This window comes from Bradyrhizobium sp. ma5 (assembly GCF_042258955.1).
In the GTDB taxonomy this organism is placed as follows: domain Bacteria; phylum Pseudomonadota; class Alphaproteobacteria; order Rhizobiales; family Xanthobacteraceae; genus Bradyrhizobium.
This window is the reverse complement of record NZ_CP170156.1, coordinates 7806102-8702457: the sequence shown is the minus strand read 5'-3', so window position 1 is coordinate 8702457 and position 896356 is coordinate 7806102. Positions and strand designations below refer to the sequence as shown.

General features: G+C 64.9%; 855 protein-coding genes, 4 tRNA genes, 1 other RNA gene, 1 pseudogene and 3 riboswitches (2 of these 864 only partly in view). Of the genes and pseudogenes, 497 read left to right on the top strand and 364 right to left on the bottom strand.

All coding sequences use genetic code 11. The annotated features are described in order from the left end of the window. On the top strand, window positions 1-2042 hold the 3' portion of the coding sequence (locus ACE103_RS41110; protein WP_375777596.1) for an acetamidase/formamidase family protein. 316 nt of this gene lie to the left of the window's left edge; the window shows 2042 of its 2358 coding nt (coding positions 317-2358); its start codon lies off the left edge, out of view; it ends in the stop codon at window positions 2040-2042. A 90-nt stretch (window positions 2043-2132) separates the two neighbouring features. Here ACE103_RS41110 and phaR read toward each other — a convergent pair whose 3' ends face one another. Next, the gene (phaR, locus tag ACE103_RS41105; RefSeq protein ID WP_375777595.1) at window positions 2133-2723 is read right to left on the bottom strand and encodes a polyhydroxyalkanoate synthesis repressor PhaR; all 591 of its coding nucleotides are present in this window, start codon (window positions 2721-2723) and stop codon (window positions 2133-2135) included. Window positions 2724-3036: 313 nt separating this feature from the next. Between phaR and ACE103_RS41100 the strand changes: the two genes are divergently transcribed. From ACE103_RS41100 to ACE103_RS41090, 3 genes are all read left to right on the top strand, one after another. Continuing rightward, entirely contained in the window at window positions 3037-4215 is a 1179-nt protein-coding gene (locus ACE103_RS41100) for an acetyl-CoA C-acetyltransferase (protein WP_223972027.1), read from the top strand. Between the two features lie 168 nt (window positions 4216-4383). Continuing rightward, on the top strand, window positions 4384-5109 hold the full coding sequence (gene phbB / locus ACE103_RS41095; RefSeq protein WP_375777594.1) for an acetoacetyl-CoA reductase: 726 nt from the start codon (window positions 4384-4386) through the stop codon (window positions 5107-5109). Between the two features lie 139 nt (window positions 5110-5248). Beyond that, window positions 5249-6115: a DMT family transporter gene (locus tag ACE103_RS41090; RefSeq protein ID WP_375777593.1), complete on the top strand. Its 867-nt coding sequence runs from the start codon at window positions 5249-5251 to the stop codon at window positions 6113-6115. Between the two features lie 133 nt (window positions 6116-6248). On the opposite strand, the gene ACE103_RS41085 is transcribed toward ACE103_RS41090, so the two are convergent. Both ACE103_RS41085 and gloB read right to left on the bottom strand, forming a co-directional pair. Further along, the gene (locus ACE103_RS41085) at window positions 6249-6680 is read right to left on the bottom strand and encodes a cupin domain-containing protein (RefSeq protein ID WP_375777592.1); all 432 of its coding nucleotides are present in this window, start codon (window positions 6678-6680) and stop codon (window positions 6249-6251) included. Beyond that, the gene (gene gloB / locus ACE103_RS41080; RefSeq protein ID WP_375777591.1) at window positions 6680-7447 is read right to left on the bottom strand and encodes a hydroxyacylglutathione hydrolase; all 768 of its coding nucleotides are present in this window, start codon (window positions 7445-7447) and stop codon (window positions 6680-6682) included. Before gloB ends, ACE103_RS41085 begins: the two co-directional genes overlap by 1 nt. 183 nt (window positions 7448-7630) lie before the next feature. Here gloB and ACE103_RS41075 point away from each other — a divergent pair, with 183 nt between their 5' ends. Continuing rightward, a complete protein-coding gene (locus ACE103_RS41075) occupies window positions 7631-8383 on the top strand; it encodes a class I SAM-dependent methyltransferase (RefSeq protein ID WP_375777590.1) in 753 nt (250 codons plus the stop codon). A 232-nt stretch (window positions 8384-8615) separates the two neighbouring features. Here ACE103_RS41075 and ACE103_RS41070 read toward each other — a convergent pair whose 3' ends face one another. Together ACE103_RS41070 and prmC are read right to left on the bottom strand one after the other, a co-directional pair. Continuing rightward, window positions 8616-9401 (bottom strand): DUF4167 domain-containing protein, encoded by a 786-nt coding sequence (locus ACE103_RS41070; RefSeq protein ID WP_375777589.1) that lies wholly within the window; start codon window positions 9399-9401, stop codon window positions 8616-8618. 476 nt (window positions 9402-9877) lie between these two features. Then, on the bottom strand, window positions 9878-10768 hold the full coding sequence (gene prmC / locus ACE103_RS41065; RefSeq protein ID WP_375777588.1) for a peptide chain release factor N(5)-glutamine methyltransferase: 891 nt from the start codon (window positions 10766-10768) through the stop codon (window positions 9878-9880). A gap of 105 nt (window positions 10769-10873) precedes the next feature. Between prmC and ACE103_RS41060 the strand changes: the two genes are divergently transcribed. Next, window positions 10874-11299, top strand: a complete 426-nt coding sequence (locus ACE103_RS41060; RefSeq protein ID WP_375777587.1) for an HIT family protein — start codon at window positions 10874-10876, stop codon at window positions 11297-11299. A gap of 18 nt (window positions 11300-11317) precedes the next feature. Here ACE103_RS41060 and ACE103_RS41055 read toward each other — a convergent pair whose 3' ends face one another. From ACE103_RS41055 to ACE103_RS41040, 4 genes are all read right to left on the bottom strand, one after another. Next, window positions 11318-12016 (bottom strand): ABC transporter ATP-binding protein, encoded by a 699-nt coding sequence (locus ACE103_RS41055; protein WP_097671118.1) that lies wholly within the window; start codon window positions 12014-12016, stop codon window positions 11318-11320. Next, entirely contained in the window at window positions 12013-13869 is a 1857-nt protein-coding gene (locus ACE103_RS41050; RefSeq protein WP_375777586.1) for an ATP-binding cassette domain-containing protein, read from the bottom strand. The genes ACE103_RS41055 and ACE103_RS41050 overlap by 4 nt, the downstream gene beginning before the upstream one ends. 13 nt (window positions 13870-13882) lie before the next feature. Next, a complete protein-coding gene (locus ACE103_RS41045; protein ID WP_375777585.1) occupies window positions 13883-14758 on the bottom strand; it encodes a branched-chain amino acid ABC transporter permease in 876 nt (291 codons plus the stop codon). A gap of 103 nt (window positions 14759-14861) precedes the next feature. Then, window positions 14862-16217, bottom strand: coding sequence for a substrate-binding protein (locus ACE103_RS41040; protein ID WP_375777584.1), 1356 nt, complete (start codon window positions 16215-16217; stop codon window positions 14862-14864). 244 nt (window positions 16218-16461) lie between these two features. Here ACE103_RS41040 and ACE103_RS41035 point away from each other — a divergent pair, with 244 nt between their 5' ends. Both ACE103_RS41035 and ACE103_RS41030 read left to right on the top strand, forming a co-directional pair. Then, complete coding sequence (locus tag ACE103_RS41035) at window positions 16462-16950, top strand: hypothetical protein (protein WP_375777583.1); 489 nt, start codon at window positions 16462-16464, stop codon at window positions 16948-16950. 142 nt (window positions 16951-17092) lie between these two features. Further along, window positions 17093-17560, top strand: coding sequence for a MarR family winged helix-turn-helix transcriptional regulator (locus ACE103_RS41030; RefSeq protein WP_375777582.1), 468 nt, complete (start codon window positions 17093-17095; stop codon window positions 17558-17560). A 66-nt stretch (window positions 17561-17626) separates the two neighbouring features. Here ACE103_RS41030 and prfA read toward each other — a convergent pair whose 3' ends face one another. The 3 genes from prfA to ACE103_RS41015 form a co-directional block, all read right to left on the bottom strand. Further along, the gene (gene prfA / locus ACE103_RS41025; protein ID WP_223972058.1) at window positions 17627-18706 is read right to left on the bottom strand and encodes a peptide chain release factor 1; all 1080 of its coding nucleotides are present in this window, start codon (window positions 18704-18706) and stop codon (window positions 17627-17629) included. A gap of 56 nt (window positions 18707-18762) precedes the next feature. Further along, complete coding sequence (ptsP, locus tag ACE103_RS41020; RefSeq protein ID WP_375777581.1) at window positions 18763-21030, bottom strand: phosphoenolpyruvate--protein phosphotransferase; 2268 nt, start codon at window positions 21028-21030, stop codon at window positions 18763-18765. A 451-nt stretch (window positions 21031-21481) separates the two neighbouring features. After that, window positions 21482-22738 (bottom strand): aspartate kinase, encoded by a 1257-nt coding sequence (locus tag ACE103_RS41015; protein WP_375777580.1) that lies wholly within the window; start codon window positions 22736-22738, stop codon window positions 21482-21484. 208 nt (window positions 22739-22946) lie between these two features. Here ACE103_RS41015 and ACE103_RS41010 point away from each other — a divergent pair, with 208 nt between their 5' ends. The 3 genes from ACE103_RS41010 (at window position 22947) to ACE103_RS41000 (ending at window position 25417) form a co-directional block, all read left to right on the top strand. After that, on the top strand, window positions 22947-23414 hold the full coding sequence (locus tag ACE103_RS41010; RefSeq protein WP_375777579.1) for a PH domain-containing protein: 468 nt from the start codon (window positions 22947-22949) through the stop codon (window positions 23412-23414). Window positions 23415-23428: 14 nt separating this feature from the next. After that, on the top strand, window positions 23429-24199 hold the full coding sequence (ubiG, locus tag ACE103_RS41005) for a bifunctional 2-polyprenyl-6-hydroxyphenol methylase/3-demethylubiquinol 3-O-methyltransferase UbiG (RefSeq protein ID WP_375777578.1): 771 nt from the start codon (window positions 23429-23431) through the stop codon (window positions 24197-24199). A 318-nt stretch (window positions 24200-24517) separates the two neighbouring features. Next, window positions 24518-25417, top strand: coding sequence for an EamA family transporter (locus tag ACE103_RS41000; RefSeq protein ID WP_375777577.1), 900 nt, complete (start codon window positions 24518-24520; stop codon window positions 25415-25417). A 14-nt stretch (window positions 25418-25431) separates the two neighbouring features. Here ACE103_RS41000 and ACE103_RS40995 read toward each other — a convergent pair whose 3' ends face one another. From ACE103_RS40995 to ACE103_RS40975, 5 genes are read right to left on the bottom strand one after another with little or no spacing between them, the layout of a single operon-like run. Continuing rightward, window positions 25432-25860, bottom strand: a complete 429-nt coding sequence (locus ACE103_RS40995; RefSeq protein ID WP_375777576.1) for an EamA family transporter — start codon at window positions 25858-25860, stop codon at window positions 25432-25434. Continuing rightward, window positions 25857-26327 (bottom strand): DUF1178 family protein, encoded by a 471-nt coding sequence (locus ACE103_RS40990; protein ID WP_375777575.1) that lies wholly within the window; start codon window positions 26325-26327, stop codon window positions 25857-25859. The genes ACE103_RS40995 and ACE103_RS40990 overlap by 4 nt, the downstream gene beginning before the upstream one ends. Further along, entirely contained in the window at window positions 26324-27202 is an 879-nt protein-coding gene (locus tag ACE103_RS40985; RefSeq protein ID WP_375777574.1) for a carbon-nitrogen hydrolase family protein, read from the bottom strand. Before ACE103_RS40985 ends, ACE103_RS40990 begins: the two co-directional genes overlap by 4 nt. Further along, on the bottom strand, window positions 27202-27474 hold the full coding sequence (gene grxC, locus ACE103_RS40980; RefSeq protein WP_375777573.1) for a glutaredoxin 3: 273 nt from the start codon (window positions 27472-27474) through the stop codon (window positions 27202-27204). The genes ACE103_RS40985 and grxC overlap by 1 nt, the downstream gene beginning before the upstream one ends. Before the next feature lie 30 nt (window positions 27475-27504). Further along, a complete protein-coding gene (locus ACE103_RS40975) occupies window positions 27505-28314 on the bottom strand; it encodes a ComF family protein (RefSeq protein WP_375777572.1) in 810 nt (269 codons plus the stop codon). Between the two features lie 78 nt (window positions 28315-28392). Between ACE103_RS40975 and ACE103_RS40970 the strand changes: the two genes are divergently transcribed. Then, window positions 28393-29268 carry a methyltransferase domain-containing protein gene (locus ACE103_RS40970; protein ID WP_375777571.1) on the top strand — a complete coding sequence of 292 codons (876 nt, stop codon included), beginning with the start codon at window positions 28393-28395 and terminating at the stop codon, window positions 29266-29268. Window positions 29269-29572: 304 nt separating this feature from the next. On the opposite strand, the gene ACE103_RS40965 is transcribed toward ACE103_RS40970, so the two are convergent. Beyond that, window positions 29573-29983 (bottom strand): (deoxy)nucleoside triphosphate pyrophosphohydrolase, encoded by a 411-nt coding sequence (locus ACE103_RS40965; protein ID WP_207834513.1) that lies wholly within the window; start codon window positions 29981-29983, stop codon window positions 29573-29575. A gap of 175 nt (window positions 29984-30158) precedes the next feature. On the opposite strand from ACE103_RS40965, the gene ACE103_RS40960 reads away from it, so the two are divergent. Continuing rightward, window positions 30159-31508: a TadE/TadG family type IV pilus assembly protein gene (locus ACE103_RS40960; RefSeq protein ID WP_375777570.1), complete on the top strand. Its 1350-nt coding sequence runs from the start codon at window positions 30159-30161 to the stop codon at window positions 31506-31508. A 288-nt stretch (window positions 31509-31796) separates the two neighbouring features. Here the strand turns inward: ACE103_RS40960 and argJ are convergent, their stop codons facing one another. Both argJ and ACE103_RS40950 read right to left on the bottom strand, forming a co-directional pair. Continuing rightward, a complete protein-coding gene (argJ, locus tag ACE103_RS40955) occupies window positions 31797-33038 on the bottom strand; it encodes a bifunctional glutamate N-acetyltransferase/amino-acid acetyltransferase ArgJ (protein WP_375777569.1) in 1242 nt (413 codons plus the stop codon). Window positions 33039-33300: 262 nt separating this feature from the next. Further along, on the bottom strand, window positions 33301-34239 hold the full coding sequence (locus ACE103_RS40950) for a peptidylprolyl isomerase (protein WP_212311945.1): 939 nt from the start codon (window positions 34237-34239) through the stop codon (window positions 33301-33303). 379 nt (window positions 34240-34618) lie between these two features. Here ACE103_RS40950 and secA point away from each other — a divergent pair, with 379 nt between their 5' ends. Further along, complete coding sequence (gene secA, locus ACE103_RS40945) at window positions 34619-37483, top strand: preprotein translocase subunit SecA (RefSeq protein WP_375777568.1); 2865 nt, start codon at window positions 34619-34621, stop codon at window positions 37481-37483. A gap of 58 nt (window positions 37484-37541) precedes the next feature. Here secA and ACE103_RS40940 read toward each other — a convergent pair whose 3' ends face one another. After that, the gene (locus tag ACE103_RS40940; protein WP_375777567.1) at window positions 37542-37976 is read right to left on the bottom strand and encodes a VOC family protein; all 435 of its coding nucleotides are present in this window, start codon (window positions 37974-37976) and stop codon (window positions 37542-37544) included. 350 nt (window positions 37977-38326) lie between these two features. Here ACE103_RS40940 and ACE103_RS40935 point away from each other — a divergent pair, with 350 nt between their 5' ends. Continuing rightward, on the top strand, window positions 38327-40762 hold the full coding sequence (locus tag ACE103_RS40935; protein ID WP_375777566.1) for a hypothetical protein: 2436 nt from the start codon (window positions 38327-38329) through the stop codon (window positions 40760-40762). Window positions 40763-40783: 21 nt separating this feature from the next. On the opposite strand, the gene ACE103_RS40930 is transcribed toward ACE103_RS40935, so the two are convergent. Beyond that, window positions 40784-41227: a MarR family winged helix-turn-helix transcriptional regulator gene (locus tag ACE103_RS40930; RefSeq protein WP_038387042.1), complete on the bottom strand. Its 444-nt coding sequence runs from the start codon at window positions 41225-41227 to the stop codon at window positions 40784-40786. 178 nt (window positions 41228-41405) lie between these two features. Here ACE103_RS40930 and ACE103_RS40925 point away from each other — a divergent pair, with 178 nt between their 5' ends. The 9 genes from ACE103_RS40925 (at window position 41406) to ACE103_RS40885 (ending at window position 50513) form a co-directional block, all read left to right on the top strand. Further along, complete coding sequence (locus tag ACE103_RS40925; protein ID WP_375777565.1) at window positions 41406-42587, top strand: substrate-binding domain-containing protein; 1182 nt, start codon at window positions 41406-41408, stop codon at window positions 42585-42587. Between the two features lie 91 nt (window positions 42588-42678). Beyond that, entirely contained in the window at window positions 42679-43842 is a 1164-nt protein-coding gene (locus ACE103_RS40920) for a substrate-binding domain-containing protein (RefSeq protein WP_375777564.1), read from the top strand. 194 nt (window positions 43843-44036) lie between these two features. Further along, entirely contained in the window at window positions 44037-45551 is a 1515-nt protein-coding gene (locus tag ACE103_RS40915; protein ID WP_375777563.1) for an amidase, read from the top strand. 42 nt (window positions 45552-45593) lie between these two features. Then, complete coding sequence (locus ACE103_RS40910; protein WP_375777562.1) at window positions 45594-46451, top strand: branched-chain amino acid ABC transporter permease; 858 nt, start codon at window positions 45594-45596, stop codon at window positions 46449-46451. A 5-nt stretch (window positions 46452-46456) separates the two neighbouring features. Next, a complete protein-coding gene (locus ACE103_RS40905; RefSeq protein WP_212311940.1) occupies window positions 46457-47677 on the top strand; it encodes a substrate-binding protein in 1221 nt (406 codons plus the stop codon). Between the two features lie 7 nt (window positions 47678-47684). After that, entirely contained in the window at window positions 47685-48785 is a 1101-nt protein-coding gene (locus ACE103_RS40900) for a branched-chain amino acid ABC transporter permease (RefSeq protein ID WP_375777561.1), read from the top strand. After that, window positions 48772-49506: an ABC transporter ATP-binding protein gene (locus tag ACE103_RS40895; RefSeq protein WP_375777560.1), complete on the top strand. Its 735-nt coding sequence runs from the start codon at window positions 48772-48774 to the stop codon at window positions 49504-49506. Before ACE103_RS40900 ends, ACE103_RS40895 begins: the two co-directional genes overlap by 14 nt. Next, window positions 49499-50200: an ABC transporter ATP-binding protein gene (locus tag ACE103_RS40890; RefSeq protein WP_375777559.1), complete on the top strand. Its 702-nt coding sequence runs from the start codon at window positions 49499-49501 to the stop codon at window positions 50198-50200. The genes ACE103_RS40895 and ACE103_RS40890 overlap by 8 nt, the downstream gene beginning before the upstream one ends. Window positions 50201-50279: 79 nt before the next feature. Then, window positions 50280-50513 carry a hypothetical protein gene (locus tag ACE103_RS40885; RefSeq protein ID WP_375777558.1) on the top strand — a complete coding sequence of 78 codons (234 nt, stop codon included), beginning with the start codon at window positions 50280-50282 and terminating at the stop codon, window positions 50511-50513. A 32-nt stretch (window positions 50514-50545) separates the two neighbouring features. Here ACE103_RS40885 and ACE103_RS40880 read toward each other — a convergent pair whose 3' ends face one another. The 5 genes from ACE103_RS40880 to ACE103_RS40860 all read right to left on the bottom strand — a co-directional run bounded on the left by ACE103_RS40880 (window position 50546) and on the right by ACE103_RS40860 (window position 55175). After that, a complete protein-coding gene (locus ACE103_RS40880) occupies window positions 50546-50941 on the bottom strand; it encodes a nuclear transport factor 2 family protein (protein ID WP_375777557.1) in 396 nt (131 codons plus the stop codon). Between the two features lie 231 nt (window positions 50942-51172). Further along, window positions 51173-52645 (bottom strand): L,D-transpeptidase family protein, encoded by a 1473-nt coding sequence (locus ACE103_RS40875; RefSeq protein ID WP_375777556.1) that lies wholly within the window; start codon window positions 52643-52645, stop codon window positions 51173-51175. Window positions 52646-52874: 229 nt separating this feature from the next. Further along, the gene (locus tag ACE103_RS40870) at window positions 52875-53837 is read right to left on the bottom strand and encodes an acetyl-CoA carboxylase carboxyltransferase subunit alpha (RefSeq protein WP_223972118.1); all 963 of its coding nucleotides are present in this window, start codon (window positions 53835-53837) and stop codon (window positions 52875-52877) included. Window positions 53838-54039: 202 nt separating this feature from the next. Beyond that, entirely contained in the window at window positions 54040-55011 is a 972-nt protein-coding gene (gene xerD / locus ACE103_RS40865) for a site-specific tyrosine recombinase XerD (RefSeq protein WP_375777555.1), read from the bottom strand. Window positions 55012-55028: 17 nt separating this feature from the next. Beyond that, a complete protein-coding gene (locus ACE103_RS40860; RefSeq protein WP_016843561.1) occupies window positions 55029-55175 on the bottom strand; it encodes a hypothetical protein in 147 nt (48 codons plus the stop codon). 145 nt (window positions 55176-55320) lie between these two features. Here ACE103_RS40860 and ACE103_RS40855 point away from each other — a divergent pair, with 145 nt between their 5' ends. The 3 genes from ACE103_RS40855 to ACE103_RS40845 all read left to right on the top strand — a co-directional run bounded on the left by ACE103_RS40855 (window position 55321) and on the right by ACE103_RS40845 (window position 58520). After that, window positions 55321-55953, top strand: coding sequence for a shikimate kinase (locus ACE103_RS40855; RefSeq protein ID WP_375777554.1), 633 nt, complete (start codon window positions 55321-55323; stop codon window positions 55951-55953). Beyond that, window positions 55950-57092, top strand: a complete 1143-nt coding sequence (gene aroB / locus ACE103_RS40850) for a 3-dehydroquinate synthase (protein ID WP_375777553.1) — start codon at window positions 55950-55952, stop codon at window positions 57090-57092. Before ACE103_RS40855 ends, aroB begins: the two co-directional genes overlap by 4 nt. A gap of 117 nt (window positions 57093-57209) precedes the next feature. Further along, window positions 57210-58520 carry an HlyC/CorC family transporter gene (locus ACE103_RS40845; RefSeq protein WP_223972130.1) on the top strand — a complete coding sequence of 437 codons (1311 nt, stop codon included), beginning with the start codon at window positions 57210-57212 and terminating at the stop codon, window positions 58518-58520. A gap of 214 nt (window positions 58521-58734) precedes the next feature. Here ACE103_RS40845 and ACE103_RS40840 read toward each other — a convergent pair whose 3' ends face one another. Both ACE103_RS40840 and ACE103_RS40835 read right to left on the bottom strand, forming a co-directional pair. Continuing rightward, complete coding sequence (locus ACE103_RS40840; RefSeq protein WP_375777552.1) at window positions 58735-59151, bottom strand: hypothetical protein; 417 nt, start codon at window positions 59149-59151, stop codon at window positions 58735-58737. A gap of 88 nt (window positions 59152-59239) precedes the next feature. Next, window positions 59240-59515, bottom strand: a complete 276-nt coding sequence (locus ACE103_RS40835) for a BolA family protein (protein ID WP_353705417.1) — start codon at window positions 59513-59515, stop codon at window positions 59240-59242. A gap of 109 nt (window positions 59516-59624) precedes the next feature. Between ACE103_RS40835 and ACE103_RS40830 the strand changes: the two genes are divergently transcribed. Beyond that, on the top strand, window positions 59625-60260 hold the full coding sequence (locus ACE103_RS40830) for a J domain-containing protein (RefSeq protein WP_223972137.1): 636 nt from the start codon (window positions 59625-59627) through the stop codon (window positions 60258-60260). Window positions 60261-60450: 190 nt separating this feature from the next. On the opposite strand, the gene ACE103_RS40825 is transcribed toward ACE103_RS40830, so the two are convergent. Beyond that, a complete protein-coding gene (locus ACE103_RS40825; RefSeq protein WP_375777551.1) occupies window positions 60451-61545 on the bottom strand; it encodes a citrate synthase/methylcitrate synthase in 1095 nt (364 codons plus the stop codon). Between the two features lie 77 nt (window positions 61546-61622). On the opposite strand from ACE103_RS40825, the gene ACE103_RS40820 reads away from it, so the two are divergent. Further along, the gene (locus ACE103_RS40820; RefSeq protein WP_375777550.1) at window positions 61623-62846 is read left to right on the top strand and encodes a citrate/2-methylcitrate synthase; all 1224 of its coding nucleotides are present in this window, start codon (window positions 61623-61625) and stop codon (window positions 62844-62846) included. On the opposite strand, the gene ACE103_RS40815 is transcribed toward ACE103_RS40820, so the two are convergent. Next, window positions 62847-63509 (bottom strand): DedA family protein, encoded by a 663-nt coding sequence (locus ACE103_RS40815; protein ID WP_375777549.1) that lies wholly within the window; start codon window positions 63507-63509, stop codon window positions 62847-62849. 291 nt (window positions 63510-63800) lie between these two features. Between ACE103_RS40815 and cobS (ACE103_RS40810) the strand changes: the two genes are divergently transcribed. The 5 genes from cobS (ACE103_RS40810) to ACE103_RS40790 all read left to right on the top strand — a co-directional run bounded on the left by cobS (ACE103_RS40810) (window position 63801) and on the right by ACE103_RS40790 (window position 69465). Beyond that, entirely contained in the window at window positions 63801-64799 is a 999-nt protein-coding gene (cobS, locus tag ACE103_RS40810; protein WP_050405952.1) for a cobaltochelatase subunit CobS, read from the top strand. Between the two features lie 3 nt (window positions 64800-64802). Then, a complete protein-coding gene (locus ACE103_RS40805) occupies window positions 64803-65213 on the top strand; it encodes a GNAT family N-acetyltransferase (RefSeq protein WP_095731654.1) in 411 nt (136 codons plus the stop codon). After that, entirely contained in the window at window positions 65210-67108 is a 1899-nt protein-coding gene (cobT, locus tag ACE103_RS40800) for a cobaltochelatase subunit CobT (RefSeq protein WP_223972147.1), read from the top strand. Before ACE103_RS40805 ends, cobT (ACE103_RS40800) begins: the two co-directional genes overlap by 4 nt. Window positions 67109-67111: 3 nt before the next feature. After that, window positions 67112-68218, top strand: coding sequence for an esterase-like activity of phytase family protein (locus ACE103_RS40795; protein WP_375777548.1), 1107 nt, complete (start codon window positions 67112-67114; stop codon window positions 68216-68218). Between the two features lie 134 nt (window positions 68219-68352). Further along, a complete protein-coding gene (locus ACE103_RS40790) occupies window positions 68353-69465 on the top strand; it encodes an NADH:flavin oxidoreductase/NADH oxidase (RefSeq protein ID WP_223972150.1) in 1113 nt (370 codons plus the stop codon). A gap of 31 nt (window positions 69466-69496) precedes the next feature. Here the strand turns inward: ACE103_RS40790 and ACE103_RS40785 are convergent, their stop codons facing one another. Continuing rightward, a complete protein-coding gene (locus tag ACE103_RS40785; RefSeq protein WP_375777547.1) occupies window positions 69497-71008 on the bottom strand; it encodes an FAD-dependent oxidoreductase in 1512 nt (503 codons plus the stop codon). Window positions 71009-71063: 55 nt separating this feature from the next. Between ACE103_RS40785 and ACE103_RS40780 the strand changes: the two genes are divergently transcribed. Together ACE103_RS40780 and ACE103_RS40775 are read left to right on the top strand one after the other, a co-directional pair. After that, window positions 71064-71702, top strand: a complete 639-nt coding sequence (locus ACE103_RS40780; RefSeq protein ID WP_375777546.1) for a TetR/AcrR family transcriptional regulator — start codon at window positions 71064-71066, stop codon at window positions 71700-71702. A gap of 106 nt (window positions 71703-71808) precedes the next feature. Continuing rightward, window positions 71809-72909, top strand: a complete 1101-nt coding sequence (locus ACE103_RS40775) for an LLM class flavin-dependent oxidoreductase (protein ID WP_097671068.1) — start codon at window positions 71809-71811, stop codon at window positions 72907-72909. A 62-nt stretch (window positions 72910-72971) separates the two neighbouring features. On the opposite strand, the gene ACE103_RS40770 is transcribed toward ACE103_RS40775, so the two are convergent. Together ACE103_RS40770 and ACE103_RS40765 are read right to left on the bottom strand one after the other, a co-directional pair. Further along, a complete protein-coding gene (locus ACE103_RS40770) occupies window positions 72972-74654 on the bottom strand; it encodes a phospholipase D-like domain-containing protein (protein ID WP_375777545.1) in 1683 nt (560 codons plus the stop codon). Between the two features lie 213 nt (window positions 74655-74867). Next, the gene (locus ACE103_RS40765) at window positions 74868-77135 is read right to left on the bottom strand and encodes a DUF2235 domain-containing protein (protein ID WP_375777544.1); all 2268 of its coding nucleotides are present in this window, start codon (window positions 77133-77135) and stop codon (window positions 74868-74870) included. A gap of 222 nt (window positions 77136-77357) precedes the next feature. Between ACE103_RS40765 and ACE103_RS40760 the strand changes: the two genes are divergently transcribed. Beyond that, window positions 77358-77777: a hypothetical protein gene (locus tag ACE103_RS40760; RefSeq protein WP_223972161.1), complete on the top strand. Its 420-nt coding sequence runs from the start codon at window positions 77358-77360 to the stop codon at window positions 77775-77777. Between the two features lie 37 nt (window positions 77778-77814). Here the strand turns inward: ACE103_RS40760 and ACE103_RS40755 are convergent, their stop codons facing one another. Then, entirely contained in the window at window positions 77815-78993 is a 1179-nt protein-coding gene (locus ACE103_RS40755; RefSeq protein ID WP_375777543.1) for an ABC transporter substrate-binding protein, read from the bottom strand. Window positions 78994-79186: 193 nt separating this feature from the next. On the opposite strand from ACE103_RS40755, the gene ACE103_RS40750 reads away from it, so the two are divergent. Continuing rightward, window positions 79187-80143, top strand: a complete 957-nt coding sequence (locus tag ACE103_RS40750; protein ID WP_223972167.1) for a winged helix-turn-helix domain-containing protein — start codon at window positions 79187-79189, stop codon at window positions 80141-80143. On the opposite strand, the gene ACE103_RS40745 is transcribed toward ACE103_RS40750, so the two are convergent. Further along, window positions 80134-80760, bottom strand: a complete 627-nt coding sequence (locus ACE103_RS40745) for a TetR/AcrR family transcriptional regulator (protein WP_375781287.1) — start codon at window positions 80758-80760, stop codon at window positions 80134-80136. The two genes, ACE103_RS40750 and ACE103_RS40745, sit on opposite strands and share 10 nt — an antisense overlap. A 52-nt stretch (window positions 80761-80812) precedes the next feature. Between ACE103_RS40745 and ACE103_RS40740 the strand changes: the two genes are divergently transcribed. The 4 genes from ACE103_RS40740 (at window position 80813) to ACE103_RS40725 (ending at window position 87631) form a co-directional block, all read left to right on the top strand. Beyond that, entirely contained in the window at window positions 80813-81070 is a 258-nt protein-coding gene (locus tag ACE103_RS40740; protein WP_375777542.1) for a hypothetical protein, read from the top strand. A 286-nt stretch (window positions 81071-81356) separates the two neighbouring features. Continuing rightward, window positions 81357-84809: an acyl-[ACP]--phospholipid O-acyltransferase gene (locus ACE103_RS40735; protein ID WP_375777541.1), complete on the top strand. Its 3453-nt coding sequence runs from the start codon at window positions 81357-81359 to the stop codon at window positions 84807-84809. A gap of 63 nt (window positions 84810-84872) precedes the next feature. Then, on the top strand, window positions 84873-86648 hold the full coding sequence (locus ACE103_RS40730) for a flavin-containing monooxygenase (protein WP_375777540.1): 1776 nt from the start codon (window positions 84873-84875) through the stop codon (window positions 86646-86648). Between the two features lie 20 nt (window positions 86649-86668). Next, window positions 86669-87631, top strand: coding sequence for an alpha/beta hydrolase (locus ACE103_RS40725; RefSeq protein ID WP_375777539.1), 963 nt, complete (start codon window positions 86669-86671; stop codon window positions 87629-87631). Window positions 87632-87848: 217 nt separating this feature from the next. Here the strand turns inward: ACE103_RS40725 and ACE103_RS40720 are convergent, their stop codons facing one another. After that, window positions 87849-89054 carry an ABC transporter substrate-binding protein gene (locus tag ACE103_RS40720; protein ID WP_375777538.1) on the bottom strand — a complete coding sequence of 402 codons (1206 nt, stop codon included), beginning with the start codon at window positions 89052-89054 and terminating at the stop codon, window positions 87849-87851. A gap of 271 nt (window positions 89055-89325) precedes the next feature. Next, window positions 89326-89553, bottom strand: a complete 228-nt coding sequence (locus tag ACE103_RS40715; protein ID WP_223972181.1) for a hypothetical protein — start codon at window positions 89551-89553, stop codon at window positions 89326-89328. A 1113-nt stretch (window positions 89554-90666) separates the two neighbouring features. Here ACE103_RS40715 and ACE103_RS40710 point away from each other — a divergent pair. Both ACE103_RS40710 and ACE103_RS40705 read left to right on the top strand, forming a co-directional pair. After that, a complete protein-coding gene (locus ACE103_RS40710; protein WP_375777537.1) occupies window positions 90667-90864 on the top strand; it encodes a hypothetical protein in 198 nt (65 codons plus the stop codon). A gap of 423 nt (window positions 90865-91287) precedes the next feature. Next, on the top strand, window positions 91288-91494 hold the full coding sequence (locus ACE103_RS40705) for a DUF3223 domain-containing protein (RefSeq protein WP_375777536.1): 207 nt from the start codon (window positions 91288-91290) through the stop codon (window positions 91492-91494). 2 nt (window positions 91495-91496) lie between these two features. On the opposite strand, the gene rpmB is transcribed toward ACE103_RS40705, so the two are convergent. Next, window positions 91497-91805 carry a 50S ribosomal protein L28 gene (gene rpmB / locus ACE103_RS40700; protein WP_092120029.1) on the bottom strand — a complete coding sequence of 103 codons (309 nt, stop codon included), beginning with the start codon at window positions 91803-91805 and terminating at the stop codon, window positions 91497-91499. 353 nt (window positions 91806-92158) lie between these two features. Between rpmB and ACE103_RS40695 the strand changes: the two genes are divergently transcribed. From ACE103_RS40695 to ACE103_RS40665, 7 genes are all read left to right on the top strand, one after another. Continuing rightward, a complete protein-coding gene (locus ACE103_RS40695) occupies window positions 92159-92989 on the top strand; it encodes a DUF3108 domain-containing protein (RefSeq protein WP_375781286.1) in 831 nt (276 codons plus the stop codon). Between the two features lie 559 nt (window positions 92990-93548). After that, entirely contained in the window at window positions 93549-97058 is a 3510-nt protein-coding gene (locus ACE103_RS40690) for a helicase-related protein (protein WP_375777535.1), read from the top strand. A gap of 21 nt (window positions 97059-97079) precedes the next feature. Continuing rightward, a complete protein-coding gene (locus tag ACE103_RS40685) occupies window positions 97080-97364 on the top strand; it encodes an RNA-binding S4 domain-containing protein (protein WP_223972185.1) in 285 nt (94 codons plus the stop codon). Window positions 97365-97559: 195 nt separating this feature from the next. Further along, window positions 97560-97898: a ferredoxin FdxA gene (gene fdxA / locus ACE103_RS40680; RefSeq protein ID WP_092120017.1), complete on the top strand. Its 339-nt coding sequence runs from the start codon at window positions 97560-97562 to the stop codon at window positions 97896-97898. 430 nt (window positions 97899-98328) lie between these two features. After that, complete coding sequence (locus ACE103_RS40675) at window positions 98329-99123, top strand: CarD family transcriptional regulator (protein ID WP_163160932.1); 795 nt, start codon at window positions 98329-98331, stop codon at window positions 99121-99123. A 112-nt stretch (window positions 99124-99235) separates the two neighbouring features. Then, entirely contained in the window at window positions 99236-99895 is a 660-nt protein-coding gene (locus ACE103_RS40670; protein ID WP_375777534.1) for a LysE family transporter, read from the top strand. A 114-nt stretch (window positions 99896-100009) separates the two neighbouring features. Continuing rightward, window positions 100010-101230: an MFS transporter gene (locus ACE103_RS40665; protein WP_375777533.1), complete on the top strand. Its 1221-nt coding sequence runs from the start codon at window positions 100010-100012 to the stop codon at window positions 101228-101230. Here ACE103_RS40665 and ACE103_RS40660 read toward each other — a convergent pair. Further along, on the bottom strand, window positions 101211-101678 hold the full coding sequence (locus ACE103_RS40660) for a hypothetical protein (RefSeq protein ID WP_375777532.1): 468 nt from the start codon (window positions 101676-101678) through the stop codon (window positions 101211-101213). The two genes, ACE103_RS40665 and ACE103_RS40660, sit on opposite strands and share 20 nt — an antisense overlap. Window positions 101679-101897: 219 nt before the next feature. Between ACE103_RS40660 and ACE103_RS40655 the strand changes: the two genes are divergently transcribed. Then, entirely contained in the window at window positions 101898-102296 is a 399-nt protein-coding gene (locus tag ACE103_RS40655; protein ID WP_375777531.1) for a nuclear transport factor 2 family protein, read from the top strand. 71 nt (window positions 102297-102367) lie between these two features. Here the strand turns inward: ACE103_RS40655 and ACE103_RS40650 are convergent, their stop codons facing one another. Genes ACE103_RS40650 through cyoA form a run of 7 tightly spaced genes read right to left on the bottom strand, consistent with a single transcriptional unit; the run spans window position 102368 to window position 109276 of the window. Further along, entirely contained in the window at window positions 102368-102904 is a 537-nt protein-coding gene (locus tag ACE103_RS40650) for a response regulator transcription factor (protein ID WP_212311899.1), read from the bottom strand. Next, window positions 102894-104276, bottom strand: a complete 1383-nt coding sequence (locus ACE103_RS40645; RefSeq protein WP_375777530.1) for an ATP-binding protein — start codon at window positions 104274-104276, stop codon at window positions 102894-102896. The genes ACE103_RS40650 and ACE103_RS40645 overlap by 11 nt, the downstream gene beginning before the upstream one ends. Beyond that, window positions 104248-105078, bottom strand: coding sequence for an SURF1 family protein (locus ACE103_RS40640; RefSeq protein WP_375781285.1), 831 nt, complete (start codon window positions 105076-105078; stop codon window positions 104248-104250). Before ACE103_RS40640 ends, ACE103_RS40645 begins: the two co-directional genes overlap by 29 nt. A gap of 2 nt (window positions 105079-105080) precedes the next feature. Continuing rightward, window positions 105081-105473: a cytochrome o ubiquinol oxidase subunit IV gene (gene cyoD, locus ACE103_RS40635; RefSeq protein WP_375777529.1), complete on the bottom strand. Its 393-nt coding sequence runs from the start codon at window positions 105471-105473 to the stop codon at window positions 105081-105083. Continuing rightward, window positions 105470-106099, bottom strand: a complete 630-nt coding sequence (cyoC, locus tag ACE103_RS40630) for a cytochrome o ubiquinol oxidase subunit III (protein WP_375777528.1) — start codon at window positions 106097-106099, stop codon at window positions 105470-105472. The genes cyoD and cyoC overlap by 4 nt, the downstream gene beginning before the upstream one ends. Next, a complete protein-coding gene (cyoB, locus tag ACE103_RS40625; protein ID WP_375777527.1) occupies window positions 106096-108099 on the bottom strand; it encodes a cytochrome o ubiquinol oxidase subunit I in 2004 nt (667 codons plus the stop codon). The genes cyoC and cyoB overlap by 4 nt, the downstream gene beginning before the upstream one ends. 10 nt (window positions 108100-108109) lie before the next feature. Next, window positions 108110-109276 carry a ubiquinol oxidase subunit II gene (cyoA, locus tag ACE103_RS40620; RefSeq protein WP_375777526.1) on the bottom strand — a complete coding sequence of 389 codons (1167 nt, stop codon included), beginning with the start codon at window positions 109274-109276 and terminating at the stop codon, window positions 108110-108112. 244 nt (window positions 109277-109520) lie between these two features. Between cyoA and ACE103_RS40615 the strand changes: the two genes are divergently transcribed. Continuing rightward, a complete protein-coding gene (locus ACE103_RS40615; RefSeq protein WP_223972201.1) occupies window positions 109521-110813 on the top strand; it encodes an MFS transporter in 1293 nt (430 codons plus the stop codon). Between the two features lie 122 nt (window positions 110814-110935). On the opposite strand, the gene ACE103_RS40610 is transcribed toward ACE103_RS40615, so the two are convergent. Next, on the bottom strand, window positions 110936-111745 hold the full coding sequence (locus tag ACE103_RS40610) for a transporter (protein WP_375777525.1): 810 nt from the start codon (window positions 111743-111745) through the stop codon (window positions 110936-110938). Window positions 111746-111963: 218 nt separating this feature from the next. Here ACE103_RS40610 and ACE103_RS40605 point away from each other — a divergent pair, with 218 nt between their 5' ends. Then, on the top strand, window positions 111964-112365 hold the full coding sequence (locus tag ACE103_RS40605; RefSeq protein WP_097671042.1) for a cytochrome c family protein: 402 nt from the start codon (window positions 111964-111966) through the stop codon (window positions 112363-112365). Between the two features lie 92 nt (window positions 112366-112457). Here the strand turns inward: ACE103_RS40605 and ACE103_RS40600 are convergent, their stop codons facing one another. Next, window positions 112458-113951 carry a M48 family metalloprotease gene (locus ACE103_RS40600; RefSeq protein WP_375777524.1) on the bottom strand — a complete coding sequence of 498 codons (1494 nt, stop codon included), beginning with the start codon at window positions 113949-113951 and terminating at the stop codon, window positions 112458-112460. A 53-nt stretch (window positions 113952-114004) separates the two neighbouring features. Then, window positions 114005-114748: a thermonuclease family protein gene (locus tag ACE103_RS40595; RefSeq protein ID WP_375777523.1), complete on the bottom strand. Its 744-nt coding sequence runs from the start codon at window positions 114746-114748 to the stop codon at window positions 114005-114007. Window positions 114749-115237: 489 nt separating this feature from the next. Here ACE103_RS40595 and ACE103_RS40590 point away from each other — a divergent pair, with 489 nt between their 5' ends. The 5 genes from ACE103_RS40590 to ACE103_RS40570 all read left to right on the top strand — a co-directional run bounded on the left by ACE103_RS40590 (window position 115238) and on the right by ACE103_RS40570 (window position 128161). Continuing rightward, complete coding sequence (locus tag ACE103_RS40590; protein WP_375777522.1) at window positions 115238-122731, top strand: Ig-like domain-containing protein; 7494 nt, start codon at window positions 115238-115240, stop codon at window positions 122729-122731. Window positions 122732-122890: 159 nt separating this feature from the next. Then, on the top strand, window positions 122891-124096 hold the full coding sequence (locus ACE103_RS40585) for an ABC transporter substrate-binding protein (RefSeq protein WP_212311890.1): 1206 nt from the start codon (window positions 122891-122893) through the stop codon (window positions 124094-124096). Window positions 124097-124220: 124 nt separating this feature from the next. Beyond that, complete coding sequence (locus ACE103_RS40580) at window positions 124221-125015, top strand: enoyl-CoA hydratase (protein WP_375777521.1); 795 nt, start codon at window positions 124221-124223, stop codon at window positions 125013-125015. 3 nt (window positions 125016-125018) lie between these two features. Further along, a complete protein-coding gene (locus tag ACE103_RS40575; RefSeq protein ID WP_375777520.1) occupies window positions 125019-125774 on the top strand; it encodes a hypothetical protein in 756 nt (251 codons plus the stop codon). Between the two features lie 275 nt (window positions 125775-126049). After that, entirely contained in the window at window positions 126050-128161 is a 2112-nt protein-coding gene (locus tag ACE103_RS40570) for an acetate--CoA ligase family protein (RefSeq protein WP_375777519.1), read from the top strand. Between the two features lie 337 nt (window positions 128162-128498). Here ACE103_RS40570 and ACE103_RS40565 read toward each other — a convergent pair whose 3' ends face one another. The 4 genes from ACE103_RS40565 to ACE103_RS40550 all read right to left on the bottom strand — a co-directional run bounded on the left by ACE103_RS40565 (window position 128499) and on the right by ACE103_RS40550 (window position 133482). Continuing rightward, window positions 128499-129914, bottom strand: a complete 1416-nt coding sequence (locus ACE103_RS40565) for a heme peroxidase family protein (RefSeq protein ID WP_375777518.1) — start codon at window positions 129912-129914, stop codon at window positions 128499-128501. 491 nt (window positions 129915-130405) lie between these two features. Further along, on the bottom strand, window positions 130406-131206 hold the full coding sequence (locus tag ACE103_RS40560; protein ID WP_212311886.1) for an enoyl-CoA hydratase/isomerase family protein: 801 nt from the start codon (window positions 131204-131206) through the stop codon (window positions 130406-130408). 17 nt (window positions 131207-131223) lie between these two features. Next, window positions 131224-132384, bottom strand: coding sequence for an acyl-CoA dehydrogenase family protein (locus tag ACE103_RS40555; RefSeq protein ID WP_097671039.1), 1161 nt, complete (start codon window positions 132382-132384; stop codon window positions 131224-131226). Between the two features lie 30 nt (window positions 132385-132414). Continuing rightward, complete coding sequence (locus ACE103_RS40550; protein ID WP_375777517.1) at window positions 132415-133482, bottom strand: acyl-CoA dehydrogenase family protein; 1068 nt, start codon at window positions 133480-133482, stop codon at window positions 132415-132417. A gap of 381 nt (window positions 133483-133863) precedes the next feature. Here ACE103_RS40550 and ACE103_RS40545 point away from each other — a divergent pair, with 381 nt between their 5' ends. Further along, the gene (locus ACE103_RS40545; protein ID WP_375777516.1) at window positions 133864-134625 is read left to right on the top strand and encodes an N-acyl homoserine lactonase family protein; all 762 of its coding nucleotides are present in this window, start codon (window positions 133864-133866) and stop codon (window positions 134623-134625) included. Window positions 134626-134729: 104 nt separating this feature from the next. After that, entirely contained in the window at window positions 134730-135512 is a 783-nt protein-coding gene (locus tag ACE103_RS40540) for an SDR family NAD(P)-dependent oxidoreductase (protein WP_223972226.1), read from the top strand. Window positions 135513-135722: 210 nt separating this feature from the next. Here ACE103_RS40540 and ACE103_RS40535 read toward each other — a convergent pair whose 3' ends face one another. Together ACE103_RS40535 and ACE103_RS40530 are read right to left on the bottom strand one after the other, a co-directional pair. Further along, complete coding sequence (locus ACE103_RS40535; protein WP_092119939.1) at window positions 135723-136001, bottom strand: GlsB/YeaQ/YmgE family stress response membrane protein; 279 nt, start codon at window positions 135999-136001, stop codon at window positions 135723-135725. Window positions 136002-136037: 36 nt separating this feature from the next. Continuing rightward, the gene (locus ACE103_RS40530; RefSeq protein ID WP_223972230.1) at window positions 136038-136652 is read right to left on the bottom strand and encodes a YidB family protein; all 615 of its coding nucleotides are present in this window, start codon (window positions 136650-136652) and stop codon (window positions 136038-136040) included. Window positions 136653-136801: 149 nt separating this feature from the next. Between ACE103_RS40530 and ACE103_RS40525 the strand changes: the two genes are divergently transcribed. Genes ACE103_RS40525 through ACE103_RS40515 form a run of 3 tightly spaced genes read left to right on the top strand, consistent with a single transcriptional unit; the run spans window position 136802 to window position 138505 of the window. Then, window positions 136802-137809, top strand: a complete 1008-nt coding sequence (locus ACE103_RS40525; RefSeq protein WP_375777515.1) for a 2-dehydropantoate 2-reductase — start codon at window positions 136802-136804, stop codon at window positions 137807-137809. A 56-nt stretch (window positions 137810-137865) separates the two neighbouring features. After that, entirely contained in the window at window positions 137866-138060 is a 195-nt protein-coding gene (locus ACE103_RS40520) for a hypothetical protein (protein ID WP_375777514.1), read from the top strand. Between the two features lie 22 nt (window positions 138061-138082). Next, on the top strand, window positions 138083-138505 hold the full coding sequence (locus ACE103_RS40515) for a CAP domain-containing protein (RefSeq protein ID WP_375777513.1): 423 nt from the start codon (window positions 138083-138085) through the stop codon (window positions 138503-138505). A gap of 110 nt (window positions 138506-138615) precedes the next feature. On the opposite strand, the gene ACE103_RS40510 is transcribed toward ACE103_RS40515, so the two are convergent. The 3 genes from ACE103_RS40510 to ACE103_RS40500 form a co-directional block, all read right to left on the bottom strand. Continuing rightward, window positions 138616-139272, bottom strand: coding sequence for a hypothetical protein (locus tag ACE103_RS40510; protein ID WP_223972238.1), 657 nt, complete (start codon window positions 139270-139272; stop codon window positions 138616-138618). Window positions 139273-139488: 216 nt separating this feature from the next. Further along, on the bottom strand, window positions 139489-140559 hold the full coding sequence (locus ACE103_RS40505) for a helix-turn-helix transcriptional regulator (protein WP_375777512.1): 1071 nt from the start codon (window positions 140557-140559) through the stop codon (window positions 139489-139491). Between the two features lie 222 nt (window positions 140560-140781). Beyond that, window positions 140782-141432 carry a TetR/AcrR family transcriptional regulator gene (locus ACE103_RS40500; protein ID WP_375777511.1) on the bottom strand — a complete coding sequence of 217 codons (651 nt, stop codon included), beginning with the start codon at window positions 141430-141432 and terminating at the stop codon, window positions 140782-140784. Window positions 141433-141516: 84 nt separating this feature from the next. On the opposite strand from ACE103_RS40500, the gene ACE103_RS40495 reads away from it, so the two are divergent. From ACE103_RS40495 to ACE103_RS40475, 5 genes are all read left to right on the top strand, one after another. Further along, on the top strand, window positions 141517-143022 hold the full coding sequence (locus tag ACE103_RS40495) for a flavin-containing monooxygenase (RefSeq protein WP_375777510.1): 1506 nt from the start codon (window positions 141517-141519) through the stop codon (window positions 143020-143022). Between the two features lie 119 nt (window positions 143023-143141). After that, window positions 143142-143218: transfer RNA gene (locus tag ACE103_RS40490), tRNA-Arg, on the top strand. 167 nt (window positions 143219-143385) lie between these two features. After that, a complete protein-coding gene (locus ACE103_RS40485) occupies window positions 143386-144792 on the top strand; it encodes a UbiA family prenyltransferase (RefSeq protein ID WP_375777509.1) in 1407 nt (468 codons plus the stop codon). A 2-nt stretch (window positions 144793-144794) separates the two neighbouring features. After that, entirely contained in the window at window positions 144795-146180 is a 1386-nt protein-coding gene (locus tag ACE103_RS40480; protein ID WP_375777508.1) for an FAD-binding protein, read from the top strand. After that, on the top strand, window positions 146180-146926 hold the full coding sequence (locus ACE103_RS40475) for an SDR family oxidoreductase (protein ID WP_375777507.1): 747 nt from the start codon (window positions 146180-146182) through the stop codon (window positions 146924-146926). Before ACE103_RS40480 ends, ACE103_RS40475 begins: the two co-directional genes overlap by 1 nt. Here ACE103_RS40475 and ACE103_RS40470 read toward each other — a convergent pair. Next, a complete protein-coding gene (locus tag ACE103_RS40470; RefSeq protein WP_375777506.1) occupies window positions 146907-148151 on the bottom strand; it encodes a glycosyltransferase family 87 protein in 1245 nt (414 codons plus the stop codon). The genes ACE103_RS40475 and ACE103_RS40470 overlap by 20 nt on opposite strands. A 286-nt stretch (window positions 148152-148437) precedes the next feature. Here ACE103_RS40470 and ACE103_RS40465 point away from each other — a divergent pair, with 286 nt between their 5' ends. Next, window positions 148438-149211 carry a tetratricopeptide repeat protein gene (locus ACE103_RS40465; RefSeq protein WP_375777505.1) on the top strand — a complete coding sequence of 258 codons (774 nt, stop codon included), beginning with the start codon at window positions 148438-148440 and terminating at the stop codon, window positions 149209-149211. Window positions 149212-149506: 295 nt separating this feature from the next. Here ACE103_RS40465 and ACE103_RS40460 read toward each other — a convergent pair whose 3' ends face one another. Then, window positions 149507-150199 carry a hypothetical protein gene (locus tag ACE103_RS40460; RefSeq protein WP_375781284.1) on the bottom strand — a complete coding sequence of 231 codons (693 nt, stop codon included), beginning with the start codon at window positions 150197-150199 and terminating at the stop codon, window positions 149507-149509. A 342-nt stretch (window positions 150200-150541) separates the two neighbouring features. Between ACE103_RS40460 and ACE103_RS40455 the strand changes: the two genes are divergently transcribed. From ACE103_RS40455 to ACE103_RS40445, 3 genes are all read left to right on the top strand, one after another. Further along, entirely contained in the window at window positions 150542-152086 is a 1545-nt protein-coding gene (locus tag ACE103_RS40455) for an aspartate ammonia-lyase (RefSeq protein ID WP_223972253.1), read from the top strand. A gap of 195 nt (window positions 152087-152281) precedes the next feature. Then, window positions 152282-153370, top strand: coding sequence for an FAD-dependent oxidoreductase (locus tag ACE103_RS40450; RefSeq protein ID WP_375777504.1), 1089 nt, complete (start codon window positions 152282-152284; stop codon window positions 153368-153370). 9 nt (window positions 153371-153379) lie between these two features. Further along, window positions 153380-154849 carry an FAD-binding oxidoreductase gene (locus ACE103_RS40445; protein ID WP_375777503.1) on the top strand — a complete coding sequence of 490 codons (1470 nt, stop codon included), beginning with the start codon at window positions 153380-153382 and terminating at the stop codon, window positions 154847-154849. A gap of 15 nt (window positions 154850-154864) precedes the next feature. Here ACE103_RS40445 and ACE103_RS40440 read toward each other — a convergent pair whose 3' ends face one another. After that, window positions 154865-156700: a di-heme-cytochrome C peroxidase gene (locus ACE103_RS40440; RefSeq protein ID WP_375777502.1), complete on the bottom strand. Its 1836-nt coding sequence runs from the start codon at window positions 156698-156700 to the stop codon at window positions 154865-154867. A 276-nt stretch (window positions 156701-156976) separates the two neighbouring features. On the opposite strand from ACE103_RS40440, the gene ACE103_RS40435 reads away from it, so the two are divergent. Next, window positions 156977-157657 carry an alpha/beta family hydrolase gene (locus ACE103_RS40435; protein ID WP_375777501.1) on the top strand — a complete coding sequence of 227 codons (681 nt, stop codon included), beginning with the start codon at window positions 156977-156979 and terminating at the stop codon, window positions 157655-157657. A 73-nt stretch (window positions 157658-157730) separates the two neighbouring features. Next, window positions 157731-158465 carry an aspartate/glutamate racemase family protein gene (locus tag ACE103_RS40430; protein WP_375777500.1) on the top strand — a complete coding sequence of 245 codons (735 nt, stop codon included), beginning with the start codon at window positions 157731-157733 and terminating at the stop codon, window positions 158463-158465. A 100-nt stretch (window positions 158466-158565) separates the two neighbouring features. Here ACE103_RS40430 and ACE103_RS40425 read toward each other — a convergent pair whose 3' ends face one another. Both ACE103_RS40425 and ACE103_RS40420 read right to left on the bottom strand, forming a co-directional pair. Further along, the gene (locus ACE103_RS40425) at window positions 158566-159345 is read right to left on the bottom strand and encodes an SDR family oxidoreductase (protein WP_375777499.1); all 780 of its coding nucleotides are present in this window, start codon (window positions 159343-159345) and stop codon (window positions 158566-158568) included. Window positions 159346-159384: 39 nt separating this feature from the next. Further along, window positions 159385-160359, bottom strand: coding sequence for a ketopantoate reductase family protein (locus tag ACE103_RS40420; RefSeq protein WP_375777498.1), 975 nt, complete (start codon window positions 160357-160359; stop codon window positions 159385-159387). Between the two features lie 167 nt (window positions 160360-160526). Between ACE103_RS40420 and ACE103_RS40415 the strand changes: the two genes are divergently transcribed. Further along, complete coding sequence (locus tag ACE103_RS40415; protein ID WP_223972261.1) at window positions 160527-161327, top strand: enoyl-CoA hydratase-related protein; 801 nt, start codon at window positions 160527-160529, stop codon at window positions 161325-161327. Window positions 161328-161342: 15 nt separating this feature from the next. Here ACE103_RS40415 and ACE103_RS40410 read toward each other — a convergent pair whose 3' ends face one another. Next, window positions 161343-161606: a hypothetical protein gene (locus ACE103_RS40410; RefSeq protein ID WP_223972262.1), complete on the bottom strand. Its 264-nt coding sequence runs from the start codon at window positions 161604-161606 to the stop codon at window positions 161343-161345. Window positions 161607-161669: 63 nt separating this feature from the next. Further along, window positions 161670-162554 (bottom strand): LysR family transcriptional regulator, encoded by an 885-nt coding sequence (locus ACE103_RS40405; protein ID WP_375781283.1) that lies wholly within the window; start codon window positions 162552-162554, stop codon window positions 161670-161672. Between the two features lie 118 nt (window positions 162555-162672). On the opposite strand from ACE103_RS40405, the gene ACE103_RS40400 reads away from it, so the two are divergent. The 4 genes from ACE103_RS40400 to ACE103_RS40385 all read left to right on the top strand — a co-directional run bounded on the left by ACE103_RS40400 (window position 162673) and on the right by ACE103_RS40385 (window position 166837). Continuing rightward, entirely contained in the window at window positions 162673-164034 is a 1362-nt protein-coding gene (locus ACE103_RS40400; RefSeq protein ID WP_375777497.1) for an FAD-dependent oxidoreductase, read from the top strand. A gap of 12 nt (window positions 164035-164046) precedes the next feature. Beyond that, window positions 164047-165051 (top strand): ABC transporter substrate-binding protein, encoded by a 1005-nt coding sequence (locus tag ACE103_RS40395; protein WP_375777496.1) that lies wholly within the window; start codon window positions 164047-164049, stop codon window positions 165049-165051. Between the two features lie 192 nt (window positions 165052-165243). Next, on the top strand, window positions 165244-166017 hold the full coding sequence (locus ACE103_RS40390) for an ABC transporter ATP-binding protein (protein ID WP_375777495.1): 774 nt from the start codon (window positions 165244-165246) through the stop codon (window positions 166015-166017). Then, window positions 166010-166837, top strand: a complete 828-nt coding sequence (locus tag ACE103_RS40385) for an ABC transporter permease (RefSeq protein ID WP_375777494.1) — start codon at window positions 166010-166012, stop codon at window positions 166835-166837. Before ACE103_RS40390 ends, ACE103_RS40385 begins: the two co-directional genes overlap by 8 nt. 61 nt (window positions 166838-166898) lie before the next feature. On the opposite strand, the gene gtdA is transcribed toward ACE103_RS40385, so the two are convergent. Continuing rightward, window positions 166899-167939: a gentisate 1,2-dioxygenase gene (gtdA, locus tag ACE103_RS40380; protein ID WP_375777493.1), complete on the bottom strand. Its 1041-nt coding sequence runs from the start codon at window positions 167937-167939 to the stop codon at window positions 166899-166901. A 108-nt stretch (window positions 167940-168047) separates the two neighbouring features. Here gtdA and maiA (ACE103_RS40375) point away from each other — a divergent pair, with 108 nt between their 5' ends. Genes maiA (ACE103_RS40375) through ACE103_RS40365 form a run of 3 tightly spaced genes read left to right on the top strand, consistent with a single transcriptional unit; the run spans window position 168048 to window position 170366 of the window. Next, a complete protein-coding gene (maiA, locus tag ACE103_RS40375) occupies window positions 168048-168680 on the top strand; it encodes a maleylacetoacetate isomerase (protein WP_375777492.1) in 633 nt (210 codons plus the stop codon). Continuing rightward, complete coding sequence (locus ACE103_RS40370; protein ID WP_375777491.1) at window positions 168670-169182, top strand: MarR family winged helix-turn-helix transcriptional regulator; 513 nt, start codon at window positions 168670-168672, stop codon at window positions 169180-169182. Before maiA (ACE103_RS40375) ends, ACE103_RS40370 begins: the two co-directional genes overlap by 11 nt. Continuing rightward, window positions 169182-170366 (top strand): 3-hydroxybenzoate 6-monooxygenase, encoded by a 1185-nt coding sequence (locus ACE103_RS40365; protein WP_375777490.1) that lies wholly within the window; start codon window positions 169182-169184, stop codon window positions 170364-170366. Before ACE103_RS40370 ends, ACE103_RS40365 begins: the two co-directional genes overlap by 1 nt. Before the next feature lie 214 nt (window positions 170367-170580). Here the strand turns inward: ACE103_RS40365 and ACE103_RS40360 are convergent, their stop codons facing one another. The 5 genes from ACE103_RS40360 to ACE103_RS40340 all read right to left on the bottom strand — a co-directional run bounded on the left by ACE103_RS40360 (window position 170581) and on the right by ACE103_RS40340 (window position 174790). After that, window positions 170581-172191: a benzoate-CoA ligase family protein gene (locus ACE103_RS40360; protein WP_375777489.1), complete on the bottom strand. Its 1611-nt coding sequence runs from the start codon at window positions 172189-172191 to the stop codon at window positions 170581-170583. Continuing rightward, a complete protein-coding gene (locus ACE103_RS40355; RefSeq protein WP_375777488.1) occupies window positions 172188-173318 on the bottom strand; it encodes an FAD-dependent monooxygenase in 1131 nt (376 codons plus the stop codon). Before ACE103_RS40355 ends, ACE103_RS40360 begins: the two co-directional genes overlap by 4 nt. Window positions 173319-173433: 115 nt before the next feature. Further along, window positions 173434-173646 (bottom strand): hypothetical protein, encoded by a 213-nt coding sequence (locus tag ACE103_RS40350; protein ID WP_097671005.1) that lies wholly within the window; start codon window positions 173644-173646, stop codon window positions 173434-173436. A gap of 109 nt (window positions 173647-173755) precedes the next feature. After that, window positions 173756-173977: a cysteine rich repeat-containing protein gene (locus ACE103_RS40345; protein ID WP_375777487.1), complete on the bottom strand. Its 222-nt coding sequence runs from the start codon at window positions 173975-173977 to the stop codon at window positions 173756-173758. Between the two features lie 39 nt (window positions 173978-174016). Continuing rightward, complete coding sequence (locus ACE103_RS40340; protein WP_375777486.1) at window positions 174017-174790, bottom strand: cysteine rich repeat-containing protein; 774 nt, start codon at window positions 174788-174790, stop codon at window positions 174017-174019. Between the two features lie 249 nt (window positions 174791-175039). Between ACE103_RS40340 and ACE103_RS40335 the strand changes: the two genes are divergently transcribed. Further along, window positions 175040-176197: an efflux RND transporter periplasmic adaptor subunit gene (locus ACE103_RS40335; protein ID WP_375777485.1), complete on the top strand. Its 1158-nt coding sequence runs from the start codon at window positions 175040-175042 to the stop codon at window positions 176195-176197. A gap of 10 nt (window positions 176198-176207) precedes the next feature. Then, window positions 176208-179375 carry an efflux RND transporter permease subunit gene (locus ACE103_RS40330; RefSeq protein ID WP_223972295.1) on the top strand — a complete coding sequence of 1056 codons (3168 nt, stop codon included), beginning with the start codon at window positions 176208-176210 and terminating at the stop codon, window positions 179373-179375. Window positions 179376-179548: 173 nt separating this feature from the next. Here the strand turns inward: ACE103_RS40330 and ACE103_RS40325 are convergent, their stop codons facing one another. After that, complete coding sequence (locus tag ACE103_RS40325) at window positions 179549-180550, bottom strand: NADP-dependent oxidoreductase (protein ID WP_375777484.1); 1002 nt, start codon at window positions 180548-180550, stop codon at window positions 179549-179551. A 230-nt stretch (window positions 180551-180780) separates the two neighbouring features. Between ACE103_RS40325 and ACE103_RS40320 the strand changes: the two genes are divergently transcribed. Both ACE103_RS40320 and ACE103_RS40315 read left to right on the top strand, forming a co-directional pair. Beyond that, complete coding sequence (locus ACE103_RS40320; protein ID WP_223972300.1) at window positions 180781-182070, top strand: dicarboxylate/amino acid:cation symporter; 1290 nt, start codon at window positions 180781-180783, stop codon at window positions 182068-182070. Between the two features lie 12 nt (window positions 182071-182082). After that, entirely contained in the window at window positions 182083-183039 is a 957-nt protein-coding gene (locus ACE103_RS40315) for an amino acid ABC transporter substrate-binding protein (RefSeq protein WP_375777483.1), read from the top strand. 131 nt (window positions 183040-183170) lie between these two features. On the opposite strand, the gene ACE103_RS40310 is transcribed toward ACE103_RS40315, so the two are convergent. The 3 genes from ACE103_RS40310 to ACE103_RS40300 form a co-directional block, all read right to left on the bottom strand. Next, window positions 183171-183398 carry a hypothetical protein gene (locus ACE103_RS40310; protein ID WP_375777482.1) on the bottom strand — a complete coding sequence of 76 codons (228 nt, stop codon included), beginning with the start codon at window positions 183396-183398 and terminating at the stop codon, window positions 183171-183173. 71 nt (window positions 183399-183469) lie between these two features. Beyond that, window positions 183470-183616 carry a hypothetical protein gene (locus ACE103_RS40305; protein WP_223972307.1) on the bottom strand — a complete coding sequence of 49 codons (147 nt, stop codon included), beginning with the start codon at window positions 183614-183616 and terminating at the stop codon, window positions 183470-183472. Window positions 183617-183834: 218 nt separating this feature from the next. Further along, window positions 183835-184101 (bottom strand): hypothetical protein, encoded by a 267-nt coding sequence (locus ACE103_RS40300; protein WP_375777481.1) that lies wholly within the window; start codon window positions 184099-184101, stop codon window positions 183835-183837. A gap of 201 nt (window positions 184102-184302) precedes the next feature. Between ACE103_RS40300 and ACE103_RS40295 the strand changes: the two genes are divergently transcribed. Both ACE103_RS40295 and ACE103_RS40290 read left to right on the top strand, forming a co-directional pair. Beyond that, on the top strand, window positions 184303-184659 hold the full coding sequence (locus tag ACE103_RS40295; RefSeq protein ID WP_375777480.1) for a response regulator: 357 nt from the start codon (window positions 184303-184305) through the stop codon (window positions 184657-184659). Window positions 184660-184684: 25 nt separating this feature from the next. Continuing rightward, window positions 184685-184885: a hypothetical protein gene (locus tag ACE103_RS40290; RefSeq protein ID WP_223972313.1), complete on the top strand. Its 201-nt coding sequence runs from the start codon at window positions 184685-184687 to the stop codon at window positions 184883-184885. Window positions 184886-184910: 25 nt separating this feature from the next. Here ACE103_RS40290 and ACE103_RS40285 read toward each other — a convergent pair whose 3' ends face one another. Further along, window positions 184911-185846, bottom strand: coding sequence for a RimK family alpha-L-glutamate ligase (locus ACE103_RS40285; protein ID WP_375777479.1), 936 nt, complete (start codon window positions 185844-185846; stop codon window positions 184911-184913). Window positions 185847-186143: 297 nt separating this feature from the next. Between ACE103_RS40285 and ACE103_RS40280 the strand changes: the two genes are divergently transcribed. The 4 genes from ACE103_RS40280 (at window position 186144) to ACE103_RS40265 (ending at window position 190144) form a co-directional block, all read left to right on the top strand. Next, window positions 186144-186917 (top strand): ferredoxin--NADP reductase, encoded by a 774-nt coding sequence (locus ACE103_RS40280; protein WP_097670994.1) that lies wholly within the window; start codon window positions 186144-186146, stop codon window positions 186915-186917. Window positions 186918-187177: 260 nt separating this feature from the next. After that, entirely contained in the window at window positions 187178-187459 is a 282-nt protein-coding gene (locus ACE103_RS40275; RefSeq protein ID WP_375777478.1) for a patatin-like phospholipase family protein, read from the top strand. Further along, entirely contained in the window at window positions 187401-188027 is a 627-nt protein-coding gene (locus ACE103_RS40270) for a patatin-like phospholipase family protein (protein WP_375777477.1), read from the top strand. The genes ACE103_RS40275 and ACE103_RS40270 overlap by 59 nt, the downstream gene beginning before the upstream one ends. A gap of 491 nt (window positions 188028-188518) precedes the next feature. Continuing rightward, window positions 188519-190144: an FMN-binding glutamate synthase family protein gene (locus tag ACE103_RS40265; RefSeq protein WP_223972326.1), complete on the top strand. Its 1626-nt coding sequence runs from the start codon at window positions 188519-188521 to the stop codon at window positions 190142-190144. A gap of 10 nt (window positions 190145-190154) precedes the next feature. Here ACE103_RS40265 and ACE103_RS40260 read toward each other — a convergent pair whose 3' ends face one another. The 6 genes from ACE103_RS40260 to ACE103_RS40235 all read right to left on the bottom strand — a co-directional run bounded on the left by ACE103_RS40260 (window position 190155) and on the right by ACE103_RS40235 (window position 196918). Further along, window positions 190155-191624 (bottom strand): FAD-dependent monooxygenase, encoded by a 1470-nt coding sequence (locus ACE103_RS40260; RefSeq protein ID WP_375777476.1) that lies wholly within the window; start codon window positions 191622-191624, stop codon window positions 190155-190157. A 284-nt stretch (window positions 191625-191908) separates the two neighbouring features. Continuing rightward, on the bottom strand, window positions 191909-193903 hold the full coding sequence (locus tag ACE103_RS40255) for a carbohydrate porin (RefSeq protein ID WP_375777475.1): 1995 nt from the start codon (window positions 193901-193903) through the stop codon (window positions 191909-191911). A 307-nt stretch (window positions 193904-194210) separates the two neighbouring features. Next, window positions 194211-194450 (bottom strand): hypothetical protein, encoded by a 240-nt coding sequence (locus tag ACE103_RS40250; protein ID WP_375777474.1) that lies wholly within the window; start codon window positions 194448-194450, stop codon window positions 194211-194213. Continuing rightward, the gene (locus ACE103_RS40245) at window positions 194447-196132 is read right to left on the bottom strand and encodes an NRAMP family divalent metal transporter (RefSeq protein ID WP_375777473.1); all 1686 of its coding nucleotides are present in this window, start codon (window positions 196130-196132) and stop codon (window positions 194447-194449) included. The genes ACE103_RS40250 and ACE103_RS40245 overlap by 4 nt, the downstream gene beginning before the upstream one ends. Window positions 196133-196135: 3 nt before the next feature. Continuing rightward, the gene (locus ACE103_RS40240; protein ID WP_375777472.1) at window positions 196136-196438 is read right to left on the bottom strand and encodes a hypothetical protein; all 303 of its coding nucleotides are present in this window, start codon (window positions 196436-196438) and stop codon (window positions 196136-196138) included. A 186-nt stretch (window positions 196439-196624) separates the two neighbouring features. Further along, window positions 196625-196918, bottom strand: a complete 294-nt coding sequence (locus tag ACE103_RS40235) for a hypothetical protein (RefSeq protein WP_375777471.1) — start codon at window positions 196916-196918, stop codon at window positions 196625-196627. Window positions 196919-197255: 337 nt separating this feature from the next. On the opposite strand from ACE103_RS40235, the gene ACE103_RS40230 reads away from it, so the two are divergent. Then, window positions 197256-197525 (top strand): metal-sensing transcriptional repressor, encoded by a 270-nt coding sequence (locus tag ACE103_RS40230; protein WP_050403822.1) that lies wholly within the window; start codon window positions 197256-197258, stop codon window positions 197523-197525. Between the two features lie 133 nt (window positions 197526-197658). Here ACE103_RS40230 and ACE103_RS40225 read toward each other — a convergent pair whose 3' ends face one another. Together ACE103_RS40225 and ACE103_RS40220 are read right to left on the bottom strand one after the other, a co-directional pair. Next, window positions 197659-197922 carry a hypothetical protein gene (locus ACE103_RS40225; RefSeq protein ID WP_375777470.1) on the bottom strand — a complete coding sequence of 88 codons (264 nt, stop codon included), beginning with the start codon at window positions 197920-197922 and terminating at the stop codon, window positions 197659-197661. Between the two features lie 146 nt (window positions 197923-198068). Beyond that, window positions 198069-198875 carry a creatininase family protein gene (locus tag ACE103_RS40220; RefSeq protein ID WP_375777469.1) on the bottom strand — a complete coding sequence of 269 codons (807 nt, stop codon included), beginning with the start codon at window positions 198873-198875 and terminating at the stop codon, window positions 198069-198071. Between the two features lie 145 nt (window positions 198876-199020). Between ACE103_RS40220 and ACE103_RS40215 the strand changes: the two genes are divergently transcribed. The 11 genes from ACE103_RS40215 to ACE103_RS40165 all read left to right on the top strand — a co-directional run bounded on the left by ACE103_RS40215 (window position 199021) and on the right by ACE103_RS40165 (window position 208294). Beyond that, window positions 199021-200058 (top strand): ABC transporter substrate-binding protein, encoded by a 1038-nt coding sequence (locus ACE103_RS40215; protein WP_375777468.1) that lies wholly within the window; start codon window positions 199021-199023, stop codon window positions 200056-200058. Between the two features lie 15 nt (window positions 200059-200073). Further along, entirely contained in the window at window positions 200074-200877 is an 804-nt protein-coding gene (locus tag ACE103_RS40210) for an ABC transporter ATP-binding protein (RefSeq protein WP_375777467.1), read from the top strand. After that, the gene (locus tag ACE103_RS40205; protein WP_375777466.1) at window positions 200874-201662 is read left to right on the top strand and encodes an ABC transporter permease; all 789 of its coding nucleotides are present in this window, start codon (window positions 200874-200876) and stop codon (window positions 201660-201662) included. Before ACE103_RS40210 ends, ACE103_RS40205 begins: the two co-directional genes overlap by 4 nt. Then, the gene (locus ACE103_RS40200) at window positions 201662-202645 is read left to right on the top strand and encodes a 2-hydroxyacid dehydrogenase (RefSeq protein WP_223972352.1); all 984 of its coding nucleotides are present in this window, start codon (window positions 201662-201664) and stop codon (window positions 202643-202645) included. The genes ACE103_RS40205 and ACE103_RS40200 overlap by 1 nt, the downstream gene beginning before the upstream one ends. Further along, entirely contained in the window at window positions 202645-203340 is a 696-nt protein-coding gene (locus ACE103_RS40195; protein WP_375777465.1) for an AprI/Inh family metalloprotease inhibitor, read from the top strand. The genes ACE103_RS40200 and ACE103_RS40195 overlap by 1 nt, the downstream gene beginning before the upstream one ends. Window positions 203341-203609: 269 nt before the next feature. Then, window positions 203610-203981 carry a YciI family protein gene (locus tag ACE103_RS40190; protein ID WP_223972363.1) on the top strand — a complete coding sequence of 124 codons (372 nt, stop codon included), beginning with the start codon at window positions 203610-203612 and terminating at the stop codon, window positions 203979-203981. A 19-nt stretch (window positions 203982-204000) separates the two neighbouring features. Further along, window positions 204001-204351 carry a YciI family protein gene (locus tag ACE103_RS40185; protein ID WP_028341793.1) on the top strand — a complete coding sequence of 117 codons (351 nt, stop codon included), beginning with the start codon at window positions 204001-204003 and terminating at the stop codon, window positions 204349-204351. A gap of 31 nt (window positions 204352-204382) precedes the next feature. Further along, on the top strand, window positions 204383-205666 hold the full coding sequence (locus ACE103_RS40180) for an RNA polymerase sigma factor (protein ID WP_375777464.1): 1284 nt from the start codon (window positions 204383-204385) through the stop codon (window positions 205664-205666). Window positions 205667-205734: 68 nt separating this feature from the next. Then, a complete protein-coding gene (locus ACE103_RS40175) occupies window positions 205735-206112 on the top strand; it encodes a hypothetical protein (protein ID WP_375777463.1) in 378 nt (125 codons plus the stop codon). A gap of 122 nt (window positions 206113-206234) precedes the next feature. Then, the gene (locus tag ACE103_RS40170; protein ID WP_375777462.1) at window positions 206235-207263 is read left to right on the top strand and encodes a putative zinc-binding metallopeptidase; all 1029 of its coding nucleotides are present in this window, start codon (window positions 206235-206237) and stop codon (window positions 207261-207263) included. Next, window positions 207260-208294 (top strand): ATP-grasp domain-containing protein, encoded by a 1035-nt coding sequence (locus ACE103_RS40165; RefSeq protein WP_375777461.1) that lies wholly within the window; start codon window positions 207260-207262, stop codon window positions 208292-208294. Before ACE103_RS40170 ends, ACE103_RS40165 begins: the two co-directional genes overlap by 4 nt. 9 nt (window positions 208295-208303) lie before the next feature. On the opposite strand, the gene ACE103_RS40160 is transcribed toward ACE103_RS40165, so the two are convergent. Both ACE103_RS40160 and ACE103_RS40155 read right to left on the bottom strand, forming a co-directional pair. After that, window positions 208304-208576, bottom strand: a complete 273-nt coding sequence (locus tag ACE103_RS40160; protein WP_375777460.1) for a hypothetical protein — start codon at window positions 208574-208576, stop codon at window positions 208304-208306. Between the two features lie 363 nt (window positions 208577-208939). After that, the gene (locus ACE103_RS40155; protein WP_375777459.1) at window positions 208940-209566 is read right to left on the bottom strand and encodes a Crp/Fnr family transcriptional regulator; all 627 of its coding nucleotides are present in this window, start codon (window positions 209564-209566) and stop codon (window positions 208940-208942) included. 102 nt (window positions 209567-209668) lie between these two features. Between ACE103_RS40155 and ACE103_RS40150 the strand changes: the two genes are divergently transcribed. Further along, complete coding sequence (locus ACE103_RS40150) at window positions 209669-211222, top strand: serine hydrolase domain-containing protein (protein WP_375777458.1); 1554 nt, start codon at window positions 209669-209671, stop codon at window positions 211220-211222. Window positions 211223-211584: 362 nt separating this feature from the next. Here ACE103_RS40150 and ACE103_RS40145 read toward each other — a convergent pair whose 3' ends face one another. Continuing rightward, window positions 211585-211761 carry a hypothetical protein gene (locus tag ACE103_RS40145; protein ID WP_375777457.1) on the bottom strand — a complete coding sequence of 59 codons (177 nt, stop codon included), beginning with the start codon at window positions 211759-211761 and terminating at the stop codon, window positions 211585-211587. Window positions 211762-212144: 383 nt separating this feature from the next. Here ACE103_RS40145 and ACE103_RS40140 point away from each other — a divergent pair, with 383 nt between their 5' ends. Next, entirely contained in the window at window positions 212145-212276 is a 132-nt protein-coding gene (locus ACE103_RS40140) for a hypothetical protein (protein ID WP_375777456.1), read from the top strand. Window positions 212277-212333: 57 nt separating this feature from the next. On the opposite strand, the gene ACE103_RS40135 is transcribed toward ACE103_RS40140, so the two are convergent. The 4 genes from ACE103_RS40135 to ACE103_RS40120 are packed head-to-tail and all read right to left on the bottom strand — an operon-like array spanning window position 212334 to window position 215939. Beyond that, on the bottom strand, window positions 212334-213089 hold the full coding sequence (locus ACE103_RS40135) for a GntR family transcriptional regulator (protein WP_375777455.1): 756 nt from the start codon (window positions 213087-213089) through the stop codon (window positions 212334-212336). A gap of 6 nt (window positions 213090-213095) precedes the next feature. After that, entirely contained in the window at window positions 213096-214076 is a 981-nt protein-coding gene (locus ACE103_RS40130; protein ID WP_375777454.1) for a Gfo/Idh/MocA family protein, read from the bottom strand. Beyond that, window positions 214073-214960 (bottom strand): NAD(P)-dependent oxidoreductase, encoded by an 888-nt coding sequence (locus tag ACE103_RS40125; protein ID WP_375777453.1) that lies wholly within the window; start codon window positions 214958-214960, stop codon window positions 214073-214075. The genes ACE103_RS40130 and ACE103_RS40125 overlap by 4 nt, the downstream gene beginning before the upstream one ends. Window positions 214961-214979: 19 nt before the next feature. Further along, complete coding sequence (locus tag ACE103_RS40120; protein WP_375777452.1) at window positions 214980-215939, bottom strand: Bug family tripartite tricarboxylate transporter substrate binding protein; 960 nt, start codon at window positions 215937-215939, stop codon at window positions 214980-214982. Between the two features lie 138 nt (window positions 215940-216077). Here ACE103_RS40120 and ACE103_RS40115 point away from each other — a divergent pair, with 138 nt between their 5' ends. The 3 genes from ACE103_RS40115 (at window position 216078) to ACE103_RS40105 (ending at window position 219265) form a co-directional block, all read left to right on the top strand. Then, a complete protein-coding gene (locus ACE103_RS40115; protein ID WP_223972413.1) occupies window positions 216078-216467 on the top strand; it encodes a carboxymuconolactone decarboxylase family protein in 390 nt (129 codons plus the stop codon). Window positions 216468-216527: 60 nt separating this feature from the next. After that, window positions 216528-217889, top strand: coding sequence for an adenylosuccinate lyase family protein (locus tag ACE103_RS40110; protein WP_375777451.1), 1362 nt, complete (start codon window positions 216528-216530; stop codon window positions 217887-217889). A gap of 119 nt (window positions 217890-218008) precedes the next feature. Then, window positions 218009-219265: an aminopeptidase gene (locus tag ACE103_RS40105; protein ID WP_375777450.1), complete on the top strand. Its 1257-nt coding sequence runs from the start codon at window positions 218009-218011 to the stop codon at window positions 219263-219265. 207 nt (window positions 219266-219472) lie between these two features. Here ACE103_RS40105 and ACE103_RS40100 read toward each other — a convergent pair whose 3' ends face one another. Genes ACE103_RS40100 through ACE103_RS40090 form a run of 3 tightly spaced genes read right to left on the bottom strand, consistent with a single transcriptional unit; the run spans window position 219473 to window position 222326 of the window. Beyond that, a complete protein-coding gene (locus ACE103_RS40100) occupies window positions 219473-220405 on the bottom strand; it encodes a GNAT family N-acetyltransferase (RefSeq protein WP_375777449.1) in 933 nt (310 codons plus the stop codon). A gap of 11 nt (window positions 220406-220416) precedes the next feature. Then, window positions 220417-221466, bottom strand: a complete 1050-nt coding sequence (locus ACE103_RS40095) for an amidohydrolase family protein (protein ID WP_375777448.1) — start codon at window positions 221464-221466, stop codon at window positions 220417-220419. Between the two features lie 44 nt (window positions 221467-221510). Next, window positions 221511-222326, bottom strand: a complete 816-nt coding sequence (locus ACE103_RS40090; RefSeq protein ID WP_375777447.1) for an MBL fold metallo-hydrolase — start codon at window positions 222324-222326, stop codon at window positions 221511-221513. A gap of 228 nt (window positions 222327-222554) precedes the next feature. Here ACE103_RS40090 and ACE103_RS40085 point away from each other — a divergent pair, with 228 nt between their 5' ends. Continuing rightward, window positions 222555-223439 carry an alpha/beta fold hydrolase gene (locus ACE103_RS40085; RefSeq protein ID WP_375781282.1) on the top strand — a complete coding sequence of 295 codons (885 nt, stop codon included), beginning with the start codon at window positions 222555-222557 and terminating at the stop codon, window positions 223437-223439. Here the strand turns inward: ACE103_RS40085 and ACE103_RS40080 are convergent. Together ACE103_RS40080 and ACE103_RS40075 are read right to left on the bottom strand one after the other, a co-directional pair. Next, complete coding sequence (locus ACE103_RS40080; RefSeq protein WP_375777446.1) at window positions 223436-224953, bottom strand: permease; 1518 nt, start codon at window positions 224951-224953, stop codon at window positions 223436-223438. The genes ACE103_RS40085 and ACE103_RS40080 overlap by 4 nt on opposite strands. Beyond that, entirely contained in the window at window positions 224950-225702 is a 753-nt protein-coding gene (locus ACE103_RS40075; protein WP_097670958.1) for an ABC transporter ATP-binding protein, read from the bottom strand. Before ACE103_RS40075 ends, ACE103_RS40080 begins: the two co-directional genes overlap by 4 nt. Window positions 225703-225995: 293 nt before the next feature. Between ACE103_RS40075 and ACE103_RS40070 the strand changes: the two genes are divergently transcribed. The 6 genes from ACE103_RS40070 (at window position 225996) to ACE103_RS40045 (ending at window position 232853) form a co-directional block, all read left to right on the top strand. Then, window positions 225996-226871 carry a branched-chain amino acid ABC transporter permease gene (locus ACE103_RS40070; protein WP_050423026.1) on the top strand — a complete coding sequence of 292 codons (876 nt, stop codon included), beginning with the start codon at window positions 225996-225998 and terminating at the stop codon, window positions 226869-226871. Between the two features lie 10 nt (window positions 226872-226881). Further along, complete coding sequence (locus ACE103_RS40065; protein ID WP_375777445.1) at window positions 226882-228033, top strand: branched-chain amino acid ABC transporter permease; 1152 nt, start codon at window positions 226882-226884, stop codon at window positions 228031-228033. Continuing rightward, on the top strand, window positions 228030-228788 hold the full coding sequence (locus ACE103_RS40060) for an ABC transporter ATP-binding protein (protein WP_050403853.1): 759 nt from the start codon (window positions 228030-228032) through the stop codon (window positions 228786-228788). The genes ACE103_RS40065 and ACE103_RS40060 overlap by 4 nt, the downstream gene beginning before the upstream one ends. A gap of 10 nt (window positions 228789-228798) precedes the next feature. Next, window positions 228799-229578 carry an ABC transporter ATP-binding protein gene (locus tag ACE103_RS40055; RefSeq protein WP_375777444.1) on the top strand — a complete coding sequence of 260 codons (780 nt, stop codon included), beginning with the start codon at window positions 228799-228801 and terminating at the stop codon, window positions 229576-229578. A 158-nt stretch (window positions 229579-229736) separates the two neighbouring features. After that, window positions 229737-231575, top strand: coding sequence for an AMP-dependent synthetase/ligase (locus ACE103_RS40050; protein ID WP_375777443.1), 1839 nt, complete (start codon window positions 229737-229739; stop codon window positions 231573-231575). Between the two features lie 78 nt (window positions 231576-231653). After that, window positions 231654-232853, top strand: coding sequence for an ABC transporter substrate-binding protein (locus ACE103_RS40045; protein WP_375777442.1), 1200 nt, complete (start codon window positions 231654-231656; stop codon window positions 232851-232853). A gap of 114 nt (window positions 232854-232967) precedes the next feature. Here the strand turns inward: ACE103_RS40045 and ACE103_RS40040 are convergent, their stop codons facing one another. Continuing rightward, entirely contained in the window at window positions 232968-233720 is a 753-nt protein-coding gene (locus ACE103_RS40040; RefSeq protein ID WP_375777441.1) for a transglutaminase-like cysteine peptidase, read from the bottom strand. 594 nt (window positions 233721-234314) lie between these two features. Here ACE103_RS40040 and ACE103_RS40035 point away from each other — a divergent pair. Both ACE103_RS40035 and ACE103_RS40030 read left to right on the top strand, forming a co-directional pair. Continuing rightward, window positions 234315-238478: a VCBS domain-containing protein gene (locus ACE103_RS40035; RefSeq protein WP_375777440.1), complete on the top strand. Its 4164-nt coding sequence runs from the start codon at window positions 234315-234317 to the stop codon at window positions 238476-238478. 95 nt (window positions 238479-238573) lie between these two features. Next, on the top strand, window positions 238574-240808 hold the full coding sequence (locus ACE103_RS40030) for a CHASE2 domain-containing protein (RefSeq protein WP_375777439.1): 2235 nt from the start codon (window positions 238574-238576) through the stop codon (window positions 240806-240808). A gap of 140 nt (window positions 240809-240948) precedes the next feature. On the opposite strand, the gene ACE103_RS40025 is transcribed toward ACE103_RS40030, so the two are convergent. Next, the gene (locus tag ACE103_RS40025) at window positions 240949-242556 is read right to left on the bottom strand and encodes an ABC transporter substrate-binding protein (RefSeq protein ID WP_375777438.1); all 1608 of its coding nucleotides are present in this window, start codon (window positions 242554-242556) and stop codon (window positions 240949-240951) included. A 243-nt stretch (window positions 242557-242799) separates the two neighbouring features. On the opposite strand from ACE103_RS40025, the gene ACE103_RS40020 reads away from it, so the two are divergent. The 7 genes from ACE103_RS40020 to ACE103_RS39990 all read left to right on the top strand — a co-directional run bounded on the left by ACE103_RS40020 (window position 242800) and on the right by ACE103_RS39990 (window position 250109). Then, entirely contained in the window at window positions 242800-244419 is a 1620-nt protein-coding gene (locus ACE103_RS40020; protein ID WP_375781281.1) for an ABC transporter substrate-binding protein, read from the top strand. A gap of 198 nt (window positions 244420-244617) precedes the next feature. Continuing rightward, window positions 244618-245571, top strand: a complete 954-nt coding sequence (locus tag ACE103_RS40015) for an ABC transporter permease (protein ID WP_223972469.1) — start codon at window positions 244618-244620, stop codon at window positions 245569-245571. Between the two features lie 11 nt (window positions 245572-245582). Further along, complete coding sequence (locus tag ACE103_RS40010) at window positions 245583-246461, top strand: ABC transporter permease (protein ID WP_375781280.1); 879 nt, start codon at window positions 245583-245585, stop codon at window positions 246459-246461. Window positions 246462-246464: 3 nt separating this feature from the next. After that, a complete protein-coding gene (locus ACE103_RS40005) occupies window positions 246465-247538 on the top strand; it encodes an ABC transporter ATP-binding protein (protein ID WP_375777437.1) in 1074 nt (357 codons plus the stop codon). Continuing rightward, a complete protein-coding gene (locus ACE103_RS40000; RefSeq protein WP_375777436.1) occupies window positions 247535-247726 on the top strand; it encodes a hypothetical protein in 192 nt (63 codons plus the stop codon). Before ACE103_RS40005 ends, ACE103_RS40000 begins: the two co-directional genes overlap by 4 nt. Then, window positions 247723-249135, top strand: coding sequence for an amidase (locus tag ACE103_RS39995; protein WP_375777435.1), 1413 nt, complete (start codon window positions 247723-247725; stop codon window positions 249133-249135). The genes ACE103_RS40000 and ACE103_RS39995 overlap by 4 nt, the downstream gene beginning before the upstream one ends. Beyond that, complete coding sequence (locus ACE103_RS39990) at window positions 249132-250109, top strand: ABC transporter ATP-binding protein (RefSeq protein WP_375777434.1); 978 nt, start codon at window positions 249132-249134, stop codon at window positions 250107-250109. The genes ACE103_RS39995 and ACE103_RS39990 overlap by 4 nt, the downstream gene beginning before the upstream one ends. On the opposite strand, the gene ACE103_RS39985 is transcribed toward ACE103_RS39990, so the two are convergent. Beyond that, complete coding sequence (locus ACE103_RS39985; protein WP_375777433.1) at window positions 250106-251014, bottom strand: LysR substrate-binding domain-containing protein; 909 nt, start codon at window positions 251012-251014, stop codon at window positions 250106-250108. The two genes, ACE103_RS39990 and ACE103_RS39985, sit on opposite strands and share 4 nt — an antisense overlap. A 112-nt stretch (window positions 251015-251126) precedes the next feature. Here ACE103_RS39985 and ACE103_RS39980 point away from each other — a divergent pair, with 112 nt between their 5' ends. From ACE103_RS39980 to ACE103_RS39970, 3 genes are all read left to right on the top strand, one after another. Then, window positions 251127-251921 carry an acyl-CoA thioesterase domain-containing protein gene (locus tag ACE103_RS39980; protein ID WP_375777432.1) on the top strand — a complete coding sequence of 265 codons (795 nt, stop codon included), beginning with the start codon at window positions 251127-251129 and terminating at the stop codon, window positions 251919-251921. 151 nt (window positions 251922-252072) lie between these two features. After that, complete coding sequence (locus ACE103_RS39975) at window positions 252073-253824, top strand: type I secretion system permease/ATPase (protein ID WP_223972483.1); 1752 nt, start codon at window positions 252073-252075, stop codon at window positions 253822-253824. Next, window positions 253821-255143, top strand: coding sequence for an HlyD family type I secretion periplasmic adaptor subunit (locus tag ACE103_RS39970; RefSeq protein WP_223972485.1), 1323 nt, complete (start codon window positions 253821-253823; stop codon window positions 255141-255143). The genes ACE103_RS39975 and ACE103_RS39970 overlap by 4 nt, the downstream gene beginning before the upstream one ends. Before the next feature lie 178 nt (window positions 255144-255321). Here the strand turns inward: ACE103_RS39970 and ACE103_RS39965 are convergent, their stop codons facing one another. Further along, a complete protein-coding gene (locus ACE103_RS39965) occupies window positions 255322-255804 on the bottom strand; it encodes a CinA family protein (protein WP_375777431.1) in 483 nt (160 codons plus the stop codon). A gap of 186 nt (window positions 255805-255990) precedes the next feature. Between ACE103_RS39965 and ACE103_RS39960 the strand changes: the two genes are divergently transcribed. Genes ACE103_RS39960 through ACE103_RS39950 form a run of 3 tightly spaced genes read left to right on the top strand, consistent with a single transcriptional unit; the run spans window position 255991 to window position 258641 of the window. Next, window positions 255991-257067, top strand: coding sequence for an amidohydrolase family protein (locus ACE103_RS39960; RefSeq protein ID WP_375777430.1), 1077 nt, complete (start codon window positions 255991-255993; stop codon window positions 257065-257067). Then, a complete protein-coding gene (locus ACE103_RS39955) occupies window positions 257064-258173 on the top strand; it encodes an amidohydrolase family protein (RefSeq protein ID WP_375777429.1) in 1110 nt (369 codons plus the stop codon). Before ACE103_RS39960 ends, ACE103_RS39955 begins: the two co-directional genes overlap by 4 nt. A gap of 54 nt (window positions 258174-258227) precedes the next feature. Continuing rightward, window positions 258228-258641, top strand: a complete 414-nt coding sequence (locus tag ACE103_RS39950) for a Rieske (2Fe-2S) protein (RefSeq protein ID WP_016846808.1) — start codon at window positions 258228-258230, stop codon at window positions 258639-258641. A gap of 129 nt (window positions 258642-258770) precedes the next feature. On the opposite strand, the gene tcuB is transcribed toward ACE103_RS39950, so the two are convergent. The 4 genes from tcuB to ACE103_RS39930 all read right to left on the bottom strand — a co-directional run bounded on the left by tcuB (window position 258771) and on the right by ACE103_RS39930 (window position 263805). After that, complete coding sequence (tcuB, locus tag ACE103_RS39945) at window positions 258771-259883, bottom strand: tricarballylate utilization 4Fe-4S protein TcuB (protein WP_375781279.1); 1113 nt, start codon at window positions 259881-259883, stop codon at window positions 258771-258773. Window positions 259884-259899: 16 nt separating this feature from the next. Then, complete coding sequence (gene tcuA / locus ACE103_RS39940) at window positions 259900-261300, bottom strand: FAD-dependent tricarballylate dehydrogenase TcuA (protein ID WP_375777428.1); 1401 nt, start codon at window positions 261298-261300, stop codon at window positions 259900-259902. Between the two features lie 79 nt (window positions 261301-261379). Next, window positions 261380-262708, bottom strand: coding sequence for an MFS transporter (locus ACE103_RS39935; protein WP_375777427.1), 1329 nt, complete (start codon window positions 262706-262708; stop codon window positions 261380-261382). 197 nt (window positions 262709-262905) lie between these two features. Continuing rightward, window positions 262906-263805, bottom strand: coding sequence for a transcriptional regulator GcvA (locus tag ACE103_RS39930; RefSeq protein WP_223966268.1), 900 nt, complete (start codon window positions 263803-263805; stop codon window positions 262906-262908). A 117-nt stretch (window positions 263806-263922) separates the two neighbouring features. Here ACE103_RS39930 and ACE103_RS39925 point away from each other — a divergent pair, with 117 nt between their 5' ends. Next, window positions 263923-264126, top strand: a complete 204-nt coding sequence (locus ACE103_RS39925; RefSeq protein WP_207834731.1) for a DUF1127 domain-containing protein — start codon at window positions 263923-263925, stop codon at window positions 264124-264126. A gap of 69 nt (window positions 264127-264195) precedes the next feature. After that, window positions 264196-264819: a GNAT family N-acetyltransferase gene (locus ACE103_RS39920; protein WP_375777426.1), complete on the top strand. Its 624-nt coding sequence runs from the start codon at window positions 264196-264198 to the stop codon at window positions 264817-264819. A gap of 275 nt (window positions 264820-265094) precedes the next feature. Here ACE103_RS39920 and ACE103_RS39915 read toward each other — a convergent pair whose 3' ends face one another. After that, window positions 265095-265925 carry an enoyl-CoA hydratase gene (locus tag ACE103_RS39915; RefSeq protein ID WP_223966271.1) on the bottom strand — a complete coding sequence of 277 codons (831 nt, stop codon included), beginning with the start codon at window positions 265923-265925 and terminating at the stop codon, window positions 265095-265097. A gap of 157 nt (window positions 265926-266082) precedes the next feature. Then, window positions 266083-266784 carry an SDR family NAD(P)-dependent oxidoreductase gene (locus ACE103_RS39910; protein WP_223966273.1) on the bottom strand — a complete coding sequence of 234 codons (702 nt, stop codon included), beginning with the start codon at window positions 266782-266784 and terminating at the stop codon, window positions 266083-266085. 71 nt (window positions 266785-266855) lie between these two features. Here ACE103_RS39910 and ACE103_RS39905 point away from each other — a divergent pair, with 71 nt between their 5' ends. Together ACE103_RS39905 and ACE103_RS39900 are read left to right on the top strand one after the other, a co-directional pair. After that, complete coding sequence (locus ACE103_RS39905; RefSeq protein ID WP_375781278.1) at window positions 266856-268637, top strand: acyl-CoA dehydrogenase family protein; 1782 nt, start codon at window positions 266856-266858, stop codon at window positions 268635-268637. Between the two features lie 54 nt (window positions 268638-268691). Beyond that, window positions 268692-269780 carry a Zn-dependent alcohol dehydrogenase gene (locus ACE103_RS39900; RefSeq protein WP_223966275.1) on the top strand — a complete coding sequence of 363 codons (1089 nt, stop codon included), beginning with the start codon at window positions 268692-268694 and terminating at the stop codon, window positions 269778-269780. A 142-nt stretch (window positions 269781-269922) separates the two neighbouring features. Here the strand turns inward: ACE103_RS39900 and ACE103_RS39895 are convergent, their stop codons facing one another. The 3 genes from ACE103_RS39895 to mbfA all read right to left on the bottom strand — a co-directional run bounded on the left by ACE103_RS39895 (window position 269923) and on the right by mbfA (window position 273083). After that, on the bottom strand, window positions 269923-270276 hold the full coding sequence (locus tag ACE103_RS39895; protein WP_375777425.1) for a nuclear transport factor 2 family protein: 354 nt from the start codon (window positions 270274-270276) through the stop codon (window positions 269923-269925). 223 nt (window positions 270277-270499) lie between these two features. Next, window positions 270500-271972 carry an amidase gene (locus tag ACE103_RS39890; protein ID WP_375777424.1) on the bottom strand — a complete coding sequence of 491 codons (1473 nt, stop codon included), beginning with the start codon at window positions 271970-271972 and terminating at the stop codon, window positions 270500-270502. 139 nt (window positions 271973-272111) lie between these two features. Next, complete coding sequence (gene mbfA, locus ACE103_RS39885; protein WP_375777423.1) at window positions 272112-273083, bottom strand: iron exporter MbfA; 972 nt, start codon at window positions 273081-273083, stop codon at window positions 272112-272114. A gap of 170 nt (window positions 273084-273253) precedes the next feature. On the opposite strand from mbfA, the gene ACE103_RS39880 reads away from it, so the two are divergent. Then, window positions 273254-273976 (top strand): hypothetical protein, encoded by a 723-nt coding sequence (locus tag ACE103_RS39880; RefSeq protein ID WP_375777422.1) that lies wholly within the window; start codon window positions 273254-273256, stop codon window positions 273974-273976. Between the two features lie 76 nt (window positions 273977-274052). On the opposite strand, the gene ACE103_RS39875 is transcribed toward ACE103_RS39880, so the two are convergent. Together ACE103_RS39875 and ACE103_RS39870 are read right to left on the bottom strand one after the other, a co-directional pair. After that, window positions 274053-274415 carry a hypothetical protein gene (locus ACE103_RS39875; protein WP_375777421.1) on the bottom strand — a complete coding sequence of 121 codons (363 nt, stop codon included), beginning with the start codon at window positions 274413-274415 and terminating at the stop codon, window positions 274053-274055. Window positions 274416-274508: 93 nt separating this feature from the next. After that, window positions 274509-275657 carry an alpha/beta fold hydrolase gene (locus tag ACE103_RS39870; protein ID WP_375777420.1) on the bottom strand — a complete coding sequence of 383 codons (1149 nt, stop codon included), beginning with the start codon at window positions 275655-275657 and terminating at the stop codon, window positions 274509-274511. A gap of 104 nt (window positions 275658-275761) precedes the next feature. Here ACE103_RS39870 and ACE103_RS39865 point away from each other — a divergent pair, with 104 nt between their 5' ends. Continuing rightward, entirely contained in the window at window positions 275762-276268 is a 507-nt protein-coding gene (locus ACE103_RS39865; RefSeq protein WP_375777419.1) for a hypothetical protein, read from the top strand. A gap of 202 nt (window positions 276269-276470) precedes the next feature. On the opposite strand, the gene ACE103_RS39860 is transcribed toward ACE103_RS39865, so the two are convergent. Further along, window positions 276471-278015, bottom strand: a complete 1545-nt coding sequence (locus ACE103_RS39860) for an acyl-CoA synthetase (protein ID WP_375777418.1) — start codon at window positions 278013-278015, stop codon at window positions 276471-276473. 177 nt (window positions 278016-278192) lie between these two features. After that, window positions 278193-279365, bottom strand: a complete 1173-nt coding sequence (locus tag ACE103_RS39855) for an acetyl-CoA C-acetyltransferase (RefSeq protein ID WP_375777417.1) — start codon at window positions 279363-279365, stop codon at window positions 278193-278195. A 186-nt stretch (window positions 279366-279551) separates the two neighbouring features. Here ACE103_RS39855 and ACE103_RS39850 point away from each other — a divergent pair, with 186 nt between their 5' ends. The 9 genes from ACE103_RS39850 (at window position 279552) to ACE103_RS39810 (ending at window position 289108) form a co-directional block, all read left to right on the top strand. Then, window positions 279552-280217: a TetR family transcriptional regulator gene (locus tag ACE103_RS39850; RefSeq protein WP_173640304.1), complete on the top strand. Its 666-nt coding sequence runs from the start codon at window positions 279552-279554 to the stop codon at window positions 280215-280217. Window positions 280218-280263: 46 nt separating this feature from the next. After that, window positions 280264-281022, top strand: a complete 759-nt coding sequence (locus ACE103_RS39845; protein WP_029077953.1) for an SDR family NAD(P)-dependent oxidoreductase — start codon at window positions 280264-280266, stop codon at window positions 281020-281022. A gap of 253 nt (window positions 281023-281275) precedes the next feature. Further along, entirely contained in the window at window positions 281276-282082 is an 807-nt protein-coding gene (locus ACE103_RS39840; protein ID WP_375777416.1) for an enoyl-CoA hydratase/isomerase family protein, read from the top strand. Between the two features lie 41 nt (window positions 282083-282123). After that, complete coding sequence (locus ACE103_RS39835; RefSeq protein ID WP_375777415.1) at window positions 282124-283989, top strand: AMP-binding protein; 1866 nt, start codon at window positions 282124-282126, stop codon at window positions 283987-283989. A gap of 154 nt (window positions 283990-284143) precedes the next feature. Continuing rightward, the gene (locus ACE103_RS39830) at window positions 284144-285271 is read left to right on the top strand and encodes an acyl-CoA dehydrogenase family protein (RefSeq protein ID WP_223966294.1); all 1128 of its coding nucleotides are present in this window, start codon (window positions 284144-284146) and stop codon (window positions 285269-285271) included. A gap of 114 nt (window positions 285272-285385) precedes the next feature. Continuing rightward, a complete protein-coding gene (locus ACE103_RS39825; protein ID WP_375777414.1) occupies window positions 285386-286633 on the top strand; it encodes an acyl-CoA dehydrogenase in 1248 nt (415 codons plus the stop codon). A gap of 28 nt (window positions 286634-286661) precedes the next feature. Continuing rightward, window positions 286662-287906: an acyl-CoA dehydrogenase gene (locus tag ACE103_RS39820; protein WP_375777413.1), complete on the top strand. Its 1245-nt coding sequence runs from the start codon at window positions 286662-286664 to the stop codon at window positions 287904-287906. A 2-nt stretch (window positions 287907-287908) separates the two neighbouring features. Then, entirely contained in the window at window positions 287909-288619 is a 711-nt protein-coding gene (locus ACE103_RS39815; RefSeq protein ID WP_375777412.1) for a nitroreductase, read from the top strand. 78 nt (window positions 288620-288697) lie between these two features. Further along, window positions 288698-289108 (top strand): hypothetical protein, encoded by a 411-nt coding sequence (locus tag ACE103_RS39810; protein ID WP_375777411.1) that lies wholly within the window; start codon window positions 288698-288700, stop codon window positions 289106-289108. On the opposite strand, the gene ACE103_RS39805 is transcribed toward ACE103_RS39810, so the two are convergent. Then, a complete protein-coding gene (locus ACE103_RS39805; protein WP_375777410.1) occupies window positions 289105-290100 on the bottom strand; it encodes a helix-turn-helix transcriptional regulator in 996 nt (331 codons plus the stop codon). The genes ACE103_RS39810 and ACE103_RS39805 overlap by 4 nt on opposite strands. A gap of 84 nt (window positions 290101-290184) precedes the next feature. Between ACE103_RS39805 and ACE103_RS39800 the strand changes: the two genes are divergently transcribed. Together ACE103_RS39800 and ACE103_RS39795 are read left to right on the top strand one after the other, a co-directional pair. Next, window positions 290185-290838 carry a glutathione S-transferase family protein gene (locus ACE103_RS39800; protein WP_375777409.1) on the top strand — a complete coding sequence of 218 codons (654 nt, stop codon included), beginning with the start codon at window positions 290185-290187 and terminating at the stop codon, window positions 290836-290838. A 14-nt stretch (window positions 290839-290852) separates the two neighbouring features. Continuing rightward, window positions 290853-291287: a DUF6157 family protein gene (locus tag ACE103_RS39795; RefSeq protein WP_375781277.1), complete on the top strand. Its 435-nt coding sequence runs from the start codon at window positions 290853-290855 to the stop codon at window positions 291285-291287. Between the two features lie 158 nt (window positions 291288-291445). Here ACE103_RS39795 and ACE103_RS39790 read toward each other — a convergent pair whose 3' ends face one another. Further along, window positions 291446-292231 carry an enoyl-CoA hydratase/isomerase family protein gene (locus tag ACE103_RS39790; protein ID WP_375777408.1) on the bottom strand — a complete coding sequence of 262 codons (786 nt, stop codon included), beginning with the start codon at window positions 292229-292231 and terminating at the stop codon, window positions 291446-291448. 11 nt (window positions 292232-292242) lie between these two features. Continuing rightward, on the bottom strand, window positions 292243-293355 hold the full coding sequence (locus ACE103_RS39785; protein ID WP_375777407.1) for a cyclic nucleotide-gated ion channel: 1113 nt from the start codon (window positions 293353-293355) through the stop codon (window positions 292243-292245). Window positions 293356-293670: 315 nt separating this feature from the next. Here ACE103_RS39785 and ACE103_RS39780 point away from each other — a divergent pair, with 315 nt between their 5' ends. Beyond that, the gene (locus ACE103_RS39780; RefSeq protein WP_223966309.1) at window positions 293671-294339 is read left to right on the top strand and encodes a Crp/Fnr family transcriptional regulator; all 669 of its coding nucleotides are present in this window, start codon (window positions 293671-293673) and stop codon (window positions 294337-294339) included. Between the two features lie 29 nt (window positions 294340-294368). Beyond that, window positions 294369-295235 (top strand): DUF6537 domain-containing protein, encoded by an 867-nt coding sequence (locus ACE103_RS39775; protein WP_375777406.1) that lies wholly within the window; start codon window positions 294369-294371, stop codon window positions 295233-295235. Between the two features lie 257 nt (window positions 295236-295492). Here the strand turns inward: ACE103_RS39775 and ACE103_RS39770 are convergent, their stop codons facing one another. From ACE103_RS39770 to ACE103_RS39760, 3 genes are read right to left on the bottom strand one after another with little or no spacing between them, the layout of a single operon-like run. Next, a complete protein-coding gene (locus tag ACE103_RS39770; protein WP_375777405.1) occupies window positions 295493-295714 on the bottom strand; it encodes a hypothetical protein in 222 nt (73 codons plus the stop codon). 47 nt (window positions 295715-295761) lie between these two features. Beyond that, window positions 295762-295977: a hypothetical protein gene (locus ACE103_RS39765; protein WP_223965933.1), complete on the bottom strand. Its 216-nt coding sequence runs from the start codon at window positions 295975-295977 to the stop codon at window positions 295762-295764. Window positions 295978-296011: 34 nt separating this feature from the next. Beyond that, the gene (locus ACE103_RS39760) at window positions 296012-296203 is read right to left on the bottom strand and encodes a hypothetical protein (protein WP_375777404.1); all 192 of its coding nucleotides are present in this window, start codon (window positions 296201-296203) and stop codon (window positions 296012-296014) included. Window positions 296204-296447: 244 nt separating this feature from the next. On the opposite strand from ACE103_RS39760, the gene ACE103_RS39755 reads away from it, so the two are divergent. The 3 genes from ACE103_RS39755 to ACE103_RS39745 all read left to right on the top strand — a co-directional run bounded on the left by ACE103_RS39755 (window position 296448) and on the right by ACE103_RS39745 (window position 298071). After that, window positions 296448-296654: a hypothetical protein gene (locus tag ACE103_RS39755; protein ID WP_375777403.1), complete on the top strand. Its 207-nt coding sequence runs from the start codon at window positions 296448-296450 to the stop codon at window positions 296652-296654. A gap of 92 nt (window positions 296655-296746) precedes the next feature. Then, window positions 296747-297109, top strand: a complete 363-nt coding sequence (locus ACE103_RS39750) for a PRC-barrel domain-containing protein (protein ID WP_223965938.1) — start codon at window positions 296747-296749, stop codon at window positions 297107-297109. A 200-nt stretch (window positions 297110-297309) separates the two neighbouring features. After that, entirely contained in the window at window positions 297310-298071 is a 762-nt protein-coding gene (locus ACE103_RS39745; protein WP_375777402.1) for a Crp/Fnr family transcriptional regulator, read from the top strand. A gap of 149 nt (window positions 298072-298220) precedes the next feature. Here the strand turns inward: ACE103_RS39745 and ACE103_RS39740 are convergent, their stop codons facing one another. After that, window positions 298221-299618: a TAXI family TRAP transporter solute-binding subunit gene (locus tag ACE103_RS39740; RefSeq protein ID WP_375777401.1), complete on the bottom strand. Its 1398-nt coding sequence runs from the start codon at window positions 299616-299618 to the stop codon at window positions 298221-298223. A gap of 419 nt (window positions 299619-300037) precedes the next feature. Between ACE103_RS39740 and ACE103_RS39735 the strand changes: the two genes are divergently transcribed. Together ACE103_RS39735 and ACE103_RS39730 are read left to right on the top strand one after the other, a co-directional pair. Further along, window positions 300038-300391, top strand: coding sequence for a DUF3307 domain-containing protein (locus tag ACE103_RS39735; protein WP_223965945.1), 354 nt, complete (start codon window positions 300038-300040; stop codon window positions 300389-300391). Between the two features lie 174 nt (window positions 300392-300565). Continuing rightward, the gene (locus ACE103_RS39730; protein ID WP_176528727.1) at window positions 300566-300973 is read left to right on the top strand and encodes a hypothetical protein; all 408 of its coding nucleotides are present in this window, start codon (window positions 300566-300568) and stop codon (window positions 300971-300973) included. A gap of 64 nt (window positions 300974-301037) precedes the next feature. On the opposite strand, the gene ACE103_RS39725 is transcribed toward ACE103_RS39730, so the two are convergent. Together ACE103_RS39725 and ACE103_RS39720 are read right to left on the bottom strand one after the other, a co-directional pair. Further along, on the bottom strand, window positions 301038-301373 hold the full coding sequence (locus ACE103_RS39725) for a YkgJ family cysteine cluster protein (RefSeq protein ID WP_375777400.1): 336 nt from the start codon (window positions 301371-301373) through the stop codon (window positions 301038-301040). Continuing rightward, window positions 301373-302071, bottom strand: coding sequence for a YafY family protein (locus ACE103_RS39720; protein WP_029077927.1), 699 nt, complete (start codon window positions 302069-302071; stop codon window positions 301373-301375). The genes ACE103_RS39725 and ACE103_RS39720 overlap by 1 nt, the downstream gene beginning before the upstream one ends. A 182-nt stretch (window positions 302072-302253) precedes the next feature. On the opposite strand from ACE103_RS39720, the gene ACE103_RS39715 reads away from it, so the two are divergent. Then, window positions 302254-302487: a hypothetical protein gene (locus ACE103_RS39715; protein WP_097677111.1), complete on the top strand. Its 234-nt coding sequence runs from the start codon at window positions 302254-302256 to the stop codon at window positions 302485-302487. Between the two features lie 64 nt (window positions 302488-302551). Beyond that, window positions 302552-303286, top strand: a complete 735-nt coding sequence (locus tag ACE103_RS39710) for a glutathione S-transferase family protein (protein WP_375777399.1) — start codon at window positions 302552-302554, stop codon at window positions 303284-303286. Here ACE103_RS39710 and ACE103_RS39705 read toward each other — a convergent pair. Then, the gene (locus ACE103_RS39705; protein ID WP_375777398.1) at window positions 303283-303918 is read right to left on the bottom strand and encodes a pyridoxamine 5'-phosphate oxidase family protein; all 636 of its coding nucleotides are present in this window, start codon (window positions 303916-303918) and stop codon (window positions 303283-303285) included. The two genes, ACE103_RS39710 and ACE103_RS39705, sit on opposite strands and share 4 nt — an antisense overlap. A gap of 118 nt (window positions 303919-304036) precedes the next feature. Between ACE103_RS39705 and ACE103_RS39700 the strand changes: the two genes are divergently transcribed. Continuing rightward, entirely contained in the window at window positions 304037-304930 is an 894-nt protein-coding gene (locus ACE103_RS39700) for a LysR family transcriptional regulator (RefSeq protein ID WP_375777397.1), read from the top strand. A gap of 10 nt (window positions 304931-304940) precedes the next feature. Here ACE103_RS39700 and ACE103_RS39695 read toward each other — a convergent pair whose 3' ends face one another. From ACE103_RS39695 to pobA, 3 genes are all read right to left on the bottom strand, one after another. Further along, on the bottom strand, window positions 304941-305396 hold the full coding sequence (locus ACE103_RS39695) for a PaaI family thioesterase (RefSeq protein ID WP_223965954.1): 456 nt from the start codon (window positions 305394-305396) through the stop codon (window positions 304941-304943). 122 nt (window positions 305397-305518) lie between these two features. Then, complete coding sequence (locus ACE103_RS39690) at window positions 305519-306097, bottom strand: glutathione S-transferase family protein (protein ID WP_375777396.1); 579 nt, start codon at window positions 306095-306097, stop codon at window positions 305519-305521. Between the two features lie 208 nt (window positions 306098-306305). Then, window positions 306306-307475, bottom strand: a complete 1170-nt coding sequence (gene pobA / locus ACE103_RS39685; protein WP_375781276.1) for a 4-hydroxybenzoate 3-monooxygenase — start codon at window positions 307473-307475, stop codon at window positions 306306-306308. Between the two features lie 268 nt (window positions 307476-307743). Here pobA and ACE103_RS39680 point away from each other — a divergent pair, with 268 nt between their 5' ends. The 9 genes from ACE103_RS39680 to ACE103_RS39640 all read left to right on the top strand — a co-directional run bounded on the left by ACE103_RS39680 (window position 307744) and on the right by ACE103_RS39640 (window position 316750). After that, entirely contained in the window at window positions 307744-308769 is a 1026-nt protein-coding gene (locus ACE103_RS39680) for a TRAP transporter substrate-binding protein (RefSeq protein ID WP_092126278.1), read from the top strand. A gap of 229 nt (window positions 308770-308998) precedes the next feature. Then, window positions 308999-309508: a TRAP transporter small permease gene (locus ACE103_RS39675; protein ID WP_375781275.1), complete on the top strand. Its 510-nt coding sequence runs from the start codon at window positions 308999-309001 to the stop codon at window positions 309506-309508. A gap of 18 nt (window positions 309509-309526) precedes the next feature. Then, window positions 309527-310831, top strand: a complete 1305-nt coding sequence (locus ACE103_RS39670; protein WP_375781274.1) for a TRAP transporter large permease — start codon at window positions 309527-309529, stop codon at window positions 310829-310831. Window positions 310832-310835: 4 nt separating this feature from the next. Beyond that, complete coding sequence (locus ACE103_RS39665) at window positions 310836-311297, top strand: DUF3237 domain-containing protein (RefSeq protein ID WP_375777395.1); 462 nt, start codon at window positions 310836-310838, stop codon at window positions 311295-311297. A 258-nt stretch (window positions 311298-311555) separates the two neighbouring features. Further along, window positions 311556-312350: a crotonase/enoyl-CoA hydratase family protein gene (locus tag ACE103_RS39660; protein WP_375777394.1), complete on the top strand. Its 795-nt coding sequence runs from the start codon at window positions 311556-311558 to the stop codon at window positions 312348-312350. Then, the gene (locus tag ACE103_RS39655) at window positions 312347-314230 is read left to right on the top strand and encodes a feruloyl-CoA synthase (RefSeq protein ID WP_375777393.1); all 1884 of its coding nucleotides are present in this window, start codon (window positions 312347-312349) and stop codon (window positions 314228-314230) included. The genes ACE103_RS39660 and ACE103_RS39655 overlap by 4 nt, the downstream gene beginning before the upstream one ends. Before the next feature lie 20 nt (window positions 314231-314250). Further along, window positions 314251-315012, top strand: coding sequence for an SDR family NAD(P)-dependent oxidoreductase (locus tag ACE103_RS39650; protein ID WP_375777392.1), 762 nt, complete (start codon window positions 314251-314253; stop codon window positions 315010-315012). Between the two features lie 63 nt (window positions 315013-315075). Continuing rightward, complete coding sequence (locus tag ACE103_RS39645; RefSeq protein ID WP_095731507.1) at window positions 315076-315495, top strand: thioesterase family protein; 420 nt, start codon at window positions 315076-315078, stop codon at window positions 315493-315495. Window positions 315496-315598: 103 nt separating this feature from the next. Continuing rightward, entirely contained in the window at window positions 315599-316750 is a 1152-nt protein-coding gene (locus tag ACE103_RS39640; protein ID WP_375777391.1) for an ABC transporter substrate-binding protein, read from the top strand. Between the two features lie 78 nt (window positions 316751-316828). Here ACE103_RS39640 and ACE103_RS39635 read toward each other — a convergent pair whose 3' ends face one another. From ACE103_RS39635 to ACE103_RS39625, 3 genes are read right to left on the bottom strand one after another with little or no spacing between them, the layout of a single operon-like run. After that, window positions 316829-317560 carry an ABC transporter ATP-binding protein gene (locus ACE103_RS39635; RefSeq protein ID WP_375777390.1) on the bottom strand — a complete coding sequence of 244 codons (732 nt, stop codon included), beginning with the start codon at window positions 317558-317560 and terminating at the stop codon, window positions 316829-316831. Further along, the gene (locus tag ACE103_RS39630) at window positions 317557-319326 is read right to left on the bottom strand and encodes an ATP-binding cassette domain-containing protein (protein ID WP_375777389.1); all 1770 of its coding nucleotides are present in this window, start codon (window positions 319324-319326) and stop codon (window positions 317557-317559) included. Before ACE103_RS39630 ends, ACE103_RS39635 begins: the two co-directional genes overlap by 4 nt. Window positions 319327-319331: 5 nt before the next feature. Further along, window positions 319332-320372 carry a branched-chain amino acid ABC transporter permease gene (locus tag ACE103_RS39625; protein WP_375777388.1) on the bottom strand — a complete coding sequence of 347 codons (1041 nt, stop codon included), beginning with the start codon at window positions 320370-320372 and terminating at the stop codon, window positions 319332-319334. Between the two features lie 178 nt (window positions 320373-320550). Between ACE103_RS39625 and ACE103_RS39620 the strand changes: the two genes are divergently transcribed. After that, window positions 320551-321069 carry a MarR family winged helix-turn-helix transcriptional regulator gene (locus tag ACE103_RS39620; RefSeq protein WP_223965975.1) on the top strand — a complete coding sequence of 173 codons (519 nt, stop codon included), beginning with the start codon at window positions 320551-320553 and terminating at the stop codon, window positions 321067-321069. Between the two features lie 109 nt (window positions 321070-321178). Here the strand turns inward: ACE103_RS39620 and ACE103_RS39615 are convergent, their stop codons facing one another. From ACE103_RS39615 to ACE103_RS39565, 11 genes are all read right to left on the bottom strand, one after another. After that, the gene (locus ACE103_RS39615) at window positions 321179-322462 is read right to left on the bottom strand and encodes a glycerate kinase (protein WP_375777387.1); all 1284 of its coding nucleotides are present in this window, start codon (window positions 322460-322462) and stop codon (window positions 321179-321181) included. 21 nt (window positions 322463-322483) lie between these two features. Continuing rightward, on the bottom strand, window positions 322484-323716 hold the full coding sequence (locus tag ACE103_RS39610; protein ID WP_375777386.1) for an ABC transporter substrate-binding protein: 1233 nt from the start codon (window positions 323714-323716) through the stop codon (window positions 322484-322486). 191 nt (window positions 323717-323907) lie between these two features. Beyond that, window positions 323908-325134 (bottom strand): ABC transporter substrate-binding protein, encoded by a 1227-nt coding sequence (locus ACE103_RS39605; RefSeq protein ID WP_223965979.1) that lies wholly within the window; start codon window positions 325132-325134, stop codon window positions 323908-323910. Window positions 325135-325295: 161 nt separating this feature from the next. Beyond that, window positions 325296-326525 (bottom strand): ABC transporter substrate-binding protein, encoded by a 1230-nt coding sequence (locus ACE103_RS39600; protein ID WP_375777385.1) that lies wholly within the window; start codon window positions 326523-326525, stop codon window positions 325296-325298. 229 nt (window positions 326526-326754) lie between these two features. Beyond that, window positions 326755-327981: an ABC transporter substrate-binding protein gene (locus tag ACE103_RS39595; RefSeq protein WP_375777384.1), complete on the bottom strand. Its 1227-nt coding sequence runs from the start codon at window positions 327979-327981 to the stop codon at window positions 326755-326757. A 118-nt stretch (window positions 327982-328099) separates the two neighbouring features. Then, on the bottom strand, window positions 328100-329329 hold the full coding sequence (locus tag ACE103_RS39590) for an ABC transporter substrate-binding protein (protein WP_375777383.1): 1230 nt from the start codon (window positions 329327-329329) through the stop codon (window positions 328100-328102). Between the two features lie 29 nt (window positions 329330-329358). Then, the gene (locus ACE103_RS39585; protein ID WP_375777382.1) at window positions 329359-330375 is read right to left on the bottom strand and encodes a branched-chain amino acid ABC transporter permease; all 1017 of its coding nucleotides are present in this window, start codon (window positions 330373-330375) and stop codon (window positions 329359-329361) included. Window positions 330376-330377: 2 nt separating this feature from the next. After that, a complete protein-coding gene (locus tag ACE103_RS39580; protein ID WP_163160471.1) occupies window positions 330378-331256 on the bottom strand; it encodes a branched-chain amino acid ABC transporter permease in 879 nt (292 codons plus the stop codon). Window positions 331257-331268: 12 nt separating this feature from the next. Next, on the bottom strand, window positions 331269-331982 hold the full coding sequence (locus ACE103_RS39575; protein WP_092119454.1) for an ABC transporter ATP-binding protein: 714 nt from the start codon (window positions 331980-331982) through the stop codon (window positions 331269-331271). After that, complete coding sequence (locus tag ACE103_RS39570; RefSeq protein ID WP_375777381.1) at window positions 331979-332776, bottom strand: ABC transporter ATP-binding protein; 798 nt, start codon at window positions 332774-332776, stop codon at window positions 331979-331981. Before ACE103_RS39570 ends, ACE103_RS39575 begins: the two co-directional genes overlap by 4 nt. 69 nt (window positions 332777-332845) lie before the next feature. Next, window positions 332846-333712 (bottom strand): IclR family transcriptional regulator, encoded by an 867-nt coding sequence (locus ACE103_RS39565; protein WP_223965991.1) that lies wholly within the window; start codon window positions 333710-333712, stop codon window positions 332846-332848. Window positions 333713-333881: 169 nt separating this feature from the next. Here ACE103_RS39565 and ACE103_RS39560 point away from each other — a divergent pair, with 169 nt between their 5' ends. The 5 genes from ACE103_RS39560 to ACE103_RS39540 all read left to right on the top strand — a co-directional run bounded on the left by ACE103_RS39560 (window position 333882) and on the right by ACE103_RS39540 (window position 341321). Next, on the top strand, window positions 333882-335978 hold the full coding sequence (locus tag ACE103_RS39560; protein WP_375777380.1) for a 3-hydroxyacyl-CoA dehydrogenase NAD-binding domain-containing protein: 2097 nt from the start codon (window positions 333882-333884) through the stop codon (window positions 335976-335978). Window positions 335979-336154: 176 nt separating this feature from the next. Continuing rightward, window positions 336155-337840 (top strand): dicarboxylate--CoA ligase PimA, encoded by a 1686-nt coding sequence (gene pimA / locus ACE103_RS39555; protein ID WP_375777379.1) that lies wholly within the window; start codon window positions 336155-336157, stop codon window positions 337838-337840. Between the two features lie 93 nt (window positions 337841-337933). After that, window positions 337934-339124: a pimeloyl-CoA dehydrogenase large subunit gene (gene pimC, locus ACE103_RS39550; RefSeq protein WP_195786408.1), complete on the top strand. Its 1191-nt coding sequence runs from the start codon at window positions 337934-337936 to the stop codon at window positions 339122-339124. 152 nt (window positions 339125-339276) lie between these two features. Further along, on the top strand, window positions 339277-340422 hold the full coding sequence (gene pimD / locus ACE103_RS39545) for a pimeloyl-CoA dehydrogenase small subunit (RefSeq protein WP_375777378.1): 1146 nt from the start codon (window positions 339277-339279) through the stop codon (window positions 340420-340422). Between the two features lie 125 nt (window positions 340423-340547). Then, window positions 340548-341321 (top strand): SDR family NAD(P)-dependent oxidoreductase, encoded by a 774-nt coding sequence (locus tag ACE103_RS39540; RefSeq protein WP_223966001.1) that lies wholly within the window; start codon window positions 340548-340550, stop codon window positions 341319-341321. A 185-nt stretch (window positions 341322-341506) separates the two neighbouring features. Here the strand turns inward: ACE103_RS39540 and ACE103_RS39535 are convergent, their stop codons facing one another. After that, window positions 341507-342715, bottom strand: coding sequence for an O-succinylhomoserine sulfhydrylase (locus ACE103_RS39535; RefSeq protein ID WP_375777377.1), 1209 nt, complete (start codon window positions 342713-342715; stop codon window positions 341507-341509). A gap of 76 nt (window positions 342716-342791) precedes the next feature. After that, window positions 342792-342871, bottom strand: a riboswitch (SAM riboswitch). Window positions 342872-343052: 181 nt separating this feature from the next. Here ACE103_RS39535 and ACE103_RS39530 point away from each other — a divergent pair. From ACE103_RS39530 to ACE103_RS39520, 3 genes are all read left to right on the top strand, one after another. Further along, the gene (locus ACE103_RS39530; protein ID WP_375781273.1) at window positions 343053-344111 is read left to right on the top strand and encodes a 2'-deoxycytidine 5'-triphosphate deaminase; all 1059 of its coding nucleotides are present in this window, start codon (window positions 343053-343055) and stop codon (window positions 344109-344111) included. A 207-nt stretch (window positions 344112-344318) separates the two neighbouring features. Beyond that, on the top strand, window positions 344319-345374 hold the full coding sequence (locus tag ACE103_RS39525) for a hypothetical protein (protein WP_375777376.1): 1056 nt from the start codon (window positions 344319-344321) through the stop codon (window positions 345372-345374). A 325-nt stretch (window positions 345375-345699) separates the two neighbouring features. Next, on the top strand, window positions 345700-347142 hold the full coding sequence (locus tag ACE103_RS39520) for an MATE family efflux transporter (protein ID WP_375777375.1): 1443 nt from the start codon (window positions 345700-345702) through the stop codon (window positions 347140-347142). A gap of 151 nt (window positions 347143-347293) precedes the next feature. Here the strand turns inward: ACE103_RS39520 and ACE103_RS39515 are convergent, their stop codons facing one another. Genes ACE103_RS39515 through ACE103_RS39500 form a run of 4 tightly spaced genes read right to left on the bottom strand, consistent with a single transcriptional unit; the run spans window position 347294 to window position 349590 of the window. Continuing rightward, a complete protein-coding gene (locus ACE103_RS39515; RefSeq protein WP_375777374.1) occupies window positions 347294-347710 on the bottom strand; it encodes an SRPBCC family protein in 417 nt (138 codons plus the stop codon). Between the two features lie 36 nt (window positions 347711-347746). Then, the gene (locus tag ACE103_RS39510; protein ID WP_375777373.1) at window positions 347747-348106 is read right to left on the bottom strand and encodes a VOC family protein; all 360 of its coding nucleotides are present in this window, start codon (window positions 348104-348106) and stop codon (window positions 347747-347749) included. Window positions 348107-348162: 56 nt separating this feature from the next. Continuing rightward, a complete protein-coding gene (locus ACE103_RS39505; protein WP_375777372.1) occupies window positions 348163-349002 on the bottom strand; it encodes a helix-turn-helix domain-containing protein in 840 nt (279 codons plus the stop codon). A gap of 9 nt (window positions 349003-349011) precedes the next feature. After that, window positions 349012-349590, bottom strand: a complete 579-nt coding sequence (locus ACE103_RS39500) for a methylated-DNA--[protein]-cysteine S-methyltransferase (protein WP_375777371.1) — start codon at window positions 349588-349590, stop codon at window positions 349012-349014. A 194-nt stretch (window positions 349591-349784) separates the two neighbouring features. Between ACE103_RS39500 and ACE103_RS39495 the strand changes: the two genes are divergently transcribed. The 3 genes from ACE103_RS39495 to ACE103_RS39485 all read left to right on the top strand — a co-directional run bounded on the left by ACE103_RS39495 (window position 349785) and on the right by ACE103_RS39485 (window position 351827). Next, window positions 349785-351305: a 4-amino-4-deoxy-L-arabinose transferase gene (locus ACE103_RS39495; RefSeq protein WP_375777370.1), complete on the top strand. Its 1521-nt coding sequence runs from the start codon at window positions 349785-349787 to the stop codon at window positions 351303-351305. Window positions 351306-351414: 109 nt separating this feature from the next. Beyond that, a tRNA-Gly gene (locus tag ACE103_RS39490) sits at window positions 351415-351488 on the top strand. 87 nt (window positions 351489-351575) lie between these two features. Then, a complete protein-coding gene (locus ACE103_RS39485; protein WP_375777369.1) occupies window positions 351576-351827 on the top strand; it encodes a DUF3551 domain-containing protein in 252 nt (83 codons plus the stop codon). 292 nt (window positions 351828-352119) lie between these two features. On the opposite strand, the gene ACE103_RS39480 is transcribed toward ACE103_RS39485, so the two are convergent. Then, on the bottom strand, window positions 352120-353139 hold the full coding sequence (locus ACE103_RS39480; RefSeq protein WP_212319776.1) for an LLM class flavin-dependent oxidoreductase: 1020 nt from the start codon (window positions 353137-353139) through the stop codon (window positions 352120-352122). Between the two features lie 245 nt (window positions 353140-353384). Here ACE103_RS39480 and ACE103_RS39475 point away from each other — a divergent pair, with 245 nt between their 5' ends. The 4 genes from ACE103_RS39475 to ACE103_RS39460 all read left to right on the top strand — a co-directional run bounded on the left by ACE103_RS39475 (window position 353385) and on the right by ACE103_RS39460 (window position 356953). Next, on the top strand, window positions 353385-354551 hold the full coding sequence (locus ACE103_RS39475; RefSeq protein ID WP_375781272.1) for an NADH:flavin oxidoreductase/NADH oxidase: 1167 nt from the start codon (window positions 353385-353387) through the stop codon (window positions 354549-354551). Between the two features lie 39 nt (window positions 354552-354590). Continuing rightward, on the top strand, window positions 354591-355520 hold the full coding sequence (locus tag ACE103_RS39470; RefSeq protein ID WP_375777368.1) for a dihydrodipicolinate synthase family protein: 930 nt from the start codon (window positions 354591-354593) through the stop codon (window positions 355518-355520). A 129-nt stretch (window positions 355521-355649) separates the two neighbouring features. Then, window positions 355650-356753 (top strand): hypothetical protein, encoded by a 1104-nt coding sequence (locus ACE103_RS39465; RefSeq protein ID WP_375777367.1) that lies wholly within the window; start codon window positions 355650-355652, stop codon window positions 356751-356753. 5 nt (window positions 356754-356758) lie between these two features. Next, window positions 356759-356953, top strand: coding sequence for a hypothetical protein (locus ACE103_RS39460; protein ID WP_375777366.1), 195 nt, complete (start codon window positions 356759-356761; stop codon window positions 356951-356953). 15 nt (window positions 356954-356968) lie between these two features. On the opposite strand, the gene ACE103_RS39455 is transcribed toward ACE103_RS39460, so the two are convergent. The 12 genes from ACE103_RS39455 to ACE103_RS39400 form a co-directional block, all read right to left on the bottom strand. Then, entirely contained in the window at window positions 356969-358201 is a 1233-nt protein-coding gene (locus tag ACE103_RS39455; RefSeq protein ID WP_375777365.1) for a DUF445 domain-containing protein, read from the bottom strand. 30 nt (window positions 358202-358231) lie between these two features. Then, a complete protein-coding gene (locus tag ACE103_RS39450) occupies window positions 358232-359071 on the bottom strand; it encodes an EcsC family protein (RefSeq protein WP_375777364.1) in 840 nt (279 codons plus the stop codon). Continuing rightward, complete coding sequence (locus ACE103_RS39445; protein WP_375777363.1) at window positions 359068-361185, bottom strand: heavy metal translocating P-type ATPase; 2118 nt, start codon at window positions 361183-361185, stop codon at window positions 359068-359070. The genes ACE103_RS39450 and ACE103_RS39445 overlap by 4 nt, the downstream gene beginning before the upstream one ends. A 26-nt stretch (window positions 361186-361211) precedes the next feature. Then, window positions 361212-361769, bottom strand: a complete 558-nt coding sequence (locus tag ACE103_RS39440; RefSeq protein WP_375777362.1) for an HMA2 domain-containing protein — start codon at window positions 361767-361769, stop codon at window positions 361212-361214. A gap of 140 nt (window positions 361770-361909) precedes the next feature. Beyond that, entirely contained in the window at window positions 361910-362305 is a 396-nt protein-coding gene (locus ACE103_RS39435) for a DUF5132 domain-containing protein (RefSeq protein ID WP_223966034.1), read from the bottom strand. A gap of 228 nt (window positions 362306-362533) precedes the next feature. After that, on the bottom strand, window positions 362534-363703 hold the full coding sequence (locus ACE103_RS39430; protein WP_375777361.1) for a cytochrome P450: 1170 nt from the start codon (window positions 363701-363703) through the stop codon (window positions 362534-362536). Between the two features lie 107 nt (window positions 363704-363810). After that, the gene (locus tag ACE103_RS39425) at window positions 363811-364608 is read right to left on the bottom strand and encodes a helix-turn-helix transcriptional regulator (protein WP_375777360.1); all 798 of its coding nucleotides are present in this window, start codon (window positions 364606-364608) and stop codon (window positions 363811-363813) included. A gap of 253 nt (window positions 364609-364861) precedes the next feature. Further along, a complete protein-coding gene (locus ACE103_RS39420) occupies window positions 364862-365224 on the bottom strand; it encodes a nuclear transport factor 2 family protein (RefSeq protein ID WP_375777359.1) in 363 nt (120 codons plus the stop codon). 94 nt (window positions 365225-365318) lie between these two features. Then, window positions 365319-365639, bottom strand: coding sequence for a cupredoxin family copper-binding protein (locus tag ACE103_RS39415; protein WP_375777358.1), 321 nt, complete (start codon window positions 365637-365639; stop codon window positions 365319-365321). Between the two features lie 11 nt (window positions 365640-365650). Further along, on the bottom strand, window positions 365651-366172 hold the full coding sequence (locus ACE103_RS39410) for a DUF4142 domain-containing protein (protein WP_375777357.1): 522 nt from the start codon (window positions 366170-366172) through the stop codon (window positions 365651-365653). Window positions 366173-366266: 94 nt separating this feature from the next. Further along, window positions 366267-366956 (bottom strand): RNA polymerase sigma factor, encoded by a 690-nt coding sequence (locus ACE103_RS39405; protein WP_375777356.1) that lies wholly within the window; start codon window positions 366954-366956, stop codon window positions 366267-366269. Between the two features lie 103 nt (window positions 366957-367059). After that, on the bottom strand, window positions 367060-368007 hold the full coding sequence (locus ACE103_RS39400; protein WP_375777355.1) for a LysR family transcriptional regulator: 948 nt from the start codon (window positions 368005-368007) through the stop codon (window positions 367060-367062). Between the two features lie 67 nt (window positions 368008-368074). Between ACE103_RS39400 and ACE103_RS39395 the strand changes: the two genes are divergently transcribed. Next, a complete protein-coding gene (locus tag ACE103_RS39395; RefSeq protein WP_375777354.1) occupies window positions 368075-369139 on the top strand; it encodes a Rieske 2Fe-2S domain-containing protein in 1065 nt (354 codons plus the stop codon). 350 nt (window positions 369140-369489) lie between these two features. Beyond that, window positions 369490-370485 carry an alpha/beta fold hydrolase gene (locus tag ACE103_RS39390; protein ID WP_375781271.1) on the top strand — a complete coding sequence of 332 codons (996 nt, stop codon included), beginning with the start codon at window positions 369490-369492 and terminating at the stop codon, window positions 370483-370485. 76 nt (window positions 370486-370561) lie between these two features. Here the strand turns inward: ACE103_RS39390 and ACE103_RS39385 are convergent, their stop codons facing one another. The 3 genes from ACE103_RS39385 to ACE103_RS39375 form a co-directional block, all read right to left on the bottom strand. After that, window positions 370562-370912 carry a RidA family protein gene (locus ACE103_RS39385; protein WP_028339041.1) on the bottom strand — a complete coding sequence of 117 codons (351 nt, stop codon included), beginning with the start codon at window positions 370910-370912 and terminating at the stop codon, window positions 370562-370564. A 79-nt stretch (window positions 370913-370991) separates the two neighbouring features. Continuing rightward, window positions 370992-371915 carry an alpha/beta hydrolase family esterase gene (locus tag ACE103_RS39380; protein WP_375777353.1) on the bottom strand — a complete coding sequence of 308 codons (924 nt, stop codon included), beginning with the start codon at window positions 371913-371915 and terminating at the stop codon, window positions 370992-370994. Between the two features lie 79 nt (window positions 371916-371994). After that, the gene (locus tag ACE103_RS39375; RefSeq protein WP_375777352.1) at window positions 371995-373452 is read right to left on the bottom strand and encodes a CDGSH iron-sulfur domain-containing protein; all 1458 of its coding nucleotides are present in this window, start codon (window positions 373450-373452) and stop codon (window positions 371995-371997) included. Window positions 373453-373556: 104 nt separating this feature from the next. Between ACE103_RS39375 and ACE103_RS39370 the strand changes: the two genes are divergently transcribed. Then, window positions 373557-373904 (top strand): helix-turn-helix domain-containing protein, encoded by a 348-nt coding sequence (locus ACE103_RS39370; RefSeq protein WP_342724912.1) that lies wholly within the window; start codon window positions 373557-373559, stop codon window positions 373902-373904. Between the two features lie 973 nt (window positions 373905-374877). Here ACE103_RS39370 and ACE103_RS39365 read toward each other — a convergent pair. Both ACE103_RS39365 and ACE103_RS39360 read right to left on the bottom strand, forming a co-directional pair. Next, on the bottom strand, window positions 374878-378042 hold the full coding sequence (locus tag ACE103_RS39365) for an efflux RND transporter permease subunit (RefSeq protein WP_375777351.1): 3165 nt from the start codon (window positions 378040-378042) through the stop codon (window positions 374878-374880). A gap of 27 nt (window positions 378043-378069) precedes the next feature. Then, window positions 378070-379251 carry an efflux RND transporter periplasmic adaptor subunit gene (locus tag ACE103_RS39360; protein WP_375777350.1) on the bottom strand — a complete coding sequence of 394 codons (1182 nt, stop codon included), beginning with the start codon at window positions 379249-379251 and terminating at the stop codon, window positions 378070-378072. Between the two features lie 172 nt (window positions 379252-379423). Here ACE103_RS39360 and ACE103_RS39355 point away from each other — a divergent pair, with 172 nt between their 5' ends. Together ACE103_RS39355 and ACE103_RS39350 are read left to right on the top strand one after the other, a co-directional pair. Then, window positions 379424-381214 (top strand): adenylate/guanylate cyclase domain-containing protein, encoded by a 1791-nt coding sequence (locus ACE103_RS39355; RefSeq protein WP_375777349.1) that lies wholly within the window; start codon window positions 379424-379426, stop codon window positions 381212-381214. Window positions 381215-381670: 456 nt separating this feature from the next. Continuing rightward, a complete protein-coding gene (locus ACE103_RS39350) occupies window positions 381671-382024 on the top strand; it encodes a hypothetical protein (protein WP_375777348.1) in 354 nt (117 codons plus the stop codon). A 111-nt stretch (window positions 382025-382135) separates the two neighbouring features. On the opposite strand, the gene ACE103_RS39345 is transcribed toward ACE103_RS39350, so the two are convergent. Beyond that, entirely contained in the window at window positions 382136-383794 is a 1659-nt protein-coding gene (locus ACE103_RS39345; RefSeq protein WP_375777347.1) for an FAD-binding dehydrogenase, read from the bottom strand. A gap of 276 nt (window positions 383795-384070) precedes the next feature. Here ACE103_RS39345 and ACE103_RS39340 point away from each other — a divergent pair, with 276 nt between their 5' ends. From ACE103_RS39340 to ACE103_RS39310, 7 genes are all read left to right on the top strand, one after another. Next, on the top strand, window positions 384071-384547 hold the full coding sequence (locus ACE103_RS39340) for a hypothetical protein (RefSeq protein ID WP_375777346.1): 477 nt from the start codon (window positions 384071-384073) through the stop codon (window positions 384545-384547). Window positions 384548-384740: 193 nt separating this feature from the next. After that, the gene (locus ACE103_RS39335; protein WP_263009965.1) at window positions 384741-384875 is read left to right on the top strand and encodes a hypothetical protein; all 135 of its coding nucleotides are present in this window, start codon (window positions 384741-384743) and stop codon (window positions 384873-384875) included. Between the two features lie 18 nt (window positions 384876-384893). Further along, complete coding sequence (locus ACE103_RS39330; protein WP_375777345.1) at window positions 384894-385484, top strand: SCO family protein; 591 nt, start codon at window positions 384894-384896, stop codon at window positions 385482-385484. A 91-nt stretch (window positions 385485-385575) separates the two neighbouring features. Then, window positions 385576-386625 carry a transporter substrate-binding domain-containing protein gene (locus tag ACE103_RS39325; RefSeq protein ID WP_375777344.1) on the top strand — a complete coding sequence of 350 codons (1050 nt, stop codon included), beginning with the start codon at window positions 385576-385578 and terminating at the stop codon, window positions 386623-386625. Between the two features lie 108 nt (window positions 386626-386733). Then, a complete protein-coding gene (locus ACE103_RS39320) occupies window positions 386734-388374 on the top strand; it encodes a lysine--tRNA ligase (RefSeq protein WP_223966069.1) in 1641 nt (546 codons plus the stop codon). Between the two features lie 228 nt (window positions 388375-388602). Continuing rightward, window positions 388603-389388, top strand: a complete 786-nt coding sequence (locus ACE103_RS39315; protein ID WP_375777343.1) for a class II aldolase/adducin family protein — start codon at window positions 388603-388605, stop codon at window positions 389386-389388. A 98-nt stretch (window positions 389389-389486) separates the two neighbouring features. Beyond that, window positions 389487-389924 carry a c-type cytochrome gene (locus tag ACE103_RS39310; RefSeq protein WP_375777342.1) on the top strand — a complete coding sequence of 146 codons (438 nt, stop codon included), beginning with the start codon at window positions 389487-389489 and terminating at the stop codon, window positions 389922-389924. 1 nt (window position 389925) lies between these two features. Here the strand turns inward: ACE103_RS39310 and ACE103_RS39305 are convergent, their stop codons facing one another. Then, window positions 389926-390579 (bottom strand): helix-turn-helix transcriptional regulator, encoded by a 654-nt coding sequence (locus ACE103_RS39305; RefSeq protein WP_223966072.1) that lies wholly within the window; start codon window positions 390577-390579, stop codon window positions 389926-389928. A 200-nt stretch (window positions 390580-390779) separates the two neighbouring features. On the opposite strand from ACE103_RS39305, the gene ACE103_RS39300 reads away from it, so the two are divergent. Then, a complete protein-coding gene (locus tag ACE103_RS39300) occupies window positions 390780-391124 on the top strand; it encodes a DUF952 domain-containing protein (RefSeq protein ID WP_163153508.1) in 345 nt (114 codons plus the stop codon). Next, the gene (locus ACE103_RS39295) at window positions 391121-392218 is read left to right on the top strand and encodes a quinone-dependent dihydroorotate dehydrogenase (protein ID WP_223966075.1); all 1098 of its coding nucleotides are present in this window, start codon (window positions 391121-391123) and stop codon (window positions 392216-392218) included. The genes ACE103_RS39300 and ACE103_RS39295 overlap by 4 nt, the downstream gene beginning before the upstream one ends. A 226-nt stretch (window positions 392219-392444) precedes the next feature. Here the strand turns inward: ACE103_RS39295 and ACE103_RS39290 are convergent, their stop codons facing one another. The 5 genes from ACE103_RS39290 to ACE103_RS39270 all read right to left on the bottom strand — a co-directional run bounded on the left by ACE103_RS39290 (window position 392445) and on the right by ACE103_RS39270 (window position 397780). After that, window positions 392445-393767 carry an MATE family efflux transporter gene (locus ACE103_RS39290; protein ID WP_375777341.1) on the bottom strand — a complete coding sequence of 441 codons (1323 nt, stop codon included), beginning with the start codon at window positions 393765-393767 and terminating at the stop codon, window positions 392445-392447. 120 nt (window positions 393768-393887) lie between these two features. After that, entirely contained in the window at window positions 393888-394622 is a 735-nt protein-coding gene (locus ACE103_RS39285) for an MBL fold metallo-hydrolase (RefSeq protein ID WP_375777340.1), read from the bottom strand. A gap of 22 nt (window positions 394623-394644) precedes the next feature. Next, window positions 394645-394956 carry a DUF6460 domain-containing protein gene (locus ACE103_RS39280; protein ID WP_375777339.1) on the bottom strand — a complete coding sequence of 104 codons (312 nt, stop codon included), beginning with the start codon at window positions 394954-394956 and terminating at the stop codon, window positions 394645-394647. A gap of 95 nt (window positions 394957-395051) precedes the next feature. Further along, on the bottom strand, window positions 395052-396704 hold the full coding sequence (locus ACE103_RS39275; RefSeq protein ID WP_375777338.1) for a cisplatin damage response ATP-dependent DNA ligase: 1653 nt from the start codon (window positions 396702-396704) through the stop codon (window positions 395052-395054). After that, window positions 396701-397780, bottom strand: a complete 1080-nt coding sequence (locus ACE103_RS39270; protein ID WP_375777337.1) for a ligase-associated DNA damage response exonuclease — start codon at window positions 397778-397780, stop codon at window positions 396701-396703. Before ACE103_RS39270 ends, ACE103_RS39275 begins: the two co-directional genes overlap by 4 nt. 133 nt (window positions 397781-397913) lie before the next feature. Between ACE103_RS39270 and ACE103_RS39265 the strand changes: the two genes are divergently transcribed. From ACE103_RS39265 to pdeM, 4 genes are all read left to right on the top strand, one after another. Further along, complete coding sequence (locus ACE103_RS39265) at window positions 397914-398840, top strand: methyltransferase domain-containing protein (protein WP_375777336.1); 927 nt, start codon at window positions 397914-397916, stop codon at window positions 398838-398840. A gap of 316 nt (window positions 398841-399156) precedes the next feature. Further along, window positions 399157-400383: an ABC transporter substrate-binding protein gene (locus ACE103_RS39260; protein ID WP_375777335.1), complete on the top strand. Its 1227-nt coding sequence runs from the start codon at window positions 399157-399159 to the stop codon at window positions 400381-400383. 219 nt (window positions 400384-400602) lie between these two features. Then, window positions 400603-403218, top strand: coding sequence for a ligase-associated DNA damage response DEXH box helicase (locus ACE103_RS39255; protein WP_375781270.1), 2616 nt, complete (start codon window positions 400603-400605; stop codon window positions 403216-403218). 54 nt (window positions 403219-403272) lie between these two features. Next, window positions 403273-403944: a ligase-associated DNA damage response endonuclease PdeM gene (gene pdeM / locus ACE103_RS39250; protein WP_223966086.1), complete on the top strand. Its 672-nt coding sequence runs from the start codon at window positions 403273-403275 to the stop codon at window positions 403942-403944. 122 nt (window positions 403945-404066) lie between these two features. Here the strand turns inward: pdeM and ACE103_RS39245 are convergent, their stop codons facing one another. After that, window positions 404067-404930, bottom strand: a complete 864-nt coding sequence (locus ACE103_RS39245) for a LysR family transcriptional regulator (RefSeq protein WP_223966088.1) — start codon at window positions 404928-404930, stop codon at window positions 404067-404069. Window positions 404931-405026: 96 nt separating this feature from the next. Between ACE103_RS39245 and ACE103_RS39240 the strand changes: the two genes are divergently transcribed. From ACE103_RS39240 to ACE103_RS39230, 3 genes are read left to right on the top strand one after another with little or no spacing between them, the layout of a single operon-like run. Continuing rightward, complete coding sequence (locus tag ACE103_RS39240; protein WP_375777334.1) at window positions 405027-405953, top strand: DMT family transporter; 927 nt, start codon at window positions 405027-405029, stop codon at window positions 405951-405953. Beyond that, complete coding sequence (locus ACE103_RS39235) at window positions 405950-406714, top strand: MBL fold metallo-hydrolase (protein WP_375777333.1); 765 nt, start codon at window positions 405950-405952, stop codon at window positions 406712-406714. Before ACE103_RS39240 ends, ACE103_RS39235 begins: the two co-directional genes overlap by 4 nt. Before the next feature lie 58 nt (window positions 406715-406772). Continuing rightward, window positions 406773-408104: an NRAMP family divalent metal transporter gene (locus ACE103_RS39230; RefSeq protein WP_223966092.1), complete on the top strand. Its 1332-nt coding sequence runs from the start codon at window positions 406773-406775 to the stop codon at window positions 408102-408104. A gap of 9 nt (window positions 408105-408113) precedes the next feature. Here the strand turns inward: ACE103_RS39230 and ACE103_RS39225 are convergent, their stop codons facing one another. Then, window positions 408114-408596 (bottom strand): Lrp/AsnC family transcriptional regulator, encoded by a 483-nt coding sequence (locus tag ACE103_RS39225; protein ID WP_223966093.1) that lies wholly within the window; start codon window positions 408594-408596, stop codon window positions 408114-408116. Between the two features lie 147 nt (window positions 408597-408743). Here ACE103_RS39225 and ACE103_RS39220 point away from each other — a divergent pair, with 147 nt between their 5' ends. Then, entirely contained in the window at window positions 408744-410042 is a 1299-nt protein-coding gene (locus tag ACE103_RS39220) for an aspartate aminotransferase family protein (protein WP_375777332.1), read from the top strand. 1 nt (window position 410043) lies between these two features. Here ACE103_RS39220 and ACE103_RS39215 read toward each other — a convergent pair whose 3' ends face one another. The 5 genes from ACE103_RS39215 to ACE103_RS39195 all read right to left on the bottom strand — a co-directional run bounded on the left by ACE103_RS39215 (window position 410044) and on the right by ACE103_RS39195 (window position 417400). Continuing rightward, complete coding sequence (locus tag ACE103_RS39215) at window positions 410044-410826, bottom strand: TIGR02186 family protein (protein ID WP_375777331.1); 783 nt, start codon at window positions 410824-410826, stop codon at window positions 410044-410046. Continuing rightward, complete coding sequence (locus ACE103_RS39210) at window positions 410823-411752, bottom strand: sulfite exporter TauE/SafE family protein (RefSeq protein WP_176528822.1); 930 nt, start codon at window positions 411750-411752, stop codon at window positions 410823-410825. The genes ACE103_RS39215 and ACE103_RS39210 overlap by 4 nt, the downstream gene beginning before the upstream one ends. 267 nt (window positions 411753-412019) lie before the next feature. Then, the gene (locus tag ACE103_RS39205; protein WP_375777330.1) at window positions 412020-412865 is read right to left on the bottom strand and encodes a hypothetical protein; all 846 of its coding nucleotides are present in this window, start codon (window positions 412863-412865) and stop codon (window positions 412020-412022) included. Window positions 412866-412988: 123 nt separating this feature from the next. Then, window positions 412989-416534, bottom strand: a complete 3546-nt coding sequence (locus ACE103_RS39200) for a hypothetical protein (protein WP_375777329.1) — start codon at window positions 416532-416534, stop codon at window positions 412989-412991. 278 nt (window positions 416535-416812) lie between these two features. Beyond that, complete coding sequence (locus tag ACE103_RS39195; RefSeq protein ID WP_176528826.1) at window positions 416813-417400, bottom strand: PadR family transcriptional regulator; 588 nt, start codon at window positions 417398-417400, stop codon at window positions 416813-416815. Between the two features lie 163 nt (window positions 417401-417563). Between ACE103_RS39195 and ACE103_RS39190 the strand changes: the two genes are divergently transcribed. The 4 genes from ACE103_RS39190 to ACE103_RS39175 all read left to right on the top strand — a co-directional run bounded on the left by ACE103_RS39190 (window position 417564) and on the right by ACE103_RS39175 (window position 423573). Then, the gene (locus ACE103_RS39190) at window positions 417564-417980 is read left to right on the top strand and encodes a nuclear transport factor 2 family protein (RefSeq protein ID WP_229191371.1); all 417 of its coding nucleotides are present in this window, start codon (window positions 417564-417566) and stop codon (window positions 417978-417980) included. Window positions 417981-418088: 108 nt separating this feature from the next. Continuing rightward, the gene (locus tag ACE103_RS39185) at window positions 418089-419876 is read left to right on the top strand and encodes an acyl-CoA dehydrogenase C-terminal domain-containing protein (RefSeq protein WP_375777328.1); all 1788 of its coding nucleotides are present in this window, start codon (window positions 418089-418091) and stop codon (window positions 419874-419876) included. A gap of 137 nt (window positions 419877-420013) precedes the next feature. Next, window positions 420014-421222, top strand: coding sequence for an acetyl-CoA C-acetyltransferase (locus ACE103_RS39180; RefSeq protein WP_375777327.1), 1209 nt, complete (start codon window positions 420014-420016; stop codon window positions 421220-421222). Between the two features lie 137 nt (window positions 421223-421359). Beyond that, a complete protein-coding gene (locus ACE103_RS39175) occupies window positions 421360-423573 on the top strand; it encodes a 3-hydroxyacyl-CoA dehydrogenase NAD-binding domain-containing protein (protein WP_375777326.1) in 2214 nt (737 codons plus the stop codon). 401 nt (window positions 423574-423974) lie between these two features. Here the strand turns inward: ACE103_RS39175 and ACE103_RS39170 are convergent, their stop codons facing one another. From ACE103_RS39170 to gstA, 3 genes are all read right to left on the bottom strand, one after another. Further along, the gene (locus tag ACE103_RS39170) at window positions 423975-424226 is read right to left on the bottom strand and encodes a hypothetical protein (RefSeq protein WP_223966108.1); all 252 of its coding nucleotides are present in this window, start codon (window positions 424224-424226) and stop codon (window positions 423975-423977) included. A 226-nt stretch (window positions 424227-424452) separates the two neighbouring features. Further along, on the bottom strand, window positions 424453-424761 hold the full coding sequence (locus ACE103_RS39165) for a hypothetical protein (protein ID WP_375777325.1): 309 nt from the start codon (window positions 424759-424761) through the stop codon (window positions 424453-424455). A gap of 22 nt (window positions 424762-424783) precedes the next feature. Next, window positions 424784-425401, bottom strand: coding sequence for a glutathione transferase GstA (gene gstA, locus ACE103_RS39160; RefSeq protein WP_176528831.1), 618 nt, complete (start codon window positions 425399-425401; stop codon window positions 424784-424786). Between the two features lie 130 nt (window positions 425402-425531). Here gstA and ACE103_RS39155 point away from each other — a divergent pair, with 130 nt between their 5' ends. The 3 genes from ACE103_RS39155 (at window position 425532) to ACE103_RS39145 (ending at window position 428218) form a co-directional block, all read left to right on the top strand. Beyond that, entirely contained in the window at window positions 425532-426056 is a 525-nt protein-coding gene (locus ACE103_RS39155) for a MarR family winged helix-turn-helix transcriptional regulator (RefSeq protein ID WP_223966111.1), read from the top strand. 93 nt (window positions 426057-426149) lie between these two features. Further along, the gene (locus ACE103_RS39150; RefSeq protein ID WP_375777324.1) at window positions 426150-427520 is read left to right on the top strand and encodes a glutamate--cysteine ligase; all 1371 of its coding nucleotides are present in this window, start codon (window positions 426150-426152) and stop codon (window positions 427518-427520) included. Window positions 427521-427693: 173 nt separating this feature from the next. Continuing rightward, a complete protein-coding gene (locus ACE103_RS39145) occupies window positions 427694-428218 on the top strand; it encodes a PAN domain-containing protein (RefSeq protein WP_375777323.1) in 525 nt (174 codons plus the stop codon). Between the two features lie 60 nt (window positions 428219-428278). Here the strand turns inward: ACE103_RS39145 and ACE103_RS39140 are convergent, their stop codons facing one another. Then, on the bottom strand, window positions 428279-429646 hold the full coding sequence (locus tag ACE103_RS39140; protein WP_375777322.1) for a sensor histidine kinase: 1368 nt from the start codon (window positions 429644-429646) through the stop codon (window positions 428279-428281). Beyond that, the gene (locus tag ACE103_RS39135) at window positions 429643-430323 is read right to left on the bottom strand and encodes a response regulator transcription factor (protein WP_375777321.1); all 681 of its coding nucleotides are present in this window, start codon (window positions 430321-430323) and stop codon (window positions 429643-429645) included. Before ACE103_RS39135 ends, ACE103_RS39140 begins: the two co-directional genes overlap by 4 nt. Window positions 430324-430754: 431 nt before the next feature. On the opposite strand from ACE103_RS39135, the gene ACE103_RS39130 reads away from it, so the two are divergent. Beyond that, window positions 430755-431456 carry a MipA/OmpV family protein gene (locus tag ACE103_RS39130; RefSeq protein ID WP_375777320.1) on the top strand — a complete coding sequence of 234 codons (702 nt, stop codon included), beginning with the start codon at window positions 430755-430757 and terminating at the stop codon, window positions 431454-431456. Window positions 431457-431492: 36 nt separating this feature from the next. Beyond that, window positions 431493-432164, top strand: coding sequence for a hypothetical protein (locus ACE103_RS39125; RefSeq protein WP_375777319.1), 672 nt, complete (start codon window positions 431493-431495; stop codon window positions 432162-432164). 243 nt (window positions 432165-432407) lie between these two features. Here ACE103_RS39125 and ACE103_RS39120 read toward each other — a convergent pair whose 3' ends face one another. The 5 genes from ACE103_RS39120 to ACE103_RS39100 form a co-directional block, all read right to left on the bottom strand. After that, complete coding sequence (locus tag ACE103_RS39120; protein WP_375777318.1) at window positions 432408-432974, bottom strand: nucleotidyltransferase family protein; 567 nt, start codon at window positions 432972-432974, stop codon at window positions 432408-432410. Between the two features lie 137 nt (window positions 432975-433111). Next, complete coding sequence (locus tag ACE103_RS39115; protein WP_375777317.1) at window positions 433112-433456, bottom strand: MmcQ/YjbR family DNA-binding protein; 345 nt, start codon at window positions 433454-433456, stop codon at window positions 433112-433114. A 10-nt stretch (window positions 433457-433466) separates the two neighbouring features. Then, the gene (gene lepB, locus ACE103_RS39110) at window positions 433467-434237 is read right to left on the bottom strand and encodes a signal peptidase I (RefSeq protein WP_375777316.1); all 771 of its coding nucleotides are present in this window, start codon (window positions 434235-434237) and stop codon (window positions 433467-433469) included. After that, a complete protein-coding gene (tldD, locus tag ACE103_RS39105) occupies window positions 434237-435661 on the bottom strand; it encodes a metalloprotease TldD (protein WP_223966120.1) in 1425 nt (474 codons plus the stop codon). Before tldD ends, lepB begins: the two co-directional genes overlap by 1 nt. A 277-nt stretch (window positions 435662-435938) precedes the next feature. Continuing rightward, on the bottom strand, window positions 435939-436391 hold the full coding sequence (locus ACE103_RS39100; protein ID WP_375777315.1) for a winged helix-turn-helix transcriptional regulator: 453 nt from the start codon (window positions 436389-436391) through the stop codon (window positions 435939-435941). A gap of 134 nt (window positions 436392-436525) precedes the next feature. Here ACE103_RS39100 and ACE103_RS39095 point away from each other — a divergent pair, with 134 nt between their 5' ends. From ACE103_RS39095 to ACE103_RS39085, 3 genes are read left to right on the top strand one after another with little or no spacing between them, the layout of a single operon-like run. Further along, window positions 436526-436918: a DoxX family protein gene (locus ACE103_RS39095; RefSeq protein WP_375777314.1), complete on the top strand. Its 393-nt coding sequence runs from the start codon at window positions 436526-436528 to the stop codon at window positions 436916-436918. A gap of 10 nt (window positions 436919-436928) precedes the next feature. Further along, window positions 436929-437432: a hypothetical protein gene (locus ACE103_RS39090; RefSeq protein WP_375777313.1), complete on the top strand. Its 504-nt coding sequence runs from the start codon at window positions 436929-436931 to the stop codon at window positions 437430-437432. Window positions 437433-437467: 35 nt separating this feature from the next. Next, window positions 437468-438073: a redoxin domain-containing protein gene (locus ACE103_RS39085; RefSeq protein ID WP_375777312.1), complete on the top strand. Its 606-nt coding sequence runs from the start codon at window positions 437468-437470 to the stop codon at window positions 438071-438073. Between the two features lie 18 nt (window positions 438074-438091). Here the strand turns inward: ACE103_RS39085 and ACE103_RS39080 are convergent, their stop codons facing one another. Then, window positions 438092-438619 carry an invasion associated locus B family protein gene (locus tag ACE103_RS39080; protein WP_375777311.1) on the bottom strand — a complete coding sequence of 176 codons (528 nt, stop codon included), beginning with the start codon at window positions 438617-438619 and terminating at the stop codon, window positions 438092-438094. A gap of 487 nt (window positions 438620-439106) precedes the next feature. Here ACE103_RS39080 and coxB point away from each other — a divergent pair, with 487 nt between their 5' ends. The 8 genes from coxB to ACE103_RS39040 all read left to right on the top strand — a co-directional run bounded on the left by coxB (window position 439107) and on the right by ACE103_RS39040 (window position 445711). Then, complete coding sequence (gene coxB, locus ACE103_RS39075) at window positions 439107-439946, top strand: cytochrome c oxidase subunit II (protein WP_375777310.1); 840 nt, start codon at window positions 439107-439109, stop codon at window positions 439944-439946. An 81-nt stretch (window positions 439947-440027) separates the two neighbouring features. Beyond that, window positions 440028-441644, top strand: a complete 1617-nt coding sequence (gene ctaD / locus ACE103_RS39070; protein WP_375777309.1) for a cytochrome c oxidase subunit I — start codon at window positions 440028-440030, stop codon at window positions 441642-441644. Window positions 441645-441706: 62 nt separating this feature from the next. After that, complete coding sequence (locus ACE103_RS39065; protein ID WP_375777308.1) at window positions 441707-442645, top strand: heme o synthase; 939 nt, start codon at window positions 441707-441709, stop codon at window positions 442643-442645. A gap of 38 nt (window positions 442646-442683) precedes the next feature. Then, a complete protein-coding gene (locus tag ACE103_RS39060) occupies window positions 442684-442848 on the top strand; it encodes a CoxF protein (RefSeq protein ID WP_176528844.1) in 165 nt (54 codons plus the stop codon). Between the two features lie 5 nt (window positions 442849-442853). Then, complete coding sequence (locus ACE103_RS39055) at window positions 442854-443492, top strand: cytochrome c oxidase assembly protein (protein WP_375777307.1); 639 nt, start codon at window positions 442854-442856, stop codon at window positions 443490-443492. Between the two features lie 54 nt (window positions 443493-443546). Next, the gene (locus tag ACE103_RS39050; protein ID WP_212319921.1) at window positions 443547-444443 is read left to right on the top strand and encodes a cytochrome c oxidase subunit 3; all 897 of its coding nucleotides are present in this window, start codon (window positions 443547-443549) and stop codon (window positions 444441-444443) included. Between the two features lie 63 nt (window positions 444444-444506). Continuing rightward, window positions 444507-444893: a DUF983 domain-containing protein gene (locus ACE103_RS39045; protein WP_092119130.1), complete on the top strand. Its 387-nt coding sequence runs from the start codon at window positions 444507-444509 to the stop codon at window positions 444891-444893. Continuing rightward, a complete protein-coding gene (locus tag ACE103_RS39040; RefSeq protein WP_375777306.1) occupies window positions 444890-445711 on the top strand; it encodes an SURF1 family protein in 822 nt (273 codons plus the stop codon). Before ACE103_RS39045 ends, ACE103_RS39040 begins: the two co-directional genes overlap by 4 nt. Before the next feature lie 25 nt (window positions 445712-445736). Here ACE103_RS39040 and ACE103_RS39035 read toward each other — a convergent pair whose 3' ends face one another. The 3 genes from ACE103_RS39035 to ACE103_RS39025 are packed head-to-tail and all read right to left on the bottom strand — an operon-like array spanning window position 445737 to window position 450642. Beyond that, complete coding sequence (locus ACE103_RS39035; RefSeq protein ID WP_375777305.1) at window positions 445737-448856, bottom strand: efflux RND transporter permease subunit; 3120 nt, start codon at window positions 448854-448856, stop codon at window positions 445737-445739. Then, window positions 448853-450049, bottom strand: a complete 1197-nt coding sequence (locus ACE103_RS39030) for an efflux RND transporter periplasmic adaptor subunit (RefSeq protein ID WP_375777304.1) — start codon at window positions 450047-450049, stop codon at window positions 448853-448855. The genes ACE103_RS39035 and ACE103_RS39030 overlap by 4 nt, the downstream gene beginning before the upstream one ends. Next, window positions 450046-450642 carry a hypothetical protein gene (locus tag ACE103_RS39025; RefSeq protein ID WP_375777303.1) on the bottom strand — a complete coding sequence of 199 codons (597 nt, stop codon included), beginning with the start codon at window positions 450640-450642 and terminating at the stop codon, window positions 450046-450048. Before ACE103_RS39025 ends, ACE103_RS39030 begins: the two co-directional genes overlap by 4 nt. Before the next feature lie 35 nt (window positions 450643-450677). Between ACE103_RS39025 and ACE103_RS39020 the strand changes: the two genes are divergently transcribed. Continuing rightward, a complete protein-coding gene (locus tag ACE103_RS39020; RefSeq protein ID WP_375777302.1) occupies window positions 450678-451622 on the top strand; it encodes a LysR family transcriptional regulator in 945 nt (314 codons plus the stop codon). Window positions 451623-451701: 79 nt separating this feature from the next. Here the strand turns inward: ACE103_RS39020 and ACE103_RS39015 are convergent, their stop codons facing one another. Both ACE103_RS39015 and ACE103_RS39010 read right to left on the bottom strand, forming a co-directional pair. After that, window positions 451702-453306 (bottom strand): DHA2 family efflux MFS transporter permease subunit, encoded by a 1605-nt coding sequence (locus tag ACE103_RS39015; protein ID WP_375777301.1) that lies wholly within the window; start codon window positions 453304-453306, stop codon window positions 451702-451704. Window positions 453307-453321: 15 nt separating this feature from the next. Then, a complete protein-coding gene (locus ACE103_RS39010) occupies window positions 453322-454584 on the bottom strand; it encodes an HlyD family secretion protein (RefSeq protein WP_375777300.1) in 1263 nt (420 codons plus the stop codon). Between the two features lie 204 nt (window positions 454585-454788). Here ACE103_RS39010 and ACE103_RS39005 point away from each other — a divergent pair, with 204 nt between their 5' ends. Next, window positions 454789-455514, top strand: a complete 726-nt coding sequence (locus ACE103_RS39005; protein WP_375777299.1) for a TetR/AcrR family transcriptional regulator — start codon at window positions 454789-454791, stop codon at window positions 455512-455514. A gap of 400 nt (window positions 455515-455914) precedes the next feature. Then, complete coding sequence (locus tag ACE103_RS39000) at window positions 455915-456493, top strand: outer membrane protein (protein ID WP_375777298.1); 579 nt, start codon at window positions 455915-455917, stop codon at window positions 456491-456493. Window positions 456494-456563: 70 nt separating this feature from the next. Here ACE103_RS39000 and ACE103_RS38995 read toward each other — a convergent pair whose 3' ends face one another. From ACE103_RS38995 to ACE103_RS38970, 6 genes are all read right to left on the bottom strand, one after another. Further along, the gene (locus ACE103_RS38995) at window positions 456564-457280 is read right to left on the bottom strand and encodes a dihydrofolate reductase family protein (protein WP_375777297.1); all 717 of its coding nucleotides are present in this window, start codon (window positions 457278-457280) and stop codon (window positions 456564-456566) included. Window positions 457281-457461: 181 nt separating this feature from the next. Continuing rightward, window positions 457462-458640 (bottom strand): chromate efflux transporter, encoded by a 1179-nt coding sequence (gene chrA / locus ACE103_RS38990; RefSeq protein WP_375777296.1) that lies wholly within the window; start codon window positions 458638-458640, stop codon window positions 457462-457464. 40 nt (window positions 458641-458680) lie between these two features. Further along, a complete protein-coding gene (locus ACE103_RS38985; RefSeq protein WP_375781269.1) occupies window positions 458681-459277 on the bottom strand; it encodes a superoxide dismutase in 597 nt (198 codons plus the stop codon). Between the two features lie 167 nt (window positions 459278-459444). Continuing rightward, complete coding sequence (locus ACE103_RS38980; RefSeq protein ID WP_375777295.1) at window positions 459445-459789, bottom strand: hypothetical protein; 345 nt, start codon at window positions 459787-459789, stop codon at window positions 459445-459447. 103 nt (window positions 459790-459892) lie between these two features. Beyond that, complete coding sequence (locus ACE103_RS38975) at window positions 459893-460711, bottom strand: chromate resistance protein ChrB domain-containing protein (RefSeq protein ID WP_375777294.1); 819 nt, start codon at window positions 460709-460711, stop codon at window positions 459893-459895. A gap of 236 nt (window positions 460712-460947) precedes the next feature. Beyond that, window positions 460948-461304 carry a hypothetical protein gene (locus ACE103_RS38970; protein ID WP_375777293.1) on the bottom strand — a complete coding sequence of 119 codons (357 nt, stop codon included), beginning with the start codon at window positions 461302-461304 and terminating at the stop codon, window positions 460948-460950. 180 nt (window positions 461305-461484) lie between these two features. Between ACE103_RS38970 and ACE103_RS38965 the strand changes: the two genes are divergently transcribed. From ACE103_RS38965 to ACE103_RS38955, 3 genes are all read left to right on the top strand, one after another. Then, window positions 461485-461763: a metal/formaldehyde-sensitive transcriptional repressor gene (locus ACE103_RS38965; protein ID WP_194461113.1), complete on the top strand. Its 279-nt coding sequence runs from the start codon at window positions 461485-461487 to the stop codon at window positions 461761-461763. A gap of 5 nt (window positions 461764-461768) precedes the next feature. Continuing rightward, window positions 461769-462866 (top strand): nickel/cobalt efflux transporter, encoded by a 1098-nt coding sequence (locus tag ACE103_RS38960; protein ID WP_375777292.1) that lies wholly within the window; start codon window positions 461769-461771, stop codon window positions 462864-462866. A 138-nt stretch (window positions 462867-463004) separates the two neighbouring features. Continuing rightward, window positions 463005-464135 carry a Cj0069 family protein gene (locus ACE103_RS38955; RefSeq protein WP_375777291.1) on the top strand — a complete coding sequence of 377 codons (1131 nt, stop codon included), beginning with the start codon at window positions 463005-463007 and terminating at the stop codon, window positions 464133-464135. A 349-nt stretch (window positions 464136-464484) separates the two neighbouring features. On the opposite strand, the gene maiA (ACE103_RS38950) is transcribed toward ACE103_RS38955, so the two are convergent. The 3 genes from maiA (ACE103_RS38950) to metF all read right to left on the bottom strand — a co-directional run bounded on the left by maiA (ACE103_RS38950) (window position 464485) and on the right by metF (window position 470239). Further along, window positions 464485-465150: a maleylacetoacetate isomerase gene (gene maiA / locus ACE103_RS38950; RefSeq protein ID WP_375777290.1), complete on the bottom strand. Its 666-nt coding sequence runs from the start codon at window positions 465148-465150 to the stop codon at window positions 464485-464487. 304 nt (window positions 465151-465454) lie between these two features. After that, window positions 465455-469309 (bottom strand): methionine synthase, encoded by a 3855-nt coding sequence (gene metH, locus ACE103_RS38945; protein WP_375777289.1) that lies wholly within the window; start codon window positions 469307-469309, stop codon window positions 465455-465457. A 15-nt stretch (window positions 469310-469324) separates the two neighbouring features. After that, window positions 469325-470239 (bottom strand): methylenetetrahydrofolate reductase [NAD(P)H], encoded by a 915-nt coding sequence (gene metF / locus ACE103_RS38940; protein WP_375777288.1) that lies wholly within the window; start codon window positions 470237-470239, stop codon window positions 469325-469327. Between the two features lie 391 nt (window positions 470240-470630). On the opposite strand from metF, the pseudogene ACE103_RS38935 reads away from it, so the two are divergent. Further along, window positions 470631-471649: pseudogene (locus tag ACE103_RS38935) on the top strand (LLM class flavin-dependent oxidoreductase). A 93-nt stretch (window positions 471650-471742) separates the two neighbouring features. Here the strand turns inward: ACE103_RS38935 and ACE103_RS38930 are convergent. Together ACE103_RS38930 and ACE103_RS38925 are read right to left on the bottom strand one after the other, a co-directional pair. Continuing rightward, window positions 471743-472603, bottom strand: coding sequence for a prephenate dehydratase (locus tag ACE103_RS38930; protein WP_375777287.1), 861 nt, complete (start codon window positions 472601-472603; stop codon window positions 471743-471745). A gap of 33 nt (window positions 472604-472636) precedes the next feature. Further along, window positions 472637-473377, bottom strand: coding sequence for a 3-deoxy-manno-octulosonate cytidylyltransferase (locus ACE103_RS38925; protein WP_375777286.1), 741 nt, complete (start codon window positions 473375-473377; stop codon window positions 472637-472639). 199 nt (window positions 473378-473576) lie between these two features. Between ACE103_RS38925 and ACE103_RS38920 the strand changes: the two genes are divergently transcribed. The 6 genes from ACE103_RS38920 (at window position 473577) to ACE103_RS38895 (ending at window position 482059) form a co-directional block, all read left to right on the top strand. Continuing rightward, entirely contained in the window at window positions 473577-474125 is a 549-nt protein-coding gene (locus tag ACE103_RS38920) for a cytochrome c family protein (protein WP_223966518.1), read from the top strand. Window positions 474126-474340: 215 nt separating this feature from the next. After that, window positions 474341-476245, top strand: coding sequence for an extracellular solute-binding protein (locus tag ACE103_RS38915; RefSeq protein ID WP_375777285.1), 1905 nt, complete (start codon window positions 474341-474343; stop codon window positions 476243-476245). Between the two features lie 16 nt (window positions 476246-476261). Then, window positions 476262-478133, top strand: coding sequence for an extracellular solute-binding protein (locus tag ACE103_RS38910; protein WP_375777284.1), 1872 nt, complete (start codon window positions 476262-476264; stop codon window positions 478131-478133). A 3-nt stretch (window positions 478134-478136) separates the two neighbouring features. Beyond that, on the top strand, window positions 478137-479246 hold the full coding sequence (locus tag ACE103_RS38905; RefSeq protein WP_375777283.1) for a microcin C ABC transporter permease YejB: 1110 nt from the start codon (window positions 478137-478139) through the stop codon (window positions 479244-479246). After that, on the top strand, window positions 479246-480430 hold the full coding sequence (locus ACE103_RS38900) for an ABC transporter permease (RefSeq protein ID WP_375777282.1): 1185 nt from the start codon (window positions 479246-479248) through the stop codon (window positions 480428-480430). Before ACE103_RS38905 ends, ACE103_RS38900 begins: the two co-directional genes overlap by 1 nt. Window positions 480431-480433: 3 nt before the next feature. Further along, complete coding sequence (locus tag ACE103_RS38895; protein WP_375777281.1) at window positions 480434-482059, top strand: ABC transporter ATP-binding protein; 1626 nt, start codon at window positions 480434-480436, stop codon at window positions 482057-482059. A gap of 135 nt (window positions 482060-482194) precedes the next feature. On the opposite strand, the gene ACE103_RS38890 is transcribed toward ACE103_RS38895, so the two are convergent. After that, on the bottom strand, window positions 482195-483037 hold the full coding sequence (locus ACE103_RS38890) for a C40 family peptidase (protein ID WP_375777280.1): 843 nt from the start codon (window positions 483035-483037) through the stop codon (window positions 482195-482197). Then, a complete protein-coding gene (locus ACE103_RS38885; RefSeq protein ID WP_375777279.1) occupies window positions 483030-484409 on the bottom strand; it encodes a M17 family metallopeptidase in 1380 nt (459 codons plus the stop codon). Before ACE103_RS38885 ends, ACE103_RS38890 begins: the two co-directional genes overlap by 8 nt. A 207-nt stretch (window positions 484410-484616) precedes the next feature. On the opposite strand from ACE103_RS38885, the gene ACE103_RS38880 reads away from it, so the two are divergent. Then, window positions 484617-485414, top strand: coding sequence for a tetratricopeptide repeat protein (locus tag ACE103_RS38880; RefSeq protein WP_375777278.1), 798 nt, complete (start codon window positions 484617-484619; stop codon window positions 485412-485414). A 121-nt stretch (window positions 485415-485535) separates the two neighbouring features. Here the strand turns inward: ACE103_RS38880 and ACE103_RS38875 are convergent, their stop codons facing one another. The 9 genes from ACE103_RS38875 to ACE103_RS38835 form a co-directional block, all read right to left on the bottom strand. Continuing rightward, window positions 485536-486510 (bottom strand): type II secretion system F family protein, encoded by a 975-nt coding sequence (locus tag ACE103_RS38875; protein WP_223966528.1) that lies wholly within the window; start codon window positions 486508-486510, stop codon window positions 485536-485538. Between the two features lie 9 nt (window positions 486511-486519). Further along, window positions 486520-487497 carry a type II secretion system F family protein gene (locus ACE103_RS38870; RefSeq protein ID WP_375777277.1) on the bottom strand — a complete coding sequence of 326 codons (978 nt, stop codon included), beginning with the start codon at window positions 487495-487497 and terminating at the stop codon, window positions 486520-486522. Window positions 487498-487508: 11 nt separating this feature from the next. Next, window positions 487509-488972 (bottom strand): CpaF family protein, encoded by a 1464-nt coding sequence (locus ACE103_RS38865; RefSeq protein ID WP_223966530.1) that lies wholly within the window; start codon window positions 488970-488972, stop codon window positions 487509-487511. Window positions 488973-488996: 24 nt separating this feature from the next. Beyond that, window positions 488997-490265: a CpaE family protein gene (locus ACE103_RS38860; RefSeq protein WP_375777276.1), complete on the bottom strand. Its 1269-nt coding sequence runs from the start codon at window positions 490263-490265 to the stop codon at window positions 488997-488999. After that, on the bottom strand, window positions 490262-491014 hold the full coding sequence (locus tag ACE103_RS38855; protein ID WP_375777275.1) for a CpaD family pilus assembly protein: 753 nt from the start codon (window positions 491012-491014) through the stop codon (window positions 490262-490264). The genes ACE103_RS38860 and ACE103_RS38855 overlap by 4 nt, the downstream gene beginning before the upstream one ends. Before the next feature lie 8 nt (window positions 491015-491022). Then, window positions 491023-492507 carry a type II and III secretion system protein family protein gene (locus ACE103_RS38850; RefSeq protein ID WP_375777274.1) on the bottom strand — a complete coding sequence of 495 codons (1485 nt, stop codon included), beginning with the start codon at window positions 492505-492507 and terminating at the stop codon, window positions 491023-491025. Window positions 492508-492509: 2 nt separating this feature from the next. Continuing rightward, a complete protein-coding gene (gene cpaB / locus ACE103_RS38845) occupies window positions 492510-493304 on the bottom strand; it encodes a Flp pilus assembly protein CpaB (protein WP_223966533.1) in 795 nt (264 codons plus the stop codon). Window positions 493305-493431: 127 nt separating this feature from the next. Next, window positions 493432-493956 (bottom strand): prepilin peptidase, encoded by a 525-nt coding sequence (locus ACE103_RS38840; protein ID WP_375777273.1) that lies wholly within the window; start codon window positions 493954-493956, stop codon window positions 493432-493434. 170 nt (window positions 493957-494126) lie between these two features. Continuing rightward, window positions 494127-494291 (bottom strand): Flp family type IVb pilin, encoded by a 165-nt coding sequence (locus ACE103_RS38835; protein ID WP_173643703.1) that lies wholly within the window; start codon window positions 494289-494291, stop codon window positions 494127-494129. A gap of 279 nt (window positions 494292-494570) precedes the next feature. Here ACE103_RS38835 and ACE103_RS38830 point away from each other — a divergent pair, with 279 nt between their 5' ends. From ACE103_RS38830 to ACE103_RS38810, 5 genes are all read left to right on the top strand, one after another. After that, complete coding sequence (locus tag ACE103_RS38830; protein WP_375777272.1) at window positions 494571-495401, top strand: sterol desaturase family protein; 831 nt, start codon at window positions 494571-494573, stop codon at window positions 495399-495401. Between the two features lie 24 nt (window positions 495402-495425). Further along, entirely contained in the window at window positions 495426-496871 is a 1446-nt protein-coding gene (locus tag ACE103_RS38825; protein WP_375777271.1) for a hypothetical protein, read from the top strand. A 213-nt stretch (window positions 496872-497084) separates the two neighbouring features. Beyond that, window positions 497085-497537, top strand: a complete 453-nt coding sequence (locus tag ACE103_RS38820; RefSeq protein ID WP_223966538.1) for a pilus assembly protein N-terminal domain-containing protein — start codon at window positions 497085-497087, stop codon at window positions 497535-497537. Window positions 497538-497708: 171 nt separating this feature from the next. Beyond that, window positions 497709-498260: a TadE/TadG family type IV pilus assembly protein gene (locus ACE103_RS38815; protein ID WP_223966540.1), complete on the top strand. Its 552-nt coding sequence runs from the start codon at window positions 497709-497711 to the stop codon at window positions 498258-498260. Continuing rightward, window positions 498251-498898: a TadE/TadG family type IV pilus assembly protein gene (locus ACE103_RS38810; RefSeq protein WP_223966542.1), complete on the top strand. Its 648-nt coding sequence runs from the start codon at window positions 498251-498253 to the stop codon at window positions 498896-498898. Before ACE103_RS38815 ends, ACE103_RS38810 begins: the two co-directional genes overlap by 10 nt. A gap of 140 nt (window positions 498899-499038) precedes the next feature. Here ACE103_RS38810 and ACE103_RS38805 read toward each other — a convergent pair whose 3' ends face one another. The 3 genes from ACE103_RS38805 to ACE103_RS38795 form a co-directional block, all read right to left on the bottom strand. Beyond that, window positions 499039-499251, bottom strand: a complete 213-nt coding sequence (locus tag ACE103_RS38805; protein ID WP_016842648.1) for a cold-shock protein — start codon at window positions 499249-499251, stop codon at window positions 499039-499041. 267 nt (window positions 499252-499518) lie between these two features. Then, complete coding sequence (gene infA / locus ACE103_RS38800) at window positions 499519-499812, bottom strand: translation initiation factor IF-1 (RefSeq protein WP_016842649.1); 294 nt, start codon at window positions 499810-499812, stop codon at window positions 499519-499521. 24 nt (window positions 499813-499836) lie between these two features. Continuing rightward, the gene (locus ACE103_RS38795; RefSeq protein ID WP_375777270.1) at window positions 499837-501267 is read right to left on the bottom strand and encodes a DEAD/DEAH box helicase; all 1431 of its coding nucleotides are present in this window, start codon (window positions 501265-501267) and stop codon (window positions 499837-499839) included. A 532-nt stretch (window positions 501268-501799) separates the two neighbouring features. Between ACE103_RS38795 and urtA the strand changes: the two genes are divergently transcribed. The 18 genes from urtA to ACE103_RS38705 all read left to right on the top strand — a co-directional run bounded on the left by urtA (window position 501800) and on the right by ACE103_RS38705 (window position 519145). Further along, on the top strand, window positions 501800-503128 hold the full coding sequence (gene urtA, locus ACE103_RS38790; protein ID WP_223966545.1) for an urea ABC transporter substrate-binding protein: 1329 nt from the start codon (window positions 501800-501802) through the stop codon (window positions 503126-503128). 117 nt (window positions 503129-503245) lie between these two features. Next, complete coding sequence (urtB, locus tag ACE103_RS38785) at window positions 503246-504841, top strand: urea ABC transporter permease subunit UrtB (RefSeq protein ID WP_374707958.1); 1596 nt, start codon at window positions 503246-503248, stop codon at window positions 504839-504841. Beyond that, window positions 504838-506007: an urea ABC transporter permease subunit UrtC gene (urtC, locus tag ACE103_RS38780; RefSeq protein WP_375777269.1), complete on the top strand. Its 1170-nt coding sequence runs from the start codon at window positions 504838-504840 to the stop codon at window positions 506005-506007. Before urtB ends, urtC begins: the two co-directional genes overlap by 4 nt. Window positions 506008-506011: 4 nt before the next feature. Next, window positions 506012-506773 (top strand): urea ABC transporter ATP-binding protein UrtD, encoded by a 762-nt coding sequence (gene urtD / locus ACE103_RS38775; protein WP_375777268.1) that lies wholly within the window; start codon window positions 506012-506014, stop codon window positions 506771-506773. A gap of 3 nt (window positions 506774-506776) precedes the next feature. Then, complete coding sequence (gene urtE / locus ACE103_RS38770) at window positions 506777-507472, top strand: urea ABC transporter ATP-binding subunit UrtE (protein WP_092119000.1); 696 nt, start codon at window positions 506777-506779, stop codon at window positions 507470-507472. A 51-nt stretch (window positions 507473-507523) separates the two neighbouring features. Beyond that, window positions 507524-508360, top strand: coding sequence for an urease accessory protein UreD (locus tag ACE103_RS38765; RefSeq protein ID WP_375777267.1), 837 nt, complete (start codon window positions 507524-507526; stop codon window positions 508358-508360). A 27-nt stretch (window positions 508361-508387) separates the two neighbouring features. Continuing rightward, window positions 508388-508690, top strand: a complete 303-nt coding sequence (locus ACE103_RS38760; RefSeq protein WP_050387204.1) for an urease subunit gamma — start codon at window positions 508388-508390, stop codon at window positions 508688-508690. Between the two features lie 108 nt (window positions 508691-508798). Beyond that, window positions 508799-509104: an urease subunit beta gene (locus tag ACE103_RS38755; RefSeq protein WP_038387566.1), complete on the top strand. Its 306-nt coding sequence runs from the start codon at window positions 508799-508801 to the stop codon at window positions 509102-509104. A 5-nt stretch (window positions 509105-509109) separates the two neighbouring features. Beyond that, a complete protein-coding gene (locus tag ACE103_RS38750) occupies window positions 509110-509664 on the top strand; it encodes an HD domain-containing protein (protein ID WP_375777266.1) in 555 nt (184 codons plus the stop codon). 1 nt (window position 509665) lies between these two features. Then, entirely contained in the window at window positions 509666-511381 is a 1716-nt protein-coding gene (ureC, locus tag ACE103_RS38745) for an urease subunit alpha (RefSeq protein ID WP_375777265.1), read from the top strand. A gap of 111 nt (window positions 511382-511492) precedes the next feature. Beyond that, window positions 511493-511792: a putative quinol monooxygenase gene (locus tag ACE103_RS38740; protein ID WP_024581875.1), complete on the top strand. Its 300-nt coding sequence runs from the start codon at window positions 511493-511495 to the stop codon at window positions 511790-511792. A 113-nt stretch (window positions 511793-511905) separates the two neighbouring features. Next, on the top strand, window positions 511906-512205 hold the full coding sequence (locus ACE103_RS38735) for a putative quinol monooxygenase (RefSeq protein ID WP_097673792.1): 300 nt from the start codon (window positions 511906-511908) through the stop codon (window positions 512203-512205). 8 nt (window positions 512206-512213) lie between these two features. Further along, entirely contained in the window at window positions 512214-512840 is a 627-nt protein-coding gene (locus ACE103_RS38730; protein ID WP_375777264.1) for an urease accessory protein UreE, read from the top strand. Continuing rightward, entirely contained in the window at window positions 512821-513558 is a 738-nt protein-coding gene (locus ACE103_RS38725) for an urease accessory protein UreF (RefSeq protein WP_375781268.1), read from the top strand. The genes ACE103_RS38730 and ACE103_RS38725 overlap by 20 nt, the downstream gene beginning before the upstream one ends. A 150-nt stretch (window positions 513559-513708) precedes the next feature. Continuing rightward, window positions 513709-514356 carry an urease accessory protein UreG gene (ureG, locus tag ACE103_RS38720; RefSeq protein WP_375777263.1) on the top strand — a complete coding sequence of 216 codons (648 nt, stop codon included), beginning with the start codon at window positions 513709-513711 and terminating at the stop codon, window positions 514354-514356. Window positions 514357-514769: 413 nt separating this feature from the next. Continuing rightward, window positions 514770-516431 (top strand): HWE histidine kinase domain-containing protein, encoded by a 1662-nt coding sequence (locus tag ACE103_RS38715; RefSeq protein ID WP_223966563.1) that lies wholly within the window; start codon window positions 514770-514772, stop codon window positions 516429-516431. Between the two features lie 190 nt (window positions 516432-516621). Further along, complete coding sequence (locus ACE103_RS38710) at window positions 516622-517650, top strand: cytochrome-c peroxidase (protein ID WP_375777262.1); 1029 nt, start codon at window positions 516622-516624, stop codon at window positions 517648-517650. A gap of 511 nt (window positions 517651-518161) precedes the next feature. Continuing rightward, window positions 518162-519145 (top strand): hypothetical protein, encoded by a 984-nt coding sequence (locus ACE103_RS38705; RefSeq protein WP_375777261.1) that lies wholly within the window; start codon window positions 518162-518164, stop codon window positions 519143-519145. An 18-nt stretch (window positions 519146-519163) separates the two neighbouring features. On the opposite strand, the gene ACE103_RS38700 is transcribed toward ACE103_RS38705, so the two are convergent. Continuing rightward, the gene (locus tag ACE103_RS38700) at window positions 519164-519529 is read right to left on the bottom strand and encodes a methylamine utilization protein (RefSeq protein ID WP_223966569.1); all 366 of its coding nucleotides are present in this window, start codon (window positions 519527-519529) and stop codon (window positions 519164-519166) included. A gap of 214 nt (window positions 519530-519743) precedes the next feature. Here ACE103_RS38700 and ACE103_RS38695 point away from each other — a divergent pair, with 214 nt between their 5' ends. After that, window positions 519744-522653, top strand: coding sequence for an EAL domain-containing protein (locus ACE103_RS38695; RefSeq protein WP_375777260.1), 2910 nt, complete (start codon window positions 519744-519746; stop codon window positions 522651-522653). A gap of 80 nt (window positions 522654-522733) precedes the next feature. On the opposite strand, the gene ACE103_RS38690 is transcribed toward ACE103_RS38695, so the two are convergent. From ACE103_RS38690 to ACE103_RS38680, 3 genes are all read right to left on the bottom strand, one after another. Beyond that, window positions 522734-523144, bottom strand: a complete 411-nt coding sequence (locus ACE103_RS38690; RefSeq protein ID WP_375777259.1) for a DUF1905 domain-containing protein — start codon at window positions 523142-523144, stop codon at window positions 522734-522736. 80 nt (window positions 523145-523224) lie between these two features. Continuing rightward, window positions 523225-523773, bottom strand: a complete 549-nt coding sequence (locus tag ACE103_RS38685; protein ID WP_016847265.1) for a sigma-70 family RNA polymerase sigma factor — start codon at window positions 523771-523773, stop codon at window positions 523225-523227. After that, the gene (locus ACE103_RS38680; protein ID WP_021076337.1) at window positions 523773-523976 is read right to left on the bottom strand and encodes a NepR family anti-sigma factor; all 204 of its coding nucleotides are present in this window, start codon (window positions 523974-523976) and stop codon (window positions 523773-523775) included. Before ACE103_RS38680 ends, ACE103_RS38685 begins: the two co-directional genes overlap by 1 nt. Window positions 523977-524242: 266 nt before the next feature. Here ACE103_RS38680 and ACE103_RS38675 point away from each other — a divergent pair, with 266 nt between their 5' ends. After that, on the top strand, window positions 524243-525055 hold the full coding sequence (locus ACE103_RS38675; RefSeq protein ID WP_223966576.1) for a response regulator: 813 nt from the start codon (window positions 524243-524245) through the stop codon (window positions 525053-525055). A gap of 101 nt (window positions 525056-525156) precedes the next feature. Here ACE103_RS38675 and ACE103_RS38670 read toward each other — a convergent pair whose 3' ends face one another. Continuing rightward, the gene (locus ACE103_RS38670; protein ID WP_375777258.1) at window positions 525157-526368 is read right to left on the bottom strand and encodes a cytochrome P450; all 1212 of its coding nucleotides are present in this window, start codon (window positions 526366-526368) and stop codon (window positions 525157-525159) included. 113 nt (window positions 526369-526481) lie between these two features. Between ACE103_RS38670 and ACE103_RS38665 the strand changes: the two genes are divergently transcribed. The 3 genes from ACE103_RS38665 (at window position 526482) to ACE103_RS38655 (ending at window position 528374) form a co-directional block, all read left to right on the top strand. After that, window positions 526482-527207: a TetR/AcrR family transcriptional regulator gene (locus ACE103_RS38665; protein ID WP_375777257.1), complete on the top strand. Its 726-nt coding sequence runs from the start codon at window positions 526482-526484 to the stop codon at window positions 527205-527207. Between the two features lie 84 nt (window positions 527208-527291). After that, complete coding sequence (locus ACE103_RS38660; protein WP_223966582.1) at window positions 527292-528173, top strand: DMT family transporter; 882 nt, start codon at window positions 527292-527294, stop codon at window positions 528171-528173. Between the two features lie 60 nt (window positions 528174-528233). Then, window positions 528234-528374 carry a hypothetical protein gene (locus ACE103_RS38655; RefSeq protein ID WP_223966584.1) on the top strand — a complete coding sequence of 47 codons (141 nt, stop codon included), beginning with the start codon at window positions 528234-528236 and terminating at the stop codon, window positions 528372-528374. A 26-nt stretch (window positions 528375-528400) separates the two neighbouring features. Here ACE103_RS38655 and ACE103_RS38650 read toward each other — a convergent pair whose 3' ends face one another. Next, entirely contained in the window at window positions 528401-528643 is a 243-nt protein-coding gene (locus ACE103_RS38650; protein WP_223966586.1) for a hypothetical protein, read from the bottom strand. 320 nt (window positions 528644-528963) lie between these two features. On the opposite strand from ACE103_RS38650, the gene ACE103_RS38645 reads away from it, so the two are divergent. Beyond that, on the top strand, window positions 528964-529158 hold the full coding sequence (locus ACE103_RS38645; RefSeq protein WP_223966588.1) for a hypothetical protein: 195 nt from the start codon (window positions 528964-528966) through the stop codon (window positions 529156-529158). Between the two features lie 57 nt (window positions 529159-529215). Here ACE103_RS38645 and ACE103_RS38640 read toward each other — a convergent pair whose 3' ends face one another. After that, a complete protein-coding gene (locus ACE103_RS38640) occupies window positions 529216-529998 on the bottom strand; it encodes an energy transducer TonB (RefSeq protein WP_223966590.1) in 783 nt (260 codons plus the stop codon). 151 nt (window positions 529999-530149) lie between these two features. Continuing rightward, window positions 530150-530210, top strand: a riboswitch (Fluoride riboswitch). Window positions 530211-530448: 238 nt separating this feature from the next. Between ACE103_RS38640 and crcB the strand changes: the two genes are divergently transcribed. The 7 genes from crcB to ACE103_RS38605 all read left to right on the top strand — a co-directional run bounded on the left by crcB (window position 530449) and on the right by ACE103_RS38605 (window position 534334). Beyond that, window positions 530449-530835, top strand: coding sequence for a fluoride efflux transporter CrcB (crcB, locus tag ACE103_RS38635; RefSeq protein WP_223966592.1), 387 nt, complete (start codon window positions 530449-530451; stop codon window positions 530833-530835). A gap of 170 nt (window positions 530836-531005) precedes the next feature. Further along, a complete protein-coding gene (locus tag ACE103_RS38630) occupies window positions 531006-531230 on the top strand; it encodes a hypothetical protein (protein WP_375777256.1) in 225 nt (74 codons plus the stop codon). 134 nt (window positions 531231-531364) lie between these two features. Continuing rightward, entirely contained in the window at window positions 531365-532045 is a 681-nt protein-coding gene (locus ACE103_RS38625) for a transglutaminase family protein (RefSeq protein ID WP_375777255.1), read from the top strand. 78 nt (window positions 532046-532123) lie between these two features. After that, window positions 532124-533050, top strand: coding sequence for a DMT family transporter (locus ACE103_RS38620; protein WP_223966598.1), 927 nt, complete (start codon window positions 532124-532126; stop codon window positions 533048-533050). An 81-nt stretch (window positions 533051-533131) separates the two neighbouring features. Then, entirely contained in the window at window positions 533132-533311 is a 180-nt protein-coding gene (locus ACE103_RS38615) for a hypothetical protein (RefSeq protein WP_375777254.1), read from the top strand. Window positions 533312-533428: 117 nt separating this feature from the next. After that, window positions 533429-533602 carry a hypothetical protein gene (locus ACE103_RS38610; RefSeq protein WP_375777253.1) on the top strand — a complete coding sequence of 58 codons (174 nt, stop codon included), beginning with the start codon at window positions 533429-533431 and terminating at the stop codon, window positions 533600-533602. A 339-nt stretch (window positions 533603-533941) separates the two neighbouring features. Then, window positions 533942-534334, top strand: coding sequence for a hypothetical protein (locus ACE103_RS38605; RefSeq protein WP_375777252.1), 393 nt, complete (start codon window positions 533942-533944; stop codon window positions 534332-534334). A 196-nt stretch (window positions 534335-534530) separates the two neighbouring features. Here the strand turns inward: ACE103_RS38605 and ACE103_RS38600 are convergent, their stop codons facing one another. From ACE103_RS38600 to ACE103_RS38590, 3 genes are all read right to left on the bottom strand, one after another. Further along, window positions 534531-534980 carry a hypothetical protein gene (locus tag ACE103_RS38600; RefSeq protein WP_375777251.1) on the bottom strand — a complete coding sequence of 150 codons (450 nt, stop codon included), beginning with the start codon at window positions 534978-534980 and terminating at the stop codon, window positions 534531-534533. 118 nt (window positions 534981-535098) lie between these two features. After that, entirely contained in the window at window positions 535099-535470 is a 372-nt protein-coding gene (locus ACE103_RS38595) for a YqjD family protein (protein WP_375777250.1), read from the bottom strand. 136 nt (window positions 535471-535606) lie between these two features. Then, window positions 535607-536719, bottom strand: a complete 1113-nt coding sequence (locus tag ACE103_RS38590; protein WP_375777249.1) for an AI-2E family transporter — start codon at window positions 536717-536719, stop codon at window positions 535607-535609. 210 nt (window positions 536720-536929) lie between these two features. On the opposite strand from ACE103_RS38590, the gene ACE103_RS38585 reads away from it, so the two are divergent. The 3 genes from ACE103_RS38585 (at window position 536930) to ACE103_RS38575 (ending at window position 538671) form a co-directional block, all read left to right on the top strand. Continuing rightward, window positions 536930-537748, top strand: a complete 819-nt coding sequence (locus tag ACE103_RS38585) for a L,D-transpeptidase (RefSeq protein ID WP_375777248.1) — start codon at window positions 536930-536932, stop codon at window positions 537746-537748. A 24-nt stretch (window positions 537749-537772) separates the two neighbouring features. Continuing rightward, on the top strand, window positions 537773-538402 hold the full coding sequence (locus ACE103_RS38580; RefSeq protein WP_375777247.1) for a DUF2865 domain-containing protein: 630 nt from the start codon (window positions 537773-537775) through the stop codon (window positions 538400-538402). A gap of 113 nt (window positions 538403-538515) precedes the next feature. Then, window positions 538516-538671 carry a Thivi_2564 family membrane protein gene (locus ACE103_RS38575; RefSeq protein WP_016842974.1) on the top strand — a complete coding sequence of 52 codons (156 nt, stop codon included), beginning with the start codon at window positions 538516-538518 and terminating at the stop codon, window positions 538669-538671. A gap of 638 nt (window positions 538672-539309) precedes the next feature. Here the strand turns inward: ACE103_RS38575 and ACE103_RS38570 are convergent. Then, complete coding sequence (locus ACE103_RS38570) at window positions 539310-541472, bottom strand: malate synthase G (RefSeq protein ID WP_375777246.1); 2163 nt, start codon at window positions 541470-541472, stop codon at window positions 539310-539312. A 146-nt stretch (window positions 541473-541618) separates the two neighbouring features. Further along, window positions 541619-542866, bottom strand: coding sequence for an MFS transporter (locus ACE103_RS38565; protein ID WP_375777245.1), 1248 nt, complete (start codon window positions 542864-542866; stop codon window positions 541619-541621). 80 nt (window positions 542867-542946) lie between these two features. Between ACE103_RS38565 and ACE103_RS38560 the strand changes: the two genes are divergently transcribed. After that, entirely contained in the window at window positions 542947-543948 is a 1002-nt protein-coding gene (locus ACE103_RS38560) for an AraC family transcriptional regulator (protein WP_375777244.1), read from the top strand. Between the two features lie 145 nt (window positions 543949-544093). Here the strand turns inward: ACE103_RS38560 and cysC are convergent, their stop codons facing one another. Both cysC and cysD read right to left on the bottom strand, forming a co-directional pair. Beyond that, a complete protein-coding gene (cysC, locus tag ACE103_RS38555; RefSeq protein WP_375777243.1) occupies window positions 544094-546013 on the bottom strand; it encodes an adenylyl-sulfate kinase in 1920 nt (639 codons plus the stop codon). 24 nt (window positions 546014-546037) lie between these two features. Continuing rightward, window positions 546038-546832, bottom strand: a complete 795-nt coding sequence (gene cysD, locus ACE103_RS38550) for a sulfate adenylyltransferase subunit CysD (protein ID WP_223966613.1) — start codon at window positions 546830-546832, stop codon at window positions 546038-546040. Window positions 546833-547079: 247 nt separating this feature from the next. Here cysD and cysG point away from each other — a divergent pair, with 247 nt between their 5' ends. From cysG to ACE103_RS38490, 12 genes are all read left to right on the top strand, one after another. After that, on the top strand, window positions 547080-548531 hold the full coding sequence (gene cysG / locus ACE103_RS38545; protein WP_375777242.1) for a siroheme synthase CysG: 1452 nt from the start codon (window positions 547080-547082) through the stop codon (window positions 548529-548531). Beyond that, window positions 548528-548845, top strand: coding sequence for a DUF2849 domain-containing protein (locus ACE103_RS38540; RefSeq protein ID WP_375777241.1), 318 nt, complete (start codon window positions 548528-548530; stop codon window positions 548843-548845). Before cysG ends, ACE103_RS38540 begins: the two co-directional genes overlap by 4 nt. A gap of 27 nt (window positions 548846-548872) precedes the next feature. Further along, window positions 548873-550528, top strand: coding sequence for a nitrite/sulfite reductase (locus ACE103_RS38535; RefSeq protein ID WP_375777240.1), 1656 nt, complete (start codon window positions 548873-548875; stop codon window positions 550526-550528). Then, entirely contained in the window at window positions 550515-551030 is a 516-nt protein-coding gene (locus tag ACE103_RS38530; protein ID WP_375777239.1) for a DUF934 domain-containing protein, read from the top strand. Before ACE103_RS38535 ends, ACE103_RS38530 begins: the two co-directional genes overlap by 14 nt. Next, window positions 551027-551755, top strand: coding sequence for a phosphoadenylyl-sulfate reductase (locus tag ACE103_RS38525; protein WP_375777238.1), 729 nt, complete (start codon window positions 551027-551029; stop codon window positions 551753-551755). Before ACE103_RS38530 ends, ACE103_RS38525 begins: the two co-directional genes overlap by 4 nt. 194 nt (window positions 551756-551949) lie before the next feature. Then, window positions 551950-552939, top strand: a complete 990-nt coding sequence (locus tag ACE103_RS38520; RefSeq protein WP_375777237.1) for a sulfate ABC transporter substrate-binding protein — start codon at window positions 551950-551952, stop codon at window positions 552937-552939. Between the two features lie 83 nt (window positions 552940-553022). After that, a complete protein-coding gene (gene cysT / locus ACE103_RS38515; RefSeq protein ID WP_375781267.1) occupies window positions 553023-553808 on the top strand; it encodes a sulfate ABC transporter permease subunit CysT in 786 nt (261 codons plus the stop codon). A gap of 8 nt (window positions 553809-553816) precedes the next feature. Beyond that, the gene (gene cysW, locus ACE103_RS38510) at window positions 553817-554779 is read left to right on the top strand and encodes a sulfate ABC transporter permease subunit CysW (RefSeq protein WP_375777236.1); all 963 of its coding nucleotides are present in this window, start codon (window positions 553817-553819) and stop codon (window positions 554777-554779) included. Continuing rightward, window positions 554769-555818, top strand: coding sequence for a sulfate/molybdate ABC transporter ATP-binding protein (locus ACE103_RS38505; RefSeq protein ID WP_375777235.1), 1050 nt, complete (start codon window positions 554769-554771; stop codon window positions 555816-555818). Before cysW ends, ACE103_RS38505 begins: the two co-directional genes overlap by 11 nt. Window positions 555819-556083: 265 nt before the next feature. After that, entirely contained in the window at window positions 556084-556581 is a 498-nt protein-coding gene (locus ACE103_RS38500; RefSeq protein ID WP_076860877.1) for a CAP domain-containing protein, read from the top strand. A 106-nt stretch (window positions 556582-556687) separates the two neighbouring features. Next, window positions 556688-557857: a DUF3734 domain-containing protein gene (locus tag ACE103_RS38495; protein WP_375777234.1), complete on the top strand. Its 1170-nt coding sequence runs from the start codon at window positions 556688-556690 to the stop codon at window positions 557855-557857. 12 nt (window positions 557858-557869) lie between these two features. Then, window positions 557870-558658 carry a 3-hydroxybutyrate dehydrogenase gene (locus tag ACE103_RS38490; RefSeq protein WP_092118875.1) on the top strand — a complete coding sequence of 263 codons (789 nt, stop codon included), beginning with the start codon at window positions 557870-557872 and terminating at the stop codon, window positions 558656-558658. Between the two features lie 114 nt (window positions 558659-558772). Here the strand turns inward: ACE103_RS38490 and ACE103_RS38485 are convergent, their stop codons facing one another. Next, window positions 558773-560164 carry an oligosaccharide flippase family protein gene (locus ACE103_RS38485; protein WP_375777233.1) on the bottom strand — a complete coding sequence of 464 codons (1392 nt, stop codon included), beginning with the start codon at window positions 560162-560164 and terminating at the stop codon, window positions 558773-558775. 182 nt (window positions 560165-560346) lie between these two features. After that, window positions 560347-561183, bottom strand: a complete 837-nt coding sequence (locus ACE103_RS38480; RefSeq protein WP_375777232.1) for a protein-disulfide reductase DsbD domain-containing protein — start codon at window positions 561181-561183, stop codon at window positions 560347-560349. A 136-nt stretch (window positions 561184-561319) separates the two neighbouring features. Between ACE103_RS38480 and ACE103_RS38475 the strand changes: the two genes are divergently transcribed. Beyond that, window positions 561320-561979 carry a YqgE/AlgH family protein gene (locus ACE103_RS38475; protein WP_375781266.1) on the top strand — a complete coding sequence of 220 codons (660 nt, stop codon included), beginning with the start codon at window positions 561320-561322 and terminating at the stop codon, window positions 561977-561979. A gap of 207 nt (window positions 561980-562186) precedes the next feature. Here the strand turns inward: ACE103_RS38475 and ACE103_RS38470 are convergent, their stop codons facing one another. Both ACE103_RS38470 and ACE103_RS38465 read right to left on the bottom strand, forming a co-directional pair. Then, complete coding sequence (locus ACE103_RS38470; RefSeq protein WP_375777231.1) at window positions 562187-563074, bottom strand: TauD/TfdA dioxygenase family protein; 888 nt, start codon at window positions 563072-563074, stop codon at window positions 562187-562189. Window positions 563075-563175: 101 nt separating this feature from the next. Beyond that, complete coding sequence (locus tag ACE103_RS38465) at window positions 563176-563955, bottom strand: SDR family NAD(P)-dependent oxidoreductase (protein ID WP_223966639.1); 780 nt, start codon at window positions 563953-563955, stop codon at window positions 563176-563178. A 188-nt stretch (window positions 563956-564143) separates the two neighbouring features. On the opposite strand from ACE103_RS38465, the gene ACE103_RS38460 reads away from it, so the two are divergent. Both ACE103_RS38460 and ACE103_RS38455 read left to right on the top strand, forming a co-directional pair. After that, window positions 564144-564878 carry an SDR family NAD(P)-dependent oxidoreductase gene (locus ACE103_RS38460; protein WP_375777230.1) on the top strand — a complete coding sequence of 245 codons (735 nt, stop codon included), beginning with the start codon at window positions 564144-564146 and terminating at the stop codon, window positions 564876-564878. Window positions 564879-564939: 61 nt separating this feature from the next. Continuing rightward, window positions 564940-565314, top strand: a complete 375-nt coding sequence (locus ACE103_RS38455) for a CsbD family protein (protein WP_375777229.1) — start codon at window positions 564940-564942, stop codon at window positions 565312-565314. Window positions 565315-565434: 120 nt separating this feature from the next. On the opposite strand, the gene ACE103_RS38450 is transcribed toward ACE103_RS38455, so the two are convergent. The 3 genes from ACE103_RS38450 to ACE103_RS38440 all read right to left on the bottom strand — a co-directional run bounded on the left by ACE103_RS38450 (window position 565435) and on the right by ACE103_RS38440 (window position 569273). Beyond that, complete coding sequence (locus tag ACE103_RS38450) at window positions 565435-567177, bottom strand: SGNH family hydrolase (protein ID WP_375781265.1); 1743 nt, start codon at window positions 567175-567177, stop codon at window positions 565435-565437. Between the two features lie 166 nt (window positions 567178-567343). Further along, a complete protein-coding gene (locus ACE103_RS38445) occupies window positions 567344-568723 on the bottom strand; it encodes a lytic murein transglycosylase (RefSeq protein WP_375777228.1) in 1380 nt (459 codons plus the stop codon). 133 nt (window positions 568724-568856) lie between these two features. Then, window positions 568857-569273, bottom strand: a complete 417-nt coding sequence (locus ACE103_RS38440) for a MerR family transcriptional regulator (protein ID WP_375777227.1) — start codon at window positions 569271-569273, stop codon at window positions 568857-568859. Between the two features lie 88 nt (window positions 569274-569361). Between ACE103_RS38440 and ACE103_RS38435 the strand changes: the two genes are divergently transcribed. Then, on the top strand, window positions 569362-570663 hold the full coding sequence (locus ACE103_RS38435; protein WP_375777226.1) for an NADH:flavin oxidoreductase/NADH oxidase family protein: 1302 nt from the start codon (window positions 569362-569364) through the stop codon (window positions 570661-570663). Between the two features lie 145 nt (window positions 570664-570808). After that, complete coding sequence (gene galU, locus ACE103_RS38430; protein ID WP_375777225.1) at window positions 570809-571684, top strand: UTP--glucose-1-phosphate uridylyltransferase GalU; 876 nt, start codon at window positions 570809-570811, stop codon at window positions 571682-571684. Window positions 571685-572014: 330 nt separating this feature from the next. Here the strand turns inward: galU and ACE103_RS38425 are convergent, their stop codons facing one another. Then, window positions 572015-572971, bottom strand: coding sequence for a LysR substrate-binding domain-containing protein (locus ACE103_RS38425; RefSeq protein ID WP_223966654.1), 957 nt, complete (start codon window positions 572969-572971; stop codon window positions 572015-572017). A 118-nt stretch (window positions 572972-573089) separates the two neighbouring features. Between ACE103_RS38425 and katG the strand changes: the two genes are divergently transcribed. Next, on the top strand, window positions 573090-575255 hold the full coding sequence (gene katG / locus ACE103_RS38420) for a catalase/peroxidase HPI (RefSeq protein ID WP_375777224.1): 2166 nt from the start codon (window positions 573090-573092) through the stop codon (window positions 575253-575255). Between the two features lie 104 nt (window positions 575256-575359). On the opposite strand, the gene ACE103_RS38415 is transcribed toward katG, so the two are convergent. From ACE103_RS38415 to ACE103_RS38405, 3 genes are all read right to left on the bottom strand, one after another. Then, window positions 575360-575560 (bottom strand): hypothetical protein, encoded by a 201-nt coding sequence (locus ACE103_RS38415; protein ID WP_223966658.1) that lies wholly within the window; start codon window positions 575558-575560, stop codon window positions 575360-575362. Between the two features lie 121 nt (window positions 575561-575681). After that, on the bottom strand, window positions 575682-576692 hold the full coding sequence (locus ACE103_RS38410; RefSeq protein ID WP_375777223.1) for an aldo/keto reductase: 1011 nt from the start codon (window positions 576690-576692) through the stop codon (window positions 575682-575684). A 27-nt stretch (window positions 576693-576719) separates the two neighbouring features. Continuing rightward, entirely contained in the window at window positions 576720-577145 is a 426-nt protein-coding gene (locus ACE103_RS38405; protein ID WP_050405556.1) for a PaaI family thioesterase, read from the bottom strand. 92 nt (window positions 577146-577237) lie between these two features. Between ACE103_RS38405 and ACE103_RS38400 the strand changes: the two genes are divergently transcribed. Then, window positions 577238-577867, top strand: a complete 630-nt coding sequence (locus ACE103_RS38400; protein ID WP_375777222.1) for an NUDIX hydrolase — start codon at window positions 577238-577240, stop codon at window positions 577865-577867. Window positions 577868-578251: 384 nt separating this feature from the next. Then, entirely contained in the window at window positions 578252-579448 is a 1197-nt protein-coding gene (locus tag ACE103_RS38395; protein WP_375777221.1) for a hypothetical protein, read from the top strand. Between the two features lie 71 nt (window positions 579449-579519). Here the strand turns inward: ACE103_RS38395 and ACE103_RS38390 are convergent, their stop codons facing one another. After that, window positions 579520-579819, bottom strand: a complete 300-nt coding sequence (locus ACE103_RS38390) for a hypothetical protein (RefSeq protein WP_223966662.1) — start codon at window positions 579817-579819, stop codon at window positions 579520-579522. A 205-nt stretch (window positions 579820-580024) separates the two neighbouring features. Here ACE103_RS38390 and ACE103_RS38385 point away from each other — a divergent pair, with 205 nt between their 5' ends. Both ACE103_RS38385 and ACE103_RS38380 read left to right on the top strand, forming a co-directional pair. Next, window positions 580025-580504 carry a hypothetical protein gene (locus ACE103_RS38385; RefSeq protein ID WP_223966664.1) on the top strand — a complete coding sequence of 160 codons (480 nt, stop codon included), beginning with the start codon at window positions 580025-580027 and terminating at the stop codon, window positions 580502-580504. A 19-nt stretch (window positions 580505-580523) separates the two neighbouring features. Further along, a complete protein-coding gene (locus ACE103_RS38380) occupies window positions 580524-581426 on the top strand; it encodes an HpcH/HpaI aldolase/citrate lyase family protein (protein ID WP_375777220.1) in 903 nt (300 codons plus the stop codon). Between the two features lie 14 nt (window positions 581427-581440). On the opposite strand, the gene ACE103_RS38375 is transcribed toward ACE103_RS38380, so the two are convergent. Further along, window positions 581441-582655, bottom strand: a complete 1215-nt coding sequence (locus ACE103_RS38375; protein WP_375777219.1) for an EAL domain-containing protein — start codon at window positions 582653-582655, stop codon at window positions 581441-581443. A gap of 350 nt (window positions 582656-583005) precedes the next feature. Further along, window positions 583006-584265: an MFS transporter gene (locus tag ACE103_RS38370; protein ID WP_223966669.1), complete on the bottom strand. Its 1260-nt coding sequence runs from the start codon at window positions 584263-584265 to the stop codon at window positions 583006-583008. Window positions 584266-584439: 174 nt separating this feature from the next. On the opposite strand from ACE103_RS38370, the gene ACE103_RS38365 reads away from it, so the two are divergent. The 4 genes from ACE103_RS38365 (at window position 584440) to ACE103_RS38350 (ending at window position 588941) form a co-directional block, all read left to right on the top strand. Then, a complete protein-coding gene (locus ACE103_RS38365; protein WP_375777218.1) occupies window positions 584440-585387 on the top strand; it encodes a TAXI family TRAP transporter solute-binding subunit in 948 nt (315 codons plus the stop codon). Window positions 585388-585540: 153 nt separating this feature from the next. Next, window positions 585541-587649 carry a TRAP transporter permease gene (locus ACE103_RS38360; RefSeq protein WP_375777217.1) on the top strand — a complete coding sequence of 703 codons (2109 nt, stop codon included), beginning with the start codon at window positions 585541-585543 and terminating at the stop codon, window positions 587647-587649. Then, the gene (locus ACE103_RS38355) at window positions 587610-588023 is read left to right on the top strand and encodes a DUF1850 domain-containing protein (RefSeq protein WP_375777216.1); all 414 of its coding nucleotides are present in this window, start codon (window positions 587610-587612) and stop codon (window positions 588021-588023) included. Before ACE103_RS38360 ends, ACE103_RS38355 begins: the two co-directional genes overlap by 40 nt. A 111-nt stretch (window positions 588024-588134) precedes the next feature. After that, entirely contained in the window at window positions 588135-588941 is an 807-nt protein-coding gene (locus tag ACE103_RS38350) for an SDR family NAD(P)-dependent oxidoreductase (RefSeq protein ID WP_375777215.1), read from the top strand. A gap of 2 nt (window positions 588942-588943) precedes the next feature. Here ACE103_RS38350 and ACE103_RS38345 read toward each other — a convergent pair whose 3' ends face one another. Together ACE103_RS38345 and ACE103_RS38340 are read right to left on the bottom strand one after the other, a co-directional pair. Then, window positions 588944-589714 (bottom strand): hypothetical protein, encoded by a 771-nt coding sequence (locus ACE103_RS38345; protein ID WP_375777214.1) that lies wholly within the window; start codon window positions 589712-589714, stop codon window positions 588944-588946. 172 nt (window positions 589715-589886) lie between these two features. Then, complete coding sequence (locus tag ACE103_RS38340; protein ID WP_375777213.1) at window positions 589887-591431, bottom strand: cation:proton antiporter; 1545 nt, start codon at window positions 591429-591431, stop codon at window positions 589887-589889. A gap of 157 nt (window positions 591432-591588) precedes the next feature. Here ACE103_RS38340 and ACE103_RS38335 point away from each other — a divergent pair, with 157 nt between their 5' ends. From ACE103_RS38335 to ACE103_RS38320, 4 genes are all read left to right on the top strand, one after another. Beyond that, window positions 591589-592365, top strand: coding sequence for a hypothetical protein (locus tag ACE103_RS38335; RefSeq protein ID WP_375777212.1), 777 nt, complete (start codon window positions 591589-591591; stop codon window positions 592363-592365). Between the two features lie 124 nt (window positions 592366-592489). After that, window positions 592490-594397 carry a propionyl-CoA synthetase gene (locus ACE103_RS38330; RefSeq protein ID WP_375777211.1) on the top strand — a complete coding sequence of 636 codons (1908 nt, stop codon included), beginning with the start codon at window positions 592490-592492 and terminating at the stop codon, window positions 594395-594397. 323 nt (window positions 594398-594720) lie between these two features. Continuing rightward, complete coding sequence (locus tag ACE103_RS38325; protein WP_194458312.1) at window positions 594721-594993, top strand: hypothetical protein; 273 nt, start codon at window positions 594721-594723, stop codon at window positions 594991-594993. A 93-nt stretch (window positions 594994-595086) separates the two neighbouring features. Next, complete coding sequence (locus ACE103_RS38320; protein ID WP_375777210.1) at window positions 595087-596202, top strand: acyltransferase family protein; 1116 nt, start codon at window positions 595087-595089, stop codon at window positions 596200-596202. 118 nt (window positions 596203-596320) lie between these two features. Here the strand turns inward: ACE103_RS38320 and ACE103_RS38315 are convergent, their stop codons facing one another. After that, window positions 596321-597016: a DUF1013 domain-containing protein gene (locus ACE103_RS38315; RefSeq protein WP_050405544.1), complete on the bottom strand. Its 696-nt coding sequence runs from the start codon at window positions 597014-597016 to the stop codon at window positions 596321-596323. Between the two features lie 229 nt (window positions 597017-597245). Here ACE103_RS38315 and ispH point away from each other — a divergent pair, with 229 nt between their 5' ends. From ispH to rnhA, 3 genes are read left to right on the top strand one after another with little or no spacing between them, the layout of a single operon-like run. After that, entirely contained in the window at window positions 597246-598220 is a 975-nt protein-coding gene (ispH, locus tag ACE103_RS38310; protein WP_298366052.1) for a 4-hydroxy-3-methylbut-2-enyl diphosphate reductase, read from the top strand. Between the two features lie 5 nt (window positions 598221-598225). After that, on the top strand, window positions 598226-599206 hold the full coding sequence (locus ACE103_RS38305) for a homoserine kinase (protein ID WP_375777209.1): 981 nt from the start codon (window positions 598226-598228) through the stop codon (window positions 599204-599206). Then, complete coding sequence (gene rnhA / locus ACE103_RS38300) at window positions 599194-599655, top strand: ribonuclease HI (RefSeq protein WP_375777208.1); 462 nt, start codon at window positions 599194-599196, stop codon at window positions 599653-599655. The genes ACE103_RS38305 and rnhA overlap by 13 nt, the downstream gene beginning before the upstream one ends. A 196-nt stretch (window positions 599656-599851) precedes the next feature. Here the strand turns inward: rnhA and ACE103_RS38295 are convergent, their stop codons facing one another. The 6 genes from ACE103_RS38295 to ACE103_RS38270 all read right to left on the bottom strand — a co-directional run bounded on the left by ACE103_RS38295 (window position 599852) and on the right by ACE103_RS38270 (window position 607477). Continuing rightward, complete coding sequence (locus ACE103_RS38295) at window positions 599852-600337, bottom strand: peroxiredoxin (protein WP_223966688.1); 486 nt, start codon at window positions 600335-600337, stop codon at window positions 599852-599854. Window positions 600338-600445: 108 nt separating this feature from the next. Continuing rightward, on the bottom strand, window positions 600446-601003 hold the full coding sequence (locus ACE103_RS38290; protein ID WP_375777207.1) for a DUF924 family protein: 558 nt from the start codon (window positions 601001-601003) through the stop codon (window positions 600446-600448). Window positions 601004-601030: 27 nt separating this feature from the next. Next, window positions 601031-602713 carry a long-chain fatty acid--CoA ligase gene (locus ACE103_RS38285; protein WP_223967201.1) on the bottom strand — a complete coding sequence of 561 codons (1683 nt, stop codon included), beginning with the start codon at window positions 602711-602713 and terminating at the stop codon, window positions 601031-601033. Window positions 602714-602878: 165 nt separating this feature from the next. Further along, on the bottom strand, window positions 602879-604252 hold the full coding sequence (locus tag ACE103_RS38280; protein ID WP_374707959.1) for a D-alanyl-D-alanine carboxypeptidase family protein: 1374 nt from the start codon (window positions 604250-604252) through the stop codon (window positions 602879-602881). A gap of 251 nt (window positions 604253-604503) precedes the next feature. Further along, the gene (locus tag ACE103_RS38275) at window positions 604504-606282 is read right to left on the bottom strand and encodes a glucan ABC transporter ATP-binding protein/ permease (protein ID WP_223966693.1); all 1779 of its coding nucleotides are present in this window, start codon (window positions 606280-606282) and stop codon (window positions 604504-604506) included. Between the two features lie 139 nt (window positions 606283-606421). Beyond that, window positions 606422-607477: an ABC transporter substrate-binding protein gene (locus tag ACE103_RS38270; protein ID WP_223966694.1), complete on the bottom strand. Its 1056-nt coding sequence runs from the start codon at window positions 607475-607477 to the stop codon at window positions 606422-606424. Between the two features lie 262 nt (window positions 607478-607739). Here ACE103_RS38270 and ACE103_RS38265 point away from each other — a divergent pair, with 262 nt between their 5' ends. From ACE103_RS38265 to ACE103_RS38230, 8 genes are all read left to right on the top strand, one after another. After that, the gene (locus ACE103_RS38265; protein WP_375777206.1) at window positions 607740-608174 is read left to right on the top strand and encodes a hypothetical protein; all 435 of its coding nucleotides are present in this window, start codon (window positions 607740-607742) and stop codon (window positions 608172-608174) included. A 123-nt stretch (window positions 608175-608297) separates the two neighbouring features. Further along, window positions 608298-608711 (top strand): phosphoribosyl-ATP diphosphatase, encoded by a 414-nt coding sequence (gene hisE / locus ACE103_RS38260; protein ID WP_223966696.1) that lies wholly within the window; start codon window positions 608298-608300, stop codon window positions 608709-608711. Between the two features lie 63 nt (window positions 608712-608774). Next, on the top strand, window positions 608775-609356 hold the full coding sequence (locus tag ACE103_RS38255) for a YqaA family protein (RefSeq protein ID WP_223966697.1): 582 nt from the start codon (window positions 608775-608777) through the stop codon (window positions 609354-609356). Between the two features lie 82 nt (window positions 609357-609438). After that, window positions 609439-609969, top strand: coding sequence for a hypothetical protein (locus tag ACE103_RS38250; protein WP_375777205.1), 531 nt, complete (start codon window positions 609439-609441; stop codon window positions 609967-609969). Window positions 609970-610139: 170 nt separating this feature from the next. After that, window positions 610140-611111, top strand: a complete 972-nt coding sequence (locus ACE103_RS38245) for a nitronate monooxygenase family protein (protein WP_223966698.1) — start codon at window positions 610140-610142, stop codon at window positions 611109-611111. Continuing rightward, window positions 611111-611884, top strand: a complete 774-nt coding sequence (locus ACE103_RS38240) for a thioesterase family protein (protein ID WP_375777204.1) — start codon at window positions 611111-611113, stop codon at window positions 611882-611884. Before ACE103_RS38245 ends, ACE103_RS38240 begins: the two co-directional genes overlap by 1 nt. 236 nt (window positions 611885-612120) lie before the next feature. Beyond that, window positions 612121-614262, top strand: coding sequence for an ATP-binding protein (locus ACE103_RS38235; protein ID WP_375777203.1), 2142 nt, complete (start codon window positions 612121-612123; stop codon window positions 614260-614262). 167 nt (window positions 614263-614429) lie between these two features. Then, a complete protein-coding gene (locus tag ACE103_RS38230) occupies window positions 614430-615386 on the top strand; it encodes an alpha/beta fold hydrolase (RefSeq protein WP_375777202.1) in 957 nt (318 codons plus the stop codon). A gap of 41 nt (window positions 615387-615427) precedes the next feature. Here the strand turns inward: ACE103_RS38230 and ACE103_RS38225 are convergent, their stop codons facing one another. Further along, window positions 615428-616990, bottom strand: a complete 1563-nt coding sequence (locus ACE103_RS38225) for an AMP-binding protein (protein ID WP_375777201.1) — start codon at window positions 616988-616990, stop codon at window positions 615428-615430. A 65-nt stretch (window positions 616991-617055) separates the two neighbouring features. Here ACE103_RS38225 and ACE103_RS38220 point away from each other — a divergent pair, with 65 nt between their 5' ends. The 3 genes from ACE103_RS38220 (at window position 617056) to ACE103_RS38210 (ending at window position 619248) form a co-directional block, all read left to right on the top strand. After that, window positions 617056-618054, top strand: a complete 999-nt coding sequence (locus ACE103_RS38220; protein ID WP_375777200.1) for an NAD(P)H-dependent flavin oxidoreductase — start codon at window positions 617056-617058, stop codon at window positions 618052-618054. 114 nt (window positions 618055-618168) lie between these two features. Further along, a complete protein-coding gene (locus ACE103_RS38215) occupies window positions 618169-618411 on the top strand; it encodes a hypothetical protein (protein ID WP_223966703.1) in 243 nt (80 codons plus the stop codon). 108 nt (window positions 618412-618519) lie between these two features. Next, window positions 618520-619248, top strand: coding sequence for a hypothetical protein (locus ACE103_RS38210; protein WP_375777199.1), 729 nt, complete (start codon window positions 618520-618522; stop codon window positions 619246-619248). A 40-nt stretch (window positions 619249-619288) separates the two neighbouring features. On the opposite strand, the gene ACE103_RS38205 is transcribed toward ACE103_RS38210, so the two are convergent. After that, the gene (locus ACE103_RS38205; RefSeq protein WP_375777198.1) at window positions 619289-620713 is read right to left on the bottom strand and encodes a toll/interleukin-1 receptor domain-containing protein; all 1425 of its coding nucleotides are present in this window, start codon (window positions 620711-620713) and stop codon (window positions 619289-619291) included. A 398-nt stretch (window positions 620714-621111) separates the two neighbouring features. Between ACE103_RS38205 and ACE103_RS38200 the strand changes: the two genes are divergently transcribed. The 3 genes from ACE103_RS38200 (at window position 621112) to ACE103_RS38190 (ending at window position 624301) form a co-directional block, all read left to right on the top strand. Further along, window positions 621112-622251, top strand: a complete 1140-nt coding sequence (locus ACE103_RS38200; RefSeq protein WP_375777197.1) for a patatin-like phospholipase family protein — start codon at window positions 621112-621114, stop codon at window positions 622249-622251. Window positions 622252-622363: 112 nt separating this feature from the next. Further along, entirely contained in the window at window positions 622364-622948 is a 585-nt protein-coding gene (locus ACE103_RS38195) for a hypothetical protein (RefSeq protein WP_375777196.1), read from the top strand. Between the two features lie 12 nt (window positions 622949-622960). Beyond that, a complete protein-coding gene (locus tag ACE103_RS38190; RefSeq protein WP_375777195.1) occupies window positions 622961-624301 on the top strand; it encodes a tetratricopeptide repeat-containing protein in 1341 nt (446 codons plus the stop codon). A 21-nt stretch (window positions 624302-624322) separates the two neighbouring features. Here ACE103_RS38190 and ACE103_RS38185 read toward each other — a convergent pair whose 3' ends face one another. After that, on the bottom strand, window positions 624323-624988 hold the full coding sequence (locus ACE103_RS38185) for an O-methyltransferase (RefSeq protein ID WP_375777194.1): 666 nt from the start codon (window positions 624986-624988) through the stop codon (window positions 624323-624325). 94 nt (window positions 624989-625082) lie between these two features. Between ACE103_RS38185 and ACE103_RS38180 the strand changes: the two genes are divergently transcribed. Beyond that, complete coding sequence (locus ACE103_RS38180; RefSeq protein ID WP_375777193.1) at window positions 625083-625715, top strand: TetR family transcriptional regulator; 633 nt, start codon at window positions 625083-625085, stop codon at window positions 625713-625715. 312 nt (window positions 625716-626027) lie between these two features. Here the strand turns inward: ACE103_RS38180 and ACE103_RS38175 are convergent, their stop codons facing one another. Next, a complete protein-coding gene (locus ACE103_RS38175) occupies window positions 626028-626279 on the bottom strand; it encodes a hypothetical protein (protein ID WP_097673702.1) in 252 nt (83 codons plus the stop codon). A 520-nt stretch (window positions 626280-626799) separates the two neighbouring features. Between ACE103_RS38175 and ACE103_RS38170 the strand changes: the two genes are divergently transcribed. The 15 genes from ACE103_RS38170 (at window position 626800) to dhaK (ending at window position 640729) form a co-directional block, all read left to right on the top strand. Next, complete coding sequence (locus ACE103_RS38170) at window positions 626800-627264, top strand: RidA family protein (RefSeq protein WP_375777192.1); 465 nt, start codon at window positions 626800-626802, stop codon at window positions 627262-627264. A gap of 267 nt (window positions 627265-627531) precedes the next feature. After that, entirely contained in the window at window positions 627532-629499 is a 1968-nt protein-coding gene (locus tag ACE103_RS38165; protein WP_375777191.1) for a thiamine pyrophosphate-binding protein, read from the top strand. Window positions 629500-629512: 13 nt separating this feature from the next. Continuing rightward, a complete protein-coding gene (locus ACE103_RS38160) occupies window positions 629513-629899 on the top strand; it encodes a c-type cytochrome (protein WP_375777190.1) in 387 nt (128 codons plus the stop codon). 624 nt (window positions 629900-630523) lie between these two features. Continuing rightward, window positions 630524-631882 carry an ABC transporter substrate-binding protein gene (locus ACE103_RS38155; RefSeq protein WP_375777189.1) on the top strand — a complete coding sequence of 453 codons (1359 nt, stop codon included), beginning with the start codon at window positions 630524-630526 and terminating at the stop codon, window positions 631880-631882. A gap of 75 nt (window positions 631883-631957) precedes the next feature. Further along, complete coding sequence (locus ACE103_RS38150; RefSeq protein WP_223966718.1) at window positions 631958-632932, top strand: carbohydrate ABC transporter permease; 975 nt, start codon at window positions 631958-631960, stop codon at window positions 632930-632932. Next, complete coding sequence (locus tag ACE103_RS38145) at window positions 632929-633891, top strand: carbohydrate ABC transporter permease (protein WP_342709202.1); 963 nt, start codon at window positions 632929-632931, stop codon at window positions 633889-633891. Before ACE103_RS38150 ends, ACE103_RS38145 begins: the two co-directional genes overlap by 4 nt. Continuing rightward, window positions 633888-634088, top strand: coding sequence for a hypothetical protein (locus ACE103_RS38140; protein ID WP_375777188.1), 201 nt, complete (start codon window positions 633888-633890; stop codon window positions 634086-634088). Before ACE103_RS38145 ends, ACE103_RS38140 begins: the two co-directional genes overlap by 4 nt. A 4-nt stretch (window positions 634089-634092) precedes the next feature. Continuing rightward, window positions 634093-635190: an ABC transporter ATP-binding protein gene (locus tag ACE103_RS38135; protein WP_223966722.1), complete on the top strand. Its 1098-nt coding sequence runs from the start codon at window positions 634093-634095 to the stop codon at window positions 635188-635190. Further along, window positions 635183-636208 carry an ABC transporter ATP-binding protein gene (locus tag ACE103_RS38130; RefSeq protein ID WP_375777187.1) on the top strand — a complete coding sequence of 342 codons (1026 nt, stop codon included), beginning with the start codon at window positions 635183-635185 and terminating at the stop codon, window positions 636206-636208. Before ACE103_RS38135 ends, ACE103_RS38130 begins: the two co-directional genes overlap by 8 nt. Before the next feature lie 21 nt (window positions 636209-636229). Further along, window positions 636230-636853 (top strand): dihydroxyacetone kinase subunit DhaL, encoded by a 624-nt coding sequence (gene dhaL / locus ACE103_RS38125; protein WP_375777186.1) that lies wholly within the window; start codon window positions 636230-636232, stop codon window positions 636851-636853. Beyond that, a complete protein-coding gene (gene dhaM / locus ACE103_RS38120) occupies window positions 636850-637242 on the top strand; it encodes a dihydroxyacetone kinase phosphoryl donor subunit DhaM (protein ID WP_375777185.1) in 393 nt (130 codons plus the stop codon). The genes dhaL and dhaM overlap by 4 nt, the downstream gene beginning before the upstream one ends. A gap of 31 nt (window positions 637243-637273) precedes the next feature. Next, window positions 637274-637576 (top strand): HPr family phosphocarrier protein, encoded by a 303-nt coding sequence (locus tag ACE103_RS38115; protein ID WP_375777184.1) that lies wholly within the window; start codon window positions 637274-637276, stop codon window positions 637574-637576. A gap of 1 nt (window position 637577) precedes the next feature. After that, a complete protein-coding gene (ptsP, locus tag ACE103_RS38110) occupies window positions 637578-639197 on the top strand; it encodes a phosphoenolpyruvate--protein phosphotransferase (protein WP_375777183.1) in 1620 nt (539 codons plus the stop codon). Beyond that, entirely contained in the window at window positions 639190-639612 is a 423-nt protein-coding gene (locus tag ACE103_RS38105) for a hypothetical protein (protein ID WP_050405512.1), read from the top strand. Before ptsP (ACE103_RS38110) ends, ACE103_RS38105 begins: the two co-directional genes overlap by 8 nt. A gap of 133 nt (window positions 639613-639745) precedes the next feature. Next, window positions 639746-640729 carry a dihydroxyacetone kinase subunit DhaK gene (dhaK, locus tag ACE103_RS38100; RefSeq protein ID WP_223966726.1) on the top strand — a complete coding sequence of 328 codons (984 nt, stop codon included), beginning with the start codon at window positions 639746-639748 and terminating at the stop codon, window positions 640727-640729. Window positions 640730-640913: 184 nt separating this feature from the next. Here the strand turns inward: dhaK and ACE103_RS38095 are convergent. Then, window positions 640914-640998 (bottom strand) — tRNA-Leu (locus ACE103_RS38095). 158 nt (window positions 640999-641156) lie between these two features. Between ACE103_RS38095 and ACE103_RS38090 the strand changes: the two genes are divergently transcribed. Next, window positions 641157-641729, top strand: a complete 573-nt coding sequence (locus ACE103_RS38090; protein ID WP_375777182.1) for a disulfide bond formation protein B — start codon at window positions 641157-641159, stop codon at window positions 641727-641729. Window positions 641730-641781: 52 nt separating this feature from the next. Here the strand turns inward: ACE103_RS38090 and ACE103_RS38085 are convergent, their stop codons facing one another. After that, the gene (locus ACE103_RS38085) at window positions 641782-642189 is read right to left on the bottom strand and encodes a hypothetical protein (protein WP_375777181.1); all 408 of its coding nucleotides are present in this window, start codon (window positions 642187-642189) and stop codon (window positions 641782-641784) included. A 50-nt stretch (window positions 642190-642239) separates the two neighbouring features. On the opposite strand from ACE103_RS38085, the gene ACE103_RS38080 reads away from it, so the two are divergent. The 4 genes from ACE103_RS38080 to ACE103_RS38065 all read left to right on the top strand — a co-directional run bounded on the left by ACE103_RS38080 (window position 642240) and on the right by ACE103_RS38065 (window position 643595). Next, window positions 642240-642509 (top strand): hypothetical protein, encoded by a 270-nt coding sequence (locus ACE103_RS38080; RefSeq protein WP_223966729.1) that lies wholly within the window; start codon window positions 642240-642242, stop codon window positions 642507-642509. Then, window positions 642502-642798 carry a hypothetical protein gene (locus ACE103_RS38075; RefSeq protein WP_223966731.1) on the top strand — a complete coding sequence of 99 codons (297 nt, stop codon included), beginning with the start codon at window positions 642502-642504 and terminating at the stop codon, window positions 642796-642798. Before ACE103_RS38080 ends, ACE103_RS38075 begins: the two co-directional genes overlap by 8 nt. Window positions 642799-642835: 37 nt before the next feature. Beyond that, window positions 642836-643120, top strand: a complete 285-nt coding sequence (locus tag ACE103_RS38070) for a DUF1488 family protein (RefSeq protein WP_092123564.1) — start codon at window positions 642836-642838, stop codon at window positions 643118-643120. 94 nt (window positions 643121-643214) lie between these two features. After that, window positions 643215-643595: a hypothetical protein gene (locus ACE103_RS38065; RefSeq protein ID WP_375777180.1), complete on the top strand. Its 381-nt coding sequence runs from the start codon at window positions 643215-643217 to the stop codon at window positions 643593-643595. 262 nt (window positions 643596-643857) lie between these two features. On the opposite strand, the gene ACE103_RS38060 is transcribed toward ACE103_RS38065, so the two are convergent. Both ACE103_RS38060 and ACE103_RS38055 read right to left on the bottom strand, forming a co-directional pair. Beyond that, window positions 643858-644943, bottom strand: a complete 1086-nt coding sequence (locus ACE103_RS38060) for an AbrB family transcriptional regulator (RefSeq protein WP_375777179.1) — start codon at window positions 644941-644943, stop codon at window positions 643858-643860. Window positions 644944-645078: 135 nt separating this feature from the next. Continuing rightward, window positions 645079-645351, bottom strand: coding sequence for a PsiF family protein (locus ACE103_RS38055; RefSeq protein ID WP_223966735.1), 273 nt, complete (start codon window positions 645349-645351; stop codon window positions 645079-645081). Between the two features lie 217 nt (window positions 645352-645568). Between ACE103_RS38055 and ACE103_RS38050 the strand changes: the two genes are divergently transcribed. Then, on the top strand, window positions 645569-646060 hold the full coding sequence (locus tag ACE103_RS38050; protein ID WP_223966737.1) for a hypothetical protein: 492 nt from the start codon (window positions 645569-645571) through the stop codon (window positions 646058-646060). Between the two features lie 195 nt (window positions 646061-646255). Here the strand turns inward: ACE103_RS38050 and ACE103_RS38045 are convergent, their stop codons facing one another. Then, a complete protein-coding gene (locus ACE103_RS38045; RefSeq protein WP_375777178.1) occupies window positions 646256-646813 on the bottom strand; it encodes a TetR/AcrR family transcriptional regulator in 558 nt (185 codons plus the stop codon). Between the two features lie 93 nt (window positions 646814-646906). Here ACE103_RS38045 and ACE103_RS38040 point away from each other — a divergent pair, with 93 nt between their 5' ends. The 6 genes from ACE103_RS38040 (at window position 646907) to ACE103_RS38015 (ending at window position 650788) form a co-directional block, all read left to right on the top strand. Beyond that, on the top strand, window positions 646907-647341 hold the full coding sequence (locus ACE103_RS38040; RefSeq protein WP_375777177.1) for an acyl-CoA thioesterase: 435 nt from the start codon (window positions 646907-646909) through the stop codon (window positions 647339-647341). A 5-nt stretch (window positions 647342-647346) separates the two neighbouring features. Beyond that, window positions 647347-647826, top strand: a complete 480-nt coding sequence (locus ACE103_RS38035; protein ID WP_375777176.1) for a PaaI family thioesterase — start codon at window positions 647347-647349, stop codon at window positions 647824-647826. A gap of 269 nt (window positions 647827-648095) precedes the next feature. Then, on the top strand, window positions 648096-648482 hold the full coding sequence (locus tag ACE103_RS38030) for a CidA/LrgA family protein (RefSeq protein ID WP_375777175.1): 387 nt from the start codon (window positions 648096-648098) through the stop codon (window positions 648480-648482). Next, window positions 648479-649201 carry an LrgB family protein gene (locus tag ACE103_RS38025; protein ID WP_375777174.1) on the top strand — a complete coding sequence of 241 codons (723 nt, stop codon included), beginning with the start codon at window positions 648479-648481 and terminating at the stop codon, window positions 649199-649201. Before ACE103_RS38030 ends, ACE103_RS38025 begins: the two co-directional genes overlap by 4 nt. A 135-nt stretch (window positions 649202-649336) precedes the next feature. Further along, entirely contained in the window at window positions 649337-650074 is a 738-nt protein-coding gene (locus ACE103_RS38020) for a sulfite exporter TauE/SafE family protein (protein ID WP_223967205.1), read from the top strand. Between the two features lie 36 nt (window positions 650075-650110). Then, window positions 650111-650788: a DsbA family protein gene (locus tag ACE103_RS38015; protein WP_223966745.1), complete on the top strand. Its 678-nt coding sequence runs from the start codon at window positions 650111-650113 to the stop codon at window positions 650786-650788. 40 nt (window positions 650789-650828) lie between these two features. On the opposite strand, the gene ACE103_RS38010 is transcribed toward ACE103_RS38015, so the two are convergent. Further along, window positions 650829-651431: a CGNR zinc finger domain-containing protein gene (locus ACE103_RS38010; protein WP_375777173.1), complete on the bottom strand. Its 603-nt coding sequence runs from the start codon at window positions 651429-651431 to the stop codon at window positions 650829-650831. A 74-nt stretch (window positions 651432-651505) separates the two neighbouring features. On the opposite strand from ACE103_RS38010, the gene ACE103_RS38005 reads away from it, so the two are divergent. Together ACE103_RS38005 and ACE103_RS38000 are read left to right on the top strand one after the other, a co-directional pair. Next, window positions 651506-652183, top strand: coding sequence for an AzlC family ABC transporter permease (locus tag ACE103_RS38005; RefSeq protein ID WP_375777172.1), 678 nt, complete (start codon window positions 651506-651508; stop codon window positions 652181-652183). Continuing rightward, on the top strand, window positions 652176-652478 hold the full coding sequence (locus tag ACE103_RS38000) for an AzlD domain-containing protein (RefSeq protein WP_375777171.1): 303 nt from the start codon (window positions 652176-652178) through the stop codon (window positions 652476-652478). The genes ACE103_RS38005 and ACE103_RS38000 overlap by 8 nt, the downstream gene beginning before the upstream one ends. 9 nt (window positions 652479-652487) lie before the next feature. Here ACE103_RS38000 and ACE103_RS37995 read toward each other — a convergent pair whose 3' ends face one another. Together ACE103_RS37995 and ACE103_RS37990 are read right to left on the bottom strand one after the other, a co-directional pair. Further along, window positions 652488-652694, bottom strand: coding sequence for a hypothetical protein (locus tag ACE103_RS37995; protein WP_223966750.1), 207 nt, complete (start codon window positions 652692-652694; stop codon window positions 652488-652490). Between the two features lie 63 nt (window positions 652695-652757). Then, window positions 652758-653645: a LysR family transcriptional regulator gene (locus tag ACE103_RS37990; RefSeq protein WP_375777170.1), complete on the bottom strand. Its 888-nt coding sequence runs from the start codon at window positions 653643-653645 to the stop codon at window positions 652758-652760. Between the two features lie 119 nt (window positions 653646-653764). On the opposite strand from ACE103_RS37990, the gene ACE103_RS37985 reads away from it, so the two are divergent. Beyond that, a complete protein-coding gene (locus ACE103_RS37985; protein ID WP_375777169.1) occupies window positions 653765-654505 on the top strand; it encodes an SDR family oxidoreductase in 741 nt (246 codons plus the stop codon). Window positions 654506-654562: 57 nt separating this feature from the next. Continuing rightward, window positions 654563-655462, top strand: a complete 900-nt coding sequence (locus ACE103_RS37980; RefSeq protein WP_375777168.1) for an SDR family oxidoreductase — start codon at window positions 654563-654565, stop codon at window positions 655460-655462. 187 nt (window positions 655463-655649) lie between these two features. On the opposite strand, the gene ACE103_RS37975 is transcribed toward ACE103_RS37980, so the two are convergent. The 3 genes from ACE103_RS37975 to ACE103_RS37965 all read right to left on the bottom strand — a co-directional run bounded on the left by ACE103_RS37975 (window position 655650) and on the right by ACE103_RS37965 (window position 659485). After that, complete coding sequence (locus ACE103_RS37975) at window positions 655650-656732, bottom strand: phospholipase (protein WP_375777167.1); 1083 nt, start codon at window positions 656730-656732, stop codon at window positions 655650-655652. A gap of 23 nt (window positions 656733-656755) precedes the next feature. Then, window positions 656756-657727, bottom strand: coding sequence for a S1C family serine protease (locus ACE103_RS37970; RefSeq protein ID WP_223966758.1), 972 nt, complete (start codon window positions 657725-657727; stop codon window positions 656756-656758). Window positions 657728-657976: 249 nt separating this feature from the next. Beyond that, a complete protein-coding gene (locus ACE103_RS37965) occupies window positions 657977-659485 on the bottom strand; it encodes an AMP-binding protein (RefSeq protein WP_375777166.1) in 1509 nt (502 codons plus the stop codon). 322 nt (window positions 659486-659807) lie between these two features. Between ACE103_RS37965 and ACE103_RS37960 the strand changes: the two genes are divergently transcribed. Continuing rightward, complete coding sequence (locus ACE103_RS37960) at window positions 659808-660128, top strand: PilZ domain-containing protein (protein ID WP_375777165.1); 321 nt, start codon at window positions 659808-659810, stop codon at window positions 660126-660128. Between the two features lie 9 nt (window positions 660129-660137). Here the strand turns inward: ACE103_RS37960 and ACE103_RS37955 are convergent, their stop codons facing one another. Together ACE103_RS37955 and ACE103_RS37950 are read right to left on the bottom strand one after the other, a co-directional pair. Next, on the bottom strand, window positions 660138-660407 hold the full coding sequence (locus ACE103_RS37955; RefSeq protein WP_375777164.1) for a hypothetical protein: 270 nt from the start codon (window positions 660405-660407) through the stop codon (window positions 660138-660140). A 178-nt stretch (window positions 660408-660585) separates the two neighbouring features. Next, a complete protein-coding gene (locus ACE103_RS37950; RefSeq protein ID WP_375777163.1) occupies window positions 660586-661479 on the bottom strand; it encodes a LysR family transcriptional regulator in 894 nt (297 codons plus the stop codon). A gap of 110 nt (window positions 661480-661589) precedes the next feature. Between ACE103_RS37950 and ACE103_RS37945 the strand changes: the two genes are divergently transcribed. Further along, window positions 661590-662582, top strand: a complete 993-nt coding sequence (locus ACE103_RS37945) for an aldo/keto reductase (RefSeq protein ID WP_375777162.1) — start codon at window positions 661590-661592, stop codon at window positions 662580-662582. A gap of 176 nt (window positions 662583-662758) precedes the next feature. On the opposite strand, the gene ACE103_RS37940 is transcribed toward ACE103_RS37945, so the two are convergent. The 3 genes from ACE103_RS37940 to ACE103_RS37930 form a co-directional block, all read right to left on the bottom strand. Next, window positions 662759-663787 carry a peptidoglycan -binding protein gene (locus ACE103_RS37940; RefSeq protein WP_375777161.1) on the bottom strand — a complete coding sequence of 343 codons (1029 nt, stop codon included), beginning with the start codon at window positions 663785-663787 and terminating at the stop codon, window positions 662759-662761. A gap of 126 nt (window positions 663788-663913) precedes the next feature. Next, window positions 663914-664285, bottom strand: coding sequence for a VOC family protein (locus tag ACE103_RS37935; protein ID WP_375777160.1), 372 nt, complete (start codon window positions 664283-664285; stop codon window positions 663914-663916). 15 nt (window positions 664286-664300) lie between these two features. Beyond that, window positions 664301-665305, bottom strand: a complete 1005-nt coding sequence (locus tag ACE103_RS37930; RefSeq protein WP_375777159.1) for a flagellar motor protein MotA — start codon at window positions 665303-665305, stop codon at window positions 664301-664303. Window positions 665306-665841: 536 nt separating this feature from the next. Between ACE103_RS37930 and ACE103_RS37925 the strand changes: the two genes are divergently transcribed. The 3 genes from ACE103_RS37925 (at window position 665842) to ACE103_RS37915 (ending at window position 671447) form a co-directional block, all read left to right on the top strand. Then, window positions 665842-667044, top strand: coding sequence for an efflux RND transporter periplasmic adaptor subunit (locus ACE103_RS37925; RefSeq protein WP_375777158.1), 1203 nt, complete (start codon window positions 665842-665844; stop codon window positions 667042-667044). 6 nt (window positions 667045-667050) lie between these two features. After that, window positions 667051-670209: a multidrug efflux RND transporter permease subunit gene (locus tag ACE103_RS37920; RefSeq protein ID WP_375777157.1), complete on the top strand. Its 3159-nt coding sequence runs from the start codon at window positions 667051-667053 to the stop codon at window positions 670207-670209. Window positions 670210-670313: 104 nt separating this feature from the next. Beyond that, window positions 670314-671447 carry an AAA family ATPase gene (locus tag ACE103_RS37915; protein ID WP_375777156.1) on the top strand — a complete coding sequence of 378 codons (1134 nt, stop codon included), beginning with the start codon at window positions 670314-670316 and terminating at the stop codon, window positions 671445-671447. Window positions 671448-671461: 14 nt separating this feature from the next. Here the strand turns inward: ACE103_RS37915 and ACE103_RS37910 are convergent, their stop codons facing one another. The 8 genes from ACE103_RS37910 to tkt all read right to left on the bottom strand — a co-directional run bounded on the left by ACE103_RS37910 (window position 671462) and on the right by tkt (window position 681051). Beyond that, a complete protein-coding gene (locus ACE103_RS37910; protein WP_223966777.1) occupies window positions 671462-672256 on the bottom strand; it encodes an inositol monophosphatase family protein in 795 nt (264 codons plus the stop codon). 219 nt (window positions 672257-672475) lie between these two features. Further along, window positions 672476-673549: a tetratricopeptide repeat protein gene (locus tag ACE103_RS37905; RefSeq protein ID WP_375777155.1), complete on the bottom strand. Its 1074-nt coding sequence runs from the start codon at window positions 673547-673549 to the stop codon at window positions 672476-672478. 7 nt (window positions 673550-673556) lie between these two features. Then, a complete protein-coding gene (locus ACE103_RS37900) occupies window positions 673557-674234 on the bottom strand; it encodes a thiamine phosphate synthase (RefSeq protein WP_375777154.1) in 678 nt (225 codons plus the stop codon). Next, complete coding sequence (locus tag ACE103_RS37895) at window positions 674235-675260, bottom strand: class I fructose-bisphosphate aldolase (RefSeq protein ID WP_375777153.1); 1026 nt, start codon at window positions 675258-675260, stop codon at window positions 674235-674237. Window positions 675261-675449: 189 nt separating this feature from the next. After that, a complete protein-coding gene (gene fba, locus ACE103_RS37890; RefSeq protein ID WP_375777152.1) occupies window positions 675450-676517 on the bottom strand; it encodes a class II fructose-bisphosphate aldolase in 1068 nt (355 codons plus the stop codon). Window positions 676518-676559: 42 nt separating this feature from the next. Next, the gene (locus ACE103_RS37885; RefSeq protein ID WP_375777151.1) at window positions 676560-677756 is read right to left on the bottom strand and encodes a phosphoglycerate kinase; all 1197 of its coding nucleotides are present in this window, start codon (window positions 677754-677756) and stop codon (window positions 676560-676562) included. A 141-nt stretch (window positions 677757-677897) separates the two neighbouring features. Next, entirely contained in the window at window positions 677898-678905 is a 1008-nt protein-coding gene (gene gap, locus ACE103_RS37880) for a type I glyceraldehyde-3-phosphate dehydrogenase (protein WP_223966782.1), read from the bottom strand. A gap of 163 nt (window positions 678906-679068) precedes the next feature. Further along, window positions 679069-681051, bottom strand: coding sequence for a transketolase (gene tkt, locus ACE103_RS37875; protein ID WP_375777150.1), 1983 nt, complete (start codon window positions 681049-681051; stop codon window positions 679069-679071). 337 nt (window positions 681052-681388) lie between these two features. Here tkt and ACE103_RS37870 point away from each other — a divergent pair, with 337 nt between their 5' ends. Both ACE103_RS37870 and ACE103_RS37865 read left to right on the top strand, forming a co-directional pair. After that, window positions 681389-681709, top strand: coding sequence for a DUF4164 domain-containing protein (locus ACE103_RS37870; RefSeq protein WP_223966784.1), 321 nt, complete (start codon window positions 681389-681391; stop codon window positions 681707-681709). Further along, window positions 681706-682089: a cell division protein ZapA gene (locus tag ACE103_RS37865; protein WP_092123645.1), complete on the top strand. Its 384-nt coding sequence runs from the start codon at window positions 681706-681708 to the stop codon at window positions 682087-682089. Before ACE103_RS37870 ends, ACE103_RS37865 begins: the two co-directional genes overlap by 4 nt. A 121-nt stretch (window positions 682090-682210) precedes the next feature. On the opposite strand, the gene ACE103_RS37860 is transcribed toward ACE103_RS37865, so the two are convergent. Then, the gene (locus ACE103_RS37860; protein WP_375777149.1) at window positions 682211-682687 is read right to left on the bottom strand and encodes a PaaI family thioesterase; all 477 of its coding nucleotides are present in this window, start codon (window positions 682685-682687) and stop codon (window positions 682211-682213) included. 135 nt (window positions 682688-682822) lie between these two features. Here ACE103_RS37860 and ACE103_RS37855 point away from each other — a divergent pair, with 135 nt between their 5' ends. The 4 genes from ACE103_RS37855 (at window position 682823) to ACE103_RS37840 (ending at window position 685404) form a co-directional block, all read left to right on the top strand. Further along, the gene (locus ACE103_RS37855) at window positions 682823-683452 is read left to right on the top strand and encodes a TetR/AcrR family transcriptional regulator (protein ID WP_375777148.1); all 630 of its coding nucleotides are present in this window, start codon (window positions 682823-682825) and stop codon (window positions 683450-683452) included. A gap of 186 nt (window positions 683453-683638) precedes the next feature. Beyond that, a non-coding RNA gene (gene ssrS / locus ACE103_RS37850) (6S RNA) lies at window positions 683639-683799 on the top strand. Window positions 683800-683998: 199 nt separating this feature from the next. Then, entirely contained in the window at window positions 683999-684577 is a 579-nt protein-coding gene (locus ACE103_RS37845) for a 5-formyltetrahydrofolate cyclo-ligase (RefSeq protein WP_375777147.1), read from the top strand. A gap of 2 nt (window positions 684578-684579) precedes the next feature. Further along, a complete protein-coding gene (locus ACE103_RS37840; RefSeq protein ID WP_092123653.1) occupies window positions 684580-685404 on the top strand; it encodes a TIGR00282 family metallophosphoesterase in 825 nt (274 codons plus the stop codon). 175 nt (window positions 685405-685579) lie between these two features. Here ACE103_RS37840 and ACE103_RS37835 read toward each other — a convergent pair whose 3' ends face one another. Together ACE103_RS37835 and ACE103_RS37830 are read right to left on the bottom strand one after the other, a co-directional pair. Continuing rightward, complete coding sequence (locus ACE103_RS37835; RefSeq protein WP_375777146.1) at window positions 685580-687004, bottom strand: methyl-accepting chemotaxis protein; 1425 nt, start codon at window positions 687002-687004, stop codon at window positions 685580-685582. Between the two features lie 196 nt (window positions 687005-687200). After that, window positions 687201-688955: a methyl-accepting chemotaxis protein gene (locus tag ACE103_RS37830; protein ID WP_375777145.1), complete on the bottom strand. Its 1755-nt coding sequence runs from the start codon at window positions 688953-688955 to the stop codon at window positions 687201-687203. Between the two features lie 203 nt (window positions 688956-689158). Between ACE103_RS37830 and ACE103_RS37825 the strand changes: the two genes are divergently transcribed. The 10 genes from ACE103_RS37825 to ACE103_RS37780 all read left to right on the top strand — a co-directional run bounded on the left by ACE103_RS37825 (window position 689159) and on the right by ACE103_RS37780 (window position 699407). After that, entirely contained in the window at window positions 689159-689905 is a 747-nt protein-coding gene (locus ACE103_RS37825; RefSeq protein WP_223966791.1) for a YebC/PmpR family DNA-binding transcriptional regulator, read from the top strand. A 229-nt stretch (window positions 689906-690134) separates the two neighbouring features. Continuing rightward, window positions 690135-690662, top strand: a complete 528-nt coding sequence (gene ruvC, locus ACE103_RS37820; protein WP_375777144.1) for a crossover junction endodeoxyribonuclease RuvC — start codon at window positions 690135-690137, stop codon at window positions 690660-690662. Next, window positions 690659-691276, top strand: a complete 618-nt coding sequence (ruvA, locus tag ACE103_RS37815) for a Holliday junction branch migration protein RuvA (protein WP_375777143.1) — start codon at window positions 690659-690661, stop codon at window positions 691274-691276. Before ruvC ends, ruvA begins: the two co-directional genes overlap by 4 nt. A gap of 193 nt (window positions 691277-691469) precedes the next feature. After that, window positions 691470-692519, top strand: a complete 1050-nt coding sequence (gene ruvB, locus ACE103_RS37810) for a Holliday junction branch migration DNA helicase RuvB (RefSeq protein WP_212313983.1) — start codon at window positions 691470-691472, stop codon at window positions 692517-692519. 172 nt (window positions 692520-692691) lie between these two features. After that, window positions 692692-693609: a metallophosphoesterase gene (locus ACE103_RS37805; RefSeq protein WP_375777142.1), complete on the top strand. Its 918-nt coding sequence runs from the start codon at window positions 692692-692694 to the stop codon at window positions 693607-693609. A gap of 224 nt (window positions 693610-693833) precedes the next feature. Next, window positions 693834-695726 carry an adenylate/guanylate cyclase domain-containing protein gene (locus tag ACE103_RS37800; protein ID WP_375777141.1) on the top strand — a complete coding sequence of 631 codons (1893 nt, stop codon included), beginning with the start codon at window positions 693834-693836 and terminating at the stop codon, window positions 695724-695726. 215 nt (window positions 695727-695941) lie between these two features. Next, entirely contained in the window at window positions 695942-697549 is a 1608-nt protein-coding gene (locus tag ACE103_RS37795) for an ABC transporter substrate-binding protein (protein ID WP_375777140.1), read from the top strand. Between the two features lie 177 nt (window positions 697550-697726). Then, window positions 697727-698176, top strand: coding sequence for a tol-pal system-associated acyl-CoA thioesterase (ybgC, locus tag ACE103_RS37790; protein ID WP_021076499.1), 450 nt, complete (start codon window positions 697727-697729; stop codon window positions 698174-698176). A gap of 86 nt (window positions 698177-698262) precedes the next feature. Continuing rightward, window positions 698263-698730: a nuclear transport factor 2 family protein gene (locus ACE103_RS37785; RefSeq protein ID WP_223966795.1), complete on the top strand. Its 468-nt coding sequence runs from the start codon at window positions 698263-698265 to the stop codon at window positions 698728-698730. A gap of 200 nt (window positions 698731-698930) precedes the next feature. Continuing rightward, complete coding sequence (locus ACE103_RS37780; protein ID WP_375777139.1) at window positions 698931-699407, top strand: hypothetical protein; 477 nt, start codon at window positions 698931-698933, stop codon at window positions 699405-699407. 82 nt (window positions 699408-699489) lie between these two features. Here ACE103_RS37780 and ACE103_RS37775 read toward each other — a convergent pair whose 3' ends face one another. Beyond that, window positions 699490-700134 carry a glutathione binding-like protein gene (locus ACE103_RS37775; protein ID WP_375777138.1) on the bottom strand — a complete coding sequence of 215 codons (645 nt, stop codon included), beginning with the start codon at window positions 700132-700134 and terminating at the stop codon, window positions 699490-699492. A 98-nt stretch (window positions 700135-700232) separates the two neighbouring features. Between ACE103_RS37775 and ACE103_RS37770 the strand changes: the two genes are divergently transcribed. From ACE103_RS37770 to ACE103_RS37755, 4 genes are all read left to right on the top strand, one after another. Next, window positions 700233-700892 carry a TetR/AcrR family transcriptional regulator gene (locus tag ACE103_RS37770; RefSeq protein WP_375777137.1) on the top strand — a complete coding sequence of 220 codons (660 nt, stop codon included), beginning with the start codon at window positions 700233-700235 and terminating at the stop codon, window positions 700890-700892. A 91-nt stretch (window positions 700893-700983) separates the two neighbouring features. Next, the gene (locus tag ACE103_RS37765) at window positions 700984-701634 is read left to right on the top strand and encodes a dihydrofolate reductase family protein (protein ID WP_375777136.1); all 651 of its coding nucleotides are present in this window, start codon (window positions 700984-700986) and stop codon (window positions 701632-701634) included. A gap of 99 nt (window positions 701635-701733) precedes the next feature. Then, entirely contained in the window at window positions 701734-702138 is a 405-nt protein-coding gene (locus tag ACE103_RS37760) for an ArsR/SmtB family transcription factor (RefSeq protein WP_375777135.1), read from the top strand. Continuing rightward, on the top strand, window positions 702119-702610 hold the full coding sequence (locus ACE103_RS37755; protein ID WP_375777134.1) for an SRPBCC domain-containing protein: 492 nt from the start codon (window positions 702119-702121) through the stop codon (window positions 702608-702610). The genes ACE103_RS37760 and ACE103_RS37755 overlap by 20 nt, the downstream gene beginning before the upstream one ends. Window positions 702611-702790: 180 nt before the next feature. On the opposite strand, the gene ACE103_RS37750 is transcribed toward ACE103_RS37755, so the two are convergent. Next, the gene (locus tag ACE103_RS37750) at window positions 702791-703756 is read right to left on the bottom strand and encodes a 2-hydroxyacid dehydrogenase (RefSeq protein ID WP_375777133.1); all 966 of its coding nucleotides are present in this window, start codon (window positions 703754-703756) and stop codon (window positions 702791-702793) included. An 89-nt stretch (window positions 703757-703845) separates the two neighbouring features. Between ACE103_RS37750 and ACE103_RS37745 the strand changes: the two genes are divergently transcribed. From ACE103_RS37745 to ACE103_RS37720, 6 genes are all read left to right on the top strand, one after another. Beyond that, window positions 703846-704133: a hypothetical protein gene (locus tag ACE103_RS37745; protein ID WP_375777132.1), complete on the top strand. Its 288-nt coding sequence runs from the start codon at window positions 703846-703848 to the stop codon at window positions 704131-704133. A gap of 189 nt (window positions 704134-704322) precedes the next feature. Then, window positions 704323-704691, top strand: a complete 369-nt coding sequence (locus ACE103_RS37740) for a YciI family protein (RefSeq protein WP_157347862.1) — start codon at window positions 704323-704325, stop codon at window positions 704689-704691. After that, window positions 704688-705965: an RNA polymerase sigma factor gene (locus ACE103_RS37735; RefSeq protein ID WP_375777131.1), complete on the top strand. Its 1278-nt coding sequence runs from the start codon at window positions 704688-704690 to the stop codon at window positions 705963-705965. Before ACE103_RS37740 ends, ACE103_RS37735 begins: the two co-directional genes overlap by 4 nt. A gap of 354 nt (window positions 705966-706319) precedes the next feature. Beyond that, window positions 706320-706730 (top strand): DoxX family protein, encoded by a 411-nt coding sequence (locus ACE103_RS37730; RefSeq protein ID WP_223966806.1) that lies wholly within the window; start codon window positions 706320-706322, stop codon window positions 706728-706730. A gap of 34 nt (window positions 706731-706764) precedes the next feature. Further along, window positions 706765-707301 (top strand): SRPBCC family protein, encoded by a 537-nt coding sequence (locus tag ACE103_RS37725; protein WP_223966808.1) that lies wholly within the window; start codon window positions 706765-706767, stop codon window positions 707299-707301. Between the two features lie 79 nt (window positions 707302-707380). Next, window positions 707381-707791, top strand: coding sequence for a VOC family protein (locus ACE103_RS37720; RefSeq protein WP_375777130.1), 411 nt, complete (start codon window positions 707381-707383; stop codon window positions 707789-707791). A 194-nt stretch (window positions 707792-707985) separates the two neighbouring features. Here ACE103_RS37720 and ACE103_RS37715 read toward each other — a convergent pair whose 3' ends face one another. The 3 genes from ACE103_RS37715 to cobT (ACE103_RS37705) form a co-directional block, all read right to left on the bottom strand. Beyond that, window positions 707986-708408, bottom strand: coding sequence for a hypothetical protein (locus ACE103_RS37715; RefSeq protein WP_223966812.1), 423 nt, complete (start codon window positions 708406-708408; stop codon window positions 707986-707988). 115 nt (window positions 708409-708523) lie between these two features. Then, window positions 708524-708814 (bottom strand): hypothetical protein, encoded by a 291-nt coding sequence (locus ACE103_RS37710; RefSeq protein ID WP_021080156.1) that lies wholly within the window; start codon window positions 708812-708814, stop codon window positions 708524-708526. Between the two features lie 174 nt (window positions 708815-708988). Further along, complete coding sequence (cobT, locus tag ACE103_RS37705; RefSeq protein ID WP_375777129.1) at window positions 708989-710002, bottom strand: nicotinate-nucleotide--dimethylbenzimidazole phosphoribosyltransferase; 1014 nt, start codon at window positions 710000-710002, stop codon at window positions 708989-708991. A gap of 177 nt (window positions 710003-710179) precedes the next feature. Here cobT (ACE103_RS37705) and cobS (ACE103_RS37700) point away from each other — a divergent pair, with 177 nt between their 5' ends. Continuing rightward, entirely contained in the window at window positions 710180-710932 is a 753-nt protein-coding gene (gene cobS / locus ACE103_RS37700) for an adenosylcobinamide-GDP ribazoletransferase (RefSeq protein WP_375777128.1), read from the top strand. 6 nt (window positions 710933-710938) lie between these two features. Beyond that, window positions 710939-711529 (top strand): histidine phosphatase family protein, encoded by a 591-nt coding sequence (locus tag ACE103_RS37695; RefSeq protein ID WP_375777127.1) that lies wholly within the window; start codon window positions 710939-710941, stop codon window positions 711527-711529. A gap of 221 nt (window positions 711530-711750) precedes the next feature. Here the strand turns inward: ACE103_RS37695 and ACE103_RS37690 are convergent, their stop codons facing one another. Together ACE103_RS37690 and ACE103_RS37685 are read right to left on the bottom strand one after the other, a co-directional pair. Further along, window positions 711751-712539 carry an SDR family NAD(P)-dependent oxidoreductase gene (locus tag ACE103_RS37690; RefSeq protein WP_375777126.1) on the bottom strand — a complete coding sequence of 263 codons (789 nt, stop codon included), beginning with the start codon at window positions 712537-712539 and terminating at the stop codon, window positions 711751-711753. Window positions 712540-712695: 156 nt separating this feature from the next. Next, window positions 712696-714366 (bottom strand): PAS domain-containing protein, encoded by a 1671-nt coding sequence (locus ACE103_RS37685; protein ID WP_375777125.1) that lies wholly within the window; start codon window positions 714364-714366, stop codon window positions 712696-712698. Window positions 714367-714850: 484 nt separating this feature from the next. On the opposite strand from ACE103_RS37685, the gene ACE103_RS37680 reads away from it, so the two are divergent. The 10 genes from ACE103_RS37680 (at window position 714851) to ACE103_RS37635 (ending at window position 721908) form a co-directional block, all read left to right on the top strand. Then, window positions 714851-715504: a glutathione S-transferase family protein gene (locus ACE103_RS37680; protein ID WP_375777124.1), complete on the top strand. Its 654-nt coding sequence runs from the start codon at window positions 714851-714853 to the stop codon at window positions 715502-715504. Window positions 715505-715658: 154 nt separating this feature from the next. After that, complete coding sequence (locus tag ACE103_RS37675) at window positions 715659-716030, top strand: nuclear transport factor 2 family protein (RefSeq protein ID WP_375777123.1); 372 nt, start codon at window positions 715659-715661, stop codon at window positions 716028-716030. Between the two features lie 70 nt (window positions 716031-716100). Continuing rightward, the gene (locus tag ACE103_RS37670) at window positions 716101-717306 is read left to right on the top strand and encodes a serine hydrolase domain-containing protein (RefSeq protein ID WP_375777122.1); all 1206 of its coding nucleotides are present in this window, start codon (window positions 716101-716103) and stop codon (window positions 717304-717306) included. Between the two features lie 123 nt (window positions 717307-717429). Further along, window positions 717430-717846 (top strand): YciI family protein, encoded by a 417-nt coding sequence (locus ACE103_RS37665; RefSeq protein ID WP_375777121.1) that lies wholly within the window; start codon window positions 717430-717432, stop codon window positions 717844-717846. Window positions 717847-717931: 85 nt separating this feature from the next. Continuing rightward, window positions 717932-718357, top strand: coding sequence for a YciI family protein (locus ACE103_RS37660; RefSeq protein ID WP_097676686.1), 426 nt, complete (start codon window positions 717932-717934; stop codon window positions 718355-718357). An 81-nt stretch (window positions 718358-718438) separates the two neighbouring features. After that, the gene (locus ACE103_RS37655) at window positions 718439-718804 is read left to right on the top strand and encodes a YciI family protein (RefSeq protein ID WP_223966830.1); all 366 of its coding nucleotides are present in this window, start codon (window positions 718439-718441) and stop codon (window positions 718802-718804) included. Window positions 718805-718987: 183 nt separating this feature from the next. Beyond that, the gene (locus ACE103_RS37650; RefSeq protein WP_375777120.1) at window positions 718988-719518 is read left to right on the top strand and encodes a dihydrofolate reductase family protein; all 531 of its coding nucleotides are present in this window, start codon (window positions 718988-718990) and stop codon (window positions 719516-719518) included. A 132-nt stretch (window positions 719519-719650) separates the two neighbouring features. Next, window positions 719651-720352, top strand: coding sequence for a TetR/AcrR family transcriptional regulator (locus ACE103_RS37645; protein WP_375777119.1), 702 nt, complete (start codon window positions 719651-719653; stop codon window positions 720350-720352). A gap of 131 nt (window positions 720353-720483) precedes the next feature. Further along, window positions 720484-720975, top strand: a complete 492-nt coding sequence (locus tag ACE103_RS37640) for a DUF2852 domain-containing protein (protein WP_212314351.1) — start codon at window positions 720484-720486, stop codon at window positions 720973-720975. Window positions 720976-721143: 168 nt separating this feature from the next. Further along, complete coding sequence (locus tag ACE103_RS37635; protein WP_375777118.1) at window positions 721144-721908, top strand: serine acetyltransferase; 765 nt, start codon at window positions 721144-721146, stop codon at window positions 721906-721908. Window positions 721909-721929: 21 nt separating this feature from the next. Here ACE103_RS37635 and ACE103_RS37630 read toward each other — a convergent pair whose 3' ends face one another. The 3 genes from ACE103_RS37630 to ACE103_RS37620 all read right to left on the bottom strand — a co-directional run bounded on the left by ACE103_RS37630 (window position 721930) and on the right by ACE103_RS37620 (window position 725433). After that, complete coding sequence (locus ACE103_RS37630) at window positions 721930-722688, bottom strand: haloacid dehalogenase type II (RefSeq protein WP_375777117.1); 759 nt, start codon at window positions 722686-722688, stop codon at window positions 721930-721932. 337 nt (window positions 722689-723025) lie between these two features. Then, complete coding sequence (locus ACE103_RS37625; protein WP_375777116.1) at window positions 723026-724099, bottom strand: tartrate dehydrogenase; 1074 nt, start codon at window positions 724097-724099, stop codon at window positions 723026-723028. A 20-nt stretch (window positions 724100-724119) separates the two neighbouring features. Next, the gene (locus ACE103_RS37620; RefSeq protein ID WP_375777115.1) at window positions 724120-725433 is read right to left on the bottom strand and encodes an MFS transporter; all 1314 of its coding nucleotides are present in this window, start codon (window positions 725431-725433) and stop codon (window positions 724120-724122) included. A 250-nt stretch (window positions 725434-725683) separates the two neighbouring features. Here ACE103_RS37620 and ACE103_RS37615 point away from each other — a divergent pair, with 250 nt between their 5' ends. Next, entirely contained in the window at window positions 725684-726601 is a 918-nt protein-coding gene (locus tag ACE103_RS37615; protein WP_223966839.1) for a LysR family transcriptional regulator, read from the top strand. A 130-nt stretch (window positions 726602-726731) separates the two neighbouring features. Here ACE103_RS37615 and ACE103_RS37610 read toward each other — a convergent pair whose 3' ends face one another. After that, the gene (locus ACE103_RS37610; RefSeq protein ID WP_375777114.1) at window positions 726732-728135 is read right to left on the bottom strand and encodes an MFS transporter; all 1404 of its coding nucleotides are present in this window, start codon (window positions 728133-728135) and stop codon (window positions 726732-726734) included. A gap of 238 nt (window positions 728136-728373) precedes the next feature. Between ACE103_RS37610 and ACE103_RS37605 the strand changes: the two genes are divergently transcribed. The 10 genes from ACE103_RS37605 to ACE103_RS37560 all read left to right on the top strand — a co-directional run bounded on the left by ACE103_RS37605 (window position 728374) and on the right by ACE103_RS37560 (window position 736091). Then, entirely contained in the window at window positions 728374-728682 is a 309-nt protein-coding gene (locus tag ACE103_RS37605) for a hypothetical protein (RefSeq protein WP_375777113.1), read from the top strand. A gap of 564 nt (window positions 728683-729246) precedes the next feature. Beyond that, window positions 729247-729444 carry a hypothetical protein gene (locus ACE103_RS37600; protein ID WP_212313921.1) on the top strand — a complete coding sequence of 66 codons (198 nt, stop codon included), beginning with the start codon at window positions 729247-729249 and terminating at the stop codon, window positions 729442-729444. A 3-nt stretch (window positions 729445-729447) separates the two neighbouring features. Beyond that, window positions 729448-730218, top strand: coding sequence for a metal ABC transporter ATP-binding protein (locus ACE103_RS37595; RefSeq protein WP_375777112.1), 771 nt, complete (start codon window positions 729448-729450; stop codon window positions 730216-730218). Further along, a complete protein-coding gene (locus tag ACE103_RS37590; protein WP_092123731.1) occupies window positions 730212-731081 on the top strand; it encodes a metal ABC transporter permease in 870 nt (289 codons plus the stop codon). The genes ACE103_RS37595 and ACE103_RS37590 overlap by 7 nt, the downstream gene beginning before the upstream one ends. Window positions 731082-731086: 5 nt before the next feature. After that, window positions 731087-731959: a metal ABC transporter substrate-binding protein gene (locus tag ACE103_RS37585; RefSeq protein WP_375777111.1), complete on the top strand. Its 873-nt coding sequence runs from the start codon at window positions 731087-731089 to the stop codon at window positions 731957-731959. A gap of 54 nt (window positions 731960-732013) precedes the next feature. Then, window positions 732014-733063, top strand: a complete 1050-nt coding sequence (locus ACE103_RS37580) for a CobW family GTP-binding protein (RefSeq protein ID WP_375777110.1) — start codon at window positions 732014-732016, stop codon at window positions 733061-733063. Further along, window positions 733063-734082, top strand: a complete 1020-nt coding sequence (locus ACE103_RS37575; protein ID WP_375777109.1) for a WD40 repeat domain-containing protein — start codon at window positions 733063-733065, stop codon at window positions 734080-734082. Before ACE103_RS37580 ends, ACE103_RS37575 begins: the two co-directional genes overlap by 1 nt. A 44-nt stretch (window positions 734083-734126) precedes the next feature. Further along, window positions 734127-734843 (top strand): MgtC/SapB family protein, encoded by a 717-nt coding sequence (locus tag ACE103_RS37570; protein ID WP_223966853.1) that lies wholly within the window; start codon window positions 734127-734129, stop codon window positions 734841-734843. An 81-nt stretch (window positions 734844-734924) separates the two neighbouring features. Further along, the gene (locus tag ACE103_RS37565; RefSeq protein WP_375777108.1) at window positions 734925-735230 is read left to right on the top strand and encodes a hypothetical protein; all 306 of its coding nucleotides are present in this window, start codon (window positions 734925-734927) and stop codon (window positions 735228-735230) included. A 120-nt stretch (window positions 735231-735350) separates the two neighbouring features. Next, entirely contained in the window at window positions 735351-736091 is a 741-nt protein-coding gene (locus ACE103_RS37560; protein WP_171948001.1) for an acetoacetate decarboxylase, read from the top strand. Between the two features lie 135 nt (window positions 736092-736226). Here the strand turns inward: ACE103_RS37560 and ACE103_RS37555 are convergent, their stop codons facing one another. The 5 genes from ACE103_RS37555 to ACE103_RS37535 all read right to left on the bottom strand — a co-directional run bounded on the left by ACE103_RS37555 (window position 736227) and on the right by ACE103_RS37535 (window position 740259). Next, window positions 736227-737669 carry a homospermidine synthase gene (locus tag ACE103_RS37555; RefSeq protein ID WP_375777107.1) on the bottom strand — a complete coding sequence of 481 codons (1443 nt, stop codon included), beginning with the start codon at window positions 737667-737669 and terminating at the stop codon, window positions 736227-736229. 40 nt (window positions 737670-737709) lie between these two features. After that, window positions 737710-738099, bottom strand: a complete 390-nt coding sequence (locus ACE103_RS37550) for a RidA family protein (protein ID WP_375777106.1) — start codon at window positions 738097-738099, stop codon at window positions 737710-737712. Between the two features lie 92 nt (window positions 738100-738191). Beyond that, the gene (locus ACE103_RS37545) at window positions 738192-738359 is read right to left on the bottom strand and encodes a hypothetical protein (protein ID WP_173638729.1); all 168 of its coding nucleotides are present in this window, start codon (window positions 738357-738359) and stop codon (window positions 738192-738194) included. Between the two features lie 10 nt (window positions 738360-738369). Beyond that, window positions 738370-738987 (bottom strand): GNAT family N-acetyltransferase, encoded by a 618-nt coding sequence (locus ACE103_RS37540; protein ID WP_375777105.1) that lies wholly within the window; start codon window positions 738985-738987, stop codon window positions 738370-738372. Between the two features lie 129 nt (window positions 738988-739116). Beyond that, window positions 739117-740259 (bottom strand): type III PLP-dependent enzyme, encoded by a 1143-nt coding sequence (locus ACE103_RS37535; RefSeq protein ID WP_223966860.1) that lies wholly within the window; start codon window positions 740257-740259, stop codon window positions 739117-739119. On the opposite strand from ACE103_RS37535, the gene ACE103_RS37530 reads away from it, so the two are divergent. Next, window positions 740258-740524: a hypothetical protein gene (locus ACE103_RS37530; protein WP_212424036.1), complete on the top strand. Its 267-nt coding sequence runs from the start codon at window positions 740258-740260 to the stop codon at window positions 740522-740524. The genes ACE103_RS37535 and ACE103_RS37530 overlap by 2 nt on opposite strands. Window positions 740525-740920: 396 nt before the next feature. Here ACE103_RS37530 and ACE103_RS37525 read toward each other — a convergent pair whose 3' ends face one another. Beyond that, complete coding sequence (locus tag ACE103_RS37525; protein WP_223966862.1) at window positions 740921-741181, bottom strand: hypothetical protein; 261 nt, start codon at window positions 741179-741181, stop codon at window positions 740921-740923. 129 nt (window positions 741182-741310) lie between these two features. Between ACE103_RS37525 and ACE103_RS37520 the strand changes: the two genes are divergently transcribed. Genes ACE103_RS37520 through ACE103_RS37510 form a run of 3 tightly spaced genes read left to right on the top strand, consistent with a single transcriptional unit; the run spans window position 741311 to window position 745166 of the window. After that, complete coding sequence (locus tag ACE103_RS37520; RefSeq protein ID WP_375777104.1) at window positions 741311-743398, top strand: M3 family metallopeptidase; 2088 nt, start codon at window positions 741311-741313, stop codon at window positions 743396-743398. Between the two features lie 2 nt (window positions 743399-743400). After that, complete coding sequence (locus tag ACE103_RS37515) at window positions 743401-744048, top strand: DUF1007 family protein (RefSeq protein ID WP_375777103.1); 648 nt, start codon at window positions 743401-743403, stop codon at window positions 744046-744048. Further along, complete coding sequence (locus ACE103_RS37510; RefSeq protein ID WP_375777102.1) at window positions 744045-745166, top strand: nickel/cobalt transporter; 1122 nt, start codon at window positions 744045-744047, stop codon at window positions 745164-745166. Before ACE103_RS37515 ends, ACE103_RS37510 begins: the two co-directional genes overlap by 4 nt. A gap of 151 nt (window positions 745167-745317) precedes the next feature. On the opposite strand, the gene ACE103_RS37505 is transcribed toward ACE103_RS37510, so the two are convergent. Continuing rightward, on the bottom strand, window positions 745318-745716 hold the full coding sequence (locus tag ACE103_RS37505) for an MAPEG family protein (protein ID WP_375777101.1): 399 nt from the start codon (window positions 745714-745716) through the stop codon (window positions 745318-745320). A gap of 116 nt (window positions 745717-745832) precedes the next feature. On the opposite strand from ACE103_RS37505, the gene hemH reads away from it, so the two are divergent. The 3 genes from hemH to ACE103_RS37490 all read left to right on the top strand — a co-directional run bounded on the left by hemH (window position 745833) and on the right by ACE103_RS37490 (window position 748599). Next, a complete protein-coding gene (gene hemH, locus ACE103_RS37500) occupies window positions 745833-746870 on the top strand; it encodes a ferrochelatase (RefSeq protein ID WP_375777100.1) in 1038 nt (345 codons plus the stop codon). A gap of 239 nt (window positions 746871-747109) precedes the next feature. Continuing rightward, window positions 747110-748111 carry an SPFH domain-containing protein gene (locus ACE103_RS37495; protein ID WP_092123761.1) on the top strand — a complete coding sequence of 334 codons (1002 nt, stop codon included), beginning with the start codon at window positions 747110-747112 and terminating at the stop codon, window positions 748109-748111. A 41-nt stretch (window positions 748112-748152) separates the two neighbouring features. Continuing rightward, the gene (locus ACE103_RS37490) at window positions 748153-748599 is read left to right on the top strand and encodes an NfeD family protein (RefSeq protein ID WP_375777099.1); all 447 of its coding nucleotides are present in this window, start codon (window positions 748153-748155) and stop codon (window positions 748597-748599) included. Here ACE103_RS37490 and ACE103_RS37485 read toward each other — a convergent pair. After that, complete coding sequence (locus ACE103_RS37485; protein WP_375777098.1) at window positions 748596-748931, bottom strand: winged helix-turn-helix transcriptional regulator; 336 nt, start codon at window positions 748929-748931, stop codon at window positions 748596-748598. The genes ACE103_RS37490 and ACE103_RS37485 overlap by 4 nt on opposite strands. A 104-nt stretch (window positions 748932-749035) precedes the next feature. Here ACE103_RS37485 and ACE103_RS37480 point away from each other — a divergent pair, with 104 nt between their 5' ends. Then, window positions 749036-749575 carry a carboxymuconolactone decarboxylase family protein gene (locus tag ACE103_RS37480; protein ID WP_375777097.1) on the top strand — a complete coding sequence of 180 codons (540 nt, stop codon included), beginning with the start codon at window positions 749036-749038 and terminating at the stop codon, window positions 749573-749575. Window positions 749576-749678: 103 nt separating this feature from the next. On the opposite strand, the gene ACE103_RS37475 is transcribed toward ACE103_RS37480, so the two are convergent. Then, window positions 749679-750689 (bottom strand): SIS domain-containing protein, encoded by a 1011-nt coding sequence (locus ACE103_RS37475; protein ID WP_375777096.1) that lies wholly within the window; start codon window positions 750687-750689, stop codon window positions 749679-749681. 147 nt (window positions 750690-750836) lie between these two features. Here ACE103_RS37475 and ACE103_RS37470 point away from each other — a divergent pair, with 147 nt between their 5' ends. Both ACE103_RS37470 and ACE103_RS37465 read left to right on the top strand, forming a co-directional pair. Further along, entirely contained in the window at window positions 750837-752627 is a 1791-nt protein-coding gene (locus ACE103_RS37470) for an outer membrane beta-barrel protein (RefSeq protein ID WP_375777095.1), read from the top strand. Between the two features lie 78 nt (window positions 752628-752705). Further along, window positions 752706-753032: a DUF2147 domain-containing protein gene (locus ACE103_RS37465; protein WP_375777094.1), complete on the top strand. Its 327-nt coding sequence runs from the start codon at window positions 752706-752708 to the stop codon at window positions 753030-753032. A gap of 155 nt (window positions 753033-753187) precedes the next feature. Here the strand turns inward: ACE103_RS37465 and ACE103_RS37460 are convergent, their stop codons facing one another. After that, the gene (locus tag ACE103_RS37460; protein WP_375777093.1) at window positions 753188-754645 is read right to left on the bottom strand and encodes a glutamate synthase subunit beta; all 1458 of its coding nucleotides are present in this window, start codon (window positions 754643-754645) and stop codon (window positions 753188-753190) included. 138 nt (window positions 754646-754783) lie between these two features. Next, window positions 754784-759547, bottom strand: a complete 4764-nt coding sequence (gene gltB, locus ACE103_RS37455; protein ID WP_375777092.1) for a glutamate synthase large subunit — start codon at window positions 759545-759547, stop codon at window positions 754784-754786. A gap of 471 nt (window positions 759548-760018) precedes the next feature. On the opposite strand from gltB, the gene ACE103_RS37450 reads away from it, so the two are divergent. Next, the gene (locus ACE103_RS37450; RefSeq protein WP_375777091.1) at window positions 760019-760810 is read left to right on the top strand and encodes a hypothetical protein; all 792 of its coding nucleotides are present in this window, start codon (window positions 760019-760021) and stop codon (window positions 760808-760810) included. A gap of 99 nt (window positions 760811-760909) precedes the next feature. Here the strand turns inward: ACE103_RS37450 and ACE103_RS37445 are convergent, their stop codons facing one another. Continuing rightward, complete coding sequence (locus ACE103_RS37445; RefSeq protein ID WP_223966884.1) at window positions 760910-761386, bottom strand: Hsp20 family protein; 477 nt, start codon at window positions 761384-761386, stop codon at window positions 760910-760912. 220 nt (window positions 761387-761606) lie between these two features. Between ACE103_RS37445 and ACE103_RS37440 the strand changes: the two genes are divergently transcribed. Continuing rightward, on the top strand, window positions 761607-762554 hold the full coding sequence (locus ACE103_RS37440; RefSeq protein ID WP_223966886.1) for an alpha/beta fold hydrolase: 948 nt from the start codon (window positions 761607-761609) through the stop codon (window positions 762552-762554). Between the two features lie 26 nt (window positions 762555-762580). Here ACE103_RS37440 and ACE103_RS37435 read toward each other — a convergent pair whose 3' ends face one another. Both ACE103_RS37435 and ACE103_RS37430 read right to left on the bottom strand, forming a co-directional pair. Continuing rightward, entirely contained in the window at window positions 762581-763240 is a 660-nt protein-coding gene (locus tag ACE103_RS37435; RefSeq protein WP_375777090.1) for a hypothetical protein, read from the bottom strand. Between the two features lie 60 nt (window positions 763241-763300). Further along, entirely contained in the window at window positions 763301-765100 is a 1800-nt protein-coding gene (locus ACE103_RS37430; protein WP_375777089.1) for an adenylate/guanylate cyclase domain-containing protein, read from the bottom strand. A 240-nt stretch (window positions 765101-765340) separates the two neighbouring features. Here ACE103_RS37430 and ACE103_RS37425 point away from each other — a divergent pair, with 240 nt between their 5' ends. Further along, window positions 765341-765976, top strand: coding sequence for a LysE family translocator (locus ACE103_RS37425; RefSeq protein WP_375777088.1), 636 nt, complete (start codon window positions 765341-765343; stop codon window positions 765974-765976). 69 nt (window positions 765977-766045) lie between these two features. On the opposite strand, the gene ACE103_RS37420 is transcribed toward ACE103_RS37425, so the two are convergent. After that, complete coding sequence (locus ACE103_RS37420) at window positions 766046-766798, bottom strand: sulfite exporter TauE/SafE family protein (protein WP_223966894.1); 753 nt, start codon at window positions 766796-766798, stop codon at window positions 766046-766048. A 91-nt stretch (window positions 766799-766889) separates the two neighbouring features. Here ACE103_RS37420 and ACE103_RS37415 point away from each other — a divergent pair, with 91 nt between their 5' ends. Together ACE103_RS37415 and ACE103_RS37410 are read left to right on the top strand one after the other, a co-directional pair. Continuing rightward, a complete protein-coding gene (locus ACE103_RS37415) occupies window positions 766890-767783 on the top strand; it encodes a LysR family transcriptional regulator (RefSeq protein ID WP_176529113.1) in 894 nt (297 codons plus the stop codon). 19 nt (window positions 767784-767802) lie between these two features. Next, window positions 767803-768450, top strand: coding sequence for a glutathione S-transferase family protein (locus tag ACE103_RS37410; RefSeq protein WP_375777087.1), 648 nt, complete (start codon window positions 767803-767805; stop codon window positions 768448-768450). A 125-nt stretch (window positions 768451-768575) separates the two neighbouring features. On the opposite strand, the gene ACE103_RS37405 is transcribed toward ACE103_RS37410, so the two are convergent. The 3 genes from ACE103_RS37405 to ACE103_RS37395 all read right to left on the bottom strand — a co-directional run bounded on the left by ACE103_RS37405 (window position 768576) and on the right by ACE103_RS37395 (window position 771863). Beyond that, window positions 768576-769544: a Bug family tripartite tricarboxylate transporter substrate binding protein gene (locus tag ACE103_RS37405; protein ID WP_375777086.1), complete on the bottom strand. Its 969-nt coding sequence runs from the start codon at window positions 769542-769544 to the stop codon at window positions 768576-768578. An 87-nt stretch (window positions 769545-769631) separates the two neighbouring features. Then, window positions 769632-770411: a histidinol-phosphatase gene (gene hisN, locus ACE103_RS37400; protein ID WP_375777085.1), complete on the bottom strand. Its 780-nt coding sequence runs from the start codon at window positions 770409-770411 to the stop codon at window positions 769632-769634. Between the two features lie 564 nt (window positions 770412-770975). Next, window positions 770976-771863, bottom strand: a complete 888-nt coding sequence (locus tag ACE103_RS37395) for an N-formylglutamate amidohydrolase (protein WP_223966898.1) — start codon at window positions 771861-771863, stop codon at window positions 770976-770978. 305 nt (window positions 771864-772168) lie between these two features. On the opposite strand from ACE103_RS37395, the gene cpdR reads away from it, so the two are divergent. Further along, a complete protein-coding gene (gene cpdR, locus ACE103_RS37390; RefSeq protein ID WP_092123795.1) occupies window positions 772169-772528 on the top strand; it encodes a cell cycle two-component system response regulator CpdR in 360 nt (119 codons plus the stop codon). Between the two features lie 78 nt (window positions 772529-772606). After that, window positions 772607-772681 (top strand) — tRNA-Val (locus ACE103_RS37385). A 179-nt stretch (window positions 772682-772860) separates the two neighbouring features. On the opposite strand, the gene ACE103_RS37380 is transcribed toward ACE103_RS37385, so the two are convergent. Together ACE103_RS37380 and ACE103_RS37375 are read right to left on the bottom strand one after the other, a co-directional pair. Then, a complete protein-coding gene (locus tag ACE103_RS37380) occupies window positions 772861-773697 on the bottom strand; it encodes a hypothetical protein (protein ID WP_375777084.1) in 837 nt (278 codons plus the stop codon). Continuing rightward, window positions 773694-775268 (bottom strand): putative bifunctional diguanylate cyclase/phosphodiesterase, encoded by a 1575-nt coding sequence (locus ACE103_RS37375; RefSeq protein WP_375777083.1) that lies wholly within the window; start codon window positions 775266-775268, stop codon window positions 773694-773696. The genes ACE103_RS37380 and ACE103_RS37375 overlap by 4 nt, the downstream gene beginning before the upstream one ends. Before the next feature lie 362 nt (window positions 775269-775630). On the opposite strand from ACE103_RS37375, the gene ACE103_RS37370 reads away from it, so the two are divergent. The 15 genes from ACE103_RS37370 to uca all read left to right on the top strand — a co-directional run bounded on the left by ACE103_RS37370 (window position 775631) and on the right by uca (window position 797119). Continuing rightward, window positions 775631-776065: a hypothetical protein gene (locus ACE103_RS37370; RefSeq protein WP_223966901.1), complete on the top strand. Its 435-nt coding sequence runs from the start codon at window positions 775631-775633 to the stop codon at window positions 776063-776065. Window positions 776066-776611: 546 nt separating this feature from the next. Continuing rightward, entirely contained in the window at window positions 776612-777859 is a 1248-nt protein-coding gene (locus tag ACE103_RS37365; protein ID WP_375777082.1) for a helix-turn-helix domain-containing protein, read from the top strand. A gap of 335 nt (window positions 777860-778194) precedes the next feature. Next, window positions 778195-783612: a beta strand repeat-containing protein gene (locus tag ACE103_RS37360; protein WP_375777081.1), complete on the top strand. Its 5418-nt coding sequence runs from the start codon at window positions 778195-778197 to the stop codon at window positions 783610-783612. Beyond that, complete coding sequence (locus ACE103_RS37355) at window positions 783609-784187, top strand: invasion associated locus B family protein (RefSeq protein WP_375777080.1); 579 nt, start codon at window positions 783609-783611, stop codon at window positions 784185-784187. Before ACE103_RS37360 ends, ACE103_RS37355 begins: the two co-directional genes overlap by 4 nt. A 13-nt stretch (window positions 784188-784200) precedes the next feature. Beyond that, window positions 784201-784944 (top strand): hypothetical protein, encoded by a 744-nt coding sequence (locus ACE103_RS37350; protein ID WP_375777079.1) that lies wholly within the window; start codon window positions 784201-784203, stop codon window positions 784942-784944. Window positions 784945-785206: 262 nt separating this feature from the next. Further along, the gene (locus tag ACE103_RS37345; RefSeq protein WP_375777078.1) at window positions 785207-786079 is read left to right on the top strand and encodes a helix-turn-helix domain-containing protein; all 873 of its coding nucleotides are present in this window, start codon (window positions 785207-785209) and stop codon (window positions 786077-786079) included. 120 nt (window positions 786080-786199) lie between these two features. Further along, complete coding sequence (locus tag ACE103_RS37340; RefSeq protein WP_375777077.1) at window positions 786200-787396, top strand: CaiB/BaiF CoA transferase family protein; 1197 nt, start codon at window positions 786200-786202, stop codon at window positions 787394-787396. Window positions 787397-787460: 64 nt separating this feature from the next. Beyond that, window positions 787461-788204: an SDR family NAD(P)-dependent oxidoreductase gene (locus tag ACE103_RS37335; protein ID WP_375777076.1), complete on the top strand. Its 744-nt coding sequence runs from the start codon at window positions 787461-787463 to the stop codon at window positions 788202-788204. A 4-nt stretch (window positions 788205-788208) separates the two neighbouring features. Then, window positions 788209-788853: a glutathione S-transferase family protein gene (locus ACE103_RS37330; RefSeq protein ID WP_375777075.1), complete on the top strand. Its 645-nt coding sequence runs from the start codon at window positions 788209-788211 to the stop codon at window positions 788851-788853. Window positions 788854-789152: 299 nt separating this feature from the next. Further along, window positions 789153-789263: riboswitch (guanidine-I (ykkC/yxkD leader) on the top strand. Between the two features lie 78 nt (window positions 789264-789341). Continuing rightward, window positions 789342-790415 (top strand): putative urea ABC transporter substrate-binding protein, encoded by a 1074-nt coding sequence (locus ACE103_RS37325; protein ID WP_223966917.1) that lies wholly within the window; start codon window positions 789342-789344, stop codon window positions 790413-790415. A gap of 32 nt (window positions 790416-790447) precedes the next feature. Further along, window positions 790448-791266, top strand: a complete 819-nt coding sequence (locus tag ACE103_RS37320) for an ABC transporter permease (RefSeq protein ID WP_375777074.1) — start codon at window positions 790448-790450, stop codon at window positions 791264-791266. Next, on the top strand, window positions 791263-792096 hold the full coding sequence (locus tag ACE103_RS37315) for an ABC transporter ATP-binding protein (RefSeq protein ID WP_375777073.1): 834 nt from the start codon (window positions 791263-791265) through the stop codon (window positions 792094-792096). Before ACE103_RS37320 ends, ACE103_RS37315 begins: the two co-directional genes overlap by 4 nt. Further along, on the top strand, window positions 792093-792938 hold the full coding sequence (locus tag ACE103_RS37310) for an urea amidolyase associated protein UAAP1 (RefSeq protein ID WP_375777072.1): 846 nt from the start codon (window positions 792093-792095) through the stop codon (window positions 792936-792938). The genes ACE103_RS37315 and ACE103_RS37310 overlap by 4 nt, the downstream gene beginning before the upstream one ends. Next, the gene (locus ACE103_RS37305) at window positions 792935-793573 is read left to right on the top strand and encodes an urea amidolyase associated protein UAAP2 (RefSeq protein WP_375777071.1); all 639 of its coding nucleotides are present in this window, start codon (window positions 792935-792937) and stop codon (window positions 793571-793573) included. Before ACE103_RS37310 ends, ACE103_RS37305 begins: the two co-directional genes overlap by 4 nt. 3 nt (window positions 793574-793576) lie before the next feature. Continuing rightward, the gene (uca, locus tag ACE103_RS37300) at window positions 793577-797119 is read left to right on the top strand and encodes an urea carboxylase (RefSeq protein WP_375777070.1); all 3543 of its coding nucleotides are present in this window, start codon (window positions 793577-793579) and stop codon (window positions 797117-797119) included. A gap of 44 nt (window positions 797120-797163) precedes the next feature. Here uca and ACE103_RS37295 read toward each other — a convergent pair whose 3' ends face one another. Continuing rightward, window positions 797164-797754 (bottom strand): GNAT family N-acetyltransferase, encoded by a 591-nt coding sequence (locus tag ACE103_RS37295; protein ID WP_375777069.1) that lies wholly within the window; start codon window positions 797752-797754, stop codon window positions 797164-797166. A gap of 107 nt (window positions 797755-797861) precedes the next feature. On the opposite strand from ACE103_RS37295, the gene ACE103_RS37290 reads away from it, so the two are divergent. Together ACE103_RS37290 and ACE103_RS37285 are read left to right on the top strand one after the other, a co-directional pair. Then, entirely contained in the window at window positions 797862-798776 is a 915-nt protein-coding gene (locus ACE103_RS37290) for a LysR family transcriptional regulator (protein WP_223966925.1), read from the top strand. A gap of 48 nt (window positions 798777-798824) precedes the next feature. Continuing rightward, window positions 798825-798950 (top strand): hypothetical protein, encoded by a 126-nt coding sequence (locus ACE103_RS37285; protein ID WP_375777068.1) that lies wholly within the window; start codon window positions 798825-798827, stop codon window positions 798948-798950. Between the two features lie 18 nt (window positions 798951-798968). On the opposite strand, the gene ACE103_RS37280 is transcribed toward ACE103_RS37285, so the two are convergent. Next, the gene (locus ACE103_RS37280; protein ID WP_375777067.1) at window positions 798969-799523 is read right to left on the bottom strand and encodes a hypothetical protein; all 555 of its coding nucleotides are present in this window, start codon (window positions 799521-799523) and stop codon (window positions 798969-798971) included. Window positions 799524-799921: 398 nt separating this feature from the next. Between ACE103_RS37280 and ACE103_RS37275 the strand changes: the two genes are divergently transcribed. Continuing rightward, window positions 799922-800884, top strand: coding sequence for an AraC family transcriptional regulator ligand-binding domain-containing protein (locus ACE103_RS37275; RefSeq protein ID WP_375777066.1), 963 nt, complete (start codon window positions 799922-799924; stop codon window positions 800882-800884). 301 nt (window positions 800885-801185) lie between these two features. On the opposite strand, the gene ACE103_RS37270 is transcribed toward ACE103_RS37275, so the two are convergent. The 7 genes from ACE103_RS37270 to ACE103_RS37240 form a co-directional block, all read right to left on the bottom strand. After that, window positions 801186-801881 carry an ABC transporter ATP-binding protein gene (locus ACE103_RS37270; RefSeq protein ID WP_223966928.1) on the bottom strand — a complete coding sequence of 232 codons (696 nt, stop codon included), beginning with the start codon at window positions 801879-801881 and terminating at the stop codon, window positions 801186-801188. Continuing rightward, complete coding sequence (locus ACE103_RS37265; protein ID WP_223966929.1) at window positions 801881-802630, bottom strand: ABC transporter ATP-binding protein; 750 nt, start codon at window positions 802628-802630, stop codon at window positions 801881-801883. The genes ACE103_RS37270 and ACE103_RS37265 overlap by 1 nt, the downstream gene beginning before the upstream one ends. Next, window positions 802627-803919: a branched-chain amino acid ABC transporter permease gene (locus ACE103_RS37260; RefSeq protein ID WP_375777065.1), complete on the bottom strand. Its 1293-nt coding sequence runs from the start codon at window positions 803917-803919 to the stop codon at window positions 802627-802629. Before ACE103_RS37260 ends, ACE103_RS37265 begins: the two co-directional genes overlap by 4 nt. Next, window positions 803916-804863, bottom strand: a complete 948-nt coding sequence (locus ACE103_RS37255; protein WP_375777064.1) for a branched-chain amino acid ABC transporter permease — start codon at window positions 804861-804863, stop codon at window positions 803916-803918. Before ACE103_RS37255 ends, ACE103_RS37260 begins: the two co-directional genes overlap by 4 nt. Before the next feature lie 135 nt (window positions 804864-804998). Next, on the bottom strand, window positions 804999-806237 hold the full coding sequence (locus ACE103_RS37250; protein ID WP_223966933.1) for a branched-chain amino acid ABC transporter substrate-binding protein: 1239 nt from the start codon (window positions 806235-806237) through the stop codon (window positions 804999-805001). A 235-nt stretch (window positions 806238-806472) separates the two neighbouring features. Further along, window positions 806473-807696, bottom strand: coding sequence for a TetR family transcriptional regulator (locus ACE103_RS37245; protein ID WP_375777063.1), 1224 nt, complete (start codon window positions 807694-807696; stop codon window positions 806473-806475). A gap of 199 nt (window positions 807697-807895) precedes the next feature. Further along, window positions 807896-808960: an alpha/beta hydrolase family protein gene (locus ACE103_RS37240; protein WP_375777062.1), complete on the bottom strand. Its 1065-nt coding sequence runs from the start codon at window positions 808958-808960 to the stop codon at window positions 807896-807898. Window positions 808961-809054: 94 nt separating this feature from the next. Between ACE103_RS37240 and ACE103_RS37235 the strand changes: the two genes are divergently transcribed. From ACE103_RS37235 to ACE103_RS37225, 3 genes are all read left to right on the top strand, one after another. Continuing rightward, on the top strand, window positions 809055-809864 hold the full coding sequence (locus ACE103_RS37235) for a LytTR family DNA-binding domain-containing protein (RefSeq protein WP_375777061.1): 810 nt from the start codon (window positions 809055-809057) through the stop codon (window positions 809862-809864). 123 nt (window positions 809865-809987) lie between these two features. After that, entirely contained in the window at window positions 809988-811052 is a 1065-nt protein-coding gene (locus tag ACE103_RS37230) for a ketopantoate reductase family protein (RefSeq protein ID WP_375777060.1), read from the top strand. A gap of 148 nt (window positions 811053-811200) precedes the next feature. Further along, window positions 811201-811395 carry a hypothetical protein gene (locus tag ACE103_RS37225; RefSeq protein WP_163162778.1) on the top strand — a complete coding sequence of 65 codons (195 nt, stop codon included), beginning with the start codon at window positions 811201-811203 and terminating at the stop codon, window positions 811393-811395. Between the two features lie 261 nt (window positions 811396-811656). Here ACE103_RS37225 and rnk read toward each other — a convergent pair whose 3' ends face one another. From rnk to ACE103_RS37210, 3 genes are all read right to left on the bottom strand, one after another. Continuing rightward, window positions 811657-812076 carry a nucleoside diphosphate kinase regulator gene (rnk, locus tag ACE103_RS37220; RefSeq protein ID WP_375777059.1) on the bottom strand — a complete coding sequence of 140 codons (420 nt, stop codon included), beginning with the start codon at window positions 812074-812076 and terminating at the stop codon, window positions 811657-811659. 320 nt (window positions 812077-812396) lie between these two features. Next, entirely contained in the window at window positions 812397-812927 is a 531-nt protein-coding gene (locus ACE103_RS37215; RefSeq protein WP_375777058.1) for a chromate transporter, read from the bottom strand. After that, window positions 812924-813490 carry a chromate transporter gene (locus tag ACE103_RS37210; RefSeq protein ID WP_375777057.1) on the bottom strand — a complete coding sequence of 189 codons (567 nt, stop codon included), beginning with the start codon at window positions 813488-813490 and terminating at the stop codon, window positions 812924-812926. Before ACE103_RS37210 ends, ACE103_RS37215 begins: the two co-directional genes overlap by 4 nt. 116 nt (window positions 813491-813606) lie before the next feature. Between ACE103_RS37210 and ACE103_RS37205 the strand changes: the two genes are divergently transcribed. Both ACE103_RS37205 and ACE103_RS37200 read left to right on the top strand, forming a co-directional pair. Next, window positions 813607-814521 (top strand): LysR family transcriptional regulator, encoded by a 915-nt coding sequence (locus ACE103_RS37205; RefSeq protein WP_375781264.1) that lies wholly within the window; start codon window positions 813607-813609, stop codon window positions 814519-814521. Between the two features lie 194 nt (window positions 814522-814715). Continuing rightward, entirely contained in the window at window positions 814716-815264 is a 549-nt protein-coding gene (locus tag ACE103_RS37200; RefSeq protein WP_375777056.1) for a carboxymuconolactone decarboxylase family protein, read from the top strand. A 190-nt stretch (window positions 815265-815454) separates the two neighbouring features. Here the strand turns inward: ACE103_RS37200 and ACE103_RS37195 are convergent, their stop codons facing one another. Then, on the bottom strand, window positions 815455-816450 hold the full coding sequence (locus ACE103_RS37195; protein ID WP_375777055.1) for a GlxA family transcriptional regulator: 996 nt from the start codon (window positions 816448-816450) through the stop codon (window positions 815455-815457). Between the two features lie 64 nt (window positions 816451-816514). Here ACE103_RS37195 and ACE103_RS37190 point away from each other — a divergent pair, with 64 nt between their 5' ends. Continuing rightward, entirely contained in the window at window positions 816515-817225 is a 711-nt protein-coding gene (locus tag ACE103_RS37190) for a DJ-1/PfpI family protein (protein WP_375777054.1), read from the top strand. A 7-nt stretch (window positions 817226-817232) separates the two neighbouring features. On the opposite strand, the gene ACE103_RS37185 is transcribed toward ACE103_RS37190, so the two are convergent. After that, window positions 817233-817712, bottom strand: coding sequence for a hypothetical protein (locus ACE103_RS37185; protein ID WP_375777053.1), 480 nt, complete (start codon window positions 817710-817712; stop codon window positions 817233-817235). A gap of 247 nt (window positions 817713-817959) precedes the next feature. Between ACE103_RS37185 and ACE103_RS37180 the strand changes: the two genes are divergently transcribed. The 5 genes from ACE103_RS37180 (at window position 817960) to ACE103_RS37160 (ending at window position 823534) form a co-directional block, all read left to right on the top strand. Beyond that, window positions 817960-819024 (top strand): amidohydrolase family protein, encoded by a 1065-nt coding sequence (locus tag ACE103_RS37180; RefSeq protein ID WP_375777052.1) that lies wholly within the window; start codon window positions 817960-817962, stop codon window positions 819022-819024. A gap of 74 nt (window positions 819025-819098) precedes the next feature. After that, window positions 819099-820211: an amidohydrolase family protein gene (locus tag ACE103_RS37175; RefSeq protein WP_375777051.1), complete on the top strand. Its 1113-nt coding sequence runs from the start codon at window positions 819099-819101 to the stop codon at window positions 820209-820211. Window positions 820212-820218: 7 nt separating this feature from the next. Beyond that, window positions 820219-820632 carry a Rieske (2Fe-2S) protein gene (locus ACE103_RS37170; protein ID WP_223966957.1) on the top strand — a complete coding sequence of 138 codons (414 nt, stop codon included), beginning with the start codon at window positions 820219-820221 and terminating at the stop codon, window positions 820630-820632. A gap of 148 nt (window positions 820633-820780) precedes the next feature. After that, a complete protein-coding gene (locus tag ACE103_RS37165; protein WP_375777050.1) occupies window positions 820781-821398 on the top strand; it encodes a glutathione S-transferase family protein in 618 nt (205 codons plus the stop codon). Between the two features lie 60 nt (window positions 821399-821458). Beyond that, window positions 821459-823534 (top strand): pyridoxamine 5'-phosphate oxidase family protein, encoded by a 2076-nt coding sequence (locus ACE103_RS37160; protein WP_375777049.1) that lies wholly within the window; start codon window positions 821459-821461, stop codon window positions 823532-823534. A 40-nt stretch (window positions 823535-823574) separates the two neighbouring features. On the opposite strand, the gene ACE103_RS37155 is transcribed toward ACE103_RS37160, so the two are convergent. Next, complete coding sequence (locus ACE103_RS37155; RefSeq protein ID WP_375777048.1) at window positions 823575-823931, bottom strand: hypothetical protein; 357 nt, start codon at window positions 823929-823931, stop codon at window positions 823575-823577. Between the two features lie 123 nt (window positions 823932-824054). Next, window positions 824055-824630: a TetR/AcrR family transcriptional regulator gene (locus tag ACE103_RS37150; protein WP_375777047.1), complete on the bottom strand. Its 576-nt coding sequence runs from the start codon at window positions 824628-824630 to the stop codon at window positions 824055-824057. 125 nt (window positions 824631-824755) lie between these two features. Here ACE103_RS37150 and ACE103_RS37145 point away from each other — a divergent pair, with 125 nt between their 5' ends. Continuing rightward, complete coding sequence (locus ACE103_RS37145) at window positions 824756-825733, top strand: MDR family NADPH-dependent oxidoreductase (RefSeq protein ID WP_375777046.1); 978 nt, start codon at window positions 824756-824758, stop codon at window positions 825731-825733. Window positions 825734-825761: 28 nt separating this feature from the next. On the opposite strand, the gene ACE103_RS37140 is transcribed toward ACE103_RS37145, so the two are convergent. Then, complete coding sequence (locus ACE103_RS37140) at window positions 825762-827762, bottom strand: hypothetical protein (RefSeq protein WP_375777045.1); 2001 nt, start codon at window positions 827760-827762, stop codon at window positions 825762-825764. A gap of 38 nt (window positions 827763-827800) precedes the next feature. On the opposite strand from ACE103_RS37140, the gene ACE103_RS37135 reads away from it, so the two are divergent. Continuing rightward, window positions 827801-828001, top strand: a complete 201-nt coding sequence (locus ACE103_RS37135) for a hypothetical protein (RefSeq protein ID WP_223966971.1) — start codon at window positions 827801-827803, stop codon at window positions 827999-828001. A 117-nt stretch (window positions 828002-828118) separates the two neighbouring features. Here ACE103_RS37135 and ACE103_RS37130 read toward each other — a convergent pair whose 3' ends face one another. The 3 genes from ACE103_RS37130 to ACE103_RS37120 all read right to left on the bottom strand — a co-directional run bounded on the left by ACE103_RS37130 (window position 828119) and on the right by ACE103_RS37120 (window position 830178). Then, on the bottom strand, window positions 828119-828889 hold the full coding sequence (locus tag ACE103_RS37130) for a hypothetical protein (RefSeq protein WP_375777044.1): 771 nt from the start codon (window positions 828887-828889) through the stop codon (window positions 828119-828121). A gap of 78 nt (window positions 828890-828967) precedes the next feature. Next, window positions 828968-829366 (bottom strand): hypothetical protein, encoded by a 399-nt coding sequence (locus ACE103_RS37125; protein ID WP_375777043.1) that lies wholly within the window; start codon window positions 829364-829366, stop codon window positions 828968-828970. Between the two features lie 56 nt (window positions 829367-829422). Beyond that, the gene (locus ACE103_RS37120; protein WP_375781263.1) at window positions 829423-830178 is read right to left on the bottom strand and encodes a hypothetical protein; all 756 of its coding nucleotides are present in this window, start codon (window positions 830176-830178) and stop codon (window positions 829423-829425) included. Window positions 830179-830445: 267 nt separating this feature from the next. Here ACE103_RS37120 and ACE103_RS37115 point away from each other — a divergent pair, with 267 nt between their 5' ends. From ACE103_RS37115 to ACE103_RS37100, 4 genes are all read left to right on the top strand, one after another. Next, a complete protein-coding gene (locus ACE103_RS37115; protein ID WP_223967209.1) occupies window positions 830446-831108 on the top strand; it encodes a response regulator transcription factor in 663 nt (220 codons plus the stop codon). Beyond that, a complete protein-coding gene (locus tag ACE103_RS37110; protein WP_375777042.1) occupies window positions 831105-832409 on the top strand; it encodes an ATP-binding protein in 1305 nt (434 codons plus the stop codon). Before ACE103_RS37115 ends, ACE103_RS37110 begins: the two co-directional genes overlap by 4 nt. Before the next feature lie 187 nt (window positions 832410-832596). Continuing rightward, window positions 832597-833409, top strand: coding sequence for a uridine kinase (locus ACE103_RS37105; protein WP_375777041.1), 813 nt, complete (start codon window positions 832597-832599; stop codon window positions 833407-833409). A 14-nt stretch (window positions 833410-833423) separates the two neighbouring features. Further along, complete coding sequence (locus tag ACE103_RS37100) at window positions 833424-834248, top strand: molybdenum storage protein subunit alpha (RefSeq protein WP_375777040.1); 825 nt, start codon at window positions 833424-833426, stop codon at window positions 834246-834248. Between the two features lie 184 nt (window positions 834249-834432). Here ACE103_RS37100 and ACE103_RS37095 read toward each other — a convergent pair whose 3' ends face one another. Continuing rightward, on the bottom strand, window positions 834433-834831 hold the full coding sequence (locus tag ACE103_RS37095; RefSeq protein WP_375777039.1) for a hypothetical protein: 399 nt from the start codon (window positions 834829-834831) through the stop codon (window positions 834433-834435). Between the two features lie 187 nt (window positions 834832-835018). Here ACE103_RS37095 and ACE103_RS37090 point away from each other — a divergent pair, with 187 nt between their 5' ends. Next, a complete protein-coding gene (locus tag ACE103_RS37090; protein ID WP_375777038.1) occupies window positions 835019-835390 on the top strand; it encodes a cupin domain-containing protein in 372 nt (123 codons plus the stop codon). A 24-nt stretch (window positions 835391-835414) separates the two neighbouring features. Here the strand turns inward: ACE103_RS37090 and ACE103_RS37085 are convergent, their stop codons facing one another. From ACE103_RS37085 to ACE103_RS37065, 5 genes are all read right to left on the bottom strand, one after another. Further along, the gene (locus tag ACE103_RS37085) at window positions 835415-835651 is read right to left on the bottom strand and encodes a hypothetical protein (protein WP_375777037.1); all 237 of its coding nucleotides are present in this window, start codon (window positions 835649-835651) and stop codon (window positions 835415-835417) included. Window positions 835652-835739: 88 nt separating this feature from the next. Then, the gene (locus tag ACE103_RS37080) at window positions 835740-835907 is read right to left on the bottom strand and encodes a hypothetical protein (protein ID WP_223966988.1); all 168 of its coding nucleotides are present in this window, start codon (window positions 835905-835907) and stop codon (window positions 835740-835742) included. Window positions 835908-835950: 43 nt separating this feature from the next. Further along, window positions 835951-837069, bottom strand: coding sequence for an acyl-CoA desaturase (locus ACE103_RS37075; RefSeq protein WP_375781262.1), 1119 nt, complete (start codon window positions 837067-837069; stop codon window positions 835951-835953). Window positions 837070-837302: 233 nt separating this feature from the next. Further along, entirely contained in the window at window positions 837303-837512 is a 210-nt protein-coding gene (locus ACE103_RS37070) for a cold-shock protein (RefSeq protein ID WP_097671727.1), read from the bottom strand. Between the two features lie 239 nt (window positions 837513-837751). Further along, window positions 837752-838360: a TetR/AcrR family transcriptional regulator gene (locus ACE103_RS37065; protein ID WP_223966990.1), complete on the bottom strand. Its 609-nt coding sequence runs from the start codon at window positions 838358-838360 to the stop codon at window positions 837752-837754. A 112-nt stretch (window positions 838361-838472) separates the two neighbouring features. Between ACE103_RS37065 and ACE103_RS37060 the strand changes: the two genes are divergently transcribed. The 8 genes from ACE103_RS37060 to ACE103_RS37025 all read left to right on the top strand — a co-directional run bounded on the left by ACE103_RS37060 (window position 838473) and on the right by ACE103_RS37025 (window position 845409). Continuing rightward, complete coding sequence (locus ACE103_RS37060) at window positions 838473-839168, top strand: PspA/IM30 family protein (RefSeq protein WP_375777036.1); 696 nt, start codon at window positions 838473-838475, stop codon at window positions 839166-839168. A 56-nt stretch (window positions 839169-839224) separates the two neighbouring features. Then, a complete protein-coding gene (locus tag ACE103_RS37055) occupies window positions 839225-839500 on the top strand; it encodes a YiaA/YiaB family inner membrane protein (protein WP_375777035.1) in 276 nt (91 codons plus the stop codon). 300 nt (window positions 839501-839800) lie between these two features. Then, window positions 839801-840868 (top strand): hypothetical protein, encoded by a 1068-nt coding sequence (locus tag ACE103_RS37050; protein ID WP_375777034.1) that lies wholly within the window; start codon window positions 839801-839803, stop codon window positions 840866-840868. Further along, window positions 840865-841740: a ThiF family adenylyltransferase gene (locus tag ACE103_RS37045; protein WP_375777033.1), complete on the top strand. Its 876-nt coding sequence runs from the start codon at window positions 840865-840867 to the stop codon at window positions 841738-841740. The genes ACE103_RS37050 and ACE103_RS37045 overlap by 4 nt, the downstream gene beginning before the upstream one ends. Continuing rightward, window positions 841737-842936, top strand: a complete 1200-nt coding sequence (locus ACE103_RS37040) for a hypothetical protein (protein WP_375777032.1) — start codon at window positions 841737-841739, stop codon at window positions 842934-842936. The genes ACE103_RS37045 and ACE103_RS37040 overlap by 4 nt, the downstream gene beginning before the upstream one ends. Further along, entirely contained in the window at window positions 842933-844054 is a 1122-nt protein-coding gene (locus ACE103_RS37035) for a GNAT family N-acetyltransferase (RefSeq protein ID WP_375777031.1), read from the top strand. Before ACE103_RS37040 ends, ACE103_RS37035 begins: the two co-directional genes overlap by 4 nt. Then, window positions 844051-845046: a hypothetical protein gene (locus ACE103_RS37030; protein WP_375777030.1), complete on the top strand. Its 996-nt coding sequence runs from the start codon at window positions 844051-844053 to the stop codon at window positions 845044-845046. Before ACE103_RS37035 ends, ACE103_RS37030 begins: the two co-directional genes overlap by 4 nt. Window positions 845047-845202: 156 nt before the next feature. Beyond that, window positions 845203-845409 (top strand): hypothetical protein, encoded by a 207-nt coding sequence (locus ACE103_RS37025; RefSeq protein ID WP_024581255.1) that lies wholly within the window; start codon window positions 845203-845205, stop codon window positions 845407-845409. Between the two features lie 111 nt (window positions 845410-845520). On the opposite strand, the gene ACE103_RS37020 is transcribed toward ACE103_RS37025, so the two are convergent. Further along, complete coding sequence (locus ACE103_RS37020) at window positions 845521-846081, bottom strand: DUF2478 domain-containing protein (RefSeq protein ID WP_375777029.1); 561 nt, start codon at window positions 846079-846081, stop codon at window positions 845521-845523. A 77-nt stretch (window positions 846082-846158) separates the two neighbouring features. Then, the gene (locus ACE103_RS37015) at window positions 846159-847568 is read right to left on the bottom strand and encodes an aldehyde dehydrogenase family protein (RefSeq protein WP_375777028.1); all 1410 of its coding nucleotides are present in this window, start codon (window positions 847566-847568) and stop codon (window positions 846159-846161) included. A gap of 177 nt (window positions 847569-847745) precedes the next feature. Here ACE103_RS37015 and ACE103_RS37010 point away from each other — a divergent pair, with 177 nt between their 5' ends. Beyond that, window positions 847746-848126: a hypothetical protein gene (locus ACE103_RS37010; RefSeq protein WP_223967008.1), complete on the top strand. Its 381-nt coding sequence runs from the start codon at window positions 847746-847748 to the stop codon at window positions 848124-848126. A gap of 251 nt (window positions 848127-848377) precedes the next feature. Here the strand turns inward: ACE103_RS37010 and ACE103_RS37005 are convergent, their stop codons facing one another. Continuing rightward, window positions 848378-849229, bottom strand: coding sequence for an SDR family NAD(P)-dependent oxidoreductase (locus ACE103_RS37005; protein ID WP_375777027.1), 852 nt, complete (start codon window positions 849227-849229; stop codon window positions 848378-848380). Window positions 849230-849430: 201 nt separating this feature from the next. Between ACE103_RS37005 and ACE103_RS37000 the strand changes: the two genes are divergently transcribed. Beyond that, window positions 849431-850927 (top strand): aldehyde dehydrogenase family protein, encoded by a 1497-nt coding sequence (locus tag ACE103_RS37000; RefSeq protein ID WP_375777026.1) that lies wholly within the window; start codon window positions 849431-849433, stop codon window positions 850925-850927. Between the two features lie 278 nt (window positions 850928-851205). Here ACE103_RS37000 and ACE103_RS36995 read toward each other — a convergent pair whose 3' ends face one another. Then, the gene (locus ACE103_RS36995; protein WP_223967012.1) at window positions 851206-851589 is read right to left on the bottom strand and encodes a winged helix-turn-helix domain-containing protein; all 384 of its coding nucleotides are present in this window, start codon (window positions 851587-851589) and stop codon (window positions 851206-851208) included. Between the two features lie 102 nt (window positions 851590-851691). Between ACE103_RS36995 and ACE103_RS36990 the strand changes: the two genes are divergently transcribed. Then, complete coding sequence (locus tag ACE103_RS36990) at window positions 851692-852819, top strand: alkene reductase (RefSeq protein WP_375777025.1); 1128 nt, start codon at window positions 851692-851694, stop codon at window positions 852817-852819. Window positions 852820-852966: 147 nt separating this feature from the next. Further along, window positions 852967-853482 carry a GFA family protein gene (locus tag ACE103_RS36985; protein WP_375777024.1) on the top strand — a complete coding sequence of 172 codons (516 nt, stop codon included), beginning with the start codon at window positions 852967-852969 and terminating at the stop codon, window positions 853480-853482. A 38-nt stretch (window positions 853483-853520) separates the two neighbouring features. Here ACE103_RS36985 and ACE103_RS36980 read toward each other — a convergent pair whose 3' ends face one another. After that, entirely contained in the window at window positions 853521-855005 is a 1485-nt protein-coding gene (locus ACE103_RS36980; RefSeq protein ID WP_375777023.1) for a hypothetical protein, read from the bottom strand. Between the two features lie 322 nt (window positions 855006-855327). Between ACE103_RS36980 and ACE103_RS36975 the strand changes: the two genes are divergently transcribed. Further along, the gene (locus ACE103_RS36975) at window positions 855328-856992 is read left to right on the top strand and encodes a thiamine pyrophosphate-binding protein (protein WP_375777022.1); all 1665 of its coding nucleotides are present in this window, start codon (window positions 855328-855330) and stop codon (window positions 856990-856992) included. A gap of 238 nt (window positions 856993-857230) precedes the next feature. Here the strand turns inward: ACE103_RS36975 and ACE103_RS36970 are convergent, their stop codons facing one another. Then, entirely contained in the window at window positions 857231-858619 is a 1389-nt protein-coding gene (locus tag ACE103_RS36970; protein WP_375777021.1) for an LLM class flavin-dependent oxidoreductase, read from the bottom strand. A 228-nt stretch (window positions 858620-858847) separates the two neighbouring features. On the opposite strand from ACE103_RS36970, the gene ACE103_RS36965 reads away from it, so the two are divergent. The 3 genes from ACE103_RS36965 (at window position 858848) to ACE103_RS36955 (ending at window position 862805) form a co-directional block, all read left to right on the top strand. Continuing rightward, complete coding sequence (locus tag ACE103_RS36965) at window positions 858848-860233, top strand: M20 family metallopeptidase (protein ID WP_375777020.1); 1386 nt, start codon at window positions 858848-858850, stop codon at window positions 860231-860233. Between the two features lie 189 nt (window positions 860234-860422). Beyond that, the gene (locus ACE103_RS36960; RefSeq protein WP_375777019.1) at window positions 860423-861712 is read left to right on the top strand and encodes an MFS transporter; all 1290 of its coding nucleotides are present in this window, start codon (window positions 860423-860425) and stop codon (window positions 861710-861712) included. 247 nt (window positions 861713-861959) lie between these two features. Further along, on the top strand, window positions 861960-862805 hold the full coding sequence (locus ACE103_RS36955) for an IclR family transcriptional regulator (protein WP_375777018.1): 846 nt from the start codon (window positions 861960-861962) through the stop codon (window positions 862803-862805). Window positions 862806-863067: 262 nt separating this feature from the next. Here ACE103_RS36955 and ACE103_RS36950 read toward each other — a convergent pair whose 3' ends face one another. Beyond that, complete coding sequence (locus ACE103_RS36950) at window positions 863068-864120, bottom strand: glutathione S-transferase family protein (protein WP_375777017.1); 1053 nt, start codon at window positions 864118-864120, stop codon at window positions 863068-863070. A gap of 184 nt (window positions 864121-864304) precedes the next feature. Here ACE103_RS36950 and ACE103_RS36945 point away from each other — a divergent pair, with 184 nt between their 5' ends. The 7 genes from ACE103_RS36945 (at window position 864305) to ACE103_RS36915 (ending at window position 869947) form a co-directional block, all read left to right on the top strand. After that, complete coding sequence (locus ACE103_RS36945; RefSeq protein WP_375777016.1) at window positions 864305-864721, top strand: hypothetical protein; 417 nt, start codon at window positions 864305-864307, stop codon at window positions 864719-864721. Beyond that, window positions 864718-865581 (top strand): alpha/beta fold hydrolase, encoded by an 864-nt coding sequence (locus tag ACE103_RS36940; RefSeq protein WP_375777015.1) that lies wholly within the window; start codon window positions 864718-864720, stop codon window positions 865579-865581. Before ACE103_RS36945 ends, ACE103_RS36940 begins: the two co-directional genes overlap by 4 nt. Before the next feature lie 28 nt (window positions 865582-865609). Next, complete coding sequence (locus tag ACE103_RS36935) at window positions 865610-866527, top strand: amino acid ABC transporter substrate-binding protein (RefSeq protein WP_375777014.1); 918 nt, start codon at window positions 865610-865612, stop codon at window positions 866525-866527. 151 nt (window positions 866528-866678) lie between these two features. After that, window positions 866679-867410, top strand: coding sequence for an amino acid ABC transporter permease (locus ACE103_RS36930; RefSeq protein WP_223967032.1), 732 nt, complete (start codon window positions 866679-866681; stop codon window positions 867408-867410). Window positions 867411-867412: 2 nt separating this feature from the next. Continuing rightward, window positions 867413-868105, top strand: coding sequence for an amino acid ABC transporter permease (locus ACE103_RS36925; protein WP_375777013.1), 693 nt, complete (start codon window positions 867413-867415; stop codon window positions 868103-868105). Between the two features lie 18 nt (window positions 868106-868123). After that, the gene (locus ACE103_RS36920) at window positions 868124-868855 is read left to right on the top strand and encodes an amino acid ABC transporter ATP-binding protein (RefSeq protein WP_223967036.1); all 732 of its coding nucleotides are present in this window, start codon (window positions 868124-868126) and stop codon (window positions 868853-868855) included. A gap of 231 nt (window positions 868856-869086) precedes the next feature. Then, window positions 869087-869947: a D-amino-acid transaminase gene (locus ACE103_RS36915; protein WP_223967037.1), complete on the top strand. Its 861-nt coding sequence runs from the start codon at window positions 869087-869089 to the stop codon at window positions 869945-869947. A 150-nt stretch (window positions 869948-870097) separates the two neighbouring features. On the opposite strand, the gene ACE103_RS36910 is transcribed toward ACE103_RS36915, so the two are convergent. The 3 genes from ACE103_RS36910 to ACE103_RS36900 form a co-directional block, all read right to left on the bottom strand. Continuing rightward, the gene (locus tag ACE103_RS36910; RefSeq protein ID WP_194458547.1) at window positions 870098-870556 is read right to left on the bottom strand and encodes a carboxymuconolactone decarboxylase family protein; all 459 of its coding nucleotides are present in this window, start codon (window positions 870554-870556) and stop codon (window positions 870098-870100) included. Between the two features lie 36 nt (window positions 870557-870592). Further along, a complete protein-coding gene (locus ACE103_RS36905) occupies window positions 870593-872212 on the bottom strand; it encodes an MDR family MFS transporter (RefSeq protein ID WP_375777012.1) in 1620 nt (539 codons plus the stop codon). A 484-nt stretch (window positions 872213-872696) separates the two neighbouring features. Continuing rightward, the gene (locus ACE103_RS36900; protein WP_375777011.1) at window positions 872697-873845 is read right to left on the bottom strand and encodes an HlyD family secretion protein; all 1149 of its coding nucleotides are present in this window, start codon (window positions 873843-873845) and stop codon (window positions 872697-872699) included. Between the two features lie 143 nt (window positions 873846-873988). Between ACE103_RS36900 and ACE103_RS36895 the strand changes: the two genes are divergently transcribed. From ACE103_RS36895 to mctP, 4 genes are all read left to right on the top strand, one after another. Beyond that, window positions 873989-874900 (top strand): LysR family transcriptional regulator, encoded by a 912-nt coding sequence (locus ACE103_RS36895; protein WP_223967041.1) that lies wholly within the window; start codon window positions 873989-873991, stop codon window positions 874898-874900. A 273-nt stretch (window positions 874901-875173) separates the two neighbouring features. Then, entirely contained in the window at window positions 875174-876145 is a 972-nt protein-coding gene (locus ACE103_RS36890; protein ID WP_375777010.1) for a tripartite tricarboxylate transporter substrate binding protein, read from the top strand. A 149-nt stretch (window positions 876146-876294) separates the two neighbouring features. Then, complete coding sequence (locus ACE103_RS36885; RefSeq protein ID WP_223967043.1) at window positions 876295-876480, top strand: DUF3311 domain-containing protein; 186 nt, start codon at window positions 876295-876297, stop codon at window positions 876478-876480. A gap of 10 nt (window positions 876481-876490) precedes the next feature. After that, on the top strand, window positions 876491-877981 hold the full coding sequence (gene mctP / locus ACE103_RS36880; protein ID WP_375777009.1) for a monocarboxylate uptake permease MctP: 1491 nt from the start codon (window positions 876491-876493) through the stop codon (window positions 877979-877981). Here the strand turns inward: mctP and ACE103_RS36875 are convergent. Further along, the gene (locus ACE103_RS36875; protein ID WP_375777008.1) at window positions 877952-881428 is read right to left on the bottom strand and encodes an indolepyruvate ferredoxin oxidoreductase family protein; all 3477 of its coding nucleotides are present in this window, start codon (window positions 881426-881428) and stop codon (window positions 877952-877954) included. The two genes, mctP and ACE103_RS36875, sit on opposite strands and share 30 nt — an antisense overlap. Before the next feature lie 155 nt (window positions 881429-881583). Between ACE103_RS36875 and ACE103_RS36870 the strand changes: the two genes are divergently transcribed. Continuing rightward, a complete protein-coding gene (locus ACE103_RS36870) occupies window positions 881584-882039 on the top strand; it encodes an Lrp/AsnC family transcriptional regulator (RefSeq protein ID WP_375777007.1) in 456 nt (151 codons plus the stop codon). An 86-nt stretch (window positions 882040-882125) separates the two neighbouring features. On the opposite strand, the gene ACE103_RS36865 is transcribed toward ACE103_RS36870, so the two are convergent. Together ACE103_RS36865 and ACE103_RS36860 are read right to left on the bottom strand one after the other, a co-directional pair. Beyond that, on the bottom strand, window positions 882126-882680 hold the full coding sequence (locus tag ACE103_RS36865) for a hypothetical protein (RefSeq protein WP_375777006.1): 555 nt from the start codon (window positions 882678-882680) through the stop codon (window positions 882126-882128). Between the two features lie 80 nt (window positions 882681-882760). Next, the gene (locus ACE103_RS36860) at window positions 882761-883114 is read right to left on the bottom strand and encodes a hypothetical protein (protein ID WP_375777005.1); all 354 of its coding nucleotides are present in this window, start codon (window positions 883112-883114) and stop codon (window positions 882761-882763) included. Between the two features lie 186 nt (window positions 883115-883300). On the opposite strand from ACE103_RS36860, the gene ACE103_RS36855 reads away from it, so the two are divergent. Continuing rightward, window positions 883301-884221, top strand: coding sequence for a LysR family transcriptional regulator (locus ACE103_RS36855; protein WP_375777004.1), 921 nt, complete (start codon window positions 883301-883303; stop codon window positions 884219-884221). Window positions 884222-884246: 25 nt separating this feature from the next. Here the strand turns inward: ACE103_RS36855 and ACE103_RS36850 are convergent, their stop codons facing one another. From ACE103_RS36850 to ACE103_RS36835, 4 genes are all read right to left on the bottom strand, one after another. Next, window positions 884247-885431, bottom strand: coding sequence for a serine hydrolase domain-containing protein (locus tag ACE103_RS36850; RefSeq protein ID WP_375777003.1), 1185 nt, complete (start codon window positions 885429-885431; stop codon window positions 884247-884249). Window positions 885432-885751: 320 nt separating this feature from the next. Beyond that, window positions 885752-886549, bottom strand: coding sequence for a fumarylacetoacetate hydrolase family protein (locus ACE103_RS36845; protein WP_375777002.1), 798 nt, complete (start codon window positions 886547-886549; stop codon window positions 885752-885754). Between the two features lie 12 nt (window positions 886550-886561). Next, window positions 886562-887926, bottom strand: a complete 1365-nt coding sequence (locus ACE103_RS36840) for an LLM class flavin-dependent oxidoreductase (protein WP_375777001.1) — start codon at window positions 887924-887926, stop codon at window positions 886562-886564. Window positions 887927-887950: 24 nt separating this feature from the next. Beyond that, window positions 887951-889003, bottom strand: a complete 1053-nt coding sequence (locus ACE103_RS36835) for an Ldh family oxidoreductase (RefSeq protein WP_375777000.1) — start codon at window positions 889001-889003, stop codon at window positions 887951-887953. 402 nt (window positions 889004-889405) lie between these two features. On the opposite strand from ACE103_RS36835, the gene ACE103_RS36830 reads away from it, so the two are divergent. After that, entirely contained in the window at window positions 889406-893518 is a 4113-nt protein-coding gene (locus ACE103_RS36830) for a GAF domain-containing protein (protein WP_375776999.1), read from the top strand. Here the strand turns inward: ACE103_RS36830 and ACE103_RS36825 are convergent. Together ACE103_RS36825 and ACE103_RS36820 are read right to left on the bottom strand one after the other, a co-directional pair. Then, on the bottom strand, window positions 893492-893833 hold the full coding sequence (locus ACE103_RS36825; protein WP_375776998.1) for a hypothetical protein: 342 nt from the start codon (window positions 893831-893833) through the stop codon (window positions 893492-893494). The two genes, ACE103_RS36830 and ACE103_RS36825, sit on opposite strands and share 27 nt — an antisense overlap. A 56-nt stretch (window positions 893834-893889) precedes the next feature. Next, on the bottom strand, window positions 893890-894360 hold the full coding sequence (locus ACE103_RS36820) for a cupin domain-containing protein (RefSeq protein ID WP_375776997.1): 471 nt from the start codon (window positions 894358-894360) through the stop codon (window positions 893890-893892). Window positions 894361-894579: 219 nt separating this feature from the next. Here ACE103_RS36820 and ACE103_RS36815 point away from each other — a divergent pair, with 219 nt between their 5' ends. Further along, on the top strand, window positions 894580-895179 hold the full coding sequence (locus ACE103_RS36815) for a DUF1080 domain-containing protein (protein ID WP_375776996.1): 600 nt from the start codon (window positions 894580-894582) through the stop codon (window positions 895177-895179). 59 nt (window positions 895180-895238) lie between these two features. Here the strand turns inward: ACE103_RS36815 and ACE103_RS36810 are convergent, their stop codons facing one another. Further along, window positions 895239-896356, bottom strand: partial view of a hypothetical protein gene (locus tag ACE103_RS36810; RefSeq protein ID WP_375776995.1) — the 3' portion only. It continues 385 nt past the right edge of the window; only the last 1118 of its 1503 coding nucleotides appear in the window; its start codon lies beyond the right edge, outside the window — the gene reads right to left on this strand; the stop codon is at window positions 895239-895241.

Sequence of the window (896356 nt, the reverse complement as noted above, 5' to 3'; positions counted from 1 at the left end):
ACGACATTGCGGTGTGCGACCTGCAATCGCCGTGGCGCATGACCTTGCGCGAGGATTTCGAGATCGTGCTGCTCGAACTGCCGCGCGGGCGGTTGCTCGGCCGGCTCGGCCATAATCGCCTGCGTTTGCCGGCCGTGCTCGGCGCGACGATTGCCGCCGCGTCCGCCCGTCCGGTGATGCGGACCTTGGGCGGCAATTTCGCGATCCTGGACAAGGCCGATCTCGCCACCGCCGAGGTCGCGATCACCGAGCTCGTCGCCGGTGCGCTGCTCGGCGAGACCCGGCTCGACGCCGAGACGATGACGCAAGTCCAGGCCGGCCACTTAAGGCGGGTCGATGCCGCGATCGAAGCCCAACTCGGCAATGCAAGTCTCACCATCGCCGACATCGCGCGCCAGGAAGGGCTTTCGCAACGCTATCTGCAACGGCTGTTCGAACGGCAGAGCACGACATTCTCGGCTTATGTGCGCGAGCGGCGGCTGGAGCGCTGCTGCAACGATCTGATCGATCCGAACTATGCCGATCAGCGCATCGCCGAGATCAGCTACCGCTGGGGCTTCACCGATCAGGCGCATTTCAGCCGCATGTTCAGCGCGACCTACGGCACCTCGCCGCGCGACTTCCGCAAGGCCGTGCCGCGCGATGTGGAAAGCGAGCGGACCCGCGGCCGGCCGCGGCTGGCGCGCGGCACCGCAACGCTGCTCCGGCTCGCGCCGAGCCCAGCGGCGCGCGAGGTCATCTCGCAGCAAGAGCCAGCCTTGCCGGTTGACCCGCCCATGACGACGCCGGAAGGGCGGGGCGCGTCGCATCACCATCTCAAGGTGTCCCGCGAGACCGCCCATTGGGGCTATCTCAGCCGCGCCATTCCGCCGGTCATGAGCGTGCAGTCGGGCGCGCTGGTGACGATCGAGACGCTGACCCAGCACGCCTTCGACGACTACGAGCGCATGATCAAGGGCGATCCCGGCGCGGAGAGCGTGTTTCACTGGACCGCCGAGGGCAAGTCGGTCGAACGGCGGGGCGCGGGCCCGATGGACGGTTCGATCTTCGGCCGTGGCGCCGGCGAAGGGTTCGGCGTGCATATCTGCACCGGCCCGATCCATGTCTGCGGCGCGGAGCCGGGCGATGTGCTCGAGGTGCAGATCCTCGATATCTGGCCGCGGCCCTCGGCCAATCCGGCGTTCGCCGGCAAGTCGTTCGGCAGCAATGCCGCGGCCTGGTGGGGCTTTCAGTACAACGATCTGATCGAGTCGCCGGCCAAGCGCGAGACCATCACGATCTTCGAGACGGATGCGCGCGCGGAATGGGCGCAGGCTGTCTATTCCTATCGCTGGACGCCGCAGACCGATCCGTTCGGCGTGCGCCACGAGACGATGGACTATCCGGGCGTGCCGGTCGATCACGCCACCATCGAGAAGCAGCCCGGCGTGCTGGCCGGCGTGCGGATTCCGGCGCGGCTGCATTTCGGCTTCATGGCGGTGGCGCCGCGCGAATCCGACATCATCGATTCGATTCCGCCGGGTTATTTCGGCGGCAATGTCGACAATTGGCGCGCCACCAAGGGCACCACGCTCTACCTGCCGGTCGCCGTGCCCGGCGCATTGTTCTCGATCGGCGATCCGCATTTCGCGCAAGGCGACGGCGAGGTCAACGGCACTGCCCTCGAACTATCGCTCACCGGCCAGTTTCGCTTCGTCGTGCACAAGAGCGGCAAGGAAACCAAGCCGCATGTCGAGGGGCTTGCGCATCCGCTGCTGGAAACGCCGGAGGCGTGGATCCTGCACGGCTTCAGCTACGGCAATTATCTGCGCGAGCTCGGCCGCAACGCGCAATCGGAGATCTACCAGCGCTCGTCGGTCGATCTCGCGCTGCGCAATGCGTTCCGGGCGACGCGCAAATTCCTGATGGAGTGCTATCGCCTCAGCGAGGACGAGGCATTGGCGCTGATCTCGCTCGGCGTCGATTTCGGCGTCACGCAGGTTGCCGACGGCAATTGGGGCGTGCACGCGATCGTCCGCAAGAGCATGTTCGGCGGCACCTGACGCCGGCCAAAGGTGTCGCCGTCAGCATTCTCGAAGTGATGGCGGTCCGGCCGATCGACCAGAAGACCTGCAAGAAGACCTCGACGAGACCTACTCGTCCTTCTTCGCCGGCTGCGACATGCGCTCAAGGCGTTCCTGCATGTCCTTCATCTGGCGGCGAAGGTCGTCGATGTTGCCGTCGTCGGCCGCGGGCTCGGGCACCTTCTCGGGTTCAGTGCCGCCGCGCTGCGGTACGAACGGCTTGAACATCGAGAAGGTCTGCTGGAACAGCTCCATGTTGCGGCGGACCTGTTCTTCCAGGGGCGCAAACGGCGTCCCGCTCAGGGCGCCCGCGATCTGCTTGCGGAATTTCTCCTGTTCCCGGGTCAACGTATCGATCGACTGCTCGAGATATTTCGGCACCACCATCTGCATGCTGTCGCCATAGAAGCGGATCAGCTGGCGCAGGAAGGTGGTCGGCAGCAGGTTCTGCCCGGCCTTGTTTTCCTGCTCGAAGATGATTTGCGCGAGCACGGAGCGGGTGATGTCGTCGCCGGTCTTGGCGTCATAGACGAGGAAATCCTCGCCTTCCTTCACCATCGCCGCGAGATCCTCGAGCGTCACATAGGTGCTCGTACCGGTATTATAGAGCCGCCGGTTCGCGTATTTCTTGATCGTGGTCGGTTGTTCAGATTTTGCCATGGGCTCACACTTCAACACCGAAGGACCTGGAACCCGGCAGCATCGCCGCTGGGCTAAATGCAACGCATCGCAGCAAAGGTAAGCATTTTCAAAGCGCTTCGGCTACCGTTTTGTGCTTTGCGGTTAATTCCAAAGCATAGGATTTGCTCAGGAATGTGCCAAGAGCGCCATTTTGAGTGCGTCGCGGCGTGTTTTGCGTGACAGTTCGATTGACATGTCTCGACGAGGTTTACAGGATGGCCGTCAAGAGACAGGCCCGCCAAACCGGCCGCCCGCCGTCGAGAAACCCAGCTACAACCCATAGGAGATGTCCATGTCAGACGATGTCGTCATCGTCAGCGCCGCCCGCACCCCCGTCGGCAGCTTCAACGGCGCGTTCGCCACCACACCGGCCCACGACCTCGGCGCGATCGCCATCAAGGCGGCGCTGGAGCGTGCCGGCGTCGAAGGTGGTCAGGTCTCCGAAGTCATCATGGGCCAGATCCTCACGGCGGCGCAGGGCCAGAACCCGGCTCGCCAGGCCTCGATCGCGGCCGGCATTCCGGTGGAAAGCCCGGCCTGGGGCGTCAACCAGCTCTGCGGCTCGGGCCTGCGCACGGTGGCGCTCGGCTACCAGGCGCTGCTCAACGGCGATTCCTCGATCGTGGTCGCGGGCGGCCAGGAATCGATGAGCATGGCCCCGCATGCGCAATATCTGCGCGGCGGCGTCAAGATGGGCGGCCTCGAGCTGATCGACACCATGATCAAGGACGGCCTGTGGGATGCCTTCAACGGCTACCACATGGGCAACACCGCCGAGAACGTCGCCAAGCAGTACCAGATCACCCGCTCGCAGCAGGACGAGTTCGCGGTCGGTTCGCAGAACAAGGCCGAGGCGGCGCAGAAGGCCGGCAGGTTCAAGGACGAGATCGTCCCGGTCACCATCAAGTCCCGCAAGGGCGACATCGTGGTCGACGCCGACGAATATCCGCGTCATGGCGCCACGATCGATGCGATGGCCAAGCTCCGCGCCGCCTTCGAGAAGGACGGCACCGTCACTGCCGGCAACGCCTCGGGCATCAATGACGGCGCCGCCGCCGTCGTGCTGATGACCGCCAAGGAAGCCGCCAAGCAGGGCAAGAAGGTGCTCGCCCGCATCGTCTCGTGGGGCCAGGCCGGCGTCGACCCCAAGATCATGGGCACCGGGCCGATCCCCGCCTCCCGCGCGGCGCTGAAGAGGGCCGGCTGGAACATCGCCGATCTCGACCTGATCGAGGCCAACGAGGCGTTCGCCGCGCAGGCCTGCGCCGTCAACAAGGACCTCGGCTGGGATCCGGCCAAGGTCAACGTCAACGGCGGCGCGATCGCGATCGGCCATCCGGTCGGCGCGTCGGGCGCCCGCGTCCTTGTGACGCTGCTGCACGAGATGCAGAAGCGCGATGCCAAGAAGGGCCTCGCGACGCTCTGCATCGGCGGCGGCATGGGCATCGCTATGTGCGTTGCACGCGACTGAACAAGAGGCAGCGAGGCCGGTTAGGTGATGAAAAGATCATCTGTCAACCACGGCGCGAACTGATAGAAAAGATGCCCGGCTTTGTGCCGGGCATTTTTGTTTTGAGGTGTTGTGAGTGCGAGGACCGGAGTGATCCGGTTATAAAAGACGGCCAAGGAGGAGACGGATATGGCACGTGTTGCATTGGTGACGGGCGGAACGCGGGGCATTGGAGCTGCGATCAGCAAGGCGCTGAAAGCGGCGGGCTACAAAGTGGCGGCGAGCTACGCCGGCAACGACGCCGCGGCGGAGAAGTTCAAGGCGGAGAGCGGCATCCCAGTCTACAAGTGGGACGTCGCATCGTTCGACGCCTGCGCGGCCGGCGTCAAGCAGGTCGAGGCTGATCTCGGCCCGGTCGACGTGCTCGTCAACAATGCCGGTATCACCAAGGATACCGCATTCCACAAGATGACGCTGGAGCAGTGGACTGCCGTGATCAACACCAATCTCGGCTCGCTGTTCAACATGACGCGCCCGGTGATCGAGGGCATGCGCGCCCGCAAGTTCGGCCGCGTCATCTCGATCTCCTCGGTCAACGGCCAGAAGGGCCAGTTCGGCCAGGTCAACTACTCGGCGGCAAAGGCCGGCGACATCGGCTTCACCAAGGCGCTCGCGCTGGAGAACGCCAAGGGCGGCATCACCGTCAACGTGATCTGCCCGGGCTACATCAACACCGAGATGGTGCAGGCGGTGCCGAAGGACGTGCTCGAGAAGAACGTGATTCCGCAGATTCCGGTCAACCGGCTCGGCGAACCCGAGGAGATCGCGCGGGCCGTGGTCTTCCTCGCGGCCGACGACGCCGGCTTCATCACCGGCTCGACGCTGACCATCAACGGCGGCCAGTATCACGCCTGACGCGAGAAGCGTCGTCGCGTCGCAGGCGCTCGATCAACGAAGTCGTGATGCCCGGCCTTGTGCCGGGCATTTTCGTCGTTACAACCGCGAGGCGCGAAGCCAAGACGTGGCTGGCCCGGCCGCGACGGATTGAATTCAGATGACGACCCGAACTGCCACCCTTGTCGGACTGACCGCCATCCTGATGTGGTCGCTGCTGTCGGTCATGACGGTCGCGACCGGGGCGATCCCGGCGTTCCAGCTCGCCGCGATGACGTTTGCGATCGGCGCCGCGGTTGCGTTCGCAAGCTTCCTGTTCCGCCCCGCGGCGTTCGGTGCATTGAAGCAGTCGCCGACTGCCTGGCTCGTCGGCGTCGGTGGCCTGTTCGGCTATCACGCGCTGTATTTCCTGGCCCTGCGCTTCGCGCCGCCGGCCGAAGCCGGCCTGCTCAACTATCTCTGGCCGCTGTTGATCGTGCTGTTCTCGTCGCTGTTGCCGGGCGAGCGGCTGGCGATCCATCACATCATCGGCGCGCTGCTTGGCCTTGCCGGCACCGTGTTATTGTTCGCCGGCAACACCGGCGCCTTCACAAGAGCGCAGATTCCAGGCTTCGCGGCGGCCTTCGTCGCGGCGTTCGTCTGGGCCGCCTATTCGGTGATGTCGCGCCGGCTCAAGGCGGTGCCGACAGATGCGGTGGCGGGCTTCTGCCTCGCGACAGCCATACTTGCCGCGCTGGTGCACATGCTGGTGGAGACCACGGTGTGGCCCGCGACACCGCTGCAATGGCTCGCAGTGATCGCGCTCGGCATCGGCCCGGTGGGCGCCGCGTTCTTCGCCTGGGACATCGGCATGAAGCGCGGCGACATCCGCGTGCTCGGTGCTGCGTCCTATGCCACGCCGCTGCTCTCGACCGCGTTCCTGATTGCCGCGGGTTTCGCCAAGCCCAGCGCCAACATCGCGATCGCCGCGATCCTGATCGCCGGCGGTGGGCTGATCGCGGCGAAGGATATGGTGTTGAAGCGATGACATCCCATCCGTCGTCATTCCGGGACATTGCGAAGCGATGGGCCCGGAATCCATAACCACGATCGTGAGTATGGATTCTCAGATGCGCAAATGCGCATCATAGCTCGCGCTACGCGCGCCCCGGAATGACGAATTAGGCAGGCTCCCAGCCCTGCGGCGCGAGCTCGAATTTCGCGAACTCGAAGCCCGGCGCGACGGTGCAGCCGACCAGCGTCCAGTCGCCGCGGCTTTCCGCGGCCTGCCAGGCGCCCGCCGGCACGATCGCCTGAGGCTGTTCGCCGCTGATGACGTCAGGTCCGAGCGTGATGGTATGCGGCGGGGCGCCGTCCTGCGCGATCTTCAGCGTCAACGGGGCGCCGGCGTAATAGTGCCACATCTCCACCGCGTCGATGCGGTGCCAGTGGGAGCGCTCGCCGCGCGCGAGCAGGAAATAGATTGCGGTCGAATGCGCGCGTCCACTGGCGTCGCAGCGTTGGTCGCGAAATGTTTCGCGATAGTGCCCGCCTTCGGGATGCGGCTTTAGCTCAAGCCGCGCGATGATGTCGGCAGCCGAGAGGCCGGCCATCACGACTTGTTCTTGCGCTCGCGGAGCTCGCCGAACACCAGCGCAGGATCGGCGCCCTTCATGTGCAGCTTGGCTGCGACAACAGCCTCGTCGGCGCGCAGGAACACGTTGGCCTTCTTCTCGTCGCCGAGCAGCACGGGGATCGTCGGCTTGTTCTCGGCGCGCAGCTTTGTGACTTCCTCGGCGCGCGCCTGCAGCGCCGGATTGTCAGGCTCGATGGTGAGCGCGAACTTAACATTCGATACGGTGTATTCATGGCCGCAATAGAGACGGAAATCGTCCGGCAGCGAACGCAGCTTCAGCAGCGAATCCCACATCATGGGATAGGTGCCTTCGAACACCCGGCCGCATCCGATCGAGAACAGCGTGTCGGCCGCGAACACCGCCTTCTCGCCGTCGAACACATAGGAGATGTGGTCGAGCGTATGGCCGGGAGTTTCAACCACACGGGCCAAGAGGCTGCCGACCTTGATGACGTCGGCATTGGCGGCGCGCAGATCGACATTGGCGATCTTGGCCGACTGGTCGTGCGGCGCGACGACGCGGCAGCCGTATTTCTGCTTAAGCTCGGCGACGCCGCCGACATGGTCGCCATGGTGATGGGTGATCAGGATGTCGGTCAGTGTCCAGCCTTCGCGCTCCAGCGCCTTGATGATCGGGCCGGCTTCCGGCGCGTCGATCGATGCCGTCGCCTTGGTGGCCGGATCGTGGATCAGGTACCCGAAATTGTCGGTGAGGCAGCTGAAGGTGCGAATTTCGGCGGTCATGATATCTCCACGAACAAACGGGACGGACACGTCAGAGCATGATCTTTTCGAACAACCGATGTCGCCGCTTCCGGATCATGCTCTTACCGCGCCCAATATAGGGGTGAAATATGGCGTTAACGCTCCGGCGGCAACGCAAATTTCGGCGCTCCCCGGCTGCAAGGGGCATGTTAGGCTGGGACCATGGACGTCATCGACCTCCGCGACTTCTATTCGCAGCGCCTCGGCATCGTGGCGCGGCAGCTGATCAACCGCGGCATCCGTGCGCGATGGCCGAACGCGGAAGGCCAGCGCGTGCTCGGGCTCGGCTATCCGACACCCTATCTCGGTCTGTTCCGTGATACCTCCGAGCGTTGCATCGCCTTCATGCCGGCGGCCCAGGGCGTGCTGAAATGGCCGACCGGCCGGCCGGCGCTGGCGACCCTGATCGACGAATTCTCGATGCCGCTGCCGGATGCTGCGGTCGACCGCGTGCTCTTGGTGCATGCGCTGGAGATGTCCGACGATCCGGAGCGGCTGCTGCGCGAGGTATGGCGGGTGCTGTCGCCGTCGGGGCGGCTGATCGCGATCATCCCGAACAGGCGCGGCGTCTGGACGCGCACCGATGCCACGCCGTTCGGCCACGGCCGGCCCTATTCGCGGGCGCAGATCACCCAGCTGTTGCGGCAGACCTGGTTCACGCCGGCGTCATGGGGTGAGGCGCTGTTCATGCCGCCGGTGCAGGGCAGCTGGTTCCTGCGCTCGGCGATGGCGTGGGAGCGTCTCGGCGCGGCGCTGTCGATGCCGTTCGCCGGCGTGCATATCGTGGAAGCGAGCAAGCAGGTCTATCGCGCGATCCCGGCGCGCCGCGAACGCACGCAGCTGATCCCGTCATTGCGCCCGGTGCTGGTGCCGTCCTCGACGGCGACGCGCAAATCCAGTCACGCGGAATCGTAGACGACGCTGAGCCGTGGCACGGATTAGCCACCCTCCCCCGGAGGGGTCGAGACGAGCGAAGCTCGCTCTGGGGTCGCTGAGCATGTAGCGAAGCGAATGCACAGCGGGGTGGGGTGATCTCTCCATTCGGGCGCTGCCCGTGTTGAGAGATCACCCCACCCCGTCTCACATCTCGCTTCGCTCGTTGTGAGCCGACCCTCCCCCTCCAGGGGAGGGTGGCCGCACAGTTGCGTTACTCGTTGCCCGGATTGAAGTCGTCGCTCGGCGCCGGCTGCGCCGCGATGTCCGAGCGCGGGCCGTGCGGACGGCGGCGGCGGCGCGGAAAGCGCTCGCTACGTTCGCCGCGTTCTGCGCCGCCATTGTTGGCTTCATAGGTGCCGCCGTTGACCTGCGGCTGCGCGCCGCCGGTGATGAACGAGGGCAGGCGATCGACCCCGCCGGCATCGGCCAGCACCGGCTGCGGCTGGATCTGCGGTTGCGGCTGATACTGCGGCTGCGGACGATGCTCGCGTTCGCGATGCTCACGCGGCTGCTGCTCACGCGGCTGCTGGTCACGCTCGCGGTGCTCGCGCGGTTGCTGCTGATAGGGCTGCTGGCCGTTGTCGCGCACGAAGGGCTGTTGCTGCTGTGGCACGAAGCCGGGCTCCTGGCCGAAGCTCGAATAGCCGTCGCTGTCGTCGTCGCCGTCTTCGGTCTGCGTCACCTCGGTGTCGGGGCGCGGCTGCTGCTGATTCTGCCGGAACTGCTCCTGCGCGGTCGCGATGATCCGGTAGTAGTGCTCGGCGTGCTGGTAGTAGTTTTCGGCTGCCACCGGATCGCCGGAGGAGCGTGCATCCCGCGCAAGCTGGACGTATTTCTCGGCCACGTGGGAGGCCGTGCCACGGATCTTGATGTCGGGTCCGTTCGATTCGTACACCCGTGTCAGGGGATTCTGGCCGCGCCGGTTATTATTATTATTGTTGTTGTTATTGTTGTTATTCCGGTTGCGCATCCGCTTGTTGTTCTGACCGTTTCTCATCTGTCGCCTTTTATTCCAGCCCTGAAGTTATTGCAGTCCGGTGTTGAAGCTATTGCAGTCCAGCGTTCGATTCGGCGCGCGCCAAGGCACACGGAATCGCACTGCCGTTCGAAGTGGTTTCGATGTTGCCGACCATCACGTTCAGCAAAGTCGCGTTCAGCAAAGACGCGTTCCCCAACCGCCGCCGGCCAAACGCGCCAGCGACCAAATCATTCCGCCCGTTGAGACAGGCCCAGCTCTCGTGCGTAAGTCTTCAAGCGCAATATCAGGCTTTCGTTCGCTTGGCGGTCGAGAGCGGCACAGCTTCGGCTATTGCGCTCAATGAGACCTGCGTTCCTGGAACCTTTCGATCGGCGGGCTCTGCTGAGCCCTGGTCATCACCCGTAACAGTTACGGGGCCAGCACCGATGTTGTGGCCGGAACGTAGTCGTTCCCGGGGGATATTCCAAGAGGTTTTTTTTCGTTCCAATAGGACTTTATCGGGGCACCCGGCGGGCGGAAACCGCCCTCGGGATGCCCCCGAGATCGGCTTTCGGTGGTCCCGTTGGGGATAACCCCGAAGCCGTCATCAGCGCTTCAACGTCGCCGCTCTGGCCTTGCCCAACTTCCACAACCAGAAATCCACCCGAGATCAAAAGACCCGCAGATTGCGAAATCAGCGCGCGGTAGGCGTCGAGCCCGTCGGCCCCGCCGTCGAGCGCCGCGCGCGGATCATGCGCGCGCACCTCGATGTCGAGGCCGGCGATGTCGGCCGAGGGGATGTAAGGTGGATTGGACACGATAAGGTCGAACGCGCCGGTCAGGGCGCTGCCATAGTCGCACGCGATCCATGTCGCGCGCTGGCCAAGCCCGAGCTCGGCCGCGTTTCGGCTCGCCGTCTGCAGCGCCTCCGCCGAGATGTCGGTGGCGAAGCCATGCGCCTGGGGCAGTTCCGAGAGCAGCGCCAGCAGGATCGCGCCGGAGCCGGTGCCGAGATCGGCGATCCGCAACGCGCGGGCGGCCGCACCGTCGGCCCGCAGCAGTTCGAGTGCGCGCTCTACCACGGTCTCGGTGTCGGGGCGCGGCACCAGCGTCGCGGCCGTCAGATGCAGCGGCAGTCCCCAAAACTCCTTGATGCCGAGAATGCGCGCGACCGGTTCGCCGGCGAGGCGGCGCCGCGCCAGGCCGTCGAGGCGATCCGCTTCGTGCTTCGTCACGATGCGCATGGCACCGGTCACCATGCCGGTCAGATCGAGCCCCAGCGCGGCACCGGTCAATAGCCGCGCGTCGAGCTCGGCGGCGTCGTGGCCTGCCGCCTTGAGGCGCGCGGCGAGTGTGCGCCGGATACCCTCGACGGTCTGGCTGCCATTGTCAGCTGATGCGCTCATCGCGCGTTGTTAGCCGATGGTCGATGCGACGTCGATATCGCTTGCGCCCTCGGCGGTCGGCGCGCACGGTCGAAGCCGCAAATTGTCGATCCGGAACGCGCGACCATGACGGGCTATGACGACCAGAATATCTTCGCCAGGATCCTGCGCGGCGAGGTCCCGAGCTTCAAGGTCCATGAAACCGATCGGACTTTTGCGTTCCTCGACATCATGCCACGATCGCCGGGGCACACGCTGGTGATTCCGAAAGCGCCGGCACGCGGCATCCTCGACATCGCCGAAGACGATCTCGCCGCGGTCGCGCGCTCGGCCAAGCGCATCGCGATCGCTGCGATGAAGGCGTTCTCCGCCGACGGCATCATCATCCAGCAGTTCAGCGAGCCCGCCAGCGGTCAGGTGGTGTTTCACCTGCACATGCATGTGATGCCGGTGAAGGCCGGCGTCGCGCTGCTGCCGGCGCAGACCCGCAAGGAGGAGATGGACCTGCTCGCCGATCATGCCAAACGCATGATCGCGGCGCTCGCAGACTAAGCCGCGCGCGTCTTCCGGTTACACCCCGAGATAGCGCTGCAGGACGTCGGGCTGGGCCTTGATCTCCTGCGCCGGCCCTTCATGGACGATGTGCCCGTTGTTGATGATGTAGATGCGCTGCGCCAGCGCGAGCGTCGCCGCGAGGTTCTGCTCCACCAGTACGATGGTCTGTCCGGCCTCGGCCAGGTCGCGGCACGCCTTCATCAGGTCGCGCACGATCACCGGCGCCAGTCCCTCGAACGGCTCGTCGAGCAGGATGATCTTGGGGTCGCGTACCAGAGCGCGCGCGATCGCCAGCATCTGCTGCTCGCCGCCGGACAGGTCAGTGCCGCGGTTGCCGCGCCGTTCCCGCAGCCGCGGAAACATCTCGTAGATGCGGTCGAGCGGCCAGCGCTGCGAGGCGGTCAGGCCGGCGATCACCAGGTTCTCCTCGACGCTCAGGCTGCCGAAGATGCGGCGCTCCTCATGGACCAGCTGCATGCCGGCCTGCGCGATCTTGTGACTCTTCTTGCCTGCAATCTCGGCGCCGTCGAACATCACCGAGCCGCGGCGCGGGGTGACGACGCCCATCAGGCTCTTCAGCGTCGTGCTCTTGCCGGCGCCGTTGCGGCCGAGCAGCGCCACCACCTCGTTGCGCTCGACCCGGATCGAGACGTCGAACAGGATGTGCGAGTCGCCATAATAGCTGTTCAGTCCGTTGACCTCGAGCAGGCTCATGCGGCGAGCACTCCATGCACGCCGCCAAGATAGGCTTCCTGGACGGTCGAATTGTTCTTGATCTCTTCCGGTGTCCCCTCGACCAGCACCCGGCCCTCCTGCAGCACGGTGACGCGCTCGGCGAGCTCGAACAGCGCATCCATGTCGTGATCGATGATGATCATGGTGCGGCCCTGGCTGATCGACTTCAACAGCTTCACGGTCTCGACGCGTTCGCGCGGGCTCATGCCGGCCAGCGGCTCGTCGAGCAGCAGCAGGCTCGGCGACGTCGCCAGCGCCAGCCCGATCTCCAGTCGCCGCTTCTCGCCATAGGCGAGCTCGGAGACCGGCGTGTCGGGCCGCGAGGTCAGATTGACCAGCTCGAGCGTGTGCTGCACGCGCTCGGACAATCCGGGGATGCTGTCGATGCTGCGGAAGAGGTCGAGCTTGAACTTGCCGCGCAGCCCCGACAGCGCTGCGATCACCAGGTTCTCGCGCACCGTGAGCCCGGCGAACAGCTGGTTGACCTGATAGCTCTTGGTCAGGCCGAGCTGGCAGACGTCGGTGACGTTCATGCCGGTGATGTCGCGGCCCTCGAACACGATGGTGCCCGAGGTCGGGGGCACCTCGCAGGTCAGCATCTTGAAGAAGGTCGACTTGCCGGCGCCGTTCGGGCCGATGATGCCACGCAGCTCGCCGTGATTGACCGTGAAGTCGATGTCGCTGTTCGCGAGCAGGCCGCCATAGCGCTTGGTCAGGCCTTTGGCCTGGAGGATCGGACCGGACGGGCTGCCGGCGGGGCGGGGCCGCGGAGGCGTCGGCGCAGCGGCGACCGCGGCGTGTGGCTCGCTTGAGACGGCTGCGACCTCGGGCTCGCTCTCGTCCGGCTCGCGGGCGCCGCGCTGTCCGGTCAGCAGGCCATAGAGATCGGCGAGGCCGCCGATGATGCCGCGGCGCAGGAAGCAGACCAGCAGCACGAACACGAGGCCGAGCACGAGCTTCCAGGCAGCACCAAGCCCGAGCGCGGCCTGCAGGAAGTCCTGCAACGACAGCCACACCGCGGCGCCGACCAACGGCCCGAACAACGTGCCGCGGCCGCCGATCGCGGTCTGCATCACGAGCTGGCCCGACGTGTCGAAGGTGAATGCGTCGGGCGGCATGAAGGCCTGCAACACGCCGAGCAGCCCGCCGGCAAAGCCGGCATAGGCGGCTGCGATCACGAAGGCGGTCAGCTTGTAGCCGTGGATGTTGTGGCCGACCGCGGTCGCGCGCAGCGGATTGTCCCGGATCGCGCTGAACACGGCGCCGACCGGTGAGCGCACGATGCGCAACGCGATCACGACGCCGATGAAGTAGCACAGCGCCAGGAACTGGTAGAGCGACCAGCCGGTGGTGAAGTGCAGCGTGGTGAAGCCGAGATTGAAGCTCGGGGTCGGAACACCCGGCAGTCCGTTCTCGCCGCCGGTGAAGTCCGACAGCGGATTGAACTCGACGAAGAAGAACACCTCGGCGATCGCCACCGTGATCATCGCGAAGTAGATGCCGGTGCGGCGCAGCGCGATCAGGCCGATCAGGTAGCCGGTGGCGGCGGCCGCGATCATGCCGATCACGAGCGCCAGCACGACGTAGGGGAAGCCGGCGCGGGTCAGCAGCCAGGCGGCGACGAAGCCGCCGGTGCCGTAAAAGGCCGACTGGCCGAACGACAGCAAGCCGGTGAAGCCGAACAGGATGTCGAAGCCGAGGCCGAACAGGCCCCAGACCAGGATCCGGTTCACCGTGTTGGGTGCGAAGCCGAGCCACGGCAGCACGAACGGCGCGACGATCAGGCCCGCGGCCGTCAGGAACTCGATCAAATATGGGCGCTGTTTCAGCATTGAATATCCGTCGTCATTCGCGGCCCTGCGTGCCGAGCAGGCCGTGCGGTCGGAGCACGAGCACGAGCGTCATCGCCGCGAACAGCATGACGTAGGCGTAACCGGGGTTGAACATCGAGGTGACGCTGATGATCTCGCCGGCGATCAGTCCGCCGAGGATCGCGCCGGGAAACGAGCCGACGCCGCCGATCACGACCACCACGAAAGTCTCCACCAGAATGTCGTCGCCGACACCCGGGGTCAGCGACACCACCGGCGCATTGATGATGCCGGCAAAGCCCGCGGCCATCGCGCCGATGCCGAACACGATCATGAAGACGCGGTAGACGTTGATGCCGAGCGAATCGACCATCACCGAATCCTCGATGCCGGCGCGCACGATCATCCCGAGCCGCGTGCGGTAGAGGATCAGGAACAGTCCGCCGAGCGCGACCGCGACGATGCCGACCACGGCGAGCCGGTAGGTCGGGTAGAACAGAAAGCCGAGCGAGGTGATGCCCTGCAGCAGCGCCGGCGGCGGCACCACCTGCGACTGGCTGGTGAAGATCAGCCGCACGATCTCGACGAAGCAGATGCCGAGCCCGAACGTGACCAGGAGCTGGTCCTCATGCGGGCGATGGTAGAAGTGGCGGATGATGATCCGCTCCATCGCAACCCCGAGCAGCATCACGAACAGCGATCCGGCGATGACCGCGAGAATGAACGATCCGGTGTAGGAATAGGCCACATATCCGGCATAGCCGCCGATCATGAACATGGCGCCGTGGGCGAGGTTAAGCACCCCGAGCGTGCCGTAGATGATGGTCAGCCCGGAGCTGATCAGCGCGAGCAGCGCGCCGAGCGCCAGTCCGTTGAAAAGTTGTGAGACGAAATTTGGCCAGTTGATCATGGCGTGCGTTCGGTTGGCCCGGTCAATGAAGGATGCGTTCCGACACAAAGCGGCGCCGCGGGTCAGGTCGCCCCGCCCACGGCGCCGAGTCTTCCCACGTTAATCAGGTGTAGTCGCCGAGATGGCAGCCGAACGCATCCGGCTTCTGCATCAGACCGTCGCCGGGGACGATCTCGACCACCTCGTAATAGTCCTCCTTGTTCTTCATCTCCTTTTCCATCTTGCCGCGGACGATGATGACAGGGCGGACGCATTGGTGATCCTCGGGGCGATAATGCACGTCGCCGACCAGCGAGGGGATGGTCTCGCCCTTCTCGTAGGCCTTGATGACGTCGGGCGGATAGAAGCTGCCGGCTTCCTCGACCATGCGGGCCCAGTGCGCGAAGCTGACATAGGCGTTCTCGGCGCCCCATTCGGGCTTGTAGCCGAACTTCTTCTCGAAGGTCTCGTTGAACATCTTGGCCAGCGGATACTTGTCCTCGATGGTCCACCAGTAGTCGGTCGCGGCGTAGACGCCCTGCATCAGGCCGCCGGTCTCGCGCGCGATGAACGGCACCTGGTAGGGCACCACGAGCTTCATCTTGTCGAGCACGCCGAACTGCTTGGCCTGCTGCGTCGACAGCACGGCGTCGTGACCCCAGTTGACGTTGATCAGCACGTCGGCGCCGGAGTTCGCGACATTGAGCAGGTACGACGAGTAATCCGGCGCGCCGAGCGGCGACACCTGGTTGGTGACCGTGGTCCAGCCCGCCTGGGCGAGGAAGTCCTGCATCGATTTGGTGACGGTGTGGCCGTAAGTGTAGTCGGGCGTCAGATACGCGGCCTTCTTGTCCTTGCCGAACTGCTTGATCAGCACCGGCGCGATTGCGGCTGCGGCGGTCTGGCCGAAGAAGTTCTGGCGGAAGCCGTAACGCACGCAATCCTTGCCGGTGGTGTCGTTGGATCCGGAAATGCCGCAGACGAAGATCACCTTCTCGCGTTGCGCCAGCTTGTTCAGCGCGACCGCGACCGCACTCGAGGTGCCGCCGGTGATCATCACCGCCTTGTTCTCCGAGATGAAGCGCTGCTGCGCCTGCACCGCCTCGTTCGGCTTCGCCGCGGAATCCGCCACGCCGAATTTCAGCTCCTTGCCGAGCACGCCCTTCGAGGTCTTCGGCGAGATCTTCTTGATCAGGTCGTGGCCGCTGTTGATGTGCTCGATCGCGAGCTGATAGCCCTTCAGCTCATCCTCGCCTTGCACCGCATAGGTGCCGGTGCGCGGCACCGAGATGCCGATGAAAGCCGAGGAGCCAGACGTGCCGGCGGGAAAGGTGCCGATCGCCGGATGGTCCTCGGCGAATGCCCGGGACGCGATCGAGGCCGGCAGCACGGTGCCGCCGATCAGGCCTGCGCCGGCCTGCAGCAGGGTGCGACGGGAGACGTTCAACGTGCTGCCCGGGCGAAAATCCTTGGTGCTCATCGCTCGATATCCTCCGATTATATTGATTGTTGGCGCGCATGTTCACTCGTCGCCGGATCGGATCGATCGGCGGCTGGATGCGCCGGCTGCGATGCAGCAGCCTGTCGCAGCTACAATTCCCCACCGGGATATTTAGTCAATGTCACCTTTCGTCGAATCATATCGGTCCGCGATAGAATTAATGTCGGTCTACGATATATCGAGGGTTTACCGCCCGGGTGCGGGTCCTGTAAGTGAGGGGGCGATGATCCAGGAGCCTTCAAATCGCGCCGGAAATACCGCAGAGCACGCCGGGACCGAGGACGGCGGCGCCGAGCCATCGAGCGGCCTGAGCATCCGCGCGATGAACGTGCTGAAGGAGCTGTCGGTCGAGCTGACCGACGAACTGCCGCCGAAGCTCGGCTGGACGCCATCCGACGACCTGCTGCGCCTGCTCACTGCGCGCCATCTGGCGACCGCGCGAAACTGCGGGCGGCAGACCATGCGCGAGATCATCGATTGGGCGGCGTCGCGCGGGATCTTGATCCCGGCGCCGCACCATACCGGCAAATCGCTGTCCGAGGTCTGGGGCAGTCTGGTCGAGCGTGCCTCGGCCGGCGATCTCACCAAGAGCGAGATCACCGAGGCGCTGGAGAAGTCGATCCGCCGCCGCAGCCCGCGGATTCCGGTCGCCTTCCAGATCGTCCTCTTGAAGATATTGAGCTCGAGCTACGATCACTGGCCGCAACCGTAATCTCGCGCCGCGCCGCGCGATCGTCAAACCGTTGAAAACATGCGTGCAAAGCCCGCCGGTAGGATGGTCCGTCCGGCGTGGGCTTGGTAGCGTCGCCCGGCTCCTGCCATCAGGCGGAGCGAGCCAGCAACGGGACGACGGAATGCCTCAAGCCAAGCAGCGATCAACGGCAGCCGGGGCCACCAAGCGCAAGGCGGCGGGCGCGACGGTCGATTACGCGGCGCTGGCGCGGTTCCGCTACCAGCTGCGCAGCTTTCTCGCGTTCAGCGAGGAGGCGGCGCAGCAGGCCGGGTTGACCCCGCAGCAGCACCAGGCGCTGCTCGCCATCAAGGGATTTTCCGGAACCGAGCCGACCACCGTCGGCGATCTCGCACGCTATCTGCTGATCCGCCACCACACCGCGGTCGAGCTGGTCAACCGGATGACGAAACTCGGGCTACTGACCCGAGCGGTCGATGCCGCCGACGGCCGGCGCGTGCTGGTGACCTTGACCGCGCAGGGCGAGCGCAAGCTGCAGGCGCTGTCGAAGATTCACCTGGAGGAACTGACCACGGCCGGCCCGGCGCTCGGCAAGATCCTGCGCCATTTCAGACAGTCGCAGAAGAAGTAGCGCATGATCCGGAAAAGTGCGCAGCGGTTCTCCGAAGAGATCATGCGCCAGCGATAGATCGCGTTGTTATGCCGCCGCGCCCTGTGCCGCGAGCTGCGCGGCCTGGTGCTCGGTGGTCAGCGCATCGATCAATTCGCCGAGCGCCTCGCCTGCGATCACCTGCGGCAGCTTGTAGAGGGTCAGGTTGATGCGGTGGTCGGTGACGCGTCCTTGCGGAAAATTATAGGTGCGGATCCGTTCCGAGCGGTCGCCGGAGCCGACCTTCTCCTTGCGGTCGGCGGAGCGTGCGGCGTCGACGCGCTGGCGCTCGGCGTCATAGATGCGCGAGCGCAGGATGTTCATCGCCGACGCCCGGTTTTTGTGCTGCGAGCGGCTGTCCTGCATCATCACCACGATGCCGGTCGGCAGATGAGTGATGCGGATTGCGGATTCGGTCTTGTTGACGTGCTGGCCGCCGGCGCCGCCGGCGCGCATGGTCTCGATCCGCAAATCCGTATCCTTGATGTCGACGTCGACGTCCTCGACCTCGGGCAGCACGGCGACGGTGGCGGCCGAGGTGTGGATGCGGCCCTGCGTCTCGGTGTCGGGCACGCGCTGCACGCGGTGCACGCCGGACTCGAATTTCAGCTTGGCGAACGCGCCGCGGCCCTGCACCTCGGCGATGATTTCCTTGAAGCCGCCGACGGTGCCTTCGCTCGCCGAGATCACCTCGACCTTCCAGCCCTGCAAGGCCGCGAAGCGCTCATACATCCGGAACAGGTCGCCGGCGAACAGCGAGGCTTCGTCGCCGCCGGTGCCGGCGCGGATTTCCAGCACCACGTTGCGGTCGTCCATCGCGTCCTTCGGCAACAGCGCGACGCGGATCTTCTGCTCGAGATCGCCGATGCGCGCCTGCAGCGTTTCCATCTCGGCTTCCGCCATGCTGCGCATCTCGGGATCGGTCCCGGCATCGGCCAGCAACGCCTCGGTGTCGGTGAGCTCCGACCGTGCAGAGCGATAGAGCTTCACGGCATCGATCAGCGGATTGAGCTCGGCGAGCTCGCGCGTGATCGCGACGTAGCGCTCGGAGTTGACCTGGCCGAGCAGCTCGGCCTCGAGCGAGGCGTGATGGGCGAGCAGGACGTCGAGTTTGGCTTCGGGTAGCATGGCGGAGTCTCGAATTGCTGAAAGCGCGAAGGGTGGCTAAGGCGACGGCAGCGTCGCTACAAGGCCAGCCCCTCGGTTTCCGCAAACTTCGTCAGCGCCCCGCGGATCGAGACGCTGCCGACCGGCGCGTCGAGCAGCGGATTGATCATCGCCTCGGCCTTCTTGGCGTCGAGGTCGAGGATCAGCGCCTTGACCGGGCCGTGCGCCGTCGCCGACAACGAAAGCGAACGGTAGCCGAGCGCGATCAGCGCCAGCGCGCCGATCGGCTTCGACGCCATCTCGCCGCACAGCGAGGCGGCTTTCTTCGCGGTCTTGGCCTTGCGCACGATGTCGCGCAGCGCGCGCAGGATCGGCGCCGACAGGGTGTCGAAACGTTCCGAGACCTTGGCATTGCCGCGGTCGACCGCGAACAGGAACTGGAACAGGTCGTTGGAGCCGACCGAGACGAAGTCGACCTTCTTCAACAGCTCGTCGAGCTGGTAGAGCAGGGCCGGTACCTCGACCATGGTGCCGATATCGATCCGCTCGGGCAGCGAATGGCCGTGCTGGCGCAGATAGGTCAGCTCGCGCTCGACGATCGCCTTGGCCTGGTCGAACTCGGTGATGTCGGAGATCATCGGGAACATGATCTTCAGGGCACGGCCGCCGCCGGCGCGCAGCAGCGCGCGGATCTGGCCGCGCAGCAGGCCGGGGCGGTCGAGGCCGAGCCGGATCGCGCGCCAGCCGAGCGCGGGATTTTCCTCGACCACGGTCTCCATGTAGGGCAGCGCCTTGTCGCCGCCGATATCGAGCGTGCGGAAGGTGACGGGCTTGGCGCCCGCGGCATCGAGGACGGTGCGGTACAGCGCGAGCTGGTCGCTCGAACGCGGCAGGCTCGGGCTCACCATGAACTGCAATTCGGTGCGGAACAGGCCGATGCCGGCGCTGCCGGTGTCCTCGATATGCGGCAGGTCGATGGTCAGGCCGGCATTGATCAGGAGCTCGATCGGCTGGCCGTCCTTGGTCACGCAAGGCTTGTCGCGCAGCGCCGAATATTGCGCCTGCCGCCGCGCCCGGAACCGGACGCGCTCGGCGTAGGCGGATTCGATCTCGGCGGAGGGGCGGACATAGATCTCGCCGGAAATGCCGTCAACGATGATGGCATCGCCCGGATCGGCGATGCCGGGCGCGTTCGGCACCTCGCCGACCGCGGGAATGCCGAGCGCGCGCGCCACGATCGAGACGTGGGAATTCGCGGTGCCTTCCTCCAGCACCAGACCGCGCAGCCGCTTGCGGTCATAGTCGAGCAGCGCCGCGGGGCCCATCGCGCGGGCGATCAGGATGGCGTTGTCGGGCAACTGCTCGCGCGTCGGCGCATGGTCCTGGCCGACCAGTTGCCGCATCAGGCGATGGCCGAGATCCTCGAGATCGTGCAGCCGGTCGCGCAGATAAGGATCGGTCGAACGCAGCATGCGCGCGCGGGTGTCGGACTGCACGCGTTCGACCGCGGCTTCCGCGGTCAGGCCGGTGGCGACCGCCTCATGCAGCTTGTGCGACCAGCCCTGGTCGTTGGCGAACATGCGGTAGGCTTCCAGCACCTCGCGATGCTCGCCGCCTTCGGCGACGTCGCCGCGCTCCAGCATGCGGTCGAGATCGGCGCGCAGATTGGCCAGCGCAGTGTCGAGCCGCTTGATCTCCTTCGGCAGGTCCTCGGCGATGTAGTTGGTGATGACGACGCGCGGCTCGTGCAGCACGACATGGCCGAGCGCGATGCCGTCGGAGAGCACCGCGCCGGTCTTGTGCAGCGAGTGCCGCGCGGCGGGCTCGGCGCCGGGCTGCGCCAGTGCGGCCAACTCGCCGGAGGCGATCATCTCCGCCAGCACCATGGCGGTGGTCTGCAGCGCCTCGACCTCTTCCTCGACATAGGTGCGCTTGGCGCGGTTCTGCACCACGAGCACGCCGAGCGTGTTGCCGGCGCGCAGGATCGGCACGCCGAGGAACGAGTGGTAGATCTCTTCGCCGGTTTCCGGGCGGTAGGCGAAGGCCGGATGGCTTTGCGCGTCGGAGAGATTGAGCGGCGTCGCCTCGCTGGCGACAAGGCCGACCAGGCCCTCATGCGCGCTCAGCACGGTGCGGTGCACGGCGTCGCGGTTCAGACCTTCGGTGGCGTAGAGCTCGAGGGTGTTGTCGATGCGCAGCACGTAGCAGGAGCAGACCTCGGCCACCATGTTGGCCGCGATCAGCACCACGATCTTGTCGAGGCGTTCCTGGGCGGAGACTTGCTCCGCCATGGTTTCGCGGAGCCGTCTCAACAGGACGCGGGGGCCTCCCGACGCGCTCCGCATGTGCTTCAGTCCCTCCCCACGAGGCCGGCGCAACGGGCCGGCCGGCCATTGGCGCAAAACTCGTCAAAAACAACAATTTTAGTCATTCGGCGTCGCCGCTCGCGCCAGTTCCCGCCGATTCGGGATCGCACAAACTGTGCCACAGTTTGCGACAGCCCACCTGACTGGCCGTATAGCCAATCGAGGCTCGCTTTGCCAAGCAAAACGCCTGCCAGTAGCAAATAACGTCTGCGTCAGCCCTATGCTGCGCCAGCTAAGAGAAATTCTAACTCCGGGATGTGGGTACCGGAGGACGGCTTGTTCCCTGAGAGGGGCGGGAAGCCTATCCCCTCGTCATTCCGGGGCTCGCGAAGCGAGAGCCCGGAATCCATCGGGCCCCAACCCCCACGGTGAAATGGATTCCGGGCTCGCGCCAAGTGGCGCGCCCCGGAATGACGGAGGAGAGAAAACCCTACGCCTGATCCAGCCCGTACAGCGTGTGCAGCGTGCGGACCGCGAGTTCGGTGTAGGCGGCGTCGATCAGCACCGAGAACTTGATCTCGGAGGTGGTGATGGCGCGGATGTTGATGTTGCGCTCGGACAGCGCCTTGAACGCCTTCGCGGCGACACCGGCATGGCTGCGCATGCCGCTGCCGATCACCGAGACCTTGGCGACGTCGGTCGCGGTGTCGAGCCTGACATAGCCGATCTTGGCCTTGGCGGCGGTAATGGTGTCCTTGGCGCGGTTGTAGTCGGTGGCCGGCACCGTGAAGGTGAGGTCGGTGGTCTTGCCGTCCTCCGACACGTTCTGCACGATCATGTCGACATTGATGTTGGCATCCGCGAGCGGCCCGAAGATCGCCGCGGCGACGCCGGGCTTGTCCTCGATCTGGCGCACGGAAATCTGGGCTTCGTCCTTGGAGAAGGCGATGCCGGTGACGACGTGCATTTCCATGATTTCCTCCTCGCTGCAGATCAGCGTGCCCGGCGGCTGGTTGGCGTGCGGGTCGATATCCTCTGGCTTGTCGAAGCTGGAGCGCACGAAGATCGGCATGTTGTGCACCATGCCGAGTTCCACCGAGCGAACCTGCAGCACCTTGGCGCCCTGCGAGGCCAACTCCAGCATGTCCTCGAATGCGATCTTGTCGAGCCGGCGCGCCTTCGGCACCACGCGCGGGTCGGTGGTGTAGACGCCGTCGACGTCGGTGTAGATGTCGCAGCGGTCGGCCTTCAGCGCAGCCGCGATCGCCACCGCCGAGGTGTCCGAACCGCCGCGGCCGAGCGTGGTGATGCGGCCGGACTGCGGGTTGATGCCCTGGAAGCCGGCGATGACAGCGACCTCCTTGCGTTCCTTGAAGCGGTCGATGATCTCGCTGCCGTCGATATCGAGGATGCGCGCCGAAGCGTGCGCGTCCGAGGTCTTGATCGGGATCTGCCAGCCCTGCCAGGAGCGCGCCTGGATGCCGATGCCCTGCAGCACGATCGCAAGCAGCCCCGAGGTGACTTGTTCGCCAGAGGCGACCACCGCGTCATATTCGCGCGCGTCGTGCATCGGCGAGGCCTCGGTGCACCAGCCCACCAGTTCGTTGGTCTTGCCGGACATCGCGGAGACGACGACGGCGACCTGGTGGCCGGCGTCGACCTCGCGCTTCACGTGCTGGGCGACGTTGCGGATACGATCGATATTGGCGACGGACGTACCGCCGAATTTCATCACGAGGCGGCCCATGACGACGCGTCTATTCCTTTGAGGATAAGTAGGTTAACCCACGCCGAAAACCGCAAGCGCGGGCACCGAAAGGCGCGTATACATAGCGCCGCGCCCGGGGGCAAGCCGGTTGGTAGGGGTCCCCGGAAGGTCTTTTGGGGGTGTTTTGCCGGTTGCCGGCGGGCTGTGGCGCAAGGGTGACTCGCGGGTAATTCGAAGGCGGGATTGGATGGGACGCTATATCGACGAAATCCTGCAGCCCGGCGAGAAGCTGCTGTATTCCACTAATGCGCACTGGATGTTCTATCTGCCGGCGATCGCAGCCTGGATCGTGGTGCTGGCGCTGCTGATCCTGTCCCGGATGACGACGGTCGACGCCCTGGTGCTGGCCTGCCTGGCGGCCGCCGCCGTGGTCGCGGTCGCGGCGCTGTACTGGACCGGCGCGGCCTGGTTCCATCGGTGGACCACGGAAACCGACGTCACCAATTTCCGCGTGGTGCACAAGAGCGGCTTCATCAAGCGGCGCACCTTCGAGATGAGCCTCGACAAGGTCGAGAGCGTCGACGTCAACCAGAGCATCATGGGGCGCCTGCTCAATTATGGCGACGTCACCATCCGCGGCGTCGGCGAGGGCATCGAGACCATCAAGACCATCGCCTCGCCGCTGGCGTTCCGCAATTCGATCACCGCGCGATAGGGGCGCGCGCAATCATGGCTACGCAAACAACTCTTTCAAATTCCTCCGCCAATGCCTCCGCGCACTCGGTCGATCCGGCTGAGGTGGCGAAATTCTCAAAACTGTCGGATGAATGGTGGGATCCGCGCGGCAAGATGGCGCCGCTGCACAAGATCAATCCGCTGCGCCTGACCTATATCCGCGACGCCGCCTGCCGCAAGTTCGAGCGCAACGCCAAGAGCCTGAGCTGCCTGTCCGGCCTGCGCCTGCTCGACATCGGCTGCGGCGCCGGCCTCTTGTGCGAGCCGTTCACGCGGCTCGGCGCCCAGGTGATCGGGATCGATCCGTCCGCCACCAACATCGCAGCCGCGAAGTTGCACGCCGACAAGGGGCACCTGTCGATCGACTACCGCTGCACCACGATCGAGGACATGGACGTCCGCGAGCGCTTCGACATCGTGCTGGCGATGGAGGTGGTCGAGCACGTCGTCGACGTCGGCGCCTTCATCAAGCGCTGCGCCGTCGTGCTCAAGCCCGGCGGGCTGATGGTGGTCTCGACCTTGAACCGCAACTGGAAGAGCTTTGCGCTGGCGATCGTCGGTGCCGAATACGTGCTGCGCTGGCTGCCGCGCGGTACCCATGAGTGGAGCAAGTTCGTCACCCCCGCCGAGCTCGAACGCTATCTCGGCGACGTCAATCTCACCGTCACCGAACAGGCCGGCGTGGTCTACAACCCGCTCGCCGACAAATGGAGCGTCTCGTCCGACATGGACGTGAACTACATGGTGGTGGCGGAGGAGACGTGAGCTGAAGCCACGGTCTCGGCCACACAATAGGTGTCGTCCCTGCGAAAGCAGGGACCCATAACCACCGGCTCCGGTTGTTGAGCGCGATCTCAGTTCAGGGGCTGCTTCCGAATCCGATCGACACCATCCGTCTCGTCGCCCGTTCAACCATCGTGCCTCAAACCACTCCCTGTGGTTATGGGTCCCTGCTTTCGCAGGGACGACAGTGAGTTTGCGGCCCGAGCGCAATCCAGTCATGCGCCGTTTCGATTGACCGCATTCGTCGCGCCGGGCACGTTGTGCGCGTACCCCAGCCCCGGCGCACTTTCCTCATCCCGCATGTTCGCCATCGCCTCGCTCTGGATCCCCTTCACCATCGTCGCTGCATTCGGGCAGGTGGCGCGCAATGCGATGCAGCGGCATCTGACCGGGCCACTCGGGACCTGGGGCGCGACCAATATCCGCTTCCTGTTCGGGCTGCCGTTCGCGGTGGTGTTCTTCGCGCTGGCGGTGCTGCTGACCGGCGATCGCGTGCCGTGGCCGGCGTCGTCGTTCTGGCCGTGGCTGTTGTCGGGCGCGCTCAGCCAGATCGTCGGCACCGGCTTCATGCTGCTGGCGATGAACGACCGCTCCTTCGTGGTTACCACGGCCTACATGAAGACCGAGGCGATCCAGACCGCGATCTTCGGCTTCATCTTCCTCGGCGACCATCTGACGACGCCCAAGGTGATCGCGATCGTGATCGCCACCATCGGCGTCGTCGTCACCGCGCTGCGGCCCGGCGGGCAGAAGAGTTTTGCCGATCTGCGCCCGACCGTGCTCGGCCTCGGCGCCGCCGCGGTGTTCGCGATCTCGGCGGTGAGCTTTCGCGGCGCGATCATTGCCGTGCCCGGCGTCTCGTTTGTGACGGCGGCCTCCTACACGCTGATGTGGAGCCTGTTCGTCCAGACGCTGATCCTGTCGGTCTATCTGCTGCTGCGCGCGCCCGACGTGCTGCGAAAGATCCTCGGCCTGTGGCGGCCGTCGATGTTCGCGGGCTTCATGGGCGCGTTCTCCTCGCAGTTCTGGTTCCTGGCGTTCGCACTCACCGCCGCCGCCAATGTACGCACACTGGCGCTGATCGAAGTGCTGTTCGCGCAGGGCGTGGCGTATTTCTCGCTCAAGCAGCCGTTCTCGCTGCGTGAGGTGATCGGCATCGTCCTGATCGTGATCGGCGTCGCGCTGCTGATCGCCGCGTAGTTCGCGAAAATGCTCTAACCCTTCACCGCGATCAGCACGGCCCCTGCCGAGATCAGCGCGATCCCGATCCAGCCGTAGGGTGAGGGGCGCTCGCCAAGGAACACGGCGCCGAACAGCGCCACCAGCACCACGCTGAGCTTGTCGATCGGGGCGACAAGTGTGGCGGGTCCAAGCTTGAGTGCGCGGAAATAGCAGATCCACGACGCGCCGGTGCCGAGCCCGGACAATAGCAGGAACAGCCAGCTCTTGCCCGAGATCGGGCCGGCCTGGGTGAATTGTCCGGTCGCGAACAGGATCGCCGACAGCGTGATCAGCACGATCACGGTGCGGATCAGGGTGGCGAGATCGGAGTTGATGCCCTCGACGCCGACCTTGGCGAAGATCGCGGTCAGCGCCGCGAAAATGGCCGAAAGAAACGCCCAGACCTGCCAGGTCGCGGTCAATTCCGGTCTTCCGGCAGCGTCGGCAGCGGCGAGACCTCGACGCCTTCGTCGATCAGCGCGCGCGCCTCCTCGGGCGAGGCCTCGCCGTAGATCGGCCGATGCTCGATATCGCCGTAATGCATCTTGCGCGCCTCGTTCGGAAAGCGCTCGCCGACATTGTCGGCATTCTTCACGATGTGGTCGCGCAGTTCCTTCAGCTTGCTGCGCAGCTCGCGCTCCTGCGCCATCATCAGCGACGTCGATTCGGCAGGCGGTGCCTCGACGGGCGCGGCCGGCGCCGGCAGAGCCCGTTCGCGGCCCTTCTTGCTGACGATTTGCGGCGCCATGATCGCGCGCTCGATCTTGTCGGAGCCGCAGGACGGGCAATCGATCAGGTGACGCCGCTCCTGCGATTCATAGGCCGAGGAGCTCTGGAACCAGCTCTCGAACTGATGGCCGCGCTCGCAGCGCAGCGTGTAGCGGATCATGCCGAACCCCGGACGAGGTGCAGATGCTCCGGGCCGGCCTTGGGGTCGGCGATGCCGAAACGCCTGCCGTGCTGAAGTGAAGGGATAGTCTTGCGCGCGGTCTCGACCTTCGTCGGGTCGATCTCGGCCAGGAATACGCCCGGCTCGACGCCGCCTTCGGCGAGGATCCCGCCCCAGGGGTCGATGATCAGCGAATGCCCGAAGGTCTCGCGCTTGTTCTCATGCAGGCCGGCTTGCGCCGCCGCAAACACGAAGCAGCCGGTCTCGATAGCGCGGGCGCGCAGCAGCGTGTGCCAGTGCGCTTCGCCGGTCTTGCGGGTGAAGGCGGAGGGCACCGTGAGGAACGACGCGCCGGCTTCGGCGAGTGCGCGATAGAGCGCCGGGAAACGCACGTCGTAGCAGATCGTCAATCCGATCCGGCCCCAGGGCAGGTCGGAGATTACGGCGGTCTCGCCGGGCTGGTAATTGGCCGATTCGCGATAGCTCTCGCCGCCCGGCAGATCGATGTCGAACATGTGGATCTTGTCGTAGCTCGCGAGCACATTGCCCTCGGGCCCGATCAGGAACGAGCGGTTGACCGCCTTCTCCGGCGAGTAGCGCAGCGCCAGCGAGCCGATATGCAGATGGATCTTCAGTTCGGCGGCCAGCGCGCGATAGGCTTGCAGCGACTTGTCGTCCTCTTCGCTGGCCAGATGCTCGAACAGCGCCTTGCGGTTCAGCTGCATCATGTTGCTGACCTCGGGCGTCAGCACGTATTTGGCGCCCTGCGCCGCCGCTTCGCGGATCAGCCGCGTGCCCTGCTCGAGGCTGGGCTCCGGCAGCAATCCGGTGCGCATCTGCACCATGGCGGCAGTGAAAATGTTGTCCGTGCTCATCAGGCGCCGCCTCCGTTGCTGAGCAGGCCGTCGAGCTTGCCCTCGCGGTCGAGCGCGTAGAGCTCGTCGCAGCCGCCGACATGGGTCTGGTCGATGAAGATCTGCGGGAACGTCGAGCCCGCGCCGGCGCGATCGTACATCTCGTCGCGGTACGCCGGGTTGCTGGCGACGCTCAATTCGGTGAACGCGGCGTTCTTGCGTGTCAAAAGCGATTTGGCCGCGGTGCAATAACCGCAGCCGGGGCGGGTATAGATTTCGATGGCAGCGGTCATGGTGTGCTCGGTTGAACCAGAAGTTACAGATTATATGGGAGCGCGGTGGGTATCGACAACCCGGGCAAACACCAGCACGTCGACCTGCGCGGCCTTGGCGCGCAACAGCGCCCGTGCGCAGGCATCCACTGTGGCGCCAGAGGTCAGGACGTCGTCGACCAGGACCACGCGGCGGCCCTGGATGTCAGCCTTGCGTTCATCGGCGACCCCGAATGCGCCCTGCACATTGCTGGCGCGGTCCTTGCGCGACAGCCCGATCTGCTGCTCGGTGGCGCGGGTGCGCCGCAGCGCCTCGGACACCATTTTAACGCCGCTCTGGCGCGCGATCACCTTGGCGAGCGCGCCGGACTGGTTGTAGCGCCGGCTCCAGCCGCGCCGCCAATGCAGGGGAACCGGCACCAGCATATCGGCATCTGCTAGCAATTCCTTCCCCGCGCGCGCCATCCAGCGGCCCATTGTCGGCGCCAGATCGGTGCGATCCTGGTATTTCAATGCGTGCACCAGGGTGCGTGCGACGTCGTCATAGCGCACCGCGGCGCGGGCTCTGCTGTAGGACGGTGGATTGGCGATCGCCTCCATCGACAGCAGTTCGGGACCTGGATCGTAGACAAAGGGAATCCCGAGCCGCGGGCAGAATGGCGGCGCGATGAACGACAATTTGGCCCAGCAGGCCGCGCAGACACCCTCGCCATGAACCGGCTCGCGGCAGGACACGCACAGCGTCGGCAGCGCGATGTCGAGCGCCAGCCGTGCGGTATGCAGCCACGCGCCCCCGACCGCGCCGAGCGCCCGCTGGATGTGACCGGAAATGGAGCGTGTCGGTGATGCCTCGGCGTCCATGGCCGATGAGGCTAGCGTTTGAGCCGAGCGGGCTCAAGGCGCATTGCCTGCGGCGGCCGTCCGGCGTAACCAGCCGGCATGGCAACGACCCCAGCCACGGCTCCCGTCCTGTTCGATCGCGCATCGCTCCGCGCGCGGCTGGCGCGCGCACAGGCCGCGGGGGCGGCGACGTTCCTGCTCGAGCGGGCCACCGAGGACATGGCGGACCGGTTGTTGGCGGTGTCGCGCGGCTTTTCTTCCGCGGCCGATATCTGGACGCCGGGAGACGGGCTTGCGGACGCCCTGCGCGGGCGTGTCGGCTCGGTCGACCCGATCGGCTTCAGCGAGGCGGAAGCGCTCGGCCTGCCGCCGGAGTCGCTCGACCTCGCGGTCTCTGCGCTCGCCTTCCAGTTCGTCAACGATCTGCCGGGCGTGCTGACGCAGATCCGCCGCGCGTTGAAGCCGGACGGGCTGTTGCTCGCGGCGATGCTCGGCGGCGATACGCTGACCGAGCTCAGGCAAAGCTTTGCCGCGGCGGAGGCAGAGTGCGAGGGCGGGGTGTCGCCGCGCGTCGCGCCGTTCGCCGATCTGCGCGATATCGGCGCGCTGTTGCAGCGGGCCGGTTTTGCGCTGCCGGTCACCGATGTCGACCGCGTCGTGGTGCGCTACGCCAGCGCGTTCGCCGTGATGGCCGATCTCAGGCGCATGGGCGCCACCAATGTGCTGCGCGAGCGCCGCCACACCCCGACCCGCCGCGCCACGATGCTGCGGATGGCGCAGATCTACGGCGAGCGCTTCGCCGATCCCGACGGACGTATCCGCGCCACCTTCGACATCGTCTGGCTGTCCGGCTGGGCGCCGCATGAGAGCCAACCCAAGCCGCTCAAGCCGGGTTCGGCGAGGGCGAGTCTGGAAGCTGCGGTGAAGGGCACTTCACCCTCCCCTGGAGGGGGAGGGTCGACGCGAATGAAATGAGCGGCGGGGTGGGGTGACGGTCTCTCAACTCGAGCAGTGCCCGTGTTGAGAGACCGTCACCCTACCTCGATCCGCATTCCGATGCGCTTCATGCGGATCGATCCTCCCCCTCCAGGGGAGGGTGAAGAGATCACAGCAGCAAATCCATCAGATACGGCAGCAGCGGGATGTTCGCGGGCCGGTGAGTTGCCCGACGCGTCAAGTCGCCAGGTCGAATGCCGGCCGCCGCCGGCTACTGTGCATGGGGTTGTTTTCGATATTTTGGATAGCCGCCCCTCCCGCGCAAGCGGGGAGGCGAAGCAGATCACAGCAGCAGGTCGATGAGATGCGGCAGCAGCGGAATGTCCGCCGGCGGCATCGGATAGTCGCGCAGCTTGCCGGCGCGGACCCAGGCGAGGTTCTGGCCCTCGCGTGCCACCGCCATGCCTTCCCAGCGGCGGCAGATGTAGAGCGGCATCAGCAAATGGAAGGTCTCGTAGGCATGGCTGGCGAAGGTCAGCGGCGCGAGGCATGGCTCGCTCACGGTGATGCCGATCTCCTCGTGCAACTCGCGGATCAGGGTCTGCTCCGGCCGCTCGCCGGGCTCGATCTTGCCGCCGGGGAATTCCCACAGGCCCGCCAGTGCCTTGCCTTCGGGACGCTGCGCCAGCAGCACGCGCTTGTCGGCGTCGACCAGCGCGCAGGCGACGACGAGGGTCAGCTTGATGTCAGCCATGTAGCTGGAATGTCCTTCTCATCTGCAAGCTTTCATTAACCAGCAACGCGCCGTCAGCCAAACGATTTGTGCCGGTGCGCTTTTTCTGCATTCGCGATAAGTCGGCCTTAATGCGCTACCGGCAGGGTGAAGGTCCTGATTTATCAGCCCATCAATTTCTCTGCCGATATAACCCATGCACACCTTGCTCCGGACCGTCAGCCGTTTTCGCCGCGATCGCTCCGGCAACATCGCGATGATCTTCGGCCTGGCCCTGCTGCCGCTGCTCGTCGCGGTCGGATGCGCGGTCGACTATTCCCGCGCCAATCAGATCCGTAGCAAGCTGATCTCCGCCGCCGACGCGGCGAGCGTCGGATCGGTCGCCAAGGCATCGCCCGGCTTCATCGCGGCCGGCGCCATGACCTCGGACGGCGAGATCTCGGCGGGAGAAGCCGACGCGAAGAAGATCTTCAACGGCAACATCTTCAACCAGAACGGCTTCACGCTGACCAACGTGACGCCGACCATGACCAAGAGCGGCAGCATCATCACCTCGACGGTCCAATTCACCGCCGACGTCCCGACCATGTTCCTCGGCGTGCTGGGGCGGAGCAAGGTGTCGGTGTCGGGCACCTCGACCTCGACCGCGAACATGCCGCTCTATATCGATTTCTACCTGCTGCTCGATAACTCGCCGTCGATGGGCGTCGGCGCGACGCCGACGGACGTCGCCAAGCTCGTCACGGCCACCACCGGCAACAGTTTCAAGCCGAACGACCAATGCGCCTTCGCCTGCCACGACTACAACGACCCCAACAACTACTACAATCTGGCGAAATCGCTTGGCGTCACGACACGGATCGACGTGCTGCGCAGCGCGACCCAGCAATTAATGGATACCGCGGCGGCGACCCAGACCTATTCGAGCCAGTTCCGCATGGCGATCTATGACTTCGGCGCGTCCTCGGCGACCTACGGTTTGCGAAGCCTGTTTTCGCTGTCGTCGAGCCTGTCGAGCGCAAAATCGGCGGCCGGCAACATCGATCTGATGGGCGTCTACGGCAACAACGATTCCTACACCGCGGACAAGGACAGCCAGTTCACCGCGATCTTTCCCCAGATCAACAATGCGATCGCAAACCCGGGCGCGGGCACGTCGTCGGCGCCGCTGAAATATCTGTTCTTCGTATCCGACGGGGTCGCCGACGAGCCGAATACAAGCTGCCTGAAACCGATCACCGGCAGCAATCGCTGCCAGTCGCCGATCAATCCGGCGCTTTGCGATGCGATCAAGAAGCGCAACATCAAGATCGCGGTGCTCTACACCACCTATCTGCAGCTGCCGACCAACAACTGGTACATGACCTGGATCGATCCGTTCAATCAGGGTCCGTTCGGCCCCTCGCCGAACAGCCAGATCGCGCAGAACATGCAGACCTGTGCGTCGCCGGGTTTCTATTTCGAGGTCAGCCCGACCCAAGGTATCGCGGACGCGATGAACGCACTGTTCAAAAAGGCGGTCGCCGACGCGCGGATCAGTAGTTAAGGCCGCGAGTCTTATCTCTCCCCGTCACCCTGAGGAGGCCGCGTAGCGGCCGTCTCGAAGGGTCGACGGCCCAACTCCCTCACAGCGCTGATGCATTCAGGCCGTGCATCCTTCGAGGCTCGCTCCGCTCGCACCTCCAGCGACAAAGGCGAAGCCTTTGCGCGGGAATGACGGGACTTACACCGTCATTGCGAGCGAAGCGAAGCAATCCATCTCACCGCACATACGGACGGGCGGATTGCTTCGTCGCTTCGCTCCTCGCAACGACGGAGGTGATTGGGAAAGCGGCTACGACCTGTAATCGCCGTTGATCGCGACGTATTCCTTTGTGAGGTCGCAGGTCAGCACGCGGTCCTTCGCCTTGCCGAGGCCGAGCGCGACCTTGATCTGGATCTTCGGCGCCTTCATCGCCTCCGATACCTCTTTCTCATTGTAGGACGGATCGCGCGCGCCGCTCTTGGCGACGCGGATGCCGTTGAAGGAGATCGAGAGCTTGTCGCGGTTGGCGGGCTCGCCGGCCTTGCCGACCGCCATCACGACGCGGCCCCAATTGGCGTCCTCGCCGGCGATCGCGGTCTTCACCAGCGGCGAATTGGCGATCGACATCGCGATTCTGCGCGCCGACGGCTTTGTTGTGGCACCCTCGACCACCACCTCGACCAGCTTGCGGGCGCCCTCGCCGTCGCGCGCCACCTGCTCGGACAGATTGGCGAGGATCTGCTGGAATGCCTTGGTGAAGGCCTTCAGGCGCGGGTCGCTGGCGCGCGAGATCTTCGGCGCGCCGTTGGCCGCCGCAGCACCGGTCGCAAATGCGAGCAGCGTGTCCGAGGTCGAGGTGTCGCCGTCGATGGTCAGCGCATTGAAAGTGTCCTCGACGCCGGCCTTGAGCAGGGATTGCAGCACGGCCGCCGACAGCGGCGCGTCGGTGAAGACGAAGGACAGCATGGTCGCCATGTCGGGCATGATCATGCCGGCACCCTTGGCCATGCCGTTGATCGTCACCTTGGCCTTGCCGAGCTTCACGGTCGCGGTGGCGACCTTCGGGAAGGTGTCGGTGGTCATGATCGCCTTGGCCGCGTCCATCCACAGATCGGGGGTCGCGGTCTCCGCGAGCTGCGCCAGCACGCCGTCGAACTTGGTGGCGTCGAGCGGCTCGCCGATCACGCCGGTGGAGGCAAGGAACACATCCGACGTCGAACAGCCGACCGCCTTCGCCGCGATCTGCGCGGTCAATGCCGTCGACGATTTGCCGGTCTTGCCGGTGAAGGCGTTGGCGTTGCCGGAATTGACCACCAGCGCGCGCGCCGCCCCGCCCTTCAGCTTGGCGCGGCACCATTCGACCGGCGCCGACGGGCATTTCGACTTGGTGAAGACGCCGGCCACCGTGGTGCCCTTGTCCATCAGCGCGAGCAGCACGTCGGTGCGGCCCTTGTAGCGGATGCCGGCGGCAGCGGTCGCAAGCCGCACACCCGCGATCACGGGCATCTCGGGAACGTCAGGCGGGGCGAGGGGGGAGACGGCGGTGGACATGGGAGGCTTCCGGCTACGGGGAGGGAAGCGCTGCATAACATCTCGCCGGCTGAAGCGGGAGAGGGCTCGGGCGCGAACGCGCTGTCATCAATTGTTCAAAGAGACGTCTGTAGCCCGGACGGAGCGCAGCGTAATCCGGGGCCGCTGTCACCGTGGATGGTCTGCCCCGGATTTCGCTTCGCTTCATCCGGGCTACAAACGCACCTCAAAAAGCAAATGGCCGGGACATGCCCGGCCATCGCAACTGCTTTCGCTCTGGAGCTTACTTCTTCGCCGGCGCCATCTTGTTGTCGGCGGGCTTCGGCGCGTCCTTGGCGGCATCGGCCGGCGCGGTCGCGTCCTTGGCCGTCTCGGCCGGCTTGTCCAGGCGCTCGACCTTGGCGGCCTCGCGCAGCTTGGCGACATAGTCGGCCTGGGCCTTGCGGGTCACATAGGTCTCGATCTGGGCCTTCACCTGCTCGAAGTCGGGCGCCTTGCGGTTGCGCTTTTCCTCGACCTTGATGATGTGCCAGCCGAACTGCGACTTGACCGGATCGGAGATCTTGCCCGGCTCGAGCGTGAAGGCGACCGCGGAGAATTCCGGCACCATCTGCTCCTTGGTGAAGAAGCCGAGGTCGCCGCCATCGGAGGCGCCGGGATCCTTGGACTTCTTCTTCGCGAGTTCGGCGAAGTCCGCGCCCTTGTCGAGCTCGGCCTTGATCGCCTTGGCCTCGTCCTCGGTCTCGACCAGGATGTGGCGGGCGCGCACCTCCTGCTCGCCGGTGATCTGCTTGGAGGCCTCTTCATAGACCTTCTTCATGGCGTCGTCGGTGGTCGCGGCCTTGCCCTCGCTGGCAAGCAGGCTGTCCATCAACAGGCGGTTGCGGGTGAAGGCGAGCCGCTTCTTGAAGTCGTCATTGTTCTCGATCTTCTTGTCCTCGGCGGCCTTGGACACGATCTTCATGTCGATCAGGAAGGACAGCACGTTGTCCTTGCGGGTCGAGGGGTCCATCTGCTGCAGGCTCGGGCCGAGTTCCTCCTCGGCGAGCGCCACGTCGCTGGCATGGATCTCGGAACCGTTCACCTTCGCCAGCACCGGGTCGGATTCCGCGGCGCGGACCGGGAGGCCGGCAGCCAGCACTGCGACAAGACAGCCCGTGGCGGCCAGGGTGGCGAGGCCGAGGCGCAGGCCGGTTTTGGTTTCCGGAGGCGAGGTGGTCATGCAAAATCCTTGGTCTAAAGGGGGGAAGCTCGAGCGGGGCGGACACTCGCCCAATCGTGTTACATTGGCAACGCGAAAGTCTTGTCAAAATGATGAATTCCTTGACATCTTGGCGGCGTTGACAACCCCCCGACCGGGCCATATCTCTGGCCGACCGTGTCAGTGGTGAGAGCGCTTATTTTGCTGCGTTTTTCGCCGTTGAACCCAGGATGGCCTGTTTCCCACTCAATTGGCGGAGGAGCTCCGGGCCGGGGCTCGAACCGTAGCGCGTCACGGTGAGTTGATAGGCAATCCGGCGGACCATCTCAGGCTGTATTCCAAGACCGAAATTCAACACTGAACCAAGACCGAACTCGAGACCGAAGAACAGGAATTTCGCATGATCGGCGCGCTCGCCCGCAAGTTTTTCGGCTCCTCTAACGACCGCCGGGTCAAGGGGTATCAGTCCCGCGTCAGCGCCATCAACGCCCTCGAGCCCGAAATCGTCAAACTGACGGACGATGAGCTCAAGGCCCGCACCGCCGAGTTCAAGCAGCAGCTCGCCAATGGCAAGACGCTCGACGACCTGCTGGTTCCGGCCTTCGCCACGGTGCGCGAGGCGGCCAAGCGGACGCTCGGCCAGCGCCATTTCGACGTCCAGCTGATCGGCGGCATGGTGCTGCACGAGGGCGACATCGCCGAGATGAAGACCGGCGAAGGCAAGACGCTGGTTGCAACCCTCGCGGTCTACCTCAACGCGCTCGCCGGCAAGGGCGTCCATGTCGTCACCGTCAACGACTACCTCGCCCGCCGCGACTCCGGCTGGATGGGCCAGATCTATTCGTTCCTGGGGCTGACCACCGGCGTGATCGTGCACGGCCTCGACGATGCCGAGCGCAAGGCCGCCTATGCCTGCGACATCACCTACGGCACCAACAACGAATACGGCTTCGACTATCTGCGCGACAACATGAAGTACCGCCTGGAGGACATGGTCCAGCGCGAGCATTTCTACGCGATCGTCGACGAAGTCGACTCGATCCTGATCGACGAGGCGCGCACGCCGCTTATCATCTCCGGCCCGCTCGACGACCGTTCGGATTTCTACAACACCATCGACACCTTCATGCCGAAGCTCGTCAAGAAGGACGACTTCGAGGTCGACGAGAAGCAGCGCACGGTGACGCTGACCGAAGGCGGCATGGAGAAGCTCGAGAACCTGCTGCGCGACGCCGGCCAGCTCAAGGGCGACTCGCTGTACGACGTCGAGAACGTCTCCGTCGTGCATCACGTCAACCAGGCGCTGCGCGCGCACACGCTGTTCACGCGCGACAAGGATTACATCGTCCGAGACGACGAGGTCGTCATCATCGACGAGTTCACCGGCCGCATGATGCAGGGCCGGCGCTATTCGGAAGGCCTGCACCAGGCGCTGGAAGCCAAGGAGCACGTCACGGTCCAGCCCGAGAACCAGACGCTGGCCTCGATCACCTTCCAGAACTATTTCCGGATGTACCAGAAGCTGTCCGGCATGACCGGCACGGCGCTGACCGAAGCCGACGAACTGTTCGACATCTACAAGCTCGAGGTCGTCGAGATCCCGACCAACCTGCCGGTGGCGCGCCTCGACGAGGACGACGAGGTCTACCGCACCCAGAACGAGAAGTACGCCGCGATCCTTGCCGAGATCGAGCGCGCCAACAAGCGGCTGCAGCCGGTGCTGGTCGGCACGGCGTCGATCGAGAAATCGGAAGTGCTGGCCGAGTACCTCAAGAAGCACGGCTACAAGCAGATCGATTTCGGCTCCGAGTCCGGCATGGACAAGCTTTATTCTGCGGCCCGCGCGGGCAAGCCGGCAAAGCTGTTCGCGGTGCTGAACGCGCGTTTCCACGAGCAGGAAGCCTATATCGTCGCGGAAGCCGGCGTGCCGGGCGCGATCACGATCGCGACCAACATGGCCGGCCGCGGTACCGACATCAAGCTCGGCGGCTCGCTCGAGATGCGGATCCAGCAGGAGACCGCCGCGATCACCGACGAAGCCGAGAAGGCCAAGAAGATCGAGCTGATCAAGGCCGACATCGAGCGCTTCCGCGAGATCGTGCTGAAGGCGGAAGAGGATTTCGAGGTCGAGCCCGCCAAGGGCAACAAGCCAGCCAAGACCGTGAAGAAGCCGGGCGGCCTCTACATCATCGGCTCCGAGCGCCACGAATCCCGCCGTATCGACAATCAGCTGCGCGGCCGTTCCGGCCGTCAGGGCGACCCCGGCCGCTCGAAATTCTTCCTGTCGCTGGAAGACGACCTGATGCGCATCTTCGGCTCCGATCGGCTGGACAGCATGCTGCAACGGCTCGGCCTGCAGGAAGGCGAAGCCATCATCCATCCCTGGATCAACAAGGCGCTCGAGAAGGCCCAGCAGAAGGTCGAGGCGCGCAACTTCGACATCCGCAAGAACCTCCTGAAGTTCGACAACGTCCAGAACGACCAGCGCAAGGTGATCTTCGACCAGCGCATCGACCTGATGAAGGACGACAGCGTCGTCGAGACCGTGACCGACATGCGCCATGCCTTCGTCGAGGACGTGGTCGCCAAGCACATCCCCGAGCACGCCTATGCCGAGCAGTGGGACACCGCGGGCCTCAAGGAAGAGCTGAAGCGCGTGCTCGATGTCGACCTGCCGGTCGACGAATGGGCCAAGGAAGAGGGCATCGCCGACGAGGAGCTGCTGACGCGCATCGAGAATCACGTCGACGAGCGCATGGCGGCCAAGGTCGCGCAATGGGGCCCCGACGTGATGCGTTACGTCGAGAAGACCATCCTGTTGCAGACGCTCGACCATCTCTGGCGCGAGCATCTGATCATGCTCGACCATCTGCGTCAGGTGATCGGCCTGCGCGGCTACGGCCAGCGCGATCCGTTGCAGGAGTATAAGACCGAAGCCTTCAATCTCTTCCAGGAGATGAGCGCGCATCTGCGCGAGGCGGTCACCGCGCAGCTGATGCGGGTCGAGATCGTGCCTCCGGAGGAGCCGCCGATGCCGCTGCCGCCGATGGAAGCGCACAAGCTCGATCCCAACACCGGCGAGGACGAGTTCGCCCAGGCCCGCCTGACCGAAGCCACCTACGCGCAGGCCTCGCTGGCGCCAGGGATGCCCGCCGCCGACCGCAATCCGAACGACCCGGCAAGCTGGGGCAAGGTCGGCCGCAACGAGGACTGCCCCTGCGGGTCAGGCAAGAAGTACAAGCACTGCCACGGGCGGTACGCGTAAGAGCCGTCGCAAGTCCTGACGCGCCGGGCGCCTGGCCCGCCGTCGAGGCGCATCGCCGTCAGCCGGCGAACGCCTTGTCGAGATCGGCGATGATGATCTTCTGCATCTTCAGCATCGCCTGCATCGCGCGATCGGCCGCCTTGCGGTCGGGGTTGCCGAGATAACGGCTCAGCGCCGTCGGGATCACCTGCCAGGACAGGCCGAAGCGGTCCTTGAGCCAGCCGCAGCGCGATTCCTGGCCGCCGTCGGTGAGCTTCTCCCAGAAATAATCCACTTGCTCCTGGGTCTCGACGCTGAGGAAGAACGACACCGCCTCGTTGAACTTGTGCTGCGGCCCGCCATTGAGCGCGTAGAACCGCTGCCCCTCGAGCTCAAAACTCGCCATGAAGTCGCTGACGGTCTCGATCTCGGCGTTCGGGAACACCGATTTGTAGAAGGCGACGGCGTCGCGGACGTTGTTGTCGAGCCAGAGGAACGGCGTGATCGAAGTCATGACGGGGAAATCCTTGTGATCGATGAGGAGGATGAGCCGGAACCGCGCGCACAGCGTTCGCGCATCCGGAGGACGAGCCCGCGACCGGCACTCCGACATGTTGACCGGCTTTTTGTTGAGCCTCCCGGCACGGCTGTCTGCCGGTAAGGCGGTATTTTTCGCGATTTTGGAGCCCCGGTAACCCTGCGCTAAGCCCGCGGCCGGTCCGGCCACTACCCAACGTCGGTATTGGTTCGTCCAATCAATCACTTGTTAGTGCTCTGTGCTTCAATATTGCCGGGCGCGTCGGGTGAGCCGCCAACGCGCATCAAAGCGTCTCTTTGGTCAAGGCTCGATCCGGAGGCCGCGCCTTGCAGACCGCGACGACTATGCCCGGCCGCTACTATCCGGCGATCTTCGTGCTGGCGTCGGCCACGCTGGCCTATCAGATCCTGATCACCCGCTTCTTCAGCGTGATGGTGCATTACCACTTCGCTTTCGGGGCCATCGCGCTTGCGATGTTCGGGCTGACGCGCGGTGCAATGAAGGTTTATGAGGATTCGGCCCGCTATGCGCCGGCGCGTGTGGCGCCGGAGTTTGCCCGCCATGCCGCGCGGTTCGCGATCAGCGGCGTCGTCGTGATGTGCGCCTTTCTGTATGCGCCGCTGGTCGTGCCCGGCGCATATGCCATGTCTGCGCTCGCCGTGGTCGCGCTGGGTTTCACCATCCCGTTCGCCGAGGGCGGCATCTGCATCACGCTTCTCCTGACCCGGCTGCCCAACGTCGGCGGCTGGCTTTACGCTGCCGATCTGGTCGGCGCCGCGGTCGGATGCCTCGGCATCATCTTCGTGCTGCTGGTGATCGATCCGGTCAGCGCGACGCTGTGGATCGGCGCCTGCGCCGCGGCCGTCGGCTGGTTCGTGGTCCGTCACGGCGAAGGCCGAAGCGATGTGCGCCTGAGCCGCAACGCCGCGCTTGGTCTTGCCGCGCTCGCCGCGGTCCACACCGCGCTTGCCGCAACCGGCAGCAGCCATCTTGGCGTGATCTGGGCCAAGGGCACCGAGCAGACCGGAACGTTGTTCGAGCGCTGGAACACCTATTCGCGCATCCGCGTGACCGATCTCGGGCTTTCGACTCCGTTCGGCTGGTCGTTCTCGCGCACCCCGGATACCAGGATCGAGCAGCTCTATCTCGACATCGATGCCGACGCGGCGACACCGATCACCCGCTTCTCCGGCGATCTGACCAAGGTTTCCTATCTCAAGGACGACGTCATCAACGCGCCCTATCTGGTGCAGCAGCGGCCGGGCGACGTGGCCGTGGTTGGCGTCGGCGGCGGCCGCGACATCCTCTCCGGCCTGTATTTCGGCGCGCAGCGAATTCACGGCATCGAAATCAATCCCGCGATCTTCGAAGTGCTGACCGACAAGTTCGCCGATTATTCGGGCCATCTCCATCGCCAGCCTGGCGTGTCGCTGGTCAATGCCGAAGCGCGCAGCTACATCAACCACTCGCCCGATCGCTACGACCTGATCCAGATCTCGCTGATCGACACCTGGGCCGCCACCGCAGCCGGCGGGCTGACGCTGACCGAGAACCGGCTCTACACCGTGGAGGCGTGGGACGACTTCTTCCGCGCGCTGAAGCCGGGCGGCATGCTCTCGGTATCGCGCTGGTACGAACCAACGGCCTATCGCGGCGAGTTCTATCGCCTGATTGCGATCGCGGCGGAGGCGTTGCAGCATCAGGGCGTGCCGATGACCGAACTGTCGCAGCATGTGATTGCGGCGAATGTCGGCAGCGTCGTCACGGTCATGACCCGGCCCGAGGCGTTCACGGCGGCGCAATGGCAGGGCGCGCGCGAGCGGCTGGAAACACGGGGATTCAAGCTGCTGCTCGGGCCTGACATCGCGTATGACAGTGTCACCTCGGCTCTGCTATCGGGCAAGGCCGACCAGCGCTTCCTTGATTCATTGCCGGTAAACATCGCGGCCTCGACCGACGACAAGCCGTTCTTCTTCTATACCGCGCGACTTGCCGATCTGTTCCTCAAGAACGGCTTCGAGGCGCAGAACAACGCAGCGCTCGGCATCATCAAATGGGTGCTCGTCTTCCAGTTCGGCATCTGCATCCTCTACATCGGCATTCCCTTCGCGCGCCTGATGCGGCGGATGCCGGCGGCCACACTGGTGCCGCCGGTGGCCTATTTCGCGGCGATCGGCATGGGCTTCATGCTGATCGAGATTTCGCAGATGCAACGGCTGATGGTGTTCCTCGGCCACCCCGTCTACGGGCTCAGCGTCGTGCTGTTCACGATCCTGCTGTTCGGCGGCATCGGCAGCGCCACGGTGGGTGCCGCGCCTGCGCGGCCGGCCATATTGATCGCTCGCCTCGTGGCGCTGGTCGCAACGCTGGTGGCCGCAGGCCTGCTGACGCCGGCCGTCACCGCCTGGGCGCGCTCCGCGCCGACCGACATCCGCATCCTGGTGTCGGTCGCGCTGCTGGCGCCGCCGGCTTTCTGCATGGGCATGATGTTCCCGCTGGGCCTCGGCATCTGGCGGCGGCATGACGGGCTGCTGCCCTTCTTCTGGAGCACCAACGGCATCACCTCGATGCTTGCGTCCGTGCTCGGCATGGCGCTGTCGATCCAGTTCGGCATCACCACGACATTCGCACTCGGCGTCTGCTGCTATGTGGTGTGCGCGATCATGATCGTCGGCAACCGGCTGGCCCATCCGGTCGCTGATGACGCCCTCACGCCGGTCGGGCCGGCAGGCCTGGTGGCGCAGGACGAGGTGGCGTCGTAGCGGAGGCTGTTGCTTATTGCCTCAGTTGGCGCTGCCGATCAGGCTTTCCAGCAGCCGCTTGAGCTCGGTGGTCGACTTGTCGCCATAGCTCTCGACGATGTGCTCTTCCTGGCTCACCGCCAGCGAGTTCAGCCGGCGGCACAGCGCCTTGCCGCGATCGGAGACGAACATCAGCACCTTGCGGCGATCCTTGGGATCCTGCACGCGATAGACCAGCGCGTCCGACACCATGCGGTCGATCATCTTGGTCAGCGTCGGATGGTTGAGCAGCACCGCGTCGGCAAGCTCGCCCATCGAGTGTCCGTTGCCGTCGGACAGCACTTTGAGGATGCGCCACTGCTCGACCGGCACGCCTTCCTTGGCCAGCCGCGTCTCCAACTGCCGGTTGATCTCCCGGTTGGCTTGCGCGAGCAGGTAGGTGAGGTGTTCGGTGATCGGGGAATTTTCTTTCGGCGGTTTAGCCACGGCGTGAGACCTGGTTCCTGACCCGGTGAATGAATGTCCGGCAACTCATGCCATTTCTATATGCACTTCAATTGTTGAATATTCAATATTTTCCCCTAGGATATTCCCCCAACCAAGGGGCGGATGCCGCGACCGCCCGCTGGCTGCGTTGCGTACTGCTTCCCAGACAGGAGTTGGCGTGCTCTCGACGGTCTCCTTCCAGGCGTATGGCGGCATGCTCGTCGCGCCGCCGCACCTGTTTCGAAATCCGTCGTCCTGCGCGGCCGATTTCGCTTTGACCGTCAAGCCGGGCTCCTCGCGCCGTGGCGGCACCGACAGCAAGCTTAGAATCGGCAATTTCATCACCTTCTCCGGCGCGCCCGGAATCTGGGGGCCGATCTCGGCCAACAGCGTCATGCTCGCGGTCGCCGAGATCAACCGGCGCGGCGGCATCCGCGGCCGCGAGGTCGAATTGTCGATGTACGACGCCGGCGGGCCGATCGAGGAGGTGGTACGCCGCGCCGAGCGGGCGATCGCGTTCGACGAGATCGACGTGATCATGGGCTCGCATATCTCCGCGGTCCGCCTCGCGCTGCGCAAGGTCACGGCCGGCCGCATCCCCTATGTCTACACGCCGGTCTATGAGGGCGGCGAGCGGACGCCCGGGGTGATGGCGATCGGCGAGACGCCGCGCGCCGAAAGCCGTCCGGCGATCCACTGGCTCACCGAGGCCAAGAAGGCGCAGCGCTGGTACCTGATCGGCAGCGACTATGTCTGGCCCTGGCAGTCGCATCGCGCGGTGAAGCGCTACATCAAGGAGGCCGGCGGCCAGGTGGTCGGCGAGGAGTTCGTCCCGCTCGGCGAGGACGATCACGAGCCGCATCTGGCGCGGATTCGGGCCGCCCGGCCCGATGTCGTGCTGATCACCCTGATCGGCACCGACAGCATCACTTTCAACCGCGCCTTCTCGGAAGCCGGGCTCGCCGCCACCACGCTGCGCTATGCGGGCGCGATGGACGAGACCGTGCTGCTCGGCATCGGGCCGGACGCGACCGAGAACCTGTTCTGCGCCTCCGGCTATTTCGGCTGCGTCGATTCGCGCGCCAATGACGAGTTCCAGACCAGCTACCGAGCGATGTTCGGCGCGCACGCGCCGCCGATCGGCTCGGTCGGACAGTCCAACTATGAGGGGATGCGCTTTCTCGAAGCGGCGGCCAACCGCGCCCGCTCGCTGTCGACGGGCCCGTTGTTTGCTGCGGCGCGCAACCTCGTCTACAGCGGCGCCCGCGGCACTGTGACCATTCGCGACGGCCGTGCCGAAATGCCGATCTATCTTGCAGAGGCCGACGGTCTCGACTTCAATGTGATCAGGACGATCTAGCGTGGCACCGTCGCCCGCAAGGGCGAGGGCGAGGCCGTCAGCGGCGTGCCGGTGCCGGACAGGAGCAGGTGTGCATTCGACGTCGAACGTCATGGCAAGAGACCTCCCGTTCCCGCCATCCCTGCTGTTCAGGAACCTGGCGTCGGCGGCGTCGGATCGCCTGCTTGCGCCGATGGATCGCGGCGGGTTCGGTCCGCGCGGCGCGCGCAACCGGCTGCGGATCGGCGGCTTTCTCTGTTGCTCCGGTTCGCCCGGGATGTGGGCACCCGCCGCGACCTCGACCGCGCAGCTCGCCGTTGCGGAACTCAACCGGCGCGGCGGCATCCTCGGCCGCGAGATCGAGTTCCAAGTCTACGACGCCGGCGGTCCGCTCGACGAGGTGGTCGACCGCGCCGAGCAGGCGATCGCCTCCGACGAGGTCGATCTCATCATGGGCATGCACACCAGCGCGGTGCGTGTCGCGCTGCGTCGCCTCATCACCCGCAGCAAGATCCCCTACATCTACACGCCGGTCTATGAGGGCGGTGAGCGCACGCCGGGCGTGATTGCGATCGGCGAGACGCCGCGCTGGCAGAACCGGCCGTCGATCCACTGGCTGGCCGAGGCGAAGCGCGCGAGGCGCTGGTACCTGATCGGCAGCGACTATGTCTGGCCTTGGCAGTCGCACCGCGCCGTGAAGCGCTACATCAAGGAGACCGGCGGTCTTGTGGTCGGCGAGGAGTTCGTGCCGGTCGGCGAGGACGATCACGCGGCGCATCTGGAGCGGATCCGCGCGGCGAAGCCCGACGTCGTGCTGATCTCGCTGATCGGCACCGACGGCGTGACCTTCAACCGCGCCTTCGCCGACGCCGGGCTCGCCGCCACCACGTTGCGCTTTGCCGGCTGTTTCGACGAAACCGCGCTGCTTGGCATCGGCGCCGACAAGACCGAGAACCTGTTCTGCGCCTCCGGCTATTTCCCATCCGTCGGCTCGCAGGCCGGCGACGATTTCAGGGACCGCTATCGCGCGATGTTCGGGGCGTTCGCGCCGCCGGTCGGATCGTGCGGCGAGTCTGCCTATGAAGGCTTCTGCCTGTTGGAGGCTGCCGCCAACCGCGCCGGCACGCTCGACCTGCGGGCGCTGCTCGCGGCGGCGGACAACCTCGTCTATCGCGGCCCGCGCGGTCCGGTCACAGTCCGTAGCGGCCACGCCAGGATGCCGATGTATCTCGCCGAAGCCGACGGCCTCGACTTCAAGGTGATCAAGGCGATCTGACGCCGGATGCGACAGCATGCCTAACCGATCCATGAAATAATACTTGAAAAGGAAAATATTTCCGTTTTCAATACGGCAACGGGGTGGGCGGTTCGCGCGGGTCAAACGCGCCGCCGCTGCTTCGTGCCCAAGGATGTCCAAGGGATCCGATCCAGGAATCAAAATCCAAGGATCAAAAGCTTCAGGAGAGCGCCGTGACCGTCGTCCTTCCCACGCCAACGCAACTTCGTGCCGTCGCCGAGCAGTGCGGCCTGTCCCTGACCGATGAGGACGTGGCCTCGTTCCGCGGCCTGATGCAGGGCTCGGTCGATGCCTACAACCTCGTCGCCGCGATGCCGGACGAGCTGCCCGAAGTGAAATATCCGCGCACGCCCGGCTATCGTCCGGCGCCGGAAGACAACAAGCACAACGCCTGGTACCGCAAGTCGACGGTGAAGGGCGCGGCCTCCGGCAAGCTCAAGGGCAAGACGGTCGCGCTGAAGGACAACATCATGCTGGCCGGTGTGCCCATGACCAACGGCTCGTCGACGCTCGAGGGCTACGTGCCCGATTTCGACGCCACCATCGTCACCCGTATGCTGGATGCCGGCGCCGAGATCGCCGGCAAGGTGCATTGCGAGCACTTCTGCCTGTCCGGCGGCAGCCACACCAATTCCTACGGAGCCGTGCACAATCCGCACAAGATGGGCTATTCGGCCGGCGGCTCGTCGTCGGGCTCCGGCGTGGTGGTCGCGCTCGGCGAGGTCGACATGGCGATCGGCGGCGACCAGGGCGGCTCGATCCGCATGCCGTCCTCGTTCTGCGGCACCTATGGCATGAAGCCGACCTGGGGCCTCGTGCCCTACACCGGCATCATGCCGATCGAGATCTACGTCGACCACACAGGCCCGATGACCGCGACCGTGGAAGACAACGCGCTGCTGCTGGAGGTGTTGGCCGGCGACGACGGCTATGATCCGCGCATCAAGGCGCCGAAGGTCGAGGATTACACCAAGGCGCTCGGCAAGGGCATCAAGGGCATGAAGATCGGCATCGTCAAGGAAGGTTTTGAGCAGCCGACCGCGGAGGCCGCGGTGAATGAAAGCGTGCGTGAAGCGGCCAAGCGCTTCAAGGATCTCGGCGCCAGCATCGAGACGGTATCGATCCCGATGCACATGCTCGGCGGCGCGATCTGGACTCCGATCGGCACTGAAGGCCTGACCCAGACCATGATGTTCGGCGACGGCTACGGCCTCAGCCGCGGCGACCTCTATTCGACCTCGCTGATGGATTTCCATCGTGGCTGGCGCCGCCAGGCGGATTCGCTGTCCGAGACCACGAAGCTGTTCATGATGCTCGGCACCTACATCAACAACAATTTCGGTCCGCGCTTCTACGGCAAGGCGCTCAACATCTCCCGCCGGCTGACCGCGGCCTACGACAAGGCCTTCAAGGACTACGATCTGCTGCTGATGCCGACCACGCCGATGAAGGCGACGAAGTTGCCCGAGGCCAATGCCAGCCGTGAGGAATATGTCGCCCGCGCGCTGGAGATGATCTCCAACACCGCGCCGTTCGACATCACCCATCACCCGGCGATGTCGCTGCCTTGCGGCATGGTCGACGGGCTGCCGGTCGGCCTGATGCTGGTCGGCCGGATGTTCGAGGAAACCACCATCTACCGCGCCGCGCACGCCTTCGAGCAGGCCGGCGACTGGAAGAAGATGTGAGGCGCCGCTTGTCGCAGACGCAAGGTCGATGGATCGGCCACCATGGCTAGCACCTTCGCCGCGCTGTTCGAAATCGTAAGCTTCGGCGCGATCATCGTGCTGGTCGTGCTCGGGCTCGGCATCATCGCCAGCATGATGGGCATCTTCAACTTCGCGCAGGGCGAATTCGTCCTGCTCGGAGCCTACGTGACCTATCTGGCGTATGCCCATGGCGCGCCGGTCTGGGCCGGCATGGTCGCCGCGCCCTTCGTGGTCGGCGCGATCGGCTTCGTGCTGGAGGCGCTGATCATCCGACGCTTCTACGCCGCGCCGATCGTGGCGATGCTCGGCACCTATGCGCTCGGGCTGATCATCCGCGAAAGCGTCCGCGGCCTGATCGGCGGCTTCTATCTCACGGTGCCGGAGCCGATCGGCGGTTCGATCGACCTCGGCTCGGTCCACATCTCGGCCTGGCGCTTCACCATCATCGTGATCACGCTTGTGGTGATGGGCGGCTGCTATCTGCTGCTGGCGCGCACGAACTTCGGGCTTCGGGTCCGCGCCACGCTGGAGAACCCGGCGCTCGCGCGCGCGTCGGGCATCTCGACGCCGTTGATCTACGGCGCGACCTTTGCGTTCGGCGCGGCGCTGGCCGGGCTAGCCGGCGCGCTGATCGTGCCGGTGTTCTCTCTGTTTGCCGATCTCGGCATCCGCTTCCTGATCCAGGGCTTCGTCGCCGTGATGGTCGGCGGGGTCGGCTCCTTCATCGGTCCGGTTGCCGGCGCCGGCGTCATCGGCACGCTCAGCGCAGCGCTGCCATGGGTCATGTCGCCCGTCGTCGCCGACGTCCTCGTCTTCGTGCTCGCCATCGCCTTCATCAAATTCCGGCCGCAAGGCCTCATTGCTGGGAAAGGGGTCTAATCACCATGTCGATTGAACGCATGAATCTCACGCGCCGCCGCTTCATGAGCAATTTCGCCTTCGCGACCGGTGCGCTCGCGACCGGCGTTGGAAGCTGGGTGGTGAGGCCCGATTGGGCCAACGCCGCCGAGGGACCGATCAAGGTCGGCATCGCGACCGACCTCACCGGCCCGATCGCCTATGCCGGCAATGCCGACGCCAACGTCGCCAAGATGGTGATCAAGGAGATCAACGCCGGTGGCGGCCTGCTCGGCCGGCCGCTCGAGCTCTATATCGAGGACACTGCCTCGAACGAATCGGTCGCGGTCGGCAATGTCCGCAAGCTGATCCAGCGCGATAAGGTCGACATGGTGCTGGGCGGCATCACCTCGTCGATGCGGAACGCGATCAAGGACCCGATCGTGGCGCGCGGCAAGACGCTCTACATCTATCCGCAGCTCTACGAGGGCAAGGAGTGCACGCCCTATCTGTTCTGCACCGGGCCGACGCCGGCGCAGCAATGCGACGAGTTCATTCCCTGGCTTATCAAGAACGGCGGCAAGAAGTTCGCGCTGCCGAGCGCCAACTATGTCTGGCCGCACACGCTCAACGTCTACGCCCGCAAGGTGATCGAGGACAATGGCGGCGAGGTCGTGTTCGAGGAGTATTACCCGCTCGACCAGGTCGACTTCTCGTCCACCGTCAACCGCATCATCTCCAACAAGGTCGACGTCGTCTTCAACACCGTGATCCCGCCTGGTGTCGGGCCGTTCTTCAAGCAGCTCTATGAAGCCGGCTTCCTCAAGAACGGCGGGCGGCTCGCCTGCGTCTACTATGACGAGAACACGCTCAACATCAATCAGGCCAGCGAGATCGAGGGTTTGGCGAGCTGCCTCGACTACTTCAAGGTGCTGACCAAGGAGGATCCGTTCAACGCCAAGATCCAGGCGGCCTATGAGAAGGATTTTCCGGGCAACTTCCTGTTCGCGGCCGGCAGCGCCGCCACCGGAACCTATCGCGGCCTCAAGCTGTGGGAAGCCGCGGTCAAGGAAGCTGGCAAGGTCGATCGTGACTCGGTTGCGGCTGCGCTCGATCACGCCAAGATCGCCGAAGGGCCCGGCGGACCGGCCGAAATGGTGCCCGGCAAGCGGCACTGCAAGATGAAGATGTACACCGCTGTTGCCAAAGGCGGGAACTATGAGATCGTGGCGCGCAGCGCCGGTCTCGTCGATCCCAAGGAATGCTGAGCAATCCATGGGTGGAGCAGAGCAGGCCGTCGCACGCATCGGTGAGGAACCGGATGTCGTGACAGGTGAAGGTGCACCGGCCGCGCGCGCGCCGGCGGGACAGGCATCGGCAGGATGGAAGGTCCTGCCGATCGTGGAAGGGCTGGTGCTCTTGATCGCACTGGTCCTGCCATGGGTGCTGCAGGACTATCTCACGGTGTTCGCCACCCGCGTGGTGATCCTCGCGCTGTTCGCGCTGTCGTTCGACTTGGTGTGGGGCTATGCCGGTATCATGAGCTTCGGCCAGGCGTTGTTCTTCGGCGCCGCCGGCTACGGCGTGGCGTTGCTGGCGCGCGACCTCAACGTCACCTCGATCCTCTTGATCCTGCCGGCGGGCATCTTGATCGGCCTCACCGCATCGCTGCTGCTCGGCGGCTTCCTGCTGCTCGGGCGCTATCCCTCGAGCGTGATCTTCGTCTCGCTCGGTACCCTGACCGGCTCCTACGCGGCGGACCGGCTGGCGCGCGGCTGGTACTATCTCGGCGGCCAGAACGGCATCCCGTCGATCCCGTCGCTCACGCTCGGCAGCTACGAGTTCGAGGAGGGGCCGGTCTACTACTACATGGTGCTCGGCATCCTCGTCGTGGTCTATCTGCTCTGCCGCTTCCTGGTCCGCTCGCAATTCGGCCTCGCGCTCGCGGGCCTGCGCGAGAACGAGCAGCGCATCGCCTTCTTCGGCTACAAGGCGCAGCATCTGAAGGCGATCATCTTTGCGGTCGGCGGCACCATCGCCGGCCTCGCCGGCAGCCTCTATGCCTTCCACGAAGGATTCGTCTGGCCCAACATGCTGGGGGTCGTGTTCTCGACCCAGGTCGTTCTGTATGTGTTATTCGGCGGCTCCGGCACGCTGATCGGCGCGGTGATCGGCACCGTGATCATCGAGGGCGTCAGCTTCTGGCTGTCGGACAATTACCGCGACGTCTGGCCGATCATCCTCGGCGTGCTGCTGCTGCTCGTGATCATGTTCCGCCCGCTCGGGCTGGTCTCCCTCGTGCTCGGCGAGCGCGAGCGGGTCGGCAGCTTCGGCAAAGCGCCAAAGCCAAAGGAGACCGGCAATGCCGCTCCTTGAAGCATCAGGCATCAGCAAGATGTACGGCAAGCTCACCGCGCTCGACGGCGCAGGCTTGACCGTCGGCGAGAACGAGTTTCACGGCCTGATCGGCCCCAACGGCTCGGGCAAGAGCACGCTGATGAAATGCGTCGCCGGCGCCGAAATGCCGACCACGGGCAAGGTCTCGTTCGTCAACGCCGACATCACCGCGTTCACGCCGACCGAGCGCGCCCGCGCCGGCATGAGCCTGAAATTCCAGATCACCTCGGTGCTGCCGACGCTGACGCTGTACGACAACATCCTGCTGGCGCTGCAGGCGCATTCGTCGCTGTTCGATCTCGTGCTGTCGCGCACCCGCAACAGGCTGCACGATCAGGTCATGACGATGCTGACCCAGTTCCGGCTCGCCGACCGCGCGCATGATGCCGCGGCGGCGTTGTCGCATGGCCAGCAGCAATGGCTCGAGATCGCGATGGCGCTCGCCGGCAAGCCGCGGCTGTTGCTGCTGGATGAGCCGACCGGCGGCATGAGCCTCGAAGAGCGCCGCGTCACCGGCGAGCTGTTGCAGCCGATCAAGCAGCATTGCTCGCTCGTCATCGTCGAACACGACCTCGATTTCATCCGCGACATCTGCGACCGCCTCACCGTGCTCGACCAGGGCAAGGTGCTGGCCTCGGGAACGGTCGCGGAAATCCAGGCCAACAAGAGCGTCCAGGAGATTTATCTTCGCCGTGCCTGACCAATCCTTCCTCGATATCCGGCATATCGATGCCGGTTACGGCCGCAGCCAGGTCCTGTTCGATGTCAACATCGGCATTCCCTGGCGCGGCGGCGTCGCCGTGCTCGGCCGCAACGGCGCCGGCAAGACCACGCTGATGAAGACCATCGTCGGTGAGCTCGCGAGCACAACGGGAGAGTTGTTCTTCGACGGCCGCGACATCACCCGCCGCCGCACCGAGGAGCGCGTGCGCTCCGGCATCGGCTATGTGCCGCAGGAGCATTCGGTGTTCGCCCGCCTGTCGGTGCGCGACAACCTCGCGGTAGGCTCGCTGACAAATTCCGATACGAGCGCGGTCGATCGCGTGCTCGAGATCTTCCCGAAGCTCGGCCAGCGCCTCGACCAGCCGGCCGGCACGCTGTCCGGCGGCGAGCGTAAGATGCTGGCGATCGGCCGCGCCATGCTAGGCAATCCGAAACTGCTGCTGCTGGACGAGCCAACCGAAGGCGTCTGGATCGGTGTCATCGAGGAGATCACCGAGCGGCTGATCGAGCTCGCCAAGAGCATCTCGGTCGTGATCGTCGAGCAGCATCTCGACCTCGCGCTGCGCGTCGCCGACTACGCCTATGTGCTGGATCGCGGCCGCGTCGCGCTGCAGGGCGGCGCCAGCGAAGTGCGCAACGATCCGGAATTGCTGCGGTATCTGGCGCCGTAGCCGCGGGGGCGTGGTGAATCCCGGGTTCCCGAGGAACGAAGCGCCCCGGCTGCCGTTGGGCCGCGGGAGGAATTCACCAATGCGTTATCTTTCGATCATAACCCTTTGTGCTGCTGCTGCCGTGATGAGCAGCGGTGCAGCGCTGGCGCAGCATGCCGGCACCAAGTCCGAACAATCCGCGTGCTCACGCGATGCACAGCGCTTCTGCCGAAAAGACCTCGGCAATGACGGCGCCGTGCAGAGCTGCCTTCAGATGAAGCGCGCCAGCCTGAGCTCAAGCTGCAAGAAGGTATTTGAAAGCCACGGCATGTAACCGTCATCAGCCGGTGCAGATATTCGCGTTGATCAACGCGACGGCGTCCCGCCGACGTGCTCGACAAGATGCGCGCGCGATGGCGAGGGCTCAAACCGGTCGGCGAAGTACTGCGTCTCGAGGACGACCTGTCCGTCGCGGAATTCCATGATGCTCACCGTGTAGGACGGGATGCCGTCATAGGTCAGCACGAACTCGGTGACCCAGAGATCGCCGGTGCCGATCATGCGCTGGATCGTGAAGCGCTTTGTGTTCGGCTGCACCGTCCGGCTCTGCTGAATGTTGCGCCGGCCGCGAATTCGTTCGCCCGATTGCGGATAATCGAGCACCGCATCCTCGTGGTAGATCTCATGCTCGCGCTCGAAATCGCTGGCGTCCGACGCTTCCCAATGGCGCTGCAGTGCCGTGCGTACGGCTCGATCGTCCATCGCAATCTCCCGGCTGTGCCCCGTGCATCATCTGACGGTCGTCAGTGCGCGATTGGCAAGCAGAATGTGGCAGAGCGACGCTGGGGCAATTCATGTCGCGTGGATGCGGAAGTTTGGCTCACAGATCGCGCAACATACTCGATGTCGTCCCGGCCTTCGCCGGGACGACACTGTACTGGCGGGAAAGTTTGATCGTTACCCAAAAGGCAGCGCCGCGGCGCAAGCCCCCGCTTACTTCACCGCGGAGAAGCGGGTGTCGAACGAGTTGGTCTGCACGACGGGCGCGGAGCCCGCGAGTTGGGTCGACGGTGTCGTGGCCGGGGCGGCTGCGGCGGTGCTGGTCACCTGCGGCTTCGGCGCCGGCTTGGCGGCCTGCTTCGGCTCCGCCTTCGGGGCGACACGAACCATCGATTGCGGCTTGGCCTCGGCGACCTTCGGCTTGGCCGGCGCGGCGGCGGCCGGCGTGGACGGCGATGCGGCCGGCTTGCCGGCGTCGGCGGTGGCGTCACCGATGCCGACCTTGCGGGCAAAGCTCGAGAAGAAGCCTTCGGATTTGTCGGACGCGTTGGCCGAGGCGACGCGGGTGCTGGCCGGCGGCGTGGTCGACGACGTGGTCGCCACCACCGGCTCTTCCCGCTGGACTGCGAGATTGGGCCGCGGCGGATTGACCGTGCCGGGGATCGTGCCGGGGGCGCGCGCCAGCGACATCGACTGAAGCGCCTGGCTGTCGCCGCCTTCGGACAGACCGGTGTTTCCTTCGGGAATCTTCGAGGCGAAGATCGCGTTCATGCCGCCGTCGATGCCGGTGTTGAGGCGGGCCACGGGCGTACCCTTCGCGGCTAATTTGGCCATCTCCGCGTCGTCGCGCTGCTCCTTCTCGCGCACTGCGCTCGCGATCTCCTCGGGGATGACATAGGCCGGGCACTTCGCCGATGCATTGAACACCGGATCGCGCACAGCGTCCGGCGCCTTCACCGCGTCGAAGACGTATTTCCTCTCGCAGAAGTCGACCTTCGGCTCCTGCTTTGTCACCTCGAAATGATCGTTGCCTTCCTTGATCATCTTCCAGAAAGGCATGTTCGGGTTGTTGCGGTGCTTGGCCATGTTCACCGGCGTCATCCGGAACGGATAGGCTTGAAACTGGAAGGCCTTCTGGCCACCGAAGAACGACTCGCGGCCGAGCGAATAGATCTCCGCGATCTGCTCGTCGGTCATCGCGTAGCAACCGCGCGACGAGCAGTCGCCATGCACCATCAGCTCCGAGCCGGTGCGGCCGAGCGACTTGTCGAACGCGTTGGGATAGCCGGTGTTGAAGGAGAGGTAATAGGCCGACTGCGGGTTCATCTGGCTCGGGTTGATCGAATAGAATCCCTCGGGCGCCTGGCGGTCACCCTCGCGGACCTTCGGACCGAGATCGCCCGACCAGCGGCAGATCGGATAGGTCTTGAGCAGCGCGAACTGGCCGGAGCGGGTCTGCTTCCAGATCTCGAGCTCGGCTTCCTGCTTGAACAGCCGCACCAGGATCGGCGACTGCATGTCCATGTCCTTCTCGGTCATGGCAGCGACGAGCTTTGGCGGGACCGGCTGGTTGGCCTTGGCGTTCTGCGCGAGCGAGATCTGATCGCTGTCACAGCCGGCGAGCATGGCACCCGCGGCGAGGACCGCCGAAGTCAGAAGCGCGCGTACGAGCGTGCGATGAGTCAAGTCCGAGCTCCACACCCACCGGGCGATTTTCGCGACCCCAACACGGCGAATATGCCCTGAAGCCATTGTGTAAAATATTAGCCTTCGACCACCCCTGCTCGCAACCTGAACCGAGGCTGACAGCCTTCACGGTAGCAGGCATGGTTCAAGGAACGTTAAAGACCCGTCTCGGGGCCCAATTACGGCAAAATCGGCCGATTTGGTCGAAAAATTGGGCGGTTTGGGTGGGTCAACCCAGCTTGCGGCCGATATCCAGGAACTTCTGGCGCCGCTGTTTGCGAATCGCGTCCGGATCAAGATTTCGTAGGTCGTTGAACGCCTGGGCGATGGCGTCGCCCGTGAGCGCGATCATCGCGGCGGGGTCGCGATGAGCGCCGCCGGAGGGTTCTTTCAGGATCTGGTCGATCACGCCGAAGCGCAGCATGTCCTGGGCGGTGATCTTCATGCTGTTGGCGGCTTCCTGCGCCTTGGTGCCGTCGCGCCACAGGATCGAGGACGCCGCCTCCGGCGAGATCACGCTGTAGATCGCGTGCTCCATCATCAGGACGCGGTTCGCCGTCGTGATCGCGATGGCGCCGCCCGACATGCCTTCGCCGGTGACGATCGCGACATTGGGCACGCCGAGCGACAGGCACGAGTCGATCGAGCGCGCGATCGCCTCGGCCTGGCCGCGCTCCTCGGCGCCGATGCCGGGATAGGCGCCGGCGGAATCGACGATCGACAGTACGGGGATGCCGAAGCGGTCGGCCATCTCCATCAGGCGCACCGCCTTGCGGTAGCCTTCGGGGCGCGCCATGCCGAAATTGTGCTTGATGCGGGTATCGGTCGTGGCGCCCTTCTCCTGGCCGACCACGCAGATGCTCTCGCCGCGGAAGCGGCCGAAGCCGCCGATCAGGGCCTCGTCGTCGGCGAATTTGCGGTCGCCGGCCATCGGGGTGAATTCGGTGATCAGGCCGCCGATGAAATCGGTGAAGTGCGGCCGCTGCGGATGCCGCGCCACCAGCGTCTTCTGCCACGCCGTCAGGTTGGCATAGAGGTCGGTCAGCGCCTGCGCCGCCTTGTCTTCGATCCGCGCGACCTCGTCGCCGATGTCGCTGCCGCTTGCGGCAAGCGCACGCAACTCGTCGATCTTGGATTCAAGCTCGGCGACGGGTTTTTCGAAGTCGAGATAGCTGCGCATCGGGTCGGGCATCAACTCAATATAGGGAGGAACAACGCGAGGGGCGAAGCGGTTTCGGCGGTGGCAAGAGAAGTTTTGTAACTTCAATCGGTTAACGCGCATTCGGGCGGAATGCACGCTTCGGGATCGCAGGCAGGTGACGCTCTTTCTGCGGAGACGACGCGGAAGTCAAGGCGGATCAGGCGAAGGTATCGATGTCTGGCGGGTGCCGGACTTACTTCTCCGCCAGCGGATGCAGGTCGCGGACCAGGCTCTTCAGCCGCTCCTCGACCACATGGGTGTAGATCTGGGTGGTCGAGATGTCGGTATGGCCGAGCAGGGTCTGCACGATGCGCAGGTCCGCGCCATTGTGCAGCAGGTGGCTGGCGAAGGCGTGGCGCAGCACGTGCGGAGACACCAGCCGCGGTGCGAGGCCGGAGGCGGCCGCGAGCTCCTTCAGGTCGCGGGCGAAATGCTGCCGGGTCAAATGACCGCTCTCTCCGGAAGACGGAAACAGCCATTTCGACGGTGCGGTCTTCTTCGCCTTCGGCTGCATCACCTCCAGCGCGGCGAGATAGTCCGCCATCGCCTGGCGTGAGGCGTCGTTCAGCGGCACCAGCCGCTCCTTGTTGCCCTTGCCGCGCACCACGATCATCCGTGCGTCGCGCCGCGCCGCGGAGACCGGTAACGACACCAGCTCGGAAACGCGCAGGCCGGTGGCGTAGAGCACCTCGAGCAGGCAGTACAGCCGCAGCGCGCGCAGCCGCTGCGCCGGCGAGACGTCGGTCTGGGTCAGCTCTTTAGCGCGGGTCAGCATGCGGTCGACGTCGGCAATCGACAGTACCTTGGGCAGGCCGCGGCCGCGCTTCGGGCCGGACAGGATCGCGGCCGGATCGTCGCTGCGGATACGTTCGTTGAGCAGGAAGCGGTAGAGATGCCGCATTGCCGACAGCCGCCGCGCCACGCTGGTTGACTTGAAGCCGCGCGTGTCGAGGTCGGCGAGGTAACCGCGCAGCGCGTCGGTGTCGGCGCCGGTGAAATCGGTGCCGGCATGGGCGAGGTAGTCGGAGAAATCAATGAGGTCGCGCCGGTAGGCGTCGAGCGTGTTGACGCCTGCGCCCTGTTCCGCGGCGAGCATGTCGAGGAACAACGCGGTCAGCTTGGCGTCGGAGGACTTGGCAGGGGTCTTCTTGGCAGCAGCGGTCATGCCAAGACTCATAGCGCCTATTTCTTGAGGAACTTATCCGGCGGGATGGTCACCGTCATTTCCCGCGGTTTCGGGTGCACGAAATTCGCGAGCGCGAAGACGATGCCGTAGCCGATCCCGAAAATCACGGCGACGACCGTCAGGAAGCGGAACAGGCTGGGCATGGAGGCGACTCAGGCGGCGAATTAACCAATGAAATCATCCAACATGTTCCCCGCGCCGTTGCAAGAGTCGCTGGTAACGGTATCGCCGGGGGTAGTATAGGTTGCTCGAATTCTGAACAAATCGTCCCAATATCCGAGCTTTTTGATGTCCGACGCAGCCGTCCCGGCGCCCGCCCACCCGACCCTCGAGGCCGATATCACGGCCGCGCTGGGGACGCGGTCGATCGTGCTGGTCGGCATGATGGGGGCCGGTAAGTCGACCATCGGCCGCCGGATGGCGCTGCGGCTCAGTTTGCCGTTTACCGATGCCGACACCGAGATCGAGGCGGCGGCGCGCATGACGATCCCGGAGATCTTCGAGACCCATGGCGAGCCGTATTTCCGCGACGGCGAGGCGCGGGTGATCGCCCGCATCCTCGATAGCGGCTCGGTCGTGCTGGCGACCGGCGGCGGCGCCTTCATGCGCGAGGAGACCCGCAGCAAGATCCGCGACCGCGCCGTTTCAATCTGGCTCAAGGCCGACAGTGATATCATCATGCGCCGCGTCCGCCGCCGTGCCGATCGTCCGCTGCTGCAGACCGCCGATCCCGAGGCGACGGTGAACCGGCTGCTCGGCGAGCGCGAGCCGGTCTACCAGACCGCCGATCTGACGATTGCCTCGCGCGACGTGCCGCACGACCGCATCGTCGACGAATGCCTCGCGGCCCTGCATGCGCATCTGTGCGGCGTGCATCCGGCCGGCGAGCCACCACCTGATGGATTGAACGCGACCTCATGACCGCACCCTTGAAACACTCCGCCCCCGTTACCGTCGACGTCGCACTCGGCGACCGCGCCTATGATATCGTCATCGGCCGCGACGTGCTGGCCTCGCTGGGCGAGCGGGTCGCGGCGCTGCGGCCCGGCGTGCGGACCGCCATCGTCACCGATCGCACCGTCGCCAGGCATTGGCTGGAGCCGGCCGAGGCGTCGCTCGCCGCAGCCGGCGTGCCGACGTCGCGGATCGTCGTCGAGGAGGGCGAGGGCTCGAAGAGCTACACCACGCTGACGCAGGTCAGCGAGGCGCTGATCGCGGCGAAAATCGAGCGCAACGATCTGGTGATCGCGCTCGGCGGCGGCGTGGTCGGCGATCTCGCCGGGTTCGCGGCTGCGATCCTGCGCCGCGGCGTCGATTTCGTGCAGGTGCCGACCTCGCTGCTGGCGCAGGTCGATTCCTCCGTCGGCGGCAAGACCGGCATCAACTCGCCGCAGGGCAAGAACCTGATCGGCGCCTTCCACCAGCCGGTGCTGGTCATCGCCGACACCTCGGTGCTCGACACCCTGTCGCCGCGCCAATTCCGCGCCGGCTACGCCGAGGTCGCGAAATACGGCATCCTCGGTGACGAGGCCTTCTTCGCCTGGCTGGAGAAGAACCACGCCGATATCTTCTCGGGCGGTGCGGGGCGCGAGCATGCGATCGCAACCTCCTGCCGCGCCAAGGCCGGCGTCGTTTCCCGCGACGAGCGCGAGACCGGCGAGCGCGCGCTGCTCAATCTAGGCCACACTTTCGGCCATGCGCTGGAAGCCGCGACCGGCTTCTCCGACCGCCTGTTCCATGGTGAGGGCGTTTCGGTCGGCATGGTGCTCGCGGCTGAATTCTCCGCGCAGCTCGGCATGATTTCATCCGACGATGCGGCCCGCATCGCGCGTCATCTTTCCGCGGTAGGATTGCCGACGCGCCTGCAGGATATCGCAGGCTTCACGCAGGAAGGGCTTCCCGATGCCGACGCTCTGTTGGCGCTGATGGCGCAGGACAAGAAGGTCAAGCGCGGCAAGCTCACCTTCATCCTGCTGGAGGCGGTCGGCCGCGCCGTGATTGCCAACAATGTCGAGCCGCAGCCGGTGCGCGACTTCCTGCAAGCCAAGCTGAAGGCCTAGAGCGGGATGACTCTTTTTCGAATCGTCATCCCACTCTATCTCTTTGATTTGAGCATGATCTTTTCGGAAAACCGCTACACACTTTTCCGGATCATGCTCTAGCCACGGATTAAGTCAGTGGGATGGTTGACCTTCTCGATCGTGCTGCTCTGTCTGCTCGTCTCCGCCTTCTTCTCGGCGAGTGAGACGGCGCTGACCGGGGCCTCGCGCGCCAGCATGTTGCGGCTGTCCAAGCAGGGCAACAGCGACGCCACGGTGGTCTCTAGCCTGATGGCGATGCGCGAGCGGATGATCGGCGCGCTGCTGCTCGGCAACAATATCGCCAATATCGGCGCCTCCGCGCTCGCCACCGGCATCTTCACCGCCTGGTTCGGCGATGTCGGCGTGCTCTATGCCACCGGCGTGATGACGGTGCTGGTGGTGATCTTCGCGGAAGTGCTGCCCAAGACCGTCGCCATCAACGCGCCGGACCGGGTGTCGCTGCTGGTGGCCCGGCCGATGCGGTTGACGGTGTTCGTGCTCGGGCCGCTGCTGACCATCATCGAAGGGATTGTCCGCGCCCTGATGCGGCTGCTCGGCATCAAGATCGGCGCGCATCAGGCCATCCTGTCGCCGACCGAACGCCTGCGCGGCGCGGTCGATCTGCTGCATCACGAAGGCAAGGTCGAGAAGCAGGACCGCGACATGCTCGGCGGGTTGCTGGACCTCAGCGAGCTGCAGGTCTCCGACGTGATGGTCCATCGCACCGAGATGACCATGGTCAACGCCGACCTGCCGCCCGAGGAGCTGGTGCGCGAGGTGCTGGCGAGCGAATACACCCGCATCCCGCTGTGGCGCGAGAAGCCGGAGAACATCGTCGGCGTGCTCCACGCCAAGGACCTGCTGCGGGCGATGCGCGCCAATGAGGGCGACATGTCGGCGATCGATGCCTCCGCGATCGCGCTGCCGCCCTGGTTCGTGCCGGAGATGCGCCCGGTCTCTGAACAGCTGAAGGCGTTCCGCCGCCGCAAGACCCACTTCGCCCTCGTGGTCGACGAGTATGGCGAGGTCGAAGGCATGGTGACGCTGGAGGACATCCTGGAGGAGATCGTCGGCGACATCTCCGACGAGCACGACGTGGTCGTCGCCGGCGTACGCGCCCAGCCGGACGGCTCGGTCGTGGTCGACGGCTCGGTGCCGATCCGCGACCTCAACCGCGCGATGGACTGGCGCCTGCCGGACGAGGAGGCGACCACGGTCGCCGGCCTCGTGATCCACGAGGCGCGCTCGATTCCCGATCGCGGCCAGAGCTTCACCTTCCACGGCTTCCGCTTCCGCGTGCTCCGCCGCGAGCGCAACCGCATCACCGCGCTGCGCATCGTCGCTGTCCCGCGCGAGGCCGCCGAACTCGACGAGAAGAAGCCGAAGCGGGCCGGGACGGCGTTCTAGGGCTCGTGGCTAGTCTGCCAGCTCCGTCACCCTGAGGAGCCGCGAAGCGGCGTCTCGAAGGGTCGACGGCCCGACTAGTGGCCGTGCATCCTTCGAGACGCGCTGCGCGCTCCTCAGGATGACGGTTCACGAAGCGGGCTGGACTACTCGATATCGATCGTGATGCCCGACAGCTTCCACGCGCCGTCGGAGGGGATGAAGCCGAGCTGATACTTCACCTGCTTGGGCGTGGTGTCGAAATGGCCTTCAGCCGCAACACGCCCTTGTCGTCGATCTTGGCGTCCTCGTCGAGCACGATCGGCTTGGCCACCACCGCGTCGAACACCGCGTGCTTGTCGACCAGATCCTTGAAGATCGTCTTCAGCTTGTCCGGCGAAAACTGGTCGCGGAACGGCTTTGAGATCTTGGCGTGGAACACGGTGAAATTATTCGCGGCCACCGCGTCGTTGAGCGAGACCAGGATGCTCTTGATCAACACCTCCTGGACGAACGGGCTCGGCATATCCAGCGCTGCGGCCGGGCGCATCGCGCAGATCAGGAGCAGGCCGGCGGCGGCGACAATCGACCGGAAATGTGGCCAGCAAGGGATCATCAATGGCCCCATATCAAGCGTGGCGATACGATCCATCATTCACCTGCTCGCAGATGGCGCAGGTCCGTCGCCCGAGGTCCCATTCTCATAACGGAAAACCGCTGCTTCGTCTTGAGCCAAGCCCGCGCTAGCGCGGCTTTTCCCCGGGGCCGTGGGCGTGGATCGCCAGCGCGTGCACCGAGCCGGCGAGTTCCTGCGCCAGCGTCGTATTTATCATGCGATGGCGTTCGATCCGGCTCTTCCCTTCGAAGGCCGGAGACACAATATATACCCTGAAATGTGTCTCGCCGCCTGGCCTGTGGCCGGCGTGGCCCTCATGCAGATGTGACTCATCGACCACGTCGAGGCTTTCGGGCAAGAAAGCTTCACGCAACTTGTTTATGATAGCGTCTTTGGTGCTCATGGCGGCGGAGTTAGGTCCGCGACGGCTTTTCGTCAATGGTGCAAGCGGGAAACGAGGTCTGCGCAATGTCAAGACTTGAAGATTTGTGCATTGCGTAGTCAAAGAGAACATGCCGATCGATTCATCTAAATTCTTCGACTCCATTCGCATCAAGCCGACCAAGGTGAGTGCGAAGCGCCAGGCGCAAGCCGGCGAGCAGGCTGTTGCCTGCGAGTGGGCGGGTTGCCAGAACAAGGGAGCGCACCGCGCCCCGAAGGGCCGCGAGAATTCGCGAGAGTATTGGCATTTTTGTCTCGATCACGTCCGTGAGTACAACCAGTCCTACAATTTCTTCCAGGGCATGAATCCTGACGACGTTGCGCGCTACCAGAAGGACGCGCTGACCGGCCACCGTCCGACCTGGAAGATGGGCGCCAACAACGGCAAGAAGGAGAGCGGTCTCGACGCCGCCGCCGATCCGTTCCACGTGTTCTCCGAGCTCAACGGCCGCGGCCGCTGGCGTCCCGGACCGGGTGGCGCGGAGCCGAAGCCCGAGACCCGCAAGGTCATGAACGCCGAGCGCAAGGCGCTGCTGGTGATGGGGCTCGGCGCCGGCGCGACGCTCGAAGACGTCAAGTCGAAGTACAAGGCGCTGGTGAAGCAGCACCACCCCGACGCCAATGGCGGCGACCGCTCCACCGAGGATCGCCTGATCGAGATCATCAAGGCGTACAATTATCTGAAGACCGTGGTGCGCGAGGCGTAAGCTCTCGCCTCCGTCGCCTCTGCCTAGTGCGCAGTTGCGCACGCGAGCAGGGGCCCATAACCACCGGCGGTTATTGTTCTCGTCAAGTGTCGACCTCATCGTGCCGTTGATGGGCCGCGGCGTATGGGTCCCTGCTTTCGCGAGGACGACGGCGGAGTTTGTGGCTCCGCCGTAGATGAATTCTGCAGCCTCAACCCTTCGGCACTGCCCCGACATAGGACGAACTCGGCCGGATCAGCCGGCCGGTGCGGCGCTGCTCGAGTGCGTGCGCGGTCCAGCCGGCGGCGCGGGCCACCGCGAAGATCGGCGTGAAGGCCTGCCGCGGGATCTCCAGCCCATCGAGCAGGATCGCGGTGAAGAACTCGACATTTGTCTCCAGCGGCCGCTCCGGATTCTTCTTGCGCAGCGCTGCGCGGATATAGGCCTCGACCTCGCCGGCGAACGGCAGGTCGGCACCACTGGCCTCCAGCTGCTCGATCGCGACCTTCAGCACGTCGGCGCGCGGGTCGCGCACCCGATAGACGCGGTGACCGAACCCCATCAGCCGTTCGCCATGCGCCAGCGCGCCGTCGACCCAGGGCTTGATGCGCTCGCGGGTGCCGATCGCATCCAGCATCTCGAGCACCGGCTCAGGCGCACCGCCATGCAGCGGGCCGGTCAGCGCGCAATAGCCGCCGGTGATGGCCGCGAACAGATCGGCCTGGGTCGAGGCGATCACCCGCGTGGTGAAGGTCGACGCATTCATGCCGTGATCGCAGACCGTGACGAAATAGGCGTCCAGCGCCGCAACCTCGCGCGGCTCGGCCTTGCCGCCCCGCAGCATCCGCAGCGTGTCGGCGGCGTGGCTCGCATTCGGGTCCGGCGCGATCGGGGCATGTCCCTTGGCGTGCTGGACCAGGGCGCCCGCAATCACCGGGAAGGCGCCGACGATGGTCGCCTCGTGCTCCAGCCCGTTCTCGCCGCGCAGGCCGGCGACCGCGGCGCGGAAGCCGTCGACGATCGACATGCCACGCGTCGCAGGCAGCAGGTCCGGCAGCCGCGCGAAGGCGCGTTCGCGGGCGGCGCCGAGGCTGGCGCGGACATTGGCCTCGCTCAGCGATTTGCCGGTGGCGCCGTTCCACAGCCGCGCCGTGACGCCCTCGAAGCTCGACTTGCCCGCGAGGTTGGCGACGTGCTCGCCGGCGATGATCAGTTCGCCGCGCTCGCCGTCGACATGGCTCAACACGGTCTCGCCGGCGGGAACGCCGTCCAGACCGATCTGGCTCTTGGTGAGAATCATGTTCATGGCCCGATCTCCTTGCTTCACCCCTTCAAGGGTCGGGTCTCTCGACGAGTTGATCAATCTTGATTATATAAATCAATATGAAAAAATCCGCCGAGCTTTACCTCTCCGCCCGCGAAGCCGCCGCCGAGCTCGCGATCTCGCCGGCAACCCTCTACGCCTATGTCAGCCGCGGCCTGATCCGCTCCGAGCCGTCGCCGGATTCGCGCAGCCACCGCTACCGCGCCGAGGACATCAGGGGGCTGAAGGAGCGCCGCGTGCCGTCGCCGGAGCCGCGCGGGTTTCGCAATTTCGATGCCGACCTGCCGGTGATGGATTCGGCGATCGCAACCATCACCGAGCAGGGCCCGATCTATCGCGGCGTGAACTGCGTCGATCTCGCCCAGCGCGACACGCTGGAGCACACCGCGACGCTGCTGTGGGACGTCACCGGCGTCGATCCGTTCGCGCCGGACAATTGCCCGCATGTCTCGGATGAAATGCGTGCGATCGCCGAGGCCGCGCGCCGCGCCCAGCCGATCGACCGCACCGTCGCCGTGTTGGCGCTGGCGGCCAGTGCCGATCCCGGCGCGTTCACCCGCGCGCCTGATGGCCGCGCGATGGTCGGCGGGCGAATCCTGCGGCTGCTGGTCGCGACCATGCTGAATGCGGTGCCATCGGCCGAGCCGCTGCATGAGCAGGTGGCGCGGGTCTGGACGCCTGACAACAAGCACGCGCCCGACCTGATTCGCCGCGCGCTGGTGCTGCTCGCCGATCACGAATTGAACGCCTCCACCTTCACTGCGCGCTGCGCGGCATCGACCGGCCTCAATCTGTACGACGCCGTGATCGCTGGTCTCGTCGCGCTGAAGGGGCCGATGCATGGCGGCGCCGGCGTGCTCGCCTCGCGCCTGGTCAAGACCATGATCGACAACGACGTTGCCCCTGTGGTCCGCGAGCGGGTCGCGCTCGGCGAGCGCTTCGCCGGCTTCGGGCACGGCGTCTACAAGAAGGGCGATCCACGCGCGATTTCGCTGCTCGAGGCGCTCACGCGGGCCGGCGCGCCGCGCAAATTCACCAGAGAAGTGCCGGAGCGGATCGCGGAAGCAACCGGCGAGTTCGTCAACATCGATTACGCGCTGGCGGTGCTGGTGCATGCGTTGCGGATGCCCGCAGGCAGCGAGCTCGCGCTGTTTGCGATGGCCCGCAGCGTCGGCTGGATCGCGCATGCCTGCGAGCAGCTTCAACTCGGCAAGCTGATCAGGCCTCGCGCGCGCTATGTCGGTCCCGCACCCGGGCGCGCCGGTGCCACCAATAGTATTTAGCTATTTCGCCGGTCTGGCCGGTTCGATCAGGCCGCCGCCATGCCGGCGGCGGATGGTCCAGATCGCCAGCGCCAGAATGACGGCGGCGCCCGCGACCGCGAACATCCACAGATGCTTGCCGACATGTTCATGATGCGGCAGGCCGGCATAGTCGTGCAGCGCGGTGACGGCGAGCACGCCGGGCAGCACGTGGGCCGGCGCCCAGAGCAGGATCGCGGGAATGTTGACGGCGTAGAAGCGCGCCGGCGGCATGTCGAGCGCGCCGGCGGTGATCGGCACGAAGGCGCGAATCGGCGGCACGAAGCGGGCGAAGAACACCGCGAGCACGCCCCAGCGGTTGAAGAAGGCCTCGCTCTGCGCGACCACGCGGGGGTAGTTGGAGAGCGGCCACGCCGACAGGATCTCGCGCTGGCTGCGGTGGCCGATCAGATAGGCCGTGCCGTCGCCGAGCATCGCACCGGCGGCCGCGGCGGCGAGCACCGGCACGAGCTTCAATTCGCCGCCCGGCACCAGCGCGCTCAGCGCCAGGATGATGGTCGAGCCCGGCACCAGCGAACCGACCACCGGGACGGCTTCCAGCAGGGCGGCCAGAAACAGCGTCAGATAGGCGAGCCAGGCATGGGCCGAAACGAACGCGATCAAAGGGTCAAGAAATGACGTCACTGAATTCCTGGGTGGCGATGAAACAGGTCCGAGAGCTAACAACTCCCCGCCGGGCTGAAAAGTGCCTGCGGACAAGCCGCCGTGGCGCTGCGGCGAAAGTACGGCGAGATTTGCAGAGCAGCCTTCCAAAAACCGAGTTTTGCGCCTATCTTTATGATACAACAAGGGAACTTTGATTTGCCCGTGGGCTTCTGCCGGCCGATGCTCTCTGCTAGGCTTGTGCGTAGCACCCCATCCGCAGCCAAATGACCTAAATCTGGTTTCGGGAGCGCCCGGGACCTCGGAGGATGAATGACGACGGCCGTCCAGACCAAAGCGCAAGAACCCGTCGGTTTGCCCGACATGAAGGTTTCGGTTCGGCAGGTCTTCGGGATCGATAGCGATCTGGAAGTTCCCGCCTATTCCGAAGTCGATCCGCATGTGCCGGAAGTCGACAGCGACTATCGCTTCGACCGCGCCACCACGCTCGCGATCCTCGCCGGCTTTGCCAAGAACCGCCGCGTGATGGTCACCGGCTATCACGGCACCGGCAAGTCGACTCACATCGAGCAGGTTGCGGCCCGCCTCAACTGGCCCTGTGTGCGCGTCAACCTCGACAGCCATATCAGCCGTATCGATCTCGTCGGCAAGGACGCCATCGTGGTCAAGGAAGGCAAGCAGGTCACGGAATTCCGCGACGGCATCCTGCCCTGGGCGCTGCAGCACAACATCGCGCTGGTGTTCGACGAATACGATGCCGGCCGTCCGGACGTGATGTTCGTGATTCAGCGCGTGCTGGAAGTCTCCGGCCGCCTGACGCTGCTCGACCAGAACAAGGTGATCAAGCCGCATCCGGCGTTCCGCCTGTTCTCGACCGCCAACACGGTCGGCCTCGGCGACACATCGGGCCTCTATCACGGCACCCAGCAGATCAACCAGGGCCAGATGGACCGCTGGTCGATCGTCACCACGCTGAACTACCTCGCCCATGACGAGGAAGTCGAGATCGTGCTGGCGAAGGCGAAGCACTATCGCACCCAGGAGGGCCGCGACATCGTCAACAAGATGGTGCGGCTGGCGGATCTCACCCGCAACGCGTTCGCCAACGGCGACCTGTCGACGGTGATGAGCCCGCGCACGGTGATCACCTGGGCCGAGAACGCCGACATCTTCAACGACATCGGCTTCGCGTTCCGTGTCACCTTCCTCAACAAGTGTGACGAGCTGGAGCGGCCGCTGGTCGCCGAGTTCTACCAGCGCTGCTTCAACGTCGAGTTGCCGGAATCCTCGGTCAACGTGGCGCTCAGCTAGTCCATGCCGAAAATCTCCGTCGAGCGCACAGTCACACAGACGAAGAAAGCGGTGCTCGGCGGATTGCTCCGCTACAACAACGAGAAGATGGGGAAGCAGAAGTACAAGCGCTTCGCCATCTCGCTGCGGCAAGGCGACGAGATCGTCGGCGGCATCGTCGGCGAGGTCTGGACCGCGGTGTTGTTCATCCAGCTGTTCTGGATGGAGCAGAAGTTTCGCAACAAGGGCTTTGGCGCGAAGCTGATCAAGGCGATCGAAGACGAGGCGCGGCGCTTCGGAGCCACGCAATCCTATCTGGATACGATGAGCTTCCAGGCGCCGGGCTTCTACCGCGCCAATGGATATAAAGAGTTCGGTTCGATTGAGGGGTATCCCGGCGGCGTCACGCGCCACTGGTTTACGAAATCGCTATGACAGCCTCCAATATCAAATTCCGTCCCGGATCGAAGGAAGCGCCGACCGAGCCGTTCAAGCGCTCGGTGTCGGCGTGCCTGAAGGCGATCGCCAAGAAGCCGGAGCTCGAGGTCTCTTTCGCCGCCGAGCGTCCGGGGCTTGCGCCCGGCAAGGCGCGGCTGCCGGAGCCGGCGCGCAAGATGACCAAGCGCGATGCGGCGATCGTGCGCGGCCACGCCGACTCGATCGCGCTCAAGATCGCCTGTCACGATCCCAAGGTGCATCGCAAGCTGATGCCGGGCAATCCGCAGGCGCGCGGCGTGTTCGAGGCGGTCGAGCAGGCGCGCGTCGAGGCGATCGGCTCGCGGCGGATGGCCGGCGTTGCGAAGAATCTCACCGCGATGCTCGACGATCATTTCCACCGCGGCAAGTATGACGAGATCACCGATCGCGCCGATGCGCCGCTGTCGGATGCGCTGGCGATGCTGGTGCGCGAACGCCTGACCGGCATGGCGCCGCCCGCGGCTGCCAAGAAGATGGTCGATCTCTGGCGCCCGACGCTGGAGGACAAGATCGGTTCGCGGCTCGACCAGCTCAGCCGCTTCGCCGAGGACCAGGCGAGGTTCGGCGACCTCGTCCACGATCTGCTGTCGGCGCTCGATCTCGGCGACGACCGCAACATGGATTCCGACGACGACGATGACCAGGACGAGAACCAGGACGGCGAGAACGATCAGTCCGGCGCCGAGGGCTCGCCTGATTCCGACGCTGCGCAGGAGATGAGCGCCGATCAGGCCCAGACCACTGCGGAAGAGATGAGCGAAAGCGCGATGGAGAGCGCGCAGGCCTCCACGTCGGACACGTTCGACGACGGCGAACTCGGCGACGATGAGACGCCGGGCGAGGCGACACGGCCGAATTCCCGCGGCCAGAACGAGCCGCGCGGCCCGGAATATCATGCGTTTGCGCCGAAGTTCGACGAGGTGATCGCCGCGGAAGATCTCTGCGATCACGACGAGCTCGAGCGGTTGCGTTCCTATCTCGACAAGCAGCTCGCGCATCTGCAGGGCATCGTGGCGCGGCTCGCCAACCGCCTGCAGCGCCGCCTGATGGCGCAGCAGAACCGCGCCTGGGATTTCGATCTCGAGGAAGGCATCCTCGATCCGGCGCGGCTGTCGCGCGTCGTTACTGATCCCTATCATCCGCTGTCCTTCATGCATGAGAAGGAGGCGACCTTCCGCGACACCGTGGTGACGCTGCTGCTGGATAACTCCGGCTCGATGCGCGGCCGCCCGATCACGGTTGCCGCCACCTGCGCCGACATCCTGGCGCGTACGCTGGAGCGTTGCGGCGTCAAGGTCGAGATCCTGGGCTTCACCACCCGCGCCTGGAAGGGCGGGCAGTCGCGCGAGGCGTGGCTTGCGGCCGGCAAGCCGGCCAATCCCGGCCGCCTCAACGACCTGCGCCACATCATCTACAAGTCGGCGGATGCGCCGTGGCGCCGTGCGCGAAAAAATCTCGGCCTGATGATGCGCGAGGGCCTGCTCAAGGAGAACATCGACGGGGAGGCGCTCGACTGGGCGCACAAGCGCCTGCTGGCGCGTCCCGAGCAGCGCCGCATCCTGATGATGATCTCCGACGGCGCGCCGGTCGACGACTCCACGCTGTCGGTCAATCCCGGCAACTATCTCGAGCGGCACCTGCGCCACATCATCGAGGAGATCGAGACCCGCTCGCCGGTCGAGCTGATCGCGATCGGCATCGGTCACGACGTGACGCGCTATTATCGCCGCGCCGTCACCATCGTGGATGCCGAAGAACTCGGCGGCGCGATCACCGAAAAGCTCGCCGAGCTGTTCAGCGAGACTCACGGCTCGGCGCCCGCACCGGGCACGCGGCGCCGCCTCCACTCGTGAGACATGCGCTCACCAGTTAGCCGTCGCCATGTCCTGCAAGGGATGGCGGCAGGGCTGTCGGCCGCGGCATTGCCGAGCCTTGCCCAAGCACAGGGCGCGAGCCAGCCGGCGCTGATACCGGGACCGCCCGGCAGGCCGGGCCGCCACCGCGTCGACGAACCCGCAGCGGTCGAGGTCAACGCGCGGCCGCTGCCGTCGTTCGATATCCGCGATCGTTCGCGGGTGCGGTTCGGCGCGCTGGAGTATCGCAGCGGCCTGATCCTGAGCTCGTCATTCTCCGGCTTTGGCGGCCTGTCCGCGCTGCGGCTCGATGCCAAGGGCGAACGCTTCATCGCGGTCAGCGACCAGGGCACCTGGTTCACCGGCCGCATCGTCTATCGCGGCCGCGACATGGCCGGGCTCGACGATGTCGAGGCGGCGCCGCTGCTCGACGCCCAGGGCAAGCCGATCACCGCGACCCGCGGCTGGTACGATTCGGAATCGCTCGCGCTCGACGGATCGATTGCCTATGTCGGGCTCGAGCGGGTTAACCAGGTGCTGCGCTACGATTTCGCCAAGGGCTTCACCCGCGCGCGTGGCGAGGTGGTGCCGCTGCCCGTGGCGGCGCGCAGGCTGCCCATTAACAAGGGGCTCGAGGCGCTCGTCTTTGTGCCCAAGGTCATGCCCAAAGCCACAGCGGCGAGCCAGCCGCTGGCCGGTACGCTGATCGCGTTCTCGGAACGCGGGCTCGATGCCGGCGGCAACCTGATCGCCTTCCTGGTCGGCGGCAACACGCCGGGCCAGTTCAGCGTCCGCCGAACCGAGAATTACGACATCAGCGACGCGGTCCTGCTGCCGTCGGGCGATCTGCTGATCCTGGAGCGGAAATTCTCCTGGCTCGGCGGCGCCGGGATTCGCATCCGCCGCCTCGCTTTGTCTGATATCGCGCCCGGCGCCGTCGTCGATGGTCCGGCGATCTTCAATGCCGATCTCGGCAACGAGATCGACAACATGGAAGGCATCGACGCCCATGTCACCGCGGAGGGCGAGACCGTACTGACCATGGTTTCCGACGACAATTTCTCCCTGATCCAGCGCAATTTGCTGCTGCAATTCACGTTGGTTGAGTAAACGGCGACGCCCAAGGGACGGCGCTATCGCATTGCTGGTCTGCCCCGGCCCGTTCGGCGACGGCGATGGTTGGTGATCGCGGCGGCCGCCTCTATCTTGTGGCGGCCCTTTCCTCGATCCCGGATGTCCCTCGCATGAGCACCCTGTTTTCCCCGATCGAACTGCGCAGCCTCAAACTCTCCAACCGGATCATGGTCTCGCCGATGTGCCAGTATTCGGCCGACGACGGCTCCGCCAATGATTGGCACTTCACCCACATCAACATGCTGGCGCTGTCGGGCGCCGCGATGTTCTGCATCGAGGCCACCCATGTCGAGGATATCGGGCGGATCACGCCGGGCTGCCTCGGCCTCTACAGTGATGCCAACGAGGCCGCGCTGAAGCCGATCCTGGCCTCGGTGCGCAAGCATTCGAAGGCTGCGGTTGCGATGCAGCTCGCCCATGCCGGCCGCAAGGCTTCCAGCCAGCGTCCGTGGGAGGGCGGGCAGCTGATCCCGATCGCCGAGGGCGGCTGGCAGACGGTTGGGCCGTCGGCTGTCCCGCATAAGGAAAGCGAGGCCGCGCCGCTGGCGCTCGACGACGCCGGCCTGAAGCGCATCCGCGAGGCCTTTGTCGCGGCCGCCAAGCGCGCCGACCGGCTCGGCATCGACGCGCTCGAGCTGCACGGCGCGCACGGTTATCTGCTGCACCAGTTCCTGTCGCCGATCGCCAACAAGCGGACCGACCGCTATGGCGGCTCGCTGGAAAACCGCATGCGCTTCCCGCTGGAAGTGTTCGACGCGGTGCGCGCGGTGTTCCCGGATCACAAGCCGATCGGCATGCGGGTGTCGGCGACCGACTGGGTCGAAGGTGCCTGGGACCTCGCGCAGACCATCGAATTTGCCAAGGAGCTGAAGATGCGCGGCGTCGACTGGATGGACGTCTCCTCCGGCGGCGTGTCGCCGCTGCAGAAGATTCCGCTCGGTCCGGGCTACCAGGTGCCGGCGGCACAGGCGGTGAAGGAGGCGACCGGCATCACCACGATGGCGGTTGGCCTCATCACGGAAGCGAAGCAGGCCGAGGAGATCGTTACCTCAGGGAAGGCCGACATGATCGCGCTCGCCCGCGGCATGCTCTACGACCCGCGCTGGGGCTGGCACGCCGCCGCCGAGCTTGGCGGCGAGGTCAGCGCGCCGCAGCAATATTGGCGCTCGCAGCCCTCGACGCAGAAGGCGCTGTTCGGCAAGACCACGTTCGGGACGCGCTGAGACGCCGTCTCGCCCCGGCCTCGCCGCGAGATCAATGTATGGCCGGTCCGAACCAGCGCGCGAGCGCGGCGTCGAGGCCCGCCAGGTCCTTGCCGTCGGCCGCCCAGGCGATGCAGGCATCGGGGCGGATCAGCAGCGACGGGCCGGCGCGCCTTGGTACGCATCGTACGAACATGTCCCAGCGAGTTGCGATCGCTGACGCAGCTCCATCAGTTGCATCGACCAGCACGGCCCTACCGTCTTCCATCCGATCGAACAGCGTTGTTTCCGCACCGTCGTTGCCGAGCGCGAAATTGCCGGAGAGCCGGCCGACCGATGCGTGTTCGCTGCCGAGGTCGTAGCGGATCTTGATGCCGCTGATCATTTCGCCGAAGTAACGGGTGCCCTCGTCGCCGCTCATCAGGTCGGCGACGATGTCGCGCAGGGCGTCCGTCATGACGTCGGGCCGCATCAATGCGACCTGGGCGCGGGTGTTGGCGAGCACCTTGGCCGCGATCGGGTGCCGTTCTGCCGTGTAACTGTCGAGCAGGGCTTCGGGCATGCGATCGCAGACGACTGCCGCGAGCTTCCAGCCGAGATTGACCGCATCGAGCAGGCCGAGATTGAGGCCTTGCCCGCCGAACGGCGAATGCACATGCGCCGCGTCGCCGGCCAGCAGCACGCGGCCTCTGCGATAGCTGTCGGCCTGCCGCGCATTGTCGGTGAAGCGGGTGGCGGTCTTGACGGCGGTGACACGCACGTCGGCGCCGCTGATCCGGCGCAGGGTGGTCTCGACCTCCTCGCGCGTCACGGGCGCGCTGCGATCGGCCGGCGGTCCGTCGAACTCGGCCATGAACACCCGGCCGGGAATCGGTCCATAGGCCATCATGCCGATAGGCGTCCGCCGCCAGCCGACCGGGAGCAGACGATCCGGATGATCGAGGTCGACGATGGCCTGGTGTCCGGTCAGCGTCGGTTCGGTGCCGGGAAAATCGAAGCCCGCGCGCTTGCGCACCATGCTGCGTCCGCCGTCGCAGCCGACAAGATATGCTGAGTGCAGCTCGATATCGCCGGACGCGCCCCTTGCTCTCGTCAGCATGCCGTCTCCGGCATCCTCGAAATCGATCAGCTCGCAGCCGCGCCGGACCGCGATGCCGAGCGCGTGGGCGCGCTCGCCGAGCATTTTCTCCAGGGCTTGCTGGTTCACGCCGCGCAACCGCCGGTCGGGCTCGCGCTGACGCGTCTGGTCGATCCCGAAGATGCCGGAGAAGTGACCGCCGAATTTCTTGAACGGCAGTTCGGTCTCGCCGTCCGCGCTCTTCATGAGCCTCGACATGCCCTCCGCCATGGCGCGTTCGACAGCATCCATCGCCTCACTGAGGCCGCGGCGCTCCAGCGCCTCGCCTGCGAGCGCGCCCATTGCGCCCGCCTTGATGGTCTGGTCGGGCTCCGCCAGCCGCTCGATCACGACCACGTCGGCGCCGCCGAGGGTCAATTCGATCGCCAGCAGCAATCCGGTCGGTCCGGCGCCGACCACCACCACATCCGTCTGTTCACGCGTCAAGTCGTCACCATAAATTTATACTCAGTACAATATTTTGTATGGTACAAATTCTTCCATGTCAAATCAGAGCGGATTGCGGGAGCGGAAGAAGGAGGCGACGCGCCAAGCGATCTCGGACGTCGCGACCGAGCTGTTCGTGGCGCGCGGCTTCGACAATGTCTCGGTGGCCGAGATTGCCGAGGCCGCCGAGGTCTCCCGGATGACGGTGTTCAATTACTTCCCGCGCAAGGAAGATCTGTTCTTCGACCGTGAGGAGGAAAGCCGCGAGCTTCTGAAGGCCGCCTTTGCCGAGCGACCGGCGGGCGAAGCGCCGCTGATGACACTGCGCAAGCTGGTGCAGAGCCTGGCGGATCGGGCGCATCCGTTCGCGAAATTCACCGATGCAACGGCAAAATTCTGGCGCACCGTCGCCGAGAGCCCGGCGCTCTCGGCGCGAGCGCGCGAGATGCGTGACGAGCTGATCGATGATCTCGCAGCCGTGCTGGCCGGAGCCATCAAGCGGCCGCTCGCCGATGCCGATGCCCGGCTCGCCGCGTCGATGGTAGTCACGGCCGTGACCGTCGCCTATACGGAAGGGCTTCGCGAGCACAAGGCGCGCCGATCGGCGGCCTCGACACGCGAGGCCTTCCTGCAGATCATGGAGCGCAGCTTCTCGGGCATCGCGATCATGCTGAAGGGGACGCCTTACGCGTAATTCCCGGCCGGGCGGCATGCGACAAAGCCATTGTTCTGCCGTAGCCGGGGCAGGTACTCTCCGGAGCGCGTGCGGAAGACACGCATCGAACAAAGAGAGGAAACCCATGGAACTCGGATACTTCGCGATGCCGTCGCATCCGCCGGAGTGCGGACTGAAGGAGGGCCACGACTGGGATCTTCAGGTGCTGCGGTGGCTGGACGAGCTCGGCTACCAGGAAGCCTGGATCGGCGAGCACCACACCGCGCCCTGGGAGCCGCATCCGTCGCCGGATCTGTTGATCGCGCAGGCGCTGCTGCAGACCAAGAACATCCGCATCGGGCCCGGCGGCTTCCTGCTCCCGTATCATCATCCGGCGGAGCTCGCGAACCGCGTTGCGATGCTCGATCATCTCTCGAATGGCCGCTTGAACTTCGGCGTTGCGGCCTCAGGCCTGCCGAGCGACTGGGCGATGTTCAACGTCGACGGCATGTCCGGCCAGAACCGCGACATGACCCGCGAGGCGCTCGAGATCATCTTGAAGATGTGGACCGAGCCGGCTCCGTGGACCCACAAGGGAAAGTTCTGGACGGTGACCAAGCCGGACACGATGTTCGATTTCCTCAAGCCGCACATCAAGCCGCAGCAAGCACCGCATCCGCCGATCGGCGTCGCTGGCCTGTCGAAGAATTCCGACACGCTCAAGCTCGCAGGCGAGCGCGGCTTCATCCCGATGAGCCTGAATCTCAACCCGGCCTATGTCGGCAGTCACTGGGATTCGGTGGAAGCCGGCGCCGCCAAGACCGGCCGCAAGCCGAGCCGCAAGGACTGGCGGATGGTGCGCGAAGTCTTCGTCGCCGACACCGACGCGGAGGCGTGGAAGCTCTCGACCGGCGACATGATGGGCCGGATGATGGGCGAATATTTCCTGCCGCTGCTCGGCCACTTTGGCTTCAAGGATTATTTGAAGGCCTCGCCCGACGTGCCTGACAGCGACGTCACGGTCGAGTATTGCGCCCGCAACAACTGGATCGTCGGCTCGCCCGCGACCGTCACCGAGAAGATCGAGAAGATCTATCAGGAGGTCGGCGGCTTCGGCGTGCTGCTGGTGTTCGGCTTCGACTACAAGCACAAGCCCGAAGCCTGGCACAATTCGCTGCGGCTGCTGAAGCAGGAGGTCTTGCCGAAGCTGAAGCATCTCGACGCTTCGGTCGGCCGCGCGGCGTAGGCCAAAGGAAGAGTGCGGGGCAGCGGTAACGCTGCCCCGTAAGTCATGATGGATCGCCGGCCTCAGGCGGTGCCGAGCCAGAACCGGGTTTCGATCTGCGCCCAGCCCTTGCCGATGCGGCTGCTCAGCCAGGTATCGCTGCGCTTCAGACCCTTGTCCTTCTGGCCTTCCGGCGTGTTGCGCCAGGCCTGCCAGCGATACTGGCCGTAGATGCTGACGATGCGCGCGGCGTAGGTCAGCGCCAGCTGTGAATCGCCTCTGATGATGACGAGGTTGTCGTCGTTCTTGGTGCTGGCACGGTCGGAGAAATTGTGCGAGCCGGTCATGACGACCGGGTTCTTGCCGGCCGGATCCAGCACGATCACCTTGCTGTGCACGGCGATCATGAATTTTCCAGTGTTCTTGATCTGGTGCTGCCACCAGTCGGCGGTCTTGTCGATGCCGGCGGGCCGGATCACGTCGGCAATCTGCTTGCCCTTGAAGACCTGCTGCTGGCCGCTGCCGGCCAGCAGTTGCAGCTGATCCTTCGGACTGTCTTTGCCCTGCGCCGGGAAATTGTTGAGCACCCCGCGCACATAGAGCTTCTTGTCCTGCGCCTTCTCCAGGATCGGGCCGAGCAGGCCCTTGTTGCCGGGATTGAGCATCAGGCACACCGCGCCATGCTCGGCGTCCTCGATCAACTTGGTCGCTTCCTTGAGATCGCCGCTCTTGGTGGTCGGCGTGAACCAGACGCTGATGTTCGAGTTGCTGACCGTGAACGGCCATTCGTGATCGCCGGCCACAGCCAGCGCCTTCGGCGACTTGCTGCCGTCGGCGTAGATCGCCTTCCAATGCCCGTGATAGGCGGCCGCGATCTTGTCGTCGGTGATCTCCAGCCCATTGTTGTTCTGGGTGCAGAGCCCGGTCCGGGTCCAATTGGTGCTGCCGGTCCAAACCACTTTCGGCTGCTTCGCGCCGTCACAGAACACCGCGAACTTGTTGTGCGCGTAGCGGCTCGGCGCGATCTTGCGGCGAACGATGTCGACGCCTGCCTTCTTCAGCACGCCGGCGTTCTTCTCGGTCTCCTTTGCGGTGGCGTCGGATTTGCCGGTGCTGTTGCCGAGCACGACGTGCGCCTTGCCCTTTAGCGCGGTCAGCGCGGCGATCAATTCGGGATCGTTGAGCTCGTAGAGCGCGACATAGACGTCGACTTTGTCCTTCTTGGCCGCGGCCAGCAGGGCGAGCAAGCGCGCGCCAAGCTCGCCCTTGAGGAAGTCGCGGATCTTGTTGCCCTTGGTGGAGATCGCCTTCTCCAGCGTCTGGGAGGCTTTCGGCGTGGTGCCGATCGCGCGCGACAGCCATTGTGCCGAGATCGTGCCCCGGTTGAACCATGGCTTGAGCGGGCCCGACGGCGCAACCGAGACGTATTCGGTCCATGTCGCCGGCGCACTGTAGGCGGGCTTCACCTTGGTAGCGCCGTCCTTGAGAACCGGAACGACGCCATAGCGGACCGGTGCATCGGCCGGGGCGAGGAAATCGGTCCAGTTGGTCTTCTGCACCGGCCATTCGGTGCTCGGCCGATGATCTCCCGCCTTGTGGCCTTGCACCTGATCCTCGAACCCGACCCAAGTGTCGACGACGGTCGCGCTCTTGCCCTGCTGCTGACGATAGAGCGCAAAGCCGAGGCAGTCGGGGATCATTGCTGCGACCTCCCAAACCACGAAGATGCCGTCGGTGGTCGGAAATGCCTGAATTGTGGAAATCATGGTGATGCCTCCAAATCACTGATGAGAAGTATCCGGTCGATATGAATCTGGCGCGTCAGGGCTCAGGGAATCCGGGATGTCGCGTCGGATCGCTCCGGACGCCCGGCGGCCCATCTAGCAGGAGGAGTATGGAACAAGGTATGCAACCGAAACTATCGGCTGGATCACAGATGGATCACGCCGTGCGGACCGGTCCGCCGCGATTGCGGCTGCCTAGAGCAGCTTCACCGTGACCTTCGCCTTGCCCTTGTGATCGCCGTAGAACCATTTGTAGATCCAGGGCAGGCCGATCACGGCCTGGTTGACGTAGAGGAAGATCTCGCCGCTACGATCGGCGGTGAACCTTGCCTTGTAGACCTGCGGATCGGTGTTCGGCGCCGCAAAGGGATCGAGGAAATACTCGTCGACCCCGGTTTCGCCGACCCGCGCGATCAGCCTGAACCACGGCCGGAACAGGACGCGCCGCAGGAAGATCGTGGCGTATCCGCGCCACCGTTTCGCGCCCTCGATGGTCGAGGTCCGGTATCCGATCGGCGTTACCGCGCGCCCGGCGTCCTCCCACGGCTCCGACATCGTGATCGCGATCTCGTAACTGAACCCGGTGCGGACCTTGAGGCCGGTCGGCGCACAGATTGCGCTGGTGTCGAAATCGGCCGCATCCTGCGCAATGCCCTTGTCGACGGCGACGAGCTTGTCGGCCGTACTCCCCTTGCAGAAGGCGCCCATCGAGTCCGCGGCATTGAACAGGAAATGGCTGAGCAGCGTTGCGCTGAACCAGACCAGTAAGGCTGTCAGTGCGAACGGAACAACATGGCGCTTCCCGACATTGAGGATCCACTGATAGATCGTGCTGGTACGGAATCGGTAGATCGCCTCGTGCACGATCCCGGAGAGCGGTGTCGGGTTGACGCGGTCACGCCAGATGATCCGCATCCTGTCGCTGATCGTTGCGCTGAGCGAACTGCCGACACCCATCAGCACGAAAACGGCGATGATGCCGCCGGCGAACCATTCCGGGTTGCCGGCGTACCAATCGGTCCACCAATGAAGTGACGTGGGCAGGAACGATTCGATGAAGCGCACCAGCTCCGAAATCATCCTGAACCAGGAGCTGAACTCGTGTTCCTTGTGCTGGTTGTGGAATAGCCAGAACGCCGCCAGATGCAGCGACGCCGCCAGCGTGGCGAAGTAGGCGATCCGCCGCATCCAGACGAAATTCCACAGCTTCTCCTGCGCGGCATGACGCGCCGGCGCGCCGACGGGCGTTTCAAACGTCGTGGAGCCCAGCGGTGTGACCTGGCCGTTGCGGGAGACCACCACATAGTTCGGCGGAAGCCCGATCGGGGCATAGGCATTGGCGCCGCTGTCGATCCGCTCGAACACGCTTTCGTGGATCTTCGGCATCGGCACGCTGACGCCGGCATAGGGATCGTTGCAGAGGTCGGCGACCTTGCGAGGACCGTACCGGTAATAGGCGCCGAGGCCGGCCCGCGAATCGTAGAGGCGGCCATCCTTGTCCTCGGAGGATTTGATCGCCTTGATCGCATCGGGATCGGCAATCGGCGCGCTCTTGAACACGAGCCCGCGCTTGACGGCTTCGTCGACCAGCCAGGCCAGCGGCACGAAGGCAACGGCGTCGTCCGGATAGCCGCCGCCGACATTGGCATGCATGCCGACGAACCACACCTGGACGAGACGCTGGCCATCGATCGTTGCCGGCACGGCCGGTGCGGGCTGTCCCGGCTCTTGCTCCGTCCAGAGCACCGGATGGAACGTCGTGCGCTCGTCGTCGAGCGCCAGCGCGTGCCGTGCCCACTTGACCTTCGGGCTGAGAATCCGATTCGGCAGCTCGAGCGGCCACACCCAGTTCGAGATGCCGCGTGTCATCTCGTCGATCGGCAGGCCGTAGGCCGCGACGGTGTCCCAGATGCCGATGAACTCGATCGCTGGCACCTGCTTCCGCGCGATCTCCGCATAAGGCTTGTTGCGCTGAAGGCGGTCCAGCACCGGCACGAGGATGTGGTCGCGTAGCGCGCGGAACAGCACCTCGATGCGCCAGATCGAGTGGTAGCCCGCGGCGCGGTACGCACGATAGGCCTTCACCGCGCCGTCGTGCAGTTCGGCTTCGGTGTCGGCGACGATCAGGCCCTGATCGAGGATCAGTGCGGCGAGCGTGCGCACGGTGAATGCGCCGCGGCTGAATCCGAACAGGTAGATTTGCGAGCCGTTCTGGTGGTCGTAGTTGCGGCAGATGAACTTGTAGGCATCCAGGATATTGCGCTTGAGGCCGTAGCCGAAGGCGCCGCCGAGCAGCGCAAGCGGAACGAATTTCGAGGTGCCGACGCCGTCATCATACTTGGCGGCCTGCGCGTTGCCCTGCAAATCCAGCGACTGGAATATCCGCCAGACATTGGTGCGCCAGACGCTGGAAGCGGCATTGCCGGTGCCGTCGGACAGGATGATGATCTTTGGGCTCGGCATCGAAAAGACGCTCGCTGAAATGACTGAAGCGGACGGTGCAGTGTAGTGGTAGCGGATTCGATTGCTACCTTGGATCGATATTTAGTCATTCTGTGCCACGACAGATGTGAACTGACGCACAAAAGCGTCACGAGGTCGCGGCCATGTGAGACGAGACGCCTTTCGCGCTGCTGCGAAAAGGCCTAGCGTGATAGCGGCACAATTCATTGATGAGGCACAGCAATGCGCAGCCGCGTCAGAAAATTTGCCCATGTCCTGGAGCGCTTCGGTCTCGCCCTCGCGGGCGCTGCCAGCGGTCTGTTCGTCGCCATCCATGTCGGCTCGAGTGTGTCGGCGCTGACCTCGCAGGCGTTCCTGCTGATCATGATGCTGGGCGGTGCGATCGGCTTCTATGTGGGCATCGATACGCCGCCAAAACTGTTCCATCCGAAGGACGGCAACTCGACGCGCAAGATCGACGCGGCAGAGCTGCTGAGCGCGATCGGCACTTTCCTCGCGACCATGGTCGCGTTCTTCTCGGTCGGCGTCGTGGTGCTGCGCAGCGAGCCGGACATCGCCTGGACCGCGGCGATCATGGCGGGCTGGGTGCTCGGCGTCGCCATGCAGATCGTCGCCGGCACGATCGCCCGCACGCGGGTCTGAAGCGTCGTCAGGCCCGGCCGGCTACGCGCCGCCTGGCCTATTTGTTCGCGATCTTGGCGGGATCCTTGACGGCCTTGAAGGTCTCGTGCTCGACGCTGTAGAGCACGCCGCCGACCCTCTCGACCTTGCGAATATAGATGTCGTGGACGACGTCGCGCGTCTTCGGGTCGATGGACATCGGGCCGCGCGGGCTTTCCCAGGCCGTGCCCTTCATCGCCTCGATCAACGCGTCGCCGTCGGTCTTGCCGCCGGTCGCTTTCAGCGCCTGGTAGATCAGATGCATGCCGTCATAGGCGCTGACGCTGATGAAGTTCGGGCGGACGTTGGCGTTGGCCTTGCGGAACGCTGCGACATAGTCGCGGTTCAGGTCGGATGGATGGGCGGCGGAATAGAACCCCGCCGTGATCGTGCCGATCATGGCATCGCTCATCCCCGGCAGGTCTTCGTCGTCGGCGATGTCGCCGGGGCCGATCAGCCTGATCCCGCTCTTGTCCAGACCACGCTCGACAAACTGCTTGGCCAGGATGCCGGCCTGGCTGGCCGGGACGAAGATGAACAGCGTATCGGGATTGCCGTCCCGTGCACGCTGCAGGAACGGCGCGAAGTCGGGATTGGCCAGCGGCACTTTCAGCGCCTCGACGATCGCGCCGCCCGCCGCGGTGAAGCTCGCCGAAAATACGCCGGCGGCTTCGCGCCCGGGTGCCCAGTCGGATGCGATGATGGTGGCCCGCTTCGATCCGTTTCTGGCCGCCCAATCCGCCAGCACGCTGGCCTGCTGTGCGTGCGTCCAGCTGGTGCGCACGAAGTAGGGCGACCGTTCGGTCACGATCGAGGTGCCCGATACCATGACGACGGTTGCCGTCTTGCTCTCGGTGACCAGCGGTGCGAGCGCCAGCACGCTCGGCGTCAGCCCGCCGCCGAGGATCGCGGCCTTGTCGTTGACGATCAGCTCCTGCGCGATGCGCTTGGCATTGTCGGGCACGCTGGCGTCGTCCCGGACGATCAATTCGATCTTGCGACCGGCGACCATATCGCCGCGCTGCGCCATGTAGAGCCGCGCCCCCGCGACCGCCTGCTTGCCGACCGGTCCCAGAACGCCGGTCAACGGCATCACCAGCCCGACCTTCACGGTGTCCTGCGCTTGGGCTGGTCCCGGTTGCACCGCCGAAAGCGCCAGAACGGCGCCGACCAACACGGCAAATGGCGTTCGCGACATGGCCAGCCTCCTGCGGGTCCGGAAATGATGCCGGGCAGGCTCGCGACTATCGGCTTCGCCGCAGGGAAGTCCTGATCAAGAAGTGACAGAACGACGAATTTCCTGCTAAATTTCTCCGATTGATGCCGTCTGTGGGCATGGAGTAACCTCTATGGACCCGGCGACTGATTCCGTTTTGATATTTGATTGCTTTGTGCTCGATCTCGCCCGCGGCGTCGCGCGCGTGGATGGCGTCGAGCTCGATCTCAGGCCGAAATCATTCGCGGTTCTCCGCCATCTCGCCGGCAATGCCGGACGGTTGGTATCCAAGCAGGATTTGCACGAGGCGGTCTGGGGCAACGTCGCCGTTTCGGATGACTCGCTGGTCCAATGCATTCGCGAGTTGCGCCTGAAACTGCGGGATGACGACCACCGCATCATCAAGACGGTGTCTCGCCGGGGCTACCGGCTCGACGCCGAGCCCGCTCCGCTATCGCGCGACCATGGACCGCAGCATGTCCTGCGCGAGCCGTCGACTGCCCGGGGCGTTGCAGCACGTTTGGCCATGCTTCCCCGATGGTTGCTGGTCGCCGGCCTGTCGGTGATCGCCTTCGCGACGCTCGCATCGGCGCCGCCGATTGCCAACGGGATGTGGCATCCGCTGGCACAATTGGCGAACTGGCTTGCGCCGCAGGATCACGGCATCGTGCCGGATCAGGATGTTGAGCGGATCACCGCGCTGGCGGCCGAGAAGCAATTGCCGCTTCCCGCTTATCGCGTTCACGCGCCGGCCAGTGACGTGCCGGACAATATTCGCCGCTTTCTCGGCGTGTGGGTAAGCGGTGAGGGATGGATCAACTCGCACCGCCAATTCATGATGATCGTCACCAATGTCAATCGGGACGGTGTTGCGACCGGCTACCTCGTGAACGGGCCGGCGATGCCGCACAGCCGAGTGCCCGGGCCCGGCTTTTCCGGAGGCTTCACCGGATATGTCCTCGACGACGTCTTGCGATATGACGGCAATACGGGACTGCATTCTGCATCCATCACCGCGGACGGACGGATCGAGTTCAAGCTCGTCTTCCGCGAGGGAGGCACCAGTGTTGTGTTCCTCGAACCGCTCTGGACGCTCGCCAACCCAGGTCGTGTCGCACGCAATCAAACCTGATTGCCGCGTGTGACGCCCAATCCCGCAAGATGCGTGTCGACGAATTGTGCGAGCCGCTCGCGCAACATCTCCGGCGGCACCGCGACCATGCGCTCCTCGAGGCCGAGCGAGATGATGCCGTGGACTGCGGAGAACATCATCCGCGACAGCAGCGCAACGTCGTCGGGATCGCGATCGGGCAACAGCCGCACCAGCGGCGCATGCATCAGCGCGAAGGCATCCATCACCATCGCCAGGATATCTTCCGGAAACGGCCGGTCATCCTCCATCCGGTGCTCGAACAGCGAGCGCAGCAGATTGGCGTGCTCGGTGGCGAAACCGAGATAGGCGTCCGCAAGCCCGTGCAGCTGGCGCAGGGGATCGTCGGCCGGGACGGCCTTGAGCCGGGCGGTCAGGGCCTGAACGGTCTCCCGGTTCACGGTCAGGATCAGGCCGTCGAAGTCGCCGAACTCGTTATAGACGCTGCCGATGGAACAGCCGGCGGCCTCGGCGACATCACGAACCTTCAATGATCTCAATCCTTTAGTCGCGATATACCGGCGCGCGATCTCGATCAGGAGAACCCGCCGCTGAAGTTTTTTCCGGTCTCGTCGCGATTCTTCTTGAACAATGTTCATTTTAAAGCTACTAATTTGAGCGTTGCTCAAGTTGGCGCAGGAGGCCACTCACATGCAGACCCTAGCACTTCAATTGACCACCACCCTTGTCGATGACGCGATCGAACTCGTGACGGGCTTTGGCCGCGCCATCTTCGCACTGGCGACCGCCCCGATCGAGCGGATCGCCCGCGCCTGCGACGTCGCAGGTGTCCTGGAGCAGCGGCGCGCCGATCGGCGCGCGCCGCGCCCGGTGGCCCAGCGCGGCAGCCGCTGCAAGTCGCGTAGCTGCCGCTGGTCGCCATTCCGCGGGTTGAGTGAACTGACCTGAAGCGGCCGCGCCGCAATTGTCACCGAAACCTCAACGAAGCACTCACCATGTCCCCCGCGAGCCCGTTTCGATGTCGATCGACCACAACCCTGGATAAGGTCTCGTACATTTCTGCCGGGCATTGTCGCGGCGCCCGGCGCGGCCGATCCGCGCTGGTTCGAACCGATACGTTGCGGAAAAGACTAAAGGCTGCGGCATCTCCGTCATTTTCACCACGCTCCCCATTCTCTGCCACGCGAATTCGCAGACCTGCCAGCGCCATGCGCGCTAACCCAAGGAACCGGTCATGATCAAGGAATTGATGACGTCCCGCCGCTTCGCGCCGCTGTTCTGGTCGCAGTTCTGCTCGGCGCTGAACGACAACGTGCTGAAGAACGCGCTGGTCATCATGCTGTTGTACGGCGTCGCCAACGAGCAGGGGCCTGCGCTGGTCCAGCTCGCGGGTGCGATCTTCATCGCGCCGTTCTTCGTGCTGTCGGCACTCGGCGGCGAGCTCGCCGACCGCTACATCAAGTCCGTCGTCGCGCGCCGGCTGAAGTTCTTCGAGATTTTCGCCGCAGCGTTTGCGGCGGCCGGCTTCTTCACCCATTCGATCCCGCTGCTGTTCATCGCGCTGGCGCTGTTCGGCATCGTCGCCGCGCTGTTCGGCCCGGTGAAATATGCTGTGCTGCCCGACCAGCTGTCGGTGTCCGAACTCGCGACCGGCAACGCGCTGGTAGAGGGCGCAACCTTCATGGCGATCCTGATCGGCACCATCGCGGGCGGCATGTTCGTCGCCGGCGCCAGCCACATGGGCTGGATCTGTGCCGCCGTGGTCGGCCTGTCGGTGCTGTCCTGGGGATTTGCGTCGCGCATCCCGGTGACGCAGCCCTCCGCGCCCGATCTGCCGATCACCAAGAATCCCTGGACCTCGACGGTGCGCCTCTTGAAGTCGCTCTACGCCGAGCAGCGGCTGTGGGACGGCATGGTGATCGTGTCCTGGTTCTGGATGGTCGGCGCGATCGTATTGTCGCTGCTGCCCGCGCTGATCAAGGAAGGCGTCGGCGGCACCGAGGGCGTGGTCACGCTGTGCCTCGCCGTGTTCGCGATCGGCATTGCCGCCGGTTCGCTCTTCGCCGCCCAGTTGAGCCACGTCCGCCCGAATCTCGCGCTGGTGCCGATCGGCGCCATCGTGATGGGCGTGATCGGCCTCGACCTCGCCTGGGCGATCGCCACCACCTCGCTCGGCAAGGACGTCACCGCGGCAGCGTTCGCGGCTTCGTTCGGTGGCTTCCGCATGCTGGCCGATTTCTTCCTGTTCGCATTCGGCGGCGGCCTGTTCGTGGTGCCGTCGTTTGCCGCCGTGCAGGCCTGGACCGCACCGTCCGAGCGCGCGCGCATCATCGCCGCCGGCAATATCCTGCAGGCAGGCTTCATGGTCGCCGGCGCGGTGTTTGTCGGTGCGCTGCAAGCTGCCGGTCTGCCGATCGCCTGGATCTTCTTCGGCCTTGCGATCGCGAGCTTCGGCACCGTCTGGTTCGTGCTGACCAAATGGGGCAAGGAAGGCGTGCGCGATTTCGGCGCGCTGCTGTTCCGGGCGCTGTTCCGGCTCGAGGTGCGCGGCATGGAGAATTTGCCGCCCGCAGGCACGCGGATGCTGATCGCGCCCAACCATGTCAGCCTGGTCGACGGCCCGCTGCTGCACGCCATGCTGCCGATCGATGCGAGCTTCGCGGTCGATACCGGCATCGCCAAGGCGTGGTGGGCCAAGCCGTTCCTGAAGATGATCAAGCACTACACGATGGACCCGTCCAAGCCGCTGGCTGCCCGCGACCTGATCAAGCTGGTTGCCGCCGGCGAGCCGGTCGTGATCTTCCCGGAAGGCCGTATCACGGTCTCCGGTTCGCTGATGAAGGTCTATGACGGCACCGCGATGATCGCCGACAAGGCCGACGCGGTCGTCGTCCCGGTCCGCATCGAGGGCGCGCAGCGCTCGCATCTCAGTTATCTCAAGAATGGCGAGATCAAGCGGTCCTGGTTCCCCAAGGTGACGATCTCGATCCTGCCGCCGGTGAAGCTGCCGATCGACCAGTTGCTCAGGGGCAAGGCGCGTCGCAATGCCGCCGGCGCCGCGCTCCAGGACGTCATGATCGACGCCATGGTGCAGAACGCGATGCTCGACCAGACGCTGTTCGAGGGCCTCGGCCATGCCTATCGCGACCGCGACACCGGCAAGCCGATCATCGAGGACGCGCTCGGCACCACGCTGACCTATCGCAAGCTGATCCTCGGCGCGCAGGTGCTGAGCCGCAAGCTCGAGCAGGGCACCGCCGTCGGCGAGAATGTCGGCGTGCTGCTGCCGAACTCGGCGGGCGTCGCTGTCGTGTTCATGGCACTGCAGACCATCGGCCGCGTGCCGGCGATGCTCAACTTCTCGGCAGGTCCAGTCAACGTGCTGGCCGCGATGAAGGCGGCGCAGGTCAAGACCGTGCTGACCTCGCAGGCCTTCATCGAGAAGGGCAAGCTCGACAAGCTGATCACGGCGATGGCGGGCCAGACGCGCGTCATCTATCTCGAGGACGTCAGGGCCGGCATCGGCCTCGGCGACAAGATCGCAGGCTTCCGCGCCGGCATCGCGCCGCGCGTCGCCCGCGAGGCCAACGATCCCGCGGTCATCCTGTTCACCTCGGGGTCGGAAGGCACCCCGAAGGGTGTCGTGCTGTCCCACCGCAACATCCTCGCCAACGCGGCGCAGGCGCTGGCGCGGGTCGATGCCAATGCCAACGACAAGGTGTTCAACGTCCTGCCGGTGTTCCATTCGTTCGGTTTGACCGGCGGCATGATGATGCCGCTGCTCGGCGGCATCCCGATCTTCATGTATCCGTCGCCGCTGCACTACCGAATCGTGCCCGAGCTGATCTACCAGACCGGTGCCACCATCCTGTTCGGCACCGACACCTTCCTCACCGGTTACGCCCGCTCGGCGCATGCCTATGATTTCCGCACGCTGCGGCTCGTCATCGCCGGCGCGGAGGCGGTGAAGGAGCGCACCCGACAGATCTACATGGAACGCTACGGCATCCGCATCCTCGAGGGCTACGGCGTCACCGAGACCGCGCCGGTTCTGGCGATGAACACGCCGATGGCGAACCGCCAGGGGACCGTCGGCCGCATCTCGCCGCTGATGCAATACCGCCTCGATCCGGTCCCCGGCATCGAGGAAGGCGGCCGCCTGTCGGTGAAGGGCCCGAACGTGATGCTCGGCTACCTCCGCGCCGAAAATCCCGGCGTGCTTGAGCCGCTGCCCGAAGGCTGGCACGACACCGGCGATATCGTCACGGTCGACGCGCAGGGCTTCATCGCGATCAAGGGCCGCGCCAAGCGCTTCGCCAAGATCGCGGGCGAGATGGTCTCGCTGTCGGCGGTGGAGACGATGGCATCGGCGCTGTGGCCGCAGGCGATGTCGGTTGCGGTCTCGATCCCCGATGCGCGCAAGGGCGAACGCATCGTGCTGCTCACCACCGAGAGGAACGCCGACCGCGCCGCGATGCAGCGCCAGGCCAAGAGCGTCGGCGCGTCCGAGCTCGCGGTGCCTGCCGACATCCGCGTCGTCGACAAGGTGCCGCTGCTCGGCACCGGCAAGACCGACTATGTCGGCGCCACGGCGCTTGCGAAGGAACTCGCCGCAGCGCCTGCGGTGCAGGCCGAGCCCGCTGCCGAGGAGGGCGGGCCGGAGCAGCTCGAGCAACACGTCGCATGATGGTTGTGCTTTTCGGGAGCATGTTGTCAGATAGTCGGCAACTGCTCCCGAGAAAGCACGATCATGCTGGACAAATTGAACCCGGCTACCGAGGACGCGCCTGAACTCATGGCCGAGCGCTGGATCGCCGCGCTGGATGCGGCGCTCGCCAGCCGCTCTGTGGATGCTCTTTCCGCGCTGTTCGCGCCCGAGAGCCACTGGCGCAACATCTTCGGCATCTCCTGGCATTTTGCGACCTTCAGCGGGCGGCAGCGCGTCGTTGCCGAGCTGCTCGCGCGTGCTGCCGCGGCGAACGCGCGTGAATTTCGTCTCGATGACCGTGCCTTGATACCGCGGCGCGCCGTAATGGCCGGATGCGAGGTGATCGAGGCGGTCTTCACCTTCGACACATCGAACGGCCCCGGCATCGGCGCTGTCCGCCTGCTGAGCGGTGCGGATGGAAATTCCGCGGCGTGGACGTTCTCCACGATGCCTGACTTCGATCGCATCTGCGACATCAGCGCCAAACACGCCATGGAGGAATCCCACGCGCGCGATTTCGCCGCACCCGACTGGCTGGAGCAGAGGCAGGCCTCGCGCGCCTATGCCGACCGCGAGCCTGATGTGCTTGTTGTCGGCGGCGGCCACGCCGGCATCGCGGCCGCCGTCGAGTGCAAGCGGATCGGGCTCGATGCCCTGATCGTCGATCGCGAACGGCGCATCGGTGACAATTGGCGGCTGCGCTATCGCGGCCTCAAGTTGCACAACAAGACGCCGGTCAATCTGTTTCGTTACCTGCCGTTTCCACTGAGCTTTCCGGACTACATTCCGAAGGACAAGATCGCGAACTGGCTGGAAAGCTATGTCGACATCATGGAGCTCGACTTCTGGACCGAGACCTCGTTCGAAGGCGCGCGCTATGACGATGAGACGCAACGCTGGACGGTGACGCTGCGACGAGCCGATGGTCCGCGCACCTTGCGTCCGAAGCACATCGTGCTCGCGACCAGCGTCAGCGGTACGCCGAACATTCCCGTCATCCCGGGCATCGAGCGGTTCGCCGGCCGTGTGCTACATTCCAGCGCGTTCGCGGCAGGACGCGAATGGGCCGGGCGGTCGGTGGTCGTGTTCGGCACCGGCACCAGCGCGCATGACATCTGCCAGGAGCTGCACGCCGCGGGCGCCAATGTCACGATGGTCCAGCGCAGCCCGACCATGGTGGTCAATGTCGAGCCTGCGCAGCTTTACGACAAGACCTATCTCGGCGAGGGACCGCCGATCGAGGGACGCGACATCCTCAATTCCGGCGTGCCGCTGCCGGTCATGAAGATCGCGCACAAGATCATCACCGACGAGGTGAAGCGGCTCGATGCGCCGTTGCTGTCGCGGCTTGAGCGCGCCGGCTTCCGGCTCGAATTCGGTGAAGACGGCACCGGCTGGCCGCTGAAATTCCGCTCCCGCGGCGGCGGCTACTACTTCAACGTCGGCTGTTCCGAATTGATCGCCGACGGCAAGATCCGCCTGATTCAGGCAGCCGACATCGCAGGCTTCACCGCCGATGGCCTCGCGCTGAACGACGGCACGTTGCTCGCCGCCGAGCTGTTCGTGCTCGCCACCGGCTACAAGGGCCCCGGCCATCTAGTCGGAAAGCTGTTCGGCGAGGACGTCGCAGCGCGCGTCGGCCGCGTCTGGGGCTTTGACGACGCGACGCAGGAGCTGCGCAACATGTGGACGCGCACGCCCCAGCCCGGCCTCTGGTTCACCGGCGGCGCCTTCTCGCAGGCCCGCATCTACAGCCGCTTCATCGCGCTGCAAATATCAGCGATCGAGGCCGGTGGCCTTTCCAAGCATCTGACCTGAACTTGAACTAAAGGATTCCCATGCCACTTCCGCTCGATCCCGACATTGAGAAGATCATCCCGCTGCTGCCGCTGCGCGATCCCACAACCATGACGCCGCAGAGCTGCCGCGATTCGTTGCGGGCGCTGGCCGAGGCGCGCAAGGCGGTGCCGCCGCCACCGGTCGACGTGGCGCGTGATATCGAGGTCGCGGGCGCGGCGGGAAAGCTCGGCGCGCGGCTCTATCGCAACGGCAGCGGCACGGCGCCGACCGTGATCTTCTTCCACGGCGGCGGCTGGGTCGCCGGCGATCTCGAGACCCATGATCGCCAGGCGCGCAACCTCGTGATCGAGACCGGCGCGGTCGTGATCTCGGTCGACTACCGCCGCCCGCCGGAGACGCGCTTCCCCGGCGCGTTCGAGGATGCCTTCGCCGCGATCCGCGACGTGATCGCGCGGCTCAGTGAATTCGGCGGCGATCTCTCCCGCGTCGGTGTCGCCGGCGATTCCGCGGGCGGCAATCTCGCCGCCACCACCGCGCTCGCTTGCCGCGACGCCGGCATCAGGCTCGCCGGGCAATTGCTGGTCTATCCCGTCACCGACGTCGTCGGAAGTTTTGCCGATCCTGCCGAGAATGCGAAATTTCCGTCGCGCGCCGAGAATGCCGAGGGCTATTTCCTGACGCGGGCGACGATGCAGTGGTTCGCCGGGCACTATCTCGCCGACAAGGCTCAGGGTGCCGACTGGCGCGTCTCGCCGCTGCGCGCAAAATCTCTCGCCGGGGTCGCGCCGGCGGTCGTCACGACAGCCTGGTTCGACCCGCTGCGCGACGAGGGCCATGCCTATGCCAAGGCGTTGCAGGCGGCCGGCGTGCAGGTCGCGTATCACACCGGCGAGGGCCTGATTCACGGCTACTTCGGCCTCGGCGATGCGTCCGAGGCCGCGCGCGCCGAGGCGCAGCGGGCGCGGGCGGACTTCAAGGTGCTGTTGGAGCGGGGTGTTTAATCTCCGGTCGCACCAGCCATTGTTGGCGAAGGGAGTGTAACCACATCGTCGTCCCGGCGAAGGCCGGGACCCATTACCCCGAATGTCGGTGTTGTACGATGCTGGGGCCACAGCCTGCTCCAACAACAGGCTGCCGTGGCTATGGGTCCCGGCCCCCGTGCGCAATTGCGCACTCGGCCGGGACGACGCTGGGGTTAGTTCGCCTTCAACAACCCCCTCAATCATTCCCGATCGTGTCGCCGAACAGCTGCCAGGTCTCGCCGTTGAACTTTTGCAGCCGCATCGCCTCGACCGGGAAATAGTCGGTCGGCGAGGTCTTCACCTTGATCCCGGGCAGGAACATCGGCAACTCGATGTCGAGGTTGGCGGCTTGCTTCATTATGTTCTCATGGGTGAGGTCGTCGCCGCATTGCTTGAGCACCTGCACCGTCGCCTCCGCCACCACGTAGCCGTAGACGATCAGCTGGTCCTGCAGATTGCCGTCGGGGAAGTACTTCTTCATGAAGTCCTGCCAGGCGATCACGTCCGGATCCGTCTTCCACTGCGGATCGTTCGGATCCTTCAGCGAGTAGGACGAGATGATGTCCTTCGAGTATTCGAAGCCGGCGGGCTTCAGCACCGAGGATACCGAGGTTGAGGTCGCCGCGAGGAAGAACATGTCGGGCTTCCAGCCGATCTCGCCGATCTTCTTGATCGCCTGCGCCGCCTGCTTGGGGATCGCGTGCATGAACAGCACGTTGGCGCCGGAGGCTTTCAGCTTCACGATCTGGCTGTCGACCGTCGGGTCGGTCGATTCATAGGTCGTCTCCGCCACCACCATCTTGGCGGTGTTCTCCGGCCCAAGCCCCTTCTTGAAGCCGTTGCCGTAATCCTTGCCGGCGTCGTCGTTCTGGTAGAACAGCGCGATCTTCGCGTCCGGCTTGTTGGTCAGCACGTATTTGGCGTAGACCGCGGTCTCGGCCTGGTACGACGGCTGGAAGCCGATCGACCAAGGATAATGCTGATAGTCGCCCCACAGCGTGGCGCCGGCGCCGACGAACAGCTGCGGCACCTTCTTGTCGTTGAGATATTTGCGCACGGCAAGGCCGGTCGGCGTGCCCAGCGGATTGAGGATCGCGGCGACTTCCTCCTGCTCGACCAGCTTACGGGTCTGCTCCACCGTCTTCGGCGGCGAGTAGCCGTCGTCGAGCGTGATCAGATTGATCTTGCGCCCGTTCACGCCGCCCTGGTCGTTGATCATCTTGAAGTATGCGGCCTGCACCTTCGCGATCACGCTGTAGGCCGACGCCGCGCCCGAGAATGGCGAGGTCTGTCCGAGTTTGATCTCGGTGTCGCTGGTACCAGCGCCATATTTCTTCTCGGCGGCGTGCGCCTGTGTCGCGAGCGCAAGCGCGAGTGCTGCCGTGATGGCCTTCCAGATCATCGTGAGCCTCCCTGTGGCTTTTTTGTTTTGTTCGCGAGGGAGAGCTTACGCAGGTCGAGGGAGGCAGGCTTGCGATGAGACGCCGGGGCAGGGATGCGAAATTGCGGCGGGGGTGACTATTATTGCCGTCGTCCCGGCGAAGGCCGGGACCCATTACCCCAACTGCTTATGTGGTGCGACGCTGGGGCGACATTCGGCGGGTAACGGCAAAGACCAGTGGTAATGGGTCCCGGCTTTCGCCGGGACGACGATGATGAGAGAGCGACGCCCCTCAGCGGTAGCGCACGCTGCCGGTGGTGACCGGGTCGGTCGGCAGCACGGTGGCGCCGGCTCTACTGGCGGCGGCGGAGGTGATCATGCCGGGCTCGGCCGCGGCCTGCACATCGCGGGGCGGGGTGAATTCGAGGATGACGAGAACTGCCGTGGCCAGCACCGCCACGGCGGCGGTTGCGAGCGCAGGCACCAGTCTTCCGCGCGTTTCGGCTGCGCGAACTTGCATTGACCAATTCCTTTATTGGGGTCGTTCTTTGGACGTGATGTAAGAACGGCCAGGCTTCTTCCCAAGAGTGCGGCGCACATGCCTCACAATCAGTTGTGCCGGCCGTGATGTCCCTCACGGTGTTCGAGACGATGCGGGCTTGGCCTGCGTCGAATCGCATTCGTGTCGGACGGCTTGTTTGCACACCATGAGTTGGAAGTGATCGTGGCGTTTTGCATGCGCCTCATGCGCTCGTGATCGATCGCGTGAGGTTGTGATTAACGGCGAGGCGACACGCTGTTTTTGCCGTGATTTAGAGGCTTTCTGCGTTGTGCGAGGCGTGTGCGTTAAGGCTCTCTTCACGCGCTCTCGCCGCATCAAGCAGAGATTCGTGTGATGTGCGCGTGGTGGAAGCAATGACACCGCTGTCATTGGCAACAGCTGTCAGCGGACCTGTCGCAAGCATCGCCACGCCGTCCTTGCGAGGCGCGAAGCGACGAAGCAATCCATCTCTCCTAACTCACCGTGATGGATAATTTTACTTCGCGCGTAATCGCACAAAGAAGAATCCATTCGCTACTCGCCCGCGGGAGCGCGCGCGTCGGTCGGATCGATTCACCTATCAGACAGCGAGAGAGAGCGTGCGCGCGTCATCTCGCGGCGCGATCGGCCCGTGCCTTGCGGCAGCTTGACCCACGCTGATGGAGCAGAGGGCGCAGGGAACGCCAGGTGCCAGCACGCACCCGTGGGTCCCGAGCAATAATTGGCGTGTCGGGAAGAGGAATATTTTCCCCTGAGAGGACTAGGCAGGCTGTGTCGCGTGTAAATTGTTGGTGAGATTCGCTTTCTGGCGCTTCGCGCGGCACCCTGGAACAAGCGCTGCGGCTCCGACTTGATGCAGCGGGCTGGTTACCGGCCTGCACGGCCCTGCAATTTCCTGCCCCCAAAGCCAGGGCCGTGCACTCCGGGGCGGGCAAATCCCTTCAGTCGATTTCCTTCGCTGTGTTCACTAGTGCACCGTCCAGCCACGCTCCGCAGGCGTAGGCTCGGTCCATCACCGCGCCAATATCCGGCACTGCCGGTGACCGAGAACGCCAGTCGCGCTCCCGCCTTCGGATGGAATGGAGCAGCGTGATGCAGATCAGCCTTCCCAACCCGCGCCGATCCCCGGAGCAACGCCAAGCGGATGAATCGATCCGCCTCCGCGGCGAAGCCCGCGTCATGCCTCCCGGCGTCGCACGCGACCGCCTGATCCGCATGGCCCGTCAGGCCGAGACCGCCTCACACATCAACGCGTGGGTGATGTCGCCGGGGTTGCGCTCGCCGAAGTGAGACGGGCGTTGGCGCGATCCGTGCTGTCCTCGCGACGTGTCATGATCGGGAGAGCGTGATCCGGCAGGCGACCGGTCGTTCGATGCAGATTTAGCATGTTGCGAACTGACCGCTTGCATTTGCGCGGCGCGATAGGTGAATTCGACGGGGCTGGTCGTGATCGCGCAAGCACTCCGTCGCTCGATGCAGATTTAGGATTGCGGGACGACCGCGTGCATTTGCGCGGCGCCGCCGGCCGAGGTCGTGCGACAGCTTGATCCTCGCTCGTGATGCAGAGCGCGCAGGGAGCGCCGGCGAGGCCGGACATGCTTGGCGCCGCCCGCGCAACAACTTTCATGTTTTGCAAAGTGGACGCCAGCCGCAAGGGCGTTTCAATGCTCAAGCGCTATCGCCAAGGGGATCGGGTAAGATCACTTTGAGGTCTTGTCGGCCGATTATCACACCCAGTGCTTTTGGGTGGTTCGGACTGACGAGACTATCGATCGATTTTCATTACAGAGCGTGCATCGGTCCTTACAGCAAGGACTAGAGCTTTTCTCGCCGCTGTACCCGGTGCATGCCAAAACAAAAACGGCCAGGTCATCGACCCGGCCGTTCAAAACTCTCTCCGCGAATTCCGCGTTCGGTTGAGCTCAGCTCGCCTTCTTCACGAACACCGGCTTGCCGACCTTCTTCTCGATCGCGCGCTTGAGATCGAGTGCGCGGGGCGACAGCACCTCGGCCTTGGCCTTGATCAGGTAGGCGTCGAGGCCGCCATTGTGGTCGACGCTCTTCAGCGCGTTGGTCGAGACGCGCAGGCGCACGTTGCGGCCGAGCGCATCCGAGATGAAGGTCACGTTGGCCAGGTTCGGCAGGAAGCGCCGCTTGGTCTTGATGTTGGAGTGGCTCACCTTGTGGCCCGTCTGGGGGCCCTTGGCCGTCAGTTCGCAGCGCCGGGACATCTTACAAAATCCTTATTGCATCCCCGCTTCCGGCGGCACGTGCGATCACGCGGCCCGCGCGGGGGTTTTGAATTCGCGTCCATTTTCCAGGAACCGCGGGTGTATAGGGGGAGAATACCCAAGCGTCAAGATTATATCGCCGCATAACTGTACCGGGAAATGGCGGTTCATAAGCGCTACCAGCCACTTAACGCCGGATATGGCAACCATATAAAGGGCGTATTCGGCTGCAAGTCTTGGTTCCATAACAGATGCGCGTGTTGTCCGGCCGAATTGAAGGACCAAATGGACAACGAACAGAGCGCCGATAGCAGGACCGTCAGGTAGGTTAAGTGACGACCGCCATTGCCCTTTTGCCCCCGCTCGGCCGGCTCATCGGCCTGTGCGCCGGTGCCCTCTTGCTGTTTTGCGCCGGGCGCGCCAACGCGCAGGGGCGGCTCGACGCCCAGTATGAGGCGACGCTGGCCGGTATCCCGGTCGGCAAGGGCAGCTGGACCATCGAAATCGGCGACGACAGCTTCTCGGCCTCGGCCCAGGGCGGCACCGCGGGCCTCTTGAAGGCGTTCTCCGGCGGCAGCGGTGGGGGCGCCTCGCAGGGCCGCGTCGTCAACGGCGCGCTGGTCGCCTCCTCCTACACCGCGACCACCACCACCTCGAAGAAATCCGAGACCATCCGGATGGTGCTGGCCAATGGCGGCATCAAGGAATCCACCATCGAGCCGGAGCCGCCGGTCGATGCCGATCGCCTGCCGGTCTCGGACGCGCAGAAGAAGAACGTGTTTGATCCGATGACCGGCTCGTTCCTGCGCGCACCCGGCAATGCGGAATTGATGAGCCCGGATGTCTGCCGCACCGGCGCCGGCGTGTTCGACGGCCGCATGCGCTACGACCTCAAGCTCGATTTCAAGCGGGTCGAGATCGTGAAAGCCGAGCGCGGCTATCACGGCCCCGCGCTGGTCTGCGCGCTCTATTTCGTGCCGATCTCGGGCTACATCCCGGATCGCCCTGTCATCAAATACCTTGCCGCCCAGCGCAACATCGAGATCGCCTTCGTGCCGATCGCGGGCACCCGCCTGCTGGTGCCGTTCCGCATGACGATCCCGACCCCGCTCGGCCAGGCCATGCTGGAAGCCACCTCGTTCGTCACCACAGCCGCGCCGCCGCGCGTGGCGAAGACGCAGTAGGGCGGCAACGCACCTCGTCATTGCCGGGCTTGACCCGGCAATCCATCCGTTTCGAGAGAGGTCGTTCTTGGTTGATGGATGCCCGGGTCAAGCCCGGGCATGACGGGTTGGGACCCTGCGGAATGCAACAAGCGTCACTGGAATCCAGTTGACTCTTGCCGGCTTCTGATTCGACTCGTCCGCCTCTGGAATTTAAGGAATTCAGTCCGCATATCCTGTGCTTGTGGAGCCCTCTCAAACTTGATCTAGTGCCGCCGCCGTCAGCCTGCCCGAGATGTTGCGGTGAACGTTTCAGGTCTGGAATGGAGTCACCGATTCGGCCGCGATTCGTTCTAGACTCGTTCCGAAGCTTAAGGGCGGCGCAGAAAGCGTCGCATTGTGAGACAGATTCGCCTCAGATGATGCCCATGATCGATCAGTTTCCGGATTTCCGCGTCATTGCGAGGAGCGCAGCGACGAAGCAATCCATCGCGCCGATGCGCACGCGAAATGGATTGCTTCGCTTCGCTCGCAATGACGGCTGACAGCCGCCGGACAATAAAAGAAACACCTGCAAAATATGGCTTTCTCAACTTCGTTCGGAAATGACCGCGTGCCCGGCGCAGGCGTCACTGCGGTGCTGGGGCCGACCAACACCGGCAAGACGCATCTCGCGATCGAGCGCATGCTGGCGCATTCGTCAGGCCTGATCGGGCTGCCGCTGCGGCTGCTCGCGCGCGAGGTCTACAACAAGGTTGCGGCCCGCGCCGGCGTCGACAATGTCGCGCTGATCACCGGCGAGGAGAAGATCAAGCCGAAGGCGCCGCGCTTCTGGGTCTCGACTGTCGAGGCAATGCCGCGCGATCTCGATGTGTCCTTTCTCGCCGTCGACGAGATCCAGATCGCTGCCGATCTCGAACGCGGCCACGTCTTCACCGATCGCATGCTCAACCGCCGCGGCCGCGACGAGACGCTGCTGCTCGGCGCAGCCACAATGCGCCCGATCATCGAGCGGCTCTTGCCCGGCGCCTCGATCGTCACGCGGCCACGGCTGTCGCAGCTCGAATTCGCCGGCGACCGCAAGATCACGCGGCAGCCGCGACGCACAGCGATCGTCGCGTTCTCCGCGGATGAGGTCTACGCGATCGCCGAACTGATCCGCCGCCAGCACGGCGGCGCGGCCGTGGTGCTGGGCTCGCTCTCGCCCCGCACGCGCAATGCGCAGGTCGAGATGTTCCAGAACGGCGACGTCGATTATCTCGTCGCCACCGACGCGGTCGGCATGGGGCTCAATCTCGACGTCGATCACGTCGCCTTCGCCTCCGACCGCAAATATGACGGCTATCAGTTCCGCCGGCTGACGCCGGCCGAATTCGCGCAGATCGCCGGCCGCGCCGGGCGTGCCACGCGCAACGGCACCTTCGGCACGACGGGCCGCTGCGCGCCGTTCGAGCCGGAGCTGGTCAATGCGCTGCAGAACCACACCTTCGACAGCGTCAAGATGCTGCAATGGCGCAACGCCAAGTTGGACTTCTCCTCGCTCGGCGCCTTGCAGGTGTCGCTGGCGCTGTCGCCCAATCATGAGGCACTGACGCGGGCCCCGGTGGCCGAGGACCTGCGGGTGCTCGAACATGTCGCACGCGACGCCGAGGTGCGCGAATGGGCGCATGGGGCTAAAGCGGTGGAGCGGCTGTGGGAGGCCTGCCAGGTTCCGGACTACCGAAAGCTGGCGCCGGCCGCCCATGCCGAACTCGTGACCACGCTGTATGGCTTCCTGATGCAAAAGGGTCGTATCCCTGACGCATGGTTTGCCGCCCAGGTCGACCAGGCCAACCGGACCGACGGCGATATCGACACGCTATCGGGCCGGATCGCGCAAATCCGGACCTGGACCTTCGTTGCCAACCGGCCCGACTGGCTCTACGACCCGGACCACTGGCAGGGGATCACGCGCGATCTCGAAAATAAATTATCCGATGCGCTGCATGAACGGCTCACGGAGCGTTTCGTTGACAGGCGGACCAGTGTATTGATGCGCCGCCTGCGGGAGAACTCAGTTTTGAATACGGAAATTGGCAAGACCGGTGAAGTGATCGTGGAAGGCCACGTGATCGGCCGGCTCGATGGTTTCACCTTCGCACCTGATGCGGCCGAGGCCGGCAGCGACGCCAAGGCGCTGCAAGCCGCAGCCCAGCAGGTGCTGGCGCGCGAGATCGATACGCGTGCCGAGAAACTGGGCGCCGCCCCCGACGAGCAGTTCGTGCTGACCTCCGACGGCACCATCCGCTGGACCGGCGATGCGGTCGCCAAGCTGGTGGCCGCCGACGACGCGCTGCATCCGCGGCTGCGCATCATTTCCGACGAGCGGCTGACCGGCGCCTCGCGCGAAGCCGTGCAGACCAGGCTCGATCTCTGGCTCAAGACGCATATCGAGAAGCTGCTCGGGCCGCTGTTCGAACTGTCCAAGGCCGAGGACATCCAGGGCATCGCCCGCGGCATCGCCTTCCAACTTGTCGAGGCGCTCGGCGTGCTCGAGCGCAGCAAGATCGCGGCCGAGATGAAGGATCTCGACCAGCCCTCGCGCGCCGCGCTGCGCAAATACGGCGTGCGCTTCGGCGCCTACCACATCTATTTCCCACAGCTCCTGAAGCCCGCGGCACGCTCGCTGGCGTCGCTCCTATGGGCCGAGAAGCAGAGCAATGTCGACATGGGCGCGCTGTCGAATGTGCAGCATCTCGCCTCCAGCGGCCGCACCTCGTTCCCGGTCGACAAGGCCCTGCCGCGCGACGGCTATCGCGTGCTCGGCTATCGCCAGTGCGGCGAGCGCGCGGTGCGCGTCGATATTCTCGAGCGGCTCGCCGATCTGATCCGTCCGGCGCTGGCCTGGCGCGAGACCTCGCCGGGCGAGAAGCCCGCCGGTGCGTTCGATGGCCGCGGCTTTGTCGTCACCCAGGCGATGACCTCGCTGACCGGCTCCGCTGGCGAGGACTTTGCCTCGATCCTGCGCGCGCTGGGCTACCGCATGGACCGCCGTCCGCCGCTGCCGCCGAAGGCTGTCGAGGTTGCGCCGGCTGAGAGTGCCGAGACCATCGCCGCCGAGACGCCGCCGGTCGAGACGACGTCCGACGCCGCCGCAGACGCGCCGGTCGATGCCGCAGCCGAAATTACGGCCGATGCGCCGGAGGCCGCCGCTGCGCCCGAGGCCGAAGCCGCCGTCGAGCAGCCGGTATCTGGCGATCCCGCGCCGTCGGCTGCGCTGCTGCCCGACGTCGGCTTTGCCGAGGTGGTCGCCAGCGAGGCGACGCCGGTTGTCATCGAGGCGCAGCCCGAGCCCGTGGCAGAGGTTGCCGCGGAGCCTGCCGCTGCTGCCGAAGAACCCGCGCCTGAAGCGCCCGCTGCCGAAGTTGCAGCCGAGCCCGCGCCTGCCGTCGAGGCCGCTGCGGAGACGCCGCCTGAGGCTGCTGAGACACCGTCAGAGCCCGCCGCGGAAGCGCCTGCGCCCGCGGAGGCCGCGCCTGCTGCCGCGGAGACGCAGGCCGAGCCGCAAATGGTCGAAGTCTGGCGTCCCGGCGGCCGCTCCGACGAGCGCCGTCCGCATCATCGCGGCCACGATCGCAATCGCGGCCGTCATCAGAACAAGCCCGCCGAGGGCGCACAGGCCACGGAAGGCGGCGGCGACGGCGAGAAGCGCGAGCATCATCGCCGGCCGCGCCGCCACCAGGATTTCCGCGTGCCGCGTCCAGCCGCGCCCGCTGACGGCGCTGCGCCGGTCGCTGCCGCGCCGGCCGATGGCGCGCCGCGCGAGGACAAGAGCCAGCGCCGCGAGCGTTTTGAGGGCAAGGGTCGCGATCGCGACAATGAGCGTCGCCGCGACAACAAGTTCGGTGGTGGTGGTGATCGCAAGGGCGGTGATCGTGACCGCGGCGGCCGTGATTTCGGCAAGGGCGGCCGCGACAAGCGCGAGGGCGGCCCGTCGCATCGGCCCTACGCGTCGAGCGCGCCGCGCGAGCGCGACCGTCCGATCGATCCGAACTCGCCATTCGCCAAGCTCGCTGCCCTGAAAGAGCAGCTCGCCGGCCGGAAGGAATAATCCAACCCCTTGGTCTGACGCTTGGACAGACAGCGGCTCGACAAATGGCTGTGGCACGCGCGGGTGGTGAAGGCCCGCACCAGCGCGGCTGAACTCGTTGCATCAGGTCATGTCCGCATCAACGGCACGCGCGAGAAATCGCCGGGCCATGCGGTGAAGGCGGGCGACGTCGTCACCATAGCGCTCGACAACAGCGTCCGCGTGCTGAAGGTGACGGGCTTTGCCGAGCGGCGCGGCGATGCCAGTGCGGCACGCGTGCTGTATGAGGATTTGCAGGCCGGCAATTTGCAGGCCGGCAAGGAGTAGTTATCTAGCGCTTGCTATCTCAATTGAGCATGATCCGGAAAAGTGGGGTCCGGTTTTCCGATCAGGATCATGCTCCCGATAAAATTGGTGGCAGGGGCGTGAGAATACTGGCGTTTTTCGGAGGCGGCTTCCCTTGCGGCCCCGGTATTCCTGCGCTACGCAACCCCAGAAAAATCGATCGTTCCGGAGTTTTGGATGACCTACGTCGTCACTGAAGCCTGCATCAAGTGCAAATATACCGACTGCGTCGAGGTCTGCCCCGTCGATTGCTTCTACGAGGGCGAGAACATGCTGGTCATCCATCCTGACGAATGCATCGATTGCGGCGTGTGCGAGCCGGAATGCCCGGCTGACGCCATCAAGCCGGACACCGAGCCGGGGCTGGAGAAGTGGCTCGAGGTGAACACCGAGTATGCCAAGAGCTGGCCGAACATCACCCAGAAGAAGGACTCGCCTGAGGACGCCAAGGAGTGGGAAGGCAAGGAAGGCAAGTTCGAGAAATATTTTTCTCCGAATCCGGGCAGCGGCGACTGATTCGCTGACGTTTCCCTACAGCCGTCGGGACTACCCCGATAAGGGCGGGCCTGGACTGCGGCGGCCCACCGTTCGGCCGCCGATTTAACCCTAATGACGGACATATGACCTGAGGATGCCCTGTTATGCCCGGAATCGGGCGTAAACCATTGATTTTTGCGGAAAATGTGCTATATCTGCACCATTACAGGCCAAGAACCCCTTGCCATGCGTACCTTGTGGCTTCGAGGTTCCCGCAAACATCGAACAGGGGCGTGGCAGTTTCCGCGCGCAGGCTGTGTCACAGAAAACGCGTAAAAAGAGTGCTTCAAAGACGACGAAGAAAGCCGCTGTCGTTGCTCGCAGCGCAACCAAGGGCCGTGCCAAGGCGCCCGTGAAGGGGGCCAAGAAGGCGGCGGCTGCAAAGTCCTCAAAGAACAAAAGAAGCGTGATGCCAGAAAAGACTGCCAAGACTGCCGCGAAAGCGGCAGCTGCGAAGCCCGCTGCTGCGAAGGTCGCCCCCAAGACTGCTGCTGCTGCGCCGAAGCCGGCCGCTCCGAAGGCTGCCGTCCCCGCCGCTGCTCCGAAGGTTGCTGCCAAGCCGGCCGCCGCGCCGCGCGTCGAGGAGCCGAAGAAGGTCGTGACCCAGCGCCAGGGCTTCAAGGCCAACGAATTCGTCGTCTATCCCGCTCACGGCGTCGGCCAGATCCTGGCGATCGAGGAGCAGGAGATCGCGGGCGCCAAGCTCGAGCTGTTCGTGATCAATTTCATGAAGGACAAGATGACGCTGCGCGTCCCGACGGCGAAGGTCGCCAATGTCGGCATGCGCAAGCTGTCGGAGCCGGCGCTGGTCAAGAAGGCGCTGGAGACGCTGAAGGGCCGCGCCCGCGTCAAGCGCACCATGTGGTCGCGCCGCGCCCAGGAATACGAAGCGAAGATCAATTCGGGCGACATCGTAGCGATCGCCGAGGTGGTCCGCGACCTCTATCGTTCGGAATCGCAGCCCGAGCAGTCCTACTCCGAACGCCAGCTCTATGAAGCGGCGCTCGACCGTCTGTCGCGCGAAATCGCCGTCGTCCAGCACTCGACCGAGACCGAGGCGATCAAGGAGATCGAAGGCCAGCTCGCCAAGAGCCCGCGCCGCGGCGCCAAGGCGGAAGCCGAGGGTGAAGGCGAGGGCGATGCCGACGGTGAGGATGCCGATACCGATGGCGACGATACCGCCGTCGAAGACGAAGCCGCCTAAGCAGCGTTGCAGGATTTCGAAAAGCCCGGTCGAGAGACCGGGCTTTTTTGTCGCCGCATTTTTGTCGGCGTCTGTGCTGGCCGCGCCGATTGGCGCCTTGCGAGGAATTTCGATGAGCGCCTATGTGATCGAACTCGTGACGTTGATGACGATCTTTTCCCTTGTGATCGTCTCGCCTGGCGCCGATCTCGCCATGGTCCTGCGTCAGTCGATGGTTCACGGCCGCAGAGCGGCCATCGTCACATCATTCGGCCTGGGCGTTTCTCTGCTGTTTCACATCAGCTATACGATCCTTGGTCTTGGGGCGATCATCTCGAAATCGGTCGCGCTGTTCAACATCGTCAAATGGTGCGGTGCTGCCTATCTCGTCTACATCGGGATCAAGGCGTTGCGTGCCGGCGCGCTCACGGTGGAGAAGACCCCGCCGCAGGACCGCACGCTTGCCCTCTCGCAAAAGCCCGTCGCCGAACAGGGGTTGATCAAGGCCTTTGTCCTTGGCTTCGCCACCAACGCCCTCAATCCCAAGCCGGTGTTCTTTTTCCTTTCAATCTTCGCGACCGTCGTCAGCGTCCACACGCCGGCCATGGTCCGGTTTGGCTACGGCCTCGTGATGGCGAGTTGCCTGATCCTCTGGTTTGTCGGCGTCAGCTACTTCATGACGACGCCCCGGATGCGGGCGGCGTTTTCCCGCGTCAGCAAATGGATCGACCGCGTCAGCGGCGTCGTCTTCATTGGCTTGGGGCTGAAGCTCGTCACCGAAAAAGCGGGCTAGCGCGCGGCCAGTTCGGGCCCGGCATGCACAAATCGCCCCTTGGCTGATCACCGCGACTCATGACCTGCTGCGCCGCGCTGGCGGCGAGATCGCGGAGCCGGCGAGGGGCGCGGCATGCTTGCAGGACGGTCGCTGGGGCGCGGTTACGACTGGCTGTGGACCGCGTTTGCGGTCTCGACCTTCGGGACCTGGGTCGCCTTCGACGCGTTCCCGCTGCTCGCCATCCTCGTGCTGCATGCAAGGCCGGAGGCGGTCTCGGCGCTCGCAGCGGTCGGCCTGCTGGCAGGGGCGGCGGTCGCGGTGCCGCTCGGGCCCTGGATCGAGTTCCGTCGCAAGCGACCGGTGATGATCGCGATGGACCTGCTTCGTTTCGCCGCCACGATCAGCGTTCCCTTCGCGTTCGTGCTGGGGCGGCTGACCTTCGTCCAGCTCGTTGTCGTCGCCGTCATCATGGCGGCCTCGGACATCGCGTTCCGTGCCGCGAGCGGCGCCTGCCTGAAGGCGCTGGTCAGGTCGGACGATTTGGTGATCGCGAACGGGCGGCTCGAAGCCACGACCTGGACCGCGACCGCGATCGGCCCGCCGCTCGGCGGCGCTGCGATCGGCGTGCTCGGCCCGGTGGTGACCGTGATCGCCAACGCGATCAGCTTCCTGCTCTCGGCGCTGGCGATCCGGCGGATCGGCGGGATCGAGCCCGCGCCCGCCCAACGCCAGGCGCAGGGATTTCGCGCGGCCGAACTGATCGAGGGATGGCGGGCCATCCTCGCGCATCCGGTGCTCCGCCTGCTGTTCTTCAACACCGTGCTGGTCAATGGCCTGATCATGGCGACGGCGCCGCTGCTTGCGGTCTTGATGCTCCGCGATCTCGGATTTGCGCCCTGGCAGTACGGGCTCGCCTTCGGGGCGCCCTGTATCGGTGGCCTGATCGGCGCGCGGCTCGCACCTTCGCTGGCCGCGCGCTTCGGCCAGCACAATGTTTTGCTCGCGGCCGGCACGCTGCGTGCCTGCTGGTCGCTCGGCCTCGCCTTCATGCCGAACGGTACTGTGGGCATCGCCGTCGTCTTTGCGCTTCAGTTCGGTCTCGTCACCTGCGCCGGCATCTTCAACCCGGTGTTTGCTGCGTATCGTCTGGCCCAGATCGAGATGGAGCGGACCGCACGCGTGCTCTCGGCCTGGACGATCACCAGCAGCGCAACCATCGCGGTGCTGACCGCGCTCTGGGGCGTGCTGGCGGGCCTCGCCGGTGTCCGGACAGCGATCGCGCTGAGCGGGCTGGTTCTGCTGGCGACGCCGCTGCTGCTGCCGCGGCGCGCCCTCAGTACGAGCGCTGCTTGATGCCCCAGCGGCCGTTCTCCGACGTCACGATCCACAGATTGCGGTGACGGCTGGCAATCGATCCGTCGGCGCGGTCGCGACTGTATTCGACCACCAGATGCACCTTGCGCGGACTGACCAGCACCGGCTCCTTGCGCTGATAGGTGCTCTTCGCCCACCCCGTGGTGCGCGCCAGATCGTCGAAGAACGACGCCGGCAATTGGCCCGGCCGTTCCCAGATCACGAGCTGCTCGCCGGACAGGATCACGTGCGGGAAGTGCAGAAGTGCGTCCATGCCGGCGAGGTCGCGGGCGTTGAACCTATCGGTGAAATCGTCGATGCAGCGGATCGCCGCCGCGATCATGGTGGCGTCGTCGAGGCCATCTGCGTGCGGCCGGAACAGATTGTCGGCGTTGCTCATGCTGTCGCTATACACCGGCACCGGAGTAAGCGGCAACGGCGTGTGCACGCGGCTCTCCAATCGTAGCCCGCACGAAGCGAAACCTCCTGATCGAGGTGAGGCGTGGCTCCGAGTACCGAACGGCCTGAAGGCCACGTAAGCAATCCTGACCAGAATCGTCTTCACGGATGACGACGGCAATCGGAGCGCGGCATGTTATGCTGGCCGCCCAGCCGCCATTTGATCGACATTGAAGTGACCCATCAATTTGCAGCGAGGAGAAATCCGATGACATCCAATGTTGAGGCAACCAGGAAGGGTTATGAGGCCTTTCAACGTGGTGACATTCCAGCGCTCATGAGAGATCTGATCGATGACGACTGTACGTGGATAACGCCAGGTCCCCAGGACAAATTGCCTTGGGCTGGGACCTTTAAGGGAAAGCAGCAGATTGCAAACTTCTTCGTCCAGGTCGGCGAGAATCTCGAATTCAGCGAGTTTGCACCGCGTGAGATGATTGAGCAGGGCGACACCGTCGTGGTCTTGGGTACGCTCACGGCGCGGACAAAGAAGACAGGCAAGACCGTCAAGAACGAATGGGCCCACGTTTTCAAGTACCGCGAAGGAAAGGCGGTCCGCTTTCAGGAATACATCGACACTGCGGCGGATGTCGCCGCGATGACGTGACGGAGCGGGAGGCGGCCGGCTGAATCAGCCGCGCATTCGCGTGTCTCGCCGGCGTCATCCGCCTCTTCGAGCTACTTGACCCGTTGCTTCTCGAGCTTGCGCGCCAGCGTCCGGCGGTGCATGCCGAGGCGGCGGGCGGCTTCGGAGATGTTGAAATCGGTCTCCATCAGGGTCTGGTGGATGCGCTCCCATTCCAGCGTCTTGATCGAGGTCGGCCGCGCGCCGACCTCGATCGCGGCGTTGCCGGCGGCCTTTTGGAACGCGGCCTCGATGTCGTCGGTGTTCGATGGCTTGGCCAGATAGTGGCAGGCGCCGAGCTTGATCGCCTCGACCGCGGTCGCGATGCTGGCAAACCCGGTCAGCACCACGATCAGCATGTCAGGATCATGCGCGTGCAGCGCTTCGACGCAGGCAAGGCCCGACGCGCCGCCGGCGAGCTTCAGGTCGACGACGGCATAGCCGGGTGATTGCTGCTCGAGCAGCTCGCGGACCTCGTCGAGCGAGGCTGACACCGCGACGCCGTAGCCGCGGCGTTCGAACGAGCGCTTCAGCGTGCGGGCAAATCCCGCATCGTCCTCGACGATCAGGAGCTGGCGTTCATCCGTCAAGAGGGTCTCCGATCGCAAGCGTCGAGAGCGGCAGCTCGAGCTTGACCGCGGCGCCGATATCCGGCCGGTTGCGCGCCGTCACCACGCCGCCGAGCTTGCGCACCACGTTGACGACCAGGAACAGGCCGAGGCCGCTGCCGGGACTACCCTTGGTCGATTGATACGGCTTGCCGACATGCACGAGCATCTCGCGCGAGAAGCCCGGGCCGCGATCGGTCACCGACAGCACGAGCTTGTCGGCATTGCGTTCGGCCATCAGCTCGATCCAGTCGCGCGAGACCTCGGCCGCATTGTCGAGCACGTTGAAGATCGCCTGCTTGAGCGCGACGTCGGACACGATCGCCAGATCCGTGCCGAAGGCGTTGCGGAAATACAGTGTGGCCGACGGCCGCGTGGTCCGCCATTCCTCCACCAGCGCGGTCAGGAACGCCGCGACCGTGGTCGGCGAGGAGCCTTCGCCGCGGGCTTCGCCGGCCGACAGCAGAATGCCCGTCACGATCGACTTGCAGCGCTGCACCGAGATTTCCATCTCGCCGAGGTCTTGCGACAGCTCGGGATCGGTGGCGAGCGCGGGCATCCGGCGCCAGTCGCCCAGGATGACCGAGAGCGATGCGAGCGGCGTGCCGAGCTCGTGCGCGGCGCCGGAGGCCAGCAAGCCGATCCGGACGATGTGGTCCTGCTCGGTGGCGTGCTGGCGCAGTGCCGCGAGGCGGAGGTCGCGGTCGCGCAGATTGCGGTTGATCCGCGTCATGAACACCACGAGCAGCACGGCGTCGAGCACGAGGCCGATGAATGTGCCGGCGATATAGAGATTGAAGGCCTCGGCAAAGCCCTGCGGCAGCTCCAGCGGCCGGTAGTAGCTGGTCAGCCAGGCGAAGTTCATGCAGACCAGCGCCACCAGCGACCAGGTCGAGGGCGCATCGAGCAGCACCGCGCCAAGCGTCACCTGAAGCAGATAGAGCGACGTGAAGGGATTGGTGGCGCCGCCGGCGAGATAGAGCAGGACGGTCAGCGCCGCGACGTCGAGCGCCAGCGCGACCAGCAGTTCGCGATTGTTGATGTCGGCGCGGTAGCGCAGCCACAGCAGGCTGACGAGGTTGAGCGCGACCAGCCCGAAGATCACGGCGGCCATCGGCAGCAGCGGCAGCGCGACGCCCATCCAGAACTGCACGAAGCCGATGGTGGCGATCTGGCCGATCACGGCGATCCAGCGCAGCTGGACCAGCAGGGCCATGTTCTTGCGATTGGTCGCGAGGTCGGTGGGCGCTGAGAGGTCGAATGGCATGCCGGCAGCCGCGCTCACGGCGGATGGCATCACGGCGGTGCCGGTCGCGGTGTTTTCGTCATGCAGATCCAATGTGCGCTCGAGCATCTGGGCCTGTGTCGTGAGACAGATTGCGGGCTGCGCCGATCAGGCGGCGCACGGCGGCGCGCCTTGAACTCCACCTTGGATCGGAGGCGCCGGCGCGGCCCCTGCCGCTGATGACGCGCAGGAGTGCGCCGGCCAGCATAAAGGCCAGCGCGAACCATGTCAGCGCGTAAATCAGGTGGTTGTTCGGAAACCGCACAATCGTGAGCCCGCCCACCGGAAAGCCGCCCGGATTTGGCGTCGCATCGGCGTCGACGAAGAAGGGGGCTACCTGCGACAATCCGTGCGTGGCGGCGATCGCGGCGACGTCGCGCGAATACCAGCGGCCTGCCGCGGGATCGTTGCTGCGCAGGAAGCCGCCCTTGGGCTCCGAGATCCGCAACAGCCCGGTGACGCTGACAACGCCCTGCGGCTCGCCGTCACGCCGGTTCGCGGGATCGCGCCGATCAGGCGGGACGAAGCCGCGGTTGACCAGCACCGTGGTTCCGTCAGCCAATTGCAGCGGGGTCAGCACCCAGAAACCGGGACCGTCTGCCGTGACGGCCTGCACCAGCGTCTCATCGGCGTTGAGGAAGGTGCCGCGCAGGGTGACGCCGCGATATTCGTCGCTCGCGGCCGTGACCGCCGGCCATGACGAGGGGGACGGCGGCGCCGTTGGCGCCGCATGCATGCGCTGCTCGACCCGCTCGATCAGCGCCAGCTTCCAGGTCCTGCGTTCGACCTGCCAGATACCGAGCGCGCTCAGCAGCACCACGCCCAGCATGCCGAGCGTGAGCAGCACGAGCGATGGTCTGGCAGACCGCATCGTCACGGCATCTGGCTCATGTCGTGGATCGGCATCATGTTGACGTTGAGATGATGCATGACCCACAGCGATCCGGTCAGCGCGATCACCACCATGATCACGGTGAAGATCATCGCCATCATTGTCCAGCCGTTCTCGGACCGCGTGTTCATGTGCAGGAAGTAAATCATGTGCACGACGATCTGCACCGCGGCGAGCACCAGCACGATCAGCGCGGTGACCTGCTTGTCGGCGATCGCGCCGGTCATCACCAGCCAAAACGGCACCGCGGTGAGGATCACGGAGAGGCCGAAGCCGATCAGATAGGTCTTCAGCGAGCCGTGGGCCGCGCCGCCATGGTCATCATGGCCGTGGCCGCCGGCATTGGCTTCGAGAGTGCGGGCTTCTGTTGTCATCGCAGCATTCCCAGGAGGTAGACGAACGTGAAGACGCCGATCCAGACCACGTCGAGGAAGTGCCAGAACATCGAGAGGCACATTAGGCGGCGCCGGTTGGCTTCGGTGAGGCCGAAGCGCGCGGTCTGCACCATCAGCGTCACCAGCCAGACCAGACCGAAGGTGACGTGCAGGCCGTGAGTGCCGACCAGCGTGAAGAACGACGACAGGAAAGCGCTGCGCTGCGGCGTCGCGCCCTCATGGATCATGTGGGTGAACTCGGTGAGCTCGATGCAGAGGAAGGCGAGGCCAAACAGCCCGGTGATGGCGAGCCAGAGCTGCGTCTGGCCGATCTTCGACTTCTCCATCGTCAGCATGGCGAAACCATACGTGATCGAGGAGAGCAGCAGCATCGTGGTGTTGAGCGCGACCAGCTTGAGGTCGAACAGGTCCTTCGGCGCCGGGCCGGCGGCGTAGTTGCCGCCGAGCACGCCGTAGGTCGCAAACAGCATCGCGAAGATGAGGCAGTCGCTCATCAGGTAGATCCAGAAGCCCAGCATGGTGCTGGCGCCTTCCGGATGCGCGTGCTCGTCGATGACGTGGAAGACCGGTTCGGAGCCTTGTGTGGAGACGGTAGCAACGGTCATGTCTGGGCTCCCGCGGCGAGAACGCGCGTCCGCGTGTCTTCGGTCCGCACCACCTCATCCGCCGGGATGTGGAAGTCGCGGTGATAGTTGAAGGTGTGGCCGATCGCGATCGCGAGCAGCGCAACGAAGCTGACGGCGGCAAGCCACCAGATGTACCAGATCAGGGCGAATCCCATCACCGTCGCGAAGCCGGCGAGGATGATGCCGGTGCCGGTGTTCGACGGCATGTGGATCGGCTTGAAGCCGGTGAGCGGTCGCCTGTAGCCGCGGCGCTTCATATCCCACCAGGCGTCGTTGTCGTAGACCACGGGCGTGAAGGCGAAGTTGTAATCCGGCGGCGGCGACGAGGTGGCCCATTCCAGCGTGCGGGCGTCCCAGGGATCGCCGGTGGTGTCCTTCAGCTCTTCGCGGCGCAGGATGCTGACCGCGAACTGCACCAGCATCGCGCCGATGCCGAGCAGGATCAGGAAGGCGCCGAAGGCCGCGATGACGAACCAGATCTGCAGGCTGGGATCGTCGAACACGCGGAGCCGGCGGGTCACGCCCATCAGGCCGAGCACGTAGAGCGGCATGAAGGCGAAGTAGAAACCCGAGACCCAGAACCAGAACGACAGCTTGCCCCAGAACGGATCGAGCCTGAAGCCGAACGCCTTCGGGAACCAATAGTTGATGCCGGCGAACAGGCCGAACAGCACGCCGCCGATGATCACGTTGTGGAAATGCGCGATCAGGAACAGGCTGTTATGCAGCACGAAATCGGCGGGCGGCACTGCGAGCAGCACACCGGTCATGCCGCCGATCACGAAGGTCAGCATGAACGCCACCGTCCACATCATCGGCAGCTCGAAGCGGATGCGACCGCGATACATCGTGAATAGCCAGTTGAACATCTTCGCGCCCGTCGGGATCGAGATGATCATGGTGGTGATGCCGAAGAACGAGTTGACGCTGGCGCCGGAGCCCATCGTGAAGAAGTGATGCAGCCAGACCAGGTAGGATAGGATGGTGATGACGACGGTGGCGTAGACCATCGAGGTGTAACCGAACAGCCGCTTGCCGGAGAACGTCGCGGTCACCTCCGAGAAGATGCCGAACGCCGGCAGCACCAGGATGTAGACCTCGGGGTGGCCCCAGATCCAGATCAGGTTCACGTACATCATCGGGTTGCCGCCGAAGTCGTTCGTGAAGAAGTTGGTGCCGACGTAGCGGTCGAGCGACAGCAGCGCCAGCACCGCGGTCAGCACCGGGAAGGAGGCAACGATCAGGACGTTGGTGCAGAGCGAGGTCCAGGTGAACACCGGCATCTTCATCATCGTCATGCCGGGCGCGCGTAGCTTGACGATGGTGCAGACCAGATTGATGCCCGATAGCGTGGTGCCGACGCCGGCGACCTGTAGTCCCCATATATAATAGTCGACGCCGACGTCTGGACTGTAGCCGATGTTGGACAGCGGCGGATAGGCGAGCCAGCCCGTGCGGGCGAATTCGCCGACGAACAGCGACATCATCACCAGCACGGCGCCGCCGACCGTCATCCAGAAGCTGAAATTGTTGAGGAAGGGGAAGGAGACGTCGCGGGCGCCGATCTGCAGCGGCACCACGTAGTTCATCAGGCCGGTCACCAGCGGCATCGCCACGAAGAAGATCATGATCACGCCGTGGGCGGTGAAGACCTGGTCGTAGTGATGGGCCGGGAGGTAGCCGTCGGAGCCGTTGAAGGCGATCGCCTGCTGCAGGCGCATCATCAGCGCGTCGGCAAAGCCGCGCAGCAGCATCACGATGCCGAGGATCATGTACATGATGCCGATGCGCTTGTGGTCGACGGTGGTGAACCACTCGCGCCACAGATAGGTCCAGAGCCGGAAGTAGGTGACGATCGCGAACAGCGCGAGCCCACCGGTCGCGACCACCGCGAAAGTGCCGACCAGGATCGGCTCGTGCAGCGGCAGCGCGTCCAGGTTGAGGCGGCCGAAGATCATCTTGATGAGATCGGGATTCATGCGGCGCTCCTCAGGAGTCTGATTTCGGGCGCTGGCCGAGCAGCAAGGATGTCGATGACGGATGGGCGGGAGAGAACGGCGGGCGCTTCAGCCCGACGCCACGCAGCGGCGTCAGGTCGAGCGGCGCGAGAACGTCGCGCGACGGCGCGTCCTTGATCTCGTCCATCGAGCAGATGCCGGCGACGAAGGTCGGCTCGGTGCCGAGCGGCGCGCCGCGGCGGGCGTATTTGTCGTAAGTCAGCGGCAGCGTGTTGTTGAGGCCTTCGCGGCCGAGGCCGCCCTTGGCGTCGATCGCCATCATCTCGCTCATGCACATCTTGCCGGGCTCGACGCACATGTTGAGGATCGCCTTGTAGAGATCGCGGTCGACCGAGCGATAGAGCCGCACCGGATCGTTCTGGCTCGGACGCTCGAGCTGCAGATAGTCGGTGCGGCCGAGCATGTTGCCGCTGGCCCTGGCGGTGCCGATCCACTTGTCGAAATCGGCGTTCGAGAGGCCCTTGAACTCGAAGTGCATGCCGGAGAAGCCGGCGCCGCTGTAATTGGCGGAGAAGCCGCGATAGGTGCCTTCCTTGTTGGCGACCGCGTGCAGCTTGGTCTCCATGCCGGGCATCGCGTAGATCTGGCCGGCAAGCGCAGGGATGTAGAACGAGTTCATCACCGAAGACGCCGTGATGCGGAAGCGGATCGGGCGATCGACCGGAGCTGCGAGCTCGTTGACGGCGGCGACGCCGTAGTCCGGGTAGATGAACAGCCACTTCCAGTCGAGCGCGACCACCTCGACATTGAGCGGGGCGTCCTTGCTCTCGATCGGCTTGTCGGCGGCGATGCGGCCGAGCGAGCGGTAGGGATCGAGCAGATGGGTGCCCATCCAGGTCAGCGCGCCGAGGCAGATGATGATCAGAAGCGGCGCCGACCAGATCACGAGCTCGAGCTGGGTGGAGTGATCCCACTCCGGCTCGTAGGGGGCCGCGGTGTTGGACTGGCGATAGCGCCAGGCGAAGAAGATGGTCAGCGCCATCACCGGAAGCACGATGATGAGCATCAGCACGGTGGAGATCACGACGAGGTCGCGCTGCTGGATGGCGACGTCGCCGGCAGGGGCCAGGACGACGAAATCGCACCCGCCAAGGAGCGCCGCGAACGGCAATAAGGCCAATAATTTCAAGGCGCGCACGGCTCACCCCACTTGAATTTTATGAGTTCCGCCAAGGGGTAGCTGCGATGCAGCAAAGTTGACATTGGACAATTTGTCCAATGTTGCACTGCGGGATAGGAGATCAGAAGGTGAGGCGGACCGCGTGGCAGAGGCTGCCCGTGGCCTCATCTAGCTTGAGCATGATCGGTTCGGAAAACCGGTTTCCACTTTTCCGGATCACGCTCCAAAGGACGGTTCTCCGGCGATGGCACAGGCCCCAGCAATGGCTCACGGCACCCCGACGGCATCAGGTCACGGGCAGGCGAAACCCGGCGAAATCGCCATCGGCGTCATCATCGGGCGCACGTCGGAGTTCTTCGACTTCTTCGTCTACGCGATCGCCTCGGTGATCGTTTTTCCGAAGCTGGTGTTCCCGTTCGTCAACGAGCTGACCGGCACACTCTATTCATTCGGGATCTTCGCGCTCGCCTTCGCCGCCCGCCCGCTCGGCACGGTCATCTTCATGGCGGTCGACCGCCGCCACGGCAAGGGCGCCAAGCTCGTCATCGCGCTGTTCCTGCTCGGCACCGCCACGGTCGCGCTCGCCTTCCTGCCTGGCTACGACACGATCGGCGTCGCGGCGATCTGGCTGCTCGCCGCCGCGCGCGTCGTGCAGGGCCTCGCCTGGGGCGGCGCCTGGGACGGCCTCGCCTCGCTGCTTGCGATGAACGCGCCGGTCAATCGCCGCGGCTGGTACGCGATGGTGCCGCAGCTCGGCGCACCGCTCGGGCTGATCGTGGCGAGCGCGCTGTTTGCGTTCTTCGCCGGCAACCTCTCGGCGGATGATTTCTTCGATTGGGGCTGGCGCTATCCGTTCTTCGTCGCCTTCGCCATCAACGTGGTGGCGCTGTTTGCGCGGCTGCGCATGGTGGCGACCGATGAATATTCCGAGCTGTTCGAAAGCCGCGACCTGGAGCCGGCGCGCGTCGGCGAGACGGTGGCGCAGGAGGGCCGCAACATCCTGCTCGGCGCCTTCGCGCCGCTGGCAAGCTTTGCGCTGTTCCACATGGTCACGGTGTTTCCGCTGTCCTGGGTGTTCCTGTTCACCCGGGAGAGCCCAGTGCGCTTCCTGATCATCGAGATGATCGGCGCCATGGTCGGCGTCGTCGCGATCATCGCCTCCGGCATGATCGCCGACCGCGTCGGGCGCAAGCCGCTGCTGCTGGGGTCCGCGGTCGCGATCGCGGTCTATAGCGGCTTTGCCCCGCAGCTCCTCGATGCCGGGGCGTTCGGTGAAACCGTCTACATGGTGCTCGGCTTCGTGCTGCTCGGCCTGTCGTTCGGCCAGTCGTCGGGTGCGATCGCCTCGAACTTCGCGCGGACCTATCGCTACACCGCCTCGGCGCTGACCTCGGATTTCGCCTGGCTGTTCGGCGCCGGCTTCGCGCCGCTCGCCGCGCTGCTGCTGGCGACGCATTTCGGCCTGATCTCGGCCGGCGCGTATCTGTTGTCGGGCGCGGTGTGGACGCTGCTCGCGCTGTGGCTGAGCGGCCTGCGCGAAGCGGAAGTCAACTAGTCACGCGGCCGTCTCCTTCTGCTTGTAGCCCGGATGCAGCGAAGCGAAATCCGGGGCCGCTCTCACTGCGGATGGATCTGCCCCGGATTGCGCTGCGCTGCATCCGGGCTACGGAGCTTCGTTTAACGGAACAGCCCGTCGACGCGGAACGAATAGCCGAGGCCGACGATGTAGTTCGGCGAGTTGTGGTTGAGTCCGAACGCGACGTGGAGATCGAGCTGCTGGGTCGGCGTGAGCCGGTACAGGCCGCCGGAATTGATCAGCTGGATCGGCCGTGCGCCGTCCGGATAGTCGCCGACATATTCGGTGAACACGCTGATCCGCTCGGTCAATTTCTTCTCGATCACGAAGGTCGTTTCCGACATGTGCTGGCCGGTCAGCTCGGCGGGTCGGAAGAATTCCGTGAACATGCCGCTGACGCCCCAGCCGTCATGCAGCTCCCATGACCATGGCAGCTGGATGTAGGGCTGCGCGCCGCGCCCCGCGATGGCGGCTGCGCCGGTCGGCAGCGCGACACCCGCGGTGATCGAGAGGTCGATCTTTCCCGGCACCGGGCTGATCTGCCATTTGATCCCCGGCGCGACGTCGGAAAAGCCCGTGGCGCCCGGTGACCTCATCGTGCCGGTGTAGCTCGGCAGGTCGATCAGGATTTCGAGGCAGGGCGCGATGCCGAGCCGCCAGCGGCTGTTGCTGACGTCGATGCTGCGGCCACTGTTGCGGCCGGTCAGGTTGACGCCGTTTTCGCTCTGCAGGCTCCCGACCGGCACGACGATACTCGAATTGGTGACGTCGGGCCGGTCGGTCGCAATTTCGTCGCTCGGCTTGGGACAACCGTCCGCGCGCGCGGCGGTGGCTGCTGCGAGGGTGATCGCAGCAAGCACGCACCCGAGTTCGGCAAGTCGAGCGACGGCGCCGAACCGATTGTGAAACACTGGGGATGCTCCAAAAACCCGGCGCCGCTGCGGAGGTGGCAGCTAGGATAGTGATCGGCTGATGACGCGGATATTCCTCGTCGGCGGCAAAAAACTTCAACAACAAGTGCCATTTTTGGCGATCGATTCGGCTGGTGTCCAGCGGGGGGGCGAAATTTCAGAGAATAGAATGGCGACCTGGCTGCTCCTGTTGTGGTGGCAAAACAGGAGACCCCGGAATGACCATTCGTTCGATCGCAGGCGCGCTGGCGCCGCGGCACGCCAAGATCGCCGCGATGGCGGCCATCGCGATCCTGCTCGCGCTGAACAGCGCCCGTGCGGCGGGCGATGCGTCACGCGGGGCCACGCTGTACCAGGGCTGCGGCGATTGCCATTCGATCGAGAAGAACGACGTCGGTCCGATGCACAAGGGGGTGGTGGGCCGCCTTGCCGGCTCGGTCGCGGGCTACAATTACTCGCCGGCGCTGAAGAACTCGAAGATCGTATGGACGGAGGCCAATCTCGACAAATGGCTGACCGGTCCCGACGCGATGGTGCCGGGCACCAAGATGTTCTACGAGGTTCAGGATCCGAAGGATCGCGCCGACATCATCGCCTTCCTCAAGGAGAAGGCGAAGTAGGGGCTAACGCAATCGCACCAAACTCTCACCCGTCGTCCCGGCCTTCACCGGGACGACAGCGGTAGCGAGACGCGAGCGCGACGCTCGCAGCCTCAATCCACCACGATCTTGACGCGGTCGCGCGGCTTCACCTGGGCGTGGGCGTCGAGGCCATTGAGCACGCGGAAGCGCTCGGCCGGGTGATCGATGCCGGCCATGCGGTGCGACAGCGATTCCACGGTGTCGCCGGGCTGCACGTTGATGACCTTGATGCGCAGCGGGCGCGCGGCCTGGATCTCGTCAAGGGTCAGGCGACGGAATGAATTGACGGTCTCGCGCGCGTTGCGCTCGCTCTCGGTGGATTTCTGCTTGGCGGCGAAGATGAAACGATAGACGTCGCTGCCGAAGCGCAGCGCGTAGACCTTGAACTGCCACTGGTCGCCATGCGCGGTGGCCGATGCCGCCGGAAAGCCGTTGATGTTGAGATCCTCGGTCGAGGACTTCTCGACGCCTTCCATCCAGCCGGAATTCAGATAGTCGCCGAGGGACTGCTCGGCCGGCACCCGCACCACGTCGAAGCGCATCGCCTGGCTGCCGCCTTCGCGCACGCCGATCACCGCCTGCGCGGTGTTGTCGAGCGTGAAATTCTCCGGGGCGGTGAAGGTGAAGCCGAGCTTGGGATGCAGGAAGCGGCGGCCGCGCACAAAACCTTCGCTGGGATCCTCGCCATAGACGATGTTGTCGATCGCGACGAGATAGGTCTCGCGGTCGCGCTCGTTGCTCTCGGGCGATGAGTATTGCCGCGCGGTGGTCTGCGCATTGGAGATGCGCTCCGGCGTTGCCGGATGCGATGAGGTGAAATCCTGCGCACGCGGATCGAGCGCGGTCTTGCCGATCTTGAGCGCGGCATTGCGCTCCATCGCGGTCAGGAAGCGCGACGCGCCGTAGGGATCGAAATGCGCGCGCGCGGCGATCCCGACGCCGATGCCGTCGGCCTCGAACTCCTGCTGCCGCGAGAAGCTCGCCATCGTCAGCTTGGTCTTGGCGAGCGCCAGCGCCGTGAGATCGGGATCGGTGCTCATGTCGGTGACGACGCGCGTCACCACCGCCGCCTGGCGCGCCTGGTCCTCGCGCATCGCGGCATGCTTGGCCAGCACATGCGCCATCTCGTGGCTCAGCACCGAGGAGAGTTCGGAGGTGTCGCTGGCGAGCGCGATGAGACCGCGCGTGACGTAGAGCTGGCCCGTCGGCAGCGCGAAGGCGTTCACCGCGCCGGAGTTGAGGATCGTGACCTTGTAGGCCTGGTCGGGCCGTTCGGACGCGGCGACCAGCCGGTCGACGGTCTTGCTGATCAGGGCCTCGAGCTTCGGGTCGTCATAGGCGCCGCCATAGGACGACAGGATGCGCTCGTGCTCGCGCTCGCTGTTGGGCGTCTGCTGCACCACGCGGTTCGGCTTCACCGGCGCCGCCGTCGCGGTCGGCGCGACCTGTTCGAACCGGCCGACATTGCCGCAGGCCGACAGCGTCAGGGCCGCGCAGACGAGCACCGGCGCGGCCGAAAGCCGGCGGCCAGTTCCATCTTCACGCCGTCCAGCGCGCACAATCACGTCAAAACCCACAACTTGTCCCGTGACTCGGCCGAGCCGTGGCCTGTGGGCCCCTAGTTCCCGCCGAGCACTTCAATCTGCCCCACCCGGAGCAATTCGATTCGCGGCCCACGTCGTGCTTCCACCCAACCTCGGACACGAATCCTACGATTTTCCAGAGACTTGGGCGCAAGGCCGGCCGCCTCAAACGCAGGGACTATGCGCCTTGAAATAGTCAGAGCAAAGTCCCGTGTCCAGTTTCGGCCGAAATTCAGGTAGGTCGTCGCCCCCGCCTGGCGCACGGACAAAACCCGGCCCTCGACCACGGTAAAGCGCCCAATCCCGGCCAAAATATCGTCCGGACTTTCGGCGTTTTTTATGACGGCGGACTCGGCCCAGGTTCCCGATCGGGCTGCCCGTGCCTCGGCCTCCGCCGCCATTAGCGCCGTGGCGCAGTCCTTGTCGGCGATCTCGGACGATACCAGCGCAAGGCCCTGGCGCAGCAGCTCACTCTGCACGGGGAGTTCGCGGCCTTCGAGGAATGCGTAGGCCGGCTGGTGGCCGTAGCGGTCCGGCGTGTCGTCCTGCCCGCGCAGCGTCACCTCGCGGCCGACCAGCAGCGCCGACAGCGCCGCGATGGCTTTGGCCCGGTCCGCCACCTCGATGCCGGCGAGCTTGACCTCGCGGCCGTCGTCGAGGCGAAAGCTGCGCGCATCGACCACAGCGGCGACGCGACCTTCGCCCTGAATCTCGAAATTGCATCCGGCCGCTTCGGCGCGTCCGATGCAGGCGACGATCGCAAGCGCGTACGCTGTCATCGCCACTGCACGCGGACGGTGTTGCCATGCTCTATCGCGTGGAGGCGTCATGCTGCTCTCGTCACTCCGGCACGCTCCATTCGGATCGTGGTTGCCAGCGAGGACAGTTTGACGGAAACATCGTCACCGAGCCACAGGCGAAGCGAGACGACATCGGGCGGGGCCGACCGTGATTCGGCGACGCATTGCCGATCAATTTCTTGCAGCGCTTCTCATCGCGCGCAGGCATGGGGCCCCAGTTTCACATCAACGCATGGCCGCTGCGGGACGAATGCGTCTCGTATGTCCCCTGTCGTGACGAAGATCGGCGTTTGGGCCTGCGCAACGCGGTCCTCGCGCGCGTCAACCTTACCCATTGACCATCTCAACTCCGTGCGCGGAATGAGAATTCGTTATTGTTGCCAATGGCTTGCGGCGCAAGATAACTATTCAGAAATTTTTGGAAACAGCGACCGATCGCGGTCGTTCGCGCATATTGCCGAGGTCCTTGTGTCGAACCCAGTTGTTCTCACGCTGACGACCAGCGATCCCGTCCACGACTACACTCAGCTCTACGCCGCAATCTCCGCGATCAGCGTCGGCGGCGGTCTCGCCGCGACCAACACTGATTACGTCATCAACTTCTCGCTCTCGTCCGGCGCGCGCACGCTGCAATTGCTGGACGATCTGCCGGCCATCAATCTGATGAACGGCTCGACGCTCACCTTCGACGGCAACTCCGACTACAACAACCAGCTCGGCGGTCAGGACTACAGCGACGTCATCGACGCGCGCGGCTACCAAGGCTTCGTCGTCACATCAGGCACGGTGACGTTCAAGAACCTCTCCATCATCAACGCCGTGGCGAGCGGCGGCAATGGCGGGGTCGGCGGCGGCGGCGGTGGTGCGGGCCTCGGCGGTGGCCTGTTCGTCGGGCAGAACGCCAATGTCACGCTGAACAACGTCAATTTCGGCAGCAATACCGCCAAGGGCGGTAACGGCGGCGCGGTCGATCCGGCTGGCGGCGGCGGTGGCGGCGGCGGCATTGGTGCCGACGGCGGCAGCGGCAATGGCGGCGGCGGTGGGGGCGGCGGCTTCGGCGGCCAAGACTACTACGGCTATCACGGCAATGGCGGCAATGGTTATAGCGAGGCTGGCTCCGACACCCAGCACCCCTCGACCGGCGCGAGCGGCGCGGGCGGCACGCCCGCGACGATCGAAGGCGCGGCGGGCGGTGGACAGGGCGCCGACAACTACGGCGGCATCGGCTATGGCGCGCATGCTGGTGGCGGTGCGAGTGGTGGCGGTGGTGGCGGCGGCGTCGGTGGTGGCGGCGGCGGCATCGGCGGTGGCAACTCGGTCGGCGGCGGCCCCTCGGGCAACATCATCGGCTATGGCGGCGCCGGCGGCGTAGGTGGCGGTGGCGGCGGCGGCATCTATGCCGGCGGCAATGGTGGTTTCGCTGGCGGTGGCGGCGGCTCGGGCAACGGCAGCGGATATGCGCATACCGGCGGCAATGGCGGCTTCGGCGGTGGCGGCGGCGGTTCGAACGGCACGCCGGGCACCGGCGGATTCGGCGCGGGCGACGGTTCGCTCGCCGGCGTCGGTGGCGGCGGATTGGGTGCTGGCGGCAACATCTTCGTTCAGCAGGGCGGCAAGCTGACCGTCATCGGCGGCACGTTGTCGGGCGCGACCGAGACCGGTGGCACCGGCGCCAACGGCGCGGGCAACGGCTCCGCCCATGGCGATATCTTCATCCAGGGTACGATGGTCGTCACCCCGACGCACACCGTCCCCACCTTCTCGCAGGGCCTGCAAACCGTCACGACGCTCACGATCGCCGACTCGATCGCTGACGAGCGTGGCATCAGCGGCAGCGGCACGACCGGAAAGGTGCTCGTCTCCGGCGGCGGCACGCTGACGCTGACGGGTGCGAGCAGCTATGTCGGCGGCACCCAGATCGACGGTGGCAACACCCTCTCTATCACCGCCGACAACAACATCGGCGGCTCGACCGGCGCGTTGATCCTCAACGGCGGCACGCTGACGACGACCGGCGGCTACACTTTCACGCACGACATTCAGGTCACCGCCAATGGCGGCACCTTCGATATTTCGTCCGGTACGATCGCCGATATCGGCTCGATCAGCGGCTCCGGCACGTTCACGCTGTCGGGCGCCGGCACGTTGCAGCTCGGGATGGGTCAGCTCGCAGGATTGACTGGGACGTTCGGCCTGAGCGGCGCGCATCTCTCGCTGACATCGAGCGGCACTTTCGACGACACGCTCTCGATCAGCGGCAATTCGATACTGGCGATTGCGAATGGGTCAACCGTCACCGACACTGCCCTCGTCACCGGCAGCGGCAATCTCGGCATCGACGGCGGCGGCACGTTGGTGCTTGGCCATGCCGCCAACAGCTACGGCAACACGACGATCTATTCCGGCACGGTGTGGCTCACCGCGGCCGGTGCCGCCGGGACCGGCAACATCGCGTTTACCTCAGGCATCGTCGGTACGCTGAAGATCGACAACGCCGCGCTGACCGGCAATGCGTTCGCCAACACGATTGCGAACTTCAATCCCGGCCAGTTCATCGACCTGACCGGGTTGCAGTACAACACCCAGAATCCGTCGCTCAACACGGTTAGTCTGTCCGGCAATACGCTCTCGATCTCGAACGGCACCACGACCGATACGCTGACCCTTGCCGGGGTCGGCTCCGGCACCAGTTTCCAGCTCTCGCAGGATGCGAACGGCGGAACGATCGTGCAGGTCGTGTCGACCCGCGTCTTCAATGCCTCCAATGTCGCCGAACTCAACGCCGCCATCCTGCAGATGGATTCCGGCGGGGTTAACGCCGCGGCGAATGCCAACTACACGATCAACATCACCGCCAACTTCAGTCTGACGTCGGAACTGTACGCGCTGAATCTGCTGAGCGGATCGAGCGTCACGATCAACGGCAGCGATGGCCACGGCGGCACACACGCGATCGACGGCCTCAATGCACAGCGCGGCTTCTTCGTCTATGCCGGCAATGTCAATCTCGAGAACCTGACCATCCAGAACACGGTGGCTGCCGGCGGCGGCGTCATCCAGGGCGGCGGCGGCGGTGGTGCCGGGCTCGGCGGCGCGCTGTTCGTCTCGTCGAACGGCAGCGTCACGATCGACAATGTCGTGTTTCACAACAGTGCCGCGATCGGCGGTAACGGCGGAACCGGTAGCACCGCGAGCAACGTCAATATCGACGGCTTCGGCGGCGGTGGCGGCATGGGGGGCCAAGGCGGAAACAGCAGCGGTGGCGGCATCGGTCTTCATGCGCAGGGTGCGAACTCCGCTGCGTTTCAGAACGGGGCTGCTGGCATCGTCCCCGGCGCCGCGGGGGGCGGCAAAGGTGTCGACGGCTACCTGATTCCGTACGGGAACGGGACCCTTCTTTACTGGTATGGCGGAACGGGCGGCGCCAATGGCGGCGGCGGCGGCGCGGGTGGCTTCTTCGGCAACAATAATCGCGCACACGGCACCGGCGGCGGCGTCGGCGGCGGCAACGCAATCGACGGCGGCAATGGTGGCTACGGTGGTGGCGGCGGGGCGTTCGGCAATGGTGGTTTCGGTGGTGGCGGCGGCTATGGCGGCAATGGCGGCTTCGGCGGCGGTGGTGGCGTCAGCGGGCTCGGCGGCTTCGGCGGTGGTGATGGCACGGCGGGCGGCGGCGGGCTTGGCGCGGGTGGCACCGTCTTCGTTCAGCAGGGCGGCTCGCTGACCATCAAGGGCGGCTCGCTCTCCAACGATTCCGGCTTCAACGCCGTCAAGGGCGGCACCAATGGCATCGGCCAGGCGAGCGGTTCGGGCATCGGCTCCGGCATCTTCATCCAGGGCACCAGCAATCTCAGCTTCGCGCCGGCCAGCGGCCAGACGCTGACCGTCGCCAACGACATCGCGGACCAGAGCGGCAATGGCGGCACCGGTGCCAATGCCGGCGTCGGCGGCCTCGTCATCAGCGGTGGCGGCATCGTCATTCTCGGCGGCAACAACAGCTATACGGGTAACACCGCTCTCAGCGGCGCTGGCACAAGGGTATCGATCTCCGCCAACGTCAATCTCGGCGCGGTCACCAACATGCTGACGCTAGGTGACGGCACCGGCATCAGCTTCACGGACGGCTTCACGCACACCCGCAACATCACGGTCGCGGGCGATCCGGTCTTCAATGTCGCAGCCGGCGAGACCGTCACCCAGAGCGGCGTGATCTCCGATGGCGCGACGCCGGGCGATGTCGAGGTGACCGGCGGCGGCAGGCTGGTGCTGTCTGCGCACAACACCTATTCGGGCGGCACGGTTATCAAGGGCTCGATCCTCGAACTCGCGGCGAGCGGCGCGGCGGGAACGGGCGCGATCGCCTTCACCGACGGCAGCACCGAGAAGCTCGTGCTCGATGCCGCGGCATTCTCCGGGGCGTCGTTCGGCACATCGATCACAGGCTTTTCCGGCGGCGATACGATCGACTTCGGCAACATCGCCTATGATGCGACGGCCACGCTGTCCTATGCGAACGGCGTACTCGTGGTGAAGAGCAGCGGCGGGGTGACGCTCGCCTCGCTGCATCTGAGCTTTGGCGCAGGCGCCACCGCCAACTCGCTGAGCCTCGGCTATGACGGCTCGGCCTCGCCGCATCTCGAGCTCAGGTCGCAGGCGAGCATTGCCTCGGTCACGGCAGACACCACCGGCCATCTCACGACGCTGAACATCGGCAAGGTCGTCACCATCACGGTCAATTTCAGCAACACGGTGAGCGTGACGGGTGCGCCGGAGCTGCTGCTCAATGACGGTAAGGCCGCGAGCTATGTCAGCGGCAGCGGCTCGCAGGCGCTGGTGTTCAGCTACACCGTACAGGCCGGCGACAGCACGTCGGACCTTCAAGTGCAGAGCCTCTCGCTCAGTGGCGGCACGATCAAGGATCCCGGCGGTCAGGACGCTGACGTCACCCATGCAGCGGCCGATCTGCATCTTGTGATCGACGGGGTCGCGCCGACCGTGTCGGTTGCCGCGACCTCGAGCTCGCTGCTGGCCGGACAGACCTCGACCGTCACCTTCACCTTCTCCGAGGCCGTCGCGGGCTTCGTGCTGACGGATACCACCGTGAGCGGCGGCGCGCTGAGCAACCTCGTCCATGTCGGCCTCAACGCCTCGCACCAGGACGTCTACACGGCGACATTCACGCCCGATGTGACCAACTCCGAGGCAGGCTCGGTGCAGGTCAACGCATCGAGCTATGCCGACATCGCCGGCAATCCCGGTGCGGCAAGCAGCGCGATCACCTTCACCGGCGACACCAAGGCGCCGACGGTGCAGGTCGTCGCCGACCACAGCATGCTCACCGCCGGCGATCACGCGCTCGTCACCCTCACCTTCTCCGAGGCCGTCGCCGGCTTCTGGCTGGGCGATGTCAGCGTCAGCGGCGGCGCGTTGGGTAACCTTGTCCATGTCGGCGTCGATGGGGCCGGCCATGACGTCTATACCGCGACCTTCACACCCGATGTCAGCAACACTGAAGCGGGTTCGGTCCAGGTCAACGCGTCGAGCTATACCGACGTCGCCGGCAATTCCGGCGCGTCCAGCAACACGATCAACTTCACCGGCGACACCAAGGCGCCCACGGTGGCCGTTTCGGCTGATCACGGCACGCTGCTCGCAGGTCAGACCTCCACCGTCACCTTCACCTTCTCCGAGGCTGTCGCAAGCTTCGCGCTGGGTGATGTCAGCGTCAGCGGCGGCACGCTGGGCAGCCTTGTCCATGTCGGCGTCAACGGCGCCGGCCAGGATATCTACACCGCGACCTTCACGCCTGATGTCACCAATGCCGAAGCAGGTTCGGTGCAGGTCAACGCGTCAGGTTATGGCGATACGGCCGGCAATGCGGGCGCGGCCGGCAACACGGTCACCTTCACCGGCGACACGCTGGCGCCGACCGTCTCCGTCACGCTCAATCCGGACGCGGTGCTGGCCGGCGACCTCTCGGTTGCGACCTTCACCTTCTCGGAGGCCGTCGCGGACTTCACCCTTGCCGGCACCACCGTCCATGGCGGCGCGCTGAGCCATCTCGTGCATGTCGGGCTCAACAGCTCCGGTCACGATGTCTACACCGCGACCTTCACGCCTGACGTCAGCGACACCGAAGCCGGCTCGGTGAAAGTCAATGCGTCCAGCTACAGCGATCTGGCCGGCAATGTCGGCGCGGCGAGCAACACTGCGACGATCGGCGGCGATACGCTGGCGCCGACGGTGTCGATCGCGGCGGACCGCAACGCGTTGCTGGCGGGGCAGACCGCGGTGGTGACGTTCACCTTCTCCGAACAGATCGCAAGCTTCGCGCTCGCTGACGTGGCCGTGCATGGCGGGGCGCTGGGCCATCTGGTCCATGTCGGCGTCAACGCATCAAGCCAGGACGTCTACACCGCAACCTTCACGCCGGATGAGAGCAACGCCGAGGCTGGCTCGGTGCAGGTCGCGGCATGGAGCTACGCCGACGTCGCAGGCAACGCCGGTGCGGCCAGCAACACCGTTAGTTTCACCGGCGATACCAAGGCGCCGACGGTGTCGGTCGCGGCGAGCCCGAGCACGCTGCTTTCAGGCCAGAATTCGGTTGTCACCTTCACCTTCTCCGAGCATGTCGCCAGCTTCACGCTCGCAGATACCGTCGTCGCCGGCGGAGTGCTGACCAATCTGGTCCATGTCGGGCTCAACGTGTCAGGCCAGAACGTCTACACCGCGACCTTCGCGCCCGATATCAACGATGTCCTGGCGGGTTCGATCCGGGTCACGGGCTCGAGCTATACCGACGACGCCGGCAATGCTGGTGCGGCGAGCAATACTGCCACGATCGATGGCGACACGCATTCGCCGACGGTGTCGGTCGCAGCCGACCATACCGTGCTGCACGCGGGCGACGCGGCGTTGATGACGTTCACCTTCTCCGAGGCGGTCGCGGGCTTCGGGCTCGGCGATATCGCCGTCCATGGCGGACTGCTCGGCAGCCTCGTCCATGTCGGCGTCAACGGTGCGGGCAATGACATCTACACCGCGGTCTTCACGGCCGATGTCACCGACCATCTGTCGGCCAATCTGTCCGTCACCGCGTCGAGTTACACCGACATCGCCGGCAATGCCGGCGCGGCAAGCGGTACCATCTTTTTCACCGGTGACACCAAGCCGCCGGCGGCACCGCTGCTTTCGCTGCACCAGGACACCGGCTTCTCGGGTACCGACCACATCACCAGCAATCCGCTGATCGACTACACCAAATCCGATCTGGCCGACACGCTGCGCTTCAAGGCCGACGGAGCGTCGAGTTTTTCGGCGATGGCGCCGGTCTTCACAACTGATGGCGTGCACACCGTGACGGTGCAGGAGGTCGATGCCGCCGGCAATGTCAGCGCGTCGTCGAGCCTGACCTTTACCCTCGATACCACCGTGCCCCATCTCACCGGTATCACGGCAACCCCGTCCGGCGGCGTTGCGGCGACGGGCTCGCTGGTGCAGCTGACCGTCGGCTTCAACGAGGCGGTTCACGTCGTCAACGGCACGCCGCTCCTGACGCTGAACGACGGCGGCAGCGCGATCTACGATGCTGCGGCAACCGCGCTGCTCGGCGATCCCTCGAAGCTGGTGTTCGATCACATCGTGTCGTCGACGAATCGTGCCGCATCGCTCTCCGTGACCGGCTTCGCCGCCAATGGCTCAAGCGTTGTCGACTTGGCCGGCAATGCGGCCTCGCTGTCGGCGGTGTCCGCCGCCTTCGACGCGCTGCACATCAACGAAACCATCGCGCCGGCCTACACGCTCGGGCCGATCACCCGCCCGGAACTGCATCTGGATCTGGGCGGTCACGTCATCATGGACACTGTGGCGTCGGCGTTCGCCGGACAATATGGCATGCAGTACCTGTTTCTCGGGCTGCCGGCAGGGACGCCCTATCAGACCGTTTCCGACTTCCATCTCTGATCGCGTCACGCTGAGAAATGGTCGGCGCGGCGCATCATTCCGCTTAGCGGAAAACAGATTGCTGTCGCTGCGGCTTGCTGCAGTGCGGGCCATGCGGCATGATCCGGCCCTCGACACGGACCTGATGGAATGAGGTCCGTTCTTCAAGGGAGGATCTGAATGAGACGGGTTTTGGCCGGCGTGTTGGCCTGTGTGTTTGCGATCTCGGCGAATGCGTCGCTGGCGCAGGACAAGCCTCCGCTGAAGCTCGGCGGCATCCTCGATATGTCGAGCCTCTACGCCGATATCACCGGTTCGGGCAGCGAAACCGCCGCCAAGATGGCGGTGGAGGATTTCGGCGGCACGGTGCTCGGCCGCAAGGTCGAGATCGTGGTCGGCGACCATCTCAACAAGGCCGACCTTGCCGCCAACATCGCCCGCGACATGATCGACAACCAGGGCGTCGAGATGATCTTCGACGTTGCGGCGTCAGCGACTGCGCTCGCTGCCGGCGAGATCGCCAAGGCCCGCGGCAAGATCATCATGTTCAATGGCCCGGGTTCGATCCGCCTCTCCAACGAGGCCTGCGGCCCCTATACCGTGCACTACGTGTTCGACACCTTCGCGCAGGCTAATGTGACCGGCCTTGCCGCGGTGAAATCCGGCCTCGACACCTGGTTCTTCCTGACCGCGGACTACGCGTTCGGCCAGGACCTCGAAAAAGATACCAGCAATGTCGTGGTGAAGTCGGGCGGCAAGGTGCTCGGCAGCGTGCGGCACCCGATCAATACCTCGGACTTCTCCTCCTTCCTACTGCAGGCGCAGGCCTCGAAGGCCAAGGTGATCGGGCTCGCCAATGCCGGCGGCGACACCATCAACGCGATCAAGCAGGGCGCCGAGTTCGGCATCACCAAGGGCGGCCAGAAGATCTCGCCGCTCCTGGCTTTCGTGACCGATATCGACAGCGTTGGGCTCGAGACCGCGCAGGGGCTGCTGCTTGCGGAAGCGTTCTATTGGGATCTCAATGACGACACCCGCGCCTTCACTAAGCGCTTCATGGAGCGCACCAAGCGGGTGCCGACCTCGGCCCAAGCCGGCGTCTACTCCTCCGTGACGCATTACCTGCAGGCGGTGAAGGCTGCCGGCACGACGGACGCGGCCGCCGTCATGAAGGTGATGAAGGAGACCCCGATCAACGACATGTTCGCCAAGAACGGCAAGATACGTGAGGACGGCCGCATGGTGCACGACATGTATCTGTTCGAGGTCAAGAAGCCCTCGGAGTCGAAGGGCCGCTGGGATGATTACAAGCTGCTCGCGACCGTGCCGGGCGACCAGGCGTTCCAGCCGCTGTCGGAATCGCGCTGCCCGCTGGTGAAGAAGTGACGCGAAGCGTCATTCCGGGATGGTCCGAAGGACCAGACCCGGAATCTCGAGATTCCGGGTTCAATGCTGCGCATCGCCCCGGAATGACGCTGAGACAACCAACAACAACGAAAGGCAAAACGCCATGAGCGATAATCAGATGGTCCTCCAATCCCTCGACAAGGGCCTGCTCACCATCACCATGAACCGGCCGGATCGGCGCAATGCGCTTAATCCGGACATGACGCGCGGCCTGGTCGAGGCGGCGCGGCGGGCGCAGGACGATACCGAGGTGCGTGCGGTGCTGATCCGCGGCGCGGGTGGCACCTTCTGCGTCGGCGGCGACGTCAAGTCGATGGCGGAAGGCCGCGCGCCGCTGCCGTTCGAGGCCAAGATGGCCAATCTGCGCCGGGGCATGGAGGTCTCGCGTATCCTGCACACGATGCCGAAGCCCGTGGTGGCGCAGCTCGACGGCGCGGCGGCCGGCGCCGGCCTCTCGATCGCGCTGTCCTGCGATCTGCGCGTCGCCGGCGCCTCCTGCAAGATCACCACTGCCTTTGCCAAGGTCGGCTTCTCCGGCGACTACGGCGGAACGTATTTGCTGACCAAGATGCTCGGCAGCGCCAAGGCGCGCGAACTCTACATGATGTCGCCGGTGCTGTCGGCGCAGGAAGCCTATAACCTCGGCATGGTCTCCAAGGTGGTGCCCGATGCCGATGTCGAGGCCGAGACGCTGGAGCTGGCGCGGTCGCTGGCGCAGGGGCCGTCGGTGGCGCTCGGCTACATCAAGCGCAACATCAACAACGCCGAGACCATGACGCTCGAGGCCTGCTTCGACGGCGAGGCGATCCACCACACCCGTGCCGGCGAGACCACCGACCACAAGGAAGCGGCCAAGGCCTTCGTCGAGAAGCGCAAGCCCACCTTCCAGGGGCAGTAAACCATGGCCGAATATATGCGGCTGCGGCAGATCTGCCTGGTGGCACCACAGCTTGCGCCCGTGATCGCTGATATCTCCGCGATCATGGGCCTCGATGTCTGCTACCGCGACGGCAACGTCGCGAAATACGGCCTCGAGAACGCATTGCTGCCGGTCGATACCATCCTGCTGGAAGTGGTATCGCCGTTCCAGCCGGGGCCAGGCACCGCGGCCGGACGCTTCATCGAGAAGACCGGCGGCCGCGGCGGCTACATGGCGATCTTCTGCTGTGAAGATCCCGACGCGCGCGGCGCAAAGGCCAATGCGATCGGGGTGCGGACCGCGAACGTGATCACGCACGCGCCCTATCACGGCGTGCAACTGCACCCGCGCGACTGCCGCGCCGCCTTCATCGAGTTCAACCACACCGAAGGCAGCGACGATGTGCTGGGGCCGTACCCACCGGCCGGCCCCGACTGGCAGAAGTCGATCCGCAAGGACACGACTTTGGCGCTGACCGAGGTCGAGATGCAGAGCCCCGAGCCCGAGGGGTTGGCGGCGCATTGGGGCAGCATCGTCGGCATTCCCGCTGATGGCGCTGTGGTGAAGCTGCCGAACGCGACCTTCCGCTTCATCAAGGGCGAGAGCGAGATCATGAGCGGCTTGACGTTCAAGGTTGCCGACAAGGCCAAGGTGCTGGATGCCGCGAAAGCCAGAGGCTGTGCCGTGAAGGGCGATGAGTTCCAGCTTTGCGGCGTGACGCTCAAGTTGACGGCCTGACTTCGTAGCCCGGATGCAGCGAAGCGAAATCCGGGGCCACTCCGTCCGTGGATGGACCGCCCCGGATTGCGCTGCGCTCCATCCGGGCTACGCGAATATCTTTCCCCGTCACCCTGAGGAGCGCGCAGCGCGTCTCGAAGGGTGCATGGCCCGGCTGGTGGCTGTTCATCCTTCGAGACGCGCGTTCCGCGCTCCTCAGGATGACGGGAAGGGCGGTTGAGCTGGCTGTAGCGATTCAATATCGTGGCTTACAACAAGAACAACGGAACGCCCCCATGCCGCATCCGCTCGATTCCTTCTTCACCCCAAAGAGCATCGCGCTGATCGGCGCCTCGCGCGATCACGAGAAGATTCCCGGGCGGCTGCTCGCCATGCTGCGCAAGAACGGCTATCCGGGTGGGCTCTATCCGATCAATCCGAACTATGACGAGATCGACGGGCTGAGATGCTTCAAGTCGATCGCCGAGATCGGCGCGCCGATCGATCTCGCGGTCATCGTGATTCCCGCGCGTGCGGTGCTGCTGGCGCTGGAGCAATGCGCAGCCGTCGGCGTCAGGAACGCCGTCATCATCTCGTCCGGCTTTGCCGAGGAGGGCGGCGATAGCGCAGCGATGCAGGACGCGATTGTGGCGCTGGCGAAGCGAACGGGCATGCGGATCTCCGGCCCGAACGCCGAAGGATTCTACAGCCAGGTGCAGAAGGTCGCCGCGACCTTCAGCCCGACCGTCGACGTCAAGCCGGACGCGCCGGCGCTGGTCGCGACCAAGCGGCGGATCGGCATCGTCGCGCAGAGCGGCGGCATCGGCTTTGCGATCTATCATCGCGCCAAGGCGCTCGGAGTTGCCCTGAGCTACGTCGTCAGCGCCGGCAATGAGAGCGATCTCGGCGCCGGCGAGTTCCTCGACTACATGGTGCAGGATCCCGCGACCGACGTGATCCTGCTCTTCATCGAGGGTATCCGGGACGTCGACAAGTTTTTGGCCGCGGCGAAGCGGGCGGCAGAGCTCAAGAAACCCGTGATCGTCACCAAGGTCGGCCGCTCCGGCGCCGGCGAACGCGCGGCAGCCTCGCACACCGCAAGCATGGCGGGCTGGTCGGCGGCCTATGATGCGGTGTTCGCCAAATATGGCTTCATCGTCTCCAACGACCTCGACGAGGCGGTGACGATTGCGGCCGTGTTGACCACCAATCCGCTGCCGAAAGGCAACCGTGTCGCGGTGCTGACGGTGTCCGGCGGTGCCGGCATCTGGGGCGCCGATACGGTGTCGATGCAAGGCCTGCGCGTGCCGGAGCTGTCGACTGCGATCCAGAGCCAGATCAAGCAATGGATGCCGTCCTATGGCGCCGCCGGAAATCCGGTCGACGTCACCGCGCAGGGCGTCTCCTCCGGCGGCCTGCAGAAGAGCATCGAGCTGTTCGACGCGTCAGATGAAGTGGATGCGACCCTGGTCGTGCTGTCGCTGTCGAGCGAGACGCGGATGCCGTTCAAGGAGGCCGAACTGAAGCCTCTGATCGCGGCGCAGAACAAGCCGGTGGTGTTCTATTCCTATACGCTGCCGTCGCCATTCGCGCGGCAGGAACTCGCGAAGTCGGGCGTGGTGGTGCTCTCGGGATTGACCCATGTCGGCGTCGCGATGCGGCGGTTGGCGGATTATGCCGCCTTCAAGCCCGCCCCCGAGATGGCAGCGTCAGCCTCGCGGACGCACGATCTCTCCGCGCATCTCACGGCGAAGACGTTGTCCGAACATGACAGCAAGTCGCTGCTGCGTGCCGCCGGGATCGCGCTGCCGGATGAGGTGTTGGTGACCGACCGCGACGGGCTCGACGCGGCGATCGAGCGGGCCGGCTTCCCGCTGGTCATGAAGATCCAATCGCCCGCGATCGCGCACAAGAGTGAGGTCGGCGGCGTCCGCGTCAATATCGCCGCCAAGGGTGCGGCGTTCACCGCCTATCGCGACATGCTGGAGAGCGTGCAGCAGCAGCGACCTGAAGCAAAAATCCAAGGCGTGCTGGTCGGGCCGATGGCCAAGAAGGGCGTCGAGATCATCGTCGGCACCATGACGGACGCGACCTTCGGGCCGATGGTGATGGTGGGGCTCGGCGGCATCACCACCGAGCTGTTCAAGGACGTGGTCTATCGTCCGGCGCCGGTGAGCCCGCTAGAGGCGACCGCGATGCTGGAGAGCCTGAAAGCCGCGCCGCTGCTGCACGGCTTCCGCGGCGCGCCGAAAGCGGATGTCACAGCGCTGGCGCGGTTGATCTCGCAGATTTCAGTGCTGGCTGCACAGCATGCCAACGCGATCGCCGAGATCGAGGTCAATCCGGTGCTGGTGCACCCGGAGGGGCAGGGCGTGACGATCGTCGATGCGCTGGTGGTGCCGAAATAATTCGGTGTCGTCCCGGCGAAGGCCGGGACCCATACGCCGCGGCCGACGAAAGTGGCACAAGCGGCATCGGCTTCTCCTATCAACTCAGTTCGGTGGTTATGGGTCCCGGCCTTCGCCGGGACGACTTGTTGAGAGAGCGGTGCACACGAGGGGTCTGGTCTCCGCGGATGCAGACCCCTCATCCTGCGCTGCGCGCCACCTTCTAACACAAGGGGAGAAGGGAGGAGTTCGCCGCTCCGTGAAGTCGCGGTTTGGTCGACGACGTAAATATCAAGGCCGCCGCGCAGGGGGACGCGGCGGCTATAGGATGACGAACGGGCTTACCCGGCCCCCGAAGCTATTTTCCGAGAGCGATCCGGACGAGGTCCTTCAGCGCGAAATTGGGGCCGGATCCGGGAAACCAGTTCTTGTTCATGTTGAGGATCGAGCTGTTGTCACCGAACATCAGCCCGACGAAGACTTCCGCGACGATCCGCCCGCCGACCGGCCCGAGCCGCGGCGTCGTCACCTCGACGTCCGATTTGACCGGAATTTTCACCTTCACCGCGTGATGCATCGCCTCGGCGAGAATGTAGGTCCACAACGGACAATTCTTGCGGAAGACCGGATCCACCGAGAGGATGTTCGGCAGTGGGGTGTCGGGCTTGTCCACGCCCTGACCGATCAGAATCTCCTCGTCGTTGAGCGGCTGAACGCCCATCGCGTAGGCGATGTCCTGGCCGGACGGCAGGCCCAGCCGCCAGCCACGCAGCAGGTTGCGCTCCGCAAGCACCGACGGGTTGGAAGCGACCGCGGGTGGTAGGTTCGCCAGCGGATTGACCAGCGCAGTATCGATGCGATAGGCGAACTGCAGCCGCTTGGCCTTGGCCGCGTCGTCGCCGTCATAGTCGCGCGTGTCGATGTCGATGAAGCGGCCCCAGTCGATGGCCCAGGCCGGGTTCATCTCGCGGAAGCCGGTCAAGCCTTCCTTGTTCTGGCCGCTCGGAAAGATCGGAAGCAGGACGCCGTCGTTCAAACGGTATCCCGGCCGGATCATCGAATGACCGAGCCGATAGCCCGCAACCGAGAACTCCACGGGCATGAAGGGCTCGTTCTTCCAGTGGAAGTATCTCAGCTTCGACTGGTCATATCGTCCGCCGGTCTTGAGCTGGTCGAGCACGCCGTGATCGACGATCCGCGGCAGGAAGTCGTACAGCACGATATACTGGTAGTAATGTCGCACGATCCGTTGCAGGTCGGAGAATTCGGCGTCGGGGTGCCGCTTCAGCATCGCATTGTGAAATCGATGAAACAGGCCCTGCAACTGCGAGACGATCGCGTTTTCGTCGTTGCGCGGATCGCCGATCAGGGCGCGTTTCACCGGCGCTCCGTTCCTCGGGAGGTCGTGGGCATCCGGGTCGATGGCGCCATGTATGGGGTTGCCGAGCAGGAAGCCGTTGCTGCCGTCATACAGATAGGGCTGGTCGTCCGGGCCGCGGCCGTAGATGCAGTCGAGATCGAATGCAGGTGTCCGGTAGTCGGTCAACGCATCCGGATCGTTGCGCTTCTGCAGTGAGCTGTTCGGGTCGAATGTCAGGTCGTGGTCGATGAACTGGCCGAAATACGTATAGAGCGCGGGGATCCCGCTCTCCTCGTCGTCGCGTCCGTCCTTCGGATCGTCGGGGGACGAAGTCATCGCCTTCGCAAGCTTGGCAAGCGCGTTCTGCGCGTCGGTGTCGGTCTTTCCAAATGTCGCCGGCTCCATGCGGAACATGCGACCGAACCGACCCTGAAAAAGCGGCGAACTGGCCGTTGTGGACAGCCCGCGAACGGGAACGGAATGCTTGGCAGTCATTGCGTTGCTCCATGCTGTGATGAATACGGAGCGCCCAATGTCGGACTGTACGGCCGGTAGCGGACTTCAAATGTGAATTATCTCTCAGGAGTCGCATGAATATATAATACCACTCATGATCGTGTGAACGGATTGGCCGACGATCACGCGTGTGCACGCATCGCCGAGATTGAGGTTAATCCCGTGCTGATGCCATCCGGAGGGGCAGGGCGTGACGATCGTCGATGCGCTGGTGGTGCCGAGGGTTTAGCGAGCCATCTCCACCGTCGTCCCGGCGAAGGCCGGGACCCATAACCACCGAACATGGTTGGAGGAGCATAGCAACGCCGCTTGTGCCACTTCCGCGGGCCGCGGCGTATGGGTCCCGGCTTTCGCCGGGACGACGCATTGATAGAGCAGCGCTTGCGGCCTCACCGGCCCTTGAAGTTCGCGACGCGGCGCTCGGCGGTGGCCTTGACGCCTTCCTTGAAGTCTTCGGTCGCGCGCAGCTTGGTCTGCTCTTCCAGCTCATGGTTGGTCGCGGCGAGCACGCGGTCGGCGAGGCCGGCGCGCATGGTGGCGCGGGTCGAGACCAGGCCGAGCGGCGAGCATTCGGCGATCTCCTGCGCGAGCTTCATCGCCTCGGCGCGCACCTGGTCCTGCGGCACCAGCACGTTGGCGAGACCCCAGCGATAGGCCTCTTCGCCGGTGACGCGGCGGCTCGTGTAGAACATCAGCTCCGCGTTGTTCTTGCCGATCAGTTCCGGCAGCGTCGTGGTGAGACCAAAGCCCGGATGGAAGCCGAGCTTGGTGAAATTCGCCGCGAAGCGCGCCTCGGGGCAGGCGACGCGGAAGTCGGCCGAGACCGCAAGGCCGAGGCCGCCGCCGATCGCGGCGCCATGGATCGCCGCGACGATCGGCTTCTTGTTGCGGAAGATGCGTACCGCCTGAACGTAGAGATGGTTGATCGGCAGGTTCGAAGCCGGATCGCTCTTGGCGCGCTCCTCCTGCTCCTGGCGGACCGGGTCGCCGAAATTGGCACCGGCGCAGAACGCCTTGCCCTGGGCTGCGAGCACCGAGGCGCGGATCTCGATGTTGTTGTCGAACTCCTCCAGCGCGTCGGCGATCTGGTTGATCAGCGCGACGTCGAAGAAATTCAGCGGCGGCTTGCGAATTTCGATCAGGCCGACATGGCCGTGAGTCTCGACGCCGATATCAGTATACTTGGTCATGATCTGTCCTCGTTGAATTAACGCAAGCCCAAACCGCGGGCGATGATGCCGCGCAGCACTTCCGTCGTGCCGCCCTGGATCGTCAGCTTGGGTGCGGTCTTGATGGCGAAATCGAGCTGCTTTTCCAGCGTCTCGCGGTTGGTCGCGGTCTCCTCGACGAACGCCGCGAGATCGCGGACGCGATGCGGCAGCTGCTGCTCCCACACCGTCCCGATGTCCTTGACGATCGAGGCCTCCACCACCGGCTCCTTGCCGGCCTGCAGCATGCCCGCCACCGACACCGACATGCGGCGCATGGTGTGAACTTGCGCGACCAGCCGTCCGATGCCCTCGGCGCTGCGGGTGTCCGGGTTCTTGCCGACCGCACGCACCAGTTCGGTGAGCACGTAATAGGTCTCGAGGAAGCGCTCGGGGCCGGAGCGTTCATAGGCGAGCTCGGACGTCGCCTGCTTCCAGGCGCCGTCGACCTCGCCCAGCACGTGATCGTCAGGCACGAAGTAATCGGTGAACACCACCTCGTTGAATTCGAACTGGCCGGTGATCTGGCCGATCGGATTCACCTGGATGCCCGGCTGCTTCATCTTGACCAGGAACTGGGTCAGGCCGTGGCGGCGATTTTCCTTGGTCGGCGGCGAGGTCCGGAAGATCGCGATCATGTAGTCGGCGATATGCGCCGACGAGGTCCAGATCTTGGTGCCGTTGATCAGATAGCCGCCGTCGGTCTTGGTGGCGCGGGTCTTCGCCGCGAACAGGTCGGAGCCTGAGTTCGGCTCGCTCATGCCGATCGCGAAGCAGACTTCGCCGCGGCAGATGCGCGGCAGGATGTCCATCTTGATGTGCTCGGGCGCGTATTTCAAAAGCACCGGCCCGCTCTGGCGGTCGGCGACGAAGAAGCGCCGGGTCGGCGCGTTCGCCACCCGCATCTCCTCGGTTACGACGTAACGTTCGAGGAACGAGCGTTCCTGGCCGCCGTATTTCTTCGGCCAGGTCATGCCGAGCCAGCCCTTGGCGCCGACGCGGCGGGAGAATTCCGGCGCGTCATTGTCCTCGCGGTTCGGCGCGTAGGGATCGAAGGTGCCGGCGGCGATTTCCTCGGCGAGGAAGGCGCGCACTTCCTTACGGAGTTGCTCGCACTTTTCCGGCAGGCGGATCGGATCGAAACGAAGGGCTGCAGTCATGATGTCCAGTCCTGATCTTTCTGCCTGATCTCAGCGCGAAGCCACCAGAGGCCACAATTCATCGGCGCCACGGTCGGCGACGAGCTTGCCGAGCTCGACCGCCCAGTAGCTCTCCGAGCCGAAATCGTCGCGCCACGCCAGCGCGCGCAGCGAGAAGCGGTGCAGGATGTGCTCGTTGGTGAAGCCGATCGCGCCGTGCACCTGGTGCGCAATGCCGCTGCCTTTCTCGGCCGCTTCCGAACAGCGAATCTTGGCCGCCGCGGCTTCGAGGAACACCGCGTCATTGTCGAACGACTTGGCGTTCGCGATGGTGTCGGCCGCCGAGGTCGCGGCGGCCAGCGCCGCGGCGGACTCGCCGGCGAGGCGGGCGAGGTTGTGCTGCACCGCCTGGAACTTGGAGATCTTCTTCTCGAACGCGACGCGCTCGTTGGAATAGCGCACGGAGATGTCGAGCATCGATTCCAGGGAGCCAGCGATCTGGAGCGAGCGCACCACGCCGCCCATCAGCATCAGCGTGGTCTGGTCAAAACCATCAGGCGCCGATTTGGTCGTGACCGGCTGCACCTTGTCGAGCGTGACGGTGTCGTTGTGATCGCCGCCGAGTCCAATGCCGGATTCGATCCGGCACTTCGCGGCATCGACCAGCGCGATCGAGATGCCGCCATTGCCGGTTGCCAGCACCGCGAAATGTTTCGCGTCTTTCGCGAACGGCACGCCGCGGGCGCGGCCGGAGAGCGAGCCGTCGGCGCCAACAGTGATGCGGTCCTTCGGGCTTGCCGACAGAACGGTCATCTCGCCTTCCGGGGAGGTGATCTTGCCTTGCGTCAGCAGCCAGCCGGCCAGCATTGTTTCGGCCAGCGGAACAGCGATCGCATGCCGCCCGGCGACGTTGAGGACGCTGAAACCTTCCGCGAGACTGGCGCCGGAACCACCGAGATCGTCGGGCACCCAGGACAGCGGCAAGCCGGCTTCGGTCAGCGCCTGCCACAGCGGCGCCTTCCATGCGCCCTGCTTGTCGTGATTGATGGTTTGGGCATCCGCGAGATCGGCGAAAATCTTTTCCGCGGTCTCGGCGACGATGTTCTCACTCTCCGCCACAGCGTTCCTCGTGTTGATTGGCTTGGGCTCGCCATTCGGCTGGCCCTGCTTGCGATGTTGTCTTGCGCTCAATGATGCGGAAAAGCCATAGCCGTGACAAGCGTTGCCCGCAGGGCCACTTGCGCGGATGGCATGAAGCCGGATCAGGCGCATGAATTCCGCATTGTGAACTTTCGACCGCCTCCGTTTGTATGCCACGCGCAAGAGCAAATTGGCCGGTGACATCAATTCAGTCCGCCAGATGAAACTCGATCGCCTTCCGCGATCGGCGGCAGGTTCGGGCCGACGACGCCCGCGCCGGGCGTGACCGGGCCGAGCGACAAGCATATGAGTTCTGATGAACTCATGCTTAGCTTGAGGCCGGGATCGGAGGTGGCTTGGATGAAGATGCATATGCTGTCGGGCGGGCGTCTGCGGATGTCGAGGCGAACCTACCTGCCTGATGCTGAGCGCGGCGAGATGATCGATCTGCCGGTCGCCTGCGTGCTGTTGCGGCACGCGCAGGGCAATGTGCTGTTCGACACCGGATGCCATCCCGATGTCGCGACCGATCCCGAAGGACGGCTCGGCGCGCTTGCCAAATACATGCAGCCGATCATGCCGGCGGACGATCATGTGCTGACGAGCCTGAAGGCGGTCGGCCTCGGCCCCGACGATATCGACGTGGTGATCTGCTCCCACCTGCACACCGATCATTGCGGCTGCAATGCCTTCTTCAAGAAGGCGACGATCTTCGTCCATGCGCTCGAGATCGAGGCCGCGAATGCCGACAACGCGTTCGATCGCGGATACATCAAGGCGGACTGGGATCATCCGCTGAAGATGGAGATCTTCGACCGGCAGATGGATGTGTTCGGTGACGGCAGACTGACACTGGTGCCGCTGCCGGGACATTCCAAGGGAACGACCGGCGCGCTGGTCAAGCTCGACAACAGCGGCGAATACCTGCTGGCGTCCGACTCGCTCAGCGTGCGCGCCAATCTCGATCAGCGGACCTCGCCGCGCAACAGCCTCGATGTCGACCAGTTCCTGAACTCGCTCGACGAGATCGCCAAGCTGGAGGCCGCCGGCGTCAAGATCATCTGCGGCCATGACGAAGCGCAGTGGGCCGGCCTGCAAAAGGGCGTGAACGCATATACGTGAGGACCTGCGCCTGAGGCTTTGGCGCGGTTTGCAGATGACATCCCGCGCGATATGGTATGCCGCCGCCGGAGTTCATCTGGCTCACAACAACAAGGAAAATGCAGATGTCCAAGGATGGTTTGTGCGCGATCGTGACGGGATCGGCATCGGGCCTCGGCGCCGCCACCGCGCAAATCCTCGCCACGCAGGGCGCGCGCCTCATCATCAACTATTCCAACAGCAAGGCGGAAGCCGAAGCGACCGCGGAAGCCTGCCGCAAGCAGGGCGCCGAGGTGCTGGTGGTGCAGGGCGACGTCTCGCGCGATGAGGACTGCAAGAAGATCGCGGCTGCCGCGCAGGGCTGGGGTCGCCTCGACGTGCTGGTCAACAATGCCGGCACCACCAAGCATGTGCCGCATCACGATCTCGACGGCCTGACCGCGGAGGATTTCCAGCGCATCTATGCCGTCAACACCATCGGCCCGTTTCAGATGGTCCGCGCCGCGCGGGCACTGCTCGAGGCCGGGGCGAAGGCATCGGGCCGTCCGTCGGCGGTGGTGAACGTCTCCTCGATCGCCGGCATTTCCGGCGGCGGTTCGTCGGTCGCCTATGCCGCGAGCAAGGGCGCGCTCAACACCATGACGCAGTCGCTGGCGCGCGCGCTGGCGCCGTTGATCCGTGTCAACACGGTGTGCCCGGGCTATATCGATACGCCCTGGTTCACCAAGGGCCGCGGCGAGGACGGCGCCAAGCAGGTGCGCGATGCCGTGGTCGCGCGCGTGCCGCTGAAGGTCGCGTCAACGGCCGAAGATATCGCCAATCTCGTCTGCTTCCTAGCAAGCCCGGCGTCGAGCAACATGACCGGCGAATTCGTCCGCATGGACGCCGGCATGCATCTGATTCAGTGACGTAGTCATCCACGTCTTGAGAGTGATTGCAGAAACGAAAGATGCCCGGGCGTGCCCGGGCATCTTCATGTTGAAGCGGTCTTCGGCTTGTTGTCCCGTCATTCCGGGATGGTGCGTTAGCACCAGACCTCAGGTGCGCAATTGCGCACCGGGGAATCTCGAGATCCCGGGTTCGATGCTACGCATCGCCCCGGGATGACGGCTTTGCCGTCACTTGTTTCCCAAATCCGGGATCACGCGCGCCGCGACCAGCCGGTTCCAGATGAACAGCACCACCAGCGCGCCGATCGTGGCGGTGATGAAGCCGGCGCCCTGTTCAGGGCCGTAGTGGCCGATGGCCTGGCCGATGAAGGTCGCGAGAAACGCGCCGACTATGCCGAGCACGGTGGTGAGAATGAAGCCGCTTGGATTATTCGGTCCCGGCGAGAGGAGCCGCGCGATGATCCCCGCGACAAAGCCGACGATGATGACCCAGATGATGCCGCCCATGACTGTCGTCCTCCTCAGATGGAATCAACGCTGCCGCTAAAGCCTGCCGTGCAACTCGTCGCCGCTCGGCAGCCGGCCGTCCGGCGTCAGATGGTTGACCGCGTCGGGCAGATACTGGCTCAGGCCCTGCAGCAATTGGTCGCGCGACATGCCGCTCTGCGACGCCAGCGAGTCGATCTGGTCGGCGCCGAGCGCGTTGGCGAGATCGCCGGGCGCGATCTGCTTGTTGGGGCCGTTGCTGACCCAGGAATTGGCCGCGTCGCCGTGGCCCTTCTGCTGCAACTGGTTGAGCAGATCGCCGAGGCCGCCGCTGAGCACGGTGCCGGCCGCGCCGCCCGCGAGCAGGCCACCGAGGCCGCCCTTGAGCAGATCACCGAGCCCGCCGCCACCAGCGCCGCCGGGCAGGCTCGCGGTGACGTTGCCGGGAAGTGACGGCGCCTGCGCTGGCGTCGGCGTCGGTTGAGGCGCGGTCGCGCCCGGCTGGCCGCCGGAAAAATGCTTGACCGCCTTCCAGGCCAGCAACGCCAGGATGGCCATCGTCATCGGCGACATTCCGCTGCCGCCACCGCTTGAGCTGTCGGATGGGGTGCTTGGCGCGCTTGGACCGCGGGGGCCGTTCTGCATGCCGTTGAGTACGTCGAGTAAACCCATGATCGTCTCCTGCCGCAACCGTGCCCCGAGCCGGAAACATAGCTTCGGGCCATGACGGTTACAAGGCGGGCACTGGGGCTGCGGCGCGTGGAAATAGGCAGGCAACTCAAGGTCTGCTATCGAGCCATAATGAACGGACGTTTAGCCAGATGAACGCGGACCGGCCGATCGGCATCGCGGGCGCCGGAAGCATCGGTTGCTTCGTCGGTGGCATGCTGGCTGCGTCCGGCCGCCGCGTCGCGCTGCTAGCGCGGCCGCGGCTGATCCAGGAGATCGCAGCCAGCGGCTTGCGGGTCAGCAGTTTCGACGGCTCGGAGCGGATGGTATCCGCGGACCGGCTCGTTCTGTCTGACGATCCGTCGATCCTGCGCGACGTCCAGGCGGTGCTGGTGACCGTGAAGAGCGCCGATACCGCCGAGATCGCCGAATTGATCGCGCGCCACGCCGCTACTGACGCCGCAGTGATCAGCCTGCAGAACGGCGTCGGCAATGTGCCGCTGCTGCGCGACCGCCTGCCGGGCCGCAAGCTGCTCGGCGGCATGGTGCCGTTCAATGTGGTTGCGCTCGGCGACGGCCGTTTCCATCGCTCGACCTCGGGCGACATCGTGATCGCGCAGGACGATGCCGGCACCGCGGCACGGCTCTCGATGCCGGGCCTTGCGATGAAGGCGACATCCAACATCGACGGCGTGCAGTGGGGCAAGCTGATCGTCAATCTCAACAACGCGCTCAACGCGCTGTCGAACATCCCGCTGTGGCAGCAGCTCGCGCAGCGCGGCTGGCGACAATTATTCGCCGACCAGATGGCCGAGGGTTTGGTCGCGATTCGCGCCGAAGGGATCGTGCCGGTGTCGCCGACGCCGCTGCCTTCGAGCTGGATGCCGGCATTGTTGCGGTTGCCGGACGCGCTGTTCGACATGCTGCTCGGCCGCACCATGAAGATCGATCCCGAAGCGCGCTCCTCGATGTGGGAGGATCTGCAGCGTGGCCGCCGCACCGAGATCGACTATCTGCAGGGCGTGATCACCGCGATCGCGGATCGCCGCGGGCTGGAGGCTCCGCTGTCGCGCCGCATCATCGCGCTGATCCGGAAGGCGGAGGCAGACGGCAAAGGGTCGCCGGGGCTGACGCCGGAGCAGATACGCGATGGCCGCTGACCGTGAGCGCCGACGATCGTCTGTCATGGCGTTCGGAAAACCGAGGAGGTGACATCATGAAACGATCCTGCATCATGCTGCTCACGCTTGCTGCGCTTAGCACCGTCCCGGTCCGCGCTGCGCCGCCGACCGTGACACCGTCGCCGGGCTTGCAGGAGCAGCGCGCGGCGGCCGCGGCATCGAGCCGATCGGCCACGGCAGCACGCGAGCCGGTCACGCACCGACACCACAAGCGCGGTCGCGCGCACTGATCCAATGCAGAGAAGACTTCAGATGAAGCTGCTGTTCCTCGCGCTCACCTTCGTGCTCGGCATCACGACGGCGGCACACGCCGCTGACTATGCCGATTCGATCAGTGCGTACCGGCGCGCCAACGGCATGCCCGCGGTGAAGCTCGACGCGAAGCTGAACGCGATGGCGTTGAAGCAGGCGCAGGCGATGTCGGCCACCGGATCGGTCAGCCACTCCGCGGGCGGCAGCTTCTTCACCCGCATTGCGCCGCTGAAGAAGCAGCGCGCCGCCGAAAATATCGGCGCCGGTTTCATCGCCTTCGCCGAGATGCTGAAGCAGTGGGAGAACTCGGCGGGGCATCGCGAGAATCTCTTGATGCTGGGCGCGAAGCGCGTCGGTGTGGCCTTCGTCGACAATCCGAAGTCGCCGTACCGCAGGTTCTGGGCGATGGTGATTACCGATTGACCATAGCGTTTTCGAGCGAAGTGGACGCCGGTTCGCGTGAAGAAAACGCGTCAAAACAAGAATCCAGAGCACTTCGGTTCTGATTCAATCAGAACCGAAGTGCTCTAGCGTTAGTTTCGCTTCGCAACCTTGGTCGGCGGCGGAGATGCCGGCGTGAACAGTTTCTTCAGGCCGTCCAATCCTTCGGAAAGCCGCGGCCATTCGCAGGAGAACGTACCCTTCACGCAACTCGCTGCCTGCGGCCGTACCCTGGGAAGAGGGGCCGCAGCAACCCGCGGCTTGACCGGGCGTGCGATCGGGGCCGGGACTTTCGCCGGCTCGCTGTGCACCGGCTCGCTGTTCAGAGACGCCTGCTGAAGCTGCGGCGGCCGCACCTGCTGCTTTTCCTGCCGCTCGAGCTGCTTGGCATTGAACGCCGCGACGATGCTCGAGCGGCGCTCCTTCTCGAGATAGCCGGTATATTCCTGGTCGATCTTCTTCTGCTCGTCCGGCGTCGGATTGGGGCCGGCGATGTCGAAGCTGCGGTCCTGCATGAAGTCGTAATAGGTGTAGCCACCGCCGGACTTGCGGCGTCCGGCAAACTTGGCATTGCAGTCGGCGAGTTGCGCGGTCTTGTCTTCCCTGGACTTCGCCTTCTCGGCGAGGTCGGCGCAATCCTCAAAGTCCTTCGGTGCGCTGCGCCACCATTGCGCGCGCGCAGTCATCGGCGCCAGCGCGAACGCGGCGACAAAAACGGCAACAGCCAACGTCGATGATCGTGACAGCATCACGGACATTGCAAGCAAACCCGAACGACACAGAGTGAGCAGATTGTCGCCATTTTAGTGACCCTTGTCACCCCGGAACCCGACGATTTCCCTGACCATTTAAGTCGCAGGCCGGTCGGTTGGCATAATCCAATAATCGCTGTACGCAATTGCAATATTTGAAGAATTCCTGCCGCATTGCCGCACCGGAAATTGGAACAATTCGTCTCGAAACGTTCACTTGACCCGATGCAGCAATGCGACGAGTTCCGCCTGCCGATGCGTGCCGGTCTTCTGGAAGATCGTTTTCAGCTGATTGCGCGCGGTGGCAAGGGCAATGCCGGCTTCCTGTGCGGCGGCCTCGACCGAATCGCCGCGCGCAAGTCGCGTGGCGAGGCGCGCCTGCGCCGGCGTCAGCTCGAACGCCGCTGCCAACAGCGCCTGATCGAATGCGGCGTTGCCCTCGAGATCGCGGATCAACAGGATCGCGCGCGCGCCCAGGAACGGTGAGCGTGCGGCGGGAGGCACCGGCTGCATCTGGATCACGATCGGCCGCTTGTCGATCCTGCGCACCACGATCGGCGATGTCGGGAGCGGGTGCAGGTCCGAGCTGTGGGCCAGCAGATCGATCAGCCTGGTCAGATCGGTATTGGCCTGCCGGTCGAGCAGGGTGAGGCGGTTGTTGCGGATCGCAAGGTCATGGCCGAGGCAGGCTTCCGCCTGGCCGTTCATGCCGATGACGGCGCCGAAGCGGCCGACGGCTATCGCTGCGATCTGGATCAGGTCCAGCGCGCTGGTAATGCCCGAAATCGCGGAACGGCCGACGACGGTGGACAGCGTCGCGGCTTCGGTCAGCCGCGCTGACACGCGCGAGAGTGCCTTGACCTCGTCGGCCTCGAACATGCCTTCCTTCGGCGTGCGCTGGATGCTCAGTGCCCACAACGCCGGTCCGGCGCGGAAGCCGATTCCCGCAAACCATTTCAGCCCGAACTCGCCGAGCGTGGCATAGAGCGGGTCGCGCAGCATCTCGGTTTCGCCGCCGAACAGGTCGGCGTCGGTGATGACGTTGGTGCCGGAGAGCATCAGCGGCACGCCGCGCGCGGCGCGAATGTCGGTGAGATGAAAATTCTGCGGGAAGTAGGTCTTGGTGAAATAGTCGGTGATCGATTGCGTGCGCGGAATGTCTTCGGTGCGGATATCGCTCTGAAGCATCGCAGCCCCGGTCGCGCCGACGGCCGCGCAGACCTCGTCCATAAAGGACGGCCAGGTCGCGGGATCGAGAACCACGTCGCCAAGGCGCGCGGTCACGTCGTCCAGCCTGTGCACGTCGACCAAAGGCTCAGCTCCGCCTGATGCAGATTTCTTGTTGTTTCACAGGACGAAACAGGCCGGACCTGTTTGCACCCGCTACCGTGCATAAGAAAGCTCGGACCGCCGGATATGCAAGTTAAATCAGCGTCACGGCCGAAGGCCGGGCCCGCAAACCCTGGCGAAACATGATCGAAAATCGGCGAGGGGGCGAGCCCACCGCTACAGCAAATACAGATCCCGGCGGCGCTCGGCCTCGGTCAATGCCACGCGGCAGAAGCTGGCGGCGATCGCGACGACGTCCTCGACGGCTTGCGGATAGTGCTTCGATACCCAGCGCCGGGCGATCGAGATCACGGCGCCGACCATGCCGATCGAAAGCAACGTGGCCGGAGTACCCTTGTCGCTGCGTTTCGGATCGCGTGGCGGCGGCACCAGGATGTCGCTGAATGTGCGCGATGCGTCGAGCGTGACGGCATCGACCGCCGGGCTGATCCCGGCGATCTCCAGCAGGAAGACCCGTGCCGGCTTCGGATGCTCCTTCAACCGCGTGAAATACAGTGTCAGCGCAGCGCGCAGCCGCATTTCGGCATCGTCGCCGCCGGACGCGGCGGCAGCCGCCATCTCCTCGTGGAGGTGGCCGACGACATGGTTGTAGGCCGCAATCAGCAGCGCCTCGCTGTTGGTGAAGGATTCGTAGAAATAGCGTTCGGTGAGCTCGGCCGCCTCGCAGATCGCCTTCACGGTGGCGACCCGATAGCCGACCTCACCATAGACCTCGATCGCAGCATCAATCAGCTTCAGCCGCCGCTCAGCGCGGCGTTCCTCGGCGTCCATACCGCCATAAAGGCGGGCTTTCCGGCTGCTTGCCATGAAAAGTGTATTGACACGAGCCATTGTCAGATGTCAAGTTATCTGACAATACGAATTGTCAATTCTGCCACGGGAGGTCAGGGCATGTCTGCTCATTTCGACGTGTTGATCGTGGGTGCCGGGCTGTCGGGCATCGGTGCCGGCTATCATCTGCAGACCAATTGCCCGGACCGCAGCTACGCCATTCTCGAAGGCCGCGATTGCATCGGCGGGACCTGGGACCTGTTCCGCTATCCCGGCATCCGCTCCGACTCCGACATGTACACGCTCGGCTACTCGTTCCGGCCCTGGACCGAGCCGAAGGCGATCGCCGACGGCCCTTCGATCCTGAATTATGTGCGCGAGACCGCGCGCATGTACGGCATCGACAAGAAGATCCGCTTCAACCACCGCGTCGTGCGCGCCGACTGGTCGTCGGCAGACTCGCAATGGACGGTCGAAGTCGAGCGCGGGCCGGAGAAAGCGATCGAGCGTCTCACCTGCAGCTTCCTGTTCATGTGCAGCGGCTACTACAAGTATGAGCACGGCTACACGCCGGACTTCCCCGGCCTCGCCGACTTCGCCGGTCGAGTCGTCCATCCGCAGAAGTGGACCGACGACATCGACTATGCCGGCAAGAAGGTGGTGGTGATCGGCAGCGGCGCTACCGCGGTGACGCTGGTGCCGGAAATGGCCAAGACCGCCGCCCATGTCACGATGCTGCAGCGTTCGCCGACCTATGTCGTCGCGCGGCCGGATGAGGACAAGGTCGCCAACTGGCTGCGGGCGCGGCTACCCGCAAAACTCGCTTACGGCCTCACACGCTGGAAGAACGTGCTGTTCGGCATGTATTTCTACCGGCTCTGCAAGCGCGATCCGGAGCGCGTGAAGAAGCTGATCCTCGGCGGCGTCCGCCATGCGCTCGGTCCCGACTACGATGTCGCGACGCATTTCACGCCGAGCTACAATCCGTGGGACCAGCGGCTTTGCCTGGTGCCGAACGGCGATCTCTTTCAATCGCTGCGCAGTGGCGGCTCGTCTGTCGTCACCGACCAGATCGAGACCTTCACGCGTGGGGGCATCAAGCTCAAGAGCGGAAACGTGCTCGACGCGGATGTCGTGGTGACCGCGACCGGCCTCGATCTGCAGGTGCTTGGCGGGCTCGAGATCAAGGTCGACGGCGCGCCGGTCGATCTGTCGAAGACCATGAACTACAAGGGGCTGATGTACTCGGGCGTGCCGAATCTTGCTGCGGCGTTCGGCTACACCAACGCATCCTGGACGCTGAAATGCGACCTGACCTGCGAATATGTCTGCCGCATGCTCAACCACATGAAGGCGAACGGCTACGCGCAAGTCACGCCGCGGCGGAATGATCCGACCGTGACCGAGCTGCCCTGGGTGGATTTCTCCTCGGGCTATATCCAGCGCGCCGCCACCAGGTTCCCCAAACAGGGCTCGCGCCGGCCGTGGCGGCTCTACCAGAACTATGCGCTCGATATCGTGACGCTGCGTTTCGGATCGCTGAAGGATGAGGCGATCGAGTTTCTGCCGGCGCGCCGGACCGGCGCGGCGGATGCTGCCGCGAATCCGGCCCGGCAGGTGGCGTAGCGCGCGCAGCGCCGAACATGGCGCAACTTCGCCCGCGCCCGCTATGGCGCGGGCTGGCGATCATTCGGCTCCTCTGCTATGGGGATGGCGACGCCCGCATGCTTCGCTGCGGGCGGTGCGGTCCCGTAGCTCAGCCGGATAGAGCGACGGTTTCCTAAACCGTAGGTCGGAAGTTCGAGTCTTCCCGGGATCGCCATTTTTCGCCTGGCTGCGCGCCATGGCGCCCCAGTCCTCATCGAAGCCTCAACGGCCTTTGCGCAACGGCCCCGGGGGCGCGGTCTGCCGGACGTCCGCCCCCTTGGTTCACCCCAAATTAGGGAAAGCCCGGGACAATGGGGAGGGGGCCACCGGAAGACCGCGCGCATGCGAGCCAGCGTTCCAGAATGGGTTGAGCAGGGCGGCAGCGACGCCCTTCGCGATCCGCTGCGTTCGAAGGGCCGGTCGCTCGTCGTCGATGTCGACGAGGTGATGGTTCCGGGAAGCGCCTTCCCGGCGAATATCGCTTCCGCGCTGACCGGCCACTTTCGCGCCGTCACCACGGCGATTGCCGCTGCGCTTGGGCCGGCAGCGCGTGTTGCTGATGCATCCGGCTTCGATCCATCCCGCGCACGGTTTGACCACGACGCCGTGACCTTCCTTTTGCAGGTGCTGGGCGAAGGTCGTCCGGTGTATCTCTGTTCGGAAACCCATCCCGAGCCGTTCGTCAGCGCGGTTGCCCAACATCTCGGCGTCTTCACGGCCTGGGCTGCCGCTCCGGACGGCCGGTCGCCGGCACAGGGCGAAGACCTGCCGCCCGCGCTCTTGCAGGGCTTCGACTACATCGGCAGCGAAGCGGTTGCGCTGCCCGGCTTCGCGTCACGCGTGGCGCGCACCGGTCGATCCGCCGCGGCTGCACCCGCGCCGGCCGGTTTGCGCAGCTGGGTGAAGCTGCTTCGGGTGCATCAATATGCGAAGAACGCCCTCGTGTTGGTGCCGCTGCTGACCGCGCACAAGTTCGCATTCGGGTCGGCGGCGACGTCGCTGTTTGCGCTGATCGCATTCTCGCTCTGTGCGTCGGCCGCCTATATCCTGAACGACATTCTCGACATCAAGGCCGACCGCGCCCATCCGGCCAAGCGCAACCGCCCGATCGCAAGCGGCGCCGTCCCCGCGACGCAAGCCGCCGGCGCGATGGCGCTGGTGCTGGTCGCCGCGTTCGCGATCGCATTGTGCATATCGGTCGGGTTTGCCGGCGTCCTGCTCGGTTATTTCGCGCTGACCACCTCCTATTCGCTGTGGCTCAAGCGCATCGCGATCGTCGACGTCGTCGTGCTGGCGACGCTTTACACCGTTCGCGTGATCGGCGGCGCGGTCGCGATCAGCGTGCCGATGTCGGAGTGGCTGCTTGCGTTCTCGCTGTTCATCTTCATGTCGCTGGCACTGGTGAAGCGCCATATCGAGCTCGCCAGCCAGCCGGACGGCGCGGTGCTGGCGGCGCGCGGCTACCGGATCGAGGACAAATCGATGGTCGCGATCCTCGCGGCTGCGTCGGGCTTCAACGCCGTCGTGATCTTCACGCTCTACATCTCCTCCGATACGGTTCGCGCGCTCTACAGCCACCCGCAGCTGCTCTGGATCTGCTGTCCGATCCTGATGTACTGGATCGGCCGCGTGATGCTGTTCACGCAGCGCGGATTGATCGATGATGATCCCGTGATGTTCGCGCTGCGGGATCGCGCCAGCTGGGTCGCGCTTGGCGCGATCGGCGTCATCATGCTCGCCGCCATCTAGCGATGTCGGCGGCGGCATTGCCAGGACGCGAAAGCGCGAGCTCCAATCCGGGCGGGATTTGCCTCTCCGGCTGGGGCAACTATCCCAAGGGGTCGACCGAACTACTGGCTCCACATACGCCCGCAGCCGCGCGCAATGATCTGCTCGGGCGGTCCGGTGTCATCGCGCGCGGCGCGGGCCGCGCCTATGGCGATGCCGCGATCGGCACGCAAGCCACGATCTCGTCGCGCGGCCTGAACCGGATGCGAAGCTTCGATGCCGCAACGGCTCAATTGACGGTCGAAGCCGGCGTGACCATCGCCGACATCCTTGCCGCGTTCGAGCCGCGCGGCTTCTTCCTGAAAGTTGTGCCCGGCACGAAATTCGTGACGGTCGGCGGCGCGATCGCAGCCGACGTTCATGGCAAGAATCACCATCGCGACGGCGGCTTCGGCACTATCGTCGACTCGTTTCGGCTTGCGCTGCCGGGCGGTGAGATCGTTTCCTGCTCGAGGTCGGAGAACGCCGCGCTGTTCGCGGCGACGCTGGGCGGCATGGGCCTGACCGGCATGATCCTCGACGCGACGTTGCAACTGCTCCCGATCGAGACGGCCTGGCTGCGGCAAGACACCCGCGTCGCCGGTAATCTCGATGCGGCGATCGATCAGCTGGAAAACAGCGCCTCCTCCACCTATTCGGTGGCCTGGATCGATTGTCTTGCGCGCGGCGCGGCGCTCGGGCGGTCGCTGGTCTATCTGGCCGAGCACGCCACGCGCCGCGACATGGACGTGCTGGGGCCCGGCCTCGCGCCGTTCCCCAGCCCTCGCACGCAGCGGCTCTCGGTACCCGAGCTGTTTCCCGGATGGCTGCTCAATCGCACATCGATGCGGGTATTCAACGAGCTGTATTTCCGCCGCGGTGCTGCGCAGCAGGGTAGACAGCGCCTCGTCCACTGGGATCCCTATTTCTTTCCGCTCGATGCGATCTCCGATTGGAACAGGATCTACGGCCGGCGCGGCTTCGTGCAGTATCAGTGCGTGATCCCGCTCGAGCGCGCGCGCCGCGTGCTCGCCGATATTCTGGACCGGGTATCCCGGCGCGGCGATGCGTCGTTTCTTGCGGTGCTCAAGCAGCTCGGCGATGGCGGCGGGCCGATGTCGTTTCCGCTGCGCGGATACACCCTGACGATGGACTTTCCCGTCAGCGACACGCTGTTCGCGTTTCTCGACCAGCTGGACGCGCTGGTGGTCGACGCCGGCGGCCGGCTCTATCTCGCCAAGGACGCGCGGCAATCCCGCACGACATTCGAATCCGGGTATCCCGGCCTTGCGGCCCTGCGCGACATCCGCCGGCAGACCGGGGCGACCACGCGCCTTGTCTCCCATCTTTCAGAACGGCTTGGAATTTGATGACCGGCACGAAATCAATTCTGGTGATTGGCGGCAGCTCGGATATCGGGCACGCGACGGCGCTGCGTTATGCGAAGGAGGGGTGGCGCGTGACGCTCGCCGCCCGCGATCTTACGGCCGCGCAGCGCAACGCCGACGATATCAGGACGCGAAGCGGCGTCGACACAACGGTTCAATCGCTTGACGTGCTGCAGACCGGGCACCTTGCCGGCTTCGTCGCCGGCCTTTCCGTGCTTCCGGACACCGTCGTGTGCGTTGTCGGCGAGCTCGGCGACCAGCAGAGGGCCGAGACCGATCCCGAGCTTGCGACGACAATCATGCGGACCAATTTCGAGGCCCCCAGCCTGCTGCTCGAACAGTTCGCGCAAGCCTTCGCGGCGCGCGGCTCGGGAACGATCGTCGGGGTCAGCTCGGTCGCCGGCGATCGCGGGCGGGCTTCGAACTATTACTACGGCGCGGCGAAGGCCGGCTTCACGCAATTCCTGTCCGGCCTGCGCAACCGCCTGGCGCTCGCCGGCAAAGTCCGCGTCGTCACCGTCAAGCCCGGATTCGTGCGCACCAAGATGACGGCGCATATGAAGCTGCCGGCGCCCCTGACCGTGCAGCCGGATCGGGTCGCGGAGGATATTTTTCGGGCCGACGTGACGCGGCCGCGGGACGTGATCTATGTGGCCAGACGATTTTGGCTGGTGATGGCGATCATCTGCGCGCTGCCGGAGACGATCTTCAAGCGGATGCGCATCTGACGGTCGATCCGCTCACTGCTTCCGTCCCCGAACTGCGCAGCAGCACAATTCCGACAATGAGCGCAATCAGCGGAATGATCGCGAAGCCGCCGATCGAGAGCGTGCCGAGTGACGGCTCGCCCGAGTGGGCGGTCGTCGCTTGCAGGTAGCCAAACGCTCCGATCGGAATCGGCAAGGCGTAGATGATGCCTCGCTCCCACTCACGCGCGCTCGCCAGCAGCGCCGGCAACAGCAGTGCGAGGCCGACACTGAAGATCAGAAAGTCGTAATCGTAGGCGTAGGGGCTGATGCAGACCGACACGATCGCGACAAGGCCGAGGCGCTCGCGTGCCGGCATCGTCCGGTAGGCGGCGATGAGAACGACCGCAAGCGCCAGGACCGCGACGGCGCCCTGGGCGACAAACGCCGCCGACGCGGACATCCCTGCTGTTCGTAACGCGGCATAGATCGAGATCATGCGATTCATCGGGTAATTTCCCTGCTCGAGGAACACCGACGAGTCGCGCACGCTTTGCAGGAACGCGCTCCAGATATCCACGCCGAAAACCGCCGTACAGATCGCCGAGCTGACCAGCACGACGCCCGCCGCCGTTGCCACGACGATCCAGGAACGCCGCAGCACGGCGTAGACCGCGAACGCGATGGCGAGATGCGGCTTGATGATCATCAGACCGAGGGCGACCCCGGCGAGGACCGGCCGCTCTTCAAGGAACAGGCAGACCATTCCGATCAGCGCGGCCGTCAGCAGGCCGTTCTGTCCGCATGCCAGCGTAATCCCCATCGTCGGAAAGAACACGATCAGCACCAGCACAAAATTATTGCCTGCGAGACGGCGCAGCACGGCAAGGTAAAGCGCTAGCGTCGAGGCTGCGAACAGCAGATAGGCAATCCCGACCGGGATCAGCGCGAACGGCGCCAGCAGCAGGCTGAACTGCGGCGGATAGGTCCACGACATGAAGCCATCGTGCCCGCCCGATGCCTCCTTCTGGATGACGATGAGCTTCGCGAACTGATAGGCCTGATCCACGGTGCCCAGCCACACCAGCTTTGCCGTGATGTAGAAGGCGGCAAAATCGACGAGCTCGCGGCCGTGCCCGAGCCCCACTTGGGCGAGCCACACCGCCTTGAAGACGATGGCGATGACCAGAAGCACGAGGATTCCGCGGACATAGGCGGTCCGCTTCGACGTGGTCGACCGAATTGCTTCGAGGGTAGTTGCGAACATCAAGCCGGGCCCTGTTTCGGCAGTTCAGGCTAGGTCGAATAGGTTAAGCAGTCGAAAAATCCGGGAGGAGAGCGTGGTCTGGCCTGGCAGCAGGGATGCACGGCATCGGCCCGTGCGCGGGTTGCCGGAACCGGGCGGTATCTTGGTGCAGGGGGGCGACTTTCGCTGGAGCTCCGTCGACGGCAGTGATAACGGCTGGGACAACCATCTCATGACGGGCCGCATGCCGAAACCTCCGCCTCCTTCCCATCGCGGGCCCAGCCCACCCTCGGCTCTGCAACGCGCCATGGTCGCGTTGCAGATGGGGCAGGTCGTCGAAGCCGAGCGGCTGGCGGCGGAGGTGTTGAAGGCAAACCGGACCGATGTCGGCGCGGCCTCGATCCTGGCACGGGCGCTGATGGCCCAGAACCGCAACGAGGAGGCGATCGCGCCGCTCGAGCGCGCCGCGCGCCGCGTCGAGGATCCCGGCATTGAGACCCTGCTCGGGGCGGCGCTCGGCGGTGCCGGTCGGCGTAACGAGGCGATCGATCTGTTGCGGCGAACGAGCGCGCGGCGGCCACCGTTCCTGCCCGCATTTCAGGGGCTGGCAGGGCAATTGGGCGCGGCCGGCCGCATCGACGAGGCGGTTGCCGTCGTCGAGAGCGCGCTGGTTTTTGCGCCCGGCAGCGTCGAGTTGCTGCTCTTGCTCGCGCAGCTCTTGCCCCATCGCAATGAGCGCGGCCGCGCGCGAGAGATTCTGGAGAAGCTCCGTACTGTGGCGCCGGGCCATCCCGATATCCTGGCCGCGCTCGCGCGCGTGCTGCTGCTCGATGGCGAATATGCCGGTGCGGCGGATCTCTACCGTCAGGTGCTGGCGCAGCGCCCCGACGATCCCCTGACGCGGACCAGCTTCTCCGCCTGTCTCCTCGAAATGGGCGACCGCGCTGCCGGCGAAGCCAATCTGCGCCTGGCGTTGCGCGGCCGGCCGCAAATGATCGGCCGCACCACGTCCGCGCTGGCCATGGCATCGCACGGCCGCTTCTTCTTCCGTCCCAGCGCGGCTGCGAAATTTCTGAGCTAGGGAAAGCTCGGGCAAATCATGTTGCGAGACTGCGAAGCCGCGTCCCCACGGCAACTGTCATCGCCCGGCTCGACCGGGCGATCCAGTACGCCGCGGCTCCTCGGCTCAAGCACTGGCGTCTCTGGAATACTGGATCACCCGCTTTCGCGGGTGATGACACCGAACTTGCTCAGAATCGCGCCATATATTTGGCGTCGTCCTGGCTTTCGCCAGGACGACGGCGGTGGATGCTGAGCCTCCAACCGGATGGCTCGCAATGACGCAGGAGGCCACAGCGCGTCTCGTGCGCTCCGATCTACGTTCGAAACTGGCGGCGATAGAGTCCGGGCTCGCGGGCCATCCGGTTGGACAGGTCCTGCGCGCGCGACGTCTCATCCGGCGTCATCGGAGCGGTTTGCGCGACCCAGTTCTCGCGCTTCACCGGGAAGCATTGCGCAACCGGTGTGCCCTTGGGCAGCACGCCGCTGAAATTGGTGTCGTGCCAGCGCGCCGGGAAATGAATCCAGCTGTCGTGAAACTGATCGCAATCGACCATGCCGGTCAGCGTGGTGAACGGCAGATCGAACCGATTGACCGGATGCGTGAAGAACAGCGAGTAGCCCGCCGGCGCCTCGATGGTCCACAGATTGACGAACTTGATCACGAAGCGGTCCTGTTCGAACAGCGGCGAGCCGATCACCTGGCTCTCGTCGTGGAATCCGACAGGCGAACGCGGGAATTCGAGCACACCTCCGGACGGAAGGTCGTTGTCCCATGTCATCTCGCCATTCTCGATCTTGAGGTCGCAGATCAGCGGCATCAGGAAGCCGGATGTCATCGCGTCGATGAATGGCGGGCAGCGCTTGACGGTATCCTCCTCGCGATTGCTCATCGCATTGAAGGCCTGCGTCGGCATCGCCTTGAGCCATCCGGGAAGACCCAATGACGCAGCCACCGGCGGCGGGATCTTGCCCTCGAGCTCCGCCGGGCAGCGGAATTTGATGGTCATCGCTTCGTTGTTGTTGGACACGGTTTGGCCCTTGGTTCGTTCGGTGTCGGCAGCGCCCTTGCGCCAGTCGATGCTGATCTAGCACGCGATGACGGGGCGGAGAAAGCAGCCGCATCGCGCGCGGGGCGAGCCGCGGCCTCGAGCTATAAGTTGTTGTTATCATGACGGATAAGGTAACTCGTCAATTTCGCGTGTCGCGCGCATGCCGATCCCGTTTTGATGCGTCTTTCCATTCGCCGATGTGCAAGACTTTGCCGATAGGCATTGGCTTTCGATGCCTGTCGGGCGCATCATGGCTGGTGTCGCTGACGACGAGATTTGCAGCAGATAACGGAGGGACCGATGGCCGAATCGAAGGTTGAGACCGCCAACACTGCAGGTGCCTCGCCACCCTCCGGCGACGGCGGCGGCGTCAGCGAGCTCGCAATCGCGACCGTCCGTACCGTGCCGATCGAGCAGGCGCAGTCCCGCACCGAGCACGATCTGCTCGGCGAGGACGAGGTGCCGGCCAATGCGCTGTGGGGCATCCACACCAAGCGCGCGGTGGTGAACTTTCCGATCACCGGCGTGCCGGTCGGCCATTTCCCGGAATTCGTGCGCGCGCTGGCGCTGGTGAAGCAGGCGGCCGCCCGCGCCAACAAGCGCCTGGGCTATCTCGCGCCGGAAAAGGCTGATGCGATCGACAAGGCCTGCATCCAGATCGCGACCGACAAGGTCTATGCCGAGTCCTTCGTCGTCGATGCGATCCAGGGCGGCGCCGGGACCTCGACCAACATGAACGCCAACGAGGTGATCGCCAACGTCGCGCTCAAGCTGATGGGCAAGAAGCCCGGCGATTATCACACGCTGCATCCGAACGACGACGTCAACATGGCGCAGTCGACCAACGACGCCTATCCTACCGCGCTGCGGCTCGCGGTGATCTTTGCCACTCAGCCGCTGGTGCGCGCGCTCGATGATCTTGCCTATGCCTTCAAGGGCAAGGCGGTGGAGTTCGCCGATGTCCTGAAGATGGGCCGCACCCAGCTGCAGGACGCGGTGCCGATGACGCTCGGCCAGGAGTTCGACGCCTTCCACGCCACCGTGAAGGAGGATGTCGCGCGGCTGAACGAGATTTCGAGCCTGTTCCGCGAGGTCAATCTCGGCGCCACCGCGATCGGGACCGGCATCAATGCCGATCCGCGCTATGCGGCGCTCGCGGTCGAGGAGCTGTCGCGGCTGTCGGGCCAGCCGATGGTGCTGGCTTCGAACTTGATCGAGGCAACCTCCGACCTCGGCGCCTTCGTGCTGTTCTCCGGCGTCTTGAAACGCGTTGCGGTGAAGGTATCGAAGATCTGCAACGACCTCCGCCTGCTGTCGTCGGGGCCGCGTACCGGCTTTGGCGAAATCCGCCTGCCTGCGGTGCAGGCCGGCTCGTCGATCATGCCCGGCAAGGTCAACCCGGTGATTCCGGAGGTGGTCAATCAGGTCGCTTTCCTCGTGATCGGGCACGATCTCACGGTGACGATGTGCGCCGAAGGCGGCCAGCTCCAGCTCAATGCCTTCGAGCCGACCATCGGCTATTGCGTGCTGAGTTCGCTGCGCATGCTGACGGCGGCGATCGACACGCTGACCAAGCGCTGCGTCGACGGCATCGAGGCCGACCGCGAGCGTTGCCGCAGCCTGGTGCAGGGCTCGATCGGCCTGATCACGGCGCTGGCGCCGGCGCTCGGCTATGAGGCCTCATCGCGCGTGGCGCGCCGAGCGCTGAAGGAGAACCGCTCGGTCGCCGACATCGTGCTGGAGGAGAAGCTGCTGACCGAGGAACAGCTCAACCAACTGCTCGAGCTCGAAGCCATGACCCGCCCGGCGCGCCGTCAGCCCGTGCCGAAGTTGAAGGAAAGTTGAGCGCAGGCGTTACCGATCCCGCCCGACGAACATCCATTTTGACTCTTGCAGGACGGACCCGCCGGCGCATGCCGGCGGGTCCGTGATGACGCTTTGTGAAGCCGGTCACACGTCGATTGGAGATGTATGATACGATGAAGCAACTTTAGATAATCGATTTACCGCGCTCGCGGCATAGGGATTGCGAGGTTTGCCATGGCCACGCCCAACCTGCCGACGCCAGATTTCGCCTTCGATCCCGATCAGCCCGGCGCCTGCATTGCCGGCGTGCGGCCCTATCGCAACGGATCGTATCGGCTCGATGCCGAAACCATTTCGCAGAGCTTCATCGTGCATAATTACGGCCATGGCGGCGCCGGCATCACGCTGAGTTTCGGCTGCGCCGCGAAGGTCCGCGACATCGTCAGGGATCATCTGGCCGCAAGCCGTGGGGCCACCGAAGCCGCCGTGCTTGGCGCCGGCGTGATGGGTCTGACTGCCGCGACATTGCTGCTCGATCTCGGGCTCAAGGTCACGGTCTATTCCGATCGCGCGCCGCTCGAGACCACCTCCGCCAAAGCCGGCGGCCAGTGGGCCGTCTCGGTGGTCGAATTCGCCGGCAAGGAGCGCGAGCTCACCGACATCATCAAGAGCGCCTATCGTGCGTTCAAGGATCGGATCGGGCAGGGGTTCGGCGTGTTCGAGCGGCCGAACTACACCGCGACGCGCGCGCACAATCTCGACATCGTGCTGCAACTCGCGCCCGGCCTGATCCCGCCGCGGCAGTCGCTGCAGCGCTTGCCGTTCGCGCACCACACCAAGCCCGGCTTCGTCTACCAGACCTTGCTGATTGAGCCGCCGGTCCTGCTCGCCAGGCTGAAGGCTGACCTCGACCAGCGCGGCGTCAGCTTCGTGTCGAAGCGGTTCGTCAACCGTTCGGATATCCTGGCCAGCGTGCCGCAGCCGATCATCATCAACTGCACCGGGCTCGGATCGATGACGCTGTGGAGCGACACCAAAATGATGCCGATCAAGGGACAGCTTGCGCTGCTGCGGCCGCAGCCGACGTTGCAATACCTTTACGGCCAGAACGGCTACCTGTTCCCGCGCAGCGACCACGTCGTGATCGGCGGCACCTTCGAGCCCGGCGTCAACAACGAGACCCCGGACAAGGCGGTGTGCCAGAGCCTCGTCGATCACATCGCCTCGCTGTTCGGCAAGGCACCGGCGAGGCCGCTGCCGGATATCCATATCCACAACCCCGTCCACGCGCCGATCGTCAACCCGGCAATTCCCGAAGTCTGAGGGATCGCCATGGAACATCCGCTTCGCGTCGGCGAGTTCTTGCCCTCCGATGCGCCAGTTGCCGCCGCCGACGCCGAGATCGCCGCGCCGCCGGTGGAGGCCGTGGCGCCGCTGCCGCCATTGCCGAACCTGCCGGCGACCGACGTTCAGTTCCTGCGGCCGCAGGACGCGCATTATGCGGATTACCTGCCTGCCGCGAGCAAGCGCAGGCAATCGGCGCCGGCGCTGCGTGCAGTCTGCAAGACCGAGCACGCGGTTGCCGTGATGGTCGACTGGGTGCGCAGCAATGGATTGAGCTTCGCCGTTCGCTGCGGCGGGCATTCCTATGAAGGCCTGTCGCAATCGTCCGGGGTTGCGATCGACGTGCGCGGATTGCAGCAGATTGTGGTCGACAAGGCCTCGAACCTCGTCACGGCAGGCTCCGGCGTATCGCTGTATGCGCTCTATTCCGCGTTGGCCGCCCAGGGCCTCGCGCTGCAGGCAGGGAGTTGCCCAACCGTCGGCATCTCTGGCCATCTCACCGGCGGCGGCCACGGCCTGCTCGCGCGCTCGCATGGACTGACTTGCGACGGTCTGCTGCAAGCGAATGTCGTCGACGCCCAGGCGCGTGTGCTGCAGGCCAATGCGACATCGGAGCCGGACCTCTGGTGGGCCTGCCGCGGCGGCGGCGGTGGCAGCTTCGGCATCGCGACCGAGTTCAAGATCGAGGTGTTTCCCTTGAAGACCGCGCGGGTGTTCGGTGTCTCCTGGAAATTGTCGCAGGCCCACGCCGCGCAATTGTTCGCCGCCTGGCAGGACTGGGCGCCGAATGCGCCGTCGAACATCACCTCGATCATGAAGGTCGGCCCGGCCGGCCAAGGCCTTATCACGATGCGCTGCATTGGCCAGTCGGTCGGCAGCGAGAGCGAACTGCGCAGCGAACTCCGGCGATTGACGGCGGTGCGACCGCCGTCATCGGCCCTGTCGGTGCAATCGCTCGCCTTCCTCGATGCGGTCAAGCACTTTGCCGGACCGCTCGCCTACGAGTCGGTGCTGATGAAGGCGAAGTCGGACTATGTTCTCACGCCGCTTGCCTCCGACGGCATCGAAGCCATGATGGCGGCGGTCGCGCCGATCGCGCCGGGCGGCATCGTGCTGCTGTGCGATTCCTATGGCGGTCGGATCACCGATGTTGCCGCCGACGCCACCGCATTCCCGCGCCGCGCCGGCACGCAGTACTGTATCCAGTATTTCTCGAGCTGGAGCCGATCCGCCGACACCGCGGCGCATCTCGCTGACGTCGCAGGGGTCTACGCGGCGATGCGCCCTTTCATGCCGGGCGCGTCATACGTCAATTATTGCGATCTCGACCTCGACGACTATGCGTCAGCCTACTGGGGCGACAACCTCGCCCGCCTGGTCGCGGTGAAGCAGCAATATGATCCCGATGATTTGTTCCGCCACGCCCAGAGCGTGCCGCTCAGCGTGCCGACGGCATGAGGAGCTGGCCGAAGCTCAAAGCGTCTTGATGAACTCGATCAGGGCGCGGCGCTCGTCTTCCTTCAGCTCCGGCCCGATCACGCCTGTGCGCTTCTCGTTCGAAAATTCGTGTCCGGAATTGCTGTTGCCGCGCTTGCTGGTGTCGAGCACGAAGGCGTTCTTGATGTTGTCCTTCCAGACATGACCGAGATCCTTGGGGTCATACTCCCGGTTGCCGAGATAGAAGGTCGCAGGACGATCCTTCACCGGCGACAGCAGCGCGTAGATCGACGGCACCGAGCCGTTGTGCAGGTAGGGCGGGGTCGCCCAGATGCCGTTGAGCGGCCGGACCTTGTAGGCGAGCGGCGCCTGGATCTCGTTCGGCCGGTAGCCGTTGATGCGCTTGCGATCCTCCGGCGGGGTCTTGTTCTGGTCGTACCAATAGTCGACGGTCTTCTCGACCAATTCGCCGAGCGCTGGTCCGAAACCACCGTCCTTAATCTTCAGATTGGCGGGCGTCTCGACGGTGCGGCTCGCAAGGCCTTCGGCCTGCGCGCTGTCGGTGCCGATATGGCTGATCGGAATCATCTCGACGTCGAGCAGCGGCTGGCCGGCGTCGTTCTTGATCCAGCGCTTCTTGTCCTTGAACAGCGCAAAGGCTTCGCTCGCGGGCAGCGCCTTGCTGTCGATCGCCGGGCCGTGGCAGCCCTGGCAGTGCGTCTTGTAGAGCTCGCCGCCCTTCTTCGCGAGATCCATGTTGATCTGTCCCAGGATATTCTCCGGCCATTTCGGCGACGCCAGGCCGCCGAAGCCCTTGTCCTCGCTGGGCGGCTCGCCGGCGATCATCCGCTCCATCTCGTGCAGCACGTCGACCCGCGCGCTCGATTTGAACAGGCCCCTGGACTCGTCGAGCAGATTGAGCTCGGCGCTGACGCCGAGCGCCTCGCCGGCATTGCGCACCATCGGCTGCATGATCGAGCCGTCATACTGCACCCAGCTGAACCACGGCGCGTTCCAGATCCGCGGGAAATGCACCGGCGCCGAATGTGCGGCGTAGTTGTTCGGATTGTTCAGGTCGATCGAGAACACCTGGTTGCCGATCCGGTTCAGCGCGTCGAGCCGCGCATAGCCTTCCTCGACGCTGTTGGCGGCGACCTTGGTCTCCAGTGCATTGATGTTGGCATATTGCTTCAGCACGAGATCGAGCTGGCCGCGCAGCGCCATGCGCTCGTCAACGGTGGCGTCCTTGCCGAGGATCTCGTCGGCAAAGCGCGCGAAGCGGCCGGGCCAGAACCGGGTCAGCAGCAGCGAGACGCCGACGCCCTTCTGGAATTCGAACAGATTGGTGTTGGCGGGCCCGCCGTCGATCACGATCTCGGTGCCGCGATAGCTGAAGCTTCCGGTGTGGCAGGCGGAGCAGGTCAGCCCGACCCCGTTCATGTCGGCCTTGCTATGCGGATTGCGCCACGGCGCGCCGTTGGCGTCGGTCATCGGGCCGCTCGGCGCAAAGCCGATCGGCAGCGCATCGGGGCTGCCCGGAATCACGGTGTCGGGAATAAAGCCGAAACGGCCGAGATAATTGGTCTCGCTGAGCCGCGGTGCCGCAGTGAGCAGTGGCCAGACCGTTGGCTGCTCCAGCGCCATGAACCATTCGAGGGGAATGCCGAAAGTCCGCGTGCCCTGGTCGGCGTGGTAGAACCAGCGCAGCCGTTCGGCGCTGACATTCTGATCCAGCCACACCGTCTTTGCCGGCGGCTGGTAGTCGACGACCTTGACGCGGAAGCCGCTCACCACCGTTTCGATATCGTCCTTGAAGTAGAGGACGCCGGCGACAATCAGCAGCCCGATGAAGAAGATCGTCTTGCGAGGCATGCCCCATTCCCCAATTCGCGGTACCCGCGCGTCATATTGATGAGATATTAAAAATCGCCGAAAAACGAGTTCGCGCTAAGCGTGTGGTGCGGTATCCGCCATCCTACAGTGGCGGCTCTTGGTCTAACAACGAAAATGTTGCAGAGGAAATGTCGCAAAAGAAATGTTGGTTGGCTGTGAGCCAGTTCACTTGCGGCGTGCTCGCCTCGGCGGCATTTGCGCGCATCGACGCCGGCGGCTAGAAGTGACGGAGCAACAATTCTTCGAGATGTCATCTTGAACGCGTCAGGCGCACAACCGCTCACGATCACGGTCTCGGGCGACAACTCGGTGTCCGCACTGCTGCTGTGTCCGGCGCAGGCCCATAGCGCCTATGTGTTCGCGCATGGTGCCGGCGCCGGCATGACCCATGCCTCGATGGAGACGATTGCGGTCGGCCTCGCCGAGCGCGGCATCGCGACCTTGCGCTATCAGTTTCCGTACATGGAGCAGGGCAGCAAGCGGCCCGATCCGCCCGCCGTCGCGCAGGCGACAGTGCGCGCGGCGGTGACGGAGGCCGCGCGCCGTTGCGGCGAACTGCCGCTGTTTGCCGGCGGCAAGTCGTTCGGCGGACGCATGACCTCGCAGGCGCAGGCCAAAGCGCCGCTCGAAGGCGTGCGCGGGCTGGTGTTCCTCGGCTTTCCCCTGCATCCCGCCGGCAAGCCGTCGAGCGAGCGGGCCAAACATCTCGCCGAGGTCAAGATCCCGATGCTGTTCCTGCAGGGCACGCGCGACGCGCTGGCCGAGCTCGATCTGCTCGAACCTGTGGTGAAGGGGCTCGGCGCGCGGGCGACGCTGCATCTGGTGCAGGAGGCCGATCACTCCTTTCATGTCCTGAAGCGCTCCGGCCGCAACGACCGCGAGGTGATGGCCGAGGTGCTGGATGCCTTCGCGGCCTGGGTCGCGAAGCATTCGTGAGCAGGCACGGCCTTCCGCCTGTGACACCGTCCCGGATTGCGCTTCGCTGCATCCGGGCTACTAATCTCGATCCATGACCAAAATCCTGATCGTCAATCCCAACACCACCGCGTCGATGACTGCGACCATCGCCACTGCCGCGCGGGCGGTTGCCGCCGATGGCACCGAGATCGTGGCCGTCACATCGTCGATGGGACCCGCCTCGATCGAGGGCTTTTACGACGAGGCGTTCGCCGTTCCCGGGCTGATCGACGCACTGCTGAAGACGCCCGACGCCGATGCCAGCATCATCGCCTGCTTCGACGACACCGGGCTCGATGCCGCGCGGTCGGCGGCGCGCTATCCGGTGGTCGGCATCTGCGAAGCGGCGCTGGTCACGGCCGGACAGATCGCAAAGCGGATCGGCATTGTCACCACGCTGCCGCGCTCGATCGTGCCGCTCGAGGAGCTGGTCCGCCGCTACGGCTTTGCCGACCGCGCCATGGTCACCGCCTGCGACGTCGCGGTGCTCGATCTGGAGAAGCCGGGCTCGGGCGCCAGGCCAAAGCTGGAGGCGGAGATCGCGCGGGCGCTGGAGAAGGGCGCCGACGCCATCGTGCTCGGCTGCGCCGGCATGGCGGATCTCGCGCGTGAGCTGTCAGTGCAATTCGGTGTGCCGGTGGTGGACGGCGTCGCCGCCGCCGTGAAGCAGGCGGAAGCGCTGGCCGGCCTGAAGCTCACGACGTCGCGCCGTGGCGCTTACGCTTCGCCTGGAACGAAAAAGTACACGGGGTTACTCGAGGGATTCGCACCAGCCTCAAAGGAATAAGTCCCGTCATTGCGAGCGAAGCGAAGCAATCCATAGTGCCGCACACGGAGAAATGGATTGCTTCGTCGCTGGCGCTCCTGGCAATGAAGGGGCGACGGATCTATGACGCCGCACCGCCATAGATCCGGTCGCGCAGGCGGCGCATGCCGGACAGCCAGCGCTCGCGATTGGTGGCCTTGCGCTGCATGTATTCCTGCACCTGGGGATGCGAGAGAATCAGGAAGCGTTCCTCGGCCATCGCCTCGATCACCATCCGTGCCACTTCGCCGGGCTGCAGCACGCCGTCGACGCGCGCCGCGCTCGGGCCCGGCGTGCTCATTCCCGTCTGCACCGATTGCGGGCAGAGCACGGAGACGCGGATGCCGCGATCGCCATACTGGATGGCGAGGTGTTCGGCGAGCGCGACCGCGGCGCTCTTGGTCACGCCGTAAGGCATCGAGTTCAGCGAGGCCAAGAGCCCCGCGGCCGATGCGGTGTTGATGAGATAGCCGGAGCCGCGCGCGAGCATGCCGGGCACCAGCGCGCGCGCCGCGAACACGTGGCTCATCACATGCACCCGCCAGCTCACGTCCCAGTCGGCATCGGACGCGGATTCCTGTCCCTTGCGCGACAGCCCGGCATTGGAGAAGAACACGTCGACCGGGCCATATTTGTCCTCGGCCGCTGCGATCAGCGCCTTGACGTCTTCCTCGAGCCCGACATCGGCGGTGACCGCGAGCCCGTCGATGTCGCCGGCGACGCTGGCGAGCCGGTCGCGCGAGGTCTTGAGGTCGGCGACCACGACGCCACGCGCGCCGGCCTCCGCATAGGCCCGCGCCACCGCTTCGCCGATCCCGCTCGCGCCGCCGGTGACGACGCAGACCTTGTCCTTGACTTGCATGGTTCGATGTTCCCGCTTGAGATCGTCGTGTTCGGATTGTCAGCCCTGATAGAGCCCCTTGTCACGCGCCTTCTGGATCGCGAGCGCGGCCATCAGGTCGAGCATCGGTGTCGGAATCCCAGCCGCGCGGGCAAACGCCGCCGGGGCGCGCACCAGCACATCGATCTCCATGGCGCGGCCGAGCTCGTAGTCTTGCAGGATCGATGGCTTGTGGTCCGGCGCCGGCCCTGAGCGGGTGACGCGCTTGACCGCGGCAATGTAGTGCGTCGCCACCGCATTGGCCTCGTCGAGCAGGCGCGGGATCACGTCCTGCATGGCGGGATCGTCGCGGACGGCGCGCGCGGTCAGTCCGGTCAGCAGGCAGAGCACGGACATCGACATGTTGGTCAATAGCTTCGACCAGATCGTCTCGCGGATCTCGTTGACCTCGGGTGATTCGATCGCAGCGTCATTGAGTGCTGCACGCAGCGCGGCGATGCGCTCGCTCCGGCGATCGTCGCACTCGCCGATCACGAGGCGGTTGCGATCCGGCGTCAGGTTCGCCACCACGCCAGGCGCGATCACCTCATTGGAGGAGAAGACGACGCCGCCGATGATCCGCTCTTTCGGGATGGCGCCGCGCAAGCGCCCGCCGGGATCGAGGAAGCTGAGATCGGGGATCGCGGGATGCTGCGCCGGCAGGCCGAGATCGTACCACCAGGGAATGCCGTTTTGCGCGAACACGATTGCGGTATCGCGCTGAAGCAGCGGCGGCAGCCCGGTTGCGAGCGCGGCGATGCCGGTGGCCTTCAGCGTGCTGATGACGAAATCCTGCGGCCCGAGCTCGGCAGGATCGGCCGACGCCTTCACCTGCGCGGTGACGCTGCTGTCGCCGACCTTCAGCGTCAACCCGTTGGACCGGACCGCGTCGAGATGCGGGCCGCGCATCACGCAGGACACATCGTGGCCGGCGCGTGCCAGCCGGACGGCGAAGTGGCTGCCGACGGCGCCCGCGCCGAAAATGCAAATACGCATGGGTGGAACTAGTCCTTGCAAGGTGTCGCGTCAGTTTCCACAAGCGCAGGGCATTGCGCAACCCGCCATGCATGCGGCGCGGCCGCGCGCGCTCGAAAGTGATGGATCAAGCCATCGCCTCTCGCCATAGTGGCGCCAAGAGTAATACCGAACGAGGGAGAAACGTCATGTCGGCCAGCCCAGTCCTGTGGAGCCTCGATGCGCGCGGGGTCGCGACCGTCACGCTGAACAGGCCCGAGGTCAACAATGCCTATGACGGCGCGCTGATTGCGGGCGTGCTGGCCGCGATCGACGATCTCTCGACCAAGCCGGTGCGCGTCGTCGTGCTGAACGGCAACGGCAAGCATTTCCAGGCCGGCGCCGACCTGAAATGGATCAACGGCGTGCGGCCGAAATCATCGGAGGAGAACGAGGCGGCGTCGCGCGCCACCTTCGAGGCGGTGCAGCGCCTCAACACGCTGCCGGTGCCGACCGTGGCGCTGGTGCAGGGCGGTTGCTTCGGCGGCGGCACCGGCGTGATCGCGGCCTGCGATATCGTGATCGCGGCCGACAATGCGCTGTTCTCGATCACCGAGGTGCGCTGGGGCCTCACCGCTGCGATCATCATCCCGCAGCTTTGCGACGCCATCGGCGTGCGCCAGGTGCGCCGCTACGCGCTGACCGGCGAACGTTTCGGTGCCGAGGATGCCCGTCGCATCGGCCTCGTGCATGAGGTGGTGCTGCTTGCCGATCTCGAGAGCGCAGGAGCCAAGGTCGTGGAGCAACTGCTCGGCAACGCGCCGGATGCGATGGCCGAGACCAAGAAGCTCGCGATGGAGAGCTCATTCGGCGGCATGGGCGTCGACGATGAGGCCTACAAGCGCCTCGTCCACCTGCATTCGGCCAAGCGGCAGACCGCCGAGGCCGCTGAAGGGCTCGCCTCCTTTGCCGAGAAGCGCGCGGGCCGCTGGCGTGGCGGCGGGGCGTAAGCCCGGTCGCTCAGCTCAGCAGCCGCGGCAGATGCCACGCATGCTGCGATAGACCTCTTCGTCGTCGCGGCGCATCTGCTGCAACTGATCGAACGTCTTCGATTCGCTCGACTGGGTGATCGGCGGCTCGGGCTTGCGCTTGGCCGCCAGTTCCTGCTCCTGCCGATGGTAGCAGGCTTCGCGCTCCGCCTTGGCCTCGATGAAGCGGCATGTCTCGATCGCCGAAGCGGGCCCGGCGGCGATGATGAGACCAAGCGACACTGTGATCAGGAGTTTCAAAGCGGGCGATCCTTATCCGTCCTTGTCTCAGGTCGGCGTGCGGCGAGCAAGACCGCGGCAGTGTCAAAGCGATTGCGCCAGCGACTTTTTCAATGTCTTCAGCAGCGCCTGCACCGCGGCGGCATTGATGCGGCGCTCGGGAACGGCGGCCTTCACCCATAGTTCCGGGATCGGAAACTCGGCGAGGATCGGCTGCAAGGCGCCGTCGCGCAGCGCATCCGCGACCAGATAATGCGAGAGCAGCGCGATGCCGTTGCCGGCGATCGCGCTTTGCGTCAGCACCCGGCCCTCGTTCGAGGAGAGAATCGGGCGGACCTGGACATTGATGCGGCCGCGCGGCCCCTCGAACGGCCATTCCGGTCCGGTCGGCAGGAAGCTGAGGCAGCGATGATCGACCAGGTCGCGTGGATGTTTCGGCGTGCCGTGCTTCTTCAGATACGCGGACGAAGCGCACAACAGCCGCGGCAGCCGGCACAGCGGCTCGTCGACGACACCGCCGAAGGAATGCGGGAAAGCGCCGATCGCGATGTCGAAACCTTCGGTCACCGGATCGACCGGGCGGTCGATCATCACGATCTCGAGCTTCACGCTTCGGTTCTGCTTCTGAAAGGTCGTGAAGGCATCGGCGAGCCGCGCCACCGTCAGCGAGGTCGGCGCCTTCACGCGCAGATGATCGGTGAGATCGCGCTGCTTCTCGCCCATCCGCGACAGGAGATCGCCGACATCGGCAACCACGCCGCGGGCGCGATGGACATATTGCTGCCCGGCCTCAGTCAGCCGCAACTGGCGGGTCGAGCGGTGGAACAGCGCGGTGCCGATCCGCTCCTCGAGCTGGGTCACGCGCTTGGCGACGACCGACGTCGCGACGTTGAGCTTGCGCGCCGCGGCGGAGAAGCCGCCGGCGTCGGCGGTGGCGAGGAAGGCTTCGAGATTGACCAGCGTATCCATCCGCGCTTCCCAATAGCCTTTCTCGATTCGCGAAAGCTGATTACATAATTTGGTGGATTGTACTGCAATCCGCATCAATTCATAGTTGGCCCAATCAACTTTGTTCAGGGCGGAAATGATGCTGATGAGCACGATCGAAGAACCTGCGCGGCAGGTCCCCCTCTATGGCGAATATGATGTGGTGGTGCTTGGCGGCGGTCCGGCCGGCATCGCGGCAGCGGTCGGCGCGGCGCGGGCCGGGCGACGGACGCTCTTGATCGAGCGCTACGGCTTTCTCGGTGGCATGGGCACCGCGGCGGGCGTGACGAACTTCTGCGGGCTGCACGCCAACATCTTCGGCGAGATGCACCGCGTGGTGCAGGGCATCGCCTCCGATCTGCTGGCGCGGATCGACCGGCTCGGCGGATTGAACGCGCCGCATCTGATCCTCGGCAAGATCCTTGCCCAAGCCTATGACACCGCGGCCTACAAGATCGCGGCCGACGATCTGCTGGCGCATCACAAGGTCGATATCCTGTTCCACGCGCTCGGCGCCGGCGTCGTCATGGACGGCGCGCACATCCGCGCGCTGATGGTGGAGACCAAGGCCGGCCGGCGGGCGTTGCGAGCCGGCATCTTCATCGACTGCTCCGGCGACGGCGACCTCGCGGTATGGGCCGGTGCGCCCTATGAGGTCGGCGACAACAAGGGCGGCATGCTCTACCCGTCGATGATGTTCCGTCTCAACGGCATCGATCCGGCGAAAGCCGGCGACGCGTGGCGGACGATCCCGGCGCTGATGGCGGAGGCCGAGGCCGCCGGCACGCATAAATTCCCGCGCAAGTCCGCGATCGTGCGGCCGCAGAAATCGCAGATCGAATGGCGGGTGAATTTCACCCAGGTGACGCGAAGCGATGGCGGCGCCATTTCCGGTATTGATCCTGACGACATGACGCGCGGCGAGATCGAGGGCCGCCGCCAGGCGGTCGAAGCATTCCAGTTCCTGCGCACGGTGCCCGGCTTCGAGAATTCCTACATCGTCGATCTGCCGCCGCAACTCGGCATCCGCGAGACGCGGCGCGTGATCGGCGGCTACATGCTGTCAGGCGAGGACGTGCTGGGCTGCGCCTCGTTCGAGGATTCGATCGGCGTCAATGGCTGGCCGAAGGAATCCCACGTGCCGGGCGACGTGATCTTCGAGTTTCCGCCGATTCCGGAGAGCCGCGGCTACAACGAGTTGCCGTACCGCATGCTGGTGCCTGATGGCGTCCACAATCTGCTGGTCGCCGGCCGCTGCGCCTCGATGACCCATGAGGGGCAATCGGCGGCGCGCGTCTCCGGTGCCTGTTTCGTGATGGGCGAGGCGGCCGGAACCGCCGCCGCGCTGGCGCTGTCGGGCAATACGATTCCGCGCGACATTTCCGTCGAAAAGTTGCAACAACAGCTTGGCAAGCAGGGCGCATTCATCGGCCGCGATCAGGCCGTGCCTGAAGGATTATGAGTGGAGACGGCAATGAAGGGTTGGGCGCGGCTCGCACTCGCGGGTCTCCTGGTGTGGGCCGCGAGCGGCATCGCGCGGGCCGATGATCTGCTGAAGGCCAAGATCGGCGTCTTGCGGCTGTCATCCTCGGCGCCGGTGTTCATCGCGCAGGACAAGGGCTATTTCCGCGACGCCGGCCTCGATGTCGAGCTGAAGTTCTTCGACGCGGCGCAGCCGATCGCAGTCGCGACCGCATCAGGCGACGTCGATTTCGGCGTCACGGCCGTCACCGCAGGCCTCTACAATCTCGCCGGCAAGGGCACGCTGAAGGTAATCGGCGGCATGAGCCGCGAGAAGGCCGGCTATCCCCTGATCGGCTATTTCGCCAGCAACAACGCCTATGCCGCGGGCCTCAAGACCCCGAAGGATCTCGCCGGCAAGCGCGTCGCGGTGACCCAGGTCGGCTCCAGCTTCCATTATTCGCTCGGCCTGCTGGCCGACAAATACGGCTTCAAGCTGTCCGACGTGAAGATCGTGCCGCTGCAGTCGCTGTCGAACGCGGCGGCGGCGCTGAAGGGCGAAACCGTCGACGCCGCGCTGTTGCCGGTCTCGACCGCGCGGACGCTGATCGATGCCAACGGCGCGAAACTTTTGGGCTGGGTCGGTGACGAGACGCCGTGGCAGCTCGGGGCGATCTTTGCTTCGCCGAAGACGCTGACCAACGCCGCATTGGTGACCAGGCTGCTCACCGCGCTTACCCGCGCCGACCACGAATATCACGACGTGATCCTGACCGCGATCAAGGACGGCGTGGCGCCGATCAACGACAAGACAAAACCGCTGCTCGAGATCATCGCCAAATACACCAATTTGCCGGTCGAGCAGGTGGTCGGCAATTGCGCCTATATCGATCCCGACGGCAAGCTCGACGTGAAGAACCTCGACAACCAGATCAAATGGCTGCAAGGGCAGGGTTTCGTCGACAAGGGGTTTGATGCGAGCGGGATCATCGCCAAGGACTATGTGAAGGCGGATTGATGTCGGGCCGCACGCACAACTCTATCACCGTCACCCTGAGGAGCGCGCACTTGCGCGCGTCTCGAAGGGTCGACGGCCGAACTGCTTTATCCGGGCCGTCGACCCTTCGAGACGCCGCTGCGCGGCTCCTCCAGCGACAAAGGCAAAGCCTTTGCGCGGGGGTGACGGGATTGGTAGCGAGTTTGTAACGCCATGGACCTGATCGCCGACCATATCAGCCATCGCTTCGGCGCGCTCGACGTGCTCGACGATGTCTCCTTCCAGGTCTCGGCCGGCGAGATCGTCGCCATCGTCGGGCCGTCCGGCTGCGGCAAGAGCACGCTGCTGTCGATCCTCGGTGGCCTGCTGCGGCCATCTGCGGGCGCCGCCGAGCTGCGCGGCGCGCCGCCGGCCGGCAGCCTCAATCCGTTGACCTTCGTGTTCCAGGATTTTGCCCTGCTGCCGTGGAATACGGTCGAGGAGAATGTCGCGTTTCCGCTGCTGCACGCGGCCTTGAGCGCCGGCGAGCGCCGCGCCGTGATCGACGATGCGCTGCGCCGCACCGGCTTGACGGATTTCCGCGCGGCCTATCCGAAGCAGCTGTCCGGCGGCATGCGCCAGCGCGTCGGCATCGCGCGGGCGCTCGCGGTTCGTCCGGCGATTCTGCTGATGGACGAGCCGCTGTCGGCGCTGGATTCGCAGACCCGCGAGCTCCTGATGGAGGATTTCGTCGGCCTGCTTGCCGACGGCGCGATGGGCGCGGTCTATGTCACGCATAACCTCGAGGAAGCGGTCCGGCTGGCCGACCGCGTCGTGGTGCTGTCGCGCCGCCCCGGCCGCATCCGGGAGATCGTGACCATCCCGATGACGCGCGCCGAGCGCGGAGCGGCGGATGCGCGCGCGCAGATGGCCGTCTTGCAGGGCGAATTGTGGTCGCTGATCCGGAAGGAAGCGATCGATGCCGAGCGCGAGGTCCAGCATGCTTGAGCGCTCCCCGCAGGAGACGAACGACCAATCGGCGGAAGCGACGCGGCCGGTCGCGTTTCGCGGCGCCGGTTTTACGTCTGGCGGCAGCCGTCATGCCGGCTGGATCGCACTCGCGCTTGTCATCGCGGCCTGGCAGCTTGCCGGCAGCACAGGATGGGTCAACCCGCTGTTCCTGCCGGCGCCGTCGGCGATCGCGATCGCAATCTATAAGCTCGCGATGTCGGGGGCGCTGTGGCTGCATTTGTCGTGGTCGATCATGCGGATCGGCACCGGCTGGATCATCGGCACGGCAGCGGGCGTCATTGTCGGCTTCGCGATCGGGCTGTCGACCATGGCACGCGGCGTCGGCATCACCTTCATCTCGGCGCTGTTCCCGATTCCGAAGATCGCGCTGCTGCCGTTGCTCATCCTGTGGCTCGGGATCGGCGAGGAGCCGAAGATCGCAACCATTGCGCTCGGGGTGTTCTTCTCGACCGCGATCTCGGTCTATAGCGGCGTCGATGCGGTGCCGCGCAATTTGATCCGGATGGCGCAGAGCTTCAACGTGCCGTTCCACGCCATCGTGCGCCGCGTGATCTGGCCGGGCGCGCTGCCCTCGATCCTCGCCGGCTTCCGCATCACTTCGTCGGTCGCGCTGTTGCTCGTCGTCAGCGCCGAGATGATCGGCGCGCAATACGGCATCGGCGCCTTCGTGCTGCAAGCCGGCAATCTGATGCAGACCGATCAGCTGCTCGCCGGCGTCGTGATCCTGTCGCTGTTCGGGCTTGTGGTCGGGAAGCTGATCAACCTGCTCGAGGTGAGGCTGCTGCACTGGCGGTGATGGCCACGCTGCCGGCCACACCGACGTGGGGTGGGTGCTGTGTGCCTTGCGCCGATGATCGTTATGCGTTGCCGCGATCCTCGCGGAACAGGTCGAGCTTCTGCTGCACCGGGCGGTCGGAGAACGAGAACAGCACGGAGTCGGCATCGGCCTCGTGGGTGACCCAATGCCAGCTCGGCACCACGAACAAGTCGCGCGGCCCCCACTCGAAAGTCTGGTCGCCGACCCGGGTGCGGCCCTTGCCCTCGATCGCGGCGAACACGGTGGCATCGGTTGAGCGATAGCGCGCGGTCTTGAAACCCTTCGGCAGCAGCTGGATGAAGGTGCCGATGGTCGGCATCGCAAAATCGCCGGTCTCGGGGTTGGAGAATTTCAGCTTCAGCCCGTGGCAGGCGTCCCACTCGTCGCCGGCCCTGGCCTTCTCCAGCGCCTCGCGGGTGTATTCATAGGGATAGTTGAAAATCGGCGAGGTCTTCGAGGTCCGCTTCTGGTCGATCGGCAGCAGATTGTGGCCGTAACGCGCGAAGCTGGCGCCGGCCGGCTTGGAGATCGACTGCTGATCCTCCTTGGCGCCCTCGGCGAACGAGCAGTCGAAGAACTGCACCATCGGGATGTCGAGCCCGTCGAGCCAGAACATCGGCTCACTGGTTTCGTTGGAATGGTCGTGCCAGGTCATCGACGGCGTGATGACGAAGTCGCCCGGCGCCATCGCAGTGCGCTCGCCGTCGACGGCAGTGAAGGCGCCCTTGCCCTCGAGCACGAAGCGCAGCGCCGACTGGGCATGGCGATGGGCGGGGGCGATGTCGCCCGGCACCACCATCTGCACGCCGGCGAACAGCGAAGTCGTGATCTTGGACTGGCCGCGCAGGCCGGGATTTTCCAGCACCAGCACGCGGCGCTCGGCTTCCTTGGCCGTGATCAATTTGCCGGCCTCGTTCATGTAATCGCGGATCTGGTCGAACTTCCACAGATGCGGACGGCAGGCGCTCTTCGGCTCCGGCGTGATCAGATCGTTCATCACGTTCCACAGCGCCGAGAGGTTCTGGCCGTCGATCTTTTTGTAGAACGCCTCGCGCTCGGGGGTCTTCTGCACGGCTTCCATGGCAAGCCTCCCATCATCATTCTTGTCGGTTCAATTAATTGACAGTATACTCACAATATGGCTAGCGTCAATCAAGCAAGCCAATCACAAAATGCAAGGGAGGTTCCGATGAAGCTGCATGGCTATTTCCGGAGCAGCGCGTCCTACCGGGTCCGGATCGCCCTCAATCTGAAGGGGCTGACGCCGGAGCACCTGCCGCATCATTTGCGCAAGGGCGAGCAATGCGCGCCGGCCTATCTCGCGATCAACCCGCAGGGGCTGGTGCCGACGTTGGAGAGCGACGCCGGCGCGATCCTCACCCAGTCGCTCGCGATCATCGAATGGCTCGACGAGACCAATCCCGATCCGCCGCTGCTGCCGAAGGATCTGCTGCGGCGCGCCAAGGTACGCGCGTTCGCGCAGGCGATCGCCTGCGACACCCACCCGGTGCAGAATTTGAAAGTGCTGGCGCGGCTGCGCAAGCTCGGCCTGCCAGAGGAGCAGGTGACTGAATGGGCGGCCTGGGCCAATCGCGAGGGCCTTTCCGCCTGCGAGACCCTGATCGCTGAGGAGGCCGGGCCGTTCTGCTTCGGCGATGCGCCGACGCTGGCCGATCTCTGCCTGGTTCCGCAGCTCGCCAATGCGCGGCGCTTCGGCGTCGACGTGTCGGCCTATCCGCGACTGCTCAAGGCCGAGGCCGCGACAAAGCAAGTCAAGGCGTTCGCCGACGCCGCCCCGGACAAGCAGCCCGATGCCGAGTAGCAAGCCAACGCCCGTCACCATGGACGCGGTCTACACCGCGCCCGGCTATCTGTTCCGGCGGATGCAGCAGATCGCGGTTGCGCTGTTCATCGAGGAATGCAAGGCGTTCGACCTGACGCCGGTGCAATACGCCGCGCTGGTCACGATCTCGACCCATCCAGGCATCGACGCCACAAGGCTCTCCGCGGTGATCGCGTTCGACCGTTCGACGCTCGGCAATGTGATCGAGCGGCTGCAAGCCAAGGAATTCATCGTGCGCAAGCCGGCGCCCGAGGACAAGCGCGTCAAGCTGCTCTACCTCACCAAGGCCGGCGCGGCGGTGCTCAGCGACATCATGCCCTCGGTCGACAAGGCGCAGGCGCGGATGCTGCAGCCGCTGAAGCCGGCCGACCGCAAGACGCTTCTCTCGCTCTTGACCCAACTTGTCGACCTCAACAACGAAGCCTCGCGCGTGCCGCTGCGCGCCGAGGACGCGCTCGAACATCTCGGGAGGTCGGGCTGATGGCGGAGGGCAAGCCGGTCCTGATCGCGGGCGGCGGCATCGGCGGTCTCGCCGTGGCGCTCGGCCTCGCGCAGAAGGGCATCCGCTCCATCCTGCTGGAGAAGGCATCAGCACTCGGCGAGATCGGCGCCGGCATTCAGCTGGGACCGAACGCATTCCACGCTTTCGACTATCTCGGCGTCGGCGAGGCCGCGCGCAACATGGCGGTCTATATCGACCAGCTGCGGCTGATGGATGCGCTGACCGCCGATGAGATTACCCATATCGATCTCGGCGACGCCTTCCGCACGCGGTTCGGCAATCCCTATGCCGTCGTACATCGCGGCGACCTGCATGGCGTGTTCCTGCGTGCCTGCCAGAACCATGAATTGATCGAGCTGCGCGTGTCCAGCGAGGTGACGGGTTACGAGCAGGATGGTTCGTCGGTGACCGCAACGCTTGCCAATGGCGAGCGCATCACCGGCCGTCTGCTGATCGGCGCCGACGGGTTGTGGTCCAATATCCGCAAGCAGGTGACGGCGGATGGCCCGCCGCGTGTGTCAGGCCACACCACCTATCGCTCCGTCATCCCGACCGAACAGATGCCGGAGGATCTGCGCTGGAACGCGGCCACGCTGTGGGCCGGCCCGAAATGCCACATCGTGCATTATCCGCTGTCGGGCTGGAAGGTGTTCAACCTCGTCGTCACCTATCACAACGACGCGCCGGAGCCGGTCGCGGGCAAGCCGGTTTCCGAGGACGAGGTGATGCGGGGTTTCACCCACGTCCATGAGCGGGCGCAGAACATCATCCGCCACGGCACCAACTGGAAGCTCTGGGTGCTGTGCGACCGCGATCCCACCGAACGTTGGATCGACGGCCGCGTCGTGCTGCTCGGCGACGCCGCGCATCCGATGCTGCAGTATTTCGCGCAGGGCGCCTGCCAGGCGATGGAGGACGCGGTGTGCCTGTCGCACATGCTGGCCAGTCACGACGATCGGGCGGCCGCGCTCGATGCCTATCGCGCCCAGCGCTTCCCGCGCACCGCACGCGTGCAGCTGATGTCCCGTGCGATCGGCGAGCACGTCTACCATCCCGCCGGCGACCACGCCCGAATCCGCAACGCAATCATGAGCGCGAAGTCGCAAGCCGAATGGTGCGACGATATCGCGTGGCTGTATGGCGGGACGGGGCTGGACAGCTAGCTGCTCGCTGCTGACGAACGCGGCGTAGTCGCCGCATTCTCCGTCGTCGTCCCGGACAAGCGAAGCGCGATCCGGGACCCATAACCACCGCTGTTCATGAGGTCAGAAGCTGGGGCCACCGCCGAGTGCAACAACAGGCATTTGTGGTTATGGGTCCCGGCCTTCGCCGGGACGACACTGAGTGTGTGGCGGCAGTGATGCGCAGTCGGGCATCCTACATCCGCATCACCGCTTGCCGGTCGATCTTCCCCGTGCCCGTCTTCGGCAGCTCGTCGATGAACCGCACCTCGCGCGGATACTTGTACGGAAGCAACTTGGCCTTGACGTAGTCCTGCAACCGCCGCGTCGTCTCGTCGGTGTCGAAGCCGGCCTTGTTCATCACCACCACGGCCCGCAGCGTCATGCGTCGGTCCGGCAATTCGGCGGCGTAGACGGCGCATTCGCGGACATCGGGGTGATCGGCAAGACACAGCTCGACCTCCAGCGGATAGACCCACTGGCCGGAGATCTTGATCAGATCGTCGGCGCGGCCGCGGAAGAAGTGGAAGCCGTCGCTGTCGCGGATGAAGCGGTCGCCGGTGTAGATCCAGCCGTCCTCGCGCACGGTCTCGGCGGTTTTGTCCGGCCGGTTCCAGTACAGTGGCGTCGCGGAATCGCCGCGCACCCACAAAATGCCTTCCTCATTGTCGCCGACCTCGCGGCCGTCGCTGTCGCGCAGCATGATCTCGTAGCCGGGCACGCGCAGGCCGGCGGCGCCGAGCTTCTTCTGCTCCGCGCGGTTGCTGAGATAGACGTGCAGCACCTCGGTCGAGCCGAGCCCTTCGATGATCTCGAGCCCGGTGAGCCGCTTCCAGCCGTTGAACACGTCGGCCGACAGCACCTCGGCGGCCGAGACCGCCATCCGCAGCGAGGAGAAATCGGCTTGCTCGGCGCCTTCGGCCTTGGTCAGGGTGATGTAGAGCGTGGGCAGGCCGAAGAACACGCTCGGGCGATACTGGGCGATCGCCGCGAAGATCGCGGCCGGCTTCGGCTGGCCGGGCAGCAGCAGCGTCGCGGCGCCGACTGAGAAGGGGAATGTGATCGAATTGCCGAAGCCATAGGCGAAGAAGATCTTCGGGACCGAGAAGCAGATGTCGCCGGGCTGAAGTTTCAGCACACTGCGAGCAAAGGCGAGCTCGCTATAGGCCATGTCGTGCTGCAGATGCACGATGCCCTTGGGACGGCCGGTCGAGCCCGACGAATACATCCAGAACGCCATCTCGTTGCGGTGGGTGTCGGCCGCGTCGAGCTCGGTGGGAAAGGTATCCAGCCAGTCGCCGGCGTTGCGTGTCTCTGCGACGGCATGCCCGGTGCCAGCGCCGTTGACCACGACCAGCGTGCGCAGCGGTGTGTCCTTGCAGGCCTCCGTGTTGAAGCGCGAACAGAACTCCGCATCGGTGACGGCGACCTGCGCGCCGGCGTCGGACAGATAGAATTGCAGCAGCTCCGGCGTCGTCAGCGTGTTGATGAGCAGCGGCACGAAGCCGGCGCGCACCGCGCCGAAGAACGCCGCCGGATAGGCCGGCGTGTCGTCGAGGAACAGCAGGACACGGTCGCCGCGTTTGAGCCCAAGCGACACGAACGCGTGGCCCCAGCGGGCGGCATCAGTGCAGAGATCGCGATAGGTCCGCGCGCCGGCCGGGCCGGTCAGCGCAAGGCGTTCGGCATTCCCATTGCCGAGATTGTCGAACAGGATGCGGCTCGCATTGTAGCGTTCGGGGATCGTAAATCCGATCTCACGCGAACCGGGATTGTCCAGCGGAACCTGGTCGGCGATCCCGGTCATGAGCGTCCCTTTGCGGCTTCGTATCGGGCCATGAAGGCGGGCGACATCGCGCGCAGCCGCGCATCGTCGATCCGGCCGGAGCGGGTGATGTAGCTGTAGGCGAAATCCATCAGGTCGCGCTTCATGTGCGCGGGGAAATGCTCGTACCAGTCGGCGCTGGTCCGCGCCGCTGTGACGAGCTTCTTCACGATCGGCTTGCGCTCGCTCTCGTAGCGGGCCAGCGCGGCGGCGATGCCGCCCTCAGACTCCAGCGCCTTGGTCAGCGCGATCGCATCCTCGATCGCAAGCCGGGTGCCGGAGCCGATCGAGAAATGCGCCGAATGCAGCGCGTCGCCGATCAGAACCATGTTGCCGTGCGACCAGCGCTCGTTCCAGATCCACGGGAAATTGCGCCACACGGATTTGTTCGAGATCAGTCTGTGGCCGTCCAGCGTCGCAGCGAATACGTCTTCGCAGATCGCCTGCGATTCCTCGATCGTCTTGTCGGCGAAGCCGTAGGCTTCCCAGGTTGCCGCGTCGCATTCGACCAGGAAGGTGCTCATGTCCTGGGCATAGCGATAGTGATGGGCGTTGAAGCAGCCCAATTCGGTCGCGACGAAGGTCTGCGACAGCGTCGCGAAGGTCTTGGTGGTGCCGTACCAGGCGAATTTGTTGGTCGAATGCGAGACCGACGCGCCGAATGCGGTCTCGAAATCGCGGCGGACCATCGAGTTCAGCCCGTCGGCGGCGACGATCAGGTCGTAGTCCCTGAGCTGGTCGACCGATTGCACCACGGTGTCGAAGCGCGGCGTGACGCCGGTGCTGCGCACGCGCTCTTGCAGGATCGTCAGCAGCGCTAGCCGGCCGATCGAGGAGAACCCGACGCCGTCGATCTCGACGCTCTCGCCGCGCAGATTGAGCGTGATGTTCTTCCAGCTCTCCATCCGCGGCGCGATGGCGTCGACCGTCTCGGGGTCGTCGGCGCGCAGGAACTCCAGTGCCTGCTCGGAGAACACCACGCCGAAGCCCCAGGTGGCGCCGGCGGCGTTCTGCTCGAACAGATCGATCTCGGCGTCAGGATGACGCTTCTTCCAGAGATAGGCGAAATAGAGCCCGCCGGGCCCTCCGCCAATCACGGCGATCCGCAACGTCTGCCTCCCAGATTGACAGTGTACTTACTATTTCGGTCCACACTAGTCGCCCTCTGGCGGGAACGCCAGAGGGAAAATGCGGACAGTGGCTACCAGCGTGGCGGCGAAAGGCTCAGTAGCAGCGGCGGACCTTGACCCCGCCGACCCAAACCCAGCGGCAGCCGGCGACGACGGGCTTGCGGACGACGACCGCGCCGCGCGTGCTCGCGCATCCGGCACGATAGGGGCCGCGTCCGCACACAACTGCGTTGGCATCGGAGGATTCGAACGTCATGGTCGCGGCAAAAGACAGCAGAGCCGCAGCGATCAGCAATAATGAGCGCATCATAATTCCCTCTCCCGGGGTGAGGTTGGTTGGCCTGTTTGTGACAACAAGGTGCTGCGGCTCCGTGCCCGGCTAATCGCCGGGCACCTATCTCTCACCGCCCGCGCGGCTATTTCTTTTCCGCTGCCGCCAGCACTTTCTTGCAGGCGGGCGTCAGCTTGTCGCTCTCCTTGGCGAGACAGGCGATGATGCGCCCGCCGCCGGGCGTCACGCTCTTGCAGAACTTCTGGTAGTCGCCCATGCAGGCGTCGCGTTGCGCTGCTGTCAGCTCCTGGGCGTAGACGGCGGTTGAGCCGCAAATCAGAACGGCGGTCAGGATAATACGCAGCATCGATCGCTCCCTTTTCCGGTCAGTCGTGTGACAACAGGACTACCGCGCCGCGAACGGCGCCAGCACGTCGCGGCACGCCGGCGAGAGCGAGCCGGCATTGGTTGCCAGGCATTGCACGATCCGCCCGCCGCCCGGCTGAACGCCGCCGCAGATCGAGCGGACGTCGCCGCCGCAGGCCGAACGCAGCACGAAAATCTCTTCGCGCGGCCGCAGCGGCCGCAACACGATCACCGCCGGCGCCGCCGCCGGTGCTGCCGCTGTCGCTGCTGCACCCGCGGCCGGCGCGGCGCCACCGCCGCCGGCGGCCGCCACGGCCTTCTCGCAGGCCGGCGAAAGCTTGTCCTTGTTCTTCTCGAGGCACTGCAGTGCCGGCGCCCCGCCGGTCGGCACGCCCGCGCAGACCTTGGGATAATCGGAGCGGCACGCGCTGCGGATCGCGGAGATCTGCGCGCTGCTCGGCTTTCCTGCCGCGGCCTTCGGTGCCGCCGTTTCCGCGGGCTTGGCCGCCGTCGCGGCGGGCGCCGCGTCGGTCTTGGCTGCTGCGGGAGCGGCGGCCGGCGCTTCCACGGCCTTCACGGCGCTGGCGCAACCGGGGCCGAGGCTTGCCATGTTCTTCTGCAGGCATTGCAGTGACGCTTCGCCGCCGGGCGGCACGCTGGAGCAGTGTGCGATGTAATCGTTGCGGCATTGCGACTTGATGGCGTCGCGCTGCGCCTGGGTCGGCGCCTGCGACAAGGCCGGTGCGGCGCTCATCAGTGCCGCAAGTACAAGCCATGCGGAGAGCTTCGTTGCACGTGTCAACGCGTTGATCATCTGAATAAATCCTCTCGTCGCGCCGGAAGCCTCCGGCTCAACTGAACTGAGTCTGAAATAGTTTTGCTCTAACAACCTTCGCGAGCGACATCATTTTCGCTTTCGAGTTCCGCTGCAAGCAGATTGTTGCTATGGAATACGTCGGCTGAATTTTTTGCTCGCTTCTATATCTTTGAATTAAGACATTTGAATTGAGGCTCGGAAATGAGGCATGCGCGCGCGTCGGCACATTTCGGTCAGAGTGATTTTGTGCGGCTGCGAAATGCGCCGCTTGTGCGCATCGCCTTCGTCGTAGCGGCCCTGGTCAGTTTAAGTGCCTGCGAGCAAAACAGTTTTGTTGCGCCGCCGCCGCCCAAGGTCGAAGTCGCGCCGCCGGTGCAACGCGCCATCACGCGCTACCTGGACGCCACCGGAAATACCGCGCCGATCAAGACCGTCGATCTGGTCGCGCGCGTGCAGGGCTTCCTGCAGGCGATCAACTATCAGGACGGCACTTTCGTGAAGGAGGGGACCACCCTGTTCACGATCGAGCCGGAGACCTACAAGCTGAAGCTGGAGCAGGCACAGGCTGCGGAGGTCGGCGCACAGGCAACGGTGAAGCAGGCCGAGTCCGATTACAAGCGGCAGCAGGATCTGGTGCAGCGCCAGGCGGTCTCGCAGGCGACGCTGGAAAACTCAACCTCGACGCGGGACAACGCCCAGGCCAACCTGCAGCAGGCCCAGGTCAACACCAAGATCGCCGCGGTCAATTACGGCTACACCAACGTGGCCGCGCCGTTCGACGGCATCGTCAGCAACCATCTGGTCTCGGTCGGCGAACTGGTCGGCGTGGCCTCACCCACCCAGCTCGCCACCATCGTGCAGCTCGACCCGATCTACGTGAATTTCAACGTCAGTGAGCAGGACGTGCAACGGGTCCGCGACGAGGCGCGTCGCCTTGGGATGACGGTCAACGACATCAGGCAATTGCCGGTAGAGGTCGGCCTGCAGACCGAGACCGGCTATCCGCACAAGGGCAAGCTCGATTACGTCGCGCCGACCGTCAACCAGTCGACCGGAACGCTTCCCGTCCGTGGCTTGATCCCCAATCCGGATCGCGTGCTGCTGCCGGGGTTCTATGTCCGCGTTCGCGTGCCCTTCACCAAGCAGGAGAACGCGCTGCTGGTGCCCGACGTTGCGATCGGCAGCGACCAGGCCGGCCGTTACGTGCTGGTCGTCAACGCCGACAATGTGGTCGAGCAGCGCAAGGTGACGACCGGTCCGCTCGACCAGGGGCTGCGGGTCGTCGAGAGCGGGCTGAAGGCCGATGACCGTGTCGTGACCGCCGGATTATTGCGCGCGATCCCGGGGCAGAAGGTCGATCCGCAGATGCAGAAGGGCGACGCGACGCCGGCACCGGCCAAGTGAGGGGCGCGCCATGATCTCGAAATTCTTCATCGAGCGCCCGGTCCTTTCGAACGTCATCGCGATCCTGATGATCCTGATCGGCGGCGTCGCGCTGTTCAATCTTGCGGTCGCGCAATATCCCGACGTGGTGCCGCCGACGGTCCAGGTGACGACGCGCTATCCCGGTGCGTCGGCAAAAACCGTGATCGACACGGTCGCGCTGCCGATCGAGCAGCAGGTCAACGGCGTCGAGGACATGCTCTACATGCAGTCCTACAGCGGCGCCGACGGCACCTATACGCTGACGGTGACCTTCAAGATCGGCACCGATCTCAACTTCGCGCAGGTGCTGGTGCAGAACCGCGTCTCCTCGGCACTGTCGCAACTGCCGACCTCGGTGCAGAACCAGGGCGTCACGGTGCAGAAGAAGTCGACCTCGATTCTGCTGTTCGTGACGCTGACCTCGCCGAACAAGACCTATGACAGCCTGTTCCTGTCGAACTATGCCACCATCAACATCCGCGACGAGCTGTCGCGTCTGCCCGGCGTCGGCAATGTCACCGTGTTCGGCGCGGGACAATATTCGATGCGGGTGTGGCTCGATCCGAACAAGCTGCAGGCGCGCGGGCTAATGCCGCAGGACGTCATCCAGGCGATCCAGCAGCAGAGCCAGCAGGTCACCGCGGGCCAGGTCGGCGCGCCGCCCGCGCCGCAGGGGCAGGCGTTCCAGTACACGCTGAACGTCAACGGCCGGCTCGACGATGCGAGCCAGTTCGAGGACATCATCGTCAAGACGGGCAATGTCGGCGACGTCACCCGCGTCCGCGATCTCGGCTCGGTCGAGCTCGGCGCGCAGACCTACAGCCAGGTGTTCTCGCTCAACCAGAAGCCGGCCACCGGCATCGGCGTGTTCCTGTCGCCGGGCGCCAACGCGCTGCAGGTTGAGAAGGAAGTGCAGAAGAAGGTGGCGCAGCTCGCCAAACAGTTCCCGCAGGACATCAAATACGACACCCCGTTCGACACCACCAAATTCGTCCAGGCCTCGATCGACGAGGTGTACCGGACGCTGATCGAGGCCGGCCTGCTGGTGCTGGTCGTGATCCTGGTGTTCCTGCAGGATTGGCGGGCGATGCTGGTGCCCGCCACCACGGTGCCGGTCACCATCATCGGCGCGTTCGCGGCGATGGCCGCGCTCGGCTTCACCATCAATCTGTCGACGCTGTTTGCGATCGTGCTGGCGATCGGCATCGTGGTCGACGACGCCATCGTGGTAGTCGAAGGCGCCGCGCACAATATCGAGCGCGGCATGTCCGGGCACGATGCCGCGATCAAGGCGATGGACGAATTGTTCGCGCCGATCGTCGGCATCACGCTGGTGCTGATCTCGGTGTTCCTGCCGGCGGCCTTCCTGCCGGGGCTGACCGGCCGGATGTACGCGCAATTCGCCCTGGTGATCGCGGCGACTGCGCTGCTCAGCGCGGTCAATGCGGCGACCCTGAAGCCGACGCAATGCGCGCTATGGCTGCGCCCGCCGGCGCCGCCGGAGCAGCGCAATTTCTTCTACCGCGGCTTCAACGCGGTCTATGACCGGGTGGAGCGCGGCTACACCCGGATGATCGGCGGCATCGCCGGCCACGCCAAGACGTCGGTTCTGGTCGCGCTGATCCTGATCGGAATTGCCGGCTACGGGCTGTCGCGGGTGCCGACCGGGTTCATTCCGATCGAGGACCAGGGCTACCTGCTGGCCGCGGTACAGCTGCCCGACGGCGCCGCGATCGACCGCACCCAGCGGGTGCTCGATCAGGTCACCGAGATCGCCCGCAAGACACCTGGTGTCGAGCAGGTGGTCGCCATCGCCGGCATCTCCGCGCTCGACAACTCGTCGAGCCTGGCCAATGCCGGCGTCGCCTATGTGATCCTGAAGGATTGGGGCTCGCGCGGCCCCGGCGAGGATCTGCGCTCGCTGGTTTACGGGCTCAACGACAAGCTTGCGGTGATCCCGGAGGCGCGGATCCTGGTGATCCCGCCGCCGCCGATCCAGGGCATCGGCAATGCCGCCGGCTTTGCCATGCAGGTGCAGCTCCGTGACGGCAACGCCGATTACGGCAAGCTGCAGGCGGTCACCGGCGCCGTCGTCGGCAATGCGCAGACCCAAAGCGCGCTGCAGCGGGTGCAGTCGTCGTTCCGCTCGATGGTGCCGCAGTTCGACGTCCAGGTCGACCGCGTCAAGACCGAGACGCTGCACGTCACCACCGACCAGATCTTCTCGACGCTGTCGACCTATCTCGGCGCGAGCTACGTCAACCAGTTCACCAAGTTCGGCCGCACCTTCCAGGTCTACACCCAGGCCGATGCGCAATACCGCCTGACGCTGCGCGACATCGAGAACATGATGGTGCGCAACAGCAATGGCGACATGATCCCGCTCGGCACTGTGGCGAAGATCACCCCGTCGGTCGGGCCGTCGCTGATCAGTCTCTATAACCTCTATCCGTCCGCGACCATCATCGGCCTGCCATCGCAGGGCTACAGCTCCGGCCAGTCGATGACGCTGATGGAGGAGATCGCCGCCAAGACGCTGCCGCCGGGGACCGGCTATGAATGGACGGCGATGTCATACCAGGAGAAGGAGGTCGGCAGCCAGATCTACTATGTATTCGCGCTGGCGCTGCTGCTGGTCTATCTCGTGCTCGCCGGACAATATGAGAGCTGGTACGCGCCGATCTCGGTGATCCTGGCGGTGCCGCTGTCGCTGCTCGGGCCCATGCTGGTGCTGACGTCGCTCCGGATCGAGAACAATCTTTACACCCAGATCGGCACCATCCTCTTGATCGCGCTGTCGGCCAAGAACGCGATCCTGATCGTCGAGGTCGCGCTCGAGCATCACATCCGCGACGGCAAGCCGGTGCTGGAATCGGCGATCGATGCGGCGCGCGCCCGGTTCCGGCCGATCCTGATGACGTCGTTCGCCTTCATCCTCGGCGTGCTGCCGCTGGTGCTGGCGACCGGCGCCGGCGCCAACGCCCGCAAGTCGATCGGCATCACCGTGTTCTCCGGCATGATCGCCTCGACCTGCCTCGCGGTGCTGTTCGTGCCGGCGTTCTTCGTCGTGGTGCAGAATTTCGAGAACTGGCGCAAGGCGAAGGGCAAGACGCCCGCGCCGCAAGCCGCTCCGCAGGCGTCGGGCACGGTGCATTAGGGCCCGTGCACCCAATCCATCCCCGTCACCCTGAGGAGGCCGCGGAGCGGCCGTCTCGAAGGGTCGACGGCCACCCAGCCGGGGCCGTGCATCCTTCGAGACGCGCTACGCGCTCCTCAGCCGATCCGGCTCGTCCTGACTTACAAGGATGACGGGTTTGAGAGCGCTTCCGGCTACACCTTCACCATGCGCTTGCCGCGGTTTTCGCCGGCCAGGAGCCCGATCAGCGCCTGCGGCGTGTTCTCGATGCCGTCGATGACGTCCTCCTGGACCTTGAGCTTGCCCGAGGAGACCCAGGATTGCAGGTCGGCGAGCGCGGCATCGCGCTGGTCCATGTAGTCCATCACGATGAAGCCCTGCATGATCAGCCGCTTCACCACGATCAGGCCGGGCACGCCGCGCGGCCCGTGCGCGGAGGGGACGCCGTCATATTGCGAGATCGCGCCGCAGCAGGCGATGCGGCCGCGGTTGTTCATCTGCGCCAAACAAGCTTCGAGGATGTCGCCGCCGACATTGTCGAAATAGACGTCGATGCCCTTCGGCGCCGCCGCGCGCAGCGCCTTGTAGGTGGCGCCGTCCTTGTAATCGACCGCGGCGTCGAAGCCGAGCTCCGAGGTCAGCCAGTGGCACTTGTCCTTGCCGCCGGCGATGCCGACCACGCGGCAGCCCTTGATCTTGGCGATCTGGCCGACGATCGAGCCGACCGAGCCGGCGGCTGCCGACACCACCACGGTCTCGCCCTCCTTGGGCTTGCCGACATGGAGCAGGCCGAAATAGGCGGTCAGGCCGGCAATGCCGTAGACGCTGAGAAGGTGCGTCATCGGCTCGAGCTTCGGCATTTTGGCCAGGTGCTTGGCGGGCACGGCGGCATAGTCCTGCCAGCCGGTGTCGCCGAACACGATATCGCCCGGCTTCAGGCCGGGGTCATTCGATGACACCACTTCGGCGATGCCGCCGCCGGCCATCACGGTGTTGGCTTCCACCGCAGCGCGGTAGGTGGCGCCGTGCATCCAGGCGCGGTTGGCGGCGTCGAGCGAGATGTAGCGCGTCCGCACCAGCGCCTCGCCGTCCTTCGGCGCGGGGACGGTGCCCTTGGTCAGGCGAAAATGCTCGGGGCCAAGCTTGCCGGTCGGCTTTTCAACAAGCAGGATCTGGCGATTGACGGTGTCGTTCATTGGCGGTGTCTCCCCTCTTGGCTTTCCTTGGCGTTGGTCGTTTCGCATGCAGTTTGACTGCGGCGCGCGCAGCTCATTGCACAGATTGTGCGCTGCATGAACGCTAGTCTCCGCGCTGGCATTCCACAACGGGAACAGATCGGCAAAGTCCCGCACGGCGCGAAGCGTGTTGCGTAGCTGCGTAAATCTGCCACACTTGCCCTTCGCCGGGAACTTACGGGGGTAAGAGAATGTCGAACAGGTTTACGCAGTACATCCTGATTGCGATGGTCCTTGGCATCGCAATGGGGACGATCGTCTTCAACTATTTTCCTGACAGCCGTGCCGAGATTGCAGCCGACGTCAACCTGATCGCGATGCTGTTCCTGCGCCTGATCAAGATGATCATCGCGCCCCTCGTATTCGCAACCCTCGTCGGCGGCATCGCCCATATGGGAAGCGGCGCCAAGCTCGGGCGCATCTTCGCCAAGACCATGGGCTGGTTCGTCTCCGCCTCCTTTATCTCGCTGCTGCTCGGCCTCGTGATGGTCAATTTGTTGCAGCCGGGCGCCAATTTCCCCGGCACGCTGCCCGACAAGGCGCAGTCGACCGGCCTGCCGGTCTCGGCCTTCTCGATCGAGAAATTCCTGACCCATCTGATCCCGACCTCGATCGCGGATGCGATGGCGCAGAACGAGATCCTGCAAATCGTGGTGTTCGCGGTGTTCTTCGCGGTCGCGCTCGGCGCCATGCCTGAGCGCGCCAAGCCGATCATGAGCCTGATCGACGACCTCGCCCACATCATGCTCAAGGTCACCGGCTACGTGATGCTGTTCGCGCCGATCGCGGTGTGGGCCGCCATCATGGCGACCGTCTCGAAGAACGGCCTCGGCGTGCTCTGGAAGCTGATCGTCTTCATGGGCGGTTTCTATCTGTCGCTGCTGCTCCTGTGGGGCATCCTGGTCGCGGTCGGCTTCGTGGTGATCGGGCCTCGATATAGCCATCTGCTACGGCTGATCCGCGAGCCGCTGATGATCGCATTCTCGACCGCCTCCTCGGAGGCGGCCTACCCGAAGACGCTGGAGGGGCTGAACAAGTTCGGCGCCTCCTCGCGAATCTCGGCCTTCGTGCTGCCGCTCGGTTATTCCTTCAATCTCGACGGCACGATGATGTACTGCACCTTCGCGAGCATCTTCATCGCGCAGACCTACCACATCGAGATGTCGCTCGGCACGCAGCTCGCGATGCTGGCCACCTTGATGATCACCTCGAAGGGCGTCGCCGGCGTGCCGCGCGCGTCGCTGGTGGTGATCGCCTCGACGCTGTCGCAGTTCGGCATCCCGGAGGCCGGCCTGCTGATGATCATGGGTATCGACACCTTCCTCGACATGGGCCGCAGCGCCACCAACGTGATCGGCAACTCGCTGGCCACCGCCGTGGTCGCGAAGTGGGAGGGCGAGCTGAAGCCCGAGCACGAGCTCGGGCCGGACGACGCGGTGCCGCAGGATGCGGTGCCCGGCGCCGTGATGGCCGGTCATTGACGGGAGGCATGCATGCATCGCGCCCGCTGGAGGCCGATACGGGCTGAGGCGCCCTTACTGTCGACATGCCTGTTGTCAGCATGTCTGCTGGCGGCAGGCCTGCTGATCGGACCGGTGTCCGCACAGCCGGCGGGCGAGGGGCTCAGCCCCACGCTCGCCAACATCAAGGCCACGCACGCGGTGCGGGTCGGCTATCGCGAAAGTTCGCCGCCGTTCTCGTTCCTCGATCACTCCAACCGGCCGATCGGCTACAGCCTCGAGCTGTGCGATGCGATCGTCGACGAGATCGCGGCCGAGGTCGACGACGCCAACCTCAAGATCGACTACGTCAAGGTGACCTCCGACGACCGCATTCCCGCGGTCGTCGACAAGAAGATCGATCTGGAATGCGGCTCGACCACGGCGAATGCCGAGCGCGGCAAGCAGGTCGCATTTTCGCCGCTGATGTTCGTGGCCGGCACCAAGCTGATGGTGCCGAAGGCCTCCGGCGTCAACCAGGTCGCCGACTTGAAGGGCAAGACGGTGGTGGTGACCAAAGGCACCACCAACGAGCAGGCGATGCACAATGTCGACGCCAAGCAACAGCTCGGCCTCAACATCGTGACTGCGCCCGACCATGAGCAGTCCTACCAGATGCTGGTAGACGGCAAGGCGGACGCGTTCGCGACCGACGACATCCTGCTCTACGGCCTGATCGCGCGGCACAAGTCGCAGGACAAATTCCGCGTCACCGGCGACTATCTGTCCTACGATCCCTACGGGATCATGTACCGCAAGGGCGAGCCGCAGATGAAGGACGTGGTCGAGCGCGCTTTCCGCAAGCTCGCCTCGAACCGCGACATCGTCCCGCTCTACAACAAGTGGTTCGTCGCCCGCCTGCCGACCGGCGAGAAGCTCAACGTCGCGCTGTCACCGCAGCTCGAGGATGCCTTCAAGGCGCTCGACGATTCGGCGGGCGGAGCCAACTAGCCTCGAAGTCCGGCCTCTCTCGTTGCGGGCGAGGCCGGATTGCATTGCAGACGCAATCCGGGTGGGGGTCTTGCGCAACGCGCACGGCTTCCGAAGCGTTCCCGAACTGTCCCGACGAAGCGCGACTTCGCTCATCGCCAATGGCGATACGACAGATCCAGGCACTGCCGGACCCAGAACCCGTTCACATGGATCAGCTGGCATGGGCTCGGCGGCGGCTCCTTGATGATCGGATAGCCATGGATGTCGATATTCGTCGGTGCGGTGACGCCGCGCCAGAATACGGCGTTGGCGGGCGGTGGATTGAAGGCAGCGGCGAACGCCGCGACCGCGAGGAAGCTCAAAAGGAGTTTGCGCATAATCTGTATCCGGATCGATTAATGCGCATCAGGGTACTCCCTTGAGCAGGATGAGCAAGCCGCTGAATCGGTCAAAGTGACGGAGTGAATCTTGCCGCAAGCTGCACCGCCGCGCGCGAATAGCCGCCGTGGACTGCGATGCAGGCGAGGGCAACGATGCCGACTGCAGCCAGAACAACCATGACCTGGAAGATCGCGCGTCCAAGGATCGCTCCCATCAAAACTCCATTGATCCGGCGGGGATCTTGCTTCGAGTTTCCGCGCCGCGATCTCTGGAGCATCATCGGCAGGCGAGATTCCACTGTTGAAGTTTGCGAACTCGTCACGTCACCAGCTAGAGCGTTTTCGAGCGAAGTGGATACCGGTTCGCGTGAAGAAAACGCGTCAGAACAAGTGTCTAGAGCCCCGTTCCGATTCAATCGGAACGGGATAGGCTCTAGTGTCGCTCCGCGACAAGCCGATCGACCTGCTGCTTGAGCTCTGCTTCCATCTCGGAAACGATGTCGTGCGGCAGGCGAGCGCCAAAGGGATCGACAAGCGAACCGGTCGTCTCTCGCTCTATCGCCTGATGCCGCATGTCATTGGCACCCGGTGCCGGGTCTTCGCCCCGTCGTCGAGAGAACAGATAGCTCGGCGCGCCAGCCGCCGCGTCGGCTTTGTAGGGTTCAGAAAAATCCTGATCGGAGCGTACAGCGTTCTTCATCAGCTTTGCCTCCTGGCACGACTTCCTTTCCCCAGGCCCGAACCATCCGGCTCGTCTCTCATCAATGACGCGCCAGCCTCGAATGTTGTTCCGCTCGGAACTTGCAAACGTCCGCCGGAACCTGCCGGTTATCGAGTCTGGAACCAGAACTTTAAGCGTCCCCGATCATTGAACACCGGGGTTGACCGTTTGGAGGTTGCCATGGGCTACGCGAGGTCAATTCACCAAACCGCAATTGTGGTTGAAGACGACACGATCCAGCGCGACATGATTGCGCTGTTGTTGAAGGAAGGGCATTTCGACGTCATCCAATGCGAAGACGGCGAAACGGCCGCGCTTGCCATCAAGATGCGTCACCCGTCGCTGCTGGTCACCGACGTCAAGCTCACGGGCAGAATGAACGGCATCGAACTCGCACAATGGGCCCTGGATTGCGACCCGGGCGTGCGCGTGCTCGTCATCTCGGGCCTGGCGCCGCCCAGCGATCTGCCAGACGGCGTCAAATTCTTTGCAAAGCCGGTTTTTCCATCCACTCTGCTGCGCGAGCTGGCGTCGTAGTCCCCAGCCGATTGAGACTTGGCCTATGCAAGACGATCCCGAAATCGATTGGCACCGCGAGCAGATCACCAAGAATCGTGAACTGCTCGCCGAGTTGCAATCCGGAAATACGGCAGGCGCTGACGTGTTTCCGGAGACGCAAGCCGAGATCGACCGCCTCACCGCACAGGTCGAACAATCGGAACTGATCGTCGCCGCCTTTGAGAAAGAACACCCGCGAGAATGATCGGGGCTAAAGGCAAGTACGTCGTTTACGAGAACACGGCGTCCAGCGCTGCCGAATACGCCGCCTCGACCAACGCCGGATGCCGCCGGCCCAGCGCTTCCATCTTCACGCCGGAATTCACCTCAAGCACCTGCCACGTGCCATCGACGTGCACGACGTCGATGGAGGCGAAGCGGATGCCGACCGCTTGCGCGGCCTTGGTCGCGAGCGCGACGCACGCCTCGCGTGTCGCGGCATCGGTGAGCAGCGCGGGCTCGGCGCCGGCATCGAGATTGTGCCGCCAGTTGAGCAGAAGCCGTTCGCCGGCGGGCGGAACGGCATCGAGTGCGGCGGCATCGAAATCCTCGGAGAGGGCCTTCAGTTGTTCGGCCGTCGCGGTCGCCTCTGCCAGCGCGCGCAGCGAGCGAACGCCATCGCCAATCACCGACGGCCGTGTCTTGCCGTAGACGATCAGCGCGCGATCATCGAGCAGCACGACGCGCACCTCGTCCTTGATCTCGACGAAAGGCGAGATCGCAAGGCTCGGGTGCGCGGCGATGATGCGTGCGACCGCGGTCTCCAGTTGCGCTCGCGTCTTGACGCGGAAGACCAGCTCGCCGGATGTCCCCTCGTTGGGTTTGACGACGAGGCCGTGCGGATGCTGCGCGAGCAGAAGCAACATCGCATCCAGCGAGTCCGATCCGGGGATGTGCTTGCTGAGCTTGCTGCCGAGAAACAGCCTGTGCGGAACGGCTGATATGTCCGCCGATGCCAGCACTTCGGCGCAGGCCGATTTGTCGTTGGCGACCTGATGTGCGACCGCGCTGTTCAGCCCGATGTCGTAGCCGATCGCAAGTCGCCGCGTGCCGCCTTTGGTCATGATGACCAGCCAGCCGCCGGATCGCACCTCGACGGCAATCGAGCGCGCCAAACAATATTTTTTGATGGTTTCCAGGAAGATTCGCTGGCTGATCAGGACCACGAGATCATTTTCCCTTCACCGCGGCTTTCGTAGCAATTAATTGCCAGATCGGCGGCGATCTCAGCAAGTAAATTACCTGGAGCGCCACGTGTTAACGATGTCGTGGCTGAACCTCTGCGCGAAATCGAACGACTGCCATTCTGAGATCGCAATTGCACGCCAGTTGATCTTGACTATCTCATGCATTGGCGCAATGGAAACGCGAGATCTTCAATGATTTCGGCCACTTCAGCGCCGTCGCGAGCAGTCTAGAAATCAAACCATTCTAAATCTGATCAGTCGAGAAAACGAAAACCCATGAGCGCGTTCTATCGAGAGAAAGTTCTTTCTGTTCAGCACTGGACCGATACGCTTTTCAGCTTCCGGGCGACCCGCGATTCCGGTTTCCGCTTCCAGAATGGCCAGTTTGCCATGATCGGCCTCGAGGTCGAGGGCCGGCCGCTGCTGCGCGCCTATTCGATGGCGAGCGCCAACCACGAGGAAGAGCTCGAGTTCTTCTCGATCAAGGTGCAGGATGGCCCGCTCACCTCCAAGCTGCAGAAGATCCGCGAGGGTGACACCATCCTGGTCGGCCGCAAGGCCACCGGCACGCTGATCACCGACAATCTGATTCCCGGCAAGCGGCTGATGCTGCTGTCGACCGGCACCGGCCTTGCGCCGTTCGCGAGCCTGATCAAGGACCCCGAGGTCTACGATCGCTACGACCAGATCCTGCTGGTGCATGGCTGCCGCCAAGTCTCCGAGCTCGCCTATGGCGAGGAGCTGGTGGCCAAGCTGCGCGACGACGAGCTGTTCGGGCCGCTGCTGTCCGAGAAGCTCTCCTACTATCCGACCGTGACGCGCGAGCCGTTCCGCAACCGCGGCCGCATCACCGACCTGATCACCTCGAACCAGCTGTTCACCGACCTGCATCAGGGTCCGCTCGATATCGAGACCGACCGCATCATGATGTGCGGCAGCCCGGCGATGCTGGACGAGCTGAAGCAGCTGTTCGAGACCCGCGGCTTCAAGGAAGGCAGCGGCAACACCCCCGGTCACTTCGTGATCGAGAAGGCGTTCGTCGAGCGCTGAGCGACGGTTTTTACCGTCATTCCGGGGCGATGCGCAGCATCGAGCCCGGAATCCATAACCACCACAGTTCATTTGACGAAGGCTGGGGCCCCATCGGGCTCCAGCCTTTTCCATTTGTGGTTATGGATTCCGGGCCCATCGCTTTCGCGATGTCCCGGAATGACGACTGGGATGATGGCCTCACCGATCTCCCCGCTGCTATAACGCCCCCAACGCCGCGCAGCCGTTTCCCGAACGCGGCGCCCCCAGGGAGCCGCACCTTGTCCATCACCGATCCGGATGCCCCGAAGACCGCCTTTGTGTTCGCCGGCGGCGGCAGCTTTGGCGCGGTCCAGGTCGGCATGCTGCAGGCGCTGGCCGCGCATGGCGTCGCCGCCGACATGGTGGTCGGCTCCAGCGTCGGCGCCTTGAACGGCGCGTTCTATGCCGGCGACCCAACGGTCTCGGGCGTGGCGCGGCCTGAACCGGCAGGACGTGTTTCCGGTGAGCTGGCGGACGCTGGTGGGCTTCCTGTGGCGGCGCGACTTCCTGATCCCGCATGACGGTGTCCGCAGGCTGATCGAGGATTACATCCCGTTCCGCAATCTCGAGGACGCGCGGCTTCCGATCCACATCGTCACGACCGACATCATCAGCGGCGACAGCGTGGTGCTGTCGGAAGGCTCCGCGGCCGAGGCGATCGTTGCGTCGACCGCGATCCCCGGTGCGTTTACGCCGGTGCACTACCGCAATCGCTACCTCGCCGACGGCGCGATCTCCAGCAACACGCCGGTCCGCGTCGCCGTGAAGCATGGGGCAAAGCGCCTGATCGTGCTGCCGACCGGGCATGCCTGCGCCAACCAGGCGCCGCCGGTCGGCGCGCTCGCCAATGCGCTGCATGCGCTGACGCTGCTGATCGCGCGGCAGCTCGTCAACGAGCTCGAGAATATCGGCCCCGACGTCGAGTATTTCGTGGTGCCGCCGCTGTGCCCGCTGGTCGGCTCGCCCTATGATTTCTCCCGGACGTCAGATCACATCGCCCGCGCCCTCGACACCACCAATGCATGGCTCGCCAGCGACGGCCTGAAGGCGGGGCACATCCCCCACGAATTGCAGCCGCACGACCATTGATGCCGGACGGGGCTCTTCCCTGTGAGGCTACATCCTCGTCCACAACTGTCATCGCCCGGCCTGTGCGCAATTGCGCACAGGGACCGGGCGATCCAGTACGCCGCGGCTCCTCGAATCAAGCACGGACGTCTCTGGAATACTGGATCACCCGCATGCACGGGTGATGACACCACGAGGGGCGTCCGCACGATTTCGGAATAATGGAAGAATGCCGGTGAGTTGCCCGACGTGTCCAGTTGCCCAGTCGAACGCCGGCAGCCGCCGGCTACTGTGCATGGGGTTGTTTTCGATATTTTGACAGGGCGCGCCTCGCTCCGCTGCGTTGCACTGCAAAAGGCGATTTCGTTTCAATTTGCCTGGCAGCCGTACCCGCCCATCCGGGCGGTTGTCACATCTGTGACTGCTCGGCCGTATAACCGTAGTGCACTTGTTCCGCGAGTTGGATTAGGCTCACCGCCGACAGGGTATTCAAGGCAGACCGGAGAGATTTGATGGATACGATGCTGCTTCCGTTCTCGCCGCGCTTCATCGTGCTGACGATCTGCGCCGTCGTCACCGCACTGCTGCTGCTGGTCGGGATTTTCGACCACAAGGTCTTCAAGATCGTTGTGATCCCGCTGGCGATCTTCGGCGCGCTGACATTGCTCGGCATCCGCGACCTGACGCAGAAGAACCATGCGGTGCTGCGCAACTACCCGATTTCGGCGCATATGCGCTTCCTGCTCGAGGAAATCCGCCCGGAAATGCGGCAGTATTTCTTCGAGAGCGAGAAGGACGGCATGCCGTTCTCCCGCGACACCCGCGCGTTGGTCTATCAGCGCGCCAAGATGGTGCTCGACAAGCGGCCGTTCGGCACCCAGGAGGACGTCTACCGCGAGGGCTACGAGTGGATGCATCATTCGGTGGCGCCGAAGCCGCGCGCCGAGGAGAAATTCCGCATCACGATCGGCGGTCCCGACTGCACCAGGCCGTATTCGGCCTCGGTCTTCAACATCTCGGCGATGAGCTTCGGCGCGCTCAGCCCGAACGCGGTGCGGGCGCTCAATGCGGGCGCCAAGAAGGGCGGCTTCGCCCACGACACCGGCGAGGGCGGCGTCAGCCCCTATCACCGCGAGATGGGCGGCGACATCATCTGGGAGATCGGCTCCGGCTATTTCGGCTGCCGCAACCGCGACGGCACCTTCAATCCGGAGCTGTTCGCAAGCGTCGCGGGCGACGACCAGATCAAGATGGTCGAGCTCAAGATCAGCCAGGGCGCCAAGCCCGGCCATGGCGGCGTGCTGCCGGCCGCGAAGGTCTCCGAGGAGATTTCCAAGATCCGGGGCGTGCCGATGGGCGAGGACTGCATCTCGCCGGCCTATCACAGGGCGTTCTCGACGCCGCTGCAGATGATGGAATTCGTGGCGCAGATGCGCAAGCTGTCCGGCGGCAAGCCAGCCGGCTTCAAGATGTGCATCGGCCATCCCTGGGAATTCCTGGCGATCTGCAAGGCGATGAAGGAGAGCGGGCTCTATCCCGACTTCATCGTGGTCGACGGCAATGAAGGCGGCACCGGCGCTGCGCCGCTCGAGTTCATGGATCATCTCGGCATGCCGATGCGCGAGGGCGTCAATTTCGTCCACAACGCGCTGATCGGCATCGGCGCCCGCGATCGCATCAAGATCGGCGCCGCCGGCAAGATCGCGACCGCCTTCGACATGGCGCGCGCGATGGCGATCGGCGCCGACTGGTGCAATTCGGCGCGCGGCTTCATGTTCGCGCTCGGCTGCATCCAGTCCCTGAGCTGCCACACCGATCGCTGCCCGACCGGCGTCACCTCGCAGGACCCGATCCGCAACCGCGCGCTGTACGTGCCCGGCAAGATCGACCGCGTCTACAACTACCACCACGCGACCCTGCACGCGCTGACCGAGCTGCTCGCGGCCGCCGGCCTCGAGCACACCCAGGACCTGCGCCCGATCCACTTCTCGCAGCGGTCTTCGACCACCGACGTCCGCACCTTCGCGCAGCTCTATCCGACGCTGCGCCCGGGCGAACTGCTCGAAGGCACCCAGGATCCCCGCTTCCGCGAAGCCTGGGCAATGGCGCGCGCGGATTCGTTCCAGCCGGCGGGGTAGGGGCGCCGAGCTACGCCGGCGGGCCGAACCATTTGGTCAGCGCCTCGGCGAGGCCCGACTGATCCCGGTCTCCTCCGACCCACGCCACGTAGCCGTCGGGCCGGACCAGCACTGCGCCGGGCGCCGCAACCGTTCCGAGCGCGGGAAGCTCCCACGTGCCGGCATAATCGGCATCGACCAGCCGAACCCTATCTCTCCATCCCGCGATGTCGATGCTGCCGGGCTCGTCAAAATTGAGCAGCACCGGCCGCGCACCGTGCAGCAACGCGAAGACCCGCAGCGGGCCGTTGGTCGTCACCAGATCGAGATCGGGCATGCGGCGTCCGAGCAGCGGATGGCCACAGCCGAGATCGTAATGCAGGTCGAGGCCCGACATCATCGCGGCGAATTTTCGGCGCGGCTCGTCCATGCGCAGCAATTCGGAGACGATTTCGTGCAGCGCCTTGCTGCGTGCATCGGTTCGGCTGAGCGCAACATGCGCCATGGTGTTGCGCAGCACGCGGGCCGCCACGGGATGGCGTTCGGCCTGATAGCAGTCGAGCAGGCTGTCCGGCGATGTCTGCTTGACCACCTGGGCGAGCTTCCAACCCAGGTTCACCGCGTCCTGCACGCCGATATTGAGGCCCTGTCCGCCCATCGGCGGGTGCACATGGGCGGCATCGCCGGCCAGCAGCACGCGCTGCTTGCGGTAGGTCACGGCCTGACGGGTCATGTCGGTGAAGCGTGATATCCAGACCGGACTGTGGATGCCGAAATCGGTGCCGTAGACCGCGACGAGCCGCTCGCTGACGTCGCCCAGGGTCGGCTCCCTGTCAGTGCCGAGTTGCGGCTCGGTCAGCACGAGCCGCACCCGTTCACCGTCTTCCACCTTGCCGATGGCATAGATGCCGGCGTCGTCGTGGCGAAAGCCCCATTCCGGTTCGCCTGACATCTCGGCCTCGGCGATCAGCCAGCTCCTGGTCGGATCCCATCCGGCGAATTCGATGCCCGCCGCCTTGCGGACGATGCTGCGGCCGCCGTCGCAGCCGACGAGATACTGCGCCCGGAGCCATTGGCCATCCGACAGCGCGACATCGACGCCATCGTCGTCCTGCGTGAAGCCGGTCACCTCGCGCCCGCGCTCGATCGGCACCGCCAGTTCGTCGGCCCATTCGCCGAGCACGCGCTCGATATGGTTCTGCCGCAGCCCCAGCGTGAAGTTGCGCCGGGTCGGGAAGTCGCTGATCCCAAGCGGAACCAGATGCGAATGGAACAGCACCGCCGGATGGCGCGTGCCCAGTGCAACAAAGCGGTCGCCGATGCCGCGCTGGTCGAACACCTCGATGGTGCGTGCGTGCAGGCCGCCCGCTCGCGCGCCGATCAGGTCCGGACTCTCGCGCCGCTCGACAATCGCAACATCGACGCCGGCCAGCGCCTGCTCGCACGCCAGCATCAGCCCGGTCGGCCCTCCGCCGGCAATCACCACAGCATGTTCCCGCATCCCGCACTCCTCCGTTCGATTGGGCGCGCGTTCTACGGGATGACCCCGGGCTTGCGGCAAGCCCGGGGGGTCTACATATATCTAAGTGGGAGAGGGCGTTTTGCTGCTCGAACCAATCCAGCTCACATAGCGAAGAACTGCGCGACAAATTCAATGTCGTCCCGGCGAAGGCCGGGACCCATAACCACAGGATGTTGTGTTTTGCCTCGCTGTGGCCCCAGCCTGCCATAACCACAGACAGCGGTGGCTATGGGTCCCGGCCTTCGCCGGGACGACGTTGGGACTCAAAACTCGCCGTGGATGCGGCCGGAGAAGATGTGCACCGGGCCGCGATCGGCGTTGTAGGCGGGGTTGGTGATGAACTGATAGTCCGCGGTCAGCGTCAGGCTCTTGTTCACCTGGTAGGCGTAGTAGGTCTCGAATATCCGCTCCGGACTGTAGTTCAGCGCGCCGTCGCCGATCAGAAGGCCGAGGCCGCCGGCGGCGAGGTAGTCGCGATGCGCCGATGACAGTCCGTTGATCGCGCCGCCGATTCCGATCGTGTCGTTCGCCCGGCCCCAAGTGCTGCCCTTGATCGACACGCCGCCGGAAACGCTGCGGTCGACATCGGTGAACGACAGGATCTCGTTCCGGCCGTCGTTCCAGCTGAGGCGGCCGAACAGGCCGACATCGGTCGCGATCTGCTGCTCGCCGTTCAAATAGAAGCCGTACTTGGTGTTGTCCTTGCGGATACCGGCCATCACGTCGTTGATGTCGAGCCCGGGGTTGGCGTCCTCAATCGCGAGCGCCTGGCGATAATTACCGGTGTTGCCGCGGTTGCCGAATACGCCGACGCGCAGCTTGCCGGGTTGATCGAAGATCGAATAGCGGCCTTCGAATTCCACCACCGCGCCGCCATTGTTGGCGTTGAAGATCAGCACGTCGCTGTTCGGTGCATTGGGCACCTGGAACACACCGGCGCGCACCGCCCAGTCCTTGCGGTTGAGCTCGACCACGGCGCCGCGGGTGTAACCGGGCAGATCGGCCGGGAAGTCGTAGGCGGCGGAGGCCCACATCGCCCAGTTCATGAAGTCGGCGCGCGGATCCTTGGCGTAGGAATTGCCGTCGAAGAAATCGCCCACCGCAAAGCGCCCGACCACGATCGTGAGGCGGTCGATGTCGCGCTTGCCCGCGATCTGGTTGGGGCCGTCGGGGACGTCCTCCTGCTCGCCGCCGAAGCCGAAGGTCTGCTTGAAGTAATAGCGCTGCGGCCGGATTTTCGGGAACTCGGCGCCGGCCTTCTGCGCTTCGCCGTTCGAGAAGCCGGCCAGACCGAGCGTGCCGTTGAGGCCAAAGCCCTGCGCCGTTTCCGGATTGAAATAGAGCTCGCCGCCTTCCCAGAGTCGCACGCCGAGAAACGCCGTCGTGGTCCAGGTCTGTTGCACCTGTCCCGGGCCCGGAAGGCTGTTGGTGCCGGTATAGGGCGCGCGGAACGACGGATAGCCCTGACCGAGCAGCGTCGTCTGTCCGTGCACGCTCCAGTCGCTCGATTCCGGCAGCGCGGTGCGCGTCGGCGTCGCCGACCAGGGTGAGTCGCCGAGCTGGTAGTTCAAGCCGAACTTCAGCAGGTGGATGCGCGGGTCGATGCTGACGCCGGGCATGCCGAAATCGTTGAGACCGAGCGTGCGCCGCGACAGGTCGATGTAGTCGTATTCGACCTTGGCCGTCCAATTGCCGCTCACCGCGAATTCGGCGCCGGCGCCGACGGTCCAGCCGGTCTGGTATTGGCCGGGCTGCGAGATCACGGTGCCGCCGGCATCATTGACCCTAACCTCGGTGTGTCCCCAGGCGAAGCCGCCGGTCACATAGGGCATCCAGGTGCCGAGGCTGTAGCCGGCGCGGCCGCGCAGCGTGCCGACATAGTCGATCGACGAGTTGAAGGGCCCGAGCACGCGCCGCGGCAGGTCGGTCGGGCCGGTGAAGGTCGCATCGGCCTCGACGCCGAGCACGAAGCGGTTGGCGAATTCCTTGTTGTATCCGGCCTGGAAGCCGCCGATCCCGCCGGTGATCGTGGGCGGAAAGAACACGCCCTGTTCCAGGATTGGGTTGGTGCCCGGTCCCAGCGTGCCGTCGCCATAGCCGACATGGGCACCGACGTAGAAGCCGGTCCAGCTGTAGACCGCCTTGGCGGCAGGAGACTTGAGGGGCAGATCGGCCGCGGACGCCGACGTGCCGAATGCCGCTGCGCCGAGCGCTGCGCCGGCGGCGATCCGAACCCGGAAGAGGCGGACGCAGGTCATGACGCGGCTTTCCGCGAATGGTTGGCGGTTTCGCCCGGCATTACAGATTTGGCGGCCACTTGCCACCCGAGATTTGAAGTCATCGCCCGCCGTCCCCGGTCCGATCCGCATCGTCCCATCCAAAGCCAGATCAGCACCTAGCATCCGCTGTCGCCTGTTGCAAGTAATTCGCAATAGCAGCTGAGGTGCGCCGGGTACCTCTTCGATTTGCACGCCACTATGACAGTCGCGTAACGCCACGAGGCCGCGAGCCTGATCGGCTGCGATCGACCGCACATCTGTGGCAAATCGGTCGAGAGCCGACCGTTCAATCGAGGCCATCATTGTCTTCGTCCCTTGTCTTGATGAATGCCGGTTGCGATGGCCGGCCGAGCACGACCCTCGCGCCGGCCCGTTCGACGCATCGCGCTATCGACAGCGCTGTCCGCAGATCGGCGCCTGAAATCACACGTCGCTGATAGAGCGCGGTCGCGCCGCGCAGGACGGCGCCCGCCATCCTGAACAACACGATCGCGCCCCATCGTCGGCCGCGGCCGAGTGCCGTCACGCTCCCACCGTGGCGAGCTGGACGATCCGCAGCAGCACCAGGCCGGCAGCGACGACGAGGTAGCCGCGCAGCACCAGCATCCAGATCCGGCTCAGCGGGCTGAGCCGCGCCGGTGGCAGCCGGTCGAGCGGCGGCATCCGCCAGGTGTCACGGTCGAACAGCGGCGGCTTGTGCTTGAAGCGGGAGGACGCGCGACCGTGCGACAGCATCTCGTACAGCTTGACCGCCGCGGTGACTGCGAGCGCAAGCAGGCTGCCGCCGACCAGGATGCCGATGATCCACGCCTCGCCGAGATCGGGGAACAGCACCGCGGCAGTCAGGATCACCGACAGCATTACGAGGCCTGCGACCACGGTGCCGGTGAACAGGTTCAGCCTGACGGAATTGACCCACGGCCCGAGGATGTGCCGGTCGTTGCAGAGCAAGAGCAGGAACACGGTCGCGCTCGGTAGCAGCACGCCGGCCAGCGTCTGCACCGCGTTGGTGAGCAGTCCGAGCGGCGTGCCCGGCGTCAGCACCAGCACGGCGGCGAGCACGATCAGCCCGCAATAGACGCCGTAGAAGCCTTTCGCGTCCCACGGCTTGCGGTGCAGCGAGTGCTTGACCGCGAACACGTCGCCGATCGCATAGGCCGTCGAGAGGGAGACCGCGGCCGCGCCGATGATGCAGGCATCCAGCAGTGCGAGGGCAAACAGCACCGCCGGCAGCCGGCCGGCATATTTCTCGAGCCCGACCGCGGTGCCCAGCGCGTCGGTGTAATTACCGAATTCGGGCTTGCCGGCGAACACCTCGGCGCAGAACGAGATCATCGCCACGGCGCCGACCACGACCAGCACGATGCCGATGCACAAATCCATACGCTCATAGCGGATGAAGCGCGGCGTGATCCGCTTGTCGACGATGTAGCTCTGCTGGAAGAACAACTGCCACGGCGCCACCGTGGTGCCGACGATGGCGACGATCAAAAGCATCACCTCGCTGAGCTTGGCGCCCTCGGGCATCTTCGGCACGAAGAAATCGGCCGCGATCTGCCCGACCGGCGGATGCACCATCAGGATCACGGGCACCAACAGAAGGCTGCCTGCGACCAGCACGATGCCGAAGCGTTCGAAGCGGCGGAAGTCGCCGGTCGAGACCGCCAGCATCACGATAACAGCCGAGGCCAGCACGCCCCAGAACTGCGAGACGCCGAGAAAATGCAGCGCGAAGGTGATGCCGATGAATTCGGTGACGATGGTCAGCGCGTTCAGCACCAGCAAGTCGATGACGCTGAAGGCGCCCCAGAACTTGCCGAAGCGCTCGAAGATCAGCCGCGCATGGCCGACGCCGGTCACGGCGCCGAGCCGCACCACCATCTCCTGGTTGACGTAGAGCACGGGAATTAAAAGCAGCAGCGTCCACAGTAGCGTGGTGCCGTAGTTCTGCCCCGCCTGGGTATAGGTGCCGAACGCGCCGGCATCGTTGTCGCCGACCATCACGATCAGGCCGGGGCCGACGATCGCCAGCAGCGTCTTCAGCCGGGCGAGCCATGTCGCGCGCGGCGCGGTGTCACCTTCGGCGATGCTTCCAAGCGCGCCATGGATGTCACCGAGATGCGCGCGGTCGAGCACCGCGGTGCGGACGGAGCTGGCGGTGGCCTCACGATCGGAGGCGTGCACGTTCAAGTCATTGACGACGGTCATGACTCATTCCTTCTCATTTGCGTGTTTGGTAGTTTTGGGAGTTGGAAAGCGGATGATGTTGCCGGCTTCAGGCACTGGGATGGAGTCTGAAGCCGGCCCGCGCCGCGGTGGCGCGCGGCCGGTGTCCAGCATCAGCGCGATGCCGAACGCGGCGACGTGGCGCACGAGGCCGGCGCTCTCGTTGATGAGACCGACGATGCTCCGCATCACCGGAACGAGCTGGTCGTTGGCCGGTGCGGGATGCCTGACGGCACCGGCAACGGTCGGCCGACGGGCTTGCCCGAAAATGTCATTTGTCTTGCTCATCGTCGTCTCCCCGCTGCCTGTTGGGCACGGCGGGAGGGACGCGGAGCAGCTCTATGCGCGCGCGCAGCCTCCGCTGCCGTGAGCAGCGGCTATTCCAAAATTGATGTCGTTCCCCGGAGGCAGTCCCGTTGCCGCGCCGCGATGGCGCGCAACGGGACGACTAGGTCCTTCGTCCATGTCGGTCCTTCAGGCGCTTGCGGTGATCTTTGCTGCGGAATGCGCAGGTGTTGCGCGCGGGCCGGAGTACCGGTCCGCGCGCCGCTTTCGATCGAGATCATTCGCTGATGATTCGAGAGTGGTTTCGACGATCCACCGGCACTCCAGGCGGCCGTCGATCAGGATCCAATGACAGGTCGGGGTTGGACGCCGGCGATCCGCCGGGCGGCGAAAACCCGGCTGGTTGTCATTGGAATAGGTGGCCGCCCGCGGCGGAATCTGCCGCGGCTCGAACGGTCGGAATTTTGCGAGCTTTTCGAACATCGCTCACCTCCACTTCCGCTGTCGCGCGGCAGGCCGGTGAGGAGCAGGCGGTTACGTGAGGCGTGACCACCCATCCACGCAGGCGAAATCTGCGCGATCAGTCTTGCTATGTTGCGGCGTCAACAGTCCCGTTGCCGGTCTACTGTCGCCTGAGTTGCTACTGCCCATGTGCCTTCTGTGTTGGCTCGTGGTCGGGTTGATGTCCGGGATCAGATCCCGGTGCGGAACGCATGTTCCGGCAATCGGGCACTACGCCTGCCACAATGGCCTGTCAAGCCGATTCTGCTATCCTCCGGGGAGGATCATGATTATCCTCCAGGGAGGATAGGAGAACCGAATGTCAGACGACCATCCGCACGCAGCGATTGCCCGGCGCCTGAAGCGCGCCAACGGCCATCTCGAGACCATCGTCGAGATGATCGAGCAGGGCCGGCCCTGTGCGCAGATCGCCCAGCAATTGCAGGCGGTGGAGAGCGCGATCGAGAGCGCCAAGAAGGCGCTGATTCACGATCACATCGGCCACAGCCTGGAGGAGACGCTGAAGGCATCGGGTCCGAAGGGCCGCAACGTGCTGCGCGACTTCCGGCTGATCGCGAAATATCTGTGATCCGAGCCGGCATGTCGCGAGCTCGCAACGGTTGACCCGCCCGGGGGGATGACCGGACGGGTCGTGCGCGACACGGGGTGGATGAGGACCCGTGCCGAACGCAGGATCCGCAGCCTGAGAAAAAACCTGTCGATCAGTAGCAGGAGCGCACGCGGCCGATGTAGTTGCCGTAGGCGTCGAACTGGCGCACCCAGGCGCAGCGGCGATAGCCGCTGTCGTAATAGCCGTCACTGGCCGCGATCGCGCTGCCGACGATGGCGGCGCCGACGAGGCCCGCGCCGACGCCCCAGCCCCAGCCATACGGCTTGGCATTGGCCTGCGACGTGGTGGACGCGATGGTGCCGGTCACGGCGAGTGCGGTGAGGGCGAGGGCGGCAAACTTGGTCTTGATCGACATGGGATACTCCATCCTGTTGGGCGCGGTCCGGTTTGTTCCGCATGCCCGTTGGACGGAGGCTTTTCGGTTCCGGTTCGAAGGCCGTGCCGGAAATATGGTTTCGTGAATTGTTTCGTCGGCCTCTGCCAAGACGAAGGAATTCCCGGTCAGTTGCCCCCGAAGACGCCCGGATCGAACCGGTCGACGTCGGCGAGCAGCTCGCAGAACGCGCGTGCACCGTGCTCGATCAGCTGCTCGCCCTTCTCGGCCGAGGCCTTGGTCGCATCGCCGATCGCGCCGCTCGGATTGAGGTCCTGCGCCTGCCAGGCGAACGGCGCCGGCCGCTGGGTCGACAGGAAGCGGTGGTCCTTCTCGAACTGCACGCTCGCGGGCTTGAAGTCCGCGATCGCATCCTTGCGCACGGCTTGCGGATATTTGGCCAGCATGATCGAGGTCTCGACCGCACCGCCGTGGATGCCGTGGCGCAATTCGTCAGAATCGAACAGCCCGTCCGGCGTGCCGAAGCGTGACCAGCTCGTGGTCACCACCAGCATCTTGTGTTGCGCGCGCAGGTCCTGCGCCACGAGCTGCATCGCGGCGGAATTGCCGCCATGGCTCGTCACCATCACGAGCTTCCTGACGCCGGCGCGCGCCACGCTCTCGCCGAGCGCCATCCAGCTGTTCAGCGCCACCTTGGTCGGTAGGGTCAGCGTGCCCGGAAAATCGATGTGCTCGGTGGAGATGCCGACCGGCTGCAGGGGCAGGAACGTCGCCGGGATCGCCGCCGGCAGCAGTTCCTGAACCCGTGCCAGATACGCCTCGCCGATCATGACGTCGGTTCCGAGCGGCAGATGCGGCCCGTGCTGCTCGGTCGCGGCCAGCGGCAGCACCGCGATCCAGCGCGCGGCCGCGTCCTTGGCGAGGTCGGGCCAGTGGATGGCGGTCCAGTCACGGGGCGGAAGCTGAGAAGTCATCAAGCCGGTCGTTTCAATACAAGCGTTTCATGGGATGGATTTGCAGGCTAGTTTGTTTAACATCGATGAGGCGTTCGCGTCTCCGGGCGCGGTGCGCGTCTTCCCGCCTTCCATCATGGGCCATAATGATCGACGGAGTCCAACCATGATCCCGGCCTTTTTGCCGCGAGCGTTAACTACAGCCGTTCTGGCCGCGACCCTCGGCGTTTCCGCGGGCCTCCTCCCGGCGCGGGCGCAGGACAAGACTTTGGACAAGGTCTCGTTCGGCACCAATTGGGTCGCCGAGGGCGAGCATGGCGGGTTCTTCCAGGCGCTTGCCGACGGCACCTACAAGAAATACGGCCTCGACGTCACAATCGTGCCCGGCGGTCCCAACGAGAACAACCGCATGCTCCTGATCGCGGGCAAGCTCGACTTCTTCATGAGCGCGAACTCGCTGCAGACCTTCGACGCCGTGACCAACAATGTGCCGCTGGTCGCCGTCGCCGCGATGTTCCAGAAGGACCCGCAGGTCTTCCTGACCCATCCCGAGATCAAGGTCAGCAAGATCGAGGATCTGAAACCGCTGACACTTTTGATCTCGAAGGAAGGCATCACCAGCTACTTCCAGTGGCTGAAGTCCGAATACGGCTTCGACGAGAACAAGGTGAAGCCCTACACCTTCAATCCGCAGCCCTTCATCGTGAACAAGCAGACCGCGATGCAGGGCTATGTCACCTCGGAGCCCTTTGCGGTGGAGAAAGCCGCCGGCTTCAAGCCGAACGTGCTGCTGATTGCCGATTACGGCTTCAACTCCTACTCGACCCTGATCGAGACCCGCCGCGACCTCGTCGACAAGAAGCCGGATCTCGTGCAGCGCTTCGTCGATGCTTCTGTAGTCGGCTGGTACACTTACGTCTACGGCGACAACTCGGCCGGCAATGCGATGATCAAGAAGCTCAACCCTGATATGAACGACGAGCTGCTGGCCTATTGCGTCGCCAAGATGCGCGAGCACGGCATCGTCGATTCCGGCGATTCCATCAAGAACGGCATCGGCGCCATGACCGACGAGCGGATGGCGAGCTTCTTCGACAAGATGGTGCGCGCCGGCGTGGTCAAGGGCACGATCGACTATCGCCAGGGCTACACGCTGCGCTTCGTCAACAAGGCGGTCGGCGTCGAGCTCCGGCCGAAGAACTGAGGGTGCGGACGCGCGATGGCGGAGCCTGCGTTGTCTGGACCTGATGCCGCTTGGGCGGTGCGCCTGCGCGGCGTCACCAAGATCTATGACAGCGGGGTGACGGCGCTCGGGCCGCTCGACCTCGATGTCGTCAGCGGCGAGTTCGTCTCGCTACTCGGACCCTCCGGCTGCGGCAAGTCTACCGCGCTGCGCCTCATTGCCGGTCTCGCCGCCCCGAGCGCCGGCACGGTCGAGCTCGCCCATCACGGCGCCGAGCGGCGCGGCAGCCACAGAGTAGGCTTCGTATTTCAGGAGCCGACGCTGATGCCGTGGGCCAATGTGCGCGACAACGTCCGCCTGCCGCTCAAGCTCGCGCGCGCGGCGGCGACTGACGCCGATGCACGCATCGAGGCGGCGCTCGATCAGGTCGGGCTGGCGGACTTCGCGGCCGCCTATCCGCGCGAACTCTCCGGCGGCATGAAGATGCGGGTATCGCTGGCGCGCGCGCTGGTCACCGATCCCGATATCCTGCTGATGGACGAGCCGTTCGCGGCACTCGACGAGATCACGCGCTTTCGCCTCAACAACGACCTGCTGTCGCTGTGGCGCAACCTGCACAAGACCGTCATCTTCGTGACGCACTCGGTGTTCGAGTCGGTCTATCTCTCGCAGCGCGTGATCGTGATGACGGCGCGCCCGGGCCGGATCGGCGCCGAGTTTCGCATCACCTCGTCGGAGCCGCGTGGTGAAGAGTTCCGCACCTCGGCCGAATATGCCGCGTTCTGCCGCGAGGTCTCGGGTGCGCTGGCGCCGTCCTATGCAGGGCAGGCAGGCGCATGAAGTCTCCGCAGGACCTCGTCCGCTTTCTGCTGCCGCTCGCGGTGTTTGCCGCGGGCCTCGTGCTCTGGGAAGCGATCGTCCGCGCCTACGGCATCCAGCCCTATGTGCTGCCGAGCCCGCTTTTGGTGCTGAAAACGCTGGTCTCAGACTGGCCGGTGCTGTCGCAATCGCTCGGCGTCACGCTGCTGACCACGCTCGAAGGCTTCATCGCCGCCGCGGTCGGCGGCGTCGTGCTGGCGCTGCTGTTCAACCAGTCGAAATGGCTGGAATATTCGCTGTTCCCCTATGCGGTGGTGCTGCAGGTCACGCCGGTGATCGCGATCGCGCCGCTGCTCCTGATCTATCTGCAACAGCAGACCGCGGTGATCGTCTGCGCCTGGATCGTGGCGTTCTTTCCGGTGCTGTCGAACACGACGCTCGGCCTCAGTTCGGTCGATCGCAACCTCGCCGGATTGTTTCAACTTTATGGCGCCTCGCGGCTGCAGACGCTGCTGTTCCTGAAGTTGCCCGCGGCGCTGCCCTATATTCTCGGCGGCCTGCGCATCGCCGGCGGGCTGTCGCTGATCGGCGCCGTGGTCGCGGAGATCGCGGCGGGCAGCGCCGGCGCCGGCTCGGGCCTTGCCTTCCGGATCGCTGAATCAGGCTACCGGCTGAATATTCCCCGCATGTTTGCAGCACTTCTGCTGCTATCGCTGGCCGGGATTGTCATCTATGGGGTGCTGGCGCTAGTTTCGCACCTTCTGTTGCGGCGTTGGCATGAAAGCGCGTTAGGAAAGGACAATTGATGGCCCCGATTTCTTCCGAAAAGATCGATCTGTTGGTTTATGGACCGATCCGGCCAATCCTCGAAAACGGCTTTTCCGATCAATACGTGCTGCACCGGGCCGAGAGCCGCGGCGATCTCGAGCGGCTGACGCCCGATACCATGGCCAAGATCCGCGGCATCGCCGTCACCTATCACACGATGGCGACCGACAAGACCGCGATGGCGATGTTTCCCAAGCTCGAGATCGTCGGCAGCTTCGGCGTCGGCTACGACCACGTCGATTCCCATTATGCCCGCGATCACAATATTGTGGTCACCAACACGCCCGACGTGCTGACCGAAGAGGTTGCCGACGTCGCGATGGGGCTGCTGATCGCGACGCTGCGCGAATTCGTCAAGGCCGATCGCTATGTGCGCTCCGGCCTGTGGCAGACCCAGAATTATCCGCTCAGCGTCGGCTCGTTGCGCGATCGCAAGATCGGCATCGTCGGCATGGGCCGGATCGGCCAGGCGATCGGGCGGCGGCTCGAGGCCTCGCGCGTGCCGGTGTCGTATCACTCGCGCAATCCGTCCAAGGACGTCGCCTACAAGCACTATCCCGATCTGATCGAGATGGCGAAGGCGGTCGACACCCTGATCGTCATCGTGCCGGGCGGCGCTTCGACCGCGAAGATGATCAATGCCGATGTGCTGAAGGCGCTCGGCCCGCGCGGCGTGCTGATCAATGTCGCGCGCGGCTCCGTGGTCGACGAGCCGGCACTGGTCGCGGCGCTGAAATCCGGCACCATCCTCGCCGCCGGCCTCGACGTATTTGCGGCCGAGCCCAATGTGCCGGACGAGTTGAAGGCGATGCAGAACGTCGTGCTGCTGCCGCATATCGGTTCGGCCTCAGTGGTGACGCGCAATGCGATGGACCAGCTCGTGGTCGACAACATCACGAACTGGTTCGCCGGCAAGCCGCCGCTGACGCCGGTTGCGGAAACGCCGGTGAAGGGCCGCTGATGCCGCTGTCCCGCTTCAACCTCGTGCTGCTTGTACTGCTGGCCGCGTACGGTCCGGCTGCCGCGCAGGACGTCTCGACGTTGAAGAAGGACATGATCGGGCAGTGGGAGCTCGCCACCACCGAGCGCAGCAAGACCTGCGTCGTGACGCTGAAGAGCGATGCGACGCCACAAGGCTTTAAGCTCGAGCTCGAGCCGGCCTGCGCCGCCGCGCTGCCCTTCACCAAGGACATCACCGGCTGGAGCATCAAGGGCCTCGGCGACATCGTACGGCTGCACAATGCGGCCGGCGAGGCGGTGATTGATTTCACCGAGGTCGAGACCGGCATCTTCGAGGGCATGCGCACCAACGAGGGCGTCTACATCCTGCAAAACCTCGCAGCGGCGCGCGCGCTCGCCAAGTCGATGGACCAGATGATCGGCGACTGGTCGATGGTCCGCGGTAATGGTCAGGCGATCTGCGCGCTGGTGCTGACCAACACCGACGCCGGCAACGACAATTTCCAGGTGTTCCTGAAGGGCAAATGCGATCCCGCGGTCGCGGCCTTCAACCCGACGCTGTGGCGGCTCGACCATGGCCAGATGGTCCTGATGTCGCCCAAGGGCGAGACCTGGCAGTTCGAGGCCGACGACAACGCCCAATGGCGCCGCGTCCCCGATAGCGCCGACCCGCTGATCATGTTGCGGGAGCAATAGGGCGCTAACCCTCGCTTGCCTCTCCCGCTTGCGGCGGGTGGAGGCTTTCTCCGCGCAAATGCACGGCGTCATTTGCGGCAACACCCCCACCCCGACCCTCCCCCGCAAGCGGGAGAGGGGGTGCACTACCGCTGCGGCCGTAGTTGATGCATTTTCTCCAAAAATAATTGCTTTCCCTTGTCGATCCGACGGCTGCCGGATCGTCGTTCCCCATAGCGAGCCGATTTCACCGCGATAATCCCGTGGCTTGCCGCAAACAGGAGCATTTCATGCGCTTTATGTCGATCGTCACCTCGCCCCAGTCGCCGGCGCAGCCGACCCCGGCGCTGCTGGAGGCCATGCACAAGCTCGCCGACCGCGAGATCAAGGCCGGCCGCATGGTCGATACCGGCGGGCTGATGCCGCTCGCGACCGGCGCGCAGGTCCGCATTGTCGACGGCCATCTCAGCGTCGTCGACGGTCCGTTCGTCGAGGCCAAGGAAGTGATCGGCGGCTACGCGATCTTCGAGCTGGGCAGCAAGGAAGAGGCGGTGGCGCTCGCGGTCGAATTCATGCAGCTCCACAAGGATCACATGCCCGGCTGGCAAGGCACCTGCGAGGTTCGCGCCTTCGCGGGCTTTGCCGGACAGTGTCCCGAGTGAGCCCAGAGGAGGACAGCCGATGCGCTTCATGTATGTCCTGGTGGCGGAGAAGCCGATGCTGCCGAATCCACCTTTGAGGGAGGCGATCGGCAAGCTCGCCGAACGCGAGATCGCGGCCGGCCGCATGCTCGATACCGGCGCGCTGTTGCCGCGCACGGCGGGCGCGGAAGTGAAGATCAAGGATCGCAAGCTCACCGTCACCGACGGTCCCTTCATGGAGGCCAAGGAGGTGGTCGGCGGCTACGCCGTGTTCGAGCTGAAGGACAAGGAGGAGGCCGTGGCGCGCGCCGTCGAGTTCATGCAGCTTCATCTCGACCATATGCCGGATTGGGAACTGTCATGCGAGGTTCGCCCCTTCATGGAGTGCTGACCGTCGCCTCCGTCGCATGCCGGTGGTCGGCGTGACGGAGGACGAGGTCAAGCGCACCATCCTCGGTGTGTGGCGCATCGAGCAGCCGCGGCTGATCACCAGCCTGTCGCGGATGCTGCGCGACGTGCCGCTCGCCGAGGATCTGACCCAGGAAGCGCTGATCGCCGCGCTCGAGCACTGGCCGCTCAGTGGCGTGCCGGAGAAGCCGGGTGCCTGGCTGATGACGACCGCCAAGCGGCGCGCGCTCGATCATATCAGGCGCAACCGCATGCGGACCGAAAAGCACGGCATGCTGGCGCATGATCTGGTGCGGGAGCAGGAGACCATGCCGGATTTCGATGCCGCGCTCGACGACGATATCGGCGACGAATTGCTGCGGCTGATCTTCACCGCCTGCCATCCGCTGCTGTCGCGCGAGGCGCGCGTCGCGCTGGCGCTTCGGATGATCTGCGGCCTCACCACCGAGGAGATCGCGCGCGCCTTCCTGCAGGCGGAGGCGACCATCGCCCAGCGCATCGTGCGCGCCAAGCGCACGCTGTCGGAGTCAGGTCTTGCCTACGAGACGCCGCGCGGCGAGGCGCTGTCGGAGCGGCTAGCCTCCGTGCTCGAGGTCGCCTACCTGATCTTCAACGAGGGCTATACCGCGGCAAGCGGCGACGAATGGCTGCGGCCGCAGCTCTGCAACGAGGCGCTGCGCATCGGCCGCGTGCTGAGCTCGATCGCGCCGCAGGAGCCGGAGGCGCACGGATTGCTGGCGCTGATGGAATTCAACGCTTCGCGGATGGCGGCGCGCACCGACGCGGCCGGCGAACCGATCCTGCTGATGGACCAGAATCGCGCGCTGTGGGATCGCCTACAGATCCGCCGCGGGCGACTGGCGCTGGCGCGCGCCCGCGAGCTCGGCGGCGCCGGCGGCTTCTACGCATTGCAGGCCGCGATCGCCGCCTGCCACGCCGAGGCCGACATGCCTGACGCGACCGACTGGTGCCGCATCGCCGCGCTGTACGGTGATCTCGCCGCGCTGCTGGATTCGCCGGTCATCGAGCTCAACCGCGCGGTCGCGATCGGCATGGCGGAAGGGCCGCTGGCGGCGCTTGCGATCGTCGACGGTCTCGCGGACGAGCCGGCGCTAAAGGCCTATCATCTGCTGCCGAGCGTGCGCGGCGATCTGCTGCACCGGCTGAGCCGCTTCGCGGAGGCGTACACCGCGTTCGAGACCGCCGCCGCATTGGCCGGCAACGCGCGCGAGCGTGAGTTGCTCAAGCGGCGCGCCGCGGTCGCGGCACGCGCCGCGCAGGAGCAGGCCCGCGGCTGAACGGCCTCGCGATCGACGCAAAGCGCCGGCATGTTCGCCGAATCGCAATGCGTCAGGGAACCGCGACCATGACGAAACCGTCCGTGCTGGCGATCGGGCTCGACCCCACCTTCGTCGATCTGTCCGTCATGCCGCAATTCACGCCCGAGCTCGTGCGCAGCTACATCGACGCGCAGATCGAGGGGCTGCGGACGCTTGGCTACGATGTCGAGAGCTGTCTCGTCGACCTCGGCGATACGGCCGAAGCGGTGACGGCGGCGACCCTCAACGCGCGCCGTTACGATTGCGTCGTGATCGGTGCCGGGCTGCGCGAGCCGCCGGAGCGGCTGCTGCTGTTCGAGGCGATCCTCAATCTGGTGCACCGGCTCGCGCCCGGCGCCGCCATCTGCTTCAACACCAACCCGGCCGACACCACTGCTGCCGTGCAGCGCTGGGTCAAGCCTTAGCGCGCGGCGCGGTAGATTGGCACGCGGGCCGAGCCCACCACGAAGGCCCGGCGGTTGTTGCCAGCCCCAACCTATCTATGACAACATTCGAAATTCTGAATTGTCATGGCTTTTGGGACCCTATGCCGCGCCGCAAATTTGCCTGGGAGAAGCTCACGGATGCGCAGTTGCTCGACCAACGCCTCAGCAGTCTGAGGGTTGCGGTCGAAGGCACCTGGCTCGCGGATTGTGTCAGCACGCTCTACGAAGAGCTCGAAGAGCGCGGCATCCGGCTGCGGCCGCATGCATGGATCTCGAGCGAATGGTTCAGCCCGGCCGATGTGCCCGGCATCGCCATTCCGTTCTATCTCGCCCATCCCCGCCTGATGAAGCTCGAGAAGAAGATGATGCTCGACGTCGAGGGCGCATCGTGGTCCGAGTGCATGGCCATTCTCCGCCACGAGGCGGGGCACGCCATCCAGCACGGCTACCAGCTGCAACGCCGCCGGCGCTGGCAGCAGCTGTTCGGTCCGTCGTCGCAACACTATCCGCGCTACTACCGGCCCAATCCGGCCAGCCGAAATTATGTCCAGCATCTCCGGCTGTGGTACGCGCAGAGCCATCCGGACGAGGATTTCGCCGAGACCTTCGCGGTGTGGCTGCGGCCGCGCTCCAACTGGCGGACCCGATATGCCGGCTGGCCGGCGCTGAAGAAGCTCGAATATGTCGACGAGCTGATGGGCGAGATTGCCGGCGAGCGGCCGCTGCTGACGACACGCGAGCGGGTCGATCCGCTGCATACGCTCAAGCAGACGCTGGGCGAACACTACAAGAAGAAGCAGGCGTTCTACGCCTTCACGCCGCCGAAGACCTACGACCGCGATCTGTCGAAGCTGTTCTCCGCCGATCCGCGGCATCACCGGCATCCGCCGGCTGCGTCCTTCATCAGGCGGCACCGCGCTCAGGTCAGGCAGCTGGTCGCGCGGTGGACCGGCGAGAACCAGTTGACGCTCGATGCCGTGCTCGACGACATGATCTCGCGCTGCCGCGAGCTCAATCTGCGTGCCGTCGGTCCCGAGCAGAAGCTGGTGACCAACTTCACCATCCTGCTGACAGCCAAGACCATGCACGCGCTGTTCGGCCCGTCGCGCCGGAAATGGATCGCGCTATGAAACACTTTCGCATTCTGGTGCTGATGCACCCGGACTGTGTGCCGCCGGACTCCAGCGACGGATACTCAGCACGGGAAATCAATGAGTGGAAAACCGAATACGACGTGGTGAGTACCCTGCGTGCGGCCGGCCATGAGGTGCGTCCGCTCGGCGTGCAAGAGGAAATCAAGCCGGTGCGCGATGAGATCGAGGGCTTCAAGCCGCACGTGGTGTTCACGCTGCTGGAGGAGTTTCACTACAACGTCGTGTATGACCAGCATATCGCGAGCTATCTCGAGCTGATGAAGATCCCCTATACCGGGTGCAATCCGCGCGGCCTGATCCTGGCGCGCGGCAAGGATCTGTCCAAGACGCTGGTGCATCACCGCCGCATCCCGGTGCCGGCCTTCGCCGTGTTTCCGATGCGCCGCAAGGTCAAGCGGCCGCCGCGGCTTGCGCTGCCGCTGATCGTCAAGAGCCTGAGCAGCGATGGATCGCTCGGCATTTCGCAGGCGTCGATCGTCGATACCGACGAGAAGCTCGCGGAGCGTGTCGCCTTCATCCATGAACGGATCGGAACGGCCGCGATCGCCGAGCAGTTCATCGAGGGACGCGAGCTCTATGTCGGCGTGATCGGCAACAACAGGCTGCGGGTCCTGCCGGTTTGGGAATTGAAGTTTGGCAGCATGGGCGGCCCGGCTGCGCGCCAGATCGCCACCGAAAAGGTCAAGCACGACACCAGCTATCAGGAGCGCATCGGAATTGCGGACGGGCCGGCCGAGGATCTGACGCCCGAACTATCCGCCCATATTCAACGGCTGGCGAAACGCATCTACCGGACCCTGGGGCTCGACGGCTACGCGCGCATCGACTTCCGCCTGTCCACCAATGGCGTTCCGTATTTCATTGAAGCCAATCCCAATCCCGAAATCGCCAAGAGCCAGGAGTTCGCGACAGCCGCGGGGCATGATGGACTGGACTACCCGGTACTGTTGAATCGCATCGTGGCGCTCGGGATCAGCCGCGCCAAGGCCGGCGTATCCCTGGGCTGAACCGAAGCGTTAAAGGCTGCGTTGCATCACGTGGCGTCGTGCGTCCCTGGGGATGAACATCGCAAACGTTTCCCTAACGCGCGCCGCCGGCGTCGCGGTTGCGGCGAGGGTGGCGACGGGGGGAGCCGTGCCACGAAATTCATCTGGTTCCGGCCATCGTCGCGCAAAGATATCGTTTACCGATGCCGGCATGGTGAGCCAGTCGCTGCGGCAGGTATCGTAGACGTACAAACCGGCAAGAAAAATCGATACGACAACAAGGATCGTTCTGAAAATCGGCATTGTGATTGCGCCTTCTTGATTGAGGCGAACAATGCCTGGACACAGTGAACCGCGCGTTTAGCGCTCTGGCCGATCGGCAGATACGGTTCCCAACTCATGAACGGGCTTGCGTAAACGGCTCGCTTACCAATGCCTTCAAGGTTGCGGCAACCAGCTTTCCTCACCGGCGGGAAAGAAGTCTCTGGCATCAAGAGAGCAACAAAAAGACTGAGGAGGCACCATGTTCGTCGCCATTCGAGTCATGATCCTGATCGCCAGTGCGTATGCCGGCTCGGCCGTTGCAGAGATGCAGTTCGCGCCGCTGCCGAGCCTTGCGTCGTCGTCCGCGCCGTAGGCCTGCAAGCGACGCAGTGCCCCCGCGATTTACGCCGGATTGGGCGCTGCCGCGGCAACCCCGATGGCGCGGGCTGCGTTTTCCGTCATCCGGGTCGCCGTCAGCCGCAGGAAATACAGCGACAGTCCTGGATTGCGTTCGCACAGCTTCATCAGTGCGCCGTCGCTGATCGACAGCAAATCCACATCGGTAGCTGCGAGGGCAGTCTGCGTGCGTCGTCGCTCGAGAGAGAACAGTCCGATCTCTCCGAACAACTCGCCCGCCGAGACCCCGCGATCGATCTCGGGAAACCTGACCTCGCCCGATACGACCATGTAGAGCAGGTCGGCGTCATCGCCTTTCCTGAAGATCGTTTCTCCTGCCTTGATATGCTTCGGCCGCATGAACGGTTGCAGCCAGCTCGGAGAAAGGTCCGTCGTTGCGGCGCGCCTGGCCTTGCGAAGCAGCCGAACCATCTGGAACAGCAACACCACGTTGAGCGGCAGCAGAATGATGTGCAGGATGAGCACCGGGTAGATCCGGTCGCCCAATCCATAGCTGATGAATGCCAGATTGCTGAATATCGCGACAGCGCGCAGGCTCAACATCGTGCTCATGCAGAACGTCAGCAACACAAGAGCCGACGCGAGGTAACCCAAGCCATCGATCAGCGTCATGACAGCGCCCCGTCAGAAATGAATTGCAAGAAATGCGCTCTGAAAACGACTGGAAACGTGTACCAGTCCGCTTATTCTCTTGGGCGGAAATGAGGCCATGCCATGCATCTCAGACGACTGGCCGTATCGATCCTGACCGGGTTGCTGCTCGCAGCCTCGGCCTTGTCAGGTGCAGCCCGCGCAGAAGGGGACGCCGATCCGGTGTGGTCGACCCGGCAGTGGCAGAGCTCGACGCCGGAAGAGCAGGGGATGGACTCCGGCGCGCTGGCGCGGCTCGTCAACTTTGGCGCCGCCCACAGTCTCGATAGCCTCCTGATTGCGCGTCATGGCCGGATCGTGCTCGACGCTTACTACGCGCCGTACACGCCGGAGATTCCGCATCTCTTCAATTCCGTCACCAAGGCGGTGACCGGCACGCTGGTCGCGATGCTGCTCAAGGACAAGGTGCTCGACAGCCTGGACCGTCACATGGTGGACTTCTTTGGCGACCGCAGCATCGCCAATCTCGATGACCGCAAGCGGGCGATCACGATCCAGACCATGCTCGACATGACCTCGGGGATGGCCTGGACGGAGGGCGTCGAGGGCGGCAGGCCGGAGTCGCTGATCGAATGGGGGCGCAGCCCCGATGCGATCCAGTTCATCCTGGATCGTCCGATGGCAAAGCCGCCGGGCGAGACGTTCTACTACAACACCGGCAATCCGCAGCTGCTGGCCGCGATCGTCAACAAGCTCACCGGCGTGAGTGCGCGGGACTATGCGGTGACGAAACTGTTTCGCCCGCTGGGGATTGCCGCGCCGTACTGGCACAGCATCGGGCCGGGGCTGACGCAGGGCGGCGGCGGGCTTCTGCTCGCGCCGCGCGACGCCGCCAAGATCGGGCTGCTCTATCTGCATGACGGCGAATGGGAGGGGCAGCGGCTGCTGTCGTCTGGCTGGGTCGATCGCATCAGGCACGCGACGACAGAGATGCACACCTCGTTCGATCCGTCCCTGCACTACGCCAATTTCTTCTGGGTGATGCCGAAGCAGCAGGCCTTCATGGCGGTCGGCGACCGCTGCCAGCTGATCATGATCTTTCCCGCGCTCGACATCGTCACCGTCGTGACCGCGCGCAACTACTGCTCGTTCGGGAGGATGGCCGACGACGTTTCCGGCGCGGTCAAGTCCGACACGGCGCTGCCGGTGAACTCCGCCGGTGGCAATCAGCTTGCCGCGGCGCTGCGAGATAGCGCGACGGAAAAGCCGTCGGCGGTCGGTGCTGCGCCCGAGACCGCGGCGGCCATCTCGGGCAAGACTTGGCGCTTCCCAGCCAACGGCCTCAATCTGCGGGTGCTGACGCTGTATCTGACCGATCCGTCCCCGCGCTATGAGCTGGAAACGACGCCGGATTCGGCGCGGCCGGTGGTGAGATTGGCGGGACCGATCGGGCTCGACGGCACCTATCGTCTCGGCCAGCCGACGCCGCTCGGCGTGATGGCGCTGAAGGGGACGTGGCAGACTGCTGAGACGTTTGCGATCGACCTGCGCCTGGTCGGCGGCGATACCGACCGCAGATGGCTGCTCACGTTCGACGGCGGCAAGGCCAGGCTCAGCGGCAAGGATCGCTTCGGCCAAGATGTGCAGGTCGATGCGGAAGCGCAGGGCGGGCAATAGCGATTCGTCATTTTGAGGTGACGCGCACGGTGCAACGACGGTGAGGTGAGCACGCTCTCAGGCTCCCTCTCCCGCAAGGAGGGAGCCCTTCCGCCGCTGGCTCCCTCACGCGCGCGCGCCACTGAGTGCCCGGCGGCCGAGAGGGCGGAACGAAGAGCAAAGCTCGGACGATTGATGACGCGAGGATGCGAAGCTGCGTCCTCGTTCACAACTGTCATCGCCCGGCTCGACCGGGCGATCCAGTACGCCGCGGCTTCTCGGCTCAAGCACAGGCGTCTCTGGAATACTGGATCACCCGCATGCGCGGGTGATGACGCCGAGTAGCTGTTCGACAGTTGAATCGGAAGCGGGCGGCGGTGCGCCTAGTGGTCGGTCTTCGGCATCTTGGCTGCGAAGTCGAGGCCGAGCCGGAGGGCGCGCTCCTGGCGCTCTTCCGTCAGGAACTGCAGCTCCCGTTCCAGCGACCGCGCGACCTCGTCCTGCGTTTCCTGGGAGTGGCGGCGGGAGCCGCCGTGCGGTTTGGCCGATTGGGCAGTCACGGGAGAACCCTTGTCATCGCGGTGTCACAGGCGCAGGCATGCCACGGCCGGAGTCCGGCGAACAATCAAAAAGAATTCAGCGGGGGGTCTTTGGAATGTTTGTTGTGCAACTGACTCAAATTTGAGCAGGAAATTCTCCGGTCTTGTCGCAAGCGGCCGAGGCCGTTGAGACCTCGGTCTCATCAATTCGGATGAGAGCGGCCGGTTCCGACGAAATCATTTCTGGATTCGCACGAAGACGTCCCGAAACCGACAAGGTCTAACCTTAGTAGCGTTGTGAAGGACGGGTGCCTGATGAGACGCTGACGATTGAGGTCGTGAGATTCACGACCGAGGTTGTAAGGTTCGTCGGTGCACCTGAGACGGTGGGGATGATCTCGGAAATGAAGAAGCCGAATGCTGTGCCATATGTCTGGGCGGCCGCGCTGATCGCGGTCGTGGTCTGGGGCGTGAGCGGAACCCCGCAGATGGCACATACCTCTGCCAGCAGCACGCATCTGGTCCGGGCGCGCTAGCGTTTTTCAGCGAAGCGGCTTCCGGCTCGCATCAAAACAACGCGTCTCGACGAAAGCTTAGAGCTTCGGCCGCAGCGAGCGCTGCATATCCATCGTGTAGGTGTAGCGCCCTTCCGGGTGCGTGGTGATGGTGACCTCGAACAGTTCCTCGCGCAGGCCGTAGTAGCGGCGTACCACGGTGAGCGCCGGGGATCCGGTCTTGACGCCGAGCGCCTTGGCGATCGGCGCCGGCATGGCCCGCACGAAGATTTCCATCTGCGCGCGCTCGGTGACCTGGCCGTACATCTTGGCGATCTGCTCGTGCACCGGGGTGCGGCCGTGGTCGCTGCGGGTCACGACATCGGCGAACCGGCGCAGCACGTAGATCTCGGTCCAGCCGAGCGGTGCTGCGAACTGGTCGGAGCGGCGCACGGCCTCGATCAGGAACCAGCTCTTGCCGGGCTCGCATTTCAGGAGCGCGGCCAGCTTGCGGTCGGCGACGATGTCGCTGCTGCCGACCACGTCGCGGTAGGTTTCGTTGGAATAGCGCAGCCACTCGCCGAGCGACTTGACGCTGTGGGTGAACAGCACCGGCGGCTCGGAGGCGATCACCACCGAACCGAGGCCGGCGCGGCGCACGATCAGGCCCTGGTCGATCAGGATGCGCAGCGCCTCGCGCACGGTCTGGCGGCTCGCCTGATAGCTCGCCATCAACTCGGTTTCGGTCGGCAGCAGATTGCCGACCGCGTAGGTGCCGAGACGGATGTCCTTCTGCAGCCCGGTGGCGATGTCGCGGTAGCGGGACGATCTCGCCCTCTCCGGTTGTTCAGACATGGCGCATCACTGGTATGCCGTATGGCAGGCAACCGGATGTCCAGACTGCATCGACTGCAACGCGGCCTCGAATGCGGCGAGCGTCGCCAGCACATCCGCTTCGGGCACCGGGAAAGGCTGTCTGCGTTCGACCGCGTCGGCAAAGGCCGAAAGTTCCGCGGTGAGCGTGTTGACCGCCGGATAGCGCGTCGTTTTCGGTGCCTCGCCGGATTTCCGTAGCACCATCGTCCCCTCGTCGAGCACCTCTGCGGATCCCTTCGTCCCGAACACATGCACGCGCCAATAGAACGGTGTTGCGCGGATTGTCGCAAGGGTTGCACTCACGCCATTCACAAATTCAATCGCTAAAGTTGCAGTGTCGAGCGGCGGCGGCCCGGCCTCGCGTTCACTCAACCGGGCATAAACCTGTCGGGCAGGACCAAGGAGGCTGACGAAACCGTCGAGCACATGCAGCCCCGCCCCGGTCAGCCCGCCGCCGGGCGACTCCTCCGGCGACAGCCGCCAGCCCTGCGTGATGCCTTGCGAGTTCTCGTTGCTGTTGTGGCCTTCGACATGCAGGATGGTGCCGAGCTCGCCACCGGCGACCATCGCGCGCAGTGCCTGCATCGACGGCCAGAACCGGCGGTTATGCCCGACCGCGAGCAGCACGCCGGCGTTGCGGCAGGCCGCGAACATCTCGGCGGCATCGCTGCGCTTGAGCGCCAGCGGCTTCTCGCAAAACACCTGCTTACCGGCTCTGGCTGCCGCGATCACCTGGTTCCGGTGCAGCGAATGCGGTGTTGCCAGCAGCACGGCATCGATATCGGGCCCGGCCAGCACGGCCTCGAGGCTGGCCGCGGGGGACAGACTGTGCGCCGCGCAGAAGTCCGCGGCGCCGCTCGTGTTGGGTTCCACCGCGCGAACGATCCGCAGCCGCGGCTCGCTCTGCGCAGCCTCGACCAGCGCGCGGCCCCAGCGGCCAAGGCCCGCGATCGCACAATTGATCATGAGTGTTCCTTGCTCTGGTCGCGTCCGGCCCGGATCGCCTCGATCACTGCGGCGCTGTCGCTGTCCGGGCCCTGCAGCGCGATTGCCGCGCGCAGCAACTCGGCCTGCGCCGAGGTCAGCGGCAACGGCAGGCCGTGCCGGCCGGCCTCCTGCAGGATCAGCTCGGCGTCCTTCAAGGTCTGCACGATATGCGATTGCGGCGCGAAATCCCGCGCCAGCATTTTCGGTCCCTTGCTGTCCATCACGCTGGAATATGCCGCCGATTGCCGCGCGGTCGCAAGGAAGCTCGCGCCGTCGAGGCCGAGGCTTTCGGCAAAGGCGATGCCTTCGGCCAAGGCGGCGCGGTTGTTCTGCAGGATCAGGTTGATGGCAAGCTTGGTGCGGCTTGCATGACCGATCGCGCCGACACGGATCCGCTGCGGGCAGAGGATGTCGAGCGTCGCCGCGGCGGCGGCGATGACGTCGGCATCGCCGGCGACCAGCGCGGTGGCCGTGCCCGCGCGGACCTCGGCGCTGGTGCCCGAGATCGGCGCTTCGATGAAGGCAAGGCGCACGCGCGCGGCGAATTCGGCGATCGCCGTGATCTCGCCCGGCGCGCAGGTGGTGGTGCAGATCACGAGCGGCGGCACAGTCGCGTTGGCGAGGTCCGGCAGCAGGCCCATCACCTGGGCCGCGTCGTACACGGCAATCACAATGGTCCGGCACCGTGCCGCCACGTCGGCGGCGAAGGCCGTGAACTCGGCGCCGCTGGCCCGCAAGCCGTCGCTCTTCGCGGCATCGACGTCGAAGCCGATTACGCCTAAGCCGGCATCGATCAGCCGCGCGGAAAGCGCCGATCCCATCAGGCCCAGGCCGATCATGCCGACAGGTGTCTCGCGAGCCATGATGCGACGCCGCTTCGCGCTATTGCGGCTGGATGCCGGCCGCCTTCACCTCCGCCGACCAGCGCACGACCTCGCTCTTGACGAAGGCGCCGAACTCGGCCGGCGCCAGTGGCGCCACGATCACGCCGACATCGGCGAGCTTCTTCCTGGTCTCAGGCATCGCGAGGTACTTTGCGCACTCGGCGTAGATCTTGTTGACCACCGGTTCCGGCGTCCCGGCCGGTGCGAACAGCCCGTACCAGATGGTGGCCTCGAAGCCGGGCATTGCTTCGGAGAGCGCGGGCAGGCCGGGCGTCAGCTCGTTGCGGGTCGCCGATGTCACGGCGATCCCGCGCAAGGTGCCGCCCTGCATCTGCGGGATCGCGACCGAGAAGTCGCCGAAGGTCAGGTCGATGACGCCTGCCATCACATCGGTCATCGCCTGCGGCACGCCGCGGTAGGAGGCTGCGATCAGCGACAGGCCGCCGCGCGATTGCAGCTGCGCGATCGAGATCTGCGAGGCGCCGGAGCCGTAGCCCGCGGTCAGATTGGGGGTGGTTTTGGCGTAGCTGAGGAACTGCGGCAGGTCCTTCGCCGCAAGCTTCGGGTTGACCAGCAGCACCATCGCCGTGGTGGTGGTGCGGATCACCGGCGCAAAATCCTTCACCGGATCATAGGGCAGGCTTTTCAGCGTCGCGACATTGCTGGCATGGGTGGTGTTGGTGCCCATCAACAGCGTGTAGCCGTCGGGCGCGCTGCGGGCGACTTCCTGGGCGCCGATGCTGCCGAGGGCGCCAGCGCGGTTCTCAATCAGCACGGTCTGGCCGAACGCGTCCTGGAGGTGCTGGCCGACCAGCCGCGCGACATTGTCGGGCCCGGCGCCGGCTGGAAACGGCACGATGATCTTGATTGGCCGTTGCGGGAAATCGTCCGCTGCAAGCGCCGGCAGGGCCGGAAGCACAGCGAGCAGGACGACGAGCAGCCCCAGCCGTAACTTCATCCCGGTCCCCTCCGTCCCTGCTTTTGGGCAAATTTATACGGACAAATACATCGGAATGGCAAGCATCAGGCCTATCGAAATATTGAGGTACGACATATTTATCCGTATAAATAGCCCATACAGGGGAGCCAGACGACGATGGTGGACACCAGCGATCTCCATGCCCGCGGGCTGCGCCGGCGCCAGAAGATGTTCGGCGAGGTCGAAGTCGCCAAGCGGATGGCGGCCGCGGGCGATTTTGGCACGCCGCTGCAAAACATCATCAATGCCTACGTCTATGGGGACGTCTGGGAGCGCTCTGGGCTCTCCGACCAGATCCGCAGCCTGGTGATGCTCGGCATCACAGCGGCGAGCAGCAAGCCGACCGAGTTCCGCGTCCATGCCAAGGGCGCGCTGGCCAATGGCTGCACCGCCGCGCAGGTGCAGGACGTGCTGCTGCTGGTCGCGATGTATTGCGGCATTCCAGCCGCGATCGAGACCAGCAAGATCGCAGCCGAGGTGTTCGGCGAGGCGCCTGCGGAGGGGTAGGGCACGGGCCTGCGCCGTGATAGGGACGTTGCCGACTGCGAACGGCAACAGGATGCGTCCATGTCCGGCTTCCCCACTTCGACCACCGTGCTCGATTCCGTGCTGTTTCGCGATGCCTTCGGCACGCCCGCGATGCGCGAGGTGTTCTCCGACCTGCGGCTGCTCCAGCGCTATGCCGAAGTCGAAGTGGCGCTCGCGAAGGCCGAAGCCCGTTGCGGCGTGATCCCTGCGGAAGCGGCCGCGGAGATCGCAAAGCGCACCGATGTCGCCGCGTTCGATTTCGACCTGCTGCGGCAAGAGACCGACATCGTCGGCTACCCGATCCTGCCGCTGGTGCATCAGATGGCAAAGCAGTGCGGCGAGGCCGGCGGCTATGTCCATTGGGGCGCCACCACGCAGGACATCATGGACACCGCCGTGGTGCTGCAATTGCGCGATGGCCTTGCGATCATCGAGGATGACATCGCCGCGCTGCGCGGCATCCTCGCCGATCTCTCGAAGAAATACCGCGACACGCCGATGGCCGGCCGCACCCATCTGCAGCAGGCGCTGCCGGTGACCTTCGGCTACAAGACCGCGATCTGGCTTGCCGCCTTCGATCGCCACGCCGCGCGGCTGGCCGAGCTGAAGCCGCGCGTGCTGGTCGGCCAGTTCGCCGGCGCCGCCGGCACGCTGGCCTCGCTGGGTGACAAGGGCTTCGAGGTCCAGCAGGCGCTGTGCGAGGAACTCAGCCTCGGCGTTCCCGTCTCCACCTGGCATGTCGCGCGCGACGGGTTGGCGGAAGCGGTGAATTTCCTCGCGCTGGTCACGGGAACGCTCGGCAAGATCGCGCTCGACATCATGATCATGGCCTCGACCGAATTCGGCGAGGTCTACGAACCCTTCGTGAAGGGGCGCGGCGCCTCCTCGACCATGCCGCAGAAGCGCAACCCGATCTCGTCGGAGCTGATGCTCGCCGCTTCCAAGGCGGTGCGCCAGCATGCCGGCCTGATGCTGGATGCCATGGTGCAGGATTTCGAACGCGCCACCGGCCCGTGGCACGCCGAATGGATGGCGATCCCGGAAAGCTTCGTGCTGACCGCGGGCGGGCTGCACCAGGCGAGGTTCGCGCTTGGCGGCCTGATTGTTGATGAAAAGCGGATGGCCGCCAATCTCGACATCAGCCGCGGGCTCATTGTGGCTGAAGCCGTGATGATGGGCCTTGCGCCCGCGATCGGCCGGCAGGACGCGCATGATGTGGTCTACGACGCCTGCCGGGTCGCCAACGACAAGGGCCTGACGCTGGCCGAGGCGCTGGCCGCGGATGATCGCGTCGCAAGCCGAATCGATCGGGCGACGATCGACCGCCTCACCGCGCCGAAAAACTATCTCGGCCTCGCACCCGAGATGGTCGACCGGGTGCTGGCCTCAGTGAAGCGGTAAAATTCGAGGCAATTGCTCGCCGTCGCGTGATCGGGCGCGGCGGGCGGGAACCTTGCGAACGCCGATCGAATTGGACTACGAATCCTTGAAAGCCCTCAAACGACACGGCCGGACACTTCATGACCGCACATCAACGCAACCTTTCCGCCTCGATCGATCCTGTCAAACTCGATCGGCTCGCCGAAGTCGCGATCAAGGTCGGCCTGCAACTGCAGCCGGGACAGGATCTGCTGCTGACAGCGCCTTCCGCGGCCATGCCGCTGGTGCGGCGGGTGGCGGAGCATGCCTACAAGGCCGGCGCGGGTCTCGTGACCCCGTTCTTCTCGGACGAGGAGCTCACGCTGGCGCGCTACCGTTACGCCAACGATGCGAGCTTCGATCGCGCCGCGAGCTGGCTCTATGAGGGCATGGCGAAGGCGTTCGGTGCCAACACCGCGCGGCTTGCGATCGTCGGCGACAATCCGATGCTGCTGTCGGGCGAAGACCCGACCAAGGTGGCACGCGCCAGCAAGGCCAATTCGATCGCCTACCAGCCGGCGCTGCAGAAGATCGTCAATTTCGACACCAACTGGAACATCATCGCCTATCCGAGCACGTCGTGGGCCAAGCAGGTATTCCCCGATGATGCCGAGGACGTCGCCGTGGCCAAGCTCGCGGACGCGATCTTCTCCGCGTCCCGGGTCGATCAGGACGGCGCCGTCGCCAACTGGGAACAGCACAATGCGAAATTGCGCGAGCGCACCGACTGGCTGAACGGCCAGCGCTTCCATGCGCTGAAATATTCCGGTCCCGGAATGGATCTCACGATCGGGCTTGCCGACGGTCATGAATGGGAAGGCGGCGCGTCGACCGCCAAGAACGGCATTGTCTGCAATGCCAACATTCCGACCGAGGAAGTGTTTACGACGCCGCACTGCCGCCGCGTCTCAGGCCACGTCGTCAGCTCCAAGCCGCTGTCCTATCAGGGCACGCTGATCGACAATATTTCGGTGAAGTTCGAGGACGGTCGCATCGTCGAGGCCAAGGCGTCGCGCGGCGAGGAAGTGCTGAACAAGGTACTCGACACCGACGAAGGCGCGCGCCGCCTCGGCGAGGTCGCGCTGGTGCCGCACTCATCGCCGATCTCGAAGAGCGGGCTGTTGTTCTTCAACACGCTGTTCGACGAGAATGCCGCCTCGCACATCGCGCTCGGCCAGTGCTACTCGAAATGCTTCGTCAACGGCGACAAGCTGACGCCGCAGCAGATCGCCGAGCAGGGCGGCAACAAGAGCTTGATCCATATCGACTGGATGATCGGCTCCGCCCACACCGACATCGACGGCATCCATGCCGACGGCCGCAGCGTGCCGGTGTTCCGCAAGGGCGAGTGGGCGTAAGGGGCGGCTAGCCCATCTTGCGCAGCTCAATTCCGTCATCCTGAGGAGCGGCCACTTGGCCGCGTCTCGAAGGATGCACGGCCCGGATGCGTCCGCGCGTTGCTTCTCTACCACCGAGAGTGTGGCCGTCGACCCTTCGAGACGCGCTACGCGCTCCTCAGGGTGACGGGGATTAATCTGCTGTTGCCGGGCTTACGCTGCAGGGCGCTAGCGAAACCGCCGCCCACGCGCGGCGAGCAGCTCGCCGCGCGGCGCACTGAAGCGGCAGGTCTCGTGCTGCGGCTTGAATCCGAGCCGGCGATAGATTTTCAGCGCGGCAGCATTGCGGCTCGAGACGTTGAGCCAGCAGGGATGCTCGACCGACACGTCGTGTGCGGCCAGCACGCGGTAGACCAGCAACTGGCCGAGCCCGCGTCCCTGCCGCGCCGGGTCGACGGCGACGGACTCGATCCACATCGAGTTCCGCTCCGGCTCGGTCAGGCAGAAGCCCGACATCTGGCCATCTTCCGACGCGATCCAGACTTCGCTCTCGGACAGGACCTGCGCCATCTCCTCCGGCGAATACCGTCGGAAGGCGGAGTCCGAGGCATAGGCGGCGTTATGGATGCGCGCCACCTCGCCGGCGCAGGCGGTGACGTCGCCGGCCTGCTCGATGGTGGCGCGGGCCGCCGCGAGCGTGCGTGCCGGCTGCAACGGCTCGACGCATTTCATCCCGATCTCTGACTCAAGATGAACAAAGCCGAAGGCGGCGACGAAGGCCATTCCCGCCGGCCAATCGCTGCTCACCAGCGTCTGGACGGTGAGATCGGGATCGGTGTCGATCGCAAGCACGTCGTCGAACAGCGCAAGGCCAATCCGGCGGCGCCGAATCTCGGGCGCGACGACGATCTTGAGGAACCTGGAATGATGCGCGCCCTGATCGCGCAACGAAGATTCGGCCAAGCCGAGCAGCCGGCCGTTCCGTTCGGCAACGCGGAAGTCGCGGCCGCCACGGTTCTGCGGCAGTTTCAGGAACTGGTCCCACTGCGGCAGCGTGACAGGGCCCAGCCGCGGTTCCACCGCAGCCGCCTTTGCGTAGAGTTCGACCACCGCTTCTGCATCAGCCTCACGAAGCGGCCGGATGGTGATGCTGTCATCCATGAGTCGCAAGTTTACCCGATATCGAGCCGATAGACATCCTTTGCCGTCTGCAAGAACAACGCCGTCTTCTCGGCTTCGCTATATTGTGATGCAAGCCGTTTAAAGGTGTTGAAGATCACCTGATAGCTGCACTGTCCCTTATCAGGTGGGAAGTTGCTTTCGAACATGCAACGGCTCGGGCCGAACGCCTCGATGCAGGTCTCCACATAGGGCCGCCAGGCGGCGGCGAGTTCCTCCGACGAGGGCGGCCTGGGGCGGAGGTGGAAGTCGTAGCCGAGCAGGCACATCGCCAGCCCGCCGAGCTTGACCACGACATTCGGGCATTTGGCGATCTCCTGGATCGACGCCTTCCAGACCGGAAAGGTCTCCTCGCGCTTGCCGGCGAAGCGGCCGGTGCCGACCGGCCCGCCGCAATGGTCGAGCACGATCCTTGTGTCGGGGAAGGCGTGGGCGAGGTCGGTCAGTTCGCCGATCTGCGGGTGGAACAGCCAGGCATCGAAGCTGAGGTCGAGCGGCGCCAGGCAGGCGAACCCCCTGCGAAAGGTGGAATCCAGCAAGATGCCCTTCGGGCGGTTGGCATACATGTGGGCGACATTGGGGTCCTCGTCCCAGGCCGAGGAGTGGCGGATGCCGCGGAACCGGCCGTTGCCGGCTGATATCTCCGCCTCCAGCACCGCCTTGGCCTGATCGCCGATCAGAAGGTTAACGTGGCTGACGATGCCGGCGCAGATCGCTGCCTTGCCGTAGCCGCCGCTCGCCGCCATCGCCGCGACGCCGTTGGCGAACTCGACCTCGCCGACCGGGCGGAACGCCTCCGGCCCGTCGGCGCGGTACATCGATCGGCAGTCGACATAGACGGTCGCCACGATGTTGTGGCCCGAGGCGATGTCGTCGCGCATGTCCTCGATCAGGTAGCGCAAGCCCCCGCGGTCCCAGAGATGATGGTGCGGATCGACGATCGGCCTGTTGGGATCGATGATCTCCTCGGTATATTGGGCGAGCCAGTCTTCGCGCGGATTGGCATAGAGCCCGCTCGCAGAGGCCGGCAAGGTACTGGTCATCGATTTCACTCCCGTCTGGTTTTGCTTCTTCTTGAAAAGAGATGTCACACCCCGTCGAGGATGATCACCGTCGGGGTCGCCGGCAGCGTGTCGCGCGAAATCCGCAAGGTGCGCTCACCGCCGCGGCGGTCGATCTCGAATTGCTGGCCGATCAGGCGCATGAACTCGTCGAGCGGGGTGGCGAAGCGGTGCATCGGCAGCACGACGGCTGAGCGCAGCCGCTGGGTGATCTCGGAGATGCCGTCGAGCGACATCGTGTAGGTGCCGTCGATCGGCACCATCACGATGTCGAGCCGGCCGATCGCCGCGAAATGGCTATCGTCGAGCTTGACGTGGAGGTGGCCGAGATGGCCGATGCAGAGGCCAGCGACCTCGAAGATGAAGATCGAATTGCCGTCCTTGATCATCTCGCCGCCCGAGTCTTCGCCCCAATAGCGGCGGATATCGGTGGTGACGTTGCGGATATAGACGTCGCCGATGCGCTCGGCGTAATGCGCGGCCTGGCCGTTCTCGCCCCAGCCATGCAGCACGTGGGAAATTTTCGGGTCGGGAAACAGCGTGTAATGCGTCGCGTGGGCGCGGTTCATGGTCGCGACGTCGGGCAGCCGTCCGGTCCGATAGACGCCGTTGTAGTCGGTCGCGATCCTGACGCCGCCCGGCGTGTCGATGTAATAAGTGGAATGGCCGGCATAGGTGATCGCGACCTCGTCCGCTTTGGCCGCGACGCGCCGGTAGTTCACCGGGATGGCGCGTGGTGGTGCATTGGCCATCGCCAGGCATTCGCTGCGCTGGGTGTCCTGCGCCAGGGCGTGACTGGTCAATGATCCCAGCAAAGCGAGCGCGGCAAGCAATCTCAGCATGAGCTGTTCCGTCTCCGGCGATATCCGCCGGCGTCACAGTATCGCGCAATCGGCGTGTCGTCATGATGAGGCGGGCGCATCGCTCCATGGCGTTGGCTGCAATACGATCCGGGCGATTCTTGCGGCGGGACGCGCTACCATGTCGCGCAGATCACAGCGATCAGGGAGTTCTGCGTGACTGACAATAGCTCCGCGCCGCGCGCATCATCCACCAGGCGGCTCGAGCCGCTGCGCCATGTCGCCGCAGGCGTGCTCGACATCGCTTATTACGAGGCGGGTCCGGCGGACGGGCCGGCAGTGATGCTGATGCACGGCTTTCCCTACGACATCCATTCCTATGTGGATGTCGCCCCACTGCTGGCGGCGCAGGGTTGCCGGGTCATCGTGCCCTATCTGCGTGGTTATGGCCCGACGGTGTTCCGCGACAAGGCGACGCCGCGTTCGGGCGAGCAGGCGGCGGTCGGCGCCGACCTGGTGGCGCTAATGGATGCGCTCGGCATCAGGCGCGCGGTATTCGCCGGTTACGACTGGGGTGGGCGCGCCGCCTCGATCGGTGCGGCGCTGTGGCCGGAACGATGCATCGGCCTGGTCTGCACCAACGGTTACATGATCCAGGACATCGCACATGCGATGGTGCCGGCGCGGCCGGAGCGCGAGGTGCCGCTGTGGTATCAATATTACTTCCAGCTCGAGCGCGGGCGCGCCGGGCTCGCTGCCGACCGGCGCGGCATCGCGAAGCTATTGTGGTCGCAATGGTCGCCGAGCTGGGCGTTCGACGACGCCTGCTTCGAGCGGACTGCAGTTGCATTCGACAATCCTGATTATGTCGACGTCGTGATCCACAGCTACCGGCATCGCTACGGCGTTGTCGCTGGAGATCCGCAGTACGCCGACATTCAGCGGCGGCTGGACGCGCTGCCGGTGATCACGGTCCCCACCATCACGCTCGACGGTGCTGATGACGGGGTTACGGCTGCCGCCGACGGCAGCGCCAGCGCGGCCAGGTACACCGCCCGCCGCGCCTATCGGGTGATCCCGGGCGCCGGCCACAATCTGCCGCAGGAAGCGCCAGAGGCATTTGCTGCGGCGGTGATGGAAGTGATGAAGGGTTAGCGCCGCGGGCTGATCTTCCAGGCTGTCGCAAGCGTCAGCAGCGTCAGAATGCCGCTGACGAGCGCGGCCATCGGGATCGTCAGGGCTAGTGCGGCAGTTGCGGCCCAGCCGATCGAGGAGAAGGCTTCCGCGAAGGTGGCGATGCGGGAGGAGGTCTGGCGCCGGCGGAACTGGCTGCGCTTAGCCTGCGCGCGGAACCAGAGCTGGACCGCGGCGGCGGATGCGGTCGCGATGACGATCGCGATCGCCGTCACCACGGCCTGCCCCGGCGAGGCGAACGCCAGCGCGGCCACCAGCGGCGCGAAAACCGCGGCGATCGCAAGCAGGACGACCTCGACCTTGGCGCGGGTCACGCGCGACGGCGGCAGTGGCGCGGTTGCCACCAGATCGGGCGCGTCCTCGCCCGAGATGGTCAGCCACGCCAGTCCGCCGGCGAGCTGGCCTGCGGCCATCACGATGACGGGCGTGATCAGCACGATCGCGGTCGACGTCCCGGAGAAGCTTCGCCACAGCATCAGCGCCGGCGGCAGCAGATAGAGCATCTGCATCAGGCTCTGCGACAGCAGCCACGGATCGCGGCGCAGCAGCAACAATTCCTTGCGCCGCAGCGCCTGCTGCCGCGAGCCGCTCCGGAACGCGCGGGCCCGTCCCTGCGTGACCGCAGCTGGATTGGCGGCGACGCGTGCGACGGTGTCGGCAAACCGCGGCGCGAACACCGCCATCACGACGCCGAGCAGCACGAGCGCTGTGGCGAGCAGCAGCATCATGATGTCGACATCGCCGAGTGATGCGCGGGCCGGCCACCAGACGAGGCTGTCGGGGGCCGGGGCAATGCGTGCTGCGGTCTCCGAGGTCAGAAAGGCAAAGCGCGACAGCGTGCCGTAGGACAGCACGGCGACGACCTGCAAAGCGATGACGAAGCCGGCGCCGATGACGGCGGAGACGATCTGTGCCACCAGCCGCGTCCGGCCCGGTCCGATCAGGCGAAACAGCAACGCGGTGACGGCGATCGCCGCAGCCGCCGCCGATACCCCGATCGCAAGCACGACGCCGAATCCGGCAAGCCAGCGTGCGCCGCCGAGATACACCAGCACGTCGATGAACGGCGTCGACAGCAACAGCGCCATGCTGCTCACTGTCAGCGCGATCGCGGCGATCCGGATCGAGAAGATGTTGGTGAGCTTTGCCGGCGATGACATGATCAAATCGAGATCGGCGCGGGCGTAGAACACCCGCGTCACCGACTCGATCGCCTGCGAGAGCATTAGCGCCCAGGACAGGAAGATCGTTGCGGTCAGCACGATCAGCGAGGACGGATCGAGCGGAAACCGCAGGTCGACATAGCGGGCGACTACGGCATAGGCCGGCAGATGCAGGATCGCCGCGAAGATCAAGAGGCCGATCACCGCGCGATTGCGCCGGCGCCGGCCGCCGGTCATCATCGCCAGCCATTCGCGCCAGGCGAGGCGGAATTCGTGGCGGACGAACCAGGTGAGATGGGCGGTCGAGCTCACGCGGCGGCCGCCTCGGTATCGACCAGCGCGATGAACATGTCCTCGAGGGTGGTGTCGTTGCGGCCGTTCTGCTCGCGCAGTTCGGCCAGCGTGCCCTCGGCGATCAGCCTACCGGCCGCGATGACGCCGATGCGGTCGGCCATGCGCTCGGCGACTTCGAGAATGTGGGTGGTCATGATCACGGTGCAGCCGGCGCGGACGCGCTCCTGCAACAGTCCCTTGACGTGACGCGCCGACAGCGCGTCGAGGCCGGTCAGCGGTTCATCGAGAATGATGAGACGGGGATCGTGCACCAGCGCGCCGGCGAGCGCCACCTTCTGGCGCATACCCTTGGAGAAGCCTTCGCAGCGCTCGTTGAGATGCGGCTCGAGCCCGAGCGATACCAGGAGATTGCGCGCCGACTTCTCCGACGTGCGGGGATCGATGCCCCACAGGCCGGCGACGAATTCGAGATATTCCAGCGGCGTCAGCTTGTCGTAGATCATCGGCTCGTCGGACACCCAGGCCATGATCTGCTTGGCTGAGACCGGGTCGGCCAGCGCATCGATGCCGAGGATCGACACCGAGCCGGCATCGGGCCGCAATAACCCTGCCACCATGCGCAGCGTCGTGGTCTTGCCGGCGCCGTTCGGCCCGAGCAGCGCATAGAATTCACCGACACGGACGGTGAGATCGAGCGCGTCGACCGCCGGGCGGTCAAAACGCTTGGTTAACCCTCGCACGGCGAGTGCGGACAGTTCCGAAGTCATGGTGTGTGGCGATCCGGGAGTTCGCTCGTCGGTTGCGCAAGATGGACAAAAACTGTTTCGGTGCAGTGAATCGCACGGAGCAAATCGACTGCGATATCCGTATTAGTCCGTGCTGCGGCATATCTCCGCAAATGTGATGATACAGCCGGATCAGCGGTTTGTTGACAGGGAACGGGCCTTTTGGCTCAATCGCGGTCGGACATAGGCGGCTTTCAGCGCTTCCGACACAAGGGCGTGAAGGCGGGATGCAACGAGCGATCGGATAAGAATCGCCGGGCATCGGGGAGGGAACGATGCTGGACTTTGTTCAGCAGCTCGTCAGCGGCATCGCGCTCGGCTGCGTTTACGGCCTGATCGCGCTCGGCTTCGTGCTGGTCTACAAGGCAACCGAAGTCGTCAATTTCGCGCAAGGCGATTTGATGATGCTGGGCGGCTTTTTCGCCTTCACCTTCATCGGCATGCTCGGACTGAATTACTGGGTCGGCTTCGCCGGCGCGGTGATCTGCATGGCGCTGTTCGGCATGCTGGCCGAGCGGGTCGTGGTGCGGCCGATCCTCGGCTATCCCCAGTTCTCCATCATCATGGCGACGATCGGGCTCGGCTATTTCCTGCGCTCGGTCGCCGGCATGATCTGGGGCACCGACGACTTCAAGATCGAGACGCCGTTCAGCCAGGGCGTCCTGAGGATCGGCAGCCTGGTGCTCGCCTATGACAAATTGTCGGTGATCGCGGCGACCATCATCCTGTGCGCGCTGCTCTATCTGTTCTTCAACCGCACCACGCTCGGCACCGCGATGCGCGCCAGCTCCGAGAACATGCTGGCTGCCTATTACATGGGCATTCCGGTCAAGCGCGTGGTCTCGATCGTCTGGGCGATCTCGGCGGCGGTGGCGACCTGCGCCGGCGTGCTGCTGGCGCCGATCACCTTCATCCATTCCAATGTCGGCCTGGTGCTGGGGCTGAAGGCGTTTCCGGCCGCGGTGCTCGGCGGCTTCGGCTCGATCCCGGGTGCCGTGGTCGGCGGCGTCCTGATCGGCGTGATCGAGAGCATGGCCGGCTTCTATCTGCCGCAGGGATGGAAGGACGTCGCGCCTTACATCGTGCTGCTCGCAGTGCTGCTGCTCAAGCCCGAGGGCCTGTTCGGCCTTCATGTCCGCAAGAAGGTTTGAGGGGTAACACATGCGGTTTCTCTTCAAGACCGACTATGAAGACGACATCAGGTTGTTTCCGCATTCCGGCTATCTCTATTCCTACGGCCTGCTGCTGGCGGTGCTGCTGATCGCGCCCCACGTGCTCTCAAGCTATCTGATGAGCCAGCTGGTCTTCGTCTGCATCTATGCGACCGTCGGCGTCGGGCTGTTGATCCTGACCGGCTTCACCGGACAGGCCTCGCTCGGCCATGCCGCGTTTCTGGCGATCGGTGCCTACACGGCGGCCTATCTGCAGCAATTCAACGTGCCGTTTCCGGTCTATTTCCTCGCGGCGGGGCTGTTGACCGGCGTAGTCGGTGCGCTGGTCGGATTTCCGGCGCTGCGGCTGCAGGGCATCTATCTTGTGATCGCGACGATCTCGTTTGCCTTCATCGTCGAGGAAATCCTGGCGCGCTGGGAAAGCGTGACCCACGGCAATGAAGGCATGCGGGTCAAGACCATTCAGCTGCTCGGCACCACGGTGTCGCGCGACGGCCCGACCTTCTATTATCTGTGTCTCGCGGTCCTGGTGCTGACCATCGTCGGCACGCTCAACCTGCTGCGCTCGCCGACCGGGCGCGCCTTTGTCGCGATCCGCGACAGCGAGACCGCGGCGCGCAGCATGGGCATCAACGTCGCGCTCTACAAGGTGAAGTCGTTCGCGATCTCGGCGGCGATCACGGGTTTTGCCGGCGTGCTGTTCGCCCACAAGCTCTCGTTCATCTCGCCCGAGATGTTCACCTTGCAGCTCTCGATCGAGTTCATCATCGTGATCCTGATCGGCGGTACGTTCAGCCTGCACGGTGCAGTGCTGGGCGCGATCTTCCTGGTCATGATCGATCCGTTCCTGACCTACCTGAAGGACGACATGCCCGGCGTGATCGCCGGCGTCGCCGCCACGCTCGGCGCCGGCACGGAACGCGCAGGCCACATCCAGGATGCGGTCGCGGCCTTCGCCTCCGCCAACGGGCTGAAGGGCGCGATCTACGGCGTCATCATCGTGGTGTTCGTGCTGTTCGAGCCCTTGGGGCTCTATGGCCGCTGGCTCAAGATCAAGCTCTTCTTCCAGCTGTTCCCGCTCTACAAGCGCGCGACCTTCAAGCGGCAGAAGATCTACGTGAAATCGGAGCGGAACCGATGAGCTATTTCCGCGCCGAGAACCTGTCCCTGCATTTCGGCGGCCTCAAGGCGGTCGATGCAGTCAGCTTCGCGGTCGAGAAGGGCGAGATACTCTCGATCATCGGGCCCAACGGCGCCGGCAAGAGCTCGATCTTCAACCTGATCTCGCGGATCTATCCGCCGACCTCGGGCAAGATCTTCTTCGAGGATCAGGACATCACCCAGCAGCCGGCCTACGACATCGCCAAGCTCGGCATCGCGCGGACCTTCCAGAACATCGAGCTGTTCGAGAATGCGACCGTGCTGAGCAACCTCCTGGTCGGCCGGCATCGCCATTCCACCACCCAGCTGTGGCAGGAGCTCCTGTTCCTGCCGAGCGTCCGCGCCGGCGAGAAGGCGCATCGTCGCCGGGTCGAGCAGGTGATCGAATTCCTCGATCTCGAGCCCTACCGCGACAAGCTGATCTCGGGACTGCCTTACGGCGTGCGCAAGGTGATCGAGTTGGCGCGCGCGCTGTGCTCGGAGCCGAAGCTGATCCTGCTCGACGAGCCGTCGTCCGGCCTCAACGTCGAGGAGACCGATGACATGTCGTTCTGGATCCGCGACATGAAGAGCGAGCTCGGCATCACCGTCTTGATGGTCGAGCACGACATGACGCTGGTCAACCGGGTCTCCGACCGTGTCATTGCGCTGAACTACGGCCGCGTGCTGGCGATGGGCTCGCCGTCCGAGGTGCAGCATCATCCCGACGTCGTCGCAGCATATCTCGGCGCATGAGGATGATGCCATGAGCACGCCCGGCATCATCCTGAAACTCTCCAACATCGAGAGCTATTACGGGCCGATCATGGCGATCCGCGGCATCAGCCTCGAGGTGCCGCGCGGCCGGATCGTGACGCTGCTCGGCGCCAACGGCGCCGGCAAGACCACGGTCTTGAAGACGATCTCCGGCATCCTCGATCCGCAGAAAGGGTCGATCGAATTCCTCGGCAAGCCGATCCAGCGCATGGAGGCCGACCGGATCGTGCGGCTCGGCCTCAGCCACGTGCCGGAGGGACGCGAGGTGTTTCCGTTCCTGTCGGTGCGCGAGAACCTGATGATGGGCGCCTTTCTGCGCAAGGACCGCGACGGTGTGGCGCAGGACCTCGAGCGCGTCTACGGCTATTTTCCACGGCTGAAGGAGCGGCTCGGCCAGCCGGCCGGACAGCTTTCGGGCGGCGAGCAGCAGATGCTTGCGATCGGGCGGGCGCTGATGAACCGGCCGACCTTGCTGCTGCTGGACGAGCCGTCGCTTGGACTGTCGCCGATCCTGGTGAAGGAGATCTTCACGATCATCCGACGCGTCAATGAGGAGCAGGGCATGTCGATCCTGCTGGTCGAGCAGAATGCCAAGATCGCGCTGGAGACGGCGCATTACGGCTATGTGCTGGAGATCGGCCGCGTCGTCATGAACGACACCTGCGAACGGCTGTTGAATTCGCCCGATATCCAGGAGTTCTACCTCGGCGCCAAGGAAGCGGGTGCGCGGGGCGAGCGGCGCTGGAAAAAGAAGAAGACGTGGCGCTGAGAGGTAAGGCTGCCGCAGACGAAGGTTGGCGTCGACTAAAGTTGGCCGAGGAAGGTTTGGCGCTGAGAGCCAGTTGGAGCTAGATTTCGGGCCTGCTTCGCGAACAAGACCGGCCTTCGAGCCGGCGGGTGAGGCAAGCGGCAGAGGAGGGAGCGCGCATGGCAGGACCAGCGGTGCTGACGGTTGCCGACACGATCGCGAGGAGCTTTCTGCTCGCGGTGCAGACGCGTGGCGAGCGGCCCGCGATCCGCGAAAAGAAGTTCGGCATCTGGCAGCCGACCAGCTGGCGTGAATGGCTGCAGATCTCCAAGGACATCGCCTTCGGCCTGCATGCGACCGGCTTCCGCCCCGGCGACGTCGCCTCGATCATCGCCAACGCGGTGCCGGAGTGGGTTTATGCCGACATGGGCATCCTGTGCGCCGGCGGCGTGTCCTCTGGCATCTATCCGACCGATTCGGCGGCGCAGGTGGAATACCTGGTCAATGATTCCCGGACGCGGGTGATGTTCGTCGAGGACGAGGAGCAGCTCGACAAGGTGCTGACCTGCCGGTCGCGCTGTCCGACGCTGGAAAAAATCGTCGTGTTCGACATGGAGGGCCTCTCCGGATTCTCCGATCCGATGGTGCTGTCGCTCGCCGAATTCACGGCGCTCGGCCGCAATCATGCGCAAGGCAATGATGCCTTGTGGGATGAGATGACCGGCAGCCGCACCGCCTCCGATCTCGCGATCCTGGTCTACACCTCGGGCACCACAGGCCCGCCCAAGGGCGCGATGCATTCCAACCGCAGCGTCACGCACCAGATGCGCCACGCTAATGATCTCTACCCCTCGACCGACAGCGAGGAGCGGCTGGTGTTCCTGCCGCTCTGCCATGTCGCCGAGCGGGTCGGTGGCTACTACATCTCGCTCGCGCTGGGTTCGGTGATGAATTTTGCCGAGAGCCCGGAGACGGTGCCGGACAATCTGCGCGAGGTGCAGCCGACTGCATTCCTTGCGGTGCCCAGGATCTGGGAGAAGTTCTATTCCGGCATCACCATCGCGCTGAAGGACGCGACCCCGTTCCAGAACTGGATGTACGCCCGCGCGCTTGCGATCGGCAACCGGATGACCGAGTGCCGGCTGGAGGGCGAGACGCCGCCGCTGTCGCTGCGGCTCGCCAACCGTGCGGCCTACTGGCTGGTGTTCCGCAACATCCGCCGCATGCTCGGGCTCGACCGCTGCCGGATCGCGCTGACCGGCGCGGCGCCGATCTCGCCGGATCTGATCCGCTGGTATCTCGCGCTCGGCATCGACATGCGCGAGGTCTACGGCCAGACCGAGAATTGCGGCGTCGCGACCATGATGCCGGCGGAGCGCATCAAGCTCGGCTCGGTCGGCAAGGCCGCCCCCTGGGGCGAGGTCATGATCTGCCCGAAGGGCGAGATCCTGATCAAGGGCGACTTCCTGTTCATGGGCTATCTCAACCAGCCGGAGAAGACCGCCGAGACGATCGACGCGAAAGGCTGGCTTCACACCGGCGACGTCGGTGCGATCGACAATGAAGGCTATGTGAAGATCACCGATCGGATGAAGGACATCATCATCACCTCCGGCGGCAAGAACATTACGCCGTCGGAGATCGAGAACCAGCTGAAGTTCTCGCCTTACGTCTCCGATGCGGTCGTGATCGGTGACAAGCGGCCGTATCTCACCTGCCTGATCATGATCGATCAGGAGAATGTCGAGAAATACGCCCAGGATCAGGACATCCCCTTCACCAACTACGCGAGCCTGTGCCGGGCTCGCGAGATCCAGGACCTGATTCAGCGCGAGATCGAGGCGGTCAATGCAAAGTTCGCGCGCGTCGAGACCGTCAAGAAATTCTACCTGATCGAGCGCCAGCTCACGCCCGAAGACGAGGAGCTGACACCGACCATGAAGCTGAAGCGCAGTTTTGTGAACAAGCGCTACGCGGCCGAGATCGACGCCATGTATGGCGCGCGGGCGGTGGCGTAAGCGGAGGTATGGAATTGGCGAGGGAGCGAGCAGGCCCGACCCTTCGCCCAACATGGGCCATGTGAGGAGGAGACTGCAATGTCGAAATCGCTGAAGGCGCTGGGCCTTGCGGTGAGCGCTCTGGTGCTGACCTGTCTGCCGGCCGCAGCCCAGACCAAGGTCACCAATGAAGGCATCTCGCCGACCGAGATCGTGATCGGAACGCATCAGGATTTGTCCGGCCCGATCAAGGTCTGGGGCGTTCCGGTGTCCAACGGCATGAAGATGGCGGTTGAGGAAATCAACGCTAGCGGCGGAATCAACGGTCGCAAGATCAAGATGATCCTGGAGGACAATGGTTACGACCCGAAGAAGGCCGTGCTGGCCTCGCAGAAGATGGTCGAGCGCGACAAGGTCTTCGCGATGATCGGCCCGATGGGCTCGCCGACCGTGCTCGCGGCGCAGGACATCCTGTTCGATGCCGGCGTGCTGCAGCTGTTCCCGCTGACCGCCGCCGAATTTACCTTCAAGTTCGATCCCGCCAAGCCGCAGGAGCGGCTGAAGTTCAACAACCTGCTGCCCTATGTCGAGAGCACGCGCGCCGCGATCAAATACATGATGGAGTGGAAGAACTTCAAGAAGCCCTGCATCATGCACCAGGACGACGAGTACGGTAAGAACGTGCTCGACGGCTTCACCCAGCAGCTCGGCGCGATGAAGGTGCAGCCCGCCTCAGTCACGAGCTACAAGCGCGGCGCCTCCGACTTCTCGGCACAGGTCGCCAAGATGAAGTCCGACGGCTGCGATCTTGTCGTGCTCGGCACCGTGATCCGCGAGACCATCGGCGCGATGAACGAGGCGAAGAAGCTCGGCTGGGAAGTGACCTTCCTCGGCGCCACCCCGACCAACGTGCTCGAAGTGCCGGCGCTCGGCAAGGAAGCGGTCGAGGGCCTCTACGCCGCGTCGGGTTTCGAGATTCCCTACGAGGATACCGCCAAGGGCAAGGTGAAGGACTGGCTGGTCAACTACAAGAAGATGTTCAACAGCGAGGCCAACACGCAGGCGATCATCGGCTACAACGCGGTGATGACCTTCGCCTTCTACGCACAAAAGGCGGGCAAGGATCTCACCGGCCAGAAGATGCTGGACGCGCTGGAGTCAGGCGACAAGTTCCTCGACATCTTCAGCTCGCCGCCGACCAAGTTCTCCAAGACCGATCATCTCGCCAACACCATCACCCAGGTGCAGCAGGTCAAGGGCGGCCGCTGGGTGCTGGTCAAGGACAATTTGATGTTCTGAGCGGTCCAGCACGCCGTCATTGCGAGGAGCGAAGCGACGAAGCAATCCACCTTTTCCGCGGAAGGATGGATTGCTTCGCTTCGCTCGCAATGACGGAAACTATGTCTGGCGGTCTTAATTCATCGCCGCCGCCGGCCACCACGCGGCCTCGGTGACGAGCGGAGCGTCGACATAACGGCTGACGCCGTTCTGGTCGATCACGAAGGTCGGCCGAAAACGCCTGATGTCGGCATCCTCGATCATCGCCATGCGGCGGTTGTCGAGCGTCAGCCAGTGGCCGTCAAGCCGCGCCGCGACCACGGCATGGTCCTCGCCGCCGAGCAGGTCATGCATCACGACGATGCGCAAATCTTCCGGCGCGACGCCGGCCTTGCCTAGCGCCACGAATTTCGCGATCGCATAATCCTCGCAATCGCCGCTGCCGCGGGCAAAGGTGGCAAGCGGCGTGGCCCAGACGTCGGGCTCGCCATAAGTCGCGAGATCGCTGCCCGGGCGGATCGCCAGATTGATCGCGCGGTTGATCTCGCCGAGACGGGCGCGACCGGTGTGCGCGCGTCCGGCATCGACGATCGCCAGGAACCGCAGCGCCTCCGGCGACGCACACCCCGCGCGGTCGCTCTCGCAGGCTGCGAGCTGCACCAGTTCGTAGGCAAGCTGGCGCTGCACGCCGAGCCATTTGTCGCGCAGGCCGCCGCCGGCAAGCAGACTGGTCGCCAGGCCGAACGGCTCGGTCGACTTTCTGAGGAGGGTCGCCGGGCCGGGCGAAAGCACTGAGGCGGCATTGAGCTCGGCAATCGGCGCGGCCATGGCCAGGCCGAAGCCCAGCATGACGGCGCGCAGCGCAAACGAGCGAAGCGAGTTACCCATGTGACACCCCCTGTCCGCTCATCGACGGGTGGATACTGCACCGCGCACGCGACCGGATCGTTTCATGCCGGCAGCATGGCCAACGATCCCTTCGAATCGACTTAAGATGTGGGGAAACCGGGCAGGAGGCTAAAGGGCGCGTGCGCCGGGTCCCGAAAACTTTACCGGTTTGTGAAACGGACCGGCGAACCTTTTTCCACCGCGAAACGCCTCACACTTGCTTTCTGGTTAACCCGGCCGGTCCGCGCGCGGGATAGCTGCGATTTGTAAGCCAAGTCACAGCTTTGGCCGGAAAATTGGGGTCAGACGCCCTCTCGGGGCCGCGGGGAAATAAAGGCAAGTAGAGAAATGCCAGTGAATACCACGAATACGTGGCTCAGTACCCATCTTGGTTTCAATCCCATCTCATGGTACCGTCAGGCGAGTTGGAAATACACGACTCATGTGAGAGTGAGCCAAGTCACACCCACTCAAACCGCGCAATCAGAGCACCTTGCGAAAGCACAGGATGGTTTCGCGAAGCTTTATCCGATGATATGCACGCGTAATCATTCGGATAATCTACCAATATTAACCTTCGTGCGGTGATCCGCAGTGAACTTTGTCGAGAAATTCGACGGCCATTTGCCGAACGTGGACGCTTATGCCCGCGGATCGGTGCATGTCGACAGCGTGTCCACGCACGCGCCGCCCGGCGCGATCACCGTCGACGACGGGCAATTGCTGTTCACCGGCGACTTCAAGCGGACCGGGCTCGATCTCGTCATCTCGAAGGACGACCGGGAACTCGTCCTGCGCGACTACTTCAAGGGCGAGAAACACGCTGCACTGGCGTCACCTGAAGGTGCGCATCTCACTGGCAAGATCGTCAGCGCGCTCACCGGCCACACCCAATATGCCCAGGCCGGCGGCGTGGTGGAACCGGCAAAGGTCATCGGCCATGTCACCAAGCTGACGGGCAGCGCTACCGCGATCCGCAATGGTGTCGCTGTTGTCCTGAACCAGGGCGACAACGTCAACAAGGGTGACGTGGTGCAGTCCGGCAGTGACTCGACGCTCGGCATCACCTTCATCGACGGCACCGTGTTCGGTCTCGGACCGAATGCCAAGATGGTGCTGAACGAGATGATCTACGACCCGAACGGGTCGAGCAACTCGTCGCTGATGAGCCTCGTCTCGGGCACGATCTCGTTCGTTGCCGGCGCCACCGCCAAGCATGGCGACATGAAGGTCGATACGCCGGTCGCGACCATGGGCATCCGCGGTACCGCCGTGCTGGTCGAGATCGATTTCGACGTACAAGGCTCGGGTGGCGTGCCGCCGGCCAAATTCCAGGTGCTGGTCGAGCCCGACGGCACCACCGGCTCCTACATCCTGTTCGACAAGACGACGCTCAATCCGATCGCGACCGTCGATCAGGCTGGTACCCAGACCATCGTCAACGGCCAGGGCAGCGTCAGCTTCGTCTCGTCGGCGCAACTGTCGACCGATGCGCAGAAGCTGATCTCCGATGTCTTTGCGCTGAAGTTCACCGACAATTCGAATCCCAACACCAAGCTCACGACGAACTTCACCGACAGTGTCGTCCCGGTCACGTTCGGCCTGAAACTCGCGACCGGCGAGGCGATCGTGCCGATCAGCTTTCTGCTGGGGTTGACCAACAATCCCGCATCGCAGGCCGCGCCCATCAAGTCCGACCACATCGCCGGGGCGCCGCATGTCGTGACTCAGAATGCGGCGTTCACCGAGCAGGCCGGACAGACCCATAGCGCGCTGCCCGACACGGTGACCGGCCAGATCACCTGGGTGGACGTCAACCTCGGCGACAAGCCGACTGCAACGATCAACTTCAGCACGTTCAGCTACCACGACGCCGGCGGCCACGATGTCACTTCGTCGCTGACGGCGGCGGAACAGGCGGCCATCGCGGCCGTCGAGGTCCCGGTGCTGCTCGACCCCAATCCGCTGAACAACAACATCGGTTCGGCGACCTGGACTTACAGCCTCGCCGACGGCGCCTTCGACTTCCTCGCCGCCGGCGAAACGCTGACACTCACCTATATGGTGCGCGTCGATAACAACTACGCGCTGAGCAACGAGACCGCATTCAAGACCATCACCATCACGATCACCGGCACCAACGACACGCCGGTTGTTACGTCGGCGGCGCAGGTCGGTTCGATCACCGAATTGCCATGGACGACGAATTCCGCCGCGCCCGATACGGCGCATGGCACGGTGACGTTTACCGATGCGGATTTGACCGACACGCACACGGTCGCCATCACCGGCGTCACCGCGACCGGCTTCACTGGCGGAATTCCCAACCAGGCCACCTTGCTGAGCTGGCTGTCGCTGGGCGCGCTGACCGATTCGACCGACGGCATGACGGGATCGCGCTCCTGGACGTTCTCGGCCGCCGACAAGAGTTTCGATTATCTCGCCACCGGCGAGACGCTGACGCTGATCTACACGATCCAGATCGATGACCATCATGGCGGCGTCGTCACCGTCCCCGTCACGATCACGATCGTCGGCACCGACGACAGGCCGGTGATCACCTCGCCGACCCAGGCGGCGGCCATCACCGAGGCCGAAGGTGTAACCGGTTCGGCGAATCCGGATACCGCGTCCGGCACCGTGACCTTCACTGATGCCGATCTCAGCGACACCCACAGCGTCACCGTGGCCGGCGTCACCGAAACGGGCGTTACCACCGGGCTCCCCGATCAGGCGACGATCCTGAGCTGGCTGTCGCTGGGCACGCTGAAGGATACGACCGGCGGCGTCACCGGATCCGATGCCTGGACGTTCTCGGCCGCCGACAAGAATTTCGACTATCTGGCGGCTGGCGAGAAGCTGACGCTGACCTACCTGATCCAGGTCGACGACCACCATGGCGGCGTCGTCACCCAGCCCGTCACGATCACCATCACGGGCACCAACGACACCCCGACGTTCACATCGGAACCGTCGACCACCTCGGTCCCCGAGGCGATCGGCGAGACCGGCTCGACCAAGCCGGACGTCGCCCAAGGCGTGGTGGCGTTTGCCGACGTCGATCTCAGCGACGCTCATACGGTGTCCGTCACCGGCGTGGCGGAGTCCGGAACGACCACCGGCCTGCCTGAGGACGAGTCCACGGTCCTGAACTGGCTCTCGCTGGGCACGCTGACGGATTCGACCGGCCATGTGAATGGATCGCAAGCCTGGACCTTCTCGGTCGCGGACCAGAATTTCGACTATCTCGCCGTCGGCGAGTCGCTGACGCTGACCTACACAGTCAAGATCGACGACCATCATGGCGGCGTGATCAGCCAACCGGTGACGATCACCATCACCGGCGCCAACGACGCGCCGACCGTGACGTCGGCGCCGCAGTCCGCCACCATTCCCGAGCAGCCCGACACGACGGGTTCATCCAAGCCGGACGTCGCATCGGGCGTGGTGGGATTTGCCGATGTCGATCTCAGCGATACTCACGCCGTATCCATCACCGGCGTGGCCGAATCCGGGGCGACCGCGGGCCTGCCCGAGGACCAGTCCACGATCCTGACCTGGCTGTCGCTGGGCGCGCTGACGGATTCGACCGGCCATGTGAACGGATCGCAGGCCTGGGCCTTCTCGGCCGCGGACCAGAATTTCGACTATCTCGCTGTCGGCGAGTCGCTGACGCTGACCTACACGATCCAGATCGACGACCATCACGGCGGCGTCATCACCACGCCCGTGACGATCACGATCAACGGCGCCAACGACGCGCCGACGCTGGCCGATGTCAATGCCGGCACGCTCACCGATACCGCTGCTGACGACACGTTCAGCCCGGTCACCGGCGCGCTGCACGGCCATGACGTCGACGATGGCGAGACCGCGACGCTGACCTATGCGGCCCTCAATTCGGACCACGTCGCGGTCAACTCGTCGATCGCGGGCCTCTACGGCTCGCTCACGGTCAACCCGGACGGCACCTACAGCTACGTTCCCGACGCCGCCGCGATCAACGCGCTGGCCAAGGGCACCTATGCCGACACGTTCACCGTCGAGACCATCGATGCCCATGGCGCGACCGGGACTGCGACGCTGACGGTCGATGTCGTCGGCGCCAACGACGCGCCGGTGATCCATGCCGACAACATCAGCATCACCAACAATCCCGACGGGACCGAAACGATCTCCGGCCTGACCGTCACGGATGTCGATGCCGGCGCCAACGAGAACTTCACCCTGGCGGCCGCGACGAACCCCGGTTCGGGCAGCAGCGTCGCGCCGCCTGCGCTGCTCGGCCATCTCCCGGATATCAACACCGCGCTCGGGTCGCCGGGCCTCGTCTACAACCCGGGCGAGACCCCGCCGGCGACCGACAAGATCGCGCTCTCCGTGACCGACGGCAACGGCGCGAGCGATACGGTCAACCTGATCTTCAACGTCCAGCAAAATCCGTCTCAGCCGGTGACGCTGACGGGGACCGGCGACAAAGACGTGTTTTTCGGATCGGGCTCTCAGGACAAGTTCGTGTTTGCGCCGAACTTCAATCACGACACGATCCTGAACTTTACGCCGGGCCAGGACCAGATCGACCTATCCACGGTCGTCTCGACAAGCACCTTCAGCAGCTGGTTCGATCAGCATGTGGCAACGTCGCCGACGAATTCGTCGGATACGCTGATCACGGTCGACAGTGCAGACACGATCACGCTGCACAATGTCTCGAAGGCGAGTTTGCATCAGAGCGACTTCATCATTCATTATACGTGATGGGCGCGCCGGCCTCCAGAAAAGGCCGGCTGGATCCTGCATTGCGCAACGTCTGCTCGATTGGAACAAATCTCCGCGCGTGATATCCAGACGGTATGAGACGGCTGAAGGCGATACGAAGGTGGTTCGGACGGCGCTTCGGCTATGCGCGGCTGGCCTGCGTGGCGCTGTTGATCGGCTTTGCCGCGCTGCGGGTCGCGGACCCGGCTCCGGTGCAGGAGCTTCGCGTCAGGACGTTTGACACGTTCCAGGTGCTCGAACCTCGCCAGAAGACCGCGCGGCCCGTCACCATCGTCGATATCGACGAGAAGAGCCTCGCCGACCCCCGGCTCGGGCAATGGCCGTGGCCGCGGACGCGGCTTGCCGACATCGTCATCAACCTCACCCGGCTCGGCGCCGTGGTGATCGCGTTCGACGCGGTGTTCTCTGAGCCCGACCGCCTGAACCCCGATATCGCGGCCGATACGTTCAGCAGCCTCGATGAGGAGATGCGCGCCAGGCTGCGGCAACTGCCGAGCAACGACAGCATCCTGGCCGACGCCATCAAGAACTCGCGTGTGGTGCTCGGCGAATCCGGCGGCCCCAACGTGCGCGCCGATCTCAACGAAAAGCTGCCGGTCACCGGGCTTGCGATGCTGGGCGAGGAGCCGCAGCGCTTCATGTTCCAGTTTCCGGGATTGTTGCGCAACGTGCCGGTGCTCGAGGAGGCCGCGGCCGGGCGAGGCCTGTTCACGATCAGGCCGGAACGCGACGGCATCGTCAGGCGGGTGCCGATGATGATGGTCGCGCAGGGCATCACCATGCCGTCGCTGACCTTCGAAATGCTGCGGGTGGCTGGCGGCTCGGGCACCATCCTGATCAAGGCCGACAAGGCCGGCATCCAGAGCCTCGGTATCAAGGGCTTTGCGATCCCGACCGATCTCTATGGCCAGCTCTGGATCCACTACGCGCGCCGTGATCCCTCGATCTACGTCTCGGCCGTCGATGTGCTGGATGGGCGGGTGCCGCCGGACAGGATCGCCGGCAAGCTGATCCTTATCGGCACCTCTTCGGTCGGACTCAACGACATCAAGACCACGCCGGTGACGCCGGCGATGCCCGGTGTCGAGGTTCACGCCCAGGTGCTGGAGAGCGCGCTGACCGGGGACGTGGTTTCGCAGCCGAACTACGGCATCGGCATCGAGTTCTTCGCGGCGCTGATCATGGGGCTCCTGGTCATCGCCTTCGCGCCGAAGTTCGGTCCGATCACGCTGGTCGTCGTCGGCGGGCTGTTTGCCTCGGTGCTGATCGGCACCTCCTGGTACTTCTACTCCCAGCACCGGCTCCTGATCGATTTCACCTATCCGTTGATGTCGACCACGGCAATCTATCTCACCCTGATCTTCTCCGCCTTCGTGCGCGAACAGCAGCAGCGCCGGCAGATCAGGTCGCAATTCGTGCAGTACATGTCGCCCGCGCTGGTGGAGCAGCTGGCGCAGGCGCCGGAACGGCTCGTGCTCGGCGGCGAAGAGCGCGAGATGACCATCATGTTCTCGGACATGCGCGGCTTCACCACGATCTCGGAAACCTACAAGCGCGATCCGCAGGGCCTCACGGCGCTGATGAACCGTTTCCTCACCCCGCTTTCCAACGCGATCCTTGCCCGCAAGGGCACGATCGACAAATACATGGGCGACGCCATCATGGCGTTCTGGAACGCGCCGCTCGACGACAAGCAACACCAGCTCAACGCCTGCGACGCCGCGCTCGACATGCTGGAACGGGTCGACGACCTCAACCGTGCGCGCGAGGCGGAGGCCCAGGAAGGTGGCCACGTCTATGTGCCGCTCAACATCGGGGTCGGTCTCAACACCGGCACCTGCGTGGTCGGCAATATGGGTTCCGATGTCCGCTTCGACTATTCGGTGTTCGGCGACAGCGTCAATCTGGCCTCGCGGCTGGAGGGCCAGTCTAAGGAGTACGGCTTCCCGATCATCGTGGGATCGAAGACCGCGCTGGCGGTGAAGGAGAAGTTCGCGATCCTCGAGCTCGACTTCATCATGGTGAAGGGCAAGAAGGAGCCCGAGGTGATCTATGCGATCGCCGGTCGTGAGGATGTGGCCGGTTCCGGCCGCTTCCAGCGGCTGCGCAACCTGACCATCGAGATGCTAGCCTGTTACCGCGGCCGCGATTGGGACGGCGCGCTCGCCGCGATCGAGCGCGGCCGCAAGACCGACGAGGCGCAGACGCTGCAATATCTCTACCGCCTCTACGAGGCGCGCATCCGCGCCTTCCAGAAGGAGCCGCCGCCGGACGATTGGGACGGCGCCTTTGCGTTGACGACGAAGTAGGCGACGCAAACGCCGCGTCGTCCCGGCGAAGGCCGGGACCCATACGCCGTGGCCGGCGTAGTGGGCAAGCGGCCAGACGGCTTTCTAACAACACCCACTCGTGGTTATGGGTCCCGGCGTTCGCCGGGACGACGAGAGACTTACTCCAGCCCGATCTGCGTCAGATCCTGGAACCAGTGCTGCGCCTGCACGAAGGTCTTCACCTTCGGCGACAGCGCGTGCGGATTGGTGTCGTGCACCACCCACACCAGCGCGGCATCGTCGACGATCAGCGCGTGCGCCTGCGCCAGCAGCGCATCCTGTTTCGCGCTGTCGAAGGTCTGCTTGGCCTCGTCGATCAGCGCGTCGACCTTCGGATTCTTGTAGCCGCCCCAGTTGACGCCGGTCGGCGCCACCTGGCCGGAATGGAAGAACCGCACGATGGCGTAGAGCGGATCCGAGGTGACGTAGGCGATGTTGTTGGCGGTGATACCGGCGTTCATCTCGTCGGCGGCGCCCTTGCGCCAGTGCGAATAGAGCGTCTCGAGCTCGACCACCTTGAAGTCGATATCGATGCCAATCTCCTTGAAGCTCTGCTGCAGGAATTCATTCATCGGCAGCGACAGCATCTGCCCGGTGCCGCCCTGGGCGATGATGAAGGTCGTCTTCAGTGGCTTGTCCTTGGAATAGCCGGCTTCCTCCACCAGCTTTTTCGCGGCCGCGAGGTCGTATTTCAGTTCGAAGCTCGGCTTGCCGAACCACGGGCTCGACGGGTCGACTTGGCCCTTGGCCGGCTTGGCGAGGCCGTTCATCAGGCCAACCACCGCGTCGCGGTCGATCGCGAGGTTGAGCGCCTTGCGCAGCCGGATATCGGTCCAGGGCGAACCCGGCAGCACGCTCAAATGATAATTCCAGACATGCGGCGTCACGTTGTCGACGATCCTCATGCCGGCGGCCTTGAGCTGCGGCACGGCATCGGGCGCCGGCGTCTCGATCAGGTCGACCTGGCCGGCCAGCAGTGCGTTGGTGCGGGTCAGCGCCTCCGGCATCGGGATCAGGATCAACTTGTCGACCTTCGCCAGCCGCTTCTTGTCCCAATAGTCCGGGTTCTTGGTCAGCTCGGCGAGCTCGCGCGGCACCAGCTTGGTCAGCTTGAACGGGCCGGTGCCGGAGGGCTGGCTGGCGAACTTGTCCCAGTCCTTGCCGAGCTTTTCGTACTGCGCGGGGCTCGAGACCAGAAACCAGAGCATCTGGTAGGGAAAGAAGGAGTCGACCGTCTTGGTGGTGATCTCGATGGTAGAGTCGTCGATCTTGGCGTAGCTCGCAACCGAGGGCAGCCGGGTCTTGACCTGCGCACTCTGCCGCTTGTCGAATTGCGGTGCCTTGTCATTCAGCACCTTGTCGAGATTCCAGATCACCGCGTCGGCGTTGAATTCGCTGCCATCGTGGAATTTAACGCCCTTGCGCAAGGTGAAGCGCCACTTGGTCTTGTCGTTGTCGTCGACCTTCCATTCGGTCGCAAGCCCGGGCACCAGCTTGCCGGGCCGGTCGGCAACGTCCATCTCCCAGGCCACCAGCGGATCGTAGATCGTGTAGGCGGTGAACTGATAGGCGCCGGCGCCGCGATCGGGCTGCCCGGTCGTCAGCGGAATGTCGGCCATCGAAATGCCGTAGCGCACAATGGACTCGGCTCGCGCCGACATGGCCGGCCAGCCCGCGGTCAAGGCGAGCGCCATCGCCGCCATCAGGATCGAATTGCGCGCGCGCATATGAAGGCTCCGTTGCTGGGAAGTCGGGGCCAAATCCTGCAAGCATGATGCCAGAATAGGCATCTTCGCACGGTTCAGACGCGAGGTGGGAAGAAATGACGCGCCCAGCGGTTATTTGCTGAAGAACTATTCCCCTTGGCACAGGCATTGCATACGCTTGCACAAGAAATAATCACCAAAACGTCACCAGACTTTGAAGGGGTTGCTCAGATGCGTAACAGGAAGACCAGTGCGACGGCGATCATGCTGGCGCTTGCGATCGCCAATTGTGTGCCGGCGATCGCCAGCGCCGAGACCGTGCTGCGCATTGGCATGACGGCTGCCGATATTCCGCGCACGCTCGGGCAGCCCGACCAGGGTTTTGAGGGCAACCGTTTCACCGGGCTCACGATGTATGACGCGCTGACGATGTGGGACCTGTCGTCGTCGGACAAGGCGAGCGCGATGATTCCGGGCCTCGCCACTGAGTGGAAGGTCGACGATGCCGACAAGACCAAGTGGATCTTCAAGCTGCGTCCCGGCGTCAGCTTCCACGACGGCTCGCCGTTCAATGCCGACGCTGTGGTCTGGAACGTCGACAAGGTGCTGAAGCAGGACGCTCCGCAATACGACGCGAGCCAGGTCGGCGTCACCGCCTCGCGCATGCCGACCTTGGTGTCGGCGCGCAAGATCGACGACATGACGGTGGAGTTGACCACCAAGGAGCCGGACAGCTTCCTGCCGATCAACCTCACCAATCTGTTCATGGCGAGCCCGGCCAAGTGGCAGCAATTCTACGACAAGGCCGAAGGTGCCGATGCCAAGGCGAAGGCGCAGGCCGCATGGGCGGCGTTCGCCAAGGACGCGTCGGGCACCGGCCCCTGGAAGATGTCGAGCTTCACGCCGCGCGAGCGGCTCGAGCTGGTGAAGAACGAGAACTACTGGGACAAGGCCCGCGTGCCGAAGACCGACAAGATGGTGCTGTTGCCGATGCCTGAGGCCAACGCGCGCACTGCGGCGCTGCTGTCGGGGCAGGTCAACTGGATCGAGGCGCCGGCGCCTGACGCACTGCCCGAGATCAAGCAGCGCGGCTTCAATCTGTATTCCAACGAGGAGCCGCATGTCTGGCCGTGGCAGTTCTCCCGCGTCGAGGGATCGCCGTGGAATGACGTCCGCGTCCGCAAGGCCGCCAATCTCTGCATCGATCGCGAAGGGCTGCGTGACGGCCTGCTCGCGGGGCTGATGGTGCCGGCCACCGGCACGTTCGAGCCCGGCCATCCCTGGCGCGGCAACCCGACCTTCCAGATCAAGTACGACAAGCCGGCCGCGCAGAAGCTGATGCAGGAGGCCGGCTTCGGTCCCAACAAGAAGCTGACGGTCAAGATCCAGACCTCGGCGTCGGGTTCGGGGCAGATGCTGCCGCTGCCGATGAACGAGTATCTGCAACAGGCTTTGGCCGAGTGCTACTTCGATGTGCAGCTCGACGTCATCGAGTGGAATACGCTGTTCACCAACTGGCGGCGCGGCGCCAAGGATCCGTCGGCCAACGGATCGAACGCGACCAACGTCACCTATGCAGCGATGGATCCGTTCTTCGCGCTGGTGCGCTTCCTGCAATCCGGCATGGCGCCGCCGGTCTCGAACAATTGGGGCTTCATCAACAACCCGAAGTTCGACGAGCTGGTGAAGAAGGCCCGCCAGACCTTCGAGCCGGCGGCGCGCGACGCCGCGCTCGCCGAGCTGCACGCCGCCTCGGTCGACGACGCGGCGTTCCTCTACGTCGCGCACGACGTTGCGCCGCGCGCGATGAGCCCGAAGGTCAAGGGCTTTGTGCAGCCGAAGAGCTGGTTCGTCGACTTCTCGCCGGTCTCGGTCGTGCCGTGATGTTAACGTTGTAAATCGGTGCACCCTCTCCCCTTGTGGGAGAGGGTGGCTTCGCTGAAAACGAAGCCGGGCGAGGGGTTGTCTCCGCGGACGCTCCTCGCTCAAGTGAAATGACTTTATCCGCGGACAGGACCCCTCATCCGGCGCGCTCTGCGCGCCACCTTCTCCCGCAAGGGGAGTAGGAAGAAAGAACCCAACGTGCTCGCCTATACGTCCAGACGGATCGTCTACGTCATTCCGATCGTGCTCAGCGTTGCGCTGGTGTGCTTCCTCCTGGTGCACATCACGCCCGGCGACCCCCTGGTCGCGGTGCTGCCGGCCGATGCCTCGCAGGAGCTCGCCGCGCAATTGCGCAGCGCTTACGGCTTCGATCGCCCGTTGCCTGTGCAATTCGGCCTGTGGCTGTGGCGCGCGATCCATGGCGATCTCGGCAATTCGATCGCCACGGGGCGGCCGGTCCTGTCTGAAGTGATGCGCGCGGTTAGCAACACCGTGATGCTGGCGATTGCGGCTGCGATGATCGGCTTCACGCTTGGCTTGCTGTTCGGCCTGATCGCCGGCTATTTCCGCGACACCTGGGTTGACAAGGTCGCAACATCGATCGCCATCGCCGGCGTCTCGCTGCCGCACTACTGGCTCGGCATGGTGCTGGTCATCATCTTCTCGGTGCAGCTCAACTGGCTGCCCGCGGTCGGTGCCGGCCCCGGCGGCTCCGGCGCCTGGGCATGGGACTGGGAGCATCTGCGCTATCTGGTGCTGCCGGCGATCACCACCTCGGTGATCCCGATGGGCATCGTCACCCGCACGGTGCGCGCGCTGACCGGCGACATCCTGAGCCAGGATTTTGTCGAGGCGCTGCGCGCAAAGGGCCTGCGCGAGACCGGGGTATTTCGTCACGTCATCAAGAACGCGGCGCCGACCGCGCTTGCGGTGATGGGACTTCAGCTTGGTTACATGCTCGGCGGCTCGATCCTGATCGAGACCGTGTTCTCCTGGCCAGGCTCGGGGCTGTTGCTGAACTCGGCGATCTTCCAGCGCGATCTGCCGCTGCTGCAGGGCACGATCCTGGTGCTGGCGCTGTTCTTTGTGTTGCTCAATCTCCTGGTCGACATCGCGCAGGCCGCGATCGATCCGCGCATCAAGCGGAGCTAGCCATGAGTGCGATGTCGGATACTGCATTGCAGGCCGCCCCCGCGACCAAGGCGCGCGGCTACTGGGCGACGGTCGGGCGCCGCATCAGGCGCGACAAGGTCAGCATGGCCTGCGCCATCATCCTGGTGCTGATCTTCGCCTCCGCGCTGCTGGCGCCATGGCTGCATCTCGCCGATCCCTATCAGGGCTCGATGATCCGCCGTCTCCGCCACATCGGCACGCCGGGCTATCCGCTCGGCACCGACGAGCTCGGCCGCGACATGCTGGCGCGGCTGATCTACGGCGGACGGCTGTCGCTGGTCATCGGCATCCTGCCGGTGGTCCTCGCCTTCACGATCGGCACCGCGCTCGGCCTCGTCGCCGGTTACGTCGGCGGCAAGCTCAACACCGCGATCATGCGCACCGTCGACGTATTCTACGCCTTCCCGTCGGTGTTGCTGGCGATCGCGATCTCGGGTGCGCTCGGCGCCGGCATCACCAACTCGATCGTGTCGCTGACCATCGTGTTCGTGCCGCAGATCACCCGTGTCGCCGAGAGCGTCACCACCGGCGTCCGCAACATGGATTTCGTCGAGGCGGCGCGCGCGTCCGGCGCCGGTCCCTTCACCATCATGCGCGTGCACATGCTCGGCAATGTGCTCGGCCCGATCTTCGTCTACGCCACCGGCCTGATCTCGGTGTCGATGATCCTCGCGGCCGGTCTGTCGTTCCTCGGGCTGGGCACCAAGCCGCCGGAGCCGGAATGGGGCTTGATGCTGAACACGCTGCGCACCGCGATCTATGTCAATCCATGGGTCGCAGCGCTGCCGGGCGCGATGATCTTCGCGGTCTCGATCTGCTTCAATCTGCTCAGCGATGGCATGCGCAGCGCCATGGACATCAGGAACTAGAGCATGAGCGAGGCCAATCTCTCCGTCGATATGCTGGAGCCGGTCGCCGATATCGGCGGCGCCGCGCAACCGCTGCTGCAGGTCAGCGGGTTGACCAAGCACTTCCCGGTGCGCGGCGGGCTATTCAGCCCGCGCAAGACCGTGCGTGCCGTCGACGACGTCAATTTCGCGGTCATGAAGGGGGAGACCGTCGGCATTGTCGGTGAATCCGGCTGCGGCAAATCGACCACCGCGCGGCTGCTGATGCACCTGATGGCGCGCGATGCCGGCGACATCATCTTTGACGGCCGGCAGGTCGGCCCGGCGCTTTCGCTGCGCGACTTGCGGCGCGGTGTGCAGATGGTGTTCCAGGACAGCTACGCCTCGCTCAATCCGCGCCTCACCATCGAGGAATCGATCGCCTTCGGACCCAAGGTCCACGGCATGGCCGATGACACGGCGCGGACCTTGGCGCGCGAGCTGCTCGGCAAGGTGGGTTTGCGGCCGGAGATTTTCGCTAACCGCTATCCGCATGAAGTGTCAGGCGGCCAGCGCCAGCGCGTCAACATCGCCCGCGCGCTCGCGCTGTCGCCGCGGCTCGTGATCCTCGACGAGGCGGTCTCCGCGCTCGACAAATCGGTCGAGGCGCAGGTGCTCAATCTGCTCGCCGATTTGAAGCGCGAATTCGGCCTGACCTATCTTTTCATCAGCCACGATCTCAACGTGGTCCGCTACATCTCCGATCGCGTGCTTGTGATGTATCTCGGCGAAGTGGTCGAGCTCGGCCCGGTCGACGCGGTCTGGGATGCGCCGGCGCATCCCTATACCCGCGCGCTGCTGGCGGCGATGCCGTCATCAGATCCCGACAGGCGCACCGAAGTGCCGCCGATCTCGGGCGATCCGCCCAATCCGATCGATCCGCCGGCCGGTTGTCGATTCCACACCCGTTGCCCGTTTGCGGAGCCGCTCTGCGCAAACGACACGCCAAAACTCAGCGATCTCGATACAATGGGCCATCAAGCGGCGTGCTACATGGCCATTCCTGGCTCGGGGCACAGCCGCGCGCCGGCAAAAGCAAAAGGAGAAAATGCGGCATGACCAGACCAACTCCCAAAGATGTCAAGGTGATCGCGCACGTCGCCGACGTGCCTGCCGATGACGATGTCGCCAGCCGGATCGCCAACTCGATCGGCCCGGCATTCGACGGCTTCGCGCCGATCTCCGGCACGCTGCCGTTCGATCTCGAACCCGCGAGCTTCCGGCTGGCGCAGAAGGTGTCGAAATGAGCTCTGATCCGGCCCTGATGACGCTGACCTCGGTCGCCAAGGCGATCGCCGACAAGAAGGTCTCCTCGCATGAGGTGACGCGCGCCGTGCTGCATCGCATTGCGGAATGGCAGCCGCGCCTCAATGCCTATATGGCGATCGAATCCGAACAGGCGCTTGCCGCCGCCACCGAGGCCGATGCCGCGCTCGCCAAGGGCAACAGCCGAGGTCCGCTGCACGGCGTGCCGCTGGCGCACAAGGACATGTATTACGAGGCCGGCAAGGTCGTGACCTGTGGCTCGCTGATTCGCCGTGACTTCGTGCCGAAGACGACCGCGACGGCGTTGCAGCGGCTGAAGGATGCCGGGCAGGTCCGGCTCGGCTCATTGCAGATGGTCGAGTTCGCCTATGGTCCGACCGGCCACAACGTGCATTACGGCCCTGTGCGCAATCCCTGGAACACCGAGCACATCACCGGCGGCTCGTCGTCCGGCTCGGGCTCGGCGGTCGCCGCGCGGCTCACCTTTGCTGCGCTGGGTTCCGACACCGGCGGCTCGGTGCGCATGCCGGCGCATTTCTGCGGCGTCACCGGCCTGAAGACGACGGTCGGCCGCGTCAGCCGCGCCGGCGCGATGCCGCTGTCGCAGTCGCTCGACACCGTCGGTCCGCTGGCGCAGACCGCGGAGGACTGCGCGCTGCTGCTCGGTCTGATGGCCGGCGCCGACCCCGAGGATCTGACGGCGTCGACGCAGCCGGTGCCCGATTATTTGGCTGCGACCAGACAATCGCTGAAGGGCCTCAGGATCGGTGTCCCGACGGCATTCTATGTCGACGACCTCGATCCCGAAGTGGCGCGTGTCCTCGACGAGACGGTGGCGACCCTGAAGAAGGAGGGCGCCGAGATCGTCAAGGTCGAGCTGCCGGATCAGCGCCAGTTCGGCGCCGCGTCGCAACTGGTGCTCGCGGCCGAAGCCGCAGCCTATCACAAGCGCTGGATGATCGAGCGGCCGCAGGATTACGGCGCGCAGGTCCTGATGCGGTTGCAGAATGGCCTTACCATTCCCGCGGTCACCTATCTCGAAGCCATGCGCTGGCGCGGGCCCGCGCTCGCCGCGCACAATGCGGCGGTCAACGGCATCGATGCGGTGATCGCGCCGTCCTCGCCGGTGCCCGCGCCGACGATCGCCGAGAGCGACGTCGGCAATGGTCCGGGCGCGGAAGCGGTGATCCAGCGGCTGACCCGGTTCACCCGTCCGGTCAACTATCTCGGCCTGCCGTCGCTCGCGATCCCCTCGGGCTTCACCAAGGCGGGTCTGCCGGTCGGCATGCAGCTGATCGGCCGATCCTTCGAGGAGGCGGTGTTGCTCCGGATCGGCGCTGCCTTCCAGCGCGCGACCGACTTTCACGCCAGGGTCCCCAAGCTCGCATGACCAGCCTCGTCGAGATCAACAACCTCAACATCCGCTTCACCGGAGATCGCACGGTGCATGCCGTCAACGATCTCAGCCTGTCGCTCGGCGAGGGCGAGGTGTTGGGGCTGCTCGGCGAGTCCGGCTCGGGCAAGAGCGTGACGCTGCGCGCGCTGATGCGGCTGCTGCCGAAGAAGCGCACGCAGATCTCCGGCCGCGTCAATGTGCTTGGCCGGGACGTGCTGGCGATGGATGACGAGGCGCTGTCCGCATTCCGCGGCCAGACCGTCTCGATGATCTTCCAGGAGCCGGCGCTGGCGCTCGATCCGGTCTACACCATCGGCCGCCAGATCGCGGAGACGGTGATGCGTCACGAGGGCAAGAGCGAGCGCGATGCCACCGCGCGCGCGCTCGAGATGCTCGAAGTGGTGCGGATCCCCTCCGCGAAACGAAGGCTCGACTCCTATCCGCACGAGATGTCGGGCGGCATGCGCCAGCGTGCGATGATCGCGCTGGCGCTGGCCTGCAAGCCGAAGATCCTGCTCGCGGACGAGCCGACCACCGCGCTCGACGCCACCGTGCAGATCCAGATACTGCTGCTGCTGCGTGAGCTGCAGCGCGAATTCGGGATGTCCGTCATCTTTGTCACCCACGATATCGGCGTTGCCATCGAAATCTGCGACCGGGTCGCGGTGATGTATGCCGGCCAGATCGTGGAGCAGGGCGCCTTGCGCGATATCGTGCGCACGCCGGTTCATCCCTACGCGAAGGGCCTGCTGGCATCGACCATTCACGGCGCGATGCGCGGCCAGCGGCTCGAGACCATTCCGGGCACGCCGCCTTCGCTCGACCACGCGCCGGCCAGTTGCTCGTTTGCGCCACGCTGCAAGTTCGCCGAACCGCGCTGCAGTGAACAATTGCCGCCCAGCGTGCAGACCGCGCCCGGGCATCTGGCGCGTTGCGTCCTCGCAGAACCGGCAGTCGCCGCGGTTTAGGATGCCCGCGCGACCGCGTCGGCGATCCAGCGCCGCACCGCCGCGATCCGCCGGTCCCGCGCCTGCTCGGTGCGGGAGACCAGGTAGATCGTCTCATGATGCGCGGCCTCGAACGCAAACGGCGCCACCAGCCGCTTGCCGAAGCCCGGCCGCGCCTTGATCAGCGGCGCCATTGCGAGCGCCACGCCGAGCCCATGTTCGGCGGCCTCCAGCATCGCCGGCACGCTGTCGAGCCACAGATGCCCACGAGGGGCGAGATGCGGCAGCCCGGCCTCCTTCAGCCAGGCCGGCCACCCCCGCGGTTGCGTCGTGACATGGATCAGCACTTCCCGCGACAAATCCGCGGGGGTCCGAAGCCCTGCCTTGACCAGCGCCGGCGTGCACACCGGCAATCCCCTGACCTGGACCAGCGGCTCGACCTTCAGCCCGGCGGCATGTTCTCGCCCGTAGCGGATCGCGACATCGACGCGCGAACCGTTGAAGTCGGCATATTGGTGCGTGGCCTCGATCCGCAGCGTCAGTTGCGGATGGCGCCGCTTGAACTCCGGCAGCGCAGGCAGCAGCACGGCGCTGGTGAAGAACGGCAGTGAGCTGATCCACAGCTCGCCGCTGGCCTCGCCGCGTTGCCGCAGCATGTCGCGGCTTGCTTCCTGCAGCGTCGCCAGCGCGGCCGACACTTTTGCAAGGTAACGTTCGCCGTCCGCGGTCAGCCGCACCGAGCGCGCGCCGCGGATGAACAGCTTGGTGCCGAACTGCTGCTCCAGTCCGCGGATCTGGTGGCTGATCGCCGACGGACTCAGCGACAGATCCCGCGCGGCGCGGCGGAAGCTGAGCTGGGTTGCCGCGCGCTCGAAGGCGAGCAGCGCCGTCAGCGGTGGGATGGTCCGCGGATCCGAGGCGTCCAATGGGTGAATCCTGTTCACCTGAAGTGATGAATGGCCTTTTGTCATGGCCGCTATTCTTGGATCAGATTGCTCCTGCGCTCAATCCTGCTCACCTCATGAGATTTTATCCGCCTTGGCCATCTTCGAACCGCTCACCACGCCGCATCACTGGAAGCCCGCCGCGCTGGCGGCGGGGCCGTTCGCAGGCCTGCAGGGCGGAGCGGTCGCAAGCCTCTTGACCGCCGAGGTCGAGGCGATGGCAGGTCCGCGCAACTGGGGCACCGCGATATCGGCTTCAGCCTGGTTCCTGCGGCCGACGCCGATGGCCGAATTGCGCACGCACGTCGCCGTCGTGACCGAGGGCGGCCGGGTCAGCGTCGTCGACAACACGCTCTGGCCGGCCGGCGAGGAGCAGCCCTGTGCGACGGTGCGCGTGACGCTGTCGCGCGAACGTGCGGTCGAGGTCCCCGGCTTTCACGGCAGCGCAGCCGACCCGGTGGATCCCACGGTCTTTCCGTTGCGCAGCCCGCACGCGGTCCATGGCCGCAGCTGGTTCATGGATACGATGGAAGCCCGTGCCGGCGGCGGCGTCGCCTGGTTTCGTATGCACCATAGCATGATCGCGGATGCCGGCCCGCTGGCGCGCGTGCTCGGTCCGGCCGACTGGACCCACGGCATCGCGCGCCCGGTGCAGAACGTGGTGGCCGACCCCAATCCGAATCTCGCGGTGCAGCTGTTCAGGCCGCCACGGGGCGCGTGGATCGGCATTCGCGCCGAGGCCCGCTGGCGCCCGGAGGCCGGGCTCGGCGTCGGCAGCGGGGTATTGCTCGATGTGGACGGCGAGATAGGCCGGGTCTCGATGTCGGTCATTCTCGTGCCGTTTCCGAGAAGCGCACCCGCTGCGGGTCCGGGTTCCGCGGCCGGCTAACGCTAATTATTCCTTCAACTGTCTGTGGCATCACAAAAATAGGCCGCCAACCATGCTTTGGTCGGCGCGACTTGAAATGGACGGTGGTCGCAAACGTATATACAACGTGGTGATCACGTAGCCCTTTTTTGATTTGCAGAGATCGGTTTTTATGGCAGTTGCGCCCGCTGTCCGGCGTTCCGAACTGGCTGAGGCGCTGCGCGCATGCCGCAGTGCCTTCATCGGCGTCGGCCTCATCAGCTGCATGATCAACCTGCTGTATCTGACAGGTTCGATGTTCATGCTGCAAGTCTACGACCGGGTGCTGCCGAGCCGCAGCGTTCCGACCCTGGTCGGCCTCGTCGTCATCGCCGCGGTCCTCTACATGGCCCAGGGCGTGCTCGATCTGCTGCGCGGACGGATCCTCGGCCGCGTCGGCACCTCGCTCGACGAAGCGCTCAATGCGCGGGTGTTCGACACCATCGTGCGGCTGCCGCTGATGGCCGGCAATCGCAGCGAGGGCCTGCAGCCGCTGCGCGACCTCGACAATGTGCGTTCCTTCCTCGGCAGCATGGGTCCCGGCGCGTTCTTCGATTTACCCTGGCTGCCGTTCTACATGCTGATCTGCTTCGCGTTCCATTGGCTGCTCGGCGTCACGGCGCTGGTCGGCGCCGTCATTCTGGTGACGTTGACGCTGATCACCGAATACATGTCGCGCACGCCGGCCAGGGAAGCGATGTCGCTCGCGGCGCGGCGCAACGATCTCGCCGCCTCCAGCCGCCGCAACGCCGAAGTGCTCGTGGCGATGGGCATGGCCGGGCGGATGAACAAGCGCTGGAACGAAGCCAACGAGGAGTATCTGTCCGGCAATCAGCGCGCGAGCGATGTGAGCGGCGGGCTCGGTGCGGTCGCCAAGGTGCTGCGCATGATGCTGCAGTCCGCCGTGCTCGCGGTCGGTGCCTATCTCGTGATCCACCAGGAGGCCACCGGCGGCATCATCATCGCCGGTTCGATCCTGAGCGCGCGAGCGCTGGCGCCGGTCGATCTCGCGATCGCGCATTGGAAGAGCTTCGTCGCCGCGCGGCAGAGCTGGCAGCGTCTCAACCGCCTGCTGCAGCAGATTCCGGCGCGGCCGGAGCAGACGCTGCTGCAGGCGCCGCAGAAGAAGCTTTCGGTCGAGGCGGTGACCATGGTTGCGCCGGGCGACCAGCGCCCGATCGTGCAGGACATCACCTTCGCCGTCGAAGCCGGCAGTGGCGTCGGCGTGATCGGCCCGAGCGGTTCCGGCAAGTCGTCGCTGATCCGGGCGCTGGTCGGCGTCTGGGTGCCGGCACGCGGCAAGGTACGGCTCGACGGCGCCGCGCTCGATCAATGGTCGTCGGACCAGCTCGGCCGCCATGTCGGCTATTTGCCGCAGGACGTCGAACTGTTCGCCGGCACGGTCGCGCAGAACATCTGCCGGTTCGATCCCGACGCCAAGTCCGACGGTATCATTGCGGCGGCCAAGGAGGCCGGCGTGCATGAGATGATCATCAAGATGCGCGAGGGCTACGACACCCAGGTCGGCGAGCAGGGCACCGCGCTTTCCGCCGGCCAGGCGCAGCGCGTCGCGCTGGCGCGCGCGCTCTACGGCAATCCGTTCCTGATCGTGCTGGACGAGCCGAACTCCAATCTCGACAGCGAAGGCGACGAGGCACTGACCCGCGCTGTGCGTGGCGCCCGCGAGCGCGGCGCCGTCGTCATCGTGGTCGCGCACCGGCCGATCGGCATTGAGGGCGTCGACCAGCTGCTGGTGCTCAAGGACGGCCGCATGCAGACCTTCGGGCCGAAGGAGACCGTGCTGGCGCAGGTGCTGCAGCGCGTCGCGCCGCCGGCGCCCACGCCGATCAAGATCGTCGCCGATGCGGGGGCGACCAAGTCATGAGCGACCGCATGACCGATCAGCCGCGCAACGCACATGCTTCGATCAGGAAGCACCTCGTGGTCGGCCTCGTCGTGGTCCTGGTGCTGGGCGGCGGCGTCGGCGGCTGGGCCGCGACGGTGCCGATCTCGGGCGCGCTGATCGCGCCGGGCTCGGTGGTGGTCGATACCAACGTCAAGAAGGTGCAGCATCCGACCGGCGGCGTCGTCGGCGAAATCCTGGCGCGCGACGGCGACACGGTCAAGGCGGGCGACGTCGTCGTGCGTCTCGACGAGACCGTCGTGAAGGCGAGCCTTGCGATCGTGGTCAAGACGCTGAACGGCCTCTATGCGCGTGCGGCCCGGCTCCAGGCCGAGCAGCAGGGCCTCGACAAGATCGTGTTTCCGCCGCAGCTCACCGAGCAGGCGAAGGATCCCGACGTCCGCGATATTATGGCGAGCGAAACCAAGCTGTTCGAGGTGCGGGTCAACGGCCGCGCCGGCCAGAAGGCGCAGCTGCGCGAGCGCGTCACCCAGCTCAACGAGGAAATCGCCGGCCTGCAGGCCCAGGAAACCTCCAAGGACAAGGAGATCGCGCTGGTGCAGCAGGAGCTGGTCGGCGTCCGCCAGCTGTATGAGCAGCATCTGGTGCAGCTCACCCGTCTGACCACGCTGGAGCGCGACGCGGCGCGGCTCTCCGGCGAGCGCGCGCAGTACATTGCGTCGCGCGCCCAGGCCAAGGGCAAGATCACCGAGACCGAGCTGCAGATCATCCAGGTCGACAAGGACATGCTCTCGGAGGTCTCCAAGGACCTGCGCGAGGCCAACGACAAGATCGGCGAGTTCGTCGAGCGCAAGGTGACCGCCGAAGACCAGCTCCGCCGCATCGACATCCGCGCGCCGCAGGACGGCGTCGTGTTGCAATCGACCGTCCATACGGTCGGCGGCGTCGTCACCGCAGGCGATGCCATCATGATGATCGTACCGAGGGCCGATGATTTGTCGGTCGAGGCCAAGGTCAATCCGCAGGACATCGACAAGCTCCAGGTCGGACAGAAGACCGTGCTGCGGCTCTCCGCCTTCAACCAGCGCACCACGCCGGAGCTGAACGGCGTCGTCACCCGCGTCTCCGCCGACGTCAACACCGACCAGCGCACCGGGCAGAGCTACTACACGATCCGCGTCTCGATGCCGCCGCAAGAGGTCGCGCGCCTCGGCAGCGAGGTGAAGATCATCCCCGGCATGCCGGTGGAAGCCTTCGTCCAGACCGGCGACCGCACCATGCTGTCGTATCTGATGAAGCCGATGAGCGACCAGTTCATGCGCTCGTTCCGCGAGAAGTGATGGCTTCGGCCTCTCCTCGACGTCGTCCCTGCCTAGTGCGCCATTGCGCACGGGAGCAGGGACCCGTAACCACAATCGGTTGTTCGGATCGACGCTGTGGCCACAGCGCCTTCAACAATCAGCATTTGTGGTTATGGGTCCCGGGTCGCGCTTCGCTTGCCCGGGACGACAGCGGAAATTACTGCGAGAGATTCCTCAGCAGTAACTCCAGCGCCGCTTTCGCGAACGCCTGCATGTTGGCCTGCCGGTCGCCGCTGGCGGTTTCCAGCGTGATCACCTGTTGCTGCGGACCTGCGACCGCCATGCAGCTGTGGCCGGCGGCATCGCCGTAGCGGTTGCCGGTGGGGCCGGCGGCGCCGGTCTCCGACAATCCCCAATCGGTCGAGAGGCGCTTGCGGATCTGCCGCGCCAGCAATTGCGCATAAGGCTCCGACGACGAGCGGAGGCCGCGCATGGCGTCGTCGGGAATGTCCATCAGCGCGCGCCGCGCATCGCGGGTGTAGATCACGCCGCCGCCGAGGAAATAGGCCGACGCGCCGGGCACGGCGAGCAGCGATGCCGAGATCAGCCCGCCGGTGGAGGATTCCGCGACCGCAATCGTCTGCTTGTTCGCGATCAGCTTCGCGGCGACCTGTTCCGCGATGGATGTGAGTGCGTTCATCGGCGCTCTTTCTCGTTGCTTGCCATGAAAACTGCCATGAAAATCCCGTGGGGCGTTCTGCCTTCCTAGCACACCACACCGGCCTCTGCCGAGTTGCGGATCGTGGCGCGGCCTGCTTGTATGTCGGACAACAACCAAACGACGCCCCCGACAGTTGCTGTGAGAGCGTCTCGCAGAGGAAACACCATGACGTCGCCGATCGCGGGTGGCGTGGATTGCGATCTGCATCCCGCCGTGCCTCATCTCACCAGCCTGCTGCCGTACATGAACGACTACTGGCGCGACCAGGTGACGACCCGCGGCATGACCGACCTGATCTCGCAATCCTATCCGACCAACTCGCCGATCTCATCGCGGCCGGACTGGCGTCCCGCGCAGGGCAAGCCGGGATCGAGCCTTGCCGACATGCAGCGCCAGGCGCTCGACCGCTTCGGCACGGCCACCGGCATCTGCAATCCGCTCTATGGCGTGCAGATGGTGTTCTCCGAGGACATGGCCGATGCCTTCTGCCGCGCGCTGAACGATTGGCTGGTCAAGGACTGGCTCGACAAGGACGATCGCCTGCGCGGTTCGATCGTGATCCCCGTTCAGAGCATCGAGAAGGCGGTCGCCGAAATCGAGCGCTGCGCGCAGGACAGGCGCTTCGTGCAGGTGCTGATGCTCGTGATGGGCGACATGCCGCTCGGCAAGCGTCACTACTGGCCGATCTACGCCGCGGCCGAACGGCTCGGCCTGCCGATCGGCATCCATGCCGGCAGCGCCTATCACAACCCGCCGACCTCGGTCGGCTGGGGCTCCTATCACATCGAGGATTATGTCGCGCAGGCGCAGGCGTTCCAGACCCAGCTCACCAGCCTGATCGTCGAGGGCGTGTTCGCGCGCCATCCGAATCTGAAGATGGTGATGCTGGAGTCCGGCTTCACCTGGCTGCCGCCGTTCCTGTGGCGGCTGCACAAGTTCTGGCGCGGCGTGCGTATGGAAACACCGTGGGTCGACCGCGCGCCGCTGGAGATTGTGCGTAGCAACATCCGTTTCTCGCTGCAGCCGGTCGACGCGCCGCCAGACGGCGACACCTTGAACCGGCTGTTCGACCATATGCAGTCGGACGAATTGATCCTATTCTCGACCGACTACCCGCATTGGCAGTTCGATGGCGACGAGGTGCTGCCGAAGGGGTTGTCGCAGGATCTGGTCCGCAAGATCATGATCGACAATCCGCATGCGACCTATCCGCGCTTGCAGGTGAAGGAGACGGTGCGATGAACATCCAGATTCGGGAACGTCCCGACGGGGCCGCGTCGACCAGCGTCAAGACCGCGATCGCCGATTGCGACATCCATCCGGCACGCGCGACCAAGGACGAGCTGCATCCTTATCTGGCCAAGCGCTGGCACAGCCATCTCGAGACCTTCGGCGTCCATCCCTATCAGGGCATGATGGAGGGGCCGCCCTATCCGAAGGCGCAGCCCAATGCCTCGCGCCGCGATGCCTATCCGCCGGAAGGCGGACCGCAGGGCTCGTCGCTGTCCTTCATGCAGAAGCAGCATCTCGATCCCAACAATGTCGCACTCGGCGTGCTCAACCCGCTCAACACCGGGCAGGGCATCCGCAACCAAGATCTCGCCGGCGCGATCTGCGCGGCGGTCAACGACTGGCAGATCGAGAAATGGACCAGCAAGGATTCGCGCCTCAAGGGCTCCGTCGTCGTCGCCAATGAAGACGGCGTGTCGGCCGCGGCCGAAATCCGCAGGCGTGCAGGCGACAAGAATTTCGTCCAGGTGCTGCTGCTGAGCCGCAATGTCGAGCCGCTCGGCCAGCGCCGTTACTGGCCGATCTATGAGGCGGCGCAGGAGGTGGGTCTGCCGATCGGCGTGCACGCCTTCGGCTTCGGCGGCAACCCGATCACTGCCTCGGGCTGGCCGAGCTATTACATCGAGGAGATGGTCGGGCATTCGCAATGTCAGCAGACCGCGCTGGCAAGCCTCGTGCTCGAGGGCGTATTCGAACGCTTCCCGAAACTGAAGATGGTGATGGTCGAGGCCGGGTTCGGCTGGGCGCCGTCGCTGGCGTGGCGGCTCGACAAGGTGTTTGCGCGGCTGCACGCCGAGGTGCCGCATCTGAAGCGCAAGCCGTCCGAATATATCCGCGATCACATCTGGTGGACGACGCAGCCGATGGAAGATCCGGAGAGCCGCGACCATCTATTCCAGACCATCGAGTGGATCGGCTGGGACAAGCTGCTGTTCGCGACCGACTACCCGCATTGGGATTACGACGAGCCGTCACGGGTCCTGCCGGCCGGCGTCAGCGACGCCAACCGCCAGGCGTTCTATCTCGACAATGCGAAGCAGCTGTACGGTATCGCATGATCCGGAAAAGTGGGAACCGGTTTTCCGAATCAGATCATGCGTGAGAACAACTAGATGGCGCGTCATGTGATTGCCCCGGTGGACGAACTGCCGCCGGGGTCGCGAAAATTCCTCGAGATCGACGGACGGCCGATCGCCGTCTTCAACGTCAAGGGCGAGTTCTTCGGCCTGTTGAACCGCTGCCCGCATCAAGGGGCGGCGCTGTGCGAGGGGCCGCTGATTGGGCTCGCGTCATCGTCGGATCCCGGCGAGATCGAATACACCAAGCTCGGTGAGATCCTGCGCTGTCCCTGGCACGGCTGGGAGTTCGATATCCGCACCGGCCAGTCCTATTGCGACCCGCGCCGCTTCCGCGTGCGCGCCTATCCGGTCAGCGTCGAGCCGGGCACCAATGTGGTGAAGGGGCCGTACGTCGCCGAGACCATCAAGGTCGCAGTCGAAAGCGACTACGTCGTGGTGGATCTCTGACCACCCGTTATTCCAGTTGTCATTCCGGGGCGTCGCGAAGCGGCGAGCCCGGAATCCATTCCACCGCTTGTTCTCCCGCCCGATGGATTCCGGGTTCGCTTCGCGCCCCGGAATGACGGCGGTTGGAACTTACTCCGCCTTGCCTTGCATCACCTGGCGTTCCCGCGCGTAGCGCACCAGCGCGACGAAGCGGTAGATGCCGTGCACGAACTTTCCGTAGGGCATGGTGATGAACAGCGCGAACACCACGCCGAGATGCAGCGCAAGCAGCGGGCCCATTGCGGCGCTTTCGCGCCAGAGCAGCAAGGCAAGGCCGGTGATGCTGGTCAGGAACAGCATCAGGATGAATGCGGTGTCCATGCCCATCTGCTCCGCGTCGACCAGCACGCGGTCGCGTTTCCATTTCTCGCTGAGCAGCCCGATCGGGCCGACCACGAGGCCGATGCCGCCGAGCGTGCCGAGCACCACCGGCAGGTCCCACCACGCATAGGGCGCCTCGCGCGCCAGCAGGTAGTGGTACAGCGTGCCGACGCAGGTGGCGGCGAAGCACAGGGCGAAGCCGTAGAAGGTGAAGTGGTGATACAGCCTGCGACGGTCGGTCGGTTGGTCGTCCTCGTTGAAGCAGCCGACGCCGCCGCCGTCGAGATAGCGCAGCTCGCCGGCGTCACGGACCGCCTGCAGCAGCGATCTTGCGTCGGTCTTCATGCCGACGGGCTCGCCGATATCGCGCCAGAACGCCCGCACGCCCATCACCAGCGCGAGGATCGCGTAGAGCAATGCGGCGCCGAACAGCAGCGCCATCGCATTGTGCGGCATCAGTTTGTAGAATGCGCCGGGCCCGGTGTGGATGCCGGTGAGCACGCCGCGGTCGTTGATCGCGGCGAAGCCGAAGATGAAGGCGGCGACGCTGAGCGCCGCGATCAGGCTGACGACGAGGCCGTTGCGCGCGAACGCGCCGGAGAAGGCCCGCGGCCAGGCATAGGCGGCGTAGGATTCCGCGCGCGCCACCGCCAGCGTCTTCGGGACGTTGACGTTGAACTCGTGCGGCGGCGAGAACTGGCAGTCGGTGTAGCAGGCGCCGCAGGCGTGGCAGAGGTTGGCGAGATAGTTGAGATCTCCGTCGGAGAAGGCGCGCCGCATCTCCATCGCGGGAAACACCGCGCACAGGCCCTCGCAATAACGGCAGGAATTGCACACCGTCATCAGACGGTCGGCTTCCTGCAAGATCCTCGTCCCGTGCATCGCGCCAGCCTTGTCCTCAGTTCCGCGCATTCTTCGCCGCTTCCCGTCCGGCGACGCGGCCGAACACGCTGCCGATGGTCATGCCGATGCCGGCGGCGTAGCCCTTGCCGAGCACGTTGCCGGCCATGATCTCGCCAGCGGCGAACATGTTGGCCGACGGCTTGCCATCCTTCATCAGCATCCGCGACTGCTTGTTCACGCGGGTGCCGAGATAGGTGAAGGTGATGCCAGGCCGCACCGGATAGGCGAGATAGGGCGGCGTCTCGATCCTGCGCGCCCAATGCGTCTTCGCCGGCGTGATGCCTTCGGTACGGCAGTTGTCGAGGATGGTGTGATCGAACGTCCCGGGCTGCACCGCGGCGTTGAAGTCGGTGATGGTCTTTTCCAGCGCTGTAGCGTCGAGCTCGAGCTTGCCCGCGAGCTCGGCAATCGTCGCGCCCGAGATCGGCGGAAACAGCGTCGGCATGAAGCTCGTCACGACGGTGGAATCGAATATGATGTAGGCGATCTGGTCCGGCTGGGCGGCGACCAGGCGGCCCCAGATCGCGTAGCGCTTAGGCCAGATGTCTTCGCCCTCGTCGTAGAAGCGCTCGGCATGCTTGTTGACGACGATGCCGAACACGACCGAGTCGTGGCGGGTGATGATGCCGCCGTCGAATTTCGGCGCACGCGCATCGATCGCCACCGCATGGCATTGCGTGGGATCGCCGATCTCCTGCACGCCCTTGGCGAGCAGCATCTTGAGGATCGCGCCGCGATTATAGGGTGTGCCGCGGATCAGGAAATTGTCGGCGGCCTCGCCCCAATATTGCTTCAGCCATTCGATATTGGCCTCGAAGCCGCCGGCCGCCGCGACCAGCGTCGAGGCGCGCACCTCGGTCTTGCCGCCGACCGGCTGCTTCAGCTGCGCCGACAGGAACATGCCGTCCTCGATCACGAGATCGATCACCTCGGCATCGTAGAGGACGTCGACGCCGAGCTCCTCGGCGGTGCGATAGAGTGCGTTCAGCATCGCGCGGCCGCCGCCGAGGAAGAACGAGTTGGTGCGGCCAAGGCTGAGCGTGCCGCCGAGCGAGGGCTGCCAGCGCACGCCCTGTTCGACGATCCAGTTCAATATGTCCTTGGACTCGTGGATCATGAAGCGGGCCAGTTCCTCGTCGGTCTGGCCGCCGGTCACCAGCAGCAAATCCTTCCAGAACTCCTCCTCGGTGTAGGGGCCGGTGAGGATCTCGGTCGCCGCGTCATGGGCGCAGCGCATGTTGCGGGTGTGGCGGGTGTTGCCGCCGCGGTAGAATTTCGGGGCGCCCTCCAGCACCAGCACGGAGGCGCCGGCGCGCCGTGCGCTGATCGCAGCGCAAAGGGCGGCGTTGCCGCCGCCGATCACCAGCACGTCGAACCTGCGCGTCAGATCAACCATGCGCTCTTGTTATCGTTGTTGGCATGGAAAGCAACATGTCGGGGCAGGCGATCGGCCTGCCCCAATTGCATGCACAGAATCAGGCCGCAACCGTCTCGCGCTGCTCGATGGTCTGGCCGCCACGGTAAACGATCAGCGCCGCGATGATGCCGAGAACAGCGCCGAACATCAGCCAGTAGGCCGGCGAGGCCTTGTCCTGCCCGGTCATGGCGATCAGCTTGGTCGCGACGAAGGGAGTCGACGTGCCGAATATGCCCGCCGCCAACGCGAACGCGATCGAGAAGCAGGTGGTGCGGACATGCGCCGGCACGATCTCGACCAGGCATCCCAGCATCGTGCCGCTGTAGACGCCAAAGTAGAACGAGAACATCATCTGCACGGCCAGCAGTTTTCCGAGCGTGGGCTCATGTGCGAGCCACGACAGTGCCGGGTAGGCGGTCACGAACGACAGGCTCGCGATCGCGATCAGCACCGGCTTGCGGCCGATTCGATCCGACAGCGCGCCGCCGACCGGATTCCAGATGAAATTCGTCACCGCAACGAGCAGGGTCACCAGCAGCGTCCCGGAGGCCGAAAGGTGCAGCTCCTTGCCGAAGCCGGGCGCATACACGGTGATGAAATAGAACGTCGTGGTGGTCAGGACCGCGATCATCATGCCCAGGATGACGATGCGCCAGTTCTCCAGCGCCGAGGCGAACACTTCGCTTGGCGTCGGATGCTTCTTCATGGCCAGGAAGGCCGGCGTTTCCTCGAGCGAACGCCGCAGCATGAAGATCACGGGGATGATGAGGCATCCAATGAAGAACGGGATGCGCCATTTGGCGACGCCGCCGCCGATCGCATCCAGGAAAGTGTCGCCCGGGATCACCTCTCTCAGGACGAAGCCGATCACGGCTGCGACGAAGATGGCGACCTGCTGGCTGGAGGATTGGAACGAGGTGTAGAAGCCGCGGTTGCCGGGCGTTGCGATCTCGGAGAGATAAACGGAGACGCCGCCCAGTTCGACGCCGGCGGAGAAGCCCTGGATCAGCCGGCCAATCAGCACGATGATCGTTGCGGCAATGCCGATCGATGCGTAGGACGGGCAGAAGGCGATCACCACCGTGCCAAGCGCCATCAGCGCGAGCGTCACGATCAGGCCCTGGCGGCGGCCGATGCGATCGATGTAGGAGCCGAGCACGACCGCGCCCACAGGACGCATCAGCGCGCCAAGCCAGAAAACGCCATATGCATTGAGCAGCGCCGCGGTCTCGTTCTGGGCGGGGAAGAATGCTTTCGCGATGTCCTGCGCATAGAAGCCGAACAGAAAGAAGTCGAATTGCTCGAGGAAGTTGCCGCTGGTCGCACGCAGGATGGCGCCGAGACGCGACTTGATTTGCGGTGCTTGCGATGAACTCGACTGCGACATAACGCCCATTCCTCCCCGTGACACAAAGGCCGGCGCAAATTGTCTCGCCGGCCAAGGCAGTTAACTGCCATATGCGGCAATTTGGCACGGCTGTCCGGCGCGACCAACCCGAAATCACGCCGCCGCTATGGGAAAAAAGCCGTAGGTGGAAATCTCGGAGCGCTTGCGCACGCAGCTTCAGCGCCGCGTGCGCCGCATCAGGGCGTCGTATGCGCCGCGGCGCCGAGCCAGGAGCGGAATGCAGAGAGCTTCGGTGAATCGGCGCGTCCCTGCGGCGTGACCAGGTAGAAGCCGGCATCGGCCGGCAGCGCGATCTTGAAGGGAACCACGAGGCGGCCCTTGGCGATGTCGTCCTGCACATAGGAGGTACGGCCCATCGCGATACCGATGCCGTCGATCGCGGCCTGGATCGTCACGAACAGCAGGTCGAAGGTTACCCCCGGCTGCTTCGAGATGTCGGTCGCAAGGCCAGCTGCGGTCAGCCACAGCCGCCAGTCGTCGCTGTTGGCGTTGCTGGTGTGCAGCAGCACATGGTCCCTGAGGTCTTCGGGGCATTTCAGCGGTCTGGTTCCATCCAGCAGCGACGGACTGCACACCGGAAATAGCTCGTCCGCCATCAGCCAGTCCGAGCGCAGACCGGCCCATTGTCCGCGGCCGTAGCGGATCGCCGCATCGACCTTGTCGCGCTGGAAGTCGACCAGGCTGGTGGAGGTGGTGATGCGGACGTCGATGCCGGAATGCGCCTCCTGGAATGCCGACAGCCGCGGCAGCAGCCATTTGGCGGCGAGCGATGCCAGCGTCGAGACGGTGAGCACGTGATCGTCGTCCCGGCGCAGCAGGCGATCGGTCGCGAGCCTGAGGTCATTGAAGGCGGCGCGGACGCCGGGAAGGTATTCGGCGGCCTCCGGCGTCAGGCTCAACGAGCGGTTCTGGCGGACGAACAGACGAACGCCGAGTTCTTCCTCGAGGCGCCGGATCTGATGGCTGATCGCGGTCTGCGTCACGTTCAATTCGGACGCCGCGACCGTGAAGCTCATGTGCCGCGCAGCGGCCTCGAATGCCCTGAGCCCGTTCAACGAAGGCAGGCGGCTGGTCATGTCGGGATGGTCTCCAATGCATGACTTTAATTCATGCGAAGCGGTACAAAGTGTCGTTTGTGAACAGGCCGAATAGCTCCGATATTAGCGCCAACAGGTTACCGATAGGAGCCGCAAATGTCCATTTTCACCCATGAATCGATGACAAATCATCATACGCCAGGCCTGTTGAACCAGGTCGGCGAGACACTGCACGTCTGGTGGGATCGCTATGAGCGCCGCCGCGAGCTGTCGCAGTGGACCGAGCGCGACCTGCACGACATCGGCATGTCCCGCAGCGACATCGTTTTCGAGACCGACAAGCCGTTCTGGCGGGCCTGAGAAGGACGCCATCGCCGGCGCCGCCTCGATCGAGGGGCGCCGGCCAATTCTTCACCCGAGGAGCGTGTCATGACTGCGCTGCATCTCGACGATCTCAAGCAATACTCTGATGTGCTGCGCGCCAAGAACGGCAGCGAGATCAAGGTGCGCTTCGTCGAGCCGCGCGATCGTGAAGAGCTGCAGAATTACATCCGCTCGCTCTCCGCCGGGTCCCGTTACAACCGCTTCCTGGGTGCACTCAGCGAGTTGCCGAAGATGGAGCTCGAGCGTTTCATTCATGTCGGTGAGGCTGACCGGTTCACGGTGGTCGCGACGATGCTGGTCGATGGTTTTGAAACCATCGTCGGCGAAGCCCGCTATGCCTTCCATGCCGATACGTCGAGCGTCGAGTTTGGCCTGTCGATCGATGACCGGTGGCAGGGCCACGGCATTGGCAAGGCGCTGTTGAAGAATCTCGAATGCCGCGCGGCGTCTTTCGGAGCCGAGCGCATTTTCGGCGACACGCTGCGGTCGAACGCCACGATGATCGGCCTCGCCCGCAAGTCCGACTATGCCTTCACTGCAAGCCCCGGCGACTGGAAGCTGGTGCGCTTTGCGAAAGAGATCCACGTCGAACCGCAAGACATTCCCTGTGCCAGCTGGCGGCTCGCCGCCACTTCCCGCTCGGCCGTGATGTCCTCGCTTGCGGTTTGACTGACTAGGCCCGGTTCTGGCCCCTCCAGAACCGGGCCCTTTTCTTTTTGATTGCGCCGACCCGTAGCTCGATGAAGCGGAGCGCAATCCGGGATCGCTCTCACAGCGGACAAGCCTGTCCCGGATTTCGCTGCGCTCCATCCGGGCTACGTGCTCTTGCCACGATTCTTGCTCGTCATGTGCGGGCATGACCCGCGCATCCATCCACAGAAAGCGTTTGTCGTGCGATGGATTGCCGGATCAAGCCCGGCAATGACGGCCGCGCAAGCGGAGGCTTAGTTGCCCCGGAACACCGGCTTGCGCTTCTCGATGAAGGCCTGCACCGCCTCCTTGTGATCGGCCGTCGTGGTCAGGCGGATCAGCCGCTCGGCCTCGTGGTCGCGCGCGGTGGCGAAGTCGAATTGCAGCGCCTCGTCGAGGTTGTCCTTCATGTAGCGCAGCGCCAGCGTCGGGCCTTCGGCCATCGACTTCGCCAGCGCGAACGCCTCGTCCTGCAGCGTCTCGTCCGGCACCACGCGGTTGACGAGGCCGATCTGCTCGCACCTCGCGGCATCGACCTTCTCGGAGGTGAACATCAGCTCGCGGGCGCGCGAGGTGCCGACCAGGCGCGTCAGCAGCCAGGCCATGCCGTAGTCGCCGCTCAGCCCCACCCGCAGATAGCCGGTCGAGATGAAGGCGGATTGCGCCGCGATCCTGATGTCGCAGGCCATCGCGATCGCAAGGCCGGCGCCGACCGCCGGGCCGGGAAGTGCTGCAATGGTCGGCTTGCGCACCGAGGCGAGCGCACCGGTGAGCAGGCGCTGGCGCTCCTGCAGGTCGGCGACCTTGTCCTCATAGGACATTTCGAGCTTCTTCGGGTCGCGATTGGCGCCCATGCCCTTGACGTTGCCGCCGGCGCAGAACGCCTTGCCGGCGCCGGTGACGAGCAGCACGCCGACCTCGGGGTTCTCGCCGCAGGTCCGGATCATCGTGCGCAGCGCCGGCGTCAGCGTGTCCGACAGCGAGTTGCGGGCGTCCGGGCGGTTCAGCGTGATAACGGCGACGCGGTCGCGGATCACGCAGAGCAGTTCGTCGGTGCCGGTCTCGATCTTGATTTCAGCGGTCATGGTTTCTTCCCTGTATCCTTCGTCATTGCGAGGAGCGAAGCGACGAAGCAATCCATCTTTCCCCAAGACGAGGCACGGATTGCTTCGCTCCGCTCGCAATGACGGGCGTGGCGGCGGTTGGCATAGAGCCTACGCCGCTTGCATGATCTCCGTCATCTCAAAACTTCTCAACCCAGGGCCGCAATTCCAGCTCCCAGGTCCAGGCGCTGCGTGGCTGTTGCAGCACGTTCCAGTAGCTCAATGCGATCGCGTCGGGATCGAGCATCGAATCCGGGCGGTCGGCGGGCTCGGTGCGCGCGGCGCTGCGGATGCCGCCGTCGATCACGAAATGCGCGACATGGATGCCCTGCGGCGACAATTCGCGCGCCATGCTCTGCGCTAGCCCGCGCAATGCGAACTTGCCCATCGCGAACGGCGCCGATTGCGCGTAACCCTTGACGCTGGCGGAGGCGCCGGTGAACAGGATCGCGCCCTTCTTGTTAGGCAGCATGCGCTTCGCCGCCTCCTGCGCCACCAGGAAGCCGCCGAACGCCGAGATCGCGATCGCCTGCTCGACCTCGGAAGGGACGAGTTCAACGAAGGGTCCGCGCGAGCGGCCCGAGGCGTTATAGACCACGAGATCAGGTGTTCCGATCTCGCGTTCGACCAGGCCGAACAGACGTTCGACATCCTCGGCCTTGGTGGCATCGCAGGCATAGGCGCGCGCGCCGGTCTCGTTGCACAACGCACCAAGTTTCTCGATGCTGCGCGCGCCCAGCGCCACGCGAATTCCCTCCCGCGAAAATAGCCGCGTCAGCGAGGCGCTGAGGCCCTCGCCGGCGCCGACGATCAGGGCGATCTTGTACTTCGGAATATCCATTGGGCTTTCCTTTGCGAGGCCGGAGGAGGATAGTCGTGCCCAAACAAATGAGCACCGCAGCCGGGAATTCAATGCAGCCGCACAAGCAGGATCCGAAAACGTCGTCCGCCAGCCAGCCGGGCCTGTTGGCGCCCGATACGACGGGAATGAATTTCTACCGGGCCGATCCCGCGCTGACCGATCTTCTCAAACTGCATCTGCCGGAGGCGTTGTTCCGCCACATCGAGCCGCATCTTGACCGGCTCGGTGGATTGGCCGGCGGCTACCTTGACGAATGCGCGCGGCTCGCCGACCGGCATACGCCGGTGCTGCACCAGCGCGACAAGTTCGGCCGCGACGTGCAAACAATCGAATATCATCCGGCCTATCGCGAGATCGAGGAGGCGGCCTTCGGCGAGTTCGGCATTCACGCGCTGTCGATCCGCAAGGGCATCATGGGCTGGCCCGACAAATATCCTGTGGTGGCCAAACACGCCTTCACCTTCCTGTTCAACCAGACCGAATTCGGCATGGGTTGCCCGATCAACGTCACCGATGGTTGCGCCAAGCTATTGGCGAATTTCGGCAGTGAGGCGCTGAAGGCGAAATATCTCGACGGCCTGACCCAAACCGACATGAGCAAGCTGACGCAGGGCGGCCAGTTCATGACCGAGAAGGAGGGCGGCTCCGACGTCGGCACGCTGACCACGCGCGCCGTGCAGGAGGGCGACCACTGGCGGCTCTATGGCGAGAAGTGGTTCTGCTCGAACGCCGACGCCAAGGTGGTGATGCTGCTGGCGCGCCCCGAGGGCGCAGGGCCGGGCACCAAAGGCGTCGGCCTGTTCCTGATGCCGCGCTTCCTCGACGACGGCTTGCAGAACCATTACCGGATCGTGCGCCTGAAGGACAAGCTCGGCACCCGCTCGATGGCCTCGGGCGAGATCAAGCTCGACGGCGCGATCGCGTATGCCGTCGGCAAGCTCGACCGCGGCTTCGTGCAGATGGCCGAGATGGTGAATTCGTCGCGGCTCTCCAACGGCGTGAAGTCGACTGCGCTGATGCGCCGTGCCTGGCACGACGCGATCACGGTCGCGAAGGGCCGCGCGGTGTTCGGCCAACGGATCATCGATCTGCCGCTGGCACGGCGCCAACTGATGAAGATCATGCTGCCGACCGAGCAGGCGCTGTCGATGAGCTTCCTCACCGCCGATGCGCTCGACCGCGCCGAGGCCGGCAGCCAGGATGCCGCGGCATTGCTTCGCATCCTGACGCCGACCCTGAAATTCCGCGCCACCCGCGACGCCCGCAAGGTCTGCGGTGATGCGATGGAGATGCGCGGCGGCATCGGCTACATCGAGGAATTCGTCACGCCGCGGCTGCTGCGCGATGCGCATCTCGGCTCGATCTGGGAGGGCACCGGAAACATCGTCGCGATCGATGCGCTGAAGCGCGCGGTCGGACGCCATGGCGCCGACAATGCGCTCGCCGCCGATCTGCATGCGCGGCTCGATGACAGCCCGAACGTGCCGCAGGCCTGGCGCAACCGGCTGCGCGATCTCAGCGACCGTGCGATCGCCTTTGCGCGCGAAGTCGCGAGCCGTATCGACAATGAGGGCGATGCGCGGCGCGCCACCAGCCTGCTTTATCATGTCGCGAGCGCGGTGGCGCTGGCATGGGAGGGCGGACGCATCCACGAGATGCGCGGCGATGCGCGCCGGCTGCTGCTGTCGCGGATGGTGATCGATCACCGCGTGATGCCGGGCGATCCGTTCCGGCTTGCGGAAAATACCGTTCAGCGCAGGATGACCGAGCACCTGCTCGGCGATCGCGCCGTCGGCATGGCCGAGGTTGGCGAATTGCTACCAGCAGCGTAGTCTGCCGCGCGAGCGCAACGCTTAATCAAAACAGAAACGCCAAGGGAGACCCCGATGAAGGCCGCCGTCCTGCATGAAGTCAATCAGCCGCTGGTGATCGAGGATGTCAGCGTACCCAATCCGGGGCCGCGCGAGGTCTTGATCCGCACCGCGGTCGCGGGCCTCTGCCACTCCGACCTGCATTTCATGGAAGGCCTCTATCCGCATCCGCTGCCGGCGGTGCTCGGCCACGAATCGGCCGGCGTCGTCGAGAAGGTCGGATCCGACGTCAATTACGTGAAGCCGGGCGATCACGTCGTCACCTGTCTGTCGGTGTTCTGCGGCACCTGCGACAATTGCACCACCGGCCGCACCGTGCTGTGCACCGACACCACGGTGAAGATGCTGCCCGGCGCCTCCAACCGCCTGTCGTGGGGCCGGAAGGAGAAGCTCAACCAGTTCCTCAATCTGTCGTCCTTCGCCGAGCAGATGCTGGTGCACGAGAACGCGATCGTGAAGATCAAGAAGGAGATGCCGCTCGATCTCGCCGCGCTGATCGGCTGCGGCGTCATCACCGGCTATGGCGCCGTGGTCAACACCGCGAAGGTGACCGCCGGCGAGACCGTGGCCGTGATCGGCTGCGGCGGCGTTGGCATGGCCGCGATCAACGGCGCGCAGATCGCCGGCGCCGGCCGCATCATCGCGATCGACACCAATCCGGCGAAGCTGCAGCTTGCGACAAAGCTCGGGGCCACCGACATCGTCGACCCCGCGCGCGGCGACGTGGTGCAGCAGGTGCGCGAGCTCACCGGCGGCGGCGTGCATCACTCCTTCGAGGTGCTTGGCCGCAAGGAGACCGCGGAGCAGGCCTTCGCCATGCTGGCGGCGGGCGGCACCGCGACCATCGTCGGCATGATCCCGTTCGGCCAGAAGATCGAGCTGCACGGTTTTGACTTTTTGCGCGAGCGTCGCATTCAAGGTTCATCCATGGGGTCGAACCACTTCCGCGTCGACATGCCGCGCCTCGTCGACTTCTACATGCGCGGCAAGCTGCATCTCGAGGACTGGATCTCGGCCAAGCTGAAGCTCTCCGAGATCAACGAAGGCTTTGCCAACATGAAGGCCGGCAAGACGCTGCGCAGCGTGATCATGTTCGACAACTAGCCTCAGTCGTCGTCGCCCGGCTCGTCCGGGCGACCCAGTACGCCGCCGCAGAAGTCGTGTGAATCAACTGCTGCCGCGGAGTACTGGATGCCCCGCGTGAAGCGGGGCATGACAGCGGAGGGTGACGCTGCGAACGTTGCCCTCACCGCGCGACGTGCGCGGACACCGCGAGCCATTTGCCGTTCTGCCGCGCCCAGCAATCGGTGTAGCGGCCGTGCGTAGGCTGGCCGTCCGCGCCGGTGTAGCTGGTCTGGGCGTGGATGATGGCGAAATCGCCGAGGATGCGGATTTTGACGTCCTCGGCCTTCAACCCCTTGATCTTCACCGGGATTGCCGTCTGCTTCAGGAAGGCGGCGCGGTCGACCAGGCTCTTGTCCGGATTGGTGCAGTAGAAATCCTGCGCCAGGATTTCATCGAAGCGCTTGACGTCGCAATTCTGAACCGAGTCGACGTAGTCGTTGTTGAGCTTCGTCAGCTCGTCGAGGTCCTTGCTCATTTTGCTCCTCCCTGTGGCTATTGTTCGTCATTGCCGCGCTCTCGATACCGTCATCCCCGCGCAAAGGCTTTGCCTTTGTCGCTGGAGGTGCGAGCTCTTGCGAGCCTCGAAGGATGCACGGCCACAGTCGGGCCGTCGACCCTTCGAGACGCGCGCAAGGGCGCGCTCCTCAGGGTGACGGTGATAGGTTAGGTGTGCCCGTCGTCGCTCTGCAATGACCGCATCAATCATCGAACATTTTCGGCGGCACGAAGCCGCCGAACTCGCGCTCGATCAGCTCGGCGAGCTTGAGCGGCGTGCGGTCTTCCAGCATGGGACCGACGATCTGCACGCCGACCGGCAATCCGTCGGGCGCAAAGCCGGTCGGGATCGCGGTCGAGGGCAGGCCGGGCAGCGTCGCGATGCCGGGCCAGGCGAGCTGGTCGGTGTAGACGTGCGGCTCACCGTCGATCAGTATTCGCCGCCGCTCCTGGTCGGGCGAATGATCGTGCGGATAGGCCGGCGTCGGCATGATCGGGCAGATCACGGCGTCGAACGATTTGAAAAGCTCGCGCCATTGTGCGCGCAGCCGTGCGCGGCCGCCGTCGGCGATCACCCAGTCGCGGTGGCTGAGCGCGATGCCGCGCAGCCGCTCGGCTTGCAGGCTGGTGTCGCTGGCCGGCAGCGCAGCTGCTGCCGCGCAGGCACCGGCATAGACCTCCGGCGGGAAGGTCGCCGCCAGGAACGACAGCAGGATCCGCATGTAAAGCCGGGACGACGCGGCGAAGTCCGGCAGCAGCGGGCTCGAGCGAGACACTTTCGCGCCGGCTTTGTCGAGGTTACTGGCGAGCTTGTCGATGGTTCCGCGGATCACCTTGTCGGTCGGCATCACCGGGTCGCTGTCGATCACGAGGATGCGGAAATCCTTCAAGGCGGTGTGCCGCGCCACCGGCAGGTCCAGCCGGTAGGCCTTGCCGGCTTCGAGCGGATCGGGGCCGGCCATCACGTCGAGCACGAGTGCGAGGTCGGCCGCGCCGCGCGCCATCGGTCCGATCACGGAAAGGTCGCGATCGAACGGCAGCGGCGGCAGCGGCGGCGGGGTGTGGCCGCGCGACGGCAGCAGCGCGAAGGTCGGCTTGTGCGCATAGATGCCGCAGTGGAATCCCGGCACGCGCAGTGAACCGCCGATGTCGGAGCCGAGCGATAGTGCGCCGTAGCCCGCGGCGAGCGCGGCCGACGATCCGCCGGACGAGCCGCCCGGCGTGCGGCCGAGGTCGTAAGGGTTGTTGGTGGTGCCGTAGATCTCGTTGTAGCTCTGCCAGTCGGCGAGGGCGACCGGCACGTTGGTCTTGCCGAGGATGACGCCGCCGGCATCCTTCACCCGTTGGATCGAGAGCGCGTCCTCAGCCGGCACGAAATCCTTTTGCGGCGGGAAGCCCCAGGTGGTCGGCAATCCGGCGACGTTGAAGGATTCCTTCACCGTCATGGGAATGCCGAGCAGCGGCTTGTGCTCGCCGCGCGCAATGGCCGCGTCGGCGGCGCGGGCCGCAGCGAGGCCGCGCTCGAAGTCGCGCACGCATACCGCGTTGACCTTGCCGTCGTGACGCTCGATGCGGCCGATCGCGTCTTCTGCGAGCTCGACGGCGGAGACCTGCTTGTCGCGCAGGGCTTTCGACAGTTCGACGGCGGTCTTGAAACTGTATTGCGATTTGGCCACGGCGTGCTCCCGGTTCTGGTGTTGGCGCGATGATGGGCAGTTTGGCTGCCGCCCGCAAGCGCCGCGCGATCAATGCAGCGTGTGGGCCGTCACGACATCGCTGTAGCCGCGGCACCGCTGCCGTGTTTGATCGGAATTGCTACGCCGCGCCGATCAGGATGCCGACCGCGAGCACGATCGCGCCGCCCAGCACGATCTGGAACACCGCCTGGAGGAACGGCGTGTCCATGTAGCGCGAGCGGATGAAGGCGATCGCCCACAACTCGAAGAACACCACGATCCCGGCGATCGCAGTCGCGATCCAGAATGCGTTCGGCCAGGCGTCGGGCACCAGATAGGGAATGGTGTGGCCGAGGCCGCCGAGCGTCGTCATCAATCCGCAGGTGACGCCGCGCAGCCAGGGCGAACCGCGCCCGGTCAGCGAGCCGTCGTCGGACAGCGCCTCGGCAAAGCCCATGCTGATGCCGGCGCCGATCGAGGCGGCGAGGCCGACCAGAAACGTCTGCCAATTGTGATGCGTGGCAAAGGCGGCGGCGAACAGCGGCGCCAAGGTCGAGACCGAGCCGTCCATCAGTCCGGCGAGGCCCGGCTGGACATATTGCAGCACGAACATCCGCCGCCGCGTGCGGTCTTCCTCAGCGCGCACATCGGGCTTGAGGATCTCGCCGGTCAGGCGGACCGCGAGCTTCTCGTGGCCCTTCTCCTCTTCGGCGAGATCGCCGAGCAGCCGCCGCACGCCGACATCCTCGGCCTTCTCGGCGGCCCGGGCATAGAAGCGCTCGGCCTCCAGTTCCATGGTCTCGACTTCCTTGCGGATGGTGTCGAGCGGCAGGTTCTTGGTCAGCCAGATCGGACGGCGGCGCAGAAAGCCTTTGACGTCCTCGCGCCGGATCGGCGGCAGATGCGGGCCGAAGCGTTGCTCATAGGTTTCGAGCAGCCGGTGGCGATGGCCGCGCTCTTCCTCCGCCATCTCCTCGAAGATCTTTGCGGTATCCGGATAGCGTTCGGTGAGGTCCTCGGCGAAGGACATGTAGATGCGGCTGTCCTCCTCCTCGGAGGCAATCGCGACCGCCAGCACCTCGCGCTCGGTCAAATCGGCGAAATTCTTCACGGCAACGCCCTGTTTACTTAGTTTAGAATTAGAATAATTCTAATATTAGTGGGCAGCGCCGCGGTCAATCGTCAAAGCCGCGCCATGGTCCTGTTCGTGATCACGATGAAGGGAACCGGGCCGCGCCCGCACGAGTTCCTGTGGCTCACGAGGGGGCAGGAGGGGGATTCATGGACAGGGTCAAATATCGACTAAACGACGCGCGCCTGGCGCCGCGGCGGACCAAACTCGAGATCCCGGGCTGGGCGGGTCAGCGCGAGCCGCGCGCCGATCGCTCACGCGAGCAGGTCTGGCATTGCGTGCCGTTCTCGGAGGGCGCGCAATACGGCATCGAGTTGTTCTACCCCTATGACTTCGAGCTGCACGTCACCACGCGGGATGGCCAGCTGCACCTCGATGCGGATTGGGGCGAACCGCCGGACAGCGGCTTGCAGTGGCCGCCATTCCGCAATTTCGGTACCACGTTTTACACCTACCAGATCCTGCTCGACCTCAAGGTCGAACAGGGCATGGCGGTCCGCACCGAGCCGCATCCGCGATTCTATACCGACCGCACCGACAGCGTGCCGATCGCCGTCCCGGCGCTGATCCGCAACTGGTGGCCGATGATGTTCTTCTGCGTGTTCAAGGCGCCGGCCGAGGGGCGCACGCACATCTTCCGGCCGAACGAGCCGTTCGCGCAGATCATCGTGATCCCGGAGGAGGCGAACTTTCAGCTCGAGCCGATGGGCGAGGAGGAAGCTGCCGAGCGCGAACTGCAGGCGCGCCGCATCTACAACAGCCGGCCGAAACTCGCCGCCGGCACCAAGTGGACCTCGTCGACCGACACGGTGTTCGACGGCACCTACCGCCATCTCCACCGCGCCGCGAAGGAGAAGGCGCGCCAGGACTGAGGCGGCGTCGCATCATGGTCGGCAAAGAAGAACGGGGCCCGAGGGCCCCGCTGTCGCATCACCAGACTGCCGCCGCTCAGTAGTCGCGCCGGTAGAAGCTGTGATGGTGATGGTGATGATGATGATGACGATAGTAGCGCCGATCACGCGGCACCACGACCACGGGGCCTTCATAGCGGCGATAGTAGCCGTGATGATGGTGATGGTGGTGATGATGATGGTGATGATAGAACTGCGCCAGCTGCACGTCGTCGCGGGCCTGCGGCGGCGCAGACTCGTCGAGTGCCTGCAGCTTCGTCGAGGCGTCCGCGATCGGCTGCAGCAGCTCGGCGTAGGAATTCGCCTGCAGCACGTCTGCCGGCGCCGGCGCGGCTTGGGCGGCGCCGAACGCGCCAAGCGATGCGACGGCTCCCAACAGTCCGGCGATCTTCTTTTCCATGGTCTCTCCTCATGATCAGTCGCCGGACGCACAGCCGACTGACCGCAACGCCAGGTTCCACGGAATGTTCCCGGATATTTCCAGGACAATGTCCTATCGCGATGCACGCGCGAGGAACTGAAGCAGCAGCCGGCTGACTTCCTCCGGCCGCTCCTGCTGCACCCAGTGGCCGGCGCCGTCGACCAGATGACAGCCGATCATTTTGGTACAGGCCTTGGTCTGCATCGTCTCGAACACGCCGGGCCGCTGATAGGTGCCCCAATCCTGCTTGCCCGAGATGAACGCGGACGGCTGGTCGATGCTGCGGCCGCTCCAGGTCTGCAATTCCGCCGTGAACGCGCCTGATGTGCCGCAGCGGTACCATTGCAGCCCGCCCTGGAATCCCGTGCGCTGATACTCCGCGCTGTAAAAGGTCAGCTCGCGGTCGGGCAGCCAATTGTTGGCGGCGATCGCCTCGCGCGACGGCATCTCCTCGGCGACCGTCGCGGCCATGTCCTTGGCGAGATCCATCACATAGTAGGTCGGCAGTTTGGCCAGCTCGCCCGCCGACCAGGATTGCAGCGGATACGGCTTGTTGTCTTTCCAGTCCGCGCTCTTGTGATGATAATAGGCGCGCAGGAAGTCATGCACGCCCTGTGGCGCGCGATGCATGTCGGCATTGGCCTGATACGTCGAATAGTACCATTGATAATGCTTGCGCGGCCGCGGCAGCGCCGCCAGCTCGCGATGCACGGGGTCTTCGCTCGCGGGCTTCCCCGGTTCATTGGCAATGTTGAACGGCAACGACGGCGGCCCCGAGAACGGCGCGCTCATCATCACGACCGCGCGGAACACGTCGGGGCGGATCAGCGCACACCATGCCGCAACCGACGAGCCGAAATCATGCCCGATCACGGCATCGACGTGCTTGTGGCCGAACGCCGCGACCAGCCCGAGCGCATCGCGCACCAGATTGGGCAGGCGAAACGCCGTCAGGTCGCCGTCATAATCCGCGCTCCAGCCGGTCGTGCGGCCATAGCCGCGCTGGTCCGGCGCGATCACGTGATAGCCGGCCGCGGCGAGCTTCGGCATCACCTTGCGCCAGGAAAACGCCAGCTCCGGGAAGCCGTGCAGCAGCAACAGGCAGGGCCGGCCGGATGTTTCGAAGCCTGCTTCGAGCACATGCATGCGCAGGCCATTGATCCCGTCGACATAACGCGAGCGGATGGTGGAGGGGAGCGGGACGTCGGGGAGCGTTTCCATCGTGCAGATCACCTGTTGGGTATCGCCGCACAACCAGCGCATTTGGCTGTATGCTGGCGGCCATTGATTCACGATAGCAACTTTGTCCACGGGATGCATACCGCATGCGCCACGCAAGGATTGCAGAGCTGCCCGGCTGGATGTCGCGTCTCGGCGTGATGATCGTGGCCGCCGGCCTGTTGCTGGTGCCTGCGGTGCGCGCGGCCGACATCAAGGAGCTCACCGAGAAATTGCCGCGCGCCTATATCGGCGAATTCCTGTGGGACGGCGACAACACGGTGCAGAACGTCGTCATCACCTTCGACAAGGTGCAGGCCTTGAACGAGCAGAATGCGGAAGCGCGCGGCTGCGGTTCATATGAGGTCGGCCGTCATGTGACCAGGATCGGCGTGCAGATGTTCATCCGGCTGTCCGATCTCGAGGTCGAGATACTCGAACGCTCGCCCGATGACAACGGAGCGTTCGAGACCGACGGCAGCCATCGCGGCGAGCTGTCGGAAGATTTTCAGCAGATCGATGCGCAGTGGACCACCACGGCATCAGGCAAGCACGGCCAACTGCATTTGCGTGCCGCGGCGTCGGTGGCATGCGGACCGGCGGAGGATTTGTAGCGCTGGATAACGCTAGAAGCGACGTCCATCCTTCACCCTCCCCTGGAGGGGGAGGGTCGTCTCACAGCGAGCGAAGCGAGATGTGAGGCGGGGTGGGGTGATCTCTCAACACGGGAAGTCACCGATATGAGGGACTTTCACCCCACCTCGGTTCGCATTCCATGCGAACCGATCCTCCCCCTCCAGGGGAGGATAAGAGGAATCACGCCTTGGCGGGAGCCTTCGGCCAGTACCTGTCGCGCAGATGGCGCTTCACCAGCTTCCCGGTCGGCGTGCGCGGCAGCTCTTGCTCGAAATCGATGCTCTTCGGGCATTTGATCGGCGACAGATGCTGGCGGCAGAACGCGATCAGCTCGGCCTCAAGCTCCTTGCCGGCCCTGGCGATGTCGTGCGGCTGCACCACGGCTTTGACCTCTTCGCCCATCTCCTCGTTCGGCACGCCGAACACCGCGACGTCCGAGACCGCGGGATGCGTGATCAGCACGTCCTCGGTTTCCTGCGGATAGATGTTCACGCCGCCGGAGATGATCATGTAGCTCTTGCGGTCGGTGAGATAGAGGAAGCCCTCTTCGTCGAGGTAACCGACGTCGCCGAGCGTGGACCAGCCCTTGGCATTGTAGGCCTTCTTCGTCTTCTCGGGATCGTTGTGATAGGTGAAGACAGGCGCGTCGGCGAAATAGACCTGGCCGATCTGGCCGGTCGGCGCCTCCTCGTCGTTCTCGTCCAGAATCTTGACCTTGCCGACCACGGCGCGGCCGACCGTGCCGCGATGGCTCAGCCATTGCTGCGAGGTCGAGACGGTGACGCCGTTGCCTTCGGAGCCCGCGTAATACTCGATCAGGATCGGTCCCCACCAGTCGATCATCTTGGCCTTGACGTCGACCGGGCAGGGCGCCGCGGCGTGGATCGCGCCCTTCAGCGAAGAGACGTTGTAGCGGGCGCGCACCTCGTCGGGCAGCTTCAGCATGCGCACGAACATGGTCGGCACCAGCTGCGACTGCGTCACCTTGTGCGTCTCGACCTGTTTCAGGAATTCCTCGGCGTCGAAATGCTCCATGATGACGGAGGTGCCCCCGAGCACGGTGGCCATCATATTGAAGCGCAAGGGAGCCGCATGATAGAGCGGCGCCGGCGACAGATAGATCGAGTCAGCGTTCATGCCGCACATGTCGGCGGTGAGAATCCGCAGGAACGGGTTCGGCACGTCGATCCGGTTGCCTTCGAATTCCTTCTTGATGCCCTTCGGCCGGCCGGTGGTGCCGGAGGAATACAGCATGTCGTAGCCCGCGACCTCGTCGGCAACCGGCGTGGTCGGCTGCGCGCCGGCCTCCTTGTCGTAGGAGCGGAAGCCCGGAGCCGGCTCGTCCATCATGTAGAACAGCGGCTCGCCCACCTCGCCCTTGATCAGGCCCTTCACCTTGTCGGCGCATTGCGGTGTGGTGATGAACACCTTTGCTCCGCAGTCTTTGATGATGTAGGCGATCTCCTCTTCCGTCAGGTAGCGGCTGACCGCGGTGTAATAGAGCCCCGAGCGCTGCGCGGCCCAGCAGATCTCCATGAAGGCGAGGCGGTTCTCCATCAAGAGCGCGATGTGGTCGCCGGCCTTCAGGCCGAGCGAGCGGAACAGATGCGCGCACTGGTTCGAGAGCTCGTCGAGCTCGCGATAGGTGATCGCTTTTCCGGACGCCGCCATCTGGTAGGCGATCTTGTTCGGATGGTTGCGCGCGTGGATGGACGGATGGGTCATCGTGTTTCCTCAGGGCATCAATAGTGGTCGTCCCGGCGAAGGCCGGGACCCATAACCACTGATTTTTGTTGTTGGACTGGGTTGTGGCCCCAGCCGAGCCTAGCCACAAACGGGTGTGGTTATGGGTCCCGGCCTGAGCCGGGACGACGCCATTGTTGTAGCCGCTACTGCGGACTCTTACAGCCGCTCGACAATCGTCACATTCGCCATGCCGCCGCCTTCGCACATGGTCTGCAGGCCGTAGCGCTTGTTGCGCTGCTTTAAGGCATGCAGCAGCGTCGTCATCAGCTTGGTGCCGGAGCCGCCGAGCGGATGGCCGAGCGCGATCGCGCCGCCATTGACATTGAGCCGGGCCGGATCGGCGCCGGTGGTCTTTAGCCACGCGGTCGGCACCGAGGCGAAGGCCTCGTTGACTTCGAACAGGTCGATGTCGTCGATTGTCATGCCGGCCTTCTGCAGCGCGCGCTGGGTCGCCGGCAGCGGCGCTTCCAGCATGATCACGGGATCGCCGCCCATCATGGTGAGGTGATGGATGCGCGCCATCGGCTTGACGCCGAGCGCCTTCAGGCCCTTCTCGTTGACGACCATGACGCCGGAGGCGCCGTCGCAGATCTGGCTGGCGCTCGCCGCGGTCAGCTTGCCGTTCTCGGCAATCAGCTTGACGCCCTTGATGCCGTCGAGGCTGGCGTCGAAGCGGATGCCTTCATCGATATGGTGGGTGTCGGTCGAGCCGTCGGCGCGGGTGATCTTCACCGGCACGATCTCGTTCTTGAAGTGGCCGGCTTGCGTGGCCGCGATCGCGCGCTGGTGGCTGTTGTAGGAATATTCGTCGAGTTCGTCCTTCGACAGGCCGTACTTCTCGGCCATCATCTCCGCGCCGGTGAACTGGCTGAACACGATGTTGGGATACTTCGCCTCAATGCCCGGGCTCTTGTAGTGGCCGAAGCCGTTTTTGGCGGGCAGCGAGGAGGCGAGGCCCATCGGCACGCGGGTCATCGATTCCACGCCGGCGGCGATCACGCAGTCCATGGTGCCGCTCATCACGGCCTGCGCCGCGAAGTGCAGCGCCTGTTGCGAGGAGCCGCACTGGCGGTCGATCGAGGTCGCGGGCACGCTCTCCGGCAGCTTCGAGGCCATCACCGCGTTGCGCGCGACGTTGTTGGACTGCTCGCCGGCCTGCATCACGCAGCCCATGATCACGTCCTCGACCTGCGCCGGGTCGGCGCCGGATCGTTCGACCAGCGCGTCGAGCACGGTCGCGGCCAGATCGGCCGGATGCCAACCTGAAAGACGCCCTCCCTTGCGGCCGCCGGCGGTGCGGGCGGCGGCGACGATATATGCCTCGGCCATGTCTGATCTCCCTGATGTTTCTGGATTGGGCGGTTTCAAAGTTGGGCCGGATTTAAGGGGCGGTTCAGCATTTAGTCAATCAATCAATTAACTCTTGAGTGCAGCCCCGCCATGGGCTTATGTGCGGCCTCGATTTACCGGCGAGCCGAGAAACAGCCGGGGACACAAAGCGGGACCAGAGCGCAGTTGAACACCAGCGTACCGACGAAACTTCCGGCCGGCAAAAATGCCACTGCCGACAAGCTATTGGTCGCAGCCAGCGAGCTGATGATCGAGCGTGCCTCGATCGAGGTCTCGCTGTCCGACATCGCGCAGAAGTCGGGCGTCAACGCTGCGCTGGTGAAATATCATTTCGGCAACAAGGACGGGCTGTTGCTGGCGCTGCTCGCGCGCGACGCCGCCACCGAGATTTCGCAGCTCGAATATCTCATCAGCCAGCCGATCACGCCGTCCGCGAAACTGCGCCTGCATATCGGCGGCATCATTCGCGCCTATCACCAGTTCCCCTATATGAACCGGCTGATTCATTATCTCCTGCACGAGAGCTCGACTGCCGCCGCGAACGAGGTGTCGAAATTCTTCGTTGCACCTCTCCTGGATTTTCACCGCCGCCTCCTTGCCGAAGGCATCAAGGCCGGCGAATTCCGCAAGATCGATCCGGTGCTGTTCTACACCAGCCTGATCGGCGCCTGCGATCACCTGTTCTTCGGCCGCCATGCGATGTCGCGCGCGGTCGGCGTCGGTCCGGTCACCGACGAGGTCTGCCGCGAATACATCAAGCATATGGAAGCCTTGATCTTCGGCGGCGTGCTCAATCCCGATAAGGAAACGGCAGCGGTCGCCGCCGGATAACAAAGTTCGAGTCTAGAGAAGAAACGCCCAAGGAAAGGTTGTTCCCATGCAGTTGAAAGACGTTGCCGTTCTCATCACCGGCGGTGGCTCCGGGCTCGGTGCCGCAACCGCGCGCGCCATGGCCGCCAAGGGCGCCAGGATCGGCGTGATCGACCAGAACAAGGAAAATGCCGAGAAGGTCGCCGCCGAAGTGAAGGGCGTTGCCCTGCACGCCGACGTTACCGACGAGGAAGCGATCAAGGCGGCGATCGCCAAGGCGGAAGCCGCGCACGGCATCGCGCGCGTGCTGATGAACTGCGCCGGCATCGGCGGCTCGCAGCGCATCGTCGGCAAGGACGGCGTCTATCCGCTGGCGAAGTTCGTCCGCATCATCAACGTCAATCTGATCGGCACCTTCAACGTGCTGCGCCTGTTCGCCGAGCGCCTCGCCACCGAAGCCCCGATCGGCGAGGAGCGCGGCGTTGCGATCAACACCGCATCGGTCGCGGCCTATGAAGGCCAGATCGGCCAGATCGCCTATTCGGCCTCGAAGGGCGGTGTCGTCGGCCTCACGCTGCCGGCCGCGCGCGACCTCGCCAGCCTGAAGATCCGCGTCAACACTATCGCGCCGGGCCTGTTCCTGACGCCGCTGCTGATGGGTCTCAACGAGGAAGCCCGCAAGAGCCTCGGCGCCCAGGTGCCGCATCCGGCCCGCCTCGGCGATGCCTCGGAGTACGGTAACCTCGCCGTCCACATCGTCGAGAACCCGATGCTCAACGGCGAAACCATCCGCCTCGACGGCGCCATCCGCATGGCGCCGCGCTAACGGCGAATTCCGTCGTACTTCCCTTCTCCCCTTGTGGGAGAAGGTGGCCATAGGCGGCCTACGGCCGCCGTCCCTTAGAAAAGGACGCCGATGCTTTGCATCGGCTACGGCGACGGATGAGGGGTTCTCTCCGCGGAGACCGACCCCTCACCCAACCGAATGCAAAGGCAATAGCGAACATGCCCTCTCCCACAAGGGGAGAGGGCACAGCAACGAGCGTCGCGTTCGCTGAACGGTCGGGAGGACCATGCGCGTGTCTCAGCCGCTGCTGATCGAACATCACGATGGGGTCGATTGGGTCACGCTCAATCGACCGGAAAGCCTCAACGCGCTCGATCCTGCGATGATCGATGCGCTCAATACCTACTTCCAGGGCTTGCAGCGCAATCGCGACACCCGCGTCGTGGTGCTGAAGGGCGCCGGCGCGAATTTCTGCGCCGGGCTCGACCTCAAGCATGCGATGGCGCGCCGTGGCGGACAGACCGAGCCGCCCGGCGTCACGGAATCGCTCGACTCGCAGCGCCGCATTGCCGACATCGTGATGCTGATGCGGCGCTGTCCGCAGCCGATCATCGCGCTGGTACAGGGTGCTGCCGCCGGCGGCGGTTTCGCGCTGGCGCTCGCCGCCGACATCCGCATCGCCGCGACAAACGCGCGGATGAACTGCGCCTTCATCAAGCTCGGCCTTGGCGGCTGCGACATCGGCACCAGCTATTTCCTGCCGCGCCTCGTCGGCGTGTCGGTTGCCTCCGAACTGATCCTCACCGGGCGCTTCATCCATGCCGACCGCGCGCTTGCGGTGGGCCTGGTGTCCGAGGTGGTCGAGGCCGCTGATCTCGACGCTGCTGCCAATCCTTATATCGATGCAATGATGACGGCCTCGCCGGTTGGCCTGCGCCTCTCGAAGGAATGTATCAACATGAGCGTCGATGCCGGCTCGATCGAGGCGGTGATCGCGATGGAAGATCGCAATCAGGTGCTGTGCAGCCGCTCGGAAGATTTTCAGGAAGGCATCAAGGCCTTCCTTGAGAAACGAAAGCCTGTCTATATCAGGCGCTGAGAACAGATCCTTAAAAGGACAAGAATTCCGGGAGACGCAAAATGGATGGAGACGCGGCGATGCTGACGAAACCTGCCTTCCGGAAGGTGGATTGGCTCGTGCGTGACATCGCAGTCGAGCGGCGCACTGACGGCACCGTCGTCCTGAAGTCGCGGATCCCGTTGCAGGCCTACGAGACGCATATCCCGGCCTATCTCGCCAAATGGGCGGCGCAGGCCCCGGAGCGGATCTGGCTCGCGCAACGCGGCGGCGCCGACCGGCAGTGGCGCAAGGTCTCCTATGGTGAAGCCAAGCGCACCGTCGATGCGCTGACGCAAGGCCTGCTCGATCTCGGCATTGGCGACGGCCGACCGGTCGCGATCCTGTCAGGCAATTCGATCGAGCACGCGCTGATGACGCAGGCTGCGATGCAGGCACGGCTGCCGGCCGCGCCGGTGTCGCCGGCGTATTCGCTGATGAGCCAGGACCACCTCAAGCTCAAATATCTGTTCAACCTGATCAAGCCGGCCGTCGTCATGGTGCAGGACGGTCCGATCTTCGAGAAGGCGCTGAAGGCGATCGACCTCACCGGCATCACGGTCGTTCACGTCCTGCGTCCCTGCGACGGCATCAAGAGCGTGGCCTTTGGCGAGCTCGCGGCGACGCCGGTGACGGTCGATGTCGCCGCGTCGATCGCGAAGATCACACCCGACACCGTCGGCAAGCTGCTGTTCACCTCCGGCTCGACCGGCATGCCCAAGGCCGTCATCAACACCCAGCAGATGATGTGCGCCAATGCGGCGATGATGATGCAGGTGCGCCCGCGCGAAACGGCCGGCCCGATCCCGACCGTGCTCGACTGGATGCCGTGGAATCACACCATGGGCGGCAACGCCGCGTTCAATCCGGTGCTGGTCGATGGCGGCACGCTCTATATCGACGACGGCCGGCCGATGCCGGGCCAGCTCGAGGAGACCATCAGGAACCTGCGCGAGGTATCGCCGACCTATTACGCGAATGTGCCGGCGGGCTATGCGGCGCTGGCGGCCGCGATGGAGAAGGACGCGGCGCTGTGCGCGAGTTTCTTCAAGAACCTCTCGATCATGGCTTATGGTGGCGCCCGGCTGCCCGACGATCTCTATGACCGGATGCAGGCGCTGGCGGTGAAGACCACGGGCGAGCGCATCGTGTTCTATACCGGCTGGGGTTCGACCGAGACCGCGCCGACCTCGACCGGCACCTATTGGGACACCGAGCGCGTCGGCCTGATCGGCCTGCCGTTCCCCGGTGTCGAGCTGAAGATGGTGCCGTGCGGCTCGAAATACGAACTGCGGCTGCGCGGCGTCAACGTCACGCCTGGCTATTTCGGCCAGGCGGACCTCACCGCCAAGATGTTCGATGAAGAAGGCTTCTACTGCATCGGCGATGCCGGTGTGTTCGTCGATCCCGAGGATCCGCTACAGGGCATCATCTTCGCCGGCCGCGTGGTCGAGGACTTCAAGCTGACGACAGGAACCTTCGTCCATGTCGGCTCGCTGCGCACCGATGCGATCGCCGCGGCGACGCCGGTCGTACATGACGCGCTGGTGGCGGGGCAGGACCGCGAGTTCATCGGCCTGTTGTGCTGGCCCAACCTGCATGCCTGCCGCCAGATCGTCGGCAATGCGGATGCGAGCTATGAGGACGTGATCCGGCATCCCGAGGTGGTCGATTGCCTCAGGAAAGGTTTGCAGGCGCACAATGCATCCACCACCGGCAGCAGCATGCGCGTCGCGCGTGCGATGCTGATGGTCGAGCCGCCGTCGATCGACGGCAACGAGCTCACCGACAAGGGCTACATCAACCAGCGCGCCGGCCTCGAACGCCGTGCCGCATTGGTGGAGAAGCTCTACGCCGGCAAGCCCGGTGATGAGGTCATCGTGCTGTGATGAACAAGACTCTCTCCATTCGTCATTCCGGGATGCGCCCTCTTGGGCGCAGGCCCGGAATCCATAACCACGATCGGGAGTATGGATTCCGGGCTCGCCGCTCCGCGGCGCCCCGGAATGACGGCGAACAACTGAAAGAAAAAAGGTAGCCGCCATGAATTTCGATTTCTCCGACGAACAGAAGCAGATGCGCGACGAGGCGCGGAAATTCCTCAGCGAACAGTGTCCGCCGAAGGCCGTGCGCGAGGTGCTCGACGGCAAGGCGCCCTACGACAAGGCGCTGTGGAAGGGCCTCGCCGAGATGGGCTTCCTCGGCGTGGCGATCCCGGAACAGTTCGGCGGCGCAGGCGCCGGGCATCTCGAGCTCTGCGTGATCGCGGAGGAAATGGGCCGCGCGCTGGCGCCGGTGCCGTTCTCCTCCACCGTGTATCTCGCCGCCGAAGCGATCCTGATCGCAGGCAGTGACGCGCAGAAGCAGAAGTGGCTGCCGAAGATCGCCTCGGGCGATGCCATCGGCACGCTGGCGCTGTTCGAGGGCAAGGGCAATCCGTCGCCGAAGGCCATCAACGTCACGGCCAATGGCGGCGTGCTCAACGGCGTCAAGAAGCCGGTCGCCGACGGTGCGATCGCCGATTTCGCCGTAGTCGCCGCGCGCACCGGTTCGAGCGGACGTGAGTCCGATATCTCGCTGTTCATCGTCGACCTCAAGGCGGGCGGCGTTGAGGTCAAATCACTGACCAACATCGATCTGACCCGCGGCCAGGCCGAGATCACCTTCAAGGACGCCAAGGCGGAGCCGCTCGGCGCGGCCGGCGAGGGCTGGAGCGTGATCACCCAGGTGCTGGATCGCGCAGCCGTGCTGACGGCATTCGAGCAGGTCGGCGGTGCCGATCGCGCGCTCGAGATGGGCCGCGACTACGCGCTCGACCGCATCGCGTTCGGCCGTCCGATCGGCTCGTTCCAGGCGGTCAAGCACATGCTGGCCGACATGTATGTCTCGGCGACGCTGGCGCGCTCGAACTGCTACTACGGCGCCTGGGCGCTCTCGACCAATGCCGGCGAATTGCCGGAAGCAGCAGCCGCCGCGCGCATCAGCGCGACGCAGGCGTTCCAGCACTGCGCCAAGAACAACATCCAGGTCCATGGTGGCATGGGCTTCACCTGGGAGTTCGACTGCCACATGTACTACCGCCGCGCCAATGCGGTGGCGCTCGGCCTCGGCAGCCTGTCCTATTGGGAAGACGCGCTGATCGATCGCATGCGCAAGAAGAACGCGGCGTAGTTCCACGATTCGTCATTCCGGGATGCGCGAAGCGCAGGCCCGGAATCCAGAGGTTGGGAATCGAGATTCCGGGTTCACGCTTCGCGTGCCCCGGAATGACGGAAAGAGATCAGGATGAATTTCGACGACACCCCGCAAGAGGCCGCATTCCGCGCCGAGGCGAAAGCCTGGATCACGGCCAATGCGCCGAAGCAATACGAAGAAGAGCTCCGCAAGGCCTCGCTCGGCCGCGTTGCGCTCAAGGGAGCCAACATTCTCGAGGTCGCCAAGGTCTGGCAGAAGAAGAAGGCCGATGCCGGCTGGGCCTGCCTGCACTGGCCGAAGGACTATGGCGGTCGCGGCGCCTCGCCGATCGAGCGCGTGATCTGGCAGCAGGAGGAAGGCCCGTTCGGCCGCCTCAGCTCGATGTTCATCATCGGCCACGGCATGTGCGGCCCGACCATGATGGCGTTCGCCGGCGAGGAGCAGAAACGCAAATACCTGCCGCCGCTCGCCTCCGGCGAGAAAGTCTGGTGCCAGCTGTTCTCCGAGCCGGCCGGCGGCTCCGACGTCGCAGGTCTGCGCACCCGCGCCGAGAAGAGCGGCGACGAATGGATCATCAACGGCCAGAAGATCTGGACCTCGGGCGCGCATTATTCCGATTACGGCATTCTCTTGACCCGCACCGATCCTGATGTCGCGAAGCACAAGGGGCTCACCATGTTCTTCCTGGACATGAAGAGCCCGGGCGTCGAGGTCAGGCCGATCAAGCAGGCGAACGGCGCCTCCGACTTCAACGAGGTCTATTTCACCGACGTGCGCATTCCGGACTCGCAGCGGCTCGGCAATGTCAATGACGGCTGGAACGTGTCGCTGACCACGCTGATGAACGAGCGGATGTCGATCGGTGCCGGCGTCTCCACCGGCTTCCCCGAGCTGTTCGACTTCTGCAACAGTTTGATGCTGGAGGATGGCCCGGCGATCGAGAATCGCGCGGTGCGCGCGAAACTTGCGAACTGGGCGGTGAAGGCGAGCGGGCTGAAATACACCAGCATGCGCGCGATCTCCGCGCTCTCCCGTGGCGAACGCCCGGGACCGGAGAACTCGATCGGCAAGCTGGTCGCCGGTTCGATGATCCAGGATGTTGCGACCTACGCGCTCGACCTGCAGGGCGCCGCCGGCGCCTTGAACGGACCCGAGGACGCCGAGGTCGCTGGTAAATTCCAGGCGATGCTGCTGCGCGCGCCGGGCACCCGCGTCGAGGGCGGCACCGACGAGATCATGCGCAACATCATCGCCGAACGCGTGCTGGGCCTGCCCGGCGACATCAGGGTCGACAAGGACGTTCCCTTCAACAAGATCCCGACCAAGGGCCGCGCCTGAGCGCGCGAAAAATCAAAAGAGGTTCGCCATGAATTTCGATGACACGCAGCAGGAAGCCGAATTCCGCGCCATCGCCCGCAAGTGGGTCGCGGCCAACGCGCCGACGGAGTTCGTGGAAGAACTCTCGAAGTCCTCGCTCGGCCGCATCAGGCTCGCCAAGCACGACATGGTCGAGGTCGGCAAGGCCTGGCAGAAGAAGAAGGCGGAGGGCGGCTGGGCCTGCCTGCACTGGCCGAAGGAGTATGGCGGCCGCGGCGCCACGCCGATCGAGCGCGTGATCTGGCAGCAGGAAGAGGGCGTCTACGGCAAGCTGACCCAGCCGTTCCAGATCGGCGAGGGCATGTGCGGCCCGACCGTGATGGCCTGGGGCTCTGAAGATGCCAAGCGCCGTTATCTGCCGAAGCTCGCTGCCGGCGAGGAGATCTGGTGCCAGCTGTTCTCCGAGCCGTCGGCCGGCTCCGACGTCGCGGGGCTGCGCACCCGCGCCGAGAAGAAGGGCGACAATTGGGTCGTCAACGGCCAGAAGATCTGGACCTCCGGCGCGCATTACTCCGACTACGGCCTGTTGATCGCACGCACCGATCCGAATGTGCAGAAGCACAAGGGCCTCACCATGTTCTTCCTCGACATGAAGAGCCCCGGCGTCGAGGTGCGGCCGATCAAGCAGGCCAACGGCATGCAGGAGTTCAACGAGGTTTATTTCACCGACGTGGTGATCCCCGACAGCCAGCGCCTTGGCGCAGTCGGTGAGGGCTGGAGCGTGTCGCTGACCACGCTGATGAACGAGCGCATGTCGATCGGATCGCGGCTCACCACTGGCGTGCCTGAAATGTTCGAGTTCTGCTCGAATTTGATGCTGGAAGATGGCCTCGCGATCGACGATCCGGCGGTGCGCTCCAAGCTTGCGAGCTGGGCAGTGAAGGCGAGCGGGCTGAAATACACCAGCTACCGCGCCATCTCGGCGCTGTCGAAGGGTGAGCGGCCCGGTCCGGAAAACTCCATCGGCAAGCTCGTCTCCGGCCTGATGCTGCAGGACATCGCGACCTATGCGATGGACCTCGAGGGCGCCGCAGGCAGCCTCACCGGCACCGACGAGGAGCAGGCCAACGGCCAGTTCCAGCAGATGCTGCTGTCGTCGCCGTCGATGCGTATCGCCGGCGGTACCGACGAGATCCTGCGCAACATCATCGCCGAGCGCGTGCTCGGCCTGCCGGGCGACATCCGTGTCGACAAGGACGTGCCCTACAACAAGATCCCGACCAAGGGCCGCTGAGCATGGATGCCACCACCAAGCCGGGTTTCGTCGCCGAAGACCGCATCGGTGCGCTCGGGGAGTTGCTCAACGAGCGCTACTCGGTGCGTGCGTTCCAGCCGCGCGAGGTGCCGCGCGACGTCATCGAGCACGTTCTGACGACTGCGCAGCGTACCGCGTCGTGGTGCAACAGCCAGCCCTGGGAAGTCCTGATCGTGTCCGGCGAGGCCAAGGAGCGGTTCCGCAAGGCGATCTATGCCGAGGCTTCGCGCGGCCTCGGCGAGGATTACGATTTCACCCCGCCGCGCGAATATGTCGGGGTCTATCTGGAGCGCCGCCGCGAAAGCGGCTTCCAGCTCTACAACACGCTCGGCATCGCGCGCGGCGACAGGGCGGCGTATGCCAAGCAGGCGTTGGAGAACTACAATTTCTTCGGCGCGCCGCACATTGCCGTGATCCACACCAACGAGCCGCTCGGCATCTATGGCGCGATCGATTGCGGCGGCTATGTCTCGAACTTCATGCTGGCCGCGCAGGCGCTCGGGCTCGGCACTATTCCGCAGGCGGCGATCGCACGCCATTCCGGCCTGATCCGCCGCCATTTCAACCTGGCTGACGATCGCCGGGTTGTCTGCGGTATCTCGTTCGGCTATGCCGATCATGCGCACAAGGTGAACAGCTACCGCACCTCGCGCGCAACTGTGGCGGATACTGTCACATTCGTGGATGTATAGTTTCCTCAAGGCGGGGAGGCCGGTTCACCCTCCCGCCGAGGACAAGAAGAAACGACAAGAAGAACGACTAGAACAACAATGGCGAATAACGCCTCCCTGACGCCGGCGGAGATTAGCTGGCAACTGCACCGTCTGCCTGCGCTTGAGCGCGACGCGTTCATCGCCGCGCATTATCTGGGACAGCCTGTTGCCTGGAAGACCCGCTTCTTCGACGCGATCGACTGGGGCGCGGGCTCCGTGCTGCAATTCAGCTTTCTGCAACGTGGCTGGCACCGCCATTCGCGGCTCGACAACCCGATCTATGCCTATATCGACATCGAGCAACATCCGGAAACACGCGGCCTGCGCCGCGGCCGGCGGATCGATCTCGAGGGCACGATCAAGGGCGTCGACTTCGTGACCGGGATTACGCTCACGCTCGGCCGGTTCGAGATCCTGCCGGTCAATTTTCTCGACCGCTTCGTCATCAGCTCCGACAGCCGTTACTAACGGCGGGCAGCGCGGCGCGGCGGCGCGTCCTCATAGCGCGCGGCCATCGCGCCCGCCAGCTCGGCCATCTTGTCGCGCAGCTCCTCGGGGGCGATCACCTCGGCCTCGGCGCCGAGCCGCAGCAGCTCCGAGGCGGCGTGCCACACCGTCTTGCCGACCGGCATGGTGGCGACGCGCCAGCCGTCGGGCTCAGTGCCATCGGCAAGCCGCATCCGTGCCTTCACGTAAGGATGCGCCAGCGCGTCGAACAGCTGCAGCCCGAGCGGCGACAACCGCACCGTGGCCTCGTTCGGATGCAGCTCGGCCTCGAGCCGCGCGATAGAGGCGCGCCAATAGGTGGCGAGATCGAACTCCGTCGGCCGCGCGAACGGCGTCTCCAGCGCGGTGCAATCCAGCACCCGGGCGACGCGGTAGGTGCGGACATTGCCGTCAACCAGGCCGGCGAGATACCAGCTGCCGCCCTTCAGCACGAGGCCGAGCGGCGCCACGCGCCGCCGCTTCTCGGCCTTCCAGCTCTGGTAGCGGATCTCGATCAGGGTCTCGCGCAACACGGAGGTTGCGATGGCGCGCAGATGCTTCGGCTCCTCGGTCTCGCCGAACCAGCCCGGCGCGTCGAGATGGAAGCGCTGCTGCATGCCCCGCGCGTTGGAGCGCAGCTTCTCCGGCAGCGCTGCCATCAGCTTGGTCTGCGCGGCCGCCATCGCGGCATCGAGGCCGAGCGCGGCGGCGGGGCCGGGCAGCCCGGCCATGAACAGCGCCTCGGCCTCGCCCTGCGACAGCCCGTTCAGCCGCACCCGATAGCCGTCGAGCAGGCGATAGCCGCCCTCGGCGCCCCGGTCGGCATAGACGGGCACGCCGGCAGCCGAGAGCGCATCGATGTCGCGATAGATCGTGCGCACCGAGACCTCGCAGGCCTCGGCCAGCTCGGGCGCGGTGACCTGTCCCCGCGCCTGCAGGGTGGTGAGGATGGAAAACAGCCGGCTCGCGCGCATGGCTAGATCATACCTGACACAAGATGTCAGGTATAGGCGGACATAAGGAGGCCATGCGCCCTGATGGCGCAAGGAGATCCGCTGATGACCACCGCTGCCACCACCGACCGCATCACGCTGTATTACTCGCCGCAGAGCCGCGCCACCGGCACCCGCGTGCTGCTGGAAGAGCTCGGCGCGCCCTATGATCTGCACGTCCTCAACATGAAAGCGGCCGAGCAGCGCAAGGACGCCTATCTCGCGATCAATCCGCTCGGCAAGGTGCCGGCGATCAGCCATCGCGGCGGGCTGGTGACCGAGCAGGTCGCAATCTTCATCTATCTCGCCGATCTGTTTCCGCAGGCGGGTCTCACGCCCACGCTGGACGACCCGCGCCGCGGCCCGTATCTGCGCTGGATCGCCTATTACGGATCCTCGTTCGAGCCGGCCGTGATCGACCATTTCATGAAGCGCGAGCCGGCGCCGATCACGCAATCGCCCTATGCCGATTACGACACCATGCTGGGCGCGCTCGAGGCGCAGCTGGCAAAGGGGCCCTATCTGCTCGGCGAAGAGATCACGGCGGCCGACATCCTCTGGGGCATCGCGCTCAGCTGGACCATGATGTTCGGCATCGTCCCGAAGCGGGACGTGTTCGTCCGCTATACTGAGCGTATCGCCGCGCGCCCGGCGTTCGTCCGGATCTCGAAGGCCGATGACGAAATGGCAGCGCAGCATGCGGCGGCCGCCGGAGTGTGATACGGGTCGTGCCGATGACGAAACCGCTCTACAGCACCAACTGCTTCAACCCCCTGATCCGCGTCGCGGAGGATTGCCCGGCGCAGCGCGGCGAGGAGCCGCAGCTGCGTGGCAGCCAGCCGACGGTTGCCGTGCTGCAATTCCAGATGATCGCAGGCGCGCCCTACAAATACACCTCCGACGACGTCGTGTTCGCGACGTCGTCGGCCGGCCGCGCGCTTGATCCGAAGGCGGCGAAGAAGGCGCGCAGCCTCGCCCGCGAGACGTTCTTCTCGCGCGGCCAGGCCTGCATGCGCGCCTCGCCGCTCGGCAAACGTTTCGGCTGGGGCGTCCACGCCGACGCCGAAGGCCGGATCGCGCTCTTCGCCGTCGACAGCAAGCGCTACCAGGCGCTGGCCGGGGACCCTGAGGTCGCGCAGACGCGCGCGATGCGGAGCAAGCGGGCGTAGCGCTCTTTATCCTCCCCTGGAGGGGGAGGATCGGTTCGCATGCAATGCGAACCGAGGTGGGGTGATCTCTCCACTCGGGCCAGACGGGCCGTCGACCCTTCGAGACGGCCGCTTCGCGGCCTCCTCAGGGTGACGGTCTTGAGAGTGGGTGCGACGAACTAAAACCTCGGTGCCCGCTTCTCGGCGAAGGCCTTGATGCCTTCCTTGATCTCGTCGCCGCGCATGCTGTCGCGGTGGCGCTGGTCGGCGGCGGGCTCATCCAGCGCGCCGCGGGCGAATTCGTTGATTGCGCGCTTCATACCGGCCATCGCCTTGGGTGCATTGCCGGCGAGGATCGTGGCAAGCTTGTCGACCTCCTCGTCGAGCAGGTCGAGCGACACCATCGCGGTGAGGTAGCCGATCCGCAGCATCTCCGGCGCCGTGATCTTCTGCGCGGTCAGGAATAGCATCTTGGCGTTGTCGACGCCGAGCCGCGTGACGTAGCGCTGGATGCCGCTCTTGTAGTAGTGCAGCCCGAGCCGCGCCGCCGGCATGAACATCTCGGCGGTATCGACGCCGATGCGGAAGTCGCAGGCCAGCGCCAGGTCGGTCGAGCCGCCATAGACGCCGCCGTTGAGCCGGCAGATCGTTGGCACGCAGAGATCCTCGAGACGATTGACCACGACCTCGAATGCCGAGCCCGCGCTCTGTTGTTCATTGGCGCTCACCGCGCGCTCGGCCACCGAGTTGAGGTCGTAGCCGGCGGAGAACGCGCGGCCGGTTCCGGTCAGCACCAGCACGCGGATCGCAGGATCGGCCTCGATTCGGTCAAACAGCCTGACGAGCTCGCCAAGATCCTCGGCCTGCAGGCGGTTGAGGTGCTTCGGCCGGTTGAGGCGGATCGTGGCGCGTGCGCCGGCGATTTCGAGCACGGGTCCGCTGGCGGTGTCGGCCAACTCGGCCATATCGGTCTCCATCATTGATTCTCGAGTTCGCGCCGCTTCGCCTCGGCGTCGATGGTCTCGGCGAGATCGGGATGTCTTGCCATCAACAGGCGGAAATCGACGAGGTCAAGCACCAACAGCCGGGTCACCTTGCTGGTCGAGACGCTGGCGCCCCGCTTGGCGTTGCCGAGCAGCGCCATCTCGCCGAAGAACGCGCCTTCGCCGAGCTTCACCTTGCGTCCCGGCAGGTCGACCTCCACCTCGCCGGCGGCGACGAAGTACATGCAGTCGCCGTTAGTGTCCTTGCGGATGATCATGGTGCGCGGCGGCAGGTCCATGGTCCGCAGCACCTGGGTGACGTCGGCGATCGCGGCCGGGCCGAGATGCGCGAAGAACGGCACCTTGCTGACGGTCTCCCAGGTCCTCAGAAAATTGTCGCGGCGGGTTTCCGCGGCAAAGCCGGTCGCCAGAATACCGGTCCACAGCCCGAACACGCCGAGCCCCGAGATCATCACCATGGCGGCGACGATGCGGCCGAGCGGGGTGATCGGCACCACGTCGCCATAGCCCGTCGTGGTCAGCGTCACCACCGCCCACCAAAGTGCCGCCGGCACGCTGCCGAAGGTCTGCGGCTGGACGTCCCGCTCCAGGAAGTATTCGGCGACCGAGGCCAGGAACACCACCATCAGGAAGATCACCAGCACGCTGAGCAGCGGGCCGGATTCCACCACGAGCACGCGCCGGAGCTGGCGCAGGCCGGGAATACCCGGCACCACCTTGAGCACCCAGAGCACGCCGAGCAGCCATGCGGTTTTCGGCTCGATGCCGGCAAGCAGCGCCAGCGGCACCGCCAGCGCGCCGACCGCATCGACGACACCTGCGCTGGACAGCGCATAGAACCAGAATTTGTCCTGCCGCCGCATGTGCCGCAGCCGCACCAGCCATTCGAACACGAAATAGGCAAGGCAGGCCCACAGCAGCGCATCGACCCAGTGCGGGACCGCGTCATAGGCCGGCGCGACCGTCAGCAGCGTCATCATGGCGACACCGACCATGACCGCGACATAGGCCGCCGTGGTCATGTTGCGGCCGGCGGTGGCGGAAATGAAGCGCGTCAAGGCCGGAAAGACGAGCGGCTTGGACATCGGAACGGAGCTTGCCTGTCGCTGAACTGCTGGAATCGAGGCCCTGCGAATGGCCGAGCCTGTTCACAACGTGCCTCTCCCGGTTGAGGCCGTCAACGCGCAGGCGATGGCGGGACGGTCGCGGCGAGAGGCCAAACATTGGACGAATGGCCTAACCATGTTGGCCCGTTTTTGCGCGCGCGAATGTGAGAAATCAGACAAATCGTCGCTTTTTCACCGTATATCAGGGATGCTGGTCGCCTATGCGACCTCGGCCGGAATGAAGCGACTAATAAGGCGATCTTGTTCACTTCTTGAGAAATTGGTTGGTTTCCGATGGATACCTCACATCTCGCGGAGCACGCCGGCGCCGCCGGCAGTTTCTTCGCATCGATCTTCGTGGTCGCCACGCTGTCGATGCGGACCATGATCCCGTTGCGCGTCTTCGCCATCCTGACCAACATCATCCTGATCGCGACCGCCGTCCCGACCCATAATTACGCGACGCTGATCCTGCATGCCGTGCTGCTGCCGGTGAACACCTATCGGCTGCACCAGATGCTGCAGCTGGTCCGCAGCGTGAAGAAATCGGTCAACAGCGATCTGTCGATGGACTGGCTCCGGCCGTTCACGACGGAGCGCAAATGCACCGCGGGCGAAGTCCTGTTCTACAAGGACGAGAAGGCCGACAGCATGTTCTACATTGTCAGCGGCCGCTTTCGCCTGGTCGAATCCGGCATCGAGCTCCCGGTCGGCGCCCTCGTCGGCGAGTTCGGCATGCTGTCGCCGTCGAACACGCGCACCCAGACGCTGGAGTGCGTCGAAACCGGCATGGTGCTGTCGGTGACCTATGACCAGGTCGAGCAGCTCTACGTTCAGAACCCGGCGTTCGGCTTCTACCTCCTGCGTCTGTTCAGCGCCCGCCTGTTCGAGAATATCTCGACGCTCGAGCAGCGGCTCGCGCAGCACGCCACCCCACAGGTCGCGGAGCCGAAACCTGCATGAGCCCCGCGACGAGTCCTGGAGGCGCCGCAGTGCCGAATGACGACAGTCTGCTGGCTTCGCTTCGTTACCTGTTTGCCGATATCATCGGCGACGAGGACGAGGGGCCGCCGGTGCTGCCCGACGCCTGCCCGGACCACCTCGGGCCCGCAGTCACCGAGGCCATCGATCTGTTGATCGCCTATCAGAGCACGAGCTACGCCCAGCTCTATATCGACCGGCTCAAGCGCTTCGTCGGCCGCCGCGGCGTTGACGACGCCCTGCTTGCCGAGATCGCGCGGCTGATGGCCGAGCGAATGGCCTATGAGGACGCGATCCGGATCGCCCAGCTCAAGCTCGGCGAAGTCAACGCGGCGGGCGGCCTTGCGGCGCGCTCGGCCGACGACGTCAAGAAACTCCGCCTCGACGAGTTGATCGACGCCCTGCCGGAGATGGTCGCCGATCCGGTGCTTGCCGTGCTCGACCGGCTCGGCTGGCGCCGCCGCCGGGTCTCGATCCGTTTCAGCGCCAACACCCGCTTCAGCGTTCGCCGGCTCAGGATCGAGGCCGGCCTGAAGCGCTGGCGGCTGTTCTCGGGGCGTTACGCCAAGGAGCGGATCTGGGTCGAGCGCTGGCTGCACATGATCGACCGCAGCCTCACCAAGCAGCCGGCCGCGGCCCAGGCGGTCGCAGAGACCGCGACCATGATCCAGGGCTACGGCGATCCCTATCGCCAGGGTATTGCGGACTGGCACGTGATCATCGACGGGCTGGTCAAGCCGACCTTCGACGGCGTGCTCGCGCTCCCCGATCTTGCCGCCGCGATCACCGAGGCCCGCGCCGCCATCATGCCTGATCCGCGGCAGGCCGCGCTGAAGCGCAAGGTCGCCGAGATTCGCGCCCGGGTGCCGGCGGCGTAGAGTATGGACGTCCGGCCTATCCACGTCATTGCGAGCGCAGCGAAGCAATCCATGTCTCAGCATATGCGGAACGGTGGATTGCTTCGTCGCTTCGCTCCTCGCAATGACGCGGAATTAGTCCCGTCATCCTGAGGAGCGCGAAGCGCGTCTCGAAGGGTCGACGGCCCGACTGTGGCCGTGCATCCTTCGAGGCTCGCTCTGCTCGCTCCTCAGGATGACGGGTCTGAAAGTGTTACCCGCGGCTCTGCTGAAGCCAACTACCGCTTGATATGCGGCGGTTCGTCGTAGCGGCGGCGGCTGGAATAGAACAGCAGGCCCATCAGGCCGACGCCGACTGCGACCAGCAGGGTGATCCCGATCGTGAACATGACGATGCCATAGGTCGGCACCGGTGCATCGGGCACCATCAGGCCTTCAAACGCGTAGGCGCCGACGGCGGCCAGGATGACCAGCAGGCCGATGCTGATTGCAATGCGCATACGTAGCCGCCTCTGCCAAAGGCCGAGAGCAGGGCAGGTTGCAGCGGCTATTCCGCCGCGGCGGCGACTTTGGCCAGCGCCTGCTGCCCGGCTTCGGTCAGCTCGGGCAGCGTCGTCCTGCCGCTCCTGGCGCACTTGATGATGTATCGGGCAACGCGCTTGCGGGTGTCATGTTCCTCGCCGTGCAGCGCATCGGCGCATACGGTATCGAGCGCAAAGTTCATGGCGGCGAGCGTACGTGAGTCGAATTTCTCTTCGATCATCGCGGCCCTCCCTGTGGACCGGTGTCCGGCGCGGTTATTTGCGGAGCGTCAGGCACTCGCTGACTTCCACCACCGCCTCGGTCTGTCTGGCTTTCTTCATCAGTGTTTCGCGTTCCCGTCCCGGTGGCAGCTTGCGAGCCGCCAGGCGTGCATCTTCGGCAAATTTCTGTAGGCGGTCCTCGAACGATCCGGCGGGACGAGCCCTGTTACGTTTCCTCTTGATCATGCCGCCTCCGAACTGGAACCGGCAATTTTTGGCATGTTGCCCCGGGGCCGTCGTTAACCCATGACATCGGGCTCAACGAAATCGTCGCCGGGACCGCAGGAACGATCGCGGACGCACCGCGTAACACCGATGCGTTCGCTGCTTTGCTCCCCGAAAAGCTGTGGACCACTCAGATGACGGGCTCCGGCGAATTTCATCGCCGGGGCTCGCATGCCTTCAAGGAAATCAGCCAGGGAGTTTTGTCATGGCACATTCCAATCACGGCATCGTCAAGGACGACAAGGGTCAGGAGCAGCCGGCCGACAAGGAGCGCGCGCGGAGCGCTCACAAGACCGACCCGCGAAAGCCGCCGACGCGCGAAGCGACGCGCGATCCGAAACTGAACGATCCCGACAAGACGCCGGGCTCCGGGATGACGTCGGACGATCGCGGCGATCCACCAACGGGCTGAACAAGCGATTCGCTGCGCAGCAACTGCGACAATGCGGCAGGAACGACGGTCCGGCTCCGCCGTTGGCTTTGGGACATCAATGGAGAATTGACATGGCAATGGACGAGAAAGAGGTCGGAAACCTAATCGGCAGCGACAAGGTCGAGGGTACCGCGGTCTATGGATCGGACGAGCGCAAGATCGGCTCGATCGAACGCGTGATGATCGACAAGACGAGCGGACGGGTGTCGTACGCCGTGCTCGGCTTCGGCGGCTTCCTCGGGCTTGGCAACGATCATTATCCGCTGCCTTGGCAGGCGCTCAAATACGACACAAGGCTCGGCGGTTACGTCACCGGCGTGACCGAGAGCCAGCTGCAGGGCGCGCCCAAATACGGGAGCGATCGAGACTGGAATTGGACCGATAAGGGCCGCACGCGCGCGGTGGATGATTACTACGGCGTGCCGCTCGTCTGAGCGGCGACAAACCCTGGAGGTCCGCGCTTAAGGGGCGCGGGCCTTCGTGGCTAAGTCGTACGGCGCCTGAGGACGTAGCCGTTTACGGCTTCCGGCGTCTGTACACTAGTGAACATACGTCAATAGCTGTGCAATGTAACATAGGTAATTGAAATCGGCCCGGCGGTTACTCGATGAGATATCCGGGGAGACCAATGTCGTTGGCGTCGTTAGTTCGGAAATTGGAGCAGTTCGTACGGCTTTCGCCCGTAGACCACGCTATTCTCAATCGCGCGTCGACCGAACGCGTTCGTCACTTCGGGCCGCGCGTCGACATCGTCCGCGAAGGCGAGAAGCCGAAGGACGTCCACCTGATCCTGTCCGGCTGGGCCTACCGCTACAAGCAGCTCGAGGACGGCCGGCGCCAGGTGGTGTCGTTCTTCCTGCCCGGCGATATCTGTGACGTGAACGTCTTCATCCTGCGCGAGATGGATCACTCGATCGGCACCGTCACCGCGGTGTCGATCGCCGACCTCTCCCGCGATTTCTTCGACAGGGTCGCTGCCGAACATCCGCGCATCGTCACCGCGTTCTGGTGGGAAACCCTGGTCAATGCCGCGATCCAGCGCGAATGGACCATGAGTCTTGGCCAGCGCACGGCGCTGGAGCGGATTGCCCATCTGCTCTGCGAGATCTGGCTCCGCCTGCGCCTCGCCGGCCTGACCCAAGGCAACAGCTGCGACTTCCCGCTGACCCAGGGCGACCTCGCCGACGCCACCGGCCTCTCCAAGGTTCACGTCAACCGGACGCTGCAGGAGCTGCGCGCCGACGGGCTGATCGTGCTTAAGGGAAAGACCCTGGCGGTCCCCAGTCTCGACCGGCTGATGCGTGCTGGCCTGTTCAACCCGAATTATTTGCATATGGATCACGAGGGACGGCAGCTCGATGCCGTCGCGACGGCACCGGACGCCGCGGCCGGGTGATCCGGCGCGCCGCGCGACATGTCGCGGGATGTGGATTTTTGACTCACAGACCGGGCAACACATTCGGTGTCGTCCTGGCGAAAGCCAGGACGACAGCGGTGAATGTGGTGCGGCCGCCGGGACGACAGTGGGGGATGTGGCGCTGCCTCTCACCCGTTCGCGGTCTTCACCACCACGAGGTTGTCATCGACTGCCGGCGGGTGGCGCTTGAGATGGTCGCGGCGCAGTGCGATCTCGTCGCGGACCAGCTCGTAGCCGAGCTTGAAGGTGTCGAGGCCGTCGCTGGAAACGGTGCCGTCGCGTAAGCCGATCACCGCGCCGCGCAGGATCGCCTCGAGCTCGTCCTGCAATTCGTCGAGATGCTCGGCGCAGGTGGTGTGCTCGACGCGCTCGCCGATGTCGAGGATCCGGCTCGCCAGTTCGCTGGCCTTCTCCGGCGCGACGCGGGTGATCTTGGTGTAGATCCCAGCGAAGATCGAGCCGATGATGCTGAGCGCGGCGGCGCCGAGATACATCAGGTCGCTGTAGCGGTCCATGAACGATTTGGTGTCGTCGTTGATGTATTCGGCAGCGCCTTGATGGGCGACGATGAAGGCGTCCTTGTCGGTCGCCGCCGGCTCGATCTTGGAGGCGAAGCCGTCGTCGAGCGCAAGCTCGGACTTGTTCTCATAGATGATGCGCGCGAGCTCGGCCGCCGTCGTCGTGGGCATCCAGGATTGCGCGACCAGCAGCCATTCCAGCCCGATGGTGTCGACGTCGTCGTCGGGGATCGACGGCGAGGACGACAGCATGCCGGTCGAGACCGTCTCCTCCGAGATCGCCGGATATTTGCGCGCCAGCGCCTTGGCCTCGTCGATTGCGTTCAACGTGAAGCCGGAGCGCTTGGCATATTGCTCATAGGTCTTGTCCTTGATGATCTTCGAGGCATGCTCGATCGCGACCACGGCGGCGAAGCCGGAGGCGAACAGTTTGTCGAGCGGCGTGTTCGGCGGCGCCTGCTGCACCCGTTGCGCCGCATCCGGGCTGTCCGAAATTTCCAGCGCGCTGCGGACGAAATTGACGCTGTTCTCGCCGTCGCCGACGACTGCGATCTTCTTCCTCTTCAGCTCGGTCAGCGACTTGATCTTCTTGCCGCCGGGGCTCAGCACCAGCACCAAATCATGCTCGAGGATCGCGATGGCGCGGGCGCGCGGCGGCACCCTCGCATCGGTACGCAGGATGGCAAGCGTCGCGGCGCGGCGATCGAACTGGGCCAGCGCCTTGGCGTTGTCGGAATTCGGCGCGATCTTCAGCTGCAGCCGCGACGAGTTATTCTTCAGCACGGTGGCGAGGCGGGCGGCGAACTTGGCTTCAGGGCCATTGGCATCGCCGACCGCAAACACCAGCGTTTCCGAATTGCGCAGCCAGAGGCGGGCGCCGACCACGGTGATCGCGCTCAAGAACAGCGTCAGCAGGGTGAAGATGATGATCTGCGCGCGGTTGCTTTTAGCGACCGGTGGGCGTGGGCGCGGCGGCGTCGGCGAAGGCGCGGGGGCTTCGGCACTCATGGCTGATCACCTGGCTCATCACCCGTCCGGGACGGCCCGTTGCCGCGATGGCGCGGCGCTGCCCGGTGAATCCGTAAATGACTATAAAAGAAAGAAAATTTCCTGTGCTGCCGACGATATACCTCCCCGGCGGGAATGCAAACCGGCCACCCGCCGTAACCTTAATCCCGGTTCGCCTGCGCCGCGATGCCACATGACCATCGCCACTATCGACGGCTGAACCCAGATGTGATTTTCGGGGGAGCGCAGGTGCATTCCGCCGCCGGAGATGTCATAAATGACACAAGCTTCGCTTTGCGGAATTGTGCTGACGGCCTGACCCGGATTTCTTGCAATCACATTCATCGAAGTAAAAGGGCGTCAGCTTGTTGTTTCCCTCCATGTCATCGTCGGTGTCGGTTGGTGCCCTGGTGGGATGGATGTTGCTTCTCACCGCAAAGCACATCATCGCTGACTTCATGCTGCAGAACGCCTGGATGGCGATCGGCAAGGACCAGAGGACCGGCTGGGCCATGCCGTTGCTCGCGCATTGCCTGGTCCACCTCGCGGTCGCGCTGGCGCTGATCCTGGTGGTGGCGCCGCGCTTCTGGTACGTCGCCTTCGTCGACTTCGTGATCCACATCATCGTCGATCGCTGCAAGGGCATCTGCGCCTCGCATTTCGGCGTGACGCTGGAGTCCGGCCATCCCTGGTTCTGGACCCTGATCGGGGTTGACCAGGCGCTGCACCACCTCACCGGGTTCGCGCTGTCGATCTACATGGCCGCGAACTGAGCGGCTCGCGGACGCCTCTTTCCACATCCTGTCCCTGACCACGACCCAGCGGCTTGCTGCGGGCGGATGTGATTCGGGTGCAACGGGCAAGGGCCCCCGGAGGCGACCGGAGGCCGTGGTTAACCTTTCGTTAGAGGATTGCGCGGCATCTTCCCGATCGAGGGGGATTTGCAAATGTTTTCAAGCCGCGACGCGTTCGAGAACGATGCCTGCCCAGTTGCGGACGACCTGCTCGGCCAGATGTACCGCGCCAATCCGAACGGGCTTTCGCTGCTGGTTGCCAATGTCGCGCCCGACGTCAGGGCGATGCTCGCGCTGTTCTGCTATCGCCGCAGCCATCTGCATGCGCTTGCACTCGCGATTGCGTCGAGCTGCAGCGAATGGGAGCTGGTCAATTCCGGCGGCCGTGTCGGGTCGACGCTGTACGCGCTGTCGCGCGAGCCGGCCCGTGCTGCGACCGTGTCGCATGGCGGCCGCAAGCCGATCACGCTGTCGACCAAGCCGCTGTCGAGCTTCGCGCCCGTTGTCGATGACGAGCTCGACGACGAGGACGTCAGCGAGACGGTGACTGTGACGGCTTAAGCATGATCCGGAAAAGTGGAAACCGGTTTTCCGCAAAGATCATGCGCAAATAAAAGAGCCGCGCTCAATCCGGCTGCGCGCTCGGGATGAGCGGCAGCCCGTGGCGGCGCCGCGCCATTGCGCATTCTGCGTCGCCCGGCAGACAGGTGCGGCACACCTCCGGCCGCACCGCATAGACTTCGCAGCGCGTTGCCTTTCCGACCTGGCCTGACAGCGCCGAGCAGCGGTCACCCTCACAGCGCATCCCTGACTGCCGCGCGTTGACGAACTGCGGCGGGATCAGATCGAGCTGCGCGTCGTCTTCCACGGTGAAGCGTGGCCAGTTCTCCGAATAGCTGCAGCAGGCGCCGCAGGACTGGCAGGTGCTCGCGTCCGCCGCGTCGATCGCGTTGCCGGTCATCAGGTGTCCCTCGGTGCTTCCCACACCAGGCTGCGCCGCCAGCGCGCCCTGAGCAGGTCGCGCCGCTCCGGGTACTTCTCGTCGTGATAGACAGCGGTGACCACGCGGTCGGTTCGGAAGCTGCGGAAATCCTTGCGCAGCTCGCACCAGGCGGCGAGCAGCCGCACCGCCTCGTGATAGCCGACCGCGATCGGCCAGACCGTGCGCTCGCTATCGCGGCCATGCTCGTCGCGATAGTTGAGCGTGATCTTCTTGCCTTCGTGGATCTGGCTGCGGGTCCTGACCATGTCGATGCGGTCCGGCTCCCGGTTCCAGGCGGAGCGGGCGCGGCTTGCCGGCTCCAGCACGAACGGCCGCAAGCGATCGGGCACGGTCTCGGCGATCTTGGCCATCAGGTCCTCGGCCGCGCGCGCCAGCGCCGGATCGGCGTGGCCGACCACCCATTGCGCGCCGAGCACGCAGGCCTCGATCTCGTCGGGTGTCAGCATCAAGGGCGGCAGGTCAAAACCCTTCTCCAGGATGTAGCCCATGCCGGCCTCGCCGCGGATCGGCACCCGCTGCTCGATCAGGCTGGCGATGTCGCGATAGATGGTCCGCTTCGATGTCTCGAGTTCGGCTGCGATCGCATCCGCGGTCAAAGGCTTACGGGTGCGGCGGAGCACCTGGATGATCTGAAACAGCCGGTCGGCGCGTCTCATGGCAATTCTCTTGGTCGCTCTGTTGGCAGTCGTTTTGGCAGCGGTCTTGACGAGTGTCTTGACGGGTCTCGCAGGCACTCGGCGCGTCGGCTTTTCGCGCCCCCTGTCACTGCTGCTGACAGCATGTTGGCAGCAGGTGGGGGCTATAGCAGGACAACACCTCAAGTGAAGGGAATTTGTCCATGACGAATCTTGACGAACTCGGTTTCAGGCAGGCGCAGAGCTTCGCGCTGGAACAGCTGGTCACGGTCTACTCCACCTCCGGCGACCTGCGCTGGGCCCTGGTCGCGCTGGTCGCACAGTCGATCAGTGCGGCCTGGTCCTACGGGCGGGCACGGCTGGTCAAGCGCGTTCGCGAGGCGGTTCGCCGCCTCGCGCCCGTCGGCCCGCTCGACAGTGAATGCCACTACTGCTGACACCATGCTGGCAGCAGGGGGCAGCTAGCTTCAATTCACGACCACAGGCGATCGGGAGCTTCATATGATTACGCTTTTTGGCTTTGGCACGGGCTTCGGCTTGCCGGAAATCAGCCCCTTCGTGACCAAGACCGAGGTCCAGCTCAAGATGGCCGGGCTTGAGTATCGCAAGGAGAAGGCGACGCCGCCGGCCTCTCCCAAGGGCCAGTTGCCCTTCATCGCCGATGACGGCGAGACGATCGCCGATTCGACCTTCATCCGCGCCCATATCGAGGGCAAATACGGCTTCGATTTCGACGCGCCGCTGAGCCTGCAGGCACGCGCGCAGGCCTGGGCCTTCGAGCGCATGATCGAGCATCACGTCTACTGGGCGCTGGTCGGCGCGCGCTGGGTCGACGACACCAATTTCGCCAAGGGGCCTGCACATTTCTTCGACGGCGCGCCCGACCACATGCGCGACAAGATGCGCGAGGACGCCCAGTTCCGCGTCGCCGAGAACTATCTGTTGAGCGGGCTTGGCCGCCACGGGCCCGACGAGGACGTCGATCTCGCGCTCCGCTCGCTGTTTGCGCTGTCGGTGCAGCTCGGCGACAAGCCCTATCTGATGGGCAATGCCCCGTGCGGCACCGACGCCACCGCGTTCGGCGCGCTGGCGGGAATCCTGACGCCGTTCTTCGATTCGCCGCTGCGCGAGCGCACCGAGAAATTCGACAATCTCACCGCTTATGTCGGCCGGATGATGCAGCAATATTATCCGGAGTTCGCCTGGGCGCCGTTGCAGCAGCAAGCGGCGGCTTAGCCCGCCACGACGGGAGCGGGCTCGCCCTTCAATGCGGCGAGCTCCGCCTCGAGCTCGGCGATGCGCTGGTCGCGCGAGGCAAGCGCGCTGGACACATCGGCCGCGTCGAATTTCTGCGGAATGTGCTGCGGGCAGTTGGTGTCCCACGCCGCGACCTTGAACAGGATCACCTGCTCGGGCCGCGCGCGATAGCCCTGCGGCATCAGCGAACGCGTCAGCGCCGGATCGTCTTCCACCACCCGCGCCTCGCCCCAGATCTTCACCCGCTGCCGGTACGCGTAGTTCATCACGAAGATATAGGCCTTCGGGTTCTCCGAGAGATTGCCCTGGGTGATGAACTGCCGGTTGCCGCTGTAATCGGCGAACGCGATGGTGTGCTTGTCGAGCACCTTGATGAAACCCTTCGGCCCGCCGCGATGCTGGATGTAGGGCTGGCCGGCGGCGGAGGCGGTGGCGAAATAGAAGCTGTTGGCATTGGCGAGGAAGGCGGCGAGGTTCTCGTCGACCTCGGTTTGCCAGCCGCCATGGGCCTCGACCTCGGCATAGGTCGCGCGCGAACCCTTGCGGGTCTGGATTTCCTTCACCGCCGGGGTGAACCCGACATCGCTCGAACAACTGCCAGCGTCTGACATCTGAGCCTCCCGCCACGGGCGACAAAGCGGCCGTCCTCGAACCGTAACATGGGTATTTCCGGTTCGTAAGCAATCTTGGGAATTGACACTTCACTGTTGCCGATTATGCAATAGTGCCATGGACCGGATCGACGCCATGCAGGCCTTCGTCGCGGTGGCGGACCTCGAGGGGTTTGCCCCCGCGGCCCGCAAGCTCGGCCTGTCGCCATCCGCCATCACGCGGCTGATCGCGGCGCTGGAGGAGCGGCTCGGCGCGCGCCTCCTACAGCGGACCACGCGGCAGGTGACGCTGACCGACGCCGGCTCGCGCTATCTGGAGCGGGCGCGGCGGATCCTGGCCGATGTCGAGGAGGCCGAGGACGCGGTCGAGAGCGAGCGCACCCGCCCCGAAGGGCGGCTGGTGATCTCGGCGCCGTTCGGCTTCGGGCGGCTGCATGTCAGTCCGGTCGTCACCGCCTACCTCAAACGCTATCCCGATGTCGGCGTCGACCTGCGGCTGTCGGATCGCCGGATCAACCTGGTCGAGGACGGCGTCGACCTCGCGGTTAGGCTCGGGCACCTGCCGGATTCGACGCTGGTGGCGCGGCATGTCGGCCAGATGCGCCGGATCGTGGTGGTCTCGGCCGGCTATCTCAAGCTTCGCGGCGAGCCGAAGCGGCCGGCCGACCTCACCGCCCATGACACCATCCAGTTCGGCGCGATGACCGCGACGCCGGACTGGCGCTTCATGGAGGACGGGCAGGAGATCCGCATCACGCCGACGCCGCGCTTCACCAGCAACAGCTCGGACGCTGCCATCCAGTACGCCGAGCAGGACGGCGGGCTGACCCGCGTGATGGCCTACCAGGCCGCCGAATCGCTCAAAGCGCGGCGACTCCGCATCGTGCTCGCCGAGTTCGAGCAGCCGCCGGTGCCGATCCATGTCGTCTACCCGACATCCCGGCTGTTGTCAGCCAAGGTGCGGACCTTCATCGATCTCGTCACCGAGATCACCGACTGGCACTTCGGCTAGCGCTAGGCGCTTAGCTGACCGGCGCCTTCTTAGGCACCACGCGGAACGTGCCGCTGGCGCGGGCGATCGTGACGCCGTCGGCCTTGATCAGGCTCTGTGCGAAGCAGATCGTGCTGCCGGTCTTGATCACGTCGCTCTCGATCGCGAGCCACTGCCCGACGTTGGCGGAGCCGACGAAATCGACCGTGAGCGAGATCGTCACATACGAGGTGGTCCAGCCGGTCGCCTGGCCGCAGCTATAGCCCATCGCATTGTCGGAAAGTGCTGCGATCAGCCCGCCATGGATCAGGCCGCGGCCGTTGGTGTGCGGCCTCGCCAGCCGTAGGCCGATGATGACGGATCGCTCGGTCTTCTTTGCATAGAGCGGCTCCCAGGGCTCGGTGAGCGGGCTCTTGCGGAACAGCGGCTCGAAGCCTTCGGGGACGTCTTGGGGAATGTCGGGGGCGACTTGCGTATCGGTGGTCATCTGAGTCTCGTGCATGGCGTTGCGTTGACGCCATTGAACGCGATGTCGACCGTGGTTTCACCGCCTACAAAGTTTTAAACGGGATTTGCGCAGGTGTTTGAAGAACCACCGCGGAGGACCGATCACGCCGGCAATTCGTAGCCGACCTCGCTTTCGACTTCGATCGTCTTCTGCACCGCCGGTCGCGCCATCATCTTATCGTAATGCGCCGTGAGGTTGGGAAACGTCTCCGGCGGCAGCTTCAGCGAATTGGCGAGGCGCCAGTACAGGCGGAACAGATGGATGTCGGCGATCGAGTAGCTGCCGATCGCCCAGCCGTGACCGAGCCGGCGGTCGGCGATGCCCCAGACCGCCTTCGCGTAGTCGAGCCCGCGCGCCCTTGCCGGATGCAGCGTCGAGGCGATGAAGGACATCCACGACAGCGCTTGCGCCTCGGCCGCGATGTCGTCGCGCGGCAGCAGCTCAGCTTCGGGGAATCGCCTCGCGAGATAGAACAGGATCGCCGCGACCTCGGTCAGCGGACGGCCGTCGATCAGGAGCGTCGGGACCGTGCCTTCCGGATTGAGCGCGAGATAACCGGGCGCTTGCATGTCGTTGCGCTTAAACGACATCGGATGGGCCTCGAAGCCCGTGCCGATCTCGTGCAGGGCGATATGCACTGCCATCGAGCTGGCGCCCGGTGCGAAATAGAGGCTGAGCATGGCGGCTGCTCCTGGCCGGTGACATTCGCGATGCTAGGGCTTTCAGAACGAACTGCCTAGCGGCGAGCGAAATCCTATCCCCGTCACCCTGAGGAGGCCGCGGAGCGGCCGTCTCGAAGGGTCGACGGCCCGGACGGTGGCCGATTCATCCTTCGAGGCTCGCTGCGCTCGCACCTCAGGATGACGGGTCAACCATTGTGTCGGCTATCTAGAACGGCAACCCCACATAATTCTCCGACAGCGAGGTCGACGCCGCCTTCGAGCTGACGAGGTAGTCGAGCTCGGCGATCTGGATGCGCGCGGCGAATTCGCCTTCGTCGGGGAATTTGTGCAGCATCGAGGTCATCCACCAGGAGAAGCGCACCGCCTTCCAGACCCGCGCCAGCGCCTTTGCCGAGTAGCCGTCGAGCCCTGCCGAGGATCTCTCGTCGTAATATTCGCGCAGCGCCTGTGACAGATAATGCACGTCGCTGGCGGCAAGGTTCAGGCCCTTGGCGCCGGTCGGCGGCACGATGTGCGAGGCGTCGCCGGCGAGAAACATGCGGCCGAACCGCATCGGTTCGGCGACGAAGCTGCGCAGCGGCGCGATGCTCTTTTCGATCGACGGGCCGGTTATGATCTCGTCGGCGGCTTTCTGGTCGAGGCGCCGCTTCAATTCATCCCAGAACCGCTCGTCGGACCATTGATCGACATGGTCGTCGAGCGGGCACTGCACGTAATAGCGGCTGCGATGGGTCGAGCGCATCGTGCACAGCGCAAAGCCGCGCGCATGGTTGTTGTAGATCAGCTCCGGCGAAACCGGCGGCGTCTCCGAGAGGATGCCGAGCCAGCCGAACGGATACACCCGTTCATAGCTGTTGATCGCCGACGCTGGTACGCTGGCGCGGCTGACGCCGTGGAAGCCGTCGCAGCCGGCGATGAAATCGCAGGCGATTTCGTGGGTGACGCCGTCCTTGACGTAACTGACGCGCGGATGATCGGTGTCGAAATCGTGAGGCGTGACGTCGGCGGCGGAGTAGACCGTGGTCAGGCCGGCCGCCTTGCGCGCGTTCATCAGATCGAGCGTGACCTCGGTCTGGCCGTAGATGGTCACGGTCTTGCCGGTCGCCGCATGCATGTCGATGCGGTGCCGCGCGCCGCCGAACGCCAGCTCGACGCCGTGATGAACCAGGCCTTCCTGGTGCAGCCGGGCACCCGCACCGACGCTGTCGAGCAGCAACACGGTGCCTTCCTCGAGCAGGCCGGCGCGGATTCGCCCCAGCACGTAATCCGGCGTCTGCCGCTCGAGAATGACGTTGTCTACGCCGAAAGTATGAAGTAGTTGCCCAAGCAACAGTCCGGCCGGACCTGCGCCTATGATTGCTACTTTTGTCCGCAACACCTGGTCCTCCCGATCGGATAGGCTTTCCGCGGGCGCCCGCACCGGGGCGAGCGCCATCAACTTGCCAAGGCAACTATATCATATAACAGTTTTGGCAAGGCGGTTTTGCGCGGCAAGCGCGTTCGCCGCAGCGCAAGATGCCGGAGGCGCCGGGTGCGACGAGGCGTCGTCCTCGCGGATTTTGTCTTGAATATCCGCGCGAATTAGATAACATGTTAAGTAATGAGACCGGGCACGAAGCCCGTCCTGGAGAGGAGGAGAGGTGATGAGGAAGAGTTTGTTGGCGCTGCTGATGGCAGCCGCCGCCATCGTGCCGGCCGCAGGTCCTTCGCAGGCGCAGGACAAGACCGTCAATCTCAAAGTGTCGCTCTGGGTGCCGCCGGCGCATCCGCTGGTGCCGGCGACGCAAGCCTGGGCCGCCGACATCGAGAAGGCATCGGGCGGCACCATCAAGGTCACCGTGTTTCCGTCCGAGCAGCTCGGCAAGGCATTCGACCATTACGACATGGCGCGCGACGGCATCGCCGACGTCACCTATGTCAACCCCGGCTATCAGCCCGGCCGGTTCCCGATCGCGGCCGCAGGCCAGCTCCCGTTCGTGTTCTCGGACGGCAAGAAGGGCACGCTGGCGCTGAACGAGTGGTACCACAAATACGCGCCGACCGAGATGAAGGACACCAAGCTCTGCTTCGCCTTCATCCACGATCCGGGCGCCCTGCACGGCAAGAAGAAGATCGTGCTGCCGAGCGACCTTAGCGGCGTGAAGGTGCGCCCCGCGCAGAGCACCATCGGCGAGATGGTGAAGATGTTCGGCGGCACCAATGTGCAGGCCTCCGCGCCGGAATCGCGCGATGCGATCGAGCGCGGCGTCGCCGACGAGATCACCTTCCCCTGGGGCTCGATCTTCCTGTTCGGCATCGACAAGGTGGTGAAGTACCACATGGACGTGCCGCTCTACACGACGGTGTTCACCTACAACATCAACCTCGCCAAATATAATGCGATGTCGGACGCCCAGAAGAAGGTGATCGACGATCATTGCACGCCGGAATGGGCCTCCAAGGTCACCGATCCCTGGACCGATTTCGAAGCCAACGGCCGCACCAAGATGAAGGCGCTGCAAGGCCACGAGGTCTATCCGCTGACGGCGGATCAGCTCGCCGAGTGGAAGAAGGCGGTCAAGCCGCTGCGCGACAGCTGGGCCGAGGCCGTGAAGAAGGCCGGCGGCGATGCCGAGAAGATCGAGGCCGATCTGCAGGCCACGCTGAAGAAGTACGAGGCGGGGATCTGATCCCGTTGCCCCTTCACCTCTCCCCGCTTGCGGGGAGAGGTCGGATCGCATCGTCAGATGCGATCCGGGTGAGGGGGTACAGGTCTCACCGCGTCCACAACTCGTGGAAGCAGCCCCTCACCCCAACCCTCTCCCCGCAAGAGCGGGGCGAGGGGGCTCATCGAAGCAACGCATGACGCAATCTGCCGAAGTTTCCCAGGACGGCGCGATCACCGGTCCACCCGAGCCGGTGCGCAAGAATTTCATGGACCGTTTCATCGATTCGATCGAATGGGTGGCGGCCTTCTTCGTCGGCGTCGTCGCGCTCAACACCTTCACCGCGGTGTTCATGCGCAAGTTCTTTTCGGTGACGATCCCCGACTACTACAATTTCGGCCAGTTCCTGCTCGGCATCCTGATCTTCTGGGGCATCGCGGCGACGAGCTATCGTGGCACCCACATCACCGTGGATCTGGTCTGGGCGAATGCCTCGCCGCGCTATCAGCGCTGGATCGACATCTTCGCGACGCTGGTGCTGCTGTTCGTGGTGAGCGTGCAGACCTACACGCTGGTCGACAAGGTGATCGACACCAGGAACAGCCACATCGTCACCATGGATCTCGGCGTGCCGGTCTGGCCGTTCTTCCTGGTGTCCTGGCTCGGCGATGTCTCCGCGGTGCTGCTGATTGCGATCCGGACCTACCGCCTGATCTTCCATCCGGAAGATATCCACGATGCCAAGATCAAGACTGCGGAGTAGACGGCCATGAGTCTCGATTTGAGTCCCGAGGCCGTCGCCGTCATCGGCTTCGTCAGCCTGTTCGCGCTGATGCTGTTGCGTGTCCCCGTCGGCATGGCGATGGGCCTCGTCGGCATCACCGGCTTTGGCTACCTCACCGGCTTTGCCCCGGCGCTGAAGCTGGTCGGCCAGACCACGATGCGCACGGTGACGGATTATTCCTTCGGCGTGATCCCGATGTTCCTCCTGATGGGCGCCTTCGTGTCCGTCTCGGGCATCAGTCGCGAGCTGTTCCGCGCCGCCAACACCTTCGTCGGCCACTGGAAGGGCGGGCTCGGCATTGCGACCATCGCGGCCTGCGGCGGCTTTGCCGCGATCTCGGGCTCGTCGGTTGCGACCGCCGCGACCTTCTCGGCGGTTGCCTATCCCGAGATGCGCCGCTTCGGCTATCCGCAATCGTTCTCCACCGGCGTGATCGCAGTCGGCGGCACGCTCGGGGCGATGCTGCCGCCGTCCACGGTGCTCGCGGTGTACGGCATCATCACCCAGCAGGACATCGGCAAGCTGTTCATCGCGGGCGTGGTGCCGGGCCTGCTCGCGATCCTGATGCACATGATCACGATCGGCATCATCGGCGTGACCCGGCCGGGCTTCCTGCCGGCAGGCAAGAAGGCGTCGTGGCATGAGCGCGCGCTTGCGATGCGCGACGTCTGGTCGCCGCTGCTGCTGTTTTTGTTCGTGATCGGCGGCCTCTATGGCGGCTTCTTCGTCCCGACCGAAGCGGGCGCGGTCGGCGCGGTCGGTGCCTTCATCATCGGCATCCTCAGGGGCAAGCTGACCAAAGACGGCATCCTGCAATCGCTGCTGCAGGCGACGCGCACTGCGGCCGCCGTGTTCACCGTGCTGATCGGCGCGCTCTGCTTCGGCTATTTCCTCACCATCACCCAGACGCCGCAGAACGTCACTGGATTCCTCACCGGACTCGGCATCGGTCCCTATGGCGTGCTGGCGCTGATCCTGATGATGTATCTGGTGCTGGGCTGCCTGATGGATGCGATGGCGATGGTGATCCTTACCGTGCCGATCGTGTTTCCGGTGGTGACCGCGCTCGGCTTCGACCCGATCTGGTTCGGCATCATCATCGTCATGACGGTGGAGCTCGGGCTGATCCACCCGCCGGTCGGCATGAACGTGTTCGTGATCAAGAGCGTGATCAAGGACGTCAATATGTCGACGATCTTCGTCGGCGTGCTGCCGTTCGTGATCACCGATCTGATCCGGCTGGGGATCCTGATCCTGTTCCCGCTGCTGGCGACCTGGCTGCCGCAGCGCATGATAGGCTAGATCAATGACACCCGAGCTTCACACCAAATATGTCTTCACGATCACCGCCCGGATCGCCGAGGTGACCTCCGCCGGCGACATCGGCACCGGCATCCGCCGCATCATTCCGATCGTTGGCGGCGAGGTGAAAGGCGAGGGGATCAACGGCAAGGTGCTGCCCTTCGGCGCCGACTTCCAGATCATCCGGCCGAGCGAGCTGATCGAGCTGGAGGCAAAATATGCCTTTGAGACTGACGACGGCGCCGTCGTCTATGTCGAGAACAAGGGCATCCGCTTCGGGCCAGTCGATCTGCTCGAGAAGCTCAAGCGCGGCGAGCCGGTCGACCCGAAGCTGATCTATTTCCGTACCATGCCGAGATTCGAAACCGGCGCCGAAAAGTACCGCTGGCTGATGGAGCACATCTTCATCGGCTCCGCCGCCCGCCACGCCGACCGTGTCGTGATCGACGTGCATCAGGTGCTTTGACGCTCCGCTCCCATCCTCCCCTGGGGGGGGGAGGATGGGACGCGCATGAAAATGCGCGGCGAGGTGGGGTGATCGCTCCACACGGGCACTGTCCGGGTGGAGAGACCGTCACTCCACCCCGTCTCACATTCCGCTTCGCTCATGTGAGCCGACCCACCCCCTCCAAGGGAGGGTGAAGTCCTGCGCCGCCACGCGCGCCTTGACTCCTGCGATGATAGTTATACAACATAACTATTCTGAATAGGAAACAATAACGCCATGGGAAACGCTGCCGACGCGGGTGATGCCTCGCTGCTCAGGATCGAGACGCGAGGGGCGGTGCTGACCGTCGGGCTCAACCGGTCGGCCAAGCGCAATGCGCTGAACGATGGCATCATCCTGGCGCTGCGCGACTGCTTTTCCGCGATTCCCGACGAGGTCGGCGCCGTCGTCATCCATGGCGTCGGCGATCATTTCTCGTCCGGGCTCGATCTCTCCGAACTGACCGAGCGCGACGCCACCGAGGGCCTGGTGCATTCCCAGATGTGGCACCGCGTGTTCGACCGCATCCAGTATTGCCGCGTGCCCGTCATCGCCGCGCTGAAGGGCGCGGTGATCGGCGGCGGGCTGGAGCTTGCCTGCGCGGCGCATATCCGGGTCGCCGAGCCGTCGGCCTATTTCGCGCTGCCCGAGGGCCAGCGCGGCATCTTCGTCGGCGGTGGCGGATCGGTGCGGCTGCCGCGCCTGATCGGCGTGCCCAGGATGGCCGACATGATGCTGACCGGCCGGGTCTATTCGGCGACCGAGGGCGCGGCCTACGGCTTCTCGCAATACCTCACCGAGGCCGACGGCGCGTTGCCGAAGGCGCTGGAGCTTGCCGAGCGCGTCGCGGCTAATGCGCCGCTGACCAACTTCGCCGTGTTGCAGGCGCTGCCGATGATCGCCGAGGCCAATCCGCAGACCGGCCTCCTGATGGAATCGCTGATGGCGACGGTGGCGCAGAGCGACAAGGAAGCCAAGAAGCGCATCCGTGCGTTCCTGGATCGCAAGACCGCCAAGGTGAAGCCGACATGAGCGCCAAGGCTGATATATCTGCGTCTGCGTCCACCGCGAATACCCATCCGCTGCGCCCGATCTCGTTCGGCAACCCTGATGTCACCGTCGAGCGCCGCGACGACGGCACGATCTACCTTCGCCCCAAGCTCACTCTCGCCGATTACCCCGTTCGCCTCACCGACCGCCTGCATCACTGGGCGAATGCCGAGCCGAGCCGCGTGTTCATGGCCGAACGTGCAGCCGGCGGCGGCTGGCGCCAGATCACCTATGCGCAATTGCTGGAGACGACCCGGCGCATCGCCTCCGCGCTGATCGCGCGCGGGCTGTCGGCCGAGCGGCCGATCATGATCCTGTCGGGTAATTCGATCGATCACGCGCTGATCGCGCTCGGCGCGCTCTATGCCGGCATTCCGTTCTGCCCGGTGTCGCCGGCCTACTCGCTGGTGTCGCGCGACTACGGCAAGCTCAGCTTCGTCATCAAGCTGCTCACGCCGGGCCTCGTCTTCGTCGACGATGCCGACAAATTCGCCGACGCCCTGCGCGCCAATGTCGGGCCCGGTGTCGAGATCGCGGCAAGCCGCGGGACCGTGCCTGGCCGCGAGGTGACCCGGCTCGCCGAGCTGATCGCAACGCCGGAGGATCCGCGCCTCGACGCGGTCCATGCTGGGATCGGTCCGGATACGATCGCAAAGTTCCTGCTGACGTCGGGCTCGACCGGCAATCCCAAGGCCGTCATCAACACCCAGCGCATGATCTGCGCCAACCAGGTGATGCTGCGCGAGACGCTGGCGTTCCTGAAGGACGAGCCGCCCGTCATCGTCGACTGGCTGCCGTGGAATCACACCTTTGGCGGCAATCACAATGTCGGGCTGACGCTCTTCAATGGTGGCTCGATCTATCTCGACGAGGGCAAGCCGATGCCCGGCGGCATCGAGGAGACGGTGCGAAACCTGCGCGAGATCTCGCCGACGGTCTATTTCAATGTGCCCAAGGGCTACGAATCGCTGCTGCCCTATCTGCGCGACGATGCAGGCCTGCGGGCAAAGTTCTTCCACCGCTTGCATGCGATGTTCTTTTCGGGTGCGGCGCTGTCGCCGTTCATCTGGAACAGCCTCGATGCGCTCGCCGTGCAGGAGAAGGGCTATCGCGTGCCGATGTTGACCGGGCTCGGCGCCACCGAGACCTCGCCGTTCTTCATGTCGGTGCGGCCCGATACCAGCCGCTCCGGCCATGTCGGGCTTCCGGTCTCGGGCAATGATGCCAAGCTGGTGCCGAACAACGGCAAGCTCGAGGTGCGCGCCAAAGGTCCCAACGTGACGCCGGGCTACTGGCGGCAGCCCGAACTGACCGCCAAGGCGTTCGACGAGGAAGGCTTCTATAAATTTGGCGATGCGCTGAAGCCCACCAACGCCGGCGATCTCGATGCCGGTTTCGATTTCGATGGTCGCATCGCCGAGGATTTCAAGCTGGCAAGCGGCACCTGGGTCAGCGTCGGACCGTTGCGGGCGCGCTTCGTCGGCACCTGCGCGCCGCTGGTGCGCGACGTCGTGATCGCGGGGCTGAATCGCGACGAACTCGCGGCGATCGTGATCCTCGATCTCGACGGCTGCCGCCTGATCAATCCGGCGCTTGCCGCAGGCGACATCGCGGCCGCGGCCAATGATCCGCTGGTGCGCGCCGCCTTTCGCGAACGCTTCGCGCGGGTCCTTGCGAGCGCCACCGGTTCATCGAACCGGATCGCGCGGGCGATCCTGCTCGACACACCGCTGTCGATCGATCGCGGCGAGGTCACCGACAAGGGCTCGATCAACCAGCGCGCGGTGCTAGAGCATCGCACTGACATCATCGAAGCGCTCTATGCGCCGGTGCCGCCGGCATCGGTGATCAAACTCGTCTGACCATTCAAGGAGAGAATGCCATGCAGTTGAAGGACCAGGCCGCCATCGTCACCGGCGGCGCATCGGGATTGGGTGCCGCGACCGCGCGCCGGCTGGCTGCGCACGGCGCCAAGGTCGCGGTCTGCGACCTCAACGCCAAGCTCGCCGAGAGCGTCGCCGCCGAGATCGGCGGCATTCCTGTGGTCTGCGACGTCGCCGATGCGGCAGCGGCCGAAGCCGCGGTCGCTGCCGCCGCCAAGGCACATGGCCCGGCACGCGTGCTGGTCAACTGTGCCGGCATCGGGGTGGCAAAGCGCGTGATCGGCCGCGAGGGGCCGATGGCGCTCGCCGACTTCGACAAGGTGATCAAGGTCAATCTGATCGGCTCCTTCAACATGTTGCGGCTTGCGACCGCTGAGATGTCGAAGCTCGAGCCGCTGGCGACCGGCGAGCGCGGCGTCGTGATCTCGACTGCGTCAGTCGCCGCCTATGACGGCCAGATCGGGCAGGCGGCCTATTCGGCCTCGAAGGGCGGCATCGTCGCGATGACTTTGCCGATCGCGCGCGAGCTTGCGCAGTTCGGCATCCGTGTGCTGACCATCGCGCCCGGCCTGTTCATGACGCCCTTGCTGGCCGGCCTGCCGCAGGAGGCGCAGGATTCACTCGCCGCCGCGATCCCGTTCCCGCGCCGGCTGGGCCAGGCCGACGAGTTCGCCTCGCTGGCGCTGCACATGATCGACAATCCCTATCTGAATGGCGAAGTGGTGCGGCTCGATGCCGCGCTCCGGATGGCGCCGCGCTGAAGCATGATCCGGAAGAGCGCAAAGCGCCCTTCCGGATCGCTCACGCTCAATCGAGGATAGACCATGTTCGTCAACCGGCGCGACGTGCAGATCCAGTGGGGCGATTGCGACCCCGCCAACATCGTCTACTACCCGCGCTACTTCGCGATGTTCGACGACTCGACCTCGATCATGTTCGAAGCTGCCGGTTGCTCGAAGCAGGACCTCGTCCACAAATACGGCTTGGTCGGCATTCCCATGGTCGACACGCGGGCGAAATTCCACATCCCGTCAACCCATGGCGACTGGATTACCATCGAAAGCCGGATCGAGAGCATCAAGCGCTCGAGCTTCGAGGTGGTGCACCGCGTGTTCAAGGGCGAGGCGTTGGCCATCGAGGCGTTCGAGACCAGGGTGCTGGTCGGCCGCCATCCGGACGATCCCGCCAGGCTGAAATCAGCGCCATTTCCGCAGGAGGTTATCGACCGCTTCATGAAGGGCTGACTTGTTCAGGGCTGACTTGCAGCCCCTCATGACCTAAAGAAGGGGCTGAATTGGCCCGCAAAACTGGTTTAAACCCAAAAAACATATCCGCAGGGAGGAATGAATGAAGAAGGCCACTCTCGCCGCCGCAGTGCTCGCAGCCGCTATCGCGCTGCCGGGCGCATCCGCGCTGGCGCAGACCAATGAAATCACCATCGGCATCTCGATCTCGACCACCGGCCCCGCCGCGGCGCTCGGCATCCCCGAACGCAACGCGCTCGATTTCGTGCCGAAGGAGATCGGCGGCGTGCCGCTGAAGCTGATCGTGCTCGACGATGCCGGCGATCCGACGGCCGCGACCACCAATACGCGGCGCTTCGTCACCGAGTCCAGGGCCGATATCATCATGGGCTCCTGCATCACGCCGACGACGATCGCGGTGTCGACGGTCGCCAATGAGGCCGGCATCCCGCATCTCGGTCTCGCGCCGTTTCCGATCAATGAGGCCCGCGCGAAATGGTCGGTCGACCTGCCGCAGTCGATTCCGATCATGGGCAAGGTGCTCTACGAGCACATGAAGGCGCACAACATCAAGACCGTCGGCTATATCGGCTATTCGGATTCCTACGGCGATCTCTGGGTCAACGACTTCAAGGCGCAAGCCGTGCCGATGGGCCTGACCATGACCGATGAGGAGCGCTTCGCGCGTCCGGATACGTCGGTCGCGGGTCAGGTGCTGAAGCTTGTCGCCGCCAATCCCGACGCCATCCTGGTCGGCGCCTCCGGCACCGCCGCGGCGCTGCCGCAGTCCGCGCTGCGTGAGCGCGGCTACAAGGGCCTGATCTATCAGACCCACGGTGCCGCCACGATGGACTTCATCCGCATCGCAGGCGCGTCCGCGGAAGGCGTCATCATGTCGGCCGGCCCGATCATGTCGCCGGAAACCCAACCCGACAGCGCGCTGACCAAGAAGCCGGGCCTGACGCTGAACGCGGCCTATGAAGCCAAATACGGCGCCAACAGCCGCAGCCAGTTCGCCGGCCATTCCTTCGACGCCTTCGAGGTGCTGAAGCGCATCATCCCGACAGCGCTGAAGACCGCCAAGCCCGGCACGCCGGAATTCCGCGAGGCGATCCGCCAGGCGTTCATCTCCGAGAAGGAGATCGTGGCGAGCCAGGGCGTCTACAACTGGACCGAAAAGGACCGCTACGGCCTCGACGACCGCTCGCGCATCCTGCTCACGGTCAAGGACGGCAAGTACATCCCGGCGATGTGAGCCGATCTTGGTCCGCGAAACTAAAGAAGCCGGTGCCGCTAAAGGGGCCGGCTTTTTCACGAGCGGGCGATGGCGCGCCTAGATCGCGCTCTCGCCTTCGTGCTGGAAGCCGAGATAGCTCGCGGCGACGCCCTTGTTGGCGGCGATCTCGCTGGCTGGGCCCGACAGCACGAATTCGCCGAGCTCCATCACATAGGCACGGTCTGCGATCTGCAGCGCGGCCTGGGCGTTCTGCTCGACCAGCAGCACCGAGACGCCGGCTGCGCGGAGTTCGCCGACGATGCGGAAGATGTCCGCGACGATGATCGGGGCGAGACCGAGGCTCGGCTCGTCCAGCATCAGCAATTTCGGCGCGCCCATCAGCGCGCGGCCCATCGCCAGCATCTGCTGCTCACCGCCGGAGAGCGTGCCGGCGAGCTGCTTGCGCCGTTCCTTGAGCCGCGGAAACAGCGTGTAGACCCGCTCCAGCGAGCGTGCCGCGGTTGCCTTCGTGATCCGGAAGGCGCCGAGCTCGAGATTGTCCTCGACATTCATGGTGCCGAACAACTCGCGATGCTCGGGCACCAGGCTCAGGCCGGTGGCGACGCGGTCCTCGATATCGAGCGGCGCCATGTCGACACCGGCAAAGGTGGTGCGGCCCCGCAGCGGCAGCACGCCCATGATGGCGTTAAGCAGCGTGGTCTTGCCGGCGCCGTTGGCGCCGATGATGGTGACGATCTCGTTCTCGCCAACGTCGAGCGAGACGCCGCGCACGGCCTCGACCTTGCCGTAGGCGATATGGACGTCGGCAACCGTCAGCAGCGCACTCATGCAGCGGCTCCGAGATAGGCCTTGATCACGTCGGGGTTGCGCTTGATCGCAGCCGGCGTGCCCTCGGCGATCTTGGTGCCGAAATCGAGCACCACGATGCGGTCGGCGAGATCCATCACGAACCCCATGTCGTGTTCGACCAGCAGCACCGACATGCCGCCGTCGCGCAATTGCCGGAGCAGCGCGGCCAGCCGCTGCTTCTCCATGTGGCGCAGGCCTGCGGCCGGTTCGTCGAGCAGCAGCAGCATCGGGTCGACGCACAGCGCACGCGCGATCTCGACGATGCGCTGTTGCCCGAGCGACAGCGAGCCCGCGAGTTGGTCGATCTGCTCGGACAGGCCGACGCGCTCGATTTGCCGCGCAGCTTCCGCCAGCAGCTTCGCCTCGTCAGTGCGGTCCAGCCGCAGCATGCTGGAGATCGCCCCGGAATTGCCGCGCAGATGCGCGCCGATCGCGACGTTCTCGAGCACGGTCATGTCGGGCACCAGCTTGACGTGCTGGAACGTCCTGCTGACGCCGAGCTTGACCACCTCCTGCGGCGGGGCGTTCGCAACCTCGTTGCCGAGCACGGCGATCTTGCCGCTGGTCGCGGCCAGCACGCCGGTGATCAGGTTGAAGGTCGTGCTCTTGCCGGCGCCATTCGGGCCGATCAGCGCGACGATCTCGCGGGCGTTGACGTCGAACGAGACGTCGTTCACCGCAAGCACGCCGCCGAACTGCTTACGCGCCTTGTCGATGTGCAGGAGGACCGGAGACGTTCCTGCCGCCCGCTCACGGTGTTCCAGCTTCACCGATGTGTCCGGCGTCTTGCGGGCCGGCTTGAACGGCAGCCGCGACATCAGCCAGGGCCAGACGCCCTGCGGCGCGAGCTGCAACAGCAGCACCAGCATGATGCCGAACACGATGGTCTCGAGCTGGCTCTGGCCGCCGAAGATGTAGGGCAGGTAGCTCTGCAGCACCTCTTTGAGGATCACGACGATGGCGGCGCCGAGCACGCCGCCCCAGACGTAACCGGCACCGCCGACGACGGCGATGAACAGATACTCGATGCCGGCCTGCGCGCCGAACGGCGTCGGGTTGGCGGCACGCTGGAAATGCGCATAGAGCCAGCCGGACAGGCCGGCCAGCACTGCCGCATAGATGAACACCAGGAGCTTGGCGCGCGGCGTCTGCACACCGAATGCCTCGGCCGCGATATGGCCGCGCCGCAGAGCGCGGATGGCGCGGCCGGTGCGGGAATCCAGCAGGTTCATGGTGAGGAGCGCGGAGAGCAGCACCGCGACCCAGATCGCGTAATAGATCGTGTCCGGGCTCAGCATCCTGAAAGAGCCGATCGAGAGCGGCGGGATGCCCGAAATGCCGTCGTTGCGGCCGAGGAATTCGAGCTTGCTGAACAAATAGAACAGCCCGATGCCCCAGGCGATGGTGCCGAGCGGCAGATAGTGGCCCGACAGCCGCACCGTGACGATGCCGAGCAGCACGGCAGCAATGCCGCTGACCAAAAGCGAAGCCGGCAGCGTCAGCCACGGCGACACGCCGTAGGCGGTGGTCAGCACCGCCGTGGTGTAGGCGCCGAAGCCGCAGAACGCAGCCTGTCCGAACGAGGTGAGGCCGCCGACGCCGGTGAGCAGCACCAGCCCCATCGCGACCAGCGCGGCGAGGCCGATATTGTCGAGCAGCACGATCCAGAACGGCGGGATGCCCGGCAGAAGCGGGATCACCGCCATCACGAGCGCGAAGATGATGAGAGGAAGTCGCTGCGTCATCGTGCTCAATCCTTCTCTTCTTCGACCTGGGGCGCTGCGAGCGAGCGCAGCACCAGGACGGGAAGGATCAGCGTGAACACGATGACTTCTTTGAAATTACTCGCGTAGAACGACGAGAATGCCTCGACGATGCCGACCACGATGGCGGCGACCGCGGTCAGGGGATAGCTGACTAGGCCGCCGATGATGGCGGCGATGAAGCCCTTCAGGCCGATCAGGAAGCCGGTGTCGTAATAGAGCGTCGTGATCGGCACGATCAGGATGCCGGATATCGCGCCGATCACGGAGGCGAGCAGGAACGCGATCTGGCCCGACAGCGTGGTGCGGATGCCGACCAGGCGGGCGCCGAGGCGATTGACCGCGGTGGCGCGCAGCGCCTTGCCGGTCTTGGTGTAGCCGAAGAACAGCCACAGCCCCACGATGAAGCCGACCGTCAGGGCATACACAGCGAGGCTCTGGCCGGTGAAGCGCAGCGGTCCCGCGGTCACCGCGGCGCTCGACAGCGCCGGGGCGCGCAGGCCCTCCGCGCCGAAGAACACCAGGCCGAGGCCTTGCAGCGCCAGATGGCAGCCGACCGAGGCGATCAGCAGCACCAGCACGGAGGTGTGCGCGATCGGCTGGAAGGCGATGCGATAGAGAAACAGCCCGATCGCCGCTACGATCAGCAGCGCGAGCGCGATGTTGACGGCAATCGGCGTGTTGGGGCCAACCAGCGCATAGACGAGGCCGAGCAGCGCGACAGGGAAGACGATGTTGAGCGCGACCGAGCGCATCACCAGCCGGGCATGCAGCGCATTGCGGGCGAAGAACAGGTCGAGCGCGAACGCGACGAGGCCCATCGCGACGGCAAGGCGCACGGTGCCTGGCACCTGCCCGGTCGCCAGCATGGCGTAGCTCAGCGCGCCGTAGGTGACGAATTCGCCCTGCGGGATCAGGATCACCCGCGTCACCGCGAACACCAGCACCAGGGCCAGCCCGAGCAGTGCGTAGATCGCGCCATTGGTGATGCCGTCCTGCAGCAGGAACAGCATGATCGTTGTGTTCAAGGCCGAGCGCTCCCCCTTAAGCGTCGGACCGCCGCAGCCGGCTGTGCCGGTCGGGTCGGCCGATGCCGGCTGTTGATAGCCGCCGATATTTGATATGGTGCATAACGATTATTAGATATAATCTCAAGGTCCCCGAGCGTCCCGCGGGGTTTTTTACCGGGATTGCGAGCCTGGAGCGATGACTGTTTCCAAAACCGCCGCCGATGCCGTCAGATCGTCGCGTGCCCTGCGCAGGGAACCGGTCGATCCTGCCGGGGATGACAGCATGCTGCAACTGGGCGAACTGTCCGGACTGCTCGGCTATTCGCTGAAGCGTGCGCAGCTCAAGGTCTTCGAGGACTTCCTGCGCTGCGTCGCGCCATTGCAGCTGACGCCGGCGCAGTTCTCTGTGCTGCTGCTGCTGGACAAGAATCCGGGCCGCAACCAGACCGAGATCGCCAACACGCTCGGCATCCTCAGGCCGAATTTCGTCGCCATGCTGGACGCGCTGGAGAGCCGCGACCTTTGCGCGCGGATGCGCTCCACCAACGACCGCCGCTCCCACATCCTGGTCCTGACCGACAAGGGCCGCGCCGTGCTGGCGCGCGCCAAGAAACTGGTCGCCAACAAGCATGAGGCGCGGCTGATCGAGGTGCTCGGCCCGGCCAACCACGCCGCGCTGTTGGAGATGCTGGCCAAGCTCGCGCAGGAGTTTTGAGCTTTCGTCATTCTGGGATGCGCCGTGAGGCGCAGGCCCGGAATCCATAACCGCGATCGGGAGTATGGATTCCGGGCTCTCGCTCCGCGAGCCCCGGAATGACGGTGCCTCAATCCACCAAAATCACCCGCACATCGTTGACGTTGGTCAGCGTCGGCCCGGTCAGCAATAAATCGCCAGTCTGCGCGAAGAAGCCGGTGGCATCGTTGTTCTCGAGATAGGCCCTGGAGTCGAGGCCGATCGATTTCATCTTTGCGAAGGTCGCCTGATCGATCACGGCTCCGGCGGGGTCGGTGGCGCTGCCGGCGCCGCCATCGGCGCCGTCGGTATCGGCGGCGAGCGCTGCGATGTCGGGCGTGTCCTTGAGCAGGTCGGCCAGCGCCAGCGCGTATTCCTGGTTGGGGCCGCCGCGGCCGTTGCCGCGTACCGTCACCGTGAGCTCGCCGCCGGAAACGATGGCGACGCGCTTGCCCTCGCTGCGCGCCTTCAGTGCGAGCCGCGCGTGATCGGCCGCGACGTCGCGGGCCTCGCCCTCGAGATCGGCGCCGAGCGCGATGGTCTCGTAGCCGGCGTCTTGCGCGACCTTCACCGCGGCGTCGATTGAGGCTTTCGGCTTTGCCAGCAGATCGAATGTCGCGCGCGCAAAGGCGGGATCGCCCGGCTTGCAGCTCTCGTTCCTGGGATCGTCGAGCGCGCGGCGGACCGCGTCATCGACCGAGAGATTGTATTTGGCGACCAGCGCGCGGGCATCCGCGAGCGTGGTCGGATCTGGCACCGTCGGCCCCGAGGCGATCGCGGAGGGATCGTCATGCGGCACGTCGGAAATCGCCAGCGTGACGATCTCGGCGGCGTGCTGCCCGGCGCGGGCCAGCCGTCCGCCCTTGATCCGCGACAGATGCTTGCGCACGATGTTCATCTCGCCGATCGGCGCACCGGAGCGCAGCAGCGCGCGGTTGACCTGCCGCTTCTGGGCAAAGCTCACGCCCTCGACGGGCGCGATCCAGTTCGCCGAGCCGCCGCCGGTCAGCAGCACCAGCAGCAGATCGTCGGGGGTGGCTTCCGCCGCGAGCCGCAGCGTATCGTCGGCCGCGCGCAGGCCGGCTTCATCGGGCACCGGGTGGCCGGCCTCGACCACCTTGATACGGCGGGTCGGGACGCCATGGCCGTGCCGGGTGGTGGCGATACCGACCAGCCGCGACGGTTCGAGGCCGAGCGTGTCGAGATAATGCCGTTCCGCCGCCGCCGCCATGGCGCCGGCGCCCTTGCCGGCGGCGAGGCAGATCACGCGTCCCTTCGGCGCCGGCCGCAGCCGCGATGCCAGCACGACATCGGGATGCGCAGCCGCCACCGCGGCATCGAAGATCGAACGCAGGAAGGGACGACGGTCGGTCATGGCTGTGCTTTCGTTACGCGGTCAGTTTCCGCCGACTTCGCCGCTGATGACGTCGCCGAACAACTGCCAGCGCTCACCCTTGAACTGCATCAGCTGCAATTGCTCGATCGGCTGGAAGTCGGCAGGCCCGGTCGACAGCGTCACGCCGGGCAGCAGGCCGCCCTGCGCAAACTGCTTCAGGCTCGCCGCCTGCTTCATCACATTGGCGCGGGTGAGGTCGTCGCCGCAGCGGCGCAGCACCTCGACCATCGTGGTCGCCATGTTGTAGCCGGTCATCGCCGAGGCATCGACGCGGTTGGTGTCGGGCATGTATTTGGCGAGCAGCTCGTCGAACGCCTTCATGCCGGCGTCGTCCTTCCACTGCGGGTCGCTGGCGTCCTTGGCGTAGGCGGCCGAGATCACGCCCTGCGCATTGTCGAGGCCCGCGGGGCGCATCACCGTCGCGGTGGAGGCCGAGACGTTGGAGACGATCGTCATCGGCTTCCAGTTCATCTCGCCGAGCTTCTTGATCGCCTGGGCGCCGAATTTCGGCGTGGTGAAGAAGATGATGACGTCGGGGTTGGCGGATTTCAGCCGCACCACATGGGAATCGATGGTGGGCTCGGCGACCTCGTAGCTCTCCTTGGCGGCAATCCGCGCAGGATCGCTGGCGAAGCCGTCTTCCAGGCCCTTCAGGTAGTCCTTGCCCATGTCGTCGTTCTGGTAGAGCACCGCGACCTTGGCCGTGGGCTTCTCCTTGAGCAGATATTTCGCGTAGATCCGCGACTCGCTCTGGTAGCTCGGCAGCCAGCCCATGGTCCACGGGAACGCTTTCGGATCGTTCCACTTGGTCGCGCCGGTGGCGACGAACAGCTGCGGCACCTTCTTGGCGTTGAGATATTTTTGGATCGCGGTGTTGGAGGCGGTGCCGAGCGTGCCGAACAGGAACAGCACCTCGTCGCTCTCGACCAGCTTGCGGGCCTGCTCGACCGCCTTCGGCGGCGAATAGGCGTCGTCATAGGAGATGAAATTGATCTTGCGGCCGTTGATGCCGCCATCGTCGTTGACCTTCTTGAACACCGCGGCCATCGCCTTGCCGACCACGCCATAGGCCGACGCCGGGCCGCTATAGGGCACGATGTTGCCGATCTTGATCTCGGTATCGGTTGCACCGGTGTCGTATTTCTTCTGCGCCCATGCGGCATTGCTTGTCATGGCAGCGACGGCGAGGCCGAGCAGGGCGGTTGCGACACGGTGACGGATCGGCTTCGGCATTTCCCGAAAACTCCTTGTTGTTGCCGGCGCGCTGGGCCGCCGGGTTCTCTGCGGTTGTTGCCGGTTTTCCTAGCGCATCGCCGGGCAAAGTGTAAGCAGGCATTGACCCGGGCCGGTCGCCCCATGGTGAATGAAAAGCCCCCTGCGACGGTATCGCAGGGGGCCATTGTCGGTCGATTGTCGGCAGGAAATCAGCCGCCGACGTCGGCGCTGATGACGTCGCCGAACAGTTCCCACTTATCGCCCTTGAACTTCATCAGCTGCAACTGGCTGATCGGGGCGAAATCGTTCGCGGCGGTATTGATCTTGATGCCGGGCAGCAGCACTTCGGTGCGGAAGTCCTGCAGGCTCGCCGCCTGCTTCATGATGTTCTCGCGGGTGAGGTTGTCGCCGCACTGCTTGAGCACCTGAACCAGGGTCTGGGCCACGCCGAAGCCGACCACGGTGCCGCCGTCGAGCTTGTCGCCCTCGGGGAAGTCCTTGGCCATGAAAGCGTAGAATTCCTTCATGCCGGGATCATTGTCCCATTGCTTGTCGGAAGCGTCCTTCAGATAGGCGGCGGAGATGATGTCCTGCGCATTCTCGAAGCCGGCCGGTTTGATCACGCTGCCGACCGAGGCCGACACGTTGTTGAGGAAGTGCGTCGGCTTCCAGCCGATCTCGGCGACCTTCTTGATCGCCTGCGCCGCGAATTTCGGCGTCGCGATGTCGATGAAGACGTCGGCGTTGCTTGCCTTCAGCTTGACGATGTTGCTGTCGATCGTCGGCTGCGAGGTCTCGAAGCTCTCTTCGGCGACGATCATGCTGGCGGCCTTCTGGCCGAGACCGTCCTTCAGACCCTTCAGATAGTCCTTGCCGTAATCGTCGTTCTGGTAGAGCACGGCGATCTTGGCGTTCGGCATGTTCTTCAGGATGTACTTTGCGTAGATCTGGGTCTCGCTCTGGTAGTTGGGCTGCCAGCCCATGGTCCAGGGGAAGTCCTTCGGATCGTTCCACTTGGTGGCGCCGGTCGCGACGAACAGCTGCGGCACCTTCTTGGAGTTCATGTATTTCTGGATCGCCGAGTTCGACGGCGTGCCGAGCGAGTTGAAGATCAGCAGCACCTCGTCGCTTTCGACCAGCTTGCGGGCCTGCTCCACGGCTTTCGGCGGCGAGTAGGCGTCATCGTAGGAGATGAAGTTGATCTTGCGGCCGTTGATGCCGCCGGCGTCGTTGATCTTCTTGAAGTAGGCGGCCTCGGTGCGGCCGATGATGCCGTAGGCGGAGGCGGGTCCGCTGTAGGGCATGATGTTGCCGATCTTGATCTCGGTGTCGCCGGCGCCGGTGTCGTATTTCTTCTGGGCAAGCGCAGCGCTGCTGGACGTCGCGACGAGCGCGAGGGCGGCCCCAAGGACCGCAAGTCTTGTGGTGGCGGACATCTATGTCTCTCTCCCTGTTGTCAGACGAATGTGTCGCGGCCCCCTTGTTTCGAGGGCTCTGTTATTTGACTGCAATGATTAGCATTTCGGGCGGCCCGTCTCAATGAAAAGCCCCTGCGACAATGCCGCAGGGGCTCTCGTCTTTAGTCGATAATTCCGGGTTAACCGCCGACGTCGCCGCTCAAAATCTCGCCAAAGCGCTCCCAGGTCTGGCCCTTGAAGCGGATCAATTGCAGTTGCGAGAGCGGCGCGAAATCGGTCGCCGAGGTGTTGACCTTGACCCCCGGCAACAGGCCGCCTGGTTCGTAATCGCGAATGCTGGCCGCCTGCTTCATGATGTTCTCGCGGGTCAGGTCGTCGCCGCACGCCTTGAGCACGTGCACCAGGCCCTGCGAGACGATGTAGGCATACATCACGGAGGCATCGGCGCGGTTCGCTTCCGGATAGTATTTATCGAGGAACTCGTTCCAGGCGATCATTGCCTTGTCGGTCTTCCACTGCGGGTCGGTCGGGTCCTTGAAATATTGCGACGAGATGATGTCCTGGGCGTTCTCGAAGCCCGCGGGCTTGATCACGCTGCCGATCGATCCGGAGACGTTGTTGAGGAAATGCAGCGGATGCCAGTTGAGCTCGGCGTTCTTCTTGATCGCCTGCGCCGCGAATTTCGGCGTCGTGATGTTGAAGAACACGTCGGCGCCGGAGGCCTTGAGCCTCACGATGTGGGAGTCGATGGTCGGCTCCGTCACCTCGTAGCTATCCTCGGCGACGATCATCGATGCTGCCTTGCTGCCGAGCCCGTCCTTGAAGCCCTTCAGATAGTCCTTGCCGTAATCGTCGTTCTGGTAGAGCACCGCGATCTTGGCGTCCGGCTTGTTCTTCAGGATGTACTTTGCGTAGATGATGGACTCGCTCTGGTAGTTGGGCTGCCAGCCCATCGTCCAGGGAAATTCCCTCGGGTCGTTCCACTTGGTGGCGCCGGTGGCGACGAACAGCTGCGGCACCTTCTTCTGGTTCATGTATTTCTGGATCGCCGAGTTCGGCGGCGTGCCGAGCGAATTGAAGATCAGCAGCACCTCGTCGCTCTCGACGAGCTTGCGCGCCTGCTCGACGGTCTTCGGTGGTGTGTAGGCGTCGTCATAGCTGATGTAGGTGATCTTGCGGCCGTTGATGCCGCCCTCGGCATTGATCTTGCGGAAATAGGCCTCCTCGGTCTTGCCGATCACGCCATAGGCGGAGGCCGCCCCGCTGTAGGGCATGATGTTGCCGATCTTGATCTCGCTGTCGGAGGCGCCGATGTCGTATTTCTTCTGCGCGACGGAGGGACTCGTGGTCGCTGCGAGCAATGCGAGGGCAGCCGAAATGGCCCCCAACCGCAAACGGATAGCAGGCATTTTGATCTCCCTTGGATCACGGTGAATGTGTCACGATTTTTGGAGTGGGAGCACTTTTGCGGCTCCTTCCAGCATTGAATACCTTTCGTCTGGTGCCAGCAACAGAAAGCCCGCCCGCGGCGCTGCCGCGGAGGGCGTCATTTAGTCGAACGCGTTGCAAGGAAAGCCGGCGCCGCACAAATGCTTCGCGACACACGCGAAGCGTTTGTAATGGCGATCGTGCCTCGTCCTAGTTGCTGAGCCCGCTCGAGATGATGTCGCCGAACAGCTCCCACTTCTCGCCCTTGAAGCGCATCAGCTGCAACTGCTTGATCGGCGCGAAGTCGGTCGCCGAGGTGTTGATGCTGATGCCCGGCAGCAGCGTGCCGGGGACGTAATCCTTCAGGCTCGCGGCCTGCTTCATGATGTTGGCGCGGGTGAGGTCGTCGCCGCACATCTCCAGCACCTGCGCCATGGTCTGTGCGGCGGCGTAGCCGTAGGAGGTGGCGCCGTCGAGCTTGTTGGCGTCGGGATAGTTCTTCTTGAGGAAGACAAGGAATTTCTCCATGCCGGGATCCTGGTCCCATTGCGGATCGGCGCCGTCCTTGAGATAGGACGCCGACAGGATGCCCTGCGCGTTCTCGAAGCCGGCCGGCTGCATGACGCCGCCGACCGAGGCCGAGACATTGGCGACGAATTGCAAGGGCGTCCACGCGATTTCGGCGGCCTTCTTGATCGCCTGCGCCGCGAATTTCGGTGACGTGACGCTGATGAAGGTGTCGGCGCCGGCGGCCTTCAGCTTGACAATGTGATTGTCGATCGCAGGCTCCGACGTCTCGTAAGCCTCTTCGGCGACGATCATCGAGGCCTTGTCGCCGAAGGCATCCTTCAGGCCCTTGAGGTAGTCCTTGCCGAAATCGTCGTTCTGGTAGAGCAGCGCAACCTTGGCATCGGGCTTGTGCTTCATGATGTATTTTGCGTAGACCCGCGCTTCGTCCTGGTAGGACGGCTGCCAGCCCATGGTCCAGGGATAGTTCTTGGGGTCGTTCCACTTGGAGCCGCCGGAACCGACGAACAGTTGCGGCACCTGCTTCTCGTTCATGTACTTCCGGATCGAAGCGTTGGTTGCTGTACCAACCGAGCCGAACAGCAGCAGGACCTCGTCGTCCTCGACCAGCTTGCGGGTTTGCTCCACCGTCTTGGCCGGCGAGTAGCCGTCGTCGTAGGAGATGAACGTGATCTTGCGGCCGTGGATGCCGCCGGACTCGTTGATCATCTTGAAGTAGGCCGCCTCGGTCCTGCCGATCACGCCATAGGCCGAGGCCGGGCCGCTGTAGGGCGCGGTGTTGCCGATCTTGATCTCGGTGTCGCTGGCCCCGGTGTCGTACTTCTTCTGCGCCAGCGCGACATTGCAGCTCGTCAGGATCAGAGCCAATGCGGCCAAGAGCGCCGTCAGGGACGGACGTGCGGCAGTCATGGTTTCCCCACCTCGGGTTCTTAGTTTGCAGTATTCAATACCATCGGCGCGGGGCGTCAACAAAAAGCCCCCGCGACGGAGATCGCGGAGGCTGTTGTTTTATTCCCGCAGTGCAACGTCACTCGGTGGGGACGTCGCCGGAAATGATGTCACCGAACAGTTCCCACTTCTGACCCTTGAAGCGCTGCATCTGCAGCTGGGCGATCGGGGCGAAGTCGGTGGCGGAGGTGTTGATCTTGACGCCGGGCAGCAGGGTGTCGGGCGTAAAATCCTTCAGGCTCGCCGCCTGCTTCATGACGTTGGCGCGGGTGAGGTCGTCGCCGCACATTTCCAGCACCTTGGCGAGCGTCTGTGCGGCGCCGTAGCCGTAGACATAGCCGCCGTCGGTCTTGTCGGCGCCCGGCATGTACTTGTCGAGAAACTCCGACCACTTCTTCATGCCGGGGTCGTTGTTCCACTGCGAGTCGGCGCCGTCCTTGGCGTAGGCCGCGGACAGCACGCCCTGGGAGTTGTCGAAGCCGGCCGGCTGCATCACGCTGCCGACCGAGGCCGACACGTTGGTGATGATCTGGAGCGGCTTCCAGCCGAGCTCGGCGGTCTTCTTGATGGTCTGCGCGCCGAACTTCGGCGTGGTGTAGATCAGCAGCACGTCGGGATTGGCGGCCTTGATCTTGACGATGTGGCCGTCGATCGACGGCTCGGACACCTCATAGCTTTCCTCCATGATGATGCTGGAGACCGCCTTGGCGCCAAAACCGTCCTTGGTGCCCTTGAGGTAGTCTTTGCCGAAATCGTCGTTCTGATAGAGGATCGCGACCTTGGCGTCGGGCTTCTCCTTCATCAGCCACTTGGCGTAGATCTGCGCTTCGCTCTGGTAGCTCGGCTGCCAGCCCATGGTCCACGGGAAGTTCTTCGGGTCGTTCCACTTGGTGGCGCCGGTGGCGACGAACAGCTGCGGGATCTTCTTGGAATTCAGGTACTTCTGGATCGCGGTGTTGGACGGCGTGCCGAGCGGGTTGAAGACCAGCAGCACTTCATCGCTCTCGACCAGCTTGCGCACCTGCTCGACCGCTTTCGGCGGCGAATAGGCGTCGTCATAGCTGACGAAATTGACCTTGCGGCCGTTGATGCCGCCGCGGTCGTTGATCATCTTGAAGTAGGCTTCTTCGGTCTTGCCGATCACGCCGTAGGCGGAGGCTGGTCCCGAATAGGGGATGATGTTGCCGACCTTGATCTCGGTATCGCTTGCGCCGGTGTCGTATTTCTTCTGGGCGAATGCGGCAGTGGACGTCGCGGCAACAGCGACGATCGCCGCAGAAATCGCGGCGATCCGAACGGTAGAAAGCATAATGTCTCCTGGTTTGGTTCTAAAGATTCTTAGTTTTTCTTGAGCTTTGCGGCCAGTTGCTGGGCAACGATCGCAACCTGCCTGGCGCCGTGCGGCACGAGGAAGATGACGAGGAACAGCAACACGCCGAACACCGCGCCGGAAAGCCCCTTCGAGATGCCTTCGGCGATGTTGGGCACGAAGATGATGAAGGCGGATCCAACGATCGAGCCGGGCAGCCAGCCGACGCCGCCGACCACCATGCCGAGGAACAGCGAGATCGCGAGCTGGATGGTGTAGCCGTCGGGCGCCACGAACTGCACCGCGATGGCGCCGAGACCGCCGGCAACGCCGGTGATGCCGGCCGAGACGCCGAACGCCAGCGTCTTGTACAGCGCGACGTCGACGCCCATCGCGGAAGCCGCGATCTCGTTGTCGCGGATCGCCATGAAGGCGCGGCCGGAACGCGAGCGCAGCAGGTTCACCGAGGCGATGTAGATCGCGATCCCGACCGCCAGTGTGAAGTAGTAGAGCCACATGTCCTGCCCCATCGGCAGCCCGAACGGGGCGTCCGGCTTGGTGACCACGAGGCCCTGCACGCCGCCGGTCCAGTGCTCGAAATAGCCGAGCTTGAGCAGCTGCGGCATTGCGGTGGCGAGCGCAAAGGTCGCAAGCGCCAGATAGACGCCGGATAGCCGCAGCGCCGGCTGGCCGAACAGGAAGCCGAAGCCGAAGCAGACGATGCCGGCGACCGGCAGCGTCAGGGCATAGTTCATGCCCGCATGCTCCATCAGGATCGCCGACGTATAGGCGCCGACGGCGTAGAACGCGCTCTGGCCGAGCGAGAACTGGCCGCTTCCGCCGGTCAGGATGTTGAGCGCCATCACCGCAAGGGCGTAGATCAGAAGCATCGTCATCTGGAAGATGATGAAGTTCTTCACGAACAGCGGGATCAGGATCAGCGCGGCAAGCACGACGAGCGAGGTGCCGTAGCCCAGCGTCATGGCACGCTTCGGAACAGCTTCGACGGCCGGGGCTTCTGTGACGACTTCTTCAACGGCGCTCATGATCAAACTCGCTTGACGATGGCGCGGCCGAACAGGCCTGCCGGTTTAACGACCAGGACGACGATGATCAGCGCAAGCGCGATCGGAAGTTTCAGCTCATTGCCGACACCGGGGATGTAGGTGCCGACGAGGTTCTCGAAGATGCCGACCAGGAAGCCGCCCATCACGGCGCCGAACGGCGAGGTCAGGCCGCCGAGCACGGCTGCGGCAAATCCGTAGATCAGCACGCCGAGCATCATGTTCGGCTCGAGGAACACCACCGGCGCAATCATCATGCCGGCGATCGAGCCGATCGCGGACGCCATGCCCCAGCCCAGCGCGATCATCCAGGAGGTATTGATGCCGACCAGCCGGGCCGATTCAGGCAGCGAGGCGGCTGCCCGCATCGCAAGGCCGACCCGGGTGAAGCGGAAGAAGAAGAACAGCAGCGCCAGCATCAGCAACGTGATGCCGATCATGCCGGCCTGGTGGGTCGAGATCAGCTGGCTGCCGAGGAACGGCGAGGAGCCGAACGGCGTCGGGTATTGCTTGATGGTGAAGTCCCAGATCAGGCCGGCGACCGAGTTGATGATCGCATACAGCGCGATGAAGCCGGCGACGTTGGTCAGGATCGGGGCCTTGGCCAGCGGCTTGAACAGCAACCGCTCGATGACGATGCCGGCGGCAAACGAAAAGGCGACGGTGAGCACGAAGGCGCCCCAATATGGCACGCCCCATTGCATCAGTTGCCAGGACACGAAGGTCGAGAACATCGCCATTTCGCCCTGGGCGAAATTCAAATGGTCGATGGCCTGGTAGATCATCACGACCGCGAGCGCCATGCAGGCATAGATCGCGCCCGTGGCGATGCCGGCCAGGACCTGGTTGGCAAAAAGCTCCATTGTGCCAGCTCCTCAGTAGCCGAGATAGGATTTGCGGACGTCTTCATTGTTCGCGATGTCCTTGGCATTGCCCGACATCACGATCCGTCCGGTTTCGATCACATAGGCCTGGTCGGCGAGCTCGAGCGCGAGCTGCGCGTTCTGCTCGACCACCAGGATGGTCACCTTTTCCTCGCGATTGATCTTGCCGAGGATGCGGAATAGGTCGCGCACGATCAGCGGCGCGAGGCCGAATGACGGTTCGTCGAGCAGCATCAGGCGCGGCCGCAGCATCAGCGCGCGCGCCACCGCGAGCATCTGCTGCTCGCCGCCGGACAGCGTGCCGGCCTGCTGGGTGTAACGCTGCTTCAGCACCGGGAAATGTTCGTACATCCGCTCGATGTCGGCGCCGATGGCGTTCTTGTCGGAGCGGCTGATGGCGCCAAGCTGAAGATTTTCCTCCACCGTCATGTTGGTGAAGGTGCCGCGGCCCTGCGGCACATGGGCGATGCCGAGGCGAACCACATTCTCGGTGGAGCGGGTGCCGATCGGCTTGCCCTCGAACTCGATCGCGCCGGTCGAACGCACCATGTTGCAGATCGCCCGCAGCGTGGTGGTCTTGCCGGCGCCGTTGGCGCCGAGCAGGGTGGTCAGCGAACCCTCGTTGAGCGAGAAGGAGAGGCCGTGCAGGGCCTGGACCTGACCGTAATAGGCGCGCAGGTCCTTGACGTTGAGCATCGCGGTCATTGGTCCTTGCTCCCCAGATAAGCCTTGATGACGTCGGGGTCGGCCTGGACCTGGGCCGGCGTGCCTTCGGCCAGCTTGCGGCCGAAATTGAGCGCGACGACGTGGTCGGCGATCGACATCACGAGACCCATGTGATGCTCGACCAACAACACCGTAATTTTACGGTCAGCGCGGATTTTGCGGATCAGGTCGCCAAGCACGTAGACTTCCTCGTGATTGAGGCCGCCGGCCGGCTCGTCGAGCAGCAGGATCTTCGGATCTGATGCCAAGGCGCGCGCCAGTTCGACGCGCTTCTGGGTGCCGAAGGGAAGTCCCGAGACCACGGTGTGGGCGACGTCCTCGAGATCGAGATAGCCGAGGATGTCGTGCACCTTCTTGTTCATATCGTTCTCGCCGCGGCGAACCCAGGCGAGACGCAGCGAGTCGCTGACGATGTCGCTCGAGGTGCGGGCATGCGCGCCGACGCGCACATTGTCGATCACGGACAGATTGGGAAACAGCGCGACGTTCTGGAAGGTGCGGCCGATGCCGATCTCGGCAATCCGGTGCGGCGGCCGCGACAGGATGCTCTTGCCTTCCATCAGGATATCGCCGGACGACGGCTGGTAGAGCCGCGACAGGCAATTGAACAGCGTCGTCTTGCCGGCGCCGTTCGGTCCGATCAGGCCGAGGATCTGCCCATGGCGCATGTCGAACGACACGCCATTCAATGCGATGATGCCGCCGAACACGACGCTGACGTCGCGAACCGCGAGCAGGGGATCATTCCCCTGCGCGAGCTGTGCCTGCGTCATCTCGTCTCGCCCGCCATCTCTGAGCGGTGCGAGCGGCCCTGCGATGGATTTCGCCGGACGCGATGGAGGCTATCTGATCCCCTCGGCCAAACGTGCAACTTTCCCTCCTACTCTAGACTTTTTGCTTTGTTCTTTTTTGGATTGCGGCGCTATTCCACCGAGCGCCTGCTCGATGTTCCTTACCATCGCGACAAGGCGAGGTCCAATGTCGTTGAGTAATCTATCTTCCGTGAAGCGGAATGCCGGCGCGCCGCAATTGAAGGCGTAAGGACCGGTTCCGTCGTTCAATTTCAATGCAACGCCGGCCGCGGCGACGTCGTCCTGCCAGTCACCAGTGGACAGTGTGAAGCCGTGCTTCGCCACCGTCTCGCCGGAGCGCTCGATGCCGTCGCGGATCTTGGCCCAGCGGCTGCCATAGTGATCCCGCAGCTCGCGTAGTAGAGCCGCACGCTCTTCGGGTGGCAATGCCCAAATATAGGCACGCCCCATCGCGGTGGTCGCGATCGGCACCCGCGAGCCGACGTCGAGCTGCACGCCGAGCGCCAGGCCGTTCCGGCTCTGGCCGAAATAGATCATGCTGTGACGGTCGCGGCCGCCGACGGCGACCGCGCCGCCGGTCGCGCGCATCACTTCCTCTCGATACGGCTCGGACAAATGCCGAACGCCGAGATTGGCGAGTGCGGCATAGCCGAGCGCCATCGCCGACGGTGCAAGCTGATACTTTTCGAATTTCGGTACAGGTGTAAGGTATCCCAGCTTGGTCAGCGTGTAGGTCAGCCGGGAAATGGTTGGCTTCGGTAATTTGGTGCGGGCTGCAATCTCCTGATTGCCGAGCAGCCCGTCATTGGGTTGAAATGCACGCAGGACATCCAGTCCGCGGGAAAGCGCGACGACGAAATTGCGATCGGTCGCTGCTTTCTTGCTGGCGCGCTTCATTCCCTGCCCTTGTCATGCTCGTTGACAAGGCTCGTGCTTCAAAATAACCCTCCGTGTCAAGATGTGGAATTAAATTTCGCAATGCGAAATTGGTCTAATCTAGCGGCTCGACGCAAGTCGTGCAGCTACTCAACGCAAATTCAAGAACAAGCATCCAGGGAGAGTCCCGGTGAGTGAAGTCGTCAAGCTCGAACGTCATGACAATATTGCCGTCGTCACGGTTAATAGTCCGCCAGTGAACGCGCTGAGCGCCGCCGTGCGCGGCGGCATCTTCGATTGCATCAAGAGCGCGATCGATGATGCGCAGGTCCAGGGCATCGTGCTGACCTGCGCCGGCCGCACCTTCATCGCCGGCGCCGACATCACCGAATTCGGCAAGCCGCCGAAGCCGCCCGGTCTCGCCGAAGTGCTGAGCCTGATGGAGAGTTCGCCGAAGCCGATCGTTGCCGCGATCCACGGCACCGCGCTCGGCGGCGGCCTCGAGGTCGCGCTGGCCTGCCACTATCGCGTCGCCACCAAGGACGCCAAGCTCGGCCTGCCCGAGGTGAAGCTCGGCCTGCTGCCGGGCGCCGGCGGCACCCAGCGCCTGCCGCGCGCGGTCGGTCCCGAGCTCGCGGTCAAGATGATCGTCGGCGGTGATCCGATCAGCGCCGATGCCGCGCTGAAGGCCGGCCTGATCGAGGAGATCGTCGAGGGTCCGGCGTCGGGCGGTGAGGCATTTGCGCGCAAGGTGGTCGCCGAGAAGCGCCCGCTGCGCAAGCTGCGCGATGACGACTCTAAGCTCGTGGCGGCCAAGGCCGACCGTTCGATCTTCACCAATGCCGTCGCTGCGCTGACCAAGAAGTCGCGCGGCCTCGAGGCGCCGTTCGCTGCCGCCGATGCCGTCGGCGCCGCGATCGACCTGCCGTTCGACGAGGGCCTGAAGAAGGAGCGCGAGGGCTTCCTCAAGCTGATGAACGGCGAACAGTCCAAGGCGCAGCGTTATGCGTTCTTCGCCGAGCGTGAAGCCGCCAAGATCTCCGGCGTTCCCGAGGGAACCAAGGGCCGCAACGTGGCGCGCGTCGCCATCCTCGGCGCCGGCACGATGGGCGGCGGCATCGCGATGTCGTTCGCCAATGCCGGCATCCCGGTCACGCTGATCGAGACCGGCGAGGAGCAGCTCAAGCGCGGCCTCGGCATCATGCAGAAGAACTACGAGGCGACCGCCGCGCGCGGCGGCATCCCGGCGGACGCGCCGGCCAAGCGCATGGCGCTGATCAACGGCGTCGTCGGCATCGAGAACATCGGCGACGCCGATCTCGTGATCGAGGCGGTGTTCGAGACCATGGCGGTCAAGAAGGAAGTGTTCGGCAAGCTCGACCAATACGCCAAGCCGGGCGCGGTGCTGGCCTCCAACACCTCCTACCTCAACATCGACGAGATCGCGCAATCGACCAAGCGCCCGCAGGACGTGCTCGGCATGCACTTCTTCTCGCCGGCCAACGTCATGAAGCTGTGCGAAATCGTGCGCGCCGACAAGACCGCGCCGGATGCGCTGGTCACCGCCGTCTCGATCGCGCGCAAGATCGCCAAGGTGCCGGCCGTGGTCGGCGTCTGCGACGGCTTCGTCGGCAACCGCATGCTGGCGCAACGCGGCAAGCAGTCCGAGAAGCTGTTGTTCGAAGGCGCGTTGCCGCAGCAGGTCGACGCAGTCGTCACCAAGTTCGGCATGCCGATGGGCCCGTTCGCGATGGGCGATCTCGCCGGTCTCGATATCGGCTGGCGCTCGCGCAAGGACCGCGGCATCAAGTCGGAGATCGCGGACGCGCTGTGCGAAGCCGGCCGCTTCGGCCAGAAGACCGGCAAGGGCTACTACAAGTACGAGCAGGGCTCGCGCGCGGCGCTGCCCGATCCGGAGGTCGAAAAGCTGATCGACGAGACGCTGGCGCGCCTCGGCCGCAAGAAGCGCGTCGTCAGCGACGACGAGATCCTCGAGCGGATGATGTACCCGATGATCAACGAAGGCGCGAAGATCCTCGCCGAGGGCATCGCGGCGCGTCCGTCTGACATCGACGTGGTCTGGCTCTATGGCTATGGCTGGCCGATCTATCGCGGCGGCCCGATGTTCTGGGCCGACACCGTCGGCCTCAAGCACATCGCCGATCGCCTGGCCTTCTACGCCAAGGAGACCAACGATCCATCGCTCGAACCGGCGCCGCTGCTCAAGAAGCTCGCCGACGAAGGCAAGACCTTCGCCTCGCTCGCCGCCACGTCGAAGGCGGCGTGATCTTTCTTGGCGCCAGTTACTCGGTGTTCGGGTTCCCTCTCCCCTTGTGGGAGAGGGTTAGGGAGAGGGGTGGCCGCATCGGCACTGCCCGTGTGAACCCCCTTCCCCAACCCCTCCCCACAAGGGGGAGGGGAGCCCACGCGCCGCTGCTCACCTAACAGGTGTTGAACGTTTCCATGACCTATCCCGGCGAACAATATTATCCCAAGGGCGTGCAGTGGAGCGACGAGATCACGCGCGGCACGCTGCCGGACCTGCTCTCGAATGCCGCCGCCGAGTTCGGCACGCGTCCGGTGCTCGAATTCCGCGACCGGCAGATCAGCTACAGCGAGCTGGAAGCGTTGGTCGAGACCGCGGCCGCCGCCTTCATGCGGGCCGATTACGGCAAGGGCACCTCGGTCGCGCTGTTCCTCGGCAATTCGCCCGATCACCCGATCAACTTCTTCGGCGCGCTGAAGGCCGGCGCCCGCGTCGTGCATCTGTCGCCGCTCGACGGCGAGATCGCGCTGTCGCACAAGCTCTCCGATTCAGGCGCGCGCGTGCTGGTCACCAGCAACCTCTCGGCGCTGCTGCCGACCGCGTTGAAATTCCTCGCCAAGGGGCTGCTTGACCGCCTGATCGTTTGCGAGGATGACAATTGGGGCAAGGTCAGCACACCGCAGACCGCGTTGCCTGACAATCCCGCGATCATCACCCACCGGCAATTCATCGACGGCGCAGTCAAGCCGTCGCAATGGCCCGCCGTCGACGTCGAGGACGTCGCGCTGCTGCAATATACCGGCGGCACCACGGGCCTGCCCAAGGGCGCCATGCTCAGCCACGGCAATCTCACCGCGGCGGTGTCGATCTATGACGTCTGGGGCAAGCCCGGGCGGCTCGAACGCAACGCGATCGAGCGCGTCATCTGCGTGCTGCCGCTGTTTCACATCTATGCGCTGACCGTCGTGCTGCTGTCGGTGATCCGGCGCGGCCATCTGATCTCGCTGCATCAGCGCTTCGACGTCGGGGCCGTGATGCGCGACATCGAGGTCAAGCGCGCGACGGTGTTTCCCGGCGTGCCGACGATGTGGATCGCGATCGCCTCGCTGCCCGACCTCGACAAGCGCGATCTGTCCTCGCTCGTGGTCGCCGGCTCCGGCGGCGCGCCGCTGCCGGTCGAGGTCGCCAAGATCTTCGAGCGCCGCGTCGGTATGAAGCTGAAGAGCGGCTGGGGCATGACCGAGACCTGCTCGCCCGGCACCGGCCATCCCAAGGAAGGGCCGGAGAAGCCGGGCTCGATCGGGCTGATGCTGCCCGGCATCGAGATGGACGTGGTGTCGCTGGAGGATTCCACCAAGGTGATGCCGGTCGGCGAAGTCGGCGAAATCCGCATCCGCGGCCCGAACGTCACCAAAGGCTATTGGAACAGGCCGGCGGAGACCGCGGAGGCCTTCGTCGGCGACCGCTTCCTGACCGGCGACATCGGCTACATGGACGCCGACGGCTATTTCTATCTGGTCGACCGCAAGAAGGACATGATCATCTCCGGCGGCTTCAACGTCTATCCGCAGATGATCGAGCAGGCGATCTACACGCATCCTGCCGTGCAGGAAGTGATCGTGATCGGCATTCCCGACGATTACCGCGGCGAGGCGGCAAAGGCCTTCATCAAGCTGCGCGACGGCGAGAAAGTGTTCTCGATCGACGAGCTGCGCACATTCCTCACCGGCAAGGTCGGCAAGCATGAATTGCCGGCGGCGGTCGAGTTCGTCGACGAACTGCCGCGTACGCCGGTCGGAAAGCTGTCGCGCCATGAATTGCGGCAGCAGCAGCCGAAGACATCTCAAACCACGCAACAAACCGCATCAGGATCGCGCTCTTGATGGACGATATGGTGCAATGAATCCGTCGTCGCGGCGTTTGCCGGGACGACACCGAGAATGACGAGGAAGTTGAACTTCAAAAAGGAGGATCCGATGGATCTCGCTTTCACCAAGGAAGAGATAGCGTTTCGCGAGGAGGTACGGGAGTTCTTCAAGAACAACGTGCCGCCGGAGACCCGGCGCAAGCTGCAGGAAGGCCGCCATCTGTCGAAGGATGAGATGGTCACCTGGTGGCGCATCCTCAACAAGAAGGGCTGGGGCGTCACCCACTGGCCGAAGGAATATGGCGGCACCGGCTGGACCACCGTGCAGCACTACATCTTCAACGAGGAGCTGCAGTCCTATCCGGCGCCGCAGCCGCTCGCCTTCGGCGTCAGCATGGTCGGCCCTGTCATCTACACCTTCGGCAACGAGAAGCAGAAGAAGGAATATCTGCCGCGCATCGCCAGTGTCGACGACTGGTGGTGCCAGGGCTTCTCGGAGCCGGGCTCGGGTTCGGACCTCGCCTCACTGAAGACCAAGGCCGAGCGCCGTGGCGACAAGTGGATCATCAACGGCCAGAAGACCTGGACCACGCTCGCCCAGCACGCCGACATGATCTTCTGCCTCTGCCGCACCGACAACAACGCGAAGAAGCAGATGGGCATCTCCTTCATCGTTTTCAGCATGAAGTCGAAGGGCGTCACCGTGCGCCCGATCCAGACCATCGACGGCGGCCACGAGGTCAACGAGGTGTTCTTCGACGACGTCGAGGTGCCCTACGAGAACCTGATCGGCGAGGAGAACAAGGGCTGGGATTACGCCAAATTCCTGCTCGGCAATGAGCGTACCGGCATCGCCCGGGTCGGCGTCTCGAAGGAGCGGCTGCGCCGCATCCGCGCGCTGGCCTCCAAGGTCGAGTCCGGCGGCCGTCCGGTGATCGAGGATCCGGCGTTCCGTGAGAAGCTCACAGCCTGTGAGATCGAGCTGAAGGCGCTCGAGCTGACCCAGCTCCGCGTCGTCGCCGACGAAGGCAAGCACGGCAAGGGCAAGCCGAATCCGGCTTCTTCGGTGCTCAAGATCAAGGGCTCGGAAATCCAGCAGACCACCACCGAGCTGCTGATGGAGATCATCGGTCCGTTCGCCGCGCCCTATGACGAGCACGGCGATGCCGGCTCGAACGAGAGCATGGATTGGACCGCGCAGATCGCGCCGAGCTACTTCAACAACCGCAAGGTCTCGATCTACGGCGGCTCCAACGAGATCCAGCGCAACATCATCAGCAAGGCGGTGCTGGGGCTGTAGGCCTCACCATTATCGTCATTCCGGGGCTTCGCGTAGCAAAGAGCCCGGAAGCCATAACCACCATCGTGAGTATGGATTCCGGGCCTGGCCCTTCGGGCCATCCCGGAATGACGCCGCGGATAGCATCAGCACTTTGACAATAGGGAACGAACATGGATTTTGATCTGTCCGAGGAGCAGCGGCTTCTCAAGGAAAGCGTCGACGGTTTGCTGGCGGATGCCTACGACTTCGATGCGCGCAAGAAGTACATGAAGGAGAAGGGCGGCTGGAGCAAAGCGCTCTGGGGCAAGCTCGCCGAGCAGGGTCTGCTTGGTCTGCCCTTCGCCGAGACCGACGGCGGCTTCGGCGCCGGCGCGGTCGAGACCATGATCGTGATGGAAGCGCTCGGCAAGTCACTGGTGGTCGAGCCCTATCTCGCCACCGTCGTGGTCGCCGGCGGCTTCCTGCGCCATGGCGGCTCGGCCGAGCAGAAGGCCAAGTACATCCCCGGCATCATCGACGGCAGCAAGACCTTCGGTTTTGCGCAGCTCGAGAAGAACTCGCGCTACGACCTGTTCGACGTCGTGACCACGGCCAAGAAGAAGGGCGACGGTTGGGTGATCGACGGCGAGAAGTTCGTCGTGCTGAACGGCGAGAACGCCGAGACGCTGATCGTGACCGCGCGCACCAAGGGCGGTCAGCGCGACAAGTCCGGCGTCGGCGTGTTCCTGGTTCCGGCGGACGCCAAGGGCGTCACCAGGAAGGGCTATCCCACCCAGGACGGCCTGCACGCGGCCGACATCACCTTCACCAATGTCGAGGTCGGTGCGGATGCTGCGATCGGCGATCCCGAGAACGGCCTGCCCCTGATCGAGCGCGTGGCGGACGAAGCGCGCATTGCGCTGTGCGCGGAAGCCGTCGGCGCGATGGACGAGTCGCTGAAGGAGACCGTCGAGTACATCAAGACCCGCAAGCAGTTCGGTGTGGCGATCGGCTCGTTCCAGAGCCTGCAGCACCGCGCCGCCGACATGTTCGTGGCGCTGGAGCAGGCCCGCAGCATGTCGATGTTCGCGACCATGGCGTCGGACTTCAGCGATGCCAAGGAACGCTCGTCCGCGGTCGCGGCCGCCAAGGTGCAGGTCGGCAAGTCCCTGAAGTTCGTCGGCCAGCAGTCGATCCAGCTTCATGGCGGCATCGGCATGACCATGGAAGCCAAGATCGGCCACTACTTCAAGCGGCTGACCATGATCGAGAACACGCTCGGTGATACCGACTACCACCTCCGGCGCGTCAGCGAGGGCGGCGGGCTGTTGGCGTAGTTGCCGCCGTCATTCCGGGGCTCGCGAAGCGAGAACCCGGAATCTCGCGCCACAACTTCTGGATTCCGGGTTCGCGACTGTGTCGGGCCCCGGAATGACGTGTGAACCTCAGGGAGGCAACAACAATGAAAAACACCCCGTTCGATCTCACCGGCCAGGTCGCAGTCGTGACCGGTTCGAGCCGCGGCATCGGCCGCTCCTCGGCGGAGCTGCTGGCAAAACTCGGCGCCAAGGTCGTGATCTCCTCGCGCAAGGCGGATGCCTGCCAGGAGGTCGCCGACGGCATCAAGAAAGAGGGCGGTGACGCGCTCGTCATCCCCTGCAACATCGCGCGCCGCGCGGAGGTCGAGGGGCTGATCTCCGGCACGATCAAGCACTACGGCAAGATCGACATCCTGGTCTGCAACGCTGCGGTGAATCCCTATTACGGTCCGCTGCTCGACATCACGGACGAGGCCTTCGACAAGATCATGGGCTCGAACGTCAAGAGCAACATCTGGCTTTCCGCGTTGGCGATCCCGCAGATGGCGGAACGCGGCAAGGGCTCGGTCGTGATCATCTCTTCGATCGGCGGACTTCGTGGTTCTACGGTGATCGGCGCTTACGGCATCTCCAAGGCGGCCGACTTCGCGCTGTGCCGCAGCCTCGCCGGCGAATGGGGCCCGAAGGGCGTGCGCGTCAACTGCGTGGCGCCGGGTCTGGTGAAGACCGATTTCGCCCGCGCGCTGTGGGAGGATCCGGACAATCTGAAGCGCCGCACCGCATCGACACCGCTCCGGCGCATCGGCGAGCCCGACGAGATCGCGGGCGCGGTGGCCTATCTCGCTTCCGATGCCTCGACCTTCATGACCGGCCAGACCATCGTGGTCGACGGCGGCGTGACGACGGCTGCGACGTAAGGCTCTCTTGCTTCGCCTCTCCCGCATGCGGGGTAGGCCGACGCGCTCGGCAGCGCTCTTGCGCGCCGGAGCGCGGCGGGTGGGGGCTCTCTCCACGATGTGACTCGCGGAAAGAGCCCCCACCCCGACCCTCCCCCGCAAGCGGGAGAGGGAGCTCAGTTCGCTTTGGGGTTTCTACGCCGGCCTCAAACCTGCTCCAGCGCGCGCTCAAAATCCTCGATCAAATCGTCGGGATGTTCGAGCCCGGCCGAGAAGCGAATGAAGCCTTCGCTGATGCCGAGCTCGGCGCGGGCCTCCGGCGCCAGGCGCTGATGCGTCGTGGTCGCGGGATGCGTCACCAGGCTCTTGGCATCGCCGAGATTGTTGGAGATGCGCGAGATCTTCAGCGCGTTGAGGCAACGGAAGGCGCCGGCCTTGCCGTCCTTCACCTCGAAGCCGACCAGCGTCGATCCGGCGCCCATCTGCTTCTTCACCGTGTCGGCCTGCGGATGATCGGGGCGGCCGGGATAGGCCAGCCGTGTGATCTTCGGATGGTTGGCCAGCGCCTCGGCGATCTTCGCCGCGTTCTCGGTCTGCGCGCGGACGCGGATGCCGAGCGTCTCGAGTCCCTTCAACAGCACCCAGGCGTTGAACGGCGACAGCGACGGGCCGGTCTGGCGCATGAAATTGTGGATGTGCTCGGCGATGAAAGCTTCCGACGACAGGATGACGCCGCCGAGGCAGCGGCCCTGGCCGTCGATATGCTTGGTCGCCGAATAGACCACGACGTCGGCGCCGAGCGACAGCGGGCTCTGCCAGATCGGCGTCGCGAACACATTGTCGACGATCAGCCGTGCGCCGCCGCTATGCGCGATCTCTGCGATCGCACCGATGTCGAGCACGTCGAGCGTCGGATTGGTCGGGCTCTCGAGGAAGAAGGTCTTGGTGTTCGGCCGCAATGCGCGCTGCCACTGGTCGAGATCGAGCCCGTCGACCAGCGTCGTCTCGATGCCGTAGCGCGGCAACAGGTCCTGCACGACGTAGAGGCAGGAGCCGAACAGCGCCTTCGATGCCACCACGTGATCGCCGGCCTTCAGCGGTGCGAGGATCGCGGTGGTCACCGCGGCCATGCCGGTCGCGGTCGAGCGCGCGGCTTCCGCGCCCTCGAGCTCGATCATGCGGCGCTCGAACATCGCAATGGTCGGGTTGGAATAGCGCGAATAGATGAAGCCGGGATCCTGGCCCTTGAAGCGCGCCTCGCATTGCTCGGCGGTGTCGTAGACATAGCCCTGGGTGAGGAACAGCCCTTCCGACGTCTCCCCGAATTGCGAGCGGAGCGTGCCGCCATGGACGAGGCGGGTTTCAGGACGGAAGTGGGCAGTAGACTTGGATTCAGAAGACTTGGATTCAGACATGTGACCTCCGAAGTGGCCATTTCCCTCGGAAACTGGCCACAAAAAAACCGGCCTGGAGAAACCTCCACAAGCCGGGATCACACTGTCCCCGGCCTGTTTAGCGACTTATTTAACGTGGCTGCAAGCCGGCCGGCTCAAATCACCACGGGATAAGTGCAGCTGATATTCCCTCGCGCCCTTTCCGTCAAGACGGTCATCGGATAACCCGTAAAAGCCCATAATTTGGGGCTTGGTGGCCGCTCGGAGTATGATTTTGGGCCATCTCGAGGGATCGCCGAGGGACCGCGACGTGTCGTTCACGCTGGAAGATGAATCCAACGGAATCCTGCCCGACCGCATGATCGCGGAGATGGCGGAGGCCGGCCTCATTCTGCCCGTCTACGACTTTGTCGAGAGCCAGATCCAGCCGGCGAGCCTCGACCTGCGCCTCGGCGACATCGCCTACCGCGTCCGCGCCAGCTTCCTGCCGGGGCCCGGCGCCACCGTCGCCGAGCGGATCGACCAGCTCAAGCTGCACGAGATCGATCTCTCCGACGGTGCGGTGCTGGAGACCAACTGCGTCTACATCGTGCCGCTGCTGGAGAGCCTCGCGCTGCCGCCGGAGATCGTGGCCGCGGCCAACCCGAAGAGCTCGACCGGACGGCTCGACGTCTTCACCCGCGTGATCGCCGACGGCACCCGCCGCTTCGACATGATCGGTGCCGGCTATCACGGTCCGCTCTACGCCGAGATCAGCCCAAAGACGTTTCCCGTGCTGCTGCGCGAGGGCTCGCGGCTCAGCCAGGTCCGTTTCCGGATCGGCGAGGCGACCTTGACTGCCGACGAGCTCGACGCGCTGCATGCCGCCGAGCGGCTGGTCGATGCCGACAATGCCGACCTTACCCACGGCGTCGCGCTCTCGGTCGATCTGTCCGGCGAGAACTCCGGCGGCTTCGTCGGCTATCGCGCCAAGCGCCACACCGGCGTGGTCGATGTCGATCGCCGCGGCGGCTATTCGGTCGAGGAATTCTGGGAGCCGATCAAGGCGCGGCCCGACGGCAGCCTGATCCTCGATCCCGGCGAGTTCTACATCCTGGCTTCGAAAGAGGCGGTGCAGGTGCCGCCAGACTACGCCGCGGAGATGGTGCCGTTCGATCCGCTGGTCGGCGAATTCCGCGTCCACTATGCCGGCTTCTTCGATCCCGGCTTCGGTTATGCCGGCGCCGGCGGCAAGGGCGCGCGCGCCGTGCTTGAAGTGCGCTCGCGCGAGGTGCCGTTCATTCTCGAGCATGGCCAGATCGTCGGCCGCCTCGTCTATGAACGCATGCTCGAGCGCCCGGACGCGCTCTATGGCCAGCGCATCGGCTCGAACTATCAGGCGCAGGGCTTGAAGCTCTCCAAGCATTTTCGCGTGTAATTCCGTAGTCCGGATTTCGCGTCGTCCTCCGCTGTCATTCCCCGCGAAAGCGGGGAATCCAGTACGCCGCGGCCTCTCGATCGACAACGACTGTCTCTGGAATACTGGATCGCCCAATCAAGTCGGGCGATGACACTGCGCTTGGGTTTGGTTGCGTCGCCGCGCCGGTGATGACACAGTCCAGAAAACAACAAGCCGGGAGCGAACATGAGCGCCGCAACAGATTCAGCGCAGCAGGAAGCGCAGTGGCGGAAGTGGCGCAGCGTCGCCGATCTCTATCACGCCTTCTTCACCGGGCTGATCCTCACAGTGGTCACGCGGCGCGGCACCGCCGATGCCGCCGAGTTCGTCTTCCGCGTGTTTCGCCGCCAGCAGCAGGAGCGCTTCCTGCCCGGCTTGAAGAAGCTCGGCCTCGACGGCCTGCCGCCTGCGGTCGCGGCCGCGCAGTATCACTATCTCTCCAACTGGATCGGCGGCGTGCATGTCGAATACATGTACGAGTCCGACCGCAAGGCTTGGATCCGCTATCCGCCGCCGCGCTGGATCTGGAAGGGCACGGCGATCTGCGGAGTGCCCGGCGAGGTCTCGCGCGCGATGCTGCGCGGCTGGCACGCCAACAACGGTGCAGCCCTCGGCGATCTCAGGCTCGGCTTCGTCTGCACCAAGCAGAGCGTCGACGGCCAGGACGGGCTCGAGGGCTATTACTGCGAATACGATCATCCGCTCGAGCTCGACCAGCGCCTGGTGTTCGCGCGCCACCTCGAGGCGCCGCTGTTCGACCCGAAGACCGCGCCGGCGCTGCCGGTCGACAGCTGGCCGAAGCCGCGGCTGGAAAAGGCCTATCGCAACTACGCGATGGAATATGTGAAGACGGCCGCGCCCGTCATCGTCCAGGTGTTCGGGCCTGAGGATGCGAGCTATCTGCTGCATCTCACCGGCAGGCTGATTGGCATGCAGTATTTCGACGAGGTCGCGCAGGCGCTCGGCGGCGGTCGTGGCCGTGCCACGGAATTTGCCGCATTCCTGCGCACTCTCTTCGAGTCGCAGGACGATGCTGCTGAGATCAGCGAGTCCGAGGGCCAGTTCGAGATCCGCCAGCAGGGCTGGAAACTGATGGCGGATGTGGCCGATTATCATCCGGCCTGCGCCAGCGTCCTGACAGGCTTGTTCGAAGGGCTGGCGGCCGGCTGCGGACGGCATATTCCGGTGCATCTGGAGCCGAATGGCGCCGCCGGCGCGCCGTTCGTCTGGTCAATCGGCTAGACACAGATCACCCTCCCCTGGAGGGGGAGGGTCGGCTCACAGCGAGCGAAGCGAGATGTGAGGCGGGGTGGGGTGATCTCTCCACTCAGGCAGCGCCCGATATGAGAAACCTTCACCCCACCTCGGTTCGCATTTCATGCGAACCGATCCTCCCCCTCCAGGGGAGGATGACCTGTATCTAGCCGTTCGTCTGGTCGATCGGCTAGCGCTTGGGTTCACCTGCAATCACGCAGGCCCCCCTTGCGTCCCGCGCACGTGGAATCCGCGTTCGCCATGGTAGGGAAACACCATGGCGCGGCTCCCCAGATCGCGCGTGGGAGTGAAAATGTCCGACCTCGGCCTCGCCGAAATACCTGTCGACGAACAAGAACGGCCGCTGCCGCCGCCGGTGACGAGACCCGCGCGCAACGCGCTGCTCGACGGGCCGATTTTGCGCACGCTGTTGTGGCTGGCGTGGCCGAACGTGATCGCGCTCTCTGCCGGCACCTGCGTGGTGATCGCGGAGACCTCCTACATCGGCCGGCTCGGCGTCGAATCGCTCGCGGCGATGGCGCTGGTGTTTCCCTGCGTGATCCTGACCATGACGATGTCCGGCGGCGCGATGGGCGGCGGCGTCGCATCCGCGATCGCGCGCGCGCTCGGCGCCGGCGAGATCGAGCGCGCCTCGACGCTTGCCATGCATGCGCTGCTGATCGGATTGACGTTCGGTGCCACCTTCATGCTGGGCATGCTGATCTTCGGTCCGCGCCTGCTCGAATTGCTCGGCGGCCGCGGCAACGTGCTGGCGAATGCGATCGCCTATTCGCAGATCTTCTTCGGCGGCGCGATCCTGCCCTGGCTGATGAACACGATGGCCGGCATCCTGCGCGGCACCGGCAACATGAAGCTGCCGTCGACCATGATCCTGTCCTCGGCAGTGTGCCAGATCATTCTCGGCGGCACGCTCGGGCTCGGCCTCGGGCCTGTGCCGCAATTCGGCATGCGCGGCGTCGCCGCGGGTTCGCTGATCGCCTATTCGATCAGCATCAGCGTGATGGGGTGGTATCTGTTCTCGGGCCGCGCCCGTGTGAAGCCGAAACTCAAGGGGTTGCGCGTGCAATGGGCGATGTTCATCGACATCCTCAGGGTCGGCGCGGTGTCCTGCTTCTCGCCGCTGCAGTCGGTTCTGACGATCTCGATCTTCACCCACATGCTGGCGCAGTTCGGCACTGCGGTGCTTGCCGGCTATGGCATCGGCGCGCGGCTCGAATTCATGCTGACCTCGGTCGCCTTCGCGGTCGGCATCGCCTCGGTGCCGATGATCGGCATGGCCGTCGGCGCCGAGCGCGTCGCGCGTGCCCGGCGCATCGCCTGGACCGCGGGCACGATGTCGTTCCTCGCGGTCGGCGTGGTCGGCAGCTTCATCGCCGCCTTCCCCGACCTCTGGGTCAACCTGTTCACCAATGATCCACATGTGCGGGCGACCAGCCATCAGTACCTGTCGACCGCCGCGCCGATGTACGCCTTCATCGGCCTCGCAATGTCGATGTATTTCTCCTCGCAGGGCGCTGCGAAGGTGCTGGGTCCGGTGCTGGCGCAGACCGCACGGCTGATCTTCATCGGCACTGGCGGCTGGTGGCTGTCCACGCATGAAGCGAGTGCGCAAGATTTCTTCACACTCGCCGCCGCGTCGATGGGCGTGCTCGGCGTGCTCTCCTGCCTCAGCGTGATCCTGACGCGCTGGGGCAAGTCGGCCCCAGTTGTCGGGGCGCAGCCGGCGCTGTCTTAGGCAAATAAACCCGTCATCCTGAGGTGCGAGCGCAGCGAGCCTCGAAGGATGCACGGCCCCGAAGCTTCAGCGTGCGCCCGTGGGAAAAGTCGGGCCGTCGCCCTTCGAGGCTCGCTTCGCGAGCACCTCAGGGTGACGGTGACAGGGTTGATTACGCCGCGTTCTTGTCCCTGGCCGACCGGGCCTGTGCGGCCTGCATCGCTGCCGCGCCGAGGTCCATCTGCGCGTCCATGTAGGGCGCGATCTCGTGCGGCAGCACGTCGGCGATCCACACCACCCGGCAGCGCGCGTCGCCGTCGGCAAACACCTGCACCGAGGCGGAGTGCTGTTTCACCCGCTCGCTGGTGATCGCATAGACCAGCCGTCGTCGCTTGTCGTCGCAATCGACCAGCGTCTCACGCGCCACGGTGCCGTTGGCGAAGGTGACGGTGCGGACGTCGCCGTCAAGCTTGGTGTCGGTCACGAAGCCCGGCACCAGCCGCGTGTGCAGCGCGCCGAAATCGCGCAGTGCGTTCCAGACATGATCGGCCGGCGCGTCGATCGGAATGTCCTTGTGAATTGAAGCCATGGAATGTGGTCCTTTGATCAGGATGAAGATTGAGGTTTAGGTCGACACCGCCTCGACATTGTTGCCGTCGGGATCGAGCAGGAACGCCGCGTAGTAGGTCGGGCTGTAGTCCTTGCGATGGCCCGCCGCGCCGTTGTCCTTGCCGCCGGCCTTCACGCCTTCGGTGTGGAATGTCTTGATCGCGTCATGGCTCGGGGCGCGGAACGCGATGTGCGCGCCGCCTTGCGCCTTGCCCTTGTGCAGATGCAGCCAGAGCGCGGGCTCGCCCTTTGGCCCGAAGCCCGCGCCGCTGTCGTCGCGTGAACACAGCACGAAGCCGAGCGGCGCCAGCACCGCGGTGTAGAAGCGGACGCTGGCGTCGAGGTCGGCGACGCGCAATCCGATGTGGTCGTACATGATAGAGTCTCCGGTCGTTGCGCGCGTCGACGGACGCGCGGACCGGGAGAACCTAGCTATTGCAGCGCAAGGCGTTCTTGGAGAATCTTGCGGTCGCCGCGGGAGGCCTGGCGGAATTTCAGCGGCGAGGCACCGGCGGCGCGGTGGAAGCTGCGCACGAAATTGGAGAGATCGCCGAAGCCGACGTCATAGGCGATATCGGTGACCGGGCTGTCGTTATCCACCAGCCGTCGCGCTGCATGGCGCAGCCGCGAGCGCACCAGATATTGATGCGGGGTCACGCCGAGCACCGCTGAGAACAGCCGCAGGAAATGGAAGGTGCTCAAGCCGGCCTGCTCCGCGGCATCGTCGAGATCGATCTGATGGTGTGAATTGGCGTCGATCCACAGCGCCGCTTCGACGGCGCGGCGGCGGTCGCGCAAGCCGGCGGTGAGGGGCTTTGCCTTGCGGTCCGACACCAGCTCGACAAGGCGGCTGGCGAGGAGATGGCCGACTTCATCGAGGCCGACGTCGCTGTTGCCAGCTGCCGCCGTTTGGGCGAGCTCCCCGATCACCATCAATTCGGGCAGCGGCGGCACCGAGCCGACCTGCCAGACCGAGGTACGGTCGCCGATGGTCTCGACCAGCTCCGGGTCGAGGAAGAACGACAGGCATTCGTCGCCGACCACATGGTCGTGCGTGCAGGTGTATTCGTCGCCGGGATGGCCGACCAGAATCGAGCCTGCGACCAGCTCATGGAAGCGGCCGCGGCAATGGCAACCGAAGCTGCCGCTGCGCACATAGGACACCGAATGGCAGGCGAACTGCTCGACGAACGGCTTGTCGCCGGGCTCCGCCGTGCAGCGAAACTCGTTCACCGTGATGCGATCGCGCTGCAACAGTGTGGTCCGGGTCATACCCCAGATTTAGGCTTGCGGTCGGGGCCGCGCAACGGGCAGCAGCACGTCAAACAGGGTCTTGCTGGTGGTCGGCTGGGCGCCTTCGATCGAGAGCAGCCGTCGCTTGGAGACGCTGCCGCCGTTCAGCGAGATCCGGTCGGCATAGTGGCCCGCCTCGAGCACGCGGTGGCAGGGCACGATAATCATGAAGGGATTGCGGCCGAGCGCCTGCGCCACCGAATAGGCCGCGCCGGACGCGTGTAGGGCGCTCGCCACCTCGTCATAGGTCCGGGTCTCGCCGCGGGGAATATTGCGCACCGCCTGGTAGACGCGCTGGTTGAAGGCCGGGATGGCGCTCATGTCGAGCGCAACGCCCGCGAGATCGGCATCGTCGCCGCACAGGATCGCTGCAATGCCCTCGATCGCTACCTCGATCTCCTCGGAGGGCCGCGTCTCGCGTGCGTCGGCGTAGTGCTGGAACAGCCGTTTGCGGGTTTCGATTTCGCGGAGCTCGGGAAGCTGGACCCCGGCAATACCGGCTTCGCCCCATGCGATGCCGCATCGGCCGATTGCCGTGTCGAAAATGGTGTACCCACGCCCCGCCATGACGCCCCCACATGCGAGCATAGCATCGTCGCGGTGCGGCGCATCCGGAATCTTGACGATTGGTTAAGCATGTCGCGACCGATGCTGTGTGACCTTGCCAACGTCCGGTCACGCATCCTCCGGTCACGCATCTTAAAGGCTTTGCCCGCTATCTGGTCGCCGGCATGCTGCTCCAAAAGACGATCGACGGAACGATGACCAGCACGAGCGCTGAAGCCGCGCCCGGCAGCGCAGGCATGGTCGAGCGTGCGAGCGGGCGTGTTCACCCGCTCTTCGCGTTGCTGCTGCTGGCGCTGGTCTTGCGCCTTGCGGCCGCCGTCTGGCCCAACGTGATCTATCCCGACGAGACCTATCAGTATCTTGAGCCGGCGTGGCGGATGCTCGGCCATGACGGCATTTTGACGTGGGAATGGCGCGACGGCATTCGTGGCTGGTTGCTGCCGACATTGATGGCCGGGCCGGTTGCCCTTGGTGATGCGATTGCGCCTGCCGGCGCAGGTGCGTTCCTGGTGCCGCGTCTGATCGCCGCATCCGCGTCGCTGTCGATCGTGGTCAGCGCCTGGTTCCTCGGCGCGCGGATCTCGCGCACCCATGCCGTCGTCACGGCCTTCGCGGCCGCAGTCTGGTTCGAATTGATCATGCTCGCGCCACACACATTGGGCGAGCCGCTGGCGACAGCGCTGATCGTGCCGGCGGCGCTGCTCATCACCGATCGTCCCTCACCGCGGCGTCTCGCGATCGGCGGCGCCTTGCTCGCCTTCGCCTTTGTCTGCCGCTTCCAGTTTGCGCCGGCCATTGCCGTGCTCGCGCTCGGGGCGTGCTGGACGCGCTGGCGAAACCTGGGTCCGCTGGTCGCCGGCGGGCTGGTTGCGCTGTTGATCGCGGCCGCGATCGACCTTGCGCATGGCAGCGTGCCGTTCGCCTGGCTGATCGCCAATATCAGGGAAAACCTTGTCCACGACCGCGCCATCGAATTCGGCGTGTCGCCGCCGTCGGCCTATCTGATCGACTTCATGACCGTGTGGTCGGTGGCGATCCTGCTCCCTCTTGCTGCGATCTGGCGCGGCTGGCGGCACGCACCGCTGCTCGCGACCGCGGCGCTGGTCAACCTCGTCTTCCACAGCCTGATCGCGCACAAGGAATACCGCTTCATCTTCCTGTCCGTGGTGCTGTTCACCATCGTCGCGGCGCTGGGATCGGCCGATTGGGTTCAATGGCTGCGCACGAAGGTTGCGTGGCGCCGCTGGGCATTGCCGATCGTCCTCAGTGGCTGGGCGCTGCTGTCAGTGACGCTGGCCGGCACCAGCGACGAGATGCGCGAGTACTGGACGCGCGGCGTCGGCGCTGCGCGGCTTGCGGCTGAGTTGCGCAGCGATCCGCAGATGTGCGGCCTTGCGCTTTACGACGTTCGCTTCCAGCAGTTGCCGGGGCGCGAACGATTGGTCGGCCCGGTGCCGCTCTATGCGCTGCAGCCCGCCGATCCGCTCGCCGAGATGGTCCTGCCGCCGCTGCTGCTGCGGGCGACCAAGCCGGCCTTCAACCGCATCCTTGCGCGGCCCGAGGCCGCAGGCGATCTGCCGGCGGAATTCTCACGGCAAAGCTGTGCCCGCGTCGGCTTCAGCGATGCCTGCATCTATGCACGCGGCGGAAGCTGCGACGCATCCGCCGCTGCGCCCTTTGTGATCAATGACGTGCTCGTGAGGATGGGCTGGTAGCGGGTGGCGCTGCTATGATCGGTGTCAATGCACGCTTGATCCTCTGCCTCGGCCCGGGCTATGGTCCGGCGGTCGCACCCGTGAGGGGCGACCTCAAGCAATTGAGATCGCGGGCGTAGTTCAATGGTAGAACGGCAGCTTCCCAAGCTGCATACGAGGGTTCGATTCCCTTCGCCCGCTCCAGCCCCAAGGCCAAACCCAAGGCTAAATTGCGCGGGACGGTGTTGTCGGCGAGATAATGTATTTTGCTGCCATAGCGGGAGACTTGACGTGAGGTTGCTTGGAGCGCTGCTGCTCGCGCTGGGCGTGCTTTGCATGACGAAGCCGGCATCGGCACAAATGTATGATCCCCGCTATCCGGTCTGCTTGCATGTTTACGGTGAACTGGTCGGCGACCGGATGGATTGCATCTTCACGTCGATGAAGGAGTGCCAGGCGAGCGCCGTGGGGGCTCCGGCAACCTGCCTGGTCAATCCCTTTTATGCGCCAGGACCGGCGCGCCCTGGCAGGCCTGAGCGATGACCGTTTCCGCTCGCATCTGCCCGCGTTCATTTGAGACGACGCGCGCTTTGCGATTGTTTTGATCGAGTGCGCATTTATCGTTCGCGCGTCGCGGCACGAGCCTCGCGCGATGATCCCGGGATATTACGGCGGTCTGTTCACGCAACGTGCGCGCCTAACGAACTGTACTCGACCTGTTCTTCTCACAACACGCATTTATGTTTCCGTAGTTCTCCGCGTTTGAGAACGGAGTTCCGCCGGAACGCGACAGCGGCCGGCAAGTGGCCGAGACCGCATCATCCTTCGGGCGTGATCAGCGCCATCCCATGGCGGGCGCGACGTGAGTCAGGATGCTCTCGATCACATGCGCGTTGTAGGCGACGCCGAGTTGATTGGGCACTGTCAGCAGCAGGGTGTCGGCCTCCGCGATCGCCTCGTCTGTCTTGAGCTGCTCGATCAGTTTCTCCGGCTCGGCGGCGTAGCCGCGGCCGAAGATCGCGCGGGTCCGCTCGTCGATGAAGCCGATCTGGTCTTCCTCCTGCCCATTGCCGAAATAGGCGCGGTCGCGGTCGTCGACCAGCGCGAAGATGCTGCGGCTGACCGAGACCCGCGGCTCGCGGGTATGACCGGCCTCCTTCCATGCGGCGCGGTAGGCCCGGATCTGCGCGGCCTGCTGGATATGGAAGGCCTCTCCGGTCTCGTCGCTCTTCAGTGTCGAGCTCTGCAGGTTCATCCCGAGCTTTGCGGCCCAGACCGCGGTGGCGTTCGAACCGGCACCCCACCAGATGCGCTCGCGCAGGCCTTCCGAGAGCGGCTCGAGCCGCAGCATCCCGGGAGGGTTGGGAAACATCGGCCGCGGATTCGGCTGCGCAAAACCTTGCCCGCGCAGCATGTCGAGGAAGATCTCGGCATGACGGCGGCCCATGTCGGCGTCGGTCTCGCCTTCGCCGGGCTGATAGCCGAAATAGCGCCAGCCATCGATCACCTGTTCGGGCGAGCCGCGGCTGATGCCAAGTTGCAAACGTCCCCTCGCGATCAGGTCGGCCGCGCCGGCGTCCTCGATCATGTAGAGCGGATTTTCGTAGCGCATGTCGATCACGGCGGTGCCGATTTCGATCCGGCTGGTCTTCGCGCCGACCGCCGCCAGCAGCGGGAAGGGCGAGGCCAACTGGCGGGCGAAGTGGTGGACGCGAAAATACGCGCCGTCCGCGCCGAGTTCTTCGGCGGCGACCGCGAGGTCGATCGATTGCAGCAGCACATCCGCAGCCGAGCGGGCCTGGGATTGCGGGGAGGGCGTCCAGTGCCCGAACGAGAGGAATCCGATTTTTTTCATGTCGGCAATGTAGGCATACCGGGCACGAATTGCGATTCGTGGCGTGACCCGGCGATGACGGAAAATGTTTACCAACCGGGAAAAATTTCTGCGGCACGTGTTGCGGGTTTGCGGATCGCGCCGCCGTGGACATGCTGCATGCGCGCTGGTCCTGCCGCCTGCGCTACAGCGCGGCTTGCGATCAGCTCGCGCGCCGCCTAGTTTTCCGCCGCCATTTTCCCGCCACCACGTTCCCGCAGGACCCGATGTCGCAGCCGTTTCTGTTTCAGCCGATCACGCTTCGCGGCGTGACCTCCCGAAACCGCATCCTGATTTCGCCGATGTGCCAGTATTCAGCGACCGACGGCCTCGCCAATGACTGGCATCTTGTTCATCTTGGTAAATTCGCCCAGGGCGGCGCCGGGCTCGTGATGGTCGAGGCCGCGGCGGTCACCGCCGAGGGACGCATCACCCATGGCGATGTCGGCATCTGGAACGACGAGCAGATCGCGCCGCTGGAACGCATCGCCGCCTTCCTAAAGGACAACGGCGCGGTGCCCTCGATCCAGCTCGCGCATGCCGGCCGCAAGGCCAGCATGCAGCGCCCCTGGTACGGCAATGCCGCACTCGACGAAGCCGACCGCGCCCGTGGCGATCTGCCGTGGCGCATCGTGGCGCCGAGCGCGGTCCCGATGGAGCAAGGCTGGCTGATGCCGCACGCGCTCGATGTGGCCGAGCTCGCCGCGTTGCGCGAGCAATGGCGCCGCGCCACCTTGCGCGCGGTGGAGGCCGGTTTCGAATTCGTCGAGGTGCATTGTGCGCATGGCTATCTGCTGCACGAATTCCTCTCGCCATTGTCGAACCGCCGCAGCGACGCCTATGGCGGCGACCGCGCCGGGCGGATGCGCTATCCGCTCGAGATCATCGAGGCCGTGCGCGCCGCCTGGCCTGCGGAGAGGCCGCTGGCGGTGCGCATCTCCTCGGTCGACGGTGTCGATGGCGGCCTGACGCTTGAAGATCAGGTCGCATTCGCGCGCGCAGCCAAGGCGCGCGGCGCCGATCTGATCGATTGTTCGTCGGGCGGCCTGCTCGGCTCGGCAACCGCGGCGCGGATTCCGCGCGGCTATGGCTTCCAGGTGCCGTATGCGGAGGAAATCCGTCGCGCCGCCGAGGTCGCCACCATCGCGGTCGGCCTGATCCTGCATCCGCAGCAGGCGGAAGATATCCTCGCCAATGGCCAAGCCGATCTGATCGCGATCGGCCGCGAGGCGCTGTTCGATCCGAACTGGCCGCTGCATGCCGAGCTTGCGCTTGGCGGCGGAGGCGGCGAGGTGTTCGCGTCGTGGCCGAAGCAGTATGGTTGGTGGCTGGAGCGGCGCGAGCCGGGCCTGCGCAGGCTCGAAGGTCCGCCGCTGCCGTTCCGCAAGGTGTGACAAGATCAAGCTGCGACAGATCATGAGGGAGGATTTGACATGACAAATTCGGCACAGCGTCCCTATCGCGGCGTCTTCCCGGTGGCGCCGACCATCTTCGACGCCGGCGGCAACCTCGACCTCGACGGACAGCGGCGCTGCATCGATTTCATGATCGATGCCGGCTCGCACGGCATCTGCATCCTCGCCAACTTCTCCGAGCAGTTCGTGCTGACCGATGCCGAGCGCGAGACCGTGATGCATGCGGTACTCGAGCACGTCGCGGGCCGCATTCCCGTGATCGTCACCACCACGCATTTCTCCTCGGCGGTGTGTGCCGCGCGCAGCCGCGAGGCGGAGGCCGCGGGTGCTGCGATGGTGATGATCATGCCGCCCTATCACGGCGCGACCTTCCGCGTCGGCGAGCCGGGCATCTACGAATTCTATCGGGTGGTGTCGGACGCCATCAACATCCCGATCATGATCCAGGACGCGCCGGTCGCAGGCACACCGCTCTCGGTGGACTTCCTGGCGCGGATGGCGAAAGAGCTCGCCAATGTCAGGTACTTCAAGATCGAGGTGCCGATGGCCGCGAATAAGCTGCGCGGCCTGATCGAGAAGGGCGGCAGCGTGATCGAGGGACCGTGGGACGGCGAGGAGGCGATCACGCTGATGGCCGATCTCGATGCCGGTGCCACCGGTGCGATGACCGGCGGCGGTTATCCCGACGGCATCCGCCAGATCGTGGATCCGTTCTTCGCCCGCCGACGCGACGAAGCCGTGCAGGCCTATGCGCGCTGGCTGCCGCTGATCAATTACGAGAACCGCCAATGCGGGTTGCAGGCCTGCAAGGTGCTGATGCGCGAGGGCGGCGTCATCAAGTCGGACACAGTGCGGCACCCGCTGCAACCGCTGCATCCGGCGACGCGCGCCGGCCTGATCGAGATCGCGCGCTCGCTCGATCCGGTCGTGCTGCGCTGGGGGCGCTGAGCGCGCCACCCGGCCGTTATGTTCACATAACCGTCAACAAGGCCATCTACCGTTCCGTCGGTTAAGGGAAGCGGGGACGTGCGCCCTGCGTGCACTCTGGATTGGTCGGAGCGGTCGGGCGGCAGCGGGATGATCGAAACCTTCCGGGTTGGTCGTTTTGCGATGCGCTACGGCCATTTCGTTCCGCGGCTCTACAATTATTGCCGGTCGCTCGGCTTTGAGCGGCGGCATATGCTGCCGTCGCGCGCCTTCTGCTCCGATGAGAGCCAGGGCTATCCGGTCATGCTGCTGGCCCAGCATTTCGGAACCTTTCCGTTCGACCACGGACGCGTCGGCGGCAAGGTCGCGATCAACCGCCACGGGCCGTTTGCCCATCACGGCGAGGACCTGGTGCTGATCCAGGCCAGCCATGTCGGCTACAATCCCGATGATGGCCGGTTCGGGGTCTATCAGCGCCGCCGCACCGACGGCTGCAGGTTCGGGGATTGCTGCGGCAAGCTCTGCGGCGTGCTGCGCTGGTATGAGGACGAGTACGCGCTTGCCTGCAAGCAAGTGCAATGCGGCCGGCTCAATGGCGAGGCGGTGTTCCGGATCGACAATCACTATCTCGACGACAGCCGCAGCGAAGGTGTCTTTCTGTGGCTCGACCGCATGGTCGAGACGCCGGGTCAGCCGCTGAGCGTGCTGAGCACGTCAAAGGTCTTTCTTGCGGGTCAGGCGATCCGCGAACGGCTCGGCGAAGCCTGCTTTGGCGCGACACCCGCGCCGATCGGCACGGCGCTGTTACCTGATCTGTTTCACTTCCGCCGTGCGTCGGCCGAAGGTCCCGAGGGCCATGACATTCTCGAGGCCGCGCTCGCGCCTGTGATGCCGGCGCTGGTGACGTCGCCACATCCCGCATTGGATGCCGCCCGCTTCGTCACCCAGGCCGAGTTCGATCGCACCTACCGGAGCATTCTGCGTGAGCCGGCGTTCCAGACCAAGAACGTGCTGTTCGTCTCCGGCCTCAACATCGACGTGTCGCCGCGCGAGGGATTTCCGTTTCCGTTCACCAAATTCGTTCCCTGGGCGGCCTATGCCCGCCTGCGCGACGGCCGCTCGTTCCTGCTCGAGCAGGAGCAGTTCGCCGAGGCGCTGCGCCGGATGCCGGGTGAGAACCCGGATTGCCTGTCGTTCGACAACACGATCGAGCAGATGACCACGGCGCCGGAAATCCGCATTCCGATCGGTTGATGCCTATGACGACGCTCCCCGCCCTATGTGTGCACGCTGCTCCCGAACCGCGTCTCCAGCGCCTGGAGTTCGCGGATCGCGCGCGCGGCTTGACCCGCCGCCACTTCATGCTCGGCTGCCTCAGCCTGGCCGCAGGCCAGATGGTGCGCCTGCTCGACAGGCTGCAGCAGTTGCCGCTGCTGCGCATTCGCTTTCCCTGAGCGCGAGCGAACGCGCTACAGCCAGCGCGAGACGGAGAAGATCAGCAGGCCGACCAGCCCTCCGACGACAGTTCCGTTGATCCGGATGAATTGCAGGTCGCGCCCGACCTGCAATTCGATCCGCATGATCAGCGTTTCGGTGTCCCAGTTCTCGACCACCTTGCGGATGAAGGCCGCGATCTCCTGGCGTCGCGATGCAACCGCCCGCAAGGCGGCGACGCGAAGCCAGCGGTTGATGCGGTCGCGCATCTCGGCATCGTCACGGACCCGTGCGGCAACCGAGATCAGGGCGGTTTCGATGGCGTCCGCGATCGCGGCCGAGGTGGCCGCGGAATTCAGCCGCGCCTCGATGGCCTGCCACATCGCGTCGATTTGCCGGATCACCGCGGGATTGTCGAGCATCTGCTGCTTCAGCTCCTCGCCTTTGGCGAGGTAGTCGGGATCGGTGGCGAGCCGGTCGATCAGGCGCTCGATCTCGGCCTTGAGCTCGATCCGCCATGGATGATCCGGCTCGCGCATCTCGTCGAGCGTCTGGCTGATGCCGGAGATGACGCGGTCGGCCACCATGCCGTCGACCCATTTCGGAACGAACCGGTAGGAGCGCTGCGAGACCTTCTTGCGGATGGTTTCCTTGTTGTTGGCGAGCGCCACGCTCGCCGATGTGATCATGCGCTCGACGAGCGCCTGCGCGTCACCATGCGCCCACAACAGCGCCAGCACGCGCGAGGCGAGCGGAGCCACCGGAACCGCTGCGATCCCCTGCCGGGTGCGGCGGGTCAGAAAGGCATTGAGGTCGGCGCTTGGCGTCGCCTGCAGGGCCTGATGGGCCGCCGAGACCGTGCGTTGCGCGGCGCTGCGGGCGTGCGACGGCCGCTCGATCCAGTGCGCCGCCCAACCGGCGATATCGACGTCGCGGATGCGGTCGCCGATCACGCGCGGCGACAGGAAGTTGTTGGCGATGAAGCGGCCCAGCGCCACCGCGATGCGCTGCTTGCTCTGCGGAACGATCGCGGTGTGCGGAATCGGGATGCCGAGCGGATGACGAAACAGCGCGACGACCGCGAACCAGTCGGCGCAGGCGCCGATCATGCCGGCCTCGGCGAAGGCGCGCGGATAGGCCAGCCACGGCCAGTGCGGTTGCGCCATCGAGGTCGCCAGAAAAACCAGCAGCATGAGCACCAGCAGGCCCGTGGCGAGGGCCCGCATGCGACGAAGGTCGCGCAGCCTGGTGTCCTCAGGGGGAAGCACGGCGCCGATGTCCAATTGCTGCCAAACGCCTCATGCCGTCGCAACGCCGCGCCGCGGCGCGAGCCTCGCCGCGATCGCCGCATAATGCTGGCGGACGTCGGCGCTGCCATGCACCCGTTCCAGCCGGCGCACGGTGAAGTGCCCTTTTGCGATCTTCTGGAAATGGTCCATGAAGATGACATTAACGGTCGCGCCGAACGCCGCGCCGATGATCGGCACCGCGCCCGCCGCGGCCTTGTCCGAGACCACCAGCCCGAACCGGGAGACGATTTCGCTGACCAGATTGGAGATCACGGGGGCGGAGGCATCCACCGCGCCGCGCTCCAGGATATAGGCGGCCGCGTCGCTGGTGTATTTGCTGATCAGCGCGCGGGCGGCGTAGTAGCCGATGTCGACATTCTCGTCGGTTCGCTTGGTGCCGTAGGCGAAGACCTCGAGACAGGCGAGCCTTGCCTCGATCTTTGAGAGATCCTCGCCCTGGTGACGTGCGATCTCGGCAATCGCGCGCAGCATCAATGTCGTCGTCAAGGGAAGCTCGACCGCGAGCGCACCGAAGCCGAACAAGCCGCTGACGCCGCCGGTCACCCCGGCGAGAAACGACGAGAAGGTCACCGCCGGTGAAGGCGGCGGCTTCTCGTCGAGCGTGTCGACGGCAACTTCCAGCCCCTTCATGACCGCCGTGCGCACCAGCCCGCTGAGCTGGCGGTTGGCGGCCTTCGGCAGCAGGTTGAGGACGCGGTTGACCGGGACGCCGGCATAGTCGGCGATCCTTGCCGCGAGGTTGGAGCTCTCCAGCGTCTTGACGGCGGCTTGTAGCGCGGCGTGATCGCCGGGAGGAAGTGCAAGGAGCTGGGTGAGGTCCTGGCTCATTGATAGCGCAGGATTGGCCGTATGCCGTTGAAGCTCGCGAGGATCGCCGAGCCGTTGCTGATCAGCGCGGTCACCTCGGGCGTGATCAGGCCGCCCGGCAAGGCAAGGCCAAGCGCCAGCGTGTTGAGCGCGGCGACGATGGCATAGTTCTGCTTGATGAGGCTGACGGCGCCTTGCGAGATCTCGACCGCCTTGACGAGCTTCCAGAGCGAATCTTCCATCAGGATGACGTCGGCGGATTCGTGCGTGACCTCGGCGCCATGCTTCATCGCGATGCCGACGTCAGCGAAGCTGAGCGCCGGGGAATCGTTGATGCCGTCGCCGACCATCGCGACCCTGCGTCCCTGGCGTTGCAGCTGCTGGATGACGTTGGCCTTGTCGGCCGGCAGCATGTCCGCGAAGTGCTCGGTGAGTCCGAGATTCTCGCAGACGGCGCGCGCCACCACCGCATTGTCGCCGGTCAGCATGATGCTGTTCTTGACGCCCAGCGCATGCAGCCGCTGGATCACCGAACGGCTCTCCTCGCGGATCTCGTCGGAGTAAGGCACGAGGCCCGCGAGCTTGCCGTCCACGGCGATATAGAGGCTCGAATAGCCGCGCTCGTCGAGCGCTGTGCGATCGAGCGCCGAGGCGTCGACGGCAATCTGGCTCTGGCGCATGAAGCGCTGGTTGCCGACATGGACATAGTAACCGTTGACCTGGCCCTCGACGCCGAGGCCGAGGCGGTAGGTGGTCTCGTTGCAGGGCGGGATGTTCACCGCAAGCTGCCGGGCCCGCGTCCGCAACGCTTCGGCGACCGGATGTTGCAGCTTGGTTTCGGCGGCTGCGGCGAGCCCGAGCAGGTGGTTCGGCGTGATCGAGTTCTGGTAGGAGATCACGTCGATGACGGCGGGCGTGCCGTGGGTCAGCGTGCCGGTCTTGTCGAACACCATGGTGTCGATCCCGGCGAGCTTCTCCATGTGGCCGCCGCTCTTGATGATCATGCCGGTGCGGGCGGCCAGCGTCATCGAGGACAGCACCGACGTGGGCGCGGCAACGCGGATGCCGGTGCCGTAATCGACGATGACAAGCGAGAGGAAGCGATTGAAATCGCCCGAGACCATGGCGGTGCCGGTGGCGAGCGCCAAGGTCGGGGCTACGAGCCGGTCGGCGAAGCGTTCGGCGTGGTTCTGCATCCGGGTGTCGCCGATCGGCGCGGATTCGATCAGCCGCACGATCTGGCCGGCGGTGGTCGCGGTTCCGACGCGCAATGCGCGCAACGTGATCTGACCCTCGCGGATCACCGTGGCGGCGAAGGCGGCTTCGCCCTTGCCGCGATGCACCGGCAGGCCCTCGCCGGTGATCGTCTTCTGGTCGATGGTGGCGGAGCCGTCGATGATCTCGCCGTCGACCGGGATCATCTCGCCGGGATATACCACGACGATGTCGCCGTTCTGCAACTCGGCGGCAGGGATCGACACCACCTCGCCATCGCGCAGCAGCCAAGCCGTCTTCGACTGAAATTCGAGCAGCTCGTTGATCGCGCGCCGCGAGCCCGCAGCGGTCAGGTCGCGGATCCAGTCGCCGAGCTTGATCAACCAGGTGACGATGCAGCCGGCCAGCGGATTGCCCTGCAGCACCGAGGCTGTGATCGCGAGCGTATCGAGCACGTCGATGTTGAGCCGGCTCTCGTTCGCCCAGACCTTCCAGGCGCGCTTGGCGATCGGGATCGCGTTCCAGAGCATCAGCGGCATGTTGACCGCCGCGATCACGGGATTGGCGCTGAACGCCATGAACAGCGACAGCGTCGGCAGTGTCAGCGGCGAGCGCTTGGAGACTTCCGGTGCGCCGGCACGCGGCGCGCCCGCGTCGTGCGCCGCGCTGGCGCACAGCGCCTTGACGTCGGCCAGGCTCATTCTCTTGAAGCCGTTCAGCAGGGCGAGCAGTCTTGGCTCGTGGGCCGGATCATATTCCAGCACGAGGCTGGCGCAATCGTAGTTGATCCGCGCGGTCCTGATGCCGTCCTGCGCCCGCAGCCATCCAAGGCAGATTTCGCCCAGCTTGCGGTTTTGCCCGAGCGCGGGAATGCTCAGACGAATGCGCCCCGGCATGGAGTGGCAGAAACTGAAGTCCATGAATTTGCGCTCTCGCCCCTGGCGGGTCAGGCCGTCGCGCCTGCCGGCTCCGCCTGCTCTGCGGCAGCCATGTTGGCCTGGATCATGTGGTTGAGGGCAAAGATCGCCAGCGTGACCCAAACCGGCGTCGCCGCATTGGCGCCGACTTCGAAGATGGTGAAGCCGGCAATGCCTGTGGCGAGCAGAATCTTCAGATCGACCACATTTCCGGTGGCGACCTTGATGCCGTTGTCGAGATCCTTGAAGAAATCGACGACGACCCTGGCCGTATGCGAGTGCTCGGCGAGGTACTCGGCTTCCTGCTCGATTTTGGTCGCCAGTGCGTCGATTTCATTGGCCGGCGGCTTGTAGTGTCCGCCGGTGTGATGCTCCAGCTTGCCGTGAAATTCGTCGTGCCGGTCGGTGTCGTAATGCAGCACGATGCTGCCGGTCGCCGGGTTGACGATGACGTCCTCGATGCCGGGAATGACACTGAAGGTCTGCTTGATCTGTTCGAGAAGCTCGGGGTTTTCCTTGGCCGACGGCACCTTCATGCGAATCCGGCCCGGAACCTGATGCGCAATTTGCAGCTTCATCTTGGTCATCGCATACCTCTCACAGCGTTCCAGCGCTGGCGCGGGGACGCGAATGATACTGTCGTCGCACACGATTGCGCGCCGTGGCGGCGTCGCAAGGTCGGTCGTCGCCGCGCTTCGCCGCCTTGCAGCTACCGGTCGGACCCGGTTCAGGCCGCCGACGAAGCCCGGCCCTCAGCCGCCGCCTTGCCTTCCTGCGCCTGGTTTTCGGCCTTCACTTCCGCAACGATGTCGTTCACCTGCTCGTGGGCTTCGGCAAACATCTCGCGCGACTTCTGTGCGAACTTGTAGGTGCCGCGAACGGTGGACTTGAACAGCGGATTGAGGGCGCCGGCGAGCTTCGGCAGGTACTTCGGCGCCGCGACGGCGGCAACGCCAAGCGCAAGTCCCGGGAGCAAGGCAGCTTCGAACACGGCAGCACCGACAGCCACCACCGCGACGACCGCGACCGTCTTGTTGATGCCGCCGCCTTCCTCGGAATCCTGTTCGGGGGCATCATGGTGGAAGGCGGTATCGTGACTGCTACCGTTGGTGTTCGGGTTCATCTGAAATCCCTTGTGACCGCTCAACTGACTGCAGTTTCATCAATAACGGCGGATTGAAATGGATTCGTGACAGTTTGATTACAGCCATCCGACCGGTTGCGGCGGCACGGTGTCGCAACGCAACAGGCGCGCATTTGGCGATCGGGCAGCGCCCGAATGGGGCGGCACGCCTCGGCGGGCCCTTTTCATGTCTCGATGTGTCTAGGCAAGGGCAGACGGCGACGCGTTCTACCGGTCCCAGGTCACCGGCAGATCCAGCAGGCCGCGGAACGCCCAGCCGCCGATCCGGGGCGGTTTGTCCGCGATGAGGCGCAGATTCGTCAGCCTCTCGAAGATCGCCGGCAGTGCGACGTCGGCGACCATGGCGCGCGAAGCCCAGGCGCCGGCGCAGAAATGCGGACCAGCGCCGAACGCGATGCTCTTGCTGGCGTCGCGGCGCACGTCGAATGCATCAGGCTTGGCGAAATGCTTCTCGTCGCGGTTGGCCGAGCCGAACATCAGGAACACGCGCTCGTTGGTCTCGAATGCAACGTCCCTGATCGTCCAGGGCTTTGCGATCCGCCGCGGCGACATCCCGATCGGCGAGATCCAGCGCGCATACTCCTCGAACACCTGCAGCCACGGGATCGCGCCGCTCATTGCCAGCGAAAGCTGGTCCGGGTGGGTCAGCAGCGCCCACACCGTGCCGGCGATCGCGTCGCGCGGCTCGTTCTGGCCCCCCGAGATCGCGAGCTTGATGTTGGCGCGCACGCTCTCCATCGGCATGTCGGTCTGCAGCAGCACGCCGAGCAGGCTGAGGTCGGGCGTCTTGCGCAACACCGGCACCATGTCGTCGATCGCGGCATCGATGCCCGAGGTCGCCGCATGGCAGCGCGCCTCGATCGCGGGATCGCCGGTGTAATTGGCGATGCCGTCGATCATGCCCTGCGACCAGGCGTTCATGTCCTGGAAGCGCATGTTGGTGAGACCGGTGATCGATTTCAGGCATTCGGCCGAGAAAGGCAGCGCGAAGGCCTGCACGAAATCGACCACGCCGTCCGGCCTCAACTCGTCGAGGATGCGCGTCGCGTGCCCGGCGAACAGTGCGGTCCAGTGCGATCTGACGGTCTTCGGCGAGACCGCCGGGAAGATCGCCTTGCGCTCGTTCATGTGCGCATCGCCGTCCTTGCGCATCATGTTGTGGCCCATCAGCTTGTTCATCAGCCCCTCGGGCTGGTGCGATGAGAACACGCCGATCTGCTTCTCGGAGACGAAGATGTCGTCGCGGGTGCACAGCAGCGTGCTGCCGAGCTGCGGCACGAACGCGATCGGCGCTTCCTTGCGCATGCGCGCCAGCGTCGGATAGGGATCCTGCCAGAAGGCCGGGACGTCGATGTCGAAATGGGGAGCGGTGCTCACGACGTGATCTCAGGTTGGCTTCAGGTTTCGAACCGAGCATAGGCCGGCAGGCGCGACCGGTCTGTCCCCACCGTTGGGGACAGCGGGAGATGGCCGCTTAAGGTTCCTCAGTTCAGCCGGCGTGCCGATGCCATCAGGCGCAGAGCGATCGCGAACAGCTCGTTCTGCGAGGAGATGCCGAGCTTGTCATAGGCACGCTTGCGATAGGTGAGGGCTGAGTGCAGCCCGATGCCGAGCTCGGCGGCGATCGCTTCCGAGCTGAGGCCCGAGAGGATGCCGAGGCAGACTTCCTTCTCACGGCCGGTCAGTCTGGCGAGCGGTTCGGCAGTCGCAAACAGGCTCTTCAGCCGTGCGATCGGATCGGCGTCGGCTATCGGGTCGCGCTGGAAGTGCCGCGCCACCGCCGCGGTCAACGCGGGCGCGACCGCGGCGAGGCGCGCGATCTGCTCGCGGCTGAAGCGGCCTTGCGCGGTGATCTGGTAGAAATTGACGTAGAAGCAGGTATCGCCGGTCCAGATCGCAGAGGCGAACTTGTCGACTATGTCGGAATCGTCGAAGAAGATTTTGCGGTAGCCGTCGCTGTACATCCGGCGGGCGAAGGTCGGCAGCACGATCGGCACGGCCTGCGCTTGCCCCTCGAACACCGCATCGCGGTTCGGGTCGGCCTGATGGAAATGTTCCGAATAGGCGATGCCGAGATCGCGCCCGGTCGGGATGTTGCCGACGTCGAGCAGGCACGCGGCGGACCGCGGGCCTGTGAACGAGAACACCATGCAGTGACCGACACCGGCGACGCGGCGCAGCGCGCCGATCAGCGCCTGCGGAAAGCCGTCGCGGCCGATCGCCAGCAGCGCCGGCGTGATGTCGCTGATAACAGAAGTCTTGAAGGCGAAATCTGCCTTCATGGCGTCCTCCCTGTGTTTCGGGAAGACTAGCAGCGAGGTGGCCGGCGTGGAAGCGTCGCGGTCCTGGCTATTGGGGTATCCAGCAGCGCGGCTCAATCCCCTCGTCGTTCCGGGGCGACGCGCAGCGTCGAGCCCGGAATCCATCTCACCATAGAGTTCGTAGCCCGATGGATTCCGGGCTCTCGCTTCGCGAGCCCCGGAATGACGTGGTTAGAGGTACGTTCCGCGCCGCGAGGGGCGCGCGACGGCCGCCTCAGGCGCCCGGCACCTGGTCGAGGAAGCCGGTGATGCTCCTGATCCGTCCTTCCTTCAACGTGGCGAAATCAGTGCCCTTGATCGGGCTGTCGACGCCGTCGGGCCCGAGGCCCCAGGAGAAGCGGACATGGTCGCCGAAGCCGTTCGGCTCGCCGATCAGCTTGAAGGTGAAATCCGGAAACTTCTGTTGCACGCCCGCGATCAGCGCGTCGACGCCGTCATGGCCGTCGCCGCTCATCATCGGATCGACATAGCGCGCGTCGGCGGTCCAGTTCTCGCTCAGCATCTCGCGCCGTCGGCTCGGCATCCGCTCGTTCCAGAGCGCGATATAGCGGCGGGCGATGTTGGTATGGTCGGTCATGGTGCTCTCCTTCTGATCTGCCGGACTGTGCGGCTGTCCGGACTATCGAAGGTTCGCGTGCGCCGATCGATTACCTCGCAGGTCATCGCGCAAGCTATGGCGCGATGGTCAGCACCGCCTTCATGTTGGGGTGGAAGCGGCAGTAATAGTCGACGGTCCCGGCCTTGGTCAGAACCGACCTGGCCGTCTTCTTCGGCGCAATCGTCACGTCGAAGTCGCCGTTCTTCGCCGTGGCGGTGTGCGCCAATACGTCCTTGTTGACCCATTCGATGGTGTCGCCGACCTTGGCCGATACCTCGGCCGGCGAGATCACCATATTCTCCATCACGATCTGGATGGTGGCTGCATGCGCCGGGACAGCCATCGCGCCGAGCGCGAACAAAGCGAGCGTTGCGAGATAGCGTCCGGGCGACATCGCGCGTATCCCTACTTCATGCCCGCCGCAACATGTTCGGCATGCTGCTCGTGGCCCTGGAAGATCTTCAAGCCGGTCTGCAGCAGGCTCTTCAGCTCGGGATTGCTGGCCGAGGGGATCAACTGCGTCTCCAGCGCGGTGTTGACGGTCTTGTGGTAGGCGACCTCGTTGTCGATATAGGCCTTGTCGTAGGCTGCGCCCTTCAGCTTGCCGAGTTCGGCGAGCTTGTCGGCCGCCTGCTTCGACAGCGCCTTGCTGGTGTCGTTGTCCTCCGGCGTCACCTTGAGCTTCTTGACGAGGTCGAGCGCCTGCTTGTTCACCGCCTCATGGTCGCGTGCCATGTCTTTGGCGAACGCCTTGACGTCCTTGCTGGATGCTTTGCTCTCCGCCTGCTTGGCGGCGTTGATGTCGATCACACCTGCCGTGTAGGCGATGTGCGCGATCTGCGGATCGGTCAGCTTTGCACCCTGGGCCAGCGCAGCGCCGGTGAGAACGCCGAGCGCGGCGACCGCGATGCTCAATCGAACGAACATGGTTTGACACTCCTGTTGAGCCGGGCGTAGCGCACGGCACGTCGTTGCTTGCACAGGAGTTGGATGGTGCTGATAGCCAGAGGTTCCCAAAAATCTATGCTGTGACGCCGAGCCGTTTCAGGACCGCCTCGGTCAGTCGCTCGCAACGCCGGCCCGCGAAGGGAAAGGCCTCCATCACGATGGGGCCGATCTTCCGCTCGACATTGTCGCGCAGCATGGTCCGGGCGCGGTGCAGGCGGGTCTTCACGGTCTCCGGCTTGAGGCCGAGGATATCAGCGGTCTCCTCGACATTCATGCCCTCGATCACACGGGTGATGAACACGAGGCGGAACGCCTCGGGCAGCTCGTCGATTGCGTGCTCGACGACATGCTGGATTTCGCGCTGGGCCATGGATTTTTCCGGATCGTCCGCTGACGACAGCGGGAACGGGATGATTTGGGCTTCAACGGCGCCTTTCGGCAGCTCGGACCATTCCACGCTTGCGCGCTTGCTGCGCAGGCGGCCGAGCGCCTCGTTCATCGCGATCCGCGACAGCCAGGTCGAGAGGCTGGAGTCGCCCCGGAACTGGTTCAGATGAGTGAAGGCGCGCACATAGGCGTCCTGAACCACATCCTCGGCCTCGTTGTCGTTGCGGAGGATGCCGCGCGCCAGCCGGAACAGCCGGCGATTGTTCGCCTGCATGATGGCACGGATCGCAGCCTCGTCGCGGGCGAGCGCGCGTTGCACGAGCTCGGCATCGCCTGAGCGGATCGGCGGTGGAGACGTTACATGGGCCTGGCGCATGGCGGGCTCGCCCTCACTGTTGGCGGTATATTACCATTGGATGCCAACCGGCCGGACAGGTTCCCAAGAAAATGGCGATCGGCCAAAAAGACCCAGTCAACGGCTACGGCCTGATATAGGCCTCGGGATCACCGCGCGCGTGCGCTTCCATCGCATCGAGGAAGCAGCGAACTTTTGCCGGGACAAATTGCCGCGCCGGCAGCAGCGCATGCACGTTGAGTGGCTCGCAGGCATGGTCCGGCAGCAGCCGTCGCAACTCGCCGGCCGCGACCGCGGCGCGGGTGTAGCTCGCGGTGACCCGCAGCACGCCATGGCCGGCGAGCGCCGCCTGAAGCCGGACATGGGCGTTCGAGCTGGTGAGCCGCGCGCGATCCACGGCGAGATGCTCGACGGCACCGCCCGGCGCGGTGATCGCCCATGGCGGATCGCTGGGGCCGGTCAACAGCGGCAGTTGTCTTAGCTCCTCCAGAGTACGCGGCTCGCCGAACTTTTCCAGCAGCGACGGTGCCGCGAACAGGCCACGCTCGAGGGTGAAGACGCGGCGGATCACGATGCCGGCCGACGGCAGCGGCGCCTCCAGCATCGCGAACACGATGTCGTAGTTCTCGGCGACCGGGTTGACGATGTCGTGCTCGACGTCGATCCGGATCGCGAGCTCCGGATAGCGGCCCATCACAGCGCAGGCGACCGGCCCGGCGTGGTGCGCGCCGAATTCGTAGGGTGCCTTGATGCGCAGGGTGCCCGCAACCGCGCTGGACATCGCGAGCGCCTCGCTGTGGGTGTCGTGCAGCGCGGCGAACAGCGGGCGCACCTTGCGATAGATGGTCTCGCCGGAATCGGTCAGCCGCAGGTGCCGCGTGGTCCGCTCGATCAGCCGCAGCCCGAGATTGGCCTCGAGACGCTGCACCGCAGCACTGAGGCTCGATTTGGGATGTCCGAGCACGCGCGCGGCCGCGGTGAAGCCGCCATGCTCGACAACCTCGCAAAACAGCTCCCAGTCGCGCCACTCCATGTCCGATTGTCCATCCAGCGGTACAGTGTGTCCAGCCAAATCGGATTATCCCGATGACCGGGATCACCTAACCTGATGGCAAGCAACATTGCATTGGGAGGGTGACATGGCCGATGACGGAATTTTCCTGCGCAACGCCTGGTATGTGGCGGCGATGAATCACGAGCTGATCGACGGCAAGAAGCTGGCGCGCACCATCCTGGAGCGGCCGATCGTGATCTATCGCGGCGCCAGCGGCAAGGTGGTCGCGCTCGACGACCGTTGTTGCCATCGCGCCGCGCCACTCTCGATGGGGCGCGTCGAGGGTGACGACATCAGGTGCATGTATCACGGCATGAAGTTCGCGGCCGACGGCAAGTGCATCCAGATCCCCGGCCAGGAGGCGATCCCCGCCAAGCTCGGCGTGCGCAGCTATCCGGTGGTCGAGCGCTACAACATGATCTTCATTTGGACCGGCGATGCCGAGAAGGCCGATCCGAAGCTGATCCTCGACTATCCGCCGCTCGAGGATCCCAAATGGCGCGGCCTGCCGGGCTACATGCACTACAAGGCCAATTGGCTCTTGATCGTCGATAACCTCAGCGACTTCGCGCATCTCGCCTTCGTGCACACCAACACGCTCGGCGGATCCGAAGAGTACGCCTACAAGACCAAGCCGGTGGCTATCGAGAAGCTGGACGACGGTTTCCGCGTCGAGCGCTGGCACATGGGCGCCGATGCGCCGCCCTACCACAAGAAGGTGATTTCCAACCGCGACGACCAGGTCGATCGTCGCAACATCGGCCGCATGATCGTGCCTGGTATCTTCACCCTCGACACCACGTTTGCGCCGGCGGGGCAGGGCGCGGAGAAGGGCGTTCAGGTTCCGGGCACGCGGTCGTATCGCAATGCGCAGTTCATGACGCCGGAGACGCGCTCGTCCACGCATTTCTTCTGGAATTATCTGCACGATTTCGACACCGACAATCCGAACATTGCGCTGTCGCTGCGGCATTCCCTCGAGGAGGCCTTCAACGAGGACAAGGATTTCATCGAAGCGCAGCAGAAGGTGCTCGACGTCGATCCGGACTACCAGCTGCTTGCGATCGGCGCGGATGCGCCGCTGACCTATTTCCGCTGGCTGTTCGCGCGCAAGCTCGATGCGGAGAAAGGCGCGGCGCGCGCCGCATAGCCGCTGAAGCGATGGTGTCCCCGCTTGGCTGCAATGCGTGCCGGGATCGCGAAATCGTGACGTCCCGGCGTGGCTGCCGTCCCAGCGGGTTTGGCGTAGAGTGACCAACGTGAATTCGTCGGTTCTTGATCAGGATCAAGGCTTCGATCCGTGCCGGTCGGACTATTCCGGTGGCGATCAATCGGTGAATGAGCTTGCACGAAAAGGCGGACCCATCGGAACGAAGTGCCAGCGCCGACTGGGTGCAGCACGCTTGGCTATGGCCGTTTGAAGCTACGCGATTGGCGCTCGATATCTACTCGCAGTGGTACCCCAGTCGCGCGCCCGAACCGACAGATGCGGCGGACGAAGTGGCGGCGCTGCCCTGGACGACGGCCAATTCGGTGGCGCTGCAACTGCCGTCGATGCGTCTGCTGGACTTCTCGAGAGCTGGCGAAGGCCAGCCGCTGCTGGTGTGCGCGCCCTACGCGTTGCATCGCGCGAAGATAGCGGACCTTGCACCGCGCCACAGCTTGATGGAGGCGTTGCAGGCGGCGGGTATTGCACGTCTCTATCTCACGGACTGGCTCTCGGCGGCACCGGAGATGCGATATTTCTCGATTGACACCTATCTGTCCGACCTCAACGTGGCCGTCGACACGATCGGGCCGCCCGTCGACCTTGCAGGTCTCTGTCAGGGCGGCTGGCTGTCGCTGCTCTATGCCGCGCGCTTTCCTGGCAAGGTGCGGCGGCTCGTGCTGGCGGGCAGCCCGGTCGACGTCTCTGTGCCGTCAGAGCTTTCGAGGATGGTCGCATCGCTTCCGCAGCAAGGTTTTGAGGCGCTGGTGCGCCAGGGGAACGGAATCGTCAGCGGCAAGCAGATGCTGCAGGTATGGAGCGCCCCGCTCAGCACGCTTGACGTGGAATCGGCGCTGCAGCGGCGGATCGACGGCAAGTCGGACGATGGACAGGGCCTGCTCGATCGCTTCATGCGCTGGAACAGCGAGACGCTTGATTTGCCGGGCTCCTACTATCTCGAAGTGACCGACTGGATCTTTCGCCAAAACCGGATCGCGGCCGGAGACTTTGTCGCGCTTGGCAGCAAGGTTGATCTTGCCACGGTGAAGCTGCCCGTCTTCCTGCTCGCTGCGGAGAACGACATCGTTGTTCCGGCCGATCAGGCATTTGCGACATTGCGGCTCCTAGGTACGCCGCCCGCGTGGCTGCAATGCGACACCGAGCCGTGCAGTCACCTCGGGCTGTTCATGGGTTGCAAGGCTCTCGCCGGTCCGTGGCGCCGGATTGCCCGCTGGCTTCAGTCCGATCTCGATGAGGCCGCGGGCGAGCGAGCGCGGATCCGCGCGTGAGTGCAAAATGAAAATGCCCCGAATTGCGCTTTGCAATCCGGGGCATCCCGTATCCCTGCGATGACGTGCGTCGCGTCTATTTCGCCGCGACGACCATGATCTCGACATTGTACTGCGGCGCCGCGAGCTTGGCTTCGACGGTGGCGCGGGCCGGGGTGTTACCCTCCGAGACCCAGCCGTCCCACACCGCGTTCATCTCCGGGAACGTCTTCATGTCGGTGATGTAGATGGTCGCGCTGAGCAACTTCGATTTGTCGGTGCCGGCCTTGGCGAGGTGGCCGTCGATGATCGACAGGATGTCCTTGGTCTGGTCGGTGACGCTGCCGCCCGCGGCCTTGCCGGCGACGACGCCGGCGAGATAGACGGTGTTGCCGTGCACGACGGCCTGGCTCATGCGCGGGCCGGTTTCGAAACGCTGAATGCTCATTTGGGTCTCCACTTGAATGGCGGGCATGTCTACCCCGATGCGGGGCTTGCCGCCACTACGCATTTTGCAACCGCGCATCTCACGGAAATCGCGCGAAGAACGCCCAAATCGTGTCGGCGCCGTCGATGTCGCCGTTTTGGGGGCCGAGGAGCGACGCCGCCAGTTTCGTAAAATGCGCGTCGGGGAAGTGGCCGGGCATGCGATGACCGCCGCCATTCACGCGGTATAGCACCACGTCACGTCCCTGCGGGCAGGCCGAGTCGATCCGCGTGACGGTCGATTGATCGGACGGGTTGCGGTCGGGCAGATCGGTGGCTGCGGCGTCTTTGGCCTCGCAGCCGTCGATGCGTCGCCAGAATTCCAGGGTGCGCTCGGTCGACCAGAACCCGTCGGCTGCAAAATAGCTGCTGCCGCGGCCGCCTTGATAGGGGATCAGCGGGTCGACGGTGCCGTTCATCAGGAGCATCGGCACCGGACGCGCGGGCCGGCAGGCCCCGGCTGACTCATCGGTCAGGTTCATGACGACGCTGGCCGCCGCGGCGAACAGGTCGGCGCGCTCGCAGGCGAGCGTCATGGCCATCGCGCCGCCGTTGGAGATGCCAGTGACATAGATGCGCTTCGGATCGGCGGTGCCGTCGTCGACGAGCTTTGCGATCAACTGGGTGATGAAGGCGACGTCGTCGGTGCCTTCCGGCGGCGAATTGCCGGCGCGGCGCGTGTCCGGCCGCGAGTCGGCCCAGGCGCGGTTCAATCCGTCGGGATAGACTGCTGCAAAGCCGTCGCGCCTTGCGATCAACGGCCACGACGTCCGCGTGATCATGTCGGCACTGCTCTGGGTCTTGCCGTGCAGCACGATCACGAGCGACGCTGGCTTGGCGGCCGGAGGCTGCAGCGTGAAGGTTCGCGTCGTGCCGTTGACGACGAGCGAATCCGCAGCCGCCGGCCCACTGCTCAACGCGAGTGCGCCGGCCAGTACCAGCAAGCCGATTGGATATTGTCGCATCGCCAAAGAAACCCGCCTTATTGCGGCGATTGCAGCACGCCGGCGAGGCGGGTTCAACCGGTCTGTCCGGAGCGTGGCTTCACGATCCGGTCGGTGCGTCCCGCGCATCGGCCCAGCGGGCGAACAGCGCCACCCGTTCGGCCGGCCAGGCGCCGTCGCACGGCATGGTGCCGGCCTCCAGCCGAGCCAGGATCTGCCGGCAGTGCTGGGCGACGTCCGCCTCCTTCCAGAGATCGAAGGCGAACAGCATCGAGTTGCGGTCCATCGGCCGGAACAGCGGCCGGATGTGCTGCTCGAATTGCACGGCCTCGTCGGGGCCGGGCAGCGCGACGCCGAGCTCGTTCTCAGCCTGTGCGTCACCTGCGCTAGCCGACGGCCGCGCGGCGGGCGTTGCGTTGCAGACCCACCACCAGCGCGGCACCGGCATGTTCGGCGGCGGTTTGGCGCCGGCGCCGGAATTCTCCACCGCGATTCGCGAGCCCCATTCGATATAGGCGACGAAGGCGGCGCGGAATTCCGGATCGGACGGCAGTCCGGCATCGTCGGCGCTCTGCACCATGTAGGTGGCCCATAGCGCGCGCTGCTCCGGCCTGATCTCCTTGCCGATGTGCTGCGACACCATCCGCCGATAGCCGCCATAGCGTTCGGTGTAAAACCGAGGTCCGCCGAACACCTCGCTGAGCCACGCCGCCACCCGTTCCGGATGGTCCGGCGACATCTCGGCGAACAGCGGGGAGAGCAACGGATCTTCCGGCACGTAGCGGCTGTAGAAGATGCGCGTCATGTCGAGCAGCGCGGGGTAGCCGCCGGCCCATTCGAACAGCGTCGGCTCGCGCATCGGATCCGGCACGGGATCGTGAAATGCGACGTTCCAGTGCATGCCGCTGCAGAACGGCTTGTTCAGCGACGAGCCGCAGCGGCACAGGCTGACATGCTCCTGTGATGCACCCGCGTTGCGCTCGACAGGCGCGCCATCCTCGTCGACCAGTTCGACCTGGCCGGTGACGCGATAGGGACCGTCCTTCGACACTTCGATCTGCGGCGGCCGGTCGAGGTCGGACAGGTTGGCGTCCCGCGCGGGGCCGATGCCGATGCCGAGCGCGCCCGATGGGCATCGGCGCACCGCATTGATGAGGTCGTCGAGGCGCGCGCCGCTCGGCGCGACGAACGGCTCCTCGCCGAGACGGAACACCGCGTTGAGCCGGTCGGTGCAGAAGCCGGAATGCGCGCAGGTGCCGCGATTGTCGAACACGTAGGCCTGCTGCCCCGCATAGGCGTCGAGCTTGTCCGGCACGCGCCGTGGATCCCTGGCGTCGGTGAAGCCGCGCGCAACGTGGCTGTCGTCGCAGAACGGCTTGGTCTGCGATTGTCCGCAGCGGCAGAGCCGCACCGGGGCCTCGGCGGCGACCGGCACGCCAAGATGATCGACGATCGGGATGCCGGGCTCGGGCTCATAAGGCCCGTTGCGTCTGACGATGATGCGCTTGCGCGGATGTTGCTGGTCGCTCGGACCTTGGGCGGAACTGTTCTCTGTCATGCCTTGCATCGATCCCTGAACTCGCCCAACCCGTGCAAAGCGTGCTTAAATGCATCGACGGCGGCTCTCAACGAACCAGATGGAAAGTGCCGCGGGAGATTGCGATGATCCGCAAGACCAAGCGCAAATATGGTTGCCCGGTCGAGTTCTCGATCGATCAGCTCAGCGGCAAATGGAAGACCGTGATCCTGAGCCGGCTGAAGCTCCGGCCGATGCGCTACGGCGAATTGCGCCACGACATCCCGCAGCTCAGCGACAAGGTGTTGACCGAGCGCCTGCGCGATCTCTGCAATTCAGGCTTCGTCAAGCAGGAGCGTGGCGGCGGCTCCTCACGCTATTGCCTGACCAAGCGCGGCGAGATGCTGAAGCCGATGCTTCAGGCGCTCTACGACTGGGGCGAAGCCAACGCCGACACGTTCGGCGTCCGCTTTCTCAGTGCGGAGGCGGACTAGTCCCGCTTGCGGAAGCATGGATTGCTTCGTCGCGAGCTCCTCGCAACGACGGACCGGCATATCGTCAAGGCCTCTCAGGATGAGCGACCAGATCTATGACGCAGTAAGATTAGGGTGCGTACCCATAAATCCGGTACGAGCATGCGGAAATGGTGGGGTCCGGATTGCCCTCAGCAGCAGACGCCACCGACGCCTAAGTGAATGTCCGGCACGGGCCACAAGCCGGCTCGTGCACCGCAACAGAAAATCGGGCGCTATCGACTGATGACACTGACAACAACGGACGCCCTATCGGCATCCACGCCGAACGTGCGCTTCGGTCGACGTTCCGGTCCCAACCTGAGGCGCCGGAGGGCTATCGAACCCGCTCGATCTTTGCCGCAAGGTCGGGATAGCGGCTGACCCTGTAAGTCGCGTTTTCGCATGTCAGGATCCAGACGTCATGATCTGGCTTTGATCGCTTTGCGTCCCGGACTGCGTGCCGGGGTTTGTCGCACGCGATTCCCTGGCTGCGTATCTGAGCTGCCAGCATGCCCTTGACTGTCTCGGCATTCGCCCTTGCGATAAGCTCTGAACGCCCAGATAGAATGATAGAGAGCAACAAAAGAAGGAAAATCGCAACATGGCGAGGCGCGCTCATGATTCACTCCGGTGCAACAACGCTGCGCTGTCGAGGGTTTCACGCATGCTAAGGAACCATTGGATGCCGCACTATGCACATTTAGCAAAAGGGAAGCGCTTTGTCGGTTAAGCCTTCAATGACGCAATCCAAGCCGGGCAAAGAGATTAGGGCCGTGGCTGTGCTGCGCATGACATACTAGGCCGGCAATGAGGCGCAATCAATCGACCCGGGTCCTGGTTCTTGGCGGCTGCAACTGGGGCCTGCGCTGTAGCGCGGCAAGCGAACAACGAGAAAGATTGGAAACCTTCTTCGAACGTCAGGCCGCCCTTGTGTCGTCTTGCTTGCAACAAGCTATTCTGCAGGCGAAGCCGTGATAGCGGAAACCGTCGATTGTTTACCTCGTCGGCGTTCCTCAAGACGCTGCATGACAACGAAGAATGAGGGAACGAACAGCACGGCGAGGCAGGTGGACGCGACCATGCCACTGAAGGTGGATATACCGAGCGATCGACGAGCATTGGCACCGGCGCCTGTAGCCGTCACCAATGGTAAGACACCAAGCAGGAATGCAAACGACGTCATGAGGATTGGGCGAAAGCGCGTCCGTGCCGCTTCAACGGCGGCTTCAAGCAGTTCCTGTCCAGCGGCTCGCCGTTCGCGCGCGACCTCGACGATCAGGATCGCGTTCTTGGCCGATAGCGCGATCAGCAGCATGAGGCCGATCTGGACATAAAGATTGTTTGCAACACCAAGCGCCGTGAGCGCGCCGACTGGTCCAAGCAGAGAGAGTGGCACCGCCAGTAATACGGCCAATGGCAACAACCAGCTTTCGTACTGTCCGGCAAGGCAGAGATAGACCAGCAGCAGTGAGAGCGCGAAGGCCATGTAAAGCTGATTGCCGACCGCATGCTCCTGATAGGACATGCCGTTCCACGCGAAATCGGTGCGGGGCGGCAGTGTGCGCCTTGCGACCTCCTCCATCACGTCCATTGCCTCGCCTGAGCTGAAGCCCGGTGCCTCAGCCCCCGAAATGGTCGCAGTCAGATAAAGATTGAACAGGCTGATCAGCGAGGGGCCGACAGCCGGACGGATCTGCGCCAATGATCCGATCGGTATGGTGCTGCCATCGGCGGTCTTGACATTGAGCTTGAGAAGATCGTCCGGATGCAGGCGATAAGGCGAGTCTGCCTGGACGTAGACTTGAAGCGTGAGACCAAACTTGTTGAATTGGTTGACGTAGGTCGAGCCGAGGTATGATGACAACGCGGCAAAGACGCTGCCGACGGAGACCCCAAGCGTCTCCGCCTTGGTGCGATCGATGACGACTTCAAGCTGTGGCGAGTCCGTTCGGAACGACGTCACTGCTCGCTCGATCGTCGATTGCGATTCGGCGGCGTCTATCACGGCGTTCGCCGAAGAGAGCATCTTCTTGTAGTCAAATGTGCCATCGCGCTGCAGCAACTGCATCGAAAAGCCGCCGGCATTGCCGACGCCCTGAATCGGTGGTGGCACCAGCACAAAACCTCTACCATCCGTGAGCTCAGAAAGTCGGCCCTGGATGCCGCGCATGATGGATCTGAGATCCTGGTCTTTGGCCTGGCCTCGCTCGCTCCAAGGCTTGAAGGTCACATAGGCGATGCCGGCGTTCGCCAAGGTCGCATTATTGTCGAGAACGGAAAGGCCGGAAATGGCGAGCGAGTCCGCGACGCCGGGCTGCTGCCTGGCGATCTCCGCGGCCTGCGTCAGGGCTGCCTGCGTGCGTTCCGATGAGGCGCCATCAGGAAGCTGAACCACGACCAGCCCGTATCCCTGGTCTTCGTTCGGAATAAACGCAGTCGGCAATTGCGTGAGGCCGAAAACACCCCCGGCGATCAGTCCAAGCGCGATCACCACCATAAGGCCACTCAAATGCACCATTCTACCGACCAGCCACGTGTAGCCCCCTTCCAACCGGTCATAGACAGAGTTGAAGCCACGGAAGAAAAAATTTCGCTGATCCGGGGGCACCGGTTCTCGGAGCAGCAAAGCACATTGTGTCGGGCTCAGCGTTGTCGCCAGGATCGCGCTCAGCAGGGCGGTGGCCGCAATCACCAGTGCGAATTGGGCGAACATGCGTCCTGTGAGCCCTGGCAGCAACGACGCCGGAATAAACACGGCCATCAGCACGAGGGTGATGCCGACAATAGGACCAAACAACTCGCTCATTGCCTTGACGGCGGCCTCGCGTCCGGGCAAGCCCGCCTCGATTTCGCGCGATACGCTCTCGACGACGACAATCGCATCATCGACCACGATGCCGATCGCAAGCACGATGCCGAACAATGTCGAGAGGTTGATCGAGAAGCCCAATGCGGCCATCGCCGCAAAGGCTCCGATGATAGTGACCGGGATCGTTGTGGCAGGCACAAGCGAAGCGCGCCAGTTCTGCAGGAACATCAGGATGACGATCAACACCAGGATGCCGGCTTCGAACAGCGTCTTGTAGACCTCATTGATTGACGTCTCGACAAACGTCGTTGTGTCGAAGGGGATCGTATAGGACAAGCCGGTCGGGAAGTCGTGCGACAAGGCCTCCATCTTGTTCTTGACGAGTTTTGCGACCTCCAGGGCATTCGCCGAGGGCGTCAGATAGATGGCAATGCCGGCGCCGGGCTTTCCGTCCAGACGGAAGCTCTGGGAATAAGTCTGTGCCCCAAGCTCGACGCGAGCCACGTCCTTGAGGCGCACGAGGCGGCCGCCGTCCGCCGTAGCGGCGCGCACGACCACGTTGTCAAACTGCGCGGGATCGGAAAGTCGCCCCTGGATGTTGACGGTGTACTGAAAGTCCTGAGTAGGAGGCGTTGGCGGTATCCCGATTTGTCCCGCCGTTGCCTGCTGGCTTTGTTGGCTGACGACGCTGATGATGTCCTGAGGAATGAGGCCGAACGCGTACATCTTCTGCGGGTCCATCCAGATCCGCATCGCGTATTCGCCCGTGCCGAAAACGTTGACGTTGCCAACGCCCGGCAGCCGCGCCAATTCGTTCACCAGATTGATCGTGGCGTAGTTGCTCATGAAGAGGCTGTCGAAACGACTGTCCGGCGAGCTCAACGTGACGATTTGGAGAATCGCGGTGGACTTCTTCTGCACCGTCACGCCTTGCGCCTGCACCTGAGTAGGAAGCGAGGCCAGCGCGGCTGAGACGCGATTTTGCACCAGCACCTGCGCGAAGTTCAGATCGGTACCGATCGCGAACGTGACAATCAAGGTATAGGTGCCGTCGCTGGCGCTGGTGGACTGCATATATAGCGCGCCTTCAACGCCGTTGACCTGGTTTTCGATCGGCAGCGCTACGCTATCGATGACAGTCTGGGCGCTCGCGCCCGGATAGCGGGTGGTGACCTGTACCGTCGGCGGCACGATGTCGGGATACTGCGCGACTGGAAGTTTGAAAACCGAGACCGCGCCGATCAAAACCAGCACGATTGCCACGACATTTGCGAGGACCGGGTGCTCAATGAAATACTTTGAAAACATGGCCGTCCCCTTTCGGGTGCCGTGTGTCTACTTGGACTTATCGGTGCCGCCTGCTGCGCTCGCGATCGAAATCGGCCGGGTATTGACCTTCCGGCCCGGGATTGCGCGGTCCAATCCGGTGATCACGACCTTGTCGTCCGGCTTCAGTCCCGCGGTGATGACACGCAATTGGCCATCGAGTTCGCCAAGCTGCACAGCCCTCTGCTCAACCTCGTCGTTGGCACCTACGACGAGCAGGTAGCGGCCTTCCTGATTCTGTTGCAGGATTCTGTCGGGGACCAGCAACGCGTCCGGCTTGGGTGGGCCCATTGGAACGCGAAGCCGAACGAACATGCCGGGGAGCAGTGCGTGGTTCTTATTCTCAAATACGCCACGCACGAGAATTGTTGCCGTCTGCGGGTCTATGTTCGGGGATACGTAGTTGATCGTGCCTCGATGGGGGAAACCTTCCTCGTCCATCAGGCCAACGTCGATCGGAATCTGCTGAAGCTCAGCCAGTGTGAGACGACCGTTCTCGCGAACCTTCATCAGAGTTTGATCGCTGACATTGAAGGTCACGTAGATCGGATCAAGCTGCACGATACTGGCTAGGTTGGTGTGCCCCGCGACGCCTACGAGTTCGCCAAGCGACACCAAATGACGTGTGACGGTTCCATCGAATGGTGCCTCGACGCGAGTGTACGAAAGATTGATTTGAGCAGTTTGCAGATTGGCATCTGCCGATTCGACATTTGCCTTGTCGGTATCCCTGTTCGCGCGAGCCTTGTCCAGATTTGCCTGCGTATTGACACCCTCTTTGGACAGAGTGTCCTGGCGTTCAAATTCTGCCTGTGTCTGCACCAGCCCAGCCTTGGCGCCGTCGAGGGCCGCTTTGGTTGCACTCAGCTGCGCTTGATAGGGTGCCGGTTCTATTTCGAACAGGATCTCGCCAGCTTTCGCGGTTGCGCCGTCGACATAGTTGATGGACTTCAAATAGCCATTCACGCGAGCGACCAGATCGACAGAAGCAAAGGCCGTCATGGTTCCTGTGTGCTCAAGATAGGGCGTTACGGCCCTTTGCATGGGCGCAGCGACGCCGACATTGGCCGGTGCCGGAAGAACCAGCTTGTTCTTCGCCTCGTTGCATCCGCTGAGCAGGCCGAGCGCAAGCGTCAGCACGGCTGCGGGTTGCCAAGTCGGGTGGTCCAAGTGGGCCGGCTTCTGGATCATCGCCGCATTCCCAGCGCTGCTGGACTGAAAGCGCAAAACCATCGTTCGAGGAGAATTACCTGCTGCAGCACGCGCTTGGACGCGAGGTTGGTGTTGATCTAAATCAAGCCGGGCCCAGCCGGGCATCCCATTTGATCTGTCGCATACTGGCATCCTGGGTTAGCATGGTGTCATGGTGCAGGAGCGGCCGGTCCGGTTCGAGCGCAGGTTGGCGGCTATATTGGCCGCCGACGTGGCTGGCTATTCGCGGCTCATGCATCGTGACGAAGAGGATACACACACTCGACTGACTTCGCTTCTAACGAAGGCTGTCCAACCGGCAATCGCCGAACACGGCGGCCGCATCGTCAAGAACACCGGGGATGGGTTCTTGGCAGAGTTCCCGAGCGCGGTTGAAGCAGTTCGAGCTGCGATACTGTTCCAGACCAGCGTCAAGGAACTTACGCTCGGTGATGTGGAAGATAGGCGCATTGCTTTCCGCGCGGGCATCAATGTCGGCGACGTAATTGTCGAGCCCCATGACATTTTTGGCGATGGAGTGAATATCGCGGCGCGGCTTGAGAGCATCGCAGAGCCCGGCGGTATATGCATCTCGTCTTCTGCCTACGACCATGTGCGGGGCAAGGTTCGCGTCGAATTCGCCGATATGGGCGAGAAGAGCCTCAAAAATATATCTCACCCAGTGCGGGCCTATGCCATCGTCTGGGCAGAGCCTAGCTTGGGCTCAAACGCCATAGGCGCTTGGCAGACCGCCCTTTCGGCGCCTCATCTTTCAATAGTGGTACTACCTTTCACCAATCTTGCCGATGATCCGCGCCAAGAGTACTTCGTCGACGGCGTGACCGAGAGCCTGACGACTGATTTGTCAAGAATCAGCGGCTCATTCGTTATAGGCCGGCATACCGCATTCACTTACAAGGGAAAGCCGATCGATCTCAAGCAAATAGGCCGCGAATTGAATGTCCGTTACGTCATTCAAGGCTCAGTGCAGCAAAGTGGCGCGCGGCTTCGTGTGAACGTGCAGTTGATCAGTACTCAGGACGGCAACCATCTTTGGGCCGAGCGTTTCGAAAAGCCAGTAGCCGATCTCTTCGATATGCAGGACGAGATCGTAACACGACTCGCCTACACATTAGGTGCCCAACTCGTTGTCGCTGAGGCACGACGAGCGGAGCGATCACTCCATCCGGATGCAATGGACCTGACCTTTCAGGGGCAGGCTTGCTCCTACGAGGGAAGCAACCCTGAACATCTGGCTCGGGCGCGCAATTTTTTCGAACGCGCCTTAGCTATCGACAGTCGAGGTGTCGGAGCGCTGGTTGGCGTAGCAACCGTCGATCTAATGATAGGGGCCACCCTTCTTACTGACGACCGAACCGTGCACTTTTCAGCAGCCGAAGCAAACGTGATGAAAGCGCTCTCATTGGCTCCTGACCATGCAGCTGCTCACTTCGTCTTTGGTAGCATTTGCATCTTTACAAACCGTGCCGCCGAAGGGATCGCTGAATGCGAGCACGCATTACTGCTCGATCGCAATTTAGCCGCCGCTCATAGCGCTATCGGTTTGGCCAAATTTTTTCTGGGTCAGTCTGCTGAGACCGAAGGCCATATACTCGAGGCTCTCCGACTCTCTCCTCGTGATTTGAGAGCCTATCAGTGGATGCATTTTGTCGCCGCATCCAAGCTGCAACTCGGCGCCGATGCCGAAGCCGTTGCCTGGTTAAGACGGAGCATTGAAGCGAACCGCAATTTTCCCCCCTCTTATTTTACGTTGGCTGCTGCCTTGGGCTTACTCGGCGCGACAGATGAGGCGCGAGCCGCCGTAAAGACCGCGCTCGCCCTCAACCCCGGCTATACCATCCGCCGAGTGCGCGCCTACAAATTCAGCGACAATCCGTCCTACATCGCTGGGCGGGAGCGATTTTGCGATGGTTTGCGTTTGGCTGGTGTGCCCGAGGGCTAATGTCGGCTTCGGGTCCGCAACGCGACCAACGCGGCCCGCCTAACCCGGGTCTGCTCACTCACGAAAGCGGACGCTCTTGTGCGGAAGGTGGGGCGGGCGCGTCCTTCAGAACTCGAACATAGCCGACGAGGTCGGTTGTGCGTTCGGCGCAGCATGTAGGCACCATCCGCGCGGGCTCAGGCCTTACGCGACAGTGTTGAGGAGAGGAGCTTTGCGCAATTTCGGAATGTTAGAAGTGTGCCCCTGAGTTGCCCGACGTGTCAAGTTGCTGGTCGAACGCAGCCACCGCCGGCTACTTTGCATGGGGTTGTTTTCGATATTTTGGCAGCGCCCCTATCGACGGTTCCGTAACTTCCGCTGGGAACTGGTTTGGAGAGCGGATTCCGGCCGGAACCATCAGCGAGGAAAGCTCGTTGTCGCGGGATGTGTTGGGGGCAATCAGCACAAGGAATGCTCATGCGCATCTCTACGGCATCCGTCATCGCTGCCGCGCTCTTGCTTGGAACTCCTGTCTGGGCGCAAACGCAGGGAACGCAACCGAACGCACCGCCGCAGGCTCAGTCTGACCAACCCGGCACGATCAAGACTATACAGGTCGTGGACGTCAAGGAACTGAAGCCCGAAGTCCGCTCGAGGGTCGAGGCTGTCATCGCAAAGGCAAGCGAGGACGACCTGAAGAACCTGCGCGGTTCCATCGACGCGTCCCAGGAAGCGACATCCGTGCTCAAGGCGAAGGGACTGAGCTCGGCACAGGTCGTCGCGGTCAATCTCAGCAACGGCATTCTCACGCTCTTCACCAAGGTGGCGTGAGCGCCAACATCGCTCAAGAAATTCGGACTCACTGATGAGAACCCGCCGGTTCAAACCCGGCGGGCTCTTTCATTTTCCTTTCGCCGTCTCCTCCGTGACGAGGGGCGTGCCCTAACCCACCGCCTTCGCCGCAGCTCGTCCCGCGTTGCGCCCCGAGAACAGGCAGCCGCCGAGGAACGTGCCTTCCAGCGAGCGATAGCCGTGCACGCCGCCGCCGCCGAAGCCGGCGGCTTCGCCGGCCGCATAGAGCCCGCGGATGATCTGGTGGTCGTTGCCGAACACGCGCGAATCCAGGTCGGTCTCGAAACCGCCGAGAGTCTTGCGGGTCAGGATGTTGAGCTTCACCGCGATCAGCGGGCCGTGTTCGGGGTCGAGGATGCGGTGCGGCTTGGCGGTGCGGATCAGCCGGTCGCCGATATAGCGCCGCGCATTGTGCAGGTTCATCACCTGCGCATCCTTGACATAGGGATTGGTGATCTCGCGGTCGCGCGCCTCGATCTGGGTCTTGATCGCGTCGAGGCTCAAGAGATCATTGCCGACGAGCTTGTTCATGGCGCCGACGAGCTCAGTGAGATTGTCGCGCACGATGAAGTCGGCGCCGTGCTGCTTGAAGGCCTCGACCGGCGCCGGCGCGCCCTTGTTGGTGGCGCGCTTGATCGTCATGCGCCAGCTCTTTCCGGTGAGGTCGGGGTTCTGCTCGGAGCCCGACAGCGCGAACTCCTTCTTGATGATGCTCTGGGTCAGGATGAACCACGAATAGTCGTAGCCGGTGCCCATGATGTAGTGCAGTTGCCCGAGCGTGTCGGAGCCCGGGAACAGCGGCGCCGGCAGCCGCTTGCCCGTGGCGTCGAACCACAGCGACGACGGTCCCGGCAGGATCCGGATGCCATGGCGCGGCCAGATCGGGTTCCAGTTCTGGATGCCCTCGACATAGTGCCACATCCGGTCGCGGTTGATCAGCCGTCCGCCTGCTTGCTCGGTGATGCCGATCATGCGGCCGTCGACATGTTCGGGCACGCCGGAGATCATGAACTTCGGCGGCTCGCCGAGCCGTTTCGGCCAGTTCTGCCGCACCAGATCATGATTGCCGCCGATGCCGCCGGAGGCGACGATCACCGCCTGCGCGCGCAGCGAAAAATCACCGACGACGTTGCGCGAGGAGCTCTTGCCGCGTTCGACGTCTGACGGTTCTAGGATCGCGCCGCTCACGCCATCGACTGTGCCGTTGCTGATGCTGAGTGCATCGACGCGATGGCGGAACTTGAACACCAATTGTCCGTTCCTGGCGGCCTCGCGCGCGCGACGCTCGAACGGCTCGACGATGCCGGGGCCGGTGCCCCAGGTGACATGGAAGCGTGGCACCGAATTGCCGTGGCCCATGGCGTCGTAACCGCCGCGCTCGGCCCAGCCGACCACCGGGAAGATGCGATGGCCCATCGCGCGCAGCCAGTCACGCTTCTCGCCCGCCGCGAACGCGACATAGGCTTCGGCCCATTTGCGCGGCCAGTGATCCTCCTCGCGATCGAAACCCGCAGTGCCCATCCAGTCCTGCAGCGCGAGTTCGGCGGAATCCTTGATGCCGAGCCGGCGTTGTTCCGGCGAATCGACCAGGAACAATCCGCCGAACGACCAGAAGGCCTGGCCGCCGATGCTTTGTTCCCTTTCCTGGTCGAGTACGATGACGCGCTTGCCGGCGTCGGCGATCTCGGTTGCGGCGACCAGACCGGCAAGTCCGGCGCCGATCACGATCACATCTGCATCGTCAGCCATTTTGGTTTCCCCCGTCCCGCCGGGATTCAAGACCGCGTCGCTGTGCGTGGTCAACGTCAAATGGACCTTGCCTGTGGCGCCGAGGCATCAAACAGTTGCGGCAAGTTGTTCCAGTTTGGGACCTTTTCCACACGTCACTGCAGCGCCCGCGCAACACCCAATTTGAATTTGTTTTGACTGGCTTCGCTCGTCTGGACAAAAATCGGCGGCGGCAACACGCTCACGATTGTCTTGCATCACAGACCAACAGATTCGGTTTCGACTGGGGCTGGCCAAATGAAGTTGATGACGGGGTTGCTCGCTGCGGTTCTCCTGCTGGCGGGAATGGGGGCGTCTCAGGCAGTGGTCAGGATCGCCGACGATCGCGGCGGCAAGATCGGCATCTATGTCGACAAGTATCAGGACCTGCGCACATCGGGTGAGACCGTGATCATCGACGGGCTGTGCGCCTCGGCCTGCACCATCGTGCTCGGCAAGGTCCCGCATGACCGGATCTGTGTGACCTCACACGCCAGCCTCGGCTTCCATGCCGCCTGGGATTACGGCGACAACGGCCGCCCGGTCCCGAATCCCGAAGCCACCCATATGCTGTACCTGATGTACCCGCCGGCGGTCCGCAAATGGATCATGGACCGCGGTGGCCTGACCCGGCACATGATCTTCCTGCGCGGCAAGCAACTGCAGGCGCTGTACAAACCGTGCTACCTCAACGCCCAAGCCTCGGCGCCGAAACCCGCCGAGCCCGCGCACTGAGCTGCTGATCTCGGCGAGCGCCCTCTACCGGCAAGCCAGGCATCACGAGGTGTTCGCTCGTAATCGCCTCGCTATCATTTGACGGCCCGCGACGGCCATTGCGCTTGCTGCCTGCCGGAACCCGGCTTATCTCAACCGCATGGTTCAGCCGATCTCCACCCGATCCGAGCTCGTGACGGCTCCGCAGGGCCGGGTGGCATCTGCAATCCTGTGGGGCGCTGCCGGAATCGGCGGATTGGCCTTGCTCGCCGCTGCCGCGCTCTGGTTCCACTACGGGACCGCGGTGTTTTTCGAAATGATCACGGCCGGCATCGCCGCCTGCTTCTGACAAGGACGCCCTCGCATCATGCCCCGGACCACGCGCCCATTGGTGATCTTTGCTGCCTTCGCGGGCAGTCTGGCGGTCGGCCTGTTCCTCATGTTGTGGGCGGTCGGCGGCCTGCGCACCGTCGCCGCGCCGGCCGCGATCGGCGGGCCGTTCCAGCTCACCGACCAGGCCGGGCAGACCGTCACCGACAAGAACCTCCAGGGCAAGCCGACGCTGATCTTCTTCGGCTTCACCCACTGCCCGGACATCTGCCCGACCTCGCTGTTCGAGATTTCGGAGGTCCTGAAGGCGATGGGCAAGGACGCCGACCGCGTGAACGCCTATTTCGTCTCGGTCGACCCGGAACGCGACACCGCCACGGCGATGAAGGATTACCTGTCGAGCTTCGATCCGCACCTCAAAGGCCTGACCGGCGATCCCGCCGCGATCGCCAAGGTGCTGTCGAGCTACCGGGTCTACGCCAAGAAGGTGCCGCTGAAGGATGGCGACTACACGATGGATCACACCGCGCTGATCTATTTGATGGACCGCGACGGCCATTTCGTCGCGCCGTTCAATCTGAAACGCACGCCAGAAGAGGCGGCCGTCGATCTCAAACGGTATCTCTAACCGCCATTTCCGGTTCAGAATTAACCCATTCGGCGCTCGATTCGGGCGCCGAATGGTCTATAAGCCGTTCAATTCCCTGATATTGCCGGTTATGCCAAATCCGTCTGCCCAGCCTTTTGCCGTCCGCTCGCGCCAGCTTCGCCTGGCGGCGGGATTGATGGCGGCCGTCGTGCTGGCCATGGCGGGATCAGCGGTCGCACAGACGCCTCCGGTACCGCCGGCACAGACCCCGGCGGCGAAGACAGCACCTGCGCCAGCTGCGCCCGCCAAGCCTGTCCCCGCACAAGCGGCACCAGCGACGCCCCCGGTAGCAACGCCGCCGGCAGCTGCCGCCCCGTCGCCTCCGAACCAGCCGCCCAAGGCGGCCGAGGCCGCGCCGCAAGCGGTGCCGGGCTTCTGGGACCCGCGACGACGGCCCGATCGGCCCGACTTGTCACGCCTCACCGTGATCCGCTTCCTGACCGAGACCGATTATCCGCCGTTCAACTTCACCGGTCCTGACGGCAATCCGGCCGGCTTCAATGTCGACCTGGCGCGCGCGCTCTGCGACGAGATCAAGGTCACCTGCACCATCCAGATGCGCCGCTTCGAGACCCTGATCGATGCACTGGGGACCAACCGGGGCGATGCCATCATCGCGTCGATGGCGGTGACGCCGCAACTGCGCGCCAAGGTCGATTTCACCGATCCCTATTACCGTGCGCCGGCGCGCTTCGCGTCGCGCCGCGACAACGTGATGCCGGAAATCCGCCCGGAATATCTCGAGGGCAAGAAGGTCGGCGTCATCGCCGGCACCTCGCACGAGGCCTACCTCAAGGCGATGTTCACCGACGCCGAGATCCATTCCTATCCGGATAGCGACGCGCTGCGCGCGGCGCTGCGCCGCGGCGAGGTCGACTTCATCTTTGGCGATGCGATCTCGCTCGCGTTCTGGATCAACGGCACCGATTCCTCCGAATGCTGCGCGTTTTCGGGCGGGCCCTTTGTCGAAAGCCGCTATTTCGGCGAGGGTGTCGGCATCGCCGTGCGCAAGGGCAACGATCTGCTCCGGCAGTCGCTGAACTGGGCGCTGTTCCGGATCTGGGAAAAAGGCCGCTTCACCGATCTGTGGCTGCGCTATTTCTCGATCAGTCCGTTCTGACGCTGTGGTCCTTATCTCTCCCCGCAAGAGCGGGGCGAGGGAGCGCAGTTTTGCATTTTGCCGCGAAAGCGTTAGTTTTCGCGGCCGTTTTGGAGAAAGCCTGAAGAAATGTCCGTGATTGATCTTGCTGCCAGCCCGAGCGACCTGCGGGCGCTCGCCGAACAATCCAACGCCTGGCCGTTCGAGCAGGCGAAAGCGATTGTGGCGCGGCTGAAGAAAAATCCGAAGGACGAGGTGCTGTTCGAGACCGGCTATGGCCCCTCGGGCCTGCCGCATATCGGCACCTTCGGCGAAGTCGCGCGAACCACGATGGTGCGCCACGCCTTTCGCGTGCTCACCGAGGACAAGATCAAGACGCGCCTGCTCGCCTTCTCCGACGACATGGATGGCTTGCGCAAGGTGCCGGACAATGTGCCGAACAAGGAAATGCTGGCGCAGTATCTCGGCAAGCCGCTGACCAAGGTGCCCGATCCGTTCGGCACCCATCCGAGCTTCGGCCAGCACAATAATGCGCGGCTGCGCGCCTTCCTCGATCAGTTCGGCTTCGACTACGAATTCGCGAGCTCGACCGAGTATTACACCTCCGGCCGGTTCGATGCCGCGCTGCTGCGCATGCTGGAGCGGATCGAGAAGGTGATGGCGATCATGCTGCCGTCACTGCGCGAGGAGCGGGCGGCGAGCTACTCGCCGTTCCTGCCGATCTGTCCGCGCACCGGCCTCGTGCTCTACGTGCCGGTGACGGCGCACGACGCCAAGGCCGGCACGATCTCCTATGAGGATCCCGAGACCAAGGAGAGCGTCACCGTTCCCGTCACCGGCGGCCGCTGCAAGCTGCAATGGAAGCCGGATTGGGCGATGCGCTGGTACGCGCTCGGCGTCGACTATGAAATGGCCGGCAAGGACCTGATCGATTCGGTGAAGCTGTCCGCCAAGATCTGCGCGGCGCTCGGCGGCACGCCGCCGGAGGGCTTCAACTACGAGCTGTTCCTCGACGAGAAGGGCCAGAAGATCTCGAAGTCGAAGGGCAACGGGCTCACGATCGACGAATGGCTGCGCTACGCCTCGCCGGAATCGCTGTCGCTGTTCATGTACCGCGAGCCCAAGGCGGCGAAGCGGCTCTATTTCGACGTCATCCCGCGCAATGTCGACGACTACCAGCAGTTCCTCGACGGCTTCACGCGGCAGGAGCCGCGGCAGCAGCTGCAAAATCCGGTCTGGCACATCCATTCCGGCAAGCCGCCGCAGGCCGACATGCCCGTCACCTTCCAGCTCTTGCTGACGCTGGTGTCGTCGTCGAATGCGGAGAACGCCGCGACGCTGTGGGGCTTCATCGGCCGCTACCGGCCGGGCGTGACGCCCGAGAGCCATCCGAAGCTCGATGCGATGGTCGGTTATGCCATCAACTACTATCGCGACTTTGTGGCGCCGACCAAGCAGTTCCGCGAGCCCACTGAAGCTGAGCGCGCCGCGCTGCAAGACCTGCGCGATGCCCTCGCCAACATGCCGGCGGATGCGACCGCGGAAGACATCCAGAACGTGGTCTACGAGATCGGCCGCCGCGAGCCGTTCCTCGACATGGTCAAGAAGGGCAAGGACGGCCGGCCCGGCGTCTCGCTCGACTGGTTCAACATGCTCTACCAGGTGCTGCTCGGCCAGGAGAAGGGCCCGCGCTTCGGCTCCTTCGTCGCGGTCTACGGCGTGCAGAACGCGGTCAACATGATCGACGGCGCGCTGGCGCGGTCGTCGTAGGGAACCGAGTAGGGTGGGTTAGCGAAGCGTAACCCACCACCTGTGTCGCGGACGAGCGGTGGGTTACGCCTTCGGCTAACCCACCATACGGCTGCGGCGTAGCGCCGCAAAATGCGGATGGCTGATCCCCGGCAATTTCAGCCGGGGTTGCGCCGGATTGCGTTACACTCCGCCCCATAAAATCAGCACGGCCTCCGTCGAGAGGCCGGCACAGATGGGAGCATGCGCATGCAGTTCAGGGTTTCGCCGACATCGCTGCAGGATAGTACGAGCGCCGAGGAATGGCAGGCGCGGGTCGATCTCGCGGCCGCGCATCGGCTCGCCTACATCCACGGCTTTTCGGAAGGCATCTTCAATCATCTCACCTTCGTGGTGCCCGGCCGCACCGATCGCTACTACCAGATCCCGTTCGGCATGCACTGGTCGGAGGTCACCGCGTCGTCCTTCATGGAGGTCGGCATCGACGATGCCGAGGTGAAGCGCGGCGAGGGCGAGGTCGAGCGATCCTGCTTTTGCATCCATGCGCCGATCCACAAGGCGCTGCCGCAGGCCAAGGCGGTGTTCCACACCCATATGCCGTATGCGAGCGCGCTGACGCGGCTCGAGGATCCGCGCATCAAGGAGATCGGCCAGACCGAGGTCGGGCTGTCGGAGGCGATCGCCTATGACGATCTCTACACCGGCCCTGCGCTCAATCCCGAGGAAGGCGCGCGGCTGGCCAGGGTGATCGGTAACAAGACCATCCTGTTCATGGCCAACCATGGCATCTCGACCGTCGGCGAGACCGTCGCCGATGCCTATGACCGGCTCTATTACATCGAGCGCGCCGCGCAGGTGCAAATCTATGCGATGTGGACTCAGCAGCCGCTCAAGCAATTGCCGCAGCATGTGGTGGAGAAGACCAAGCGCGATTTCCGCGACGACCACCTCTACAACGGCCCAAGTCCCTCGCAGCGGCATTTCGATGCGCTGAAGCGGATGCTCGACCGCAAGGAGCCGGACTACGCGACGTAGGCGGAGGGTCCGGGAGGGCGCGCGACTACGCCCTTGATCCTGATTGTCGTCCGCTCGCTGTGCGGCAGAATACGCCAGCGCAGAAGCGGAGGCGTACCATGGCGACATTGTCGGCTGGCCTGGAATCGATCCGGATCGGAGCGGTTGCAGTAGCATTCGCTGCGATCATGTTCCCGACAACCGGCCGCGCGGACGGGCCGCGGCCGGACGTTGCATCGCTCCCGGTGTCGGTCGATGCGACGCTCGAGCAGGTGGTGCTCGGCGACCGCATCTTTCACGGCGAGGCGGCGAACGGAACCTGCTTTCAATGCCACGGCCACGATGCGAAGGGGACCAGCAACGGCAATGACCTGACGGTCGGAAGCCTGATCTGGGGCGACAGTCTCGCGATGATCAAGAAGACCATTCGCAACAATATCGCGCTCGCGCCGGGGCGCGACGGCGACCTCACCGACGGCGATGTCGACGCAGTCGCCGCCTATGTCTGGTCGCTCGTGCACCAGGACCGGATGCAGAGTCAGAGCGCGGCGAAATAGCTTACTGGCTCGCCCACACCACGCGCGCGATCCACGTGACTTCCTCGGCATCGAGCATGCGGTCGGGGTGCTCCGGATTGAGCGATGCGAGTTCCAGTACCTTGCCGGTGCGTCGCTTCAGTTCCTTCACCATCACCTCGCCGCCGGTCGTGCGCACCACGACGCGGTCGCCGCGGCGGATCGCGGTCGCGGGTGACACCACGATGATGTCACCTTCGCGATAGGCCGGCTTCATCGAGTCGCCCTCGATCTCCAGTGCATAGGCGTGCTCGTCTGATGTCGCCGGCAGAGCCACTTCATCCCAGCCCTTGCCGGCGGGAAAGCCAGAGTCGTCGAAATAGCCGCCGGCGCCGGCCTGCGCGAAACCGATCAACGGCACCGATTGGCCGCCGCGCGGACCATCACCGAGCAACTGCACGAAGGTCTCCATGCTGGCATTGCTCGCGGCCAGCGCCTTGGAGAGCGATTCGGTCGACGGCCAGCGCTCGCGCCCGTCGCCAGTCACGCGCTTGGACTTGTTGAAGGTGGTCGGGTCGAGACCGGATTGCTTGGCAAGGCCTGATGGCGACAGGCCGGCGCGTTCGGCGAGCCGGTCGAGCGCGGCCCAGACCTGCGCGTGGGTCAGCGGTCGGGCGGCTTTGGGCTGTTTGGCCATCGAGGATACCCCGGATGGTAGGAATTATTACCTGAAACTGGGCGTTTCCGCAAATCTGCCGTCGGATGTGCCCTGGCACCGCTTGAGTTGCGACGCCGCCGCCGATACGGTCCCTCGCTCGCCGAATGGCGTGCGGGGCATTTCCCCTCAAATCCGGATAAAACCCCAAGAGACTCAAGGACAAAAGGGAAGGCCGGGCCGTGCCCATGATCTACAAAATCACTCCCGCTTCGGCCTGGCGCGAGGCCGAGCGGCAGGGCGTCTACCGGGGCAGTGCGGACGACAATCGCGACGGCTTCATCCATTTTTCGACCGCCGCCCAGGTGGCCGAGACCGCGCGCAAGCACTACCACGGGCAAACCGGCCTGTTCCTGGTCGCGGTCGATGCGGATGCGCTCGGCGACGCCTTGCGCTGGGAACGCTCGCGCAATGACGAATTGTTCCCGCATCTCTATGGCGAACTCGACCTCGGCGCGGTCACCGAAATCCTCAGCCTGCGCGCGCGCTCCGACGGCGGCCACGACGTTCCGGAGCTCAAGCCGTGATCCGTGCCTTCGATGCCTTCTCGCTGCCGCTGCTGCGCTGGTTCGATCCGGAAGATGCTCATCGCATGGCGATCCAGGGCCTGAAGCTGCTGCCGCCGATCCGGCAGCGGCCAGATGATCCCAAGCTCGCGGTGCGCGCCTTCGGGCTGAACTTTCCGAATCCGATCGGCATGGCGGCGGGCTTCGACAAGAGCGCCGAGGTGCCCGACGCGCTGCTGCGGCTGGGATTCGGCTTTGTCGAGATCGGCTCGGTGACGCCGAAGCCGCAGGCCGGCAACCCGCGGCCGCGGCTGTTTCGCCTCGAGCGCGACGAGGCCGTCATCAACCGCATGGGCTTCAACAATGACGGCGAGGAAGCCGTGCTGCGCCGGCTCGCGGCGCGCGCCAACGGCAGCGGCATCATCGGGGTCAATGTCGGGGCCAACAAGGATTCGACCGACCGCGTCGCCGATTATGTGAAGCTGATCGAGACGTTCGCCCCGGTCGCGAGCTATTTCACCGTCAACGTCTCCTCGCCGAATACGCCGGGCCTGCGCAATCTGCAGCAATCGGCCGCGCTCGACGATTTGCTGGCGCGGGTGATCGATACCCGCGAGCGCGTGCGCAAGAACGCCGGCGATTCGCCGGTGCTGCTGAAGGTCGCGCCGGACCTCAGCCTCGCCGAGCTCGACGATGTCGTGCATATTGCCCGCTCGCGGCGCGTCGACGGCATGATCGTCGCCAACACCACGCTGGCGCGGCCCACGACCTTGCGCGAGGAGAACCGCGCCAGGGAGCAGGGCGGCCTGTCGGGACGTCCGCTGTTCCGTCTCTCGACGCGAATGGTCGCCGAGACCTATGTCCGTGTCGAAGGCGCATTTCCGCTGATCGGCGTCGGCGGCATCGATAGCGGCGGCGCCGCGCTGACCAAGATCCGCGCCGGGGCCAGCCTGATCCAGCTCTATTCCTCGCTGGTCTACAAGGGCATCGGCCTGGTCGACGACATCAAGCGCGATCTGTCCTCGACCCTGCTGCGGACCGGCCGCGACTCGCTGTCGGAAATTGTCGGTGCCGATGCTGCGACCATTACGGCCGAGGATTGGCCGGTGCGATAGTGTTCTTACCTCGCCCCGCTTGCGGGGAGAGGCGTAGGCCGCCTTCGGCGGCCGTTTAGAACGCCGAAGCAGAGCTTCGGCTGCGTCGCATCGCAGATGCGATCCGGGTGAGGGGGAGCTTCCGCGTATCGGCTCTTGCCATTGCGCGGAGACAGCCCCTCACCCCAGCCCTTTCCCCGCAAGAGCGGGGCGAGGAAGCAGAGCATCGCTCCATCCGGGCTACGAGCTACGATTTGAACGTCTTCCTCAGCAGCGCCGGATAGCGCAGGCCCTGCAGGCCGCCGCGCGCGACGTAGAAGCCGAGCAGCGCAATCCAGAGACCGGTGTTGCCGAATCCGCTGAGCGCCCACCAGGTGGCGAGGAAGATCGCGAGCGAGGCCAGCATCAAGTTGCGCATCTCGCGCGCCCAGGTCGCGCCGACATAGATGCCGTCAAAGCCGAACGCGAACACGCCGGGCAGAGGTGCCAGGATCACGAACACCAGGAACTCGCGCGCTGAGCTGCGCACGCCCTCGCTGGTCGTCATCAGATTGATCAGCGCCGGCCCGAACAGCGCGAACAGCACCGAGACGACCAGCGCGAAGCCTATGCCCCACAGCAGCACCAGCCGGGTTGAATCGGCAAAGCCGCGCGCGTCGCGGGCGCCGAAGGCGCGGCCGCAGAGCTGTTGCGCGGCGTTGGCGAGGCCGTCGAGGAAGAAGGCGCTCACCAGCAGGAAATTGTTCAGCACCGAATTCGCCGCCAGCGTGACGTCGCCTTCGCGCGCGCCCTTGGCGGTGAAGAACAGGAACACGACGATCAGCGCCGCGGTGCGGACCATGATGTCGCGGTTGACGGCCAGCATGCGCATCAGCTTGGCGCGGTCGAACAGCGTGGCCGCAGGCACGGCAAAGCCGCCCTGCGAGATCCGCCATGCCACCACGATGCCGGCAGCGAAGCCGCTGGTCTCGGCGAGCACCGCTGCGATCGCGGCCCCGGCGATGCCGGCGCCGTAGACCTGCACCAGCAGCACGGTTGCGGCCATGTTGATCAGGTTGATCACGATCTGCAGCACCAGAGCCAGATTGGCGCGTGCCTGCCCGACCAGCCAGCCCAGGATGACGTAATTGGCGAGCGCCAGCGGCGCCGACCAGATCCGGATCATGAAATAGCTCTTGGCGGCGCGCGTGACGCCTTCGCTGCCGCCCATCAGCTGGAATGTGATTGCGGCGAGCGGCACCTGCAAGGCGATCAGCGCCGCGCCGATCAGGCCGGCGACGATGAAGCCGCGCACCAGGATGGCGGCATATTCCTGCGGCTCGCCCGCGCCCTGCGCCTGCGCGGTGAAGGCCAGCGTGCTCATGCGCAGGAAGGCGAACAGCCAGAACAGGCAGTCGAAGAACACCGAGGCCATCGCCACCCCGCCGAGCAGCGCGGCATCGTCGAGACGGCCGATCGCGGTGGTCGAGACGATGCCGATCAGCGGCGTGGTCAGGTTGGCGACCATCGCGGGACCGGCGATGGCGAACACCTGGCGGGTCGTGATCTTCGGGTGAACGGGTGCGTGCATAGCTACAGTTGCAAGGAATATGCGCTTGTATCGCGACATCCGTCGCGCGACCATGCCCGAATTGTCCTCAGAGCAATGCGGTGGCGGAGGGGCGGGGTGGCCTGCAAGGCAATCGCACGGTCAAAACGCCACGACCATGCCGTCACTCGCCGCCGTGTAGGGCAGGTCGTCGACGCGGCCGAGCATGTCGTCGCTCATATGGGTCAGCACCACGCGCTTGGCATTGATGGCCGGCAAATGCGCCTCCAGTGTTTTCAGGCTGAGATGGTTCCTGACCATCTTGTCGTAGGTATAGGCCTCAGTGATGACGAGGTCGGCGTTCTGCGCGGCCGGGATCAGCGCGTCGGTCCACTCGGTGTCGGCGCTGTAGCTGACGACGCGGCCTTCGGCCTCGACGCGGTAGGCGAGAAACGGTCCACCGGATTCGCCGTGCACCACGGGGTAGGGCGTCACGGCCACCTCGCCGAAGCTGCGCCGCTCCTGCGGTGCGAGCGTGACGACGGACAGATCGAAGCGTTGCTTGGTCTTGGAGGAATGCTCGAACATCACCTCCATCACCTCAGGCAACTTCGTTTCGATGCCTTGCGGCCCGGCGATCACGAGCGGCCGGGTGCGGCGGGAGAATTGCGCGTCGAGCAGGAAGAACGGCAGGCCGGCGAAATGATCGCCATGGAAATGCGTGATCAGAATCAGGTCGATCGCGTCGCGGTCGATCTCGAGCCGCTTCAGCGCCGGCAGCGAGGAGGCGCCGCAGTCGATCAGGAAATTGACGCGCGCGCCGCTGACATGGAAGCAGGTGTTGAAGCGGCCTCCGGAGCCGAACGCATCGCCGCAGCCGACAAATTGCAATTGCATCGGCTGCGGGCTTTCCCTGGGATCAGCGGCCGCGCGGCGCGCCGAACAGCCGCGACAACAGCCAGATCGGGACCACGATCACGGCGCCGAGCAGGAAGTAGCGCCACGCCCAGTTGATCGCGTCGAAGCCGAAATCCCAGAGGCTCTGGAATAGCCGGCGGACGCTGTACAGAATGTTCCATGGGTCGAGGCCGATCGCGGCGAGCACAACGCCGACCAGGATCGAGAGCAGGATCAGCCGGAACGCCACCGAGAGCGGCGATCCGCCGAGAAAGCGGTACAGGCCGTCACTCTGGCTGTGGCCGGCCGGCAAGTCCCGGATGTTGTCTGGCATTGCTATCTCCCGCGGAATCGCCCGCATTATAGGTCACGGCGCAGCACATGGGAAACCGTGGGCCGCGATCAATGGCTGCCCTGCGGCTTGCGGGTTTAACTTCCTGTCATGGAGATTAACATCCGTTCAAGTGTCTCCAGCCGGTCGGCCTCGCGCGGCGGCTTGTCCCAGCGCAGGCGACTGATCCGGGGAAAGCGCATCGCGACGCCGGATTTGTGACGCGGCGAGCGCTGTAAGCCCTCGAAGGCGACTTCCAGCACCAGCCCCTGATCCGGCTCGTGCACGACATGCCGCACCGGGCCGAACTTCTCGGTGGTGTTGCGGCGGACGAAGCGGTCGATCTGCAGCAGTTCCTCGTCGGTGAAGCCGAAATACGCTTTGCCGACCGGCACCAGCTCGTCGCCGGCCTCTCCACGGGTCCAGACCCCGAACGTGTAGTCGGAATAATAGGACGAGCGCTTGCCGTGGCCGCGCTGGGCATACATCAGCACCGCGTCGATGATGTGCGGATCGCGCTTCCACTTCCACCATGGGCCCTTCGGCCGTCCGGGCAGATAGGGCGCGTCGCGCCGCTTCACCATCACGCCTTCGACCGCGTCGGCGTCGTCGCTGGCGCCCGCGCTCTTCGGATCGGCGCGCGCCGCAGCCAGTTCTTGCCAGCTCGCGAACGGAACCGTCGGCGACAGATCGATGCGCGGATCGTTCAACCTGGTGACGAAGGCTTCGAGATGCGCGCGGCGTTCGGTGAAGGGCAGCTCGCGCAAATCGTTTTCGCCGTCGCCGAGCAGGTCGTAGGCACGCAGATGGATCGGAAACTCCTTGATCAGCTTCGGCGAGACCACCTTGCGGTTCAGCCGCTGCTGCAACACGTTGAAGGTCTGCACGCGGCCGTCGCGCAGCACCAGCAATTCGCCGTCGATCGCGCCGGGAAGATGCAGCGACGGCACGAGGTCGGGGAAGCTGCCGGTGATGTCCTCGCCGGTGCGCGAATAGAGCCGCGCCTGAATATGGCCGCGCGCGTCGTGGCCGGCGACAGCCTGCACGCGGATGCCGTCCCACTTCCATTCCGCGCTGAAATCGGCGGCGTCGAGATTGGCAAAATCGCTATCCTCGATCGCATGCGCCAGCATCACCGGGCGGAACGGCGTCGGATCGCTATTGACCGGCTTGTCGCCGCGGCCTTCGAGCCAGGCGAACAATTCGAGATAGGGCGGCGACAGGCCCGGCCACATCAGCTCGATTTCGTGCGGGTCCTTCTCGCCGAGCGCCGCCGCCGCGGTCTTCGCCAGCCGCGCCGAGATCCCGATCCGCATCGCGCCGGTGACGAGTTTCAGCAGCGCCCAGCGCCCGGTCTCGTCGAGCTCGTCCAGCCAGCGCGCCAGCTGCGCCGGCAGTTCGGCCTTGCCGAGCGTGCGCAGCGTGGTGACGACGTCGGTGAGGGTGGGAGGCGGCGGGTTGTTGTGGCCCGGCAGCTCCGCCTTCGGCCACATCAGCGCGACGGTCTCGGAGAGATCGCCGACATAATCATACGAGTAGCCGAACAGCGCCGGGTCGGTGCGTTCGGTGATCAGGTCGCGGATCAAGCCCGGCTTGGCGTGCTTGAACGACAGCGCGCCGGTCAGCGCCGCCAGCGCGTAGCCGCGGTCGGGATCCTCGGTCTCGCGAAAGTAGCCAACCAGCAGCTTGATCTTGTTGTTGCGGCCCGGCTCGTAGGCGAGGCGGTCGAGCAACTCGGCAAAGCGGTTCATGGCTTCTTGGTCTCGCCGACGGGCTGGTCCTCGCCGGCAGGCTGGGCCTCGCCGTTGACCGCTGCCGGCTCGCTTTCGTCCTCGTCGCCATAGCCGACCAGATCGAGCGGCCGCGCCGCAAGGCCCTTGCTCTTGCACCAATGCACCAGCGCATCTTCCTGGCCGTGGGTAACCCAGATCTCGCCTGCACCAGTGGCTGCGACCGTCGCCGTCAGCCCGTTCCAGTCGGCGTGATCCGAGATCACCAGCGGCAGCTCGATGCCGCCTTGCCGCGCGCGGGCGCGCACGCGCATCCAGCCCGACGCAAAAGCCGTGACCGGATCGGGAAAGCGCCGGGTCCAGACGTCTGATGTCGCGCTCGGCGGTGCCAGCGTGATGGTGCCGGCGAGTTCGGCCTTCTTCATGCCGCGCGCGGGCCGGAGCTCGCCGAGCGGAATGCCGCGCTCCTGGTAATAATAGGTGATCTTCTCCATCGCGCCGTGCAGATAGATCGGCGCGTCGTAGCCGGCCTCGCGCAGCAGCGCGATCACGCGCTGTGCCTTGCCGAGCGAATAGGCGCCGACCAGGTGTGCGCGTTCCGGAAACAGTTTTGCGGAGGCCAGCAGTTTCTTCACCTCTTCGGCGGCATCGCCATGGCGAAACACCGGAAGACCAAAAGTCGCCTCCGTGATGAAGACATCGCAGGGCACCAGCTCGAACGGCGCGCAGGTCGGGTCGCGCGCGTCCTTGTAGTCGCCGGAGGCGACGATGCGGGTGTCCTTGCAGGTGACCGATATCTGCGCGGAGCCCAACACATGCCCGGCGGGATGAAAGGTCACCGTGACGTCGCCGAGCCTGATCTCCTCGCCGTAAGCGACCGCCTGCACTGAGCCGGCGAAATTCTCGCCGTAGCGCAGCCGCATCATGTCGAGCGTTTCCTGGGTCGCAAGCACCGCGCCGTGGCCCGGCCGCGCATGGTCGGAATGGCCATGCGTGATCAGTGCCCGTTCGACCGGCCTGACAGGATCGATGTGGAAGCCGCCGGGCTTGCAGCAAAGCCCGGCCGGGACGGGCATCAGGATATCTTGCGGGCGCATTCTCTCTATATAGGCGCTCTCTCCGCGATGTTTAGCCGTCATGCGCGGGCTTGACCCGCGCATCCATCTCCGGAAAGAGTCCGTGCTTTGATGGATGGCCGGACCCCGGCCCAGATGGTTCCTTAGAAAGCGAATGGCCCCCCGCCTGTTTCTGTCCTCCGGCGACCTCGTTGCCGACCGCCGCTACGGGTTCGCGCGCGACCTGCAATTGAAGGGTGATCTGCCGGCCGCCGCCGAGCTGCTCGAACAGGCGATCGAGCTGGTACCGAAATTCCCGTCGGCCTGGTACACGCTGGGCAAGGTCCGCCTCGAGCTCGGCCAGCGTGAAGCCGCGATCGCAGCCTTCCGCGCCGCGCGCGATGCCGATCCCGAAGACCGCCACGGCGCCGGCCTGCATTTGATGCAGCTCGGCGTCGAGGCCGTCAGCGCGATGCCGCCGGGCTATGTGCAGACGTTGTTCGATCAATATGCACCGCGCTTCGAGGCCGCGCTGGTCGGCGATCTCGGCTATCGCGGCCCGGCACTGCTGTTCAAGGCGGTGCTGTCGGTGCGCGCCTCTGCGAGGAAGCCGGCGTTCTTCAAGCGCGCGATCGATCTCGGCTGCGGCACCGGCCTCGCGGCTGCTGCATTCGCTGATCACGTCGATCGATTCATCGGCATCGACCTGTCGCCGCGCATGATCGACAAGTCGCGTGCCACCGGGTTCTATGCCGAGCTCGAGGTCGACGACATGCTGAAGGGCATTTCAGGCAAGCCGGACGCCAGCGCCGAATTGATCCTCGCGGCCGATGCGATGGTCTATGTCGCCGATCTCGCGCCGGTGCTCGCCGAGGCCGCGCGCGTGCTGGTCGGGGGCGGCGTGCTCGCCTTCACCACCGAGACCCATGATGGCGAGGGTGTCATCCTCGGCGAAGGATTGCGTTACGCCCACAGTGCGCCGTACGTGCGCGCCTCCGCCGCCGCCGCCGGGTTGACGCTGGCTCTGCTCGACGATCTCTCGGCGCGCAATGAGGACAACATCCCGGCGCCCGGGCTCGTCGCCGTGGCCGTCAAGCCGTGATGCTCTTACCCTCCCCTGGAGGGGGAGGGTCGGTTCACATTGAGCGAAGCGAAATGAGAGCCGGGGTGGGGTGAATCCCTCAACACGAGCAGCGCTGAGGTGGAGAGACTTTCACCCCACCTCGCCGCTCATTGCATTCGCGTCGATCCTCCCCCTCAAGGGGAGGATAAGAGCGCGATCCTTCGCATGCCGATCCCAACTTGAGTCTACACGCTACGCATTTGCCGTGACGCGGCATTGCGCCGCAAAGCGGTGACTTCGCGCTTGCCCGGCGCAGGGCGGAATGCGAGAGCTTTTCGCCTCAGGGAGAGAAACAATGAAAAAACATACGCGGCGCGAGTTCGGCGCCACCGCATTGTCCGCGATCGCAGTGTCCGTGCTGCCTGCGCCGTTCGTCCGGGCCGCCGACAAGAAGTACGATCCGGGTTCGAGCGACACCGAGATCAAGCTCGGCCAGACCGTGCCGCATTCCGGCCCCGGCTCGCTCTACGGCGTGCTCGGCCGCGTCGGCGAAGCCTATTTCCAGATGCTGAACGACAAGGGCGGCATCAACGGCCGCAAGGTGAAATTCCTCACCATGGACGACGCCTACAGCGCGCCGAAATGCGTCGAGGCGACGCGCCGCCTGGTCGAGCAGGAGGAGGTGCTGGCGCTCTATGGCTCGCTCGGCACCGCGCCGCAGACAGCCGTGCACAAATACCTCAATTCCAAAGGAGTGCCGCAGCTGTTGCTCAACACCGGCGCCTCGAAATGGAACGATCCGAAGAACAACAAGTGGACCATGGCGGGCCTGCCGCTCTATCCGACCGAAGCCCGCATCCTTGCCAAGCACGTCGTCAGCGTGAAGCCGAACGCGAAGATCGGCATCCTCTATCAGAACGACGATTTCGGCCGCGACTTCCTCGGTCCGTTCAAGAAGGTGCTGGCCGATGCAGGCGGCAAGGCACAGGTGATCATGGAGCAGACCTACGATCTCACCGATCCGACGGTCGATTCCCAGCTCATCAATCTCTCGAAGTCGGGCGCCGACGTGTTCTACAACATCAGCACCGGCAAGGCGACGTCGCAGTCGATCCGCAAGGTGGCCGAGCTCGGCTGGAAGCCGCTGCAGCTGTTGTCGGCGGGCTCGACCGGTCGCTCGATCCTGAGCGCTGCGGGGCTCGAGAACGCCAAGGACATCGTCGCGATCCGCTACAACAAGGAAGTCGGCGTGCCCCGCTACGAGAAGGATGCGGATGTAGTCGCGTTCGAGGAGCTGCGCAAGAAGTACCTGCCGAACATCGATCCTGATAACACCATCGCCTTCGCCGGCTACGGCCAGGCGGCGACGATGGGCGAAATCCTGCGCCGCTGCGGCGACGATCTGACCCGAGCCAACGTGCTGAAGCACGCCACCACGCTGGCCGGTTTCCACTCGCCCTATTTCCTCGACGGCATCAATTACAGCTATACGCCCGACGACTACACGCCGATGAAGACGCTCTATGTCTCGATCTTCAACGGCAAGGACTGGGACCTCTCCGGCGAGCCGATGACGGAGTAGGGCGGGCAACTCTGTTTCGTCGTCCCGGCGAAGGCCGGGACCCATAACCACCGTTATCTGTGACATGGAAGGCTGCGGCCCCAGCGTCACCCCACAACTCGCATTGGGGTAATGGGTCCCGGCCTTCGCCGGGACGACGTGAAGGGCGGCACCCCCTGCCACCTGCCGCCATTTTCGTCCGCCCTCGACGAAACCCGCTGAACCACCTACCTCTTGGGCGTGTCGACGCTCGATCTCTTTTCCGTCCCGCCGTCGGAAACGGCCGATCTCTTGCCGCGCCGGTTTCGCGACTGGTTCACCTCACGCGGCTGGTCGCCGCGCGAGCATCAGCTCGCGCTGCTGGCGAAGGCGCGCGAGGAACGTTCCGCGCTGCTGATCGCGCCGACCGGCGCCGGCAAGACGCTGGCAGGGTTCCTGCCGACGCTGGTGGAATTGGCGGGCGAACCGGGTGGCAGCAAACCGCTCCGGCAAGCGAGTGAGGCGGCTGTCGCAGCCGATCCGAGGCCAAAAGTCGTCTCTACCGGCCGCGGCGTTCGCCGTTCCAGCGGGCTGCATACGCTCTACATCTCGCCGCTGAAGGCGCTCGCGGTCGACATCGCGCGCAATCTGGAGACGCCGGTGGCCGAGATGGGGCTGCCGATCCGGATCGAGACCCGCACCGGCGACACGCCGGTGTCGCGGCGGCAGCGGCAGCGGCGCTATCCGCCGGACATTCTGCTCACCACGCCGGAACAGCTGGCGCTGCTGCTGGCCTCCGACGACGCGCCGTTTCTGTTCGCCTCGCTGAAGCGCATCGTGCTCGACGAGTTGCATGCGCTGGTCACCTCCAAGCGTGGTGACCTGCTGTCGCTCGGGCTTGCGCGGCTCTGGACCATTGCACCGCAGGCGCGCGCCATCGGTCTTTCGGCTACGGTGGCCGAGCCGGAACAACTTGCGCGTTTCCTGGTGCCGCAGCCGGGCGGCGAGAGCGTGTCCGCCGACGTCGTGATCGCCGGCGGCGCTGCGCCGCCGGTGGTCGAGATGCTCGACACGCGGGAGCGGCTGCCGTGGTCCGGCCACAGCGCGCGCCACGCACTGCCCGAGGTCTATGAGCTGATCAAGCGCAACAAGACCACGCTGGTGTTCGTCAACACCCGCAGCCAGGCCGAGATGCTGTTCCAGGATCTGTGGCGCATGAACGACGACGGGCTCGCAATCGCGCTGCATCACGGCTCGCTCGATGTCGCGCAGCGCCGCAAGGTCGAGGACGCGATGGCCGCCGGCCGGCTGCGCGGTGTGGTCTGCACCTCCTCGCTCGACCTCGGCGTCGACTGGGGCGATGTCGACCTTGTCATCAATATCGGCGCCCCAAAAGGCTCATCGCGGCTGATGCAGCGGATCGGCCGCGCCAACCACCGTTTCGACGAGGCCTCGCGCGCCGTGCTGGTGCCGGCCAATCGCTTCGAGGTGCTGGAATGCGCCGTCGCGATCGACGCAATCGCGGAGAATGCGCAGGACACGCCGCCCTTGCGCTTGGGCGCGCTCGACGTTCTGGCCCAGCACGTACTCGGCTGCGCCTGCGGCAAGCCGTTCCTGTCCGATGAACTCTACGATGAGGTCAGGACCGCGGCGCCCTACGCGTCGCTGGCGCGAACCGATTTCGATGACGTCGTCGACTTCGTCGCGACCGGCGGCTACGCGCTGAAGACCTATGAGCGCTTCGCGCGCATCAAGCAGGACAAGCAGGGCCGCTGGCGCGTCACCAATCCCAAGGTGCGGCAGAGCTACCGCCTCAACGTCGGCACCATCGTCGAGGAGACCATGCTGAAGGTGCGGTTGGTGCGCTCGCGCGCCGGCGGGAGCGGTTCGACCGGCGCGATCGCCCGCGGCGGCCGGATGCTCGGCGAGATCGAGGAGGTCTTCATCGAAGGCCTCGTGCCCGCCGACACTTTCGTCTTTGGCGGTGAGGTGGTGCGCTACGAGGCCTTGGTTGAAGACCAGGTCTATGTCTCCCGCGCCAATGACAAAGATGCAAAAGTGCCGTCCTACATGGGCGGCAAGTTCCCGCTGTCGACCTATCTCGCCGAACGCGTGCGGAAACTGCTGGACAACAGCAGGGCCTGGAACGGATTGCCGGACCAGGTGCACGACTGGCTGTCGCTGCAGCGAAAGTTCTCGCGGGTGCCCGCGGCGCGCGAACTGCTGGTGGAAACCTTTCCGCGGGGTGGCAGCCATTACCTGGTCTGCTACCCCTTCGAGGGCCGGCTCGCGCACCAGACGCTCGGCATGCTGCTGACGCGCCGGCTGGAGCGCGGCCGCGCCCGCCCGCTCGGCTTCGTCGCCAATGAATATGCGCTCGCGGTCTGGGGCGTCGGCGATCTCTCCTTCATGATCCGGCATGGCAAGCTCGATCTCAACGCGCTGTTCGATCCCGACATGCTCGGCGACGACCTCGAAGCGTGGCTTGCGGAATCCGCGCTGATGAAGCGCACCTTCCGCAACTGCGCCATCATCTCGGGGCTGATCGCGCGCCGCTTCACCGACGAGGAGAAGTCGCGCCGCCAGGTGCTGTTCTCGACCGATTTGATCTACGACGTGCTGCGCAAGCACCAGGCCGACCACGTGCTGCTGCGCGCCGCGCGCGGCGATGCCGCCACGGGATTGCTCGATCTCCGCCGCCTCAGCGACATGCTTTCGCGCATCCACGGCCGAATCACCCACAAGGACCTCGACCACGTTTCTCCGCTTGCCGTGCCCGCGCTGCTGGAAATCGGCCGCGAGTCAGTTTATGGCGAAGCATCCGACGAGCTTCTGGCCGAGGCGGCCGAGGAACTCGTGCGGGAGGCGACGACATAACTCTGGGGGCAGGACGTGACGGCAAGCGCGCTAGCTTTGCGAGACGGTGACGAGATGCGCGTTTCGACGGTCACGGTGGCGGATGTCGGCTTCGTGGCTGATTGCTCCGGTGCGCTGTTCTGGGAAGAGCGGAGCCTGCTCGTGGTGTCCGACCTGCATCTGGAAAAAGGCTCGAGCTTTGCTGCCCGCGGCGTGCTGCTGCCGCCTTACGATACGGTGGCGACGTTGAGCCGGCTTGCCGCCGTGATCGCGCGGCACGATCCGCGGCAGGTGATCGCGCTCGGCGACAGCTTCCACGACCGCGATGCGCATGCGCGCCTGTCGGAGCCGGATCGCGAGGCGCTCACGGCACTGCAAGTGCGGCGCAACTGGATCTGGATCTCGGGCAATCACGATCCGGCGCTACCGCCCAGTCTCGGCGGCGTGGTCGCGACCGAGGTTGCGATCGGCCCGATCGTGTTCCGCCATGAGCCGACCGGCGCTGCCGGCGAGATCGCCGGCCACCTTCACCCGAAGGCGCGGGTGCCGACCCGCGGCCGCTCGATCGAGCGCCGTTGTTTCGCCTCCGACGGCGAGCGCGCGGTGATGCCGGCTTTCGGTGCCTACACCGGCGGCCTGAGCATCCGCGATGCCGCGTTCGCGCGGATCTTCGGATCGCCGGGTTTCATGGCCCATGTGCTCGGCGACAACCGCGTCCATGCGTTTGCGGCGACGCGGTGTTATTGAGCCTTTTCCGTCATTCCGGGGCTCGCGAAGCGAGAGCCCGGAATCCATTAGGCCGCATCATCCGTGGATGAATGGATTCCGGGCTCGTGCTTCGCACGCCCCGGAATGACGGATGGATAATCTCACGCCGCCTTCGCCTGCACGCTCTCGCAATACTCCGCCAGCCGATCCGCCAGCCGCAGCGTTGCGGGGCTGGCTTCGGGGGCGGCGATGAGGGCGACTTCGGTGCGCTCGATCGGGGCAAAGCCGTCTTTTGCCGTCAGTACGCGATGCTCGGCCTGGATCGACATCTCGGACAGGATGCTTAAGCCCAGACCCGCGGCGACCGCGGCCTGGATGCCGGCGAGGCTGGAGGAGGTGTAGGCCATGTGCCAGTTGCGGCCGGCGCGTTCCAGCGCATGGATGGCATGGGCGCGATAGAGGCAGCCTGAGCCGAAGCCGATCAGCGGCACCGAACCGGTCGTCGTGTCGCGTGGATGGCTCTTGCTGGTGACCCAGTGCACCCGTTCCGGCCACACCGCGATGCCGCCCTTCTCGCTGGCGGCGCGCTTGATCAGCGCGAGGTCGAGATCGCCGCGCTCCAGGTCGCGGTACAGGAACAGGCTCTGGCCCGAGCGCACGTCGAGCCGCAGAGTCGGATGGCTGCGCGCGAAGGTCGCGAGCAATCGCGTCAGCCGGTAGGCGGCAAAATCCTCGGTGATGCCGATCCGGATCGCGCCTTCGCTGCCGGGGCGCGAGAGCACGTCGCGGGCTTCTTCCGCGAGTGACAACAGCCGCCGCGCATAGGTCAGCAGCCGCTCGCCGGCCTCCGTCGGGGTGACGTCCTTGCCGCTGCGGATCAGGAGCGGCTGGCCGACATCCTCCTCCAGGCGCTTGATCTGCTGGCTCACCGTCGATTGCGTGCGGTGGACGCGCTCTCCGGCGCGGGTGAAGCCGCCGGCATCGACCACCGAGACGAAACTGCGCAAGAGCTCCAGGTCGAGCATCGCAGCCTCCATTCATAAATCCACTGGAGATCAGTCTATCATTTAATTTCCAAATATCAAGGTGCGGGCCTAGATCAGGGGCAGAGGAGAACCCCCATGTCTGTTGCCCCCGCTGTCGCGATGCCCCGCACCCGCTTCAACACGTTGCCATTCTTGATCGCCTTGTTCTGCCTGCTGTGGAGCTACGCCTTCGTCGCCGGCAAGATCGGCGTCACCGATTGCCCGCCGCTGATCCTGCTCGCCGCGCGTTTCTCGCTCGCCGGCGTCCTGATCCTCGGCATCTCCATGCTGCGCCGGGATCAATGGGACCTCACCTGGCGCGACGCGGCGGTGTTCGCCGTGATCGGCGTCGCCAACAACGCCCTCTACCTCGGCCTCGGCTATACCGGCCTGAAGACGGTCTCGGCCGGCCTCGGCGCGCTGATCGTCTCGGCCAACCCGGTCTTCACCGCCATGCTGGCGGCGATGTTCCTCGGCGAGAGCATGACCCTGCGCAAGGTGATTGGTCTCCTGCTCGGCATCGCCGGCGTCGCCTTCATCGTCTGGCATCGCCTCAAGATCGGCACCGACAGCCCGCACGGCATCCTCTTCACATTGGCCTCGCTCGCCTCGATCGTCGCCGGCACCATGTTGTTCAAGCTGCTGGCGCCGAAGGGCAGCCTGTGGATCGGCAACGGCATCCAGAACATCGCCGGTGGCCTTGCGGTGATGCCGTTCGCCTTTGCGCTCTCCAGCGTCGGTGACATCGTGCCGAGCATGCGGCTCGCCGGTGCCTTCGCCTTCCTCGTGCTCGGCGGTTCGATCCTGGCCTATCTGCTCTGGTTTCATCTCCTGAAAGTGTGTGGCGCGACCGCCGCAAGCGCCTATCACTTCCTGATGCCGCCGCTCGGCATGCTGTTCGCCTATCTCGTGCTCGGCGAGCATGTCGAATTTCGCGATCTGCTCGGGATCGTTCCGGTCGCGCTCGGCATTTACCTGGTGACCCGCCCCGCCGCGGCTTCGCCCAAGAGGAGTGTGACGTGAGCATCACCATTACCCTGATCGGAGGCCCGACCGCCCTGATCGAGATCGACGGGTTCCGCCTGCTCACCGATCCGACCTTCGATGCACCCGGCGACTATCAACTACCGCACGTGAAACTGGAGAAGCTGACGTCACCCGCGCTTAGCGCGGGTGACGTCGGCGAGATCGATGCGGTGCTGCTGAGCCATGACCAGCATTCGGACAATCTCGACCATTCCGGCCGGGATTTCCTTAAAAGTTCGAAGCGCGTGCTGACGACGGAGGCAGGCGCCAAGCGGCTCGCCGGCAATGCCGAGGGTTTTGCGCCCTGGGCCACGACCACACTGACGAAGGGCGGCCGGACGCTTACCATCACTGCGACGCCGGCGCGGCACGGGCCCGCGGGCATCGAGCCGTTGTCCGGCGACGTCATCGGCTTTGTCCTGGAGCCGGCGAAGCCCGGCCGTCCGGTCTACGTCAGCGGCGACACCACCTGGTTCGACGGCGTCGCCGAGGTCGCGCGGCGCTTTGCCTGCGGCGTGGTGCTGCCGTTCGCGGGCGCGGCGCAGACCCGCGGGCCGTTCCATCTCACCATGGACACCAACGACACGATCGAGACCGCGCGCGCCTTCGCCGACGCGGTCATCGTGCCCGTCCATACCGATGGCTGGGCGCATTTCCGGCAGAACGCGGCTGACCTGCGTGCGAGTTTCGATACGCTCGGTTTCGGCCGCCGTCTGCGCATCCTCGAACCCGGCGTTGCCACGGTTATCGAGGGTTAGGTTTCATCCCAGGAACCTTGGCGGTATCCGGTCCGTTGTCAGGCGGCTGGAACCGGACATGACGCCGCAAGAGACGATCTCGCGACACGACAAGGACGGAGATGGGTCGGCGGGGAAGCCGCGGCGCGAGCCATTCAGCTTCAACCGCGTCGTGAAGTCGCTTGGCCCCGGCCTGATCACCGGCGCCTCCGATGACGATCCCTCGGGCATCGGCACCTACAGCCAGGCTGGCGCGCAACTCGGCTACGGCATCGGCTGGACCATGCTGCTGACCTTCCCGCTGATGACCGCGATCCAGGAGATCTCCGCGCGGGTCGGGCGTGTCACCGGGCACGGCATCGCGGGCAACGTCTGCAAGCATTATCCGGGCTGGCTGCTGATCATCGTGGTGACGCTGCTGTTCATCGCCAACACCGTCAACATCGCCGCTGACCTCTCGGCCATGGCGGACGCGACCAAGCTCCTGATCGGCGGTCCGGCCATCCTCTATGTCGTGCTGTTCGGCGTGACCTCGGTCGCCGCCCAGATCTTCATGAACTACCGGCGCTACGTCGCCGTCCTGAAATGGCTGACGCTCAGCCTGTTCGCCTATGTCGCGGCGCTCGCCTTTGCCAAGGTGTCGTGGATGCAGGCGCTGGCTGGTGTGCTCGTTCCGCGCCTGACCTGGAGCTCCGATTATTTCACCACCATCGTGGCGATCTTCGGCACAACCATCTCGCCCTATCTGTTCTTCTGGCAGGCCTCGCAGGAGGCGGAGGAGCAGCGGGTCGACGTCACCAAGCATCCGTTGATTGAGAAAGCTTATGGCGTACGGAAGGAATTTTCCCGCATTCGTGCCGACACCATCACCGGCATGGCGTTCTCCAACCTGATCGCGCTGTCGATCATCGTCACCGCCGCCGCGTCGCTGCACGCCGCGGGCAAGACCGATATCCAGACCTCGGCGCAGGCCGCCGAGGCGTTGCGCCCGATCGCCGGTCCCTTTGCCGAGGTGATCTTCGCGCTCGGCATCGTCGGCACCGGCCTCTTGGCGATCCCGGTGCTCGCGGGCGCGACCGCCTACGCGGTCGGCGAGGGCCGGCGATGGCCGGTCGGACTGGCACGCAAGCCGAAGGAGGCGATGGCGTTCTATTCGGTGCTGGCGCTGTCGGGCGGCATCGGCATCGCGCTCAACTTCACCCCGATCGATCCGATCTCGGCGCTGTACTGGAGCGCGGTCGTCAACGGCGTGCTTGCCGTGCCCGTGATGGTGCTGCTGATGGTCATGGCCCGCCACAAGGAGGTGATGGGACGCTTCGTGATCGGCGGGTGGCTCTACTGGCTCGGCTGGCTCTCGACCGCGGCGATGGCGCTCAGCGTGATCGCGATGGGGGTCGGGGTGCTTGTTTGATCATTGCGGTCAGAACAGCGAGCTGTCGATCTTCGTCGTCGACTTGACCTTTCGCAGGATGATGGTCGTGCGGTAGCTCGCGATATCGGTGTCCGGATGCATCAGGCGGTCGAGGATGAACGATTGATAGCTCGCGAGATCTGAGGACACGACCCGCAGCGCGTAGTCCCAATCGCCGGCGATCATGCAGCATTCGACGACCTCCGGAAGGTTGATGACCTTCTTCTCGAAACGCGCGAAGGATTCCCTGTTCTGCTGCTTGAGGCGGACTTCGACGATCACGTCGAACCCGAGTCCAACTCGCGCAGCGTCCACCAGCGCCACATACGAATTGATGACGCCGGTCTCTTCCAGGGTCCGGACGCGTCGCATGCAAGGGGCAGACGAGAGGCCGATCCGTTCGGCCAGCTCGAGATTGGTGATGCGCCCCTCGGCTTGCAGCACATCGAGGATTTTGCGGTCCATCTCGTCGATCACGATCGTGGTTCCCATTTCTTTCGCATCTTCTGCCATTTGCGCAATTGATTGCAGAGTAAGGGGCGAAATGCATCTCAAATCGCAATGTATTTGCGGTGTCTCGCGCATAAGATGCCCTGTGAGGGCCTTTCATCGCGGCGACACAGCAGCAAGGGAACGGGCATGGCCGGAAATGACGACAAATCCTTCTGGGATCGCGCGCGGCGTCACCTCATCCGCTATGGCGGGACGTTCGCGCCTGTGATCATCGAGCGCGCTTCCGGATCCTTCGTCTACGACGCCGACGGCCGCGCCATCCTGGATTTCACGTCCGGGCAGATGAGCGCGGTGCTTGGCCACGGCCACCCGGAGATCGTCAAGACCATCGGCGAGCACGCCGAACGGCTCGACCATCTGTTCAGCGGCATGCTGACGCGCCCGGTCGTCGCGCTCGCCGAACAGCTCGCGGAGCTTTTGCCGCCGGGGCTCGATCGCGTCATGCTGCTGAGCACGGGGGCTGAGTCGAACGAGGCCGCCATCAAGATGGCCAAGCTCGCCACCGGCGGCTTCGAGACCGTTGCGTTCGCGCAGTCCTGGCACGGCATGACATCGGGTGCCGCCGGGGCGACCTATTCGGCCGGCCGCAAGGGCTATGGTCCGGCGCCGGTCGGCTCGCTCGCGATCCCGACGCCGAACCCCTATCGGCCCCGCTTCGGCAATGCGGCCGATTGGCGGGCGGAACTGGCCTACGCCTTCGATCTCGTCGATCGCCAATCGACCGGCGCGCTCGCCTGCATGATCGCCGAGCCGATCCTGAGCTCCGGCGGGCTGATCGATCTGCCGGAAGGCTACCTCGCCGCGCTGAAGGAATTGTGCCGCGCGCGCGGCATGCTGCTGATCGTCGATGAGGCGCAGACCGGCCTCGGGCGAACCGGCGCCATGTTCGCCTTCGAGCGCGATCAAGTCGCGCCTGACATCCTGACCCTGTCGAAGACGCTCGGCGCGGGGCTGCCATTGGCTGCGGTCATCACATCAGCCGAAATCGAGGAGCGCTGTCACGAACGCGGTTTCCTGTTCTACACGACGCATGTGTCGGACCCGATGCCGGCCGCGGTCGGCCTGAAGGTCATCGAGATCATCCTCCGCGACCGGCTGGTCGAGCGCGCCGGGATCGCCGGCGCACGGCTGAGGGATGGGCTGCTCGCGCTTCAGAACCGGTTCGAATGCATCGGTGACGTGCGCGGACGGGGGCTGATGCAGGGCATCGAGATCGTGCGCGACCGCTTTAGCAAGGAACCTGACGAAGCGCTTGGTACGCGTGTGTCGCAGCGCTGCCTGGAGCTTGGACTGAGCACCAACATCGTGCAATTGCCCGGCATGGGCAGCGTGTTCCGCATTGCGCCGCCACTGACGATCAGCGATGACGAGATCGATCTTGGTCTCTCGATCCTGAACGATGCATTCGCGAGCGCGGCGGGCTAGATCAATCCTTGCGGAACACGATCGAGGCCATCCAGCCGGTCATCAGCGCCATGAACGCGGTGACGAGGCCGTAGACGAGGCCGTTCTGCCGCGCGGTGGTGGCGACGAACTGCTCGAAGCCCACCTTGACGATCTCGAAGGCGGTCTCGGTCTTGGTCACCAGCGCGCCGTCGGAAAACAGCTTGATCTCGACATTGTAGGTGCCGATCGGCACCTCCGCCGGCAGCGGAATGCCGGTGCGGAACAGGGTCGGGGTCAGGAACGTCACTGCCGAGGTCGCCTCGCGATAGAGGCCGTGTTCGGAGCGCAGCCGGACGAAGGCGCTGCGGAACGGATCGTTCGGCACCACGTCGGCAAAGTCGGGCCCGACCCGCTGCATCAGCAGCACGTTGTTGAGCCCGAGCTGCTGCCGCCGCTGCACCTCCGGCGAGGCGATCTGCTCGAACGGGCGATTGGAGAACAGTGCGAGATAGCCCGGCACCTGCAGGAATTGCCGCGAGTCGGTGTTGATCCAGATCCCGAATTTGCGCTCCTTGCGCCGCGTCACCATGTCGGCGCGCGGGCCCGACACTGTGACGACGAGATCGTAATTGCCGCGGGTTGCCGGCGTCTTGTCGTCCTTCTCGACCGAGCCGAACAGCACGAGCTCGCCGCCGGAATAGTTCGGCGTCACGGTGACGCGGTGGTTGGAGACCGACACGATCAGCCGCTCGGCCCGCGCCGGTACCGCCGCCAGGCTGGCGGCGACGAGGCCGATGATCGCAAGCGCCGCGCGCAGCCTCATGGCGGGGCCCCGCCGGTTTCGCGGATGCTGAACAGGTCCTGCGGCCGGATCACCAGCTCGACCGCAAAGCGGATGCCGACCGCAAGCACGAGCAGGCCGAGCAGGAGGCGCAGATGCTCGCCGCGGATCTTCTGGCCGGCGCGGGCGCCGAACTGCGCGCCGGTGACGCCGCCGATCATCAGGATCAGCGCCAGCACGGCGTCGACCAGATGGTTCGTCACCGCGTGCAGCATGGTCGCGAATACCATGGTGACGAGGGTGAGCACCATCGAGGTGCCGATCACGGTCGAGGTCGGCACCCGCAGCACATAGATCATCAGCGGCACCAGGATGAAGCCGCCGCCGATGCCCATCACCGCACCGATGAAGCCGATCACGAGCCCGACCACGACGACCGGGATGACCGAGAGGTAGATCTTGGAGCGCTTGAAGCGCAGCTTCAGCGGCAGGCCGTGGATCCAGCCATGGCTGCCGGGCTTGCGCAGCGTGACCGGGCCGCCGCGCCGGGAACGCAGCATCGCGCGCAGGCCTTCCCAGAACATCAGCCCGCCGACCGTGGTCAGCAGGATGACGTAGGACAGCGCGATCATCAGGTCGAGCTGGCCGAGCGAGCGCAGGAAGGTGAAGGTCCACACGCCGAGCGCAGTGCCGATCGTGCCGCCGACCAGCAGCACCGCCGCCAGCAGCGGGTCGATCGCGCGCCGGCGCCAATAGGAGATCGCGCCGGAGAACGAGGAGGCCGCGATGTGGCTCGCCACCGAGGCAACCGCGACCGCGGGCGCGATGCCGACGAAGATCAAGAGCGGCGTCATCAGGAAGCCGCCGCCGATCCCGAACATGCCGGAGACGAAGCCAACCGCCGCGCCCATCGCCAGGATGAGGAAGACATTGACCGGAATGTCGGCGATCGGGAGGTAGAGCTGCACGCGCGTCGCTTCTTGTCGGTTCGCCACATGCTGGGGCGCAAGGCCGCATCACGGCGTGATGTCGTTCTGGTCGGGCATTCTCCGGCTGAACGAATCCGGTCGGCGCGCAAGAAGCAGGCGAACGCGGGTCGATTGCCGCATTCTTGCATAACCGAAATCGGCGAGGGGAGGGACTAAAGATTCCGCCTCGGGTGGCATTTTTCGCCGCACGTGGCAGCTTGGCTGCGGACGTGGTTGATAATTCAGATTAATGACGCCCGTGCTGGCTCAGGGCCGATCGACCGGCTTGGTGATCAGGTTCAGCGCGAGCGCTTCCTTCGGGCTCAGCCAGCGGATATCCGAGGTCTGCGACATCGCTTCCACGATCCCGGAGGCGACGCCCATCTTGGTCATGTAGCCCAGCACCATACCCTGGATGCGCTGTGCCTCCGCGAGGGGATCGCTGACCGGTGTGCTGGTCGTGAAGCGATGCACGCCGAGCCGCGAGCCCGCGATGCCATAGCGGGTCTGGCCGCCGGCATAGACCAGCACACAGGCGCTGGCGCAGGCAGCGGGGCGGAGCTTGCCCGATGCGTCTGCGGTAGCGACGGCGGTGACGAGCCCATGCGTGCGGATGACCTCGCCCATGATCGCCGCCTGGTTCAGCGCACCGCCCTGCGACGACAGCAGCACGGCATCGCCAGGTGCGAGACGCGCCTCGCTCAGCCGGTCGCGGAACCAGCTCGCGCTGGCCGAGCCGATCTTGCCGCTGATCGTAAGCGCACGCCGGCCGCGGCCCGACCCGTCGATGTCGACATCAGGAATCACAGCCGAATTCATGCTCGCCGCGATATAGGTCTCGCGCCAGAAGTCCCAGGCGCCCGGCTTCGACAGGTCGCGATAGGCCTGAATGGCGACGCTCGACACCAGCAGCACGAAGATGATCACGGACCAGAGCGAGAACCGGAAGGTGCGGGGCGGCGATGCCGCGTTCCCTTGCGGGGGCGGAGGGGAAGGCGGCGCCTTGGGAGGCGCGGCAAACGGCGACGGCCTCGCGCGCGGCGGCGCGACGCGGGGGCCGGTCGGCGACGAACGATGGCCCGGTCCATCATCCTGACGATCGTCGACAGACAAGCCTGCCCTCCGGAACGCGTGCGCCATTGGCGCTGAGATATGCGCCTGTCTACACGGCGGAAGGGCGGAGGGCTAGGACAGCGGCGCCGTCAAGGCGCCGCAGCTGCTTTCAAATAGGTGAGATCAGTGTGCGGCCAGCGCCGCGGTCCGCTTCGACGGGGGCTTAGCGGACTTCGCCGCCGCGGGCTGCACGGGCGCGCCGTCCCAGCCGCCGGCAGGGGCCGGCACGTTGACCGCATCGCTCGGCTGCGGCTCGGGGGTAAAGGTCTGGATCGCAAGCTTCGCGGCCGCCAGCGACTGCGGATCGAGCCGCTTGGCAATGTCGTCGCGCTTGTGGCCGGCGTCAGCGTCGCCCTGCGCGGCCGCGAGGCTGAACCACTTGAACGACTCGGCGAGGTTCTGTTCGACCCCGATGCCGCGGGCATAGAGGATGCCGAGGTTGACCTGGCTGTCGGCGACGCCGCGATCGCCGGCCTTGCGGAACCACTGCGCGGCGCTCTTGTAATCGGCGCCCTTGCCGCCGCCATCGGCGTCGAGCACGGCGAGGTTATGCATCGCCTTGGCGTTGCCACGCTCCGCAGCCTGCACGTAATAGCGTCGCGCCATATCGAAGTCGCGTTTCACGCTGAGGCCCTTCTCGTAGAAGGTGCCGAGCCGGAACATCGCGGGCACCACGCCGGCCTGTGCCGCGCGGCCATACCATTTGGCGGCTTCGTCGACATTGGCGGGCACGCCCTTGCCTTCGGCAAAGCGGACGCCGACCTCATAGGCCGCGGCCGCATCGCCCTTGATCGCAGCCGTGCGCAGCGCGGGACCGCCGATCGCGTCGGGCAGCTTCTCGCCCGCCGGAATCTGGATCATGGCAAGCTTGCCGCCGAGCGGCGGCGCGGTCGGAATCGTGCCGGTGATATCGCTGGCGGCGGCGAGCGGTGCCGTAGCCGGCTCAGGCGCCGCGGCGGGCGCGGGAGCCTGCGGGATCGTTACCTGCGCGCTGTCGAGCGTGTTCGGCGTCCCCGTGTTGTTGGACTGGCGGCCGAGCGGGGTCGGCGAAGTCATCGACGGCCCGGGCACTGACGGCCCGGGTGCACTGGACGGCGCAGGGGAAACGGAGTTCTCGGCGGGCGGCTGCACGGGCAGCTCTGCCGGTTGGCTGTGCTCGATCGCCGGCGCCTGCGGCGCGGAGCTGGTGTCGAGCAGGTTCATCGCCATCTTGGCGGTCGAGAGCAGGATCACGACCACGCTCGCGCCGACCAGCAGCGAGCGGATCTTGGAGGTGATGGTCGAAGGCTGGGCTTCGGCAGCGCCAGTCGCCGCCGCACCAGTCGCGGACGCACCGACCTTGCCGGCGGCGGCCTTCGCGGCCTTGTCGGCCTTCTCCTTGGCCTTGGCGGCAGCCTTGCTCGCTGCCCGCGCGGCCTTGTCGTTGACGGGTTGCGCGGCGGCGGCCTGCGCGGCACGGCGCGCGGCGGCGATGAAGCTCGAGGTCGAGACCGGCTCCTTCTTGCCGGCGGGAAGATCAGAGATCGCACGCTCGGAATCGGCGATCCGCTCCGACGGCGACGACGCGCGGCCCGACGGGCGGGTACCCGGCTCGAGCGGATGATCCGGCGGCAGTTCCGGTGCGATCGCAGCGCGCGCGGAGGCGGCATGCGGCTCCAGGATCTCGCTGATCGCGCGCGGCGGCAGCGGCGGCGGTGCGGTCTCGACCGGCTGCGCGGCATGGAATTCGCGCGGCGCCGACATGAAGTGCTCCTGCGCGAGCGCAGGATTGGGCAATTCGGGCCGGTACGAATCAGGCCTGTATGCTTCAGACTTGTATGATTCAGGCTGCGCGGTCGGCTGCGGCATCTCCATCCGCGGCGCTTCCATCCGCGGTTCGGCATAAGCAGGGGCGGGCGGAGCCGGCGGCGCGGTGCGGACCGTGCGCAGATCGTTCTCGATCATCGCCAACCGATCGACGACATGGCCGAGCGTGTTGTGAACGGTCTCGAGCGAGTCCTGGGTGCGGCGATCGGTCTCCGACTGGCTGAAGCGGATGTCGGACAGCTCGCGCTTCACCAGGTCGACGATGCCGCTGTCCATCATCGGCTGCGGCGCGGCGGTGTTGCGGGTGGCGTCGGCGAGCGAGGCGAGATGGGCGTGCTGCGCCTCGAGGTGCCGCATGATGTCATGCAGCCCTTCCTCGACCCGGCCGAGATTGCCGGAGCGCTGGTCGGCGGACTCCAGGCGCTCGAGCAGATACGAGACGCGCTGCTCGAGATGGGTGAACGCCGACGAGCTGTCGTTGCCGACCTGCATGCGGTCGATCCGCTCCGACAGCGAGCGCAGCGCGCCTTCGATAGCGTCGGTATTGTCGTAGCCGGCGACCGGCCGCTCGCGGGTCTCCAGCGTCGAGGCCAATGCGGCGATGCGCTGCTCGATTCCGGCGAAGGCATCGACGTGGGACTCGGCGCGCGACATCTGCGACAGCTGGTCGACCTTCGCGGCGAGCGCATGCACGTCACCGGAGAGCTGCAATAGCGCGTCGTTGGAGGCGACATTGGAGACGATGGCGCGCAGCGCGGCGATCGCGCTCTCGAGCTGATGCACCGTCGACGGATCGTCGTTGGCGCGCAGGATCATGTCGAGCTTGCCGCCGAGATTGCGGATCGCTTCGTCATAGCCGGTGAGCTGCTCGGCGGGCGTCAGCGTGCGCAGCGCCTCGCGGATTTCCGACAGCGCGCGCTCGATGCCGGTGATCACCTGGCCTTGACCGTTGCTGCTGTCCTGGCGGATCTCGTCGATCCGGTGATGCAGCGAGCGGATCTCGTTCTCGATCGATTCGATCGCGCGGCGTGGCATCGCCTCGGTGATCGCCTGGCGGATTTCGGCAAGCTCGCCGCGGAAGGCCGCGATCGATTGCTCTATATGGTCGGGCCGCTGCAGCGCCTCGATCTGGCTCGTGATCTTGAGCAAATGCCGCTCGAGCGAGGAGAAGTCGGGCCCGGCGGGCGCAGCCGGCGGCGGCGCATAGGCGGCCATCGGCGGCGCCGATTGCTGCATCGGCGGCGCACTGCGCGGCGGCATCTGCCGTGTTGCTGATGCGTCGAGCTCGTTCTGGCGTGCGGCGATCTCCGCGATCGCGGAATCGAACGAGGCCGGGCTGAGCGGCGGCGAGGGGCGATAGACCTGGGCTGCGGCGCGCTCGACCGCTTCCGCCTGGCGCAGCCTCTCTTCCAGTTGCCGGTCCTGCATCTGCGGCTCCCGCTGCATCTGCGCTTCACGCATCGGCTGGGGTTGCGGCTCGCGCGCCGGCTGCGGTCGCGAAATCTGCGACAGCCGCGCATCGAGGCGCGAAATCGCGTCGTTCAGCTGCCGTGCGACGGCGGGCTGGCCGCGCGGTACTTCGGCGCGCACGGCTTCGGCGCGCGTCATTGGCTTTGCGATCTGTTCGATCTGGCGGGTGATCGCGTCGAGCCGCTGATGGATGTCGGCGACCTCGCGGCTTTCCCGGCTCGGCATCGGCTGCCGTTGCTCGGGCGCCGTGCGCCAATCCGGCGGGCTCGGCTCGCCGACGGTGGAATTCAGCCAGTCGTTCAGCGACATGCCGGCGCGGCGCGCAGCCGCCTCGGCCCTGTCGCGGACGGAGGGATCGATGCCGTCAACACTCCACGATACGCGCGAATTCATGATTCCGTCCGGTCCCGACTCCGGCGCTACACCCTGCGCCCGCAGCCTCCCCGCGCATTCCCGTTAAGAGACAATCGAATTCTGCGCTGGTCGTCTGCTTCAGCTGCTGACTTTTTCCCGTCACGGTAAATAACGGGTTAAGGAATGCGGCCGGCGGGCCTTAAAGTTAGGGATTCCGGGAACCTGTTGCGCCGGATCAGGACACGCCTATCGCTTTCCGGCAGAGCGGATTCCGCGTCACATGTCGGTACGCGCACAGCATGACCTGAGATTTGTTTCTAGCCGTTGCCTTCGCGCTTGCCGTCGTCGAGCGGCAGCACATTGCTGCGGCCGGACATCGCCGACAGCGCGTCGAGCGCCTCCTCGCACCACTCCACCACCATGCGCTCATGACGCATGCCGAGGCGCAGGCTGAGCATCTTGCCGACATCGGCCGGCGGCGCGGTGCCGTCGGGGAAGCGCTTGTTGAGCAGGCGCTCGTAACGCTCATAGCGGTCGCGGTGATGCTCCAGCCGCGCCATCAGGTCGGTGCGCAGCGGCTCGATGTCGACACAGTCGAGCGCATAGAGCCGGACGAGAAGATCGTCCTTGATCGAAGGCGGAACGCTCGGCCGCGCCGCCCAATGCTTCAGCGCCGCGCGGCCCTCGGCCGTCAGGGTGTAGACCAGCTTGTTGGGCTTGCCGGATTGCACCACCTCGCGGCCCTGGACATGGCCTTTGTCGCGCAGCCGGGAGAGCTCGCGATAGATCTGCTGATGGTCGGCCTTCCAGAAGAAGCCGATCGAGGCGTCGAACGTCTTGGCGAGCTCATAGCCCGTCATCGGACGTTCCGTGAGGCATGCGAGGATTGCGTCACCGAGTGCCAACGCCCACCTCCATCTCAGTTCCCAGGAAGGCCATTCTGAAGTTCGCTTGACTTTATGCGTTACTGTGCATATGCGTCAATATGCATATGGTGATCGGCGTGCCGCCTTGTCGCGCGCGGCCGATGTTCAGGCCTCTCAACCCCCTGCCGCAGGAGACGTCCGAATGAGCAAGCCGGGCCTCGACAAGTGGTACGCCTACATGAAGTCCCACGACACCGCCGCTCTGTGGGATCTGCTGCACCCCGACGCGGTGTTCGAAAGCCCGGTCGTGCACACGCCGCAGCGGGGCCGCGACATTACCTTCAAATATCTGACCAGCGCCGCCAAGGTGCTCGGCGGCCCGACCTTCAAATATCTCGGCGAGTGGCGCAACGACACCGGCGCGGTGCTCGAGTTCGAGAACGAGATCGACGGCATCAAGCTCAACGGCGTCGACATCATCACGTTCGACGGTGACGGCCGGATCACGCATTTCAAGGTGATGGTGCGCCCGCTCAAGGCGATCAACCTGCTGCATCGGATGATGGGCGAGGAGTTGATGAAGCAGAGCGGCGCAACGTCGCAATCACAGTCTCGCTAGGACCTGCCGCGGACCTCCGGAACCGGATAAGGTCCGCTCCAACAAACCCAAGGACGAACTGCGCAGCATCGGTCGCGCGTGCGACCGCGAGCCAGCCGGGAGATCAGCATGCCGACCTACAAAGCCCCCGTCGAAGACGTCAGCTTCCTGTTGAACGACGTTTTCCAGATCGATCGTTATGGCAATCTTCCCGGCTTCACCGATGCGTCGGCCGATGTGCGCGAGGCGATCCTCGGCGAAGCCGCCAAGCTCAGCGAGGAAGTGTTGCAGCCGCTCAATCGCACGGGCGATCTCGAAGGCTGCAAGCGCAATGACGACGGCAGCGTCACCACCCCGAAGGGCTTCAAGGACGCCTTCAAGCAGGTCGCCGAAGGCGGCTGGCTCGGCTTGTCGGCGCCGGCCGAATTCGGCGGCCAGGGTCTGCCGGTGACCCTCTCGCAGGCGGTCAACGAATTCCAGATCTCCGCCAACATGGCGTTCTCGATGTATGGCGGCCTGACCATGGGCGCGACCGCGGCGCTCCTGGTGCACGGCACCCCCGAGCAGAAGAAGACCTATGTGCCGAAGATGATTGCCGGCGAGTGGACCGGCACCATGAACCTGACCGAGCCTCAGTGTGGCACCGATCTCGGCCTGCTGCGTACCAAGGCGGTGCGCCAGGCCGACGGCAGCTTCAAGATCACGGGCACCAAGATCTTCATCTCCGCCGGCGAGCATGACCTCACTGAGAACATCATCCATCTGGTGCTGGCGCGCATCGAAGGCGCACCGGCCGGCATCAAAGGCGTCTCGCTGTTCGTCGTTCCCAAGGTGCTGGTCAATGCCGACGGCTCGCTCGGCCAGCGCAACGGCGTCACCTGCGGCTCGATCGAGCACAAGATGGGCATCCACGGCAATTCCACCTGTGTGATGAACTACGACAACGCCACCGGCTGGCTGATCGGCGAAGAGAACAAGGGCATGCAGGGCATGTTCGTGATGATGAACGAAGCCCGCCTCGGCGTCGCGGTGCAGGGCCTCGCGCAGTCCGAGGTCGCCTATCAGAACGCGGTCGCCTATGCGCGCGAGCGCCTGCAGGGCCGTTCGCTGACCGGCGTCAAGGCCGCCGACAAGCCGGCCGATCCGATCATCGTGCATCCCGACGTCCGTCGCACGCTGCTCACCATCCGCGCCTTCAACGAGGCGGCACGCGCCATGGTGGTGTGGACCGCGCTGAAGAGCGACGTCGCGCACCGCTCCCAAGACCCGAAGGATCGCCAGGCCGCTGATGATCACATGGGCCTGATGACGCCGGTGCTGAAGGGCGTTCTGACCGACACGGGATTTGCCAACACGGTCTCCGCGCAGCAGATGTTCGGCGGCCACGGCTACATCGCCGAGCACGGCATGGAGCAGTTCGTGCGCGATGCCCGCATCGCGATGATCTATGAGGGCGCCAACGGCATCCAGGCGCTCGACCTGGTCGGCCGCAAGCTGCCGCGCGACGGCGGCCGTGCCGCGATGGCGTTCTTCGGCGAGGTCACCGCCTTCGCCAAGGAGCATGGCGGCGATGAGGCGATGAAGCCGTTCATCACCCCGCTCTCCACCGCGCTCGGCCATCTGCAGCAGGCCACCGGCTGGCTGATGCAGAACGCGCTGACCAAGCCCGACAATGCCGGCGCTGCCGCGACCGACTTCATGAAATTGTTCGGCCTCGTCGCGCTCGGCTACATGTGGGCGAAGATGGCCAAGGTGGCGCAGGACAAGGCCGCCGCCGGCGCGACGCCCTATCTCAACACCAAGCTCGTGACCGGCCGCTTCTTCATGGAAAGGCTGCTGCCGGAGACCGCCGTGCATCTGGCCCGGATCCAGAGCGGCAGCGCCACCACGATGGAATTGGCCGCGGAAGCGTTCTGACGCGTTTTCCAGCGAAGTGGATACCGGTTCGCATGAAGAAAACGCGTCAAACGAGAAAGCCTTGAAAATTGCCGCCGCACCCGTGCGGCGGCGCATCCTTCCGTATATATTATGATCCTCATATCAAGGAGGGCGTCATGCCTGAGGCATACATCTACGATCACGTTCGTACCCCGCGCGGCCGCGGCAAGGCCGATGGCGCACTCCACGAGGTCACCGCGCTGGCGCTCGCCACGGTGCCGCTGAAGTCGCTCAAGGAGCGCAACAATCTGCCCGAAAACTCCGTCGACGACGTCGTGCTCGGCGTGGTCGACCCGGTCGGCGAGGCCGGCTCCGACATCGCCCGTTTCGCCGCGCTGAAGGCCGGCCTCGGCGAGAAGGTGCCGGGCGTGCAGATCAGCCGCTTCTGCGCCTCCGGCCTCGATGCCGTGAACTTCGCCGCGGCCCAGATCATGAGCGGCCAGCATGAGCTCGTGATCGGCGGCGGCGCGGAATCGATGAGCCGCGTCGGCATAGGCGCCTCCGGCGGCGCCTGGCCGATGGATCCCTCGATGGCGGTGCCGGCCTATTTCATGCCGCAGGGCATCTCGGCCGACCTGATCGCGACCAAATACGGTTTTTCGCGCGATGACGTCGATGCCTATGCCGTGCAGAGCCAGCAGCGCGCGGCCAAGTCCTGGGATGAGGGCCGCTTCAACAAGTCGGTGGTGCCGGTCAAGGACATCAACGGCCTGACCATCCTTGCCAAGGACGAGCACATGCGCCCGACCACGACGATGCAGTCGCTGGCGCAGCTGCAGCCGTCGTTCGCGGCGATGGCGGCGATGGCCGGCTTCGACGCGGTGGCGATCCAGTCGCACCCCGAGGTCGAGAAGGTCAACTACGTGCACCACGCCGGCAATTCCTCCGGCATCGTCGACGGCGCCGGCGCGGTGCTGCTCGGCAGCAAGGAGGCGGGGGCGAAACACGGCCTGAAGCCGCGGGCAAAAATCCGGGCGTTCGCCAATATCGGCTCGGAGCCCGCGATGATGCTGACCGGCCCGGTCGACGTCACCGAGAAACTGTTCGAGCGCTCCGGCATGAAAAAGTCGGACATCGACCTGTTCGAGCTCAACGAGGCCTTCGCCTCGGTGGTGCTGCGCTACATCCAGGCCTTCGACATCGACAACGCCAAGATCAACGTCAATGGCGGCGCGATCGCGCTCGGTCATCCGCTCGGGGCGACAGGCGCGATGATCCTCGGCACCGTGCTCGACGAGCTCGAGCGCACCAACAAGCAAACGGCACTGGTGACGCTGTGCATCGGCGGCGGCATGGGCACCGCCACCATCATCGAGCGCGTGTAACCGAGCAGACAGCGTCATCCTGAGGTGCGAGGGCGAAGCCCGAGCCTCGAAGGATGGATAAATTCACCGGGTCATCCTTCGAGGGCCTCGCAAGAGCGAGGCCACCTCAGGATGACGGAGAGATTGGGAACCGCAACATGGCTTACAAGAATTTCAAGTTCGACGTTGACGCCGACGGCATTGCGCTGGTCACCTGGGATATCCCCGATCGTTCGATGAACGTGTTCGACGAGGTCTCGACGCAGGAGATCGGCGAGATCATCAAGCAGACGACCAGCGATGCCGCGATCAAGGGCGTCGTGATCACCTCGGCCAAGGAGGCGTTCTGCGCCGGCGCCGACCTCTCGATGCTTGAGGGCATGAACCGCTCTTACGCGCAGCTCTTCAAGGAGAAGGGCGAGGAAGCCGCGAACCAGATGCTGTTCGAGCAGAGCCGCCAGATGTCGCAGTCGTTCCGCGCGATCGAGACCTCGGGCAAGCCGTGGGTCGCCGCGATCAACGGCCTCGCGCTCGGCGGCGGTTTCGAGATCACGCTGGCCTGCCACTACCGCGTCGCCGCCGAGAACCCCAAGACCCGGCTCGGTTTGCCCGAGATCAAGGTCGGCCTGTTCCCCGGCGCCGGCGGCACCCAGCGCGTGCCGCGTCTGGTGTCGCCGCAGGACGCGATGCAATTGCTGCTCAAGGGCGAGGCGGTCAATCTGACCCGCGCCAAGGCGCTCAATCTGATCCACGCCGTGGTGCCCGCGGCTGACCTGATCAAGGCCGCGAAGGACTGGATCAAGGGCGGCGGCAAGGCCGTCGCCCCGTGGGACGAGAAGGGCTTCAAGCTGCCCGGCGGCCCCGTCTTCTCCAAGATGGGCATGCAGATGTTCCCGGCCGGCAACGCGATCTATCGCCGCGAGACCTACGACAACTACCCGGCCGCGCGCGCCATCATGAGCTGCGTCTATGAAGGCCTGCAGTTGCCGATCGACGCCGCGCTGCGGGTCGAGTCGCGCTACTTCACGCAGATCCTGCGCTCGAAGGAAGCGGCGGCGATGATCCGCTCGCTGTTCCTGTCGATGCAGGAATTGAACAAGGGCGCGCGCCGCCCGGCAGGCGTGCCGCCGACCAAGGTCAAGAAGCTCGCCGTGATCGGCGCGGGCTTCATGGGCGCCAGCGTCGGCTATGTCTCGGCGCAGGCCGGCATCGACGTCGTGCTGGTCGATCGCGACCAGGACAGCGCCGACAAGGGCAAGGGCCACGCCAAGACCGTGGTCGACGGCCTGGTCGCGAAGGGCCGGATGAAGCAGGAGGCGGGCGACGCCATCCTGGCGCGTATCTCAGCCACGGCGGATTACAATGTGATCAGGGATTGCGACCTCGTCATCGAGGCGGTGTTCGAGGACCGCAAGGTCAAGGCCGACACCTATGCCAAGGCGCAGCCGCTGCTGAAGTCGGGCGCGATCTTCGCCTCCAACACCTCGACCCTGCCGATCAACTCGCTGGCCGAGGAATTCAAGGATCAGGGCAAGTTCATCGGCATCCACTTCTTCTCGCCGGTCGAGAAGATGATGCTGGTCGAAATCATCCTGGGCAAGAACACCGGCGACGTCGCGCTGGCGACCGCGCTCGACTATGTGCGCGCGATCGGCAAGACGCCCATCGTTGTGAACGACTCGAGGGGTTTCTTCGCCAACCGCTGCGTGATGCGCTACATCTCCGAGGGCAACGAGATGCTGCTCGAAGGCGTGCCGCCGGCGATGATCGAGAACACCGCCAAGATGGCCGGCATGCCGGTCGGGCCGCTGTCGCTGCAGGACGAGGTCGCGCTCGATCTCGGCCTGAAGATCACCAAGGCGACCGAGGCCGATCTCGGCCCCAACGCGATCGACCAGGCGCAGAAGAAGCTGATGGTCGAGATGGTCGAGAAGCAAGGCCGCTTCGGCCGCAAGAACGGCAAGGGCTTCTACGATTATCCCGAGAAGGGCAAGGGTCAGAAGAGCCTGTGGCCGGGACTGGCCAATCTGCAGCCCAAGCAGCTCGATCCCGATACGCTTAGCGTCGAGGAATTGAAGCAGCGCTTGCTGGTGGTGCAGGCGGTGGAAGCCGCGCGTACCGTCGAGGATCACGTCATCACCGACGTGCGCGAGGCGGATGTCGGCTCGATCCTCGGCTTCGGCTTCGCGCCGTTCACCGGCGGTGCGCTGTCCTACATTGACTTCATGGGCACCAAGAAGTTCGTCGCGCTCTGCCACGCCTTCGAGAAGAAGTACGGCTCGCGCTTCACGCCGCCGAAGCTGCTCGAGGAGATGGCTGCCAAGGGCGAGACCTTCTACGGCCGCTTCCCGCCGAAGAAGCAGGCGGCTTAGCCCGCGGAGTAGGCTCCGGCCGCGTCATTGCGAGAAGCGAAGCGACGAAGCAATCCATACCTCAGCAGGCGGAGGACTGGATTGCTTCGCTCCGCTCGCAATGACGAAACCAAAATGGGCCGGTCATCGATCCGACTTGATCCTGTTGCGTGACGGTCACGGCGGTCAAAGTCCCGCCACGCTTGCTCCCCACTGACACCACGCTGCTGGCATCACCCTTGCTCGTCGATCGCCAGGATGATCGAAGACGACGATCAGGGTTGGGGTGTCCTGCAATGCGTTCTGTGCTCAAGGAAGGTGCCGCCGAGGTCACGGGCAAGCATTGCTTCTCGCTCTCACCGCTGCGACGAGGGAATCCGCTGCGCTTGCGGGGCAAGGGCCCTTCCTGGGCCGGCCTGCTGCTACTCGTTCTGGCCGTGGACCTTGTGCTCGCGGCGGCCGCGTGGAATGCCGTCGATCTCTTCCGCCATTGAGGCGTGATTATCCGGCGAGAGCACGGCGCCGGCGAGATAGGCGATCTGGTTGAACGCGAGGCAGGCGACGACGATCGGGGCGCCGGTGGCAAATGCATAGCCGTCGGACTGGAGCACGATTGCCGCCGGCACCGCGATCAGCGGCGACACCAGCATCAAGGTCCAAACCCGAAAATACAAACTGATTGCCAGCCCGACGAACGTGCTGGTCAACAAAAGCGTAAAGGCGACCGTCACATTTTTAGACCAGTTGGAGCGGAGGGCGCGCCGCAGGTCATAGTCGGTCAGTTGGATCGCTCGAACAAGGACGGCAACGCCCTCAGTCAGAAGTACACCGACTTAATCTTAACCTGTAGAATGCGGATTAAATTGATTTGTTCCAGCGCGTGCCGAAAGTTTGTGCCGCTCATTTCTCCCTGAAGGCGCGATGCACCTGGTCGGCCAGCGCAAGACCGCCGAGGAACTCGGTCTGACCTGATCGATATCTTGCGGCGCAATATGAGTCTCCACGATCAGATTGTCCTTCGAGGGAAGTTGCGGCACCCCGGCCGTCGCGTTCGCGACATGGCGAAGGCGCCGCTACGCGGAAGACGACAAACTGCTGAAAATTGTAGGTGAGGGACCGGCCGGAGATCGACTTGCCGCACGGCGATGCCGTGACCTCGTCGATCGCGCGCAGAAAAAAGGGCCGGATCTTGATCCGGCCCTTCCACATCTCATGAAACTGGCTCGAAAGCTCAGGCTGCCTTCAGCAGGCCTTCCTTCTTCAGCGCTTCCTGCACCTTCGGGCGCGCCGCGACGCGGGCCTTGTAGGCCGTCACATTCGGCAGGCCGGAGAAGTCGAAGCCAAGGCGGTCTTGCGCCCACATCATCATGGTGAAGAGGTAGCCGTCGGCGACCGTGAACTGGTTGCCCATCAGATAGTCGCGCCCGGCGAGCTGGCTCTCGACATATTTGAACTTGCCCATGGCGCGATCCTTGAAGAACGCCTTGGCGTCGTCGGCGAGCACCGGCGAGAACATCGGGCCGAGATTCTTGTGCAGCTCGGTCGTGATGTAGTTCAGCCATTCGAGCAGCTTGTAGCGCTCATTGGAGTCCCGCGCCGGTGCCAGCTTCCGGTCGGCGACCCTGTCGGCGATCATCTGTATGATGATCGGCCCTTCGGTGACCATTTCGCCGGTATCCAGCGCCAGCGCGGGCACCTGGCCCTTCGGGTTCACTTGCAGGAAATCGTCGCCATTTTCGAGCTTCTTGGCGCGCAGATCGACCTTGACCAGGTCGTAGGGCAGGCCAGCCTCGAGCAGAGCGATGTGGGGGGAGAGGGAGCAGGCACCGGGGGAGTAATAAAGCTTCATGGGGGTATTCCTTCCCTTGTTCTTGGCGTCCGGAGAGGGATTGCCTACATGCACCTGCATGAAATAGTCAAGATTGATGCAGATGCATTCAGTGCGGTACAGTGGGTTCCGGGACCTTATGGGCTAGACGATGAAACGCAAGCTATCGAGCGAGGCGACGGCCGCCTGGATCCGCCTGATGCGGGTGCCGAGCCGGGTGCTGGACTGCGTCGAGCAGGATTTGAAGAAGGCCGGCTTCCCGCCGCTCGCCTGGTATGACGCCTTGCTCGAGCTGTCGCGCGCGCCGTCCGGCGAGCTGCGCCCGGTCGAGCTCGAGCGGCAGATGCTGATCCCGCAATATTCGACCTCGCGGCTGATCGACAAGCTGGTCGACGAAGGGCTTGCCGCCCGCCGCGAATGCAAGATCGACAAGCGCGGCCAGTTCGTCGAGATCACCGAAGCCGGTCGCGAGCTCCAGAAGAAGATGTGGAGCGCCTATTCCTCGGCGATCGACAAGCATGTCGGCTCGAAATTGTCTGATGCCGACGCGGCCAGGCTGTGCGGTCTGCTCGACCGTCTCGGCTGCTCCTGCGGCGACGCCAAGAGCGACGCCAAGGTCGATGCGAAGAGCGATACCAAGGCCGCGCCGCCGCGAGACGGCGTGCCTGCCCGATGATAGTCCTGATCCCATCATCCGCGGCCGTTGTGGCCCGCGGATGTCCCTGCCACCGCGCGCCTTCGATCGAAGCGCCCTTGAGTTGGATTTTCTATGGCGCGTGACCAGATCGACATGACGCCGCTGCAATCGCGCGACGAACTCGTGGCGTGGATTGAAGCCGGTGTGAAGCCCGAGTCCGAGTTCCGGATCGGCACCGAGCACGAGAAGACCCCGTTCACGCTCGAGGGCCGTCAGCCCGTGCCTTATGAAGGCGCGAAGGGCATCGGTGCGCTGCTCGAAGGCATGAAGCTCCTGCTCGGCTGGGAGCCGATCATGGAGCGCGGCAACATCATCGGGCTCTACGACGTCACCGGCGGCGGTGCGATTTCGCTCGAGCCGGGCGGCCAGTTCGAATTGTCGGGTGCGCCGGTCGAGACCGTGCATCAGACCCAGTCGGAGCTGATGGCGCATCTGGCGCAGGTGCGAGAGATCGCAACTCCGCTCGGCATCGGCTTCCTCGGCCTCGGCATGACGCCGTCCTGGTCGCGCGAGCAGATCCCCGTGATGCCCAAGGGGCGCTACAAGATCATGAGAAACTACATGCCGAAGGTCGGCAAATACGGCCTCGACATGATGTTCCGGACCTGCACGGTGCAGACCAATCTCGACTTCTCCTCCGAAGCCGACATGGTGAAGAAGCTGCGGGTGTCGCTGGCATTGCAGCCGATCGCGACCGCCTTGTTCGCCAACTCGCCATTCACCGAAGGCAAGCCCAACGGCTTCCTGTCGTTCCGCTCCGAGATCTGGCGCGACACCGACAATGCGCGAAGCGGCATGATCCCGTTCGCGTTCGAGGACGGCATGGGCTACGAGCGCTATGTCGATTACGCGCTCGACGTGCCGATGTATTTCGTCAAGCGCGGCGATGAATATATCGACGTCTCCGGCTCATCGTTCCGCGATTTCTTCGCCGGCAAGAACAAGATCCTCCCCGGCGAACGCCCGACCTTGTCGGACTGGGCCAATCATCTGTCGACGATCTTCCCCGAGGTGCGGCTGAAGCGTTACCTCGAAATGCGCGGCGCCGATGGTGTGCCGTGGGGCCGGCTGCCGGCGCTGCCGGCATTCTGGGTCGGGCTGCTCTACGACAATGACAGCCTCGATGCCGCCTGGGACATCGTCCGGCACTGGACGGCACCGGAGCGGCAGGCGCTGCGCGATGACGTGCCGCGCTTCGGCTTCAAGTCGCGGATCAAGGACCGCTATCTGTTCGAGATCGCCAAGGAGTGCCTGATCCTGTCGCACGCCGGATTGCGGCGGCGTGGCCGGATCGACCATCTCGGACGCGACGAGAGCCGCTTCCTCGAACCGCTCGAGCGCATCATCGAGGCCGGCCGCTCGCCGGCGGAGGAGATGCTGGAGAAGTTCAACGGCCCGTGGAAGGGCTCTGTGGAACCGGCCTATCAAGAGTACGCCTTCTAATCCTCGCTCGGTCCGAATTCGGGCCCGGAACGCGCGCGGACGGCGGCGGTGTCGCACCCGCCGTTCATCAGCCGTACAGGTTCATGGCGTTCAAATGACGCCCCGCGGAGTGCGCGGGGCTGTGCGAATTTGAAAGCAATGTCATGGGGATAGGTCGCCTCTTTAGGGCGTGGATGGTGATGTTTGTGGTTTTGGCGGCCGCTTTCGTCGCACGCCCGGCATTGGCGCAGGCCAATTTCGACCGTCCCGGCGGCGACTACCTGAACGCGCCGGTCTCGTCAGGCGATCCCGCCGATTGCGCGCTCACCTGCGAGCGCGACCGCCGCTGCCGCGCCTGGAGCTTCAACTATCCGACCGATGCCAATAACGGCGCGGTGTGCTGGCTCAAGAACAGCGTGCCGGCGCGGGTGCAAGACGTCTGCTGCGTCTCCGGGGTGCGTGGCGCGGGCGTGGTCGAACCGCGCAACGGCGCCATCGAAACCTCGATCGATCGCCTCGGCGGCGACTACAAGAATTTCGAGCTGAAGAGCAGCGACGGCGACGAGGCCTGTCAGGCCGCCTGCACCGCCGACAACAAGTGCCGCGCCTGGACCTACGCCCGGCCCGGCTATGCCGGCCGCGACGCGCATTGCTTCCTGAAGAAAGAGATCAAGCCGCCGCGCCGCAAGGCGGGGTTCACGTCGGGCGTGGTGCGCTAGCGCCAAGGGCGGTTGACCGGCCTGATGATCGCCCATCCGATCCTCATCGACCGGCCGCCCTCAGCTTACCCCGGCCGCGCGCTGAATTGGCTTAGCCGACGCGGCCTCCGGAAAGCGAAGGCAAGCGGTCGTTCCCTGTCCACGGTTCGACGCAATGACAAGCTCACCGCCATGCGAGGCCATGATCTCCTGCACGATCGACAGGCCGAGGCCGGCGCTGTTCCTGGTCGTGTCGCCGGTCTGGAATGGCTCGATCAGCTTGCACTCCGAGCCCGGTGAGAGCCCGGCACCGTCGTCGCTGATCGATACGCGGCCGCGGCTTAGGCTGGCCCTGATGCATCGGGCGCCCCGGGCGTGAATCAGCGCGTTGCCGACCAGGTTGGCCAGCGCGCTCCTGACAGCAGCTTCGACGCCCTGCACCATGGTGGCCGGTTCGTCGCTGTGCTCCAGCGAGAGTTCGATCCCGGCGTCCAAAGCCGAGGGGCTGAAATCGGCCAGCACGTCGCGCGTCACGGTCGCAAGGTCGATCGGCCGCTTTTCGAGCGTCCCGTTCTGCAGCCGCGCCAGGTCCAGCATGGCCGAAACAAGCGATGTCAGCCGGCGGACATCGTGAATCAACTCCACCCGCAAGGCGGGATCGGCCACGTCCTCGACCCTGGCGCGCAGCAACGTCAGGGGGGTGCGGAGCTGATGGGCGGCATTGCCCAGGAACCGGCGCTGCGTCCGGATGTAGGCGTGGATTTCATCGAACGCGCGGTTCAGCGCCGTAGCCAGCGGTTTCAATTCTGCGGGGACCCGATCGAGCGAAATCGATCCCTGCGGCGCGGCCGGATCGATCGCGAGCGCAAGCTTCGTCACCCGTTCGATGCTGCGCGCAACGAAGCGCACGGCGAGGAACGCGCCGATCACCACGATCAATACGTACCCCGCCGCGTAGAGGGAAATCTCGAACAGATTTTTCAGGATGAACCACATCGCGATCTGGTCCAGACGGACGTGGGCGTTTCCGATCATCATCACGAGTTCGGGGACGCGGCCGCTGTGCATGACGACCATGCAGAACGAGCTCTTCTGGTCGAGCGACTTGAGCATGGACAGACCGCTCGGTCCGACAAAGGGCAGTGAAACCGGCAGCGGCGGCCTGCGTTCGCGCCCGAATTCGCTTGTCACATCGCCGTAAGCCACGACGTACCATAGGTCCGGGCTTTGGGATTTCAGCTCTTCCAATCGGGCGGTGGGGCGGACTGTGAGCCTGTCGCCGGGGTTGATGTCGGTGGCGCGTCCAAGAACGTAGGCGGCCGCAAAACAGGCGCTGCGTTCGGGCTCCTGCGCGATGAACAGCCAGAAGACGAGGCCGAGCGCGGCGAAGAAGATCACGGCGGCGGCCGTCCCGAGCGAGAGCGTCAATGTCCGTGCGATCGACGTCATCGGATATTTGCCATCCTCAGAATGTAGCCGATGCCCCGCATGCTGCGGATCTCGACATTGCTGCCAAGTTCGGACAGCCTCTTGCGAAGCCGGGACACTTGCGACTCGAGGGTGTTGGATTCGATCTCGTCGTCGAATCCGTAGATGGCCTCGATCAGTGCCTCGCGGGCGATGACGCGGTCGCGTCGCATCAAGAGCGCCTCGAGGATCAAGGCCTCGCGGCGCCGGAGCAGGACCGTGTGGCAGGCGACGGTCGCCTCGTTGGTGCCGATCTTCAGTTCGACGTTGCCGAACGAAAGCAGTGACGGCACGAAGACGCGGGGCCGCCGCAGCACGGCCCGCGCTCTCGCGACGAACTCCTGCGGCTCGAAGGGCTTGCCCAGATAGTCGTCGGCGCCGCCGTTCAGCCCGTCGATCACGTCTTCCTTGGCGTCCTTGGCGGTCAGCATGATGATGGCCGGCCTCTCCGGCAGCCGGCTCAGCGTCGTGACGATACTGAGCGCATCGCCATCGGGCAGCATTCGGTCGACGATCGCCAGATCGTAATTGAAAGTGCCGAGCGCGTGCCTCGCATCCGTAATGGACTCGACGATGTCGATAACGCCGCCGAGCTGCCCGAGCAGCCGGTCGAGATAGGCGGCGATTTGCGGTTCGTCTTCGATCACGAGAAAGCGCACGGACCTTGCCTCGCATGTTCGGTCGATGATCTTGCAGGCGATTGTGTCGGCATCGCGCCGGCGATGGTTCAGCGCTCGCAGCACTTATCGGCAGGCGGCTTTGACAAGGCAAGCCACGAATCTTTTCGCGCTTCGCGGGAGTCCGCCGCGCGGCAATCTTCGGGCAATGTTCACAGGCCACCTACCCGCGACCATACGACAACGCTTCCCACAAGGCCCAGGTCAGAGGTTTTGAACATTCCGCCATGCGAGAGTTCTTCCGTTCTTGCGCGGCGAAGACCGCGCGTCGTGCAATCGTTGCTGCTGTTCCTGCCGCATTCGGCGTTGTCGCGGCCTTTCCCGGTCAGGCTGCCGCGCAAACCGCGTTCACGTTGCCGGCTCCGCCTTTTTCAGTCCCTTTCCTGCCCTCGGTCTCGGGCAACTGGACTGTGATGATTGGCGTGAGCGGGGCGTCCAGACCGGATTTCGAGGGTACAAACCACACCAAGTTCACCCCGGTCCCGATTTTCGCGATCCGTCGCCCCGGCACCGTCGACCAGTTTCGCAGCCCGCGCGACAACGCGAGCATCGCGATCGTCGACTTCGGTGATTTTCGGGCCGGCCCCGTCGGCAAGTTCGTGGCGTCGCGAAAGGCGAGCAGGTACCCCGAGCTCAGCGGTCTTGCTGACGTCAACGCGGCCTTCGAGCTCGGCGGATTCGTCGAATACTTTCCGGTCGACTGGTTTCGTGTGCGCAACGAGACGCGCCAGGGCCTTGGCGGCCACCACGGCATCGTTTCCGATTTCTCGGCGGACTTCATCGTGCCGGTGTTTGGCGACCTCACCGTTTCCGCCGGACCGCGCTTCACCTTGGAGACGGCCAAGGCGGTCTCGCCCTATTTCAGCATCGATACCGTGCATGCGATGGCGACCGGGCTGCCGGTGTTTGACGCCAAAGGCGGGGCGCATTCGGCCGGTGTCGGCGCGCAGCTGTCGTATCGGATCAATCCGAAGTGGGAAGTTCATTCCTATGTCGAATATGATCGACTGCTCCGCGACGCCGCGAAGAGCCCGATCGTGACGGTCCGCGGCTCGGCAAATCAGACCACGTTCGGCGTCGGCGCCTCCTATTCATTCGACGTCAAGGTTCAATGAGAGCCCATGCGCCGCAGCGGTCGATGTGCGAGCTTCGTGGCGGTCGTTCTTGTCGCCGCAAATGTGGCCGGGTGCGCGACGTTTGCGACCAGCGAAAGCAAGCTGCAGGCGGTCAAGACCGTCGGCATCATTTCGGCGGTCGGCGATCGAGTGACCGTCGCCAGGGGAGGGCTCACTGGCCTGGACAATGGCAGCAAAAGCTTCCCTATCGAGCCGTGGGGGCTTGATGATCTGATCGTCCAGCAGGCGACGGCGGCGCTGGGCGGCCGCTTTCAGGTGCAGCCGGTCACCTACAGCCGTTCCGCCTTTGCCACGATCAAGGATTCCGTGTTCACGCCCGCCAACCTTGTTCGCGGCGATCCGTTCAAGCAGCTGGTCCGGACCGAGGTGTCTCCGCAAGGGCTCGATGCGTATATCGTCATCACCAAGGCGCAGGCGGCCTATGGTGGCGGCCATCGAAAGGTCGAAGGCGTCGGCTTCATCACCTACCAGACGGTGACGGAGTCCTACAGCCAGATCTATGCGCTCTACGAAATCAGGGTGATCGACGGCAAGACGTTTGACGTCATCGACAAGAAGGCGGCCCAGCCGCTGGGCAATGCGGGGAATGTCCCGCTCGCCGGTCCGAGCCGGCCGGTCGACGGGAATTTTCCGATCAGCTCGGCGACGGCAATGATGAGGGCCTGCACCGGGCGATCGTCGACCTGATTACGCGCAGCCTGCCGACGACGTTGGGCGACATGCATCTCGCGGCTGTCCGCTAACCAATCAACAAACTGGGAGAACTGCTTTGGAGACGTCGATGTTTGACCGGTACTGGTTCCTGCTGGCCGTCTTGCTTGGCGTTGTCGTGATTTTCCTGGCGAGCCTGAGCTTGATCATCGGCCCCTAGATCAGGCACGCAGCATCGCAAGGCCGGGTTCACGTCAGGCGTGGTGCAGGGACAACGGGTTACTCCGCCGCCAGCACCGTAATCTCCGGCCACAGCGCCTTCCACCGCGCCGCCTTCCTCGCATAGTTCACGACGGAAAAATTCGCGGTCCGGTTCGGCCGCACGATCATGCCGGCGACATCGTCGAAGCCGTTCGGCGCATAGACGTCGTAACCATTCGCACTGCGGCGGATGCCGATCTGCGTGGTCGCGGTGAGGAAGCGATCGATGCCGTCGCTCGAGCGCGACAGCGCGGGATAGGGCAGGCCGTGCTTGCCGGGGTACCAGAGATGGACGCGGGCCTGGTTGCGCGCCTCGATCGCAACCCCGAGATGGCCGAGCCGCGCCTTGAGGTCGCGGATCACAGCGTCTTCCGCCGCCCACGATGTATCCCGATCGAAATAGAAGATGTCGTAGTCGCTGATGCCGTGATCGATCGGCCGGCCAGTCAGCACATTCCACACGGTCTGCACCAGGCAGCCGGACACCAGCCACGCATCGGGCAGGGCAAGGCGATGCAGCTCGTCCGTGATCGCTTGATTGGCCGGGTTGCGCAGCGCGGCTGCGAGGAATTGGTCCCGGGTCATGCTTTTCTCCGTCATTGCGAGGAGCCAACGGGTCGCGCGAACGCGCGCCCGATGACAGGCTCCGCGACGAAGCAATCCATCGATCCGTTAGGCCGTGACATTGATTGCTTCGCTGCGCTCGCAATGACGGATGAGAATTATCCCATCGTCCCGTCGTAATCCCTGACCGCCTTCTTCGACGCCAGCGTGCGCCAGTGCCGGCGCAGCAGCGGCTCGACGGCCGCGCGCCTGGCCTTCGACAGGCGGATCAGCACGGTCGGATAATCGCGGTAGTGATCGGTGAAGTAGAACACCTTCGGCCGGCTCTCGACCAGCATGTCGCGCTCATCCGGCGGCACGCCGGGCATCACCAGGCTGTCGCCGTCTTCCTTGAGCCGCACCAGCATCTTCTTGCGCACCTTCAGCGCCGGTGTGCCGTAGGAAGACCCGTCCTCGACCTCTGGCCACGCCAGCACCAGGGTCCTGACGTCGTCGAAGGTCACGTTGGCGAACTCACTGCACCGAGGTGAAGAAGCGCGCGAGGCGGAAGCCGGAGAGCCACGTCCAGACCGGTTGGCTGCGGATGCCCATGTCCCAGGAGCCGACCACCGCATCGGCGCGGCCGATCAGATTGTCGATCGGCAACAAGCCGACGCCGCCGTCGCGCACCGGCACGCGGCTGTCGGCGGAATTGTCCCGGTTGTCGCCGAGCACGAACAGATTGCCTGGCGGCACCGTCACCTCGGCCGTGTTGTCGAGCCTGCCATTGTCGCGGATCTTGAAGATCGCGTGGCTGACGCCGTTCGGCAGCGTCTCGATATAGCGGTAGGCATCCTCGCCGCCGCCGCGATCGTCTTCGGCAAAGCCGGTGCCGTCGGGCTTCAGTGCCGCCGCATGATCGTTGATGAAGAGCTGGCCCTGCCGCATCTGGATGCGATCGCCGGGCAGCCCGACCACGCGCTTGACCCAGGCCTGCGAGCGGTCGCCCGGCCAGCGGAACACGACGACGTCGCCGCGCTTCGGCGTCTCGCCGAACACCCGGCCGGTCTCCGGCAGCGTGATCTGGATCGGCAGCGACGCCGCGCCGTAGCCATAGGGGAATTTCGAGGCGACCAGCGCGTCGCCGATCAGCAGCGTCGGTTCCATCGAGCCCGACGGCACGTAGAACGGCTCGGCGATCGCGCCCTTGGCTAGGAACACGACGGCCACGATCGCCGCCAGTTGCACGGCCTGCCCGCGCCAGCTGGTCGGCTTGGCCGCCACGACTTCGTTTCCGCTGCTCACTAGCCCGTTCCTCCGACCGTAATCCGTTCCATTCGCAGCGTCGGCTGGCCGACGCCGACCGGCACACCCTGGCCGTTCTTGCCGCAGGTGCCGATTCCCGTATCGAGCGCAAGATCGTTGCCGATCATGGTGATCCTGTGGAGATCGGTCGGTCCATTGCCGATCAGCATGGCGCCCTTCAGCGGCGCGCCGAGCTTGCCGTTTTCGATCTTGTAGGCCTCGGTGCACTGGAACACGTATTTGCCCGAGGTGATGTCGACCTGGCCGCCGCCGAAATTGGCGGCATACATGCCGTTCTTCACCGAGGCGAGAATCTCCGCCGGGTCACGATCGCCCGACAGCATGTAGGTGTTGGTCATGCGCGGCATCGGCACATGGGCATAGCTCTGCCGGCGGCCGTTGCCGGTCGGCTTCATGCCCATCAGCCGGGCATTCTGGCGGTCCTGCATGTAGCCGACCAAAACGCCGTCCTCGATCAGCACGGTGCGGTTGGTCGGGGTGCCCTCGTCGTCGATCGACAGCGAGCCGCGGCGCGACGCCATGGTGCCGTCATCCACCACGGTGACGCCCTTGGCTGCGACCTGCTGGCCCATCAGGCCGGCGAAAGCAGAGGTCTGCTTGCGATTGAAATCGCCCTCGAGCCCGTGGCCGACGGCTTCATGCAGCATCACGCCGGGCCAGCCGGCGCCGAGCACGACATCCATCTCACCGGCGGGCGCCGGCACCGATTCGAGATTGACCAGCGCCTCGCGCAACGCGCCGTCGGCGGCATCGCGCCAGGCCTTGGTCTCGATGAAGCGGGCATAGCCCTCGCGGCCGCCATAGCCCTTGCTGCCGCTCTCCTGCCGGTCGCCCTGGCCGGCGACCACGGAAATGTTGACGCGCACCAGTGGGCGGATGTCGCGATAGCTCTCGCCGTCGGGCCGCAGGATCTCCACCACCTGCCAGGTCGCGGTGAGGCTGGCCGAGACCTGCCGCACCCGCGGGTCCTTGTCCCTGACATAGGCGTCGATCTCGCCGAGCAGTTTTACTTTTGCCTCGAATGCCGGACCGTCCAGCGGGTTCTCGTCGCCATAGAGCCTGACATTGGTGTGGGCCGGCGCCGCGGCGAACGTGCCGGCATAGCCGCCGCGCACCGCCGCCACGGCGTCCGCCGCGCGGATCAGCGCCGGGATCGAGACGTCGGAGGAATGCGCATAGCCGACCGCGTCGTCCTTGACGGCGCGCAGGCCGAAGCCCTGCGAGGTGTCATAGGTCGCCTGCTTCAGCCGGCCATTGTCGAACACCAGCGCCTCGGTCTGGCCGAACTCCAGGAACAGCTCGCCGTCGTCGGCGCCTTCAAGTCCGCGCGACACCTCGCGGCGGACGGCATCGCGGTCCAGATTGGCGCGGTCGAGCAGGGAGGTGGTGGCGGGATTGGTCATGGTCACTCCGACGCAATGCGATTCCTTGGCGATTCCTTGCCATCCTTGCCTGAAGCGCAACTGATTGCCAGTGCGGAACCCGCATCAGGAATTTCGGGCGATTGAAGCAGAGACGAGCGCAAAACTCACCTTACAACCCGGAAACCTGTGCCGGTCCCGGTTCAGGCCTGGACGGCGATCGCTGAAGATAGTGTTTGGGGTGGCAAACCGGGAGTGCCTGCGGCCATGCGGCCGATCAGGGCCGCCTCCCGGGATTCTCACCTTGTCGTCATCGCTCTCAGCGCTGATCGGCCTTCCGCGGCGGGGTTTCCGGCACGCCGCCATCGCCCGACGGCTCAGACTTCGGTTGTGCGGCGCCCTGCGCCGAGGTCGGAAAACCATGCTCCTGCGCCCACCGGTACAGCTCGTCGAACACCGGTTTGAGCGCCTTGGCCGACGGCGTCATCTCGTACTCAACCCGCGGCGGCACCTCGGGATACACCGTGCGCTTGACCAGCCCGTTGGCCTCGAGATCGCGCAGCTGAGTGGTCAGCATGTGCTGGGTCACGCCGGGGATCGCCTGCCGCAATTCGCCGAACCGCCGCTTGCGCTCGACCAGTTGCCAGAGGATGTCGCCTTTCCATTTCCCGGCCAGCACCGAAAGCGCGCGATGAAATTGCGCCGACAGGTCGCCGTTGCACGGCTCGGATGCCGCCGGAGGCGCGGCCGGCTCAATAGTCAGTTTTTTCATACTACCTCACAAAAAGCATCCTACTTGTTCTTTTCATCTTACTCCCGAATTTAGTGCATCGAAAGCCGCGGTCCGGCCGCCGGATGGGCGGGTGGCCGCGGGTCCGATCGATTTGGACAATTGGGGAGTCATCGATGTCAGTTGCCGTTGCCGCCGCGCCGTCGCGCTGGAAATCCGTCACGCTGTGGGTCGTCAGGGGACTGCTCGCTTTGGCCTTCGCCGCCGCGGGCGCGGCCAAGCTCTACGGCGTGCCGATGCTGGTCGCGGAATTCGAGCATATCGGGCTCGGCCAGTGGTTCCGCTATTTCACCGGATCGCTGGAGCTGCTCAGCGCGGTCCTGATCCTGGTGCCGCCGGTCGCGGCCTTCGGCGGACTGCTGCTGAGCTGCATCATGATCGGCGCCACCATCACGCATCTGTTCCTGATCGGCGGCTCGCCGGTGCCCGCCCTCGTGCTGCTGACCTTGAGCGCGATCGTCGCCTACGCCAAGCGCAGCCAGTTCGGCTTGCTCGCGAGCTTGCCGTGAGCTGGCCGCGATGCGCGTCTCTCGCCGCATCCTGACGCTGGCCGCGGGGCTCGTGCTGGCCTCCGCGGTGCCGTTCGCCGTGACATTGCTGCTCACCGGTTCGGTCGCGGCGGTCTCCAAACCGGAGGCGAAGAAGGCGGAGCCGCGCGTGCACCATGTGGTGCTGCCGATCAACAGCGACGATCCGACCACAATGCGGGCGCTGATCTCGACCGCGCTCAACCTCCCGAAATATTATCGGGAGCGCAACGAGCCGTTCGAGATCGAGGTCGTCGCCTACAATGCCGGCGTCCACATGCTGCGCGCCGATACCTCGCCGGTGAAGGATTTGTTGCGGGTGGTTCGGGGGCTCACGCCGGACATCCGCTTCGTGGTCTGCGAAGCCACCAAGCTTGGCATGGAGCGCGCCGAGGGACATCCGCTGGTCCTGCTCGACAATGTCGATCTGGTGCCGAACGGCCCCGGACGCATCATCGAATTGCAGGAAGCCGGCTGGCCCTACATCCGGTCCTGAGCGGTCTGGCCATCAACGCAAGTGGAGTAACCGACATGACTTCTGTTCGCGTGCCCACCCGCCGCGCCGTCGTCGCCGGCATGATCGGCGCCGGCGTCTCGCTCGCGATGCCGGCAGCACGGGCGCGCGCAGCGTCGGGACCGCCGCCATTCGGCACCATCCGGCATCAGTTCACGCTGGTTCAAGGCGCCCGCCCGGTGCCGCAGGTGGCGATCCCGGCGCTTGCCGGCGGCACGCTCGATCTCACCGTGTTCAAGGGCAGACTGGTGCTGGTGAACTTCTGGGCCACCTGGTGCGCGGCGTGCCGGACCGAGCTGCCGATGCTGGATCGCCTCGCGGCCAGCGGCCGCAGCGATCTCGTCGTCGTCGCAATCAGCACCGATCGCAACCGCGCGCAGGTCGCGCCCTACGTCAAGCAGTTCAAGTTGCGCCGTCTTGCGATCGGCTTCGATCCCGGCGGTCTCGTCTCGCGCATCGACGCCGCCGAGGTCGACACGCCATTCGCGCTCTACGGCATGCCGATCTCGTTCCTGATCGGCATCACCGGACAGGTCGAGGGCTACATGACGGGTGAGGCGGACTGGCTGTCCGCCGAGGCGAGTAGGTTGTTCGATTACTATGCGGGTGGTGCTACGCAGTAGTGGCGCGTTGCAGCCGGCCTAGGGCAATTTGTCATAGCCCTCCGCGAGCCCATTCAGACTCAGCGGGAACCCGATGCCCTCTTCCGGGGTCTCGAAAATAATGAACGTCGCGGTCTTGGCGTTCTTGAGCTGGCCGAGCAGCTTGTCGTCCATCACGACCTCGGCGACGCAGCCGTTGGGCAGGCAGCGGACAAAACCGGCACGGCCGACGTCCTGGTTGTCGAGCTTCAGGCCGAGGCCGGAGGGCAGCAGCACGCCGAGCGGGGCGACCACGCGCATCAGGCGGCTCTTCTGGTCGGCGGTCTTCAGCACGATCACGGTCAGGCCGGCATTGGAGCGGTCTTCGGCTACCACGCTCTGGATCAGCGCGCATTGCTCGGCCTGGGCGCCGGGCGGTGTGTCGCAGCGGATCTGCCAGTCGCCATGGACCGAACGGACCGCGCCCTGCGCGTTCGCCGGCTGGGCCAAGCCGAGAGAAAAGGCCAGAATCAGCAGGCCGCCGAGCCAGCCGGCCTTTCGTCCTGCCTGAATTTTCGAAGCGCCCATCCGGGGTCGATCCTTTGATTGTTCGGTCGGTCCGGCCGTCGAGGCCGCCGGGTAGCACGCATCAGTCGACTGATACCGCAATTGGGCGCCTTGAAGGCGATCTTGAAGCCATTCCCGCGCCGGATTGGGGCAGCCCGCAGCGAATCAGGTTCCTGCGGACCATCCCGTCTGTGCCTACATCCGGTAATCCCCCTGTCAACAGTGCGCGGCGTTGTTTCGGCGACTTTCGCTTGATTTTGCGGGAAAAATCGCAAGCGGCAGCTTCATCGCACGCGCATGGCTTTCGGCCGTACTACTGCATTGCGAGCGCCTGCGAATTATGGTTTGAGAGGCTGGATTTCGACGCGTTCTAGCGATCTGGCTCCCGTACCCACCTTGACTCAGAGACGGGTATGTCCGGAAGGCCATTTGTCAGGGCGGATCGTGCTGTATCTCCGGTCACGTGCCGGGGGTGCGTTGGGGAATAATGCAAGGGAGCGCGAACGGCATGAAGATGTCGATTGGCCGGTTGGGCAGGCAATTGCTGGGGTTGGCGGTGGCGGGTGTGGCGTCAGTCGCCGCGGGATCGGCCTTCGCCGAAATGGGGCAGCCGGCGCCGTGGGAACACACGCTGCAGGAAGCCGCGACCCCGGTGATGGAAAACATCATCTGGTTTCACAATTTCCTGCTTGTGCTGATCACCGTCATCACCCTGTTCGTGCTGGCGCTGCTCGTCATCGTGGTGGTGAAGTTCAACGCCAAGGCCAACCCGGTCCCGTCCAAGACCACCCACAACACCCTGATCGAAGTGGCCTGGACGCTGATCCCGGTCCTGATCCTGGTCGGCATTGCGGTGCCGTCGTTCCGCCTCCTGTTCCTGGAGCTCGACGTGCCGAAGCCGGACCTCACCGTGAAGGTCACCGGCAAGCAGTGGTATTGGTCCTACGCCTACCCGGATAACGGCAAGTTCGAGTTCGACTCGCTGCTCGACAAGGACAAGCAGCCCCGGCTGCTCGGTGTCGACAACGAGATGGTGGTCCCGGTCAACAAGGTGGTGCGGATCCAGACCACCGGCGCCGATGTGATCCACTCCTTCGCGGTGCCGGCCTTCGGCGTGAAGATCGACTCGGTCCCCGGCCGCCTCAACGAGAGCTGGTTCAAGGCCACCAAGACCGGCGTGTTCTACGGCCAGTGCTCGGAACTGTGCGGCAAGGACCATGCCTTCATGCCGATCGCGGTGCGGGTCGTCAGCGACCAGGAATTCACGACCTGGGTTGAAGGGGCCAAAAAGAAGTTTGCGACCAACCCGGCGAATTCCTACGCCTCGGCTGGTCAGGCGGCGCAGTAAGCCTGACGGCTCACGGCGCGGACGGAATAAGGGCGACGGGACCGCAAGGTCCGAGAGGGACTGCAAGGCAGGATTTTGAACATGGCGACAGGCGCAGCGACACACGACGATCACGCCCATGATGATCACGCCCACCATCCGACCGGATGGCGGCGCTATCTCTACTCCACGAACCACAAGGATATCGGTACGATGTACCTTATCTTTGCGGTGATCGCGGGCGTCATCGGCGCTGCGATGTCGATCGCGATCCGTGCCGAGTTGATGTACCCTGGCGTCCAGATATTCCACGAAACCCACACTTATAACGTGTTCGTGACCTCGCACGGTCTGATCATGATCTTCTTCATGGTCATGCCGGCGATGATCGGCGGGTTCGGCAACTGGATGGTGCCGCTGATGATCGGCGCGCCGGACATGGCGTTCCCGCGCATGAACAACATCTCGTTCTGGCTGCTGCCGGCCTCGTTCGCGCTGCTGCTGCTCTCCACCTTCGTCGAGGGTGAGCCGGGCGCCAACGGCGTCGGCGCGGGCTGGACCATGTACGCGCCGCTGTCGACCTCGGGCCATCCCGGTCCGGCAGTCGATTTCGCGATCCTGTCGCTGCATCTCGCCGGTGCGTCGTCGATCCTCGGCGCCATCAACTTCATCACCACGATCTTCAACATGCGCGCGCCGGGCATGACCCTGCACAAGATGCCGCTGTTCGTGTGGTCGATCCTGGTGACCGTGTTCCTGCTGCTGTTGTCGCTGCCGGTGCTCGCCGGTGCGATCACCATGCTGCTGACCGACCGCAATTTCGGCACCGCCTTCTTTGCGGCCGACGGCGGCGGTGACCCCGTGCTGTTCCAGCATCTGTTCTGGTTCTTCGGCCACCCCGAAGTGTACATCCTGATCCTGCCGGCCTTCGGCATGGTCAGCCAGATCGTCTCCACCTTCTCGCGCAAGCCCGTGTTCGGCTATCTCGGCATGGCCTACGCCATGGTCGCGATCGGCGGCATCGGCTTCGTGGTGTGGGCGCACCACATGTACACCGTCGGCATGTCGTCGGCGACGCAGGCCTATTTCGTCGCCGCCACGATGGTGATCGCGGTGCCGACCGGCGTGAAGATCTTCTCCTGGATCGCCACGATGTGGGGCGGCTCGATCGAGTTCAAAGCGCCGATGATCTGGGCGGTCGGCTTCATCTTCCTGTTCACCGTCGGCGGCGTCACCGGCGTGGTGCTGGCCAATGCCGGCGTCGACCGCGTGCTGCAGGACACCTATTACGTGGTGGCGCACTTCCACTACGTGCTGTCGCTCGGCGCCGTGTTCGGCATCTTCGCCGGCTGGTACTACTGGTTCCCGAAGATGTTCGGCTACATGTACTCGGAGCGGATCGCCAAGGCGCACTTCTGGTTCACCTTCGTCGGCGTCAACCTGGTGTTCTTCCCGCAGCACTTCCTCGGCCTTTCGGGCATGCCGCGCCGCTACGTCGACTATCCGGATGCGTTCGCCGGCTGGAACCTGATCTCCTCGTGGGGCTCCTACATCTCCGGCTTCGGCGTTCTGATCTTCATCTACGGCGTGATCGATGCCTTCGTCCGCAAGGAGCAGGCCGCGAACAATCCGTGGGGTGCGGGTGCGACCACGCTGGAGTGGACGCTGACCTCGCCGCCGCCATTCCACCAGTTCGAAGTGCTGCCCCGCGTGCAGTAAGTCCAAGACAACGCGGCGCACCCTGGGTGCGCCGCGCCTTTTGAGAGAAGTGAGACCTGATCTTGTCGGTTGTCGATCACAACGCCATCGAGCTGCCCCGGATTTCCGAGGCCGAAGTGGGCGACTACATCGCGCTGTTGAAGCCGCGCGTGATGTCACTGGTGATCTTCACCGCGCTGGTCGGGCTGATGATCGCGCCGGTGCATGTCCATCCGGTGCTGGCATTCACCTCGATCCTCTGCATCGCGGTCGGCGCCGGCGCCTCCGGCGCACTCAACATGGCCTATGAGAGCGACGTCGACGCGTTGATGTCGCGCACCGCCAACCGGCCGATCCCGCGCGGCAAGATCACCCCGGCCGAGGCGGCCGCCTTCGGTCTGACGCTCGCCTTCTTCTCGGTGATGACGCTCGGCATCCTGGTCAACTGGGTGGCGGGCGGGCTGCTTGCCTTCACCATCTTCTTCTATGCCGTGATCTACACGATGCTGCTGAAGCGCTGGACCGCGCAGAACATCGTGATCGGCGGCGCTGCCGGCGCGCTGCCGCCGGTGGTGGCATGGGCGGCCGCGACCGGCTCGCTTTCGGTCGAGCCGATCCTGCTGTTCCTGATCATCTTCTTCTGGACCCCGCCGCACTTCTGGGCGCTGGCGCTGTTCCGCAGCGACGACTATGCGCGCGCCGGCATCCCGATGCTGCCGGTGGTCGCTGGTCCCGACGCGACCCGGCTGCAGATCCTGCTCTATACCGTCGTGCTGGTCGCGATCGCGCTGGCGCCGTGGCCGCTCGGCTATTTCGACGCGATCTACGGCGTCACCTCGCTGGTTCTCGGCGCCGGCATGCTGTGGCTCGCCATCGAGGTCTATCGCCGCCGTGAAGGTGTTGCGGCCAACCGCGCCACGCGCCGGCTGTTCGCCTTCTCGATCCTCTATCTGTTCGCGCTGTTTGCCGTCCTCCTTGCCGAGGTCGTGGTCCGCGCGATCCTGCCTGTCTTCATCGGATAGGGACGCCGGGGGGCAAGATGGGGGCGCATGGGATAGCAATGGACGAGAAACGCGAACCAGAAGGAATCGTCCTCACCGAGGCGCAGCTCAAGAGCCGCCGCCAGCGCTCGATCGCCATTGCGCTCGCGCTCGGCGTCATGGTCGTGCTGTTCTTCGCCGTCACTCTCGTCAAGGGACCGGCCGTGCTGGTGCGGCCGCTGTGAGTGAGATGGCAAACCAGGGTGCACCGCAGGCTCCGCAAGCCAAGGCCGCGAAAGCCACGCGCCGCGTGCTGACGCGCGACGCCATTGTCGCCTCGATCTGCGGCTTCGTCGTGGTGCTGATGGTCGGCGCATCCTACGCGGCCGTGCCGTTCTACAACTGGTTCTGCCGCACCACCGGCTTCAACGGCACCACCCAGGTCGCGACTTCGGTGCCTTCGGATGCGCCGCTCGCGCGCACCATTTCGGTCAGTTTCGATTCCAACGTCGCGCCGGGCCTGCCCTGGAAGTTCGAGGCCGAGCAGAACACGATCGACGTCAAGATCGGCCAGGTGGTCACGGTCTATTACACGGTGACCAACCAGTCGGCGCGCACCACCACGGGACAAGCCGCCTACAACGTCGCGCCGCTGACGGTCGGCGCCTATTTCCAGAAGATCAACTGCTTCTGCTTCACCGAACAGACCATGGCGCCGGGCGAGAAGCGCGAGATGGCCGTGGTGTTCTATGTCGATCCGGCGCTGGCCAAGGACAGCGAGAACGATACGCTGAAGACCATCACTTTGTCCTACACCTTCTTCCCCGTGCGCGATGCCGCGCCGAAGCCCGTGGCTGCGGGCGAGGCGGAGCAGCGCAAGGGCGGCTAGTTCTGGAATTCAAGATTAAGACGTGCCTTGCGGCACGCGAATGGAGAGACGGCAATGGCTGAGGCGCAAGTCAAGCATCACGACTATCATCTCGTCGACCCGAGCCCCTGGCCGGTGGTCGGCTCGGTCTCGGCCTTCATCATGGCGCTCGGTGCGATCGGCTGGATGCACCACATGTTCTCCGCCGCGCCGATCGTGTTCGGCGTCGGCACCATCGGCGTGCTCTACACCATGGCGAGCTGGTGGGGCGACGTGATCAAGGAAGCCCAGTACAAGGGCGACCACACCCGCGTGGTGCAGATCAGCCACCGCTACGGCATGATCCTGTTCATCGCCTCCGAGGTGATGTTCTTCGTCGCCTGGTTCTGGGCGTTCTTCAATTCGGCGCTGTTCCCGGCCGATGCGGTGCATGCCACCCGCGATGCGGTGTTCGGCTGCGGCGCCGGCACGGCGATGGGGGCCTGCTCGGTCCCCGGCACCTGGCCGCCGCATGGCATCGAGACCTTCGATCCCTGGCATCTGCCGCTGCTCAACACGCTGCTGCTGCTGACCTCGGGCACCACCGTCACCTGGGCGCACCATGCGCTGCTGGAGAACGACCGCCAGGGTCTCAAGCAGGGCCTGATCCTCACCGTGATCCTCGGCGCCCTTTTCACCTGTGTGCAGGCCTATGAGTACGCCCATGCGACGTTCTCGTTCGGCGGCAACGTCTACGGCTCGACCTTCTTCATGGCGACCGGGTTCCACGGCTTCCACGTGCTGGTCGGGACCATCTTCCTGCTGGTCTGCCTGATCCGCGCCTATGCCGGCCACTTCACGCCGAAGCAGCACCTCGGCTTCGAGTTCGCCGCCTGGTACTGGCACTTCGTCGACGTGGTCTGGTTGTTCCTGTTCATCTGCATCTACGTCTGGGGCCACGGCGCCGAGTCGATGGCGCACGGCGCACACTAACTTCACTGACGTGCTAAGAGGGGGCGGCCTGATGGCCGCCCCCTTTGCTTTTGAAGAGAACCGATGACGGATACCCCGCCCACTGTGACCGAAAGCGCGCTGCGCGGCATCGCCTGCCGCTGCCCGCGCTGCGGCAAGGGCAAGCTCTATTCCGGCTTCCTGACACTGGCGCCGCGCTGCCAGGCCTGCGGCCTCGACTTCGCCTTCATCGATGCCGGCGACGGACCGGCGATCTTCGTCATCATGCTGGCCGGCGCCATCGTGGTCGCGGCGGCGCTGATCGTCGAAGTGAAGTACCAACCGCCGTTCTGGGTTCACGCGGCGCTGTGGCTGCCGTTGATCGTGGTCACCACGATCCTGCCGCTGCGTTCAATGAAGGCGCTTCTGATCGCGCTGCAATTCCACCACAAGGCCGCCGAAGGCCAATTGATCGAGCGCGACCCGCAATGAACGATACGACGAACAAAACGTTTTCCAGCGAAGTGGGCACCGGTTCGCGCGAAGGAAGCGCGTCAAGAGGCTCTCAGCGGCCGAGCGCGGCCGGCTTCGGCATTTTCACGCTGATCCTGATCGCGGTGTTCATCGCCCTCGGCGTCTGGCAATTGCAGCGCAGGGTCGAGAAACACGCGCTGATCGCCGCACTCGACGAGCGGCTGGCCGCCCCGACCGAAGCGCTGCCGCCGCCATCGGCGTGGCCCACGGTGACCTCGGCCAAAGATGAATTCCGCCGCGTCACCCTGACCGCGACCTACGTGAAACAGCCGGACGCGATGGTCTTCAGCTCCGGCTCGGCAGTGCGCGACGATGTCGCGGGACCCGGCACCTGGGCGTTCCTGCCGGCCAAGCTCGCCAACGGCGAGACCGTCGTGATCAACACCGGCTTTGTCCAGAACACGATGCAGGACCGTGCCTTCGAGGATCGCGTCACCAGCCGCCTCGTCACCGGTGCGCCGGTCGAGCTGACCGGTTACATCCGCTTTCCCGAGCCGCCGGGCCGGCTGACACCGAAGGAAGATCCGACGAAGCGGCTGTGGTTCGTGCGCGATCATCGCGCGATGGCGCAGGTGCTCGGCTGGGGCGAGGTCGCGCCGTTCTACATCGACCTCGAGGCCCCGGTGCCCGACAGCGGCACGCCGAAGCCCGGACCGCTCAAGGTGCGGCTCAAGGACGACCACATGCAGTACGCCATCACCTGGTTCTCGCTGGCCGCCGCGGTCACGATCGCTTTCGGCCTGTGGTGGCGCGGCCAGCGGCGCCGGGCAGGCTGAGGCGAGCGCACGGAGCAGAGCCAGGTCATAACGCCACCTCGGGTTTGTGTGGTGCGGTCCTCCGCGCATTAGGGCGCAGCTTGGCGAACCAGCGGGTCAAGCCGTCGAGATAGATGTACACGACCGGCGTCGTGAACAGCGTCATCAGCTGCGAGACGATCAGCCCGCCGACGATCGCAAAGCCGAGCGGCTGGCGCAGCTCCGATCCGGTTCCGGTGCCGATCATCAAGGGAACGCCGCCGAGCATCGCGCACATCGTCGTCATCAGGATCGGTCGGAAGCGCGCCTTGCAGGCCATGTAGACCGATTGCTCGGCGGGGAGATGCTGGTGGCGTTCGGCCTCGAGCGCGAAATCGATCAGCATGATGCCGTTCTTCTGCACGATGCCGATCAGCAGGATGATGCCGACCAGCCCGATCACGTCGAGCCCGAAGCCGAACGCCCACAGCGCGAGCAGTGCGCCAAGCCCGGCGGACGGCAGCGTCGAGAGAATTGTGATCGGATGGATCGTGCTCTCATAGAGCATGCCAAGGATCAGATAGACCGCGACAACAGCGGCGAGGATCAGGATCGGCGTCGACGCGAGCGCTGCCTGGAACGCCTGCGCGTTGCCCTGGAAGCTGGTGACCACGGTCGATGGCACGTGCAGGTCGGCGGTCGCCTTCTGGACTGCCGCGACCGCGGTCCCCACTGCCGTGCCCGGCGCCAAATTGAAGCTCAGCGTGACCGACGGAAACTGGCTCTGGTGGTTCACTGAGAGCGGCGCGGTGCCGTAATCGATGCTCGCGATCTGGCTCAGGGGCACCATCGTGCCTGCGGACGAGCGGACGTAGATGCGGTTGAGCGCATAGGGGCCGAGCTGGAACGACGGATCGACCTCGAGGATCACGTAATAAGTGTTGAGCGTCGTGAACAGCTGGGCGACGTGACGCTGGCCGAATGAATCATAGAGCGTGTTGTCCACCGCGGCCGGATCGATACCGAGGCGGGAGGCCGCATCGCGGTCGATCTGCAGCTTGAGTTGACGCGCAGCGTTGGCCTGGTCGGTGGCGACGTCGGCCAGTTCCGGCAGCGTCTTCAGCTTCTGATACAGCTTGCCGGCCCACAGATTGAGCTCGTCCTGGTTCACGTCGGTGAGGGTGAACTGATACTGTGTCTTGGACAGGCGGCTGGCGAGATTGATGTCCTGCGTCGCCTGCATGAACACCGACATCCCCTTGATCTTCTGCAACTCGGTGTCGAGCTGCCGGATCACCTGATCGGCGGATGCATTGCGCTCGTTGCGCGGCTTCAACAGCACGAACAGGCGGCCGTTGTTCTCGGTCACGGTCGGGCCGCCCGGTCCGATATAGCCGGTCGCATTGGCAACCGAGGGATTCTTCGCGATGATATCGATGACACTGCGTTGCAGCGTCGCCATCTGCGCCGGCGAGATGTCCGCCGAGGCCTCGGTGATGCCGGTGATCATGCCGGTGTCCTGCTGGGGAAAGAAGCCCTTGGGGATGGCCACGAACAGCAGACCGGTCACCACGACACTTGCCAGCATGATCGACATGGTCGTGGCCTTGAAGTGCAGTGCTTTGGCGAGCACGGCCTCGTAGGCGGCCTGGATCGCAACGAAGCCGCGTTCCAGCGCGCGCGACACCACTCCGGCATTGGCGCCCTGGTGCGGCGACAGCAGATAGGCGCACATCATCGGCGTCAGGGTCACCGAGACGATCACCGACACCACGATGGCGACGCACACCGTGACGGCGAATTCCTGGAACATGCGGCCGATCACCCCGCCCATCAGCAGCAGCGGAATGAACACCGCGATCAGCGAGACCGAGATCGAGATGATGGTGAAGCCGATCTCGCCGGCCCCCTTCAGGGCGGCCTGCATTGGGGAGAGACCTTCCTCGATATGCCGCGAGATGTTCTCGATCATCACGATGGCATCGTCGACGACGAAGCCGACCGCGATCGAGAGGCCCATCAGCGACAGATTGTCGAGGCTGTAGTTGAGCAGATACATCACGCCGAAGGTGCCGATCAGCGAGATCGGGACCGAGACCGCGGGGATGATGGTCGCCCACAGATTGCGCAGGAACAGGAAGATCACGCCGACCACCAGCGCAATGGTTAGCACCAGAGTGAGCTGAACGTCGGCGACGCTGGCGCGGATGGTCTGGGTGCGGTCGGAGGCGATCTGGACCTTGATGTCCGACGGCAGGCTCGACACCAGCTGCGGCAGCAGTTTCTTGATGCCGTCCACCGTGCTGATCACGTTGGCGCCGGGCTGGCGCTGGATCGCGAGGACGATGGCGGGCTTGTCGTTGTACCAGCCATGCAGCGTGATGTCCTCGGCCGCCACCACGGCATGCCCGATGTCACGCAGGCGGACCGGCGCGCCGTTGCGATAGGCGATGATCAGATCGTCATACTTGCTCGCGACCAGCACCTGGTCGTTGGTGGCGAGCGTATAGGCCTGCTGGCTGCCGTAAAGCACGCCCTTGGGCTGGTTCACGGTGATGTTGCCGAGCGTGGTGCGCAATTGCTCGAGATCGAGCCCCGCGGCAGCGAGCTTGGCTGGATTGACCTGCACCCGGATCGAGGGCTTTTGCATGCCGCCGATGGTGACGAGCGAAACGCCCGGCACCTGCGACAATTTCTGCGCCAAGATGCTGTCGGCATAATCGTCGACCTTGGTCAGCGGCTCGGTGTCCGACATCAGCGCGATCAGCAGCACCGGCACGTCGGCCGGATTGACCTTGTGGAAGGTCGGCGGCGACGGCATCGTCTTGGGCAATTGTCCCGATGCCGCATCGATCGCGGTCTGCACGTCCTGCGCGGCCGCATCGACGCTGCGGTTCAGCGCGAATTGCAGCGTGATCTGGGTGTTGCCGAGCCCGCTGCTCGAGCTCATGCCGGTGAGGCCTGCGATCTGCCCAAATTGCCGCTCCAGCGGCGTCGCGACCGATGACGCCATGGTCTGCGGATCGGCGCCGGGCAGTTGCGCGGTGACCTGGATGGTCGGGGTATCCACCGTCGGCAGCGCCGAGACCGGCAGCCGCACGAAGGCGATCATGCCGACCAGCACGATGGCGATGGCCAGAAAGGCTGTGGCGACGGGCTTACGGATAAAACCTGCGGAGATGTTCATGGCAGCATGCCTGCGCTTGCGGTCGTTGCGTCCTGGACCTGGTCTTTCTTGTCATCGGGCACGATCTCGACCGTCGTTCCCGGATTGAGCCGGTACTGACCCGCGGTGACGACGGTCTCGTTTGCGGCGAGGCCCTGCTCGATCAGGACCTGCCCGTCGCGCGATTGCCCTGTCGTGACATTGCGGACGCTGACGACGTTGTTCGCTCCGACCACATAGGCGAAGCCGCCGTCCGGTCCCTGGCGCACCGCCGTCAGCGGCACGGTGAGCGCGTCGTGACGAACCGCGATCGTCAGATGGACGTTGACGAACGTGCCGGGCCACAGCGTGTTGCCGGCATTGGGAAACGACGCCTTGAGCTGCACCGTGCCGCTCGTGCTGTCGACCTGGTTGTTGATCAGCATTAGGCTGCCGTGGTCGAGCTTGCGCTTGTTCTGTGCATCATACACGTCGACCGAGGCGTCTCCGGACGCCAGCGCCTGCCGCACGCCCGGGATCTCGCCGGACGGCAGCGTGAAGATCACCGCGATCGGCTGCAACTGGGTGAGGACCACAAGCCCGTTGGTGTCGGTCGGATGCACGATGTTGCCGGGATCGATACGACGGATGCCGGTGACGCCGTCGAACGGCGCCGTGATCGTGGCGAAGCTGAGCTGGGTTTGCGCGGCTTCCAGCGCCGCCTTGTCGAGTGCGACGGTGCCTTCGCCCTGCGTGACCTGCGAATCCTGGGTGTCGAGCAGTTGCTGGGTCGCAAAGCCGCGATTGGCGAGCGGCTGTGTTCGCGCCAAATTGGTCCTGGCGTTCTTCAGGCTCGCCTCGTCGCGCGCCAGCGCGGCCTCGGCCTGGTCGACCTGGGCCTCGTAGACCCGCGGGTCGATCTTGGCGAGCACATCGCCGCGCTTCACCTGCTTACCCTCGACGAAATCGACGCTGTCGAGCGTGCCCTGCACCTGGGTGCGGATGGTCGCGGTGTTGATCGGCGTCACTGTGCCAAGTCCTTCGAGCACGATCGGCACATCATGCTGAAGCACCTTCGCCGCCGTCACCGGAACGACGGATGTGGTGGTCGTCGATTGGGCCACCGGTGGATGGTCCGTTGCACCGTCCGGCCGATGCACGACGTAGGCGCCGGCGCCGATTGCGGCGGCGGCCACCAGGCTCGCGCAAGCGATCTTGAAGGTCTTCGATCTCATCGGTCACCAACTCCATCGGTTGTCCGGCGGCCGATCGTTGCGACCAGCTCCAGGACAAAGGTTTCAGTTGCGCTCGCGGCAGCCGTTTGCGCCCCGCGGCCGCCGGTCAAATCGAGGTGGATGATGCGCGCGTCGAGATCGGCGGCGCGCAACGCGCCGATCAGGCTTTCTTGCGGCGCATCGTCGTTGCGGTGAACGACGAGCCGGATCGCGGTCACCGTCGGGGCGATGGAAAACGGCAGGGCGTCGGAGGCGACGTCGATCGCAACAATGCCGCCGCAGGGCAGCTCGCCCCGCAGCGCCAGTTCGAGCATGCGCCGCGCGACCGATCCCTCGCCGAGCAGGATCAGCTGCCGCGGGATCATCCCGACGCGGTCGAGCGCGGCAGCGACGCCGCTCAGGATGCCGGCGTAGCTGGTTTCGCGAAGCTCGATCGGCAGCCACGTCGCCAGCGGCGTGAGCCTGCGCCAGCGCGCGAAGGTTTCCGGCATGGCGATGCACGCGGCATCGGGTGCGACCAGGACGCCGACCAGCACGCCCGTGGTGGCGCGACGGGGTCGGGCTGCGATTGCGCTGTGCGGGCTTTCGGACATGCCCGGAAGCTGGGCCTCGAACCGATATTATTCAAATGAATTGTCTTTATCCGTCAATTCACATCGTGCATGATGACGGCATGCGGATGCGCAATCTCGATCTCAATCTGCTGTTGGTGTTCGACGCCGTCATGCGCGAGCGCAGCGTGGTGCGCGCGGCCGGCGCGCTTGCCATCAGCCAGCCCGCCGTGAGCCACGCGCTGAACCGGCTGCGTCATGCGCTGAAAGACCAGCTGTTCGTCCGCACGCCGTCGGGCATGCTGCCGACACCGCGGGCGGAAGCGTTGGCTCTGCCGGTCCGCAAGGCGCTCAATGAGCTGCAACTCGCGGTCGAGGGGGATCGCTTCGATCCGGCGCAGGCGGAGCGGCGCTTCACCATTGCCGTCAACAATTATGCCGCGGTGGTCGCGGCCGGCTCGATCATCGCAGCGGTGCGCGCGCAGGCGCCGAAAGTGCGGCTGACGCTGGTGCCGAGCGGGACGCTCAATCTCGCCGACCGGCTCGATCGCGCCGAGCTCGATCTCGCGATCTCCGCCCGCGCGCTGGAGGGCGAGCGCTTTGCCTCCTGCCGGTTGATCGAGGACCGCTTCGTCGCGGTGCTGCGGGCCGGTCATCCGGCCTTGCGCAAGAAGCTGACCGGCGAGACGCTGGTCGAGCTGCCGCACCTTGCGATCACCTCCAGCGGCGAGGATCTGGATTTCATCGATGCCTGGCTGCGGACCCGCAAGGCGAACCGCACCATTGCGTCAGATGTGCCGTATCTGTCCGCCGGCGCGGTCTTGGTGCAATCGAACATGGTGGCGATCCTTGGACGCAAGCTCGCGCTCGAATTCCGCCGCGCCTATCCGATCGAGATGCGGGAGCTGCCGTTCGATGCATCGAAACTGCAGAGCGTCATGAGCTGGCACCGTCGCTTCGACGATCTGCCGGCGCACCGCTGGCTGCGGGATACGATCATTGCCGCCACGCGCGGCATTTGATCTGCGTCGAGACCATCCGGAATCAATACGCCCGCGCCGATCTTTGGCGCGGGCGCATCGCAGTTGGCCTCTGCACTCGTCAGTGGCCGACGGGGGCGGGACCGCCGAGCTTGACCTTGCGCAAGGTCAGCGCCAGCGGGATCGCCGACAGCGAGATCAGCATCAGGACCCAGAACGCGTCCATGTAGGACAGGAACGAGGCTTGGGTCTGCACCTGCTGCCCGATCCACTGGATCGCCTGCTGGTGCGCCTGCGCCAGCGAGTTGCCTTGGGCCACGAAGAAGTCGGTGACCTGGTGCAGCGTGTCCCGATATTGCGGGCTCGACGGCGTCACCTGCTCGACCAGCCGGCTCTGATGGAATTGCTGGCGATGGGTCAACACGTTGGAGACGATCGAGACACCGATCGAGCCGCCGGTGTTGCGCGCCGCGTTGATCAGCGCGGAGGCCTGGTCGGTCTTGTCAGGCGGAATGCCGTCATAGGACGCCGCCATGATCGGCACGAAGATCAAAGGCAGGCCGACGCCGATCAGCATGCGCGAGCGCGCCATGAACCAGAAGCCGAGATCGGCATACACGTTGGTCATGCTGTACATCGAGGCGGCGATCACCAGTGCGCCGGCGACGATCAAATATTTCGGCTGCACCTTGGCGGCGAGCCGGCCGACCGCGAACATCATCACCATGGTGACCACACCGCCGGGCGAGAGCACGAGGCCGGCCCAGGTCGCGGTGTAGCCGAAATCCTGCTGCACCAGTTGCGGCAGGAACTGAGTGGTCGCGAGCAGGATGGCACCGGTCGCCAGCATCACCAGGAAGCAGGCGCCGAACTGCCGGGTCGCGACCATGCGCAGGTCGATCATCGGATTGCGGCGGGTCATCTCCCACGGGATCATCAGCACGAACGCCGTGGCGCTGATCGCCGCAAAGGCGATGATGAAGGGCGAACCGAACCAGTCGTCCTCGAGACCGCGGTCGAGCGTTACCTCGAGCGCGCCGAGGAAGGTCGCAACCAGCGCGAAGCCGATGAAATCGAAAGTGTTGTCCTGCAGCTGCGCGGCCTTCTGTGCGCCTTTGGCCTTCGCGGGCTCCTGCAGCACGGCTGCAATCAGCGCGATCGCGAACACGCCGACCGGGGCGTTGATCAGGAAGCACCAATGCCAGGACAGATTGTCGGACAGCCAGCCGCCGAGCGTCGGCCCGACCACCGGCGCCACCACCACGGCGATGCCGAACACCGCAAACGCCTGGCCGCGCTTGGCCGGCGGGAACGCGTCGGCGAGGATCGACTGCGCCACCGGCACCATGCCGCCGCCGCCGAGTCCTTGCAGGATGCGGAACAGCAGCAGCGCGTTCAGATTGGGCGCGAAGCCGCACAGCACCGAGCTCACCGTGAAGATGCCGAGGCAGATCAGGAAGAAGGTCTTGCGCCCGAGCATTCGCGCGAGAAAGCCCGAGACGGTCAGGATGATGGCGTTGGACACCAGATAGGTCGTGACCACCCAGGACGCTTCGTCCTCGCTCACGCCCATGCCGCCCGCGATGTAGGGCAGCGCGACGTTGGCTATGGTGGTGTCGAGCACCTCCATGAAGCTCGCGAGCGCAACCACGATGGCGATCAGCCAGGGATTGACGGCAACGCTCGGAGCAGGGAGGCTTTTGGCATCAATTGCTGCTGCACTCATGACTGCCTCCCCGGATCAGAGCTTTCCAAGACGCTCGAGCAGTGACGGCGCGGGGTTGATCCGCACCGTCGGGACGACGGACATGCCCGGGCCGAGCGCGACGTCGGTCGGCGGGTTGTCCATCACGATCTTGACCGGCACGCGCTGCACGATCTTGACGTAGTTGCCGGTGGCGTTCTGCGCCGGCAGCAGCGAGAACGCGGTGCCCGATCCGGGCTGCACGCTCTCGACATGGCCCTTGATGATGCGGCCGGGATAGGCGTCGATCTTCAGCGTCACCTTCTCGCCCGGACGCATCTGGTCGAGCTGGATCTCCTTGAAGTTCGCGGTGACCCAGGTCTGGTCGGGCACGAACATCGTCAGATTGGTACCGGCCTGTGCGAACTGGCCGACGGCGGCCGAAAGGTTGACGACGCGGCCGGGCTGCGCGGCAGTGACCGTCGTATAGGAGAGATTGAGCTCTGCCTGGTCGCGCTGCGCCTCGGCCTGGGCGAGGTTGGCGACCGCGCTCTTGCGCTGCGCCTTCAGCGATTCCACCTGGCGCTGCCCGAGATTGAGGGTCGCCTGCGCGCTCAGGAGAGACGCCTGCTGCTGATGCAGTTGCGAGGTGTACTGCTCGGAATTCTGTACCGTGCCGTAGCCGGTCTGCTCCAGATGCTGGTAGCGCGTCGCCTGCTGCTGGGCGAAGGTCAGCGCCGCCTGCGCCTGGTCGACCTGGGCCTGGTTGGCTGCGATCTGCGCCTGTTGCACGTCGAGCTGCGCATCGACATTCTGGATGCTGGCCTGGGCGGCCGCGATCTGCGCCTCGGCCTGCGCCAGCGCGACGCGATAGTCACGGTCGTCGATGCGCGCGATCACGTCGCCGGCGGCGACGTGCTGGTTGTCGGTGACCGGGACCGCAGTGATGTAGCCGGAGACCTTCGGCGCGAGCGCGAACTGCCGCGCCGCGATGAAGGCGTCGTCGGTGGATTCGAAATGCTCGCTGTAGTTCATGTAAAGGGTGCCGCCGCCGAGCGTGGCGGCGAGCAGCACGGCGCCGATCGCGGAGACCACCGGACGGCGGTGCAGGAAGCCGCGCCGCTGTGGCGTGACCTCCGGCGGAACGGTTTCCGGCGCGGCCGGCTCTCTGCTTGCGGGGCGCTCCTGCGCCGGAGCCCGCGCGGTGACCTCCGGCCGCTCGGCTGTGACGTTGGGCTCGTGGGGCGCCGGCGCCGAGGGCGAACCCTCGATGCGCTCGTGCCCTTCCTGGTCGCGCTCTAAAACAGTGTCTTCGAACATGATGGCTGCTCCTGCTGTCAGGCGAGGTCTGCAAGGCCTTCGCAAAAGGGAACGATACCGTTCCGTTCTGTGCGACAAATAGTCTCGCGGCGGCGCAGCGTCAATAGAAACGGAACTGTACCGTTCTATTTACAACGAGATGTGATAGGGCTATATTGCCTGACGTTGCCGGCCGGACCGGCCCCTGGAACCCGGGGAAAACCGATGACCACCAGTACCCTCAAGACGCCGCGGGCGCCCAAGACCAGGACGGCGACGAGGCCGGCCGAGGTGCGTGCCGGCCGGCCGCCGAAGGAATTGGCCGGCGAGGTCGATGCCCGCATCCTCGATGCCGCGCGCAAGGTGTTCCTCGAGCGCGGCTTTGAAGGCGCCAGCATCGACGAGATTTCCGAGGCCGCGCGCTCCGGCAAGCGCACGATTTATGCGCGCTTCCGCGACAAGCGCGCGCTGTTCACCGAGGTGGTGACGCGGGACATCCTGTCACGCATCGCGGAGTTCAAGGCGGACGCGCCGCTCGGCGCGACGGTGGAGGAGCGTCTCACCAGCGTCGCCTCGACCCTGTTGCACTGGGGCCTCGACGCCGACCGGATCGGCTTGATGCGGCTTGCGATCGCGGAGGCGCATCGTTTCCCGGATCTCGCCGCCACCGTCAACCGCAGGGCGCGCGCGCTCGCCACCGAGCTCGGCGTTCACCTGCTGCGCGAGCTGACGCAATCCGACGAGCTCGGCAAGCTGCCCGCCTTCGCGCCGGAGCACCTGTCTACCACCGCACGCCTGTTCCTCGACATCATCGCGGTACCGATGCTGCTGCGGGCTCTCTACGAAGTCGACCTGAAGGCGCTCGATCCCGAGCTCGATGAGCATGTTGCGCGCGGCGTCGCGTTCTTCGTCGCGGGGTGCAGAAGCGGTTACCGGTTCGGCACCGACTGATTCCGGGCGGTTCACTCAACAGGTTGTGAGTGCGGGCCGTTGCAACTTGGTCGCAGATTGCAGAAAAGAATAAGAATCGAATGAGACATGCTGTCGCATTCCTTCCTTCTCATGGCAGAGACGTGTATCGCTGGCTTGCAGCAACCACAAGGGGAATGGAAGTGCGTCGTTTTGCAATCGTTGGGACTTGCCTGCTTTTGATTACGCAATTTACGAACGCGGCGTCAGCCGCTGACCTGCCGGAGCGTAGTTGGACCAAGGCTCCGCCATTGGTGGCTCCCGCGTTCAACTGGTCCGGATTCTACGCCGGCGTGAATGTGGGCGGCGGTTGGTATGATGGTGGGGATATCGCGACAAGCAGCAATGTCAGCTCGATCATCCCCCCGGCAACATCGTCCGTGTGCCCGTTTCGAACAATAACCAGGCCGGTGTCACCGCTGGTGGACTGCTCGGATACAATTATCAGCTCGACAGGGTCGTCCTCGGCATGGAAGCCGATTTCAACTATGTCGACCTGAAGTCCTCCAGAGGTGGAAGCACCACCGCCGCATTCCCTGGCGGCGTGACGGGAAACTTCAACATTGCGAACACCAGCAAGATCGATTGGTTCGGCACCGTGCGCGGGCGCATCGGCTTCGTGCCGGCCGAGCGTCTGCTGATCTACGCGACAGGCGGTCTGGCCTATGGTGAAGTGAAGACCCACATCGCCAATTCGTCGGCCTTCTCCACGGGCCTCTCGCGGCTCTGGCTTGGCGATAACTCCGACGTCCGCGCCGGCTGGACCGCCGGCGGTGGCCTCGAATATGCCTTCACCAACAACTGGACGCTGCGCGGCGAATATCTCTATGTCGATCTCGGTAGCAGCGGCACGACGGCAACGTTCCAGGGCACGGATCCGCTACAGAGCCAGATCCGCTACAATGCCAGCCGCGAGAACAGGTTCAGCGTTGCTCGCGCCGCATTGAGCTACAAGTTCTGACACCGGCTTGAGCAAACGCCGCGTTCCCTCTCCCGCACGCGGGAGAGGGAACGCGGCTATGCGGCCTCTCTCAGCCCGGCGCGTGCTCGACGGCGTGACGCAGCCAGACCATGCCGCCTTCCAGCGTCTCGCAGTGGGTGAGCCGGAGCGACTGCCCGGCGCCGGGGCGGTCGCCGTCCGGGCCATGATAGTCGACGATGCTCTGCGATCCCGCGACGCCGTCGACCGCCGGATGGATCAACGTGCTGAACTCGTCGATCAGTCCCTGTTTGAGGAACGCGCCATTGATCCCGCCGCCGCCTTCGAGCAGCAGCGTTTTGGCGCCGAACAGTGATGCGAGCTGCGCCATCGCGCCCGCCAGATCGTCGCCCTTGGGGCCTGCAAAGATGTAGGAAGCGCCGTCCTCGCGCAGCTCGGCGAGATGGCTGTCCGAGACCTGTTCGCCGAGCACCGCGACGGCGTGATCGCCGCCGACATTGTCCTTGCCGAAATGCACGCGGCCCGACGGGTCGATGCCGACAGCGAGCTTGCGGCCGTCGCGGTTGCCGAGATGCGGCTCGCGCGGCACTTTCGGCGCATTGGCAAATTGCCGCTCCGTCCCCTTGGCCATCTCGTTCATGGTGACGCGGCCGATGATCCATCCATCGGCATTGAAGCCGTCATGGATCCTCTCATAGTGGGAGCGCAGCGCGTCAGCCGGGATACCGGCGGCGGGCTTGGTGAAGCGGCTGGGATGGAGCCGGCCGTCGATCGACGTGCCCATGTGGCAGATGATGTGGGGGCGCATTGGCTTAGCTCTTCGGTGGGTGTGACAGCGCCGCAGGGGCGGGTGGGGCAGCTCCTGATCTAGCGAGCCGCGGGCAGGTTCTCAACGCCGATAACGCAGCGGTGTTTCAACTTCGCTTATCGGCCTCGTCAAAATCGGCCGCGCCGCTTGAACCAGAGCACTGCCAGGATGCCGCCGGCGGCTAATGAACCATCACCCAGGTCGGTTGCAGCCACGGATACGCGATCAGGCCGACGACCGCGGTCGCCGCGATCAGCAGCGGATTGCTCACCTTCCAGCGGAACAGGATGGCCAGCGAGATCATACCGATCACTGCTGTCAGCCAGTCGCCGATGGCGATCTTGCCGAGCAGGATGCAGGCGCCGAGGATGGTGCCGATCGCCGCCGCATAGGCGCCCTTCACAAAGCCCTGTACGTTGGGGTTTCCGCGATGCCGTGCCAACAGTGGCGCAACGATCAGCACCAGCAGGAACGACGGCAGGAAAATGCCGATGGTGGAGACGACCGAGCCCCAGAATCCCGCCACAAGGTAGCCGACGAAGGTCGCGGTGATCACCACCGGTCCCGGACTGATCATGCCGATCGCGACCGCGATGAGGAATTGCCGCTCGTCGAGCCAGCCATATTGCTGCACGAGCCCCTGCTCGAGGAACGGCACGATGACGAGGCCGCTGCCGAATGTCAGCGAGCCGGCCTTGAGGAAGAACAGCAACAGCTTTGAAAGCGTAGACCCGCTTGCAACCGGCGCCAACGGACTGGCGGCCGCCGGCACGATGGCAATTCCCGGCAGGATCGCAGGCGAGCGTTTGAACGGCTTGCCGTAGTAGAGAATGCCCACGATGCCCGCGCCGATGAATAGCAGGGCAACCTCGGCCTGGAGGATGACCGTGACCGCCAGGCAAACCGCCGCGATCGCCCATTGCAGCCAGTCTTCCATGCCGAGCTTGGCCAGCCGGTAACAGGAGTGAAGAATGAGCGCGATCACGGCTGGACTGACGCCGTAGAAGATCGCGGTGACCGGTTGGAGATCGCCAAGGTAGACGTACAGCGCTCCGAGCGAAGCCACGATGACGAAGTTGGGAAGGATGAAGCACCATCCACCGACCCAGGCGCCCCAGAAGCCGCCGCGAAGCCAGGACACATAGATGCCGACCTGGATCGCCAGCGGTCCCGGAAGCGATTGGCAGATCGCAATCGATTCCTTCATCTCAGCCTTGGTCAGCCATTTCTTGCCGTCGACCAGTTCGCGCTCCATCTGCCCGACGAGCGCGACCGGGCCGCCGAAGCCGAGAAAGCCGAGGCGTAGGAAATAGCGTGCCAGTTCTGCCAATCGGCTGCGCTGCGGGGGCGTCGGTGTCATTCCTGAAATCTCCCTGGAAAGAAATTTCGCGCGTCTCTCCTCAAACTTCTTTCGAATATTGCTCGTACAATCTGACCGCGTTGTCCCAGCGGATGGCTTCCATGTAGATGTCGACATAGCGGGCCGCCGCGGCCCCGAAATCCATGTGATAGGCATGCTCGTACATATCGAGCACCAGCACCGGGCGGCCGCCGGCCAGCGTCGTCGTGTGGTCGGCAGCCCATTGGTTGACGAGCCGCTTGTCGCGGGGCGAGTACGCGAGAATTACCCAACCCGAACCGCCGCCTTCCGCCTTGCCCATGGCCGCGAATTCGGTCCGCCAGCGCTCCATGCTGCCGAAGTCGCGCGCGATCGCTTCGGCGAGCGCGCCGCTCGGCTTGCCCGCGCCGCCGAGCCCGTCGAAATAGACTTCATGCAGGATCATCGAGTTCGCTGCGATCAGCTCCTCGCGCTTTAGGCCGTTGATCACAAAGTTCGGCGCCTTGGCGAAGTCGAGCTCGGCAAGCTGCGTCCCGATGGCGTTGAGCCGCTTCACGGCGCCGACGTAATTGTTCTCGTAGTGGCTGACGAGTATCTTCTCCGAGATGCCGCTGATCGATTTTGGATCGAACGGCATCGGCTTTGCCTGATAGGACATGGCTTTGGCTCCTGTCTGCGGGTTGGCTTCGGCTGCGGCCTGGTTGACGCCAAGCACGGTTGCGGATGCTGCGGCGACGCCAGCCGCTGCGATAAAGTCTCGGCGTCCGGTGTTGATGGTCATTGGCTTCTCCCAATGTTGAACGGTTCTTGCTTCAGATCGCGGCGCTATTGCTTCGTGAGCCCGACGATGGTCGGGAATCCCGAGATGGTCTGCACCGAGATTTCGACGGGATCGCCGAAGCGGACGGCATTGAAGATCAGGCCGTCCTGCACCCTGAACGGCTTCGTTCTGCCCGCCGACAGGCGAATAAGCAGTGTGTCGTTGCGCTCATCGACACGATCGACGACACCGCGCAGGGTCTGCGCCGCCGGCGTTTGGACCGCAGCCGCATCCGCGTAGCCGGCTGCCGGAAGTTTCGCGATGAACTCGTCCCGCGTCAGGGCGTGCGCGGGCATGGCAATGCCCGCGATCGTGAGTGCTACAATCAGGGAGAGATTTCGCTTCTGCATGGTGGTTCTCCTGGCCGTGCTGTGCTGCCCCAGGTTTCTTCAAATGCGCTGCTGTCAGCTCAGATCACGGCCGCCGGGCGCACGAGGACGAAGATCGCGACGGTCATGGCTTCACCTTGCTGGTCGGCCAGTTATGCGTCTCCCGGGTCGCGTCGCGGCACCAGCGATAGAAGGCGTCGTAGAGCAGCATGCCGGCGCTCAATTGTTCGAGGTCGTCGTCGAACATGCGCGACAGGCCGAGCGAGGCGGCGAGCAGCCCTGGAGCTTCCGGCGAGAGATCGAGCCGCGCGGTATCCGCGGCCCGCACCATTGTCGCGAGCCGCTCCAGTGCGGGCGTCGACAGGCCGAACTCCTTGACCATCACGTCGAAGGTGCAGAGCTCGCCGCGATGGCTCCAGAACACATTCTCGATATCGAACGGCGTGGCGTCGAAGCGTTCGGCGACGGCCTCGACTTCTGCTGATGCGACGAACAGGAATACGGCCGCGGGATCGACAAAGCGGCGGATCAGCCACGGGCAGGCGATGCGATCGATCTTCGGTCGCGAGCGCGTCACCCAGACGGTGCGGCCGCGCCCGTCGCGCTTCGGAATCCTATCGACAGGAACGGTCGGAAGCTCCGCAGCTTTCCACGCGAGGTGGCCGCCCTCGAGAACTTCGGCAACAATGTTGCCGCATCGGAGCAAGGCGGCGGTGCCTTCGCTGAGCTTCTGTCCCTTCTGGCAGACCACGACCACGGACTGGCCTGTCAAGCGGGAAGCCCAGTCCTGGACGTCGAGATGGGAGTGCCTGATGGCGCCCGGGATCAGGCGCGGATCGGCGGCGAAATCCTCGTCGATACGGACGTCGACGAGCGTCGGCGCCTTGGCGGTGCCGACGAGACGAGACAGTTTTTCGGATGAGATCGATGTGTATGACGACATGGTGCGTCCTTGGTGAACAGGACGCGATTCTTGGGCATGTCGCCTCGCGGGGAGATCGCACATCCCCGTGCGCTGGAATTAAGACCTTGTGCTGATCGATGTCAACCGGAGTGCGCCGTGGTCACGCGCGAAACGTCCAGGTCACTGTCACGAACAGTTCACCTGCGCGGCTCGGAACAATGTCTCGACCGCGGCGCAAGACTTGATGCAAGACTCACTGTCGGGATCGCTGCGATCTAGAAGCCGCAGTCCCTAAATTGTTTTGCGCCGACGTGAAATCGCGAGCCTTGCTCGACGAAGTCCACGTCCAGGCACTGGTTGCCGCGGCGAAACGCGCCGATGCCGTTGCAGCGGAGATATTCGAGGTTGATCCGCCAGCGCTTTTCACGGGGCGAATAGGTCGCGAAGTCGTGTTGAGCGGTGGCGGGTCCTCGGCAAATCCCTGCGATGTAGTGCCGGACTTCGGACGGCAGATCGTCGATGTGATCGGCATTCCAGGGGCTGTCATTGTGTCCGATGCTGCTCTTGGACACGGCCGGCAGCGCGCTCGACAGCAGGATCGGGAGAGCCAACATCAGGATGTGGACCTTCACGCGATGCCTCCTGCCAGTTGTCTCGTTGGCCTTGTTGCTGGATTGACCGAATTCAATGCCGTGCGCGCCGCAATTTAAAGCGCGAGTATCCCCACCAGTGTGAGCGCGGCCGCGCCCGCGCACCCCAGCCGAGGCCCGAAACGGGTTGACCAATATAGGGTACCCCCTTATATTATCAGAATGTCGCACACGATCAAGCACAAGTCCAAGCTCGTCGGCCGGGTCCGCCGCATCAAGGGTCAGCTGGAGGCCGTCGAGCGGGCGCTGGAGTCCGAGATCGGCTGTGCCGACGTGTTGATGCTGGTGGCCTCGGTTCGCGGCGCCATCAACGGCCTCACCGCGGAACTGCTCGAGGATCACATCCGCCATCACGTGGTGGACCCTGCCCGGGAAAAGGATCCCGAGAGAGCGCAGGGCGCCGCCGACCTGATCGACGTCGTTCGTACCTATTTGAAGTGAAGCACATGACCGATCTGTCCCAGCTGCTCCAGCAGAGCAGCGCGCATGCATGGCTGTTCATCCCCAGTGCGATCCTGCTCGGCGCGCTGCATGGTCTCGAGCCCGGCCACTCCAAGACGATGATGGCGGCCTTCATCGTCGTGATCCGCGGCACCGTGGTGCAGGCGGTGCTGCTCGGTCTGTCGGCGACGATCTCGCACACGGCCATCGTCTGGATCGTCGCGCTGGCGGGGCTGCATTTCGGCCAGCAATGGTCCGGCGAACGCGGCGAAGCCTGGCTGCAACTGGCCTCGGCGGCGATCATCATTTCGATCGCAGCCTGGATGGCCTGGCGCACCTGGCGCGAGCAGACTTCCGAACACGACCATCACCATCACCATGACCACGATCATGACCATGATCACCATCATCACGACGAAACACGGCAATTGAGCCTCGCCGGGCAATCGCTGTCGCTCGAAGTCTTCGAGGACGGTGTGCCGCCGCGCTGGCGGTTGCGCAGTGAGGCCGGGGCGCTTCCGGCGGCTGGCGAGGTCGATGTCGTGACGATCCGCCCCGACGGCAGCGAGCAGCAGTTCCGCTTCGCCGCGCGGGACGGCTATCTGGAAAGCGTCGATGAAATTCCGGAGCCGCATGCTTTCAAGGCCCGCGTGTCGGTGCGGGCGGACATTGCCGAAGTCCTGTTCGAGGAGCATGACCATGCGCATATGGACCTCGGCGACGCCGACGATGCACATGCGCGCGCGCACGCTGCCGACATCCGCAAGCGCTTTGCCGGGCGGACCGTCACGACGTGGCAGATCATTCTGTTCGGCCTGACCGGCGGTCTCATTCCGTGTCCGGCGGCGATCACCGTGCTGCTGCTCTGTCTCCAGCTCAAGCAGTTCAGCCTCGGCTTCGTGCTGGTGCTCTGCTTCGGCATCGGGCTTGCGATCACCATGGTCTCCGCTGGTGTTGTGGCCGCGCTCAGTCTCCGTCATGTCGAGCGTCATTGGGGTGGCTTCAGCCGCTTCGCCCAACGCGCTCCCTACGTGTCGGCTGCGCTGATCGTGCTGGTCGGCCTCTACACGGGCTGGCTGGGGTTGCACGGGATCACGGCCTGATCCCGGATCATGATATGATCCCACTTCCATCTTGAAACCTGCGCGAAGTGGTCTAGAGTTCCTGCCAAGGGGACAAGCCAGACTCCCCGTGAGACCTCGGTCCAAGCTCTGCGCGACACTCACGTCGTGGAGCTTGTTATGGACACCGATCAGCACACATCCCATCGTTCTAAAATCGCCATCCTGTGGCGTGGCGACGCCGCGGCGCGGCAGGAGGCAACGGCGCAGAACAGCCGTTTCGTTCGCGTCTTCGAAGCGCTCGTTGCTTCCGGCATCGAGGCTATCCCCGTGGTCTATGACGAGACCTTCGCCGATCTTGTCCGCGACCAGCTGCTGACAATGGACGGCGTTCTGGTCTGGGTCGATCCGATCCATCAGGGCAAGACCCGCGCGGCGCTCGATCCGCTGCTGCGCGAGGTCGCGGCGAAAGGACCGTGGGTCAGCGCACATCCCGACATCATCCTCAAGATGGGCGTCAAGGACGTGCTCTTCCGGACGCGTCATCTGGGCTGGGGCGCCGACACGCATCGATACGCCACCGCGGACGCCTTCCGCGCCGAATTCCCGTCGCGCCTTCGTACGGCCGGGCCGCGCGTGCTCAAGCAGAACCGTGGCAATGGCGGGCAGGGAGTCTGGAAGGTCGAAGCCTTGAAGGTCGAAGGTTTGCCGAATGCGGACGCGACCGTCCGCGTGCTTCACGCACTACGCGGCAGCCAGCCCGAGCAGATGCCGCTGGACGCTTTCATGGCACGCTGCGAGCCGTATTTCGGTTGGGGCGGCTGTATCATCGATCAGGCATTCCAGCCGCGGCTGCCCGAGGGCATGATCCGTTGCTATGTCAGCGGATCGAAGGTCGCGGGCTTCGGACACCAGCTGATCAAGGCCTTGATCCCGCCGCCGCCGGAAGGTCCGGATTCACCGCAAGCTCAACCCGGACCGCGCATCATGCACGGTCCTGATGCTCCGCAATTCCAGACGCTGCGGCGGCGGATGGAGGACGAATGGATTCCAGGATTGATAGCGACGCTGGCGATCGATGAAGCGTCGCTGCCGGTGATCTGGGATGCGGACTTCCTCTACGGTCCGCGCGATGCCGATGGCGCCGACAGCTATGTGCTCTGCGAGATCAACGCGAGCTCGTGCTTCGCGATTCCCGACGAGGCGCCGGCGGCGATCGCACGGACGATTATGTCGCGAGAATGCGGCTGTATGCCTCACAAGCCGCGCCACGACACTCACCGTCGTCCCGGCGAAGGCCGGGACCCATAACCACGAATGACTATCGTTGCGCGACGCTGGAACAACGAGTCCCGCTCACAACAGCTGCTGCGGAGTATGGGTCCCGGCCTTCGCCGGGACGACGCCTGGAGGGCGCTGTGGCATCGCGACTCAAGCACTGGCGCCTCTGGAATACTGGATCACCCGCATGCGCGGGTGATGACACCACGTGTTTGACGTCTTGAATTGCGATCCATCCGCATCGTCGTCCTGGCGAAAGCCAGGACCCATTACCCCAAATGCGTATTGTTGTGCGGCGCTCGAACGACGAGTCCCGCTCACAGCATCCGCTGCGGCGTATGGGTCCTAGCTTTCGCCAGGACGACGATGCGGAGATTCCCTACGTTGCCTTCGCCCGCATCGCCTCGGGCGTATCCGGCTGCGCGGAGGGATGTGCCTTGGCGAACGCGGGCAGCGCCATCGCGGTGTCGTGGATGCGCTTCACGGTCGGCCAGGGCGACAGGCTGATCTGCTGGTTGAGCGCCGCGGTGACATGGCCGACCAGGCAGATGTCGGCAAGCGTCGGCGCATCGCCGTGGCAGAACTGGCCGGTGGCCTTGTGGCCGGCGAGGTGGCCCTCGAGCGCCGCCAGCGTCTCGACCGTCCAGTGCCGCCGCCACGCGTTCTGCTGGCTGTCGCGCAGGTCGAGCTCGCGGTCGAGATAGCGGCGCACCCGTGGCGTCAGCAGCGGATGGCCCTCGCAGGCGACGATCAGCGCGAGCCCGCGCACCCGGGCGCGGCCGAGCGCATCTGGTGGCAGCAGCGGCGGGCTCGGATAGGCCTCGTCGAGATAGTCGATGATCGCTAACGACTGGAACAGCACGGTGCCATCGTCGGTCACCAGCGCCGGCAGCGCCATCTGCGGGTTGATCTTGCGATAGGCATCGGCGCGATGCGCGTCCGCGTCGATGTCGACGAACACGACCTCGGCCGGCACGTCCTTCAGATTGAGCGCGATCCGCACCCGAAAGCTCGCCAGCGATCGCCAGAAGGAGAAGAATTGCATGGGGAAATTCTCACTGCGCCAGACGATTGCGGCCGCAGCCCGGATCAAGCGCAAGCGAAGTCCGGGACCGGTCATCGTTCCGTCGCAGTCTATCCCGGATTGCGCTTCGCTGCATCCGGGCTACTGCGCTTCCCCTTCCCTGGAAGGGGAGGTCGTCTGGCATCGCGCGGAGCGATGCGGGACGGGGTGGGGTGACGGTCTCTCCGTTGAAGCGGTGCCCGGTGGAGGGATCACCCCACCCCGGCGCGCATTCCGCTTCGCTCCATGTGCACCGACCCTCCCCCTCCAGGGGAGGGTGAAAGGTCTACCCCGCACCCACTTTCTTCTTCCGCCAGGCCAAGTGCACCGCGCAGGTGCAGCCCTGCGGATGCGAGGCCAGTTCCTCGTCATTGGCGGGCGTCGCGGCGGGCGCGATTGCCTGGCCCTTCGCGCCGTCCTGCGAGGGGATGTAGTTCAAGACCGGCGCGAGCCAGCGCTCGACCTCGGCGACCGTCATGGCCTTGCGCGCGGCATAGTCCTCGACCTGGTCGCGTTCGATCTTGCCGACGCCGAAATAGAAGCTTTCGGGATGCGAGAAATACAGGCCCGAGACCGACGAGCCCGGCCACATCGCGTAGCTCTCGGTCAGCTTCACGCCGGAGGTGTTCTCGGCATCGAGCAGCGCGAACAGCGTCCGCTTCTCGGTGTGATCGGGCTGCGCCGGATAGCCAGGCGCGGGACGGATGCCGTCATATTTCTCGAGGATCAGTTCGTCCGCAGCGAACGTCTCGTCGGGCGCATAACCCCAGAACTCCTTGCGCACACGCTGGTGCATGCGCTCGGCAAAGGCCTCGGCCAGACGATCTGCCAGCGCCTTGCACAGGATCGAGGAGTAATCGTCATTGGCGTTCTTGAAGCGGTCGGCGACCGCGTCCTCGCCGATGCCGGCAGTCACGACGAAGCCGCCGATATAGTCCGGCACGCCGGTTTCGACCGGCGCGACGAAATCGGACAGCGCCGCGTTGAAGCGGCCCTCGCGCTTCTCGAGCTGCTGGCGTAGCGTGTGGAAGGTCGCGATCTTTTGCTTCCGCGTCTCGTCGGCATAGACCTCGATGTCGTCACCGACGGCATTTGCCGGCCAGAAGCCGATGGTGGCCCGCGCCGTGAACCACTTCTCCTGGATGATCGTGTCGAGCATCTTGCGCGCGTCGGCATAGAGCGAGCGCGCGACCTCGCCGACCTTGGGGTCGTCGAGGATCGCCGGGAAGCGGCCGGTCAGCTCCCAGGTCTGGAAGAACGGCGTCCAGTCGATGTAGTCGGCCAGCTCGGCGAGATCGTAGGCGTCAAAACTCTTCAGCCCGAAGAAGGCCGGCTTCTTCGGCGGCGCTGCCGCAAAGTCGATCGCGACCTTGTTGGCGCGGGCGACGTTCAGCTTCAGCCGCTTCTTGTCGGCCTGGGCGCGGAAATGCGCCGTCGAGATTTTTGCGTATTCGGCGCGCACCTCGGCGGCATAGGCCTGCTTCTTCTCGGCCGACAGCAGCGAGGAGGCGACGCCGACGGCGCGGCTCGCGTCATTGACATGCACGACCGGGCCGCCCGGATAGTTCGGGTCGATCTTCACGGCGGTATGCACCCGGCTCGTGGTGGCGCCGCCGATTAAAAGCGGTACGTTCATGCCCAGCCGTTCCAATTCGCCGGCGAGGAAGCTCATCTCGTCGAGCGAGGGCGTGATCAGGCCGGACAGGCCGATGATGTCGGCGCCCTCGGCCTTGGCGGTCTCGATGATCTTGTTGGCGGGCACCATGACGCCGAGGTCGATGACCTCGAAATTGTTGCACTGGAGCACGATGCCGACGATGTTCTTGCCGATGTCGTGGACGTCGCCCTTCACCGTCGCGAGCACTATCTTGCCCGCGGCGTTGCGGCCGCCGGTGATGCCGTTGGCGAGGTTGCGCGCCTTCTCCTCCTCCATGTACGGCATCAGATAGGCGACCGCCTGCTTCATCACGCGGGCCGACTTCACGACCTGCGGCAGGAACATCTTGCCGTCGCCGAACAGGTCGCCGACCACGTTCATGCCGGCCATCAGCGGCCCCTCGATGACGTCGAGCGGACGGGTGGCGTTTTGGCGGGCGGCCTCGGTGTCGGCCTCGATGAACTCGGTGATGCCGTGCACCAGCGCGTGCGACAGCCGCTTCTCTACCGGCCATTCGCGCCAGGCGAGATCCTGCTCCTTGGTCTGCTTCTCCTTGCCGCGGAATTTCTCGGCTAGCGCCAAGAGCCGCTCGGACGCGCCGGGGTCGCGGTTGAGGATCACGTCCTCGCAGGTCTGGCGCAGTTCGGGGTCGATATCGTCATAGACGATCATCTGTCCGGCATTGACGATGCCCATGTCCATGCCGGCATGGATGGCGTGATACAGGAACACCGAGTGCATCGCCTCGCGCACCGGCTCGTTGCCGCGGAACGAGAACGAGAGGTTGGAGACGCCGCCAGAGATGTGCGCGCCGGGCAGGTTCTGCCGGATCCAGCGCGTCGCCTCGATGAAGTCGACGCCGTAATTGTTGTGCTCCTCGAGGCCGGTCGCGATCGCAAAAATATTCGGATCGAAGATGATGTCCTCGGGCGGGAAGTCGAGCCGGTTGACCAGCAAGTCGTAGGCGCGCTTGCAGATCTCGGTCTTGCGCGCGAACGTATCGGCCTGGCCGGTCTCGTCGAAAGCCATCACCACCACGGCGGCGCCGTGACGCTTGGCGACCGTCGCCTCGTGCAGGAATTTCTCCTCGCCTTCCTTCATCGAAATCGAGTTCACGATCGGCTTGCCCTGGATGCATTTCAGGCCGGCCTCGATGACGTGGAATTTCGAGGAGTCGACCATCACCGGCACCCGCGCGATGTCTGGCTCGGCGGCGACGAGGTTGAGGAACGTCACCATCGCAGCTTCAGAGTCGAGCAGGCCTTCGTCCATGTTGACGTCGATGACCTGGGCGCCGTTCTCGACCTGGTCGCGCGCCACCTGAAGTGCTGCGGTGTAGTCGCCCGCGGTGATCAGCTTGCGGAAGCGCGCCGAGCCGGTGACGTTGGTGCGCTCGCCGACGTTCACGAACGGGATCGCGTCGGTCAGCGTGAAGGGCTCGAGGCCGGAGAGCTTGAGCCGCGGTTCGATCTCGGGCACCACGCGGGGCTTGTGCGGGGCGACGGCCTTCGCGATCGCCGCGATATGGTCCGGCGTGGTGCCGCAGCAGCCGCCGACGATGTTGACGAGGCCGGCAGCGGCGAACTCGCCGATCAGCCGCGCCATGTAGTCCGGCGTCTCGTCATACTGGCCGAACTCGTTGGGCAGGCCCGCGTTGGGGTAAGCACAGACCAGCGTGTCGGCGACGCGGCCGATATCGGCGATGTGCGCGCGCAGGTCCTCGGCACCGAGTGCGCAGTTGAAGCCGATCGTGATCGGCTTGGCGTGCCGCACCGAATGCCAGAACGCTTCCGGGAGCTGGCCGGAGAGCAGGCGGCCGGACTTGTCGGTGATGGTGCCGGAAATCATCACGGGCACGTCGATGCCGCGCTCCTCGATGAGCTCGGCGATCGCATACAGCGCAGCCTTTGCGTTCAGCGTGTCGAAGATGGTCTCGACCAGCAGTAGGTCGGCGCCACCGTCGAGCAGGCCCTTGGCCTGTTCGCCATAGGCCTTGCGCAAATCGTCGAAGGTGACCGCGCGATAGCCGGGATTGGAGACGTCGGGCGAGATCGAGGCGGTGCGGTTGGTCGGGCCGAGCGCGCCGGCGACGAAGCGCTGCTTGCCGTCCTCGGCGCTCACCCGCTCCGCGGCCGCACGCGCCAGCCGCGCGCCCTGCAGGTTCAGCTCGTAGGCGAGATCCGACATGTCATAGTCGGCCTGCGCGATCGAGGTCGAGGAGAAGGTGTTGGTCGCGACGATGTCGGCACCGGCACGCAGGTAGGCGGCGTGGATGTCCGTGATCGCCTCTGCCTGGGTCAGGATCAGGAGATCGTTGTTGCCCTTGATGTCGCGGTGGAAGTCCGCAAAGCGCGCGCCACGGAAGGCGGCTTCGTCGAACTGCAAGCCCTGGATCATCGTGCCCATGGCGCCGTCGAGCACCAGGATGCGCTCGCGGGCGGCCGCGAGCAAAGCGTTACGCTTGGGAGAAACCGGTACGGACATCGATCGCTTTCTGGGTCAGGCAGCTTTTTGGGCGCCGGTCGGCCGGATGCCGAGCAGGTGGCTGATCGCGAACACGAGGTCCGCGCGGTTCATGGTGTAGAAGTGGAAGGTGTCGACGCCGTGCTTGAACAGCTTCTGCACCTGGCCGGCGGCGACGGTAGCGGCCACCAGCTTGCGGGTCTCGGCGTCGTTGTCGAGGCCCTCGAACTTCTCGGCGAGCCAGTCCGGCACGCTGGTGCCGGCGCGGGTGACGAAATTGCGGGCCTGCTTGAAATTGTGCATCGGCATGATGCCGGGCACGATCGGAATCTCGATGCCGCGCGCCCGCACCCTGTCGACGTAGCGATGGTAGAGGTCGTTGTCGAAGAACACCTGGGTGATCGCGCGCGTCGCGCCGGCGTCGACCTTGGCCTTCAGCGTGTCGATGTCGGTATCGAAGTTCGCGGCTTCCGGATGCTTCTCCGGATAGGCAGACACCGAGATCTCGATGTCGGCGTGGCGCTTCTTGATGGCGGCGACGAGCTCGGCCGAGCTTTGGTAGCCGTCGGGATGGGTGAAGTAGGGCGTGCCGATGCCGCCGGGCGGATCGCCGCGCAGCGCCACGATGTGGCGAACGCCGACCTCATGATAGCGATCGACGATCTCGTCGATCTCGCTGCGCGAGGCGCTGACGCAGGTCAGATGCGCGGCCGGCAGCAGATCGGTCTCGCGCAGGATGCGGCTGATGGTGGAGTGGGTGCGCTCGCGGGTCGAGCCGCCGGCGCCATAGGTGACCGAGACGAAGTTCGGCGTCAGCGGCGCCAGACGATTAATGGTCTCCCAGAGACTGCGCTCCATCTCCTCGGTCTTCGGCGGGAAGAATTCGAAGGAGATTTTCGGCGCGTTCGGCGAGCGCTGCGCGTTCGGCAGGGAGGAAATGGTCTCGGTCATGGTACGCAAGGGCTCCGCAACTGGAGGGCAGACGTCCGGCCTGGATATGGAGCCCCCAAGATAGGCGAAACCGGTGGGCCAAAACAGCCCATCGGATATGGGAAATTGCCCATTGACGTGAAAGATGCGGCAAAAATGAGCGATCGAGAACGAGAAGTGGGCCGAGACTTCAATCGGCGAAGAGCGGAATTATTGCATTGAATTATATAGATAAAAATCGAAATCCGCAATCGGTCGAATGCTCAAATCGACCGTGGGCAGAGCGGCATGTCAACGAATCTTCGTATTTCGTCCCAAGAGCGGCGATGGCCGACGCCGACTTTCCGGTGCGGGACTGGTCTGCGCGGGCGGGGTCTTTGTCGGCTCGTGACGCCACATTAGGTTGCCGGCCATGATCCCGCTCTCCGTCCTCGACCTGTCCGTCGTCACCACCGGCACCCGGCCCGCCGCTGCGCTCCGCAACAGCATCGACCTGGCGCGCCATGTCGATGGTCTCGGCTACGTCAGATATTGGCTCGCCGAGCACCATAACCTCGCCTCGGTCGCGAGCCCGGCGCCCGATTTGATGATCGGGCAGATTGCGGCGGTGACGGAGCATATCCGGGTCGGCTCCGGCGGAGTGATGTTGCCGAATCATGCGCCGCTTGTGATCGCCGAGCGCTTCAAGATGCTGGAGGCGCTGTTTCCCGGCCGCATCGATCTCGGCCTCGGCCGCGCGCCCGGCACCGATGGCGCCACCGCTTACGCGCTGCGCAGCCGGCTCGATCGCCGCGAGGGCGACGATTTCCTCGAGCGGCTGCATGAGTTGACGCTTTGGGAGACGCGTGATTTCCCGGCCGGCCATCCCTACAACAATGTGGTGGCGATGCCGGACGATTCGCCGCTGCCGCCGATCTGGCTGCTCGGCTCGAGCGATTATTCCGCCGAACTCGCCGCGGAGGTCGGGATGGGCTTTGCGTTCGCGCATCATTTTGCCACCCACGACGCAATCGCGGCGATGATGAATTATCGCGCGCATTTCAAGCCGTCGGGCTGGCGCGCGACGCCGCAGTCGATCCTGGCGGTCGCGGTCGTCACGGCTGAGACCGACGCGGAAGCCGAGCGGCTTGCGATGTCGATGGACCTCAACCGGCTGCGCCGCGATCGCGGCCAGTATCTGCCGCTGCCGAGCGTCGAGGAGGCCGAGGCTATCCTTACACCGACGCCGATCGCGCCTCGATCGCGCGCAACCGCGCGCGACTGTTCGTCGGCAGCCCTGCGACCGTGAAGGCGAAGCTAGAGCCGCTGATCGCGGCGAGCCAGGCGGACGAGCTGATGGTGATCACCGCGGTCTATGATCATGCGGCGCGGAAGAAGTCGTACAGCCTGCTTGCCGAGACGTTCGGCTTGCAGAAGGGGATTGCCACTTGATGCTGTCGTTCCGGGGCACGCGAAGCGTGAACCCGGAACCTCGAGATTCCGGGTTCGATGCTCCGCATCGCCCCGGAATGACGTTTTTCAACCTCAGGCCTGCGTTTCGCTAAACGTCGCGCGGAACGGATGGCCGGGATAAACGCCGACGATGCGGAATTCGCGCGAGAAGAATTTCAATTCCTCCAGCGCGAAGGCGAGTCCACGGTCGTCAGGATGACCGTCGACATCGGCATAGAATTGTGTGGCGAAGAAATTGCCGTCGACCATGTAGCTTTCGAGCTTGGTCATGTTGACGCCGTTGGTGGCAAAGCCGCCCATCGCCTTGTAGAGCGCGGCAGGCAAATTGCGCACCCGGAAAACAAAACTGGTGACCAGCGGTCCGGAGCCCTGCGCGGCCCATTTGGCCTCGCGCGCCAGCACCACGAAGCGGGTGGTGTTGTGGGCCTCGTCCTCGATGTCCTCGGCGAGAATGTCGAGGCCATAGATGTCTGCGGCGAGGCGCGAGGCGATCGCGGCCACGCTCTTGTCGCCGCGCTCGGAGATGTCGCGGGCGCTGCCGGCGGTGTCGCCGGCGACGATCGACCGGATGCCGAGCTTGCGGATGATGCGCCGGCACTGGCCGAGCGCGTGGACGTGGCTCTCCACGCTCTTGATGTCGGCGAGCTTGGTGCCCTTCAGCGCCATCAACTGGTGGCGGATCGGCAAGAACCATTCGCCGACGATGAACAGGCCCGAGGCCGGCAAGAGATGATGGATGTCGGCGACGCGGCCGGCGACCGAATTCTCGATCGGGATCATGCCGAGATCAGCCTCGCCGGAGGAAATCGCGGCCAGCGCGTCCTCGAAGGTCGGGCAGGGCATCGGCTCGGCGTCGGGATAGGCCTCGACGATCGCGATGTGGGAATTGGCGCCAGGCTCGCCCTGGAACGCGATTTTCAGCTTCTTGGTCATGGGTTCTTTCCTGGCGGGCCTTTTAGCACCCACTCAGTCTTTGGAAAGTATTCTGCGGGCGGTTTCGAGGTCGGCCGGGGTGTCGACGCCGCGGGGCACGGTGTCGACGATGGTGATGTCGATCCGCATCCCGGCCTCCAGCGCGCGCAGCTGCTCGAGCTTTTCCTGCTGCTCCAGCGGCGAGGGCGGCAGCCGGACGAACCGCTCCAAGGCGGCACGCCGGTAGGCATAGAGGCCGATATGATGGTACCGCGGCCCATCGCCATGGGGCGCGGTGGCGCGGGTGAAATAGAGCGCGCGCAGCCGGTTCGGGCCGATCGGCGAGCCGACCGCCTTGACGACGCTGGGGGCCTGATCCTCCTCCTCACTATGGATGCGCGAGGCCAAGGTGGAGATGTCGACGGTGGGGTCGGCGAGCGGCGGCATCACGCTCTGGATCGTCTCGGGCGTGATGGTAGGGAAATCGCCCTGCAGATTGACCACGATCTCGGCAGCGCCGTCCGGGTCGAGGATCGTCATCGCTTCATGGATCCGGTCGGAGCCGGACGGATGGTCCGGGCGGGTCATCACCACCTCGCCGCCGGCAGCCTTCACCGCAGCTGCGATCTCGGGCGTGTCGGTTGCGACCGCGACCCGGCCGATCCCGGCCGCCTCAGCCCGCCGCAGCACATGGACGATCATAGGCCGGCCCGCGATATCGAGCAGCGGTTTGCCGGGCAGGCGCGTGGCAGCCATGCGGGCTGGAATCAGCACCAAGGTACGGAGTTGGGTCATTCGTGTCTGGGCCCGTCCGGCCTGCGGAAATTGGCGGGGAGGAGGTTGAATTCGGCGCGTTTATACGGGTTGCCAGAGCGCGGGCAAACCGATATCTCAACCCTGCTTGGGGCGGTGCGATAAGGCCGATTCCCAGGTCTTTCCCCGCGGCCGTATTCTCGGCCTGAAGTCGACATTCAAGGCCCGGAGCCTGACCGAAATGGACTCCTTCGAACTCAACAAAATCCTCGGTGCGGTTCTCGGCACCTGCATCGTCGTTCTGGTGATGAGCTTTGCCGCCGGATCGGTCTTTTCGGCCAAGATGCCGGAGAAGCCGGGTTTTGAGATCGCGGTGAAGGAAGAGTCCCATGGCGGTGGCGGCGAGGCCGCAGCCGCTGCCTCTGAGCCGATCGAGAAACTGCTGCAGACCGCCTCCGCCGAGAAGGGCGCAGCCGCCGCCAAGAAGTGCCAAGCTTGCCATACCTTCGAGAAGGGCGGCCCCAACCGCGTCGGTCCGAACCTCTACGGGATCGTCGGCGAGAAGAAGGGCGAGGGCCGTGGCTTCAATTTCTCGGCTGCGATGAAGGGCAAGGGCGGCGACTGGTCGTTCGATGACCTGAACAAGTTCCTGACCAACCCGAAGGGCTTCGTCCCCGGCACCGCGATGGGCTTCGCCGGCGTGCCGAAGGACAGCGAGCGCGCCGACATCATCGCCTATCTGAATTCGAACTCGGAGCACCCGGCTCCGCTCCCGACCGCTTCGAAGTAACGAATTGCTTCGCGCGAGCATGTGGATGAAACGGCCAGGCACTGCCTGGCCGTTTTCGTATGAGGAATCCGTTGTCGCGGGGTTGTTATCGGGACGTTTCGCCGCACCGATATTGTTCCCGGGCCAATATCATGAGGAAAAAGCAACGTAATTTGTCGAACCGTTGCCTTATATTGGGTCCCATGTAACCGGGGCCGCAAGCAGGAACACCGAATTTGGCGATCACCCGACGACACCTCCTTCAAGGCAGCGCGCTGGCGGCACTCGCTCCGGCGCTCGGACTGAACTCCAGCCTGTCGGCGATCACGCCGGCATTCGCCGACGACGCACCCAACGGGCTAAAATGGCGCCACGGCCTCTCCACGTACGGCGAAATCAAGTACCCGGCCGACTTCAAGCGCTACGATTACGTCAAGCCGGACGCGCCGAAGGGTGGCGTGGTGCGGCTGTTCCAGCCCGGCACCTATGACAGCTTCAACCTGGTCGTTGCGGGATTGAAGGGCACGGTCGCCGCCGCGGTCGCCCGCATCTACGACTCGCTGATGGAAGCCTCGCTCGACGAGCCCGATACCTATTACGGCGAGCTCGCCGAGGGCGCAGCCTTTCCCGACGATTTCTCCTACGTGATCTACCGCCTCCGGCCGGGGTCACGCTGGCACGACGGCAAGCCGGTCACGCCGGAGGACGTGATTTTCTCCTTCGAGGCGTTGAAGGCGAACAGCCCGATGTTCAGCGCCTACTACCGGCATATCGCGAAAGCCGAGAAGATCGGCGATCGCGACGTCAAGTTCACTTTCGACAGCCCGGGCAACCGAGAGCTGCCGATGATCACCGGCCAACTCATCATCCTGCCCAAGCATTGGTGGGAGGGCACCGATGCGCAGGGCAAGAAGCGTGACATCACCGCGAGCACGCTGGAGCCGCCACTTGGGTCCGGCCCCTACAAGATCAAGGAGTTCGTTGCCGGACGATCGGTCGTGCTCGAGCGCGTCAAGGATTACTGGGGCAAGGACATTCCGATCGCAATCGGACAGAACAATTTCGACGAGCTGCGCTACGAGTATTTCCGCGACGACACCGTCGCGCGCGAGGCGCTGAAGGCCGACGGGTTCGATTGGTACAACGAGCGCAGCGCCAAGGAATGGGCGTCGGCCTACGACGTTCCCCCGGTGCGCGAGAACCGGTTGCTCAAGGAACTCTTCACCGTTCGCAATCAAGGCCGGATGCAGGGCTGGGTGTTCAACCTGCGGCGTCCGAAATTCGCGGACCCCAGGCTGCGCCGCGCCTTCAACTACGCGTTCGATTTCGAAGAGATGAACCGCGTGCTCTCGACCGGCGAGTACCATCGCGATTCCAGCTATTTCGACGGCATCCCCGATCTGATGGCGACCGGCCTGCCGGAAGGCAAGGAGCTCGAGCTCCTGGAGACGGTGCGCGACAAGGTGCCGCCGGAAGTCTTCACCACGCCCTACACGAACCCGGTCGGCGGCACGCCGGAAAATGTCCGCGCCAATCTGCGCGAGGCGACGCGGCTGCTGAAGGAAGCCGGCTTCGAGATCCGCGATCGCAAGCTGGTCGATTCCTCGGGCCAGCCGTTTACGGTCGAGATCCTCGGCAACAGCGGCGATTCCGGCATGGAGCGGATCACGCTGTTCTACAAACCGAGCCTGGAGCGCCTCGGCATCACCGTCAATCTGCGCGCCGTCGACACGGTGCAGTATCAGAACCGGGTCCGCGATTTCGATTTCGAGATGGTCACCCAGGTGTGGGGCCAGTCGATCTCGCCCGGCAACGAGCAGCGCGACAATTTCGGCTCGCAGGCTGCGGACCGGCCGGGCTCGAACAATCTTCCCGGCATCAAGAATCCGGCCGTCGATGCCATCGTCGAGCGCATCATCTTCGCCAACAGCCGCGCCGATCAGATCGCCGCCGCCAAGGCGCTGGACCGGGTCTTGCTCTGGAACTTCTATTGCGTTCCACATTTCAATTACGACAAGCAGCGCTATGTCTATTGGGATCGCTTCAGCCATCCCGATCCGCTGCCGAAATACGCGGTTTCAGGATTCCCAAATCTTTGGTGGTACGACGCCGACAAGGCAGCCAAGCTCAAGCGTTCATAAGCTCAAGGATCCGCGCATGGCGCTATTCTCCCGTCGGCACGCACTCGGCCTCGGCATCGGTGCGTTGAGTGCTGCAAGCTTGCGTGCTGCACCGGCGGCGGCCGACAACGGAACCGAAATGCACGGCATGTCGGTGTTCGGCGACCTGAAATATCCCGCGGATTTCCAGATCTTCGACTACGTCAATCCGAAAGCGCCGAAGGGCGGCGCCTTCTCGGTGATTCCGTGGGTGCGGGCCTACAACCAGTCCTACTACACCTTCAACTCGCTGAACGCCTATGTCCTGAAGGGCGAGGGCGCGCAGGGCATGGACATGACGTTCGCGGCGCTGATGTCGCGCGCCAATGACGAGCCCGACGCGATGTACGGCTTTGCCGCGAAGTCGGTGCAGATCTCGCCCGACAAGCTGACCTACCGCTTCGCCATGCGCCCCGAAGCGCGCTTCCACGACGGCTCGAAGCTGACCGCGCAGGATGTCGCCTTCTCGCTCAATACGCTGAAGGAAAAGGGGCACCCGCTGATTCAAGTGCAGCTCCGCGATTTCGTCAAGGCTGAGGCGCCCGATGACGCGACCGTGGTGGTGACCTTCGCAGCGGGGCGCGCGCGCGACGTGCCGCTCTATGTCGCGAGCCTGCCGATCTTCTCCAAGGCCTACTACGCGACGCGCTCGTTCGAGGAATCGACGCTCGATGCGCCGCTCGGCTCGGGGCCGTACAAGGTTGGCCGGTTCGAGGTCAATCGCTACGTCGAATACGACCGCGTCAAGGACTGGTGGGGCGCCGATCTTCCGGTCAATCGCGGCAGCTACAATTTCGACATTGTGCGCTACGAATTCTATCGCGACCGCGACGTGGCATTCGAGGGCTTCACCTCGAAGAGCTATCTGTTCCGCGAGGAGTTCACCGCGCGGGTCTGGGCGACGCGCTACGATTTCCCCGCGGTGAAGGACGGCCGCGTCAAGCGCGAGACGCTGCCCGACGACACGCCGTCCGGTGCGCAGGGCTGGTTCATCAACATGCGCCGCGACAAGTTCAGGGATCCTCGCGTGCGCGAGGCGCTGATCTGCGCCTTCGACTTCGAGTGGACCAACAAGACCATCATGTACGATGCCTATGCGCGCACCGTCTCGCCGTTCCAGAACTCGGACATGGTGGCGGAGGGGCCGCCTCCTCCGGAGGAGCTTGCGTTGCTCGAGCCGTTCCGCGGCCAGGTGCCCGACGAGGTGTTCGGCTTGCCGTTCGTGCCGCCGATGTCGGACGGCTCCGGTCAGGATCGCGCGCTGCTGCGCAAGGCGGTGCAGCTGCTCAACGAGGCCGGCTGTGTCATCAAGGACGGCAAGCGCATGCTGCCGAACGGCACGCCCATTACCATCGAATTCCTCAACGACGAGCCGTCGCTGCAACCGCACCATGGGCCATACATCAAGAATCTCGGCACGCTCGGCATCGACGCGACATTCCGCCTGGTCGATGCAGTGCAGTATCGCGCCCGGGTCGAGGACTTCGATTTCGACATGACCATGGAGCGCTTCAGCGCCTCGGCAACGCCGGGCGACAGCATGCGTCCGTTCTTTTCTTCGCAGGCGGCGAAGACCAAGGGCTCCTACAATCTCGCAGGCATTTCCAATCCTGCGATCGATGCGTTGATCGAGAAGATCATCGGCGCGAACAACCGCCATGAGCTGACGGTCGCTTGCCGCGCCTTCGACCGCGTGTTTCGGGCCGGCCGCTACTGGGTGCCTCAATGGTACCGCAACACGCATCCGATCGCCTATTGGGATCAGTTCGGACATACCGAGAAGCTGGCAAAATATACCCAGGGCGTCGGTGCGCCGGAGAATTGGTGGTACGATGCCGCCAAGGCCGCGAAGCTCGAGCAGGCGAAGTAGCCGATGAGCGCCTATATCGCCCGACGTATCTTCCTGATGCTGCCGACGCTGCTCGGCATCCTGTTCGTGTCCTTCGTAGTCGTGCAGTTTGCTCCCGGCGGTCCGGTCGAGCGCGTCATCGCGCAGATCAATGGCGCCGACACCGGCGGCACCTCGCGCGTGTCGGGGGGCGGCGGCGATTTCGGTGCGCAGCGCGGCCAGGGCGCGGGGGCGGCCGGCGCCGTCAATTCGAAATATCGCGGCGCGCAGGGGCTCGATCCCGATTTCATCAAGAAGCTCGAGGTGCAGTTCGGCTTCGACAAGCCGGCGCCGGAGCGGTTCGCGCTGATGGTCTGGAATTTCGCGCGCTTCGATTTCGGCCAGAGCTATTTCCGCAGTGTCAGCGTGCTCCAGTTGATCAAGGAGAAGCTGCCGGTCTCGATGTCGCTCGGCATCTGGATGACGCTGCTGACCTATCTGATCTCGATCCCGCTCGGCATCCGCAAGGCGGTGAAGGACGGCTCGCGGTTCGACACCTGGACCTCGGCCGTGATCATCATCGGCTTTGCGATCCCGGGCTTCCTGTTCGCGATCCTGTTGATCGTGCTGTTTGCCGGCGGCTCGTTCCTCAATATCTTCCCGCTGCGCGGCCTCACTTCGGACGGCTGGTCTCAATTTCCCTGGTACTGGAAGATCATCGACTATTTCTGGCACCTGACGCTGCCGCTGGTGTCGATGGCGCTCGGCGCCTTCGCGACGATGACCTTGCTCACCAAGAATTCGTTCCTCGACGAGATCCGCAAGCAATATGTGATGACCGCCCGCGCCAAGGGTTGCAGCGAGAACCAGGTGCTGTACGGCCACATCTTCCGCAACGCCATGCTGATCGTGATTGCGGGCTTCCCGGGCGCGTTCATCCACGCCTTCTTCTCGGGCTCGCTGCTGATCGAGACCATCTTCTCGCTCGACGGGCTCGGCCTGCTCGGCTTCGAGAGCGTCCTGAACCGCGACTATCCGGTGGTGTTCGGAACGCTGTTCATCTTCTCGCTGGTCGGACTGGTGGTCAATCTGATCTCCGATCTCGCCTATATGTGGATCGATCCGCGGATCGACTTCGAGGCGCGGGAGGTCTGATGACGCTGCTCGCGCCCCAGCCGGTCGAGACCTCGACGCAATCGCCGCTCGGCGAGGCCGTGCCCGTCACACGCCATGGCTTTTCGCCGTCGCCGCTGAACAAGCGGCGCTGGCAGAACTTCAAGGCGAATCGTCGCGGCTACTGGTCGTTCTGGATCTTCCTCGTGCTGTTCGTGGCGTCGCTGTTCGCCAATTTCATCGCCAACGACAAGCCGCTGGTCGTCAAATATGACGGCCGCCTCTACTGGCCGGTGGTGTTCACCTACGCCGAGACCACCTTCGGCGGCGACTTCGAGACCGCGGCCGACTATCGCGATCCCTATCTGCAGAAGCAGATCGCCGCCAAGGGCGGCAGCATGATCTGGCCGCCGATCCGCTATTCCTACGACAGCCGCAACCTCGACCCGCCGACTGCGGTGCCATCGAAGCCGACCTGGCTCCTGACCGAAAAACAGTGCGCGGATGTGGTGAAGCGGAAGGGGCTGACCGGCTGCCGCGACCTCGAATACAATTGGCTCGGCACCGACGATCAGGGCCGTGACGTCGTCGCGCGGCTGATCTACGGCTTCCGCATCTCGGTCTTGTTCGGCCTGACGCTGACCATCCTGTCCTCGATCATCGGCATCGCCGCGGGCGGCGTGCAGGGTTATTTCGGCGGCTGGATCGATCTCGGCTTCCAGCGGTTCATCGAGATCTGGACCGCGATCCCTTCGCTCTATCTGCTGCTGATCATCTCGGCGGTGCTGCCGCCGGGCTTCTTCATCCTGCTCGGCATTCTTCTGCTGTTCTCGTGGGTCTCGCTGGTCGGCCTGGTCCGCGCCGAATTCCTGCGCGGGCGCAACTTCGAATACATCCAGGCGGCGCGCGCGCTCGGCGTCTCCAACCGCGTGATCATGTTCCGCCATTTGCTGCCGAATGCGATGGTCGCGACCATGACGTTCCTGCCCTTCATCGTCTCGTCCTCGGTGATGACACTGACGGCGCTGGATTTCCTCGGCTTCGGCCTGCCGCCCGGCTCACCTTCGCTCGGTGAATTGCTGTCGCAGGGCAAGGCCAATGTGCAGGCGCCGTGGCTCGGCCTCACCGGCTTCTTCTCGGTCGCGATCATGCTGTCGCTCCTGATCTTCATCGGCGAAGCCGCGCGCGACGCCTTCGATCCGCGCAAGACGTTCTCGAAGGGCTGACGCATGGACGCGACCAACCAGCCTCTGCTCGACGTCAGCGACCTCTCCGTCGCCTTCGGCCGCTCGCTTGCGGTCGATCGCGTCTCCTTCTCGATCAAGCGCGGCGAATGCACGGCGCTGGTCGGCGAGTCCGGCTCGGGAAAATCGGTCAGCGCGCTGTCGGTGTTGAGGCTGCTGCCCTATCCGGCGGCGTCGCATCCCTCCGGCGCGATCCGTTTCAAGGGCCGCGATCTTTTGGGATCGTCGGAAAGCGAGATGCGCGGGATTCGTGGCAACGACATCTCGATCATCTTCCAGGAGCCGATGACGTCGCTCAATCCGCTCCACACCATCGAATCCCAGATCGGCGAGATCCTGTCGCTGCATAGCGGCATTAGCGGCGCGGCGGCGCGGGCGCGGACGCTGGAGTTGCTCGGCCAGGTCGGCATCCCCGAGCCGGAGACGCGGCTCAAGAGCTATCCGCATCAATTGTCTGGCGGCCAGCGCCAGCGCGTGATGATCGCAATGGCACTTGCCAACGAACCCGATCTGTTGATCGCGGACGAACCGACCACCGCGCTCGATGTCACCGTGCAGGCGCAGATCCTGGCCTTGCTGGCCGAGATCCGCGCCCGGCTCGGCATGAGCCTGTTGTTCATCACCCACGATCTCGGCATCGTCCGCCGCATCGCCGACACCGTTTGTGTGATGAACAACGGCAAGATCGTCGAGCAGGGTCCGGTCGAGCAGGTCTTCACTGCGCCGAAGCACGCCTATACAAAGGCGCTGCTGGCGGCCGAGCCGAAGCCCGATCCGGCACCACCGCAGCCTGGCGCGCCGGTCGTGATGTCGGCGGACAATCTCAAGGTCTGGTTTCCGATCAAGCGCGGGCTGATGCGCTCGACCGTCGGCCACATCAAGGCGGTCGATGGCGTCAGCCTCGCCGTGCGCAAGGGCGAGACGCTCGGCGTCGTCGGCGAATCCGGCTCCGGCAAGACCACGCTCGGGCTCGCGCTGCTCCGGCTGATTTCGTCCGATGGCCCGATCGTGTTCCTCGGCAAGGACATCCAGGGGCTGCGTTTCAAGCAGATGCTGCCGTTCCGCCGCGACATGCAGATCGTATTCCAGGATCCGTTCGGCTCGCTCAGCCCGCGCATGTCGGTCGCCGACATCATCGCCGAGGGGCTCGAGGTGCACCAGAAGCAGCTGTCGCGCGAGGAGCGCGAGGCGCGGGTGATCAAGGCGCTGAAGGACGTCGGCCTCGATCCCGACTGGCGCTTCCGCTATCCGCACGAATTCTCCGGCGGCCAGCGCCAACGCATCTCGATCGCGCGGGCGGTCGTGCTGGAGCCGAACTTCGTTGTGCTGGACGAGCCGACCAGCGCGCTCGACATGCTGCTGCAGGCCCAGATGGTCGATCTGTTGCGCGACCTGCAGCGCAAGCGCGATCTCACCTACATGTTCATCTCGCACGATCTGCGCGTGGTGGCCTCGCTTGCCAGCCATCTGATCGTGATGAAATCCGGCAAGGTCGAGGAAGAGGGGCCGGCCTCCGAGCTGTTCAAGAATCCGAAGAGCGACTACACCCGCGCGCTGTTCGCCGCGGCGTTCCGCATCGAAGCGGCCGGCGACGGGACGGTGGGGACGTAAGCATCCCTCTCGCTCCACGTCGTCCTGAGGTGCGAGCGGATCGAGCCTCGAAGGATGCGTGGCCCGAGTGGGGCCGTCGATCCTTCGAGACGCGCTTCGCGCTCCTCAGGATGACGGAACACGCCGTCGTGCCAATCAAAGCCGCTTGATCCCGGCGACCTCGCCGCCGGCGGCCTTGATCCGCGCGATGGCGGCCTGTGTGTTCTCCACCACCGTTGCCATGTGATGCGCATTGGCGTGCACGATCGTCGTCGCGTCGCGCACGATGGCGACATGGCCCTTCCAGAAGATCAGGTCGCCGCGCTGCAGATGCCTCGATTCCGCTGCCGTCAGTTCGCGGCCGAGCCCGTCCTGCTGCATGTCGCTGTCGCGCGGGCAGCCGGTGCCGGCGGCCGTCAGCGCGATCTGCACCAGGCCGGAGCAATCGATGCCGAGGCTCGATTTGCCGCCCCAGAGATAGGGCGTGCCGACGAACTGCTCGGCGATTGCGACGAAATCCTGCGCCATCGTGTCGAGAGCGGCGAGATGCTGGCGCGGCAGATGCCAGCCCTCGCGGGTCACCGCGAAGGGACCGTCCTCGCGGGCGACTGCGAGCTTGGTCCCCATCGCCAGCGCCTCGACCGGCGGCAGCTTGATCGACGGTCCCGGAAACGCCAGCGTGCGCAGCGCCGTCACCTTGTGCGTAGGTGCCGCGCCGGGCGCCGTCAGCGCCGCCTCGGCAATCCAGCCGACATAGCCGTCATCGGCGAGCTGGCCCCAGGCCCAGCCTTCGCCGTTGCGGTCGTACACCGTGACGCGTTCGCCCCTGAGTGCCTGCGTCATCTGTTCGGCATCGGCCGCCGGCGCCCGCCGCAGCGGCACGATGGCGTCGCCGACCTCAAAGGTCTCGCCGTCGACGAAGCGCTCGGCCTTCACCTTGCCTTCGAGATATTTCGCGGCGAGATCGGCGCGGGCCGGCGTCAGTCTGGCATCATGCATAGCGCTGGCTCAGCAGTTTGTAGATCGCGCGCGCCGCCTGGCACTCGCCGCCTTCGGGGCGGCCGGGCTTCGCCGACGGCGTCCAGCCATAGATGTCGACATGTAGCCAGCTCCTGGCGTGCTCAACGAAGCGCTGCAGGAACAGCGCGCAGGTGATCGAACCGGCGAAACCGCCCGACGGCGCGTTGGTGATGTCGGCGGTCTTGGAGTCGAGCCAGGCGTCGTAGGCCGGCCACAGCGGCATCCGCCACAACGGGTCGTTCTCGCTCCGCGCGTGAGCCGCAACGTCGCCGGCGAGCGCCTCGTCGTTGGTGTAGAACGGCGGCAGATCCGGGCCGAGCGCCACGCGTGCCGCGCCGGTCAGCGTGCCGAGATCGACCAGCAGGTCCGGCGTCTCCTCGTCGGCCAGCGCCAGCGCATCGGCGAGCACCAGCCGCCCCTCGGCATCGGTGTTGCCGATCTCGACCGTGATGCCCTTGCGCGATCTGAAGATGTCGAGCGGGCGGAACGCGTTGCCGGCAACCGCGTTCTCGACCGCCGGGATCAGCACGCGCAGCCGCACCTTCAGCTTCGCGTCCATCACCATCTGCGCCAGCGCCAGCACGTTGGCGGCCCCACCCATGTCCTTCTTCATGATCAGCATGCCGCTCGACGGCTTGAGATCGAGCCCGCCGGTGTCGAAGCAGACGCCTTTGCCGACCAGTGTCACCTTCGGATGGGCCGGATCGCCCCAGCTCAGATCGATCAGCCGCGGCGCGCGTGTCGAGGCCATGCCGACGGCGTGGATCAGCGGGAAGTTCTGCGCGAGCTCGTCGCCGTCGATACAATTGAAGGCGGCGCCGAACCGCGTTGCGAGGTCGTGCGCCACTTCGGCGAGCTCGGCCGGTCCCATGTCGTTGGACGGCGTGTTGATGAGGTCGCGCGCCAGGGCCGCGGCATCCGCCATCCGGGCGATCTCGGTAGCGTCGACGCCATCAGGCGGCAGCAGGCGGACCTCCGGGGTCTTGTTCTTGCGATAGCGGCCGAAGCGGTAGCAGCCGAGCGCGAAGGCGAGCGCGGCAAGCCGCGTGTCATGCGGCGCATTGGCAAAGCGGTAGACGCCCGGCGGCAGCAGGCCGGGCAGCGCGCCGGCACGGAACGGATCGCGCGCCTTGTGGTCGGCGTCCTCGAGGCCGAACAGCACCTGCGCGATGCCGCCGTCAGCTGCCGGCAAAGCGAGGGCCTTGCCGGGCCTGGCCGCAAAGTCATTGGCGTCCGCGAACTGGCGCGCCGGCGCCGGCAGCTCGCTGCGGATCGCATCCCATGTCGCCTTGGTGACGAAGGTGATCGGCGTGACGGCGGTCGTGGGGGTGGTCTCGAACACGGATGGCATGCGGCTCTCGGCTGTTCTGGCGTCGTTGCTGGTGACTAACACGGCTTTCGCGGTGGGCGGTAGCGCGCCCGCGGTTGGCGTGACCTGCGGCGATTGGAACCGGCGCGCCGGTCGCCAGTACCGCAGTTAACCAGACGTTAGGGTTAACAGTCTATTGCTGGCACGCTCGGCTCGATCCATTTGCCCGATTTCGTGAGTCACAGTGCCATGCGTCGACAGTCCATTTTGACCCGGCATCTTACGTCCGCAGCCCTCGTGGCGGTCCTCGCCGCCGGGCTTGGCGGTTGCCAGACCATGTCCGACGTCACCGGATCGATCGCGTCCCGGTCCGATCCTGTGCCCGACGATCCGCGCCGCAATCTCGAGGTCTATGGCGAGCGCTACCGCAAGAATCCCAAGGATGTCGACGCCGCCATCGCTTACGGCCAGGCGTTGCGCATGACCGGACAGCGTTCGCAGGCCTGCGCCGTGCTGGAGCAGGCCACGCTCGCCACTCCCGGCAGCAAGCAGCTGCTCGCCGCCTATGGCCGCGCGCTCGCCGACAACGGCAATTCACAGGCCGCATTCGACGTGCTGAGCCGCGCGCACAGTCCGGACAATCCAGACTGGCGCATCCTGTCGGTGCAGGGCACCACGCTCGACAAGTTGAACCGGCACGAAGAAGCGCGGCGCTACTACGCCAGCGCCCTTCGACTGGCTCCGGACGAGCCGTCGGTGCTATCCAATCTCGGCCTGTCCTACATGCTGACCAAGGAATTGCCGAAGGCGGAAGAGACGCTGCGCCAGGCCTATGCCAGCGCCCGCGCCGACACCCGGATCCGGCAGAACCTCGCGCTCGTCGTCGGCCTGCAGGGCCGCTTCGCGGAGGCCGAGACCATCGTCAAGGCCGACCTGCCGGCCGATGAGGCGGCGGCCAATGTCACCTATCTCCGCGACATGCTGAACCGCAAGGACGGCCCGCGGATTTCCTCGCGCGCGGCGCCGGTTGTCGCCAAGGACGACTGACGCTCCTTTATGGCGTCTGACAGCGAAGCTCTCGGCTTCGCAATCCATATCTGTCTCAACGCGCGCAAAAAGAAACGCCCGGCGTTTGCCGGGCGTTCTTTGTGATGCGCCGCGACGTCGCTCAATGCATCGTGGCGATCTTGATATAGGACGGCCCGAGGATCACGATGAACAGGCAGGGCAGGAAGAACAGGATCATCGGCACAGTCAGCTTGGGCGGCAGCGCTGCCGCCTTCTTCTCGGCCTCGTTCATGCGCATGTCGCGATTTTCCTGCGCCATCACGCGCAGGCTCTGGCCGAGCGGCGTGCCGTAGCGTTCGGATTGCTGCAAGGCCATGCACACCGATTTCACGCCTTCGAGACCGGTGCGGCGCGCCAGGTTCTCGTAGGCGGACTTGCGGTCCTGCAAATAGGACAGTTCAGCGGTGGTCAGCGCGAACTCCTCCGACAGTGCGATCGACTGTCCGGCGATCTCGTTGGCCACCTTCCGGAACGCGACCTCGACCGACATGCCCGACTCGATGCAGATCAGCAGCAGGTCGAGCGAATCAGGGAAGGCGCGCTTGATCTGGAGCTGGCGCTTGGAGATCGCGTTCTTCAGGAACAGCATCGGCGCCTGGAGGCCGGCATAGGCCGCGACGACGCAGATGCCGATCTTGATCGTTAGCGACCAGTTCGCGCCCGCGATGAAGAACGTATAGACGATGGCGCCGAGCAGCAGCACGATCGGCGTCACCGCGCGGGCGAACAGGAATGTGACGTAGGGAGCGTGGCCGCGATAGCCCGCCATCACGAGCTTCTCGAGCGCCGCTTCCTGGGCAAGCCATTTCGTGAGGTTGAGATCGTCCACCACCCGGGAGACCACCTGCTTCGGGGTCTGCCGCAGTGCCACCTTCTCCGTCTTGGCGAGACGCTCACGCTCACGCTGCCGGAGACGCTCGCGCTCGCTGGCGACGGCCTTCATGCGCTTGTTGAGGTCGCCGCTGGCGAGCAGCGGCATCACCAGCGTGTAGACCGTGGCGCTTGCCGCGATAAAGGCAAGCAGCATGGTCATGAACCTGACGTCGTGGAGCTTGGAGACCAGAATATCAATCATGCTGCACCGTCAGAAATCGAAGTTGATCATCTTCTTCATCACCAGCACGCCCATCGACATCCAGACGGCGCAGGCAACCAGCATGAGCTGGCCCATCGAGTTCGTCCACAGCAGGGCGATGTAGTCCGGTGTCGTGAGGAACACGAGGATCATCACGATCGGCGGCAGCGAGCCGATGATGGCGGCGGAAGCTTTCGCTTCCATCGACATCGCCTGGATCTTCTCGGCCATCTTCTTGCGGTCGCGCAGCACCCGCGAGAGGTTGCCGAGCGCTTCCGACAGATTGCCGCCGGACTTTTGCTGGATCGCGATCACGATGCCGAAGAAGTTCGCTTCCGGCAGCGGCATGCGTTCGTAGAGCCGGGCGCAGGCCTCGCCGAGCGGCATGCCGATCGCCTGGGTCTCGATGATCGCAAGGAACTCGCTGCGCAGCGGCTCGGATGCGTCGTTGACGACCGCCTTGAGCGATTCGAACAGCGGCAGGCCGGCCTTGATGCCGCGCACGATGACGTCGACGGCGTCGGGCAGCGCCTTCAGAAAGGCCTTCTCCCGCCGCTTCTTCAGGAAACCGAGCAGCCACCGCGGCAGGCCGAGACCCATGGCAAAGCCGATGCCGGCCGCGCCCAGCAGGCCTCCGCCGACGAAAAATGCCGCGCCGAACCCGAACAGGCCGAGGGCGCCGGAGATCATCCAGAATTTTTGCTCGGACCACTCCAGTCCGGCCTGCGAGATGCGTACGCCGAGCGGGACTTTCTTGTCCTTCTGCCGACGCGCTTCGAGCTCCTTCAGCGATCCTTCGACCTGCTCGCGGCGGGAGCGCTGCGTGCGGTCGGTGCTTCGCGTCGCTGAAGGCTCGCTGCGCGCCACCGATGCGCGGCGCGACTCGGCCTTCTTTTCCCCCGAAAGGTAGGGATAGAGGAAGACCCAGGCGATGCCGCCCACGGTGGTGGCGGCGAGGAAGGCAAGGGCAAGCGTTTGCGTCTGCATCCTGCGTTCCCCTAGACCGGCGCCGGCGAGTCGGAGGCATCCAGCGCCGCCGCAAGCCGCTTCTCTTCATTGTAATAGCGCGCACGCTCCCAGAAGCGCGGCCGGCCGATGCCGGTCGAGCGGTGCTTGCCGATGATCTTGCCGTTGGCATCTTCCCCGACCACGTCGTAGAGGAAGATATCCTGCGTGATGATGGTGTCGCCTTCCATGCCCATCACCTCGGTGATGTGGGTGATGCGGCGCGAGCCGTCGCGCAGGCGCGCGGCCTGCACGATGATGTCGACCGAGGCGCAGATCATCTCGCGAATGGTGCGCGAGGGAAGCGAGAAACCACCCATGGTGATCATGGATTCGCAGCGCGACAGCGCTTCGCGGGGATTGTTGGCGTGCAGCGTGCCCATCGAGCCGTCGTGGCCGGTGTTCATCGCCTGCAACAGGTCGAACGCCTCGGGTCCGCGGACTTCGCCGACGATGATGCGCTCGGGGCGCATACGCAGGCAGTTGCGGACCAGTTCGCGCATCGTGACCTGGCCCTCGCCCTCGATGTTCGGCGGCCGGGTTTCCAGGCGCACCACATGCGGCTGCTGCAGCTGAAGTTCGGCGGCGTCTTCGCAGGTGATGATGCGTTCGTCGTGCTCGATATAGTTGGTCAGGCAGTTCAGCAGCGTGGTCTTGCCCGAGCCGGTACCGCCCGAGATGATCACGTTGCAGCGGACACGACCGATGATCTGCAGGATGGTCGCGCCGTCCGGCGTGATCGCGCCGAACTTGACGAGCTGCTCCAGCGTCAGCTTGTCCTTCTTGAATTTGCGGATGGTGAGTGCGGGCCCGTCGATCGCCAGCGGCGGCACGATGGCGTTGACGCGCGAGCCGTCGGCGAGGCGGGCGTCGCAGATCGGCGAGGATTCGTCGACGCGCCGGCCGACCTGGCTGACGATGCGCTGGCAGATGTTGAGCAGCTGCTGGTTGTCGCGAAAGCGGATACCGGTGCGCTGGATCTTGCCGGCGACTTCGATGAACACGGTACCGGCGCCGTTGACCATGATGTCGGCGATGTCGTCGCGCGACAAGAGCGGCTCCAGCGGTCCGTAGCCGAGCACGTCATTGCAGATGTCGTCGAGCAATTCTTCCTGCTCGGCGATCGACATCACGATATTCTTGATCGCGATGATCTCGTTGACGATGTCGCGGATTTCCTCGCGCGCCGACTCGCTGTCCAGCTTGGCGAGCTGGGCAAGGTCGATCGCCTCGATCAGGGCGCCGAAGATCGTCGCCTTGACCTGGTAGTAATTGTCCGAGCGGCGGGCTTCGACGGCGGGAGCAGGCGGTGGCTTGGCCGGGGCCAGCGGTGGTGACGATATCGTCGGGGCGGCGGACTCGCGCGCGATCGGCGACGAGCCGGCAGGCTCCGGCGTCTGAAAAGCGGGCTTGGGTGCCCGTATATCCCCATCGTTTCCGCTACGCTTACCAAACACGACGTCTTGACTCCACGCGGACCACTATTTGGACCGCAGCTTTTCGAGCAGGGGCGACAGGAAGGACCCCCTCGGCTTCTTGGTCTCGCCGCGGCCTGTCAGCCGCTGCGCCATCTGCAGAAACATCTCGACTGCGCGGTGATTGGCGGAGATCTCCGCGATCATCTGGCCGTTGTTGGCTGCCGAACCGAAGATCTGCGGATCGAACGGGATGGCGGCGATCGGCGGGCTTTCGATCGCCTTGGCGAACTCGCCTGCCGCGATCTCCGGACGCTTCGGCACGCCGACCTGGTTCAGGCAGTACAACGGTGCGCGGTCGTTCGGCCGCGACGCCTTCAGCAGGTCGAACATGTTCTTGGCGTTGCGCAGATTGGCGAGGTCGGGCGCCGCCACGATCAGGATGTCGTCGGCCGCGATCAGCGCGCGCTTGGTCCAGCCGGACCATTGGTGCGGCACGTCGAGCACGATGCAGGGCATCGTGGTGCGCAGCGTATCGAAGATCGCGTCGAAGGCTTCGGCGCCGAAATCGTACACCTTGTCGAGCGTCGCCGGCGCCGCCAGCAGGCTCAGATGGTCGGTGCATTTCGACAGCAGGCGGTCAACGAAGGCGGTATCGACGCGGTCCGGCGAGAACACGGCATCCGCGATGCCTTGCGCCGGGTCCTGGTTGTAGTTGAGGCCGGCGGTGCCGAATGCAAGGTCGAGATCGGCGACCACGGAGTCGAGCGCCAGATCGCGGGCGATCGCCCAGGCGACATTGTGGGCGATCGTCGAGGCGCCGACGCCGCCCTTCGCGCCGACGATGGCGACGACGCGGCCGACCGCCTTGGCTTCCGGCGCCGAGAACAGGTTGCAGACCGCGCGCACCACGTCGATCGCATGGGCCGGGGCAATCACGTAGTCGCTGACGCCGCGGCGCACCAGCTCGCGATACAGCGTGACGTCGTTGACCCGGCCGATCACGACCACCCGGGTGCCGGCGTCGCACACCGAGGCGAGCTGGTCGAGCCCGGCCAGAATGTCGCTGCGGCCCTCGGTCTCGAGGATGATGACATTGGGCGTCGGCGCCGAGCGATAGGCCTCGACGGCAGCCGCCATGCCGCCCATCTGGATCTTGAGGTGGGCCTTGGCCAGCCGGCGATCCTCGCCCGCCGACTGTACGGCGGCAGCGGTCTCGACCGTCTCGCAGAACGCCTGGACCGAAACCCGTGGCGCCGGAGCAATATGGTCGTCCACGGCCTGCGGCGGGGCGTCCGTCTGCTCTTCGGAGTTTTGCTGCGCGTAGGTGATCATTTTCCTGTGTCGCTTAGCTTGGCCCTGTCGGACTCGGGATACGCCGTGGCGGTGGTGGTGCCCTTGCGATACTTGTCGAAGGCGATATTGCGGCGCGACGTGTAGGCGGGGGTCTCCGCGCGCGGCTGCACGAGGTCAGTCGGGTCTTCGACCATGGCTGCGAGGTTGCGCTGATTGGCGCAGCCGAAATTGTAGTATTGCTTGTTCTGGATGTAGGATCCGTTGTGCATCGACGGGCCGAGATCCTCCGGCCACAGGCCGCACGGCCCTGCCTCCGCTTTCATCTTCGGATAGTTCACGCGGATCGCCGGCATCAGGCGCGGATTCTCGGGATGGTATTTGCGCACGAGGATCCCGCGCGGCGGCACGCCGGCCGCGGCGAAGGTCGCCTGGATCTCGCGCAGCGATTCCTGGGCGGGCCGGGCGTTCGGCGTGTCGGCGGGAACGTCGATGGTGACGGCGCCGGTGCCTTCACGCATCCAGTCCTGCGCCATCCCCATCACCTCGGCGCGCTGCTCCGCGGTCAGGCCGCCGCGGCTGCGGCCGACGAAGACCACGATCGAGCGATCGGCCTCGGTCACGGCGATCGGGTGACGCTGGCGATAGTCGGCCGGCGAGTCCACCATCGCGAAGCTGGTGTCGGCGGCGTGCTGGCAGGCGCCGAGCGTCATGGCAAGAATGACGAGCGCTCCGGCGACACCGGCGGTGCGCTTGTAATCGGCGGATGCTCTGGGTGTGGTCTGTGTCATCGTCCGCCTCAGTCGGTAATGAAGCCGTAGGTGCCGCGGTAATTCCGCGCCGGTTCGGTGCGGCCAGGCACGCCGTAGACGCGGTTGATGCTGCCGAGCAGGTCGGCCTGCGGGTCGGACGCGTTGGCGAAGCCGTCATCCGGACGCGACAGGTCCTTCTGCGCCACGGCGCGAACGACATAGGGCGTCACCAGAACCATCAGTTCGGTCTGGTTGTTGACGAAGTCGCGGCTGCGGAACAGCGTGCCGAGTATGGGCAGCGACGCCAGCCCGGGAAGGCCGTTGATCGCCTGCTTGGTCTGGTCCTGGATCAGGCCGGCCATGGCCATCGAGCCGCCCGAGGGAATTTCCAGTGTGGTCTCGGCGCGGCGGGTCTTGATCGAAGGGATTGTCGTTCCACCGGCGCCGCCGGTCAGCGCGTTCTCGGTCGAGACTTCCGACACTTCCGTCATCACGCGCAGGCTGATGCGCCCTTCGGTCAGCACCACCGGCGTGAAGTTGAGCGAAATGCCGAATTTCTTGAAGCTGACGGTCTGAACGCAATTCCCGATCGCGCCGGTCGACGAGGTCTGACAGGTCACGCCGGTCGGAATTGGAAACTCGCCGCCCGAGATGAAGGTCGCCGATTCGCCGGATATCGCGGTCAGGTTCGGTTCGGCGAGCGTCCGCACGACACCGGCGCTTTCCATGGCGCGGATCGTTGCCGATACCGACGATCCGAACGATGTGGTGAGATTGTTGCCGGACACCAGCGGTGAGCTGTTCGCGGTGAACGGGTTGCTGTTGGCGAATTTGACCACGGTCGTGCCGTAGTTGAGGTTTGCCGTGAGGTCGATGCCGAGCTGCTTGATCAGGCTGCGCGAGACTTCGGCAACCGTGACCTTCAACATCACCTGGTCGCGGCCGCGGACCGCGATGGAGTTCACGACCTTGTCGGGGCCGCCGACCAGCCGCGCGGCGATCTCGCCTGCCTGCTGTGCGTCGACCGGGCTCGCTGCGCTTCCCGTCAGCACCACGCCGTCGGCAACGCCCTCGATCTGGATATCGGAATTCGGCAGCGCTGCACGCAGCGCGGCGCGCACGCCATTGAGATCGCGCTTGACGGCGATGTCATAGGCCGCAATCTGCTGCCCGGCGGCGTCGAAGAACACGATGTTGGTCTGGCCGACCGTCGCGCCGATGATGTAGGCGCGTTGCGCCGAGCGGACCACGGCGTTGGCGATCTTGGGATCGGCGACCAGCACGTCCTTGATGTCCCTGGGCAGATCGATCACGATCGATTTGCCGACGCCGAGCGAGAGGAAACGGGCATTCATCTGGCCGCCATCGGCCGATGCGGCAGGGGCAGGCGCGGCGCGATAGTCGCTCGCCACCACCGGTGTCAGCGCCGGGTTGAGCGTGAGCGCCGCGACGGCCGAGAACGACAATGCGCGGACCATGAAGGTCCGCATCGTCCGTTGAGTTGCCCCGCCCTTCATCACGTGTGTCCTCATGGTCACTTCTGCATCGTCGCCTGGTTGGCAACGCCAAAGCGGATGACGTTGATCGTGTCACCGCGCCTCTGCCGGTTGTCGTCGATCTTGGTTTCGGGCGCGTTGTTGTCGGCGATGCTGCGCAGCGCCAGCGACAGGACGCCGCTCTGGCGCGCGCGCGCCAGCGTCTCGGTCTGTTCGGGCTTCAGCTCCAGCGTCACCGTCTTGCCGATCAGTGCGTTGGTGCCGTCCTTTTCCTTCGGTGCCTGGTCGATCGCGAGCACGCGGACGTTGGTCAGGATCACTTCGGAGTTGACGATGTCGGCGCCGTTGCGGTCCGGATTCTTGTCCCGCTTCGACAGCAGGACGTCGACCCGGTCATTCGGCAGGATGAAGCCGCCGGCGCCGGTCTCGGGTGAGATTTCGGTCGATACCGCCCGCATGCCGACCGGCAGGATCGCGGCCATGAAGCCGCTGCCGTCGGCCTTGACGAGCTTCTGCTCGCGAATCGGCTCGCCCTGGATGAACGGGGCGCGCGCGATCGAGCCGGTCACGTCCTTGATTGCTTCGGCGTTGCTGTCCCTGCGCATGAAGCTGGCGCTGGCGGTTGCCGCCGGCCAGGTCTGCCATTGCAGATCTTCGGGCTTCACAGCTTGGCCGAGGCCGATGTCGGTTTTCGCGACCAGGATGTCGACGGTGGGCAGCTGGGCGACCGGCGGAGGCGGTGCTGGCTTGTCGTCGCTTCCGCTCGCCAAATAGAGCGCCGCAAGGCCGGCGCAGCCTGCGATTGCGAGGACCAGAATGCGGGCCTTATCCATTACGCTTCACTTTCCACATGACGCCGCGACGCTGCCGCCGCCGTGATGGGAGTTGACCAGCTATTCGTCAAAGCATGGTTAATGAGGCGTATCTAAATCGCCTTAACGAGCGGTTACTGCCGCTTTCTCAGCGCATGGCGAAGTGCGCGAGATCGATCGTCTTGATCCAGTCCGTCTCGGGATAGATCAGCAGGGCGCCGAGGGCGAGTGCGATGCCGTAGGGAATTCCGGTCTGCTTGTCGTGCAAGCGGCTGAGCCAGGCCTGGTTCGCGAGCGGATAGGGCAGCGGCCACTGCCGGAGCTGCAGCAGCAGCACCGTCAGCGCGCCGCCGAACAGCGATGCGAAGACCAGATAGGGGAGCAGATGCTCGAACCCGAACCACAAGCCGGCCGCGGCGGCAACCTTGGCGTCTCCGCCACCGACCCAGCCCATCGCGAACATGCCGAATGCCACCACCAGAACCAGCGCGCCCGCGCCGGCATGGCTGAGGATCTCGTGGACGCCCATCCCGGTCAGCGGCGCCAGGACGAAGAAGCCGGCCGCCAGCGCCAGCGAGATCCGGTTCGGGATCGTCATGGTCAAGAGATCGCTCGCCGCAGCAAAGGCCATCAGGGCCGGAAATAGCATCAAGCGTGCGATGTCGAGGATCATGGATTCATGCCGTCAAGCTGGAGCTGCGGTCGAGACCCGACGCTAGCGGCCAATGGTGAACAATCGGAAAAGGCCGTCGTGGCCGTCATCAAGGCGCCGCCGGCCGGTCCGCCAAATAGCAAAGGTCCCGGGGGTGCCGGGACCTTTGATGCGAGTTCCTGGGAACCGGCTTACTTCAGCGAGCTGGCGACGGTGTTGAAGGTGCCCGACAGCTTGGTGCCGACGCCGTTGACCGCAGCGATGATCGCGATCGCGATACCGGTGGCGATCAGGCCGTATTCGATGGCGGTCGCGCCCGATTCATCCTTCACGAAGCGCGAGACGAGGTTCTTCATAAATAAACTCCTGTGTACACGTGGCTGGTCAAACTAGGTTTGGTCTCGCCGGCGTTCTCAGCACCGTGACCATTCCGGCACCCTACGGTTCGACAATTTCGGCGCAGTTAATTTGATCGTATAAACACAGCGGGAACCCGCAGTTGTTGCGCACAGTAAATTTGGAATTAAGCGGTCCGCTAAGATTGCAGATTGTTGCCGGGGCGCGCTAACGGCACCTGTTCACGGCTCCTTAAGCGCACATCTATACCCATGGGGCTTCCGTCAAATGAGGCCGTCATGCCCAGCCTTCCCTTTGAAGTCATCGAGATGATCGGCCAGACGATGATGAAGGTGGTGCCGATCACCATCGCGCTGGCGCTGTTCTTCACGGTGCTCACTCATTTCTGGGCCTGCAATCCCGGCAAGCCGTGGTGGCAGAAGCGTGAGCTGGTCACCGACATCTGCTACTGGTTCTTCGTGCCGGTGTTCGCGCGCGTGCTGCGGATCGGGCTCCTGGTGGTGGGCGCAGCGCTGGTGTTCAACGTCCACGACGCCGACGATCTGATCGCGTTCTACGAGAACGGACATGGCCCTCTGGCGCAGCTTCCGCTCTGGCTGCAGGCCATCATCTTCCTCGTTGCCTCCGATTTCATGCTGTACTGGCTGCACCGGATGTTCCATGGCGGCGCCTTCTGGAAGTACCACGCCATTCATCACTCCTCCGAGGATCTTGAATGGATCTCGGCGGCACGCTTCCATCCGGTCAATCTTCTGATCGGGACGATCACTGTCGATGTGATTCTGCTGATGGCGGGCATCTCGCCGAACATCATGCTGTGGGTCGGGCCGCTCACCACATTCCACTCGGCATTCGTGCACGCCAACCTGAACTGGACGCTCGGCCCGTTCAAATACGTGATCGCGACGCCGGTGTTTCACCGCTGGCATCACACCGGGCTCGAAGTCGGCGGCGACACCAATTTCGCGGGCACGTTTCCGCTCTGGGACATTCTGTTCGGAACGTTTCGGATGCCCGAAGGCAAGCTTCCGGAAGATTACGGGGTCGATGCCGAGCAGGGCGTGCCGTCCGAGATCGGCGGACAGTTGGCCTATCCTTTCCGGCAATGACGCCGGCAGCCGGCCGGTGCCATCATGAGCGCTGAGACCGCGACCTTCCCGCGCGCGAAAGCCTCCGCGTTCGCCGAGCTTCCGGCCTGGTTCTGGATGGCGTGCGGCGTCTATGCGCTGCTGTTGTTCGTCGGCGACAGGCTGCTCGCCGATTCCGATACCTACTGGCAGATTGCCGTCGGCCGCTGGATCCTCGACCATCGCACGCTGCCGTCGGTCGACATTTATTCGTTCACCAAGGCCGGTGAGCCGTGGGTGTCGTCGTCCTGGCTGGCGCAGGTTCTGTTCGCGAAGGCCTATGAGCTCGCCGGATGGACCGGCCCGGTGGCGCTGGCCGCCGCCTGCGCCGCTGCCAGCTTCGCGCTGCTCACCGCCATCCTCAGCCGCGCGCTGCCGACGATCTACGCGAGCCTGATTGCCCTCGCGGCGCTGGTTCTGACCTGCGGGCACCTGCTGGCCCGTCCGCATGTGCTGGTGATGCCCATCATGATCGTCTGGGCGAACGGCCTGATGACCGCCAGCGAACGCCGTGAGGCGCCTTCGTTCTGGCTGCTGCCGCTGATCGCGCTGTGGGCCAATCTGCACGGCGGCTTTCTATTCGGCTTGGTCCTGGTCGGCGCATTTGCGTTCGATGCGATGTGGAATGCCCTGCCGGCCCGGAGGTTGGCGCTGGCGCTGCGCTGGGGGGCGTTCGGCATCGGCGCGCTGGCTGCGTGCTGCGTCACCCCCTATGGCTGGGGCTCGATCCTCGCCTCGCTCAGGATTCTCGGCCTCGGTGAATTGCTGCATCTCATCACGGAATGGAGGCCGGCGACGTTCAGCGAGATCGACGCGTTTGGGCTATCGATCCTCGGCCTGCTCGGCGCTGCGCTCTATTACCGGGTGAGGTTGCCGCTGCCGCGAATCATCCTGGTGCTGGGCTTGCTGCACATGGCGCTGTCCCACGTCAGAAATCTCGAGCTGTTCGCCCTGCTGCTGCCGTTGGCCGTGCTGACGCCGGTCGCCACCCAGTTCGGGCTGCGTGCCGCCGGCGCCGTCCGCCCGAGAGTGGCTCCAGCCGCAATCCTGATCGTCGGGCTTTGCGCGTGGACCTCGGTCGTTGCCGCGCGCCAGGCCATATCGCCACCGCCGATCTATTCGCCGGCTGCCGCCGTCGACGCGATGAAGGCGCACAACGTCAAGCGCGTGCTCAACGATCTGCAGTTCGGCGGCTACCTGATCTGGCGTCAGATGCCGGTGTTCATCGACGGGCGTGCCGAACTCTACGGTGAGACGTTCGGCATGAGCTTCGCCCGCGCGGTTCAGCTCAAGGACGTCAACGGCTTCCTCGATTTGCTCAAGACCCATGACATCGATGCGGTGATGCTCGATCCGACCACGCCGGCTTCCAAATTGCTGGATCACATCGGAGGATGGCAACGCCTCTACGCCGATGACCGCGTGGTCGTTCACGTCCGCGCCGCCAGTTGAGGCCGCCGCAGGCCGATCCGCTCGGGAAGTCGTGACATCCGCGCAATTCGGCGGTCGATCTTTGCTCTTCCTAAATGAATTGCCGTCAGATTTGCCAGCGTCGGGCGCCGGTCCGCAGCGTATCGCCTTTGCCGGCCTGTTAACGCCCCGGGGTAGAGTATGTCGTTTCAGTCCCAGCGTATTCGCGCCGTCACGCGCATTGGATTCATCTCGATGGCCGCAGCCTTGCTGCTGGGGCCCGCACTCGCAACGGCAGCGCCGGATCCCGACCGGATCGCGGTCAATGTCGATCAGGCCAAGCTCGTCAAGCTGCCCGGCGGCATTGCCACGATCGTGGTCGGCAATCCCCTGATCGCCGACGTCACCCTGCAGAATGGCGGGGTTGTCGTGGTGACCGGCAAGGGTTATGGCGCGACCAATTTCATCGCACTCGACCGCTCCGGCCAGGTGCTGGTGGATCGCCAGATCCAGGTCGAAGGTCCGTCCGACCAGCTCGTCACGGTCTATCGTGGCATCGATCGCGAGACCTATAGCTGCATGCCGGTTTGTCAGCGCCGCATCACCCTCGGCGACGGCGACGCCTATTTCAAGACGACCATGGAACAGGCCGGTACGCTCAACAATCAGGCCTCCGGCTCGGGCGGCGGCGCGAAGCCGCAGAACTGACGTGCGTCCGCTCCGGCGCTTCACACGCCGGGGCTTTGGCCGATCGCAGGCGGTTCGCCCGACATGCCTAATAAAGGCTTACCGGATCGGGTCGTTCTGTCTCGATCCGGCGAAATACTTCGACAATGACTCTTGGGTAATTGTTTCCACCATGTTGATCCGGGGTCGTTGATGCCGCTGCCCGCACATTCTTTTGCACGCCTCCTTCGCCGCTTTCGCCGAAACCGAAGTGGTGTGACCGCGGTCGAATTCGCGCTGGTCGCGCCGCTGTTTTTCGCGCTGCTGTTTGCGATCATCGAAGTGGCGATGATCTTCTTTGCCAGCCAGGTGCTCGAGACGGCGACGCAGGATTCGTCCCGTTTCGTCATGACCGGCCAGGCTCAGGGCGCGAATTATACCCAGGCGCAGTTCAAGACCTTCGTCTGTGGCGAGGTCAGCAGCGCGTTGTTCGATTGCACCAACGGCATCTACGTCGACGTGCGCAGCTATCCCGCGACGAGTTTCTCGACCGTCAACCTCACGCCCATCACCGATCCCACCCAGGTGAAATGGTGTCCCGGCAAGGACGGCGACGTCGTGGTGGTCCGCCTGTTCTATCAGTGGCCGCTGTTTGTCACCAAGGCTTTCACCTCCACTTTCCTCAGCAACGGCAAGCGGCTCCTGGTCGCGACCGCGACGTTCAAGAACGAGCCCTCCGGGACCGCCGGGACCACATGCTCATGAGCAAAGTCATGAAGACCCTGCCCGCGGCCTTGCTGCGCTATGTCGTTGCTCTCGGGCGTGACCGCCGAGGCCTCGCCGCCGTCGAGTTTGCGTTCATCATGCCGCTGATGCTGGTGATGTTCTTCGGCACCGTCGAGTTTTCATCCGGTGTCGCGGTCGACCGCAAGGTTACGCTGATGGCGCGCGCCGCGTCGGATCTGACCTCGCAGGCGACCCAGGTGGTGGACGCCGACCTGCAGAACTTCTTCAGTGCCAGCGTCGGCATCATGACGCCCTACGATCCGACACCGACCAAGGTCACGTTGTCGGAAATCTACGTCGATAACTCCAACATCGCACACATACAGTGGAGCAAGGCGGGGGTGATGAGCGCGGGTGCCACGCAGGCGACGCTGACGGCCTCGACGCGCAGCCAAGGTGACATCGTGACAAGCGTCGTTCCGTCGGCGCTGCTGGTTGCAGGCACCTATCTGATCTTCAGCGAAGTGAGCTACAAATACGTTCCGACGATCGGCTATGTGATGGCCAAGACCGGCATCACTCTCGCCGACGTTGCCTTTACGCGGCCGCGGCAGTCGGTTTGCGTGTTCTACGCCCCGACCTCCGCCACCATGCCGACGACCTGCTCGACTTACTAGAGCGTTTTCGCGCGAGATGGACACCCAGGCCGCGCTGGCTGGCAGCGACGCGATCCAAACAAAAAGGGCCGCACCCGGAGGTGCGGCCCTTGATGCTTTGACGACAATTTCCTGGAGCTTCGCGCTCCCGGGAAATCGGCTTATCCGGCGGCGCGCAGATTGTCGGCCGAGGATTTGCCAGAACGGCGGTCAGCAACGATCTCGTAGGAGATCTTCTGGCCTTCACGCAGAGTGCCAAGGCCGGCGCGCTCGACTGCACTGATGTGCACGAACACGTCGTTCCCGCCTTCATCCGGCTGGATGAAGCCGTAGCCCTTGGTCGCGTTAAACCACTTCACGGTTCCCATGCTCACGTGGGTAGTCCCTTCTCAGATATACAAGTTCAAGACCCGCTGGTCGGCGGGGTGGTGAGATCGAATTTTTGGAAGGGTCGTCAGCGTCTGAACCGGCTGTACCGGTATTGGCTAATGTCGTCCGGCCGAAAATCGATGGGTAGGATATTATTCGATAGAAAGGCTCAAAACAATCCTGACGTGCGCGATTTTTTGGCCGGCGCAACCGCCGGCCATTGGTGCGCAGGACATCAGGACGTCATGCGCGCAACGGCTGCAATGTCGAGCCTAGCGGCGGCGGAACTGGCCGCCGCGCTGTGCTCCGCCCCGCGGTGGACCGCCGGGTGCGCCACTCGGACGCTCGTCCTTGTGCCGGAAAATCAGGCGGCCCTTTTCGAGATCGTAGGGCGACATTTCGATCGTAACGCGGTCGCCGGCCAGCGTCTTGATGCGGTTTTTCTTCATCTTGCCGGCGGTGTAGGCGACGATCTCGTGTCCGGCATCGAGTTGCACCCGGTAACGAGCGTCGGGGAGGATTTCGGTCACCAGTCCTTCGAACTGGATCAGCTCTTCCTTAGCCATATGTTTCTCCAGATCGAGCGACGGCTAGTGCTTCGGTCGGTTGTTGCGGTTGGGTTGCGGATTCGGCCGGCTCTCGCGATGCAAGAAGGCGACGCCCTGAATGCCTTCGCTGTTGCCGGCCTGCGACGGACGCGGCGACTCGCCCCGGCTCGTCTGCGGCGCGCCATTATTACCACCCCGACGGCGGCGGCGGCGAGGGCCTTTTGCACTTGGAGCGGCCTCATTCCCACGGACATTATGCGCGCGCGGCGCAGAACGGCCGCCCCGGTGGGGGTGGGTCGCCGATGCGGGCGCGGCGGCCTCGCGGCTGCCAGGGGAGCCGCCTTGTGTGCGGCGGTCTTCCCGCGGCACGGTAATTCGGATCAGCCGTTCGATATCGCGCAGATAGCCCATCTCCTCGGCGCCGGCGACCAGCGAGATCGCGATGCCGTCGGCGCCGGCACGCGCGGTGCGGCCGATGCGGTGGACGTAGGTTTCCGGGATGTTGGGCAGATCGAAGTTCACGACGTGGCTGACGCCGTCGACGTCGATGCCGCGGGCGGCGATATCGGTCGCCACCAGCGTGCGGATCTCGCCGGAACGGAACGCCGCCAGCGTGCGCTCGCGATGGTTCTGCGATTTGTTGCCGTGGATCGCGTTGGCCTCGATGCCGGCCTTGGCAAGGCTCTTCACCACCTTGTCGGCGCCGTGCTTGGTGCGGGTAAACACCAGGGCACGATTGACCGCTTCCTGCTTTAGAAGCTGGGCGAGAACCGCCGGCTTGGCCGCGAAATCAACCTGGATCGCACGCTGGGCGATGCGATCCACCGTCGAGGCCACCGGCGTCACCGCCACGCGGGCCGGGTCGCGCAGCATCGCCTCGGCGAGCTCGGCGATGTCCTTGGGCATGGTGGCCGAGAAGAACAGCGTCTGCCGCCGGATCGGCAGCTTGGCGACGATTTTGCGGATGTCGTTGATGAAGCCCATGTCGAGCATGCGGTCGGCTTCATCGAGCACCAGGAACTCGACCTGGTTGAGCTTCAGCCCGTTGCTCTGCACGAGATCGAGCAGGCGGCCGGGCGTGGCGACCAGCACCTCGACGCCCTGCATCAGGGAACGGACCTGGCGGCCCATCGGCACACCGCCGATGGCGAGCGTCGAGGACAGCCGGATGTGGCGGCCATAGGTGTTGAAGCTGTCGAGGATCTGCCCCGACAGTTCGCGGGTCGGCGAGAGCACCAGCACGCGGCAGCTCTTGGGCTGCGGGCGGATGCGGTTCTCCAGCAGCCGATGCAGGATCGGCAGCGCGAACGACGCGGTCTTGCCGGTTCCGGTCTGGGCGATGCCGACGACATCGCGGCCGGCAAGTGCGAGCGGGATGGTCTGGGCTTGGATGGGGGTCGGCGTGAGATAATTTTCTTCTCGAAGCGCGCGGGCGATGGGATCGGCGAGGCCGAAATCCTGAAAGGAGGTCAAAAGGTGGTTCTTTCCATAAAAGCCGTCATCGTCCCGGCCAGTATCGGCCGGAATCGCATGGAGGCATTCGGGGACACCCGCGTGTCTGGGGCGTCAAGCTGGGTTAGCTGAAAGGCGAGCCAGAAGCCGCTTGGGGCAGCTTGAACACGCAGCTCGCGAAGGCACCGCGATGTCGCGGGCATGGCCAGCATATGGACCAGGAACTGGGCGGTTTCAAGATGATATCGTCGGGATTGGTCTGCCGAATGCGCCGAACCATCGCGCAAACTGTCACAAATCGGTGCCGGAAATTTAGCCAAGACGGCAATTTTGCCTACAAAATAACCTGATTGCTCCTTCGGCAGTCAAGTTGACGGCTCAGTGTTTGGGCAGTCGCTCTCCGTATTTGCCCGGAACTCGCGAAATTATCCAGTTGGTTCATCGGCTTACGGTGCCCCCGCACCGTGGCACAGTTCTTGCGATTCCCTTAACCGCAGGCGGCCAAGCGGCCGTTCGCAAGCGTTCCACGCCTGCGTCAGGGAGACGACATTTCATGCTTACTCAGCTTACTCACAAAATAACGACGATGACCCGCCGCCGCGCGCTCGCGGCGACCGCCGGCCTGGTTTTGGGTCTGGCTGCGTCCTCGCCGTTCGCGCCCGCCCAAGCGGCCGACGACACCATCAAGATTGGCATTCTTCACTCGCTGTCGGGCACCATGGCCATCAGCGAAACCACGCTGAAGGACACAATCCTTTTCCTGATCGACGAGCAGAACAAGAAGGGCGGCGTCCTCGGCAAGAAGCTCGAGGCCGTCGTGGTCGACCCCGCATCGAACTGGCCGCTGTTCGCCGAAAAGGCCCGCGAGCTGATCACCAAGGACAAGGTTGCGGTCGTGTTCGGCTGCTGGACCTCGGTGTCGCGCAAGTCCGTACTGCCGGTGTTCAAGGAGCTCAACAACATCCTGTTCTACCCCGTGCAGTATGAAGGCGAGGAGTCCGAGCGCAACGTGTTCTACACGGGCGCGGCGCCGAACCAGCAGGCAATCCCCGCCGTCGACTATCTGATGAAGGACGAGAAGGTGAAGCGTTGGGTGCTGGCCGGCACCGACTACGTCTATCCGCGCACCACCAACAAGATCCTGGAAGCCTATCTGAAGTCGAAGGGCGTCGCCCAGGACGACATCATGATCAACTACACGCCGTTCGGTCACTCCGACTGGCAGACGATCGTGGCCGACATCAAGAAGTTCGGCTCGGCCGGCAAGAAGACCGCGGTGGTCTCGACCATCAACGGCGACGCCAACGTTCCGTTCTACAAGGAGCTCGGCAACCAGGGCATCAAGGCGACCGACATCCCGGTGGTCGCGTTCTCGGTCGGCGAAGAAGAGCTCGCCGGCATCGACACCAAGCCGCTGCTCGGCCATCTCGCCGCCTGGAACTACTTCGAGTCGATCAAGACCCCGGCGAACGAGAAGTTCATCAAGGAGTGGCAGGCCTACACCAAGAATCCGAAGCGCGTGACCAACGATCCGATGGAAGCGCACTACATCGGCTTCAACATGTGGGTGAAGGCGGTCGAGAAAGTGAAGTCGACGGATCCGGACAAGGTGATCGACGCGCTCCCCGGCACCGAGGCGCCGAACCTGACCGGCGGCACCTCGAAGATGCTGCCGAACCACCACATCACCAAGCCGGTGTTCATCGGCGAGATCAAGGGCAACGGCCAGTTCGACGTGGTCTGGAAGACCCCGGGCCTGGTGGCCGGCGACGCCTGGTCGAAGGAGCTCGAGGGCTCCAAGGACCTGATCGGCGATTGGGTCGGCAAGAAGTGCGGCAACTACAACACCAAGACCAACAAGTGCGGCGGCCAGGGCTCTTAATAGGGCGCATCTGACCTCACCAACGACACAACACAACCTTCCAACACCGGAGAAGGCGGCATTGCTCGCCGCCTTCTCCTCCACTCCTGCCGGGGTACTGACGTGTTTGCTATTTGTATTGATCGCTTTCGTGCGCTTTGTCTCTCGATCCTGCTGCTGAGCTGCCTTGCTGTGCCGGCGCTGGCCGGACCGTTCGAGGATTCGGTCGCCAAATTCGCCAATGACGAGTTCTCCGACACGGAGGCTGCGATCGGCGAGGTTGCGGCATCGGGCAATGCGCTGGCTTCGCCCATCATCGCAGCGTTGCAGGACGGCCGGCTGTCGGCCGATCCGGACAGCAAGAAGGTCTTCATCACGCAGGCCGACGGCAAGATCGTCGACGCCGCGACCGGCGCGGCCGTCGACAAGCTGCCCGACAGCGCCGCGGCCGTTCGCCTCAACAACCGCCTGCGCCGCACCGTGGATGCCGCGCTCGGCGGCCTGACGCTGCTGTCGCCGGATCCGGCCAAGCGGCTCGCGGCTGCGCAATCGGTGTTCAAGAGCCACGAGGAGAACCTGCTGCCGACGGTCGAGGGCGCGCTCGCCAAGGAGAGCGTCAAGTCGATCAAGCAGGCTTTCGCCGAGGCGCGCGCTGCCGTCATCCTGTTCAAGCCGGATGCGTCCGACAGCGACAAGCTCGACGCCGTCGCCGTGGTCAAGGCCCGCGGCGACCAGGAGGCGCTGGCGCTGCTCACCGGGCTTGGCGACCAGCCGCCGCTGGTCGCCAAGGCGGCGGCTACCGCGGTCGCCTCGATCCAGAGCAGTCTCGCGATGTGGTCGATGGTGCAGAATGCCTGGTACGGCCTGTCGCTCGGCTCGGTGCTGCTGCTCGCCGCGATCGGGCTTGCCATCACCTTCGGTGTGATGGGCGTCATCAACATGGCGCATGGCGAGATGGTGATGCTTGGTGCCTACACCACCTTCGTGGTGCAGGAGGTGATCCGCACCCGCTATCCCGCACTGTTCGACTATTCGCTGCTGATCGCGGTGCCGCTCGCCTTCCTGGTCGCGGGCCTGATCGGCGTCGTGATCGAGCGCACGATCATCCGCTTCCTCTACGGCCGTCCGCTGGAGACGCTGCTCGCGACCTGGGGCCTGTCGCTGGTGCTGCAGCAGGCGGTGCGCACCGCGTTCGGACCGACCAACCGTGAGGTCGGCAACCCGTCCTGGATGAGCGGCGCCTTCGAGCTTGGCCAGATCACCATCACCTATAACCGGCTCTGGATCCTCTGCTTCACGCTCGCGGTGTTCGCCATCCTGCTCGCGATGCTGCGTTACACCGCGCTCGGGCTTGAGATGCGCGCGGTGACGCAGAACCGCCGCATGGCGGCCTCGATGGGGATCGCCACCTCGCGCGTCGACGCGCTGACCTTCGGCCTCGGTTCGGGGATCGCCGGCATCGCCGGCGTGGCGCTGTCGCAGATCGACAATGTCAGTCCGAATCTCGGCCAGAGCTATATCATCGACTCATTCATGGTCGTGGTGTTCGGCGGCGTCGGCAATCTCTGGGGCACGCTGGTCGGCGCCTTCACGCTCGGCATCGCCAACAAGTTCCTGGAGCCGGTGGCGGGCGCGGTGCTCGGCAAGATCGCGATCCTGGTGCTGATCATCCTGTTCATCCAAAAACGGCCGCGCGGCCTGTTCGCGCTCAAGGGCCGGGCGGTGGAAGCATGACGCCGCACATCCTGACCCGTTCGCTCGACCGTGCTGCGACCGCGTTCGTCCTGCTCGTCGCCGCGGTCGGCGTGTTGATCCCGCTGTCCAATCTGCTGCTGCCGCAGGGCTCGATGTTCCAGGTGCCGACCTATCTGGTGGCGCTGTGGGGCAAATATGTCTGCTACGCCATCCTCGCGCTCTCGATCGATCTGATCTGGGGCTATTGCGGCATCCTCTCGCTCGGCCACGGCGCGTTCTTCGCGCTCGGCGGCTACGCGATGGGCATGTACCTGATGCGGCAGATCGGCAGCCGCGGCGTCTACGGCAATTCGATTCTGCCGGACTTCATGGTGTTCCTGAACTGGGACAAGCTGCCCTGGTACTGGTACGGCTTCGACAAGTTCTGGGTCGCCGCGTTGATGGTGCTGCTGGTGCCGGGCCTGCTCGCCTTCTGCTTCGGCTGGCTCGCCTTCCGCTCGCGCGTCACCGGCGTCTATCTGTCGATCATCACCCAGGCGATGACCTATGCACTACTGCTGGCGTTCTTCCGCAACGATTTCGGCTTCGGCGGCAACAACGGCCTGACCGATTTCAAGGACATCCTCGGCTTCAACGTGCAGGCCGAAGGCACCCGTGCCGCGCTGTTCCTGCTGAGCTGCCTGGCATTGATCATCGCTTTCGTGATCTGCCGCGCGATCGTGACCTCGAAGCTCGGCAAGGTCCTGATCGCGGTGCGCGATGCCGAAAGCCGTACCCGCTTCCTCGGCTATCGCGTCGAATCGTACAAGCTGTTCGTGTTCACGCTGTCGGCCTGCATGGCCGGCGTCGCCGGCGCGCTCTATGTGCCGCAGGTCGGTATCATCAATCCGAGCGAGTTCGCGCCCGGCAATTCGATCGAGGCGGTGATCTGGGTCGCGGTCGGCGGCCGCGGCACGCTGATCGGCGCCGCGCTCGGCGCCGTCGTCGTCAACTACGCCAAGACGTTCTTCACCTCCGGGCCGCTGGCGCCGTACTGGCTGTTCATGCTGGGCGCGCTGTTCATCCTGGTCACGCTGCTGTTGCCCAAGGGCATCGTCGGCACCTTCAACAGCTGGTGGGAGCCGATCAGGGCAAGACGCAGCTCGCCCGATGCGGAGAGTGCCGCGCGCGAAGACGGCGTCGGCGCACCGAACCTGGCGGAGTAGGCAGATGAACGTCATGGATACCCGCGCCACTTCGGCCATGCTCTATCTCGACGGCGTGCACGTCTCGTTCGACGGCTTTCACGCCATCAACAATCTGTCGCTGACGCTGGCGCCCGGCGAGATGCGCGCCATCATCGGCCCGAACGGCGCCGGCAAGACCACGATGATGGATATCATCACCGGCAAGACCAAGCCGGACGAGGGCACCGTGCTGTTCGACGGCACCGTCGACCTGACCCGGCTCAACGAGACCCGCATCGCCGAGCTCGGCATCGGCCGCAAGTTCCAGAAGCCGACGGTGTTCGAGAGCCAGACCGTGCAGGACAATCTGCTGCTCGCGCTCAATGTCGATCATTCCGTGCGCGGCACGCTGTTCTGGCGCGGCAGCAAGGCGGAGTCCGAGCGCATCGACAAGGTGCTGGAAACCATCCGCCTGACCGATGCGCGCAACCGCCTCGCCGGCAGCCTGTCGCACGGCCAGAAGCAGTGGCTCGAGATCGGCATGCTGCTGGCGCAGGACCCCAAGGTGCTGCTGGTCGATGAGCCGGTCGCGGGCATGACCGACGTCGAGACCCATCTGACCGCGGAGCTGCTGAAAGAGATCAACAAGAACCACACCATCATGGTGGTCGAGCACGACATGACCTTCGTGCGCGAGCTCGGCGTCAAGGTGACCTGCCTTCACGAGGGCACGGTGCTCGCCGAAGGTTCGATCGACCAGGTGTCGTCGAACGAGCGGGTGGTCGAAGTGTATCTGGGGCGCTAGGCGATGCTGAAGATCGACAACATCAATCTCTATTACGGCGCGGCGCAGGCGCTGCGCGGGGTGTCGCTGACCGCCGAGCCCGGCAAGGTCACCTGCGTGCTCGGCCGCAACGGCGTCGGCAAGACCTCGCTGCTGCGCGCGATGGTCGGCCAGTATCCGATTGCCTCCGGTGCGATCAATTTCGACGGCAAGGACATCACCGCGTTAAAGCCCTATGAGCGCGCGCGGCGCGGCATCGGGTTCGTGCCGCAGGGCCGCGAGATCTTCCCGCTGCTCACGGTCGAGGAAAACCTCAAGACCGGCTTCGGTCCCTTGAAGCGCGAGGACCGCAACATCCCCGACGACGTGTTCTCGCTCTTCCCGGTGCTGCAGACCATGCTGGGCCGCCGCGGCGGCGACCTTTCCGGCGGCCAGCAGCAGCAGCTCGCGATCGGCCGCGCACTGGTGATGCGCCCCAAGCTGTTGTTGCTCGACGAGCCGACCGAGGGCATCCAGCCCTCGATCATCAAGGACATCGGCCGCGCCATTTCCTATCTACGCAACCTCGGCAACATCGCAATCGTGCTGGTCGAACAATATCTCGACTTTGCCTGCGAACTCGGCGACAGTTTTGCCGTGATGGACCGGGGCGCGGTGAAATATGCCTGCGATCGCGCAAGCCTCGATCCCGCCGAGATCAGCCGCCAGATGGCGCTGTGAAGATGGTGTGACGCTGCCTTTCGCGGCGTGGGTCAAGGGAGCGTCGGGGGAATGCGGACCGGGATCGCAGGCGCGGCAGCGGCGACGTTTGCGGCAAACCGCGCCCAGGGCGCGGTCAGGTTCGGCGTGCATCGCAAGGATGGCGCCACCCGCCGCGGCGACCTGCATGAGTCAGGCTCGCTGCGCGTCCGTTTCCCGTCGCCGGAAGACGACGGCCTGTCGGCCATGTTCGTCAACACCGCCGGCGGCATTGCCGGCGGCGACCGCTTCGAGGTTGCGATCGCAGCCGGCGAGGGCGCTCGGTTGACCCTGACCACTGCGGCCGCCGAAAAAGTCTATCGCGCTCCAGCGGCAGCCGCGCGGCTCGACATCGCGCTGAAGGTCGCGGATGGCGCGCATCTCTCCTGGCTGCCGCAGGAGACGATCCTGTTCGACCGCGCCCGCATTCATCGCCGCTTCGACATTGAGCTTGCCGAGGGCGCGTCGCTTTTGCTCTGCGAGATCGTGGTGTTCGGCCGCGCCGCCATGGGCGAGACCATGCGCCATGGCGAGTTCGTCGACCGCTGGCGGATGCGGCGCGGCGGCCGGCTGGTGTTTGCCGAGACCATCCGCCTCGACGGCGAGATCGGTGAGAAGCTGGCAATGCCCGCGATTGCGGCGGGCGGCTGCGCGATCGGCACCGCGCTGATCGTGCCGGGTGACGAGGCGCTGATCGAGCGCATCCGCGCGGCGTCGGACGGCTTCGGCGGCGAGGTCGGCATCTCGGCCTGGAATGGCTTTGCAATGGCGCGCTTCTGTGCCCAAGATGCGGCCCGGTTGCGCGCCGACATGATGGCGGTGCTCGGCCGCGCCTCCGCCGTGCCGCTACCGCGGCTGTGGCTCAACTAATCCTTTCAAGATCATCAGAGTGCTCGCATGAATTTGTCTCCCCGCGAAAAGGACAAGCTCCTGGTTTCGATGGCGGCCATGGTGGCGCGCCGCCGGCTCGAGCGTGGCGTCAAGCTGAACCATCCCGAGGCGATCGCGCTGATCACCGACTTCATCGTCGAGGGCGCGCGCGACGGCCGCACCGTCGCCGAGCTGATGCAGGCCGGCGCCAAGGTATTGACCCGCGCGCAGGTCATGGACGGCATCCCGGAGATGATCCACGACATCCAGGTCGAAGCGACATTCCCCGACGGCACCAAACTCGTCACCGTGCACGAGCCGATCCGATAGCCACGAACGTCATTCCGGGGCGGCCGAAGGCCGAACCCGGAATCCAGAGGTTGTTTTGGGAGATTCCGGGTTCACGCTTCGCGTGCCCCGGAATGACAGGAGAGACGAATGATCCCCGGCGAACTCTTCATCAAGGACGGCGAGATCGAGCTCAATGCCGGCCGCAAGACCGTGACGCTGTCGGTCGCCAACACCGGCGACCGCCCAATCCAGGTCGGCTCGCACTACCACTTCTTCGAAACCAACCCGGCGCTGAAATTCGACCGCAAGAAAGCCCGCGGCATGCGCCTCGACATCGCCGCCGGCACCGCCGTCCGCTTCGAGCCCGGCCAGACCCGCGACGTCCACCTCGTCGCGCTCGCCGGTAAGCGCGTGATCTACGGATTCCGCGCCGAGGTGAAGGGGAAGTTGTAGGCCCGATGCTTCCCGCGCTCCGCATGGTCTCCGAAGCCGCTGAGCTTGCTGCGCGCCGTCACAACGGCATGGCGCGCAAGGGGCGGGGGAATGAGCCGTACCTCAATCATCTGGCCGAGGTTGCGAACCTGCTGGCGCAGGTGACTGATGGCGCCGATGCCGAGCTGGTGGCGGCCGGCTGGCTGCACGACACAATCGAGGACACCGAGACCACGCGCGAGGAGCTCGCGGAGAAATTCAGCGAACGCGTTGCCGCGCTGGTGGTCGAATGCACCGACGACATGAGCCTGCCGAAGGCCGTGCGCCGGCAAAAGCAGATCGAGGACGCTGCGCACAAGTCGCCTGGCGCAAAGCTGATCAAGACCGCCGACAAGGTCAGCAATATCGGCGCGCGGATCGCGCCGCATCCAAACAACGACGAACGCGACGATCTCGCCGACTATGCGGCCTGGGCCGACAAGGTCGTTGCCGGTTGCCGGGGGATCAATCCGCGGCTCGACCGCATTTTCGACGACACCATTGCGCGCGCCAAGGCCGCGCTGGCTGAAACTGGGGGCTGACATGTCCGTGAAGATCAAGCGTTCCGTCTATGCCGACATGTTCGGGCCGACCACCGGCGACAAGGTGCGGCTGGCCGACACCGATTTGATCATCGAGGTCGAGAAGGACCTCACGACCTATGGCGAGGAGGTGAAGTTCGGCGGCGGCAAGGTGATCCGCGACGGCATGGGGCAGTCGCAGGTGACGAACGCGCAGGGCGCGGCCGATACCGTCATCACCAACGCGCTGATCGTCGATCACTGGGGCATCGTGAAGGCCGATGTCGCGATCAAGGAGGGCATGATCGCCGCGATCGGCAAGGCTGGCAATCCGGACATCCAGCCCAACGTCACCATCATCATCGGCCCGGGCACCGACGTGATCGCGGGCGAGGGCAAGATCCTCACCGCGGGCGGTTTCGACAGCCACATCCACTTCATCTGCCCGCAGCAGATCGAGCACGCGTTGATGTCTGGCGTCACCTCGATGCTCGGGGGCGGCACCGGTCCGTCGCACGGCACCTTCGCCACCACCTGCACGCCCGGCCCGTGGCACATGGGGCGGATGATCCAGTCGTTCGACGCCTTTCCGGTGAACCTCGGTATTTCCGGCAAGGGCAACGCCTCGCGCCCGGCGGCGCTGGTCGAAATGATCAAGGGCGGCGCCTGCGCGCTGAAGCTGCACGAGGACTGGGGCACCACGCCGTCAGCGATCGACACCTGCCTCTCAGTGGCCGACGATTACGACGTCCAGGTGATGCTGCATTCGGACACGCTGAACGAATCCGGCTTCGTCGAAGACACGATCAAGGCGTTCAAGGGCCGCACCATCCATGCCTTCCATACTGAGGGCGCCGGCGGCGGCCATGCGCCGGATATCATCAAGATCGCCGGCCTGAAGAACGTGCTGCCGTCCTCGACCAATCCGACCCGGCCATTCACGCGCAACACCATCGACGAGCATTTGGACATGCTGATGGTGTGCCATCACCTCGATCCGTCGATCGCCGAAGACCTGGCGTTTGCCGAAAGCCGCATCCGCAAGGAGACCATCGCGGCCGAGGACATCCTGCACGATCTCGGCGCGCTCTCGATGATGTCGTCGGATTCGCAGGCGATGGGCCGGCTTGGCGAGGTGATCATCCGCACCTGGCAGACCGCCGACAAGATGAAGAAGCAGCGCGGCGCGCTGCCGCAGGACAAGGGCAACGACAACGACAATTTCCGCGTCAGGCGCTACATCGCCAAATACACCATCAACCCCGCGATCGCGCATGGCGTGTCGAAGCTGATCGGCTCGGTCGAGAAGGGCAAGATGGCCGACCTCGTGCTGTGGTCGCCGGCGTTCTTCGGCGTCAAGCCGGACTGCATCATCAAGGGCGGCTCGATCGTGGCGGCGCCGATGGGCGATCCCAACGCCTCGATCCCGACGCCGCAGCCGGTGCATTACCGGCCGATGTTTGCCGCTTTCGGCAAGGCGCTCACTGCGTCCTCGGTGGTGTTCACCTCGAAGGCCGCGGTGACCGGCGGCCTCGCCCGCAAGCTCGGGATCAGCAAGAAGCTCTACGCGGTGCAGAACACCCGCGGAAAGATCTCCAAGAAGAGCATGATCCACAACGATGCGACGCCCAAGATCGAGGTCGATCCGGAGACCTATGAGGTACGCGCAGACGGCGAGCTGCTGACCTGCGCGCCGGCCGAGGTGCTGCCCATGGCACAGCGCTATTTTATGTTCTAAAACCGCTCCCGGTAACTAGAGCGTTTTCGAGCGAAGTGGATTTCCGGTTCGCGGAAAGAAAACGCGTCAAAACAAGACTCAAGCCAAAAGAGAAAACCGGGAGGAATTTCCGTGATTTACGTCGTTGCTACGCTGACCATCAAGCCCGAGACCCGCGCCGAGTTCATCGCCGCGGCGACGGCCTGCATCAAGGAAACCCGCAAGGAGCCCGGCAACATCGCCTACGATTTGCACGAGAGCGTCACCGACCACAGCAAGATGGTGTTCGTCGAGCAGTGGGAAAACGCCGAGGCGCTGGTGCCGCATCGCACCGCCGAGCACATGAAGACGTTCGGCCGGGTCGCCGTGAAGTGCATGGCCGCGCCGCCGAAGATCGAGGTGATCACGCCCGAGAAGGTCGACGTTCGCTGAAGCATGATCCGGAAAAGTGTGAAGCGGTTTTCCGGAAAGATCATGCTCAAACAAAAAGGAGGCTTCGAGCGCGACCCTCGCGCTTGAAGCAACAACAAGAACGGGAGAAGCACATGATCTATGTCATCGCCACCACGCCGATGAAGCCGGAGAACAAGGACGACTTCATCAGGGGACACAAGGCGTGCATCGCCGAGACCCACAAGGAGAAGGGCTGCCTCTCCTACGAGGGCCATGTCAGCGTCAACGATCCCAATCTGTATGTGGTGGTCGAGCGCTGGGAAACCCGCGACGACCTGACCGCGCACAGCAAGGCGCCGCACATGAAGGTGTGGCGCGAATATTCCGCCGAGATGAAGACGGGCCCGACGGTGATCGAGATCATCAGCGACGCCAAGGTTCAGAAGATCTGAGGCAATCGATGATCCGCGCAACCAAAGTCCTGGGACAGCATCGCTGGACGGAAGCGGGGGCCGACACCGTCGTGCTCGATTTCGACGACCGGCACCGGCGGCGGATGGCGATGACAGGGACGCGCGGGCTCGAATTCCTGCTCGATCTCGAAAACGCCGTCGCGCTGCGCGGCAGCGACGCACTGGTGCTGGAGGACGGTCGCCTCGTCGAGGTGGTCGCTGCTCCCGAGCCGCTCGCGGAAATCCGCGGCAGCGATCCGCATCTTATGATCCGGGTCGCCTGGCATCTCGGCAATCGCCATCTGCCGACGCAGATCATGCCGAAGGGCCTGCGCATTCGGCGCGATCACGTGATCGAGGCAATGGTGAAGGGGTTAGGGGCCCGTGTCATCGAGATCGAAGCGCCGTTCGATCCCGAAGGCGGCGCCTATGCCGAGCATGCGCATGCCGACGCACCCGCGCATGGTCACACCGGGCACGATCATGCCCATGGCGGCGCGCACGATCATGGTCACTACCACGGTGATGGTCACCATCACGATCACGCGCATGACCACGACCACCATCATCATGATGAGCATTGCGACCACGCTCATCATCACCACGACCACTCCCATGCTCATGACCACAAATGAGCCTGATCCCGCCGCGGTGCGCGGCGGGATGGCGGAGGACGAGGCGGCTGCGCTGTACCGGCTGATGACGTGGCTGTCGCCGTCTTTCCCGGTGGGCGCGTTCGCTTATTCCAGCGGCATCGAATGGGCAGTCGAGGCCGGCGACATCACCGATGCCGCATCGTTCCGCGGCTGGCTCGCGGCGATGCTCACCGACGGCAGCGGCTTTTGCGACGCCGTGTTCCTTGCGCAGAGCCATCGCGCGGCGTCGGAGCCCGGCCACGCCGGGCTGAAGGAGATCGCCGAGCTCGCGGCTGCGTTCGTGCCGTCGCGCGAGAGGCAGCTCGAGACCACCACGCAGGGGCGCGCCTTCATCGAGATCGCCCGCGCAGCCTGGAATTCGTCCGGCCTCAACGCGATGATTGCGGCCTGCGACGGCCCGATCGTGTACCCGGTCGCGGTCGGCGTCGTCAGCGCCGCGCACGGCATCCGGCTTTCGCCGTCGCTGCATGCTTTCCTGCATGCCGTGCTCTCGAACTGGATTTCCGCAGGCAGCCGGCTGATCCCGCTCGGCCAGACCGACAGCCAGCGCGTGCTGGCCGATCTCGAACCGGTCGTTGCCGCAACCGCGGCGCGGGCCAACGCAGCCTCGCTCGACGATCTCGGCAGTGCGACTTTTCGGGCCGACCTCGCTAGTCTGCGTCATGAAGCGCAATACACGAGGCTGTTCCGGTCATGATGCGTCCTCCGCTGTCGTCCCGGCGCAGGCCGGGACCCATAACCACCGGCCTTCGTGGTTATGCAAGTCTGCGGCCCCAGCTTCGCGCAGCAATTGAATTCGGTGGTAATCGGTCCCGGCCTTCGCCGGGACGACGATGGATGGATTGATATGCCCACTTCTCATGGTCCGTTACGCGTCGGCGTCGGCGGTCCGGTCGGCTCCGGCAAGACCGCGCTGATGGATCTGCTCTGCAAGTCGATGCGCGAGCGCTACGACATCGCGGCGATCACCAACGACATCTACACCAAATGGGATGCCGAGTTTCTGGTGCGCTCCGGCTCGCTGACGGCGGACCGCATCGCCGGCGTCGAGACCGGCGGCTGTCCGCATACCGCGATCCGCGAGGACGCCTCGATGAACCTCGCCGCGGTCGCCGATATGCGGGCGAAATTCCCCGATCTCGATCTGGTCCTGATCGAGTCCGGCGGCGACAATCTGGCGGCGACCTTCTCGCCGGAATTGGCTGATCTCACGATCTACGTCATCGATGTCGCCGCCGGCGACAAGATCCCGTCCAAGGGTGGCCCCGGCATCACGCGATCCGACCTTCTGGTGATCAACAAGATCGACCTCGCGCCCCATGTCGGTGCGTCGCTTGAGAAGATGGACACCGACGCCAGGCGGATGCGCGGCGAGCGGCCCTTCGTGATGACCAACCTGAAGAAGAGCGACGGCCTCGACCGCATCATCAGCTTCATCGAGACCAAGGGTGGCCTTCGGTCGCAGGGTGCAGGCAAGACGGCCAAGACGGGTTAGGCGTTAATGATTGTGGCAGATCACTAGCACTGCCGCTCGCCCCGTCATCCTGAGGAGCGCGTAGCGCGTCTCGAAGGATGGACGGCCACCAGCCGGGCCGTGCATCCTTCGAGGCTCGCTCCGCTCGCACCTCAGGATGACGGTGATGAAGTAGTCTGGCCGAGCCGCCGCAAAAAAGCTGCGCAACCGCCGGAACAATTGCCAACTTTGACGATTAGCAACCTTTAGCGCCGCCAAAGACCGCCGGGTGGCGTCGTCGTTAATGTTGCCGACCGGCTCCTGTTGCGTACCGATGATCGCTATTCCATATTCCTTTGCGGCCGGCGTTCATCGCACCCTGATTTGTCGCCGCCCCCGCAGAAGCCAGATGCCTACCGTCCCCTTTCGCCACCCCCTGATTGCCGAGTAAGCGTGTGGTTCGACTGGGCTTCATCGTTGCATTGATTGCGCTGATCGGAGTTCTGCTCTCCGGTCTTGCCGCCTATCGGGTGCACGATCAGGAGCTTGCAATCGACGGTATCGCGCTGGCGCGGGCGATCGACGTCCATGCCAGCCTGGTGCAGGACCGCCTGACCGAGCGCGAGCTGCTGGCGCGGGTGGCCTCGGGGCTGTTCCGGACGCCGTCGATGGTGAAGGCCAATATGCTGCAGCCGCTGCGCTCGGCGATCTACGCCTTCAAGACCGATTTCGTCGTCGCCGCATGGATCGCGCGGCTCAAGCCGAACGAGCTGACCGCAGCCGAGGCGGAGCTGAAGGCCGCCGGCTTCACCAATCCCTCGATCCGCGATTTCGACGACCAGGCGCTCGACATCAAGGCGCTCGACAAGCCGATCAACGTGCTGATGGACGTCGAGCCGCGCAATCCGGAGACCCTGAGCATCCCGGGCCGCGCCTTCGACCGTCACTCGGTGGTCGGCCCGATGCTGGCCAAGGCGATGGAGAGTGCCAAGCCGGTGGCCTCGGACCCGGTGCCGCTGTTGCGGCAGAACGGCCCGGTCGGGGTCGTGCTCGCCGCGCCGGTGTTCCAGGAGGGTGGATCCGAGCCGGCCGGCTTCATCACCTTTTCCTACGAGCTGTCGTCGCTGATGCTGACCAACGACGATTCCTCGCTGTTCGCGGTGGCGTTGAAGGATCCGCGCGATTCCAATGACGAGTTCACCGCCAACGAGCAGGGCATCGTCACCTCGCGCGCGGTGCGCCAGGACGGTCCGCTGCCGTCGATGGTCCGCACGGTGACGTTCGGCGGCCGGGACTGGTCGCTCGACTATTACGCCAAGAGCAACGCCACGGTGCGTGCGCAGCAGACCGCGACCATCGTCGCGGCGATCGGCCTCGCGCTGACCGGCATCGTCTGCGGCCTGTTCGGCTATGTCGCCTACAACAATTTGCGCCTCAGCCGCGAGATCGAGGTCCGGATCGGCTTCGAGCGCCGGCTCACTGCGGTGATCGACGAGCTTAATCATCGGGTCAAGAACATCCTCGCAGTGATCCAGTCGATCGTGACCCGCACGCTGCGCCACGGCGCCGACATGGACGTCGCGCGCGAACTGTTGATCGGGCGCATCCACGCGATGTCGAATGTCGTCACGCTGCTCAGCGAGAGCCAGTGGCAGGGCGTCAAGCTGAAGGGCCTGTTCGAATCACGGGCGATCCCGCATGCCGACCGGATCGCGGTGAACGGTCCCGACATCACCGTCAGCGCCCGCGCCGCGCAGTCGCTGTCACTGCTGTTCTTCGAGCTCGCCTCGCACTCCGATGAAGGGCTGTCGCTGGTCGGCAAGCATCCGCACATCGTCGCGAACTGGGAGGTCGCCGGCGAGGATGCGGACGCGGTGTTCCATTTCCGCTGGGAGGAGTTCAACACCAGCCAGGCGACGCGGCGGGCCGACAGTGATTTCGGCCTGATCTTGCTCGACCGCGTCGCGCCGGAGGCGCTCGGCGGCACTGCGAAGCGCTACTTCACCGACGTCTCCTATGTCTACGAGCTCACCGCTCCGATGGACACCGTGGTCGACATGAGCGAGCGCGACCGCACCGAGCAGCTCTCCGCGCCGGTCCGACCGGCGAAGAAGTAGAGCGCGCGCCGCAGCCGCCTCAGGTTGAGCGGTTATGTTATTGCCCGGATTGATCGAAATCAGGCGCGCGGGGCGGCGCTCACGTGATCTGTGTCGAAATCCGGTATCCGTAATAGCCCGCAACCGAGCGTTAAAACTTCGTTGAACATGCTTGGGCATATACCGAGCAGGATACCGACTGAGGACCCCGATGAGGCTTTGGGTCAGCCTGACCTTGCTTGCGGCAGTTTTGCCTGTCGGGCTGTCGCTTGCCTTGACCCCGGCGACGCCGCCGCGCGACCCTGCGACAATCCGTGCCAGCTATCGCCGGCCGGACGTGGTTCCGTTCCCGAGCGACAATCCCTATTCGGAGGCGAAATCCGCGCTGGGGCAGATGTTGTTCTTCGATCCGCTGCTGTCGCGGTCCAAGACGCATTCCTGCGCCAGCTGCCACAAGCCAAGCCTGTCATGGGCCGACGGCCTTCCGCGCGCCATCGGTGAGGATCCGAAAGGCTTGCCGATCCGCTCGCCGACGCTGATCGACGTGGCGTTCTTCGAGCCGCTGGGATGGGACGGCAAGTTCAGGGATCTCGAATCCGTTGCGTTCGGGCCCATTCTGAGCCCGATGAACCTGAACATGACCGAGCCGGAATTGATCGCGCGTCTCGCGGCGATCCCCGGCTATGTTGATGCATTCGCCCACGCGTTCGGCGACGGCGCGATCACGCGACCGAGGATCGAGCAGTCGCTGGCGACGTTCGAGCGCTCCATCGTTGCAGGCGAGGCCCCGTTCGACCGCTGGATCAAGGGCGACGAGAGCGCGATCGGCGCATCAGCCCAGCGTGGCTTTGCGCTTTTCAACGGCAAGGGACGCTGCTCGTCCTGCCACAGCGGCCCATCCTTCTCCGACGGGTCCTTCCAGGATATCGGCACCGCCAAGGGCCACGACATCGGGCGCGGACGTTACTTTCCGACCTCGGCGAAGCTGAAATATGCGTTCAAGACCCCGACATTGCGTGATGTCGCGCGCCGTGCGCCCTACATGCACGACGGATCGGTCGCAACGCTGGAAGATGTCATCGAACTCTACAACAAGGGTGGGATCGAGCGGCCGAGCCGGTCGCCCGACATCAAGCCATTGTCTCTGACGGCAGGCGAGAAGAAGGACCTCATCGCCTTCCTGCAGACCCTGACCGCCACGGCCCCGCCGGTGGCGGGGATCCCCAAATTGCCGCGCTGAGCGCAGCAGAGGGTTCAGAGCGGGGGTTCGTCAGGCGAGGTGCGGCAGTGCGGCCCCAAGCAGGCCGAGCCCGATGATCAGGAACCCGCCGGCGCAAGTCTCGAGGGCCGCCGTGCGCGACGGGAACGATTTTGTCACATTGGCGAGGGCTGACCCCACCCCGATACTCACGACACTCAACGCTCCGAACATTTTAACCGGCCTCCCGATCCGATTTGTCCGGATTTCACTACGACAGTTGAATTGAGCCCCCGTGCCGGAAATAGCTAAAATTCGATGGAACCGGCCGCAAAACATGTTCTGAGGGACGGGTTGGGGCCTGCCTGCCGCAATTAACCACAATGCAACCAGCGGATGTCAGGGGCAGGCGCAAAGCTTAAAATTTGATATAAGTTAAACAAGTCCTTAAGCGTAAGTGTGTGTGTGGGCGGTTGGTTCAATGTTTAATGGGCGGGAGCGAGATGCCGCGTCGGCTGTGCGCTCCTTTTTCGCCACGTGCCTTGCAGCGGTTTTGTTTTGCGTCACAGCCGCGCGCAGTGCCGAGGCACATGTCAAATGGTTTTGTGCTTACGATGTCGCCGGTCAGCCGCGCGGACTCGAGAATGTCCTTTGCCTCGATTTTGAACTGCTGCTCGGCGTCGCCGTCTTCTGGCTGTTTGCGGGCTGCCTGATCGAGCCGACGTCGCTCGGCGATGCGACCATTCGCGTGCTGGACCGCATTACCGAGGGACTGCGGCTGCACACCGAACTGATGATGCGCGCGGTCTGCGCGTTCTTCTTCATCTCGATCTGGGCCGTCGGCGGCATCCTGCTGACGCCGGAGTTGAAGACGTCGTCACCGCTGGTGGGCGCGTTGCAGCTCGCCATCGCCGCCGGCATGCTGTCGCGGCGCACGCTGCCGCTGTCGGCCGTGGGGATGGCGATCCTGTTCGGCATCGGTGTCCGCGACTACGGCGTCTTCCATCTCGCCGACTACCCGATTTTTCTAGGCGTTGCCGCCTATTTTGCGCTGATCGGGCTGAACAAGGACCTGTTCGGAATCCGGCCGATCGACGTGATGCGGTACGCCGCGGCGGTGACGCTGATGTGGGCCTCGATCGAAAAATGGGCCTATCCGGAATGGAGCTTTCCGCTCCTGATCGAGCATGCCGGAATGACCCTCGGCTTCGACAATGAATTCTACATGCGCGCCGCGGGCATGGTGGAGTTCACGCTCGCCTTCGCCTTGATCTGGACGCCGTTGATCCGGCGCTGTGCCGCCGCCGTGCTGACAGGGATGTTCATCAGCGCGTGCTTCGAATTCGGCAAGATCGACACCATCGGACACTCGGCGATCATCGCCGTGCTGTTTGCGATTGTCGCCGACAACAAGGTGTTGGCGCGCGATCGTCGCGCGCCCTGGCTCGCCCCGGTCGCGCTCTGTGCTGCGCTGTCGCTGACGCTGTTCGTCTACTATTTCGGTCACGCCGCGATCTTCAAGACCTCGGTCCTGTAGATCCGTTGCTTCAAGGGGCTATTTGGCGACGTGGACGGCGAGCTTCATCTTCGGATGAATGCCGCACAGCACGGTGTAGTCGCCGGGCACGGAAAAGGTGACGTCGAACTTGCTGCCCGGCTGCTGGTCCCCCGAGTCGAAACTGAACGTCTCGGTGCTCAAATAAGCGTGATGAAGCAGTTCGCCGTCATCGTTAATGAACCGTAAAACCTCGCCGCGCTTGATCGAGATCTCCGCCGGCTTGAACTCGCGATCCTTCTGCGAAATGACGTAGGGCGCCGCACCCAGAGCGGCGCCGGCCAGCGCTCCCGTGACAATCGCGGCCACCAAAGGCACGCGGCCGGACCGGCCGAGGCGCAGGATGCGCAACAAGCCTGATTGCATGAGACCCCCGCTTGGAATTCCAAAACCGGCTACTTGAGCGTGCAAATGATGCGTCCCGGATTACCTGTAAGGGTGATTATCGCCAGCTGATCTTAACGATTTCAGCATGAGTTGCAGTCACTACTAAAGCAATTTTGAGCAGACAGACATTTTTCCGCTAGCGCTGCGCGTTTCTGCGTAGCTTGAGCATCGAGCACTACGGCGAAACGCGGGTATGGATAGCCTATTAGGCAATCTCAAGGTAAAGACCGGTGCAGCCTTTCGGTTCGCGACCGGCGGCCTGTCGCGTGTTGCCCTGACCACGGGTTCGATCCGCACCCAGATTCTGATTTTCTGTCTCGCGATGAGCGCCGTTGCCGTCGCGCTCGGCGGATACTCCATCCTTGGTATCCGCCATGCCGGCGATCTGGTGGCCAAGACGTTCGACGAATCCCTGATGTCGATCAATTACGCCCGCGCGGCCGGTGCGGACTTCGCCTCGATGCGGGTCGCGTCGTCGCAGCGCCTGCTGACCACGGATCCGGAAATTCGTGCCAGCCTCGACAGCCAGATTGAAAAGCTAGGCAAGACGCTGGCGGAAGACCTGACGATCGCTGCCGACCGGTCGCAGTCCTCGCGGGCCGCGCAAGCCGCGGCAAAGGTTCAGGAAGCCGCCGACGCCTGGATGGCGCTGCATCGCCGTGCGATCGGATCGTCGGTCGAGGGAAATTCGGCGGCTGATCCACATGCATCGGGGACGACGGTCGGCGATGTCGATCGCTACTCCAAGATCGTCAGCCAGCAGGTCGAGCTGCTGGTCAACTACACGGCCGGCGACGGCTTTCTGTTCCGGCAAAAGGCGCTCTCGACGATCAAGCGGGATCTGCAGCTCAACGTCGCCGGGCTGACCGTCGCGCTGTTCCTGTCGGCGCTGTTCTCGTGGTTGTTGGCGCGCCGGATCATCGGGCCCGTCGCCATTGCATCGCGGGCCGCGCGGAGCATCGCCGGCGGCGACCTCGACGCGACCGTTCCCAAGGGCGGTACCGACGAACTCGGCACGCTGCTGACCGCCATGGAAACCATGCGCGACAACATCAGGCGGATGGTCGATCAAGAGGTGTCGCAACGCCGTTCCGCGCAGGCGCGGCTTTCCGATGCGCTCGAAACGTCGCACGAAGGTGTCGTGCTGCTCGATGCGGATGGCCAGATCGCGCTGGCCAACTCGCGCGCCAGCGAATTCATCCGTCTTTCGCCGCAGCTTCTGCAGTCGGATCGGCTTGATGCCCCCAGCCTGGCGCCGGCCGACGGTGACTGCGATGGCTTCGCGAGCGAGGCGCAGCTTTCCGACGGGCGCTGGCTGCGTGTCAGCCGCAGCGAGACGCAGGAGGGCGGCGTCGTTCTCGTCTACAGCGACATCTCCGCGCTGAAGCAGCAGAAGGCCGAGCTGCATGAAACCAATCTGCGGCTCGACGCGGCGCTCACGCACATGTCGCAGGGGCTGTGCCTCTACAACAGCGAGGCGCGGCTGCAGGTCGCCAACCGCAGGTTCTGCGAGATCTTCGACATTTCGCCGGAGCTCGTCGTTCCCGGAATGACCATGGAGGACGTGCTCGGCCTCAGCGTTGCCGCCGGCAATCACGGTGACCAGACCGTCGAAGACCTGCTGGCGGAACGCGAGCGATCGATGGCCCAGCACGAGGGCAACTATCTACAGCATCTCAGCGATGGACGGATCATTGCCATCGCGCAACGGCCGACATCCGACGGCGGCTGGCTCGTCACCTGCGAGGATGTGACCGAACAGCAGCGGGCCGAGTCGCAGATCGCGTTCATGGCCCGGCACGATGCTTTGACCAGGCTGCCGAACCGGACGCTGCTGGCGGAACGGATCGAGCTGGCGGTCGCTCAGGTCGGCCGCGGATCCGGCTTCGCCGTGTTCTGCCTCGATCTCGATAATTTCAAGCAGGTCAACGATACGCTCGGGCATCCGGTCGGCGACGAACTGCTGTGTGCGGTCGCCGACCGCCTCAACGCCTGCGTCCGCGAGGTCGACACCGTCGCGCGCCTGGGCGGCGACGAGTTCGCGGTCATTCAGTGTGGCGTCCAGGGCGGCGAGGAGGCCGAGCGCCTCGCTCGCCGCATCGTGGAATGCGTCGGCGCTCCGTACGAGCTGAACGGGCATCGCGTCGTGGTCGGATGCAGCGTCGGCATCTCGATGTCGCCGGTCGACGGCACCACCGGAGAGAAGCTCCTGAAGAACGCCGACGTCGCTCTGTACCGCGCCAAGATGGAAGGCCGGGGCACCTGGCGCTTCTTCGAGCCCGCGATGGACGCCAGCCTGCAGCGGCGCCGGGCAATCGAGCTCGATCTCCGCGAAGCGATGGCCAAGGACGAGTTCTCGCTGTACTACCAGCCGCTTTACGATCTCCATCTCGACCGCATCTGCGGCTTCGAGGCGTTGCTCCGCTGGCATCACCCGAAGCGGGGAATGGTGCCGCCGGACCAGTTCATCCCGATCGCGGAAGAGATCGGCCTGATCGGCCCGTTGGGAGAATGGGTACTCAATCGCGCCTGCGAGCAGGCCGTCACCTGGCCTACAGAGATGAAGCTCGCGGTCAACGTCTCGGCGGTCCAGTTTCGCGATCCCGACTTCATCGACGTCGCCGTCAACGCGCTTACGGCGTCAAAATTGTCGCCGCGCCGGCTGGAGCTCGAAATCACCGAATCCGTCTTCCTCGCGAACAGTAACGAGACGCTTGCAACGCTGCACAAGCTGAAGGCGCTGGGACTGCGCATCGCGCTGGACGATTTCGGCACCGGCTATTCGTCGCTGAGCTATCTGCGCAGTTTTCCGTTCGACAAGCTCAAGATCGACAAATCCTTCGTGCGCGACTTGACCGCGACGCATGGATCGAAATCGATCGTGCGCGCCGTCATCAGCCTTGGCAGAAGCCTTGGCATGACCACGATCGCGGAAGGCATCGAGACCGTGGAGCAGTTGGACCACATGCGGGCCGAAGGCTGCAACGAGGCCCAGGGCTTCCTGTTCAGTCATCCGGTCCCGGTCACCGAGATCGCGGGCAAGATCCTCGAATTGAGAAACGGCTTCAAGCCGGCTGCCGTCCAGCAGGCGATGGCCGGCTGATGGTGCGGCCGTCGCGCAACGCGACGGCGATCGCGGACAACGCTCTAGTCTGACGATGGTCGATCGAGACGGGCGACGGTCTACTCGATCCGGCGTGCGCGCGTCTCCGGCTTCCTGGCTTCGTTGATCGCCTCGACGTATTCTCGCTGGTGCGTGAAGCTGAGCTGATCCCAGCGGGCTCGCGCAGCCGGGGTGAGCGCCTTGTCGAGGTCGGGCGGGATGTCGACAGTTCGCTTTTCGGCATCGAGCTCGAGCGTGACCTGTAATGTCTCGCCGCCCTTGAGACCCGCCGCCTCGCGGTTGCTCTTTCGCAAGGGAATGCAGGCCTGCCCGCCCATCGAGGCGATGGTGCTTCGATAGGTGTAGCCGTTCAGCGTAACGAGGACCGGAACGCGAACCTTGCCGAAAACAACCTTCGGATCGAACGTCACCGGTATGAAGCAGGCGCCGCCCTCCAGGACGATGGTGGCTTCAAACGTCTTCCGGGTCATGCTGCGCGATACCGTGATGGACGATCGCCGAATGAAAAAGGCGGCCCAGCGGGCCGCCCTTCCCCTCTAGCTTCGCTTGGCTATCCGCCATTGCCGCCGATCACGGCGCGCACGGTGTTGTCGGGGCCGAAATCCTCGGCGCTGTCGACATAGAGCAGCGCGGAGAGCTTCGAGCGCGCGCGGTTGACGCGGCTCTTGATGGTGCCGACCGCGCAGCCGCAGATCGCTGCGGCATCCTCGTAGGAGAAGCCGGAGGCACCAACCAGGATCAACGCTTCGCGCTGGTCCTGCGGCAGCTTTTCGAGCGCCGCGCGGAATTCCTCGAACTCCAGATGCGCGGCCTGCGACGGCTGGCTCTTCAGCGTCTTGGCATAATTGCCCTCGGCATCCTCCACCTCGCGCCGCCGCTTCCGGTAGTCGGAGCGAAACAGGTTGCGCAGGATGGTGAACAACCACGCGGGCAGGTTCGAGCCGGGCTGGAACGAGTCGATATTGGCGATCGCGCGCAGCAGGGTCTCCTGCACCAGATCGTCGGCGCGGTCGCCATTGCCGGACAGCGAGATCGCGAACGCGCGCAGGCTCGGGACCGACGCCAGGATGTCGTCGCGAAGTTCATTGGTGAGAGGCATTAGTCCCCTCCATTGTTCTTGTCAGGATCGCCCCCGGCCACGGCCGCCGCGGCGGCCTCGGGTCCGTCGAGTTTGCGGATCAGCTCCGCAAAGCGGTCGGGCACCCCCTGCCGCACCACGTCGTCGTACATGGCGCGAAGCTGGTGGCCGATTCTCGATTGAATCTCGGCGTTGAGACCGCCCTGCTTCTTTACTTCCTTCATGATCTGATCCACGCTTCCCCGGGAGTTAAGTCTCTGATTTTCAAGTCGATTCCTCGAAAAAAGAGGCTGGCCGCGTTGCCTCGTCGGTCAGGAGCTAATGCAAAGTTGCGCAGAAAGTTCCGGAAGGCTGGAACTATTTCGTGGAACTTTTTCGGCGCTCACGCGTAGTCGGGCATGCAGGGGAACCGGGGTCGCCCCATATTGGTACGCCGCCCCAGAGTACGGGTTTCAGGCCGGTTGGCCTCACGAACAAGGATGGAGTGGGAATGTCCCGATCACAGATCGTTGCCGAACACCTTCCGCTGTTGCGCCGTTATGCGCGCGCGCTGACCGGAAACCAGGCGTCGGGGGACGCCTATGTCGGGGCCATGCTCGAGGCCCTGTTGCAGGACGGATCATTGCTGGACCAGAGCCACGGTCCGCGCGCCGGGCTGTTTCGGCTGTTCACCCAGATCTGGAATTCGGTGTCGGTGAACAACAACGACAATGAAGACGTGGCGACGCTCTCGCTGCCGCCGGAGCGCCGACTCTCCAACATCACGCCGCTGCCTCGGCAGGCCTTCCTGCTGTTGTCGCTGGAAGGCTTCTCGGAGGAGGAGGTCGGCTACATTCTCGGCACCGACGTTGCCGAGACGCGCAAGCTGACGGATGCCGCCGGCCGCGAGATGGCCGCCGAGATCGCCACCGATGTCCTGATCATCGAGGACGAGACTTTCATCGCCATGGACCTCGAGAGCCTGGTGAAGAATCTCGGCCACAACGTCATCGGCGTTGCGCGCACGCATTCCGATGCGGTGGCGCTCGCCAAGAACAAGAAGCCCGGCCTGATCCTCGCCGACATCCAGCTCGCCGACGGTTCGTCCGGTCTCGATGCGGTCAACGAGCTGCTGCGCACCTTCGAGGTGCCGGTGGTGTTCATCACGGCCTATCCCGAGCGCTTCCTGACCGGCGAGCGGCCGGAGCCGGCGTTCCTGATCTCGAAGCCGTTCCAGCCGGCGATGGTGTCGGCGGTAGCGAGCCAGGCGCTGTTCTTCCAGCGCAACTCGCGCAACCGCACGCCGCGCGCGGCGTCGGCATGAGCTGAGTTTACGCAAGAGGGCAAAATGCAAGCCGGCGTACCGAAAGGTACGCCGGTTTTTTCTTGGGGAAGGTTTCCCGAGCGTGGTGCGCGATGTCGAAGCTATTTGCTGACCACGCGGACCGGCATCGTGCTGAGCGCCCGCAGGCCGGAGCTGTCGCGGAAGGCAACCGGCCCCGCAATGTCGAACTGCTTCACGCGGCTGGCGAGCGCTGCGATCACGGCCTCCGCCTCCAGCCGCGCCACCATCTGCCCGACACAGCCGTGGATGCCGACACCGAAGCCCATGTGTCCGGACAGCCGCCGTCTGACGTCGAACTGGTCGGGATGCTCCCAGCGCGTCGCGTCGCGGTTGGCGGAGGCGAGCAGCAGCAGCACCTTTTCGTGCTTGCCGATCGCAACGCCTGCAATTTCGGTGTCGTGCGGCGTGGTGCGGAACACGAACGGCGCCGGTGAATCGAAGCGCAGCGTCTCGTCGAACGCCCCGCGCGACAGCGACGGGTCGGCTGCGAGCAATGCCCATTGCTCCGGATGGCGCGCGAGCGTGTACAGCGCCATGCCGATCGCGCTGATCGTGGTGTCGAGCCCGGCCGAGAGCAGCGAACGCACCAGCAGCGGCGCTTCCTCGGCGCTGATCTCGCCGGTGTCGGCCGCCTCGTAGACCTGCTCGCCAAAGCTGCCCGGCCGCAGCGCCTCGCGCTGACAGCGCGCCGCCACCCAGGGCAGCACCCGCGGCGCCTCTTTCATCAGGTTGCGGAAATAGTCGTTCTCGGGCCCGAAGCCGGCGAACACCATCGCGCCATAGGTCAGAAAGTTCTCGCGACCCTCCTGGTCGATGCCGAGCGCGTCGGGAAACACGCTGACCGGAAACACCTCGGCGATGTCCTTGATCGCATCGAACGATCCGCGTTCGACCAGCCCGTCGATCAGCCGCGTCGCCGTCGCCTTGAAATCATCCGCGAGCCGCCGCATCGCGCCCGGCGAGAGGATCCGCGCCAGCACCGCACGGGTTCGGGTGTGCAGCGGCGGATCGGCTTCCAGCACGATGCTCGGCGGCCGCCACGGCTTGTCCTTGAAGTGGTTCGCAAGTCCGGCGCCGCCGGCGTTGCTGAAATTGACATGGTCTCCGAAGATCGCCTTGACCTCGGCAAAGCGCGGCACGGTCCAGATGTCATATTTGGTCAGGCGGACGACCGGCGCCGCGGCGCGCAGTTCCGCATAGGCGCCGTAAGGATCGGCCCGCGTCGCCGGGCTGAACGGATCGAAATCGCTGCGGACAATTTCGCCGGCGAGGGGGCTCGCAAGGGCGCTCATTGCATCCTCCCGTCTTGTGATCAGTTAATTGACCATAGTCAATTAATTGGAGTAAGGCAAGAGGGAGCCTCGTTTCGATTCCATCGGAGCGGAAAAGGCCGTAGGAGACGGCAATGTCGATCGAGGAGCGATCCAGCAAGGGGCCGCGGCGCTTTCAGCGCAGGGCGCGTCAGGAGGCCGACAAGGAGGCGCTGAAGGCGTTGATCCTCGAGACCGCGCGCAAGGAGTTCGCCGCCGGTACGCTCGAGACCGTCTCGATCCAGAAGATCGCCGATGCGATCGGCTATTCGAAGGGCACCGTCCTCAAATATTATCCGACCAAGCTGCTGCTGCTGCTCGCGGTGAAGCAGCAGAATCTCGAAGCGGTTGCCGCGCGGCTCGAACGGGTCCGCGCGCAGACCGCCGACAGCGATTTGCGGCTGCGGCGGGTGATGGAAACCTATCTCGACTATTGGGCTGACAATCCCGATCACTTCCGTTCGCTGTTCTCGATGTCCGGCACGGTCGAGGACCGCCGCTTTCCCGACGGCGTCTATTTCGGCGAGACCGAGATCGCGCGCCGCAGCTACGAACTGTTCGTGGTGTCGGTGCGGGAATTCCTCGCGGCGCAAGGCGCCGAGCCGGCATCCGGCCTGCCGCCGCGGCTCGCGACCGCGCTGCTTGCGGCCGTGCACGGCGTGGTCGCGCTGACGCTCGGCACGCCGACCATGAAACTGCCCGACATGCGCGGCACCGGCCGTCTTCTGATCGCAAGCCTGATCGATGCCTGGACCAGCAAGCTTGCCGCCGCGCGGAAAAGCGAGGGCTGGCCGCGGGTCTCGATCGGCACCTTTGCCTGACGGAATGGTATCCGAAGGTCCACGCTGATGCGGCATGCGCGCTGCGATGTGGAATCGGCTAGCTCTGCCTGCTAAGCGCGGCCGATGGATAAGACGCAACGCGACCGAACGATCGGCTCTCTCTGCCTGGTGGTGACGGCTTTCGGCTGGGCCCTGAACTGGCCGCTGATGAAGCTGCTGCTGCAGCAATGGCCGCCGCTGTTCGCCCGCGGGCTGGCCGGCACCTGCGCGGCGGTGATTCTGGGCACGCTGGCGCTCGCCCGCGGCCAGTCGCTCGCGGTGCCGCGCGAGGCGGTCCCGCGGCTGTTGTTCGCCTCCTTCACCAATGTCTTCGCTTGGATGGGTTTTGGCACCATCGCAATGAAATTCGTCACGGTCGGCGAGGGCGCGCTGCTCGCCTACACGATGCCGATCTGGGCGATGCTGTTCGCCTGGCCGGTGCTGCACAGCCGCCCGACGCTGCGCGACCTGGCGGCGCTGGTGCTCGGCGTCGCGGGCGTCGCGCTCCTGCTCGGCGGCAACGGTTTTGCGTTCAGCGCCGACAAGCTTACCGGCATTGCGCTGGCGCTCGCCTGCGCCATCCTGTTCGCGCTCGGCAACGTGCTGAATCGCAAGCCGCTGCCGATGCCGCCGCTCGCGGTGGTCGCCTGGCAGGTCGGCATCGGCTGTCTCGTGATGCTGCTGCTCGGCGTTCTGTTCGAGCACCCGAACTATGCCGCCATCACGCCGTTCGGCCTCGGCTGCTTCGCCTACATGACGCTGATGCCGATGGGCATCTGCTATCTCACCTGGTTCGAGACGCTGCGCCGCCTGCCGCCGACGTCGGCGTCGACCGGCATGCTGCTGGTGCCTGTCATCGGCGTGATTTCGGCCGCGATCATCCTCGGCGAGCCGTTGGGCCTGCGTGAGATCGGCGCGATGGCGCTGACGCTCGGCGGCGTGACGCTGGCGCTGCAGCGGGCATGAGTTGCCGGTCGAGGGAACCGACGTTCACGCGACGCGTTCTCCTGAAAAGGGAGCTTGGCCATGCGCAAGGCGATCGCGCGGCTTGATGCGGAGCAGAAGGCGCAGCTGCTTTATCTCGCAGATCTCGGCACGGCGATGTTCACCTCGGCACTCGTGGTCTGCACGCTGAAAGCGATTGTCGACCTCTTCGTCGCCGGCTGAACCGCCGCAGCAGCGCCAACGCGCCGTCACTCCTCCTGCGGCGCGTCCCCTTGGGTGTGCCCATCCGGCCCCCGGTTAAACACCCCATACTCGCTCGACTTCACCCCGGCGCCTCCATCGACGCCGGTGCTGGCGAGACCGAGCTTGAGCAGCTCGCGGACCGCAGCGGCGCGAGTCGGCATCCGGTGCTTGAAGCGGAAATCGTCGAGGGCCGATAATTCTTCGGGAGAGAGCATGACTTGAAGACGTTCAGCGCGAAGCTCATTCATCGCAAATCGCCCAGAATTAGTTAGTTGAGCAATTTGCTAAACGAGCCAAGTCGCGGTGGGTTCCACAGCTTGAGACAAAAATGTCGATTGAGTAAGTTAATCAAACAAAATCAATGGCTTACGAGAAAAAATAAGGAACGATTCGGCTGCCTTCCCGTTGTCTAGCGGGAGTGATGCCATGACCAACCACGTCAAGCTGCCCCGCAAGTTGTCCGAGGAACCGGAAGCCCCGAGACCGCGGCGTCCGAGCCACGCACAGGTCATCGATCAACTGGACCGCTGGGCCAATAGTCCCGGTCTGCAACCGCCAAGGGTGAGTGATGCAGAAGACGATTCAGAAGCGGAAGAGGTCTGAACCCCATACGTTCGAGCAGCGCCTAGACGAGCACCGATTGCGGCTCGAGCGCCAGCTCGTGGAGTTGCCGCGCGGCGTCAAGCGCGAACAGATTGCCGCGCGCATTGAGCAGCTGCGCACCGCCGTCGAGCTGAACGCGATGCTGGCGATGAATGAGTGAGAACGGCCCCGGCGCGGCGGGATGGACCATCGGCTCCCGCCGCGTCGGACAGGCCGCTCAGCAACCGCGACAGACGGAATTCAGCTTTGCCTTTAGGCCAGGGTCGTCCCACGGCATGACAGCATTGAAAGTGATCGGCAGAACCAATTGGAAGTCCTGGCCCTTCGTGTCGACAGGGGGCGGTGGGTAGGGCTCAGCCCGTCTAACGATCGCCAATGCTTCGGCATCGAGCGCCGGGACGCGGCCATTCTCCACAAGCCAGCTCGTCACCAGCTTGCCGCCGCGATCAAGCGAGATGCCGACTTTGACGGTGTAGGCATCGTCCGGTATCCGAATTGATTGGCGCTTGGTGTCCGACATCCGTGCCAATCGGCGTTTGGCGTCCTCAACAGCGCCAGTCAAGCGAGCGTAGACCTGCCTTTTCCAGCTTTCGGGGAAGTCGCCCTCTACGAAGGAAGGGCCCATAGCTCCAAAATGGAATGGGACGGTCAGGACGGCCGAATCGTCCGGCACCTCCGCAGGCAGCGCGGCAAAGGGCTGAGCGCGTTCAACGATAGCCAATGCCTCTGCATCGATGGCCGGGATACCGCTGGCCTCGATGAGCCAGCTCGCCATGAGGTGACCTGCGCGATCGATCCTGAAGGCAACTTTGGCGGTGCCCTCCTGGCCGGGCGTCAATGCTGCCGGGTAGCGCCGAGCCTGGGTAAGACGAACACTGACGTCCCGCTTCCATGCCTCGACCGAACCAAGTTGCCGCGTCTCAGCGCCGTATTCCTCTGCGATTGTGGGAAGTGTGGCAATGACGAGCAAGGCAATGCAAACAGCGACGTGTCGTAACATCCAGGTGCTGATCCAACTTCACAATCTACCAAGGCACTCTATTCGCGCTTCGGTTGATTGCAAGGCGCGTAGCTCGCTATGCGGTGGAGATCCGTCAATGCCTGCCTGCGAAATCGGCTTGCCCGTATTCGCCACGCACCGTAGCATCCCTCTCGTTGATGGGGATGGAGTCCCCCGATAACCGCCGCAAGGCTGATGACTCCTACCGGGCGCGACAGCGTCGGTAGGAGCATGCGCCACCGCCGACCCACTGCGCCCCCGCGAACGAGAAGGGGCAGAGCAGACGGGTCTTCCTGGTTCACTCTCAATCGCATTGTCGCTGGTCGGGTCGATCTGGCTCGTCGGTGTCGTCGCCCTGTTGGTCGGCGCCCCGGGTGAGCTGGTCGCCGCGACCTTCATTGTTGGGCTTGTGACAGGCGTCGCCGAGTGGCGAACGGGAAGGGTGAGACATTGAACGTTCAATTGTTGGCGGCGGTCGCGATCGGCGGTTCGCTGGGATCGGTCGCGCGCTATCTGGTGGCGATCGGCGCGGGGCGCCTGGTCGGCACCGAATTTCCCTGGGGCACGCTGGTGATCAATATCGTGGGCTCGTTCCTGATCGGCGTCTTCGCGGAGTCCTTCGCACTGAGCTGGAACGTCAGCCAGGCGGTGCGGGTGTTTCTTACCGTCGGCATCTGCGGCGGCTTCACCACCTTCTCGACCTTTTCGCTCGATGCGATCGTGCTGATGCAGCGGGGCGAGCTATGGCCGGCCGCTGCCTACATCGCGGCCTCCGTTGCGCTCTCGATCCTCGCGCTGTTCGGCGGCCTGCTGCTGGTGCGGGCGTTCGCGGCTTAGCCGAAGGCGGTGGGCGGCCGTGGGGGTTCGTCGTCCGGACTGCACGGGCGCCGTTCCAAAAAAGTGAAGGGCTGGAGGTATCGCCTGCCGCCGGAATCCTTGGCGCGCCCGGGGTCAGCCGGTAGAATGGAACCCGGATCGAGGTCAGGGACCAAGGGAGAGATTGGGGAATGAAGCATGTCGACGTCGCGGTGATTGCTGCCACGCTGTGGCTGCTGGCGTCGATGGTGCTGGACATCCTGACGCCGAAGTCGATCACCGCGCTGATGATCGCCGCCGCGCTCGCGCCGCCGTTCCTGATCGGGTTCGGCATCCATTTCGCACGCGAATATTTCAAGTCGAAGCGGCGCAGCTACCAGCCGCCGCCGCGGTTGGACGAACACTTCGAGAACTAGAGCGTTTTCAAGCGAAGTGGGCACCGGTTCGCGTCAAGAAAACGCGTCAAAGCTGGAAATCTAGCGGAGCAGGGCTGCGAGAAGTGCCGCGCCTGCTGCATTGAACTGCGCACATGGCTTGCTAAGGTTGCGCCATGACCGAGCATCTCCCCGATACGATCAGCCGCCTCTACACCGACCCCGGCGAATATGTCGACAGCGACCATCCTGCCGTCGAGGCGTTCGCCCGCGCCGCCGTCCCACCCGGCGCCGGCGCGCGCGACATCGCGAGCCGGCTCTACACCGCGGTGCGCGACGGCATCCGCTACAACCCCTATGTCAGCATGCGTTCGCCGGAGAGCTATCGGGCCTCCAGCGTGCTCGCCGCCGGCAATGGCTATTGCGTCGGCAAGGCGGCGCTCTATGCCGCGGCCTGCCGGGTCCAGGGCATCCCGGCCCGGGTCGGCTTTGCCGATGTCCGCAACCACCTCACCACCGAGAAGCTGCGCCAGAGCATGGGTTCGGACCTGTTCACCTGGCACGGCTTCACCGAAGTGTTCGTCGACGGCGCCTGGCGCAAGGCGACCCCGACCTTCAACGACACGCTGTGTGCCAAGCTCGGCGTCAAGCCGCTCGATTTCGACGGTCATTCGGATGCGCTGCTGCATCCGTTCGACGGCGCGGGGCGCGCCTACATGCAGTATGTCAACGACCACGGCACCTATCACGACGTCCCCGCCAAATTCCTGATGCGCGAGATGGCGCGCGAATACGCCAACATGCAGGGCGAGGACATGTCCGGCCGCGACATAGAGCGCGAGGCGGCGGAGCAATAGCGGGCGGCGTGCTGCGGCAAGCGGCGCGCTGACGGAAGCCGTTTCGGGTGAGCGTGCGCCGGCTGAGGGGGCGGTGTCATGGATGCGGAGCTGCCGAAAGGTCAGGTCGGCCGCCCGGCCACAGGCTGGGAGGACGCGGTCGCGCTGACCGGCTTCATCCTGGTCGCGGTCGGGCAGGCCTCCAACCAGGTGTTGGCACGCGGCCTTGCCGGCTCGGTGCCGCCATTCTCGCTGGCCTTCTTCCGCTGGAGCATCATCGCAATTGGGCTTGCGCCGTTCGCGATCGCGGCGATCAGGGACGGCAAGATCCCGCTGGTGCAGAATTTCTGGCCGATCCTCGCCGCGGGCTTCCTCGGCATGTTCCTGTGCGGCGGGCCGGTCTACATCGCGGGCATCACGACGACCGCGATCCATATCGCACTGATCTTCGCGCTGTCGCCGATCATGGTGCTGCTGATCTCGGCCGCGCTCGGCATCGAGCATATCGGTCCGCTGCAATGGCTCGGCACGGCGCTGGCCCTCGCCGGCGCGCTGTTGATCGTCTCGGGCGGCCATCTGGAAAACCTGACGCAATCGAGCGCGGCATGGGGCGATCTGCTGGTGGTGTGCGCGATGCTCGGCTGGTCCGGCTACACGCTGGTGCAATCGCGCGTCGCGCCAGGCGCTTCGCTGCTGGCGCGGGTCAGCCTGTTCTCGGTGGCCGGCGCGCTGTGCTCGCTGCCGCCGGCGCTCCAGGAAATGTGGTCGACACCGGCTGCGGTGTTCAACGCCCGGGCTTTCGAGGCCTATGTGTTCGCCGGCCTTGTGCCGGGCCTGATCGCCTATGCCGGCTTCGCCTGGCTCGGCGCAAGGTTCGGTTCGGTGCGGACGTCGCTCGTGCTCTATGTCGCGCCGATCGCGAGCGCGCTGCTGTCCTGGATCATCCTTGGGGAGCCGCCGAAATTGATCCACCTGGTTGGCGGCTTGCTGATCCTCGGCGGCGTCTGGGCGAGCCTGCGCAAATAGATCCAGCTCCTTCTTGGGGGAACCTTTTCCGGCCTCGTGCGTTGAATCCAGCGTTGATTCAAGAACTTAGTTGGAGGTCGTATGAATCTTACTCCCCAGCAGCGCAAGGTTCGTAACGAGCAGCGCCAGCAAGACGCGTCGCAGGCGATGAAGGAGCACCTCGCCCACGAGAAGGCGTTCTACGACAACTTCCGCCGCCTCAAGGCCGAGCGGCAGGCGCGTGAAGCCGCGGAATCGCGGAAGCGATCCGCCGCAAAATAGCGCCCGGGAGCCACTCCCCCATCGTCCGGATTGCCCGGATCCAACAGACCGAGAAGGAGCCCAAGCGAGTTCGCCCGAATGACGCAATGAAATCTCCAGGCTTATGGAGGACCTCAGATGTATTTTGCCGATAAGAAAACGGTCACTTGCAAATGCGGCGAGCCCTTGAGTGAATTGATGCTCGTCGACGACCAGACAACCGGAATCAAGTTTCATGTCGGTCGTTGCCTGTCATGCCGTGAAGTGACGGTCGTTCGATCCCACGACATGCCACCAAACGACAGTGCCTGAAACATACGGTCCTTTCGCTTGGCGGAAGGACCAGTCCTCTGTGCGTGGCTTCCAATGCGTGAGGTGAGTGACAGGCTGGCTGACGCATCCCTTGCGCACGGCCAAAAAAGAGCAGGGCGCGACCGGCATCACCACGGTCGCGCCCTACGTCGCCGGTCAATGGGGCAGGGGGAATAACCGGCTCTTCCAATGACTCGCAGACCCCCGGACTCGTTCCGCGCGAATCAAAATTTTTTCGTACACGGTTAAGTGATGGCTGGACGCGAGAACCCCACAGGTTTCGCTCGCGTTGTGTCCGTGATCGCCAACGGGAATTTCCATGGGGCGAGGGACATCACCATGTCAAAGATTCAACAGGGAATTTTCGCTGCGTTGGCGGCTGGACTGACGCTGGGCGCGGTGCAGCTCGCATCCGGTCACGATCTCATTGGCGGGCAGCAGGTCACCACCCAATTGGCGCCGGAGAGCGCGGTCAATCGCGCCGCCAAGACCGATCGTGCGGCGGTTCCGATGACCGGCCTGCCGAGCCGGACGGTGGCGCTGAAGGTCGATCGGCTTCCCGATACGTCGGTCCTGGTCCGCGTTCCCGTGGCGCGGGAAGAGGCCCGCAATCACCCCGCAGCGCCCGCCCGGGCGCGGCCTGGCGATACCCGCAAGGTGGCTTGCGAGCCCGTGGTCAGCGTCCTGACCGAAGTGGCCAAGCTGCTGCAGCCCGGCCGCTGCGTGACCTGAGAAGGGCGCGCTGCGATCTCAACAAGTAACGCTGTCATCGCCCGGCCTGTGCGCAATTGCGCACATGGACCGGCCGATCCAGTACGCCGCGGCCCAACGGCTCAATCACAATCGTCTCTGGAATACTGGATCGCCCGGTCGAGCCGGGCGATGACGACGGTTGGGCGGTGCTGGCTTCGCGTCCCGAGGGAGAACGCTATTCCTCTTCTTCCGCCTCGTCGCTGCCGGCAGCACTGCGGCTTGCCATCAGGCCGAGCGCGAGGCCGCCGACCGCCAGGATCGGGATCAGCCGCTTCACGCCGATGGCGCGCACGATCTGCAGGCCGGTGGCGATCAACGCGGGGTCGGCGAACATTGTCGCCGCGGCGGATTTCGCGGCCTTTGCCGCCTTCTCGGCGCGCCTCTGCATCTCGCGCTTGCGCGCCATGTAAACGGCAATGGCGATCAGCGTGACGACCAGGAACACCGCGGCGCCGGACAGGCACGCCTCCACCGGACCATAGTGCTGCAGCACATAGACAAAGGCGGCCGCGCACAGGAAGGCGATGGTGATGAATAGCGCCACAGCGGCGGCGGCCGCAAGCGATGTCAGCCGCAGCGCGCTGCCGGTGGATTGCTTGACGTCATCGATCAGCCGCTGAAGCATTGACCAGCCTTGTCCTGAAAAGCCCTGCCTTGAGCCTTGCCTTGAAGAGCGCATCGACAAACGAGGCGGCGGCGCGCCAGCGCTGCCATCGCGTCCAGAGCGGTGGTTTGCGCATCACCTAGCGCCGCCAAGTGAGGCCGATCAAAAAGCCGAGGCCGAGCGCAAGGCCGACGGTCGCCAGCGGCCGCTGCGTGATCACCTCTTCCAGCGATTCCTCGATCGAGGATGCCGCATCCTGCGCCGCGCCCATCATCGCGCTGCCGCGCTCCGACATGTCGTCGAGCGTCGATTCGGCGTTGGCGCGCGCATCCTTGTAGTGGCGGCGGGCCTGCTTGCCTGCGTTGTTGGCAAACGAGTTGAGCGCGTCGGTGATCTGTTCGGTGAGGGCTGCGATATCGTTCTTCACGGCAGTGACATCCTTTTCGAGGCGTTCGTAGGTCGCTTTGTCGGTCATGTTCTTGGTCCCAAATGCGCTGTCCGTGCTCGACATCGAAAGCTCCCGGAGAACTGTGCGTCTGGAGAAAAACGCTCCGCATCGCGCAAGGTTCCAGATGCGAAACCGGGCTTTGTTGTTCGACGCGTTTTCTTCACGCGAACCGGTGCCCACTTCGCTTGAAAACGCTTTGCTAGCCCTCGGGCAGTTGCGGCGAATTGTCCGGCATCAAATGCTCTTTCACGATCAACGCCACGATCAGCAGCGGCGACGACAGGAAGGCGCCCATCGGGCCCCACAGCCAGGTCCAGAACGCGAGTGCGAGAAAGACCGCGAGCGCATTCAGCGACAGCCGGCGGCCGACGATCGTCGGCGTCACGAAATGCCCTTCCATGAAGGTCACGACGGCAAAACACGCCGGTGCGATCAGTCCCGCGCCGATGGTCGGCGACGAGACGATGCCGACCGCAACCAGTACCACGAACATCGCGACCGGGCCGATGATCGGAATGAAATTCAGTGTCGCGGCGAGTGCGCCGAGCCCCGCCGCGTTCGGCGTGCCGGTCGCCGCGCAGATTGCACCGGTGACGATGCCGACGCCGGCATTGATCATGGTGACCGTCAGCAGATAATTGCCGAGATGGGTCTCGAGCTCGTTGAGGATCCGCAGCGCGCGCAGCCGCCCCGCGCGGTCGCTGAAGGTCATCACCAGCCCGCGGCGCAGATCCTTCCAGCTCGCGATGAACAGGATCAGGGTGGCGATGAACAGCAGGAATTCGGCGAAGGTCGGCGACACGAATTCCAGCGTCGGCTGCACCCATTCGAATTTCGGCAGCTGGAGGTTGGCGAGCGTATCGGGGGCGCCCACCATGCTCTGCAATTCCTGCCACAGCGCCAGCGGCCGGTCGAACACATGCAGCTTCTGCCTCAGGATCGCGCCGAGCTCGGGCAGCCGCGAGCTCCAATCCATGACCGGCGAGGCGATCAGTCCGACCATGAAGCTGACCGCGGCGCCGACCGCGATCACGATCAGCACCGCGCCGAGCGCGCGCGGAATCCGGTAGCGCTCGAGCAGGTTCGCCGCCGGCGACAGCATGGTGCCGACGATGAAGGCCATGGTGATCGGAAGGAAGACGGCGCGCGCCAGATAGAGCACCGCCACCACGATGATCACCAGCAGCGCGACCAGCGCGAAGGCGACGACCTCGGCGCGGCTGATCACCGGCGGCGTTTCGGCTTTGCTGTCGGGGAGGGGCGTGCCTTCGGGCGCGTTGCCAAGCATACGTTCACCCGGAAAGGCGCGCACCAGACTCCTCCCGAATGGGGACAAATGAATTTCGCGTCAAATTGCGCACGACAACGACGTTGCCCCGGCAAAGGTTCCATCGCGCGCTCGTGAGAGATGGCGGGTTGACAATCGCGACTTCGCGACGATTCGCAGCGGAACTGTCTGATGGTCACGCGCGTTAGTTGGGCATCGCATCACCATGATGCGCATCCCGTCCAGGGGCAGCACATGACACAGCAGTCTTTCTCCAGCCGCCGGCTTGCGTCGCGCGCCGCGCGCACCCTTGCCTTCACCAGCATCCTGTTCGCAACGTCATTCATTGTCGCCACTTCGGCCAGCGCTCAAGTGCGCTCGTCTGCGCTGGGCTATGCGTCGACCCAGCCGGGTGCTTTCCCCTCCGACGAGGTGATGAACGATGCTTCGTCCGCGGCCGCCGAGGACGGCGCGCTGCCGGAGCGGCTGCGTCGCACCACCGTCGCGCTCAACACGTCAGAAGCGCCCGGCACCGTCATCATCGATACCGGCAACACCGCGCTCTATTACGTGCTCGGCGGCGGCCGGGCGATCCGCTACGGCGTCGGCGTCGGCCGCGAAGGATTCACCTGGGCGGGTACCCAGACCATCAGCCGCAAGGCCGAGTGGCCGGACTGGCATCCGCCGGCCGAGATGATCAAGCGCCAGCCCTATCTGCCGCGCTTCATGGCGGGCGGCCCGGGCAATCCGCTCGGAGCGCGGGCGATGTATCTCGGCTCCAGCGAGTACCGCATTCACGGCACCAACGATCCGTCGACGATCGGCAAATTCGTGTCGTCGGGCTGCATCCGCCTGACCAATGAAGACGTTGCCGACCTGTTCAGCCGGGTCGATGTCGGGACCAAGGTGGTGGTGTTGCCGAAGAACGCGCCTCATCTTGCCGCACGCGAGCTCGGCCCGAGCACGACGCAGATCTCGGTCCGGCCGGCGCCGATGCAGCCGCGCCCCGCGGTAATGACGCTGCCGTCCGGCCGTCAGGCGATGAACATCCCGGCGACTTCCTCGTTGTACTGAGGCGTGCTGTAGCGAGGGTCGGCGATGGTGAAGCGATATTCCAGGTGGTTGGCGTTCGGGACGGCGGCATTGCTCGGCCTGTCCCTCGCGCCGGCTGCACAGGCCCAGGATTTCTTCTCGCAACTGTTCGGCGGCTTCATGCAGGGCCGTCCGCCGGTGATCCGGATGCCGTTCGATGACGGCCCGGCGTCTGTGCCGCGGGCCGAACGCCGCGCCCGCTATGACGGCGGCCAGGTTTATTGCGTGCGCACCTGCGACGGCCGCTACTTCCCGCTGGCGGCGACCGGCAACCAGAGCAAGGCGGAGAGCTGCAACAGCTTCTGCCCGGCGAGCGCGACCGAAGTGGTCTATGGCGGCAACATCGACAACGCCGCGACCGACGACGGCAAGCCGTACTCCGAGCTGCCGAACGCCTTCCGCTATCGCGACGAGATCGTTTCGGGCTGCACCTGCAACGGCAAGGACCCTGTCGGGCTCGCTGCGGTGAAGATCGAGGACGATCCGACCTTGCGCAAGGGCGACATCGTCGCCGGCAAGGATGGGTTGATGTCGGTCGGCCGGGCGGACCGGCGCGGCGCATCGCTCAACTTCACGCCGGCGCCGGATCGCATCCGCGCCAAGTATCAGCGCGCGCCGGTGCTGGCGCGCGAATAGCGCCGCTCACGCAAGGCAGGCCACTTTCGGTTCCGTCCTCTGGAACCGGCTTTGCTTTCGCACGTTAGCACCGGGCGAACAGCACATTCACCGATGCCATCAGGGGGCCCCGCATGCTCGTCGGCGTACTCGTTACCTTCCTTGTCGTTATTCTGGTTCTTTATCTCATCAACATGCTGCCACTCGACGGCCGCGCCAAGCAGATCGCGCGCGCAGTCGTCATCATCATCGGCATCGTCTCGCTGCTGAAATATTTGGCGGTGTTCTAGCTTCGTCATTGCGGGCGAAGCAATGGATTGCTTCGTCGCTTCGCTCCTCGCAATGACATGGATGCAGCAATGCATCGTCAATAAAGAGCCCCGGCTCATGGCCGGGGCCTTTGCTTGTAGTCCACCCTGTCATCGCCCGGCCTGTGCGCAATTGCGCACATGGACCGGGCGATCCAGTACGCCGCGGCTCCTCGGTTCAAGCACTGCGGTCTCTGAAATACTGGATCACCCGCCTGCGCGGGTGATGACACTGAGCGAGCTGAGCGATCACCCCGCCACTTTGAGAGCGGTGTGAGGCTATATCCTCGCTCACGGCTGTCATCGCCCGGCTTGACCGGGCGATCCAGTACGCCGCGGCCCCTCGATTCAAGCACTGCGGTCTCTGGAATACTGGATCACCCGCTTTCGCGGGTGATGACACCGAGCAAGCCGAGGGGTATCGGTGGGATTTCGGAATAATAGAAAAATACAGCTGATTTGCCCGACGAGTCAAGTTGCCGTACCGGCCGGCGGCCGGCCACTGTGCATGGGGTTGTTTTCGATATTTTGGCAGTGTGCCCTGCGACGGCCGGCTATCGGCGCCAACAAAAAAGCCCCGGCTCATCGCCGGGGCTTTTGCTTTTCGTCTGGAACGCGGATCAACCCGCGGCCTTGGCCTCGCGGCGGCGCGCGGTGAGGATGTATTCGGTGTAGCCGTTCGGCTGGGTGCGTCCTTCGAACACGAGGTCGCAGGCCGCCTTGAAGGCGACGCCGTCGAACGCCGGCGCCATCGGCTTGTAGAGGGCATCGCCGGCGTTCTGCTTGTCGACGACGACGGCCATGCGCTTCAGCGATTCCATCACCTGATCCCTGGTGATGACGCCCTGATGCAGCCAGTTCGCCAGATGCTGGCTCGAGATGCGGAGCGTGGCGCGGTCTTCCATCAGGCCGACATCGTGAATGTCGGGCACCTTGGAGCAGCCGACGCCCTGGTCGATCCAGCGCACGACGTAGCCCAGGATGCCCTGGCAGTTGTTGTCGATCTCCTGCTTCACATCGTCCGGCGCCCAGTTCGACTGCGACACCGGAATGGTGAGGATGTCGGAGAGCTTTGCGCGCGGCCCGCCCTTGGTGAGCTCCTGCTGGCGGGCGCTCACGTTGACCTGATGGTAGTGCAGGGCGTGCAGCGTGGCCGCGGTCGGCGACGGCACCCAGGCGGTGGTGGCGCCGGCCTGCGGATGGCCGATCTTCTGCGTCAGCATGTCGGCCATCTTGTCGGGCGCCGCCCACATGCCCTTGCCGATCTGGGCATGGCCGGGCAGGCCGTCGATCAGGCCGTTGTCGACGTTCCAGTCCTCATAGGCCTTGATCCACGGCTGCGCCTTCATGTCGTTCTTGCGGATCATCGGGCCCGCTTCCATCGAGGTGTGGATCTCGTCGCCGGTGCGGTCGAGGAAGCCGGTGTTGATGAACATGATGCGCTTGGAGGCGCGCTGGATGCAGGCCTTGAGATTGACCGTGGTGCGGCGCTCCTCATCCATGATGCCGACCTTCAGCGTGTTCTCCGGCAGGCCCAGCATCTTCTCGACCTCGGCGAACAGGTCGCAGGTCAGCGTCACCTCGTCGGGGCCGTGCATCTTCGGCTTGACGATGTAGGCCGAGCCGGTGCGGCTGTTCTTGACCTTGGAATTGCCCTTGATGTCGTGGATCGCGAGCAGGCCGGCGACCGCGGCGTCCAGCAGGCCTTCCGGGATTTCCTCGCCCTTGGCGTCGAGCACTGCGTCGGTGAACATGTGGTGGCCGACATTGCGCATCAGCAGCAGGCTGCGGCCGTGCAGCTTCAGCTCGCTGCCGTCAGGCTTCTTGTAGACGCGGTCGGCATTGAGCGAACGCGTCAGCGTCTTGCCGCCCTTGTCGAAATCGGCCGACAGCGTGCCGTTCATCAGGCCGAGCGTGTTGCGATAGACCAGCACCTTGTCCTCGGCATCGACGGCGGCAACCGAGTCTTCCATGTCGAGAATGGTCGAGACCGCCGATTCCAGGATCATGTCGGCGACGCCGGCCGGATCGTCCTTGCCGATGACGTTGCTGCGGTCGATCTTGACCTCGACATGCATGCCGTTGTTGACGAGCAGGATCGCGGTGGGCTGGGCGGGCTCGCCCAGATATCCGGCGAACTGGGCGGCATTCTTCAGCGCGGTCGAATTGCCGCTCTTCAGCTTGACCGAGAGCTGGCCTGCGATCACGGCGTAGGAGGTCACGTCGGTATGGCTTCCGGTCGCGAGCGGCACGGCGGCGTCGAGGAACGCCTTCGCCTTCGCGATCACCTTGTCGCCGCGGGCCTTGTTGTAGCCCTTGCCGCTCTCGCTCGGATCATGCGGGATCGCGTCGGTGCCGTAGAAGGCGTCGTACAGCGAACCCCAGCGCGCGTTGGCGGCGTTCAGCGCGTAGCGGGCGTTGGTCAGCGGCACCACGAGCTGCGGGCCGCAGATCTTGCCGATTTCCTCGTCGACATTCGCGGTCTCGACCTTGTGGGTCGCGGGCTCGGGCAGCAGGTAGCCGATGTCCTTGAGGAACGCGGTGTAGGCGTTGATGTCGAACGCCTTGCCCTTGTGGGCGCGATGCCAGTCGTCGATCTTGGCCTGCAGCGCGTCGCGGACCGCGAGCAGCTCGCGGTTCTTCGGGCCGAGCTTCTGGATGATGGCGGCGAGTCCTGCCCAGAACGCGTCAGGCGCGATCCCGGTTTTCGGCGTCGCCTCTTTGGCGATGAAATCGAACAGGACAGGGGCGATCTTCAATCCATGGGCATCGACACGAGTCATGATGGGCTTTCTCAAAGAAATGGGGCGTTTAGGGGCTGTTTTCGAAAGAAATCAGCAAAAAACGCGCCAAAGGGCGGCGTTCACGGCTCTTTTAGCCCTAAAGCCACGGTTCTGAGAAGGCCCCCTTTGCCCGGCGCTGCACGCGGTCACGGCGCCCTGGTCCGTACCTTGGTGGCGATCAGCAATGCGGCGAGCAACAAGGGTATTGCGCCCGCCACGAACACGGCGGCAGCGCCCATCAAATCGAGCACCAGCCCGCCGCCGGCCGCGCCCATGGTGATGCCGAGGAAGATCGAGGCCACCGTGAGGCCAGTGCCGCTTTCGGTCTCATCGGGCACCATGCGGGTGATCCACGTCGTCGTCGCCACCGGTACGCCGCTGAAGGCGAACCCCCAGAGTGCGACCAGCGCCAGCGCGGGAATGACGTCCTTGCCGTAGACCGAGAGCAGCAGACCGAGCACGCTGATCGCCAGCGGCATCGCGATCAGCGTGAGCTTGAGATTGCGCTCGGCCATCAACCCGCTGGCGAAGGAGCCGACATAATTGGCAACTCCGAAGGCAAGCAACGTTGCCGCGACGCCGGCCGCGCCGAGCCCGGTCACGCTTTCAAGGAAGGGACGGATATAGCCGAAATAACCGAAGTGTCCGGTGAACACCAAGGTTGCCGCGAAGATGCCGGCGCCGATCCCCGGCCGGGTCAGGATGTCGATCAGGGTGTCGAGCCCGGCTTCTCCCTTCGGGGCCAGACGCGGCAGAGCCAGCGCCTGGACGACGAACACCGCCGCGCCCAATGCCGTGGCGAGCAGGAACACGATGCGCCAGCTCGCCACCTCGCCGAGATAGCTGCCGAGCGGAACGGCGATGATCATCGCAGCGGGAATGCCGCTCATCACGATCGACAACGCCCGTGCAACCAGCGACGGCGGCACCAGCCTGATCGTGGTCGCTGCCGCCATCGCCCAAAAGCCGCCGATGGCGAGGCCGAGCACGATCCGCGCGGCGAGGAGGAACGTGATGCTAGGTGCCAGCGCCACCAGCAGATTGGAGATGACCAGCAGAATCGAGAAACTGAGCAGCACCGGCTTTCGGTTGAAGCCGCGCGTCAGTCGCGGCGTGAACAACGCTCCGACCAGTCCGGCCAATGAGGTCGCCGTCACCGCCTGACCGGCGAGGCCCGGACTTACTCCGAGGTCCCTCGCCATCGGCGTCAACAGCCCGGACGGCAGGAACTCCGCCGTCAGAAGTGCGGTTACGCCCAGCATCATGGCGACGACGGCGCCCCAGGCGGGTTTTTCCGATGCGGCCGGCTTGTCACCAGCCTTGAGAGCGACTTCGCCCGGCATCAGCGCAACGACATCGGCGTGCGCCAGAGCGGGGTCCACTTCTTGATCCATTGCCCGAAACTTCCATCTTATGTTGCAGCGCCGCAGACATAAGTTGGACGGTCTGGACAATCTATGCCATAAACGCCCGAATGTTTGATCGTTCGTCCAGATCGTCCGCCGCCGATACGACAGATGCCGCCGTCGATCTGGTGAGCGAATTGTTGCTCGGGATGCGGCTCGAGGGCGTTCACTACCGTCGGGTTGAGACGCGGGCGCCGTTCGGGTTTCGCTTCGAGACGCCGTACGGACGGGCGCAATTCCACTTCGTTGCGCATGGCACGGCGCTGCTGCGCTACGCCGACGCGACGCTGCTTCCCCTCGGATGCGGCGACGCGATTTTCCTGCCGCGCGGCGGCGCGCATGATCTCGTCTCGGCCCCGGACGAGCCGAGCTGCGACGTCGAGCGTTTCGAGACCGAGACGCTCTGCGGCAATGTCGATGTGACATCGGCCTGCCCTGAAGGATGCCCGCAGGACGATCAGGTCCTCGTCTTCAGCGCCTGCATGAATTTCGATCTCGGCGGCATGCGCCCGCTCATCGCCCTGATGCCGGAGGTGATGCGGGCGGACACGTTGCTTGCGCGCCAGCCGGAAATCGAGCCGATGCTGAAGGCGATGGAGCGGGAGACCTGCACGCCGCGGGCCGGCTCCGTCGGCGTGATGGCGCGGCTCGCCGATGTTCTCGCCGCGTCGATCGTGCGTGGCTGGGTCGAATGCGGTGGCGAGAACGCCATGGGCTGGTTCGAAGCCTTGCGCGATCCGCGTCTCGGCCGCGCGATCGGCGCGCTGCATCGCGCTCCCGGCCGCAACTGGACGGTTGCTGAACTGGCGGCGGAGGCGGGGTGCTCGCGCTCGCTGTTCGCCGAGCGCTTCCAGTCGATGACCGGGCAATCGCCGCTGCGCTATCTAGCCGAGCTGCGCATGCGGCTCGCGACACAGTGGATCGAGCATGAGCGCCAGCCGATCGATGTGATCGCGCAACGGCTGGGCTACGCGTCGCAAGCGGCGTTCAGTCGCGCGTTCAAGCGTATCACCGGGCAATCGCCGGGGATGGTGCGGCACGGAGCTGGAAGCCAACGCGCGGCGGAATAGGTATCAACCGCACCGGCTTTTGACACCGCCGTCATGCCCCGCTTCAAGCGGGGCATCCAGTACGCCGCAGCCTCTTGGCTCAAGCATTGACGTCTCTGGAATACTGGGTCGTCCGGTCGAGCCGGACGACGACAGGTGAGCGAGGTCAGATATTCGCCGCGAGGTCGGTCAGCTCGTCGAACAGGATGCCGGTGGTGGCCAGCATCCGCTCGATCTCGTCGGTAGCATCGCTGACCGAGCGGTTCGAGGTGTCGATGGTCAATTCGTTGCCGGTCGGCGGCTGGTAGTCGTTGGTGATGCCGGTAAAGGACGGCAATCCGCCGGAGCGGGCCTTGGCGTAATGGCCCTTGGGATCGCGGGTCTCGCAGACCTCGGCAGGCGTCGCGACATAGATTTCGCGGAACGCGCTGTCGGCGATGCGGCGAGCTGCTGCACGGTCGGCGGTCGACGGCGAGACCGCGGCGACGATGGCGATATGGCCGTTGCGCGCCAGATGGGTCGCGACCTCGGCGAGGCGGCGGATGTTTTCAGCGCGATCCTGCGGCGAGAAGCCGAGGTCGCTGTTCAGCCCGGCGCGGAAGGTATCGCCATCGAGCAGGATCGGCGAGCCGCCATTGCCGAACAGGCGCCGTTCCAGCGCACGCGCCAAGGTCGACTTGCCCGAACCGGGCAGGCCCGTCAGCCAGATCACCGCGCCATTGTGATGGTAGCGCGCCGAGCGCTCGTCCGGCCGCAGCGCGGATTCCACCGGCACGATGTCGATCGGCACCGCGGGCCGGCCGGCGTCGACCGACAGCACGAGGCCGCCGCCGGCGATGCGTCCGTTGACCTCGATCACGAGGCGGCCGGTGCGCGGATTGTCGGTATAGGGATCGGTCGCAACCGGCTGCGCCAGCGAGATGTCGATCTCGCCGACATGGTTGCGCGCGATCGCGGTGTTCTCTTCGTTGGACAGCGCGCCGGGATCGATCGCCTTTTCGATCGCCACCACAGTGGCGCGGCTTTCCCTCGTGCCGAGCCGGATCAGGATCTGCTCGCCCTTGGTCAGCGGCTTGTCGTGCAGCCAGAAGATCCGGGCACGGATGCGGCGGGTGTCGCGCGGGCTCTGCCCGCTATGTCCGATGACGTCGCCGCGCTCGAGGAACAGCTCGCGGTCGAGCGTGATGCCGACCGAGCGCCCGGCGCCCTGCGGGCCGTGCACCGGGGTCACCGGCCAGCTCTCGACCGTCTTGATCTTCGCGATCTTGCCCGTGGGCATGATGACGATCTCGTCGCCGGCCTTCAGGCTGCCGGACTCGATGCGGCCCGCAACGATGCGGCGGTCGTCGAATTTGTAGATCGCCTGCACCGGCAGCCGCAGCGGCAGCTCCGCCAGCGGCGGTGCCGGCTCGAGCGCATCGAGCGCCTCGACCACGGTCGGACCCTTGTACCATCCGATCCGCGGCGTGTGTTCGGCGACGCCGTCGCCGTCGCGCGCGGAGATCGGGACCACGGCGGTCGGCGTCACGCCGAGACCGATCAGATGGGCCGAAATCTCGTCGCTGATCTCCTTGAAACGCTCGGCACTGAAATCGACCCGGTCCATCTTGTTGACGACGACCGCGACCTGCTTCACGCCGAGCAGATGCAGGAGATAGCCGTGCCGCCGCGTCTGCGAGCGGACGCCTTCTAGCGCGTCGATGATCAACACCGCGCCGTCGGCCTGCGAGGCGCCGGTGATCATGTTGCGCAGAAACTCTGCGTGGCCGGGCGCGTCGATCAGCACGACGTCGCGCGAGCGGGTGCGGAAGCGGATCTGGGTGGTATCGATGGTGATGCCCTGGTCGCGCTCGGTCTGCAGCGCGTCGAGCAGGAACGACCATTCGAACGGCATGCCGCGCCGTGCGCTGACCGCCTTCAGCATCTCCAGCTTGCCGTCCGGCAGGCTGCCGGTCTCATGCAGCAGGCGGCCCACCAAAGTGGACTTGCCGTGGTCGACATGGCCGACGATGACGATACGCACCTGGGGACGTGTGGTGCCGTTGGGGGTCGCCGAGATCGAGGCGGTGGGAAGAATCATGTTCATCAGAGCACTCACGCCAAACTGGGATCAGAGATAGCCGGCGACACGCAGTCGCTCGAACGCATCCTCGGTTTCGTGATCGAGTGCGCGGCCGGCGCGCTCCGGAACCTTGGTGTTCTCGAGCTCATCCAGGATTTCATCGATGCTGGATGCGGTCGAAGCCACCGGATTGGTGATGTCCTGATCCCCCAGCGAGCGATAGCGCTTGCCGTCCTTGGCGAGATAGAGCGGGATGATCGGAATGCCTTCGCGCTTGGTGTAAGCCCAGATGTCGGCTTCGGTCCAATGCAGGATCGGATGGATGCGCAGATGCGCGCCTTGCGGCGGCGAGGCATTGAAGTGATCCCAGAATTCCGGCGGCTGATCGCGGACGTCCCATTCGCCTTCGAGGCCGCGCGGCGAGAACACGCGCTCCTTGGCGCGCGTTGCCTCTTCGTCGCGGCGGATGCCGGCGATCAGTCCGTCAAAGCCGTACTTGTTGAGCGCCCATTTGAGCCCCTCCGTCTTGCGGGCGGCCGAACGCGCAGCCGGCGGTAGAGTGGGGTCGACGGCGTCGATCGGCGGGCAGGGCTCGACGCGCAGGTCGAGATCCCATTCCTTGCCGAAGCGATCGCGGAACGCATACATCTCCGGAAACTTCTTGCCGGTGTCGACATGCAGCGCCGGGAACGGGACGCGACCGAAGAACGCCTTGCGCGCCAGCCAGATCATCACGTTGGAGTCTTTGCCGAGCGACCACAGCAGCGCCAGCTTCTTCAGCCGGGCGAACGCCTCGCGCAGAATGTAGATGCTCTGGGCCTCCAGCTCATCGAGATGATCCATGGTCGGGGGGGCCTGATTGGCGGGAATCCCCGGCACGGAAGATGCATTGCTGAGTGCTGCGGACCGTGTTCCGGCAGCGGCGGATTCGTTGTCGAGAAGATGCATCTCTTGGCCTTGGCCTGTGGAGTTGAAAATTCTAAAGTTGCGCTGCAATAGAGAAGAAATAATTTTCTCTTTGCTGGCCTTGATCGAGAGATAAATAGAAAATAATTTCAGTCAACCCCCAAGTTGGGGAAGCGAGTGTCTGATGCGATATCTGCCGGTGTTTCTGGATCTGCAAAGCGGCAAGGTGCTGCTCGTTGGAGCGGGCGAGCTCGTGCGCGCCAAGTTGCGGCTGCTCGCAGCTGCCGGCGCCGCGGTTCGCTGGTACGCGACCGACGGCAATCATGAGCTCGCCGGTATCGCGGCGGAGGACGCCGCGCGCATCGAGCGCGCCGATGGCGATCCGCTCGCCGCCGATCTCTCCGATGTCATCGCCGTGCTCTGCGCCGGCGCAGGTGACGTTGGTGTTGCGATGTCGGTGCGCGCCAAGGCGATTGGCCTGCCGGTCAACGTGATGGACGACCTCGTGCACTCCACCTTCATCATGCCTGCGATCGTCGATCGCGGCGATGTCGTGGTCGCGGTCGGAACCGGCGGCACGTCGCCGGTCGTGGCGCGTCGCATCCGCGAGAAGATCGAGGCGGTGCTGCCGGCGCGGATCGGCGATCTCGCCGGCTTCATCGGCCGCTTCCGCAAACCGATGCATGCGCGGATTGAAGAGTTTCCGCTGCGCCGCCGCTTCTGGGAGCGCATCGTCGACGGTCCGATCGGCGCACTGGTGCTGGCCGGCCGCAAGGACGAAGCCGAGCAGGCGCTGAATGCGATCGGCGATCCTGCCGCATTCGCCGGCGCCGATACCGAAGGCAAGGCCGTTGGTCATGTGATGCTGGTCGGCGCCGGTCCCGGCGATCCGGATCTGCTCACCGTGAAGGCGCTGCGCGCGCTGCAGGACGCCGACGTCGTGTTCTATGACGAATTGGTGTCACCAGAAATTCTCGATCGCATCCGGCGCGATGCCACGCGGATTCCGGTCGGCCGCCGCATCGGCAAGCCCGGCATCGGGCAGGACGCGATCAACCGCCTGATGATCGAGGCCGCGCAATCGGGCCAACGCGCGGTGCGGCTGAAGGGCGGCGATCCCTTCGTGTTCGGTCGCGGCGGCGAGGAAATCGAGGCGCTGCGCGACGCCGGCGTCGCCTACTCCATTATTCCCGGCATCTCCGCCGGTCTTGGCGCTGCCGCGCAGTTCGAGGTGCCGCTGACCTTCAGGCACGAGGCGCTGCGCATCACCTTCCTCACCGCGCACAAGGCGCGCGATGCCGAAGTCGTCGACTGGTCGGTGCTGACCGATACCAAGATGACCGTCGTCGTCTACATGGGCATGACCGCGGCGCCCTCGATCCGCGAAGGCCTGCTCGCCGCGGGCCGCTCGCCGGAGACGCCGGTCGGCGTGTTCGCGCGCGTGACGCGGCCGGACGCGAAGGCGGCGGTCGGCACCCTGGCGCGGCTGCCCGAGCTGGTCAAACAGGTCGATGGCGGTCCCGCTGTCCTCATCATCGGCGACGTGGTCGCGCATTCCGCGCCGTGGAGCCGATCCAACGTCACCCAACTGTTCTCCAACCAGATGTTCTCCGAACTGCTGAAAGCTGCCGAATGACCTCTCCGCTCGAACAGAAGAAAATCAGGATCACAGGCCCCTCGATGGTGACCGCCAACCGGACCTGGGACGGTGCCGTGGTGTACCGAACCGCCAAGCAAGGCTGGTCCACCGAACTCTCCGACTCTGCGATCGTGACCACGTCTGACGAGGCCCGCGCGCTGCTGGCTGAAGCCGCCGCCGACGACGTCGGCGCGGTCGGCCCCTATATCGCGCCGGTCGAACTCAAGGACGGCGGCAAGGTCAAGCCGGGCAATCTCCGCGAACATATCCGCGCCAAGGGCGTCACCATCGATCTCCAGGTCCCCGCGTAAGGCACGCCGGCGTAAGGCTCATCGAACATGTATGCTTATGACGAACTCGACCGCACGCTGATCAACGAGCGTGTTTCGGAATTCCGCGATCAGGTGAAGCGCCGCCTCTCTGGCGAGCTCACCGAGGACGAATTCAAGATCCTGCGCCTGCAGAACGGCGTGTATTTGCAGCTGCACGCCTACATGTTCCGCGTCGCCATCCCGTACGGCACGCTGTCGTCGAAGCAGCTGCGCCGGTTCGCCCATGTCGCGCGCCGCTACGACCGCGGCTATGGCCACTTCACCACGCGGCAGAACATCCAGTTCAACTGGATCAAGCTCGCCGAGCTGCCGGACGCGCTGGCCGATCTCGCCGAGGTCGGCATCCATGCGATGCAGACCTCCGGCAACAACATGCGCAACGTCACCTCGGACCAATGGGCCGGCGTCGCGCCCGGCGAGATCGAGGATCCCAGGATCTGGTCGGAGCTGATCCGCCAGCACACCACGCTGCATCCGGAATTCTCGTTCCTGCCGCGCAAGTTCAAGATCGCGATCACCGCCGCCGAGCACGATCGCGCCGCGATCAAGATCCACGACATCGGCCTGCGGCTGCACAAGAATGCCGACGGCGAGACCGGCTTCGAGGTGCTGGTCGGCGGCGGCCTCGGCCGGACGCCGTTCATCGCCAAGACCATCAAGCCGTTCGTCTCCGGCCGCGATATCCTGAGCTACATCGAGGCGATCCTGCGCGTCTACAACCAGTACGGCCGCCGCGACAACATCTACAAGGCGCGCATCAAGATCCTGGTGCACGAGCTCGGTATCGAGAAGTTCGCCAAGGAAGTCGACGAGGAGTGGAAGGCGATGGGCGATGTCGGGCTGACGCTCGATCACACTGCCATCGAGGAGGTCCGCTCGCGCTTCTCCTACCCGGCCTACGAAAAGCTGCCGCATATGCCGGACGAGCTGAAGCAGGCCGCGCACGACAAGCTGTTCGAGCGCTGGCGCAAGAACTCTGTGTCGGCGCACAAGGTGCAGGGTTATTCGATCGTGACGCTGTCGCTGAAGCCGGTCGGTGGCCCGCCCGGTGATGCCAGCGCCGAGCAGATGGACGCGGTCGCCGACCTCGCCGACAAATACTCGTTCGGCGAGATCCGCGTCGGCCATGAGCAGAACCTGGCGCTGCCGCATGTCGCCAAGCGCGATCTTCCGGCGCTGTTCAAGGCGCTCGACCGGCTCGGCCTTGCGACGCCCAACGTCAATTTGGTGACCGACATCATCGCCTGCCCGGGGCTGGATTACTGCTCGCTGGCCAATGCGCGCTCGATCCCGATCGCGCAGGAGCTAACGCGGCGTTTCGCCAACCACGACACCGCCGACCTGATCGGCCGGCTACACATCAACATCTCCGGCTGCATCAATGCCTGCGGCCATCACCATGTCGGCCACATCGGCATTCTCGGCGTCGAGAAGAACGGTGAGGAGTTCTACCAGATCACGATCGGCGGCCGCGCCGACGAGAACGCGCAGTTGGGCACCCTGATCGGCCCGGCCGTTCCCTATGCGGAAGTCGCCGACGTGATCGAAGACATTGTCGAAGCCTATCTCGCGCTGCGCGACCGTCCCGAGGAATTGTTCGTCGATACGGTGAAGCGTCTGGGCGTCGAGCCTATCAGGGAGCGCGTCTATGCCACTCGTTAAGCAGGGAAGACTGACCACCGATCTGTTCGTGCATGTTGCCGATGGCGCCGAGCTGCCGGGCGACGGCGCGGTGCTGGTGAGCGCCGAGCGCTTTCTCGCCGATCCGCAGGCGCTGCTGCGCCGCCCCGGCAAGCTCGGGGTGATCTGGCCGAACAACCGCAACCTCGACGAACTGGTGCCGCATCTCGATCGTCTCGCCTCGGTCGCGCTGGTGTTCCCGACCTTCCGCGACGGCCGCGCCTACAGCCAGGCCCGCCTGCTGCGTGAGCGCTACGGCTATGACGGCGAGCTGCGCGCCACCGGGCAGATCCTGCGTGATCAGTTCGTGTTCATGACGCGCGCCGGCTTCGACGCTTTCGAGGTGAAGAAGGACGCCGACGCCGACGCGTTTGCCCAGACCATGAAGCGCTATTCGGTGTTCTATCAGCCGACCGGCGACGGTCGCGTCACCGCGCTGAACCGCCGCATGCAGCTGCGTCACTCGGAGAGCGCCGGCCAGTGAGCACGCTTGCACCAGAGCTTGCAGAGGCGTCAGTCGCATTGCCTGAAGCGGACGCGCTCGATCGCGCGCTGCGCAAAGCATCGCCCGCCGAGGTGATCGCGGCCGCGTTGCAGACGGTCGGCCGCGAGAGGCTGGCGCTGGTGTCGTCGTTCGGCACTGAGTCCGCCGCACTGCTCAAGGTGATGGCGGATGTCGATCCGGCGATCCCGGTGGTCTTCCTCGACACCGGCTGGTTGTTCGAGGAGACGCTGGCTTATCGCGACACGCTGATCGCCACGCTTGGCCTCACCGATGTGCGCTCGATCAAGCCTGACGAGCAGGCGCTGTCGCGGCAGGATCCGGACCGCGAATTGTGGTTCAGCGATCCCGACGCCTGTTGCCGCATCCGCAAGGTGGAACCGCTGGCGCGTGCGCTGAAGCCGTTCGCCGGCTGGATCAACGGCCGCAAGCGCTTTCAGGGCGGCGCCCGCACCGATATCCCTGTCGTCGAGGACGACGGCGTCAGGTTGAAATTCAACCCATTCGCCAATGTCTCCCGCGAGGAGATCGAGGCGATCTACGCGCTCGGCAGACTGCCGCCGCATCCACTTGTCGCATCGGGATATCAGTCGGTCGGGTGTATGCCTTGCTCGAGCCGGGCTGCAGCCGGCGAGGATGCACGCGACGGCCGCTGGCGTGGCCGGGCGAAGACGGAATGCGGCATCCACACAATGAAGTTGTCGTAGAGCGCCGCGCTGAAGCGCTCGATAGTTCATGCGATCCGGCGACGTGACAAAGCCTTCGCAGCGCGGCGGCTTCGTAGCACAAGCGCGCTGCGCCGCTGAAAACAAAGAAAACCGGTTTCGTTGACTTCAAGCCACTTCACCGTGAGTTATGTCTTGCGTGTTCCCTGACATTCTCAGGTTGAATGGAGACAGAAATGATCCGTCGTATGCTGCCGCTGGTCGCGGGATTGTTGTGGGCGAGCTCGGCCTTCGCAGCCGACTATTCGCTGCTCAACGTGTCCTACGATCCAACGCGCGAGCTCTATGTTGATTTCAACAAGGCGTTCGCCGCGGCCTATCAGAAGGAAACCGGCAAGAGCGTCGAGATCAAGCAGTCGCATGGCGGCTCGGGCTCGCAGGCACGCTCGGTGATCGACGGATTGCAGGCCGACATCGTCACGCTGGCGCTGGCCTATGATATCGATGCGATCGCGGGCAAGGGTCTCCTCCCCGCCGACTGGCAGAAGCGGCTGCCGCTCAACGCCTCGCCCTATACCTCGACCATCGTGTTCCTGGTGCGCAAGGGCAATCCCAAGGGCATCAAGGACTGGGACGATCTGATCAAGCCCGGCGTCGCCGTGATCACGCCGAACCCGAAGACCTCGGGTGGTGCGCGCTGGAACTATCTCGCCGCCTGGGGCTACGCGCAGAAGAAGTTCGGATCAGTCGACAAGGCGAAGAAGTTCGTCGCCGACCTCTATCAGAACGTGCCGGTGCTCGACACCGGCGCGCGCGGCTCGACCGTGACCTTCGTCGAGCGCGGTGTCGGCGACGTGCTGCTCGCGTGGGAGAACGAAGCCTTCCTGGCGCTGCGCGAATTCGGTCCGGACAAGTTCGAGATCGTGGCCCCGGCGCAGTCGATCCTGGCTGAGCCGCCGGTCGCCGTCGTCGATGCCGTCGCCGACAAGAAGGGCACCCGCGCCGTCGCCGAAGCCTATCTGAAGTACTGGTACACCAAGGAAGGCCAGGAGATCGCCGCGCGCAACTCCTACCGGCCGCGCGATCCCGAGATCGCCAAGGAGTACGAAAAATCCTTCGCCAAGGTTGAACTTTTCACCATCGACGACGTTTTCGGTGGTTGGACCAAGGCGCAGAAGGAGCACTTCGCCGAGGGCGGCATCTTCGATCAGATCTACAAGAACTGATCGACGTGTAGTCCGGTCGAACAGGGGGATATGTGAGCACAGCGGTTGCAAGGCGCAGTACCCTGCCGGGGTTCGGTCTCACCATGGGACTGACCCTGACATGGCTCTCCGTTATCATCCTGATTCCGCTGGCTGCGCTGTTCCTCAAGACGTTCGAGCTCAGCCTCGACCAGTTCTGGGCCATCGTCACCAGCCGCCGCACCTTGAACGCCCTGAAGATTTCGTTCGGGCTTTCGTTTGCGGCCGCCTGCGTCAATCTGGTGATGGGCACCATCATCGTCTGGGCGCTGGTGCGCTACCGCTTTCCGGGCCGGCGGCTGTTCGACGCCATCGTCGATATTCCGTTTGCCTTGCCGACCGCGGTCGCCGGCGTCGCGCTGACGCAGCTGTTCGCGCAGAAGGGCTGGCTCGGTGCGCCGCTCGCCGAGCTCGGCATCAAGGTCGCGTTCACGCCGATCGGCATCTTCATCGCGATGGTCTTCATCGGCATTCCCTTCGTGGTGCGCACGGTGCAGCCGGTGCTGATCGATCTCGATCCCGAGATCGAGGAGGCGGCGGCGAGCTTGGGTGCCAATCGCTGGCACACGGTGTTTCGCGTCATCCTGCCGAGCTTGATTCCGGCGCTGCTCACCGGTTTTGCGCTGGCCTTTGCCCGCGCCATCGGTGAATACGGCTCGGTGATCTTCATCGCTGGCAATCTGCCCAACGTCTCCGAGATCGCGCCGCTCCTGATCGTGATCCGGCTGTCCGAATTCCGCTACGCCGATGCCACCGCGATCGCGGTGGTGATGCTGGTGGCTTCGTTCCTGATCATCTTCCTGATCAACCGGCTGCAGCGCTGGGCGCAAGCCCGCATTCCCGTGCATTGAGGTTCGAGATGTCGATGCAGACGGGATTGGCGACCTCGACCACGCAACTGCGGACTTACGCGCCCGCGACCGATGTCAGCGTTGCAGCCCCGGCGCCGCGGCTCGAGATCGCGCGCGCCGGGCTGGTCGCGGCGCGGCGCGACCCGCGCACCGAGCCGGGCCCGATCCGCTTGATCATCATTGCGCTGGCGATCGCCTTCCTCAGCATTTTCGTCGTGCTGCCGCTGGTCGTCGTGTTTGCGTCGGCCTTCTCGAAAGGCATCGTCGCCTATGTCGCGGCCCTGGCGGAGCCCGAGGCGCTCGCGGCGATCAAGCTGACGCTGCTGATCGCCGCGATCTCGGTCACGCTCAATCTCGTGTTCGGCGTGATCGCGGCCTGGGCGATCTCGAAGTTCGAGTTCACCGGCAAGACCTTCCTGATCACGCTGATCGACCTGCCGTTCTCGGTCTCGCCCGTGATCTCGGGCCTGGTCTTCGTGCTGCTGTTCGGCGCGCAGGGCTATTTCGGAACATGGCTGCAGGCGCACAACGTCCACATCCTGTTTGCGGTGCCCGGCATCGCGCTGGCGACGATCTTCGTCACCTTCCCCTTCGTGGCGCGCGCGCTGATCCCGCTGATGCAGGAGCAGGGCACCCAGGAAGAGGAGGCGGCGATCTCGCTCGGCGCCTCCGGCCTGCAGACCTTCTTCCGCGTCACGCTGCCCAACATCAAATGGGGCCTGCTCTACGGCGTCCTGCTCTGCAACGCGCGCGCGATGGGCGAGTTCGGCGCGGTGTCCGTCGTCTCCGGCCACATCCGCGGCGAGACCAACACGATGCCGCTGCTGGTCGAGATTCTCTACAACGAATATCAATTCGTCGCCTCGTTCGCGATCGCGTCGCTGCTCGCGATGCTGGCGCTGATCACGCTGGTGGCGAAAACCGTTCTCGAGCGGCGGCTCGACGAGGCAGAGGTGCCCGATGGCGATTGAAGTCAAGAATATCGTAAAGAAGTTCGGCAGTTTTGCCGCGCTCGACAATGTCGATCTCAAGGTCGCCGACGGCGAGCTCTTGGCGCTGCTCGGCCCGTCCGGCTCCGGTAAGACGACTCTGCTGCGGATCATCGCGGGGCTCGACTGGCCCGACTCGGGCGAGGTCGCGATCGACGGCGAGAACGCGCTCTCGCGCGGCGCCAGCGAGCGTCAGGTCGGCTTCGTGTTCCAGCACTACGCGCTGTTCCGCCACATGACGGTGTTCGAGAACGTCGCCTTCGGCCTGCGCGTGCAGCCGCGCGCGATCCGCAAGGACGAGGCGACGATCCGCGCCCGCGTCAAGAACCTGCTCGATCTGGTGCAGCTCGATTGGCTCGCCAACCGCTATCCGAGCCAATTGTCCGGCGGCCAGCGTCAGCGCATCGCGCTGGCGCGTGCGCTTGCGATCGAGCCGCGGATCCTGCTGCTCGACGAGCCGTTCGGTGCGCTCGACGCCAAGGTGCGCAAGGAGCTTCGGCAGTGGCTGCGCTCGCTGCACAACGAGATCCACGTCACCTCGATCTTCGTCACTCACGACCAGGAGGAGGCGCTTGAAGTCGCCAACCGCGTGGTTGTGATGGACAAGGGCAAGATCGAGCAGATCGGCTCGCCCGGCGAGGTCTATGACAATCCGGCGACCGCCTTCGTGCACGGCTTCATCGGCGAATCCATCGTGCTGCCGGTCGACGTGGCCGGCGATGCGGTCCGGCTCGACGGCCGTCCCCTGAACATTCCAGCGCTGGGCGCCGCGTCCGGCGCGGCCAAGCTGTTCGTCCGCCGTCACGACATGGCGGTCGGCCCGGCGGGAACCGGGGCGCTGGAAGGCGCCATCCGGCACGTCCGCTCGTTCGGTCCGATCCAGCGCGCCGAGGTGGCCCTCGCGGGGAGCGAGGGCAGGACCGTGATCGAGATCGACGCCCCCCGCGACCGCGAGCTGCAGGCCGGCGAAATCGTCTCGCTACAGCCCCGCCGCTACCGGATCTTTGCCGCGCAGGAGTAGGGCCGACCGCTCCATCCAAACCTCGCCTTGAAAAGAGGGAGGTCGCTTTGCTCGTCAGAGCAAAGCGGATGGGGATCTGCTCTCTCCACATCCAGCGTCGCCCGTGGCTGACCCCCATCCCGACCTTCCCCCTTTCAGGGGAAGGGGACGGACGGCCCCCCCCCGGAGATCGGTGGCTATTGATGGCCCAAAAGTTAGCCCCCGTTCACCATTCAGCCACGGTTGGTATGCAACAACGGCGGGCCAACCTTGGGGGTTTTCAGTAGTGAAACGGACGACGGTCGCCCTGTTCGGGCTTCTGGTGCTTGCCGGCTGCGGCACGGACACCAAAATCCCGGAAGAACCGGCCATGTATCTCAACATGGCGCAGCCCGGTGCCGTGCTGGACAGCCAGGCGGCCGCCATCATGTTTTCGCAGTACCGCCAGAACAATGGTCTCGGCACCGTGGTGGTCGATCCCGACCTGACCAGGCTCGCCGAGCAGCAGTCGCAGGCGATGGCCGCCCGCAACAAGATGGACCATGACGTGAAGGCCCCGCTCGGCAAGCGGCTGGAGGCCGGCGGCTACCCGGCAACCGTCGCGGTCGAGAACATCTCGGCCGGCTATCACACGCTGGCGGAGGCATTTTCGGGCTGGCGCGATTCACCGCCGCACAAGGCCAATATGCTCAAGAGCGGTGTCACAAAAATGGGCATCGCAGCCGTCTATGCTCCGAATACCAAATACAAGGTGTTCTGGACGCTCATTTTGGCGGCAACCTGATCGCGATAAATTCCGCGTGATCTCCCCTCCATATCTCGTTGATTGACGCGGCTGCGAACAGCCGCCACGGTGCGCCTTCAAGTCATTTCGAACCGAACGGTTACGAATGGATACTTCGGATTCCGCGCCCGGCTCGACGCCGGCGCAAGCGCAGCGTGTGCTGGTTCTTCAGGGCGGCGGTGCGCTCGGCTCCTATCAGGCCGGCGCCTTCCAGGCGCTCTGCCATGCAGGCTTCGAGCCGGAATGGATCGCCGGCATCTCGATCGGCGCCATCAATGCCGCGATCATCGCCGGCAACGAGCCGGACAAGCGCGTGCCGCGGCTGAAGGAATTCTGGGAGATGGTGTCGGCGCCGGTGCCGTGGAATCCGGTCTCCAAGCATGAGCGCGCCCGCTCGCTGTTCAACGAGACCAGCGCCGCCATCATCGCGACCTTCGGCGTGCCCGGCTTCTTCACGCCGCGGATTCCGCCGGCGCCGCTGTGGCCGCCCGGCAGCTCGCAATCGCTGAGCTATTACGACACCGCACCCTTGAAGAAGACGCTGGAGCGGCTGGTCGACTTCGATCGCATCAACGATCTGAAGACGCGGCTGTCGGTCGGCGCGGTCGGCGTCACCTCGGGCAATTTCCGCTATTTCGACAATTACGAGTTCAAGAAGCTCGGCAAGAAGATCGGCCCCGAGCACATCATGGCTTCGGGCGCGCTGCCGCCGGGCTTTCCCGCCGTCGTGATCGAGGGCGAGCATTACTGGGACGGCGGCATCGCCTCCAACACCCCGCTCGACTTCGTGCTCGATGAGGAGACCAGCCGCGATCTCCTGATCTTCCAGGTCGACCTGTTCAGCGCGCGCGGGCCGTTGCCGGAGACGCTGCTGGAGGCCGCCGAGCGCGAAAAGGACATCCGCTTTTCCAGCCGGACGCGGATGAACACCGACAAGAACAAGCAGATTCACAATGCGCGCATGGCGGTGCGCGACCTGATCGGCAAGCTGCCCGATTATCTGAAGAACGATCCGTCGGTCGAACTGTTGCGCAAGGCGTCCAAGGAGAACACCGTCACGGTGGTTCACCTGATCTACAAGAGCAAGAATTACGAGAGCTCGTCGAAGGACTACGACTTCTCCCATGTTGCGATGGTCGAGCACTGGGGCGCGGGCGTCCGCGACGTGCATTTGTCGATGCGTCACAAAGAATGGCTAGAACGGCCGCAGTCCGGGGAAACCATGGTGACTTACGACCTCACGGGGGATGAACCCACACCCCCTGCAAGCAAATAGGAGCGAAGAACAATGGGTACGTTGACAGGCAAGACCGCCGTTGTGACCGGCTCGACCAGCGGCATCGGATTGGCTTATGCGCGCGCCTTCGCCGGCGCCGGCGCCAATATCGTGCTCAACGGCATGGGTGTGCCGGCCGACATCGAGAAGGAGCGTTCCGGCATCGAGACCGACTTCAAGGTCAAGGCGGCTTATTCGCCGGCCGACATGACCAAGCCGGCTGAGATCGCCGACATGATCGCGCTCGGTGAGAAGACCTTCGGCTCGGTCGACATCCTCGTCAACAATGCCGGCATCCAGTTCGTGTCGCCGATCGAGGAGTTCCCGCCGGAGAAGTGGGAAGCGATCATCGCGATCAACCTGTCGTCGGCGTTTTACGGCATCCGTGCCGCGGTGCCCGGCATGAAGAAGCGCGGATGGGGCCGCATCATCAACACGGCTTCCGCGCACTCGCTGGTCGCATCGCCGTTCAAGTCGGCCTACGTCTCGGCCAAGCACGGCATCGCCGGCCTCACCAAGACCGCGGCGCTCGAGCTCGCGCAGTTCAAGATCACCTGCAACTGCATCAGCCCGGGCTATGTCTGGACGCCGCTGGTCGAGCACCAGATTCCGGAGACCATGAAGGCGCGCAACATGACCAAGGAGCAGGTCATCAAGGACGTGCTGCTCGCCGCCCAGCCGACCAAGGAGTTCGTCACCTCCGAGCAGGTCGCAGCCCTCGCGCTGTTCCTGTGCGGCGACGACGCCGCGCAGATCACCGGCGCCAACCTCTCGATCGACGGCGGCTGGACCGCGGAGTAATTTTTCGGCGGGATCTTCGCCCAAGAATGAGCCGGCCCTGAATGGATCAGGGCCGGCTTTTGTTTTCGATCTGATGATCGCCGCCGGCGGTCAGGCATCCGGCTCGCCTCAATGCTAAGGCGCCACCCGTCGCTTGCCGAACGCCAGCACGTGCAGCCCAAGCCGCGAGCGCACCACGACGAACAGCAGGATGGTCTCGAAGATCAGCGAGAGCGAGGTCGAGGCGGCCGCGCCCATGCCGCCATAGCGCGGCACCAGCGTCATGCAGAGCCCGACATTCATGAAGAACGATACCGCATAGGCGGTCGCGCAGATGCTCTGGTGGCCGAGCATGTTCAACAGCCGCTCCACCGGCCCGATCGCCGAGCGCACCACGAGCCCGATTGCGGCGACGAACATGATGCTGTAGCCGTCGACGAATTTCGGGCCGAACAGCCACAGCAGCGGCTTGCCGAACGCGAGCAGGGCGATGGTCGCGAGCAGTGACGGCCAGAACGTCCAGCTGATGGCGTGTGCGACATAGGCCGACAGCCGCTCCTTGTCGCCGAGCGCATTGTACTCGGCGAAACGGTGCGCCGTCGTTGCCGACATCGCGTAGTGGACGAACGACACCAGCGCCAGCGTCTTCACCACCGCGAAATAGATGCCGACCTCCTCGGACGAACGGAATTGCTGCAGCATCAGCACGTCGGTGTAGCCGAGCAAGAGGTAGAAGCTCTCGACCAGCATGATCGGCAGCGAGATCGCGAACCAGCCCTTGACGTCGTAGGTCTTCTCGCCCGGCCCGAGATGGGCTTTCAGGCGGCGGTTCAGCACGATCATCTGGCCGATCGCCGCGATATACACCGCTGCGGCGCTCGCGATCATCGCGGCCGTCGCGCCGAGATTGAGACCGAGCGCCAGCGCGCCGGCGGTCAGGGCGATGATCAGTCCCTGCCGCACGATGAATTGCGGCATCAGGCCGAGCTGCATCCAGTCATGCGCGCGCGAGATGCCGTCCTGAGTGTTAGCGACCACGAAGGGCGGCAATGTCAGGCAGCCGATATAGAGCGGCACGATCGCGTTGGGATCGATCCAGGGCGAGGCGAGGTGGATCACGCCGGCGAGCAGCAGCGCGACTGTGCTGGAGGCGGCAAGCACCACCCAGCGGCCGCCGGAGAGGAAGCCGCGCAGCGCGGCGAGGTCGCCGCGCGCGCGATATTCCGGGATGATCTTCTGCGAGGACGGCGCGATGCCGAAATCCATGGTGCTGCCGAGCAGCAGCACCCAGGTCCAGACATAGACATAGATGCCGTAGTCCGAGCCGCTCATCCAGCGCGCCAGCAAGATCTGCGCGAGATAGGCGATGGCGGCGCTGATGACGCGGATGACGAAGATCATGCCGGCGAGGCGCTTGGTGACCGACGCCTCCTTGGTGCCGCCGAGCAGGCGCGCGGTGAGGCCGCGCAGGCGTGCGGCCGGACCCGATAGCGCAGGGGTTGCGGGTTGTGCTTCCATCACAGCCAAGGCGGAAAATTCCTAAAGCGCCGCAAGGCGGCAATGGCCCCCGATCTATCAACGAAACGTTAAGATTGGGTTGGACGGACTGTTCCCGCTAGGCGTCGTCCCGGGGCAGTGCGAAGCACTGAACCCGGGACCTCGAGATTCCGGGTTCGATGCGCCGCATTGCCCCGAAATGACCCTACGGGTCAGTTCAAATTGATATTGAATTCGTAGCTTTTGTCGCCGCCGACCAGCGTCAGCTTCAGCGCGGCGCCGTCCGCTTTGGCGCCCGGCGGCAAGCCGTCGAGCTCGAAGCTAAAGCGCTTCACGCCCGGCGGCGCGTGCTCGACGAGCTTGGGCACGGGCAGCGCCCAGTCGGGCGTCGGCCCCTCGACGAACAGGCTGAGGTCCCGGCTTTCGGGTGCGGTGACATCGATCAGCACGTTGTTGCCGTCGCGCTTGACGTCGCGGATCGTGAACGGGGTGGGGTCGCCGATATTGGCGGGCTTCGGCACCGCGTTGAGCGCTTCGGACAGCGCGGCGTCCTCGGTCGAGGCGACGCTGGCGAACGCAAGCTCGGCCTTCGCCTCCACCGGCACGCAAAGCTTTTCGCACACCGCGTAGTTGATGTCGGCGCGAAGCACCAGCGGCTTGTCGGGATTCTTCGCGACGATGCGCAGCGGCAGCACCACCTGGTGCTTGTAGCCGAGCGAGGTACCTCCGGCGCCGTCGTCGAACTGGCGCGGCGCCGGCCACATCACCGTGACCGCATCGACATTGTCCGATTTGGAGAAATCGAACCGCGGCGGCACGCCGGAATCGCCGGGCGTGCGCCAGTAGGTTTTCCAACCGTCCTGCAACTGGAAGGCGATGCCGCCGAGCAGCACCGCGCCGCTGCGCGATCCCGCCAGCAGCCTGACCGCCGAATGCGTGTCCTGCTGCCACGGCGAGGCGTCGTCGGCGCGAACCTCCGTTGCCACGGATGCGACGGAAAATATGGCGGCGACGGCAAATGCGGCACGCATGGGAACTGTGACGGTCATGAGACGTCTTTACCTGCAACTTTCGTTGCAAACCATTGAATTGCTTGTGATGCATCGCCGCACTGCGGCCGAAGGTTGATTGACAGAACGGCGACCCAATATCAGGATGCCAAATCAGCAGGAAAGGCCTTTGCGGATGCGCCCTGAAGGCAAAACAGGCAAGACTCGCAAGACCGCCGCCGGCAGAAGCCCGGCCGTCGGTCCCCATGCCACCGAAGATGGCTATCTCGATGGCCAGATGCTGATCGCGATGCCTGTGATGAACGACCCGCGCTTCGAACGCTCCGTGATCTACATGTGTGCGCATTCCTCGGAGGGGGCGATGGGCATCATCGTCAACCGCCCGGCCGGCAGCATCGATTTCCCGGGCCTGCTGGTGCAGCTCGACATCATCGAGAAGTCGGACCAGATCCAGCTGCCGGAAAATGCCGAGATGATGAAGGTGATGAAGGGCGGCCCAGTCGACACCGGCCGCGGCTTCGTGCTGCACTCCAGCGACTTCTACATTCAGGATGCGACGCTGAACATCGACGACGGCATCTCGCTTACCGCGACCGTGGACATCCTCAAGGCGATCGCCAAGGGCTCAGGCCCCAAGCACGCGATCCTCGCGCTGGGTTACGCCGGCTGGGCGCCGGGCCAGCTCGAGAACGAGATCCAGCACAATGGCTGGCTGCATTGCGACGCCGATCCGGAGCTGATCTTCGGCACCGATGTCGACGAGAAATACGCCCGCGCCCTGCGCAAGATCGGCATCGAAGCGGGCATGCTGTCGAACGACGCCGGGCACGCGTAGGTCCGCTTAAGCAGCGACGGTCTCAATACATTCACGGTGTCGTCCCGGCGAAGGCCGGGACCCATAACCACAGGACGCAGTGTGGCGCCGCGCTGGGGCCGCAGCGTCGCGCGACAACTGTGCCCTGTGGTTATGGGTCCCGGGTCGCGCTTCGCTTGCCCGGGACGACGGCTGTGGGGTTGGCCACGACAGCTGTTATTGTGCCCGCTACTCCGCCGCCTCCTGCGCGACCGTCGGCTGGGTGCCGGCGACCGTGGCGCGGCGCATGTCGCGGGGCTGCGACTGGTCGTAGCGGCGCACGCGGTGCACGGTCTGGCGGTTGTCCCACATCACGAGGTCATGCACCGTCCATTTGTGCACATAGACGAATTCCGGCTGCGTCGCGTGCTCGGTGAGATCGCGCAGCAGCAGCCGCGCCTCCGGCATGCTCATGCCCCTGATGGCGCCGGCATGCGAGGACAGATACAGCGACTTGCGGCCGTGCACCGGATGGGTGCGCACCAGCCGCTGCAGCACCGGTTTGAACATCTCCTTCTCCTCGTCGGTGTAGTCGAGGAAGCCGAGCGAGCCGCGCGAATACATCAGCGAGTGCTCGCAGATCATGTCGTCGATCTCGGCCTTGGTCTCGTCGTCGAGCGCGTCATAGGCAGCGCGCATGTCGGCGAACTCGGTGTTGCCGCCCTTCGGGTTGACGACGCGCGCCGACAGCAGCGAGAATTTCGCCGGGATCGGCCGGAACGAGCTGTCGGAGTGCCACAGGCAGTTGCCGAGATTGAACAGGTGGGTGCGGTGATCCTTCGGCAACGGCTTGCCGTCCTTGCCGAGATTGGAGACATCGTTGAGCCCGGAGGAGAGGCGGTAGTCTTCCTTCTTGGTCACCGTGCCGCCGCGCGCGTTCTCGCGCTCGCCGAAGTTCAGCGCGAACGCCATCTGCTGGTCGTCTGAGATGTCCTGGCCGTGGAAGACGAGCACGGCGTATTTGTCCATGCCGGCCTCGATGTCGATCGCTTCCTGCTTCGTCAGCGGCTTGCGCAGATCGACGCCGGAGACCTCGCCGACGAAATGCTTGTGAAGCTGCCGGATCAGGACCGTCATTGGCGTATCTCCTCGTACCTCGCGGGCGGTTATCCCGCTTCGTTTGACGGGAAGGCTACTCCGGGCGCACGCGCTGTCAACGCTTCGCAGCTAGATGCGGGTCAGGCATTCCGCGCCATCAACCCGCCGTCGACAGGAATCACCGCGCCGGTCAGGAACGATGCGGCGGGCAGGCACAGGCTGAGCGTCATGTGCGCGACCTCTTCCGGATCGCCGTAACGCGCAAGCGCGGTGCGGCGCTTGGCGTAGATCGTCTTGTGCTCCTCGGAGATGCGGTCGGTGATGGCGGTGCGGATCGGGCCCGGGCAGATGCAGTTCACGGTGATGCCTTCGCGCCCCAGTTCCACCGCGAGCGAGCGGGTCAGGCTGGTGACGCCGCCCTTTGCCGCGGAGTAGGGGCTGTGCATCCCGGTGGCGCCGAGCGCCTCGGTCGAAGCGATGTTGACGATCCGCGGCGATCGCGACTTGCGCAGGTAGGGCAGTGCGGCGCGGATGATGCGCGGATGCGCCGTCAGCATCACCGCGATGCCCTTGGCCCAGGCGTCCTCGTAACCGGGATCGTCGATCGCCACGCGCACCGAGATGCCGGCATTGTTGACGATGATGTCGAGCCCGCCGAAATGCGCGGCGACATCGTTGACGACCCTGGTGATGGCATCGCGATCGCTGACGTCGAGCGTCCAGGCCTTTGCCGAGCCGCCGCTTGCTGCGATCTCCTTCGCTACCGCTTGCGTGCCTTCTTCGGTCAGGTCAGTGACCGCGACATTGGCGCCTTCATCGGCGAACACGCGCGCGGTGGCGCGGCCCATGCCGCTGGCGGCGCCGGTGACGAGAACGGTGAGGCCCTTCACCGAGCGGCTGAGTTGTTTGAATTCGGACACGACGGACCTCCCGTTGATTTTTTGTGGTGCGAGGCGGCAACGCTGGCACCGATCCGCAAAGACGTCAAACCACCGATCCGATATCGGCACGCGCGCAGCGCGTTAACGCAAGTTCTGCGTGGGCTTTTGCGTTGGCTTTTCGAAAGGGATCATGCTCAATCAAGAAAACAACACGGGAGAGGAACGCGATGAACGAGCTCGATTTCGGCGGCAAGCAGGTACTGGTGGTCGGAGGCTCCAGCGGCATCGGCAACGGCATCGCGCAGGCCTTCCGTGCCAAGGGCGCGCACGTTGCCGTGTACGGCACCCGCGCGCAGGCGAGCGACTATTCCGTGGAGGAAGGCTCGCATCTCGATGGCCTTGCCTATGCGCAGCTCGATGTCTCTGATCCGCAGGCGATCGAAAGCCTCACGCCGTCGTTCGATCGGCTCGACGTGCTGGTGCTGGCGCAGGGCGCAGTGATTTACCGCCGCGGGGAATTCCAGATGGAAGGTTTCCGCAAGGTGATGGAAGTCAATCTGATGAGCCTGATGGCCTGCGCCACCAAATTCCACGCGATGCTGAGCGCGAGCAGAGGATCGCTGATCATCGTGAGCTCGACCGCGGCCTATCATTCCACCATGGGCAATCCGGCCTACAACGCCTCGAAGACCGGCGCGGTCGGTCTGACCCGCACGCTCGGCGAGGCCTGGGCGGAGAACGGCATCCGCGTCAACGGCATCGCACCCGGCCTCGTCGACACCAAGATGACCAAGGCGACGACGGCGAATCCGAAGCGGCTCGAAGGCGCGCTCGAGCGCATTCCGCTGAAGCGTCTCGGTACACCCGCCGACATGGCCGGCGCCGCACTGTTCCTGGCCTCGCCGCTCGCCTCCTATGTCGTCGGCCAGACCATCATCGTCGATGGCGGGTTGATCCTTTAGCCGCAGGAACTTGTGCGAGGCTCGGCGGTTGGCTCCCTGACAGTTTCAGGGAGCAATCGTGATGGACAAGGATCGGATTTTCGGAACGGCGAAGGAATTTGCAGGCAAGGCCGAAGGCGCCGTCGGCGATGCGACCGGCGATGCACAGACCCAGGCGTCGGGCCGCGCGCGCGAGGCCGCAGGCGCGGTGCAGGATCTCTACGGCCAGGCCAAGGATGCCGCGCGCGACGCCGCCGACACCGCGGTCAACTATGCCAAGGACGCGTATGAGAATCGCGGCGAGACCGTTCGCAGCGGACAGAAGGCGATGGCGCAAACGGTGCAGGACAATCCACTCGGATCGCTCTTGATCGCCGGCGGCATCGGCTTTGCGCTGGCGCTCTTGATGACGCGCCAGCCGCGCCGTCCGCCGCCGCGCTGGCGGTATTACAACTGAGCTGCGTACGGCGGGTTAGCGATAGCGTAGCCCGCCGTCTCTCCGCGCATACGACGTCGGCGGGTTACGCTTCGCCTAACCCGCCCTACGATTTTGCCATGATCTGAACGCGCGCACCGCCTACTGCCAGGGATTCCCCGGCCCTGCGGCCCGCTGTCCGATGCTGCGCGGCGGCCGCGGCGGCGGTGCGACCAGCGGGCGCTGCTGTTGCGGCGCGCCGAAACCGAACAGGTCACGCAGCCAGGGCTGCGTCTGTGGCTGCTGTTGCGGCTGGGCCTGGGCCGGACGGAACACACGCTTTGGCGGCTTCGGCGCGGTGATGATCGAGCCGTCGGGTGCGATCGCCGTGGTCGAGGGCGGCGGATTGGCAGGGCCGCTTGCCGGTGCGGCCGGCGTGGTCGCGGCAACCGGCACGTCGCCCTTGGCCTGCTCGCGGCCCATCTCGCGGCGCGGCCAGGCGAAATCATCGGCGCGGCCGGCCGGCGGCGCCAAGGCCTCACCCTTCACCAGCGTGCGCGCGGCGAGCGCGTCGACCGCGGCAGGCCGCGAGCCGGGGCCGCCGAGCAACTGATCGGTCCCGACCGTGGAGGCGACCAGCGGCAGCACGGGGCCTGCCAGCGGGCGCGGCGGGGGCTTGCCAGGCTCGGTGCTGGTCTCGGGCGTTGCCGGTTCGCTCGGTAGCGCGATCGGGCCGGTGCGCACCGCGAGCAGGCGGGTTACCTCGCGCTCGACGTAGTGTGCGAGCTTGCGCGCGCCGGCCTTGGTGAAGAACACGCCGTCATCGGAGCGCAACTTGCGCGGCTGGCCTTCGAAGTCCGGGCCCTTCGGCATGAAGCGGCCCGCCTCGTCGACGAAGCCGTCCCAGACGTCGACATAGGTGATGCCGGCCTTGCCGGCGCCGTCGCGATAGAGCGCGTCGAGGAACAGCATGTCCGACGTGCCCTTCTGGCCGCGGATCGCGGGCAGGCCGACCCACAGCACCGGCACGCCCTTGCTCTTCAGCACGTTGATCAGCTCCTCGATCTTCTTGCCGTAGAGCTCGACCCAGCGGTCGTCGCGGAAATCATACAGGCCGTTGGGCGAGCGCGCGGTCTTTTCCGGCGCGGCCTGCGAGTCGGTGTCGGCGTCGTCGGCCGGCAGCTCGGCATCGGCCGGCTTGCTGTCGGTCTTGGCATCAGCCTTGCCGTCAATCTTACCATCGGTCTTGGCGGCGGTATCGGGCTTGTCGCCCGGCTTTGCGTCCGGCTTGCCGCGCGCGTCCTTCTTCTCGTCCTTCTTGTCGACCTTCTTCTCCGCGACAGGTTCGCGGATCGAGGTACGATCATTGAGGCCGAGCATCACGACGATGGCGTCGGGGTTCTCGGTGGCGAGAATGCTCTTGGCGGCCGCAGCCCAATCCGCCGGGTCGCCCTTGGGCTGATAGCGGATCAGGCCGGAGACCGTCTTGTGCTTGCGGATCACGCCCATGTCGGGCTGGTCGGAATAGGCATCTTCCAAACCGTAGGCGAGCCAGTCGGCCATGGCATCGCCGATCACCAGCACGTTGCGCTCGGCCGCGGCTTCGCGCTTGGCCGGCGGTGGCGCGCGGGAGAAATCCTCGCGTGGCCGCTGCGGCTGTGATGATTGCGGTTGCTGCTGGAATGGCGCGAAGAAATCGCCCCCGAACCAGCCGCCACCGCCGCCGCCATGCTGCGGCGGAGCGCGGCGCTGCGGTTGCGGCGGTCCGCCACCGAAGCCGGGGAAGCCGAAGAACTGCGCCGAGGCGGGCTCGGCAATGCCGATCAACAGCGCAAGCGCCACCGTCAGAGCGACCAGCGGACCGGCTTCGGTGAATAGGCGCAGGAAAGATTTCGGCTTCGCCATCGAGTTCGTCGCAATGATCAGGAAGTACGTGAGCATATTAGCGGAATCGGGCCGCAAGCGGGCAGCTTTTCCACCATAAATCGGGTGCCCCCGGCCGCCGTCAAGGCAGGCGGCAAATATCGGATTTCACGGTTACTTCGGGCGGGATCCGCCGAAACTCGCCCCGCTACCGCCCGCGCAGCCGCTCCAGCACCTCTGATGTGGCAAAGCCGTCGGCCGGTGCGCCGATCGAGACCTGGAAGCCGCGCAGCGCCTCGCGGGTCTGGCCGCCGAACTGGCCATCGGGCGTGCCCTTGTAGAAGCCGCGCTGGGCGAGCAACTGCTGCAGTTCCAGCCGTTCGGCGCGGGACAGCACCCGTTCCTGGCGCGGCCAGGGCTGCACGAAGGGCTGGCCGCCGCGCAGGCGATCGGCGAAATGGCCGATCGCGAGCGCATAGGCCTCGGCCGGGTTGTATTTCATGATCACCCGGAAATTCTGCAGCATCAGGAAGCCTGGACCTTCGGCACCGGCGGGCGCCAGCAGATAGGCCTTGTCGGACGGCCGCGGGAATTGCTGGCCGCCCGGCCTCTTGACGCCGAGTTGCTCCCATTGCGACAGCGGCATCGCCTTGGCGCGGTCGGCCAGCATGTAGTTCAGGCCTTGCGGCAGCACCACCTCGTAGCCCCAGCTTGCGCCGGTCTGCCAGCCGTCCTTCTTCAGATTGTTGGCGGTGGAGGCGATCAGGTCGCTCGGATCGTCGACGACGTCGCGGCGGCCGTCGCCATCGCCGTCGACCGCATAGCGCTTGAACGCGGTCGGCATGAACTGGGTCGGGCCGAACGCGCCGGCCCAGGAGCCGCGCATCTGTTCGGGCTTGAGATCGCCACGGTTGAGAATTTCCAGCGCCGACAGGAACTCGTCCTTGAAATAGGCCTGGCGCCGGCCGATGCAGGCGAGCGTCGCGGTCGACTGCACCACGCTGCGGTCGCCCATCTGGGTCGAGTAGTTCGACTCGATGCCCCAGATCGCTGCGATGATGTAGCGATCGACGCCATAGGCCTTCTCGGTCGCGTCGAACTGCGACTTGTATTTCGCAAGGGTCTCGCGGCCCTTGGCGAGCCTGGCGTCGCTCACAAGGATATCGAGATAGTCCCAGATCGCCTTGGTGAATTCCGGCTGCGAATCCAGGAGATCCATGATGCGCAGGTCGGGCGTGAGGCCCGCGGTGAAGCGCTCGAAGTTCTGCTGGGTGATGTTGCGCCGTGCCGCATCCGGCCACATCGCCGCGACGCAGTTCGGGAAGTCGGACGCGGCCTGGCGGATCGCGGCGGCCGTCATCAAGGGATGGCCGGAGGCGCCGTCTTCCCCGCTCCAGGGCGGCGCCGCACCATCCTGTCCGGTTGCCGCCTGCGGCGGTGTCGCGGCGTTCGGGGAGAAGATACTGTCGATCAGGTTGGTCAGGCCGTTGCCGGCCGATTGCGCTTGCGTCGCACCCGGCAGCAGCAGGGCCAGCGCGATCAGGCTCGCGCTGCAAAGCCTGGTCCTTGGTGTTCCGGTCGCGCGCATCTGTCGTGTGCCTGTCAAAATCGTGCCGCCTCAGAAGGCCCCGTCACGGTTTCCAATAGCTTAACAAAGGGCAGCATTTGGGGCGTGACGAAATCGCGCGACAGTTTGGGCCGGGACAAATTGTCCGGTGTCGTCAATCGGCTTTCGAGTCCCTGAGACCAGCCAAGACGGCTTCGGCGTTCTCAAAGCAGTCACCGCCCGGCGGCGTGGCTTCGATCCTGGCGATCACGGCCTCCAGCCCGGCCTGGGTTTCAGCCAGTCGATGCCGCAAGGCGGCAACTTCGACCACCTTGGTCTTGAGCGCGGCCACCAGCGTGTCGCGGCTCCAGTCTCCCTTGCCGTGCGGCGGCAGCAGATTCCGGATCTCGTCGAGCGAAAATCCGGCCTGCTGGGCCATCACGATGATTTCGAGGACCTGCCTGGTTCCGCGCGAATACCGCCGATAGCCATTCAAGCCGCGATCGATCGACCCGATCAGGCCCTCGCGCTCATAGAAGCGGATGCGCGACGGCGCGAGGCCGGACTCCCGAGCCAGTTCCCCGATCTTCACTGCGGTGCTCCTTGCGCCTTGACCTTAAAGTTTACTTTAAGGTTAGGGTGTGCGCAGATCAACAAGGAACTCGATAAGGAACCTGTTCATGTCGCCGTTCGATTCACTCACTTTGCCCAACGGGACCAGCGTTCCCAACCGTATCGCCAAGGCGGCGATGGAGGAGAACATGGCTGACGCCGGGCATCTCCCGTCGGCCGAGCTGCTGCGCCTCTATCAGGCCTGGGCCGACGGCGGCGCCGGCCTCATCATAACAGGCAATGTCATGATCGATCGCCGCGCCATGACCGGCCCGGGTGGCGTCGTGCTGGAGGACGGCACGCCGCTTGAAGCGTTCCGAGACTGGGCGCGGATCGGCCGGGCCAGGGGCGCGCAAATCTGGCTGCAGCTCAGCCATCCTGGCCGGCAGATGCTGAAGAACATGGGCCAGCCAACCCTGGCGCCATCGGCGGTGGCGCTTGATCTCGGCAAGCATTCGAACCTGTTTGCGACGCCCAAAGCGATGACCGAGCATGACATTGACGAGGTGATCGCGCGCTTCGTCGCGGCCGCGAAGCTCGCAGAGCTGGCCGGCTTCTCCGGCGTGCAGATCCATGCCGCGCATGGCTATCTGATCAGCCAGTTCCTGTCGCCCTTGAGCAACCGGCGCACCGACCGCTGGGGCGGACCGCTGCAAAACCGGGCGCGACTGTTGATCGAAACCGTCAAGGCCGTCCGCGCCGCGGTGTCGCCGGGCTTCTCGATCGCGGTCAAACTGAACTCGGCCGATTTCCAGCGCGGCGGCTTCGATGCAGCCGATGCGAAGACGGTCGTCGAGATGCTGAACGAATTGCCGGTGGATCTGGTGGAACTGTCGGGCGGCAGCTACGAGGCGCCGGCGATGCAAGGCGATGCGCGCGATGGCCGCACGCTGGCGCGCGAGGCCTATTTCCTCGACTTCGCGCGCGAGATCGCAGGGGTCGCCGGGATGCCGGTGATGGTCACCGGTGGTATTCGCCGCATCGGCATCGTGCAACAGGTGCTCGACAGCGGCGTCGCCATTGCGGGTATCGCCACCGCGCTTGCGATCAGGCCGGATTTGCCGAATGCGTGGCGCCGTGGCGAGGATCTGCGGCCAGAAGTCGCGCCGATCCGCTGGAAGAGCAAGCCGATCGCCTCGCTTGCCGCCATGGCCGTCGTGAAATTCCAGCTGCTGCGGTTGAGCCGGGGCCGCACGGCCAATCCGAACGTTTCGCCGTTGAAGGCGTTGGTTCTCGCCCAATTGCGCACGGCGTCGCTCACCCGCAAATATCGCCGCTGGATCGTGTCATCTGCCAATGCGACGGCTGCGTCTCGCGGCGCGTCGGTTTTGTCACGCACGAACGCGCGGGCTATCGGGATGCCTCGGTAGGCCGGCAGCTCAAAATGCTTGGGCGGACAAGGCGGATTGGTGCGCATCACACATCCGCCTTTGTTCTCGGCTGCAAAACGGGTACCAAGGAGCGATTAGATTCCGCGCCGCCGTCCCACCCGATTTCAAGGCCTCCGATAATCCCATGAAGATCCGCAAAGCCGTATTTCCCGTCGCCGGTCTCGGCACCCGCGTGCTGCCCGCCACCAAGGCAATGCCGAAGGAGATGCTGACGATCGTCGACAAGCCGTTGATCCAGTATGTGGTCGACGAAGCGCGAGAAGCCGGCATCGAGCACTTCGTGTTCGTCACCGGCCGCAACAAGGGCGTCATCGAGGATCATTTCGACCGCATGTTCGAGCTCGACACCACGCTCGCGCAGCGCGGCAAGAAGACCGAACAGGACATCCTGGCGCAGAACCAGCCCGAAGCCGGCGCGATGAGCTTCACCCGGCAGCAATCGCCGCTCGGGCTCGGCCATGCGGTGTGGTGCGCGCGCGACATCGTCGGCAACGAGCCGTTCGCGGTGGTGCTGCCGGACGAGCTGGTGCTGAACACGCCGGGCTGCCTGAAGCAGATGATCGATGCCGCCAACAAGCTCGGCGAGAAGTCGAACGTGATCGCGGTCGAGGCCGTGCCCGACGAGCTCACCCATCAATACGGCATCTGCGGCGTAGGAAAGCGCACCGGCAACATCTTCGAGGTCGACGGCATGGTCGAGAAGCCGCCGCAGGGCACCGCGCCGTCGAACCTGTCGATCACCGGGCGCTACATCCTGCAGCCGGAGATCTTCAACATCCTGACCACGCAGGAGCGCGGCGCCGGCGGCGAGATCCAGCTCACCGACGCGATGATCGGCCTTGCCAGGACGCAGAAGTTCTACGGCGTCGAGTTCGAGGGCGAGCGCCACGATTGCGGCTCCAAGCCCGGCTTCCTCCGCGCCAACATCGCCTTCGGCCTCAAGCGCCCCGAACTGCGCGACGGCCTGATCGCCGAGATGAAGAAGTATCTGGAGAAGTAGGGGCGCGGCTCTCCGCACCTTGTCATTCCGGGGCGCGCGAAGCGAGAGCCCGGAATCCATTCCACCACCTGTTCTGTAGCTTGATGGATTCCGGGCTCGCGCCAAGAGGCGCGCCCCGGAATGACGGAGAGGGACGCGACAAATACGATGTCGTCCCGGCGAAGGCCGGGACCCATAAATGCTGATTGTTGCGCGATGTCGGAACGACGAGTCCCGATCACGACCTCTGCCGCGGCGTATGGGTCCCGGCCTGCGCCGGGACGACGGTTGTGGTTGCGGCGGGACGTGGCGTCAAACGCGGAATGCAGTCCTTCTTCGCCACCGAACCAATCACGCCACCTTCCTTCGCCCTGCACGCTTCGTGTCCTTCGCCCCATCCGCCTTCGGCGCACGTAGCTCCCGGGCGGCGAGGCTCACCACCTCGGCGATTTGCTGCAGCTGCGCGGCGAGTGGGCTGGTCTTGCGCCAGACCATGCCGATGGTGCGCGAGGGCTGCGGGTTCTTGAAGCGCGAGACCGTGACGGGCGCCGAGCGCGTCTCCACCGTCACCGCCATCTCGGGGATCAGGGTGACGCCGATGCCGGCGCCGACCATCTGCACCAATGTCGACAGCGAGCTCGCATCCAGCACCTCGCGCGGCGGCGAGGACGATTGCATGTTGCAGAACGACAGCGCCTGGTCGCGGAAGCAATGGCCTTCCTCGAGCAGCAACAGCCGCATCTCGCGCAGCATCTCGGCGCTCGGCACCGGAGTCTTGGCATCCTCGCCCGGCCGCACCAGCAGGAAATTCTCGGAGAACAGCGCAACCTCGGTCAGCGACGGTTCATGCACCGGCAGTGCCACGATCGCGGTGTCGAGCCGGCCCTCGGCGACTGCCTTGATCAGCTTCGGCGTCAGCGTCTCGCGGACATGGATGTCGAGTTCGGGATGCAGCCGCGCCAGCGTCTCGATCACCCGCGGCAGCAGATATGGCGCAATGGTCGGGATCATGCCGACGCGCAGGCGGCCGGCAAGCTTGTCGCGCGAGGCGCGTGCGAAGTCGCCGAGCTCGTCGACGGAGCGCAGGATGTCGCGCACGCGATGCAGCAGATCTTCGCCGAAGGTCGTCAGGGTGACCTGTCGGGCATTGCGTTCGATCAGCACGCCGCCGACCGCCCGTTCCAGCTCGCGGATCTGCATCGACAGCGCCGGCTGCGACACCGCGCAGGCATCCGCGGCGCGCCCGAAATGCCCGTGCTGGGCCAGCGCATCGAAATACCTCAGTTGCCGGAGTGTGACATTTATCATCAGATTATCTTATCGAGGCGATCACTAAAGTCAATTTCACCTGATGGATTGGGGCGCGTAGAATCGTTCTTGGAAGAGCTCCAGCGCATTCCAGAATCCATCACCTCGGAGAAGAAACATGGACGCAAAAACCGACGACGGCGCGGGCAAATGCCCATTCACGGGCGGGCCCCGCGGGCACGCGAATCGCGACTGGTGGCCGGAGACGCTCGACGTTCAGGTGCTGCATCACAATTCCAACCTGTCCGATCCGATGGGCAAGGGCTTCGACTACGCGAAGGAATTCAAGTCGCTCGATCTCAACGCCGTGATCAAGGACCTCACGGCCCTGATGACGACGTCGCAGGAATGGTGGCCGGCCGACTTCGGCCACTACGGCGGTCTGATGATCCGCATGGCCTGGCACTCGGCGGGTACCTATCGCATCACCGACGGCCGCGGCGGCGCCGGTGCCGGTCAGCAGCGTTTCGCCCCGCTCAACAGCTGGCCCGACAACGCCAACCTCGACAAGGCGCGCCGGCTGCTGTGGCCGATCAAGCAGAAATACGGCCGCAAGATCTCCTGGGCCGACCTGATGGTCCTCGCCGGCAACGTCGCGCTGGAATCGATGGGCTTCAAGACCTTCGGTTTTGCGGGTGGCCGCGCCGACGTGTGGGAGCCGGAAGAGCTGTACTGGGGTCCGGAGGGCACCTGGCTTGGCGACGAGCGCTACAGCGGCGAGCGTCAGCTCTCCGAGCCGCTCGGCGCGGTGCAGATGGGCCTGATCTACGTCAACCCGGAAGGCCCGAACGGCAATCCGGACCCGGTCGCTGCCGCGAAGGACATCCGCGAGACGTTCTTCCGCATGGCGATGAACGACGAGGAGACGGTTGCGTTGATCGCCGGTGGTCACACCTTCGGCAAGACCCACGGTGCGGGCGACCCGTCGCTGATCGGGCCGGAGCCGGAAGGCGGCGCGATCGAGGAACAGGGCCTCGGCTGGAAGAGCAAGCACGGCACCGGCGTCGGCGCTGACGCGATCACCGGCGGTCCCGAGGTCACCTGGACCCAGACTCCGACCAAGTGGAGCAACCACTTCTTCGAGAACCTGTTCAAGTACGAATGGGAGCTGACGAAGAGCCCGGCGGGTGCGAAGCAGTGGAAGGCGAAAGGCGCGGCGGCAGATATTCCGGACGCGTTCGATCCGTCGAAGAAGCATGTCCCGACCATGCTGACCACCGACCTGTCGCTGCGCTTCGATCCGGCCTACGAGAAGATCTCGCGCCGGTTCTACGAGCATCCGGATCAGTTCGCGGACGCCTTCGCCCGCGCCTGGTTCAAGCTCACGCACCGCGACATGGGTCCGATCCAGCGTTACCTCGGCCCGCTGGTGCCGAAGGAGACGCTGATCTGGCAGGACCCGGTGCCGGCGCTCGATCACGCCGTGATCGACGACAAGGATATCGAGGCGCTCAAGGCGAAGATAACAGCCTCGGGTCTTTCGGTGTCCGAACTGGTGTCGACCGCGTGGGCCTCGGCCTCCACGTTCCGCGGCTCCGACAAGCGCGGCGGCGCCAACGGTGCGCGCATCCGCCTTGCTCCGCAGAAGGACTGGGATGTCAACGAGCCGGCCCAGCTCAAGGGCGTGCTGGCTAAGCTCGAAGCCATCCAGAAGGAGTTCGGCAAGAAGGTCTCGCTGGCCGATCTCATCGTGCTCGGCGGCGCGGCTGCGATCGAGAAGGCGGCGAAGGACGGCGGCACCAATGTGAAGGTCCCCTTCACGCCGGGCCGCACCGATGCGACGCAGGATCAGACCGACGTCGAATCGTTCGCTCCGCTCGAGCCGCGGGCTGACGGCTTCCGCAACTACATCAGCGGCAAGCATCAGTTCCTGCAGCCCGAGGAGGCATTGGTCGACCGTGCGCAGCTCCTGCGGCTGACCGGACCGGAATTGACGGTCCTGGTCGGCGGCCTGCGCGTGCTCGGCGCCAACGCCAAGAAGTCGAAGCACGGCGTCTTCACCGGCAAGCCGGGGACGCTGACCAACGACTTCTTCCTCAACCTGCTCGACATGGGCACGGTGTGGAGCGATGCCGGCCAGGGCGTCTATGAGGGTCGCGACCGCAAGACCAAGGCGGTGAAGTGGACCGGCACCCGCGCCGACCTGATCTTCGGCTCGCACTCGCAGCTGCGCGCGTTTGCCGAGGTGTACGGCTCGTCGGATGCCAAGGAGCAGTTCGTGAACGACTTCGTCGCGGCCTGGGCCAAGGTGATGAACGCCGATCGCTTCGATCTCGCGAAGTAAGCGGCCGGTACCTAACGGCAATCAGTACAGGGCGGCGCTTCGGCGCCGCCCTGTTTCATTTCGGGGATGCAATTTGGAAGACGGAAGGCTTGTCGCAGCCTTGCTCAGTCGTGCAGCTTCATGTCGCGGATCATCTCCTCGAACTCCGCCTGCGTCGGAATCGCCGGCGGCGATTGCGGTGCGTTGCTCATCACGACGGGAGCATCGCACTGCGAAGCGCCGCGCGAAGGCTCGAAGATCGCGGTCAGGCTCGCCCAGCACACCAGGAGAGCCACGATCCAGTCCAGTACGTTGGATGCCGTCATTGCAGCACCAGCATCAGCATTTCCATGCGCCGATGGTGCAGCCGGCGCGACGCTTGCGCAATTCGGAAGCTACGAAACGTGACTTCGCCGTGGCCGAGGGGAGTGTGCCGAAGGCTGGACGCTATCCGGTCCGTGCCCGGCGCCCCTCGATCGGATAGGCGGGATCGTTGAAGCCCGGCGTCGAGGGATGGCCGGCGACGACGAGGCGGTCGATCAGGGCTTCGTCCTCGGAGGTGAAGCGATAATCGAGCGCGCGGATGTAGTCGTCCCATTGCGCTTCGGTGCGTGGGCCCGCGATGACCGCGCTGACGAACGACGAGTTCAGCACCCAGGACACCGCGAACTGCCCGGCGGTGACGCCGCGGCTCTCGGCGTGGCGCTTGATCTCCTGCGCGAGCTGTAGCGATTCCGGCCGCCACTCGGTCTGCATCATGCGCTTGTCGTTGCGGCCGGCGCGGGTGTCGGCGGGCGGCGCGGCATCGGGTGCGTATTTGCCGGTCAGCACGCCGCGTGCCAGCGGGCTATAGGGCACGATGCCGAGGCCGTAATAGGCGCAGGCCGGGAAATGCTCGACCTCCGGCATCCGGTTCATCGCATTGTAATAGGGCTGGCTCGCGACGGGACGGTCGATGCCGAGCCGGTCGCAGATGTTGCAGATCTCGGCGACGCGCCAGGCGCGGTAGTTGGAGACGCCGAAATAGCGCACCTTGCCGGCGCGGATCAGGTCGCCCATCGCGCGCACCGTCTCGTCGAGCGGCGTGGTGTGGTCTTCCTTGTGCAGATAGTAGACGTCGATGTAGTCGGTGCCGAGCCGCCTCAAACTCTCGTCGGCGGCCTGCAACACCCAGCGCCGCGACAGCCCGCCATGGTTCGGATCGTCGCCGATCGGGTTGGCGAGTTTGGTCGCAAGCACCCAGTTCGACCTGTTGTTGGAGATCGCGCGGCCCACGACCTCCTCGGACTTGCCGCCATTATAGGCGTCGGCGCTGTCGATGAAGTTGATGCCGGCCTCGCGCGCCTTGGCCACGATCCGCGACGAGGTCGCCTCATCGGTCGGTCCGCCGAACATCATGGTGCCGAGGCAGATCGGCGAGACCTTCAGGCCGCTGCGGCCAAGCTGGCGATATTGCATCGGGCACTTCCTCCGGTGTGACGGGGATCAACTCTCGTTCTTCAGGATCTTGAACACGCCGTTGGCCATCGCGACACAGCGCTTGTCGACGGTCACCTCGGCGGTGATGAAGATCAGGCTGCGGGTCGAGCGTACCACACGGGGGCGCGTGGTCAGGATCTCGCCGATCTTGCCGGCCTCGACGAAATGGGTGTCGAGCTGCACCGTCGCAAGCGTCGGCTTGCCCGAGACGAAGCGTGCGGCCATGCCGCAGGCGCGGTCCGCAAAGGTCATGATCACGCCGCCTTGCACGAGGCCGCGGCGGTTGTGGTGCTTGTCCTCGGTGATCAGCGCGAGCTCGAGTGCGCCGTCCTTCAACCGCTCCCACAATGGGCCGATCAGCGTCAGGAAACCCGTGGTGTCGGCGATCTTCCAGCCGTCGGATTTGAGTTTGTCCGCGGCCTTGGCCGTCATGAGGAGGGATCCCTTGCTTGCAGATGATTGATCGCAGGAGGCATGTCGTTCCGCTCATTTCATCAAACGCTGTTGTGTTGTAGTCAAGCTCAATGGCCCGCACATTTGACGATGCCACCCGGCGGAATATCGCAGAGCTCTGTGCCGCATTCGCGCGCCTGGCGCCGGCGGACGCCGCGCCGACGCTGAAGCGCGCGGCGGTCGCGATCGCACTGACCGAAGGCGACGACGGCAGCGGCACCGCCTTCCTGCTGACGCGCCGCAGCGCGCGCTTGCGCGCCCACAGCGCGCAATGGGCGCTGCCGGGCGGGCGCTGCGATGCCGGCGAGACACAATCCCAGGCCGCGCTGCGCGAACTGCACGAGGAGCTTGGGCTGGCGCTGTCCGAGCGCGACGTGCTCGGCATGCTCGACGACTATCCGACGCGCTCCGGCTATCTGATCACGCCGGTCGTGGTCTGGGCGGGCGCGCAAGCGGCGATCACGCCGAACCCGGACGAGGTCGCCTCCGTCCACCGCATCGGTCTCGACGCGGTCGAGCGAGAAGATGCATTCAGCTTCGTCACGATCCCCGAGAGCGCGCGTCGCGTGATCCGCTTCCGGCTCGGCGGCCAGCAAATTCATGCGCCGACCGCCGCGCTGATCTATCAGTTCCGTGAGGTGCTCGCCGGCCGCAACACCCGCGTCGCTGATCTCGAGCAGCCGGTGTTCGCATGGAAGTAGGCCGCAACGATGCGGCTATTTGTGACGCCGCTTGCGGGCGTTCATCTTCATTACCTTGCCTTGTGTAACAGGCGAATGCGCGGCCCTCTCGGGTTCCGGCGGCGCTCGCGACACATTCTCGTAACACGAGAGCCGTGAACGGGTATCCGGAAACGACCCGCAATCCGGACGCTCGGCGTGCGCAGGTGCGGCGAGCGTCAAAGTGCCAGCGGCGGCGAGCCAGAGTGCCATCCTCATCGCAATCTCCAAGGCGTTCCCGGGAAGCACATTCTTCGGAGAACACCGCATTGTGGCGAAAATTCTGGACCTGATCGCGGCATCCGGCCGCTTTCGCTCCGGACATTTCCGGGCTGACTTCGCGGTGGCGCTTGCTACAACGAGGCCATGCGCCCGCAATTGATTCGCCTCGTTCCTGGATTTGTCGCGCTCGCGCTCGCCGCCAGCGCGCCGTCTGTATTGGCCGGCGAGGCCGATGCGTTGCCACCGTCCGTCGCCAATGCGATGGCGCAGGCCTCGCCGCAGGCGATCATGGAATATCGCCGCAAGCTGCAGGAATATCAGGCGGCGCGCGACGCCTTCGAGCAGGATGCCAGCGCCTATTGGAGCGCGATCGCCGACAAGCGGCGTGGCCGCAACGCCAAGCGCCGCGACCGCGTGCAGATCACGCTGGACGATTACGTGCTGCAACAGCCGCCGGTCTATGAGGGCCCGAAGCGTCCGGTCAATCCGGCGCCGGAAGAAGAGGGCGGCAAGCCGCCGCGTCCGCCCAAAACGATCCCCGTGGTCTCGGATCTCGTCAGGGCGGCGGCCGAACAATTCCAGTTCACGCCGCAGCGGCCGTCGAGCGAGGTCGAGTTCAAGCGCGCCTATGCCCGCTACGCGCGCGCGGCGGGGCTGACGCCGGAGCAGGCGGTGCGGGTCTATTCGTTCGAAACGGGCGGCACCGGCAATTACGACGTGCAGGCGGGCATCGAGCATGGCGGCAAGCGCGCCATCTCCACGGCGATGGGCTACAACCAGCTGCTCACCACCAACACCGTCGAACTCCTGGCCGAGCAGGGCCATGAATTCGTGCGGGATCTGACCGCGCGGGTTGCGGCGACGCAGGGGCCGGCGCGCAAGGCCATGGAGCACAAGCTCGCGGTGCTGAAGAAGATGGTCGCGTTCACGCTGACCGTGCCCGACGACTGGTCGGCGCATCAACGCCTCGCCGATACACCGCAGGGCTGGGCCTGCCACGCCATGGTGCTCGATATCGATATCGGCCCGATGCTGCAGACCCACAAGCTGCTGACCTCGGTGATCTTCGCCCGTAACAAGGGCTACACAAGGCCGCTGACGGCGGCCGAGCTCGAGATGATGAACCTGACCGGTGACGGCACCGGCCTCGACATGGTGACCATGCCGCAGGCGATGCGCGAGCAGGTGCCGACCACGAATTTCTTCCAGCGCTCAGGCTACGAACGCAATCCGGTCGCGATCCGTCACAACACCGTGGCCAAGTTGCTCGCCATCACCAACGAACGGATGGATTTCAACAGCAACAAGCCCGGCGCCCGGGAATTGGCCGCGGCGTTCTGAGGTCTGCCGAAGACGCAGAGCTTGACGCGTTTTCTTCACGCGAACCGGCGTCCACTTCGCTCGAAAACGCTCTAATTCGAGCCGAACATGAACTTGCCGTCGCCTTCGAGATAAGGCCCGGAGCGCATGTAGAGCTGGCCGTTGTGGCCGATGAAGAACAGCGTCCCCTTCGGCACCTTCTTGGCGCCCTTCAGCAGCGTGTTGGCATTGCTGGTCCCCATCTTGTAGGCCCAGGTCTTGCCGTCCTTGTCATAGGCGTAGCCCATGTCGGTCTTCAGCTCCCAGGGCGCAGCCTCCTGCGCGAATGCGCATGTCGTCAGTGCGGCAACCGCCGCAGTCGCAATAAAGGTCTTGGTCAAAAAATGCGTCATGATCCACCTCCGGCCGAAAAAACGGCGTCGTCCCCACGTTTTTGAACAAATCACGAACGGCATTCGCGCGTCAATACGACAATCGGCGCGACCGCTATCGTAGATCACTGACTTTGTGATTTCCCGCATCAAGCTTGGCGACTATCTTCGCGTTACCGTTTACAAACGCTTCGATTGCCGGAAACACTACCTGGGGATGATCGGGATGAACCACGTCATGAAGATCGGTATCGGTGTCGCGCTGTCGTTCATGGCGCTGGCGTCAGTCGCGCAGGCGGACGAGTTCAAGCTCTCCAACAACCAGCGGATCTCCTGCAGCCGCGGCCTGTCGGCCGGCAAGCTCAACACCGCGACCTGCAAGTCCTACGCCTATCTGTTCAACGCCAAGACCTCCGAATACTTCCGCTGCCAGGTTTCGCTGGCGCTGACGCGGGACAACAAGGAGGTCATCAACGTCCAGGCCGACGGCGGCTGCACCAAGAAGCCCCGCATCTTCGAGACCGACGGCAATTACACGTTCGACGCCACCGAGACCGAGCCGCCGAACACCAATTCGTTCTTCGGTCCGGGCGGCTATGCGATCTGGGCCAGCGATGCCAACACCCAAAAGATCCGCGGCTGCATCACCATCTCGTCCGGTCTCGGCTCCGACATCTCGAAATGCCTCGACATGACGTTTCAGTGACGGCTGTGCGGGCGGCGTGATGCGCAAGTTGCGCCCGGCCCCGCTGTGCCGCTCCTGGCTGTTTCTCGAAGGCGCCAACGAGGCGGCCCTGCAAGGCGCGGCCGCCGGCGGCGCCGACGTGCTGATCCACGAGCTTGAGGACTTCACCCCGCCGCTGCTGCGCCCGAAGGCGCGGGCGCTGGCGGCCGAGCTGTACGCGACCTGGCGCGACCAGGGCGCGGTGGTCGCGGTCCGCGTCAATCCGCTGGACCAGGACGGCATGGACGATCTTGCCGCCGTGATGCGCGGCCATCCCGATATCGTCGCGCTGCCGAAGGTCGCCGAGCCACATCATGTTGTCAGGCTCGACGAGGCGGTAACACGGTTCGAGCGCGACTATGGCATCGCCGAGGGATCGACGTCGCTGTTGCCGAACATCGAGTTCGCGCGCGGCCTGGTGCAGACCGGCGCGATCGCGGCCGCGAGCCGGCGGACCATCGGCTGCCTGATGGCCTCCGAGGACCTCGCCGCCGACCTTGGCGCCGAGCGCGGCAGCGATGGCCCGGAACTCGCTTACCCGCGGCAGCGCTTCATCGTCGAATGTCGCGCCGCCAATGTCGTCGCGGTCGACTGCCCCTACACCTGGAGTGACGCTGCGGGCGTCGAACGCGACACGATCTGGGCACGACGGCTGGGTTACACCGCAAAGAGCCTGGTCGATCCTGCGCATGCCGCCATCGTCAACCGCGTCCTCACGCCGAGCGAGGATGAGTTGCGTCAGGCCGGCAGGATCGCAGCTGCGTTCGAAGCGGCGCGGGCACAGGGCCTTGGGCGCGTCGAGCTGGACGGCTCGCTGCTGGAAGTCCCGACCTATTCCAACGCAAAGCGCCTGATCGCGCGCGGCGAAGCGCTGCGCGCGATCGATCGCGACACTCGAGCCTGACCGGAGGCCATGCCTCAGGACGCCGGCTGTTTCTCCGAGAAGTGCATGCGCGAGCGGGCGAACTTCTTGACGCCCATCGGCTTGCCGAACAGGTAGCCCTGGACCTGATCGAAATCCATCTCGTGCGCGGCGAGAAAGTCCGCGCGCGTCTCGACCCCCTGCGCAATAACCTGCGCGCCGGCGTCGTGTGCGAGCTCGACGATACGCCGGCACACCGTCTGCTTCAGGCGCTGATCTGCGCAACCGGTGACGTATTGATGGTCGACCTTCAGCTGGACGAACGGAAAGTTCGGCAATCCCAGCAGGGATGGCCAGTTCGCGCCGACATTGTCGATCGAGATGCCGATATTGTGCAGGCGAACGCGCCGGGCGACATCGATCGCCAAATCGAGATTGTCGACCACCTCGGCGCTGTCGATCTCGATCAGCAGGCCGGCGAAGGCGGCATGATCCGGAATCCGGTAACAAAGCTCGCGCACCGCGTGATCGTCGGCGAGGAACGAGATCGGCAGGTTGATCGAGAGATCGACCGGTCCGATCTGTTCGAGCAGATAGCGCCAGTCCTCGATCGCGCGCTCGATCACGAACTCGGACAGCGCATGAAAATGCGGATCGCTTTCGTCGGGGATGAAGTAGGCAGGCGGCACGACGCCCCATGCGGGATGGCGCATCCGGATCAGCGCCTCAGCGCCGCTGGGAACCAAGGTCCGGAGATGAATTTTCTGCTGATACCACAGCTCGAGCCAGCCGGCCTTCAGCGCCTCGGGCACATCTACTGCAGGGCTCGGTGCGGGCTCGAGCGGCATCAATGACACAAGACTGTCACGGAGGGTTCCGGCGCTGAACGGGGTCGAGAGGGCCGGCAGCATGGCGACACCGTACTCGTCGCCGATCTGGCGGACCGCTTTGACGATGATGGAGTCCGGCTGGCCGATGACGAGGACCTTGCCGCCGTAGTCCTTTCTCACCAAAGTCTCGAGAATTTTACTGACTTCGATGCCGTCCACGGACACGCCGAGCACCAGAAGATCGGGCCGTTCCGCGTCCAGTACGGTGTCGAGTTCCAAAGCCTGGCCGCATTCGCTGGTGATGAAGCCGAGGTCCTCCAGCGCCTCTGCGAGGAAGGTCCGAAGGTGTTTTTTGCTGTCCGCAATGCATGCGCGTGGGGTCAGCTTGCGATGTCCGAACCAGCCGGCTCGCGTTTGTCCGATGTGACTGATGTGGTTCATGCCCCGCCTTATCCGTAATTACCCCGGCCTGACTCGTACATCCAAGAGCCGTGGCAATCATGGAAATTTCTGGTTCATACATTGATTGGTTCGCTAACCTTAAAGGATTCAATTCGACTCAAATGATCCCGGAATCGCCGCGTCTTGCCGCGGTTACGGGCGCAACAAATGCGTCATCTGGCGTTCATGAGAGCAATCGTGTCCGACTTTGCACCGCACCGGAAACGTTGCGCGCGTGTGTCATCGCGAGACGACGTTAATGACTGTGGTGTCGGGTCGATGCAGAAGCGGAATTGCACCATTGTCGGACATCAGATCGAGTTGCCGCCGAGCACGAACGGCGAATCAGATCATCCGTTCTGCGATGCCAATGCAGTCGTGCGTGACGTCGCCGTTGCCGTTCGCAACGTCTCCGGCATCAACGCGCAGTAGCCGATCAGCCCGGCACAAGCGACGGCTGCAAGAAACAGAAAGGCGGCGCTGTAGCCGGCGTGGACAATGATGAACCCGGCGACCGCCGTGCTCAGCGCGCCGCCGAGGCCGGTTGCGGTGGCGATCGCGCCCTGGCTGATGTTGAAATGCCCAGTACCGTGCGTGAGATCGGCGACGACCAGCGGGAACAGCGCGCCGAAGATTCCCGCGCCGACGCCGTCGAGCAATTGCACCGACACCAGCCAGTATGGATTGTCCGACAACGGATAGAGCGCGCCACGGATCGCCAGCACCGCGAGAGCCACGGCAAAGATCGGCTTTCGGCCCCAGACGTCGGCCTTGCGTCCGACCAGCATCGCAACCGGCACCATCACCAGCTGCGCCGCGATGATGCAGACCGACATCAGCGAGGTCCCAAGATTGCGGTTGACCAATGCGAGCTTCTGTCCGACCAGCGGCAGCATCGCTGCATTGGCAAAATGAAAGATCACGGTCGCGGCCGCGAAGATCAGCAGCGGCTTGCAGGTCAGGAGCACGCGAAAGCCGGACGGCTGGTCATGCAGCGTGCCATGCTCCTCGGCGTCACCGTCGAGCCCGCGCGCGACCTGGTGGTCGATCGCGGCGGCTGGAATCGAGAGCGTTGCGGCGACGCTGGCGAGCGCCATCGCCGCGAGCAGCCAGAACACGACGACGGGACCGAACCAGTAGGCGGTGCCGCCGGCGATCGCCGCGGCGACCGCGTTGCCGGCATGATTGAACGCCTCGTTGCGACCGGTCCGCGCCGCGAACGCCTTGGGTCCGACAATGCCGAGCGTCACCGCGGCGACCGCCGGCGCGAACACCGAGCCCGCGGCCGCGGCGAGCGCCTGGGTCGCCGCGACCAGCGCGAAGTGGTCGAGCAGCGGCAGCAGCAGGCACGCTGCGGTCACGGCGACCGCGGCTGCGATCATCAAGGCGCGCTTGGCGCGGCTGCGGTCGATCAGGGCGCCGGCCGGTGTCTGGGCGACGATCCCGGCGATCGCCGCGATCGACATCACCGACCCGATCGAGGCCTCGTCCCACCTCCGTTCGGTCAGGAGGTAGATCGCGAGATAAGGGCCGAGCCCGTCCCGCACGTCGGCGAGGAAGAAGTTCAACGCATCAAGCGCGCGCTCAACGGGCGTCCCGGACGGCTGCAAGTGATACCTCGCGGCGAGATTGCGCACCTCAACCCGCTCGCGGGCACAGGGTTCCTGCGCAGGTAAAGTGGTGCTGCCATCAGGGGTTTCGGCCTTGCATGCGTCATTTGGATGGGTTGACCCGGCAGGGGCGTGCGGCCAATTTCCGGCCCGGCTTAGGGGAGAATAATACTCATGAATTCAAGGTTGATGGCTGCCGCGATCGTGGCCGCCAGTGTTTTGTCCGCGCCTGTCGCACAGGCCCAGCAGTTCATCAACGTGCTCACCGGCGGCACCTCGGGCGTCTACTATCCGCTCGGCGTCGCGATCGGGAGGATCTACGGCGACAAGATCCCCGACGTGAAGACCCAGGTGCAGGCGACCAAGGCCTCGGTGGAGAACCTGGTGCTGCTGCAGCAGGGCCGCGGCGAGATCGCCTTCACGCTCGGCGATTCGCTGAAGGCGGCCTGGGAAGGCGACGCCGAGGCCGGCTTCAAGAGCAAGCTCGACAAGCTGCGCACCATCGGGGCGATCTATCCGAACTACATCCAGATCGTCGCCACCGCCGAAAGCGGCATCAAGACGCTCGCCGATCTCAAGGGCAAGAGCCTGTCGGTCGGCGCGCCGAAGTCCGGCACCGAGCTCAACTCGCGCGCGATCCTCGCAGCCGCCGGCATGAGCTACAAGGATCTCGGCAAGGTCGAGTATCTGCCGTTCGCCGAATCGGTCGACCTGATGAAGAACCGCCAGCTCAACGCCACGCTGCAGTCCGCCGGTCTCGGCGTCGCCTCGCTGAAGGACCTCTCGACATCCAGCGAGATCACCGTGGTCGCGGTGCTGAAGGAGACCGTCGACAAGATCGGCCCGCCGTTCGTCTCCGTGATCATCCCGGCCAACACCTATACCGGCCAGGACAAGGACGTGCCGACCGCTGCGGTCGTGAACTACCTCGTCACCTCGAGCGCGGTGTCGGACGATCTCGCCTATCAGATGACCAAGCTGGTCTTCGAATCGCTGCCGGAACTCGCCAATGCCCACGCCGCGGGCAAGGAGATCAAGCTCGCGAGCGCCGCGACCGGCAGCCCGGTGCCGCTGCATCCCGGCGCGATCCGCTATTACAAGGAAAAGGGCCTGATCAAGTAGGGTCGGCTACGTTTCGAGGTGTCATGGCCGGGCTCGACCCGGCCATCCATCTTCCAAGGACATTGTTTTGCGATGGATGCGCGGTTCAGGCCCGCGCATGACGATTTGGCCAAGGTGCTATAAGCGTCGCGGGCACGGCGGGGGACCAATCATATGCAGCAGCAGGTTGCGGGCGAGCAGCCCATCAAGGTTGAATTCGACAATTTCGAGCATGGTTTTCCGGAAGGTTTCGGCCCGGGCGCCTGGGGGCATCTGGCCTATGCCATCGGTCTCGCCTTCGCGGTGTTCCAGCTCTATGTCGCGGCCTTCAATTATCTGCCGAGCCAGGTGGTGCGCGGCGTTCATGTCGGCTTCCTGATCCTGCTGACCTTCGGCCTGATCGGCAATTTCACCGCGAAAACCGATTTCGGCCGCGCGGTGAGCTGGATCGTCGGCGCCGCCGGTTTCCTGTGTGGGCTCTATCAGTGGATCTTCTATGCCGACCTGATCGCCCGCGACGGCGATCCGACCAACATGGACCTTGCGGTCGGCACGGTGCTCGCGATCCTGATCTTCGAGGGCACGCGGCGGCTGATGGGGGCAGCGCTGCCGCTGATGTGCGGCGCCTGTCTGCTCTACTGGTTCTTCGGGCAATATCTGCCGTCGCCGTTCAACCATCGCGGCTATGACTTCGACCAGATCGTCACCCATCTCTCGTTCGGCACGGAGGGCTTCTACGGCGTGCCGATCTACGTCTCGGCGACCTACATCTTCCTGTTCATCCTGTTCGGCTCGTTCCTGGAGCGCGCCGGGATGATCCAGCTGTTCACCGACGTCTCGCTCGGCCTGTTCGGCCGCACCCGCGGCGGCCCGGCCAAGGTCGCGGTGTTCGCCTCGGGCATGATGGGCACGATCTCCGGCTCCGGCGTCGCCAACGTCGTCACCGTCGGCCAGTTCACGATTCCCTTGATGATCAAGTTCGGCTACCGCCGCGCGTTCGCCGCCGGTGTCGAGGCCACCGCCTCGATGGGTGGCCAGATCATGCCGCCGGTGATGGGCGCGGTCGCCTTCATCATGGCCGAGACGCTCGGCGTTCCCTATTCGGAGATCGTCAAGGCTGCGGTGATTCCGGCGATCCTGTATTTCGCCTCGGCGTTCTGGATGGTGCATCTGGAAGCCGGCAAGCATGGGCTTGTCGGCATGAAGCGTTCGGAGATCCCGAGCGCCTGGAAGGCGCTGGTTGCGCGCTGGTACCTGGTGTTGCCGCTCGCAGCTTTGGTCTACATGCTGTTCGAAGGCTTCACGCCGCTCTATGCCGGCAGCATGGGCCTTGCGCTGACGGTCGCGCTGATCCTCGGCGCCAGCATCACGCTCGGCTTCTCCAACACCGTCGTGCGCTACATCTTCTGGATCGGGCTTGCGCTGGTGGTTGCCGCGGTGTCGCGCCATGGGCTCGAGATCGTTCCGGTGGCCAGCGTCGTCGCCGGCCTGATCGTGATCGCAGCGATCACGCGCGGCGGCCGCGCCACGCTCCGCGCCTGCCGTGACTCGCTTGCCGACAGCGCCAAGTCGGCGCTGACCGTCGGCATGGCCTGCGCCATCGTCGGCACCATCATCGGCATGATGACGCAGACCGGCGTCGGCACCATCTTCGGCAGCTGGATCATTGGGCTCGGCGCCAAGAGCCTGTTCCTGGCGTTGATCATGACCATGCTGCTGTCGATCCTGCTCGGCACCGGCATCCCGACGATCCCGACCTACATCATCACCGCGGCGCTGGCTGCGCCGGCGCTCGCCAAGCTCGGCGTGCCGCTGATCGCAAGCCACATGTTTGCGTTCTACTACGGCATCATGGCCGACCTCTCGCCGCCGGTCGCACTTGCGGCATTGGCGGCGGCGCCGATCGCCAAGGAGAATCCGGACAAGATCGGCTGGGAAGCGATGCGGATCGCGCTTGCCGGCTACGTCATTCCCTTCATCTTCGTCTATTCGCCGGCGTTGATGCTGCAAGCCAATGATCCGATGGCCGCGCAACTCGGATTCTACGGCGCGGTCGCGCTGGCGACCTTCAAGGCGCTGGTGGCGATCGGGTTATTCGGCATCGTCGCGATCGGATTTCTGTTCACGCGGCTGACCTTGATCGAGATCGTGGTCGCCTTCGGCGCCGCGCTCTGCCTGCTCGGGGACTTCCAGTTCTCCGATACGGCGGGCTTCACGCTCGCCGCTGCGGTCGTGCTGTGGCAATGGCGGCAGCGTCCGCGCGATGCGGTGGCAGCGGCTTGAGCCTTTGCCTCGCATCCGCCGGTGTCGTGAAGGCGCTGTCGATTGCGGCCTTCACGCTTAGCTGGACGCATTCGATCGAGAAGACCGCCTGGCAGGAGGACTGGCAGGTTACGCCCGCCGGGCTGACGCTGCTGCAGGCGCGTATCAAGGGCACCGGCGCCGGCATGGAGCCGCCGCCGGAGGCGCGGCTCATTGGCGGCTGGTTTCAATGGTCGCCGCCGCCGGTGCCCAGGGCGGAAGTGGTGCTCGGCAATTCCGGCGCGGCGGGCGAATGGCACCTGTGCCACGCGGGACGCTGCCAGACGCTATCGGAGATTTTCGGACATCCGATCGGTGCTAATGTCACGACGATGAGTGTGTGCAAAAGTCCGTAGCCCGGATGGAGCGCCAGCGTAATCTGGGGCCGATGTTCCCGGATTACGCTTCGCTTCATCCGGGCTACGGATTACGTCAGGCTGCAAGAACAACAAGCGGGAGAACAGGCGATGGATCGGCTCAAGGGCAAGGTTGCGATGGTGGTCGGGGCGGGCTCGATCGGGCCCGGCTGGGGCAATGGCAAGGCGACCGCCGTGACCTTCGCGCGCGAGGGCGCCAGCGTGTTCTGCGTCGATCGCAATGGCGCGGCGGCCGAGGAGACGGTCAAGATCATCACCGGCGAGGGCGGCAAGGCGGCGGCATTCACCGCCGATGTCTCGCGCGCCGGTGAGGTCGAGGGGATGGTCGCAGCCTGCCTGAAGGCCTATGGTCGCATCGACGTGCTCGACAACAATGTCGGCATCGCCGAGGTCGGCAGCGTGGTGGAAGTCGCTGAAGCCGAGTGGGACCGCGTCTTCGCGGTCAACCTCAAGAGCGCCTATTTCTCGATGAAGCACGTCATTCCCGTCATGATCAAGCAGGGTGGCGGCTCGATCATCAACATCTCCTCGATCGCCTCGATCCGCCATGTCGGCATTTCCTACGTCAGCTACAACGCGAGCAAGGCGGCGATGAACCAGATGACGCGCTCGACCGCGGTCGAATTCGCCTCCAAGCATGTGCGCGTCAACGCGATCCTGCCCGGATTGATGAAGACGCCGATGGTCGAACACTCGGCGGGGCTGGCGCAGAGCTACGCCAAGGGCGATGTCGAAGCGATGTGGCGTGCCCGCGACGCGCAGGTGCCGATGGGGCACATGGGTGACGCCTGGGACGTCGCCAACGCCGCGCTGTTCCTGGCCTCGGACGAATCGAAATACGTCACCGGCATCGAGCTCGTGGTCGACGGCGGCATCACCTCGAAATCGGGCGCCTGAACTTACTGCGCCAGCGCCAGGATGCCGCTGGCGAAGGAATGCCAGGCCGCCGAGGTGCTGATCGGCCAGTTCAGCAGCTTCACCGCGACCAGCGCCAGCCCGCCATAGATATAGACCGGGTGCGGCCGGCCCCGGGTGCGCCAGTCGAACACGATCGCGACGACCAGCAGCAGATAGGCGACGAATGCCGGTGCGATCGTCACCGGAACCGGCGGTGGACCCGGCGGGCCGGGTGGCGCGAGGAAGGTCAGGAACCAGCGTGCGACCGCCGCATCGAGGATCGAGATGGCCGCAAGCAGCATCAGCCGCTTGTGAGTCTCGCGGTCGCGGACATAGATGATCGCGAGCGCGACAACGACGGCAAAGAACAGGATGCCGCTGAACGGGACGATCGAGAAGGCGATGCCTTCGTTGATCTGCCCGATGGCGGCCGAGCGCTTCATGACGCTGATCGAGGCCATGAGGCCCAGCATCGTCATGGCGGTTGCAAGCGATACGCCAATCATGCCGACCCGGCGATGCCGCGCGATCCGCCCCGAAGCCGCAAGCCAGCTCTGCAGCACGAAATAGAGCGTCCAGGCGAAGAACAGCAGACCGTGCAAATGCACGACAGGAGGCGCTGCGAGCGAACCCCGCGCCATCGGCACCCAGTAGGTTGGGGCAAAACCGAGCAGCGCGACCGCCATGCACGACAACCCCATATAGAAATAGAAGTACTGCGCTTCGACTTTCACCGAGGCGCCGGGCGAGTTGCGGTCAATCAGGATTGTCATGATTGTTAGGTCCGGCAAACTCCGTCATGGTTCAATGGGAAATCTGCCGGGACTTGTGACCGCTGCCGGGCACTAAAGCGCGATAAGATCAGGTTGAAGCGTCATCGCACCTAGATTCTTGTTTGAACCTGATCTTTTCGGAAAACCGCTTCGCACTTTTCCGAATCATGCTTTAGGCCTCGACGCTGAGCTCGGCGCGGTCGAGCTCTTCCTCGACCAGATGGAAGGCATCGTCGCCGATGGTCTCGCTGCGCCGCAGCTTGAGCAGCGCCTGACGCGCGGCCGCGATGGCGCGGCGGCGGATCGGATCCGACGGCAGCTCGCGTGAGGTCAGGCCGCCGTCGGGGTCGTTCTCCGCACGCATGAGCACGGCGCGATATTCGAGCCGGAGGATCTCGGCTTCTTCCGACGGGTCGGCGTCGATCTCCTCGAGCGCGGCGCGAAACACCACGCTGCGGGCATGGGCCGCCTCGCGTCCGACCGGATCGTCGTCATCGAAATTGAGCGCCAGGATCAGCGGCCGCAAGGTCAGTCCCTGGATCACGAGCGAGCCCAACACCACGGCAAACGCCGTCAGCAGGATCAGGTCGCGATACGGAAACCATTCAGGCAGTGCAAACGCGGCGGCGAGCGTGACGATGCCGCGCATGCCGCACCACGATACGATGAAGCCGCGCTTCAGGGTCGGCACGGCCTCCACCACATGGGCGGGAAGCCAATGGCGCGCCTTCAGCAGGCGCAGCAGGGCGCCGTAGGGCATCACCCAGAGGATGCGGGCGAGGATCACGACGGCGAGGATCGCGGCCGCAAAGCTGCAATATTTCCACCGCACCTCGTCGTCGAGCTCGGACCAGATCGGGCGCAACTGCAGGCCGATCAGCATGAAGGCGAGCACATTGAGCACGAACACGACGGTCTCCCACACCGCATAGGACGACACGCGCAGCCGTGCCGAGGTGCGGGCCGGCGCGGTACGGGCGATGGTGATGGCATAGGCGATGATGGTGAGGATGCCGGACAGGCCGAGATGCTCGGCGACGATCCACACCATGAAGGTGCCGCCGAATTGCGTGATGATCGCGCTCGGCGCCTCGGTGATGCGGCGGGTGATCATAATCCAGACCCGTGCGAACAAATAGCCGGCGGCGAGGCTGCCGACCAGTGCGACCGTGATCGACGGCACGAATTCGCGGATCTTCATGTGCTCGGCGGCGACCAGGCCGACCGCGACGCGATAGATCAACAGCGACGTGGCATCGTTGAGCAGGCTTTCGCCTTCGAGGATTTTCTGGATCCGGTACGGCAGGTTGACCTGGCGCAGGATAGCGGTGGCCGCGGCCGCGTCGGGCGGCGCCACGATGGCACCGAGCGCGATCGCGACGGGCCAGGGCATGTCCGGGCGCAACCAGCGCGCCACCACGGCGACGGCTGCCGTGGTGACGCCGACCGCGACCACCACCAGCGTCGAGACCGGCAGCCAGTTGTTGCGGAGATCGCGCAGCGAGGTGTCGTAGGCGGCATCGAGCAGCACTGGGGCGACGAACAGCGCCAGCGCCAGTTTCGGTTCCAGCGCCCAGGTCGGGGCCCATGGCAGGAGGGTCAGCAGCACGCCGCCGAGCGCAAGAAAGGTCGGGTAGGGCACCTTGATCCGCCGCGCCAGCGCCGACAGTGCCACCGCTGCGAGCAACAGGCCGATGATCCATTCGAATGTCAGCACGCGAACCCCCAATTACGGCTTCAAGCCCGGCTCCAAGTGCAGCCGATCGTCGCAATTGACGTATAATCCAGCGTGTGGTTTTGCGGCAAATGGCGCTGCCGGACATCAGAGGCCGGCAGTTCAGATGCGGGAGAGGGATGTCTTGTCGGCGATCGGGATGCGGCGCAACTCTGCGAATCTGGCCTTCAATCTGACTCTGGCGCTGCTGTGCGTTGGCCTGTCGGGCGCGCTGACATCGGGCGTGGCGCGCGCGGCCGGCAGCGAGCCAGGCAAGGATGTGCAGGCCGATGCCGGACCCTGCATCGCCGCGGCGGCGGACGACGACAAGACCATCGATGCCTGCGGCGCGCTGATCGACAATGACAAGGCGACCAAGCCGGATCGCGTCAAGGCGCTGCTGGCGCGCGCGAGCGCCTATGACCGCAAGCAGATGATCGACCGCGCGATCGCAGATTACGACACCGTGCTCCGGCTCGATCCATCGCTTGCGGCCGCCCACAATGCGCGCGGCGAGCTGTGGCGCCGCAAGGGCGACCGGCCGAAGGCGATCATGGATTTCGGCGCCGCCGTCAAGCTCAACCCCGATCACGCCGCCGCCAAGGCCAACTACAAGTCGTTGTCGCTGGAGCTGGAGCGGATCGGCGCCCTCATGGCGGTGGCCGGCAAGCCGAGCTTCGATTGCCGCAAGGCGCGCCGGCCGGTGGAGAAGACGATCTGCGCCGATCCCGCGCTTGCCGATCTTGATCGCGAGATCGTCGCATCGACCTTCCGCACGGTGCGCGAGGCGCAGGACCCGCGCCAGGCGCGCGAGCTGCAGCGCGCGCAGGATCAGTTCATCGCCCGCCGCAACGCGGAATTCGGCAAGCCGGACTATGACCTGCAAAAGGCGATGCGCGAGCGGTTGCAGCGGATCAATGGGGTCGACGGGTACTAGACTCCGTCCCGAAAACGTTCTCGTTCCACCCGGCCGAAGGTCGCGGTCATTTCGGCTTGAAACGGCGCCGCTTCCCGTGACAATGGTCGGCAAATGACGCGCGACCGCGCGAGGGAGAAACGCGATGAACATCCAGCAGAGCCGGTATCATGAGGTGTATGCCCGCTCGCTTCGAGACCCCGAGGGTTTTTGGGCGGAAGCGGCGCGCGAGATCGACTGGATCGAGCCGGCCAAGAAGATTTACGATCCCTCTATGGGCGCCTACGGACGCTGGTTCGCCGGCGCCGTGGTCAACACCTGCTACAACGCGCTGGATCGCCATGTCGCCGGCGGCCGAGCCGACCAGGTCGCGCTGATCCACGATTCGCCGCTCACCAACACGATCACCAAATTCACCTATTCCGAGCTTCTGAAAGAAGTGCAGGCGCTCGCCGCGGTCATGCAGGATTTCGGCGTGGCCAAGGGCGACCGCGTCATCCTCTATATGCCGATGGTGCCGGAGGCTGTCGTCGCGATGCTCGCCTGCGCGCGGATCGGCGCGGTGCACAGCGTGGTGTTCGGCGGCTTCGCGGCTAAGGAGCTCGCGACCCGCATCGACGACGCCAAGCCGAAGCTGATCTTCTCGGCGAGCTGTGGCATCGAGCCCGGGCGTATCGTGCAGTACAAGCCGCTGCTCGATGAAGCGATCCGCCTCGCCGGCGCCAAGCCCGACACTTGCATCATCCTGCAGCGGCCGCAGCAGGCGTGCGAGCTCACCGCGGGCCGCGACCATGACTGGGCGGCGCTGCGCCGCGCCGCGCTCGACGCCGGCAAGGCCGCGCCCTGCGTGCCGGTCGCCGCGACCGATCCGCTCTACATTCTCTACACCTCGGGCACGACCGGAATCCCGAAGGGCGTGGTGCGCGACAATGGCGGGCATCTCGTGGCGCTGAAATGGTCGATGCACAATCTCTACGGCGTGAAGCCGGGCGAGATCTGGTGGTGCGGCTCCGACATCGGCTGGGTGGTCGGCCACTCCTACATCGTCTATGGCCCGCTGATCCACGGCGCGACCACGATCATGTATGAGGGCAAGCCGGTCGGCACGCCGGATGCCGGCGCGTTCTGGCGCGTGATCTCAGAGCACAAGGCGGTCGCCTTCTTCACCGCGCCGACCGCATTCCGTGCGATCAAGAAGGAAGACCCCGAGGGCAAGCTGCTGAGGAGCTACGACCTGTCGAGCTTCCGCACGCTGTTCCTCGCCGGCGAGCGCGCCGATCCGCCGACCGTGGAATGGGCGGAGCAGCAGCTCAAGGTGCCGGTGATCGATCACTGGTGGCAGACCGAGACCGGCTGGTGCATCGCCGGCAATCCGGTTGGGCTCGGCATGCTGCCGGTCAAGCACGGCTCGCCGACGGTGCCGATGCCGGGCTATCAGGTCGACATCGTCGACGAGGCGGCGAAGCCGGTCCCTGCGGGTACCATGGGCTCGATCGTGATCAAGCTGCCGATGCCGCCGGCCTGCCTGCCGACGCTGTGGCAGCAGGACGATCGCTTCAGGGACGCCTATCTCACGGAATTCCCCGGCTACTACAAGACCTCGGACGCCGGCTACAAGGATGCGGACGGCTATGTCTGGGTGATGGGCCGCACCGACGACATCATCAATGTCGCCGGCCACCGGCTCTCCACCGGCGGCATGGAGGAGATCCTCGCCTCGCATCCCGACGTCGCCGAATGCGCCGTGCTCGGCGTCAAGGATGCGATCAAGGGCGAGGTGCCGTGCGGCTTCCTGGTGCTGAAGGCGGGCGTCACCAAGGCGCCGGACCAGGTCGAGAAGGAGGTCGTGGCGCTGGTGCGCGAGAAGCTCGGCCCGGTCGCCGCGTTCAAGCTCGCGATCACGGTGGCGCGGCTGCCGAAGACCCGTTCCGGCAAGATCCTGCGCGGCACCATCAAGAAGATCGCCGACGGCGAGCCCTGGACCATGCCGGCGACGATCGAGGACCCCAAGGTGCTCGACGAAATCGGCGAGGCGCTGAAGGGCAAGGCGTAGGTTGCCTGTTGTGCTATCGGCGCGCTGCCGAGAGAGTGCGTTGCTCGGCACCCCTCTCCCCACCCTCTCCCACAAGGGGAGAGGGAGCCTTACGAGCGTGCTCACCTGACGTGAGGCAGCCACCGGCGGAAGGGTTCCCTCTGCCCTTGTGGGAGAGGGTGAGGGAGAGGGGCGGCCGCGGGCGCGATGGCCGATGAGTGCGTAATCGTCCAGCTCGCTCGCGCTCCATCGAAACCCATTGGAAGCAAAATGGCCTTGATTTTGATGGATTGCCGGGTCATCCCGGCCTTCCCTGTCATATGCCATGAGATACGGACCACCGGATGCGATCCATTTCCGCACGCGCGCCTCTTGCATTGCTGCTCGCATTGCCACTGCTGGCAGGCTGTCTCGAGCGCGGCCGATCGCCGATCGCGGAGAGCATGGGCGACGACGATCAGTACTGCCAGGCTGGCGGCAAGGTGGCGGTCGGCTCGCCGGAATATGTCGCCTGCCGCAAGGATCGCGACGTGCAGCGCCAGAACGCCGAAGCCCGCACCGATCGGCGGCAGCGCGATCTCGGCGAATACATGATGAACAATCCGGACCGCCATTAGGCGCCATGGTGACAGCCCGCCCGGTGAGGTATGCGTGGACCGCCGCCAGGCCGAATTCCGGCAGGCTATCGGCTCGCCGCGTGCGATGATGAGATGAGACCAGGTCCTGTGCTTGTGGAAGGCGAGCTCGCGTTGCAACGTGACAGGATCGGAGAGCTCGACGGGCTGCGCGCGATCGCGTTGCTGACCGTCGTCATCTGGCACTATTTCGGCGCGCCGGACGGTCCGCAGGGCTCGCCGTGGAAGCTGCTGCATGTCGGCCGCTTCGGCGTCGACCTGTTCTTCATTCTGTCCGGCTACCTCATCACCGATATTCTGCTGCGCCACCGCGCGGCCGAACGATATTACTCGGCCTTCTACGGCAGGCGCGCGTTTCGCATCTGGCCGCTCTACTACCTGATGTGCGCCGGCGCTCTGATCGGCTGGTATTTTTCGTTAAGCCCTGATCTGTTCGACACAAGGGGCGTGCCCGGCTGGCTGTATCTGTTCGGCTTGCAGAATTTCGGCATGGCCAAGGCGCAGACCGATGGCGCTTACTTTCTGGCCGTGACCTGGTCGCTTGCGATCGAGGAGCAGTTTTATCTGCTGTTTCCGTTGCTGGTCCGGAACATTCCACCCGAGCGGCTGTTCGCGATCCTGCTCGTGCCGATCCTGATCTGCCCGATCGGGCGCCTGATCGATAGCGCGCTGCCGGACGCCTATGGCTGGTACGTGCTGCCGCAATTCAGGATCGATTCGCTTGCGATCGGCGCGCTGATCGCCTGGTGGCGCCTCTATCGCAAGCCGGATGCAGAGGTCTCCAGGCGCGTCGCCGCCATCCTCAAATGGTCGATCATCTCGCTTCCCCTGCTGTGGCTGTTCGGATGGAAGCGCTGGTCGGTGGCGTTCTCGCACACGCAGGTTGAGATCTTCTTCGGTTCTCTGCTGTTCGTCGTTCTGGAAAATCGCGGCTCGCCAAAACTCGCACTGCTGCGCAGTTCGGTCGCGACCTTCTTCGCCAGGACGTCTTACGCGGCGTATCTCACCCACCACGTCATCCTGTACCTGCTGTTCGCCGTTCTGCATCAACCGAGGACGGTCGGGAGCCTCGCCGGCCTCTCGCTGACCTTCGGCGCGCTCGCGCTGACGTTCGCCCTGTGTGCCCTGAGCTATCGATACTTCGAACGTCCGCTGCTCGACTTCGCCCACCGGCGCTTCTCGTTCGGGTAGGCCAAAGCGGCCCGCGGCGCGCCGCTCGCGGGATCAAGGCTGCGTGTGCCGCAAACAAAAACGCGGCGGGTTGCCCGCCGCGTTTCGTATCGTGATCTTCGAGAAACGCAGCCGGCGCTTACTCCTCGTCGTCGGCCTTCTTGCCGCCGATCGTCTTCAGCTTGGCGAACACGGCATCGACATTGAGATCGTCGTGCCGCTCGATCGGCTGATCGTCGAGCTCGTCCTTGCGCGTGGTCTCGGAGGCCGGCAGCAGCGTGGCGCCGCCGTAGACGGTCGTGGTCGGCTTCTCCTTGGCGGCGCGCTGCACCTCGAAATCGAGCTCGATCTGCGAGCACAGGCCGAGCGTCACCGGGTCCATCGGGGTCAGCGTCGACGCGTTCCAGTGGGTGCGGTCACGCACGCTCGCGATCGTGGTCTTGGTGGTGCCGACCAGACGCATGATCTGGGCGTCCTTGAGCTCGGGGTGGTTGCGCACCAGCCAGAGGATCGCACTCGGCCGCTCATGGCGGCGCGACACCGGGGTGTAGCGCGGGCCCTTCTTCTTGGCGGCGGTCGGCAGCACCACCTTGCTCTCCTGGAGCCTGAGGCGGTAATTCTGGTCCCGCTCGCCGCGCTCGATCTCCTCGCGGGTCAGCTGGCCGTTGGAAATCGGGTCCATGCCCTTGATGCCCTGGGCGGCGTCGCCGTCGGCGATGGCGCGCACCTCCAGGGGGTGCATTTTGGTGAAATCGGCCACCTGATCAAACGTCAGGGCGGTATTATCGACCAACCACACGGCAGTCGCCTTCGGCATCAGCGGTGCGTTGCTCATGGCAAATCTCCTTTGTGCTTCGCCCACCTCTGTAGAGGCGAAGCTGGTAGTCATCGGCGATGACGGGAATTATAGGGCCTATATAAGCCCTCCGGGGGGAATGGCGCAATGGGCCAGCAAAATCGCCTTGACAGCGCCCGAAAGCAGTCCCAAGTCCTTATCCTAACTGGCCGTTCCCCGCCCGCCGGCGAGGGGTGATTCGGTCCCGAGATTGCCCCGAGACAGCCTGATGTCAGCGAAAAAACCCGATCTTAGAATCGTGCTTTGTTCCCCCCGCGGCTTTTGCGCCGGGGTGGTCCGCGCCATCGATACGGTCGAACGCGCGCTCACCATTTATGGTGCCCCGGTCTATGTCCGGCACGAAATCGTCCATAACAAGTATGTGGTCGACAGCCTGAAGACCAAAGGCGCCATTTTCGTCGAGGAATTGGCCGAAATCCCCGACGATACCAACGCGCCGGTGGTGTTTTCGGCCCACGGCGTTCCCAAGTCGGTTCCGGCCGAGGCCAAATCCCGCAATTTCTTCTCGCTGGACGCGACCTGCCCGCTGGTGACCAAGGTCCACCGCGAGGCGGCGATCCATTTCAAGCGCGGCCGCGAGATCCTCTTGATCGGGCATTCCCATCACCCCGAGGTGGTCGGAACCCTGGGCCAGCTGCCAGAGGGCGCCGTGACCCTGATCGAGACCGCCGAGGATGCCAAAACCTTCGTGCCGAAGGATCCCGACAACCTCGCCTTCGTGACCCAGACCACGCTGTCGATCGACGACACCGCGGAGATCGTGGCGCTGCTCAAGCAGCGCTTCCCGAACGTCAACGGTCCGCACAAGGAAGACATCTGCTACGCCACCACCAATCGCCAGCTCGCGGTGAAGAAGGTGGCGCCGGTGGTAGATGCCCTGATCGTGGTCGGTGCGCCGAACTCGTCGAACTCGCAGCGCCTGCGCGAGGTCGCCGAGCGCGAGGGCTGCCCCATCGCGATACTTGCCCAACGTGCCAGCGACATCGACTGGAGCAGGTTTGAAGGCATCAAGAGCCTCGGCATCACCGCGGGCGCCTCGGCGCCGGAAGTGATCGTCGAGGAGATCATGGGCGCCTTCGCCGAGCGCTTCGAGCTTCACGTGGAGACGGTTTCGGCCGCGGAAGAGAACGAGTTCTTCCCGCTGCCGCGTTCGCTGCGGCCCGACGCTGCCGCCGCGGAATAGACCATATGGCGGTTTACACCGACGTTGCCGCCGAAGACCTCGCGGAATTCCTCAAGAGCTACGACATCGGCGAACTGCTCTCCTACAAGGGCATCGCCGAGGGCGTCGAGAATTCGAACTTTCTGCTGCACACCAGCCAGGGCGCCTACATCCTCACGCTCTACGAGAAGCGCGTGGCCGAGGACGACCTGCCGTATTTCCTGTCGCTGATGGCGCATCTCGCCGCGCGCGGGGTGTCGTGTCCGCAGCCGGCGCGCAACCGCAGGGGCGAGGTCTATAGCCGGCTTGCCGGCCGGCCCGCGGCGATCATCAACTTCCTCGAAGGCATGTGGCCCCGGCGGCCGAACGTGGCGCATTGCTCCGGCGTCGGCGAGGCGCTGGCCAGGATGCATCTGGCTGGCCGCGACTTTCCGCTGGTCCGCAACAACCCGCTGTCGGTCTCCGGCTGGCGGCCGCTGTTCGATCTCGCCGCCGCGCGGGCCGACAGCGTGCAGCCGGGTCTGCACGACTTCATCGCGCGCGAGCTCGATCATCTCGAAGCCGCGTGGCCGGCGGACCTCCCGGTCGGCGTGATTCATGCCGACCTGTTTCCCGACAACGTCTTCTTCCTCGGCGACAAGGTCTCGGGCCTGATCGACTTTCCGTTCGCCTGCAACGACATCCTGGCCTACGACGTCGCGATCTGCCTCAACGCCTGGTGTTTCGAGCCGGATCATTCCTTCAACGTCACCAAGGCGCGCGCGCTGCTCAATGCCTATAGCCGCGAGCGGCAATTGTCGGGGCCTGAACAGGCTGCGCTGCCGCTGCTCGCGCGCGGCGCCGCGCTCCGTTTCCTGCTGACGCGCCTAGTCGATTTCCTCAACGTGCCCGAGGGTGCGCTGGTACAGCCGAAGGATCCGCTGGAATACGTCCGCAAGCTGCGCTTCCATCAGAACGTCGCGAGCCTTAACGACTACGGCATCACACCGGCAGGATGCGCGGCGTGAGCGACAAGCCGCATGTGATCGTCTTCACCGATGGTGCCTGCTCCGGAAACCCCGGACCGGGCGGCTGGGGCGCGATCCTCAGATTCGGCGACGTCGAGAAGGAATTGAAGGGCGGCCAGGCCCACACCACCAACAACCAAATGGAGCTGATGGCGGCGATCTCGGCGCTGGAAGCCCTGAAGAAGCCCTGCGTGGTCGACCTCACCACCGACAGCCAATACGTCCGCCAGGGCATTACCGCCTGGATCCATGGCTGGAAGCGCAACGGCTGGCGCACCGCCGACAAGAAGCCGGTGAAGAATGTCGAGCTGTGGCAGCGCCTCGACGCAGCGCTGAAGCCGCACGAGGTGCGCTGGCACTGGATCAAGGGCCATGCCGGCCACGCCGAGAACGAACGCGCCGACGAGCTGGCGCGCGAAGGTGTGGCGATGGCGCGGTTGAAGGGGTAGCGCGCCGCGCGCCGGCTGCGCATCAGCGATCCCGGCAATCGCCATACCCGAAACTGTCATCGCCCGCGAAAGCGGGCGATCCAGTATTCCAGAGACAGTGGTAATTGAAACGTGAGGCCGCGGCGTACTGGGTTGCCCAGTCCATGTGCGCAATTGCGCACAGGCCGGGCAACGACAGTGTGCGTGCGGCGTCAGCTCAGAGCTGCCCGAGCAGCGTGTCACCGCCGGAGACCTCGACCTTGCCCGGAGCCGGCTCCTTGTTCAGCTTCTTCACCACGCCGTCCTCGACCAGCATCGAGTAGCGGTGGGAGCGGATGCCGAGGCCGTTGCCGGAGGCGTCGAGCTCCATGCCGATCGCCTTGGCGAAGTCGGCATTGCCGTCGGCCAGGAAGACGGCTTCGTCGCGCTGGTCGGTGTCGCGCTTCCAGGCGTTCATCACGAAGGCATCGTTGACCGAGACGATCGCGATGGTGTCGACGCCCTTGTTCTTCATGGCATAGGCGTTGAGGAAGATGCTCGGCAGATGCATCTTGTGGCAGGTGCCGGTGTAGGCGCCGGGCACTGCGAACAGGGCGACCTTCTTGCCCTTGAAAATGTCTTCGGTGGTTTTGACCTGCGGACCCTCGGCGGTCATTACGCGAAACTTGGCTTCCGGCAGCTTGTCGCCAACATTGATCGTCATCGTTGTTCTCCCTCGGTGAAGCGGAATTGTCTTAAACCCGGCCGTGGGATCGCACAATACGAGCTGATGGAGGAACGGCAATGCGGGAAGCCAGTCACCGTTCCGTCATCAGCCGGAAAACCCGCCGGCGTCGAGAAAGGCCTGTTCGTCCGCGGTGGTTTCCCGGCCCAGCACCCGGTTACGGTGCGGGAAGCGGCCGAACCGGCGGATGATGTCGGCGTGGTCCTCGGCATATTTCAGGTTGTCGGGATGGCAGTCATATTGCCGGAACAGCGTCACGCAGCGCTGCTGGTCGTCGAGGTCCTCCGAATGCTCGAAGGGCAGATAGAGGAATTCGCGCAGCACCGGGTCGGTCCGCGCGTCGACGCCGCGGTCGATGGCGCGCCTTGCCACGTCACGCGCCAGCGCATCACTTGAAAAGGTCCTGGCGTCGCCTCGAAACAGGTTTCGCGGAAACTGGTCGAGCACGATGGTCAGCGCCAGCGCGCCCTCGTCGCTCGCCTCCCATGACGACAATTCGCCGGCGGCCGCCTTCTGACAGGTGGCAAGGAAGCGGCTGCGGATTTCGGCATCGAAGGTGTCGTCGCGCGTGTACCAGCGGTCGCGGCCGGCTTCTCGCCAGAACGCGATGACGTCGGCGGGCGTCGCGATGCGAGCGTCAGTCATGTCCGTCCAGCGCCCGCTTGCTCGTCCTTACGCCGCGGCCTTCTTCTCGTCGCGCAGCTCGCGGCGCAGGATCTTGCCGACATTGGTTTTCGGCAGGTCAGCCCTGAACTCGATCTGTTTCGGCACCTTGTAGGCGGTGAGCTGGGTGGCGGCGAACTTGATGATGTCCTCCGCTGTGACGCTCGGGTCCTTCTTGACCACGAAGGCCTTCACCGCCTCACCGGACTTCGCGTCGGGCACGCCGATCACGGCGCATTCGAGCACGCCCGGATGGCTCGCCAGCACTTCCTCGATCTCGTTCGGATAGACGTTGAAGCCCGAGACCAGGATCATGTCCTTCTTGCGGTCGACGATCTTGGTGTAGCCCTTCTCGTCCATCACGCCGATGTCGCCGGTGCGGAAATAGCCATCCGCCGTCATCACCTTGGCGGTCTCGTCAGGCCTGTTCCAGTACCCCGACATCACCTGCGGGCCCTTGGCGCAGATTTCGCCGGCTTCGCCGAGCGGCAGTTCATTGCCGTCGTCGTCGCGGATCGAGAGCCAGGTCGAGGGGACCGGAAGGCCGATCGTCCCGGAGAACTCCGTGATCGTCGCGGGATTGCACGTCAGGGTCGGCGAGGTCTCGGACAGACCATAGCCTTCCGACAACGAGATTCCCGTGACTTTCAGCCATTTCTCCGCGACCGGCTTTTGCGTCGCCATGCCGCCGCCATTGGCGATCTTCAGCTTGGAGAAATCCAGCTTGTCGAAGCCTGGCGTGTTCAACAGGCCATTATAGAGCGTGTTGACGGCCGGGAAAAAGCTGACCTGATATTTCGCCAGCTCCTTGATGAAGCCGGCCATGTCGCGCGGATTGGGGATCAACAGATTGGTGCCGCCGGAGCGCACGCCCAGCAGGTAGCACGCCGTCAGAGCGAAGATGTGATAGAGCGGCAGCGCGCAGACGATCACCATCTGGTCGACGATCGGCGGCTTCTTCAGCGCCGGCTGCAGCCAGGCGTCATTCTGCAGCACGTTGGCGAGTACGTTCTGGTGGATCAGCGTGGCGCCCTTGGAGACGCCCGTGGTGCCGCCGGTATATTGCAGGAAGGCGACGTCCTGGCGCGTCAGCACCGGCTTGTTGAGCTTCATGCCGCGGCCGGCCGACAGCGCCTCGTTGAAGCCGACCGCACCCGGGATCGACCAGGCCGGCACCATCTTCTTCACCCGGCGCACCACCAGGTTGACGATGACGCCCTTGAAGCCGAGCAGGTCGCCCATGCTGCCGACGATCACCTGCTTCACCGCGGTGTTAGGCAGTACCTTCTGCACGGTGGTGGCGAAGTTCTCCAGCACGATGATCGCTTCCGCGCCGGAATCCTTGAGCTGATGCTCGAGCTCGCGCGGGGTGTAGAGCGGATTGACGTTGACCACGGCATAGCCGGCGCGCAGCACGGCGGCGGTCGCGACCGGATATTGCAGCACGTTCGGCATCATCAGCGCGACGCGTGCGCCCTTCTGCAGGCCCTTGCTCTGCAGGTAGGCGCCGAGCGCCGTCGACATCTCGTCGAGCTCGCGATAGGTGATCGCCTTGTCCATGCAGATGAACGCCTTGCGATCGGCGAACTTCTTGAAGCTCTCTTCCAGCAATTCGACCAGCGACGAATATTGCGTGACGTCGATATCGGCGGGCACGCCGGCCGGATAATGCTTGAGCCAGATGCGCTCCATAATGGCTATTCCCTCTCTCAAATTTTGGCTGACGTCCCGGATTGCTTCCGGGTTTTCCGGTCCTTGACCGTGTTATTTCAGGCAGTATTGAGCGATGCCGCGGCCAATGGCAAGCCGCTGCGCGCTATCGACGCATTGGGAATTCGGAGAGGGCCGCCGCTCTGCTTAGCCTGCCGGCTTGGCGTCGGCCTTCGGCTTCTCGGCCTTGGGCTTCGCAGCAGGCTTTGCCGCCGCCGGCTTGCCGGCAGGCTTTGCGGCGGCCGGCTTGTCCGCGGCGGGCTTCGCAGCTGCGGCATCCGGCTTGGCGTTGGCGTGACGCACCGGCTTGGCCGCCGGCTTGTTGTCCGACTTGGAAGCGCTCTTGGCATCACCCTTGGCGTCGTCGGCCGCATCGGACTTCTTGCCGGCGACACGGGTGTGCTTGCCCTTGGCGCGCTTGGCCGGCTGCAGCTTCTCGGTGTCGGCATCGACCGCGGCGATCAGCGCAGCCCCGGTCTTGGTCGGTCCCGTATAAACCACGACCGGTTCGGACGCCGCCGCCGGCTGCGCCAGCATGTCGGCCGGTTTGGTCGGCATCGCGGCCTGTAGGCCCGAGGCGAAGAAGCTCACGCCGCTGTCGCCGTTGGTGCTCGCGCCGGCGCTGGCGACGGTGTCTTCTCCGTCCTCGTCGCTGGCGGGCCGCTTGTGCTTGGCGCCGCACATCTCCTCGCGCAGGTTCGGCGGGGTGGTATCGATCGGCACCAGATTGTCGACGGTGCCGAGCGAGGGCCGCAGCCACGCCAGCCCGTTATTGGCAAAGCCGCGATCCAGGAGCTGCGCGGCGCGGATCGCGCGCATGCGGCCCGAGGAGGCGCCGAGCACCACGGCGATCAGCCGCTTGCCGTCGCGCGTCGCCGACGCCACGAGATTGTAGCCGGAGGCGCAGATGAAGCCGGTCTTGAAGCCGTCGGCGCCGGGATAGCGGCCGATCAGCTTGTTGAAGTTCTGGGTGACGCGGCGGCCGAAGCGGATCGACGGGATGTGGACGAAATACTCGTATTCCGGCAGGTCGCGGATGATGGCGCGGGCGAGGATCGCCATGTCGCGCGCCGAGGTGATCTGGCCATCGGCAGGCAGGCCGTTCGGGTTGACGTAGCTCGTTTGCGTCATGCCGAGCTTTTGCGCGGTCTGGTTCATTTCGCCGGCAAAGCCGTCGATCGAGCCGCCGATGCCCTCGGCCAGCACCACGGCCATGTCGTTGGCCGACTTCACCAGCATCATCTTGAGCGCGTTGTCGACGGTGACCTGGGTGCCGGGCCGAAGGCCCATCTTCGAGGGCGACTGTGATGACGCAGTCGGCGACACCGTGAGCAGCGTGTCGAGCGACACCCGGCCATCCTTGACCGCCTTCAGCGTCACATAGGCGGTCATCAGCTTGCTGAGCGAGGCCGGATACCACGGCATAGTGGCGTTGTCGGCCTGCAGCACCTTTCCGGAATCGGCCTCGACGACCAGCAGCGCCTCGGCTTGCGCGATCTGCGGCGTTGCGATGGCGAGCATCGCGACGGCCAGAATCCATTTCAACGACGGGCGCAGCGGGCGAGGAAAATACACGACGGTTCCGGTCCTTTGAGACCCGCCTTCGAGAAGGAGGTCTTGCGATGTGACGTACGGGTTTCAAGCGTGTCCGGCGCCGCATTGCGGCGATGCAAACCTATACCGGCTTGCCAGCTGAGAACAGAGGCCGGCCAATTATATCGTGGACGAAATCGGCTGAATTTCGGCAGCCGCCTCAATTGGAAAGGGCAGAATTATGGTGCCTCGATGCCGGCGCGCGCCTGTTCCTGGACCATGAACTGGGCCCGCGCAAGTTCGGCAAAACGCCCGCCTTTCGCTACCAGTTCATCGAAAGTTCCGCTTTCGATCACCCGTCCCTGGTCGAACAACAGGATGCGGGTGGCGTAGCGGATGGTCGAGAGACGGTGCGCGATCACGAAGGTGGTGCGGCCCTTCATCACTTCGTCGAGAGCAGCATTCACCTTGGCCTCGGTGACGGCGTCGAGCGCGCTGGTCGCCTCGTCGAGGATCAGGATCGGCGGATCCTTGAGCAGCGCACGCGCAATTGATAATCGCTGACGTTCGCCGCCGGAGAGCATGCGGCCGCGCTCGCCGGCATGGGTGTCGAACTTCTTTTCGCTGCGCTCGATGAAATCCAGCGCCTGCGCGCGCGCCGCGGCGGTGCGCAGCTCCTCGTCGGTCGCATCGGGCTTGCCGACACGCAGATTGTCGGCGAGCGAGCGGTTGAACAGCAGCGCCTCCTGGAACACCACGCCGATGTTCCGCCGCAGCGCCGTCAGCTTCAGCGCGCGTATGTCCATACCGTCGATCTTGATGATGCCGGATTGCGGATCGAACGCGCGATGCAGCAGCGCGATCGCGGTGGATTTGCCGGCGCCGGTCGAGCCGACCAGCGCGATGGTCTGGCCGGGCAATGCGGTGAAGCTGAGATCCTCGATCGCCGGCCGCTTGCCGTCATAGGAGAACGAGACGTCGTTGAATTCGACCAGCCCCGACAGCCGGCCGGGATCGACCGCGCCGGGCCGGTCGCGCACCGCCGGCACCGCGTCGAGCACGTCGAAGAATTCCTGCAGCCGCGGCGCTTCCATGAATACGTTGTTGATGAAGCTCACCACCTGCTCGAGCTTCTGGATCAGCATGGTCGCGAACGAGACGAACATCACGATCTCGCCGACCGTGGTGAGGCCCTCGTTGTGGAGCGCGATGCCGACCGTGAAGATCGCGAGCACCGTGATCGTGGTCGAGGCGCGCGTGATCACGGTGACCAGCGCCCACCATGACAGCACCGGCATCTGCACCGCGAGCAGCTTGTCGGCGACGTAGCGCAGGCCCTGCACCTCGGAATCGATCCGCACGAAGCTCTGCACCAGCGCGACATTGCCGAGCGCGTCGGAGGCGCGCGCCGAGAGGTCGCTGTAATAGGCTTCGACCTCGCTCTGCATGCCGTAGGTCTTGCGCACCACCAGCGTGGTCAGCACGGTGAACACGACACAGAGTGCGAACAGCAGGATCGCCAGCCGCCAGTTGATGTAGAGCGCGAGCGGCAGCAGCACGATCAGCGACATGATCGCGGCGAAGTGTTCGCGGAAGAAGCCGAGCCAGAGCCGCCACAGCGCGTCGGTGCCGTTCAGCATCACCTTCATCAGTCGCCCGGAATGGGTGCCGGAGTGGAAGGTCAGCGGCAGCTGCAGGATGTGCTCGAAATAATCCGTCAGCACCGCCTGGCGCTGGCGGTGCGCGAGACGGTCGGCCTGTAGTGCTACGATCGCGCTGCAGCCGATCGTGAACAGGCCGAACGCCGCCCAGGCCGCGAGCAGCGGCCATGCCGAGGAGGTCGCGAACAACCCGGTGACCGGCCGGCCCGACAGCACGTCGACGATCTTGCCGAACAGCACCGGCTCGGCGAATTGCGCGCCGGCGAGCAGCATGTTGGCCGCGGCGAGGATCCAGCCGAGCCGCGCCTCCTTGCCGAGCAGTTCGAGGACGCGGGTATAGAGGCGAAGCATGGACATGCCGGCGGGACTCGTCAGCGGTGGGCGCCCGGTCAGGCGGGATGCAATTTAATCAGGGTTCGCGGGCGAGGGCCAGCCGGGCGGTGACGTATCGCGCTCCGCGATTTGCCGGGCACGACGACTGCGCGGAGGGCAACTCTCAATTCACCAGCCGGCCGTCGATCGGCGGCAGGAATTGGTCGTCGAAGATGTCGGCGGCGTGCGGCCGCTTCTGGAATTTGAAGTCTTCGGCGAGCTGGTCGACCGACCGCTCGAAGCGCTCCACCTCGATGCCGCCGAGGCCGTCGCGTTTCACCTCGCCGGTCAGGATGTTGTCGCGGATGATGGCGCCTAGCCGCTCAAGCTCGAGATCGCGCGAACCGCCATCCATCCGGCTCACCACCTCGCCCGCGGCACGGGCGGGGTCCTTGACCGCGAGGTTGGTGCCGCCGATCACCGCGCGCACGAAGCCTTTCACCGCGTCCGGCTTAGCCGCCGCAAGGCGCGGGCTGACGATCACGGCAAAGCCATAGGCTTCGCAGCCATAGTCGGCGAAGCGCAGCACCGCGAGATCGTCGGCGGGCACGCCGCGATCGCGCAGATTGATCGCCGAGAGATAGGAGAAGCCGGTGACGGCATCGATCTGGCCTGCGGAGAGCATCGGCTCGCGCACCGCGGCGCTGATCGTGTTCTGCTTCACGCTCGCAAGCTTGATGCCGTTCTGCCTGGCGACCGCGGGCCACAGCCGGATCGAGAGGTCGCCCTCGGCGACGCCGAGGTTCTTGCCTTGAATGTCGGTCAGCGCCTTGATGCCCCGGCTTTTGCGGGCGATGATCGCATAGGGCGCCTGGTTGAACAGCACGAACACCGCCTTGACGGGGGCCGCACCCGGCTTGTCGCGAAAGCGGATCAGCGCGTTGATATCGACGAGGGCGAAATCGCTCGAGCCGTCGGCGACGCGCGCGATGGCGTCCGCCGAGCTGGTGGCGACGTTGGTGCCGACCGCAAGGCCCTCGGCGCTGAACAGGCCGCCGGCCGACGCCATCACGAATGGGGCCGCGGCGGCATCAAGCGGACGGTCGAGCGTGAACTGGATGGTGATCGGCTGCGGCGCGTCGCCGGCGCGCAGCGGTGTGACGGCCGGCCACACGCCGCCCGAAAGGCCGATCATGCCGGCCAGTATCCAGCGGAGAACGGTGGTCCGACTTACCTGCATCATGACATCCGGGAGGCGAGACAAAGTGCCGCGCCGGCTGCGCCTGCTTCATGACATCGAATGCGCCAGGGCAGCGTGCAATTCAAGCATCAATTTCAAGCGTTATTTGCATGCATTCTGCCCCAGGCAAGGTGAACGGCCGATGACTGCCTCGATTTCACCTCAGGTTGTTCAGCTTGCATTCGGTTTGGGGAACCTAATGTAGAGGCAGTGGTTAGCTAACCAGGGCCCGTCGGGCCGGCTTCCAAAAAGGATGACTGCAATGTTTGCGCGAAAAGGTGTTTTTTCGTCTATTGGCCGCGCAGCCACATTGGCAACGGTTGCCGCGGTGGCGTTGACGGCCGTTGAGCCGACGATGGCGTTCGCAGGCTCTGCTCCGGCAGGCAAGGCGGCGGCCGTGACCACGTCGCACGGCACGAGCGGCGCAACCGACATCAGCGCGCGCCGTCGCTACTATGGCGGCGGTGGCGCGGCTGCCGCGGCTGCGTTCGCCGGGATCGTCGGCACGGGCCTGGCAATCGCCGCGGCCCAGAACCGTCGCGACTACTACGACTCCTATGGCTACTACGATGGCGGTCCGGGCTACGGCGGTCCAGCCTATTATGGTGGTGGCCCGGCCTATTACGGCGGCGGACCGTATTATGGTTATCACGGCTATTACGGGCGCCGCTCGGCACTGCCGTATACGCCGTACTGACGCCGTCGTCGGTTCTCAGAACTGTCACAATAGATCGAATCCACCGGCTGCGAGGCCGGTGGATTTTTCGTTGTCGGTCGGGTCGTTAACACGCTGGCGACGCGTTTCGATTAGGCTCGTAGGATGAGTGATTCGATCGAGCGGCTTTACCAGGCGGTGATCGCGGCCAAGGATCTTGATCCGGCTACGTCGCGCACGGCACGGCTGTTCCAGCGCGGGCCGGCCAAGATGGCCAAGAAGCTCGCCGAGGAAGCGGTCGAGGTCGTGATCGACGCCGTTACCGGCAAGCCGGACGCCGTCGTCCGCGAGAGCGCGGACCTGCTCTACAATCTCACCGTTCTCTGGGCGTCGCTAGGCGTGAAGCCCGAGGATGTCTGGCGCGAGATGGCGCGGCGCGAGCGGCTGCTCGGGATCGCCGAGAAGCTCCCGAAGTCGCCGGTCAAGGTCTCCAAGTCCCTGTCCAAGACCGCGCCCGTTCCGGTGGTTCGGCGTCGAATTGTCGCGCTGGAGAACCGGCTGCGCAAACGGCAGTCGTAAATCAACCAAATTCGATCCATTCCCGGCATGGACAAATCCGCTCCATGATGGTTCATCGCGCCCATGTTGAAACGGATTTACGACTGGTGCGTCGCGGCGGCCGACAAGCCCTACGCACTGTGGATTCTCGCGGCCGTCGCTTTCGCCGAGAGCTCCTTCTTCCCGATCCCTCCTGACATCATGCTGCTGCCGATGTCGTTGGCGCGGCCGAAGCGGGCCTGGTGGTTCGCGGCCGTCTGCACCGTCGCGTCGGTCGCCGGCGGCGTGCTCGGCTACGCGATCGGCGCGCTGCTCTACGACTCGCTCGGACAATGGCTGATCCATCTCTATGGCCTCTCCGACAAGGTCGACGCGTTCCGCGCTTCCTATGCCGAGTGGGGTGCCGTCATCATCCTCGTGAAGGGGCTGACGCCGATCCCCTACAAGCTCGTGACGATCACGTCGGGCTTTGCCGGCTACAACATCTGGCTGTTCATCCTGTGCTCGATCGTCGCACGCGGCGGCCGCTTCTTCTTCGTCGCGGTGCTGCTCAACCGCTATGGCGATATCATCCGCGCCGAACTCGAGAAGCGGCTTGGCCTGTGGGTCGCGATCGGCGCGATCGTGCTGGTGCTGGGCTTTGTTGTCGCATTCAAGCTGATCTGACCAAAGTTCTAGCCGTTCGCGTCTTTGCTCGCGGACGGCTTCGGACTACGGTCGTTACGTTGGCTGATGGAATCGACGACCGGTGAATCTCGCGAGACTCAATTCCGCCAGGGCGTGCGTTGCGATCGCGGGCCTAGCGCTGTCGATGGCGCTGCCTGAGATCGACCGCGGATGGGCGCAGGCTGCGCCGCCCGCGCTCGGCGTACAGTCGCCGCCTGTGGAAGTTCAGCCGCAACCGATCGAGCTGCCGCCCGCGCCCGTCGAGCGCGAGAATCCGGGACCGATCAACGAAATCGGAAAGCTGTTCGAGAAGTCGAAGTCGGTGCTGCCACAGCTGAAGAGCCCCGGCGAGACCATCAACGATCTGTCGAACATCGCGCGCCCCTCGACGATGGTGACCGGGCGCGCAGCCTGCGTGGTGGCCTCGAACGGTGCGCCGGACTGCAAGATCGGCGCCGACCGGCTGTGCCAGAGCAAGGGCTTCAAGGAGGGCAAGAGCATCGATACCGACGCCTCCGAGAAATGCTCGCCGCTGGTCTATCTGCCGGGCCACAAGCGCGGGCCGAACGACTGCAAGACGGAAAATTTCGTGACACGGGCAGTCTGCCAATAGGACCGGCAATACTGCGTCTGGGATACCATACGCCTGCGAAAAATGCCGTGTGTGGATGAGGTTTTGTCATCCTTTTGCAGCGCCAGAACGCAATCCTTGACAGTGGAAAGATTGCCTTGTTGGTATGACGCTCAGCATTCGAGACCAACCAGCTTGAGGATCCGCCGCCTATGTCCATGCCTGCTCTGTTCAAGGGCCGCCTGTCTCTTCCCGTGATCGGGGCGCCGCTGTTCATCATCTCGGTGCCCGACCTCGTCATCGCCCAGTGCAAGGCCGGCGTGGTCGGCTCGTTTCCGTCGCTGAACGCGCGGCCGCCGGAACTGCTCGACGAATGGCTGTACCGGATCAAGGAAGAGCTTGCCGCCTACGACAAGGCGCATCCGGAGCGGCCGTCGGCGCCGTTCGCGGTGAACCAGATCGTGCACAAGTCGAACAACCGGCTCGATCACGACATGGCGCTTTGCGAGAAGCACAAGGTGCCGATGATCATCTCATCGCTCGGCGCGCGCGAGGAGCTCAACCAGGCCGTCCACGGCTGGGGCGGCATCGTGTTCCACGACGTGATCAACCAGAAGTTCGCGCACAAGGCGATCGAGAAGGGCGCCGACGGCCTGATCCTGGTCGCGGCCGGCGCCGGCGGTCATGCCGGCACGTTGTCGCCGTTTCCGTTCGTGTCGGAGACGCGGCAGTGGTTCGACGGGCCGATCGCATTGTCGGGCACCATCGCCAACGGTCGCGCCATTCGCGCCGCGCGCATCATCGGCGCCGACTTCGCCTATATCGGCTCCGCCTTCATTGCGACCAAAGAGGCAAACGCGGTCGAGGGCTACAAGAGCATGATCACCAATTCGTCCGCCGAGGACATCGTCTACTCCAATTTGTTCACCGGCGTGCACGGCAACTATTTGAAGCCGTCGATCGTCGCCGCGGGCATGGATCCGGAAAACCTGCCGACCTCCGATCCCTCGAAGATGAGCTTTGGCACCGACTCCTCCGGCGAGCGCGCCAAGCCGAAGGCCTGGAAAGAGATCTGGGGCTCCGGCCAGGGCGTCGGCAGCATCTCCAAGGTGGTGCCCGCGGCCGAGCTGATTGGCCGGTTCAAGAAAGAGTATGACGAAGCGGTCGATCCGGCACTTGGTTGATGGAGCCGATCTTTCGCGTTGACGGCGACCGCGTCGTCACCAGTCCCGATGCCGCGGGTCCATGGGACCCGCGGATGCAGCATGGTTCCGCGCCGGCCGCGCTGGTGGTGTGGGCTGCCGAAGCTATCCCCGCGCCGGTGCCGATGCGGATCGCGCGGGTCACGATCGACCTGATGCGTCCGGTGCCGGTGGCGCCGCTGACGGTCTCGAGCGAGATCCTGCGCGACGGCCGCAAGATCCAGCTCTGCGGCGTCAGGCTGCTCGCCGACGGCGTCCTCGTCGTCTCGGCCACCGTGCTGAAGATCAAGCAGCAGACAGCCGAGCTGCCGCCCGATATCGCAGCCCTTCCGGTCGATCTGCCGGGCCCCGACGAAAGCACGGTCGAGCCGGGCAATCTTGCGAACAGTCCGTTCACGAAGAACATCTCGATGCGGGCCGCGCGCGGCCGCTTCGGCGTGCTGGGCCCGGGCGCGATCTGGTTCCGCGTCAACCAGCCGCTGATCGAGGGCTCCGTCGTCTCGCAGGCGATGCGTGCCGTGGTCGCTTCGGATTTCTCCAACGGCGTTTCACCGGCGCTCGATTTCAGCCAGTGGACCTTCATCAATGCCGACCTCACCGTGAGCCTGGCGCGGGAGCCGGTCGGCGACTGGGTCCTGCTCGACAGCGAAACCTGGATCGGGCCTGACGGTGTCGGGCTTGCGATGTCGCGGCTCGCCGACCAGCGCGGCTATTTCGGCAGGGCCGTCCAGAGCCTGGTGATCGAGCGGCGCTAGCGCCGGACCCATTTCGCCCACCGCGATGGACTAGGGTAGCCCCTCAGCGGCCGCCCTTGTACAAAAATACCCCCGCGGGTCCGGAACGGTTGGCGGCACCAACGAGTTTTGGTCTCGTTAGGGGGTGTCATGACGCGCATCGATCTCGCCGCCGATTTCCTGGCCAAGGCCGTCCGGCGGCCCTGTGCGTTTCGGGCGGCTGTTATCAGCGCTGTGCGGTGGCTCGGAGCCACGCGGTGAAGCCCGGCCCGTCCTCGGAACGCGCGGTCATCCTCGCCGCGAGCGAGCGGGACGCCGTCAACACCGCACACCTGATCAAGGAAGCCGGCTATTACGCCAACATCTGCGGCGACCTCGCCGAGTTCGAGCGCCAGGTCGCAAGCGGGGCGGGCCTTGCCATCATTGCCGATGAGGCGATCAGGACCGCCGACCTTGTCGGCCTGACGCGCTGGCTGAACGAGCAGCCGTCATGGTCGGATTTTCCCATCGTGCTGATGAGCGAGAAGGGCGGGCCCGAGCGCAATCCCGAAGCGGCACGGCTCGGCCGCGCGCTCGGCAATGTCACCTTCATCGAGCGGCCGTTCCATCCGACCACGCTGGTGAGCCTGGTCGCTGCGGCGGTCCGCGGCCGCCGCCGCCAGTACCAGACCCGCCAGATCCTGGAAGACCTGACCGAGAGCGAAGACCTGTTGCAGACCGCGCTCGATGCCGGCCATCTCGGCGCGCTCGAACTTCATCTGCCGGATTTCGAGCTCGAGCCGTCGCCGACCTGCAAGACATTCTTCGGGCGCAAGCCTCGCGGTCCCTTCACCTATCAGGATCTGCTCGACGCGGTGCATCCCGATGACCGCGCTCGCCGCAGCGAAACCGTCGAGCAAACGTTGCGCACCGGCGCGGATTACCGGATCGAGTATCGCATCATCTGGCCCGACGGCACCCAGCACTGGCTCGATGTGCGCGCCCGCGCGGTGCGCCGGCCCGACGGCAGCATCCGGTCGCTGGTCGGGGTCTGCTCCGACATCACCGCGCGCAAGACCGCGGAGATCGAGCGCGAGGCGCTGCTGGCGCAGCTCGCCGCGGAGCGCACAGCGCTTGCCGAGCTCACCGCGACGCTGGAGCAGCGGGTCGAGCAGCGCACCGCCGACCTGATGAAGGAGGTCGCCGCGCGCGAGCGGGCGCAGGAACAGCTCCGCCATGCGCAGAAGATGGAGGCGATCGGCCAGCTCACCGGTGGCGTCGCGCACGACTTCAACAATCTGCTGATGGCCGTGATGGGCAATCTCGATCTGCTGCGCAAGCGGATGCCGGAGGATCCGCGCCTGCGCCGGCTGGTCGACGGCGCGTTGCAGGGCGCCGAGCGCGGTGCCTCGCTGACGCAGCGGCTCTTGGCATTCGCACGGCAGCAGGATCTGCGCGCGGTGCCGGTCGATCTCGGCGCGCTGGTGCGCGACATGAGTGAGTTACTCGAGCGCTCGCTCGGGCCACGCATCACGCTGCGGCTTGACATCCCGGACGGACTGCCGGCGGCCTGCGTCGATACCAACCAGCTCGAGCTTGCGGTGCTCAACCTTGCGATCAACGCGCGCGATGCGATGCCGGATGGCGGCGTGATCGAGATCCGCCTCGCGGCCTGGCAGGTCAAAAACGATCAGGCCAAAAGTGATCCCGCGCTCCAGCCGGGCAGCTACCTGAAACTGTCGGTGGTCGACAGCGGCACCGGTATGTCGCCGGACGTGCTGAAGCGAGCGATCGAGCCGTTCTTCTCGTCAAAGCCGGTGGGCAAGGGGACCGGGCTCGGCCTGTCGATGGTGCATGGGCTCGCGGTGCAGCTCGGCGGCGCGCTGCAATTGTCGAGCGCGGTGGGCAAGGGCACCACGGCCGTGCTGGTGCTGCCGGTCGCGACAACAGCGCCGGCGGTCGAGGGCCCGGCGCCGGCGGCACAGAAGGTCAAGCGCTCGGCGGTGATCCTGCTGGTCGACGACGATCCGCTGATTGCGATGTCGACCATGGAGATGCTGGAGGACCTCGGCCATCGCGTGATCGGCGCCAGTTCTGGACCGCACGCGCTTGATATCCTCAGGAGCGACCAGAAGATCGACCTGATGATGACCGATCACGTGATGCCCGGCATGACCGGCCTCGAGCTCGCCGCGGCCTCGCGCGAGTTGCGCCCGCATCTCGTCGTCCTGCTCGCCACCGGCTATGCCGAGCTGCCCGATGGCACCCAGGTCGACCTGCCGCGGCTGGCCAAGCCCTACCACCAGGATCAGCTGCGCGAGCGGCTCGATCAGCTGCTGGGGCAGGGGGCGGGACAGCACACGGTCGCTGCCAGCGCCGACAGTCTCGCCTCGCCTTCCACTCTTTCCCCGTCACATTGAAAGCCGCGCTTGCACGGCGCCTCGACACGCTGCCGCGAACCGCGGCCGCGCGGCTGACAATGTCGGAAACGTGATCTGCGCGCGATGGCCGCGCGGGAGGATAAGCGCGTCACCGGTGTTGCTTACATCACGTTGAAGAACGACGAGCACCACGTGGGAGCTGCGTTATGAAGGTATTCACCCGACTGGCGATCTCTGCCGTTCTCGCCGGCATGGCCATGCAGGTTGCGGCAAGCGACCTGCAATCGAGCCGGCGATCGATTTCGTATCACACGGTGGACGTTCTGGGCCTCAACATCTTCTACCGCGAAGCCGGGCCGGCCGACGCACCGGTCGTGCTGTTGCTGCACGGCTTTCCTTCCTCATCGCGGATGTGGGAGCCGCTGCTGCCTCTGCTGGCGGATAAATATCATATCATCGCCCCTGATTATCCCGGATTCGGCAACAGCAGTGCGCCTGCGCCGTCCAATTTTGAATACACCTTCGACAATCTCGCGCGCGTGACGAGCGAGTTCGCGACAAAGCTCGGTCTTGGTCACTATGTGCTGTTCATGCAGGACTATGGCGGGCCCATCGGCTTCCGTCTGGCGCTTGCCCATCCCGAACGTATCAGCGCCATCATCATCCAGAACGCGGTCGCCCACGAACAGGGTTTGGGCCCGGTTTGGGAAGCGCGCAGGAAGTTCTGGGCGGATCCGGCAGGCGAGCTCGACAAGCTCAAGGCCAACTTCACCTCCGCCGAGGCGACGCGTTTGCGTCATGTCGGTACGAGCCCGCATCCCGATCGCTACGATCCGGATATGTGGGGTGACGAATCCGCGTTTCTGGCCCGCCCGGGCCAGACCGACATCCAGGCCACGCTGTTCCTGGATTACCGGACTAACGTTGCCTCCTATCCGCTCTGGCAGAAATGGCTTCGCGAGACGCAGCCGCGAACCCTTGTCCTCTGGGGCAGATACGACCCGTCCTTCATTGTCGCCGGTGCAAACGCCTATGCCGACGATGTGCCGAAAGCCGAGGTGCACATCCTGGACGCCGGACATTTCGCACTCGACGAAGCGACCGACGAGATCGCCACGCTGGTTCGCGATTTTCTTGCGCGTCTGGACCAGCACAAGGAATGATGTCGAAAACCTGCCGCCGTCCGGATGACCGGTTGAGTCTGTCACCCCACCATGCGGTCGCGACCGGACCAGAAGCGCGCCTTCAGCACCTTCTTGTCGACCTTGCCGACGCCGGTCATCGGCAGCTCCTTGACGAACTGAATCTGTTTCGGCGCGTGCGCCGAGCCCTTCTTTGCCTTCACGAGGCCGATCAGCTCGTCAGCGTCGGGCGTCGAGCCCTCGCGCGCTACCACGACGGCGGTGACGGCCTCGCCCCATTTGTCGTCGGGCACGCCGACCACCGCGACCATCGCGACGTCGGCGTGCTGCGACAGCACATCCTCGACTTCGCGTGGAAAGATGTTGAAGCCGCCGGAGACGATCATGTCCTTCTTGCGGTCGAGGATGAACATGTAGCCGCGCTCGTCCTTGCGCGCGATGTCGCCGGTGTGCAGCCAGCCGCTCTTCAGCGTATCCGCCGTGATGTCGGGCCGCTTCCAGTATTCGGCCATCACATGCGTGGCGCGCACGCAGATCTCGCCGGCCTCGCCGGTCGCGACCTCCTGGTCGTCCTGATCGAGGATCTTCACCTGGCAGGCGGTGATCGGGAAGCCGCAGGACAGGAACAGCTCCGGCGTCTTCGGGTCATGGTCCGCCTTGCGCAGCACCGAGACCGGATAGCATTCGGTCTGGCCGTAGAGTTGCGAGAACACCGGGCCGATCCGCGCGATGCCCTCGACCAGCCGACTCGGCGACATCGCGGAGGCGCCGTAGAGCAACAGCTCGAGCGAGGAGAGGTCGGTCTTGGGAAGCGCCGGGTGATCCAGCATCACATAGATCATGGTCGGCACGAACAGCGTGAAGTTGATCTTCTCGCGCGCGATGGTCGTGAACACGGCTTCCGGATCGAACCCCTTCAGCATGTGCACGGTGCCGCCGCGCATGAGCGTCGGCAGCACTTTTGTACCCGCGACATGGCTGATCGGCGCCACCGTGAGATAGCGCGGCGTCTCTGGAATCTCGAAGTCGGCGAGGATGGCGGCGGCGAAGCCGCCATATTCGCGGTGATAGCGCAGTGCGCCCTTGGATTTGCCGGTCGTGCCGCCGGTGTAGTTTAACGTCGAGATGTCGTCCTCGCGGGCGAAGTTCTTCGCGGTCGCGCTGCCGGCATCCTCGACCACCTGCAACAGGTCGGCGCCGTAATCCGCCGGGCCGAGCGTGAACACGGTCTTCAGGCTCGCCGCCTTCGCCGCGAGCTCGCCGCCGCGATCGCGAAACGTGATGCCGTCGATGATCAGCATCTCGGCCTCGGAGTCCTCGATCTGGAACAGCTGGTCGTCGAGCGAACCGAGCGGGTGCAGCCAGGTGATCGCAAGCCGCGACAATTGGGCGGCGACGCCGGCGCACCAGCTGTCGGCACGGTTAGCAGTGAGCATCGCGACGCGGGTGCCCGGCGCAAAGCCGAGCCGCGTGAACACGCTCTGCATCCGTCCGATCAAATCGGTCGCGCCCTGATAGCTGAGCGAGCCGCCCGGCCATGCGAAGGCCGTGCGCGACGGATAGCGCGCCAGCGCGCGCAAGGTCTGCTCGCACACCGCTGGAAATGCATAGAGCGGATTGCTCATGTCGTTGTCCCTCCCGCCTTTGTCTTTGGCCTCTCTCGTGCCAATGTTGGCGCAACGCTAACACAATGATGCAGGGAAGAAACAACTTGTCCGCTGATCTTCTCACGCGTTTTCGCGATCGCCTCAGGTTGCCGCTGATTGCCGCGCCGATGTTTCTGGTGTCGGGCGTCGAGCTGGTGGTAGCCGCCTGCCGCAACGGCGTGATCGGTTCGTTTCCGACGGTGAATTGCCGTGAGACGGAACAGCTCGATGCGTGGCTCGGCGACATCGAGCACCGCCTGCAAGCGCATGCCGATGCGAGCGGCATGGCGGCCGCGCCGATCTGTCCGAACCTGATCGTGCATCGCTCCAACACGCGGCTGGCGCAGGATCTCGCGGTGCTGCTGCGGCACAAGCCCGAACTCGTGATCACCTCGGTCGGCTCGCCGGCGCCGGTGCTCGCGCCGCTGCACGATGCCGGCGCGCTGGTGTTCGCCGACGTCGCCTCGATCCGTCATGCCGAGCGCGCGGCAGCAGTCGGCGCCGACGGGCTCGTGCTGCTCACCGCGGGCGCCGGCGGGCAAACCGGCTGGCTCAATCCGTTCGTGTTCGTCCGCGCGGTGCGCGCGTTCTTCGATGGCCCGATCGTGCTGGCCGGCGGCATCAGCGACGGCCACGCGCTGCGCGCCGCAGAGGCGCTCGGCTGCGATCTCGCCTATATGGGCACCAAGTTCATCGCGACGCGCGAGAGCATGGCGGACGCGAGGTACAAGCAGATGCTGGTCGAGGCGACCGCCGACGATATCCTGCTCACGACGGCCTTCACGGGCCTGCAGACCAACATGCTGCGGCCCTCGATCGAGGCCGCCGGGCTCGATCCCGACAATTTGCCGGCGCGCGGCGCGATCGACATCGGCAAGGACATCGACATCGGCGCTCGCGAAAGCCGGCCGAAGCGCTGGCGCGACATCTGGAGCGGCGGTCATTCCACCTCGGGGGTGACCGGGGTGCTCGCGGTCGATGATCTGCTGGCCCAGACGATCGCCGAGTACGAGGCGGCAAGCGCGCGGGTGCGGCTCGCCTGACCCATCAAGTCCCGCCTGTCCGCTTAACGCGGCATTAACCATGCCAGTTCCAACTATGCGCCACGGGATGGTCCGCCGCCGCGGCTGGCCGCCCGGCAGTAGTGGGAATGCGACATGGCTTTTGAGGCGCTCGCCAAGACCCCGGCATCGCTCGACGATCTCCGGAACCGCGTGTTCTACGCCCTGCAGCGGCATCCGCTGTGCCGTCAGGTCGAATTCGATATCGTCAGCACGCCGCGCACCCGCCGCACCAACTGGACCGTCAGCCTGCACTCGGTCCAGCCCGGTGCCCTCTGGACGGCGCATGAGATCGTGGCCGACATCCAGGAAGCCTATGAGCTTGACGCTGCGGCCTGATTTTCGGGCCGTTTCGGGACAATTTCACCTATTTGGCGCTGTCACGGCACGGTAACGCCGCATTTCTCGCGCAGTTTGCGGCAACACCGGCCGGGAATGGAGTAGTTTTTGACCAGAGCCATCACCCTCGCCGCGCTGACCTGCCTCCTCCTCGCCGGCGCCGCGATAACAGCCATTTTGGGCCGTGACAGCCTGCCGGCGGCGCAGGCCGACATTGGTCCGGTCGCCAATCGCGCCGGCAAGCAGGACAAGCTCGCGGTCACGACGCTTGCGACTGCCGCCTTCGAGCCGCCGCAGCCGGCCGAGCCTCCCGCCAGTCCGTCGCCGCTCCTGCTAAGGGCGCAAGCCGCGATCCCGGGCGCGCCCGATACCGTGCGTCAGGCCTATGCCTCCGCCGAGCCTGCCGATCTCGGCCTGCCGACGATCGCCGACCCCGTCGTTGCGGCCCAGCCGAAGATCGCCGAGCCCGCATCTGCGCCGGCTGCCCCCGCGCCGCCGCCGAAGGCCGCCGCCAAGCCCGCGCCGCAGAAGACCTACGCGCTGCTCAGCGACGCGCAGATCGCCGGCATCAAGGACCGGCTGAAGCTGTCATCGTCGCAGGAATACTACTGGCCGGCGGTCGAGACCGCGTTGCGCGCCGTCGCGCGCAAGATCCACGCCAAGCGCACGGGCAACCCCGCCGCGGGCAGCATGCCGATCGATCCCGACTCCGAGGAAGTCCAGCAGCTGAAGTCCGCAGCGATGCCGCTGTTGTTCCAGCTCCGCGAGGATCAGAAGAACGAGGTCCGTTCGCTGGCGCGCCTGATCGGCCTCGAACGCGTCGCCTCGATGATCTGAGCGCAAGGGTCGGTCGCGCCGAACCTGCGGCCGACCATTTTTAATGGGCCTCAAGCGGCCGCAGCTTGTCCACCTTGCCCTGGGTTTCGACGAGCAGTTGCTTCATGAAGTCCTTGTTGCGCTTGAGCCAGGGCTCCAGCGTCTGCCGCACATCGCCCGGCGACTTCTTCTCGATGGCCTGCGCAAGCCGGGTCTGAAACGTCCCCCAATCCTTGAACATCTCCTTCAAGAGCGCATCGTCGGAGATGTTGATCGTCGACTTGATGTCGCCGACGGTCTCGAGCTCGCGCATGTTGCCCTGTCGCAGGATTGAATCGAGGTTTTCCAGGCATTCGTGATAGCGCTGCAGCAGATCGTCCCAACGCTTGGCGGTGAAGTCCTCGTCGAGGTTCTCGACTGCGTTGTAGAGCGGTTCGAGGAACGACCATCGGAAGCGCCGCGCGAGGCGCAGCAGGATCGACAGGAAGACGATGTCCTTCGGCATGTTCTGCGCCACCATCAGCCTTGGATCCTCGCTGAATGGCGGCATCGGCACGAAGATGATGACGACCGAGAACGGCGTGCTGTCGAGATATTCGAGCCGGGCAATGACCGGCTGATACAGCTTCAAATCGCGGAATATCGGACTGAGCACCTGCTCCCGGTTTCGCCGGCAGGCGATATCCACGTCGGCGAACGAGTTCGCGACGTAGCTCGTCAACTCGTCGAGCCAGGCGCCGCTGTCATACCGATTCTGGGCACTGAGCAGGTCTTCCCAGTCCAGCGTCGCGGCATCAGGGCCCGACAGCAGCGTGGTGGTGGCGGGATCCGCTTCCAGCTTCGCATCCGTCAGGAATCCGCGCGCGCGGTCTGAGGGCGGCAATGCCTTCAGCGCATCGGCCTTCTGCCGGAACGACAACTCATCGCTGAACACGATGCGAAGTCGCAGACGAAACAGCTCTTCCGGGCGGGTGATCTGCATGAACTGCGCGTGCAAGTCCTTCACCGCCTCGTTGAAGTCGCGGACGTGATTGGCGTTCAGTTTCGGCCGCAGCGGCATGGCACCGAAGGTCGGCCGCACGAACAGATCTTCGAGAAACCGCCGGACCTCGTCCTCGCCGACCCCGTAAAACTCGTTCTCCGCCAGCATCGGAAACGACGGCGAGCTGTCGACCGAGAACCACAGCACCTTTGACATCAGCTTCAGCGCGCGCTTGTAGCCGTCGAACTGGGCGATCTCGGACGCGCACCACGTCCAATTGTGCTCGGCATTGGTGTGAATGAAGATCAGGCAGTCGGCCTTCGCCGTGTTGTCGATCATCCATTGCCGCCATTCCGTGCCGCCGGGAATTTCCTCGCAGACGAAGCACTCCACCGAACGTTGACCGTCCAGGCTGCTGAGATATTCGAGCCGCGCCTTCAACAGACGCGCGAGAAATCTGTCTTCGGCACGATGGCTGATAAAGACCGAGAAATCATTTGGCATGGCAAATCCGATCTGCATGAATTTTATGCGACGGCTGGCCGTGTCTCGTCGGCCGAATGCCGCGGCTGTACGTCCCGCCGCGGGCTGAATGATAGCTCGTCTCTGAAATCTGCGATCGTCGGGCGCGAAAAAGAAAAACCGCCTGCCAGTGATGTATCTCACTATACCTTAGGGTGTGCCATGTGCAAGATACGCAGGGAACCGGCGCGCGACGCTTGCCGTGCTCCGGGATAGACTGACTAAAATTTTTCGAAACTCGGCCGATGTGTCGATTTGAACGCGTCGCTTCATTTCATGGCCCGGCGCCGTTCGCGCCGGGACCCGCGACCAATTGAGCCCTTCGGCCGTGATCGGTTGGCCGTATCGAGATCAGCAAAAGTCATAGTCCGGGAGCAGTCATGCCGAAGACCAAGCAGCAGCATCTTGATCGTGACGCCGGACCGAAGCGGATATTGGCGCTCGACGGCGGCGGCATTCGCGGCATTCTGACGCTCGAATATCTGGCCGCGATTGAGACGCAGTTGCGCGAGCGGCACAAGAACAACGACCTGCTGCTTTGCGACTATTTCGACCTGATCGGGGGCACCTCGACCGGATCGATCATCGCAGCCGGGCTTGCCTGCGGCATGACCGTGGATGCGTTGAAGAAGCTCTATCGCGGGATCGGTACGGACATCTTTCAGGAGTCATTCTGGCGGCGGGGGTTGCTGGCGCCGAAATTCGATTCCGACGCCTTGCAGCACGCGCTCGATGCGCAGCTCGGCGCCGATACCGTGCTCGGCGGCGATCGCATCCGCACCGGCCTGATGATCATGACCAAGCGGCTCGATACCGGCAGTCCCTGGCCGTTGCACAATCATCCGGACGCGACCTTTGCCAAGCAGGACTGTGCGTTGCGGCTGACCCAGGTGGTGCGCGCCAGCACCGCTGCGCCAACCTATTTCAAACCCGAGGAGATCACGATCTCGGCGCGCGACGGTCACACGGTCAGCGGTGCCTTCGTCGACGGCGGCGTCAGCCCGTTCAACGATCCGGCGCTGCAACTCCTGATGCTCGCGGCACTCCATGGCCACGGCTTTCGCTGGCATAGCGGCAAGGACAAGCTGCTGCTGATCTCGGCGGGTACCGGCGTATTCAGGGCGACCTATGCGACCGACCAGATCGTCCGCATGCCAGCGGCGGAGCAGGGTGTGCGCTCGCTGCAATCGCTCATGGACGATTGCAGCCGGCACAATCACGGCATGCTGCAATGGCTGACCAATTGCCTGACGCCATGGCCGATCGATCGCGCGGTGACGGATATGATCGCGGATAGTCAGAACGGGCCGCAACTCGCGACCTATGCGCGCTACAACGTGCTGCTCGAAACGGCCTGGCTGAAGGACAAGCTCTGCATCGACCGGACGCCGGACGCGCTTGTGAAGGTTGCCGCGATGGACGACCCCAAGAACATGGACGAACTCGCCGGGATCGGACAACTCGCCGCGAAGGAGCAGGTCAAGCCGGAACATTTCCCGGCGGCCTTCGATCTCACGTGATGCTGCGCGGAGCGGCGTCACAACACGCGGACCCCGGCTTCGACAAGGAATTCGCCTTCAGTTAAGTTCGTCACCTGGACACAATGATCCAATCATGAGTCGAGGTGTCGCGATGGCCACGGAACAAGACGCCACATCACCGAACGCGGTGGTTCTCTTCAGCGGTCACATGATCGATGCGCCAGATCGAAAAACGCCACGCTTTCCACCGGACAAGGAGCCCGCGGCCGCCGCTGCGATTGCCGACGCACTTGCGAAGATCGGTGTCACCAAAGGTGATCTCGCCATTTGCGGCGGCGCCTGCGGCGGCGACCTGTTGTTTGCGGAAGCCGCCCTCGCGCAGGGCATGCGGCTTGAAATCTATATTCCATTCGCTGAACCGACTTTCCTTGCCGGCTCGGTCGATTTCGCCGGCGGCAATTGGCGCGCGCGCTATTTCGCGGCGAAATCGAAGGCCACGCTCCATGTCATGCCCGACGAACTGGGGCCGCTGCCAGCTGGCGAAAACGCCTATGAGCGCGACAATCAATGGATGCTGGAGCGGGCCGCCCGGTTTGGCGACAAGAAGCTCGCCTTTGTCTGCCTGTGGAACGGCGAAGGCGGCGATGGACCCGGCGGCGCCAAGCACCTGATGGATGAGGCGGGGCGCAAGACGACGTGGGTCTACTGGCTGGATACGAGAAAATTATGGGACTGAAGGATTTGCAAGATGCCGTCTTGTTTCATGATCATGCCTTACGGTCGCAAGCCGACCCAGGCCGACCCCAAGTTTGGTCCGGCCGAGATCGATTTCAACGCGCTCTGGGATCGCGCCTACGTACCCGCCATCAAGGCACTCGGTTATCAGCCGGTGCGTGCCGACCAGGACACCAGCGCATTGATCGTCAGTGAAATGCTGGAACGGATCTACTTCGCCGATCTCGTGCTGGCCGACATGACGATTCCGAACGGCAACGTCTACTACGAGGTCGGTATCCGCCACGCGTCACAGAAGACAGGATGCGTGCTGCTTGCGGCCGACTGGTCCAAGCAATTGTTCGATGTCGTCCAGATGCGAACCGTCCGCTATCCGCTGCCCGAGGGCGAGATCACCGAGGCGACCGCCGCCGCCATGCAGGCCGCCATCAAGGAGCCCATCAAGGCGCTTGCTGACGGGATTTCGCCGATGCACCAGTCGATCCCGGGCTATCCCGACAAGGTCGATCCGCGCAAGGCGATGACGATGCGGAGCCAACTCGCTGAGCAAGCCGCGTTTCAGACCAAGATACGCGCGGTGCGCGCGGCGCCCACAGATCAGCGCATGGCACGGGCCCAAGCGCTGATCGCGACCGAGGGAAGCCCGCCCACCACTTATGCAAAGGCGCTCGCTTTGTTGCTGATGCTGCGCGACTGCGTCAATGATGCCGCCGACTGGAACATCGTGCTGGATTTCATCGGCAAGCTTCCCGACCGCTTCTCCGACGAGCCTGAAGTGCAGGAGAATCGCGCATTTGCTGCGGCCCAGGCCGGCGACGACATCCAGGCCATTGCCGAGATCCAGACATTGATTGATTTCGCGGGACCGACGCCGGAGCGGCTCGGTCTGATGGGTGGCCGCCACAAGCGCCTCGCCAGAGCCGCACCAGCCGGCTCTCCCGAACGCAACCAGGAGCTCGAGAAAGCGATCGACTGTTATCAGCAGGGCATGGAGCTCGACCTCAACGCCTATTATTGCTCCAGCAATCTACCTCGTCTCTATCGCACGCGGGGAAGCGCAGGCGACGAGGAGCGCGCGCAATCGGTCCTGCGGCTGGTGATCGCCGCCTGCGAGCGGGCGAGGCGAATGCAGATCGCTGACGAATGGCTGCGTCCGACGCTGCTCGCGGCGGCCTTCGATCTCGGCGAGCCCGACAAGGCCGATGAACTCGCGGACGCCGTTATTGCCGAAGGTCCAGCCAGATGGAAGGTGAATGGCGTGCTGAGCGACCTTGAGCAAACGGTCGCACAGGTCGCCGATCCCGCCAAGCGCGCGCGATTGTCCGCCATCGTCGGCAAGATCAAGACGGCCTGACCGCGCGCCGGGGCATCCACCTCAGCCCAGCCGCATCGACAGCTCGACGTCTTCGCCGAACGGCGTCGACATGTAGCCGTTCGCCGGCGAACGCACCCGTGCCAGATAGTCGGGGCTGTAATCGGCATTGTCGGCGACGACGAAGGCGCCCGGCTTTAGGCGGCTCTCCACGAGATCGAGGATGTCGGGGTAGAGCGCCTTGGCGCCGTCGAGCAGCACGAGGTCAACCGTCTCGGGCAGATCGGTGCGCAGCGTCGTCAGTGCGTCGCCCTCGCGGATCTCGACCAGGTCATAGAGACCGCCGGCGACGAGATTGTCCCGGGCACGCGCCACCTTGGACGGCTCGAACTCGGATGTGATCAGCCGGCCGCCGCCATTGTCGCGCAGCGCGGCGGCGAGATGCAGCGTCGAGATGCCGAACGAGGTGCCGAACTCGACGACGTTCCGCGCTCGCACGCCGCGCGCCAGCATGTAGAGCAGCGCACCGGTCTCGCGCGAGACCGCGAGCGGCACGTTGTTGAAGCGGCTGTAGAGCGCGCGGTAGTCGGTCCTGCTGCGCATCAGGCCCGCCCGTTCCTCGTCGGAAAGGTCGGCCACCGCGCGCCGGGTTTCTTCCCTCGCGGCGGAGGCTTGCTCGAACAGGCGGTCGAGCAGGCCCGCGAGCTCAGGTGAATTGAGGGTGGTCATGTGGGTCTCTGGTCAAAAAAGCGGCGCGTCCTTGCGCCCCGCCAGAAATACGAATAATTATTCGCATTCGCTAATCGCATTCCCCAGGGCGTTCATGATCGAACGGCGAAGCTCTTCAATTTCCTCGCGAAAACAGCCGCAACAGGCCCGCTCCGCCGAGCTCGTCGCGGCGATTCTCGATGCCGCTGTTCAGGTTCTGACCAAGGAGGGCGCGCAGCGTTTCACTACGGCGCGGGTGGCCGAGCGGGCCGGCGTCAGTGTCGGCTCGCTGTACCAGTATTTTCCGAACAAGGCGTCGATCCTGTTCCGGCTGCAGAGCGATGAGTGGCGGCAGAACTCCAGCCTGCTGCGCGACATTCTCGCAGACCGCACGCGGCCACCATTGGCGCGGCTGCGTTCGTTGGTACACACCTTCATCCGCTCCGAATGCGAGGAGGCCGCGGTGCGCGTCGCACTAAACGACGCCGCGCCGCTCTATCGCGACGCGCCCGAGGCGCGCGAGGTGAGGGCAACCGGCGAGCGCATCGTCGAAGTCTTCATGCGCGAGGCATTGCCGAAGTCGTCAGATGCCGCGCGTGCGATGGCCAGCGCTCTCATCTCGACGACGATGAGCACGGTCGGCAAGAATTTTTCGGAAGGCCCGCGAAGTCAGGCCGAGATCGAGAGCTACGCGGACGCGATGGCCGACATGTTCTGCGCGTATCTCAGGAGTGTTGGAAAGCGCTGAAGCGCCCACCGTCGATCCGGCCGTCGTTCACGTGTAGTGCTTGGCGACAAGCAGAAACCCGAGCACGCCGCCGGTCACAGCGAAAACGGCCGCGCCATTGCAGAAACTCATGTAAGCGGCCGACCAATAAGAGGCAGTCTGAGAGGCCGCCGCAACTTTCCTCGGTTTCCGAGCCAAACCAATGCATTCCTGAAAAAGGCGCCGCCACCAGGTCAACGCAGGTGACGGCGCCCGTCTGAGGGCTTCAGGGCGAAACCCCGCGGCAGCGTAAGCCGCGATGATGAATGGTTCGTATATCGCCTCGAGGTTCCCTTAGAACGAGGCGTAGGCGTTTCGGAACGCGATGGCGCCGGCCAGTGAGCGCGGCCGCGTGCGCACGGCATGCCCGTCGTTACCGCTCTGGACTATCCACTGGCCATTCTCGTGACCCACGATCTTGCCGACATGGTGACGCCAGACGACGATCGCGCCGACCGAGGGGCCGCCTGCATTGCTGCCGTATCGCGCCCAGGATCGCGCCAGATTGTATTGCGGACCCGGATCGCTGCCGACCTGCGTACGCATGAACCACCCGCACCACGCGGCCGGGCGGCCGGAATGTGCATGGTGTCGATAATGGTGATGACGGCCGCGAGCTTCAGCAGTAGATGAAGCGAAGGCCAAAAGCACGGCGACAGCCGCGAGAGTTTTACGCATTACAAAGTCCTCTTGTTGTTGGCAGGCCATCCTGATTGTGAGAGGGACGCAGCGATGATCTGCGATTTGGTTGCGAAGCGACCGCATCGGTCAGGCGACGCAAAACAGAGGCGGGGACATGGCCCGCACGGGCTTTTAAGAAACGGGCTATGGCCAAAATATGGCAGCCAAATCCCGTCTGGCGGCACACACATGGCCGGCATGTTCTGCGCGTATCTGAAGCGCCTCACGAAGCGCTGATACAGGCAGAATTGCTCCGAGAGCATGTTCGTAGGTACCGCGTCCTGCAGAACCGGGTTAACAGAAGCGCCCGGCAGCAGACGGAGCTCCGCTTCGCTCAGGAGCCGCCACGGTCCGGACAGGAGGGCCAGTTCGCTGGCATGCAATCGTGAATCTCGAGCAACGTCTGAATGAACTCAACATCGAGCTGCCGATGTCGGCGGCGGCCGGCGGCGCCTACGCGCCGGTGGTGGTCCATGGCGACACGATCTATGTCAGCGGTCAGCTTCCGCGCGACGGCGACAAGGTGCATGTCGTCGGCCAGGTTGGCCGTGATGTCACACTGGAGGAAGCCAAGCGGGGTGCACGGCTGGCGCTGATCCGCGGATTGGCCGCGATCAAGGCGCATCTCGGGTCGCTCGATCATGTCACGCAGATCCTGAAGCTCACGGTGTTCGTGCACAGCGCCGCGGATTTCAGCGGTCAGACGGCAGTCGCCGACGGAGCGTCGAAGCTCATCATGGAGCTGTTCGGTCCGGAACGGGGACTGCACACCAGGACGAGCGTTGGCGTCGCGCAGCTTCCGCGCAACGCATCGATCGAAGTCGAGTTGATCGCAGCGCTGGCGCGCTAGAGCATGATCCGGAAAAGTGCGAAGCGGTTTTCCGAAAGATCATGCTCAAACAACAAGCTAAAGCGCGATGACGATTCAACTCAATCTCATCGCGCTTTAGGCGCGAAGCGCGTCTTCCTCTTCCCATGCCAATTTCGCGTAGCACCTCAGCCAAAAGTTGCACGCTTACGCGTCTGTGTATTGACGGCTGCGGAGCTTCGGGACGACACTCATGCCAACAAGCAATGAGCTCGTAGGCATCTGGTCTAAGTTCCCGGAGAGGACACCATGTCGAAACGCAGCGAAAAGCGCCGCGCAGGCGCGCTCGATTCCGGCCGCCGAAATTTCCTGAAGGGTGCAACCGCCGCCGGTGCGGCGGCGCTGGCTGCCCCCGCCGCCGCCAACACTGCAATGTCAGGCATTGCCGAACAGCGTCCCAAGGAAGCGCTCAAGGCTGCGCTCCCCGGCCCGAGGCTTGCGGCGGCCGATGCGCTGCCGCCGCCGGCCGATCCGGTCAATCAGACCTCGAGCGGCGGCGACTTCATGGTCGACGTGCTCAAGACGCTCGACATCGATTACCTCGCGATGAATTGCGCCTCGAGCTTCCGCGGACTGCATGAGGCCATCATCAATCATGGCGGCAACAAGAAGCCCGAGATCATCACCTGTCCGCATGAAGAGATCGCCGTGCATATGGGCCAGGGCTACGCCAAGATCGAGGGCAAGCCGCTTGCCATGATCTGCCATGGCGTGGTCGGTCTGCAGCATGCATCGATGGCGATGTACAACGCCTGGTGCGACCGCGTCCCGGTCATCGTGATGGGCGGCAACATCATGGAAGCCGACAAGCGCGCACCGGGCGCCGAATGGCCGCATTCGGCAATCGACCCCGCGGCGCTGACCCGCGACTTCGTCAAGTGGGACGACCAGCCAGCCTCGCTGCAGCATTTCGCGGAATCGGCGCTGCGCGCCTACAAGATATCAACCACGCCGCCGATGGCGCCGGTGATGCTGTCGCTCGACCAGGAGCTGCAGGAAAACCCGATCGAGAATCGCGACCGCCTCCGCATCCCGAAATTCACTCCGGCGCTGCCGCCGCAGGGCGACGACGCGGCGCTGGCCGAGCTCGCCAAAATGCTGGTCGCGGCGGACAATCCGGTGATCCTGTGCGACCGGATGGCGCGCACGCCCGCCGGCATGCCGCGCCTGGTGGAGCTTGCGGAAACCCTGCAATGCGCCGTGATCGATAATTTCGGGCGGATGAATTTTCCTTCGCGCCACCCGCTGAACCAGTCGTTCCGCCGCTCCATCCTGTCGCAGGCCGATCTGATCCTGGCGCTGGAGGTCAACGACATCTGGGGCTCGCTCAGCGATTTCCACGATCGCATCGTGCGTACCTCTGAGCCGCGCTACAAGAAGTCGGCCAAGATCGTCACGCTCGGCACCCGCGGCCTGTACATGAAGGCCAACTACCAGGACCTTGGCCGCTATCAGGAGGTCGATCTCGACATCGCTGGTGATGCCGAGGCGAGCCTGCCGGCCTTGACCGAGCAGGTCAAGCGCAGGATCGACGAGGGACGCAAGGCCGCGCTCGACGCACGCGGCAAGAAGCTCGCGGCCGTCAAGCTCGCCACCGTCGAGCAGGCGAAGCTCGACGCCACGATCGGCTGGGACGCGAGCCCGATCACCACGGCGCGGCTGTGCGCCGAGCTCTACAGCCAGATCAAGGATGAGGACTGGTCGCTGGTCGGCACCTCGATCGGCCTGTCATGGCCGCATCGGCTGTGGAATTTCACCAAGCCGTATCAATGGAACGGCGGTTCCGGCGGCGGTGGCGTCGGCTACACCCTGCCGGCCTCGCTCGGGGCTGCGCTCGCCAACAAGCGGCACGGCCGGCTGACGGTTGCGATCGGCGGTGACGGCGACTTCATGTTCGTGCCGTCGACGCTCTGGACGGCCGCGCACCATCAGATTCCGATGCTCTACATCGTGCACAACAATCGGGCCTACCATCAGGAATACATGTATCTCCAGGCGATGGCCGCGCGCCACGGCCGCGGCATCACCAACGCTGATATCGGCACCACGATCAAGGATCCCTTCGTCGACTATGCGGCCGTCGCCAAGGGGTTCGGCGTCTATGGCGAGGGACCGATCAGCGATCCGAATGCGCTGGCGCCGGCGCTGAAGCGCGCCATCGCCATGGTCAAGAGCGGCCAGCCGGCGCTGCTCGACGTCGTGATGGATCAGCGGTGAAGCGGAGGTGGCGATGATGAAGATTTCCGTAAAGCATCTTGCCGCCGTTGCCGCGTTCGCGGGAGCTTTCGCGACTGGCGGCATCGTTGCATCGCGCGCCGAGGACGCGCCGGCCGGTGATGCCGTCAACGGCAAGCGGCTTTATCTTGCCGACGGCTGCTTCGAATGCCACGGCCGCGCCGGGCAGGGCGGCCGTTTCAACTACCTGACGCCTGCGCTGGCGCAGATCGCGCTGCCGGTGGAGTCCTTCATCGCCTTCCTGCGCGAGGCGCCGAACGACATGCCGTCATTCTCCGCCGACGTGCTGTCTGACAAGGATGCCGCCGACATCCACGCCTATCTCAGCACGCTGCCGGGACCGAAGGCGGCCAAGGATATTCCGCCGATCCTGAACCAGTGAGGCAGTTCGCGAAGCGCTGGTCCGTTCCGCCGTCGCTCTCGCGCGCTTTCGCTTCGCCGGATGCGCTTCGCCCTTGCAGCCCACGCGTGGCGGTGCCACGCGATGCAATACACGTTTGTCGATCACGCTTCGCGATTGGCTCTGCTCGATCGCGTTCGCCTTGCTTTGACGAGGTGATGCGAAACGGGCGGGGCGTTGGCCAACGCTCGTTTCAGATGGCGCAAGGCGACGCAGGTAGAGCGTTCGCCATTGCGCTGAACGTTCAGTAAAATGATCCACTAAACATCGGGCAGAGCCGGGCGCTGGGTGCTTTCCACTATCGGCGTTGGTGCACTGCAGCGATAATCTCGCGCTGGACAGCGCGGACAGCTTCTCCTGAGGTTCGTGAGAAACCCGCTTGACGGGTTCCTGAATTTAGTAATACGTTTAGTATTACAAAAACGATAAACATCCCGCATCGAGCTGATGCGTGGGAGGAGCCCCGCCATCCGGACCCCGATGCCCGGACGCGTTCAGTCTCGCTCTCCATCATCGCTCATCAACTCGGTTTTCGAAGTCTCGGCGTCAATCCGGCATGGATGCGCCGGGCGAGTTAGGTGCTTCAACGATAGGGAGGAAATGGATATGCGAAGATTGGGATGGTTACGCAGTACGGTGGCGTCCGCGGTCGTTGCGGCCGCAGCACTTGGCGGTCTCGGCGGCGGGCAAGCCGCAGCACAAGGCAAACAGCTCACGCTGTGCTGGGCGGCATGGGATCCGGCCAACGCACTGGTCGAACTGGGCAAGGACTTCACCAAGCAATCCGGTATCGAGATGAAATACGAGTTCGTCCCCTGGACGAGCTATGCCGATCGCTTCCTCAACGAGCTCAACTCGCACGGCAAGCTCTGCGACCTGATCATCGGCGACAGCCAATGGATCGGCGGCGCCGCCGAGAACAAGTGGTACGTCAAGCTCAACGATTTCTTCGACAAAGAGAAGATCTCGATGGACGATTTCGTCCCGGCGACCGTCGTCGGCTACTCGCAGTGGCCGAAGAACACGCCGAACTACTGGGCGCTGCCGGCCATGGCCGATGCGGTGGGCTGGACCTACCGCAAGGACTGGTTCTCGCGGCCCGAGATCCAATCCGCGTTCAAGGCCAAGTACGGCCGCGATCTGGCACCGCCGAAGACCTATGACGAGCTGAAGCAGATCGGCGAGTTCTTCCAGGGGCGCGACATCGACGGCAAGAAGGTCTATGGCGCCTACATCTTCACCGAGCGCGGCTCGGAAGGCATCACGATGGGCGTGACCAACGTGCTCTACAATTACGGCTTCGCTTACGACAATCCGAAGAAGGCGTACCAGATGCAGGGCATCGTCAATTCCGCCGACGCTGCCAAGGGGCTCGAGTTCTACAAGGAGCTCTACAAGTGCTGCACGGCGCCGGGCATGACCAACGCCTACATGCAGGAAGGGCTTGATGCCTTCAAGTCCGGCCAGGTCGCGATGCAGATGAACTGGTTCGCGTTCTTCCCCGGCCTCTACAAGGATCCGAATGTCGGCGGCGACAAGATCGGCTTCTTCGTCAATCCGGCTGGTCCGAAGGGGCACTTCACGCAACTCGGCGGGCAGGGCATCTCGGTGGTGGCAACCTCCGACCACAAAGACGACGCGCTCGCCTACATCAAGTGGTTCGCGCAGCCCGCCGTGCAGCAGAAGTGGTGGCAGATCGGCGGCTACTCGGCGCTCAAGGCGGTGGTCGACGCGCCCGACTTCCCCAAGAGCGCGGCGTTCGCGCCGCAATTCCTGGAGTCGATGGGTATCGTGAAGGACTTCTGGGCTGAGCCGTCCTACGCGCAGCTGCTGCTCGACATGCAGAAGCGAGTGCATGACTACGTCGTGGCCGACAAGGGCACGTCACAGCAGGCGCTCGATCTCCTGGTCAAGGACTGGACCAAGGTATTCAAGGAGCAAGGCAAGGAAGTCGCCTCGCAATAGCGTCCGCCCACACTTCATCTGAACTGGATTCCCCGAGGGCCGCCTCGGGGAATCCGAACCGGCCCAGCCCAGCTGATGGACACGATGACGACGATCCTCCAACCCGATCATGCTACGATCCCAGGCGTGAGCAAGCCTGTTAAATCCCGCGCCGGGCGGCGTGTCCACGGCCTGTCGGACCGGGCCATAGCCTGGCTGTTCGTCGCGCCGACGATTGCGCTGCTGCTCGCGATCAACATCTTTCCGCTGATCTGGATGATCCGGCTGTCCTTCACCAACCTCAACCTCAGCATGTCCTATCTGCCGCTGCGGTTCGTTGGCCTCGACAATTTCAGGGACATCCTCACCGACGAGGACGTCTGGTTCCGCCTGCAGACAACGGCGCAGTTCGTGATCTCGTCGGTGGCGTTGCAGGTGGTCGTCGGCTTCGGCCTCGCGCTTTTGATTAACCGTCAGTTTCGCGGCCACAGCTTCTGGACCACGATCATCCTGCTGCCGATGATGCTGTCGCCGGCGGTGGTCGGCAATTTCTGGACGCTGCTGCTGCAGCCGCAGATCGGGCCGTTCAACTATCTGATCAGCCTGTTCACCGGTGTGCCGCCGAGCTCGTTCAGCATGACCGGGCAGGTGTCGCTTGCGCCGTGGACCATCGTGCTGGTCGATACCTGGATGTGGGCGCCCTACGTGATGCTGATCTGCCTCGCCGGGCTGCGCTCGATCCCCGACTACATCTATGAGGCCGCGGAAGTCGATCGTGCCTCGCCCTGGCGGCAGTTCTGGTCGATCACGCTGCCGATGACGGTGCCGTTCCTGATGCTCGCGGTGCTGTTCCGTGCGATCGAGAACTTCAAGATGTTCGACATGGTCAATCTCCTGACCTCGGGCGGGCCGGGCTCGACCACTGAGCTGGTGTCGATCTCGCTGAAGCGCGCGGCGTTCGAGAAATGGCGCACCGGCTATTCGTCGGCGCTCGCCATCATCCTGTTCGTGACCGTGTTCGGTGCCGCCAACATCTACGTCAAGACGCTCAACAAGGTGAAGCAACGATGACCGCTGCCGCCACCAAATCCACTGCGCATTCGATCGTCGAGGCCTCGCCGCGCACCAAGGCGTTCGCCGGCGGCTTCGTCATCCTGTACGCCGTGATCACGATCCTGCCGCTGCTGTGGATCGTCGCTACCGCGTTCAAGTCGCAGAGCGACGCCATTGCCTATCCGCCCAAGGTGATCTTCGAGCCGACCCTCGAAGGCTATGTGAACCTGTTCACGGTGCGGACGCGGCAGACGCCGGACTTCATCGCCAAGCTGCCGCCGCCGGAGACCTGGTACGACAAGCTGGTGCGCAAGCGGGACATGGTGATCGCCGGGCCGTCCAAGGTCGTGCCGCGCTTCGTCAACTCGCTGATCATCGGCTTCGGCTCGACCTTCCTCGCGGTCTTCCTCGGCACGCTCGCGGCTTACGCATTCTCGCGCTTCCGCATTCCGCTGGCGGACGATCTGCTGTTCTTCATTCTCTCGACGCGCATGATGCCGCCGGTCGCGGTGGCGATCCCGATCTATCTGATGTACCGGCAGCTCAATCTGACCGACACGCGGCTCGGCATGATCCTGCTCTACACCGCCGTGAACGTCTCGCTCGCGGTCTGGCTGCTCAAGGGTTTCATCGACGAGATCCCGCGCGAGTATGAGGAGGCGGCGCTGGTCGACGGCTATACGCGGCTGCAGGCGTTGCGTAAGGTGGTGCTGCCGCAGGCCGTCACCGGAATTGCGGCGACCGCGATCTTCTGCCTGATCTTCTCCTGGAACGAGTATGCCTTCGCGGTGCTGCTGACCAGCGGCGAGGCGCAGACCATGCCGCCTTTCATCCCCTTCATCATCGGCGAGGGCGGACAGGATTGGCCGGCGGTTGCCGCCGCGACCACGCTGTTCGTCGTCCCGATCGTCATGTTCACCGTGCTGTTGCGCAAGCATCTGCTGCGCGGCATCACCTTCGGAGCGGTGCGCAAATGAGCGGCTCTGTGATTGCCAAGGCTGGCGTGGCGCGCTGGTTTCGTCGCGGGCCGTGGGAGGCCGTCGCAATGACCCTGATCGGAGGCGGCATCGTCATGCTGGTGCAGCCCTGGTCGATCGATCTCTACAGTTACTCCTTCGTGACGATCCTTGCCGGCACGATCGGCTTCGTCATCGTCAGCCATTTTCCGGAATAGCGCCATGGCACAGATCCGCATCGAAAACCTGCGCAAGTCGTTCGATCAGTTCACCGCGGTTGAAGGCTCGACCTTCACGATCGATGACGGCACGTTCTTCGCAATGCTCGGGCCATCCGGCTGCGGCAAGACCACCACCTTGCGCATGATCGCCGGCCTCGAGCTGCCGACCGAAGGCAAGATCCTGCTCGATGGCGAGGACGTCACGTTCCACCGTGCTGCCGCGCGCGATATCGCCTTCGTGTTCCAGCTGTTCGCGCTCTATCCGCACATGAATGTCGGGGAGAACATCGGCTTTCCCCTGAAGTGCCAGGGCATGGGCCGGCGCGAGATCCGCGAGCGGGTGCAGGAGACCGCGCGGATGTTGCGGATCGAGCACCTGCTGTCGAGCAAGACCTCGAAGCTTTCGGGCGGCGACCGGCAGCGCGTCGCGCTCGGGCGGGCCATGGTGCGGCGGCCGAAGGCGTTCCTGATGGACGAGCCGCTGGGCGCGCTCGATGCCGAGTTTCGCCATCTGATGTGCGGCGAGCTGCGCGACCTGCACGATCGCATCAAGGCGACCACGGTCTATGTCACGCACGACCAGCTCGAGGCGATGTCGATGGCCGACCAGATCGCCGTCATGAACAAGGGCCGTGTCGAGCAGATCGGCACGCCGCAGGAGGTCTACGACCGGCCCGCGAGCATGTTCGTCGCCGATTTCATCGGCTCGCCGCCGATGAACTTCCTGCGTTTCGAGGGCGGCTTGCGATCCGGCGATCGCGCGGTCAGCTTCCACGACACCAGGCTTGCGGTGCCAGAAATTCGTGAGGACCGCGCCAGCGCGCCGCTGGCGCTCGGCGTCCGTCCGGAGCATATCCGCTTCGCCGACGCGGGCGCTGTTCGCGGCGAGGTGTTCGGCGCGGAATATCTCGGCACCACCCAGATCGTCACCGTCGACACGGCCTATGGCCGGGTCGCGGCGCGGCTGTCTTCAAGTGCATCGGTGCAGATCGGTGAAACCATCGGTCTCGAATTCAATGCCGAGCGGCTGGCGCTGTTCGACATCGGCAGCGGCCGTGCGATCCGGACCGCGAGCGCGGAGGGCGCGCGCCATGGCTGACGTCACCCTGCGCAACGTCAACAAGCGCTTCGGCGCGATCGAAGCCGTCCGCGATCTCTCGCTGACGGTGAACGACGGCGAGTTCCTGGTCCTGCTCGGGCCGAGCGGCGCCGGCAAGACCACGACTTTGCGGCTGATCACCGGACTGGAGAGCCCCGATACGGGCTCTGTGATGATCGACGGGCGCGATGTGACGCAGGATCCGCCGGGCTCGCGGGACATTGCCTTCGTGTTCCAGCAATACTCGCTGTATCCGCATCTCACGGTCTACGACAATCTGGCGTTTCCGCTGCGCTCTCCCGCGCGGCGGGTGGCGGAGCCGATCATCCGCAAGCGCGTCGAGCAGACCGCGGAGCTGCTGCATATCGCAAGCAAGCTGAACAACCGCGCCACCCGGCTGTCCGGCGGCGAGATGCAGCGCGTCGCGATCGGCCGGGCCCTGGTCCGCGATCCCTCGATCTATCTGATGGACGAGCCGCTCTCCTCGCTCGACGCAAAGCTCCGCGCCGAGCTGCGGCTCGAGCTCAAGCGGATCCAGATCGAGCTCGGCGCGACCATCCTCTACGTCACCCACGATCAGGTCGAGGCGATGACGATGGCCTCGCGCATCGGCGTGATCAGGGACGGTCAGTTGCTTCAGCTCGGCACGCCCCGGGAGATCTACGAAAGCCCGTCCAGCAGCTATGTCGCCTCGCGGCTCGGCACGCCGCAGATCAACTTCCTGCCGGCGCGCCTGCTCGCCGATGTCGCGATGCCTGCCGGAACCGAGACGGTCGGTATTCGCACCGAGCATCTTCAGCTCGCCGCGCGTAACGGCGGGCAGATGGTCGGCCGCGTGCATCGGGTCGAGCACCTCGGCGAGCAGAATCATATTCATCTGGACTATAAGGGCGAGACGCTGGTGACGCTGGCGGATCCGCATCAGCCACTGCAGGCCGGCCAGGAGGTCGACTTGCATCTGGTGCGTCCGTTGTGTTTCGACCGCGCCGGGCAGCGCATTGCCGCCGCGGTTCATTAGAGGGGCGAGAGGATCGAGGAGATGTCGGTGCCATCAGAGACATTGAAGTCGTTGGTCAAGGCGGCCGCAGAGCAGGTCATCGCCAGCGCGCCGGAGCTGACCAGCCTGGATCAGGCGATCGGCGATGGCGACCACGGGACCAACATGAAGCGCGGTTGCGAAGCCGTGCTCGGCAAGCTCGATGTGATCTCGGCGCAGCCGCTCGACGAAGCGCTGAAGATGATCGGCAAGACCCTGGTGATGACGGTCGGCGGCGCCTCGGGGCCGCTCTATGGCAGCTTCTTTCTTGCCGCCGGCGAGGCGCTGTCGCACGACAAGCACCTGCCCGAGGATCTCGCCGATGTGTTCGGCAGCGCCGTGAACGCTGTGAGCGCGCGCGGCCGCTCGCAGGTCGGCGAGAAGACGATGCTGGACGTGCTGGTGCCCGTGCTGGAGACGTTGAAGACGGCGGCCGGCCAGCCGGATCTGATCGCGCGGGTGCGCACCACCGCGACCGAGGCGGTCGAACGGACGGCGCCGATGCAGGCCACCAAGGGACGCGCGTCGTTCCTCGGGGCACCCAGCGTCGGGCATGTCGATCCCGGCGCGCGGTCGAGCTGCGTGCTGGTGCAGGCGGTGTGCGCCGGCCTGGAGGCACGCGCATGACCGACACCGTGGGGATCGTGATCGTCTCGCATTCCAGCGATATCGCCAAGGGAACCGCCGACATGGTGCGCCAGATGGTCGGCAGGGAGGTCAAGGTGGCGTTCTGCGGCGGCAATCCCGACGGCGGATTGGGCACCAGCGTGCCGCTGATCATCAACGCCATCAATGACGCATGGTCTCCGAAGGGGGTTGCGGTGCTGGTCGATCTCGGCGGCGCCGAGACCAACAGCGAAATGGCGGTCGAGATGCTGGAGCCGGCGCGGCGCGATCTCGTTGTCGTCTGCAACGCACCGATCGTCGAAGGCGCCGTGATGGCGGCGACCGAAGCGGCGGGCGGCAGCTCGCTGGCCCAGGTCAAGGCCGTGGCCGAAGAACTCTCTGCCGACTGAAATGTCGGCGAAGCGATGATGGATGATGAGTATGCTTGATAAAGCGGACGGACAGATCTTCTCCGGCAATGTGCGGTTGGTGCATGCGGTGGGCATGCACGCGCGCCCGGCGGTCAAGCTGACCAAGCTCGCCAAGAAGTTCGAGGCGCAGATCTCGGTGCGGGTCGCGGGTGCGCCCGAGTGGATCAACGCCAAGAGCGTGGCCAAGATCATGGCGATGCGCGCCGCGCACGGCAGCACGATCGAGATCAAGGCATCGGGCGACGACGCCGAGGCCGCCGTCGCGGCCCTCGTCGATCTGGTCGCCAGCGATTTTCCGGATGGAGCGGGCTAGCATGCAGGGCGGCGCTGCAGGATCGGCTTACCGCGGCAGGACCGCCTCGATCGGCTTTGCCCATGGTCCGCTGGTCCGCGTCGATGCGGGCGCCGGCGGCGAGCGGGTGGCCGGCACGCTGGTCGAGGAGGCGCTCGCCTTGCGCAAGGCGATCGATCTCGCAAGCGGGCAGATCGCCGATCTTGCCGCCAGCGCCGGCGGCGAAGCCGCGCAAATCCTCGAATTCCAGGTCGCATTGCTGGAGGATGAGGATCTGATCGAGGCGATCTTCGCGTCGATCGGCGAGGGGCGTCCGGCCGACGTCGCATGGCGCTCGACGCTCGACGAGCACATCGCGGAGTACAATGCGGCGGCGGATGAGTATCTGCAGGCGCGTTCGTCCGACCTTGCGGACCTGCGCGACCGCGTGGTCCACATCCTGCGCGGCGACGAGGGCGAGCCGCTGAAGATCCCGAGCGGAGGCGTCGTCTGTGCCGACGACCTGCCACCGTCGCGCTTCCTGGAGATCGACTGGTCCGGCGGCGGCGGCCTGGCGCTGCTGCACGGCAGTCCGACCAGCCACGTCGCGATGCTGGCGCGGGCGCGCGGCATCCCGATGGTCGTGCAACTCGGTGCTATTCCCAATGCCGGCGCCACGGCGCTGCTCGACGGCGAAGGCGCGACGCTGGAGCTCGATCCCAGCGCCGAGCAGGTGCGCATCTTCGAGAAGCGGCGCGAGAGCCATCGCAAGAGCAGGGCATCCGCGCGCGCGATCCTGCGTCGGCCGACCGCCTCGTGGCGCGGCGAACACATCAAGCTCCTGATCAATATCCAGCGGGTCGACGACCTCGAGCATGCGGATGCGCAATATGCCGACGGCATCGGGCTGATGCGGACCGAATTCCTGCTCGCTGGGCGGAGTGACCTGCCGGATGAGGAGACCCAATTCCAGGCCTATGACGCGGTGTTGCGCTGGGCCGGCCAGCGGCCCGTCACGATCCGCACGTTCGATGCCGGCGGCGACAAGCCGGTGCCCGGCTTTACACTGGATGGCGAGGCCAATCCGTTCCTCGGCGTGCGCGGCTTGCGGCTTTGCCTCGCCCGGCCCGAGATTTTTGCCGTCCAGCTCCGCGCGCTGGCGCGCGCCGCGGTCCGTCGCAATCTCAAGGTTATGTTCCCGATGGTGACGTCGGCGGACGAGCTCGAGGCCGGACGGAAGCTGTTCGCCGATATCGTGCAGCGCTTGCAGGCGGACGGCATTGCCGCGATGCTCCCGGATCTCGGAATCATGGTCGAGGTTCCGGCGGCGGCCCTGGCGATCTCGAGCTTCAAGGCGTCTTTCTTCTCGATCGGCTCGAACGATCTCGCGCAATATGTGCTGGCCTGCGATCGTTCCAACGGAGCTCTCGCTCCCCTGATGGACCCCCTGCATCCCGCAGTGCTCGAACTGATCGCGCGGACCGCCGAGCACGGCCGCCGCGCCGGCGTCAGTGTCAGCCTGTGCGGCGACATGGCGGGTGATCCGCGCTGTGTTCCTGCGCTTCTGAACTGCGGCCTGCGCGAATTGTCGGTGAACCCATCGGCGCTGGCGCAGATCAAGCAGACCATCGACCGGCTGAGCAGCGGAGGCGGTGTTGGCTGACACGGCGGCCGATGAAGCGCCCGAAGCCGGCGCGGTTGCGGCCTACAAGCGCATCTTCAAGGAGGTGCTGGAGAGCCGCCCGTCCGGCATGCGGCTGCGCCTCGCCCATGCCATGGGCAAGAACCGCAGCTTCGTCAGCCAGATCAGCAATCCGGCCTATCCGGTGCCGATCCCGGTGCAGCATCTCAACACGATCTTCGATGTCTGCCACTTTCCGCCGCAGGCGAAGACTGCCTTCTTGCGCGCCTATGCGCGCGCGCATCCACGCCGCGTCGGCCGGCTGAGCGAAGGATCGCATGAGCGGACGCTGACATTGCATCTGCCGGATCTCGGCAGCGCCAAGCGCAACGCCGAGCTCGACGCGCTGCTGCAGGAATTCACGCGGCGCCTGATCGGCATCATGCGGGAAAAATAGGCGAAAACGCCAACCAAAGCGTTTTCGAGCGAAGTGGCTACCGGTTCGCGTGAAGAAAACGCGTCAAAACAACAACCTGGAGCGTCGTTCCGATTGATCGGAACGAAGCTTTGGACGAAGCGGGGAGGACACCATGAAGAAGTTCATCAATGCGGTCGACAATGTGCTCGGCGAAAGCCTCGACGGCTTCGCCGCCGCGCATGCCGATCTGGTCGTGCTGGGCGCCGAGCGCAAATTCGTGCGCCGCCGCGAGCTGAACGGCAGGAAGGTCGCGCTGGTCTCGGGCGGCGGCAGCGGGCACGAGCCGCTGCATGCCGGCTTCGTCGGCCACGGCATGCTGGATGCCGCATGTCCCGGACAGGTGTTCACCTCGCCGACGCCCGACCAGATCGTCGAAGCCGCGCAGGCGGTCGCGGGCGATGCCGGCGTGCTGTTCATCGTCAAGAACTACGCCGGCGACCGCATGAATTTCGAGATGGCCGCCGAGATCGCCGAAGGCCGCACCGCCACCATCGTGACCGATGACGATGTCGCGGTTGAGAAATCGACCTACAGCATCGGGCGCCGCGGCGTCGCCGGCACCTTGATCGTCGAGAAGATCGTCGGCGCCGCCGCCGAGAAGGGCGCCGATCTCAAGACCTGCGTGGCGCTCGGCGAGCGCGTCAACGCACGGACGCGCTCGATGGGCGTGGCGCTGACCAGCTGCACGGTCCCGGCTGCCGGCACGCCGACCTTCACGCTCGGCGCCGACGAGATGGAGATGGGCGTCGGCATCCATGGCGAGCCGGGCCGCCGTCGCGTCAAGCTCGCGGAGGCCGACGCGATTGCGTCAGAAATGACGACCGCCATCGCCGACGATCTCGCCGCGCCGGCAGGCTCCGAGGCCTTGTTGCTGGTCAACGGCTTCGGCGGCACCCCGACGATCGAGCTCTATCTGATGTACAACGCCGCGCGCCGCATGCTCGAGAGCCGCGGCCTGCGCATCGCGCGCTCGCTGGTCGGCAGCTACGTCACCTCGTTGGACATGGCCGGCTGTTCGCTGACCGTGAGCCTGCTCGATGCCGAGACGTCGGCGTTGTGGGACGCCCCGGTGCGTACGGCCGCATTGAAATGGTGATCGCCGCGGCTGTCGGCCGCATGGATGTCGGCGCAGCTCAAAAGGACTGATATTGGAATCTGCGGCCCATACCCGAAATGAGGCCGTCCGTCTTCGCTCTCGTGTCGCTCGAGCTTCGCCGGACACGTTTCGCCGTTGCAGTCTTGGCGCGGCTGCGCCACGCGGAGCCCGCAAGGGCGAAGCGTGGTGCCCCTGGCCGGAATCGAACCAGCACTCCTTGCGGAACTCGATTTTGAGTCGAGCGCGTCTACCAGTTCCGCCACAGGGGCATTCGCGGTGGACCAGGCCGAGACGGGCCAGGGTCGCGAAGCGCGGCGGACTATAGCGGGCGGTCCGTCACGGTCAACCCGCGCGGATGTGATTGTCCCGCGCCTCGACAGCGGTATTTTGGCGCGATACGACCCGGGCTGAGCATGGAGCAGGGGTCATGACCCTGCCGGACGATGCTCGCAGGAGGACTGCCGTGACGCTCGCCACCGCCCATCCGTCGGATGCTTCCGCCACCGGCAATCCGGCGCTGACTTCGGCCCTGGCGATTGCTGTGATCGCGGCGGCGACGCTGGCCGGCGCCTGGTTCTTCCAGCTCGTGCTGGAGATCATGCCCTGTCCGCTCTGCCTCGAGCAGCGCTATGCCTATTATCTCGCGGTCCCGCTCGGCGCCGTGGTGGCGCTTGCGGCCGCCCGTGGCGCGGCGCGCCCGGTGCTGCTCGCGGGCCTTGCGATCCTCGGCCTCGCCGCGCTCGCCAATGCCGGGCTCGGCGCCTATCACGCCGGGGTCGAATGGGGGTTCTGGCAGGGGCCGACCGACTGCACCGGCCCGTTAATGGATTTCGGCAAGGCCGGCTCGCTGCTGGATCAACTCGACAAGGTCAAGGTGGTCCGCTGCGACGAGGTGCAGTGGCGCTTCCTCGGCATCTCGCTTGCCGGTTACAACGTGCTGATCTCGCTCCTGATGGCCGCGGTCGCCGGCTGGGGCGTGGCGAAGGCGGCCAAGGCTTGAGTTGGAGGGTCTGATTTACAGGCCCTGACTCAATCGATCTGTTTCTTCCGGTCTATTTCTTCTTGCCCGGCGTGAAGGTCGGCTGTCCGCCCTTCTGGCTGGGAGCCGCGGCGATCACCTTGATCTTCTCCTTCTTGGGCTTCTTGGTTTCCCGGTTGCCGTGTCGCTCGCCTTTGGACATGTCGGTCTCCCTCTGTCTCTCGAGATCATCGGCTCGGTCAGAACCCGGCTGCGGAGCAGCCCCGAACGCCGACGTGGATTCGCTTTGCCTGAAGTGATGGTCGTCGACCGTAGGCCGATCGCCTTCGAATAGCGAGCGCCAAAGCGGTCTGCGGCGCACTGCGGCAACAACGCGCAGGATGCTATCAGGAGCGGCCTTCGCCCCTCGTTCGGCGAGAAAGCCAAGAACACCAGGAAAACCAACGAGAAAGCATTGGCTATTGCCGCCGAAGCGGCGCATGCTGGCCGCGGGGCCGCACCGGCGCAAGGCGTTTCGTAAAAGGCTGGCTCATGACCATGCGCTCCCGACGTGAAGTCGTCACCTTCCAGCATCCATTCCGGATCAGAGGCATCGATCGTGAATTGCCCGCAGGCGCCTATGACGTCATTACCGATGAAGAGGCGATCGAAGGGCTCTCATTCGCGGTGTTCCGCCGTGTCGCCACGATGATCATCGTCCCGGCACAAGGCTCCCGCGGATTGACGACGGAGATGGTGTCGATCGGCTCGGTCGATCTGGCGGACGCCCAGCGTATCGATTTGAGCGCCTCGAATGACTGACGAACCGCTCGACCTCGATCGCCACCGCGGTATGGCGGCGCAGAAAGCCACCGACATTCGCCGTGCGCTGGCGGAAATCGAGACCCATGCGAGGGATCTGCGCGAGCGCCAGGTCACGCTCGAGACCGGACTGCTGGCGGTACCTGCTACGTCGTGGCCCGAGGTGGCTGCCAAGGCGCGCTACGTTTTGAATCTGTACGCAGCGAGCCTGCCGCCGGAGGATACGAGGCATCGCGATCTGGTCACGGCAATTCTCGAGGATTTTGTCCGGCTCACCGAGCCGCGATGAACCAGAACCACGTCGCGGCTTTGAAGGAGCTGATCACATGACGCTTACCCAGGGTCGCTTCATCAGCTACGAATACGACCGGATGGTCGTGCTGTTTTCGATGCATGACGACGAGAAGGAGATCCACTGCGCGATCTCGACCTCCGCGATGGATGAATTGGAAGGCGGGGCGCTCGGGCGCGCGGGCCATCGCGAGACTCAGTTCATGCGGCTGCGCGAGCGCATCGAGGCCTGCGCCGATGGCAAGTACCAGGCGAAGGAGTTCGAAGGGGCGCCGCCCCGGATCATCCTGCGCAGCATCGATTTTCGGAAGCCGAGATAGCGGCCGCCCTGTGCGAAGGCCCTGATGCGCGTGTCAGGTGTTTCAAGGTGGAGGCTATCCCGCCGTCACCGCCCCATGCGCGACAGACGAGCCCATGCTGATCATCGTGCACCGCGTCCCTGTCGAGTTGCTGCTGTTGGCCAATGAGACGTTGTTGCGCCTCAGGAGCCGACGCAATCTCGTCGCCACGTTGATGAGCGAGCAGCGCCCGCGATTCACCATCTCCGAAATACATGGTGCGAGCCGCCGGCTGACCGCGCTATGGCGCGCAGTCGCCAGGGAGCGGCTCGAGGAATGGAGCGAAGCACAGCCCGATTCGGTCTATGCCCGGATCACCGGGCACTTGTGGCGTGCCGCAGCCGTTGCGAAACTGCAAATCGACCGGGACGAGGAGCTGTGGTTCGATCCCGATGAACTGGTGGCGTTGGCGCGATCGTTCCGCGATCAGCCGGACCAGTCGACGGCCGAGGCATGATCGGGATTGGATCTGTAGGGTAGGTAGAGCCAACGGGTCCGCGCAAAGCGCGGCCGGATGACAGGCTCCGCGAAACCCACCACGCTTCCACCCGTCCGCCTCTCAATCCGTCATGCTGAGGAGGCCGCGCTTGCGGCCGTCTCGAAGCATGCACGGCCACCAGCCGGGCCGTTCATCCTTCGAGGCTCGCTCCGCTCGCACCTCCAGCGACAAAGGCGAGGCCTTTGCGCGGGGATGACGGAATTAACAGGTGAGCCTTGGACTAATCGTCGACGTCGTCCTGCGGCCGTCCGAACAGATGGATGATGCCCGGCGTCGAGATGGTGACGAACAGGAAGCGCGACAGATGATGCGCGCCGACGAAGATCGGGTCGATGTGCAGCGTCAGCGCCAGCGCCAGCATCGCGTCCATCGCGCCGGGTGCGAAGGCGACCACGACGTCGGCGAGCCGCACATGGGTGGTGAAGGCGATCACCGCGACGAACACGGCCGAGATTGCGATCGCGATCGCAAACGAGCCGAGCCCGGCATTGACGTGGCTCAGCAGGGTCGAGGTCTTCATCCGCGCAAACCGGGTGCCGATCAGCGCGCCGATGCCGACCAGCGCGACGTTGCGCAGCCAGGGCGGCAGGCCGCCATCGACCAGCCCTGAGCCATGCAGCAGGCTGGAGGCGAGCATCGCACCGAACATCCAGCTGGCGGGGAATTTGATCCAGCGCAGCAGCAGCGAGACACCGATCGACCCGGCGACCAGGGCGATCAGGCCGAACGGCGAGGCGACCGTCGTCGGCAACGGCGGCGGCGCCGCGTGCGTCACGCCGGTCAGCGCCAGCACCAGCGGCAGTGCCGCGGTCAGGATGATGACGCGCATGGTCTGAACCACGGCGATCGCCGCGACGTCGGCGCCCTTCTCCGCGGCGAGGATCGTGATCTGCGAGAGCGCGCCGGGGCTGCCGGCGAGGAAGGCCGAGGTCTGGTCCCAGCCATGGATGCGTTGCAGATAGACGCTCGAGCCGAAGGTCGAGCAGAACGTCGCCAGCGCCAGCAGGGCGATGGTGAGCGGATAGGAGCTCATGTGCTGCAGCAATTGCTGCGACATCAGCGAGCCCAGCGAGATGCCGAGCAGCAGCAGCACCGATTGCGTCAGCACCGGCGGCACCGCGAGCGGCCGTCCGGCCAATGCGGCGATCCCAACCGCGCACATCGCACCCGAGATCAGGCCGCCCGGCAATCCCGCCCATAAAAACAGCAGGCCGCCGCCGGCGCCGATGACGAGAGTCTCGAGTCCGTTCAGAACTATGCTGCGGTCGGGAATGGCGGTCGCCATCGAAGCGCGGATCAGGGTCACGCCGCCTTATGGCAAATTCGCAACCACGGGACAATTGCATCTCGCGATTGCAGCATTGCGCCCCGGCTTGCCCGGCGCACAGATTTTCACCCTCCCCGGCGGGGAGGGTGAAGGACGTCAAAATACGTCTACGCGTTACTTCGCGGCCGGCGCAGCGGCAGCACCGCCCGCCTTCTTGCACTCGGAGCGGAATTTCTTGCGCTCCTTGCCATGCAGGCCCTTGGCGTCGGCTTGCTTCGAGCACTCCAGCGACTCGGCGGTGCGCGGCTTGGCTTCCTTGGCCATCTTGCCGTCGGCCTTCGGAGCGGCGTCCTTGGCGGCGGGCGCGGCGGTTTGCGCGAAGGCGCCGCCCATCAGCAGCAGGGAGGCAAGGGCGGTTGCGGTCGCGAGCTTGGAAATCGTCATCATGGGACACCTCGTGGGGGCAGGAGCCGAAACGTTGCGCGGCCATGATGAACCGTGGATGAACATGCGGTGGTCCAGCCGCCACAATATTTTAACGGCCAAGGGCGTCCGCACGTTGTCGCAAGTCGGGGTTGCGCTAGGATAATGGTCTTACGCCAATGCCCCCCAAGGGAAGCCGAGGGAAACCTCACGGGAAACCAGGGATGACGGGAGACCAGGGATGACCATTCAGACCAGATTGTTGTGTGTGATTGCGGTATCGGGCTTTGCAGCTTTTGCGGCGAGCGCGCCAGCGCAGGCCTTGACCGCGCAGGAATGCAGCGCCAAGTACCAGGCGGCCAAGTCGGGCGGCACCCTCAACGGCCAGAAGTGGAACGATTTCCGCAAGGCGCAATGCGGCGCCGACGCAACCCCGGCCGCGGCGCCCGCCGCTCCTCCGCCCGTTGCTGCCGCGCCTGCTCCGGCCGCGCCGAAGGAAGCCAAGCGGGAAGCCGCTCCCGCCGCGGCACCCGCCGCACCGGCAGGGCCCGCCGTGTTTCCGAACGCGATCGATCCCAAATACGCCAAGGAATCCGAAGGCAAGGGGCGCATGCACACCTGCGTGGACCAGTACAATGCCAACAAGACGACCGGCGGCAATGGCGGCCTGAAGTGGATCCAGAAGGGCGGCGGCTATTACAGCGAATGCAACAAGAAGCTGAAGGGCGCCTGAGCCCAGCCACATCTGTCATCGCCCGCGCAGGCGGGCGATCCAGTACGCCGCGGCGTCTCGGTTCGCGCACGGGCGTCTCTGGAATACTGGATCACCCGCATGCGCGGGTGATGATACCGATGGTGAGGCGAGACTCTCGATGTGAGATCGACGGGCGGCCGGTGCAAGCCGGCCGCTTTTCTTTCGGCAGAAGCGTTATTGGCCTTCCGCAAGCAGCTTGTCCGCCGATTGCGCCAGTAGTTGCGCGCGCTTGCGCGGGCCGCGTTCGAGAAACAACAGGCTCTGGCCGAAGATGAAGCAGTAGAACAGGAAGGCCTGCGCATCGGCTTCGTCGGCCGAGAGCCCGGTGGCGCGATAGAGCTGGCCGACCTGCTTCAGCCGCGCGGCATCGACGCTCGCGGCGGCGGCCGCCGCGGCGTCATCGGTGCGCGCCCATTGCCGGATCGCAAGCTCCACCGCCATCGCCTCGGTGTTCATGCGCTCCGAATAGAGCGTGATGATCGCCTTCAGCCGCTCGCGCGCGCTGGCGCCGTCGAGCGCGGTCTGCTTCTCGATTGCGGCGATGCGGCCGTCGCGCCAGCGCGTCAGCATCGCCTCCAGCAGCGCGGCGCGATCCCTGAAGCGGCGGTAGAAGCCGCCCTTGGTGACGCCCAGATTCTTCGCCAGCACCTCGACCCGCACGCCATCGACGCCGCTATGCGCGAGTTCGGCAAAGCCGGCCGCGACCCAGACGTCGCCCTTGCTTTCAGTCATGTGATCTCCGCGGATCGGTCCCGATACGGCACCGTATTGCTAGCCTGCTTGGTCCCTGATACGCTACCGTATCAAAGCGCAAAGGAGGGGACGATGGAGGGCGAAGCGACCTATCGCGGCACGATCTATCCCTGGCACTGCGATCACATCGGCCACATGAACGTCATGTGGTATGTCGGCAAGTTCGACGAGGCGAGCTGGAACATGTTCGCGCGGCTCGGGCTGACGCCGAGCTATCTGCGCGAATCCGGCCGCGGCATGGCCGCCGTGCAGCAGAACATCTCCTATCAGCGCGAGCTGCTTGCCGGCGACCTCGTCGAGGTCAAGAGCCGGCTGGTCGAGTTCCGCGACAAGTCGGTCCGCATCCTGCACGAGATGCGCAACGCGGAGACCGGCGACATCGCCGCGACCTGCGAGATCGCCGCCGTGCACATCGATCGCGCCGCGCGCAAATCCGCGCCGTTCGCGCCGGCGATCCGCTACGCCGCGATGCCGCACCTCGTGCCGTCAGAATCCGTGACTGCGTGACCGCGATGCCCCGCTTTGAGCCGAAGAATCCCGACTTCCGCGCGATTGCCACCGCCACATTCGAACGCCAGCGCGCAATGCAGACGCTTGGTATCTCAATCGCGCGCATGGAGCCGGGCGAGGTCGATCTCGCGATGCCCTATGCGGCGGAGTTCTGCCAGCAGAACGGGTTCGTGCATGCCGGAATCATCACCGCGGGGCTCGACAATGCCTGCGGGATCGCCGCCTTCACGCTGATGCCCGAAGGCTCCGACATCCTCACGGTGGAGTTCAAGACCAATCTGCTGGCGCCGGCCCGCGGCGAACGGTTCGTATTCCGCGGCGTCGTGGTCAAGCCAGGCCGCACGCTGACGGTTTGCGACGGCCGCGCCTACGCCGTGCAGAACGGCATCGAGACGCTGGTCGCGACCATGAGCGGGACGCTGATGGCGTTGCAGCGGCGGGAGCCGCTAGCAACGAGCGGAGCTTTGTCTCCGTCACCCTGAGGTGCGAGCCTTGCGGCGCAATTGCGCCGCTGGGCGAGCCTCGAAGGGTCGACGGCCCACGCTTTCGCCAGCGGAGAAGTAACACGCGGAAACATCTGGGCCGTGCATCCTTCGAGACGCGCTTCGCGCTCCTCAGGGTGACGGGACTCAGAGACCGGGCTGCTTGGGAAAGGCGTGCCCAGCATTTGCGCACACGCTTGAGTCCCGCGCATTGACAAGCCTCCCCCACACCGACCTGATACGCGCATGTTTCGCGTGAGCGCCTTGTCATGATCGCCAGCCTCAGCCTGATCCTGCTCTGTCAACTGATCGGCGAGGTTGCCGTGCGCGCGCTGGCGGTGCCGGTGCCGGGGCCGGTGGTCGGGTTGGTGCTCCTGCTGTTGCTGCTGCTCGCGCGCGACCGCTTTCCGGTGCTCGCGCGCGGGCCGCTCGGCAATGACGGGGTCGAGAGCGCAAGCCGCGGGATGCTCGCCAATCTCTCGCTGCTGTTCATTCCGGCCGGGGTCGGCGTCGTGCAGAAGCTCGATCTGCTCGCCGAGCACGGCATCGCGATCCTGGTGATCCTCGCGGTTTCGGTCATCGTCACGCTGCTGGCGACGGTCGCGACCTTCGTGGCGGCGAGCAGTCTGTTTGCGCGCGAGGAGGACAACCCGTGAGCGACAATCCGTTTTCGCTCTGGGTCTATCTCTCGCAGTCGCCGCTGCTCTGGCTGACGGTGACGCTATTGACCTATGCCGCAACCGATGCGGTGTCGCTGAAGACGAGGCGGCACCCGCTCGCCAATCCCGTGCTGCATTCGCTGTGGATCATCGGCGCGTTCCTGCTGCTTACCAACACCTCCTACACCACCTATTTTGCCGGTGCGCAGTTCGTTCACTTCCTGCTCGGGCCGGCGACGGTCGCGCTCGCGGTGCCGCTCTACGAGAACCGCAGGCGGGTCGCGGCTGCGGTCCTGCCGATGCTGGTTGCGCTCGCGGTCGGCTCGCTCACCGCGATCGTCTCGGTGGTGCTGCTGGCGCGGGCTTTCGGCCTGCCGCGCGACATCATCCTGTCGCTGGCCCCCAAATCAGTCACGGCCGGCGTTGCGATGGGCATCAGCGAGTCCCTGCATGCCGACCCTTCGCTGACGGCGGTCTCGGTGATCCTCACCGGCATCATGGGGGCGATCATCGTCACGCCCTTGATGAACTTTACCGGCATCACGGACTTTCGTGGCCGCGGCTTTGCCGCCGGCATCGCCGCCCATGGCATCGGCACCGCGCGCGCCTTCCAGGTCGACGAGGTCGCCGGCGTCTTTGCCGGGATCGCGATGAGCCTGAATGCGCTAGTCACCTCGCTGCTGGTGCCGCTGGCCGTGACCTATCTGCTGCGCTGACGCCCCTTGCAGGGCAGTTTTGTGCTATTGGTATGGCGCCGAGCAGCAAATCCTTCTATGGTTGCCGCCGCAAACACGAGTCTGTTCCCCTTGGTCTTTTCCGCAACTCAAAGCGTGCTCGGGCTGGTATCGGGCATGCTGGTCGGCTTTTCGTTGGGCCTGGTCGGCGGCGGCGGGTCGATCCTTGCCGTGCCGCTGATGGTCTATGTGGTCGGGGTAGCCCAGCCGCATGTCGCGATCGGCACCTCGGCGATCGCGGTCGCCGCCAACGCCGCGATCAACCTCTCCAACCACGCCCGCGGCGGCACCGTGATCTGGTCCTGCGCACTGCTGTTCGCGCTGTCAGGCATGTTCGGCGCTTTCGGCGGCTCGATCCTCGGCAAGATGCTGGACGGGCAGAAGCTGCTCGCAATGTTCTCGATCGTGATGCTGGTGATCGCAGGGTTGATGCTGAAGACCCGCGCGCGGGTCGGGCTGACCGACGTCAAGATCTCGATGTCCAACACGCCCGCGATCATAGGCCTCGGGCTTGCCACGGGAACCATGTCGGGCTTCTTCGGCATCGGCGGCGGCTTCCTGATCGTGCCGGCCCTGATGCTGGCGACCGGGATGCCGATCATGAACGCGGTCAGCTCGTCGCTGGTGGCCGTCACCGCCTTCGGCATGACCACGGCCCTCAGCTATGCGTGGTCCGGGCTGGTGTCATGGGGCCTGGCGGGGCTATTCGTCGCCGGCGGCATCGCGGGCGGTCTCTTGGGCACTCGGAGCGCCCGCCACCTGTCGGAACGGCGCGGCGCCCTCAATATCGTGTTTGCGACTGTGATTATCGTGGTGGCGATCTATATGCTGCTGCGTAACATCAATGTGTCCTGAACGTAGAAGGGCGAGGAGCCCTTCCGGAAGCGAGCTATGAACCACCTGACGAAATTTCCCCTCGACAACGCGGGCGCCACCCGCCGCGGCGCGCTCGGCCTCATCGGTGCCGGCATTGCGCTCCTTGCCGCTGGAGGCGCGCGCGCCGAGGACGACAATGTCCTGACCGAGCAACAGGTGCTGCGCGATCCGGACATTCCTGTCATCGGCAACCCCAAGGGCGACATCACGATCGTCGAATGGTTCGACTACAACTGCCCGTATTGCCGCAAGCTCGCGCCGGAGCTCCGCCAGGTGGTGCAGGACGACGGCAAGGTTCGTCTGGTGCTCAAGGATTGGCCGATCCTCGGGCCGGTGTCGAAGGTCGCGGCGCGGATGGCGCTGGCGGCGAAGTACCAGGACAAGTTCGAAGCCGCGCATGAGGCGATGATCTCGGTCAATTCGCGCATCACCGAGCCGCGCATCGCCGAACTGCTCTCGGGCGCCGGTCTCGACATGGATCGCCTGAAGAAGGATCTCGACACCAACGCCAAGGCGATCGACGCGGTTTTGGCGCGTAACAACGAACAGGCGCAGGCATTCGGCTTCAACGGCACGCCGTCATTCATCGTCGGCAAGTATCGCGTACCGGGCGTGCTCAGCATCGATCAGTTCGAGCAGGTCATCGCCGACGCGCGCAAGGCCAATATGGGCCGCAAGACCGAGCAGAACTAGCCCGCGTCGTCGCTTCCCTCACGACCAACATGGAGCGCGTTTACGTCGAGCCTTTCCGCTTGGCATAGGCGCGCCGCGCGCGCTCGCGATTGCCGCACACTTCGCTCGAGCACCATCTGCGCGTCCGGTTCGGGCTCTCGTCGACGAAGAACCAGCCGCAGCCGTCGGCCTCGCAGCATCCGATGCGGCTTGCGTCGTCTGACGCCAGCAGGGCCGTGAGTGACCACAACACCGGCCACAACGGCTCCGTCACCTCGATCCCCGCAAGCGCATGGCGATAGCCTCGCTCCTGCCGCACCAGGTCGGGCTGTCGGGGAGCCCGCGCCAGCATCTGATTGACGAGACGGAGGTCCACGCTGCGGCCATTGCGGAGCGCGTCGGAAATCGCCCAGATGTCGCGACGCAAATCATGCGCCTTCTGCATCGCGGCCATGGCAAGGCTGCTCGCCGAATGCGCTTTCAGCTTCCTGATCGCGGCGAGCGGCAGGGTGCCGCGGCGTTCGCTCCAGGACAATAGCGCAGCATAATCCGGGATCAGCTCCTGCGGATCGTTCGAGGTCCGCCAGTCGAGCGTGTTCGCGAAGTCGAGGCAGACCCGTCCACCGAAGAACTGTGTCGCTGCCCGCGCGGGATCCCTTGACATCACGGCCTCTCACCAAGTTTAATCTAACGGTCATGACCATTACAAGCGCCCAACCGTCGCAACGCGTCCCAACGATGACGGCCGCCGGATTCAGGCGGGGCCTGGTCGCGGCCTTGCCGTTCCTGCTCAGCAACGGCGCCGCCGGCCTGGTGATGGGACTGACCTACAAGGGGCTTGGGCTGGAGGCGCCGCAAGCGATTCTGTTCAGCCTGCTCGTCTACTCCGCCACCGCCCAGGCGATCACGCTGAGCATGTGGGCAAGCCCGTTGCCGGTTGCCGCCATGGTCGTTGCCTGCATCGCCACCAATTCACGATACTTACTGATGGGCGCCCATCTGCGCCAGCTATTTGGCGGACTGGCCCCCCGGAAGATCCTGCTCAGCCTGTTTCTGCTCGCGGACGCGTCGTGGCTGATGACGAGCTCGGATGCAGACAGCAACGGACCCGATGCCGGCTATCTGCTCGGATCGAGCATCCCGATGGCGATCGGCTGGGTCGGCGGCACCGCACTTGCCTATGCCGCCCCGTTCGCAGCGAGCGGGCCGCTGAAGCTCGCCGCCGCGCTGCTGCCGACGATGTTCATTGCGACGCTGCTTCCCAGCCAGTGGAAGAACGCGACATCTCGGTGGCCGTGGCTGGTCTCGGCAGTCGTCGCGCTGTTTGTCAGCCGATTCGTGGATCCCAGCTGGTCGATGCTGATCGGGGGCGGATGCGGCACGCTCGTCAGCATGATGGAACGGACCGATGCGTGACCTGGACATTCTCGGCGTGATCTTCATCCTCGGGCTGACATGCTATGCCATGCGCGCCGGTGGATACGTCCTCGCCGGGTCGATGCGCGACGATGGCATCGCCGCGCGGTTTCTCCGGCTCGCGCCCGGCAATCTGTTCATCGCATTCATTGTCGGTGGCTGCCTGTCCGGCGGGCTGGCAGGTCTTGTCGGGACAATGGTCGCGCTCGTGACGATGGCTGTCACGGCCAAGGAATGGGCCGCGCTGGGCGCGGGGTTCGGTGCGGCCTTGGCGGCGTCTGCGATCGGGCTGTGACGTCACCGGTTACTTGGACGCGATCTTGTCCCACTGCTCGCGGGTGCGCGTCTTCAGCAAGTTCCAGTCATGGGCTGCAACATCCCAATTCACGATGGTGCGGGTATCCTGTGCCACTTCGCCATTGGCGACGCTCGACGTCTGCATCGAATCGTAGACATAGACGCCGCAAATCAGCAGCAGCGCGCCCAATATCATGCCGAAAAACGTCCGCATCGCTCAATCCCTCCGGTGTCGGCGAGATAACGTCGTGGGGTTCGCTGTGGTTCCGGCGATCGATCAACTGCGCGCGAACACGCGCATCACATAATCGATGAACACGCGAACCCGCGGCGAAAGCTGTCGATTGCGCGGATAGAGCAGCGAAACCGGCACCGATGGCGGCGGGCACTGCTGCAACACCGGGATCAGCGTGCCGCTCGCGAGATCGGCTTCGGCATGGAAGCGTGGCACCTGCACGAGGCCGAGCCCGAGCCTGGCGCTCGCCAGATAGCTCTCGGGGCCGGTCACGGACATCGGCGCCGGCAGCGGAAACTGTTTCAGCGTGCTGTCGATCACGAATTCCATCGGCCGCAAGCGCCCCGTCGTCAGCGAGCGGATGCCGATCATGCGATGGCCGTCGAGCGCGAATGGATCGGTCGGCACGCCGAAGCGCGCAAGGTAATCCGGCGTGGCGCAGGTCAACCGCTCCAGCATCGTGACCTGGCGCGCGATCATGTCGCTGTCGGGCAATTGGCCGAAGCGCAGCACGCAGTCGACGCCTTCGCGGATCAGGTCGACCCAGCGATCGCTCTCGCTCATGTTGATCTCGATGTCGGGATATTGAGCGAGGAAGCCGGGCAGGTTCGGCAGCAGGAAGTGCCGCGCCAAGGTGCCCTGCACCTCGAGCCGCAGCAGGCCCTTCGGCCGCGCGCCGCCGAACGCGCCTTCGGCGTCTTCGAGGTCCGCGATCAGCGACACGCAGCGGCGGTAATGCGCCTCGCCGTCGAGCGTCGGCCTGACCGTGCGCGTGGTGCGCTCGAGCAGCCGCACGCCGAGCCGCGCCTCCAGCCCCTTCACCGCATCCGTCACCGTCGAGCGCGGCAAAGCGAGATCGTCGGCGGCGAGAGAAAAGCTGCGGCGTTCGACCACCCGGGTGAATACGCGCATCGCGTCGAAGCGGTCCATTATTATCCGGCAATTACGAATAGTGATGCCAGAAGATGCCTGATTATCCGGATAATGCCAAGGCCTAGTGTCCTCCCATCGAACGCGGCCTTGGCCGCCAACCTGATGGGAGACTAAAAATGACCAACCAAATCAATAAGGTAGCTCTGGTGACGGGTGCCTCGCGCGGGATCGGCGCGGCGGTTGCCGAGCGCCTCGCCAAGGACGGCTTCACCGTCGTCATCAACTACTCCGGCGACGCCAAGCCCGCCCAGGCGGTGGCCGACAGGATCGAGGCCGCCGGCGGTCGGGCGCTGACCGCGAAGGCCGATGTCAGCGACGCCAATGCGGTACGAGGCCTGTTCGACGCGGCGGAAGCGGCGTTCGGCGGCGTCGACGTGCTGGTCAACAATGCCGGCATCATGAAGCTCGGCAGGATTGCCGACAGCGACGACGCGGCCTTCGACCAGCAGGTCGCGGTCAACCTGAAGGGCAGTTTCAACACCATGCGCGAGGCGGCACGCCGGCTGCGCAACGGCGGACGCATCGTCAATTTCTCGACCAGCGTCGTCGGCACCAAGCTCGAGACCTACGGCATCTATGTCGCGACCAAAGCCGCGATCGAGTCATTGACCGCGATCCTGTCCAAGGAATTGCGCGGCCGCGGTATCACGGTGAATGCGGTCGCGCCCGGCCCGACCGCGACCGATCTGTTCCTCAACGGCAAGTCAGATGAGCTGATCGACCGCTTCGCCAAGATGGTCCCGCTGGAGCGGCTCGGTACGCCTGACGACATCGCGAACGCCGTGTCGTTCCTCGCCGGTCCCGACGGCTCCTGGATCAACGGCCAGACCCTGCGTGCCAACGGCGGCCTGGTCTGACGCCCTCACGCCTTCACGCCAACTCTCGTTCAACCCGCCATCACAAGGATACGTGTCATGAAACAGGTCATCGTCATCACCGGCGCTTCAAGCGGCTTCGGCCGCCTCACCGCCAACGCGCTCGCCAAGGCCGGCCACACCGTCTACGCCTCGATGCGCCACACCACCGGCCGCAACGCCGCCGCGGTCGCCGACATCGAGGAGTTCGCCCGCGACAACAAGGTCGATCTGCGCTCGCTCGAGCTCGACGTCGGCTCGCAGGCTTCGGTCGATAACGCAATCGCGCAGATCGTCACTGAGGAGGGCCGCCTCGACGTCGTCATCCACAATGCCGGCCACATGGTGTTCGGCCCGGCGGAGGCGTTCACGCCCGAGCAACTCGCCGAGCTCTACGACGTCAATGTGCTCTCGACCCAGCGCGTCAATCGCGCGGCGCTGCCGCAACTGCGCAAGCAGGGCAGGGGACTTGTGGTGTGGGTGTCGAGCTCTAGCTCGGCCGGCGGCACGCCGCCCTATCTCGCGCCATACTTCGCGGCGAAGGCCGGCATGGATGCGATGGCCGTGATCTATGCCCGCGAGTTGTCACGCCGGGGCATCGAGACCTCGATCATCGTGCCCGGCGCCTTCACCGGCGGCACCAACCACTTCGCGCATTCCGGCCGTCCGGCCGATCAGGCGCGGGTCGCCGAGTATGAAGCCGGTCCCTATGCCGGCTTCGGCGACGAGATCATGAAGGCATTTTCGGCGATCGTGCCCGAAGATGCCGACGCTGGCTCCGTGGCCGATGCGATCGTTAAGGTCGTGGACACGCCGTTCGGCAAGCGGCCGTTCCGCGTCCACATCGATCCGACCCAGGACGGCGCCGAGGTCGCCTTCGGCGTGATCGACCGCGTCCGCAACGAGATGCTGCACCGGGTCGGCTTCTCCGACCTGCTCAAGCCGCGGGTGAACAAGTAGCTCGGCGCACTGTCCGCATCAACGATGAGGATAGTGCCACACGCACTATCCATCACCGTCATCCTGAGGTGCGAGCGGAGCGAGCCTCGAAGGGTGCACGGCCCCGATGCTGCCGCGCGGCCGCAGCGGGGCCGTCGACCCTTCGAGACGCGCTTCGCGCTCCTCAGGGTGACGGGCAGAGAGTTCCTCACGCACCGTCGACGCGCTCGCCATTCAGCCACTGCATGATCTCCGCATTGATCTCGCGCGGATAGGTGTGGCTGAGATCGTCGATCTCGCGATAAATCACCTTGGCGCCGGCCGCCGACAGCAAGCCTTGGGTCTGCCGCGCGGTTTGCACCGGGAACATCCAGTCGAGCCGGCCATGGGTGATGAAGATCGGCAAGCCGCGCAGCCGTTCCGCATCGGCCATCTCGGCCATCAGCGGATGGAAGGTTGCAGCGACCGGCGCCAGATGCGTGAAGCGCGAGGTGCCGTCGAGCCCGCTCACATAGCTGAACGTGCCGCCGTCGCTCATGCCGGTCAGCAGCATGCGCGTCTCGTCGATCCGCCAGCGCGCGCGCACCTGGTCGATGATGCGGTTGAGGTTCGGCGTGTCGGTGTCGTCGCCCATCAGCGCCCAGGTCTGGCCGGTTGCGGTCGGCGCCACCAGGATGGCGCCGCGGCTGCGCGCATCGCGCAGCCAGCTCCACAGGAAGCCGCGGCCGTTGCCGCTGCCGCCATGCAGCGCCATCACCAGTGGCCAGGCGCGATCCGGCGTGTAGTATTCGGGCACATACATCGAAAAGCCGCCGCGGCTGCCCGGCTCGTTGCGCTCATGGAAGATGCCGGTGTCGGCGTTGGGTATCGCCGCGAGCTTCGCTTGCAGGCCGGCGTCCTCGCGCAAGTCGGGCGCGATGAAGAAGCCGCTGACCGGCGGCAGCTCAGTCAGCGGATAGAGTGCCTCCTGCGCGCGCGGCAGATAGCGCAGCGCGCGGAATACGCTGACCAGATCGCCTTCGCCATTCTGCACCGCGCGCAGGCCCGCATAGCCGGCCAATGCCGGCTCGATCGCAGCTTCCAGCGCGGTCTTGATGTGCGCGAATTTCTCCGGCCAATCGGCAAGCCGCGGCCGCACCGCCTGCAAGGCCTCCTCGGGCTCGCCCGCGATTTGCATCACGCGATCGAAGTCCGGCGGGTTGAGGTTGCGCGCGACAAAGGACAGCGATTCCAGGGTCTGCAACAGCGGCGGCAGCACCGCCACGATGTCGTCAACCACGGCCTCGCTCATCGTTGCTGCCTCTCTTCTTTCTCTTAATGCAGCCGCGGCGCCTTCAACAGCTTCATGCGGTCGATCGAGGTCAGCGTCACGTCGAAGGTGACGCCCTCATGGTAGATCGTCAGCGGCACGTCGACGCCGGCCGCGCCGAGCGACCAGAGTTTTCTGTAGAAGCCGGTCTGGCTCGTCACCTTGTCGCCGTCGACCGCGAGGATCACGTCGCCGGTCTTGAGTTCGGCGCGCGCCGCCGGTCCCTTGCTGGCGACACCGACCACCACGAGACGGTTGTCGATCTCGGTCGTGTACATGCCGAGCCACGGCCGCGCCGGCCGGTCGACACGGCCGAATTTGCGCAGATCGCTCAGCACCGGCTTGAGCAGATCGATCGGCACGATCATGTTGACATGCTCGGCGCGGCCCGAGCGCTCGCGTTCGAGCTGCAGCGAGCCGATGCCGATCAGCTCGCCGGCATTGTTGATCAGTCCGGCGCCGCCCCAGTTCGGATGCGACGGATGGGTGAAGATCGCCTCGTCGAGCAGGTATTCCCAGTAGCCCGCGAACTCCTGCTTCGCGGCGATCTGGCTTGCGACCGAGCGTGTGCGGCCGCCGGCGCCGCCGAGCACGACACTGTCGCCGACCTGCGTTCCCGCCGACGAGCCGATCGGCAGCGGATTGATGTCGAGCTTGCCGAGTGCCTGCACCAGGCCGAAGCCGGATTCGAAATCGAAGCCGAGCGCGTGGCCCTCGACCGCGCGGCCGTCGCCGAGATGCAGCCACACCGTGGCGGCTTCGGTGATCAGATAGCCGATCGTCAGCACCAGCCCGTTGTCGATCAATACGCCGTTGCCGGTGCGCTCGGTGCCGAGCGTCTCGGCGCTGAACGCGTCAGGCGGAATGATCGAGTGCAGCCCGACCACGCTCATCAGCGCACGATCGAGGTCATAGCGGTAATCTTCGGGACGGGGCTGAAAGGCCGCTGGCACTTTCCATTCGGTGGTGGAGGGCATCCGGGATCTCCTGGCGTGCAGCGTGCTGGAACCTCATGGTAGTCCGAGGTTCTGCCGGCAGGGAAGATGGAATGATATACCTTGCGCGGCGGCCTGCACAGCTCATCTGGCGTGCAGACCTGCCCCTCGCAAGATCAATTGAACCTATTCGCTTTTTGAAGCGCGATGAGGTCGGGTTGAATCGTCATCGCGCTTTAGCTTCTTGTTTGGACATGATCTTTTCGGAAAACCGCTTCGCACTTTTCCGGATCATGCCTTCGCGCGTGCCGGCATGATGCGGAAGGCACGGTCCTCCTTGATCCACGCGGCGCGCTCGTCGCGCAGCATGGTGCGGCGAACCTTTCCGGAATCATCGCGCGGCGCCGTGCCGACGCGCTCGAAACTTTCCGGATGCTTGTAGCGGCTGAGCCGGTTCTTCAGGAAATCGCTCATGCCGTCGGCGATCTTCTGCGCATCGGCGCTGTCGGCGAGTTCGAGGATCGCATGCACGCGCTGGCCGAATTCCGGATCGGGCAGTCCGACCACGACGCAGGAGCGCACCTCGGGATGTTCGCTCACCGCGGCCTCGACCTCGGCCGGATAAATGTTGGCGCCGCCGCGCAGCACCATGTCGGCGAGCCGGTCGCCGAGATAGAGATAACCTTCTTCGTCGAGCCGGCCGATATCGCCGAGCGATTCCCAGCCGTCGGTGCGCCGCTTCGGTGTGGCGCCGAGATAGTGATAGGTCGAGCCGGCGCCGTCATTGGGCAGGAAGTAGATCTCGCCGGTCTCGCCGGGTGCGACGTCGTTGCCGTCCTCGCCGATGATGCGCAAGCGCGCGGTCTCGCCGATCTTGCCGACCGAGCCCTTGTGCGCCATCCACTCGACGCCTGAGATCACGCAGGCGCCCTGCCGCTCGGTGCCGCCATAGAGCTCCCAGACCCGCTCCGGCCCGAGCCATTCGATCCACTTCTCCTTCAGCCAGGGCGGCATGGGGGCTGCCATATGAAACACGATCTGCAGGCTGGAGACGTCGTAGCGTTTGCGCACCTCCTCGGGCAGCGCCCAGATCCGGTGCATCATGGTCGGCACGAAGTTGACCCATTGCACGCGCTCTCGCCCGATCAGCCGCAGCGTCTCCTCGGCGTCGAACTTCACCATGCCGGTCAGCCGCCCGCCGCCGAACAGCGCGGCGTGCGACAGGATGAAGGGCGCGTTGTGATACAGCGGGCCCGGGTTGAGCACCGACGCCTCATGTGGCATGCCGAGCAGAAGCGGCGTCGTGGTTTCGATCACGGCAGGGCTGTGATCGAGGATCACCTTCGGCCGCCCGGTCGAGCCGCCGCTCGTCATCGCCTTCCAGTAGCGCGCGACCGGTGCATCGAGCGGCTCCCCGGAAAATCCCTCCGGCACGAAATCCACCGGCAGCGAGTTCGGCGCGTTCCAGTCGGCTTCGCCGCCGACCACCAGCGACGGTTTCAGGATATCGAGCACTGCGGCGGCCTCGCCGCGCGGCAACCGCCATGACAACGAGGTCGGCGTCGCGCCGCATTTCCACACCGCAAACGTGGTCTCGAAGAATGCGTTGCTGTTGGGCAGCCCGATCGCGACGAAGTCGCCGGGCTTGACGCCCTTGGCGGCAAAGGCGCGCGCCCGCGCATTGGCGCGGCGCTCGAGCTCAAGCCAGGTCAGCGCATCCGAGCCGTGACTGACGGCGATCGCGTCTGCGGGCTTGCGTTCGGCATACCAGCGCGGCACGTCGGCGAGGGGGATCAGCATGGGGCGTTTCCGAAGGACTAAGGCGGCTTGAAGCGCTCTTGTTGCAGGGATGTGGCCAGGGCCACGGCTGCCACTTCACCAACTATGCGGTCTCCGTGTCAAGCCAATGGCTGCCAGGGCGGCCGGTATCCCGCTGATGGAATTGCGGAATCCTCGTTCGATAAAAGCCGGGTCAAGATTCCGGTAAAGTTCAAGCGATCGCGCTAAGCCGGACTTTACGGGGCGACGGCATTGTGGCCCGTGCGGTTGTGTGCCGGGCGCGTCGATCGACCTGCGCGGCCTCCATTTTTTTCAAGGACCAATGTCTTCAAGGACGACGACGATGGCGAGCAATGGAGCACGGATCAAAATCAGTCGCGAGCCGCGGCGTCAGCTCAATAATCGTGCGGCGTGGATCTCGGTCGATGACGGCGTGACCGAGAACGCCTGCGCCGTGGTCGATATCTCGCCCGGCGGCGCCAAGATCACGACCGAGGTCGAGTTCGACGTCAAGGATCGCCTTGCGCTGACGCTGCTCGCTGATCACGCCAAGCGCTACCCCTGCGAGGTGGTCTGGCGTCGCGGCAAGACCTACGGGCTCAAATTCGTCACCGCCGACGCCGAGCCGGACGAACCGGCCGCGGAGGCGGCTGGCGCGATCTAGCGCTGCGCCTCAGCGCCCCTGCGCGCTGTTGGCATTGCCGGTTGTGTTCACCGAACCGCCGGGAGCGGCCGGCGCCGCACTGAAATTGCCGCCGGACGACGGTGCATAGCGCTGACCGCTCTGGGCTGGAAGCGCAGTGCCGCCCACGCCGCCCGGCGAAGCGGCGCGATCTCCGGGCCGCGGCGGGGGTGGGGAGCCCCCCGTGCTTTGCGCGAGAAGCTGGGCCGGCGCGAGGGTGAGGCCGGCGGCGAGGATGATGGCGAATTTGTTTCTGAACATGGGGTTAGTCCGGATGGTACGGTGAGGCTCCCGCGGTGGCGAGGTCCGCCAAGCCGCTCGATTGCGTCTCCAATAACGTAAGCGGTGCTGGTCCCGTTCCCAGAGGCTTCCGCCAAACCGCAAAGCAAATATCCGTGTGGTGGATCTCGGCAGCGGTCAGGGGGCCGCGTCGGCCCGGCTAGCCCCGATAGCGCAGTGCATCGACCAGCAGCGCGAACGCCGGCGAAGATTGCCGACGGCTCGGGTAATAGAGGTGATAGCCGGGAAACGGCGCGCACCAGTCGTCGAGCACCTGGACCAGTTGGCCCCTGGCCAATTGCGCCTGCACCTGATCCTCGGCGACATAGGCAAGCCCGAGCCCGGCCAGCGCCGCCTTGATCCGCAGCGCGGTGCTGTTGAACACCAATTGTCCGTCGACGCGGACCTTGATCGGGCGTCCGCGCTTCTCGAATTCCCAGGCATAGATGCCGCCAAAGGTCGGCAAGCGGATGTTGATGCAGGCGTGCTGGGTCAGGTCCTGCGGCCGCTTCGGACGGTCGCGCCGCTTGAAGTAGGACGGCGCCCCGACCACCACCATGCGGAAATCCGGCGCGATCCGCACCGCGATCATGTCCTTCGCCAGCTGCTCGCCGAGGCGAACGCCGGCGTCAAAACGTTCCGCGACGATGTTGGCGAGACCGTTGTCGACGGTCAGTTCCACCTTGATGTCGGGATAGCGCGGCAGGAACTTTTCCAGCGCCGGCCACAGGATGGTCTCGGCGGCGTGCTCGCCGGCGTTGATGCGGATGGTGCCGGCCGGCTTCTCGCGCAGCGCGTTGAGGGCAGTGAGTTCGGCCTCGATTTCCTCGAAGCGCGGGCCGACGCTCTGCAGCAGCCGCTCGCCGGCTTCGGTCGGCGCCACGCTGCGGGTCGTGCGGGTCAATAGCCTCACGCCCAGCCGCTCCTCCAGCGCGCGCATGGTGTGGCTGAGCGCCGATTGCGACACACCGAGCTGCGCCGCCGCGCGGGTGAAGCTGCGCTCGCGCGCCACCGCGAGGAAGGCGATCAGGTCATTGATGTCATGCCGCGCCATTGATGAATCCAGCTCATAAGTCCATCCCGATTTTTACGTCTAATAGCGCGTGGGTGCACGCCCTAAATCCCGCAGCGGCAGGTTCCAGTCCTTTGATGCGGAGAGACATCATGCAGAAGCGCAAACTCGGTAACAGCAATCTGGAGGTATCGGCGATCGGCCTGGGCTGCATGGGCCTGAGCTTCGCCTATGGCCCGGCAGTCGAGAAGGCCGCGGGCGTCGCGCTGCTGCGCGGCGCCGTCGAGCGCGGCGTCACCTTCTTCGATACCGCGGAGGTCTACGGTCCCTTCGTCAACGAGGAGCTGGTCGGCGAGGCGCTGGCGCCGGTCCGCAACGACGTGGTGATCGCCACCAAGTTCGGCTTCGATATCGGCTCCATGGCCGAGCGCCACCGCTCGCTGAACAGCCGGCCCGAGCACATCAAGGCGGTCGCGGACGCTTCGCTGAAGCGGCTGAACATCGATGTGATCGATCTGTTCTATCAGCATCGGGTCGATCCCAACGTGCCGATCGAGGATGTCGCCGGCGCCGTGAAGGACCTGATTGCCGCCGGCAAGGTCCGCCATTTCGGCCTGTCGGAGGCCGGCGTGCAGACCATCCGCCGGGCGCACGCGGTGCAGAAAGTCACGGCATTGCAGAGCGAATATTCGCTGTGGGAACGCGGACCGGAAGCGGAGATCCTGCCGGTGCTGCAAGAGCTCGGCATCGGCTTCGTGCCGTACAGCCCGCTCGGCCGTGGCTTTCTCACGGGCGCGATCAGCGCGTCGACGACGTTCGCCAGCGACGACTTCCGCAACCTCGTGCCGCGCTTCACGCCGGAAGCCCGCCGCGCCAATCAGGCGCTGGTCGATCAGCTCGGCCGGATCGCCGCCGGCAAGAGCGCAACGCCGGCCCAGATCGCGCTGGCCTGGCTGCTGGCGCAGAAGCCATGGATCGTGCCGATCCCGGGCACCACGAAGCTCAATCGGCTCGAGGAAAATATTGGCGCTGCGCGGATTGAATTGAGCTCCGCCGATCTCGCCGACATCGGCAAGGCCGTCGCCTCAGTCGAGGTGCAGGGCGCACGTTATCCGGAGCAATTGCAACAGATGGTCGGACGCTGAGGCGAGCCACACACGCAGTGTCGTCCCGGCGCAGGCCGGGACCCATTACCCCAAATGCGCGTTGTTGCGCGACGCTGAGGCCACAGCCCTCTTCAAAACACAACCCGGTGGTTATGGGTCCCGGCCTTCGCCGGGACGACGGATGGTTGGTGCCGGGCTGGTTGGCTGCCGCGGCACTACCTCTCCGTCAGCTTCAGCTCAATGCGGCGGTTGCGCTTGTAGGCGTCTTCGGTCTGCGCGGTGTCGAGCGGCTGGAATTCGGCGAAGCCGGCGGCGACCAGGCGCTGCGCCGGCACGCCGAGCGAGACCAGATACTGCACCACCGAGATCGCGCGCGCGGAGGACAGCTCCCAGTTTGACTTGAACAGCGGGCTGTTGATCGGCCGCACGTCGGTGTGGCCGTCGACCCGCAGCACCCAGGCGATTTCGGCCGGGATCTGCTTGTCGAGATCGATCAGCGCGCTCGCGACCGTATCGAGCTCGGTCTTGCCTTCCGGCAGCAGCGTCGCCTGGCCGGTATCGAAGAATACTTCGGACTGGAACACGAAGCGGTCGCCGACGATGCGGATATCGGGGCGGTTGCCGAGGATCGCGCGCAGCCGGCCGAAGAATTCCGAGCGGTACTTCGACAATTCCTGCACCCGCTGCGCCAGCGCCACGTTGAGGCGCGAGCCGAGATCGGCGATGCGGTTCTGCGATTCCTTGTCGCGCTTTTCGGAGGCGTCGAGCGCCTCCTCGAGCGCGGCGAGCTGGCGGCGCAGCGCGCTGATCTGCTGGTTCAGCACCTCGATCTGCGCCAGCGCGCGCGACGACACGCTCTTCTCGGACTCCAGCGCCTTGTTGAGCTCGTTGGCGCGGCCTTGCGCGTCGTTGTCGGAATTGGCGAGCCCCTCATAGAGCCCCCTCATGCGGTCGCGCTCGCCCTCGGCAGAGGCGAGGCCGGCGCGCAGCTGCGACACCTGGTCGTCGAGCGTCAGCTTGGAGAGCTTCTCCAGCGACAACAGGTCGTTGAGCTGGGCGATCTTGGCGTTGAGCTGCTCCAGCGCCTTGTCCTTACCGGTGACCTCCTGCGACAGGAAGAACTGCACGACCAGGAACACCGACAGCAGGAACACGATCGACAGCACCAGCGTCGACAGCGCGTCGACAAAGCCGGGCCAGTAGTTGAAGCCGGATTCGCTGCGGCGCGATCGGGCGAGGGCCATTCGGTTTCCCTTCATCTAGAGCGTTTTCAAGCGAAGTGGATACCGGTTCGCATGAAGAAAACGCGTCAAAACAAGAATCTAGAGCCCCGTTCCGATTTCATCGGAGCGGATGGGGCTCTAGCGTCGTCAGTCCTGCGGCGCGTGGCAGACGGCTTCGATATTGTGACCGTCGGGATCGAGGACGAAAGCGCCGTAGTAGTTTGCATGATAGTGCGGCCGAATTCCGGGGCGCCCGTTGTCCCTGCCGCCGGCCTTGATCGCCTCGTCATAGAAGCGATCGACGGTGGCGCGATCGCTTGCCGTGAAGGCGATGTGGGCGCCGGTCTGTGGCGTAGCGCGCCGGCCGATCCAGAAGAAGGCCTTTGGACGCACCCCATAGCCCGCAAACTCGGCACCCTCGGCATACAGGCGGATGATGCCGAGAGGACGCAAGGCCGCATCGTAGAAGGTCTTGGACCGCTCGATATCGCTGATGCCGATGGTCACGTGATCCAGCACGTTGGCCTCCGTGGCTCAGCTCTTCTCGGGCTGGCGGGCGAGGCGCTCGAGCAGCCGCTTGATCTCGCGGTTCTGCTCGCCCTGGCCGTCGGCCCATTCGCGGATCATCTGCTGCTCGGTGCGCATATGCGCAACCAGCCCCTGGATCGCCTCGGCAAGATTGGCCATCGCCGCCGTGGTGCTGCGACCGCCGCCGCCGGCGCCACCTTCCTCGAACGTGGCACGCAGCCGGTCGATCGCGCCCTGCAGATCGGCACCGCCGCCGCCTGCGCCGACACCGTCGCCGGAAATGCCGCGCACGGTGGTGGCGAGCCAGTCTTCGAGGTCGGTGTAGAAGCGGTTCTGGGCCTGGCTCGATTGCAGATCGAGGAAGCCGAGGATCAGCGAGCCGGCGAGGCCGAACAGCGAGGACGAGAACGAAATGCCCATGCCGCCGAGCGGCGCGGCAAGGCCCTCCTTCAGCGTATCGAACAGCGCGCCGGCGTCGCCGCCGACCTTGAGGCCGTCGATCACCTTGCCGACCGAGCCCACCGTCTCGATCAGGCCCCAGAAGGTGCCGAGCAGGCCGAGGAAGACCAGCAGGCCGGTCATGTAGCGCGAGATGTCGCGGGCTTCATCGAGGCGGGTTGCGATCGAATCGAGCAGATGCCGCATGGTCTGCTGCGAGATCGACATCCGCCCGGTGCGCTCGCCGCCCAGGATCGCGGCCATCGGGGCCAGCAGGGTCGGGCGGCGTTCGATCGCAAGGCCGGGATCGGCGATGCGGAAATTGTTGACCCAGGCAACCTCGGGATACAGCCGGATCACCTGGCGGAACGCCAGGATGACGCCGATCAGCAGCACAGCGCCGATCAGGGCGTTCAGCCCGGGATTGGCGAAGAAGGCGGTGACGATCTGCTTGTACAGGACGACCCCGACCAGGCCGCAGAGCACCAGGAACACCAGCATCCGCACCAGGAAGATCCTGGGCGAGGACAGCTTGCTCAGTTCGATCTCCATCTCGGAGCGGGAAGGGGGCATTGCCGGGTCATCCGTTCGCGAAGGCCGCATCTGCCAGCAATATGGCACAGCGGCGGAGTGAGGAAAGCCGAATCCAAAGGCTGTCAGCAGAACCCTGGGGTTGAGAGCGGCAGAGTGTTGCCGCTTTGCGCAGCATTCCGGCGCTTCGGCGCATCAGCCTGTTCAGAAAGTGCCAATCCCACGCGCGGGTCGCGAGACGAGTTCGGGTTGCACGCATCGCCGGGCGAGGCGCGCCGTGATCGGCGATTCGCGCGCGGCGCATTACGAATTTGCAATCTGCGGCATTCCCGCACAGGCAAAAGGCGTGTTCCCGTTTACGCAGTCCTTAACGCATTCCCACAGCCTGCGACGGAACCCGCTCACAATCCGGTGAGTCGACAAAACATGACGCGAAATCAGGGTGATAGGTTTGTGTGACATTGAGCCGCCCGGCAAACGCATTGCGTCGCAGCAAGCGAGATTTATTTTAGCGACAGGCGCGGTGTCGGTGTGACGCCGCCTTTCGTTTATTCCAACCCACAGAGGCGATCATCCCAATGTCTGGACTTCGCGCGCAATCGGCATGCATTGCTCTGATGCTGGCCGTGACGGCGCCACTGCTTGCTGGCTGCAACGAACCGAATTCCGCGACCGCCGCCGTACAAGCACCCGAGCCGGACGTCAGTGTCGTCACTGTGAAGCAGCAGGCGCGCGCGATGGTGCGCGAGCTGCCGGGCCGCATCGCGCCGACCCGTGTCTCCGAGGTGCGCCCGCGCGTCTCGGGCATCGTCGTCAACCGCATGTTCCACCAGGGCAGCGAGGTGAAGGTCGGCGATCCCCTGTATCAGATCGATCCGCGTCCGTTCGAAGTCGAATTGCAGTCGACCGAGGCGGCGCTCGCACGTGCCAAGGCCGTGCTCGAGCAGAACTCGCTGCAGGCGCGCCGTATCGCCACTCTCACCAACCAGCGTGCGACCTCGGAGGCCGAGAACGAGAAGGCGATCGCCAACCTGAAGCAGGCCGAAGCCGACGTGCAGGGCCGCGAGGCCGACGTCGCGCGTGCCAAGCTCAATCTGGACTATGCGACGATCCGCGCGCCGATCGACGGCATCATCGGTGCTGCCGTCATCAGCGAAGGCGCGCTGGTCGTGCAGAACGACGCCGCGAGCCTCGCGACCATCCAGCAGCTTGATCCGATCTATGCCGACTTCCAACAGTCCGTCACCGAAATGAACCAGCTCCGCCGCGCCTTCGAGAACGGCGACCTCGACCGCATCGAGTCCGACGCGATGAAGGTGCGTCTCGTGCTCGACGACGGCTCGATCTATCCGCTGCCGGGCAAGCTGCTGTTCTCCGACGCCAAGGTCGACGCCCATACCGGGCAGGTCACCCTGCGCGGCGAGTTCCCGAATCCGAATCGAGTCCTGCTGCCGGGCATGTATGTCCGCGTGCAGATCGAGCAGGGCATCGACACCGATGCGATCGCCGTGCCGCAGCAGGCGATCCAGCGCAATGGCGGCGGCGGCAGCGAGGTGTTCGTCGTCAAGGACGACAATCACGTCGCGGTGCAGCCGGTGCGCACCGGCTCGCTGCAGGGCGGTTCATGGTTTGTGACCGAAGGTCTCAAAGCCGGCGACAAGGTCGTCGTCGAGGGTTTCCAGAAATTCGCCGCCGGCGACAAGGTACGGCCGCTGGCCTGGCGTGACATCGACGCCGCTGCGGCACCGGATTCGCAGCAGACCGCGCACGCGGTGAAGTGATCCGACATGCCCAATTTCTTCATCGACAGGCCGATCTTCGCCTGGGTCGTCGCGCTGTTCATCTGTCTGGTCGGCGCGATCTCGATTCCGCTGCTTGCGGTCGCGCAGTACCCGATCATCGCGCCGCCCTCGATCTCGATCTCGACGAGCTATCCCGGCGCGTCGCCTGAAAACCTCTACAACAGCGTCACGCGGCTGATCGAGGAGGAACTCAACGGCGCCGCCAACATCCTGAACTTCGAATCGACCTCCGACTCGCTCGGCCAGGTCGAGATCATCGCCAACTTCAAGCCGGGCACCGACACCAGCCAGGCCTCGGTCGAGGTGCAGAACCGCCTCAAGCGCGTCGAGGCGCGGCTTCCGCGCGCTGTGATCCAGCAGGGTATCCTGGTCGAGGAAGCCTCGTCCGCCGTGCTGCAGATCATCACGCTGAACTCGACCGATGGCTCGCTGGATGAAGTGGGCCTCGGCGACTTCATGATCCGCAACGTGCTGGGCGAGGTGCGCCGCATCCCCGGCGTCGGCCGCGCCACGCTCTATTCGACCGAGCGGTCCCTGCGCATCTGGATCGATCCGGCCAAGCTGGTCGGCTACGGCCTGTCCGCCGACGACGTCAACAAGGCGATCACGGCGCAGAACGCCCAGGTCGCCTCGGGCAGCATCGGCGCCCAGCCGAGCACCGACACACAGACAATTTCCGCGCAGGTCCTGGTGAAGGGCCAGCTGTCATCGCCCGACGAGTTCGGCGCGATCATCCTGCGCGCCAACCCCGACGGCTCGACGGTCCGGCTGCGCGACGTCGCGCGGATCGAGATCGGCGGCCTCAGCTACCAGTTCAACACCCGTCTCGACGGCAAGCCGACCGCCGGCCTCTCGGTGCTGCTGTCGCCGAAGGGCAATGCGTTGGCGACCGCGAGCGCGGTCGAAGCCAAGATGAAGGAGCTGTCGCGCTTCTTCCCGGCCAATATCTCCTACGAGATCCCCTACAACATCACACCCGTCGTGAAGGCCTCGATCGAGAAGGTCCTGATGACACTGGTCGAGGCGGTGGTGCTGGTGTTCATCGTGATGTTCCTGTTCCTGCAGAACATCCGCTACACCATCATTCCCACCATCGTGGTTCCGGTGGCGCTGCTCGGCGCCTGCGCCACGCTGATGATCGCGGGCTTCTCGATCAACATGCTGACCATGTTCGGCATGGTGCTGGCGGTCGGCATCCTGGTCGACGACGCCATCGTAGTGGTCGAGAACGTCGAGCGCATCATGGCGGAAGAGGGTCTGCCGCCGAAGGAAGCCACCAAGAAGGCGATGTCGCAGATCACCGGCGCCATCATCGGTATCACGCTGGTGCTGATGGCGGTGTTCGTGCCGATGGCGTTCTTCCCCGGTTCGGTCGGCATTATCTACCGCCAGTTCTCGGTCACCATGGTGGCGGCGATCGCGTTCTCGGCGTTGCTCGCGCTGTCGCTGACGCCTGCGCTGTGTGCGACCTTGCTCAAGCCAGTCGAGAGGGGCCACGGCCATGCCCGCAAGGGCGTGTTCGGCGCCTTCAACCGCGTGCTCGACCGCAGCCGAGCCGGCTATGTCAGCACCGTGCAGGCCGGGCTGAAGCGCACCGGCCGCCTGATGCTGATCTATCTCGTGCTGTTCGCCGGCGTCGCCTACGGCTTCGTGCGGCTTCCCGGCGGCTTCCTGCCGGTCGACGACCAGGGCTTCATCACGACCGACGTGCAGACGCCGTCGGAGTCGTCCTATGCGCGGACCGAAGCTGCGGTCGAGCAGGTCGAGAAGTACCTGAAGAATCGCGCCGGCATCGAGAACGTCACGTTCCTCACCGGCTTCAGCTTCCTCGGCCAGGGCATGAACACCGCGCAGGCCTTCATCACGCTGAAGGACTGGTCGGAGCGCGGCGCGAAGGATTCCGCCGCGGCCATCGTTGCCGATATCAACCGCGACCTGTCGTCGACGATCCGCGACGCCAGGATCTCGGCGCTGCAGCCGCCGCCGATCGACAACCTCGGCAACTCCTCGGGCTTCTCGTTCCGCCTGCAGGACCGCGGCCAGAAGGGCTATGCGGCGCTGATCGCGGCGTCCGACCGCCTGATCGCGGAGGCCAACGCGAGTCCCGTGTCGCAGAAGGTCTATGTCGAGGGCCTGCCGCCGGCGCCGCAGGTCAATCTGATGATCGACCGCGAGAAGGCGGGCGCGTTCGGCCTCACCTTCGAGGACATCAACAACACGATCTCGACCAACCTCGGCTCGAACTACATCAACGACTTCCCGAACCGCGGGCGGATGCAGCGCGTCATCGTGCAGGCCGACAAGACCAGCCGCATGAACGCGGATGACATCCTGAATTACAATGTGAAGAACAGCCGCGGCCAACTGGTGCCGTTCTCGGCCTTCGCCACCATCGAATGGTCGAAGGGACCCACGCAAATTGCGGGCTTCAACTACTATCCGGCGGTGCGCATCTCCGGCGAGGCGAAGTCAGGCTTCACCTCGGGCGATGCGATCGCGGAGATGGAGCGGCTTGCCGACAAGCTGCCGCGCGGCTTCGGCTATGAGTGGACCGGCCAGTCGCTGCAGGAGAAGCTGTCGGGCTCGCAGGCACCGTTCCTGCTCGCACTCTCGGTGCTGGTGGTGTTCCTGCTGCTCGCCGCGCTCTATGAGAGCTGGACCATTCCGCTCGCGGTGCTGCTCACGATTCCGCTCGGCATTCTCGGCGCGGTGGTGGCGGCAACGATGCGCGGCCTGTCCAACGACGTCTATTTCACCGTCGGCCTGATCACCATCATCGGTCTCGCCGCCAAGGACGCGATCCTGATCATCGAGTTCGCCAAGGACCTGCGCGCGCAGGGCAAGCCGCTGGTCGAGGCGACCATCGAGGCGTGTAGCCTCCGATTCCGTCCGATCCTGATGACCGGTCTCGCCTTCGTCTGCGGCGTGCTGCCGATGGCGATCGCGACCGGCGCCGGCGGCGCCAGCCAGCAGGCGCTCGGCACCTCGGTGATGGGCGGCATGATCGCCGTCGTGATCCTCGCGCTGCTCTTGGTACCGGTATTCTTCGTCAGCGTGCAGCGCGTGCTGGCGGGAGATCGCGAGAAAGCCCCGGCGAATGCCGAGGTCTATGGCCCGCCCGCGCCGGCCAGGATGGGTCATTGATGTTCGAGATCGGTGGCGCCTTGCTTTCGCAAGCCGGCCAATCCAGATTGCATCTCTGGATTGAACGGGGGGCGTGGAGGCAACCCGGGAATTGAGGGCATGTGATGCGGCCGACCGATATTGCGATCTCGAATTATCGCTCCATTCGGCGGCTCACCATGCCCATTCAGCCGCTGTCGGTCTTCGTCGGCGAGAACGGTGTCGGCAAATCCAATCTCTACAAGTCCCTGTCGCTGCTGCGCGACGCGGCGACCGGCCGGATTACGCGCACAATCGCCGATGAAGGCGGATTGAACTCGGTCTGCTGGTCAGGGCTTCGCAGGCGCGGCGAGGGTGGACGGCTGCGGCTGGCGGCCAGATTCGAACACGTCAATTACGCGATCGAGCTCGGACATCCCGGCCCGGTCGAGGCGGCGTTTCCCGGCGAGCCGATGATCAAGTCCGAACGCATCGAGGCGATCCACGGTAAGCGGAAAGTCCTGATGATGGAGCGAACCAATTCACACGTCAGCGTCCGCGGCGAGAGCGGTGCCTGGAGCGAGCACAAGAATGCGGTGCTGCCGTCTGAAACCGCGCTCGCGGATTTCCTCGACGGCAAAGCGTGCCCCGAGATCGACCTGATCCGAAACGCGCTGCAGAGCTGGCGCTTCTATCACGATTTTCGCACTGATCCGGCGTCGCCGATCCGAAAGCCTTGTCTCGCGATCACGACGCCCTCGCTGAGCGCCGATGGCAACGACTTGGCTGCCGCCTTGGCAACGCTTAGCGCGATCAGGCAGGATGCAGTCGACCTGCAGGATGCGATCGAGGATGCGTTCCCGGGTGCCGAGCTCCGGGCCTGGGCGGACAACGGGCGGTGCGAATTCGAGCTGCAGCAAGCGGACGTGCCGCGTCCGTTCAAGGCGCACGAACTATCCGACGGCACGCTGAAATATATCTGCCTGCTCGCCGTGTTCATGGGCTATCGGCTGCCGCCGTTCATCGCGCTGAACGAACCCGAGACCAGCCTGCATCCATCGCTGCTGGCGCCATTGGCGAGGCTGATCGCCAAAGCGTCGCGTCGCGCCGACATCTGGATCGTCACCCATTCGGAACATCTGATGGAGGCACTGAGCAGCGAGAGCGCGGTCCCGCTGCGACGGGTGATCAAGGCGAAGGGCGCCACCACGATCGAGGGGCTGACGCTCGGTGGTGAATTTCGTGACGGCGACGACGACGAAGATGATGACGACGATTAGATCGCGCCGTCGCGCTATTGCCCGAGCGGCTTCAGGATCTTGATCAGCTCTCCGTGCACGAACTCGTTGCCGCAGACGACGTGGCCGGTCTGCAGCGGGTCGTCACTGCCCTGGATGCCGGAGACGGTGCCGCCGGCTTCCCGGACCATCAGCAGACCGGCTGCGACATCCCAGGACTGCAGATTGCGTTCCCAATAGCCGTCGAGGCGGCCGGCGGCGACGAAGGCGAGGTCGAGCGAGGCGGCGCCGAAGCGGCGGAAGCCTGCGACCTTGCTCTGCAGCGCGGCCATCTCCTGCAGCGCCAGCTGATGGTTGCCGCGGCCGATATGCGGCAGGCCGCAGGCGACCACGCATTCGTTGAGCTGGCGGCGGCCGGCGACGCGCAGCCGCTGGTCGTTGAGGAACGCGCCCTTGCCGCGCTCGGCAATGTAGAGCTCATCATTGGCGGGATTGTAGATCACGCCCGCGATGATCGTGTCTTCGCGCTGAAGTCCGATCGAGATTGCGAATTGCGGGATGCCGTGCAGGAAGTTGGTGGTGCCGTCCAGGGGATCGACGATCCAGGTGTGGCTCTTGTCGCTGCCTTCGCGCTTGCCGCCTTCCTCGCCAAGGAAGCCGTAACCGGGCCGGGCCTTTTCGAGGTCGGTGTAGAGCATCTCCTCGGCGCGCTTGTCGGCGAGCGAGACGAAATTCGCCGGGCCCTTCAGCGACACCTGGAGGTGTTCGATCTCGCCGAGGTCGCGCTTGAGGCTGCGGCCGGCGCGGCGCGCGGCCTTGACCATGACATTGATGAGGGCGGAGTAGAGCATGATGAAGGTTTTCTTTGCGATTGTGCTGGAGGGCCGGCCCAAGCGTGGTCCCGTCATCCTGAGGAGCGCGGAACGCGCGTCTCGAAGGATGAACGGCCACCAGCCGGGCCGTTCATCCTTCGAGGCTCGCTCCGCTCGCACCTCAGGATGACGGGGCGGGAGGAGAGCTGCCTTGGATTGCCGGACTGGGTGCCCTCTGGAGGCCGCCCCGTCAAGGCGTCATTTGACGTTGTTTCCGATCCATTTTCGCGCGGCTGCCTCGCCCTTGGCGCGGTCTTCCGGGCTCATATCGGCGAGAATGTCGTCGAGATCGGGGTCGCCTTTGCCGGCCGTCTTGGCGACCGTGTGCCATTTCAGCGCCTCGACCTTGTCGACCGGGGCGCCGGCGCCGGTCGCCAGCACATGTGCGAGGCGGTTTTGCGCGATCGCGCTGTTCTGCCGGGCCGCCTTGCGCAGCATCGCCACCGCCGCCGGCACGTTCCGCGGCGTGCCGCTGCCGTTGTAGAGCGCGATGGCATACTCGACCTCGGCATCGACATTGTCGGCCAGCGAGGCGGCCTGCAGCAGCCGGGCCGCCTTTTCGAGGTCCTTCGGCACGCCGGTGCCTTCCTTGTAGAAGGTCGCGAGCGCGTATTGCGCCTCGGGGCTGCCGGCGTCCGCGGCCATCCGCAACAGCTCGGCGGAGCGCTTGAGGTCCTGCGGCAGCGTTTGGCCGTCGAGATAGAGCAGCGCGAGATTATAGGCCGCCTTCGGCTCGCCGAGCTTGGCCGACGAGGCCAGCAGCTTGACCGCGGAATCCTTGTCCACCGCGCCGCCACGGCCCGCGATCCGCATCATCGCGAGCGCGAACATCGCCTCGCGGTCGCCGGCATCGGACGCTCGCTTGTACCAGTCGTCGGCCTTGACGTAGTCGCGCTTGACGCCGAGCCCGTTGGCATAGAGCTCGCCCAGCATCGTCATGGCCTTGGCATCGTTGCTGTTCTGGGCGCGCACCAGCGCCAGATCGAATGCGGTCTTGTACATGCCGCGCTGATAGGCGCCGTAGACGAGGTCGACATTGGGATCATCCGGCGTCGGGGTCGGCGAGGGCGTCGGGGTGGCCGTTGGTGTGGCGGCGGGCTTCGGCGCGGGCTTCTTCGCGACGGGCGCATGCACCTTCGGCTTCTCTTTCGGCGCCTCCTTCTTCGCGGGCGGCGGTGTCTGTGCCGGCGGCGTGATCGAGAGCTGCGCCATCGCACCGCTCGCCAACATCATGCAGCCGAGCGCAACACCTATCGGACGCAGGCGATTCATTCCGGCGTCATCCCTCGGCCTTGGCCTGGCCCAACGTGCCGGCATGCGCCTCTGCAATCGCTGCGCCGATCTCGGCAAGTGCGGCCTTGGCGCCGCGCGGATCGGACCAGATGAAATCTCCGACCAGCACGAAATCCGCGCCGGCCGCCGCGAACGCCTCGGCCTCCTCGCGCGAGGTCGCAAAGCCGACGCAGGGCGGCTCGAACAATTCGTCCCACCATTCCAGCCGCTCGGCGATCGCCTCAAGCGAGGGCCGTTGTCCGTTGGCGTCGGGCTCGCCGAACAGCACATAATCGGCGCCGGCTTCGCCCGCGGCCATGGAATCGTGGCGCGTCGCGAGCCCGCCGACGCCTGCGATGCGGTCGGGCTTCAGCGAAGGCATCGCTTCTTCCATCGCGGCGAGGCCGGTCAGATGTGCGCCGTCGGCGCCGGCGCGGGCCACGATGTCGGGATGGCCGTCGATCAGCAGCGCCGCACCCGCGTTCTGGATCGCAGGCGCCAGCGCCTTGATGCTGGAGATCATCCTGCGCGGATCGGTCTCGCGCAGCCGCACCAGAACGGCCGCGACATCGGCCGCAGCGAGCAGGTCGGCAAGCTCGGCCGCAAGCCGCGACGGCTCGTCGACCGGCGGAATTGCCAGATAGAGGCGCGGCGCCGGCCGCGGCGGAACGGGCTTGGTCGCCAACTATGCCGCCTGTTTCTCGAGGCCGGTTTCCCAATTGCCGGTGCTCGCCAGCCCGTTCATCCGGGCGCGATGCGAGAAGGCGCGCTGGCCCGCTGGGACGTTGTCTGATTTGCCGGACCACGCCTTCTGCGGCGCGGCTTGCAAGGCACGGCCATAGGAGAAGGTCAGCCGCCAAGGAAAATGGCCGATCTTGTTCATGGCGTCGAGATGCGCGGTCGCTTCCTCGTCGCTCTGTCCACCGGAGAGGAAGGCGATGCCGGGCACCGCGGCCGGTACGCAGCTCTTGAGCAGGCGGATGGTCTTCTCGGCGACTTCCTGCACCGACGCCTGCTTCGGGCATTTCTTGCCCGAGATAACCATGTTGGGCTTCAGGATCATGCCCTCGAGCGCGACGCGCTGCACCCGCAATTCCTGGAAGGTGCGGTTCAGCACGCGCTGCGTCACCTCATAGCAGCGGTCGATGTCGTGATCGCCGTCCATCAGCACCTCGGGCTCGACGATCGGGACGATCTGCGCGGCCTGGCACAGCGCGGCGTAGCGCGCCAGCGCATGCGCATTGACGCGGACTGCGGTCTGGGTCGGGATTCGCGGCCCGATATCGATCACGGCGCGCCACTTCGCAAAGCGCGCACCGCGCTCGTAGTATTTCTTCAGGCGTTCGGCGAGCTTGTCGAGGCCGACGGTGACGAGTTCGCCGGGGCAGTTCGGCAGCGCCTGGGTGCCTTCGTCGACCTTGATGCCGGGAATGCTGCCGGCCTGCTCGATCAGCTTGACCAGCGGCGTGCCGTCCTTGGCATTCTGCCAGATCGTCTCGTCGTAGAGGATGACGCCGGAGATGTACTTGCTCATCGCCTCCTGCGAGCGGAACAGCATCTCGCGATAGTCGCGGCGACTGTCTTCGGTCGAATCGACCTTGATGGCGTCGAAACGCTTCTTGATGGTGCCGGAGGATTCGTCGGCGGCGAGGATGCCCTTGCCCGGGGTGACCATGGCGAGCGCAATTTTGTTGAGGTCAGCGAGGTTCATCGGGGGCGTCCTCCGGAGCCATTGCCTTTGCAAACCAAAATAGGCGGTTCTCGGGCAAATGCCTAGAAAACGTTCGTCGCGGCCGATGTTTGTCGCAGCCGGCGATCAAGCCCAGGGACACCGTTTCCGACTGCGTCAGAATCGGTGTCCCGCCTTAATGATTCAGGCGAGAAGTTGTCAGGCGGTTTCTCAAGCAACCTTGGGATCGAGCGCGCCCGAAGCGTAGCGCTTGGCCATTTCCGCGGTGGTCAGCACCTTCTTGATCTTGCTGGCCTGGCCCGCGGTGTTGAACTCCTGCAGGCGCTGCTTGCACAGCTTGGTCATCGCCTCCATCGCGGGCTTCAGGTATTTGCGCGGATCGAACTCTTCCGGATTGTCCTTCAGCACCTTGCGGATCTGGCCGGTCATCGCCATCCGGTTGTCGGTGTCGATGTTGATCTTGCGCACGCCGTTCTTGATGCCGCGCTGGATCTCGGCGACCGGCACGCCCCAGGTCGGCTTCATCTTGCCGCCATTGGCATTGATGATCTCCTGTAGTTCCTGCGGCACCGACGAGGAGCCGTGCATCACGAGATGCGTGTTCGGCAGCTTGCGATGGATTTCCTCGATCACATTCATGGCGAGGATGTCGCCGTCCGGCTTGCGGGTGAACTTGTAGGCGCCATGCGAGGTGCCCATCGCGATCGCCAGCGCGTCGACCTTGGTTTCCTTGACGAACTTCACGGCCTCGTCGGGATTGGTCAGCAGCTGGTCATGCGACAGCTTGCCCTCGGCGCCGTGGCCGTCTTCCTTGTCGCCCATGCCGGTCTCGAGCGAGCCGAGCACGCCCAGCTCGCCTTCCACCGAGATGCCGCCGAGATGGGCCATGCCGGTCACCGTCTGGGTGACTCCGACATTGTAGTCCCAGTCGCCGGGGGTCTTGCCGTCGGCCTTCAGCGAGCCGTCCATCATGACCGAGGTGAAGCCGGCCTGGATCGCGGTCATGCAGGTCGCGGGTTCGTTGCCGTGGTCGAGATGCACGCAGACCGGGATCTGCGGATAGATCTCGGTGACGGCGTCCATCATGTGCTTGAGCATGACGTCGTTGGCGTAGGACCGCGCACCGCGCGAGGCCTGGATGATGACGGGCGCGTCGACCTCGGAGGCCGCGGCCATGATCGCCAGTGCCTGCTCCATGTTGTTGATGTTGAAGGCAGGTACGCCGTAATCATGCTCGGCCGCGTGATCGAGCAGTTGCCGCAATGTTATGCGAGCCATTCCATTTCTCCCTGTAATGCGCGTTCGCGGATGTGACCTAAATCAACGGTTTTTCAAAACTTCGACGCCCGGCAGCGGCTTGCCTTCCATCCATTCAAGAAACGCGCCGCCCGCGGTCGATACATAGGAAAAATCGCCGGCCACGCCCGCCTGGTTGAGCGCCGCGACGGTATCGCCGCCGCCGGCGACCGAGACCAGCTTCCTGGCTTTGGTGCGCTCGGCGGCATGCTTGGCCGACACCACGGTGCCGCGGTCGAACGGCGTCAGCTCGAAGGCGCCGAGCGGTCCGTTCCAGACCAGCGTCGCGGCATCGTCGATCGCGGCATGGATGCGCGCGATCGATTGCGGACCGACGTCGAGGATCATCCCGTCGGCCGGGATCGCGTCGAGGCCATAGGCGTGCGACGGCGCATTGGCGGCGAACTGGTTGGCGACAACAGCATCGACCGGCAGGATGATCGCGCAATTCGCCGCATTGGCCTTCTCCATGATCCGCAGCGCGGTCGGAGCGAGGTCCTTTTCGGCGAGCGACTTGCCGACGCCGATGCCCTGTGCGTGCAGGAAGGTGTTGGCCATGCCGCCGCCGATCACCAGTGCGTCGACCTTGTTCACGAGGTTTTCCAAGAGGTCGATCTTGGTCGAGACCTTGGCGCCGCCGATGATCGCGATCACGGGCTTGGTCGGTGCTTCCAGCGCCTTGCCGAGCGCGTCGAGCTCGGCCTGCATGGTGCGGCCGGCATAGGCCGGCAGCTTGTGACCGAGGCCTTCGGTCGAGGCGTGGGCGCGGTGCGCAGCGGAGAAGGCGTCGTTGACCCAGATGTCGCCGAGCTTGGCGAGTTCAGCGACGAAGCCGGCGTCGTTCTTTTCCTCTTCCTTGTGGAAGCGGGTGTTCTCGAGACAGAGGATGTCGCCGTCCTTGAGGGCCGCAACCGCGTTGGCGGCCGGCTCGCCGATGCAGTCCTCGGCGAAAGCGACCGGGCGCTTGATCACCTTCGACAGCGCCTCGGCGACCGGCTTCAGCGAGTCCTTGGGATCGCGGCCCTTGGGCCGGCCGAAATGGGCGAGCAGGATCACCTTGCCGCCCTTGTCGGAAATCTCGGTGATGGTGGGCGCAACGCGCTCGAGCCGTGTGGCGTCGGTGACGCGACCGCTTTCCATGGGAACGTTGAGGTCGACGCGCAGCAGCACGCGCTTGCCCTTCACGTTGACGTCGTCGAGGGTGCGGAACGATTTGGTCATGAGCGTTTCCTGTGCGGCCGGACACAGCCGTCCAGCGGACGGCGTCGCTTTCGCTTGCCGATGTCGCGGCCGTCGAGGTCGCGAATGCGGGGCAAACACGCAGATGCCCGGCGCTGGGCCGGGCATCACGGGTGGTCGGTGTTAGATCAGCTTGCCGATCGCAACGGCCGTGTCGGCCATGCGGTTCGAGAAGCCCCACTCATTGTCGTACCAGGCCATCACGCGCACCAGCGTGCCGTTCTGCACCTTGGTCTGGTCCATGTGGAAGGTGGCCGAGTGCGGATCGTGGTTGAAGTCGATCGAGACGTTCGGCGCGGTGGTGAAGCCGAGGATGCCCTTGAGCTGCTGCTCGGAGGCGCGCTTCATCGCCTCGTTGATTTCCTTGGCGTCGGTGGCGCGCTTGGCGACGATCTTCAGGTCGATCACCGAGACGTTCGGGGTCGGCACGCGGATCGAGACGCCGTCGAGCTTGCCCTTCAGTTCCGGCAGCACCAGGCCGATGGCCTTTGCCGCACCGGTCGAGGTCGGGATCATCGACATCGCCGCGGCGCGGCCGCGATAGAGATCCTTGTGCAGGGTGTCGAGCGTCGGCTGGTCGCCGGTATAGGCGTGGATCGTGGTCATGAAGCCGGTTTCGATGCCGACCGTCTCGTTCAACACCTTGGCAACCGGCGCGAGGCAGTTGGTGGTGCAGGAACCGTTGGAGACGACGAGCTGATCCTTGTTCAGCGTGTCGTGGTTGACGCCGTAGACGATGGTGGCGTCAGCGCCATCGGCCGGGGCCGAGACCAGCACGCGCCTGGCGCCGGCGGTGAGGTGCGCAGAGGCCTTGTCCTTGGCGGTGAAGATGCCGGTACATTCCAGCGCGATGTCGACGCCGAGGGCCTTCCACGGCAGCTTCGAGGGATCGCGCTCGGCCGAAACCTTGATCTTGTTGTCGCCGACGCTGATCGAATCGCCGTCGACAGTCACGGTGCCCGGAAAGCGGCCATGCACGGAATCGAAGCGCAGCAGGTGTGCGTTGGTCTCGACCGGGCCGAGGTCGTTGATGCCGACCACCTCGATGTCCTTGCGGCCGGACTCGGCGATGGCGCGCAACACATTGCGGCCGATACGCCCAAACCCGTTGATCGCGACGCGGATTGCCATGCTGTGTCTCCTCTAAAAGCTGCTGCCGGCCCCGTGGGAGGTGTCCCACGAGGGTTTTACGGCGGAACGTCCGGTTCAGCCGGACGCGAGCGGAAAAGATGGAGCTTTGGTAATCCTTTTTCGCGGCAAGCTCAACCTTCGACCGGCGGGTGTCAGGCCGGCGTCAGACGCGCTTCAGGGCAGCGTTAACGACGGCCTCCGCAGTAATGCCGAAATGCGGGAAAAGGTCCTTCGCCGGGGCGCTGGCGCCGAAACCGTGCATGCCGACGAATTCACCGTCGCGGCCGATCACGGCATCCCAGCCCCAGCGCACAGCGGCCTCGATCGCGATCTTGACCGGGGCGTTGCCGATAACGGCATTTTGCCGCTCGGCGGGCTGCGCCAGCAGCAATTCCAGCGACGGGACCGAGACGACCCGCGTCGCGATGCCGCGCCCAGCGAGCTGCTTCTGCGCCTCGACCGCGATCTGGACCTCGGAACCGGAGGCAAACAATGACACTTTTGCGTCGCCTTGCGCCGCGACCAGCTCGTAGGCGCCATGGCTGCACGGGTTGTCGTTCGGCGCCGTGGTGCGGAGCTGCGGCAGGTTCTGGCGGGTCAGCGCCAGCACGGTCGGCCCGTCGATCCGGTTGAGCGCGAGTTCCCAGCACTCGGCGGTCTCGACTGCGTCGCAGGGACGGAACACGCGCATGTTGGGCATCGCGCGCAACGCGGAGAGATGCTCGACCGGCTGGTGCGTCGGACCGTCTTCGCCGAGGCCGATCGAATCGTGGGTCATCACATAGACGACGCCGGTGCCCATCAGCGCCGACAGCCGCATCGCACCGCGCGCATAGTCGGTGAATACCAGGAAGGTGGCGCCGTTCGGCGCGAAGCCGCCATGCAGGAAGATGCCGTTGAGGCACGCCGCCATGCCGTGCTCGCGGATGCCGTAATGGATGAAGCGGCCCTTCGGGGTCTTGGCCGCGAACCCGACCGCCGACTTCGCCTTGTTGTTGTTGGAGCCGGTGAGGTCGGCGGAGCCGGCCACGAATTCCATCGGCATCGCGGCGGCGATCACTTCGATCGCGGCTTCCGACGACTTGCGGGTCGCGACGTTGAGCGGATTTTCCAGCAGGCCCTTCTTGAAGGCGCGCAGCCCCTTGGCGAGCGACTGCGGCCGCTCGTGACGCAGGCGGCGCTCGAACTCGGCGCGCTTGCGGTTGCCGAGCTGCGCGAACTGCTCGTCCCAGGCCTTGTGCTCGGCGGCGCCGCGGGCACCCGCCTCGCGCCAGGCCTTCAGCACGTCGTCGGGCACCGAGAACGGCTCGAGCGAGATGCCGAGCTTCTCCTTGGCACCCTTGAGCTCGGCGGCGCCGAGCGCCTCGCCATGCGCCTTGGCGGTGCCGGCCCTGGTCGGTGCGCCGAAGCCGATCGTGGTCTTGCAGGCGATCATCGAAGGCTTGCTGGATTTCTGCGCGCGGGTGATCGCAGCGGCGATCGCCTGCGGATCATGGCCGTCGATCAATTCGGCGGCCCAGCCGGCGGACTTGAAGCGCTTCACCTGGTCGACGGAATCGGAGATCGAGGTCGGGCCGTCGATCGAGATGCCGTTGTCGTCGTACAGCACGATCATCTTGTTGAGGCGCCAGTGGCCGGCGAGCGCGATCGCTTCCTGCGAGATGCCTTCCATCAGGTCGCCGTCGGAGGCGAGCACATAGGTGTGGTGGCTGACGATCTTCTTGCCGAACTCGGCAGCGAGCATCTTCTCGGCGAGCGCCATGCCGACCGCAGTGGCAATGCCCTGGCCGAGCGGGCCGGTGGTGGTCTCGATGCCCTTGGTGTGGAAGTTCTCCGGATGTCCCGGCGTCAGCGATCCGAGCTGGCGGAAACGCTTGATCTGGTCGAGCGTCATGTCCTTGTTGCCGGTGAGGTACAGCAACGCATAGAGCAGCATCGAGCCGTGGCCGGCCGAGAGCACGAAGCGGTCGCGATCGGGCCACGCCGTGTCGGCGGCATCGAATTTCAGGAATTTGGTGAACAGGACGGTCGCGATGTCGGCGGCGCCCATCGGCAGGCCCGGATGGCCGGAATTCGCCTTCTCGACGGCGTCCATGGCAAGGCCACGGATCGCATTGGCCATACGGGTGTGATCGACCTGCGTCATGATGAAAAGTCCGCCTGGAATGAGGAGCTGAAAGCTGGACGCATCGGGGCGGGCAGCCGCGATACGCGCGTGGATGGCCTTACGGGTTGGAGGGTGGATTAGCACCTCAATTCCGCAAGTCCAAGGCGATGAAACGCCCCAAAACGGGGAAAAGTTGCTCAAAACGGCCCAATTTCATTGAACGGTGCATAGTTCGGCGCCGCCGTTGCGCTCGGCTCGCTTGCCACGTAAATTTCATCCGCTAACCGCTTGCCGAACCGCCAGTTTTGCCGTGCGGCAGGCTTGTTTCCGGCAGGCTACCCCAGCCGACCAATTTGAAGGGTCCACACCGCGTGTCATGAGTGATCGTCTCGCCAACGGGTCTGGCAATACCGAGGCACCGCTCGCCGATATCGATGCTGCGACAAAGCGGCTGATGGCAGCGCTCGATGCGCTGGAGAGCTCCGTGGAGCGGCGCCGTGAGGCCGACCGCGACGAAAACGAATTGGCGAGCCGGATCCAGGCGCTCGGCGCCGATCGCTCCAGGCTTGCCGATGAGCTCGACGGATCGCTGGTGAAGACGCGCAAGCTCGAGCGCGTCAATCGCGACATCGCGGAAAAGCTCGACGCGGCGATCGGCACCATTCGCGCCGTGCTCGATGGCGGAGAAGGCAGATGAGCCACATCAACGTCACCATCAATGGCCGGCAATACCGGATGGCCTGCGAGGAGGGCCAGGAGGTGCGGCTCCTGAAGCTCGCGGAAAATCTCCAGCAGCGCGTCGAATCGCTGCGCGGCAAGTTCGGCGAGATCGGCGATGCGCGGCTGACCGTGATGGCGGCGCTCACCGCCTGCGACGAGCTGGTCGATGCCGGCGCGCGCATCCGCAGCCTCGAGGAAGAAGTCGAGCAGCTGCGCAATGCCCGCACAGCCGCCACCGACCGCGCCCGCGCGACCCAGACCGCGGTCTCCAATGCGCTCAACGCCGCCGCCGAGCGGATCGAGCGCACCACGCAGGTGCTCAACCGCACCATCGGCGGCGGCATCGCGATCGGCTGAAGTTCGCGGCAGCTTCACCTGCGGGGAGGACAGGCCGGACTGATATGATCGGACGTGGCCAGATGCGATCTATTTGCCTGCATCTGCCAACGATCGTCCGCCGGACCGAATGGGTGGCGCATCAGCGCTCCGGACGCACTGCGACCCGATATGTCGACGTGATATGAGCGCAAGGCTCAGGTTCGCCGTCGGAAGTCAGCCAGCATTCGAGATAATGCAGGCGGCCGCCGCGGCGCACGATGCGCGCCTCCGCGATCAAATCCGAAGCCCTGGCTGGCCGCAGGAAGGTGATGTTGAAGGCTGCCATCACCGGGATGACGTTTGCTCCGAGGGCCGCCAGAACGCAGCCGTACATCGTGGTGTCGGCAAGGCCCATCACCATCGGTCCCGAAAACACGCCGCCGCTGCCGTCTTGCCACAGCTCGGCTCCCATGAACGCCTGCTGATACGGAAGCCGGACACGGATCGCGTTCGGTCCGACGTTCTCGACGATCTCGCCGTGGTGGTCGATGCTCGGCAGATTTCGGATGATCGCCCGCCGCACCTGTTCGGCGTCCAGCAGAGGTTCAATGGAGCGTGCCGTCTCGTGTTCACGCATGGTGCTCTCCGGGAGAAACTCTAAACTATGCCTGGCGTCGGAAGTCCTCGGGGCCGCAGCGCCGACATGCGCTTGCCCAAGCCAAATAACAGTGTTATCCTCTGGAAACAGTGTTACATAACTGGCAAGGAGTCAATGTCTGCCGCGGCGCAAACCTATCAGCAGACCCTCGACCTTCATCGTCGTCGTGTGATCGTTGACGCCGCGCGTCGTGTATTTGAGACCACCGGCCTCGAGGGCGCGTCGATCAGGGCGATCGCGCAAATGGCCGGGTGCACGACCGGCGCGATCTACCCGCTGTTTCGATCGAAGGAGGAAGTATTCGCGGCGGCGCTGGGTGAATCGCTGTCGGCAGTCACTGAAGAAGTCAGGGCCGCGATGGACGGCATCGCCGTTCCCGCGAAATCGCTTCGACGGGGGACCCTTGCAATATACAAATATTACGACGCGCATCCGTCCGAGCTGACGCTGTCGCTCGTGCTGTTCAATGGGGACCGCAAGAAGAAGCTCGGGTCCGGATTGGATGAGGCCCTCAAGCGGCAACTGGACGCTCTGCTTGCTCTGCTCGCGGAGCAGGTCCGCAAGGCCACGGCGAAGCCGTTTCTGCCGATGGTCCGCATCGAGGCGACTGCGCTTATCACGCATCTGGTCGGGTTGCTCGTGCTCAAGCACGGGGGAAGGATCGACGTGCTTGGCAACAACGCGCCGGTTCTGCTCGCGCACTACACCAGGAACATGGTTGCGCGGCTGGGTGGCGGTGGCTGATTGAAGCGCCATTTCGGTCGGCGATCAGCCGGCGGGGCTGGCTTGGGGCGCCCGCTTCGTCCGGCGCCGCGACGGAGCGCACATTTTCCACTGCTGTGGAAGCCGAGTACGGCGCCGGCGCCCTGATTTGCGGAAGTCCGCCCCTTGCCGCTGGCGGAACCGGTACTTCGTCGCTACATTGGCCCTGCGAAGCTGCGTCGTGCGTCAGGAGCCATATATCCCCGGGGCCTTATCGATCCTTTAGGGAACTGTCCCTGGCCGGGTCCGTGGACCCGGACATATGGTGCCCACCTACTTTCGTAGGGAACTCCGGGATCGAGCGCTCCAACGGCCTCTGCGGCTTCGCACTGATTTTTGCTGTTGCCTTGTCGTCGCGCTGCGGCGGTTTGATTAGCAGTTTCCCCGCAATGGGTCTCGTCATCGGCTCGCCCGCTGGCAGGCTCCTCGCGGGGTGTCCAGTGCGCCGCGGCCTGGTCAAACGAATGCTAGCGTTTCTGAGTGCCGGCTCGTTCGCGTTTTGCGGACGATGACAGCGGAAGATGGATCATGCACGCAGCTCCATCGAAGGCCGAGCTTCGGGCGCTTGCTCTCGCCAAGCGCGACGCGCTGAGCGACGAGCAGCGCGCGACAGCCGCCGAAGCGCTCGCCAAGCGCGGCGCGCCGTTCGAGATCACGCAGGGCATGATCATCTCGGGCTATGCGCCGATCCGCAGCGAACTCGATCCCGCGCCGCTGATGAAGAAGCTTGCCGAAAAGGGTGCGCGGCTTGCGCTGCCCTGCATCAATGCGCGCGGCCAGTCGCTGACCTTCCGCAACTGGTCGCCGCAGGACCGGCTGATGCTCGGGCCGCTCGGCATTCCCGAGCCGTCGCCGGCCGCCGCCGAGGTGCATCCCGACGTGATGCTGGTGCCGCTCGCGGCATTCGACAAGCTCGGCCACCGCATCGGCTACGGCGCCGGCTATTACGACTATACCTTTGCACATCTGCGCAAGGCCAAGCATGTGATCGGGGTGGGGGTCGCCTTTGCTGCACAGGAAACCAAGGCCATTCCGGCGCTGTCGCACGACGTCCCGCTCGATTATGTGCTAACGGAGCGCAAGACGTTCGATTTCCGGAGTAGCTAGCCTTGCGTATTCTGTTCGTTGGTGACGTCGTCGGCAGGACCGGCCGCACCGCCATATCAGACCATCTTCCCGGCATGATCAAAGACTGGTCGCTCGATCTCGTCGTCGTCAACGGCGAGAACGCCGCCGGCGGCTTCGGCATCACCGAGGCGATCTACCAGGAGCTGCTCGACGCCGGCGCCGATGCGATCACGCTCGGCAACCATGCCTGGAATCAGAAGGAGGCGCTGGTCTTCATCGAGCGTGCGCCGCGCCTGATCCGGCCGCTGAATTTCCCGCGCCATTCGCCCGGTCGCGGCGCCACGCTGGTCGACACCAAGAGCGGCAAGCGCGCGCTGATCATCAACGCGATCGGCCGCGTCTTCATGGAGCCGTCCTCGAACGATCCGTTCAGTGCGATCGAGCGCGAGCTCGAGGCTTGCCCGCTGCGCGAGGGCTGTGACGCCATCGTGCTCGATTTCCATGCCGAGGCGACCTCCGAGAAGCAGGGCGTCGGCTTCTTCTGCGACGGCCGCGTCAGCCTCGTGGTCGGGACCCACACCCATGTGCCGACCGCCGACCACCAAGTGCTGCCCGGCGGCACCGCCTATATGAGCGATGCCGGCATGACCGGCGACTATGATTCGGTGATCGGCATGCAGAAGGAGGAGCCGCTGCAACGTTTCCTCACCGGCATTCCGTCCGGCCGTTTCGAGCCGGCCGGAGGCGTTGCGACGCTGAGCGGCGTCGCGGTCGAGACCGACGATGCGACCGGCCTTGCGGTCAAGGTCGCGCCGGTGCGTGCCGGCGGCCGGCTCGAGCCGGCGGTGCCGGGGTTCTGGACCTAGCGCCCGGATTGCGCTTCGCTGCATCCGGGCAAGTTATTTCGGAATAATAGAAAAATACTTCTGAGTTGCCCGACGTGTCAAGGGCAGTGTCGAGCGCCGGCAGCCGCCGGCTACTTTGCATGGGGTTGTTTTCCATATTTTGGCAGCGCACCCCGCCATCCCGGCGAGGGTTGGCCTAGCCCTGCCGAAAACCCATCCGGAACGCGCCCCAGTGGCGGCCGTTCACGACAATCGGCGACGAGACGTCCTTCATCAGCACGAAATTGCCGCCGCCCATGTCGCGGCGATAGGTCTGCAGCAGGAACGGCTTGGTGTTGGCCGCGACCTTGCTCACCGCGCGGTCGTTGAACAGCCGGCGGTTGCGGCAATTGGCGTTATTCCACACCGGGTCCGGTCCCTGCGGCAGCCGGTAGTTCGGATTGTGGGTCGGCAGATAGCCGCTGCGCGCCCAGGCGACGCAGAACACGATGCGCGGATCGGTCTTCTGGATCGGATCCTGGATCGCAGGCAGCACGCGGTCGGTGAAGCTGACATAGTCGGTCAGATACTGCTTCGGATTGGTGCCGGCGATCTCGCGATAATTCTCGTCCATCAATTGCGCGAGCGTGATCTCGCCGCTTGCGATGGCTTTCTCGAAGAGCTCCGAGATCTGTTTCGCGGTGTCGATCACGGCGCGGATCAGCGGCGCATCGCTGGTCTCGACGCCGCTGTCGGCGATGGTCACGATCAGGCTCTCGGACAGCTCGAGCAGCTTCGCGACGCGGCCGTCGGCGTGCTTGAGGTCGCGCGAGGAGAGATCGACGCCCTTGGCGAGCTCGTTTAGCTCCGCGATCACGGTGTCGCAATGCCCGAGATTGGAGGTCGCGGCGCGCGCCACGCTGCCGATCTCGGCGCCGACCGATGAAAAGCCCTCCTGCACGCGCATGATGATGCCCGATATCTGCTGGGCGCCTTCGCCGGCGCTCTTGGCGCGCAGCGAAGCGTCGCTGCTCTCGCCGATCAGGCTGCCGATCTGGCCGTCGAGATCGCGCACGGTGTCGGAAATCTGATGGGTCGCCTGGCGGGTCGCCTCGGCAAGGTTCTTCACCTCGCTCGCGACCACGGCAAAGCCCCGACCGGCATTGCCGGCGCGCGCGGCCTCGATCGTGGCGTTGAGCGCCAGCAGATTGGTCTGCTTGGCGATCGCCTCGATCGAACCGGAGACCTTGGCGACCTGGTTCAGCGCGGAGCCGACCGCGGCAAGCCGCGCCTCGATCCGTCCGACCGCTGCGACGAGTTCTGCGATATGGCTGACCGCCGTCTCGACCGCATGACGCGACTCCGCGATCTGGCCGACCGCGGCGGATGCAGTCGTCTGCACCGCCTGCGATGCATTGGCGATGTCGTGATTGGCCGAGACCATGATCTCGGCGGTCTCCTGCAAATGATGGAACCGCTCCGACTGGCTGGAGACACGGTTCGCCACCTCCTGGACGTTGCCGGCGATGTCGGCAAGCTCGACCCCGAGGCCGCCGATGCGGTCGGCAAGCTGGTCGACCAGCCGTTCGGCCAGCGTCCGGTTCGATGACGTATCCAGCACTGCAAGCTGCGCCGCCGACATGTCGCGTTTCCTCCGTTACAGCAGCCCGTCGCGCCGCTGCAGCATTCCCCATTCCGATCTAAAGCGTGATTCGCGCAGGCGGTCTTGCCTGAGCGTGCACTGCGAGGCCCCGATGGAGCGCAGCGAAATCCGGGGCCAATGTGCCAGTGGATCAGAATCCCGGATTGCGCTTCGCTCCATCCGGGCTACGAAACCATCAAAGCTTGTAGGCGGTGCGGAAGGCGCCCCAGTGCCGGCCGCGCACGCGGATCGGCACGTCGATCTCGCGCATCATCACGGTGGTGCCGTTACCCATGTCGCGCGCGTAGCTCTGAACCAGATAGGCGCGCTCACTGTGCGCGGCGGCGAGGCCCGCGGGATCGTTGAAGATGCGGCGATTGCGGCAATTGGCGCTGTTGTAGGCCACGTCGCCCGGCCGCTGCGGCTGCGAGTAGATCTTGTTGTGGACCGGCAGATAACCGTTGCGGTCGACCGTCGCGCAGAACGCCAGGCGCTTGTCTTTGGCGAGGAACGCCTCGAGCAGAGCGGGCAGCGCGCGATCCGCCCAATCCAGCATTTTGGTGCGGTGCTGCACCGGGTTGGTGCCTGCGATCTCGACATAGTCGGTGTCGAACATGTCAGCGATCGTGATCGCGCCGCTCGCCAGTCCGTTCTCGAATAGCCTGCTCAGCGCGCGGCCGGCTTCCATCGCCCGGGTGACGAGTTCGGCGTTCTCCTCGTGGATCGCCCACATCCGGTCTTCGATCTTTTCGCGCAATTCGGCGGTCGCGGCCTCGAAGCGCGCTTGCGTGCCGGCCTTGCTGCGGTCGCCGATCCTGATCCGGCAGGCGCCGACGTCCTGCAAGGTCGCGGTCAGCGTCTCATGGGTCGGCAGCTTCTCGGCATCGGGGCCCCCGATCAGGATGCCGTCCATCGCGATCTCGTAGACCGGCGCGGTGACGATGCCGCGCGCGGTCGTGATCTCGATTGTGAGGCTGCAGGGCAGGCGCTCGTTCTTGCGCGGATCGCCGCGCTCGTCCTGGCGCAGCAGCACCGCGCAGCGCGCCTTCAGCTTCTGGGCGAACGCGGTCACCGCCTTGCCGGCCTTCGCGACATTGTCGCCATGCGCGGCGGCTTCCTGGGTCGCCGAATCGATCTCGCCGGCGCTGGTGCCGACCGAGACGATGAAGTGGGAGGCGGAGGCCGCGTTCTGGCCCATCTCGCCGGTGATCTGGTTCTGCTCGGCGACGGCGCCGTTGACGTTCTCGAATACCGGACGGATCTTTTCGATCGCCTGCGAGATGCGGTGGACGGCGTCTGCCGATCCGGTGGCGTCCTTTTGCAACGCCTCGATCTTGCGGGTGATCTCTTCCGTCGCGCTCTGGGTCTGTACCGCGAGCGCCTTGACCTCGGTGGCGACCACCGCAAAGCCCTTGCCGGCCGCGCCGGCGCGCGCCGCTTCAATGGTCGAGTTGAGCGCCAGCAGCGTGGTCTGCCGCGCGATCTGCGCGATCAGATTGACGACATTGCCGATCGCGGCCGAGGATTCGCGCAGCCGATCGACATTGGCGGTGGCCTCGCGCGCCGCCGCCGCGGCGTCGTCGGCGAGCTGGCTCGCGCTGCGCACCTGCGCCCCGATGCCTTCGGCGGAATGGGTGAAGCGGTCGGCGGCTTCGGAGAACGTCGTCGCGGTGCTCTGCGCATCGCTGCTGCGGCCGGTCAGCGCGTCGGTGCGGGCGCGGATGGTCGCGAGCTTGGCTGCCGTCGCCTCGGCGCCGTCGGCCACCGAGCCCGCGGCGCGCTCAAGCTGGCGGATCATCGCCCCGAGCTCGAGTTCCAGCAGCTCCAGGATTTCCTTTGACGAATCCTTGGCCGAATCAGTCTCGGTCGAGGCTTCAGCCGCGGTCGGAACCTGCGCGGCGGCCGACGCAGCCGGCGCCGGCTCTTGCTTTCGAAACAAACCGAACGCCATGGGGGGCTCTTGGAAAGTTGCGGCGGGATGGGGCGATCCTCGCATCCGGGCATGAAGTCATGGTTAACAAGTGCCTCATATTCCGGCTTGCGGTAGTATTCTCGGGCCGGACGGCCCCTGCCGACCTTTGATTTTGACCGCCAGGGGCCTATAAGGCCGCGTTTTCCACCCCTGTTCAGACCCTACGCTCGAAGAGACGTCGCATGGCCGGCCATTCCCAATTCAAGAACATCATGCACCGCAAGGGCCGGCAGGATGCCCAGAAGTCGAAGCTTTTCGGCAAGCTGGCCCGCGAAATCACCGTGGCGGCCAAGCTCGGCACCCCGGACCCGGCGATGAACCCGCGGCTGCGCGCCGCTGTGGTCGCGGCCCGCGCCGAGAACATGCCCAAGGACAATATCGACCGCGCCATCAAGAAGGCGATCGGCGGTGAGGGCGAGAACTATGACGAGATCCGCTACGAGGGCTATGGCCCCGGCGGCGTCGCTGTCATCGTCGAGGCGCTGACCGACAACCGCAACCGCGCCGCCTCCGACATCCGCTCCTTCTTCACCAAGTCGGGCGGCAATCTCGGCGAAACCGGCTCGGTCGCCTTCATGTTCGACCACACCGGCATCATCGAATACGACGCCAAGGTCGCTTCCGACGACGCGATGCTGGATGCCGCGATCGAGGCCGGCGCCGATGACGTGGTCTCCAGCGAGGCAGGTCACGAGGTCTATGCCTCGCAGGACACCTTCCGCGAGGTCGCAAAGGCGCTGGAAACGAAGTTCGGCGAGCCGCGCAAGGCGGCGCTGACCTGGAAGCCGCAGAACACCGTCGCGGTCGACGACGAGACCGGCGAAAAGCTCTTGAAGCTGATGGACCTGCTCAACGAGCACGACGACGTGCAGAACGTATACGCCAATTTCGAGGTGTCCGACGCGCTGCTCGCGAAGATGGGCGGCTGACAGCCTCGTTGATGGTCTCAAACTCCGCTGTCATCGCCCGACTCGATCGGGCGATCCAGTATTCCAGAGACCGTCATCTGATCCGAGAGGCCGCGGGGTACTGGATCCCCCGCTTTCGCGGGGGATGACGAGCAAGGGCGGGATGATGAGCGGGGCCGACGGCGACCGCGGCAGGGGACGAACTTCCGTTTGTGTTTCGTTCTCGCAGGCTAGGCGGTATCACTTCCCCATGACATCGCAGCCGATTCGCTCTCCCGTCCGCATCATCGGTATCGATCCGGGTCTCCGCCGCACCGGCTGGGGCGTGATCGAGACCGAGGGCAACCGCCTGGTCTATATCGGCTGCGGTTCGGTCGAACCGCCGGAAGATCTGCCGCTGGCGAGCCGGCTGCTCGCAATCCATGAGGGGCTTGCCGCCGTGCTCGGCGACTACCGGCCGGCGGAGGCCGCGGTCGAGCAGACCTTCGTCAACAAGGACGGCGTTGCCACGCTGAAGCTCGGCCAGGCCCGGGGCGTCGCCATGCTGGCGCCCGCAATGTTCGGTATCTCGGTCGCCGAATACGCGCCGAACCAGGTCAAGAAGACCGTGGTCGGCGCCGGTCATGCCGAGAAGAACCAGATCCAGGTAATGCTCAAGATCCTGCTGCCGAAAGCCGAGCCGCCGTCCGCCGACGCCGCCGATGCGCTCGCGATTGCGATCACCCACGCCCATCACCGCCAGAGCATCGCGCTGCGCCTCAGGGTGGCGAACCTATGATCGGCAAGCTCAAGGGCCTGATCGATTCCTATGGCGAGGATTACGTGATCCTCGATGTCGGCGGCGTCGGTTATCAGGTGCATTGCGCGAGCCGCACGTTGCAGGCGCTGCCACAGCCGGGCGGGGCGGCCGTGCTTTCGATCGAGACCTATGTCCGCGAGGACCAGATCAAGCTGTTCGGCTTCCGCTCGGATCTCGAGCGCGAATGGTTTCGTCTGTTGCAGACCGTGCAGGGCGTCGGCGCCAAGGTCGCGCTCGCGGTGCTCAGCACGTTGCCGCCGACCGATCTCGCCAATGCCATTGCGCTGCGCGACAAGGCGGCGGTGGCGCGGACACCGGGGGTCGGGCCGAAGGTCGCCGAGCGCATCGTCAGCGAATTGAAGGACAAGGCGCCGGGCTTTGCCGATGTCGATCCCGCGGTGGTGCAGTTGTCCGGCGCGATCGACAGCAACCGCGCGCCGCGCCCGGTCACCGACGCGATCTCCGCGCTGGTCAATCTCGGCTACGGCCAGCCGCAGGCCGCCGCCGCCATCGCCGCCGCCTCGCGCAGCGCCGGCGAGAGCGCCGAGACCGCGCAGCTGATCCGGCTGGGGCTTAAGGAATTGTCGAAGTGAACCTGCGCTCGATATCGTGCATCATTCACGCTGGGCGCGTCACTGCGTTCCCTCCCCCCTTGCGGGGGAGGGTTAGGGAGGGGGGTGCCGCGGCGGCAGTCTTCGTGTGGCCCCCCTTCCCCAACCCCTCCCCACAAGGGGGAGGGGAGCCTAACCACCACCGACGTGGCTTGCGTTGTATTGGTCTGCGAACATGAACACGCCCTCGCGCATCGTCACGCCCGAACGCCGCTCCGACGATGTCGGCGACACCGCACTGCGTCCGCAGTCGCTGACGGAGTTCGTCGGCCAGGCGCAGGCGCGCAAGAATCTCTCGATCTTCATCGAGGCCGCCAAGAAGCGCGGCGAGGCGCTCGATCACGTGCTGTTCGTCGGGCCTCCGGGCCTCGGCAAGACCACGCTGGCGCAGATCGTCGCGCGCGAGCTCGGTGTCGGCTTCCGCGCCACCTCCGGTCCCGTGATCGCGAAGGCCGGCGACCTTGCGGCGCTGCTTACCAATCTGGAAGAGCGCGACGTGCTGTTCATCGACGAGATCCATCGCCTCAGCCCGGCGGTCGAGGAAGTGCTCTATCCCGCGATGGAGGATTTTCAGCTCGATTTGATCATCGGCGAAGGCCCTGCGGCGCGCTCGGTGAAGATCGAACTGTCGAAATTTACTCTCGTCGGCGCGACGACGCGCGCGGGCCTGCTCACCAATCCGTTGCGTGACCGCTTCGGCATTCCGATCCGGCTCAATTTCTACACGGTGGAAGAGCTGGAGAAGATCGTCACCCGCGGCGCCCGCGTGCTGAATATCGGCATGAGCCCCGACGGCGCCAATGAGATCGCGCGCCGCGCCCGCGGCACGCCGCGCATCGCCGGCCGCCTTTTGCGCCGCGTGCGCGACTTTGCTTCCGCAGCGGATGCCGACGCCATCGATCGCGGCATCGCCGACCGTGCGCTGAGCGCGCTCGAGGTCGACAGTGCCGGGTTAGACGCGATGGACCGGCGCTATCTCACCACCATCGCCTTGAACTATGGCGGCGGTCCGGTCGGCGTCGAGACCATGGCGGCGGCGCTGTCGGAGCCACGCGATGCGATCGAGGACATCATCGAGCCCTATCTGATCCAGTGCGGCTATTTGCAACGCACCCCGCGCGGAAGACTGCTGACCTCGCATGCCTTCCGCCATCTCGGCCTCGCCGAGCCGAACCGCGATCCCTCGCAGTTCGGCCTGTTCGGCGGCAATGGCGACGAGGATTGAGGCCCGCGCTCTCGAAGACGTGAAAAGACGTGTTGACGCAGCGCATCGCGCTGCGCGGTAACCTTGCCCGCTAACCATTGCGACGTCTCTGCAGGCCGTCTGCACAAACGCGGCCCAATTTCGCTCCAATCAAAGGGCCTATCATGGACCAGGCATCACCGATCAAGTGTCCATGATTTCACGTCGACATTTTCTGCGCACCGCCGGCGGATTGACCGCCGCCACCGCCTCGACCGCGGCCTATGGCCTGAGCGAGCCGGTCGTCCGTCTCACGCTGACGCGTTACGATCTGTCGCCGCGGCAATGGCCTCCAGACTTTCCGCTCAAGATCGCCGCGCTCGCCGACATTCACGCTTGCGATCCCTGGATGTCGCTCGATCGCATCGCAGAGATCGTCGAGCGCACCAATGCGCTGAACCCCGACGTCATCGTGCTGCTCGGCGATTATGTCGCCGGCCTGCGCCACGTCACCCGCTTCATTCCGGCCTCCGAATGGGCCGCGGTGCTCAAGGATCTGAAGGCGCCGCTCGGCGTGCACGCCGTGCTCGGCAATCACGATTACTGGGAAGACAAGACGGTGCAGCGCCTGGGGCAGGGCACACCCGTCGCGCGTCGTGCGCTGGAGCGCGCCGGCATTCCGGTCTACGAGAACGATGCGGTGCGGCTCACCAAGGATAGCCGTCCGTTCTGGCTCGCCGGTCTCGGCGACCAGCTCGCCTTTATGGCGGCGCGTCGCTACCGCGAGGTCCGGCGCATCGGGGTCGACGACCTCAACGCGACGCTTGCCAAAGTCACCGACGACGCGCCGGTGATCCTGCTCGCGCATGAGCCTGATGTGGCGCTCCGCGTGCCCTCGCGCGTCGCGCTGCAACTGTCCGGCCACACCCATGGCGGCCAGATCCGGCTGCTCGGCTGGTCGCCCGCGGTGCCGGTGAAGCACGGCATGCGGCTCGCCTATGGCCACATCAAGCTGAAATGCGACGTCGTCGTCTCCGGCGGCCTCGGCTGCAGCATCATGCCGTTCCGCCTCGGTGTGCCGCCCGAGATCGTGCAGGTCACGCTCGGCGCAAAGGGGCCGGTGGTGTCCTGATCGTCCAGGCCGTGTATTCATAAAGGCGCGGACGTTGGCGTTTGGGGATCAGGCTGCATGGGGAATTCCTCGAAACGCGGCATCCTTTTGCGAGGTAGGCACGTTCGTCACCCAAACGGGTGTCGTGCACCCATGCCGACCTCGGCGCGTGACAACAGCCGCCCGCTCCTGTAAAAACATTAAGCCCCGATGCCGCGGGAAGGAGGTGCCCTGTGAAACGCAGGATGACAGCCGTCCTGCTGGCGGATGTCGTTGGCTACAGTCGGCTCATGTCGACCGACGAGGACGCCACCCACGTAATGCTGTCCGAATGTTTCGGCGGCCTGATCGAACCCAAAATTTCCGAGCATGGTGGTCGCCTGATCCGATCGAGCGGCGATGGATTGCTTGTCGAATTCGACAGCGCTCTGGATGCCGTACGTTGCGGTATCGAAATTCAGCAGGAATTGAACCTGCGTAATGCCGGTGCTGCCCCCGAGCGCCGCTTCCAAATGCGCATCGGCGTAAATGCCGGTGACGTCATTTTCGACGAGCGCGATATCTACGGAAACAGCGTCAATATTGCAGCTCGGCTGGAGACTCTCGCCGAGCCAGGCGAGCTATTTGTTACCAATACCGTTCGCGATCAGCTCCTGGGTCATCCGGAACTCGCATTTGAGGACAGGGGCCGTCATCGGCTCAAGAACATCGACCCTCCGATTCAGGTCTATCGGGTCACGCGGGCCGAGGACCAAAACAAATCCCTCCTGGGGCGAATGCGCCTTGCCGCGCGCCGAGCTATCGCGCTTCCTCCGATGCGTCGTTCGGTGGCCGCAGCATTTGCAATCCTATTAGCCATCGCGATGTTTGCAGGCACAGTGCCGTTTTGGCATGGCCAAAAAGCGCAGTCTGCTCAAGCTTCCATCATGGTCATGCCGTTTCGCACCATGAGCAATGATCCGCAGGAGGGCTATTTCGCCGACGCGGTCACCGATGATCTAACCACGGACCTTTCCCGCTTGACAGATACTGTGGTGATTGCGCGTGCGACGGCTTTCACTTACAAGGGGAAAGATATCGACCCTCGACAGATCGGACTGGACTGCGACGTTCGATATCTCTTGGAAGGCAGCATCCGGAAAATCGGTACCAAGGTGCAAGCTAACGCGCATCTGGTAGATGCTCGCTCCGCCAGAGCTATTTGGGCGGATCAATTTGATACTGAGGTTACAGACCTTTTCGAATTGCAGGAAGTTGTAACGGGTCGAATCGCCTCGTCACTCGGACTTCAACTGGTCAAGGCCGAGAGTCGTCGACGTGATCGGTCGGGAGATTCCAATGCGATTGATATGAGGTTACGTGCCATGGCCATTCTCATTGACTCGGTTACTCCACAGCACAATCTTATCGCACGCAAGTATCTTCAAGATTCTCTGCAGCTCAGCCCGCAATCGGCCATCGCCTGGAGCCAACTGGCGGATGTCTTGATGCGTGACTATTTGAATCGCTGGAACGAAGCTGCTGGAACAGATTCCAACGCACGCATTGAGCTGCTGAACCAGGCCGAGCATGCGTTGCAACAGGCATTCAGTCTCGACCCGACCATTGCTCTGAGCCATATGGATGATGGCTTTATTCGCCGTGCGAAGGGGGATCATCAAGGAGCCCTGGACGCTTTCGAGCGGGCGCTTGCTCTCGATCCCAATCTTGCCCTCGCATATGCTCAGAAAGCCAATCAACTTGTCCTGACGGGGCGTTCCAAGGAAGCGCCTCCGCTGGTGTTGAAGGCGATCAGACTCAGTCCCCGCGATCCTGCGAGGAGCGTATTTTCCTGGGTCCTGGGGCGCGCGTACTTCGCGATGGGAAACTACGACGACGCAATTGTCTGGCTTCGGAGAGCGGTTGAGGAGAGACGCACGGTTTGGTTCAGTCGGGCGCATTTGGTGAGCGCCTTTGCGCTGGCCGGAAAGCAAACCGAAGCGGTCGACGCGTTGAATGATTTCAACGGCGCCCTGCCGGGGTACACACTGGCGCGTATCCGCGACATCTATTCCCAGGAAATTCCAAATCAGCATCTAGCGTTTCAGGGTACGTTGAATGAACTCTTCAAGGGATTGCAGCAGGCGGGGATGAAATAGTCGCAGTCGATCGACAAGGTCGGCTCATGGGTACTCATTCCGCTCGCGGCGCTACGGGCGCCGTCCAGCGCAGCACCCGAGGGATGATTGCGGATAAGGTGCCGGGCGGACATCTCTGCATGTGGTCGCTGGTGCGGTGCTCCGCCGTATCAAGCCTATACGCTCAGCTCAGCTCGAATTTGAGGATTTGATCAGCCGGTATCAGGAGACATTCAATGCTTCAGATATCATGTCGGAAACTTTGCACTGTCGTGTCAGTTGGGGCCTTGTGGGTAGTGTTCGCTTCGGCGCAACCAATCTCGTCGCCAGTGCATACGAAGACTCTCATCGCGGTGATGCATTCCGATCTGCGCATCCTCGACCCGACCTTCACCGGCGCGTATATCACGCGCGATCACGGCTACATGATCTTTGACACTTTGCTCGCCACCGACTCCGAATTCAGGATTCGGCCTCAGATGGCGGATTGGAAGGTCTCCGACGACAAGCTCACCTACACCTTTACCCTTCGCGACGGACTGAAATGGCATGATGGCAGCCCGGTCACCGCGGAAGACTGCGTTGCGTCGCTCAAGCGCTGGAGCAAGAACGAGACCATGGGCCAGACGCTGATGGACTTCACGGCCAGCATTGACGCCACTGACGACAGAACCATCACGCTGAAACTGAAAGAGCCTTACGGGTTAGTGCTGGAATCGATTGGAAAACCTTCATCGATCGTTCCGTTTATGATGCCCAAGCGTCTGGCCGAAACGCCGCCGGGCCAGCAAATCAAGGAGCAGGTTGGCTCCGGTCCCTTCAAGTTCGTTCAGTCCGAATTCCAACCTGGCGTAAAGGCCGTCTACGAGAAAAACACGGACTACGTGCCGCGTAAGGAGCCGCCGAATTGGACGTCGGGCGGTAAGGTCGCAATGGTCGATCGGGTCGAATGGATCAGGATGCCAGATGCACAGACCGCCGTGAACGCGCTGCAATCGGGCGACATCGACTTCATGGAGAATATCCCTTTCGATCTCGTGACGAAGTTGGCAGCCAACAAGGACTTGAAGCTTGAGACCCTGGACAAGCATGGCTTCCAGATCGTCGGACGCATGAATTTTCTCTACCCGCCGTTCGATAACGTCCTGGTGCGCCGCGCGGCGTTGCTGGCGCTGAACCAGAAGGATGTGCTGGACGCACTGGTCGGTAATTCAGACTACTACCGGGTGTGTGGCGCGGTTTTCGGTTGTGATACGCCGCTGGCCACCGACGCGGGCTCGGAATCGCTGGTGAAAGGTAATGGCATCGCACAAGCAGCGAAGCTGCTTGCGGAGTCCGGCTACGACGGCACGCCTGTTGTGATCATGGCGCCCGGCGACGTCCTGGTTTTCAAGGCACAACCGATCGTCGCGGCGCAACTGCTGCGTAGGGCTGGTTTCAACGTGGACCTGCAGGCGACCGATTGGCAAACAGTGGTCTCCCGTCGCGCCAGCCAGAAGCCGCCCAAAGAGGGTGGTTGGAACCTGTTTTTCACCAACTTCATCATTGCCGATGTGGTGGACCCCGTTGTCAATATATTGGTCAACGGTCGTGGCAGGAACGGTGGTTGGTTTGGTTGGCCGGAATCTGCCCGACTCGAAGCGCTGAAAGACCAGTTCGTGCGTGCATCCACGCCGGCCGAGCAGCAGAAGATTGCGGCAGATATCCAGGCGGTCGTCTATGATCAGGTGATCTATGTCCCCCTCGGGCAATGGCGCGGGGTCAGCGCGTGGCGAAGATCGCTCTCAGGCGTGCTTGACGGCCCTGCCACGCCGATCTTCTGGAACGTCGACAAGTCGGAGTGAAGCGCGAATCTCATGGTCCATTCTTCGTTGCGCGATCATGCAATCGAAGTGAGCTGTGGCCGTCGTTACGTAGGCGGTTGATCGAGGGCTACATTGCATTCTATCTGGTGGATTGGATCGGATCGTGATCGTTCGCGTTCTCGACGGCCGCAGGGATATCGAACGAGAGTTTTCCAAATGACCTTACCCCATATCGACGGCGCGATCCGCGATGGCCGACATCATATGCAGGTCCGTGTCTATTACGAGGACACCGATTTTTCCGGCATTGTCTACCACGCCAATTATTTGCGCTTCATGGAGCGCGGGCGCACCAATCATCTCCGATTGATGGGCGCCGAACAAAACGCGCTGTTCGAGGAGGCGCAGGAGGAGACGGGCGGCTTCGCCTTCGTGGTGCGCTCGATGACGCTGGACTTCCTGAAGCCCGCGCGGATGGACGACATGCTCGACGTCGTGACCTGGCCGATCGCGGTGAAGGGCGCCTCCATCATGCTCGCGCAGGAGGTCAGGCGCGGCGATGACGTGCTTGTGAAGGCGCAGGTGCGTGTCGCCTTCGTCAGTCAGGGCAGGGCACAGCCGATTCCGAAGTCCATCCGTGCGCTGATGAAGGCCGATCTGGCCTAACTATCGGGCGATAGGAAACGCCCCATCGACTCTTCATCCAGCGACGATAGATTTGCGCGTGACAAAACAACCGCGAGGGATCGCCGATGTCACGCCCGCCACTGCCGCCCTTTACCCGCGAGACCGCCGCGCAGAAGGCGCGCATGGCGGAGGATGCCTGGAATTCGCGCGACCCGGTTCGGGTTGCCGGCGCCTATACCGAGGACAGCCGCTGGCGCAATCGCTCCGAGGTGTTCGAGGGCCGCGAAGCGATCGTGGCCTTCCTGACCCGTAAATGGGAAAAGGAGCGGGAGTATCGCCTGATCAAGGATCTCTGGGCGTTCGACGGCAACCGCATCGCGGTGCGCTTCCAGTACGAATGGCACGATGCCGGCGGCAACTGGTTTCGCTCCTACGGCAACGAGCAGTGGGAGTTCGACGAGCACGGTCTGATGCGCCGCCGTGAGGCCTCGATCAACGACATCGCGATTGCGGAGAAGGACCGCCGCTTCCACTGGCCCGCGCCGGGCCCGCGTCCGGCCGATGTGCCCGGGTTGGGGCAGGAGCCGTTTTGATCCGCTCTTCGTAGCCCGGATGGAGCGAAAGCGAAATCCGGGGCAGTCTCTGATGCGGTGAGATCGATCCCGGATTGCGCTGCGCTCCATCCGGGCTACGGGTCGTTGTGGGGACTCATCGAAAACGTTTGCGCGTCTCGATGAGCACTGGTTTGTGCTGGTCGGCGTTGCAACCTCACCGCGTCCGCCGGACCCATTGCATGCCAATTAAACGTTCTAGAGTCATTGCGCTCGCGGGCTGCCTGCTCGCGACCGCCCTCAATCTTGCCCAGCCCGCGGCTGCGCAGAGCAGCGCGGACCATTCCGCAAAATGGGGGGCGCTGTTTCGCACTCAGGTCGCCAAGTGTTGGCGTAAACCTGCCCCCGTTGGGGACGAGGCAGCGAACATAAAGTTGGTTCTCGAGATCAAGCTGACGCGCGAGGGCTCGCTGGCGGAGCAACCGTCGGTGTCGTCGCAGAACAGTCCGGCCGTGTCAGGCTACTCCCAAGCCTATCGCAGGAGCGCGCTGCAAGCGATCACGCTCTGCCAGCCATATTCCTTGCCGGCCGAATATTACGATGAATGGAAATACTTCATGCCGGTATTTCTTGAGGTGCCGTCCCCTCTCGGCGGGAAGGGGAAGCCTGCAGCCGGGGAGCTCGATAAGCGGAAGCTTTCGATTTGCCGAGGCTGCTGACGTAACAGCAGGCAGCGCACGCGGAAGCAGCCCCACCTATCCCTCTCCCCGTGAAGAACGGGGGAGAGGGGGCGCAGTGTGCTTACGCCGCCGCCTTGTGCCGGGCGATCTCGGCCTTGTAGAGCTCGAACTCTTCCGCGACCGCCTTCGCGACCGACGGCCTCGTGCGCAGGCGCTCGTAGTAGGCCTTCAGCGCCGGCCATTTCGCGAGCTCGATCGGCGGCGTTGCCATGGTCCAGTTGATGACCGTGACGAGATAGGCGTCGGCGACGCTGAAATGATCCAGCAAATACTCGCGGCCCTTCAGGTGGTCTTCGACATAGTCGAGCCGCGAGACGTATTTCTCCAGCGCGTAGGACTTGGCGTCCGGCGGCGCCTTCTTGTCGAGCAGCGGCAGGAACAGGCCCTTGTGCAACTCGGTGCCGATGAAGCACAGCCATTGATGCAGCTTCGAACGCTCGGCGTTCGACGCGGTGCCGAGGCCGGCCCGCGGGAACTGGTCGGCGACATATTGCAGGATCGCGGCGTTCTCGGTCAGCACGACGCCGTCGTCGGTGCGTAGCGTCGGCACCAGGCCGAGCGGGTTGACCTTGTTGAAGTCGGTGCCGTCGTTGCGCACCTGCTTGGTCTTCGGATCGACCTCGAGATAGTTGGCCGGCTGGCCCGCTTCATAGAACGCGACGCGGGTCGCCATCGAGCAGGCAAGCGGCGAGAAATAAAGGTCCATAGGTGCCTCCTTGGGGCGTCTGGCGCGGGTGTCCCGGCCGTTGTTGATTTTTGTACTGTCTTGGATAATATTGAAGGCGTCAAGGAATTAAATGCGAAATGGTACAAAAAAGTAAGAGGCCGCCATCTGCTGCCAAAATCGAATCACCCGTCGCACCGAAGCGGCGCGGGCGGCCGCGCGCCTATGAGCCCGAGGTCGCGCTCGGCAAGGCGCTCGATCTGTTCCGCCGCGACGGCTTCGCCGCGACCTCGCTCGATGATCTGAGTGCTGCGACCGGCATGAATCGGCCGAGCCTCTATGGCGCGTTCGGCGACAAGCGCGAGCTCTACATCAAGAGCTACCAGCGCTACCGCGACGACGCGCGCGCGGCGATGGTCGACATCTTCCGTGCCGATGCGCCGCTGCGCGAGCGGCTGGAGCGCATCTATCGCATCGCGCTCGACATCTATCTCTCCGGCGAGTCCGGCCCGCGCGGCTGCTTCACGGTGATGACCGCAGCATCCGAGGCGGTGTCGGATCCTGGTATCCGCACCATGGTGGTGGAGGGACTGACCGAGCTCGACAAGGCGTTCGGCATCTGCTTCCGCCATGCCAAGGAGCGCGGCGAACTGCCCGAGGGCGCCGATCCGGCGGCACTGGCGCATCTTGCCTCCGCCACCATCCACACCATCGCGATCCGTGCCCGCGCCCGCGTGCCGCGCTGGGAACTCGAGACGATCGTGAAGGGCGCCCTCGACGTGTTGTGCGCGGCCAAATAGAGGCGGCGAAGTTTCTTCGGCAGCAAATGTCGGGTGCTGTTTTTCCCGCCCGTCTTCCGTAAGGTCTCTCAACCTACGGAAGTGGAATATCATGGGAAAAGTCAGGACTTCGGCATTCTCGGTCTCGATCGACGGATTTGGCGCCGCGCCACGGCAGAGCCTCCAAAATCCATTCGGCGAAGGTGGCATGGCGCTGCCAGGCTGGTTCCTCCAGACGCGAACGTTTCGCCAGACCTTCGGCCAGGATGGCGGCAGCACCGGTCTCGATGACGAGATCGCGCGCAAAGCGATGGAAAATATCGGCGCCTGGATCCTCGGGCGGAACATGTTCGGCCCGATCCGCGGGCCGTGGCCGGATCATGCCTGGAAGGGCTGGTGGGGCGCCAATCCGCCGTATCACACGCCGGTGTTCGTGCTGACCCATCACGCGCGGCCTGACATCGAAATGGAAGGCGGCACCACGTTTCATTTCGTGACCGACGGCATTCACGCCGCGCTCGAGCGGGCGCGCGCCGTTGCGGGGGACAAGGACATCCGGGTCGGCGGCGGCGTGTCGCTGGTGCGCCAATTCCTTCAGGCACGTCTGCTCGACGAGGTGCAACTGGCGCTGTCGCCGGTGCTGCTCGGGGCCGGCGAGAATCTGTTCGCTGGCATTGATCTGCCCGCGCTCGGCTATGCCGTCGTCTCGCATGTCGCGAGTCCGAACGCCACGCACGTCACTTTCGCGCGCAAGACATCCTGAACGGTTCACACCCGCGTCAGCGGACAAAAATTTGCCGTTGACGCGACCGCCGTTCGATCGTATTTAACCCATAGGTTATTTAACCGATGAGCTAAGTACATGCCGCTCGATCCCCTCACTTCGACCTTCGCGGCGCTGGCCGATCCGACCCGGCGCGCGATCCTGGCGCGGCTCGCGCTCGGCGAGACCTCGGTGATGGAGCTGGCAAAGCCGTTCGACATGAGCCTGCCGGCGATCTCCAAACACCTGAAGGTGCTGGAGCATGCCGGGTTGATCTCGCGCGGGCGCGAGGCGCAGTGGCGGCCGTGCCGCATCGCGCCAGCTTCGTTCAAAGAGGTCGACGGCTGGCTCGGGAATTTCCGCCGCTTCTGGGACGAGAGCTTCAACCGCCTCGACGGTCTGCTCGAGGAGATGAAGGCGGAGGAGGCCGCAAAGGCCCCGCCGCACACCACCCGTAAAGTCAGAGTAAAGAAGGAGAAGCAACGTGGACGCACGCGTGGATAAGACGCTGAGGATCACCACCCCGTCGGATTTCGAGTTCGCCATGACGCGCCAGTTCGACGCGCCGCGGCGGTTCGTGTTCGACGCCATGACGAAGCCCGAATACGTCGTGCGTTGGCTCGGCTGCGAGCAGCTCACAATGCCGGTGTGCGAGATCGACCTGCGCGTCGGCGGCGCCTATCGGTTCGTGTTCCGGTCGTCCGACGGCGTCGAGCACATCCTCACCGGCACCTATCGCGAAGTGGTGCGCCCGGAGCGGCTGGCATTCGGCGAGATCTTTGCGATGCCGGGCTTCACCAGCGACGAATATCTCGTCATCTCGACCTTCGTCGAGGACGGCGGCACCACTACGCTGACCACCACCATCCGCCATCCCACCAAGGAGGCGCGTGACGGTCATCTCAATTCCGGCATCGACAAGGGCGTCGAGCCCGCCTACGACCGGCTCGCGGAGATCGTTGCCGAGATGGGTTGAGGCCTTGGCCGAGAGTTGCGCTTCGCCAGCGAAGCGCTGCTCCATCCACATGGTCGTCCCTGCGAAAGCAGGGACCCATACCCCGCGGCCGGTGTAGTGAAACAGACTCGTCGTTCCACTATCGCGCGTCGATAAGCATCGGTGGTTATGGGTCCCTGCTTTCGCAGGGACGACACTGCCTCAATACCCTCGCGTGCGATCGACCAGGTTCTCCAGCGCACCACCTTGCTCGAAGCGCGCGATCTGCTGCGCGACGTATTTCGAGATCTCGTCGGCGTCAGTGTCGGCGGCGTTGTGCGGCGTCAGCACCACCTTCGGGTGGCTCCAGAACGGGCTGTCCTGCGGCAGCGGTTCGGTCTCGAAGACGTCGAGCGAGGCCGCGCCCAGCGTGCCGTCGTCAAGCGCGCGCAGAATGTCCGCTTCGTTCTGCAAGCCGCCGCGGCCGGCATTGATGATGACGGGCGCGCCGAGCGGGCTGCTACGATTGAGTTTCGCGAACGCGTCGCGATTCAGCACGTGGCGGGTATCGGGCGTCAGCGGCAGCAGGCAGACCAGGATGTTGGTCTCGCGCAGGAACGCGTCCAGCCCTTCGGTGCCGTGGTGGCAGGCGATGCCGTCGATCCGCTTCTCGCTGCGGCTCCAGCCGACGACGCGGAAGCCGAGCGCGCGCAGCGCATGCGCCGAGGCCGCGCCGAGCGTGCCGAGCCCCATCACGCCGACGGTGATCGCGCTTGCGGCCCATTGATAGTCCGGCGCCCAGCGCCTCAATCGCTGCGACTCCCGCAGATAGAGCTCCTGGCGGTGATGCATCAGCACATGCAGCACGACATATTCGGTCATGCGGTCGGTGAGATCGCCGACCGCGACCCGCACCAGCGGCACGTCGGGCAGCGAGCGGTCGGCCATCAGCGCGTCGACGCCGGCGCCGAGATTGAAGATGACGCGGAGGTTCTTGAACGCCGCGAGCTCGCCCGGCTTCGGCTTCCACACCGCGGCATAGTGCACCTCGGCGGGATCGAGCGCGCCGTCCGGCAGCAGCACCACGGGGCGGTCCGGGCAGACCGTGTCGAATCGCGCCTTCCAGCGCGCCGACGACCAGTTTTCCGAGCCGCCATTGATCAGCAGCGCCAGTGCGCCCTTACCCATCCGGATACCTCCAATTTCAATGTGATATATATCACAGAGCGAGCCTGGCTCGTTCCCTAGTCTCCTGCCATCAACCGGGGAGAACTTCCATGCGCAAGCTGATCCTGATCGCGGCTTTCATCGCAGCCACCGCCACCACCGCGCACGCCGGCCAGAGCCGCGGCCTGGTGCTCGCAAATGCCGACACGCCAGCTCAGGCGCAACCGGCCGTTGCGCCCGCTCCGGCCGAAGCCCAGCCGGCCCCGTCGCAGGCCCAGTCGGCCGAGGCCCCGCGGCCGCAGGCGTCGCGGCCGGTGAAGAGGAGCCGGGCCAGCCGCCGGGAGAGCGACGAGGCCAAGGCGCGCCGGATCGCCGCTCGTTACGGCGTCTATTGGTGATCGCAGCATCGTCGCCACGGTGATGACCTGACGCGCCATCGCTGTGGCCTCAGCCTTCAGTCTGTCGCGACGCGCCATGAAGCGTCGGCCCAATCCATCGCCGGCATCCGGAACCTAAATTTCTTTCGCGCCGCCTGTCGGCAGCGGGCATAATCGTTCGTTCTTGCAATGAATGGAGATGCCTTTTCGATGCTGTACGCCATCCTCTGCTATCATGACGAAGACATGGTCGGTTCCTGGAGTAAGGAGCACGACGCCTCGGTCATGCAGAAATTGTCGGTCGTGCAGGACAAGCTCGCCAAGCAGGGCCGGCTCGGTCCGGTGGCGCGGCTGCTGCCGACCACCGCGGCGACTACGCTGCGCAAGGAAAACCCGCCGCTGGTGCTCGACGGCCCGTTCGCCGAAACCAAGGAGCAGCTGCTCGGCTTCTATCTGGTCGAGGGCAAGAACCTCGACGAGGTGCTCGACATTGCGCGCGACCTCGGCGAGGCCAATCCCGGCGGCACCTATGAGATCCGCCCGGTCGGCTACTTCAATCAGGGGGGCACGAAGGCGTGAGCATGACCGACACCGCCTGGATCGATGCCGCGCTGACGTCGGCGCGTCCCCAGGCGGTGGGCGCACTGCTGCGCTACTTCCGCAATCTCGATACCGCCGAGGAGGCCTTCCAGAACGCCTGTCTGCGGGCGCTGAAGAGCTGGCCGCAGAACGGCCCGCCGCGCGATCCCGCGGCGTGGCTGATCATGGTCGGCCGCAATGTCGCGATCGACGACATCAGGCGCGGCAAGAAGCAGGAGGCGTTGCCCGACGACGACCAGGCGATCTCCGACCTCGGCGATGCCGAGGAGGAGCTCGCCGAGCGCCTCGACGGTTCGCATTACCGCGACGATATCCTGCGGCTGTTGTTCATCTGCTGCCACAAGGACCTGCCGGCGACGCAGCAGATCGCGCTCGCGCTGCGCATCGTCTCCGGCCTGTCGGTGAAGCAGATCGCGCGCGCCTTCCTGGTCTCGGAAGCCGCGATGGAGCAGCGCATCACGCGGGCCAAGACCCGCGTCGCCGACGCCGATGTGCCGTTCGAGACGCCGGGCGCGGTCGAGCGCAGCGAGCGGCTCGTCTCGGTCGCCGCGATGATCTATCTGATCTTCAACGAGGGCTATTCGGCGAGCGGCGACACCGCTCAAATCCGCTCGCCGCTGTGCGAGGAGGCGATTCGGCTGGCCCGCCTGCTGCTGCGGCTGTTCCAGAGCGAGCCGGAGATCATGGGGCTGACCGCGCTGTTGCTGTTGCAGCATGCCCGCGCCGCCGCGCGGTTCGACGCAGATGGCGCGGTGATCCTGCTCGACGACCAGGACCGCAGCCTGTGGAACCAGAAGCTGATCGCCGAAGGCCTCGCGCTGATCGACAAGGCGATGCGCCATCGCCGCAGCGGGCCCTATCAGGTGCAGGCCGCGATCGCCGCACTCCACGCCCGCGCGGAGAAGCCCGAAGATACCGACTGGACCCAGATCGACCTGCTCTATGGCGCGCTCGAGATCATGCAGCCGTCGCCGGTGATCACGCTGAATCGCGCCGTTGCGGTCTCCAAGGTGAAGGGACCGCAAGCCGCGCTCGAGATGATCGAGCCCTTGGCGCCGCGGCTATCGAATTATTTTCATTATTTCGGCGTGCGCGGCGCCTTCCTGATGCAGCTCGGCCGCAACGAGGAGGCCCGCGTCACCTTCGACCGTGCCATCGCGCTCGCCAACACCACCGCCGAAGCCGCCCATATCCGCATGCATATCGACCGCCTGATGCGCGACAGCCAGCCGCGCAACGTGAAGGCGAAGTAGCGGCCAGTGCTTGGGTCGCTCTAAGCTGAGAGACTTCCCGCGTGAACCCCTCTCCCTAACCCTCCCCCACAAGGGGGGAGGGTTCCCCTCCGCCGGTGCTTCCCTCACGTCGGATTATCAAGCGCTGAAATCTTGTGAACGAGCGCAAGTGAGGTGAGCGCGCTCGACAGGCTCCCTCCCCCCTTGTGGGGGAGGGTTGGGGAGAGGGGTAAGCCCCAGGCGAGCTGACCGATGTGTGCGTCGCTCTCGCAACTCTGGTCGCGGCTGCGAAAAATCTTCACCGCCCTTGTCGGCCCCGCGCTCCTCCGTTCGTCATGAAGGCAGAGAGCACCACCAAGCGTTACGGAGCCTGCCATGCCGACGATCGTTGACACCGAAATCTCGAAGCCCGCCCGCATCACTGGCCGCGTCGTCAGCGGCGTGGTCGTCCTTTTCCTGTTGTTCGATGGCGCCATCAAGCTGTTGCCATTGCCCGTCGTCACCGAGACCATGGACAAGATGGGCTTTGGTGCGAGCGATACGCTGGCGCGCAGCCTCGGCATCATCACCATCGTCTGCACGCTGCTGTACTCGGTGCCGCCGACCTCGATCCTCGGCGCCATCCTGCTCACCGGCTATCTCGGCGGCGCGATCGCGTCCCATGTGCGGATCGGCAGCCCGCTGTTCAGCCACACCCTGTTCGGGCTCTATCTCGGCCTGATGGTGTGGGGCGGGCTCTATCTGCGCGACGGCAATCTGCGCGCGCTGCTTCCGTTCCGCCGCTGAGCTATCATCTCAATTGATCTACCTGGAGACCATCATGTTCGAGACCATTGCCATCATCGCGGTCATCCTCGCGATTGCGATTGCCGTCATCCTCGTCCTCGCGGCGACCAAGCCGAGCACGTTCCGCGTCACGCGTGCGACCAGTATCAATGCGCCGGCGGAACGGATCTTTCCATTGATCGACGATTTCCGGCAGTGGACGGTCTGGTCGCCTTACGAGAACCGGGACCCGGCCATGAAGCGCAGCTATGACGGCGCCGGGCGCGGGCAGGGGGCGGTCTATGCCTGGGACGGCAACAAGAATGTCGGCACCGGTCGCATGGAGATCCTGCAATCGTCCGCGCCGTCGAAGGTCGTCATCAAGCTCGACTTCCTCAAGCCGTTTGAGGGCCACAACACCGCCGAGTTCACAATGCTGCCGCAGGGAGATGCGACCAGCGTCACATGGACGATGTATGGTCCGGCCGTCTTCATGTCGAAGGTGATGCAGGTGTTCATGAACCTGGATCACATGATCGGCAAGGATTTCGAGGTCGGTCTCGCCAATCTGAAGAAGCTGACTGAAAAATAGCGCGCGTTTTCGAGCGAAGTGGTTACCGGTTCGCGCGAAGAAAACGCCTCAAACGAAAATCTACCCCAGGGAGCATGTGATGCAGGTCAACCCCTATCTCTCTTACGACGGCAATTGCGGCGCCGCGCTGAATTTCTACCAGAAGGTTCTCGGTGCGCGGATCGAGGAAACCTATCCCTACGGCGAGGGCAATCCGGAGATGCAGACGCCGCCCGGATGGAAGGACAAGATCATGCACGCCCGGGTCTCGATTGACGGCGAGATCATCATGGCCTCCGACGCCCCGCCCGGCCACTTCCAGAAGCCGCAAGGGTTTCACGTCTCGCTGCAGGTCGAGGATCCCGCGGAAGCCGAGCGTCGCTTCAAGGCGCTGTCCGAAGGCGGCACGGTCACCATGCCGTTCGGCAAGACCTTCTTCTCCAACGGCTTCGGCATGTGCGTCGATCAGTTCGGCATCCCCTGGATGGTGAACTGCCCGCAGCAGATGTAAGTCAAGATCAACGTCTGCTCTGGCGCCGCGATCCGCGCTCCATCACCGTCATCCTGAGGTGGCCGCTTCTTCAGCGGCCCTCGAAGGATCGACGCCCGACTGGTGGCCGCTCATCCTTCGAGGCTCGCTCCGCTCGCACCTCAGGATGACGGTCTGGTAGCGTTGCCGCGCGAAGAAAGACGCAATCCGCGCCGCTACCTGCACCGCGGATAGATCGCCGCAAGCTCGCGGCCGCGCAGCAGCAGCAGGCGCGAGGTCAGGCCGCCACGGCGCACGATCCAGCCGCGCACCGGCGCCGGATAGGCCTCCAGCACCGCCTCGGATGCTTCCGGCTCGGCATAGGTCCGGCCGCGCCGGTCGATCGAGCGCGCGGCGTGGAAGCCGAGCACGGCGCGCCGCGTCACGCAGATGCGGTCGCCCGGCACCATCGAGAGCACCAGCGTGCAGGCCGACAGGCACGGCCCGTCGATCACCACGCGCTCTCCGGACTCCCGCACCTTTTCGAACAGGTCGATGAATGGGCCGACCTGCCCACCGGGGCTGGCGAGGATTCGGACGTCGGCCTGCGCGCAGCCGATCGTTGCGCAGAGGGCTGCCGCCGCGACAAACATTTTCATCAGCGCAATCCAGGCCCGCGATGCGGTCGAGGTCCCGCCGCATCTGAAGTCGCAAGGCTCGCGCCGGAATGGGGCATCGTCAAGACCGATGCCCCTTTCACGATAGCAGGCGGGCTCAGGCTGCCCGGTTCTTGAGCGCGCCCACGATCGCCGTGAGCACCGCGCCGGCAACGCCGCCGCCGGCGACCTGTCCGATGATGCTGCCGATGTCAGGTGCAGCACCTGAATTGGCGAGCAGTGGGATCAGCATGCCCAGAAGCTGTCCGCCCGCGCCGCCGCCGATGGCGCCCGCGATGGTGTTTCCGAGCGTGCCGAGATCGATGTTCTTGGCCGCTCCGGCGGCGACATTGCCGCCGACGGCTCCGCTGATGATTTGAATGATCAGATTAATGAGGACTCCCGACATGACGCGATTTCTCCCCGGTATCTGGTTCAGTATGGCTGAGGCGCCGAATGGCGTCCGGCCGGCGCAGAGGTTAGGCCTCCAGCGCGCAGAGGTCATGCTGCGCACGCGAAGATTGCGGCCCGTGCGGGCGGTATGCACCGGCTTTTTGGGGAGTTGTTCAGCTAGGCTGCGTCCCTAGCCTGCACCGGAGACGCCGGCCTCGGCAAAGGTCGCCATGCCGCCATGACAGGCGAGCGCCGCGCGCAGCAGCAGGATCGCAACCCCTGCGCCGGAGGCTTCGCCGAGCCGCATCTCGAGATCGAGCAGGGGCGCGAGCTGCAGTTCACGCAGCAGCTGGCGATGGCCGAGCTCGGCCGAGACATGCCCGGCGCGGCAATGCGCGAGGCCGTTGGGCGCAAGCCGCGCCAGCGGCAGCACCGCCGAGGTCGCGACGAAGCCGTCGAGCAGCACCGGGATCGATCTCGCCCGCGCTGCCAGCACGGCGCCCGCGATGGCCGCGAGCTCGCGGCCGCCGAGCGCGACCGCAACGGCGAGCGGATCGTCGAGCAGGCTGCGATGCAGTTTCAGCGCAGTATCGATCACGGTGCGCTTGCGCAGCAGGCCGGCATCGTCGACGCCGGTGCCGCGGCCGGCCCAGCGCGCGCCGCGCCCGCCCATCAATGCCGCGCACAGCGTCGCGGCGACCGTGGTGTTGGCGATGCCCATCTCGCCGACCACGAGCAGATCGCATTGCTCGGGCACCGTGCGCCAGCCGGTGTCGAAGGCGACCAGGAAATCGGCGCCATCCATCGCCGGCGCCATCGTGAAATCGCGGGTCGGACGTGCGAGCTCGAGCGGCTCGACGCGCAACTCGGCGCCGGCAAGCCTGGCGATCTGGTTGATCGCGGCGCCCCCCGCGGCGAAATTCGCCACCATCTGCGCGGTGACCTCAGAGGGAAAGGCGGAGACGCCGCGTTCGGCGATGCCGTGATTGCCGGCGAACACGGCGATCGTGACCTGGTCGAGCCGGGGGATCTCGCGCCGCTGCCAGCGCGCCAGCCAGATCGCGACCTCTTCCAGCCGGCCGAGGCTGCCCGGCGGCTTGGTCAGGTTCTGCTGGCGCAGCGTGGCCGCCGCGGCGCTTGCCGCGTCGCCTTCGGGCAGCTCGCGACAAAAGCTGCGGATGTCGTCTAGAGTACTGAACTGCATACGATTCCTCGTCGAGCAGGCCGCAAACTAAAGCATGATCCGGAAAAGTGTGAAGCGGTTTTTCCTCGCGACAAATGCGTAGCATTTGCGCGGAGATCATGCCCAAACAAGAAGCTAAAGCGCGATGAGATTCAGCCCGATCTCATCGCGCTTTAGTTCAATTTTCAGGCCTTCACCATGAATCAATGGCTCGACGATCTCAGGACCGCCACCGCCTTTCTGACCCGGCTGCCGATGCCGCATCCGGACGGCGCGCGGCCGGAGGGCTTTGCCCGGGCGCAGCGGCTGTTTCCCCTGGTCGGGGCCGGCATCGGGGCGGCGATCGGCCTGTTCTGCCTGCTGCTGCGAACGATCGGTGTCCCGGACCTCGCCGCGGCGGCGCTGGCGCTCGGCGGCGGCGCGCTGTTGACCGGCGCGCTGCACGAGGACGGGCTCGCCGATGTTGCCGACGGGTTCGGCGGCGGCCGTGACATCGCGGCGAAGCTCGAGATCATGCGCGACAGCCGGCTCGGCACCTATGGCGCGCTGGCGCTGCTGGTGAGCTTTGCCACCAGGCTTGCGGCGCTTGCGGCGCTTCCCAACGGCATGGTGGTTCAGAGCCTGATCGCGGCACATGCGCTCGGCCGCGGCGTGCTGCCGTGGATCGCGATCAGCCTGCCTTACGCGCGCAAGGATGGGCTCGCGGCCAATGCCGGCCGGCCCGACGGCACGATTGCGGCGGTCGCGGCCGGTATTGCGCTGGTGATCGCAATCCTCGTCTTGCCGTTCGGCAGCGCGCTGCTGGCGGCGATCGCGGCCGGCGCGGGCGCATTGATCATGGCGCTGCTGGCAAAGCGGCAGATCGGCGGCCAGACCGGCGACGTGCTTGGTGGGGCAGAGCAGGTTGCGGAGACCGCGATCCTGGTGCTGCTCGCGGCGCGGATCGGGTAAGCGGCGATGAATCGCGAAATGCATCTCTGGCTGATCCGCCACGCGCCGGTCGACGGTCCGCGCGGCGTGATCCACGCGCCGGATGCGCCGGCTGATCTCGGCGATGCCGCGGCCTTTGTAGCGCTAAAGGCGCGGCTGCCGGCTGACGCTTTCGCGGTGTGCAGTCCGGCGCGGCGCACAAGCGAGACCGCCGTGCGGCTCGGCCTCACGGCAACCGCGGATGATGCCTTTCGCGAGCAGGATTTTGGCGACTGGACCGGCCGCCGCCACAGCGAGATCGAGGCCGAACTCGGCGCCGCGGCCTATCGCGCGTTCTGGCAATCGCCGGGCACCAACCGACCGCCGGGTGGTGAAAGCTTTGCGGATCAGATCACGCGGGCGCGGGCGGGGCTGGCGCGCCTGCCGGCCGGCGACGTCGTGCTGGTCGTGCACTCCGGCACCATCCGCGCGATCCTCGCAATCGCGCTCGAGCTCGCGCCGGAGCTTGCGCTCCGCTTCGTCATCGATCCGCTGTCGCTGACTCGGATTGATCGGCTGGCAGGCGCGTGGCGTGTCGTTGCGGTGAACCTGCCGCCGCTACCAACCCCGTCATCCTGAGGTGCGAGCTCTTGCGAGCCTCGAAGGATGCACGGCCACCAGCCGGGCCGTCGACCCTTCGAGACGCGCTACGCGCTCCTCAGGGTGACGGTGATAGATCAAGCGCGCAGCTCCATCCCGTCATTGCGAGGAGCGTCAGCGACGAAGCAATCCATTTCTCCGCTTGCGGCGCGATGGATTGCTTCGCTTCGCTCGCAATGACGGAGAGAGGATCCGCGTTGCTACCCATTCCGCCGCTGGCCGCGCAGGGTCGGCAGGCCGATGCCGGCGGCGTCGAAGCCGCCGTCGACGGCGAGGATCTGGCCGGTGATGTAGCTGGCGCGATCCGAGCACAGGAAGAAGATCGCTTCCGCAAGCTCCTCCTCCAGCCCGTAGCGGTTGAGGGGGATCGCGTCGTGATAGTCGGCGCGGATCTCGGGCGTGTGCACGGCCTTGGCCATCGCGGTCTCGACCGGCCCGGGCGCCACGCCGTTGACGCGGATGCCGAGCGAGGCGAGCTCCACCGCGAGCTGCTTGGTGAGGTGCGCAAGGCCGGCCTTGCTGGTGCCGTAGGCCGAGCGCAGCGTCGAGGCGCGCACCGCCGAGATCGAGGTGATGTTGACGATCGCGCCGCCGCCATGCTCGCGCATCACAGGAGCGGCGGCCTTGGTGCACAGGAACGGGCCGGTGAGGTTGACCGCCATGATCCGGTTCCAGTCGGCGTCCGAGGTCTCCAGCACCGGCGTGAACACGGCGATGCCGGCGTTGTTGACCAGCGCGTCGAGCCGGCCGAAGCGGCCCGTGATCGCCGCGATCGCGGCCGCCACGCCAGCGGCGTCCGATACGTCGCAGGTCAGCGCCAGCGTCGCGTCAGGCTGCTTCAATGCCGCGACCGCGCTCTCCAGCAGCGCGCCCTCGATGTCGAGCAGCGCGACGCGCCAGCCGTCAGCGAGAAAGCGTTTCGCTGCGGCAAGCCCGATGCCGCGCGCGGCGCCGGTCACGAGTGCGACTTTGGGGGAAGCGGAATTCATCGGATCGTCCATCGGTTCGGGCAGCAAGCCCCGACCGTCTGCGACCTTTACTCCGACGTGTCAACCCGATGCGGATTCTTCGTCATTCGGGGCGCGGCTCGAAGGATGCACGGCCACCAGCCCGGGCCGTCCATCCTTCGAGGATCGCACCGCAACCTACGCCGCGAGCTCGGCGGAGGCGCGCTGCATGTTTGTCGACATGTCCTGCGTGACGATGCTCTGCTCCTCGACCGCGGCGGCGGTGGAGGTGATGTATTCGTTGACGCCGGCGATCGCGGCCTTGATCTCGGACAGCGAGGTCACCACTTCGGCGGCGATCGAGTTCAGCGCATCGATCTCCGAGGAGATCGTGTCGGTCGCCTGCTTGGCCTGGTTGGCGAGGCTCTTCACCTCCGAGGCCACCACCGCGAAGCCACGGCCGGCTTCGCCCGCACGCGCCGATTCGATCGTGGCGTTGAGCGCGAGCAGGTTGATCTGCCCGGTGATGCTCGAGATCATCTCGACGATGCCGCTCATCGCCTGTGCTGCGGCGTTGAGCTTCTGCGCCTGTCCGTCGGCAGCCTCGACGCGGCCGCTGGCGACCGCGGCGTTCTGCTTCGACTTGGTCATGGTCTCCGAGATCTCGCGGATCGAAGCGCTCATCTCTTCGCTGCCGGCGGCAACCGCCTCGATCAGGCCGCGCGCGCTGTCGGCCTTCTTGCGGCCGATCGCCTGCGCGGTGATGTCGGTGGCGTATTTCACCACCTTGTAGGGTTTGCCGTTGAGATCGAGGATCGGGTTGTAGGAGGCCTGGATCCAGATCTCGCGGCCGCCCTTGGCGATGCGCTTGTATTCGGCGGCCTGGAACTCGCCGCGGTTCAGCGCCCCCCAGAACTCGCGGTAGCCCGACGAACTCGCCTCTACCGGCTCGACGAACATGCTGTGATGTTTGCCCTGAATCTCGGCGAGCAGATAGCCCATCGCGGCGAGGAAGTTCGGGTTCGCGGTGCGGATCGTGCCGTCCATGTTGAACTCGATCACGGCTTGCGACTTGCCGATGGCGTCGATCTGGCCGTCATTGTCGGCGGCCTTCAGCTTCTGCTGCGTGACGTCGGTTGCGAACTTGACGACCTTGAACGGTTTGCCGCGGTCGTCGAGGATCGGGTTGTAGCTGGCGAGGATCCAGATCTCTTTGGCGCCCTTGGCGAGCCGCTTGAACTCGCCGGTCTCGAACTCGCCGCGGTTCAGCCGTGCCCAGAAATCGCGATAGGCCGGGCTGTCGCGGTCGGCCGGCGGCATGAACATGCTGTGATGCTTGCCCTGAATCTCGGCGAGCGAGTAACCCATCGCGCCGAGGAAGTTCTCGTTGGCATTGACGATGGTGCCGTCCATGTTGAACTCGATCACCGCCTGCGCGCGGCCGATCGCGGCGATCTTGCCGGCGTCTTCCATGCTGTGGATCTTCTGCGCGGTGATGTCGGTGGCGAACTTGATGACGCCGACCGGCTTGCCGTTCTTGTCCGTGATCGGATTGTAGGAGGCCTGGATCCAGACTTCGCGGCCGCCCTTGGCAACGCGCTTGTACTGGGCGGCCTGGAATTCGCCGCGGTTGAGGCTCGCCCAGAACGCGCGATAGTCGTGGCTGTCACGATACGCCGGCTCGACGAACATGCTGTGGTGCTTGCCCCTGATCTCGTCGAGCGAGTAGCCCATCGCGTTCAGGAAGTTTTCGTTCGCGGTGACGATGGTGCCGTCGAGCTTGAACTCGATCACCGCCTGCGATTTGCCGATCGCTGCGGCTTGCGCCAGCGCACTGTCAATGTTTGCCTTGTTGCTGAAACTGAACATCAGGGCTCCGTGAAGGTTCAAATGAAACGGGATGGGAAATTGGATTGACGCAACTCACGGAAAGGTTGCAGCGAGCCGTTTAGCATCGGTAAAGCCTGCGGCCTGGCACGGACTGCACAATGCAGCGCGGCGCGCGCGCATCTATCTCAGATTGCGAAGTAATTTTCTGATGTGCACGCTATCATCCATAGTCGTGATGCGATGTTCACCGTAATCTTACGGACGAAAATTGGTGACAACTTTGGTCTGATGCGGATGATCGCAACGCGTCTACTTCAGCGCCGCTGATAGACCTATTACGAACGTTGATATGGCTGACTGCTTCACGGATCGATTCATCACCGCGATTCGCGTGCTCAACGAATGCGCGTCGCGTCGATGCCCGCTCTCGGCGCCGGGCGACGGGCAAAAAATTTCCGCACGAGATGTCGGCAGAGCGGTTTCCGGTCCGTCCTCCGGATACTGGTTCCACAATGGAGTTCTGATGTCACTGACCCTGCATTACCACCCGCTGTCCTCGTTCTGCTGGAAGGCGCTGGTCGCGCTTTATGAGAACGGCGCGCCGTTCACGCCGAACATGGTCAATCTCGGCGATCCCGCCGAGCGCGCGGCGCTGCTCGCGCTGTCGCCGATCGGCCGGTTTCCCGTCCTCCACGACGAAGCGCGCGGCGAGGCGGTGCCTGAATCGAGCATCGTTATCGAATATCTCGACCGGCACTATCCTGGCACCGTCAGGCTAATTCCTGACGACCCCGAGCTTGCGTTGCAGACCCGGCTACGCGACCGCTTCCTCGATCTCTATATCCATCTGCCGTTGCAGAAGATCGTCGGCGACCGGCTGCGTCCGGCGGACAGCAAGGATCCGCGGGGCGTCGCCGAGGCGCGGGCGCAACTCCGCACCTCCTATGCGACCCTGGATCAGCAGCTCGCGCATGGTGGCTGGATGATGGGCGAGCAGGTCTCGCTGGCAGACTGTGCGGCCGCGCCGGCGCTGTTCTACGGCAACAAGGTCGAGCCGATCGGGGAGGGCCATCCACATCTGGCGGCCTATCTCGAGCGGCTGAAGGCACGACCGTCCTTCGCGCGCGTCCTCAAGGAAGCCGAGCCCTATTTCGGCATGTTCCCCAAGGGGGACTGAACCGACAAGGGAACCTGAGGCTCGGTCAGGACCCCGAAAATAAATCGCGGCGCGATGTCGCTTTCGCGCCGCTCCGTTCGTCTTCTCCCTGAAGCCCGGGTTCTGGAGCGCAAGTCGCGCCCCGGGGCTCGGGCGGCACTTTGTGGGAGACGACATGGCTGCAGCTGGCAACAGGGCGGAGATCATCCGCGGGCTCTTCGCCGCCTATCTCGCCAATGACCGTGCGAGCGTCGAGGCCGCATTCGCCGAGAATTTCCGCTTCTCGACGCCCCATGGCGAGAACATCGACAAGCCGCGTTATTTCGCCGAGTGCTGGCGCGACTCTGGCTGGATCGGCCGCCACGAGATCGAGCGCATCATGGTCGAAGGCGTTGAGGCTTTCGTCACCTATCGCTGCGTCGCCCGCGACGGCAAGAGCTTCCGCAACACCGAGTTCTTCGTGTTCGACGGCGACAAGGTGTCGCGCATCGACGTCTATTTCGGTCCGTCGCATCAGGATGGCGAACTCGTCAGGCAGGATCGATAAGGCAAACTCGGTGATATCGCTCGCCCGATGGTCGCAGGCGAGCACGAATTCTGCGAAGGAAACCCGGAAAATGTCCATTGCAAGTGAAAGCAGCGGCCTGTCGCAGGCACGGCTCGGACGCATGCGCGAGGTGCTGGCGCGCCATGTCGAAGACGGCGACGTTCCGGGCCTCGTGGCGCTGGTCAGCCGTCGCGGCGAGATCCATGCCGATGTGCTTGGACGCATGGCGGTGGACGGGCCGCCGATGCAGCGCGACACCATCTTCCGCATTGCCTCGATGACCAAGCCGGTGACGACGGTCGCCGCGATGATCCTGGTCGAGGAATGCCGGCTCAGGCTCGATGATCCCCTCGATCGCTGGCTGCCCGAGCTCGCCGATCGCCGTGTGTTGCGCACCATCGAATCCGATATCCACGACACGGTGCCGGCCAAGCGCGCGATCACGCTGCGCGACCTTCTGACCTTCCGTCTCGGGCTCGGCATGATCCCCGTGTTTCCGGCGCGCTATCCGATCCAGATGGCGATCGCGGATGCCGGCTTCGCGCCCGGGCCGGTATTTCCGTCGTTTCCGCCGGATGAATTGCTGCGCCGCTACGGCACGCTGCCGCTGGCCTATCAGCCCGGCGAACGCTGGCTCTACAACACCGGGAGCCAGATCCTCGGCGTGTTGATCGCGCGTGTCGCAGGAACCTCGTTCGCGGGCTTCCTGGAGGAGCGGATCTTCGGGCCGCTCGGCATGAACGATACGGCGTTCCATGTGCCGCAGCACAAGCTGTCGCGGTTTGCGACGTGCTATGGCGGCGATCCTACGACCGGCACGCTGAAAGTATTCGACGAACCTGCGACCGGCAGATACGCGGCGCCGCCAGTGTTCGAGAACGGCGGTGCCGGGCTGGTGTCGACCGCGGATGATTTCAACGCCTTCGCGCAGATGCTGCTCAATGGCGGGCGGCTCGGCACCGAGCGCATCCTGTCGCGTCCCTCGGTGGAGTTGATGACTTCGAACCAGATCACGCCGGAGCAGAAACTTGGCTCCGAGTTCTTGCTCGGTTCGTGCGGCTGGGGCTTCGGGCTGTCGGTGTTCACCGCGCGCGACGATCTCTGTCATGTGCCGGGTCGCTACGGCTGGGACGGCGGGTATGGCACCTCCTGGTATTCCGATCCGCGCGAAACGATGACCGGAATCCTGCTGACCCAGCGCATGATGGATTCGCCGGAGCCGCCCAGGGTGTTCTCAGATTTCTGGACGCTCGCCTATCAGGCGATCGATGACTAGCGCGGGGCGTACGTCAATGACCTCGAGAATAATTTCAAACGCCGTGTCGGAATTGCAGACTCTGCATCGTCGTTCAATCGAGCGCCGGTGCTGAGATCGGCACAGAGACAACGGAGCAGGACGATGAAGTTCATGGTGATCGTGAAGGCGAACAAGGATACCGAGGCCGGCGTGATGCCGAGCACCGAGCTGCTCGCCGCGATGGGCAAGTTCAACGAGGAGATGGTCAAGGCCGGCGTGATGCAGGCCGGCGAGGGCCTGCATCCGACCAACAAGGGCGCGCGGGTCAAGTATGCCGGCGGGCAGAGCACCGTGAGCCACGGACCGTTCAGCCCGACCGGAGATCTGGTGTGCGGCTTCTGGCTGATCGAGACCTCCTCGCTCGATGAAGCAATCGACTGGATGAAGCGCGCGCCGTTCGGCGGCGGCTCCGAGATCGAGATCCGCCAGGTGTTCGCCGCGGAGGATTTCGGCGAGGCGCTGACGCCCGAGCTGCGCGAGCAGGGAGAGCGCCTGCGTGCGCAGGCCGGAAAGAATTAACGATTTCGTCAATCCGGGCCTGCGCATCCCGGAATGACGAGGGGAAAGAGTCACACGCGATTCAACAGACAAGGAAGTCCGACCAATGCGTTTCATGATGCTGATGATCCCGCTCGGCTACGAGTCCGCGCCGGCCAAACTCGAGCTCGACCCGGAACGGGTCGCCGCGATGATGCGATACAATCAGGCGCTGAAGGACGCCGGCGTGCTGATCACGCTGGAAGGCCTGCATCCGCCGGCGTCAGGCGCGCGGGTCAAGTTCGATACCGGCGAGCCCATGGTGGTCGACGGCCCCTTTACCGAGGCCAAGGAAGTGATCGGCGGCTTCTGGATGATCGAGGTTGCCTCGCGCGCCGAAGCGATCGCTTGGGCCAAGAAGTGCCCGGCCAGTGCGAACGAGATGATCGAGATCCGCCAGGTGCAGGAGATGGCGGATTTCTCCGAGGAAGTGCAGCAGGCGGCTTCGACCTTCGAGCATCCGCAGGGCGGCTGGGGCAAGGCGCTGCGCTAGATCTCAAACGAGACGCGATGCCGCCGCAAAGCGGCATCGTGTGACCGACCGATCGTCAAACCACCACAACGGAGAAGCACGATGAGCACCAACACTTACCTTGCCGTCTATCTCGGCGGCGGCAAAACCGGTTCGCGCATGACAGCCTGGAACGCGCTGCCGGAGGCCGAACGGCGTGCCAAGGAGCAGCAGGGCATGGCCGCGTGGGGCGCCTGGGTCGAGAAGCACCACGACGTGATCGTCGAGATGGGCGGACCGCTCGGCAACACCAAGCAGGTCGGCGCCGGCGGCACCGCCGACATCGCCAATCTGATGACCGGCTTCACTGTGGTGCGCGCGCCCTCGCATGAGGCGGCAGCAAAGCTGTTCGAGAACCACCCGCACTTTGCGATCTTCCCCGGCGAGGCCGTGGAGATCATGCCGGTGCTGCCGATCCCCGGGCGATAGGGACGCGAAAGCCCCAAACTCACCGCACCTCTCCCGTTTCCTGCGGGAGAGGGCTGCCTTCCCGAGAACGAACGTGTGCTTGTTCGAGATGCCGACAAGCTGCGTGTGCTGATCCGCCCGACGTCGCTCTCGGTTCATGCCGGCCCAAGCAAATCTGAAAACCCCGGGTGGAGGTCTCGCGCCATGGCGAAGCTCGTCTTCGGATTGAACCAGTCGCTGGACGGCTATGTCGATCATCAGGCCATGCTGCCGGACACCGGGCTGTTTCGCCATTTCATCGAGCAGGTGCGCGGCGTGAGCGGCATGCTGTACGGCCGCCGCATGTACGAGGTGATGCGCTATTGGGACGATGACCTCCCTGGCTGGGATGCGGAAGAGCGCGACTATGCGGCAGCGTGGCGGAGCCGGCCCAAGTGGGTCGTGTCGCGCTCGCTGAAGTCGGTCGGACCCAACGCGACGCTCGTCGAGGGGGACCTCGCGGCGGCGGTAAGCGGGCTGAAGGCCCGGCAGGATGGGGAGATCGAGGTCGCCGGACCGGAACTGGCGGGGAACCTGACCGAGTTCGGCCTGATTGACGAGTATCGAATCTACCTCCGGCCGATCGTGCTTGGTCGCGGCAAGCCGTTCTTTGCCGGTCCCCGCGCGCCGCTCCGCCTCATAGCGAGCGATCGGTTGGGCGAGAACACCATCAGGTTGACCTACGTCCCCGCCTAGTCATGCAAACGCGCCTGACGGCTCGGCGAGGCAGGCCTCGGCGGCGTTCAGCCCGTTGATCCGTTAATCTTGATGAACCGCTGGCCTGGCCGCTAGTGACCTTTACCGCCGGCTCATGTAAAAGCCGTTCACATGAGCTGGCGCAAGGACCAAGGCCGCGCCGAGCGCGGCTATCATCACGGCAATCTCAAAGAGGCGTTGCTGCAGGCAGCCCTCGACCTGATCTCGAAGAAGGGGCCGGCCGGCTTCACCTTCGCCGATGCCGCGCGGATGGCCGGCGTCAGCCCCGCCGCGCCCTACCGGCACTTCCGCGACCGTGACGAACTGATCGCCAGCATCGCGCAACGCGGCTTCGAGCAGTTCGAGTCGCTGCTGACGCAGGCCTGGGACGACGGCCGCCCTGACACCGTCTCGGCGTTCGAGCGGGTCGGCAAGGCCTATCTCGCCTTCGCGCGCGAGGAGCCCGCGTTCTACTCCGCGATGTTCGAATCCGGCCTGCCGGTCGATTCCAATCCGACCTTGATGGCGGCAAGCGAACGCGCGTTCGCGATCATCCGTGCCGCCGCCGAGCGGCTCGCGGCACTGGCGCCGCCCGGCACACCGCGCCCGCCGGCGATGATGATGGCGCTGCATATCTGGTCGATGTCGCACGGCGTCGCCTCGCTGTTCGGCCGCGGCGATGCCGCGCGGCGCAAGCTGCCGATGTCGCCGGAGGATCTGCTCGAGGCCGAAGTGCTGATCTATCTGCGCGGCCTTGGCTTCCTCACGGATCGCAAGCCGGGAACCGCGGCAGCCGACGAAAAGCCTGCCGGCCCGTGGGGCAAGCCGAAATAAGGTTCAACTGCTGGCCTAAAAATAATCCGAGGGGTGCGTCATCTGCTCTGCTTGACTTTCCCGAGGGCTCGGCTATCTATGTAAATGTTATTTACATTCACAACGGCGTGATTGCCGTCATGGAGAAGGAAATGGCCTACACCGCTGATGTCAATCGCTGGCGCGGCCCCGTCGAAGAGCCCTACCGACCGCACTTCTACGCGACGCCGTGGCATCCCCTGAAGATCGCCGGGATCATCCTCGGCTTCATGATCTGGTGGCCGATCGGCCTCGCCCTTCTCTTTTTCACACTCGGGAGCAGAAAAATGGCCTGTTGGAGTCACTACGATCAGGATCGTTGGGCGAACAAGATGGAGCGCATGCAGGACAAGATGGAGCGGATGAAGAGCCGCATGGAGCGCCGCGGCTTCCCGTTCGGCGGCTTCGGCCCGCCCACCAGTGGCAACCGCGCCTTCGACGAGTACCGCCAAGACACGCTGCGCCGGCTCGAGGAAGAGCAGGTCGAGTTCAAGAACTTCCTCGATCGCCTGCGCCACGCCAAGGACAAGGAAGAGTTCGACGCCTTCATGGCGCAGCACAAGACCCGGCCGACCCCGCCGAACGATCAGCCGCCGCAAGGCTAATTTGGAAGGCTGGCTGATCCCGCGAGGCAAGCACTGAGCCTTCAGGCGATGTGCCCCCATAACACCTGATGGCCCCGAGCCGCCCGTTTGCGACAAGCAAGCGGGCGGTTTGCATTGTGCGGCTGCCATGCCCACTCTATCGTCCTGAAGCGGGGCGATGAGGTGATCATGGCGACATTTGCGACGGCCAGTCCTGACGATCTCTGGCTTGCGATCCGGCGCGAGGCGGAAGCTGCTGTCGTCGCCGATCGCTTTCTCGAGGCGTCGGCTGCCTTCATCCTCGATCAGGGCGACTTCGGCGGCGTGCTCGCCTTCCTGATCGGCCGGGGCATCAGTCGCGCGGAAACCGATCGCGCGCAGTTCGTGCGCACCGCCCGCGAGGCGTTCGCGGCCGAACCCGCGCTGGTCGAAGCCGCGGCCATCGATCTAGTGGCCATCGTGGGCCGCGACCCGGCGATCACGGGCTTGCTGCAGCCGCTCCTCAACTTCAAGGGTTACGTCGCGCTGCAAGCCTGGCGGGTGTCGAACTGGCTGTGGCGCCACGATCGCCCGGACCTCGCGCTGTTGATGCACAGTGCCGCGGCGGACCAGTTGCAGATAAGCATTCACCCGTCGGCCCGGATCGGAACGGCAGTGTTCCTCGATCACGGCACCGGCATCATCATCGGCGCGTTGGCTTCGGTTGGCGACGAGGTCACGATCCTGCAGAACGTCACCATCGCGCGGCATCAGGATGACCCGCGCCACGCCCCGACGATCGGCCGCGGCGTGCTGCTCAGCGCCGGCGCAACGCTGATCGGAGATCTCACCGTCGGCGATTTCGCCAAAGTCGGCGCCGGTGCGCTGGTGACGTCGGATGTGCCGGCCGGCTGCACCGCCGTCGGCGTCCCGGCGCGGCTGACCAATTGCGCGGAGGCGGGTGCGCTTTCGTGAGGCGAGCACCCCCTCGCGTCGCTATGCCGGCACGAGTGCATCGGCGAGTTGCGTAAAGCTGTCCGCGTGGAGGTCGATCCAGGATTCCGGTGCGACGTCGACCTTCGCCGCCGGCCCGAATTCCAGCGGACGGGCGACGAACGCGGTGCGCATGCCGAAGGCGCGCGCCGCCTTCAGGTCGTATTTGTGGCAGGCGACCATCAGGATCTTGTCGGCGGGATAGGCGAGGTAGTCGACGGCGAGCTGATACACCGCGGGTGACGGCTTGTAGCTGCGCGCAAGCTCCGCGGTCAGCACGGCATCGAACGGCAGTTTCGCGTGCTTGACCACCGCCACCACCGCGGCCATGCCGGCATTCGACAAGGTCGAGGTCACGAACCGGCTACGCAGGCGCGCAAGGCCCTCGACGCTGTCGGGCCATGCGTCGAGCTTGCTCCACACGGTGTTCAATTCGTCGCGCTCGTGGCTCGTGAAGGCCGCCGAGAGCCCGTGGCGATCGAGCAGCACATCCAGCGCCTCGCGATAGATGCGGTCGACCCGAATCCACGCGCGCTTGCCGGCGATCACGTCGTCGAGCGCGGCACGATAGAGATCGCGCCACTCACTCGAGAGCCTGGCCCAGTCGAGCGTGAGCCCCTTCGCGGTGTTGACGGCCTGCCCCGCACGCAGGATCGGCTGATAGAAATCGACGCACGTCCCCTGGACGTCGAACGCGATGGCGCGGATCTCATCGCGCCACGTCGCGGCTCCTGCCGGCTGTGTCCCCGTCATCGCGGCCATGATCGATAGTCCTCCGGCAGTCATGAAGTGTCGTCTGGTCAGATCGGGTAGCACGGTTTGTTCCCCGGTTGCGGGTATTGGAAATATCCTCACCGAATCCCTCGTCAGGTGAGCACCCGGTCAGGCTCCCTCTCCCCTTGTGGGAGAGGGTGGGGTGAGGGGTGGCCCCGGGCGCGATGCGAGAGATAGGCGATCGTTGGTCAGCGTGCGGGGCGGCCGTCGCTATCCTCTTTGTCAGCGAAGCAAGCGGTACCCCTCTCCCGAACCCTCTCCCACAAGGGGAGAGGGAGCCCTGCCGGTGTGCTCGCCTCACTGCATGATGAGAGAGCGACCCCAGCTAAACATTCGACCCATGGATCGCGTCGATCACCGCATCGGTCACTTCCTTGGTCGTCGCCGTGCCGCCGACGTCGGGCGTCAGCACGCCGGCCGCGCACACCTTCTCCACCGCGGCCATCAGGCGCGCGGCGGCATCCTTTTCGCCGAGATGCTCCAGCATCTGCGCACCGGTCCAGAAGGTCGCGACCGGATTGGCGATGCCCTTGCCGGTGATGTCGAACGCCGAGCCGTGGATCGGCTCGAACATCGAGGGGAAGCGGCGCTGCGGGTCGATATTGCCGGTCGGCGCGACGCCGAGGCTGCCGGCCAGCGCGCCTGCCAGATCGGACAGGATGTCGGCGTGCAGGTTGGTCGCCACGATGGTGTCGAGGCTCTTCGGATGCAGCGTCATCCGCACCGTCATGGCGTCGACCAGCATCTTGTCCCAGGTGACGTCGGGAAATTCCTTCGCCACCTCGGCGGCGATCTCGTCCCACATCACCATGCCGTGGCGCTGCGCGTTCGACTTGGTCACCACGGTGAGGAATTTGCGCGGCCGCGACTGCGCGAGCTGGAACGCATAGCGCATGATCCGCGTCACGCCGACGCGCGTGAACACCGCGACCTCGGTGCCGACCTCTTCCGGCAGGCCGCGGTGTGCACGTCCGCCCATCCCGGCATATTCGCCTTCGGAGTTCTCGCGCACGATTACCCAGTCGAGATCGCCGACGCCGACATTGCGCAGCGGCGAGGCGACACCGGGCAGGATTTTTGTCGGCCGCACATTGGCGTATTGGTCAAAACCCTGGCAGATCGGCAGCCGCAGGCCCCACAGCGTGATGTGGTCGGGCACGTCGGGCGCGCCGACCGCGCCGAAATAGATCGCGTCGAAATTCTTCAGGTCCTTGAGCCCGTCGGCCGGCATCATCACGCCGTGCTTCTTGTAATAGTCCGAGCCCCAGTCGAAGGTCTTGACGTTGAAGCTGATGTCGCCTGAGCGCTTCGCCAGCGCCTGGAGCACGCGGACACCCGCGGAGATCACTTCGGGGCCGATGCCGTCGGCGGGAATAGCGGCGATGGAATGGGTACGCATGGTTGTCTCCGGATCAGTGGTTAGCGGGTTCGCATGGGGTTAGGCTGCGGTTCGGATTGCGCGGGCGCGGCTTGCGCGCGCGACAGCAGCAGCGTGAGCACGGCCGACAGCACCAGCAGGCCGGCGACGAAATAGAGGCCGCCCTCGAAACTGCCGGTGCGTTCCTTGATCCAGCCGATCATTGCAGGTCCGACGAAGCCGCCGAGGTTGCCGATCGAGTTGATGGTGGCGATCCCGGCCGCGGCGGCCGAGCCTGACAGGAACATTGTCGGCATGCTCCACAGCGGCGGCTTCGACGAGGAGATGCCGATATTGACCAAGGTCAGCGCCGCGATCACGGCGGCGAGGCCGGTCCACAATCCGGCAAGCGCAAGTCCTGCGGCCGCGATCAGGCAGGCGATCACGACGTGCCAGGTGCGTTCGCCGGTGCGGTCGGAATGCCGCGCCCACAGGATCATCGCGATGACAGCGATGGTTGCCGGCACCGCGTTGAGGAAGCCGACTTGCAGCGACGACAGGCCGAACGCCTTGATGATCTGCGGCGCCCACACACCAAGTGTGTAGAGCCCGGCCGAGGTACCGAAATAGACCAGCGACAGCGCCAGCACGCGCGGATCGGCGAGGCCACGCCAGATGCTGTGGCTCGCGGTGGCGGCCTTGCCGTCGTTCTCGGCCTTCATGGTCTTGACCAGCCAGGCGCGTTCGTCATCGGCGAGCCATTTGGCCTGCTCCGGCCGATCGGTCAGGAAGCCGAGCACGACGAAGCCGAGCAGCACGGCGGGCACGGCCTCCAGCACGAACAGCCATTGCCAGCCCTTGAAGCCGAACAGGCCGTCCATCTCCAGCAGCGCGCCCGACACCGGCGAGCCGAGCACGGTCGAGAGCGGCGCTGCGGCCATGAACAGCGCGGTGACCGCGGCGCGCTGCCGCGCCGGGAACCAGTAGGAGAGGTAGAGGATGATGCCGGGGAAGAAGCCGGCCTCGGCGGCACCGAGCAGGAAGCGCAGCACATAGAAGCTGGTCGCGCCCTGCACCAGCGCCATCGCCGCCGAGACCAGGCCCCAGGTGATCATCACCCGCGCGATCCAGATCCGCGCGCCGATCTTGTGCAGGATGATGTTGGAGGGCACCTCGAACAGAAAGTAGCCCCAGAAGAAGATACCGGCGCCGAAGCCATAGACGGTCGGCGACAGGCCGATGTCCTTGTTCATGGTCAGCGAAGCGAAGCCGATATTGACGCGGTCGATGAAGGCTACGAAGTACAGCAGCATGATGAACGGCACGATGCGCAGTGAGATCTTGCGCAACACGCGCGTGCCAAGCTCGCTTTCCATTGGCTTCCTCAGGGTTCGTCTTGTTTATTGGGACGGCGCATGTCGCCGCGCCATCGGGAAGCTAGAGGCTTGCGCCCTTCCGATTCAATCCGCGCCGGTTTATACAAAAAAATGATATAATCGCCGCAGCTCTCACCGGCGTCATGCCCGGCCTTGTGCCGGGCATCCACGCCTTGGCGGCACAGGGAGACGTGGATGGCCGGGACAAGCCCGGCCATGACGATGACTGGGCCGAAGGGAAGTTTGGACCTTGGAATTGCACCAGCTTCGCTGCTTCGTGGCGGCCGCCGAGGAACTGCATTTCGGCCGCGCGGCGCAGCGCCTGCAGATGATGCCCTCGGCGCTCGGCCGCCACATCAAGCTGCTGGAGGAGGATCTCGGGGTGCGGCTGTTCGCGCGCACCACGCGCGCGGTGTCGCTGACCGAGGACGGCGCTGTTCTGCTGCGCGAGGGGCGGGCGCTGCTCGGCCGCGCCGAGGCGATCGAGAACGGCTTTCGCCGCCGGCTGCGCAAGCCGCAGGCGCGGCGCTTCCGGATCGGCGCGATCGACAGCGCCGCGGCCGGCCTCTTGCCGCCGCTGCTGCGCGACCTCCGTGCCGCGCATCCGGACGTTGCCGTGCAGCTGCTCGAGGAGAAGACCATCCGGCTGCTGCCGAAGCTGTTGTCGGGCGCGCTCGATCTCGCCTTCGTGCGCCCGCCGGAGCGGCCCGACCGGCGCATCGAGTTTTTTCCGCTGCTGCAGGAGACCGCCGTGGTGGCGCTGTCGCACAAGCATGCGCTGGCGCGGCGCAAGCAGATCGTGCTGTCCGATATCGCCGATCAGCCCTTGATCGTGCCGGAGCGCCGCTCGCGGCCGCACAGCCACGATCTCACGACCAAGCTGTTCGACGAGGCCGGGCTGACGCCGCGCATCCAGGAGATCGCCGACGAGAAGCAGACCATCGTCAATATGGTCGCAGCAAGGCTCGGCGTCGCCATCGTGCCGCGCTGGACCGCGCGGATGGCGATCCCGGGCGTGCGTTTCGTTCCCTTAAGGCTCAAGCGCGGCAGCAGCACCGGCCGCCTGCCGCTCGCCGCCGCCTGGCTGAAAGGCTCCCGCGATCCGGTCCGCGACCAGGTGATCGCGGTGCTCGAGGCGAGGTTGAAGAGTTACGCGAGGGAGGCGTGAGCGCATACTTCACCTCGTCATTCCGGGGCTCGCGAAGCGAGAACCCGGAATCCATTTCATCGCGTACTGCGGCTTGATGGGTTCCGGGCTCGCGCCAAGGGGCGCGCCCCGGAATGACGAAGGGGGCACCCTACCGCTGCTCCGCCGAGCTTTCCGACGCTCCGGTCTTCACCGCAGGAAACAGGACCGCCGCAGCGACCACGCCGGCAATCGCTCCGAACGCTGCAAGAACGAACGGGGCCGCGAATGCCGAAGTCGATTCCGTTGTCGCGAGCATCGCCCCCAGCGCGGCGATGCTGATGGCAAAGCCGGCCTGGCGGACGATCATGGTCATGGCCGACGCCATGCCGGCCTGCGCGGGCGGCGCCAGCGCCAGTGCGACGCTTCCCAATTGCTGGTTCGCCAGTGCAGCGCCGATGCCGATCGTCAGCATGCCGGCCGCCGTTGCGATGCTGCGCAGCCCGGCGTCGGCGGATAGCGCAGCGATCACGAGCAGCACATCTCCGGCAGCGATGATGCCGGAGGCGACCATGAAGAAGCGCCGCCAGCCCCATTGGGTGACGAAGCGGCCACCGAGCAGCGGGACGAGCAGCATCGGCAATGTCGCCGCAAGCAACGCCACGCCAGCCACTTCCATGCTGACATGCAGGGCGGTGCTCAGGAACAGCGGCAGATAGACCAACACCGCCCAGTAACCGAACTGGATCGCGGTCAACGAGGCCGCGACCCCGATCATCGGCGGAGCCGCGAACACGCGCGGGTCGAGCACCGGGTTGCGGCTGCGCCACTGCTGCCGGACGAACCCGACGGCGGTCGCCACGCTTGCGATCAGCTCGGCCGCTCTCACGATCGGCGAGGGGTCATGCCTCAACAGCGCATCGATCGCGAGACCCAGCGAGAGCGTCAGCAGGACGATACCCACCGGATCGAGCGGTCGCCCGCCCGGCTGATGCGTCTCGGCAACGACCCGCGGCACGGCAAGGGCCAGCGTCAGGCAAAAGGGGATGTTGGCATAGAAGATCCAGCGCCAGCCGAACCAGGCGGCAAGCAGGCCACCGAGCGTTGGGCCTAGCGCCATGGCGACGCCCGAGATCATCCCGATGGTGCCGAAGGCCTGCGCCCGCTGAGGCTGATGCGGGAATGCCGCGGCGACCAGCGCGATGGCGCCTGTGCTCAGGAAGGCCGCTCCGATGCCTTGCAGCATGCGTGCGGCGAGCAGCAACGGACCGCTCGTCGCCGCGCCGCAGGCAATCGACGCCAGCAGAAACACCATGTTGCCGGCCAGCATCGCGCGCCGCCGCCCGAACCGGTCCGCAAGCGCGCCTGATGCCAATAGCGCGCCGGTGAGGGCAAGGCTGTAGGCGTCGATCACCCAGGCCGAACCGGCGATCGCAAATCCGAGATCCCCGGCAATGCCCGGCATGGCGACCACGACCGCGGTCACATCGAACAGGATCAGGAACGCGCCAAGACCAAGAACGAGCGTGATCAGGGTCGATCGCTCGTGGGCGACGTCAGATGAGCGATCGTGCATGCCACGCTGCCTCCCAATCCCGCCCGGGGTTGTACCCGCACGAGGTTTGCCTACGCCCGTCGTGCTGACAGCGTGGTGTCAGCAGGGCCGGCTGCCTGAACCTGTTTGCGATCGGGACGGACCAACTTGCAAAGCAAGTGTCATATTGGCCTGCTAGCGCTTCAGTTGCGGCCTGCCCGTGCGCTCCTGCGCGGAAGTGGCTTGACGCTTCGCCGGCATTCCTTGACCGGAGGGGACCATGCTCCGCATCGTCACGTGTCTGACGCTTTTGATTTCCCTTCAAGCGGCCGCGGCGCAAGACAGGGCGCCGGGCGTTTCTTCACAGCCCTATTTGGGCGGATCCACTTCGCCGCCGACCGATCTGCCGTCCGGGATCGGCAGTTACTGCATCTACGAAAACCTCATCTTCTCGATTGGCTCGCCCATGTGCATCGGCAAGACGAGCTACGTATGTGCTCCCGCGACAAACGATGCGGAGCTCGGTCAGCGGGGGTATTGGTCAGCAAGACCAGCCGACCCGAAACTGACCGCGCCGGTGTGCCAGTAGACCGGCTCCGGTTTCCCGCTTGAATCCTCATCGTCGTCCTGGCGAAGGCCAGGACCCATTACCCCAAGTCTCGATTGTTGCACGACGCTGGGGCCGCGAGCGCGTTCATCACCGAATGCGGTGGTTATGGGTCCTGGCTTTCGCCAGGACGACGAACGGAGGGAGATCGCGCCGAGACGACGAGACATACCGTGCCGCGATGACTCTTCGCCTAGTTCACATACACAAGGCTATAAACATACGACTTCGTCCCCTTGCGGCTCACCCAGTCGCCTTCCGGCGGGTGATCGCCCTGGGCGGCCGGCAGCACGTTCCAGGGGCGGCCGCTGCAGCATTGGCTCTCGGCGTCCCAAGCCACCCAGCCCCAGCCCGGCCGGTGCTCGATCCAAAGATCCTAATCCTGACGCTGGTAGCCGACGGTTCCATCGGGGCGGACTTTCCGGACAAAGCTGTAAACCCGGTCGTCACTCTGCCGGCGCAGCTCAAATCTCTCCAGGTTTTGCGGAGCGGCCATGAGTTCCTCGTTGGTAGACTCGCGTTATGTTATAATATAACAGTTTTCTCATGGCGCATACGCACTCCCACGACGACCACCACCATCACGGCCACAGCCATCCCCACGGGCACAGCCATGGCCCCTCGGCGCATCCGGCCCAGGCTGCGCCCTGGTCGATCCTGCGCATGCCGGTGCCGGCCCGGCTGGGCGCGGCGCTCGCGGTCTCGGCCTGCCTGTGGGCCGTCGTCTGGCTGGCGATGAGGTGAATGATGGGGTCTCCGCTTGTCACCTTCCGCGACGTCACGCTCGGCTATGACCGCCATCCGGCGGTGCATCATCTCAATGGCGCGGTCGAGGCGGGCGCGCTGCTGGCCGTGATCGGCCCGAACGGCGCCGGCAAGTCGACGCTGCTGCGCGGCATCGCCGGCGTGCTGAAGCCGCTGTCGGGCGTGATCGATCTCGACGGCCTCGACCACCGTGACATCGCCTATCTGCCGCAATCTGCCGACATCGACCGCACGTTTCCGATCTCGGTGTTCGATTTCGTCGGCACCGGGCTGTGGCGCTCGACCGGCTTCTTCGGTGGCATCGGCAAGGCCGCGCGCGACAAGATTTTGGCGGCGCTCGCCGCGGTCGGCCTCAACGGCTTCGAGAACCGCCCGATCGGCACGCTGTCCGGCGGCCAGATGCAGCGCATGCTGTTCGCACGCGTGCTGTTGCAGGACGCTCGCCTGATCGTGCTCGACGAGCCGTTCAATGCCATCGATGCCAAGACCACCGCCGATCTCCTGTCGCTGGTGAAGCGCTGGAACGGCGAGGGGCGCACGGTGCTGGCGGCGCTGCACGACCTCGACATGGTGCGCAACAATTTCCCGGAAACGCTGCTCCTGGCGCGCGGCCCGGTGGAATGGGGCCCGACCGCGGAGACGCTGACGCCGGATAATCTGACGGTCGCGATGCGGATGTGCGAGGCGTTCGACGACAGCGCCGCGGCCTGCGCCGCCGATCCGCGCTCACGGGCCGCCCGACGCCGATGCTGACTGACGCGCTGATCACGCCCTTCACCGAATTCGAGTTCATGCGCCGCGCGCTCGCGGCTGTCATCGCGCTGTCGCTCGGCGGTGCGCCGATCGGCGTGTTCCTGATGCTGCGGCGGATGAGCCTCGTCGGCGATGCCATGGCGCATGCGATCCTGCCGGGCGCTGCGATCGGCTTCCTGCTGTCCGGGCTCAATCTGTTCGCGATGACGACCGGCGGCCTGATTGCCGGCTTTGCGGTGGCGCTGCTCGCCGGCCTCGTCGCCCGCACCACCGAGTTGAAGGAGGACGCTTCGCTTGCGACCTTCTATCTGGTCTCGCTCGCGCTCGGTGTCACCATCGTCTCCATCAAGGGCACCAATATCGACCTGCTGCACGTGCTGTTCGGAAATATCCTGGCGATGGACGACCAGACCCTGCTGGTGATCGCGTTCAACGCCACCATCACGCTCTTGGTGCTCGCGGTGATCTACCGTCCGCTGGTGATCGAATGCGTCGATCCGGTGTTCCTGCGCACCGTGAGCCGCGCCGGCGCGCCGGCGCATCTCGCCTTCCTCGCGCTGGTCGTCGTCAATCTCGTCAACGGCTTCCATGCGCTCGGCACGCTGCTCGGAGTCGGGCTGATGATCCTCCCCGCCGGCATTGCGCGGTTCTGGTCGCGCGACATCACCACCATGATCTGCATCGCGGTCGCGAGCGCGATCGTGTCGGGCTATGCCGGGCTGGTGCTGTCGTACCAGACCCGGATTCCCTCCGGCCCTGCGATCATCCTGGTCGCGGCGGGCCTCTATATCGTGTCGCTGCTGTTCGGCAATGTCAGCGGCCTGGTCCGGCAGCTGTTTCCCGGCCGCCATCTCGAGGCGTGAGGACGATGCGGCGGTTATTCGGGTTGATCGGTCTGGTGCTGCTGCTGGCGAGCGGCGCGGCGCGCGCCGAGGAGCGCATCAACGTCGTTGCGAGCTTCTCGATCCTCGCCGACATGGTGCGCAATGTCGGCGGCAACAGCGTCGACGTGGCGGCGCTGGTCGGGCCCGACGGCGACGCGCATGTCTACGCGCCGACGCCGGCGGATGCCAAGAAGGTCGCCGGCGCGAAACTTCTGGTCATCAACGGCCTCGGCTTCGAGGGCTGGCTGCCGCGGCTGCTGCAAGCCTCCGGCAGCAAGGCGCCGGTCGCGATGGCAACCAAGGGCATCATGCCGCGCAAGATGGGCGGCCATGACGATCCGCATGCCTGGCAATCGGTGGCCAATGCGAAGATCTATGTCGTCAATATTCGCGACGGGTTGATCGCAGCGGCCCCCGACCATGCCGGCGTCTTCAAGGCCAATGCGGACGCCTATCTGGCCAGGCTCGAGGCGCTCGACCGGGAGGTGCATGAGGCGGTGGCGAAAATACCGGACGCGCGGCGCAAGGTGATTTCGACCCACGACGCCTTCGGCTATTTCGCCGACGCCTACGGAATTACGTTTTTCTCGCCGCTCAGCGTCTCGACCGATTCCGAGCCCAGCGCACGCGATATCGCCGCCATCATCGCCCAGATCAGGGTCGCGAAAATTCCGGCAGTTTTTCTCGAAAATATCAGCGATCCCCGCCTGGTCGAGCGGATCGCGGCCGAGACCGGGGCCAAGGTCGGCGGGACCCTGTATTCGGACAGTTTGACGGCCGAAAAGGGCCAGGCACCCACTTACATTGATATGGTCAGGCACAATATAAAGGCCCTGACCAGCGCGCTCGCCAACTAGGGCAGGGGCCCCCTTGCCGGGATTGAGCGCGGCCCCAAGTTCCTCGGAGTTGTTATGGCTGAAGCTTCGCAAAAAATTCCAGTGACCGTGCTGACGGGCTATCTCGGCGCCGGCAAGACCACGCTGCTGAACCGCATCCTGTCGGAAAACCACGGCAAGAAATACGCCGTCATCGTCAACGAATTCGGCGAGATCGGCATCGACAACGACCTCATCATCGGCGCCGATGAGGAAGTGTTCGAGATGAACAATGGCTGCGTCTGCTGCACGGTGCGCGGCGACCTCGTCCGCATCATGGACGGGTTGATGAAGCGCAAGGGCAAGTTCGACGCCATCATCGTCGAGACCACGGGCCTTGCCGATCCAGCGCCGGTCGCGCAGACTTTCTTCGTCGACGAGGACGTGCAGAAGAACGCCCGGCTCGATGCGGTGGTGACCGTCGCCGACGCCAAGTGGCTGAGCGACCGCCTCAAGGACGCGCCGGAAGCCAAGAACCAGATCGCGTTCGCCGACGTCATCGTGCTGAACAAGACCGACCTGGTCTCGAAGGCTGAGCTCGCCGAGGTCGAGGCCCGGATTCGCGGCATCAATCCCTACGCAAAACTGCATCGCACCGAGCGTTGCCAGGTCGGGATTGCCGATGTGCTGGAGCGCGGCGCGTTCGATCTCGACCGCATCCTGGAGATCGAGCCGGATTTCCTCGAGGCCGGCGACGGTCACGACCACGACCACGATCATCACCACGGTCATGACCATGATCACCATCACCACGATCACGGCCACGGGCTCAAGCACTATCACGACGAGGACATGCAATCGCTGTCGCTGCGTTCGGACAAGCCGCTCGACCCGACCAAGTTCATGCCCTGGTTGCAGAACCTCGTCGCCACCGAAGGCCAGAAGATCCTGCGCTCGAAGGGCATCCTCGCCTTCACCGGCGATGACGACCGCTACGTGTTCCAGGGCGTCCACATGATGCTGGAGGGCGACCATCAGCGGAAGTGGAAGGACGGCGAGAAGCGCGAAAGCCGCGTCGTGTTCATCGGTCGCGAATTGCCGGAGCAGGCGATCCGCGACGGCTTCGAGCAGTGCATCACCACGTGATGAAAGAGTTCGATCCGGGCGAGGCCCCTTCTTCCATCGTTTCGATCACCGACCGCGTCAAGCCGCTTCCGCTCGGCGCGGCGGTCGGTTCGGTGCATTTTCTCGGCGACCGCGCGTTCTTCGTCGGCGCCGAGGAGAGCGTCGCGATCGCGACTGCCGACGGCGAGATCACGCGGACCGAGACGCATTTCGGCGCCATCCTGTGCGCGGTCTCCGACGGCAAGCGGCTCGTCACCGGCGGTGACGACGGCAAGCTGATCGCGGTCGACGCCAAGGGCGAGACCTCTGTCATTGCGACCGACGCCAAGCGGCGCTGGATTGACAATGTCGCCCTGCACGGCGACGGCACCGTGGCGTGGTCGGCGGGCAAGACTGCCTTCGTGCGTAATCCCAAGGGCGAAGAGAAAACCTTCGAAGTGCCGTCGACCGTCGGCGGGCTGGCGTTCGCGCCGAAGGGCCTGCGGCTTGCGATCGCGCATTACAACGGCGTGACCTTGTGGTTTCCCAACATGGCGGCCAATCCGGAATTCCTGGAATGGGCCGGCTCGCATCTCGCGGTCTCTTTCAGCCCGGACAACAAATTCCTGGTCACAGCGATGCACGAGGCCGCGATGCATGGCTGGCGGCTCGCCGATAACCGGCACATGCGGATGAGCGGCTATCCCGGCCGCGTGCGCTCGATGTCATGGAGCGCCGGCGGCAAGGGGCTCGCGACCTCGGGCGCCGACACCGTGATCGTCTGGCCGTTCACCAGCAAGGACGGCCCGATGGGCAAGGAGCCGGCGATGCTGGCCCCGATGCCGGCGCGGGTCGCGGTGGTCGCCTGCCATCCGAAGAACGACATCATGGCGGTCGGCTATGCCGACGGTACCGTGCTGATGGTCCGGCTCGAGGATGGCGCCGAGATTCTGGTGCGCCGGAATGCCGGAACGGCGGTCTCTGCGTTGGGATGGAATGCCAAGGGGACGCTGCTCGCCTTCGGCACGGAAGATGGTGACGCGGGCATCGTGGAAATGTAAGAGATCGCTGCATCGTTCTCGGGCGAGGAAGAATCGGCAGCGCCATGCGATTTCTCACCACATTCCAGCTCGCCGATTTCATTGACACGCTGGTCAGCCTGACGTCAGCTTTCGTGCTGGGCACGCTGATCGGGGCCGAGCGGCAGTACCGCCAGCGCACCGCGGGGCTGCGCACCAATGTGCTGGTCGCGGTCGGCGCGGCGGCTTTCGTCGACCTCGCGATGCATCTGGCCGGCGCCGACGGCGCGGTGCGGGTGATCGCCTATGTGGTGTCGGGGATCGGCTTCCTTGGCGCCGGCGTCATCATGAAGCAGGGCATGGACGTGCGCGGGCTGAACACCGCGGCGACGCTGTGGGCCTCGGCCGCGGTCGGCTCCTGCGCCGGCGCCGACCTGGTGGCGCAGGCGGCGGTGCTGACCGTGTTTGTGATCGCCGGCAACACGCTGTTGCGCCCGCTGGTCAACGCCATCAACCGCATCCCGCTGAACGAGAAGGCGCTTGAGGCGACCTACTACTTCAAGCTCGCGGTCACCCCCGAGGTGCTGCCTGACATGCGCGACCGCTTAGTGGAGAAGCTCGAGGCCGCGAATTATCCGGTCGCCGATGTCAACGTGGTCGAGGCCGGCGACGACTTCCTGGAGATCGTGGCGGAGCTGGTCTCGACCGCGGTCGACCCCAACGAGCTGAATGCGGTGGTGGTCGACCTGCAGCATCAGCCGGGCGTGCGGCACGTGACCTGGGAAATCAGCACCACGGATTGAGGCCGGGTTCCCGCAAGCTCTGCTCAGGAACCATGCGGCAGCCGGATCGTTGACCTCGCTGACAATGCGCGGGTGAACGAGATGGTTGCGGATCGGACCAGGCTGCGGAACGACGTGCTGATCGCCTCAACGCTGGTGGTGGCTGGCGTTGCGATCGCGGTGGCTTCGCTGCACGCGATCAACGCTGCCCCGCCGCAGGAAATGGCGCAGGCGACCCAGCCGCCGCAGACAACGCCGCCGGCCGAGTCAAAACCCGGTGGCGAGCGGCCGACCACGCCGGCGCCGGAGCCGGCGCGTCCCGACGCTGAGACCCAGAAGGCCGGCGCCAAGCCGGCGCTGCCGCCGGCGCCCGCCGAGAAGATCGCGCCGCCGATCGAGAAGAAATAGCCGCGTTCGGCCGACGCATTGTGACGCGCATTTGACTGATGCTGCCGATTATACGGTCTCGCCTCCGCCGCCCGCGCCCGTCATAATCTGTCGTCTTGCCAACGACAGATGGGGCTTTTCATGAAGATCGAGGACGTCCGGCGCACCGCCTATTCGATGCCGCTCACCAACCCGTCGTTTCCGCCGGGACCGTACCGGTTCTTCGACCGCGAATATTTCATCATCACCTATAAGACCGATCCGGAAGCACTCGCGGCCGTGGTGCCGGAGCCGCTCGAGGTTGCCGAGCCTGTCGTGAAGTATGAATTCATCCGCATGCCCGACTCGACCGGCTTCGGCGACTACACCGAGACCGGGCAGGTGATCCCGGTCCGCTTCAAGGGCGAGCTCGGGGCCTATACCCACGCGATGTATCTCGACGACGAGGCCCCGATCGCCGGCGGCCGCGAGCTGTGGGGATTTCCGAAGAAGCTAGCGCGGCCCAAGATCGCGGTCGAAAGCGACGTGCTGGTCGGCTCGCTGCATTACGGCTCGGTGCTCTGCGCCTCCGCCACGATGGGCTACAAGTACCACAAGGTCGATCACGACACGGTCTTGAACGCGATGAAGGCGCCGAACTTCATCCTGAAGATCATTCCGCATGTCGACGGCACGCCGCGGATCTGCGAGCTGGTGCGTTTCCATCTCGACGACATCACCTTGAAGGAGGCCTGGACAGGGCCCTCCGCGCTCGGTCTATTCCCGCACGCGCTGTGCGACGTCGCCCGCCTGCCGGTGCGCGAGGTGGTCTCGGCGCTGCACTACAAGGCGGACCTGACGCTCGGCCTCGGTTCGGTCGCGTTCGACTACATGGCGAAGTGAGCCGCTGTCATTCCCAGGTGCGCAATTGCGCACCTGAGGGGCTGGCCCTTCGGGCCATCCCGGAATGACGAGAGCCAGCCCATCGCGCCGGCTACTGTGCATGGGGTTGTTTTCGAGATTTTGCCGGAAGGCCTCTCAGCGCACCAGGACGTTCTTGAACTGCCAGGGATCGCTGGTGTCGATATCTTCCGGGAACAGTCCCGGACGATCCGTCAGCGGGGTCCAGTCGGTGTAGAAACCCTTCACCGGGCCGAGATACGGCAGCTGGATTTCCAGCAGGCGATCGAAATCCATCTCGTCGGCTTCGACGATGCCTTCGTTCGGGTTCTCCAGCGCCCACACCATGCCGCCGAGCACGGCCGAGGTCACCTGCAGGCCGGTCGCGTTCTGATAGGGCGCGAGCTTGCGGGTCTCTTCGATCGAGAGCTGCGAGCCGTACCAGTAGGCATTGTTGTCGTGGCCGAACAGGAGCACGCCGAGTTCGTCGATGCCGTCGACGATTTCGTTCTCGTCTAGGATGTGGTGCTTTTCCTGCATCTTGGCTGCGCGGCCGAACATTTCATGCAGCGACAGCACGGCATCGTCAGCCGGATGATAGGCATAGTGGCAGGTCGGCCGATAGATCGCCTTGCCCGATGCGTCATGCACCGTGAAGTAATCGGCGATCGAGATCGACTCATTGTGGGTGACGAGGAAGCCGTACTGCGCGCCGCGGGTCGGGCACCAGGTGCGCACGCGCGTATTGGCGCCGGGCTGCATCAGATAGATGGCCGCGCCGCAGCCGGCTTCGTGGGTATGCGCATTCTCGGGCATCCATTTTTCATGGGAGCCCCAACCGAGTTCGGACGGCTGCACGCCTTCCGACAGGAAACCTTCCACCGACCAGGTGTTGACGAAGACATCCGGCTCCTTCGGCGACTTGGAGCGCTGGGTGTCGCGTTCGGCGATATGGATGCCCTTGATGCCGGCCTGCCGCATCAAGTCCGCCCATTCGGCCTTGGTCTTCGGCTTGGGGGCATTGAGCTTCAGATCGGCGGCGACGTTGAGCAGCGCCTGCTTGACGAAAAACGAGACCATGCCGGGATTGGCGCCACAGCAGGAGACCGCCGTCGTCGAGCCCGCCGGACGCGCCTTCTTGGCGGCCAGCGTCACTTCACGAAGCGCGTAGTTGGAGCGCGCTTCCGGGCCCTTCGAAGCATCGAAATAGAAGCCGAGCCAGGGCTCGTTGACGGTGTCGATGTAGAGAGCGCCCAGTTCGTTGCAGAGCTCCATGATGTCGGTCGAGCCGGTATCGACCGAAAGATTGACGCAGAAGCCCTGACCGCCGCCCTCGGTGAGCAGCGGGGTCAGCAGGTCGCGATAATTGTCCTTGGTCACGGCCTGCTGGATGAATTTGACATTCTGCTTCTGGCAATGGGCCTTGCGGCCCTCATCCTTGGGATCGATCACGGTGATGCGCGACTTGTCGTAATCGAGATGCCGCTCGATCATCGGCAGCGTGCCTTTGCCGATCGAGCCGAAGCCGATCATGACAATGGGGCCGGTGATTTTCGCGTAGATCTGCGAGGAGGGGCTCATCATTTTCTCCAGGAGAGCGCCGAGCGGCGGGTAGAGTGGATCAGGGGTTGCGTCGCTTTGCGGTGACTTCGATCTCGACCTTCATCTCGGGCCTGTAGAGCCCCGCGACGATCAGCAGCGTCGCGGCAGGTCGAATCTCGCCGAGCACCTCGCCGCAGACCACGAAATGGGCATCCGCGTCACTGATGTCAGTGAGGTAGTAGGTCGCGCGGACGATGTCGGCCATCGCGAAGCCGCCCTCGTTGAGGGCAGCCTCGATGGTCTTGAAGCAGTTCCGTGACTGGCTCGTGACATCATCAGGCATGGTCATCGTGGTGTAGTCGTAGCCGGTGGTTCCCGCGACAAAGGCGAAGTCACCGTCGATCACGGCACGGCTGTAGCCCGCGGTTTTCTCGAACGGCGAGCCGGTGGAAATCAGGCGGCGGGGCATGTTGGACCTCGACGGAAAAAGGCTTTGCGCGGGGTTTACGGGCATTTTTGGCGCCCGCGCAACCCCTTCTATTCTGGGCCTTGCGGCCGGCGCTAGTGGGACTGCTGCGTGGTGTCCGGCGGCGACGGCGGCGTGCCGGTCCAGCGCCGGATCAGGATGTCCCGGACGATCATGACCGAGATCAGGACCAGCATGACCGTGGTGACGAGGCCGCGCCAACGCGGGCGCGCGCCATCGATTGCGGGAACGTTCTCTGCCATGGTGCCCGCCTTACGCCGCGTGCGGCACGGCGAGCGGTGCCTTCCGGTTGCGGGTTGCCTTGCTCGTTGCCTTGGTCTTGGGCAGCGGTGCGCCGGTCGGCGTGATCATGCCCCAGGCGCCGTCCAGCGCGCCCTCGACCAGCTCGAGGCCGAGCAGCCGCTCGCGCTCGAACGCGCCGGGCAGCGACAATTCGTCGGTCCTGGCGGCGGTGAAGCCATAGCGGGCGTAGTAGGGCGCATCGCCAAGCAGGATCACCGCGCCGTAGCCGCGGGCCTTCGCCATGGCCAGCGCGCGCTGCATCAGCGCGGCGCCGACGCCGAGGCCGCGGCAGTCGTCACAGACCGCCAGCGGCCCCAGCATCAGCGCGCTGCGGCCCCCCGCGCTGACGTGCCACAGCCGCACGGTTCCAACCAGCCGGCCGTCCTGGTGCACGGCCGCAAGGCTCAGGCCTTGGGCGGGCGCGCGTCCGTCGCGCAGGCGCTGGCAAGTGCGGGCATGGCGGTTCTCGCCAAAGCAGGCATCCAGCAGCGCTTCGCGCGCGACGACGTCCGAAGCCCGCTCCGCACGGATCGCGAACGGAGCGGCATTTCGGATGAGGGCAACGGGGGTGTTCCGTTTTGCAGTCATGGCACGTCAGTCCCCGCTTGCAACGGCATGTCGCACGCCGCGCAAGCGTCGTTCAGAAAAATCAAAAATGATCGGGAAGGAGCCGGCGGGGCCGGCTCCCGGTTCATCAGGTCTCGAAAAGGAGGCGGCTTAGATGTGGTAGGTCTTCAGCGGCGGAATGCCGTTGAACGCCACCGACGAGTAGGTCGACGTATAGGCGCCGGTGCCTTCGATCAGCAGCTTGTCGCCGATCTCGAGCGTTACCGGGAGCGGATACGGCAGCTTCTCGTACAGCACGTCGGCGCTATCGCAGGTCGGACCCGCGAGCACGCACGGCGTCATGTCCGCCCCGTCATGCGGGGTGCGGATGGCGTAGCGGATCGACTCGTCCATCGTCTCGGCCAAACCGCCGAATTTGCCGATGTCGAGATAGACCCAGCGCACTTCGTCCTCGTCGCTCTTCTTCGAGATCAGAACGACTTCGGTCTCGATGATGCCGGCATTGCCGACCATGCCGCGGCCCGGCTCGATGATGGTCTCCGGGATCTGGTTGCCGAAATGCTTGCGCAGCGCGCGGAAGATCGACCGGCCATACTGCAGGACCGGCGGAACGTCCTTGAGATACTTGGTCGGGAAGCCACCGCCCATGTTGACCATGGTGAGGTTGATCCCGCGCTCGGCGCAGTCACGGAACACGGTCGAGGCCATCGCGAGCGCGCGGTCCCACGCCTTCACCTTGCGCTGCTGCGAGCCGACATGGAACGAGATGCCGCACGGCTCCAGACCAAGGCGCTTGGCGAGGTCGAGCACGTCGACCGCCATCTCCGGATCGCAGCCGAACTTGCGCGACAGCGGCCACTCGGCGCCGGCGCAATCATAGAGGATGCGGCAGAACACCTTCGCGCCGGGAGCGGCGCGGGAGATCTTCTCGACCTCGGCGGCGCAGTCGACTGCGAACAGGCGAATGCCGAGCGCGAAGGCACGCGCGATGTCGCGCTCCTTCTTGATCGTGTTGCCATAGGAGATGCGGTCCGGCGTCGCACCGGCAGCCAGCGCCATCTCGATTTCCGCAACGGTTGCGGTGTCGAAGCAGGAGCCGAGCGAGGCGAGCAGCGCCAGCACTTCGGGCGCCGGGTTGGCCTTCACGGCGTAGAACACGCGGCTGTCCGGCAGCACCTTCGCGAAGGTCTGGTAATTGTCGCGCACGACATCGAGGTCGACGACGAGGCACGGCTCGGTGTCGAGACCTTCGCTGCGGCGGTGACGCAGGAATTCCTGGATACGTTCGGTCATGGCACTCTCCAACGGCCCCAGCGACGGGATCCGCATCAACGTGACGTCGGATAAGAGTGCTCTGGCCGCATTGCGCGATGGAGGCGCAACGAAAGCCAAAAGACTCAAACCAGACTGTGCTGCCGTGGATTGGTTGGGAGAGTTTCCCGCCCGCACACCTGGCAATGAAGGACAAGCCTTTTCAGTAGCCCGCGCCGGCGTTGGACTGCCGGTAGAGACCAAAAAAGCCCGATCCGTCGTTGCTTTAAGTCGCGTCCCCCGTTGAGAGCGGGGTGCGCCGGTTCGCCTCCGGCTGCCAGTCACGGTTGCAAAGAGTGGTGAGACCTTCAACGGCATCCCTGGAGAGGGAGGCTGGCCACCTCGTGTCCTGACGGACGTAAGCGACCCTCGGTTCTTCCACCCCTTGGCGGCTGTCCGGCCTCTTGTCCGGATACCTACCGACTGACACACGACCACAGGCACGTGCGAAATTGGGCAAGGCAGGAAATAAGTCTTTTGAATTCGCTTCGCAAGAATTTTTTTGCGATAGCGACAAATTTCCCTAACGCGTGCTTGCGATGGCACGCCGAGCAGGCGTTGAAGATGAACGGCTGTTAAGAATGACTAACGAAGCGTGTGCGTTTAAGCCCTGTGCCGCAGCGCTTTCTTGAATCGCTTCAGCTCACGCGCGACGCGTGAACGGCTCGACGCGCTGCGCGGCGCGGATGAAGGCGATCATGATCAAGACGCCGATGCCGAACAGCACGGCCTGCAGGATGTGCGCGCCGACGTCGTCGAGCCCGAACAGGATCGCGAGCGCCCAGCCGCCGGCGAAGGCCGCGCCGAACACTTCCGCGCCGATCAGGATCGCCGCCGAGATCACGGTGATGACGCTCGGCCAGAGGATCTGGCTCTTGCCTGCGGTGGAGGGCTGCATGGTCATGGAATAGGTCCTGTTCAGGGGCGCAATCTCTCCGAAAAGAGCCCATCTATCAAGCGCAAAAGGCCCAAAAATGCCGTATCGCGTGATATAGATTGGGCAGCATTTTCAAGGCGAAAAACGGGACATTCGATGTCAGAAACCAGCGCAGAGGCCGACGTCCAGACTTTTGCCAACCCCCTCCTGAAGGCGTGGCAGACGCCGCTCGAGACCCCGCCCTTCGCCGAGATCAAGCCGGAGCATTTCCTCCCCGCCTTCGAGCAGGCCTTCGCCGACCATTCGGCCGAAGTGGCTGCGATTACCCATGATCCAGCGATGCCCGACTTCGACAACACGATCACGGCGCTGGAACGCTCCGGCAAGCTGCTGTCGAAGGTCTCGGCGGTGTTCTACGACCTGGTCTCGGCCCATTCGAGCCCTGCGATCCTCGAGATCGACAAGGAGGTGTCGCCCCGAATGGCGCGGCACTGGAATCCGATCATGATGAACGCTGTGCTGTTTGGCCGCATCGCCATGCTGCACGAGAAGCGCGCCTCGCTCGGCCTGACCGGCGAGCAGATGCGGCTGCTGGAGCGCACCTATACCCGCTTCCACCGCTCCGGCGCCGGGCTCGACGACGCGGCCAAGGCCCGCATGGCCGCGATCAACGAGCGCCTCGCCCAGCTCGGCACTTCGTTCAGCCACCATCTGCTCGGTGACGAGCAGGAGTGGTCCATGGAGCTCGGCGAGGGCGACCGCGCCGGCCTGTCCGACACATTTGTGGCGGCCGCCAAGGCTGCGGCGGAAGAGCGCGGCATGGGGGGCAAGGCGATCGTGACGCTGTCGCGCTCCTCGGTCGAGCCGTTCCTGCAGAGCTCGTCGCGGCGCGACCTGCGCGAGAAGGTTTACAAGGCGTTCACGGCCCGCGGCGACAATGGCAACGCCAACGACAACAACGCGACCATCGTGGAGATCCTCACGCTCCGCGAGGAGACGGCGAAGATCCTGGGCTTCCCGACCTACGCCGCCTACCGCCTCGAGGATTCCATGGCCAAGACGCCGGAGGCTGTGCGCGGCCTGCTGGAGCGGGTCTGGAAGCCGGCACGGGCGCGGGCGCTCGCCGACCGCGATGCGCTGCAGGCGCTGATCGCTGAGGAGGGCGGCAATTTCACCCTGGCGTCCTGGGACTGGCGCTACTACGCCGAGAAGCTGCGCCAGCGCCGCGCCAATTTCGACGATTCCGCAATCAAGCCGTATCTCGTGCTCGACCACATGATCGAGGCCGCGTTCGACTGCGCCACGCGGTTGTTCGGCGTCACCTTCGCGGAGCGCAAGGACGTCCCGGTCTGGCACCCGGATGTGCGGGTCTGGGAGGTCAAGGGCCGCGACGGCCAGCACAAGGCGCTGTTCTATGGCGACTACTTCGCGCGGCCTTCCAAGCGCTCCGGCGCCTGGATGACCTCGCTGCGCGACCAGCAGAAGCTCGACGGCGACGTCGCGCCGCTGGTCATTAATGTCTGCAACTTCGCCAAGGGCGCCGACGGCGCGCCGTCGCTGCTGTCGCCCGACGACGCGCGGACCCTATTCCACGAGTTCGGCCACGGCCTGCACGGCATGCTCTCGAACGTGACCTACCCGTCGCTGTCGGGGACGTCGGTTTTCACCGACTTCGTCGAGCTGCCCTCGCAGCTCTACGAGCACTGGCAGGAGCGGCCCGAGGTGCTGCAGCGCTTCGCCCGCCACTACCAGACCGGGGAAGCGCTGCCGGACGACCTGCTCAAGCGCTTCCTTGCCGCGCGCAAGTTCAACCAGGGCTTTGCCACCGTGGAGTTCGTCTCCTCGGCGCTGGTCGACCTCGAATTCCACACCCAGCCGGCGGCGGCGAGCCGCGACGTCCGCGCCTTCGAGCAGAAGGAGCTGGAGAAGATTGGCATGCCTGCCGAGATCTCGCTGCGGCACCGGCCGACCCAGTTCGGCCACATCTTCTCCGGCGACCACTATGCCTCGGGCTACTACAGCTACATGTGGTCGGAGGTGATGGATGCCGACGCGTTCGGCGCCTTCGAGGAGGCTGGCGACATCTTCGATCCGGCGACCGCCAAGCGGCTCCATGACGACATCTATTCGTCGGGCGGCTCACGCGATCCCGAGGAGGCCTATGTCGCCTTCCGCGGCCGCGAGCCGGAGCCGGACGCGCTGCTGCGCCGTCGCGGCCTGCTCGAGACGCCCGAGGCGGCCTGAAGGTGCGGCAGTCCCTGAAGTGCCTGATCGCCGGGCTCGCGCTTACGGCGTCCGTCGTGCTCGGCACGGTGGCCGCCGCGGCCCATCCGCATGTCTGGATCGTGGCGAAGAGCGAGCTGATCTACGCGCCCGACGGCACCATCACGGGGGTCCGCCACGCCTGGACCTTCGACGACATGTTCTCGACCTATGCGCTGCAGGGCATCGAGACCAAGGTGAAGGGCGCCTACAGCCGCGAGGAGCTGGCGCCGCTGGCGCAGACCAATGTCGAGTCGCTGAAGGAATACGCCTACTTCACCTTCGCTAAGGGCGACGGCAAGAAGCAGAAGTTCACCGAGCCGGTCGACTACTTCCTCGAATACAAGGATTCGGCGCTGACGCTGCACTTCACGCTGCCGGTGAAGACGCCGTTCAAGGCCCGGCAGCTCTCGCTCGAAGTGTTCGACCCGACCTACTTCATCGACTTCCAGTTCGCCGAGAAGGAGCCGGTCAAGCTGGTCGGCGCCGCGGCCGACTGCAAGATGGCGTTCGAACGGCCGAATGACGGCACCGCCGCCGCGCAGAAACTCGGCGAGCAGAACTTCCTCGACGGCAGTGCCGGCAATTTCGCGATGATGTTCGCCAACAAGATCACGGTGGATTGCCCATGACGCCGATCGCCTCCCGCGCGATGCGGGGCCTCGCCGTGTCCGCTGCCGTGCTGGCGGCATTCGCGGTGCTGGATGGTGCGGTTCATGAGCTGCTGGCGCAAAATCCATTCGGCGCGCCGCGGGCGGCCGAGCCGCAAGGCGGCATCGTCGGCTGGCTGCTGGCCAAGCAGTCGGAGTTTTATCGCGAGATGTCGGCGACCATCCGCGCCGCGAAATCCGACGGCTCGGCGGTCTGGACGCTGCTTGCGATCTCGTTTGCCTACGGCATCTTCCATGCCGCCGGCCCCGGCCATGGCAAGGCGGTGATTTCGTCCTACATGGTCGCCAATCGCGAGACCGCGCGGCGCGGTATCGTGCTGTCGTTCGCCTCGGCGCTGATGCAGTCGCTGGTCGCCGTCGCCATCGTCGGGATCTGCGCCTGGCTGCTCAACGCGACCGCGAAGACCATGTGCGGGGCGGAGAAGGCGATCGAGATCGCGAGCTACGCGCTGATCGCGGCGTTCGGCGCCCGGCTGGTCTGGGTCAAGGGTGGCGGCTTCCTCCGCGCGCTCCGGCTACCGCGCCCGGCGCCGGCGATGGCCGGCGCGCATCGGCACGATCACGGCCACCATGAACACGATCACCACGACCATGGCCATGAGCATCATCATCGTCACGCGCATGACGATCATGACCATCATCATGACCACGGCCACGATCACGGGCATGACGCGCAGCACGTCCATGACGAGCATTGCGGCCATTCGCACGGGCCGACGCCGGCTGAACTCGCCGGTCCCGGCGGCTGGCGGCGCGGCTTAGGTGCGATCCTCACGGTCGGGATCCGGCCGTGCTCGGGCGCGATCCTGGTGCTGGTGTTCGCGCTGGCGCAGGGCCTGTTCTGGGCCGGCATTGCTGCGACCTTCGTGATGGGGCTCGGCACCGCGATCACGGTGGCCGCGATCGCGCTGGTCGCGGTGTCGGCGCGCGGCGTGGCCGAGCGGCTGAGCGGCGCGCGCGACGGCGGCGGCATGGTGATCATGCGCGGCCTGGAATTCGCCGCCGCCGCGCTCGTGCTGCTGTTCGGGCTCGGGCTGCTGTTCGGCTATGTCGCGGCCGAGCGGGCGACGTGTTTGTAGGGTCCCTTAGTCCCGCGCTGTCTCTTGATCTGTCCCCCTGAGGAGCGCGTAGCGCGTCTCGAAGGGTCGACGGCCACCAGCGGGGCCGTGCATCCTTCGAGACGCCGCTACGCGGCTCCTCAGGATGACGGGGAGGAAAGGGAATTCAGGCTCAACTCGTCAGGTACCCCTTGATCGCCGGCAGGAAGAAAACCGCGATGTTGATCGCAAAGCCGATGCTCCAGAGGATCGAGCGCAGCGTCGGGCGGTTGCCGATATAGGTGAAGACGTAGGCGATCCGCACGATCAGGAACAGCACCGCGAGCTCGTCGATCAGCCGCAGCGGCCCGACACGGAATTCGGCGAGCAGCACGGCGAAGGCGAAGAACGGGAAGGCCTCGATGCCGTTCTGGTGGGCGCCGAGCGCCCGCGAGCGGATCGGGTCGTCGTAGAAATCGGGGTCGCGAGGCTTCGAATTGTCGAAACCGCGGATGCCGGCCCATTTCACCGATACGATCGTCAGCAGCGAGAGCAGCAGCGTCCCGAAGACGCACCATTCGGCGATCGTCATGGTTCCTCCCAATTCACGGAGGGGAACGTAGCCAACCCGCACTCGGCTTGACAAGGTTGGAGCAACGCGCGAAGCCCAAGGCCTCCCAAGCGAAGGACGTTAGGCGCAACGCCATCATGAGCACGGTGATCCCCTTCGAGAGCGCGAAGCCTGCCGCGGCGCCGAAGCCGGAGCGTGTCGGCGTGCTCCTCGTCAATCTCGGCACGCCGGATACGGCTGATGCGGCCGGCGTGCGGGTCTATCTGAGGGAATTCCTGTCCGATCCGCGGGTGATCGAGAACCAGGGCCTGCTCTGGAAGCTGATCCTCAACGGCATCATCCTGCGCGTCCGCCCGGCCCGCAAGGCGCGCGACTATCTGAAGATCTGGAACACCGAGAAGAACGAGTCGCCGCTGAAGACCATCACGCGTTCGCAGGCCGACAAGCTGGCCGAGGCGATCGCCGATCACGATCACGTCGTGGTCGACTGGGCGATGCGCTACGGCAATCCCTCGATCAAGGAGCGCATCGAGGCGCTGGCCACGCAGGGCTGCGGCCGGCTGCTGGTGGTGCCGCTCTATCCGCAATATTCCGCGGCGACGTCGGCGACCGTCTGCGACGAGGCGTTTCGCGTGCTGGCCGGCATGCGCGTGCAACCGATCCTGCGGGTGACGCCGCCCTATTACGACGACCCAGAGTACATCGAGGCGCTCGCGGTCTCGATCAATGACCATCTCGCGACGCTGCCGTTCCAGCCCGAGATCATCCTTGCCTCGTTCCACGGCATGCCGAAGGCATATGTCGACAAGGGCGATCCCTATCAGGCGCAGTGCATCGCCACGACCAATGCGCTGCGCAAGCGGCTCGGGCTCGATGCCGGCAGGCTGATCCTCACCTTCCAGTCGCGCTTCGGCAATGCCGAGTGGCTGCAGCCCTATACCGACAAGACGGTCGAGAAGCTGGCCAGGGACGGCGTGCGGCGAATTGCCGTGGTCACGCCCGGCTTCTCCGCGGATTGCCTGGAGACGCTGGAGGAGATCGCGCAGGAGAATGCCGAGATCTTCCGCCACAATGGCGGCGAGCAATTCTCCGCGATCCCCTGCCTCAACGACAGCGACGGCGGCATGGACGTAATCCGCCAGCTCGTGCTGCGCGAGCTTCAGGGCTGGATCTAGCAGGGCTTGATCCAAACTGGCTGGATCTGATTGTTAACGATCCGTGACACCGGACACCGCGGTTCGTTCAGCCTTGCTGCATCTCGTGTTCAGCTTGCGTGCATCTGGCAGTCCGACAACCGCTTCCTATGTGCTAGAGAGAACAACAGCCGGCTGAACCGGCGGAGCGGTCCTGCCGACCAATGCACGACCGTGCCTGGCGACGGTCTCGCGGGTCTCGCGGTGCCTTGGAGGACTTCATGACTGGCTTCGACATTTTCGCGATCGCGCTTGTTCTTCTCGTCATCGTCACGCTGTTCGCCGGAATCAAGACCGTCCCGCAGGGCTATGACTGGACCATCGAGCGGTTCGGCAAATACACCCGCACGCTGTCGCCGGGCCTCAATCTGATCGTGCCGTATTTCGATCGGATCGGGCGCAAGATGAACATGATGGAGCAGGTGATCAACATCCCCGAGCAGGAGGTGATCACCAAGGACAACGCCACCGTGACGGTGGACGGCGTCGCGTTCTTCCAGGTGTTCGATGCCGCGAAGGCGAGCTACGAGGTCGCCAATCTCAACCAGGCGATCATCGTGCTGACCATGACCAACATCCGCTCGGTGATGGGCTCGATGGATCTCGACCAGGTGCTGTCGCATCGCGACGAGATCAACGAGCGGCTGCTGCGCGTGGTCGACGCCGCGGTGTCGCCCTGGGGCCTCAAGGTCAACCGCATCGAGATCAAGGACATCGTGCCGCCGGCCGATCTCGTCGAGGCGATGGGCCGGCAGATGAAGGCCGAGCGCGTCAAACGCGCCGACATCCTGCAGGCGGAAGGCCAGCGGCAATCCGAGATCCTGCGCGCCGAGGGCGCCAAGCAGGGCCAGATCCTGCAGGCGGAAGGCCGCAAGGAGGCTGCATTCCGCGACGCCGAGGCGCGCGAGCGCTCCGCCGAAGCCGAGGCGAGAGCCACCCAGATGGTCAGCGATGCCATTGCCAAGGGCGACGTCGCCGCGCTGAACTATTTCATCGCCGACAAGTACATCAAGGCGTTCGGGCAATTGGCTGATTCGCCGAACCAGAAAGTGCTGATGCTGCCGATCGAGGCGACCAGCATCCTCGGCTCACTCGCCGGCATTGGCGAGATCGCCAAGGCCACCTTCGGCGAGAGTGCCGCATCCGCCGCGGCCGCCGCGCGGCGCGGCTCGGTACCGTCGGCAGGTCCGACGCCGCCACCGCCGGTGCCGCCGCAGCGGTAAGGGCGTGACGGCGTCACGCCTGCAATGTGAGAGGTCACGTCATGGCCGAGATGTTTTCGACATTGGGTACCTGGAACTGGCTGATCTTCGGCTTCATCCTGATGGCGCTGGAGCTCGCAGCGCCCGGCGTCTTCCTGTTCTGGCTCGGGCTCGCGGCGCTGCTGGTCGGGCTGCTGTCGTTCATCTTCACGCCGTCCTGGCAGACGCAGCTGCTGATGTTCGCGGTGTTCGCAGCGCTCGCGGTGCCGGCGTGGCGGCATTTTGCCAAAGGCGCGACCGAGGCGAGCAAGACGAACCCGTTCCTCAACCGCCGCAACGAAGCCCTGGTCGGCCGCGAATTCACCTTGGAGAAGCCGATCATCGATGGCGCAGGCACCGTGCGGATCGACGACACGGTCTGGCGCGTCGCTGGCCCCGATGCGCCGGCCGGCAGCCGGGTGAAGGTGGTCCGCGCCGACGGTGCGAGCCTGACGGTAGCGGCGATCTAGCTGCGGTCCTGCTTGCTCCAGCGCTCCGCGAATCGCTGGAGCGGCGTGAAGGTCGCAAATAGCTCTCTTCCGAGCGCGGTGAGGCCGTAACCATCCTCCGTCAGCTCGACGAACCCCGCCTCGCGCAGCTCGGTCAACCGCGTCTGCAGGATCGTCGGCGACGCCTCGTCGCAGGCGGTGCGCAGCGCGCGCGAGGTCAGTGCGCCGTCCCGCAGCTCCCAGACGATGCGCAAGGTCCAGCGCCGCCCCAACAGATCGAGCAGCGCCATGATCGGGCGGCCGGTCCGTGAGCCGCGGACGCCGGGTTTCGTGGCTGGAACCTGCTTCACCATGTCGCGAATCCCTCTTGAATCTCGCTTGCGCAAATCTTTCTTGCGTCGCGCGCTACAGATATTGTAGCGTAACGCTACAATAAATGTAGCAACGAGATCAGCCCATGTCACGCATCGCACCGCTCGATCCGCCCTATGCAGCGGATGTTCAACAGCATTTCGACCGCATCATGCGCGGCAAGCCGCCGCTGGTGCTGTTCCGCATGATGGCGGGGCACCCGCGCGCCTGGGAGAAGTTTCGCGGTGGCAGCCTGCTCGACCGCGGGCCGTTGCCGTTGCGGGAGCGCGAGATTGTGATCGACCGCACCTGCGCGCTCAATGCCTGCGAATATGAATGGGGCGTGCATGTCACCGCGTTCGGCGCCGCGGCCGGGCTGTCGGAGCAGCAGATCCACGCCACCGTGCGCGGTGCGGCCGATGCCGACTGCTGGTCGCCGGCCGAACAGGCGCTGATCGCCGCGGTCGATGCGCTGCATGCGCGCGCGACGCTGGACGACGCGGAATTCGCCGCGCTGTCGGCGCATTATGATGACGATCAGGTGCTGGAGATCATCCTGCTGTGCGGCTTCTACCGCACGGTCTCCTACCTCGCCAACGCGCTGGCGCTGCCGCTGGAGGCGACCGCGGCAAGATTTCCGAGGTAACCGCCGTCATTGCGAGGAGCGAAGCGACGAAGCAATCCATGCCTCCGCAAACGGAGAGATGGATTGCTTTGCTTCGCTCGCAATGACGGAGAGAAGCGTGGCCCTACGCCACGCCGGCGCGCAGCAGATCGTGCAGATGGATGATGCCGACCGGCTTCTTCGCATCCGTCACGATCAGCGTCGTGATCTTCGAGGCGTTGAGCAGCTCCAGCGCCTCGCCGGCCAGCGTGTCGCGGCTGATCGTCTTCGGGGTCTTGGTCATGACCTCGTCGACCAATAGCGTCAAAAGGTCGGGGCGCGTCAGCTGCCGGCGCAGATCGCCGTCGGTGACGATGCCGGCGAGATGGCCGTGGCGGTCGACGATGCCGACGCAGCCAAAGCCCTTCGAGGTCATCTCGACCAGCGCGTCCGACATCCTGGTGCCGAGCGGCTTCAGCGGCAGCGCGTCGCCGCTATGCATCAGGTCGCGGGCATATTTCAGCAGCGCGCCGAGCTTGCCGCCCGGATGCAGCACGCTGAAATCGGTCGAGGTGAAGCCGCGGCCTTCGAGCAGCGCGATCGCCAGCGCATCGCCGAGCGCCAGCATCATCAGCGAGGAGGTGGTCGGCGCCAGATTGTGCGGGCAGGCCTCGCGGGCCTTCGGCAGCGTCAGCTGCACGTCGGCGGCCTTGCTCAGCGTCGAGTCCTTGTCGGCAGTCATCGCGATCAGCGGAATGCTGAAGCGCGCGGCATAGGCGATCAGATTGCGCATCTCCGGCTGCTCGCCGGACCATGACAGCGCCAGGATCGCGTCGTCGGCGGTGATCATGCCGAGATCGCCGTGGCTGGCTTCGGCGGTGTGCACGAAGAACGCCGGCGTGCCTGTGGAGGCGAAGGTCGCGGCGATCTTGCGGCCGATATGGCCCGACTTGCCGAGCCCGGTGACGATCAGCCGCCCCTTGGCCTTGCGGATCAGCTCGGCCGCCGCCGTGAACGCCGCGCCGAGGTCGGACTTGAGTGCCGCAGAGAGCGCAGCGACGCCGCTTGCTTCGGCATCGAGGGTGCGGAGCGCCGACTGAATGGCGCCGTCATCGGGGCCGGATGATTTGGTCATCAGCGGTTTCGGTTTGGCCATTTCGTATTCCAGGGGAGGGGTTTTGCACCCGGGCGTCTCCCTTAGCACGTTCGATTCCGCGATGCGACGCGCGGCGGCGGATCCTCAACGGCTCATTAACCATAATTGTTTTAACTCCATTAACGACGTTTTTCGCCGCCCGGCGGGATGCGTACGTCAAGTACATGGATTCGTTGGAGTATTTCCATCGTGTGGCGGCGGCCAGCAAGCGGCCCAAATCGGCGTGGACACTTCGTTCGCGTGGTTTTGCCATGCCTTTTGCTGACTTTTTCGCTGACCGCGATGACCGGGCTCGCCATCGCCCAGACCGTGACGCCGGATCTGTTCAGCCCGAACCGGCAGAGCCAGGTGATCACTCAGGATTCGCCGCTGCGCCGGACCACGGCCGATGCCACGGATCCGCTCAACGGCTTGCGGCTGCCCGACGCCGATCCCGGCCGGCGTGCCTCGTCGTCGTCGACATCAACCACGGACCGTGTCGGACAGGTCCCGACCTACGGACTCCCTGCCGCGAATGGCGCCGCGACATCAGGCTATGACTCGCTCAATCGGAAGCGCCTGAAGCCGAAGTATTATCCGGGCCAGGCCAAGCCGAAGCCGCCGCCGGGACCCGGCTCGCCGGTGCCCACACCGCCGCCGCTCACCGCAGCCGGGCAGCTGCGGCTGTCGATCCCGCCGTCGGAGACCGCCAGCAAGCCGCCACTGCCGCCGGCGATGGCCGGCACCATCGTCGGCCAGCCGGCGCGCAGGCGGCTCAAGCTCGACGACGATCCGTTCGGCGCGGTCGGCGATTACGCCGGCTCGTTCATGGTCAAGACCGCGGTCGAGGTGATGGCGGGCTACGACACCAATCCGGGCCGATTGAATTCGCCGCAAGGCAAGGCGTTCTACATGGTCGCGCCGGAATTCGTCGCGATGTCGGACTGGGAGCGCCACGCCGTCGTCGCCGATCTGCGCGGCTCCTTCACCGGCTACGGCTCCCAGCTCACGCCGATCGACGGCACGCCGCTGTCGGCGCCGCTCGATGTCGACCGTCCGAACTTCACCGGGCATATCGACGGCCGCCTCGATGTGTCGAGGGACACGCATCTGACGGGACAGGCCCGCATGCTGGTCTCGACCGACAATCCTGGCAGCCCGAACGTGCAGGCCGGCCTCGCCAAATATCCGATCTACACCACGGTCGGCGGCACCTTCGGCATCGACCAGAATTTCAACCGCATGCAGGTCTCGCTTGGCGGCACCGTCGACCGCACCGATTACCAATGGTCGAAGCTGACCGACGGCACCTCGTCGTCGAACGACGACCGCAACTTCACCCAATATGGCGGTGTCGGCCGCGTCAGCTATGAGCTCAATCCGGCCGTGAAGCCGTTCGTGGAAGTGGAGGGCGACAGCCGCTTCCATGATCTCTATCTCGACCGCGCCGGTTACGCGCGCAATTCGTCGGGCGGTTACGCCAAGGTCGGCACGTCGTTCGAATTCACGCGGATTCTGTTCGGCGAAATCTCGATCGGCTATGCTAGGCGCGACTATGTCGACCCGCGGCTTAGCCCGCTTGAGGGCCTGCTGACCACCGCCTCGCTGACCTGGAATGCGACGCCGCTGACCACGGCCAAATTCTACTCCGACACCCAGCTCGGCGAGACCACGCTGCCCGGCACCTCCGGCGTGCTGTCGCGCACTTACACCGTCGAGGTCGACCACGACTTCCGCCGCTGGCTGACCGCGATCGGCAAGTTCACCTACGGCACGCTCGACTACCAGGGCGACAACCGCAACGACACCATCTACTCGGTGTCCGCCGACCTGATCTACAAGATGACCCGCAGCCTCTGGATCAAGGGCACGGTGCGCCGCGACTGGCTGGATTCGAATTTGGCGGGACAGAGCTCGTCGTCGACGGTGGTGATGCTGGGCGTGCGGGTGCAAAATTAGCTGAAACGGCCTCGCTGTTTCACACAATGGCCGGACGACGAGAATGACGCCTTCAATCCATCGCGAGGAACGACGACTATGCGCAAACTTTCCCTGGCTGCCGCAGCACTGGTCATCGCCGCCGGCGCCGCTCATGCCGATTCGATCGACGGCGCCTGGATTACCGCGCGCGGCGATACTGCCGTGATCTCCGGCGGCACGATCACGCTAAAGACCGGCAAGTATGCCGGCAAGACCATCGGTTCGATGAAACCCGCAGGTGACGGAAAATATGCCGGCACGATCACGGATCCACAGGACGACAAGACCTATTCAGGCACGGCCAAGCTTGCCGGCTCCTCGCTGGAACTGACCGGATGTGCGATGGCCGTGTTCTGCCGGACGCAGACCTGGAAGAAGAAGTAGGACGAGCCTTCCCATTGCCGTAATGGGTCCGTGAGCCGCCGGTGCCGCGGCTCGTCCGCCTCCAGCCTTGACGCCTCTGGAATACTGGATCGCCCGCTCTCGCGGGCGATGACAGCTGAATTGCTGAGATGCAGTTCGACGTGTCTGCCGAGCGACTACCCCGGCAGGTCGGTCTTCCCCATCAGGAAGCTGTCGATCGAGCGTGCGCACTGGCGGCCTTCGCGGATTGCCCAGACCACGAGCGACTGGCCGCGGCGCATGTCGCCGGCGGAGAAGATCTTCGCGCGCGAGGTCTGGTAGTCCTGCAGGGAGGCGCGGACGTTGCCGCGCTGGTCGAGCTCGACGCCGAGCGTCTTGAGCAGGCCCTCGTGCACCGGATGGACGAAGCCCATCGCCAGCAGCACGAGCTCGGCGTCGAGCGTGAACTCGGTGCCGGGCAGCGGCTTGAACTTGTCGTCGACCTTGACGCAATGAAGTTTTGTCACCTTGCCGTCGACGCCTTCGAACTTCGTGGTCAGCACCGCGTATTCGCGCACCGCGCCTTCGGCCTGGCTCGACGAGGTCCGCATCTTCAGCGGCCAGTTCGGCCAGGTCACGCCCTTGTTCTCGTGCTCGGGCGGCGCCGCCATGATCTCGAGCTGGGTCACCGACTTCGCGCCTTGCCGGAACGAGGTGCCGATGCAGTCCGAACCGGTATCGCCGCCGCCGATCACGACGACATGCTTGCCGCCGGCGAGGATATCGGCTGTGCCGTTCAGCGGCTCGCCGGAAACGCGGCGGTTCTGCTGCGGCAGGAAGTCCATCGCGAAGTGGATGCCGGCGAGGTCGCGGCCGGGGATCGGCAGGTCGCGCGGGGCTTCCGCGCCGCCGGTCAGCGCCACCGCGTCATAATGCTTGGCGAGCTCCTGCGGATCGATCGCACCGGGCGTCGAGCCGCCCACGGCCTTGCCGTAGTGGAAGGTGACGCCCTCGGCCTCCATCTGCGCCACGCGGCGGTCGATGACGTCCTTCTCCATCTTGAAGTCGGGAATGCCGTAGCGCAGCAGGCCGCCGGCCTTGGCGAACTTCTCGTAGACATGCACCTCGTGGCCGGCGCGCGCGAGCTGCTGCGCGGCGGCCATGCCGGCGGGGCCGGAGCCGATCACGGCGACCTTCTTGCCGGTCTTCTGCGCGGCGATCTCCGGCTTCAGCCAGCCATTGTCCCAGGCGCGGTCGACGATCGCGCATTCGATGGTCTTGATGGTGACCGGGTTGTCGTCGATGTTGAGCGTACAGGACGCCTCGCACGGCGCCGGGCAGATCCGACCGGTGAACTCGGGGAAATTGTTGGTCGAGTGCAGGTTGCGCGAGGCTTCTTCCCAGTTGCCCTGATAGACGAGGTCGTTGAAATCGGGGATCTGGTTGTTGACCGGGCAGCCCGGCGTACCCGGCGCGGTCGAGCCGGTGCCGTGGCAATAGGGGATGCCGCAATTCATGCAGCGCGCGGCCTGGTCGCGCGTGTCCTTCTCGCTCAGCGGAATCACGAACTCGTTGAAGTTCTTGAGCCGATCGGCGACCGGCTCGTACTTGCGGTCATGCCGCTCGATATCGAGAAAACCTGTGATCTTACCCATTGAAACCCGATGCCCCTGCATCTCAGTTGTCCGTCATTCCGGGCTGCGCCGCGAGACGCAGACCCGGAGGTCTCGAAGTGGTCTGGCGAGATTCCGGGCTCGCGCCAATGGCGCGCTCCGGAATGACGCCTGGTGATATTACGCGCCGATCGCGATCTTCGGCTCGGCGTCGGCGTTGGCCTTCATTTCCCTCAGCGCGCGGCGGTACTCCACCGGCATCACCTTGCGGAATTTCGGCAGCCAGCTCTTCCAGTCGGCGAGGATCTCGGCCGCCTTCTTCGAGCCGGTCAGCTTGGCGTGACGCGTGATCAGGACATGCAGCCGCTCCACGTCGGAGTCGAGCAGGTTCTGGAACACGTCGACCCGGCCGTGCGCCTCGAGATCGCCGGAGTGGTGGTAGGTGTCGGCGTTGATCATCTCCTCCGACAGCACCGGCTCCAGCTCGACCATCGAAAGGTTGCAAAGCTTGCTGAAGTCGCCGCTCTCGTCCAGCACATAGGCAATGCCGCCCGACATGCCGGCCGCGAAGTTGCGCCCGGTCTTGCCGAGCACCACCACGATGCCGCCGGTCATGTATTCGCAGCAATGATCGCCGGCGCCTTCGACGACCGCGACCGCGCCGGAGTTGCGCACCGCGAAGCGCTCGCCGGCGATGCCGCGGAAGTAGCACTCGCCCGCGATCGCGCCGTACATCACGGTGTTGCCGACGATGATCGATTCCTCCGGCACGATCCCGGAGTTCTTCGGCGGCTTGACGATGATGCAGCCGCCCGAAAGGCCCTTGCCGACATAGTCGTTGCCTTCACCCTCGAGCTCGAAGGTGACGCCCTTGGCGAGCCAGGCGCCGAACGCCTGTCCCGCCGTGCCCTTCAGGCCGACATGGATGGTGTCGAGCGGCAGGCCGGCATGGCCGTAGATCTTGGCCACCGCGCCCGACAGCATCGCGCCGGCGGAACGGTCGGTGTTGTTGATCTCTTCCTCGATCTTGACCGGCGCACCGCGATCGAGCGCGGCTTGCGCCTTCTCGATCAGCCGGCGGTCGAGCACGGCATCCAGGTGGTGGTTCTGCCGCTCCGAGTGATAGATCGTCTGGCCCTTCTCCTCCTTCTGCCGCACGAACAGCTTGGAGAAATCGAGGCCCTTGGCCTTCCAGTGCGAGACCAGCGCGGTCTGGTCCAGCATCTGGACCTGGCCGACCATCTCGTCGAACGACTTGTAGCCGAGCTGCGCCATGATCTCGCGCACTTCCTCGGCGACGAAGAAGAAGTAGTTGATGACGTGCTCGGGCTGGCCGGTGAAGCGCTTGCGCAGCACCGGATCCTGGGTCGCAACGCCGACCGGGCAGGTGTTGAGGTGGCACTTGCGCATCATGATGCAGCCCGCCGCGATCAGTGGCGCGGTGGCAAAGCCGAACTCGTCGGCCCCGAGCAGCGCGCCGATCACGACGTCACGGCCGGTGCGGAAGCCGCCGTCGACCTGGACCGCGATGCGGCTGCGCAGCCGCTGACGCACCAGCGTCTGATGGGTTTCGGCGAGGCCGATCTCCCACGGCGAGCCGGCATGCTTGATCGAGGTCAGGGGCGAGGCACCGGTGCCGCCCTCGAAGCCCGCGATGGTGACATGGTCGGCGCGTGCCTTGGCGACGCCGGCGGCAACCGTGCCGACGCCGACCTCGGACACCAGCTTGACCGAGACCTGGCCGTCCGGATTGACGTTCTTGAGGTCGTAGATCAGCTGGGCGAGGTCTTCGATCGAGTAGATGTCGTGATGCGGCGGCGGCGAGATCAGGCCGACGCCCGGCGTCGAATGCCGGACGCGCGCGATCGTCGCGTCGACCTTGTGGCCAGGCAACTGGCCGCCTTCGCCGGGCTTGGCACCCTGCGCCATCTTGATCTGCATCATGTCGGAGTTGACGAGATATTCCGTCGTCACGCCGAACCGGCCCGAGGCGACCTGCTTGATCGCCGAGCGCATCGAGTCGCCGTTGGGCAATGGCTTGAAGCGGTCGGATTCCTCGCCGCCCTCGCCGGTGTTCGACTTGCCGCCGATTCGGTTCATCGCGATCGCGAGCGTGGTGTGCGCCTCGCGCGAGATCGAGCCGAACGACATCGCACCGGTCGAGAAGCGCTTGACGATGTCCTTGGCCGGCTCGACGTCCTCGAGCTTGACCGGCTTGCGCTTGTCGTCCTCGGCGCTCTTGATCCGGAACAGGCCGCGCAGCGTCAGCAGACGCTCGGACTGCTCGTTGAGGATCTTGGCGAACGCCCGGTAGCGCTCCAGCGAGTTGCCGCGCACGGCATGCTGCAAGGTCGAGACCGACTCCGCGGTCCAGGCATGGTCCTCGCCGCGGGTGCGGTAGGCATATTCGCCGCCGACATCGAGCGCGCTCTTGTAGATCTGGCCGTCACCGAACGCGTCGGTGTGGCGCCGCACCGTTTCCTCGGCGATCTCGCCGAGGCCGACGCCCTCGATCCTGGTGTGGGTGCCGGCGAAATACTTGGCGACGAAATCCGCCTTGAGCCCGACCGCGTCGAAGATCTGCGCGCCGCAATAGGACTGGTAGGTCGAGATGCCCATCTTGGACATCACCTTGAGCAGGCCCTTGCCGATCGACTTGATGTAGCGCTTGACGATCTCGTAGTCGTCGAGCGCGCCGGGCAGCCGGTCCTTCATCGCGAGGATCGTTTCGAACGCGAGATAGGGGTTGATCGCTTCGGCGCCGTAGCCGGCGAGACAGGCGAAGTGATGCACTTCCCGCGGCTCACCGGATTCCACGACGAGGCCCACTGAAGTACGCAGGCCGGTGCGGATCAGATGATGATGCACGGCGGCGCAGGCCAAAAGCGATGGGATCGGAATCCGGTCGGTGCCGGTCATGCGGTCCGACAGGATGATGATGTTGATGCCCTCGCGCACGGCGCCCTCGGCGCGCGCGCAGAGCTCGTCGAGCACCTGCTCCATGCCCGCCGCGCCGAAGCCGGCGTGGAAGGTGGTGTCGAGCGTGCGCGACTTGAAGTGGGTCTCGGGAACGTCGGAGATCGAGCGGATCTTCTCGAGGTCGGCATCGGTCAGGATCGGCTGCCGCACTTCGAGGCGTTGGGTCGAGGCGACGCCCTGCAGGTCGAACAGGTTCGGCCGCGGCCCGATGATCGAGACGAGGCTCATCACGATCTCTTCGCGGATCGGGTCGATCGGCGGGTTGGTGACCTGCGCGAAGTTCTGCTTGAAGTAGGTGAACAGCTGCTTCGGCTTGTCCGACAGCGCCGAGATCGGCGTGTCGTTGCCCATCGAGCCGGCTGCTTCCTCACCGGTGGCCGCCATCGGCGTCATCAGGATCGTGATGTCTTCCTGGCTGTAGCCGAACGCCTGCTGGCGATCGAGCAGCGGCAAGTTGGAGCGCACGCCCTTGGCCGATGCATCCGGCAGCTCCTCGAGCTGGATCTGGGTGCGGTGCAGCCAGTCATTGTAGGGATGGCTCTTGGCGAGGTCGGCCTTGATCTCGTCGTCGGGAATCAAGCGGCCCTGCTCGAGGTCGACGAGCAGCATCTTGCCGGGCTGCAGCCGCCACTTGGTGACGATCTGGTCCTCCGGAATCTTCAGCACGCCCATTTCGGACGCCATCACGATGCGGTCGTCCTTGGTGACGAGATAGCGCGCCGGGCGCAGGCCGTTGCGGTCGAGCGTCGCGCCGATCTTGCGGCCGTCGGTGAAGGCGATCGCGGCCGGGCCGTCCCACGGCTCCATCAGCGCGGCATGATATTCGTAGAAGGCGCGGCGCTGCTCATCCATCAGGGGATTGCCGGCCCACGCTTCCGGAATCATCATCATCACGGCGTGCGGCAGCGAGTAGCCGCCCTGCACCAGGAATTCGAGCGCGTTGTCGAAGCAGGCGGTGTCGCTCTGGCCTTCATAGGAGATCGGCCACAGACGGCTGATGTCCTTGCCGTAGAGCTCCGAATGCACGGAGGCCTGCCGCGCCGCCATCCAGTTGACGTTGCCGCGCAGCGTGTTGATTTCGCCGTTATGGGCGATCATCCGGTAGGGATGCGCCAGCGACCAGGTCGGGAAGGTGTTGGTCGAGAAGCGTTGATGCACCAGCGCCAGCGCGCTGTCGAAATCCGCTTCATGCAGGTCGGGATAGTACTTGCCGAGCTGGTCGGCGAGGAACATGCCCTTGTAGATCACGGTGCGGCACGACAGCGAGCACGGATAATAGCCCGCCATGCCGCGGTCGCGGCGCTGATAGATCGCCTGCGAGATCGACTTGCGCAGGATGTAGAGCCGGCGCTCGAAATCGTCCTCGGTCTTGACCGCATTGTTGCGGCCGATGAAGACCTGCATGTGATAGGGCTCGGTCGGCTTCACCGTGACGCCGAGCGAGGAGTTGTCACTGGGCACGTCGCGCCAGCCGAGCAGCTTGAAGCCCTCGTTCTTGATCTCGTCGGCGATGATGCTCTTGATCACGTTCCGCCACGCGGCATCGCGCGGCATGAACAGCGCGCCGATGGCGTATTCGCCGGGCTTCGGCAGCTTGAAACCGAGCTCCGCGGTCTTGCGCGCGAAGAAGGCGTGCGGGATCTGCACCAGGATGCCGGCGCCGTCACCGGCGCGCGGGTCGGCGCCGACGGCGCCGCGATGCTCGAGGTTGCACAGGATGCTCAGCGCGTCGGAGACGATCTGATGCGACTTCTGGCCCTTGATGTTGGCGATGAAGCCGACGCCGCAGGAGTCCTTCTCCAGGCTCAGGTCGTACAGGCCTTCGGCCTGCGGACGCCAGGTGTGAAGCTCGGGAGTGTGCGGTCCATAGGACGCATCATGCGCGGCATCGGCGGCTTTCGAGTCCGCGGTCGCCGACAGCATGCCTGTCACGATGGTTTCGCGCTCGAATTCCGACCCGCTCATGTGTCCTCTCCCTTTCGTAAGGGGCCTCACCGTATTTGGCGCACCTTGGACGTTGCGGCACCCACCGGGCCACCGCTCGTCCGCCGCGAGCCGCATTTTCCTAAATTCAGGCGACGGGCGTTTCAACGTCCCCTGAGGGACGGCCCTGCCTGCAGCATTCTCGGTGCCCGGGGCGCCGAGTTTTCGTTGCAATCCCTATGCCGGAATGGCTTCGAAATTGAGACAGCTTTGCTGTCCTAACCTCGACCTTGCCAAATTTTTGTCTATCACACAAGCGCGAGGAAGTCCTCGCCCGCATGCTTGGATCGGACAGCTCGGCGGGCGCTTGGGCGCCGCTGATTCGAAGCAAACACGCCGTGATCTGGCCCAAGGAGGGACCAAGGACCGCCGGAATTCAAACCGAAATTTCGCCCGGCAAGCCGGCAAGAGAGCGGGAAGCTCCTCAAGGCGGGCCAGACAGGAGTTACGGCGATGAAGTTGTTCACAGGTTCGGTCGCAGCTGCCGCCCTCGCGCTCAGCGCAGCCTCGGCCCAGGCGCAGCTGGTGACATCAGCCCGGATCGGCAGCCCGGCTCTGGTCAGGGTATCCGACATGGAGGGGCCCTACGCCGCCATGCCCGAGGTTCCGCCGCCGCCGCGCTTCGGCCGTGTCCCGAGCCTGTTGCCGCCGGTCGAGGTCTATACCGTGCTGCGCGAGAACGGCTATCTGCCGCTCGGTGCGCCCCAGCAGCGCGGCTTCGTCTACACCATCTCGGTGATCGACCAGGGCGGCGACGACGGCCGGCTGGTGATCGACGCCCGCGACGGGCACATCGTCCGCTTCACCCCGGCCTACCGGCTCGGCGACAATTTCGAGGAGGAGATGAGCGCGACCTACGGCCCGGTCGGCCCGATGCCCCGGGCGATCCAGGCCCGGGTGCCGCGGCCGCCACTCCCGATCCCGCATGTCGCCAGCCGCGTGCCGGTGCCGAAGCGGAGCCCGCTTGCGGCCAAGGCCCAGGTTCCCGCCACTCCGGCTCCCGCATCTGCGGCCCAGGCGGCCGTCCCGCCGACCGCAGCGCCACAGCCTGCACCGGCCCAGGCAGCCGCACCCGCGCCAACCGAGCAGGCTGCGGCGGCGCCCAAGCCGGCGGAGACCCAGGCGGCGGCGCCGCAGGCCGTTAGGCAAGCCGAGGTCCCGACCGTCGGTCAGGCCGCTTCGCCGCCGCCGGCGCCCGCGATCCTGCCGACCCAGCAAATGCCGAAGGTGCAGGGGCTGGAGTAATTGGCTCCATCCGGGCTACGAAGCCGCCAACAAAAAACGCCCCGGTTTCCCGGGGCGTTTTCGCGTTCAGCCAATATCTGCCGACGCGGGATCTGTCGCTTAGGCCGCGACCTTGCTGGCCGAGCCGTCAACCACCTGCGGGGCCTTGTCGCCGCTGCCGATCGGAATGCTGCGGGGCTTCTTGGCCTCGGGAATCTCGCGAACGAGATCGACGTGGAGCAGGCCGTTCTCGAGCGAAGCGTTCTTCACCTGCACGAAGTCGGCAAGCTGGAAAACGCGCTCGAAGGCGCGGGAGGCGATGCCGCGATAGAGCACTTCGGCCGTGTTGCCAGAGTTCTCGTTGGCGGTTTTCTCGCCCTTGATCGTCAGCGTGTTCTCCTTCGCGACGATCGAAAGCTCGGCCTGCGAGAAGCCGGAGACCGCAACGCTGATCCGGTAAGCATTCTCGCCGGTGCGCTCGATGTTGTAGGGGGGATAGCCGGGGCTGCCGTCCGAAGTCACCTGATCGAGCAGGCTGAAGAGGCGGTCGAAGCCGACGGTGGAACGATAGAACGGAGTCAGGTCGTAGCTACGCATAAGGTAGTCCTCCAATGAGCGACTGTTTCAGTTGCCCGCCCGCCATCGGGCCGGGCTTAGATGTGTGCAGCCTCATGTTCCGGTTCCGAAACACTGGTAGCGGCCTGCACCGAGGTGATATGGGAGGGGTCACGTCGCGTTCAAGAGGCGGAAACCGCGCAGCTTTTTTCGGCGCCCGCGTGCTTGATCTCCATCCTGTTCCACCACTTCGGTCTCCTGCATGACGCTCGTCTCGATCCCCGCCAACCCGGTTCCGGACGACGTTGTCAGTGGCACCATCAAGACACCTGACGGAGCCGAGCTGCGTTTCGCGCGCTGGGCGCCACCGCCCGGCCGCAAGGGCACGGTCTGCGTGTTCGGCGGACGCGGCGAGATGATCGAGAAATATTTCGAGACGGTGCGCGACCTGCGCGACCGCGGCTTTGCGGTGGCGATGATCGACTGGCGCGGGCAGGGCCACTCGTCGCGGCGGCTGCGCGATCCGCGCAAGGGCTATGTGCGCGACTTCGCCGACTATGAGGTCGATGTCGAGGCTTTCGTGCAGCAGGTGGTGCTGCCGGATTGCCCACCGCCCTATTTCGCGTTGGCGCATTCGATGGGCGGCGCTGTCCTGCTGCGGATCGCGCATGCCGGCAAGCGCTGGTTTGACCGCATGGTGCTGTCGGCGCCGATGATCGACCTGCCGCGCCGCCGCGTCTCGTTCTTTCCGAGCGCGCTGCTCAGGATCATGCGGCTGACCGGGCAGGGCGGCAACTACGTTCCGGGCGGTAACGATGAGCTGGTCGGCCTTGCGCCCTTCATCGGCAATCCCGTCACCAGCGACCCGGTGCGCCACGCCCGCAATGCGGCGATCCTGGAAGAAGACCCGACGCTCGGCATCGCGGCGCCGACGGTCGCCTGGGCCGACACCGCGTTCACCGCGATGCGCACCTTCCGCGGCATGTCGTATCCGACCGAAATCCGCCAGCCGATCCTGATGCTGGCGGCGAGCAATGATGAGGTGGTGTCGACGGCGGCGATCGAGGAATTCGCCTACCATTTGCGCGCCGGCTCGCATCTGGTGATCGCCGGCTCCAAGCACGAGATCCTGCAGGAGCAGGATCGCTACCGCGGGCAATTCTGGGCGGCGTTCGACGCCTTCGTGCCGGGCACGCCGCTGTTCAAGTGAACCATCTATGGTGTGGAGCTCGCGGCTCAGCCGTTGAGCAGCGCGACGATCCGGTCGGGAAAGCGCTTTTCCACGAACAAGGTCCTGACCTCGGCGACGCTGAGATAGCGGTCCTGGCCTTCGCCCCTGCCCATGATGTCGAGCAGCACCGGCCACTCGCCAAGCATCAGCAGCGGATAGTAGCAGTGCAGGATCGCGTAGGACGGAGGATGCTCGTCCTTGGCGCGCTGGAAGTTCGCCGCCATGAAATTCTTGATCTCGGAGGCCGACAGCCCGCGTTCGACGCTGCCGTCGGGGGCCTTGTGGTCCGTGCCGAAGGTCGCGAGCCGCGCGATCTCGTCCTCATGCACGACGGCATGCTGATCGAGGATGCGCGAGCCGGCGCCGTGCTTGTCGAGCGGGCCGTTGCGCAATTCGTCGAGGATGGCGCCCTGCAACAGGCTGCGCACCTGGCTGAAGGGGCCGACGCCGTTGGCCATCTGCGCGACCATGAAGATCTTGGCGCCGGCGCTGAGCGCCGGAAGGCCGGTCTTGCCGGTGGCGCGGTCGATGGTTTCGGTCAGCTTCGGCAGCGGCACGATATGGCCGCCGACATAGTCGCCAGCAACCAGCGCACGCAGGAACGGGCACGGATTGTCAGGGGAAACCTGCGGGGCGGGTGCCGCGCTTGCAGCCGTATCGGACATCAAACCACATCCTGAAAAGCTTCAGCTTAAAAAGCATCCGTTACCGGTGGATGAATTCGCTCAGGAATCAGCGGCGAATTTCGAGTTGGATGCAACCAGAGCGAGTTTGCCGAAGGGGAGGCCGGCTTTCAAGAGGCCATCGCGATAGAGCGCGATATCGGCCGGGTTCTTCCAGTGGAAATTGCGCAGGTGACGCTCGACCGTGAGGTCGGGATGGTTGGCGAGCAGCGCTTCGGCCGCCTGCGCGGCTTCGTCGGCGCGGCCGAGCTGGGCGAGTGCCGCGGCGCGCACCGCAAGACCCTGCAGGTGGTTCGGGTTGAGATAGAGCGTTTCGCGCGACCATGACAGCGATGCGTCGTATTGTCCGAGCAGGTAATGGCTGAACGCGTTCAATGCGCCCCATTGGTAGCGCGGGTCGCTGTTGCCGCGCTGGACCGCGGTCGAGAACAGATCGACCGCCTTGCGATGATCGCCGATCACCATGTGGCAGATGCCGAGCACGCCGCGGGCGCCCATGTCGTAGGGGTTGAGCTCGATCGCCCGCTTGATGGCGTCCATCGCGGCTTCATAGTGGCCCTGCATCGCATGCAGATAGGCCAGCAGCGAAAATGCGAACGAGGAGCGCGGGTCGAGCCGGACGCTGCTCTCGGCCAGGCTGACTGACGAGGCCCACAATTCGCGCGTGCTCGGAATCCAGCCGAACTGCACGCTCTGGATCTGGATCAGCGCGAGATAGGCGCGCGCGATCGACAGCGCGGGGTCGAGCTCGATCGCCTCCTTGAACAGCGCGATCGCGGTTTCGCAATCGTCCTTGGTCTGGTGATAGTAGTGCGACAGACCCTTCAGGAAGCGGTCCCACGCGGTCAGCTCGGCGTTCGGCGAGCGCGCCGGCGCCGAGGCCTCGGCACGGTAGATCTCCTGGGCCACCGCGGCAGAGAGGTTCGCGGTGATCTCGTCCTGCATTGCGAACAGGTCGCCCATGTCGCGGTCGTAGCGGCCGGTCCACAGCTGCTCGCCCTTCTCGGGCGCGATCAGCTCGGCGGAGACGCGGATCTTGTTGCCGGCGCGGCGCACCGAGCCCTGGATCAGATAGGTCGCGTCGATCTCGCGCGCGATCAGGCGGGTCGAGACGTTCTTGCCCTTGTAGGCGAAGGTCGAGTTGCGGCTCAGCACGCGGTAGAAGGATTGCAGCGACAGCGCGTGGATAAGATCCTCGGTCAGGCCGTCGGAAAAATACTCGTCGGCGCCGCCGCTCAGATTGTCGAACGGCAGCACGCCGACGATCGCGGTCCGGTACTGCCCCGGCAGATGCGGGCCGTCGTCGGGAACCTGCTCCTGCTTGTCGGAGCCGGCCGGCGCCCAGGTCCAGACATGGACCGGTTCGGTGATGTTCTTGAAGCGGTGCGGGCCGGCATCGACCAGGCTGACGGCAAGCCGCCGCCCTGACTCGGTGCGGGCCTTGTCCGACACTGCGATGCCGCCCGGCACGGCGACGGTCTCGAGGCGGACGGCGATGTTGACGTCGTCGCCGAACACCTCGTCCTCGTCGGCCATGACGTCGCCCATGTGGACGCCCATCCGGAAGTGCATGGCGCGTTCGGCCGGCAGATGTTCGTTGCGCTCGGCCATCAGGGTCTGCATCGCGACGGCAGCCTCGATAGCGCCGATGATGCTCGGAAATTCCAGCAGGAAGCCGTCGCCGGTGTTTTTGACGATTCGGCCGCCATGGTTGAGGATGATCGGGTAGATCGCGCTGCGATGCGCCTTGAACGAGGCATGCGTCCCCGCCTCGTCGACACCCATCATGCGGGAATAGCCGGCGATATCAGCGCAAAGAATGGCAGCGAGCCTTCTTTCCATGTCTCCTGTGCCCTGGAATTGGCCACTTAGCCGAGGTGACCGAATCCGATACTTACAAGACAGGCCGGGTCCGGCGGAAGCGCGGTTTACGGGCACCTATAATGCATAGTAGCAGGAATTGGCATGCGACCAACGGATCGTACAGTCCGTTTCTCTACTGAATTCGTGTGTCGCTGCGATGGCGCAGGTTGGCTGACCGTCCTTTCGGGGTCGTTACTTACATAGGTTAATGTAGCCGAGATGCTGGGAATTCACGAGCTTTGGCTGTTCGTCCTGTCCGGGTTGCTGCTCAACGTCACGCCGGGGCCGGATACCGCTTATATCATAGGGCGCACGATTCAGCACGGGTGGCGTGGCGGAGCCGCTGCGGCGATCGGTATCAGCTGCGGCTGCCTGGTCCACGTGCTGGGCGCGGCGATCGGGCTGTCGGCGCTGCTGATGGCGTCGTCGACGGCGTTCCTGGCCGTCAAGCTGATCGGCGCGGCCTATCTGGTGCTGACCGGCCTGCAGATGCTGCTGTCGCGCGCCAAGCCGATCGCTGACATCGCCGGACAGGGCGGCGAGACCTCGATCTCGCGTGTGTTCTGGCAGGGGGCGCTGACCAACATCCTCAACCCCAAGGTGGCGCTGTTCTTCCTTGCATTCCTGCCGCAATTCGTGGCGGCGGACTCAGCCCACAAGACGCTCGCCTTCCTGGTGCTCGGGCTGATCTTCATCGCCGGCGGCACGCTGTGGTGCCTTGGCCTCGCCGCCTTTGCGGCGCGGGCTGCCGGCCGCATCCGGCAATCGACCGGCGTGATCGCCTGGATCAACCGCTCGCTCGGCGCGCTCTTCATCTATCTCGGCGTCCGCGTCGCGATGCTGGAGGCGCGCTAGCGTCGCTAGAGCGTTTTCGAGCGAAGTGGCTACCGGTTCGCGTGAAGAAAACGCGTCAAACAAGAATCTCTAGCCGTGGATCTTGAGCAGTGCGCTGCCGGCCAGATAGATGCCGAGCAGGATCATCGAGATCAGAAACCAGCGGCGGAAGACGTCCGGCTGCATCCGCGTGCGGACCGCCTGGCCGATGAACATGCCGATGAACGATGCCACCATCGCCACTGCGCCGGGAAGCGCGGTGGCCGCGGTCAGTAGTCCCGAGGCCGTGAGGTTGAAGGCGAGCGCGATGGTCGCGGTGGTGAAGAAGACGCCGAGCGCCTGCACCAGTTCGTCCCGCTCCATGCCGATCGCCTGCATGAACGGCATCGAGGGAATGACCTGGACGCCGGTTGCCGCCGAGATCAGCCCGGTGATGACGCCGACGATGCCGCCGATCCATTTCTCGTCGCGCCGCCTGACCTTGAAGCTGAACCTGCTCAGGCCGACGATCGCGTAGATCACCAGCAGCGCGCCGAGCACCACGGTGCCGTAGGCTGCGTACGGCCCGGTCAACAGCCCGGCATTGATCCAGATTCCGACCACGGTGCCGAGCATCAGCGGCCACAGCCGCTTGAGGATGTCGCGCAGATAGGGGCCGACGAAGGTCTGCCAGATATTGGTGACGATCGCCGGCACGATCACGATCGCAATCGCCTGGCCCGGCGCCATCGTGGTTGCCAGCAGTCCCATCGCGACCGTCGGCAGACCGAGGCCGAGTGTCCCCTTGACGAAGCCGGCGAGCAGGAAGGCGAAAGCGATGAAGATCAGGAGATGGTCGACCATGGCTGCACATTGACCGATCGCGCCGATCGGCACAATCTGGAGGTTACGGAGTTAGCCTTCGGATCACCCGAAGGGCGGGGCGGGAAACGTCATGCGGTTCGACCTGATCGACTTGCAATTGTTCATCGCGGTTTCGGATGCGCGCAGCATCACGCAGGGCGCGGCGCGCGCGAACCTTGCGCTAGCCTCGGCCAGCGAGCGGATCAAGGGCCTTGAGGAGGCGCTCGGCGTGGCGCTGCTCAAGCGCGGCCGTCGCGGCGTCGAACTGACGGCGGCGGGTGAGAGCCTGCTCGGTCACGCGCGGATCGTGATGCATAATGTCGAGGCCTTGCAGAGCGATCTCGCCGCCTATGCCAGCGGCGTCCGCGCCAACGTGCTGCTGCTCGCCAACACCTCGGGCCTGTCGGAGCATCTGCCGCGGGCGCTGGCGGCGTTCCTGCACGAACATCCCGATATCAGCGTCGATGTCGAGGAGCGCGAGAGCACCGATATCGCGACCGCCATCGCCAGCGGTGCCGCCGATCTCGGCTTCGCCGCCGAACACGCGCTGCCCGACAGCGTCGAGCGTTTCCTGTTCAGCGAAGACCGCCTGATGCTGGTGGCATCGCGCCGCAGCGATCTCGGCGGCCGCCGCCAGATCGACTTCCAGGAGGTGGTCGGCCGCGATTTCGTCGGCCTCACGGCAACGTCAGCGCTGCAGGTCCATATTTCGCGGCACGCGGCAAAACTTGGTGCGCGGCTGCGCTTCCGCGCCCGCCTGCGCGGCTTCGACGCCATCTGCCAGATGGTCGCCGCCGATGTCGGCATTGCGGTGATCCCGGAAACCGCGGCGCGGCGCTGCGCGGCGGCGATGCCGATCACAACGATAAGAATCCGCGACGCCTGGGCCAACCGCCGGCTGACGATCTGCGCGCGCAGCTTCAAGGCATTGCCGCGCGCGGCCAAGCAACTGGTGGAATATCTGCGGGCCGAAGCGCAACGCTGACGAAGCCGAGGAGAGTGCGATGCTCAAGGTCTGGGGACGGCGCAGTTCGTTCAACGTGCAGAAGGTGATGTGGCTGATCGGCGAGCTCGATCTGGCGCACGAGCACATCGATGCCGGCGGCGCGTTCGGCGGGCTCGATGCGCCCGCGTTCCTCGCGATGAACCCGCACGGCCGCGTGCCCGTCGTCCAGGACGACGGCACTACGATCTGGGAATCCCACGCCATCCTGCGCTACCTCGCCGCGCGCCACGGCAACGGTCGCTTCTGGTCCGACGATCCCGTCATCCGGGCGCGGGTCGATGGCTGGATGGATTGGTCGCAAACCGCGCTGCAGCCGGATTTTCTCGGCGGCGTGTTCTGGGGATTTTTCCGCACGCCCGAGCACCAGCGCGACCGGCCGGCGATTCACAAGGCGATCGCCCGTTGCGAGCAGCATTTTGCGAAACTCGAACAGCTCCTCGAAGCCAGGCCGTTCCTGCTCGGCGAGACGCTGTCGCTCGCGGACATCACCACGGGAACTTCGCTCTATCGCTATTTCGGGCTTGAGATCGCGCGCCCGCCGCTGCCGGCGGTCGAGCGTTGGTATCAGCGACTGCAGCAGCGTCCGCCGTTTCGCAGCCACGTCATGATTCCGTTCGAAGAGCTGCGCGGCCGGCTCGATTACTAGAGCGTTTTCGAGCGAAGCCTGTCCCGCACTTGATGCGGGATGGATACCGGTTCGCGTGAAGAAAACGCGTCAAACAAGAATCGAGAGCTTCGGTTCTGATTCAATCAGAACCGAAGCTCTCGCTCTTACCTCGCCGTCACCACGCCGGCATCCTGGATCACCTTCGCCCATCTCTTGATGTCGGCGGCGATGAAGTCGCGGAAATGCTCCGGCGTGTCGCCGGCCAGAGTCAGGCCTTGCTCGGCGAGTTTTGCCTTGACGGTCGGATCGGCCATCGCGTCGGTCGTGATCTTGTTCAGCCTGGTGACGATCGCCGGCGGCGTTCCGGCGGGCGCAACCATGCCGTACCAGTTCTCGATGATCAGGTCGGGCATGCCGGCTTCCGCCGTGGTCGGCACGTCGGGCGCGGTCGGGGCACGCTCGCGGCCGCCGAGCGCGATCGGTCGCAGCGTGCCCGCCTTGATCTGCGGCAGGATCACCGGCAGGTCGAGGAAGGTCATCTGCACCTGCTGCCCCAGGAGTTCGTTCACCGCCGGCGCCGCGCCGCGATAGGGCACATGCACGATGTCGATCTTCGCCGTCAGCTTGAACAATTCACAGGCCAGATGCGGCAGGCTGCCGGGGCCGGAGGAGGCGAAGTTGAGCTTGCCGGGCTGCGCCTTGGCGAGCGCGACCAGTTCGCTCATGTTCTTTGCCGGCACGTCGGTGGCGACAACCAGCATCTCCGGCACGGTCGCGACCAGCGTTACCGGCGCAAGATCCTTCAGCGTGTCGTAGGCGACCTTCTCCATGCTCGGGCTGATCGCAAGCGCGCCGGCGCTGGCGATCGCAACCGTATAGCCGTCCGGTGCGGCCTTCGCGACCGCATCGGTGCCGAGCACGCCGCCCTGGCCGGCACGGTTGTCGACGATGATCGGCTGCTTCACCAGTTCCGATATCTTCTGCCCGATCACCCGCGCGATGATGTCGTTCGGCCCGCCGGGCGGGAACGGCACAATCAGCCGGATCGGCTTGGTCGGGAACTGCTGGGCGCTGGCGGTGACGGGCGCGAGAAGCAGGAGAATGGCTGCCAGCAGCCTGCCGCAAATCGTCATGTGCGCCGATCCCTGACTTTTCTCGTTGACGCCAGGATGGGCGCAGATCAATCGCCCGGCAACTCGAAAAATCAGGCGGAGCAAGGATCAGGCGTTGAGCAGCTTCATCGCGGCTTCGTGCACGCGCGGATCGCCGGCTGCGATGATGCGGCCGCCGCCTTGCGCCGGCTTGCCGTCCCAGGTGGTGACGACACCGCCGGCGCCGGTGACGATCGGGATCAGCCCGGCAATGTCGTAGGGCTTCAGCTCGGTCTCGACCACGAGGTCGAGATGGCCGGCCGCGAGCATGCAATAGGAGTAGCAGTCGCCGCCGTAGCGCGACAGGCGCGCCGCATGCTCGACGCGGCCGAAGCGGGTGCGGTCATCCGGATTCATCAGCAGCGGGCTCGTGGTGAAGACGGTCGCCTCCTTCAGCGAGGCGCAGCGCCGCACCGAGAGCCGCCGCTCGCCCGACGGGCCGGAGTAGTTCGCCGAGCCGTTGTCGCCGGAGAAGCGCTCGCCGATATAGGGCTGGTGCATCATGCCGAATACCGGCGTACCTTTGTGCAGCAGCGCGATCAGCGTGCCCCAGATCGGAAAGCCGGCGATGAACGACTTCGTGCCGTCGATCGGGTCGAGCACCCAGACATAGTCGGCGTCCTCCCGCTCATTGCCGAACTCCTCGCCGACGATGCCGTGCTGGGGGAAGTTCGCTTTGATCAGCCGCCGCATCACCGCTTCCGCGGCCCGGTCGGCTTCGGTGACCGGATCGAAGTCGCTCGAGCTCTTGTTGTCGACCGAGAGCGAGGTGCGGAAGAAGGGCAGGATGGTTTCGCCGGATGCGGTCGCGAGGCGGCCGATGAAGGCGGTAAAGTCGATGACCGTCACGGCATGTCCCTGAAATGCGCAAACGACGCGATAGAAACCGGATGCGCTCTTGCCTAGCTCAATCGCAGACGGCGCGCACGATTAACGAAGCGTTATCCCAGCCTGATGACGCGGTTCCAGACTTTCGATTCGGCTTCGATTCGAAAGTCTCCCTGGCTTCGGGGCGGATCACGAAGTTGCGAGTTCTGGTATACAAGCTATGCGCTGAACGCTGTCTGATCTCGATTTCTCGCGTAAGGTATTGATATTCAAAATCTTAATTTGGATTGCTGGCCGTGTTGCAGTTTCGCCAGACTTACCAACATTACCCAAGAAATGTTTCGAAAGTTCTTGCGTTTTGTGCAGCGCGGTCGCATATTGTTGCGGTGCGGTAGCGCCTCGCGCTATCGCTGCCCTCCTTGGGCGTTTCCTCCCTAGACTTGGGCCGCTTGTTCATTCAAGCGGCCCTTTTTTCTTGGGCCGTCAATTCTGCGAGTGAACTGGGAATCCAATTCAGCGCTTTCGCATCGCCAGTTTGAATTCTTGGTTCATGTCTTTATCGGCATCACGGTGCCGACGAAGGATTTACTCCGCTGCCGCCTGAAACGGGCCGAGATCTCCGAACGGAATTTTCGCGAGCGCATCCGCCAAGGTCGCGAAGTCGGCCGCCACCTGGGCGAAGCGCGGTGAACGCTCGCGTTGGCGCTCATCCATGTAGACCGCGCGGTTGAGTTCGATCTGCACCGTGTGCAGGCCGCTCGCCGGGTTGCCGTAATGCTCAGTGATGAAGCCGCCGGCATAGGGCTTGTTGCGGCCGACCGAATAGCCGAGCGAGCCCATGATCTCCTCGACCAGGTCGGGCAGCAGCGGCGCGCAGCTCGTGCCGTAGCGGTCGCCGATCACGACGTCGGGCCGCCGCGGCTCGTCGCGCGATACGCCGACTGACGGCATCGAATGGCAATCGACCAGAATCACGGCACCGAACGCCTGGTGCGCCTTGTTGATCAGCCGGCGTAGCGCGCGGTGATAGGGCTTGTAGAGCACCTCGATCCGCCGCAGCGCCTCGTCGACGTCGAGCCGCTCGCGGTAGATCTCCTGGCCGTCGCCGACCACGCGCGGGATGGTGCCGAGACCACCGGCCACCCGCATCGAGCGTGTATTGGCAAAGCTCGGCAGCCGTCCGGTGAACATCCGCGGGTCGAGCTCATAGGGCTCGCGGTTCACGTCGACATAGGACCGCGGGAAGTTGACCCGGATGATCGGAAACCCGCGATCGCTCACGCCCGCGATCAACTCGTCCATGAAGCTATCTTCGGAGCGGCGCAGCGAGGCCACGTCGATTCGCGACGCCTCAAGGAACTCGGCCGGGTACACCGAGCCCGAATGCGGGGAATTGAAGATGATCGGCGCGCGCCAGGCCTGCGGCTCAACGATCTCGAACGGGGGCGACAACTCGCCAGCAAATTCGGTCATTCCCTTGGCGCCGTCCCTTGCGTCCGCCTCGCCCCGCAAGAACTGATTCTGCCGGAAAAGCGGAGATTTATAGGCGGGCATTGTCGGTAATCGCGATCATTCTGCCAAGTGAAAAGAGTGTGGCGCCGCCTGGAACGCGTCTTAAAGGCGGGAAATGCCGCACAAGGTTGATTCGATGCGTGGTTCGGTCCACAAATGGTCGGCGCGCATTTGCCGCTGGCTTGACGCAAATTTCACCCGAAATTTACCGTCTGTCGGGCTTACTGTTCGGACTGCTCCTCAAGCCGGATTCGACGATCCCTGCCATGCCGAAAATTCTTCTCGCCGAAGACGACACCGATATGCGCCGCTTTCTGGTCAAGGCACTGGAAAATGCGGGTTTCAAGGTCTCGCCGCACGACAACGGCATGTCGGCCTATCAGCGGCTGCGTGAGGAGCCGTTCGAAATGCTGCTCACCGACATCGTGATGCCCGAGATGGACGGTATCGAGCTGGCGCGCCGTGCCTCGGAACTCGATCCCGATATCAAGATCATGTTCATCACCGGCTTTGCCGCGGTGGCCCTCAATTCCGATTCGGAGGCGCCGAAAAACGCCAAGGTGCTGTCGAAGCCCGTGCACCTCCGGGAATTGGTTAGCGAAGTGAATAAGTTGCTGGCGGCCTGATTCGCCAAAAACCTTCACTTTGTATCCTTGCCTGCCCCGTCCGGGTCCGTTATAGGGACCCGATCCAAACACGGCTTTGGGTGCGTAGCTCAGCGGGAGAGCACTACCTTGACATGGTAGGGGTCACAGGTTCGATCCCTGTCGCACCCACCATCCTTCGCTCGCGCAGCGAGAGAAGGATGCCACGCCGAAGCCCAACGGGCGCAGGCGGGCCCTTGGCCGCGAGCTACGGCTCGGCAAGCCACGCTTCGCCATGACGGCGCTCTTCTGATTCAGCCTGCCAAACAGCTTGTTCGACGGCACGCCGGCGACATCGTTGGCGCGGTGCTGATTCAGTGCTGCAGGTTCCTGCCGCTCCAGGGGGAGGGCCGCGCCGGTGCGGCCGCGGCGCCGACCAACGGACGCCGATTCCAGTCCAGCACGGAGTCGCTGTGCAGCTGCTCGACGACCCACAGGAAATAAACCGAGGCGGGAATGCCGATCAGGTCGAAGACGAGCATCGATCCGCTGCCGTGCGTCGTCGCGTCAATGAGATGGATCAGCGCGCAGGAGAAGAAGACGCCCGCCAATGCGGCCCCCGACAGCGACCACACACCGGTCGCCAGATAGCGGCGCACCTGATGGTCAGCCAGATACCAGCCGACCAGGCCGTAGGTCACGGTGACGAACACATTGGCGTAGAACGTGGCCGAGGCGACGTCGATCCAGGTGCTCGGCATCGCCACGCGCGCGGCAAGTTCGGCTGACGTGCACAGGAACGGGATGTTCGCGCCGGGCTGGGCCATCGCCCAGGCCGCCAGCCAGCCTGCCGTGATGGCGAAGCCGCCGACCAGCAACATCGCGCGATGCGGCGAGAGAGCGATCAATCGCTCGCCCTGGCCGCCCAATATCGTCTCGAACCGCAGGTACACAAATGTCAAACCTGCCGGCAGCCCGAGCAGGGTGACGGCGAGCATCGACCAGGACACGCTTTCGCCCTGCAGCACCTGGAAGCCGTGCACCAGATGATGCGGGCCGCAGCTTGCAGCCATCATCGAAAATCCGATGCCGAAGCGGGACCAGCCGCGGTAATGATGCAGGCTGACCGTTTCCCAGGCCGACAAGACGCCAAGGCCGGCGTAAGCCAGTCCGATCGCCAGATTGCTGAGGCCGATGACGAGATACATCATCGCGAGACCGTCGCCTTGGTGCCCATGGGAGCCCCGATGTGATCAAGGAATTCGTCGATGAAATAGTGATGACCGCGCCGGACTGGTCCCTCCACCGGCTGCGCGGCGTGCAGCGCGCGTCCCGAACTCGGATGCCAGAGCGCCCTGGTCAGCATCGGCGCGATCTGTTCGGCGGCAACCGGCCGCGAAAAGAAATAGCCTTGGGCAACGTCGCAACCCATGCGGAGCAGCATTGCGGCCTGCTCACTCCGTTCCACGCCCTCGGCGATGGTGTGCTTGCCCATCGCGTAGGCGAGGCTGAGGATCGACGATACGATCGCCGTATCGCCGGGCTCGCTGCTGAGACCGTCGATGAAGCTGCGGTCGATCTTCAAGACTTCGGCCGGCATGTCGCGCAGGCGCGACAGCGATGAGTGCTCGGTGCCGAAATCATCGATCGCGACGAACACGCCGAGCTGGCGGATCTGATCGAGGATTTGGACGACCTCATCCGGGGCGCTCATCATGACGCTTTCGGTGATTTCGAGACACAGAGCGGTCGGATCGACATTGGTGCTGGCGAGAACCTGCCGGAGCTCCTGAATGAAGGTCGGCTCCGCGAGCTCGCGCGGCGACACGTTCACGGTCATGGCCAGCGGGCAGCCCGGCATCAGCCTCGTCCACTCGGCGAGCTGGCGACAGGATTCCTGCAGCACCTGTCGTCCGATCTTGACGATGAGCCCGCATTCCTCGGCGACGGGGATGAAGTCGGCGGGCGAGATGATGCCGCGCTCCGGATGTCGCCAGCGCACCAGCGCCTCGACGCCGACGACGCGTCCATCCTTCAGGCGGACCTGCGGCTGATACTCCACGAACAGCTGCGATTCCCGCAGGGCCGCCCGCAAATCGGATTCGATCTGAACGCGCTTCTCGGCGCGGGCATGCAGCTCGTCGTTGAACTCTGCCAGTCGCGCACGACCACGGACCTTTGCCGCATAGAGCGCGGTGTCCGCCTCGCGCAGCAATTGTTCGGCGCCCTTGGTGCCGGGCTTGCAGTGCGCGAGCCCGACGCTCGCCGATACCACGACTTCCTTGCCGGAAAGCAGGATCGGCTCCGCCAGCGCCGCAAGGATCCGCTTGCCGAGGTCCGCTCCGGAGCAGTCCGAGGCGCGCGGATGGAGAACCACCATCTCGTCGCCGCCGAACCGGCTCGCGGTATCTTCCGGCCCGAGACAGCCAAGGATGCGCCGGGCCATTTCGGACAACACCTCGTCGCCGCTGCTATGGCCGAGTGAATCGTTGACGAGCTTGAAGTTGTCGAGATCGACGAACAGAACCGCGATCCGCGCGCCGTCATCGGCCTCGCGCGCCAGTTCGAGATCCAGCCGCTCGAGCAGCAGGCTGCGCGTCGGAAGTCCGGTCAGCTGGTCATGCGCCGCCGTGTGCATCAGGCGCGCAATGACGCCGCGCAGGCGCTCGACCTCGGGGTTTGTTCCGACCGATGGAACGGCGGAATCACGCTCAACGCCCGAATGCTGTTCCCTGATCGCGGCCCCGAGCCGTATTGAAATGTTCGGCCGCAGTCCAGCCATTCCCGTCCCCACTATCACTATAATATCCGGTGACGGTAGGCAGTCTGGAGTTTGCAAAAGGTTGCGTGAAGGCTGCCCGCGACTTTTGCCCGATAACGATTTGCAAGATGGTTACAAATCTACGACAGGCGCGCGGTCCATTTGTTGCGACTTTCGTCGAGGGCCAATTGCCGCCGTGCCGACACATGGCTACCGGAACGGGCGCGGTTGCCGGGACAATCGGCCACCGGAATGACGCCGGCTCCCGAGGCGGGCGGCCTTCCGCATCTCGACGATCGCGGCGCCTCGGGCAATAAAGGGCGAGGAGCACAGTGTGCACAGGGCTCCCGGCGCGATCACGGAAGGTCGAAGGAGATATCGCAGTGCTCGATCATATCCTGAAGTTCATGACGCTCGGGACCATTATCGTCGGCGTCACCGCGATCTACACGGCGCTGCACACCAACAACCGGCGTCTGGGAGCCGACATCTTCCTCAGATATTCCGAGCGCATATCCGATCTGCGGCGTCGCCTGCCAACGGCGGCGTTCCATGACGAGGGCGCTGGCGGCGCCATCGAGATGACGCCGGACGAGCGCCGAATTGTGCATGAAGTCATCTTCTCGATCTTTGAGCTCTACGAGCTCAAGGTTCACGGCTTCGTTCCGCCGGGAATCTGGAAGATCAGGGAGCCCGATATCGAACGGGTGCTCTCTTTGCCGGTCTTCCAGCAGGAGTTGGCGGTCGTGCAAGGCAGGTTCGCGAAGCACCCGCGCTTTGCGGCATGGCTCGACGGGATCGGGCAAGGCAAGGCATAGCCGGGCGACGCCCGATCGGGGACCGCATGCTCTGTCGCCGGCGTGCGATCAGGCTCGCCCTTCGGCATGGCGGGCGTGTTGACCGGCGAATGTCATGAGCCATCATGACTTTCGTCATCTCGACGTTCAGATGAAAATGCCGCAGCGTGCTGCGACATGTGCGCCTCGTGCGCGCGTGTTCCGTTCCCATCGATCTCATTGACGTCGCACGTGGTGGAATGCCGCATGATTAGGCAAGCGTCTTCAGGCGCGGTCGACGCGAATCCCGTGCGCGGGATTCGCGATGTGTCATGTACCGTGCTTACGTTGCTGCGCTCTCGCGACGTTCATTTCGTCCCGGCGCGAAGATCGGGAAAATTTTCTGAAGACTCGGCGATGATGCGTTGCCCGATCGCATCGCATGAACGCAATGTTGGATTTCTTCACGGCGCACGTTGCTGCCGCTCTGGTTCTCGCACAGATTGTTCTCTAGATCGGTCAGGCCGAGTCGGTGACGGAGCTTCCGGGCCGGATCCGGCTATGACGCGACAATGATGAATGCCATGTGTGAGCCCGACTGCCGCAGGACCCATCGGCCCTATCAGGAGCGGCCGGCGTAGGCGGGTGATGTCCGCATCCGAAAATGCTGCTTCCTTGTCCGCCAGAAATTCGCCTGCCAGTCAGCGGCCGGCGACGCAACCTTGGGAATGCGCCCCCGTTGAGACGACGTTCGTCGTTTGCGACCACGGGGGACGGAATGACATGCCAGAAGACGACAATGCGCCGGCAAGTGCAGCCAGGCTCCTCGAACAAGTTCCCCTGCCGCGCGAGCCCCGGAACATCAGGGACATAGTCCCGGCGGTACCGCGGCTTTTCACGACACGGCTCTATCCACCATCGGAACAGTTCGGGGTCTGGAAGACGCGCATGGCCTCGCTGATCGACGTCGCGCCGCCCGATGGCTACAGCCCCGCGCAGGGGTTCGAGGTGGAGTACCTGACCTGCAACATGGCCGACGTCGTCTTCACGTCAGGACGCGTTGCCGATCAAACATTCGCGCGCGTCGTCGAGCCCTCGCACGGCGCGCCGGTCGATATCTGGTGGCTGTTCCGCTTGCGCTCCGGCGAAGCCCGCTTCGAAACCGCAGAGCGGCGGGTTCACGCCGGGCCAGGCGCGATGTTCCTGATCTCGCTCGACGATGATTTCCGCGGCAGCATCACCGACTATGATGGCCTGGTGCTTGCTTTGCCGCGCCGGTCATTCGCAGACGTGGCTGATCAGCTTAACGACGCCTGCAACATTCTGCTCTCGGGCAATCTGATCGAACTGCTGTCCGACTATCTCGACAGACTCGAAACGCGCCTGGTCCTGATGTCGCCGGAGGAGTTGAGGCAGGCGGGGCGAGCGACGGCGCAGATGATCGCCGCATGCATTCAGCTGTCCTCGGACCGGCTGGAGCAGGCGCGCGGCGCAATCGAATCGGTGCTGTTCGAGCGTGCTCGTCTTTATATAGAGACGCATCTCGGCGACTTCGATCTGACGCCGGATCGCATTGCGCAGCAATTGCGGATCTCGCGCTCTGCACTCTACCGTGCATTCGAGAGCGTCGGCGGCGTCGCCGGATATATCCTGCGCAAGCGGCTGCGTGCAGCACACGCCGAACTGGTCGCATCCGCCGACAGGCAGGTGCAGGAGATCGCCTATCGTCACGGCTTCAAGCTGGCGTCGGATTTCACGCGCGCGTTTCGGCGCGAGTTCGGCGTCAGTCCGCGCGAGATGCGTGAACGCGTGCGCCGCAGGTCAACTGCCGGTTGAAGATTTGCGGATTACCCCACGGTGCATCGAGCAAATCATTCAACTTGTGAGACGATCTGCGCGCTATTTGGACGGCCTGCTGAGTGACGTTGTCAAATATGTGTCTATCATTTTTGATATGACGACTCGGGGCACATTGATGGGGCAGTCGAGCGAGCGCTGGGTGGCAAGATGCGCTCGTTGAGTTCGACACATCGTTGGCCAGGACGGGAAGGCAGGCGTGCGTTGCGCTGTCTTCATTTCGTCACATGCGGTCCCAAAGGACGCGCGTGTCGGCACAGTCCGCGGCAAGGCACCCCCGACGTCTGGACAAGATGTCACGAAGGGGTCGCACCATGGTTGTCGCACGCAACTCATCCGAATCGCTGAAGCGTCAAGGCCGCACCGGCTTCGTCCGGAGCTGGGTTGCATCGGGTGATGCGGGCAGCCGTTCGTTGCGGCGGCGGCTGCTGGCGGTGCTGCGTCAGGCGCACCGGACACTGGGCGTGAAGCGCGACCGGCTCGGGCTTGGTGCGCTCGGCGTCGGCGGGGTCACCTCCACGATGGCCGCAACGCTCGGTGCGTTCGCGATCATGGTCGCCGCTACTTCGGTTGCGAGCGCGCAGAACTACAACGCCGGCACCGGAAGCGTCGCCTCGGGCGGCGGTGCAACGGCAGTCGGCACCAATGCGTCGGCGACGTCCTCGTCCGGGTCTGCCGTCGCGATGGGCGCCAACGCCAAGGCCAACGCAATCGGGCAAGGCTCTCCGATCGCAATCGGCGCCGCTTCCAATGCGAGCGGCACCGCTCCCGCCGGCTTCAGCTTCGAGGCGATCGCCATCGGTACCGGCACGAACTCGACCGGACCATGGTCGACCGCGGTCGGCACGACGGCCACCGCGAGCGGCACCGGCGCGAGCGCGTTCGGCACCTCCGCCAGTGCGACGGGAAATCAGTCGACTGCGATCGGAAACGGCGCGAGCGCCAGCAACATCTATGCGATCGCGCAGGGCTACCTTGCCGCAGCATCAGGACAATATGCGGTCGCACTCGGTCGGAACGCATCGGCCACGGGCGACGGCGGAATGGCGCTGGGTGCCGGCACGATCGCAAGCAACATCAATGCGGTCGCGCTCGGCGTCAACGCCAATGCGGCCGCAGCCGGTGCCAGCGCTTTGGGCACATTCGCTGCTGCCACCGGTGGAAATGCGACCGCTGTCGGCGTCAGCTCCTCGGCGAGCGGTAACTTTTCGTGGGCCGGAGGCTGGTCGTCCGTTGCCTCGGCGGACAGCGCGACTGCTTTGGGCAAGCAGGCGGTCGCGTCGGGGATCAACTCATTCGCCGGAGGCAGCTCCAGCAAAGCAGGTGCAGATTTTGCCGTGGCTGTGGGCAACCAGGCGCAGGCGCTCAGCACCGGCGGCTCGGTCGCGATTGGATCGGGCGCAATCGTTAGCAGCACGGCGACCGGTGGCATCGCGCTCGGCAACAATGCGGCATCTGCCGGCATCAATTCGAACGCGACCGGCGTTGGGGCCAGTGCCGCCGGCACGAGTTCGCTGGCGATTGGCACTGCCGCAAATGCGAGCACCGCTGCCAGCACTGCGGTTGGCAACACAGCCGTTGCCAGCGGCCAAAACGCCTCCTCATTCGGGTCTGCAGCGAGCGCGACAGGAGATAACTCTCTCGCGGCCGGCGTCAGCGCCAGCGCCAGCGGAGTAGCCAGTACCGCGCTCGGCATCGGCGCCAAGGCGTCGGCTACAAGCGCCGTCGCTATCGGTAACAATGCCGCGGCCAGTTCCGCCAACGCGGTGGCCTTGGGCACCAACTCGGTGGCAACCGGCGGTCAGGCCGTCTCGATCGGCGCGAACAACACCGCCTTTGGCAACGGCGCGGTGGCGATCGGCGATCCCAGCTATGCGAGCGGCACCGGCGCCTTCACCGGCGGCGCCAACAACATCGCCAACAGCGACGGCACGGCCAGCGCTAGCGCCGCCAACCAGGCCAACGGCGCGGTCGCGATCGGCAACAACAACAGGGCGATCGGGCAAGGCTCGGTGGCGCTCGGCAATGGCTCCACCGCGGGCGCCGCCGGTCTCGCGGGCAACGTCGCACTGGGCAACGGCGCTACCGCAGCGGCAAAATCCGGCGATGTCGCGCTCGGCTCCGGCAGCGTCACGGCTGCAGCGGTCGGCACGCTCAACGCAGTGATCAACGGCATCACCTATTCGGGCTTCGCCGGCACCACGCCGGGCTCGACGGTCAGCGTCGGGGCGGTCGGCGCGGAACGGACCATCACCAACGTCGCGGCCGGGCGGATCAGCACGTCGAGCACGGACGCCATCAACGGTTCGCAGCTCTACAGCGTTGCCAATACGCTCTCGAGCCAGATCACCGCCGGCGCGATCCACGACTACAGCGTCAACAGCACGACGCCGGGAACCGACACCAACTACAACAACGCCGGAGCTACCGGCGCCAACGCGCTCGCGACCGGCGTCAGTGCAAGTGCCGCTGGCGCGAGCAGTGTTGCGGTCGGCGCTGGCGCCGCGGCACGGGCATCATCCGACACAGCGCTCGGTTCGGGCGCGCTTGCCGCGTCGCTCAGTAATTCGCCGCAGACCGGGGCCGTTGCCATCGGTGCGGGGCAGGCCACGAATGATGGCGCCATCGCGATCGGCGATGGCTTCGGCGGTGGTCCGAAGGCTTCCGGGCGCGATTCGATTGCTCTCGGCACTCAGACCACCGCGTCGGGCTCCGCATCCAGCGCCGTTGGCGCCAATGCGACGGCATCGGGCGTCAGCTCCTTTGCCGGCGGTACGTCCGCGACGGCCAGCCAGGCCAATTCGCTTGCGCTTGGCGCCAATGCCAACGCCTCGAACGCAAATGCGGTCGCACTCGGCTCCGGCAGCGTGACGACCGCCGCGGTCGGCACCCCGAACACCGTGATCAACGGCACGACCTACAGCTTCGCCGGCACGACGCCGGGCTCGACCGTCAGCGTCGGCGCTGTTGGTGCCGAGCGCACCATCACCAACGTCGCTGCGGGACGACTCAACAACGGCTCGACGGATGCGGTCAACGGGTCGCAGCTGTTTGCCACCAACCAGGCGGTCGATGGCCTTGCAAGCACCGTCAACAACATCAACACCGGCGGCGGCATCAAGTATTTCCACGCCAATTCGACGCTGGCCGATTCGTCTCCGGTCGGGACGAACTCGGTTGCGATCGGCCCGGTGTCGACCGCCACCGGCGCCGGCTCGGTGTCGATCGGCAACGGCGCGAACGCCGCGAACGCCAACGATGTCGCGCTCGGCGCGGGCAGCCAGACCACGACGGCGGTCGGTACCCCGAATACGGTGATCAACGGTACGACCTACAGCTTCGCCGGCACGACACCGACCTCGACGGTCAGCGTCGGCACGGTCGGCAACGAGCGCACCATCACCAACGTGGCGGCGGGACGGCTCAATAACGGCTCGACGGATGCGGTCAACGGCTCCCAGCTCTGGTCCACCAACCAGGCCGTGGACGGTCTCGCGACCACCGTCAACAACATCAACAATGGCGGCGGCATCAAGTATTTCCACGCCAATTCGACGCTGGCCGACTCGTCGGCCGCCGGGGCGAATTCGGTTGCGATCGGGCCGGTGTCGACCGCGACCGGCAGCGGCTCGGTGTCGATCGGCAACGGCGCGACCGCCGCGAATGCCAACGATATCGCGCTCGGCTCCGACAGCCAGACCACCACGGCGGTCGGCACGTCAGGCATCACCATCGGCACCACCGCCTACAGCTTCGCCGGCACGACACCGCTCTCGACCGTCAGCGTCGGTGCCGTTGGTGCCGAGCGCACCATCACCAATGTCGCGGCGGGACGGATCAGCAACGGCTCGACCGATGCGATCAACGGTTCGCAGCTGTTTGCCGCCACCTCGGCGATCGACAGCCTCTCGACCCTCGTCAGCAACGGCCTGACGCATTATTATGGCGTCAACGACGGCGGCATCCAGAAGGCGAACTACACCAACAACGGAGCGACCGGCGTCAACTCGATGGCTGCCGGCGTCGCCGCGTCGGCGACGGCCGCGAATGCTACGGCGCTGGGCTTCAACACCCAGGCCTCGGTCACCGATGGCGTCGCGATCGGCTCGGGTTCGATCTCCAACCGCGCGATCGCGCCGGCGTCCGGCATCATCGGCGGCACCATCATTCCCTACAACACCACCGACCTCGCGCTGCTCGGCGCGGTGTCGGTCGGCAACGCGACGAGCTACCGCCAGATCACCAATGTGGCCGACGGCACCCAGTCGAGCGACGCCGTCACCGTGCGGCAGCTGACCGGCGCGCTGTCGTCGTTCGCGACCACGACGACAAAATACTTCCACGCCAACTCGACGCTCGCCGACTCGCTCGCGGTCGGCAACAATTCCGTCGCGGTGGGGCCGCAGACCGTGGTCAATGGCGACAACGGCATCGGCATGGGGTTTGGCGCGACCGTGCAGCAGACCGCGCCTGGCGGCATCGCGATCGGCCAGAATTCGGTCTCGAACTTTGCCGACTCGATCGCGTTCGGAACCAATGCGCAGGCCAGCGGCATCCAGTCGGTGTCGATCGGCGCCGGAGCCCAGACCTCCAACCCGACCAGCGTTGCGCTCGGTCCGAATGCCAAGGCGACGGCACAGGCCGGCGACGTCGCACTCGGCGCCAATTCGACCACCTCCACGGTGGTCGCGACCAAGAACACCACGATCGGCGGCACCACCTACGCCTTCGCCGGCACGGCGCCGACATCGACCGTCAGCGTCGGCAGCGCGGGGGCGGAACGCACCGTCACCAACGTCGCCGCGGGCCAGATCAGCTCGACCTCGACGGACGCGATCAACGGCTCGCAGCTCTGGGCCACCAACACCTCGCTCGACGCTCTCTATACGACGGTCAACAACATCTCGACCGGCAGCGGCGGCATCAAGTACTTCCACGCCAACTCCACCGCTGCGGATTCCTCCGCCACCGGCGCGGAGAGCGTCGCGATCGGCCCGCAATCGGTCGCGAGCGGCGCAAACGCAGTGTCGATGGGCAACGGCTCGGCAGCATCGGGCGCCAACTCGGTCGCGATCGGCGCCGGCGCCAAGGCGACTTCGGCCAACTCGCTGGCGCTCGGCGCGAACTCGACCACCACGGCCAATCTGAGCGATGCGGCCTATACGCCCGTCGTCGGCAAGAGCGTCGCGGGGGTTGCGACCGGCGAAGTGTCGGTCGGCTCGTCCGGGGCCGAACGCCGCGTCACCAATGTTGCCGCGGGATCGGCCGCGACCGATGCGGTCAATGTCAGCCAGCTGCAGGCGGTTTCCAGCGGCTCGATCCGCTACGACACCGATGCCTCCGGGAACACCACCAACAAGGTGACGCTGAACAGTGGCAGCACCGGGCCGGTCACCATCAGCAACGTGGCGGCGGGTGTCGCCGGCACCGATGCGGTCAACGTCAACCAGCTCAACAGCGCATTTCAGCAGCTCAATGGTCAGATCGGCGAAGTGCGGCAGGACGCCTGGCGCGCCGCGGCGATCGGCATGGCCGCGGCATCGCTGCGCTATGACGACCGGCCCGGCAAGATCAGCGCGTCGGCCGGCGGCGGCGTCTGGCGTAGCCAGGGCGCGCTCGCCTTCGGCATCGGTTACACCAGCGAGAACAGCCGGCTGCGCAGCAATTTGGCGGCGACCACCGCCGGCAGCGACTGGGGTGTCAGCGCCGGCGTGAGCCTGACGCTCAATTGACCCTGACGGCGACGAGGCGGCTGGCGTGTCTGGCTTTGGCGATCTGGCTCTGCGCGGCCGTGAATGCGGCCGCGCAGAGCGTGCCGCCATCCGCCTACACCGTGAAGCCGTCGGACGTCGCGGTGCCGGAAGGCGAGACGCTCGGCGAGTTCAGGCGGATGATCCAGCCGTTCAAGAACTGGACGTTGATTTGCGACGAGAGCCTCAAATCCAGGAGGCGCGTCTGCAACGTCACGCAGTCGATCGTCAACGCGCAGGGCGCGGTCGCCTTCAACTGGTCGCTGATTGCGACCGCCGACGGCAAACCGCTGATGGCGATGCGGATTCCCGCAGCCGCAGGCGTCGGCGCCCAGATCGAGCTCGCGATGGGTGACAGTCCGGACCGCATCGTCGCGCAGACCGATCGCTGCGACGCCAATTTCTGCTTTGCCACGATCGCGATCGGCAATGTGCTGAGGCGACACATCCGCGCGGCGACGCCGTGCCTGGTGTCCTATCCGCTTCCGCAAGCAGGGCCGGTCGTGGTGGAGGCGCCGCTCGACGGACTGTCCGGCGTGCTGGCGAAGCTGAAATGAAGCGAGGTCGGACATGCGGATCTGGAATTCCGGCGTCCAGCTCGAAACTGAAGTGCGAAGTGAAAAGGACGGATTGTCGATGCGGCGCACCCTTGGATTGATCTTTGTTGCGGTCGTCGTGGCCGCGCTCGGTGCTGCCGGCGTCGTGGTCTACGCGCAGCAAACGCAACCTGTACCCTTGCAGCCGGCCGTACCCGCGCCGGCCAAGAAGCCTGCCGCTGCTGCGAAGCCGCAGCCGCACAAACAGCGTCCGCAGGAGGCGCAGACGCCACCGGCTGCCGCGGCGTCCGTTCCGCCGCAGCAGGCCGGGCAGCAACCGACCGTGTTCGACGAGCATGCGCGGCAGGGCAACGTCGTGACCTGCGCCAATCTGTTCGGGTTGCTCGGCCGCGGTCTCGCGACCAACTCCAACTACACCGCGCAGTCGCAGTGGGATTCCAAGGCCGGCAATTCGCATTCGGTGCAGTCGTTGGTTGCGCTCGCGCCACTCCAGGCGCCCCAGGGCAGCGCTGCCCAACGCGGCGCCGGCATCGTGTTTGCCGCGCCGGTCGGGTCGTCCTGCGAAGGCAATCTGGTGCGGGTAACGCCGAGCCCGGAAAGCTGCCCGACAGTTGCAGCCGAACTTGCCAAGCTCAACGGGCAGAACGGCACGCTGGGTGACCTCGCGACGATCGCGCTGCCGAACGGCGCGCAGGTGGTGCTGATTCCGTTCGGCAACGCCTGTGTCGCGGTGACCGCGCTGCGGGTCGCCGGATAACGCGGCCGCTCGGCGCGCGCTGCGCCGGGCGGCTGCCGCCTCGCATCCACCTCTCCTCCGCCAAGGCGCCTGACAATCGTGGCGCCGATCCCCCGCGAGCCACCGCATATGATGGCGGCAAGCGGTCTCTCGCGTGCGCGATCCGCCGAACCTGCCCGCTAACATCTTGGCGATCAGCCATCAAAGGGCTGGATTTTCGGCGCCGGATAGTCAATTCTGATTTGGAACTTACCATCCGTGCCATACGCGGAGGAGATGTCCCATGGAGGAAGCGCGTCCGGAGCGGTTTGTCCGCAAGGTCGGCGGTGAGCTTGTATCGTCCGTCATCGCGCGATCGGAGCCGATCAGGGTCGAGCTGCTCAGCCGAACCTCGCGGCCCCGCATGAACTGGCATTTCCGCCAGCCCGAACTGACGTTGTTCTGGTTCCGCAACGGCTGCTCGCGGTTGCAGGCTACGATCAACGGCCGTCCGGTCGAATATGAGTTCTCCAGCGCGGCCAATCTCGCGCTGTTTCCGGCCGGTACCGAGATCGAGGGCGAGTGGTCGGTCGGGCCGGCGTTCGACTATGTGGTCGTGTTTGTCGACCCGAAATTCGTGCAGAGCCGTCTCAACGGCTTGATCGAAACGCCGGCGATTGCGTTCGGCCATGACCAGCTCTGTCGTGGTCTCTCCGAACTTTGTCAGGAAGCAACCACACCGGACAATCTGTTCGATCTGTTCGCCGAAGGCTGGGCCAGCCAGGCGCTGGCGCATATGGCGCGGCTGTCGCGCGGCGCGGAACCGGCGAAGGCGTTGAGCCGTGGCGGACTGCCGGCGCTGAAGCTGCGGAGGATCGAGGCGTTCGTCCGGGAGAATCTTGGCGAGACGATCTCGTTGTCGGCACTGTCGGATGTTGCGGGTCTCAGCAAGCGGCATTTCCTGCGCGCGTTCCAGGAAAGCATGGGCACCAGTCCGCATCGCTATGTGCTGGGCCTGCGCATCGAAACCGCCAAGCGTCACCTCAGCGACACCGATGAAAGCCTGACCAGCATCGCGCTGGCATCGGGGTTCAGCCACGCCCAGCATTTCTCGTCGACGTTCAGGCAGGTCACGGGTGTCAGCCCGTCGGTGTTCCGGCAGCAGGGCCGGGCGTGAGTTTCGGCGCTTTCTTGCAAGTCGAGGCGCTTTCCCGCAAGCGCGGACGCTGGGTCCATCGTATGCCGAGGTTGCGCTCAGGGTTTGGTCGCATCCGCGCATTGGAAAAGGAAGCAAAGCATGCCAGGGCCGTTGGCGGGAGTTCGCGTACTTGATCTGACCGGTGTCGTTTCGGGCCCGTTCGCGACGATGTTTCTGGCCGATCAGGGCGCCGATGTTCTGAAAGTCGAACCGATCGGCGGCGACATCACCCGCCGCAGCCGGGCCAATGTCGACAAGACCGGCGAGTTCTCGGCGCTGTTCATCTCGTCGAACCGCGGCAAGCGTTCGCTCTCGATCGACATGAAGACCGATGCCGGCCGGGATGTCCTGGCCAAGCTGGTCATGCAGTCCGACGTGCTGGTGCAGAATTTCCGGCCCGGCACGATGGAGCGTCTCGGGCTCGGTCCGGACGAGGTGCGCAAGAAGAATCCGCGGCTGATCTATGTCTCGATCAGCGGCGTCGGCGAAGACGGGCCTTACGCCAAGAAGCGCGTCTATGATCCGATCGTGCAGGCCCTGTCGGGCTTCTGCGATATCCAGGCGCAGCCGGTGACCAACCGTCCGCAGATGATCCGGACCATCGTGGCCGACAAGACAACGGCGGTCTATGCCGCGCAGGCGATCACGGCGGCGCTGTACGCGCGGGAAAAATCCGGCAGCGGCCAGCATATCCAGGTGGCGATGCTCGACGCGATGATCGCCTATCTCTGGCCGGAAGGCATGATGCAATACACCGTGGTCGGCCGGGAGCAGGGGACGGCCGATCCGAATGATCGTCCGGATCTCGTGTTTCAGACCTCGGACGGATACCTCACCTGCGGCACCATCTCTGATTCCGAATGGCAGGGCTTCTGCAAGGCGACCGGTGATCCGGAGCTCGCCAGAGATGAACGCTTCGCCACGCCGGCTTCGCGCTCGGTCAATGCAACGGCGCGCATCAACAGGATGCAGGACTACATAGGCAGACACACCACCGCCCAATGGCTGGCGCGGCTCGACGCGGCCGATGTGCCCTGCGCGCCGATACTGCGGCGCGGCGAAATCATCGCCAACGAGCAGGTGGTCGCCCGCGGGCTGATCGCCGAGCTCGAGCAGCCCGGGGTCGGCACGGTGCGGCAACCGAAACCTGCGGCGCGCTTCGAGGTCGATCCCGCCGCGATCGGCGGCCCGGCCCCGCGCATCGGCCAGCATACGAAGCAGGTGCTGTCCGACCTCGGCTATGGCGAAGCCGCCATCGCAGAGATGATCGAGCAGAAAGCCGTGCGCGCGGTCTGAGCGATCGCGCCACGCAACGTCACCATTGCTGAACTGAACAACTGCCGTCGGTGGGAGATGTCCTATGGCCGAGACAAACAAGACTGCCTTGCTGGTGGGCGCGGGCGATGCGATCGGCGCCGCGGTGGCGCGGCGCTTCGCCGCCGGCGGCTACACGGTCTGCATCGCGCGGCGCGATGCGACGAAATCGGGCGCGCTGGTGGAGGAACTGACCGCCGCCGGCAGCCGGGTGCACGCGCTCAGTGTCGACGCGCGGCGCGAGACCGAGGTGCAGGAGCTATGCGAGCGGGTCGAACGCGAGTTCGGGCCGATCGAGGTCTGCCTGTTCAATGCCGGCTCGAACGTCAAGAAGGAGCTGCATGAGACCAGCGAAAAGCTGTTCTTCAAGGCCTGGGAGCTCGCCTGCTTCGCCGGCTTTCTGGTCGGACGCGAGGCGACCCGGCACATGCTGCGGCATGGCCGGGGCACCATGCTGTTCACCGGCGCGACCGCGAGCGTGCGCGGCAGCAGCGGCTTTGCGGCATTCGCATCCGCCAAGTTCGGCCTGCGCGCGGTCGCCCAGGCGATGGCGCGCGAACTCGGACCCAAGAACATCCACGTCGCGCATCTCCTGATCGATGCCGGCGTCGACAGCCCGGCCATCCACCAGCGGATGAAGGCCGCCACCGGCGTCGACGCATCAGAGATTCCGCCAGACACGTTGACGCGGACGTCCTCGATCGCGGAGGCCTACTGGTTCGTGCACCAGCAGAGCCGCGACGGATGGAGCCATGAACTGGATCTGCGTCCCTCCGTCGAGAAATGGTGACATTATGACGGAGACGCTGACGTTATGGGGGGTGGGGACATCGCGGACGATCCGGGCCCATTGGGCATTGCACGAATTGGGGTTGGACTATCACTGCAAGCCGATCCTGCCGCGTTCGGGCGAGACCAAGACGCCGGAATACACCTTGCTCAATCCGCGGCAGAAAATTCCCCTGCTGCAGGACGGCGACTTCACGATCGGGGAGAGCGCGGCGATCGTCGCCTATCTGGCGCGCCACTACTCCAACCCGAACATCTCGCTCGTTCCCGTCGAGGAGCACGATTTTGCGCGATGGCTAGAATGGTGCTTCTTCATCGTGGCCGAGCTCGACTCGACCAGCCTCTATGTGATGCGTCGCCATGACGTCCAAGGCCTTGCCCACATCTACGGCCATGCTCCTGACGTCGTCGTGAAAGCGGCCGAGTATTTTCGGCAGCAGCTCCGCCATGTCGAAGTCGCCCTGTCGGACGGCCGGCAATATCTGATGGGCGATCAATTCACCAGCGCGGATATCCTGCTGACGACCTGCCTGGTGTGGGCGATCGATTACGGTGTCGGGGTCTGCGAGGTCGCAACGCCCTATCTCGACCGCGTCACGGCACGGCCGGCCTATAAGGAAAGTGTCGCGATCAATACCGTAAAGAGCTGACTGGTCACGCGCGTCAGAGCCTGGTCCTCGCCGGACCGCCGACATCGCATCGCGGCGTCAGGCCGTAGCGGCCATGCAGCCCGCGCCAGAGGGCCCTCAAGAGCATCCGCATCGAATTTCCCCTCGACATCAGCGATAGCAGGCATCCTGCTGACGCCGGTAACGGAATGACAGAGCCAATTCTGGGCAGGCCTGCGTAGTTTTTAAGCAGAGCGTTCACGCGGCTACGCGGTGTGTGCCGAAAAATCTCATGAGATTCAAACGCCGGTGCTGTGGCACGCCTCGTGCATCAATGGCGTCGAGTTGGCCGCTAGGGTTCCGATCTTGCTAAGCAAGGTGCTGGTCCGAGAGCAGCCGCTTGCGGGGGAGACATCCCCGCAGGTGCACGGCGGGATAAAAGCCCGGGAGACCTCGTTAGCCAAGGGATTGGCGGAGCGATGGTCTTTTCGCCAGTCCCTTTTTGTGAAGTTTCGCAAGAGGGATCGGCAATGAACAAGTTCTCTTTCTTCCTCCGCTCTGTTGTCACCGGCTGCGCGATCGTGCTCGCGGCCGCGTCCGTCGCTGACGCCGCACCAAAGAAAAGCTTCAAGGTCGCCTGGTCGATCTATGTCGGGTGGATGCCGTGGGGCTATGCGGCCGACACCGGCATCGTCAAGAAGTGGGCCGACAAATACGGCATCGCGATCGAGGTCAAGCAGTTCAACGACTACGTCGAATCGATCAACCAGTACACCGCGGGCGGCTATGACGCCGTCACCATCACCAACATGGACGCGCTGTCGATTCCGGCGGCAGGTGGTGTCGACACCACCGCGGTCGTGATGGGCGATTTCTCCAACGGCAACGATGCCGTGATCCTCAAGAACAAGTCGGATCTCGCCGCGATCAAGGGGCAGACGGTCAACCTGGTCGAGTTCTCGGTGTCGCATTATCTGCTGGCCCGCGCGCTCGAGACCAGCAAGCTGAGCGAGAAGGACGTCAAGGTCGTCAACACCTCCGATGCCGATATCGCAGCCGCCTACAAGACATCAGACGTCAATGCGGTCGTGACCTGGAATCCGATCGTGACGGAAATCCTCGGCTCGCCCGATGCCAAGAAGGTGTTCGATTCCTCGCAGATCCCGGGCGAGATCATGGACCTGATGGTGGTCAACACCGCGGTCGCCAAGGACAATCCGGATTTCGCCAAGGCGCTGGTCGGCATCTGGTATGAGACGCTCTCCAGGATGACCGCGAACGATCCTGCGGCGAAGGCCGCCAAGGAGGCAATGGCCAAGGCCTCCGGCACCGATCTCGCCGGCTTCGACAGCCAGCTCTCGACCACAAAACTGTTCGACAAAGCAACGGACGCGGAAGCGTTTACGCGCAGCCAGACCATCGGCGTGACCATGGATCGCGTCCGCAAGTTCCTGTTCGACAAGGATCTGCTGGGCAAGGGCGCAAAATCCGCCGACGCCGTCGGGATCGAGCTCGCCGACAAGTCGGTGCTGGGCGACAAGTCGAACGTCAAGCTGCGCTTCGACCCGACCTACATGGACGAAGCCGCCAAAGGCAAGCTCTGACCACGTAGCATTGCTTCGAGCAGGAGTCGGACATGCGACTTGTGAACATACGGCCGGGACGGCAGATGCGATTCTATCTGCTCGCGCTGCCGTTCCTGTTGGTCGCAATCGCCTACTTCGCCGGCTCCAGCGCGCGGCTCGCGCAAAACCCGAACGACAAGCTGCTGCCGGCGCTGCCCAACATGGTGCAGGCCGTCAAGCAGATGGCATTCGAGGTCGATCCGCGCACCGGCAGCTATCTGATGGCCTCCGACACCGTCGCCAGCCTGGGGCGGCTGGGGTCGGCGCTGGCGATCTCGACGGTGGCGGCGCTCGTTCTCGGCATCGTGATCGGACTGTTGCCGGGCGCCAATGCCCTGCTCGGGCCCTTCGTGTCGGTCACCTCGATGGTGCCGCCCCTGGCATTGTTGCCGATCCTGTTCATCGTGATGGGCCTCGGCGAAAACTCGAAGATCGCGCTGATCGTGATCGGGACATTACCCTGCATGATCCGCGACCTCGCCATGAAGGTGCAGGAGCTGCCGCGCGAGCAGATCGTCAAGGCGCAGACACTCGGCGCCTCGACCTGGCAGATCGCGCTGCGCATCGCGATGCCGCAAACCCTGCCGCGGCTGATCGACGTGCTGCGGCTACAGCTCGGCCCGGCCTGGCTGTTCCTGATCGCGGCCGAGGCGATCGCCTCCGACTCCGGGCTCGGCTACCGGATCTTCCTGGTGCGCCGCTATCTGGCGATGGACGTCATCATCCCCTATGTCGCCTGGATCACGCTGCTGGCGTTCCTGATCGATGTCGGCCTGCGCGTCCTGCAGCGCAGGCTGTTTCCCTGGTTTGCGTCGGTGAGGGCGGAATGAGCGCGATCCGGTTCGACGACGTCTGGAAGGAATACGGCGACCACATCGTGCTCGAACGCATCACGATGGAGGTCGAGCCGCGCGCGTTCATTGCACTGGTTGGTCCGTCCGGCTGCGGCAAGACCACGCTGCTGCGGATGCTGCTCGGTGAGGAGCAGCCGAGCCGCGGCCAGATCCTGGTCGATGGCAAGCCGTTGCGCGCCGAACCGGACGCTGACCGCGGCGTGGTGTTTCAGCGCTACTCGGTATTTCCGCATCTGACCGTGCTGCAAAACGTCATGCTGGGCCGCGAACTGCGCGACGCCAAATTCACGGCCCGGCTGTTCGGCGCCGCGCGGCGCGCAGCCACCGACGAGGCCATGGCGTTGCTTGCCGAGGTCGGGCTCGCCGGTCAGGAGAGCAAATACCCGTCGGCGCTGTCGGGCGGCATGCAGCAGCGCCTCGCGCTGGCGCAGGCGATCATGCGTGGGCCGAAGATCCTGCTGCTCGACGAGCCGTTCGGCGCGCTCGACCCGGGGATTCGCGCCGACATTCATCTGCTGATGAAGCGGCTCTGGAACGAGACCCATCTCACGGTCGTGATGGTGACGCATGACCTCAGCGAGGCGTTCGGGCTCGCGACCCGCGTGATCGCGCTGGAGCGGCAGCGCAATCGCCCGGAGGAGCGCGAGCGCTACGGTGCCACGGTGTCGCGCGACCTCGAGATTTTCCCACGCCGCAGCGCCGAGCTGCGGTCGTCGGTTCAACCAGCTCCGACCGGGACGACCCGGTCAGACCAGGAGCATCAGCCGGGACGGCCCGGCGCTCTCGTCTTGAAGGAGCAACCATGATCCTCACCGAGGAACAGAAGGCCGAGATCGCGGCGCATACGCGGCGGTACAACGAGCTGAAGGCGGCGGGGCAGGAGCACGCGCCGCGGGCGCTGCCGCAGCCGACTTCGCGCGACGCCGCGCCGATCGCTGCCGATGCGATCATCCGTCGCGAGGTGATTCCTGCCGGCTGGTACTGGACCACCCGGCTGAACCGCGGCGATACGCTGCGCATCGTCAACAGTTCAGGGACATCCACCGTCAGCCTGCTCGCCTGGAACAGCGCCGACACCGCCGAGCGGCTCAACCACGCCGACACCATCAAGGTGCAGTGGGCGGCGCGGCTGCAGAAGGGGCGCGTGCTGCTGTCGGACATGGGCCGCGCGCTGCTCGGCATCACCGAGGACAGCAGTGCTGCGCATGATGCCGTGGTCGGCGGCTCGACCGCGGCGACCAACCAGGCGAAATACGGCGAGGGGAATTTCCGCAGTACGCGCGACAATTTCATCCTGGCCGCGGCGAAGCTCGGGCTCGATCGCCGTGACGTGCATCCCTGCGTCAGCTTCTTTGCACCGGTTGCGATCGACGCGGGCGGCAAGTTCGTCTGGTCCGACGCGCGCCGGCAAAAGGGAGATTTCGTCGATCTACGCGCGGAAATGGATTTGCTGATCGCGCTGTCGAACTGCCCGCATCCGCTCGATCCCGCGGAGCGCTACCCGCGGGCGAGCGTGGAGATCGTGCGCTTTCGCGCGAGCGCGTCCGCCGCCGATGATCTCTGTCGTACCGCGACCGCCGAGGCGATCCGCGCCTATCAGAACAATGCGCTGTATCTGGGCGAGACGAGCGAAGGAGCCGTGCGATGACCACGCAATCCGCCCAGACCCGTGGTCGCGTCGTTCTTGACGCCGAAATCCCCGCGCGCAAGCCGTGGTCGGCCATCATCCGCAAAGGCCAGACGCTGCGGATCACGGACACCCATGGCCAGCAGGCGGTCGATACGCTGTTTTATCGTGCCGACGACTTTGGCGAGCGCTATAGCGGCCAGGATACGCTGCGCGCGCAGGGCTCGGCCTATGTCGGGCTCGGCACCAGGATCATGTCCAATGAAGGCCGGGTGATGCTGCGCGTCACCGCCGACAGTTGCGGCCTGCACGACACCTCGGCGGGTGCCTGCTCCTGCGAGAGCAACACCGTGCGGTTCGGGCACCAGACCCGCTACCAGCACGCCTGCCGCGAGAATTTTGTGATCGAAGCCGCAAAGTACGGCATGTCGAAGCGCGACATCGTACCGAACCTGAACTTCTTCATGAATGTGCCGATCGATCCGGCCGGCAATTTCACCGTGGTCGACGGCGTCTCCAAGCCCGGTGACGCCATCGAGCTGGTGGCCGAGATGGACGTGCTGTGCCTGATCTCGAACTGCCCGCAGATCAACAATCCCTGCAACGGCTTCTTCCCGACGCCGGTGCAGGTCACGATCTTCGAGCCGGAGGTGTGAGGCATGTTCAGCAAAGTCCTGATTGCCAACCGCGGCGAGATCGCCGGCCGGATCGGCAGAACATTGCACCGCATGGGCATCTCTTCGGTCGCAGTCTATTCCGACGCCGACCGCTTCACGCGACCGGTGCTGGAGGCCGACGAGGCGGTGCGCATTGGCCCGGCGCCGGCGGCGGAGAGCTATCTCAACGTCGATGTGATCATGGCGGCGTGCCTCGCGACCGGCGCGCAGGCGGTGCATCCCGGTTACGGCTTCCTGTCGGAGAACCGGCGCTTTGCCGAGCGGCTCGCCGAGCACGGCATCAAGTTCATCGGGCCGCGGCCTGAGCATCTCGACGCCTTCGGCCTCAAGCACCGCGCGCGAGAGATCGCCGAGCGCAGCGGCGTGCCGCTGCTGCCGGGTTCCGGCCTGCTCGAGACCATCGACGAGGCGCTGCAACAGGCGGAAGCCATCGGCTTCCCGGTGATGCTGAAGAGCACGGCCGGCGGCGGCGGCATCGGCATGCAGCTCTGCCACGACATGGCGACGTTGCGCGAGCGGTTTGAATCGGTGCAACGCACGGCGCGGGCAAGCTTCGGCGATGCCCGGGTCTATCTCGAACGGTTCGTCGCCCAGGCGCGCCACATCGAGGTGCAGATTTTCGGCAATGGCAAGGGCGATGTGATCGCGCTCGGCGAACGCGATTGCTCGCTGCAGCGGCGCAACCAGAAGGTCTTTGAGGAGACCCCCGCGCCTGGGTTGTCCGACGACGTAAGGCAACGGCTGCACGCGGCCGCGGTGTCGCTCGGCAAGGCGGTGTCGTATGAATCCGCCGGCACGGTGGAGTTCATCTACGACGTCGCGCGCGAGGATTTTTACTTTCTCGAGGTCAATACCCGTCTCCAGGTCGAGCATCCCGTCACCGAGCAGGTCACCGGCGTCGATCTCGTGGAATGGATGATCCGGCAGGCGGCCGGCGAGGACGTGCTTGGCAATGCCGGTACGCTGACGCCAAAGGGCGCGGCGATCGAGGTGCGGCTCTATGCCGAGAATCCGGGCGCGGGCTTCCGCCCAAGCGCGGGCCGGCTGACCCAAGTCAGCTTTTCACCGGACGCGCGGATCGACGGCTGGATCGAGACCGGCACCGAGGTGTCGCCGTTCTACGATCCGATGCTGGCCAAGATCATCGTCTCGGCCGAGACGCGCGAGGCCGCGATCGCAAAGCTGACGCAGGCGCTGGATGACACGGTGGTCGCCGGGATCGAGACCAATCTCGACTATCTCCGCGCGGTCGCTGCGTCCGATGTGTTCCGGAGCGGGCAGGTGGCGACCAGCGTGCTCGGCGCTTTCGCCTATCGCCCGCGCACCATCGACGTCGTCGCGCCGGGTGCGCAGAGCGGGGTGCAGGAATTGCCCGGCCGGCTGCATCTCTGGCATGTCGGCGTGCCGCCCAGCGGCCCGATGGACGAGCGATCGTTTCGTCTTGCCAACCGCGTGGTCGGCAATCCGGAAGTAACTACCGCGCTGGAGCTGACCGTCAACGGGCCGACCCTGCGCTTCAACACCGATGCGATCGTCGCGCTCTCGGGTGCACGCATGAAGGCATCGCTCGACGGCACCGATGTCGGCTATGACGAGCCGGTCGCGGTGCGCGCCGGCCAGACGCTCGTCATCGGAAGTATCAGGGGCCCGGGCCAACGCGCGTATCTCGCCGTGCGTGGCGGCATCGATGTGCCGGAGATCCTGGGCTCGCGCGCCGTGTTTGCGCTCGGCGCGTTCGGCGGCCATGCGACGGGCTCGCTCAAGGCCGGCGATGTGCTGCATATCGGTGCCGAGACGTCAGACCTTGCGGCGCCGCGGCGCGCCACGGAGGACGAGCGGCCGGAGCTGACTTCGGCGTGGCAGATCGGCGTGGTCTACGGCCCGCATGGTGCACCGGACTTCTTCCTCGACGAGGACATCGAAACACTGTTTGCGTCGAGCTATGAGGTGCATTTCAACAGCGCCCGCACCGGTGTGCGGCTGATCGGTCCGAAGCCGTGCTGGGCGCGTGCCGACGGCGGCGAGGCTGGGCTGCATCCGTCGAACATTCATGACAATGCCTACGCGGTCGGCTCGATCGATTTCACCGGCGACATGCCGATCATTCTGGGGCCGGATGGACCAAGTCTCGGCGGCTTCGTCTGTCCGGCGGTCGTCGCGCGCGACGAACTCTGGAAGGTCGGCCAGCTCAAACCGGGCGACACGGTTCAGTTCGTTCCGGTGAAACGCGACGACCCGGTTGCCGGCCCCACCGTGCTGCGTGCGCCCGAGATCGGCGCGGCCATCGTCGGGCGCCATGATGATGGCCCGATCCCCGTGGTTTACCGCCGCGCCGGTGACGACAATCTGCTGGTCGAATACGGCCCGATGGAGCTCGACATCGCGCTGCGGCTGCGCGTCCATGTGCTGGCGCAGGCGCTGGAGGATGCGAAGCTCGGCGGCCTGATCGACCTCACGCCTGGCATACGCTCGCTGCAGATCCATTATGACGGCACCGCGCTGTCGCGAACGAAGCTGCTCGATGTGCTCAGGCGGATCGAGCGCGACCTACCGCCGGTCGATGCCATGCGGGTGCCGAGCCGCACCGTGCATCTGCCGCTGTCGTGGCGGGATCCAGAGGCTGAGCTGGCGATGCGCAAGTATCAGGAGCTGGTCCGCGCGGATGCGCCGTGGTGTCCGTCGAATGTCGAGTTCATCCGCCGCATCAACGGGCTCGGCAGCGAGGACGATGTCCGCCGCATCGTGTTCGACGCCGATTATTTCGTGCTCGGCCTCGGCGACGTCTATCTCGGCGCGCCGGTGGCAACCCCGCTCGATCCGCGGCATCGCCTCGTGACCACGAAGTACAATCCGGCACGGACCTGGACGCCGGAGAACGCGGTCGGAATCGGCGGCGCCTATATGTGCATCTACGGCATGGAAGGGCCAGGCGGCTACCAGCTGTTCGGCCGCACCATCCAGGTCTGGAACACATGGCGCACGACGCGGGTGTTCGAGCCAGGCCATCCCTGGCTGCTGCGGTTCTTCGACAAGATCCGCTTCTTCCCGGTCGATGCCGATGAGCTCTTGGACGCACGCGCCGCATTCCCGCATGGGCAATACGACATCAGGATCGAGCAGGGCGAGTTCTCCTACGCCGACTACGCGAAGTCCTTGGCCGACGCGCAGCCGTCGATCGCGGCATTCAAGGCGACGCAGCAGGCCGCGTTCGATGCCGAGCGTCAGCGCTGGCGCGAGATGAAGCTCGACGAGACGCCGGCGGAATCGATCGATGCGAGCGTCGCAACGACCGGCATTCCTGACGGCCAGGTCGGCGCCTTCTCGGAAGTGCCCGGCAACATCTGGAAGATCCTGGTCGAGGAGGGTGCAAAAGTCGCAGCCGGCGACGTGCTTGCCATCATCGAGTCCATGAAGATGGAGATCAGTGTGCACGCGCCGAGCGCGGGCCGCATTGCGTCGGTGCCGGTCAAGCCCGGCCAGACGTTGCGCGCGGGCGATGTGGTGGCGTTGATCCGGCCGGAGTAGATTCGGCCGCGTCGATCTGCTGCGGTCCTGTCTCCGTCATTGCGCTATGGGGGACGATCGGACGGAAGCCGACAGCGCCACGCCTCGTCGGCAAGGAGCCGGCGCTGTCGGTCGGCGATGGCAGGCCATCCGGAGCGTACCACGCTGAGGACCGCAGCGTCGGCGGATGGACCTTCATCGCAGGCAAAATAGGCGCGAAGCCGTCCCTCGCAGTGGAAGCCGAGGCCGGTATAGAGCTCGAGCGTACGCCGCAGGCGCCAATCCAGATGCACCTCGGCCCGCTCCACGGCGAGCACCTCGAAGGCATACCGCATCATGAGATGCGCGACATGGCTGATGAGCAGGACCTCGTCCAATCGTCCGCTGCTCCAGATCGGTGCAAGCGTCGCCCGCTTCTCCTCCGGCTCGAGCGCGGCGAAAGCGGTAAGCCCGATGATGTCGCCTGACCCGGCGTCCTCGATCGCGAACGCGGCCGTGTTGTTCGCGCAGCTCAGCGTGGCTGCCATGCGCGCGGCCGCCGCCTGGCCGGAGCCGCCGCGATCGAGCTGCCGAAGCATGCCGGCGTCCCCGAGCGGTTTGACCCGCGCGATCTCGGAGCCGTGGATCCTGTTCAGCAGGATGCGGTCGGTGGCCAAGGCGGCATCCAAGGCGGCATGGCTGTCTGCGAATTGCATGCCCTATTGACGCATCGAGCCAACATGCCGTCAAATGACCGGAATGGCAGTTCATATGCGGATTGGTCATGTCCCTGAATCCGAGACACGTTGACCTGTTTCGCGAGGTCGTGCGTCACAACGGAATAACCAAGGCGGCCCTGAGCCTGCGGATCGGGCAGCCCTTCGTCAGTCGCGCCATCGCGCGGCTGGAGCGCGAGATCGGCTTCGCGCTGTTCGAACGCGGGCGCGGCGGCGTCACGTTGACGCCGGAAGGCGAGATCTTCCTGCATGAGGTGGAGCGCAACCAGGCCGGGCTGGAGTATCTGGCGCGTGCGGCGCGCGGCATTCGCGCGCGGGGCAGCGGCACGCTGAGGATCGCCTGCCTTCCGGCATTCACCTATTCGCTGATGCCGCGGATCGTCAGCAGCTTCTCCAGGAAGAACCCCGGCATCATGCTTTCGGTCGCCGTGCATAGCCCTGAACGGGTCTGGAGCCTGGTTGCTGCGGGCCAGTGCGACGTCGGGCTGGCGCGACCCCAGTCGGGTTTTGCGGCGGTCGACGACGAACTGCTGATGACGACCGATGCCATCTGCGTGCTGCCGCGTCAGCACCGGCTTCGGTCCAAGCGATTGATCATGCCAAAGGACCTGCACGGCGAGGCGATGATTGCGCCTGCCCCAGGCGCGCCGCATCGATCGCGCCTCGAACGCGCCTTCGAAGACGCCGGAGTCGTGGTCAGAACGGTGGCGGAGATTCAGTACAGCATGCAGCGCTGCGCGCTGGTTGCGCAGGGGCTGGGCTTCTCGATCGTCGATCCCGTCGTGGCGCGGGATTTTGCCAGCGCCCGGATCGTGCTCAAGCCGTTCACGCCGCGGCTGGAGATCACCACTGTACTGCTGTTTCCGTCGCAACGGCCGCGCAGCCGTCTTGCGCTCGAATTCTGCGACCTGGTTCGCGCCGAGACCGCTGAGTACAGGAAGCCCGCGCGCGCTCCGGCCTGACCCGATCCGGGCCGCTTTGCCCGGATGCGGCGCTTCAGGCGAGCTTGGATGCCCGTCAACTCCATGAAGATGGAGATCAGCGTGCACGCGCCAGGCAGGATTACGTCGGTGCCGGTGAAGCCCGGCCGGACGCCGCGTGCGGGCGACGTCGTGGCGTTGATCCTGCCGGGTTAGCGCGGCTGCGCAGCGGCGCTATTCTTTGGGATCGGTGGGTGGGACGAGCAGAGGGAGCGTCTCGACCTCCATCTCCAGCCGCTGCCAGCTGCGATAATCATATGCGCCATCCCAGCGATGGACCGGCTGGTAACAGGCTGTGCAGCGGAAGACTCCCTTCGCCGCAATGCTGACCTGCACGGTCTGGTAAATGACGCTGCAGCCGGCGCAGCTAAACGCGACGGTGCTCGAACCTTCGGACTGCGGCGACATCAACTCTGGACGGTCGCGGAAGCTGTTTGAAGCGCTGCTACTTGCTGCGGGCGGGGGCGCGATTGGATTGGGAGGCCCATCCGGCTTGAACGCGGTGTCGGTATGGGCCTCTATCGACGCGTTTTGCCTTAACGCCCGATCGATCTTCATCCTCACGCGGCGAGCCGCCAGCAATCCCAAGACAGCCTGCACCGTTCCCGAGAAGTTGCGATCGCCGATGAAAAACGAGTAACGCCAAGTGCCCGCAGCCCCGGTTTCAATGATGAGGAAATGAATTGAACGATGAACGCCGCTCAGTTGGGCGCCTGTTTGGCGAACCACGACTTAGCTCAAACGGCGAGCCGTTTCGGCGGCGAACGTCCCTGCCGCCGAATTTGCATGCTTGACCAAGCGCATTACAGGTTCGTCCTTGCGGGTCCAATTGGAAGTCAACTGCCGTCGTTTCAAGGCAGAAATGGAACGGCCGCGAAGCAATTGGCTAGATGATTTGCCTCCATGGCGTCTTGTGAACCTGGGTCATTTAATTGCGAGGTTTTGTCAGGCTGGATGCCTCGAACGGATGGCCTTGTTTGACATAGGTCAAAATACGGTGCTCGAAGCCGTCGACGCTTAGCGACGACATAGTTCGGTGCCAGATGAAGATCGCCAAACGCCTCGTAAGCGGCTTGCCATCGATACCGAGCTCTGCCGGGGGGATAGCGCGTCTCGCATGCGCCCGAATGCGCGATGCACAAATTGAGCTTGCTCCGATCGTGTCAGCCGCAGGCCTGACGATCAATGATGTTGAGGACCGCAAGCGCCGCATCGACGCGCGGGCGCAGATGAGACTGCTTGAGCTCGCGGCCAAGGAACTGCAGGACGACTGCTTCGGATTCCATCTGGCGCAGGGTTTTGAGATGGGGGAGATCGGGCTTCTGTACTACGTCATGGCATCATCGGAGGATCTCGCCGACGCTCTGCAAAATGGGGGACGCTACTGCGCGATCAACAACGAAGGCGTGCGGCTGCGGATTTCTCTGGCGCGCGGCTTCGCCATCGGATTCGAGTATGTCAACATCGACCGGTCGTCCGATCGCCACCACGCTGAATTTTGGCTGATTGCGCTTGTCCGTATTTGCCGAGCATTGACTGACGGCAGGCTGGTCCCAAGGCGAATTCAGTTGAAGCACTACAGGCGCGAAACACCTTTGGAAGTGCGATCTCTTCTGGGTTGCGAGATCAAGTTTGCGGCGGATAGGGATGACCTCCTGTTTTCTTCGCAGATCGGCGCATTACCTGTCGTGGGGGCTGATCTGCACCTTAACAAGATGTTGCTTCAATATGCCGACGAGGCGCTAAACCACCGAGCATCGGGAAGGACCAGCGTGCGGTCTCGCGTTGAAGCTCAGATCGCCCAGTCGCTTCCGCACGGCAAAGCCAATGCCGAGGCGATTGCGCGCCGTCTTGGTATGAGTCGGAGAACGCTCGCTCGGGCGCTGCTGTCCGAGGGGACGGGCTTTCTGAATGTTCTCGAGACGTTTCGAATCGGACTTGCGCGCCGCTATCTTGAAGAAGCGGAGCTGCCGATTTCTCAAATCGCATGGTTGCTGGGCTACAGCGAGGTCAGCTCGTTCACGCATGCTTTCGTCCGCTGGACGGGCCTCACGCCCACGGCCTATCGTGATTCGAACGGCATTCGGTGATGGGCTGACACAAGCCCTCAAATCCCTGGCACAGAACAGCAAGACTTGGCGGGCCGTATTCCGCTAGGCGAGTGCCATGCGTTCAAGCTTCTTGTCTCGACTCGCGCTTCGCTGGCGCCGCACCAGGGTCGCGGTGTTCGGCCTTATGAGCAAGGACGACTGGCTATTCCTGGCTTCGATAGTTTTGTTTCACAGTCTCTTGATTGCGCTGATCTGGGTCGTTTTCCTGAATTGACCCGGTGTCGCGACGCCGACATTTGTGGATTCCTTGAGACCACGGCAGCCCGGACGGCAACTCGCCTCAAACCTCCAGCCATTCCTCGCGGACGGCGGCGTTGGCCTTGAGCTGGTCGGGGGTGCCTTCGAACACCACGCGGCCGTGGCCCATGATGTAGACTCGGTTCGAGATCTTCATCGCGATCGAGAGCTTCTGCTCGACCAGCAGGATGGCGACGCCGGCCTTGGCGATCCGGGCGATCAATTCGCCGACCTGCTGCACGATCAGTGGCGCGAGGCCCTCGGTCGGCTCGTCGATCATCATCAGCTCGGGATCGCCGAGCAGCGTGCGGCAGGTGGTCAGCATCTGCTTCTCGCCGCCCGACAGCACGCCGGCCGGCGTGTCGGCGCGGCGGGCGAGGTTGGGGAACATGTCGAGCATCTCCTGCAGCCGCCACTTGCCGGGGCGGCGCGGGTCCTTGATGCCGAGAATCAGGTTCTGGCGCACCGTCAGGCTCGGGAAGATGTCGCGATGCTCGGGCACGTAGCCGAGCCCGAGGCGGGCGATCTTGTGGCTCGGCAGGCCTGCGATGTCCTGGCCCTTGAAGCGGATGGTGCCCTGTGGCGGCACCTCGCCCATGATCGCCTTGACGGTGGTCGAGCGGCCGACGCCGTTGCGCCCGAGCAGGCTGACGACCTCGCCGGCGGCGATGTCGAGATCGACACCCTGCAGGATGTGGCTCTTGCCGTAATAGGCGTGGAGATTCCTGACCTCGAGCATCAGTCGACCTCCTCGCCGAGATAGGCTTCCTTGACCTTCGGATTGCCGCGGATTTCCTCTGGCGTTCCGGAAGCGATGATGTGGCCGTAGACCAGCACCGAGATGCGGTCGGCGAGGCCGAACACCACGCTCATGTCGTGCTCGACGATCACGAGCGTGCGTCCTTCGGTGAGGCGGCGGATCAGCGCGACGGCGCGCTCGGTCTCGGCATGGCTCATGCCCGCGGTCGGTTCGTCCAGCATGATGACGCTGGCGCCGCCGGCGATCGTGATGCCGATCTCCAGCTCGCGCTGCTCGGCATAGGTGAGCAAGCCTGCCGGCACGTCGCGGCGATGGGTGAGATGGATGTCGTCGAGAATCTGCGCGGTCCGCTGCTTCACCTCGGGCAGGTTGTCGACGTTCTTCCAGAACGCGTAGCGATGGCCGGTCGCCCACAGCACGGCGCAGCGGACGTTCTCCCACACCGTCATGCGGGCGAACACGTTGGTGACCTGGAACGAGCGCGACAGCCCGCGCCGGTTGATCTCGAACGGCCGCAGGCCCGAGGTGACCTCGCCGTTCAACCGGATCTCGCCGGAGGTCGGCTTGATGTAGCCACTGATCAGGTTGAACGTCGTCGACTTGCCGGCGCCGTTCGGGCCGATGATGGCGTGACGCTCGCCCTTGGCGACGCTCAGATTGAGATCGCGGATGATGGACACATTGCCGAAGCTCTTCTCGACGGCGTTGACTTGGATGGCAGCGGTCATGCCAGATACCCCCGATCACGGGCCACCGTCGCGGCGCGATCCCAGGCTTCCGCAATGCGTCGCCAGGTGATGCGCGCGACCAGGAAGCCGCCGACGACCAGTACCGCCGCGGCCGCCCAGGTGGTCGGCGCGGCTGCGACGAAGGGAATGCCGAGCAAGTTGATTGGGTCGCCACCGGAGAAGCGCGCGACGGTTTCGATGGTCAGGATGATGCCGAGCGCGAACGCCAGCGTCGGGATCGCCGCGACCAGGTAGGACGAGATCACGGCACTGAGTGTGCCGGCGCGGATCAGCGGACGGTGCTTCATCAGGATGCCGGCGATGCCACCGGGTGCGAACATCACGATGCCGATGAAGATGATGCCGAAATAGAGCTGCCAGACCGAGGTGACGCTGGTCAGCCCGAGCTGCAGATAGGTCACCAGGATGGCGCCGAGGATCGGACCGAAGAAATAGGCGGTGCCGCCGATGAACGCCGAGAACAGCACGAGGCCCGACTGGGTCGCGCCGAGATAGGCCGAGTTGGCGATCTCGAAGTTGATCGCGGTCAGGCCGCCGGCGATGCCGGCGAAGAAGCCGGCGAACATGTAGGCGAGATAGCGCACCACATGCGGATCGTAGCCGATGAACTCGACCCGTTCCGGATTGTCGCGCACCGCGTTGCAGATGCGCCCGAGCGGCGTGCGGGTCAGCGCGTACATCGCGATCGCGGAGATCAGCACCCAGAACGCGATCAAATAGTAGACCTGGATCTGCGGCCCGAAGGTCCAGCCGAACAGCGGCATCAGCGAGGTGCGGTCGGTGGTGATGCCGGATTCGCCGCCGAACACGCTGCGCAGGATCAGCGACGACGAGGCGACCAGTTCGCCGATGCCGAGCGAGATCATCGCAAACACCGTGCCGGCGCGCTTGGTCATGACCCAGCCGACCAGCAATGCGAAGGCCATGCCGCCGATGCCGCCCATCAGCGGGATCACCGGCAGCGGGATCGGCCAGTTGTGGCTTGCGACCGCATTCATGGCATGCACGGCGAGGAAGCCGCCGAGACCGTACTGCACGGCGTGGCCGAACGACAACAGGCCGGTCTGGCCGAGCAGGATGTTGTAGGACAGCGCGAAGATGATCGCGATGCCGATCAGGCTGAACGAGGTCAGCGAGCCGCCGGAGGAGAACACCAGCGGCAGCACGACGAGCGCGGCGGCTGCGAGCAGCCAGATGCCATAGAAGCTCAGGGCGCTGCCGGACTCTTCTTTGGCCATTGCGGGAGCGGGGGTCACAGCGTTCGTCATGACTCGCGCGTCCCCAACAGGCCCATGGGGCGGAAGATCAGCACCAGCACCAGCAGCAGATAGGGCAGGATCGGCGCGATCTGCGCGATCGTGACGTTCCAGATGTCGGTCAGCGGCGAGGCGCCGAGGCTCGGATCAAGCGGCCCGAACAGGCTGGCGAGCGAACCGTTGAGCGCGACCGCAAAAGTCTGGATCAGCCCGATCAGGAGCGAGGCGATGAAGGCGCCGGGCAACGAACCGAGGCCACCGAACACGATGACGACGAACAGGATCGGCCCGAGCAGCGCGGCCATGTCGGACTGCGTCACCAGCGAGGGGCCGGCGATGACGCCGGCAAGACCCGCCAGCGCGCTGCCGACGCCGAACACCAGCATGAACACGCGGCCGACATTGTGGCCGAGATGGCCGACCATGCTCGGGTGGGTCAGCGCGGCCTGCACGATGAGGCCGACCCGCGTCCGCTTCAGCGTGACCAGCAGCGCGATGAAGATCACGACCGAGACCACCAGCATGAAGATCTTGTAGGCGGGGTAGTTGGTGGAGAACACGGTGAAGGCCGGAAAGTCGAGTGCGGCCGGAACCCGATAGTCGACCGGGCTCTTGCCCCAGATCATTGAGACGATTTCCTCGATCGCGAAGGCGAGACCGAAGGTCAGCAGCAGCTCGGCGACATGGCCGTGCTTGTGGGTGTTGCGCAGGCCGTAGCGCTCGACGCCCATGCCGACCACACCGACCAGGAGCGGTGCGATCACCAGCGCCGGCCAGAAACCGATCCAGCGGGTGAGCTGAAAGCCGAAGAACGCGCCCAGCATGTAGAAGCTCGCATGCGCGAAGTTGAGCACGCCCATCATGCTGAAGATGACGGTGAGTCCGCTGGACAGCAGAAACAACAGCATGCCGAACAGCACGCCGTTGAGTGTCGAGATGACGATGAGCTCAGCCACGGCGCACCCGCTTGAGACTGGAACGGTTCACGTGATCAATAACCTGTCGGTGAAATGAACTACGGCACCATCACGCTGCCGGAAGGCGAACGCCTCCGCAACCCTGTGGTCGCGGAGGCGCCTTGCAGCGGCCGATCAGGGCCGCTTCATGTTGCAGGTGGTCGGAAGCATCGTTTTGTCGGTGTCGATCTTGGAGACGATGTGCCAGCCCCAGCCGGTGTTCTCTTCGTCGAACGGCTCCTTGGCCTTGTCGGTCAGCGAGCCGAACGAGGAGATGTAGATCGGCTGGAAGAACTGGTGGTCGTCCTTGCGCATGAAGCCATCGCCGCCGTCGAACACTTCGAACTTCATGCCCTCGAGGGCGGCGGCGACTTTCACCGGATCGATCGAATTGGCCTTCTCCGCGGCGGCCTTGAACATCCGCATCTCATTGACAGCGCGCGGATACCACACGGAAATGCCGGTCTTGGCGCGGAAGTCCTTCTCGAAATCCATCGCCGCCTTGTTGCCGGAGTTCGGCACGCCTTCGCTGATCTGGAACACCTGGTTCTCGAGGCCGGTCTGCTTGATCGCGGTCGGCCCACCGGCGCCGCCGGCATAATAGGTGTACCAGTTGACCTTGAGGCCGGCATCGGCCGCGGCCTTCAGCAGCAGCGCGAAGTCCTGGCCCCAGTTGCCGGTCACGACGGTGTCGGCGCCGGACGCCTTGATCTTGGCGATGTAGGGCGAGAAGTCGGTGACCTTGAGCATCGGGTGCAGTTCGTCGCCGACGACCTGGATGTCCGGCCGCTTTTCGCCCAGCATCTTGCGCGCCGCGGTGCGCACCGACTGGCCGAACGAGTAGTCCATGTTGATCAGATAGACCTTCTTGATGGACGCCTGGTCCTTCATGTAGTTGGTCAGCGCTTCCATCTTGATGTCCGAGTTCGCATCCCAGCGGAAATGCCAGTAGCTGCACTTCTCGTTGGTCATGCTCGGATCGACCGCGGCGTAGTTGAAGTACAGCACTTCCTTGCCGGGGTTGCGCGAGTTGTTCTTGGTGACGAAGTCTTCCAGCGCCGCACCGACCGACGAGCCGTTGCCCTGGGTGATGTAGTGGATGCCGGCGTCGACCGCCTTCTGCGCCTGCACCAGGCTTTCCTGCGGATTGGTCTTGTTGTCGAGCGGGACGATCTCGACCTTGTGGCCGAGGATGCCGCCCTTGGCGTTCAGCTCGTCGGCGAGATACTGAAACGTCTTCAGGCCGCCTTCGCCAACGCTGGCGCCGCCGCCGGAGAGCGGATCGATATAGCCGATCTTGATGGATTCCTGCGCGGACGCCGCGCCTCCCAACACCGTCAGCGCTGCCGCGGCGGCAATGATCAGCCTATGCATTCTGCGTTCCTCCCTTGCTCGTGTTTTGATTGATCTTAAGCGATCGAGGCCGTCTCATAACCCCAATTGCAGCGCCTTCGCAACTTTCGCTTTGAATTTGGCGTCAAGTTTTAGTGGAAGGTAGTATGATGTTATAGGCTATATGGCTTCGGAATTGGTCGCTGTTTTGAATTAGAAGTAAACTTTTGGATGAGGCCGGCGTTCGCCCGCCCGCCCAGCATTCTGGAACCGATGCTCAGGTCGGACGCCGGCGCGGCTTGAGGCCCGCGAGAAACAACCGCGCGAAATGATCGGCGATCTCTGCCGGAGACCAGTCGCGCCTGGTCTTGAACCAGATCGGATACCAATGGCCCATTCCGGTCAGAATGCGCTCTGCGAAGTAGGTATCGATGCGGCGGAAGCAGCCCTCGTCGATCCAGCACTGATAGCTGTCCTGGTCCTGCCGGATCGTCGCCAGCACGTCTCCGACGTAGGCTTTCCGGTCGACGTCATTGAGATAGTTGATGTTGTGGTAGGTCGCCTTCGGACCGCAGGGCGTGTCGTGCAGCATCAGCAGAAGGCGGATCCTCTGCACGATGTGATCGAATGCGCCGAGGCTGTGCCGTTGCAGGTGCTCGCGAATGCTGATCTCGCCGGCGAGCCCGCGCCGCAGGCACGCCAGCAACAGGCTCTCCTTTTCACTGAAGTGATAGTAGATGCCGGCGCGGGTCATGCCCGCATCCACGGCGATGCTCTCGAGCGACGTGCCTGACGCGCCCCTTCGGTTGAAGCTGTCGGAAGCAATCGAAAGCATCCTGTCGAACTTCGCGGCCCGCTTGTTCAACGCCGCACGCGACTCCAGGAACGGCGCAAGGCTGAGCGGTTCGGGTATCTCGGGAACCGCGATCTCGCGCCGGTAAACGCCATGCGTGATGATGTCATCGATGGCATCGATCGCCTGCTGGCGCGTATAGTAGTCGCGTTCGGACAGCCAGAACGGCACCCAATCCAGAATGGAGATGAGCGCCACCGCGGTGAGCAGCGGTTCGTCGCAGGTAATCGAGCCGTCCGCCACGCCCCGATCCAGAATGTCCGCAAGCCAGGCGGCATTCTGCCAGCGCTTGGCATGGACTTCGCTGCTGTAGGGCGCAGCCAGCGCATCGATATCGGTGAACAGGATCATGCGCTGGGCTTCGGACCGCAGCCTGCCGCGCACAAAGCGCCTGACGATCTCGAGCCCATCGATGCCGGGCTCGGCGGCCGCCTCCATCTCGCGCCTGTAGATCGCGAGGCCGCGCAGGTAGCAATGAAAGATCAGGTCTTCCTTGTCGCGGAAGTGATGATACAGCGCGCCCGGCACGGCCTGTACCGCCGCCGCAACCTGCTCCATCGTGACATTGGCATAGGAGTGGCGGGCAAACAGCCGGGATGCAGCGACCAGAATCTCTTCAGCTCGATCCGTCAGCGCAGCGACTTGCAAGCTCCGATGCCCTTTCCGGTTGCCGGATGCCAATCCAGACGGGAGATAATCCTCTCGGCGTGGGACTTTCAATCGCCGATTTGATCCGACCAACGTCCTATCGCGTGATCCGGAGCAAGAGATCATGACGCGGCGGCGCGCATCATGATCCCGTCTCGTTGGATCAGCGCGATCCCGACACGGTCTGCTGCGTCGCCATCTACTCCTGCGCAAATGCCTTGTCGAAGAAGGCGGGCAGATCCTTGCGCAACTGCGTGAGCAGCACCTCGCGATCGAAGCCGGGTGGATCTGCCGCGGCGTCGCCATCCAGGGTCTGGATCGGTGTGCCGGGGCGGTCCATGAAGGCGAAGTGCCACGCGTTGGGGATCATGTGAAATTCGGCGTGCGGCACATTCTGTGCGATCCACTCGGCATGGAACCGCGGCACCAGCCAGCGGTCGCGTTCGGCGGCATAGACCGCGGTCGGTATCTTGATCGCGGCGAGCGATGCGGCGGTGAAGAACACGCCGGCCGGTGCCATTGCGACCACCGCGCGCACGCGCGGATCGGTCGCCGTCGGCAGCAATGTCGTGGCGGGCGGTGATTTGGAGCTGCCCCCCATGCTGCAGAACAAGGGATCGTCCTTGCTGTCGATTCTGCAATGCTCGCCGATGCGGGACAGGTCGACCTGGCCGCCCGCCAGCGCGATCACGGTGTAGCCGCCGGCGGAGTGTCCGACCGCCCCGATACGCGGACCCTGCACGTCGGTTGCAATCTTGTCCTTCCATTCGGGGTCGGCCAGCAGCGCATCGATCACCCGCGACGCCTGGCGTGGACGCTCGGTGAAGAATGTCCCCGGCGGCTGCTGCCAGATCGAATGATCCTCCCAATTGTCGCCGGGATGCCGCAGGGCCGCGACCAGATAGCCGTGCCGGGCCAGCGCCTCCGCCAGGCTGGTATGCCCGAGCTCGGAGCCGCCCGTCCCATGGCTGATGATGATCAGCCCCTTGACCTTCGCGTCTGGCGGCGCCCCGATCGCCGCCCGGACCGTGGACGGCCCCATCGGGATGGCGCGGGCCGGCGTTTGGGTCGGGTAATAAAGTGCGACGGGGATCGCCGTCGGATTGGTGGCGGAGACCGGGATCGTGATCTGGCGCCAGCCCGCCTCGGTCGCCTCGGCCGCGGAGGGGGGCATCAGGACCGGGAGGGCCAGCAAGCCAAGACAGGACCAGAGGCAGGAGCAGAGCAGCGGAAGGCGAGCCGCCGGAACCAACGAAAATTTCATATGCGAGTCCTCGAATGATCGACCGTCCGGCTGCTATAGGAAGGGGCGGTCTCGGGTCCACGTCCACTTCGCGAACGGCAGTTCTTATTCGCCAATGACCATCACCGAGCTTTTTCGCCAGGATTCAATGGCCTTGCCGCGGCGCCACGCCGCGCTGGTGCTGCCTGTGGTGACCGGTGTCGGGCTCGCGATCGTGGGCGCGTTCGGCACCTATGTCGGTATGGGGTTGCTGACGCGGCTGGTCCATTTCGTTGTGGGCGCGTTGCTGATCACCACCCTGGTCATTGGCGTGACGGCGCTGGTGCGGCGCTATCTGTTCTCCGGCGCCGAGCCGCTCTGGGCCGCGATCGGCGTCGCGGTGGCGGTTGCGCCGGCCGGCGGCTGGATCGTTCAACAATTGTTATGGCTGCTGGCGCCGCAGGCACTTCCCTTCGTGACTTACCGCGACCTCACCCTGCAGGTGCTGTCCATCAACCTGTTCCTCGGCCCGCTGGTCTGGGCGGTCCGGCGGGTGCACGTCGGAGCCACCGATCCTGCCATCGCCCCGTCACAGCCGACGTCCCCGCTGGCCACAGCTTGCTCGTTCCGGTCGAAATTGCCGTTTGCGCTCCGCAGCGCGGCCATCCTGTCCCTGAGCGCGGAGGACCATTATGTCCGCGTGCGCACCGATCGTGGTGAGGCCCTGATCCTGATCAAGCTCGCCGATGCCGTCGCAGCCCTGGGCCCGGAAACCGGGGTGCGGATCCATCGGTCGCACTGGGTCGCCCACACCGCCGTCCGCGGGCTGACGCGTCAGTCCGGCCGGCTCGGCGTCCGGCTCGACGACAATCTGGTGCTGCCGGTGAGCCGCGCCGGACAGAAACTACTGCGTAATCAGCAGGATAGAATGCCGCTCGGCGCCTAAGCCGACCAATCCGCATCATCGCGCCAAGGCGCTTGGCCAGATCGCCGGAACATCGTAAGACAAGTATCTGGTATACCACGGACCGCCGGCAAGAGGTCCGGGATTGGTCTTGAGAGAGGAAACATGGCGCGCAACATTCTGATCCTTGGGGCTTCCTACGGCTCCCTGCTGGGGACCAAGCTTCTGATGGCGGGGCACAACGTGTCCCTGGTGTGCCGGAAGAACACCGCTGATCTGATCAACCGCGACGGCACCGAGGTGCGCATCAAGCTGCGTGACGAGAAGCAGCATCGCTCGATCTTCTCGCGCGACCTGCCGGGCAAGCTCGACGCCGTCACGCCCGCCGAGGTCGACGTGTCGCGCTACGACATGGTCGGCCTTGCGATGCAGGAGCCGCAATACACCAACCACACGGTTCGCATGCTGATGATCAAGATCGCGGCGGCGAAGCTGCCCTGCCTCTCGATCATGAACATGCCGCCGCTGCCGTATCTGAAGCGGATCCCCGCGCTCGCCGGCATGGACCTCGAGGAAGCCTACACCAACGCGCAGGTGTGGGAGCGCTTCGAGCCGGGCCTCGTCACGCTGTGCTCGCCGGATCCGCAGGCGTTCCGGCCGCCGGAGGAGAAGGCCAACGTGCTGCATGTCGGCCTCCCGACCAATTTCAAGGCTTCCGTTTTCGCCGACGACAAGCACAACAAGGTGCTGCGCGAGCTCGAAGCCGACATCGACGCGGTGACGCTCGACGGCCAGGACGTTCCGGTGAAGCTGAAAGTGTTCGATTCGCTGTTCGTGCCGCTGGCGAAATGGTCGATGCTGCTGACCGGCAATTATCGCTGCATCACGCCCACTGAGCCGCAGTCGATCCGCGACGCCGTCCACGGCGATCTGACGCGATCGCAGGCGATCTATGACCATGTCGATGGCATCGCGCGCAAGCTCGGCGCCGATCCTGCCGATCAGGTGCCGTTCGCGAAATACGCCAAGGCGGCGGAAAGCCTGCTCAAGCCGTCATCGGCGGCCCGAGCGGTCGCCGCTGGCGCGCCGTTCATCGAGCGCGTCGATCTCTTGGTAAAGCTGATCTCGCACCAGCTCGGCACGCCGAGCGCCGAGATCGACCGCACGGTGGAGACCGTCGATCAGAAGCTGAACGAGAAGATCGTGCAGGGCGGCTCGGGCGCCCAGTAACGGGAACGCACCTTGATGGCGGGGGCGGGAAGCGCCCTCGCCATGCGTCGGCGCTCGGCAAAGCGCGCAATCGCAGCTACCGAACGCATGGCTCGACTTGTTCAGCTGAGGTAGGCTCGCACGAGATTTGCGGTTGGGAGCCACCGACATGCCGATCAAATCGCTTCCTCTCCTTGCCATCTATGGCGACCTCGATCGCGCGCGCGACATCATGCGCGCCTGGCAGCCGCTCGACCATCTTTCCCCCGACGATGCCGAGATCGTCGTGAAGGCGATCGCCGAAGGCATCGCGCGCGGGCGCCGGCACGGCCTCGAGATGGGGCAGTGCCATTTGGCGGCGTAGGATTGCGAACATGGCGTTCGGGTATCGGAACCTATCCTCGTGAGGTGAGCGCGCTAAGCAGGCTCCCTCCCCCCTTGTGGGGGAGGGTTGGGGAGAGGGGTGGCCCCGGGCGAGATGATTGACGAGGGCTCTGACCGCGCAATCGTGTTCGCATGTCGCCGCAACGAATTCGGAGAGAGCACGTCGTGTGGCACCCCTCTCCCCAACCCTCTCCCACAAGGGGAGAGGGAGCCCTCCTCGCGGTGGCTCCCTTACACGCCGCTAACTCTGCTGCTTCACGGCCAAGATCGTCACCGCGCGTGTCCGGTGGCTCGGGGTCTGGAAATCGATCGTCTGTCCGACTGAAAGCCCGATCAGCGCGGCGCCGACCGGCGTCAGCACCGAGATCCGTCGCAGCGCGATGTCGGCTTCGTGCGGGTACACCAGCACGACTTCCCTGACGTCGCCGGTCTCGTCGTCGCGGTAGCGCACGCGCGAGCCCATGCGGACCACGTCGGGCAGTTCGGAATCGTCGGCGACGACCTGGGCGCGGTCGGTCTCGCGGGCGAGGAACTGGGCCACGCGGGGAAACACCGCCATGCTGGAATCGGCCAGCGCGCTGAGGCGATGCGCCTCGCTCGCGGTGATCACGATCGGCGGCAATGCGGGAGCGGTGAAGTCGTTCTGAATGGTTCGGGTCATGTCGGATGATCTTTGCGGTTGGTCGCAGGCGCGGCGACGCCGTCGCGCGGATGTCTGACGCGACGCGACGGAGCGAATGATTTCGATGAAGCGATGATTTTGACGATGACGAGAATCCGGACGGCGCGCGATCGCCGGCCGGCTAAGTGCCTGCGTGCAGACGTCCAGCGCGCAAACCGAAGCGCGCAATGCGGGTGTCGATGCTCAACATGTCGATCATGGCACTATCAACATAGCCGCTCATGACGTTGCATCCATTGCGGCGAAAGCGCGCATGCGCGTGCCGCGGAACGACGCGACATCGCCGCAACGGCTTTGCGTCAGGGCTGGCCGATGCCGGTGAGGCCGAGCACCGCGCCGGCGGCGAGCGCGAGCAGCGGATGGATGCGGGTCGTGGTGGTCGCGATCGCGACCATGGCCGCGATCAGGATGGTGCCCCAGCCCGAGGTCGACGAATGGGTGATCACGATGGCGCTGGCGGTGACGAGGCCGGCGGTGACCGGAACGAGCCCGGCCTGCACTGTGCGGCGCCACGGCCGGTCCTTGAAGCGTTCCCAGAGCCGAAGTGCGAAGCCGGTGACGAGCGACGATGGCCCGAACTTGGCGAGCGAGGTCACCAATACGCCGGAGAAACCGGCGACATGCCAGCCGACCAGCGGGACCACCATCATGTTTGGCCCAGGCGCGGCCTGCGCCAGCGCGAACAGCGCGCCGAATTCCTGCGCCGTCATCCAGTGATGGATGTCGACCACCTGGCGCTGCATCTCCGGCAGGATGGTGTTGCCGCCGCCGAACGCGAGCAGCGACAGCTCGGCGAAGATCAATGCGAGCGTGACCAGGGTTGCCGTCATGACGCCTGCCTCGATCGGAGGAAAATGCTGAGCGGCGCGAGCGTCAACAAGGTCGGCAGCAGCGGCAATCTGAACACCGCGATCGCGAGCACGCAGAGCGCGCCGATGACAAGCCCGAGCACATCGCGCCGCAACGGCCAGGCGATCTTGATCGCGGTCGAGATCAGCAGCCCGGCCGCCGCGGCGGCGAGGCCGCCGAACAAATGACGCACTACCGGGTCGTCGGCAAAGCGGCCATAGATCACGCCGAGGCCGATCACGACCGCGGTCGGCACCGCGATCAGGCCGAGGATGGAAGCGAACGCGCCGGGAATGCCGCGAAACTTCAGCCCGACCGCCACCGACATGTTGATGATGTTGCCGCCGGGCAGGAACTGGCAGAGCCCGAGCAGGTCGGTGAACTCGGCGCCAGTCAGCCAGCCGCGTTTCTCCACCATCATGTGCCGCGCCAGCGGCAGCACGCCGCCGAAACCGGTCAGTCCGAGAATGAAGAAGCCCGTGAACAACTCGCCGATATCAGGTGCGTCATGCTTGGCGGTCTGTGCGGCGGGAGTGGCGTCCATCGGCGAGCGGGCTCCGGTTCGTTCGTTGTTGAGCTGAGTTTAGTTGGCCGCGTGCCAAATATCCAATATATGGATAAGGGAATTTGCATATCTATTGCATATGGATCGCCCTGATGATCGAGCTGCGCCATCTCCGCTATGCCGTCGCGGTCGCCGAGGAAGGTCACATCACCCGCGCCGCCGCGCGGCTCGGCATCCAGCAGCCGCCGCTGAGCCAGCAGATCCGCGCGCTGGAGGCCGCGATCGGCGCGCCGCTGTTTCGCCGACAGCCGCGCGGGGTCGAGCTGACCGCCGCCGGCCGTGCCTTCGTCGGCAAGGCGCGCGCGATCCTGCGCGATACCGAGCTCGCCGTGGAAGCCGCGCGCCGCGCGAGCCGCGGCCAGGAAGGGCAGCTTGCGATCGGCTTCACCTCGTCGGCCGCCTTCCATCCCTTCGTCACCGGCGTGATGCGCGAAATGCGCGAGCGCGCGCCGGCGATTACGCTGTCGTTGGAAGAGGCCTCGACCGGCGAGCTGATCGAAGCCGTCGAGGCCGACCGGCTCGATGCCGCATTCGTGCGCTCGCCGAGCGAGCGGCTGGCGAACCTCACGATCACGCATCTGCTCGACGAGGAGATGCTCGTGGCGCTGCCCGATCATCATCCGCGCGCCCGCAAGGACCCGCGCCGGCGGATCTCGCTGGCCTCGCTCGCCGACGAGCCGCTGATCCTCTACCGCCGTCCGACCGGGCCCGGCCTCTACGACAGCATCATCGCCGCCTGCCGTGCAGCGGGCTTCAGCCCGAAAGTGGCGCAGGAGGCGACGCGGATGGTGTCGACGCTGAGCCTCGTCGCGGCGGGGCTCGGGATTTCGATCGTGCCGGAATCGATGGCGCGGCTGGAGACCGCAGGCGTATCCTATCTCCGCCTCGACCGCGCCACCGGCCTCGTCGCGCCGCTCGCACTGGCGCGCAAGAAGGGCCCCGCCGCCGGCACGCTCGGCCGCCTGCTCGGGATCGTGGCGCGACGGGTGAAGGACCGGGCCGCCGTTTGACGGAGTGTCGCGCAACGTAGCTGCGCGTCAACGTAGGCGCCGCGGATGGCGTGGAATGTGGGGAGTTTGGCGAACGCGCGCGTCGGGGCGCGGCTAGATAGCTGCCATCGAACCCTGATGCCGACGCGTCGATCGCAACAGCTCGGTTGCGTCCGGCGGCCTCGGGTTCAATCACCGCAGTGAAAGGCAGTTCAATGGCACGTTTTCCTGTCCATGCGATCGACTCCGCCCCGGAAGCCTCGAAGGCGGCACTGCGTGACGTCGAGGCGCGGTTTGGCATGATCCCGAACCTTGCGGCGACGATGGCGACGTCGCCGGTGCTGATCCAGAGCTTCATCGGCATCTTCGACAAGGTTCACGGCGGCAGCTTCACCGAGCAGCAGATCCAGACCGTGCTGCTCACCGATGCGGTGACCAATGGCAGCACCTGGGCGGTCGCACTGCATTCCGCGCTCGGTTTGCAGGCCGGGCTCGATCCTGAAGATGTCGACGCGATGCGTGCCGGCCGCTCGCCTGCCGACAAGACCCTCGGTGCGCTCTCGACGCTGGCGAGGTCGCTGATCGAAAAGCGTGGGCGGCTCGACGACGAGGAGATCGAACGATTCCTGGCGGCCGGGTTCTACAAGGATCTCGTGCTTGAAGTGATTACCATCGTGGCGGCATCGACCATCACGAATTACACCGGCAGCGTGACCAATCCACCGCTGGAGGCGGGATTGCAGGACCATGCCTGGAATGGCTGAATTGACGCTGCACTCCCTCTCCCCGTTCTTACGGGGAGAGGGTTGGGGTGAGGGGCCGTCTCCGCGAATACGGCGATAGTTGTGTTCGCGGAAGCTCCCCCTCACCCGGAGCGCATCTAACGATGCGTTCCGACCTCTCCCCGCAGGCGGGGCGAGGTAAAGCGGAGTCCTTCGCTAACGTCATCATGTCTCAGCGCGCAAACCTGGCGCGGTAATCCTGCGGTGTGGTCGACAGCACGCGCAGGAAGCTGCGGCGCATGGTCTCCTCGGACCCGAAGCCGCAGCGCTGCGAGATTCGCTTGACCGGCAGGCGCGTCTCCGAGAGCAGGTGCCGGGCGCCCTCGACCCGCAATCGCTCGATCGCGCGCGCCGGCGTCAACCCGGTTGCATCGGCGTAGTGCCGGCTGAAGCTGCGCTCGCTCATGCCGGCTTGTTTCGCCAGCGTCGAAAGCGAGAGGTCGTCGGCCAGATGGCCGCTGATCCAGTCATGCAGCGCGCCGAACCTGTCGTCGGTCGTCTGTAGCGACAGGATTTCGCTGAATTGCGCCTGGCCGCCGGGCCGCTTGAAGAACACCACGAGATAGCGGGCGACGGCGAGCGCTGCCGCGCGGCCGAGGTCTTCCTCCAACAGTGCCAGCGCGAGATCGATGCCGGAGGTGACGCCGGCCGACGTCCAGAACGATCCGTCGCGCACGAAGATCGGATCGGACTCGACACGAACATCGGGAAAGCGCTCGGCGAGTTCTGAACAGAATTGCCAATGGGTCGCGGCACGACGGCCATCGAGAACGCCCGATGCGGCGAGCAGGAACGCGCCGGTGCAGACCGATGCGGTGCGGCGCGCCTGCCCGGCGCGTCCGCGTACCCAGTCCACCAGGGCGCGATCGGCCGCCGCCGCGTTGACGCCGTCGCCGCCCGGAATCACCAGCGTGTCGACCGCTGTGCTGACGGCGGGCAGCGGGTGCACCGCGAGCCCGACACCGGCCGATGCTTCGATCGTGGGCCCGTCCTTGGCGACGACGCGGACCTCATAAGGCTCGGCGTTGCCTGCCCTGGCCGCCAGCGCGTTGGCGGAAGCGAACACCTGCAAAGGCCCGGTGACGTCGAGCAACTGCACCGCCGGATAAGCCAGCACTTCGATTAGGCGGCGGCCGTTTGGCGAGAAACGTGGGCTGGTTGGCGTCATCGCCGAAACCTGCCGCGCTAGATTCGCTTTGTCCATAGCGCAAAGAAAGTTCGAGGGAAGTTCGATGATTGCTCACGATGTCCACTTGCGGATCGGATCACTGTTGTTCGAAGGCGTCGATCAAATCGATTTGACCGGACCGTTCGAGGTGCTGTCGCGGATTCCGAATTCGACCTACCGCATCTACGGCAAGACCGCCGAGCCCGTCCGCGACATCAAGGGATTGCGGCTGACACCGGATGCGACGCTGGCTGAGGCGCCGCCGCTCGATGTGCTGCATGTGCCGGGCGGTTTCGGTCAGCAAGCCCTGATGGAGGATGCGGAAGTGCTCGGCTGGATCAACCGGCAGGCGGCGGGGGCATGCCGCATCTTCTCGGTCTGCACCGGCGCGCTGATCTGCGGAGCGGCGGGCCTTCTGAAGGGGCGCAGGGCGACGACGCATTGGGCGTCATTTCATCTGCTGCCGTTCTTCGGCGCGACGCCGGTGAACAAACGCGTGGTGGTGGACGGAAGCTTTGTCTTTACCGCCGGAGTCACGGCAGGCATCGACGGCGCATTGCGGCTCGCGGCTGAATTGCGCGGCGACGATGCCGCGCGCGCGATCCAGCTCTATATGGTGTATGCGCCGGAGCCGCCGTTCGACAGCGGCACACCGGAGACCGCGCCACCCGAGATCCTGCAGCAGTCGCGCGAGGCCGTACGCACGATCACGGCGCAGCGCGAGGAAACCGCACGTCGCGTGGCTGCTAGGCTGGGCGTCGTCGTGGGAGCTTGAGCCCGGACTAATTCCCCGGCTCGAAGCTGCAGTCGGCGCCGCCGCCGGCCTTGTCCTTGATCACGGCGGGATCGAGTGTGCAGGATAATTTCGACAGTGCCTCGTAGATCGTCCCGGCGGCGCCGTCGCCGGGAACGCCGGCGAGCGCCACGGTCGCGTAGATCGCGTTGGCTTCGCGGCCCTTCACGGTGTGGGTCCTGCTGCCGAAGGTCAGCGCGCAGGAGCGCGAGGTGATGTCGACATTGCTGGCGCGGCAGACGACCTTGTCGGCGGTGACGGTGATCTTCCTGTTGGTGCGGACATTGCTGTCGCCGCCAAAGAACGCGGCGACCGCCTTCTTCTCCCTGGCCGGCAGCGGCGAGTAGGGCGCCACCACGCCGGCGAGCGCCAACGCGACCGAGCCGGACGTGGTCGCGGGCGCGGCCCATGCGGCGGACGAGGCCAGCGACAATGAACATGCGAGGATCGCCAATCGGTCAAGCCTCATTCCAACTCTCATTCTCGTCTCCCGAAGCTGCGCTTTCCGCGACGCGAAATCGCTAGCATGTCTGACGGCGCGCATGGGTGATGCCGTTCACATGCCATTCTGCAACTTCACGTGAGGCCGCTGCGCGCACAGGGCAGGGCGGCCCCGCGTGGACCCGCTTGCACGATCGCGCCATCGGCGTCACAGTCCGCTGCGCGGCAGCGGTGCCGCCAACAACCAAGACAAGAATTTCACTTCGAGGAACGCCATGGCGGCCACGCGCATCGACTGCGACATCCATCCCGCGGTGGGGGGAACGCGCACCACGCTGCTGCCGTATCTCAGCGATCACTGGAAGGAACAGGTCGTCAGCCGCGCCATCGATGGGCTGGATCTCAACTCCTATCCGCCGTCGATGCCGCTGTCGGGCCGCGCCGACTGGCGGCCGGCCGACGGCCGCAAGCCCGGCAGCGATCTCGTCATGGTGCAGCGCGGCGCGTTCGACCAGCTCGGCGCCAGCCACGCGATCTGCAACGTCGTCTATGGCGCGCAGGCGGTGTTCGATCCCTACATGGCGGCGGACTTCTGCAAGGCGATTAACGACTGGATCGCGGCCGAGTGGCTTGCCAGGGACACGCGGCTGCGCGCCTCGATCGTGGTGCCGATCCAGGCACCGGACCTTGCGGTCGAGGAGATCGAGCGCCGCGCCGGCGATAACCGCTTCGTCTCGGTGCTGGTGCCTTCGCAGGGCGAGATGCTGCTCGGGCGGCGGCACTACTGGCCGATCTATCAGGCCGCGGAGAAACACAAACTGCCGATCGCGATCCACGCCGGCAGCGCCTACCGCGGCGCGCCGAGCTCGATCGGCTGGCCGTCCTATCGTTACGAATATTACCTGGCCGAAGCGCAGGCGTTCCAGGCGCAGACGCTGAGCCTGATCTATGAGGGCGTGTTCGGGAAGTATCCGGGCTTGACGGTGGTGCTGATGGAGTCCGGGGTGAGCTGGCTGCCGGCTTTCATGTGGCGTGCCAACAAGACCTGGCGCGGCGTGCGCGTCGAGGTGCCGTGGGTGGAGCGCGAGCCGGCCGCGATCATCCGCGACCATTTCCGCGTCACCATGCAGCCGTTCGACGCGCCGATGGATGCGACCGGTGTCGCCGACATCATCGACCAGATCGGCTCCGACAAGATGTTCCTGTTTGCATCGGATTACCCGCATTGGCAGTTCGACGGTGACGATCCAGTCCCGCCGCATCTGCCTGATAGCCTCGTCAAGCGGATGTGCGAGGACAACCCGTTGGAAACCTTTCCGCGCCTGAAGCTCAACTCGTAGTTCGCGCGCATGATCCGGAAAAGTGGGAACCAGTTTTCCGAATAGATCATGCGCCAAACAAAATGGAGGATCGCATGAGTGACGTCATCGACCGCCCGATGCTCGATCAGGAGACCACCGCCGCGACGCGGCTCAAGATCATCGATTGCGACATCCATCCGAGCATTCATGCGCACAGCGATCTCAACGAGTTCCTGCCGAAGCGCTGGCAGCAGCATCTCAAGGAATACGGCAGCCATCTGCGCACGCCCTATATCGGTACCACGCCATACCCGCGCTCCTCACCGCTGATCGCGCGGCGCGATGCGTGGCCGCCGACCGGCGGCGTGCCCGGCTCCGATCTCGATTTCATGCGCAAGCAGCATCTCGATCCGTTCGATGTCGAGTTCGGGATCCTGCAGGTGCTCGACCTCTTCATCTTCTCGCAGCAGAATCTGGAATTCGGCGCCGCGATCCAGCGCGCCATCAACGACTGGCAGCTCGCCTTCTGGGCGCACCGCGATCCGCGCCTGAAGGCCTCGATCCTGGTCGGGCAGGACGGCTCCGACCTCGGCTTCGCCGAGATCGACCGCTGCGCCAAAACCGGTGAGTACATCCAGATCAACGTCTCGCCGCGCGCCAACGAACCGCTCGGCCGCCGCCGCTACTGGCCGATCTACGAGCGCGCGCAAGAGCTCGATCTGCCGCTCGGTATCCATGTCGGCGGCTATGGCGGGCATGCGCCGACCGGCGGCGGCTGGCCGTCCTATTATTGCGAGGAGCATCAGTCGAACGCGCATACGGTGGCCTCGAACCTCACGAGCCTCGTGCTGGAAGGCGTTCCCGAACGCTTCCCGAAACTGAAGATCGTGTTCATCGAGGGCGGCTTCGGCTGGATCCCGGCGACGATGTGGCGGATGGATCAGCATTTCGAGCGCTTCCGCAGCGAGGTGCCGCATCTGAAGCGCAAGCCGAGCGAATATGTGAAGCAGCATTTCTGGTTCACGACCCAGCCGATCGACGAGCCAGATGAAGCCAGGCACCTGCGCCAGCTGATCGAATGGGTCGGGATCGACCGGCTGCTGTTCTCGTCGGACTATCCGCACTGGGACTATGACGACGCGCGCTACGCCTTCAAAACGCCGCTGACGGAGGCCGAGCGGCGCAAGATCTTCAACAGCAATGCCCGCGCGGTTTACAAGTTCTAGGATTCCGATGGCCCGTCACATCGTCGCGCGCACCAGTGAGATTCCTGCCGGCGGCAACAAGGTGTTCGACCTCGAGGGCCGCGACATCGTCGTGTTCCACGTCAATGGTGAGTTCTTCGCGCTGCTCAATCGCTGCCCGCATGAGGGCGCGCCGCTGGAGAAGGCGGCCTGCGTCGCGCGCCTGACCTCGCCGGAGCCCGGCATCTACCAGCGCGACCGTGTCGGCGAGATGCTGCGCTGTGCGTGGCACGGCTGGGAATTCGACATGCGCAACGGCCAGTCCTGGTTCGATCCCAAGCGATTCAGGATCCGCTCCTATCCGGTCGCGGTCGAGAGCGGCGCCGAGTTGCAGAAGGGTCCGTATGTCGCCGAGACGTTTCCGGTGCACATCGAGGACAACTACGTGATTGTCGAGCTGTAACGGGCTGCCGCGTGCCCTATCATGACGGGCGTTATTGCGACATCTGCAATAATGAAGTTCCGTCGGCGATCATTATAATATCCAATGCAATGGGCCACCTTGAGGTCGCGGTCGGGATAACCCCGTCCACGACATCAGGAACGGCACCATGAAGCTTTATCACTTTGCTCTCTCCGGCCATGCGCACCGCGCCCGCCTGTTCATGTCCCTGCTGGGCATTCCGCACGAGGTGGTCGACGTCGACCTCAGGTCCGGCGCGCACAAGACGCCGGAATTCCTCACGCTCAATCCGTTCGGCCAGGTACCGGTGCTCGACGATGACGGCACTATCATTGCCGACTCCAACGCGATCCTCGTCTATCTCGCGACCAAGCTCGGCCGCACCGACTGGCTGCCGCAGGATGCGAAGGGCGCCGCCACGGTGCAGCGCTGGCTGTCGGTTGCCGCCGGCGATCTCGCCTTCGGGCCCGCCGCGGCGCGGCTGATCACGGTGTTCGGCGCGAAGTTCAATCCGGACGACGTGATCGCGCGCGCCCACATGCTGCTGAAGCGGCTCGAAGCCCACCTTGCCGATCGCGACTTTCTCGTCGGCACGCAGCCGACGATCGCTGATGTGGCGCTCTACAGCTATCTGTCGAGTGCGCCCGAGGGCAATGTCGATCTCTCCGCCTATCCGCGCGTCAACGCGTTCCTGCGCCGGATCGAGGCATTGCCGGGCTTCGTCCCCTTTGCCAAGACGCGCGCCGGTCTGGCGACCGCTGCGTGACATGTCGACCGGGCGTGCCCGCGGGCGCGCCCGTCCAACCCCGCAGGGGAGGGCGATGCGATGAGCGACAGGCGAACCAAGAGCAAGCTCGCGACCTGGCATGCCGGCGAGATGGCGATACAGCAGAAGGTCGGCGTCGCCGAGAAGATGGCGGCCGTCGGCCAGCGCGCGGTGCGGGACTTCATGCCCGACCAGCATCGCGATTTCTTCGCGCAGATTCCCTTCATCGTGGTCGGCAGCGTCGACCGCAGCGGCGACGTCTGGGCCTCGCTGCTGGCCGGCCGGCCCGGCTTCATCGCCTCGCCGACGCCGCGCAGCCTTGAGATCGATGCACGGCCCGACCCCAGCGATCCCGTCAGCGAGGGCATGCGCGAGGGCGATGCGATCGGATTGCTCGGAATCGAATTGCACACGCGGCGTCGTAACCGTGCCAACGGGCTGCTCCGTGCATCGTCAGGCAAGGCGCTGAGCTTCGAGCTCGACCAGAGCTTTGGCAATTGTCCGCAATATATCCAGCTGCGCGATTTCACGTTCGTGCGGGAGCCGGCTGAATCTTTCAAGGGAGAGATTGAGGAAAGCACGACGCTCGATCAGGCCGCGCGCGACACGATCAAGGCGGCGGATACGTTCTTGGTGGCGTCCTATGCCGAGCGCGAGGATCGTCGCCAGGTCGACGTCTCGCATCGCGGCGGCAAGGCCGGTTTCGTTCGTGTTGCCGCCGACGGCACGCTGACGGTCCCCGATTTCGCCGGCAACCTGTTCTTCAACACGCTCGGCAACATCCTCGTCAACGGCAAGGCGGGGCTGCTGTTCGTCGACTTCGAAACCGGCGACATGCTGCAGCTGACCGGCGATGCCGAGGTGATCCTGGACTCGCCGGAGGTCGCGGCATTTCAGGGCGCCGAACGGCTCTGGAGCTTCCGTGCCCGCCGCGTGGTGCGCAGGCGCGGTGCGCTGCCGCTGCGCTGGGCGTTCCGTGCCGAAGGCTGGTCGCCGAATGCCTTGATGACCGGCGACTGGGCGCAGGCCGCCGACCGGCTCCGCGCGGCTGAACGCGCGACGCAGTGGCGCCCGTTCAAGGTCACTAGGATCGTCGACGAGAGCCGCTCGATCCGCTCGTTTCATCTGCAGCCGGACGATGGCGCGGGGCTGCTTCCGCACCGGGCCGGACAGCATCTGCCGATCCGCCTCGCACTGCCCGGCTCTGAGAAGCCGGTCATTCGCACCTACACGCTGTCGGTCGCACCGTCGGACGGCATGTACCGTATCAGCGTGAAGCGCGACGGCCTGGTGTCGCAGCATCTCCACGACACGATCCATGTCGGCGACATCATCGAGGCGCGGACGCCGAGCGGCGGCTTCACGATCGATGCGCGCGAGAAGCGGCCCGCGGTGCTGCTTGCCGGCGGCGTCGGTATCACGCCGCTGCTCGCGATGCTGCGCCACGTGGTCTATGAGGGCCTGCGCACCCGCGGCATCCGGCCGACCTTCCTGTTCCAGGCTGCGCATGCCAAGGAGGAACGCGCGTTTGGCGACGAGTTGCAGCAACTGGCCGAGGCCGCAGGCGGCGCAGTCCGGATCATCCGCGTCCTCGGTGACGTCGATGGCGCCGAGCAGGGTGTCGATTACGACGCCGCGGGACGGATCGACATGGCGCTGCTGTCGCGTGTCCTGCCGTTCAACGATTACGATTTCTATCTGTGCGGCCCGCCGCAGTTCACCCAATCGCTCTATGACGCCCTGCGCGGCTACAACATCGCCGACGGCAGGATTCACGCCGAGGCGTTCGGTCCATCGTCGCTGGTGCGGAAGCCGGACGTGGCCACGACAGTGCCGCCGCGCCGGCCGCCTGCGACCACGCCGGTCCCGGTCGCCTTCACCGCATCGATGAAGGAGGCACGCTGGACGCCGGAATCCGGAACGCTGCTCGAACTGGCGGAGGAACGCGGTCTCAGCCCCGCGTTCAGCTGCCGGGAAGGCAATTGCGGAAGCTGTCGAATCCCATTGCTGGCGGGCGCCGTGACCTATCTGAAGGAGCCGACCGCCGAGGTGGCTGACGACGAGGTGCTGATCTGCTGCGCCGTGCCGGCGAAGCCGGATGGCGACGGCGAAGGGCGGGTGCAGTTGGATCTTTGATCCGCGGCGTTCGCCGACCACGCGACGTCTTCGTTGACGTTCAGCCCATGCTGCCCGGCATGAAGCAACGCGGCCGCGGGTGGCCATCGAGGTAATACGGCCAGACCATGGTGCGGCCGGCGCGGTTCGGTCCGGCGACGACGGCTTCGTCGGGAACGTCAACCCACTCACCCTCGAGGCGGACGCGATAGTGACCGTCCTTGGTGTCCCAATCGGCATCGTCGACGCGCTGCGCGTCGCTGCCGTCGCAGCAGCTTCCCTTGCCGCTGTGCAGGCTCTCGTACCAGCCGTTCAACTCGGGATGCTGGTGATCATGGGCTTGCACTGGGCCGAGCGCCGGCAGCGCCAGCAGGCCGGCCATGGCAATAAGCGTCGCACGCCAAAACGGTTTGTTCATCTGATCCCCAGATCCGGACGGCCCAGCAGCCAATCCGGACATGGTCATCGCACGCGCGACATCAATAAGATGATGGGCGACATATATTCACATTCGTGCGAGGGCGCGGTGTGCCGCCGGGGTTCAGGCGAGCAGGCCCATTACCTGGTCGATCACGGCCTTCACCCGTTTCGAATCCGGCCTTTGATGCGCAAGCGCCAGCAGGCCGGCATGCACCACCATGATGGTGTGCGCAGTGACGTCGGGATCGAAACCCTTCCTGAATTCGGCGCGATCGGCGCGCAGCCGCGCGCGCAGCAGCTCTTCGAGCCGCCGGTTGTAGCGTTCGATGCTCTTGCGGAGCTCAGCCTGATCGAGCGAGCCGTCGGTCGCGGAATTGATCGACAGGCAGCCGCGCTGTCCCTTCTCGCCCGAGCAATAAGGGATGAAGCCGGTGAGCCATTGCCTGATCGTCTCGCGGGCCGGCACAGGCTGTGCCAGGGTGCGCTCGGCCCAGCCCAGGATGCCGTCGTGATAGCGGTCGAGCACTTTCAGGAACAGCGCGTTCTTGTCACCGAACGCCGCATAGAGGCTGGGCTTGGCGACGCCGCTCGCGGCCGTGATCTCGTCGAGCGAGGTCGCCTGAAAGCCCCTCTGCCAGAACACCTGACGGGCGATTTCCAGGACGTCATCCGGATCGAAGCTGCGCGGCCTTGCCATATCGCTGTTTTATGTACTCCCCCGTCGGATGTGAAGCCTTCACCTTGCCGTGAAGGCAATCCGGGCCATTGACGTCATTCTTATTCTGTACTTAGTAGTACATAACAAAATCGGGAGTTGCTGCCATGAAGGCTGTTCAGGTCGTTGCGTTCGGACGTGCTCAGGATGTGGTCAAGCTCAATGAGGTGCCCGACGTCGGCAGTCCGGGCCCCAGCGAGGTTGTGGTCGCGGTGGAGGCCGCGCCGATCAACAACTCGGATTTCATGATCATCGCCGGGCGCTACGGCTATCTGCCGACGCCGCCGGCGACGCTCGGGATCGAGGGCGTCGGGCGGGTCGTCGCCGCGGGATCGCAAGTTAAGAACCTCAAGGTCGGCGATCGCACGCTGATCCCGTTCACGGTCCCGACCTGGACCGAACGCGTCAAGTTCACGGCGTCGTGGCAGCGGCCGTTGCCAGAGAAAGCCGATATCCGGCAACTCTCGATGATCGCGGTCAATCCGGCGACCGCCTATCTGCTGCTGACCGATTTCGTGAAGATCCCGCACGGCGGCTGGGTGATCCAGAACGGCGCGAATTCGGCGACAGCGCGCGCCGTAATCGCCGTCGCCAAATCGCTCGGACTGAAGACGGTCAACGTCGTCCGGCGCGAGGAGGTCGTCGACGAGGTCAAGGCGGTCGGCGGCGATATCGTTCTGGTCGACGGGCCGGATCTCGCCAAGCGCGTCGCCAAGGAAACCGGCGGGGCGCCGATCCTGCTGGCGCTCGACGTCGTCGGCGGCACGTCAGCCTTGAACCTGATGAACTGCCTGGCGCCGAAGGCGGTGCTCGTCATCTACAGCGCGATGAGCGGACAGCCGTTCTCCGGCTCGGCCTTGAGCGTGATCTTCAATGAAGTATCGGTGCGCGGCTTCTGGCTCGGCCATTGGGGCAAGACCGCAACCGACGAGACCCTGACCAGGATGTACGACCACCTCGTGCCGATGGTCGCATCCGGCGCGATCAGCGCGCCGGTGGTCGGGAGCTATGGCCTCGAAGGATTCCCGGAGGCCATCGCGCAGGCGGCAGCATTCAAGGGCAAGGTCATCTTCACGCCGAACTAGCGCGTGATCGAGCGAAGCCGCAGCGCCGCTAGACGATGGTCGTGAGCACGAATGCGTGCCAGGAGCCCCAGTCGATGCCGTCGAACGCGCGCACATACATCGGCTCGGCGCCGGTGGCCGCGCCGCCGCGGACCCACACGTCATCGACAGCCGCGGCGCTGACGTCGATGATGGTGCTGGCCGCCCAATGGGAATTCGCGGAGGTCCAGAAGTAGCCGCTGTCGGCGGTATTGCCGCCGTCGAAGAACTGATACTCGGTCGCGGGATTTCCGTCGACATCGGAGTAGGACAACAAATTGCTGACCTGGCTCCACTCGTTGACGTGCAAGGTCTGATCGCTGATCGAAGCGACCGGTGCATGGTTCGGCAGCGAGGTCAGGATAAAGCTGTCCCAATTGCTCCAGGCGGTCCCGTCGAAGGCCCGCACATACATGGTTTCGGAACCGCCGGCGGTGCCGCCTTGCACCCAGATATTGGCCAGATCGGACGCTGCAACGTCGATGGGGGTGCTGGCTGCCCAGTGTGAATTGGCGGGGGTCCAGAAATAGGCGCTGTTGGCGGCACTGCCGCCGTCCCAGAACTGGTACTTGGTGATCGCATCGCCGTCGGCGTCGGATGCCGTCGTCCAGTTGATGAGTTGTGCCCACTGCGCGGCGTTCAGCGAATGATCGCTGATCGTAACCGTCGGGGCGGTGTTGGTGGACGTCACGATAAAGGGGTCCCAATTGCCCCACGCGGTGCCGTCGAAGGCCCGCACATACATGGTCTCGGAGCCGGGCGTCGAGCCGCCCTGAAGCCAGAGGTTGTCCAGGTCGGACGCCGAAACGTCAATCGGGGTGCTGGCCGCCCAGTGCGCATTGGTCGGTGTCCAGAAATAGGCGCTGGTCGCGCCCGTGCCGCCGTCCCAGAATTGATACTTGGTGATCGTATCACCCTCGGCATCGCTGGTGCTGAGCCAGGCCTCCGGCTTGACCCATTGATTGACGTGAACCGACTGGTCGTTGATGGTCGCGACCGGCGGCGTGTTGACCGTCGACGTCAGCGTGAAGGTATCCCAATTGCTCCACGTGGTGCCGTCGAACCCCCTGACCCACATCGTCTCCGAGCCGGTCGCCGAGCCGCCCTGGATCCAGACATTGGCGAGGTCCGCGGCAGAAACGTCGATCACGGTGTTGGCGTCCCAGTGGGAATTGGTCGGCGTCCAGAAATAGGCGCTGGTCGCCGCCGTGCCGCTGTCCCAGAACTGATACTTCGTGATCGTATCGTTGTCGGCATCCGACGTCGTCAACCAGTCGCCGACGGTGGCCCACTGGCCCATGTGCACGGAATGGTCGCCGCTCGTCACGACGGGGGCCGTGTTCGTCGACGTCAACGTGAAGGTATCCCAGTTGCTCCAGTCCGTTCCGTCGAACGCCCTGACCCACATGGTCTCGGAGCCGGTCGTCGAGCCGCCCTGGACCCAGACATTGGCGAGATCGGCGGCCGAAACGTCGATCGTCGTGTTGGCAGCCCAGTGGGAATTGGTGGGAGTCCAGAAATATGCGCTGGTGGCGGACGTTCCGCTGTCCCAGAACTGGTACTTGGTCGCAGCATCGCCGTTGGCGTCGGAGTAGTTCAGCCAGTTCGTGACCTGCGCCCATGTGTTGGTGTGCAACTGCTGGTCGTTGATCGTGGCGACGGGCGGCGTGTTTGGAATCGTCGTGAAGGTGAACGCGGTCCAGTTGCTCCAGTCCGTCCCGTCGGAGGCGCGTGCCCAGAGTGTCTCGGAGCCTCCGACCGAGCCGGCACGCACCCACACATCGGAGAGATCGGACGCTGCAACGTCGATGACGGTGCCGGCATCCCAATGGCTATTGCTGGGAGTCCAGAAATAGCCGCTGCTCGCGGACGTGCCACTGTCAAAGAACTGAAAGCTCTGCGCGGGATTGCCGTCGGCGTCGAAATAAGTCAGCCATGGCTGCATCTTCTGCCACTGATTGTACAACAGGCTGTGGTTACCAATCGTGACGACCGGTGCGGTATTGGCCATGGTTTGCGTCCTCGTGGTGCGCCGGTCGAAGCCGGCTAATGTCCAAGGTGCAAGGCAATCAATTTTTTGCTCGCGAAGGCGCTGGTGCTGAACCAGCGTCATTGGGCCGAGAGCAGCGCATCAAAAAAGCAGACAGTATCGAGATCAGGATCGCAGGATTTGAGCGCGTCATCTATGACCGGCGTCACACCCGCTGGCCGAGCCAACTGCGGCAAAACGTCCTAGACCTCGCTTCGTAACCACGTCACAGAGGGGGCTCCGTTCGCGGCGGAGCATCGATCGCGAGACGATGATCGCGCCGCGCCAACCTGCCCGCACTCAGAGAACGATGTCCGGTGCGGGCAGAGGCTTGAGGTTCACGCGTGTTCACCGGCTCGCTGCGGCAGGATGAAGACCAGGGCCGCAATCGCAGCGGCGAGAGCGATCGATGCCGTGTAGCGGCTGAGCGCAAGGCCGCCGTGATCCAGCGGCTTGTCGAGGAAATCGCCGACGGTGGCGCCGAGCGGCCGGGTCAGGACGAAGGCGATCCAGAACAGCACCGTGTGCGATATTCTGCTCCAGAGATAGGCGGCGGCAACGATGGCGATGCCGGCAGCGAACACGACGGCGCCGCCGCCATAGCCGAGGCCGGTGGAGTCGGCCATCCAGTCGCCGAGCGCGGTGCCCAGCGTCTGCGAGAACAGGATCGTGATCCAGTAGAAGGTTTCGGCCGCCTTGTTGTCGATCGATGCGATCGAGACCGTTCCCATGGTGCGATACCATGCAACAAGGGACGCAACGAGCAGGCCGGCGAGCAGCGATGAGCCGCCGAGATATCCTATGCCGAGCGAACGGTCGACGAAATCGGCAAAGGTCGTGCCGACGGTCGTGGTCGCGATGATCACCATCCAGTAGAGAGCCGGATGAAAGCGCTTCGCCGCCATCTGCGCTGCGACGGCAGCAGCGAAGACGACTGCGAAGATCGCGGTGCCGACGAGATAACCGAGATTCATCGACATCGTGACGGCGTCGCCGCCGGTCTCGCCGAGCGTGGTGGCGAGAATCTTGATGACCCAGAAGCCGAGCGTGACGGCGGGGACTTTTCCCGCGCGCTCGTCCGCAGCGGTGTCGTGCAATAACAATTCCATGGGGGTCTTTCGCTCCGGGAGGCCGGGTCGCCGGCGGACGATGCCGCCGGCGGGTGGTCGAAATGCTGGATGGAGAGATCAGGCCTTCATCGAGTCCATGATCGACAGCAGCTCGGCGAGCGCCTTCTTGCACTTGGCCGCATCCGGATTGGTCTCACGCACCGCCTCGAGCGCGCGATCGATCGCCTTGTCGACCGTGTGCCAGTCCGCGGCCGCACGCGGCTTCAATCCGGCTTCCGCTTCGTCCCATTTGGTCTCGAGATCCTTGATCCGCGTCTTGGCGCCGACGAGGTCGCCCTTGTCGACCAGTGCCGCGACATCGGCGGCGATGCTGCGGAAGGGCGCCAGGTCGCCGAGCCTGGAGGCCGCCGTCTGCGTGTGCGGCAGCAGCCTGAGGCCTGCGTTGGCATCGGGGAGCGGCTGGATCACTGCGAGCGCAACAATCGCCGTCGCCAAGCTGAGTGTCGTCTTGTTCATCGTGGTTCTCCTGTGTGGGGTTGGTTCGATTGATGTCCGTCGGGACGCGGTTGAACTCACGCGCCGGGCGACGCTTCGGGCTTGCCGCCGGCGTCGCCTTCGAACGACAGCCAGGCGACCAGCGCGACGATCACCGTCAGGAAGGCCAGGCTGGTGTAGATCGTGCCGAAGCCGAGGCCGCCGTACTCACGGGCCTGGGACAGCAGGTCGCCGAACGATGCTCCGAGCGGGCGCGTCAGGATGTAGGCGAGCCAGAAGGTCAGCACCGCGTTAGCGCCGAGCGCATAGGCCGCCGCGATGACTGCGATGAGTGCTGTGAACGCGACCACCCCGACGTTGAAGCCAAGGCCCAGCGCTTCGGTCGCAAGATCACCCGCAGCCGTGCCGAGCGCGAATGTGAACAGGATCGCGGCCCAGTAGAACAGTTCGCGCCGTTGGGTCACGATGCTGTGGATCGACAGCGTCCGTTCGACCGAAAACCAGATCGCGAAGGTCGCGGCCAAAGCGATCGCGAAGGCGGCCGTGCTGACGTAGAGGCTGATCTCGAGCTTGTCGGTCAGCGCATCGGTAATCTGCGTCCCCACGATGCTGACCAGCACGACCGTCAGCCAGTAGACCCACGGCACGTAGCGGTCCATCCGCAGCTGGATGGCCAGCACTGCGGCCAGCAGCGTCATCATCAGCAGGCCGGTTACGCTGGTGCCAAGGCCGACATGGACGGCGAGATAATCGGCGCCGGTCTCGCCGACGGTGGTCGACATGATCTTGATCAGCCAGAAGACGAGGGTGACTTCGGGGACCTTGTTCAGCATGCTGCGGCCGATGGGTCTGATATCCAGCACGGTGTAAAGCTCCGCTTTTGAGGGGGGCGGCGGTTCCGCCGAGTTCGAAAGCGAGCGTGCACGGCGAGACTTAGCCCCGGCTTAGGCGGGCGGCGCGGCCGCCATTTGGGCGCCGAAAGCCCCTAAGTTGCGGCTAAGTCGAAGCTGATATGATCGCGGAAGCGTCGCCGGCTGATCGGTGGACGCAGTTTCACCGGGGCCTACTCCCGGTGCGGATCGGGGACGGATTACCAGGCGATGCGGGTGCTCGTGGTGGAGGACGACAGGATGATCGGCGCCGCCGTCGTCGAGGCGCTGCGGGATGCCGCCTATGCGGTCGACTGGGTGCGCAATGGCGATCTTGCCATCGAAGCCAGCCGCAGCGAGACCTACGACATTGCGCTGCTCGATCTCGGCCTGCCATTGACCGACGGGCTCGACGTTCTCAAGGCGATCCGGGAGCGTGCCTCGCGCCTTCCGGTGATCATTCTCACCGCACGCGATGCGCTGAACGATCGCATCCGGGGACTTGATCTCGGCGCCGACGATTACCTGGTCAAGCCGTTCGAGATCGCCGAGTTGCTGGCGCGCATGCGCGCGGTACTGCGGCGCGAGGGCAGCGGGGCGCCGCCGGTGCTGACCAACGGCGAGCTTCATCTCGACCCGGCCACGCGGGAAGCCACGTTCTGCGAAGAAAAAGCCGTGCTCAGCGCACGCGAGTTCGCCCTGCTTCAGGCGCTGCTTGCGCGGCCGGGAACGATCCTGTCCCGTGCCGAGCTCGAGCGCCAGATCTATGGCTGGCGCGAGGAGGTCGAGAGCAACGCGGTCGAATTCCTGATCCACGCCGTGCGCAGAAAACTGGGCGCCGCGGCGATCAGGAACGTGCGCGGCGTCGGGTGGATGGTGGATCGTTCGAGATGATGAGATCGCTGCGCGGGCGCCTGTTCGTCGGACTCACCGCGATCATCCTGCTGACCGGCGCCGTCGGCGGACTGCTGGCGTACAGATGGGCCTACAGCGAAGCGATCGAGATGCAGGACTCCGTCCTGATCCAGATCGGCAGCTTCGCGCTCAGCGCTCCGATCCGGCAAAGCCGCCCGGTCACCGGCATCGACGCGGAAGCCGAGGTCGCCGTCGTCGAGCTCGGCGAGGTGCCGCGCGGCGCCGCCGATGAACGCCGGCTCTGGGGACTGACGGATGGGCTGCACAATGATGTCTATCACAGCCAGCCGGTGCGCGTGCTGCTTCGGACCCGGCCGGACGGCAGCCGCTTTGCGGTGACGCAGCAGACCGAGATCCGCACCGAGATCGCGGGCGATATGGCCGTACGCACGCTGTTGCCGATTGCGGCGTTGGTGCCGTGCCTTTTGCTGATGACGGCATTCGTGATCGCCCGATCGTTCCGACCGATGTTGCGCCTCGCCGGCGATCTCGATGCGAGCAGGGTGGATGACGTCGGTGCGTTGCCGGCGACGGGCGCGCCGAGCGAGCTGCAGCCGTTCCTCGGCTCGATCAACGGCTTGCTGGGGCGGGTGCGCGTCATGATGGACCAGCAGCGGCGTTTCATCGCCGACGCGGCCCATGAACTTCGTACGCCGGTCACCGCGCTCAGCCTGCAGGCGGAAAATCTCGCCTCCCTCGACATGCCGGCGGAGACGCGCGACCGGCTCGATGCGCTGAAGAGCGGCATGCGGCGCACCAAGCATCTGCTCGAGCAACTTCTGGCGCTGGCGCGTCAGGACGCTGCGCCGTCTGTCATGCGTGCAGCGGTGGAGCTGGACAAGATCGCAAAAGGCGTCGTCGCCGATCTGCTGCCGGAGGCCGCAGCGCGCAACATCGATCTCGGCTTCACGACGGTCGAACCCATCACGGTGAGCGGTGATGAGCTGTCCCTGATCTCGGCGGTCCGGAACCTGGTCGAGAACGCAATCAAGTTCACGCCCAACGGAGGGGCTGTCGATCTTGCCGTCGCCAGGGAGGACGGCATGGCCGTCGTCCAGATCGAGGACACCGGACCGGGCATTGCACCGCAAGATCTGGCGCGGATCGGCGAGCCGTTCTTTCGCGGCGGCCAGCCGAGCGGCGAGGGCGCCGGGCTCGGGCTCTCGATCGTGAAGCGCATCGTCGATCATGCCGCCGGTTCGGTTCTGTTCGAAAATGTGACCGGTGCCGGACGTTCGGGCCTGCGCGTGACCATCAAGCTGCCGGCGACCGCCGGGTGAGGCCTGTCGGCCGGCAAAATGGGTGCCTGCCGCGCGGCATCATCGCCATTGCATCTTGAGACCCGCCCGGCTTACCGCTACCAGTGCAGTTCGGATGCGGGCTTTGCGTGCCGCCGGTGGAGACCGGTTCGGATGTCGCGGGGCCGACGGAAGCAATGCCAGGCGCATTGGAGAAAGGACGTTTCTCATGGCGAACACGACGGCGGAGCTTGAAGCGCTCCTGATGCAGCGGTCGCTGACCGATCCGCAGCTCCTGGCGACGGCCGAGGCCGCGTCGAATTTCCGGATCCTGCCGGATGCCGCGGTGATCAAGATCGGCGGCCAGAGCGTCATCGACCGCGGCCGCGCCGCGGTCTATCCGCTGGTCGACGAGATCGTCGCGGCCCGCAAGGCGCACAAGATGCTGATCGGGACCGGCGCGGGCACCCGCGCCCGGCATCTCTACTCGATCGCGGCCGGGCTCAGACTGCCGGCCGGCGTGCTCTCGCAGCTCGGCGCCTCGGTTGCCGATCAGAACGCCGTGATGCTCGGCCAGTTGCTTGCCAAGCACGGCATCTCCGCGGTCAGCGGCGCCGGGCTTTCGGCCGTGCCGCTGTATCTTGCCGAGGTGAACGCGGTGATCTTCAGCGGCATGCCGCCTTACGGGCTGTGGATGCGGCCCGCACCTGAAGGCATGATCCCGCCCTACCGCACCGATGCCGGCTGCTTCCTGGTCGCCGAACAGTTCGGCTGCAAGTCGATGATCTATGTGAAGGACGAGAACGGTCTCTACACCGCGAACCCCAAGACCTCGAAGGGCGCCACCTTCATTCCGAAGATCTCGGTCGCCGAGATGAAGGCGAAGGGATTGCAGGATTCGATCCTCGAGTTCCCGGTGCTCGATCTGCTCGCCACCGCGCGCCATGTCCGTCAGGTGCAGGTCGTCAATGGCCTCGTCCCCGGCAATCTCACCCGCGCGCTCGCGGGCGAGCATGTCGGCACCATCATCACCGCGAACTGAGCAGGGACACGACCATGGATGACACCATCAAGCACGTCGCTTCGCCGCTCGCGCGCCAGACCCTGCTCGACAGCGATCTCACCCGTCCCGTCGCCGGCGGACGCCCGATCCCGCTGCTGCCCTGGGTGCAGGTGGTGAAGATCGGCGGCCGCTCGATCATGGATCGCGGCTATGAGGCGATCCTGCCTGTTGTCGACGAGCTGCGTTCGCTGCTGCCCGAGCACCGCATGCTGATCCTGACCGGCGCCGGCATCCGCGCCCGCCATCTCTACAGCGTCGGCCTCGACCTCGGTCTGCCTGTTGGCTCGCTCGCGCCGCTCGCAGCAAGCGAGGCCGGCCAGAACGGCCACATTCTCGGTTGCCTGCTCGCGCCGGAAGGCGTGTCCTATATCGAGCATCCGACCATCGCGAGCCAGCTCGCGATCCATCTCTCCGCGGCCCGCGCGGTGGTCGGCAGCGCCTTCCCGCCGTATCACCATCATGAATTCCCGGTCTCGCGCATCCCGTTGCACCGCGCCGACACCGGCGCGTTCCTGATCGCCGATGCGCTCGGCGCCGCCGGCCTCACCATCGTCGAGGACGTCGACGGCGTGTATAGCGACGATCCGAACGGTCCCAACGGCAAGAAGGCCCAGCTGCTGCGCGAGACCAGCTTCGCCGATCTTGCCAAGCTGAAGGGGACGCTGCCGTTCGATCCCGCGCTGCTCGAGGTGATGGCGAACGCACGGCACATCGAACGGGTGCAAGTCGTGAACGGCTTGGTTCCCGGCCGACTCACCGCAGCGCTGCGCGGCCAGCATGTCGGCTCGATCATCCGCACCGGCGCACGGCCGGCGTAAATCGCGCCGCCGACTCCGCCTTACCTCGCCCCGCGCGCGGGGAGAGGTCGGAATGCATCGATAGATGCATTCCGGGTGAGGGGGAGTCTCCACGGACCCAGCTATCACCGTACGCGCGGAGATGGCCCCTCACCCCAACCCTCTCCCCGTAAGAACGGGGCGAGGGAGCACATCTACATTGCGATTACTTGATCGTGGCGTGCACGGTGATGACCGAGGTGCCGGAGGCCTTCGGTCCCTGACCTGTCGCCTTGATGGCGAACGTATCGTTGCCCTTGTACTTGGCCTTCGCCCTGTATTCGAAGGTCGATGCGTTGATCTTCTTCAATTTGCCATAGGCCGGCTTTTGCGAGATCGACGAGTCCGTCACCGTGCCGCGGATCCCGATCGGGATCTGGCAGCTTTCGCCGGCTGCGAGGTCGATATCGCCGGTCGAATTCTCGCCCCAATCCGCCAATGTCACCGACATCGAGCATTCCGGCACGGCCTGCGCCGCCGACGCCGGCGTGACAGTTGATGCCGCAAGGATGAGCGCCAGTGCGGCTAATCCCGACAATCGCGTCGTAACGATGCTCGTTCTCATGCAAGGCTCACTGCTGAAGGTGTTCGGCGCCGAAATCCTGCAACGTGGAAGCAAGGGTGGCAAGGGCTTCGCCCCAACTGCGTGACATGTGTTGAAATGCCTGGACGCTTGTTGCGTCATTGGAGCGCAGCCATAGTCGCGCCCGATCCGATCGGGACAAAGGCTCGCGTGACAAGAAAGGGTTCCAATGGCTGAAAGCAACAACGGTCAGGCCAACGTTCAGCAAACCGGCTTTGCCGGCGTCACGCGCAAGACCCTCGAGCGACTGCAACTGCCCGGCGATCAGCGCGAGCTTGTCGTTGCCGAGGTGACCTATCCGCCCGGCGGAGTTGCTCCGCTGCACCGGCATCCGGTCGGCGGCGTGATCTTCATCGTCGAAGGTGTTGCCGAGTCCGCCTATGGCGACGAGGCGCCGCGACAATATCGGGCAGGCGAGACCCTGCAGGACCGGGCCGATGTTCCGCACACGCTGTTTCGCAATTGCGACCCGGAACGGCCGCTGTGCTTTCTGACGATCTACGCGCTCGAACCCGGGCGCGCCTACACGATGGAGCCGTGAGGTCTGGGTGTTTCCGTCAGCTGTTCAGCTCATCACGAGCTTGATCTGGCCGCCCTCAATGGTCCCCGCCGCAAGGGCATCGCGAGCCCTCTTTTCAATAGCCGGCCAATTCGCGAGCAGATATTTGTGCGCCTGCATCTTGGTTGGGAATGTGGTTTGCAGGGTGCAGTCCTGCCGCGCGTTTCCGTTCGCAATCTGAAAGGACACCGCTTGGGGTCCCTCATTGATCTCTTGTTCGGTGGGCTTGGGAAGCTTGCGCATGCTGCTCCTTCACGAAGATTCTCGCGCTCGTCGCGAATGGAATTCGGTCGCATCCGGGGCGGGCGATCCGGTCGCGAGGCGCGCGGGGCTAATCGACGTCGGCGGCTCCAGCCGCGGTCTTTTTGGCTTTTGCCGGGCGCGGCTTCGACGTCTGGTCCGGGCTCGGCGTGTTACGCACGGCCTCGGTCAGCATCTCGCGCAATTCGGCCTTGGTCTTGGGTGCTTCGCGCTTGCTCGGTTTTTGCCAGTTGGTCATTGAGTCTATATGGGGATGCCCGAGGCAAAATGCTACCGCTCTCTCAAGCTTTCGGGTTTACCCCGGCCACCGGCGGCGGAACGGCCAGAAGGAAGCAGACCGATTCCACCAGCAGCTCATGTGCACGGTCGACGATGTCGTCCAGCGATGGCGTCTTCGCGAACATGGCCTGGGCTTCAGCCAACAACTGCTCGCGCGTCGGCATGCTGGGCAGATGCAAGTCGGCACGATGCTGCAACAGAAAAAGCGCGTCCCGCACCGACAATCCGGTTTCGTGGATTGAGGATTTGATCGCCTGCGCAATGTGTTCAGGGTTGAAACGGCCGGCAAGCTGCTCAGCCGTCCGCTTGATCACACGCGATCCCAGGCGCTGCTCGTTGCGCAGAACCTGCGCGGGCGGCGCCTTGAGATCCCAGACGACACCGAACCAGGACAAGGCCACCAGAACATAATAGGTCGCATCAATCTCCCACCAGCGGAAGCCCTGCCGCGCGCTGCTTTGATAGGCGTGGTGATTGTTGTGCCAACCCTCGCCCATCGTAACCAGCGCCAGCAGCCAATTGTTGCGGGAGTCATCGCCCGTCACATACCGCTTGCGACCGTGAACATGTGCGAGGGAGTTGATGCAGAACGTCGCGTGATACAGCAGCACGGTGCTCCAGAAGAAACCGGCCAGGAGCCCCGGCCACCCGGCAATGAGGAAGCACAGGACTGCGACCACGACCGCCGGCAAAATCTCAAATCTGTGCAGCCACATCAACTCCGGATACGCGGCAAAATCCGCGACTTTCGTCAGATCAGTCGCATCGTGCTGTCGATAGAAGATCCAGCCGAGATGACTGTACACGAAGCCTTTGTGCCGGGGTGAATGCACATCGTGCTCGGTATCTGAATGAAGGTGGTGATGTCGATGTTTCGCAGCCCACCAAAGGACGCTTTTCTGGGCGCTGCTTTGGGCCAGGAATGCGAGGATGAACTGAAACGTCCGGCTGGTCGAATAGGCTCGATGCGAGAAGTAGCGATGATACCCGGCCGTGATCGCAAACATGCGCACCCAATACAGCGCGACGCAAATTGCAATCGCCGGCCATGAGACGCCCGACCAGATCGCCGCCAGACACCCCAAATGGACCAGCACGAACGGGAGCACCTGCGGGTACATGATGTCGTCGTGCTGCGGAGCTGGATCGATCTTGGTGGACACGCTCGCGACCTCAGCTGCTTCGATGCGCAGGCCGCTTCGCCGGCAGACGGTTCAAGTCCTGATCCTGGCGGGCATTGCGCGCGATGTTGATAAAAGAGAACCCCGCGGCCGGGTGACCAGTCGCGGGGTCGCGTAACCTGAAGCTTTGCCAGTTCATCCGTGGTCAAAGCAGCATGGCTAATTGCCGCAGCTTACACCGCGCGCAGATTGTCCGCAGCAGATTTGCCGGTGCGGCGGTCTGCAACGATTTCAAAAGAAACCTTTTGACCCTCGTTGAGGGAGCTCATGCCGGCGCGTTCGACGGCGCTGATATGAACGAAAACGTCCTGGCCGCCGTCGTCCGGCTGAATGAAGCCGAAGCCCTTCTGGCCGTTAAACCACTTCACAGTTCCCATGCTCATGGAACATCGTCCTTTGGTATAGATGCGTGTTTGGAGCCGCACCCGAGGGCGCAGCAGGCTAATTCGAAGTTTAGGGGTGAGGGTCGTCAGTCAGGCACGCTATGAGCGGCGAGGCCAAGTCGTTCGGCCGAAACTCGATCCGAGGAAGTTAACTACAGTTCGATCGTTCCGCAAGGGGCCTTCCTCCTTTCTCTGCCTGACCGCACGGCGGGGACACCGTGCGATTACGGGCACCTGCGCTATTCCTTCTTCGCCGTCAGGCCGTCGACCATCGCGCGCGTCAGGGTCGAGATCTCGCTGCGCAGCGCGCCGATCGGCACCGCGATCAGCTTGTGCTCGAGCCCGAGCGCGACCATGCCGTGGACGGCGGAGAACAGGCTGCGCGCGGTGACGCCGAGCTGTGCCGGCGAGCGCTGCGGAAACAGCGCGGCGAGCGGCTTATAGATGTGGCGAAACAGTTCCATCTGCTCGCTGATGGCCCATTCCGGCACCGGCTTGCCGGGCTGCATGCGATGCTCGAACAGTGCGCGCCATAGTTCGAGATTGTCGGCGGCGAAGTCGCAATAGGCGACCGCGATCCGGACCAGCATCTCGCGCGGCGCGGCCGCGCCGCGGATCTCGGCCAGCGACAGCGAAGCATCGAGCCGCGCCAGCGTGCGGGAGCCGACGCGCAGGATCAGCTCGTCGACATCCTCGACCAGATTGTAGACGCCGCCATTGGCGACGCCGATTTCCTGCGCCAGTTCGCGCGTTTTCAGGCCGCCAAGACCCTTTGCCGCAATTGCCCGTTCCGCCGCCTCGATCAGCGCTTCGCGCAGTTTCGCTCGTCGTTCCAATGCTTTGGACATGTTTCACCCGTCGTTAACCAGATGCGTGAGCGTCGCTCAAATAAATCTTGAGCATCGCTCAGTATGTGGTACAAGAGATTCATGAGCGATGCTCATATCAGGGAGTGACCAAATGTTCAAAACTGTTTTGACGATTTTCCGCGGCAGCGTGGCGGCAGCCGAGGAGGAACTGCAGGATCGGACCGCGCTGGTCGTGCTCGACCAGCAGATGCGCGATGCCGCCGCCGCGGTCGACCGCTCGAAACGGACCCTCGCGCTCGCCATTGCCGGCGACGCGCAGGAGGGCCGGCGGCTCGAGGCGACCAATGCCCGGATCGCCGATCTCGAGGTGCGGGCGTCGGCGGCGCTCGAGGGGGGCCGGGACGACCTCGCCCGCGAAGCCGCGCAGGCGATCGCCAACCTCGAAGCCGAACGCGACGCCGCGATGACCGCGCGCACGCTGTTCGCCACCGAGATCACCCGGCTGAAGCGCCACGTCGCCAACGCCGAGGCGCGCATCGCCGAGCTCGATCGCGGCCGGCGCCTCGCCCGTGCCTCGGAAGCGGTGCGTTCGCTGCGCCGAAGCGGCATCGAGGCGGCGCGGCCCTACGAGTCGACGCTGCCGGAAGCCGAAGCGACGCTGAAGCGGCTGCGCGAGCGGCAGATGGAGATCCAGGCGGCGGATGACGCGCTGTTCGAGATCGACACCGCCTCGGGTCCATCAGTCGTCGCCGAAAGGCTCGCCGAACAGGGCTTTGGCCCGCGGATGAAATCGACCGCCGACGACGTGCTGGCGCGCTTGAGAGCCAAGCGCCCGCCTGCCGCCTGAGAACTCGAGCCTGAAACCAAGCCAACTTCAAATCACGTAACATCAAGGAGACGATCATGAACCAGACCATCCAACCCCACAGCGGCGCTTGGGTCACCTTCACCTACGCGTCCTTCGCAGCCTCCGCCTTCCTCGTCGCCGTCGGCGTGTTCTTCCTGCCCATTGACCTCTGGATGAAGGGCTATCTGACGATGGGCATCGTGATGCTGGTCCAGACCTGCATCACGCTGACCAAGACCGTGCGCGACAATTACGAGAGCGGCAAGTTCGTGAACCGGATCGAGGACGCCAAGGCCGAGCGCCTGCTGATGGAAGTGTCGAAGGCGGGGTGAGAACGCGGCCTGAGCCGATGCCAAGCGGCGGGTGTTTTGTGCCCGCCGCTTCGTTGGGTGGCGAGATCTTCCCGCGTCATTGCGAGGAGCGTAGCGACGAAGCAATCCATCGCGCCACGTACGCGGAACGATGGATTGCTTCGCTGCGCTCGCAATGACGGTGGATAGGCCGCAAGCCGCTTACCACCAACTTGTTCCGTTTCCGGAAGGCCTTGTTTACCCTGCGGCAAACAGCGCCAAGTTGCACTCATGGCTCTTTAACAGGCCAAAGTGCAGAGATCGCGCCCGAGGGACAGAGAAATGGCGTCCACGGACAATCGCACGCCCGCTTCGCGCGGCAGCAGGAGCTTTGCCAAGACTCTTGGCAAGGCGCGCGCGGCCTTTGACGGCCTGCGCAGCCATGGCGGCTTCTGGCTGAAGGCGCTGTCGCAGCCGACCATAGATCTCACCTTGCGCACCCAGGCCGGCCAGCGCACCCGCATCGTCGAATCGCCTGGCCTGTCGCTGCCGAAGGACGAGCTCGATGCGCTGGTCGCGCAGCTCCGCATCGTCGCCGCCAAGACCCTGCCCGAGGAGAGCCTGAGCTACGGCATCTTCTCCGGCGAGCCCGAGCGGCTGTCGCGCGCTGTCATCACGCTGATCTCAGAGGAAGACACCGGGCGGCCGATCGCCTTCAACGCGCTGTCGGTGATGGACGTGCCGCTCGACGGCGAGCCGACCGAAGTCACCCATCTCGGCCTCGTCATGGTCGATCCCGATGTGCGCGGGCAGGGCCTGTCCTGGGTGCTTTACGGCCTGACCGCGCTGGTGCTGTTCGCCCGCGATGGTTTGCGGCCGAAATGGATCTCGAACGTCACCCAGGTGCCGGCGGTCGTCGGCATGGTCAGCGACACCTTCTCGGACGTATTCCCGTCGCCGCTGCCGGGGGCGCGGCAGAGCTTTGCGCATCTGCAGCTGGCGCGCGGCATCATGGCACGGCATCGCGCGGTGTTCGGCGTCGGCGAGGAGGCCGGTTTCGACGAGGCCCGCTCGGTCATCACCAATGCCTATACCGGCGGCTCGGATGCGCTGAAGAAGACCTTTGAGATCGCGCCGAAGCATCGCGATGCCGTCTACAACGAATTTTGCGAGCGCGAGCTGGATTACGGCCGCGGCGACGATGTGCTGCAGATCGGCCGCGTCGATCTTGGCGGCGCGCGGCGCTATCTGATGAGCGAGGTGCCTTCGGGCTCATTGCCGGCGCTGCTTGCGGCGTCCGCGATGCTGGCGTTGCAGCGGCTGGTGCTGCCGGTGGTCTACTGGATGGACGACACCCGCGCCTTCGGCACGTTGCGGCCGCGCAAGCAGGACAACGGGACCGCGCGATGAACTTCGATTATTACTCGTTCACCGGCCGCAACATCGGCTTCATCGACGAGCACGAGCAGCAGCTCTTGCGCCGGGCGCGGGTGTTCGTCTGCGGCGTCGGCGGCATGGGCGGCGCGGCGTTCATGGCGCTGGCGCGCGCCGGCGTCGGCAAGTTCGTGATCGCCGACATCGACCGCTTCGAGGTCTCCAACCTCAATCGTCAGGTGTTCGCCTTTGCCGACGAGGTCGGCCGCGAGAAGGCGGCGGTCGCCGCCGAAGCCGCCAAACGCATCAATCCGACCATCGAGGTCGAGGTGCTCGGCGAGAATTGGACCAGTGAGCTCGCCGGCATTGCCGAACGCTGCCCGGTCATCGTCAACGGCATGGACGATATCGCTGCCGGCGTGCATCTGTACCGGACCGCCAAGCGCGCCGACGCAACCGTGATCGACGCCTATATGTCGCCGCTGCCGTCGGTGATCGTGGTGCGCCCGCACGATCCCAGGCCCGAGGAGCGCCTCACCTTTCCGACGCTGGCCAAGGACTGGACCGAGATCACCGAGGACGACCGTCGCGCCGCGATGCGTGCCGAGATCGAGCATGTCATGCTGCATTCCTCCTCGCGCAACTATGTCGACCTCGCCATCGCCGGCGAAGTCGCGGCCGGTCGCCGCAGCCGGATGTCGTTCGCACCGATGGTGATCTCGACCGGCATGCTGATGGCCTATGAGGCGGTCGCGCTGATCCTCGGCCGCACCTCCGGCACCGATTGCCGCGGCTGGTTCCTCAACCCGCACCGGCCGGCGATCGAGAAGCCGCGCAATGCGCTGATCGCCGCCCTGATGCGCCCGCTGGTGCGGCGGGCGATCGATCAATTGACGGGCGTCGCATGACCTCGGGGGTGATCGCCGATTCCATCGTCAATCTCTGCGGCGCCATCGGCGTCGCGGTGGCGATGATGACGTTCTACCGGCGCGATCCCGGGAGCCCGCTGACCCGCCGCCTGCTGCTCGCGCTCGGCGTGATCGCGACCTTGTTCCTCGACCGCGGCCTGGCGTGGTGGAGCGGAAGCTGGCTGCTGGATCGTCTCTCGGTGATCCCGGCCGCGCTGATTCCGCTCGGTGCGCTGATCGTCACCGAAGGCATCCTGCGCCGCCACGCGCCGCGCGCAGTCAAGATCGCAGCGCTCGCGGGCGGCATCCTGCTCGGCCTCGGCGGCCTGTTCGGGTTGCAGCGCTTTGCGATGCCTTATGCAGTCGCGCTGGCCCTGTTCCAGCTCGTGGGCTTCGCCACCTGCGCGCTGCTGCTGGCGACGCGCGACCGCGCGGCGCTGATGGCCTCGGAGAACCGCAGCATCGGCCGCATGGCGGTGGGGGCGCTGGTGGTGATCCCGTTCATCCTGACCGATTTCCGCACGCTGTTTCCCGACATTCCGGTCCGGCTCGGCGCGCTGGGCGCGCTGCTCACGGTGACCGTGATGCTGATCGCCGGCGGCGGCGCCGAGACGCGGCGGCATGGGCTCGCGATGATGGCGCTGCGGCTGATCTCTTCGGGGCTGCTCGGGCTCGCCGCCGCCTTCATGGCGCCTGACGTCGATGCCGCGCAGATGATCCGGTTCGTCGCGGTGGCGATCGCCGGCGTGCTGACCATCGGGCTGATGACGGACGCGCTGCGGGCGCTGTTCGAATCTCAGGAGCCCGGCGTGCTCAACTCGGTCGCGGCGTCACCGGCGCAGACCCGGGAGCAGCTGATCGCGGAGCTCGCACGGCATCCGATCTTCGAGAGCGCCCGGCGTTTCCGCGAAGACGAGCTTGGACCCTACGATCCGCCGTTGCTGCGCGATTTCCTGTCGACCAGGCGCGTGCTGCGCCGCTCCGAGGCGCCGTGGGGACTGGCGCCGACCGACCCCGCCGCCGAGCGCATGGTGTCGCTGATGACCGCCAACAACGCCTCCCATGTCATCGTGCTCGCGCATGATCCGCTCGACCTGATCGTGCTCGCGGTGCCCGTCACCGCAGCCGATCCGGCCACCGAAACCGCGCTGGCGCTGGTGCGGCGGCTCTTGGCGCTGACCCCGGAGGCCAAATGACGATCGAGATCCGGGAGGGCGACCGCAAGGCGGCCTTCGACGCCGCCCTCAATGCCTATGGGCCCGACAGCCTCTACGTGCCGCCGCTGTGGAGCGATTTCGACCGGATGTTCGATGCCGCGAAGAACCCGTTCGTCACCGAAGGCCATGGCCGCTATGCGCTGTTCTCGGCGCATCGCGACGGCCGCCCGGTCGGCCGCATCGCCGCCTCGATCCACGATGCCTCCAACCGCAAGCACGGCACGCGCCACGGCGCGTTCGGCTTCTTCGACTGTGTCGACGATCTCGATGTGGCCGATGCGCTGCTGCGCACCGCCGAACAGTGGCTTGCCGCACGCGGCATGACCCGCATCGCCGGCAATTTCAATCTCACGGCGATGCAGCAGATCGGGGTGATGACCGACGGCTTCGACCATGCGCCGTTCACCGACATGATGTGGTCGCCGCCGCATATCGCGCAACACCTCGAACGCGCCGGCTATGCGGCGACCTTCCCGATGACGACGTTTGAGATCGCGCTCGACGGCGGCAAGCCGGAGCAGCTGCTCGGCGACAAGCAGCGCGCGGTGCTAACTGACAAGGATTTCGTCTGGCAGCCGATCAAGCGCTCCGCCTTCAAGGTGCGGCTGGAGGATGCGCGCCTGATCCTGAACGACGGCTTTGCCGACAACCCGATGTTCGTGCCGCCGACCGCGGCCGAATATCTGTTCCAGGCCGGCGACATGATGTGGATCATCGACAAACGGATTTCGACCGTGGTCTATCACCGCGGCCGGCCTGCCGGCGCGATCATCGCAATCCCGGACCTCAATCCCTTGATCAAGGCGATCGGCGGCCGCATCGGTCTGACCGCGCCGTTCAAATTCGTGCAGCACCGCATGCTAAACACCCGCGCCGTGCTGATCTATCAGTCGGTCTGCCGCGATCTGCACAATCGCGGCCTCAACGGCGCGATGCTCTACCGCACGGCGCTGGCGTTGCAGGAGGCCGGCTACCGCACGCTCGGCGGCACCTGGATCGCCGACATCAACGCGCCGTCGCTGCGCCAGGTCGAGAAGGCCGGCGCCACGCCGCTGCACCGGCTGCATCTGTTCACCAAGCGGCTGGCCGCGGCATGAGCGAGCTGACGCCGGATTTGCTGCGCGAGCTGGTCGCGGAGGCGCGGCTGGCGCCGAGCGTCCACAACATCCAGCCGACCCGCTGGCGCCTGCTCGGCGACGGGCGGCTGGCGCTGGTCGACGACACCTCGGTGCGCGCGCCGGTCGCCGATCCCGCGGGGCATGATGTTCTCGTCTCGCACGGAGCGGCGCTGGAGGGCATGAGCCTCGCGCTCAACCGCCGCGGCCTCGCGATCACGGCGATGACCACGATCGAGCAGCCGCTGTCGCCGCAATTTAGCGCGCTCTGCAGCTTTGCGGTCAGGCAAGGCGCCGCGTCCGATCCGCTGGCCGGCCATGTGGCGCACCGGATGTCGTGGCGCGGCAAATTTGCGGCGTCGCCCGATGAGCCCGCGCCGCTGGTGCAGCTCGCCGTCGCGCGTGACGATCTGGTCTGCATAGGGGATCGCCAGGCAATTGCCGATATCGCCGGCTGGGCCGACCAGGCCGAATTCTCCTTCGTGCACGGCGACGACTATCGGGCCGAACTGCTCGCATGGATGCGGCTGTCGCCCGACCATCCGCACTATCTGGTCGACGGCCTCAATCGCGAAGCGCTTGCCATGAGCGCGGTCGAGGCCACCGCCGCCCGCTTCGTGCTCGGCAGCCTGTTCAGGCCGCTCGATCGTCTCGGCCTCGCCGCATCGCTGCTGTCAGACGGCGCCAAGACCGCCTCGGCCGCGGCGATCGTGCTGTTCTGTCGCCCGGTCGGTGAGGATCCACTCACGACGGGGCGGCATTTCTACCGCAGCTGGCTGGAGATCGATCGCGCCGGGCTTGTGGCATGCCCGATCTCGGCGCTGGCCGATCATCCCGATTTCAACGACCGGCTGCGCAAGCTCGGCAGGATCGGCACCGATCTGCGCCTCGTCAACGTGTTCCGCATCGGCCGGCCCGCAAAACCGCTGGAACCGCGGCATTTCCGGCTGCCGGTCGATCGGCTCATCGTGTAGATTTTTTGTATTGACGCGTTTTCGTCACGCGAACCGGTATCCACGTCGCTCGAAAACGCTCTAGGATATACTCAGAAATAGAGCTCGATATCTGCTGTCAAAGCTTCACGGGGTCGTGCTATGACGCCGCCCGCAAACCAATGACCGGTGGGGTTAATGTCGAAGCAATCGTTGCGCGAGGAGGCCGAGCGCCTGATCCGCGAGACCATGGAAAAGCGGAACCTGGTCATCAAGCAGGGCACGACCCGGATCGAGGCCGTCTGCGGCAAATGCGGCGCGCCGAACCGTGTGCAGGCGGAAAAGGGCCAGTCCCGCGTCAAGTTCACCTGCAAGAACTGTGACCACAAGCAGGAAACGCTGTAAGGCGTTTCTGTCGTAATTGCGAGGAGCGGAGCGACGAAGCAATCCATCGTTCCGCGTGCGCCGAGGTATGGATTGCTTCGCTTCGCTCGCAATGACGAGGACGAAGCACCTCTACTTGAACGCCTCGCAGACCGTGATGTGATCCGGCGCGATCCGGGCTGCGGTTCGCAGCGAGACGTTGTGCCACCTGGCGTCCAGCGCGTGGCGGTCGCAGGCGAGCTTCACGCTCATGCCGCCGGCGAATTTGATCCAGTCGGCAAAGCTTTGGCGTGACACCGCGATCACGACGGGAATATCGGCGTCGAGCGCGCGCTCGATCACGAAGCCAAGGCCCTTGCCGTCGCGTTCCCGCTTGCCGAAGCGGTTGACGATGACGAGATCGGCGCCTTCAGCGAGCGCGTCGGCGACGCGGACGCCGGCGTCCTGCAGCCGCGACAGATCGAGCTTGCAGCCGGTCGCACCGGGAGCGGGCGGCTGCGCCAGCAGCAGCGTCTCGCCGCTATGGACCAGCACTGCCGAAAGGCTGGAATCCGCGCATTGGCCAGTCTGCACCATGCCGACCACGCGCGCGCCGTGCGCCTTCAGCTCGCCGGCGAAGTCGCGCAGGACGGCGTCGGGATCGTCGTTGTCGTCATAGACCAGGGCGGCCAGGTCGCATTGGGCATCGAACATGATGGGCTCTGTTCGTTGTTAAGAAGAGAGGCGGCCGCGGCGCCAGGGTGTAGGCGTCGCGGCCGCATGTTTTCGGATCAGGCGGCCGGCGGGCCGTTGATGATCTGCAGCTGGGTGAATTCGGCGAGACCTTCCTCGGCGAATTCGGTGCCGATGCCCGACTGCTTGGCGCCGCCGAACGGAATGTTCGGAGCCATGTCGAGGTGCTTGTTGATCCACACCGTGCCGGCCTCGATCTGGGTCGCGACCTCATGGGCGCGCTTGATGTCGGATGACCAGACCGACGCGCCGAGGCCGTAGGTGGTGGCGTTGGCGCGGCGGATCACATCATCCTTGTCGGAATATTTGATCACCGGCAGCACCGGGCCGAACTGCTCCTCGTCGACCAGCTTGGAGCCTTCCTTGATGTCGCGCACGATGGTCGGCTCGATGAAATAGCCGGGACGGTCCATCGCGGCGCCGCCGGCGATCACATTGCCGTTCTTGCGGGCGTCGTCGAGGAACGCCTTCACCTTCTCGTACTGCATCTTGTTCTGCAGCGGGCCGAGCTTGGTGCCCTGCTTGGAGCCGTCGTCGACCACGGTGTTCTTCGCAATCGCGACCAGCTCGTTGCAGATCTCGTCATAGACGGATTCGTGCACATAGAGCCGCTTGATGGCGAGACAGACCTGGCCGGAGTTCTGGAACGCGCCCTCGAAGATGCCGGGCGCCACCTTCTTCGGATCGACGTCGTCGAGCACGATGCCGGCGTCGTTGCCGCCGAGCTCGAGCGTGATCCGCTTCAGGGTCTGCGACGCGCTCGCCATCACCTTCTGGCCGGTTGCGGTCGAGCCGGTGAAGGAGATCTTGCGGATATCAGGGTGCTTGGTCATGTGATCGCCGAGATCGTTGGCATCGGCGATGAAGTTGAGCACGCCCTTCGGCAGGATGTCCTTGACCAGCTCGGCAAAGCGCAGCGAGGCCAGCGGCGTGGTGGGCGCAGGCTTCACCACCAGGGTGTTGCCGGCGAGCAGCGCCGACGGCAGCTTGAATGCCAGGATCAGCAGCGGATAGTTCCAGGGAATGATCGCGCCGACCACGCCGAGCGGGCGGCGATAGGCCTCGACCTTGCGGTCGCCGGAATTCTCGACCACGCGCATCGGCAGATCGAGCGAGCCGAGGTAGCGGAAGAAGCCCGCCATGCCCATCACCTCGCCGGTGGCATCCGCGAGCGGCTTGCCCTGCTCGCTGGTCAGGATGTGTGCGAGCTCGTTGGTGTTGGCCTCGATCGCCTCAGCCATCTTGATGATGAGCTTGCGACGCTCTTCCATCGGCGTGGCGGCCCAAGCGGGATAGGCGGCCTTCGCGGCGGCGACGGCCTTGTAGAGCTGCTCCTTGGAGGCGCGGGGGCATTGCGCCACCACCTCTTCGGTCGCCGGATTGAGCACCGGCATGGTCTGGTCGCCGGGTACCATCTTGCCGTCGATGAGAAGCTTGTAATCACTCATAGGCTTTGCTCTCCCTGGTCAAACGGGCCCTTCGCGGGCCTCGCTATATCTTGTCATATATCACGATTGCGGTGGGTGGGCCACGGCCAAAGATGGTCCCCGAATAACGGCTGGACGGCGGCCGGCCGAGCGATATATCCTTACGAATATAACGAAGAAATGACCCGGAGTGCCGGTATGCAGATCGAAACCCAGGAGCTCACCACCTGCGAAGTCGCGCCCGACGGCTGCGCCATTTCGCTGGGATTCGTCGACGGCAAGGGTGAGCCCGCAACCATCCGCCTGTCGATCAACCAGGTCGGCGCGCTGGTCATGACGCTGCCCGGGCTGATCAGCAAGGCGCTGCAGACCCGTTTCGGCGACCAGAGCCTGCGCTACGCCTATCCGCTGGATTCATGGGTGCTCGAGCAGTCGACCGATCCGGCCCATGGCATGATGACGCTCAAGACGTCGGACGGCTTCAGCGTCTGCTTCTCGATCCCGCGCGCTCAGCAAAGCGAACTCGGCGAGGCGCTGGTGTCGCAGCCGGAGACGCCGGTGCGGGTGCGCGCGAATTAGCGCTGTCAGTAGCCGAAGGCGTAACCCACCGCTCTCTCGGCGGTGAGCAGAGTTGGTGGATTTCGCTGCGCCACCCACCCTACGCACTGTCCGCCATATTTTCCGCTGTCATGCCCCGCTTCATGCGGGGCATCCAGTACGCCGCGGCCCCTCGACTCAAGCACCGCGGCCTCTGGAATGCTGGATCGCCCGGTCAAGCCGGGCGATGACAGCGCGAATGGGGATAGGGTGAGTTAGCCCATCCTACGATTTCACTTCCCCTTCACGAACGCCGCGAACGCATCGCCGTAGTCCGGATGCCAGCGTGACAGCGGCGGGCGGTTCTCGACGATGTCGGCGGCGGCCCACAGGATGCGGCGCTCGTCGAGCGCGCGCGGCACGTCGTTGTCCGGGCAGAGGATGTAGAAATCGCCGGCTGTGAGGTGCTCGATCATGAAGTCGACGGTCTGCTCCGATGTCCAGGCGCCGGCCGGCTTCTCGGTGCGGCCGCGCGCGGTCAGCCCGGTGAAGACAAAGCCCGGGATCAACAGATGCGCCGTGATCTCGCAGCCGTCGGTGTTGCGCAGCTCGTGCTGCAGCGCCTCGGTGAACGCCTTCACGCCGGCCTTGGAGACATTGTAGGCGGGATCGCCCGGCGGCGTGGTGATGCCCTGCTTGGAACCGGTGTTGATGATCAGCCCCGGCCGGCCGCGCTTGATCATGTTGGGCGCAAACGCCTGCGTGCCGTTGATCACGCCCCACAGATTGACGCCCAGGATGCGCCGCCAATTGTCCGCAGGCCCGAACATCGCGCTGCCGGGCTGGATGCCGGCATTGTTCATCAGGATGTCGGTGCCGCCGAACTTTTTCGCGACGGCGGCCTCAAGGCCTGCGACCTCGTCGGCGCGGCTGACGTCGACCGCAGCCGCCATGATGTCGGCGGCGCCGCCGGGTGCGGCAGATGACAGTTTTGCCGCAGCTGCCTTCAGCCTGTCATCGCCGAGATCGGCGATGCAGACCTTCATGCCGGCTTCGGCAAAACGCGTCGCGGCGGCAAGCCCGATGCCGGACGCGCCTCCGGTGATCACGGCAACATGATTGGCTGATATCACGGGGTGGGGCATCGTCGGTCTCCGGACACATCTGTGGCTGAGGTTCAAAAATCAGTATATCGCACCCACCATGCACGCGGGTGCATGGGAGGTTTTCATGCGCGCCACCCTCGACAACGCTTGCCTCGCTTTACGGTTTCGCGGCCGCGCTGTAGAATCGCCGATATAACGCTTCCAAAACACCTCAGCCGACATTTTACAGGGAGTGCAAACATGGCTGTATCGCAGGCTATTCCGATCACGCGCCATCCTTATGCCGATGGCTCCTACAAGCAGATGCTGATCGACGGCAAATGGGTCGACGCCGCCTCCGGCAAGAAATTCGAAACCCACAACCCCGCCACCGGTGAATTGCTCGCCTCCGTCGCCGAAGGCGATGCCGAGGACATCAACCGCGCGGTTGCGGCCGCGCGTCGCGCCTTCGAAGGGCCGTGGAGCAAGGTGAAGCCGTTCGAGCGGCAGAACATGCTGCTCAAGCTCGCCGAGCTGGTCGAGGCCAATTTCGAGGAACTGTCCCAGCTCGACACGCTCGACATGGGCGCGCCGATCAGCCGCACCCGCGGCAACCGGCTGCGCGCGCTCGGCATGCTGCGCTACTACGCCGGACAAGCGACCGCGATCCACGGCGAGACCATCGAGAACTCGCTGCCCGGCGAGATCTTCTCCTACACGCTGAAGGAGCCGATCGGCGTGGTCGGCGCCATCATCCCCTGGAACGGGCCGCTGACCGCCTCGATCTGGAAGATCGGCCCTGCGATCGCGACCGGCTGCACCGTGGTGCTGAAGCCGGCCGAGGAATCGCCGCTGACTTCGCTGCGCATCGGCGAGCTCTGCATGGAGGCCGGCATTCCGCCCGGCGTCGTCAACGTCGTGCCGGGCTATGGCGAGACCGCGGGTGCCGCGCTTGCCTCGCACCCCGATGTCGATAAGGTCGCCTTCACCGGCTCGCACGTCACGGGACAATCGATCATCCGTGCCTCGGCCGGCAACCTCAAGCGCGTCTCGCTCGAGCTCGGCGGCAAGTCGCCGGACATCGTGTTCGCCGACGCCGATCTCGACGCCGCGGTGCCGGGCGCTGCGATGGCCGTGTTCGCCAATTCCGGCCAGATCTGCAGCGCCGGCACGCGGCTGTTCGTCGAGCAGAAGGTCTATGACGAGTTCGTCGGCCGCGTCGCCGAGTTCGGCAAGAAGCTGCAGGTCGGCAACGGCCTCGACCCCAACACCCAGATTGGGCCGCTGGTGTCGCAGCAGCAGATGGACCGCGTCTCCGGCTATCTCGACATCGGCCAGAAGGAAGGCGCCAAGGCGCTGGCCGGCGGCGGGCGCCTCACCGAGGGCGCGCTGTCGAAGGGCTATTTCGTGCAGCCGACCGTGTTTGCCAATGTGCAGGACAACATGCGCATCGCGCAGGAGGAGATCTTCGGCCCGGTGATCTCGGCGATCTCCTTCAAGGATCCGGACGAGCTGATCAAGCGCGCCAATGCTACGACCTTCGGTCTCGGCTCGGGCGTGTGGACCACCAATGTCAGCAAGGCGCACCAGGTCGCCAAGGCGCTGCGCGCCGGCTCGGTCTGGGTCAATTGCTACCAGGCGATGGATCCGGCGGTGCCGTTCGGCGGCTACAAGATGAGCGGCTACGGCCGCGAGTCCGGCAAGCAGCACGTCGAGGAGTATCTCAACGTCAAGGCGGTCTGGATCAAGACGGGCTAGCGCTTGCTTCTTCTCACCTCTCCCCGCCTGCGGGGAGAGGTCGGATTGCATCGATAGATGCAATCCGGGCGAGGGGTATAGGTCTCAATGTTCGGCGTGCTCGCGGAGGGAAGTCCTCACCCCAATGCCTGCATGATTTCGGAATATTAGAATAATATCCCTGATTTGCCCGACGCGTCAAGTTGCGTTGTCGAACGCCGGCCGCCGCCGGTTACTGTGCATGGGGTTGTTTTCGATATTTTCGTAAGCGCCCCTGCAACGACCACCGGCTCTTGCGTTTACCGCCCCGCGGCCTTCTTCGGCTTGCCGATGTCGCTGCGCAGGGCTTCGAGGTCCTTGCGCACGGCGGTCGCCGCATCGCGTTCGATCTTGCGGTAGCGCGCCACCAAGGAGAGGCCGAACGGGGTCAGCACCGCGCCGCCGCCGTTCTTGCCGCCGGTCTGGCGTTCCACCGCCGCCTGCCGGCAGATGCGGTTGATCTCGTCGACCAAGTCCCAGGCGCGCTTGTAGCTCATGTCCATGGCGCGGCCGGCGGCGGAGATCGAGCCGCATTCCTTGATCTGCTCGAGCAGCAGGATCTTGCCCGGTCCGATGCGGTCTTCGGCATCGAGATCGATGCGGACGCTCAATGAGGGGAGCAATGTGGCGCTCGGTTTCGACATGGCAAGCCTGCTTGTCTGTTCGCTAGATTGCCACTACCTGCTTTTGCGAACAAGATGAACCCGTGACATAACGGGACATCACAAAGAATAATCGGGGTAGGCATGAGTTCTCCATCGCTGTTTTCGCCGCTCAAGGTCGGTCCCTATGAGCTGAAGCACCGTGTCGTGATGGCGCCGCTGACGCGGATGCGGGCGGCGCGGCCGAGCCTCGCGCCGCGGCCGATGAACGCGGAATATTACGCGCAGCGCGCCACGCCCGGCGGCCTCTTGATCGCGGAAGCCTCGCCGGTGGTCGCGACCGGCTTCGGCAATCCCGGCGTCCCCGGCATCTACAGCGAGGCCCAGATCGCGGGCTGGCGCGAGGTGGTGGATGCCGTGCACGCCAAGGGCGGGCTGATCTTCCTGCAGCTCTGGCACGTCGGACGCGTCTCGCATTCCTCGTTCCAGCCCGATGGCGCGCTGCCGGTGGCGCCGTCGGCGGTCGCGATCCCCGCCGAGTTCAGGTGCATGACGGCGGACGGCAAGGTGGTCGACTACGAGACGCCGCGTGCGCTTACGACCGGCGAGGTCGCCGTGATGGTCGAGGCCTACCGGCAGGGCGCGAAGAACGCGCTCGCCGCCGGCTTCGACGGCGTCGAGATCCACGGCGCCAACGGCTATCTGATCGAGCAGTTCCTGCAATCGCGCAGCAATCTGCGCACCGACCAGTATGGCGGCTCGATCGAGAACCGCGTCCGCTTCCTGCTGGAAGTGGCGCAGGCGGTGACCGAGGTCTGGGGCGCCAATCGCGTCGGCGTACGGCTATCGCCCTACGGCATCGCCAATGGCAGCGGCGAGGCCGACCCGATGCCGCTCTACAGCCACGCCATCAAGGCGCTGGACAAGTTCGGGCTCGCCTATCTGCATTTCATCGAGCCGCGCGCCTCGGGCACCGGCCGCGCCGAGGTCGACTGGCAGAACGTGCCGTCCGCGATGGTGCTGTACCGCCCGATGTGGAGCGGTGTGCTGATCACCGCCGGCAATTTCGTCGGCGACAGCGCGCAGAGCGCGGTCGCGGAAGGTCATGCCGATGCGATCGCGTTCGGCCGCTACTTCATCTCCAACCCGGACCTGCCGCGCCGGCTGCAACGCGGCTATCCGCTGACCAAGTACAACCGCGCGACCTTCTATGCCGGCGAGGAGAAGGGCTACACGGATTATCCCGCCCACGACGAGATGACGCAGGCGTAAGTCTTCGTAGTGCGGGCCACCACAATGGTTCCATCTCGTCATTGCGAGGAGCGGAGCGAACGAAGCAATCCATCGCTCCTCACGCGCGGATAGATGGATTGCTTCGCTTCGCTCGCAATGACGGCGGGCAAAGCCGGAGAGCTCCCGATGTTTCCGGACGACGAGTTCGAGCCGACAAAGAAATCAAAGCCCGTGGCGTTGGCAAAGCCCGCGGCCGGCCAATGCCTGTGCGGCAAGGTGCGGTTCGAGATCGATGTGCCGGCGCGCTGGGCCTGGCACGATCACACCGTTGCCAGCCGCCACGCTCATGGCGCGGTCTATGCGACCTATGTCGGCAGCTGGAAGAAGCGCTTCCGTATCACGCAAGGCGAGAGCGAGCTCTCGCGCTATGAGGACGCGAAAAGCAAGACCGCGCGCAGCTTCTGCGCCAATTGCGGCACGCCCGTCATCTACGAACGCGCGCGGTCGCCGCACATGGTCAACATCCCGCGCGCGCTGTTCTCCGGGCGCACCGGCCGGCAGCCGCTCTATCACATCGCGATCGAGGAATTGCAGGAGTGGGCCTACACCGGCGAGCCGCTGGTGCCGCTGAAGGGCTATCCCGGCGTGGTCTGGCAACGCTCGAAAGAGAAGAAGCGCAGCGAGCGCGAGGGGATGTTCTAGCGCAGATTCGATGCTGATCGAATCAGACCGACGCAGCGTCAGTGCTTCACGTAGATGACCTCTTCCGACCCGACGTATTCCTCGGTCCACCCTCTCTTGTCCACGAGGAACCGCTTCAGCGGTTCGTGCGCCTTCACCCAGAGCACCGTATCGATCTTGTACTTGGCGAGCACGGTGTCCCAGGCGGTCTCATCGATCTCCCATTTGATCAGGCTGAAATAGTCGCGCAGCAGCTCGTCGGGATAGGCGGTGGCTGACCGGCCGTCGACGAACACCGGCACCGCACCGCGTGTGTAGAAGATCAGGAGCCCGCCGACGTTCCAGTGGTTCAGCAGCCGTGCGTGCGGAAAATGGCTTTGAAGATAACGCGCATCTTGCTCCGAGAGCAGCTGCGGAAGTGCGAGCGCCGGTTTGACGTATATCAAGGTCAGCGGCAGCGCGCACATTGCGACGATGCCGGCAACCAAGAGCGAGCTCTGGACCTTGAGGTCGCTGAGTTGCTTGGGCAGCACCCGGTCGATGTGAAGCGCCAGCGGCACCGTTGCGAACATGAAGAAGAACGACATGTATCGGTATTGATAGAATCCCAGCAGCAAGAACAGCCAGGACAGCAGCCGCGACTCCAGAGGAGCCGGCGAGGCAGCCGGGTGGCGCAGCTCGAACGTGGCAAATATCGCGATGTAGACGATGCCGGGAATGCTCCCGGGCACGGTGAAGTTTGCGGAGTAAGACCACCACTCGGTGATGTTCGCCTGCGCAAAATGGCCCAGCGTGGTGGTGACGCCGTCGTAGATGCGCCAGCCGAGAGGATTGATCAGGATTGCGACAAGGCAGCCGGCTGCTGCGAAACTGTAGATCCTAAGACCTGCCCAGTCCCGCCTGAGCACGCACGCGGCGCCAAAGAGGCCGATGATGAAAAGCCCGAGCACAAAGCCGCCATGCAGATTGGCCCAAAGCACCATCATCATGGGCAGCAAGAACCATCTGGTTCGCTTCAGGCACTCTGCGTAGAAAACGACGCAGAACAGCATGGTCGGGGTGTTCGGCGAAGCGGCGAGATAGGAATTCGGCGCGGTCACGAACGCCGGGTAAAGCACGCACGCGGCGAGAACGGAAATGCCAACCGCGAGCGTCGAGGCGCCGCTGCGCAGGCAGATCGATGCAAGATATCCGGTGATGACGGCGCCACATGCAACGACTGACAGTGTGAGACCGATATACCCCGTGTATTGAAACACCACGCTGGCGAGCACGTCCCAGAGCCAAGACAAATTGTACCATTGCCTGTCGCCGAGGGTGAATGACCATGGATCCTGGAAGGGCACATTGCCGCGCTCCCTGATCAGGTCTCCGGCGGCGAGGTGCCATCCGAGATCAAGGTGGCCGAGCAGGAGCGGGCCGTTCGACAGGTAGTACAGCGACGTGACTGCGATCAAGAAGACATAGAGACCCGGCTTCTCGCGCCCGATCGTTCCCGGTCCTCTATCGAGCCTGGTTCCGTTCCAGGCCGCCAGCGCGTCCATGACTGAACCCCGCGATCGAAGCGAGCCAACTGCGGGCCCTGCATGCTGTTCTGTGTGCTTGATGAAGGCAAACCATCGTCGCTTTAGGACACTCTGCCTAAAGTAGCGTTAAAGTCAGCCGCGCAATTCGATGGCTGCCGTCGAGGTTCACGCCTGCCCAACGCCGGCTTTCGAGGGACTGACCGGCGGAGTGAAAAGCCCGGAGAGCCAGGCGCGCGCCAGCGGAATGCGGCCATGACCGGCCGCTCGATTGCTCCCCAAGCGCAAGTTTGGTCATCTCCCCGGCGTCGTCGGCCAACGCGCCGGCAGGCCTGGAGGGAACATGAAGAATCGCATTACCGGCCGCTCGGCTTTCCTGGCGCTGCTGAAGGACGAGGGCGTCACGCATCTGTTCGGCAATCCCGGCACCACCGAATTGCCGATCATGCATGCACTGAAGGATCATCCTGACCTCACCTATGTGATGGCGATGCAGGAGAGCCTGGTCGTCGCGATGGCCGATGGGTTCAGCCGCGCCTCCGGCAAGCTGGTCGCCTGCAACGTCCATGTCGCACCCGGCCTCGGCAATGCGATGGGCTCGCTCTACAATGCGAGCTTCACGGGTACGCCTTTGATCCTCACCGCCGGCCAGCAGGAACAGGGCCACGGCCTGACCGAGCCGGTGCTCTATGGACCGCTGGTGCAGATGGCCACGCCCTTGGTGAAATGGGCGGTCGAGGTGACGCGTCTCGAAGACCTGCCGCGCATCGTGCGCCGCGCCGCCAAGATTGCGACCACGCCGCCGACGGGACCGGTATTCATCTCGCTGCCCGGCGATATTCTCAACGCCGAGGCCGGCATCGAGCTTGGCCGCTCCACCCGGGTCGACACGAGGGTCCGGCCGTCGGAGGAGTCGTTGAAGGCGCTGGCCGCGCGCATCCTGAAAGCCGAGCGTCCGGTGATCGTCGTCGGCGACGAGATCGTCAAGAGCGACGCGTTGCGCGAGGCCGCCGATCTCGCCGAGACGCTGGGTTGCCCGGCGTGGCAATCGCCGACGCCTTATGGTTCGCACTTCCTTTCCGAAAGCCCGAGCTTCATGGGCGCGATCGCGCGGCTGCAGAAGGTCGCCCGCGATGTGCTGGCGCCGCATGATCTGTTGATCGCACTCGGCGGCGATCCGCTGCGGATGTCGGTCTATAGCGAGGTCGATCCGCTGCCGGACGGGCTCTCGATCGTGCAGGTCGGCCTGGTCGACAGCGATCTCGCCAGGAACTATGGCGCCGAGATCGCGGTCAAGGCTGACGTCAAGGAGACGCTGCGCGCGCTGGTCCCGGCATTGAAGGAGCTCGGCGGCAGCGCGCTGGAGACGCGCGCGAAGCAGGGCCTCGCAGCGCTATCGACGAAGAACTGGGCGGCGAAGCGCAAGGCGCTGGTCGAGCAGATCTCGAAGGCGAGCCTGAAATCGCCGATCGATCCGGATTGGCTGGCGCTGCAGGTCGTGGAGGCGATGCCCGATGACGCGATCCTGGTCGACGAAGGCCTGACCTCGTCGCGGCAGATCATCGCGCTGCGCGCGCATCGCGACCGCTACGGCTATCACGCGCTCGCATCTGGCGGCATCGGCTGGGGCCTGCCGGCCGCGGTCGGCGTCAGCCTCGCCAATCCGCAGCGCCCGGTGGTGTGCTATTCCGGCGACGGCTCGTCGATGTATTCGATCCAGTCGCTGTGGACCGCGGCCAATCACAAGCTGCCGCTGACCTTCGTCATCGTCAACAATGGCGGCTATCGCATCATCAAGCAGCGCCTGCTGGCCTTCCATGGCGATGACAATTATGTCGGGATGGATTTCATCGACCCGCCAGTCGATTTCACCGGCGTCGCGCGCTCGCTCGGGCTGGAGGCGATCAAGGTGACGGACCCGCAGGAGCTGAAGAGCGTGATGAAGTCCGCGTTCAGCCGTCCCGGCGCGAAGCTGATCGAGGTGATGGTGAGCAATTCGGTGAATTAGCCGACGCTTACTCTCACACCGTCACCCTGAGGAGCGCGAAGCGCGTCTCGAAGGGTCGACGGCCCGGCCGGTGGCCGTCGATCCTTCGAGACGCGCGCAAGAGCGCGCTCCTCGGGATGACGGGATGGTGAGCTGTGCGGTACCCCGTCATTGCGAGGGGCGAAGCGACGAAGCAATCCATTGCTTCGCATATGCGGAACGATGGATTGCTTCGCTTCGCTCGCAATGACGGAGACAATCACTCCGCTGCGTTTGCCTGCGACTTTACCCGATATCGCCCCGCCGGATGCGTCGAGTCCAGCCTCGCTCGTCCCGCGCCGAACAGCTTCTCGCGCAGCGTGCCTTTGGCATACTCCCGCTTGTAGCGGCCGCGCTTGACGAGCTCCGGCACCAGCATGTCGGCGATATCCTCGAAATCGCCGGGCGAGATCGCAAACGCGACGTTGAGGCCGTCGACGTCGGTGTCCTCGAACCATTGCTCGATCTTGTCGGCGACCTGCTCGGGCGAGCCGACCACCACGGGGCCGGCGCCGCCGATGCCGACATGCTCGGCAACCTCGCGCACGGTCCAGACCCGATCGGGATCGGCGCGGGTGACGTTGTCCATCGCGGAGCGGCCGGCGTCGTTGTGCACGTGACGCACTTCCTGGTCGAGCGAATAGGTCGAGAAGTCGACGCCGGTCCAGCCCGACATCAGCGCCAGCGCGCCCTCATGGCTGATATGGCTGCGATACTCGGCGTATTTCGCCTTGGCTTCGGCCTCGGTCGGCGCCACCACGATGCACATCATCGAGAACATCAGGATCTCGGCCGCGTTGCGACCTTTCTCGGCGGCGAGCTCGCGGATCGCCGACACCCGCGGGCCGATCACCTTCGCTGACGGGCCCGACATGAAGACGCATTCGGCGTGCTCGGCGGCGAACTGCCGGCCGCGCGGCGAGGTGCCGGCCTGATAGAGCACCGGCGTGCGCTGCGGCGACGGTTCGGAGAGATGGATCGCGTTGAGGCGGTAGTTGCTGCCTTCGTGCTGCACGCGATGCACCTTCGCAGGATCCGTGAAGATACCGCGCGCGACGTCGCGGATCGCGGCGTCGTCCTCCCAGCTGCCTTCCCACAGCTTGTAGACCAGCTCCATATATTCGTCGGCGAGCTCGTAGCGGTCGTCATGCGCGGTCTGCTTGTCCTTGCCGGCGCCGCGCGCCGCGGAATCGAGATAGCCGGTCACCACGTTCCAGCCGACCCGGCCGCCGGTCAGGTGATCGAGCGTCGACATCCGCCGTGCGAACGGGTAGGGCGGCTCGAAGGAGAGATTGCTGGTGACGCCGAAGCCGAGATTTTCGGTCACCGCGGCCATCGCCGGGATCAGCATCAACGGCTCGTTGGCCGGGGTCTGCGCCGCGTTGCGCAGCGCCGCATCCGGATTGCCCGCATAGACGTCGTAGACGCCGAGCACGTCGGCGAGGAACAGGCCGTCGAACCGGCCGCGCTCCAGCGTCTTCGCCAGATCGGTCCAGTAGGACAGCTTGTTGTAGTCCTTGGTGCGGTCGCGCGGATGGGTCCATAGCCCCGGCGACTGATGCGCCACGCAGTTCATGGCAAAGGCGTTGAGCCGGACTTGTTTTGTCATTGTCGAAACCTTGAGCGCCGCTTCGAATGCGGCCCGGTCGAATGCCGGGCGTCCCACATCAACTTTGTTGCGACTTCCCACGTTTTGGCAAGGCCCCCTTCGCGATTCACACCCTTCCGGTGGCGCGCCGATCCCGATAGGTTGCCGGCCTCCAGAGGCATGATCGGGGCGCAAAGCGTCGCGTTCCAGTGGGGTCATGCCAAGACGCGACCGGACGAAGGAACAATCATGGCGACACGGGCCGACGCAATCGCAAACGTGCGAGAGCATTTTCAATCGGGGCAGTTCTTGCAGGAGCTGGACCGCAGGGTCGGCTACCAGACCGAGAGCCTGAACGCTGACAAGGCCGATGCGCTGCGCGCCTATCTGGTCGAGAATCTGCAGCCGGCCTTCGCCGAGCTCGATTTCACGACCCGGCTGATCGAGTCGCCGACCGGCCGCGGGCCCTATCTGATCGCCGACTACCAGGAGGATGCCGCGCGGCCGACCGTGTTGACCTACGGCCATGGCGACGTCGTCGACGGCATGGTCGGCGAATGGCGCGACGGGCTCAATCCCTGGCAGACCACGGTCAAGGGCGACCGCGTCTACGGCCGCGGCACCGCCGACAACAAGGGCCAGCATTCGATCAACATGGCCGCGCTACGCGCGGTGAAGCAGGCGCGCGGCGGCAAGCTCGGCTTCAACGCCAAGTTCATCATCGAGACTGGCGAGGAGATCGGCTCGCCCGATCTGCGCGAGGTCTGCGAGGCACATCGCGAGGAGCTGAAGGCCGATCTTTTCATTGCCTCGGACGGACCGCGGCTGTCGGCGGACCGGCCGACCATCTTCCTCGGCTGCCGTGGCGGCAACCGCATCCATCTCGACGTCAATCTGCGCGAGGGCGGCAACCATTCCGGCAATTGGGGTGGTGTGCTGGCCAATCCGGCGACGATTTTGGTCAACGCGATCGCGAGCCTGGTCGACGGCAAGGGCCGCATGAAGCTCGAGATCCTGAAACCGCCGCCGATCTCGAACCGCGTCCGCGCCGCGCTCGCCGACGTCGAAATCAAGCCGACGGCGGACGAACCGGCGCTGGCGGAAGATTGGGGCGAGGAAGGCCTGACTGCGGCCGAACGGCTCTACGCCTGGAACACGCTGGAAGTGCTGGCGATGTCGTCGGGGAATATCGACAAGCCCGCCAACGCCATTCCGGGCAAGGCGAACGCGGTGCTGCAACTCCGCTTCGTCGTCGGCACCAAATATCTCGAAGTGATCGACGGAGTGCGCGACTATCTGCACAAGAACGGCTTCCCGATGGTCGAGGTCTCGGGCGCGCAGCGCTTCGGCGCCTCGCGCACTGATATGGACAGCCCGTGGATCGACTGGGCGGCGAACTCGATCCGCACCACCACCGGCAAGGCGCCGGCGGTGCTGCCCAACTTCGGCGGCTCGCTGCCGAACGATGTGTTCTCGGAGGGCCTCGGGCTGCCGACGATCTGGGTGCCGCATTCCTATCCGGGCTGCTCGCAGCACGCGCCCGACGAGCACATCCTGCTGCCGGTGACCGAGGAGGCGCTGACCATCATGGCCGGCCTGTTCTGGGACCTCGGCGAGGCACCGCATAAGGGGTGAAGGGCGGGCTCGCCTTTTCCCCGTCATCCTGAGGTGCGAGCGCTTGCGAGCCTCGAAGGATGCACGGCCACCAGCGGGGCCGTCGACCCTTCGAGACGCGCTTCGCGCTCCTCAGGGTGACGGGGAAGAGGTCTACGGCCGGGCATGACGAGCGGAGAACTGGCGCCCGACGCCAGCAAGGAAAACGGAATGACTTTATCAACGCCAGCCGACGCTCAGCACACGACTGCGGTCGACAAGAAAAACATCACCCGCCTGATCGTCGCGACCTCGGTCGGCAATGCGCTCGAATGGTACGACATCTCGGTCTACGCCTATTTCGCGGTCTATCTCTCCAAGGCGTTCTTTCCGGCCAATGATCCGACCACCTCGCTGCTGCTGACCTTCGGCAGCTTCGGCCTGTCGTTCCTGATCCGCCCGATCGGTGGCATCGTGCTCGGCGCCTATGCCGACCGTCACGGCCGCAAGGCTTCGCTGATGCTGTCGATCGTGCTGATGACGTTCGGCACGCTGGTGCTGGCGCTGATGCCGACCTATCAGACCATCGGCATCCTGGCGCCGATCGCGGTGATGCTGGCGCGGCTGGTGCAGGGCTTTTCCGCCGGCGGCGAGTTCGGCTCCTCGACCGCGTTCCTGGTCGAGCACATGCCGGAGCGGCGCGGCTTCGTGGCGAGCTGGCAGTTCGCGAGCCAGGGCGTCAGCGGCCTGCTCGGCGCAGGCTTCGGTGCGCTCTTGACCTCGCTGATGAACCCCGACGACCTGCAATCCTGGGGCTGGCGGCTGCCGTTCCTGTTCGGCGTGCTGATCGGCCCGGTTGGCATCTACATCCGCAACCATGTCGACGATGCGACGCCGCCACCGGCGGCGGGGAAGCAGGACTCGCCGGTCAGGGAAGTGTTCGCGCGGCAGAAGCTCGCGACGATGCTGGCGATCGGCGCGCTCGCGGTGTCGACCGCGGTCAACTATCTGATCGTCTACATGCCGACCTATGTGGTGAAGACGCTCAACCTCGCGCCGTCGGTCGGCTTCATCGCCGCATTCGCCGCGCAGACGGCGGTCGCGCTGCTGGCGCCGATCGCGGGCCTCGTCTCCGACAGGGTCGGGCGCACCACCCACATGATCCTGTTCGCGTTGCTGCTGCTGGTTTCGATCTTCCCGGCCTTCCTGCTGCTCACGGGCAGGCCGACGCCTGTCATCATCCTGATCGGCGTGCTGTGGCTCGGAATCCTCAAGTCGCTTTATTACGGACCGCTCGCCGCGCTGATGTCGGAGCTGTTTCCGGCGGCGACGCGTGCGACCGGGCTCGGCCTCAGCTACAATATCGGCGTCACATTGTTCGGCGGCATGGGACCGGCGATCATGACCTGGATGGGCGGCTTCGCGCCGATCGGCGAGCTCGCACCGGGCTACTACCTCACCGGCGTTTGCCTGCTCAGCCTGTGGTCGCTGTTCACCATCCGACGGCTGCGGCTGGCATAGAGCATGATCCGAAAAAGTGCGAAGCGGTTTTTCGAAAAGATCATGCTCAAATGGTTGATGATTTCGTGAAGCGAAATTCAATTATCCTTGTTGCTGCAAAGCAGCGTAGATAGTCGCAATCAAAGTTTCATCTGACGAAAGTATACGATGTCCGGCGCGCGTTATCCGTCTTAGGATGATATCCGCCGGGCACGTCCCTCGTCGTGCCCGGTTCAGGATTTGCAATTGAGGCAGGGAAGATTAGGGCATGAACGCCTCCACGACTGCGACCGCACGGACCAGCCGCAAGAGGCCGCCGCCAGAGCCGGGCCAACCCGACAAGTTCAACGCGATCCAGAAGGTCTGCGCGATCCTGCGCGTGCTGGCGCAGCGCTCGCCGCTGCGGCTGACCGACATCGCCGATACCACCTCGCTGAACAAGGCGACCGCGCTGCGTATCCTCAACTCGCTGATCGAGGAAGGTTTCGTCAGCCGGGTGGCCGGCGCCAAGACCTATGAGCTCGGCCAGGAGGCTCGGGTGATGGCGGTCGGCGCGCGCCGTTCGGTCGACGTCGCCGAACTGGCGCAGCCGAGCCTGCTCCGGCTGTCGGAGCGCTCCGCGGATACGGCGCTGCTGTCGGTGCGCTCAGGGGTCGAGGCGCTGTATCTGGCGCGCTCGGTCGGCAGCCATCCGTTGCAGCCGAACTATCTGCAGATCGGCAGCCGCCGTCCGCTCGGCGTCGGCGCCGGCGCGCTGGCGCTCCTGGTCTGGCTGCCGGATGCCGAGATCGAGGCCGTGATCGAGGTGATCGTGCCGCGGCTGGCGAAATCGCCGCGCATCACGCCGAAATTCCTGCGCGAGCGGATTGCGGTGGCGCGCAAGGCCGGCCACACCGTGCTGCTCGACGCCGCATTCCCCGGCATGGGCGGCGTCGGCGTTCCCGTGCGCGACGATGCCGGCGAGGTGGTCGCTGCGCTCTCGATCGGCGCCGCCACCGACCGCATCCGCCGCCGCGAAAGCGAGCTCGCCGACATGCTGAAGAAGGAAGCCCAGGTGCTGGCCCGCGCGATGGCCCAGGCGCCGAAGAACGTGCGTGCGGCGAAGACGGGGTGAAAATGCTGCCGCGCTCTTCTTTGCCTCTCCTCGCGCACGGTAGACGTCGCGTCCTCTCAGGATGACGGAATTGGTTTACTCAGCTTGCTCAGTGTCATCACCCGCGCATGCGGGTGATCCAGTATTCCAGAGACGGTCGTGCTTGAGCCGATAGGCCGCGGCGTACTGGATCGCCCGGTCCATGTGCGCAATTGCGCACAGGCCGGGCGACGACAAGAGTGGATGAGGACAAAACTTCACATCCTCTCAGGAACCAAGCGGTTCAATCGAGGCGATGCAGCCGACCACCGGTCGCCGGCAGATGAACCACGACGGTGCCGACAGTTGGATTTTCCAGCAGGATTGACACCCGCTGCGCGTCCTCTGCAACCAACCTGCCCGCGATCGGCGACGAATTGGCGTCATTGATCTGGTAGCTCACGCGCGCGCCGCCAACCGCCGCAGAGATCGGCGCTTCGCGGGCTACTCTGAGCGCGTCGTCCTTGCCGATGTCATGACGTATCCCGTGTCCGATCGCGCGCATTCTCGCCTCCCAGGCGCGCAGGCCCGGATGCTGGTCGAGCAACGCTGTCGTCCCTCCCTTACCCCAGCGCATGAACGCGAGGTTGTGGAAGACCTGAAGATCGGCCGCACTCGGCTGTTCGCCTGCCAGAAAGGCGTTGCCGTTCTCGAGCTGCATCTCCAGCAGCCGCAGGTGCCGGTGCAGCGCGTCGGTCAAGCTCGGGATGGCCGCGCGGAACGCTTCGGGATCGAACGGCCGGCCCCGCAGCGCCGAGCGGTCGGCGATGAAGGCCTCGCTGACATCCCAATCTCCGGAGAACAGCAGTCCCACGACGGTCGGAAACAGCTTCTCGTCTGCCCATAGACGATAGGTCTCCGCGGTGGCCCGGCCGCATGCAAAGATCGACGGAGCCGGAAAGCGGCGCTCGATCTCGTCCAGAATGAGCTCGCTGTCACAATAGATGTCACCGCCGATCTGCAGCACCGGGATGCGGCGGTAACCTCCGGTCAGCGCGATCAGGTCCGGCTTGGGCATGATCGACGGCTGGTTGCAGGCCCACCAGGTGAGGCCCTTGAGGCCGAGCGCGCCGCGGATTTTTTCAGAGTACGGCGAGATATCGTATTGGTGAAGAATCAGGGCGTTTTGATCGACCGTCATGACTTGCTCTCTTTCGGCCTGGTTGCGGCCTGGGCGAAGCGCGCGGTCTCGAAGCGCGCGTCCCTCTCGCGGAGCGAGATCCTGCTCGTCTGTGTTAACGGCGAAAGCGGATGCTGATCCAGGATCATCTTGCGGGGCCGCGCGGGGCGCAGGCATTCTACGCTGCCGAGGTCGCGGCGAACAAGGCGTGCGGGGACGGCGCGGAGGGCCGCGCCATGGACTCGCAAGCCGGGTTTGGTCAAGCGAATAATCCAGGGAACCCAAAGGCATCGGCGCCTTGCGGGATCGCGCCCTTCGGGTCATCATGGGCCGTCCGCCGCAGGAAAAACTTCCCCGCCAGATGACGCTATCGCCTGACGCCACCGACGACGCTGTGACGACGGCGTTTGCCGGCATTCCCGCATTGCTCGACCAGGCACCTCGCTTGGTCTCGCGCGGGCGGCTGCTCAATTGCGACTGCCTGCTCGGTCCGATGGCGCGGCCGTTTCATGCCGCGATCCGTGGCGGCCGCATCGTCGAGCTGGTGCCGTCGCCGGTCCTGATGCGCTCGTGGCGCTTCGCCTATCGCGCGACGCCGCAGGCCTGGGCCGCCTATTGGCAGGCCGAGCCGAGGCCCGGCTGGCACGATCTGCTGGCGCTGACCAAGGGCGGCGAGGCGGTGCTGGAAGGCGATTTGCATCCCTTCATGGCGCACCTGCAATACTTCAAGGACCTGCTGGCGCTGCCGCGGCAGCATTTCGCGGCGGTCGTAGCATGAGCGGCACGATCATGAACGGCCATATCGAGCCGATGGTCGGCCGTTACGTCCACGTCGAGATCGGCGGCGAGCTGCACCGGATCTATTTCGAGGAGAACGGCAAGGGCATTCCGCTGGTCTGCTTGCACACCGCGGGATCAGACGCGCGGCAGTGGCGGCACCTGCTCGCAGACGCGCAATTTGCCGAAAATTTCCGCGTCATTGCCTTCGATATGCCCTGGCATGGCAAGTCGAATCCGCCGAAAAGCTGGGCCGGCGATGAATACCAACTCACCACAGCGCGCTACACCGAAACCATCCGCGCCTTCTGCCGTGCATTGCGGCTGGAGAAGCCTGTCGTGATGGGCTGCTCGATCGGCGGCCGCATCGTGCTCAACCTTGCGATCGAACATGCCGCCGAGTTCCGCGCGCTGATCGGGCTCGAGGCCGCCGATTTCCAGGCGCCGTGGTATGACACCGACTGGCTCAACCGCCCCGACGTTCACGGCGGCGAAGTCTGCGCCGCGCTGGTGTCGGGGCTGATTGCGCCGCAGAGCCCGGCGCCTGCGCGGATGGAAACACTGTGGGGCTACAAGCAGGGCGGTCCTGGCGTGTTCAAGGGCGACCTCTATTTCTATCGTGTCGACGGCGACCTGCGCGGTCGGGTCGCGTCAATCGATACTAAAGTATGCAGGCTCTATCTCCTCACGGGCGAGTATGATTTCTCCTGCACGCCTGAGGACACGAGGCGGACGGCAGCGGCAATAGGGGGCGCCAGCGTCACGATCATGGAAAAGCTCGGTCATTTTCCGATGAGCGAGAATCCGGACCAGTTTCGCCGCTACATCGCACCCGTCCTCGCCGACATTCTCACGCAGTAAATCGACGTTTCCACGAAGGAGTAGACGTATGACATCCAAATATCTGATCGGCTTGGCGCTCGCCGCCGCGCTCGGCGTGAGCCAGGCGCAGGCCGAGGAGCTGACGGGCACCCTGAAGAACATCAAGGACACCGGCGCGATCACGCTCGGCTACCGCGATTCCTCGATCCCGTTCTCCTATCTCGACGACAACCAGAAGCCCGTCGGTTATGCGATGGACATCTGCTACAAGATCGTCGATGCGGTGAAGAAGGAGCTGAAGCTCGACAAGCTCGAGGTCAAGCTCAACCCGGTGACCTCGGCGACGCGTATTCCGCTGATGGCCAATGGCACCGTCGACCTCGAATGCGGCTCGACCACCAACAATGCAGAGCGCCAGAAGCAGGTCTCCTTCACCAACTCGCACTTCCTGACCGCGAGCCGCTACGTCACCAAGAAGGCGAACAAGATCAACTCGATCGACGACCTCAAGGGCAAGACGGTGGTTTCGACCGCCGGCACCACCAACATCAAGCAGCTCACCGAAGCCAATCTCGCGCGTGGGCTGAGCGTCAATATCATCCCGGCCAAGGATCATGCCGAGGCCTTCCTGATGGTCGAGACCGATCGCGCGGTCGCCTTCGTGATGGACGACATCCTGCTCGCGAGCCTCGTCGCCGGCTCGAAGTCGCCGGACGACTACGTGATCTCAAAGGACGCGTTCTCCAAGCCGGAGCCGTACGGCATCATGCTGCGCAAGGATGACGCGCCGTTCAAGAAGGTCGTCGACGCCGCCACCGCAGCGCTCTACACCAGCGGCGAGGGCCAGAAGATCTACGACAAGTGGTTCACCCAGAAGATCCCGCCGAAGGGCCTCAATCTCAACTCGCCGGCTGGACCGGAGATGAAGAAGCAGTTTGCCAAGCCGTCGGATTCGCCGGATCCGGATGCGTATCTGGTGAATTGATCGCAGTGTTGCGCATGACCCGTCGCCGTCGGCGGCGGGTCCCGAAAATAAACGTGTCCGGCCATTTCGGAGGAGAATGGCCGGACATTTGCATAGACGCCGCCCGTGATGTCGGCGTAATGCGTGATCGGCGCGAGAGCGCGGGGGACCCGTGAACTACAATTGGAACTGGCACATCTTTCTCGAGCCGAACCCGATGGGGACCGGCACCTATCTCGACCTGTTGCTGTCGGGACTGGTGGTCACCATCAAGGTGTCGGTGCTCGCCTGGATCATCGCGCTGGTCTCCGGCACGGTGATCGGCGTGCTGCGCACGCTGCCGTCGCGGACGGCGTCGTGGATCGGCTTCTGCTGGGTCGAGTTCTTCCGCAACATGCCGCTGCTGGTGCAGCTCTTCCTGTGGTTCTTCGTGCTGCCCGAGCTGCTGCCGAAATCCGCCGGGCTGTGGCTGAAGCAATTGCCGAACGCGCCGTTCTGGACCGCCGCGGTCGGCGTCGGCCTCTTCATGTCGGCGCGCGTCGCCGTGCAATTGCAGGCCGGCATCGGCTCGCTGCCGCGTGGCCAGAAGCAGGCTTCGACCGCGCTCGGCCTCACCACGGTGCAGACCTATCGCTATGTGCTGCTGCCGATGGCGTTCCGCATCATCCTGCCGCCGCTGACCTCCGAATTCCTCAACACCATCAAGAACAGCGCGGTCGCGATCACCATCGGCCTGATCGAACTGACCGGCCAGGCGCGTTCGATGCAGGAATTCTCGTTCCAGGTGTTCGAGGCGTTCACCGCGGCAACCGTGCTCTATCTTCTTCTCAATTTCGTCGTGGTCACCGCGATGCGCTTCCTCGAGCGCTATGTCGCGATCCCCGGCTACATCACGGGCAAATAACGATGCTCGGCAATCTCGATTTCGACGTCATCCGCCGCTCGCTGCCTTATCTGTTCTTCGAGGGTATGCGCTTCACGCTGACCTTGACGGCGCTCGCGGCATTCGGCGGCCTCGTGTTCGGCACCCTGATCGCCCTGATGCGATTGTCCAGCCACAAGGTGCTCGGGCGCATCGCGGGCTTCTATGTCGACTTCATCCGCTCGCTGCCGCTGGTGCTGGTGATCTTCTGGTTCTACTTCCTGGTGCCTTACATCGGGCAGTGGCTGACCGGCGCGTCGCGGCCGATCTCGGTCGGCGCCTTCGCCTCCTCGCTGATCACCTTCGTCGCATTCGAGGCGGCGTATTTCTCCGAGATCATGCGCGCCGGCATCCAGTCGATCTCGAAGGGCCAGCCGGCCGCGGCCAGCGCGCTCGGCCTGACCTACGCGCAGTCGATGCGCTACATCGTGCTGCCGCAGGCGTTCCGTAACATGCTGCCGGTACTGCTGACGCAGACCATCGTGCTGTTCCAGGACACTTCGCTGGTCTACGTGCTGTCGATCCCGGATTTCCTCGGCGCCGCCAGCAAGGTCGCACAGCGCGACGGCCGTCTGGTTGAAATGTACCTGTTTGCCGCGCTGGTCTACTTCGTCATTTCCTGTGTCGCGTCTTTCGGCGTCCGTCGCCTGCAGTCGCGGATCGCCATTGTTCGCTGAACAACAAGCTGAGCCATCATGATCGAGATCAATCACGTCAATAAATGGTACGGGCCGACTTTCCAGGTGCTGAAGGACTGCACCACCAGCGTCGCCAAGGGCGAGGTGGTCGTGGTCTGCGGCCCGTCCGGCTCGGGCAAGTCGACCCTGATCAAATGCGTCAACGCGCTGGAGCCGATTCAGGACGGCGACATCACGCTCGACGGCATCAAGGTCAACGATCCGAAGACCAACCTGCCCAAGTTGCGCTCCCGCGTCGGCATGGTGTTCCAGCACTTCGAGCTGTTCCCGCATCTGCGCATCATCGACAATCTCCGCCTCGCGCAGGAGAAGGTGCTGGGGCGCAAGCATGACGATGCCACCGCCAAGGGCATGAAGCTCCTGGAGCGCGTCGGGCTGACGGATCATGCCAAGAAGTTTCCCGCCGAATTGTCCGGCGGTCAGCAGCAGCGCGTCGCGATCGCCCGCGCGTTGGCGATGGACCCGATCGCGATGCTGTTCGACGAGCCGACCTCGGCGCTCGACCCGGAGATGATCAGCGAGGTGCTTGACGTCATGGTCGACCTCGCCCGCGAGGGCATGACCATGATGGTGGTGACCCACGAGATGGGCTTTGCCAACAAGGTCGCCGACCGCGTCATCTTCATGGACCGCGGCGAGATCGTCGAGGACGCCAAGAAGGCCGATTTCTTCGGCACGCCGCGCAGCGACCGCGCGCAGAAGTTCCTGTCGAAGATATTGCAGCACTGAGGCGCTGCGCGTCGTGCCAAACCCGTCATCCTGAGGAGCGCGGAGCGCGTCTCTAAGGATGCACGGCCACCGGCCCGGCCGTCGACCCTTCGAGACGCGCGCAAGGGCGCGCTCCTCAGGGTGACGGTGGTAGATTTGCGCAGTTCGCGGGCGCCCGGCGGGAGGCTTTATCCGCGTTAACAATTTGCGTATAGGAAGGGGCAAATCGCGCCCGTCCGCAGGAGAACTCGCGTGGAAAAGATCGCTTACGTCAACGGCTCGTTCGTGCCGCATTCGGAGGCCAAGGTCTCGGTGTTCGACCGCGGATTCCTGTTCGCCGACGGCATCTACGAGGTGGCGGCGGTGCTCGAGGGCAAGCTGATCGACAACGCCTCGCATCTGGCGCGGCTGAAGCGCTCGGTCGGCGAGATCCAGCTTGCGCTCCCCGAGACGCTGGAGCGGATCGAGGAGATCCAGAAGGAACTGGTCAAGCGCAACGACCTCGTCAACGGCATGGTCTATCTCGAGGTCACCCGCGGCGCCGACAAGGGGCGCGACTTCGCCTTCCCGAAGGCCGACGTCAAGCCGACCCTTGTGATGTTCACCTCGGAAAAGGACATCATCAACGCGCCGTCGGCCAAGACCGGCATCAATGTCATCACGGTGCCTGACATCCGCTGGGAGCGGCGCGACATCAAGAGCGTGGCGCTGCTCGCGCAGGTGCTGGCCAAGCAGGCCGCCGCCGCGGCCGGCGCCGGCGAAGCCTGGATGATCGAGGACGGCAAGGTCACCGAGGGCGGCTCGTCCTCGTCCTTCATCGTCACCCAGGACGATGTCATCGTGACCCGGCAGAACGGCAACGAAATCCTGCCCGGCTGCACCCGCAAGGCGGTGGTCAAGCTCGCCGAGGAGCGTCAGCTGCGCATCGAGGAGCGCGCCTTCACGGTTGAGGAAGCGCTTGCCGCCAAGGAAGCCTTCATCACCAGCGCCTCGGTGTTCGTGCAGGGCGTGGTCGCGATCGACGGCAAGCAGGTCGGCAGCGGCAAGGTCGGCCCGATCACCGACCGCCTGCGCGAGATCTATGTCGAGTTCGCCCGCGCGACGGCGGTTTGAACTATCCCCATTCGCGCTGTCATCGCCCGGCTCGACCGGGCGATCCAGTATTCCAGAGACCGCGGCGCTTGAGCCGAGGGGCCGCGGCGTACTGGATGCCCCGCATGAAGCGGGGCATGACAGTGGAGTGTATGGCGGACAGTATCGCCCTCACGCTGCGACCTTCACCTTCACCGGATGCACCGCGCGGAAGCCGATCGCGATCCGGTTCCAGGCGTTGATGGCGCCGATCAGCGTGGTCAGGTTGACGAGCTCGCTGTCGGTGAACTGCGCGCGCACCGCCTCGTAGTCGGCGTCGGGCGCATGGGTCTCTGCAACCAGCGTCAGCGCTTCGGTCCAGGCCAGCGCCGCGCGCTCGCGCTCGCTGTAGAGCGGCGACTCGCGCCAGGCGTTGAGCAGATAGAGCCGCTGCTCGGTCTCGCCATGCTTGCGGGCGTCCTCGGTGTGCATGTTGATGCAGTAGGCGCAGCCGTTGATCTGCGAGGCGCGGGTCTTGACCAGCTCGATTAGCGACTGCTCGAGGCCGCTCGCCGTGATCTGGCCTTCGACCGCAACCAGCGCTTTGATTGTCTCGGGGGCGGCCTGGTAGAAGTTCATGCGGGGTTTCATGGTCATTCTCCTTGGTTATGGGTTCAGCAAAAAGAGCTAGTGCGCACCGCCGCCGCCAGCGAGCTGGCCCGGCTTCTTCAGGAACAGCGCCGCCACCAGTGCGACGATCAGCGCCACGCCGAGCAGATAGAAGGTGTCGCTGAAGGCGAGGATGTAGGCCTGCTTCTGCACGACGTTGCCGATCGCAGCGATTGCGCGGTGGGCGGCGGCGGCCGGATCGGCAACGCCGTGGTTCAGGAAATACTGGGTCAATCCCTCAATCCGCGTTCGGGTTGCCTGTTCCAGCATCGAGACCGACTGCATCAGCACGTTGGAGTGATACTGCTCGCGCTTGGTCAGCAATGTCTGCAGTGCGGCAATGCCGATGGCGCCGCCGAGGTTGCGCATCATGTTGAACAGCGCCGACGCCGATCCGGCATTCTCCGCCTCAATTCCGGCCGTCGCAACCGCCGACAGCGGCGCGAATGCCAGCGCCTGACCGACGGCACGGACGACGTTCGGCCAGAGCAGCTGATCGGCCGCATAGTCGTTGGTCATGTAGATGTTCATGAAGTTGGAGCCGGCGAACAGCGCAAATCCGACGCCGATGACGATGCGCGGGTCGAAGCGCTGCATCAGCCGCGGCACCAGCGGGATCAGCACGAGCTGCGGCAGGCCGGTCCATGCCAGCACCATGCCGATCTGCTCGGCGTTGTAACCCTGAATGCGCGACAGGTATTGCGGCAGGATGAACACCGAGCCGTACAGTGCGATGCCGAGCAGGAAGTTGGCCAGCATGCCGAAGCCGAAATTGCGGCGGGCGAGCAGGCGCAGATTGAGCAGCGGCTTCTCGACGGTGAACTCGACGATGAGGAAGGCGACCAGCGCGACGGCTGCGATCACCGACAGGCGGACGATGAAGGGCGAGCCGAACCAGTCGTCCTTGTTGCCCTCTTCCAGCACGGTCTGCAGCGCGGCGAGGCCGATCGCCATGGTGATGATGCCGAGCCAGTCGCCCTGGCGGATCAGGGACAGCTTCATCGGGCTCGGATCGAGCGAGACGTACAGCATCGCGATCATCACGGCACCAGGCACCAGATTGACATAGAAGATGTACTGCCAGCCCCAGTTCTCGGTCAGATAGCCGCCGATGGTCGGGCCGATCGCCGGCGCGAAGGTCGCCGACAGCGCGAACAGCGCCAGCCCGATCGGCTGCTTCGCCTTCGGCAGCAGCGTGATGATCAGCGTGAATGCCATCGGGATCAGCACGCCGCCGGTGAAGCCCTGCACGGCGCGCAGCGCGATCATCTGCGGCAGGTCCTGCGCCAGCGCGCAGGCGCCCGAGAACACCAGGAACAGGAACGCATTGGTGAGCAGATAGATGCGCACCGAGAACACCTGCGCGAGCCACCCGGAGAGCGGGATCACCACGATCTCGGCGATCAAATAGGAGGTCGAGATCCAGCCGCCGTCATCGATGCCGGCGCCGATGCCGCCTTGAATGTCGGCAAGCGAGGCATTGACGATCTGGATGTTGAGTACCGCCATGAACGCGCCGAGCGTGGCGCCGACCACCGCGATCCAGGTTTTGGTCGGGATCGCGGGCGTTGCGGGGGCTGCCGGGGCGGGGAGGTTCGCAGCGTCGGCTGCATTGGCGGTGGGCTGGAGCGTGGTCATCGGGATCGTCCTTGCTTGCCCGCAGAACATGGATTAGGCGGCCCGTTTCGATAATCCGGGAAAGACTGAAAGGATTGTCCGGCGGCAATTGATAATCGGGACGATGGCGGCAACTGCGGCCAGTGGCTCGTCATTGCGCTTGGTCTGCGGTGTCGACTGGTGAGGTGAGCACGCCTCTCAGGCTCCCTCTCCCCTTGTGGGAGAGGGTGGGCAGAGGGGTGGCCCCGGGCGCTGACGACAGAAATTCGCGAGAGCTGCTTCAATTGTGCCGTACCCGTGGCCGGCGGCAGCGGCGTCATCGCAAACCAACAAGCGTCAACGCAAGCGGCACCCCTCTCCCCAACCCTCCCCCACAAGGGGGGAGGGAGCCCTTCCGCCGGTGATCGCGGCACGAAGGAGTGGCGTAGCAGGGAGGCGCAGCAAAACGCGATCGACCACCGAGTGGGTGATCGATCGCGCGTAGCAGGACGTTGGTCGTTGAACGCTAGCCGCCGCTCGCCCGCGTCGCCGAGGCCAGCCGCCGCTTCTCTTCCCGCTCGGCCAGCACGGTCGCCTTGGTGTTGACGGTCGGGATCGCCGACATGCCCGGCCGCAAGAGACCGGTGAGGCTGTGGTCGTCGAGCACGATCTTCACCGGCACGCGCTGCACGATCTTGGTGAAGTTGCCGGTGGCGTTGTCGGGCGGCAGCAGTGCGAATTCGAGGCCGCTGGCCGGCGACAGGCTGTCGACATGGCCCTTCAGCGTGGTGCCGTGAAAGCTGTCGACGGTGAGCTCGACCGGCTGGCCGTTCCGCACATGGGTCAGCTGCGTCTCCTTGAAATTGGCGACCACGTAGACCGCATCGAGCGGCACCACGGCCATCAGCTGGGTGCCGGCCTGGACGTATTGGCCGACGCGGAGCGTGCGGGCGCCGACCGTGCCGTCGACCGGCGCGGTGATCCGCGCGTAGGACAGGTTCAGCTCGGCCTGCTGCTCGACCGCGCGGGCCCGGTCGGCCTGCGCGACAGCCTGGGCGCGCTGCGTGGTGAGCACATCGACCTTGCGCTGCGCCGCCGACAGTGCCGACTTGGCGTGCTGCAGCTGCGCCGTATTGCTGCGCAGCGCGGCGTCAGTCTGCTGCGCGCGTTGAATGGTGCCGGAACCGGATTTCATCAGCCCGTCGTAGCGGCGCTGCTCTTCCTGGGCGAATTTCAGATTGGCTTCGGCGGCTTCGACATCGGCGGTGCTCTGGTCGATGATCGGCTGTTGCAGCTCGAGCTGGGCATCGAGGTTGCGCACCGAGGCATCGGCGGCGTCGACGTCGGCCTTGGCCTGGCCGAGCGCGGTGCGGTAGTCGCGGTCGTCGATCTCGGCCAGCAGCTGGCCGGCCTTCACCGGCTGGTTGTCGGTCACCAGCACGCGGGCGATGTAGCCCGACACTTTCGGGGCGATGATCGTGGAGTCCGCCTTCACATAGGCGTCGTCGGTGGATTCGAGGTAGCGGCCGGTGGTGAGGTAGTCGTAGCCGAAGTCGCTGGCCACGGCGACGCCGAGCACGGCGGCGAGCCCGAGCGCCACCCGCTTGACCGTCCGCCGCGATGGGCGGAGGCCGATTTTGGCTGATTCTTCAGGGATATAGGTCGTAGTCGACATGGTCGTCTCCTGGCCGAACATTCGCGTCCTTCCAGAAAAGGGCGCCGGATACGGCCCTTAGATGCAATGTCCTCCCCGCTGTGATAATCCCGATAAAACTGGAAGCATTATCAAGCCAGCGCTGATAATCCGGACCTTGTTACATGGATCGCCTGACCAGTTTGACCGCCTTCGTCCGGGTCGTGGATTCCGGCGGCTTTTCCGCCGCCGGCCGCAAGCTCAACATGTCCACCACCATGGTGAGCAACCACGTCCAGTCGCTGGAGGACCGGCTCGGCGCCCGGCTGCTCAACCGCACCACGCGCAAGGTCAGCCTCACCGAGGTCGGCCAGGCCTATTACGACCGCTGCATCCAGATCCTCGCCGACATCGAGCAGGCCGACGAGGTCGCGGGCGCGCAGCAATCGGTGCCGCGCGGCACGCTGCGCATCTTCACCAACACCCATCTGGTCCAGTTCCTGTCGTCGACGGTGACCGGGTTCCTCGCCGCCTATCCCGAGGTCAAGGTCGACCTGATGATCGGCGAACGCTCGGCCGACCTGCTCGACGAAAATTTCGATCTCGCCGTGCAGATGATCCCGCCGCGCGATTCCGCGCTGATCGTGCGCCGCATCGCCACCTGGCGGCACGTGTTGTGCTGTTCGCATGATTACGTCGAGGCGCACGGCAAGCCGGAGCTGCTCGCCGACCTCGCGACCCGCAACTGCGTTCGCCATATCAACTACCCGTTCGGCGACGAGTGGCATTTCGTCGACCGCAAGGGCGCGCCGGCAGCGGTGAAGGTGACGGGCAATCTCGTCTCCAACAGCGGCGAGACGCTGAAGCTCGCGGCGCTCGCCGGCGTCGGCGTGTTCCTCGCGGCGGGCTTCCTGGTCCGGGATGAACTCGAAGCGGGGAAGCTGGTTCGGCTACTGCCCGAATACCGGCCGGTCGAGCTGACGATGAACGCGATCTACCCGCACCGCCATCACCTCTCGGCGAAGGTGCGCGTCTTCATCGATCTCCTGGTGCATCACGCCACCGAGCAGCAGAAGCTGATCAATCCGTATTCGTGAGGCAGCGCGCAGGGTGGGCACGCTTGCGCGTTGCTAACGCCGCGCTGCCAATTCTATTCCCGTCATCCTGAGGTGCGAGCTCTTGCGAGCCTCGAAGGATGAATCGGCCCGGCTGCTGGCCGTCCATCCTTCGAGGCTCGCTCCGCTCGCACCTCAGGATGACGGGACCGGCAGCGCGTAGCGATTCTGCCACTTGTCATGACCGCCCGGCACTCCACGCATGGCGTTCGCGTGTATGAGAGGAACAGCTCATCTACCCGCCCGAGGCCTGCCATGCCACTTCGCGTCCTCACCTCCATCCTGTTTGCGATCGCAGCAAATGTGCTGCTGCAGGCTCCGGCGCGCGCAGGCTATCCCGACCACATCGTGAAAATCGTGGTGCCGTTCGCGCCGGGCGGCGGCACGGATGTTGTGGCGCGCACGCTAGCGCAGGAGATGCAGAAGGATCTTGGCGTCACCGTCATCATCGAGAACAAGCCGGGGGCGGGCACCATCATCGGCACGCAAAGCGTCGCGGTCAGCCCGGCCGACGGCTACACGCTGCTGATGGCGACCTTCGCCAACGCGGTGAATTCGAGCCTCTACGCCAAGCTGCCCTACGACGCCCACAAGGATTTTGTCCCGGTGGCGCTGGTCGCGCGCTCGTTCAATGTCGTCGTGGTCAATCCTGCTTCGCCGATCAAGTCGATCGCCGACCTGATCGCGGCTGCGAAGGCCGATCCGGAAAAACTGTCCTACGGGACCTATGGCACCGGCACCTCGGCACATCTGGCCGGCGAATTGTTCAAGCATATGGCTGCTGTCAATCTGACCACCGTGCCCTACAAGGGCGCGGCGCCTGCGATCACGGACCTGATGGGCGGCCAGATCCAGGTGATGTTCACGACGGTGGCAAGCTGTGCGTCGCTGGTCGAGGCCGGTCAGCTGCGCGCGATCGGGGTCACCTCGGTCGAGCGCTCGGCATCGTTCCCGCAATTGCCGACGGTGTCCGAAGCCGGTGTGCCGGGCTATTCAGCGGAATCCTGGTACGGCCTTTACGCACCTGCGAACACGCCGCCCGAGGTCATCGACCGCCTCAACAAATCAGCGGCCAGGGCCGTGCAGGCCGAGGCCTTCAGGAAGCTCAGCGTCAATGAGGGCCTCGTGATGGTGGCACAGCCCCCGGCCGAGCTCGACCGCTACTTCACGGCTGAGGAGGCGCGTTGGCGCAAGGTGATCGGAGACGCCGGCATCAAAGCCGAGTAGGCTGCCTGCCCGGCACGGCGATCACATCTTTTTGCATCGCCATGCCGCAACCGTGATTCTAGACGCAACGAATGGTTCCTGGGGTCGTTGATGACGGGACGCCGGCAACACCGCCGGTTTGGATCAACCCTCGGGCTGGGGAGTGAGCCATGTGGATTCTGTTGCTGCTGCCGTTTATCGGCTTGCTATGGGTGCCGTTCTATAATTTCCTCGAGCCGTCGCTGTTCGGTTTTCCCTTCTTCTACTGGTACCAGCTCGCCTGGGTACCGATCTCCTCGCTGCTGATCTGGCTGGTCTATCGCAGCCGGCGGCCTGACGCCGACGAGCAGCGGTGAGGGGACAGCCATGACCGATCATATCGCCTGGGTGGCGCTCTCCGTCTTCATCTTCTTCTTCGCCCTCGTCACCGTGATGGGCTTCTTCGCGGCGCGCTGGAAATCCGGCCCGGTCAACGAGCATCTCGATGAATGGGGTCTCGGCGGCCGCCAGTTCGGCACCTGGATCACCTGGTTCCTAGTTGGCGGCGATTTCTACACCGCCTACACCGTGATCGCGGTGCCGGCGCTGGTGTATGCGGTCGGCGCCTACGGCTTCTTCGCGCTGCCCTACACCATCATCGTCTATCCCTTCGTATTCGCCGTCATGCCGGTGCTGTGGAAAAAGGCGCATGCCAACGGCTACGTCACCGCTGCGGATGTCGTGCACGGCGCCTATGGCTCGCGCAGCCTCGAGCTCGCGGTGGCGCTGACCGGCCTGGTCGCGACCATGCCCTATATCGCGTTGCAGCTGATCGGCATGGAGGTCGTGATCAAGGCGATGGGCCTGACCGGCGAGCTGCCGATCATCGCCGCCTTCGTGATCCTTGCGCTGTATACCTATAGCTCCGGCCTGCGTGCGCCGGCGCTGATCGCCTTCGTCAAGGACATCATGATCTACATCGTGGTGCTGACGGCCGTGGTCGTGGTGCCCTCGAAGCTCGGCGGCTATGGCGCGGTGTTCTCGGCGGCCAACGACGCCTTCACGGCGAAGGGCGGCGCCACCGGACTGACGCTGAAGCCCGGGCAGTATCTGCCCTACGCGACGCTGGCGCTCGGTTCGGCGCTCGCCGCCTTCATGTATCCGCACACGCTGACCGGCATCTTCGCCTCGAAGTCGGCGGATACGATCCGCAAGAATGCGATCCTGCTGCCGGCCTATACCCTGCTGCTCGGCCTGATCGCGCTGCTCGGCTACATGGCCTATGCCGCGGGTATCAAGGTGACGTCGCCGAACGACGTGGTGCCGATGCTGTTCAAGACGCTGTTCCCGGAATGGTTCGCGGGCTTTGCGTTCTCGGCGATTGCGATCGGCGCGCTGGTCCCGGCGGCGGTGATGAGCATCGGCGCCGCCAATCTGTTCACCCGCAATGTCTGGAAGTCCTACGTCAATCCGGACATCTCGCATGCCGGTGAGGCGTCGGTGGCGAAGATCACCTCGCTGGTGGTGAAGGTCGGCGCGCTCGCCTTCATCCTGTTCCTGCCGACGCAATATGCGCTCGACCTGCAACTGCTCGGCGGCCTCTGGATCGTGCAGACGCTGCCGGCGTTGGTGTTCGGCCTGTTCACCCTCTGGTTCCGCGCCGAGGGCTTGCTGCTCGGCTGGGCAGCCGGCATCGGCTGGGGCACCTACACGGCGTGGAGCAACGGGCTGAAGCCGCTCGCTAGCATCTCGCTCGGCGATGCCACCTACAGCTTCTACGTCGGCCTCGGCGCGCTCTTGCTCAACATCGTGGTGGCCGTGATTGCGACCGTCGTGGTCGGCTTGATCTCACCCGCCAAGCGCGGCGCGGCGGCCTGAGCCGTCGTGCGTATCTGACGGGGCGGAGGTGAGAAGCGCGGTCAGCCGCGCCACCTCCGCCTTGGTCTTCTCGATCGCGGCGTCCTTGACCGGGCCGTATCCTCGGATTTCCATCGGCGCTTTTGCGATCGCTGTGAGATCGGGCAGCCGTGCGGCATCGAGTTTGCCGAGCAAGGTCTCGATCAACGTCTCGTACCAGGTGATCAGCTCGCGCTCGGCGCGACGCTCCGCGGTGTAGCCGAACATGTCGAACGGTGTGCCGCGCAATCCCTTGAGCCGTGCCAGCAAGCGGAGTGGCGTCTGGATCCACTGGCCGAATGCGCGCTTGCGGGGCCGGCCGCGTGCATCGCGCCGTGCCGGCAGCAGCGGCGGCGCGAGATGGTACTGCATCGTGAAGTCGCCATCGAATTCGCGCTTGAGGGTCTCGAGGAAGCCGCTCTGCATATGCAGCCGCGCCACCTCGTATTCGTCCTTGTACGCCATCAGCTTGAACAGTGAGCGGGCGACGGCGTCGGTCAACGTCTCGTTTCCGAGCGCGGTTTCGGCGTGACGGACGCGGTCGACCGTGGCGCGATAGCGCGCGGCATAGGCCGCATCCTGATAATCCCGCAGAAAATCGGCGCGCCGCGCGATCATCTGCTCCAGCGTCTCGGGCGTGTCGCGATCGGCGTTCTCGCCCTTCGGCAAAAACTCCGGATCGGCGAACGCAATCCGGCCCCAGGCCAGCGCCTGCTTGTTGCGCTCGATGGTGACGCCGTTCAATTCGATCGCGCGCGTCAGTGCATCCAGCGACACCGGCACCAGGCCCTGCTGCCAGGCGAAGCCGAGCATCATGATGTTGGCGTAGACGCTGTCGCCGAGCAGCCGCTCGGCCAATGCATTGGCGTCGATTGCGGTGAGGTTGCCTGGTCCGATCACCCGCTCGATGGCGCGCAAGCGAACCGGCGAGGCGAGGTCGGCGTCACGAAAGCGCACCACGTCGCCGGTCGGCATCTCCGCGAGGTTGACCGCGGCGCGCATGCCCTTGCGGTAGGTGCCGGACGTCTTGGCCGACGAGCTCACCACGAGGTCGCAGCCGATCAGCGCGTCCGCCGCGCCCTGGTCGATCCGCACCTGGTGCAGCGCCTCGGGCAGAGCCGCGAGCCGCAGATAGCTCAGAACGGGGCCGAACTTCTGCGCGAAGCCGGTGAAGTCGAGCACCGAGACGCCGCGGCCCTCGAGATGCGCGGCCATCGCGATCAGCGCTCCGACCGTGATGACGCCGGTGCCGCCGACGCCGGTGACCAGCAGGTCGTAGGGCTTATCGAGCGGCGCGAACTCCGCCACCGGAAGTGCTGCGGCGCGTGCCAGCGGATCAATCGTGCTTGCGCCTTTCGCCCGCCGTTTGCCGCCTTCGATCGTCACAAAACTCGGGCAGAAGCCGTTGAGGCAGGAAAAATCCTTGTTGCAGGTCGAGAGGTTGATCTTGCGCTTGCGGCCGAACGGCGTCTCCTTCGGCTCGACGCTGAGGCAGTTGGATTCCACCGAGCAGTCGCCGCAGCCTTCGCAGACGAGGTCGTTGACGTAGGCGAAACGCGCGGGATCCTTGATCGTGCCGCGCTTGCGCCGCCGCCGCTTCTCGGTGGCGCAAGTCTGCTGATAGATCAGCACGGTGACGCCGGATATCCCGCGCAGCTCGCGCTGGACGGCGTCCATCTCCTCGCGCGGGTGGATGGTGACGCCCACGGGCAGATCGGCCGGCGAGAACTGCGCGGGCTCATCCGAGACCAGCGCGATCCGCGCGACGCCTTCGGCGCGGACAGAATGCGCGATCGCTTGCACGCTGACTGGGCCGTCGACCGGCTGGCCTCCGGTCATCGCCACGGCATCGTTGAACAGGATCTTGTAGGTGATGTTGGCGTTGGCTGCGATCGCCTGGCGGATCGCCATCGAGCCGGAGTGATAGTAGGTGCCTTCGCCGAGATTCTGGAACACATGGCTGTTGCCGGTGAATTTCGACGAGGCCGCCCAGTTGACGCCTTCGCCGCCCATCTGGATCAGCGACGATGTCTCGCGATCCATCCAGCTCGCCATGAAGTGGCAGCCGATGCCGGCCAGCGCCTTGGATCCTTCGGGCACCTTGGTGGAGGTGTTGTGCGGGCAGCCCGAGCAGAAATATGGCGTCCGCGTCGCGCCGGGGACGGCGATCGTGCGATCCTGCTCCGGCCTGAGCGCGGCGACGCGGCGGGCGAGCTGCAATTCCGGAAACATCGGATCGAGCCGCCGTGCCAGCACATCTGCGAGCATCAGCGGCGACAATTCGCCGGTCCAGGAGATCAGCCGCGCGCCGGTTTCGTCGTGCTTGCCGACCATCCGCTCCGGCTTGGAGCCGGGATAGTCGTAGAAATATTCCTTGAACTGGCTCTCGATGATGCCGCGCTTCTCCTCGACCACCAGTATCTCGCGCTTGCCTTTCACGAACTCCATCGCATCATGCAGCGCCAGCGGCCACACCATGCCGACCTTGTAGATGTCGATGCCGAAGCGGCGGCACGCGGCCTCGTCGAGCCCGACCAGCCGCAGCGCCTCCATCAGATCGAGATGCGCCTTGCCCGTGGTGACGATGCCGTAGGTCGCATCCCTGATGTCGTAGATGCGGCGGTCGATCGGATTGGCTTTTGCAAAAGCATAGACTGCGTGCTTCTTTGCCTCCAGCCGCTCCTCGATCTGCGGGCCCGGCAAATCCGGCCAGCGATAGTGCAGGCCGCCGGGCGGCGGCTCGAAGTCGGGCTGCACGAACACCCGCGGTGGCTGCAGCTCGACCGAGGCGCCGGATTCCACGATCTCCGAGATCGCCTTGAAGCCGACCCACATGCCGGAAAATCGACTGAGCGCGTAGCCATATTCGCCGAATGCGAGATATTCGCCGACATCGGCCGGATGCAGCGTCGGCATGAACCAGCTCATGAAGGCGACGTCGGATTGGTGCGGCATCGAGGACGACACGCAGCCGTGGTCGTCGCCGGCGATAACAAGCACGCCGCCATGCGGCGAGGAGCCATAGGCATTGCCGTGCTTGAGTGCATCGCCCGAGCGATCGACGCCGGGGCCCTTGCCGTACCACAGGCCGAACACGCCATCGACTTCGCGATCCCGTTGCGTCTCGACCTGCTGCGAGCCGAGCACCGCGGTGGCGGCGAGGTCCTCGTTCACGGCGGGCAGGAATTCGATGCGGCTCTCCTTCAGCCGCTCGCCGATCTTCCACAATTCGAGATCGACGCCGCCGAGCGGCGAGCCGCGATAGCCCGAGATGAAGCCCGCGGTGTTGAGGCCGCTCGCACGGTCGCGCCTGATCTGATCAAGCGCAATGCGCACGATCGCCTGCGTGCCGGTGAGGAAGACGCGGCCGCGTTCCCTGCTGTAGCGCTCGGACAGCTGGTAGGCGTCGAGCAGCGGCATCTGGCCCATGACTAGCCCTCCGGGAATCGCAATGTCTGACCGGACAAGGCTACGCCCGAAGGGTTGGTAGGTCTTACCTATCTGTTCGATTGAGGCCAAAAATATGGTAGGATGTTGTAATGTGTACCGATATACGGTAGATTCTACCAAATCGGAGTTTTTGAATGGTCGAGGAGCTAGACGAGAAAATCCTCGCCGAACTGCAAAGGGACGGCCGCGCCACCAACCAGCAGCTGGCGGAAACCGTCGGGATGTCGACCTCGGCGTGCTGGCGGCGGGTCCGCGCGCTGGAGGAGTCCGGCGTCATCTCGGGCTATTCGGCGCTGGTTGCGCGCGAGCACGCCGGTTTTGCGACCTCGGCGATCCTGCACGTCTCGTTGGAGCGGCACGACACGAAATTCGTCGACGAGTTCGTCGCGCGGGTGACGCAGCGCCGCGAGGTGCTGGAGTGCTTCGCGACAACAGGCGACGCCGATTATCATCTGCGCGTCGTCGTGCGCGACATGGACGCCTACAACCGATTCCTCGACGAGTTCATGTTCCGCATCCCCGGCATTCGGCATGTGCGCACCAACGTAATCCTGAAGGAGATCAAGACCGGCGTGGCGCTGCCGTTTTAGTTTGTCGTTCGAGGCACGCGCGTCTCTCTCTCCCACGTCATTCCGGGGCGTGCGCAGCACGAGCCCGGAATCCATTCCTCCACGAGCTATGCGGCTTGATGGATTCCGGGCTCTCGCTTCGCGAGCCCCGGAATGACGAGGGAGGACGCTACGCTTCCGCCGCTTTGGGCCGCATCAGCAGCATGAACACCATGACATGACAGCAGCAGCGGCACGTAGAGCGCCGGGATATAGATGCCAGCGCCGAACAGGCCGGGATCCGCGTTCCTCGTCGCGCCCATGAAGTAGGCGTTGAGGAGATCCAGCGTGCCCCAGATGTTGAAGAACCAGACGATCGGAATTGCCACCGGCCAGCGCCACGACAGTGCCGCCATCGCGAGCAGCGCGAGCGCTGCGGCGATCAGATCGCCCCAGCCGACCGCGCTGGCAAACACCGGGTTCACCTCCGACGACACGAAGCCTGTGACCATAAAGTTCATGCCGAGAAATCGGAAGGCATGGAACGCTGCAAGCAGCCGGAGCGCCTCATGGCGAGGCCAGGTGCGGAGCGCCGGCCAGACATAGGTCGCGGCCACCACGGCACTGGTCAGAAATGCTCCGGCGACGCTGAGCAGGAATGGAATGTTGAGACTGACTGGCACGGTCGGCTCCTGTCTGACTGTCGATCCGGCCGGACCCGGCGATCGGATCCGGCCTCGGCGAGGCGCTCAGGGTTTGACGCTTAAGGCTTGGCGAGCAGCAGGCGCAGCGGCAGCAGCGGGCCGACCGCGATGTAGTCGTGGTCCATGATGTCGAGCTTGGACAACGGCAGCCCCTCCATGATCGCGTGCGCCTCGGATGTATCCTTGGCGTCGAGCAGGAAGACGACGCCGCGGCCGTCGGATCGCGAATACCATTCGCGAACCTTGCCGTTGAGATAGAGCTGCACGGTCTGCCGGATCTCGTCCGGCATGACGGCCATCACCTGTTCGCGGGTGACGCCGACCTTGACGGTCAGGATGACCATCACGCCGGTGGTGATGGTGGAGGGGGGCTGTGCTTGTGTTTGGGCTTGGGCAAGAGAGGGAGCGGTCATGGAGGTTAAGCCTGTCGAAGTGAGGGTGAGGGCCAGGAGGGTGTGACGGATTGTTTTCATCGGTCGCAGGTCTCCGTTCACGACTGCCGTCGTGATGTCGCGTGGAGCAGCGCGCGTCGCGCTGCCAGTGGCTCCGATGTAGGGCGGCTTCCCGCGCGCGACTATTCGCGATAATGTTGACGGGCCATGAAGCAGAGCTTCACAGTCAGGCAGGGCGCGCTCGACGGCGTCGAGGCGTTCCTGGCCGTCGCCCAGCACCGCAGCTTTCGTCGCGCGGCGACCGAGCTCGCGGTGACGCCGTCGGCGATCAGCCAGGCGGTGCGTGCGCTCGAGGCGCGGCTCGGCGCCGTGCTGTTCATCCGCACCACCCGAAGCGTCGGCCTCACCGAGGCGGGCGAACGATTCCTGGCGCGCGCCAGGCCGGCGTTCGAGGAGCTGGTCGCCGCGAGCGGCGCCGCGCGCGAGCTCGGGCAGAAGCCGGCGGGACTGTTGCGTCTCACCGTGCCGCGCTCGGTGGTGCCGATCCTGCTGGAGCCGCTGATCGCGTCATTCTGCAAGGCCTATCCTGAGATCGAGGTCGAGCTCGCCGCCAGCGAGGAGCTGGTCGACCTCGCGGCCGGCGGTTTCGATGCCGGCATCAGGATGGGCCAGTTCATCAACCCGGACATGATCGCGGTGCGCCTGACCAAACCGTTCCCGTTCGCCGTCGTCGGCAGCCCGGATTATCTCGCGCGCCACGGCCGGCCCAAGCGCCCGGAGGATCTGCGCGAACATACGTGCCTCAGGCTGCGGCGATCGAATGGCGGGCTGGCGCCGTGGTCGCTGAACGACAACGGCCGTTCGATCGAGCTTGCCGTCTCCGGCTCCTTCATCGGCCATGATTTCCCGACGCTGGTCGGCGCGGCCATCGAAGGCGTCGGATTGGCGCAAGTGCCCGCACCGCTGATATCAGGCGCCATGAAGGAGAAAAAACTCGTGCGCGTGCTGGAGCCGTTCGCGACGACAACGCCGGGCGTGTTTCTCTACTATCCCGGCCATCGCCAGATCATGCCGAAGCTGCGCGCCTTCATCGATCACGTGAAGAGCAGACCGGCGGCAGCGCGCTAAGCTCAGTCCGGAATGACGGCGAGGCCTACGCGCGCTTCTGCGGCTGCCAGTCCGGCACCGTCTTGACCATGTGCCAGACCAGCAAATCGAGAGCGCGGGTCATGCTGTCGCGCGACCTGGTATTGGTGAACGCGGACCAGCAGAAGTCTCCATCGGTCCGGACCGAGATCGTCGTCGTTCCGTCCAGCAGGCCGCTGTGCCACCAATTGTTGTTGGCGGTGATGAACAGGCCCTTGGCATAGCGGGGGTTGACCGCGCTGGGCGTGCTCATGATGCGGAGGCTGTCGTCGGTGAGCAGCTGTTCGGTGTCCTTGAAGCCGTCGATATGGACGAACAGCGTCGTCAGATCGCTCGGCGTCGCAATCCAGCCGCCGTGCGAATCCATCCGGGCGACGTTCATCCGGTACGGATCGCCGCCGGTCTGGCTGTAATATTTGACCTCGTTGCTGGCCCGCTCGCGCAGCGTATTGCCGGCAATCTGCATGTCGGTGATGCCGCATCGCTTCAGGACCGCGTCCTTGATGTACTGGTCGTAGCTCCGGCCGCTGAGCTTCTCGATCACGCGCCCGAGGATGCAATAGCCGAAATTCGAATAGGCGTAGGACTGGCCCGGCGGATTGGTGAGCGGCATGTGCTCCAGCGTCCAGCTGATCAGCTCGCGATGCTTCATGTCCTGGTTCATGAACATCGGGTCGCGGGACTGGTTTCCCCAGGCCCCCGTGGTGTGGGTCAGCAGATGCTCGATCGTGATCTGCTCGACAGGCGAGCGAGGTGCGCCTGACGGCATCAGGCCTTGCAAGGTTGGCGTCGTCGGGTAGTCCTGACCGAGAATGGAGTTGGCGCCGAATACGTAATCGCCGAGCCGCAATTTGCCCGCTTCGACGAGAGTGAAGATCCCGGTCGAGGTCACCGGCTTCGATATGCTCGCGATGCGGAAGCGGTGCTGCGGTGTCAATGCTTCGCCGCTCTCCCGATCCGCAACGCCGAACGCCTCCACATAAGCCGGCTTTCCCTTGATCGAAACCGCGATGGAAAGACCGGGGACGTCGTACTCCGTCATGAAGTCGGCGGCGAGGCCCGCCATCTGCTTGCGTTGCTCCGATGTCGGCAGCTCCGCGGGTCGGTCGGCAAGCGCCGGCGATGGCCTGCGGGCGATTCCTGCGGCTGCTAGCAGCGAGCCCAGAAGCAACGTTCGGCGTGAAAGCGGCATGGTTGCCTTGCCCGGTGGGTGCGAGCGAGCCGCACGGTATTGCGGTTCTCTTGTCTCTGTCACGTTACGAAAGTGGCTGCGTGATGATGTCACGATGGCCCGACGGGCAATGTCGCCAGAATGCGGATGTGTGACTCACGACCCGCGCAACACACTCGCTGTCGTCCCGGCGCAGGGCGGGACCCATAACCACCAATGGTCATTGTTTCTGGACGCTGGAACGACGAGCCCTGCTCCCAACTTCCGCTGCGGAGTATGGGTCCCGGCCTTCGCCGGGACGACGCTGAGGATGAGGCGCGCGCAGGCTCAGACCACCCGCCTCACACCCTCTCCTTCACGAACCTGTTCCGCAATGTCCCGATGCCGGTGATGTCGATCTCCACCACGTCGCCGTCCTTGAGGTCCGGCGAGGCGCCGTCGGTGCCCATCCAGATCACGTCGCCGGGCGATAGCGTGAAGTATTTCGAAAGCTCGACGAGGAAGGGCACGATGCCGAAGATCATCTCGTTGGTGCGGAAGCGGCCGGTCTCCTTGCCGTTGACGCGGATCGCGGTCTCCATGCGGTCGAGATCGACATCGGTCTCGATCCACGGGCCCATCGGCTTGAAGGTGTCGGCGTTCTTGGCGCGCCACAGCCCGCGGTCGGCCTTTTGCCAGCTGCGCTCGGAGACGTCGTTGCCGATCGTGTAGCCGAACACGCAGTCCAGCGCATTGGCTGCGGTGAGGTGCTTGGCGGTCTTGCCGATCACGACGACGAGCTCGCCCTCGTAATGGATCTTCTCGGTTGCGCTCGCCGGGATCACGACGTTCTCGTCATGGGCAATGAGCGCGTTCTGCGCGCGGTAGCCGATCTCGGGACGATCAGGAACGTTCGGCACGGTGCCGGCCTTGTCGGCGGCCTCCTTGAGATGCTTCAGATAGTTCAGCCCGACGCAGTAGAAGGTGCGCGGGATCAGCGGCAGCTCGATCTTGACGTCCTTCCGCGCGTACGTCTTTGCCGTCTTGCTCCATTCACCGAACGGATCGCCGTTCACGGTGATGACGGTGTCGCCCTCGACGAGGCCCCAGGAAGTCGTGCCTGCCGTCGTGCCCGCCGCGGTGAACTTTAGCCAGCGCATGATGATGTCCTTCTATTCCGCGGCCTGCGCGCGGGTCTTCCAGGCGCCCGCCGCCGGGCGCTTCAGTCCGAGATTTTCCCGCAGCGTCGTGCCGGCGTAGTCCTTGTGGAACAGGCCGCGCTTCTGCAACTCGGGCACCACGTGATCGACGAAGTCGGCGTAGGAGCCCGGCACATAGCTCGCGGCGATGACGAAGCCGTCGCAGCCGCGGCCTTCGAACATTTCCTCCAGCCGGTCGGCGATTTCCTTCGGGCCGCCGACCATCGCGTCCTGCACCTGGCCGCGGCCGGAGAAGGTGATGAAGTCGCGGGTCGAGGGATTGGTCTTGCCCGAGGTGCGCAGCACGCCGTCGCGGATGCCGAGCATGCCTTGCATGCCTTGTAACTCCTCAGTGGTTAGCGGCTCGTCGATCGGTTTGGCGCCGAAGTCGAAGTTGAGGCCTTCGGCGAGCAGCGACAGCGCATCGATCTCGAGCGGCAGCTTCTGGATCACGGCCATGCGGTCCTCGGCCTCTGCCTTGGTCGCGCCGGTGACCGGCGTGATCAGGTTGCAGAGGAACATCTGGTCGGGATCGCGGCCGGCCTTGGCGGCTTCACCCCGGATCGCGTCATAGCCCTGCTTGGCATTGGCAAGGTTGCGCGCCGCGGTGAAGATCACCTCGCCCCAGCGCCCGGCAAAGCGCTGGCCGCGGCCGGAGGCGCCGGCCTGGATCACGACGGGATGGCCCTGCGCCGAGCGCGGCACCGTGAACGGACCGCGCGAGGTAAAGAACGCGCCCTTGTGATCGAGCCGCTTCACCTTGGCCGGATCGGCGAACCGGCCGCTTGTCTTGTCGATCACCAGCGCGCCGTCTTCCCAGGCGTCCCAATGGCCGAGCACCACCTCCATGAACTCGTCGGCGCGGTCGTAGCGCGGATCGTGGTCGAGATGCTGCGCCTTGCCCATGTTGAGCGCTTCGCCGTCATTAACCGAGGTCACCACGTTCCAGGCGGCACGGCCGTTTGTCATCAGGTCGAGTGTGGCGAAGCGGCGAGCGACGTCGAACGGTTCGAAATAGGTGGTGGACGCGGTCGAGGCGAGGCCGAGCCTGGTGGTGACCATGCCCATCGTGGTCAGCACCACGATCGGGTCCATCTTCACGCAGCGGATACCGTATTCGACGGTGTGGGCGTGATCGTTGCCGTAGCGGTCCGGCATAGCGAGGCGATCGTCGAAGAACGCCATGTGGAACTTGCCGCGTTCCAGGATGCGCGCGATCTCTTGGTAGTAGTCCGCCGACATCGAATCGTCGCGCGACTCCGGGTGACGCCAGGAGCTCGGCAGATTGGTGCAGTTCTGCGCCTGCAAAAAGCCGACCAGCGCCATTTGCCGTGTCATGTCGTTCTCCTGTACCTGAATGCGTCAGCGAAGATCGAGGTCGTCGGTGAGCTTGTAACCGGCCGCGAGCGCCTTGAGCTTGTCCCAGGTCGCATCCTCGATCTCGATGCCGTTCTTGCGCCGTTCGACTTCGCGCAGATGTTCGATCTCGCCGGGATAGAACACGCCGCGGCTCCCTTCCGAGGGCGGCGTCGATTTCAGGTAGCGGGCGAAATCGGCGACCTCCTTCTTGAAGTCCTGCAAGGGGCGGAACGCTGCGACATTGAACACCGCCATGAAGCAGCCGTCGTTGTGACGGCCGGTCGGCTCGACGCCGAAGCCCAAGCCCGTGAGCAGGCCGCACAGCACCTCGACCATCGCGGCAAGGCCCGAGCCCTTGTAGCCTTCGCTGCCGCCGAGCGGCAGCAGCGCGCCACCCTTGCGATAGTCCGCAGGGTCAGTGGTGTCGCGTCCCTCGGCATCGATGATCCAGCCCTTCGGGATGCTCTCGCCGCGCGCCACCGCGAGCTGGATCTTGCCGGCCGCCACCGCCGAGGTCGCCATATCCAGATAGAACGGTGCCTCGAGATCGGAGGGCACCGCGATCGACAGCGGATTGGTGCCGAGCCGGGCCTCGCGGCCGCCGAACGGCGCGACATGCTTCGGCGAGCGGCCGGAATCGGCGGCCGCGATCCCGATCATGCCTTCGCGCATCGCCATCAGCGGGTAATGCGCCAGCCGGCCGACATGGCTCTGCCGGAACACGGTGCAGGCCGCGACATTGGCGGTCTTCGCCTTGTTGATGGTCATCTCCATCGCCTTGGCGTTGACGTGGAAGCCGAACCCCCAATGACCGTCGATCACGGTCGTGGTCGGCGTCTCCTGCACCACGGTCCATTTGGCGCCGGGGACGATATGGCCGGCCTTGATGCGGTCGATATAGGTCGGGATCGCGATCACGCCGTGGGAGTCATGGCCGGCGAGGTTGGCGTTGACGCAGCCGGAGGCGACCGCGTTGGCTTCCTCCTCCGATGCGCCGGCGCCCCGGAGCAGCGCCGCGCCGATGCGTGTGAGACGGTCGGCCTGGACGATCGGCATGGGATTTTCCTCGCGGTCCGCCCGCGTGATGCGCGGGTCTTGCTTGCTGTTGTCAGGCTGATGGTCTCAAAGCGAAGCCCGGCGAGCAAGGGCGGAAAATCCGGTCCGCCATACCGCCAGCAGGGTGCTCCCGGCCGGGATTTCACTGAATGGAACGGTCGCGGTCGCGCTGCGGAATTTGGCCGCGCCGGAGGCGCAACCGGGGCGGCAATCCGCGTCCCGCAACCCTCCGCCTCAGGCTGGCACATGGGCGTCCGTATTATCCCGGAAAACGGCCTCCGGGATTCGTCAGCCGTTTACTTTGTCTCACAACTTGCCGGATACACTAACCATCACTTAGGCCTCTCGCGGGCAATGTTCCCCGGCAGATTGAAGGGGGTGGCCCTGGGGCCTTCAGGGATCGTGCAGTCCAGCATCGGGCGTACATTCGCGGCGTTGAATGCCACCAACGAAGCGATCCTGTACGCGAAATCACCAGAAGAGTTGTACGGAAAGGTCTGCGAAGCCGCGTTCTCGAGCGGGAGCTTCCTGGCCGCGACCGTCTTTTTGCTGGAGCCGGATACCGGTCGGCTGACATTTGCCGCCGGTTGCGGCGACGATGTCGCGCGTCTGCGCAGCATCAGGATTTCCATCCTCGCCAACGTTCCGGAAGGGGAGGGCGTCGCCGGGCGGGCGTTCCGCGATCAGAGCGCCAGCGTCAGCAACGACTATCTCAACGATGCCCGTTCGTCGGCCTGGCGCAGCGGTCTCGCGGCAGCCGGCGTCGGCGCGGCGGTGGCGATGCCGCTGGTCTGCAACGGGCGCAGCGTCGGCGTCTTCATGGTGACCCGGCGCGAGGTCGACTCGCTCGGCGAGGAGATCGTGTCGCTGCTGGAGCGCATCGCGGCGAACGTGTCCTTTGCGCTCGACAATTTCGACCATGAGGCGTCGCGCAAGAGCGGCGAGCGGGCGATGCGTCGGCTCAACCGCATGTTCGGCGCCATCAGCGCAACCAACGAGGCGATCCTCCGCGCCAAGACCGAGCACGATCTCTATCAGCGGGTGTGCGACGCCGCGGTGTTCAGCGGAAAATCCTTCGCCACGGTGGTGCTGCTGGCCGAGCCCGACACGCACTGGCTCGAGCCCGTCGCCGGCACCGGCGAGGCGCTCGACCTGATCACGCAGACGCGCTTTTCGACGGATCCGGACAATCTCTACGGCAAGGGGATCTGCGGCGAGGCGTTCCGGACCAAACGGCCGTGCATCGAGCACGACATTCCGATATCGACGGGCGCCTCGCAGGCGCAGGCGGGCGAGAGCGGCCTGATGGCCTGCGTCGCGCTGCCGCTCACCCGGTTCGGCAGGAGCATCGGCGTCCTGATCTTCTTCATCGGCAATTCCTGGGCCCGCGACGAAGAGATCATCGCGCTGCTGGCGGGCATCGCCGAGAACGTCTCGGTTGCGCTCGACACGTTCGGCCGCGCCACCGAGAAGGCCAAGGCCGATGCCGAACGCGAGCGGCTGTCGCGGATGTTCGCGGCGCTGAGCGCGACCAACGAGGCGATCATGCGCGCGCGGTCGCGGCTCGAGATGTTCGAGCTGGTCTGCGCCGCGGCCGCGCATGGCGGCGGGTTCAACTCGACCAGCATCCTGATCGCAAAACCCGGCGACGACTTCCTGGAGATGATGGCGGTGGCGGGGCCGACCGCCGAGAATGCGCGCCGCCTCAACGTCTCGCGCAGCGAGGCGCGTCCCGAAGGGCGCGGGGTTTGCGGCAAGGCGTTCCGCTCCCGGCGCGCCTGCATCAACAACGATTTTCTGGGCGACGTCGCCAACCCGTTCCGCGACGTCATCGACCGCGAGGATGCCCGATCGGGCGCGGCATTTCCGTTGATCGTCGACGACGAGCCTGTCGGCGTGATGCTGTTCATCTCCGCCAAGCGCAACACTTTCTCGGCCGAGTTCGCCGAGCTGCTGCAGCGGCTCGCCGACAACGTCGCCTATGCGCTCGGCAGCTTCGATCGTGCCGACGAGAAGGCGCGCACCGAGGAGCAGAAGGAACGGCTGAGGCGGATGTTCGCGGCGCTGAGCGCGACCAACGAGGCGATCATGCGGGCGAAATCCCGCAGCGAGCTGTTCGATCTGGTCTGCGATGCCGCGGCGGTCGGCGGTCAGTTCATCTCGGCCACGATCAGGCTGGTGCGCCCGGGCGAGGTCTTCCTGGAGAACGTGGCTGCTTCCGGCCCCGACAGGGTACGGGCCCGCGAAGTCCGGTTGTCGGCCGATGCGACGCGTCCGGAGGGACAAACGCTGACCGGTGTTGCGGTCCGCACCCGCAGGCCCTGCATCAGCAACGATTATCTCAGCGACTTCGGCCCCGAGTCGCATGTCTATCCGGTCGTGCGCGACAGCGGCAGCAAATCCGGCGCGGCCCTGCCGTTGCTCAAGAACGGCGAGGCGATCGGCGCGCTGGTGTTCCTCTCCGGCGAGTTCAACACCTTCAGTCCGGAGATGATGGCGCTGCTGCAGCGGCTCACCGAGAACGTGTCGTTTGCGCTGGCCAATTTCGACCGCGCCGACGAGAAGGCGCGGGCCGACGAGCAGAAGGAGCGGCTGTCGCGGATGTTCGCGGCGCTGAGCGCGACCAACGAGGCGATCATGCGGGCGAAGTCCCGCGCCGAGCTCTACCAGCTGGTCTGCGAGGCGGCGGCGACCGGCGGCAAGTTCACCTCGACCACCATCGCGCTGGCGCAGCCGGGCAGCGACTATCTCCGCATTGTAGCGATCGCGGGCCCAGCCGCCGACGGCGCGAGCCAGGTGACGCTCTCGACCAGCGCGGCACACGCCGAGGGGCGCGGCGCCTGCGGACGGGCGTTCCGGTCCGGCAGGGCCTGCATCATCAACGACTATTTTGCCGATACCGAGACCGCGGCTTTCCATGAGCGCGCGCGTCTCGATGGAACGCAGTCCGGTGCCTCGTTTCCGCTGATCGTCAGCGGATCGGTCGTCGGCGTCATGATCTTCGTCGCGATCGAGAAGGATACGTTCACGCCGGAATTCGCCGAGCTGCTGCAGCGGCTCGCCGACAATCTGGCGTTCGCGCTCGAGAGCTTCGACCGCGCCGACGAGAAGCACAAGGCCGATGAGCGGATCGAATATCTTGCCTCGCATGACAGCCTGACCAATCTGCCGAACCGCGAGACCTTCAACGAGATGCTGCGTCACGCGATCTCGGCGGCAGACCGCCATTGCCGACAGCTCGCCGTGCTGTTCATCGATCTCGACCGCTTCAAGGTGATCAACGATTCGCTCGGCCATGACGCCGGCGACATGCTGCTGGTGGCGATCGCCGAGCGGCTGCGTGGATCGTTGCGCGCGAGCGACGTGGTGGCGCGGCTCGGCGGCGACGAGTTCGTGGTCATCCTGGAGGACACCACCGAACGTCACGACGTCGAGCGCATTGCCGGCGATCTCCTGGTCGCACTCAGCCAGCCGATGCAGCTCAGCGGGCACGAGTGCCACACCACGGCCTCGATCGGGATTGCGACGTATCCCACCGACGGCTCCGACGTGCAGACGCTCACCAAGAATGCCGACATGGCGATGTATCTCGCCAAGGAGGACGGCAAGAACGGCTTCCGCTTCTTCTCCAACGAGGTCAGGGCGCAGTCGATCGAGCGCCTGACGACGGAAAGCGCACTGCGCCGCGCACTGGAGCGCGACCAGTTCTCGCTCGAGTATCAGCCCAAGGTCGACATGGCGAGCGGTCAGATCAGCGGCGTCGAGGCGCTGCTGCGCTGGACCCATCCCGAGCTCGGCAAGGTGTCGCCGGGGCAGTTCATTCCGCTCGCCGAGGAGATCGGGCTGATCGTGCCGATCGGTCGCTGGGTGCTGAAGGAAGCCTGCGCGCAGAACATGGCGTGGCAGCACCGCGGCCTCAAGGCGGTGACGATGGCGGTCAACCTCTCGCCGCGACAGTTCGGCGATCCGAACCTGCTCGACGACATCGACGAGGCGCTCGAGGAGAGCGGCATGTCGCCGGCGCTGCTGCAGCTCGAGGTCACCGAAAGCATGGTGATGCGCAACGTGACGCGCGCGGTCCGCGTGCTCGACGCGATCCAGAACCGGGGCATTCGGCTTGCGATCGACGATTTCGGCACCGGCTATTCGTCGATGTCGCTGATGAAGCAGTTCCCGATCGACACCATCAAGATCGATCGCTCCTTCGTGCGCGATCTGCCCGACGATTCCGAGGACGTCGCAATCGCGCAGGCGATCATCAGCATGGGCAAGGCGCTCGGCATGACCATCGTCGCCGAGGGCGTCGAGACCTCCGAGCAGCAGGAGTTCCTGCGCGCGCATGCCTGCGACGAGATGCAGGGATTCCTGTTCAGCCGGCCGCTGCCGCCGCGCGATCTCGCCGAATTGTTGAAGACGTCGCCGGTGCTGACGTCGCCGCCGTTGCAGCCGTCGCTGGACGACGAGGCGATCGGCGAGGCCGGGCCGGATCTAGGGCGGAAACGCGCTGTCGTCTGACGGCTGCACGGGCAGGTCGCGGACGTCGGAATCGGTGGATGCGATCAAGCGCGAGAAATCATAGGGCCAGGACGGTATCGCCTGGCCGGCCAGGGTCTGGCGCAGCGTCGCCGATGCCTCCGCAAAGCTCGCTCCGTCGGGCAGGCGGAACCGGCGGGACAAGGTCGAAGGCAGCGCTTCGGCGGCATCGCACAGCTCGAATGCCGGTCCCCACCACCACGCCGGTGCCGGCGGCCGTTCCGGTTCGGCAATGGCGCGCCATCGCGCGAACTCGTCGGCGATGCGGGCAAATTGCAGCTTGGCGGCGGGATGCATCGAAGGTCCTTCCTTGGGCTGCGATGATAGCATCGCATGGACCTTACGCAACGCGGCTACTTCTGTTCCACCTCGGTCGCGGTGGCTGGGCCTTCGCCCATGATCAGCAGCACGGCGTCCTCGTCCTTGGCGCCGTCCCAATGCACCTGCTTGCCGAAATGGGTGACGAAGCTTCCCGCCGGCATTGCCACGGTGCCGTGATCGGGATCGAATTTCGGACCCGAGCCGACCCACCAGGTGCCTTTCAGCACGACGATATAGCGATCGTTCGGGTGAAAGTGCGGACGGCTGAAGTGATTGCCCTTGGTCCATTTGGTGTAGACCATATAGAAGCCGGGCTTCGAGGGATCGCCGACCACGACGGCGTTCTGCGCGCCGCGCGCGTCGACCGCGCTCCAGGGAATCTGGTCCGGCAGCTTGTAGGTGACGGCGGCCGGATTGAGCTCGGCCGCGGAGCTGACGCTCAGCGTGCCGGCAAGAACAAGCGGCATCATCAGGTATCGCCAGGACCGGTTCGACGCCGTCATCGTATCCTCCGAAGTCAGTTCGTTCGGGCGACTGCCGCGCCCGTATGTCGCGTGATGCTAATCGCTCCCGCTTGCCTCGGACAAGACGCGCCCGCGCATGTCTGCTCTCAAGATTGCGGCATTGGGCCGTGACACAACGCAGTTGCAATATGAAAAACGCATTTACGACGCTGCAGACGATGATAGGTTGCGCGCCAACCAAAAGACGGGAGGATAACCTTGAAGAAGCATCTGTCGATACTGGCGGCGGGACTCGTGATCGGTGCGGCCGCGCTGCAATTTTCCACCACCGCATCGGGCGATGACGGCTGGGTCACGCTGCTCGACAGCTCCAAGCAGGGCGACTGGGACGAGGTCGGCAAGGCCAATTGGTCCATGAAGGACGGCGCGCTGGTCGCCGACAAGCTCGACGGCAAGGATCTCTCCTATCTCGTCAGCAAGACCCAATACAAGGATTTCCAGATCCGCGCGGAGTTCTGGACCGACGAGGACGCCAACAGCGGCGTCTTCATCCGCTGCGAAGGCAACAAGCTGATCGACTCCAAGGTCTGCTACGAGGTCAACATCTTCGACAAGCGTCCTGATCCGACCTACGGCACCGGCGCGATCGTCGACGTCGGCAAGGTCGATCCGATGCCGAAGGCGGCCGGCAAGTGGAACGTCTACGAGATCACGGCGCAGGGGCCGCATTTCGTCGTGACGCTGAACGGCCAGAAGACCGTCGACGCGCAGGATTCCAAGCACGCCAACGGCTACATCGCGCTCCAGTATGGTTCGGGCGTGGTCAAGTTCCGCAAGGTGCAGATCAAGCCGCTCTGACAATGCAAGCCGAGGAGAGCCCGGTCGCGCGGCGGCCGGCCCTGATCGCGTGTCGTGTGCTATCCTTGGGAGGCCTTCAGATCGTCGCCTTGCGTGCGCAAATGGTGACCGATCACGAGGCCGGTCAGGCACAGCAACAGCCCGAGCGCCGGCGGCGCAAACAGCGCCTCCTCCTGGAAGATGCCGTTCACCAGCACGACCATCGTGCCGAACGCAGCGAGGCCCTGGATGAGGATTCCGGACGAGGCGTAAAGGCGCCAGGCCTTCAGCGCCACCGCAAAGAAGAAGCCGAGCGGCACCACTGCGCCGATGCCCATCTGATAGAGCAGGACGCCGACGGCGCTCTCCACCGCGCCGTCCATCGTGCCGGCCGCTTGCGCGGCGTTCCAGTCGATCGAGAAGTAACCTTCGGAGAGATTGCCGCCGACGCCGAGGCCGCGGCCGATCGGGTTGTGTAGGAAGCCGTCCCAGCCGCCCATGAAGCCGATCACGTGAAAGTCGCCGATCTGGAGCCCGATATGGATCGCCGCGATGGCGTACCCCACGAGCCCGACCAGCGCGACGGCAAGGGTGACGGTGGCGCCGAGCAGCCAGGTTGCCGTCCAGGCCAGGGCCACGAAGATGACCAGGATGAGCGCGCCCTTCACGCTGCAGAAGATCAGCAAGGGGATCGCGACCAGCGCCAGCCAGCGATATCCAACCGCGAACAGGAACAGGATGGAGAAGGCGATCCCGTAGCCGAAGCTGATCGGGCTCATGTTCGGTCCGAAGATGCGCAGGATCGACGACAGTCCGAGATCCTCGAACAACGGGCTGTTGAGAAAGCTGAAGCGGAAGCGGTCGATCAGATCGACCGGAACATTGCCGGTTTGGCGCATCTCGGCTTCCCAGGCTCCGGAGCGGGTCGCCTTCAGCTCGTCGAAGTGCCAGAACGTGTAGCCGTTGGTGATCTCGAGCCAGAAGTCGCGAAACAGCAATTCGACATAGCCGCAGACGATCAGCAGCGTAGCGACGGTCACCAGGAACGGCGTGATGCGGATCTCGAAGGTGGCGGCGGTCAGCAGCGACAGCTGAAACAGGAACAGCGGAAATGCGATGTTGCGCAGATAGACGAGGGCGGCATGCGCGTCCTGCGTGGCGCCGAGCAGGAAATACACCCCTACGACCGCAAGCGTCA

What these genes read in the sequence shown, in the direction of transcription:
- phaR (WP_375777595.1), bottom strand. Translation starts at nt 2,723, where the DNA reads ATGGCAAAATCTGAACAACCGACCACGATCAAGAAATACGCGAACCGG.
- ACE103_RS41100 (WP_223972027.1), top strand. Translation starts at nt 3,037, where the DNA reads ATGTCAGACGATGTCGTCATCGTCAGCGCCGCCCGCACCCCCGTCGGC.
- phbB (WP_375777594.1), top strand. Translation starts at nt 4,384, where the DNA reads ATGGCACGTGTTGCATTGGTGACGGGCGGAACGCGGGGCATTGGAGCT.
- ACE103_RS41090 (WP_375777593.1), top strand. Translation starts at nt 5,249, where the DNA reads ATGACGACCCGAACTGCCACCCTTGTCGGACTGACCGCCATCCTGATG.
- ACE103_RS41085 (WP_375777592.1), bottom strand. Translation starts at nt 6,680, where the DNA reads ATGGCCGGCCTCTCGGCTGCCGACATCATCGCGCGGCTTGAGCTAAAG.
- gloB (WP_375777591.1), bottom strand. Translation starts at nt 7,447, where the DNA reads ATGACCGCCGAAATTCGCACCTTCAGCTGCCTCACCGACAATTTCGGG.
- ACE103_RS41075 (WP_375777590.1), top strand. Translation starts at nt 7,631, where the DNA reads ATGGACGTCATCGACCTCCGCGACTTCTATTCGCAGCGCCTCGGCATC.
- ACE103_RS41070 (WP_375777589.1), bottom strand. Translation starts at nt 9,401, where the DNA reads ATGAGAAACGGTCAGAACAACAAGCGGATGCGCAACCGGAATAACAAC.
- prmC (WP_375777588.1), bottom strand. Translation starts at nt 10,768, where the DNA reads ATGAGCGCATCAGCTGACAATGGCAGCCAGACCGTCGAGGGTATCCGG.
- ACE103_RS41060 (WP_375777587.1), top strand. Translation starts at nt 10,874, where the DNA reads ATGACGGGCTATGACGACCAGAATATCTTCGCCAGGATCCTGCGCGGC.
- ACE103_RS41055 (WP_097671118.1), bottom strand. Translation starts at nt 12,016, where the DNA reads ATGAGCCTGCTCGAGGTCAACGGACTGAACAGCTATTATGGCGACTCG.
- ACE103_RS41050 (WP_375777586.1), bottom strand. Translation starts at nt 13,869, where the DNA reads ATGCTGAAACAGCGCCCATATTTGATCGAGTTCCTGACGGCCGCGGGC.
- ACE103_RS41045 (WP_375777585.1), bottom strand. Translation starts at nt 14,758, where the DNA reads ATGATCAACTGGCCAAATTTCGTCTCACAACTTTTCAACGGACTGGCG.
- ACE103_RS41040 (WP_375777584.1), bottom strand. Translation starts at nt 16,217, where the DNA reads ATGAGCACCAAGGATTTTCGCCCGGGCAGCACGTTGAACGTCTCCCGT.
- ACE103_RS41035 (WP_375777583.1), top strand. Translation starts at nt 16,462, where the DNA reads ATGATCCAGGAGCCTTCAAATCGCGCCGGAAATACCGCAGAGCACGCC.
- ACE103_RS41030 (WP_375777582.1), top strand. Translation starts at nt 17,093, where the DNA reads ATGCCTCAAGCCAAGCAGCGATCAACGGCAGCCGGGGCCACCAAGCGC.
- prfA (WP_223972058.1), bottom strand. Translation starts at nt 18,706, where the DNA reads ATGCTACCCGAAGCCAAACTCGACGTCCTGCTCGCCCATCACGCCTCG.
- ptsP (WP_375777581.1), bottom strand. Translation starts at nt 21,030, where the DNA reads ATGCGGAGCGCGTCGGGAGGCCCCCGCGTCCTGTTGAGACGGCTCCGC.
- ACE103_RS41015 (WP_375777580.1), bottom strand. Translation starts at nt 22,738, where the DNA reads ATGGGCCGCCTCGTGATGAAATTCGGCGGTACGTCCGTCGCCAATATC.
- ACE103_RS41010 (WP_375777579.1), top strand. Translation starts at nt 22,947, where the DNA reads ATGGGACGCTATATCGACGAAATCCTGCAGCCCGGCGAGAAGCTGCTG.
- ubiG (WP_375777578.1), top strand. Translation starts at nt 23,429, where the DNA reads ATGGCTACGCAAACAACTCTTTCAAATTCCTCCGCCAATGCCTCCGCG.
- ACE103_RS41000 (WP_375777577.1), top strand. Translation starts at nt 24,518, where the DNA reads ATGTTCGCCATCGCCTCGCTCTGGATCCCCTTCACCATCGTCGCTGCA.
- ACE103_RS40990 (WP_375777575.1), bottom strand. Translation starts at nt 26,327, where the DNA reads ATGATCCGCTACACGCTGCGCTGCGAGCGCGGCCATCAGTTCGAGAGC.
- ACE103_RS40985 (WP_375777574.1), bottom strand. Translation starts at nt 27,202, where the DNA reads ATGAGCACGGACAACATTTTCACTGCCGCCATGGTGCAGATGCGCACC.
- grxC (WP_375777573.1), bottom strand. Translation starts at nt 27,474, where the DNA reads ATGACCGCTGCCATCGAAATCTATACCCGCCCCGGCTGCGGTTATTGC.
- ACE103_RS40975 (WP_375777572.1), bottom strand. Translation starts at nt 28,314, where the DNA reads ATGGACGCCGAGGCATCACCGACACGCTCCATTTCCGGTCACATCCAG.
- ACE103_RS40970 (WP_375777571.1), top strand. Translation starts at nt 28,393, where the DNA reads ATGGCAACGACCCCAGCCACGGCTCCCGTCCTGTTCGATCGCGCATCG.
- ACE103_RS40965 (WP_207834513.1), bottom strand. Translation starts at nt 29,983, where the DNA reads ATGGCTGACATCAAGCTGACCCTCGTCGTCGCCTGCGCGCTGGTCGAC.
- ACE103_RS40960 (WP_375777570.1), top strand. Translation starts at nt 30,159, where the DNA reads ATGCACACCTTGCTCCGGACCGTCAGCCGTTTTCGCCGCGATCGCTCC.
- argJ (WP_375777569.1), bottom strand. Translation starts at nt 33,038, where the DNA reads ATGTCCACCGCCGTCTCCCCCCTCGCCCCGCCTGACGTTCCCGAGATG.
- ACE103_RS40950 (WP_212311945.1), bottom strand. Translation starts at nt 34,239, where the DNA reads ATGACCACCTCGCCTCCGGAAACCAAAACCGGCCTGCGCCTCGGCCTC.
- secA (WP_375777568.1), top strand. Translation starts at nt 34,619, where the DNA reads ATGATCGGCGCGCTCGCCCGCAAGTTTTTCGGCTCCTCTAACGACCGC.
- ACE103_RS40940 (WP_375777567.1), bottom strand. Translation starts at nt 37,976, where the DNA reads ATGACTTCGATCACGCCGTTCCTCTGGCTCGACAACAACGTCCGCGAC.
- ACE103_RS40920 (WP_375777564.1), top strand. Translation starts at nt 42,679, where the DNA reads ATGGCAAGAGACCTCCCGTTCCCGCCATCCCTGCTGTTCAGGAACCTG.
- ACE103_RS40910 (WP_375777562.1), top strand. Translation starts at nt 45,594, where the DNA reads ATGGCTAGCACCTTCGCCGCGCTGTTCGAAATCGTAAGCTTCGGCGCG.
- ACE103_RS40905 (WP_212311940.1), top strand. Translation starts at nt 46,457, where the DNA reads ATGTCGATTGAACGCATGAATCTCACGCGCCGCCGCTTCATGAGCAAT.
- ACE103_RS40900 (WP_375777561.1), top strand. Translation starts at nt 47,685, where the DNA reads ATGGGTGGAGCAGAGCAGGCCGTCGCACGCATCGGTGAGGAACCGGAT.
- ACE103_RS40895 (WP_375777560.1), top strand. Translation starts at nt 48,772, where the DNA reads ATGCCGCTCCTTGAAGCATCAGGCATCAGCAAGATGTACGGCAAGCTC.
- ACE103_RS40885 (WP_375777558.1), top strand. Translation starts at nt 50,280, where the DNA reads ATGCGTTATCTTTCGATCATAACCCTTTGTGCTGCTGCTGCCGTGATG.
- ACE103_RS40880 (WP_375777557.1), bottom strand. Translation starts at nt 50,941, where the DNA reads ATGGACGATCGAGCCGTACGCACGGCACTGCAGCGCCATTGGGAAGCG.
- ACE103_RS40870 (WP_223972118.1), bottom strand. Translation starts at nt 53,837, where the DNA reads ATGCCCGACCCGATGCGCAGCTATCTCGACTTCGAAAAACCCGTCGCC.
- xerD (WP_375777555.1), bottom strand. Translation starts at nt 55,011, where the DNA reads ATGACCGCTGCTGCCAAGAAGACCCCTGCCAAGTCCTCCGACGCCAAG.
- ACE103_RS40860 (WP_016843561.1), bottom strand. Translation starts at nt 55,175, where the DNA reads ATGCCCAGCCTGTTCCGCTTCCTGACGGTCGTCGCCGTGATTTTCGGG.
- ACE103_RS40855 (WP_375777554.1), top strand. Translation starts at nt 55,321, where the DNA reads ATGTCCGACGCAGCCGTCCCGGCGCCCGCCCACCCGACCCTCGAGGCC.
- aroB (WP_375777553.1), top strand. Translation starts at nt 55,950, where the DNA reads ATGACCGCACCCTTGAAACACTCCGCCCCCGTTACCGTCGACGTCGCA.
- ACE103_RS40840 (WP_375777552.1), bottom strand. Translation starts at nt 59,151, where the DNA reads ATGATGGATCGTATCGCCACGCTTGATATGGGGCCATTGATGATCCCT.
- ACE103_RS40835 (WP_353705417.1), bottom strand. Translation starts at nt 59,515, where the DNA reads ATGAGCACCAAAGACGCTATCATAAACAAGTTGCGTGAAGCTTTCTTG.
- ACE103_RS40830 (WP_223972137.1), top strand. Translation starts at nt 59,625, where the DNA reads ATGCCGATCGATTCATCTAAATTCTTCGACTCCATTCGCATCAAGCCG.
- ACE103_RS40825 (WP_375777551.1), bottom strand. Translation starts at nt 61,545, where the DNA reads ATGAACATGATTCTCACCAAGAGCCAGATCGGTCTGGACGGCGTTCCC.
- ACE103_RS40820 (WP_375777550.1), top strand. Translation starts at nt 61,623, where the DNA reads ATGAAAAAATCCGCCGAGCTTTACCTCTCCGCCCGCGAAGCCGCCGCC.
- cobS (WP_050405952.1), top strand. Translation starts at nt 63,801, where the DNA reads ATGACGACGGCCGTCCAGACCAAAGCGCAAGAACCCGTCGGTTTGCCC.
- ACE103_RS40805 (WP_095731654.1), top strand. Translation starts at nt 64,803, where the DNA reads ATGCCGAAAATCTCCGTCGAGCGCACAGTCACACAGACGAAGAAAGCG.
- cobT (WP_223972147.1), top strand. Translation starts at nt 65,210, where the DNA reads ATGACAGCCTCCAATATCAAATTCCGTCCCGGATCGAAGGAAGCGCCG.
- ACE103_RS40795 (WP_375777548.1), top strand. Translation starts at nt 67,112, where the DNA reads ATGCGCTCACCAGTTAGCCGTCGCCATGTCCTGCAAGGGATGGCGGCA.
- ACE103_RS40790 (WP_223972150.1), top strand. Translation starts at nt 68,353, where the DNA reads ATGAGCACCCTGTTTTCCCCGATCGAACTGCGCAGCCTCAAACTCTCC.
- ACE103_RS40780 (WP_375777546.1), top strand. Translation starts at nt 71,064, where the DNA reads ATGTCAAATCAGAGCGGATTGCGGGAGCGGAAGAAGGAGGCGACGCGC.
- ACE103_RS40775 (WP_097671068.1), top strand. Translation starts at nt 71,809, where the DNA reads ATGGAACTCGGATACTTCGCGATGCCGTCGCATCCGCCGGAGTGCGGA.
- ACE103_RS40770 (WP_375777545.1), bottom strand. Translation starts at nt 74,654, where the DNA reads ATGATTTCCACAATTCAGGCATTTCCGACCACCGACGGCATCTTCGTG.
- ACE103_RS40765 (WP_375777544.1), bottom strand. Translation starts at nt 77,135, where the DNA reads ATGCCGAGCCCAAAGATCATCATCCTGTCCGACGGCACCGGCAATGCC.
- ACE103_RS40760 (WP_223972161.1), top strand. Translation starts at nt 77,358, where the DNA reads ATGCGCAGCCGCGTCAGAAAATTTGCCCATGTCCTGGAGCGCTTCGGT.
- ACE103_RS40755 (WP_375777543.1), bottom strand. Translation starts at nt 78,993, where the DNA reads ATGTCGCGAACGCCATTTGCCGTGTTGGTCGGCGCCGTTCTGGCGCTT.
- ACE103_RS40745 (WP_375781287.1), bottom strand. Translation starts at nt 80,760, where the DNA reads ATGAACATTGTTCAAGAAGAATCGCGACGAGACCGGAAAAAACTTCAG.
- ACE103_RS40740 (WP_375777542.1), top strand. Translation starts at nt 80,813, where the DNA reads ATGCAGACCCTAGCACTTCAATTGACCACCACCCTTGTCGATGACGCG.
- ACE103_RS40735 (WP_375777541.1), top strand. Translation starts at nt 81,357, where the DNA reads ATGATCAAGGAATTGATGACGTCCCGCCGCTTCGCGCCGCTGTTCTGG.
- ACE103_RS40730 (WP_375777540.1), top strand. Translation starts at nt 84,873, where the DNA reads ATGCTGGACAAATTGAACCCGGCTACCGAGGACGCGCCTGAACTCATG.
- ACE103_RS40725 (WP_375777539.1), top strand. Translation starts at nt 86,669, where the DNA reads ATGCCACTTCCGCTCGATCCCGACATTGAGAAGATCATCCCGCTGCTG.
- ACE103_RS40720 (WP_375777538.1), bottom strand. Translation starts at nt 89,054, where the DNA reads ATGATCTGGAAGGCCATCACGGCAGCACTCGCGCTTGCGCTCGCGACA.
- ACE103_RS40715 (WP_223972181.1), bottom strand. Translation starts at nt 89,553, where the DNA reads ATGCAAGTTCGCGCAGCCGAAACGCGCGGAAGACTGGTGCCTGCGCTC.
- ACE103_RS40710 (WP_375777537.1), top strand. Translation starts at nt 90,667, where the DNA reads ATGCAGATCAGCCTTCCCAACCCGCGCCGATCCCCGGAGCAACGCCAA.
- rpmB (WP_092120029.1), bottom strand. Translation starts at nt 91,805, where the DNA reads ATGTCCCGGCGCTGCGAACTGACGGCCAAGGGCCCCCAGACGGGCCAC.
- ACE103_RS40690 (WP_375777535.1), top strand. Translation starts at nt 93,549, where the DNA reads ATGGCTTTCTCAACTTCGTTCGGAAATGACCGCGTGCCCGGCGCAGGC.
- fdxA (WP_092120017.1), top strand. Translation starts at nt 97,560, where the DNA reads ATGACCTACGTCGTCACTGAAGCCTGCATCAAGTGCAAATATACCGAC.
- ACE103_RS40675 (WP_163160932.1), top strand. Translation starts at nt 98,329, where the DNA reads ATGCCAGAAAAGACTGCCAAGACTGCCGCGAAAGCGGCAGCTGCGAAG.
- ACE103_RS40670 (WP_375777534.1), top strand. Translation starts at nt 99,236, where the DNA reads ATGAGCGCCTATGTGATCGAACTCGTGACGTTGATGACGATCTTTTCC.
- ACE103_RS40665 (WP_375777533.1), top strand. Translation starts at nt 100,010, where the DNA reads ATGCTTGCAGGACGGTCGCTGGGGCGCGGTTACGACTGGCTGTGGACC.
- ACE103_RS40655 (WP_375777531.1), top strand. Translation starts at nt 101,898, where the DNA reads ATGACATCCAATGTTGAGGCAACCAGGAAGGGTTATGAGGCCTTTCAA.
- ACE103_RS40645 (WP_375777530.1), bottom strand. Translation starts at nt 104,276, where the DNA reads ATGCTCGAGCGCACATTGGATCTGCATGACGAAAACACCGCGACCGGC.
- ACE103_RS40640 (WP_375781285.1), bottom strand. Translation starts at nt 105,078, where the DNA reads ATGCGGTCTGCCAGACCATCGCTCGTGCTGCTCACGCTCGGCATGCTG.
- cyoD (WP_375777529.1), bottom strand. Translation starts at nt 105,473, where the DNA reads ATGACAACAGAAGCCCGCACTCTCGAAGCCAATGCCGGCGGCCACGGC.
- cyoC (WP_375777528.1), bottom strand. Translation starts at nt 106,099, where the DNA reads ATGACCGTTGCTACCGTCTCCACACAAGGCTCCGAACCGGTCTTCCAC.
- cyoB (WP_375777527.1), bottom strand. Translation starts at nt 108,099, where the DNA reads ATGAATCCCGATCTCATCAAGATGATCTTCGGCCGCCTCAACCTGGAC.
- ACE103_RS40615 (WP_223972201.1), top strand. Translation starts at nt 109,521, where the DNA reads ATGGCTCACGGCACCCCGACGGCATCAGGTCACGGGCAGGCGAAACCC.
- ACE103_RS40605 (WP_097671042.1), top strand. Translation starts at nt 111,964, where the DNA reads ATGACCATTCGTTCGATCGCAGGCGCGCTGGCGCCGCGGCACGCCAAG.
- ACE103_RS40595 (WP_375777523.1), bottom strand. Translation starts at nt 114,748, where the DNA reads ATGACAGCGTACGCGCTTGCGATCGTCGCCTGCATCGGACGCGCCGAA.
- ACE103_RS40585 (WP_212311890.1), top strand. Translation starts at nt 122,891, where the DNA reads ATGAGACGGGTTTTGGCCGGCGTGTTGGCCTGTGTGTTTGCGATCTCG.
- ACE103_RS40580 (WP_375777521.1), top strand. Translation starts at nt 124,221, where the DNA reads ATGAGCGATAATCAGATGGTCCTCCAATCCCTCGACAAGGGCCTGCTC.
- ACE103_RS40575 (WP_375777520.1), top strand. Translation starts at nt 125,019, where the DNA reads ATGGCCGAATATATGCGGCTGCGGCAGATCTGCCTGGTGGCACCACAG.
- ACE103_RS40570 (WP_375777519.1), top strand. Translation starts at nt 126,050, where the DNA reads ATGCCGCATCCGCTCGATTCCTTCTTCACCCCAAAGAGCATCGCGCTG.
- ACE103_RS40565 (WP_375777518.1), bottom strand. Translation starts at nt 129,914, where the DNA reads ATGTTCCGCATGGAGCCGGCGACATTTGGAAAGACCGACACCGACGCG.
- ACE103_RS40560 (WP_212311886.1), bottom strand. Translation starts at nt 131,206, where the DNA reads ATGACCAAGTATACTGATATCGGCGTCGAGACTCACGGCCATGTCGGC.
- ACE103_RS40555 (WP_097671039.1), bottom strand. Translation starts at nt 132,384, where the DNA reads ATGACTGCAGCCCTTCGTTTCGATCCGATCCGCCTGCCGGAAAAGTGC.
- ACE103_RS40545 (WP_375777516.1), top strand. Translation starts at nt 133,864, where the DNA reads ATGAAGATGCATATGCTGTCGGGCGGGCGTCTGCGGATGTCGAGGCGA.
- ACE103_RS40540 (WP_223972226.1), top strand. Translation starts at nt 134,730, where the DNA reads ATGTCCAAGGATGGTTTGTGCGCGATCGTGACGGGATCGGCATCGGGC.
- ACE103_RS40535 (WP_092119939.1), bottom strand. Translation starts at nt 136,001, where the DNA reads ATGGGCGGCATCATCTGGGTCATCATCGTCGGCTTTGTCGCGGGGATC.
- ACE103_RS40530 (WP_223972230.1), bottom strand. Translation starts at nt 136,652, where the DNA reads ATGGGTTTACTCGACGTACTCAACGGCATGCAGAACGGCCCCCGCGGT.
- ACE103_RS40525 (WP_375777515.1), top strand. Translation starts at nt 136,802, where the DNA reads ATGAACGCGGACCGGCCGATCGGCATCGCGGGCGCCGGAAGCATCGGT.
- ACE103_RS40520 (WP_375777514.1), top strand. Translation starts at nt 137,866, where the DNA reads ATGAAACGATCCTGCATCATGCTGCTCACGCTTGCTGCGCTTAGCACC.
- ACE103_RS40515 (WP_375777513.1), top strand. Translation starts at nt 138,083, where the DNA reads ATGAAGCTGCTGTTCCTCGCGCTCACCTTCGTGCTCGGCATCACGACG.
- ACE103_RS40510 (WP_223972238.1), bottom strand. Translation starts at nt 139,272, where the DNA reads ATGCTGTCACGATCATCGACGTTGGCTGTTGCCGTTTTTGTCGCCGCG.
- ACE103_RS40500 (WP_375777511.1), bottom strand. Translation starts at nt 141,432, where the DNA reads ATGGCAAGCAGCCGGAAAGCCCGCCTTTATGGCGGTATGGACGCCGAG.
- ACE103_RS40495 (WP_375777510.1), top strand. Translation starts at nt 141,517, where the DNA reads ATGTCTGCTCATTTCGACGTGTTGATCGTGGGTGCCGGGCTGTCGGGC.
- ACE103_RS40485 (WP_375777509.1), top strand. Translation starts at nt 143,386, where the DNA reads ATGCGAGCCAGCGTTCCAGAATGGGTTGAGCAGGGCGGCAGCGACGCC.
- ACE103_RS40480 (WP_375777508.1), top strand. Translation starts at nt 144,795, where the DNA reads ATGTCGGCGGCGGCATTGCCAGGACGCGAAAGCGCGAGCTCCAATCCG.
- ACE103_RS40475 (WP_375777507.1), top strand. Translation starts at nt 146,180, where the DNA reads ATGACCGGCACGAAATCAATTCTGGTGATTGGCGGCAGCTCGGATATC.
- ACE103_RS40470 (WP_375777506.1), bottom strand. Translation starts at nt 148,151, where the DNA reads ATGTTCGCAACTACCCTCGAAGCAATTCGGTCGACCACGTCGAAGCGG.
- ACE103_RS40465 (WP_375777505.1), top strand. Translation starts at nt 148,438, where the DNA reads ATGGTCGCGTTGCAGATGGGGCAGGTCGTCGAAGCCGAGCGGCTGGCG.
- ACE103_RS40460 (WP_375781284.1), bottom strand. Translation starts at nt 150,199, where the DNA reads ATGACCATCAAATTCCGCTGCCCGGCGGAGCTCGAGGGCAAGATCCCG.
- ACE103_RS40455 (WP_223972253.1), top strand. Translation starts at nt 150,542, where the DNA reads ATGGCCGAATCGAAGGTTGAGACCGCCAACACTGCAGGTGCCTCGCCA.
- ACE103_RS40450 (WP_375777504.1), top strand. Translation starts at nt 152,282, where the DNA reads ATGGCCACGCCCAACCTGCCGACGCCAGATTTCGCCTTCGATCCCGAT.
- ACE103_RS40445 (WP_375777503.1), top strand. Translation starts at nt 153,380, where the DNA reads ATGGAACATCCGCTTCGCGTCGGCGAGTTCTTGCCCTCCGATGCGCCA.
- ACE103_RS40440 (WP_375777502.1), bottom strand. Translation starts at nt 156,700, where the DNA reads ATGCCTCGCAAGACGATCTTCTTCATCGGGCTGCTGATTGTCGCCGGC.
- ACE103_RS40430 (WP_375777500.1), top strand. Translation starts at nt 157,731, where the DNA reads ATGACCAAAATCCTGATCGTCAATCCCAACACCACCGCGTCGATGACT.
- ACE103_RS40425 (WP_375777499.1), bottom strand. Translation starts at nt 159,345, where the DNA reads ATGCAAGTCAAGGACAAGGTCTGCGTCGTCACCGGCGGCGCGAGCGGG.
- ACE103_RS40420 (WP_375777498.1), bottom strand. Translation starts at nt 160,359, where the DNA reads ATGCGTATTTGCATTTTCGGCGCGGGCGCCGTCGGCAGCCACTTCGCC.
- ACE103_RS40415 (WP_223972261.1), top strand. Translation starts at nt 160,527, where the DNA reads ATGTCGGCCAGCCCAGTCCTGTGGAGCCTCGATGCGCGCGGGGTCGCG.
- ACE103_RS40405 (WP_375781283.1), bottom strand. Translation starts at nt 162,554, where the DNA reads ATGGATACGCTGGTCAATCTCGAAGCCTTCCTCGCCACCGCCGACGCC.
- ACE103_RS40400 (WP_375777497.1), top strand. Translation starts at nt 162,673, where the DNA reads ATGCTGATGAGCACGATCGAAGAACCTGCGCGGCAGGTCCCCCTCTAT.
- ACE103_RS40395 (WP_375777496.1), top strand. Translation starts at nt 164,047, where the DNA reads ATGAAGGGTTGGGCGCGGCTCGCACTCGCGGGTCTCCTGGTGTGGGCC.
- ACE103_RS40390 (WP_375777495.1), top strand. Translation starts at nt 165,244, where the DNA reads ATGGACCTGATCGCCGACCATATCAGCCATCGCTTCGGCGCGCTCGAC.
- ACE103_RS40385 (WP_375777494.1), top strand. Translation starts at nt 166,010, where the DNA reads ATGCTTGAGCGCTCCCCGCAGGAGACGAACGACCAATCGGCGGAAGCG.
- gtdA (WP_375777493.1), bottom strand. Translation starts at nt 167,939, where the DNA reads ATGGAAGCCGTGCAGAAGACCCCCGAGCGCGAGGCGTTCTACAAAAAG.
- maiA (WP_375777492.1), top strand. Translation starts at nt 168,048, where the DNA reads ATGAAGCTGCATGGCTATTTCCGGAGCAGCGCGTCCTACCGGGTCCGG.
- ACE103_RS40370 (WP_375777491.1), top strand. Translation starts at nt 168,670, where the DNA reads ATGCCGAGTAGCAAGCCAACGCCCGTCACCATGGACGCGGTCTACACC.
- ACE103_RS40365 (WP_375777490.1), top strand. Translation starts at nt 169,182, where the DNA reads ATGGCGGAGGGCAAGCCGGTCCTGATCGCGGGCGGCGGCATCGGCGGT.
- ACE103_RS40360 (WP_375777489.1), bottom strand. Translation starts at nt 172,191, where the DNA reads ATGACCGGGATCGCCGACCAGGTTCCGCTGGACAATCCCGGTTCGCGT.
- ACE103_RS40350 (WP_097671005.1), bottom strand. Translation starts at nt 173,646, where the DNA reads ATGCGCTCATTATTGCTGATCGCTGCGGCTCTGCTGTCTTTTGCCGCG.
- ACE103_RS40345 (WP_375777487.1), bottom strand. Translation starts at nt 173,977, where the DNA reads ATGCTGCGTATTATCCTGACCGCCGTTCTGATTTGCGGCTCAACCGCC.
- ACE103_RS40340 (WP_375777486.1), bottom strand. Translation starts at nt 174,790, where the DNA reads ATGATCAACGCGTTGACACGTGCAACGAAGCTCTCCGCATGGCTTGTA.
- ACE103_RS40330 (WP_223972295.1), top strand. Translation starts at nt 176,208, where the DNA reads ATGATCTCGAAATTCTTCATCGAGCGCCCGGTCCTTTCGAACGTCATC.
- ACE103_RS40325 (WP_375777484.1), bottom strand. Translation starts at nt 180,550, where the DNA reads ATGAACGACACCGTCAATCGCCAGATCCTGCTTGTTGAAAAGCCGACC.
- ACE103_RS40320 (WP_223972300.1), top strand. Translation starts at nt 180,781, where the DNA reads ATGTCGAACAGGTTTACGCAGTACATCCTGATTGCGATGGTCCTTGGC.
- ACE103_RS40315 (WP_375777483.1), top strand. Translation starts at nt 182,083, where the DNA reads ATGCATCGCGCCCGCTGGAGGCCGATACGGGCTGAGGCGCCCTTACTG.
- ACE103_RS40310 (WP_375777482.1), bottom strand. Translation starts at nt 183,398, where the DNA reads ATGCGCAAACTCCTTTTGAGCTTCCTCGCGGTCGCGGCGTTCGCCGCT.
- ACE103_RS40305 (WP_223972307.1), bottom strand. Translation starts at nt 183,616, where the DNA reads ATGGGAGCGATCCTTGGACGCGCGATCTTCCAGGTCATGGTTGTTCTG.
- ACE103_RS40300 (WP_375777481.1), bottom strand. Translation starts at nt 184,101, where the DNA reads ATGAAGAACGCTGTACGCTCCGATCAGGATTTTTCTGAACCCTACAAA.
- ACE103_RS40295 (WP_375777480.1), top strand. Translation starts at nt 184,303, where the DNA reads ATGGGCTACGCGAGGTCAATTCACCAAACCGCAATTGTGGTTGAAGAC.
- ACE103_RS40290 (WP_223972313.1), top strand. Translation starts at nt 184,685, where the DNA reads ATGCAAGACGATCCCGAAATCGATTGGCACCGCGAGCAGATCACCAAG.
- ACE103_RS40280 (WP_097670994.1), top strand. Translation starts at nt 186,144, where the DNA reads ATGAGCGCGTTCTATCGAGAGAAAGTTCTTTCTGTTCAGCACTGGACC.
- ACE103_RS40265 (WP_223972326.1), top strand. Translation starts at nt 188,519, where the DNA reads ATGGATACGATGCTGCTTCCGTTCTCGCCGCGCTTCATCGTGCTGACG.
- ACE103_RS40260 (WP_375777476.1), bottom strand. Translation starts at nt 191,624, where the DNA reads ATGCGGGAACATGCTGTGGTGATTGCCGGCGGAGGGCCGACCGGGCTG.
- ACE103_RS40255 (WP_375777475.1), bottom strand. Translation starts at nt 193,903, where the DNA reads ATGACCTGCGTCCGCCTCTTCCGGGTTCGGATCGCCGCCGGCGCAGCG.
- ACE103_RS40245 (WP_375777473.1), bottom strand. Translation starts at nt 196,132, where the DNA reads ATGACCGTCGTCAATGACTTGAACGTGCACGCCTCCGATCGTGAGGCC.
- ACE103_RS40240 (WP_375777472.1), bottom strand. Translation starts at nt 196,438, where the DNA reads ATGAGCAAGACAAATGACATTTTCGGGCAAGCCCGTCGGCCGACCGTT.
- ACE103_RS40235 (WP_375777471.1), bottom strand. Translation starts at nt 196,918, where the DNA reads ATGTTCGAAAAGCTCGCAAAATTCCGACCGTTCGAGCCGCGGCAGATT.
- ACE103_RS40230 (WP_050403822.1), top strand. Translation starts at nt 197,256, where the DNA reads ATGTCAGACGACCATCCGCACGCAGCGATTGCCCGGCGCCTGAAGCGC.
- ACE103_RS40225 (WP_375777470.1), bottom strand. Translation starts at nt 197,922, where the DNA reads ATGTCGATCAAGACCAAGTTTGCCGCCCTCGCCCTCACCGCACTCGCC.
- ACE103_RS40220 (WP_375777469.1), bottom strand. Translation starts at nt 198,875, where the DNA reads ATGACTTCTCAGCTTCCGCCCCGTGACTGGACCGCCATCCACTGGCCC.
- ACE103_RS40215 (WP_375777468.1), top strand. Translation starts at nt 199,021, where the DNA reads ATGATCCCGGCCTTTTTGCCGCGAGCGTTAACTACAGCCGTTCTGGCC.
- ACE103_RS40210 (WP_375777467.1), top strand. Translation starts at nt 200,074, where the DNA reads ATGGCGGAGCCTGCGTTGTCTGGACCTGATGCCGCTTGGGCGGTGCGC.
- ACE103_RS40205 (WP_375777466.1), top strand. Translation starts at nt 200,874, where the DNA reads ATGAAGTCTCCGCAGGACCTCGTCCGCTTTCTGCTGCCGCTCGCGGTG.
- ACE103_RS40200 (WP_223972352.1), top strand. Translation starts at nt 201,662, where the DNA reads ATGGCCCCGATTTCTTCCGAAAAGATCGATCTGTTGGTTTATGGACCG.
- ACE103_RS40195 (WP_375777465.1), top strand. Translation starts at nt 202,645, where the DNA reads ATGCCGCTGTCCCGCTTCAACCTCGTGCTGCTTGTACTGCTGGCCGCG.
- ACE103_RS40190 (WP_223972363.1), top strand. Translation starts at nt 203,610, where the DNA reads ATGCGCTTTATGTCGATCGTCACCTCGCCCCAGTCGCCGGCGCAGCCG.
- ACE103_RS40185 (WP_028341793.1), top strand. Translation starts at nt 204,001, where the DNA reads ATGCGCTTCATGTATGTCCTGGTGGCGGAGAAGCCGATGCTGCCGAAT.
- ACE103_RS40175 (WP_375777463.1), top strand. Translation starts at nt 205,735, where the DNA reads ATGACGAAACCGTCCGTGCTGGCGATCGGGCTCGACCCCACCTTCGTC.
- ACE103_RS40170 (WP_375777462.1), top strand. Translation starts at nt 206,235, where the DNA reads ATGCCGCGCCGCAAATTTGCCTGGGAGAAGCTCACGGATGCGCAGTTG.
- ACE103_RS40165 (WP_375777461.1), top strand. Translation starts at nt 207,260, where the DNA reads ATGAAACACTTTCGCATTCTGGTGCTGATGCACCCGGACTGTGTGCCG.
- ACE103_RS40160 (WP_375777460.1), bottom strand. Translation starts at nt 208,576, where the DNA reads ATGCCGATTTTCAGAACGATCCTTGTTGTCGTATCGATTTTTCTTGCC.
- ACE103_RS40155 (WP_375777459.1), bottom strand. Translation starts at nt 209,566, where the DNA reads ATGACGCTGATCGATGGCTTGGGTTACCTCGCGTCGGCTCTTGTGTTG.
- ACE103_RS40150 (WP_375777458.1), top strand. Translation starts at nt 209,669, where the DNA reads ATGCATCTCAGACGACTGGCCGTATCGATCCTGACCGGGTTGCTGCTC.
- ACE103_RS40140 (WP_375777456.1), top strand. Translation starts at nt 212,145, where the DNA reads ATGAAGAAGCCGAATGCTGTGCCATATGTCTGGGCGGCCGCGCTGATC.
- ACE103_RS40135 (WP_375777455.1), bottom strand. Translation starts at nt 213,089, where the DNA reads ATGTCTGAACAACCGGAGAGGGCGAGATCGTCCCGCTACCGCGACATC.
- ACE103_RS40130 (WP_375777454.1), bottom strand. Translation starts at nt 214,076, where the DNA reads ATGATCAATTGTGCGATCGCGGGCCTTGGCCGCTGGGGCCGCGCGCTG.
- ACE103_RS40125 (WP_375777453.1), bottom strand. Translation starts at nt 214,960, where the DNA reads ATGGCTCGCGAGACACCTGTCGGCATGATCGGCCTGGGCCTGATGGGA.
- ACE103_RS40120 (WP_375777452.1), bottom strand. Translation starts at nt 215,939, where the DNA reads ATGAAGTTACGGCTGGGGCTGCTCGTCGTCCTGCTCGCTGTGCTTCCG.
- ACE103_RS40115 (WP_223972413.1), top strand. Translation starts at nt 216,078, where the DNA reads ATGGTGGACACCAGCGATCTCCATGCCCGCGGGCTGCGCCGGCGCCAG.
- ACE103_RS40110 (WP_375777451.1), top strand. Translation starts at nt 216,528, where the DNA reads ATGTCCGGCTTCCCCACTTCGACCACCGTGCTCGATTCCGTGCTGTTT.
- ACE103_RS40105 (WP_375777450.1), top strand. Translation starts at nt 218,009, where the DNA reads ATGACCGCACATCAACGCAACCTTTCCGCCTCGATCGATCCTGTCAAA.
- ACE103_RS40100 (WP_375777449.1), bottom strand. Translation starts at nt 220,405, where the DNA reads ATGGATGACAGCATCACCATCCGGCCGCTTCGTGAGGCTGATGCAGAA.
- ACE103_RS40095 (WP_375777448.1), bottom strand. Translation starts at nt 221,466, where the DNA reads ATGACCAGTACCTTGCCGGCCTCTGCGAGCGGGCTCTATGCCAATCCG.
- ACE103_RS40090 (WP_375777447.1), bottom strand. Translation starts at nt 222,326, where the DNA reads ATGCTGAGATTGCTTGCCGCGCTCGCTTTGCTGGGATCATTGACCAGT.
- ACE103_RS40075 (WP_097670958.1), bottom strand. Translation starts at nt 225,702, where the DNA reads ATGACTTCGGAACTGTCCGCACTCGCCGTGCGAGGGTTAACCAAGCGT.
- ACE103_RS40070 (WP_050423026.1), top strand. Translation starts at nt 225,996, where the DNA reads ATGCTGGACTTTGTTCAGCAGCTCGTCAGCGGCATCGCGCTCGGCTGC.
- ACE103_RS40065 (WP_375777445.1), top strand. Translation starts at nt 226,882, where the DNA reads ATGCGGTTTCTCTTCAAGACCGACTATGAAGACGACATCAGGTTGTTT.
- ACE103_RS40060 (WP_050403853.1), top strand. Translation starts at nt 228,030, where the DNA reads ATGAGCTATTTCCGCGCCGAGAACCTGTCCCTGCATTTCGGCGGCCTC.
- ACE103_RS40055 (WP_375777444.1), top strand. Translation starts at nt 228,799, where the DNA reads ATGAGCACGCCCGGCATCATCCTGAAACTCTCCAACATCGAGAGCTAT.
- ACE103_RS40050 (WP_375777443.1), top strand. Translation starts at nt 229,737, where the DNA reads ATGGCAGGACCAGCGGTGCTGACGGTTGCCGACACGATCGCGAGGAGC.
- ACE103_RS40045 (WP_375777442.1), top strand. Translation starts at nt 231,654, where the DNA reads ATGTCGAAATCGCTGAAGGCGCTGGGCCTTGCGGTGAGCGCTCTGGTG.
- ACE103_RS40040 (WP_375777441.1), bottom strand. Translation starts at nt 233,720, where the DNA reads ATGGGTAACTCGCTTCGCTCGTTTGCGCTGCGCGCCGTCATGCTGGGC.
- ACE103_RS40030 (WP_375777439.1), top strand. Translation starts at nt 238,574, where the DNA reads ATGAGACGGCTGAAGGCGATACGAAGGTGGTTCGGACGGCGCTTCGGC.
- ACE103_RS40025 (WP_375777438.1), bottom strand. Translation starts at nt 242,556, where the DNA reads ATGCGCGCGCGCAATTCGATCCTGATGGCGGCGATGGCGCTCGCCTTG.
- ACE103_RS40020 (WP_375781281.1), top strand. Translation starts at nt 242,800, where the DNA reads ATGCTGGCGCTTGCGATCGCCAATTGTGTGCCGGCGATCGCCAGCGCC.
- ACE103_RS40010 (WP_375781280.1), top strand. Translation starts at nt 245,583, where the DNA reads ATGTCGGATACTGCATTGCAGGCCGCCCCCGCGACCAAGGCGCGCGGC.
- ACE103_RS40005 (WP_375777437.1), top strand. Translation starts at nt 246,465, where the DNA reads ATGAGCGAGGCCAATCTCTCCGTCGATATGCTGGAGCCGGTCGCCGAT.
- ACE103_RS40000 (WP_375777436.1), top strand. Translation starts at nt 247,535, where the DNA reads ATGACCAGACCAACTCCCAAAGATGTCAAGGTGATCGCGCACGTCGCC.
- ACE103_RS39995 (WP_375777435.1), top strand. Translation starts at nt 247,723, where the DNA reads ATGAGCTCTGATCCGGCCCTGATGACGCTGACCTCGGTCGCCAAGGCG.
- ACE103_RS39990 (WP_375777434.1), top strand. Translation starts at nt 249,132, where the DNA reads ATGACCAGCCTCGTCGAGATCAACAACCTCAACATCCGCTTCACCGGA.
- ACE103_RS39975 (WP_223972483.1), top strand. Translation starts at nt 252,073, where the DNA reads ATGGCAGTTGCGCCCGCTGTCCGGCGTTCCGAACTGGCTGAGGCGCTG.
- ACE103_RS39970 (WP_223972485.1), top strand. Translation starts at nt 253,821, where the DNA reads ATGAGCGACCGCATGACCGATCAGCCGCGCAACGCACATGCTTCGATC.
- ACE103_RS39965 (WP_375777431.1), bottom strand. Translation starts at nt 255,804, where the DNA reads ATGAACGCACTCACATCCATCGCGGAACAGGTCGCCGCGAAGCTGATC.
- ACE103_RS39960 (WP_375777430.1), top strand. Translation starts at nt 255,991, where the DNA reads ATGACGTCGCCGATCGCGGGTGGCGTGGATTGCGATCTGCATCCCGCC.
- ACE103_RS39955 (WP_375777429.1), top strand. Translation starts at nt 257,064, where the DNA reads ATGAACATCCAGATTCGGGAACGTCCCGACGGGGCCGCGTCGACCAGC.
- ACE103_RS39950 (WP_016846808.1), top strand. Translation starts at nt 258,228, where the DNA reads ATGGCGCGTCATGTGATTGCCCCGGTGGACGAACTGCCGCCGGGGTCG.
- tcuB (WP_375781279.1), bottom strand. Translation starts at nt 259,883, where the DNA reads ATGCACGGGACGAGGATCTTGCAGGAAGCCGACCGTCTGATGACGGTG.
- tcuA (WP_375777428.1), bottom strand. Translation starts at nt 261,300, where the DNA reads ATGGTTGATCTGACGCGCAGGTTCGACGTGCTGGTGATCGGCGGCGGC.
- ACE103_RS39935 (WP_375777427.1), bottom strand. Translation starts at nt 262,708, where the DNA reads ATGTCGCAGTCGAGTTCATCGCAAGCACCGCAAATCAAGTCGCGTCTC.
- ACE103_RS39930 (WP_223966268.1), bottom strand. Translation starts at nt 263,805, where the DNA reads ATGACCAGCCGCCTGCCTTCGTTGAACGGGCTCAGGGCATTCGAGGCC.
- ACE103_RS39925 (WP_207834731.1), top strand. Translation starts at nt 263,923, where the DNA reads ATGTCCATTTTCACCCATGAATCGATGACAAATCATCATACGCCAGGC.
- ACE103_RS39920 (WP_375777426.1), top strand. Translation starts at nt 264,196, where the DNA reads ATGACTGCGCTGCATCTCGACGATCTCAAGCAATACTCTGATGTGCTG.
- ACE103_RS39915 (WP_223966271.1), bottom strand. Translation starts at nt 265,925, where the DNA reads ATGACCGCTGAAATCAAGATCGAGACCGGCACCGACGAACTGCTCTGC.
- ACE103_RS39910 (WP_223966273.1), bottom strand. Translation starts at nt 266,784, where the DNA reads ATGGATATTCCGAAGTACAAGATCGCCCTGATCGTCGGCGCCGGCGAG.
- ACE103_RS39905 (WP_375781278.1), top strand. Translation starts at nt 266,856, where the DNA reads ATGCAGCCGCACAAGCAGGATCCGAAAACGTCGTCCGCCAGCCAGCCG.
- ACE103_RS39900 (WP_223966275.1), top strand. Translation starts at nt 268,692, where the DNA reads ATGAAGGCCGCCGTCCTGCATGAAGTCAATCAGCCGCTGGTGATCGAG.
- ACE103_RS39895 (WP_375777425.1), bottom strand. Translation starts at nt 270,276, where the DNA reads ATGAGCAAGGACCTCGACGAGCTGACGAAGCTCAACAACGACTACGTC.
- ACE103_RS39880 (WP_375777422.1), top strand. Translation starts at nt 273,254, where the DNA reads ATGGACAGGGTCAAATATCGACTAAACGACGCGCGCCTGGCGCCGCGG.
- ACE103_RS39875 (WP_375777421.1), bottom strand. Translation starts at nt 274,415, where the DNA reads ATGGAAAAGAAGATCGCCGGACTGTTGGGAGCCGTCGCATCGCTTGGC.
- ACE103_RS39870 (WP_375777420.1), bottom strand. Translation starts at nt 275,657, where the DNA reads ATGGAAACGCTCCCCGACGTCCCGCTCCCCTCCACCATCCGCTCGCGT.
- ACE103_RS39865 (WP_375777419.1), top strand. Translation starts at nt 275,762, where the DNA reads ATGCGCCACGCAAGGATTGCAGAGCTGCCCGGCTGGATGTCGCGTCTC.
- ACE103_RS39860 (WP_375777418.1), bottom strand. Translation starts at nt 278,015, where the DNA reads ATGACCCATCCGTCCATCCACGCGCGCAACCATCCGAACAAGATCGCC.
- ACE103_RS39855 (WP_375777417.1), bottom strand. Translation starts at nt 279,365, where the DNA reads ATGGCCGAGGCATATATCGTCGCCGCCGCCCGCACCGCCGGCGGCCGC.
- ACE103_RS39845 (WP_029077953.1), top strand. Translation starts at nt 280,264, where the DNA reads ATGCAGTTGAAAGACGTTGCCGTTCTCATCACCGGCGGTGGCTCCGGG.
- ACE103_RS39835 (WP_375777415.1), top strand. Translation starts at nt 282,124, where the DNA reads ATGGATGGAGACGCGGCGATGCTGACGAAACCTGCCTTCCGGAAGGTG.
- ACE103_RS39830 (WP_223966294.1), top strand. Translation starts at nt 284,144, where the DNA reads ATGAATTTCGATTTCTCCGACGAACAGAAGCAGATGCGCGACGAGGCG.
- ACE103_RS39825 (WP_375777414.1), top strand. Translation starts at nt 285,386, where the DNA reads ATGAATTTCGACGACACCCCGCAAGAGGCCGCATTCCGCGCCGAGGCG.
- ACE103_RS39820 (WP_375777413.1), top strand. Translation starts at nt 286,662, where the DNA reads ATGAATTTCGATGACACGCAGCAGGAAGCCGAATTCCGCGCCATCGCC.
- ACE103_RS39815 (WP_375777412.1), top strand. Translation starts at nt 287,909, where the DNA reads ATGGATGCCACCACCAAGCCGGGTTTCGTCGCCGAAGACCGCATCGGT.
- ACE103_RS39810 (WP_375777411.1), top strand. Translation starts at nt 288,698, where the DNA reads ATGGCGAATAACGCCTCCCTGACGCCGGCGGAGATTAGCTGGCAACTG.
- ACE103_RS39805 (WP_375777410.1), bottom strand. Translation starts at nt 290,100, where the DNA reads ATGCGCGCGAGCCGGCTGTTTTCCATCCTCACCACCCTGCAGGCGCGG.
- ACE103_RS39800 (WP_375777409.1), top strand. Translation starts at nt 290,185, where the DNA reads ATGACCACCGCTGCCACCACCGACCGCATCACGCTGTATTACTCGCCG.
- ACE103_RS39795 (WP_375781277.1), top strand. Translation starts at nt 290,853, where the DNA reads ATGACGAAACCGCTCTACAGCACCAACTGCTTCAACCCCCTGATCCGC.
- ACE103_RS39790 (WP_375777408.1), bottom strand. Translation starts at nt 292,231, where the DNA reads ATGGCCGAGTTGGCCGACACCGCCAGCGGACCCGTGCTCGAAATCGCC.
- ACE103_RS39785 (WP_375777407.1), bottom strand. Translation starts at nt 293,355, where the DNA reads ATGTCCAAGCCGCTCGTCTTTCCGGCCTTGACGCGCTTCATTTCCGCC.
- ACE103_RS39780 (WP_223966309.1), top strand. Translation starts at nt 293,671, where the DNA reads ATGGATACCTCACATCTCGCGGAGCACGCCGGCGCCGCCGGCAGTTTC.
- ACE103_RS39770 (WP_375777405.1), bottom strand. Translation starts at nt 295,714, where the DNA reads ATGCGCATTGCAATCAGCATCGGCCTGCTGGTCATCCTGGCCGCCGTC.
- ACE103_RS39765 (WP_223965933.1), bottom strand. Translation starts at nt 295,977, where the DNA reads ATGATCGAAGAGAAATTCGACTCACGTACGCTCGCCGCCATGAACTTT.
- ACE103_RS39760 (WP_375777404.1), bottom strand. Translation starts at nt 296,203, where the DNA reads ATGATCAAGAGGAAACGTAACAGGGCTCGTCCCGCCGGATCGTTCGAG.
- ACE103_RS39755 (WP_375777403.1), top strand. Translation starts at nt 296,448, where the DNA reads ATGGCACATTCCAATCACGGCATCGTCAAGGACGACAAGGGTCAGGAG.
- ACE103_RS39750 (WP_223965938.1), top strand. Translation starts at nt 296,747, where the DNA reads ATGGCAATGGACGAGAAAGAGGTCGGAAACCTAATCGGCAGCGACAAG.
- ACE103_RS39740 (WP_375777401.1), bottom strand. Translation starts at nt 299,618, where the DNA reads ATGAGTGCCGAAGCCCCCGCGCCTTCGCCGACGCCGCCGCGCCCACGC.
- ACE103_RS39735 (WP_223965945.1), top strand. Translation starts at nt 300,038, where the DNA reads ATGTTGCTTCTCACCGCAAAGCACATCATCGCTGACTTCATGCTGCAG.
- ACE103_RS39730 (WP_176528727.1), top strand. Translation starts at nt 300,566, where the DNA reads ATGTTTTCAAGCCGCGACGCGTTCGAGAACGATGCCTGCCCAGTTGCG.
- ACE103_RS39725 (WP_375777400.1), bottom strand. Translation starts at nt 301,373, where the DNA reads ATGACCGGCAACGCGATCGACGCGGCGGACGCGAGCACCTGCCAGTCC.
- ACE103_RS39720 (WP_029077927.1), bottom strand. Translation starts at nt 302,071, where the DNA reads ATGAGACGCGCCGACCGGCTGTTTCAGATCATCCAGGTGCTCCGCCGC.
- ACE103_RS39715 (WP_097677111.1), top strand. Translation starts at nt 302,254, where the DNA reads ATGACGAATCTTGACGAACTCGGTTTCAGGCAGGCGCAGAGCTTCGCG.
- ACE103_RS39710 (WP_375777399.1), top strand. Translation starts at nt 302,552, where the DNA reads ATGATTACGCTTTTTGGCTTTGGCACGGGCTTCGGCTTGCCGGAAATC.
- ACE103_RS39705 (WP_375777398.1), bottom strand. Translation starts at nt 303,918, where the DNA reads ATGTCAGACGCTGGCAGTTGTTCGAGCGATGTCGGGTTCACCCCGGCG.
- ACE103_RS39700 (WP_375777397.1), top strand. Translation starts at nt 304,037, where the DNA reads ATGGACCGGATCGACGCCATGCAGGCCTTCGTCGCGGTGGCGGACCTC.
- ACE103_RS39695 (WP_223965954.1), bottom strand. Translation starts at nt 305,396, where the DNA reads ATGACCACCGATACGCAAGTCGCCCCCGACATTCCCCAAGACGTCCCC.
- ACE103_RS39690 (WP_375777396.1), bottom strand. Translation starts at nt 306,097, where the DNA reads ATGCTCAGCCTCTATTTCGCACCGGGCGCCAGCTCGATGGCAGTGCAT.
- ACE103_RS39680 (WP_092126278.1), top strand. Translation starts at nt 307,744, where the DNA reads ATGAGGAAGAGTTTGTTGGCGCTGCTGATGGCAGCCGCCGCCATCGTG.
- ACE103_RS39665 (WP_375777395.1), top strand. Translation starts at nt 310,836, where the DNA reads ATGACACCCGAGCTTCACACCAAATATGTCTTCACGATCACCGCCCGG.
- ACE103_RS39660 (WP_375777394.1), top strand. Translation starts at nt 311,556, where the DNA reads ATGGGAAACGCTGCCGACGCGGGTGATGCCTCGCTGCTCAGGATCGAG.
- ACE103_RS39655 (WP_375777393.1), top strand. Translation starts at nt 312,347, where the DNA reads ATGAGCGCCAAGGCTGATATATCTGCGTCTGCGTCCACCGCGAATACC.
- ACE103_RS39650 (WP_375777392.1), top strand. Translation starts at nt 314,251, where the DNA reads ATGCAGTTGAAGGACCAGGCCGCCATCGTCACCGGCGGCGCATCGGGA.
- ACE103_RS39645 (WP_095731507.1), top strand. Translation starts at nt 315,076, where the DNA reads ATGTTCGTCAACCGGCGCGACGTGCAGATCCAGTGGGGCGATTGCGAC.
- ACE103_RS39640 (WP_375777391.1), top strand. Translation starts at nt 315,599, where the DNA reads ATGAAGAAGGCCACTCTCGCCGCCGCAGTGCTCGCAGCCGCTATCGCG.
- ACE103_RS39635 (WP_375777390.1), bottom strand. Translation starts at nt 317,560, where the DNA reads ATGAGTGCGCTGCTGACGGTTGCCGACGTCCATATCGCCTACGGCAAG.
- ACE103_RS39630 (WP_375777389.1), bottom strand. Translation starts at nt 319,326, where the DNA reads ATGACGCAGCGACTTCCTCTCATCATCTTCGCGCTCGTGATGGCGGTG.
- ACE103_RS39620 (WP_223965975.1), top strand. Translation starts at nt 320,551, where the DNA reads ATGACTGTTTCCAAAACCGCCGCCGATGCCGTCAGATCGTCGCGTGCC.
- ACE103_RS39615 (WP_375777387.1), bottom strand. Translation starts at nt 322,462, where the DNA reads ATGACCGACCGTCGTCCCTTCCTGCGTTCGATCTTCGATGCCGCGGTG.
- ACE103_RS39610 (WP_375777386.1), bottom strand. Translation starts at nt 323,716, where the DNA reads ATGCCGAAGCCGATCCGTCACCGTGTCGCAACCGCCCTGCTCGGCCTC.
- ACE103_RS39605 (WP_223965979.1), bottom strand. Translation starts at nt 325,134, where the DNA reads ATGTCCGCCACCACAAGACTTGCGGTCCTTGGGGCCGCCCTCGCGCTC.
- ACE103_RS39600 (WP_375777385.1), bottom strand. Translation starts at nt 326,525, where the DNA reads ATGCCTGCTATCCGTTTGCGGTTGGGGGCCATTTCGGCTGCCCTCGCA.
- ACE103_RS39595 (WP_375777384.1), bottom strand. Translation starts at nt 327,981, where the DNA reads ATGACTGCCGCACGTCCGTCCCTGACGGCGCTCTTGGCCGCATTGGCT.
- ACE103_RS39590 (WP_375777383.1), bottom strand. Translation starts at nt 329,329, where the DNA reads ATGCTTTCTACCGTTCGGATCGCCGCGATTTCTGCGGCGATCGTCGCT.
- ACE103_RS39585 (WP_375777382.1), bottom strand. Translation starts at nt 330,375, where the DNA reads ATGAGCGCCGTTGAAGAAGTCGTCACAGAAGCCCCGGCCGTCGAAGCT.
- ACE103_RS39580 (WP_163160471.1), bottom strand. Translation starts at nt 331,256, where the DNA reads ATGGAGCTTTTTGCCAACCAGGTCCTGGCCGGCATCGCCACGGGCGCG.
- ACE103_RS39575 (WP_092119454.1), bottom strand. Translation starts at nt 331,982, where the DNA reads ATGACCGCGATGCTCAACGTCAAGGACCTGCGCGCCTATTACGGTCAG.
- ACE103_RS39570 (WP_375777381.1), bottom strand. Translation starts at nt 332,776, where the DNA reads ATGACGCAGGCACAGCTCGCGCAGGGGAATGATCCCCTGCTCGCGGTT.
- ACE103_RS39565 (WP_223965991.1), bottom strand. Translation starts at nt 333,712, where the DNA reads ATGAAGCGCGCCAGCAAGAAAGCAGCGACCGATCGCAATTTCGTCGTC.
- pimA (WP_375777379.1), top strand. Translation starts at nt 336,155, where the DNA reads ATGACCTATCCCGGCGAACAATATTATCCCAAGGGCGTGCAGTGGAGC.
- pimC (WP_195786408.1), top strand. Translation starts at nt 337,934, where the DNA reads ATGGATCTCGCTTTCACCAAGGAAGAGATAGCGTTTCGCGAGGAGGTA.
- pimD (WP_375777378.1), top strand. Translation starts at nt 339,277, where the DNA reads ATGGATTTTGATCTGTCCGAGGAGCAGCGGCTTCTCAAGGAAAGCGTC.
- ACE103_RS39540 (WP_223966001.1), top strand. Translation starts at nt 340,548, where the DNA reads ATGAAAAACACCCCGTTCGATCTCACCGGCCAGGTCGCAGTCGTGACC.
- ACE103_RS39535 (WP_375777377.1), bottom strand. Translation starts at nt 342,715, where the DNA reads ATGTCTGAATCCAAGTCTTCTGAATCCAAGTCTACTGCCCACTTCCGT.
- ACE103_RS39530 (WP_375781273.1), top strand. Translation starts at nt 343,053, where the DNA reads ATGATCGCGGAGATGGCGGAGGCCGGCCTCATTCTGCCCGTCTACGAC.
- ACE103_RS39525 (WP_375777376.1), top strand. Translation starts at nt 344,319, where the DNA reads ATGAGCGCCGCAACAGATTCAGCGCAGCAGGAAGCGCAGTGGCGGAAG.
- ACE103_RS39520 (WP_375777375.1), top strand. Translation starts at nt 345,700, where the DNA reads ATGTCCGACCTCGGCCTCGCCGAAATACCTGTCGACGAACAAGAACGG.
- ACE103_RS39515 (WP_375777374.1), bottom strand. Translation starts at nt 347,710, where the DNA reads ATGGCTTCAATTCACAAGGACATTCCGATCGACGCGCCGGCCGATCAT.
- ACE103_RS39510 (WP_375777373.1), bottom strand. Translation starts at nt 348,106, where the DNA reads ATGTACGACCACATCGGATTGCGCGTCGCCGACCTCGACGCCAGCGTC.
- ACE103_RS39505 (WP_375777372.1), bottom strand. Translation starts at nt 349,002, where the DNA reads ATGACCCGGACCACACTGTTGCAGCGCGATCGCATCACGGTGAACGAG.
- ACE103_RS39500 (WP_375777371.1), bottom strand. Translation starts at nt 349,590, where the DNA reads ATGGCGGGGCGTGGGTACACCATTTTCGACACGGCAATCGGCCGATGC.
- ACE103_RS39495 (WP_375777370.1), top strand. Translation starts at nt 349,785, where the DNA reads ATGACCAGCACGAGCGCTGAAGCCGCGCCCGGCAGCGCAGGCATGGTC.
- ACE103_RS39480 (WP_212319776.1), bottom strand. Translation starts at nt 353,139, where the DNA reads ATGAAAAAAATCGGATTCCTCTCGTTCGGGCACTGGACGCCCTCCCCG.
- ACE103_RS39475 (WP_375781272.1), top strand. Translation starts at nt 353,385, where the DNA reads ATGTCGCAGCCGTTTCTGTTTCAGCCGATCACGCTTCGCGGCGTGACC.
- ACE103_RS39470 (WP_375777368.1), top strand. Translation starts at nt 354,591, where the DNA reads ATGACAAATTCGGCACAGCGTCCCTATCGCGGCGTCTTCCCGGTGGCG.
- ACE103_RS39465 (WP_375777367.1), top strand. Translation starts at nt 355,650, where the DNA reads ATGATCGAAACCTTCCGGGTTGGTCGTTTTGCGATGCGCTACGGCCAT.
- ACE103_RS39460 (WP_375777366.1), top strand. Translation starts at nt 356,759, where the DNA reads ATGACGACGCTCCCCGCCCTATGTGTGCACGCTGCTCCCGAACCGCGT.
- ACE103_RS39450 (WP_375777364.1), bottom strand. Translation starts at nt 359,071, where the DNA reads ATGAGCCAGGACCTCACCCAGCTCCTTGCACTTCCTCCCGGCGATCAC.
- ACE103_RS39445 (WP_375777363.1), bottom strand. Translation starts at nt 361,185, where the DNA reads ATGGACTTCAGTTTCTGCCACTCCATGCCGGGGCGCATTCGTCTGAGC.
- ACE103_RS39440 (WP_375777362.1), bottom strand. Translation starts at nt 361,769, where the DNA reads ATGACCAAGATGAAGCTGCAAATTGCGCATCAGGTTCCGGGCCGGATT.
- ACE103_RS39435 (WP_223966034.1), bottom strand. Translation starts at nt 362,305, where the DNA reads ATGAACCCGAACACCAACGGTAGCAGTCACGATACCGCCTTCCACCAT.
- ACE103_RS39425 (WP_375777360.1), bottom strand. Translation starts at nt 364,608, where the DNA reads ATGAAGGCAGATTTCGCCTTCAAGACTTCTGTTATCAGCGACATCACG.
- ACE103_RS39420 (WP_375777359.1), bottom strand. Translation starts at nt 365,224, where the DNA reads ATGACCGACCATACCAACATCGCCCGCCGCTATATCGCGCTCTGGAAC.
- ACE103_RS39415 (WP_375777358.1), bottom strand. Translation starts at nt 365,639, where the DNA reads ATGTCGCCCGGACGCTATCTCGCAACGCTCGCTTTGTTCGCGCTCGGC.
- ACE103_RS39410 (WP_375777357.1), bottom strand. Translation starts at nt 366,172, where the DNA reads ATGTTCGTTCGATTGAGCATCGCGGTCGCCGCGCTCGGCGTTCTCACC.
- ACE103_RS39405 (WP_375777356.1), bottom strand. Translation starts at nt 366,956, where the DNA reads ATGCGCCAGGCCCATGTAACGTCTCCACCGCCGATCCGCTCAGGCGAT.
- ACE103_RS39395 (WP_375777354.1), top strand. Translation starts at nt 368,075, where the DNA reads ATGGCCGATGACGGAATTTTCCTGCGCAACGCCTGGTATGTGGCGGCG.
- ACE103_RS39385 (WP_028339041.1), bottom strand. Translation starts at nt 370,912, where the DNA reads ATGAGCATTCAGCGTTTCGAAACCGGCCCGCGCATGAGCCAGGCCGTC.
- ACE103_RS39380 (WP_375777353.1), bottom strand. Translation starts at nt 371,915, where the DNA reads ATGCGACAATATCCAATCGGCTTGCTGGTACTGGCCGGCGCACTCGCG.
- ACE103_RS39375 (WP_375777352.1), bottom strand. Translation starts at nt 373,452, where the DNA reads ATGACAGAGAACAGTTCCGCCCAAGGTCCGAGCGACCAGCAACATCCG.
- ACE103_RS39370 (WP_342724912.1), top strand. Translation starts at nt 373,557, where the DNA reads ATGATCCGCAAGACCAAGCGCAAATATGGTTGCCCGGTCGAGTTCTCG.
- ACE103_RS39365 (WP_375777351.1), bottom strand. Translation starts at nt 378,042, where the DNA reads ATGTTTTCAAAGTATTTCATTGAGCACCCGGTCCTCGCAAATGTCGTG.
- ACE103_RS39360 (WP_375777350.1), bottom strand. Translation starts at nt 379,251, where the DNA reads ATGATCCAGAAGCCGGCCCACTTGGACCACCCGACTTGGCAACCCGCA.
- ACE103_RS39355 (WP_375777349.1), top strand. Translation starts at nt 379,424, where the DNA reads ATGGTGCAGGAGCGGCCGGTCCGGTTCGAGCGCAGGTTGGCGGCTATA.
- ACE103_RS39350 (WP_375777348.1), top strand. Translation starts at nt 381,671, where the DNA reads ATGCGCATCTCTACGGCATCCGTCATCGCTGCCGCGCTCTTGCTTGGA.
- ACE103_RS39345 (WP_375777347.1), bottom strand. Translation starts at nt 383,794, where the DNA reads ATGGCTGACGATGCAGATGTGATCGTGATCGGCGCCGGACTTGCCGGT.
- ACE103_RS39340 (WP_375777346.1), top strand. Translation starts at nt 384,071, where the DNA reads ATGAAGTTGATGACGGGGTTGCTCGCTGCGGTTCTCCTGCTGGCGGGA.
- ACE103_RS39330 (WP_375777345.1), top strand. Translation starts at nt 384,894, where the DNA reads ATGCCCCGGACCACGCGCCCATTGGTGATCTTTGCTGCCTTCGCGGGC.
- ACE103_RS39325 (WP_375777344.1), top strand. Translation starts at nt 385,576, where the DNA reads ATGCCAAATCCGTCTGCCCAGCCTTTTGCCGTCCGCTCGCGCCAGCTT.
- ACE103_RS39320 (WP_223966069.1), top strand. Translation starts at nt 386,734, where the DNA reads ATGTCCGTGATTGATCTTGCTGCCAGCCCGAGCGACCTGCGGGCGCTC.
- ACE103_RS39315 (WP_375777343.1), top strand. Translation starts at nt 388,603, where the DNA reads ATGCAGTTCAGGGTTTCGCCGACATCGCTGCAGGATAGTACGAGCGCC.
- ACE103_RS39310 (WP_375777342.1), top strand. Translation starts at nt 389,487, where the DNA reads ATGGCGACATTGTCGGCTGGCCTGGAATCGATCCGGATCGGAGCGGTT.
- ACE103_RS39305 (WP_223966072.1), bottom strand. Translation starts at nt 390,579, where the DNA reads ATGGCCAAACAGCCCAAAGCCGCCCGACCGCTGACCCACGCGCAGGTC.
- ACE103_RS39290 (WP_375777341.1), bottom strand. Translation starts at nt 393,767, where the DNA reads ATGCACGCACCCGTTCACCCGAAGATCACGACCCGCCAGGTGTTCGCC.
- ACE103_RS39285 (WP_375777340.1), bottom strand. Translation starts at nt 394,622, where the DNA reads ATGCAATTGCAATTTGTCGGCTGCGGCGATGCGTTCGGCTCCGGAGGC.
- ACE103_RS39280 (WP_375777339.1), bottom strand. Translation starts at nt 394,956, where the DNA reads ATGCCAGACAACATCCGGGACTTGCCGGCCGGCCACAGCCAGAGTGAC.
- ACE103_RS39275 (WP_375777338.1), bottom strand. Translation starts at nt 396,704, where the DNA reads ATGAACCGCTTTGCCGAGTTGCTCGACCGCCTCGCCTACGAGCCGGGC.
- ACE103_RS39270 (WP_375777337.1), bottom strand. Translation starts at nt 397,780, where the DNA reads ATGCGCCCGCAAGATATCCTGATGCCCGTCCCGGCCGGGCTTTGCTGC.
- ACE103_RS39265 (WP_375777336.1), top strand. Translation starts at nt 397,914, where the DNA reads ATGGCCCCCCGCCTGTTTCTGTCCTCCGGCGACCTCGTTGCCGACCGC.
- ACE103_RS39260 (WP_375777335.1), top strand. Translation starts at nt 399,157, where the DNA reads ATGAAAAAACATACGCGGCGCGAGTTCGGCGCCACCGCATTGTCCGCG.
- pdeM (WP_223966086.1), top strand. Translation starts at nt 403,273, where the DNA reads ATGCGCGTTTCGACGGTCACGGTGGCGGATGTCGGCTTCGTGGCTGAT.
- ACE103_RS39245 (WP_223966088.1), bottom strand. Translation starts at nt 404,930, where the DNA reads ATGCTCGACCTGGAGCTCTTGCGCAGTTTCGTCTCGGTGGTCGATGCC.
- ACE103_RS39240 (WP_375777334.1), top strand. Translation starts at nt 405,027, where the DNA reads ATGTCTGTTGCCCCCGCTGTCGCGATGCCCCGCACCCGCTTCAACACG.
- ACE103_RS39230 (WP_223966092.1), top strand. Translation starts at nt 406,773, where the DNA reads ATGACGCCGCAAGAGACGATCTCGCGACACGACAAGGACGGAGATGGG.
- ACE103_RS39225 (WP_223966093.1), bottom strand. Translation starts at nt 408,596, where the DNA reads ATGGGAACCACGATCGTGATCGACGAGATGGACCGCAAAATCCTCGAT.
- ACE103_RS39220 (WP_375777332.1), top strand. Translation starts at nt 408,744, where the DNA reads ATGGCCGGAAATGACGACAAATCCTTCTGGGATCGCGCGCGGCGTCAC.
- ACE103_RS39215 (WP_375777331.1), bottom strand. Translation starts at nt 410,826, where the DNA reads ATGAGGCTGCGCGCGGCGCTTGCGATCATCGGCCTCGTCGCCGCCAGC.
- ACE103_RS39200 (WP_375777329.1), bottom strand. Translation starts at nt 416,534, where the DNA reads ATGAATTCGCGCGTATCGTGGAGTGTTGACGGCATCGATCCCTCCGTC.
- ACE103_RS39190 (WP_229191371.1), top strand. Translation starts at nt 417,564, where the DNA reads ATGAGCAAGCCGGGCCTCGACAAGTGGTACGCCTACATGAAGTCCCAC.
- ACE103_RS39185 (WP_375777328.1), top strand. Translation starts at nt 418,089, where the DNA reads ATGCCGACCTACAAAGCCCCCGTCGAAGACGTCAGCTTCCTGTTGAAC.
- ACE103_RS39180 (WP_375777327.1), top strand. Translation starts at nt 420,014, where the DNA reads ATGCCTGAGGCATACATCTACGATCACGTTCGTACCCCGCGCGGCCGC.
- ACE103_RS39175 (WP_375777326.1), top strand. Translation starts at nt 421,360, where the DNA reads ATGGCTTACAAGAATTTCAAGTTCGACGTTGACGCCGACGGCATTGCG.
- ACE103_RS39165 (WP_375777325.1), bottom strand. Translation starts at nt 424,761, where the DNA reads ATGTGGAAGGGCCGGATCAAGATCCGGCCCTTTTTTCTGCGCGCGATC.
- gstA (WP_176528831.1), bottom strand. Translation starts at nt 425,401, where the DNA reads ATGAAGCTTTATTACTCCCCCGGTGCCTGCTCCCTCTCCCCCCACATC.
- ACE103_RS39155 (WP_223966111.1), top strand. Translation starts at nt 425,532, where the DNA reads ATGAAACGCAAGCTATCGAGCGAGGCGACGGCCGCCTGGATCCGCCTG.
- ACE103_RS39150 (WP_375777324.1), top strand. Translation starts at nt 426,150, where the DNA reads ATGGCGCGTGACCAGATCGACATGACGCCGCTGCAATCGCGCGACGAA.
- ACE103_RS39145 (WP_375777323.1), top strand. Translation starts at nt 427,694, where the DNA reads ATGGTGATGTTTGTGGTTTTGGCGGCCGCTTTCGTCGCACGCCCGGCA.
- ACE103_RS39140 (WP_375777322.1), bottom strand. Translation starts at nt 429,646, where the DNA reads ATGACGTCGATCGCACGGACATTGACGCTCTCGCTCGGGACGGCCGCC.
- ACE103_RS39130 (WP_375777320.1), top strand. Translation starts at nt 430,755, where the DNA reads ATGATTGGCGTGAGCGGGGCGTCCAGACCGGATTTCGAGGGTACAAAC.
- ACE103_RS39120 (WP_375777318.1), bottom strand. Translation starts at nt 432,974, where the DNA reads ATGACCCGGGACCAATTCCTCGCAGCCGCGCTGCGCAACCCGGCCAAT.
- tldD (WP_223966120.1), bottom strand. Translation starts at nt 435,661, where the DNA reads ATGACCAATCCCGCCACCACCTCCCTGCTCGACCGCGCCAATCTGGAC.
- ACE103_RS39100 (WP_375777315.1), bottom strand. Translation starts at nt 436,391, where the DNA reads ATGAAAAAACTGACTATTGAGCCGGCCGCGCCTCCGGCGGCATCCGAG.
- ACE103_RS39095 (WP_375777314.1), top strand. Translation starts at nt 436,526, where the DNA reads ATGTCAGTTGCCGTTGCCGCCGCGCCGTCGCGCTGGAAATCCGTCACG.
- ACE103_RS39090 (WP_375777313.1), top strand. Translation starts at nt 436,929, where the DNA reads ATGCGCGTCTCTCGCCGCATCCTGACGCTGGCCGCGGGGCTCGTGCTG.
- ACE103_RS39085 (WP_375777312.1), top strand. Translation starts at nt 437,468, where the DNA reads ATGACTTCTGTTCGCGTGCCCACCCGCCGCGCCGTCGTCGCCGGCATG.
- ACE103_RS39080 (WP_375777311.1), bottom strand. Translation starts at nt 438,619, where the DNA reads ATGGGCGCTTCGAAAATTCAGGCAGGACGAAAGGCCGGCTGGCTCGGC.
- coxB (WP_375777310.1), top strand. Translation starts at nt 439,107, where the DNA reads ATGAAGATGTCGATTGGCCGGTTGGGCAGGCAATTGCTGGGGTTGGCG.
- ctaD (WP_375777309.1), top strand. Translation starts at nt 440,028, where the DNA reads ATGGCGACAGGCGCAGCGACACACGACGATCACGCCCATGATGATCAC.
- ACE103_RS39060 (WP_176528844.1), top strand. Translation starts at nt 442,684, where the DNA reads ATGGACGAGAAACGCGAACCAGAAGGAATCGTCCTCACCGAGGCGCAG.
- ACE103_RS39055 (WP_375777307.1), top strand. Translation starts at nt 442,854, where the DNA reads ATGGCAAACCAGGGTGCACCGCAGGCTCCGCAAGCCAAGGCCGCGAAA.
- ACE103_RS39050 (WP_212319921.1), top strand. Translation starts at nt 443,547, where the DNA reads ATGGCTGAGGCGCAAGTCAAGCATCACGACTATCATCTCGTCGACCCG.
- ACE103_RS39045 (WP_092119130.1), top strand. Translation starts at nt 444,507, where the DNA reads ATGACGGATACCCCGCCCACTGTGACCGAAAGCGCGCTGCGCGGCATC.
- ACE103_RS39040 (WP_375777306.1), top strand. Translation starts at nt 444,890, where the DNA reads ATGAACGATACGACGAACAAAACGTTTTCCAGCGAAGTGGGCACCGGT.
- ACE103_RS39035 (WP_375777305.1), bottom strand. Translation starts at nt 448,856, where the DNA reads ATGAACATCTCCGCAGGTTTTATCCGTAAGCCCGTCGCCACAGCCTTT.
- ACE103_RS39030 (WP_375777304.1), bottom strand. Translation starts at nt 450,049, where the DNA reads ATGAGATCGAAGACCTTCAAGATCGCTTGCGCGAGCCTGGTGGCCGCC.
- ACE103_RS39025 (WP_375777303.1), bottom strand. Translation starts at nt 450,642, where the DNA reads ATGTCCGAAAGCCCGCACAGCGCAATCGCAGCCCGACCCCGTCGCGCC.
- ACE103_RS39020 (WP_375777302.1), top strand. Translation starts at nt 450,678, where the DNA reads ATGAATTGTCTTTATCCGTCAATTCACATCGTGCATGATGACGGCATG.
- ACE103_RS39015 (WP_375777301.1), bottom strand. Translation starts at nt 453,306, where the DNA reads ATGAGTGCAGCAGCAATTGATGCCAAAAGCCTCCCTGCTCCGAGCGTT.
- ACE103_RS39010 (WP_375777300.1), bottom strand. Translation starts at nt 454,584, where the DNA reads ATGTTCGAAGACACTGTTTTAGAGCGCGACCAGGAAGGGCACGAGCGC.
- ACE103_RS39005 (WP_375777299.1), top strand. Translation starts at nt 454,789, where the DNA reads ATGACCACCAGTACCCTCAAGACGCCGCGGGCGCCCAAGACCAGGACG.
- ACE103_RS38995 (WP_375777297.1), bottom strand. Translation starts at nt 457,280, where the DNA reads ATGCGCCCCCACATCATCTGCCACATGGGCACGTCGATCGACGGCCGG.
- chrA (WP_375777296.1), bottom strand. Translation starts at nt 458,640, where the DNA reads ATGACACCGACGCCCCCGCAGCGCAGCCGATTGGCAGAACTGGCACGC.
- ACE103_RS38985 (WP_375781269.1), bottom strand. Translation starts at nt 459,277, where the DNA reads ATGTCCTATCAGGCAAAGCCGATGCCGTTCGATCCAAAATCGATCAGC.
- ACE103_RS38980 (WP_375777295.1), bottom strand. Translation starts at nt 459,789, where the DNA reads ATGCAGAAGCGAAATCTCTCCCTGATTGTAGCACTCACGATCGCGGGC.
- ACE103_RS38975 (WP_375777294.1), bottom strand. Translation starts at nt 460,711, where the DNA reads ATGTCGTCATACACATCGATCTCATCCGAAAAACTGTCTCGTCTCGTC.
- ACE103_RS38965 (WP_194461113.1), top strand. Translation starts at nt 461,485, where the DNA reads ATGTCGCACACGATCAAGCACAAGTCCAAGCTCGTCGGCCGGGTCCGC.
- ACE103_RS38960 (WP_375777292.1), top strand. Translation starts at nt 461,769, where the DNA reads ATGACCGATCTGTCCCAGCTGCTCCAGCAGAGCAGCGCGCATGCATGG.
- ACE103_RS38955 (WP_375777291.1), top strand. Translation starts at nt 463,005, where the DNA reads ATGGACACCGATCAGCACACATCCCATCGTTCTAAAATCGCCATCCTG.
- maiA (WP_375777290.1), bottom strand. Translation starts at nt 465,150, where the DNA reads ATGCAATTCTTCTCCTTCTGGCGATCGCTGGCGAGCTTTCGGGTGCGG.
- metH (WP_375777289.1), bottom strand. Translation starts at nt 469,309, where the DNA reads ATGTCCGTACCGGTTTCTCCCAAGCGTAACGCTTTGCTCGCGGCCGCC.
- metF (WP_375777288.1), bottom strand. Translation starts at nt 470,239, where the DNA reads ATGACCGAGACCATTTCCTCCCTGCCGAACGCGCAGCGCTCGCCGAAC.
- ACE103_RS38930 (WP_375777287.1), bottom strand. Translation starts at nt 472,603, where the DNA reads ATGACCAAGAAGCTGAAAATCGCGTTCCAGGGCGAGCCTGGCGCCAAT.
- ACE103_RS38925 (WP_375777286.1), bottom strand. Translation starts at nt 473,377, where the DNA reads ATGACCCAACTCCGTACCTTGGTGCTGATTCCAGCCCGCATGGCTGCC.
- ACE103_RS38920 (WP_223966518.1), top strand. Translation starts at nt 473,577, where the DNA reads ATGGACTCCTTCGAACTCAACAAAATCCTCGGTGCGGTTCTCGGCACC.
- ACE103_RS38910 (WP_375777284.1), top strand. Translation starts at nt 476,262, where the DNA reads ATGGCGCTATTCTCCCGTCGGCACGCACTCGGCCTCGGCATCGGTGCG.
- ACE103_RS38905 (WP_375777283.1), top strand. Translation starts at nt 478,137, where the DNA reads ATGAGCGCCTATATCGCCCGACGTATCTTCCTGATGCTGCCGACGCTG.
- ACE103_RS38900 (WP_375777282.1), top strand. Translation starts at nt 479,246, where the DNA reads ATGACGCTGCTCGCGCCCCAGCCGGTCGAGACCTCGACGCAATCGCCG.
- ACE103_RS38895 (WP_375777281.1), top strand. Translation starts at nt 480,434, where the DNA reads ATGGACGCGACCAACCAGCCTCTGCTCGACGTCAGCGACCTCTCCGTC.
- ACE103_RS38890 (WP_375777280.1), bottom strand. Translation starts at nt 483,037, where the DNA reads ATGCATGATGCCAGACTGACGCCGGCCCGCGCCGATCTCGCCGCGAAA.
- ACE103_RS38885 (WP_375777279.1), bottom strand. Translation starts at nt 484,409, where the DNA reads ATGCCATCCGTGTTCGAGACCACCCCCACGACCGCCGTCACGCCGATC.
- ACE103_RS38880 (WP_375777278.1), top strand. Translation starts at nt 484,617, where the DNA reads ATGCGTCGACAGTCCATTTTGACCCGGCATCTTACGTCCGCAGCCCTC.
- ACE103_RS38875 (WP_223966528.1), bottom strand. Translation starts at nt 486,510, where the DNA reads ATGATTGATATTCTGGTCTCCAAGCTCCACGACGTCAGGTTCATGACC.
- ACE103_RS38870 (WP_375777277.1), bottom strand. Translation starts at nt 487,497, where the DNA reads ATGCAGACGCAAACGCTTGCCCTTGCCTTCCTCGCCGCCACCACCGTG.
- ACE103_RS38860 (WP_375777276.1), bottom strand. Translation starts at nt 490,265, where the DNA reads ATGATCACCTACGCGCAGCAAAACTCCGAAGAGCAGACGGACGCCCCG.
- ACE103_RS38855 (WP_375777275.1), bottom strand. Translation starts at nt 491,014, where the DNA reads ATGACACAGACCACACCCAGAGCATCCGCCGATTACAAGCGCACCGCC.
- ACE103_RS38850 (WP_375777274.1), bottom strand. Translation starts at nt 492,507, where the DNA reads ATGAGGACACACGTGATGAAGGGCGGGGCAACTCAACGGACGATGCGG.
- cpaB (WP_223966533.1), bottom strand. Translation starts at nt 493,304, where the DNA reads ATGGATAAGGCCCGCATTCTGGTCCTCGCAATCGCAGGCTGCGCCGGC.
- ACE103_RS38840 (WP_375777273.1), bottom strand. Translation starts at nt 493,956, where the DNA reads ATGATCCTCGACATCGCACGCTTGATGCTATTTCCGGCCCTGATGGCC.
- ACE103_RS38835 (WP_173643703.1), bottom strand. Translation starts at nt 494,291, where the DNA reads ATGAAGAACCTCGTCTCGCGCTTCGTGAAGGATGAATCGGGCGCGACC.
- ACE103_RS38830 (WP_375777272.1), top strand. Translation starts at nt 494,571, where the DNA reads ATGCCCAGCCTTCCCTTTGAAGTCATCGAGATGATCGGCCAGACGATG.
- ACE103_RS38825 (WP_375777271.1), top strand. Translation starts at nt 495,426, where the DNA reads ATGAGCGCTGAGACCGCGACCTTCCCGCGCGCGAAAGCCTCCGCGTTC.
- ACE103_RS38820 (WP_223966538.1), top strand. Translation starts at nt 497,085, where the DNA reads ATGGCCGCAGCCTTGCTGCTGGGGCCCGCACTCGCAACGGCAGCGCCG.
- ACE103_RS38815 (WP_223966540.1), top strand. Translation starts at nt 497,709, where the DNA reads ATGCCGCTGCCCGCACATTCTTTTGCACGCCTCCTTCGCCGCTTTCGC.
- ACE103_RS38810 (WP_223966542.1), top strand. Translation starts at nt 498,251, where the DNA reads ATGCTCATGAGCAAAGTCATGAAGACCCTGCCCGCGGCCTTGCTGCGC.
- infA (WP_016842649.1), bottom strand. Translation starts at nt 499,812, where the DNA reads ATGGCTAAGGAAGAGCTGATCCAGTTCGAAGGACTGGTGACCGAAATC.
- urtA (WP_223966545.1), top strand. Translation starts at nt 501,800, where the DNA reads ATGCTTACTCAGCTTACTCACAAAATAACGACGATGACCCGCCGCCGC.
- urtC (WP_375777269.1), top strand. Translation starts at nt 504,838, where the DNA reads ATGACGCCGCACATCCTGACCCGTTCGCTCGACCGTGCTGCGACCGCG.
- urtD (WP_375777268.1), top strand. Translation starts at nt 506,012, where the DNA reads ATGAACGTCATGGATACCCGCGCCACTTCGGCCATGCTCTATCTCGAC.
- urtE (WP_092119000.1), top strand. Translation starts at nt 506,777, where the DNA reads ATGCTGAAGATCGACAACATCAATCTCTATTACGGCGCGGCGCAGGCG.
- ACE103_RS38765 (WP_375777267.1), top strand. Translation starts at nt 507,524, where the DNA reads ATGCGGACCGGGATCGCAGGCGCGGCAGCGGCGACGTTTGCGGCAAAC.
- ACE103_RS38760 (WP_050387204.1), top strand. Translation starts at nt 508,388, where the DNA reads ATGAATTTGTCTCCCCGCGAAAAGGACAAGCTCCTGGTTTCGATGGCG.
- ACE103_RS38755 (WP_038387566.1), top strand. Translation starts at nt 508,799, where the DNA reads ATGATCCCCGGCGAACTCTTCATCAAGGACGGCGAGATCGAGCTCAAT.
- ACE103_RS38750 (WP_375777266.1), top strand. Translation starts at nt 509,110, where the DNA reads ATGCTTCCCGCGCTCCGCATGGTCTCCGAAGCCGCTGAGCTTGCTGCG.
- ureC (WP_375777265.1), top strand. Translation starts at nt 509,666, where the DNA reads ATGTCCGTGAAGATCAAGCGTTCCGTCTATGCCGACATGTTCGGGCCG.
- ACE103_RS38735 (WP_097673792.1), top strand. Translation starts at nt 511,906, where the DNA reads ATGATCTATGTCATCGCCACCACGCCGATGAAGCCGGAGAACAAGGAC.
- ACE103_RS38730 (WP_375777264.1), top strand. Translation starts at nt 512,214, where the DNA reads ATGATCCGCGCAACCAAAGTCCTGGGACAGCATCGCTGGACGGAAGCG.
- ACE103_RS38725 (WP_375781268.1), top strand. Translation starts at nt 512,821, where the DNA reads ATGCTCATGACCACAAATGAGCCTGATCCCGCCGCGGTGCGCGGCGGG.
- ureG (WP_375777263.1), top strand. Translation starts at nt 513,709, where the DNA reads ATGCCCACTTCTCATGGTCCGTTACGCGTCGGCGTCGGCGGTCCGGTC.
- ACE103_RS38710 (WP_375777262.1), top strand. Translation starts at nt 516,622, where the DNA reads ATGAGGCTTTGGGTCAGCCTGACCTTGCTTGCGGCAGTTTTGCCTGTC.
- ACE103_RS38700 (WP_223966569.1), bottom strand. Translation starts at nt 519,529, where the DNA reads ATGCAATCAGGCTTGTTGCGCATCCTGCGCCTCGGCCGGTCCGGCCGC.
- ACE103_RS38695 (WP_375777260.1), top strand. Translation starts at nt 519,744, where the DNA reads ATGGATAGCCTATTAGGCAATCTCAAGGTAAAGACCGGTGCAGCCTTT.
- ACE103_RS38690 (WP_375777259.1), bottom strand. Translation starts at nt 523,144, where the DNA reads ATGACCCGGAAGACGTTTGAAGCCACCATCGTCCTGGAGGGCGGCGCC.
- ACE103_RS38685 (WP_016847265.1), bottom strand. Translation starts at nt 523,773, where the DNA reads ATGCCTCTCACCAATGAACTTCGCGACGACATCCTGGCGTCGGTCCCG.
- ACE103_RS38680 (WP_021076337.1), bottom strand. Translation starts at nt 523,976, where the DNA reads ATGAAGGAAGTAAAGAAGCAGGGCGGTCTCAACGCCGAGATTCAATCG.
- ACE103_RS38675 (WP_223966576.1), top strand. Translation starts at nt 524,243, where the DNA reads ATGTCCCGATCACAGATCGTTGCCGAACACCTTCCGCTGTTGCGCCGT.
- ACE103_RS38670 (WP_375777258.1), bottom strand. Translation starts at nt 526,368, where the DNA reads ATGAGCGCCCTTGCGAGCCCCCTCGCCGGCGAAATTGTCCGCAGCGAT.
- ACE103_RS38665 (WP_375777257.1), top strand. Translation starts at nt 526,482, where the DNA reads ATGTCGATCGAGGAGCGATCCAGCAAGGGGCCGCGGCGCTTTCAGCGC.
- ACE103_RS38660 (WP_223966582.1), top strand. Translation starts at nt 527,292, where the DNA reads ATGGATAAGACGCAACGCGACCGAACGATCGGCTCTCTCTGCCTGGTG.
- ACE103_RS38655 (WP_223966584.1), top strand. Translation starts at nt 528,234, where the DNA reads ATGCGCAAGGCGATCGCGCGGCTTGATGCGGAGCAGAAGGCGCAGCTG.
- ACE103_RS38650 (WP_223966586.1), bottom strand. Translation starts at nt 528,643, where the DNA reads ATGAATGAGCTTCGCGCTGAACGTCTTCAAGTCATGCTCTCTCCCGAA.
- ACE103_RS38645 (WP_223966588.1), top strand. Translation starts at nt 528,964, where the DNA reads ATGCAGAAGACGATTCAGAAGCGGAAGAGGTCTGAACCCCATACGTTC.
- ACE103_RS38640 (WP_223966590.1), bottom strand. Translation starts at nt 529,998, where the DNA reads ATGTTACGACACGTCGCTGTTTGCATTGCCTTGCTCGTCATTGCCACA.
- ACE103_RS38630 (WP_375777256.1), top strand. Translation starts at nt 531,006, where the DNA reads ATGAAGCATGTCGACGTCGCGGTGATTGCTGCCACGCTGTGGCTGCTG.
- ACE103_RS38625 (WP_375777255.1), top strand. Translation starts at nt 531,365, where the DNA reads ATGACCGAGCATCTCCCCGATACGATCAGCCGCCTCTACACCGACCCC.
- ACE103_RS38620 (WP_223966598.1), top strand. Translation starts at nt 532,124, where the DNA reads ATGGATGCGGAGCTGCCGAAAGGTCAGGTCGGCCGCCCGGCCACAGGC.
- ACE103_RS38615 (WP_375777254.1), top strand. Translation starts at nt 533,132, where the DNA reads ATGAATCTTACTCCCCAGCAGCGCAAGGTTCGTAACGAGCAGCGCCAG.
- ACE103_RS38610 (WP_375777253.1), top strand. Translation starts at nt 533,429, where the DNA reads ATGTATTTTGCCGATAAGAAAACGGTCACTTGCAAATGCGGCGAGCCC.
- ACE103_RS38605 (WP_375777252.1), top strand. Translation starts at nt 533,942, where the DNA reads ATGTCAAAGATTCAACAGGGAATTTTCGCTGCGTTGGCGGCTGGACTG.
- ACE103_RS38600 (WP_375777251.1), bottom strand. Translation starts at nt 534,980, where the DNA reads ATGCTTCAGCGGCTGATCGATGACGTCAAGCAATCCACCGGCAGCGCG.
- ACE103_RS38595 (WP_375777250.1), bottom strand. Translation starts at nt 535,470, where the DNA reads ATGTCGAGCACGGACAGCGCATTTGGGACCAAGAACATGACCGACAAA.
- ACE103_RS38585 (WP_375777248.1), top strand. Translation starts at nt 536,930, where the DNA reads ATGACACAGCAGTCTTTCTCCAGCCGCCGGCTTGCGTCGCGCGCCGCG.
- ACE103_RS38580 (WP_375777247.1), top strand. Translation starts at nt 537,773, where the DNA reads ATGGTGAAGCGATATTCCAGGTGGTTGGCGTTCGGGACGGCGGCATTG.
- ACE103_RS38575 (WP_016842974.1), top strand. Translation starts at nt 538,516, where the DNA reads ATGCTCGTCGGCGTACTCGTTACCTTCCTTGTCGTTATTCTGGTTCTT.
- ACE103_RS38570 (WP_375777246.1), bottom strand. Translation starts at nt 541,472, where the DNA reads ATGACTCGTGTCGATGCCCATGGATTGAAGATCGCCCCTGTCCTGTTC.
- ACE103_RS38565 (WP_375777245.1), bottom strand. Translation starts at nt 542,866, where the DNA reads ATGGATCAAGAAGTGGACCCCGCTCTGGCGCACGCCGATGTCGTTGCG.
- ACE103_RS38560 (WP_375777244.1), top strand. Translation starts at nt 542,947, where the DNA reads ATGTTTGATCGTTCGTCCAGATCGTCCGCCGCCGATACGACAGATGCC.
- cysC (WP_375777243.1), bottom strand. Translation starts at nt 546,013, where the DNA reads ATGAACATGATTCTTCCCACCGCCTCGATCTCGGCGACCCCCAACGGC.
- cysD (WP_223966613.1), bottom strand. Translation starts at nt 546,832, where the DNA reads ATGGATCATCTCGATGAGCTGGAGGCCCAGAGCATCTACATTCTGCGC.
- cysG (WP_375777242.1), top strand. Translation starts at nt 547,080, where the DNA reads ATGCGATATCTGCCGGTGTTTCTGGATCTGCAAAGCGGCAAGGTGCTG.
- ACE103_RS38540 (WP_375777241.1), top strand. Translation starts at nt 548,528, where the DNA reads ATGACCTCTCCGCTCGAACAGAAGAAAATCAGGATCACAGGCCCCTCG.
- ACE103_RS38535 (WP_375777240.1), top strand. Translation starts at nt 548,873, where the DNA reads ATGTATGCTTATGACGAACTCGACCGCACGCTGATCAACGAGCGTGTT.
- ACE103_RS38530 (WP_375777239.1), top strand. Translation starts at nt 550,515, where the DNA reads ATGCCACTCGTTAAGCAGGGAAGACTGACCACCGATCTGTTCGTGCAT.
- ACE103_RS38520 (WP_375777237.1), top strand. Translation starts at nt 551,950, where the DNA reads ATGATCCGTCGTATGCTGCCGCTGGTCGCGGGATTGTTGTGGGCGAGC.
- cysT (WP_375781267.1), top strand. Translation starts at nt 553,023, where the DNA reads ATGGGACTGACCCTGACATGGCTCTCCGTTATCATCCTGATTCCGCTG.
- cysW (WP_375777236.1), top strand. Translation starts at nt 553,817, where the DNA reads ATGTCGATGCAGACGGGATTGGCGACCTCGACCACGCAACTGCGGACT.
- ACE103_RS38505 (WP_375777235.1), top strand. Translation starts at nt 554,769, where the DNA reads ATGGCGATTGAAGTCAAGAATATCGTAAAGAAGTTCGGCAGTTTTGCC.
- ACE103_RS38495 (WP_375777234.1), top strand. Translation starts at nt 556,688, where the DNA reads ATGGATACTTCGGATTCCGCGCCCGGCTCGACGCCGGCGCAAGCGCAG.
- ACE103_RS38490 (WP_092118875.1), top strand. Translation starts at nt 557,870, where the DNA reads ATGGGTACGTTGACAGGCAAGACCGCCGTTGTGACCGGCTCGACCAGC.
- ACE103_RS38480 (WP_375777232.1), bottom strand. Translation starts at nt 561,183, where the DNA reads ATGACCGTCACAGTTCCCATGCGTGCCGCATTTGCCGTCGCCGCCATA.
- ACE103_RS38475 (WP_375781266.1), top strand. Translation starts at nt 561,320, where the DNA reads ATGCGCCCTGAAGGCAAAACAGGCAAGACTCGCAAGACCGCCGCCGGC.
- ACE103_RS38470 (WP_375777231.1), bottom strand. Translation starts at nt 563,074, where the DNA reads ATGACGGTCCTGATCCGGCAGCTTCACAAGCATTTCGTCGGCGAGGTC.
- ACE103_RS38460 (WP_375777230.1), top strand. Translation starts at nt 564,144, where the DNA reads ATGAACGAGCTCGATTTCGGCGGCAAGCAGGTACTGGTGGTCGGAGGC.
- ACE103_RS38455 (WP_375777229.1), top strand. Translation starts at nt 564,940, where the DNA reads ATGGACAAGGATCGGATTTTCGGAACGGCGAAGGAATTTGCAGGCAAG.
- ACE103_RS38450 (WP_375781265.1), bottom strand. Translation starts at nt 567,177, where the DNA reads ATGGCGAAGCCGAAATCTTTCCTGCGCCTATTCACCGAAGCCGGTCCG.
- ACE103_RS38445 (WP_375777228.1), bottom strand. Translation starts at nt 568,723, where the DNA reads ATGCGCGCGACCGGAACACCAAGGACCAGGCTTTGCAGCGCGAGCCTG.
- ACE103_RS38435 (WP_375777226.1), top strand. Translation starts at nt 569,362, where the DNA reads ATGTCGCCGTTCGATTCACTCACTTTGCCCAACGGGACCAGCGTTCCC.
- galU (WP_375777225.1), top strand. Translation starts at nt 570,809, where the DNA reads ATGAAGATCCGCAAAGCCGTATTTCCCGTCGCCGGTCTCGGCACCCGC.
- ACE103_RS38425 (WP_223966654.1), bottom strand. Translation starts at nt 572,971, where the DNA reads ATGATAAATGTCACACTCCGGCAACTGAGGTATTTCGATGCGCTGGCC.
- katG (WP_375777224.1), top strand. Translation starts at nt 573,090, where the DNA reads ATGGACGCAAAAACCGACGACGGCGCGGGCAAATGCCCATTCACGGGC.
- ACE103_RS38415 (WP_223966658.1), bottom strand. Translation starts at nt 575,560, where the DNA reads ATGACGGCATCCAACGTACTGGACTGGATCGTGGCTCTCCTGGTGTGC.
- ACE103_RS38410 (WP_375777223.1), bottom strand. Translation starts at nt 576,692, where the DNA reads ATGCAATATCGCCAGCTTGGCCGCAGCGGCCTGAAGGTCTCGCCGATC.
- ACE103_RS38405 (WP_050405556.1), bottom strand. Translation starts at nt 577,145, where the DNA reads ATGACGGCCAAGGCCGCGGACAAACTCAAATCCGACGGCTGGAAGATC.
- ACE103_RS38400 (WP_375777222.1), top strand. Translation starts at nt 577,238, where the DNA reads ATGGCCCGCACATTTGACGATGCCACCCGGCGGAATATCGCAGAGCTC.
- ACE103_RS38395 (WP_375777221.1), top strand. Translation starts at nt 578,252, where the DNA reads ATGCGCCCGCAATTGATTCGCCTCGTTCCTGGATTTGTCGCGCTCGCG.
- ACE103_RS38390 (WP_223966662.1), bottom strand. Translation starts at nt 579,819, where the DNA reads ATGACGCATTTTTTGACCAAGACCTTTATTGCGACTGCGGCGGTTGCC.
- ACE103_RS38385 (WP_223966664.1), top strand. Translation starts at nt 580,025, where the DNA reads ATGAACCACGTCATGAAGATCGGTATCGGTGTCGCGCTGTCGTTCATG.
- ACE103_RS38380 (WP_375777220.1), top strand. Translation starts at nt 580,524, where the DNA reads ATGCGCAAGTTGCGCCCGGCCCCGCTGTGCCGCTCCTGGCTGTTTCTC.
- ACE103_RS38375 (WP_375777219.1), bottom strand. Translation starts at nt 582,655, where the DNA reads ATGAACCACATCAGTCACATCGGACAAACGCGAGCCGGCTGGTTCGGA.
- ACE103_RS38365 (WP_375777218.1), top strand. Translation starts at nt 584,440, where the DNA reads ATGAATTCAAGGTTGATGGCTGCCGCGATCGTGGCCGCCAGTGTTTTG.
- ACE103_RS38360 (WP_375777217.1), top strand. Translation starts at nt 585,541, where the DNA reads ATGCAGCAGCAGGTTGCGGGCGAGCAGCCCATCAAGGTTGAATTCGAC.
- ACE103_RS38355 (WP_375777216.1), top strand. Translation starts at nt 587,610, where the DNA reads ATGGCGGCAGCGTCCGCGCGATGCGGTGGCAGCGGCTTGAGCCTTTGC.
- ACE103_RS38350 (WP_375777215.1), top strand. Translation starts at nt 588,135, where the DNA reads ATGGATCGGCTCAAGGGCAAGGTTGCGATGGTGGTCGGGGCGGGCTCG.
- ACE103_RS38345 (WP_375777214.1), bottom strand. Translation starts at nt 589,714, where the DNA reads ATGACAATCCTGATTGACCGCAACTCGCCCGGCGCCTCGGTGAAAGTC.
- ACE103_RS38335 (WP_375777212.1), top strand. Translation starts at nt 591,589, where the DNA reads ATGCGGCGCAACTCTGCGAATCTGGCCTTCAATCTGACTCTGGCGCTG.
- ACE103_RS38330 (WP_375777211.1), top strand. Translation starts at nt 592,490, where the DNA reads ATGAACATCCAGCAGAGCCGGTATCATGAGGTGTATGCCCGCTCGCTT.
- ACE103_RS38325 (WP_194458312.1), top strand. Translation starts at nt 594,721, where the DNA reads ATGCGATCCATTTCCGCACGCGCGCCTCTTGCATTGCTGCTCGCATTG.
- ACE103_RS38320 (WP_375777210.1), top strand. Translation starts at nt 595,087, where the DNA reads ATGAGACCAGGTCCTGTGCTTGTGGAAGGCGAGCTCGCGTTGCAACGT.
- ACE103_RS38315 (WP_050405544.1), bottom strand. Translation starts at nt 597,016, where the DNA reads ATGAGCAACGCACCGCTGATGCCGAAGGCGACTGCCGTGTGGTTGGTC.
- ispH (WP_298366052.1), top strand. Translation starts at nt 597,246, where the DNA reads ATGTCAGCGAAAAAACCCGATCTTAGAATCGTGCTTTGTTCCCCCCGC.
- ACE103_RS38305 (WP_375777209.1), top strand. Translation starts at nt 598,226, where the DNA reads ATGGCGGTTTACACCGACGTTGCCGCCGAAGACCTCGCGGAATTCCTC.
- rnhA (WP_375777208.1), top strand. Translation starts at nt 599,194, where the DNA reads ATGCGCGGCGTGAGCGACAAGCCGCATGTGATCGTCTTCACCGATGGT.
- ACE103_RS38295 (WP_223966688.1), bottom strand. Translation starts at nt 600,337, where the DNA reads ATGACGATCAATGTTGGCGACAAGCTGCCGGAAGCCAAGTTTCGCGTA.
- ACE103_RS38290 (WP_375777207.1), bottom strand. Translation starts at nt 601,003, where the DNA reads ATGACTGACGCTCGCATCGCGACGCCCGCCGACGTCATCGCGTTCTGG.
- ACE103_RS38285 (WP_223967201.1), bottom strand. Translation starts at nt 602,713, where the DNA reads ATGGAGCGCATCTGGCTCAAGCATTATCCGGCCGGCGTGCCCGCCGAT.
- ACE103_RS38280 (WP_374707959.1), bottom strand. Translation starts at nt 604,252, where the DNA reads ATGCTCGCCATCGCAACGCCGCAGATCGCGCAAGCCGAGGCGCTGCTG.
- ACE103_RS38275 (WP_223966693.1), bottom strand. Translation starts at nt 606,282, where the DNA reads ATGTCCATGCTTCGCCTCTATACCCGCGTCCTCGAACTGCTCGGCAAG.
- ACE103_RS38270 (WP_223966694.1), bottom strand. Translation starts at nt 607,477, where the DNA reads ATGCAGGTAAGTCGGACCACCGTTCTCCGCTGGATACTGGCCGGCATG.
- ACE103_RS38265 (WP_375777206.1), top strand. Translation starts at nt 607,740, where the DNA reads ATGTTTGCGCGAAAAGGTGTTTTTTCGTCTATTGGCCGCGCAGCCACA.
- hisE (WP_223966696.1), top strand. Translation starts at nt 608,298, where the DNA reads ATGAGTGATTCGATCGAGCGGCTTTACCAGGCGGTGATCGCGGCCAAG.
- ACE103_RS38255 (WP_223966697.1), top strand. Translation starts at nt 608,775, where the DNA reads ATGTTGAAACGGATTTACGACTGGTGCGTCGCGGCGGCCGACAAGCCC.
- ACE103_RS38245 (WP_223966698.1), top strand. Translation starts at nt 610,140, where the DNA reads ATGTCCATGCCTGCTCTGTTCAAGGGCCGCCTGTCTCTTCCCGTGATC.
- ACE103_RS38240 (WP_375777204.1), top strand. Translation starts at nt 611,111, where the DNA reads ATGGAGCCGATCTTTCGCGTTGACGGCGACCGCGTCGTCACCAGTCCC.
- ACE103_RS38230 (WP_375777202.1), top strand. Translation starts at nt 614,430, where the DNA reads ATGAAGGTATTCACCCGACTGGCGATCTCTGCCGTTCTCGCCGGCATG.
- ACE103_RS38225 (WP_375777201.1), bottom strand. Translation starts at nt 616,990, where the DNA reads ATGAGCAATCCGCTCTATGCATTTCCAGCGGTGTGCGAGCAGACCTTG.
- ACE103_RS38220 (WP_375777200.1), top strand. Translation starts at nt 617,056, where the DNA reads ATGATGCAGGGAAGAAACAACTTGTCCGCTGATCTTCTCACGCGTTTT.
- ACE103_RS38215 (WP_223966703.1), top strand. Translation starts at nt 618,169, where the DNA reads ATGGCTTTTGAGGCGCTCGCCAAGACCCCGGCATCGCTCGACGATCTC.
- ACE103_RS38205 (WP_375777198.1), bottom strand. Translation starts at nt 620,713, where the DNA reads ATGCCAAATGATTTCTCGGTCTTTATCAGCCATCGTGCCGAAGACAGA.
- ACE103_RS38200 (WP_375777197.1), top strand. Translation starts at nt 621,112, where the DNA reads ATGCCGAAGACCAAGCAGCAGCATCTTGATCGTGACGCCGGACCGAAG.
- ACE103_RS38195 (WP_375777196.1), top strand. Translation starts at nt 622,364, where the DNA reads ATGGCCACGGAACAAGACGCCACATCACCGAACGCGGTGGTTCTCTTC.
- ACE103_RS38190 (WP_375777195.1), top strand. Translation starts at nt 622,961, where the DNA reads ATGCCGTCTTGTTTCATGATCATGCCTTACGGTCGCAAGCCGACCCAG.
- ACE103_RS38185 (WP_375777194.1), bottom strand. Translation starts at nt 624,988, where the DNA reads ATGACCACCCTCAATTCACCTGAGCTCGCGGGCCTGCTCGACCGCCTG.
- ACE103_RS38180 (WP_375777193.1), top strand. Translation starts at nt 625,083, where the DNA reads ATGATCGAACGGCGAAGCTCTTCAATTTCCTCGCGAAAACAGCCGCAA.
- ACE103_RS38175 (WP_097673702.1), bottom strand. Translation starts at nt 626,279, where the DNA reads ATGCGTACGCAGGTCGGCAGCGATCCGGGTCCGCAATACAATCTGGCG.
- ACE103_RS38165 (WP_375777191.1), top strand. Translation starts at nt 627,532, where the DNA reads ATGTCGAAACGCAGCGAAAAGCGCCGCGCAGGCGCGCTCGATTCCGGC.
- ACE103_RS38160 (WP_375777190.1), top strand. Translation starts at nt 629,513, where the DNA reads ATGATGAAGATTTCCGTAAAGCATCTTGCCGCCGTTGCCGCGTTCGCG.
- ACE103_RS38155 (WP_375777189.1), top strand. Translation starts at nt 630,524, where the DNA reads ATGCGAAGATTGGGATGGTTACGCAGTACGGTGGCGTCCGCGGTCGTT.
- ACE103_RS38150 (WP_223966718.1), top strand. Translation starts at nt 631,958, where the DNA reads ATGGACACGATGACGACGATCCTCCAACCCGATCATGCTACGATCCCA.
- ACE103_RS38145 (WP_342709202.1), top strand. Translation starts at nt 632,929, where the DNA reads ATGACCGCTGCCGCCACCAAATCCACTGCGCATTCGATCGTCGAGGCC.
- ACE103_RS38140 (WP_375777188.1), top strand. Translation starts at nt 633,888, where the DNA reads ATGAGCGGCTCTGTGATTGCCAAGGCTGGCGTGGCGCGCTGGTTTCGT.
- ACE103_RS38135 (WP_223966722.1), top strand. Translation starts at nt 634,093, where the DNA reads ATGGCACAGATCCGCATCGAAAACCTGCGCAAGTCGTTCGATCAGTTC.
- ACE103_RS38130 (WP_375777187.1), top strand. Translation starts at nt 635,183, where the DNA reads ATGGCTGACGTCACCCTGCGCAACGTCAACAAGCGCTTCGGCGCGATC.
- dhaL (WP_375777186.1), top strand. Translation starts at nt 636,230, where the DNA reads ATGTCGGTGCCATCAGAGACATTGAAGTCGTTGGTCAAGGCGGCCGCA.
- dhaM (WP_375777185.1), top strand. Translation starts at nt 636,850, where the DNA reads ATGACCGACACCGTGGGGATCGTGATCGTCTCGCATTCCAGCGATATC.
- ACE103_RS38115 (WP_375777184.1), top strand. Translation starts at nt 637,274, where the DNA reads ATGCTTGATAAAGCGGACGGACAGATCTTCTCCGGCAATGTGCGGTTG.
- ptsP (WP_375777183.1), top strand. Translation starts at nt 637,578, where the DNA reads ATGCAGGGCGGCGCTGCAGGATCGGCTTACCGCGGCAGGACCGCCTCG.
- dhaK (WP_223966726.1), top strand. Translation starts at nt 639,746, where the DNA reads ATGAAGAAGTTCATCAATGCGGTCGACAATGTGCTCGGCGAAAGCCTC.
- ACE103_RS38090 (WP_375777182.1), top strand. Translation starts at nt 641,157, where the DNA reads ATGACCCTGCCGGACGATGCTCGCAGGAGGACTGCCGTGACGCTCGCC.
- ACE103_RS38085 (WP_375777181.1), bottom strand. Translation starts at nt 642,189, where the DNA reads ATGCGCCGCTTCGGCGGCAATAGCCAATGCTTTCTCGTTGGTTTTCCT.
- ACE103_RS38080 (WP_223966729.1), top strand. Translation starts at nt 642,240, where the DNA reads ATGACCATGCGCTCCCGACGTGAAGTCGTCACCTTCCAGCATCCATTC.
- ACE103_RS38075 (WP_223966731.1), top strand. Translation starts at nt 642,502, where the DNA reads ATGACTGACGAACCGCTCGACCTCGATCGCCACCGCGGTATGGCGGCG.
- ACE103_RS38070 (WP_092123564.1), top strand. Translation starts at nt 642,836, where the DNA reads ATGACGCTTACCCAGGGTCGCTTCATCAGCTACGAATACGACCGGATG.
- ACE103_RS38065 (WP_375777180.1), top strand. Translation starts at nt 643,215, where the DNA reads ATGCTGATCATCGTGCACCGCGTCCCTGTCGAGTTGCTGCTGTTGGCC.
- ACE103_RS38055 (WP_223966735.1), bottom strand. Translation starts at nt 645,351, where the DNA reads ATGATGACGATTTCCAAGCTCGCGACCGCAACCGCCCTTGCCTCCCTG.
- ACE103_RS38050 (WP_223966737.1), top strand. Translation starts at nt 645,569, where the DNA reads ATGACCATTCAGACCAGATTGTTGTGTGTGATTGCGGTATCGGGCTTT.
- ACE103_RS38045 (WP_375777178.1), bottom strand. Translation starts at nt 646,813, where the DNA reads ATGACTGAAAGCAAGGGCGACGTCTGGGTCGCGGCCGGCTTTGCCGAA.
- ACE103_RS38040 (WP_375777177.1), top strand. Translation starts at nt 646,907, where the DNA reads ATGGAGGGCGAAGCGACCTATCGCGGCACGATCTATCCCTGGCACTGC.
- ACE103_RS38035 (WP_375777176.1), top strand. Translation starts at nt 647,347, where the DNA reads ATGCCCCGCTTTGAGCCGAAGAATCCCGACTTCCGCGCGATTGCCACC.
- ACE103_RS38030 (WP_375777175.1), top strand. Translation starts at nt 648,096, where the DNA reads ATGATCGCCAGCCTCAGCCTGATCCTGCTCTGTCAACTGATCGGCGAG.
- ACE103_RS38020 (WP_223967205.1), top strand. Translation starts at nt 649,337, where the DNA reads ATGCTGGTCGGCTTTTCGTTGGGCCTGGTCGGCGGCGGCGGGTCGATC.
- ACE103_RS38015 (WP_223966745.1), top strand. Translation starts at nt 650,111, where the DNA reads ATGAACCACCTGACGAAATTTCCCCTCGACAACGCGGGCGCCACCCGC.
- ACE103_RS38010 (WP_375777173.1), bottom strand. Translation starts at nt 651,431, where the DNA reads ATGTCAAGGGATCCCGCGCGGGCAGCGACACAGTTCTTCGGTGGACGG.
- ACE103_RS38005 (WP_375777172.1), top strand. Translation starts at nt 651,506, where the DNA reads ATGACGGCCGCCGGATTCAGGCGGGGCCTGGTCGCGGCCTTGCCGTTC.
- ACE103_RS38000 (WP_375777171.1), top strand. Translation starts at nt 652,176, where the DNA reads ATGCGTGACCTGGACATTCTCGGCGTGATCTTCATCCTCGGGCTGACA.
- ACE103_RS37995 (WP_223966750.1), bottom strand. Translation starts at nt 652,694, where the DNA reads ATGCGGACGTTTTTCGGCATGATATTGGGCGCGCTGCTGCTGATTTGC.
- ACE103_RS37990 (WP_375777170.1), bottom strand. Translation starts at nt 653,645, where the DNA reads ATGGACCGCTTCGACGCGATGCGCGTATTCACCCGGGTGGTCGAACGC.
- ACE103_RS37985 (WP_375777169.1), top strand. Translation starts at nt 653,765, where the DNA reads ATGACCAACCAAATCAATAAGGTAGCTCTGGTGACGGGTGCCTCGCGC.
- ACE103_RS37980 (WP_375777168.1), top strand. Translation starts at nt 654,563, where the DNA reads ATGAAACAGGTCATCGTCATCACCGGCGCTTCAAGCGGCTTCGGCCGC.
- ACE103_RS37975 (WP_375777167.1), bottom strand. Translation starts at nt 656,732, where the DNA reads ATGAGCGAGGCCGTGGTTGACGACATCGTGGCGGTGCTGCCGCCGCTG.
- ACE103_RS37970 (WP_223966758.1), bottom strand. Translation starts at nt 657,727, where the DNA reads ATGCCCTCCACCACCGAATGGAAAGTGCCAGCGGCCTTTCAGCCCCGT.
- ACE103_RS37965 (WP_375777166.1), bottom strand. Translation starts at nt 659,485, where the DNA reads ATGCTGATCCCCCTCGCCGACGTGCCGCGCTGGTATGCCGAACGCAAG.
- ACE103_RS37960 (WP_375777165.1), top strand. Translation starts at nt 659,808, where the DNA reads ATGGCGAGCAATGGAGCACGGATCAAAATCAGTCGCGAGCCGCGGCGT.
- ACE103_RS37955 (WP_375777164.1), bottom strand. Translation starts at nt 660,407, where the DNA reads ATGTTCAGAAACAAATTCGCCATCATCCTCGCCGCCGGCCTCACCCTC.
- ACE103_RS37950 (WP_375777163.1), bottom strand. Translation starts at nt 661,479, where the DNA reads ATGGCGCGGCATGACATCAATGACCTGATCGCCTTCCTCGCGGTGGCG.
- ACE103_RS37945 (WP_375777162.1), top strand. Translation starts at nt 661,590, where the DNA reads ATGCAGAAGCGCAAACTCGGTAACAGCAATCTGGAGGTATCGGCGATC.
- ACE103_RS37940 (WP_375777161.1), bottom strand. Translation starts at nt 663,787, where the DNA reads ATGGCCCTCGCCCGATCGCGCCGCAGCGAATCCGGCTTCAACTACTGG.
- ACE103_RS37930 (WP_375777159.1), bottom strand. Translation starts at nt 665,305, where the DNA reads ATGCCCCCTTCCCGCTCCGAGATGGAGATCGAACTGAGCAAGCTGTCC.
- ACE103_RS37925 (WP_375777158.1), top strand. Translation starts at nt 665,842, where the DNA reads ATGTCTGGACTTCGCGCGCAATCGGCATGCATTGCTCTGATGCTGGCC.
- ACE103_RS37920 (WP_375777157.1), top strand. Translation starts at nt 667,051, where the DNA reads ATGCCCAATTTCTTCATCGACAGGCCGATCTTCGCCTGGGTCGTCGCG.
- ACE103_RS37915 (WP_375777156.1), top strand. Translation starts at nt 670,314, where the DNA reads ATGCGGCCGACCGATATTGCGATCTCGAATTATCGCTCCATTCGGCGG.
- ACE103_RS37910 (WP_223966777.1), bottom strand. Translation starts at nt 672,256, where the DNA reads ATGCTCTACTCCGCCCTCATCAATGTCATGGTCAAGGCCGCGCGCCGC.
- ACE103_RS37905 (WP_375777155.1), bottom strand. Translation starts at nt 673,549, where the DNA reads ATGAATCGCCTGCGTCCGATAGGTGTTGCGCTCGGCTGCATGATGTTG.
- ACE103_RS37895 (WP_375777153.1), bottom strand. Translation starts at nt 675,260, where the DNA reads ATGAACCTCGCTGACCTCAACAAAATTGCGCTCGCCATGGTCACCCCG.
- fba (WP_375777152.1), bottom strand. Translation starts at nt 676,517, where the DNA reads ATGGCTCGCATAACATTGCGGCAACTGCTCGATCACGCGGCCGAGCAT.
- ACE103_RS37885 (WP_375777151.1), bottom strand. Translation starts at nt 677,756, where the DNA reads ATGACCAAATCGTTCCGCACCCTCGACGACGTCAACGTGAAGGGCAAG.
- gap (WP_223966782.1), bottom strand. Translation starts at nt 678,905, where the DNA reads ATGGCAATCCGCGTCGCGATCAACGGGTTTGGGCGTATCGGCCGCAAT.
- tkt (WP_375777150.1), bottom strand. Translation starts at nt 681,051, where the DNA reads ATGACGCAGGTCGATCACACCCGTATGGCCAATGCGATCCGTGGCCTT.
- ACE103_RS37870 (WP_223966784.1), top strand. Translation starts at nt 681,389, where the DNA reads ATGAGTGATCGTCTCGCCAACGGGTCTGGCAATACCGAGGCACCGCTC.
- ACE103_RS37865 (WP_092123645.1), top strand. Translation starts at nt 681,706, where the DNA reads ATGAGCCACATCAACGTCACCATCAATGGCCGGCAATACCGGATGGCC.
- ACE103_RS37860 (WP_375777149.1), bottom strand. Translation starts at nt 682,687, where the DNA reads ATGCGTGAACACGAGACGGCACGCTCCATTGAACCTCTGCTGGACGCC.
- ACE103_RS37855 (WP_375777148.1), top strand. Translation starts at nt 682,823, where the DNA reads ATGTCTGCCGCGGCGCAAACCTATCAGCAGACCCTCGACCTTCATCGT.
- ACE103_RS37845 (WP_375777147.1), top strand. Translation starts at nt 683,999, where the DNA reads ATGCACGCAGCTCCATCGAAGGCCGAGCTTCGGGCGCTTGCTCTCGCC.
- ACE103_RS37835 (WP_375777146.1), bottom strand. Translation starts at nt 687,004, where the DNA reads ATGTCGGCGGCGCAGCTTGCAGTGCTGGATACGTCATCGAACCGGACG.
- ACE103_RS37830 (WP_375777145.1), bottom strand. Translation starts at nt 688,955, where the DNA reads ATGGCGTTCGGTTTGTTTCGAAAGCAAGAGCCGGCGCCGGCTGCGTCG.
- ACE103_RS37825 (WP_223966791.1), top strand. Translation starts at nt 689,159, where the DNA reads ATGGCCGGCCATTCCCAATTCAAGAACATCATGCACCGCAAGGGCCGG.
- ruvC (WP_375777144.1), top strand. Translation starts at nt 690,135, where the DNA reads ATGACATCGCAGCCGATTCGCTCTCCCGTCCGCATCATCGGTATCGAT.
- ruvA (WP_375777143.1), top strand. Translation starts at nt 690,659, where the DNA reads ATGATCGGCAAGCTCAAGGGCCTGATCGATTCCTATGGCGAGGATTAC.
- ruvB (WP_212313983.1), top strand. Translation starts at nt 691,470, where the DNA reads ATGAACACGCCCTCGCGCATCGTCACGCCCGAACGCCGCTCCGACGAT.
- ACE103_RS37805 (WP_375777142.1), top strand. Translation starts at nt 692,692, where the DNA reads ATGATTTCACGTCGACATTTTCTGCGCACCGCCGGCGGATTGACCGCC.
- ACE103_RS37800 (WP_375777141.1), top strand. Translation starts at nt 693,834, where the DNA reads ATGACAGCCGTCCTGCTGGCGGATGTCGTTGGCTACAGTCGGCTCATG.
- ACE103_RS37795 (WP_375777140.1), top strand. Translation starts at nt 695,942, where the DNA reads ATGCTTCAGATATCATGTCGGAAACTTTGCACTGTCGTGTCAGTTGGG.
- ybgC (WP_021076499.1), top strand. Translation starts at nt 697,727, where the DNA reads ATGACCTTACCCCATATCGACGGCGCGATCCGCGATGGCCGACATCAT.
- ACE103_RS37785 (WP_223966795.1), top strand. Translation starts at nt 698,263, where the DNA reads ATGTCACGCCCGCCACTGCCGCCCTTTACCCGCGAGACCGCCGCGCAG.
- ACE103_RS37780 (WP_375777139.1), top strand. Translation starts at nt 698,931, where the DNA reads ATGCCAATTAAACGTTCTAGAGTCATTGCGCTCGCGGGCTGCCTGCTC.
- ACE103_RS37775 (WP_375777138.1), bottom strand. Translation starts at nt 700,134, where the DNA reads ATGGACCTTTATTTCTCGCCGCTTGCCTGCTCGATGGCGACCCGCGTC.
- ACE103_RS37770 (WP_375777137.1), top strand. Translation starts at nt 700,233, where the DNA reads ATGGTACAAAAAAGTAAGAGGCCGCCATCTGCTGCCAAAATCGAATCA.
- ACE103_RS37765 (WP_375777136.1), top strand. Translation starts at nt 700,984, where the DNA reads ATGGGAAAAGTCAGGACTTCGGCATTCTCGGTCTCGATCGACGGATTT.
- ACE103_RS37760 (WP_375777135.1), top strand. Translation starts at nt 701,734, where the DNA reads ATGCCGCTCGATCCCCTCACTTCGACCTTCGCGGCGCTGGCCGATCCG.
- ACE103_RS37750 (WP_375777133.1), bottom strand. Translation starts at nt 703,756, where the DNA reads ATGGGTAAGGGCGCACTGGCGCTGCTGATCAATGGCGGCTCGGAAAAC.
- ACE103_RS37745 (WP_375777132.1), top strand. Translation starts at nt 703,846, where the DNA reads ATGCGCAAGCTGATCCTGATCGCGGCTTTCATCGCAGCCACCGCCACC.
- ACE103_RS37740 (WP_157347862.1), top strand. Translation starts at nt 704,323, where the DNA reads ATGCTGTACGCCATCCTCTGCTATCATGACGAAGACATGGTCGGTTCC.
- ACE103_RS37730 (WP_223966806.1), top strand. Translation starts at nt 706,320, where the DNA reads ATGCCGACGATCGTTGACACCGAAATCTCGAAGCCCGCCCGCATCACT.
- ACE103_RS37725 (WP_223966808.1), top strand. Translation starts at nt 706,765, where the DNA reads ATGTTCGAGACCATTGCCATCATCGCGGTCATCCTCGCGATTGCGATT.
- ACE103_RS37720 (WP_375777130.1), top strand. Translation starts at nt 707,381, where the DNA reads ATGCAGGTCAACCCCTATCTCTCTTACGACGGCAATTGCGGCGCCGCG.
- ACE103_RS37715 (WP_223966812.1), bottom strand. Translation starts at nt 708,408, where the DNA reads ATGAAAATGTTTGTCGCGGCGGCAGCCCTCTGCGCAACGATCGGCTGC.
- ACE103_RS37710 (WP_021080156.1), bottom strand. Translation starts at nt 708,814, where the DNA reads ATGTCGGGAGTCCTCATTAATCTGATCATTCAAATCATCAGCGGAGCC.
- cobT (WP_375777129.1), bottom strand. Translation starts at nt 710,002, where the DNA reads ATGCAGTTCAGTACTCTAGACGACATCCGCAGCTTTTGTCGCGAGCTG.
- cobS (WP_375777128.1), top strand. Translation starts at nt 710,180, where the DNA reads ATGAATCAATGGCTCGACGATCTCAGGACCGCCACCGCCTTTCTGACC.
- ACE103_RS37695 (WP_375777127.1), top strand. Translation starts at nt 710,939, where the DNA reads ATGAATCGCGAAATGCATCTCTGGCTGATCCGCCACGCGCCGGTCGAC.
- ACE103_RS37690 (WP_375777126.1), bottom strand. Translation starts at nt 712,539, where the DNA reads ATGAATTCCGCTTCCCCCAAAGTCGCACTCGTGACCGGCGCCGCGCGC.
- ACE103_RS37685 (WP_375777125.1), bottom strand. Translation starts at nt 714,366, where the DNA reads ATGTTCAGTTTCAGCAACAAGGCAAACATTGACAGTGCGCTGGCGCAA.
- ACE103_RS37680 (WP_375777124.1), top strand. Translation starts at nt 714,851, where the DNA reads ATGTCACTGACCCTGCATTACCACCCGCTGTCCTCGTTCTGCTGGAAG.
- ACE103_RS37675 (WP_375777123.1), top strand. Translation starts at nt 715,659, where the DNA reads ATGGCTGCAGCTGGCAACAGGGCGGAGATCATCCGCGGGCTCTTCGCC.
- ACE103_RS37670 (WP_375777122.1), top strand. Translation starts at nt 716,101, where the DNA reads ATGTCCATTGCAAGTGAAAGCAGCGGCCTGTCGCAGGCACGGCTCGGA.
- ACE103_RS37665 (WP_375777121.1), top strand. Translation starts at nt 717,430, where the DNA reads ATGAAGTTCATGGTGATCGTGAAGGCGAACAAGGATACCGAGGCCGGC.
- ACE103_RS37660 (WP_097676686.1), top strand. Translation starts at nt 717,932, where the DNA reads ATGCGTTTCATGATGCTGATGATCCCGCTCGGCTACGAGTCCGCGCCG.
- ACE103_RS37655 (WP_223966830.1), top strand. Translation starts at nt 718,439, where the DNA reads ATGAGCACCAACACTTACCTTGCCGTCTATCTCGGCGGCGGCAAAACC.
- ACE103_RS37650 (WP_375777120.1), top strand. Translation starts at nt 718,988, where the DNA reads ATGGCGAAGCTCGTCTTCGGATTGAACCAGTCGCTGGACGGCTATGTC.
- ACE103_RS37645 (WP_375777119.1), top strand. Translation starts at nt 719,651, where the DNA reads ATGAGCTGGCGCAAGGACCAAGGCCGCGCCGAGCGCGGCTATCATCAC.
- ACE103_RS37640 (WP_212314351.1), top strand. Translation starts at nt 720,484, where the DNA reads ATGGCCTACACCGCTGATGTCAATCGCTGGCGCGGCCCCGTCGAAGAG.
- ACE103_RS37635 (WP_375777118.1), top strand. Translation starts at nt 721,144, where the DNA reads ATGGCGACATTTGCGACGGCCAGTCCTGACGATCTCTGGCTTGCGATC.
- ACE103_RS37630 (WP_375777117.1), bottom strand. Translation starts at nt 722,688, where the DNA reads ATGGCCGCGATGACGGGGACACAGCCGGCAGGAGCCGCGACGTGGCGC.
- ACE103_RS37625 (WP_375777116.1), bottom strand. Translation starts at nt 724,099, where the DNA reads ATGCGTACCCATTCCATCGCCGCTATTCCCGCCGACGGCATCGGCCCC.
- ACE103_RS37620 (WP_375777115.1), bottom strand. Translation starts at nt 725,433, where the DNA reads ATGGAAAGCGAGCTTGGCACGCGCGTGTTGCGCAAGATCTCACTGCGC.
- ACE103_RS37610 (WP_375777114.1), bottom strand. Translation starts at nt 728,135, where the DNA reads ATGCACGATCGCTCATCTGACGTCGCCCACGAGCGATCGACCCTGATC.
- ACE103_RS37605 (WP_375777113.1), top strand. Translation starts at nt 728,374, where the DNA reads ATGCTCCGCATCGTCACGTGTCTGACGCTTTTGATTTCCCTTCAAGCG.
- ACE103_RS37600 (WP_212313921.1), top strand. Translation starts at nt 729,247, where the DNA reads ATGGCGCATACGCACTCCCACGACGACCACCACCATCACGGCCACAGC.
- ACE103_RS37595 (WP_375777112.1), top strand. Translation starts at nt 729,448, where the DNA reads ATGGGGTCTCCGCTTGTCACCTTCCGCGACGTCACGCTCGGCTATGAC.
- ACE103_RS37590 (WP_092123731.1), top strand. Translation starts at nt 730,212, where the DNA reads ATGCTGACTGACGCGCTGATCACGCCCTTCACCGAATTCGAGTTCATG.
- ACE103_RS37585 (WP_375777111.1), top strand. Translation starts at nt 731,087, where the DNA reads ATGCGGCGGTTATTCGGGTTGATCGGTCTGGTGCTGCTGCTGGCGAGC.
- ACE103_RS37580 (WP_375777110.1), top strand. Translation starts at nt 732,014, where the DNA reads ATGGCTGAAGCTTCGCAAAAAATTCCAGTGACCGTGCTGACGGGCTAT.
- ACE103_RS37575 (WP_375777109.1), top strand. Translation starts at nt 733,063, where the DNA reads ATGAAAGAGTTCGATCCGGGCGAGGCCCCTTCTTCCATCGTTTCGATC.
- ACE103_RS37570 (WP_223966853.1), top strand. Translation starts at nt 734,127, where the DNA reads ATGCGATTTCTCACCACATTCCAGCTCGCCGATTTCATTGACACGCTG.
- ACE103_RS37565 (WP_375777108.1), top strand. Translation starts at nt 734,925, where the DNA reads ATGGTTGCGGATCGGACCAGGCTGCGGAACGACGTGCTGATCGCCTCA.
- ACE103_RS37560 (WP_171948001.1), top strand. Translation starts at nt 735,351, where the DNA reads ATGAAGATCGAGGACGTCCGGCGCACCGCCTATTCGATGCCGCTCACC.
- ACE103_RS37555 (WP_375777107.1), bottom strand. Translation starts at nt 737,669, where the DNA reads ATGAGCCCCTCCTCGCAGATCTACGCGAAAATCACCGGCCCCATTGTC.
- ACE103_RS37550 (WP_375777106.1), bottom strand. Translation starts at nt 738,099, where the DNA reads ATGCCCCGCCGCCTGATTTCCACCGGCTCGCCGTTCGAGAAAACCGCG.
- ACE103_RS37545 (WP_173638729.1), bottom strand. Translation starts at nt 738,359, where the DNA reads ATGGCAGAGAACGTTCCCGCAATCGATGGCGCGCGCCCGCGTTGGCGC.
- ACE103_RS37540 (WP_375777105.1), bottom strand. Translation starts at nt 738,987, where the DNA reads ATGACTGCAAAACGGAACACCCCCGTTGCCCTCATCCGAAATGCCGCT.
- ACE103_RS37530 (WP_212424036.1), top strand. Translation starts at nt 740,258, where the DNA reads ATGGCACTCTCCAACGGCCCCAGCGACGGGATCCGCATCAACGTGACG.
- ACE103_RS37535 (WP_223966860.1), bottom strand. Translation starts at nt 740,259, where the DNA reads ATGACCGAACGTATCCAGGAATTCCTGCGTCACCGCCGCAGCGAAGGT.
- ACE103_RS37525 (WP_223966862.1), bottom strand. Translation starts at nt 741,181, where the DNA reads ATGACCATGCAGCCCTCCACCGCAGGCAAGAGCCAGATCCTCTGGCCG.
- ACE103_RS37520 (WP_375777104.1), top strand. Translation starts at nt 741,311, where the DNA reads ATGTCAGAAACCAGCGCAGAGGCCGACGTCCAGACTTTTGCCAACCCC.
- ACE103_RS37510 (WP_375777102.1), top strand. Translation starts at nt 744,045, where the DNA reads ATGACGCCGATCGCCTCCCGCGCGATGCGGGGCCTCGCCGTGTCCGCT.
- ACE103_RS37505 (WP_375777101.1), bottom strand. Translation starts at nt 745,716, where the DNA reads ATGACGATCGCCGAATGGTGCGTCTTCGGGACGCTGCTGCTCTCGCTG.
- hemH (WP_375777100.1), top strand. Translation starts at nt 745,833, where the DNA reads ATGAGCACGGTGATCCCCTTCGAGAGCGCGAAGCCTGCCGCGGCGCCG.
- ACE103_RS37495 (WP_092123761.1), top strand. Translation starts at nt 747,110, where the DNA reads ATGACTGGCTTCGACATTTTCGCGATCGCGCTTGTTCTTCTCGTCATC.
- ACE103_RS37490 (WP_375777099.1), top strand. Translation starts at nt 748,153, where the DNA reads ATGGCCGAGATGTTTTCGACATTGGGTACCTGGAACTGGCTGATCTTC.
- ACE103_RS37485 (WP_375777098.1), bottom strand. Translation starts at nt 748,931, where the DNA reads ATGGTGAAGCAGGTTCCAGCCACGAAACCCGGCGTCCGCGGCTCACGG.
- ACE103_RS37480 (WP_375777097.1), top strand. Translation starts at nt 749,036, where the DNA reads ATGTCACGCATCGCACCGCTCGATCCGCCCTATGCAGCGGATGTTCAA.
- ACE103_RS37475 (WP_375777096.1), bottom strand. Translation starts at nt 750,689, where the DNA reads ATGGCCAAACCGAAACCGCTGATGACCAAATCATCCGGCCCCGATGAC.
- ACE103_RS37470 (WP_375777095.1), top strand. Translation starts at nt 750,837, where the DNA reads ATGCGTACGTCAAGTACATGGATTCGTTGGAGTATTTCCATCGTGTGG.
- ACE103_RS37465 (WP_375777094.1), top strand. Translation starts at nt 752,706, where the DNA reads ATGCGCAAACTTTCCCTGGCTGCCGCAGCACTGGTCATCGCCGCCGGC.
- ACE103_RS37460 (WP_375777093.1), bottom strand. Translation starts at nt 754,645, where the DNA reads ATGGGTAAGATCACAGGTTTTCTCGATATCGAGCGGCATGACCGCAAG.
- gltB (WP_375777092.1), bottom strand. Translation starts at nt 759,547, where the DNA reads ATGAGCGGGTCGGAATTCGAGCGCGAAACCATCGTGACAGGCATGCTG.
- ACE103_RS37450 (WP_375777091.1), top strand. Translation starts at nt 760,019, where the DNA reads ATGAAGTTGTTCACAGGTTCGGTCGCAGCTGCCGCCCTCGCGCTCAGC.
- ACE103_RS37445 (WP_223966884.1), bottom strand. Translation starts at nt 761,386, where the DNA reads ATGCGTAGCTACGACCTGACTCCGTTCTATCGTTCCACCGTCGGCTTC.
- ACE103_RS37440 (WP_223966886.1), top strand. Translation starts at nt 761,607, where the DNA reads ATGACGCTCGTCTCGATCCCCGCCAACCCGGTTCCGGACGACGTTGTC.
- ACE103_RS37435 (WP_375777090.1), bottom strand. Translation starts at nt 763,240, where the DNA reads ATGTCCGATACGGCTGCAAGCGCGGCACCCGCCCCGCAGGTTTCCCCT.
- ACE103_RS37430 (WP_375777089.1), bottom strand. Translation starts at nt 765,100, where the DNA reads ATGGAAAGAAGGCTCGCTGCCATTCTTTGCGCTGATATCGCCGGCTAT.
- ACE103_RS37425 (WP_375777088.1), top strand. Translation starts at nt 765,341, where the DNA reads ATGCTGGGAATTCACGAGCTTTGGCTGTTCGTCCTGTCCGGGTTGCTG.
- ACE103_RS37420 (WP_223966894.1), bottom strand. Translation starts at nt 766,798, where the DNA reads ATGGTCGACCATCTCCTGATCTTCATCGCTTTCGCCTTCCTGCTCGCC.
- ACE103_RS37415 (WP_176529113.1), top strand. Translation starts at nt 766,890, where the DNA reads ATGCGGTTCGACCTGATCGACTTGCAATTGTTCATCGCGGTTTCGGAT.
- ACE103_RS37410 (WP_375777087.1), top strand. Translation starts at nt 767,803, where the DNA reads ATGCTCAAGGTCTGGGGACGGCGCAGTTCGTTCAACGTGCAGAAGGTG.
- ACE103_RS37405 (WP_375777086.1), bottom strand. Translation starts at nt 769,544, where the DNA reads ATGACGATTTGCGGCAGGCTGCTGGCAGCCATTCTCCTGCTTCTCGCG.
- ACE103_RS37395 (WP_223966898.1), bottom strand. Translation starts at nt 771,863, where the DNA reads ATGACCGAATTTGCTGGCGAGTTGTCGCCCCCGTTCGAGATCGTTGAG.
- cpdR (WP_092123795.1), top strand. Translation starts at nt 772,169, where the DNA reads ATGCCGAAAATTCTTCTCGCCGAAGACGACACCGATATGCGCCGCTTT.
- ACE103_RS37380 (WP_375777084.1), bottom strand. Translation starts at nt 773,697, where the DNA reads ATGATGTATCTCGTCATCGGCCTCAGCAATCTGGCGATCGGACTGGCT.
- ACE103_RS37375 (WP_375777083.1), bottom strand. Translation starts at nt 775,268, where the DNA reads ATGGCTGGACTGCGGCCGAACATTTCAATACGGCTCGGGGCCGCGATC.
- ACE103_RS37360 (WP_375777081.1), top strand. Translation starts at nt 778,195, where the DNA reads ATGGTTGTCGCACGCAACTCATCCGAATCGCTGAAGCGTCAAGGCCGC.
- ACE103_RS37350 (WP_375777079.1), top strand. Translation starts at nt 784,201, where the DNA reads ATGCGGATCTGGAATTCCGGCGTCCAGCTCGAAACTGAAGTGCGAAGT.
- ACE103_RS37345 (WP_375777078.1), top strand. Translation starts at nt 785,207, where the DNA reads ATGGAGGAAGCGCGTCCGGAGCGGTTTGTCCGCAAGGTCGGCGGTGAG.
- ACE103_RS37340 (WP_375777077.1), top strand. Translation starts at nt 786,200, where the DNA reads ATGCCAGGGCCGTTGGCGGGAGTTCGCGTACTTGATCTGACCGGTGTC.
- ACE103_RS37335 (WP_375777076.1), top strand. Translation starts at nt 787,461, where the DNA reads ATGGCCGAGACAAACAAGACTGCCTTGCTGGTGGGCGCGGGCGATGCG.
- ACE103_RS37330 (WP_375777075.1), top strand. Translation starts at nt 788,209, where the DNA reads ATGACGGAGACGCTGACGTTATGGGGGGTGGGGACATCGCGGACGATC.
- ACE103_RS37325 (WP_223966917.1), top strand. Translation starts at nt 789,342, where the DNA reads ATGAACAAGTTCTCTTTCTTCCTCCGCTCTGTTGTCACCGGCTGCGCG.
- ACE103_RS37320 (WP_375777074.1), top strand. Translation starts at nt 790,448, where the DNA reads ATGCGACTTGTGAACATACGGCCGGGACGGCAGATGCGATTCTATCTG.
- ACE103_RS37315 (WP_375777073.1), top strand. Translation starts at nt 791,263, where the DNA reads ATGAGCGCGATCCGGTTCGACGACGTCTGGAAGGAATACGGCGACCAC.
- ACE103_RS37310 (WP_375777072.1), top strand. Translation starts at nt 792,093, where the DNA reads ATGATCCTCACCGAGGAACAGAAGGCCGAGATCGCGGCGCATACGCGG.
- ACE103_RS37305 (WP_375777071.1), top strand. Translation starts at nt 792,935, where the DNA reads ATGACCACGCAATCCGCCCAGACCCGTGGTCGCGTCGTTCTTGACGCC.
- uca (WP_375777070.1), top strand. Translation starts at nt 793,577, where the DNA reads ATGTTCAGCAAAGTCCTGATTGCCAACCGCGGCGAGATCGCCGGCCGG.
- ACE103_RS37290 (WP_223966925.1), top strand. Translation starts at nt 797,862, where the DNA reads ATGTCCCTGAATCCGAGACACGTTGACCTGTTTCGCGAGGTCGTGCGT.
- ACE103_RS37285 (WP_375777068.1), top strand. Translation starts at nt 798,825, where the DNA reads ATGCCCGTCAACTCCATGAAGATGGAGATCAGCGTGCACGCGCCAGGC.
- ACE103_RS37275 (WP_375777066.1), top strand. Translation starts at nt 799,922, where the DNA reads ATGCGCGATGCACAAATTGAGCTTGCTCCGATCGTGTCAGCCGCAGGC.
- ACE103_RS37270 (WP_223966928.1), bottom strand. Translation starts at nt 801,881, where the DNA reads ATGCTCGAGGTCAGGAATCTCCACGCCTATTACGGCAAGAGCCACATC.
- ACE103_RS37265 (WP_223966929.1), bottom strand. Translation starts at nt 802,630, where the DNA reads ATGACCGCTGCCATCCAAGTCAACGCCGTCGAGAAGAGCTTCGGCAAT.
- ACE103_RS37260 (WP_375777065.1), bottom strand. Translation starts at nt 803,919, where the DNA reads ATGACGAACGCTGTGACCCCCGCTCCCGCAATGGCCAAAGAAGAGTCC.
- ACE103_RS37250 (WP_223966933.1), bottom strand. Translation starts at nt 806,237, where the DNA reads ATGCATAGGCTGATCATTGCCGCCGCGGCAGCGCTGACGGTGTTGGGA.
- ACE103_RS37240 (WP_375777062.1), bottom strand. Translation starts at nt 808,960, where the DNA reads ATGAAATTTTCGTTGGTTCCGGCGGCTCGCCTTCCGCTGCTCTGCTCC.
- ACE103_RS37235 (WP_375777061.1), top strand. Translation starts at nt 809,055, where the DNA reads ATGACCATCACCGAGCTTTTTCGCCAGGATTCAATGGCCTTGCCGCGG.
- ACE103_RS37230 (WP_375777060.1), top strand. Translation starts at nt 809,988, where the DNA reads ATGGCGCGCAACATTCTGATCCTTGGGGCTTCCTACGGCTCCCTGCTG.
- ACE103_RS37225 (WP_163162778.1), top strand. Translation starts at nt 811,201, where the DNA reads ATGCCGATCAAATCGCTTCCTCTCCTTGCCATCTATGGCGACCTCGAT.
- rnk (WP_375777059.1), bottom strand. Translation starts at nt 812,076, where the DNA reads ATGACCCGAACCATTCAGAACGACTTCACCGCTCCCGCATTGCCGCCG.
- ACE103_RS37215 (WP_375777058.1), bottom strand. Translation starts at nt 812,927, where the DNA reads ATGACGGCAACCCTGGTCACGCTCGCATTGATCTTCGCCGAGCTGTCG.
- ACE103_RS37210 (WP_375777057.1), bottom strand. Translation starts at nt 813,490, where the DNA reads ATGGACGCCACTCCCGCCGCACAGACCGCCAAGCATGACGCACCTGAT.
- ACE103_RS37200 (WP_375777056.1), top strand. Translation starts at nt 814,716, where the DNA reads ATGGCACGTTTTCCTGTCCATGCGATCGACTCCGCCCCGGAAGCCTCG.
- ACE103_RS37195 (WP_375777055.1), bottom strand. Translation starts at nt 816,450, where the DNA reads ATGACGCCAACCAGCCCACGTTTCTCGCCAAACGGCCGCCGCCTAATC.
- ACE103_RS37190 (WP_375777054.1), top strand. Translation starts at nt 816,515, where the DNA reads ATGATTGCTCACGATGTCCACTTGCGGATCGGATCACTGTTGTTCGAA.
- ACE103_RS37185 (WP_375777053.1), bottom strand. Translation starts at nt 817,712, where the DNA reads ATGAGGCTTGACCGATTGGCGATCCTCGCATGTTCATTGTCGCTGGCC.
- ACE103_RS37180 (WP_375777052.1), top strand. Translation starts at nt 817,960, where the DNA reads ATGGCGGCCACGCGCATCGACTGCGACATCCATCCCGCGGTGGGGGGA.
- ACE103_RS37175 (WP_375777051.1), top strand. Translation starts at nt 819,099, where the DNA reads ATGAGTGACGTCATCGACCGCCCGATGCTCGATCAGGAGACCACCGCC.
- ACE103_RS37170 (WP_223966957.1), top strand. Translation starts at nt 820,219, where the DNA reads ATGGCCCGTCACATCGTCGCGCGCACCAGTGAGATTCCTGCCGGCGGC.
- ACE103_RS37165 (WP_375777050.1), top strand. Translation starts at nt 820,781, where the DNA reads ATGAAGCTTTATCACTTTGCTCTCTCCGGCCATGCGCACCGCGCCCGC.
- ACE103_RS37160 (WP_375777049.1), top strand. Translation starts at nt 821,459, where the DNA reads ATGAGCGACAGGCGAACCAAGAGCAAGCTCGCGACCTGGCATGCCGGC.
- ACE103_RS37155 (WP_375777048.1), bottom strand. Translation starts at nt 823,931, where the DNA reads ATGAACAAACCGTTTTGGCGTGCGACGCTTATTGCCATGGCCGGCCTG.
- ACE103_RS37150 (WP_375777047.1), bottom strand. Translation starts at nt 824,630, where the DNA reads ATGGCAAGGCCGCGCAGCTTCGATCCGGATGACGTCCTGGAAATCGCC.
- ACE103_RS37145 (WP_375777046.1), top strand. Translation starts at nt 824,756, where the DNA reads ATGAAGGCTGTTCAGGTCGTTGCGTTCGGACGTGCTCAGGATGTGGTC.
- ACE103_RS37140 (WP_375777045.1), bottom strand. Translation starts at nt 827,762, where the DNA reads ATGGCCAATACCGCACCGGTCGTCACGATTGGTAACCACAGCCTGTTG.
- ACE103_RS37135 (WP_223966971.1), top strand. Translation starts at nt 827,801, where the DNA reads ATGTCCAAGGTGCAAGGCAATCAATTTTTTGCTCGCGAAGGCGCTGGT.
- ACE103_RS37130 (WP_375777044.1), bottom strand. Translation starts at nt 828,889, where the DNA reads ATGGAATTGTTATTGCACGACACCGCTGCGGACGAGCGCGCGGGAAAA.
- ACE103_RS37125 (WP_375777043.1), bottom strand. Translation starts at nt 829,366, where the DNA reads ATGAACAAGACGACACTCAGCTTGGCGACGGCGATTGTTGCGCTCGCA.
- ACE103_RS37120 (WP_375781263.1), bottom strand. Translation starts at nt 830,178, where the DNA reads ATGCTGAACAAGGTCCCCGAAGTCACCCTCGTCTTCTGGCTGATCAAG.
- ACE103_RS37115 (WP_223967209.1), top strand. Translation starts at nt 830,446, where the DNA reads ATGCGGGTGCTCGTGGTGGAGGACGACAGGATGATCGGCGCCGCCGTC.
- ACE103_RS37110 (WP_375777042.1), top strand. Translation starts at nt 831,105, where the DNA reads ATGATGAGATCGCTGCGCGGGCGCCTGTTCGTCGGACTCACCGCGATC.
- ACE103_RS37105 (WP_375777041.1), top strand. Translation starts at nt 832,597, where the DNA reads ATGGCGAACACGACGGCGGAGCTTGAAGCGCTCCTGATGCAGCGGTCG.
- ACE103_RS37100 (WP_375777040.1), top strand. Translation starts at nt 833,424, where the DNA reads ATGGATGACACCATCAAGCACGTCGCTTCGCCGCTCGCGCGCCAGACC.
- ACE103_RS37095 (WP_375777039.1), bottom strand. Translation starts at nt 834,831, where the DNA reads ATGAGAACGAGCATCGTTACGACGCGATTGTCGGGATTAGCCGCACTG.
- ACE103_RS37090 (WP_375777038.1), top strand. Translation starts at nt 835,019, where the DNA reads ATGGCTGAAAGCAACAACGGTCAGGCCAACGTTCAGCAAACCGGCTTT.
- ACE103_RS37085 (WP_375777037.1), bottom strand. Translation starts at nt 835,651, where the DNA reads ATGCGCAAGCTTCCCAAGCCCACCGAACAAGAGATCAATGAGGGACCC.
- ACE103_RS37080 (WP_223966988.1), bottom strand. Translation starts at nt 835,907, where the DNA reads ATGACCAACTGGCAAAAACCGAGCAAGCGCGAAGCACCCAAGACCAAG.
- ACE103_RS37075 (WP_375781262.1), bottom strand. Translation starts at nt 837,069, where the DNA reads ATGTACCCGCAGGTGCTCCCGTTCGTGCTGGTCCATTTGGGGTGTCTG.
- ACE103_RS37070 (WP_097671727.1), bottom strand. Translation starts at nt 837,512, where the DNA reads ATGAGCATGGGAACTGTGAAGTGGTTTAACGGCCAGAAGGGCTTCGGC.
- ACE103_RS37065 (WP_223966990.1), bottom strand. Translation starts at nt 838,360, where the DNA reads ATGTCCAAAGCATTGGAACGACGAGCGAAACTGCGCGAAGCGCTGATC.
- ACE103_RS37060 (WP_375777036.1), top strand. Translation starts at nt 838,473, where the DNA reads ATGTTCAAAACTGTTTTGACGATTTTCCGCGGCAGCGTGGCGGCAGCC.
- ACE103_RS37055 (WP_375777035.1), top strand. Translation starts at nt 839,225, where the DNA reads ATGAACCAGACCATCCAACCCCACAGCGGCGCTTGGGTCACCTTCACC.
- ACE103_RS37050 (WP_375777034.1), top strand. Translation starts at nt 839,801, where the DNA reads ATGGCGTCCACGGACAATCGCACGCCCGCTTCGCGCGGCAGCAGGAGC.
- ACE103_RS37045 (WP_375777033.1), top strand. Translation starts at nt 840,865, where the DNA reads ATGAACTTCGATTATTACTCGTTCACCGGCCGCAACATCGGCTTCATC.
- ACE103_RS37040 (WP_375777032.1), top strand. Translation starts at nt 841,737, where the DNA reads ATGACCTCGGGGGTGATCGCCGATTCCATCGTCAATCTCTGCGGCGCC.
- ACE103_RS37035 (WP_375777031.1), top strand. Translation starts at nt 842,933, where the DNA reads ATGACGATCGAGATCCGGGAGGGCGACCGCAAGGCGGCCTTCGACGCC.
- ACE103_RS37030 (WP_375777030.1), top strand. Translation starts at nt 844,051, where the DNA reads ATGAGCGAGCTGACGCCGGATTTGCTGCGCGAGCTGGTCGCGGAGGCG.
- ACE103_RS37025 (WP_024581255.1), top strand. Translation starts at nt 845,203, where the DNA reads ATGTCGAAGCAATCGTTGCGCGAGGAGGCCGAGCGCCTGATCCGCGAG.
- ACE103_RS37020 (WP_375777029.1), bottom strand. Translation starts at nt 846,081, where the DNA reads ATGTTCGATGCCCAATGCGACCTGGCCGCCCTGGTCTATGACGACAAC.
- ACE103_RS37015 (WP_375777028.1), bottom strand. Translation starts at nt 847,568, where the DNA reads ATGAGTGATTACAAGCTTCTCATCGACGGCAAGATGGTACCCGGCGAC.
- ACE103_RS37010 (WP_223967008.1), top strand. Translation starts at nt 847,746, where the DNA reads ATGCAGATCGAAACCCAGGAGCTCACCACCTGCGAAGTCGCGCCCGAC.
- ACE103_RS37005 (WP_375777027.1), bottom strand. Translation starts at nt 849,229, where the DNA reads ATGCCCCACCCCGTGATATCAGCCAATCATGTTGCCGTGATCACCGGA.
- ACE103_RS37000 (WP_375777026.1), top strand. Translation starts at nt 849,431, where the DNA reads ATGGCTGTATCGCAGGCTATTCCGATCACGCGCCATCCTTATGCCGAT.
- ACE103_RS36995 (WP_223967012.1), bottom strand. Translation starts at nt 851,589, where the DNA reads ATGTCGAAACCGAGCGCCACATTGCTCCCCTCATTGAGCGTCCGCATC.
- ACE103_RS36990 (WP_375777025.1), top strand. Translation starts at nt 851,692, where the DNA reads ATGAGTTCTCCATCGCTGTTTTCGCCGCTCAAGGTCGGTCCCTATGAG.
- ACE103_RS36985 (WP_375777024.1), top strand. Translation starts at nt 852,967, where the DNA reads ATGTTTCCGGACGACGAGTTCGAGCCGACAAAGAAATCAAAGCCCGTG.
- ACE103_RS36980 (WP_375777023.1), bottom strand. Translation starts at nt 855,005, where the DNA reads ATGGACGCGCTGGCGGCCTGGAACGGAACCAGGCTCGATAGAGGACCG.
- ACE103_RS36975 (WP_375777022.1), top strand. Translation starts at nt 855,328, where the DNA reads ATGAAGAATCGCATTACCGGCCGCTCGGCTTTCCTGGCGCTGCTGAAG.
- ACE103_RS36970 (WP_375777021.1), bottom strand. Translation starts at nt 858,619, where the DNA reads ATGACAAAACAAGTCCGGCTCAACGCCTTTGCCATGAACTGCGTGGCG.
- ACE103_RS36965 (WP_375777020.1), top strand. Translation starts at nt 858,848, where the DNA reads ATGGCGACACGGGCCGACGCAATCGCAAACGTGCGAGAGCATTTTCAA.
- ACE103_RS36960 (WP_375777019.1), top strand. Translation starts at nt 860,423, where the DNA reads ATGACTTTATCAACGCCAGCCGACGCTCAGCACACGACTGCGGTCGAC.
- ACE103_RS36955 (WP_375777018.1), top strand. Translation starts at nt 861,960, where the DNA reads ATGAACGCCTCCACGACTGCGACCGCACGGACCAGCCGCAAGAGGCCG.
- ACE103_RS36950 (WP_375777017.1), bottom strand. Translation starts at nt 864,120, where the DNA reads ATGCCTGCGCCCCGCGCGGCCCCGCAAGATGATCCTGGATCAGCATCC.
- ACE103_RS36945 (WP_375777016.1), top strand. Translation starts at nt 864,305, where the DNA reads ATGACGCTATCGCCTGACGCCACCGACGACGCTGTGACGACGGCGTTT.
- ACE103_RS36940 (WP_375777015.1), top strand. Translation starts at nt 864,718, where the DNA reads ATGAGCGGCACGATCATGAACGGCCATATCGAGCCGATGGTCGGCCGT.
- ACE103_RS36935 (WP_375777014.1), top strand. Translation starts at nt 865,610, where the DNA reads ATGACATCCAAATATCTGATCGGCTTGGCGCTCGCCGCCGCGCTCGGC.
- ACE103_RS36925 (WP_375777013.1), top strand. Translation starts at nt 867,413, where the DNA reads ATGCTCGGCAATCTCGATTTCGACGTCATCCGCCGCTCGCTGCCTTAT.
- ACE103_RS36920 (WP_223967036.1), top strand. Translation starts at nt 868,124, where the DNA reads ATGATCGAGATCAATCACGTCAATAAATGGTACGGGCCGACTTTCCAG.
- ACE103_RS36910 (WP_194458547.1), bottom strand. Translation starts at nt 870,556, where the DNA reads ATGAAACCCCGCATGAACTTCTACCAGGCCGCCCCCGAGACAATCAAA.
- ACE103_RS36905 (WP_375777012.1), bottom strand. Translation starts at nt 872,212, where the DNA reads ATGACCACGCTCCAGCCCACCGCCAATGCAGCCGACGCTGCGAACCTC.
- ACE103_RS36900 (WP_375777011.1), bottom strand. Translation starts at nt 873,845, where the DNA reads ATGTCGACTACGACCTATATCCCTGAAGAATCAGCCAAAATCGGCCTC.
- ACE103_RS36895 (WP_223967041.1), top strand. Translation starts at nt 873,989, where the DNA reads ATGGATCGCCTGACCAGTTTGACCGCCTTCGTCCGGGTCGTGGATTCC.
- ACE103_RS36890 (WP_375777010.1), top strand. Translation starts at nt 875,174, where the DNA reads ATGCCACTTCGCGTCCTCACCTCCATCCTGTTTGCGATCGCAGCAAAT.
- ACE103_RS36885 (WP_223967043.1), top strand. Translation starts at nt 876,295, where the DNA reads ATGTGGATTCTGTTGCTGCTGCCGTTTATCGGCTTGCTATGGGTGCCG.
- mctP (WP_375777009.1), top strand. Translation starts at nt 876,491, where the DNA reads ATGACCGATCATATCGCCTGGGTGGCGCTCTCCGTCTTCATCTTCTTC.
- ACE103_RS36875 (WP_375777008.1), bottom strand. Translation starts at nt 881,428, where the DNA reads ATGGGCCAGATGCCGCTGCTCGACGCCTACCAGCTGTCCGAGCGCTAC.
- ACE103_RS36870 (WP_375777007.1), top strand. Translation starts at nt 881,584, where the DNA reads ATGGTCGAGGAGCTAGACGAGAAAATCCTCGCCGAACTGCAAAGGGAC.
- ACE103_RS36860 (WP_375777005.1), bottom strand. Translation starts at nt 883,114, where the DNA reads ATGACCGCTCCCTCTCTTGCCCAAGCCCAAACACAAGCACAGCCCCCC.
- ACE103_RS36855 (WP_375777004.1), top strand. Translation starts at nt 883,301, where the DNA reads ATGAAGCAGAGCTTCACAGTCAGGCAGGGCGCGCTCGACGGCGTCGAG.
- ACE103_RS36850 (WP_375777003.1), bottom strand. Translation starts at nt 885,431, where the DNA reads ATGCCGCTTTCACGCCGAACGTTGCTTCTGGGCTCGCTGCTAGCAGCC.
- ACE103_RS36845 (WP_375777002.1), bottom strand. Translation starts at nt 886,549, where the DNA reads ATGCGCTGGCTAAAGTTCACCGCGGCGGGCACGACGGCAGGCACGACT.
- ACE103_RS36840 (WP_375777001.1), bottom strand. Translation starts at nt 887,926, where the DNA reads ATGACACGGCAAATGGCGCTGGTCGGCTTTTTGCAGGCGCAGAACTGC.
- ACE103_RS36835 (WP_375777000.1), bottom strand. Translation starts at nt 889,003, where the DNA reads ATGCCGATCGTCCAGGCCGACCGTCTCACACGCATCGGCGCGGCGCTG.
- ACE103_RS36825 (WP_375776998.1), bottom strand. Translation starts at nt 893,833, where the DNA reads ATGCATCCCGCCGCCAAGCTGCAATTTGCCCGCATCGCCGACGAGTTC.
- ACE103_RS36820 (WP_375776997.1), bottom strand. Translation starts at nt 894,360, where the DNA reads ATGACGGCGTCGAACCGGTCCTGGCGATACCTGATGATGCCGCTTGTT.